The sequence below is a fragment of the Rhodoferax sediminis genome (assembly GCF_006970865.1).
GTDB classification, from domain to species: domain Bacteria; phylum Pseudomonadota; class Gammaproteobacteria; order Burkholderiales; family Burkholderiaceae_C; genus Rhodoferax_A; species Rhodoferax_A sediminis.
Genome location: NZ_CP035503.1, coordinates 1,236,066 through 2,139,033, shown reverse-complemented (window position 1 = coordinate 2,139,033; position 902,968 = coordinate 1,236,066). Strand labels below are relative to the sequence as shown.

At 64.1% G+C, this 902,968-nt stretch carries 847 protein-coding genes, 15 tRNA genes, 2 other RNA genes, 20 pseudogenes and 6 riboswitches (2 of these 890 only partly in view); of the genes and pseudogenes, 395 read left to right on the top strand and 489 right to left on the bottom strand.

The window, feature by feature from the left end; genetic code table 11:
- The 7 genes from EUB48_RS10310 to guaB all read right to left on the bottom strand — a co-directional run.
- On the bottom strand, positions 1-429 hold the beginning of the coding sequence (locus EUB48_RS10310) for an LD-carboxypeptidase (protein ID WP_142818850.1). Its footprint begins 582 nt before the window's first position; only the first 429 of its 1,011 coding nucleotides appear in the window; its start codon is at positions 427-429; its stop codon lies beyond the left edge, outside the window.
- 10 nt (positions 430-439) lie between these two features.
- Positions 440-1,825: a tRNA adenosine(34) deaminase TadA gene (gene tadA, locus EUB48_RS10305; protein ID WP_142818848.1), complete on the bottom strand. Its 1,386-nt coding sequence runs from the start codon at positions 1,823-1,825 to the stop codon at positions 440-442.
- A gap of 63 nt (positions 1,826-1,888) precedes the next feature.
- Complete coding sequence (locus EUB48_RS10300) at positions 1,889-2,140, bottom strand: hypothetical protein (RefSeq protein WP_142818846.1); 252 nt, start codon at positions 2,138-2,140, stop codon at positions 1,889-1,891.
- Positions 2,137-2,781, bottom strand: coding sequence for an FMN-binding negative transcriptional regulator (locus EUB48_RS10295; RefSeq protein WP_142818844.1), 645 nt, complete (start codon positions 2,779-2,781; stop codon positions 2,137-2,139). Before EUB48_RS10295 ends, EUB48_RS10300 begins: the two co-directional genes overlap by 4 nt.
- 40 nt (positions 2,782-2,821) lie before the next feature.
- Positions 2,822-3,427, bottom strand: a complete 606-nt coding sequence (thpR, locus tag EUB48_RS10290) for an RNA 2',3'-cyclic phosphodiesterase (protein WP_168226735.1) — start codon at positions 3,425-3,427, stop codon at positions 2,822-2,824.
- A 21-nt stretch (positions 3,428-3,448) separates the two neighbouring features.
- Entirely contained in the window at positions 3,449-5,068 is a 1,620-nt protein-coding gene (gene guaA / locus EUB48_RS10285; RefSeq protein ID WP_142818842.1) for a glutamine-hydrolyzing GMP synthase, read from the bottom strand.
- Positions 5,069-5,077: 9 nt separating this feature from the next.
- Positions 5,078-6,547, bottom strand: coding sequence for an IMP dehydrogenase (guaB, locus tag EUB48_RS10280; RefSeq protein ID WP_142818840.1), 1,470 nt, complete (start codon positions 6,545-6,547; stop codon positions 5,078-5,080).
- A gap of 151 nt (positions 6,548-6,698) precedes the next feature.
- Here guaB and EUB48_RS10275 point away from each other — a divergent pair, with 151 nt between their 5' ends.
- Positions 6,699-7,217, top strand: coding sequence for a DUF4124 domain-containing protein (locus EUB48_RS10275; RefSeq protein WP_142821196.1), 519 nt, complete (start codon positions 6,699-6,701; stop codon positions 7,215-7,217).
- 28 nt (positions 7,218-7,245) lie between these two features.
- Here EUB48_RS10275 and EUB48_RS10270 read toward each other — a convergent pair whose 3' ends face one another.
- Both EUB48_RS10270 and EUB48_RS10265 read right to left on the bottom strand, forming a co-directional pair.
- Positions 7,246-7,581 (bottom strand): RnfH family protein, encoded by a 336-nt coding sequence (locus tag EUB48_RS10270; RefSeq protein ID WP_142818838.1) that lies wholly within the window; start codon positions 7,579-7,581, stop codon positions 7,246-7,248.
- A 4-nt stretch (positions 7,582-7,585) separates the two neighbouring features.
- Positions 7,586-8,026 (bottom strand): type II toxin-antitoxin system RatA family toxin, encoded by a 441-nt coding sequence (locus tag EUB48_RS10265; protein ID WP_142818836.1) that lies wholly within the window; start codon positions 8,024-8,026, stop codon positions 7,586-7,588.
- A 79-nt stretch (positions 8,027-8,105) separates the two neighbouring features.
- Between EUB48_RS10265 and smpB the strand changes: the two genes are divergently transcribed.
- From smpB to EUB48_RS10245, 4 genes are all read left to right on the top strand, one after another.
- Positions 8,106-8,591 (top strand): SsrA-binding protein SmpB, encoded by a 486-nt coding sequence (smpB, locus tag EUB48_RS10260; protein ID WP_142818834.1) that lies wholly within the window; start codon positions 8,106-8,108, stop codon positions 8,589-8,591.
- 105 nt (positions 8,592-8,696) lie between these two features.
- Positions 8,697-9,071 carry a COG4315 family predicted lipoprotein gene (locus EUB48_RS10255; protein ID WP_142818832.1) on the top strand — a complete coding sequence of 125 codons (375 nt, stop codon included), beginning with the start codon at positions 8,697-8,699 and terminating at the stop codon, positions 9,069-9,071.
- Positions 9,072-9,098: 27 nt separating this feature from the next.
- A complete protein-coding gene (locus EUB48_RS10250) occupies positions 9,099-9,623 on the top strand; it encodes a sigma-70 family RNA polymerase sigma factor (RefSeq protein ID WP_142818830.1) in 525 nt (174 codons plus the stop codon).
- Positions 9,624-9,640: 17 nt separating this feature from the next.
- Entirely contained in the window at positions 9,641-10,507 is an 867-nt protein-coding gene (locus EUB48_RS10245) for an anti-sigma factor family protein (protein WP_142818828.1), read from the top strand.
- A 55-nt stretch (positions 10,508-10,562) separates the two neighbouring features.
- Here the strand turns inward: EUB48_RS10245 and EUB48_RS10240 are convergent, their stop codons facing one another.
- From EUB48_RS10240 to EUB48_RS10190, 11 genes are all read right to left on the bottom strand, one after another.
- Positions 10,563-11,501, bottom strand: coding sequence for a DMT family transporter (locus EUB48_RS10240; RefSeq protein WP_142818826.1), 939 nt, complete (start codon positions 11,499-11,501; stop codon positions 10,563-10,565).
- Positions 11,502-11,550: 49 nt separating this feature from the next.
- Entirely contained in the window at positions 11,551-13,383 is a 1,833-nt protein-coding gene (typA, locus tag EUB48_RS10235) for a translational GTPase TypA (RefSeq protein WP_142818824.1), read from the bottom strand.
- Positions 13,380-14,339, bottom strand: coding sequence for a tRNA pseudouridine(55) synthase TruB (gene truB, locus EUB48_RS10230; RefSeq protein ID WP_142821195.1), 960 nt, complete (start codon positions 14,337-14,339; stop codon positions 13,380-13,382). The genes typA and truB overlap by 4 nt, the downstream gene beginning before the upstream one ends.
- Positions 14,340-14,424: 85 nt before the next feature.
- Entirely contained in the window at positions 14,425-14,793 is a 369-nt protein-coding gene (gene rbfA, locus EUB48_RS10225) for a 30S ribosome-binding factor RbfA (RefSeq protein ID WP_142818822.1), read from the bottom strand.
- A 19-nt stretch (positions 14,794-14,812) separates the two neighbouring features.
- Complete coding sequence (gene infB, locus EUB48_RS10220) at positions 14,813-17,713, bottom strand: translation initiation factor IF-2 (RefSeq protein WP_142818820.1); 2,901 nt, start codon at positions 17,711-17,713, stop codon at positions 14,813-14,815.
- A gap of 24 nt (positions 17,714-17,737) precedes the next feature.
- Positions 17,738-19,225 carry a transcription termination factor NusA gene (gene nusA, locus EUB48_RS10215; RefSeq protein WP_142818818.1) on the bottom strand — a complete coding sequence of 496 codons (1,488 nt, stop codon included), beginning with the start codon at positions 19,223-19,225 and terminating at the stop codon, positions 17,738-17,740.
- 23 nt (positions 19,226-19,248) lie between these two features.
- Positions 19,249-19,836, bottom strand: a complete 588-nt coding sequence (gene rimP, locus EUB48_RS10210) for a ribosome maturation factor RimP (RefSeq protein WP_142818816.1) — start codon at positions 19,834-19,836, stop codon at positions 19,249-19,251.
- 146 nt (positions 19,837-19,982) lie between these two features.
- Complete coding sequence (locus tag EUB48_RS10205; RefSeq protein WP_142818814.1) at positions 19,983-21,665, bottom strand: ABC transporter ATP-binding protein; 1,683 nt, start codon at positions 21,663-21,665, stop codon at positions 19,983-19,985.
- Positions 21,662-22,720 carry an ABC transporter permease gene (locus EUB48_RS10200; protein WP_274595968.1) on the bottom strand — a complete coding sequence of 353 codons (1,059 nt, stop codon included), beginning with the start codon at positions 22,718-22,720 and terminating at the stop codon, positions 21,662-21,664. Before EUB48_RS10200 ends, EUB48_RS10205 begins: the two co-directional genes overlap by 4 nt.
- Entirely contained in the window at positions 22,704-23,735 is a 1,032-nt protein-coding gene (locus EUB48_RS10195) for a microcin C ABC transporter permease YejB (protein WP_142821194.1), read from the bottom strand. Before EUB48_RS10195 ends, EUB48_RS10200 begins: the two co-directional genes overlap by 17 nt.
- Entirely contained in the window at positions 23,735-25,522 is a 1,788-nt protein-coding gene (locus EUB48_RS10190) for an extracellular solute-binding protein (RefSeq protein ID WP_142818810.1), read from the bottom strand. Before EUB48_RS10190 ends, EUB48_RS10195 begins: the two co-directional genes overlap by 1 nt.
- Before the next feature lie 34 nt (positions 25,523-25,556).
- On the opposite strand from EUB48_RS10190, the gene fabI reads away from it, so the two are divergent.
- On the top strand, positions 25,557-26,345 hold the full coding sequence (gene fabI / locus EUB48_RS10185) for an enoyl-ACP reductase FabI (protein WP_142821193.1): 789 nt from the start codon (positions 25,557-25,559) through the stop codon (positions 26,343-26,345).
- An 87-nt stretch (positions 26,346-26,432) separates the two neighbouring features.
- Positions 26,433-27,302 carry a DNA ligase gene (locus EUB48_RS10180; protein ID WP_142818808.1) on the top strand — a complete coding sequence of 290 codons (870 nt, stop codon included), beginning with the start codon at positions 26,433-26,435 and terminating at the stop codon, positions 27,300-27,302.
- Between the two features lie 24 nt (positions 27,303-27,326).
- Here EUB48_RS10180 and EUB48_RS10175 read toward each other — a convergent pair whose 3' ends face one another.
- Positions 27,327-29,603, bottom strand: coding sequence for an arginine/lysine/ornithine decarboxylase (locus tag EUB48_RS10175; protein WP_142818806.1), 2,277 nt, complete (start codon positions 29,601-29,603; stop codon positions 27,327-27,329).
- A 140-nt stretch (positions 29,604-29,743) separates the two neighbouring features.
- Here EUB48_RS10175 and EUB48_RS10170 point away from each other — a divergent pair, with 140 nt between their 5' ends.
- The 3 genes from EUB48_RS10170 (at position 29,744) to EUB48_RS10160 (ending at position 31,333) form a co-directional block, all read left to right on the top strand.
- Positions 29,744-30,169 carry an NfeD family protein gene (locus EUB48_RS10170; protein ID WP_142818804.1) on the top strand — a complete coding sequence of 142 codons (426 nt, stop codon included), beginning with the start codon at positions 29,744-29,746 and terminating at the stop codon, positions 30,167-30,169.
- A 96-nt stretch (positions 30,170-30,265) separates the two neighbouring features.
- Entirely contained in the window at positions 30,266-31,180 is a 915-nt protein-coding gene (locus tag EUB48_RS10165) for an SPFH domain-containing protein (RefSeq protein ID WP_142818802.1), read from the top strand.
- Between the two features lie 63 nt (positions 31,181-31,243).
- Positions 31,244-31,333, top strand: a tRNA-Ser gene (locus tag EUB48_RS10160).
- A 53-nt stretch (positions 31,334-31,386) separates the two neighbouring features.
- Here the strand turns inward: EUB48_RS10160 and EUB48_RS10155 are convergent.
- The 4 genes from EUB48_RS10155 to EUB48_RS10140 all read right to left on the bottom strand — a co-directional run bounded on the left by EUB48_RS10155 (position 31,387) and on the right by EUB48_RS10140 (position 34,991).
- A complete protein-coding gene (locus EUB48_RS10155; RefSeq protein ID WP_142818800.1) occupies positions 31,387-32,520 on the bottom strand; it encodes a branched-chain amino acid ABC transporter substrate-binding protein in 1,134 nt (377 codons plus the stop codon).
- A 107-nt stretch (positions 32,521-32,627) separates the two neighbouring features.
- On the bottom strand, positions 32,628-33,038 hold the full coding sequence (locus EUB48_RS10150) for a hypothetical protein (RefSeq protein WP_244618397.1): 411 nt from the start codon (positions 33,036-33,038) through the stop codon (positions 32,628-32,630).
- Positions 33,038-33,472 (bottom strand): DNA polymerase III subunit chi, encoded by a 435-nt coding sequence (locus EUB48_RS10145; protein ID WP_142818797.1) that lies wholly within the window; start codon positions 33,470-33,472, stop codon positions 33,038-33,040. The genes EUB48_RS10150 and EUB48_RS10145 overlap by 1 nt, the downstream gene beginning before the upstream one ends.
- A gap of 7 nt (positions 33,473-33,479) precedes the next feature.
- Positions 33,480-34,991: a leucyl aminopeptidase gene (locus tag EUB48_RS10140; RefSeq protein WP_142818795.1), complete on the bottom strand. Its 1,512-nt coding sequence runs from the start codon at positions 34,989-34,991 to the stop codon at positions 33,480-33,482.
- A 23-nt stretch (positions 34,992-35,014) separates the two neighbouring features.
- Between EUB48_RS10140 and lptF the strand changes: the two genes are divergently transcribed.
- The 6 genes from lptF (at position 35,015) to EUB48_RS10110 (ending at position 40,179) form a co-directional block, all read left to right on the top strand.
- Positions 35,015-36,136 carry an LPS export ABC transporter permease LptF gene (gene lptF, locus EUB48_RS10135; protein ID WP_142818793.1) on the top strand — a complete coding sequence of 374 codons (1,122 nt, stop codon included), beginning with the start codon at positions 35,015-35,017 and terminating at the stop codon, positions 36,134-36,136.
- Positions 36,133-37,254 carry an LPS export ABC transporter permease LptG gene (lptG, locus tag EUB48_RS10130; RefSeq protein WP_142818790.1) on the top strand — a complete coding sequence of 374 codons (1,122 nt, stop codon included), beginning with the start codon at positions 36,133-36,135 and terminating at the stop codon, positions 37,252-37,254. Before lptF ends, lptG begins: the two co-directional genes overlap by 4 nt.
- Before the next feature lie 2 nt (positions 37,255-37,256).
- A complete protein-coding gene (locus EUB48_RS10125) occupies positions 37,257-37,622 on the top strand; it encodes a sirohydrochlorin chelatase (protein ID WP_142818788.1) in 366 nt (121 codons plus the stop codon).
- A 54-nt stretch (positions 37,623-37,676) separates the two neighbouring features.
- Entirely contained in the window at positions 37,677-38,630 is a 954-nt protein-coding gene (locus tag EUB48_RS10120; protein ID WP_142818786.1) for a CysB family HTH-type transcriptional regulator, read from the top strand.
- Positions 38,631-38,755: 125 nt separating this feature from the next.
- Positions 38,756-39,931 (top strand): pyridoxal phosphate-dependent aminotransferase, encoded by a 1,176-nt coding sequence (locus tag EUB48_RS10115; protein ID WP_142818784.1) that lies wholly within the window; start codon positions 38,756-38,758, stop codon positions 39,929-39,931.
- Between the two features lie 89 nt (positions 39,932-40,020).
- On the top strand, positions 40,021-40,179 hold the full coding sequence (locus EUB48_RS10110; protein WP_142818781.1) for a DUF3309 family protein: 159 nt from the start codon (positions 40,021-40,023) through the stop codon (positions 40,177-40,179).
- Here the strand turns inward: EUB48_RS10110 and hrpA are convergent, their stop codons facing one another.
- A complete protein-coding gene (gene hrpA / locus EUB48_RS10105) occupies positions 40,180-44,322 on the bottom strand; it encodes an ATP-dependent RNA helicase HrpA (RefSeq protein WP_142818779.1) in 4,143 nt (1,380 codons plus the stop codon). It abuts the gene before it with no gap.
- A 94-nt stretch (positions 44,323-44,416) separates the two neighbouring features.
- Between hrpA and argA the strand changes: the two genes are divergently transcribed.
- The 5 genes from argA to EUB48_RS10080 all read left to right on the top strand — a co-directional run bounded on the left by argA (position 44,417) and on the right by EUB48_RS10080 (position 50,242).
- Entirely contained in the window at positions 44,417-45,766 is a 1,350-nt protein-coding gene (argA, locus tag EUB48_RS10100) for an amino-acid N-acetyltransferase (protein ID WP_142818777.1), read from the top strand.
- Between the two features lie 255 nt (positions 45,767-46,021).
- Entirely contained in the window at positions 46,022-47,062 is a 1,041-nt protein-coding gene (locus EUB48_RS10095) for a PEP-CTERM sorting domain-containing protein (protein ID WP_168226734.1), read from the top strand.
- Positions 47,063-47,523: 461 nt separating this feature from the next.
- The gene (locus EUB48_RS10090; protein WP_210411756.1) at positions 47,524-48,189 is read left to right on the top strand and encodes a dienelactone hydrolase family protein; all 666 of its coding nucleotides are present in this window, start codon (positions 47,524-47,526) and stop codon (positions 48,187-48,189) included.
- On the top strand, positions 48,186-48,854 hold the full coding sequence (locus EUB48_RS10085) for a phosphoribosyltransferase (RefSeq protein ID WP_142818771.1): 669 nt from the start codon (positions 48,186-48,188) through the stop codon (positions 48,852-48,854). The genes EUB48_RS10090 and EUB48_RS10085 overlap by 4 nt, the downstream gene beginning before the upstream one ends.
- A gap of 131 nt (positions 48,855-48,985) precedes the next feature.
- Positions 48,986-50,242: an erythromycin esterase family protein gene (locus tag EUB48_RS10080; protein ID WP_338052442.1), complete on the top strand. Its 1,257-nt coding sequence runs from the start codon at positions 48,986-48,988 to the stop codon at positions 50,240-50,242.
- Here the strand turns inward: EUB48_RS10080 and EUB48_RS10075 are convergent.
- The 4 genes from EUB48_RS10075 to EUB48_RS10065 all read right to left on the bottom strand — a co-directional run bounded on the left by EUB48_RS10075 (position 50,224) and on the right by EUB48_RS10065 (position 52,917).
- Positions 50,224-50,748 (bottom strand): disulfide bond formation protein B, encoded by a 525-nt coding sequence (locus tag EUB48_RS10075; RefSeq protein WP_142818767.1) that lies wholly within the window; start codon positions 50,746-50,748, stop codon positions 50,224-50,226. The genes EUB48_RS10080 and EUB48_RS10075 overlap by 19 nt on opposite strands.
- A gap of 216 nt (positions 50,749-50,964) precedes the next feature.
- A complete protein-coding gene (locus EUB48_RS10070) occupies positions 50,965-51,636 on the bottom strand; it encodes a peroxiredoxin (protein ID WP_142818765.1) in 672 nt (223 codons plus the stop codon).
- 98 nt (positions 51,637-51,734) lie between these two features.
- Positions 51,735-51,890: a hypothetical protein gene (locus tag EUB48_RS21355; protein ID WP_168226733.1), complete on the bottom strand. Its 156-nt coding sequence runs from the start codon at positions 51,888-51,890 to the stop codon at positions 51,735-51,737.
- Positions 51,891-52,020: 130 nt separating this feature from the next.
- Positions 52,021-52,917, bottom strand: coding sequence for a LysR substrate-binding domain-containing protein (locus EUB48_RS10065; RefSeq protein WP_142818763.1), 897 nt, complete (start codon positions 52,915-52,917; stop codon positions 52,021-52,023).
- A 171-nt stretch (positions 52,918-53,088) separates the two neighbouring features.
- Here EUB48_RS10065 and EUB48_RS10060 point away from each other — a divergent pair, with 171 nt between their 5' ends.
- Entirely contained in the window at positions 53,089-53,739 is a 651-nt protein-coding gene (locus EUB48_RS10060) for an FMN-dependent NADH-azoreductase (protein ID WP_142818761.1), read from the top strand.
- A 75-nt stretch (positions 53,740-53,814) separates the two neighbouring features.
- Here the strand turns inward: EUB48_RS10060 and EUB48_RS10055 are convergent, their stop codons facing one another.
- From EUB48_RS10055 to EUB48_RS10030, 6 genes are all read right to left on the bottom strand, one after another.
- A complete protein-coding gene (locus EUB48_RS10055; protein ID WP_142818759.1) occupies positions 53,815-54,369 on the bottom strand; it encodes an NADPH-dependent FMN reductase in 555 nt (184 codons plus the stop codon).
- 93 nt (positions 54,370-54,462) lie between these two features.
- Positions 54,463-55,431 carry a branched-chain amino acid ABC transporter permease gene (locus tag EUB48_RS10050; protein WP_142818757.1) on the bottom strand — a complete coding sequence of 323 codons (969 nt, stop codon included), beginning with the start codon at positions 55,429-55,431 and terminating at the stop codon, positions 54,463-54,465.
- Positions 55,428-56,321 (bottom strand): branched-chain amino acid ABC transporter permease, encoded by an 894-nt coding sequence (locus EUB48_RS10045; protein WP_142818755.1) that lies wholly within the window; start codon positions 56,319-56,321, stop codon positions 55,428-55,430. Before EUB48_RS10045 ends, EUB48_RS10050 begins: the two co-directional genes overlap by 4 nt.
- The gene (locus tag EUB48_RS10040; RefSeq protein ID WP_142818753.1) at positions 56,318-57,118 is read right to left on the bottom strand and encodes an ABC transporter ATP-binding protein; all 801 of its coding nucleotides are present in this window, start codon (positions 57,116-57,118) and stop codon (positions 56,318-56,320) included. The genes EUB48_RS10045 and EUB48_RS10040 overlap by 4 nt, the downstream gene beginning before the upstream one ends.
- The gene (locus tag EUB48_RS10035; RefSeq protein ID WP_210411726.1) at positions 57,115-57,879 is read right to left on the bottom strand and encodes an ABC transporter ATP-binding protein; all 765 of its coding nucleotides are present in this window, start codon (positions 57,877-57,879) and stop codon (positions 57,115-57,117) included. Before EUB48_RS10035 ends, EUB48_RS10040 begins: the two co-directional genes overlap by 4 nt.
- Positions 57,880-57,898: 19 nt before the next feature.
- Complete coding sequence (locus EUB48_RS10030; RefSeq protein ID WP_168226732.1) at positions 57,899-59,143, bottom strand: ABC transporter substrate-binding protein; 1,245 nt, start codon at positions 59,141-59,143, stop codon at positions 57,899-57,901.
- A 324-nt stretch (positions 59,144-59,467) separates the two neighbouring features.
- On the opposite strand from EUB48_RS10030, the gene EUB48_RS10025 reads away from it, so the two are divergent.
- Both EUB48_RS10025 and mnmC1 read left to right on the top strand, forming a co-directional pair.
- Entirely contained in the window at positions 59,468-59,740 is a 273-nt protein-coding gene (locus tag EUB48_RS10025) for an oxidative damage protection protein (protein WP_077561956.1), read from the top strand.
- A 25-nt stretch (positions 59,741-59,765) separates the two neighbouring features.
- A complete protein-coding gene (gene mnmC1, locus EUB48_RS10020; protein WP_142818749.1) occupies positions 59,766-61,637 on the top strand; it encodes an FAD-dependent 5-carboxymethylaminomethyl-2-thiouridine(34) oxidoreductase MnmC1 in 1,872 nt (623 codons plus the stop codon).
- A 56-nt stretch (positions 61,638-61,693) separates the two neighbouring features.
- On the opposite strand, the gene EUB48_RS10015 is transcribed toward mnmC1, so the two are convergent.
- Positions 61,694-62,920, bottom strand: coding sequence for an ABC transporter substrate-binding protein (locus EUB48_RS10015; protein WP_142818747.1), 1,227 nt, complete (start codon positions 62,918-62,920; stop codon positions 61,694-61,696).
- Between the two features lie 112 nt (positions 62,921-63,032).
- Between EUB48_RS10015 and dsdA the strand changes: the two genes are divergently transcribed.
- From dsdA to EUB48_RS09955, 12 genes are all read left to right on the top strand, one after another.
- Positions 63,033-64,385, top strand: coding sequence for a D-serine ammonia-lyase (gene dsdA / locus EUB48_RS10010; RefSeq protein ID WP_142818745.1), 1,353 nt, complete (start codon positions 63,033-63,035; stop codon positions 64,383-64,385).
- 96 nt (positions 64,386-64,481) lie between these two features.
- Positions 64,482-65,273, top strand: coding sequence for a sulfite exporter TauE/SafE family protein (locus EUB48_RS10005; protein WP_142818743.1), 792 nt, complete (start codon positions 64,482-64,484; stop codon positions 65,271-65,273).
- Positions 65,274-65,308: 35 nt separating this feature from the next.
- Entirely contained in the window at positions 65,309-67,111 is a 1,803-nt protein-coding gene (locus EUB48_RS10000) for a nitrite/sulfite reductase (protein WP_142818741.1), read from the top strand.
- A gap of 25 nt (positions 67,112-67,136) precedes the next feature.
- A complete protein-coding gene (locus EUB48_RS09995) occupies positions 67,137-67,544 on the top strand; it encodes a DUF934 domain-containing protein (RefSeq protein ID WP_142818739.1) in 408 nt (135 codons plus the stop codon).
- Positions 67,541-68,314: a phosphoadenylyl-sulfate reductase gene (locus EUB48_RS09990; RefSeq protein ID WP_142818737.1), complete on the top strand. Its 774-nt coding sequence runs from the start codon at positions 67,541-67,543 to the stop codon at positions 68,312-68,314. The genes EUB48_RS09995 and EUB48_RS09990 overlap by 4 nt, the downstream gene beginning before the upstream one ends.
- Positions 68,311-69,255, top strand: a complete 945-nt coding sequence (gene cysD, locus EUB48_RS09985; protein ID WP_142818735.1) for a sulfate adenylyltransferase subunit CysD — start codon at positions 68,311-68,313, stop codon at positions 69,253-69,255. Before EUB48_RS09990 ends, cysD begins: the two co-directional genes overlap by 4 nt.
- On the top strand, positions 69,255-70,616 hold the full coding sequence (locus tag EUB48_RS09980; protein ID WP_142818733.1) for a sulfate adenylyltransferase subunit 1: 1,362 nt from the start codon (positions 69,255-69,257) through the stop codon (positions 70,614-70,616). Before cysD ends, EUB48_RS09980 begins: the two co-directional genes overlap by 1 nt.
- A gap of 84 nt (positions 70,617-70,700) precedes the next feature.
- The gene (gene fdxA, locus EUB48_RS09975) at positions 70,701-71,030 is read left to right on the top strand and encodes a ferredoxin FdxA (protein WP_077561966.1); all 330 of its coding nucleotides are present in this window, start codon (positions 70,701-70,703) and stop codon (positions 71,028-71,030) included.
- A 35-nt stretch (positions 71,031-71,065) separates the two neighbouring features.
- Entirely contained in the window at positions 71,066-72,166 is a 1,101-nt protein-coding gene (locus tag EUB48_RS09970; RefSeq protein ID WP_142818731.1) for an NAD(P)/FAD-dependent oxidoreductase, read from the top strand.
- Positions 72,167-72,299: 133 nt separating this feature from the next.
- Positions 72,300-72,941 carry a DUF2239 family protein gene (locus EUB48_RS09965; RefSeq protein ID WP_142818729.1) on the top strand — a complete coding sequence of 214 codons (642 nt, stop codon included), beginning with the start codon at positions 72,300-72,302 and terminating at the stop codon, positions 72,939-72,941.
- Positions 72,938-74,305, top strand: coding sequence for an MATE family efflux transporter (locus tag EUB48_RS09960; protein WP_210411725.1), 1,368 nt, complete (start codon positions 72,938-72,940; stop codon positions 74,303-74,305). The genes EUB48_RS09965 and EUB48_RS09960 overlap by 4 nt, the downstream gene beginning before the upstream one ends.
- Before the next feature lie 60 nt (positions 74,306-74,365).
- Entirely contained in the window at positions 74,366-75,655 is a 1,290-nt protein-coding gene (locus tag EUB48_RS09955) for a purine-cytosine permease family protein (protein ID WP_142818728.1), read from the top strand.
- Between the two features lie 8 nt (positions 75,656-75,663).
- Here EUB48_RS09955 and thiD read toward each other — a convergent pair whose 3' ends face one another.
- Positions 75,664-76,515: a bifunctional hydroxymethylpyrimidine kinase/phosphomethylpyrimidine kinase gene (gene thiD / locus EUB48_RS09950; RefSeq protein ID WP_142818726.1), complete on the bottom strand. Its 852-nt coding sequence runs from the start codon at positions 76,513-76,515 to the stop codon at positions 75,664-75,666.
- 71 nt (positions 76,516-76,586) lie between these two features.
- Positions 76,587-76,685: riboswitch (TPP riboswitch) on the top strand.
- A 38-nt stretch (positions 76,686-76,723) separates the two neighbouring features.
- Here thiD and EUB48_RS09945 point away from each other — a divergent pair.
- From EUB48_RS09945 to EUB48_RS09925, 5 genes are all read left to right on the top strand, one after another.
- A complete protein-coding gene (locus EUB48_RS09945) occupies positions 76,724-77,839 on the top strand; it encodes an FAD-dependent oxidoreductase (RefSeq protein WP_142818724.1) in 1,116 nt (371 codons plus the stop codon).
- A complete protein-coding gene (gene thiS / locus EUB48_RS09940; RefSeq protein WP_142818722.1) occupies positions 77,836-78,033 on the top strand; it encodes a sulfur carrier protein ThiS in 198 nt (65 codons plus the stop codon). Before EUB48_RS09945 ends, thiS begins: the two co-directional genes overlap by 4 nt.
- A gap of 12 nt (positions 78,034-78,045) precedes the next feature.
- Positions 78,046-78,852, top strand: a complete 807-nt coding sequence (locus EUB48_RS09935) for a thiazole synthase (RefSeq protein ID WP_142818719.1) — start codon at positions 78,046-78,048, stop codon at positions 78,850-78,852.
- Positions 78,853-78,854: 2 nt separating this feature from the next.
- Entirely contained in the window at positions 78,855-79,781 is a 927-nt protein-coding gene (gene thiE / locus EUB48_RS09930) for a thiamine phosphate synthase (RefSeq protein ID WP_142818717.1), read from the top strand.
- A 205-nt stretch (positions 79,782-79,986) separates the two neighbouring features.
- Positions 79,987-80,062: transfer RNA gene (locus tag EUB48_RS09925), tRNA-Asn, on the top strand.
- On the opposite strand, the gene EUB48_RS22030 is transcribed toward EUB48_RS09925, so the two are convergent.
- From EUB48_RS22030 to EUB48_RS09900, 5 genes are all read right to left on the bottom strand, one after another.
- On the bottom strand, positions 80,021-81,637 hold the full coding sequence (locus EUB48_RS22030; RefSeq protein WP_420821450.1) for a recombinase family protein: 1,617 nt from the start codon (positions 81,635-81,637) through the stop codon (positions 80,021-80,023). The genes EUB48_RS09925 and EUB48_RS22030 overlap by 42 nt on opposite strands.
- 4 nt (positions 81,638-81,641) lie before the next feature.
- Entirely contained in the window at positions 81,642-81,785 is a 144-nt protein-coding gene (locus EUB48_RS21350) for a hypothetical protein (RefSeq protein ID WP_168226731.1), read from the bottom strand.
- Positions 81,782-82,021: a hypothetical protein gene (locus EUB48_RS09910; RefSeq protein WP_142818715.1), complete on the bottom strand. Its 240-nt coding sequence runs from the start codon at positions 82,019-82,021 to the stop codon at positions 81,782-81,784. Before EUB48_RS09910 ends, EUB48_RS21350 begins: the two co-directional genes overlap by 4 nt.
- Entirely contained in the window at positions 82,018-83,085 is a 1,068-nt protein-coding gene (locus EUB48_RS09905; RefSeq protein WP_142818713.1) for a hypothetical protein, read from the bottom strand. The genes EUB48_RS09910 and EUB48_RS09905 overlap by 4 nt, the downstream gene beginning before the upstream one ends.
- Positions 83,086-83,231: 146 nt before the next feature.
- A complete protein-coding gene (locus EUB48_RS09900) occupies positions 83,232-83,663 on the bottom strand; it encodes a hypothetical protein (protein WP_142818711.1) in 432 nt (143 codons plus the stop codon).
- A 215-nt stretch (positions 83,664-83,878) separates the two neighbouring features.
- On the opposite strand from EUB48_RS09900, the gene EUB48_RS09895 reads away from it, so the two are divergent.
- The 24 genes from EUB48_RS09895 (at position 83,879) to EUB48_RS09780 (ending at position 111,773) form a co-directional block, all read left to right on the top strand.
- The gene (locus EUB48_RS09895) at positions 83,879-85,042 is read left to right on the top strand and encodes a TIR domain-containing protein (RefSeq protein ID WP_168226730.1); all 1,164 of its coding nucleotides are present in this window, start codon (positions 83,879-83,881) and stop codon (positions 85,040-85,042) included.
- A gap of 694 nt (positions 85,043-85,736) precedes the next feature.
- A complete protein-coding gene (locus EUB48_RS09890; protein WP_420821449.1) occupies positions 85,737-86,327 on the top strand; it encodes an XrtA/PEP-CTERM system exopolysaccharide export protein in 591 nt (196 codons plus the stop codon).
- A gap of 78 nt (positions 86,328-86,405) precedes the next feature.
- Positions 86,406-87,980 (top strand): XrtA system polysaccharide chain length determinant, encoded by a 1,575-nt coding sequence (locus EUB48_RS09885; RefSeq protein ID WP_142818708.1) that lies wholly within the window; start codon positions 86,406-86,408, stop codon positions 87,978-87,980.
- Positions 87,981-87,987: 7 nt separating this feature from the next.
- The gene (locus EUB48_RS09880) at positions 87,988-88,911 is read left to right on the top strand and encodes an XrtA-associated tyrosine autokinase (protein ID WP_142818707.1); all 924 of its coding nucleotides are present in this window, start codon (positions 87,988-87,990) and stop codon (positions 88,909-88,911) included.
- A 32-nt stretch (positions 88,912-88,943) separates the two neighbouring features.
- A complete protein-coding gene (locus EUB48_RS09875; RefSeq protein WP_168226729.1) occupies positions 88,944-90,464 on the top strand; it encodes a TIGR03016 family PEP-CTERM system-associated outer membrane protein in 1,521 nt (506 codons plus the stop codon).
- A gap of 3 nt (positions 90,465-90,467) precedes the next feature.
- A complete protein-coding gene (locus EUB48_RS09870; protein WP_142818705.1) occupies positions 90,468-91,574 on the top strand; it encodes an XrtA/PEP-CTERM system-associated ATPase in 1,107 nt (368 codons plus the stop codon).
- A complete protein-coding gene (wecB, locus tag EUB48_RS09865) occupies positions 91,571-92,767 on the top strand; it encodes a non-hydrolyzing UDP-N-acetylglucosamine 2-epimerase (RefSeq protein ID WP_142818704.1) in 1,197 nt (398 codons plus the stop codon). Before EUB48_RS09870 ends, wecB begins: the two co-directional genes overlap by 4 nt.
- A 9-nt stretch (positions 92,768-92,776) precedes the next feature.
- On the top strand, positions 92,777-93,640 hold the full coding sequence (locus tag EUB48_RS09860) for an XrtA system polysaccharide deacetylase (RefSeq protein WP_142818703.1): 864 nt from the start codon (positions 92,777-92,779) through the stop codon (positions 93,638-93,640).
- Positions 93,624-94,685 carry a FemAB family XrtA/PEP-CTERM system-associated protein gene (locus tag EUB48_RS09855; protein ID WP_142818702.1) on the top strand — a complete coding sequence of 354 codons (1,062 nt, stop codon included), beginning with the start codon at positions 93,624-93,626 and terminating at the stop codon, positions 94,683-94,685. Before EUB48_RS09860 ends, EUB48_RS09855 begins: the two co-directional genes overlap by 17 nt.
- Positions 94,686-94,693: 8 nt before the next feature.
- Complete coding sequence (locus EUB48_RS09850) at positions 94,694-95,935, top strand: TIGR03087 family PEP-CTERM/XrtA system glycosyltransferase (RefSeq protein ID WP_210411724.1); 1,242 nt, start codon at positions 94,694-94,696, stop codon at positions 95,933-95,935.
- The gene (xrtA, locus tag EUB48_RS09845; protein ID WP_142818701.1) at positions 95,932-97,518 is read left to right on the top strand and encodes an exosortase A; all 1,587 of its coding nucleotides are present in this window, start codon (positions 95,932-95,934) and stop codon (positions 97,516-97,518) included. The genes EUB48_RS09850 and xrtA overlap by 4 nt, the downstream gene beginning before the upstream one ends.
- A 28-nt stretch (positions 97,519-97,546) precedes the next feature.
- Entirely contained in the window at positions 97,547-98,827 is a 1,281-nt protein-coding gene (locus EUB48_RS09840; protein WP_142818700.1) for a nucleotide sugar dehydrogenase, read from the top strand.
- On the top strand, positions 98,828-100,003 hold the full coding sequence (locus EUB48_RS09835; protein WP_142818699.1) for a TIGR03088 family PEP-CTERM/XrtA system glycosyltransferase: 1,176 nt from the start codon (positions 98,828-98,830) through the stop codon (positions 100,001-100,003). It abuts the gene before it with no gap.
- 5 nt (positions 100,004-100,008) lie between these two features.
- The gene (locus EUB48_RS09830; RefSeq protein WP_142818698.1) at positions 100,009-101,955 is read left to right on the top strand and encodes an XrtA/PEP-CTERM system amidotransferase; all 1,947 of its coding nucleotides are present in this window, start codon (positions 100,009-100,011) and stop codon (positions 101,953-101,955) included.
- A gap of 2 nt (positions 101,956-101,957) precedes the next feature.
- Positions 101,958-103,160, top strand: a complete 1,203-nt coding sequence (locus tag EUB48_RS09825) for a TIGR04063 family PEP-CTERM/XrtA system glycosyltransferase (RefSeq protein WP_142821187.1) — start codon at positions 101,958-101,960, stop codon at positions 103,158-103,160.
- 71 nt (positions 103,161-103,231) lie between these two features.
- Positions 103,232-103,717, top strand: coding sequence for a glycosyltransferase (locus EUB48_RS09820; RefSeq protein ID WP_244618394.1), 486 nt, complete (start codon positions 103,232-103,234; stop codon positions 103,715-103,717).
- Between the two features lie 41 nt (positions 103,718-103,758).
- Positions 103,759-105,030: an IS256 family transposase gene (locus tag EUB48_RS09815; protein ID WP_142818696.1), complete on the top strand. Its 1,272-nt coding sequence runs from the start codon at positions 103,759-103,761 to the stop codon at positions 105,028-105,030.
- Between the two features lie 58 nt (positions 105,031-105,088).
- Complete coding sequence (locus tag EUB48_RS09810; RefSeq protein WP_168226728.1) at positions 105,089-105,718, top strand: glycosyltransferase family 4 protein; 630 nt, start codon at positions 105,089-105,091, stop codon at positions 105,716-105,718.
- A gap of 86 nt (positions 105,719-105,804) precedes the next feature.
- On the top strand, positions 105,805-107,058 hold the full coding sequence (locus EUB48_RS09805) for a phenylacetate--CoA ligase family protein (protein ID WP_244618393.1): 1,254 nt from the start codon (positions 105,805-105,807) through the stop codon (positions 107,056-107,058).
- Positions 107,051-108,361 (top strand): putative O-glycosylation ligase, exosortase A system-associated, encoded by a 1,311-nt coding sequence (locus tag EUB48_RS09800; RefSeq protein WP_142818693.1) that lies wholly within the window; start codon positions 107,051-107,053, stop codon positions 108,359-108,361. Before EUB48_RS09805 ends, EUB48_RS09800 begins: the two co-directional genes overlap by 8 nt.
- Before the next feature lie 3 nt (positions 108,362-108,364).
- Positions 108,365-109,309 (top strand): polysaccharide deacetylase family protein, encoded by a 945-nt coding sequence (locus tag EUB48_RS09795; RefSeq protein WP_142818692.1) that lies wholly within the window; start codon positions 108,365-108,367, stop codon positions 109,307-109,309.
- A gap of 73 nt (positions 109,310-109,382) precedes the next feature.
- Positions 109,383-110,147: a leucyl/phenylalanyl-tRNA--protein transferase gene (gene aat, locus EUB48_RS09790; RefSeq protein WP_142818691.1), complete on the top strand. Its 765-nt coding sequence runs from the start codon at positions 109,383-109,385 to the stop codon at positions 110,145-110,147.
- Complete coding sequence (locus EUB48_RS09785) at positions 110,144-110,896, top strand: arginyltransferase (protein ID WP_142818690.1); 753 nt, start codon at positions 110,144-110,146, stop codon at positions 110,894-110,896. Before aat ends, EUB48_RS09785 begins: the two co-directional genes overlap by 4 nt.
- An 82-nt stretch (positions 110,897-110,978) precedes the next feature.
- Positions 110,979-111,773: an IclR family transcriptional regulator gene (locus EUB48_RS09780; RefSeq protein ID WP_142818689.1), complete on the top strand. Its 795-nt coding sequence runs from the start codon at positions 110,979-110,981 to the stop codon at positions 111,771-111,773.
- Positions 111,774-111,778: 5 nt separating this feature from the next.
- Here EUB48_RS09780 and EUB48_RS09775 read toward each other — a convergent pair whose 3' ends face one another.
- The 7 genes from EUB48_RS09775 to EUB48_RS09745 form a co-directional block, all read right to left on the bottom strand.
- A complete protein-coding gene (locus EUB48_RS09775; RefSeq protein ID WP_142818688.1) occupies positions 111,779-112,870 on the bottom strand; it encodes a serine hydrolase in 1,092 nt (363 codons plus the stop codon).
- Between the two features lie 117 nt (positions 112,871-112,987).
- The gene (locus EUB48_RS09770; RefSeq protein ID WP_142818687.1) at positions 112,988-114,526 is read right to left on the bottom strand and encodes a 2-isopropylmalate synthase; all 1,539 of its coding nucleotides are present in this window, start codon (positions 114,524-114,526) and stop codon (positions 112,988-112,990) included.
- A gap of 42 nt (positions 114,527-114,568) precedes the next feature.
- Positions 114,569-116,302 carry a 2-isopropylmalate synthase gene (gene leuA / locus EUB48_RS09765; protein WP_142818686.1) on the bottom strand — a complete coding sequence of 578 codons (1,734 nt, stop codon included), beginning with the start codon at positions 116,300-116,302 and terminating at the stop codon, positions 114,569-114,571.
- A 206-nt stretch (positions 116,303-116,508) separates the two neighbouring features.
- On the bottom strand, positions 116,509-117,324 hold the full coding sequence (pssA, locus tag EUB48_RS09760) for a CDP-diacylglycerol--serine O-phosphatidyltransferase (RefSeq protein ID WP_142818685.1): 816 nt from the start codon (positions 117,322-117,324) through the stop codon (positions 116,509-116,511).
- A 195-nt stretch (positions 117,325-117,519) separates the two neighbouring features.
- A complete protein-coding gene (gene ilvC, locus EUB48_RS09755; RefSeq protein WP_142818684.1) occupies positions 117,520-118,536 on the bottom strand; it encodes a ketol-acid reductoisomerase in 1,017 nt (338 codons plus the stop codon).
- Positions 118,537-118,583: 47 nt separating this feature from the next.
- Complete coding sequence (gene ilvN, locus EUB48_RS09750; RefSeq protein WP_142818683.1) at positions 118,584-119,075, bottom strand: acetolactate synthase small subunit; 492 nt, start codon at positions 119,073-119,075, stop codon at positions 118,584-118,586.
- Positions 119,076-119,218: 143 nt separating this feature from the next.
- A complete protein-coding gene (locus tag EUB48_RS09745) occupies positions 119,219-121,024 on the bottom strand; it encodes an acetolactate synthase 3 catalytic subunit (RefSeq protein WP_142818682.1) in 1,806 nt (601 codons plus the stop codon).
- A gap of 294 nt (positions 121,025-121,318) precedes the next feature.
- Between EUB48_RS09745 and EUB48_RS09740 the strand changes: the two genes are divergently transcribed.
- The 6 genes from EUB48_RS09740 to EUB48_RS09715 all read left to right on the top strand — a co-directional run bounded on the left by EUB48_RS09740 (position 121,319) and on the right by EUB48_RS09715 (position 124,835).
- Complete coding sequence (locus EUB48_RS09740; RefSeq protein ID WP_142818681.1) at positions 121,319-121,885, top strand: RNA polymerase sigma factor; 567 nt, start codon at positions 121,319-121,321, stop codon at positions 121,883-121,885.
- A complete protein-coding gene (locus EUB48_RS09735) occupies positions 121,882-122,319 on the top strand; it encodes a DUF3619 family protein (protein WP_142818680.1) in 438 nt (145 codons plus the stop codon). Before EUB48_RS09740 ends, EUB48_RS09735 begins: the two co-directional genes overlap by 4 nt.
- 15 nt (positions 122,320-122,334) lie before the next feature.
- The gene (locus tag EUB48_RS09730) at positions 122,335-123,144 is read left to right on the top strand and encodes a DUF3106 domain-containing protein (RefSeq protein WP_142818679.1); all 810 of its coding nucleotides are present in this window, start codon (positions 122,335-122,337) and stop codon (positions 123,142-123,144) included.
- Between the two features lie 80 nt (positions 123,145-123,224).
- Complete coding sequence (locus EUB48_RS09725; RefSeq protein ID WP_244618392.1) at positions 123,225-123,722, top strand: RDD family protein; 498 nt, start codon at positions 123,225-123,227, stop codon at positions 123,720-123,722.
- A gap of 52 nt (positions 123,723-123,774) precedes the next feature.
- Positions 123,775-124,188, top strand: coding sequence for a diacylglycerol kinase (locus tag EUB48_RS09720; protein ID WP_142818677.1), 414 nt, complete (start codon positions 123,775-123,777; stop codon positions 124,186-124,188).
- On the top strand, positions 124,185-124,835 hold the full coding sequence (locus EUB48_RS09715; protein WP_142818676.1) for an LOG family protein: 651 nt from the start codon (positions 124,185-124,187) through the stop codon (positions 124,833-124,835). Before EUB48_RS09720 ends, EUB48_RS09715 begins: the two co-directional genes overlap by 4 nt.
- 76 nt (positions 124,836-124,911) lie before the next feature.
- On the opposite strand, the gene EUB48_RS09710 is transcribed toward EUB48_RS09715, so the two are convergent.
- Together EUB48_RS09710 and EUB48_RS09705 are read right to left on the bottom strand one after the other, a co-directional pair.
- Positions 124,912-125,250 carry a P-II family nitrogen regulator gene (locus EUB48_RS09710; RefSeq protein WP_142818675.1) on the bottom strand — a complete coding sequence of 113 codons (339 nt, stop codon included), beginning with the start codon at positions 125,248-125,250 and terminating at the stop codon, positions 124,912-124,914.
- A 48-nt stretch (positions 125,251-125,298) separates the two neighbouring features.
- Positions 125,299-126,975, bottom strand: a complete 1,677-nt coding sequence (locus EUB48_RS09705) for an NAD+ synthase (RefSeq protein WP_142818674.1) — start codon at positions 126,973-126,975, stop codon at positions 125,299-125,301.
- Positions 126,976-126,982: 7 nt separating this feature from the next.
- On the opposite strand from EUB48_RS09705, the gene EUB48_RS09700 reads away from it, so the two are divergent.
- Both EUB48_RS09700 and EUB48_RS09695 read left to right on the top strand, forming a co-directional pair.
- Positions 126,983-128,308, top strand: coding sequence for a GNAT family N-acetyltransferase (locus EUB48_RS09700; protein ID WP_244618391.1), 1,326 nt, complete (start codon positions 126,983-126,985; stop codon positions 128,306-128,308).
- A 195-nt stretch (positions 128,309-128,503) separates the two neighbouring features.
- Complete coding sequence (locus tag EUB48_RS09695) at positions 128,504-129,304, top strand: lipase family alpha/beta hydrolase (protein WP_142818672.1); 801 nt, start codon at positions 128,504-128,506, stop codon at positions 129,302-129,304.
- 114 nt (positions 129,305-129,418) lie between these two features.
- On the opposite strand, the gene ppa is transcribed toward EUB48_RS09695, so the two are convergent.
- Positions 129,419-129,961, bottom strand: a complete 543-nt coding sequence (ppa, locus tag EUB48_RS09690) for an inorganic diphosphatase (protein ID WP_142818671.1) — start codon at positions 129,959-129,961, stop codon at positions 129,419-129,421.
- Between the two features lie 240 nt (positions 129,962-130,201).
- On the opposite strand from ppa, the gene EUB48_RS09685 reads away from it, so the two are divergent.
- The gene (locus EUB48_RS09685; RefSeq protein ID WP_244618389.1) at positions 130,202-132,403 is read left to right on the top strand and encodes a sodium-translocating pyrophosphatase; all 2,202 of its coding nucleotides are present in this window, start codon (positions 130,202-130,204) and stop codon (positions 132,401-132,403) included.
- An 81-nt stretch (positions 132,404-132,484) separates the two neighbouring features.
- Here EUB48_RS09685 and EUB48_RS09680 read toward each other — a convergent pair whose 3' ends face one another.
- Positions 132,485-134,113, bottom strand: coding sequence for a phospholipase D family protein (locus tag EUB48_RS09680; RefSeq protein ID WP_244618388.1), 1,629 nt, complete (start codon positions 134,111-134,113; stop codon positions 132,485-132,487).
- A 127-nt stretch (positions 134,114-134,240) separates the two neighbouring features.
- Between EUB48_RS09680 and EUB48_RS09675 the strand changes: the two genes are divergently transcribed.
- A complete protein-coding gene (locus EUB48_RS09675) occupies positions 134,241-134,792 on the top strand; it encodes a peroxiredoxin (RefSeq protein WP_142818670.1) in 552 nt (183 codons plus the stop codon).
- 12 nt (positions 134,793-134,804) lie between these two features.
- Here the strand turns inward: EUB48_RS09675 and EUB48_RS09670 are convergent, their stop codons facing one another.
- Positions 134,805-135,416 carry a TetR/AcrR family transcriptional regulator gene (locus tag EUB48_RS09670; protein WP_142818669.1) on the bottom strand — a complete coding sequence of 204 codons (612 nt, stop codon included), beginning with the start codon at positions 135,414-135,416 and terminating at the stop codon, positions 134,805-134,807.
- A gap of 108 nt (positions 135,417-135,524) precedes the next feature.
- Here EUB48_RS09670 and EUB48_RS09665 point away from each other — a divergent pair, with 108 nt between their 5' ends.
- From EUB48_RS09665 to moeA, 6 genes are all read left to right on the top strand, one after another.
- Positions 135,525-136,352: a metal-dependent hydrolase gene (locus tag EUB48_RS09665; RefSeq protein ID WP_142818668.1), complete on the top strand. Its 828-nt coding sequence runs from the start codon at positions 135,525-135,527 to the stop codon at positions 136,350-136,352.
- Between the two features lie 45 nt (positions 136,353-136,397).
- The gene (locus EUB48_RS09660; protein WP_142818667.1) at positions 136,398-137,831 is read left to right on the top strand and encodes an aldehyde dehydrogenase family protein; all 1,434 of its coding nucleotides are present in this window, start codon (positions 136,398-136,400) and stop codon (positions 137,829-137,831) included.
- 86 nt (positions 137,832-137,917) lie between these two features.
- Positions 137,918-138,679 (top strand): SDR family oxidoreductase, encoded by a 762-nt coding sequence (locus tag EUB48_RS09655; protein WP_142818666.1) that lies wholly within the window; start codon positions 137,918-137,920, stop codon positions 138,677-138,679.
- A gap of 152 nt (positions 138,680-138,831) precedes the next feature.
- A complete protein-coding gene (gene moaA, locus EUB48_RS09645) occupies positions 138,832-139,980 on the top strand; it encodes a GTP 3',8-cyclase MoaA (RefSeq protein WP_142818665.1) in 1,149 nt (382 codons plus the stop codon).
- A 24-nt stretch (positions 139,981-140,004) separates the two neighbouring features.
- Positions 140,005-140,622 (top strand): molybdenum cofactor guanylyltransferase MobA, encoded by a 618-nt coding sequence (gene mobA / locus EUB48_RS09640; RefSeq protein WP_142818664.1) that lies wholly within the window; start codon positions 140,005-140,007, stop codon positions 140,620-140,622.
- A complete protein-coding gene (moeA, locus tag EUB48_RS09635; RefSeq protein ID WP_142818663.1) occupies positions 140,619-141,884 on the top strand; it encodes a molybdopterin molybdotransferase MoeA in 1,266 nt (421 codons plus the stop codon). The genes mobA and moeA overlap by 4 nt, the downstream gene beginning before the upstream one ends.
- Before the next feature lie 14 nt (positions 141,885-141,898).
- Here the strand turns inward: moeA and rnhA are convergent, their stop codons facing one another.
- Both rnhA and EUB48_RS09625 read right to left on the bottom strand, forming a co-directional pair.
- Complete coding sequence (gene rnhA / locus EUB48_RS09630) at positions 141,899-142,348, bottom strand: ribonuclease HI (protein WP_142818662.1); 450 nt, start codon at positions 142,346-142,348, stop codon at positions 141,899-141,901.
- Positions 142,349-142,360: 12 nt separating this feature from the next.
- A pseudogene (locus EUB48_RS09625) lies at positions 142,361-143,163 on the bottom strand (class I SAM-dependent methyltransferase).
- Between the two features lie 258 nt (positions 143,164-143,421).
- Here EUB48_RS09625 and EUB48_RS09620 point away from each other — a divergent pair.
- Positions 143,422-145,065 (top strand): transglycosylase SLT domain-containing protein, encoded by a 1,644-nt coding sequence (locus EUB48_RS09620; RefSeq protein WP_142818660.1) that lies wholly within the window; start codon positions 143,422-143,424, stop codon positions 145,063-145,065.
- 59 nt (positions 145,066-145,124) lie between these two features.
- Here the strand turns inward: EUB48_RS09620 and EUB48_RS09615 are convergent, their stop codons facing one another.
- The 6 genes from EUB48_RS09615 to dnaX all read right to left on the bottom strand — a co-directional run bounded on the left by EUB48_RS09615 (position 145,125) and on the right by dnaX (position 150,955).
- Entirely contained in the window at positions 145,125-145,973 is an 849-nt protein-coding gene (locus tag EUB48_RS09615; protein ID WP_420821443.1) for an ABC transporter permease, read from the bottom strand.
- Between the two features lie 3 nt (positions 145,974-145,976).
- Complete coding sequence (locus EUB48_RS09610) at positions 145,977-146,804, bottom strand: ABC transporter ATP-binding protein (RefSeq protein ID WP_142818659.1); 828 nt, start codon at positions 146,802-146,804, stop codon at positions 145,977-145,979.
- A 100-nt stretch (positions 146,805-146,904) separates the two neighbouring features.
- Positions 146,905-147,951: an ABC transporter substrate-binding protein gene (locus EUB48_RS09605; protein WP_142818658.1), complete on the bottom strand. Its 1,047-nt coding sequence runs from the start codon at positions 147,949-147,951 to the stop codon at positions 146,905-146,907.
- A gap of 154 nt (positions 147,952-148,105) precedes the next feature.
- Positions 148,106-148,696, bottom strand: coding sequence for a recombination mediator RecR (gene recR / locus EUB48_RS09600; protein ID WP_142818657.1), 591 nt, complete (start codon positions 148,694-148,696; stop codon positions 148,106-148,108).
- 27 nt (positions 148,697-148,723) lie between these two features.
- On the bottom strand, positions 148,724-149,056 hold the full coding sequence (locus tag EUB48_RS09595; protein WP_077562021.1) for a YbaB/EbfC family nucleoid-associated protein: 333 nt from the start codon (positions 149,054-149,056) through the stop codon (positions 148,724-148,726).
- Positions 149,057-149,092: 36 nt separating this feature from the next.
- The gene (gene dnaX / locus EUB48_RS09590; RefSeq protein WP_142818656.1) at positions 149,093-150,955 is read right to left on the bottom strand and encodes a DNA polymerase III subunit gamma/tau; all 1,863 of its coding nucleotides are present in this window, start codon (positions 150,953-150,955) and stop codon (positions 149,093-149,095) included.
- 98 nt (positions 150,956-151,053) lie between these two features.
- On the opposite strand from dnaX, the pseudogene EUB48_RS22025 reads away from it, so the two are divergent.
- The 3 genes and pseudogenes from EUB48_RS22025 to ffs form a co-directional block, all read left to right on the top strand.
- Positions 151,054-151,287, top strand: a pseudogene (locus EUB48_RS22025) (cytochrome b/b6 domain-containing protein); the annotation flags it as partial.
- Positions 151,226-151,462 (top strand): cytochrome b, encoded by a 237-nt coding sequence (locus tag EUB48_RS21965; RefSeq protein WP_338052440.1) that lies wholly within the window; start codon positions 151,226-151,228, stop codon positions 151,460-151,462. The pseudogene EUB48_RS22025 and the gene EUB48_RS21965, both read left to right, overlap by 62 nt.
- 43 nt (positions 151,463-151,505) lie before the next feature.
- An RNA gene (gene ffs / locus EUB48_RS09580) (signal recognition particle sRNA small type) lies at positions 151,506-151,602 on the top strand.
- A 51-nt stretch (positions 151,603-151,653) separates the two neighbouring features.
- Here ffs and EUB48_RS09575 read toward each other — a convergent pair.
- The 6 genes from EUB48_RS09575 to EUB48_RS09550 form a co-directional block, all read right to left on the bottom strand.
- On the bottom strand, positions 151,654-152,322 hold the full coding sequence (locus tag EUB48_RS09575; RefSeq protein ID WP_142818655.1) for an OmpW/AlkL family protein: 669 nt from the start codon (positions 152,320-152,322) through the stop codon (positions 151,654-151,656).
- A 30-nt stretch (positions 152,323-152,352) separates the two neighbouring features.
- On the bottom strand, positions 152,353-153,579 hold the full coding sequence (locus tag EUB48_RS09570) for an SGNH/GDSL hydrolase family protein (protein WP_142818654.1): 1,227 nt from the start codon (positions 153,577-153,579) through the stop codon (positions 152,353-152,355).
- Between the two features lie 193 nt (positions 153,580-153,772).
- Positions 153,773-154,690 carry an aldo/keto reductase gene (locus tag EUB48_RS09565; RefSeq protein WP_168226727.1) on the bottom strand — a complete coding sequence of 306 codons (918 nt, stop codon included), beginning with the start codon at positions 154,688-154,690 and terminating at the stop codon, positions 153,773-153,775.
- Between the two features lie 2 nt (positions 154,691-154,692).
- A complete protein-coding gene (locus tag EUB48_RS09560; protein ID WP_210411723.1) occupies positions 154,693-155,979 on the bottom strand; it encodes an NTP/NDP exchange transporter in 1,287 nt (428 codons plus the stop codon).
- A complete protein-coding gene (locus EUB48_RS09555; RefSeq protein ID WP_142818652.1) occupies positions 155,976-156,734 on the bottom strand; it encodes an NADPH-dependent F420 reductase in 759 nt (252 codons plus the stop codon). Before EUB48_RS09555 ends, EUB48_RS09560 begins: the two co-directional genes overlap by 4 nt.
- A gap of 109 nt (positions 156,735-156,843) precedes the next feature.
- Entirely contained in the window at positions 156,844-157,248 is a 405-nt protein-coding gene (locus tag EUB48_RS09550; protein WP_244618386.1) for a hypothetical protein, read from the bottom strand.
- A 503-nt stretch (positions 157,249-157,751) separates the two neighbouring features.
- Between EUB48_RS09550 and EUB48_RS21345 the strand changes: the two genes are divergently transcribed.
- The 6 genes from EUB48_RS21345 (at position 157,752) to EUB48_RS09525 (ending at position 160,523) form a co-directional block, all read left to right on the top strand.
- Positions 157,752-157,892: a hypothetical protein gene (locus EUB48_RS21345; protein ID WP_168226726.1), complete on the top strand. Its 141-nt coding sequence runs from the start codon at positions 157,752-157,754 to the stop codon at positions 157,890-157,892.
- A complete protein-coding gene (locus EUB48_RS09545; protein WP_142818651.1) occupies positions 157,889-158,152 on the top strand; it encodes a hypothetical protein in 264 nt (87 codons plus the stop codon). Before EUB48_RS21345 ends, EUB48_RS09545 begins: the two co-directional genes overlap by 4 nt.
- Positions 158,153-159,112: a TAXI family TRAP transporter solute-binding subunit gene (locus EUB48_RS09540; RefSeq protein ID WP_142818650.1), complete on the top strand. Its 960-nt coding sequence runs from the start codon at positions 158,153-158,155 to the stop codon at positions 159,110-159,112.
- Positions 159,113-159,114: 2 nt separating this feature from the next.
- A complete protein-coding gene (locus tag EUB48_RS09535) occupies positions 159,115-159,489 on the top strand; it encodes an MliC family protein (protein ID WP_210411722.1) in 375 nt (124 codons plus the stop codon).
- Between the two features lie 33 nt (positions 159,490-159,522).
- Complete coding sequence (locus EUB48_RS09530) at positions 159,523-159,804, top strand: BrnA antitoxin family protein (RefSeq protein ID WP_142818649.1); 282 nt, start codon at positions 159,523-159,525, stop codon at positions 159,802-159,804.
- A 206-nt stretch (positions 159,805-160,010) separates the two neighbouring features.
- Positions 160,011-160,523, top strand: a complete 513-nt coding sequence (locus EUB48_RS09525) for an SHOCT domain-containing protein (RefSeq protein WP_210411721.1) — start codon at positions 160,011-160,013, stop codon at positions 160,521-160,523.
- Between the two features lie 23 nt (positions 160,524-160,546).
- Here EUB48_RS09525 and EUB48_RS09520 read toward each other — a convergent pair whose 3' ends face one another.
- The 4 genes from EUB48_RS09520 to EUB48_RS09505 all read right to left on the bottom strand — a co-directional run bounded on the left by EUB48_RS09520 (position 160,547) and on the right by EUB48_RS09505 (position 168,150).
- Positions 160,547-160,783, bottom strand: a complete 237-nt coding sequence (locus EUB48_RS09520; protein ID WP_142818648.1) for a hypothetical protein — start codon at positions 160,781-160,783, stop codon at positions 160,547-160,549.
- A gap of 144 nt (positions 160,784-160,927) precedes the next feature.
- Entirely contained in the window at positions 160,928-162,190 is a 1,263-nt protein-coding gene (locus EUB48_RS09515; RefSeq protein WP_142818647.1) for a TIGR03862 family flavoprotein, read from the bottom strand.
- Positions 162,191-165,520, bottom strand: coding sequence for a UvrD-helicase domain-containing protein (locus EUB48_RS09510; RefSeq protein WP_142818646.1), 3,330 nt, complete (start codon positions 165,518-165,520; stop codon positions 162,191-162,193).
- Positions 165,517-168,150 (bottom strand): PD-(D/E)XK nuclease family protein, encoded by a 2,634-nt coding sequence (locus tag EUB48_RS09505; RefSeq protein ID WP_210411720.1) that lies wholly within the window; start codon positions 168,148-168,150, stop codon positions 165,517-165,519. Before EUB48_RS09505 ends, EUB48_RS09510 begins: the two co-directional genes overlap by 4 nt.
- Before the next feature lie 86 nt (positions 168,151-168,236).
- Here EUB48_RS09505 and trxA point away from each other — a divergent pair, with 86 nt between their 5' ends.
- The 5 genes from trxA to EUB48_RS09480 all read left to right on the top strand — a co-directional run bounded on the left by trxA (position 168,237) and on the right by EUB48_RS09480 (position 173,605).
- The gene (gene trxA / locus EUB48_RS09500; protein WP_142818645.1) at positions 168,237-168,569 is read left to right on the top strand and encodes a thioredoxin TrxA; all 333 of its coding nucleotides are present in this window, start codon (positions 168,237-168,239) and stop codon (positions 168,567-168,569) included.
- 183 nt (positions 168,570-168,752) lie between these two features.
- Positions 168,753-170,015 (top strand): transcription termination factor Rho, encoded by a 1,263-nt coding sequence (rho, locus tag EUB48_RS09495; protein WP_077562843.1) that lies wholly within the window; start codon positions 168,753-168,755, stop codon positions 170,013-170,015.
- Positions 170,016-170,156: 141 nt separating this feature from the next.
- A complete protein-coding gene (locus EUB48_RS09490; RefSeq protein ID WP_077562844.1) occupies positions 170,157-170,414 on the top strand; it encodes a type B 50S ribosomal protein L31 in 258 nt (85 codons plus the stop codon).
- Positions 170,415-170,524: 110 nt separating this feature from the next.
- A complete protein-coding gene (locus EUB48_RS09485) occupies positions 170,525-172,225 on the top strand; it encodes a hypothetical protein (RefSeq protein ID WP_142818644.1) in 1,701 nt (566 codons plus the stop codon).
- Entirely contained in the window at positions 172,226-173,605 is a 1,380-nt protein-coding gene (locus tag EUB48_RS09480) for an MATE family efflux transporter (RefSeq protein ID WP_142818643.1), read from the top strand.
- Here the strand turns inward: EUB48_RS09480 and phoR are convergent.
- The 7 genes from phoR to pstS form a co-directional block, all read right to left on the bottom strand.
- Positions 173,517-174,923, bottom strand: coding sequence for a phosphate regulon sensor histidine kinase PhoR (gene phoR / locus EUB48_RS09475; protein ID WP_142818642.1), 1,407 nt, complete (start codon positions 174,921-174,923; stop codon positions 173,517-173,519). The genes EUB48_RS09480 and phoR overlap by 89 nt on opposite strands.
- A 61-nt stretch (positions 174,924-174,984) precedes the next feature.
- On the bottom strand, positions 174,985-175,695 hold the full coding sequence (gene phoB / locus EUB48_RS09470) for a phosphate regulon transcriptional regulator PhoB (protein WP_142818641.1): 711 nt from the start codon (positions 175,693-175,695) through the stop codon (positions 174,985-174,987).
- 85 nt (positions 175,696-175,780) lie between these two features.
- Complete coding sequence (phoU, locus tag EUB48_RS09465; protein WP_142818640.1) at positions 175,781-176,482, bottom strand: phosphate signaling complex protein PhoU; 702 nt, start codon at positions 176,480-176,482, stop codon at positions 175,781-175,783.
- Between the two features lie 17 nt (positions 176,483-176,499).
- The gene (pstB, locus tag EUB48_RS09460) at positions 176,500-177,270 is read right to left on the bottom strand and encodes a phosphate ABC transporter ATP-binding protein PstB (protein WP_142818639.1); all 771 of its coding nucleotides are present in this window, start codon (positions 177,268-177,270) and stop codon (positions 176,500-176,502) included.
- Positions 177,271-177,318: 48 nt separating this feature from the next.
- On the bottom strand, positions 177,319-178,182 hold the full coding sequence (gene pstA, locus EUB48_RS09455; protein ID WP_142818638.1) for a phosphate ABC transporter permease PstA: 864 nt from the start codon (positions 178,180-178,182) through the stop codon (positions 177,319-177,321).
- Positions 178,179-179,210, bottom strand: coding sequence for a phosphate ABC transporter permease PstC (gene pstC, locus EUB48_RS09450; protein WP_420821442.1), 1,032 nt, complete (start codon positions 179,208-179,210; stop codon positions 178,179-178,181). Before pstC ends, pstA begins: the two co-directional genes overlap by 4 nt.
- A gap of 49 nt (positions 179,211-179,259) precedes the next feature.
- Positions 179,260-180,294: a phosphate ABC transporter substrate-binding protein PstS gene (gene pstS / locus EUB48_RS09445; RefSeq protein WP_142821181.1), complete on the bottom strand. Its 1,035-nt coding sequence runs from the start codon at positions 180,292-180,294 to the stop codon at positions 179,260-179,262.
- Positions 180,295-180,432: 138 nt separating this feature from the next.
- Here pstS and ppx point away from each other — a divergent pair, with 138 nt between their 5' ends.
- Both ppx and EUB48_RS09435 read left to right on the top strand, forming a co-directional pair.
- Positions 180,433-181,932, top strand: coding sequence for an exopolyphosphatase (gene ppx / locus EUB48_RS09440; protein WP_142818636.1), 1,500 nt, complete (start codon positions 180,433-180,435; stop codon positions 181,930-181,932).
- 59 nt (positions 181,933-181,991) lie between these two features.
- The gene (locus EUB48_RS09435) at positions 181,992-182,330 is read left to right on the top strand and encodes a hypothetical protein (RefSeq protein WP_244618385.1); all 339 of its coding nucleotides are present in this window, start codon (positions 181,992-181,994) and stop codon (positions 182,328-182,330) included.
- A gap of 96 nt (positions 182,331-182,426) precedes the next feature.
- Here EUB48_RS09435 and EUB48_RS09425 read toward each other — a convergent pair whose 3' ends face one another.
- The 4 genes and pseudogenes from EUB48_RS09425 to EUB48_RS09410 all read right to left on the bottom strand — a co-directional run bounded on the left by EUB48_RS09425 (position 182,427) and on the right by EUB48_RS09410 (position 187,869).
- A complete protein-coding gene (locus tag EUB48_RS09425; RefSeq protein ID WP_142818635.1) occupies positions 182,427-182,888 on the bottom strand; it encodes a SixA phosphatase family protein in 462 nt (153 codons plus the stop codon).
- A gap of 5 nt (positions 182,889-182,893) precedes the next feature.
- A complete protein-coding gene (ppk1, locus tag EUB48_RS09420) occupies positions 182,894-184,999 on the bottom strand; it encodes a polyphosphate kinase 1 (RefSeq protein WP_142818634.1) in 2,106 nt (701 codons plus the stop codon).
- A gap of 160 nt (positions 185,000-185,159) precedes the next feature.
- On the bottom strand, positions 185,160-186,008 hold the full coding sequence (locus EUB48_RS09415) for a GNAT family N-acetyltransferase (RefSeq protein ID WP_142818633.1): 849 nt from the start codon (positions 186,006-186,008) through the stop codon (positions 185,160-185,162).
- A 76-nt stretch (positions 186,009-186,084) separates the two neighbouring features.
- Positions 186,085-187,869: pseudogene (locus EUB48_RS09410) on the bottom strand (PhoX family protein).
- Positions 187,870-188,191: 322 nt separating this feature from the next.
- Between EUB48_RS09410 and EUB48_RS09405 the strand changes: the two are divergent.
- Positions 188,192-189,088: an NAD(P)-dependent oxidoreductase gene (locus EUB48_RS09405; RefSeq protein ID WP_142818632.1), complete on the top strand. Its 897-nt coding sequence runs from the start codon at positions 188,192-188,194 to the stop codon at positions 189,086-189,088.
- A 15-nt stretch (positions 189,089-189,103) separates the two neighbouring features.
- Here the strand turns inward: EUB48_RS09405 and EUB48_RS09400 are convergent, their stop codons facing one another.
- The 8 genes from EUB48_RS09400 to EUB48_RS09365 form a co-directional block, all read right to left on the bottom strand.
- Positions 189,104-189,892 carry a hypothetical protein gene (locus EUB48_RS09400; RefSeq protein WP_244618384.1) on the bottom strand — a complete coding sequence of 263 codons (789 nt, stop codon included), beginning with the start codon at positions 189,890-189,892 and terminating at the stop codon, positions 189,104-189,106.
- Positions 189,889-190,401, bottom strand: coding sequence for a GNAT family N-acetyltransferase (locus EUB48_RS09395; RefSeq protein WP_142818631.1), 513 nt, complete (start codon positions 190,399-190,401; stop codon positions 189,889-189,891). Before EUB48_RS09395 ends, EUB48_RS09400 begins: the two co-directional genes overlap by 4 nt.
- A 130-nt stretch (positions 190,402-190,531) precedes the next feature.
- A complete protein-coding gene (locus EUB48_RS09390; protein WP_142818630.1) occupies positions 190,532-191,215 on the bottom strand; it encodes a hypothetical protein in 684 nt (227 codons plus the stop codon).
- Positions 191,216-191,318: 103 nt separating this feature from the next.
- Complete coding sequence (locus tag EUB48_RS09385) at positions 191,319-191,789, bottom strand: hypothetical protein (RefSeq protein ID WP_142818629.1); 471 nt, start codon at positions 191,787-191,789, stop codon at positions 191,319-191,321.
- A 91-nt stretch (positions 191,790-191,880) separates the two neighbouring features.
- Complete coding sequence (glmM, locus tag EUB48_RS09380) at positions 191,881-193,215, bottom strand: phosphoglucosamine mutase (RefSeq protein WP_142818628.1); 1,335 nt, start codon at positions 193,213-193,215, stop codon at positions 191,881-191,883.
- A gap of 16 nt (positions 193,216-193,231) precedes the next feature.
- Positions 193,232-194,092 (bottom strand): dihydropteroate synthase, encoded by an 861-nt coding sequence (gene folP / locus EUB48_RS09375; RefSeq protein WP_142818627.1) that lies wholly within the window; start codon positions 194,090-194,092, stop codon positions 193,232-193,234.
- A 58-nt stretch (positions 194,093-194,150) separates the two neighbouring features.
- Complete coding sequence (gene ftsH / locus EUB48_RS09370; protein ID WP_142818626.1) at positions 194,151-196,070, bottom strand: ATP-dependent zinc metalloprotease FtsH; 1,920 nt, start codon at positions 196,068-196,070, stop codon at positions 194,151-194,153.
- An 84-nt stretch (positions 196,071-196,154) separates the two neighbouring features.
- Positions 196,155-196,907, bottom strand: coding sequence for an RlmE family RNA methyltransferase (locus EUB48_RS09365; RefSeq protein ID WP_244618383.1), 753 nt, complete (start codon positions 196,905-196,907; stop codon positions 196,155-196,157).
- 37 nt (positions 196,908-196,944) lie between these two features.
- On the opposite strand from EUB48_RS09365, the gene EUB48_RS09360 reads away from it, so the two are divergent.
- On the top strand, positions 196,945-197,421 hold the full coding sequence (locus EUB48_RS09360) for a YhbY family RNA-binding protein (RefSeq protein WP_142818624.1): 477 nt from the start codon (positions 196,945-196,947) through the stop codon (positions 197,419-197,421).
- 4 nt (positions 197,422-197,425) lie between these two features.
- On the top strand, positions 197,426-198,196 hold the full coding sequence (locus tag EUB48_RS09355) for a glycosyltransferase (protein WP_142818623.1): 771 nt from the start codon (positions 197,426-197,428) through the stop codon (positions 198,194-198,196).
- Positions 198,197-198,215: 19 nt separating this feature from the next.
- Here the strand turns inward: EUB48_RS09355 and EUB48_RS09350 are convergent, their stop codons facing one another.
- The 21 genes from EUB48_RS09350 to rpsB all read right to left on the bottom strand — a co-directional run bounded on the left by EUB48_RS09350 (position 198,216) and on the right by rpsB (position 219,809).
- Positions 198,216-199,100: a Kdo hydroxylase KdoO gene (locus EUB48_RS09350; protein WP_142818622.1), complete on the bottom strand. Its 885-nt coding sequence runs from the start codon at positions 199,098-199,100 to the stop codon at positions 198,216-198,218.
- Positions 199,101-199,179: 79 nt separating this feature from the next.
- Positions 199,180-199,602, bottom strand: a complete 423-nt coding sequence (locus tag EUB48_RS09345) for a DUF4149 domain-containing protein (protein WP_142818621.1) — start codon at positions 199,600-199,602, stop codon at positions 199,180-199,182.
- Positions 199,603-199,614: 12 nt separating this feature from the next.
- Entirely contained in the window at positions 199,615-200,091 is a 477-nt protein-coding gene (gene greA / locus EUB48_RS09340; protein WP_142818620.1) for a transcription elongation factor GreA, read from the bottom strand.
- A 99-nt stretch (positions 200,092-200,190) separates the two neighbouring features.
- Positions 200,191-203,424 (bottom strand): carbamoyl-phosphate synthase large subunit, encoded by a 3,234-nt coding sequence (carB, locus tag EUB48_RS09335; protein WP_142818619.1) that lies wholly within the window; start codon positions 203,422-203,424, stop codon positions 200,191-200,193.
- Positions 203,425-204,615, bottom strand: a complete 1,191-nt coding sequence (gene carA, locus EUB48_RS09330; RefSeq protein ID WP_142818618.1) for a glutamine-hydrolyzing carbamoyl-phosphate synthase small subunit — start codon at positions 204,613-204,615, stop codon at positions 203,425-203,427. It abuts the gene before it with no gap.
- A 123-nt stretch (positions 204,616-204,738) separates the two neighbouring features.
- Positions 204,739-205,536, bottom strand: a complete 798-nt coding sequence (locus EUB48_RS09325; protein ID WP_142818617.1) for a TrmH family RNA methyltransferase — start codon at positions 205,534-205,536, stop codon at positions 204,739-204,741.
- Positions 205,533-206,150 carry a ribonuclease HII gene (gene rnhB / locus EUB48_RS09320; RefSeq protein ID WP_142818616.1) on the bottom strand — a complete coding sequence of 206 codons (618 nt, stop codon included), beginning with the start codon at positions 206,148-206,150 and terminating at the stop codon, positions 205,533-205,535. The genes EUB48_RS09325 and rnhB overlap by 4 nt, the downstream gene beginning before the upstream one ends.
- Complete coding sequence (lpxB, locus tag EUB48_RS09315; protein WP_244618382.1) at positions 206,122-207,276, bottom strand: lipid-A-disaccharide synthase; 1,155 nt, start codon at positions 207,274-207,276, stop codon at positions 206,122-206,124. The genes rnhB and lpxB overlap by 29 nt, the downstream gene beginning before the upstream one ends.
- A gap of 8 nt (positions 207,277-207,284) precedes the next feature.
- A complete protein-coding gene (lpxA, locus tag EUB48_RS09310) occupies positions 207,285-208,073 on the bottom strand; it encodes an acyl-ACP--UDP-N-acetylglucosamine O-acyltransferase (protein WP_142818615.1) in 789 nt (262 codons plus the stop codon).
- A 12-nt stretch (positions 208,074-208,085) separates the two neighbouring features.
- On the bottom strand, positions 208,086-208,526 hold the full coding sequence (fabZ, locus tag EUB48_RS09305) for a 3-hydroxyacyl-ACP dehydratase FabZ (protein WP_142818614.1): 441 nt from the start codon (positions 208,524-208,526) through the stop codon (positions 208,086-208,088).
- Positions 208,523-209,497, bottom strand: a complete 975-nt coding sequence (lpxD, locus tag EUB48_RS09300; protein ID WP_142818613.1) for a UDP-3-O-(3-hydroxymyristoyl)glucosamine N-acyltransferase — start codon at positions 209,495-209,497, stop codon at positions 208,523-208,525. The genes fabZ and lpxD overlap by 4 nt, the downstream gene beginning before the upstream one ends.
- 22 nt (positions 209,498-209,519) lie before the next feature.
- Positions 209,520-210,032 carry an OmpH/Skp family outer membrane protein gene (locus EUB48_RS09295; RefSeq protein ID WP_142818612.1) on the bottom strand — a complete coding sequence of 171 codons (513 nt, stop codon included), beginning with the start codon at positions 210,030-210,032 and terminating at the stop codon, positions 209,520-209,522.
- Entirely contained in the window at positions 210,032-212,329 is a 2,298-nt protein-coding gene (gene bamA, locus EUB48_RS09290; RefSeq protein WP_142818611.1) for an outer membrane protein assembly factor BamA, read from the bottom strand. Before bamA ends, EUB48_RS09295 begins: the two co-directional genes overlap by 1 nt.
- Before the next feature lie 44 nt (positions 212,330-212,373).
- Positions 212,374-213,747 (bottom strand): RIP metalloprotease RseP, encoded by a 1,374-nt coding sequence (gene rseP, locus EUB48_RS09285; protein ID WP_142818610.1) that lies wholly within the window; start codon positions 213,745-213,747, stop codon positions 212,374-212,376.
- Positions 213,748-213,765: 18 nt separating this feature from the next.
- Positions 213,766-214,956 carry a 1-deoxy-D-xylulose-5-phosphate reductoisomerase gene (ispC, locus tag EUB48_RS09280; protein WP_142818609.1) on the bottom strand — a complete coding sequence of 397 codons (1,191 nt, stop codon included), beginning with the start codon at positions 214,954-214,956 and terminating at the stop codon, positions 213,766-213,768.
- Between the two features lie 5 nt (positions 214,957-214,961).
- Positions 214,962-215,807 carry a phosphatidate cytidylyltransferase gene (locus tag EUB48_RS09275; protein WP_142818608.1) on the bottom strand — a complete coding sequence of 282 codons (846 nt, stop codon included), beginning with the start codon at positions 215,805-215,807 and terminating at the stop codon, positions 214,962-214,964.
- A gap of 9 nt (positions 215,808-215,816) precedes the next feature.
- The gene (gene uppS / locus EUB48_RS09270; protein ID WP_142818607.1) at positions 215,817-216,539 is read right to left on the bottom strand and encodes a polyprenyl diphosphate synthase; all 723 of its coding nucleotides are present in this window, start codon (positions 216,537-216,539) and stop codon (positions 215,817-215,819) included.
- Between the two features lie 103 nt (positions 216,540-216,642).
- Positions 216,643-217,203 carry a ribosome recycling factor gene (frr, locus tag EUB48_RS09265; protein WP_142818606.1) on the bottom strand — a complete coding sequence of 187 codons (561 nt, stop codon included), beginning with the start codon at positions 217,201-217,203 and terminating at the stop codon, positions 216,643-216,645.
- 10 nt (positions 217,204-217,213) lie between these two features.
- The gene (gene pyrH / locus EUB48_RS09260; protein WP_077562881.1) at positions 217,214-217,936 is read right to left on the bottom strand and encodes a UMP kinase; all 723 of its coding nucleotides are present in this window, start codon (positions 217,934-217,936) and stop codon (positions 217,214-217,216) included.
- Positions 217,937-218,026: 90 nt separating this feature from the next.
- Entirely contained in the window at positions 218,027-218,950 is a 924-nt protein-coding gene (gene tsf / locus EUB48_RS09255) for a translation elongation factor Ts (protein WP_142818605.1), read from the bottom strand.
- A gap of 106 nt (positions 218,951-219,056) precedes the next feature.
- A complete protein-coding gene (gene rpsB, locus EUB48_RS09250) occupies positions 219,057-219,809 on the bottom strand; it encodes a 30S ribosomal protein S2 (RefSeq protein ID WP_142818604.1) in 753 nt (250 codons plus the stop codon).
- A gap of 197 nt (positions 219,810-220,006) precedes the next feature.
- Between rpsB and EUB48_RS09245 the strand changes: the two genes are divergently transcribed.
- From EUB48_RS09245 to EUB48_RS09235, 3 genes are all read left to right on the top strand, one after another.
- Positions 220,007-221,383 carry an amidase gene (locus EUB48_RS09245; RefSeq protein WP_142818603.1) on the top strand — a complete coding sequence of 459 codons (1,377 nt, stop codon included), beginning with the start codon at positions 220,007-220,009 and terminating at the stop codon, positions 221,381-221,383.
- 229 nt (positions 221,384-221,612) lie between these two features.
- The gene (locus EUB48_RS09240; RefSeq protein ID WP_142818602.1) at positions 221,613-222,866 is read left to right on the top strand and encodes a D-amino acid dehydrogenase; all 1,254 of its coding nucleotides are present in this window, start codon (positions 221,613-221,615) and stop codon (positions 222,864-222,866) included.
- Positions 222,867-222,938: 72 nt separating this feature from the next.
- The gene (locus EUB48_RS09235; RefSeq protein WP_142818601.1) at positions 222,939-224,435 is read left to right on the top strand and encodes an NAD(P)H-hydrate dehydratase; all 1,497 of its coding nucleotides are present in this window, start codon (positions 222,939-222,941) and stop codon (positions 224,433-224,435) included.
- A 28-nt stretch (positions 224,436-224,463) separates the two neighbouring features.
- Here the strand turns inward: EUB48_RS09235 and EUB48_RS09230 are convergent, their stop codons facing one another.
- A complete protein-coding gene (locus tag EUB48_RS09230) occupies positions 224,464-225,219 on the bottom strand; it encodes an SDR family oxidoreductase (RefSeq protein WP_142818600.1) in 756 nt (251 codons plus the stop codon).
- A gap of 48 nt (positions 225,220-225,267) precedes the next feature.
- The gene (rnr, locus tag EUB48_RS09225) at positions 225,268-227,481 is read right to left on the bottom strand and encodes a ribonuclease R (RefSeq protein WP_142821177.1); all 2,214 of its coding nucleotides are present in this window, start codon (positions 227,479-227,481) and stop codon (positions 225,268-225,270) included.
- A gap of 50 nt (positions 227,482-227,531) precedes the next feature.
- Between rnr and EUB48_RS09220 the strand changes: the two genes are divergently transcribed.
- Positions 227,532-227,616 (top strand) — tRNA-Leu (locus EUB48_RS09220).
- A gap of 68 nt (positions 227,617-227,684) precedes the next feature.
- Here EUB48_RS09220 and rimO read toward each other — a convergent pair.
- The 5 genes from rimO to EUB48_RS09195 form a co-directional block, all read right to left on the bottom strand.
- Positions 227,685-229,103, bottom strand: a complete 1,419-nt coding sequence (gene rimO, locus EUB48_RS09215; protein ID WP_142818599.1) for a 30S ribosomal protein S12 methylthiotransferase RimO — start codon at positions 229,101-229,103, stop codon at positions 227,685-227,687.
- A gap of 57 nt (positions 229,104-229,160) precedes the next feature.
- The gene (phaR, locus tag EUB48_RS09210; RefSeq protein ID WP_142818598.1) at positions 229,161-229,703 is read right to left on the bottom strand and encodes a polyhydroxyalkanoate synthesis repressor PhaR; all 543 of its coding nucleotides are present in this window, start codon (positions 229,701-229,703) and stop codon (positions 229,161-229,163) included.
- A 124-nt stretch (positions 229,704-229,827) separates the two neighbouring features.
- Positions 229,828-229,904 (bottom strand) — tRNA-Val (locus EUB48_RS09205).
- 75 nt (positions 229,905-229,979) lie between these two features.
- Entirely contained in the window at positions 229,980-232,202 is a 2,223-nt protein-coding gene (locus EUB48_RS09200; protein WP_142818597.1) for a RelA/SpoT family protein, read from the bottom strand.
- A 22-nt stretch (positions 232,203-232,224) separates the two neighbouring features.
- Positions 232,225-233,112, bottom strand: a complete 888-nt coding sequence (locus tag EUB48_RS09195; protein ID WP_142818596.1) for an alpha/beta fold hydrolase — start codon at positions 233,110-233,112, stop codon at positions 232,225-232,227.
- Between the two features lie 155 nt (positions 233,113-233,267).
- Here EUB48_RS09195 and EUB48_RS09190 point away from each other — a divergent pair, with 155 nt between their 5' ends.
- Positions 233,268-234,824: a glycosyltransferase family 39 protein gene (locus EUB48_RS09190; RefSeq protein WP_142818595.1), complete on the top strand. Its 1,557-nt coding sequence runs from the start codon at positions 233,268-233,270 to the stop codon at positions 234,822-234,824.
- Between the two features lie 4 nt (positions 234,825-234,828).
- On the opposite strand, the gene EUB48_RS09185 is transcribed toward EUB48_RS09190, so the two are convergent.
- Together EUB48_RS09185 and EUB48_RS09180 are read right to left on the bottom strand one after the other, a co-directional pair.
- Positions 234,829-235,467: an SIMPL domain-containing protein gene (locus EUB48_RS09185; RefSeq protein WP_142818594.1), complete on the bottom strand. Its 639-nt coding sequence runs from the start codon at positions 235,465-235,467 to the stop codon at positions 234,829-234,831.
- A 128-nt stretch (positions 235,468-235,595) separates the two neighbouring features.
- Positions 235,596-235,919 (bottom strand): hypothetical protein, encoded by a 324-nt coding sequence (locus EUB48_RS09180; protein ID WP_142818593.1) that lies wholly within the window; start codon positions 235,917-235,919, stop codon positions 235,596-235,598.
- A gap of 169 nt (positions 235,920-236,088) precedes the next feature.
- Here EUB48_RS09180 and ompR point away from each other — a divergent pair, with 169 nt between their 5' ends.
- Complete coding sequence (ompR, locus tag EUB48_RS09175; RefSeq protein WP_077562894.1) at positions 236,089-236,823, top strand: osmolarity response regulator transcription factor OmpR; 735 nt, start codon at positions 236,089-236,091, stop codon at positions 236,821-236,823.
- A gap of 39 nt (positions 236,824-236,862) precedes the next feature.
- A complete protein-coding gene (locus tag EUB48_RS09170; protein ID WP_142818592.1) occupies positions 236,863-238,314 on the top strand; it encodes an ATP-binding protein in 1,452 nt (483 codons plus the stop codon).
- A gap of 3 nt (positions 238,315-238,317) precedes the next feature.
- Here the strand turns inward: EUB48_RS09170 and ispF are convergent, their stop codons facing one another.
- Positions 238,318-238,791 (bottom strand): 2-C-methyl-D-erythritol 2,4-cyclodiphosphate synthase, encoded by a 474-nt coding sequence (gene ispF, locus EUB48_RS09165; protein ID WP_142818591.1) that lies wholly within the window; start codon positions 238,789-238,791, stop codon positions 238,318-238,320.
- Complete coding sequence (gene ispD, locus EUB48_RS09160) at positions 238,788-239,480, bottom strand: 2-C-methyl-D-erythritol 4-phosphate cytidylyltransferase (protein ID WP_142818590.1); 693 nt, start codon at positions 239,478-239,480, stop codon at positions 238,788-238,790. The genes ispF and ispD overlap by 4 nt, the downstream gene beginning before the upstream one ends.
- 81 nt (positions 239,481-239,561) lie before the next feature.
- Between ispD and mfd the strand changes: the two genes are divergently transcribed.
- From mfd to EUB48_RS09145, 3 genes are read left to right on the top strand one after another with little or no spacing between them, the layout of a single operon-like run.
- Positions 239,562-243,044 (top strand): transcription-repair coupling factor, encoded by a 3,483-nt coding sequence (gene mfd / locus EUB48_RS09155; RefSeq protein WP_142818589.1) that lies wholly within the window; start codon positions 239,562-239,564, stop codon positions 243,042-243,044.
- Complete coding sequence (gene serB / locus EUB48_RS09150) at positions 243,041-243,775, top strand: phosphoserine phosphatase SerB (RefSeq protein ID WP_142818588.1); 735 nt, start codon at positions 243,041-243,043, stop codon at positions 243,773-243,775. The genes mfd and serB overlap by 4 nt, the downstream gene beginning before the upstream one ends.
- Before the next feature lie 3 nt (positions 243,776-243,778).
- Positions 243,779-244,108 carry a cupin domain-containing protein gene (locus EUB48_RS09145; protein ID WP_142818587.1) on the top strand — a complete coding sequence of 110 codons (330 nt, stop codon included), beginning with the start codon at positions 243,779-243,781 and terminating at the stop codon, positions 244,106-244,108.
- Positions 244,109-244,148: 40 nt separating this feature from the next.
- Here EUB48_RS09145 and EUB48_RS09140 read toward each other — a convergent pair whose 3' ends face one another.
- The 4 genes from EUB48_RS09140 to EUB48_RS09125 all read right to left on the bottom strand — a co-directional run bounded on the left by EUB48_RS09140 (position 244,149) and on the right by EUB48_RS09125 (position 248,057).
- Complete coding sequence (locus tag EUB48_RS09140; RefSeq protein ID WP_142818586.1) at positions 244,149-245,744, bottom strand: alkaline phosphatase D family protein; 1,596 nt, start codon at positions 245,742-245,744, stop codon at positions 244,149-244,151.
- Between the two features lie 13 nt (positions 245,745-245,757).
- Positions 245,758-246,306 (bottom strand): methylated-DNA--[protein]-cysteine S-methyltransferase, encoded by a 549-nt coding sequence (locus tag EUB48_RS09135; protein WP_142818585.1) that lies wholly within the window; start codon positions 246,304-246,306, stop codon positions 245,758-245,760.
- 2 nt (positions 246,307-246,308) lie between these two features.
- Positions 246,309-247,577: an MFS transporter gene (locus EUB48_RS09130; RefSeq protein WP_142818584.1), complete on the bottom strand. Its 1,269-nt coding sequence runs from the start codon at positions 247,575-247,577 to the stop codon at positions 246,309-246,311.
- Between the two features lie 66 nt (positions 247,578-247,643).
- Entirely contained in the window at positions 247,644-248,057 is a 414-nt protein-coding gene (locus tag EUB48_RS09125) for a MarR family winged helix-turn-helix transcriptional regulator (RefSeq protein ID WP_142818583.1), read from the bottom strand.
- 196 nt (positions 248,058-248,253) lie between these two features.
- Between EUB48_RS09125 and EUB48_RS09120 the strand changes: the two genes are divergently transcribed.
- The 6 genes from EUB48_RS09120 (at position 248,254) to EUB48_RS21340 (ending at position 254,610) form a co-directional block, all read left to right on the top strand.
- Positions 248,254-249,738, top strand: coding sequence for a substrate-binding protein (locus tag EUB48_RS09120; RefSeq protein ID WP_210411719.1), 1,485 nt, complete (start codon positions 248,254-248,256; stop codon positions 249,736-249,738).
- Positions 249,739-249,891: 153 nt separating this feature from the next.
- On the top strand, positions 249,892-250,767 hold the full coding sequence (locus EUB48_RS09115; protein WP_142818582.1) for a branched-chain amino acid ABC transporter permease: 876 nt from the start codon (positions 249,892-249,894) through the stop codon (positions 250,765-250,767).
- 14 nt (positions 250,768-250,781) lie between these two features.
- Entirely contained in the window at positions 250,782-252,632 is a 1,851-nt protein-coding gene (locus tag EUB48_RS09110; RefSeq protein WP_142818581.1) for a branched-chain amino acid ABC transporter ATP-binding protein/permease, read from the top strand.
- The gene (locus EUB48_RS09105) at positions 252,629-253,327 is read left to right on the top strand and encodes an ABC transporter ATP-binding protein (RefSeq protein WP_142818580.1); all 699 of its coding nucleotides are present in this window, start codon (positions 252,629-252,631) and stop codon (positions 253,325-253,327) included. The genes EUB48_RS09110 and EUB48_RS09105 overlap by 4 nt, the downstream gene beginning before the upstream one ends.
- Before the next feature lie 150 nt (positions 253,328-253,477).
- Positions 253,478-253,867 carry a hypothetical protein gene (locus EUB48_RS09100; protein ID WP_244618380.1) on the top strand — a complete coding sequence of 130 codons (390 nt, stop codon included), beginning with the start codon at positions 253,478-253,480 and terminating at the stop codon, positions 253,865-253,867.
- A gap of 497 nt (positions 253,868-254,364) precedes the next feature.
- Entirely contained in the window at positions 254,365-254,610 is a 246-nt protein-coding gene (locus EUB48_RS21340; protein WP_168226725.1) for a hypothetical protein, read from the top strand.
- 3 nt (positions 254,611-254,613) lie between these two features.
- On the opposite strand, the gene EUB48_RS09090 is transcribed toward EUB48_RS21340, so the two are convergent.
- Entirely contained in the window at positions 254,614-255,804 is a 1,191-nt protein-coding gene (locus tag EUB48_RS09090; RefSeq protein WP_142818578.1) for a pyridoxal-phosphate-dependent aminotransferase family protein, read from the bottom strand.
- A 130-nt stretch (positions 255,805-255,934) separates the two neighbouring features.
- Between EUB48_RS09090 and EUB48_RS09085 the strand changes: the two genes are divergently transcribed.
- From EUB48_RS09085 to EUB48_RS09075, 3 genes are read left to right on the top strand one after another with little or no spacing between them, the layout of a single operon-like run.
- Positions 255,935-256,327, top strand: coding sequence for an enoyl-CoA hydratase/isomerase family protein (locus EUB48_RS09085; RefSeq protein ID WP_142818577.1), 393 nt, complete (start codon positions 255,935-255,937; stop codon positions 256,325-256,327).
- Positions 256,328-256,342: 15 nt separating this feature from the next.
- A complete protein-coding gene (locus EUB48_RS09080; protein ID WP_142818576.1) occupies positions 256,343-256,570 on the top strand; it encodes a hypothetical protein in 228 nt (75 codons plus the stop codon).
- Positions 256,571-256,613: 43 nt separating this feature from the next.
- Complete coding sequence (locus tag EUB48_RS09075; protein WP_142818575.1) at positions 256,614-257,711, top strand: 3-deoxy-7-phosphoheptulonate synthase; 1,098 nt, start codon at positions 256,614-256,616, stop codon at positions 257,709-257,711.
- 93 nt (positions 257,712-257,804) lie between these two features.
- Here the strand turns inward: EUB48_RS09075 and EUB48_RS09070 are convergent, their stop codons facing one another.
- From EUB48_RS09070 to EUB48_RS09035, 8 genes are all read right to left on the bottom strand, one after another.
- Positions 257,805-258,020, bottom strand: a complete 216-nt coding sequence (locus EUB48_RS09070; RefSeq protein ID WP_142818574.1) for a DUF3820 family protein — start codon at positions 258,018-258,020, stop codon at positions 257,805-257,807.
- A 4-nt stretch (positions 258,021-258,024) separates the two neighbouring features.
- On the bottom strand, positions 258,025-258,387 hold the full coding sequence (locus EUB48_RS09065; protein ID WP_142818573.1) for a translation initiation factor Sui1: 363 nt from the start codon (positions 258,385-258,387) through the stop codon (positions 258,025-258,027).
- Positions 258,388-258,391: 4 nt separating this feature from the next.
- Positions 258,392-258,646: a hypothetical protein gene (locus tag EUB48_RS09060; RefSeq protein WP_142818572.1), complete on the bottom strand. Its 255-nt coding sequence runs from the start codon at positions 258,644-258,646 to the stop codon at positions 258,392-258,394.
- Between the two features lie 9 nt (positions 258,647-258,655).
- Positions 258,656-259,468, bottom strand: a complete 813-nt coding sequence (locus tag EUB48_RS09055) for an amino acid ABC transporter ATP-binding protein (RefSeq protein ID WP_274595967.1) — start codon at positions 259,466-259,468, stop codon at positions 258,656-258,658.
- Positions 259,455-260,261, bottom strand: coding sequence for an amino acid ABC transporter permease (locus EUB48_RS09050; protein WP_142818571.1), 807 nt, complete (start codon positions 260,259-260,261; stop codon positions 259,455-259,457). Before EUB48_RS09050 ends, EUB48_RS09055 begins: the two co-directional genes overlap by 14 nt.
- Before the next feature lie 34 nt (positions 260,262-260,295).
- Entirely contained in the window at positions 260,296-261,132 is an 837-nt protein-coding gene (locus EUB48_RS09045; RefSeq protein ID WP_168226724.1) for an ABC transporter substrate-binding protein, read from the bottom strand.
- A gap of 62 nt (positions 261,133-261,194) precedes the next feature.
- Entirely contained in the window at positions 261,195-263,483 is a 2,289-nt protein-coding gene (locus EUB48_RS09040) for a penicillin-binding protein 1A (RefSeq protein ID WP_142818569.1), read from the bottom strand.
- Positions 263,484-263,578: 95 nt separating this feature from the next.
- Complete coding sequence (locus tag EUB48_RS09035) at positions 263,579-264,013, bottom strand: cupin domain-containing protein (RefSeq protein WP_142818568.1); 435 nt, start codon at positions 264,011-264,013, stop codon at positions 263,579-263,581.
- 178 nt (positions 264,014-264,191) lie between these two features.
- Between EUB48_RS09035 and EUB48_RS09030 the strand changes: the two genes are divergently transcribed.
- On the top strand, positions 264,192-265,439 hold the full coding sequence (locus tag EUB48_RS09030) for a DEAD/DEAH box helicase (protein WP_142818567.1): 1,248 nt from the start codon (positions 264,192-264,194) through the stop codon (positions 265,437-265,439).
- 25 nt (positions 265,440-265,464) lie between these two features.
- Here the strand turns inward: EUB48_RS09030 and EUB48_RS09025 are convergent, their stop codons facing one another.
- Together EUB48_RS09025 and EUB48_RS09020 are read right to left on the bottom strand one after the other, a co-directional pair.
- Complete coding sequence (locus tag EUB48_RS09025) at positions 265,465-265,827, bottom strand: DUF6172 family protein (RefSeq protein ID WP_142818566.1); 363 nt, start codon at positions 265,825-265,827, stop codon at positions 265,465-265,467.
- 30 nt (positions 265,828-265,857) lie between these two features.
- On the bottom strand, positions 265,858-266,646 hold the full coding sequence (locus EUB48_RS09020; RefSeq protein ID WP_142818565.1) for an SDR family NAD(P)-dependent oxidoreductase: 789 nt from the start codon (positions 266,644-266,646) through the stop codon (positions 265,858-265,860).
- Positions 266,647-266,715: 69 nt separating this feature from the next.
- Here EUB48_RS09020 and EUB48_RS09015 point away from each other — a divergent pair, with 69 nt between their 5' ends.
- From EUB48_RS09015 to msrA, 6 genes are all read left to right on the top strand, one after another.
- Positions 266,716-267,312: a 3'-5' exonuclease gene (locus EUB48_RS09015; protein ID WP_142818564.1), complete on the top strand. Its 597-nt coding sequence runs from the start codon at positions 266,716-266,718 to the stop codon at positions 267,310-267,312.
- 271 nt (positions 267,313-267,583) lie between these two features.
- A complete protein-coding gene (locus EUB48_RS09010) occupies positions 267,584-268,243 on the top strand; it encodes a SagB/ThcOx family dehydrogenase (RefSeq protein WP_142818563.1) in 660 nt (219 codons plus the stop codon).
- Positions 268,244-268,278: 35 nt separating this feature from the next.
- On the top strand, positions 268,279-270,711 hold the full coding sequence (gene ppsA, locus EUB48_RS09005) for a phosphoenolpyruvate synthase (protein WP_142818562.1): 2,433 nt from the start codon (positions 268,279-268,281) through the stop codon (positions 270,709-270,711).
- A gap of 17 nt (positions 270,712-270,728) precedes the next feature.
- On the top strand, positions 270,729-271,142 hold the full coding sequence (locus EUB48_RS09000; RefSeq protein ID WP_142818561.1) for a CBS domain-containing protein: 414 nt from the start codon (positions 270,729-270,731) through the stop codon (positions 271,140-271,142).
- A gap of 99 nt (positions 271,143-271,241) precedes the next feature.
- Complete coding sequence (gene msrB / locus EUB48_RS08995; protein ID WP_142818560.1) at positions 271,242-271,733, top strand: peptide-methionine (R)-S-oxide reductase MsrB; 492 nt, start codon at positions 271,242-271,244, stop codon at positions 271,731-271,733.
- Positions 271,734-271,735: 2 nt separating this feature from the next.
- Positions 271,736-272,458 (top strand): peptide-methionine (S)-S-oxide reductase MsrA, encoded by a 723-nt coding sequence (msrA, locus tag EUB48_RS08990; protein WP_420821441.1) that lies wholly within the window; start codon positions 271,736-271,738, stop codon positions 272,456-272,458.
- Between the two features lie 97 nt (positions 272,459-272,555).
- On the opposite strand, the gene EUB48_RS08985 is transcribed toward msrA, so the two are convergent.
- The 5 genes from EUB48_RS08985 to EUB48_RS08965 all read right to left on the bottom strand — a co-directional run bounded on the left by EUB48_RS08985 (position 272,556) and on the right by EUB48_RS08965 (position 276,706).
- Positions 272,556-273,086: an ATP-binding protein gene (locus EUB48_RS08985; RefSeq protein ID WP_168226723.1), complete on the bottom strand. Its 531-nt coding sequence runs from the start codon at positions 273,084-273,086 to the stop codon at positions 272,556-272,558.
- Positions 273,083-273,490, bottom strand: a complete 408-nt coding sequence (locus tag EUB48_RS08980; RefSeq protein WP_168226722.1) for an ASCH domain-containing protein — start codon at positions 273,488-273,490, stop codon at positions 273,083-273,085. Before EUB48_RS08980 ends, EUB48_RS08985 begins: the two co-directional genes overlap by 4 nt.
- A gap of 16 nt (positions 273,491-273,506) precedes the next feature.
- Positions 273,507-274,922: a PIN domain-containing protein gene (locus tag EUB48_RS08975; protein WP_142818556.1), complete on the bottom strand. Its 1,416-nt coding sequence runs from the start codon at positions 274,920-274,922 to the stop codon at positions 273,507-273,509.
- A gap of 93 nt (positions 274,923-275,015) precedes the next feature.
- The gene (locus EUB48_RS08970) at positions 275,016-275,456 is read right to left on the bottom strand and encodes a hypothetical protein (RefSeq protein ID WP_142818555.1); all 441 of its coding nucleotides are present in this window, start codon (positions 275,454-275,456) and stop codon (positions 275,016-275,018) included.
- A gap of 59 nt (positions 275,457-275,515) precedes the next feature.
- A complete protein-coding gene (locus EUB48_RS08965) occupies positions 275,516-276,706 on the bottom strand; it encodes an aminotransferase-like domain-containing protein (RefSeq protein WP_142821173.1) in 1,191 nt (396 codons plus the stop codon).
- A gap of 20 nt (positions 276,707-276,726) precedes the next feature.
- On the opposite strand from EUB48_RS08965, the gene nth reads away from it, so the two are divergent.
- Positions 276,727-277,365 carry an endonuclease III gene (nth, locus tag EUB48_RS08960; protein ID WP_142818554.1) on the top strand — a complete coding sequence of 213 codons (639 nt, stop codon included), beginning with the start codon at positions 276,727-276,729 and terminating at the stop codon, positions 277,363-277,365.
- A 73-nt stretch (positions 277,366-277,438) separates the two neighbouring features.
- Here the strand turns inward: nth and EUB48_RS21335 are convergent, their stop codons facing one another.
- Positions 277,439-277,597 (bottom strand): hypothetical protein, encoded by a 159-nt coding sequence (locus EUB48_RS21335; protein WP_168226721.1) that lies wholly within the window; start codon positions 277,595-277,597, stop codon positions 277,439-277,441.
- Here EUB48_RS21335 and EUB48_RS08955 point away from each other — a divergent pair.
- From EUB48_RS08955 to EUB48_RS08945, 3 genes are read left to right on the top strand one after another with little or no spacing between them, the layout of a single operon-like run.
- Complete coding sequence (locus tag EUB48_RS08955) at positions 277,596-277,916, top strand: hypothetical protein (RefSeq protein ID WP_142818553.1); 321 nt, start codon at positions 277,596-277,598, stop codon at positions 277,914-277,916. The genes EUB48_RS21335 and EUB48_RS08955 overlap by 2 nt on opposite strands.
- The gene (locus EUB48_RS08950; RefSeq protein WP_210411717.1) at positions 277,913-278,374 is read left to right on the top strand and encodes a FecR family protein; all 462 of its coding nucleotides are present in this window, start codon (positions 277,913-277,915) and stop codon (positions 278,372-278,374) included. Before EUB48_RS08955 ends, EUB48_RS08950 begins: the two co-directional genes overlap by 4 nt.
- The gene (locus tag EUB48_RS08945) at positions 278,371-278,976 is read left to right on the top strand and encodes an OmpA family protein (RefSeq protein ID WP_142818552.1); all 606 of its coding nucleotides are present in this window, start codon (positions 278,371-278,373) and stop codon (positions 278,974-278,976) included. The genes EUB48_RS08950 and EUB48_RS08945 overlap by 4 nt, the downstream gene beginning before the upstream one ends.
- Before the next feature lie 17 nt (positions 278,977-278,993).
- Here EUB48_RS08945 and EUB48_RS08940 read toward each other — a convergent pair whose 3' ends face one another.
- The 3 genes and pseudogenes from EUB48_RS08940 to EUB48_RS08930 all read right to left on the bottom strand — a co-directional run.
- Positions 278,994-281,186: a CHASE2 domain-containing protein gene (locus EUB48_RS08940; RefSeq protein ID WP_142818551.1), complete on the bottom strand. Its 2,193-nt coding sequence runs from the start codon at positions 281,184-281,186 to the stop codon at positions 278,994-278,996.
- Between the two features lie 87 nt (positions 281,187-281,273).
- Complete coding sequence (locus EUB48_RS08935; RefSeq protein WP_142818550.1) at positions 281,274-282,260, bottom strand: tripartite tricarboxylate transporter substrate binding protein BugD; 987 nt, start codon at positions 282,258-282,260, stop codon at positions 281,274-281,276.
- A gap of 171 nt (positions 282,261-282,431) precedes the next feature.
- A pseudogene (locus EUB48_RS08930) lies at positions 282,432-282,863 on the bottom strand (HpcH/HpaI aldolase/citrate lyase family protein); the annotation flags it as partial.
- A 185-nt stretch (positions 282,864-283,048) separates the two neighbouring features.
- Between EUB48_RS08930 and EUB48_RS08925 the strand changes: the two are divergent.
- From EUB48_RS08925 to EUB48_RS08900, 6 genes are all read left to right on the top strand, one after another.
- Complete coding sequence (locus EUB48_RS08925) at positions 283,049-284,632, top strand: alkaline phosphatase family protein (protein ID WP_142818548.1); 1,584 nt, start codon at positions 283,049-283,051, stop codon at positions 284,630-284,632.
- A 76-nt stretch (positions 284,633-284,708) separates the two neighbouring features.
- A complete protein-coding gene (locus EUB48_RS08920) occupies positions 284,709-285,371 on the top strand; it encodes an SDR family oxidoreductase (protein ID WP_244618379.1) in 663 nt (220 codons plus the stop codon).
- Positions 285,372-285,538: 167 nt separating this feature from the next.
- A complete protein-coding gene (locus EUB48_RS08915; protein ID WP_142818546.1) occupies positions 285,539-286,501 on the top strand; it encodes an ABC transporter substrate-binding protein in 963 nt (320 codons plus the stop codon).
- A gap of 92 nt (positions 286,502-286,593) precedes the next feature.
- Entirely contained in the window at positions 286,594-287,454 is an 861-nt protein-coding gene (locus EUB48_RS08910; protein WP_210411716.1) for an ABC transporter ATP-binding protein, read from the top strand.
- A gap of 28 nt (positions 287,455-287,482) precedes the next feature.
- Positions 287,483-288,241: an ABC transporter permease gene (locus tag EUB48_RS08905; RefSeq protein ID WP_142818545.1), complete on the top strand. Its 759-nt coding sequence runs from the start codon at positions 287,483-287,485 to the stop codon at positions 288,239-288,241.
- The gene (locus tag EUB48_RS08900) at positions 288,238-289,017 is read left to right on the top strand and encodes an ABC transporter permease (RefSeq protein WP_142818544.1); all 780 of its coding nucleotides are present in this window, start codon (positions 288,238-288,240) and stop codon (positions 289,015-289,017) included. The genes EUB48_RS08905 and EUB48_RS08900 overlap by 4 nt, the downstream gene beginning before the upstream one ends.
- Before the next feature lie 220 nt (positions 289,018-289,237).
- On the opposite strand, the gene EUB48_RS08895 is transcribed toward EUB48_RS08900, so the two are convergent.
- The 14 genes from EUB48_RS08895 to EUB48_RS08835 are packed head-to-tail and all read right to left on the bottom strand — an operon-like array spanning position 289,238 to position 300,792.
- Positions 289,238-290,092, bottom strand: coding sequence for an FAD synthetase family protein (locus tag EUB48_RS08895; protein ID WP_244618378.1), 855 nt, complete (start codon positions 290,090-290,092; stop codon positions 289,238-289,240).
- 7 nt (positions 290,093-290,099) lie between these two features.
- Positions 290,100-290,537, bottom strand: a complete 438-nt coding sequence (locus EUB48_RS08890) for a cupin domain-containing protein (RefSeq protein WP_142818543.1) — start codon at positions 290,535-290,537, stop codon at positions 290,100-290,102.
- An 18-nt stretch (positions 290,538-290,555) separates the two neighbouring features.
- Positions 290,556-291,308 (bottom strand): ribonuclease activity regulator RraA, encoded by a 753-nt coding sequence (locus tag EUB48_RS08885; protein WP_142818542.1) that lies wholly within the window; start codon positions 291,306-291,308, stop codon positions 290,556-290,558.
- On the bottom strand, positions 291,305-292,168 hold the full coding sequence (locus EUB48_RS08880; RefSeq protein WP_142818541.1) for a fumarylacetoacetate hydrolase family protein: 864 nt from the start codon (positions 292,166-292,168) through the stop codon (positions 291,305-291,307). The genes EUB48_RS08885 and EUB48_RS08880 overlap by 4 nt, the downstream gene beginning before the upstream one ends.
- 43 nt (positions 292,169-292,211) lie before the next feature.
- Positions 292,212-293,024, bottom strand: coding sequence for an FAD binding domain-containing protein (locus EUB48_RS08875; RefSeq protein WP_244618377.1), 813 nt, complete (start codon positions 293,022-293,024; stop codon positions 292,212-292,214).
- The gene (locus tag EUB48_RS08870) at positions 293,021-293,524 is read right to left on the bottom strand and encodes a (2Fe-2S)-binding protein (protein WP_142818540.1); all 504 of its coding nucleotides are present in this window, start codon (positions 293,522-293,524) and stop codon (positions 293,021-293,023) included. The genes EUB48_RS08875 and EUB48_RS08870 overlap by 4 nt, the downstream gene beginning before the upstream one ends.
- A gap of 11 nt (positions 293,525-293,535) precedes the next feature.
- Positions 293,536-294,165, bottom strand: a complete 630-nt coding sequence (locus EUB48_RS08865) for an SRPBCC family protein (RefSeq protein ID WP_142818539.1) — start codon at positions 294,163-294,165, stop codon at positions 293,536-293,538.
- A 29-nt stretch (positions 294,166-294,194) separates the two neighbouring features.
- A complete protein-coding gene (locus EUB48_RS08860; RefSeq protein WP_142818538.1) occupies positions 294,195-294,503 on the bottom strand; it encodes a YciI family protein in 309 nt (102 codons plus the stop codon).
- On the bottom strand, positions 294,503-297,007 hold the full coding sequence (locus EUB48_RS08855) for a xanthine dehydrogenase family protein molybdopterin-binding subunit (RefSeq protein ID WP_168226720.1): 2,505 nt from the start codon (positions 297,005-297,007) through the stop codon (positions 294,503-294,505). The genes EUB48_RS08860 and EUB48_RS08855 overlap by 1 nt, the downstream gene beginning before the upstream one ends.
- 7 nt (positions 297,008-297,014) lie before the next feature.
- Entirely contained in the window at positions 297,015-297,608 is a 594-nt protein-coding gene (locus tag EUB48_RS08850) for a flavin reductase family protein (protein ID WP_244618376.1), read from the bottom strand.
- Between the two features lie 34 nt (positions 297,609-297,642).
- Positions 297,643-297,780, bottom strand: a complete 138-nt coding sequence (locus EUB48_RS21330) for a hypothetical protein (protein ID WP_210411715.1) — start codon at positions 297,778-297,780, stop codon at positions 297,643-297,645.
- 57 nt (positions 297,781-297,837) lie between these two features.
- Positions 297,838-298,245, bottom strand: a complete 408-nt coding sequence (locus tag EUB48_RS08845) for a RidA family protein (protein ID WP_142818536.1) — start codon at positions 298,243-298,245, stop codon at positions 297,838-297,840.
- Between the two features lie 29 nt (positions 298,246-298,274).
- The gene (locus tag EUB48_RS08840; protein WP_210411714.1) at positions 298,275-299,237 is read right to left on the bottom strand and encodes a VOC family protein; all 963 of its coding nucleotides are present in this window, start codon (positions 299,235-299,237) and stop codon (positions 298,275-298,277) included.
- A gap of 13 nt (positions 299,238-299,250) precedes the next feature.
- Positions 299,251-300,792: a 4-hydroxyphenylacetate 3-hydroxylase N-terminal domain-containing protein gene (locus EUB48_RS08835; protein ID WP_142818535.1), complete on the bottom strand. Its 1,542-nt coding sequence runs from the start codon at positions 300,790-300,792 to the stop codon at positions 299,251-299,253.
- 468 nt (positions 300,793-301,260) lie between these two features.
- Between EUB48_RS08835 and EUB48_RS08830 the strand changes: the two genes are divergently transcribed.
- Positions 301,261-302,229, top strand: a complete 969-nt coding sequence (locus EUB48_RS08830) for a LysR substrate-binding domain-containing protein (RefSeq protein WP_142818534.1) — start codon at positions 301,261-301,263, stop codon at positions 302,227-302,229.
- Between the two features lie 62 nt (positions 302,230-302,291).
- On the opposite strand, the pseudogene EUB48_RS22020 reads toward EUB48_RS08830, so the two are convergent.
- Positions 302,292-302,621: pseudogene (locus EUB48_RS22020) on the bottom strand (tripartite tricarboxylate transporter substrate-binding protein); the annotation flags it as partial.
- Between the two features lie 85 nt (positions 302,622-302,706).
- Between EUB48_RS22020 and EUB48_RS21680 the strand changes: the two are divergent.
- Positions 302,707-302,797 (top strand): annotated as a pseudogene (locus EUB48_RS21680) (IS66 family transposase); the annotation flags it as partial.
- Between the two features lie 44 nt (positions 302,798-302,841).
- Positions 302,842-303,078, top strand: coding sequence for an endonuclease III domain-containing protein (locus EUB48_RS21960; RefSeq protein WP_338052447.1), 237 nt, complete (start codon positions 302,842-302,844; stop codon positions 303,076-303,078).
- Positions 303,079-303,164: 86 nt separating this feature from the next.
- Here EUB48_RS21960 and EUB48_RS08815 read toward each other — a convergent pair whose 3' ends face one another.
- From EUB48_RS08815 to EUB48_RS08795, 5 genes are all read right to left on the bottom strand, one after another.
- Positions 303,165-304,028: an HpcH/HpaI aldolase/citrate lyase family protein gene (locus EUB48_RS08815; RefSeq protein ID WP_142818532.1), complete on the bottom strand. Its 864-nt coding sequence runs from the start codon at positions 304,026-304,028 to the stop codon at positions 303,165-303,167.
- The gene (locus tag EUB48_RS08810) at positions 304,025-305,386 is read right to left on the bottom strand and encodes an MmgE/PrpD family protein (protein WP_142818531.1); all 1,362 of its coding nucleotides are present in this window, start codon (positions 305,384-305,386) and stop codon (positions 304,025-304,027) included. The genes EUB48_RS08815 and EUB48_RS08810 overlap by 4 nt, the downstream gene beginning before the upstream one ends.
- Positions 305,387-305,471: 85 nt before the next feature.
- Positions 305,472-306,653: a CaiB/BaiF CoA transferase family protein gene (locus EUB48_RS08805; RefSeq protein WP_142818530.1), complete on the bottom strand. Its 1,182-nt coding sequence runs from the start codon at positions 306,651-306,653 to the stop codon at positions 305,472-305,474.
- Between the two features lie 14 nt (positions 306,654-306,667).
- The gene (locus EUB48_RS08800) at positions 306,668-307,831 is read right to left on the bottom strand and encodes an acyl-CoA dehydrogenase family protein (protein ID WP_142818529.1); all 1,164 of its coding nucleotides are present in this window, start codon (positions 307,829-307,831) and stop codon (positions 306,668-306,670) included.
- A gap of 32 nt (positions 307,832-307,863) precedes the next feature.
- Positions 307,864-308,748, bottom strand: coding sequence for an HTD2 family dehydratase (locus tag EUB48_RS08795; protein ID WP_142818528.1), 885 nt, complete (start codon positions 308,746-308,748; stop codon positions 307,864-307,866).
- 104 nt (positions 308,749-308,852) lie between these two features.
- Between EUB48_RS08795 and EUB48_RS08790 the strand changes: the two genes are divergently transcribed.
- Positions 308,853-309,767, top strand: coding sequence for a LysR substrate-binding domain-containing protein (locus EUB48_RS08790; protein ID WP_142818527.1), 915 nt, complete (start codon positions 308,853-308,855; stop codon positions 309,765-309,767).
- Positions 309,768-309,783: 16 nt separating this feature from the next.
- On the opposite strand, the gene EUB48_RS21325 is transcribed toward EUB48_RS08790, so the two are convergent.
- Positions 309,784-309,942 carry a nicotinate-nucleotide--dimethylbenzimidazole phosphoribosyltransferase gene (locus tag EUB48_RS21325; RefSeq protein WP_168226719.1) on the bottom strand — a complete coding sequence of 53 codons (159 nt, stop codon included), beginning with the start codon at positions 309,940-309,942 and terminating at the stop codon, positions 309,784-309,786.
- On the opposite strand from EUB48_RS21325, the gene EUB48_RS08780 reads away from it, so the two are divergent.
- The gene (locus tag EUB48_RS08780; RefSeq protein WP_142818526.1) at positions 309,941-310,708 is read left to right on the top strand and encodes a class I SAM-dependent methyltransferase; all 768 of its coding nucleotides are present in this window, start codon (positions 309,941-309,943) and stop codon (positions 310,706-310,708) included. The genes EUB48_RS21325 and EUB48_RS08780 overlap by 2 nt on opposite strands.
- A 1-nt stretch (position 310,709) precedes the next feature.
- On the opposite strand, the gene EUB48_RS08775 is transcribed toward EUB48_RS08780, so the two are convergent.
- A complete protein-coding gene (locus EUB48_RS08775; RefSeq protein WP_142818525.1) occupies positions 310,710-312,158 on the bottom strand; it encodes a cobyric acid synthase in 1,449 nt (482 codons plus the stop codon).
- A gap of 237 nt (positions 312,159-312,395) precedes the next feature.
- On the opposite strand from EUB48_RS08775, the gene EUB48_RS08770 reads away from it, so the two are divergent.
- Both EUB48_RS08770 and EUB48_RS08765 read left to right on the top strand, forming a co-directional pair.
- Positions 312,396-313,493, top strand: a complete 1,098-nt coding sequence (locus EUB48_RS08770; protein WP_142818524.1) for a carboxymuconolactone decarboxylase family protein — start codon at positions 312,396-312,398, stop codon at positions 313,491-313,493.
- Between the two features lie 28 nt (positions 313,494-313,521).
- Entirely contained in the window at positions 313,522-314,274 is a 753-nt protein-coding gene (locus EUB48_RS08765; RefSeq protein WP_168226718.1) for an adenylate/guanylate cyclase domain-containing protein, read from the top strand.
- A 61-nt stretch (positions 314,275-314,335) separates the two neighbouring features.
- Here the strand turns inward: EUB48_RS08765 and EUB48_RS08760 are convergent, their stop codons facing one another.
- Entirely contained in the window at positions 314,336-315,025 is a 690-nt protein-coding gene (locus EUB48_RS08760) for a Crp/Fnr family transcriptional regulator (protein ID WP_142818522.1), read from the bottom strand.
- Positions 315,026-315,403: 378 nt separating this feature from the next.
- Here EUB48_RS08760 and EUB48_RS08755 point away from each other — a divergent pair, with 378 nt between their 5' ends.
- Positions 315,404-320,779, top strand: a complete 5,376-nt coding sequence (locus EUB48_RS08755; protein WP_142818521.1) for an AAA family ATPase — start codon at positions 315,404-315,406, stop codon at positions 320,777-320,779.
- 45 nt (positions 320,780-320,824) lie between these two features.
- On the opposite strand, the gene EUB48_RS08750 is transcribed toward EUB48_RS08755, so the two are convergent.
- The 10 genes from EUB48_RS08750 to EUB48_RS08705 all read right to left on the bottom strand — a co-directional run bounded on the left by EUB48_RS08750 (position 320,825) and on the right by EUB48_RS08705 (position 331,538).
- On the bottom strand, positions 320,825-323,584 hold the full coding sequence (locus tag EUB48_RS08750; protein WP_142818520.1) for an FAD-dependent oxidoreductase: 2,760 nt from the start codon (positions 323,582-323,584) through the stop codon (positions 320,825-320,827).
- Between the two features lie 129 nt (positions 323,585-323,713).
- A complete protein-coding gene (locus EUB48_RS08745; RefSeq protein ID WP_142818519.1) occupies positions 323,714-323,914 on the bottom strand; it encodes a hypothetical protein in 201 nt (66 codons plus the stop codon).
- A gap of 5 nt (positions 323,915-323,919) precedes the next feature.
- Complete coding sequence (gene cobO / locus EUB48_RS08740) at positions 323,920-324,573, bottom strand: cob(I)yrinic acid a,c-diamide adenosyltransferase (RefSeq protein WP_142818518.1); 654 nt, start codon at positions 324,571-324,573, stop codon at positions 323,920-323,922.
- A 56-nt stretch (positions 324,574-324,629) separates the two neighbouring features.
- Entirely contained in the window at positions 324,630-325,418 is a 789-nt protein-coding gene (locus EUB48_RS08735; protein ID WP_210411713.1) for an ABC transporter ATP-binding protein, read from the bottom strand.
- Entirely contained in the window at positions 325,415-326,452 is a 1,038-nt protein-coding gene (locus tag EUB48_RS08730; RefSeq protein ID WP_142818517.1) for a FecCD family ABC transporter permease, read from the bottom strand. The genes EUB48_RS08735 and EUB48_RS08730 overlap by 4 nt, the downstream gene beginning before the upstream one ends.
- Positions 326,449-327,312, bottom strand: a complete 864-nt coding sequence (locus EUB48_RS08725) for an ABC transporter substrate-binding protein (RefSeq protein ID WP_142818516.1) — start codon at positions 327,310-327,312, stop codon at positions 326,449-326,451. The genes EUB48_RS08730 and EUB48_RS08725 overlap by 4 nt, the downstream gene beginning before the upstream one ends.
- Entirely contained in the window at positions 327,309-327,515 is a 207-nt protein-coding gene (locus EUB48_RS08720; protein ID WP_142818515.1) for a hypothetical protein, read from the bottom strand. Before EUB48_RS08720 ends, EUB48_RS08725 begins: the two co-directional genes overlap by 4 nt.
- Positions 327,508-328,329, bottom strand: coding sequence for an ABC transporter substrate-binding protein (locus EUB48_RS08715; protein ID WP_244618375.1), 822 nt, complete (start codon positions 328,327-328,329; stop codon positions 327,508-327,510). The genes EUB48_RS08720 and EUB48_RS08715 overlap by 8 nt, the downstream gene beginning before the upstream one ends.
- Complete coding sequence (locus EUB48_RS08710) at positions 328,326-329,687, bottom strand: cobyrinic acid a,c-diamide synthase CobB (RefSeq protein WP_142818514.1); 1,362 nt, start codon at positions 329,685-329,687, stop codon at positions 328,326-328,328. Before EUB48_RS08710 ends, EUB48_RS08715 begins: the two co-directional genes overlap by 4 nt.
- An 18-nt stretch (positions 329,688-329,705) precedes the next feature.
- Positions 329,706-331,538 (bottom strand): TonB-dependent receptor domain-containing protein, encoded by a 1,833-nt coding sequence (locus EUB48_RS08705; protein WP_142818513.1) that lies wholly within the window; start codon positions 331,536-331,538, stop codon positions 329,706-329,708.
- Between the two features lie 81 nt (positions 331,539-331,619).
- Positions 331,620-331,861, bottom strand: a riboswitch (cobalamin riboswitch).
- A 50-nt stretch (positions 331,862-331,911) separates the two neighbouring features.
- Between EUB48_RS08705 and EUB48_RS08700 the strand changes: the two genes are divergently transcribed.
- From EUB48_RS08700 to EUB48_RS08685, 4 genes are all read left to right on the top strand, one after another.
- Positions 331,912-332,142 carry a cell division protein ZapB gene (locus tag EUB48_RS08700; protein WP_142818512.1) on the top strand — a complete coding sequence of 77 codons (231 nt, stop codon included), beginning with the start codon at positions 331,912-331,914 and terminating at the stop codon, positions 332,140-332,142.
- The gene (locus EUB48_RS08695; protein ID WP_142818511.1) at positions 332,139-332,480 is read left to right on the top strand and encodes a cell division protein ZapA; all 342 of its coding nucleotides are present in this window, start codon (positions 332,139-332,141) and stop codon (positions 332,478-332,480) included. The genes EUB48_RS08700 and EUB48_RS08695 overlap by 4 nt, the downstream gene beginning before the upstream one ends.
- A gap of 221 nt (positions 332,481-332,701) precedes the next feature.
- Positions 332,702-332,764, top strand: a riboswitch (Fluoride riboswitch).
- Between the two features lie 92 nt (positions 332,765-332,856).
- Positions 332,857-333,243 (top strand): fluoride efflux transporter CrcB, encoded by a 387-nt coding sequence (gene crcB / locus EUB48_RS08690; RefSeq protein WP_142818510.1) that lies wholly within the window; start codon positions 332,857-332,859, stop codon positions 333,241-333,243.
- A gap of 12 nt (positions 333,244-333,255) precedes the next feature.
- Entirely contained in the window at positions 333,256-333,579 is a 324-nt protein-coding gene (locus EUB48_RS08685) for a DUF190 domain-containing protein (protein WP_142818509.1), read from the top strand.
- Here EUB48_RS08685 and EUB48_RS08680 read toward each other — a convergent pair.
- Both EUB48_RS08680 and EUB48_RS21320 read right to left on the bottom strand, forming a co-directional pair.
- Positions 333,536-334,000 carry a cytochrome P450 family protein gene (locus tag EUB48_RS08680; RefSeq protein ID WP_142818508.1) on the bottom strand — a complete coding sequence of 155 codons (465 nt, stop codon included), beginning with the start codon at positions 333,998-334,000 and terminating at the stop codon, positions 333,536-333,538. The genes EUB48_RS08685 and EUB48_RS08680 overlap by 44 nt on opposite strands.
- Positions 333,987-334,136: a hypothetical protein gene (locus EUB48_RS21320; protein ID WP_168226717.1), complete on the bottom strand. Its 150-nt coding sequence runs from the start codon at positions 334,134-334,136 to the stop codon at positions 333,987-333,989. Before EUB48_RS21320 ends, EUB48_RS08680 begins: the two co-directional genes overlap by 14 nt.
- Before the next feature lie 6 nt (positions 334,137-334,142).
- Between EUB48_RS21320 and EUB48_RS08675 the strand changes: the two genes are divergently transcribed.
- The 3 genes from EUB48_RS08675 to EUB48_RS22015 all read left to right on the top strand — a co-directional run bounded on the left by EUB48_RS08675 (position 334,143) and on the right by EUB48_RS22015 (position 336,060).
- Positions 334,143-334,844 (top strand): ArsR/SmtB family transcription factor, encoded by a 702-nt coding sequence (locus EUB48_RS08675; protein ID WP_142818507.1) that lies wholly within the window; start codon positions 334,143-334,145, stop codon positions 334,842-334,844.
- Positions 334,845-334,937: 93 nt separating this feature from the next.
- Positions 334,938-335,381 carry a universal stress protein gene (locus EUB48_RS08670; protein ID WP_077560088.1) on the top strand — a complete coding sequence of 148 codons (444 nt, stop codon included), beginning with the start codon at positions 334,938-334,940 and terminating at the stop codon, positions 335,379-335,381.
- 133 nt (positions 335,382-335,514) lie between these two features.
- Positions 335,515-336,060, top strand: coding sequence for a hypothetical protein (locus EUB48_RS22015; protein WP_420821440.1), 546 nt, complete (start codon positions 335,515-335,517; stop codon positions 336,058-336,060).
- Between the two features lie 9 nt (positions 336,061-336,069).
- Here EUB48_RS22015 and EUB48_RS08660 read toward each other — a convergent pair whose 3' ends face one another.
- From EUB48_RS08660 to EUB48_RS08625, 8 genes are all read right to left on the bottom strand, one after another.
- Positions 336,070-338,754 (bottom strand): cation-translocating P-type ATPase, encoded by a 2,685-nt coding sequence (locus tag EUB48_RS08660; protein ID WP_420821439.1) that lies wholly within the window; start codon positions 338,752-338,754, stop codon positions 336,070-336,072.
- 80 nt (positions 338,755-338,834) lie between these two features.
- Positions 338,835-340,043 carry an ABC transporter permease gene (locus tag EUB48_RS08655; RefSeq protein WP_142818506.1) on the bottom strand — a complete coding sequence of 403 codons (1,209 nt, stop codon included), beginning with the start codon at positions 340,041-340,043 and terminating at the stop codon, positions 338,835-338,837.
- Positions 340,043-340,804: an ABC transporter ATP-binding protein gene (locus EUB48_RS08650; RefSeq protein WP_142818505.1), complete on the bottom strand. Its 762-nt coding sequence runs from the start codon at positions 340,802-340,804 to the stop codon at positions 340,043-340,045. The genes EUB48_RS08655 and EUB48_RS08650 overlap by 1 nt, the downstream gene beginning before the upstream one ends.
- Entirely contained in the window at positions 340,801-342,135 is a 1,335-nt protein-coding gene (locus EUB48_RS08645) for an efflux RND transporter periplasmic adaptor subunit (protein ID WP_142818504.1), read from the bottom strand. Before EUB48_RS08645 ends, EUB48_RS08650 begins: the two co-directional genes overlap by 4 nt.
- 10 nt (positions 342,136-342,145) lie before the next feature.
- Positions 342,146-343,543 carry an efflux transporter outer membrane subunit gene (locus EUB48_RS08640; protein WP_142818503.1) on the bottom strand — a complete coding sequence of 466 codons (1,398 nt, stop codon included), beginning with the start codon at positions 343,541-343,543 and terminating at the stop codon, positions 342,146-342,148.
- Between the two features lie 334 nt (positions 343,544-343,877).
- Positions 343,878-344,300, bottom strand: a complete 423-nt coding sequence (locus EUB48_RS08635) for a universal stress protein (RefSeq protein ID WP_142818502.1) — start codon at positions 344,298-344,300, stop codon at positions 343,878-343,880.
- 148 nt (positions 344,301-344,448) lie between these two features.
- Entirely contained in the window at positions 344,449-344,913 is a 465-nt protein-coding gene (locus EUB48_RS08630) for a universal stress protein (RefSeq protein WP_142818501.1), read from the bottom strand.
- Positions 344,914-344,938: 25 nt separating this feature from the next.
- Entirely contained in the window at positions 344,939-347,614 is a 2,676-nt protein-coding gene (locus tag EUB48_RS08625; RefSeq protein WP_142818500.1) for a bifunctional acetate--CoA ligase family protein/GNAT family N-acetyltransferase, read from the bottom strand.
- Positions 347,615-347,761: 147 nt separating this feature from the next.
- Here EUB48_RS08625 and EUB48_RS08620 point away from each other — a divergent pair, with 147 nt between their 5' ends.
- Both EUB48_RS08620 and EUB48_RS08615 read left to right on the top strand, forming a co-directional pair.
- Positions 347,762-348,148 carry a TraR/DksA family transcriptional regulator gene (locus EUB48_RS08620; protein WP_142818499.1) on the top strand — a complete coding sequence of 129 codons (387 nt, stop codon included), beginning with the start codon at positions 347,762-347,764 and terminating at the stop codon, positions 348,146-348,148.
- Between the two features lie 33 nt (positions 348,149-348,181).
- Positions 348,182-348,652, top strand: a complete 471-nt coding sequence (locus EUB48_RS08615) for a phasin family protein (RefSeq protein WP_142818498.1) — start codon at positions 348,182-348,184, stop codon at positions 348,650-348,652.
- A gap of 10 nt (positions 348,653-348,662) precedes the next feature.
- On the opposite strand, the gene EUB48_RS08610 is transcribed toward EUB48_RS08615, so the two are convergent.
- The gene (locus EUB48_RS08610) at positions 348,663-350,414 is read right to left on the bottom strand and encodes a PHA/PHB synthase family protein (protein ID WP_142818497.1); all 1,752 of its coding nucleotides are present in this window, start codon (positions 350,412-350,414) and stop codon (positions 348,663-348,665) included.
- 153 nt (positions 350,415-350,567) lie between these two features.
- Between EUB48_RS08610 and EUB48_RS08605 the strand changes: the two genes are divergently transcribed.
- A complete protein-coding gene (locus tag EUB48_RS08605) occupies positions 350,568-351,560 on the top strand; it encodes a zinc-dependent alcohol dehydrogenase family protein (RefSeq protein ID WP_142818496.1) in 993 nt (330 codons plus the stop codon).
- A 2-nt stretch (positions 351,561-351,562) separates the two neighbouring features.
- Here the strand turns inward: EUB48_RS08605 and EUB48_RS08600 are convergent, their stop codons facing one another.
- Positions 351,563-352,366, bottom strand: a complete 804-nt coding sequence (locus EUB48_RS08600; protein ID WP_142818495.1) for a L,D-transpeptidase — start codon at positions 352,364-352,366, stop codon at positions 351,563-351,565.
- Positions 352,367-352,573: 207 nt separating this feature from the next.
- On the opposite strand from EUB48_RS08600, the gene EUB48_RS08595 reads away from it, so the two are divergent.
- Both EUB48_RS08595 and EUB48_RS08590 read left to right on the top strand, forming a co-directional pair.
- Complete coding sequence (locus EUB48_RS08595) at positions 352,574-353,227, top strand: BON domain-containing protein (RefSeq protein ID WP_142818494.1); 654 nt, start codon at positions 352,574-352,576, stop codon at positions 353,225-353,227.
- A 161-nt stretch (positions 353,228-353,388) separates the two neighbouring features.
- Positions 353,389-353,709, top strand: a complete 321-nt coding sequence (locus EUB48_RS08590; RefSeq protein ID WP_338052439.1) for an Hsp20/alpha crystallin family protein — start codon at positions 353,389-353,391, stop codon at positions 353,707-353,709.
- Between the two features lie 13 nt (positions 353,710-353,722).
- On the opposite strand, the gene phbB is transcribed toward EUB48_RS08590, so the two are convergent.
- Positions 353,723-354,472, bottom strand: coding sequence for an acetoacetyl-CoA reductase (gene phbB / locus EUB48_RS08585; RefSeq protein ID WP_142818493.1), 750 nt, complete (start codon positions 354,470-354,472; stop codon positions 353,723-353,725).
- A gap of 108 nt (positions 354,473-354,580) precedes the next feature.
- Between phbB and EUB48_RS08580 the strand changes: the two genes are divergently transcribed.
- Complete coding sequence (locus EUB48_RS08580) at positions 354,581-356,017, top strand: bifunctional aminoglycoside phosphotransferase/ATP-binding protein (protein ID WP_142818492.1); 1,437 nt, start codon at positions 354,581-354,583, stop codon at positions 356,015-356,017.
- A 12-nt stretch (positions 356,018-356,029) separates the two neighbouring features.
- Here EUB48_RS08580 and EUB48_RS08575 read toward each other — a convergent pair whose 3' ends face one another.
- Positions 356,030-356,377, bottom strand: a complete 348-nt coding sequence (locus tag EUB48_RS08575; RefSeq protein WP_142818491.1) for an exopolysaccharide biosynthesis protein — start codon at positions 356,375-356,377, stop codon at positions 356,030-356,032.
- 66 nt (positions 356,378-356,443) lie between these two features.
- Between EUB48_RS08575 and mgtA (EUB48_RS08570) the strand changes: the two genes are divergently transcribed.
- Genes mgtA (EUB48_RS08570) through EUB48_RS08555 form a run of 4 tightly spaced genes read left to right on the top strand, consistent with a single transcriptional unit; the run spans position 356,444 to position 361,017 of the window.
- The gene (gene mgtA, locus EUB48_RS08570; protein WP_142818490.1) at positions 356,444-359,011 is read left to right on the top strand and encodes a magnesium-translocating P-type ATPase; all 2,568 of its coding nucleotides are present in this window, start codon (positions 356,444-356,446) and stop codon (positions 359,009-359,011) included.
- 60 nt (positions 359,012-359,071) lie between these two features.
- Positions 359,072-359,344, top strand: a complete 273-nt coding sequence (locus tag EUB48_RS08565) for a hypothetical protein (protein WP_210411712.1) — start codon at positions 359,072-359,074, stop codon at positions 359,342-359,344.
- 19 nt (positions 359,345-359,363) lie between these two features.
- Entirely contained in the window at positions 359,364-360,206 is an 843-nt protein-coding gene (locus EUB48_RS08560) for an ABC transporter ATP-binding protein (RefSeq protein ID WP_244618374.1), read from the top strand.
- 16 nt (positions 360,207-360,222) lie between these two features.
- The gene (locus EUB48_RS08555; RefSeq protein ID WP_142818489.1) at positions 360,223-361,017 is read left to right on the top strand and encodes an ABC transporter permease; all 795 of its coding nucleotides are present in this window, start codon (positions 360,223-360,225) and stop codon (positions 361,015-361,017) included.
- A 57-nt stretch (positions 361,018-361,074) separates the two neighbouring features.
- On the opposite strand, the gene EUB48_RS08550 is transcribed toward EUB48_RS08555, so the two are convergent.
- From EUB48_RS08550 to EUB48_RS08505, 10 genes are all read right to left on the bottom strand, one after another.
- Positions 361,075-362,115 carry an FAD binding domain-containing protein gene (locus tag EUB48_RS08550; RefSeq protein ID WP_142818488.1) on the bottom strand — a complete coding sequence of 347 codons (1,041 nt, stop codon included), beginning with the start codon at positions 362,113-362,115 and terminating at the stop codon, positions 361,075-361,077.
- Complete coding sequence (locus tag EUB48_RS08545; protein ID WP_142818487.1) at positions 362,112-364,463, bottom strand: xanthine dehydrogenase family protein molybdopterin-binding subunit; 2,352 nt, start codon at positions 364,461-364,463, stop codon at positions 362,112-362,114. Before EUB48_RS08545 ends, EUB48_RS08550 begins: the two co-directional genes overlap by 4 nt.
- Before the next feature lie 4 nt (positions 364,464-364,467).
- Positions 364,468-365,010, bottom strand: a complete 543-nt coding sequence (locus tag EUB48_RS08540) for a (2Fe-2S)-binding protein (RefSeq protein ID WP_142818486.1) — start codon at positions 365,008-365,010, stop codon at positions 364,468-364,470.
- Between the two features lie 223 nt (positions 365,011-365,233).
- A complete protein-coding gene (locus EUB48_RS08535; protein WP_142818485.1) occupies positions 365,234-365,857 on the bottom strand; it encodes a hypothetical protein in 624 nt (207 codons plus the stop codon).
- 135 nt (positions 365,858-365,992) lie between these two features.
- On the bottom strand, positions 365,993-366,235 hold the full coding sequence (locus EUB48_RS08530) for a hypothetical protein (protein ID WP_142818484.1): 243 nt from the start codon (positions 366,233-366,235) through the stop codon (positions 365,993-365,995).
- Between the two features lie 61 nt (positions 366,236-366,296).
- Positions 366,297-366,665 (bottom strand): hypothetical protein, encoded by a 369-nt coding sequence (locus tag EUB48_RS08525; RefSeq protein ID WP_142818483.1) that lies wholly within the window; start codon positions 366,663-366,665, stop codon positions 366,297-366,299.
- Between the two features lie 41 nt (positions 366,666-366,706).
- Positions 366,707-366,964: a DUF2249 domain-containing protein gene (locus EUB48_RS08520; protein WP_142821162.1), complete on the bottom strand. Its 258-nt coding sequence runs from the start codon at positions 366,962-366,964 to the stop codon at positions 366,707-366,709.
- Positions 366,965-367,222: 258 nt separating this feature from the next.
- Positions 367,223-367,864, bottom strand: a complete 642-nt coding sequence (locus EUB48_RS08515; protein ID WP_142818482.1) for a response regulator — start codon at positions 367,862-367,864, stop codon at positions 367,223-367,225.
- Between the two features lie 63 nt (positions 367,865-367,927).
- Positions 367,928-368,779: a sensor histidine kinase gene (locus EUB48_RS08510; RefSeq protein ID WP_142818026.1), complete on the bottom strand. Its 852-nt coding sequence runs from the start codon at positions 368,777-368,779 to the stop codon at positions 367,928-367,930.
- A gap of 5 nt (positions 368,780-368,784) precedes the next feature.
- Positions 368,785-370,506 carry a CHASE domain-containing protein gene (locus EUB48_RS08505; RefSeq protein ID WP_168226716.1) on the bottom strand — a complete coding sequence of 574 codons (1,722 nt, stop codon included), beginning with the start codon at positions 370,504-370,506 and terminating at the stop codon, positions 368,785-368,787.
- A 235-nt stretch (positions 370,507-370,741) separates the two neighbouring features.
- Between EUB48_RS08505 and EUB48_RS08500 the strand changes: the two genes are divergently transcribed.
- Positions 370,742-371,080 (top strand): PspC domain-containing protein, encoded by a 339-nt coding sequence (locus EUB48_RS08500; protein ID WP_338052438.1) that lies wholly within the window; start codon positions 370,742-370,744, stop codon positions 371,078-371,080.
- A 19-nt stretch (positions 371,081-371,099) separates the two neighbouring features.
- Positions 371,100-371,693, top strand: coding sequence for an NAD(P)H-dependent oxidoreductase (locus EUB48_RS08495; RefSeq protein ID WP_142818480.1), 594 nt, complete (start codon positions 371,100-371,102; stop codon positions 371,691-371,693).
- Between the two features lie 16 nt (positions 371,694-371,709).
- Here EUB48_RS08495 and fnr read toward each other — a convergent pair whose 3' ends face one another.
- From fnr to EUB48_RS08455, 8 genes are all read right to left on the bottom strand, one after another.
- Positions 371,710-372,507: a fumarate/nitrate reduction transcriptional regulator Fnr gene (gene fnr / locus EUB48_RS08490; RefSeq protein WP_142818479.1), complete on the bottom strand. Its 798-nt coding sequence runs from the start codon at positions 372,505-372,507 to the stop codon at positions 371,710-371,712.
- 28 nt (positions 372,508-372,535) lie between these two features.
- Positions 372,536-372,925 carry a response regulator gene (locus tag EUB48_RS08485; RefSeq protein ID WP_142818478.1) on the bottom strand — a complete coding sequence of 130 codons (390 nt, stop codon included), beginning with the start codon at positions 372,923-372,925 and terminating at the stop codon, positions 372,536-372,538.
- Positions 372,926-373,095: 170 nt separating this feature from the next.
- Positions 373,096-374,457: an FAD-binding oxidoreductase gene (locus EUB48_RS08480; RefSeq protein ID WP_142818477.1), complete on the bottom strand. Its 1,362-nt coding sequence runs from the start codon at positions 374,455-374,457 to the stop codon at positions 373,096-373,098.
- Positions 374,438-375,661, bottom strand: a complete 1,224-nt coding sequence (locus EUB48_RS08475) for an SAM-dependent methyltransferase (protein ID WP_244618373.1) — start codon at positions 375,659-375,661, stop codon at positions 374,438-374,440. Before EUB48_RS08475 ends, EUB48_RS08480 begins: the two co-directional genes overlap by 20 nt.
- Before the next feature lie 18 nt (positions 375,662-375,679).
- Positions 375,680-376,120 (bottom strand): host attachment protein, encoded by a 441-nt coding sequence (locus EUB48_RS08470; RefSeq protein ID WP_142818475.1) that lies wholly within the window; start codon positions 376,118-376,120, stop codon positions 375,680-375,682.
- A 41-nt stretch (positions 376,121-376,161) separates the two neighbouring features.
- Positions 376,162-377,001, bottom strand: a complete 840-nt coding sequence (locus EUB48_RS08465; RefSeq protein WP_244618372.1) for a universal stress protein — start codon at positions 376,999-377,001, stop codon at positions 376,162-376,164.
- 92 nt (positions 377,002-377,093) lie between these two features.
- Complete coding sequence (locus tag EUB48_RS08460) at positions 377,094-377,738, bottom strand: response regulator (RefSeq protein WP_142818474.1); 645 nt, start codon at positions 377,736-377,738, stop codon at positions 377,094-377,096.
- Positions 377,735-378,826 (bottom strand): PAS domain-containing sensor histidine kinase, encoded by a 1,092-nt coding sequence (locus EUB48_RS08455; protein WP_142818473.1) that lies wholly within the window; start codon positions 378,824-378,826, stop codon positions 377,735-377,737. The genes EUB48_RS08460 and EUB48_RS08455 overlap by 4 nt, the downstream gene beginning before the upstream one ends.
- A 172-nt stretch (positions 378,827-378,998) precedes the next feature.
- Here EUB48_RS08455 and EUB48_RS08450 point away from each other — a divergent pair, with 172 nt between their 5' ends.
- On the top strand, positions 378,999-379,475 hold the full coding sequence (locus tag EUB48_RS08450) for a universal stress protein (RefSeq protein ID WP_142818472.1): 477 nt from the start codon (positions 378,999-379,001) through the stop codon (positions 379,473-379,475).
- Positions 379,476-379,493: 18 nt separating this feature from the next.
- Here EUB48_RS08450 and EUB48_RS08445 read toward each other — a convergent pair whose 3' ends face one another.
- The 5 genes from EUB48_RS08445 to EUB48_RS08425 all read right to left on the bottom strand — a co-directional run bounded on the left by EUB48_RS08445 (position 379,494) and on the right by EUB48_RS08425 (position 385,189).
- Entirely contained in the window at positions 379,494-381,044 is a 1,551-nt protein-coding gene (locus tag EUB48_RS08445; protein WP_142818471.1) for a malonate--CoA ligase, read from the bottom strand.
- Positions 381,045-381,060: 16 nt separating this feature from the next.
- Positions 381,061-381,861 (bottom strand): enoyl-CoA hydratase/isomerase family protein, encoded by an 801-nt coding sequence (locus tag EUB48_RS08440; protein WP_142818470.1) that lies wholly within the window; start codon positions 381,859-381,861, stop codon positions 381,061-381,063.
- A complete protein-coding gene (locus EUB48_RS08435; protein WP_142818469.1) occupies positions 381,858-383,336 on the bottom strand; it encodes a malonyl-CoA decarboxylase in 1,479 nt (492 codons plus the stop codon). Before EUB48_RS08435 ends, EUB48_RS08440 begins: the two co-directional genes overlap by 4 nt.
- Positions 383,337-383,381: 45 nt before the next feature.
- A complete protein-coding gene (lgt, locus tag EUB48_RS08430) occupies positions 383,382-384,209 on the bottom strand; it encodes a prolipoprotein diacylglyceryl transferase (protein WP_142818468.1) in 828 nt (275 codons plus the stop codon).
- Positions 384,210-384,280: 71 nt separating this feature from the next.
- Positions 384,281-385,189: a LysR family transcriptional regulator gene (locus tag EUB48_RS08425; protein WP_142818467.1), complete on the bottom strand. Its 909-nt coding sequence runs from the start codon at positions 385,187-385,189 to the stop codon at positions 384,281-384,283.
- 116 nt (positions 385,190-385,305) lie between these two features.
- On the opposite strand from EUB48_RS08425, the gene ilvD reads away from it, so the two are divergent.
- Positions 385,306-387,003: a dihydroxy-acid dehydratase gene (gene ilvD, locus EUB48_RS08420; protein WP_142818466.1), complete on the top strand. Its 1,698-nt coding sequence runs from the start codon at positions 385,306-385,308 to the stop codon at positions 387,001-387,003.
- 31 nt (positions 387,004-387,034) lie between these two features.
- On the opposite strand, the gene EUB48_RS08415 is transcribed toward ilvD, so the two are convergent.
- Complete coding sequence (locus tag EUB48_RS08415; protein ID WP_142818465.1) at positions 387,035-387,289, bottom strand: TIGR04438 family Trp-rich protein; 255 nt, start codon at positions 387,287-387,289, stop codon at positions 387,035-387,037.
- A gap of 103 nt (positions 387,290-387,392) precedes the next feature.
- Between EUB48_RS08415 and EUB48_RS08410 the strand changes: the two genes are divergently transcribed.
- Positions 387,393-387,698, top strand: a complete 306-nt coding sequence (locus EUB48_RS08410; RefSeq protein ID WP_142818464.1) for a c-type cytochrome — start codon at positions 387,393-387,395, stop codon at positions 387,696-387,698.
- Between the two features lie 114 nt (positions 387,699-387,812).
- Here the strand turns inward: EUB48_RS08410 and acs are convergent, their stop codons facing one another.
- Complete coding sequence (gene acs / locus EUB48_RS08405) at positions 387,813-389,831, bottom strand: acetate--CoA ligase (RefSeq protein ID WP_142818463.1); 2,019 nt, start codon at positions 389,829-389,831, stop codon at positions 387,813-387,815.
- A 166-nt stretch (positions 389,832-389,997) separates the two neighbouring features.
- A complete protein-coding gene (gene fumC, locus EUB48_RS08400; RefSeq protein WP_142818462.1) occupies positions 389,998-391,389 on the bottom strand; it encodes a class II fumarate hydratase in 1,392 nt (463 codons plus the stop codon).
- Positions 391,390-391,516: 127 nt separating this feature from the next.
- Here fumC and EUB48_RS08395 point away from each other — a divergent pair, with 127 nt between their 5' ends.
- From EUB48_RS08395 to EUB48_RS08385, 3 genes are all read left to right on the top strand, one after another.
- Positions 391,517-393,070, top strand: a complete 1,554-nt coding sequence (locus EUB48_RS08395) for a fumarate hydratase (protein ID WP_142818461.1) — start codon at positions 391,517-391,519, stop codon at positions 393,068-393,070.
- An 8-nt stretch (positions 393,071-393,078) separates the two neighbouring features.
- A complete protein-coding gene (murI, locus tag EUB48_RS08390; protein WP_142818460.1) occupies positions 393,079-393,906 on the top strand; it encodes a glutamate racemase in 828 nt (275 codons plus the stop codon).
- A 107-nt stretch (positions 393,907-394,013) separates the two neighbouring features.
- On the top strand, positions 394,014-394,595 hold the full coding sequence (locus EUB48_RS08385) for a uracil-DNA glycosylase family protein (RefSeq protein WP_142818459.1): 582 nt from the start codon (positions 394,014-394,016) through the stop codon (positions 394,593-394,595).
- Between the two features lie 56 nt (positions 394,596-394,651).
- Here the strand turns inward: EUB48_RS08385 and EUB48_RS08380 are convergent, their stop codons facing one another.
- Positions 394,652-395,317: a hypothetical protein gene (locus tag EUB48_RS08380; protein WP_142818458.1), complete on the bottom strand. Its 666-nt coding sequence runs from the start codon at positions 395,315-395,317 to the stop codon at positions 394,652-394,654.
- Between the two features lie 251 nt (positions 395,318-395,568).
- Here EUB48_RS08380 and EUB48_RS08375 point away from each other — a divergent pair, with 251 nt between their 5' ends.
- The gene (locus tag EUB48_RS08375) at positions 395,569-398,466 is read left to right on the top strand and encodes an adenosylcobalamin-dependent ribonucleoside-diphosphate reductase (RefSeq protein WP_142818457.1); all 2,898 of its coding nucleotides are present in this window, start codon (positions 395,569-395,571) and stop codon (positions 398,464-398,466) included.
- A gap of 135 nt (positions 398,467-398,601) precedes the next feature.
- Here the strand turns inward: EUB48_RS08375 and EUB48_RS08370 are convergent, their stop codons facing one another.
- From EUB48_RS08370 to EUB48_RS08330, 9 genes are all read right to left on the bottom strand, one after another.
- Complete coding sequence (locus EUB48_RS08370; protein ID WP_142818456.1) at positions 398,602-399,234, bottom strand: DUF6806 family protein; 633 nt, start codon at positions 399,232-399,234, stop codon at positions 398,602-398,604.
- A 13-nt stretch (positions 399,235-399,247) separates the two neighbouring features.
- Positions 399,248-399,341 (bottom strand) — tRNA-Leu (locus tag EUB48_RS08365).
- A gap of 59 nt (positions 399,342-399,400) precedes the next feature.
- Positions 399,401-399,474 (bottom strand) — tRNA-Cys (locus tag EUB48_RS08360).
- Between the two features lie 58 nt (positions 399,475-399,532).
- Positions 399,533-399,608: transfer RNA gene (locus EUB48_RS08355), tRNA-Gly, on the bottom strand.
- A gap of 51 nt (positions 399,609-399,659) precedes the next feature.
- The gene (gene lon / locus EUB48_RS08350; protein ID WP_142818455.1) at positions 399,660-402,095 is read right to left on the bottom strand and encodes an endopeptidase La; all 2,436 of its coding nucleotides are present in this window, start codon (positions 402,093-402,095) and stop codon (positions 399,660-399,662) included.
- Positions 402,096-402,196: 101 nt separating this feature from the next.
- Positions 402,197-403,462, bottom strand: a complete 1,266-nt coding sequence (gene clpX, locus EUB48_RS08345) for an ATP-dependent Clp protease ATP-binding subunit ClpX (RefSeq protein WP_142818454.1) — start codon at positions 403,460-403,462, stop codon at positions 402,197-402,199.
- Positions 403,463-403,569: 107 nt separating this feature from the next.
- Positions 403,570-404,214: an ATP-dependent Clp endopeptidase proteolytic subunit ClpP gene (clpP, locus tag EUB48_RS08340; protein WP_142818453.1), complete on the bottom strand. Its 645-nt coding sequence runs from the start codon at positions 404,212-404,214 to the stop codon at positions 403,570-403,572.
- Positions 404,215-404,319: 105 nt separating this feature from the next.
- Positions 404,320-405,630 carry a trigger factor gene (gene tig / locus EUB48_RS08335; RefSeq protein ID WP_142818452.1) on the bottom strand — a complete coding sequence of 437 codons (1,311 nt, stop codon included), beginning with the start codon at positions 405,628-405,630 and terminating at the stop codon, positions 404,320-404,322.
- 33 nt (positions 405,631-405,663) lie between these two features.
- A tRNA-Leu gene (locus EUB48_RS08330) sits at positions 405,664-405,749 on the bottom strand.
- 148 nt (positions 405,750-405,897) lie between these two features.
- Between EUB48_RS08330 and hpnC the strand changes: the two genes are divergently transcribed.
- From hpnC to hpnE, 3 genes are all read left to right on the top strand, one after another.
- Positions 405,898-406,755 carry a squalene synthase HpnC gene (hpnC, locus tag EUB48_RS08325; protein ID WP_244618370.1) on the top strand — a complete coding sequence of 286 codons (858 nt, stop codon included), beginning with the start codon at positions 405,898-405,900 and terminating at the stop codon, positions 406,753-406,755.
- Between the two features lie 10 nt (positions 406,756-406,765).
- Positions 406,766-407,635, top strand: coding sequence for a presqualene diphosphate synthase HpnD (hpnD, locus tag EUB48_RS08320; protein ID WP_142818451.1), 870 nt, complete (start codon positions 406,766-406,768; stop codon positions 407,633-407,635).
- A gap of 125 nt (positions 407,636-407,760) precedes the next feature.
- Positions 407,761-409,098 carry a hydroxysqualene dehydroxylase HpnE gene (gene hpnE / locus EUB48_RS08310; protein ID WP_142818450.1) on the top strand — a complete coding sequence of 446 codons (1,338 nt, stop codon included), beginning with the start codon at positions 407,761-407,763 and terminating at the stop codon, positions 409,096-409,098.
- An 88-nt stretch (positions 409,099-409,186) separates the two neighbouring features.
- Here hpnE and EUB48_RS08305 read toward each other — a convergent pair whose 3' ends face one another.
- Entirely contained in the window at positions 409,187-409,900 is a 714-nt protein-coding gene (locus EUB48_RS08305) for an HAD family hydrolase (protein ID WP_142818449.1), read from the bottom strand.
- A gap of 18 nt (positions 409,901-409,918) precedes the next feature.
- On the opposite strand from EUB48_RS08305, the gene hemH reads away from it, so the two are divergent.
- The gene (gene hemH / locus EUB48_RS08300) at positions 409,919-411,022 is read left to right on the top strand and encodes a ferrochelatase (RefSeq protein ID WP_142818448.1); all 1,104 of its coding nucleotides are present in this window, start codon (positions 409,919-409,921) and stop codon (positions 411,020-411,022) included.
- A gap of 228 nt (positions 411,023-411,250) precedes the next feature.
- Here the strand turns inward: hemH and EUB48_RS08295 are convergent, their stop codons facing one another.
- The 10 genes and pseudogenes from EUB48_RS08295 to EUB48_RS08250 all read right to left on the bottom strand — a co-directional run bounded on the left by EUB48_RS08295 (position 411,251) and on the right by EUB48_RS08250 (position 420,876).
- Positions 411,251-411,952 (bottom strand): Crp/Fnr family transcriptional regulator, encoded by a 702-nt coding sequence (locus EUB48_RS08295; protein ID WP_142818447.1) that lies wholly within the window; start codon positions 411,950-411,952, stop codon positions 411,251-411,253.
- Between the two features lie 6 nt (positions 411,953-411,958).
- On the bottom strand, positions 411,959-412,564 hold the full coding sequence (locus EUB48_RS08290; RefSeq protein WP_142818446.1) for a hypothetical protein: 606 nt from the start codon (positions 412,562-412,564) through the stop codon (positions 411,959-411,961).
- Between the two features lie 133 nt (positions 412,565-412,697).
- The gene (locus EUB48_RS08285; protein ID WP_142818445.1) at positions 412,698-413,198 is read right to left on the bottom strand and encodes a hypothetical protein; all 501 of its coding nucleotides are present in this window, start codon (positions 413,196-413,198) and stop codon (positions 412,698-412,700) included.
- A 245-nt stretch (positions 413,199-413,443) separates the two neighbouring features.
- Positions 413,444-414,310: an alpha/beta fold hydrolase gene (locus EUB48_RS08280; RefSeq protein WP_142818444.1), complete on the bottom strand. Its 867-nt coding sequence runs from the start codon at positions 414,308-414,310 to the stop codon at positions 413,444-413,446.
- On the bottom strand, positions 414,307-415,395 hold the full coding sequence (locus EUB48_RS08275) for a branched-chain amino acid ABC transporter permease (protein ID WP_142818443.1): 1,089 nt from the start codon (positions 415,393-415,395) through the stop codon (positions 414,307-414,309). The genes EUB48_RS08280 and EUB48_RS08275 overlap by 4 nt, the downstream gene beginning before the upstream one ends.
- A 13-nt stretch (positions 415,396-415,408) precedes the next feature.
- The gene (locus tag EUB48_RS08270) at positions 415,409-416,389 is read right to left on the bottom strand and encodes a branched-chain amino acid ABC transporter permease (RefSeq protein ID WP_142818442.1); all 981 of its coding nucleotides are present in this window, start codon (positions 416,387-416,389) and stop codon (positions 415,409-415,411) included.
- 34 nt (positions 416,390-416,423) lie between these two features.
- Positions 416,424-417,149, bottom strand: a complete 726-nt coding sequence (locus EUB48_RS08265; RefSeq protein ID WP_142818441.1) for an ABC transporter ATP-binding protein — start codon at positions 417,147-417,149, stop codon at positions 416,424-416,426.
- Positions 417,150-417,213: 64 nt separating this feature from the next.
- A pseudogene (locus tag EUB48_RS08260) lies at positions 417,214-417,975 on the bottom strand (ABC transporter ATP-binding protein); the annotation flags it as partial.
- A gap of 11 nt (positions 417,976-417,986) precedes the next feature.
- Entirely contained in the window at positions 417,987-419,177 is a 1,191-nt protein-coding gene (locus EUB48_RS08255; protein WP_142818440.1) for a substrate-binding domain-containing protein, read from the bottom strand.
- Positions 419,178-419,340: 163 nt separating this feature from the next.
- Entirely contained in the window at positions 419,341-420,876 is a 1,536-nt protein-coding gene (locus EUB48_RS08250; protein ID WP_142818439.1) for a sigma-54 interaction domain-containing protein, read from the bottom strand.
- A 71-nt stretch (positions 420,877-420,947) separates the two neighbouring features.
- Here EUB48_RS08250 and EUB48_RS08245 point away from each other — a divergent pair, with 71 nt between their 5' ends.
- The gene (locus EUB48_RS08245) at positions 420,948-421,400 is read left to right on the top strand and encodes an RNA-binding S4 domain-containing protein (RefSeq protein ID WP_142818438.1); all 453 of its coding nucleotides are present in this window, start codon (positions 420,948-420,950) and stop codon (positions 421,398-421,400) included.
- Here EUB48_RS08245 and EUB48_RS08240 read toward each other — a convergent pair.
- Positions 421,369-422,253, bottom strand: coding sequence for a transporter substrate-binding domain-containing protein (locus EUB48_RS08240; RefSeq protein WP_142821158.1), 885 nt, complete (start codon positions 422,251-422,253; stop codon positions 421,369-421,371). The genes EUB48_RS08245 and EUB48_RS08240 overlap by 32 nt on opposite strands.
- A gap of 197 nt (positions 422,254-422,450) precedes the next feature.
- On the opposite strand from EUB48_RS08240, the gene EUB48_RS08235 reads away from it, so the two are divergent.
- Positions 422,451-423,095, top strand: coding sequence for a helix-turn-helix domain-containing protein (locus tag EUB48_RS08235; protein WP_142818437.1), 645 nt, complete (start codon positions 422,451-422,453; stop codon positions 423,093-423,095).
- 101 nt (positions 423,096-423,196) lie between these two features.
- Here the strand turns inward: EUB48_RS08235 and EUB48_RS08230 are convergent, their stop codons facing one another.
- From EUB48_RS08230 to EUB48_RS08225, 3 genes are all read right to left on the bottom strand, one after another.
- Positions 423,197-424,351: an MFS transporter gene (locus EUB48_RS08230; protein WP_244618368.1), complete on the bottom strand. Its 1,155-nt coding sequence runs from the start codon at positions 424,349-424,351 to the stop codon at positions 423,197-423,199.
- Positions 424,348-424,587: a hypothetical protein gene (locus EUB48_RS21675; RefSeq protein WP_244618367.1), complete on the bottom strand. Its 240-nt coding sequence runs from the start codon at positions 424,585-424,587 to the stop codon at positions 424,348-424,350. Before EUB48_RS21675 ends, EUB48_RS08230 begins: the two co-directional genes overlap by 4 nt.
- Positions 424,588-424,744: 157 nt before the next feature.
- Positions 424,745-425,200 (bottom strand): cupin domain-containing protein, encoded by a 456-nt coding sequence (locus EUB48_RS08225; RefSeq protein WP_142818436.1) that lies wholly within the window; start codon positions 425,198-425,200, stop codon positions 424,745-424,747.
- 134 nt (positions 425,201-425,334) lie between these two features.
- On the opposite strand from EUB48_RS08225, the gene EUB48_RS08220 reads away from it, so the two are divergent.
- The gene (locus EUB48_RS08220) at positions 425,335-425,976 is read left to right on the top strand and encodes a DJ-1/PfpI family protein (RefSeq protein WP_142818435.1); all 642 of its coding nucleotides are present in this window, start codon (positions 425,335-425,337) and stop codon (positions 425,974-425,976) included.
- 691 nt (positions 425,977-426,667) lie between these two features.
- On the opposite strand, the gene EUB48_RS08215 is transcribed toward EUB48_RS08220, so the two are convergent.
- From EUB48_RS08215 to EUB48_RS08120, 20 genes are read right to left on the bottom strand one after another with little or no spacing between them, the layout of a single operon-like run.
- Positions 426,668-426,916: an SDR family NAD(P)-dependent oxidoreductase gene (locus EUB48_RS08215; RefSeq protein WP_244618366.1), complete on the bottom strand. Its 249-nt coding sequence runs from the start codon at positions 426,914-426,916 to the stop codon at positions 426,668-426,670.
- The gene (locus tag EUB48_RS08210; protein ID WP_244618365.1) at positions 426,894-428,522 is read right to left on the bottom strand and encodes an ATP-dependent acyl-CoA ligase; all 1,629 of its coding nucleotides are present in this window, start codon (positions 428,520-428,522) and stop codon (positions 426,894-426,896) included. The genes EUB48_RS08215 and EUB48_RS08210 overlap by 23 nt, the downstream gene beginning before the upstream one ends.
- Positions 428,512-429,243, bottom strand: a complete 732-nt coding sequence (locus tag EUB48_RS08205; RefSeq protein ID WP_142818434.1) for an ABC transporter ATP-binding protein — start codon at positions 429,241-429,243, stop codon at positions 428,512-428,514. The genes EUB48_RS08210 and EUB48_RS08205 overlap by 11 nt, the downstream gene beginning before the upstream one ends.
- Complete coding sequence (locus tag EUB48_RS08200) at positions 429,240-431,057, bottom strand: branched-chain amino acid ABC transporter ATP-binding protein/permease (RefSeq protein ID WP_420821448.1); 1,818 nt, start codon at positions 431,055-431,057, stop codon at positions 429,240-429,242. Before EUB48_RS08200 ends, EUB48_RS08205 begins: the two co-directional genes overlap by 4 nt.
- 23 nt (positions 431,058-431,080) lie before the next feature.
- A complete protein-coding gene (locus EUB48_RS08195; RefSeq protein WP_142818432.1) occupies positions 431,081-432,136 on the bottom strand; it encodes a branched-chain amino acid ABC transporter permease in 1,056 nt (351 codons plus the stop codon).
- A 43-nt stretch (positions 432,137-432,179) separates the two neighbouring features.
- Positions 432,180-433,331: an ABC transporter substrate-binding protein gene (locus EUB48_RS08190; protein ID WP_142818431.1), complete on the bottom strand. Its 1,152-nt coding sequence runs from the start codon at positions 433,329-433,331 to the stop codon at positions 432,180-432,182.
- Between the two features lie 42 nt (positions 433,332-433,373).
- Entirely contained in the window at positions 433,374-433,859 is a 486-nt protein-coding gene (locus tag EUB48_RS08185; protein WP_142818430.1) for an aromatic-ring-hydroxylating dioxygenase subunit beta, read from the bottom strand.
- Between the two features lie 4 nt (positions 433,860-433,863).
- On the bottom strand, positions 433,864-435,180 hold the full coding sequence (locus EUB48_RS08180; RefSeq protein WP_142818429.1) for an aromatic ring-hydroxylating dioxygenase subunit alpha: 1,317 nt from the start codon (positions 435,178-435,180) through the stop codon (positions 433,864-433,866).
- Between the two features lie 32 nt (positions 435,181-435,212).
- The gene (locus EUB48_RS08175) at positions 435,213-436,367 is read right to left on the bottom strand and encodes an ABC transporter substrate-binding protein (protein ID WP_142818428.1); all 1,155 of its coding nucleotides are present in this window, start codon (positions 436,365-436,367) and stop codon (positions 435,213-435,215) included.
- 57 nt (positions 436,368-436,424) lie between these two features.
- Positions 436,425-437,576 carry an ABC transporter substrate-binding protein gene (locus EUB48_RS08170; protein WP_142818427.1) on the bottom strand — a complete coding sequence of 384 codons (1,152 nt, stop codon included), beginning with the start codon at positions 437,574-437,576 and terminating at the stop codon, positions 436,425-436,427.
- Between the two features lie 21 nt (positions 437,577-437,597).
- Positions 437,598-438,326 carry an SDR family oxidoreductase gene (locus tag EUB48_RS08165; protein WP_210411709.1) on the bottom strand — a complete coding sequence of 243 codons (729 nt, stop codon included), beginning with the start codon at positions 438,324-438,326 and terminating at the stop codon, positions 437,598-437,600.
- Positions 438,323-439,132: a cyclase family protein gene (locus EUB48_RS08160; RefSeq protein WP_142818426.1), complete on the bottom strand. Its 810-nt coding sequence runs from the start codon at positions 439,130-439,132 to the stop codon at positions 438,323-438,325. The genes EUB48_RS08165 and EUB48_RS08160 overlap by 4 nt, the downstream gene beginning before the upstream one ends.
- Positions 439,133-439,150: 18 nt before the next feature.
- Positions 439,151-440,404, bottom strand: a complete 1,254-nt coding sequence (locus tag EUB48_RS08155; RefSeq protein WP_142818425.1) for an SDR family NAD(P)-dependent oxidoreductase — start codon at positions 440,402-440,404, stop codon at positions 439,151-439,153.
- The gene (locus EUB48_RS08150; protein WP_142818424.1) at positions 440,401-441,573 is read right to left on the bottom strand and encodes a thiolase family protein; all 1,173 of its coding nucleotides are present in this window, start codon (positions 441,571-441,573) and stop codon (positions 440,401-440,403) included. The genes EUB48_RS08155 and EUB48_RS08150 overlap by 4 nt, the downstream gene beginning before the upstream one ends.
- 1 nt (position 441,574) lies before the next feature.
- Complete coding sequence (locus tag EUB48_RS08145) at positions 441,575-443,203, bottom strand: AMP-binding protein (RefSeq protein WP_142818423.1); 1,629 nt, start codon at positions 443,201-443,203, stop codon at positions 441,575-441,577.
- Between the two features lie 7 nt (positions 443,204-443,210).
- A complete protein-coding gene (locus EUB48_RS08140) occupies positions 443,211-443,699 on the bottom strand; it encodes an aromatic-ring-hydroxylating dioxygenase subunit beta (protein ID WP_142818422.1) in 489 nt (162 codons plus the stop codon).
- Complete coding sequence (locus EUB48_RS08135; RefSeq protein WP_142818421.1) at positions 443,696-445,036, bottom strand: aromatic ring-hydroxylating dioxygenase subunit alpha; 1,341 nt, start codon at positions 445,034-445,036, stop codon at positions 443,696-443,698. The genes EUB48_RS08140 and EUB48_RS08135 overlap by 4 nt, the downstream gene beginning before the upstream one ends.
- A 29-nt stretch (positions 445,037-445,065) precedes the next feature.
- On the bottom strand, positions 445,066-446,064 hold the full coding sequence (locus tag EUB48_RS08130) for a PDR/VanB family oxidoreductase (RefSeq protein WP_244618364.1): 999 nt from the start codon (positions 446,062-446,064) through the stop codon (positions 445,066-445,068).
- A 12-nt stretch (positions 446,065-446,076) separates the two neighbouring features.
- Positions 446,077-447,582 carry an indolepyruvate oxidoreductase subunit beta family protein gene (locus EUB48_RS08125; protein ID WP_142818420.1) on the bottom strand — a complete coding sequence of 502 codons (1,506 nt, stop codon included), beginning with the start codon at positions 447,580-447,582 and terminating at the stop codon, positions 446,077-446,079.
- A 26-nt stretch (positions 447,583-447,608) separates the two neighbouring features.
- Positions 447,609-449,774 (bottom strand): thiamine pyrophosphate-dependent enzyme, encoded by a 2,166-nt coding sequence (locus tag EUB48_RS08120; RefSeq protein WP_142818419.1) that lies wholly within the window; start codon positions 449,772-449,774, stop codon positions 447,609-447,611.
- Between the two features lie 130 nt (positions 449,775-449,904).
- On the opposite strand from EUB48_RS08120, the gene EUB48_RS08115 reads away from it, so the two are divergent.
- Positions 449,905-450,369, top strand: a complete 465-nt coding sequence (locus tag EUB48_RS08115; RefSeq protein WP_142818418.1) for a MarR family winged helix-turn-helix transcriptional regulator — start codon at positions 449,905-449,907, stop codon at positions 450,367-450,369.
- Between the two features lie 15 nt (positions 450,370-450,384).
- On the opposite strand, the gene EUB48_RS08110 is transcribed toward EUB48_RS08115, so the two are convergent.
- Genes EUB48_RS08110 through EUB48_RS08095 form a run of 4 tightly spaced genes read right to left on the bottom strand, consistent with a single transcriptional unit; the run spans position 450,385 to position 454,202 of the window.
- Positions 450,385-451,326, bottom strand: coding sequence for a quinone oxidoreductase family protein (locus EUB48_RS08110; protein ID WP_142818417.1), 942 nt, complete (start codon positions 451,324-451,326; stop codon positions 450,385-450,387).
- On the bottom strand, positions 451,323-452,126 hold the full coding sequence (locus tag EUB48_RS08105) for an alpha/beta fold hydrolase (RefSeq protein ID WP_142818416.1): 804 nt from the start codon (positions 452,124-452,126) through the stop codon (positions 451,323-451,325). The genes EUB48_RS08110 and EUB48_RS08105 overlap by 4 nt, the downstream gene beginning before the upstream one ends.
- A 13-nt stretch (positions 452,127-452,139) precedes the next feature.
- Positions 452,140-453,129, bottom strand: a complete 990-nt coding sequence (locus EUB48_RS08100; RefSeq protein ID WP_142818415.1) for a 3-hydroxybutyryl-CoA dehydrogenase — start codon at positions 453,127-453,129, stop codon at positions 452,140-452,142.
- The gene (locus EUB48_RS08095; protein ID WP_142818414.1) at positions 453,129-454,202 is read right to left on the bottom strand and encodes an NAD/NADP-dependent octopine/nopaline dehydrogenase family protein; all 1,074 of its coding nucleotides are present in this window, start codon (positions 454,200-454,202) and stop codon (positions 453,129-453,131) included. Before EUB48_RS08095 ends, EUB48_RS08100 begins: the two co-directional genes overlap by 1 nt.
- Positions 454,203-454,248: 46 nt before the next feature.
- On the opposite strand from EUB48_RS08095, the gene EUB48_RS08090 reads away from it, so the two are divergent.
- Complete coding sequence (locus EUB48_RS08090; RefSeq protein ID WP_142818413.1) at positions 454,249-454,620, top strand: hypothetical protein; 372 nt, start codon at positions 454,249-454,251, stop codon at positions 454,618-454,620.
- A gap of 469 nt (positions 454,621-455,089) precedes the next feature.
- Here the strand turns inward: EUB48_RS08090 and EUB48_RS08085 are convergent, their stop codons facing one another.
- The 12 genes and pseudogenes from EUB48_RS08085 to EUB48_RS08040 form a co-directional block, all read right to left on the bottom strand.
- Entirely contained in the window at positions 455,090-455,299 is a 210-nt protein-coding gene (locus EUB48_RS08085; RefSeq protein ID WP_142818412.1) for a hypothetical protein, read from the bottom strand.
- A gap of 235 nt (positions 455,300-455,534) precedes the next feature.
- Positions 455,535-455,939 (bottom strand): annotated as a pseudogene (locus EUB48_RS08080) (IS66 family transposase); the annotation flags it as partial.
- A 52-nt stretch (positions 455,940-455,991) separates the two neighbouring features.
- Complete coding sequence (locus EUB48_RS08075; RefSeq protein WP_142818411.1) at positions 455,992-456,276, bottom strand: transposase; 285 nt, start codon at positions 456,274-456,276, stop codon at positions 455,992-455,994.
- Positions 456,277-456,627: 351 nt separating this feature from the next.
- The gene (locus EUB48_RS08070) at positions 456,628-457,857 is read right to left on the bottom strand and encodes a lactonase family protein (RefSeq protein ID WP_142818410.1); all 1,230 of its coding nucleotides are present in this window, start codon (positions 457,855-457,857) and stop codon (positions 456,628-456,630) included.
- A 5-nt stretch (positions 457,858-457,862) separates the two neighbouring features.
- Entirely contained in the window at positions 457,863-458,951 is a 1,089-nt protein-coding gene (locus EUB48_RS08065) for an Ldh family oxidoreductase (RefSeq protein ID WP_142818409.1), read from the bottom strand.
- Between the two features lie 13 nt (positions 458,952-458,964).
- Positions 458,965-459,678, bottom strand: coding sequence for an ABC transporter ATP-binding protein (locus EUB48_RS08060; protein ID WP_210411708.1), 714 nt, complete (start codon positions 459,676-459,678; stop codon positions 458,965-458,967).
- Positions 459,675-459,896: an ABC transporter ATP-binding protein C-terminal domain-containing protein gene (locus EUB48_RS21955; protein ID WP_338052446.1), complete on the bottom strand. Its 222-nt coding sequence runs from the start codon at positions 459,894-459,896 to the stop codon at positions 459,675-459,677. The genes EUB48_RS08060 and EUB48_RS21955 overlap by 4 nt, the downstream gene beginning before the upstream one ends.
- Positions 459,897-459,962: 66 nt before the next feature.
- Positions 459,963-460,046, bottom strand: a pseudogene (locus EUB48_RS21950) (hypothetical protein); the annotation flags it as partial.
- A 116-nt stretch (positions 460,047-460,162) separates the two neighbouring features.
- A pseudogene (locus EUB48_RS21945) lies at positions 460,163-460,438 on the bottom strand (ATP-binding cassette domain-containing protein); the annotation flags it as partial.
- Positions 460,435-461,322, bottom strand: coding sequence for a branched-chain amino acid ABC transporter permease (locus EUB48_RS08050; RefSeq protein ID WP_244618424.1), 888 nt, complete (start codon positions 461,320-461,322; stop codon positions 460,435-460,437). The gene EUB48_RS08050 and the pseudogene EUB48_RS21945, both read right to left, overlap by 4 nt.
- Before the next feature lie 2 nt (positions 461,323-461,324).
- Entirely contained in the window at positions 461,325-462,209 is an 885-nt protein-coding gene (locus EUB48_RS08045) for a branched-chain amino acid ABC transporter permease (RefSeq protein WP_142818407.1), read from the bottom strand.
- Positions 462,210-462,236: 27 nt separating this feature from the next.
- Positions 462,237-463,427: an ABC transporter substrate-binding protein gene (locus EUB48_RS08040; protein ID WP_142818406.1), complete on the bottom strand. Its 1,191-nt coding sequence runs from the start codon at positions 463,425-463,427 to the stop codon at positions 462,237-462,239.
- A gap of 331 nt (positions 463,428-463,758) precedes the next feature.
- Here EUB48_RS08040 and EUB48_RS08035 point away from each other — a divergent pair, with 331 nt between their 5' ends.
- Complete coding sequence (locus EUB48_RS08035) at positions 463,759-464,745, top strand: DUF1932 domain-containing protein (protein WP_142818405.1); 987 nt, start codon at positions 463,759-463,761, stop codon at positions 464,743-464,745.
- Positions 464,742-465,703, top strand: a pseudogene (locus EUB48_RS22010) (Bug family tripartite tricarboxylate transporter substrate binding protein). The gene EUB48_RS08035 and the pseudogene EUB48_RS22010 overlap by 4 nt, the downstream one beginning before the upstream one ends.
- Before the next feature lie 22 nt (positions 465,704-465,725).
- Here EUB48_RS22010 and EUB48_RS08025 read toward each other — a convergent pair.
- The 5 genes from EUB48_RS08025 to EUB48_RS08005 form a co-directional block, all read right to left on the bottom strand.
- Positions 465,726-466,532, bottom strand: coding sequence for an IclR family transcriptional regulator (locus EUB48_RS08025; RefSeq protein WP_142818404.1), 807 nt, complete (start codon positions 466,530-466,532; stop codon positions 465,726-465,728).
- Between the two features lie 69 nt (positions 466,533-466,601).
- Positions 466,602-467,780, bottom strand: a complete 1,179-nt coding sequence (locus EUB48_RS08020; RefSeq protein ID WP_142818403.1) for an NAD(P)/FAD-dependent oxidoreductase — start codon at positions 467,778-467,780, stop codon at positions 466,602-466,604.
- Positions 467,773-468,678 (bottom strand): amidohydrolase family protein, encoded by a 906-nt coding sequence (locus tag EUB48_RS08015; protein WP_142818402.1) that lies wholly within the window; start codon positions 468,676-468,678, stop codon positions 467,773-467,775. Before EUB48_RS08015 ends, EUB48_RS08020 begins: the two co-directional genes overlap by 8 nt.
- A gap of 12 nt (positions 468,679-468,690) precedes the next feature.
- A complete protein-coding gene (locus EUB48_RS08010) occupies positions 468,691-470,211 on the bottom strand; it encodes a class I adenylate-forming enzyme family protein (RefSeq protein WP_142818401.1) in 1,521 nt (506 codons plus the stop codon).
- Positions 470,208-471,338: an acyl-CoA dehydrogenase family protein gene (locus EUB48_RS08005; protein ID WP_142821152.1), complete on the bottom strand. Its 1,131-nt coding sequence runs from the start codon at positions 471,336-471,338 to the stop codon at positions 470,208-470,210. The genes EUB48_RS08010 and EUB48_RS08005 overlap by 4 nt, the downstream gene beginning before the upstream one ends.
- Before the next feature lie 169 nt (positions 471,339-471,507).
- On the opposite strand from EUB48_RS08005, the gene EUB48_RS08000 reads away from it, so the two are divergent.
- Entirely contained in the window at positions 471,508-472,296 is a 789-nt protein-coding gene (locus EUB48_RS08000; RefSeq protein WP_142818400.1) for an enoyl-CoA hydratase/isomerase family protein, read from the top strand.
- A 456-nt stretch (positions 472,297-472,752) separates the two neighbouring features.
- Here the strand turns inward: EUB48_RS08000 and EUB48_RS07990 are convergent, their stop codons facing one another.
- The 6 genes from EUB48_RS07990 to EUB48_RS07965 form a co-directional block, all read right to left on the bottom strand.
- Complete coding sequence (locus tag EUB48_RS07990; RefSeq protein ID WP_142821151.1) at positions 472,753-474,843, bottom strand: 3'-5' exonuclease; 2,091 nt, start codon at positions 474,841-474,843, stop codon at positions 472,753-472,755.
- Positions 474,844-474,854: 11 nt separating this feature from the next.
- Positions 474,855-476,279 carry a hypothetical protein gene (locus EUB48_RS07985; protein ID WP_142818399.1) on the bottom strand — a complete coding sequence of 475 codons (1,425 nt, stop codon included), beginning with the start codon at positions 476,277-476,279 and terminating at the stop codon, positions 474,855-474,857.
- 418 nt (positions 476,280-476,697) lie between these two features.
- The gene (locus tag EUB48_RS07980) at positions 476,698-479,814 is read right to left on the bottom strand and encodes an SNF2-related protein (protein ID WP_142818398.1); all 3,117 of its coding nucleotides are present in this window, start codon (positions 479,812-479,814) and stop codon (positions 476,698-476,700) included.
- 9 nt (positions 479,815-479,823) lie between these two features.
- The gene (locus EUB48_RS07975; protein ID WP_142818397.1) at positions 479,824-482,697 is read right to left on the bottom strand and encodes a site-specific DNA-methyltransferase; all 2,874 of its coding nucleotides are present in this window, start codon (positions 482,695-482,697) and stop codon (positions 479,824-479,826) included.
- Between the two features lie 5 nt (positions 482,698-482,702).
- Positions 482,703-485,813, bottom strand: a complete 3,111-nt coding sequence (locus EUB48_RS07970) for a BPTD_3080 family restriction endonuclease (protein ID WP_142821150.1) — start codon at positions 485,811-485,813, stop codon at positions 482,703-482,705.
- Between the two features lie 25 nt (positions 485,814-485,838).
- Positions 485,839-486,039, bottom strand: coding sequence for a hypothetical protein (locus tag EUB48_RS07965; protein WP_142818396.1), 201 nt, complete (start codon positions 486,037-486,039; stop codon positions 485,839-485,841).
- A gap of 190 nt (positions 486,040-486,229) precedes the next feature.
- On the opposite strand from EUB48_RS07965, the gene EUB48_RS07960 reads away from it, so the two are divergent.
- From EUB48_RS07960 to EUB48_RS07930, 6 genes and pseudogenes are all read left to right on the top strand, one after another.
- Positions 486,230-486,844 carry a hypothetical protein gene (locus EUB48_RS07960; protein WP_142818395.1) on the top strand — a complete coding sequence of 205 codons (615 nt, stop codon included), beginning with the start codon at positions 486,230-486,232 and terminating at the stop codon, positions 486,842-486,844.
- A 243-nt stretch (positions 486,845-487,087) separates the two neighbouring features.
- The gene (locus EUB48_RS07955; RefSeq protein ID WP_142818394.1) at positions 487,088-487,336 is read left to right on the top strand and encodes a helix-turn-helix transcriptional regulator; all 249 of its coding nucleotides are present in this window, start codon (positions 487,088-487,090) and stop codon (positions 487,334-487,336) included.
- Positions 487,337-487,349: 13 nt separating this feature from the next.
- Positions 487,350-487,817, top strand: a complete 468-nt coding sequence (locus EUB48_RS07950; RefSeq protein ID WP_142818393.1) for a CHC2 zinc finger domain-containing protein — start codon at positions 487,350-487,352, stop codon at positions 487,815-487,817.
- Complete coding sequence (locus EUB48_RS07945) at positions 487,810-489,321, top strand: YfjI family protein (RefSeq protein WP_168226715.1); 1,512 nt, start codon at positions 487,810-487,812, stop codon at positions 489,319-489,321. The genes EUB48_RS07950 and EUB48_RS07945 overlap by 8 nt, the downstream gene beginning before the upstream one ends.
- A 474-nt stretch (positions 489,322-489,795) precedes the next feature.
- Complete coding sequence (locus EUB48_RS07940; RefSeq protein WP_142818391.1) at positions 489,796-490,518, top strand: hypothetical protein; 723 nt, start codon at positions 489,796-489,798, stop codon at positions 490,516-490,518.
- Positions 490,519-490,797: 279 nt separating this feature from the next.
- Positions 490,798-491,727: pseudogene (locus EUB48_RS07930) on the top strand (IS630 family transposase); the annotation flags it as partial.
- Positions 491,728-492,111: 384 nt separating this feature from the next.
- On the opposite strand, the gene EUB48_RS07920 reads toward EUB48_RS07930, so the two are convergent.
- A complete protein-coding gene (locus EUB48_RS07920; RefSeq protein ID WP_142818388.1) occupies positions 492,112-493,065 on the bottom strand; it encodes an AraC family transcriptional regulator in 954 nt (317 codons plus the stop codon).
- Between the two features lie 301 nt (positions 493,066-493,366).
- Here EUB48_RS07920 and EUB48_RS07915 point away from each other — a divergent pair, with 301 nt between their 5' ends.
- The 4 genes from EUB48_RS07915 (at position 493,367) to EUB48_RS07900 (ending at position 497,108) form a co-directional block, all read left to right on the top strand.
- Positions 493,367-494,284: an NADP-dependent oxidoreductase gene (locus EUB48_RS07915; protein ID WP_142818387.1), complete on the top strand. Its 918-nt coding sequence runs from the start codon at positions 493,367-493,369 to the stop codon at positions 494,282-494,284.
- 145 nt (positions 494,285-494,429) lie between these two features.
- Complete coding sequence (locus EUB48_RS07910) at positions 494,430-495,638, top strand: MFS transporter (protein WP_142818386.1); 1,209 nt, start codon at positions 494,430-494,432, stop codon at positions 495,636-495,638.
- A gap of 30 nt (positions 495,639-495,668) precedes the next feature.
- Positions 495,669-495,911, top strand: coding sequence for a DUF4124 domain-containing protein (locus EUB48_RS07905; protein ID WP_168226714.1), 243 nt, complete (start codon positions 495,669-495,671; stop codon positions 495,909-495,911).
- Between the two features lie 213 nt (positions 495,912-496,124).
- Complete coding sequence (locus EUB48_RS07900; RefSeq protein WP_142818384.1) at positions 496,125-497,108, top strand: DNA-binding transcriptional response regulator; 984 nt, start codon at positions 496,125-496,127, stop codon at positions 497,106-497,108.
- 103 nt (positions 497,109-497,211) lie between these two features.
- Here the strand turns inward: EUB48_RS07900 and EUB48_RS07895 are convergent, their stop codons facing one another.
- From EUB48_RS07895 to EUB48_RS07875, 5 genes are read right to left on the bottom strand one after another with little or no spacing between them, the layout of a single operon-like run.
- The gene (locus EUB48_RS07895; RefSeq protein ID WP_142818383.1) at positions 497,212-498,231 is read right to left on the bottom strand and encodes a 2Fe-2S iron-sulfur cluster-binding protein; all 1,020 of its coding nucleotides are present in this window, start codon (positions 498,229-498,231) and stop codon (positions 497,212-497,214) included.
- Entirely contained in the window at positions 498,228-499,178 is a 951-nt protein-coding gene (locus EUB48_RS07890) for a PdxA family dehydrogenase (protein ID WP_476705531.1), read from the bottom strand. The genes EUB48_RS07895 and EUB48_RS07890 overlap by 4 nt, the downstream gene beginning before the upstream one ends.
- Before the next feature lie 5 nt (positions 499,179-499,183).
- Positions 499,184-499,648: an aromatic-ring-hydroxylating dioxygenase subunit beta gene (locus tag EUB48_RS07885; RefSeq protein ID WP_142818381.1), complete on the bottom strand. Its 465-nt coding sequence runs from the start codon at positions 499,646-499,648 to the stop codon at positions 499,184-499,186.
- A 39-nt stretch (positions 499,649-499,687) separates the two neighbouring features.
- The gene (locus EUB48_RS07880; protein WP_142818380.1) at positions 499,688-500,917 is read right to left on the bottom strand and encodes an aromatic ring-hydroxylating dioxygenase subunit alpha; all 1,230 of its coding nucleotides are present in this window, start codon (positions 500,915-500,917) and stop codon (positions 499,688-499,690) included.
- 5 nt (positions 500,918-500,922) lie between these two features.
- Positions 500,923-501,963 (bottom strand): Bug family tripartite tricarboxylate transporter substrate binding protein, encoded by a 1,041-nt coding sequence (locus EUB48_RS07875; protein WP_244618362.1) that lies wholly within the window; start codon positions 501,961-501,963, stop codon positions 500,923-500,925.
- Here EUB48_RS07875 and EUB48_RS07870 point away from each other — a divergent pair.
- Positions 501,962-502,762, top strand: coding sequence for an IclR family transcriptional regulator domain-containing protein (locus EUB48_RS07870; protein ID WP_142818379.1), 801 nt, complete (start codon positions 501,962-501,964; stop codon positions 502,760-502,762). The two genes, EUB48_RS07875 and EUB48_RS07870, sit on opposite strands and share 2 nt — an antisense overlap.
- A gap of 261 nt (positions 502,763-503,023) precedes the next feature.
- Here the strand turns inward: EUB48_RS07870 and EUB48_RS07865 are convergent.
- Positions 503,024-503,485, bottom strand: a pseudogene (locus EUB48_RS07865) (IS5 family transposase); the annotation flags it as partial.
- Between the two features lie 152 nt (positions 503,486-503,637).
- Between EUB48_RS07865 and EUB48_RS07860 the strand changes: the two are divergent.
- Together EUB48_RS07860 and EUB48_RS07855 are read left to right on the top strand one after the other, a co-directional pair.
- Positions 503,638-503,814, top strand: a complete 177-nt coding sequence (locus tag EUB48_RS07860; RefSeq protein ID WP_142818378.1) for an S-adenosylmethionine synthetase N-terminal domain-containing protein — start codon at positions 503,638-503,640, stop codon at positions 503,812-503,814.
- Positions 503,815-503,857: 43 nt separating this feature from the next.
- Positions 503,858-504,304 (top strand): hypothetical protein, encoded by a 447-nt coding sequence (locus tag EUB48_RS07855; RefSeq protein ID WP_142818377.1) that lies wholly within the window; start codon positions 503,858-503,860, stop codon positions 504,302-504,304.
- Between the two features lie 52 nt (positions 504,305-504,356).
- On the opposite strand, the gene EUB48_RS07850 is transcribed toward EUB48_RS07855, so the two are convergent.
- The 3 genes from EUB48_RS07850 to EUB48_RS07840 all read right to left on the bottom strand — a co-directional run bounded on the left by EUB48_RS07850 (position 504,357) and on the right by EUB48_RS07840 (position 507,454).
- Positions 504,357-505,253, bottom strand: coding sequence for an arginase family protein (locus EUB48_RS07850; protein WP_142818376.1), 897 nt, complete (start codon positions 505,251-505,253; stop codon positions 504,357-504,359).
- Positions 505,254-505,297: 44 nt separating this feature from the next.
- The gene (locus EUB48_RS07845; protein WP_142818375.1) at positions 505,298-505,732 is read right to left on the bottom strand and encodes a hypothetical protein; all 435 of its coding nucleotides are present in this window, start codon (positions 505,730-505,732) and stop codon (positions 505,298-505,300) included.
- An 81-nt stretch (positions 505,733-505,813) separates the two neighbouring features.
- A complete protein-coding gene (locus EUB48_RS07840; RefSeq protein ID WP_168226713.1) occupies positions 505,814-507,454 on the bottom strand; it encodes a PcfJ domain-containing protein in 1,641 nt (546 codons plus the stop codon).
- Positions 507,455-507,913: 459 nt separating this feature from the next.
- Here EUB48_RS07840 and EUB48_RS07835 point away from each other — a divergent pair, with 459 nt between their 5' ends.
- Together EUB48_RS07835 and EUB48_RS07830 are read left to right on the top strand one after the other, a co-directional pair.
- On the top strand, positions 507,914-508,219 hold the full coding sequence (locus tag EUB48_RS07835; RefSeq protein ID WP_142818373.1) for a hypothetical protein: 306 nt from the start codon (positions 507,914-507,916) through the stop codon (positions 508,217-508,219).
- Positions 508,216-508,854 (top strand): hypothetical protein, encoded by a 639-nt coding sequence (locus EUB48_RS07830; protein WP_142818372.1) that lies wholly within the window; start codon positions 508,216-508,218, stop codon positions 508,852-508,854. The genes EUB48_RS07835 and EUB48_RS07830 overlap by 4 nt, the downstream gene beginning before the upstream one ends.
- Before the next feature lie 90 nt (positions 508,855-508,944).
- Here the strand turns inward: EUB48_RS07830 and EUB48_RS07825 are convergent, their stop codons facing one another.
- From EUB48_RS07825 to cysS, 7 genes are all read right to left on the bottom strand, one after another.
- Positions 508,945-510,159, bottom strand: coding sequence for a tyrosine-type recombinase/integrase (locus EUB48_RS07825; protein ID WP_142821148.1), 1,215 nt, complete (start codon positions 510,157-510,159; stop codon positions 508,945-508,947).
- A gap of 185 nt (positions 510,160-510,344) precedes the next feature.
- A tRNA-Ser gene (locus EUB48_RS07820) sits at positions 510,345-510,437 on the bottom strand.
- Positions 510,438-510,452: 15 nt separating this feature from the next.
- A complete protein-coding gene (locus EUB48_RS07815; protein ID WP_142818371.1) occupies positions 510,453-511,739 on the bottom strand; it encodes an aspartate kinase in 1,287 nt (428 codons plus the stop codon).
- A 22-nt stretch (positions 511,740-511,761) separates the two neighbouring features.
- Positions 511,762-512,712, bottom strand: coding sequence for a tRNA lysidine(34) synthetase TilS (tilS, locus tag EUB48_RS07810; protein ID WP_142818370.1), 951 nt, complete (start codon positions 512,710-512,712; stop codon positions 511,762-511,764).
- A 23-nt stretch (positions 512,713-512,735) separates the two neighbouring features.
- Positions 512,736-513,713, bottom strand: coding sequence for an acetyl-CoA carboxylase carboxyltransferase subunit alpha (locus tag EUB48_RS07805; RefSeq protein ID WP_142818369.1), 978 nt, complete (start codon positions 513,711-513,713; stop codon positions 512,736-512,738).
- A 51-nt stretch (positions 513,714-513,764) separates the two neighbouring features.
- Positions 513,765-514,427 (bottom strand): DNA-3-methyladenine glycosylase family protein, encoded by a 663-nt coding sequence (locus EUB48_RS07800; protein ID WP_142818368.1) that lies wholly within the window; start codon positions 514,425-514,427, stop codon positions 513,765-513,767.
- A gap of 45 nt (positions 514,428-514,472) precedes the next feature.
- Positions 514,473-515,861 (bottom strand): cysteine--tRNA ligase, encoded by a 1,389-nt coding sequence (gene cysS, locus EUB48_RS07795; RefSeq protein ID WP_142818367.1) that lies wholly within the window; start codon positions 515,859-515,861, stop codon positions 514,473-514,475.
- Between the two features lie 174 nt (positions 515,862-516,035).
- On the opposite strand from cysS, the gene EUB48_RS07790 reads away from it, so the two are divergent.
- From EUB48_RS07790 to EUB48_RS07760, 7 genes are all read left to right on the top strand, one after another.
- Positions 516,036-516,671: a tetratricopeptide repeat protein gene (locus tag EUB48_RS07790; RefSeq protein WP_142818366.1), complete on the top strand. Its 636-nt coding sequence runs from the start codon at positions 516,036-516,038 to the stop codon at positions 516,669-516,671.
- A 12-nt stretch (positions 516,672-516,683) separates the two neighbouring features.
- Complete coding sequence (locus EUB48_RS07785) at positions 516,684-517,295, top strand: peptidylprolyl isomerase (protein ID WP_142818365.1); 612 nt, start codon at positions 516,684-516,686, stop codon at positions 517,293-517,295.
- 3 nt (positions 517,296-517,298) lie between these two features.
- Positions 517,299-517,805, top strand: coding sequence for a peptidylprolyl isomerase (locus EUB48_RS07780; protein ID WP_142818364.1), 507 nt, complete (start codon positions 517,299-517,301; stop codon positions 517,803-517,805).
- Between the two features lie 4 nt (positions 517,806-517,809).
- Positions 517,810-518,619, top strand: coding sequence for a UDP-2,3-diacylglucosamine diphosphatase (locus EUB48_RS07775; protein WP_142818363.1), 810 nt, complete (start codon positions 517,810-517,812; stop codon positions 518,617-518,619).
- Positions 518,620-518,626: 7 nt separating this feature from the next.
- On the top strand, positions 518,627-519,430 hold the full coding sequence (locus tag EUB48_RS07770) for a M90 family metallopeptidase (protein ID WP_142818362.1): 804 nt from the start codon (positions 518,627-518,629) through the stop codon (positions 519,428-519,430).
- Positions 519,431-519,799: 369 nt separating this feature from the next.
- Positions 519,800-519,976, top strand: a complete 177-nt coding sequence (locus EUB48_RS07765; RefSeq protein WP_210411707.1) for a DUF433 domain-containing protein — start codon at positions 519,800-519,802, stop codon at positions 519,974-519,976.
- Between the two features lie 373 nt (positions 519,977-520,349).
- On the top strand, positions 520,350-520,556 hold the full coding sequence (locus EUB48_RS07760; protein ID WP_142818360.1) for a DUF433 domain-containing protein: 207 nt from the start codon (positions 520,350-520,352) through the stop codon (positions 520,554-520,556).
- A gap of 40 nt (positions 520,557-520,596) precedes the next feature.
- Here EUB48_RS07760 and EUB48_RS07755 read toward each other — a convergent pair whose 3' ends face one another.
- The 5 genes from EUB48_RS07755 to EUB48_RS07735 all read right to left on the bottom strand — a co-directional run bounded on the left by EUB48_RS07755 (position 520,597) and on the right by EUB48_RS07735 (position 529,364).
- Entirely contained in the window at positions 520,597-523,473 is a 2,877-nt protein-coding gene (locus EUB48_RS07755) for a DUF349 domain-containing protein (protein ID WP_142818359.1), read from the bottom strand.
- Between the two features lie 147 nt (positions 523,474-523,620).
- The gene (locus EUB48_RS07750) at positions 523,621-524,187 is read right to left on the bottom strand and encodes a YceI family protein (protein WP_142818358.1); all 567 of its coding nucleotides are present in this window, start codon (positions 524,185-524,187) and stop codon (positions 523,621-523,623) included.
- Between the two features lie 3 nt (positions 524,188-524,190).
- Positions 524,191-524,739 (bottom strand): YceI family protein, encoded by a 549-nt coding sequence (locus EUB48_RS07745; RefSeq protein WP_142818357.1) that lies wholly within the window; start codon positions 524,737-524,739, stop codon positions 524,191-524,193.
- Positions 524,736-525,281 (bottom strand): cytochrome b, encoded by a 546-nt coding sequence (locus EUB48_RS07740; protein ID WP_274595966.1) that lies wholly within the window; start codon positions 525,279-525,281, stop codon positions 524,736-524,738. The genes EUB48_RS07745 and EUB48_RS07740 overlap by 4 nt, the downstream gene beginning before the upstream one ends.
- Before the next feature lie 162 nt (positions 525,282-525,443).
- Positions 525,444-529,364 (bottom strand): DUF748 domain-containing protein, encoded by a 3,921-nt coding sequence (locus EUB48_RS07735; RefSeq protein ID WP_142818356.1) that lies wholly within the window; start codon positions 529,362-529,364, stop codon positions 525,444-525,446.
- A gap of 835 nt (positions 529,365-530,199) precedes the next feature.
- Here EUB48_RS07735 and EUB48_RS07730 point away from each other — a divergent pair.
- The 3 genes from EUB48_RS07730 (at position 530,200) to nrdR (ending at position 533,032) form a co-directional block, all read left to right on the top strand.
- Positions 530,200-531,024 carry a lytic transglycosylase domain-containing protein gene (locus EUB48_RS07730; protein WP_142818355.1) on the top strand — a complete coding sequence of 275 codons (825 nt, stop codon included), beginning with the start codon at positions 530,200-530,202 and terminating at the stop codon, positions 531,022-531,024.
- 30 nt (positions 531,025-531,054) lie between these two features.
- A riboswitch (ZMP/ZTP riboswitch) is annotated at positions 531,055-531,185 on the top strand.
- A gap of 45 nt (positions 531,186-531,230) precedes the next feature.
- On the top strand, positions 531,231-532,475 hold the full coding sequence (glyA, locus tag EUB48_RS07725) for a serine hydroxymethyltransferase (RefSeq protein WP_142818354.1): 1,245 nt from the start codon (positions 531,231-531,233) through the stop codon (positions 532,473-532,475).
- Between the two features lie 107 nt (positions 532,476-532,582).
- On the top strand, positions 532,583-533,032 hold the full coding sequence (gene nrdR / locus EUB48_RS07715; protein ID WP_142818353.1) for a transcriptional regulator NrdR: 450 nt from the start codon (positions 532,583-532,585) through the stop codon (positions 533,030-533,032).
- On the opposite strand, the gene EUB48_RS07710 is transcribed toward nrdR, so the two are convergent.
- Positions 533,001-533,267, bottom strand: coding sequence for a hypothetical protein (locus EUB48_RS07710; protein ID WP_142818352.1), 267 nt, complete (start codon positions 533,265-533,267; stop codon positions 533,001-533,003). The two genes, nrdR and EUB48_RS07710, sit on opposite strands and share 32 nt — an antisense overlap.
- Between EUB48_RS07710 and pilV the strand changes: the two genes are divergently transcribed.
- From pilV to tolA, 16 genes are read left to right on the top strand one after another with little or no spacing between them, the layout of a single operon-like run.
- Positions 533,261-533,884 carry a type IV pilus modification protein PilV gene (gene pilV, locus EUB48_RS07705; protein ID WP_142818351.1) on the top strand — a complete coding sequence of 208 codons (624 nt, stop codon included), beginning with the start codon at positions 533,261-533,263 and terminating at the stop codon, positions 533,882-533,884. The two genes, EUB48_RS07710 and pilV, sit on opposite strands and share 7 nt — an antisense overlap.
- Positions 533,881-534,906, top strand: a complete 1,026-nt coding sequence (locus EUB48_RS07700) for a PilW family protein (protein ID WP_142818350.1) — start codon at positions 533,881-533,883, stop codon at positions 534,904-534,906. Before pilV ends, EUB48_RS07700 begins: the two co-directional genes overlap by 4 nt.
- 16 nt (positions 534,907-534,922) lie before the next feature.
- Positions 534,923-535,531 carry a pilus assembly PilX family protein gene (locus tag EUB48_RS07695; RefSeq protein ID WP_244618361.1) on the top strand — a complete coding sequence of 203 codons (609 nt, stop codon included), beginning with the start codon at positions 534,923-534,925 and terminating at the stop codon, positions 535,529-535,531.
- A gap of 16 nt (positions 535,532-535,547) precedes the next feature.
- On the top strand, positions 535,548-540,014 hold the full coding sequence (locus EUB48_RS07690) for a pilus assembly protein (RefSeq protein WP_142818348.1): 4,467 nt from the start codon (positions 535,548-535,550) through the stop codon (positions 540,012-540,014).
- Positions 540,011-540,469 carry a type IV pilin protein gene (locus EUB48_RS07685; RefSeq protein ID WP_142818347.1) on the top strand — a complete coding sequence of 153 codons (459 nt, stop codon included), beginning with the start codon at positions 540,011-540,013 and terminating at the stop codon, positions 540,467-540,469. The genes EUB48_RS07690 and EUB48_RS07685 overlap by 4 nt, the downstream gene beginning before the upstream one ends.
- Positions 540,466-541,038: a GspH/FimT family pseudopilin gene (locus EUB48_RS07680; protein WP_142818346.1), complete on the top strand. Its 573-nt coding sequence runs from the start codon at positions 540,466-540,468 to the stop codon at positions 541,036-541,038. The genes EUB48_RS07685 and EUB48_RS07680 overlap by 4 nt, the downstream gene beginning before the upstream one ends.
- A gap of 50 nt (positions 541,039-541,088) precedes the next feature.
- Positions 541,089-542,201, top strand: coding sequence for a bifunctional diaminohydroxyphosphoribosylaminopyrimidine deaminase/5-amino-6-(5-phosphoribosylamino)uracil reductase RibD (ribD, locus tag EUB48_RS07675; protein ID WP_142818345.1), 1,113 nt, complete (start codon positions 541,089-541,091; stop codon positions 542,199-542,201).
- 25 nt (positions 542,202-542,226) lie between these two features.
- A complete protein-coding gene (locus EUB48_RS07670; RefSeq protein ID WP_142818344.1) occupies positions 542,227-542,865 on the top strand; it encodes a riboflavin synthase in 639 nt (212 codons plus the stop codon).
- Between the two features lie 12 nt (positions 542,866-542,877).
- Positions 542,878-543,996, top strand: a complete 1,119-nt coding sequence (gene ribBA / locus EUB48_RS07665) for a bifunctional 3,4-dihydroxy-2-butanone-4-phosphate synthase/GTP cyclohydrolase II (RefSeq protein WP_142818343.1) — start codon at positions 542,878-542,880, stop codon at positions 543,994-543,996.
- Between the two features lie 3 nt (positions 543,997-543,999).
- Positions 544,000-544,467: a 6,7-dimethyl-8-ribityllumazine synthase gene (gene ribH / locus EUB48_RS07660; protein WP_142818342.1), complete on the top strand. Its 468-nt coding sequence runs from the start codon at positions 544,000-544,002 to the stop codon at positions 544,465-544,467.
- Entirely contained in the window at positions 544,464-545,012 is a 549-nt protein-coding gene (gene nusB, locus EUB48_RS07655) for a transcription antitermination factor NusB (RefSeq protein ID WP_142818341.1), read from the top strand. Before ribH ends, nusB begins: the two co-directional genes overlap by 4 nt.
- 22 nt (positions 545,013-545,034) lie before the next feature.
- A complete protein-coding gene (locus EUB48_RS07650; RefSeq protein WP_142821146.1) occupies positions 545,035-546,219 on the top strand; it encodes a pyridoxal phosphate-dependent aminotransferase in 1,185 nt (394 codons plus the stop codon).
- Positions 546,220-546,274: 55 nt separating this feature from the next.
- A complete protein-coding gene (gene ybgC, locus EUB48_RS07645) occupies positions 546,275-546,718 on the top strand; it encodes a tol-pal system-associated acyl-CoA thioesterase (protein WP_142818340.1) in 444 nt (147 codons plus the stop codon).
- A complete protein-coding gene (gene tolQ, locus EUB48_RS07640) occupies positions 546,715-547,407 on the top strand; it encodes a protein TolQ (RefSeq protein WP_142818339.1) in 693 nt (230 codons plus the stop codon). Before ybgC ends, tolQ begins: the two co-directional genes overlap by 4 nt.
- A 14-nt stretch (positions 547,408-547,421) precedes the next feature.
- On the top strand, positions 547,422-547,856 hold the full coding sequence (locus EUB48_RS07635; RefSeq protein WP_142818338.1) for an ExbD/TolR family protein: 435 nt from the start codon (positions 547,422-547,424) through the stop codon (positions 547,854-547,856).
- Between the two features lie 19 nt (positions 547,857-547,875).
- Positions 547,876-548,925: a cell envelope integrity protein TolA gene (gene tolA, locus EUB48_RS07630; protein ID WP_142818337.1), complete on the top strand. Its 1,050-nt coding sequence runs from the start codon at positions 547,876-547,878 to the stop codon at positions 548,923-548,925.
- Between the two features lie 65 nt (positions 548,926-548,990).
- Here the strand turns inward: tolA and dnaE are convergent, their stop codons facing one another.
- The 6 genes from dnaE to EUB48_RS07600 form a co-directional block, all read right to left on the bottom strand.
- Positions 548,991-552,473, bottom strand: a complete 3,483-nt coding sequence (gene dnaE / locus EUB48_RS07625; protein WP_142818336.1) for a DNA polymerase III subunit alpha — start codon at positions 552,471-552,473, stop codon at positions 548,991-548,993.
- A 154-nt stretch (positions 552,474-552,627) separates the two neighbouring features.
- On the bottom strand, positions 552,628-553,509 hold the full coding sequence (locus EUB48_RS07620; protein WP_142818335.1) for a pirin family protein: 882 nt from the start codon (positions 553,507-553,509) through the stop codon (positions 552,628-552,630).
- Positions 553,506-553,925: an OsmC family protein gene (locus EUB48_RS07615; RefSeq protein WP_142818334.1), complete on the bottom strand. Its 420-nt coding sequence runs from the start codon at positions 553,923-553,925 to the stop codon at positions 553,506-553,508. Before EUB48_RS07615 ends, EUB48_RS07620 begins: the two co-directional genes overlap by 4 nt.
- A 29-nt stretch (positions 553,926-553,954) precedes the next feature.
- Positions 553,955-554,521, bottom strand: coding sequence for a flavodoxin family protein (locus EUB48_RS07610; protein WP_142818333.1), 567 nt, complete (start codon positions 554,519-554,521; stop codon positions 553,955-553,957).
- A 17-nt stretch (positions 554,522-554,538) separates the two neighbouring features.
- Entirely contained in the window at positions 554,539-554,949 is a 411-nt protein-coding gene (locus EUB48_RS07605; protein WP_142818332.1) for a DoxX family protein, read from the bottom strand.
- A gap of 82 nt (positions 554,950-555,031) precedes the next feature.
- Positions 555,032-555,733, bottom strand: a complete 702-nt coding sequence (locus EUB48_RS07600) for a pirin family protein (RefSeq protein WP_142818331.1) — start codon at positions 555,731-555,733, stop codon at positions 555,032-555,034.
- A gap of 106 nt (positions 555,734-555,839) precedes the next feature.
- On the opposite strand from EUB48_RS07600, the gene EUB48_RS07595 reads away from it, so the two are divergent.
- The 6 genes from EUB48_RS07595 to EUB48_RS07570 all read left to right on the top strand — a co-directional run bounded on the left by EUB48_RS07595 (position 555,840) and on the right by EUB48_RS07570 (position 561,949).
- A complete protein-coding gene (locus EUB48_RS07595) occupies positions 555,840-556,781 on the top strand; it encodes a LysR family transcriptional regulator (RefSeq protein ID WP_142818330.1) in 942 nt (313 codons plus the stop codon).
- 60 nt (positions 556,782-556,841) lie between these two features.
- On the top strand, positions 556,842-557,918 hold the full coding sequence (locus tag EUB48_RS07590) for an NAD(P)/FAD-dependent oxidoreductase (RefSeq protein WP_142818329.1): 1,077 nt from the start codon (positions 556,842-556,844) through the stop codon (positions 557,916-557,918).
- A 14-nt stretch (positions 557,919-557,932) separates the two neighbouring features.
- Entirely contained in the window at positions 557,933-558,889 is a 957-nt protein-coding gene (gene gluQRS, locus EUB48_RS07585) for a tRNA glutamyl-Q(34) synthetase GluQRS (RefSeq protein WP_142818328.1), read from the top strand.
- The gene (gene trmB / locus EUB48_RS07580) at positions 558,886-559,617 is read left to right on the top strand and encodes a tRNA (guanosine(46)-N7)-methyltransferase TrmB (protein WP_142818327.1); all 732 of its coding nucleotides are present in this window, start codon (positions 558,886-558,888) and stop codon (positions 559,615-559,617) included. The genes gluQRS and trmB overlap by 4 nt, the downstream gene beginning before the upstream one ends.
- 62 nt (positions 559,618-559,679) lie before the next feature.
- Positions 559,680-560,603, top strand: coding sequence for a pseudouridine synthase (locus EUB48_RS07575; protein WP_142818326.1), 924 nt, complete (start codon positions 559,680-559,682; stop codon positions 560,601-560,603).
- 77 nt (positions 560,604-560,680) lie between these two features.
- Positions 560,681-561,949, top strand: coding sequence for an Nramp family divalent metal transporter (locus EUB48_RS07570; RefSeq protein WP_142818325.1), 1,269 nt, complete (start codon positions 560,681-560,683; stop codon positions 561,947-561,949).
- A gap of 53 nt (positions 561,950-562,002) precedes the next feature.
- Here EUB48_RS07570 and EUB48_RS07565 read toward each other — a convergent pair whose 3' ends face one another.
- From EUB48_RS07565 to EUB48_RS07540, 6 genes are all read right to left on the bottom strand, one after another.
- Positions 562,003-563,127, bottom strand: coding sequence for a transglutaminase-like domain-containing protein (locus EUB48_RS07565; RefSeq protein WP_142818324.1), 1,125 nt, complete (start codon positions 563,125-563,127; stop codon positions 562,003-562,005).
- A 233-nt stretch (positions 563,128-563,360) separates the two neighbouring features.
- Positions 563,361-563,606, bottom strand: a complete 246-nt coding sequence (locus EUB48_RS07560; protein ID WP_142818323.1) for a hypothetical protein — start codon at positions 563,604-563,606, stop codon at positions 563,361-563,363.
- Between the two features lie 15 nt (positions 563,607-563,621).
- Positions 563,622-564,794 carry an ABC transporter substrate-binding protein gene (locus EUB48_RS07555; RefSeq protein ID WP_142818322.1) on the bottom strand — a complete coding sequence of 391 codons (1,173 nt, stop codon included), beginning with the start codon at positions 564,792-564,794 and terminating at the stop codon, positions 563,622-563,624.
- Positions 564,795-564,854: 60 nt separating this feature from the next.
- On the bottom strand, positions 564,855-566,033 hold the full coding sequence (locus EUB48_RS07550; protein WP_142818321.1) for a 4-hydroxybenzoate 3-monooxygenase: 1,179 nt from the start codon (positions 566,031-566,033) through the stop codon (positions 564,855-564,857).
- On the bottom strand, positions 566,033-566,872 hold the full coding sequence (locus tag EUB48_RS07545) for a class III extradiol dioxygenase family protein (RefSeq protein WP_142818320.1): 840 nt from the start codon (positions 566,870-566,872) through the stop codon (positions 566,033-566,035). Before EUB48_RS07545 ends, EUB48_RS07550 begins: the two co-directional genes overlap by 1 nt.
- Positions 566,872-567,234: a protocatechuate 3,4-dioxygenase gene (locus EUB48_RS07540; RefSeq protein ID WP_142818319.1), complete on the bottom strand. Its 363-nt coding sequence runs from the start codon at positions 567,232-567,234 to the stop codon at positions 566,872-566,874. The genes EUB48_RS07545 and EUB48_RS07540 overlap by 1 nt, the downstream gene beginning before the upstream one ends.
- 126 nt (positions 567,235-567,360) lie before the next feature.
- On the opposite strand from EUB48_RS07540, the gene EUB48_RS07535 reads away from it, so the two are divergent.
- Positions 567,361-567,951, top strand: a complete 591-nt coding sequence (locus EUB48_RS07535; RefSeq protein ID WP_142818318.1) for a MarR family winged helix-turn-helix transcriptional regulator — start codon at positions 567,361-567,363, stop codon at positions 567,949-567,951.
- Between the two features lie 39 nt (positions 567,952-567,990).
- Here EUB48_RS07535 and EUB48_RS07530 read toward each other — a convergent pair whose 3' ends face one another.
- Positions 567,991-569,076, bottom strand: coding sequence for an IS630 family transposase (locus EUB48_RS07530; protein WP_142818317.1), 1,086 nt, complete (start codon positions 569,074-569,076; stop codon positions 567,991-567,993).
- Positions 569,077-569,206: 130 nt separating this feature from the next.
- Between EUB48_RS07530 and EUB48_RS21930 the strand changes: the two genes are divergently transcribed.
- Positions 569,207-569,404: a hypothetical protein gene (locus EUB48_RS21930; RefSeq protein ID WP_210411706.1), complete on the top strand. Its 198-nt coding sequence runs from the start codon at positions 569,207-569,209 to the stop codon at positions 569,402-569,404.
- Positions 569,405-569,660: 256 nt separating this feature from the next.
- Here EUB48_RS21930 and EUB48_RS07520 read toward each other — a convergent pair whose 3' ends face one another.
- Together EUB48_RS07520 and alaS are read right to left on the bottom strand one after the other, a co-directional pair.
- Positions 569,661-570,194, bottom strand: a complete 534-nt coding sequence (locus EUB48_RS07520) for a TlpA family protein disulfide reductase (RefSeq protein WP_168226711.1) — start codon at positions 570,192-570,194, stop codon at positions 569,661-569,663.
- 43 nt (positions 570,195-570,237) lie between these two features.
- Positions 570,238-572,874 carry an alanine--tRNA ligase gene (gene alaS / locus EUB48_RS07515; RefSeq protein WP_142818315.1) on the bottom strand — a complete coding sequence of 879 codons (2,637 nt, stop codon included), beginning with the start codon at positions 572,872-572,874 and terminating at the stop codon, positions 570,238-570,240.
- A gap of 208 nt (positions 572,875-573,082) precedes the next feature.
- Between alaS and EUB48_RS07510 the strand changes: the two genes are divergently transcribed.
- From EUB48_RS07510 to EUB48_RS07485, 6 genes are all read left to right on the top strand, one after another.
- A complete protein-coding gene (locus EUB48_RS07510) occupies positions 573,083-574,561 on the top strand; it encodes an NAD-dependent succinate-semialdehyde dehydrogenase (protein WP_142818314.1) in 1,479 nt (492 codons plus the stop codon).
- A gap of 16 nt (positions 574,562-574,577) precedes the next feature.
- Positions 574,578-575,264: a response regulator gene (locus tag EUB48_RS07505; protein WP_077564546.1), complete on the top strand. Its 687-nt coding sequence runs from the start codon at positions 574,578-574,580 to the stop codon at positions 575,262-575,264.
- Positions 575,245-576,780: a sensor histidine kinase gene (locus EUB48_RS07500; protein WP_338052434.1), complete on the top strand. Its 1,536-nt coding sequence runs from the start codon at positions 575,245-575,247 to the stop codon at positions 576,778-576,780. Before EUB48_RS07505 ends, EUB48_RS07500 begins: the two co-directional genes overlap by 20 nt.
- Before the next feature lie 245 nt (positions 576,781-577,025).
- On the top strand, positions 577,026-577,505 hold the full coding sequence (locus EUB48_RS07495) for a tripartite tricarboxylate transporter TctB family protein (protein WP_244618360.1): 480 nt from the start codon (positions 577,026-577,028) through the stop codon (positions 577,503-577,505).
- A 5-nt stretch (positions 577,506-577,510) separates the two neighbouring features.
- The gene (locus EUB48_RS07490) at positions 577,511-579,079 is read left to right on the top strand and encodes a tripartite tricarboxylate transporter permease (RefSeq protein ID WP_142818312.1); all 1,569 of its coding nucleotides are present in this window, start codon (positions 577,511-577,513) and stop codon (positions 579,077-579,079) included.
- Positions 579,080-579,150: 71 nt separating this feature from the next.
- Positions 579,151-579,591 (top strand): DsrE family protein, encoded by a 441-nt coding sequence (locus EUB48_RS07485; protein ID WP_142818311.1) that lies wholly within the window; start codon positions 579,151-579,153, stop codon positions 579,589-579,591.
- Positions 579,592-579,619: 28 nt separating this feature from the next.
- Here EUB48_RS07485 and EUB48_RS07480 read toward each other — a convergent pair whose 3' ends face one another.
- The 7 genes from EUB48_RS07480 to EUB48_RS07450 form a co-directional block, all read right to left on the bottom strand.
- Positions 579,620-580,342: an ABC transporter ATP-binding protein gene (locus EUB48_RS07480; RefSeq protein ID WP_142818310.1), complete on the bottom strand. Its 723-nt coding sequence runs from the start codon at positions 580,340-580,342 to the stop codon at positions 579,620-579,622.
- On the bottom strand, positions 580,339-581,088 hold the full coding sequence (locus EUB48_RS07475; protein ID WP_142818309.1) for an ABC transporter ATP-binding protein: 750 nt from the start codon (positions 581,086-581,088) through the stop codon (positions 580,339-580,341). Before EUB48_RS07475 ends, EUB48_RS07480 begins: the two co-directional genes overlap by 4 nt.
- Positions 581,085-582,032, bottom strand: coding sequence for a branched-chain amino acid ABC transporter permease (locus EUB48_RS07470; RefSeq protein WP_142818308.1), 948 nt, complete (start codon positions 582,030-582,032; stop codon positions 581,085-581,087). The genes EUB48_RS07475 and EUB48_RS07470 overlap by 4 nt, the downstream gene beginning before the upstream one ends.
- Positions 582,029-582,898, bottom strand: coding sequence for a branched-chain amino acid ABC transporter permease (locus tag EUB48_RS07465; RefSeq protein WP_142818307.1), 870 nt, complete (start codon positions 582,896-582,898; stop codon positions 582,029-582,031). The genes EUB48_RS07470 and EUB48_RS07465 overlap by 4 nt, the downstream gene beginning before the upstream one ends.
- Before the next feature lie 96 nt (positions 582,899-582,994).
- Positions 582,995-584,254: an ABC transporter substrate-binding protein gene (locus EUB48_RS07460; RefSeq protein WP_142821144.1), complete on the bottom strand. Its 1,260-nt coding sequence runs from the start codon at positions 584,252-584,254 to the stop codon at positions 582,995-582,997.
- Between the two features lie 264 nt (positions 584,255-584,518).
- A complete protein-coding gene (locus EUB48_RS07455; protein ID WP_142818306.1) occupies positions 584,519-584,989 on the bottom strand; it encodes a cyanophycin metabolism-associated DUF1854 family protein in 471 nt (156 codons plus the stop codon).
- Positions 584,989-587,355, bottom strand: a complete 2,367-nt coding sequence (locus EUB48_RS07450; protein WP_142818305.1) for a cyanophycin metabolism-associated ABC transporter — start codon at positions 587,353-587,355, stop codon at positions 584,989-584,991. Before EUB48_RS07450 ends, EUB48_RS07455 begins: the two co-directional genes overlap by 1 nt.
- Before the next feature lie 136 nt (positions 587,356-587,491).
- Here EUB48_RS07450 and EUB48_RS07445 point away from each other — a divergent pair, with 136 nt between their 5' ends.
- From EUB48_RS07445 to EUB48_RS07340, 22 genes are all read left to right on the top strand, one after another.
- Positions 587,492-589,720 (top strand): cyanophycin synthetase, encoded by a 2,229-nt coding sequence (locus tag EUB48_RS07445; protein ID WP_142818304.1) that lies wholly within the window; start codon positions 587,492-587,494, stop codon positions 589,718-589,720.
- 34 nt (positions 589,721-589,754) lie between these two features.
- On the top strand, positions 589,755-592,379 hold the full coding sequence (gene cphA / locus EUB48_RS07440) for a cyanophycin synthetase (RefSeq protein WP_142818303.1): 2,625 nt from the start codon (positions 589,755-589,757) through the stop codon (positions 592,377-592,379).
- Between the two features lie 22 nt (positions 592,380-592,401).
- Positions 592,402-592,475 (top strand) — tRNA-Gly (locus EUB48_RS07435).
- Between the two features lie 458 nt (positions 592,476-592,933).
- Positions 592,934-593,128 carry a Flp family type IVb pilin gene (locus tag EUB48_RS07430; RefSeq protein WP_142818302.1) on the top strand — a complete coding sequence of 65 codons (195 nt, stop codon included), beginning with the start codon at positions 592,934-592,936 and terminating at the stop codon, positions 593,126-593,128.
- Positions 593,129-593,195: 67 nt separating this feature from the next.
- Positions 593,196-593,381: a Flp family type IVb pilin gene (locus EUB48_RS07425; RefSeq protein ID WP_142818301.1), complete on the top strand. Its 186-nt coding sequence runs from the start codon at positions 593,196-593,198 to the stop codon at positions 593,379-593,381.
- A 75-nt stretch (positions 593,382-593,456) separates the two neighbouring features.
- Positions 593,457-594,053, top strand: a complete 597-nt coding sequence (locus EUB48_RS07420; RefSeq protein ID WP_142818300.1) for an A24 family peptidase — start codon at positions 593,457-593,459, stop codon at positions 594,051-594,053.
- Between the two features lie 57 nt (positions 594,054-594,110).
- Entirely contained in the window at positions 594,111-594,731 is a 621-nt protein-coding gene (locus EUB48_RS07415) for a methyltransferase family protein (protein WP_142818299.1), read from the top strand.
- A 19-nt stretch (positions 594,732-594,750) separates the two neighbouring features.
- A complete protein-coding gene (locus EUB48_RS07410) occupies positions 594,751-596,094 on the top strand; it encodes an ATP-binding protein (protein ID WP_244618359.1) in 1,344 nt (447 codons plus the stop codon).
- Positions 596,095-596,122: 28 nt separating this feature from the next.
- Complete coding sequence (gene cpaB, locus EUB48_RS07405) at positions 596,123-596,971, top strand: Flp pilus assembly protein CpaB (protein ID WP_142818298.1); 849 nt, start codon at positions 596,123-596,125, stop codon at positions 596,969-596,971.
- A gap of 24 nt (positions 596,972-596,995) precedes the next feature.
- The gene (locus EUB48_RS07400; RefSeq protein ID WP_142818297.1) at positions 596,996-598,600 is read left to right on the top strand and encodes a type II and III secretion system protein family protein; all 1,605 of its coding nucleotides are present in this window, start codon (positions 596,996-596,998) and stop codon (positions 598,598-598,600) included.
- Between the two features lie 10 nt (positions 598,601-598,610).
- Entirely contained in the window at positions 598,611-598,895 is a 285-nt protein-coding gene (locus tag EUB48_RS07395) for a pilus assembly protein (protein ID WP_142818296.1), read from the top strand.
- A gap of 13 nt (positions 598,896-598,908) precedes the next feature.
- Positions 598,909-600,189 carry a pilus assembly protein TadG-related protein gene (locus EUB48_RS07390; RefSeq protein ID WP_142818295.1) on the top strand — a complete coding sequence of 427 codons (1,281 nt, stop codon included), beginning with the start codon at positions 598,909-598,911 and terminating at the stop codon, positions 600,187-600,189.
- Between the two features lie 10 nt (positions 600,190-600,199).
- A complete protein-coding gene (locus EUB48_RS07385) occupies positions 600,200-600,652 on the top strand; it encodes a TadE/TadG family type IV pilus assembly protein (RefSeq protein ID WP_142818294.1) in 453 nt (150 codons plus the stop codon).
- A complete protein-coding gene (locus EUB48_RS07380; RefSeq protein ID WP_142818293.1) occupies positions 600,649-601,107 on the top strand; it encodes a TadE/TadG family type IV pilus assembly protein in 459 nt (152 codons plus the stop codon). The genes EUB48_RS07385 and EUB48_RS07380 overlap by 4 nt, the downstream gene beginning before the upstream one ends.
- 17 nt (positions 601,108-601,124) lie before the next feature.
- Positions 601,125-602,288, top strand: a complete 1,164-nt coding sequence (locus tag EUB48_RS07375) for a CpaE/TadZ family protein (RefSeq protein ID WP_142818292.1) — start codon at positions 601,125-601,127, stop codon at positions 602,286-602,288.
- Positions 602,289-602,305: 17 nt separating this feature from the next.
- Positions 602,306-603,676, top strand: coding sequence for a TadA family conjugal transfer-associated ATPase (locus EUB48_RS07370; RefSeq protein ID WP_142818291.1), 1,371 nt, complete (start codon positions 602,306-602,308; stop codon positions 603,674-603,676).
- Positions 603,677-603,682: 6 nt separating this feature from the next.
- Positions 603,683-604,660 (top strand): type II secretion system F family protein, encoded by a 978-nt coding sequence (locus EUB48_RS07365; protein ID WP_142818290.1) that lies wholly within the window; start codon positions 603,683-603,685, stop codon positions 604,658-604,660.
- 36 nt (positions 604,661-604,696) lie between these two features.
- Positions 604,697-605,653 (top strand): type II secretion system F family protein, encoded by a 957-nt coding sequence (locus EUB48_RS07360; RefSeq protein ID WP_142818289.1) that lies wholly within the window; start codon positions 604,697-604,699, stop codon positions 605,651-605,653.
- A 16-nt stretch (positions 605,654-605,669) separates the two neighbouring features.
- Positions 605,670-606,752, top strand: a complete 1,083-nt coding sequence (locus EUB48_RS07355) for a LytR C-terminal domain-containing protein (RefSeq protein ID WP_142818288.1) — start codon at positions 605,670-605,672, stop codon at positions 606,750-606,752.
- Between the two features lie 157 nt (positions 606,753-606,909).
- Positions 606,910-608,427 (top strand): efflux transporter outer membrane subunit, encoded by a 1,518-nt coding sequence (locus EUB48_RS07350; protein WP_338052433.1) that lies wholly within the window; start codon positions 606,910-606,912, stop codon positions 608,425-608,427.
- A 28-nt stretch (positions 608,428-608,455) separates the two neighbouring features.
- On the top strand, positions 608,456-609,592 hold the full coding sequence (locus EUB48_RS07345; protein WP_244618358.1) for an efflux RND transporter periplasmic adaptor subunit: 1,137 nt from the start codon (positions 608,456-608,458) through the stop codon (positions 609,590-609,592).
- Between the two features lie 10 nt (positions 609,593-609,602).
- Positions 609,603-612,677 carry an efflux RND transporter permease subunit gene (locus EUB48_RS07340; RefSeq protein WP_142818287.1) on the top strand — a complete coding sequence of 1,025 codons (3,075 nt, stop codon included), beginning with the start codon at positions 609,603-609,605 and terminating at the stop codon, positions 612,675-612,677.
- 71 nt (positions 612,678-612,748) lie between these two features.
- On the opposite strand, the gene EUB48_RS07335 is transcribed toward EUB48_RS07340, so the two are convergent.
- The 7 genes from EUB48_RS07335 to EUB48_RS07305 all read right to left on the bottom strand — a co-directional run bounded on the left by EUB48_RS07335 (position 612,749) and on the right by EUB48_RS07305 (position 620,339).
- Positions 612,749-614,377, bottom strand: a complete 1,629-nt coding sequence (locus EUB48_RS07335; RefSeq protein WP_142818286.1) for an NADP-dependent glyceraldehyde-3-phosphate dehydrogenase — start codon at positions 614,375-614,377, stop codon at positions 612,749-612,751.
- A gap of 33 nt (positions 614,378-614,410) precedes the next feature.
- The gene (gene zwf / locus EUB48_RS07330) at positions 614,411-615,877 is read right to left on the bottom strand and encodes a glucose-6-phosphate dehydrogenase (RefSeq protein WP_142818285.1); all 1,467 of its coding nucleotides are present in this window, start codon (positions 615,875-615,877) and stop codon (positions 614,411-614,413) included.
- 159 nt (positions 615,878-616,036) lie between these two features.
- Positions 616,037-617,248 (bottom strand): ROK family transcriptional regulator, encoded by a 1,212-nt coding sequence (locus EUB48_RS07325; protein ID WP_142821140.1) that lies wholly within the window; start codon positions 617,246-617,248, stop codon positions 616,037-616,039.
- Between the two features lie 26 nt (positions 617,249-617,274).
- Complete coding sequence (locus tag EUB48_RS07320; RefSeq protein ID WP_142818284.1) at positions 617,275-617,499, bottom strand: RbsD/FucU domain-containing protein; 225 nt, start codon at positions 617,497-617,499, stop codon at positions 617,275-617,277.
- 10 nt (positions 617,500-617,509) lie between these two features.
- Positions 617,510-618,313, bottom strand: a complete 804-nt coding sequence (locus EUB48_RS07315) for an ATP-binding cassette domain-containing protein (protein ID WP_142818283.1) — start codon at positions 618,311-618,313, stop codon at positions 617,510-617,512.
- The gene (locus EUB48_RS07310) at positions 618,313-619,269 is read right to left on the bottom strand and encodes an ABC transporter permease (protein ID WP_142818282.1); all 957 of its coding nucleotides are present in this window, start codon (positions 619,267-619,269) and stop codon (positions 618,313-618,315) included. The genes EUB48_RS07315 and EUB48_RS07310 overlap by 1 nt, the downstream gene beginning before the upstream one ends.
- Positions 619,270-619,340: 71 nt before the next feature.
- On the bottom strand, positions 619,341-620,339 hold the full coding sequence (locus tag EUB48_RS07305) for a sugar ABC transporter substrate-binding protein (RefSeq protein WP_142818281.1): 999 nt from the start codon (positions 620,337-620,339) through the stop codon (positions 619,341-619,343).
- 171 nt (positions 620,340-620,510) lie between these two features.
- Between EUB48_RS07305 and EUB48_RS07300 the strand changes: the two genes are divergently transcribed.
- Positions 620,511-621,506 carry a carbohydrate kinase family protein gene (locus EUB48_RS07300; RefSeq protein WP_338052431.1) on the top strand — a complete coding sequence of 332 codons (996 nt, stop codon included), beginning with the start codon at positions 620,511-620,513 and terminating at the stop codon, positions 621,504-621,506.
- A gap of 186 nt (positions 621,507-621,692) precedes the next feature.
- Here EUB48_RS07300 and EUB48_RS07295 read toward each other — a convergent pair whose 3' ends face one another.
- From EUB48_RS07295 to imuA, 3 genes are read right to left on the bottom strand one after another with little or no spacing between them, the layout of a single operon-like run.
- Positions 621,693-624,848: an error-prone DNA polymerase gene (locus EUB48_RS07295; RefSeq protein ID WP_142818280.1), complete on the bottom strand. Its 3,156-nt coding sequence runs from the start codon at positions 624,846-624,848 to the stop codon at positions 621,693-621,695.
- 12 nt (positions 624,849-624,860) lie between these two features.
- Positions 624,861-626,195, bottom strand: a complete 1,335-nt coding sequence (locus EUB48_RS07290) for a Y-family DNA polymerase (RefSeq protein WP_142818279.1) — start codon at positions 626,193-626,195, stop codon at positions 624,861-624,863.
- A complete protein-coding gene (gene imuA, locus EUB48_RS07285) occupies positions 626,164-626,916 on the bottom strand; it encodes a translesion DNA synthesis-associated protein ImuA (protein ID WP_142818278.1) in 753 nt (250 codons plus the stop codon). Before imuA ends, EUB48_RS07290 begins: the two co-directional genes overlap by 32 nt.
- Before the next feature lie 167 nt (positions 626,917-627,083).
- Here imuA and EUB48_RS07280 point away from each other — a divergent pair, with 167 nt between their 5' ends.
- Positions 627,084-627,860 (top strand): SDR family oxidoreductase, encoded by a 777-nt coding sequence (locus EUB48_RS07280; RefSeq protein ID WP_142818277.1) that lies wholly within the window; start codon positions 627,084-627,086, stop codon positions 627,858-627,860.
- A gap of 93 nt (positions 627,861-627,953) precedes the next feature.
- Here the strand turns inward: EUB48_RS07280 and EUB48_RS07275 are convergent, their stop codons facing one another.
- Together EUB48_RS07275 and EUB48_RS07270 are read right to left on the bottom strand one after the other, a co-directional pair.
- Positions 627,954-628,592 (bottom strand): CoA transferase subunit B, encoded by a 639-nt coding sequence (locus EUB48_RS07275; RefSeq protein WP_142818276.1) that lies wholly within the window; start codon positions 628,590-628,592, stop codon positions 627,954-627,956.
- Between the two features lie 3 nt (positions 628,593-628,595).
- The gene (locus tag EUB48_RS07270; RefSeq protein WP_142818275.1) at positions 628,596-629,303 is read right to left on the bottom strand and encodes a CoA transferase subunit A; all 708 of its coding nucleotides are present in this window, start codon (positions 629,301-629,303) and stop codon (positions 628,596-628,598) included.
- A gap of 86 nt (positions 629,304-629,389) precedes the next feature.
- Here EUB48_RS07270 and EUB48_RS07265 point away from each other — a divergent pair, with 86 nt between their 5' ends.
- From EUB48_RS07265 to EUB48_RS07255, 3 genes are all read left to right on the top strand, one after another.
- The gene (locus EUB48_RS07265) at positions 629,390-629,944 is read left to right on the top strand and encodes a PAS and helix-turn-helix domain-containing protein (RefSeq protein WP_142818274.1); all 555 of its coding nucleotides are present in this window, start codon (positions 629,390-629,392) and stop codon (positions 629,942-629,944) included.
- 108 nt (positions 629,945-630,052) lie between these two features.
- Positions 630,053-631,486 (top strand): catalase, encoded by a 1,434-nt coding sequence (locus EUB48_RS07260; RefSeq protein ID WP_142818273.1) that lies wholly within the window; start codon positions 630,053-630,055, stop codon positions 631,484-631,486.
- Positions 631,487-631,526: 40 nt separating this feature from the next.
- Positions 631,527-632,117, top strand: a complete 591-nt coding sequence (locus EUB48_RS07255; protein ID WP_142818272.1) for a peroxidase-related enzyme — start codon at positions 631,527-631,529, stop codon at positions 632,115-632,117.
- 96 nt (positions 632,118-632,213) lie between these two features.
- On the opposite strand, the gene mgtA (EUB48_RS07250) is transcribed toward EUB48_RS07255, so the two are convergent.
- Both mgtA (EUB48_RS07250) and EUB48_RS07245 read right to left on the bottom strand, forming a co-directional pair.
- Positions 632,214-634,976, bottom strand: a complete 2,763-nt coding sequence (gene mgtA, locus EUB48_RS07250) for a magnesium-translocating P-type ATPase (RefSeq protein WP_142818271.1) — start codon at positions 634,974-634,976, stop codon at positions 632,214-632,216.
- A gap of 463 nt (positions 634,977-635,439) precedes the next feature.
- Positions 635,440-635,859: an acyl-CoA thioesterase gene (locus tag EUB48_RS07245; protein ID WP_142818270.1), complete on the bottom strand. Its 420-nt coding sequence runs from the start codon at positions 635,857-635,859 to the stop codon at positions 635,440-635,442.
- 162 nt (positions 635,860-636,021) lie between these two features.
- Between EUB48_RS07245 and EUB48_RS07240 the strand changes: the two genes are divergently transcribed.
- Genes EUB48_RS07240 through rbsD form a run of 6 tightly spaced genes read left to right on the top strand, consistent with a single transcriptional unit; the run spans position 636,022 to position 642,102 of the window.
- Positions 636,022-636,978: a sugar ABC transporter substrate-binding protein gene (locus tag EUB48_RS07240; protein WP_142818269.1), complete on the top strand. Its 957-nt coding sequence runs from the start codon at positions 636,022-636,024 to the stop codon at positions 636,976-636,978.
- Between the two features lie 53 nt (positions 636,979-637,031).
- Positions 637,032-638,657, top strand: a complete 1,626-nt coding sequence (locus tag EUB48_RS07235) for a sugar ABC transporter ATP-binding protein (RefSeq protein WP_142818268.1) — start codon at positions 637,032-637,034, stop codon at positions 638,655-638,657.
- Positions 638,654-639,670, top strand: a complete 1,017-nt coding sequence (locus EUB48_RS07230) for an ABC transporter permease (protein ID WP_142818267.1) — start codon at positions 638,654-638,656, stop codon at positions 639,668-639,670. Before EUB48_RS07235 ends, EUB48_RS07230 begins: the two co-directional genes overlap by 4 nt.
- A gap of 13 nt (positions 639,671-639,683) precedes the next feature.
- Complete coding sequence (locus EUB48_RS07225) at positions 639,684-640,721, top strand: LacI family DNA-binding transcriptional regulator (RefSeq protein WP_142818266.1); 1,038 nt, start codon at positions 639,684-639,686, stop codon at positions 640,719-640,721.
- 5 nt (positions 640,722-640,726) lie between these two features.
- Entirely contained in the window at positions 640,727-641,710 is a 984-nt protein-coding gene (gene rbsK / locus EUB48_RS07220; protein ID WP_142818265.1) for a ribokinase, read from the top strand.
- On the top strand, positions 641,707-642,102 hold the full coding sequence (gene rbsD, locus EUB48_RS07215; protein WP_142818264.1) for a D-ribose pyranase: 396 nt from the start codon (positions 641,707-641,709) through the stop codon (positions 642,100-642,102). Before rbsK ends, rbsD begins: the two co-directional genes overlap by 4 nt.
- A gap of 83 nt (positions 642,103-642,185) precedes the next feature.
- Here the strand turns inward: rbsD and EUB48_RS07210 are convergent, their stop codons facing one another.
- Positions 642,186-642,968, bottom strand: a complete 783-nt coding sequence (locus tag EUB48_RS07210) for an SDR family oxidoreductase (protein WP_142818263.1) — start codon at positions 642,966-642,968, stop codon at positions 642,186-642,188.
- A 146-nt stretch (positions 642,969-643,114) separates the two neighbouring features.
- Here EUB48_RS07210 and EUB48_RS07205 point away from each other — a divergent pair, with 146 nt between their 5' ends.
- From EUB48_RS07205 to EUB48_RS07145, 13 genes and pseudogenes are all read left to right on the top strand, one after another.
- Positions 643,115-644,809: an electron transfer flavoprotein-ubiquinone oxidoreductase gene (locus tag EUB48_RS07205; RefSeq protein ID WP_142818262.1), complete on the top strand. Its 1,695-nt coding sequence runs from the start codon at positions 643,115-643,117 to the stop codon at positions 644,807-644,809.
- A gap of 30 nt (positions 644,810-644,839) precedes the next feature.
- Positions 644,840-646,198, top strand: a complete 1,359-nt coding sequence (locus EUB48_RS07200) for a TAXI family TRAP transporter solute-binding subunit (protein ID WP_142818261.1) — start codon at positions 644,840-644,842, stop codon at positions 646,196-646,198.
- Complete coding sequence (gene denD, locus EUB48_RS07195; protein ID WP_142818260.1) at positions 646,195-647,220, top strand: D-erythronate dehydrogenase; 1,026 nt, start codon at positions 646,195-646,197, stop codon at positions 647,218-647,220. The genes EUB48_RS07200 and denD overlap by 4 nt, the downstream gene beginning before the upstream one ends.
- Before the next feature lie 42 nt (positions 647,221-647,262).
- Positions 647,263-647,366: riboswitch (glycine riboswitch) on the top strand.
- A 13-nt stretch (positions 647,367-647,379) separates the two neighbouring features.
- Positions 647,380-647,493, top strand: a riboswitch (glycine riboswitch).
- A 46-nt stretch (positions 647,494-647,539) separates the two neighbouring features.
- Positions 647,540-648,756, top strand: a pseudogene (gene gcvT / locus EUB48_RS07190) (glycine cleavage system aminomethyltransferase GcvT).
- Between the two features lie 24 nt (positions 648,757-648,780).
- On the top strand, positions 648,781-649,170 hold the full coding sequence (gene gcvH / locus EUB48_RS07185; RefSeq protein WP_142818259.1) for a glycine cleavage system protein GcvH: 390 nt from the start codon (positions 648,781-648,783) through the stop codon (positions 649,168-649,170).
- A gap of 132 nt (positions 649,171-649,302) precedes the next feature.
- The gene (gene gcvP / locus EUB48_RS07180) at positions 649,303-652,140 is read left to right on the top strand and encodes an aminomethyl-transferring glycine dehydrogenase (protein WP_244618357.1); all 2,838 of its coding nucleotides are present in this window, start codon (positions 649,303-649,305) and stop codon (positions 652,138-652,140) included.
- A gap of 28 nt (positions 652,141-652,168) precedes the next feature.
- On the top strand, positions 652,169-652,525 hold the full coding sequence (locus EUB48_RS07175; protein WP_142818257.1) for a P-loop nucleotide/nucleoside kinase family protein: 357 nt from the start codon (positions 652,169-652,171) through the stop codon (positions 652,523-652,525).
- A gap of 91 nt (positions 652,526-652,616) precedes the next feature.
- Positions 652,617-653,036: pseudogene (locus EUB48_RS07170) on the top strand (M20/M25/M40 family metallo-hydrolase); the annotation flags it as partial.
- Position 653,037: 1 nt separating this feature from the next.
- Positions 653,038-654,282, top strand: a complete 1,245-nt coding sequence (locus EUB48_RS07165; RefSeq protein WP_142818256.1) for a diaminopropionate ammonia-lyase — start codon at positions 653,038-653,040, stop codon at positions 654,280-654,282.
- Positions 654,283-654,465: 183 nt separating this feature from the next.
- Entirely contained in the window at positions 654,466-655,011 is a 546-nt protein-coding gene (locus EUB48_RS07160; protein WP_142818255.1) for a hypothetical protein, read from the top strand.
- A gap of 605 nt (positions 655,012-655,616) precedes the next feature.
- A complete protein-coding gene (locus EUB48_RS07155) occupies positions 655,617-656,171 on the top strand; it encodes a PEP-CTERM sorting domain-containing protein (RefSeq protein ID WP_142818254.1) in 555 nt (184 codons plus the stop codon).
- A 59-nt stretch (positions 656,172-656,230) separates the two neighbouring features.
- Positions 656,231-656,773, top strand: coding sequence for a flavin reductase family protein (locus tag EUB48_RS07150; protein ID WP_142818253.1), 543 nt, complete (start codon positions 656,231-656,233; stop codon positions 656,771-656,773).
- 449 nt (positions 656,774-657,222) lie between these two features.
- On the top strand, positions 657,223-657,450 hold the full coding sequence (locus EUB48_RS07145; protein WP_142818252.1) for an FAD-dependent oxidoreductase: 228 nt from the start codon (positions 657,223-657,225) through the stop codon (positions 657,448-657,450).
- Between the two features lie 41 nt (positions 657,451-657,491).
- Here the strand turns inward: EUB48_RS07145 and senA (EUB48_RS07140) are convergent, their stop codons facing one another.
- A complete protein-coding gene (senA, locus tag EUB48_RS07140) occupies positions 657,492-658,700 on the bottom strand; it encodes a selenoneine synthase SenA (RefSeq protein ID WP_244618356.1) in 1,209 nt (402 codons plus the stop codon).
- Positions 658,701-658,732: 32 nt separating this feature from the next.
- On the opposite strand from senA (EUB48_RS07140), the gene senB reads away from it, so the two are divergent.
- Both senB and selD read left to right on the top strand, forming a co-directional pair.
- On the top strand, positions 658,733-659,707 hold the full coding sequence (senB, locus tag EUB48_RS07135; protein ID WP_142818250.1) for a selenoneine biosynthesis selenosugar synthase SenB: 975 nt from the start codon (positions 658,733-658,735) through the stop codon (positions 659,705-659,707).
- Positions 659,704-660,789, top strand: coding sequence for a selenide, water dikinase SelD (gene selD / locus EUB48_RS07130; RefSeq protein WP_142818249.1), 1,086 nt, complete (start codon positions 659,704-659,706; stop codon positions 660,787-660,789). The genes senB and selD overlap by 4 nt, the downstream gene beginning before the upstream one ends.
- Before the next feature lie 193 nt (positions 660,790-660,982).
- On the opposite strand, the gene EUB48_RS07125 is transcribed toward selD, so the two are convergent.
- The 4 genes from EUB48_RS07125 to EUB48_RS07110 form a co-directional block, all read right to left on the bottom strand.
- The gene (locus tag EUB48_RS07125; protein ID WP_142818248.1) at positions 660,983-661,696 is read right to left on the bottom strand and encodes an arylmalonate decarboxylase; all 714 of its coding nucleotides are present in this window, start codon (positions 661,694-661,696) and stop codon (positions 660,983-660,985) included.
- A gap of 31 nt (positions 661,697-661,727) precedes the next feature.
- Positions 661,728-662,708, bottom strand: a complete 981-nt coding sequence (locus tag EUB48_RS07120) for a Bug family tripartite tricarboxylate transporter substrate binding protein (protein ID WP_142818247.1) — start codon at positions 662,706-662,708, stop codon at positions 661,728-661,730.
- A 58-nt stretch (positions 662,709-662,766) separates the two neighbouring features.
- The gene (locus tag EUB48_RS07115) at positions 662,767-663,921 is read right to left on the bottom strand and encodes a mandelate racemase/muconate lactonizing enzyme family protein (protein ID WP_142818246.1); all 1,155 of its coding nucleotides are present in this window, start codon (positions 663,919-663,921) and stop codon (positions 662,767-662,769) included.
- 139 nt (positions 663,922-664,060) lie between these two features.
- A complete protein-coding gene (locus tag EUB48_RS07110; RefSeq protein WP_142818245.1) occupies positions 664,061-664,960 on the bottom strand; it encodes a LysR substrate-binding domain-containing protein in 900 nt (299 codons plus the stop codon).
- Positions 664,961-665,135: 175 nt separating this feature from the next.
- Here EUB48_RS07110 and EUB48_RS07105 point away from each other — a divergent pair, with 175 nt between their 5' ends.
- Complete coding sequence (locus tag EUB48_RS07105; protein ID WP_142818244.1) at positions 665,136-665,483, top strand: hypothetical protein; 348 nt, start codon at positions 665,136-665,138, stop codon at positions 665,481-665,483.
- Between the two features lie 32 nt (positions 665,484-665,515).
- Here EUB48_RS07105 and EUB48_RS07100 read toward each other — a convergent pair whose 3' ends face one another.
- The 11 genes from EUB48_RS07100 to EUB48_RS07050 form a co-directional block, all read right to left on the bottom strand.
- Positions 665,516-666,214, bottom strand: a complete 699-nt coding sequence (locus tag EUB48_RS07100) for a hypothetical protein (RefSeq protein WP_142818243.1) — start codon at positions 666,212-666,214, stop codon at positions 665,516-665,518.
- The gene (locus EUB48_RS07095; RefSeq protein WP_142818242.1) at positions 666,211-667,194 is read right to left on the bottom strand and encodes an MlaD family protein; all 984 of its coding nucleotides are present in this window, start codon (positions 667,192-667,194) and stop codon (positions 666,211-666,213) included. The genes EUB48_RS07100 and EUB48_RS07095 overlap by 4 nt, the downstream gene beginning before the upstream one ends.
- Before the next feature lie 24 nt (positions 667,195-667,218).
- Positions 667,219-668,022 carry an MlaE family ABC transporter permease gene (locus tag EUB48_RS07090; protein ID WP_142818241.1) on the bottom strand — a complete coding sequence of 268 codons (804 nt, stop codon included), beginning with the start codon at positions 668,020-668,022 and terminating at the stop codon, positions 667,219-667,221.
- A gap of 83 nt (positions 668,023-668,105) precedes the next feature.
- The gene (locus EUB48_RS07085; protein ID WP_142818240.1) at positions 668,106-668,867 is read right to left on the bottom strand and encodes a metallophosphoesterase family protein; all 762 of its coding nucleotides are present in this window, start codon (positions 668,865-668,867) and stop codon (positions 668,106-668,108) included.
- A gap of 32 nt (positions 668,868-668,899) precedes the next feature.
- Complete coding sequence (locus tag EUB48_RS07080; RefSeq protein ID WP_142818239.1) at positions 668,900-669,793, bottom strand: alpha/beta fold hydrolase; 894 nt, start codon at positions 669,791-669,793, stop codon at positions 668,900-668,902.
- 114 nt (positions 669,794-669,907) lie between these two features.
- Entirely contained in the window at positions 669,908-670,303 is a 396-nt protein-coding gene (gene arfB / locus EUB48_RS07075; RefSeq protein WP_420821438.1) for an alternative ribosome rescue aminoacyl-tRNA hydrolase ArfB, read from the bottom strand.
- 15 nt (positions 670,304-670,318) lie between these two features.
- Positions 670,319-670,771 (bottom strand): type II 3-dehydroquinate dehydratase, encoded by a 453-nt coding sequence (gene aroQ / locus EUB48_RS07070; protein ID WP_142818237.1) that lies wholly within the window; start codon positions 670,769-670,771, stop codon positions 670,319-670,321.
- A 45-nt stretch (positions 670,772-670,816) separates the two neighbouring features.
- Positions 670,817-671,842 (bottom strand): aldo/keto reductase, encoded by a 1,026-nt coding sequence (locus tag EUB48_RS07065; protein WP_142818236.1) that lies wholly within the window; start codon positions 671,840-671,842, stop codon positions 670,817-670,819.
- Positions 671,843-671,884: 42 nt separating this feature from the next.
- The gene (gene aroC, locus EUB48_RS07060; RefSeq protein ID WP_142818235.1) at positions 671,885-672,982 is read right to left on the bottom strand and encodes a chorismate synthase; all 1,098 of its coding nucleotides are present in this window, start codon (positions 672,980-672,982) and stop codon (positions 671,885-671,887) included.
- 101 nt (positions 672,983-673,083) lie between these two features.
- The gene (locus tag EUB48_RS07055) at positions 673,084-674,304 is read right to left on the bottom strand and encodes an extracellular catalytic domain type 1 short-chain-length polyhydroxyalkanoate depolymerase (RefSeq protein ID WP_142818234.1); all 1,221 of its coding nucleotides are present in this window, start codon (positions 674,302-674,304) and stop codon (positions 673,084-673,086) included.
- Between the two features lie 86 nt (positions 674,305-674,390).
- Positions 674,391-674,825, bottom strand: a complete 435-nt coding sequence (locus EUB48_RS07050; RefSeq protein ID WP_142818233.1) for a CopG family transcriptional regulator — start codon at positions 674,823-674,825, stop codon at positions 674,391-674,393.
- A 161-nt stretch (positions 674,826-674,986) separates the two neighbouring features.
- Between EUB48_RS07050 and EUB48_RS21925 the strand changes: the two genes are divergently transcribed.
- Together EUB48_RS21925 and EUB48_RS21920 are read left to right on the top strand one after the other, a co-directional pair.
- The gene (locus EUB48_RS21925) at positions 674,987-675,319 is read left to right on the top strand and encodes an MFS transporter (RefSeq protein ID WP_168226710.1); all 333 of its coding nucleotides are present in this window, start codon (positions 674,987-674,989) and stop codon (positions 675,317-675,319) included.
- Positions 675,286-675,699, top strand: coding sequence for a multidrug efflux MFS transporter (locus EUB48_RS21920; RefSeq protein WP_168226709.1), 414 nt, complete (start codon positions 675,286-675,288; stop codon positions 675,697-675,699). Before EUB48_RS21925 ends, EUB48_RS21920 begins: the two co-directional genes overlap by 34 nt.
- A 1-nt stretch (position 675,700) precedes the next feature.
- Here EUB48_RS21920 and EUB48_RS07040 read toward each other — a convergent pair whose 3' ends face one another.
- The gene (locus tag EUB48_RS07040; RefSeq protein ID WP_142818232.1) at positions 675,701-676,156 is read right to left on the bottom strand and encodes a CBS domain-containing protein; all 456 of its coding nucleotides are present in this window, start codon (positions 676,154-676,156) and stop codon (positions 675,701-675,703) included.
- A gap of 161 nt (positions 676,157-676,317) precedes the next feature.
- Between EUB48_RS07040 and EUB48_RS07035 the strand changes: the two genes are divergently transcribed.
- Genes EUB48_RS07035 through EUB48_RS07025 form a run of 3 tightly spaced genes read left to right on the top strand, consistent with a single transcriptional unit; the run spans position 676,318 to position 679,814 of the window.
- Positions 676,318-677,634 (top strand): O-acetylhomoserine aminocarboxypropyltransferase, encoded by a 1,317-nt coding sequence (locus tag EUB48_RS07035; RefSeq protein ID WP_142818231.1) that lies wholly within the window; start codon positions 676,318-676,320, stop codon positions 677,632-677,634.
- A gap of 2 nt (positions 677,635-677,636) precedes the next feature.
- Complete coding sequence (locus EUB48_RS07030) at positions 677,637-678,464, top strand: alpha/beta fold hydrolase (RefSeq protein ID WP_142818230.1); 828 nt, start codon at positions 677,637-677,639, stop codon at positions 678,462-678,464.
- A gap of 6 nt (positions 678,465-678,470) precedes the next feature.
- A complete protein-coding gene (locus tag EUB48_RS07025) occupies positions 678,471-679,814 on the top strand; it encodes a cytochrome P450 (RefSeq protein WP_142818229.1) in 1,344 nt (447 codons plus the stop codon).
- Here the strand turns inward: EUB48_RS07025 and EUB48_RS07020 are convergent.
- Together EUB48_RS07020 and EUB48_RS07015 are read right to left on the bottom strand one after the other, a co-directional pair.
- Entirely contained in the window at positions 679,777-680,178 is a 402-nt protein-coding gene (locus EUB48_RS07020; protein ID WP_142818228.1) for a thioredoxin family protein, read from the bottom strand. The genes EUB48_RS07025 and EUB48_RS07020 overlap by 38 nt on opposite strands.
- Before the next feature lie 52 nt (positions 680,179-680,230).
- Positions 680,231-681,346 (bottom strand): NCS2 family permease, encoded by a 1,116-nt coding sequence (locus EUB48_RS07015; RefSeq protein WP_142818227.1) that lies wholly within the window; start codon positions 681,344-681,346, stop codon positions 680,231-680,233.
- A 202-nt stretch (positions 681,347-681,548) separates the two neighbouring features.
- Here EUB48_RS07015 and xdhA point away from each other — a divergent pair, with 202 nt between their 5' ends.
- Together xdhA and xdhB are read left to right on the top strand one after the other, a co-directional pair.
- Positions 681,549-683,141 carry a xanthine dehydrogenase small subunit gene (xdhA, locus tag EUB48_RS07010; RefSeq protein WP_142818226.1) on the top strand — a complete coding sequence of 531 codons (1,593 nt, stop codon included), beginning with the start codon at positions 681,549-681,551 and terminating at the stop codon, positions 683,139-683,141.
- A gap of 1 nt (position 683,142) precedes the next feature.
- Complete coding sequence (gene xdhB / locus EUB48_RS07005; protein ID WP_142818225.1) at positions 683,143-685,575, top strand: xanthine dehydrogenase molybdopterin binding subunit; 2,433 nt, start codon at positions 683,143-683,145, stop codon at positions 685,573-685,575.
- A 46-nt stretch (positions 685,576-685,621) separates the two neighbouring features.
- On the opposite strand, the gene EUB48_RS07000 is transcribed toward xdhB, so the two are convergent.
- A complete protein-coding gene (locus EUB48_RS07000; protein WP_142818224.1) occupies positions 685,622-686,836 on the bottom strand; it encodes a YihY family inner membrane protein in 1,215 nt (404 codons plus the stop codon).
- Between the two features lie 21 nt (positions 686,837-686,857).
- Between EUB48_RS07000 and EUB48_RS06995 the strand changes: the two genes are divergently transcribed.
- Together EUB48_RS06995 and EUB48_RS06990 are read left to right on the top strand one after the other, a co-directional pair.
- A complete protein-coding gene (locus tag EUB48_RS06995; protein ID WP_142818223.1) occupies positions 686,858-687,265 on the top strand; it encodes a DUF2069 domain-containing protein in 408 nt (135 codons plus the stop codon).
- Between the two features lie 25 nt (positions 687,266-687,290).
- Entirely contained in the window at positions 687,291-688,703 is a 1,413-nt protein-coding gene (locus tag EUB48_RS06990) for an FAD-binding oxidoreductase (RefSeq protein WP_142818222.1), read from the top strand.
- A 4-nt stretch (positions 688,704-688,707) separates the two neighbouring features.
- Here EUB48_RS06990 and EUB48_RS06985 read toward each other — a convergent pair whose 3' ends face one another.
- The 8 genes from EUB48_RS06985 to EUB48_RS06945 all read right to left on the bottom strand — a co-directional run bounded on the left by EUB48_RS06985 (position 688,708) and on the right by EUB48_RS06945 (position 696,159).
- Entirely contained in the window at positions 688,708-689,973 is a 1,266-nt protein-coding gene (locus tag EUB48_RS06985; RefSeq protein ID WP_142818221.1) for a PGAP1-like alpha/beta domain-containing protein, read from the bottom strand.
- Positions 689,974-690,002: 29 nt separating this feature from the next.
- On the bottom strand, positions 690,003-690,599 hold the full coding sequence (locus EUB48_RS06980; RefSeq protein ID WP_142821138.1) for a TMEM175 family protein: 597 nt from the start codon (positions 690,597-690,599) through the stop codon (positions 690,003-690,005).
- 63 nt (positions 690,600-690,662) lie between these two features.
- On the bottom strand, positions 690,663-691,817 hold the full coding sequence (locus EUB48_RS06975; protein ID WP_142818220.1) for a cytochrome P450: 1,155 nt from the start codon (positions 691,815-691,817) through the stop codon (positions 690,663-690,665).
- A 469-nt stretch (positions 691,818-692,286) separates the two neighbouring features.
- A complete protein-coding gene (locus tag EUB48_RS06965) occupies positions 692,287-692,982 on the bottom strand; it encodes a VIT1/CCC1 transporter family protein (protein WP_142818219.1) in 696 nt (231 codons plus the stop codon).
- Positions 692,983-693,260: 278 nt separating this feature from the next.
- Positions 693,261-693,914: a dihydrofolate reductase family protein gene (locus EUB48_RS06960; RefSeq protein ID WP_142818218.1), complete on the bottom strand. Its 654-nt coding sequence runs from the start codon at positions 693,912-693,914 to the stop codon at positions 693,261-693,263.
- Between the two features lie 23 nt (positions 693,915-693,937).
- The gene (locus tag EUB48_RS06955) at positions 693,938-694,384 is read right to left on the bottom strand and encodes an SRPBCC family protein (RefSeq protein ID WP_142818217.1); all 447 of its coding nucleotides are present in this window, start codon (positions 694,382-694,384) and stop codon (positions 693,938-693,940) included.
- Positions 694,385-694,489: 105 nt separating this feature from the next.
- Complete coding sequence (locus EUB48_RS06950; protein WP_142818216.1) at positions 694,490-694,939, bottom strand: SRPBCC domain-containing protein; 450 nt, start codon at positions 694,937-694,939, stop codon at positions 694,490-694,492.
- Between the two features lie 89 nt (positions 694,940-695,028).
- Positions 695,029-696,159, bottom strand: a complete 1,131-nt coding sequence (locus tag EUB48_RS06945; protein ID WP_244618418.1) for a DUF4238 domain-containing protein — start codon at positions 696,157-696,159, stop codon at positions 695,029-695,031.
- 111 nt (positions 696,160-696,270) lie between these two features.
- On the opposite strand from EUB48_RS06945, the pseudogene EUB48_RS21915 reads away from it, so the two are divergent.
- From EUB48_RS21915 to EUB48_RS06920, 5 genes and pseudogenes are all read left to right on the top strand, one after another.
- Positions 696,271-696,534: pseudogene (locus EUB48_RS21915) on the top strand (site-specific integrase); the annotation flags it as partial.
- Between the two features lie 55 nt (positions 696,535-696,589).
- Complete coding sequence (locus EUB48_RS06935) at positions 696,590-696,880, top strand: type II toxin-antitoxin system CcdA family antitoxin (protein ID WP_142818214.1); 291 nt, start codon at positions 696,590-696,592, stop codon at positions 696,878-696,880.
- Positions 696,881-696,884: 4 nt separating this feature from the next.
- Complete coding sequence (locus tag EUB48_RS06930) at positions 696,885-697,196, top strand: CcdB family protein (RefSeq protein ID WP_142818213.1); 312 nt, start codon at positions 696,885-696,887, stop codon at positions 697,194-697,196.
- Between the two features lies 1 nt (position 697,197).
- On the top strand, positions 697,198-698,010 hold the full coding sequence (locus EUB48_RS06925; RefSeq protein ID WP_142818212.1) for a thymidylate synthase: 813 nt from the start codon (positions 697,198-697,200) through the stop codon (positions 698,008-698,010).
- A gap of 10 nt (positions 698,011-698,020) precedes the next feature.
- Entirely contained in the window at positions 698,021-698,506 is a 486-nt protein-coding gene (locus tag EUB48_RS06920; RefSeq protein WP_142818210.1) for a dihydrofolate reductase, read from the top strand.
- Between the two features lie 15 nt (positions 698,507-698,521).
- On the opposite strand, the gene EUB48_RS06915 is transcribed toward EUB48_RS06920, so the two are convergent.
- Positions 698,522-699,706, bottom strand: coding sequence for an acetyl-CoA C-acyltransferase family protein (locus tag EUB48_RS06915; protein WP_077560570.1), 1,185 nt, complete (start codon positions 699,704-699,706; stop codon positions 698,522-698,524).
- Positions 699,707-699,786: 80 nt separating this feature from the next.
- Entirely contained in the window at positions 699,787-700,206 is a 420-nt protein-coding gene (locus tag EUB48_RS06910; protein WP_142818208.1) for a phasin family protein, read from the bottom strand.
- A gap of 181 nt (positions 700,207-700,387) precedes the next feature.
- On the opposite strand from EUB48_RS06910, the gene EUB48_RS06905 reads away from it, so the two are divergent.
- Complete coding sequence (locus EUB48_RS06905) at positions 700,388-701,158, top strand: exodeoxyribonuclease III (protein ID WP_142818206.1); 771 nt, start codon at positions 700,388-700,390, stop codon at positions 701,156-701,158.
- Between the two features lie 46 nt (positions 701,159-701,204).
- Here the strand turns inward: EUB48_RS06905 and ntrC are convergent, their stop codons facing one another.
- From ntrC to EUB48_RS06875, 6 genes are all read right to left on the bottom strand, one after another.
- Positions 701,205-702,758: a nitrogen regulation protein NR(I) gene (ntrC, locus tag EUB48_RS06900; protein ID WP_142818204.1), complete on the bottom strand. Its 1,554-nt coding sequence runs from the start codon at positions 702,756-702,758 to the stop codon at positions 701,205-701,207.
- A 28-nt stretch (positions 702,759-702,786) separates the two neighbouring features.
- Entirely contained in the window at positions 702,787-703,869 is a 1,083-nt protein-coding gene (gene glnL / locus EUB48_RS06895) for a nitrogen regulation protein NR(II) (RefSeq protein WP_420821447.1), read from the bottom strand.
- Positions 703,866-704,366 (bottom strand): hypothetical protein, encoded by a 501-nt coding sequence (locus EUB48_RS06890; RefSeq protein WP_142818200.1) that lies wholly within the window; start codon positions 704,364-704,366, stop codon positions 703,866-703,868. Before EUB48_RS06890 ends, glnL begins: the two co-directional genes overlap by 4 nt.
- A gap of 161 nt (positions 704,367-704,527) precedes the next feature.
- A complete protein-coding gene (glnA, locus tag EUB48_RS06885; RefSeq protein WP_142818198.1) occupies positions 704,528-705,943 on the bottom strand; it encodes a type I glutamate--ammonia ligase in 1,416 nt (471 codons plus the stop codon).
- 211 nt (positions 705,944-706,154) lie between these two features.
- Positions 706,155-707,027: a competence/damage-inducible protein A gene (locus tag EUB48_RS06880; protein WP_142818196.1), complete on the bottom strand. Its 873-nt coding sequence runs from the start codon at positions 707,025-707,027 to the stop codon at positions 706,155-706,157.
- Positions 706,978-707,868, bottom strand: coding sequence for an EI24 domain-containing protein (locus tag EUB48_RS06875; RefSeq protein ID WP_244618355.1), 891 nt, complete (start codon positions 707,866-707,868; stop codon positions 706,978-706,980). The genes EUB48_RS06880 and EUB48_RS06875 overlap by 50 nt, the downstream gene beginning before the upstream one ends.
- 65 nt (positions 707,869-707,933) lie before the next feature.
- Between EUB48_RS06875 and EUB48_RS06870 the strand changes: the two genes are divergently transcribed.
- Entirely contained in the window at positions 707,934-708,737 is an 804-nt protein-coding gene (locus tag EUB48_RS06870) for an alpha/beta fold hydrolase (protein WP_142818193.1), read from the top strand.
- Positions 708,738-708,744: 7 nt separating this feature from the next.
- Here EUB48_RS06870 and EUB48_RS06865 read toward each other — a convergent pair whose 3' ends face one another.
- A complete protein-coding gene (locus tag EUB48_RS06865; RefSeq protein WP_142821137.1) occupies positions 708,745-709,467 on the bottom strand; it encodes a pseudouridine synthase in 723 nt (240 codons plus the stop codon).
- 151 nt (positions 709,468-709,618) lie between these two features.
- Here EUB48_RS06865 and EUB48_RS06860 point away from each other — a divergent pair, with 151 nt between their 5' ends.
- A complete protein-coding gene (locus tag EUB48_RS06860; RefSeq protein ID WP_142818191.1) occupies positions 709,619-710,350 on the top strand; it encodes a DUF2726 domain-containing protein in 732 nt (243 codons plus the stop codon).
- A gap of 73 nt (positions 710,351-710,423) precedes the next feature.
- Here EUB48_RS06860 and EUB48_RS06855 read toward each other — a convergent pair whose 3' ends face one another.
- The 5 genes from EUB48_RS06855 to ompA form a co-directional block, all read right to left on the bottom strand.
- The gene (locus EUB48_RS06855) at positions 710,424-710,768 is read right to left on the bottom strand and encodes a hypothetical protein (RefSeq protein ID WP_142818190.1); all 345 of its coding nucleotides are present in this window, start codon (positions 710,766-710,768) and stop codon (positions 710,424-710,426) included.
- A 140-nt stretch (positions 710,769-710,908) separates the two neighbouring features.
- Positions 710,909-711,287, bottom strand: a transfer-messenger RNA (tmRNA) gene (ssrA, locus tag EUB48_RS06850).
- A gap of 12 nt (positions 711,288-711,299) precedes the next feature.
- Positions 711,300-711,983, bottom strand: coding sequence for an HAD-IA family hydrolase (locus tag EUB48_RS06845; protein ID WP_142818188.1), 684 nt, complete (start codon positions 711,981-711,983; stop codon positions 711,300-711,302).
- A 3-nt stretch (positions 711,984-711,986) separates the two neighbouring features.
- Complete coding sequence (ubiG, locus tag EUB48_RS06840; RefSeq protein ID WP_142818187.1) at positions 711,987-712,703, bottom strand: bifunctional 2-polyprenyl-6-hydroxyphenol methylase/3-demethylubiquinol 3-O-methyltransferase UbiG; 717 nt, start codon at positions 712,701-712,703, stop codon at positions 711,987-711,989.
- Positions 712,704-712,781: 78 nt separating this feature from the next.
- Positions 712,782-713,414, bottom strand: coding sequence for an outer membrane protein OmpA (ompA, locus tag EUB48_RS06835; RefSeq protein WP_142818185.1), 633 nt, complete (start codon positions 713,412-713,414; stop codon positions 712,782-712,784).
- A 223-nt stretch (positions 713,415-713,637) separates the two neighbouring features.
- On the opposite strand from ompA, the gene gyrA reads away from it, so the two are divergent.
- The 12 genes from gyrA to EUB48_RS06775 all read left to right on the top strand — a co-directional run bounded on the left by gyrA (position 713,638) and on the right by EUB48_RS06775 (position 727,891).
- On the top strand, positions 713,638-716,283 hold the full coding sequence (gene gyrA / locus EUB48_RS06830; protein ID WP_142818183.1) for a DNA gyrase subunit A: 2,646 nt from the start codon (positions 713,638-713,640) through the stop codon (positions 716,281-716,283).
- Positions 716,280-716,849, top strand: a complete 570-nt coding sequence (locus EUB48_RS06825) for a DUF2059 domain-containing protein (RefSeq protein ID WP_142818181.1) — start codon at positions 716,280-716,282, stop codon at positions 716,847-716,849. The genes gyrA and EUB48_RS06825 overlap by 4 nt, the downstream gene beginning before the upstream one ends.
- Positions 716,846-717,952, top strand: a complete 1,107-nt coding sequence (serC, locus tag EUB48_RS06820; RefSeq protein ID WP_142818180.1) for a 3-phosphoserine/phosphohydroxythreonine transaminase — start codon at positions 716,846-716,848, stop codon at positions 717,950-717,952. The genes EUB48_RS06825 and serC overlap by 4 nt, the downstream gene beginning before the upstream one ends.
- Before the next feature lie 3 nt (positions 717,953-717,955).
- Positions 717,956-719,038 (top strand): prephenate dehydratase, encoded by a 1,083-nt coding sequence (gene pheA / locus EUB48_RS06815; RefSeq protein WP_142818178.1) that lies wholly within the window; start codon positions 717,956-717,958, stop codon positions 719,036-719,038.
- Positions 719,039-719,065: 27 nt separating this feature from the next.
- A complete protein-coding gene (locus tag EUB48_RS06810) occupies positions 719,066-719,944 on the top strand; it encodes a prephenate dehydrogenase (RefSeq protein ID WP_142818176.1) in 879 nt (292 codons plus the stop codon).
- Positions 719,945-721,954 carry a bifunctional 3-phosphoshikimate 1-carboxyvinyltransferase/cytidylate kinase gene (locus tag EUB48_RS06805; RefSeq protein ID WP_142818175.1) on the top strand — a complete coding sequence of 670 codons (2,010 nt, stop codon included), beginning with the start codon at positions 719,945-719,947 and terminating at the stop codon, positions 721,952-721,954.
- Between the two features lie 178 nt (positions 721,955-722,132).
- Positions 722,133-723,818: a 30S ribosomal protein S1 gene (rpsA, locus tag EUB48_RS06800; RefSeq protein WP_077560551.1), complete on the top strand. Its 1,686-nt coding sequence runs from the start codon at positions 722,133-722,135 to the stop codon at positions 723,816-723,818.
- A gap of 87 nt (positions 723,819-723,905) precedes the next feature.
- On the top strand, positions 723,906-724,220 hold the full coding sequence (locus EUB48_RS06795; RefSeq protein WP_142818174.1) for an integration host factor subunit beta: 315 nt from the start codon (positions 723,906-723,908) through the stop codon (positions 724,218-724,220).
- A gap of 45 nt (positions 724,221-724,265) precedes the next feature.
- The gene (locus EUB48_RS06790; RefSeq protein WP_142818173.1) at positions 724,266-724,556 is read left to right on the top strand and encodes a LapA family protein; all 291 of its coding nucleotides are present in this window, start codon (positions 724,266-724,268) and stop codon (positions 724,554-724,556) included.
- Positions 724,546-725,709, top strand: coding sequence for a lipopolysaccharide assembly protein LapB (gene lapB / locus EUB48_RS06785; RefSeq protein ID WP_142818172.1), 1,164 nt, complete (start codon positions 724,546-724,548; stop codon positions 725,707-725,709). Before EUB48_RS06790 ends, lapB begins: the two co-directional genes overlap by 11 nt.
- Positions 725,710-725,868: 159 nt before the next feature.
- Complete coding sequence (locus tag EUB48_RS06780) at positions 725,869-726,408, top strand: ComEA family DNA-binding protein (RefSeq protein ID WP_142818171.1); 540 nt, start codon at positions 725,869-725,871, stop codon at positions 726,406-726,408.
- A 115-nt stretch (positions 726,409-726,523) separates the two neighbouring features.
- Positions 726,524-727,891 carry an IS5 family transposase gene (locus tag EUB48_RS06775; RefSeq protein ID WP_244618354.1) on the top strand — a complete coding sequence of 456 codons (1,368 nt, stop codon included), beginning with the start codon at positions 726,524-726,526 and terminating at the stop codon, positions 727,889-727,891.
- Between the two features lie 152 nt (positions 727,892-728,043).
- On the opposite strand, the gene EUB48_RS06770 is transcribed toward EUB48_RS06775, so the two are convergent.
- The 3 genes from EUB48_RS06770 to EUB48_RS06760 all read right to left on the bottom strand — a co-directional run bounded on the left by EUB48_RS06770 (position 728,044) and on the right by EUB48_RS06760 (position 732,008).
- Positions 728,044-729,162, bottom strand: a complete 1,119-nt coding sequence (locus EUB48_RS06770; RefSeq protein ID WP_142818170.1) for a CaiB/BaiF CoA transferase family protein — start codon at positions 729,160-729,162, stop codon at positions 728,044-728,046.
- 39 nt (positions 729,163-729,201) lie between these two features.
- Positions 729,202-730,176, bottom strand: a complete 975-nt coding sequence (locus tag EUB48_RS06765) for a Bug family tripartite tricarboxylate transporter substrate binding protein (RefSeq protein WP_142818169.1) — start codon at positions 730,174-730,176, stop codon at positions 729,202-729,204.
- Positions 730,177-730,262: 86 nt separating this feature from the next.
- The gene (locus tag EUB48_RS06760; protein WP_142818168.1) at positions 730,263-732,008 is read right to left on the bottom strand and encodes an acyl-CoA dehydrogenase family protein; all 1,746 of its coding nucleotides are present in this window, start codon (positions 732,006-732,008) and stop codon (positions 730,263-730,265) included.
- A gap of 94 nt (positions 732,009-732,102) precedes the next feature.
- Between EUB48_RS06760 and EUB48_RS06755 the strand changes: the two genes are divergently transcribed.
- Positions 732,103-733,026, top strand: coding sequence for a LysR family transcriptional regulator (locus EUB48_RS06755; RefSeq protein WP_338052430.1), 924 nt, complete (start codon positions 732,103-732,105; stop codon positions 733,024-733,026).
- Here EUB48_RS06755 and EUB48_RS06750 read toward each other — a convergent pair.
- Positions 732,974-733,510, bottom strand: coding sequence for a DinB family protein (locus tag EUB48_RS06750; protein WP_142818167.1), 537 nt, complete (start codon positions 733,508-733,510; stop codon positions 732,974-732,976). The two genes, EUB48_RS06755 and EUB48_RS06750, sit on opposite strands and share 53 nt — an antisense overlap.
- Positions 733,511-733,594: 84 nt before the next feature.
- Positions 733,595-737,326 (bottom strand): hydantoinase B/oxoprolinase family protein, encoded by a 3,732-nt coding sequence (locus EUB48_RS06745; RefSeq protein WP_142818166.1) that lies wholly within the window; start codon positions 737,324-737,326, stop codon positions 733,595-733,597.
- 160 nt (positions 737,327-737,486) lie between these two features.
- Here EUB48_RS06745 and EUB48_RS21305 point away from each other — a divergent pair, with 160 nt between their 5' ends.
- Entirely contained in the window at positions 737,487-737,639 is a 153-nt protein-coding gene (locus EUB48_RS21305; RefSeq protein WP_168226708.1) for a hypothetical protein, read from the top strand.
- On the opposite strand, the gene EUB48_RS06740 is transcribed toward EUB48_RS21305, so the two are convergent.
- The 14 genes from EUB48_RS06740 to EUB48_RS06675 all read right to left on the bottom strand — a co-directional run bounded on the left by EUB48_RS06740 (position 737,629) and on the right by EUB48_RS06675 (position 754,254).
- Positions 737,629-737,910 (bottom strand): hypothetical protein, encoded by a 282-nt coding sequence (locus EUB48_RS06740; RefSeq protein ID WP_142818165.1) that lies wholly within the window; start codon positions 737,908-737,910, stop codon positions 737,629-737,631. The two genes, EUB48_RS21305 and EUB48_RS06740, sit on opposite strands and share 11 nt — an antisense overlap.
- Before the next feature lie 190 nt (positions 737,911-738,100).
- The gene (locus EUB48_RS06735) at positions 738,101-738,784 is read right to left on the bottom strand and encodes a response regulator (RefSeq protein ID WP_142818164.1); all 684 of its coding nucleotides are present in this window, start codon (positions 738,782-738,784) and stop codon (positions 738,101-738,103) included.
- A gap of 134 nt (positions 738,785-738,918) precedes the next feature.
- The gene (locus tag EUB48_RS06730; RefSeq protein ID WP_142818163.1) at positions 738,919-739,989 is read right to left on the bottom strand and encodes an XdhC family protein; all 1,071 of its coding nucleotides are present in this window, start codon (positions 739,987-739,989) and stop codon (positions 738,919-738,921) included.
- Positions 739,990-740,047: 58 nt separating this feature from the next.
- A complete protein-coding gene (locus EUB48_RS06725; protein ID WP_244618353.1) occupies positions 740,048-742,243 on the bottom strand; it encodes a TonB-dependent receptor family protein in 2,196 nt (731 codons plus the stop codon).
- Between the two features lie 107 nt (positions 742,244-742,350).
- A complete protein-coding gene (locus EUB48_RS06720; RefSeq protein WP_142818162.1) occupies positions 742,351-743,514 on the bottom strand; it encodes a c-type cytochrome in 1,164 nt (387 codons plus the stop codon).
- A 16-nt stretch (positions 743,515-743,530) separates the two neighbouring features.
- On the bottom strand, positions 743,531-745,210 hold the full coding sequence (locus tag EUB48_RS06715) for a PQQ-dependent dehydrogenase, methanol/ethanol family (protein ID WP_142818161.1): 1,680 nt from the start codon (positions 745,208-745,210) through the stop codon (positions 743,531-743,533).
- 334 nt (positions 745,211-745,544) lie between these two features.
- Positions 745,545-747,254, bottom strand: a complete 1,710-nt coding sequence (locus EUB48_RS06710) for a TonB-dependent receptor domain-containing protein (protein WP_142818160.1) — start codon at positions 747,252-747,254, stop codon at positions 745,545-745,547.
- On the bottom strand, positions 747,206-747,730 hold the full coding sequence (locus EUB48_RS06705) for a TonB-dependent receptor plug domain-containing protein (protein WP_142818159.1): 525 nt from the start codon (positions 747,728-747,730) through the stop codon (positions 747,206-747,208). The genes EUB48_RS06710 and EUB48_RS06705 overlap by 49 nt, the downstream gene beginning before the upstream one ends.
- Before the next feature lie 89 nt (positions 747,731-747,819).
- Complete coding sequence (locus tag EUB48_RS06700) at positions 747,820-748,404, bottom strand: SRPBCC family protein (protein WP_142818158.1); 585 nt, start codon at positions 748,402-748,404, stop codon at positions 747,820-747,822.
- Positions 748,405-748,444: 40 nt separating this feature from the next.
- Positions 748,445-749,629, bottom strand: coding sequence for a vWA domain-containing protein (locus tag EUB48_RS06695; protein WP_077560534.1), 1,185 nt, complete (start codon positions 749,627-749,629; stop codon positions 748,445-748,447).
- 26 nt (positions 749,630-749,655) lie between these two features.
- Positions 749,656-750,570 (bottom strand): AAA family ATPase, encoded by a 915-nt coding sequence (locus EUB48_RS06690; RefSeq protein WP_142818157.1) that lies wholly within the window; start codon positions 750,568-750,570, stop codon positions 749,656-749,658.
- 7 nt (positions 750,571-750,577) lie between these two features.
- A complete protein-coding gene (locus EUB48_RS06685; RefSeq protein WP_142818156.1) occupies positions 750,578-751,369 on the bottom strand; it encodes an FAD binding domain-containing protein in 792 nt (263 codons plus the stop codon).
- 11 nt (positions 751,370-751,380) lie between these two features.
- On the bottom strand, positions 751,381-753,753 hold the full coding sequence (locus tag EUB48_RS06680; RefSeq protein WP_142818155.1) for a xanthine dehydrogenase family protein molybdopterin-binding subunit: 2,373 nt from the start codon (positions 753,751-753,753) through the stop codon (positions 751,381-751,383).
- Positions 753,754-753,786: 33 nt separating this feature from the next.
- On the bottom strand, positions 753,787-754,254 hold the full coding sequence (locus EUB48_RS06675; RefSeq protein WP_077560530.1) for a (2Fe-2S)-binding protein: 468 nt from the start codon (positions 754,252-754,254) through the stop codon (positions 753,787-753,789).
- A gap of 146 nt (positions 754,255-754,400) precedes the next feature.
- On the opposite strand from EUB48_RS06675, the gene EUB48_RS06670 reads away from it, so the two are divergent.
- Positions 754,401-755,522: a helix-turn-helix domain-containing protein gene (locus EUB48_RS06670; protein ID WP_142818154.1), complete on the top strand. Its 1,122-nt coding sequence runs from the start codon at positions 754,401-754,403 to the stop codon at positions 755,520-755,522.
- A 46-nt stretch (positions 755,523-755,568) separates the two neighbouring features.
- Here the strand turns inward: EUB48_RS06670 and EUB48_RS06665 are convergent, their stop codons facing one another.
- Positions 755,569-756,357, bottom strand: coding sequence for a TOBE domain-containing protein (locus tag EUB48_RS06665; RefSeq protein ID WP_142818153.1), 789 nt, complete (start codon positions 756,355-756,357; stop codon positions 755,569-755,571).
- Between the two features lie 80 nt (positions 756,358-756,437).
- On the bottom strand, positions 756,438-757,313 hold the full coding sequence (locus EUB48_RS06660; protein ID WP_142818152.1) for a patatin-like phospholipase family protein: 876 nt from the start codon (positions 757,311-757,313) through the stop codon (positions 756,438-756,440).
- A gap of 163 nt (positions 757,314-757,476) precedes the next feature.
- Between EUB48_RS06660 and EUB48_RS06655 the strand changes: the two genes are divergently transcribed.
- The gene (locus EUB48_RS06655) at positions 757,477-758,175 is read left to right on the top strand and encodes a CDGSH iron-sulfur domain-containing protein (protein WP_142818151.1); all 699 of its coding nucleotides are present in this window, start codon (positions 757,477-757,479) and stop codon (positions 758,173-758,175) included.
- 16 nt (positions 758,176-758,191) lie between these two features.
- Here EUB48_RS06655 and EUB48_RS06650 read toward each other — a convergent pair whose 3' ends face one another.
- Entirely contained in the window at positions 758,192-759,280 is a 1,089-nt protein-coding gene (locus tag EUB48_RS06650; RefSeq protein ID WP_244618352.1) for a patatin-like phospholipase family protein, read from the bottom strand.
- Positions 759,281-759,401: 121 nt separating this feature from the next.
- On the opposite strand from EUB48_RS06650, the gene modA reads away from it, so the two are divergent.
- The 7 genes from modA (at position 759,402) to EUB48_RS06615 (ending at position 766,762) form a co-directional block, all read left to right on the top strand.
- Entirely contained in the window at positions 759,402-760,157 is a 756-nt protein-coding gene (modA, locus tag EUB48_RS06645; protein WP_142818150.1) for a molybdate ABC transporter substrate-binding protein, read from the top strand.
- A gap of 38 nt (positions 760,158-760,195) precedes the next feature.
- Positions 760,196-760,897 (top strand): molybdate ABC transporter permease subunit, encoded by a 702-nt coding sequence (modB, locus tag EUB48_RS06640; RefSeq protein ID WP_244618351.1) that lies wholly within the window; start codon positions 760,196-760,198, stop codon positions 760,895-760,897.
- The gene (modC, locus tag EUB48_RS06635) at positions 760,894-761,985 is read left to right on the top strand and encodes a molybdenum ABC transporter ATP-binding protein (protein WP_210411705.1); all 1,092 of its coding nucleotides are present in this window, start codon (positions 760,894-760,896) and stop codon (positions 761,983-761,985) included. Before modB ends, modC begins: the two co-directional genes overlap by 4 nt.
- Before the next feature lie 131 nt (positions 761,986-762,116).
- A complete protein-coding gene (locus EUB48_RS06630) occupies positions 762,117-763,385 on the top strand; it encodes an ABC transporter substrate-binding protein (protein WP_244618350.1) in 1,269 nt (422 codons plus the stop codon).
- Positions 763,386-763,479: 94 nt separating this feature from the next.
- Positions 763,480-764,355 (top strand): branched-chain amino acid ABC transporter permease, encoded by an 876-nt coding sequence (locus EUB48_RS06625; protein ID WP_077560523.1) that lies wholly within the window; start codon positions 763,480-763,482, stop codon positions 764,353-764,355.
- Positions 764,356-764,357: 2 nt separating this feature from the next.
- Complete coding sequence (locus EUB48_RS06620; protein WP_077560522.1) at positions 764,358-765,284, top strand: branched-chain amino acid ABC transporter permease; 927 nt, start codon at positions 764,358-764,360, stop codon at positions 765,282-765,284.
- Positions 765,281-766,762 (top strand): ATP-binding cassette domain-containing protein, encoded by a 1,482-nt coding sequence (locus EUB48_RS06615; RefSeq protein ID WP_142818149.1) that lies wholly within the window; start codon positions 765,281-765,283, stop codon positions 766,760-766,762. Before EUB48_RS06620 ends, EUB48_RS06615 begins: the two co-directional genes overlap by 4 nt.
- Here the strand turns inward: EUB48_RS06615 and EUB48_RS06610 are convergent.
- From EUB48_RS06610 to EUB48_RS06595, 4 genes are all read right to left on the bottom strand, one after another.
- Positions 766,753-767,616, bottom strand: coding sequence for a molybdate ABC transporter substrate-binding protein (locus tag EUB48_RS06610; protein ID WP_142818148.1), 864 nt, complete (start codon positions 767,614-767,616; stop codon positions 766,753-766,755). The two genes, EUB48_RS06615 and EUB48_RS06610, sit on opposite strands and share 10 nt — an antisense overlap.
- 9 nt (positions 767,617-767,625) lie before the next feature.
- Complete coding sequence (locus tag EUB48_RS06605; RefSeq protein ID WP_142818147.1) at positions 767,626-768,501, bottom strand: ABC transporter substrate-binding protein; 876 nt, start codon at positions 768,499-768,501, stop codon at positions 767,626-767,628.
- Positions 768,498-769,211 carry an ABC transporter ATP-binding protein gene (locus tag EUB48_RS06600; RefSeq protein ID WP_142818146.1) on the bottom strand — a complete coding sequence of 238 codons (714 nt, stop codon included), beginning with the start codon at positions 769,209-769,211 and terminating at the stop codon, positions 768,498-768,500. The genes EUB48_RS06605 and EUB48_RS06600 overlap by 4 nt, the downstream gene beginning before the upstream one ends.
- Positions 769,212-769,422: 211 nt before the next feature.
- Positions 769,423-770,157, bottom strand: coding sequence for an ABC transporter permease (locus EUB48_RS06595; protein WP_142818145.1), 735 nt, complete (start codon positions 770,155-770,157; stop codon positions 769,423-769,425).
- Positions 770,158-770,207: 50 nt separating this feature from the next.
- On the opposite strand from EUB48_RS06595, the gene EUB48_RS06590 reads away from it, so the two are divergent.
- On the top strand, positions 770,208-771,356 hold the full coding sequence (locus EUB48_RS06590) for a substrate-binding domain-containing protein (RefSeq protein ID WP_142818144.1): 1,149 nt from the start codon (positions 770,208-770,210) through the stop codon (positions 771,354-771,356).
- Positions 771,357-771,375: 19 nt separating this feature from the next.
- On the opposite strand, the gene senA (EUB48_RS06585) is transcribed toward EUB48_RS06590, so the two are convergent.
- A complete protein-coding gene (senA, locus tag EUB48_RS06585; RefSeq protein ID WP_244618349.1) occupies positions 771,376-772,629 on the bottom strand; it encodes a selenoneine synthase SenA in 1,254 nt (417 codons plus the stop codon).
- Between the two features lie 122 nt (positions 772,630-772,751).
- Here senA (EUB48_RS06585) and EUB48_RS06580 point away from each other — a divergent pair, with 122 nt between their 5' ends.
- The 5 genes from EUB48_RS06580 (at position 772,752) to EUB48_RS06560 (ending at position 777,377) form a co-directional block, all read left to right on the top strand.
- A complete protein-coding gene (locus EUB48_RS06580; RefSeq protein ID WP_142818143.1) occupies positions 772,752-773,909 on the top strand; it encodes an ABC transporter substrate-binding protein in 1,158 nt (385 codons plus the stop codon).
- Positions 773,910-773,996: 87 nt separating this feature from the next.
- A complete protein-coding gene (locus EUB48_RS06575) occupies positions 773,997-774,878 on the top strand; it encodes a branched-chain amino acid ABC transporter permease (RefSeq protein ID WP_142818142.1) in 882 nt (293 codons plus the stop codon).
- Between the two features lie 83 nt (positions 774,879-774,961).
- Positions 774,962-775,825, top strand: coding sequence for a branched-chain amino acid ABC transporter permease (locus EUB48_RS06570; RefSeq protein ID WP_142818141.1), 864 nt, complete (start codon positions 774,962-774,964; stop codon positions 775,823-775,825).
- On the top strand, positions 775,822-776,622 hold the full coding sequence (locus tag EUB48_RS06565; RefSeq protein WP_420821437.1) for an ABC transporter ATP-binding protein: 801 nt from the start codon (positions 775,822-775,824) through the stop codon (positions 776,620-776,622). Before EUB48_RS06570 ends, EUB48_RS06565 begins: the two co-directional genes overlap by 4 nt.
- A complete protein-coding gene (locus tag EUB48_RS06560) occupies positions 776,619-777,377 on the top strand; it encodes an ABC transporter ATP-binding protein (RefSeq protein ID WP_142818140.1) in 759 nt (252 codons plus the stop codon). Before EUB48_RS06565 ends, EUB48_RS06560 begins: the two co-directional genes overlap by 4 nt.
- Before the next feature lie 3 nt (positions 777,378-777,380).
- Here the strand turns inward: EUB48_RS06560 and dxs are convergent, their stop codons facing one another.
- From dxs to EUB48_RS06545, 3 genes are read right to left on the bottom strand one after another with little or no spacing between them, the layout of a single operon-like run.
- Positions 777,381-779,291 (bottom strand): 1-deoxy-D-xylulose-5-phosphate synthase, encoded by a 1,911-nt coding sequence (dxs, locus tag EUB48_RS06555; RefSeq protein WP_142818139.1) that lies wholly within the window; start codon positions 779,289-779,291, stop codon positions 777,381-777,383.
- A 3-nt stretch (positions 779,292-779,294) separates the two neighbouring features.
- Positions 779,295-780,239 (bottom strand): polyprenyl synthetase family protein, encoded by a 945-nt coding sequence (locus EUB48_RS06550; RefSeq protein ID WP_142818138.1) that lies wholly within the window; start codon positions 780,237-780,239, stop codon positions 779,295-779,297.
- The gene (locus EUB48_RS06545; protein ID WP_142818137.1) at positions 780,224-780,466 is read right to left on the bottom strand and encodes an exodeoxyribonuclease VII small subunit; all 243 of its coding nucleotides are present in this window, start codon (positions 780,464-780,466) and stop codon (positions 780,224-780,226) included. The genes EUB48_RS06550 and EUB48_RS06545 overlap by 16 nt, the downstream gene beginning before the upstream one ends.
- 211 nt (positions 780,467-780,677) lie before the next feature.
- On the opposite strand from EUB48_RS06545, the gene EUB48_RS06540 reads away from it, so the two are divergent.
- The 4 genes from EUB48_RS06540 to EUB48_RS06525 are packed head-to-tail and all read left to right on the top strand — an operon-like array spanning position 780,678 to position 784,276.
- A complete protein-coding gene (locus EUB48_RS06540; protein ID WP_142818136.1) occupies positions 780,678-781,838 on the top strand; it encodes an aromatic ring-hydroxylating oxygenase subunit alpha in 1,161 nt (386 codons plus the stop codon).
- Between the two features lie 20 nt (positions 781,839-781,858).
- A complete protein-coding gene (gene leuD, locus EUB48_RS06535) occupies positions 781,859-782,509 on the top strand; it encodes a 3-isopropylmalate dehydratase small subunit (RefSeq protein WP_142818135.1) in 651 nt (216 codons plus the stop codon).
- The gene (locus tag EUB48_RS06530) at positions 782,509-783,387 is read left to right on the top strand and encodes a DMT family transporter (RefSeq protein WP_142818134.1); all 879 of its coding nucleotides are present in this window, start codon (positions 782,509-782,511) and stop codon (positions 783,385-783,387) included. Before leuD ends, EUB48_RS06530 begins: the two co-directional genes overlap by 1 nt.
- Before the next feature lies 1 nt (position 783,388).
- Positions 783,389-784,276 (top strand): sulfurtransferase, encoded by an 888-nt coding sequence (locus tag EUB48_RS06525; protein WP_142818133.1) that lies wholly within the window; start codon positions 783,389-783,391, stop codon positions 784,274-784,276.
- A gap of 86 nt (positions 784,277-784,362) precedes the next feature.
- On the opposite strand, the gene EUB48_RS06520 is transcribed toward EUB48_RS06525, so the two are convergent.
- The 4 genes from EUB48_RS06520 to EUB48_RS06505 form a co-directional block, all read right to left on the bottom strand.
- Positions 784,363-784,980 (bottom strand): ParB-like protein, encoded by a 618-nt coding sequence (locus tag EUB48_RS06520; protein ID WP_142818132.1) that lies wholly within the window; start codon positions 784,978-784,980, stop codon positions 784,363-784,365.
- A gap of 27 nt (positions 784,981-785,007) precedes the next feature.
- Positions 785,008-785,832 (bottom strand): siderophore-interacting protein, encoded by an 825-nt coding sequence (locus tag EUB48_RS06515; protein WP_142818131.1) that lies wholly within the window; start codon positions 785,830-785,832, stop codon positions 785,008-785,010.
- Positions 785,833-786,094: 262 nt separating this feature from the next.
- Complete coding sequence (locus EUB48_RS06510; protein WP_142818130.1) at positions 786,095-786,877, bottom strand: ZIP family metal transporter; 783 nt, start codon at positions 786,875-786,877, stop codon at positions 786,095-786,097.
- A gap of 76 nt (positions 786,878-786,953) precedes the next feature.
- Entirely contained in the window at positions 786,954-787,853 is a 900-nt protein-coding gene (locus EUB48_RS06505; RefSeq protein WP_142818129.1) for a dienelactone hydrolase family protein, read from the bottom strand.
- 121 nt (positions 787,854-787,974) lie between these two features.
- Here EUB48_RS06505 and EUB48_RS06500 point away from each other — a divergent pair, with 121 nt between their 5' ends.
- From EUB48_RS06500 to EUB48_RS06485, 4 genes are read left to right on the top strand one after another with little or no spacing between them, the layout of a single operon-like run.
- Positions 787,975-789,204, top strand: coding sequence for a patatin-like phospholipase family protein (locus tag EUB48_RS06500; RefSeq protein ID WP_244618348.1), 1,230 nt, complete (start codon positions 787,975-787,977; stop codon positions 789,202-789,204).
- Positions 789,201-789,941 (top strand): acetoacetate decarboxylase, encoded by a 741-nt coding sequence (locus EUB48_RS06495; RefSeq protein WP_142818128.1) that lies wholly within the window; start codon positions 789,201-789,203, stop codon positions 789,939-789,941. The genes EUB48_RS06500 and EUB48_RS06495 overlap by 4 nt, the downstream gene beginning before the upstream one ends.
- 21 nt (positions 789,942-789,962) lie before the next feature.
- Positions 789,963-790,745 carry a 3-hydroxybutyrate dehydrogenase gene (locus EUB48_RS06490; RefSeq protein WP_142818127.1) on the top strand — a complete coding sequence of 261 codons (783 nt, stop codon included), beginning with the start codon at positions 789,963-789,965 and terminating at the stop codon, positions 790,743-790,745.
- Complete coding sequence (locus EUB48_RS06485) at positions 790,746-792,035, top strand: chloride channel protein (protein ID WP_142818126.1); 1,290 nt, start codon at positions 790,746-790,748, stop codon at positions 792,033-792,035. It begins immediately after the preceding gene.
- A gap of 22 nt (positions 792,036-792,057) precedes the next feature.
- Here EUB48_RS06485 and polA read toward each other — a convergent pair whose 3' ends face one another.
- Positions 792,058-794,904, bottom strand: coding sequence for a DNA polymerase I (gene polA, locus EUB48_RS06480; RefSeq protein WP_142818125.1), 2,847 nt, complete (start codon positions 794,902-794,904; stop codon positions 792,058-792,060).
- A gap of 63 nt (positions 794,905-794,967) precedes the next feature.
- Between polA and EUB48_RS06475 the strand changes: the two genes are divergently transcribed.
- From EUB48_RS06475 to EUB48_RS06465, 3 genes are all read left to right on the top strand, one after another.
- Positions 794,968-795,294, top strand: a complete 327-nt coding sequence (locus tag EUB48_RS06475) for a hypothetical protein (RefSeq protein ID WP_142818124.1) — start codon at positions 794,968-794,970, stop codon at positions 795,292-795,294.
- A gap of 16 nt (positions 795,295-795,310) precedes the next feature.
- The gene (locus EUB48_RS06470; protein WP_142818123.1) at positions 795,311-796,273 is read left to right on the top strand and encodes a homoserine kinase; all 963 of its coding nucleotides are present in this window, start codon (positions 795,311-795,313) and stop codon (positions 796,271-796,273) included.
- Positions 796,274-796,377: 104 nt separating this feature from the next.
- Positions 796,378-797,157 (top strand): BPSS1780 family membrane protein, encoded by a 780-nt coding sequence (locus EUB48_RS06465; protein WP_142818122.1) that lies wholly within the window; start codon positions 796,378-796,380, stop codon positions 797,155-797,157.
- A gap of 82 nt (positions 797,158-797,239) precedes the next feature.
- Here the strand turns inward: EUB48_RS06465 and EUB48_RS06460 are convergent, their stop codons facing one another.
- Positions 797,240-799,630 (bottom strand): UvrD-helicase domain-containing protein, encoded by a 2,391-nt coding sequence (locus EUB48_RS06460; RefSeq protein ID WP_142818121.1) that lies wholly within the window; start codon positions 799,628-799,630, stop codon positions 797,240-797,242.
- A gap of 23 nt (positions 799,631-799,653) precedes the next feature.
- Between EUB48_RS06460 and EUB48_RS06455 the strand changes: the two genes are divergently transcribed.
- The 4 genes from EUB48_RS06455 to EUB48_RS06440 all read left to right on the top strand — a co-directional run bounded on the left by EUB48_RS06455 (position 799,654) and on the right by EUB48_RS06440 (position 801,753).
- Positions 799,654-800,364 carry a hypothetical protein gene (locus EUB48_RS06455; RefSeq protein ID WP_142818120.1) on the top strand — a complete coding sequence of 237 codons (711 nt, stop codon included), beginning with the start codon at positions 799,654-799,656 and terminating at the stop codon, positions 800,362-800,364.
- A 152-nt stretch (positions 800,365-800,516) separates the two neighbouring features.
- A complete protein-coding gene (locus EUB48_RS06450; protein ID WP_142818119.1) occupies positions 800,517-801,494 on the top strand; it encodes a GMP reductase in 978 nt (325 codons plus the stop codon).
- An 88-nt stretch (positions 801,495-801,582) separates the two neighbouring features.
- Positions 801,583-801,658, top strand: a tRNA-Ala gene (locus EUB48_RS06445).
- A gap of 19 nt (positions 801,659-801,677) precedes the next feature.
- Positions 801,678-801,753 (top strand) — tRNA-Lys (locus EUB48_RS06440).
- Positions 801,754-801,759: 6 nt separating this feature from the next.
- Here EUB48_RS06440 and EUB48_RS06435 read toward each other — a convergent pair.
- The 3 genes from EUB48_RS06435 to EUB48_RS06425 form a co-directional block, all read right to left on the bottom strand.
- Positions 801,760-802,854 (bottom strand): tyrosine-type recombinase/integrase, encoded by a 1,095-nt coding sequence (locus tag EUB48_RS06435; protein ID WP_142818118.1) that lies wholly within the window; start codon positions 802,852-802,854, stop codon positions 801,760-801,762.
- A gap of 223 nt (positions 802,855-803,077) precedes the next feature.
- Positions 803,078-804,199, bottom strand: a complete 1,122-nt coding sequence (locus EUB48_RS06430; RefSeq protein ID WP_142818117.1) for a replication initiation factor — start codon at positions 804,197-804,199, stop codon at positions 803,078-803,080.
- A gap of 368 nt (positions 804,200-804,567) precedes the next feature.
- On the bottom strand, positions 804,568-805,344 hold the full coding sequence (locus EUB48_RS06425; RefSeq protein WP_142818116.1) for a hypothetical protein: 777 nt from the start codon (positions 805,342-805,344) through the stop codon (positions 804,568-804,570).
- 39 nt (positions 805,345-805,383) lie between these two features.
- Here EUB48_RS06425 and EUB48_RS06420 point away from each other — a divergent pair, with 39 nt between their 5' ends.
- Positions 805,384-806,127, top strand: a complete 744-nt coding sequence (locus tag EUB48_RS06420) for an FRG domain-containing protein (protein ID WP_142818115.1) — start codon at positions 805,384-805,386, stop codon at positions 806,125-806,127.
- The gene (locus EUB48_RS06415) at positions 806,124-807,203 is read left to right on the top strand and encodes a DUF262 domain-containing protein (RefSeq protein WP_142818114.1); all 1,080 of its coding nucleotides are present in this window, start codon (positions 806,124-806,126) and stop codon (positions 807,201-807,203) included. The genes EUB48_RS06420 and EUB48_RS06415 overlap by 4 nt, the downstream gene beginning before the upstream one ends.
- Positions 807,204-807,605: 402 nt before the next feature.
- On the opposite strand, the gene EUB48_RS06410 is transcribed toward EUB48_RS06415, so the two are convergent.
- The 6 genes and pseudogenes from EUB48_RS06410 to EUB48_RS22005 all read right to left on the bottom strand — a co-directional run.
- The gene (locus EUB48_RS06410; RefSeq protein ID WP_142818113.1) at positions 807,606-808,733 is read right to left on the bottom strand and encodes an ABC transporter permease; all 1,128 of its coding nucleotides are present in this window, start codon (positions 808,731-808,733) and stop codon (positions 807,606-807,608) included.
- Position 808,734: 1 nt separating this feature from the next.
- Positions 808,735-811,497, bottom strand: a complete 2,763-nt coding sequence (gene rbbA / locus EUB48_RS06405) for a ribosome-associated ATPase/putative transporter RbbA (protein WP_142818112.1) — start codon at positions 811,495-811,497, stop codon at positions 808,735-808,737.
- Positions 811,494-812,567, bottom strand: a complete 1,074-nt coding sequence (locus tag EUB48_RS06400; protein WP_142818111.1) for an HlyD family secretion protein — start codon at positions 812,565-812,567, stop codon at positions 811,494-811,496. Before EUB48_RS06400 ends, rbbA begins: the two co-directional genes overlap by 4 nt.
- On the bottom strand, positions 812,564-814,021 hold the full coding sequence (locus EUB48_RS06395) for an efflux transporter outer membrane subunit (protein ID WP_142818110.1): 1,458 nt from the start codon (positions 814,019-814,021) through the stop codon (positions 812,564-812,566). Before EUB48_RS06395 ends, EUB48_RS06400 begins: the two co-directional genes overlap by 4 nt.
- Positions 814,018-814,159 (bottom strand): annotated as a pseudogene (locus EUB48_RS21660) (phosphate acetyltransferase); the annotation flags it as partial. The pseudogene EUB48_RS21660 and the gene EUB48_RS06395, both read right to left, overlap by 4 nt.
- Before the next feature lie 32 nt (positions 814,160-814,191).
- Positions 814,192-814,341 (bottom strand): annotated as a pseudogene (locus tag EUB48_RS22005) (poly-beta-hydroxybutyrate polymerase N-terminal domain-containing protein); the annotation flags it as partial.
- 195 nt (positions 814,342-814,536) lie between these two features.
- Here EUB48_RS22005 and EUB48_RS21655 point away from each other — a divergent pair.
- From EUB48_RS21655 to EUB48_RS06370, 4 genes and pseudogenes are all read left to right on the top strand, one after another.
- A pseudogene (locus EUB48_RS21655) lies at positions 814,537-814,698 on the top strand (transposase); the annotation flags it as partial.
- A gap of 153 nt (positions 814,699-814,851) precedes the next feature.
- The gene (locus EUB48_RS06380; protein WP_210411702.1) at positions 814,852-816,252 is read left to right on the top strand and encodes an MFS transporter; all 1,401 of its coding nucleotides are present in this window, start codon (positions 814,852-814,854) and stop codon (positions 816,250-816,252) included.
- A gap of 98 nt (positions 816,253-816,350) precedes the next feature.
- The gene (locus EUB48_RS06375; RefSeq protein ID WP_210411701.1) at positions 816,351-817,217 is read left to right on the top strand and encodes a class I SAM-dependent methyltransferase; all 867 of its coding nucleotides are present in this window, start codon (positions 816,351-816,353) and stop codon (positions 817,215-817,217) included.
- A gap of 20 nt (positions 817,218-817,237) precedes the next feature.
- Positions 817,238-818,401 (top strand): SLC13 family permease, encoded by a 1,164-nt coding sequence (locus EUB48_RS06370; protein ID WP_420821436.1) that lies wholly within the window; start codon positions 817,238-817,240, stop codon positions 818,399-818,401.
- A gap of 93 nt (positions 818,402-818,494) precedes the next feature.
- Here EUB48_RS06370 and EUB48_RS06365 read toward each other — a convergent pair whose 3' ends face one another.
- Both EUB48_RS06365 and orn read right to left on the bottom strand, forming a co-directional pair.
- Positions 818,495-820,381, bottom strand: a complete 1,887-nt coding sequence (locus EUB48_RS06365) for a DEAD/DEAH box helicase (protein ID WP_142818109.1) — start codon at positions 820,379-820,381, stop codon at positions 818,495-818,497.
- Between the two features lie 238 nt (positions 820,382-820,619).
- Positions 820,620-821,201, bottom strand: coding sequence for an oligoribonuclease (orn, locus tag EUB48_RS06360; RefSeq protein WP_210411700.1), 582 nt, complete (start codon positions 821,199-821,201; stop codon positions 820,620-820,622).
- Between the two features lie 58 nt (positions 821,202-821,259).
- Here orn and EUB48_RS06355 point away from each other — a divergent pair, with 58 nt between their 5' ends.
- The 3 genes from EUB48_RS06355 to rsgA are packed head-to-tail and all read left to right on the top strand — an operon-like array spanning position 821,260 to position 823,843.
- The gene (locus tag EUB48_RS06355; protein ID WP_142818108.1) at positions 821,260-822,543 is read left to right on the top strand and encodes a M48 family metallopeptidase; all 1,284 of its coding nucleotides are present in this window, start codon (positions 821,260-821,262) and stop codon (positions 822,541-822,543) included.
- The gene (locus EUB48_RS06350) at positions 822,540-822,899 is read left to right on the top strand and encodes a 4a-hydroxytetrahydrobiopterin dehydratase (protein ID WP_142818107.1); all 360 of its coding nucleotides are present in this window, start codon (positions 822,540-822,542) and stop codon (positions 822,897-822,899) included. Before EUB48_RS06355 ends, EUB48_RS06350 begins: the two co-directional genes overlap by 4 nt.
- On the top strand, positions 822,896-823,843 hold the full coding sequence (rsgA, locus tag EUB48_RS06345; RefSeq protein ID WP_244618347.1) for a ribosome small subunit-dependent GTPase A: 948 nt from the start codon (positions 822,896-822,898) through the stop codon (positions 823,841-823,843). Before EUB48_RS06350 ends, rsgA begins: the two co-directional genes overlap by 4 nt.
- A 2-nt stretch (positions 823,844-823,845) precedes the next feature.
- Here the strand turns inward: rsgA and hisC are convergent, their stop codons facing one another.
- The 7 genes from hisC to rpsP form a co-directional block, all read right to left on the bottom strand.
- Positions 823,846-824,967: a histidinol-phosphate transaminase gene (gene hisC, locus EUB48_RS06340; protein ID WP_142818106.1), complete on the bottom strand. Its 1,122-nt coding sequence runs from the start codon at positions 824,965-824,967 to the stop codon at positions 823,846-823,848.
- 38 nt (positions 824,968-825,005) lie between these two features.
- Positions 825,006-825,992: a CobD/CbiB family protein gene (locus EUB48_RS06335; RefSeq protein ID WP_142818105.1), complete on the bottom strand. Its 987-nt coding sequence runs from the start codon at positions 825,990-825,992 to the stop codon at positions 825,006-825,008.
- A 50-nt stretch (positions 825,993-826,042) separates the two neighbouring features.
- On the bottom strand, positions 826,043-826,723 hold the full coding sequence (locus tag EUB48_RS06330) for a CoA pyrophosphatase (protein WP_142821122.1): 681 nt from the start codon (positions 826,721-826,723) through the stop codon (positions 826,043-826,045).
- Between the two features lie 95 nt (positions 826,724-826,818).
- On the bottom strand, positions 826,819-827,205 hold the full coding sequence (rplS, locus tag EUB48_RS06325; RefSeq protein ID WP_142818104.1) for a 50S ribosomal protein L19: 387 nt from the start codon (positions 827,203-827,205) through the stop codon (positions 826,819-826,821).
- A 140-nt stretch (positions 827,206-827,345) separates the two neighbouring features.
- Positions 827,346-828,092, bottom strand: coding sequence for a tRNA (guanosine(37)-N1)-methyltransferase TrmD (gene trmD, locus EUB48_RS06320; RefSeq protein ID WP_142818103.1), 747 nt, complete (start codon positions 828,090-828,092; stop codon positions 827,346-827,348).
- Positions 828,093-828,108: 16 nt separating this feature from the next.
- Complete coding sequence (gene rimM, locus EUB48_RS06315) at positions 828,109-828,672, bottom strand: ribosome maturation factor RimM (RefSeq protein ID WP_142818102.1); 564 nt, start codon at positions 828,670-828,672, stop codon at positions 828,109-828,111.
- A gap of 38 nt (positions 828,673-828,710) precedes the next feature.
- Positions 828,711-828,962 carry a 30S ribosomal protein S16 gene (gene rpsP, locus EUB48_RS06310; protein WP_077560470.1) on the bottom strand — a complete coding sequence of 84 codons (252 nt, stop codon included), beginning with the start codon at positions 828,960-828,962 and terminating at the stop codon, positions 828,711-828,713.
- A gap of 144 nt (positions 828,963-829,106) precedes the next feature.
- Between rpsP and EUB48_RS06305 the strand changes: the two genes are divergently transcribed.
- Together EUB48_RS06305 and EUB48_RS06300 are read left to right on the top strand one after the other, a co-directional pair.
- Positions 829,107-829,676: a GNAT family N-acetyltransferase gene (locus EUB48_RS06305; RefSeq protein ID WP_142818101.1), complete on the top strand. Its 570-nt coding sequence runs from the start codon at positions 829,107-829,109 to the stop codon at positions 829,674-829,676.
- Complete coding sequence (locus EUB48_RS06300) at positions 829,673-830,119, top strand: TM2 domain-containing protein (protein ID WP_142818100.1); 447 nt, start codon at positions 829,673-829,675, stop codon at positions 830,117-830,119. Before EUB48_RS06305 ends, EUB48_RS06300 begins: the two co-directional genes overlap by 4 nt.
- Before the next feature lie 10 nt (positions 830,120-830,129).
- Here EUB48_RS06300 and EUB48_RS06295 read toward each other — a convergent pair whose 3' ends face one another.
- The 7 genes from EUB48_RS06295 to EUB48_RS06265 form a co-directional block, all read right to left on the bottom strand.
- On the bottom strand, positions 830,130-831,140 hold the full coding sequence (locus EUB48_RS06295) for an inorganic phosphate transporter (RefSeq protein WP_142818099.1): 1,011 nt from the start codon (positions 831,138-831,140) through the stop codon (positions 830,130-830,132).
- 13 nt (positions 831,141-831,153) lie between these two features.
- On the bottom strand, positions 831,154-831,801 hold the full coding sequence (locus tag EUB48_RS06290) for a DUF47 domain-containing protein (protein WP_142818098.1): 648 nt from the start codon (positions 831,799-831,801) through the stop codon (positions 831,154-831,156).
- A gap of 171 nt (positions 831,802-831,972) precedes the next feature.
- Positions 831,973-832,440: a 2-amino-4-hydroxy-6-hydroxymethyldihydropteridine diphosphokinase gene (gene folK / locus EUB48_RS06285; protein WP_142818097.1), complete on the bottom strand. Its 468-nt coding sequence runs from the start codon at positions 832,438-832,440 to the stop codon at positions 831,973-831,975.
- A gap of 12 nt (positions 832,441-832,452) precedes the next feature.
- On the bottom strand, positions 832,453-834,063 hold the full coding sequence (pcnB, locus tag EUB48_RS06280) for a polynucleotide adenylyltransferase PcnB (RefSeq protein WP_142818096.1): 1,611 nt from the start codon (positions 834,061-834,063) through the stop codon (positions 832,453-832,455).
- Entirely contained in the window at positions 834,060-834,731 is a 672-nt protein-coding gene (locus tag EUB48_RS06275; protein ID WP_142818095.1) for a histidinol-phosphatase, read from the bottom strand. Before EUB48_RS06275 ends, pcnB begins: the two co-directional genes overlap by 4 nt.
- A 25-nt stretch (positions 834,732-834,756) precedes the next feature.
- Positions 834,757-835,452: a DnaA regulatory inactivator Hda gene (gene hda / locus EUB48_RS06270; RefSeq protein WP_142818094.1), complete on the bottom strand. Its 696-nt coding sequence runs from the start codon at positions 835,450-835,452 to the stop codon at positions 834,757-834,759.
- 19 nt (positions 835,453-835,471) lie between these two features.
- Positions 835,472-836,542, bottom strand: a complete 1,071-nt coding sequence (locus EUB48_RS06265; RefSeq protein WP_142818093.1) for an AI-2E family transporter — start codon at positions 836,540-836,542, stop codon at positions 835,472-835,474.
- Between the two features lie 116 nt (positions 836,543-836,658).
- Here EUB48_RS06265 and purM point away from each other — a divergent pair, with 116 nt between their 5' ends.
- The gene (purM, locus tag EUB48_RS06260; RefSeq protein WP_142818092.1) at positions 836,659-837,714 is read left to right on the top strand and encodes a phosphoribosylformylglycinamidine cyclo-ligase; all 1,056 of its coding nucleotides are present in this window, start codon (positions 836,659-836,661) and stop codon (positions 837,712-837,714) included.
- 21 nt (positions 837,715-837,735) lie between these two features.
- Here purM and EUB48_RS06255 read toward each other — a convergent pair whose 3' ends face one another.
- From EUB48_RS06255 to murJ, 7 genes are all read right to left on the bottom strand, one after another.
- Entirely contained in the window at positions 837,736-838,602 is an 867-nt protein-coding gene (locus tag EUB48_RS06255) for a SirB1 family protein (protein WP_142818091.1), read from the bottom strand.
- Positions 838,603-838,729: 127 nt separating this feature from the next.
- A complete protein-coding gene (locus EUB48_RS06250) occupies positions 838,730-840,589 on the bottom strand; it encodes a TRAP transporter large permease (RefSeq protein WP_142818090.1) in 1,860 nt (619 codons plus the stop codon).
- Positions 840,590-840,658: 69 nt separating this feature from the next.
- Positions 840,659-841,696 carry a TRAP transporter substrate-binding protein gene (locus tag EUB48_RS06245; RefSeq protein WP_420821435.1) on the bottom strand — a complete coding sequence of 346 codons (1,038 nt, stop codon included), beginning with the start codon at positions 841,694-841,696 and terminating at the stop codon, positions 840,659-840,661.
- Between the two features lie 50 nt (positions 841,697-841,746).
- On the bottom strand, positions 841,747-842,493 hold the full coding sequence (locus EUB48_RS06240) for an SDR family NAD(P)-dependent oxidoreductase (RefSeq protein WP_142818088.1): 747 nt from the start codon (positions 842,491-842,493) through the stop codon (positions 841,747-841,749).
- 12 nt (positions 842,494-842,505) lie between these two features.
- A complete protein-coding gene (locus EUB48_RS06235; protein ID WP_420821434.1) occupies positions 842,506-843,474 on the bottom strand; it encodes an alpha-ketoacid dehydrogenase subunit beta in 969 nt (322 codons plus the stop codon).
- The gene (locus tag EUB48_RS06230) at positions 843,471-844,481 is read right to left on the bottom strand and encodes a thiamine pyrophosphate-dependent dehydrogenase E1 component subunit alpha (protein WP_244618346.1); all 1,011 of its coding nucleotides are present in this window, start codon (positions 844,479-844,481) and stop codon (positions 843,471-843,473) included. Before EUB48_RS06230 ends, EUB48_RS06235 begins: the two co-directional genes overlap by 4 nt.
- A gap of 152 nt (positions 844,482-844,633) precedes the next feature.
- Positions 844,634-846,193 (bottom strand): murein biosynthesis integral membrane protein MurJ, encoded by a 1,560-nt coding sequence (gene murJ, locus EUB48_RS06225; RefSeq protein WP_142818086.1) that lies wholly within the window; start codon positions 846,191-846,193, stop codon positions 844,634-844,636.
- A gap of 116 nt (positions 846,194-846,309) precedes the next feature.
- Between murJ and rpsT the strand changes: the two genes are divergently transcribed.
- Entirely contained in the window at positions 846,310-846,609 is a 300-nt protein-coding gene (gene rpsT / locus EUB48_RS06220; protein ID WP_077560454.1) for a 30S ribosomal protein S20, read from the top strand.
- Positions 846,610-846,712: 103 nt separating this feature from the next.
- Here rpsT and EUB48_RS06215 read toward each other — a convergent pair whose 3' ends face one another.
- On the bottom strand, positions 846,713-847,030 hold the full coding sequence (locus EUB48_RS06215) for a DUF3579 domain-containing protein (RefSeq protein ID WP_142821120.1): 318 nt from the start codon (positions 847,028-847,030) through the stop codon (positions 846,713-846,715).
- A 220-nt stretch (positions 847,031-847,250) separates the two neighbouring features.
- Here EUB48_RS06215 and EUB48_RS06210 point away from each other — a divergent pair, with 220 nt between their 5' ends.
- Both EUB48_RS06210 and argF read left to right on the top strand, forming a co-directional pair.
- A complete protein-coding gene (locus EUB48_RS06210; protein WP_142818085.1) occupies positions 847,251-848,477 on the top strand; it encodes an aspartate aminotransferase family protein in 1,227 nt (408 codons plus the stop codon).
- Positions 848,474-849,391 (top strand): ornithine carbamoyltransferase, encoded by a 918-nt coding sequence (argF, locus tag EUB48_RS06205; RefSeq protein WP_142818084.1) that lies wholly within the window; start codon positions 848,474-848,476, stop codon positions 849,389-849,391. Before EUB48_RS06210 ends, argF begins: the two co-directional genes overlap by 4 nt.
- Positions 849,392-849,446: 55 nt before the next feature.
- On the opposite strand, the gene hemW is transcribed toward argF, so the two are convergent.
- The 5 genes from hemW to EUB48_RS06180 are packed head-to-tail and all read right to left on the bottom strand — an operon-like array spanning position 849,447 to position 853,992.
- Positions 849,447-850,634: a radical SAM family heme chaperone HemW gene (gene hemW, locus EUB48_RS06200; protein ID WP_142818083.1), complete on the bottom strand. Its 1,188-nt coding sequence runs from the start codon at positions 850,632-850,634 to the stop codon at positions 849,447-849,449.
- 18 nt (positions 850,635-850,652) lie between these two features.
- Positions 850,653-851,261 carry an RdgB/HAM1 family non-canonical purine NTP pyrophosphatase gene (gene rdgB / locus EUB48_RS06195; protein ID WP_142818082.1) on the bottom strand — a complete coding sequence of 203 codons (609 nt, stop codon included), beginning with the start codon at positions 851,259-851,261 and terminating at the stop codon, positions 850,653-850,655.
- Between the two features lie 39 nt (positions 851,262-851,300).
- Positions 851,301-852,032 carry a ribonuclease PH gene (gene rph, locus EUB48_RS06190; RefSeq protein ID WP_142818081.1) on the bottom strand — a complete coding sequence of 244 codons (732 nt, stop codon included), beginning with the start codon at positions 852,030-852,032 and terminating at the stop codon, positions 851,301-851,303.
- Positions 852,033-852,085: 53 nt separating this feature from the next.
- Positions 852,086-852,988, bottom strand: coding sequence for a PP2C family protein-serine/threonine phosphatase (locus EUB48_RS06185; protein ID WP_142818080.1), 903 nt, complete (start codon positions 852,986-852,988; stop codon positions 852,086-852,088).
- Positions 852,985-853,992 carry a serine/threonine protein kinase gene (locus tag EUB48_RS06180; RefSeq protein ID WP_142818079.1) on the bottom strand — a complete coding sequence of 336 codons (1,008 nt, stop codon included), beginning with the start codon at positions 853,990-853,992 and terminating at the stop codon, positions 852,985-852,987. Before EUB48_RS06180 ends, EUB48_RS06185 begins: the two co-directional genes overlap by 4 nt.
- Positions 853,993-854,080: 88 nt before the next feature.
- On the opposite strand from EUB48_RS06180, the gene EUB48_RS06175 reads away from it, so the two are divergent.
- From EUB48_RS06175 to EUB48_RS06160, 4 genes are all read left to right on the top strand, one after another.
- Positions 854,081-854,998, top strand: a complete 918-nt coding sequence (locus EUB48_RS06175) for a YicC/YloC family endoribonuclease (RefSeq protein ID WP_142818078.1) — start codon at positions 854,081-854,083, stop codon at positions 854,996-854,998.
- Between the two features lie 36 nt (positions 854,999-855,034).
- Positions 855,035-855,655 (top strand): guanylate kinase, encoded by a 621-nt coding sequence (gmk, locus tag EUB48_RS06170; protein ID WP_142818077.1) that lies wholly within the window; start codon positions 855,035-855,037, stop codon positions 855,653-855,655.
- A 16-nt stretch (positions 855,656-855,671) separates the two neighbouring features.
- Positions 855,672-855,875, top strand: coding sequence for a DNA-directed RNA polymerase subunit omega (gene rpoZ, locus EUB48_RS06165; protein WP_077560444.1), 204 nt, complete (start codon positions 855,672-855,674; stop codon positions 855,873-855,875).
- A gap of 94 nt (positions 855,876-855,969) precedes the next feature.
- Positions 855,970-858,243: a RelA/SpoT family protein gene (locus EUB48_RS06160; RefSeq protein WP_142818076.1), complete on the top strand. Its 2,274-nt coding sequence runs from the start codon at positions 855,970-855,972 to the stop codon at positions 858,241-858,243.
- A gap of 17 nt (positions 858,244-858,260) precedes the next feature.
- On the opposite strand, the gene greB is transcribed toward EUB48_RS06160, so the two are convergent.
- From greB to EUB48_RS21300, 6 genes are all read right to left on the bottom strand, one after another.
- A complete protein-coding gene (greB, locus tag EUB48_RS06155) occupies positions 858,261-858,818 on the bottom strand; it encodes a transcription elongation factor GreB (protein ID WP_142818075.1) in 558 nt (185 codons plus the stop codon).
- Positions 858,819-858,874: 56 nt separating this feature from the next.
- A tRNA-Arg gene (locus EUB48_RS06150) sits at positions 858,875-858,951 on the bottom strand.
- A 52-nt stretch (positions 858,952-859,003) separates the two neighbouring features.
- Positions 859,004-859,675: a hypothetical protein gene (locus tag EUB48_RS06145; RefSeq protein ID WP_142818074.1), complete on the bottom strand. Its 672-nt coding sequence runs from the start codon at positions 859,673-859,675 to the stop codon at positions 859,004-859,006.
- On the bottom strand, positions 859,675-860,358 hold the full coding sequence (locus EUB48_RS06140) for a C39 family peptidase (protein ID WP_142818073.1): 684 nt from the start codon (positions 860,356-860,358) through the stop codon (positions 859,675-859,677). The genes EUB48_RS06145 and EUB48_RS06140 overlap by 1 nt, the downstream gene beginning before the upstream one ends.
- Before the next feature lie 12 nt (positions 860,359-860,370).
- On the bottom strand, positions 860,371-860,721 hold the full coding sequence (locus tag EUB48_RS21650; RefSeq protein ID WP_244618345.1) for a hypothetical protein: 351 nt from the start codon (positions 860,719-860,721) through the stop codon (positions 860,371-860,373).
- A gap of 87 nt (positions 860,722-860,808) precedes the next feature.
- Positions 860,809-862,041, bottom strand: a complete 1,233-nt coding sequence (locus tag EUB48_RS21300; RefSeq protein WP_168226707.1) for a hypothetical protein — start codon at positions 862,039-862,041, stop codon at positions 860,809-860,811.
- 910 nt (positions 862,042-862,951) lie between these two features.
- On the opposite strand from EUB48_RS21300, the gene EUB48_RS06115 reads away from it, so the two are divergent.
- The gene (locus EUB48_RS06115; RefSeq protein ID WP_142818070.1) at positions 862,952-864,289 is read left to right on the top strand and encodes a FlxA-like family protein; all 1,338 of its coding nucleotides are present in this window, start codon (positions 862,952-862,954) and stop codon (positions 864,287-864,289) included.
- 10 nt (positions 864,290-864,299) lie between these two features.
- A complete protein-coding gene (locus EUB48_RS06110) occupies positions 864,300-865,640 on the top strand; it encodes a sigma-54 dependent transcriptional regulator (protein WP_142818069.1) in 1,341 nt (446 codons plus the stop codon).
- Positions 865,641-865,665: 25 nt separating this feature from the next.
- On the opposite strand, the gene EUB48_RS06105 is transcribed toward EUB48_RS06110, so the two are convergent.
- Together EUB48_RS06105 and hrcA are read right to left on the bottom strand one after the other, a co-directional pair.
- Positions 865,666-865,742 (bottom strand) — tRNA-Ile (locus tag EUB48_RS06105).
- Between the two features lie 23 nt (positions 865,743-865,765).
- Positions 865,766-866,770, bottom strand: a complete 1,005-nt coding sequence (hrcA, locus tag EUB48_RS06100) for a heat-inducible transcriptional repressor HrcA (protein WP_142818068.1) — start codon at positions 866,768-866,770, stop codon at positions 865,766-865,768.
- Positions 866,771-866,798: 28 nt separating this feature from the next.
- Between hrcA and EUB48_RS06095 the strand changes: the two genes are divergently transcribed.
- From EUB48_RS06095 to rapZ, 3 genes are read left to right on the top strand one after another with little or no spacing between them, the layout of a single operon-like run.
- Entirely contained in the window at positions 866,799-867,695 is an 897-nt protein-coding gene (locus EUB48_RS06095; protein ID WP_142818067.1) for an NAD kinase, read from the top strand.
- A 2-nt stretch (positions 867,696-867,697) separates the two neighbouring features.
- Positions 867,698-869,368: a DNA repair protein RecN gene (recN, locus tag EUB48_RS06090; protein WP_142818066.1), complete on the top strand. Its 1,671-nt coding sequence runs from the start codon at positions 867,698-867,700 to the stop codon at positions 869,366-869,368.
- Between the two features lie 55 nt (positions 869,369-869,423).
- Entirely contained in the window at positions 869,424-870,338 is a 915-nt protein-coding gene (rapZ, locus tag EUB48_RS06085; protein ID WP_142818065.1) for an RNase adapter RapZ, read from the top strand.
- An 18-nt stretch (positions 870,339-870,356) separates the two neighbouring features.
- Here the strand turns inward: rapZ and mutY are convergent, their stop codons facing one another.
- Genes mutY through mutM form a run of 3 tightly spaced genes read right to left on the bottom strand, consistent with a single transcriptional unit; the run spans position 870,357 to position 874,225 of the window.
- Positions 870,357-871,400 carry an A/G-specific adenine glycosylase gene (mutY, locus tag EUB48_RS06080; protein WP_142818064.1) on the bottom strand — a complete coding sequence of 348 codons (1,044 nt, stop codon included), beginning with the start codon at positions 871,398-871,400 and terminating at the stop codon, positions 870,357-870,359.
- A complete protein-coding gene (locus tag EUB48_RS06075) occupies positions 871,397-873,358 on the bottom strand; it encodes a dynamin family protein (protein ID WP_244618344.1) in 1,962 nt (653 codons plus the stop codon). Before EUB48_RS06075 ends, mutY begins: the two co-directional genes overlap by 4 nt.
- A 51-nt stretch (positions 873,359-873,409) precedes the next feature.
- Complete coding sequence (gene mutM, locus EUB48_RS06070; protein ID WP_142818063.1) at positions 873,410-874,225, bottom strand: bifunctional DNA-formamidopyrimidine glycosylase/DNA-(apurinic or apyrimidinic site) lyase; 816 nt, start codon at positions 874,223-874,225, stop codon at positions 873,410-873,412.
- 31 nt (positions 874,226-874,256) lie between these two features.
- On the opposite strand from mutM, the gene EUB48_RS06065 reads away from it, so the two are divergent.
- The 7 genes from EUB48_RS06065 (at position 874,257) to pth (ending at position 879,991) form a co-directional block, all read left to right on the top strand.
- On the top strand, positions 874,257-876,014 hold the full coding sequence (locus EUB48_RS06065; RefSeq protein ID WP_420821433.1) for a tetratricopeptide repeat protein: 1,758 nt from the start codon (positions 874,257-874,259) through the stop codon (positions 876,012-876,014).
- Entirely contained in the window at positions 876,011-876,511 is a 501-nt protein-coding gene (locus EUB48_RS06060; protein WP_142818061.1) for an outer membrane lipoprotein LolB, read from the top strand. The genes EUB48_RS06065 and EUB48_RS06060 overlap by 4 nt, the downstream gene beginning before the upstream one ends.
- Positions 876,512-876,532: 21 nt before the next feature.
- Positions 876,533-877,399, top strand: a complete 867-nt coding sequence (gene ispE, locus EUB48_RS06055) for a 4-(cytidine 5'-diphospho)-2-C-methyl-D-erythritol kinase (protein ID WP_142818060.1) — start codon at positions 876,533-876,535, stop codon at positions 877,397-877,399.
- A 46-nt stretch (positions 877,400-877,445) separates the two neighbouring features.
- A tRNA-Gln gene (locus tag EUB48_RS06050) sits at positions 877,446-877,522 on the top strand.
- Between the two features lie 46 nt (positions 877,523-877,568).
- On the top strand, positions 877,569-878,543 hold the full coding sequence (locus tag EUB48_RS06045; RefSeq protein WP_142818059.1) for a ribose-phosphate pyrophosphokinase: 975 nt from the start codon (positions 877,569-877,571) through the stop codon (positions 878,541-878,543).
- Between the two features lie 85 nt (positions 878,544-878,628).
- Positions 878,629-879,309, top strand: coding sequence for a 50S ribosomal protein L25/general stress protein Ctc (locus tag EUB48_RS06040; RefSeq protein WP_142818058.1), 681 nt, complete (start codon positions 878,629-878,631; stop codon positions 879,307-879,309).
- Between the two features lie 76 nt (positions 879,310-879,385).
- On the top strand, positions 879,386-879,991 hold the full coding sequence (gene pth / locus EUB48_RS06035) for an aminoacyl-tRNA hydrolase (protein WP_142818057.1): 606 nt from the start codon (positions 879,386-879,388) through the stop codon (positions 879,989-879,991).
- Positions 879,992-880,003: 12 nt separating this feature from the next.
- On the opposite strand, the gene EUB48_RS06030 is transcribed toward pth, so the two are convergent.
- Positions 880,004-880,276, bottom strand: a complete 273-nt coding sequence (locus EUB48_RS06030) for a YfhL family 4Fe-4S dicluster ferredoxin (protein ID WP_142818056.1) — start codon at positions 880,274-880,276, stop codon at positions 880,004-880,006.
- A gap of 80 nt (positions 880,277-880,356) precedes the next feature.
- Here EUB48_RS06030 and EUB48_RS06025 point away from each other — a divergent pair, with 80 nt between their 5' ends.
- The 6 genes from EUB48_RS06025 to EUB48_RS06000 all read left to right on the top strand — a co-directional run bounded on the left by EUB48_RS06025 (position 880,357) and on the right by EUB48_RS06000 (position 887,197).
- On the top strand, positions 880,357-881,307 hold the full coding sequence (locus EUB48_RS06025; RefSeq protein ID WP_142818055.1) for an ABC transporter permease: 951 nt from the start codon (positions 880,357-880,359) through the stop codon (positions 881,305-881,307).
- Positions 881,304-882,179: an ABC transporter permease gene (locus tag EUB48_RS06020; protein WP_142818054.1), complete on the top strand. Its 876-nt coding sequence runs from the start codon at positions 881,304-881,306 to the stop codon at positions 882,177-882,179. Before EUB48_RS06025 ends, EUB48_RS06020 begins: the two co-directional genes overlap by 4 nt.
- Before the next feature lie 159 nt (positions 882,180-882,338).
- A complete protein-coding gene (locus EUB48_RS06015; protein ID WP_142818053.1) occupies positions 882,339-883,325 on the top strand; it encodes an ABC transporter ATP-binding protein in 987 nt (328 codons plus the stop codon).
- Positions 883,326-883,369: 44 nt separating this feature from the next.
- Positions 883,370-884,209: an ATP-binding cassette domain-containing protein gene (locus EUB48_RS06010; RefSeq protein ID WP_210411746.1), complete on the top strand. Its 840-nt coding sequence runs from the start codon at positions 883,370-883,372 to the stop codon at positions 884,207-884,209.
- 91 nt (positions 884,210-884,300) lie between these two features.
- Positions 884,301-885,794: an ABC transporter substrate-binding protein gene (locus tag EUB48_RS06005; RefSeq protein WP_142818051.1), complete on the top strand. Its 1,494-nt coding sequence runs from the start codon at positions 884,301-884,303 to the stop codon at positions 885,792-885,794.
- Positions 885,791-887,197, top strand: a complete 1,407-nt coding sequence (locus EUB48_RS06000) for an amidase (RefSeq protein ID WP_420821432.1) — start codon at positions 885,791-885,793, stop codon at positions 887,195-887,197. The genes EUB48_RS06005 and EUB48_RS06000 overlap by 4 nt, the downstream gene beginning before the upstream one ends.
- A 7-nt stretch (positions 887,198-887,204) precedes the next feature.
- Here the strand turns inward: EUB48_RS06000 and EUB48_RS05995 are convergent, their stop codons facing one another.
- The 6 genes from EUB48_RS05995 to EUB48_RS05970 form a co-directional block, all read right to left on the bottom strand.
- Positions 887,205-887,870 (bottom strand): histidine phosphatase family protein, encoded by a 666-nt coding sequence (locus EUB48_RS05995; RefSeq protein ID WP_142818050.1) that lies wholly within the window; start codon positions 887,868-887,870, stop codon positions 887,205-887,207.
- Positions 887,867-888,310, bottom strand: coding sequence for a universal stress protein (locus EUB48_RS05990; RefSeq protein ID WP_142818049.1), 444 nt, complete (start codon positions 888,308-888,310; stop codon positions 887,867-887,869). Before EUB48_RS05990 ends, EUB48_RS05995 begins: the two co-directional genes overlap by 4 nt.
- A 78-nt stretch (positions 888,311-888,388) precedes the next feature.
- Positions 888,389-888,889: a pantetheine-phosphate adenylyltransferase gene (gene coaD / locus EUB48_RS05985; protein WP_142818048.1), complete on the bottom strand. Its 501-nt coding sequence runs from the start codon at positions 888,887-888,889 to the stop codon at positions 888,389-888,391.
- 99 nt (positions 888,890-888,988) lie between these two features.
- The gene (gene rsmD / locus EUB48_RS05980; protein WP_142818047.1) at positions 888,989-889,564 is read right to left on the bottom strand and encodes a 16S rRNA (guanine(966)-N(2))-methyltransferase RsmD; all 576 of its coding nucleotides are present in this window, start codon (positions 889,562-889,564) and stop codon (positions 888,989-888,991) included.
- A 79-nt stretch (positions 889,565-889,643) separates the two neighbouring features.
- Positions 889,644-890,990: a M16 family metallopeptidase gene (locus EUB48_RS05975; RefSeq protein WP_142818046.1), complete on the bottom strand. Its 1,347-nt coding sequence runs from the start codon at positions 890,988-890,990 to the stop codon at positions 889,644-889,646.
- A complete protein-coding gene (locus tag EUB48_RS05970; protein ID WP_142818045.1) occupies positions 890,987-892,420 on the bottom strand; it encodes a M16 family metallopeptidase in 1,434 nt (477 codons plus the stop codon). Before EUB48_RS05970 ends, EUB48_RS05975 begins: the two co-directional genes overlap by 4 nt.
- A 28-nt stretch (positions 892,421-892,448) precedes the next feature.
- On the opposite strand from EUB48_RS05970, the gene ftsY reads away from it, so the two are divergent.
- The 4 genes and pseudogenes from ftsY (at position 892,449) to EUB48_RS05950 (ending at position 895,985) form a co-directional block, all read left to right on the top strand.
- The gene (gene ftsY / locus EUB48_RS05965) at positions 892,449-893,549 is read left to right on the top strand and encodes a signal recognition particle-docking protein FtsY (RefSeq protein WP_142818044.1); all 1,101 of its coding nucleotides are present in this window, start codon (positions 892,449-892,451) and stop codon (positions 893,547-893,549) included.
- A 55-nt stretch (positions 893,550-893,604) separates the two neighbouring features.
- Positions 893,605-894,282: an alpha/beta hydrolase gene (locus EUB48_RS05960; protein WP_142818043.1), complete on the top strand. Its 678-nt coding sequence runs from the start codon at positions 893,605-893,607 to the stop codon at positions 894,280-894,282.
- A complete protein-coding gene (locus tag EUB48_RS05955) occupies positions 894,282-895,556 on the top strand; it encodes an Hsp70 family protein (RefSeq protein ID WP_142818042.1) in 1,275 nt (424 codons plus the stop codon). Before EUB48_RS05960 ends, EUB48_RS05955 begins: the two co-directional genes overlap by 1 nt.
- A gap of 193 nt (positions 895,557-895,749) precedes the next feature.
- A pseudogene (locus tag EUB48_RS05950) lies at positions 895,750-895,985 on the top strand (winged helix-turn-helix domain-containing protein).
- A 56-nt stretch (positions 895,986-896,041) separates the two neighbouring features.
- On the opposite strand, the gene EUB48_RS05945 reads toward EUB48_RS05950, so the two are convergent.
- Together EUB48_RS05945 and EUB48_RS05940 are read right to left on the bottom strand one after the other, a co-directional pair.
- Positions 896,042-896,863, bottom strand: a complete 822-nt coding sequence (locus EUB48_RS05945) for a nitroreductase family protein (protein ID WP_142818041.1) — start codon at positions 896,861-896,863, stop codon at positions 896,042-896,044.
- Between the two features lie 167 nt (positions 896,864-897,030).
- The gene (locus EUB48_RS05940; RefSeq protein WP_142818040.1) at positions 897,031-897,210 is read right to left on the bottom strand and encodes a hypothetical protein; all 180 of its coding nucleotides are present in this window, start codon (positions 897,208-897,210) and stop codon (positions 897,031-897,033) included.
- 117 nt (positions 897,211-897,327) lie between these two features.
- On the opposite strand from EUB48_RS05940, the gene EUB48_RS05935 reads away from it, so the two are divergent.
- The 6 genes in view from EUB48_RS05935 to EUB48_RS05910 are tightly spaced (at most 57 nt apart) and all read left to right on the top strand, a layout consistent with a single transcriptional unit that may run on beyond the window.
- On the top strand, positions 897,328-898,635 hold the full coding sequence (locus EUB48_RS05935) for an ABC transporter substrate-binding protein (RefSeq protein WP_142818039.1): 1,308 nt from the start codon (positions 897,328-897,330) through the stop codon (positions 898,633-898,635).
- Positions 898,636-898,680: 45 nt separating this feature from the next.
- Positions 898,681-899,538, top strand: a complete 858-nt coding sequence (locus EUB48_RS05930) for a carbohydrate ABC transporter permease (protein ID WP_077560403.1) — start codon at positions 898,681-898,683, stop codon at positions 899,536-899,538.
- Between the two features lie 13 nt (positions 899,539-899,551).
- A complete protein-coding gene (locus tag EUB48_RS05925; protein ID WP_142818038.1) occupies positions 899,552-900,376 on the top strand; it encodes a carbohydrate ABC transporter permease in 825 nt (274 codons plus the stop codon).
- 18 nt (positions 900,377-900,394) lie between these two features.
- Positions 900,395-901,426, top strand: coding sequence for an ABC transporter ATP-binding protein (locus tag EUB48_RS05920; RefSeq protein ID WP_142818037.1), 1,032 nt, complete (start codon positions 900,395-900,397; stop codon positions 901,424-901,426).
- 57 nt (positions 901,427-901,483) lie between these two features.
- Entirely contained in the window at positions 901,484-902,869 is a 1,386-nt protein-coding gene (gene dalD, locus EUB48_RS05915; RefSeq protein ID WP_142821116.1) for a D-arabinitol 4-dehydrogenase, read from the top strand.
- A protein-coding gene (locus EUB48_RS05910) for an L-iditol 2-dehydrogenase (protein WP_142818036.1) crosses the window boundary here: on the top strand, positions 902,866-902,968 show its start. The gene runs 683 nt beyond the window's last position; 103 of the gene's 786 nt are visible here — the first part of the coding sequence; the start codon lies at positions 902,866-902,868; its stop codon lies off the right edge, out of view. Before dalD ends, EUB48_RS05910 begins: the two co-directional genes overlap by 4 nt.

Sequence of the window (902,968 nt, the reverse complement as noted above, 5' to 3'; positions counted from 1 at the left end):
ATGGCCGTCCGCCTCATCCGCTTTGTCGGTCACACCAAAACCTTCGCACAGCGCCGGGCCCGCCCAGGTCACCTTGCCGGTCCTGGCCAGCACCGCCAGCTGCAGCGCGGTGAAGTCGCTCATGCCAACGAACTGCGTGCCCTTATCGATAGCCTTGCCGAGCGCCTTGTAGTTGATGCGCGGCAACAGGCGCGTGAGGCCATAACCGCCACGCGTGATGAGCGCGACATCCGCGCCGCTGGCCGCCGCCCGGTGGATGGCTGCCAGCCGGGTGTCGTCGTCACCGGCGAAGCGCTGGTGGCTGGCCAGCGCCGCCGCGTCGATCTCCACCTCATGGCCCAAGGTCTTGAGTCTGGCCACGCCGCGTTTGAAAGCCGCCTTGTCGCGTACGGCACCGGAGGGGGAATAAATGTAGATGTGTTTTTTCATGAAGACGCGATTATCGCGGCGCGAAATAATCGACCGCCGCCGCCGCAACCGGCTCGCCATGCTCCTGCACAAAGTGTCCGGCCTGTGCCAGCAGCAGGGGCTCGCCGCAGCCGCGAATCAGCCTTTGCAGGCCGCGCATCACCGGCAACCCCAGCACCGGATCCTGCTCGCCCACTGCCATGAAGGTCTTGCCGGTCCAGCGGTTCTGCCAGAACTCGCGGGCCTCGCGCGAAATGGCGGCACCATCGGAATCTTCGAACTCAGGCACCATCGGCGGGAAGGCGCGCAACGCGGCACGGTGGCCGCGGTCCGGGAACGGTGCGTTGTAGGCGGCGCATTCCCCGGCGCTCAGTTGCGGATTGCCGCGCGCGATCAAACGGGCCACGTCGAACTCGGGGTTTTTGGCGCACATCTCGCGCCACGCGACAAAACCAGGGCTGAGCGGCACGTCGCCCGTGCCCAGGGCGGTGTTCATCACCAGCAGGCCTTTGTATCGCCCAGGCGCTGCCAGCGGCAAGGTCAGACCCAACAGCCCGCCCCAGTCCTGCACCACCAGCACGATGTTTTGCAGGTCCAGCCGCTCGACAAATTCCAGCAACACCTGGCGGTGCCAGCTGAATGTGTGGGCGCCCTCCTTCTTCGGTTTGTCACTCCTGCCGAAGCCGATCAGGTCCGGCGCCACGACCCGGTACCCCTCTGCTGTAATCGCGGGAATCATCTTGCGGTACAGGTAGCTCCAGGTCGGGTTGCCGTGCAGACACAGCCAGGTCAGCGGCGCGTTGCCGGGACCCTCGTCCAGATAGTGCAGGCGCAGTCCGGCCAGCGCCGGCAGATCGCTCAGGTAGTGTGGTGCCCACGGATAGCCGGGCAGGCGCGCAAAGCGCTCATCGGGCGTGCGCAGCGCATCGTCGCGCAAGGGGTGGCTGGTTGCGGCATCGTCACGCATGGCTTGCCTCCTTCGTTGAAAAAAGTCCTGCAGCAGGGCGCCGCATTCGTCGGCCAGCACACCGCCCTGCACGCTGGTCTGATGATTGAGCTGCGCCTGTGCAAACAGGTTGACGACCGAGCCGGCCGCGCCCGTTTTGGGATCGCTCGCGCCGAACACCACGCGCTGGAGCCGCGCGTGCAGCATCGCGCCGGCGCACATGGCGCAGGGCTCCAGCGTGACGAACAACTCGCAGCCGTCAAGCCGATAGTTGCCCAGCGCCTGCGCCGCGGCGCGCAGCGCGTTGACCTCGGCGTGCGCGGTCGGGTCCTGCGAGTTCACCGGGGAGTTGCGGCCCGTGGCAATCACCTGCCCATCCCTGACCAGCACGGCACCCACCGGCACCTCGCCCGCGCTGGATGCCTCGCGGGCCTGCGCCAGCGCCAGTTGCATGAAAGTGGAGTCCGCCATCGGCACTATTGATTCGATAGCTGTAATCGCAGATCCCTTAAGGGCTACAGCCTTGTTTTGTTGTTAATTGTCGTCCGGTACGGGGCGCGCCTTTTGCATTGCCCCTTCGATCGCCTGCTTGTACTGCTGCTCGATCTGCCGGCTTTGCTGCCGGGCCGTGGCGGCCGGCGCCGCGTCGGGGCCAGCTGCGCCTTGCACCGCCGGCAGTTGCAACGCAGGTATTGCCTGCTGCGTGGCGGCCAGCTGCTTTTTCACCAGCACGCCCACGATGACCAGTGCGATCAGCAATCCGGCCAGGCCGAAAAAACCTCTCATGAACTCTCCCCGGCTTCGCCGGCGTGGGCTTTCATCCCGAGCCGGTCCATCCATTCGCCCAACGCCCGATCGTTCTCGCCACCCGCCGCATAAATTTCGTGCATCCGCGCAAATGCCTCGGGCCGGTGCTGGTTGAGCTTGAGCTTGCATTGCAAGTCGGTCACCTGCAGCTCAAATGCCACGATGCCGGCGAGCATCTTGAGCTGGAATTCGGGCGTCATCGCGCGCCACTGCTCGGCATACGCGGGCTCGTGGTCGCCGATCAGGGTCTTGAGCAGCGCATCTTTGCCCTTGGGATCGTCGATCAGCGTGGCCTGCACCGTGCAATGCACTGCCAGGTAATTCCAGGTTGGCACGCGCGCCAGATCGGGGTACACACTGGGCGACATGTAGGCATGCGGGCCGAGGAACGTGACCACCGCGGTCGGGCGCGCCTGCAGGTAGCGCCAATGGTTGTTGGGCTTGGCCACATGGCCCAGCAGCACGATCTGCCCGCCGCGCTCCACCAGATGCAGCGGCAGGTGCGTCACATACGGCAGACCGCTGTCGTCGTTGCTGATCAGACTGGCGAAGGGGTGGCTGCGCATGAGTGCCAGCGCATGGGCCCGGTCTTTGGCGTTGAATTGGGGAGGCATGTACATGGTGCGCTTACTTTAGCCCATGCCGGGCCGGCTCACCTGATCAGACGCGCAGCGGCCAGCGCGCAAGCGGCACATGGAGTCCCTGCCCGAGCAGGCTGTGCACGAGAACGAACTCGTGGACGCGCCATCCGATCGTCTCGACCGCCTGTTCGGCGACGTGGCGATCGTCGAACAGCAGTGTCACGTGGGGTGTGTACTGCGACTCCACCCAGCGCCCGAGCCCGGTCTTCTTCATCGCCTCGCCCAGCGTCTGCTGAAACGCCCTCAGTGCGGCGGCGCCGTCGCCTGCGCGCAGCACGAACGGCCGGTTGCGCGGCCGTCCGGAGAAACTCCCCGCGTGGTCGAACGCGACCTCGAAAGGCGACATCGCGACGGCTGCCGCAGCGTCGCCCGCAGCAGCGACCACGCTCTGCGGCAGCCCCACGTAGTCACCGAGGTGATGCAGCGTGATGTGAAAGCGCTCCGTCGCGAGCGGTCTGCCCTTCAACCCATGTTCGCCGCGCAGATGCTGTGCAAGCTGCGCGATACGCGCGGCGGCAGTAGCGTCCGGAAAGATAGCGAAGAACAACCTGTCCGTCGGCTGCGACGGAGCATCGAACCCGGGTAACGAAAGCTGCCCGGGCACGCCGGGAATTTGTCTGGACATAGCGAAACCCCGCGCCTCCCCCTACTCCCACTCGATCGTTGCCGGCGGCTTGCTGCTGACGTCGTAAGTCACGCGGTTGATGCCTCGCACCTCGTTGATGATGCGGCTGGACACCTTTTTGAGCAGCGCATAGGGCAGCTCGGCCCAGTCGGCGGTCATGAAGTCGCTGGTCTGCACGGCGCGCAGCGCGACCACGTAGTCGTAGGTGCGTCCGTCGCCCATGACGCCCACACTCTTGACCGGCAGGAACACGGCGAAGGCCTGGCTGGTCAGGTCGTACCAGCTTTTGCCGGTGGTCTCGTCCTTGAAATTGCGCAGTTCCTCGATGAAGATCGCATCGGCGCGGCGCAGCAGTTCGGCGTACTCCTTTTTGACTTCGCCCAGGATGCGCACACCCAGGCCCGGGCCGGGGAAGGGATGGCGGTACACCATGTCATGCGGCAAGCCCAGCGCCACACCCAGCTCGCGCACCTCGTCCTTGAACAGCTCGCGCAGCGGCTCCAGCAGCTTCAGGCCCAGTTGCTCGGGCAGGCCGCCCACGTTGTGGTGGCTCTTGATCGTGACGGCCTTCTTGCTTTTGGCGCCGCCGGACTCGATCACGTCGGGATAAATTGTCCCTTGGGCCAGCCATTTTGCTCCATTGTTTGTAGCGTCTGACGCCCGTAGCTTCTGGGCTTGCGCCTTGAACACCTCGACAAACTCGCGGCCGATGATCTTGCGCTTGGCCTCCGGCTCGCTCACACCCGCCAAGTGCCCGAGAAATTGCTCCGCGGCGTCAACCCGGATGACCTTGGCGTGCAGCTTGCCGACAAACATGTCCATCACCATGTCGCCCTCGTTCAGGCGCAGCAATCCGTGATCGACGAAAACGCAGGTGAGCTGGTCGCCGATGGCGCGGTGGATCAGAGCGGCCGCCACGGAGGAGTCAACGCCGCCGGACAGGCCCAGAATGACTTCCTCGCTACCGACCTGCGCGCGGATTTTCTCGACCGCCTCGTCGATGTAGTCGCCCATGATCCAGTCGGCCCGAGTACCGCAGATGTCCAGCACAAAGCGCTCCAGAATGGCCGCGCCGCGCTTGGTGTGTGTGACTTCAGGATGGAACTGCACACCGTAAAACCGGCGCTCTTCATCGGCCATGCCGGCAATCGGGCAGCTGTCGGTGGACGCCATGAGCTTGAACCCTGGTGGCAACTCGGTGACCTTGTCGCCGTGGCTCATCCACACCTGCAACATGCCGTGGCCCATCGAGGTCGTGTAATCCTGTATGCCCTCGAGGAGCTGGGTGTGGCCATGCGCCCGCACGTCAGCAGGGCCAAACTCGCGCTTGTGCCCGCTTTGCACGACGCCGCCCAACTGGTGCGCCATGGCCTGCATGCCGTAGCAAATGCCCAGCACAGGCACGCCCAGATCGAATACGGCTCGCGGCGCCTTGTCGGTGGTCTCCTCGTAGATGCTGGCGTGGCTGCCAGAGAGGATCACGCCTTTGAGCCGGCCGTCCTTCGCATACTCGTGCACCCACTCGTTGGTCACGTCGCAGGGGTGAACTTCACAAAAAACGTGGGCATCGCGCACACGCCGTGCAATGAGCTGGGTCACCTGCGAGCCGAAATCGAGGATGAGGATTTTTTGGTGCTGCATGAAGAAAAATCAGTCGGCGCGGTAGTTGGGGGCTTCTTTGGTGATCTGCACGTCGTGGACATGGCTCTCACGAATGCCGGCGGTGGTGATTTCCACGAACTCGGCCTTGTTTTTCATGTCCTCGATCGTGGCGCAACCGCAGTAACCCATGCTGGCGCGCACGCCGCCGGCCATCTGGTACACGATGGAGACCATCGAGCCCTTGTAGGGCACGCGGCCTTCAATGCCCTCGGGCACCAGCTTGTCCGCATTCGGGTTGCCGGTGGTAGCCTCCTGGAAGTAGCGGTCGGCGCTGCCCTGCTGCATGGCGCCAATGGAGCCCATGCCGCGATAGCTCTTGTAGCTGCGGCCCTGGAACAGGATCACCTCGCCGGGCGCCTCTTCGGTGCCGGCGAACACACCGCCCATCATCACGGTGCTCGCGCCCGCGGCAATCGCCTTGGCAATGTCCCCCGAATAGCGGATGCCGCCATCGGCGATCAAAGGCACGCCGCTGCCCTGCAAGGCCGTGGCCACGCTGTCGATCGCCATGATTTGCGGCACGCCCACGCCGGCCACGATGCGTGTGGTGCAGATGCTGCCGGGGCCGATACCGACCTTGACCGCATCGGCGCCGGCCTCGACCAGCGCCAGCGCCGCCGCGCCAGTGGCGATGTTGCCGCCGATCACATCCACCTGCGGGTAGTTGCGCTTGACCCAGCGTACGCGTTCGATCACGCCCCGGCTGTGGCCGTGCGCGGTGTCCACCACGATGGCATCGACGCCGGCCCTGACCAACGCTTCGACTCGTTCTTCCGTGCCCTCGCCCACCCCGACCGCTGCACCCACCCGCAGCTTGCCATGCGAGTCACGTGCGGCATTCGGAAAGCTGGTCTGCTTGGTGATGTCCTTGACGGTGATCAAACCCTTGAGTTCGAACGCGTCGTTCACCATCAGCAGCCGCTCCAGCTTGTATTTGTTGAGCAGCGCACGCGCTTCGGCGGCGGTCACGCCTTCCTTGACCGTGATCAGCTTGTCGCGCGGCGTCATGATTTCGCGCACGGGCACGTCGTAGCGCGTCTCGAAGCGCAAATCGCGGCTGGTGACGATACCCACCACCTTGCCGGCATCGCAGACCGGGAAGCCCGAGACACCGAGCTGCTCCGACAGGTCCATGACCTGGCGTACCGTGTGGCTGGGCGTGATCACCACCGGGTCTCGCAACACGCCAGATTCGTAGCGCTTGACCTTGGCCACCTGGGCGGCCTGCTCCTGCGCGGTGAAGTTCTTGTGCACGATGCCCATGCCGCCTTCCTGCGCGATGGCGATTGCCAGGCGGGCTTCCGTGACCGTGTCCATGGCGGCGGACACCAGGGGCAGGTTCAGGGATATGTTGCGGGAGAAACGGGTCGCGAGAGAGGTGTCCTTGGGCAGGACCTGGGAGAACGCTGGCACCAGCAACACATCGTCGAAGGTGAGCGCTTTTCCTAATAGGCGCATGAGAAAGCTCCAAAAAACGGATTGTACCCGTGCCTCTGGTACTTACCCTGAGCGGCCACAACCTGCAAGAATTGGCGAACTGCGGCTCCGCGAGATGCCAGTGGGAGGAATGCAACACAAAATTCGCGATGCCGGCGCTAAACTAGCCTGCATGAATTTGTCTAGAGTTTTCCTGTTCGGCGTGGCCTGCCTGATGTCGATATCGGCCATGGCGCAGTGGCAATGGATCGACAAGGATGGCCGCAAGGTGTTCAGTGACCGTCCTCCACCCACTGACACACCGGAAAAAAATATCCTGAAGCAGCCCGTCGGGCGGAGCCAGGCGGCCAAATTGCCCACCGCTGCGATTGCACCCACCATCGACGCAGGCACTGCGGCGCCCCAGACGGCAGGCATCGCGCCCAAGCTCAGTGGCAAGGACAAGGAACTCGAGGAGAAGAAAAAACAGGCCGAAGACGCGCAAGCGGCCAAGAAAAAGGCCGAGGAACAAAAGATAGCCCAGGCCAAAGCCGACAACTGCGCACGCGCCAGGCAATCCAAAGCCACCCTGGACTCCGGCGTTCGCATTGCCCGCACCAATGACAAGGGCGAACGCGAAATCATGGACGACACCGCGCGAGCCGCTGAAACCCAACGGGTTCAGTCCATCATCAACTCGGATTGCAATTGAGCGGCCGTTGCCCAACAGGGCGCCTGATTCAGTAGCCCGACTTGGCGCCGGCGCGTTTCGTGGCAAACAGCCCGGCCGCCTTGGCACCTTGCTTGCGAAAGCGTTCCCGCCGCGCCACCTTGGGATCCACCGCGAGCGGCCGGTAAATTTCGACCCGATCGTGCTCACGCAGCGGCTGGCTCAGGCTGGCCTTGCGACTCCAGACCCCGACATTGGCATGCGCCAGATCAATTTCGGGAAATGCCTGCAGCACACCGCTTGCCTGCAAGGCCTGCAAGACACTGGCACCGTCGTCGAGCGTGACCCACTCCTCATGGGTGTGGCGTGGTTCACCGGAATACACGATACTGACACGAATCGTCATGGCGCTACCCGTAAACCTGTCCGGCCCGCTTGACGAAGGCATCCACCAGGCTACCCGCAATTTTGTCGAACACGGGCCCCACCAACGCCGCTAGGGCGGCATTGTCGAAGCCGTAGTTGAGTGTGAAGTCGACCCGACAGGCCCGCTCGCTGCCCGCCCCAAGCGGGATGAAATTCCACTGGCCATCAAGCCTGGAAAACGGCCCCTTGATCAGTTTCATGCCGACCTGGCGCCCCGGCACATGGTCATTGCGGGTGATGAAGACCTGACGGATGCCGCCGAACGAAATGCCTACCTCGGCCGTCATGCCCGCCTGATCGAACTCGACCACGGCGGCATGGTCGCACCAGGGCAGGAACTGCGGATACCGCGCCACATCCGTGACCAGAGCGAACATTTCTTCAGGGCTGTACCAGATCAGGACGGACTTGTGGACGGTTTTCATAGAATGCAAGGCTCGCGGAATTGTAGACAAGCCTTGGGCGCCCTCTTACAAGCCTGCTTTTCAACCCCATCTGGACTCCATGGCCAAGAAACCCGATACCGCTGCACAAAAACCGACCCGGATTGCCGACAACAAGAAAGCTGCGTACAACTACTTCTTCGAGGAGCGCTTCGAGGCCGGCATGGTGCTGGAAGGCTGGGAGGTGAAATCGCTGCGCGAGGGCAAGGTGCAGCTGACCGATGGCTACGTGGTGATCCGCGACGGCGAACTGTATGTGATTGGCTGCCAGATCAACCCGCTGGGCAGCGCCTCCACCCACATCAGCCCTGACAAGGTGCGCACCAAGAAACTGCTGATGCACAAGGAAGAGATCAAGCGGCTGATTGGCAAGGTGGAGCAAAAGGGCTACACCCTGGTGCCGCTCAACCTGCACTGGAAGGCTGGCAAGGTCAAATGCGAAATTGCACTGGCCAAGGGCAAGGCCGAGCACGACAAGCGCGACACCATCAAGGACCGTGAGGGCAAACGCGAGGTCGAACGCGCCATGAAGGTGCGGCATCGTTGAAACAACGCTGAAATAAATGCAGCAGCCATGGAATAAAGCCGCATGCCGAAGCGTTGATGTGGTTGCAGACCTTTTTTCTGCTCCCGCAACCCAATGGAGAACCCCATGAAACTGATACCCGCCGCCGCCCTCGCCGCCGCCCTGCTTGCAGGCTGTGCTTCCATGTACGCCCAAACGCCCGCCAAGGTGGCCGATGGCGTGCTGGTCGGCCCCAACGACATGACGCTCTACACTTTCGACAAGGATACGGCAGGCAGCGGCAAGTCCGCCTGCAATGGAGGCTGCGCGACCAACTGGCCGCCATTCACGGCCAGCAGCAGCGACAAGGCATCGGGCGATTACACGATGATCACCCGTGACGACGGCAAGATGCAGTGGGCTGTGAAGGGCAAACCGCTGTATTACTGGTCCAAGGACGCCAAGCCCGGTGACAAGACCGGCGATGGCTTTCTGAAACTGTGGCACGCCGCCACACCGTAAGAGTCGGCGCGACAGCCGCAGTCCTCCATGGATCACCGCTCCGAGCTGGTTGCCCAGATCCCCGGCCTGCGGCGCTATGCACGCGTGCTGACTGGGGATGCCTGGGCTGCGGACGACCTGGTGCAGGACACGCTGGAGCGCGCCTGCAGCAAGTGGCGCCTGTGGACGGCGGGCTCGAATCTGCGGGCCTGGCTGTTCACCCTGATGCACAACCAGTTTGTCAGCCAGCTGCGGCGCAGCGCGCGGCAATCCGCCGCGGGAGTCCGGGTCGACGTGGACAATGCGGGCCACGAACTGCAGGCCAGCGGTGCGGCAACGGACCTCGCGCTCGACATCGAGCGCTGCCTGCTGCGCCTGCCCGAGGAGCAGCGGGTGGTGCTGTTGCTGGTCAGCGTAGAAGACCTGCGCTATGACGAAGTCGCGAGGATCACCGGCGTGCCGTTGGGCACCGTGATGTCGCGCCTGTCGCGCGCGCGCAGCCGCCTGCGCGAATTGATGGAGGGCCGGCCCGACATAGCCAGCAACCCGCCTGTGCTGCGCCGGCTCAAATAATGCCCTCGGACCACCCCATGGATACCCCAAATTACACCCCGGTCACCGAGGACGAGCTGCATGCCCTGCTGGATGGGCAACTCACCGGGGCCAAGCAGGCAGCACTGCAGGCGCGGCTGGCACAGGATCCCGCCGCCCACGCCACGCTGGTGGCCTGGCGCGCCCAGCGCGAGGCTCTGCGCAGCCTGCACGGATCGTTGCGCGACGAGGCCATACCGCCCATCCTGCTGGCGGCCGCGCAACGCGCTGCCGGTGCACGGTACCAACTCGATCACTGGTGGCGTCTGGGTGGCATGGCCGCCGGCGTCGTGCTCGCATTTGGCGTGGGCTGGCTGGCGCATGGCGGCTACGACCATGCCCAGGCGCTACGGCCCGGAGTGGTGCAAGCGCTGGACAAGGCCCGGGCCGGCCAGGAATTTGCACATCAGGCCGCCGTAGCCCATGCCGTCTATGCGCCCGAGGTGCGCCACCCCGTCGAAGTGACGGCGGCGCAGCAGGAGCATCTGGTGCAATGGCTGTCCAAACGCCTGGGCAAGCCCTTGAAGATCCCCGACCTGTCGGCGCAGGGCTATGCGCTGGTGGGTGGACGCCTGCTGCCCGGCGACGACGGCGCGCGCGCCCAGTTCATGTTCCAGAACACGAGCGGCGAGCGCGTGACCTTGTACCTGGGGGCCGTGACGCACGACGCGACCAACGCACACGCCACAGGAGAGCCTGCCAACGGGCGCGGTGAAACCGCATTTCGCTTCTCGACCGATGGCCCGGTACCCCGCTTTTACTGGATTGACCAGGGCTTTGGTTATGCGCTGGCCGGCCAGCTGCCGCGCGAGAGTCTGATGAAACTGGCTGACGCGGTCTACCAGCAGCTTGAGCCGGCCCGCTGAGGGTTCGGGTCAACGGCGGACCGGCTCGGTGCAGGCAACGGGCAGGTGCGGCCGCTCATTCAAGGCTTGACGGCCGGATGGCGACCGGGGTCGGCCCGCACCGCTGGCGGACCCGGCTGCGCCAACCCAGCACTTCGTTGCCGACCAGCGCACCAATCACCAGTGCGCCGCCGATCAAAACTTCCGCGGAAGGGACTTCGTTGGCCCCCAGCCAGGCCCAGAGAATGCCGAAAATCACCTCGAGCAGGGCGAGCAGAGCCACCTCGGGCGCTTTCAGCACACGCGCGCTGATGACCGAAAAAATGCAGGGAATCGCCAGTTGAACCAGCCCGAGAAAGGCCAGCAGACGCAAATCGGGGCCTGTGGCCACGAAGGGATAGGCCAGCGGCAAGGTCAGCAGGGTCGAGAGCACGGCGCCGACCAGCAAGCTGGGGACCAGATCGATTTTTTCACCGTGGGCCTGGCTGCGCTGCACCACGGTCCAGTTGACTGCGGCCGCCATCGGCACGCACAGCGCGACCAGGGATCCCAGCAGCGCGCCATCATTGCCAGCGGCAACGTTCACCTGGGAGCCGAACATGTAGGCGATGCCCAGACCCGCCAGCGCAATGGCACCCCAGGTGCGCGGCGCAATGCGATGGCCGATGAAGACGCGCGCGAGCAAGGCGGTCAGCAAGGGGCCGATCGACATGGTGACCAGCACATTGCCCACCGAGGTGAGCGTGAGCGCCACCATGTAGGCAGTGAACATGACACTCCAGCACACGCCCGATATCCAGAACGCAGGGCTGGTCCACTGCATGGCGCGAAACACGCCGCGCCCCTGCCACGCGGGCAGGATCACCAGCAGCGACACCATGGTGAAGAAGCTGCGCCAGAACGTGACCTCGAAGCTGTGCGCGTTTTGCAAATGCCGCGTCACCACGCCGGCGACCGACCACATCAGGGTCACCGCCACCATCATGAACACGGCTTTGGTATGGGTGAGTTTCATCGCGTCTCGAGCACGGACAGCTTCCTGCCCGGCTCTCCTTCTGCCCGGCTTATGCGCTCTCGCGGCCGGCCCGCTTGCGCTCGTGCTCTTTCAGGAAGCGCTTGCGCAGGCGGATCGATTTGGGCGTGATCTCGACCAGTTCGTCGTCCTCGACGAACTCCACGCCATACTCCAGCGTGAGCGTGATGGGCGGCGTGATCTTGATCGCGTCCTCCTTGCCGCTGACGCGAAAGTTGGTCAGCTGCTTGGTGCGCGTTGCGTTGACCACCAGGTCGTTGTCGCGCGAGTGGATGCCGACGATCATGCCCTCGTACACCGGGTCGTTGGCACGCACGAACATGCGGCCGCGGTCATCGAGCTTGCCCAGGGCGTAGTTGAAGATTTCGCCGTCGTCCATGGAGATCAGCACGCCGTTCTTGCGGCCGGCGATCTCGCCCTTGTACGGCTCGTAGCTGTCGAAGATGTTGGAGATCAGGCCCGAGCCGCGCGTCAGGTTCAGGAATTCATTGGAAAAACCGATCAGCCCGCGCGCCGGGATGCGGTATTCCAGCCGCACGCGGCCGCGCCCGTCCGGCTCCATGTTGATCAGGTCGCCCCTGCGCTCGCCCAGCGCCTGCATCACGCCGCCCTGGTGCTGCTCCTCGATGTCGGCCGTGACCAGCTCGATCGGCTCGTGGCGCTCGCCATTGACATCCCGAAACACCACGCGCGGCTTGGACACGGCCAGCTCATAGCCTTCGCGGCGCATGTTCTCCAGCAGGATGGTGAGGTGCAGTTCGCCGCGGCCCATGACCTCGAACACGCCTTCCTCGTCGGTTTCGCTGACGCGCAGGGCCACGTTATGCTGCAGCTCTTTCTGCAGCCGGTCCCAGATCTGCCGGCTGGTGACGAACTTGCCTTCGCGCCCGGCCAACGGGCTCGTATTCACGCAAAAGTTCATGGTCAGCGTCGGCTCGTCGACTTTCAGCATCGGCAGCGGCGCAGGTTGCAGCGGGTCCGTCACCGTGACGCCGATGCTGATATCGGCGATGCCGTTGATCAGCACGATGTCCCCGGGGCCGGCTTGCGTCACCTGCACGCGCTCCAGGCCCTGGAACGTCAGCACCTGGTTGATGCGTCCCTTGTGCGACGCGCCATCGGGCCCTTCCATCACGAGCACTTCCATGCCGGGCTTGACGGTGCCGGCGTTGACACGCCCGACGCCGATGCGGCCCACGAAGGTCGAGAAGTCGATCGCCGAAATCTGCAACTGCAGCGGCGCGTCCGCCTCGCCCTCATGCGGCGGAACGTGAGCCAGAATGGTGTCGAACAGGGCCGACATGTCGGGGCCCCACTGCTCCCCCTGCCCGCCCTCTTCCATCGAGCTCCAGCCATTGATGCCCGAGGCGTAGACGACGGGAAAGTCCAGTTGCTCGTCGGTGGCGCCGAGCTTGTCGAACAGGTCGAAGGCGGCGTCGACGACGTATTGCGGGCGCGCGCCCGGCTTGTCGACCTTGTTCACCACCAGGATCGGGCGCAGGCCCAGCGCGAGCGCCTTCTTGGTGACGAAGCGCGTTTGCGGCATCGGGCCTTCCTGCGCGTCGATCAGCAGCACCACGCCATCCACCATGGACAGGGCGCGCTCCACTTCACCGCCGAAGTCGGCGTGGCCGGGCGTGTCGACGATGTTGATGTGCGTGCCTTTCCAGCTCACGGCGCAGTTCTTGGCCAGGATGGTGATGCCGCGCTCGCGCTCGATGGCGTTGTTGTCCATCACGGTGTCGACCACCTTTTCGTGCTCGGCAAAGGTGCCGGACTGGCGCAGCAGCTGATCGACCATGGTGGTCTTGCCATGGTCCACGTGGGCGATGATGGCGATGTTGCGGATTTGTTTGTTGCTCATGGTTTGCTTTCTGGATATTCGAGGATCTGTTGTATTTCAGGGGGGCTGAGCAGTCGCCCCGGGATCAGTTCGCCGGCCTTGATGTGCGCGCTGCCCAGCAGGGCGTGCGGCGCTTCGCCATAGACCGCGACCCGTTCAGCGTCGGGCCAGTGGCCGCGCCGGCGCACACCGCTGAGGAATCGCCCCGCGTCGTCGGCATCCAGCGTCACGCGGATGTGGTCTGGCAGCAGCGATTCCACGGGCAGGAGGCAGGCCAGGCGCTCGGGCTCCGTCATGGCCTCGAGCGCCTCCAGCGTCACGCAGCGCGAGAGATCGAAGTTGCCCGTGGCCGTGCGGCGCAGGGCCGTGAGGTGAGCGCCGCAACCGAGTGCTTCGCCAATGTCTTCACCTAGCGTGCGTATGTAGGTGCCTTTGCTGCATTTTGCTCTGATATTAATAGCGGTATGCCCTTGCACCACATCGGCTAGAGCGACATTTAGCTCAAATATCTCGACGTCTCGCGGTGCCCGCTCCACTTCGATACCGGCGCGGGCGTATTCGTACAGAGCCTTGCCGTCCTTCTTGAGGGCACTGTGCATCGGCGGCACCTGCCGCAGGCGGCCGGTGAACCGGCGCGTGACTTCCGCAATCTGCGCTTCCGTGACGTTCACGGGGCGCTGTGCAATCACCTCTCCTTCGGCGTCGCCGGTGCTGGTCTTGATGCCCAGCAGCGCTACCGCCTCATAAGTCTTGTCGGCATCGAGATGCAGCTGGCTGAACTTGGTCGCCGCGCCAAAGCACAGCGGCAACACGCCCGTGGCCAGCGGATCGAGCGTGCCGGTGTGGCCGGCCTTTTCCGCGCGCAACAACCATTTGGCTTTTTGCAGCGCGTCGTTGCTCGACAGGCCCAGGGGCTTGTCGAGCAGCAGCACCCCGTGCACGGGGCGCCTGGCAACCCGTGCACGAGGCGCACGGATGTAGCCCCCACGCTCTTTCACTTCGTGTAAATCGCTGCCCCCCAAGGGGGCCTTCGCACCTTGGGGCGGCCCGGCGGTTCTCACGCTATTCCTCTTTGGAACGCGAGGCGACGGCCTGCGCAATCAGCGCGTTCATGTCGGCCGCATGCTCGGTGGTGCGGTCGAACTGGAAATGCAGCGTCGGCACGGTATGGATGTGCAGGCGCTTGAACAGGCCGGCGCGCAAAAAGCCGGCGGCCTGGTTCAAGCCTTCCTCGCACTCTTTCGGGTCGCCCTGCAGCACGCTGAAAAACACCTTGGCGTGCGCGTAGTCGGGCGTGACCTCCACGGCCTGGATCGTCACCATGCCCACTCGCGGGTCTTTCAGCTCGCGCGCGATCAGCTCCGTCAGATCGCGCTGGATCTGATCGGCCACCTGAAATCCGCGATTGGGCTTGCTGGCTTGCTTTTTCACCGTGACTGCTCCAGCGCCATTACAGCGTTCTCGCGATTTCCTTGATCTCGAAGAACTCCAGCACGTCACCCTCTTGGATGTCGTTGTAGTTCTTGATGTTCAAGCCGCACTCGAAGCCTTCCTTGACTTCCTTGGCATCGTCCTTGAAGCGCTTGAGCGACTCGAGTTCACCCGTGAAGATGACCACGTTGTCGCGCAGCAGGCGCAGACGCGCGGTGCGCCGCACCACGCCCGCGGTGACCATGCAGCCGGCGATCGAGCCGATCTTGCTGACCTTGAACACCTGGCGGATCTCGGCGGTACCGATGACCTCTTCCTTCTTGTCCGGCGTGAGCATGCCCGACATCGCCACCTTGAGCTCATCGACGGCGTCGTAGATGATGCTGTAGTAGCGGATATCGACCCCGTTGTTCTCGGCCAGCTTGCGCGCGCCGGCATCGGCCCGGGTGTTGAAGCCGATGATGACGGCCTTGGACGCAATGGCCAGGTTCACGTCCGACTCGCTGATGCCGCCCACGGCGGAGTAGACCATCTGCACCTTGACCTCGTCGGTGGAGAGCTTGAGCAGCGACTGCGACAGCGCTTCCTGCGAGCCCTGCACGTCGGCCTTGACGATGATGGGCAGCATCTTGACCTCGCCGGCAGCCATGTCAGTGAACATATTCTCCAGCTTGGCGGCCTGCTGCTTGGCCAGTTTGGTGTGGCGGAACTTGCCGGCACGGTAGGTGGCGATTTCACGGGCACGGCGCTCGTCCGACATCACCATGAATTCGTCGCCGGCCTGCGGCACCTCCGTCAAACCCTGGATTTCCACCGGGATGGACGGCCCTGCCGCTTTGGTCGACTTGCCGTTCTCGTCCAGCATGGCGCGCACGCGGCCGTAGGTCGAGCCGGCCAGCACCACGTCGCCGGTCTTGAGCGTGCCCGATTGCACCAGCACCGTCGCGACCGGACCGCGGCCCTTGTCGAGTTGCGCCTCGATCACCAGACCCTTGGCCATGGCGTCCACCGGCGCGCGCAGTTCCAGCACTTCGGCCTGCAGCAGTACTTGCTCCAGCAGTGCGTCAACGCCCTCGCCGGTTCTGGCCGAGACACCCACAAAGGGCGATTCACCGCCAAACTCTTCAGGGATCACCTGCTCGGTCACCAGCTCGCCCTTGACGCGCTCCAGATTGGCGTCGGGCTTGTCGATCTTGTTGATGGCCACCACGATTGGCACACCGGCCGCTTTCGCGTGCTTGATGGCTTCCCGGGTCTGCGGCATGACGCCGTCGTCGGCCGCCACCACCAGGATCACGATGTCGGTGGCCTGCGCCCCGCGGGCCCGCATGGCGGTGAACGCCTCGTGGCCCGGAGTGTCCAGGAACGAGATCACGCCGCGCGGCGTCTCCACATGGTAGGCGCCGATGTGCTGGGTAATGCCGCCGGCCTCTCCGGCTGCCACCTTGGCGCGCCGGATGTAGTCCAGCAGCGAGGTCTTGCCGTGGTCGACGTGGCCCATGACGGTCACGACCGGTGCGCGCGGCAGCGATTCTGCCTCCTGCAGCGACACTTCCTCGTCGGTGAACGCTTCCGGATCGTCCAACGCGGCAATGATGGCCTTGTGCCCCATTTCCTCCACCAAAATCATGGCAGTGTCCTGGTCCAGCGGCTGGTTGATGGTGACCATCTGCCCCAGCTTCATCAACTGCTTGATCACCTCGGAGGCCTTGACCGCCATCTTGTGCGCCAGTTCGGCCACCGTGATGGTTTCGGGCACGTGCACTTCGAGCACGCGCGCCTCCACCGGTGTCATCTGCACGTATTCTTCGCGGCCACCGCGCTCGTTGCCGCGCCGCCCGCGCGGACCGCCGCGCCAGCCGCCCCGGCCCACGCCGCCACTGCTGTCGCCGCGCGTCGGGATGGCCTTTTTCTTGGCCGGATCACCGGCCCAGCTGGAAGACAGCTTGGCCGACTTGATTTCCTTGCCAGCCGCGCCTGCCGGGGTTGCCGCAGCACCGGGCCTGGCCACTGCGCCGGGCACAGCTACGGGCTTGTGCAGTGTCCCCTTGATCACGCCCTTGGCGTCAACCGCACCGGGCTTGGCCACCACTTTGGGCTCGGGTTTCTTGGCCACCAGCACCTTTTGCGGCGTGGACATCATGGAGCGGATCGCTGCGGCCTCGGCCTCGGCCTTGCGCCGGCGATCGCCCAGGTCTGCGGCGCGCGCCGTGTCCTCGTCGGCACGCGCCTTCGATTCACTGGCAGCTTTTTCACGGGCCTGCGTCTGCGCGCGGACTTGCGCCTCGGCGCGGCTTGCCGTTTCCGCCTGGGCCGCAGCGTCATCCGCTGCGCTATTGTCGGCGCCCTCCGCCTGCGCCAAGGCAGGTTCCGGCTGTTTTTGAGCGGCCTGCGCCTCGACGGCGGCTTGGGCGGCTTTGTCCGCCGCTTCGCGTTCGCGTGTTTCCTGCGCTTCGCGCTGGCGACGCTTTTCGGCCAGTTCTTCTTCCTGGCGGCGAATCAATTCGGCCTGGCGACGGGCTTCTTCCTCGCGGCGGCCAAGTTCGGCATCGCTGATCACGGATTGTGCGGGCGCTTCCAGAGCGGGCTCGGCGACCTCCACCGGCGCGTCGAGGTCCTCATCGCGCTTCACGAACGTGCGCTTCTTGCGCACTTCCACCTGAATGGTGCGGGCCTTGCCGGTGGCGTCGGCCTGCTTGATCTCGCTGGTGGATTTTTTCACCAGCGTGATCTTCTTGCGCTCGGTGCTTGCCGTGCCGTGGCTGGCTTGCAGGTGCACCAGCAGCTTGTGCTTGTCGGCCTCGGTCAATGGGTCGGACGCGGCCGTTTTGGCCACCCCCGCCGACTTGAGCTGTTCAAGCAGCGTTGTGGTTGATTTCTTGAGTTCGGTTGCAAACTCGGCGACTGTAGTACTGGACATATTTGGTTCGTGCCTCCATGACCATTACTCTTGGCCCGCGAACCAATGCTCGCGCGCCTTCATGATCAACGTTTTGGCTTCGTCCTCGGACTGGCCGGTGATATCGGTGAGCTCATCGACGGCGAGGTCGGCCAGGTCGTCACGGGTATGGACGCCGGCCTCGGTCAGCCTGGTGATCAGCTCGGGAGTGAGGCCTTCGAGGTCCTGCAGATCCTGCGAGACGGCCCCATCGTTTTCTTCCTTGGCGATTTCCATCGTGAGCAGCGCATCCTTGGCGCGCGTGCGCAGTTCGGTCACGGTGTCTTCGTCGAAGCTTTCGATTTCCAGCATCTCCTGCAGCGGCACATAGGCCACTTCTTCGAGGCTGGTAAATCCTTCGTGGATCAGGATGTCGGCGATTTCTTCGTCGACATCGAGTTTTTCCATGAACAGCTTGCGGCTGGTATCGGTCTCGCTGGCCTGCTTCTGCGCCGATTCGGCCGCATCCATGATGTTGATCTTCCAGCCGGTCAGTTCGGACGCCAGGCGCACGTTCTGGCCGCCGCGGCCGATCGCAATCGCGAGGTTTTCTTCGTCCACCACCACATCCATGGCGTGGCGCTCTTCGTCGACCACAATGGACGAGACATTGGCCGGGGCCAGCGCGCCAATCACGAACTGCGCCGGGTCCTCGCTCCACAGCACGATGTCGACGCGCTCGCCGGCCAGCTCATTGGTCACGCCGTTCACACGGGTGCCGCGCACGCCGACGCAGGTGCCGATCGGATCGACCCGCTTGTCGTGCGACAGCACGGCAATCTTGGCGCGCGAGCCGGGGTCGCGGGCGCAGGACTTGATCTCCAGCAGACCCTGTTCGATCTCGGGCACTTCCTGGCGGAACAGCTCGATCATGAACTCGGGGGCCGAGCGCGACAGGATGATGGGCGCGCCGCGCAAGGTCAGGTCCACTTCCATGATCATGGCGCGCACCCGATCGCCCGAGCGCAGGTTTTCTTTGGGGATCATCTCGCTGCGGCGCAGGCGGCCTTCGACGCGCCCGCTCTCGACGATGATGTCGCCCTTGTCCATGCGCTTGACGGTGCCGACAAAAATCTTGTCGCCACGCGACATGAAGTCGTTGAGCAGCATTTCGCGCTCGGCATCGCGGATTTTTTGCAGAATGACCTGCTTGGCCGCCATGGCGCCAATGCGACCGATGGGCACCGACTCGACCGGCTCCTCGATGTAGTCGTCGACCTCGATGTCGGGGATCTGCTCCTTGGCCTCGAACAGCAGGATTTCCGCATCGGGCAGCTGCAGGCCCGCCTCGTCGGGCACGACGTGCCAGCGGCGAAAGGTCTCGTAGTCGCCGCTGTCGCGGTCCACCGAAACACGGATGTCGACTTCGGCGCCGGCATAAATCTTCTTGGTGGCTTGCGCCAGGGCCGCTTCGACCGCGCCAAACACCACATCGCGCTCGACGTTCTTCTCGCGCGAGATGGCATCCACCAGCATCAACATTTCGCGATTCATGTCACGAATCTCCTGTCTTGAACTTAAATCTCGCCACCGGCAGCGGTGGCCCTGGCCTTGCGGCCCTTGAAATCAACAATCGGTGCCAGACGCGCTTCGCGCAATTCGTCCAGCGTAAAACCCAAGGCCTGCAGCGGCGCAGGCACCCTCTTCCTGCTGACCTTTTGCCCGGGCTTGACCGCCGGCTCGTCGCGCCAGACGATTTGCCAGCCCGCCGGGGCCCGCTCCAGCGTGCCGCGAAACTTTTTCCGGTTCGCATGGACCGCGTTGGCGGCCGCAGCGCCCACGTCCTTGCCGATGGGTGCCTTCAGGGTGATATCAACCACCTCGCCGGCAAACCGCTCAAAATCCTGCTCACGCTTCAAGGGACGGTCGATACCGGGCGAGGACACCTCCAGTCGCCTGTATTCCACCGCATCGACTTCGAATGCAAAGTGCAACTGGCGCGTGACTTTCTCGCAGTCTTCGACGTTGATGAACTGCTGCTCCGCACCCGGCGTCCACGGGAAGTCAATCGTGATGCGCAGCAAACCCCCGGCGGAGCGCTCGATCTCCACCAGCTCGTAACCGAAACCGGTCACGGTTTGTTCAACGATTTCCTGTAACGCCACGTCGCCTCTGTTGCTTCCCTAAAACCATACCAAAAACAGTCGCCCAAAAAAAACGGGCGGTTGGTACCCGCCCGTTTGGTCGTGAGCCTTACATTGTAGCGCAAAACCAGTGCAAGTGCTTTGATTTGTAAGGGCCTCGCCCCGGCTCAGGTGGCTGCAGCGACCAAAATCCGGGTGTAGTCATGCTGCGGCGCAGCAAAAACCTGTTCGACCGTGCCGGATTCGACGATCTCACCGTCCTTCATGACGATCACCCGGTGCGCCATGGCGCGGATCACGTCCACGTCGTGGGTGATCAGCAGGTAGCTCAAGGCGTGCTCGCGCTGCAGGCGCTGCAGCAGCTGCAGCACCTGCTTCTGGATGGTCACGTCCAGTGCGCTGGTGGGCTCGTCGAGCACCAGCAACTGCGGCCCGATGATCAGGGCGCGCGCAATCGCCAGGCGCTGGCGCTGCCCGCCCGAAAACTCATGCGGATAGCGCTGCGGCAGGCCGGGAAACTGGTCTGCACTCATGCCGACTTCGGCCAGGGCCCGGGCCACGCGCAGCCGGCGCCCGTTCGCGTCCAGTTCGGGTGCATGCACGAGCAGGCCTTCGCCCACGATTTCCTCGACGGTCAAGCGCGGCGAGAGCGACGAAAACGGATCCTGAAACACCACCTGCACGGCCCGGCGCATGGCCTTGTTGCGCGCCGCATCGCGGCTCCAGGCGTGGCCCGCCGCCTGCAGCTGGCCCTGGTGCGGCAGCAGGCCCAGCGCTGCCAGCGCCAGCGTGGATTTGCCCGAGCCGGACTCCCCCACCACGCCCAGCGTTTGCCCCGCCGGAACGCTGAAATCAGCGCCCCTGACCGCCACGAATTCGCCCTTTTTGAACCAGCCTCGCAGCCCCGGCAGCGGCACGGGATAGCTGACCTGCAGACCAGACGCCCGCATGACGGGCGGGCGCGCCGGGTCCGGCGGCACCTCGGCCACATCGCGCGTGGGCCGGCTGTCGATCAGCTTGCGGGTGTAGGCATGGCGCGGGTTGGCAAAGACGTCGGCGACAGGGCCGTGCTCCACGATATGGCCGGCCTCCATCACCGCCACGCGGTCGGCAAATCGGCGCACCAGGTTCAGGTCGTGCGTGATCATCAGCACCGCCATGCCATATTCTTTTTGCAGCTCGGAGAGCAAATCCAGAATCTGGCCGCGCACGGTCACGTCGAGCGCGGTGGTGGGCTCGTCGGCCAGCAGCAATTTGGGCTTGCAGGCCAGCGCCATCGCGATCATGGCGCGCTGGCGCTGCCCGCCCGAGAGCTGGTGCGGATAAGCCCCCGCGCGGCGCTGCGGCTCGGCAATTCCGGTGGTAGCTAGCAACTTGATAGCTGCTTGCGAAGACTCCGTGCGGGCTATACCTTGTTTTAGCTCAAGAACCTCGATGATCTGATCGCCCACGGTGAACAGCGGGTTCAGCGCCGTCATGGGCTCCTGGAAGATCATGGCAATGTCCTGGCCGCGAATGCCGCGCAGCTGCCGCTCCGGAATGGACAGCAGATCCGTGGGGCCGGCCGGCCCGTCGAAAATTGCCTGTCCTTCGACGTGTGCGTCGTGCGCCAGCCGCAGCAGGCTCAGTGCGGACACGGTCTTGCCCGACCCCGATTCGCCCACGAGCGCCAGCTTCTCGCCCGGCCCGATGGAGAAATCAATGCCGCAGACCACCTCCTTGCCGCCAAAGGCCACGCGCAGGTTTTTCACCTCCAGCAAGGTCGTGGGCGGCGACGGGCCGCCCCTAGCCGCGAAGGCCCCCTCGGGGGGCAGCGAGGACACGCCAGTGCCGAGCGTGGGGGCGTTCATTTGTCGGCCTTTCGCGGATCCAGGGCATCGCGCAGGGCGTCGCCCATGAAGGTCAGCAGCAACAGGGTGACCACCAGCACGCTGAAGGTGGAGAGCGAAATCCACCAGGCGTCGATATTGTTCTTGCCCTGGGCCAGCAGTTCGCCCAGCGACGGCGTGCCGGCCGGCACGCCGAGCCCGAGAAAATCCAGCGAGGTCAGCGCCAGGATGGCCGCGCTCATGCGAAACGGCAGGAAGGTGACGACCGGCGTCATGCTGTTGGGGAGCACATGGCGCCGGATGATCTGCCAATTGGACAGGCCCAGCGCGCGCGCGGCGCGCACATAGTCGAGCTGGCGATTGCGCAGAAACTCGGCGCGCACGTAATCCGACAGGCCCATCCAGCCAAAGGCGCTCAGCAGAATCAGCAGCAGGGCCAGGCTGGGCTGGAAGATCGACGAGAAAATGATGAGCAGATACAGGTCGGGCATGGAGCTCCAGATCTCGATCAGTCGCTGCAGCGTCAAATCGGTCTTGCCCGCAAAAAACCCCTGGATGGCGCCCGTGAGCACGCCCAGCGCCGTGCCCGTGAACATCAAGGCCAGGCCAAACAGCGCGGAGACCCGAAAGCCGTAAATCAGCTGCGCCAGCAGATCGCGTCCACGCTCGTCCGTGCCCAGCCAGTTATCGGCAGAAGGCGCCGCGGGATTGGGCGCCTTGGCGTAGTAGTTCAGGGTTCTGGCGCCGTAACGGTTGGGCGCGAACAACACGAAGTTGCCCGGCTTGGCGAACTGCTGCCGGATGAACGGGTCCAGATAGTCGGTCGGGGTCGGGAAGTCGCCGCCAAAGGTAGTTTCGGGCAGCTGCTGGACGATCGGCGCATACCAGTGGCCGTTGTAGCGCGCCAGCAGCGGGCGGTCGTTGCTGACCAGTTCGGCGCACAGGCTGATCGCTAGCAGCACGCCAAACACGATGAGGCTCCAGAATCCCATGCGGTTGCGCTTGAAGCGCAGCCAGGCGCGCCGCCCCGGCGAAACTGGCAAAGCCGCTTCGGGGGTGTTAGTCGAACTTGACACGCGGATCCACCAGAACGTAGCAAAGGTCGCTGATCAGCTTTGTGACCAGGCCGATCAGCGTGAACAGGTACAGCGTTCCGAGCACCACCGGATAGTCGCGGCGGATCACGGACTCATACGAGAGCAGGCCCAGCCCGTCGAGCGAGAACAGGGTTTCGATCAGCAGCGAGCCCGTAAAGAACGCGCCAATGAAAGCGGCGGGGAAACCGGTGACCAGGGGAATCAGCGCGTTGCGCAGCACGTGCTTCCAGAGCACGCGGCGCTCGGACAGCCCCTTGGCGCGCGCCGTCAGCACGTACTGCTTGCGAATTTCCTCGAGGAACGTATTCTTGGTCAGCATGGTGATCACCGCAAAAGAACCCACCACGCTGGCCGTGATAGGCAGCGCGATATGCCAGAGGTAGTCCGTCACCTTGGCGCCCCAGCTCAGGGTGTCCCAGTTGCTCGAGGTCAGCCCGCGCAGTGGAAACCACTGCAGCTGGCCGCCAAAAATTACCAGCAGTGCCACGCCGAGCACAAAGCCCGGAATGGCGTAGCCCACCAGCACGACCAGGCTGGTCAGCGTATCAAACCGTGACCCCGCGCGCACCGCCTTGGCAATGCCCAGGGGCACCGAGATCAGATAGCTCAGGAAGAACGTCCACAGGCCGATGCTGATGGACACGGGCAATTTTTCCCTGATCAGTTGCCACACGTCCTTGTGCTGAAAAAAACTCTTCCCCAGGTCAAACCGCGCGAACTGGCCCAGCATGCGCACGAAGCGCTCGGGCACCGGCTTGTCAAAGCCGTAGAGCGCCTTGATCTCTTCGAGCCGCTGCTTTTCCACGCCCTGCGCACCGCGGTAGCCCATCGCATTGCCCGCGTCGCCGCCAAAGGCAGTGCGCCCCTTGGCCTCGACCAGGTACTGCTGCACCGGCCCGCCGGGCACGAACTGGATCACGGTGAAGGTGATCAGCAGCACGCCCAGCAAGGTGGGAATCATCAGCAGCAGGCGTTTGAGGATGTAGCTGAACATCAGGGTTTCGCCCACCAGGTGCTCATGGCCCAGGCTTCGGGCGTGAAGTATTTCGGCAGCCTGGACGGCTGCACGAATTTGCGCGAATCATAGGCGACGCGGTAGCTTGCCGAATACCATTGCGGCACGGAGTACCAGCCGTGGATCAGCACGCGATCGAGCGCCTTGCCGGCGGCGTCGGCGTCGCTGCGCCTCTGGGCCGTGACCATCTTTTCGAGCAGGGCGTCGACCACCGGACTCTGGAGGCCCCACAGGTTGTTGCTTTCCTCGATCTTGGCCGCCCTGGAGCCGAACAGATCGAACATCTCGTTGCCAGGCACGGTGATGCCGGCCATGCGGATGCCGGTCATGTCGAAGTCGAAGGTGCGAAGGCGCTGCTGGTAGATGGAGAAGTCCACCGCGCGGAAATTGAGTTGGATGCCCAGTTTTTCCAGGTTGCGCATCCACGGCGCAATGGTCCGGATGCCGCTCTCGTTGCTGTCCACGTAGTCGATGACAAAGGCCTCGCCCTGGGCGTTGCGCAGGGCGCCGTCGCGATAGTCCCAGCCGGCCTCGTGCAGCAACGCCTTGGCCTCGCGCAGGTTGCCGCGCAGGCTGCGCGGCGGGTCGGTGCTGGGCGGGTAGGCGACGGGGCCGAACACTGCCGGGGGCAGCTGGTTCTTGAAGGGCTCCAGCAGGGCCAGTTCATCCGCACCGGGCGTGCCCAGCGCCTCGTACTCGCTGCCGCCGAAATAGCCTTTGAGCCGGTTGTACAGGCCGTAGAAGAGCTGGCGGTTCATCCACTCGAAATCAAAGGCCAGGTTGATCGCCTTGCGCACCCGGATGTCCTGGAACTTCGGACGGCGCAGGTTGAACACATGCACCTGGAAGCCATGCGGCGAATTATCGGGCAGCAGGCGCTTGACGAGTTCGCCGCTGTCGAAGCGCTTGCCGGTGTAGGCGCGCACCCAGTCGCGCGAAATGAACTCCTGGATCAGGTCGAACTCGCCGGCCTTGAAGGCTTCCAGCTTGGCCGTGTTGTCGCGGTAGATCTTGACCGTGATGCGGTCGAAGTTGTACTGGCCGCGGCGCACATTCAGCTCGCGCGCCCAGTAGGTGGGGTCGCGCACATAGGTGATATCGCGCCCGAACACCACCGGGCCAATCTTGTAGGGGCCGCTGGCAATCGGCGGCTCGGTCGTGATCTGGTCGAACGGCTTGCCGGCGCCCCATTTGTGCGAGAACACGGGCAGACCGCCGACGGTCAGGGGCAGTTCGCGGTTGAAGCGCTTGAACTCGAAGCGGATGGTGCCCGCATCCAGGACTTGCGGCGATTTGACGTCGGCAAACAGCGAGCGGTACTGCGGCGCCGCGTACTTGCCGGTGAGGGAGTCGAAGGAATATTTCACATCGGCAGCCGTCACCGGATCTCCGTTGTTGAAGCGCGCTGACGGGTTGAGCTTGAACACTACCGACATGCGGTCGGGCGCGAGCTCGACGTCCTGCGCCAGCAGGCAGTAACCCACGCCGAACTCGCTGGGCGAGCCCGTCAGCAAGGTGTCGAACATCAAGGTATCGATGTAGGCCGGCGCGGAACCCCTGAGCGAGAACGGGTTGTATTTGTCGAACGTGGAGCTGCGCTGGTCCGAGACCAGCACCATTTCGCCGCCCTTGGGCGCGTCGGGGTTGACATCGTCGAAATAGGGGAAGCCGGCCCGGTACTGCACATCGCCCCAGATGGACAGGGCGTGGCTCGCCCACGAGGCCGTGGCGCTCAGCAGCATCAGACAAAACAGCAGACCTCGCATGCGACAATTCTGCACGAACAAGGAGTTACGCATCATGGGTTTTCTCAACGGCAAAAAACTGCTGATCACGGGCGTTCTGTCGAATCGCTCGATCGCCTACGGCGTCGCCAAGGCCTGCCATGCGCAGGGAGCCGAGCTGGCCTTCAGCTATGTGGGCGAGCGTTTCAAGGACCGCATCGCCGAATTCGCCGGCGACTTCGACTCGAAGCTGGTGTTCGACTGCGACGTCGGCGACGACGCGCAAATTGAAAAACTGTTCGCTGACCTGGCGCAAACCTGGCCCAAATTCGACGGCTTCGTCCATAGCATCGGGTTCGCGCCGCGCGAGGCCATTGCCGGCGACTTCCTCGAGGGACTGAATCGCGAATCCTTCAGGATCGCCCACGACATCAGCGCCTACAGCTTCCCCGCGATGGCCAAGGCAGCTCTGCCCTACCTCAACGACAAATCGGCCCTGCTGACCATGACCTACCTCGGCGCGCTGCGCGCCGTGCCCAACTACAACACCATGGGCCTGGCCAAGGCCTCTCTGGAAGCTTCGGTGCGCTACCTGGCCGAGTCGTTCGGCCCGCGCGGCATGCGCGTCAACGGCATCAGCGCCGGCCCGATCAAGACGCTGGCGGCCAGCGGCATCAAGGACTTCGGCAAGCTCCTTGGCATGGTGGCGTCGGCCTCGCCGCTGCGCCGCAACGTCACCATCGAGGACGTGGGCAATGTCGCGGCCTTCCTGCTCAGCGATCTGGCCAGCGGCGTCACCGCGGAGATCACCTATGTGGACGGTGGCTTCAGCCACACCGCGGGTATCTCGCGCGACAACGTGTGACACCGGGTTGACGATGAAATCGTACTGCAGCCCTTATCCAATATTGGCTGCCAGCTTCCATTTTGATAGCAACCGCCTGACGTAAGCATGCGCCGCAGACACCTGCTCGCGCTACTGGTATTGGGCGCCGCGGGCAGCCCATGGACCTGGGCCACCGCCGGGGCCAACTCGCCGTTGATGCTGGCCAACGTCTACCACCCCGGCGTGCCGCTGGCGGACTATTGGGTGAGCGAGAAGTACGACGGCGTGCGCGGTTACTGGGATGGCAAACAACTGCTGACGCGGGGCGGCGAGCGCGTCAATGCGCCGGCGTGGTTCACCGCCGGCTGGCCGGCCACCCCGCTCGACGGCGAGCTGTGGGCCGGGCGCGGGCAATTCACCAAGGCAGTCTCCACGGTGCGCCAGCAAATACCCATTGATGCCGCCTGGCGTGGCATGCGCTTCATGGTGTTCGACCTGCCCGCGCAGGGCGGCCCGTTCACCGAGCGCATCCCGGTGCTGAACCGGCTGCTCGCTACGATGGCGGTGCCCTGGGTCCAGCCGGTCGCGCAAAGCCGTGTCGCCACCCACCAGGCGTTGCAGGTCATGCTGATGAAAACGGTGAGGCTGGGTGGCGAAGGACTGATGCTGCACCGCGGCGCATCGCTGTACCGGGCGCAACGCAACGACGATCTGCTCAAGGTCAAAACCCATGAGGACGCCGAAGCCCGGGTCATCGCGCACATCCCCGGCAAGGGCAAATACGCAGGCCTGCTGGGCGCGCTGCTGGTGGAGGCGCCGGCAGCGGAAGGCCACCCCGTCCGGCGCTTCAAGCTCGGTACGGGGTTCAGCGACGAACAGCGCAGGAACCCGCCCACGCTGGGCAGCTGGGTGACTTACCGCTTCAGGGGGCTGAACGACAGCGGTCTTCCCCGCTTCGCCAGCTTCTTGCGCGTGCGCGAGGACATGCCGTCCTGAGACAGGTTGACGATTGCCGCCGGGTTATTCCTGCACGCAGTCGGCGAAGTAGTGCTTCTTGCCGTCGGCATCCTCTTCTTCGACCAGGCCGTGAATATCGGTCTCGAAGCCCGGACATTGCGCGTTGAATTCGCGTGAGAACTTCAGGTAGTCCACGATCTTCTTGTTGAAGACTTCGCCCGGGATCAACAGCGGGATGCCCGGCGGGTACGGCGTGACCAGGCCGACGGTGATGCGCCCTTCCAGCTGGTCGATCTCCACGCGTTCGGTCTTGCGCAGCGCGATGTGGGCATAGGCGTCGCTGGGCTTCATCGCGGGGGTCAGGTCGCTCAGATACATGTCGGTGGTGAGCCGCGCAATGTCGTACCTGGCGTACAGCGCGTGCAAATGCTGGCACAGGTTGGCCAGGCCCATTTTTTCGTATTTCGGGTACTTCTGGCAGAACTCCGGCAGGATGCGCCACATCGGCTGGTTCTTGTCGTAGTCGTCCTTGAACTGCTGCAGCGCGGTCAGCATGCTGTTCCAGCGGCCCTTGGTGATGCCGATGGTGAACATGATGAAAAAGCTGTAGAGCCCGGTCTTCTCGACCACCACACCATGCTCGGCGAGGAACTTGGTCACGACGCTGGCCGGAATGCCGGTCTTGGCAAACTTGCCGTTCAGGTCCATCCCCGGCGTGACGATGGTGGACTTGATCGGGTCCAGCATGTTGAAGCCCGTGGCCATCTTGCCAAAGCCGTGCCAGTTGACGCCGGCCTTGGCCTTCTTCGACTCGCCCTTGATGATCCAGTCGTCGGCGCGGCCGATGCCTTCTTCCACCAGCTTGTCGGGCCCCCAGACCTTGAACCACCAGTCGCCGCCGTACTCTTCGGCAATCTTGCGCATGGCGCGGCGAAAGTCCAGTGCCTCGGCAATGCTCTCCTCCACCAGCGCCGTGCCGCCGGGGGGCTCCATCATGGCGGCGGCCACGTCGCAGCTGGCAATGATGCTGTACTGCGGCGAGGTCGAGGTGTGCATCAGATACGCCTCGTTGAACAGATGCCGGTCCAGCTTGACGTTCTGCGAGTCCTGCACCAGCACCTGGCTGGCCTGGCTGATGCCCGCCAGCAGCTTGTGGATCGACTGGGTCGCGTACACCACCGAGTTCTTCGGCCGCGCCCGCTTCTTTCCCATGGCGTGGTAGGTGCCGTAGAACGGGTGAAACGCTGCGTGCGGCAGCCAGGCCTCGTCGAAGTGCAGGTTCTCCACGTAGCCGTCGAGCATTTTCTTGATGGTCTCGGTGTTGTAGAGCACGCCGTCGTAGGTCGACTGCGTCAGGGCCAGCACGCGTGGCTTGACCTTGCTCGCATCGACGCCTTTGAGCAACGGATTGGCGCGGATCTTGGCGCGGATCGAGGCCGGCTCGAACTCGCTTTGCGGAATCGGGCCGATGATGCCGAAGTGGTTGCGCGTGGGCTTCATGAACACGGGGATCGCGCCCGTCATGATGATGGCGTGCAGGATGGACTTGTGGCAGTTGCGGTCCACCACCACCACGTCGCCGGGCGCCACGGTGTGGTGCCACACCATCTTGTTCGAGGTGCTGGTGCCGTTGGTGACGAAGAAGCAGTGGTCGGCGTTGAAGATGCGCGCGGCGTTGCGCTCGCTCTCGCCAATCGCGCCGTCGTGGTCCAGCAACTGGCCCAATTCCTCGACTGCGTTGCAGACGTCGGCGCGCAGCATGTTCTCGCCATAAAACTGGTGGTACATCTGCCCCACCGGACTCTTCAGGAAGGCCACGCCCCCCGAGTGGCCCGGGCAATGCCAGGAGTAGGAGCCGTCCTCGGCGTAGTCGAGCAGCGCCTTGAAGAACGGCGGCTGCACGCCCTCCAGGTAGCTCTTGGCCTCGCGGATGATGTGGCGCGCCACGAACTCGGGCGTGTCCTCGAACATGTGGATGAAGCCGTGCAGTTCGCGCAGGATGTCGTTGGGAATGTGGCGCGAGGTCTTCGTCTCGCCGTACACATAAATCGGCACGTCGAGATTCTTGCGCCGCACTTCCTCGATGAACGAGCGCAGGTTCAGCACCGCCGGGTCCAGGTCCGGACCGGGCGTGAACTCCTCGTCGTCAATCGACAAAATGAACGCACTGGCGCGGCTTTGCTGCTGGGCAAACTGGCTCAGGTCGCCGTAGCCGGTCACGCCCAGCACGTCGAAGCCCTCGCTCTCGATGGCTTGCGCCAGGGCGCGAATGCCCAGACCCGAGGTGTTCTCGGAGCGGAAGTCTTCATCGATGATGACAATGGGAAAGCGAAATTTCATGCAGGCCTCGGTGCCGGTGAATGGGGAACAGAAAAAAACCAGCCAGCGCGAAGTGTAAGGAATTAAAGTGCCCGCGCTCTTGCGAAGCAGCCTTTGGCCTCAAAATGTGGCTCAGGCAACACAATGGAGAAGCAGGAAACATGGCTGAATCAACCATCTGGTGGCTGCTCGCGGGCGTTGCGATCGTCGTCGAGCTGACGACGGGCACCTTTTACCTGCTGATGCTCGCCATCGGGCTGGCCGCGGCCGCTGTGGCGGCGCAACTGGGCGCCAGCACTATCACGCAACTGCTGGTGGCCGCCGTGGTCGGCGGCGGCGCCGTCGTAGCCTGGTATTTCATTCGGGGCCGACACCCCGCCGCCGCATCCGCCAGCACCAACCGCGATGTCAATCTGGACATTGGCGAAACAGTCAACGTCGAATCCTGGAATCCCGACGGCACGGCCACGGTGAAATACCGCGGCGCCAACTGGACCGTCGTGCACCGCCCCGGCAATCCGCCCTCCAGCGGACTACACCGCGTGGCCGAAGTGATTGGCAGCCGCCTGCTGGTCGACAAAATCTGAGTCTCTGTGGAACAGGGCGTGCCGCGTCGCGGCAGGCCCTGCTCTGAGCGGATCCATCATCCATCAACGAACAATCAACTCATCAAGGGGAAAAATATGGAAATCGCCATCGTCATCTTTGTCATCGCCGTCATCTTCATCACGCGCTCGATCAAGGTCGTGCCGCAACAGCATGCCTGGGTGATCGAGCGCCTGGGCAAGTACCACGGCACGCTCACGCCAGGACTGAATTTCCTGGTGCCTTTTGTCGACCGGGTGGCCTACAAGCATGTGCTGAAGGAAATTCCGCTGGATATTGCCAGCCAGGTCTGCATCACGCGCGACAACACGCAGTTGCAGGTGGACGGCATCCTGTACTTTCAGGTGACCGACGCCATGCGCGCCAGCTACGGCTCATCCAACTACATCCTGGCCATCTCGCAGCTGGCGCAAACCTCGCTGCGCTCCGTGATCGGCAAGCTTGAACTGGACAAGACCTTCGAAGAGCGTGACATCATCAACGCCCAGGTGGTGCAGGCGATCGACGAAGCCGCGCTGAACTGGGGCGTGAAGGTGCTGCGCTATGAAATCAAGGATCTGACACCGCCGAAAGAAATTCTGCATGCGATGCAGCAGCAAATCACCGCGGAGCGTGAAAAGCGCGCCCTGATTGCCGCCTCCGAGGGCCGCCGGCAGGAGCAGATCAATATTGCCACCGGCGAACGCGAGGCCTTCATCGCGCGCTCGGAGGGTGAGAAACAGGCCGCCATCAACAACGCGCAAGGCGAAGCCGGTGCCATCACGGCCGTGGCCGAAGCCACGGCCAGGGCCATCGAGGTGGTGGCGAACGCCATCCGCCAGCCCGGTGGCGAGCAGGCCGTGCAGCTGAAGGTGGCGGAACGCGCGGTGGACGCCTACAGCAAGGTAGCGGCAGAGTCCAGCACCACCTTGATCGTTCCCAGCAATATGACCGAGGTTTCGGCACTGATCACCTCGGCCATGAAAATGATCCAGATGCAGAAGGCGCAATAGGCCGCAGGCAACGCGGCCGTTACCCAAAGAAAGCCTCACCGCGCTGATACAATCACGCCCACTGGAGCGGTGGATGAGCGGTTTAAGTCGCACGCCTGGAAAGCGTGTGAGGGGTAAAACCCTCCGCGGGTTCGAATCCCGCCTGCTCCGCCAGCAACAAAAAAGCCACCTCGCGGTGGCTTTTTTTCTTGGGGTCGCTTGAACGGTCAGTTCAAAGCCACTTTCTTGCCATCTTTGTAAACGGACAGCGTGATGGCGGGGTTCTTCAGCTCTCCATTGGGTTCAAACTGGATCGTGGTGGTCACGCCCTTGAAGTTGGTTTTCAGAATCTGCGGCAGGTAGACCTTGGGGTCCGTCGAGTTGGCACGCTTCATGGCGTCGGCCAGCACGAACGTGGCATCGTAGGTGTACGGGCTGTAGATCTGGAATTGGCCGGGGTACTTGGCGTCGTAGCGCTTCTTCCAGGCCTCACCACCAGGCATCTTGGCAATTGATGCACCGCCCTCGGCGCAGACGACGCCGTCCAGACTCTTCGCGCCCGCGGCAATCTTGATGATTTCCGTGGTGCAGATGCCGTCGCCGCCGAAGTACTTGACGTTGGACATGCCCAACTGATCCATTTGGCGCAGCATGGCGCCGGCTTGGGCGTCCATGCCACCGTAGAAGATGGCATCAGGCGCCTTGGACTTGATGGAGGTCAGGATGGCCATGAAGTCGGTGGCTTTATCGGTCGTGTACTGCTCGTCCACCACCTGCATGCCCTTGGCTAGAGCCGTTTTCTTGAACACATCGGCAACACCCTGGCCATAGGCCGTGCGGTCGTCGATGATCGCCACTTTCTTCAGCTTGAGCGTATCGGCGGCGTAGAACGCCAGGCCGGCACCCAGGGCATTGTCATTGGCGATGATGCGGAACGAGGTCTTGTATCCCGGCTTCATCAAGCTGGGGTTGGTTGCCGCACCGGTGATCATCGGAATGCCGCAGTCGCTGTAGATTTTGGACGCGGGAATGGTCGTGCCCGAGTTCAGGTGACCCACCACGCCGGCGACCTTGCTGTCGCACAGCTTTTGTGCCACGGCGGTACCCTGCTTGGGATCGGCAGCGTCGTCTTCGACCTGGGCTTCGAACTTGATCTTCTTGCCGCCGATCACCAGGTTTTCCTTGTTCAGGTCTTCCACCGCCATCAGCACGCCGTTCGCATTGTCCTTGCCGTAGTGGGCTTGGGGGCCGGACATCGGCGCGACAGAGCCGATTTTCACGACTTGCACATCCTGCGCGAAGCTCAGGCCCGCCATCGCTGCAACGGCAGCGGCTACGGTCAATTTCAGTTTCATTTGCATAAAAGACTCCAAGTTGAAAAAAGTTGAGATGAGAATTTATAACTCAACGGCCGCGAACATATCGCAATTTTGGTGCCCGCAACAGAGGGAACACGCTAGGTCCATGGTCATGACGGGTTTACCCTGTGCCTGCCGTTTTGTCGCCGCAACATCGATTGCACACTGTCACAATCCGGCCGGGGGTTGCCAATGGCCAACTCCTCGGCGATCGCCTCGGACACCGATTGCCGCAGCACCTCTTCGATCTCTTCGCGAAGGAGCGGCTCCAGGGACTTGGTGTGCTGCTGCACCACCGCGGCGATGGCCTCGAGCAATCGCTGTTGGACCAACACGTCCACACGCAGCATGACCCGGTGAACCATCTGCTCCTGCATGGAACTGAACAATTCGGGTTCGGCCGCCTCATCTAAAAGCGCCATGGCGTCCCCAGCCCACTGTGGCGCTGGCTGCTCCGCCGGGGTCACGATCTCGGTCAGCGTCGGGACGTAGCGCGGCGGGGTTCGGGCGGCGCCGGACATCAGCTGCTGCTCCTGGCTGCAAGGTCGTGACGGGTGATGGCATAGCCGCGGTCGGCGTAGTGCTTCCAGCGGCTGCGGGCCTGCAGGCGATCATCGTCCTGCAGGCCAACGATTTCGATCAACCGCTCGAAGCGCTCGAACCCGTCCGGCACCTGTTCTCCCAAGTTGACCAGAACCTGCTGATGCGGCGCGGCAGGTACCGCGTCCGTCAGCATCACGGGCGATGCCGCCAGCACCGCTGCGTTGGCTGAAGCCCGGCAATGCGGCACGAATTCAAGGGGCGCAAAAGTCCACAGCGCCACATCCAGCATCTGCAGATCGTTGGCCCCGGCCGTCACCACGACCTTGGCCCCGCTGCTCACCGCCTTGCGCAAAAGCCGGCAGGCATAGGCCACCTTATCGGGTGTGTTGAAGTGGAAGGCAACTTCGGTCATCGGCCGGTCAATCCGATTTCGCTACTTTTTTAGGAGCTGATCGGGCAGATTTGACGGGGGCCACGGCCTCTTTTACTGCTTGATCCAGCAGGTAGGCCAGCAGCAGACCCACGGGCCGGGCCGTCGCGCCCTTGACGGCCCCGCCCTTCCAGGCGGTACCGGCGATATCCAGATGCGCCCAGGCAAACTTGCCGGAGAAACGCTGCAGGAATTTGGCCGCTGTGATGGCGCCACCGGCGCGCCCGGCCACGTTGGCGACGTCGGCAAAGTTGGTTTTCAGGCCCTCCGCGTACTCGTCGTCCAGCGGCAAGCGCCAGCACGGGTCGAGGGCGTTCTCGCCGGCGGCCAGCAGCGCGGCCGCCAGCGCCTCGTCGGACGAAAACAGGCCGCTGCGTACATTGCCCAGCGCCACAATGCAGGCTCCCGTCAGCGTGGCAATATCGATGACGGCCCTGGGTTTGAAGCGTTCGGCGTAGGTTAGCGCATCGCACAGCACCAGGCGCCCTTCGGCGTCGGTGTTCAGCACTTCGATGGTCTGCCCGCTCATGCTGGTGACCACATCGCCCGGTTTCACGGCGCGGCCATCGGGCATGTTCTCGCACGAGGCAATCAGGCCCACCACGTTGAGGGCGGGCTTGAGTTCGGCCAGGGCGCGAAACACGCCCAGCACGCTGGCCGCGCCACACATGTCGAACTTCATCTCGTCCATCTCGGACGCCTGCTTGATCGAGATGCCACCGGTGTCGAAGGAAATGCCCTTGCCCACCAGCACCACCGGCGCCTGCGCTTTGGCCGCACCTTCGTACTTGAGGACGATGAAGCGCAGCGGCTCCTCCGACCCCTTGGCCACGGCGATAAACGCCCCCATGCCGAGCTTGGCGACCTCCTTGGGACCCAGCACCTCGCATTTGACTTTGGGCAGCTTGCCCAGGGCTTTGGCGGCATCCGCCAGCAGGGTCGGCGTGGCATGGTTGGCCGGCCGGTTGCCCCATTCCTTGGTCAGTTCGACCCCCACCACCACAGCTACTGCCTGCTCGAATGCAGTCTTCACGGCCGCAGCATCCGGCACGCCCAGCATCACACGCGTCACTTTCCGCCCTTCGGCACTGGGTTTGGTGCTGGTGTACACGTAGCTGGCGTCGGCCGCCGCCAGCACCGCGGCGCGCACAGCAGCGCCCGATACTTCGGCAGTGGCGCCGACAAAGCAGATACTCACGCGCCGGGCCGGCCCTGACTTGATGGCACCGACGGCGGCCTGGACCGCCAGCCGAACCTGCCGGGCCGAGCCGTCTCCCGCCCCCGCCAGCACCGCCCGTGGCGCGGCGACTGCAGGGCAGCGATAGAGCTGCAGCAATTTGCCGGGCTTTGTTTCCAGATCGCCAGTCTTGAGGGCTTCGCCCACCAGTTTGCCCAGGGCGTCCTTACCGGGCGTGAATGTTTGCGTGACCAGAACAATCAAGGCATCGCATTTTTCCAGGGTCGCCCCTGTCAGATCGAGAGTTTTAAGTTCAAAGTTCATAATTGCGCTTTTCGTTGAAACCGATGTTATTCCATTCCTCGATTCGCAAAGAGCTGGCGCGCAGTTTTGGCGCGACGCTGGTGGTGCTGTCCACCGTTGTCGTGACCATGATGCTGATTCGTACGCTGGGCCAGGCCTCGCGCGGAAGCGTCAACCCTGCAGACGTTCTGATGGTCATGGGCTACACCGTGCTGGGGCATCTGACCACCATCCTGACGCTGAGTCTGTTCATCGCCATCGTGAGCACGCTGTCGCGCATGTACCGCGACAGCGAAATGGCAATCTGGTTCGCCAGCGGGCGCGGGCTGGCGTCGTTTTTGTCGCCATTGCTTCGTTTTGCATTGCCGATCTTGATTGTCATTGCGCTGCTTGCCGTGTTTGTCTGGCCCTGGGCCAACCAGCAAATCCAGGACATGCGCGACCACTATGAAACGCGCGGTGACCTCGACCGCGTGGTGCCGGGGCAATTTCAGGAGTCTGCGGGCGGCCGGCGGGTGTTCTTCGTGGACAAGAACACGGGTGCCGGCAAGGCTGGCAGCAACATCTTCATATCCGACACCGAAAACAACAAGCAGACCGTGACATCGGCGCGCAGCGGGCGGATTGACAACATTGGCAATGACCGTTTCCTGATCCTTGAACACGGCCAGCGTCTGGAGAGCGAGACCACCAAGCCCGACATCACGCTGAGCGAGTTCGAGGAGTACGGCATTCGCATTGGCGAGAAAGTTTTGGGGGTGCAGGAAGCAGCGCCGCCCAAGACCCTGTCCACCGCCACGCTCATGCGCAAGCCCACCCCCGACTATCTGGGGGAGCTCTCCTTTCGCTTCGGGCTGGCCCTGGCCGCCGTCAATTTTGTGCTCATCGGGCTGGGCGTCTCCAGCGTGAATCCGCGCATGGGCCGCAATGGCAACCTGGCTTTTGCCTTTTTCGCCTTTGTCGCGTACTACAACCTGCTCAACCTGGGGCAAAGCTGGATTGGTGACGGCAAAACAACCTTCGGCGGCATGATGCTGGCCGCGCATGGCGGCACCTTTGTGCTCGCCTGGCTGTGGCTGCTCAAGCGCCACAACAACTGGACCCTGCGCGCCGCATTGCGCCGCCGCGAGCGCCGGGGCACGAAGCCGGTGGGGAGCACGACGTGAGAACGGTGCGGCGCATGGTCCACGCCGACGTGCTGGCCTCGGTCACGTTTGTCACGCTGGGGTTTCTGGCCCTGTTTTTCTTTTTTGACTTTGTCGACGAGTTGCGCTCGGTGAATCAGGGTGTGGCCGGTGGCTACCCCTTGAAATACGCGCTGGTCGTGGTGCTGCTGGAGTCTCCCAGCCGCCTGTACGACCTGCTGCCGATCACCGTGCTCATCGGCACGATCTTTGTCATGGCCCGCATGGCCCAAAGCTCCGAGTTCACGATCCTGCGCACCAGCGGCCTGGGTCCGTGGCGCGCGCTGGAAATCCTGGTGGGACTGGGGCTGATGTTCGTGCTGTTCACGTTTGCCGTGGGCGACTATGTGGCCCCGGCAGCCGACCGCGCGGGCCAGCTGCTGCGCTCGCGCTACCTTGGGCAAATCACCGTCGGGCAAACGGGGGCCTGGCTGAAAGAAAAGCAGGGCAACGACTCCTATTCGGTCAACGTGCGCTCGCTGCTGCCCGACGGCAGCATGCGCGGCGTGCGGGTAGTGGAATTCGATGCCCAGGGCCGCCTCCTGTCAGTCGTGCAGGCGGCGCAAGGCGGTTTTGCCAAAGATGGCACCTGGCTGCTGACAGATGTGTCCAGGACAGATTTCAATACCCAGCTGGATGCGGGAACGTCGGCAAAACCGGACAGCGTGACCCGCAGTGTTGCACCCTCCCTGCGCTGGCCCAGCACCATCACGTCCGAGATGGTGTCGGTGGCGTTGCTGCAGCCCGAGCGCATGCGCACCGTGGACCTGTTCCAGTACATGCGCCACCTTGAGGCCAATGGGCAGTCGTCGCAGCGCTACGAGATCGAGTTCTGGAAAAAAGTGTTCTACCCCCTGAGTTGCCTGGTCATGGTCGTGCTGGCCCTGCCCTTCGCCTACCTGCACTTTCGGGCCGGCGGCATCTCGACCTACGTTTTCATCGGCGTCATGACCGGCATCAGCTTTTTCCTGCTGAACAACCTGTTTGGCCACTTCGGCAACCTGCAGAACTGGCGGCCCTGGCTTGCCGCCGCGGCACCGGGACTGATCTACTCGGTATTGTCGCTGGGGGCCTTCGGCTGGCTGGTGCTGCGAAGGTAGTCATGGTCACCGTCAGAGGCATCGTGCTGCTTGCGCATGGGTCGCGCGATCCGCTGTGGCGCCAGCCCATCGAGCGCGTGGCGGCGCACATGCGCGAGCACGATGCGCAGGTGCTGGTGGCGTGCGCCTATCTGGAGCTGACCGAGCCCGACCTGGCCGCCGCCACGGCGCAACTATTGGAGCGAGGTGCCGGCTCGATCCGCGTGGTGCCGATGTTTCTGGGGATCGGCCAGCACGTGCGGGACGACCTGCCGCGCCTGGTCGCGGAACTCAAAGTCCGGTATCCGCAGATTCGGCTGACGTTGCAGCCCGCCATCGGCGAGGACGCCCGGATGATTGAATTGATGGCCCAAATCGCACTTTCCTGATGATTTGATAGATCTTTGCGGCATAATAAATTTCATTGTTAGTTGAAATTCGTTATGAATCTACATCAATTCCGCTTCGTCCAGGAGGCCGCGCGGCGCAACCTGAACCTGACCGAAGCGGCCAAGGCCCTTCATACCTCGCAGCCCGGCGTGTCCAAGGCCATCATCGAGCTGGAGGAAGAACTTGGCATTGAGATCTTTGCGCGCCATGGCAAGCGCCTGAAACGCATCACCGAGCCGGGCCAGCATGTACTCAGGAGCATCGAGGTCATCATGCGCGAGGTGGGCAACCTCAAGCGCATCGGCGAGCAGTTCAGCGCCGAAGACAGCGGCACGCTCAGCATTGCCACCACCCACACGCAGGCCCGCTATGTGCTGCCGGTGCCGGTGGCCAAGCTGCGCGAGGTCTATCCCAAGGTCAACATCAGCCTGCACCAGGGCACACCCGCCGAGGTGGCCAGGATGCTGATCGATGAAGTGGCCGAGATCGGCGTCGCCACCGAGTCGCTGGCGGACTACCCCGACCTGATCACCCTGCCCTGCTACGAATGGCAGCACGTCGTGGTCCTGCCCGCCGGCCATGCACTGGCCAAGAAGGAGCGCCTGACGCTCGAGGACATCGCGCAAGAGCCCCTGATCACCTACCACCCGTCATTCACCGGGCGCACCCGTATCGATCACGCTTTTGCCCAGCGTAAATTGCAGCCACGCATTGCGCTCGAGGCGATCGACTCCGACGTGATCAAGACCTATGTGCGGCTCGGTCTGGGCATCGGCATCGTGGCTGAAATGGCGGTGCGCGACGTCTCCAGCAGCGGCACCGATGCCGACCTGGTGGTGCGCCCCGTCGGGCAGCTGTTTGGGCAGAATGTGGCGCGCGTCGCCTTCAAGCGCAGCGCCTATCTGCGCGATTTCGTTTTCAAGTTTGCCGAGTTGCTGAGCGACCGCCTCGATCGCAACCTCATTGCCAGGGCCATGACCGGCCATGTGAATGATTATGAGCTTTAACTCCCCCCGAAGCGGCCTGCGGCCGCCTCCCCCTCAAGGGGGCGCTGCCAGCAGCCCGGCAAAGCCGGTTCTGCGATAGCCCTGTCAACAACCCCGCCCTCTTTCATTGCCTGCTGCATCTACCCATGATCACGACCGTACGCACTCCGCTCGTTCAGACCAAATTGCCCGCCGTCGGCACCACCATCTTCACCGTCATGTCGGGCCTGGCCGCGGCTAGAGGCGCGGTCAACCTCGGGCAGGGTTTTCCGGATTTCGATTGCGATCCCAGGCTGGTGCATGCCGTCACCGATGCCATGACGCGCGGCCTGAATCAGTACCCGCCGATGCCGGGCGTGCCGGTGTTGCGCGAGGCAGTCGCGGCAAAAATCAGGACCCTGCATGGCCCCCACAACGGCCGTGACTACGATGCGGCCAGCGAGATCACCGTCACGGCCGGCGCCACGCAGGCCATCATCACCGCCATCCTGGCCGTGGTGCATCCCGGCGACGAAGTCATCGTGCTGGAGCCCTGCTACGACAGCTACGTGCCCAACATCGAGCTGGCCGGTGGCACCGTAGTACGCGTGCCCCTGACGCCCGGCACGCTGCGCCCCGACTTTGACAAGATCGCCGCCGCCATCAACACCAAAACCCGCGCCATCCTGATCAATTCGCCGCACAATCCAAGCGCGACCGTCTGGACGCGGGACGACATGCTCAAGTTGCAGGAGATCCTGGCGCCAACCGACGTGCTCCTGATCAGCGACGAGGTGTACGAGCACATGGTGTACGCGCCGGCCGAACATCACAGCGTGGCGCGCTTTCCCGGCCTGGCGGCACGCGCCTTCATCATCTCCAGCTTCGGCAAGACCTACCACGTCACAGGATGGAAGGTGGGCACCGTGGCGGCGCCCGCGCCACTCACCGCCGAGTTCCGCAAGGTGCACCAGTTCACCGTGTTCACCGTCAACACGCCGGTGCAATACGGGCTGGCGGCCTACATGGCCGATCCCAAGCCTTACCTGGAGCTACCCGCCTTCTACCAGCGCAAACGCGACCTGTTCCGCGAAGGCTTGGCACGCACCAGGTTCAAGCTGCTGCCCAGCGAGGGCAGCTACTTCCAGTGCGTCGATATCTCGGCCGTGAGCGACCTGAATGAGGCCGAATTCTGCAAGTGGCTCACCACCGAGATCGGCGTGGCGGCCATTCCGCTGTCCGCCTTCTACGGCAACGGGTTCGATCAGCGCGTGGTGCGCTTTTGCTTTGCCAAGAAGGACGAGACGCTGAATCTGGCTCTGGAGCGGCTGGCGAAACTGTAGGCGCCGCCTGACGGCGGAACGCGCTCCCGTCCTGCTTGATTTCATTGCGGTGCGGGCAAGAATGAATGCACATAACAAAGGGTGCTTTCATGTCTCTGTCTCTCATCGTCCTGATTATTCTCGTTCTTATTCTGGTGGGCGCCCTGCCGACCTGGGGCCACAGCCGGAATTGGGGCTACGGCCCGAGCGGCGGTATTGGCCTCGTCGTGCTCGTGATCGTGGTGCTGCTGCTGATGGGACGCATCTAGTCAGCTGTTGAGCTGAATCCACAGCTTGTCCAGCCGCTTGATACTCACCGGCTGCGGCGTGCGCAGTTCCTGGGCAAAGAAGCTCACGCGCAGCTCTTCCAGCAGCCAGCGAAACTCCTGCATGCGGGCGTCGATCACGCCTTTGCGCTCGGCCACCAGGCGCCAGTAGCGCTGCTCCTGCGGCCGCAGTTCAGCCAGACGGGCCGCATCGCGGGCCGGGTCGGCGCGCCACTTCTCCAGCCGCAGCGTGATGGCCTTGAGGTAGCGCGCAAAGTGCTGCAGCTGCCCGTAGGGCGTGACGGCCAGGAAGCGTTTGGGCATCAGTCGCTGCAACTGCTGCGCGGCGTCCAGCGCGGCCTCGGTGGCGTTTTTTGTGTCCTTGATTTTGCGCTGCGCCACCGCGAATTCGGCCAGGATGCCGCCGGCAAGCCGTGCCACCTCATTGGCAATCAGCGTCAGGCGCCCGCGCCCGTCCTCCACCCGCTTGGTGAACTCGGCCTCATGGGTCGGCAGCGGCTCCAGCAGGAAGGCGCGGTCCAGCGCCACCTCGATGATTTGCTGGCGCAGCTCTTCCAGTGTGCCGCCGCCCGAGTTCTCTAGCGTGCGGCCCACCAGCATGAACTGCGTCGCCATCTTTTGCAGGTCGGGCAGATTCTTTTCGAGGTATTTGAGCGCGTCGCGGATCTGCAGCGAGAACAGCCGCCGCAAGCCGGCGCAGTGTTTGGCGGCGGCCACATCAGGTTCGTCAAACACCTCGATCGTGACCGCATCGCCCAGGTCGATCAGCGCCGGAAAGCCGACCAGCGTTTGCGATCCCTTGCGGATTTCCATCAGCTCGGGTAACTCGCCAAAACTCCACTGGGTGTAGCGCTTCACTGTCTTGGATGCTATATTTTCTGGAGCAGGCCGTCCTTTACTCGTATGGGCTACAGGCCTATTTGATGCTGAATCAGTGGGCGAGTTGCCATTTTTCTCAGCGCCGAATGCCACCGGCGCAATCCGGCTTCTGAGGCCGGCCAGCGCCTGGAACGCGCCGCGCGCCTGCGACCCCAACTCGCCCTTGAGCGCCCCCAGGTTACGCCCGGTGCCCAGCTGCCGGCCATGCTCGTCCAGCACACGAAAGTTCATGAACAAATGGGGCGGCAGCATGTCGAGCTTCATGTCGGCGCGCTTGATGTCCAGTGACGTCGCATCGCGCACCAGCCTCTGCACCGCGTCCACCAGCGAGCCTGCGCCGAACACCTGCGGCTGGTTCAACGCCTCGGCCATGCGCGTCGCGGTCTCGGGCAGCGGGACCAGGCGCGAGCGCGCTCGCTGGTGCAGCGTCTTGATCAGCGCCTGCACCTTGTCCCGCAGCATGCCGGGCACCAGCCACTCGCAGCGCTCCTCGTTCACCTGGTTCAGCGCGAACAGCGGCACGTCCACGGTCACGCCGTCCCGGGCATCGCCGGGCTCGTGCAGGTAGGTCGCCATGCAATCCACGCCGCCGAGGCGCAAGGTCTTGGGAAAAGCCTGCGTGGTGATGCCGGCGGCCTCGTGGCGCATCAGCTCCTCGCGGGTCAGCAGCAACAGTTGGGGCTGCCGCCGGGCTTCGTCCTTGTACCAGCTCTCGCAGCCGGCGCCGCTGCAGATATCGGCCGGCAGTTGCTGGTCGTAAAAGGCGTAGATCAGCTCTTCGTCCACCAGCACGTCCTGGCGGCGCGCCTTGTGTTCGAGGTCCTGCACTTGGCTGATCAGCTTGAGGTTGGCCGCGAGGAACGGCAGCCCGGTGTCCCAGTTGCCCGCCACCAGCGCTTCGCGAATGAAGATCTCGCGCGCCGCTACCGGGTCGACCCGGCCAAAGTTGACGCGCCGCCCGTTGTACACCGCCAGCCCATAGAGCGTGGCGCGCTCCAGCGCCGTGACCTGCGCGGCCTTCTTTTCCCAGTGCGGGTCGAGCATCTGCTTCTTGAGCAGATGGCCTGCCACCTGCTCGATCCACAGCGGCTCGATGTTGGCAATGCCGCGGCCAAACAGGCGCGTGGTTTCCACCAGTTCGGCCACCACGATCCAGCGGCCCGGTTTCTTGCCCATGTGCGCGCCGGGGTGGCGGTAGAACTTGATGCCGCGCGCGCCCAGGTACACCTCTTCGTCCTCGAGCTTGCAGCCGACGTTGCCGAGCAGACCGGCCAGCGTAGACAAATGCAGCTGCTCGTAGCTGGCGGGCTGCGTGTTGAGTTGCCACTTGTGCTCGGCCACGACGGTGTGCAGCTGGCTGTAGATGTCGCGCCACTCGCGCACGCGGCGAATGTTGATGAAGTTTTGCCGCAACAGTTGTTCGTACTGGCGATTTGACAGGCGGTGCGCCGGTGCACTGTCATCCCCGCGCAGGCGGGAATCCGCGGTCGCATGCTTGCCTGCCGGTTGCCCGCGCACCGCGGCTTGCGGGGATGGATCCCCGCCTGCGCGGGGATGACGAGAGGGCGGTGGACCGCCGCGGGCGCTTTCCAGCCATTTCCAGAGCTTGAGGTAGCCGCTGAACTCGCTCTTGCCATCATCAAACTTCGCGTGCGCCTGGTCGGCCGCGGCCTGCGCCTCCATGGGCCGGTCGCGCACATCCTGCACCGACAGCGCCGAGGCAATCACCAGCACCTCGTCGAGCGCGTGGCGTGAACGCGCCTCCAGGATCATGCGGCCCACGCGCGGGTCCAGCGGCAGCCGGGCCAGCTCCTGGCCCATGGCGGTGAGCTCGTTCGCGTCGTCCACCGCGCCCAGTTCGGCCAGCAACTGGTAGCCGTCGGCAATGGCACGGCCTTGCGGCCGTTCGATGAATGGAAAGTCCTCCACCACGCCCAGGTGCAGCGACTTCATGCGCAGGATCACGCCGGCCAGCGAGCTGCGCAGAATCTCGGGGTCGGTGAACCGGGGGCGGCCATCAAAGTCTTGCTGGTCGTACAGGCGAATGCAGATGCCATTGGCCACGCGGCCGCAGCGCCCGGCGCGCTGATTCGCGGCCGCCTGGCTGATCGGCTCGACCAGCAACTGCTCCACCTTGCTACGAAAACTGTAGCGCTTCACGCGCGCCGTTCCTGCGTCTATGACGTAATTGATGCCGGGCACCGTGAGCGAGGTCTCGGCCACGTTGGTCGCAAGCACGATGCGCCGGCTACCGTGGCGGTCAAAAATCCGGTCCTGTTCGGCCTGCGACAGGCGCGCGAACAGCGGCAACACCTCGGCATCGCGAAACACGGGCTGATGGCTCAAGTGCTTGCGTAGATGGTCTGCGGCCTCGCGTATTTCACGCTCGCCGGGCAGGAACACCAGGATGTCGCCGGCGCCGAGACTCGGCCCCCACGCTCCGCGCTGCGCGTCGTCGCTGCCCCCAAGCGCAGCGGCGCCCTGCGCTTTGCTTGGGCCAGGGGTCGTGTCCGGCTTGGGGCGGCCCGGCGCTGGACGGCCGCTCCACAGTTCGTCCACGGCGTCGGCAATCGCCTCGTTCAAGCCGTAGTCGCGCGATTCCTCGAACGGCCGCCAGCGCTGCTCGACCGGGAACATGCGCCCGGACACCATGATGACCGGCGCGGGGCCTTTGCTCGACGCAAAGTGATCCGCAAAGCGTTGGGCGTCAATCGTGGCCGACGTTACGACCACCTTCAAATCGGGTCGGCGCGGCAAAATTTCACGCAGGTAGCCGAGCAAAAAGTCGATGTTCAGGCTGCGCTCGTGCGCCTCGTCGATGATCAGGGTGTCATAGGCCTTGAGCAGCGGATCGGTCTGCGTCTCGGCCAGCAAAATGCCGTCGGTCATCAGCTTGACCGAGGCATCGCGGCCTACGCGGTCCTGGAACCGCACCTTGAAGCCCACCACCTCGCCCAGCGGCGTCTTGAGCTCCTCGGCAATGCGTTTGGCAACGCTGCTGGCGGCGATCCGGCGCGGCTGGGTGTGGCCTATCAGCTTGCCGCCTTGTGGATCGTTAAGCTTGCCGCGCCCCATCGCCAGCGCGATCTTGGGCAGCTGGGTGGTTTTGCCGGAGCCCGTTTCGCCGCAGACGATGATGACCTGGTTCGCCGCCAGGGCGGCCATGATGTCCTCGCGTTTGGCGGACACCGGCAGCGCTTCGGGAAACTCGATTTTGAGCAGGGATTGGGGAGACTGGACTGACAAGGCGGCAACTTCGTAGAGAATTACGGATTATCCCCGCCGCACGTCCCCCCGTTGCCGACCCACCCCCGCCCTTTCCTTTGATTGCCTGCCGCGCATGTCTACCGTCTTCAACTTCACCTTCGTTCCCTGGTTCCGCTCGGTGGCGCCTTACATCCACATGCATCGGGGCAAGACCTTTGTCGTGGGCATCTGCGGCGAAGCCATTGCGGCCGGCAAGCTGCAAAACCTGGCGCAGGACCTGGCGCTGATTCGCAGCCTGGGCGTCAAGCTCGTGCTGGTGCATGGGTTTCGCCCGCAGGTGACCGAACAACTCAAGGCCAAGGGGCACGCTGCAAGGTATTCGCACGGCATCCGCATCACCGACGAGGTCGCGCTCGACTGCGCCCAGGAAGCCGCCGGCCAGTTGCGCTACGAAATCGAGGCCGCCTTCAGCCAGGGCCTGCCCAACACGCCGATGGCGGGCTCCACCGTGCGCATGATCTCGGGCAACTTCATCACGGCGCGTCCCGTGGGCATCGTGGACGGCGTGGACTTCCAGCATTCAGGCGTGGTGCGCAAGGTGGACGTGGCGGGGATCACGCGCACGCTCGATTTCGGCGCCATGGTGCTCATCTCGCCATTCGGTTTTTCGCCCACGGGCGAGGCCTTCAACCTGACCATGGAAGAAGTCACCACCTCGGTGGCGATCGCGCTGCAGGCCGACAAGCTGATCTTCGTGACCGAAGTCCCCGGCATTCGCGTCAAGCCGGGCGAGCCCGAGAGCGAAGACAATCCCATCGACACCGAACTGCCGCTGGCCGCCGCCGAGCAGTTGCTGGCCCAGTCGCCTCCCGGCCAGCACCCGACCGACACCGCGTTCTACCTGCAGCACTGCGTGAAAGCCTGCAAGGGGGGCGTGGAGCGCAGCCATATCCTGCCGTTTGCGGTGGATGGCTCGCTGCTGCTGGAAGTCTATGTGCACGACGGCATTGGCACCATGGTGATCGACGAGAAGCTGGAGAGCCTGCGCGAGGCCAGCGCCGACGACGTGGGCGGCATCGCGCAGCTGATCGAGCCGTTTGAGAACGATGGCACCCTGGTCAAGCGCAGCCGCACCGAAATCGAGCGCGATGCCAGCCTCTACACCGTGCTGGAGCACGACGGCGTGATCTTCGCCTGCGCCGCGCTTTACCCCTATCCCGAGGCCAGGACGGGGGAGATGGCGGCTCTCACCGTGTCGCCGCAAAGCCAGGGCCAGGGCGATGGCGAAAAAGTCTTGAAGCGCATCGAGCAGCGCGCGCGCGCCGCCGGCCTGCAAAGCATTTTTGTGCTGACCACCCGCACCATGCACTGGTTCCTCAAGCGCGGTTTTGAGGTGGTCGATCCCGACTGGCTGCCCGAGGCGCGCAAGCGCAAGTACAACTGGGACCGCAGGAGCCAGGTGCTGGTCAAAAAGCTGGGCTGAAAAGTCACTCCCGGTTTCGAACACCGGCACTGCTACGGCCGATCATCGCGATGCCCTGCGCCGGGCTATTGCGGTGCGCCTCGGCTCAGATTTTGTCGATTTTTTTTACATGATGACAAATCAAATCGGCCAAAAGTCCACAAGCCATTGATTTGTATAACGTTATTACTATAGGCATAGATGTTGCTAATTGTTGCGTAATACCTTTGCAATCCAGATTCCCTGGAACTGGTATCTCAATCAAGTGAGATGTTCATGAAGATTTCAAGCAGAAAATTTCAGTTACTGGCCGTGGGAGCGGCGCTGACAGCAGGGTTTGCAGCGCCCGCGCAAGCCACTCTTGATCTTTCGGGTGCGAGCTACGTCACCTATGGCGATGCCAATTCGTATGCGCTGCAGGTCGACGGCACTATCGCCGGCAGCACCGGACCGGGTAGCCCTTACTATGTCAGTTCCACGCCAGGGGCAATCAAGGATCTGATCGTGGTTGCCACGGGAGCCAGCGGCGGGCCTGTAAATACGAATCTGCCCGGGATGGACAATGCCTTGTCGACTCCGAACGGGTCGGGCGGCAGCAACTTCTTCTCTGGCATCTGGAACAGTACGCTGGCGGCATTCACTGGATTCCTGGGCGCCAACAATCCGCTTTTCTTCTTCAATAACAACCAGGTCAACAGTGGCGCCTCGACCAACCAGAATGTCGCGGTCTGGGCGCAGATCAGTTTGACCGGAGCGGGCCAGACCACAAAGTATTTCGACTTCACCAATCGGGACGGCCCATACGCCCTGTTTACAGAAGGCGGAGGCGGCGTATTTATGGGCGACGTCGGGGCTTACACCTCCACCGGAGCAGGGCCGATCGCGGGCACCAATGGCGCCACGGATTACGTCCTCTCCGGCGGGGCGATCTGCTTGAATGGCGTTATTCCCGTTTCCTGCAGCAGTCCCCACACCGCTGGCCCTATCAACAACAACCTGGGTGCCAACCAGGCTGCCTATGCCATTGATGCACCTGAACTGAACGCTTTTCTGACGTCCTGGAGTAACGGGTTGTTCTCTGGCTACACCGACATTCATGTTGACCTTCGCTTCGGTTGCGATCCGGCCACTGTTGGTACCAACGGTGGGACGGCGGGCGTAGGGGCATGTATCGGCCGCGATGCCAATAACGGCTACGAGCAGTTGTTCATCGGGACATCAACCACCGTCGCGCAAGTACCAGAACCCGGGATTCTCAGCTTGCTGGCACTCGGCTTGCTAGGCTTGGCCGTGACGTCGCGGCGCCGGAAAGTTTGACGCTGGTTCAGTGACAGCATCAAGAGAAGGGCCCCAGTCGGGGCCTTTTTTCATGGCGTGTCTTCTTCAAGCTTTTCCGGGAAAAGCATCAGCTTCATGCTCCCCTCTCCAGAAATCTGAAATTAAACCTATCTGCACCACCTGCACTAAACGAGTCCAGTCGTAAAGGACGCCGATGGTATTGCACGGTTTTTGGGCCACAGCGCGCTTGCGCCCGGCAGTTGATTCAGATCAAGCGCCCTACTCGCGCTCAGGCGGTGTTACTCCTTTTTTCATAGCAACATGCTGCTGTTCCATGAGGGCTGGACGCCTATTTTCTTCAAAAAATGAGCCTCTCGATCGTATTGGACTTTTTGCGCAAAACGGGAAATGATCTGCCATGGTCTGCATTGCGCGGTACCTGATTTTCGAGGCAGGACCCCGCCGGCCCTGAGAAGGTGATGGACAACACGACATCCGCGATTTCGAGCCGTGAGGTGCGAATTCCCTCGGGCAAGGTGTGGCTGCAGGGCGACTTGGCCCAGCCGCCAACGTTCGACGGGCTGGTGCTGTTCGCCCATGGCAGCGGCAGCGGGCGGCACAGCGCCCGCAACCGCTACGTTGCCCGGCAACTGCAACTGCGCGGCATCGCCACCTTGCTGTTCGACCTGCTCACAGCGCAGGAAGAGCAGGTGGATGTCCACACACGCGAACACCGCTTCGACATTCCGCTGCTGACACGGCGGATGCAGGATGCCACGGCCTGGGCGCTCACGCAGCCGGGCCTGCGGTACGCGGGTATCGGCTACTTCGGCGCCAGCACCGGCAGCGCCGCGGCCTTGATTGCCGCCGCGCGGCTGGGCGGGGGGATCCAGGCGGTGGTGTCGCGCGGCGGGCGGCCCGATCTGGCCGGCCCGGCAGCGCTCGCCGCCGTCACCGCGCCCACCTTGCTGATTGTCGGTGGCGTCGATCATGACGTCATCGAGCTCAATGAGCAGGCCTGCGCGCTGCTGCGATGCGAGAAGCAGCTGGCCATCGTGCCCGGCGCCAGCCACCTGTTCGAGGAACCCGGCACGCTGGAGCAGGCCGCGGCGCTGGCCGCCGCGTGGTTCGCGGCGCACCTCACCGTGACGGCGCACGCATCATGACAGCCGACCAACTGCCCTATCACGACCGCCACCAGGCCGGCCGCGTGCTGGCCGAGAAGCTGGAGCACTATCGGGGCCGGCCGGGCCTGCTGGTGCTGGCCCTGCCGCGCGGCGGGGTGGCTGTAGGGTTTGAAGTGGCGTGCGCATTGCAGGCGCCGCTGGATGTCTTCGTGGTGCGCAAGCTCGGCTATCCCGGGCATGAGGAATACGCCATGGGCGCCATCGCCAGCGGCGGCGTGCGCGTCATGAACCCGCTGCCGGGCGCCAATATCTCGCCGCAGGCAATAGCGGCGGTGATCGAGCGCGAACAGGTCGAACTGGTGCGCAGGGAACAGCTCTACCGCAGCCAGCGGCCCGGCGTGCCGCTGCGCGGGCGCACCGTCATCGTGGTCGACGACGGCCTGGCCACCGGCTCCACCATGCGGGCGGCTCTGCTGGCCATCCGCCAACAGCATCCGGCCCACCTGGTGGTGGCGGTGCCGGTCGGCGCACGGGATACCTGCGAGGCCCTGCAGGACCAGGCCGATGAGATCGTGTGCGCCGCCATGCCCGAGCCATTTCGTGCCGTGGGCCTGTGGTACGAAGACTTCCCGCAGGCAAGCGACGACGAGGTGCGCACGCTGCTTGAGCAAGCGCGGCGCGAGCATGCGCACGATGCGCGGTAAGACGACACAGGAGTCGCGGCCATGGCAACAACACATCACCCCCCGCGCATGCGCAGCGCGCCGACCCGCTGCTGGCGGGCCTGCTCCCCCACCTCGGTCTGCTGGACGGCAGCGACGGCGAATACGACGGCTTGCTGGAACTGATCGGCGCGAGCCGCTTCGCCCTGCTGGGTGAGGCCTCGCATGGGACGCAGGAGTTCTATGCCGATCGCGCCGCCATCACGCGGCGCCTGATCGTCGACAAGGGCTTTACCGCAGTGGCCGTCGAGGCGGACTGGCCCGACGCCTGGCGCGTCAACCGCTATGTGCGCGGACTGGGCGAAGACGTGGATGCGGATGCCGCACTGTCGGGCTTCAAGCGTTTTCCCACCTGGATGTGGCGCAACACCGTGGTGCGTGACTTCGTGGAATGGCTGCGCGAGCACAATCGCGGCCTGCCCTCTTCCCGCCGGGTCGGCTTTTACGGCATCGACCTGTACAGCCTTTTTACCTCGATACAGGCAGTGCTGGCCTACCTGGACCGGGTCGACCCGCAAGCTGCGGCCCGGGCTCGTACGCGCTATGCGTGCTTCGACCATGCGCACGAAGACAGCCAGGCTTATGGTTACGCCGCCAGCTTCGGCCTGAAGCCGATCTGCGAGGACGAGGTCGTGCAGCAGCTGCGCGACATGAACCAGCGGGCGGCCAAATTCCCGGCGACGCCGGGCCTGGAGCGTGACGAGGCCTTTTTCGCCCAGCAGAATGCGCGCCTGGTGCGCAATGCCGAGGAGTACTACCGCTCCATGTTCCACGGCCGCGTCTCGTCATGGAACCTGCGTGACAGCCACATGGTGGAGACGCTGCAGGCGCTGGACCGCCATCTCACTGTCCGCGGCGCTGCGCCGCCGCGCCTGGCCGTCTGGGCCCACAACTCGCACCTGGGCGATGCCGGCGCCACCGAGATGGGCGAGATGGGCGAATGGAATGTGGGCCAGTTGGTGCGCGACCGATATGGCGACGAGGCCACGCTGGTCGGCTTCAGCACCTACCACGGCAGCGTGACGGCGGCTTCCGAATGGGACGCGCCGCCGCACAGGAAACGGGTGCGTCACGGCTTGCCAGGCAGCTTCGAGGAGTTGTTCCACCAGTGCGGGCAGACGCGCTTCTGGCTGCCGCTGCGCGGCAACCCGCCGCTGCGCCAGTTGCTGGCCGCGCCCCGGCTGCAGCGGGCGATCGGGGTGATCTACCACCCGCAGACCGAACGCCAGAGCCACTACTTCCACACGCGGCTGCCAGCCCAGTTCGACGCCATCATCCATCTGGACGAAACGCACGCGCTCGAGCCGCTGGAGATGAACGTGGAATGGGATCGGGGCGAGGCGCCGGAAACCTATCCTTCAGGCTTGTAGTGAGGCCGCCGCGCCGTCCGCGCAATCAGCAGCAGGCTGACCAGGACCACGGCGCAAAAGCACAGGAACGACCAGTTGGCGATCGAGCCGCCCAGGAAGGTCCAGTCCACCTTGGTACAGTCGCCGCCGCCCCGGAAAATCATGGGCAGGGCGCGCTTGAGCGGGAAGGTTTCGATCATGCCGTAGAAGTCGCGCCCGCAGGAGACGACTTCGGGCGGGTACCACTGCAACCAGCTCTGGCGCGCTGCCACAAAGGCGCCAAAGCCGGCGCTCAAGAGGAGCAGCACGGCACCCGAGATTTGCACGCCTTTTCGGCCTGATGCCGAGGTTACGCCTGCGATGATAGCTATCAAAACAAGAGCATACCGCTGCACAATGCACATCGGGCACGGGTCCAGCCCGACCACATGCTGCAGGTACAGGCCAAAGGCCAGCAGCGCCACTGAAATCAGGCAGACCGCTGCCAATACGCGGCGTGGTGCCGCATCAAACCAGTTCAATAACATCGATATCCCTCAACAAAAGCGGCGACAAACCGTAGGGGACGATTGTTGCGCAGAAATCGGCGCCATCATCGTGGCATTCTTTTTGCCGTTGTCCGCGTTTTGTTGTTGTTTCAAGGAATTAGTTCCAGCTACTGCTCGTTCGCATGAGGAGCCGGCCCCAAAAAAACCGCCCCAGAGGTACTGAGGCGGTTTTGGTAATCAGCGCAGGGCGAACAATTACCGTGGGTCAGGCGTCGTGCGCAGATACGGCTTCAGTTTCTTGAAGCCCTTCGGGAAGAGCTTCTCGGCATCGGCATCGGATACCGAGGCGGAGATCACGACGTCGGCGCTGGCACCCTCGACCGACCAGTTCGCCGGCGTGCCCACCTTGTGCTTGCGCGTCAATTGCAGTGCATCGAGTGCACGCAAAATCTCGTTGAAGTTGCGCCCTACGCTCATCGGGTAGATCAGGATCAGGCAGATCTTCTTGTCGGGGTCGATCAGGAAGACGTTGCGCACGGTCTGGTTGTCCACCGGCGTACGCTTGGACACGTCACCCGAGGCGCCGGCGGGCAGCATGCCGTAGAGCTTGGCGACCTTGAAATCGGTATCGGCAATGATGGGATAGTTCGGCGCCGTCCCCTGGGTCTCGCCGATGTCCTTGGCCCAACTCTTGTGGTCCGCCACGGAGTCGACTGAAACCGCAAGGATCTTGGCATGGCGTTTGTCGTACTCCGCCTTGCTGCCCGCCATGAAGCCGAGCTCGGTGGTGCAGATCGGCGTGAAATCTTTGGGGTGCGAGAACAACACACCCCAAGAGTCGCCGAGCCACTTGTGAAAGCTGATCTTGCCTTCGGTGGTTTCGGCCTCGAAATCAGGGGCGATGTCGCCAAGCCTTAGAGTCGTCATGGTTAACTCCTTTCAGTTGAGTAATGGACTAGCCATATATTGTGGCGAGCCAGTGGAAAATTTCAAACTACAGTATTTTTATATAACGAATTTCAGGCTTACCGCCCGTAATGGCCTCGTCCGTAGTGGCCGTGACCGTAATAGCCGGGACTTACGACCACGGCAGGGCCATAGGCACCATAGGGGCCGTAAGGGACGATCGCACAACCGGTGAGGGAGGCGGCAAGCGCGATAACCAGGATGGCAATTTTCATGAAGAGACTCCAATTGGTGATGCCCAATTAACACCCAAGCCGACACCCGCGCGTACGACCGGCCCTGTGAAGTCCTGTAAAGCTCCATCAAGAGTGTTGCGGGCAGCTACTTCACCCCCCACACTGCCTGTCACCGGCCTGGCAGGTTGTCGCCGAGAAAATCCAGAAAAGTCCGCACCGCAGGCAGCAGCCCGCGCCGCGACGGGAACACCGCATGCACCACGGCGGGCGGTGGCTCCCAGCCGGGCAGCACGGAGATCAGCCGCCCGTCCCGCAATTCGTCGCGGCACATGTAGTCGGGCAGTATGCAAAAGCCGACCGCGGCCAGCACGGCGAACTTGAGTGTGAGCAAATCGTCCGCCACAAAGCGCGGCTGGTGCTGGAACAGATGCTCGGCGCCGCCGGGACCCAACAGCTTCCAGCTCGTGCGGCCGTCGCTGGCGGACATGGCCACCGTGTCGAGCCGCGCCAGATCGCCGGGCGCCGCGGGCCGCTGCTGGCGCGCCAATAGCGCCGGGCTGGCCACCAGCAGGCTTTGGGTGGTGCCAAGCTGCTTGACGACCAGGCTGCCGCTGTCGGCCGTGGACGGGCGCACGCGCAGGGCCACGTCCACCCCGTCTTCCACCAGATCCACCACCCGGTTGCTGACCTCCATGTCCAGCCTGACCTGCGGATGCCGCGCCAGAAATTGCGGCAGGATCGGCCCGAGCACGGTCTGCGCCAGCGTCACCGGGCAGGTCACATGGATGGTGCCGCGCGGCTCGCTCTGCGCCTGTGCCACGGCGTCGTCGGCCGCCCGGGCTTCGTCACACATGGCAACGCAGTGGCGGTAATAAACCTCGCCTACGGCGGTCAGCGAGAGCTTGCGCGTGGTGCGCTGCAGCAAGCGCACGCCGAGCCGACCTTCCAGGTCGGCCACACGCCGCGACAGCCGTGATTTGGGCAGACCCAGCGTGCGCCCCGCCGCCGCAAAACCACCCGACGCCACCACCTCGGTGAAGTACAGCATGTCATTCAGGTCTTGCATCGAACGCCCTTATTGTTCTACCAATAGGACAATCTATCGCAGTTTTGCCGACTTATCAATAAATGAGTTCATCCACACAATCTATCCATGGCAATTGACGTCGCTTCATCAAGTGGACCGCAGTCATACGGCCATCCGTTCTATTCATCACGCATTCAAGGAACACGCATCATGAAACTGTTACACATCGACTCCAGCGTTCTGGGCGGCAACTCGGTTTCGCGCCAATTGACGAAACAGACCGTCGCCGAATGGCTGGCCAGCCATCCCGGCACCAGCGTCGACTATCTGGACCTGGCCGCCGACGCGCCCAGCCACCTGTCGGTGGATTCGCTGGGTTTCCGCCTCGGCCCGCAGGGCGAAAACCTCACGGACGTGCAAAAACGTGAAAACGCGCTGTCGGAAGCGCTGGTCACGCAATTCCTCGCCGCCGACGTGATCGTGGTGGGCGCGCCCATGTACAACTTCGCGATCCCGACTCAGCTCAAGGCCTGGATCGACCGCATCGCGCAAGCCGGCCGCACCTTCACCTACACCGAAAAAGGCCCGGTCGGCCTGGCCACCGGCAAAACCGTGATCGTGGTCTCCAGCCGCGGCGGCGTGTATTCCACCAGCGAGGGCGGCCGCGCCATGGAACATCAGGAAAGTTACCTGCAGACGGTGTTCGGCTTCTTCGGCATCACCGACGTGCGCTTCGTGCGTGCCGAGGGCATCGCCATGGGCGAGGCCCAGAAGTCCGCGGCACTGGCCACCGCCGGCCGGGACATCAAGGCCCTGATCGCCGATGCGGCGAACCAGCCGCAGGCCGCCATCGCAGCCTGACGCCTGCCTGGTGCGCACAAAAAAGCCCGCATAGCGGGCTTTTTTTCGTAGGAAGCGGCACGCGGTCGCCGCCAATCAGGCGTTGTGAATTTTCACCCAGGCCACAAACTGGTCCACCCAACCCTGCAGGAATTTTTTCGTGTCCTCGATGCCAATGTTGCCGGCGGCATCGAACAGGCCTTGCTTGGCCTGCACGAAGGCTTCGGGCTGACCCAGCGTGGGCACGTTCAGGTAGGCCAGCACATTGCGCAGGTGCTGCTGCGCCATGGCCGTGCCAATCGCGCCGACCGAGATGCCAATCACGCCGGCCGGCTTGCCCGCCCATGCGCTTTGCCCGTAGGGGCGCGATGCGTTGTCGATCGCGTTCTTGAGCACGCCCGGTATCGAGCGGTTGTATTCCGGCGTGACAAACAGCAGGCCCTGGGCGGCCTGGATTTCCGACTTCAGGCGCTTCACGCTGGCCGCCTGGTTCGCGTCATCGTCCTGGTTGTACAGGGGTAAATCGTCGATCCGCACCTGCGTGAACGTGAACTCCTTGGGCGCCATCCCGGTCAGCGCATGCGCCAGTTTCTTGTTGAACGAGTCCTTGCGCAGGCTGCCGACGATCAGGGCAATGTTGTATTGGCTCATGAGGCCTCCAGTTAAAAATTGAACGGTGGGAAAACCGAGGGACCATTATGCGGCGCCGGCCACCCGCCTGCACCGGCAGACCGGCCCGGGCCGTCATCCCGATTTGCCCGGCGCCTCGATCTCGGCGCCGTGCGACACCACCGCCTCCTCGCCGATCAGCCCGCGCGGGCGAAACACCAGCATCAGCATCAGCATCAGCCCGATCAGCATGATTTGCGCAGCACCGCCCTTGACCTGCAGCGTGGCGGGCAACAGTACCTGGGCAGCACTGCCGCTCAGAGTCCACACGGCCCACATCAGCACGGCGCCAAGCACCGCGCCCTTGTTATTGCCACTGCCGCCGACGATCAGCATGCTCCAGATCTGGAAGGTCAGAATAGGCAAAAAATCCTCCGGGCTGATGAAGCCGATGAAACTGGCATAGAGCGCGCCGCCCAGCCCCATGATGGCCGAGCCGATGACAAAGGACTGCAGGCGAAAGCCGAAGGCATTCTTGCCGAGCGAGGCGGCGGCCTGCTCGTCTTCGCGGATCGCCTTGAGCACCCGGCCCCAGGGCGAGCGCACCATGGCTTCCAGCGCGCCATAAAGAATCAGCACGACGACGACCATCAACGCGAGCATCAGCAGGTTGCGGCTGAACACGCCACCCACCAGGCCGGGAAGCGGCCGCGGAATGCTGGTGACGCCCTGGCTGCCACCGGTGAGAAGGTGTGCGTTGAGTGCGATCAACTGCAGGATGCTGCCGATCCCGATGGTGACGATCGCGAGATAGTCCTCGCGCAGGCGCAGCGTCGGAATGCCGACAATGAAGGCCACCAGTCCCGAAGCCACGACGCTGCCGGCCAGCCCCACCAGGAACGGCAGGCCATAACCGCCCAGATGGCTCGCATAGGGTGGCCCGCACAGGATCGCAAAGGCGTACGCGCCCACGAGAAAGAAGCCGGACACGCCGATGTTGAACAGGCCCGTGTAACCCCATTGCAGGTTCAGCCCCAGGCAGACAACGACGAAGACCAGCGCCTGGATCAGGAAGAACACGAGGTAGGACGTGATGCCGGTCATGATTTCTCTCCCAGGATGCCCTTTGGATAGACCAGCAGAATCAGGAACATCAGCCCAAAGGCCACCGCAGGCTTGTATTCGGCGCCAATCAGCGGCACCGACAGCGACTGCGCCAGACCGATGATCAGACCGCCGAGCACCGCGCCGTAGACGCTGCCGATGCCGCCCAGGATGGCGGCGGCAAACATCGGCAGGATCAGGTTGAATCCCATCTCGGGCGAGATTTGCACCGTCAGGCCGAACATCACGCCGGCTACGGCTGCCAGCCCGCCACCAATGATCCAGGTCCAGCGCACGACGCGGCGCACGTCGATGCCGGTGACCTGCGCCAGCGCCGGGTTGTCCGACACGGCGCGCATCTGCTTGCCAAGCAGGGTGCGGCTCAGAAACAGGTGCAGTGCCAGCATGAGCAGCGCGGTCAGCAGCACCACAAAGACCTCGTTGGCACTCAGGCGTACGCCCGGCATGATTTCGCGCGCAATCGCGATGCCGCGTGTGTAGTATTCGGGCTGCGACCCCCAGACGAACACCACGAGGTTACGCAGCATCAGGGACGCGCCGAACGAGGCGATGACCAGCGCCACCGCGACGTCGCTCTTGCGCAGCGGCCGGTACAGCAGCCAGTCCAGGATCAGCGCGAGCAGCGCCGTCAGCAGCACTGCGCAGGCAATCGCCGCCAGGAAGCTCCAGCCAAAGGTCAGCGGCCCCAGGCTCTGGCCGCCGGCCAGGAATGACACGAAGACCAGCGCGAAGTAGGCGCCGAAGGTGAGGAATTCGCCATGCGCGAAATTGGCAAAGCGCAGGATGTTGTAGGTCAGCGTGAGACCGATCGCGCCCAGCGCCAGCGTGACACCCAGCACAATGCCGTCGGCAGCGTACTGCGCGATCATGACAGCCCCCGCCGGATGCCGAGGTAGAGCGCGCCGACCTCGGGGTTCGCGAGCAGCTCGCGCGCGTCGCCACTCACCTGCTCGCGCCCTTGCGCCAGCACATAGCCGCGATCGGAAATGGCCAGCGCCGCTTTCGCGTTCTGCTCCACGATCAGCATCGTCACGCCCAGCTCGCGCACCTGGCGCACCTTGGCGAACACCACACCCACCAGCTTCGGCGACAGGCCCGCCGAAGGTTCGTCGAGCATCAGCACGGTGGGGCGCGCCATCAGCGCGCGCGCCACCGCGACCATTTGCCGCTCGCCGCCCGACAGCGTGCCGGCCGCCTGGCGGCGGCGCTCGCGCAGCCGCGGGAACAGCTCGTACATGCGCGCGATGTCCTCACCGACGCCGGCGTGGTCATGGCGTGCACAGGCGCCCATCTGCAGGTTTTCCTCGATCGACATGCGCGCGAAGATGTTGTCGGTCTGCGGTACATACGCCAGGCCGCGGCCCACCATCCGGTGCGCCGGCACACCAACAAGGTTTTGACCATGCAGCAGCACCTGCCCGCTGCGCACCGGCACCAGGCCGGCGATGGTCTTGATCAGGGTCGACTTGCCGGCGCCGTTCGGGCCGAGCACGGTGACGATCTCGCCACGCCGCACCTCGAGTCCGATACCGCGCAGGATGTCGACCCCTGGTGCGTAGCCGGACACCAGATCTCGCACGCGCAGCGCCGGCTGCACCTGCCCGGCCCCGCCCGTGGAGGCCGCCGTGCCGGTGGGCGCATGCGGGGAGGTCGCGGCCGCGCTCATGCCAGCACCCCGCCCAGATACGCCTCGAGCACCCGCGGATCGTTGCGCACCACCTCGGGCGGACCTTCCATCAGAAGACGGCCTTGTGCCATGACCAGCACCGGATTGCACAGGTTCATGATCAAGTCCATGTTGTGCTCGATGATCAGGAAGGTGATGCCGCGCGCATGGAGCTCGCGCAGCTTGTCCATGATGGTCACGAGCAGCGTCGGATTGACTCCCGCGCCGGGCTCGTCAAGCAGGATCAGCTGGGGTTCGGCCATCAGCACGCGCGCCAGCTCCAGCAGCTTTTGCTGCCCGCCCGAGAGATTCTTCGCATATTCGCCCGACAGGCGCTCAAGGCCAACGAAATCCAGCACCTCGCGCGCACGTTCGCGCCCGGCTCGTTCCTGGGCGCGCACCTGACTGCGCGCAAACCAGTTGTTCCAGAAGCGCTCGCCGGCCTGTCCTGCCGGAACCAGCATGGTGTTCTCCAGCACCGTCATGCCGGCGAAAGGGCGCGGGATCTGGAAGGTGCGCACCAGGCCCGCATGAAAGATGCGGTGCGGCGGCAGGCCGCCGATGCGCCGGCCGAGAAACGAGATCGATCCCGAGCTCGGCCGGTGCACGCCGGCGATGGTATTGAACAGCGTGGTCTTGCCTGCGCCGTTGGGCCCGATCAGCCCGGTGATGGTGTGCGCCGCGAGCGTGAACGACACACCGTCCACGGCGCGCAACCCGCCGAACTCCTTGACCAGATCGCCCACCTCAAGCACAGGCACCTCCTGTCCGTCGGGCCGTCTATTTGGCCTGGGAGCGCAGCTCGGCAATCTGCTCGACCGTCACCATGCCGGTCAGCTGCACCTTGCCCTGGTCGCTCACGCTCCAGACCGCCATCGGCGCGTCGATGTCGCCGTTCTTGTCGAACTGCAGCGGTCCCGAGGCACCGATGTACTGGATGGTTCTGCCCTGGGACAGCAGCTGCGCTGCCTTCTTCAGGTCGGCTGCGCCGGCGTAGATTTTTTCGCCCTTCGGATCGGTGACCTTGCGCATGCTGTCGCGGATCGCGTCCGCCTTGTTGCTCCTGGCCTGCTCCATCGCGAGCCCGACCAGCACCGTCGCATCGTAGGCATTCGGGATGTAGGCCTGGGTCGGCAGCGAGCCGAACTTCGCCTGGTACTCCGTCTGGAAGGTCCCCAGCGAGGGCGTCTTGGACGAGCCCGCCGCGGTGCCGTGCACGTTCTTCATGTACTGGACACCGACATCGTTGACGAAGTCCTGCGACTCCAGCCCGTCGGGGAACAGGAACTTTTGCGGGCCACCGGCGGCGATCCACTCGCGCGTGATCGTGGTGCCGTCCCCAGGGTAGCCGATCAGGAACAATGCGTCGGGCGCCGGACTCAGCGCCTTGCTGACTTCCGAACGGTAGGACGGCTGGCTCGGGTTGTACACGACGTTTTCCGTGACGCTGCCGCCCAGCCTGGCGAAGCCGTTGGCGAACTCCTTGCTCAGTCCCTGCCCGTAGGCATTGTTGAGATACAGAATGGCCACTTTCTTGAACCCGGCATCGCGCGCGACCTTGGCCATGGCCACGCCTTGCAGCGCGTCCGATGGCGTGGTACGGAACCAGTAACCGCCGGTCTTGCCCTGCTCGGCGAGCTCGGTGAAAGTGGGTGAGGTCGAGGCGGGCGATATCTGCACCACCTTGCCCGGCACCGTCACCGCGGTCAAAATCGCCGCGCTCACGCCGCTGGACAGCGCGCCGATGATGGCCGGCACCTGCTGCACGTCGACCAGTTTCTTGGCGGCATCAACGCCGACCGAGGGGCTGGTTTGATCATCCAGCAGCGACAGCTGGAGCGTGCAGCCATTGGCACCGCCCGCGCTGTTCAGGTCGGCGATCCCCAGTTGCGCGCCCTGCGCGATCTTCTGGCCGAGTACGCCGAGCGAGCCGGTCAGCGACATCACGCTCCCGATCGTGGTTGTGCAAGCCGCGAAGGCAGTGCTGCCACTCAGGGCACCGATGGCAATTCCGGCGAGAGTCATTTTCTTCAACATATCGAGCACCTCCAAAGTAAATGCATCAAATTGACCGCAACAGGCCACCACGGCGGCCAATCGGGTCGTCGACGCAGCACTCGGATCTCCCCAGACATTGATGGCCTGGTCGGAACGGTCGCGGGTCTCCGGAAACCTTCGACGGCACAGGTTTACATTTAGTTCCGCCGATGCGCCGCAGTGCACCCGCTCTTGTGGCCCGCGATGGCCGGCGACACCCGGGCAACGGATACGGATTTCACCCTCGGCCCTGGCCGCGTGAGCCAAAACATTGATAGAGTCGCATCAAGTCTGTTTTAAAAAGGTTCTCTCATGGCACGCATGGTTCACTGCATCAAACTCGGCCGCGAGGCTGAAGGGCTCGACTTCCCGCCTTATCCCGGCGAACTCGGCAAGCGCCTGTGGGAAAACGTCAGCAAGGAAGCCTGGGCTGCCTGGCTCAAGCACCAGACCATGCTGGTCAACGAGAACCGGCTGAACCTGGCCGACCAGCGGGCACGGCAATATCTGGCGCGCCAGATGGAGGCGCATTTCTTCGGCGCCGGCGCCGAGGCGGCGCAAGGCTACGTGCCGCCCAGCGCATAACGTCGCGCAACCAAGCCTGCGGTCGATGGAACAGGACCGCCCCCCGTTTTTGCAAAACCTCGGGCTGCCCGGCGCCTGGGCGGGGCAATCGCAATGGCGCATTCTGGATACCGGCCTTGGGAATGGCGAGCGCTTTCTCGCAGCGTGGCATGCCTGGAAGGCTGATCCGCAGCGCCCGCGTTTGCTGCATTACGTTGCGCTGGAAGCGGATGCGCTCAGTGCCGCCGAATGGCAACGCCGCGCCGAGCCCGAGTCTGCGTTGGCGCCGCTCGCACAGCAGCTGCGGGCGCAGTGCTTTGGCCTGCTGCCCGGCTTTCACCGCATGACGTTTGAAGGTGGGTGCGTCCTGTTGACCGTATGCGTGGGTGAGGCCAAGGACTTGCTGCGCGAGCAGCAGTTCGAGGCCGATGCGGTCCATCTGGCGGACATTGCGATGCCAAGCAGCGAGGCCACGCCCCGCGCCGGCGCTTGGGACCTGTGGGCCTGCAAGGCGCTGGCGCACTGCTGCCGGCGCGGCACGACGTTGGCGGCCATGCACGGCGTGCCGGTCGCCGTGCGCCGCGCGCTGGTGCAGGTCGGCTTCGTGCTGGACGCGGACTTCAGTCAGCCACGAGCCGCAGACAGGCCGGATTGCAGCAGTTTTCGCGGCACGTTCAACCCGGCCTGGATTCCCAAGAGGCGCCGCCCGGCCGTCGCCCCGCGCGCCCCAAACGACCTGCACGACCCGGTTCCGCGCCCGGGCCGCTGCGTCGTGATTGGCGCCGGCCTGTCGGGCGCCGCCGTGGCCGCCAGCTTCGCGCGGCGCGGCTGGCAGGTCGAGGTGCTCGATGCCGCACCGGCGCCGGCCAGCGGCGCCTCGGGTCTGCCGGCCGGCCTGCTGGCGCCGCATATTTCGCCGGACGACAGCATGCTGTCGCAATTGTCGCGCTGCGGTGTGCGGCTCACCCTGCAGCAGGCTCGCGCCCTGTTGCGTGAAGGCGTGGACTGGCAGCCCAGCGGCCTGCTGGAGCATCGTGTCGATGGCCACGCCGCGCTGCCAGTGCAATGGCCAGAGGCGGGGCGCGACTGGACGGTTGCCGCCAGCGCCTTGCAACTGGCGCAGGCGGGGCTGGCGCAGGCCACGCTCGCCTACTGGCACGCGCAGGCGGCCTGGGTCAAACCGGCGTGCCTGGTGCAAGCCCTGCTGTCGCAGCCGGGCATCGCGTGGCATGGCGACGCACAGGTGGCTGCATTGGCGCGTGCTGACTGCGGCTGGCAAGTGCTCGATTCGGCTGGACGAGTGCTGACACGGGCCGACATGGTGGTGGTTGCGGCCGGCTTTGACAGCCGCGGCCTGCTCGCCGCCGCAACGGGCACGACGCCCCCGCTGCAAGCCATCCGAGGGCAGATCTCGTACGGCATGAACACGGCGACGGGCTGCCCCGGCCCGTCCAAGCTGCCGCCCTTTCCGGTCAACGGCAACGGCCATCTGACCCCGAACGTGCCCTTCGGGTGCGGCAGCGCCTGGTTCGCCGGTGCCAGCTACGAGCGCGACAACGCCAGCGCCTCCTGCCACGCCCAGGACCACGAGGCCAATCTGCAGCGCCTGCAGACATTGCTGCCCAACGCGGCCCGGCAGCTACAGACCGAATTTTCCGGCGGCCAGGTGCAGGCCTGGGCCGGGGTGCGCTGCGCCGCGCCGGATCGCCTGCCGCTGCTCGGGCCTACGCAGCAACCGGGCCTGTGGGTTTGCACCGCGATGGGGTCCCGCGGCATGAGCCTGGCCGTGCTGTGCGGGGAATTGCTGGCGGCGCTCGTCCATGGTGAGCCGCTGCCCCTCGAGGCCCGGCTGGCCCGCCGGCTCGCCGCGGATCGGTTCGATGCCGCGGCCGGCGCCCGAGGCGGAAATTCTCAATGAAAAGCGCCTGTAGCCCTTACCGTGTCTTCGGGTATAGCTACTGGTCTGATAGCGCCCTACTTCATCGCTTCGGCTGGACGGCGCGCCCTGACGTAGGCATCGGTCGGCATGTAGTTCTTGCCATCGTCATAGCGCCACTGCACCATCGTGCCCTTGCCGCCGCGCACATCCAGCTTGCCCACATAGGCGCCCATGGTGGACTGCTGGTCGATCGCGCGGAACTCGGCCGGCCCGAACGGCGTGCTGAATTTCAGGCCGCGCATGGCGGTCACGAGTTTCTCGTTGTCCGTGCTGCCGGCTTTTTTGATGGCGGCAAAGATGGCCTGCATGGTGGCGTAGCCCACGACGGAGCCGACCTTGGGGTTCTCGTGGAACTTCTTGTAGTAATGCGTGGCAAAGGCGGCGTGTGCCGGCGTGTCGATCTGGTCCCAGGGGTAGCCGGTCACGATCCAGCCCTTGGGCGTTTCGTCCTTCAGCATCTCGAGGTATTCGGGCTCACCCGAGAGCATCGAGACGACAGGGGTCTTCGGGAAAATGCCGCGCTGGTTGCCCTCGCGCACCAGCTTGGCCAGATCGGCGGCGAAGGTTACGTTAAAAATCGCGTCCGGTTTGCTGTTCATGATGGCGGACAGCGTGCTGCCGGCATCGAGCTTGCCCTGCGCCGGCCAGGCCTCGCCGACAAACTCCACGTCGGGGCGTTTGGCTTTGAGCAGTTCCTTGAAACTGGCCACCGCGCTCTGGCCGTATTCGTAGTTGGGCGCAATCGTGGCCCAGCGCTTGGCGGGCAGTTTGGCGGCCTCTTCCACCAGCATGGCGGCCTGCATATAGGTGCTGGGGCGCAGGCGGAAGGTGTAGCGGTTGCCCTTGTCCCAGACGATGGCGTCGGTCAACGGCTCGCTGGCCACGAACAGGCGCTTGTTCTTCTGTGCGTAGTCGGCCAGCGCCAGACCTACATTGGACAAAAAGCCGCCCGCCAGCACGTCGACCTTTTCCCGGGACGTGAGCTCGACTGCATGGCGCAGGGCTTCCTCGGGCTTGCCGGCATCGTCGCGCGCGATCACTTCGACCTTGCGCCCCAGCAGGCCGCCGCTGGCATTGATCTCTTCCACGGCCAATTCCCAGCCCTGCCTGTACGGCTGGGTGAACTGCGGAATGGCGGAATAACTGTTGATCTCGCCAATCTTGATCGGCGGGCCGCTTTGCGCAAACGAGGCGGCAGGCGCCAGCAACAACAGGGTGCCGCTCACGGCAATGGACAGGAAGACGGCGCGAACAGGTTTCATAATTTCTCCAAGGCCACGGACTCTACCAGTTTGCGTATGCTGCAGTTTCGACGCCGGCCCGGGTTATTGACAGCCAGGGCCACCGCCGTCGGAAACATCAAGGAACCGGATCATGATTTTGGGCAAAACACTGGATGAGTGGACCACGAGCCTCCCTTTGATCCGCGAACTGGTGGCGTTGAAAGAAACCAGCTGGTTCAATCCGGCTGTCGTCCCCACGGCACAGGCGCTGGGCGATGTGGGCCTCACCGCCGCAGACGTGGCCGACGCCAGCGCCCGCCTGTCGCGCTTTGCACCCTACATCATGCGGGCGTTCCCCGACACGGCGGCCAGTGGCGGCATCATCGAATCGGGCGTCCGGCCCCTGCCGGCCCTGCAAGCGCTCTTGAGCCAGCGCTACGGCCTGGCGCCGGGCGGCGGCGCCTTGTGGCTCAAGACCGACAGCCACCTGCCGATTTCCGGCTCCATCAAGGCTAGAGGCGGCATTTACGAAGTGCTCAAGCACGCACAAGACCTGGCGTTGGCCGGCGACCTGCTGCACGCCGGCGACGACTACGCCGCGCTGGACAGTGACAAGGCGCGCGCCTTCTTTGGCCAGTACAAGATTGCCGTCGGCTCGACCGGCAACCTGGGACTGTCGATCGGCATCATGGGCGCGCGCCTGGGTTTGCAGGTGACCGTGCACATGTCGGCCGACGCGCGCCAATGGAAGAAGGACAAGCTGCGCTCGCACGGCGTCACCGTGGTGGAGTACGCCTGTGACTACAGCGTGGCGGTGGCCGAGGGCCGCAAGCAGGCCGAATCCGACCCCCGCTGCCACTTTGTCGACGACGAGAACTCGACCCATCTGTTCCTCGGCTACGCGGTGGCGGCAGAGCGGCTCAAAGGCCAGCTGGCTGCGGCGAACACCGTGGTGGACGCCGAGCATCCGCTGTTTGTTTACCTGCCTTGCGGCGTGGGCGGCGGCCCTGGCGGCGTGGCTTTCGGGCTCAAGCTGGCCTTCGGCGACGCCGTGCACTGCATCTTTGCCGAGCCCACCCACTCGCCGTGCATGTTGCTGGGTGTCTATACCGGACTGCATGATGCCGTGTCGGTGCAGGACTTCGGCATCGACAACGTCACCGCCGCCGACGGGCTGGCCGTGGGCCGCGCCTCCGGCTTTGTCGGGCGCGCCATGCAGCGCCTCGTGGACGGCTATTACACGGTCAGCGACGAGGAGCTGTACCGGCTGCTGGCGCTCATGGAGCGCAGCGAAGGCCTGCGCCTGGAGCCGTCGGCACTGGCCGGCGTGCCGGGCATGGCTCGGGTGCTGGGCGAGCAGCAGGGCTACCGCGCCCGTGCCGGCCTGAGCGCGCAGCGCCTGGCCCAGGCTACGCATCTGGTGTGGGCCACCGGCGGCGGCATGGTGCCCCCTAGCGAGATGGAGACCTATCTGGCCAGGGGCCGCCAGTTGCTGCAGGACTGAAGCCTGCGCGCCAATGCTGGCGCATAAGCTTATGCGCATAAGCGCAGAACAAATAAATAGTTTGTTTTTAGAAGCCGCACTTTTACAGTCGCGGCCATGCATGAATTTGCTTTCATCTGCGCCGGCTTCTTTGTCGGCTTCGTCGTCGGGCTGACCGGTGTCGGCGGCGGCTCGCTCATGACGCCTTTGCTGATTTTCTTCTTCCGCATGAAGCCGCACCTGGCCATTGGCACGGACCTGCTGTTTGCGTCTTTCACCAAGATGGGCGGCTCCATGGGCCTGGCGCGCGCCCGCTTGATCGACTGGCCGATTGTGGGGTTGACGGCACTGGGCAGCATGCCGGCCGCCCTCATTACGCTGTACATCCTGCACACCGTGGGCCCGGCCGACCCCGTCGTGCAACAAATCATGACCAGCACGCTGGGCGCGGCGCTGCTGCTCACCGCCGCCGCGACCTTGTACAAGGCTGTCGCCGGCAAGGCCGCACCGCGCCGCATCGCCGCGGCCGCGCTGGCGCAGGCCATCCGGCCCCGCAGCCGAGCGCTGGCCGTGCTGTTTGGCGCCGTCGTCGGCGCGCTGGTCACGCTCACCTCGGTCGGCGCCGGCGCCATCGGCGTGCTGGTGCTGATGCTCCTGTACCCGGCGCTGCCGCTGCCGCGCATCGTGGCGGCGGACATTGCCCACGCCGTACCGCTGACGCTGGTGGCTGGCCTGGGCCACGCCTCGATCGGCTCGGTCGACTGGCCGCTGCTGCTGTGGCTGCTGACGGGCTCGCTGCCCGGCATCTGGCTCGGCTCAGCGCTGATGCGCAAGACGTCCGACCGCGTGATCCGCTCCCTTTTGTCCGTGCTCATGGCCTATGCCGGGGCCAAGCTGATCGCCTTCTGAAATTTCGCGCAACCGACCCTGGAGCTGACTGAACCATGTACCAATACACCGATTTCGACAAACAGTTCGTGAAGCTGCGCGCCACCCAATTCCGCGACCAGCTCGAGCGCTGGCAGCGCGGCGAGCTGAGCGACGAGCAACTGCTGCCCCTGCGCCTGCAAAACGGCTGGTACATCCAGCGCTACGCCCCCATGGCGCGCATCGCCGTGCCCTATGGCGAGATCAGCAGCACGCAGCTGCGCACGCTGGCGCGCATCGCCCGCGAGTATGACAAGCCGAGCCCTGAGCTGCTGGCGCACGCCCAGGCCACGCAGGACGAACTGCAGGCCGCCCAGCCGGGCCTGACGCTGGCCGCGCCGCCGCTGCGCTACGGCTACGGCCACTTCACCACGCGCACCAACGTGCAGTTCAACTGGATCCCCATCACCCGCGCGGCCGACGTGATGGATCTGCTCGCCAGCGTGTCCATGCACGGCATCCAGACCAGCGGCAACGACATCCGCAACATCACCTGCGAGGCCTACGAGGGCATCGCGCAGGACCAGATCGTCGATACGCGCCCGTTCGCCGAGATCACGCGCCAGTGGAGCTCGCTGCACCCCGAGTTCTCCTTCCTGCCGCGCAAGTTCAAGATCGCCTACAACGGCGCCGTCGAAGACCGCGCCGCCACCGGCTGGTACGACATCGGTGTGCAGGCGCGCCGCGCGGACGACGGTGCCGTGGGCTTCACCGTCAAGGTGGGCGGCGGCATGGGCCGCACGCCGGTGATCGGCAGCGTGGTGCGCGAATTCCTGCCGTGGGACCAACTGCTCAATTACATCGAGGCCGTGGTGCGCGTGTACAACAGCTACGGCCGGCGTGACAACAAGTGGAAGGCGCGCATCAAGATTCTCGTCAAGTCCGAGGGCCAGAAATTCATCGATGCGGTGGAGGCCGAGTACAAGGCCATCGTCGAGCAGGATGGCGCCCCGCACACCATCACCCAGGCCGAGCTGGACCGCGTCACCGCCAACTTCGTGGTGCCCGAGCTCAAGCCCGCCAACCTGCCCTCCAAGGTCAATACCGACGGCCAGCTGTACCAGCGCTGGCTGCAGCAGAACGTGCGCGGCCACCGCCTGCCGCAGTTGCGCGCCGTCAGCCTGTCATTCAAGCGCGTGGGCTTCGCGCCCGGCGACGCCGATGCCGACACCATGGACGCGCTGGCCCGGCTGGCCGAGCAGTTCAGTGCCGGCGAGGCACGCCTGACGCACGAGCAGAACCTGCTGCTGCCCTGGGTGCATGCCAGCGACCTGCCCGCGCTCTACGATGCCGCGCGCGCGCTGGGCCTGGCGCAGCCCAACATCGGCCTGCTGACCGACATGATCGCCTGCCCCGGCGGCGACTTCTGCTCGCTGGCCAACGCACGCTCGCTGCCCATCGCTGCGGCGATTACCGAGCGCTACCAGGATCTGGACGAGGTGTTCGACCTCGGCCCGATCGACCTGCACATGAGCGGCTGCATCAACTCCTGCGGCCACCACCACAGCGGCCACATCGGCATCCTGGGCGTGGACAAGGACGGCAAGGAGTGGTACCAGGTCACGCTGGGCGGCGCCGACGGCACCGACCTGTCCGGCCCCGCGATCGGCGGCAAGGTGGTCGGCCCCTCGTTCTCGGCCGCCGAAGTGCCCGGCGTGATCGAGGCCGTGCTCACCACCTACCGCGAACTGCGCAAGAGCGGCGAGTTCTTCATCGACACGCTGCGCCGCGTGGGCCACGACCCGTTCAAGGCCGCCGCCAACGGCGCGCGCCACCAGGGCGGCCGCGCCGCGCACGCGGTCGAGGAAGCCACCACCTGAGCCTCTCACGATCAAGCCAAATACTATGAAAATCATAGCTAAAAACCAGGAATTCGCGCCGGCGGGCAGCCTAAAAACCCTGCAAATCGCCAACGACGCCGACATCGCGCAGCTGGCGCAGGAGGGTGCCTTGGCAGGCGTGGAGCGCATCGAGCTGAACTTCCCCAAGTTCACCGACGGCCGCGCCTTCAGCCAGGCCGTACTGCTGCGCCGCCGCTACAAGTTTTCCGGCGACCTGCGCGGCACGGGCGACGTGCTGATCGATCTGCTGGTGCACATGCACCGTAGCGGCTTCACCAGCGCCGTGCTGGCCGAAGGCGTGGACCCGGCCGCCGCCGAGCGCCAGTTCGCACGCTACAGCGCGTTCTACCAGGGCGACGCGCTGGAGCCGCGCCCGCTCTTTGCACGCGATACGGCACGGGAGGCTGCATGAGCGCTGTTGAGCTGCATGCCAGGCCATCGCTTGACTTCGACGCGAAACTGGCCGCCACCACCGCGCTGCTCAAGCTGGCCGCGCACGACTTCGCCCGTGCGCCCGGCGCCGCCGCGCCGCTGGTCGCGCAGGCGTCCAGCCTCGGCGCCGAAGACATGGTGATCAGCCATTTGATCAACACACTGCAACTGGACATCGGCATCTTTGTGCTGGAGACCGGCATGCTGCACGCCGAGACCCTGCAACTGCTGGCGCAGCTCCAGGCCGCGTCGCGCGCGCCGGTCGAGGTATTCAAGCCCGTCAACGAGTCGGTGGTTCACTTCGTGGCCAAGGAAGGCAAAGACGCCATGTACAAAAGCGTTGACCTGCGCAAGGCCTGCTGCCATATCCGCAAGGTCGAGCCGTTGGCGCGCGCGCTGGCCGGCAAAAGGGCCTGGCTCACCGGCATGCGTCGCGAACAGTCCGGCGCACGCGCCGAGGTGCCGATGATCGACACCAGCGACCTCACCGGTGGCACGGGCCGCGTCAAGTTCAACCCGCTCGCCAACTGGACCTGGGGCGACGTGTGGCATTACATCGCCCTGCACAAGGTGGCGTACAACCCGCTGCACGACCAGTTTTACCCGAGCATCGGCTGCGCGCCGTGCACGCGCGCCATCAGCCTGGGCGAGGATTTCCGCGCCGGCCGCTGGTGGTGGGAAGACGAGTCTGCGAAGGAATGCGGCCTGCATGTGAAACAACACAACAATCCCGAGGAAGCTGCCGCATGAACGCCCGCACCGACTTTTCACTCGAACCCGAGTTGCACCCCACCCTCGGCAACCATCACCTGGACGCGCTGGAAGAAGAAACCATCTTCATTCTGCGCGAGGTCGCCGCTGCGTTCGAGCGCCCCGCCCTGCTGTTCTCGGGCGGCAAGGACTCGCTGGTGCTGCTCAAGTGCGCCGAGAAAGCCTTCGGCATCGGCCGCATCCCCTACCCGCTCCTGATGATCGACACCGGCCACAACTACCCCGAAGTGACCGATTTCCGCGATCTGCGCGCGCAGCAGCTTGGCGCCAAACTGATCGTGCGCAAGGTCGAAGATTCCATGGCGCGCGGCACCGTGCGGCTGGCCCATGCGCTCGAGAGCCGCAACGTGCACCAGTCGGTCACGCTGCTGGAAGCCATCGAGGAATTCCGCTTTGACGCGCTGATCGGCGGCGCGCGCCGCGACGAGGAAAAAGCCCGCGCCAAGGAGCGCATCTTCTCGCACCGCGACGGCTTTGGCCAGTGGCAACCCAAGGCGCAGCGGCCCGAGTTGTGGACGCTGTTCAACACGCGCCTGGCCCCCGGCGAGCACTTTCGCGTGTTCCCGATCTCCAACTGGACCGAACTCGACATCTGGCAGTACATCGAACGCGAGCAAATTGCGCTGCCGCAGCTCTACTACACGCACCGGCGCGAAGTGGTCGAGCGCCGTGGCCTGCTGGTGCCGGTGACGCCGCTCACGCCGCTGCGTGAGGGCGAGGTCGCCGTCACCCGGGATGTGCGCTTTCGCACCGTGGGCGACATCACCTGCACCTGCCCGGTGGCGAGTCTGGCCGGCTCGGCGGCCGAGGTCGTGATCGAGACGCTGGCCGCCGATGTGAGCGAGCGCGGCGCCACGCGCATGGACGACAAGACCTCGGACGCTTCCATGGAAAAACGCAAGAAGGACGGGTATTTCTGATGAGCACTACTACTTTGATAGCAACTCACGAAGGGTACACGGGGGCTACAGGCCAAAATGACCATGATTCCGCACTCAAGTTCATCACCTGCGGATCGGTCGACGACGGCAAGAGCACCTTGATCGGCCGCCTGCTGGTGGACAGCCGCACGGTGCTGCAGGACCACCTGGCCGGCGTGCAGCGCAGCGGCGAAACCGATCTGGCGCTGCTCACCGACGGCCTGTCGGCCGAGCGCGAGCAGGGCATCACCATCGACGTGGCGTATCGCTACTTTGCCACCGAGCGGCGCAAGTTCATCATCGGCGACGCGCCCGGCCACGAGCAATACACCCGCAACATGGTGACGGCGGCCTCGAGCGCCGATGCCGCCGTGGTGCTGGTGGATGCCACCAAGCTCGACTGGAACAATCCCGTCCTGGAATTGCTGCCACAAACCCGGCGCCATTCGCTGCTGGTGAATCTGCTGCGCGTGCCCTCCATCGTGTTTGCCGTGAACAAGCTCGATGCGGTGCAGGACCCCGTTGCGGCGTTTGCCCACATCGGCGCGGCCCTGCGCGCCTTTGCCGCCTCGGCGCAGATTGCGGTGCATGCCATCGTTCCCATTTCGGCCCTCAAGGGCTGGAACGTGGTGGAGCGCGGTGCCGGCGCACCGGAGGCGCAAGACCTCGGCTGGTGCGGCTACCATGGCGCCAGCCTGCTGGAAATCCTGGAGCAGTTGCCCAGCACCGGCGCCGACCCGACGCAGCCCTTTGCCTTTCCGGTGCAGTGGGTCGAAAAGTTTTCATCCTCTGCCGACACCACGCAAGGCCGGCGCGTGTTCTGGGGCCGCGTGGCGGCGGGCGGCGTGCAGCCCGGCCAAAGCATCACGGTCATGCCGGGCGGACAAACCGCCACGGTGGCGCAGGTGCTGGATCATGCGCGCCAGCCCAAGGCCATCCTGGCGGGAAGCAGCGCCGGCATCGTGCTGGACCGCGAGGTCGATGTGTCGCGCGGCGACTGGCTGCTGGCGGACGCATCCAGCGAAGACAGCTTTGTGAGCAGCCCCGAGGGCAGCACCACGTTGAACGCCACCGTCGCCTGGATGGACGACGTGCCGCTGGTGGCCGGCCGCGTGTATTGGGCCCTGCACGGCCACCGCTGGGTCAAGGCCCGGGTCAAGCGCATCGTGCATCGGCTCAACGTGAACACGCTGGCCGAGGAGGACGCCACCGAACTCGCCCCCAACGCCATCGGCCATGTCGAGCTGTCGCTGCAGCAGCCGATTGCGACGCGGCCCTATGCGCAGTCGCGCACGATGGGCTCGATGGTGCTGGTGGACACGGCCTCCAACAAGACTTCAGGAGCCTTGCTCGTGCGATAGCTAAATCCCGAGCCGGGACCCCACACGCAAAACCCAATAAAATCGGCGGTTAACCCCTCCTTTGACCGATCCGATCGAAACAACATGACCCACGTCGTCACCGATTCCTGTATCCGCTGCAAATACACCGACTGTGTGGATGTCTGCCCCGTGGACTGCTTCCGCGAAGGCCCGAACATGCTGGTGATCGATCCCGACGAGTGCATCGACTGCGCGGTCTGCATCCCCGAATGCCCGGTGAATGCGATTTACGCCGAAGAAGATCTTCCCGCTGATCAAATGTCCTTCATCAAGCTCAATGTCGAGTTGAGCCATGCGCCCGGCTGGAAGAGCATCACGAAACGCAAACCGGCGCTCGACGACGCCGAAGAATGGAAAGACAAGACCGACAAAATCGGCGAGCTGGTGCGTTAAAGCACCGGGCCTGCCGCAGACCCGGCGAAAGAATTATGGAACCTCAACTGAACCAAGAAGTGATCAACACCGCCCAGGCCCACGATGGCCCGATTGAAACCGATGCCGTCATCGTCGGCGCAGGCCCGGTCGGCCTGTTCCAGGTGTTCGAGCTCGGCCTGCTCGAGATCAAGGCCCATGTGATCGACTCGCTGGCCCATCCCGGCGGCCAGTGCGTCGAGCTCTATCCCGACAAGCCGATCTACGACATTCCCGCCGTGCCGGTGTGCACCGGCCAGGAACTGACGGATTCGCTGCTCAAGCAGATCGAGCCGTTCGGCGCGACCTTCCATTTTGGACAGGAAGTGACGGTGGTGGACAAGCAGGAGGACGGCCGCTTCTATGTCGAGACCTCCAGGGGCACGCGCTTCCTGACCAAGACCATCTTCATCGCCGCCGGCGTCGGTGCGTTCCAGCCGCGCCTGTTGAAGGTCGATGGCCTGAACAAGTTCGATGGCTCGCAGCTGTTCTATCGTGTCAAGAACCCGGCCGATTTCGCGGGCAGGAACCTGGTGATCGTGGGCGGCGGCGACTCCGCGCTGGACTGGGCGCTGAACTTTGTCAAGGATGGCCCGCACAAGGCCGAGAGCGTGATCCTGATCCATCGCCGCGATGGCTTCAAGGCGGCGCCGGCCAGCGTCGCGAAGATGCATGAGCTGTGCAACGCCTACGAGATGCAGTTCATTGTCGGCCAGGTCACCGGCTACGAGGAAAAGGACGGACGGCTTACCGGTGCCAAGGTCACGGGTTCGGATGGTGTGACGCGCGTGGTGCCGCTGGACGTGCTGCTGGTGTTTTTCGGACTCAGCCCGAAGTTGGGGCCCATTGCCGAATGGGGTCTGGACATCGAGCGCAAGCAGCTCAAGGTGGACACCGAGAAGTTCTCCACCAACGTGCCCGGCATTTTTGCGGTGGGCGACATCAACATCTACCCGGGCAAGAAGAAGCTCATTTTGAGCGGCTTTCACGAGTGCGCGCTGGCCGCCTTTGCGGCCGCGCCGTTCATCTTCCCGGACAAGAAGATCCACCTGCAGTACACCACCACCAGCCCCAAACTGCACAAGGTGCTGGGCGTGGAAACGCCGGTGTTCGACTGAGCCGGCTGCGCTCATCGATCAGGCCCGCGCGTGCGGGCCTTTTTTTGTGCCCGATTCGATTTATTTTACCCGGGTGATATTGGAAACAAATTTAATCCGGGTATTATTCGATCCAATTTTGGGAAAACAAAAAATGGACGAACCAACACCCGCGCATTGCACCGCCTTCGAAGGCAGCCGGCGCATCGCATCCGGCGAGCTGAAGGCCGTCGCCGTTGCCGTCAAAAAGATCATTGACCGGGGCGTCACCGAGCCCGTGCTGGTGTTTGACGACAAGACGAGTGCCATTGTCGAACTCGACTTGCGCGGCACCCCGGCTGACGTGGCGCAGCGACTCGAACAAAAGCCGCATCACGGCGGGCAGAACCCGCCTTGCAGCGCCATGGCAGAGGGACGCCGCGGCCCGGGACGGCCCCGGCTGGGCGTGGTGGCGCGCGAAGTCACCCTGCTGCCCCGGCACTGGGACTGGCTGGCCAGCCAGCCCGGCGGCGCCTCCGTGGCGCTGCGCAAACTGGTGGAAGAAGCGCGGTGCGCCAATGCCGGCAAAGACCGTGTGCGGCAGGCCCAGGAAGCGGCCTACCGCTTCATGTCGGCGATCGCGGGGCACCAGAGCGGCTTCGAAGAAGCCACCCGAGCGTTGTTCGCCGGCAATGCGGCACGCTTTGACGAACTCGTGCAAGCGTGGCCTGTGGATGTTCGTCTTCATGCGACGAAACTGGCAACAGCGGCCTTCGAGCCACAGCCGCAACCACACCTTGAAGGAGGCGCCGAATGAGCGCCGCAGCAGCAAACCCGGCGACGCGCCCGCGGCTGTGGAAGGCGTTCCTGGCCTTTCTCGGGCCGATGATGCTGGCCAATATCCTGCAGGCCCTGTCCGGCACCATCAACAACGTCTACCTCGGCCAGATGCTGGGTGTCGGGGCGATGGCATCGGTGTCTGCATTTTTTCCGATTCTGTTTTTCTTCATCTCGTTCATGATCGGCCTGGGGGCCGGTGCCTCGGTGCTGATCGGCCAAGCCTGGGGCGCCCGGGAAGTCGAACGAGTCAAGGCGATTGCGGGCACCACGCTCAGCGTGGGCATCGGTGCAGGGCTGCTGGTGGCCGTGTTCGGTGGCGCTTTCACAGGCCCGATGCTGACCCTGCTGGGCACGCCCGCCGATATCCTGCCCGGGGCCACGAGCTACGCGCGCATCATGCTGATTGCCGCACCGGGCATCTTCGTGTTTCTGCTCGCGACCTCGATGATGCGCGGCGTCAGCGACACCGTGACGCCGCTGCTCACCCTGCTGATCTCGACCGCCATCGGACTGGTGCTGACGCCGGCACTGATTCGTGGCTGGGGCGGCTTGCCGATGATGGGTGTCGCCAGTGGCGCCTGGGCCAGCGTGGCATCGTATTCGGTGGCGCTGCTCTGGCTCGGCTGGTACATGCTCAAACGCCAGCACCCCCTGGCCCCGGATGCGGTTTTTTTGCACCACATGAAGATCGATCGGGCCATCCTGGCGCGGGTGCTGCGTATCGGCCTGCCGACGGCGGTGCAGATGATCACTATTTCGCTGGCCGAGGTGGCAGTGCTGTTCCTGGTCAACCGGTTCGGCTCGGACGCCACGGCGGCCTATGGCGCGGTGAATCAGGTGGTGGCTTACGTGCAGTTCCCAGCCATCTCCATCGCCATCACGGCGTCGATCCTGGGCGCCCAGGCGATTGGCGCGGGGCGCATCAACACCCTCGGCGCCATCGCCCGCACCGGCATCCTGATGAACCTCGTCATCACGGGCGCCCTGGTGGTGCTGGCGTATCTGTTCTCGCGCACCATCGTCGGATTTTTTATCACCAGTGCGCCGGTGGTCGAGGTGGCGCAAACCCTGCTGCACATCATGCTGTGGAGCTCCATCGTCTTCGGCATGTCTGCCGTGCTGTCGGGCCTGATGCGTGCCAGCGGCAGCGTGCTGGTCCCGACCGCCATCTCGATGTTCGCCATCCTGGCGATCGAGGTGCCCGTTGCCTGGGGCCTGAGCCATCGCATCGGATTGAATGGCATCTGGATGGCCTATCCTGTGGCCTTTCTGGCGATGCTCGCAATGCAGACCAGCTATTACCGGCTTGTCTGGCGCAAACGGCCCATTCGCAGGCTGTGAGCGCGGCCCTCATACAAAAGCCAAGCCCACTCGCCTTTCACCCTGCGCAGAGCCGAACACATGACCGACACCACATCGCTTCCCGCCCCCGGCAACCTGGCTTTGACGCCAGTCCCGGCCGCAGACCGGGTTTTCCACTGGCCGGAGCATGCCTCGCTCTGGTTCAGCCTGGGCGTTGGCCTGCTCGTCATCCAGGTCGGCGCCTACCTGGTGCCCGCCGTGGGCACGCGCGACGCCATGCTGGCCGTGGTGCTGGGATCGTTGTTGGGCGCGGGCCTGCTGGCCTGGACCGCCAAGATTGGCTGCGACAGCGGCCTGTCCAGTGCCGGGTTGATGCATGCCACCTACGGCAGTTTTTTTGCCCGCCTGCCGGTGCTGCTCAATATCGTGCAGCTGATTGGCTGGACCACGTTCGAGCTCGTGATCATGCGCGATGGCACGGCCGCCATCGGCAAACAGACCCTGGGTTTCGCCCTCGACGGACCGGCCGGTGTGCTGGGCACTACGCTGCTCTGGGGCGCCATGCTGACGGCCCTGATGGCCGGCTCCATGATCCGGCTGGTACGCCGGTTTGTGGCGCGTTTCGGGCTGCCGCTGGTGATTGCCTCCCTGTTGTGGCTGACGTGGCAGTTTGCCGGGCAGTTGCAGAGCCGGGGTTTTGCAGCCATCTGGGCCCGGCCCGGCGATGGCAGCATGGGGATGCTGTCGGCGCTCGATCTGGTGATTGCAATGCCGGTGTCATGGCTGCCGCTGGTGGCGGACTACGCGCGGCACGGCCGCAGCGGCAGGAGCGCGCTGGGGGGCACCTGGCTGGGTTACGCCGTTGCCAATATCTGGTGCTATGCGCTGGGCGTGCTGGTGGCCAGCGTCGCGCAGCCGGGGGACAACCTGGTAGGCGCGCTGCTGCTCGCACAGGGTGGGCTGATTGCGCTGAGTCTGATCCTGATCGATGAAATCGACAATGCCTATGGCGATGTCTACTCGGGCTCGGTGTCGGCGCACAGCCTTAAGCCATCCTGGAGCATCCGCCGCTGGGGCCTGTTGCTTGCGGTCCTGTGTACCGCCCTGGCGCTGGTGCTGCCAATGCATAGCCTGGAGCCATTCCTGCTGACTTTGAGTTCGGTGTTCGTGCCGCTGTATGGCGTGATCCTGGGCCGGCTGGGCTTCAGGAAGCGCCCCGAACCCGCGCCCTCGCCTCGCAAGATCGACGTTACCGCCGCCGTGCTGTGGCTGGCTGGTATTGCCATCTATCACGCGACCGCGGCTTGGGCGCCGCAATGGGGCTCCGCACTGCCGACCCTCGCGCTCACCTTTGCGCTGGCCTGGCTGACGCGCCCAAAACAGGTCTGAAAGGCTCGCTACGGCGTTGGCAGTATCCGCAGCGGCACGGGCGCGTGGCCGTGGTTCAAGGGGCCATGCCCGTGTCCCGTATGCACGCCCGCCCCCGCGGCGATCGCCGCCAGAATGTAGGCGCGTGCCTGCTCGACCGCTTGCGGCAAGGGCAGCCCCAGCGCCAGATACGCCGCAATGGCCGAGGACAGGGTGCAGCCCGTGCCATGCACGTTGCGGCTGGCAATGCGCGCCGATTGCAAACGCTGGCGCGCGCTACCGGCCTGCGCCAGCACGTCCACCACCTGATCTCCCGGCAGATGGCCCCCCTTCAGCAGCACCGCCCGCGCGCCTAGCGCCAGCAGGTCGCTGGCGGCCTGGTCGAGTGCTTCGACGCCACGGATGTCGCGCGCCAGCAGCAAGGCCGCTTCGTCCAGATTGGGTGTGACGACCGTCGCACGCGGAAACAGTTCCTGCACCAGAACCTGTACGGTCTCCTGGGCGATCAAACGGTCGCCACTGGTGGCGACCATCACCGGGTCCAGCACCACCTGCGTGAGCTGGTAGTGGTCAATCGCCCACGCAACCACCTTCACGATCTCGGGCGAGTGCAGCATGCCGATCTTCACGGCATCCGCGCCGATGTCTTCCACCACCGCCTGAATCTGGGCCTTCACCATGTCCGGCGGAATCCCATGGATGGCGCGCACGCCCACCGTGTTTTGTGCCGTGATCGCCGTGATGGCGGTCATGCCGTAGCAGCCCAGCGCGCTAAAGGTTTTGAGGTCGGCCTGGATACCGGCGCCGCCGCCGCTGTCCGAGCCGGCAATCGACAAAACCCGCGGATAGCGGCCGCCCGGCGGCGGACAAGAATCATTCATGGTCATTGCGAAAATTATGCGGCAAGTTGCAATGCGGCCAATGCCTGCGTGGTGTGATGTAATCTGGGGTACGGATGAAACAGGGGTGTCTGGCCAGTTTGGCTTGACTGAGATAAACCCTAAGACCCGATCCAGATCATGCTGGCGTGGGAAGTTTCCACCAATGAGGCCACCTCGTTTTGTCCAGCTGTTTTCTGCAGATGGACCCATGAATTTCCACTCTTCGTCAAAGTTGTCCACCTCGGTGGTATTGGGCGCCGGCCTGATGGGCCGGCTGCTGGCCGTGCAGCTCGCGCGCGCGGGCCATGCGGTCAAGCTGTATGACGCCGGCGGCCCGCAGGCTGAAGGTGCGGCTGCCCGTGTTGCGGCAGCCATGCTGGCACCGCTGGCCGAGTCCGCCGTAACCGAAGCCGGCGTGGTGCAAATGGGGCTGCATGCGCTGGGCCGCTGGCCCGCGCTGATCGCGCAGCTCGATCAGCCGGTGTTTTTCCAGCAGCAGGGCTCGTTGATCCTGTGGCACCGGCAAGATGCCGCGGAGGCCGCACGTTTCGCCGGCCAGATGAAAGCCATCCAACAGCGCATCACGGCGCTGCCGGTCGTGCAGCCGCTGGACGCAGCCGGCGTGGCCCGGCTGGAGCCCGCACTGGGTGCGCGTTTTACGCAGGGGCTTTATCTGCCCGGTGAAGGCCAGCTCGACAACCGCCAGTTGCTGGCGGCGCTGCTGCATCAACTGCAAACGCTGCAGGTCGAACTGCATTGGCACAGCCCGCGCGACCCAGGCGACTTCGATCCCGGCCAGCGCGGCCAGCCCGACTGGGTGTTCGACTGCCGCGGCCTGGGCGCGCGCGGCCAGTGGCCGGCCTTGCGCGGCGTGCGCGGCGAAATCATCCGGGTCCATGCGCCCGAAGTGACGCTGATCCGCCCGACCCGCCTGATTCATCCGCGCTACCCGCTCTACATCGTCCCCAAGCAGGACCATCTGTTTGTGATCGGGGCGACCGAAATCGAGTCGGACGATCTCTCTCCCGCCAGTGTGCGCTCCACCCTCGAGCTGTTGAGCGCAGCGTATTCAGTGCACACCGGTTTTGCCGAGGCGCGCATCGTCGAGATTGCTACGCAGTGCCGCCCCGCCCTGCCCCACAACCTGCCGGCCATCCGCCACCTGGGCCCGCGCGTACTGCAGATCAACGGCCTGTTCCGCCACGGCTTCATGATTGCACCCGCGCTGCTCGATGTGGTGATGGAACTGGTCACCACCGGCGAGTCCGCGTTGGCCAACACCTTTGCGCTGGGCCTTGAACAGGCCGAGGGGGTGGCCTCATGAACATCACCCTCAATAAAACGGCCCACGAAATCCACAGTGGCGCGACGCTCGCCGACGCACTGGCCCTGTTGCAACCCAAGCCGCCGTTCGCCGTGGCCGTCAACATGCAGTTCGTTCCCAACACGCAATATATGCAGACTCTGCTGCAGCCCGGCGACGACATCGAGGTGATTTTCCCGGTCACCGGTGGCTGAAAGGATCCATCCATGAACAACGCCTCCACGCCTTCCGATCCCCTGGTCCTGTACGGCCAGACATTCCAGAGCCGCCTGCTGCTGGGCACGGCCCGTTACCCCTCGCCCGCCACCATGGAAGCGGCCGTGCGCCGCGCGCGCCCTGCGATGGTGACCGCCTCTTTGCGGCGCCAGCAGGTGGCGGACAGCAACGCCGGCAACAGCTTCTGGGAGTTGCTGCGCCAGTTCGATGTGCCGGTGCTGCCCAATACCGCCGGCTGCCACAGCGTGCAGGAAGCCATCATCACGGCGCACATGGCCCGCGAGGTGTTTGCCACGCCGTGGATCAAGCTCGAACTGATCGGTGACGACTACACACTGCAGCCCGACACCCTCAATCTGGTCGACGTCGCCGGCCGGCTGATCAAGGACGGTTTCAAGGTGCTGCCCTATTGCACCGAGGATCTGGTGCTGTGCCAGCGCCTGGTGGACGTGGGCTGCCAGGCCGTGATGCCATGGGCGGCGCCCATCGGCACCGGCAAGGGCCCCGTCAATCCCTATGCCCTGCGCATGCTGCGCGAGCGCCTGGCCGTGCCCATGATCGTCGACGCCGGGCTGGGCTTGCCCTCGCACGCCTGCCAGGTGATGGAATGGGGTTATGACGGCGTGCTGCTGAACACGGCCGTGGCGCTGGCGCAGGACCCCGTGGCCATGGCGGGCGCATTCGCCGGCGCGGTGCAGGCGGGGCGCGACGCGCACCTTGCCGGCGCCATGCTGGAGCACGATGCCGCCCAGCCCAGCACCCCCGTACTGGGCACTCCTTTCTGGCATGAGGCTTGACCATGACTTCCCACCACGACATGGCGCAGGCCATTGTGTCGGCCCACCAGGCCACGCTCGGGCTGACGCCGCAGGTTCGCACCGCGCCGGCATTCAGCAGCGAGGCGCCGGTCTACCGCGCCGCCAAACAAGCCTGCCTGGATCTGGGATTCATCGAAATCGACGCCGAGTGCCTGGCCCACGCCTGGCAGGCGATGACGCTGCGCACAGGCCATTTCAGTCCCGCCGACTGGCCCGCCGATCCCCAGGACTTCGGCATGCGGGCCTGGCCGCGGCCGGACGCGTTCGCCAGTTGCCCCAAGCAACTCGGGCTGTACGCCGTGCTGCCCGATGCAGCCTGGGTCGTGCGCATGGCGCGGGCCGGCGTGCCCACGGTTCAATTGCGCTTCAAATCCGGCGATGCCCAGGCCGTGGAGCGTGAAGTGCGCGCGGCGGTCGAGGCCGTCAAGGGCACGGACGCACGGCTGTTCATCAACGATCACTGGCAAGCCGCCATCGCCGCAGGCGCGTACGGCGTGCATCTGGGGCAGGAAGACCTCGGCGCGGCGGACCTGTCGGCGATCCGCGCCGCCGGTTTGCGGCTCGGCCTGAGCAGCCACGGCTACGCCGAAATGCTGCGTGCCGACCGCTTGAGCCCCAGCTACATCGCCATGGGCGCGGTGTTCCCCACCACCCTCAAGCAGATGGCCACCGCGCCGCAAGGCACCGGCCGCCTGGCCGCCTATGCCCGGCTGATGCGCGACTATCCGCTGGTGGCGATCGGCGGCATTGACGGCGGCAAACTGCCCGAGGTGCTTGCCAGCGGCGTAGGCTCGATAGCGGTCGTGCGCGCACTGGTCGCTGCGGCGCAACCGGAGGCGGCTGTAGCAAAGTTGAAAGCAGAGATGCAGGCCTGGATGGCAACGCAGGAGGCGATTCAAATGTCGTGACAGGGAGTCATTAGTCACGGCAAGATTTAAAAGAAATACACCCGTAGCCCTCACAAAGTCTTGACACATAGCTTCTATTTTTATAGCAATTCATGCTTTTGAATGACCACGCATTGCCGCCGCAGGCGATGCCCCGTAGCGCACCGCATTTCAGTTCGAAGCGCGCCAGGATCGCCCAAAAACATTGCTATAATTTAAGGCTTGTTCCTCGATAGCTCAGTTGGTAGAGCGCCGGACTGTTAATCCGTAGGTCCCTGGTTCGAGCCCAGGTCGAGGAGCCAATTAGGTACGGAGCTGGGCACCCCTATGGTGCCCATTTCTTTTTGTGCAGCCGCTGCCAGCAAAGCCGCCTTTTTGCCGCGCATCACCACCCGCTTGCCATCGAAGCGGACTTCGCTCACAAACTCCCGCAAGTAGCGTTTCGAGAAGCCTGCACTGCGATCGAGCACGCGGGCACGCAAGGCCGTGCTGAACGCATCGAGCTGACGCGCCGACAGCATGGCCACCGGCAGCTCCTTCATGCGCTTGGCGCCCGCCACCTCGATGAGCACCGCCTCGCGCCTTGCCTTGAGCTTTTGCGCCCTGACCTTGAGCATGTCATCCATCGGCAGCAAGCCCTTCTCCACCGCCTCATAAAGCCGGTTCGTGCCGGTTTCCAATTCGACCAGCTCCTTCTTGAGCGTACGCAGCGTCTCGTCCTGCCCCGAGTTAGCCTGCTTGAGCTGTTGCTTCATCTCGCGCAGCATGTCGCGCAGGCGCTCAGGTGTCAGCACCTTGTCGGCGAACGCAGCCAGGACGAGGTTGTCCATCTTGGGCATGGACACGGCAGGCGTGCAGCAGGCGCCAGCGCCTCGCCCAATGCGGGTATTGCACTTGTAGTACTGGTAGCGCCCGCCCTTGCCCGTGGCCGTGGTCATGCCAGCGCCGCAGCTATCGCAGCGCAGCAGGCCTGTCAGCAGCGTTGGCGTGTTCACCACCCGCGCCGGCGTGACGGCCGGTGACCTGTCGTGACGCTTGGCGGCGACCGCCGCAAATACCTGTCTATCAATGACGGGATCGATTGGCACCGTTACCCATTCATCCTTCGGCTTGGCTTGATGGCCCTGCCCGTCCTGCTTGTTGAACACGTAGTCGCCCATGTAAGCGGTGTCGGCCAGCAACTGCTGCACCCGGTTGCGTGTCCATTTGGCACCCCGGCGCAGCACGCCGCGCTCGCCCAAATGCACGGCAATTTGCAGGCAGCCCATCTCGGCCCCGTTCAAACCGTTGAGGTACATCTCGAAGATGCGCCGCACCGTGGGCGCTTCGGCCTCGTCGATCACAAGGCGCTTTTTCTTGCCCTTGGCCGCTGGCAGGTCGACTTCTTCGGTCTTGTAGCCAAATGGCGGCTTGGAGCCATTGAAGAAGCCCTGCCGGGCGTTCTCTTTCAAGGCCCGCAGCGTGTGCTTGCCGGTTTCCTTGCTCTGGTATTCGTCGAACAGACTGAAGATGCTCCGCGCCATCTCGCCGGACGGATCATCACTGGTTTGTTGCGTGATAGAAATTAGCTTGACACTTGATTTCTTAAGTTGCCGCTCGTAAAGAGCAGAAGCGATGTGGTCGCGAAAGAACCGCGACAGGCTGTGCACGATGACGGCCTCATAGGGCGAGGGCTTGAGCGTGGCGTCCGAGATCATCCGCTGGAACTCGGGTCGCCGGTCATCGGTGGCGGACGCGCCCGGCTCGACATACTCCTTGACGACGGCATAGCCGTTGCGTTTAGCCCAATCCCGCATTTGGCGCAGCTGATCCGGGATGGATAAATCCTTGTCAGCCTGCCTTGTGGTGGACACGCGAGCGTAAAGCGCAACAGCCATTTTTTTACTCCTTATCGTCTTGCAGCCAGAGCACGTCCTTGACCAACTCGGGCAGCAGTTCCTGCACCAGTTTCAACTCAGCAGGCAGCAAAGGCAAGTCTGCGTCCAGATCGCAATCGACGATCAGTTCGGATTGGGTTTTGTTCAATCATGGGGCACCTCCTTTCCTGCATGTATCGGCCTGCCCGTGTCCTTGCCACTCAGCTTTTCATAGTCGGCCACGATCCGCTCCACTTCCCGTTCCAGTCCATTTTGGCCAAACTCATCCAGAAACAAACCCCGGAACGCCCAGAATTGAGAGTCCGGCAGCGCCGCTTTTGCCACTCTCAGCGCCCTGTTCTTTCGGGCGTTGATCGCCGCGAACAAGACGTCCTGCAGCCTCATGCCCCGATCCTCAATTGATCGATGCGCCGCTGCACATCACTGCGCCAGGTCAAACCGTTGTGCACCTTTTCCAGCAGGGGAATGAGGCGGTCAATGGTTTGGCCTTGCGAGAGCATGGGACGGCCCTCCTTCAGGCACTCGATGGCCGCCACCTTCTTGAGATAGCCCTCCATGCTGATCGCCATGCGGATCAGCGTTTCATCGAGCTGGGCGCGTGCATCGAGTTCGCGATACACGCCTTGGGCCGGTAGCTGGTCGATGTGCTCGGCAAGCATGACCCATAGGGAATGCACGGGCCAGCGGGAACGATTGCCGTCCTCGGACTTGACGCGCAGGCTGGTGTGTTCGCTCACCAGATAGCGCAGCACATCGCCATAGCCGTCGAACAGGGCATCGAAGGTGCGCAGGCCAAAGCGTTTCAGCGTTTCCTTGCGCACTTGCCACTCGACCCGCCAGACGTTCTCGGTCTGCCCTTGCCACAGGGGATGCAGCCAGTATTTGCCGCTGGATTCCTCGACCTCAGCGGACTTGTTGTACACGCGCAACACGACTTCATCACGGCCAAAGGTGAAGGTCTGGACTTCGCCATTCTTGCGGTGCTGGCTGTCCTTCTCGGCGACAGTGACGAAGCTGTCCTCGTCGAAGTCAACGGTCGGCAGGTGGAAGTCGAACGCGAAGTCGCAGCGCGACACGCCTTCGGGGCGCACGGGCACGAAGCCTAGGGAACCGGCCCAACTCAGGAAACCTTCGTGCAGGGCCCGTGCACCTTGGTGCCACAGCGCAAGACTGCGGTAGGTGACGAAGAAGCTGGGATCGTTGAATTCCCCGAACTGGATGGTGCAGTGCTGATTTGAGATGACGAAGGGATAGCCGGATTTGGTGCCGTTGGGCAACAGCATGAATTCGGTGCCGCCCAGCTCGATCACCAGCGGGTCGCGGGACTTGGACTCGCGATGGGCTTCCCGGCGCTCTCTCAGGGCCGCGAAGTCGAGATTGCTGATGCAACCCGAGCGCAGGTAGTAGGCGCATTCGACGGTATCGAGGCCGGAAAGCAGGAGCTTCATGGCTCACACCTCACCGGAAACGCATACACCGGCCCCGACCCGCACAGGGAAAAAATGGCTTGCCGATAGACAGGAACAAGATAGGGGTAATACATACCCTGAATGCTAGGCGGTACTCAATACCCCGTCAAGGGTTTTATGTACCCCTATGACATCGAGCGTCGCTGGGCCTTGAGTTCGTCATCCTTGACTTCGCCGCTCACGGCTTTCCAGAAGTTGCCGATCTTCTTGGCAATCTTGTAGCCGAGCGAACGGTGGGCACTGGGGCCTTCCGCCGGGAAGAACTCCCGGATGTTGATATCGAGGACTTCCTCGTATTTGCGGATCGTGCGCTTGTTGTGAATGAGCACCAGTGGCTTCCAGCCGATATGGTCCCCAATTTGCAGCAGCCCGAGCGCCGCTTCCAGTTCGTCGAACGTCCCGGTGTATCGGGCGATGGCTTTGTACGCAACGTCTTGGAGTTGCTCGGCCCGTTGGCGACTGTAGGGAGCAAGTGCATGGAGGTTCTTGCGAACTTCTGCAGGGGTAAGTGGCATGTGGTGCACCAGTAAAGCTTGCAGGGGGTAACGATAACCCATCAAGGGGTACTTTGCAACCCTACCTATCCCCGGCCCCATCGGCTGGCTGGTGTCGGCTTGCGCCGGCCCCCCACCAGCCGCTGGGGGGCCGGGGATGACAGGACGTAACAAACGCCTTAATATGTGTGCTTTGTATTTATAGCCCCCCGTGTTACTTGAACGGGGGGATGGGGCATTCGCACCCGTCCAGCAGATCGGTAACTAGGGGAGACAAGATGGGACAAAAGAAGGACATGCCGACGAAGACTTTGAAGAAATCCACTACTAAAGTCGCGCCGGCAAAGGTTGAAGAAAAACGTGTCTATTTTAGGCAGGCCGATTTTCCGCAAGCAACTCTTCAACAGGCGCAGAGGATCGCATCTGCTCTCGTCGATGATTTTGCTGGAGATTCGGGGTCCCCTCCAGACGTTGCGCTCTCCTTGGGGATTAGTCCTACAAGCAGCAGCTGGCAAACGCTGAGCGGCGCCTCAATTGCGTACGGACTAACAGACGGCGGCATCAATGCAAGCGTCATGAAGCTCACTCCGCTTGGCAAAAAACTAGTCGCTCCAGAGGCCGAAGGCGAAGATATCGTCGCTCGCCGTGAAGCGATTCTAAAGCCGCGCCTATTGCGGGAATTCTTCGAGAAGTATCGCCGCGCAAAGCTTCCCAGCGACGTCATCGCCGTAAACGTTCTGAAGTCGCTTGGCCTCCCAAGCGATAGGACGAACCTTGCGATCGAAATAATTAAGGCCAACGGTACTTACGCTGGAATCATTCGCGATACTCCAACCGGGCCATTTGTTAACCTCGACTCCCCGGGCGTACCCAGGCCTGCCGCCACGCTAGACCTCAGTGATCGGTCCGCTGGCGCAGATTCAAGCAACACCTTGCCAACGGAGGAAGAGTCCGCCCTCAGTTCGTCGGCCGGGTCGCCCCCGCCCACAGGCCTCCCAGCCCAACAAACCTTCGACGCCAAAGGTAACCGGGTGTTCATCACTCATGGGAAGCAGCGAGCGATAGTCGCTCAAATAAAGGAGCTTCTGACATTTGGTAGTTTTGAGCCAGTTGTTTCGGTCGAACGCGAGGCCACGGCCATACCCGTTCCCGAAAAGGTTTTCGAAGACATGCGTTCTTGCGCTGCCGGCGTCCTTCACGTGGGAGCCGAAGGAAAGTACACCGACAAGGATGGCCTTGAGCACGTGAAACTCAACGACAACGTCCTGATCGAAATCGGTGCCGCCATGGCGTTATACGGGAAACGGATGATCCTCCTGGTGGAAAAAGGCGTTTCCTTGCCATCAAATCTGCAAGGCCTGTACCGGTGTGAGTTTGAGGGTGACAAGCTCGACTATGAATCGACCATGAAGTTGCTCAAAACCTTCAGCCAGTTCAGGTAGAGGGTAAAACCTTCTGGAAGTCAGGAACGTGGCAAGGCCCGACGTGGGCGAATCACCTCCGCATTTCACCTCGCTTGCCCACAAGCCTCCACAGGTTCCCCGGCTCCCACCCCCTGAGTGAGCGAAGCTCCGGGGGGTCGCCGGGCCTTCGGCCTGTGGATTTTGTGGACAAGCTACCACGCCTACGGTGGCGCGGCAGCCAATTGTCAAGTAATGGAAAACCCTAACTCCCAGTTCTCAGCATCGCACGTGACGAGGAGCCACTACAAGCCGCACAAGCACTTGAAAGCCCGCTATTTTTTGAATAGCGGGCTTTTTTTTGTTAGACGCGGTCGAATATCCAGTGGTTTTCGACACCCGATCGAGGAACTGCAGTCACAAATTCCTGCGCCGGATACTGCCGCATGAACTCCATCGCCTGCGCCGCCGGGGCCGTCGGCCATGCGCCGCAAGCATGAACTACGCGCATGGTCAACAGGCGTTGTCATCGAATTCAAACCCAAGATAGATACACTAAAAATGTGAAATAGTGACGCATTTCGCACCTCTGATCGAGCGAAGCACCGTTTTGCGCTGACGGCGCTGGCAACTGTTATATAGTCGCAACTCGTGTTGCCGTCTGGTTGCATCTTTTATTGGGAGATACGCTGTGAAAAGCTTTTCGATCGCTACCACGACTGTGTTTCGCTGGGCGTTGCTGGGCGCGCTTGCCAGCGTGCTGTCTGCGTGTGCTGGTTTTTCAACCGCTTTTCCGCCCGCACCGGTCGACGCGGCCACCCCGGATTACAACTATGTTGTGGGGCCTGGCGACGTGCTCAATATTATTGTCTGGCGCAATCCCGAGCTTTCCCTCTCGGTTCCGGTCCGCCCGGATGGAAAAATCTCGACCCCATTGGTCGATGAGCTTGTTGCACAAGGCAAAACTTCCCAGGAAATTGCCCGGGACATCGAGAAGGCGCTGGGAAAAGTCGTACGTGACCCCGTCGTTACCGTCATTGTTACCAGTTTTGTGGGCCCGTACAGCCAGCAAATACGGGTAATTGGCGAGGCGGCAAAACCCCAGACGCTGCCTTACAAGCAACACATGACCGTGCTGGACGTCATGATCGCGGTGGGTGGCCTGACCGACTTCGCTGCCGGCAATAGTGCTTCCATTACACGTGCGTCCGAGAACAACAAGCGATATTCAGTACGGCTCAAAGATCTCATCAAGCGCGGCGACATATCTGCCAATGTTGAAATGAAGCCAGGCGACATCCTGATCATTCCGCAAGGGTGGTTTTAAGGTTGGCATTCTTCTGTTTGCTGCTTCGCTTGACGAAGGTATTGCAGCGCCGCACCCTGACTGCAAGGACTTGATCCGATGGATGAGTTGATTCGCCAAGTATTTACCGCTGCCAGGGGTATGTGGAAGTATCGCTGGCTGGGCCTGCTGGTTGCGTGGGTGGTCACTGCGATCGGTGCTTTCGTGGTGCTGTCGGTACCTGACAAATATGAGGCATCGGCCCGCATTTTTGTGGACACGCAGTCCATCCTGAAACCCTTGATGTCGGGCCTGGCGGTGCAGCCCAACGTCGAGCAGCAAGTGATGATGCTAAGTCGTACGCTGATCAGCCGTCCCAACGTTGAAAAGCTGGTACGCATGGCCGACCTGGACCTGAAAACCCAGTCCAAGGCCGCACAGGATGCGCTGATTGACAGCCTGATGAAAAACCTTCAAATCAACAATGTCGGCCAGGACAACCTTTATGTGCTGTCGTACCGCGATACCAGCCCCGAGAAGGCAAAGAAGGTGGTCCAGTCACTGGTGTCCATTTTTGTGGAATCACGATTGGGGGACACACGCAAGGACTCCAACACGGCCAAGCAGTTCATCGACGAGCAAATCAAAACCTACCTGGCCAAGCTCGAAGAGGCCGAGTCGCGCCTGAAGGAATTCAAACTCCGCAATATCGAGTTGCAGAGTGCCGACGGTACCGACATGGCCGGCCAGCTCAGTGCCGTGAGCGCTCAATTGAGTCAGGCCCGGCTCGATTTGCGTGAGGCCGAGAACGCGCGTGACGCGGCCAGGCAACAATTGCAGGCAGAACAAGCGCAGAACGCCGATATCACATCGCGCAGCCTGTTACAGGAATCCGCCATGTCAATTGCCACTCCTGAGCTAGACAAGAGAATCGAGGCGCAGAAGCACAGCCTTGATGATCTGTTGCAGCGTTTTACCGAACAGCATCCCGACGTGATCGCAGCCAGGCGACTCATTGCTGAACTGGAAGCTGAAAAGAAAAAGAGGGTAGACGAATTGCGGAAAGCTGCAATGGCGAATCCGGCACCGGTATCCAGCAACAGCCTGGCTTATCAGGAGCTCAACCGTCTGCTGGCCACATCGGAGGTACAGGTTGCTGCCTTGCGAGCCAGAGTGGCGGAATATGAGGCGCGGTTCAGTCGGGCGCGCAACATGATGAAAACAGCGCCGGAAATTGAGGCTGAGTATGCCCAGTTGAACCGTAATTACGACATTAATAAAAAGCACTACAACGATCTTGTGGCCCGAAGGGAGTCGGCCTCCTTATCGGGTGATTTGGACAATGCCGCAGGCGTCGCAGACTTTCGTTTGATTGATCCACCACGCGCCTCTCCCAAACCGGTGGCGCCCAACCGTCTGCTGCTGCTGCCTCTGGCGCTGCTGGCGGCATTGGGTGCCGGGCTTGCAGTCACCTTTATCGCCAGCCAGTTGCGAGCCGTCTTTTACGATGCTCGCTCCTTGAGGGAGGCGGTAGGCTTGCCATTGGTGGGTGTTGTCTCGATGGTCATGGACGACTCGGAGGCACGACAGGAAAAGTCCGATTTAAAGAAGTTCCTGGGCGCTTCAGGCGGGCTGGTTGCAACTTTTGTTGCCGGGATGATCATATTTTCCATGATGTCCGGGCGGGCAGGATGAATCAACTATGAGTAGTTTGATTGAACAGGCCGCAGAACGTCTGGAGCAGCTTCGCCAGGCGGGCGCTGAAATGCCTGCAAGGCCTGAAGTGGCTCAAGCGATTGACGCAGCCCCGAGACCTGTGAGCGAGGTCCAGCCCGCCCTTCTGTCCCGACGTGTTGACATTGATCTGGAGGCACTCGCCGCAGCGGGCATCGTCAGTCCCCACGCGCCACGATCCCAAATTGCGGATCAATTCCGGGTGATCAAACGTCCGCTGATCAATAACGCCATGGGTAAAGGCGCATCTGTCATTGCCCACGGCAACCTGATCATGGTCACCAGTGCATTGGCTGGTGAAGGCAAGACTTTTACGGCCATCAATCTGGCGATGAGCATGGCCACCGAACTGGATTACACGGTCATGCTGGTGGATGCTGACGTGGCGCGGCCCTCCGTGATGAAAGTACTGGGGCTGTCAGAAGGTCCCGGTTTGCTCGACCTGGTGCTGGGTGAGTCCAGCGACATGTCGGGCATGCTGCTGAAAACAAACATCGATAAGCTGACCATCCTGCCTGCTGGAACGCCGCACGCCCGCGCCACTGAACTGCTGGCCAGCGATGCAATGATCCGGCTACTCGATGAAATGGCGAATCGCTACCCTGACCGCATCATCATTTTTGATTCACCACCGCTTCTTCTCACAACTGAGGCGCGAGCGCTGGCTTCTCATATGGGTCAGGTGGTGGTGGTGGTACAGGCTGGAAGAACCTTGCAGTCAGAGGTTCGGCATGCACTGGCCACCATTGAGGCGTGCCCCGTCAAGTTAATGCTGCTAAATCAGGCAAGAGCCGTTTCCCGAGAGGGGTACGAATATGGGTACGGATACGGGTACGGCTCGGGCATGAGCAGCAGCAGACCCGACTATTCTCGACGTCAGCCCAAGCCATGATGCGCAGTTCGCGTTCTCTATGGACTCTACGAATGACGGCCCAATCGGTGCCGCTGGCCGTTGGGTTGGTAATGGCGTCCACTGCAGCATATGCTCAGGAGTCCGGCTCTGACTCGGGCCCGATCCGGACGCTGTCCATTGTGCCTCGTGTCTCGATTACCGAAACCCTGACAAACAACGTGGGCCTGAGCAGCGTCGATCCGCAGTCTGATCTGGTCTCCGAGATCAGCCCTGGAATCCGCATCGACAGTCAGGGCCGTCGACTCAAGGGCTATCTGGACTACTCCCTGGACAAGATTACATATGCCCAGAACTCATCGTCCAACCAGTATCAACGCGCGCTCAATGCGGCTGGCACGCTGGAGGCGATTGATAACTGGGCCTATATTGATTTCAGTGGCTCCATTTCGCGACAGGCCATCTCGGCTTTTGGCACCCCGTCAATCAGCAACACATCCATCAATACCAATCAAACCGAGGTTTCCAGCTATCGAATATCACCCTATGTACGCGGCCGGCTGGGCGATCTGGCCAGCTATGAGGCTCGTTACAGTCGGGCAATCACCAACAGCGATGCCGGTGGATTTGGAAATGTGAGTTCGACCGAAGGCTCTGCCAAAATCAGCGGCGATAGCGCTATCCGCGGTCTGGGCTGGATGGCAGATGCCAGCCAGCAAAAATTTGATTACAGCGCCAGCCTCCCCGTTCAAGCTGATCGTTTTACTGTTGGCCCCTCTTACACGGTCACGCCCCAATTGCGTGTGTCTGCCAACGTCGGGCGGGAACGCAATAACTACACCACTGCCGACATGCAAAGCTACGGCAACAGCGGTTTCGCGGTGAACTGGACACCGTCCGAGTTGACCACATTGTCAGCATCCCTGGAACATCGTTCATTCGGAAGTTCGCACAACCTGAGTTTTGAGCACCGGACGGGACGCACCGCGTGGAAGTTCACCGATTCAAAAGACATTCTACAAACGCCCAACCAGCTTGGAGTTGTAAGCCTTGGATCCATTTACGACCTCCTGTATGGCCAGTTTGCATCCATCGAGCCCAACCCGGCAGCGCGCGCACAGTTGGTCAATGCATTTTTGCAAGCCAATGGGCTAAGTCCGAATGCCACTGCGGTCAGTAGCGTTTTGACGTCAGCGGTTTCCCTGCAACACAGCCAAAACCTGTCATTTGCGCTGCTGGGTGTGCGAGACACCATCACGTTTATGGCCACACGAATCGAAAGCAGCCCAATCGATACGTCATCGACGGTCTCCAACGCCCTCACTAATTCCCTCTTCTTTAACCAGCGCGGCCTCAGCGTCAATTACACGCATCGTTTAACGCCCGATTACTCGCTGGGTATTCTTGCGTCGCAGCAAAACACCTCCGGGCTGTCAAGCGTTCAAGGCACAAAATTGCGACTGCTCAATCTCAATGTCACTGGCAGAGTGGGCAAGCAAACCACAGCCTCCGTCGGAGTTCGCCGCGCCGTTTCTAGCGGCGGCGCGCCTTACACTGAAACCGCGGCCTTCGGCACTTTGATCATGCAGTTTTGACCCATGTATGAAGCCTTTTACGGATTAAGCAGCAAGCCTTTTCAGCTCAACCCTGATCCGAGTTTTTATTTCGGCAGCAAACAACACCGGCGAGCCAAGGCCTACCTCGAGTACGGCGTGCAACGAAATGAAGGTTTCATTGTCATCACCGGTGAGGTTGGAGCCGGCAAGACCACCATTGTGCGTGGCCTGTTCGCCAGCCTGGACCCGCACAAAGTCGTAGCCGCCAACCTTGTTACTACGCAGCTAGATGCCGAAGACACCTTGCGCATGGTGGCTGCTGCGTTTGGTGTGCGGGTTAAAGATGCCTCGAAGGCCGAAGTGTTGATGGCACTGGAGGCTTATCTGCTCCACCAGACAAGCCAGGGCAAACGCTGCTTGCTGATCGTTGACGAGGCGCAAAACCTCACCGCCCGGGCGGTGGAAGAGTTGCGCATGCTGTCGAACTTCCAGTTTGGCCAACAAGCATTGCTGCAGACGTTTCTGGTGGGGCAGCCTGAATTCCGTACCATTTTGCAAAGCCCCACCATGCAACAACTCAGGCAGCGCGTTACCGCGACCTGCCACATCGGGCCGTTGCTTTCGGATGAGACACAGGGCTATATTGAGCATCGGTTGAAATGCGCAGGCGCGACGGGGCGCCCAACCTTCGACTCAGCCGCTTTCGAGGCAATTTTCAAAGCCTCCGGGGGTATTCCCCGGCGTATCAATCTGATTTGTGATCGCTTATTGTTATTTGGCTTTCTGAATAACAAAACCAGCTTCGAGCTCCAGGATGTGAATAACGTCGCGAGCGAAATTCACGACGAATCGGCGACGCACTCCCATAAGGCACCGGGGGAAAGGCCGGCGCGGGAAAATCCAGGTAGTCAAGGCCTGACAGCAGCCGGACCAATTGATGTTGATCTCGCCAAGTTGCAGCTCACTCCCGGCTTGGCAGGTTCCATCTCCAGTCAGATTGACGCCTTGGGTGTTGAACAATATGACGGCCGCTTACGGCGCCTTGAGCTTAGCGTGGTTCGCCTGGAGCGGATCAATCTCGAAATCCTCTCCATGCTGCAAAAGCTTGTCGCAGCGGTCAGAAAACCCAGCCAAGAGGGGCATCCATGAGCAATCAGGCGATCATGGAAGCACCAGTCGCGGGTTTGGGTCCGGTCATTTGCATAGTAGGTGCGCGGCCCAACTTCATGAAAATGGCGCCCATTCTCAGGGCGATGGCGGCACACATTCCGCCTATGCCGGTATTGCTGGTACACACTGGACAGCATTACGACAAAGACATGAACGACCGCCTGTTTGAGGACCTGCGCCTGCCGCGGCCGGATGCCAATCTTGAAGTGGGGTCCGGCACGCATGCCATCCAGACAGCAGAAGTTATGCGCCGGTTCGAGCCAGTTGTCGATGCGCACAAGCCTTCCTGCGTCGCGGTGGTTGGCGATGTCAACTCGACGCTGGCCTGCGCCCTGGTTGCGGTCAAAAAAGGCGTGCCCGTGGTGCACATTGAAGCCGGCCTGCGCAGCTACGACCGGGCCATGCCGGAAGAAATCAACCGCATCCTCACAGACCAGATCTCTGCCCGGCTGTATACCACAGAACGCACTGCTGAAGATAACCTGGTGCGAGAGGGTATACCGCCTGAGCGCGTTTGCTTTGCGGGGAACGTCATGATTGATTCGGTGGTTTTTGGCCGGGCAAACGCCCGCAGCGCGACGGAAACTTTGCGCGCCTGCGACATCAATCCCCTGGTGTTGAGCCATCCAATGGGCTATGGCGTGGTCACCCTGCACCGCCCTTCCAATGTCGACAAACCTGAAACCCTGCGCGCCCTGCTGGGGGTTTTGGCCGAAGTTGCCGCCAGCCTGCCGTTGGTGTTTGCCCTGCATCCCCGCACCCGCAGCAACATTGACCGTTTCGGTCTGGAGGACCTGGTTGATCCTGCGCGCATGGTGTTGCTGCCACCGCAAGGGTACCTTGAGATGCTGGGGTTAATGGCTGGCGCCGCCATGGTACTCACCGACTCGGGTGGCCTGCAGGAAGAAACCACGGCGCTAGGCGTACCTTGCCTGACTCTGCGAGAAAACACCGAGCGCCCTATCACCGTGGAGCAAGGCACCAACCTCCTCGTAGGCCGCAACCGGGCTGCCATTCTTGGCGCGGTACAGGAAATTTTGGCCGGACGGGGCAAGCGTGGCCGCCTGCCTGAATTCTGGGATGGCCACGCCGCCGAACGTATTGCGGCAGATCTGTACCAATGGTTGATGTCCAGTCAATCTGGAATAGCCCTGAAATCGCTTGCCACATAGAAAATCGGTATGCCGGTCACTCCCATCACCAACGCGTTGACCATCGATGTTGAAGACTATTTTCAAGTCTCGGCATTTGCGACACATATTGCACGCTCCGAATGGAGCACGCGTGAATGCCGTGTAGAGCGCAACGTCAACGCCATTCTTGAAATGCTGTCCAGTCGCGATATCAAGGCCACCTTCTTTACACTGGGCTGGATTGCCGAGCGTTATCCCCAATTGGTGCGCCAGATTGTCAAGGAAGGGCATGAATTGGCCAGCCATGGGTATGGCCACGAGCGTGCAACCGACCAAACTGAAGCGGCTTTTTTTGCCGATATTCATCTGGCCAAAATTGTCTTGGAGGATTTGGTGGATAGTGAGGTCAAAGGCTATCGCGCACCCAGTTTTTCAATCAGCACTGGCAACCTCTGGGCTTTTGACAGCCTGGTGCGGGCTGGTTACCGCTACAGCTCCAGCGTCTACCCCATTCGGCATGATCACTATGGCATGCCGGAATCGCCACGGTTTGCCCATGAGGTGCGGCCAAGCCTCATAGAAATTCCAATCACCACCATGCGGGTGTTGAACCGCAACCTGCCGTCCAGCGGAGGGGGCTACTTCAGATTATTGCCTTACGCCCTGTCGCGCTGGATGCTCGGCCGGGTCAATGAACGTGACCGTGAGGCGGGCATTTTCTATTTCCATCCATGGGAGATTGACATCGGGCAGCCCCGCATACCGGGGATCAGCCGCAAGACACGTTTTCGGCATTACGTCAACATCGGCCGCATGCAAGGTCGTTTGAATCGATTGCTGGGCGACTTCAAATGGGGTCGCATGGACCACATCTTTCTGGACAAGTTCATCAAACATGGCCCTGTTATCTGAGCCTTCCCTGCTGACCATCAAGCGCCTGGAGCCCCAAGATCTCGCCACGGCAGCGCGGTGGGATGACTTCGTGATCACGTGTCCCGAGGCCACTTTTTTCCATCGCGCGGGTTGGCAGAAGATTGTTCGTGATGTTTTTGATCATGACACTTATTTTTTGTATGCCGAGGCTGACGGCCAAATCCAGGGTGTTCTGCCTCTCGGCCATGTCAATAGCTGGTTGTTTGGCAACTCATTGACCAGTTTGCCATTCGCGGTGTATGGCGGCGTCGCGGCGCTCAGCCCACAGGCAGCAGAGGCCCTGGAGTTTGAGGCTCAAAAAATCGCCAAACGTCTCGGCGTGGCGCACCTTGAACTGCGCAACGTCAACCCGCGGCACGCCGACTGGCCCACACAAGACCTGTACGTCAGCTTCCGCAAGGAAATCCTGACTTCTGAGGAGGCCAACCTGCTGGCTATCCCGCGCAAGCAGCGGGCTATGGTGCGAAAAGGAATCAAGAACGGTTTGGTCAGCGAAATTGACAGCGGTGCAGATCGATTTTTTTCGCTCTATGCCGATAACGTTCTGCGGCATGGCACACCTGCCATGCCCAAGAGCTACTTCAAGGCTCTGATGGAGGAGTTTCGCGCTGATTGCGAAGTGTTGACCATTGTCGCGCCAGATGGCAGGCCGTTGAGCAGCGTATTGAGCTTCTACTTTCGTGATGAGGTATTGCCCTATTACGCGGGCGACGATGAATCTGCCCGCAACCTGGCGGCCAACGATTTCAAGTACTGGGAATTGATGCGCCGCTCTTGCGAGCGCGGGCTCAGGGTATTCGACTATGGCCGCAGCAAGCGGGACACAGGCTCTTACGCTTTCAAGAAGAACTGGGGCTTTGACCCGCGGCCACTGCACTACGAGTACTGCCTTTACAAGCGTGACGCCATCCCGCAAAACAATCCATCCAACGCCAGGTACAAGTTGCTGATTGCCATGTGGCGGCGTTTGCCGATCGGCCTGGCCAACTGGTTGGGCCCCTTTGTCGTCAGGAATCTCGGCTGATCGCCACCATGAGTAACCTGCTTTACCTGGTGCACCGGCTGCCCTACCCTCCCAACAAGGGCGACAAGGTTCGCTCTTACCATCTGCTCAAACACCTGAGCCAACGACACCGTGTTTTTCTGGGTACGTTTGTGGACGATCCTGCGGACGAAGCCTATCTGGACACCGTGCGTGCAATCTGCCCCGACCTGTATGTGGCGCGGCTCAACCCTCGCACAGCCAGGCTGCGCAGCTTGACCGGTTTGTTAACTCATCAGGCGCTCGGTCTGCGTTACTACAGGGATGCCGACCTGCAAGCGTGGGTCAATCAGACGTTGGTAGCCCATAAAATGGATGCGGCCATCGTTTTTTCTTCCGTGATGGCGCAATACGTGTCTTGCGCATCTGGCAACACCATCCTGCCCCTGCTGGTTGATTTTGTGGACGTGGATTCCGCCAAATGGACGCAATATGCGGCTAGCCACAAATGGCCGCTGTCCTGGCTGTACCGGCGTGAGGGCGCGCGCATGCTGGCCTACGAACGCGCGGTCGCGGCCCGCGCGCAGCGCTCGTTTTTTGTCACCGAGAACGAAACCGCCCTGTTTCGTAATATGGCCCCCGAAAGCGCCCATCGGGTTGGCGTCATCAGCAACGGTGTTGATGCCGACTATTTTTCGCCCGACCCGGCCTGTGCCTCGCCCTTTACTGACACGGATGTGCACCCGGAGCAAATGCCGCTGGTGTTCACTGGCGCCATGGACTACTGGCCCAACATCGACGCCGTGACCTGGTTTGTGCAACAGATCCTTCCCCTCCTGCGTCAGACTTGGCCCCAGTTGTGCTTCTACATCGTCGGACGCAGCCCATCGCCTGCCGTTTTGGCACTGGCATCCAGCGTTGTCGTGGTCACCGGAACCGTGCCAGACATCCGGCCATTCCTGCAACACGCTGCCGTTGTTGTTGCACCGTTACGCGTGGCGCGGGGCATACAAAACAAGATTCTTGAAGCGATGGCCATGGCTCGCCCCGTGGTTGCGTCGCAGTCCTGTGTCGAAGCGATAGATGCCCGACCCGGCGAAGAACTAATCTCTGCCGCAGAGGCCACCGACTTTGTCCGCGAAATTGATGCGTTGCTGAAAGCACCTGTCCGGGCAGCCGCGGTGGGTCAGTCTGGCCGGCGGCGCGTGGTCCAAAGCTACAGTTGGGATGCCCATTTGGGGCGTTTGGACGAACATCTGAGCGACCAGTCTCCTGCACAAGGCAACGCATGAATTTAACCGCCAGTCTGCACCCGCCCAAGGACAATGCCCGTCTGGCGCCGCCCTGGCGCCATGCCTTGTCGGCGCTGCTGTTGCTGCTGGCCTGGGTTTTGTTTCTCTACCGCGATACCGGCATCGCCATGGTGACCATCTGGGCCCGGTCTGAAACCTTCACCCATGCTTTTTTGGTGCCCCCGATAACACTGTGGCTGATCTGGCGTCAACGCCAGCGCATGGCAGGACAAGCACCGCAACCGGCCCCAGGCGTTGTACTGCTGGCAGCCTGTGTTGTATTCGGCTGGCTTCTGGGTGACCTGGTAGCCGTCAACGCCGTCACGCAATTGGCGCTTGTATCACTGCTGGTTCTGGCGGTGCCGGCCGTGCTGGGTTGGCCCGTCACGCGGCTCATCCTTTTCCCGCTGGGCTTTCTGTTTTTCGCGGTACCCATCGGTGAGTTTGTCATGCCCCAGCTCATGGTGTGGACCGCTGATTTCACCGTTTCTGCGTTACGTTTGAGCGGCGTTCCGGTTTACCGTGAAGGCCTGCAATTTGTCATACCTTCGGGCTCCTGGTCCGTGATCGAGGCGTGCAGCGGCGTGCGCTACCTGATCGCATCTCTAACGGTAGGCACCCTTTTTGCGTATCTGAACTACTATTCCACCAAGCGCCGGGTCCTGTTTGTGATGGTTTCCATTCTGGTGCCAGTCATTGCCAACTGGATACGTGCTTACATGATCGTCATGCTGGCAAACCTCTCTGGCAACAAACTTGCCGTCGGCGTGGACCATCTGATCTATGGCTGGCTGTTTTTTGGTTTCGTCATCATGACAATGTTCACCATTGGCATACGCTGGGCCGAACCCGACAAATCCGACAAGACGATCGAAGCAGAAAAGGCAAGGCAATCCACCGCACCCCCTTTCAGTCCTGCAAAGCTCTGGACCATCACTGCCTGCTTTGCTCTACTGGCGGCACTGCCGCATATCGCGCTATGGAGCATAGACCGGGCGGAAGGCAACGCGCAGGTATCACTTACCGCGCCCCGGGCACTGGCCGGCGACTGGCACGAAGTGCCTCAAGTTGGAGCAGGCTTCAAACCTGCGTTCCACAACCCGTCCGCCGAGATCAACAGCAGTTATGCCAGCCAGGACCACACCGTTGGGCTATACGTGGGCTACTATCGGCACCAGGACTACGACCGCAAGCTGGTCAGTTCCAGCAACGTCCTGGTCGTCAGCAAGGATCCGCAATGGGCTCAGGTTGCCAGCGGCAGTCGTTCCATTACTGTGGGCGGGCAGACGGTGGACGTGCGGGCTGCCGAACTGCGTGGAACGGACCTTTATTCGCAAGTAAACCCACCACGTCTGGTGGCATGGCAAATATACTGGGTCAACGGCACGCTGACCGCCAGTGATTACCTTGCCAAAGCCTATAGTGCGTTTTATCGTTTGACGGGGCGAGGCGATGACTCTGCAGTCATCATTGTTTACAGCCCTAAAAATCAGGCCGGAGGCGCTGAAGCTGCACTGGCGTCTTTTTTGGCGACGAACTATACGGTCATCAACGAGCTTCTGCTGAAAACCCGGCAGCAATGATTTTTAATAATTTCCTGGAGGTTTTGTGATGTCTGTGGTCGCCGTAATCGGTTTGGGTTATGTGGGTTTGCCTCTGGTGGTGGAGTTTGGCAAACACTTTCGCACCATCGGGTTTGATATTGCCGAGTTCAAAGTTGAGTCATGCCTGAGAGGTGTTGACCCCTCCCGTGAATTGACGGACGATGAAATGCAGGCTTCTCCCCATGCTGTCTACACCGCAGACCCCACTTTGCTGGCCGAGGCCGACATCATCGTCGTGGCTGTTCCTACGCCGGTGGACAATGCTCACATCCCTGATTTTCGCCCGCTCATTGGCGCCAGCACCAGCGTCGGGCGTCATATGAAAAAAGGGGCCATCGTGGTCTATGAATCCACGGTTTACCCTGGCGCCACCGAAGAAGTTTGCATTCCGGTACTGGAGCGCGAGTCTGGCCTGAAGTGGAAGCAGGATTTTTTTGTGGGCTATTCGCCTGAACGCATCAACCCCGGCGACAAAGAGCACACCCTCACCAAAATCCTAAAAATCGTGGCGGGCGACACCCCTGAGACGCTGAATAAAGTTGCTGCGCTGTATGAAACCATCATCCTGCCTGGCGTCCATCGCGCATCGGACATCAAAACCGCGGAGGCCGCCAAGGTGATCGAGAACACGCAGCGTGATTTGAATATTTCGCTGATGAACGAGCTCTCCATCATCTTCGACAAGCTCGGTATCGACACTACCGGGGTGCTCGCGGCGGCCGGTACCAAATGGAATTTTCTTAATTTCAAACCCGGCCTGGTGGGCGGCCATTGCATTGGCGTTGACCCCTACTACCTGACCCACAAGGCCGAAATGCTGGGCTACACCCCGCAAGTCATTTTGGCGGGTCGACGCATCAACGACGGCATGGGCAAGTTCATTGCCGAGCAGACCATCAAGCACATGATCGCAACCGGCAGCTATGTCAAAGGCGCCAAAGTGAACGTACTCGGACTCACCTTCAAGGAAAACTGTGGCGACCTGCGCAACTCGAAGGTGATTGACATCATCAATGAGCTCAAAACCTATGGTGTAGAAGTGTGTGTGACCGACCCGCGCGCCGAGTCGGATGAAGCTGTGCGCGAATATGGTGTCCCGCTGCTGCCATGGAACGATTTGCCCCGGGCCGACGCGATTGTGGCCGCCGTGGCTCACCGCGAATTTATCGCGCTGACTGTTGATGACTTTGGTCGAAAACTCGTCAGGGGGGGCGCATTTATCGACGTCAAGGCCGCTTTCGACCGCCATGCCATCGAAGGCGCCGGCTACAGACTCTGGCGCCTGTAAATGCCAGACCCACGCCCTTTGGTGCTTCACGTGATGTATCGTTTTGACACAGGCGGTCTTGAGAATGGTATCGTCAATCTTATCAATCACATGCCGGCGCACGCATACCGGCATACGGTACTGGCGTTGACTGAGGTCACCGATTTCCGTCAGCGTATTGAGCGTACCGACGTCGATTTCATCTCGCTGCACAAGCCACCGGGTCACGGCTTCTGGCAGTACCCAAGGCTGTTCAACTTATTCCGCCAATTGCGCCCCACCATCGTGCACAGCCGGAACCTCGCCGCGCTGGAAGCGCAGGTGCCCGCCTGGGCGGCTGGCGTGCCGGTTCGCATACACGGCGAACATGGCCGCGACGTGGGGGACCTGGACGGCAGTAATGTTGCCTACCAGCGCATGCGACGGCTCTACAAGCCCTTTGTTCACCACTACACAGCGTTGTCGCGCGATCTGGCGGACTATCTGGTTGATAAGGTACATGTCTCACCAGACGCTATCACGCAGACGTGCAATGGCGTGGATACTGATCGCTTTCGGCCGGCGCAGGATGGCCCGCAACCCATCGCTGGTTGCCCGTTTGACCCGGCGCAGCACTGGCTGGTGGGTACCGTGGGCCGCATGCAAGCCGTCAAGGATCAACTCATGCTGGCACATGCTTTTGTGCACGCCATGGCGCTTGTCCCTGAACTCAGGCAACGCGTACGCCTGATCATGGTAGGGGATGGCCCGTTACGCGCACAGGTACAGAATGTGCTGGACACAGCGGGACTGGGCGCAATGGCCTGGTTACCGGGCCAGCGCACTGATGTAGCCGACATCATGCGTGGCTTGCATGCCTTTGCGCTGCCTTCGCTGGCAGAGGGTATTTCCAACACCATCCTGGAGGCCATGGCCAGTGGCTTGCCCGTAGTCGCCACGGCCGTGGGCGGCAACGCCGACCTGGTGCTACAGGGGCAGACGGGATCCCTTACTTCTCCTTCTGATCCCCGGGCCATGGCCCTGCACCTCGTGGCGCTGGCCTCCAATCCTCAGCGGGCCCGCAACATGGGCCAGGCAGGTCGTCAGCGGGCGCAAACCATCTTCAGCCTGCAGGTGATGGTGTCGACCTACCAGCGGGTGTATGACCGGCAATTGCGCCGCTTGTGCCCTGTACGATCCGCCCGGCAACATCAATAAACCCAATGTGCGGCATTACCGGCATCTTTGACACCCGCGGCAGCAGTGCTATCAGCAGCGCTGTGCTTCAGCGCATGAACGACTCGCAATTGCACCGCGGCCCGGACGATGGTCGCTTGCACATTGAGCCCGGCGTGGGTCTCGGCCATCGGCGCCTGTCCATCATCGACATTGCCACCGGGCAGCAACCGCTATTCAACGAAGATGGTTCCGTCGTGGTGGTCTTCAACGGTGAAATCTACAACTACCAGCAACTCATTCCCGAGCTACAGGCCCTGGGCCATGTGTTTCACACCAAGAGCGACACCGAAGTCATTGTTCACGCCTGGGAATCCTGGGGGGCCGACTGTGCCAAGCGTTTCCGCGGCATGTTTGCCTTTGCGCTGTGGGACCGCAACCGGCAGACTTTCTTCATGGCGCGTGACCGGCTGGGCGTCAAACCCCTGTATTACGCGCTGCTCGATAACGGCACCCTGCTGTTCGGCTCCGAACTCAAGTCCCTCCTGGCCCATAGCGGCCTGCGCCGCGACATTGATCCGCTGGCCGTGGAAGAATATTTTGCGCTGGGTTACGTGGCCGAGCCACGCACCATTTTCAAGCAGGCCAAAAAACTTTCACCCGCCCACACCTTGACCATTGTGCGCGGCCAGCCGATGGGCGAGCCCGTAGCTTACTGGGACGTCAGGTTCAGCCTGGACAACCCCATCTCCGGGGCCGATGCCCAAGCCGAGCTGGTGCAGCGCCTGCAAGAGTCCGTGCGACTGCGCATGATTGCCGAAGTGCCGCTCGGCGCCTTCCTCTCGGGCGGGGTGGACAGCAGCGCCGTGGTCGCCGTCATGGCTGGCTTGTCGCCAGAACCCGTTAACACCTGCTCCATCGGCTTTGACGACCCGGCCTTTAACGAGTCTGCGTTTGCGCAAACCGTGGCCGACCGTTACCACACCAACCATCGTCTCGAGATCGTCAAGAGCGATGATTTTGACCTCATCGACACGCTGGCGCGCCTGTACGACGAACCCTATGCCGACAGTTCGGCGATTCCCACCTACCGGGTCTGCCAGCTCGCGCGCAAGCACGTCACCGTGGCCCTGTCGGGGGACGGTGGCGACGAATCCTTCGGCGGCTACCGGCGCTATCGCCTGCATCTGATGGAAGAGCGCATGCGCGCCGCCATACCGCAGAGTGTGCGCGGCCCGGTATTTGGCCTGTTGGGCGAGCTCTACCCCAAGGCCGACTGGGCACCGCGCATGTTTCGCGCCAAAACCACTTTTGAGGGGCTGGCGCGCACCTCGGTGGAGGCCTACTTTCACACCGTTTCCATTCTGCGTGGCCCCATGCGAGAGGCGCTATTCAGCCAAAATTTCAAGTCGGCGTTGGCCGGCTATGACGCGCAAGAGGTGTTCAACCGCCACGCGGCCCAGGCCGGCACCGACGACCCACTGGCCCTGATTCAATACCTGGACCTCAAAACCTATCTGGTCGGTGATATCAACACCAAGGTGGACCGCGCCAGCATGGCGCACTCTCTGGAAGTGCGCGAGCCCTTGATGGACCATGAGCTGGTGGAGTGGCTCGCCACGTTGCCGTCGAGTCACAAAATCAGCGGGCAGGAGGGCAAGTATCTTTTCAAAAAGTCAATGGAGCCGTACTTGCCACAAGATGTGCTATACCGGCCCAAGATGGGTTTTGCCGTGCCGCTGGCACGCTGGTTCCGAGGTCCCCTGAAGCAGCGCGTGCGCGACGCGGTGCTGGGCGAACGGCTGGCTGCCACCGGCTGGTTCAACCCGGTTTACCTGGAACATCTGGTGGAGGCGCACCAGTCTGGTGCTCGGGACTACAGCGCGCCACTGTGGACGTTGCTGATGTTCGAAGCCTTTTTGCGCCAAGTGGTTGACGCTCCTTCTCCTCTCGAGGCCACAGGTTGCGGCGATCCAATCCTCGCGTCGTCATGAGCCTGCGCATCCTCCACGTGCTCGATCACTCCATCCCGCTGCATAGTGGCTACACCTTTCGCACGCTCTCCATCCTGCGCGAGCAGCGCAAGCTGGGCTGGGAAACCTTTCACCTCACCAGCCCCAAGCAAACCAGCTGCGATGTGCTTGAAGAAGACGTAGACGGCTGGCACTTCTACCGTTGCCCGGCCGTGCCGGCCGGCCGACTACCCGGTTGGGGTCAAATCGCCCTCATGCGCAAACTGGAGCGCCGCCTGCAACAAGTAGTCGCACAAGTGCGGCCTAACATCATCCACGCCCATTCCCCGGTGCTCAATGCCCTGCCTGCGCTGCGCGTGGGCAAGCGCCTTGGCATACCGGTGATGTATGAAGTGCGTGCCTTTTGGGAAGACGCTGCCGTGGACCACGGCACCACGTCGGATGGCAGCCTGCGCTACCACCTGACCCGCTGGCTGGAGACCCGCGCCCTCAAGCGCGCTCACCATGTTTTCACCATTTGCGAAGGCCTGCGCAGCGATATCGTTGGCCGCGGCATCCCCGCCCCCAAAGTGACTGTCATTCCCAACGCGGTGGACATCGAATCGTTTGAACCCGGTGGCCAGCCCGAGACCGCGCTCAAGGCCCGGCTTGGGTTGAGTGGCGCCAGCGTCATCGGTTTCATTGGTTCGTTCTACGCTTATGAAGGACTCGACCTGCTGCTGAATGCTTTGCCGGGCATTCTGCTGCAGCGCCCCGAGGTGCGTGTGCTGCTGGTGGGCGGTGGCCCGCAAGATACGACACTCAAGGTCCAGGCCCAGCGCCTGGGCGTGGCCGACAAGGTGGTTTTTACCGGTCGCGTGCCGCACGCCGAGGTGCATCGCTACTACGACTTGGTGGACGTACTGGCCTATCCGCGCCATTCCATGCGCCTGACCGAACTGGTTACCCCCCTCAAGCCCCTTGAAGCCATGGCTCAAGGCCGCTTGCTGGTTGCGTCGGACGTGGGTGGCCACAAGGAACTGATTCGCCATGGTGAAACCGGCATGCTGTTCAAGTCGGGCAGCGTTGATGCATTGACGCAAACGATAGTTGATCTGTTGGCCAACCAGATTAGTTGGCCCACCATGCGCGCGGCAGGCAGGTGTTTTGTGGAAGGAGAACGCAACTGGACTCGCAGCGTAGCCAACTACGCCAACGTCTACACCTCGTCGGCAGGCGCGTCATGACGCCTGCCTTGTCTGGACTCTCCGGGCTTCATATAGGTCTCATCGGCCCTCTGCCGCCCCCTTCGGGCGGCATGGCCAATCAGACGCGACAACTAGCCGACTTGTTGGCGGCGGCGGGGGCAACCGTCATCACCATCCAGGTCAACGCGCCTTATCGCCCAAGATGGGCCGGTCGGGTCCCGGTGCTGCGCGCCGGATTCAGACTTGTCCCTTATTTGGTGGGTCTTTGGCGAGCCGCGGGGCAGGTTGATATTTTTCACGTCATGGCCAACTCCGGCTGGTCATGGCATTTGTTTGCTGCCCCGGCCGTTTGGGTGGCACGCATTCGTGGCGTTCCCGTAGTAGTCAATTACCGGGGTGGCGAGGCGGAAGGGTTTCTTCAGCGCGCCGGGTTACTGGTTCGCTTCACGATGCGCCAGACTCGTGCATTGGTTGTGCCATCGGGGTTTTTGCAAGGCGTTTTTGCCCAATTCGGTATGGTGGCCGGTATTGTTCCGAACATTGTTGACCTCAGTCGTTTTCATCCTCGCGCACCGGTTCGCGCGAGCCTGTCCTGAATTTTGTGTTTGAGGCATAAATATGACCTACAGGACCATTTATGCCAAGCAAGACGAAATTGAAGAATGCGGCCATCGCGGCCAAGAGTGCGGCGCTGCCGAAGATCCCCAAGGAACTGATTGACCAGTTTGTCACTGGTCCGATGACCGGGGAGGCCGTGAATGCGGCCTCCATGGCCTTCAAGAAAGCCCTGATCGAGCGCGCCATGGGCGCCGAGCTGGGCCATCACCTGGGCTACGCTGCCGGCGCCGCCAGGCCCGATGCAGGGGCCAACCAGCGCAACGGGCGCAGCGCCAAGACCGTGCTCACCGGCGAAGGGCCGGTGCGCATCGAGGTGCCGCGCGACCGCGACGCCAGCTTCGAGCCGATCCTCATTCCCAAGCACGAGCGGCGCTTCACCGGATTCGACGACCACATCATCGCCATGTACGCGCGCGGCATGACCATGCGCGAGATCCAGGGCTTCCTGCTGGAGTCCTACGGCACCGAGGTTTCCGCCGAATTCATCAGCAGCGTGACCGAGGCTGTGATGCTTGAGGTCACGGCCTGGCAGGCCCGCCCGCTCGAGCCGCTGTACCCGGTGGTGTTCTTTGATGCCCTGCGCGTGAAGATCAAGGAGGATGCCGTGGTGCGCAACAAGGCCATCTACCTGGCCCTGGGCGTGTTGCCCGACGGCACGCGCGACATCCTGGGGTTGTGGATCGAGGGCACCGAGGGCGCCAAGTTCTGGATGAAAGTGTTCAACGACCTCAAGACCCGGGGTGTCAATGACATACTGATCGCCGTCACTGATGGCCTCAAGGGCATGCCCGAGGCCCTGGCTGCCGTGTTCCCGGCCACCACACTGCAGACCTGCATCGTGCATCTGATCCGCAACAGCCTCGACTACGCGACCTGGAAGGACAGAAAGGCGCTGGCCGCAGCGATCCGGCCGATCTACACCGCGCCCAGCGCCGAGGCGGCGCAGGCCGAGCTCGATGCTTTCGAGACGGGAGCGTGGGGCCGCAAATTCCCCACCGTGGTCGCCTCGTGGCGTCGAGCGTGGGCGCACGTCATTCCCTTCTTCGCCTTCCCGCCGGCGGTGCGCAGGGTGATCTACACCACCAACGCGATCGAGAGCGTGAACGCGCGCCTGCGCAAGATCATCAAGACGCGCGGGCACTTCCCGAGCGACGACGCGGCCACGAAGCTGATCTGGCTGGCACTGCGCAACATCACCGTTGGTTGGGGCCACGCGGCTCGCGACTGGAAGGAGGCAATGAACCAATTTGCGATCCTCTATGAAGATCGCTTCACGAAGGTTGCCGCTTAAGATGTGGCACCGACTTGCCCACCGCGGCGTGCGTTCGTCGCAAGCGACGCTCGCCGCCGTGGACAAGTCTACCCAGCGCCTTGAACACAAAAATTCAGACAGCCCCGTTCGCGCGGGTTCACCCCACCTGGTGGTCGCACGAAACCTGGAGCCGCTGTACGACAACCTGACCGCTATTCGGGCTCTCCAAACGATTAGAGCCAGCTTTCCCCAAGTCCGCCTGACCATTGCCGGTAGCGGCCCCGACGAGCACCGCCTGCGCCAGTCGGTTCAAGATATGGGGCTAACCAGTGTAGTGCAGTTCACCGGCCGCCTTGAGCATGACGCCATGGCCGCGCTTTACCGCAGTGCCGACATCATGCTCAACCCAAGCTTGGCCGACAACATGCCCAATTCTGTGCTGGAAGCATGGGCCAGCGGAGTGCCGGTGGTCAGTACAAATGTTGGAGGCATTCCTTATCTCGCACAGGATGGTGTCACCGCCTCGCTGGTGCCGCCTGCGAACCCAGCTGCCATGGCGCAAGCCTGCTTGGCGCTATTGTCAAATAAAACTCTTTGGCAGCAACGTGCGCAGGCTGGCTTGCAAGAGGCGCAACGCTACACTTGGTTGTACGTGCGGCCAGTGCTAAGCGATGTTTATCGGCGAGCCATTGCGCAGCCACCGCACTGGTCAACAGGGAGTACATGAATTTGTATACGTCTTTTGTCTCAACGCTTTTGTTCCCCCTGCATGAGCGCTTGAAGCGCCACGACACGGTAGCGTTAAGACGCCTTATGGAAGAGGCCCAATGGTGGCCGGCGGACCGGCTTGTGGCTTTTCAGTTGCGGCGCTTGCGTGATCTCTTGCGGGATGCGGCGGCCAATGTGCCTTACTACCACGACCTTTTTGCACAGTTAGGCTTTGATCCAGCCAGCATTCAAAGCACGGCCGATTTGCAACGCCTGCCGTTGCTCACCAAAACTATCATTCGCGCCAATACCAATGCGCTCAGGCACGCCCATGCCCAAGGCATGACCCGCTTCAACACGGGCGGCTCATCCGGTGAACCGCTGGTTTTTTTCATTGGCAAAAAACGCATCAGCCATGACGTCGCGGCCAAGTGGCGCGCCACCCGCTGGTGGGATGTTGATGTTGGTGACCCTGAAATCGTGGTCTGGGGCTCGCCCATTGAGCTAAGCAAACAGGACCACCTCAAGCACTGGCGCGACAAACTTCTGCGCACCCAGTTATTGCCCGCGTTTGAGATGTCCGAGCCCAAGCTCGACCAGTTCATTGCCACCATTCGCAGCGTCAAGCCCCGCATGCTGTTTGGCTATCCTTCGGCTTTGACCCACATTGCCATGCATGCCCAAAAGCGCGGCGTACTTATGAGTGACCTTGGCATCAAGGTAGCCTTCGTCACCTCAGAGCTCCTGTATGACGAACAACGCGCGACCATCAGCCAGGTGTTTGGTTGTCGGGTTGCCAACGGTTATGGCGGCCGCGACGCCGGTTTCATCGCCCATGAGTGTCCCGCCGGAGGCATGCATCTGACAGCAGACGACATCGTGGTGGAAATCGTCAACGGGGCCGGGCAGGTTCAACCTCCGGGCGTAGCCGGTGAGATCGTCGTTACCCACCTGTCAACCAATGAATTCCCCTTCATTCGCTATCGCACTGGTGATATTGGCGTATTGGGCACTACACCTTGCAACTGCGGTCGCGGCCTGCCGCTGTTGGAAGACATCCAGGGCCGCAGCACCGACTTCGTGATCGCCGCAGATGGCACGGTAATGCATGGCCTGTCGCTCATTTACATCTTACGTGATCTGGCTGGCGTCAAGTCTTTCAAAGTGATACAGGAATCTCGGGCGCTCACCCGTGTGCTACTGGTGACGGATGACAACTTTGCGTCCGGCGCCTTGGACCAGATTGTCAGTGAGTTCAAGCAACGTCTAGGCCCTGATGTGGCCGTGGTGGTGGATCGTGTTGACAACATCCCCGCCGAAAAATCTGGCAAATTCCGGTACGTGATCAGCCATGCGTGACATTCTCGTCGTCGCTATCGTTATGGTGGCCGCATTGGCAGCACTGCGGCGCCCCTGGATCGGCATCATGCTGTGGACCTGGCTCAGCATCATGAATCCGCATCGTTACACGTGGGGTTTTGCTTATAACGCGCCTTTGGCGGCCATCGCTGCAGCCAGCGTGTTGCTGGGTTTGCTGATAACCAAAGACCGCGAGTCACCGTTCAAGGCCAGCCCCGTGACGTGGCTGGTTGTGTTCATGGTCTGGATGACCATCTCGTGGTTGATGGGACTTGATCCAGCCGGTGATTACGCACAGTGGAAGAAGGTCATGAAGATTGACTTCATGGTCATCATTTCGTTGATGCTGCTGCACCGGAAGCAACACATCTTCGCGCTGATGTGGGTCTGCGCCGGCTCGATGGCACTGTTGGGTATCAAAGGCGGGATTTTTACACTCATGTCGGGTGGCGACTTCCATGTGTGGGGCCCGCCCGGCTCCTTTATTGAAGACAACAACGAGTTTGCTGCCGCCTTGGTGATGACCATTCCCTTGCTCAGATTCCTGCAGCTTCAGCTTCACAAGGCATGGGCACGCCACGGCATGATGGCCGCGATGGTTCTGTGCGCCGCATCGGCTTTAGGGTCGCAATCGCGTGGTGCTCTTTTGGCGATTTCAGCCATGGCGTTCTATTTGTGGTGGAACAGCAAGAGCAAGCTTCGCGTCGGCTTGGCACTTCTCGTTGTGTCAGTACCGCTCATCATGTTTATGCCTGATTCCTGGGTGAATCGCATGGCCACCATTGATAATTACCAACAGGATGCTTCCGCAATGGGGCGGATCAGTGCATGGTGGAGTGCATGGAACAGCGCATTTCACTACCCCTTTGGGGTTGGCTTCAATGGCGCTCGGCCGGAGCTATTTGCCCTTTATTCACCTTATCAGACGGGCGCGGGTGTTCGCGCCGCGCACAGCATTTATTTCGAGGTGCTCGGCAATCACGGCTTCGTGGGACTTTTTCTGTTTTTAGGCTTACTCGCGGCCACCTGGCGTGCGGCGGGCTGGCTCAAGCGGCAAAAATTTTCGGCACCAGAGACTCGCTGGTGCAGCGAGCTCGGCATGCTTTGCCAGGTATCGCTGGCCGGCTATGCCGTTGGCGGCGCTTTTTTGAGCCTGTCCTATTTCGATTTGCCCTACGACGTCATGGTTATGGTGGTGCTCACACGGGTATGGGTTGAAAAGGAATACTGGCTTACCGAGCCGGTCTATGCCCCGGGCTGGAAGACCGTTCCGGGTTTGGCTGCCCCTGCCAGACCCGCTTGATTCATGGTGAAGACACTTTTGCAATGGATGTCGCCCGCTGGTGCCGGTGCGCGTCTGTCAACGCTGATTTTTCATCGCGTCTTGCCCGCACCAGATCCACTCTTCCCTGACGAAATGGACGCTCGCCGGTTTGCCGAGGTTTGCGGCTGGCTCAAGTCGTGGTTTAACGTGCTGCCGCTAGACCAGGCAGTGATAAGACTCAAAGCCGGCACGCTGCCCGTACGTGCCGCCTGCATCACCTTTGACGACGGTTATGCCGATAACTTTGAGGTGGCGATGCCCATACTGCAGCGGCATGGGCTCACGGCTACCTTCTTTATCGCCACCGGCTTTCTCAATGGCGGGCGCATGTGGAACGACACCATCATTGAGACGGTTCGTAACGGCACAAGCCCACTGCTGGATTTTTCTTCGCTGAATTTGGGGCGACACCCCGTCACCACCCTCGCCGACAAGCGGGCGGCGATTGCGGCGCTCATTGATCAAGTCAAGTACCAGCCGCTTGCGCAGCGCATCAGTGTCACTGAACAAATCGCCCGGCTGGCCCAAGTGCAACTGCCGCAAGATCTGATGATGACCTCGCTGCAAGTCAAGGCCATGCACCAGGCAGGTATGCAGATTGGTGCACATACGGTTTCTCATCCCATCCTGGCCAGGCTCAGCGAGGATCAGGCTCGCCAGGAGATAAGCGACAGTCAAATTTTTCTGGAGCGACTGCTGGGCGAGCGCGTGGGGCTATTTGCTTATCCCAACGGCAAGCCGGGTGAAGATTATTCATTGCAAGCGGTGGAGGTGGTGCGCAGCTTGGGCTTTGACGCTGCTTTCAGTACGCAATGGGGCGCATCACGGCAGGGCGATGACCCACTGCAGATCAGGCGCTTCACCCCTTGGGACAGAACCCGCCTGCGGTTTGGTATGCGCATGCTGAGAAATTTGCGCGAAGGCTGAAGGCTGTGGCGGTGCGAGTGGCACCCGCGATGCGTGTGTAATTGCCCCAGCGCCATCCCTTTTCACGCACACCATGCAATCTTCCCAATCCAGGCTCCCCTGGCTGGCTCCCGGCGCTCCGTTCCCGGAACCCGAGCAGGCTTGGGGTGCGTCGGACCCGGCGCCCGGGTTGCTGGCGGGGGGCGGCGCGCTGGACGTCGAGAGCCTGGTTCGGGCCTATTCCCAAGGCATCTTTCCGTGGTTCAGCGATGACCAGCCCATCTTGTGGTGGAGCCCCGATCCGCGCATGGTACTGCGGGTAAACGACTTCAAGCTGCATCGTTCACTGCGCAAGGCGCTTGACCGTTTTCAGCGCGATGCACGCTGTGATATCCGCATTGACAGTGCATTCGCGCAAGTCATTCGTTCTTGCTCAGCCAGCGCGCGCACGGGCCAGTCGGGCACCTGGATCGTGCCTGACATGGTGCTGGCCTACGAGGCGCTGCATGGCGCCGGACTGGCTCACAGCGTGGAAACCTGGGTCGACGGGCAACTAATGGGCGGCCTGTATTGCGTGGCACTCGGCAAGGCCCTCTTTGGTGAATCAATGTTCACCCGGGTACCTGATGCGTCCAAGATTGCACTGGCGGCGCTCGTGTGCTTTTGCAGGCATAACGGCATCGATCTGATCGACTGCCAGCAGAACACCGGCCATCTGGCCTCGCTGGGAGCGCGAGAAATCAGCCGCGCCAGTTTTGTAAATCAGGTAGCGCACAACTCGGTGCTGCCAGCACCACGCTGGCAGTTCGAACACGTATACTGGCACAAACTCCTGCTCGCGAAGACTGTGCCAACGTGACGCACCTCAAGGATCTCCCTCTTCAAACCTTGCAGTTCTATGCAACGGCGCCCTACCCCTGCAGCTATCTGCCGGGCAACCAGGCCCGTTCGCAGGTGGCCACCCCCAGCCACCTGATTCATAACGATACATACTCCGACCTGGTGACCAAGGGTTTTCGGCGCAGCGGCATGTTCACCTATCGGCCTTATTGCGATGGTTGCCGCGCCTGCTTGCCGCTGCGGGTTCTGGTCCGTAGTTTCAGCCCGGACCGCAGCCAGCGCAGGGCCTGGAGCCGGCATCAAAATCTGCAGGCCCGTGTGCTCAAGCTGTGCTTCGTGCCGGAGCACTATCACTTATACCTGCGCTACCAGAACGGCCGCCATGCAGGGGGCGGCATGGACCATGACAGCATCGACCAATACACCCAGTTTTTGCTGCAAAGCCGGGTGAATTCGCGCCTGGTGGAGTTCCGCGAAACGCTGGCCGACAGTACGCCCGGCGCGCTCAAGATGGTCTCCATCCTCGATGTGCTCAACGATGGCCTGTCGGCCGTCTACACCTTCTACGAGCCTGATGCCAGTGCCAGCTACGGCACTTACAGCGTGCTGTGGCAAATAGAGCAGGCGCGTCAACTGGAACTGCCACATGTGTACCTGGGTTACTGGATCAGCCAGAGCCCGAAGATGAATTACAAGGCGCGATTTGGGCCGCATGAAATATTGATGGATGGCCGCTGGGTTACGGGTAATTCCCGCGCTGCCACGTAGCCATACCTGTGCGCCCGGCTACCGGGTGGCGTATCTTTTTTTCACCAGATAAAATCTGGTTTCAACATTTCCCGGACACACCATGAAAAGATCGGACCCGACTGTCCCGGCAAAACCCACCGTGCAGGTCATCGAGCGCATGTTTGCGCTCATCGATATCTTGGCCTCGCGCGATGAAGCCGTCTCCCTGAAAGAAATCAGCGCGCTGACCGGTTTGCATCCATCTACCACCCACCGCATCCTGAACGATCTGGCCACCGGCCGCTTCGTGGACCGTCCCGAGGCGGGCAGTTACCGGCTGGGCATGCGCTTGCTGGAGCTCGGCAACCTGGTCAAGGGGCGTTTAAGCGTGCGTGATGCGGCGCTAGGGCCGATGCGTGAGCTGCATCACCTCATTCAGCAGCCCGTGAACCTGAGCATGCGCCAGGGCGATGAAATCGTGTACATCGAACGCTCTTTTGGCGAGCGCTCGGGCATGCAGGTAGTGCGCGCAATCGGTGGGCGCGCACCGTTGCACCTGACCTCGGTGGGCAAACTGTTTCTGGCGAACGACGACCCTCAACGCGTACGCACCTATGCGACGCGAACGGGTCTGAGCGGGCACACCAAGAACAGTATTACCCAGCTGCCCGCGCTGGAGCGAGAACTCGCCAAGGCCAGGCAGTATGGCACTGCGCGCGACAACGAAGAGCTGGAATTAGGGGTGCGCTGCATGGGCGCCGGCATTTATGACGACCAGAGAAAACTGATTGCCGGTTTATCGATTTCGGCGCCGGCGGACCGCCTCGACGAGGGCTGGTTACCCAAGCTTCAAGCGACCGTCAACCAGATATCAGCGGCTCTAGGCTACAAGCCTCCGCCGGGCCGGCCGACCTGAGCAGCTCAGCCGTTGACGTGCTTGGCTGAAGAGACACTGACGGCCGCAGGCGGATGGGACTCGACCCAGCGGCGCACGCGTTCAGCGTCGGCAAAGCGGCTAAGCGAGCCGGCAGAGTCGAGGAACACCATGATGAGCTTGCGCCCGGCAATCTTGGCCTGCAACAACAGGCAGTGTCCGGCTTCGGTGATATAGCCCGTCTTTTGCAAACCGATATCCCACCCGGGGTTTTTGACCAGACGATTGGTGTTGTTGTATTGCAAAGTCCGGTTGCCCACATCGACGTCAAAATTGTGGGAAGTCGTGAGTTCACGCAGGGTCGGATCCTTGTAGGCCACATTCACCAGCGTCGCCAGGTCGCGTGCGCTGGACTGGTTCTCGCTCGACAAACCAGTAGGCTCTACATAGCGGGTGTCCTTCATGCCGATCATTTTTGCCTTGGCATTCATCAGTGAGACAAACGCTGGCAATCCACCAGGATAGGTACGCCCCAGCGCATGGGCGGCCCGGTTCTCGCTGGACATCAGGGCCAGGTGCAGCAACTCACCGCGGCTGAGCACTGTGCCCACCCTCAGGCGTGAACTGCTGTGCTTTTCAGTGTCGACGTCGTCCTGCGTGATGGTGATCATCTCATTCATCGGCAAGCCCGCCTCGCTGATGAGCAAACCGGTCATCAACTTGCTCAGGGACGCAATGGGCAGCACGGCCTGGTCATTCTTGCTGAAAAGCACCTCATGCGTGTCCTGATCCATCACCAGCGCCACGCCCGACTTGAGGTCAAGCGGATCCTGGGTCGAGTGCAGGCCCGCCAATTCTCCGAAAGACGGTTGGGCGGGGACATAAGCCACATGAACGACGGACTTGCGTCTGGAACTGGCAACCACCTTGGCACCCTTGGTGCGGACACGCGGAGATATCGTGGCAACCACACGCCTGGAAACATGAATGGAGTGGGCCTGCTTTTTGACAACAACCTTCTTGGGCCCGGCCGCTTGTGCTGCGGGCAAAGCCAAGGTGCTCGCAAGAACCAGAGCAGAAACAATTTGTAGTAGGCGATTCAAAACTTGACTCACTTCGAAATTTGCACAGCGGGACATGGTTTTATCTCCGATACGCCTTGAACATGCCCCGAGTGTATCGAAATGAAAAAATCATGCAAGATCAAATACTTGCGAGATTTTCCTAAACAGGTACTCAGGTTCTAGGTATTTACCCTATCCCTGGGCTGCCACCTGATCAGATTTGCTTTGTAACTTGTTGAGGGCATTCAGATAAGCTTTGGCAGAAGCCACGACGATATCGGGGTCTGCCCCCACGCCGTTGACCACGCGGCCGCTGTTTTGCAGGCGCACCGTCACCTCGCCCTGGCTCTCTGTGGAGCCGCTGATGGCGTTCACGGAATAGAGCACCATCTCTGCACCGCTTTTGACGTGCGTCTCGATGGCCTTCAGCGAGGCATCGACCGGGCCATTGCCATCGGACTCGCCTTTGACTTCCTTGCCGCCCGCCGTAAAGACGATCGTGGCCTGCGGGCGTTCACCGGTTTCACTGTGCTGCGCCAGTGACACGAAAACATATTGTTCGCTGCCGCGCGTGATGCTCTCATCGCTGACCAGCGCGAGAATGTCTTCGTCGAAAATCTCGCTCTTGCGATCGGCCAGTTCCTTGAAGCGGGCAAAGGCAGTGTTGATGTCGGCCTCGCTGTCCATGGCAACGCCCAGTTCCTGCAGGCGCTGCTTGAAAGCATTGCGCCCGCTCAGCTTGCCCAGCACGATTTTGTTGGCGGTCCAGCCCACGTCCTCGGCGCGCATGATTTCGTAGGTGTCGCGCGCCTTCAGTACGCCGTCCTGATGAATGCCCGACGCGTGTGCGAAGGCGTTGGCACCAACCACTGCCTTGTTCGGCTGCACCACAAAGCCGGTGGTCTGGCTGACCATGCGGCTGGTTGCCAGAATATGCCGCGTGTCGATGCCGAGTTCAAGGCCAAAATAGTCCTTGCGCGTCTTGACGGCCATCACGATCTCTTCAAGCGAACAGTTGCCGGCGCGCTCGCCAAGACCGTTGATGGTGCACTCCACCTGGCGGGCACCGCCGATCTTGACCCCGGCCAGCGAATTGGCCACCGCCATGCCCAGGTCGTTATGACAATGCACCGACCAGACCGCCTTGTCGCTGTTGGGGATGCGCTCGCGCAAGGTCTTGATGAAGTTGCCGTAGAGCTCAGGCACCGCATAGCCCACCGTGTCCGGCACGTTGATCGTGGTTGCACCCTCGGCAATCACGGCCTCGATCACCCGGCACAAAAAATCCATGTCGCTGCGATAGCCGTCTTCCGGACTGAACTCCACATCGCCCACCAGATTGCGCGCAAAACGCACCGAGAGCCTGGCCTGCTCGAACACTTCGTCAGGCGTCATGCGCAGCTTCTTTTCCATGTGCAGCGCGGAGGTGGCGATGAAGGTGTGAATGCGTGCGCGGCTGGCGTCCTTGAGCGCTTCGGCAGCGCGCGAAATATCACGGTCATTGGCACGCGACAATGAACAAATGGTCGAATCCCTGACGGCCCGCGCAATGGCCTGCACAGCCTCGAAATCACCGTTAGAGCTGGCCGCGAAGCCGGCCTCGATGACATCAACCTTCAGGCGATCGAGCTGGCGGGCAATGCGCAGTTTCTCGTCACGCGTCATCGATGCGCCCGGCGACTGCTCGCCGTCACGCAAGGTGGTGTCAAAAATGATGAGTTTGTCGGCCATGAAGGGCTCCTGGTTGCGTTATTTTAGTCGTGGCGCGGCCGATCACACGGCAGCGCTGATGGCTCTGGCAGGGCCGGAGGGTGCCGCGTTTTCTCGATCTTCCGGCACCGCCAATACGCCCGCGCGCTGCATGCCGCAAACGACGGCCTTGAGCGAGGCGGTCACGATATTCGCGTCCATGCCAACACCGAACAGGGTTCGTTCCTCATTGATGCGCAACTCCATGTACGCCACCGCCCGTGCGTCGGCCCCTGCCCCCACCGAATGCTGGCGGTAATCCAGAACGCGCACACCCTGCCCCGTGGCCCTGCTCAGGCCTTGAATGAAGGCATCGATGGGCCCGGTACCCCGTCCCTGAATTTTCAGCGGACGCCCGGCCAGGTCAAGGTCCGCCACCAACGCAACCCCTTGTGAAGCAGCACCGTGAGCCGGCTCCGTGACTTGATAACGTGGCGCGGCGATGGTCTTGACGCCATACTCGCGCTCGAACATCTGCCAAAGATCGTGCGCCGTCAGCTCCTTGCCCGACGCGTCCATCACCGCCTGCACCGCGTGGCTGAACTCCACCTGCAGGCGCCGCGGCAAGTCAAGACCGAACTCGCTCTCCAACAAATACGCAATGCCGCCCTTGCCCGACTGGCTGTTGACGCGAATCACCGCCTCATAGCTGCGCCCGAGATCCTTGGGGTCGATGGGCAGATAAGGCATGTCCCAGACGTCCCCTTCCCGGCGTGCCGCAAAAGCCTTTTTGATGGCGTCCTGGTGCGAGCCCGAAAACGAGGTATAGACCAGATCGCCCACATACGGGTGGCGTGGGTGCACCGGCAACTGGTTGCAGTGCTCGACGGTGCGGCGGATTTCATCGATTTCAGAAAAATCGAGTCCCGGCGACACGCCCTGTGTGTAAAGGTTCAGCGCCACATTGACCAGATCGAGGTTGCCGGTGCGCTCGCCGTTGCCGAACAGGCAGCCTTCGATGCGGTCCGCACCGGCCATCAGGGCAAATTCGCCGGCGGCGGTGCCGGTGCCGCGGTCATTGTGGGGGTGCACCGACAGCACGATCGAATCGCGCCGCGCCAGATGCCGGTGCATCCACTCCATCATGTCGGCAAAGATATTGGGCGTGGAGTGCTCGACGGTCGAGGGCAGATTGACGATGCATTTGTGCTGCGGCGTGGGCTGCCAGACCTCGGTCACCGCGTCCACCACGCGTCTGGAAAATTCGAGCTCGGTGCCCGAGAACATTTCGGGCGAATACTGGAACGTCCATCGCGTCGCGGGCTGCTGCGCGGCAAGCTCGCGGAACAATCGGGCATTGGCCACCGCCAGCTCGACGATCCCGTCCTCGTCCATGCCCAGCACCACGCGGCGCATCACGGGCGCCGTGGCGTTGTACAGGTGCACGATGGCCCGCTGTGCGCCCTGCAGCGACTCGAAGGTGCGGCGAATCAACGGTTCGCGCGCCTGCATCAGCACCTGAATCGTCACGTCGTCGGGAATCAGGTTGCCGTCGATCAGCTGCCGCACGAAATCGAATTCGATCTGCGACGCAGAGGGGAACCCCACCTCGATTTCCTTGAAGCCGATCTTCACCAGCATCTGGAACATGCGCAGTTTGCGCTCGATGTCCATCGGTTCGATCAGCGCCTGGTTGCCATCGCGCAGATCGGTGCTGAGCCAGATGGGTGCCTGGGTCAGCACGACATCGGGCCACGTGCGGTCGCTCAGGTGAACGGGTTTGAAAGATGCGTATTTGCTGGCGGGTTGTTTCAACATGGTGGAGTCTCTTTGCTCAAAAACCAGCAACCCAAAACAAAACGGCCCGTTGCTGGTGCATACGGGCCGTTGTGAAGGTTTGCGCGTGCGCTACCGTCTCCGCCCGTAGGGAGATAGCAGTAGCACCAGCGAAATTTGTTTCATGCCGCAAACTATAGCACAGGCATCAGCGGCGTTCGAGGGTGCGGCCGATGTCAGGAGGCCCCTCACTTGTGCAAGCCCCGCTCGTCCGGCTCGTCCGTCGAGGTGCTGATCACGCTGGTCTGGATGCCTTTGGCTCTGCGCCAGCCATAAACCACGTAGCCGCTCAAGCCATAGATCACGAACAGACTGAACAGGACGGTCGGCGGATGAATGTTGATGACGGCAATACCCAGCGCGATCAACACGATGACCCCGAACGGCACGCTTTTTTTCATGTGCACGTCCTTGAAGCTGTAGAACGGCACGTTGGTCACCATCGTCAGCCCCGCGTAGAGCGCCAGCGCGAACATGGGCCATGCCACCGAGGGGCCCGGGATGCCAAGGTCGGTCATGATCCAGATGAATCCGGTGACCAGCGCTGCGGCGGCCGGCGAGGGCAGCCCCTGGAAGTAACGCTTGTCGACCACGCTGGTGTTGACGTTGAAGCGCGCCAGCCGCAGGGCCGCGCAGGCGCAATAGACAAACGCGGCGATCCAGCCCCAGCGACCCAGCCCTTTCAAGCCCCACTCGTACGCGATCAGCGCCGGCGCGGCGCCAAACGACACCATGTCCGAGAGCGAATCCATCTGTTCGCCGAACGCGCTTTGCGTATTCGTCATGCGCGCCACGCGGCCGTCCAGGCTGTCCAGCACCATGGCGAAGAACACACCGATGGCCGCCATGTCGAAGCGGCTGTTCATGGCCATCACCACGGCATAAAAGCCACCGAACAGCGCCGCCAGTGTGAACAGGTTGGGCAGGATGTAGATGCCCTTGCGACGCTTGCGCATCATCACTGCCTCGACGGGAGGTGTGTCGGAGTCTGAACCATCATGCATAAATAAAGCCTGTAGCCCTTGTGAATAGTACGATGATAGCTATCAAATTAATAGTGCCCCGGTATGGACCGCGAGCCGCCTCGCCCGGCACGCCGCAAACTCGCACCCGGACGGAAGTGTAAGACAGTCACCGGGCGCCGCGACCACCAGAACGAAGGCCACCCGAAGGTGGCCTTTGCGCGGTGCAACGAAGCATCAGTTGCGGGTCTGATCCACCAGCTTGTTCTTCTTGATCCAGGGCATCATCGCGCGCAGCGATTCACCCACGGTCTCGATCTGGTGCTCGGCCATCAGGCGGCGGCGGCTCAGCAGTGTCGGCGCGCCGGCCTTGTTTTCCAGAATGAAGTTCTTGGCGTACTCGCCGGTCTGGATGTCCTTGAGACACGCGCGCATGGCGTCCTTGGTCGCGGCCGTGACGATTTTCGGGCCGGTCACGTACTCGCCGTACTCGGCGTTGTTGGAGATCGAGTAGTTCATGTTGGCGATACCGCCTTCATAGATCAAATCCACGATCAGCTTGAGCTCGTGCAGGCATTCGAAGTAGGCCATCTCGGGGGCGTAGCCCGCTTCGACCAGCGTCTCGAAACCCGCCTTGACGAGTTCCACCGTGCCGCCGCACAGAACGGCCTGCTCGCCGAACAGGTCGGTTTCGGTTTCTTCGCGGAAGTTGGTCTCGATGATGCCGGCCTTGCCGCCCCCATTGGCCATGGCGTAGGACAGGGCCAGGTCGCGCGCCTTGCCGCTCTTGTCCTGATACACCGCGATCAATTGGGGCACGCCGCCGCCTTGCGTGTAGGTGCTGCGCACGGTGTGGCCCGGCGCCTTGGGCGCGACCATCCAGACATCGAGGTCGGCGCGGGGAATTACGGCACCGTAGTGCACGTTGAAGCCGTGCGCGAACACCAGCGAGGCACCCTGCTTGATGTTGGGCTCGATGTCGTTTTTGTAAACCGTGCCGATCTGCTCGTCGGGCAGCAGAATCATGACGACGTCGGCGGCCTTGACCGCATCCGCCACGGCGGCGACCTTGAGGCCGGCTTTTTCCACCTTGGACCAAGACGCGCCGCCCTTGCGCAGGCCGACCACGACCTTCACGCCGCTGTCGTTCAGGTTCTGGGCATGGGCATGGCCCTGGCTGCCGTAGCCGATGATGGCCACCGTCTTGCCCTTGATCAGGCTCAGGTCGCAGTCCTTGTCGTAAAAAACTTTCATTTTCTCTTCCTTCGGTTAAATCAGTTAATCAATGAATGGGGACACCTTCAAACCCGCAGGATTCTCTCACCCCGGCCAATGCCGCTGGAACCGGTGCGTACCGTCTCCAGAATCGCGCTGCGCTCCAGCGCTTCCAGGAAGGCATCGTTCTTGGACTGGTCCCCGGTGAGTTCGATGGTGTAGCTCTTCTCGGTCACGTCGATGATGCGGCCGCGAAAGATGTCGGCCATGCGCTTCATCTCCTCGCGCTCCTTGCCGACCGCACGCACCTTGACCATCATGAGTTCGCGCTCGGTGTAGGACCCTTCAGTCAGGTCCACCACCTTGACCACCTCGATCAGGCGGTTCAGATGTTTGGTGATCTGCTCGATCACGTCGTCGGACCCCGAGGTCTGGATCGTCATGCGCGACAAGGTGGCGTCCTCGGTGGGAGCAACTGTCAGCGATTCGATGTTGTAGCCCCGGGCCGAGAACAGGCCCACCACGCGGGAAAGGGCGCCAGGCTCGTTTTCGAGCAAAACTGCAATGATGTGTTTCATATCAGAAGATTCCTCTTTTCGCTGCCCTCCCCTGCACACGGTAATGCGCAGGCTTGGCAAGCAATAGATTCGTCGATGGAAAAGCTAAATTAGTTGAGCACAGGGCTTGCCGCCAGGGCGGCTGCGGTCTGTCCCGCAAAGTCTCATAAATCTTCGGACCCGAGCAGCATCTCGGTAATGCCCTTGCCCGACTGCACCATGGGAAATACGTTCTCGGTCGGGTCGGTGCGAAAGTCCATGAACACGGTGCGGTCCTTGAGCTTGCGCGCCTCGCGCAGCGCGGGCTCCACATCCTGGGGGCTTTCGATCAACAGGCCCACGTGCCCGTACGCCTCGGCCAGCTTGACGAAGTTCGGCAGCGCGTCCATGTAGCTGCTGCTGTAGCGGCCCGCGTATTCCACCTCCTGCCACTGGCGCACCATGCCCAGGTAACGATTGTTCAGCGAGACGATCTTGATCGGCGTGTTGTATTGCAGGCAGGTGGAAAGCTCCTGGATGCACATCTGCACCGAGCCCTCACCGGTGATGCAAAACACCTCGCTGTCGGGTCTGGCCATCTTGATGCCCATGGCGTAGGGAATGCCCACGCCCATGGTGCCCAGGCCGCCCGAATTGATCCAGCGGCGCGGCTCGTCGAAACGGTAATACTGCGCGGCCCACATCTGGTGCTGGCCCACGTCGGAGGTGATGTAGGTATCGGCGTCCTTGGTCATGTTCCACAACGTCTCGACCACGTACTGGGGTTTGATCACATCCCCCGTGCCGCGGCTGTACTTGAGGCAGTGACGGTCGCGCCAGCCTTCAATCGTGTTCCACCAGCCGGCCAGGGCCTTGGCGTCGGGCTTGACGGCAGACTCCTTGATCATGCCGATCAACTCGGTCAGCACGTCTTTCACGTCGCCGACGATGGGGATGTCGACCTTCACGCGCTTGGAAATACTCGATGGATCGATGTCGATGTGGATGATCTTGCGTTCGTTCTGCGCAAAGTGCTTGGTGTTGCCGATCACGCGGTCGTCAAAGCGCGCCCCCACGGCCAGCAGCACGTCGCAGTTCTGCATCGCGTTGTTGGCCTCGATCGTGCCGTGCATGCCCAGCATGCCCAGGAACTTGCGGTCGCTGGCCGGATAGGCGCCCAGGCCCATCAGGGTGTTGGTCACCGGATAGCCCAGCATGTCCACCAGGGTGCGCAGCTCCTGCGAAGCATTGCCGATCACGACGCCGCCGCCGGTGTAGATGTAGGGCCGCTTGGCCGCCAGCAGCAACTGCAGCGCCTTGCGGATCTGGCCGCCATGGCCCTTGCGCACCGGGTTGTAGGAACGCATCTCCACGGTCTCGGGGTAGCCTGCGTACGCTGTCTTCTTGAAGGACACGTCCTTCGGAATGTCCACCACCACCGGACCGGGACGGCCGGTGCGCGCGATGTGAAACGCCTGCTTCAGGGTCTTGGCCAGATCGCGCACGTCCTTGACCAGGAAGTTGTGCTTGACGATGGGGCGGGTAATGCCCACGGTGTCGCATTCCTGGAACGCATCGAGACCGATCGCGTGCGTCGGCACCTGCCCGGTGATGATCACCATCGGGATGCTGTCCATATAGGCCGTGGCGATGCCGGTCACCGCATTGGTCACGCCGGGGCCGGAGGTGACCAGCGCCACGCCCACGTCGCCGGTGGCCCGCGCATAGCCGTCGGCCGCATGAACGGCGGCCTGCTCATGTCGCACCAGCACGTGCTGGATCGTGTCCTGCTTGTAGAAAGCGTCGTAGATATACAGAACCGCGCCGCCCGGATAGCCCCAGACGTATTTGACGTTTTCGGCCTGCAGCGCCTTCACGAGGATTTCGGCGCCCATCAGCTCTGATTTACCGCCATGAGCCGTGGCGGACGCGTTGTGGGCAGCAACCGTCGCTGCTGCGGCGGAAGCGATTTCAGCTTTGGAGATTTCCATGATCAACCTTTGTGATTTTCTCTAACGAAAAACCTTGGGTGCCCCTAGCGCGAACTCTTGTGAAGCCGAGTCGGGACTTGAGGCCAAAGCCATGGGCGAGCTGCTTGCGTCGCCGGACCGTGACCCGTTTGCTTTTTGATTTGCAGTGTGCATTATTGCACCGCAGCAATGGAAAATCTGCCGGCCAGAGCAAAAAAACTGCCGGGCGATGCCATAATGCGCCCCGCAAGCGCAGCAAAAAAGCACTCCGTGTGAGGCAACATTCATCGTACAGCCGCACCGGCTTGATCCCTTTTGGCCACTGAACAAGAACTTTCTGACTTCCTGAAAAGCGTCGAAAAGCGGGCCTTCAAACGCTCGGTGTATCACGTTCGCAACGAAGAATCGGCGCTCGACATCGTGCAGGACAGCATGATGAAATTGGCTGAGCACTACGGCGAGAAGCCTGCGGACGAATTGCCGATGCTGTTCCAGCGCATCCTGTCCAATTGCACGCTGGACTGGTTCCGCCGTCAAAAGACGCGCAATGCCCTGTTTTCGAACATGAGCGACTTCGAAATCGCGGGAGACGATGGAAATTTCGACCTGCTGGAAACTTTGCAGCTGGCCGAGGACTCACAACGCACGGAAAGCGCCGAAGACGCCATGGGGCGCGCCCAGGTGTTTGGCGAGATCGAGGTCGAGATACAAGAACTGCCGCCACGTCAACGACAAGCCTTCCTGATGCGTTACTGGGAGGAGATGGACGTTGCCGAAACGGCAGCGGCCATGGGTTGTTCGGAAGGCAGTGTCAAAACACATTGTTCACGGGCAGTCCAGGCTTTGAGCAAAGCGCTCAGGGCAAAGGGGATACAACTATGACCAATTCACTCCAGCATCAAGCCGAGATTCTCCAGGACCGTTTCGGCCAGAGGGTCGCCGCACGCCTGTCGGAAGGCGTGACCGATCTGCCGCACGATATTTCCGAGCGTCTGCGCGCGTCCCGCGTGCGGGCGCTGGCGCATCGCAAAATTGTCCGCACGCACAGTGCCGCCACCGTGGTGGCCTCCGGCGCTGGCGCCGCGCTGACATTTGGCGATGAGGGCCTGAGCTGGTGGGGCCGCATTGCCTCGGCCCTGCCGCTCGTTGCGCTGGTCGCCGGCCTGATTGCCATCAACGTCGTGCAGAACAACAGCCGTGCGGTCGAAGTGGCCGAAGTCGATGCCGCCCTGCTGACCGACGACTTGCCCCCCGCAGCCTATATGGACCCGGGCTTTTTGCAGTTTCTCAACTCCAGCAAGGATACGGCCCAGTAAATCCGGATGAGAACCATGCAGCAAGCGCCCGTACGGAAGCTTAACCCGCTCGCGACGGGCGCGGCTATTTTTGCCGCCGCTTTTCTCCTTTTGCTCGGAATCCTGCGCTTTGTCCCGGGGGATTGGAGAAATACCGCGCCTGCTGCCCCTGTCGCCGTTCCCGCCCACGCCACGGCCAGCGCGCCGATCCCGGCCGCATCCCATCCGATCGCCGCAGCCAAACCTCCTGGACGCGTGAGCAAGGCTGCCGGCAAAAACGGGGCTCGCAGCGCGCCAAGGAGTGCCTGGAACGAACTCACCCCGGCCCAGCAAGAGGCGCTGCAGCCGCTGGCCGCCAACTGGGGCACGATGAGTCCCGGCCAGAGACGGAAATGGCTGGCCCTTTCGAGAAATTTCCCGTCCATGCCCATCGAAGAACAGGCCAAGCTGTACAGCCGCATGACCGAATGGGTCTCCCTGAGCGCGCAGCAGCGCACCCAGGCCCGGCTGAACTTTGCCGAGACCAAACAGCTTTCCGCAGAAGAAAAACGCGCCAAATGGCAGGCGTATCAAGCCCTGAGCCCTGAAGAAAGACAGGCGCTGGAAGCCAAGGCGCCGCCCAAGATCAGGGGTGCGGCAACAGCCGTGAAGCCGGCGCCGCATCAAAAGATGGCCAGCCTGCGACCCGCCAAGCCGAACCCGACGCCAAATCTGAACCCGGCCCCGTCCAATCCGGCAAAAAGCACTCCGGAGCTGCATCAGGTCGATCGCAACACCCTGCTGCCCAGCGCACCACGGGAGGCGCCGTCGCCTGAGCCGGCTCCCGCCATCGCTCCGGCTCGTTGAGCTCGCCCTCTCCGGTCACCATGGAATCTGAGCAAAATGGCGCTGCAGCCCTTGCCCATCATGCACATTCAGCTATCAATATGATAGTTATCGACTTGCGGGCGCCACCGCTGCCCAGGCGCATGGCGTGCTGGCTGTACGAGGGCATGCTGATGTTCGGCGTGGTGTTCATTGCCGGCTACCTGTTCGGCACGCTGAGCCAGACGCGCAACGCCATGGACAACCGCCACGCCCTGCAGGCCTTCCTGTTCGTGGTGTTCGGCATTTACTTCACCTGGTTCTGGGCCAAGGGGCAAACATTGGCCATGAAGACCTGGAACATTCGCGTGGTGGACCGGTTCGGGCAGCCCCTGACGCAGGCGCGCGCTCTTTTGCGTTATGTCCTGAGCTGGCTGTGGTTTCTGCCGGCGCTGGCCGCGCAGGCACCGTTCACGCTGTCGGGCGGCGAATCCGCCGTCATCACCATGGGCTGGGTGGCGATTTGGGCCCTTTTGAGCCGCTTTCAGCCGCAGCGGCAGTTCTGGCATGACGCGTTGGCCGGAACACGGCTGGTGCCGTCCATGCCGCTGAGCCGGTAAGCCGCCCGCGGTGCCAGCGCCCAGCGCCGAGAACCTCGGCGACAATTCCGCCATGCCGCAATCAAAATCGAGGGCTGGAATCCACCCGAACCCCAATCTCCAAAAATCGCGCGCCGGCCTGAGCCGGATCCGGCACGCCGCCGGCTATTCCGTCGAGGGCTTGCGCGCCGGCTGGCAGGAGACGGCCTTCCGCCAAGAGGCCATCGCCGCGGTGGTGCTGGTTCCCGCCGCGTTCTGGCTGGGCCGCAGCTGGGTTGAAACGGCTGTGCTCGCCGCCTCGGTGCTGCTGGTGCTGATCGTGGAGCTGCTCAATACCGGGCTGGAAACGGCCATTGACCGCATCGGCCCGGAGTGGCACGACCTGTCCAAACGGGCCAAGGACATGGGCAGCGCCGCTGTGCTTCTGAGCTTGCTGCTGTGCGCCGGCATCTGGGCCGCAGCGCTATGCCAGAGGTTTTTCGCATGAGCGCCGCGCCAGGCCGCCCCCAAGCAAGCTCGCGCCGCAGTGCGCAGCACGAAGGCGCTCCAGCGAGCCCCGCGTTTTCCATCTGCGTGTACTGCGGCTCGCGCGCAGGCAGCCGGACAGAATTCTCCGCCGCAGCCACGGCCGTGGGCAGCTGGATTGGCAGTCATGGCGGCCAACTGGTGTACGGCGGCGGCCGAAACGGCTTGATGGGCATCGTGGCACATGCCACCCTGCAGGCCGGCGGCCAGGTCATCGGCATCATCCCGAAGGCACTGGTGGAAAAGGAACTGGCCGATCACGACTGCACCGAGCTGTACATCGTGGACACCATGCACGAGCGCAAACGCATGATGGCCGAGCGCGCCGACGCCTTTCTGGCGCTGCCCGGCGGCATTGGCACGTTCGAAGAGTTTTTCGAGGCCTGGACCTGGCGCCAGCTCGGCTACCACGACAAGCCGGTCGGCCTGCTCAATATTGCCGGCTACTACGACAGGCTGCTTGAATTTCTGCGCGCCAGCGTCGAGCAACAGTTCATGGGCGACTGGCAAATGACGCTGATGCGCGAAGGCGCCGAGCCCGCCGCGCTGCTGCGCGAGTTAGTCCAGAGCGCTGGCCTCAGCCCGCAGCCCCGGCTGGACGCCATCTAGACGAACGCAGCGAAGGGTCCTCGCGTCTGGCGGCGACTCGTCCAGCGCAGTACGCGCAGCGACAAGCGTGGGGGTTCTAAACTGCCGCTTCGTCCTGTTCCCCGGTGCGGATCCGGACCACCTGCTCGACATTGGTGACAAAAATCTTGCCGTCGCCAATCTTGCCGGTGCGCGCCGCCTTGACGATGGCCTCCATGCAGCGCTCCACATCATCGCTCTTGACGACCACCTCGATCTTCACCTTGGGCAGAAAATCGACCACATATTCGGCGCCGCGGTACAGCTCGGTATGCCCTTTCTGGCGACCAAAGCCCTTGACCTCGGTCACGGTCAGGCCGGTCACGCCGCACTCGGCCAGCGCTTCCCGGACTTCTTCGAGCTTGAAAGGTTTGACAACGGCGGTGATTTGTTTCATGGTGATCAGGTGAAGTTGGGTGGGCGCGGGAGGCTGGAGTGGAAAATTCTACGCGCGAAATTTGCTGGTAATAGGATACCGCCAATCCTTGCCAAAGCTGCGGTGCGTCACGCGAATGCCGACCGGCGCCTGGCGCCGCTTGTATTCGTTGATCTTGATCAGCCGCGTGACGCGCTCCACATCGGTGCGCGCAAAGCCGGCGGCAACGATCTGCTCGAGGCCCTGGTCGTTCTCCATGTAGCGCTCCAGAATCGCGTCCAGCACCTCGTAGGGCGGCAGCGAATCCTGATCGGTCTGGTCGGGGCGCAGCTCGGCGCTGGGTGGGCGCGTGATGATGCGCTCCGGAATCGGATTGGCGCCGGTGCCGTAGGGGTCGTGCGCGTTGCGCCAGCGCGCCAGCCGGAACACTGTCGTCTTGGCCAGGTCCTTGATGGCGGCAAAACCACCCGCCATGTCGCCGTACAGCGTGCAATAGCCGGTGGCCAACTCACTCTTGTTGCCGGTGGTCAGCACGATGGCGCCGAATTTATTGGACAGCGCCATCAGGAGCGTGCCGCGGATGCGCGCCTGGATGTTCTCCTCGGTCGTGTCTTCCTTGCGCCCATGGAATTCGCCGGCCAGGCTGGCCTTGAAGGCCTCGAACATCGGCAGGATGGAAATCTCGTCGTAGCGCACTTTCACGCGGCTCGCCATCTCGCGCGCGTCGATCCAGCTGATGTCGGCCGTGTAGGGCGAGGGCATCATCACGGTGCGCACCTTGTCGGGCCCAATGGCGTCGACCGCGATCGCCAGCACCAGCGCCGAGTCGATGCCGCCCGACAGCCCGAGGATCGCGCCGGGAAAGCCGTTCTTGCCGATGTAGTCGCGCACGCCCAGCACCAGCGCGTCCCACAGGTCGGCGTCCGGCGTACGCTCCGGCGCCACCTCTGCTACCAGTTTGATAGCTGACTGCGTCCGTTCCACCTGGACTTCGAACAGTTTTTCCTCAAAACTCGGGGCGCGACCGGCCACCGAGCCATCGGCATTCAGCGCAAACGAATGGCCCTCGAAAACCACCTCGTCCTGCCCACCCACCAGGTGCGCATAGACCAGCGGCAGGCCGCAGGCCTGGGCGCGCTGGCGCATCATCTGCTCGCGCTCGTCGCCCTTGCCGATGTGGAATGGCGAGGCGTTGATCACCGCCAGCAGCTCGGCGCCGGCCTCCTGGGCGAGCCGCGCCGGCTCCTCGAACCAGGCGTCCTCGCAGATCAGCAGGCCGACGCTGAGCCGATCCGCCCCCTCGCCCACCTGGAATACACACACGCCCTGGCCCGGCGTGAAGTAGCGGCGCTCGTCGAACACCTGGTAGTTGGGCAGCTCGCGCTTGGCGTAGGTCTCCAGCACACGGCCCTCGCCGAGCACGCTGGCCGCGTTGTGGCGGCGCTGCACCGCCACCGACTTGCTGCGCACGTCACCGCCCGTGGGGTGGCCGACCACCACCACCAGGCCTTTTAACCCGGCGAGTTCGCGGGCCACCGTTTTCACGGCATCATCACAGGCAGCGATGAAGGCGGGGCGCAGGAACAGGTCTTCGGCCGCGTAACCGCAAATCGACAGCTCCGGGGTCAACAGCAGCCGCGCGCCGTCGGCATAGGCTTGGTGCGCGGCCTCGATGATTTTTTGCGCGTTGCCGGACAGGTCGCCAACGACAAAATTGAGCTGGGCCACACAGATTTTGAGAGTCATAGGAACAGTGAAAAGCGATTCAAACGATTATGTCATCCGGGTGTTTTCCTCGCCGCTGGAAGTCCCTGCGGCGGACTGGAACGCCCTGCTGGCCTGCCGGGGTGAAGCCAACCCCTTCATGCGGCACGAATACCTGGCTGCCCTGCACCAGAGCGGCAGTGCCACGCCAGCCACGGGCTGGACGCCGCGCTTCGTCACGCTGTGGCGGGGGCCCGCAATGGTCGCAGCCTGCGCGCTGTACCTCAAGGACCATTCCTACGGTGAATATGTGTTCGACTGGGCCTGGGCCAACGCCTACGAGCAGCATGGCCTGGCTTATTACCCGAAGGCCGTGGTCGCGTCGCCCTTCACGCCGGTGCCCGGCGTGCGGCTATTGGCGCGCGATGCGCCGGCGCGCCAGGCGCTGGTGAAGGCGCTGGTGGACTGGTGCGGCGAGCAGCAACTGTCGTCGCTGCACCTGCTGTTTGCCGGCGAGGACGACGTCGCCGCCTGCGCGCAAGCCGGCCTGATGTTGCGCCATACCGTGCAGTTTCATTGGAGAAATGTGGCCCCCACGCTCGGCACTGGCGTGTCCTCGCTGCCCCCCGAGGGGGCTGAACTTGCTCGGGGCGGCCCTTCGCTGCGTTCGCCGGCCCCCACGCTTGTCGCCGGCCCGTTCGGCAGCTTTGAGGATTTTCTGGCCAGCCTGAGCCACGACAAGCGCAAGAAAATCCGCCAGGAGCGCCGCAAGGTACTTGATGCCGGCGTCAGTTTTCGCTGGTCGCTGGGGCGGGACATCGCGCCGCGCGACTGGGACTTTTTCTACCGCTGCTACGAGCGGACCTACTACGAGCATGGCAACGCGCCGTATCTGAGCCGCAACTTCTTCCGGCGCATGGCGGGCACCATGCCGGAAAACTGGCTGCTGTTTGTGGCAGAGCGTGACGGCAAACCCATCGCTACCAGTTTGATAGCTGTCAGTGACGGCCCCGTATGGGCTACCGGCCAATTTAGCTTAAATAATGCACAGGAAGTCGCCGAGCGCACCGCCTACGGCCGGTACTGGGGGGCGCTGGAGCGTGTGGACTGCCTGCACTTCGAGGCCTGCTATTACCAGCCGCTGCAGTGGTGCATAGAGCATGGCTTTCAGCGCTTCGAGGGTGGCGCCCAGGGCGAGCACAAGATGGCGCGCGCGCTCTTGCCGGTCAAGACCACCAGCGCCCACTGGCTGGCGCATCCGGCCTTTGCCGATGCGGTGGAGCGCTTCCTGGCGCGCGAGGGTGAAGGCATTGAGCACTACATGGACGAACTGGAACGCCGCAACCCGTTCAAACACGCTGACGCGCCATCTTGATAACGGCCACCGTCTTGTCTTGGTAGAAACCACTAAGCCGCGCGTCGCCAAGGAGACGAAAACGAAGGCAGCCTCCTCTAAAACTGCCATCAAACCGCGCACCCCGCGCGTTAAAACTGCTAACGTAACCTCTACCCCAATGGCCAGGGAGACGGCACAGCGTGCCTGAACCCACACCAGATGACCGCAACACTCATGGCAAGAGACTCGCGACAAGCCCCCCAGCAAGACCTTGAAGACCTCGCCCCGCCCAGCGCCTGGCTTTTGGCCATGGAATTTCGCGCGTTCTGGGAGTTTGGCGCCGTGCTGCCGGCCTGGCCCGTGCTGCAGCGCGCCCCGGCCGGCGACGGCCATGCGGTGATCGTGTTTCCGGGCCTGAGCGCCGGCGACGGCACGACCGTGCCGCTGCGCCGCTACCTGGGCAGCTTGGGCTATGCCGCCGACGGCTGGAACCAGGGCTTCAACTTCGGTCCGCGGCCCGGCGTGCTGGACGGCGCGAAACGGCAGGTCGAGGAAACGTTTCATGCGAGCGGCAAAAAAGTCAGCCTGATCGGCTGGAGCCTGGGCGGCGTGTACGCGCGCGAGATCGCCAAGCTGATGCCCGACATGGTGCGCGGCGTGATCACGCTGGGCACGCCGTTCGCCGGTCCGCCCAAAAGCACCAACGCCTGGCGCATCTACGAGCTGGCCAGCGGCCACAACATTGAACGTCAGTCGCGCAACTACGACTTGCCCGTGGCACCTCCGGTGCCCACCACCTCGGTGTATTCGCGCAGCGACGGCATCGTGGCCTGGCAGGGCAGCATCCAGGCACCCAGCGCCGCGAACCCGCACACCGAAAACGTGGAGGTGGTCGCCAGCCACGTCGGCCTGGGGCTGAATCCCAGCGCCTGGTGGGCGGTGGCCGACCGGCTGGCGCAGCTTGAGGGCCAATGGAGGCCGTTTGAGCGCAAGCGCGGCCTGCACGGGCTGATCTTTCCCGATCCGCAGCGCTGAGCGCCGTTGCGCCAGAAACAAGAGCGCCTGCCGGTGGCAACACCGCAGGCGCTCTTGTTTTGATAGCTGGCTGTTCCCGTCCGGTATGGGCTACAGCCGGTTTTCTTTAAAAACTCAGGCCTTGGCCTTCGCCTTCTGGTAGTTGGCGATGCCGTCCATGATTTCCTTCTTGGCGGAATCGCCGCCTTCCCAGCCGACGATCTTGACCCACTTGCCGGGTTCCAGATCCTTGTAGTGCTCGAAGAAGTGGGCGATGGTGTTCAGGCGTGCCGGGTTCAGGTCCTCGGGCTTTTGCCACTGCGTGTAGATCGACAGGATCTTGTCGACCGGCACCGCCAGCACCTTGCCGTCTTCGCCCGCTTCGTCCTGCATTTTCAGGATGCCGATCGGGCGGCACGTCACCACCACGCCAGGGATCAGCGGCACCGGCGTGATCACCAGCACATCCACCGGGTCGCCATCGCCGCTGATGGTGCGCGGCACGTAGCCATAGTTGGTGGGGTAATGCATGGAGGTGCTCATGAAGCGGTCGACAAAGATCGCGTCCGTCTCCTTGTCCACTTCATACTTGACGGGATCGGCGTTCATCGGGATCTCGATGATCACGTTGAAGGCGTCAGGGACGTTCTTGCCGGGGGTTACTCGGTCCAGGGCCATGGCTGTCTTTCAGGTTGAAAATAAATCGGAATCTGCTCGGGATTAACCCTGATTTTACTGACGCACCCCTTGCTGAATCCGCCGTGTCACGGCTCCGACACACTTTTAGGCTTATATTTCCGCTGTTGGCCAATCGTCTCCACCGCGCGTTTGCCGGACTGGGGCACCGAGGAAGCAACGCAGCGGGGGCACCGCTCGCGTGCTGCCCCCTCCCAGCGAAAACAACGAGTAGGAGAAACTATGACAGGCAACTCAGCGCTGATTTTGGCGCTCGTCTGCGGACTCATTGCCGTGGCTTACGGCTTTTGGGCGCGCAGCTGGATTCTTTCCCAGGACGCAGGCAATGCGCGGATGCAGGAAATTGCAGCCGCCATCCAGACCGGTGCCGCCGCCTATCTGGCGCGGCAGTACCGCACCATCGCCATCGTCGGCGTGGTGCTGGCGATCCTGATCGGCTTCTTCCTGGACGGCAAGACGGCCATCGGCTTCGTGGCCGGCGCGCTGCTGTCCGGGGCTTGCGGCTTCATCGGCATGAACGTGTCGGTGCGCGCCAACGTGCGCACCGCGCAGGCGGCCACGCGCGGCATCGGCCCGGCGCTCGACGTTGCCTTTCGCGGCGGCGCAATCACCGGCATGCTGGTGGTGGGCCTGGGTCTGCTGGGCGTCACGGCGTTCTACTGGTTCCTGGCCGGCAACGGCAACCTGACGCCAGACCGCCAACTGGCCACGCTGCTGAACCCGCTGATCGGCTTCGCGTTCGGTGCCTCGCTGATCTCCATCTTTGCGCGACTCGGCGGCGGCATCTTCACCAAGGGCGCCGACGTCGGCGCCGACCTGGTGGGCAAGGTCGAAGCCGGCATTCCCGAAGATGACCCGCGCAACCCGGCGGTGATTGCCGACAACGTGGGCGACAACGTGGGCGACTGCGCCGGCATGGCCGCCGACCTGTTCGAAACCTACGCGGTGACGCTGATCGCCACCATGGTGCTCGGCTCCCTGCTGGTGGCCGGCGCCGGCACCCATGCCGCGGTGTATCCGCTGGCGCTGGGCGCCGTATCCATCATCGCCTCCATCATCGGCTGCTTCTTCGTCAAGGCCTCGCCCGGCATGAAGAACGTGATGCCCGCCCTGTACAAGGGTCTGGCCGTGGCCGGCGTGCTGTCGCTGATCGCCTTCTACTTCGTCACGACGTGGCTGATGCCCGACAACGCCATCAGCGCCACCGGCAGCCAGATGAAGCTGTTCGGCGCCTGTGCCGTCGGCCTGGTGCTAACCGCCGCACTGGTGTGGATCACCGAGTACTACACGGGCACCCAGTACGCGCCGGTGCGCCATATCGCACAAGCCTCCACCACCGGCCATGGCACCAACATCATCGCCGGCCTGGGAGTTTCGATGCGCTCGACCGCCTGGCCGGTGCTGTGTGTCTGCATCGCCATCGGCGTGGCCTACCAGCTGGCCGGCCTGTATGGCATCGCGATCGCCGCGACCTCGATGCTGAGCATGGCCGGCATCGTGGTGGCGCTGGACGCCTACGGCCCGATCACCGACAACGCCGGCGGTATTGCCGAAATGTCGGAAATGCCCAAGAGCGTGCGCGACATCACCGACCCGCTGGACGCGGTGGGCAACACCACCAAAGCCGTGACCAAGGGCTACGCCATCGGCTCGGCCGGCCTCGCGGCGCTGGTGCTGTTTGCCGACTACACGCACAAGCTGGAGAGTTATGGCCACGCCATCAGCTTCGATTTGTCCGATCCGATGGTGATCATCGGCCTGTTCATCGGCGGCCTGATCCCCTATCTGTTCGGTGCCATGGCGATGGAGGCCGTGGGCCGCGCGGCGGGCGCCGTGGTGGTCGAGGTGCGGCGCCAGTTCCGCGACATCAAGGGCATCATGGACGGCTCAGGCAAGCCTGAATACGGCCGCGCGGTGGATATGCTGACTTCGGCCGCCATCAAGGAAATGATGATCCCGAGCCTGCTGCCCGTGGTGGTGCCGATCCTGGTCGGCCTGCTGCTCGGCCCGAAGGCGCTCGGCGGCCTGCTGATGGGCACCATCGTGACCGGCCTGTTCGTGGCCATTTCGATGTGCACCGGCGGCGGCGCCTGGGACAACGCCAAGAAATACATCGAGGACGGCAACTTCGGCGGCAAGGGCTCCGAGGCGCACAAGGCCGCCGTGACCGGCGACACCGTGGGCGACCCCTACAAGGATACGGCCGGCCCGGCGGTGAACCCGCTCATCAAGATCATCAACATCGTGGCGCTCCTGATCGTGCCGCTGATGATGCGGCTGCATGGCGGCGAGGCGCCGCAAGCCGTCCTGCCGGCACCAGTCGCAATCACGGCGCCGGCGGCCACGGGCGCCGTCACGGATGCCGCTGCGGCCAAGCCGGGCGCGGCTACGCCAGCGCCGGCCAATTCGGCCCCGCTCAAGTGACGCGGCAGTAACTGGCGCGGACACCCCGCGTTGAAAAGCCCGCCTCAGGCGGGCTTTTTTCATGGCGCCGCGTTCGGCACCTCAGAGCAGCGAATCGGGCACAAAAGGCCCGACCATGAAGTTGTACAGCCGCAGCCACGCCGAAGACTCGGGTTCGGAATCGAGGATGATCTCCTTCTCGCCATCCGTGGACAGCCACTGGACGCTGTCCGAGCCCGACGGCGCCAGCCGCACCCGGTAGGCGCTCTGCAGCTTGCTGATGTTGATCACGCGCAGCATCTCGCGCGCCAGTTGCGGGCTGTCGACGAGCACACCCAATTCGGTGTTTTTGGTGGCGGAGCGCGGGTCCAGGTTCATGGAGCCGATAAACACCGTCTTGCGGTCGATCACCGCGATCTTGGCGTGCAGCCGCCCGAAGGAGGAGCCGAACATGCCCAGCCGCACATTGTGGGTGGTGCGCTGCGGGCTGAGCTCGTACAGATCCACCCCCGCCTTGAGCATGCCCGGGCGGTAATGCGCATAGCCCGTGTAGACCGCCGGCACGTCGTTGGCCGCCAGCGAATTGGTCAGTATCGTCACCTTCACGCCGCGCCCGGTCACATCCAGCAGCGCCTTCATGCCGCGCGGGCCGGGGATCAGGTAGGGCGAGACCACATAGATTTCGCTGGTGGCCTGGCGCATGGCCTTGAGCACGTCCAGCGTCACGCTGGTGGCGAGGGCGTCGTCATCCGTGCGTTTGAGCAGCTTGTCGGGCGGGTCGGCAAAGGCACGGGCGGTGCCCCACAGCAGGCCCATGCGGCCCGCATCCAGTTCCTCGCCGATCGGGCCATAGCCCAGGACGTCGGTCGGCGGCAGCGCCAGCACGGGGGGCGGCGCGGCCATGTCGACCCATTCATCGAAGTCCTGCTGCATCAGCTTGCGATCACCCGGGGCCTGCACGATGGATTCGATCGGCCGGACCTGCTCGCTATTCCAGTAGGTGTCGAAGATCGACGCCAGTTGCGGCACCACCCGTCCCACCATCAGCGCATCCATGTCCACGAAATTCTGCAGCGGGTCGAGCGTGAAGTAGTTGTCCGCAATGTTGCGCCCCCCGGCAATGGCCATCACACCATCGGCAATGAACAGCTTGTTGTGCATGCGGTGGTCGAGCCGGGAGATGTCGAACAGCGAAGCCGTGAAGCGGCCCAGAAGTTGCTCTCTAGCGCAGCAAAACGGGTTGAACAGGCGCACCTCGATGTTCGGCGTGGCCGACAGTGCGAGCAACAGCTGCTGGCTGCCGGCCGTGTACAGGTCATCGACCAGCAGGCGCACACGCACGCCGCGCAGGGCCGCCTTTTTAAGGTCGCGCAGCAGCAGCCGGCCGGTCGCGTCATTGTCGAACACGTAATACTGCAGGTCGAGCGAGCGCTGGGCGCGCTGCACGAGCTGGATACGCGCGTCGAGCGAATACACCCCCATCGGCAACAGCCGAAAGCCCGAGTCTTCTCCGGGCGGCGTCGATGCGGCGACGGTTTTGGACAAGACACCGGCAGGGTCCGGCGCCAGGGCCGTGGTGGGCGCGCGCGGCGCCACAGGAGGCAGCGTGCCGCAACCTCCCAGCAGGGCCAGCAGCACCAGCAGACACAGGTTGCCAACCCCGCCAAACGGGAAAAAACAGGCCGCGCGGCCGAGGGAAAATGACCTGGGAGGTCGCATGCCGGTGTTCATTTTGTCGCGCCTGCAGTGAATTGCCGGAATGGTAGCGCAGCGGGGCCAAAGACGGCAAAGACAGGAGCGTCAGGGCAGGAATCGGGGATGCAGACTAGAATGAAATGCACATCTGGAAGGAGTGAGCATGCAGCGTCTGAAATACCAATGGGTGGCCGCGGCGCTCATGATGCTTGGCCTGTGCAGCTCCGCCGTCGCCGCGCTCGACATCGGGGACGCAGCGCCCAAGTTCACCACGCAGGCCGCGTTCGACGGCAAGGTCTTCAACTACTCGCTGGCGGATGCCCTGGCCAAGGGCCCTGTGGTGCTGTATTTCTTCCCCGCCGCTTTTTCGGTGGGTTGCTCGATTGAGGCCCATGCCTTTGCCGAGTCCATGGACAAGTTTGCGGCGTTGGGTGCCACGGTGATAGGCGTCTCGGGCGACGACATCGACACGCTGGCCAAGTTCTCGGTGCAGTCCTGCCAGAGCAGGTTCCCGGTCGCATCCGATCCCTCGCAATCCATCATGAAGTCATTCGATGCGGTAATGCAGACCCGGCCGGACTACGCCAACCGGATCTCCTACGTCATCGCGCCCAATGACAGGATCGCGTCGTTCTACCTGAGCCTGAACCCCGACAAGCATGTGGAAAAAATGCTGGCCGCGGTGCGCGAACTGCCGCCCGCCAGCAAGCCTTGACCGGCCCGGCGCTCAGGCTTTGGGGCGGGCGCGCCGCGCACTCTCCCCCTGCACCACCGCGCGAACCAGCCGCCCCGTGAGGTCGGCCAGTTCGGGCAATGCCGCCACGAGGCGCTCCTGCTCGATGGCCTGCAGCACCAGCTCGTGGATGCCGCCCACCACCGCCATGGCCATGTCGTCGTCCAGCACCGGCGTGGCCTGGCCCGCGTTGATAACCGAGCCCATGAAGCGCGCGATCTCCCCGTTCACACGCCGGCGTGCGGCCAGACCCGGCGCGCCCAGGCCCAGGATATCGATGAACAGCGTGCGCAGCAGCACCGGGTTTTGCGCCAGGCAGCCGAGGTAGGCCGTCATGGCCTGCTCGACCTGCGCCTGCCAGTCGCGTTCGGAGTCGATGGCCGCGCGCAGCACCTGCAGCGCGTTGCGGCTCGCCGCCTCGAAGAGCGCGATCAGGGCCTGCGGCTTGCCGGCAAAGTGCTCGTAGAAGGTGCGCCGCGACACGCCGGCCTCGCGCACGATGTCGGCGATGGTCACATCGGCGTAGCCCTTTTCCGCGACCGCCTGCGCCAGCCCCTCCAGCAAGCGGTGTCGATGTTCACTGGCGAGGTTGTCGTTGCTGTCCATGATTGTTGAGCTTGAATTGGTACTTGACAGTACCACAACGCAAAGGCATGATTGAATAATTCGGTACGCATTCGTACCAAAACATCTTCCAATGGATTGGATTTCCGCATGACCGACCTTGTTGTCCGCCGGTTGCTCATCGACCTGCAAACCCCGCTGCCGCGCCACTGGTGCGGCGGCGGCACCTTCCGCACGGCGTTCTTCAATGCGCTGTCGATGAGTTTCCCGGTGGGAGAGCAGTTCTTCATCGACTCGGTGCGCAATGGCCACAAGGCCTTGTCGGCGGAGGAACAGGCCCGGCGCCAGCGCGAAGTGCAGGGCTTCATCGGCCAGGAGGCGACGCACCGACGCATTCACGCGCTGTTCAATGCGCACCTTGAAAAACAGGGGCTGGTCAACGCCTGGGCGCCGCGTGCCGAGTCGCGCGTGAAATTGCTGGAAGGCCTCGACCCGCGCCACCCACTGGCAATCACCGCGGCCAACGAGCATTTCACCGCCATCCTGGCCGAATGGCTGTTGCGCCACCCCGCGTTGTTCGGCGACGCCCAGCCGCGCCTGAAAACCCTGTGGCTGTGGCACAGCGCCGAAGAATCCGAGCACAAAAGCACGGCCTTCGAGTTGTACCAGGCGCTCGGTGGCACCCAGGAATGGCGTGTCAAATGGATGCGCCGCGTCACCTTCTTCTTCCTGACCGACACCCTGCGCCAGACGCTCAACAACCTGCGCCGCGACGGCACGCTGTGGCGCTGGGCAACGTGGAAGGATGCGGCCAGCTTCCTGTTCGGGCCGACCGGGCTGGTGCGGCAAACCTTCAAGCCCTGGCGCGCCTACTTCAAGCCCGACTTCCATCCCGACCAGCAGCAAAGCGACTTGTCGCAGCGCTGGCTACAGGCCAACAGCGCCCAATACACCGTTGCCGGCGCACGCCCCAACTGATCCGCCCTGACGGCAAGCCCGCCTCATTGGGGCAGAATTGCGGTCATGCAACTCAACTACATCGCCAACGCCGGCGTTCCCTCCTCGTCCGGCCGCCTGATTTCCGTGATCGACCCGTCCGACGGGCAGCCCTTCGATGAACTCCAGCGCAGCAACGCGCAGGACATCGACGGCGCCGTGCAGGCGGCGCGCCAGTGCCTGGACGCGGTCTGGAGCAAGCTCAGCGCGGCTGAGCGCGGCCGGCTCTTGATGAAGCTCTCCACCAAGGTGGCCGAACACGCCGACGAGCTGGCGCTGATCGAGCAGCGCGACTGCGGCAAGCCCACCAAACAGGCCCGAGCCGACGCGCTGGCGCTGGTGCGCTACTTCGAGTTTTACGCCGGCGCGTGCGACAAGCTGCACGGCGAGACCCTACCCTACCAGGACGGCTACAGCGTCTTCACCTGGCGTGAGCCGCACGGCGTGACCGGCCACATCATCCCGTGGAACTACCCGATGCAGATTTTTGGCCGCAGCGTGGGCGGCGCGCTGGCGGCGGGCAACGTCTGCGTGGTCAAGCCGTCCGAGGACGCCTGCCTGTCGCTGATCCGCGTGGCGCAGCTCGCGGCCGAGGTCGGCTTTCCGGCGGGCGCCATCAACATCGTCACCGGCTACGGCCACGAAGTGGGCGACGCGCTCGCGCGCCACGACGGTATCGACCACATCAGCTTCACCGGCAGCCCCACGGTCGGTACGCTGATCCAGCAGGTGGCGGCCGAGCGGCACTGCCCGGTCACACTGGAGCTCGGCGGCAAAAGCCCGCAGATCATCTTTGCCGATGCGGACCTGGACGCGGCGCTGCCCGTGGTGATCAACGCCATCGTGCAGAACGCCGGGCAGACCTGCTCGGCCGGCTCGCGCCTGCTGGTGGATCAGGCCATTTACGAGCCGCTGCTGGAGCGCCTGGGCAAGCTGTTTGCCAATCTGCGCGTCGGTCCGGCCACGATGGATCTGGATGTCGGCCCGCTGATCCGCCAGAGCCAGCTGCAGCGCGTGTGGGATTTCCTCAGTGACGCCCAGGTGGCCAGCATCCCGATGGTGGCGCAGGGCCAGATCGTCGAGGAAGCTCCCGAGACCGGCTACTACCAGGCGCCCACGCTGTTGCGCGACGTGCCCGTGATGCACCGTCTGGCGCAAGAGGAAGTGTTCGGCCCGGTGCTCGCTGCCATGAGCTTCAAGGACGAAGACCACGCCGTGGAGCTGGCGAACGCCACCCGCTTCGGGCTGGTCGCGGGCATCTGGACGCGCGACGGCGCACGCCAGTTCCGCATGGCCAAACGCGTCGAGAGCGGCCAGGTGTTCATCAACAACTACGGTGCCGGCGGCGGTGTCGAGCTGCCGTTCGGCGGCGTGAAGTCCTCCGGCTACGGGCGCGAGAAAGGCTTCGAGGCGCTGTATGGATTTACCACGCTGAAGACCGTGGCGATCCGCCACGGTTGACCGTATATTTTAATCAAAACACGCTGTAGCCCTTGCAACACAGGGGTTAGAAGCTATCAAATCAATAGTAACCGGAGATTCACAGCATGCGCGTCAAAGATAAATCCATCATCGTCACAGGCGCCGGCGGCGGCATTGGCGAGGGCATCGCGAAGCGGCTGGCCGAGGAAGGCGCGCACGTCATCGTCAACGACATCAACACCGCGCTCGGCGAGCAGGTGGTGGACGCCATCCTGCGCGCCGGAGGCAAGGCTTCGTTCTTCGCGGCGGACGTCACGAAGTCCGCCGATGTGAAGGCGCTGGTGGATGCGGCCGTGCAGCGCCACGGCCGGCTCGACGTGATGGTGAACAACGCGGGCTGGACGCACCGCAACCGTCCGGCGCTCGAAGTCAGCGAAGACGAGTTCGACAAGTGCTATGCGGTCAACGTCAAGAGCATCTACCTGGCCACCGTGCATGCCGTGCCGGCGTTTCGCGCCAACAAGGGCGGCAGCTTCATCAACATCGCCTCCACCGCCGGCGTGCGCCCGCGCCCGGGCCTGACCTGGTACAACGGCTCCAAGGGCGCGGTCATCACGACCTCCAAGTCACTGGCCGCCGAGTTCGGCCCCGAAAACATCCGCGTGAACTGCATCAACCCGGTGTTCAACCCCGACACCGGGCTGGCCGCCGAATTCGCGGGCGGGCCGCTCACGGAACAGCGCAAGGCCAAGTTCCGCGCCACCATTCCGCTCGGGCGCTTTTCCACTGCGCTGGACGTGGCCAACGCCGCGCTGTACCTGGCCAGCGACGAGGCCGCCTTCATCAGCGGCGTGTGCATCGAAGTTGACGGCGCGCGCTGCGTCTAGCGCAGTGAGGGGCCGCCCCGAGCAAGTTCATCCCGCTTTGGGGGCAGCGCAGCACACGAAGCGGCAAGCGTGGGGGCTCTTTAACAACGCCTGGGGCAGGGCCTCAAGCGGTGGCGTGCGGGCAGCGCTGCGCACTGGGGCAGAATCCGAGCATGTCTGAACGAGTCATTCCCCTGCTGGACCACCGCAGTGCGGCGCTGGCGCCCCCCTCCAGCGCGCCCGATCCGCACACGCCCGCAGCCATCAGCGGCCGGGTGTCGGACCGGTTGGGGCGCCCGTTGCGCGACCTGCGCATCAGCGTGACCGACCGCTGCAATTTCCGCTGCACCTACTGCATGCCCAAGGAGATCTTCGGCAAGGACCACCCCTTCCTGCCGCACGCCTCGCTGTTGACGTTCGAGGAAATCACCCGCATCGCCCGGCTGTTCATCACGCACGGCGTGCAGAAAATCCGACTCACGGGCGGCGAGCCGCTGCTGCGCAAGAACATTGAAGTTCTGATCGGGCAACTCGCGGCGCTGCGCACCCTGGACGGCAAACCGCTGGACCTGACGCTCACCACCAATGGCTCGATCCTGGCGCGCAAGGCCAAGGCCCTGAAGGCCGCCGGCCTGCAGCGTGTCACGGTCAGCCTGGACGGCATGGACGACGCTGTATTTCGCAGCATGAACGATGTGGACTTTCCGGTGGCCGATGTACTCGCCGGCATCGAGGCGGCGCGCGCGGCCGGCCTGGGCCCGATCAAGGTCAACATGGTGGTCAAGCGCGGCACCAACGAGCGGGAGATCCTGCCGATGGCGCGCCACTTCAGGGGCACCGGCATCGTGCTGCGCTTCATCGAATACATGGACGTGGGCGCCACCAACGGCTGGCGCATGGACGAGGTGCTGCCCTCCAGCGCAGTGGTCCAGCTCCTTCGCACGGAACTGCCGCTGGTCCCGCTCGAGCCGACGGCGCCGGGTGAGACCGCGGAGCGCTGGGGCTATGCCGACGCCAGCGGCCGGCACGACCCGCAGCTGGGCGAGATCGGCGTCATCAGCAGCGTCACACACGCCTTTTGCGGCAGTTGCAACCGCGCGCGCCTGTCCACCGAAGGCAAACTGTTCCTGTGCCTGTTCGCTTCCCGGGGTTACGACCTGCGCGGCCTGCTGCGCGGCGACGCGACGGACGAAGAGATCGCCTCCACCATCGGGCGCATCTGGCAGGGCCGCAGCGACCGCTACTCCGAGCTGCGCAGCACCATGGCCCCCGATGCCGCGGGCGGCGCGCGGCACATCGAGATGAGCTATATCGGCGGTTGATTTCAAAGTCAACGCGTAAATCCAATGATTGATTCCGCAGAAATTACCGGTCTTGTTTTGGCAGGCGGGCGCGGCTCGCGCATGGGCGGCGTGGACAAGGGCCTGCAAAACTTCAACGGCATGCCGCTGGCGCTGCACACCCTGATGCGGCTGCAAATGCAGACCGGCCACATGATGATCAACGCCAACCGCAACCTCGCCGCCTACGAGTCGTTCGGCACGCCCGTGTGGCCCGATGTGCTGGCGGACTACCCCGGGCCGCTGGCCGGGTTTTTGACCGGCCTGGAGCGCTGCGAAACGCCCTACATGGTCACGGTGCCCTGCGACACACCCCTGTTTCCACTGGACATGGTGGCGCGGCTGGCGGACGCCCTGGAGCGCGAGGATGCCGAGATTGCGATGGCGGCCGGCCGCGACGGCGCCCCGCCTGCCGCGGTTCGCACCCAGCCGGTCTTTTGCCTGCTGCGCGTGACGCTGCTGGAGAGCCTGGTGCGGTTCACCCATGGCGGCGGACGAAAGATCGACGCCTGGACCGCGCAGCACAAGACCGTGGTCGTGCCGTTCGATGGACCCCATGACGATGCGCGGGCCTTCTTCAACGCCAACACACTGGCCGAGCTGCATTCATTAGAAAAATCATGAAAACGCTGGCGCAGATCGCCGCCGAGCTGCAGGGCTATGACCCGCAGGCCTTGACCTCTGCCGACGTCAATCAGTTTCTCGCGCGCCTGGTCGAGCCCGTCGCGGAGCTTGAGGAAGTCGGCATTTTTGACGCGCTGGGCCGGGTGCTGGCGCGCGACGTGATCTCTCCCGTCAGCGTGCCGCCACACGACAACTCGGCCATGGACGGCTATGCCTTCGACGGTGCCCAGTTGTCGGCCGACGCGCCACTGGTTTTGACCGTCGTGGGCACGGCCCTGGCCGGCAAGGCCTGGCAGGGCCGCGTGAAGGCGGGCGAGTGTCTGAAGATCATGACCGGCGCCATCCTGCCGACCGGACTCGATACGGTGGTGCCGCAGGAATTTGCGCAGATCGAAGGAGACCGCATCTCCATCCCGCCCGGGCTGCTTGGGCCCGGTGACAACCGCCGCTTCAAGGGCGAAGATCTGCTGCAGGGCCAGCCGGCGCTACAAAAAGGTGAGCTTCTTGCGCCCGCTGCGCTTGGACTGGTGGCCAGTTTGGGCATCAAAACCGTGCCGGTCTATCGACGGCTGCGCGTCGCCTATTTTTCCACCGGCGACGAGATTTTGAGCCTGGGCGAGGCGCCGCGCGAAGGCGCTGTGTACGACAGCAACCGCTACACGGTGTTCGGCCTGCTCTCGCGCATGGGCTGCGAGGTGATCGACCTGGGCGTGGTGCGCGACGATCCGGCGCTGCTGGAAGCCGCGTTCACGCAGGCGGCGCGGCAGGCCGACGCCATCATCACCAGCGGGGGCGTGAGCGTGGGCGAGGCCGACTACACCCGCGCCATGATGAAAAAGCTCGGCGATGTGGCGTTCTGGCGCATCGCCATGCGGCCGGGTCGGCCCATGGCGGTGGGCCGCATTGACAAATCAGTCCTCTTCGGCCTGCCCGGCAACCCGGTGGCCGTGATGGTGACTTTTCTCGCTTTCGTGCGCCCCGCCCTGCTGCGCATGATGGGCTGCACGGCCGATGCACCGCCGCTGCTCAAGGCGCGCAGCGCGGAGGCGATCCGCAAGAAACCCGGGCGCACCGAGTACCAGCGCGGTATCGTGAGCACCGCGCCAGACGGTTCGCTGCAGGTCCGCACCACCGGCAACCAGGGCTCGGGCGTGCTGAGCTCCATGGTGCAGGCCAATGGCCTGATCGTGCTGCACCACGCGCAGGGCAACGTGGCCGCGGGCGATGCCGTCGACGTGATGATGTTCGACGGCGTCATCTAGACCACTTTTCTTACCTAACGCCGGCCCAGTGCGCGCTCCACGCCGCGGTTCGCCAGCGCATCGGCGCGCTCGTTGCCGGGATCGCCCGCATGGCCCCTCACCCAGCGCCACTCGATCGCATGGCCCGCGCCCGACACGAGGGCGTCCAGCCGCTGCCATAGATCGACGTTTTTCACGGGCTGCCTGGCGGCGGTGCGCCAGCCGCGCGCCTTCCAGCCCGCAATCCACTCGGTGATGCCCTTGCGCACGTATTCGCTGTCCAGGTACAGCGTGACGCGGCAGGGCCGCTTGAGCGCGGCAAGCGCCTCGATCACGGCCGTGAGTTCCATGCGATTGTTGGTGGTGTCCAGCTCTCCGTCAAACAGCTCTTTCTCGGTGCTGCCCGATTTCAGCCACACGCCCCAGCCGCCAGGCCCGGGGTTGCCTTTGCAGGCGCCATCGGTATAAATTTCAACGTGATTCAATACGACGCTCGATTATTGGTTATTGCGGCTCTGAGCCCTTGTCTTACCTGCGCGGTTAGCTATTGACACAGGAGCAGAGGCAACGCCTCGGGGGGCCTTCCAGGCGGGGCTCAGCAGCCTCATGCCATGTACCCGCTTGACCGCCACCAGAAAATAAACCGCCCCGAATATAGGCCACCAGTGATCGCCGGCCCAATCCATCCACTCGAACCGGCCCAGCCATTTCTCGCTGCGCACGGCCGGCCGATAGCAGCCAAAGTCGCCGGCCTCGACCTCGAAGTTGAGCAGGCGCAGCCAGTCGCGCAAACGCCAGTAGCCGATGAACTCGCCGGCAGTGGGCAAAAACGGCGCCCCCCAACCCAGCCGCTGATACACCTGCGCACGGCGCTGGCGCAGGCCCCACAGGCTGGCCGGGTTCAGGCCACTGATCACGACCCGGCCTTCGGGCACCAGCACGCGCCCGACTTCGCGCAGCGTGGCGTGCGGGTCGGCGCCCAGCTCCAGCGCATGCGGCAGCACCACCAGGTCCAGGCTGTTTTCCGCAAACGGCAGGGCCGCAAAGTCGGTGATCAGGGCCGCCCGATGCGGCGCCGGGGCAGCACCGCCGGCCGCCGCCACAGGTTCGCCGGTGGCCAGCCAGCGGTGCGGCATGCGGTTGGCCTGCAGTGCGTCGAGCTCGGGCAAACCAAGTTGCAGGGCGTGGTAGCCGAAGATGTCGGCCACCGTGCGGTCGAATTGCGCGCGCTCCCACGCCAGCAAATAACGGCCGGGGGGGTTTCAAACCACTCGTGCAAACTTATAATGTGCCCACTCATGAAGTTAACGCCGCTGCCTGCCGCCATCGACACTGCCCTGCCAATGATGCCTGATCAGGATCGGGCAACGGTTGTCGGCCCGCGGCGGCGCACCGACGATGCGGCTTGTGCCCGGCATCCTGCAGCGAGACCACTTGCGGCTGGTTGCGATTCTAGTCACCCATCATCACCCCGGCCGCGACCGGGCGTGCCTCGCGCCATCACGGGCTACCCGGTGCCCGTGTTTGCCGCTCCTCGACCATGGGAAACCCCGCTCCGATGAAACTCATTCAAATTCTGTGCATCACCGGCCTGCTCTGGCTCACCGGTTGTGCCAGCACCACCACCACATCCTCCTCATCCTCCATCGACCCCGCCACCGGCTTATCCACTTCCAGCGCAGCATCTCGCGATGCTGGCGCTTTGCAGCCCATCACGGCGGCACAGGCCGCCTCCCGGGCGGTCGCGCAACTCCAGCCGCCGGCTGACTTGTGGGAGCGCATCCGGCGCGGTTTTGCGATGCCCAACCTCGACAATGACATGGTGCACGAGCGCGAGCAGTACTACGCCGCCCGGCCCGACTACATCCTGCGCATGACCGAGCGCTCGCGCAAGTACATGTTCCACATCGTCGAAGAACTCGAGCGGCGCAACATGCCGTCCGAACTGGCGCTGCTGCCCTTCGTCGAGAGCGCCTTCAACCCGCAGGCGGTCTCCAGCGCCAAGGCTGCCGGCATGTGGCAATTCATGCCCGCCACGGGCAAGCACTTCGAGCTCAAGCAAAACGTGTTCCGCGACGATCGCCGCGACGTGCTGGCCTCGACCCGGGCCGCGCTGGACTACCTGCAAAAGCTGCACGACATGTTCGGCGACTGGCAACTCGCGCTGGCGGCCTATAACTGGGGCGAAGGCAACGTGGCGCGCGCCATCGCCAAAAACCAGAATGCCGGCCTGGGCACCAGCTACTCGGATCTCAGCATGCCGATGGAGACGCGCCTGTACGTGCCCAAACTGCAGGCACTCAAGGACATCGTGGCCGATCCGCAAAAGTTCAATACGTCGCTGCCCGATATCGGCAACCACCCATACTTCCAGAAGGTCGACATCGCGCGCGATATCGACGTGACGCTGGCCGCCAGGCTCGCCGAGGTCCGGGTCGAAGACTTCAAGGCGCTGAATCCTTCTGCCAACCGGCCTGTCATTCTGGCCGCGGGCACGCCGCAGATTTTGCTGCCCTGGGACAATGCCGCCATCTTCAAACGCAACCTGCAGGCCTACAGCTCCGGTCAGCTGGCGAGCTGGACCGCCTGGACCACATCCACCACCATGAAGGCGTCGGAGGCGGCCAGGCGCGCCGGCATGGACGAGAGCGAGTTCCGCAGCATCAACCACATCCCGCCCAAGATGATGATCAAGGTCGGCTCCACGCTGCTGGTGCCGCGCTCGGAGCGCGTCGAGGACGACGTGACGGAACACGTTGCCGACAATGGCCAGCTGGCCCTGGCGCCGGAGCCGCCGCCCATCACACTGCATCGCACCCTGGTCAAGGCACGCCGGGGCGACACCCTGGCGGCGCTCGCGGGGCGCTATGGCCAGAGCGCGGCCAGCGTGGCCGGCTGGAACCGGATGAGCGCCTCCGCGCCGCTCAAGGCGGGGCAACACCTGGTGGTGTATTTGCCGATGAAGGCACGGCCGGCGGGCACCTTGACGGCCCATGCGCGCACGCGCTCCGGCGGCAAGACGTCCGTGGCCGTGGCCAGCACACGCGCGCGCCCCGGAGCCAAGGTGGTGGCAAGTGCACACAGCCGGCCTTCGGGTGTCAAAACTGCGGCACGCGCACCCGCCAAATCGGCCCAGCGGGTTGCCAAGTCGGCCCCTCAGCGGGCGTCACGCGATACCGTGGTTGCCAGCCGGACTCGTTAAAAGAAACGGGGGCCGGCCCTTTAGGGATGGGCATGATCCGCTATTTTTTTATAGCGGCGCTATAACTTCTCGGTCTCGCCCGGGCTGGGCTGCCACTTCATGAGCCGGCGCTCGACCCGGCCCACAATGCCGTCGAGCACCAGCGCAAACACCGTGAGCACCACGATACCGGCAAACACGGTGTTGACGTCGAACGTGCCCTCCGCTTGCAGGATCAGGTAGCCGACCCCGCGCGCCGAGCCCAGGTACTCCCCCACCACGGCACCGACGAAGGCCAGCCCCACGGACGTGTGCAGGCTGGAGAACACCCAGCTGGTGGCGCTGGGCAGGTACACCGTGCGCAGCAGCTGGCGCTGATTGGCGCCCAGCATGCGGGCGTTGGCCAGCACCACCGGGCTGACCTCCTTGACGCCCTGGAACACGTTGAAGAACACGATGAAAAACACCAGCGTCACGGCCAGCGCCACCTTGCTCCAGATCCCCAGGCCAAACCACATCGCAAAGATCGGCGCCAGGATCACGCGCGGCATCGAATTGGCGGCCTTGATGTATGGGTCCAGGATGGCGCTCGCGGTGGGCGCCAGCGCCAGCCACAGCCCGCAGGCCAGGCCCATGCCGGTGCCGATGCCAAAGGCCAGCATGGTCTCGATCAGCGTGGTGTACAGGTGGCGGTAGATGTCGGCATTGCCGGGCACGCCGTCAGGAAACAGCGCGCTGGCGCCAAAGCCGAACGGCATGAACCACGACCACATCTTTCCGGCCACCTGCACCGGGTCGCCCAGGAAAAAGGCCAGCTGCGGGTTACGCGAGGCCAGCTGCCACGCGGCCAGCATGACGATGAGCGCGCCGACCTGCCAGGCACGCAGGTTGTGCTCGCCGGGTTTGAGCATCTGCACCAGACTTTTCATGCTTCAGGCCGCCTTCTTGAGCTGCTGCGCGTAGCCCTTGAGCACCTCATCGCGCAGCACGCTCCAGATCTGGCTGTGCAACTCGATGAAGCGCGGCTGGGTGCGCACCTCGGCCACATCGCGCGGGCGCGGCAGATCGATCTCGAACTCGCCCATCGGATGCGTGGCCGGCCCCGCCGACAGCACCACGACGCGGTCACTCATGGCGATGGCCTCGTCCAGATCGTGCGTGATGAAGAGCACCGCCTTCTTCTTGGCCGCCCAGAGCTCGAGCACTTCGTTTTCCATGAGCTGGCGCGTCTGGATGTCGAGCGCGCTGAACGGCTCGTCCATCAGGATGATGTCGGGGTCGAGCGCCAGCACCTGGGCCAGCGCCGTGCGCTTGCGCATGCCGCCCGAGAGCTGGTGCGGGTAGCGCTCGCCGAACTCGCCCAGCCCCACGCGCTGCAGCCACGCCTGCGCCTGGCGTCTCGCTTCGGCGTCCGGCACGCCGCGGTATTGCAGCCCCACCATGACGTTGTCGATGGCGCTGCGCCAAGGCATCAGCGCCTCGGACTGGAACATGTAGCCCGCGCGAATATTGATGCCCGGCAAAGGCTCGCCAAACACTTGCACCGTGCCCGAGGACGGCGCCAGCAGGCCCGCGCCCACGTTGAGCAGCGTGGATTTGCCGCAGCCGGTGGGCCCCACCACCGAGACGAACTCGCCGGCGCGAATGCGCAGCGTGGTGTTGGCGACGGCCGTGTAGCCGTGTTCCTGCGGCTGTTTGGGATCCTGCGGCGACTTGAAGGTGCAGGTGATGTCGAGGAACTCGAGGGCGAAGTCAGGCATAGCCGCGTATTGTGTCATCGCCCACTCGCGCGGCCATCGCCGATCGGCACGGCCACCTTGCGCGATCGTGCGGAGTTAATAATTCCGGCTGCGGGAAAGCTCAGGCTTTGAAGCGCTCTTTGGCTTTGAGCGCAAAGCTGTTCGTGTAGATTTTTCGCAGGTCGATCCTGTCGGCCTTGATGGACGGGTCAAAACTCGACAGCGCCCGCAGCGCAGTTCTAGGGCCCTCATCGGGAACGATGCCGTCGGGCGAAATCGCCTCGCGCACCTTGTTGAACGAGGCCAGGTACAGCGCGCGGTCACCCAGCAAATAGGCTTCCGGCACGGTCTTGATGATGTCGCCCGGGCCGGCGGTCTGCAGCCATTTCAGGCCATGCACGATGGCATTGGCCAGCGCCTGGCAGGTGTTCGGGTTTTTCTGGATGAATTCGGCGGACGCATACAGGCAGCCCGCCGGCATCGGGCCGCCAAACACGTCCAAAGTACCCTTGAGCGTGCGCGTATCGGAGATGATCCGGACCTCGTTCTTTTGCTCCAGCATGGTCATCACCGGGTCGGTATTGCTCATGGCGTCGATCTGGCCGGTGCGCATCGCGGTCAGCGCGGCGCCGGCCGTGCCGACGCCGATGTAGCTGACGTCCGTGGGCTTGATGCCGGCGCGCGAGAGCACCAGATTGGCCACCATGTTGGTCGAGGAGCCCGGCGCCGACACGCCGATCTTCTTGCCCTTGAGGTCGGCCAGGGTCTTGTAGTTGGGCATGTTCTTCGTGGACACGCCAATTGCGATTTGCGGGGCGCGGCCCTGTAGCACGAATGCCGTGTAGTACTGACCCTTGCTTTGCAGCGCAATGGTGTGCTCGAACGCGCCGGAGCACACGTCGGCCGAGCCGCCGACCACGGCCTGCAAGGCCTTGGCGCCGCCGGCAAAGTCGCTGATCTCCACGTCCAGGCCCTCGGCCTTGAAGTAGCCCAACTGTTCGGCGATGGTCAGCGGCAGGTAGTAAAACGCCGCCTTGCCGCCCACGGCGATCGCCAGCTTGGGCTTTTCCAGATTCGGCTGGGCGCGCAGCGCGGGCACGGCCAGGGTGGCAGCGGCCGCGGTGGCCAGGGTACCGAGTTTGCGACGATTAAGCGTAAAGTTTTCCATTGTGTTTTCTCTCTTCTTGAACTGGGATCAGCATAGGCAGGCGCGAGAAAACCCGCATCGGGAACATCCCCGTGCGGGTTTGTACGTAAGCCCGCGCGCGAGGTGCTGTGGTGCGCCAATCTTTAGCGATAACCGACAAAAAGACTGTCCGCGGTCAGCGCCGGTCGACCAGTGCGTGCGCGATCGTGCCCAGGTCCACGTATTCGAGTTCGCTGCCGGCCGGCACGCCGCGCGCCAGCCGCGTCACCTGCAGGCCACGGCTTTTGAGCGCCTCGCCAATCACGTGCGCCGTGGCCTCGCCCTCCGCCGTGAAGTTGGTCGCCAGGATCACCTCCTGCACCACGCCGTCGGTGGCGCGCGCAAAGAGTTTTTGCAGGCCAATGTCTTTCGGGCCAATCCCGTCGAGCGGACTGAGCTTGCCCATCAGCACAAAGTACAGGCCCTTGTAGGCCGCCGTGCGCTCCAGCGCCGACTGGTCGGCGGGCGTCTCGACCACGCACAGCTTGCTGTGGTCGCGCCGCTCGTCCAGGCAGGTGCTGCAAATCGCGCTCTCGGTAAAGGTGTGGCACAGCTCGCAATGCTTGATGTTGTCCGCCGCCTGTGCCAGCGCGCGCGCCAGCATCCGCGCGCCTTCGCGGTCGTGCTGCAGCAGATGAAACGCCATGCGCTGCGCCGACTTGATGCCCACGCCCGGCAGGCGGCGCAGCGCCTGCACCAGCGCGTCGAGAGAACTGCTACCAGCCATGGGCCAGCTCAGGCGTGCAGCAGCGCATCAGAACGGAAACTTCATGCCCCCGGGAAGGCCGGGCATGCCGGCGGTGAGCTTGCCCAGCTTCTCCTGCGAGGTTTCCTCGGCCTTGCGCACGGCCGCGTTGAAGGCCGCGGCCACCAGGTCTTCGAGCATGTCCTTGTCGTCGGCCAGCAGGCTGGGGTCGATGGTGATGCGCTTGACATCGTGCTTGCAGGTCATGGTGACCTTGACCAGGCCGGCGCCCGACTCGGCGGTGACTTCAATGAACGCCAGTTCGTCCTGGGCCTTTTTCAGGTTGTCCTGCATGGCCTGGGCCTGCTTCATGAGGCCGGCCAGTTGTCCTTTGTTGAACATGTGTTTTCCTTGCGAGTAAATGGCTGTTGGGGTGGGTCAAATGGGCTTGATGCTGCCAGGCACGATTTTCGCGCCAAAGTCGCGCATCATGGATTGCACCAGGGGGTCGGCCAGGATAATTTCTTCGGCGGCGCGCTGCTTCTCGAGTGCGGCGGCCGCGTTGCGCCGGGCCGGGCTGTCGCTGACCGCGCCGACTTCCACACTGATCGTCGCCACGTGCCCTGCGGCGCTCAGGGCGGTGCGCAAGCGCTCGCGGCTGGTGGGCTGGTTCAGCGATTCGCGCTCGACGCGCAGCATCCAGTGGTCGCCGTCACGCGCTACCAGTTGCGACTGCAGGGCCAGCTCGCGCACCATCGCTGCAATGGCCTCCTCCGCGATCAATTGCTGCACGGTGGCGTGCCAGAAGTCACCCTCGGGCGTGGCCGTGAAGCTGGCCGATGCCGCACGGGCGCCTGCATGGGCTTCCTGGCGCTGCTGCATGCGCTCGCCGGGCTCGGCCTGCACGCGCACCGGGACTGCTACGACTTTCGTAGCGGACTGCGCAGGTACAACAAGGGCTTGCACCGGTTTTGATGCAGATACCGGAGGCTCCACCACGGGCAGCACGTAGCCGGGCGGCTGGACGGGCGCGGGCGCAGTGGCAGGCGCCATATCAGACGTTACGTCAGGCGTTGCGACAGGTGCCGCGACAGGCGCGCTCGGCACGATCGCCCTGGTCACGGGCTGCGCCGCCGACGGCACTCCCGTTGGGGCATCAATCAGAGTTTTTTTTTCAGCCGGCGCGCTTGACGCCGGCTTGAACGCCAGCAACCGCAGCAGCACCATGGTCAGCGCGGCGTATTCGTCTGGCGCCAGGCCCAGTTCGGCGCGGCCGTGCAGGCACATGCTGTAGAGCAGCTGCGTCTCGTCGGCCGGCATCAGCGCGGCCAGGCGGGCGGCCTCGTGCGCGTCGGGGTCGCTCGCGTCAAACGACTCATCCGCCAGGCCGGGCACGGCCTGAATCACCGCCATGCGCTGCAGCAGCATGCTCATCTCTTCCAGCGTGGAGGCCGCGCTCAGGCCGTGCAGGCGCAAGGCCTCGCAGGTTTCCACCACGGTCTTGCCGTCGCCCAGCGCCAGCGCCTCGATCAGGCGCAGCACGTAGCTGCGGTCCACGCTGCCCAGCATCAGGCGCACGGTGGCTTCCTCGAGCTTGCCGCTGCCAAAGGCAATCGCCTGGTCGGTCAGCGACAGCGCATCGCGCATGGAGCCGCGCGCGGCCCGCGCCAGCAGGCGCAGCGCCGGCGCGTCGGCCGGCACGCCCTCGGCCGCAAGCACATGGCCCAGGTGCTCCTGCACCGTCTCGGGCGCCATCGGGCGCAGGTTGAACTGCAGGCAGCGCGACAGCACCGTGACCGGCACCTTCTGCGGGTCGGTGGTGGCCAGCACGAACTTGAGGTACTCGGGCGGCTCCTCCAGCGTCTTGAGCATCGCGTTGAACGCGTGCCCGGTGAGCATGTGCACCTCGTCGATCATGAAGACCTTGAAGCGGCCCTGCACCGGCTTGTACACGGCCTGCTCCAGCAGCGTCTGCACCTCGTCCACGCCGCGGTTCGAGGCGGCGTCGAGCTCGGTGTAATCGACAAACCGGCCGCTATCAATATCAGTGCACGCCTGGCAGACGCCACAAGGGCTGGCGGTGATTCCGCCATTGCCGTCCGGGCCCAGGCAGTTGAGCGACTTGGCCAGAATCCGCGACACCGTGGTCTTGCCCACGCCGCGCGTGCCGGTGAACAGGTAGGCATGGTGCAGCCGCTGCGTGGTCAGCGCGTTCGTCAGTGCCTGCACCACATGCGCCTGCCCTACCAGTTCGGTGAAGGTCTTGGGGCGGTACTTGCGGGCGAGCACGAGGTAGGACATGCTTTGATTCTACGGTGCCGCGCAGCCCGGCTTTCCCGCGCCTTCACATTCGTTGACTGTGATCGCAGGGGCCAAAACTCGCGCCCCGGACCCCCAGCATGGCAGCCTTTCGACAACGCTATAGCGCCCCCAGCATCGGCCTGCACTGGGTCATGCTGGTGCTGATCGTCGCGGCGTATCTGTGCATGGACATCACCGATTTCTTCCCGCGCGGCAGCGAAATCCGCAACACCATCCGAAGCGTGCATTTCTCGCTGGACCTGACGGTCCTTGCGCTGCTCTGGCTGCGCCTGCGCGCGCGGCAAACCCATTCCGTACTTTGGCCTGACGGCGCTGCCCGCGCTGCTCGGCGAGAACAAGGCGCTCGCCAAGCAGCTCAAGGACATCCATGGAACCGGGGCCGCCATCGGCTACTTCCTGATCGGCCTGCATGCGGCCGCGGCCCTGTTTCATCATTACGTCAAACGCGACACCACCTTGCGACGCATGTTGCTGCTCAAGAGCTGACCGCTGCCCGTCGCGCCGCCGGCGATCGCCTACAATGGATGCTGACGGGCCTTCCCGCATGGTGAAGCGGCCAACCGGGTCAGGTGGGGAACCAAGCAGCCCTAACTGTGGAGCCAGTGCCGGGGTCAAGGCTCGTCACCTTATTCAAAAAAAAGCAGCCGAGGCTGCTTTTTTTCATGAGTCGGAACGCCTCAGAACTTGTAGCCCACTGCGACCGTGTAGCTGTTCGGGTCCAGCCGCATATCCAGCGTTTGCCCGGTGGACAGCGTGCCTGTCGTCTTCAGGAATGTCTTGGTGTAGGACGCGTCCAGATACCATTTCTCGTTCAGGTTGTACGTCAGCCCCAGCTGGATCGTCGGCGCCCACTTGGACTGGAATGAGATGGTCGTGGCCGCGCCACCGGGGTTGGTCAGTCCGGTCAGCACGGCCGTGCCGTTGGTGTCGTAGAACCTGGCATAGGTCACGCCGACGCCCGCGTATGGCCGGAATGTCGCGTCGGGCGCCAGGAAGCGGTACTGCGCGATCAGCGTGATTGGTATCACCTTGGTGGTGGCCAGCGTGCCGGCGCCGGCGATGGCGCCCGCACCCGACACATCATGCTTGAAACCGAACCCCAGCGGCACGCTCAGCGCCACGTTGTCGGTCAGCATGTAGTTGACGGCGCCGGTGAACTCCGTATCACTGTTCACCGTGGCCCGGCTATTGGGCAGGCTGGGCGCGGTCAGGTTGCCGCTGCTCACGGAGGGCGCCAGGTTGGTGGCGCCGATCTGCGCGCTGAAGGAGCCCGCTTTTTGCGCAAAGGCACCACCGGATGCCGCCAGCGCGACAGTGAGTGCCATAAGCTGAAACTTTGTCTTCATGGATTGTGTCCTGTCTGGTTTTTGTTGTGCTTATTGCCAGCCCGCCGCGAGCAGCTTGAGCGTGACGTACTTCGCCAGGAGCTGGTAGCCGTAAGGCGTCGGATGGACGGTGTCGGCATACTGGTAATGGCTGGTGTCGCCAGGAATGGTGCTGGCGGCTGTGCAGGCAAGGGAGCTGCCCGCCAACGGGTTTGCCGGCGATGTCGTGCTGCAGGCCGGCGTGGTCACGTTGGTGAGGCTGTACTGAGCCGGGTGGGCCGTCTGGTCCTGCCCCTGGGTGTAAGCGTCTACAACGAGGACGCCAGGCACCCCCGCCAGGTCCGTCTGCAAGGTGGAGTTGAAGGCCGTGATCATGGATGTGCCCAGGGATTTGGTCGGCGCGTCAAAAGTGTCCCCGAACGGCGTCTGCGTCACGTCAGGCAGATTCACCACCAACACGTGCGTGGCCCCTTTGGCCAGTACCAGCGTCTTGATGTCGGTGGCCAGCTCGGTCGCCGCCTGCGCCATGCCCGCGACCGCCGCGTTGGCCGCCGCATTCGCGGCCGCAGCGCCACCCGCGAACACCGCGGTTTGCACGGCGGGGGACCAGCCCGCGAATTGGGCCGCGGCCGCAGCCCCGTTACCGCCAGCTGCGGCGGCGGAGACGCCGTTCAGGTTCATGAAAAAGTCGTTGCCACCGGCCATCACGGCGACCAGTTCCTTGCCGCTGTAGCTGCCGCCCACATTGCTCAGATGGGTGTTCATTTGCGTCACGACGGGCACGGCCATCAGGCCCAGGCCGGCTGCACTTGCGGCGGCCTGCGTGGCGGCGGGGTCACCCGCAGCCCCGCCATAAGCCTGGTACACCGCCTGCTGGACCGCGAGGCTGCTCGGGCTGAAATTGCTGGTCACGCGCGCGCTGCCCTGGGCGTAATTGCGGCAGTCCGGAAAGTTTTGAACTGGCGCCCCTACGAAACCCGCAAACAGCACAGACGGCAGGCCGGTCTGAGCCGGGCACGGCGTGGGCAGGTCGTATTGCGCGGCTATCAGCTCGGTCCAGTTCTTGGCGGTAGGCGAATTGACCGTCCATTTGCCGCCGCCCACGGCGGCAATGGTGCCGACCTTGTAGGTGCCGATATCGCTCAGGCTGTCGCCAAAAACGACCATCTGCGTAAAGCCGGTGCTGTTGCTCCCCGCAACACCTCCGCCGCCCCCGCCGCAGCTGGCCAGGATGACTGCCGCACTCACGGCTGCTAAAGCCTGCGTCCATCGTTTCATAGCTTTCCTCCGATGAAAATAGAACGGTCGTTCGCTTTCTCAACAACCATCCTACGTCGCCTGACGATGACAACAGCCGAGGGAAAACACGGAGGAACGTGTGGCGCGGCAGAACTTTACCTGGCGCTTGTGCCAGATGGCGTGGCGGGAAGCCTGCGCGGCGTGCGCTTGCGGCGCACCGGCGCCCTGCCCTCTACAGGCTATTCACGAACGCAATCATCCGCTGGCGCTGCGCCGCGTCGGGCAGGCGCCCGCGCATGGCGCCCAGGTTATCCATCATGTGCGCCGGGTCGGAAGTACCGGGAATGACCGCCGTGACCCGCTCGTCGGCGAGCAAAAACTTGAGGAAGAATTGCGCCCAGCTGCCGGCAAAATCCTGCGCCCAATCGGGAACCGCCTTGCCGCGCACCGCGCGGAACAGGCGGGCTCGGCCGAATGGCAGGGCCGTCAGCACGCCGGCCCGCACTTCGGCCGCGAGCGGCAGGATGCGCTCTTCCGCCAGACGGTTGTCGAGCGAATAGTCGACCTGCACAAAGTCCGGCTTCTCGCGCCCCAGCACCGCCTCGAGCGCCGCAAAGTCGCCGTGGTAGGTGGACGTGATGCCGATGTAGCGGCACAGGCCCCGCGCCTTCCAGGCTTTGAATTGCGCCAGGGATTGCCGCGCATCGCGCACGTTGTGCAGCTGCAGCAGATCGACCTTTGCCATCTTGAGCCGCGCCAGCGAGCGCTGGAGCTCCGCGGCGTCCGGTGCCTCCAGCTTGGTGGCCACGAAGATCTTGCCCTGCAAGGTCGCGCCCGCGATGACCTTGCCGAGCACGCTCTCGGCGTCGCCATAGGTCGACGCGGTGTCGATCAGCCGCCCGCCCGCATCGACCAGCGCCTGCACCACCTGCGCTGCCGCGCGCCGGGTCGGCTCGTCGTCGCTGTTGAACACACTGGCCGTGCCCAGACCCACCACGGGCAGGCGCTCGCCCGTGCCTGGGATGGCGCGGGTGGTGAGGGGTGGCGCCGCGCTGGTTTGCGCCAGCGCGACCTGCGGCAGCAAGGGTGCAGCCGCGAGCGCAGAAAATTCGCGGCGGGTGATGCGGGGCATGCGGTTCACGTGGTTCATGGTCATTCTCCTGGCGCCGGCACGGCCACCCGGGCCGCGCGGCGCTCCTGCGTTCGTCCCAGCGCCGCCGACAGCACCAGCCAGCCAGCCACCACGGGCAGCGCACACAGCGCGATGGCACCGATCTTCAAGCCCAGCGCCTGCACGCTGTCGAACACCCAGCCGTACAGCGCGTCGGAGCCCCGGTAGATCACCACGTCGATCAGGTTCTTCGCCTTGTATTTTTCCTCGCGCCCCAGCACGGTAAAAAACACCTGGCGCGCCGGATTGGCGATGGCGAAGTTCATCCAGCGCTGCACCACCTGCAGCACCAGCACGACGATGAGACCCGGTGTCAAAGCCAGCGCCGCAAAGCCGACGATGTACACCGCCGGCAGTGCACCAGCCGCCACACCGGTGCCAAAACGCTTGAGCAGCTGCCCGGTGGCGAAGACCTGCGTCGCCAGCGTCAGGAGTCCGACCGCCAGGTCGATGCTGGCGAAGATGCGCGTCTGCGCGCCAGCGCCATGGACCGCCGCGGCCACCACATGGGCCTGTATCAGGTACAGGGTGGTGGCACCAAACGACAGCAGGCTTACCCAGGCGCCAACGCCGAGCAGGTAGGGGGAACGCATCAGCTCGGGCAGCGCGGCGAAGGCACTGCCGCCGATACGCGGTTCGCTGCGCTGGCGGCCTTGCGGTACCCCCACGCTGCGCTCGAGCCGGTGCGCGCAGAACACCGCAAGCTCCAGAAACACGATCGCGGCAATCAGCAGGTTGGCCGGCCCGAGCGGCACCGACAGCACGATGGTGATCAAAGGCCCCAGCAGCCCGCCGGCCGTGCCGCCTGCGCCGATGAAGCCGAACAGGCGCTTGCCCTGCTCGCTCGTGAACAGGTCGGCCATGAACGACCAGAACACCGCCACGGCAAACAGGTTGAACACGCTGACCCACACAAAAAACACGCGCGCCACCAGCACCGGCGCGATGCCCAGCGTCAGCAACAGCCAGAACACCGCGAGGTTGACGACAAAGAAGTGATACACGACCGGGATGAAGCGCGCGCGCGGCAGCCGCGCCACCAGTGCGCCGTACAGCGGCTGCGCCGCGAGCAGCGTCACGAAGGTCGCGGTGAACAGCCACGGCAGCGTCCTGACCCCGCCGGCGATGCCCATCTGGTCGCGCAGCGGCCGCAGCACGTAGTAGCCCGCCAGCAGTGCGAAAAAATAGGCAAAGGACCACAGCGCCGCCGCGAGTTCCGCAGGGGTGGCCGGCACCGCCCGCCGCAGCCAGCGCTGGAACCCGATCATGGCGGCAGCGACAGTTTTTGCCTGAGTTCGGCCGCGCTCACCGACTGGCCGTAGCCTGGCCCGCCGCGCTGGAAGCGGCTTGCATCCGCCAGCTTGCCGACCACCACCGGCTCGAAGCCGGCATCGCGCACCAGTCCCGCGGCAACCAGCACCGCCGAGGCATCGTCGCCAGCGATCGGGATCGCCATCTTCGGGTCGGGGCGGTTCGCCTCGCGCGCGAGGATCATGTACGACATGGTGTTGAAGGCGCGCACCAGCCGCGTACCGGGCAGGTATTTCTGCGAGGTGACGCCGATGCCGTTGCGCTCCACCTCGTCGGCGATGGCGCCGTCGCGCGCGCCCACGGCATTGCAGGCATCGAGCACGATCTTGCCCGCGAGCGCGTCGGCGTTGTCCCGGCCGATCTGCGGCAGCGCCTCGTAGGGCACGGCAATGAGGAGCGCGTCACCGAAGGCGATCGCCTGGGCCACCGTGCCGGCGCGCGCCAGAGGACCAAGCCCCGCCACCAGTCCCTTGAGTTCGTCGGGACGGCGCGAAGAGAACAGCACCGGATGGCCGGCCTTGACCCACAAGCCGCCGACGGTGCCCCCGATATGACCCGAGCCGATGACGCCAACGCGCAGCCTGGTGCCGCTGGCAGCACCCGCCGCCTGCGCGAGGGCTTGCCGCCCTTGCAGCGCGCCGCCAACGGCCAGGGCGCCGCCCGTGATGAGCAAGCCGCGGCGGCGGCGGTCGAGGGGCTCTTGCACAGGCATAAAAACCTCCTGGGGATGACTGCAGAACGGGTCGCGCCAGTCGTGGTTATACGGGACACAATCCAGTTGTTCAACACAACCTCAACCTGTCCCGACGCAACGAAACCGGCTACGCCTGCCAGACGCCGTAGCCCGCCTCGCGCAGCGCAATGCCCAGCTCCACCTCCATGTCGCGCGCACCCTCGTAAGGCATCGGGTTGTAGGCGGCGTACAGCGCGGGCAGCAGGCGCAGGCCGTACTTGAAGGCGAACACGTTGGACTGGATGCCCGCCTTGTGCTTGTCAAAGCGCACGTCCGGGTCCAGCCCCGTCATGCCCACGTAGACGAACGGCTTGCCAAGCTGATAGTCGGGGTTGGCCCGGCGGAACCGCCCCACGTTCCACACCTCGTCCGACAGTTCGATCACGTAGACGTGGTAGTGGTGGCTGCGTGGCGTGCGCCTGGCGCGCGGCTTGGCTGCAGCCTTCCTGGCGCCAGCTGGCGGACTTTGGGTCTTGCGCGACGCGGTGGACATGGAGATATTTTGGCTCGAGACTGCGCGACACCGAGTTTGCTACAAAATAAATAGCTAGATGCGTATATCTGTCATTGGATTGGGGCCGATTCATCTCATCTTTTACGGACAACCAAGCGGCGCCATCCGACGGCACGATCTCACGAACGCGACACCCGGAACTCTCACACGTGATATTTTTCAGACACGAAAGTGTCGGAGATTTTTACGGCCACCGGACACAACATTCAAAACTATATTGATATATAAAGATAATTGTTTATGGCACAAATATTGCTCATTCCAGACCAAAAGCGTGATCCCGTTCTAGCGCTTGGGATGGGAGGTTGCCTGTGTTTGTGCCTGTATGTCGGCGGCCCCTGCTGAAGAGGTGGTTTAAGGTAATAACGCAAGCTATGGACCCGATACCGTCTACCAGATCGACGTAACCACCCGGGCCGTTACGGCCAATTACGTTGTGTCTTCCGGGTAACGGGCGAGGTGTCGTAGCAGTTGGAGACACCATGTCCACGACCAACGCCGGCTCCAACAAAGCCTGTCTGTACAGACCAGCCGGCACACTGCCCAAGACGATCAACCTCGCTAATTGCGCCGGAAATTTCGATGATCTCGAATACGTTGCTGCCGGCGGGCATCGCTTTTGATCGCTCAAAAAGCAGATGAAAGCGGTAAAGATATGAAAATCAAACCAATTTCAAAAGTAATTGGCATGTTGATTATCGCAGGTGCCATTGGGTGGACTGTCGGAATGCTCAGCAAAGTTCCAGCGGAACCTGAGACGCGTCCGCAGGTGAAAGCAGCCCCCATTCATTCAATTCCAATTCAGGAACCAACGCCAGTTCAAGCAGAGCCGGAACCTTCGGACCCCGGCCTTAGCGCCGTGTTGCGCGCCGGCAAGAAATAAATGAAAGGCCAGCAAATGAAAAAAACATTCGCTCTTCTCGCCATCATCGCCGCATTTTCTGCAGGTGCTCAAACTATCGGAATTTCTTCTGGACAGCCAACCGGAACATATTATGCGATAACCAATGACATCATAAAGGTCTGCTCCAAGCCGAATGCCAGGATCATCAACGTACCCTCGGATGGCTCGCTCGACAATATCTTCAAGATTTATGGCGACAAGACCACGCAGTACGGCATTGTCCAAACCGACGCGCTTGTCTATGAGCAAGGTATTGATCCGAAGATGATGAGCCGAATCATGATGGTGTTTCCGTTTTACTCGGAGGAATTTCACCTTCTCGTGAAAGACGACTCATCCATAAACAGCATCGATGAACTCGCGGGGAAAAGAGTCGTTGAGGGCGTCGAAGGCTCTGGCAACTGGGTTACCGCGCAGGTGATTAAAAAAGTGACCGGTATCAAGTGGATTCCTGTCGCTGGAATGACGCAACAGCAAGGCTATGACGCGGTAGTAAACGGGACAGCTGATGCTGAGCTGGTCGTTGCAGGAAAACCCGTTAGCATGATCACGAAATCCCATGGCATCAAGCTCGTACCCATCTCAAATCCTGCACTTGATTCATTCGGTCTCTATACGAAGACCATGATTCCATCTGGCACCTATGCGTTCCAGAAATCTTCAATTCGGACCTACAAGGTTGACAGCATTCTGGCGACCTTTGCTTTCAAGAATCAGTACCAAAAAGAAATTGGCGACCTGGTTTCATGCATCGCGGGAAATGTCGGCATGATGCAAACGGCGCCAGGGTTCCACGTGAAGTGGCGTGAGGTCGATCCTCTTGGTCGAATAGATAAAATCAGCTGGCCCGCCCACCCTGCCGCGACAGCCGCCATCAAGCGCGAGATGTCCAGGGGCGTTCGTCGCCGACATGACGATCGGGGCCGGAAGATCCAGTAGCGATGGGATACTCGCCGGGTCTGTCCGCCATCGTGATGGCTGCCACCCTCGCTGGCTGCGCTACCCCTGGTGTCCATCAGGGCACCGGGCAGGCCGCGACCGTGATCGCGTCGTTTGTCTACCGCTGCGAAAGTGGCCGAATCATCGAGGCGGCCTATCGCGCCGATGGCACGGCTGCCGTGCGGTATGCGGAGCAGACGCATCTGATGCATGTGGCCGTGTCCGGCAGCGGTGCGCGCTATGTCGGCGATGGCCTGGAGTGGTGGACCAAGGGCACCGGCGCCGGCGCACCAGGCACGCTGCTGCGCCATAGTGCCGATGACACCACGGGCGCCGTGATCGAGAGCTGCGTCCAGAAGCAAGGGCGCTCACCATGATGCGCAAGGTCAAAATGCGGGAGTACCGCCACTATGAACAAGCGACTTAAGCTCACACCGCCAACGCCAAAGGAAGATGCGGTCATCACGGCCGCAGCCTTTAGCGATCCGGACAACCCGCCACTCAACGACCAGCAACTGGCCGAGTTACGCCCCATGCGCGGACGCCCGCGACTGGCAAGCCCCAAGGTTGCGCTCACCATGCGCGTGGATGGCGAGGTCATGGATGCGCTCAAGAGCAGCGGGCCGGGTTGGCAAACACGCGTGAACAGCCTGCTGCGCGATGCGTTGGCTCTGAAGCGGGGAAGTATTTGACTGCTTCAGCACCGTTCTCAAAGCTTTTGGGGTGTCTGTTCCAGACCTGTTCGGTTCCCCAAAGCGGTCGGTTCTGAGAACTGGGAAGTGGAATTTTGAGGAGCCCACTTTTATCGGCTTTATATCTAAAATCGTACGATGTTTCGCAGTTCCCTTACGATTTTGTCTGGGTACCCTGCAATACTGTCATGAAATTGGAGGGTCTTATGCAACGGTTCACATTGATCGCAATCGTGCTGGCTGCGGTGGCAGGGTGCGCGGCGAATCCTCCCATTACGGAACTTGGCCCGGATACTTACTTGCTCACCCGGATCGACAAGGGAGGGGTGTTCGGGAATGCCGCGGCAATGAAGGCAGACGTCATCCGGGAAGCAAGTCAGTTCGCGGCTCAGCGCGGCAAAGTTGCGGTCCCTGTCCGCGTCTCTGAGACGCCGCTGAGGCCTTGCCCTGCTTGCTTCGCCTCCATTGAGTACCAATTTCGGGTGGTCAACCATGATGATCCAGAGGTCCGTCGAGGCCAACTCACGCCTGACGTTCCGAAGACGGAAATTACGATCAGGAATCAGACCACGCCGGCTCCCGCGGCGGCGGTCGTCAGCGAGCATCCCACCCGCGATACATATACGGAATTGCTAAAGCTGGACGACCTTAGAAAGCGGGGCGTACTTACGGAGGCCGAGTTCACGGCGGAAAAGACTAGGCTGCTTCAGTCAAGGTAGTGAAACAGCCCATTTGAGCGCTGCTACGAGTTGTGCAGGTAGCTCAGAACAGCGACCACAGCGGAAATACCTGCGACCATCGCCGCAAAACATGCTGCAGCCGCGGACCACTTTGCCGCTGAAGCCACGACCCGGTTTCTGCGCAGCTCAAGAAGGTGCAGGGCGGCCCACTTACGCTGCGATCCCGCCGTCTCGGTCGTGAAATCGAACAACTCACGATCAGTTAATTTTTCGAGTCCCCGGTATTCGTCCTCATTCATAGCAGTCCTTGTGATGATTGGATAGCGGGTCGCGAGAAAACTCAAGGCGCATCCGACATTTGACCTTCGGCTGTATCACTGGAGCTTCTCTTCCCCAGCTCAAGTAACACGGGAGCTGTAAATAGAAGGAATCCAAATAGTAGTTCATCCCTCTTCACGCCCCACCCAACGTAAGACCCCCTGCCCCGCCCACCGCCCACTCGCAAAACAGGCCGTCATCAAATAACCGCCGGTAGGCGCCTCCCAATCCAGCATTTCGCCGGCGCAGAACACACCGGGCAATTGCTTCAACATCAAGTGCTCATCCAGCGCCTCGAACGGCACGCCGCCCGCGGTGCTGATGGCTTCAATGATCGGCCGGGCGGCGACCAGACGGATTGGCAGGGCCTTGATGGCCTCTGCCAACCGGGCGGGCTGCGCCAGCTCGTTCTTGTCGAGCAATTCGTGCAGGATGCTGGCCTTGATGCCGTCCAGGCCGAGGCGACTTTTCAGGTGGCTGGAGAGCGTGCGCGAGCCGCGCGGATGCGCGACCTCGGCCAGCACGCGCTCGGGCGTTTTGTCGGGCAGCAGGTCCAGGTGGAAGGTGGCGCTGCCGTGCGCCGCGATCTCGTCGCGCAGCAGGCTGGATGCCGCATACACCAGGCTGCCCTCCACACCCGTGGCGGTGGCGACGAATTCGCCGCGGCGGCTGAAGCTGCGGCCCTGCGAGTCGGTGAAGGCAATGGCCACCGATTTGAAGGGCTGACCCGCGAAGCGGGTTTTGAAATGGTCCGTCCATCCGGTGCGCCCGGCACTGCCCACGTCGAAGCCGCAGTTGGCGGGCTGCAAGGGCGCGATATTGATGCCGCGCGCACCGAGCAAACCCGCCCACGCGCCGTCCGAGCCCAGGCGCGCCCAGCTGGCGCCGCCCAGCGCGAGCACGACGGCGTCGGCCTGCACGCGCACCGGGTTCGGGTCCTGCGGCGTGGCAAAGGTCAAGGCGCCTGGATCGCCCTGCTCGCTCCAGCCGGTCCAGCGATGCCGCATATGGAACTGCACGCCCGCCGCCCGCAGCCGGTGCAGCCAGGCGCGCAGCAGCGGCGCGGCTTTCAGGTCCTTCGGGAAGACGCGACCCGAGGTGCCGACGAAAGTCTCAACGCCGAGCGCCTTGGCCCAGTCGCGCAGTTCGGCGGCGCCGAAGATTTTTAACAACGGCTCGATCTGCGGCTGGCGTGCTCCATAGCGCGTAACAAATATTTCGGGCGGCTCGGAATGCGTCAGGTTCAGCCCGCCCTTGCCGGCCAGCAAAAACTTGCGGCCCACCGAGGGCATCGCGTCAAACACATGCACCTCGACGCCCGCGCCCGCCAATACTTCGGCAGCCATCAAACCGGCCGGGCCGCCGCCCACCACCACTGCTTTTTTCATTCAATCCAACCTTGTAATTTCCCTGAGTGTGCCTTGTGCGGTCATGAAGGCGGCCTTGACCGTGGCATCGGGGTAGATGGCCTGCACGGCGGCGCGGTAGGTTTGCAGCTGCGCCACCTTATCGGTCCGGCGCTGCGGCTCGGCCGCCGACTTGTAGTCGAGCACCCACCACTCGGGCACGTCCTTGCGGCGCACCAGGCGGTCGAGCCGCAGGCTGGCGCCCTCATGGGACAGCGCCACTTCGTTGCTGTGCCAGGCGACCGCCTCGGGGCTCCAGGCCCAGGCGCCCTCGCCGCGCAGGATGCGCTGCGCCATCTCCAGCGCCTGCTGCGCCTGCGCCGCGTCCAGGCCGAACTCACGCGCCACCGATTGCACCTGCGCGCCGGGGCACGCGGTGGCGCCGAGCGGCGCCCATTCGAGCAGGCGGTGCATGGCCTGCCCGATCAGGGATTCGGGCGAGGACGCTTGAGTGCCAGCGCCATCTGCTTCCGTTTTGATAGCTGACTGTGCAGGTGGCACAAGGGCTGGTGGCAGAATTGGCAACAAATACGGCGCCGCGCCGGGCGCCTGGAGCGCGTCGGGTGGGGCCGCGGCGGCGCCGTTGACGGGCGTCGCCAGCGCCTGCAGCCGCTGCCACCAGCTGCCGGCGTTCGCGTTTTTGGGCTCCAGTGACGACAGCACGAGCCGCTGCTTGGCGCGCGTCATGGCCACGTACAGGCCGTTGAGTTCCTCGCGCGCCCGGGCCGTTTTCTCAAGCTGCAGTGCGGCCATGGCGCTCGGCGGCGGGCTGGTTTCGCTCGCGAGGAACATGAAGCTCTGCGGCGCGGCCGCCTCGCCCGGCCAGTCCACCACCACGCCCATGGTCTGCGCGGCGGGCTCGGCGGCGTCGGTGTCGAGCAGCAGCACCAGCGGCGCTTCCAGCCCCTTGGCGCCGTGCACGGTGAGCAGGCGCACGGCGTTGGCGTCGGCCATGGCGGGCGCCTTCACGCCGCCGGCCTTCAGGGCGCGCACCAGCGCGTACGGCGTGGCGTAGCGGGCGCCGCCTCCCAGATCGAGCGCGGCCGACAGCACGGCGCGCAGATTCGCCAGCACGCTGCCCTGCAGCGCGGCCGGCGTGGCGGCGCAAAAGCGCGCGAGCACGTCGCCATCGGCGTAGATGCGGTCCAGCGCATCGTGCGGCGGCAGGCTGTCGAGCCAGCCCTTCCATTGCATCAAAACGGTCGCAAGTCCTTGTCCATTGGGCGCTTTCAGCTCTGTTTTTGATAGCAGATCGAACCACGCGCTGGTCTGCCGCGCATCAGACCCGTCAGGCGCATCGGCCCGGCTTTGCCGCTGCAGCATGGCGATCTGCACCAGCTCGGCATCGCTGACGCCAAACAGCGGCGACTTGAGCGCCTGCGCCAGTGACAGGTCGTGCGAGGGCGACACCAGTGCGTCGAGCAGCGCCACGATGTCGCGCACCTCGGGCGCTTCGCCCAAGTCGGTCTTTTCGGGCTGCTGGCTGGGGATATGAAGCGTGCGCAGTTCCTCCTGCATCACCGCGAGCCGGTCGCGCTTGCGCGCCAGCACCATGATGTGCTGCGGCTGCAGGCCGCCGCGCAGTTGCTGCGCAAGCCAGTGCGCGGCCTGGCGGCACTCGAGCGTGCGCAGGGTCTCCTCGGGCAGTTCGCGCGGCGTGGTGAGGCTGTCGCGCCACGCCAGGCCGTCGTCGTCTTGCGCCGTTGACTCCTCCCGGCCCGGTCGCGGGATCTGCGGCAGCTTGAGCACCGCACCCACCTCGTTCGATGCGGTGCTGTGCGCCCGAAAGCCCAGGTACTCGCCCGCGTCCTGCGCCGCGGTCATCACCTGGTTGACGGTGGCAATGACCTCGGGTGCATTGCGCCGCGTGTGGTCGCAGCTCAGCAGGTCGCCTTTCAATCCATCCACCACAAACGCCTGCGCGGCCAGAAACACCTGCGGCTCGGCGCGCCGGAAGCGGTAGATGCTCTGCTTCGGGTCGCCCACGATGAAGACGCTGGGCGCGTGGCCGCCGGCGCCCGCGTAGCCGCTGAGCCAACTGCTGAGCGCCTGCCATTGCAGCGGATTCGTGTCCTGGAATTCGTCGATCAGCAGATGCTTGATGCGCGCGTCGAGACGCTCCTGCACCCAGCCGCTGAGCAGCGGGCTGGAGAGCATGACCAGCGCGGCGCGCTCCACATCGTTCATGTCGATCCAGCCGCGCTCGCGCTTGAGGGCAGCGAATTCTGCGCTGAGCACGCGCATCAGGCGCGCCATGCGCTGCTGGTGCAGCCAGGCGTCGTGCTGCGTGCGCGCCTGCGCCACGCGCAGCAGCAGCTCCTGCGCGGCGCGCACCTGCTCGATGCCAGCCACTTTTTCGCTGAACTTGCGCGGCTCGCCTTTCTGCGTCAGCAGGGCCGCGGCGGCCGCCTGCATGTCACCTGCCGTGATGGCCTGCTCCAGCTCCGCGCCCTTGGCCGAGAAGGTCGGCGCGCTGGCGCGGCCCAACGCCTGCGCGGCGGCCTGCAACTGCTGCCGGTGCGCGGGCTGGGCCAGCAAATCTTCCGGCTCCTGCAGGCCGGCAAACCCGGCCAGCAGCGCATCGAAGCGCGGGACGGATCGCTCCACCACGCCCTGCGCATCGGCCAGCGCAAACTCCACGCGCTTGGCCAGCGCCGCGCTCAGGGCCTTTTCGGTCTGGAAACGGCCATGCTCGGCCACCGCCGCAAAGTAGTCCTGCCGCACCTCGGGCGACTTCGTCAGGGCCGCGTAAAAGCGGCGCCAGACCTCGCCGACCGCCTGCGCGTCGTCCTCCAGCAATTCGTAGTTGGCGGGCAGGCCGAGCGACTGCAGCACGGCCAGCGGCGCGGTGCCAAGCAAGGCAGCGAACCAGCTGTGGAAGGTGCGGACCTGCACCGGCCGGCCGCTGGCCAGCAGGTTGGCGTACAGATTTTTTAGCGCCAGGGCGCTGCTGCGGGCTTCGGCCGGGCTGACGCCGCGCTGCAGCAGTTCTTTTTCCAGCTGCCCGGGCGTTGCGCGCGCGAATCCGGCCAGCCACTCGTTGAGGCGCTGGCGCATTTCGCCGGCGGCCTTCTTGGTGAAGGTGATGGCGAGGATTTCGTGCGGCCGCACGCGTGTCTGGTCGCCGTCCTGTGCGCCATCGAGCAGCGCCCGCACGATGCGCGACACCAGCATCCAGGTCTTGCCGGCGCCGGCGCAGGCTTCCACCGCCACGCTGCGGCGCGGGTCGCAGGCGATGGCGTAGAACGCCGCGCTGGAGACGCGCCGGCCGTTGTGTTCGTAGGCCAGATCAGCAGGCAATTCCGTACTCATGCGGCGTCCCAGAAGTCTTTGCGGCACAGGCCGCGCGCGGCGCAGAAGTCGCAGGCCGAACCTTCGCCCAGCGCAGGCAGCGCGGCGGCCTCGCGGATGCGCTGCATGTCGTGCAGGATGCCGGCGATCAGCGCGTCGCGCACCTGCACCACGGCGGGCTGCTCGACCGCGGTGGTCGCGCCCTTCTCGCCCACGTTGAGGTAGGCGGCGCGCAGCGTGTCGTGCGGCTGCAGCGCGGCATAGAACGCCAGCTGGGTGTCCTCGGTGGGCTGCCGGACGCGATCGCGCGTCTTGGCCAGGGCCTCGGTCTTGTAGTCGATCAGCAGGACCGCGTCGTCCGCGTCCTGGTCGATGCGGTCGATCTGGCCGATCAGCGTGAGCGGGCCCAGCGGCTGCTCCTGCCAGACTTCAGCCTGCTCGAAACGGGCGCCGCTGGCTTCGTGTTTGACCAGCCAGTCAAGGTAACCGTCCCGCACCTGCGGCCACGCGGCGGCGAACGGCAGGAACTCGTCTTCGCCGAGGTGCATGGCTTGGGTCACTTCTTCGGCTGCTGCATTAATCATAGCTACACGCGCAGGCAGGTCATAGGCTGGAGCCGCTTTTAATGCTTCATGAAAGGTTTTGAGCACCGCATGCAGCCACAGGCCGAAGTCGCGCTTGTCAACTTCGCCCTCGAGCTCGTCGGCCTCCTTCAGGCCAAGCTGGCGCAGCGCAAAAAAGCGGTACGGGCAGCGCCGCAGATCCTCATAGGCGCTGGCCGACAGACGCTGCACCGGCAAGGCCGGCGCCATCGGCTGCGGCTTTGGGGCGGGCTGCGACGACACGGCGCGGTGCTCGCGCGGGTCCATGGCCGTGGGCGCAAGCCCCTCCAGCAGCAGTTCCTGCACCAGCGGGCTGGGCAGCAGCGGCTCGCCCGTGTCGTCGCTGTGGCGCCACAGCACGTCGCAGTGCGGCGTCTGCAGCACATCGCGCCAGGCGGCGCGCACGGCCTGCGCCAGCGCCTCACGCGTGGGCAGGGCGAGCGCTGCGCGCTGCGCGGCGGTCCATGGCCCCGGCGGCTCGGGCGAGACCGCCAGGCGCACCTCGTCGCAGCCCGGCAGCACCACCGCGGCAAAGGGACGCGCCAGCAGTTGGGACATGGGCAGAATCACCACCTGCTCGTCGCCTGCCAGGCTGGTGTGCGACGGCACAAACTTGGCGGCCTCCAGCGCGTCGTTGACCCAGGCCGTGAATTGCGCCAGATCCAGCCGCCGCGTGGCCCAGGCCGTGGGAGCCAGCGACTGTTCGAACGCGCCCTGCTCCGCCGGACTCAGGCGCAGCACGGCCAGCAGCTTGTCGCCGGCCGCGTCGCCGGCCAGCAAGTCCCACTGCCCGCTGGCCTGCAGGAGCGCATGCAGGCCCTGCAGCCACTGCACCAGGGGTCGCGCGCGCTGCAGGGTTTGCAGCAGGCGGTTGACTTCAAGGGTCAGCGCCGTCAACGCCGCGAGCCCGGGTTGCGACGGGTTGGCTAGAGGATCGGGCGCACTCCACGCCCGCCAGGCCTGCACGCCAGCGCGCCGCAGCGATTTTTCGAGGAGCAGGACCGGGTCCTGCGCAAAGGCCGGAGCGTTCTTCAGCCAGTCCAGCACGGCGTCGCTGCTGGCGTCCCAGCGGCAGGCCCGCAGCGCGCCCATCACATGGGCGGCCGCGCGCGTGGTCGAGAGCGTCCAGCCGTTCTCGTCGCGGATCGCGATGCCCTGCGTGTCCAGCATGGCGCGCACGCGGCGCGTCAGTACGCGGTCGGTGGCGGCCAGCGCCACCGGCGTGCGCCCGGCCTCGACGTGGCGCAGCACGCAGGCGGCCGCGCGCTGGGCTTCGTCCTCGAGGTCACGCGCCGCATGCAGCGCGATGCTGCCGCGGGCTGCCTGCGCCGGTAGCGCGGTGGAGCACGCCTTGTCGCCCATCTGCGCCTGCAGCGCCTGCGCCAGCGGCTCGGCCTGAAAGCCCTCCAGCACGACCAGGCAATCCAGCCCGGCGCCGCCAGCGGCATCGGCAGTCACCGCCGCGAACAGCGCATCGGTGGCGTAGCTGGAGGCCGCGGCCCATTCCAGCGCCACGCGGGCCACGGCCGACTCCAGCGCCAGCACCGGGGCGTCCAGCCCCGAGGCCACCACGGCGCGCGCGCGGGCCACCCAGGCCGGCCGTTGCACCGGCGCAACGGCGGCGACCAGTGCGGCCAGCTGCTGCGCGGACTCGACCAGCCGGCCCGCCAGGGCGTCGCGCTGCGCGCCCAGCCCAGCGCGCTCCAGCAGGGTTTGCGCGGTGAGCCCGTCGCGCGCCGCATCGAACGTGATGTCGTCCGGCCCGGGCATGAAGCCTGTCATGCTGCGGGCCCAGTTGCGGGTGGTTTCAAAGCGCGGCGCGAAGCCGCCTTGCATCACTTGCGACCAGAGTGTTTGCGCCAGCGGCATGAGCTGCGCGTAGGGCAGCAGGACCACGGTCTGCACCGGGTGCAGCGCCGGTTGCGCCGTGCAGTGCTCGATCGCCGCGGCGATTCTGGCGATCAGCCCGTCTTGCGGATCGAGCCACAGCGCGCGCACCGGATGCCCTGGCGCCAGCGCGGATTCATGGCTTTTTGCTATCACGTTCATAGAGTCCGCGTCCCCGGTCATTTTGCTTGCTTTCTGTCACAATGCCTCCACTTTAGCGGTACATCCCATCCAACAAGGAACACGCCATGGCCAGCGAACTGATCAAACATATCTCCGATGCCACTTTTGAAGCCGAGGTCCTGCAATCCGACAAGCCGGTGCTGGTGGACTACTGGGCCGAATGGTGCGGCCCCTGCAAGATGCTGGCGCCGATCCTGGACGAAGTGTCCGCGGCCTATGAAGGCAAGCTGCAGATCGCCAAGATGAACGTGGATGAAAACCGCGACATTCCGGCCAAATTCGGCATCCGCGGCATCCCCACGCTGATGGTGTTCAAGGGCGGCCAACTCGCCGCCACCAAGGTCGGCGCCATGAGCAAGGCGCAGATGACGGCCTTTATCGATCAGCAACTCGCCTGAGTCTTTTCCCCGGCAGCCCCGGCACCGCGCTTGGGGCTGCTATCGTTTTTCCTGTCATAATCTCCCCAGTTCACCAATTCGCACACCCACGCGGCTTGGTTCGAGTTCCCGGTTTGTGAGGCACACCCAGCCTCCTTTCAAATCCCCCTATTTTTGTCAAATACTCCTGAACGGAGTCCCCCCATGCACTTAAACGAACTCAAGGCACTGCACGTGTCTGAAGTCCTCAAACAGGCTGAAGAGCTGGAGATTGAGAACACCGGCCGCATGCGCAAGCAGGAACTGATGTTTGCCATCATCAAGAAGCGCGCGCGCGCCGGCGAGCAGGTGATTGCCGACGGCGTGCTCGAGATCCTGCCCGACGGCTTTGGCTTCTTGCGCAGCCCGGACACCAGCTACACCGCCAGCACCGACGACATCTACATCAGCCCGAGCCAGGTGCGCCGCTTCAATCTGCACACCGGCGACATGATCGAAGGCGAAGTGCGTACACCGAAAGACGGCGAGCGCTACTTTGCCCTGAACAAGCTCGACAAGGTGAACGGGGGCGGCCCCGAAGAGAACAAGCACAAGGTCATGTTCGAAGCCCTGACGCCGCTGTTCCCGAAGGAGCAGATGAAGCTCGAGCGCGACATCAAGGGCGAAGAAAACATCACCGGGCGCATCATCGACATCATCGCCCCGATCGGGCGCGGCCAGCGCGCGCTGATCGTGGCGCCGCCCAAGAGCGGCAAGACCGTGATGATGCAGCACATCGCCCACGCGATCGCGGCCAACTACCCGGACGTGCACATGATGGTGCTGCTGGTCGATGAGCGCCCCGAGGAAGTGACCGAGATGCAGCGTTCGGTCAAGGGCGAGGTGATCGCCTCGACCTTCGACGAGCCGGCCGCGCGCCACGTGCACGTGGCCGAAATGGTGATCGAGCGCGCCAAGCGCCTGGTCGAACTCAAAAAAGACGTGGTCATCCTGCTCGACTCGATCACCCGGCTGGCGCGCGCCTACAACAACGTGGTGCCGTCCAGCGGCAAGGTACTGTCAGGCGGCGTCGACTCCAACGCACTGCAGCGGCCCAAGCGCTTTTTTGGCGCGGCCCGCAATGTGGAAGAAGGCGGCTCGCTGACCATCATCGCCACGGCGCTGGTGGATACCGGCAGCCGCATGGACGAGGTGATTTTTGAGGAGTTCAAGGGCACCGGCAACTCCGAACTGCACCTGGACCGGCGCCTGTACGAAAAGCGCGTGTTCCCCGCGATCCAGCTCAATCGCAGCGGCACGCGCCGCGAAGAATTGCTGCTGGCCCCCGAAATCCTGCAAAAAACCCGCATTCTTCGCCAATTCCTGTTCAACATGGACGAGATCGAGTCGATGGAGCTCATGCTCAAGAACATGAAGGCCACCAAATCCAATGTCGATTTCTTCGACATGATGCGCCGCGGCGGCTGAAGCAGCGCGGCCCGCGATGGGCCGGCGGATCCGGATTTCATGCGATAATTTAAGGCTAACGCGAAAAGTACCTGGTTTTTATATTGCGCAAGGGGTTTGCGCGAGGCACCGGGCGGCTGTCGCAACTGAAAAGGAAAGAACATGAAAGAAGGCATTCACCCCAGCTACCGCGAAATCTGCTTCGTGGACCTGTCCAACGGTTTCAAGTTCGTGACGCGCTCGTGCGCCAACACGAAGGAAACCATCAAGATGGACGACGGCCGCGAACTGCCGCTGTACAAGCTCGACACCTCGAGCGAATCGCACCCCTTCTACACGGGCACGCAAAAGTCGGTGGACAACATGGGTGGCCGCGTCGAGCGCTTCCGCAACCGTTTCGGCAAGACCGCCGCCAAGTAATTCGGCCGCAGGTTTTCGCTGTACGTCCGCCAAAGGGCAGCCCGGGTTACCGCGCTGCCCTTTTGTTTTTGCACACCAGCCCCTGATTTTTAGCACCGCATCCTCCTCGCGTGAACCAGCCGACCCCCGCCATCGTTGCCCAGGGCGCCGTGCGTCGCCTGCCGCGCATCGCGCTGCTGCTGTTTTGCGCCGCCTACGTGCTGCCCGGCTTCATCGGCCGCGAGCCCTGGAAAAGCGCCGACATGACGTCATTCGGCTACATGCTGGAGCTGGCGCACGGCGCCAGCGGCTGGCTGCATCCGCAGCTGCTCGGGCTGCCGCCGGAGACTGACGGACCCCTGCCGTACTGGCTCGGCGCCTGGGCCTTGCAGGCGGCTCCAGGCTGGATCACACCGGCCTTCGCGGCCCGCATCCCGTTTGTGTTTTTGCTGGCGCTGACCCTGGTCGCGACCTGGTACGGCGTGTACTACCTGGCGCGCAGCACGCAGGCCCAGCCGGTGGCGTTTGCATTTGGCGGCGAGGCCAAACCGACCGACTACGCCCGGGCCATGGCTGACGGGGGTCTGCTGGCGCTGATGGCCTGCCTTGGGCTGGCGCAGCTGTCACACGAAATCACGCCCGCCCTGACGCAGGTCTGCTTTACCGCGCTGACCTTTTATGCCGTGGCGGCAGCCCCTTATCGCACGGTGGCGCCCGCCATTGGTTTGACTGTGGGCATGGCCGGACTGGTGGCGAGCGGCGCACCCGCGATGGCCACGCTCTTCGCGGCGGGCAGCGCGCTGCTGTGCCTGGTCGAGCCGGATGAAAACCATGACGCGCGCCGGCGCAGCATTTTCTGGGCCTGCGGCATCGTCGTGGTGACCCTGCTGGCTGGCTGGCTGGCAGCGTGGCTGGACCTGTGGCACTGGCGCGCCACCCTCCCCGAGAGTCGCTGGGTGGAATGGCGCAACCTGGCCCGGCTGCTGCTGTGGTTTACCTGGCCGGCCTGGCCGCTGGCCTTGTGGACGCTGTGGCGCTGGCGCCGGCAACTGGCCAGTCGCCAGCTCAGCCGGCACCTGGCCCAGCCGCTGTGGTTTGTGCTCGTCTCGGTGGGCGCCATGACCATCACGCGGCCCGCCGACCGCGCCCTGATGCTGGGGATGCCGGCGCTGGCGACACTGGCCGCGTTCGCGCTGCCCACGCTCAAGCGCAGTGTCACGGCGTTGATCGACTGGTTCACGCTGCTCTTTTTTACGGGCTCGGCCATCATCATCTGGGTAATCTGGATTTCGATGCAAACCGGCTTCCCGAAGCAGCCCGCCGCCAACGTGGCGCGGCTGGCGCCCGGGTTTGAACCCAGCTTCTCGCTGCCGGCATTTCTGGCCGCACTGGCCGCCACCCTGACCTGGGCCTGGCTGGTGAAGTGGCGGGTAGGCAGAAACCGCGCCGCGATCTGGAAAAGCCTGGTATTGCCGGCCGGCGGTACCGCGCTGAGCTGGCTGCTGTTGATGACGCTGTGGCTGCCGGTGCTGGACTTCGCGCGCAGCTACCACGCGCTGGTGGGGCGGGTCGTGAGCGTCATCAACCAGCCGGAATGCGTCGAAGTCTATGGACTGAGCCGCGGCCAGATCACGGCCTTCCAGTACCACGGCCACCTGAACCTCAAAAATGCCACGATGCAGGCGCAGTGTCCCTGGCTGGTGGTCGACGCCGATGCGCGCGACACGCTGCACAAGTCCGTGAACCTCAAGCAATGGACCCCGCAGGGCATCTTCCGCCGCCCCTCGGACGACAACGAGAATGTGCTGCTCTACAAGCGTGCCCGACCGTAAGTGCCCGAACTGAAAGTCATCATCCGGCACGCCGTCACCGTGCTGGTGGGCCAGCTGGCCGTCATGGCGTTCGGCGTGACCGACACCATCGTGGCCGGGCGCTATTCCGAGACTTCGCTGGCCGCGCTGTCGGTGGGCTCTGCCATCTACATCAGTGTCTACGTGGCCTTGATGGGTGTCATGCAGGCACTGCTGCCGGTCTGGGCCGAACAGCATGGCGCGCGCCGCCTGGCCGACGTAGGCCGCTCGCTGCGCCAGGCACTGTACCTGTGCGCCATCACCATCGTGGTGGGGATGGCGGCCCTGCTGTCTCCGGACGCGGTGCTGCGCTGGACCGAGGTGCCCGCCGCACTGCAGGTTGAAGTGCAGCGCTATCTGGGCGTGCTCGCCCTCGCGCTGGCCCCTTCCCTGCTGTTTCGCATCTACAGCACGCTGAACCAGAGCCTGGGCAAGCCCCAGCTCGTGACCTGGCTGCAAATCGGTTCATTGTTCGTCAAGGTGCCGCTCTCCATCTGGTTTGCCTTTGGCGGCCTGGGCCTGGCGCCGCAAGGCGTGGTCGGTTGTGCCTGGGCCACCCTGGTCGTGAACTACGCCATGCTGGCGCTGGCACTGTGGCTGCTGCGCACCCAGGACTTCTACCTGCCCTACCGCATCTGGCAACGGCTGGAGCGGCCCGACTGGCGGCAGATCGGCGAGTTTGCGCGGCTGGGCATTCCGGGCGGGTTGGCCATTTTGGTGGAGATCACCTCGTTCACGCTGATGGCGCTGTTCATCGCCCGCCAGGGCACGGCGGCCGCAGCCAGCCACCAGATCGCGGCCAACCTGGCGGCCGTGCTGTACATGATGCCGCTGTCGATCGCCATTGCCACCAGCGCGCGCACGAGCTACTGGCTCGGGGCCGGCGACCCGCGTCGCGCCCGCGCCGCCATTCGCATGGGTTTTAGGCTTGTAGCCCTGATGGCTATTGCACTGTCCACTATTCTTTTCATAGCGCGCGGGGAGGTAGCGGAAATCTATGCGCGCAACCCGGCCGTGATTGCGCTGGCCAGCGCCCTGCTCGCCTGGGTCGCCGCCTACCACCTGGCCGACGCGGTCCAGACCCTGTGCGTGTTTGTGCTGCGCTGCTATCGCGTGACCGTGGCGCCGCTGCTGGTGTATTGCGTGCTCTTGTGGGGATTGGGACTGACGGGCGGCTACCTGCTGGCATACCACGGTGTCGGTGCGGTCCACGCCATCGCATCGCCTATCACGTTTTGGGCGACCAGCGCGATCGCGCTGGCCCTGACCGCGACTATTTTTGCAGCGATTCTGTGGCGGGCCGTGCGGCGACCGGCGGCGCGGCAGGCGCAGGCGCAGGCGCCTCGCCGCCCGGCCCCTTGATGCGGCTGGCAGGAAAAATAATCGAAAACGTGGAGCCCAGCCCCGGCGTGCTGTCGATGCGCAGCTCGGCGCCGTGCCGCTGCGCGACATGTTTGACGATCGCCAGGCCGAGTCCGGTACCCCCCGTCTCGCGCGAGCGGCTGCGATCGATGCGGTAGAAGCGCTCGGTCAGGCGCGGAATATGCTCGGGTGCGATGCCCGGTCCGGAGTCTTTCACCGAAAACTCGGCCCGCCCGTCAGGCAGCACCCGCCACTGGACCTCGATGACGCCGCCCGCGGGCGTGTAGCGCACGGCATTGTTCAGCAGGTTCGACAGGGCGCTGTGCAGTTCATTCGGCGCGCCCGCAATCTCGCCCATGCTGCGCGGGCTCGGCGCAGGGTCAAAGCGCAATTCGTGCCCCGCGGTCTCGCCGCGAGTCACTAGCGCAGACAGCGTACGCGCCTCTTGCAGGCACCGCTCCAGCAGCGAATGCACCGGTGTCCACTCAGCGGCACCGGGCGGCGGCCTGCCCTCCAGCCGCGACAGGGTCAGCAAATCGTTGACCAGCGTCTGCATCCGCTCCGACTGCTGCGCCATCAGAGCCAGATAGCGGCCACGCTCGGACTCGTTCAGCGGCAGCGTGCGCAGCGTCTCGACAAAGCCGGCGAGCACGGTCAGCGGAGTGCGGATCTCGTGCGACACGTTGGCCACAAAGTCCCGGCGCATGGCTTCGGCCTGCTCCAGCGCCGTCACATCGCGCGATAACAGCAGCTTGCGGCCTTCGCCGTAGGGATGCAGGTGGATAGACACCCGTATCGGCCGCGACGGCGTGCTGCCCGGCCCCGCAATGGTGATTTCGTGTGCGTAGTCACCCCCGGTGTAATAGGCAGCAAAGGCCGGGTCGCGCACCAGATTGCCGATCTGCTGAAGAACATCGCGCTGCGCGTCGAAACCAAACTGCTCGGCCGCGATCTGGTTGCACCATTCAATGCAGCCCGTCTTGTCCAGCAGCACCACTCCGTTGGGCGACGCCTGGATCGCCGCCAAAAACTCCTGCAGGCGTGCCTGGCTGTCCTGGGTTTGCTGCTCGCGCTGGCGCAACAGGCGCCGGGTCCGGTCCGACACTTCCCCCCACAGGCCGCGCAGCGCGGGGGCACCACTGGCCTCGCCCTGCTTGAGCCAGCGCAGAACGCGCGCGCCGCGCAGCAAGTCCAGCGTAAACCAGAGCAGGCCCGCCAGCGCCAGGCCGGCCAGCGCACCCCAGCGGCCACCCAGCCACCACCCCGCCAGTGCGCTGGCAAATTGGAGCATCAGGAAGCTGAAAAAACGAAACAGCATGGCGCGATTGTGAAGGGAGATGACAGCGCGGGCATTGCCGCGGCAACGCCGACCTCGCGGCTCAGGCCTGGCTGGCCGCCACCTGCGGCTGCGCCGTCAGACGGTAGCCGGCGCCGCGCACGGTCTCCACCATGGCACCAGCGGCCCCCAGCGCTTCACGCAAGCGCTTGACGTGCACGTCGACGGTGCGCTCCTCGATGAACACGTGGTCGCCCCAGACCTTGTCCAGCAGCTGCGCGCGGCTGTGCACGCGCTCGCAATGCTTCATGAGGTAATTCAGCAGCTTGAACTCGGTGGGACCGACCTTGATCGCCTGCCCCTGGTACGACACCCGGTGCGTTGCCGAGTCCAGCGCCAGGGCACCGATCGTGATGCTGGCATCGGCCCGCTCGGGAGCGCGGCGGCGCAGCACGGCACGGATGCGGGCCAGCAATTCCTGCGTCGAAAAGGGCTTGGTGATGTAGTCGTCCGCGCCCGCATCGAGCCCCGCCACCTTGTCGGGTTCGTCGCCGCGCGCCGTCAGCATCAGGATCGGAACGCCCTTGGTGCGCGCATTGGCGCGCCACCGGCGTGCCAGCGCCACACCGCTTTGCCCCGGCAGCATCCAGTCCAGCAGGATCACGTCGGGCAGCACGGCATCGAGTTCGCGCTGGGCGGCGACGCCCTCCTCGGCCCAGATCGGCCGGAAGCCGTTGTGCCGCAGGTTGACCGCAATCAGCTCGGCGATCGCGGGCTCGTCTTCGACAATCAGGACGCGGGGCTGATGCTTCATGGAGCATCCTTGCGCCGGGCCGTCCCAAGGAAGGAGGCCGCCCCCTTGGGGGGCAGCGACGACACGCAGTGCACAGCGTGGGGGCTCATTGGACGGCGGATTCGACTTGTTCCATCGTGGTGTGGCGCACGTCCGCGCCCTTCACGATGTAGATGATGAACTCCGCAATATTCTTGGCGTGATCGCCAATGCGCTCGATCGCCTTGGCCAGGAACAGCAAGTCCAGGCTCGCGGAAATCGTGCGCGGATCTTCCATCATGTAGGTGATGAGCTTGCGCACAAAGCCGTCGAACTCCCGGTCGATCAAATCGTCTTCCTTCAGGATGGTCACGGCCACGGCCGTGTCCAGCCGTGCAAATGCATCGAGCGCCTTGCGCAGCAGGCCGGAGGCCAGATCGGCGGCAACGCGCAACTCGGACGACGGCAGGGTGCGCGCCGCGCCGCTCTCGATGATGGACTTGACCATGCGTGCAATTTTTTCAGCCTCATCGCCGACCCGCTCCAGGTTGGCGGTGGTCTTGGAGATGGCAATGAGCAGGCGCAGGTCGCGCGCCGTCGGCTGGCGCCGCGCAATGATGGACGACAGCTCGCGGTCGATCTCGATCTCCATCGCGTTCACACGCGGCTCCATCTCGATCACCTGCTGCGCCGCTTCCGCACTGAACTGGGACAGTGCATAGATCGCCTGGTGGATCTGGGATTCGGCCAGCCCGCCCATTTCCATCACGCGCGAGGAAACGCCGTTGAGCTCGCTGTCGAACTGGGTTGAAAGGTGTTTGTCGGACATAACTGCCTCCTTGATAGTCACCCGAACCGGCCGGTAATGTAATCCTCGGTCTCTTTGCGCCGGGGCTTGAAAAACAACTCTTCGGTGGCGCCGAACTCGACCAGGTTGCCCAGATACATGTAGGCCGTGTAATCGCTGCAGCGCGCGGCCTGCTGCATGTTGTGCGTCACGATGACCACGGTATAGTCGTTTTTGAGTTCGGCAATCAATTCTTCTATTTTGGCAGTGGAAATCGGATCGAGTGCCGAGCAGGGTTCATCGAGCAGCAAAATTTCGGGCTTGATCGCAATCCCGCGCGCGATGCACAGGCGCTGCTGCTGGCCGCCCGACAGGCTGGCCCCGTTCTGGTGCAGCTTGTCCTTCACCTCGCTCCATAGCGCGGCCTTTCGCAAGGCCCATTCGACGCGCTCTTCCATATCGGCGGCATTGAGATTTTCGAACAGTTTGACACCAAACACGATGTTGTTGTAAATCGACATGGGGAACGGCGTCGGCTTCTGAAACACCATGCCCACCTTGGCGCGCAGCAGGGCCACGTCCTGCCGCGAGGTCAGCAAATCCTCGCCGTCGAGCATGATCTGCCCCTCGGCGCGCTGCTCGGGGTAGAGCGCGTACATGCGGTTGAAGACGCGCAGCAGGGTCGATTTGCCGCAGCCCGACGGGCCGATGAACGAGGTCACCTTCTTCTCCGGAACTTCCAGGTTGATGTCCTTGAGAGCGTGGAATTTGCCGTAATAAAAGTTCAGGTTCCTGACCGAAATTTTCGATTTTTCCTGGGGCGTCGTCATGGTCTGTCTTGCTCTATTTTGATGGTGAGATTCGGGAGCTCGCGGGTATCACTGCTTGCTGCGTGTCATGACGCGCGCCAGAATGTTGAGCCCCAGCACCGCCACCGTGATCAGGAACACGCCGGCCCACGCCAGTTTCTGCCAGTTCTCGTAGGGACTCATGGCGAACTTGTAAATGGTGACCGGCAGGCTGGCCATGGGCTGGCTCAAGTCAGAGGTCCAGAACTGGTTGCTCAGCGCCGTAAACAACAGCGGCGCCGTCTCTCCGGCAACGCGTGCCACCGCGAGCAGGACGCCCGTCACCACCCCGGCGCGCGCCGCCCGCAGGGTGATGCCGAGAATTACCTTCCACTTGGGCGCGCCCAGCGCATAGGCGGCTTCACGCAAGCCTGCCGGCACCAGTTGCAGCATGTTCTCTGTCGTGCGAATCACCACCGGAATCACGATCAGCGCCAGCGCCAGCGCACCGGCCCAGCCGGAAAATGACTTGAAGCGGGCCACGACGACGGCGTAGATAAAAAGGCCGATGACGATGGACGGCGCCGACAGCAAAATATCGTTGACAAATCGCGTGACCGACGCGAGCCAGCCCTTGGGGTTGTACTCGGCCAGATAGATGCCAGCCATGATGCCAACGGGTGTGCCGATAAAGGTGGCCGCAGTAACCATGACCAGCGAGCCGTAGATGGCGTTCGCGAGGCCCCCAGCCTCGTTGGGGGGAGGTGTCATTTCGGTGAACGTGGCCAGCACCAGTCCACCGACGCCCAGGCGCACCGTTTCCAGCAATATCCAGAACAGCCAGAACAGGCCAAACGCCATCGCCGCCAGCGACAGGGTCAGCGCAATCCGGTTGACCCGCTTGCGCCGCGCAAATTTGACCAGGCGCACATCCCGCTGCTGGAGGCCGTTCATGCTCGGGTTCCTTCATTCTTTCGCAGCCGCGCCAGCAGTACCTTGGACAGGGCCAGCACGACAAACGTGATGAAGAACAGGACCAGCCCCAGATAAATCAGGGCCGCCTGGTGCAGGCCCGGAGTGGCTTCGGCGAATTCATTGGCCAGCGCCGAGGTGATGCTGTTGGCCGCCTGGAACAAACTCAGCGAATCGAGCTGGTTGAAGTTGCCGATCACGAAGGTCACCGCCATGGTCTCGCCCAGTGCTCGCCCCAGCCCGAGCATGATGCCGCCCATCACGCCAGCCTTGGTGTAGGGAAGCACCACCTTGAACACCACCTCCCAGGTCGTCGCCCCCAGACCGTAGGCCGATTCCTTGAGCAGAACCGGGGTGACCTCGAACACGTCGCGCATCACCGCCGCGATGAAGGGGATGATCATGATCGCCAGGATGATGCCCGCCGACAAAATACCGATACCCACCGGCGGCCCCGAAAACAGGGCCCCCAGGTAGGGCACGCCGGCGAACAGGGTCTGCAGGGGCTGCTGCACATAGGTAGCCAGAATCGGGCTGAACACCAGCAGCCCCCACATACCGTACACAATGGAGGGCACGGCGGCCAGCAACTCGATCGCGGTCCCCAGCGGTCGCTTGAGCCAGGCCGGTGACAGCTCCGTCAGAAACAGGGCAATGCCGAAGCTGACAGGCACGGCAATCACGAGCGCGATCAGCGAGGTGGCCAGCGTGCCATAGATCATGACCAGCCCGCCATACTCGTTCTTCACCGGGTCCCAGACGGTGCTGGTCAAAAAACCAAGACCGTACTTTTCGATGGCAGGCCACGCGCCAATCACCAGCGACACCAGAATGCCAAGCAGCAAGCTCAGGGTCAACCAGGCGGCACCCGCGGCAGTCCAGCCGAACAGCCGGTCCAGCAGGGGGCCCGAGCGGGCCAATGGATGGGGCGGTGGACGGATCATGGCGCGTGGAGTGACCTTGGCGGCAAGGTCGAAGGGAGCTTCGTTTACCGGAAGTGTAGAGGACACGTGGAACACCCCTTGCGCCATGAAGCTTGAGAAGACCCGATTTTCCTGCTTACTTGTAAGCGACGACCTTGCCCGATGCGTCCTTGATCTCGCCCCAGCTCTTCTCGACAATCGCCTTCACGCTCGCAGGCAGCGGAACATAGTCAAGGCTGTCCGCTGCCTGGTCACCGTTTTGGTAGGCCCATTCGAAAAACTTGAGCGTGGTCGCGCCTTGAGCCGGCTTGTCCTGCACCTTGTGCAGCAGGATGAACGTGGCACCCGTGATCGGCCACGAATCCTTGCCCGGCTTGTCGGTCAGGATCTGGTAGAAGCTCTTCGTCCAGTCCGCGCCCGCGGCAGCCGCCTTGAAGGCCGCAGCGTCCGGCGACACAAAGTTGCCGGCGGCATTTTGCATCAGCGCATACGTCATCTTGTTTTGCTTCACATAGGCGTATTCCAGGTAGCCGATCGAGTTGGGCAAGCGGCCCACGAACGCGGCGACCCCTTCATTGCCCTTGCCACCCGCGCCGGCCGGCCAGTTCACCGCCGTGCCCTCGCCCACCTTCGTCTTCCATTCGGTATTGACCTTGCTCAGGTAGTTGGTGAAGATGAACGTCGTACCCGAACCATCAGCGCGGCGAACCGGCGTAATGGTGGCGTCCGGCAAAGCCAGCGTCGGGTTCAGCGCCTTGATGGCCGGGTCATTCCATTTGGTGATCTTGGCCAGGTAAATGTCACCGAGAACCTGGCCGTTGAGTTTCAGCTGCCCCGGCGCGATCCCCTTGACGTTCACCACGGGGATCACGCCACCGATCACCGTCGGGAATTGCATTTCCCCCTTTTTTGCCAGATCCTCGTCCTTGAGCGGCATGTCGGTAGCGCCAAAATCGACGGTCTTGGCGTCGATTTGTTGAATGCCCGCGCCCGAACCCACGGATTGGTAGTTGATTTTGACGCCTGTGATCTTGTTGTAGTCGGATGCCCACTTGGCATAGATGGGGGCGCCAAAAGTGGACCCGGCGCCGGTCACGCTCTGCGCACTGGCAGGCATGGCATACATAAAGGACACAGCCGCCAGGCTGATCATCGTCGTGCTGAACTTCATCGTCATGAAAAGACCTCTCAGGTTGGTTAGGAGATGCGCAGACTTTAAGACGCCGATATGACAATGGTGTGACAGAAAATCCCAGGCAAACAAACGGGCGTGAATGCTATGCTGACCAGCAATCAATCAGGCCAGACAATGCAAAACGGAACTCGACTCGCCGCTGTGGACCTGGGCTCCAACAGCTTTCGCCTTGAAATCGGCCGCTTCGAGGGCGGACAGATTCACCGGGTTCAATACCTGAAGGAAACGGTCCGGTTAGGTAGCGGCCTGGATGCCGAGCGCAACCTGACCTCCGTCGCCATGCAGCGAGGCTGGGATTGTCTCGCACGCTTTGGTGAACGACTGGCAGATTTCAAGCGGGGCCAGGTGTGCGCGGTCGCCACGCAGACCCTGCGTGAAGCACGCAACCGTGACGCATTTTTGGCGCGTGCCCACGAAATACTGGGGTTTCCGATTGACGTCATTTCGGGGCGCGAAGAAGCCCGGCTGATTTACCAGGGCGTGGCGCATCTGTTGCCCCAATCCGACGAAAAACGCCTGGTGGTCGACATCGGCGGGCGCTCCACCGAGTTGATTCTGGGCCGCGCGTTTGACGCCCGCGTGGTGGAGTCATATCGCGTCGGCAGCGTCACCTTGTCAATGAAACACTTCTCCACCGGCCAGTTCACCGCCCATGCGTTCCAGATGGCGGAAATCGCCGCCAAAGCAGTGCTCGATGAAGCGCTCAACGCCTATCGGCGCGATGCCTGGGAGGTGGCTTATGGCTCCTCGGGCACCATTGGCGCCGTAGGCGACGCGCTGACTGCAGCGGGCTGGCCGGCCGGGTCCGTCACGCGCGAAGGTCTGGATTGGCTGCTGGCCCGACTGCTGAAGGCGCAGAGCGCCGACCGCTTGCAGCTGGACGGCATCAGGGAAGATCGCCGCGCCGTCATCGGCGGCGGTGTCAGCGTTTTGCGCGCCGTCTTCGACCTGCTTGGCATCGACAAGATGCAGGCCGCCCAGGGTGCGTTGCGGCATGGCGTCCTGTACGACCTGCTGGACCGTGAGCAGACGCAGACCGACGTCCGCTCGGCCACTGTTCAACGCCTTGTCGACAAGTTCGAAACTGACACCGCGCAGGCCCAGCGCGTCGGCAAGGTCGCCTGCCACTTGTTCAATCAATTGCAGGGCGGGCCTGCCACTGCCGGCCCCGGCAGCAATTTGCGAAAACTGGATTGGGCCGCCCAACTGCATGAAATTGGCTGCCGGATTTCACACAGCGACTATCACAAACATGGCGCCTACATTCTGGACAACATCGATGCATTGGGCTTTGCCCTGCCCGAACTTCACCGCCTCAGCCTGCTCGTGCTGGGGCACCGCGGCAAGCTGCGCAAGCTGGAAGTGGATTTCGAAGACACCTTGTTCGTGCGCCAGTTGTTGTGCCTGCGCCTTGCCGTCATTCTTTGCCATGCGCGGCGCGATCCCGACCTGAAGGGCATGCGGCTCGCGGCAGACCCCGACGCCGACCACCGGCTGGTACTGGCCTGCCGCCCGGGCTGGGCCGAGGCCTTTCCGCAATCGGCTCACCTGTTGCGCGAAGAGGTGGCAGCCTGGCAGAAAACGCCCTGGACCCTGCAACTCGCGGGCTGCTGATTTGCCGAGGCGATTTAAACCGTATAAACTGTATATACGGTTTTAATCAGAATCCTCCTATGCCCACCGCAAAAAAAATCGCCACCAGCAAAAAACCAGCCTCCGCAAGTCCCAAAAAGATCCCGGCCAAACCGGTGGCAAGTCCCGCCAAGGCCGCCGACAAGCCCGCCAAGGCCAGGAAGCCCAAGCTGGTGCGCGACAGTTTTACCATCCCCAAGATCGAATATGGCGTGCTCGACGAATTGAAGCAGCGTGCCGCCAAACTGGCCCATCCCGTGAAGAAGAGCGAAGTGTTGCGTGCCGGCATCAAAGCCCTGGCCGCCCTGCCCGATGCAGTCTTCCTCACCGCACTGGAAGCCGTTCCGGCCATCAAGACCGGCCGGCCCAGCCAATCCTGATCTCCGATCGCCTGTTACCAGCCCCACGCTTGCCACTGCGTGTGCTGCGCTGCCCCCCGAGGGGGCTGAACTTGCTCGGGGCGGCCCTTCGCTGCCTTAAAGGGTTTCCGGCGACTGGACGCTCACCACCACGGTTTGGGACTGCCCCTCGCGGTCGCGATGGCGCAGCCACCAGACCGCGCCCTTTTTCATCACGCACTCGCTGGCCCCGAGTGCCAGCAATTGCGAGATAGTCTGCCCCAGCGTGGGCTGATGTCCGATCACCAGCACGGTTGACTTGTTGGCGGGCCACTGCACCAGTTCCAGCAATTGCGCAGGCGTGCCACCCGGGCCGAGTTCGGGCCGCAACTTGTATTTGCGCCCCAGCGCCAGCGCCGTCTGCTCGGCCCGCCGTGCCGGACTGACCAGAATCCGCGCGCCTTCGGGCAACTGCCGGTCCAGCCAGGTGGCCATGCGCGCAGCCTGCTTCTCGCCGCGCGGCGTCAGCGACCGCTCCAGGTCATTGCAGCCTTCCACCCATTGTTCGGCTTCGGCGTGACGCCACAGGATCAGATCCATGGTGTTTACTCGCCGCTGGCGGCGTCCCCATCCGCGTAACGCGCCATCAGCGCCGCCTGCGCACTGTGTCCCGTGTGCCCTCCTGCCGCACCGACCCGTGTGTAGGTGCCATCCGGCCCCAGATCCCAGGCATCGCGGCCATCGTGCAAATAAGCCACCAAGCATTCATCGATGATGCGCTGGCGAATGACGGGGTCGCTCACCGGCCAGGCCAGCTCAACCCGCCGCAGCATGTTGCGGTTCATCCAGTCGGCACTGGACAGGTAGAGCTCTTCTTCTTCCACACAGCGGAAATAGAAGACGCGGGAATGCTCCAGAAACCGGCCGATGACCGAGCGCACCCGGATGTTTTCGGTAACACCGGGCAATTGCGCCGGCAGCGTGCAGGCACCACGCACGATCAGGTCGATCTTCACGCCGCGCTGCGAGGCCTTGACCAGCGACAGGACCAGCGCCTCGTCGGTCAGTGCGTTCATCTTGGCGACAATGCGCGACGCCTTGCCCTGGGCCGCGCCCTCGCCCAGCGAATCAATCTTCTCGATCAGTTTGCGCTGCAACTGGAATGGTGCCAGCCATAGCCGGTTCAGTTTGGGCAGCTTGCTCTGGCTCGCCAGATGCACAAACACGCTGTCGACGTCAGCCGTCAGCAGCGGATCGGCGCTGAGGTAACTCACATCGGTATACAGCTTCGCGGTGCGCGAGTTGTAGTTGCCGGTTGACAGATGGGCATAGCGCTTGAAGTTCTTGCCTTCCCGGCGCGTGATCAGCAGCATCTTGGCGTGCGTCTTGAGGCCCACCACGCCATACACCACCTGGGCGCCAATGGATTCGAGCATCTCCGCCCAGTTGATGTTGGCCTCCTCGTCGAAGCGCGCCTTGAGTTCCACCACGGCCGTGACTTCCTTGCCGCGGCGCACCGCCTCGCGCAGCAGGTCCATCAGTTCCGACTCCACGCCCGTTCGATAAAACGTCTGCTTGATGGCCAGCACCTGCGGGTCGTGCACGGCCTCGCGCAAAAAGGCAAGAACCGCATCAAAACTCTCGAACGGGTGATGAATCGAAACATCCCCCTGCTTGAGTCGCTCAAAAAAAGACTGGCCAGGCACCAGTTGCGCGGGATAGGACGGCTTGAAGGGTGGAAACAGCAATTCGGGTTCGTCGACCAGATCGATCAGTTGCGCCAGCCGCGCCAGGTTCACCGGGCCATGAACGCGGTAGAGCGCCAGCGCCGGCAAGTTGAATTGCTTGAGCAGGAAACTTGCAAGATACTCGGAACACCCCGTCGAGACCTCCAGCCGCACCGCCTGACCGTAGTGGCGGTGCTCCAGGCCCAGGCGCAACGCGGTGCGCAGGTTTTGCACGTCGTCTTCGTCCACGGCAAGGTCCGAGTGACGCGTTACCCGGAACTGCGAAAACTGCCCCACGTCGCGTCCCGGAAAAAGCGTTCCCAGGTTGGCACGGATCACGCTGGACAACGACAGGAACAGGACCCGCCCCCCCGACACCTTACCCGGCATGCGGATGAGACGCGGCAGCACGCGCGGCACCTTGACGATAGCGATGTCGTTCTCGCGGCCAAAGGCGTCACGCCCGCCAAGCCGCACGATGAAGTTCAGCGACTTGTTGGCCACCTGCGGAAACGGGTGCGCCGGATCGAGCGCCACGGGAATGAGCAGCGGGCGCACCTGGCGCTCAAAGTACTGTTTGACCCACTGCCGCTGGACGACGTTGCGGTCGCCATGCGCGATGATCTTGATGGCGTGCTTCTCAAACGCGGGCGTCAGATCGTCGTTGTAAAGCGCGTATTGGCGCGCGACCAGGTCATGCGCGGCGGCGGCCAGCGCCTCGAACGACGCCACCGTGTAGGGCCCGTTGTGTTCGGCGCTCTGCAATGCCGCCAGGTGCGGCGCGGCACGAATCTCAAAAAATTCATCCAGATTGGACGAAACAATGCACAAATAACGCAGCCGCTCCAGCAGCGGCACCTGGGGTCGGCGCGCCCAGTCCAGCACCCGCTCGTTGAACGCGAGAATGCTGTGGTCCCGATCGAGGAGCGGGACGGCAGGGGGTTCGGCTGCTGCAGGCTGGCGGGCAACGACCTTGGAATTCATCTTGGGCTGGGGCGAATCAAACAAATTGGGTCATCAAAAGCCTGTTTATGACAGTATTTACCGATTTGATGACAAATGCGTGACAACGTCCTGCGCCAAACCTGATCTGGCGCAAAGCCATGGCCCCATGCGCCCAACAAATCGAAGGTGATAGCTCCCATCAGGCCCCCAGAAAGTGTTTTCGGTAGCGCGGCGGCAGGTCGGCAATGCGCATGAGCATGGGCAGATCGGCCGTGTTGAAGTCGGGGTCCCAGGCCGGCGCGCCGAGCACCTTGGCACCCAGGCGCAAATAGCCCTTGATCAGCGCAGGAGGCTCTATATCGAGCGTGCCGTCCAGCTCGTCGACGGGCAGCGGCAAACGTGGCAGCACGTGGTCTGCGACCGGCGCCAGATGGGTCTGCCTGAGCTGGTGCCAGATACTGGCCGCCGCGTCGCCACTGATGGCACCGTTGTGCAGCATGGGAATGCTGGCGCAGCCAATCATGGTGTCGAGCCGGTTGCGCACCATGAACTCGGCCAGCGCCCCCCACAACGCCAGAATCACGCCGCCGTGGCGATGATCGGCATGCACGCAGCTGCGGCCCAACTCCACCATGCGCGAGCGCAGACCGCGCAGCCGTGTCAGGTCGAATTCCAGATCGCTGTAGGTACTGCCGACGCGCTGGGCCTGGGCCGGTGTCAGCACCCGGTAGGTGCCCACGACTTCCCGTGTGGCCTCATCGCGCACCAGCAGGTGCTCGCAGTAGTCGTCGAACAGGTCCATGTCGTGCCCAGCCAGCGGCGTGTCCAGCCGCGCGCCCATTTCGCCCGCGAAGACATTGAACCTCAGCCGCTGCGCTTGCCGGACTTCGTCCTGATGGCGGGCCCACGACACCGAGATGCCGCTGCGTGCCGTCTCAACGATGGCCCGGCTTTGCGCATCATCAACCGGCAGATTGCGTCGATGAAGTGACCCCCTGGGCAGGGAGATCGGAGACAGTGCAAAGGTCGGGGTCGGTAGTTCTTTCATTTTTCACTCCTTCAACAGTTTTCAATGCTTCATTCAGTTGTAAAAAAGCCCCGGAGGGCGGGGCTTGGGAAATGCATCAGGTGCCGACAATGCCGCCATCCTTGCGGCGGATGGCCACGGTGGCAGAGCGCGGGCGTCCCCCCGCAGGTCCATCCGGCCAGCGGCTCACCGTTTGCGGCCGGTCGGGATCGCTGCGTTCGCTGGCCGTCTCACCGGGGTGCTGGATGTTGATGAATACGGCACGGCGATCCGGCGTGAAGGTGATGCCGGTGATCTCGCAGCCCGATGGGCCGGTCAGAAACCGCTTGGTCTCACCCGTGGACGGGTCGGCGCACAGCATCATGTTGTTGCCCAGGCCCCGGTAGGCCCCCTGGTGCAGGGCCGAGGTGGAAACATCGGTCTGGATTCAGAACAGGCCCCCGGCATCGACCTTGAGACCGTCCGGACAGCCATACATGTCGCCCAGGATCGCGCGGCGGTGCCCGGCTTTCTCGGCATTCGGGTCGCCCGCCAGCGCGAAGTGCATCCAGCGAAACTCGCCAGCGCCCGCGTCGCCGTGCTGCGTTGTGCCTTCGCGCCAGCGGATGATGTGACCCATGATGTTGTCGCCGCGCGCATTAGCGTCATCCGCGCCGCGTCCCGGCTGGCCGCGCTGGCCATTGTTGATGAGCGTCACAAACACTTCGCCGGTTTGCGGGTGCACGGCGATCCACTCGGGCCGGTCCATCTTGGTGGCGCCCGCCACGTCGGCGGCCTGGCGGCAGCGGATCAGCACCTCGGCCTGGCTGGCAAACCCCCGCTCGGCACTCAGGCCGTTTTGCCCATGCACCAGCGGCAGCCAGCGGCCATGGCCCTGCGCATCGAAGCGCGCCACGTACAGCGTGCCGTGGTCCAGCACCTGGCGGTTGGCCTGGTAGCCGCCCGGCACCACCCGGTCGCGGCTGACAAACTTGTAGATGTATTCGAACCGTTCATCGTCCCCCATGTAGACCACCGCGCGGCCGTCCTTGCTGAGGGTCGTGGTTGCGCCCTCGTGCTTGAAGCGGCCCAGCGCGGTGCGCTTGATGGGCGTCTGGGTCGGGTCCATCGGGTCGATCTCCACCACCCAGCCGAAACGGTGCGGCTCATGGGGATGCTTGGCGGCGTCGAAGCGCTCGTCATGTTCGTGCCAGCGGTAGCCCCAGCCGTTGGGGCCGAGTCCGTAGCGCAGCTCGTCGGCACCGGGGTTTGGCCGCGAGGAAAAATAGCCGTTCCAGTTCTCCTCGCAGGCCAGGTAGGTGCCCCACGGGGTTTGGCCCGCCGCGCAATTGTTGAGCGTGCCGAGCGAGCGCGTGCCCGACGGGTCGGCAGCCGTTTTGAGCAAGTCGTGGCCCGCTGCCGGGCCGCTGAGCCGCATGGGCGTGCTGGCTGTGATACGCCGCGCGTACATCGAATGCGGCATCACCTGCCAGACGCCGGCGCGCTCCACCACTTCGACTACGCTCACACCGTGCGCCGCCTGAGACTTGCGCACCTTGTCGGCGCTCCAGGTCTTCATGCCGTCAAGGTGCAGCAGGCCGTCGTCGGTGTACTCGTGATTGATGGCCAGCAGGCCGTGCCGCGGGTCCTGGTCCAGCGCGAAAAACTCCATGCCATCGTGGTGCATGCCCGCCTGCAGCGACTGCTCCTGCCAGGTGTTGGAGCCGTCGGACTCGAAGACGGGGGATCCCGCCGCCGACCCGATGGCGTCTCCCCATCGGTACAACACCTGCGCCTCGTATTCAACGGGCACGGTCAATGTGTCTGCCACCGACACCGGCACGCCGGTAAAGCCGAGCGGCTTGCCGGTGCCCGCGCTCGCGCCCCAGGTGTGCGATCCCATCAGCAACGCCACGGCGGCCGTGGTGCACTTGAAAACGTGACGCCGACCGCTATCCACCTCGTGAATGGACGGGTTGGGCGCGTCGTTCACGCCGTCATCCGGCTCAAAGCACTTGCGAAAACCCTTGCTCATTTTCATTCCCGCTGCTGTTCGACCCGGGAAGCTTGAACGCCCGCAGTGACGCGCCTGTGTCAATTTGGCGGCATTTGTGTGACAAGCCGCAAATTCGCTTTCAAAGTACGCCTTGCAGGCACACCGCGCCGCGCCGTGAGCTAAAGGTATGATGATTGGCTTGTCCGACACCAACGAGGGAATTCTTGCCATGAAACACATCGGATTTATCGGCGCCTCCGGCCTCATGGGCCATGGCGTTGCCAAGAACCTCCTGGCCAAGGGCTATGCCATGTCGCTCACGGTGCACCGCAACCAGGACCGCGTGGCCGACTTGCTGGCCGCTGGCGCCAAGCAGGTGTTCGGTGCGGCCGGGCTTGGTGCCTGCGACGTGGTGATCCTGTGCGTGACCGGCTCGCCACAGGTGGAAGCGTCCCTGGCCGGGCCGGGCGGCGTGCTGTCGAATGCCAGGGCTGGCCTGATCGTGATCGACACCTCCACCAGCGAGCCCGAATCCACTGCCCGGCTGGCCGCCCTGTGCCGCGAGCACGGCGCGACGCTGGTGGACGCACCACTCGCACGCTCGCCAGTAGAAGCCGAGCTCGGCAAGCTCAATACCATGGTCGGCGCGGATCCCGAGGTGTTCGCGCGCATCCAGCCGGTGCTGCAGGCCTATTGCGAAAACATCTTCCATGTGGGCGGACCGGGTGCCGGCCACGTCATCAAGCTGCTCAACAACTTTGTCGGCCAGGCCATCTGCACGGCCACCGCCGAAGCCTTTGCCGTGGGCGCCAAGGCTGGCGTGGACCTGCAGCAGCTCGTCAGCGTGATCGGCGCCGGCGCCGTCAACTCCGGCCTGTTCCAGGCCATGGCGAAGACCCTGGGCGGCGACTTCACCGGCCTCCGGTTCGAACTCGATAATGCGCGCAAGGACCTGCGCTACTACACCCATCTGGCCGAGCAGAATGGCGTACCGTCCCTCGTCGGCGAGGCCGTGCACCAGAGCCTGGCCACCGCATCGGCGCTCGGCTACGGCAGCGAGTTCGTGCCCGCGCTGGTGAGCGCACAGGAGCAACTCACGGGCGCGCGGATTGCACCACGCACCTGACGCCGGCGAGCTGAACTAAAACCGCGAGCCCACCGACAGCCGCCACATGTCTTGCGGCGTGAAGTTCACCTGGGGGTCATAGGCCAGCCGCACAAAGTACTGGTGCCAGTCGTAGGTGACCGACAGGCCCAGGCGGTGAATGGGGACGCCGTCGACCAGCCCGGTTTTGGCCAGCAGATCGAGCGTCAGCAGGCGCTGGTCTGCCACGGGCGTGCGGTACAGCAGGTGCACATTTTGCTGGCTCGGGTTCTGCCGGTTGTCGCGCACCACCTGCAGCGACAGCGACCGGCTCTGGCTCCAGCGATAGCCGCCCCACAGCATCCAGGCATCGTTCGGGTCAAAGTTGAGATTGGCGTAGTTGCGCAAATTGGTGCGGCCCAGCCCGGCCCCGGCAAACCAGGTGTCGCCGGTCTCCAGCCCCACGCCGCCGCCCCAGAACCCGCCCGAGGCCACCTGCAGCGATGGCATGAAACGCACCACCCCGAAATCGTAGGTCCGGTCCCAACCCGCACGCGGCTGCGAAACCTCCAGCACCGGCGAGCGAAACCAGCCCAGCCAGAGATCACCGAGTCCCGAGGTGTAGCGCAGGTTCAGGTCCAGCCCCAAGCCAGCAGGTAAGCCACCGCCCGACATCGAATACAGGCCGGCCGTGAGCTTGAAGGGCGTGGCGGCTGCGGGTACGGCATCGTCGGCCCGCGCCGGGCTCGCACCCGCCAGGAAGGCGGCCCCAAGCGCCAGAGCCACAGCGGCCCGGCTGCCCTTGTTGCGAGTTTTGCGTGGATGCTGGCGTGGGCGCAAATTCACGCCAGCCACTTTTGCAAAAACTGCGCCTGCCCCATGGCCGGGTCCAGTTGGTAGCCGGCAAAGCCGACGCGCTCGTACAGTCTGCGCGCGCCGTCGTTGCCGGACAGTACCTCGAGCGTGAGTTTGCAGGCGCCGCGCCCGCGCGCGATGCGCTCCACCTCGGCCAGCATCTGCGCCGCGACGCCCCGTCCCCGGTGGCTGGCAGCCACGACCACGTCGTGCACATTGACCAGCGGCCGGCAGGCAAAGGTGGAGAAGCCCTCGATGCAATTCACCAGCCCGACCGGCGAGGCACTTTCGACATCAGCGCCGTCGAACGCCAGCACACTGAAGGCCTGCGGCCGCGCTGCCAACTCACGCACAAGGTTCGCCTTGGTGAAATCGCTCAGCGGCTCGCCGCCGCCCGCCGGGTCGCGCGCGTAGGCGTCGAGCAGCGTAACCAGCGCTTGGGCGTGGGTGGGATTGGCGTAGTCGACCTTAACGACGGTGAAAGCAGCAGAAAGGGGCATGAAATGAGCTTCTAACCCTTTAGAATGATGCGATATATGCTAGTTAATTGATAGCAATCACTATGACCAGACAGCGCCAGCTCACCGTAATGTTTCCACCTGAACGGAAGTAGGGAGCGACCATCCAATACTAGCTATAGTTCTCTTGATCCGGGAAAGCGGTCCGCAGACGCTCAATCAGGTGTTGAACCTCCGGGCGTGTCGAGAACTGGGCAACCGCTTTGAGTTTCAGCTTCTCCGCCTCCAGCATTCGGCTTAGCGCGTGAAGTTCACGGATTAGCGGGGTGTACCTGAAACCGTCGTTGTGAAGCTCCTGAAGATTGACCAACATTGTGTCTGCCATGCTCCCATGACTGACGGCAATTCGACCAGTTGTACAACGCAATCGCATCGCTTCAGGCATCTCTTTCGTAATCATGGCATTTGCCGAAGAAGCGTAGGCCATTGCGGACTGAAATGTATTCCATACAACCTGAGACTGAAGTAACGAGCTGATCCGAAGATGAGCAATTTGTTGGAACTTTGAGTTGTCAAGGTCCAAGAAACCACGCTCAAGCTCCTTAATGTCAAAGTTTTCAGCAGTATCTCTGAATGACTTGCACACCTGAAGGCAGCGGGCCCAGTTGTGGCTTACCACGCCAAGTACAGACTCAATTTCTGCCGCAACGACGTCTACTCCCCCTTCAAGATATCTTTGCTTTACAAGTTCATACTCTTTTTGACGAAAGTAGACCCGAAGCGCAATGGACGAACCCAAGGCAACCGCCACTAGAGTAAACGCGCCTCTAAGCAATTCAATGCAGACTTGGAGCATTGGACTCAGTGATTCACAATGAAACGTTAACGAGAATTCGCAGACTTGCCGATACACTTCCATCGATAGAACGGCCGGAGGATGAGTTCATGATGTTGCCGCCTCAGTGCGTGACAAACACCATATACGTCGAGCCCCGAGCGGTCTTCATGTAAATAAGCTGTGTACCAACTTCACCGCCATACATGAATTTGAGTGAGCACGCCACTGTTGCGCCCTTGTAGCCGTAATTTGAGACAACAACGTCAATGGCTTTCCTCGTCGATTCGATTAGCTTCGCCTTTGTCCCGCCGCGCACGAAATCGCAGGACTTGAATATTTTTTCGTCCTTGGGAAGTAAAGCAATCTCTCGTTCCAGGGTCGCTATTCTTGCGGGGTCCGTTCGTTCGGTAAACGAATAGAAGGGCATTTTTCCATCGTCCCCTATCTGCACTGATTGGTAACCGTTCTTCTGTATCAATGTTTCCGGGTCAATGATCTCAGCCAACAATGCTAGTGGTAGGCATAGCAGCGCAACAGTGACCATGCTGCGAACAAAGCGCGGCATGCCAGTCAGGCGGGTGTATTGATTCATGACTGGCATAACCTCCTTGCATTTTATTCGTGTTTTCCAACCTACCTAAGCCGCAGGCTATCACTAACAACCCACATATCCCCGGCAACAATCACCCCGCCCTCACCGACTCTACCAGCCGCTGCGCACACGCCTTGGCCTGCCCCGCATCGCGCGCCTCCACCATCACGCGCAGCAGCGGTTCGGTGCCGCTGGCGCGGATCAGCACGCGGCCGGTGTTGTCGAGCTCGGCTTCGACGGCTTTGGTTTCTGCCGCGAGCCGGACGTTGGCTTTCCAGTCCTGGTCGGGCTGCAGCCGCACGTTGATCAGGGTTTGCGGGAACAGGGTCACCTCGGCCAGCATCTGGGCCATGCTGCGGCCACTGCGCACGCAGGCCTGCAGCACCTGCAGGGCGGAGATCAGGCCGTCGCCGGTGGTGTGTTTGTCCAGCGCCAGCAGATGGCCCGAGCCTTCGCCGCCGAGCAGCCAGCGGTTCCGCTCCAGCTCCTCTAGCACGTAGCGGTCGCCGACCCTGGCGCGCACGAACTGCAGGCCTTGCGCCTTGAGCGCCACTTCCACGGCCATATTGGTCATCAGGGTGCCGACCACGCCGGGGATGCGCTCGCCGCGCGCCAGCCGGTCGGCCACCATCAGGTACAGCAGCTCGTCACCGTTGTACAGGCGCCCCGTGGCATCGACAAGCTGCAGGCGGTCCGCATCGCCGTCGAGTGCGATGCCGTAGTCGGCCTGGCTGTCCCGCACGGCGCGCACCAGCGCCTGCGGGTGCGTGGCGCCGACGTCCTGGTTGATGTTCAGGCCGTCGGGCGCGCAGCCGATGGCGATGACCTCGGCGCCCAGCTCATGGAACACCTTGGGCGCGATGTGATAGGCCGCGCCGTGGGCCGCATCGACCACGATCTTCAGGCCCCTGAGCGTGAGCTCGTGCGCGAACGTGCTCTTGCAGAATTCGATATAGCGGCCGGCCGCGTCGTCGAGCCGGCGCGTCTTGCCCAGCGAGGCGGAGTCGGCCCAGGCCGGCGCCTCGCCCAGCGCCACTTCCACGGCCTGCTCCCAGGCATCGGGCAGCTTGCTGCCCTGCGCGCTGAAGAACTTGATGCCGTTGTCGGCGAAGGGGTTGTGGCTGGCGCTGATGACCACGCCCAGGCTCGCGCGCTGCGCCCGCGTGAGATACGCCACGCCGGGCGTCGGCAAGGGGCCGAGCAGCACCACGTCGACACCGGCAGAGTTGAAGCCCGATTCGAGCGCGCTCTCCAGCATGTAGCCGGAAATGCGGGTGTCCTTGCCGATCAGCACCGTGGGGCGCGCCTCGGATTTTTTGAGCACCTGGCCCACGGCGTGCGCCAGGCGCAGCACGAAGTCGGGCGTAATGGGCGGCTGGCCCACGGTGCCGCGGATGCCATCGGTGCCGAAGTATTTGCGTGTCATTGGTGTGTACTCCCCTTTATTGATCAGCATTGTCCGCTACCGGATTCATAGCGCGCAAGATTTTCAGTGCGGCCACGGTCTCGCGCACGTCATGAACCCGCACGATGGCCGCGCCGCGCTCCACCGCCAGCAGCACCGCGGCCACGCTGGGCACCATGCGTTCGCTCGCGGGCGGCGCCAGACCGTCAACAGCAGTCACCGCCGCCAGCGACGACTTGCGTGACCAGCCCGCGAGGATCGGATAGCCCGCCGCCAGCAGTTCCCGCTGGCGCGCCAGCAGCGCAAAGTTTTGCGCCACGGTCTTGCCGAAGCCGATGCCAGGATCCAGCGCAATGCGCGCCTTATCGACGCCCAGCCCTTGCAGGGCCTTGGCAGTTCGCTCCAGAAACGATAGCACCTGCGGCACCACGTCGCCCGCCATGGGCGCGGCCTGCATGGTCTGCGGCTCGCGGTGCATGTGCATGAGGCACACGCCGCAGCTGCGATGCGCGGCCACGACCTGCGCGGCGCCGCTCTGGCGCAAGGCCCAGATGTCGTTGATGATGTCGGCGCCCAGGTCCAGCGCGGCCTGCATGACTTGCGGCTTGTAGGTATCGACGGACAGCGGCACGCCCAGCTTGACCGCCTCCCTGAGCAGCGGCAGCACGCGCGCCAGTTCCTCGTCCAATGGCAGCGGCAGCGCGCCGGGACGGGTGGACTCGCCGCCGATGTCCAGGATGTGCGCCCCGTCCTTGAGCAGTTGTTCGCAGTGCTTGAGCGCGCTGGCGGTCGAGGTATGCTGGCCGCCGTCAGAAAACGAGTCGGGCGTGACGTTGACGATGCCCATCACGCGCGGCTGCGTCAGGTCCACAGAGTAGCGGGTGGTTTGCCAGAACATGTCTCGAGTCACAACAAAAACGGGGCGCAAGGCCCCGTTGATCCCATTCTTTAATCCTTCAGACCACGGTGGGCGCGGGATCCGGCTTGACCGCAGGCGGCGGGCCGTCGTTGCCGCCACCGGTGGCAGGCGGGATGCGCGGCGTCCAGTCCTTGGGCGGGCGCGGCTCCTTGCCGGCCATGATGTCGTCGAGCTGCTCGGTGTCGATGGTTTCCCACTCCAGCAAAGCCTTGGCCATGGCGTGCATTTTGTCGCTGTTGTCTTCGATCAGCTTGCGCGCCAGCGCGTATTGCTGGTCGATGATGCGGCGCACTTCCGCATCGACCTTTTGCATGGTCTCCTCAGACATGGTGGTGGTCTTGGTGACCGAGCGGCCCAGGAACACTTCGCCCTCGTTTTCGGCATAGACCATCGGGCCCAGCGCCTCGGTCATGCCGTAGCGCGTCACCATGTCGCGCGCAATCTGCGTGGCGCGCTCGAAGTCGTTGCTGGCGCCGGTGGTCATCTGGTGCATGAACACTTCCTCGGCGATGCGCCCGCCAAACAGCATGGCGATCTGGCTCAGCATGTATTCGCTGTCGTAGCTGTAACGGTCCTGCGCCGGCAGGCTCATGGTCACACCCAGCGCGCGTCCGCGCGGGATCACGGTGACTTTGTGCACGGGGTCGCACTTGGGCAACAGCTTGCCCAAAAGTGCATGGCCCGACTCGTGGTAGGCCGTGTTGCGGCGCTCTTCCTCGGGCATCACCATGCTCTTGCGCTCGGGGCCCATCAGGATCTTGTCCTTGGCCTTCTCGAAGTCCTGCATCTCGACCACGCGGGCGTTGCGCCGCGCGGCCATCAGGGCCGATTCGTTGCACAGGTTGGCCAGATCCGCACCGCTCATGCCGGGCGTGCCGCGCGCGATGATGCCGGCATTCACGTCCTGGCTGACCGGGATCTTGCGCATGTGAACGTGCAGGATCTGCTCGCGGCCCCGGATGTCGGGCAGCGTCACATACACCTGGCGGTCGAAGCGGCCGGGACGCAGCAGTGCGGCATCCAGGATGTCGGGCCGGTTCGTGGCAGCCACCACGATCACGCCCATATTGGTCTCGAAGCCGTCCATCTCGACCAGCATCTGGTTCAGGGTCTGCTCGCGCTCGTCGTTGCCGCCGCCCAGGCCCGCGCCACGCTGGCGGCCCACAGCGTCGATTTCGTCGATGAAGATGATGCAGGGCGCGTTTTTCTTGGCGTTCTCGAACATGTCGCGCACACGGGCCGCGCCCACGCCGACGAACATCTCGACGAAATCAGAACCCGAAATGCTGAAGAACGGCACCTTGGCTTCACCTGCGATACCCTTGGCCAGCAGGGTCTTGCCGGTGCCTGGAGGGCCCACCAGCAGCAGGCCGCGCGGGATGCGCCCGCCCAGTTTCTGGAATTTCTGCGGGTCTTTCAGGAAATCCACGACTTCCTTGACTTCTTCCTTGGCCTCGTCGCAGCCGGCCACATCGGCAAAGGTGACCGTATTGTTGTTCTCGTCCATCATGCGGGCCTTGCTCTTGCCGAAGCTGAACGCCCCGCCCTTGCCACCGCCCTGCATCTGTCGCATGAAGTAGACCCAGACCCCGATCAGGAGCAGCATCGGCCCCCAGCTGACCAGCAGGGTCATCAGGAGCGAGCCTTCTTCGCGCGGCTTGACGTCGAATTTGACGTTGTTGTTGATGAGATCGCCGATAAGCCCGCGGTCGAGGTAGGTCGCGGTCGTGCGGATCTTGCGGTCATCGTTGGTCAGGGCCACGATGTCCGTGCCGCCCTGGCCTTCCTGGATGGTCGCGCTCTTGATCTGGTTGCTGCGCACTTCGGCCAGGAAGTCGGAGTAACCCACATAGCCTGCACTGGTAGCGGCACGGGTATCAAACTGTTTGAATACCGTGAACAGCACCATGGCGATGACGAGCCAGATGGCGATTTTTGAGAACCACTGATTGTTCAAACGAGGCTCCGATAGCAAAAAGACAGCAGAAGGTGCCGGAACGCTTTTCCGGACCCCATGTACTTGTGATCCATTTTAGGCGTTTCAAGATGCGCTGGTACGGCTTTTGCCGCCAGCAGCCACAGGTGTTACAAGGGTTTGTGCGGCATTTCGCGTGGTTTCTTGCCTTGAATCATGCTCCAGCCTTGTTTCGATGAGGCCGATGCCGACCAGAAAGGTCTCCGACGATTTGTCGCGCGAGGCCTTGGGCTTGATGGGTTTGACGAGCTTGAAGGTGTCTTTGAACAATTTGGTCAGCGCGCTGTAGCCATCGCCATGGAACACCTTGGCCACCAGCGCCCCCTCGGGTTTCAGGTGGTTCTGGCTGAATTCCACCGCCAATTCCACCAGGTGCGCGATGCGCGCCGTGTCGGCCGACGCGATGCCCGAGAGGTTGGGAGCCATGTCGGAAACCACCACATCCGCTTTCCGGCCGTGCATTTCGTGCTCCAGTTTCTGTAGCACTTCGGGTTCGCGGAAATCGCCAGGCAGGAACACGACGCCTTCGATCGGCGCCATCGGCAGGAGGTCCAGCGCGATGATGGTGCCATTGAGCTCACCCATCGCCGCGCCGCCCGGCGACAGTTTGCGCCGCAGATACTGGCTCCAGGCGCCGGGGGTGGACCCCAGATCGACCACCAGATGGCCAGGCTTGATGAGGCCCAGCGTCTCGTCGATTTCCTTGAGTTTGTAGGCCGCGCGCGCCCGGTAGCCCTCGCGGGTGGCCAGCTTGACGTAAGGGTCGTTGACGTGGTCGTTCAGCCACGCCCTGTTGACTTTTTTACTTTTGGACTTCACTTTCTTTTCACTTTCATACTGCCTCGATAATACGGGGATGCCCCAAATTCAACTCACCCCCGCCCAGCGCAAGGTTCATCGCGCCGCCGCCCACCACCTCGACCCCGTGGTCATGGTCGGCGGCGACGGCCTGACGGCTGCCGTCAAAAAGGAAGCCGACGCCGCCCTCAATGCGCATGGGCTGATCAAGATACGCGTGTTCTCGGACGACCGCGCCGCGCGCGAACTGGTGTACCAGACGCTGGTCGATGAACTCGGCGCCGCTCCCATCCAGCATATCGGCAAACTGCTGATCCTGTGGCGGCCGCAACCCGAGAAGGAAAAGGTGATCGACGAGGACCGCATGGCCGGCCCGCGCGACTTCAAGGTGCTCAAGTACAGCAAGCGCGGCGGTCAGCGCCCCGAGGTCAAGACCCTGCGCGTGCTGGGCAACCAGCGCCTGACGGCCGGCGGCAAAGTCAAGCGGGCCAAACCCAAACCGCAGACCTCGGTCAAAAAACGCAGCCAGACCTGAGGCCATGACGACCGCGGCACTGCCTGTTGCGCCGCCCGAGCGCAACGTCATTTGCATGAAATGGGGCACCAAATACGGCCCCGAATACGTCAATCGCCTGTACGCCATGGTGCGCCGGCACCTGAGCGGCGCATTCCGCTTCGTCTGCCTGACCGACGACCGCCAGGGCATCCGGGCCGAGGTGGACTGCTTCCCGATCCCGGCGCTGGAGCTCGACGTGCCGCCCGGCACGCCGGACCGTGCCTGGAAGAAGCTGACCACCTTCTCGGCCGACCTGTACGGGCTCACCGGCACCGCGCTGTTTCTCGACGTCGACGTGGTGATCGTGGGCAGCCTCGACGCCTTTTTCAAGGAGCCGGGCGAGTTCCTGATCATCCGTGACTACCGGCGCCCCTGGCAGACGCGGCGCATCACCGGCAACTCCTCGGTGTACCGCTTTGAGCTGGGCGCGCACCCCGACGTACTGGCCTACTTCAAAGCCCATCCGGACGAGGTGCAGTCGCGCTTTCGCAACGAGCAGGCCTACCTGTCCGATTTCCTGCACCGCCAGGGCAAGCTGCGCTATTGGCCCGCGGCCTGGTGCCCCAGCTTCAAGTACCACAGCATCCCGCGCTGGCCGGCCAACTACTGGGCCGAGCCGGCCGTGCCCGTGGACGCGCGCATCGTGATCTTCCACGGCGAATGCAATCCGCCCGACGCACTGGCGGGCCGGCGCAACCGGCGCTTTAGCGCCATGCGCCCGGCCGGATGGGTCGCGACGCACTGGAAGGAATAGCCCTCAATCCGCGGCACGCTCACGCCGTCCGCTGCGTCACCAGAGGCCGTCCGGTCAGCCGGGAGAGGATCGCCAGTGGGCTGGCCTGCGGGTCGTATTGATGTTCGGGCGCCAGAAACAGCGTCTGCTCCAGCATGTACTGGCCCGACATCACGGCGTGCGAGGTCTGGTCGGAAAAACACACCCAGACCGAGCCCGCCGGGAACGGCACCGTGGCCTGGTCGGCCGTTTGCTGGTAGTCCAGGTCGCTCTTCATGCCGTCGTGCAGCTGCAGCATCAGGTGGTCGTATTCCGAACGCAGCGACTTGGTCACGTGCAGCGCGCGCAGTGCCCGGGCCTGCCACGGTGAATAAGCCCTGGCGCGCGGCAAAAACCGCCGCGCCACGGTCTCGAACGGTTCGCCCACGCGCCAGACCCGGGGTAGCCCGGACGGATTGACATTAGTGAACACGCGCAGGATGCGCTCGCCGTCATTCGGACGCGACGGAAAGGCATCGACATGCAGCCGGCGATCATCTGCACGCCAGGACTGCTGGCGCGACTCCACCTGCATCGGCCGGTAGCTGGTCGGCGCCAGGCGCAGGAACCCGGTGTAGTGCGGCAGCAGCGCGGCAATGAGCTGCTGCGACTGCGCCCGAAAGCGCCCGATCATCGCGGCCAGCGCCTGCACCGTGGCCGGCTCGCCGTTGGCGCCGCGCAGCGCACCCTTGGCGTCCAGGCTGATGTTGCGCGACTTGGGCGACAGCACGCCGGGGTTGAGCAGACCCGCCTCCTGCGGCAGCAACTCGAAACCCAGGCGCGGAAAATACAGCACCTTGCCGGCCTCCAGCGCCGCCGTCCACGCCGCGTTGGCCTGGACGGCCTGCCAGGCCGTTGCCTCGATTTCCACAATTTGTGATTCCACTGCCGTGCCCCTGGACAAAAAGATCAAGCCATTGCAACAGGATAACGCGCTGCCGGGGCGCACCGCAGAAGGACGAGTGTCAGTCAGGTAGCCGCGGAGCCGGCACCAGCGTCCACAGCACCACGCCGGCGCACAGCCACTGCACCAGGTACATCGCACTGCCCACGCCGTGCCAGAGCCTGAGGTTCTCGCGCGCCACGATCCGGGGCGCCACGGCAAACTGGCTGAGCAGGGCCAGCAGCAGGCCGAGAACTATAAAAATAATAGCGAACTGTGCCCACTCAGCAAGGGCTTGGGACTGTTTTGACGTCGAGAGCAGCAACAGCAGCAGGCCGCAGGCGACCGACACCCAGGTTTGCGCCGCGAACAGCTTGGCCGCCATGCCGCCCGCCATCGCCGGCGTAGGCAGGTTGGCAAACAGCAAGGGCACCACCAGAAAACCGATGGTCGTCAAACTGCCCCACCACAGGGCGGCAATCAGGGCCGGAAAACGTCGCTTCAAAACGTGCGCCACTCAGAGATAGGACACCGCCACAATTTCGAAGTGCTTCACGCCGCCGGGCGTCTGCACTTCGGCGGTGTCGCCTTCTTCCTTGCCGATCAGCGCGCGCGCGATCGGGCTGCCGATGTTGACCAGGCCGAGCTTGAGGTCGGCTTCGTCCTCGCCAACGATCTGGTATTTGACGATGTTGCCCGAGACTTCATCTTCGAGTTCCACGGTGGCCCCGAACACCACTTTGCCGCCGGCCTCCAGCGTGGACGGGTCGATCACCAGCGAGCCCGACAGCTTGCTCTCGACCTCCTGGATGCGGCCTTCGATAAAGCCCTGGCGGTCCTTGGCCGCTTCATATTCGGCGTTTTCGCTCAGGTCGCCCTGGGCTCTGGCCTCGGCGATCGCATTGATGACCCAGGGCCGGTCAACCGTCTTGAGCTTGTGCAACTCGGCCTTGAGTTTCTCTGCGCCGCGTTTGGTAATGGGAATGGTAGCCATAGGATTTTCAACAAAAGGTTCATCAAAAAGGAAACCGCCGAGCGTTGCCGTCCGGCGGTGTCTTGATACGCGGATTATGCCGCGATTGTTATTTCCGACTCAAGCAGCGGCGAGTTGGGCATGCAATTCCTGCACGGAATGCACGTCCAGGTCGTCCAGGTACTTCATGCCCTCGACCGCCGCCTCCGCGCCGAAGATGGTGGTGAACGTGGTCACGCGCGCCTGCAGCGACGAGGTGCGGATGGCGCGCGAGTCGGCAATCGCGTTGCGGCGTTCCTCCACGGTGTTGATGACCAGCGCGATCTCGTTATTCTTGATCATGTCCACGATGTGCGGGCGCCCTTCGGTGACCTTGTTCACGCTCACGCAGGCGATGCCGGCCTGCGCAATGGCGGCGGCCGTGCCCTTGGTGGCCACCAGCTCGAACCCCATGGCCGCCAGTCCGCGCGCGATGTCCACCGCGCGCGGCTTGTCGTTGTTCTTCACCGAGATGAAGGCCTTGCCGCCGCGCGGCAGCCGGGTGCCCGCGCCGATCTGCGACTTCACATAGGCTTCGCCGAAGGTCTTGCCGACCCCCATGACCTCGCCCGTGGACTTCATCTCGGGGCCGAGAATCGTGTCCACGCCGGGGAACTTGACGAACGGGAAAACCGCCTCCTTCACGCTGAAATAGGGCGGCGTGACCTCGTCAAAAATGCCCTGGGCATCGAGCGATTGCCCGACCATGCAGCGCGCCGCCACCTTGGCCAGCTGGATGCCGGTGGCCTTGCTGACAAACGGCACGGTGCGCGAGGCGCGCGGGTTGACTTCGAGCACGTAGATCACGTCGCGGCCGTCCACCTGCTGGATCGCAAACTGCACATTCATCAGCCCGACGACGTGTAGCGCCTTGGCCATGGCGGCCGTCTGCACCTTGAGCTCGGCCACGGTGGCGGCGGACAGGTAGTACGGCGGCAGCGAACAGGCCGAGTCGCCGCTGTGCACGCCGGCCTGCTCGATGTGCTCCATCACGCCGCCGATGAACACGCGCTGGCCATCGCAAATGGCATCGACATCACATTCGATCGCGTTGTTCAGGAAGTGGTCCAGCAGCACCGGCGAGTCGTGGCTGACCTTGACCGCCTCGCGCATGTAGCGCTCCAGATCGCGCTGTTCGTGCACGATTTCCATCGCGCGGCCACCGAGCACATAGCTCGGGCGCACCACCAGCGGGTAACCCAGCGCGGCGGCCTTCTCCAGTGCCTCGGGTTCGGTGCGCGCGGTGGCATTGGGCGGCTGGCGCAGCCCCAACTCGTCGAGCAGGTGCTGGAAGCGCTCGCGGTCTTCGGCCGCATCGATCATGTCGGGCGAGGTGCCGATGATGGGCACGCCGTTGGCCTCCAGATCGAGCGCGAGCTTGAGCGGCGTCTGGCCGCCGTACTGCACGATCACGCCGAAGGGCCTTTCCTTGTCGACGATCTCCAGCACGTCTTCCAGCGTCAGCGGCTCGAAGTACAGGCGGTCCGAGGTGTCGTAGTCGGTCGACACGGTCTCGGGGTTGCAGTTGACCATGATGGTCTCGTAGCCATCTTCGCGCAGGGCAAGCGCCGCGTGCACGCAGCAGTAGTCGAACTCGATGCCCTGGCCGATGCGGTTCGGGCCGCCGCCCAGCACCATGATTTTCTTCCTGTCGGTGGGTTCGGCTTCGCACTCGCCGCCCTCGGCCTCGTAGGTCGAATACAGGTAGGCGGTATTGGTCGCAAACTCGGCCGCGCAGGTGTCCACGCGCTTGTAGACGGGTCGCACGCCGAGTGCAATGCGTTTCTCGCGGACCGCGGTGTCGGTGGTCTTGAGCTGGCGCGCGAGACGGCGGTCGGAGAACCCTTTTTGCTTGAGCGCGCGCAGCGTCGCCGCGTCGATGTCGTCCAGCGATTGGGTTTCCAGCTCCAGCTCGATCTTGACGATCTGCTCGATCTGCACCAGGAACCAGGGGTCGATCTTGGTCAGCGCAAACACCTCGTCCACGCTCATGCCCTGGGCGAACGCGTCGCCCACGTACCAGATGCGCTCCGGGCCGGGCTCGCCCAGCTCTTTTTCCAGCACTTCGCGGTCCTGGGTTTTTTCGTTCATGCCGTCAACGCCGACCTCCAGGCCGCGCAGCGCCTTCTGGAACGATTCCTGGAAGGTGCGGCCCATGGCCATGACTTCACCGACCGACTTCATCTGCGTGGTCAGGCGCGAGTCGGCCTGCGGGAATTTCTCGAAGGCGAAGCGCGGAATCTTGGTGACCACGTAGTCGATGCTGGGCTCGAAGCTGGCGGGCGTGGCGCCGCCGGTGATCTCGTTGCGCAGCTCATCGAGCGTGTAGCCGACGGCCAGCTTGGCCGCGACCTTGGCGATCGGAAAGCCCGTGGCCTTGGAGGCCAGCGCCGAGGAGCGCGAGACGCGCGGATTCATCTCGATCACGATCATGCGGCCGTCCACCGGATTCACCGAGAACTGCACGTTCGAGCCCCCGGTATCCACCCCGATCTCGCGCAGCACCGCGAGCGAGGCGTTGCGCATGATCTGGTATTCCTTGTCGCTCAGGGTCTGCGCCGGCGCCACGGTGATCGAGTCGCCCGTGTGCACACCCATCGGATCCAGGTTCTCGATCGAGCAGACGATGATGCAGTTGTCCGCCTTGTCGCGCACCACCTCCATCTCGTACTCTTTCCACCCAAGCAGCGATTCCTCGATCAGCAGTTCGCTGGTCGGCGAGGCTTCCAGGCCGCGTTTGCAGATGGTTTCAAACTCGTCCGGGTTGTAGGCAATGCCGCCGCCCGTGCCGCCCAGCGTGAAGCTGGGACGGATGACGGTCGGAAAGCCCAGCGTCTTTTGCACACCCCAGGCCTCGTCCATGCTGTGCGCTATCCCTGAGCGTGCCGAGCCCAGACCGATCCGGGTCATCGCGTCCTTGAATTTCAGGCGGTCCTCGGCCTTGTCGATGGCCTCCGGCGTGGCGCCGATCAGTTCCACCTTGTACTTGTCGAGCACGCCGTTGCGCCACAGGTCGAGCGCGCAGTTCAGCGCGGTCTGCCCGCCCATGGTCGGCAGGATCGCGTCCGGCTTTTCGCGCGCGATGATCTTCTCGACCGTTTGCCAGGTGATGGGCTCGATGTAGGTCACGTCGGCCGTGGCCGGGTCGGTCATGATCGTGGCGGGGTTGCTGTTGATCAGGATGACCTTGTAGCCCTCCTCGCGCAACGCCTTGCAGGCCTGCACGCCCGAGTAGTCGAACTCGCAGGCCTGGCCGATGATGATCGGGCCGGCGCCGATGATGAGAATGCTCTTGATGTCTGTGCGCTTGGGCATTTAGTTCTTCTCCCGTGCCGTTTCCATGAGCGCGATGAAGCGGTCAAACAAATAGCCGATGTCGTGCGGGCCCGGCGAGGCTTCAGGGTGCCCCTGAAAGCAGAAGGCCGGCTTGTCGGTGCGCGCCATGCCCTGCAACGTGCCGTCGAACAGGCTGACGTGCGTGGCACGCAGGTTCGCCGGCAGCGTTTTCTCGTCCACCGCGAAGCCATGGTTCTGGCTGGTGATGCTGACGCGGCCCGTGTCCAGATCTTTCACCGGATGGTTGGCGCCGTGGTGGCCGAACTTCATCTTGAAGGTGCGCGCGCCGCTGGCCAGCGCCATGATCTGGTGCCCCAGGCAGATGCCGAAGACGGGAACGCCCGACTCGATCAGCTCGCGCGTGGCGTCGATCGCATAGTCGCAGGGCTCCGGATCGCCCGGACCGTTGGACAGGAACACGCCATCGGGCTGGAGTTTGAGCACATCGGCCGCAGGCGTCTGCGCGGCCACCACGGTGACCCTGCAGCCGCGCCGGCTGAGCATGCGCAGGATATTGCTCTTGACGCCCCAATCGTAGGCGACCACGTGAAACCTGGGGGCTGTCTGCTCGCCGTAGCCGGGTTTGCCCTCAACGTTGGCAAGCTGCCATTCGGTCTGCGTCCAGTCGTAGGGCGAGTCGATCGACACCACCCGGGCCAGATCGAGCCCGGTCATGTCGGGCGCGGCTTGTGCCAGCGCCACGGTTTTGTCGATCAGCGCGGGGGTCACCTTCTCCCCCGCCGCCAGACCCATGATGCAGCCGTTTTGTGCGCCTTGTGTGCGCAGGTGCCGCGTGAGCTTGCGGGTGTCGATGTTGGCGATCGCGACCGTCTTTTCCCGGATCAGGTACTCGGACAGGGTCATGGTCTTGCGGAAGTTGGACGCCACCAGCGACAAGTCCTTGATGATCAGGCCGGCGGCATACACGCGCCTGGCCTCCACGTCTTCGGCATTGATGCCGTAGTTGCCGATGTGCGGGTACGTGAGGGTGACGATTTGCTGGCAGTAGCTGGGGTCAGTGAGGATTTCCTGGTAGCCGGTCATGGCGGTGTTGAACACCACTTCGCCGACGGTGGTGCCTGGGGCACCAATGGAATTGCCAACAAAGACCGTGCCGTCTGCGAGCGCCAGGATGGCGGGCGGGAAGTTTCCCTGTAGAGACAAAAGCACTGGGTTCTCCGGGTTGATGACGGTTCGCCCAAGCGTGCACAAGAAACGACTCTTGGTTGCTGCTTTTGTGAGGGGTTTGGCTTGAATGCGGCTTAGGCGAAGCTGATTTGGGAAAGCTGTTGATTATAACTGAGGGGCAGCATGCGGCTGCCCAGAAGCTGCAGCGACCGCGCTGGCGTGCAGGCAAATGGCGGCGGCGGCGGCCACGTTGAGCGATTCCTCGCCGCCCGGCTGCTCGATGCGCACCGACAGGCTGGCGCGCGCCATCAGTGCCGCGCCCACGCCCTGCCCTTCGTGCCCGAGCGCCCAGGCACATGGCATCGGCAATTTTTGCTCTTGCAAGGCGCTCCCGGTGTGCGAACTGGTCACGACGACGGGCACCGTCAACGCATCCAGCGCGTCCGGCTCGACGCCCTCGACCAGCCGCAGCGCGAAGTGCGCGCCCATGCCGGCCCGCAACACCTTGGGCGACCACAGCGCCGCCGTGCCCTTGAGCGCAATGATCTGGCCAAAACCAAACGCTGCCGCGCTGCGCAGGATGGAGCCCACATTGCCGGCGTCCTGCACCCGGTCCAGGATCACCGAGGCCGCGTCGGGCACCAGCGCGGGGGTGGCCGGCAGGTCGATCACAAAAGCCATGCGGGCCGGCGACTCCAGCGCGCTGATGCCGGACAGCAGCACATCGGCAATCACTATTGTTTTGATAGCTACCTGTGTCCATTGCACCGGGGCTAGAGGCCAAAAAGACTCCGAAAATACGGCGATGGCCGGTTGCACGCCACGTGCCAGGGCGGCGCGGCACAGATGGTCGCCTTCGAGCCAGACTTGTCCCCGCTTGCGGTAGGCCGTGCCGTCCTGCGAGAGCCGGCGCAGCTCCTTGAGCAAGGCGTTGTCGCGCGACGTGATGTGGATCGCGCTCATCGCAGCACCCTGGATACCGGTGCAAACGTTTTGCGGTGCTGCGGGCACGCACCATGCACCTGCAGCGCCGCCATGTGCTCGGCCGTGCCGTAGCCCTTGTGCCCGGCAAAGCCGTATTGCGGATACTGCTCGTGATACTGCACGCACCAGCGGTCGCGGTGTACCTTGGCCAGAATCGACGCGGCCGAAATCGCGGGCACCAGCGCGTCGCCCTTGACGATGGCCTCGGCCAGCATGTCAAGCTGCGGCAGCCGGTTGCCGTCGACCAGCACCTTGGCCGGCTTCAGTCGCAGGCCCTGCACGGCGCGCTGCATGGCCAGCATCGTCGCCTGCAGGATGTTGAGGCGGTCGATTTCCTCCACGCTGGCCTCGGCAATCGAGCAGCACAGCGCCTTGGCACGGATTTCATCAAACAGCTGCTCGCGCTTGCGCGCGCTGAGCTTTTTGGAGTCGGCCAGGCCCTGGATCGGATTCAGCTCATCCAGGATCACCGCCGCCGCCACCACCGGTCCGGCCAGCGGACCGCGGCCCGCCTCGTCCACGCCGGCCACCAGGCCCGGCGCGTCCCAGACCAGCAGGGCCTGCTCAGGCTTGAAGAATTTTCTGGATCGCATCGGTCGCCAGGGTGGCCGTGTCGCGCCGCAATTCGGTGTGCAGCGTGGTGAATCGTTGTTGGACGGCCGCTATTTTCTCAGGCGCGGCCTGCAGCCATTGCAGCACGGCATCCGCCAGCGCCCGCGGTGTCGCCGCATCCTGCAGCAATTCCGGCACGACAAAGTCGCGGCACAAAATATTGGGCAGCCCGACCCAGGGCTGCAACTGCTTGCGCCGCATGATGTGCCAGGACATCCAGTTCATGTTGTAGGCAATCACCATCGGTCGCTTGTACAGGGCCGCCTCCAGCGTCGCCGTGCCGCTGGCGATCAGGGTGACGTCGCAAGCGGCCAGCGCGGTGTGCGACTGGCTCGGCAAGATTTGCAGACCGTCGCCCAGACCGCTGGCCAGCGCCATCTGCTCCAGCCTGGCCTTCAGCGCCGGCACCGCGGGAACTATGAATTTGATAGCGGGCTGCGCTTTCCTGATAAGGGCTGCAGCCTCAAAGAATCTTGAAGCGAGATACTGGACTTCGGATTGGCGGCTGCCCGGCAATAGCGCCACGACCTTGTCATCAGGACTCAGACCCAGCTTCAAACGCGCGGCTTGCCGATCCGGCTGCAGGGGAATCACACTGGCCAGCGGGTGCCCCACATAGGTGGCGGCGATGCCGTGGCTCTCCAGCAGCGCCGGTTCGAACGGGAAAATGCACAGCACATGGTCCACACTGCGTTGCAGCTTTTGCACCCGGTCGGCACGCCAGGCCCAGATCGAGGGGCAGATGAAGTGCACGGTCTTGATGCCCTGCGCCTTCAACGCCGCTTCCAGGTCGAGATTGAAGTCGGGCGCATCGATCCCGATGAACATCTGCGGGCGCTCAAGCAGCAGCCGGGCCTTGAGCTGGTTGCGAATGCGCAGGATGCCGCGGTAGTGCCGCAGCACTTCGACGTAGCCGCGCACGGCCAGCGCCTCGCTGGGCCACCAGGCCTCGAAACCGCGCTCTGCCATGTTCGGCCCGCCGATGCCACCGGCCTGGACCTGCGGCCAGCGCTTGCGCAAGCCATCCAGCAGCAATCCGGCCAGCAGGTCGCCCGAGGTTTCGCCAGCCACCATCGCGATGTGCGGCGCAGTGTCATGCGCTGGCATGCGTGGCTCTAGCGGACTATGCCGCGCGTGGCTTGCGCGAGGAACCCGGTCATGGTCGCAATGTCGCCAGCCGCCTGCGGCATCGTGGCGGCCATTGCGGCGATGTCGGCGCGCGCCTGCTCGAAGGTAAGGCCAGAGCGGTACAAGAGCCGGTGCATCTGTTTCACCGCCGCCAGCCGCTCCGGACCGAAGCCGCGCCGGCGCAAGCCCTCGATGTTGAAGCCGCGCACCGCCAGCGGGTTGCCGTCGACCGTCATGAACGGCGGCACGTCCTGCGACACGGCACTGGCAAAACCCGCCATGGCATGCGCGCCGATCTTGACGAACTGGTGCACGCCCGTCAGGCCGCCGATGAACACCCAGTCGCCCAGGTGCACATGGCCGGCCAGCGTGGCGTTGTTGGCCAGAATGGTCTGGTTGCCGACCTGGCAATCGTGGGCGATATGTACATAGGCCATGATCCAGTTGTCGCTGCCAACGCGCGTTACCGCAGTGTCCTGCGCCGTGCCGATATTGAAGGTGCAGAACTCGCGGATGGTGTTGCGATCACCGATGCGCAACTCACACGGCTCGCCGGTGTATTTCTTGTCCTGCGGAATGGCGCCCAGCGAATTGAACTGGAAGATGCGATTGCCCTGGCCAATAGTGGTGTGGCCCTCGATGACACAGTGCGCGCCGATGCTCGTGCCGGCGCCCACCTTCACATGAGGGCCAATCAGGGTGTAGGGCCCCACCGTCACTGAACTGTCGAGTTCGGCGCCGGTATCCACCAACGCCGTCGGGTGAATGGTCGTCACAGCGCGCCGTCCTCAGGTAATGGTGCGCATGGTGCACATCAGCACGGCTTCCGCAGCCAGTTCTTCCCCCACGAGTGCGCGCGCGTTGAATTTGTAAATCCCGCCGCGCGCGCGGTCCATCTCGACTTCCATGATGAGCTGGTCGCCCGGCTCCACCGGGCGCTTGAAGCGCGCGCTGTCAATGCCCGCAAAATAAAACACGGTCTTGTCGTCGGGCAGCACGCCCATCATGTCGAAAGCCATGATGGCCGCCGTCTGCGCCATCGCCTCGAGCATCAACACGCCCGGCATGACGGGACGGTACGGGAAATGGCCGACGAAAAAAGGCTCATTGATGGTGACGTTTTTCAGCGCCTTGATGCGCTTGCCCTTTTCGATCTCCAGAACCCGGTCCACCAGCAGGAACGGATAACGGTGCGGCAGGTGCTTGAGGACTTGATGAATATCCATCATGGTTTTATTTTCTTCTCCAGCGCCTTAAGGCGTTCGCGCAGACTGTAAAGCTGCTTGAGGGTTGCGGCATTTTTCTCCCAGACCGCATTGTCGTCTATGGGAAAGAAGCCGGTGTAGTGGCCGGGCCTGCGGATCGAGCGGCTGACCATCGACGCCGACGAGATGTGGACATGGTCGGCGATGGTCAGGTGGCCCAGCACCATGGCCGCGCCGCCGAAGGTGCAGTGTGCGCCGATCACCGTGCTGCCCGCCACGCCGACGCAGCCGGCCATGGCCGTGTGCTGGCCGATGCGTACGTTGTGCCCGATCTGGATCAGGTTGTCGAGCTTGACGCCATCCTCGATGATCGTGTCCTGCAACGCGCCGCGGTCGATACAGGTGTTGGCGCCAATCTCGACGTCGTTGCCGATGCGCACCGCGCCCAGCTGCTCGATCTTTTCCCAGGTGCCGTCGTGCGGCGCGAAGCCGAACCCGTCGGCGCCCAGCACCACGCCCGAATGCAGGATGCAGCGCTCGCCGACAATGCAGCCCTCGCCAACGGTGACGCGTGATTTGAGCACCGTGCCCGCGCCAATGCGCGCGCCGCGCTCCACCACACACAGGGCGCCAATGGACGCGCTGGGGTCCACGAATGCCGCCGCGTCGACCACGGCACTCGGATGAACCCCGACGCCGCCCGCCGCGGCATGCTGGCGCTTCCAGAGCTGCGTGACTTTCGCGAAATACAGGTAAGGCTGCGCCGCCACAATGCACGCACCGCGCGCCAGAGCGGCCTCCTGCATGGTCTGCCCCACGATGACGCAGGCCGCCTGCGAGGCGGCCAGTTGCTGCTGGTACTTGGGGTTGCTGAGAAAGCTCAGGCTGGCGTTTGACGCCGTCTCCAGCGGAGCGATGTTTTCAATTTGCACATCGGGGTTGCCATGCAACTCCCCGCCCAGTGCATCGACGATGGATCCTAAACGCAGCGCCACACTGGGTCAGCCTCGGCGCCGCCTATTTGGCGGGAGTCGCGTTCAGCGCCTTGATCACCTTGTCGGTGATGTCGAGCTTGGGATTGATATAAACCGCTTCCTGCAGGATCACATCGTACTTTTCGGCCTCCGCCACCTGCTTGACCACCTTGTTGGCGCGCTCCAGAACCTGCTGCAGTTCTTCGTTCTTGCGCGAATTCAGGTCTTCCTGGAACTCGCGGCGCTTGCGCTGGAAATCACGGTCCTGGTCCACCAGCTGTTTCTGGCGTGCCAGGCGCTGGCTGTCCGGCAGCGTCGGCCCTTCACGCTCGAGCTTGTCCGATGCGGCTTTCAGGACGTTGCCCTGATCCACGAGGTCTTTTTCGCGCTTGGAAAACTCCTGCTCCAGCTTGGCCTGCGCCGCCTTGGCCGCGTTCGCTTCCTTGAAGATGCGGTCCGTATTCACATAACCCACGCGAAAGTCCTGCGCATTCGCGGAAAACATGAACAGGCCGAGCGCCAGGCCCAGCCAGCATTGACGCGAAAAGTTTTTCATTAGAAGGAGGTACCAATCTGGAATTGCAATCTCTGGATTCTATCGCCGGCAAACTTGCGTATCGGATTTGCAATGGCAAATTTGAGGGGGCCGATCGGTGAAATCCAGCTCAAACCTACGCCGACAGAGGCTCTGAGCTGATTCGCGGTGATGGGTTCATTCTCGCCGTAGACATTGCCCACGTCCACAAAGCCGAACATCCGCAGCGTACGGTCGTTGCCAGTGCCGGGGAACGGCGCATTCAGTTCGGCCCCGAGCGTGACTTTTTTGGCCCCGCCAACGATAAAGCCCGTCACATCCCGTGGGCCCAGCGTCCCCTGCTCGAAACCGCGAACCGAGCCCAAACCGCCGCCATAGAAATTCTTGAAAACGGGGAACGGGGACCCACCCAGCCCCTTGCCCAGCCCCAGTTCGCCATTGAACGCCAGCGAGAACTGCTTGTTGAGCGGAACGTATTGCTGGTATTGGTAGTCCGCTTTCAGGTAGCGCGCGGCGCCGCCAACACCCCACTCGGAGTTGAAACGCTGCAGCCGGCCATCGGTCGGTACCAGCGCACTGTCGCGACTGTCCCGGGACCATCCGACCGTCAACGGGAACGCCGTGCTGGAGTAGCCAAACTCATTGGCATAGAGCAAATAGGCGGCGGGGATGCTGGTGCCCGGATCAATCCGCGTGCGCTCTGCGCCACCACCGAAATACACCCGGTCGGTTTCGCTGAACGGCACGCCGAAGCGCACGGCGGCGCCCTCGGTCGTCAGCTTGTAGTTACCCCCCTGATCCTGATATGGCTGGGTGGCTCTGTGATACAGGTCGATGGTGCGCGATACCCCGTCCGTCGTGAAATAGGGATTGGTGGTGCTGACCACGATCACCTTGTTGTACTTGCTGGTGTTGAGCTGCAGGCCCAGCGAATTCCCCGAGCCGAACGCATTTTCCTGATTGATGCCGAAGGACAGCGAGAGCTTGTCAGCGCTGCCGTAACCGGCGCCCACCGTCAGGCTGCCGGTGGGCTTTTCCTTGACGCTGATGTTCAGATCCACCTGGTCGGGAGAACCCGGCACGTCCTGGGTTTCAACATTCACTTCGGTGAAAAATCCCAACCGGTCGACACGGTCGCGCGACAGTTTGATTTTGTCGCCGTCGTACCAGGACGACTCGAACTGGCGAAATTCCCGGCGAACCACTTCGTCGCGCGTGCGGTTGTTGCCGCTGATATTGATGCGGCGCACATAGGCGCGGCGAGACGGGTCGGCGGCAATCACGAAGGCTACACGGCCATTGGCGCGGTCAATTTCCGGCCGCGCTTCCACATGGGCAAATGCAAACCCGAATTTTGCAAAAAAATCGGTAAAGGCCTTGGTCGTCGCAGCCACCTGGTCGGCGTTGTAGGCCTCTCCCGGCTTGATGGTGACCAGCGACTTGAACTCATCTTCCTTGCCCAGATAATTGCCTTCCAGCTTGACGCCGGTCACCACATAACGCTGGCCCTCCGTCACATTCAGGGTAATGGAAATCGCCTGCTTGTCCGGGGAGATGGCCACTTGCGTGGAGTCGACCTTGAACTCGAGGTAACCCCGCGCAAGGTAATACGAGCGCAGGGTTTCGATATCGGCATTGAGCTTGGCGCGCGAATACCGGTCCGCCTTGGTGTACCAGCTCAGCCAGCCGCCGGTATTGAGGTCGAACAGATCGAGCAGCGTCGATTCGCTGAACGCCTTGTTGCCAACGATGTGGATTTCCTTGATCTTGGCGGGCTCGCCCTCGGTGATGGAGAACGTCAAATTGACGCGGTTGCGCTCGATGGGCGTCACCGTGGTCACCACCTGGGCGCCATACAGGCTCTTGTTGATGTATTGCCGCTTGAGTTCCTGCTCGGCGCGGTCGGCCAGCGCCTTGTCGAAAGGACGCCCTTCCGTCAGGCCGATGTCGGCCATGGACTTCTTCAAGGCTTTGCTGTCAAACTCCTTGGAGCCGACGAATTCGACGTCGGCGATCGTGGGTCGCTCCTCGACGACCACCACCAGCACATCCCCGCTGGTCTCGAGCCGCACGTCCTTGAACAAGCCCAGCGCAAACAGTGCCCGGATGGCGGCCGAACCTTTTTCGTCGGTGTAGGTATCGCCCACGCGCAGCGGCAAGGACGCGAAAATGGTGCCCGGCTCCACCCGCTGCAAACCTTCGACCCGGATGTCGCGCACCGTGAAGGGCTCCACGGCCCAGGCGGCAGTGGCGGCGAAGGCCATGATCGCCACCGCTGAAACGGTGCGCATGCGAAAGCAATTGAAATAATTATTCATGAATGAAGGTGATGCCGACGCTGCTCAGGGGAGCCGGCGTGTAGTTAACCAAAGATGCGGGTAACGTCATTGAACAGCGCAATCGACATCATGAGCAGCAGCACGGCAACACCACCGCGCTGCAACCGTCCCATCCATGCCTGCGACACGCTCTTACCCGTCACGCCTTCCCAAAGATAATACATCAGGTGCCCGCCATCGAGAACGGGCAGCGGCAGCAGGTTGAGCACACCCAGGCTGACGCTGATCAGGGCCAGGAACACCAGGTATTGCGAAAGCCCCAGGCTGGCGGACTTGCCGGCGTAGTCGGCAATGGTCAGCGGCCCGCTCAGATTCTTGAGCGAGGCCTCGCCAATCACCATCTTGCCCATCATGCGCAGCGTCAACGCAGACACCTCCCAGGTGCGCGTGACCCCACGCCACAAGCCGTCGAGCGGTCCATACCGGACCGTGACGAATTCAGGAGGTGCCCCCACGTAGGCCCCGATTTTCCCGACCGCAACTGCGCCGTCCTGCACCACTTGCGGCAGCACGCTGAGCACCACGGTCTTGTTGTCGCGCTCCACCCGCCACGCCTGCGCCAGCGGCTGCGAGTCCCGCACCGACGCCCGAATCACGTCGCGCAACTGGCGTCCGTCAACGATGCGTGTCGCGCCAACCGCGACAACCACATCGCCCTTGCGCAAACCTGATTTTTCGGCCGCACCACCGGCCATCACGTCGCCCAGCACGGGGCGGGTCCACGGCGCTACCAGACCGACCTTGTGCAGCAACTGGGCATCGGCCTCTTTCGTATCCAGCCGGCTGAGTGGCAGTACAACGTCGTGCGCCGGGGCGCCGTCCGGGCCTGCCAGTTCAAGGCGCACGTCGCGTCCGTCCAGGGCGCCCCGGGTCAGCAGCCAGTTCAGGGATTCGAACGAACGCACCGGCTCCAGCGTGCCATCCTCAAAGCCGGCGCGCTGCACCAGCTCGCCGCCCTGCAAGCCTGCCTGCGCAGCGACGGAGCCCGCCACAGGACTGCCCAGCACGGCCTTGGGCTCCTCCTGCCCGTACCAGCTGACCGCCGAGTACAGCAACACCGCCAGCAACAGGTTGGCGATCGGGCCGGCCGCGACGATGGCGGCGCGCGCGCGCAGAGGCTGGGTGTTGAACGCCAGGTGCCGCTCCCCGGGCGCGACCGGGGCCTCGCGCTCGTCGAGCATCTTGACGTAGCCGCCCACCGGAAAGGCGCCGATCACGAACTCCGTCGATTGCCCATGCTTTTGATGCTTCGGCTGCCAGCGAAACAGCGTCGTGCCAAAACCAATCGAAAAGCGCAGCACCTTGACGCCACACGCCACGGCCACCCGGTAATGCCCGTATTCATGCACTGCAATCAGCAGGCCCAGGGCCACCAAAAAAGCAACAAGGGTCAGCATGCGCCACCTTTCAACATGTCATGTTTCCATGCGCGCCACGACGCGCTGCGCGGCTGCGCGCGCGCGCGCATCAAGCGCCAGCAGATCATCCAGCGTCTGGGGTACGGAGGTCGTAACAGCTTGCAAAGTTTCAAGATTGATATGGTGAATCTGATCGAACCGGATGCGTTTGTCCAGAAAGGCCGCCACGGCAACCTCATTGGCCGCATTCAGCGTGGCGCAAGCGCCTGCCGGCGCGCGCAGCGCCTCCCACGCAAGCTGCAGGCCAGGAAAACGGTCCCGGTGCCCCTGTGTCTCAAATGACTCGAAGGTCATGCCCGACAGCGTCCTGAAGTCGAGCGCCTGGGCGCCCGAGGCGATGCGCTCGGGCCAGGCCAGGCCATAGGCGATCGGCACCCGCATATCGGGCGTGCCAAGCTGGGCCACGATCGAGGCATCGCGGTACTGCACCATGGAGTGAATCACGCTTTGCGGGTGAATCACCACCTCAATCTGCTGCGCCGGCATGTCGAACAGGTAGCGCGCCTCGATGACTTCGAGTGCCTTGTTCATCATGGTGGCCGAATCCACCGAGATCTTGCGCCCCATGACCCAGTTCGGATGCGCGCAGGCCTCGTCGGGCGTGACGCCCGCCAGCGTCGCCGGCTCGCGCGTGCGAAACGGTCCGCCAGACGAGGTGAGGATAATTTTCTCGACCCGTTGCGGCCAGCTGGCGGGGTCTTCGGGCAACGACTGAAAGATGGCGGAATGCTCGCTGTCGATCGGCAACAGCGTCGCCCCACCCTCCCTGACCGCCCGCATGAAAACATCGCCACCCACCACCAGCGCCTCCTTGTTCGCCAGCAGCAGGCGCTTGCCCGCCCTGGCCGCAGCGAGGCAGGAGGCCAATCCGGCGGCCCCGACGATGGCGGCCATGACGGTATCGGTCAATTCATGGGACGCTATCAATTTAATTGCATCAGGCCCAGACAACACCTCGATTGCAAGCCCATTTGCCTTGATTTTTTGAGCCAGCTCCCGGCCATGCGGGGCGCTGGCCATCACGGCAAACCGGGGCTTGAACTGTACGCACTGCTGCAGCATCAGGTCGACCCGGGTCGCCGCAGTGAGCGCAAACACCTCGAACCGGTCCGGGTGCCGGGCCATCACATCGAGCGTGTTGGTGCCGATGGAGCCGGTCGACCCTAGAACGGTAACGCGCTGCTTCATGGCCGTCACCAGGAGATCAGCATCATGGCCAGCGGCAGGGTCGGCAGCAAGGCATCCACCCGGTCCAGCACGCCGCCGTGGCCAGGCAGCAGGCGGCTGCTGTCCTTGACGCCCGCGCTGCGCTTGATGAGCGACTCCACGAGGTCGCCGACCACGCTCATGGCCGCCATGAACAAAACCGCGGGCAGCAGCACCCACCAGCCCATGCTGATCAGGCGGCTGTACAAGCTGGCCACCGGCGCCTGCCACGCCGCATCGGCCCAGACCCAAAGGGCGGCCAGCAAGACCACTCCGGCCATGCCGCCCCAGACCCCCTCCCAGCTCTTGCCCGGACTAATGGCAGGAGCCAGCTTGCCCCGGGTGAAGCGGGTGCCGAAGGCCCGTCCGGCAAAATACGCAAAGATGTCAGCGACCCAGACCAGCAGCAGGATGGACAACAGGAAGTTGATGCCGATCACGCGCGCCTGGGCCATCGCCAGCCAGGCCAGCCATACGGCAGCGAGCCCGCCGACGAGCCGGATGGGCCTCGCAATACGCGGCCAGCCTGCCACGCCGGTACGCAACAGCCACGCACCCGCCAGCACCCACGCCGCGCCGACAAAGCGCCACAACCAGGGCGTCGGCATGGACAACAGGCCGAAAGCCCAGCTGCCAATGCACAAAAGCACACAGGCTGCGCCCAGCAGCCAGGCCAGTGGGTTACTGCAGTCATTGAGGCGCCCCCATTCCCACGCGCCGGCCGCGATCAACACCAGCGTGATGGCGCAAAACGGGTCGGGCGAGGGGTAAAACAGGGCCGGCAGCAGAATGGCCAGCAAGACCAGGGCGGTGATGACGCGCTGTTTGAGCATGAGGCTTCTTCAGGCCACCTTCTGCGCGTTCGCCACACCGGCGAGCTGCGCGGAAGTCTTGCCAAAGCGGCGCTCGCGCCGGTTGAACGCGGCAATCGCGGCATCGAGCTCGGCTTCGTCAAACTCGGGCCACAGGCTGTCACTGAAATAAAGTTCGGAGTACGCCGCCTGCCACAGCAGAAAGTTGCTGATGCGCTGCTCGCCGCCGGTGCGGATCAGCAAGTCCGGATCCGGCACGTGCGCCAGCGCCATCGCGCTGTCAAGACTGGCCTCCGTCAAGGGCTGCCCCTGCGCCGCGAGCCGGGCTGCGGCCTGGGCGATGTCCCAGCGGCCGCCATAGTTGAAACAGACGTTGAGCACCAGCCGCGTGTTGTGCTTTGTTGCGGCCTCGGCCTGGGCCAGACCCGCGCTGACCTTGTCGGACAGGCCGGCACGCTCGCCCACGAAATGCAGCTGTACCCCCTCGGCCTTGAGCTTGGGCACTTCCCGGCTCAGGGCCATGGCCAGCAACTCCATCAAGCCCGACACTTCCTCGACCGGTCGATTCCAGTTCTCGGAAGAAAACGCAAAGACGGTGAGCACCGCTACGCCCCTGGCCGCACAGGCCCTGACGCAGCGATTCAATGCATCGACACCCTGCTTGTGACCGGCCACGCGTGGCAGATACCGGCGCGTCGCCCAGCGGCCGTTCCCGTCCATCACGATGGCGATGTGGTGAGGTACCTGGCTCATGGTGTGGTGCGGGTCGGGCAGGAGCGCCGCCGGGCCGCCCCAAGGCGCGAGAGCCCCTGCGGGGGGCAGCGCAGCACACGGAGTGGCAAGCGTGGGGGCACCGTTATACCGCCATGATGTCCTGTTCCTTGGCCGCCACCAGCTGGTCGATCTCGGCGATGTGCCGGTCGGTCACCTTCTGGATCTCGGCCTCGGCCCGCTTCTGGTCGTCCTCGGACGCCAGTTTGTCTTTTACCAGCTTCTTGACCGCTTCGTTGCCATCGCGGCGCAGGTTGCGCACCGCGATCTTGGCACCCTCGCCCTCGCTCTTGACCACTTTGGTGAGTTCCTTGCGGCGCTCTTCGCTCATGGGCGGCATCGGCACGCGAATCAGGTCGCCCATGGACGCGGGGTTCAGGCCCAGGTCGCTCTCGCGGATCGCTTTCTCGATCTTGGCACCCATGCCCTTTTCCCAGGGCTGGATGCTGATGGTGCGCGAATCCAGCAGCGACACATTGGCCACCTGGTTGATCGGCATCAGGGTGCCGTAGTAGTCGATCTGCAGGGTATCCAGCAGGGCGGGGTTGGCCCGTCCCGTGCGTATCTTGGTGAGATTGCTTTTGAATGCGCCAATGGACTGATCCATCTTCGCTTCCGTCGTCTTCCTGATGTCGGCAATTGTCATGTTTCTCTCCTCAGACATACACCAGCGTTCCTTCATCTTCTCCCATCACCACCCGCTTGAGCGCACCGTGTTTGAAAATGGAGAACACCTTGATGGGCAGCTTCTGATCGCGGCACAGCGCAAACGCCGTGGCGTCCAGAATGCCCAGATTTTTTGCGATCGCCTCGTCGAACGATATTTTCGTATAGCGGGTGGCGCCTGGATCCTTTTTCGGGTCCGCCGTGTACACCCCGTCCACCTTGGTGGCCTTGAGCACCAGTTCCGCGCCGATCTCCGCGCCGCGCAGTGCCGCAGCGGTATCGGTGGTGAAAAAGGGATTGCCCGTGCCGGCGGCAAAAATCACCACCTTGCCCTCTTCCAGGTACTGCAACGCCTTGGGCCGCACGTAGGGCTCCACCACCTGCTCGATGGCGATGGCGGACATCACGCGCGCCGTCAACCCGGCCTTGTTCATGGTATCGGCCAGCGCCAGCGCATTCATCACGGTGGCCAGCATGCCCATGTAGTCGGCCGTGGCGCGGTCCATGCCGACCGAACCCCCAGCCACACCGCGAAAAATGTTGCCACCACCAATCACCACCGCCACCTCCACACCCAGACGAGTCACTTCGGCGATTTCTTCCACCATGCGAACGATGGTGGCGCGGTTGATGCCGAACGCGTCGTCCCCCATCAGGGCCTCGCCGGACAGCTTCAACAAGATGCGCTTGTGGGCTGGTTTGGCGTCGGGCATGTGGGGGGCTCCTTGGGTTGGTGTGAGTTTAGCGGGGTAAAAGCGCAGGCACGGATCCGACGAGTATCGGGTCCGAAGCTTAAAGGACGCTCAGGCGCCCTGTTTGGCAGCGGCGACCTGGGCCGCCACCTCGGCGGCAAAGTCGTCCACCTTTTTCTCGATGCCTTCGCCGACCACGTACAGCGTGAACGACTTGACCGTGGTGCCACGCTCTTTCAGCATCTGCTCGACCGACTGCTTGTCATTCTTGACGAACGCCTGGTTGTACAGCGACACCTCCTTGAGGAACTTCTGCACGCCGCCTTCGACCCGTTTGGCAACGATTTCGGCCGACTGCACGGGCTTGCCGGCGGCTTCTGCCGTCTTCCTGTCTTCTTCGGCCTTGGCGGCCGCTACCGAGCGCTCCCTGGCCACCAGCTCGGCGGGCACATCGGCGCTGGACAGGGCCACCGGCTTCATGGCCGCCACATGCATGGCAACGTCCTTGGCGGCGGCCTCATCGCCCTCGAACTCCACCACCACGCCGATGCGCGTGCCGTGCACGTAGGAGGCCAGCCTGGCGCCCGAGGCAAAGCGCTTGAAACGGCGAAAGCTCATGTTCTCGCCGATCTTGCCGATCAGCCCCTTGCGCACGTCTTCCAGCGTCGGGCCAAAGCCGTCCTGGCTGTAGGCCAGCGCGCCCAGGGCCGTCACGTCGGCCGGATTGTTTTTGGCGATCAGTTCGACCGCAGCCCGGGTCAGCGCCAGAAAGCTGTCGTTCTTGGTCACGAAGTCGGTTTCGCAATTGACTTCGAGCAAGGCCCCCGTGGTGCCCTCGATAAAGCTGGCGACCACGCCTTCGGCCGTGATGCGGGCGGCGGCCTTGCCGGCCTTGTTGCCGAGCTTGACGCGCAGCAGCTCTTCGGCCTTTTCCATGTTGCCTTCGGCCTCCGTCAGCGCCTTCTTGCACTCCATCATCGGTGCGTCGGTCTTGCCGCGAAGTTCAGCCACCATGCTTGCGGTAATTGCAGCCATTTTTTTCTCCGTCGCTTCAGTTCAATTCAATTCAAAAGGGAGTTAAAAAAAAGGGGGCCATGAAGCCCCACTTTTTCCGCGTCGGTTCGCGTCAGGGGGGCGCGCTTCAAGCCGCCGTTTCGTTCACTTCCACAAACTCGTCGCCGCTCTCGGCCGACACCGCCTTCACCAGGTCGGTCATGACATTGGCACGGCCTTCCAGGATCGCGTCCGCGATGCCGCGGGCATACAACTGCACCGCCTTGGAGGAGTCGTCGTTACCGGGGATCACGTAGTCGATGCCCACCGGGGAGTGGTTGGAATCCACCACGCCAATCAGCGGGATGCCGAGCTTCTTGGCTTCGGCAATGGCAATCTTGTGATAGCCGACGTCGATCACGAAGATCGCGTCCGGCAGGGCCGTCATGTCCTGAATGCCGCCGATGTCTTTTTCGAGCTTTTCCATCTCGCGGGCAAACATGAGCTGCTCTTTCTTGCTCATGGCATCCAGACCGCCTTCCTGCTGGGCCTTCATGTCCTTCAGGCGCTTGATCGAGGTCTTGACCGTCTTGAAGTTGGTCAGCATGCCGCCGAGCCAGCGCTGGTCGACATAGGGCACGCCGGCGCGCTTGGCTTCCGTCGCGACGATGTCGCGGGCCTGGCGCTTGGTGCCGACCATCAGGATCGTGCCGCGGTTGGCGGACAGCTGGCGCACGAACTTGGCCGCTTCCTCGAACATCGGCAGCGATTTTTCGAGGTTGATGATGTGGATTTTGTTGCGATGGCCGAAGATATACGGGGCCATCTTCGGGTTCCAGAAGCGCGTTTGGTGGCCGAAGTGGACACCGGCTTCCAGCATTTCACGCATGGTGACGGACATAATGAACTCCAAAGGTTGAGTCTAAAATCCAGTCCGCTATTGCAACCCCCGAGATTTACCCCGAAGGCCGCAATACCTTTTGCAGCGAATCCGCTGCAAACACCTTATCCGGACTGGTTTGCGATTTGCCTCACTGAGCAGCCACAGGAGCCATCCAGCAAAACCCAAGGATTCTAGCACACCACCCCTCTGAAATCATGCTCGCCGACCTCCACACCACCCTGCAACACATCCGCTCCGGCCAGACCAGCGCGAGCGCGGAAATTGAAAAGTCCATTGCCGCCGCCCGGTCCCCCGCCTGTGACCACGCGTTCCTCAAAACCATGTTCGACGAGGCCCGGGGCGTGGCCGCCGATGTCGATGGCCGGCACCAGCCGCTGGCCGGCCTCGCCGTCTCGGTCAAGGACCTCTTCGACATCGCAGGACAGACCACGGCCGCCGGATCGGCCGTGCTGGCCGACGCGCCCGCCGCGACCGCAGATTGCCCCGCCGTCGCGCGCCTGCGGGCGGGCGGCGGCGCCCTGATAGGCCGCACCAACATGGTGGAATTCGCGTTTTCGGGTGTGGGCACCAATCCGCATTTCGGCACTCCGGCGGCGTGGGACGGCCGGTTCGACCAGCCTGCGGGCGGCGCAGCCTCGCCAGCCCGCATTCCCGGTGGTTCCTCCTCGGGCGCCGCCGTGTCGGTCGCGACCGGGGCTGCGTTCATCGGTCTGGGGTCCGACACCGGCGGCTCGATCCGCATCCCGGCTGCGCTGAACGGCATCGTGGGCTTCAAGAACACCGCGCGGCTGGTCCCCACGGACGGCGCCCTGCCCCTGTCGAGCACGCTGGACACCGCCTGCGCGATGACGCGCTCGGTGCGCGACGCCATGCTCGTGCACCAGATTCTGGCGGCCCGGCGCATCATCCGCAGCAACGCTCCGCTCTCAAGCTACCGCCTGGCAGTGGTCACGACGGGCATGCTGGATGCACTCGACGCCACCGTGGCGCGCGCCTTTGCGCGCACGCTGCAGGTGCTGCGCGCGGCCGGCGCCCGCATTGATGAGATTCCGCTGGCCGCGATTCGCGATCTCGGCGCGCTCCAGTCCACGGGCGGTTTCTCCGCGGCGGAAAGCTACAGCTGGCACCGGCCCCTGCTGGAACGCCACGCGGCCGGTTACGACCCGCGCGTGGCGACCCGCATCCAGCGCGGCGCCGCCATGAAGGCGTACGAATACATCGACCTGATGCAGGCCAGGGGCCGCTGGATTGCCGGTGTGGAAACCGCCCTGCAGGGTTTTGATGCCGTGCTGTCGCCGACCGTCCCCATCGTGGCGCCTATGATCGCCGACGTGGCCCCCGCCCTTGGGCGGGACGCGGCGCAGGATGCGGCGCACGACGCCGAGTTCTTTCGCGTCAACGCGCTGCTGCTGCGCAATACCAGCGTGGTCAACATGCTCGACGGCTGCGCCATTTCGATTCCATGCCACGCCGCCGACGAGTTGCCCGTGGGCCTGATGCTGTGGCACGGCGCGCTGCGCGACGACACGGTGCTGAACATTGCCCTGCAGGCCGAGCAGGCGCTTCAATAACCATAGCGACTGGCCCATGGCCTTCATGGGCTGGAGGCACTTTTCATGCTGAATCTTGCGGGCCGGCGAGCGGCCGGCTCAAGCCCGGTGCGGCGCACGGCCTGGCGCTGGCCGCGGCCGCCTTGGTGCTTCTGCAGCGCCGGCTCAAGTAAAGCCCGAGCCTGGCCACTCGTATATCCTCGGCACCTGTCTGGCGGGCCGCAGCCCGCTTTTTTAACGCCCCCCATCCATGAAAATCGCGATCATCGGCGCCGGCATCATCGGCGTCACCACGGCCTATGAGCTGGCCGCCGACGGCCATGAAGTGACCGTCTTCGAGCGGCACGCCGCCGCCGCCGAGGAAGCCAGCTTTGCCACCGCCGGCATGGTCGCTCCCGGCTCCGTGACGCCGTGGGCCGCGCCGGGCATGCCGGCCAAGGTCATGCGCTCCCTGTTGAGCCGCCACGCCGCGGTCCGGATCGGCCGGCCGCTCTCGGCTGGCGACCTGGCCTGGATCTGGAAGTGGCGGCGTGCCTGCAAGCTGGAGACTTACCTGGCGAATCGCGCGCGCCTGCAGCGGCTGGCTTTTTACAGCTCCGAGCGGCTGCGCCAGCTGAGCGCCGACCTGCCCCTGGAATACGAACGCAGCCAGGGCTACCTGATGCTGCTGCGCTCCGGCAAAGACCAGCAGCTGGCGCAACCCGCACTGCAGGTGATCCGCGACGCGGGTGTGGCCTTCAGGGAAGTCGACGCGGCTGAAGCACGCCGGATCGAGCCCGCGCTCAACGCCGACACCGCGCTGGCAGGCGCCATCCACCTGCCGCGTGACGAAGTGGGCAACTGCCGCCAGTTCGCGATGGGGCTCAAGATCGGGGCCCAGTTGCTGGGCGCCAGCTTTCTACCCAATACCACGATCACCCGCATCGGAAGATCCGTACCCGCTACGCTTTATGTAGCGGGCGAGGCCAAGCGCAGGCGCTTTGATACGCTCGTGCTGTGCGCCGGCGTGGCCTCGGCGTCGTTGCTCAAGCCGCTGGGCCTGTCGGTCCCCATCGCGCCGGTGTATGGCTATTCGATCAGCGCGCACATCCGCGAGCCGCTCAATGCACCGCTCAGCGCCGTCATGGACGAGCGCTACCAGGTTGCCATCACGCGTCTGGGCCAGCGCGTGCGCGTGGCCGGCGGCGCCGAGATCGGCGGCGCGCCCGGCCACAAGCGCGCCGCCTCGCTGCAGACGCTGTACAAGGTGCTGCACGACTGGTTTCCCGGCGCGGCCCAGTTGTCCGGCGGCGTGCAGGAATGGAAGGGCGCCCGCCCCATGCTGCCCGACGGACCGCCGGTGCTCGGCGCCAGCGGCGTGCCGGGCCTGTGGCTGAACATCGGCCACGGCGCCAGCGGCTGGGCGCTGAGTTGCGGCAGTGCACGCGTCGTGGCCGATCTGATCGCCGGCCGCGCGCCTGCAATCGATCTCGAAGGGCTGGACATCGAGCGCCTGTTGCGCTAACGCGCCGGCCGGTGCACGCACGGCCTGAACTTGCTTGGGGCGGCGCTTCGCAGCCTTGGGCACAATCGGTCCATGCTCCGCATCACCCCCGACCACCCGCACCCGCTGTTCGACATCGCCGCGACCCGTCGCCTCGAACAGGCGGCCACGGCTGCGTTGCCGCCGCACACGCTGATGCAGCGCGCCGGGCTCGCCACGGCCCGGCTGGCGCTGGCGCTGGCGCCGCATGCGCGCACCGTCTGGATCGCCTGCGGGCCGGGCAACAACGGCGGCGACGGGCTGGAGGCTGCCGCGCACCTGCAGCGCTGGGGCAAGCAGCCCGTCGTAACCTGGCTGGGCGATGAGGCCAAGGCCCCGGCGGACAGCCTGGCCGCGCTGGCGCGGGCGCGGCAGGCGGGTGTGGTGCTGGCCGCCGCGCCGCCCACCGCCCTCACGCGCCAGGACCTGTGCATCGACGCCTTGCTCGGCATCGGCAGCGCCCGGGCACCCGAGGGCCGCATGGCCGAGTGGATCGCCCGGTTCAGCCGCGGCGTCGCGCCCGTGCTGGCCGTCGACTTGCCGTCCGGGATGAATGCCGACACGGGCACGTTTGCTACAAACCCAATAGCTGAGTCTGCAATCTCCATAAGGGCTGCAGGTGGTTTTCATGCTCAATATACGCTGAGTCTGCTGACATTGAAACCGGGCCTGTTCACCGCCCACGGGCGCGACGCCGCAGGCCAGGTCTGGTTTCACGACTTGGGCGTGGACAGCGCCGCCCAGACCCCCGCCGCCATATTGCAGGGGCCGCCTCTGGACGGCCCGCGCGCACACGCCACGCACAAGGGCAGCTACGGCGACGTGGCCGTCATCGGCGGCGCGCCCGGCATGGCGGGCGCGGCGCTGCTGGCGGCCTGCGCCGCCTTGCACGGCGGCGCGGGCCGCGTCTTCGTCGCGCTGCTGGACCCGCAAGCCATGCCGGTCGATACGAGTCAGCCGGAACTCATGCTGCGCTGCGCCTCGTCGCTCGACCTGGCACCCATGACGGCGGTCTGCGGCTGTGGTGGCGGAGACGCAGTGCGCCACCTTCTTCCCAAGGTATTCTCGACCGCAGCCCATGCCGTGATTGATGCAGACGCTCTCAATTCAATAGCAACCGACACGCAGCTGCAAACGCTGTTGCGCGCGCGGACCGGGCGTGATGGCAGCGCCCGCGCGACGGTGCTGACGCCGCACCCGCTGGAGGCCGCGCGGCTGCTGGGCGCCAGCGCGGTCCAGATTCAGGCCGACCGGCTGGGCGCCGCGCAGCAATTGGTGGAACGCTTCGGCTGCGTGGTTGTGCTCAAGGGCTCGGGCACCGTGATCGCGGCGCCGGGACAGGTTGCAGCCATCAACCCCACCGGCAACGCGCGGCTGGCCACCGCCGGCACCGGCGATGTGCTGGCCGGCATGATCGGCGCGCGACTGGCGGCCGGCCGGCCGGCGTTCCAGGCCGCGTGCGAAGCCGTGTACCAGCATGGGCTGGCCGCCGACCGCTGGCCCGAGGACCGCGCTCTGACGGCCGGGGAACTCGCCGCGGCCAACCGTTAACTTGTCTGCCGCGCCCGGGGAACGGCGATCAGCCGCGCCCGGCAAACGGCATCTTGGTCGCCATGACGGTGTGGAACATCACGTTCGCGGTCAAAGGCAGGCTGGCCATGTAGACCACCGACTGCCCCACGATGCCCACGTCCATCAGCGGCTCGACGGCGATCTCGCCATTGGCCTGCAAAATACCGGTCGCCATGCGCTCGGCCATCTCGGTGGCGGCGTTGCCGATGTCGATCTGGCCCACCGCGATATCGTACTTGCGCCCGTCCAGCGACGCGGTCTTGGTCAGGCCCGACACGCCATGCTTGGTGGCCGTATAGGCAATCGAATTCGGACGCGGCGTGGTGGCCGAAATCGAGCCGTTGTTGATGATGCGCCCGCCCCGGGGCAACTGCGCCTTCATGGTCCGAAAAGCCGCCTGGATGCACAGGAACATGCCCGTGAGATTGATGTCCACCACGTTTTGCCACTGCGCCAGCGTCAGGTCTTCGAGTGGCACGGGTGGCGCGCCCACGCCGGCATTGTTGAACAGCACATCGACCCGGCCAAAGGCTTTCACGGTCGCATCAAACAGCGCCTGCACCGAGGCGGGGTTCGTCACGTCGGTGGAAACCGCGATGGCCTGGCCGGGCGCGCCGGACTCGGCAATCACCTGCTCCAGCGGCGCCATGCGGCGCCCCGCCAGCGCGACGCGGTAACCGTCCCCCAGCAGCGCCAACGCGGCGGCCTTGCCGATGCCGGTGCCGGCGCCGGTGACGATCGCGACTTTATTGTGAGTGGTCATTTTCAACGTTCTCCTGCCTGTCGAGTGGAGTGATGTGGCGCCGGCCGGCTAGCGCCTGGGCTTGCGCCGATTGGCCTCGGCCTTCTTGGCCACGGGTTGGGGTATTTTGGGGGAGCGTTTGCCCGACGGCGGGCCGGCTCGCTCCAGCGCTGCCACCTGGCTTGCACCCTCGCGCGCCACACCCTTGTCTTTCATGGCGCGCGGCAGCAGCTCTTCGTTTTCCTGCACCAGCCGGAAGTCGATCCGCCGGCCATCGAGGTCCACGCGGCTGACCTGCACCCGCACGCGTGTACCGATGGCATAGCGGGTGCCAGTGCGCTCGCCGCGCAGTTCCTGCCTGGCCTCGTCGAAGCGGAAGTATTCGCCGCCGAGCTCGGTAATGTGCACCAGGCCTTCGACATACATGGCATCCAGCGTGACGAAGATACCAAAGCTCGTGGCCGCGGTGACCACGCCTCCATACTCCTCGCCAAGGTGCTCGCGCATGTACTTGCACTTGAGCCAGGCCTCCACATCGCGGCTGGCCTCGTCGGCGCGCCGCTCGTTGGCGCTGCAGTGCAGGCCCGCCGCCTCCCAGGCCAGCATCTCGAGGCTGAGTTTTTCCGGCTTGTGATCGGGCTCGCCGGCATGCTTGGGCAGGCGCGAAGCCTGCCCCTTTTGCAGGCGCTTGGCCAGCTTGGCATGCGCTTCACCGGGTGTCGGCAGCACGGGCAACTGGTACTTGGTCTGGCCCAGAATCGCCTTGATGACCCGGTGCACCAGCAGATCGGGGTAGCGGCGGATCGGGCTGGTGAAGTGGGTATAGGCATCGTAGGCGAGCCCGAAGTGGCCGCTGTTGACGGGCGTGTAGATGGCCTGCTGCATCGAGCGCAGCAGCATCGAATGGATTTGCTGCGCGTCGGGGCGGTCCTTCGTGGCGCTTGCGATGGCCTGGAAATCGCCGGGCTTGGGGTTGTCGCCGATGTTCATCCCGATGCCGAGGGCCTTGAGGTAATTGCGCAGAATCTCCTGCTTCTCGGGCGTCGGGCCTTCGTGCACGCGGAACAGGCCCGGGTGCTTGCTTTGCATGATGTAGTCGGCACTGCACACATTGGCCGCCAGCATCGCTTCTTCGATCAGGCGGTGCGCGTCGTTGCGGGTGCGCGGCACGATTTTTTCAATGCGGCCGTTGTCGTCGCAGATGATCTGCGTCTCGGTGGTCTCGAAGTCCACCGCACCGCGCACATTGCGCGCGGCCAGCAGGGCGCGGTACACATCGTGCAGGTTCAGCAGGTCGGCCACGCGCTCCTTGCGGCGCAGCGCCTCCGGGCCGCGCGTGTTGCCCAGAATGGCCGCCACCTCGGTGTAGGTAAAGCGCGCGTGGCTGAACATCACGGCCGGGTAGAACTGGTACGCATGCACGTCGCCCTTGGCCGTCACCAGCATGTCGCAGACCATGCACAGCCGCTCGACGTCGGGATTCAGCGAGCACAGCCCGTTGGACAGTTTCTCGGGCAGCATCGGAATCACGCGACGCGGAAAGTACACGCTGGTGGCACGGTCATAGGCGTCGATGTCGATGGCGCTGCCGGTCTGGACATAGTGGCTCACATCGGCAATTGCCACCAGCAGACGCCAGCCCTTGCCACGGCCGACCCTGGCAGGCTCGCAGTACACGGCATCGTCAAAATCGCGTGCGTCTTCACCGTCGATCGTCACCAGCGGCACATCCGTCAAATCAACCCGGTGCAGTTTGTCCTGAGGACGAACCTTGTCGGGCAACGCGCGTGCCTGTGCGATACAGGCTTCGGAAAACTCATGCGGGACGCTGTATTTGCGCACGGCAATTTCAATTTCCATGCCGGGATCATCGACCTCGCCCAGCACCTCGCACACGCGACCCACCGGCTGGCCGAACAGGGCCGGCGGCTCGGTCAATTCCACCACCACCACCTGGCCGGGCTTGGCGGTGCCGGTCGCTCCTTTGGGAATCAGAACATCCTGCCCGTAGCGTTTGTCTTCGGGCGCGACCAGCCAGACACCACTTTCTTGTAGCAGCCGGCCAATGATGGGCTGTTTGGGCCGCTCGACAATTTCAACCACCCGGCCTTCGGGCCGGCCTTTGCGGTCGCTGCGCACGACGCGCGCCTTGACGCGGTCCTTGTGCAGCACCGCGCGCATTTCGTTTGGGGGCAGGTAGATGTCGGCTTCACCGTCATCGCGGATCACAAACCCGTGGCCATCGCGATGGCCCTGGATGGTTCCTTCAACTTCGTCCAGCAGGCCGCTGGTTTGGCTAATATTTTTGATACAATCTCTCTCTTTCCTGAGATGCCCAGGTGGCGGAATTGGTAGACGCACTAGTTTCAGGTACTAGCGAGTAACTTCGTGGGGGTTCGAGTCCCTTCCTGGGCACCAATATAAATTAATTTTTATGCATGCAAGCCACTGAGTATTCAGTGGCTTTTTTGTTGTCTGGACGCTGCTCAAAAAGGCACGGCAACGAGGTCATGCCCTTGTGTTCCAACAATCCGCGCTTTGGTGAATTCCCCGACCTTCAACGTCTTGCTGATCTTCTCGGGTGGCAGCAGCTTCACCGTGCCATCGATCTCGGGCGCGTCGGCGTAGGTTCGACCGATACCGCCCTTTTTCCCCATGCCCGGCGCTGAATCGACGAGCACCTGCATCGTGGCGCCCACGCGCCTTTGCAGTTTGGCCGCCGACACGGCCTCGGCCACCGCCATGAAGCGCGCGCGCCGTTCCTCGCGCAGCGCCAGAGGCAGCATGCCGGGAATGTCGTTGGCCGCCGCGCCATCCACCGGGCTATAGGCAAAGCAGCCCGCGCGGTCAATCTGCGCCTCGCGCATGAAGTCCAGCAGGTGCGTAAACTCCTCCTCGGTCTCGCCCGGAAACCCGGCGATGAAGGTGCTGCGCACCACGATCTCGGGACACATCTCGCGCCAGCGCGCGAGCCGCTCCAGATTTTTTTCACCGCTGGCTGGACGCTTCATGCGCCTGAGCACATCGGGGTGGCTGTGCTGGAACGGCACGTCCAGATAGGGCAACACGCTGCCGGTGGCCATCAGCGAGATCACCTCATCCACGCTCGGGTACGGATACACATAGTGCAGCCGGACCCAGGCGCCGTAGGGCTCCGCAATCTCGCCCAGCGCCTGGACCAGCTCCAGCATGCGGGTCTTGACCGGCTTGCCATCCCAGAACCCGGTGCGGTACTTCACGTCGACGCCATAGGCCGAGGTGTCCTGGCTGATCACCAGCAGTTCCTTCACGCCGCCCGCGAACAGGGCACGCGCCTCGCCCAACACATCCCCGATGGGGCGCGAGACCAGATCGCCGCGCATCGACGGAATGATGCAAAACGTGCAGCGGTGGTTGCAGCCTTCGCTGATCTTCAGGTACGCGTAGTGCCGCGGCGTGAGCTTGATGCCCGCAATGCCGAACGAGTTGGGTACCAGGTCCAGAAAGGGATCATGCGGCTTGGGCAGGTTCAAATGCACCGCATCCATCACTTCCTGCGTGGCGTGCGGACCCGTCACAGCCAGCACGCTGGGGTGCATCTTTCGCACCAGGTTCACATCGCCCTCGCCCGCGGCGCCCGACACCTTTTTGGCGCCGAGGCAGCCCGTCACGATGACCCGGCCGTTCTCGGCCAGCGCTTCGCCAATGGTGTCCAGGCTTTCCTTGACGGCGTCGTCAATGAAGCCGCAGGTATTCACGATCACCAGATCGGCGCCTTCGAAGGTCTTGGAGGTCTGGTAGCCCTCGGCACTGAGCTGGGTGAGGATCAATTCGGAATCGGTCAGTGCCTTGGGACAGCCCAGGCTGACAAAGCCCACTTTGGGAATGGCCGACGATTTGCGCACAGGAGATATAGCTTCACTCATCCCGCTATTGTCCCAGTTCTTGTGCCGCTCGGACTGCCTCGAGTCGCAGAACCGGAATCAACGCTTCAATCCGAAAGCCCCGAGCATCTGCTCCGTCTGTTCGCGCATTTGCTCCTGCATTTGCACAAACATGCTTTTGGACTGCTCAACATAGCTGCCCATCAAGCCCTGCATCATCGGCGACTGCATGTTCATGAGTTGCGCCAGCATTTCAGGCGTCAAGCCCTTGGCCTGCTCGCTCATCTTGGCTTGCAGGTCCATGAAGGCCTGCACGTTTTTCTCAAGGTAAGTGCCCATGAAGCCCTGCATCGCATTGCCGTAGAAGCGGATGATGTTGGCCAGCACCGCTTCGGTGAACATCGGCGCGCCGCCGGCCTCCGCTTCCAGGATGATTTGCAGCAGGATGCTGCGCGTCAGGTCCTCGTTGGTCTTGGCGTCGCGCACCACGAAGGGCTCGGAATCCATCACCAGGTGCCTGACTTCGGCCAATGTGATGTAGGTGGAGGTGTCGGTGTCGTAGAGCCGCCGGTTGGGGTATTTCTTGATGATGCGGGGTACCGGTGTGCCTTGCCTGGCACCGCTGGGCTTCTTGTTTTGCACTGCGTGAATTCCTCCGTTTTGGCTCGCCGTGCAAGGTGTATTGCACCGCAACACATTTTAGGGAGCCGCTCCAGCCATAACCCCAAGGTTTACCCTGAGGATGGCTTGTGAAGCAGAGGAAAATTGGTAGGCGCGATTGGACTCGAACCAACGACCCCCACCATGTCAAGGTGGTGCTCTAACCAGCTGAGCTACGCGCCTAAGGGTGTTCGAGAGGGCTGATTGTAGCAGCAAGAATGGCTGTTTTCGGCGCCAGTGCCGCAACGCACCCGATTTTCAGCGCCGCCGGGCTGACCTGACGCCGGCCACCTCGGCCACCACGCCCAGCACCTTGTTCAAGCGGCCCGAGTCGGATGTCTCCACCGTGAACGTCATCCAGGCGGTGCCCTTGACCGACTGCGTCTGCACGCCAATGACGTTCATTTTTTCCTTCGCAAATACTTCCGAGATGTCACGCAGCAGGCCCTGCCGGTCGGCCGCCTCGACGGCCACGTCCACGGGGTAAACCGCAGCGTCGACCGACTTCGGCAAGCCCCACTCGACCTCGATGACGCGCTCCCCATTGCGCGCCGCCATCTCGCGGAAATTGCTGCAATCGGCGCGGTGCACACTGACGCCCTTGCCGCGTGTCACAAAGCCGCGGATGTCGTCGGGCGGCGCCGGCTTGCAGCACTTGGCCAGCTGCGTCATGAGCGACTCAACGCCCACCACCAGCACCCCGCCCTTGGGGGTCTTCTCAGTGTTGCGCGCCTTTTTCAGCAGCAGAAAATCGTCCGGCTGCATGGGCGGCTCGGTCGGACGCAGCAGGGTTTCGATGTTGCGCAGCGAAAACTCGTCCTTGCCCACCACCTCGAACAGATCATCGGCGCTCTTGAAGCCCAGCTGGGACGCCAGATCGTCCAGCTTGATGGCCGTCCTGCCTTCGCGCTGCAGCAGCTTTTCCACGGCCTCGCGGCCGCGCGCCACCGTCTCGTGCGTGGCCATGGCGTTGAACCAGGCGCGCGCCTTGGCCCGGGCACGCGGGCTCACGAGGTAGCCCAGTTCGGCGTTGAGCCAGTCGCGTGACGGGCCGCCCTCCTTGGCCACGGTGACCTCGACCGTCTGGCCGTTTTGCAGCGGCGTGTTCAGCGGCACCATCACGCCGTCGACCCGTGCGCCGCGGCAGCGGTGGCCCAGGCTGGTGTGCACGCTATAGGCGAAATCGACCGGCGTGGCACCCTGCGGCAGCTCCACCACCGCGGCCTCCGGCGTCAGCACGTAAATGCGGTCCTCGAACAGCCCCTGGTGCTGTGCGGTGCCCGAGAGTTCGCGCTCCCAGGCCAGCAACTGGCGCAGCACGGCGATCTTGGCGTCGTACTCGCCCGCGGCGGACACGCCGGCATAACCCTTGGCGCCCGCCTCCTTGTAGGCCCAATGCGCGGCCACGCCGTGCTCGGCGTGGTTGTGCATGGCCTCGGTACGGATCTGGATTTCGATCGGCAGGCCCGCGGCGTCGGTCACGACGGTGTGCAGCGACTGGTAGCCATTGGGCTTGGGTTTGGCGATGTAGTCGTCGAACTCGTCCGTCATGGGGGTGAACCGGGAGTGCACCCAGCTCAGCGCCGCGTAGCAGTCGCGCACCTGCGGCACCACGACGCGCAGCGCGCGAATGTCGAACACCTGGTCGAAATCCAGCGACTTGCCACGCATCTTCTTGACGATGCTGTAGATGTGCTTGGGCCGCCCCTGCACCGTGGCACGAATGCCCTGCGACTTGAGTTCGGCTTCGAGTTGCGTGCGCAATTGCTGCACATAGCTTTCGCGCTCGGCCCGCTTTTGATCCAGCAGCAGCGCCACCTCCCGGTATGTCTCGGGCTCCAGAAAACGGAACGACAGGTCTTCCATTTCCCACTTGATTTGCCAGATGCCCAGGCGATTGGCCAAGGGCGCAAACACCTGGAGCGACTCGCGCGCCAGGCTCGGCGACACCGGCTTTTTGCTGGCCGCGTAGTAGCGCAGTGTTTGCAGGCGCGACGCCAGCCGCAGCATCACCACGCGCAGGTCGCGCGAGAAAGCCAGCAGCATCTTGCGCACGTTCTCGGTCTGCACCGCGGGGTCGACCACCAACTGCGCCGACGCATCCGCCCCGCGCGAGCGCTTTTGCACGTGCATCAGTTTGGTGGTCTCGACCGCCAGCGCGGCGAAGCTGTCGCCAAAGGCCTTGGCAATGACCTCCTGCGGCCTGTTCAGGTGGTCGCAGGCATGCACCAGATAACTGGCGGCCTGCATGGCTTGCGAGCCACCGATGGCGCTGAGGATCGCCGCCACCGCGTCGGCATGCGCCAGGGTGTTTTCGCCCGTATCCAGCGTTTCACCGGCAATCAAAGGCTCCGCAAAAGCCCGGGCACGCGCTAGTGCATCAGCGTGGCCGGGCAGGCTCTTGCCGGTGACCGCAATCAACTCGGGGATCGGCTCGGCGCTTTTGGACGCGCCGGAGGGCGGAGCCTTGACACTTTTCATGGCGTGCCTTGCAAGTTTCCTCTCACCCTAACAGGAAAGAAGCCACCGCCTCGACCTGATCCGCCGCGACCAGAGTCGGCGCGTGCCCCACCCCTGCGAACTCCACCAGCCGTGCCTTCGGACCACGCTGCGTCATGGCCAGCGCCGTCTCGCGAGTCAGCAGGTCCGACTGCGCGCCGCGCAGCAGCAGCGTATCGGCCGTGATGCCGTCATACAGCTGCCACATCGCGGCCTCGCCCTGCGTGGCGGCCTCTTGCGTCAAACTGCGAAACGGCACCGCGATGGCCGGGTCGTAATGCAGGGTCAGGGCGCCCCGCACATCGTCGCCTACGGGCTTGACCATGTGCGTCGACAGCGCCAGCCACTGTGCCGGCGTATGCGGCCCAAAACTGCTGGAGACGGCCCACATGGCGTCCGCCGCCTGCTGCAGCGACTCGAAACGGCCGGTGTTGCCCAGATACTGGCCAATGCGCTCCAGCGCCGGCCACTGGATGGCAGGGCCGACATCGTTGAGCACCAGCCGGCGCACCGGCGCGGGCAATGGCAGATCGGGTTGCCCGGCCAGCACCATGCCGATCAGCCCGCCCATGCTGGTGCCCACCCAGTCGAGCGTGGCGGGCTTGAGCTGCGCCAGCAGGGCCAGCATGTCGGCGGCGTAGGCCGGTATCTGGTAGCCCGTCGGATCCTTCAGCCAGTCGCTCTGGCCGCGGCCGGCCACATCGGGACACACCACACGCACCCTGGCACATAAGGCGCCGGCCAGCACGTCGAAGTCCCGGCCCTGGCGCGACAGGCCATGGCCACACACCACCACATGCGGGTTGGCGCGGTCACCCCACTCCCAATAGGCCATGCGATGGCCACCGTTGGCATCCGGACAGGCGACGTAGTTCAGCGTGGGTTCACTCATGGCATCGATGATCGCGGTTTGAGGCTGGATAATGGGGTCAATGCATCGTAATTCATCTGGAGAAAGAACATGCCGCCCCCAGGCAAAATAGCCCTCCCCAACTTTCCGGACGAGGCCCACAGCGCAGCCCGGCTGCCATCTCGCGCCCTCGCCTGATGAGCACGGTTGAGGCGCTAGTGCCAACCCATTCCATGCCCCTGTCGGCGTCCAGGGCGGGGCGGCAGCTCTTTCTGTTCGGACTGGCCTATCTTGTCTTGTGGACCCTCTGTGCGGCGCTGATCCCGCGCGCCATGCACATCGACAGCATCGAGCAGGTCGTGTGGTCGCAAAGCTGGCAGTGGGGCTACTACAAGCACCCGCCCCTGCCAAGCGCCCTCATGCGTGGCGTGAACCTGGTGTTCGGCGGACCATCGCAGGCGCTGACGGCTTTTGCCGCGCAAGGCTGCAGCGTAGCGGCCATGGTCTACGTGTGGCTGCTGGCGCGCCAGATGGTGCAGCCCCGGGTCGCCATCGTGGCGGTCGTGCTGACCTCGCTGCTCTCGTACCACACCATCAACGCGTTGACACTGAATCACAACACGGTCTCGCTGCCGTTCACGGCGGCAGCGCTCTACCATTTTTACCGCGGCGTGGTCAGCGGCAAACGCACGCACTGGCTGGCGCTCGGCCTGGCCGCCGGCCTGGCCATGCTGACCAAGTACAGTGCCGCGCTGGCGCTGTCCGCCCTTTTCGTCTTTGTCATCACACAGCGGCTGTGGGCCGACGCGCGCGTGCTGCGCGGCATCGCGCTCAGCCTGGCGGTCTTCGCGGTCGTCCTGTCGCCGCATGTGCACTGGCTGGTGGTCAACAATTTCCCACCAATCCATTACGCCGAGCACCAACTGGAGTCGTCAACCAACCGCTTTGTGGTGCTGCTGGGCTTTCTGATCAACCAGGCCAGCCGTGTCAGCGTGATGGCGCTGGTGGCCTGGCTGCTGTTGCGCCTGGGTCCGGCGCACAACGCCAGCGGCGGCTCGAAGGGTATGGCCACGGATCGCGAACGCTTCGACCGGCACTACCTGCTGGTCACGCTGTGCACACCCCTGGCTCTGGCAATCGCGCCGGCATTGCTAAGGGGCGATGCGCTCGACAGCAACTGGGTCAGTGCGTATTTCCTGCCGGCAGGCATTTTGCTGGCGCACCGTTTTTTTCGCGGCAACCGGGACCCCCTGCTGCTGAACCGGACCTGGAAGCTGGCCGCGCTCGCGCATATCGGGATTCTGATGGTCTTTTTCGCGGGGGCCGCCGTCGTTCCGGAAATCGTGGGGCGCAATGCACGCTTCAACTTTCCCAGCCAGCTCTTGGCCGACCAGGCGGCGGCCGTCTGGCGCGTGCACGAAAGCGCTCCGATGCGCCTGGTCGTCTCCGATACCTGGACCGGTGGCAACCTGGCGCTGCACCTGCGCCCCGAACCCCTGGTGTTCATGGACCATGACACGGGCAAGTCACGCTGGCTCGACGAGAGCGACCTGAGCCAGTGCGGCGCCCTTGTCATCACTGCCGTCGCAAACCGTGCGGCACCCGCGTATGCGCCCCTGTTCAGCCAGGCCAGCGCCAGCGGAGAATTTTCGCTGGACTGGGGTTTTGGGAAGCGCGGTGTGGTGATGCACTACGCATGGGCCACCTTGAGCCCGGTTCAGGACGGCCAGCTGTGCCGATTCAAGCCGGGATAACGCGTCATTTCAATTGCACGGTCCCCGACACCGTCACCAGCACCGTGCTCTTGCCCGCCTCCACCGGCACCGGGGCCTCCGCCATCGCGGCTTTGGCTTCCATGGCCATCATGCGCGGGCGCGGCACCACGCCCTGATCGTTGGCATTGACCGACACTTCGCGCAGCGAGTAGCCGGCAAAGCCGAAGCCTTTGGCAATGTCCGACGCGCGCGCCTTGAAGCGGTCGATCGCCATCGTCTGGGCTTCGCCCTCCACCTGGGCGCGCTGCTCGCGGCTCAGGCCGAACGTCACGTTGCCCATGGTCAGGGTCTGGATCTTTCCGGCCGCCGTGCTGATACGGGCAAAGTCCCTGCCCTCCAGTACCAGCTCCGCAGAGCCCTGCCAGCCGCTGATCTTGCCGTCGCGGCCATAGCGCGGGGACAGGCTGAAGTTGCCGGTGCGCACCTCCATCTGGCCCGGCTGGGCGGCCCGTTTGGCCTCGGCCAGTGCCACATCCAGCGCCGCCTTGAGCTGGTTCTGCACCGTGCCCGCGTCCGGCCCCTCCCGGGTCGTGTTCATCGTAATCGAGAGTAAATCCTGCTGGACTTCAACCGACCCCTGGGCCGCCAGATGCACCACGTTTTGCGGCGGCGCATACGGCATATTTTGGGAAAAACTGCTGCCAGCCCACACGGCCACTACACAAGTCACTATTATTTTTGTAGCTGTCTTCAATGTTGACCTTCGGCTTTTCAAAAAATTACACACTCGAGCCTTGAGGCGCATGCGCCTCAAGGCTTGCCGGTATTGTGCGGGCGTCCCTGGTACTGCTGGCGCACCTGCTCACGCAGCTCGGCGCGCTCTTCGGGCGACAACCGACGCTCGGTGGCGGGTTGCTCCAGCGCATTCTGCTGGGATTGCAGGATGGCACGCAACTCAATGCGGCGCTGCGCCGGCGAATCCTGTATCGGCAGCACGCCGCCCTGCTGCGCTGCGGATCCCGCGGGGCCTCTCTCCACTGGGGGATGGGCAACGCCCGCGGGAACACGCGGCGGCTGTGCAAAGGCGCCCGCCAGACAGAGGATTTGTGCCCACAGGAAAACAATTTTCTTCATGATCGATCCGTAACGCGAAGGTGTGCGCGCATGTTCACATCAGTTGCACGAAGGCCATGCAGAGTCGGGCAACAAATGTAACCGTGTGTCAAACTGTGGCAAAAACCCCAGTTTCGGCGTGCCATGTGGCTCAGAATCGGCTCTGTTACAAATTCAACCGCAATCAACCATGACCTCAACGACAACAAGCCGAGTCGACAAAATCGTGGTCGTCGATGACGACGCGCGCATCCGCGACCTGCTGCGCCGCTACCTCACGCAGGAAGGGTTCGAAGTCATCGTCGCCGAAGACGGCAAGGCGCTGAACCGCATTTTGCTGCGCGACACCGTCGACCTGATCGTGCTCGACCTGATGATGCCCGGCGAGGACGGCCTGTCGATCTGCCGCCGGCTGCGCGCGGCGAACGACCGCACGCCCATCATCATGCTCACCGCCAAGGGCGAGGACGTGGACCGCATCGTCGGCCTGGAGGTGGGCGCCGACGACTACCTGGGCAAGCCCTTCAACCCGCGCGAACTGCTGGCGCGCATCTCGGCGGTGTTGCGCCGGCGCCCGCCCATCGAGGCCCCCGGTGCGCCGTCGACCGAGAACGAAACGGTGGTGTTCGGCCCGTTCACGTTCGACCTGGGCGCGCGCACGCTGCGCCGCAACGACGAGGACCTGCCGCTGACCACCGGAGAGTTCGCCATGCTCAAGGCGCTGGTGCGGCATCCGCGCCAGCCGCTGTCGCGCGAGAAGCTGGCGCAGCTGGCGCGCGGGCGCGAGTTCGAACCGTTCGACCGCAGCCTGGACGTGCAGGTATCGCGCCTGCGCAAGCTGGTCGAGCTCGACGCCTCCGCACCGCGCTACATCCAGACGGTATGGGGGGTGGGCTACGTGTTCGTTCCGGACGGCGCGGGTTAAGCGCCAGCCGAGCACCAGCCTCCGACCCGGCCGCCTCGCATGTCCGACGTCCCGAGCGACTTCAGCCGCCCCACGCAGCTGGATACCGTGCCCGCGCCGCTGAGTTCGGCCGAGCGCAAGCACGGCCTGAGCCTGTTCTGGCGCACCTTCTTCCTGCTGGCGCTGCTGCTGATCGGCAGCACCGTGGCCTGGTTTCAGACCTTCCGCTCGCTCGAATACGAGCCGCGCGCGGTCCAGACGGCACAGCAGATTGCCTCGCTGGTCAACCTGAGCCGGGCCGCGCTGGTGTATTCGGACTCGATCACCCGCGTGTCCCTGATCAAGACGATGGCCGAACAGGAAGGCGTGCGCATCCTGCCGCGCGAACCCAAAGACCGGTTCGAGCTGTTCGCCAGGAGCGCGCTGGATGAGCGCATCACCGAGGAGCTGGCCCAGCGCCTGGGCCCGACCACCATGGTGGCGAGCAGCGTGAACGGCCAAAAGGGCCTGTGGGTGGGTTTTTCGATCGATGGCGACGCCTACTGGCTGCTGATGGACCGCTCGCGCGTCACCCCCGTGGACAGCAAGACCTGGCTGATCTGGCTGTTTACCGCGGGAGTGCTGTCGCTGGCCGGGGCCGCGGTGATTGCCCGCCTCATCAACCACCCACTCAAGCAGCTGTCGTTTGCGGCGGGGCGCGTTCGCGACGGCGACTTCGACGCCGGCAAGCTCGACGAGCGGGTCGCGACCAGCGAAATCCGCGAGGTCAACATCGGCTTCAACCGCATGGCCGAGCAACTGGCCAAGATCGAGCAGGACCGCGCCGTCATGCTGGCCGGCATCTCGCACGACCTGCGCACGCCGCTGGCGCGGCTGCGGCTGGAGACCGAGCTCAGCGTGGCCGACGCGGACGCGCGCGACCACATGGCGGCCGACATCAGCCAGCTCGACGCCATCATCGACAAGTTTCTCGACTACGCGCGCCCCGACCACGTCGACCTCAAACCGGTGCGGCTGATGGACGTGGTGGAGGCCTGCACCTATCCCGTGGAGGGCCAGGACGACATGCGCATCACGGTGGACGTGGCGCCCGAGCTGCGCGTGATGGCCGACGAGGTGGAACTCACGCGGGTCCTGTCGAACCTGCTGGAGAATGCGCGCCGCTACGGCAAGTCGGCCGAGACAGGCGTCGCCGTGATCGACATCGCGGCCAGGGTGCGCGATCCGTGGCTGATGATCAAGGTGCGCGACCATGGCCCGGGCGTCCCCCCGGATGTGCTGCCCAGCCTGACCAAGCCCTTCTTCCGGGGAGACACCGCGCGCACCGCAGCGACCGGCGCCGGGCTGGGCCTGTCCATTGTGGACAAAACCATCCAGCGCATGGGCGGTACATTCACGCTCTCCAACACCAGCACCGGCGGCCTGGCCGCCCACATCAGGCTGCACAACGCCCCCGCCAACCAGGTTTCAAGCACAAAGCAAGCGGAGCCCTTGCTGGATATACGCGTATAGCTATCAAAGCAGTAGCACGATCGCCCGGGCCTCGATGCTCAATCCCTGCCCGACCGGGCCCATTTTTTCCGCCGTCTTGGCCTTGACGTTGACCTGACCCAGTGCCAACCCGAGCGCTGCCGCAATGCGCTCGCGCATCGCCGCAATATGGGGCATGAGCCGCGGCGCCTGCGCGATGACGGTGCTGTCGACGTTGCCGATCTGCCAGCCCTGGTCGCGCACGCGGCGTGCCGCCTCGGCCAGCAGCGCGATCGAGTCCGCGCCCTTGAAGCGCTCGTCGGTGTCCGGAAAATGCGTGCCAATGTCGCCCAGCGCGGCAGCACCCAGCAGCGCATCGGTGATGGCGTGCAGCAGCACGTCGGCGTCCGAGTGCCCGAGCAGGCCCATGGGATGCGCAATTTCCACACCGCCGATGATGAGCTTGCGTCCCGCCGCCAGCGCGTGCGTGTCCCAGCCTTCGCCAATGCGAAATGTCATGTTCGGCTCCTCAATATGATTTCTGCCAGGGCAAAGTCTTGCGGATACGTGACCTTGAAGTTCTGCGCATCGCCGGGCACCAGTTTGGGCCGGTGGCCCATGGCCTCCATCGCGCCGGCCTCGTCCGTGACCTGGTCGCCGGCCTGCTGGAGCGCCTCGATCAGCGCGCCGATGCGAAACATCTGCGGCGTCTGGGCCAGCCATTTGTCACTGCGGTCCAGCGTGGCGGCCACCCGCCCGTCCGACTCGCATTTGAGCGTGTCCGCCAGCTTGAGCGCCAGCAGGCCACCGACCTCATCGTGCTCGCAGGCGTCGATCAGGGCATTGATCTGCGCGGGCGTGACCAGGCAGCGCGCGGCGTCGTGCACGAGTACCCAATCGGCGGGGGTGGCGCCTTGCTCAAACAACTCAAGGAGACCATTAAAAACGCTTGCAGCCCTTGTGGAGCCTCCACAGTTCGCTATTAAACATGGAGCGCTCTGCTGTTCAAAAAAATGGTCTTCGGGCGCCACCACCACCACCAGGTCGGCAATGCGCGGCACCGCGGCGAACGCCGCCAGGGTGTGCAGCACCATCGGAAAACCGGCGACGGGCTGGTATTGCTTGGGCACCGCCGTGTTCGCGCGCGATCCCGTGCCGGCGCACGGGATCAAGGCAAAAAAACGGGGATTTTGGGCGGGATCGGTCATAACGGTGTCCCGCATTCTAAAATCCAATCCATCGCACCCCCCGCCTATCGTGGCGGGGGGTGCTTCGTATTGGCGCTATTCATGGATTTACCCAAACTCAACCCCGGCAAGCGGCACGCCCTGCCCCGCCCTGTCGGTTCGGCCGATGCCCTGCTACTGGCCCGGTTGGCACAGCGCGACAAAACCGGCAACAGGCTCACGGCCATTGTGACCGCCGACGCGAACGACGCGCAGCGGCTGATGGAGGAGATCGCCTTCTTCGCGCCCGATCTGCGCTGCGCCCTGTTTCCCGACTGGGAAACGCTGCCCTACGACACGTTCTCGCCGCACCAGGACCTGATCAGCGAGCGGCTGGCCACCCTGTGGCGCATCAGCCAGCGCGACCACGACACCGGGGCCGATGTCGTCATCATCCCCGCCACCACGGCGCTGTACCGGCTGGCGCCGCCCGCGTTCCTCGCGGGCTACACCTTTCACTTCAAGGTCAAGCAGAAACTCAACGAGGCCAGGCTCCGCGCCCAGCTCCTGCTTGCCGGCTACAGCCACGTCACGCAGGTCGTCAGTCCGGGCGAATACGCGGTGCGCGGCGGCCTGATCGACCTCTTTCCCATGGGCTCGCCGGTCCCCTACCGCGTGGATCTGTTCGACGACGAGATCGACTCGATCCGCACCTTCGACCCCGACAGCCAGCGCAGCCTGTACCCCGTGCCCGAAGTGCGGCTGCTGCCCGGGCGCGAGTTCCCGATGGACGAGGACGCCCGTGCCAAATTCCGCAGCCGCTGGCGCGAGCTGCTGGAGGGCGACCCGACCAAGAGCCGCATCTACAAGGACATCGGCAACGGCGTGGCCACGGCAGGCATCGAGTACTACCTGCCGCTGTTTTTCGACGAGACCGCCACCGTGTTCGACTACCTCGGCGCGGACGCCACCGTGGTGCTGCACGGCGACCTGGAACCCGCCTTTGCGCGCTTCTGGCAGGACACGAAGGACCGCTACCGGCTGGTGCAGGGCGACCCGGAGCACCCTGCGCTGGCGCCGCAGGCGCTGTTCCTCGGCACCGAGCAGTTTTATGCGCGCGTCAACGAACACCCGCAGCTGGCGATCCGCCCCGCCATTGAAGATGTGGCAGACAGCGCCCTGTTTCAAAAACTGGGCGAGCTGTCCGTGGTGCGCGGCGCCGAAGATCCGCTGGCCCGGCTCAAGGCTCACCTGCGCCACACCACTCAGCGCGTGCTGCTGCTGGCCGAGAGCGATGGCCGGCGCGAGAGCCTGCTCGATTTCCTGCGCGCCAGCCAGGTCAACCCGCCGGTGTTCGACTCGCTGCAGGAATTCCAAAGCAGCACCGAGCCGCTCGGTATTGCCACGGGCGCCCTCGCCACGGGCTTCAGCTGGCTCGAACAAGGCCTGGACTTCGTCACCGAGACCGAGCTGTTCGCGGCCGGCCCGACCACGCGCCGGCGCAAAAAGCAGGAGCAGGTCAGCGACGTCGAAGCGCTCATCAAGGATCTGAGCGAGCTCAACGTCGGCGACCCGGTGGTGCACAGCGCGCACGGCATTGGCCGCTACCGGGGTCTGATCAATCTCGATCTGGGGCAGCTGCAACCCGACGGCACGCACGCCGTGCAGGAGTTTTTGCACCTCGAGTACGCCGACAAGGCGGTGCTGTACGTGCCCGTCAGCCAGTTGCACCAGATCAGCCGCTACACCGGCGTGAGTGCCGACGAGGCGCCGCTGCACAAGCTCGGCTCCGGCCAGTGGGAAAAAGCCAGGCGCCGCGCCGCCGAGCAGGTGCGCGACTCGGCCGCCGAGCTGCTCAACATCTATGCGCGCCGCGCGGCGCGCGAAGGCCACGCGTTTAGATACAGCGCGCAGGATTACGAAACGTTTGCCAACGACTTCGGCTTCGAGGAAACCGCCGACCAGAGCGCCGCCATCCACGCCGTGATCCAGGACATGATCAGTCCACGCCCGATGGACCGCCTGGTCTGCGGTGATGTCGGCTTCGGCAAGACCGAGGTGGCCTTGCGCGCCGCGTTCATTGCCATCACCGGCGGCAAGCAGGTGGCGTTCCTGGCCCCCACCACGCTGCTGGCCGAGCAGCACTACCAGACGCTGGTGGACCGTTTCGCCAAATGGCCAGTGAAGGTGGCGCAAATCTCGCGCTTTCGCTCCGGCAAGGAAGTCACGGCGTCGACCAAAGGCATCGCCGACGGCACGATCGACATCGTGGTCGGCACCCACAAGCTGCTCAGCGAATCGACGAAATTCAAGAATCTCGGCCTGCTGATCATCGACGAGGAGCACCGCTTCGGCGTGCGCCACAAGGAGGCCATGAAGGCGCTGCGCGCCGAGGTCGACGTGCTCACGCTGACCGCCACGCCGATCCCGCGCACGCTGGGCATGGCGCTGGAAGGCCTGCGCGACCTCTCGGTGATCGCCACTGCGCCGCAGCGTCGCCTGGCGATCAAGACTTTTGTGCGCACGGAAGGCAACGGCGTGATCCGCGAGGCCGTGCTGCGCGAACTCAAGCGCGGCGGGCAGGTGTACTTCCTGCACAACGAGGTGGAAACCATCGAGAACCGCCGGCAAAAGCTGGAGGAATTGCTGCCCGAGGCGCGCATTGCGGTGGCGCACGGCCAGATGCCCGAGCGCGAGCTGGAGCGCGTGATGCGCGACTTCGTGGCGCAGCGCTACAACCTGCTGCTGTGCTCGACCATTATCGAGACCGGCATCGACGTGCCTACCGCCAACACCATCGTGATGAGCCGTGCCGACAAGTTCGGCCTGGCGCAACTGCACCAGTTGCGCGGCCGGGTCGGACGCTCGCACCACCAGGCCTACGCCTACCTGATGGTGCCCGACCTGGAGGGCCTGACCAAGCATGCGTCGCAGCGGTTGGAGGCCATCCAGCAGATGGAAGAACTGGGCAGCGGCTTTTACCTCGCGATGCACGACCTGGAGATCCGCGGCGCCGGCGAGGTGCTGGGCGAAAACCAGAGCGGCAACATGATGGAGATCGGCTTCCAGCTCTACAACGAGATGCTGGGCGAGGCCGTGCGCTGCCTCAAGGCCGGCATCGAACCCGATCTGCTGGCGCCGCTCAACGCGACCACCGAGATCAACCTGCACGCGCCGGCGCTCTTGCCCGACGACTACTGCGGCGACGTGCACCTGCGCCTGAGTTTCTACAAGAAGCTGGCTACCGCCAAAAACACCGACCAGATCGACGCCCTGCTGGAAGAAATTGTGGATCGCTTTGGCAAGCTCCCCACGCAGGCGCAAACCCTCATCGACGTGCACCGCCTGCGCGTGATCGCCAGGCCCTACGGCGTGGTGAAAGTCGACGCGGCGCCGGGGGTGATCCACATCACCTTCAAGAAGGACCCGCCGATCGACTCGATGCGCATCATCGAGCTGATCCAGAAGAACCGCCACATCAAACTCGCCAGCAACGAAAAGCTGCGCATCGAGCGCGACCTGCCCGATCCCAAGGCCCGCGCCCAGATGGTGCGCGATGTGCTGCGCTCGCTGGGCCAACCCACTACCGAAACTGTGACCGCATGACCGCACAAGAAATCTCCCCCGGCCTCGTGATCCGGGGCATCACCCCGCCCTTGAACCTGCATGACTTCAGGCTCATCACCTTCGACATGGACTCGACGCTCATCAATATCGAGTGCGTCGACGAGATTGCCGACGCTGCCGGGCGCAAGGCCGAGGTCGCCGCCATCACCGAGGCCGCCATGCGCGGCGAGATTGCCGACTACAAGGAAAGCCTGCGCCAGCGCGTGGCCCTGCTCCGGGGCGTGAGCGTGGCGAGCATGGAAGCGGTGTACGCGACGCGCCTGCAGCTCAACCCCGGCGCCGCCGAATTGGTGGCCGCCTGCAAGCAGGCTGGCCTGAAGGTGCTGCTGGTCAGCGGCGGCTTCACCTTTTTCACCGACCGCATCCGCGACCGGCTGGGCATCGACTTCACGCGCTCGAACATGCTGGAAGTGCAGGACGGCCTGCTGACCGGAAGAATGGTGGACCAGCCCTGGGGCGATATCTGCGACGGCGACGAAAAACGCAAGATGCTGCTGGAGACCTGCGCGAAGCTGGGCATCCAGCCTAGGCAGGCGATTGCCGTGGGCGACGGCGCCAACGACTTGCCGATGATGGGCAGCGCCGGCCTGTCGGTGGCCTACCACGCCAAGCCCACCGTGCGCGAGCAGGCCATGGTGGCGATCAACAGCGGCGGGCTGGACCGCCTGCTCGAACTGATGGACAAAATGTCGACGCGCGCGGTACCATAAATCATGGCTCTGCCCCACGCTCAACCACTGGATGTCATTGACGTGCGCCCGCTCGGTGCCGCCCTGCGCATGGCCAAAACCCACAGCCTGATCAAGACCGAAAAGCTCCAGTTGATGCAGGTGGTGTTGGCGGCCGGCCAGGGTTTGCCGGAGCACCGCGCGCCGGGCGAGGTTAGCGTGCAGTGCCTGGAAGGCGAGGTCGAGTTGAGCACATCCACCCGCCCGTGTCGCTTGCAGGCAGGCGAGGTCGTTGTCCTGCCGGCAGCCGAGCCGCACGCCGTTCTGGCGATCTGCGACGCGACGCTGCTGGTGACCGTGTTGCTGAGCCCCTGACCCGGCTCGACCCATTGGCACGGCGGCCGCCGAAGCGCGTTCAGTCCGTTTCCACCACGGGGCGGCCGGCGTGCACCGCAAAAGTTGCGAGCGTCGCTATCGCCGTGTCCCGGCGCGTCACGTCGTCCACCACACGCAAGGTGGTGGTCAACTGTCTGGGCGTGAACTCCGCCACACCGTAGCCCCGGCGCTGGGCATCGGCAAACACGAAGTGCGGGTTCTCGGCGAGCCGCCCGGCTGTCCTGGCGTTGCCGTCCGAGCGCGAGGTGATGCTGGTGCCGCAAAATTCCACACCCACGGCGGGACTGGCCGCGTCCGCGTAATCGGCCTTGACATGGCCGACCCAGTTTTCGTGCACATCGCCGCCAAGCAGCACGGCGTTGGCCACCGCGTGCCGGCGCAGCGAATCGGTCAGCCGCATGCGCGCGGCCGGATAGCCGTCCCAGCCGTCGTTCCACAGGGTCTGGCCCGGGCCAGGTCGGAAGTCGCGCTGGCCGAACAGGGTCTGCTGGCCCAGCACATTCCAGGCCCGGCCCGCCCGGGCAAACTCCTGATCCAGCCAGCGCTCCTGTGCCATCCCGAGCAAGCTGCGCGGATCGTTCCAGGAGGGGCAACTGGCCGGATCCACCATGCTCGACCCGAGCAGGCCATCGCGCGTGCAGGCTTGCGGGTCTTTGTACTGCCGCGCATCGAGCAGATACAGCGAGGCCAGCCGGCCGTATTGCACCCGGTTGTAGATGCGCATCTCGGCGCCTGGCGCCCGGTGCAGCAGGCCGGCCATGCCGCGGGTCAGCACGGAGGCGCGCATCGGCATGTGTTCGTAATATGCTTGGTAAGCCGCCGCGCGCCGCGCCGCAAAGTGGTCAGCTGTCGACGGATCGCGCCGACTGCTGTAGCCGGCCTGCTCGCCCGCGTAGTCGTTCTGCACCTCGTGATCGTCCCAGGTCACCAGCCAGGGGCAGGCGGCGTGCATGGCCTGCAAATCAGCCTCGCCCTTGTACAGGGCATAGCGCCGGCGGTAGTCGTCCAGCGTCAGCAACCAGCCGCCCGGTGGCACCCGCACAGCATGGGCGGCGCCCGGGTATTCGTAGATGTAGTCGCCCACGAACAGCACCGCGTCCAGATTCTCCTCGCGCATGTGGCGATAGGCGCTGAAATAGCCGTGCTCCCAGCGCTGGCAGGAGGCGTAGGCCAGTCGCAGCCGCGCCACGATGGCGTCGGGCGCCGGGAACGTTCGCGTGCGCCCCGCCGGGCTGCAGGCGTCGCCCAGCATGAAACGGTAGAAGTACCAGCGGTCCGGTGCCAGTCCCGCCACCTCCACGTGCACCGAATGCGCCAGTTCGGCCAGCGCCTGGGCCTGTCCGCTTTGCACGAGGCGGGTAAAACCCTCGTCGTGCGCCACTTCCCAGTGCACGGTCACGGCGCCATGCCCCACACTCGCGTCCCCTGGGCCGGCCGGTGCCAGCCGGGTCCACAGCACCACCGAGTCGTGTGTGGGCGAACCGCTGGCCACCCCGAGCGTGAACGGATCGCCACTGAGCCTGGGCTGGCTCCAGGCGCTGCGCGGCAACCACAGGGTCGTGGCAGCGGCGCCAGCCAGTTGCAGCAGACGGCGACGGTCGTTGGCCGCAGGCATTTTTCTATGAAGATCAGGAATCAAAAAGCCCCGGCGCACCGAACGCCGCGCCTTCGATCAGCAGCATGCGCAGCTTGGTCGTGACGCCGCCGCGGGCCGAGAAGCCACCTGCCCCGCTGCCAGCCGCCAACACCCGGTGGCACGGCACGACGGGCGCGAACGGGTTGTGTCCCAGCGCCTGCCCGACCGCACGCGCCGCGCCGGGCTCTCCGATACGCGCGGCGACTTCGCCGTAGGTCAGCGTCGCGCCGGGCGCAATCGCGCGCGTGACCTCGTAGACACGGCGGTTGAAGGGCGGCACGCCTTGCATGTCGAGCGGCGCGGCGCGAAGCACGTCAGGCTCGCAACGCTCGCCGCGCAGCAAGGCCACTACGGCGTCGATGGCGCGCTGCACCTCGGGCGGCGGCAGCGCTTCCTGCGCGCCCGCAGGCCGGCGCAGGCGCAGGCGCGTCGCGTGATCATTCGCCTCGGGCAACTGCACGCCGTAGATGCCGTGTTCACCCCATGCGATACCGCAGCGGCCGATGGCCGTATCGAACAATGAAAAACCGGATGCCGTCATGGTCATAGGGCGCTGTGGCGCAGCAAATGACTCCCGCGCCGGGCCCGGTAAAGCAGGAATCCGACAATGCTGACGTTGAGCAGGTTCCACGCCATTCCATTGAGGAAGGCGGCACGGTAGGAGCCCGTGAAATCGAAAATCACACCCGACATCCAGCCCCCCAGCGCCATGCCGAACAGCGTCGCCATGAGCACGGTACCGACACGTGCGCCGGCCTCCCTGGGCGCGAAATACTCGCGCACGATCAGCGCATAGGCGGGCACGATGCCGCCCTGGAACAGGCCGAACATTCCGGACACCACGTACAGGGGCACCAGTCCCTTGAACGGCAGAAACATCAGCAGCGCAATGCCTTGCAGCACGGAGCCGAGCAGCAGCGTACGCAGGCCGCCGATCCGGTCGGAGATCCAGCCCGAGGCGAGCCGGCTGATGATGCCCATGCCCAGCATCAGCGACAGCATTTCGGCGCCGCGCGCCGCGCCAAAACCCAGGTCCCCGCAATACGCCACGATATGCACCTGCGGCATCGCCATGGCCACGCAGCAGGCCACGCCTGCGATGCACAGCAAGCCCTGCAGCGCGGCGGGCGACAGGCCCAGCGGACGAGCGGGGTCGACGCCGGTCAGCCAGCGGGCTCGCCCCGGCGGCGCCGCTGCGGTCGCCAACTCCGCCGGCGGCGCCTGCCGGCGCAGCACCAGCGCGAGCGCCGGCATGACCAGCAGGCTGAACACCCCGATACCGATATAGGCCTGGCGCCAGCCAATGCTGTCGATATAGTGCTGCAGAATCGGCGGCCAGACAGCGCCGGCCAGGTAATTGCCGCTCATGCAGATGGCCACCGCCATGCCGCGCCGGCGCGTAAACCACTGCGAGGTGTCGGCCACCAGCGGCGCAAATGTGGCCGAGGTGCCGAACAGCCCGATCAACACTCCCTGCGCCAGACTGAACTGCCACAGACTGCCCGCCAATCCCGCGACGATGAAGCCGGCGCCGAGGCCGGCGGACCCGATCAGCACGGTGGCCATCACACCAAAGCGGTCGGACAAGCGCCCCATCAGAATGCCACCCAGGCCGAAGCCGACCATCGTCAGTGTGTACGGCAGCGACGCATCGGCGCGCGCTACGCCGAAATCGGCCTGGATACGCGGCAGCACCACGGTGACCGAATACATGCCGGCGCCACCGATAGTCATCAGCAGCAGCGAGACGAGCAGCCGCATCCACGCGTAAGGGGATTCAATGTCCTGAGGGGATCCAGTGCGCGATTTCATGGCCGCTATTGGAACGCAAAATGCCGGCGTTGTCCCCATGGGCCCGGGGGCTGCGCCGCCCATCCATCAGGCCCAGTCCACCGGCTTGGAAAAATACCTGAAATAGCGCCGAAACTCCGGACTGACGCGTTTCAGCTCCACCCGGTGCGCCACCGACAGGCGCTTGAAGACCTTCTCGCCGTGCGCCGTCAACTTGACGCCCACTCGGCGCCGGTCCTGCTTGGACGGCTTGCGGCTGACGAACCCTTCCCTTTCCAGGCGATCCACGAGACCGACGGCACTGTTGTGCTTGATCAGCATCCATTGCGCCAGCTCGGTGATGGTGATCACCTCAGCCTCCGGGTGCCCCTTGATCGCCAGCAGCGCCTGGTACTGCTGCGGCGTCAAGCCCAAAGCGGCACACTCCTGTTCGCTGAAGAAATTGAACTGGCGCAGCTGGGCGCGAAACTCCGCCAGCATCTTGAATTCGTCGCTTTTCATTGTTCTGCTCGGCCGATGCGCCTCGCCTCTTCTGCCTTTTCCATTACGTGTACCTGACAGCATGCGCGCTCCAGCGCAGATCTTTCTTAGGGTTTTCGAGAGTTGGCTAATGTATCGTACCAAGATATATTTGCCACTATACCGTGCAAGGAATGCACAAAGCTGTTTTTTCTGGTAACGCGTTATTGCCACTTTGGTGAACGTCGGCTTGGAGGGGCGACGCGCCGACTTGCTGCCAAGCGCTGAAAGAAAAATTTGCGACCCAATGGCTGTGACCCGGGCCAAGATCAGGATCAATTTCCAAGAAAGGAAGCACATGTCAAAGTTCAAGCTCACCAACGAGGCGACATCCGCCATCTCGCGCCGTGACGCGCTGCATCGCAGCGCAGGCGTGGCTGGCGCCACATTGCTGGCCAGTTTCGGCGGCATCCAATGGGCCTATGCCGAAGATAAGCCGGCCATGGGGACCTGGCCAGCCGGGTCGCAGGGTGACACGGTTTTCATCGGCGCGGCCGTGCCTCTCACCGGCACCTATGCGGTGCAGGGCGCGGACGAGCTCAAGGGCATGGAGCTCGCCGTTGAGCACATGAACACCAATCACGAATTGATGAAAAAATTCGCGCCAAAGGTGAACAACGGCCTGCTCGGCAAGAAGGTGAAATTGCTCTCGGCCGACTCGGTCGCCAAGCCGAACCAGGCGCTGCAGGTGGAACAGACTTTCATCGGTCAGAACAAGATCATCATGATGACCGGCTCGACCTCGTCGGCCGTGGCGGTCGCGCTTAACAAGTTCGCGGAGCGCGAGAAGATTCTTTATCTGGCCGGGATCTCCGGTTCCAACGACACGACCGGCAAGGACTGCGTGCGCTACGGCTTCCGGCAAAACTTCTACGGCGAGACGGCGGCAAATGCGATCGGCCCCGTTTTGGTGAAGAAGTTCGGCAAGAATCGCAAGGCGGCGTTCATGACGCCGGACTACACCTATGGCCACACCACGACGAAATCTGTCAACGACTACCTGGTCAAGAACGCGGGCTGGACCATGGTGACCAACCAGGTGTCGCCGCTCGGCACCCAGGACTTCAGCCAGTATCTGACCAATATCGCAAATTCCGGCGCCGAATTCCTGATCAACGTCAACTGGGGCCGTGACGCCGTGTTGTCGACCCAGCAGGCCAAGCAGTTCGGCCTGCTCCCGAAGATGACGCTGGTCATCCCCTACCAGATTCCGTTCCTCGCCAAGGAGGTGGGGCCGGACATCACCGCCGGCGTTCTTGCGGCGACCGATTTCTGGTGGACGCTCGAGGACAAGTATCCTCTTGCCAAGCTGTTCGTCGAGTCATTCCACAAGAAGTACGGCTATCGACCGGAATGGGGTGCCCAGAACTCCTACGTCAGCTTCGCCCAGTGGGCACGGATGGTGACCGAAGCGGGCAGTTTCTATCCGCCCGACGTCATCAAGCAGTACGAGAAGGGTGAAACCATTCCGTCACTCCTTGGCGATGTCCACTATCGACCGCAGGATCACCAATGCATTCGCCCGGTTGTGATTGTTCGCGGCAAAGCCAAGAAGGACATGAAAAACGACGAGGACTTCTGGGAGGTGATTGAAATCGTGCCCGGCGAAAAGGTCACGCAGCCGGCCGACGCGTTTGGCTGCAAGCTCGGCGATTACACCTGACAGACAAGGACGCTCTACGGCCGGTGCAGGATTGGAATGCTTGCTGTCGCACATGATGGCAAGCATTCATTGTCCTCGCGGGCCGTTGGAGTATCAGTAATTCCGATATCAACATGAAATATTCAAATTGATCGCCGATCAGGACGGGACAGCGTGATCAACTGGGCAAACTTCATATCGCAATGCTTCAACGGCTTGGTGCTGGGCGCGCTGCTGGCGCTGATCTCCTCCGGCCTGACGATCATCTACGGCACCCTCGGCGTGCTCAACCTCGCGCACGGCGCGATGTTCATGCTGGGTGGCTATGCCGGCTGGGTGGCCTATACTTATTCCGGTTCTTTCATCGTCGCGGTCGTTGCCGGCTCGCTGTTCGTGATGGTGGTGGGCGTGGTGACCGAGCGCTTGATCATTCGCCATTTCTATGCACGGCCGCCTGAAGATCAGCTCCTCGTCACCTTCGGCCTGGGCATCGTCTTCGTCGAAACCGTTCGCTTCTTCTTCGGCAGCCTGTCGGAGACGGTGCCTCCGCCGACACCGCTGGCCGGTATCACGTCGCTCGGCTTCATGCTTTACCCGACCTATCGACTGGCGCTGCTCGGCATCGTCGCGGTCGCACTGCTTGTGCTGTATTTCGTGCTCTATCGCACCCGCATCGGCATGATCGTGCGTGCCGGAATCGAAGATTCGATGATGGTCAGTTCGCTCGGCATCAACGTCTACAAGATTTTCATGCTGGTGTTCGGCATTGGCGCGATGGCGGCGGGCTTCGCCGGCATCATCAACGCCCCGGTAGTCTCGATTGCGCCCGACGTCGGCGAAGCAATCCTGGTGCAAACCTTCGTCGTCGTCGTCATCGGCGGCGTCGGCTCCTTCCCGGGCGCGGTGCTCGGCGGCCTTATCGCCGGCGAGCTCATCAGCCTGACCTCGATGGTCGATCCCGCCTATTCCTATGTCGTGCTGTTCGTAGCCATGACGCTCGTGCTGGTGTTCCGTCCTCGCGGACTGCTCGGCACAGCGGGCCGTGAATAAAAAATAATTTACCGATGTCCAGACCACGTCGCTTCCTTGTCGAAATCCTGACGGCCGTCGCCCTGATTGCGGCGCCATTCGTACTGCCCCATCTCGGCTTCTCTCCGACCACGATCAATCGGATCCTCATTTGGGGCCTGGTCGGGATCGGTTTCGACCTCCTGTTCGGCTACACCGGCCTGCTTTCGTTCGGCCAGTCCGCATTCTTCGGCTCGGGCGGCATGTTCGCGGCCTACCTGCTGACGCAGACCTCGTTCACCAATACCATCGTGGCTCTCATTCTCGGCACGATCGTGGCCGGTGTCATCGGCTATCTGGTGGGCCTGGTCGCGCTGCGGCGCACCGGCATCTATTTCGCCATGATTACCGTGGCGATCGCCGAAGTCTTCTTCTTCGTCGAATTCAACCCGCTGTCAGCCTACACCGGCGGCGAGAACGGCCTGCCCGGCGTGCCGCCGCCGAACCTGAGCCTGGGCTTCACGAGCATCGAGTTCACCAGCAACCTGTCGATGTATGCCTTCTTCGCGTTCTGGTATTTCGTCGGGCTGGTGATCGCGCTGCGCATCGTGCGCTCGCCCGTCGGCCTGATGCTGCGCGCCATTCGCGACAATCCACTGCGCGCGCAGGCGCTGGGTCACAACATCCACAGCTACAAGCTGCTGGTTTTCGTGATCGCATCCATGTATGCGGGTTTCGGCGGTGGCCTGCTCGGCCTCATGCAGGGCTTCATGCCGCCCGACGCCTTTATGTTCGACACCTCGGGGCAAATCGTCATCATGACCGCCATCGGCGGCGCGGGCACTCTGTTTGGGCCGCTGCTCGGTGCGGCGGTCTGGCTCTACCTGAGCGATTTCTTCCAGACGATCTTGAACCTTGGCGCCACCTGGAAGCTAATCCTTGGGATCGTGTTCGTGCTTCTGGTGGTTTTCCTGCGCCGCGGCCTGGCTGGTGCGATCGTCGATCTGTACGACCGGGCAAGAGGTGGCAAGAAGACGGTGGCGCCGCCGATTGCCGCAGCGCCTGCGGCAACCGCATCGATGCCCATCACCAAGAGCGCGATGTCGGTCAAACACAAGGCGACCGCCAGCAAGACCGGTCCGATCCTGCAGGCGAGCGGCCTGACCAAGCGTTATGGCGGCCTGGTCGCCAACAGTGAAATCGACTTCATGGTTAAACACGGCGAGATACGAGGCATCATCGGGCCGAACGGCGCTGGCAAGACAACCTTCTTCAAGATGTTGACCTGCGAGATCGTACCGACCTCCGGAAAAATCGTGTTCGATGGCCGTGACATCACTGACTTGGGCGTGGCCGATGCCTGCCAGCTCGGGCTCACCAAGAGTTACCAGATCAATCAGCTCTTCGAACGCCTCACCGTCAGGCAGAACCTGCAAATCGCTGCACTCGGTGAGACCCGGGGCAAGTTCAGGCCCGACCTGTTCAAGAGCCTTTCAAAGGTTTCCGGTCTGGACGCGCAAGTCGAAGGCACTGCCGCTCTGGTTCATCTGACGGAGCGGCTCGATACGCCTGTGTCCGAATTGGCCTATGGCGAGAAGCGGCGGCTTGAGATCGGGTTGGCGCTTGCGACTTCGCCGAGCCTGTTGCTGCTCGACGAACCGCTTGCCGGCATGAGCACGCAGGAGCGGGTTGACACGGTGGCCCTGCTGAAATCGATTGCCCAGGGCCGCACGATGATCGTCATCGACCACGACATGGACTCGCTGTTCGAACTGGTCGAGAAAGTCACCGTGCTGCAGGAAGGACGTATCCTCGTTGAGGCGGCTACGCCCGATGAAATCAAGACCAACGCCGCAGTGCAGGAAGCCTATCTCGGCGGCGTGCATGAAGAGGTAGTGTTGGTATGAGCCTGCTTGAAGTCAGCGGCCTGAACAGTTACTACGGTGACAGTCACATCCTGTTCGATGTTTCGCTTCGCGTCGAGAAAAACGAGGTGGTGGCACTTCTGGGCCGCAACGGGGCCGGGAAATCCACAACGCTCAAGAGCCTGATGGGCGTGGTCAAGCCCAGAGCCGGAAGCGTCAAGCTCGAAGGTATGGAGATTGCCGGCAAGAAGGCGCATGACATCGCCCGGGTCGGCATGCAACTCGTCCATGAAGACCGCCGCATCTTCGGCAGCCTCAACGTGGAGGAAAACATCATCCTCGCCGGACTGACCGCCGACAACAAATGGCCGCTGGAGCGCATCTACGACATGTTCCCGCGGCTAAAGGAGCGGCGCGCCAGCCGCGGCACGGACCTCTCCGGCGGTGAGCAGCAGATGCTGGCGATCGCGCGAGCGCTGGTGCGGGATCCGAAGATCGTGCTGCTCGACGAGCCATTCGAAGGACTCGCCCCGGTCATTGTTCAGGATCTCGTGCGCATCTGCCGCAGCCTGGCGCAGGCCGGCCAGACCATTGTTCTGGTCGAGCAGAACCTCGCCGCCACGCTGGCACTGGCAAGCCGCGTCTACATCATCAACAATGGTCACATCGCGCATGAGGGCCCGGCAGCTGAACTCAAGACCCAGCCGGATCTGCTGCAGCGCTATCTCGGCGTTTAGGTGAAGCGGCCTTCACGGGGCCGGCTTCGACACAGAAAGCTCCCGCGTGTCGGAGTTGTCCGACAGCAAAGCAGGCGCTCTGTCTGACATTCGGGGAGGGGCATCGAGACTAGACTGAGGTATCCATTGGCGGAACCACAGGAGTCATCCATGCTCATACTCAATACATCCATCTCTTGTCGCGGCCTCACGTTATGTGCCTTGGGGGCCTTGTTGGGGGCGTCCGCGCTGGCTGCAGGCAGCCACGACTCATCCAGTGCCCAAGCGCAGTACCTGCAGGACCGTGCAGCCTGCAACGCCGGCCAGTCCAACGAAGATCGCGCTACGTGCCTGAAGGAGGCTGGCGCTGCGCTGCAGGCCGCCCGGCGCGGCGGCCTCACCAGCGCCAGCCCGACTGAGTATCAACGCAACGCCCTGCTTCGGTGCAACGAACAGCCGCCCGAAAACCGTGATGATTGCGTGGCGCGCATGCAAAACCCCGCCCAGGGCGATGTGGGCGCAGGCGGCCTGCTCAGGGAAGCAGAAACGCCCGTCAAATAACGGCATAGGCCAGGGCCGCCCCCGGCAGGGGAAATTCTGGCCCCGGCCCACCCGCTTCAAAGCCGGCGCGCAGCACAATCCGCTCGCCCGTGTAAATACCGGTAACAGTGTGAGCCGACACACCGGTCCTGTCGTCGCAAGTACAGGTTTCGACGTTGCAAGATGAGTTCACTTCTGGAGAAACTCGATGAAAAAACTGATTGCGCTCGCCCTGACTGCTTGCGTCATAGCCCCCGTCTACGCGCAGGTGGGGGTGTCCATTGGCATCAACCAGCCCGGTGTTTATGGCCAGATCAATATTGGCGGCTATCCCCCTCCTCCAGTGGTCTACTCGGAACCGGTAATCATCGCGCCAAGGCCCGTTGCCGGCCCGCCGATGTACCTTTACGTCCCCCCGCTTTATCAGCAAAACTGGCGCCGTTATTGCGGTCGCTACAACGCCTGTGGCCGACCCGTGTATTTTGTGCAGGAGCAATGGGTTCGGGACCGCTACGAGCGTGAACACCCCGGATGGCACGGCAATGGCCGCGGGTATGGCCATCGTGGTGACCACTGGGGTGACCGAGGCGGCGACCGCGGTGGTGACCACTGGGGTGACCGAGGCGGCGACCGCGGTGGTGACCACTGGGGTGACCGAGGCGGCGACCGCGGTGATGACCACCGGGGTGACCGAGGCGGCGACCGAGGTGGTGACCACCAGGGCGACAACCGGCGTTAAAGCGGTGTCAATTGACGCGTTGTAAGCGTCAGCCCGTGGCCAGGCAGGCAATCGCCTGTTGCATTCCCTGCTGGCCAAACGAAATGCCCTGAACCGTCATTGCCGCCTCGATGCCAGCCAGGCAGCCCAGAATCATCGCGGGGTTCATATCTCCCAGATGTCCGATGCGAAAAACACGGCCTGCGAGCGGTCCCAGACCGCCCGCAATAGCGACCTGGAACCGCTCCCGCGCCACCTCGCGCATCGCTTCGGGGTCGATCCCCGGCTGCACCAGCACAGTGGTGACCGATACCGAACGGGCCGCGGGTACCCGACCGAAGAACTGCAACGCCCCGCCCTCGCTCCAGCAGGCCACGGCAGCATGCACCGCACGCGCGATCAGCCGATGCCGTGCAATGACTTCATCGACGCCTTCACGAAAAATCAACGACAGCGCGGCGTCCAGCCCCATGAGCAGGCTTTGCGGCGGTGTGCCGCAAAATTTTCGATAGACCAGATCGCTGCTGCGACGGCCCCAGTCCCAGTAAAAGCGAGGTGCCGGATTGCGGCTGGCCACGGCCATCGCCACACTGTCGACCGCCACAAAGCCCAGCCCGGGCGGCACCATGAGCCCCTTCTGGGACGCGCCGATGACGACGTTGGCACCGAGGGCATCCATGGCAAACGGCGCCGCGCCGAGCGAGGCCACCACATCGACCACGAACAAGGCCGGATGACCGGTGGCGTCGATCGCCGCGCGCAGTGCGCGCAGGTCGCTGGTCAAGCCGCTCGCCGTATCGGTGTGCACGGCGAACACGGCCACGATTTCATGCCGGGTGTCGGCACGCAGCGCCTGCTCCACGGCATCAACGTCGATGGGAAAGCCCTCGACGCAAGGCGTACGCACCACACGGCCGCCGAGCGCCTCGGTCTGCACAGCCCAGGATTCCGAGAAGTGCCCGGTTCCCGGCACCAGAACCGTCTGCCCCGGCGCGATCAGATTGACAATCGCCGCCTCCCAGGCGCCGTGACCATTCGCGGAGTACATGAACACCTGTGCGCGCTCGGTCTGCAACAGGCGCTTGAGTCCGCTCTCGCAGGCCTCGATGACCGCCCCGAGCCGCGGATCGGCCAGGTCCATGGGCTGACGGCTCATCGCATGCACCACCTCGTCGGGCACCCGGGTCGGGCCGGGAGAATGCAGGGATCGGTGGCCGGGAATGCGTTTCGGTGCGTTCATGGTGTCATTGTCAGCAAGGTGAATTTGATCTTAATCGACACGGAGGTTTTGCACCGACACATCGGCTTCCCGCCTATAGTTGTCAGCACACACTGAGAAATACACTGACCTCACCGAAGGCGGCCACACCATGTCAATCCTCGTCGATCACTTCGACGGTGTGCTGGAAATCCGGCTCAACCGACCCGACAAGCTCAACGCGCTGACGTTGGCCATGGCCCGCGAACTGCTTGCCTGCGTTAACGACGGCCTGCAAAAAGCCAAGGGCATGCTCATGCTGGGCCGCGAAGTCAGTGCGACGGATGCAGAGCGGTGGGGATTGATCTGGACCGTGACCAACGACGAGCGCCTGGTCACGCAAGCGCGCGACCTGGCCCGGCAACTGGCGGCAACCGACCCGTCCATTCTGGGCGCAATGAAGACTCTGCTGCATCAGGAAACCATCGGCGATATTGCCGAGGCATTGCACCGCGAAGCACAGGCCCACGACAAGCTCGGGGGCCGACCCCCATTGCAGTGCTAACGAAAGAACCATCCCATGTCTCATCCAAATGTGTGGGCGCCCAAGGTGCTGGCGCTGTTGCGCGGCGGCAATGCCATGGCGGCGTTAGCCCAGATCAAAGTGGCCCCCAGCGTCAAGGACCTGCAGCAACTGCGTGCGGCGTTCGGTGCCGCAAATCTCGCGCCGCGTCTGCCCCATGTCGATGAGGCGATCGCCGACCAGATCGACGCCATGTCGGCCCCGCGCCTGCACCGCTCGCCCTAGAAACATAAACGCCCTCGCCCTTCAGCCCGCCCTCGGAGACGCCGTGCCCACCCCCATCTCAGACATCCACATCGCGCGCGCCGATCCGCTGCCGGAACCGCGGCTGTTGCGCGACGAACTCCCTGCGAGCGAAGTGCAGGCTGCCGGCATCGCGGCCTCGCGCGCCGCGACCCGCAACATCCTGCGTGGCCTTGACGACCGGTTGCTGGTGGTGGTTGGGCCGTGCTCGATCCATGAGCCCGAGTCGGCGCTGGAGTACGCCGCGCGCCTGCGCGAGATGGCGCAGCGGCTGGGCGAATCGCTGCTGCTGGTGATGCGCGTGTATTTTGAGAAGCCGCGCACGCGCATGGGCTGGAAGGGCCTGATCTACGACCCGGACCTTGACGGGCAGGGTGACATCGGCGAAGGCCTGCGCCACGCGAGGCGCATCCTGCTGGCGTGCGCGCACCTGGAGGTACCGGCGGCCTCTGAAATCCTGGACCTGGTCACGCCGCAGTACTACGCCGAGTTGCTGACCTGGGGCGCCATCGGGGCACGCACGGTGGAGAGCCCGTTGCACCGTCAGATGGCGTCGGCCCTGTCGGCGCCGGTGGGCTTCAAGAACGCCACCAACGGCAGCGTGGCCGCCGCCATCGATGCGATCCACGTCGCCGCCCAGCCGCATCGCTTTCCCACCATCTCACTCGAAGGCCGCGCCATGGTCATCACGACCACGGGCAACCCCGACGGCCACCTGGTGCTGCGCGGCGCCAGCGATGGGCCGAATTTTGATGCGGCCAGCGTGCGCCGCGCCACCGAGGCTTTGAGCCAGGCCGGCCTGCCCGCGCGGCTCGTGATCGATTGCAGCCACGGCAACAGCGGCAAGGACTACGCGCGGCAGCCCGCGGTGGCGGCCGATATCGCGCAGCAAATCGGCAGCGGCTCGGCCGGCATCTGCGGCGTCATGATCGAGAGCCATCTGGTGGAAGGCCGGCAAGACATCACCGACGGCCGCAAGGGCCTGCGCTATGGCCAGAGCGTGACCGATGCCTGCATCGGCTGGGACGCGACCGTGGAGGTGCTGGAAAACCTCGCGGCAGCGGTTCGCCAGCGCCGGGCGGCTTCCGGGTTTGCATCAATTCAGAATGAAATAGGCTTGTAGCCCAATCAGTATATGCACGTGCAGCTATTATTTTGATAGTTAACACGATCTCTGCCGCCGGCGCCAGACCGCGTCCCTTCATCGGCATCCCGGTCAGCTTTTTCCCCGCAGCGGGTCCAGCAGCGCGGACAACCCGTTGTGATCGATCTCGTGCATCAGCGCCAGCAGGCGGCCGATGTCGCCCGCCGGAAAACCCTCGCGCGCAAACCAGTTGAGGTAGTTGCCAGGCAGATCGGCAATCAGCCGGCCCTTGTACTTGCCGTACGGCATCTCAGTGGTCAGCAGGCGCTGCAACTGCTCGGAATCCATGCGCCTAACCCCCCGCCCGCTTGACCGTGCGGCCCTGCGCCTTGAGCATCTCGATCACCCGGTCGCAGTGATCGCCCTGCACTTCAATCACCCCGTCCTTCACCGCGCCGCCCGAGCCGCATGCGGCCTTGAGCTGCTTGCCCAATGCCGCGAGCGCGGGCGCCTCCAAGGCCAGTCCCTTGACCAGCGTCACGACCTTGCCGCCGCGGCCCTTGGTCTCGCGCGAGACGCGCACGATGCCATCCGTGGCCGGAATGGGCTGCTTCGCGCCGCAGACGCACAGCGCTACGGGTTGCCGGCAGGCGGGGCACATTCTGCCGGCCTCGGTGGAATAGACGAGGCCACCGCTGGCTTGACGGCTTTTCATGAGTTCAGTCCGGCACAAACCGGGCCGTGAACTTCACCATGTCGGCCTCGATCTCAAACGTCACCAACTGCCCCATCTTCATGTCGGCCAGCCGGCACGCGGCGAACAGGCTGTGCTTGCCCTTGAGGTGAAAGCTCGGCAGGTCGATCAGCGCATAAGGGTGCGGCACAAAAACCTCATGCAGGAAGACCTCGCGGTGCACGTTGCGCGGCGAGGGAAAGAGCTTGTAGGCGTCGGTGGTGATCGTGCGTGAGGCCATGATGTTTTCTCAGTGTTGCCCGCCGATCACGCGGGCCAGAAAGGCTTGCGTCCGCTCGTGCCGGGGGCGCGACAGCACCTCGCCGGGCGGCCCCGATTCGACGATGACACCACCGTCCATGAAGGCGATCTTGTGACCGGCGTCGCGCGCGAAGGCCATCTCGTGGGTCACAACAATCATCGTCATGCCGTCCTCGGCCAGGCCGCGCATCACGGCCAGCACCTCATCGACAAGCTCGGGGTCCAGCGCGGAGGTCGGCTCGTCGAACAGCATGAGCTTGGGCTGCATGGCCAGCGCCCGCGCGATCGCGACCCGCTGCTGCTGCCCGCCGGACAGGCGGCTCGGGTAGACGTCGGCCTTTTCGCGCAGACCCACGCGTTGCAGCAGTGCACGTGCGCGCTCGACCGCCTCGGCCTTCGATTCGCGCTTCACGTGAAGCGGCGCCTCAATAATATTTTCGAGCACCGTCAGGTGCGGAAACAGGTTGAAGCGCTGGAACACCATGCCGATGCTCGCCCGCTGGCGGCAGACCTCGCGCTCGTGCATTTCGTAAAGAAGGTCGCCGCGCTCGCGGTAGCCGATCAATTCGCCGTCGACCGACAGCCGCCCGGCGTCGATCTTCTCCAGGTGATTGATGCAGCGCAAAAAAGTGCTTTTGCCCGAGCCCGAGGGCCCGATCAGGCACAGCACCTCGCCAGGGGCGACGTCGAGGTCGATCCCCTTGAGCACCTCGTCGCGCCCGTAGCGCTTGTGCACGTCCTGCGCGCAGACCATGGCGCCCGTTCCTGCCGCCGCCCCGGGCTTGGTGTCAGCGCGCGCCATGCAGCCCCGTCCCAGAGCGGCCAAGCCGGCGCTCCACAAAATACTGGCCGATGCTGGTGATGGTCGTGAGCACCAGGTACCAGAAGGTTGCCACCAGCATCAGCTCGATGGTGTGCAGGTTGGCCGACGAGATGTTCTGCGCCGCTGTCAGCAGATCGCCGCCGGCGATCACCGAGACCAGCGAGGTCGCCTTCAGCAGCGAGATGAACTGGTTGCCCGCCGGCGGGATGATCACGCGCAGCGCCTGCGGCAGGATGATGCGGCGCATGGCCAGCGTGCGCGGCATGCCCAGCGCGAGCGAGGCTTCGTACTGGCCGCGATCGACCGCCAGGATGCCGGCGCGCACGATCTCCGCCATGTAGGCGGCCTCGTTCAGGCCGAGCGCGACGACGGACGCGACAAACGGCGTCATGAGCGCGTTGGTGTCGAACGGGCCGATGTGCTGGAACAGCAGCGCCAGGTTGCCCCAGATCAGGATCTGCACCAGCAGCGGCGTGCCGCGCAGCAGCCAGGTGTAAAAGCCGCTGCCCAGGCGCAACACCGGGCTCGCCGACAGCCGCAGGATGGCCAGCAAAACACCCAGCACCAGGCCGATCACCGCCGCCAGGAGGGCGAGCACGATGGTCGTGCGAAGCCCCGCCAGGATGGCCGGCGCGAACTGGTACTGCACGATCACCGAATGAACGATGTTCGGGTTGCGCCAGACCGAGACGGCCAGCAGCACCAGCAGCGTGCCCACCACGGCGCTGGTCAGCCAAAGCCCGGGCCGGCGCAGCGGCACCACACGCGTCATTGCGGCCCCCCGCAGCCGGAGCGTTCGCGGCTTGTCACAGCTTGAGGTTGGCGCCGCCGTTGATCGTCGCCGACGTCACGGCGCCGCCCTCGACGCCATGCTTCTCGAGGATCTTGCGGTAGCTGCCGTCGGCGATCAGCGCATTGAGCGCTTTTTGCAAGGCGTCGCGCAGCGGCTGGTTCGTCTTGGACACGGCAACGCCCAGCGGCACCGGCTGGTATTCATGGCCGGGCACCACATCGAAGACCTTGCCATCGCCCGCGGTCCTGGCCAGATAGACCATCACCGGCGAATTGCCGAGAAATGCCGCGACGCGGCCGGTCTGCACCTGCAACCGCGCATCCGAGGGTTGCGCGTATTGCAGGTTGGCAATCTCGGGCTTGCCGGCGGTGCCGCACTTGGCGCTCATCTCGTTGACCAGCAAGATTTGCGTCGACCCCTGGACCGTGGAGACGGTCTTGCCGCACATCGTCTCCAGGCTCTCGATGTGTTCGGGGTTGCCTTTCTTGACCAGCAGCATGGTGCCGAGGTTGAAGAAGTCGACAAAGTCAACCACCTTCTCGCGCTCGGGTGTGTCGTTCATCATCGTGAAGGTGATGTCGATGTGCTTGGCCTGCATCGCCGGCAGCAAGCCACTAAAGGGAATCGCCTTGAAGCTGATCGTCTTGCCCAGCTGTTTGCTCATGGCCGCGGCCAGATCGACGATCGCGCCCTGCAGCGTGGTGCCGTCGGAGGCATAGGAGATCATCGGCGGACTGTTCGTGATCGAGCCTGCGGCAATTTCGTCAGCCGCCAAGGCCGGTGAAAAAGCGGTGGCCAGCCAGACTGCCGGCAAGGCGGCAAAGAGGGTGAGTTTGCGAACGGATTGCATGCTTGCTCCTGTTGTTTCAGACGCCATGGCTTCGCGCCATGGACCGAAACATTGTAGTGGCGTCACTGCCTGTCGGAGCTGGCCGGGTCGCCCGGCGCAGGCGCAGGCGCAGCATCCGGGGACACGGAATAGGGCACCAGCGGAATCAGCGGAGCCAGTTCGGCGCTGGCGCCGGTATCGGCCGGCGGTGCGGCGCCGGCCGGGCTCTGCTCCTCGGTAGCGAGTGCACCGGTGGGTTCATCCGGCGCTGGTGGGGCGGGCAACGGGAACGCCCTGGGCGCCGCAAAGCGCGCGCGCGGATCGATCACGCGGCCATTCAGGGCGCGCTGGAAGAAGTTGCCCACGATGGGCAGCGCACTGTGCGCACCCTGCCCCCAGTAGTCGTTCAGGGTCACGCGGTTGTCGTTGAAGCCGACCCAGGCACCCGCCACCAGTTGCGGCTGCATCAGGATGAACCAGCCATCGGTGTTGTCCTGCGTGGTGCCGGTCTTGCCCGCCACGTCGGCCGAAATACCGTAGGTGCTGCGGATACCGGCACCCGTGCCGCGGTCGATGACGCCGCGCATCACGTCGAGCAGCGTTTGCGCAGCGGCGACCGGCAGAGCCTGCTGCGGCGCCGCGTGATGAAACTCCTCGAGCACCTTGCCGTTCCTGTCCTCGATGCGCGTGACCATCATCGGCTCGATGTAGGCGCCATCGTTGGCGATGGTGCTGTAGCTCGATACCATTTCCTTCAAGGTCACGGGGCTGGTGCCCAGCGCCAGCGACGGCACCAGCTCGAGCTTGCTCTGGCGCACGCCCATGGCCCGGGCCAGACTGGCCACCTTGGCCGGGCCCACAGTCTGCATGACCTGCGCCGTGATGGTGTTGATGGAATGCACCAGCCCGTCGCGCAGGGTCACCGTGCGTCCGCTGGGCCCGCCCGCGTCGCTCGGCTGCCAGACGGCGCCGCCGCCCAGCGGAATCTCCACCGCCTTGTCCACAAACGTGTCGGTGGGGAGCGCACCCTGCTCGAACGCGGCGCCATAAACAAAGGGCTTGAAGGTCGATCCCGGCTGCCGGCGGGCCTGCTGCACATGGTCGAACGGGTCCTGCGTGAAGTCTCGGCTGCCGACCCAGGCCATGACATGCCCATTCCTCGGGTCCATCGCCACGAACCCGGCCTGCACACGGGTCGTCTTTTGCCGCAGCTCGCGCATGAAGTCCGCGTCGGACTGCAACTCCTTCAGCGCCTGCTCGTCCGTCAGGCCCGAATCGACCGCCACCTTGTATTCGGAAGTGGCACGCACAAAGGCGCGCACCAGACCCTTTTTCGCGCTCCAGGCACGCGGCCCCCACTCGGCATTGGCCACACCCTGCAACCGGTCGGCCTGGCGCTTCACCGCCTGGTTGGCCATGGCCTGCAGCCGCGAGTCGATGGTGGTGCGCACCACCAGCCCGTCGGCGTAGATGTTGTAGTCGTTGCGGTCGGCCCAGTCGATCAGCCAGCGGCGCAAATACGCCGCGAAGTGTGGCGCCGGGCCCTGCTGCTCGATCTGCCGTTCGAAATCCACCTTGAGCGGCTTCTTCTGGAGCGACCCCAACTTCGCCGGGCTCAGCTTGTTGTACTTGGCCATCTGGGCCAGCACCGTGTTGCGGCGCTCCACCGCACGCTCGGGGTTCAGCACCGGGTTGTAGTAGCTCGTGCCCTTGAGCATGCCGATCAGCGTGGCGCTCTCCAGCACATCGAGCTTGTCCGCCGGCTTGTCGAAGTAGGTACGCGCCGCCATTTCAATACCGTAGGCGTTGTACAGGAACGGTACCGTGTTGAGATAGGTCTCCAGAATCTCGCGCTTGGAATAGACGGACTCGATCTTCAGCGCCGTGATGGCTTCCTTGATCTTGCGCGTCAGGGTCTGGGCGCGGCCCACCTGGTCGGGATACAGGTTGCGCGCGAGCTGCTGCGTGATGGTGGAGCCGCCCTGCGTGTCGCCGCCAAAGGTGTGCAGCGCGGCCGAGGCCGTGCGCTTGAAGTCGATGCCGTGGTGCTGGTAAAACCGGTGGTCTTCCGTAGCGATCAGCGCATCCACCACGTGCGGCGAGATGTCGGCCAGTTTGGTCCAGTGCCGGTTGGCGCGTTTGAATACGGCCAGCTCCATGTTGTCACTCGACAGCACGATGGCAGGCTGCTGCACCCTGGCCTTCTCGATGTTCTTGATGCTCGGGGTAAACGGAATCAGGATCAGCACGTACAGCAGCACCAGCACCGGCAACGCGGCCAGCGACTGGGCGATGCCGCGCCGGGAGGGGTGCCGCAGGCGGCGAAGAATCTCAGCCAGCAAGGGCTGGACTCGGGTCATGTCGATTTTCATGAAGTCCCAAGTCTAGAGCAGTCGCCGCCCTGCCCCGGCATACGGCGGACAAGCCCGGATCCCGTCTTCCTCAGGGCACCCGTGTCACATTCCCCTCAAGCCCTCGGCGCCGCAGGAACCAGCCCGTATTGCGTCATGACGGAGAGCAGCATCGCACGATCTGGCGGGCCGCCTGCTGTATTGATGACGGCAGCGACATCCCGAAAGTACTGCGCGCCGATATCGGGCGTCTGGATGATCAGGGCGCGCGCGACTTCTGTGTGCGGATTGTCGAACTGGTGAACCGAGCCTTTTGGTGAAAACATCCAGTCTCCGGGCCCCAGATCGCGCGTGACCTCGTCTACGCGATAGCGCAACGACCCCTCGACGACGTACAGGCATTCGTCATTCTTTGAATGACTGTGCGGCGGCGGAACGTTTGCGCCTGGCGGCACGGTCAATTCGAACATGCCCATGCCGCCGCTGGCAGAGCCATCGACGAAGTATTTGATTTTCAGTTGACCAACCTGGATTATTTCGGATTGCGCCATCGCTTGCCTCCCGTGGTGGGGTTAATGGCCCAGTGGAAACGCTTACAAGGTCGCACAGGCCGCCGGTATCATGCGCCTGCTGGACCAGCGGTGCAAGCGCATTTCCCATTTGCGCGCAGCCCTTGACGGCAAGAAGTGCGCCTCGCAGTCCCCGTTACACTGGCCTGCCCCCCCCACCATGCCTTTCACCTCACTCGGCCTATCCCCCGCACTCATTGCCGCCGCCGGCGAGCAGGGCTTTGCCACGCCGACGCCCATCCAGGCGCAAGCCATTCCCGCCGTGCTGCGCGGCGCCGACGTGCTGGGTTCGGCGCAGACCGGCTCCGGCAAGACCGCTGCCTTCGCCCTGCCCCTGCTGCAATTGCTGCAAGAAGGCCCGCAACACACGCCCCGCCGGGTTCGCGCACTCATCCTGGCACCCACGCGCGAACTGGCCGCGCAGGTCGGCGAGGTGCTGCGCAGCCTGGCGCAGCATTTGCCGCAGCCGCTCAAGGTTGCCGTGCTGTTTGGCGGCGTCTCGATCAACCCACAGATGATGGGCCTACGCGGTGGCGCCGACGTTGTGGTGGCCACGCCCGGGCGCCTGCTGGACCTGGTGGAGCACAACGCGCTCAAGCTCTCTGCTGTGAGCCTGCTGGTGCTGGACGAGGCCGACCGCCTCTTGGACCTGGGTTTTGCCGAAGAACTGAACCGCGTGCTGGCCTTGCTGCCGGCCCGGCGCCAAAACCTGTTTTTCTCGGCCACGTTTCCACCCGCGGTGCAGGCGCTGGCCGAGGGCCTGCTGCGCGAGCCAGTGCGCGTTCACGTCGATTCCCCCCCGGCGAATGAGCCCGCCATCGTGCAACGCGCGATTCAGGTGGACGCCAGCCGTCGCACCGAACTGCTGCGCCACCTGATCAAGACCAACGGCTGGGAGCGCGTGCTGGTGTTCGTGGCCACCAAATATGCCGCGGGGCACGTGGCCGCCAAGCTGTACGACCGGGGCGTCTTCGCCACGCCCTTTCACGGCGACTTGAGCCAGGGCGCGCGCAAGCAGGTGCTGGCCGAATTCAAGGACGAGCGCTGGGAAGTGGTGGTCACCACCGACCTGGCCGCACGCGGCCTCGACATTGCGCAGCTGCCGGTGGTGCTGAACTACGACCTACCGCGCTCGGCCGTGGACTATGTGCACCGCATCGGCCGCACCGGCCGCGCCGGGGAGAGCGGCCTGGCCGTCAGCTTCGTGAGCGCGGACACCGAGGCGCACTTTCGCCTGATCGAAAAGCGCCAGCACCTGAGCCTGCCGCGTGAGCAGATTCCGGGTTTCGAGCCCACCGAGTTGGCGGCAGACGCGCCGACCGTCGCCGCGCCCGGCACCGGCGGCATCAAGGGCAAGCGCCCGAGCAAGAAAGACAAGCTGCGCGCTGCAGCGGCGCGGGGCCGCTGAAGGCCAACCGAGAGCGGCTGGCGACTTACGACCCGTCTTCGTCCAGAAAATTGGCGGCAGATTCGGCGGAAGCCGCCGACGCCGCAGCGCCGCGAGCGCCGGCCGGCCGGGCACTGCGATGGCCCGGCTTGGCCAAAATCTCCACATAGAACTGCGCGCCCCCGTCTTTGGCCACGCCATCGATCAGGCCGGTCAGCGTGGCGAAGTGCACCACCTCGGCCTTGTCTTGCGCCAGACCAAACCTGCAGTCGAAGTCCCAAAAATCCGCGCCCGCCGGCAGTTCGCGCCGGCGCTCGCGCTTGACGTATTTGCGGATCTCATGCTTGACCGCATCCAGAACCCGGTCGCGGTTCTTGCCTTCGATATTGAGCTGGAATGTTTTCTTCATGGGCCATGGTACCGCGGGTACGGCGCCCCCTCAGGCCTTGCCCGGCACCTGCATGCGGGTCGAGCCCAGATGCAGGCCGGCATCGAGCAGCAGCAGCTCGCCCGTCACGGTGCGTGCACCGTCAATCAGCCAGACGATGGCGTCGGCCACGTCTTCGGGCGTGCTGGCCCGGCCCAGTGCGGTGTTCTGCTCGGTCAGGGCCTTGACCTTGTCGAATCCTTCCTGCCCCAGCCCGTCCACGAACCAGCGCGAGGTGATCATGCCCGGGCAGACCGCGTTGACACGGATCTCGGGCGCCAGGGCGCGCGCCAGGTACAGCGTCATGGAATTGACCGCGCCCTTGGACGCGATATAGGGCACCGACGAACCGATGCCCAGCGACCCCGCCACCGACGACACGTTGACGATGGCCCCCTGCGCGGCCTTCAGGTGCGGCGCGCAGGCGCGCACCATCTGGAACGGGCCGACCGCGTTCACCCCGAAGATGCGCTGGAAGGTCTGCGCGTCCAGCGCGTCCCAGTTGGCCGCGCCGCTGAAGGTGGAAATACCCGCGTTGTTGACCAGTGCATCGATGCGCCCCCAGCGCGCCACCGCGCCCTGCGCCAGCGCCTTGCAATCGGCATCGTCCGCCACGTCGCCGCGCAGCAGCAGCGTATCGGCCCCCGCCTCGCGGCAGGCGGCCTCGCTCTGACGGGCCTCGACCTCGCTTTTTGAGTAGTTGATCAGCACGTCGTAGCCGCGGCGCGCCAGCAGCAGCGCCGTGGCGGCGCCCACGCCGGTTGCCGAGCCGGTGACGATGGCAACTTTGCGTTCAGTCATGGTGAGTCTCCAGGGTTGTTTCAGCGATTGTGCCCGCAGCAGGCGCGCCGGCCCGGCTATGCTGCCCCCATGCACAGCCATCAAACCACGCCCTCGAAGGAAGAAATCGCCCTGCTCGAACCGTTCGACCGCCTGGGCCTGGACCGCATCGAACTTGTCGTCACCGGGGCGCAGGCCGAGCAGGCGCGGGCCGAACTGGCCGGCGCACCGGCCTGGGGCTTCGACACGGAATCGAAACCGACCTTTTTCAAGGACCAGGCCTCCGAGGGGCCGCACATCGTGCAGCTCGCCACGCTGGACAAGGCCTACATCTTCCAGTTGCAAGACCCGGGCTGCCGCGCCGTGACGGCCGCTCTGCTGGCACTGCCCGGCGTCATCAAGGCCGGCTTCGGCCTGGGCGACGACCGCAAGCGCATCATCCACAAGCTGGGCGTGGAGCCCCAGGGCGTGCTGGAGCTCAACACCGTCTTTCGTGAGCGCGGCTACCGCAAGGACATGGGCGTCAAAGGCGCCGTGGCCGTGCTGTTTCAGCGGCGCTACATCAAGTCGCGCAAGGCCACCACCTCGAACTGGGCCCACCCGCGGCTCACCGAAGCGCAGCTGATTTACGCCGCCAACGACGCCTATGCCGCGCTGCGCGTGTTCTATGCGCTGGGCTTGCGCTGAGCGGTCCCCACTGAATGGCCCGATTCCCCCTGCTGGCGTCGCAACTGTAAGAAATGCCCCGCCGCGCGGGCGGGAGATCATTTGCTCGAGGAGCGCTGGGGCGAGCGGCGGCTCCTGCTCGAGGCCAGGTTGAAAAGCATATTTCCTTTCCTTGACGCAGCGCAATCCCGCGTGCCTGCAGCGGCCGTAGCATGGTTTGAAATTGCTGCGGTGCTATCTCTGTCTATCGGGTGCGGGGTGCGGTCCTGCGAGCTTTGAAATGGGTGAACTCATGAACACTTTGACCAAGATGGCGCTGGGCCTGATCGGGCAGTTCAAACCCGTGCCCGCCGAGGGTTACGCGGTCAGCACGCTGCCGCTTCCGCCGGCGCAGACCACGGGCGGCCAGCCGCTGATGCACGCACTGCAGCAGCGCCAGTCGCAGCGCGAGTTTGACCCTGCGCCGCTGCCCTTGCAGACGTTATCGAACCTGCTCTGGGCCGCTGGCGGCGTGAACCGGCCGGCGCTGGGCGGGCGCACCGCGCCCAGTGCGCTGAATGCGCAGGAGATTGACACCTATGCGGCCTTGCCGGGTGGCCTGTACCGCTACGACGCACCCCCACACCGGCTGCGCATGGTCGGCGCCATCGACGTGCGGCGCGTAACCGGGTACCAGGACTTCGTCGATACCGCGCCGCTGGACCTGGTGTATGTGGCGCAGCACCGACGCATGGCCTTGGTGCCCGCGAGCCAGCGCGACTCCTATGCATGGTTCGCTGCCGGGGCCATGGCGCAAAACGCCCACCTTTATTGCGCCAGCGAGGGGCTGTCCTGCGTGATCCGGGCCTGGATTGACCGCGGCGCGCTCGGCCAGGCGATGGGACTGTCACCCGATGAGCAGGTATTGGTCGCGCAGACCATCGGCTCGCCGCGGACGGCTGCCGCGTGCTGACACCCCTCCCATCCCAAACCCGCAAGGCCGCCATCATGAATTCCGCTCCCCACTACATCCGCTGGTTCAATCAGATCGGCGACGCCGATGTACCCCTGGTTGGCGGCAAGAACGCCTCGCTTGGCGAGATGTACAGCCGGCTCACGGCGCAAGGCGTGAAAGTTCCGAACGGATTCGCCATCACGGCGCAGGCCTACCGCGCTGTGCTCGATCAGGCCAACGCCTGGCCGGCGCTGCACCAGGCGCTCGACGGGCTGGACGTGGGCGACGTCAACGACCTGGCGCGTCGTGCCCGGGCCGCCCGTGACGTGGTCCTGGCCGCGCCGCTGCCCCCCGACCTGGCGGCCGAGATTCTGGCCGCGTACCGGAAGCTGCGCGACGAGTACGGCGACGCGCTCACCCTGGCGGTGCGCAGTTCCGCCACCGCGGAGGACCTGCCGACGGCGAGTTTCGCGGGCCAGCATGAAAGTTACCTCAACGTGGCCGGCGAGGCGCGCCTGCTCGACTCGGTCCGCCAGTGTTTCGCCAGCCTGTTCAAGGACCGGGCGATCAGCTACCGCGTGGACCACGGTTTCGACCATTTCAAGGTGTTCCTGTCGGTAGGCGTCATGAAGATGGTGCGCTCCGACCGCGCCGCCAGCGGCGTCATGTTTTCGCTCGATACCGAGACCGGGTTCCGCGACGCGGTGTTCATCACCGGCGCCTACGGACTGGGCGAAAACGTGGTCCAGGGGACGGTCGATCCGGACGAGTTCTACGTCTTCAAGCCGACGCTGCGCAGCGGCCACCGCGCGGTGCTGCGGCGTCGGCTCGGTGGCAAGGAAATCCGCATGGTGTACGCATCGGCGGCCGGGCGCGACACGACGCGCAACGTGCCCACGCCGCTCGAAGAGCAGCAGCGTTTCTGCATCAACGACGCGGAAGTGCTGACGCTCGCCGACGCGGCGGTGACGATCGAGGACCACTACAGTCGTGAGGCCGGGCGACCCACGCCGATGGACGTCGAGTGGGCCAAGGACGGCCTGGATGGCGAGATCTACATCGTCCAGGCGCGCCCGGAGACGGTGGCATCGCAAAAGCCGTTGAGCCTGGTGCACGAGTACCAACTGGCCGCGCGCGGCGTGGTGCGCGTCAGCGGGCGCGCGGTCGGCACGTCGGTGGTGACCGGCAAGGCGCGCGTCATCACCCACGTGGCGCAGCTTGACGAGTTCCAGCCAGGCGAGGTTCTGATCGCCGACGCCACCACGCCGGACTGGGGTACGGTGCTGAAGATCGCCGCTGCGGTGGTCACGAACCGGGGCGGGCGCACCTGCCATGCGGCAATCGTGGCGCGCGAGCTTGGCATCCCGGCCGTGGTCGGCTGCGGCAATGCCACCAGCAGCATCGCCACCGGCGAGGAAATCACGGTGTCGTGCGCCGAAGGCAACACCGGCCATGTCTATGCCGGCGCCATCGCCTTCACCCGCACCAGCACCGACGTCTCATCCCTGGCGCGCCCGCACACGCACCTCATGGTCAACCTGGGTAATCCGGACCTGGCTTTCCAGACGGCGCTGCTGCCGACTGACGGCGTCGGGCTGGCGCGTATGGAATTCATCATTGCCGAGGACATCAAGGTGCATCCGATGGCCCTGGTGCACCCGGAAAAGGTTGCAGACGAGGCCGTGCGCGCGCAGATCGCGCGCCTGACGCAGGGTTATGCCCGCCCGCAGGACTATTTCGTGCGCCAGTTGTCCGAGGGCGTGGGAACCATCGCTGCGGCTTTTTATCCGAAGCCGGTGATTGTGCGCATGTCCGACTTCAAGACGAATGAATATGCCAGCCTGCTCGGCGGGCGCTGGTTCGAGCCGGCCGAAGCCAACCCGATGATCGGTTTTCGCGGCGCATCGCGTTATTCGCATCCGGCCTACGCGCGCGGGTTCGAGCTTGAATGCGCGGCCATGAAACGCGTGCGCGAGGAGATGGGCCTGGACAACGTGCGGCTCATGATTCCGTTCTGCCGCCGCGTGGAGGAAGGCCAGCGGGTACTGGACGCCATGGCGGCGCAAGGGCTGCGCAGCGGGGTCAACGGGCTGGAAATCTACGTGATGTGCGAGATTCCCAACAACGTGATCCAGATCGACGCCTTCGCGCGGCTGTTCGACGGTTTTTCGATAGGCTCCAACGATCTGACCCAGCTCATGCTGGGTGTGGACCGGGATTCGGAGATTGTGGCGTTCGACTTCGACGAACGCGACGAGGGCGTCAAGGAGATGATCCGCCAGACCATCGCCGGCGCCAAGCGCAACCGGCGCCACGTCGGGATCTGTGGCCAGGCGCCGTCAGACTATCCAGAGATCGCGCGTTACCTGGTGGAACTCGGCATCGACTCCATGAGCGTGACCCCGGACACCTTCCTGCGGACCACCCGCGACGTGTTGGCGGTGGAACGGGAACTCGGGCGGCCGGCGCGCGGTGTGAACGAATGATTCGCGAAGGAAACACCATGAAAACACCGATCTCGTCCATGATGCAGCGCAGCGTATGGACCGCCAGCATGGACGACAGCATCGAAGTGGTCGAGCGTCTGGTGGCGGACAAAGGTCTGTCCTGGGTGCCGGTACAGGACCCGGGTGGCGCCATCGTGGGCGTCATCAGCGCCTCCGACCTGCTGCAGTTCCACGCCACACGGCGCGACGCGCAACAGGTCCGTGCCTGGGAGCTCTGCACCTACAAGCCGGTAACGGTGACGCCTGACGCCGACGCCAGCAGCGTGGCCTGGATGATGGCAACGCACGGGATTCACCATGTGGTGGTGATGGAGGGGGACTTGCTGCAAGGGGTTGTCTCGTCGCTCGACTTCGTGCGCCGCTTCGCGGCCGAAGGCGCCGCCGCGCCCGATCAGGAAAGCGGCAACTGAGCGGACCCGATTGCCCCTGCTGGCGTCGCAACTGTAAGAAACGCCCGGCCGCGCCGACCAATCCCTGAAGCCACAATGGCTCAAGCGAAAGGAAGCCCCATGAAGAGCCGAAGAAATATTCTGTTAGGCCTTGGCGCTTTGACTGGCGTTCTGGCAGGTGCGCGCGGCCTGTTTGCGGGCACCCCCGCGTCTGCGGCGCAAGCCTACGAGGTGACGCACACCGACGCCGAATGGCAAAAACTGCTCACGCCCGACCAGTACCACATCCTGCGCCAGGCCGGCACGGAGCGGCCTTTCAGCAGCCCGCTGGACAAGGAAAAGCGCGCCGGCGTTTTCAGCTGCGCGGGCTGCGCCCTGCCGCTTTTCTCATCCGCCACCAAGTTCGACAGCGGCACCGGCTGGCCCAGCTTCTGGCAGCCCCTGGACCATGCCGTGGTGGAGCAAAGCGACACCAGCCTGTTCATGAAGCGGACCGAAGTGCTGTGCCGCCGCTGCGGCGGGCACCTGGGCCACGTGTTTGACGACGGCCCCAAACCCACCGGACTGCGCTACTGCATGAACGGTCTGGCCCTGATTTTCAAGGCGGCATGACCATGCGTAATTCACTCCTTCTCATCGTCGGCGGCGTGCTCGCCGTATCTGCCTGGGTTTACATGGGCGGCGGCATGCGCAGCGCGGCTGCAGAAAGCGCCGTCAGGCTGCCCGCGCCGGCGTTCGACATGCCGGCCAACGCCCAAGCGACCCGCGAGACGGCCGTGTTTGCCGGCGGCTGCTTCTGGGGCGTGCAGGGAGTCTTTCAGCACACCAAGGGTGTACTGGATGCCGTATCGGGCTACGCCGGAGGCAGCAAGCCGACCGCCAGCTATGAAATTGTGAGCACCGGCACCACGGGTCATGCCGAATCGGTGCAGGTCACGTACGACCCCAAACAGATCTCCTACGGCAAGCTGCTGCAGATTTATTTCTCGGTCGCGCACGACCCGACCACCCTGAACCGCCAGGGCCCCGACGCGGGCACGCAGTACCGCTCCGACATCTTTTACGAGAACGCCGGCCAGAAGCAGGTGGCCGAGCGCTACATCGCGCAACTGGACGCCGCCCGGGTCTTCCCGCACAAGATCGTGACCCAGCTCACGGCGCTCACGCCGCCGCTCGCCTTTTACCCCGCCGAGGCCTACCACCAGGACTACGCCACGCTGCACCCGAATTCGCCCTATATCGCGACGTTCGACCTGCCGAAGATTGCCAACCTCAAAACCATGATGCCGGAGCTGTACCGGGACAAGCCGGTGCTGGTGTCGCAGGGCAGCAAATAGAGCGGAATGGGGCGGGCCTATTGGGAGCAATTTGAGGCTGATCCCAATTACGCCAATCGCATTGGTGCAATGCAGGCTGTAGCGCACAGAGTCTTTGCTACGTCTTCAGCAACCGAGTAACTGCTTCTGTCAGCGTCCGCTCGTTAGGCCAACGGAGAACGGTTAGCGGAACTTGCAGCGCACTGCACACATCGTGAGCATGTGCCGACTCCTCAGCGGCGAGTTCCACGATGGACTCAGTACTCGCCACCATTTCGTCTCTTCCGATAAGCCTGTCAGCTATGGTCTGAGGGTCTTCGGTCAGAAGAATAACGCCTGCCAAATGAAGATCGGCGAACACCTCAGTCATCAGCCGCACCAACTCACCAGACGAGCTACGAAGCACAAAGTGACCGTCCAGCAAGATGTCTCGCCCCGCCTCCCGCCGTTGCCTGACTGCACGAATCAAGGCAGACTGGTTATCGTCAAGCTCTGCAACGCGCTTATCAACTCCCCAAGTCGCACGGCCTTTTTCTTCACGGATGAGTTGACTCGCCGTAAAGTGGTTTAACCCCAACGACTCGGCAACTGGAGCGCCAAGGAAACCTTTGCCGACTCCATGAACTCCTGCCAAAAAAATCACACTCACTTGGCGTCCCTTGGCTCCAGCAATGCCACAAGTTTTTGTAGCTCTTTTGCTGCCAGATATTTGAACGACTGAGGTGGAGTGAATAACTTGAATATCTTCTTTGGATTGACAGGCATATCAAATACTCGAACGTTTTCCAGCATTAAGGCAAATCCAGTTTTCTTTGCATCGAAGTAGACAAGTAATTCTGCCTTTGTCAAACCGCCGCCATTTTCCCTTGCCAGAGTCCAAAGCCTGGATGGCCTGGCCTCGATGGTTTCCTGCACATCTGCCAATGCCACGATGGATTGAACGGGCGAAGATGAGTAAATGGCGATAGTACCGACAGGCAGTGCCGGAATGGAGCGACGTAGTTCGACCTGCTTGCTACCTGCAACAATGAGGTCGGCAAACTTGGGCTTCACAGATAGCAAAATCGCGCTACCCCTGGGAGAGTCTGAGTAATCTGGAAAAAGAGTCATCGGAAATTTTTGTAATCGACTGGATCGCGCCTGACACGACGTTTTCTTGTCTTAGGCTTGAATATGAAATGGGTGATTGAAAGTGTCCGGCAACGCGAAACAGCATCACCTTGATGGGTGTACTGGTCATAGCCTCAATATCCTTTTGGCTGTATACCGTGCGGCGGCTGACTATTTGTATGATGTTCGTGGCGTTTTCATGCACCTCATAGCGTTCCACAATGCCAATTGTTGTTACGGCCCTTTCATCGCCCGTCCTGTAGAAAAGAACAATGTCACCCGGCTGAACTTGATTGGTTGGGGCCTTGCAGAGATATGCCTGCTTGATGGCATTGCCGGCGACTGAACTGCTGCCAAATAGCTGCGCTTGGCGAGCCAAGTCGGGGAAAAGAATCTGGTGATATTGCGGTTGAATCGGGACTAGAAACTTACGCACAGTGAAATCTTTCCGATAGTGGGGAAAGTACAGCCTGGCATAGTCGATTGCCGGAATGTCGACATTAGGCGGAGAAGAAGGGTGCGCCTTCACCAGCATGATGTCGGTGCCGTACATTCCCCGTTTCTCAAAACCAAAGTCCCTGAGTAAATCCAAGAGATAAAACTGATCGTCACTGGTGTGCACGAAGATGTTTTCGCATCGGCTGTCAGTGGCGAAACGAAAGGCAGCCTTCAGAAAAAGCTCACCAATTTTTCGACCTCGAATCTGTTCACCGACCTTGAATGTGCAGAGCTTCAGTGAAAGCCCCTGAAGGCGATCTTTGGCGTCATTGATGACCTCATCCGTTTGCAATGCGTAAATGCAAATCGCTTCAACCGCGCCTTGGTCAACTCGGGCTATCCATGCGTTTCGACCGGTTCGGGCCTTTTCACGAAACCAGGCGTCGAAACTTCGTTGCGGCGTGTCATAACTGGCACGTAGGCTATCAAACAAGGTCGAATTGAGCTGGTTGGTGAGGCTGTACATGGGTACGTCCTCAATGTTTGGTAGGTGAACTTCCGCAGGCTCATGCAAACGGCGAAGCCAGTCTTCAGCCGTCTGAATGTTGTAGACCTGATGACCAAAGCCCGCTTGGCGCGCTTTCGTGTGGATTTCTTTGTCTTCAGTTACTAGGGCATGAACGGCTGAGCATTCGAGGGCATGGAGGATGTCGTTATCACATGCATCATTTGCCGACGTTTGCGCCGTGTTGCGCGGGCTTGCCGGTGCCCCTTCAAGCTTCGTGTACTGTTGAAGCCGCGCCAGTGTTCGCGCTCGCCTTTGAGTGTTTTTGTCTCTATCAATATCCGTCTTGGACGCCGGGTGGTACAGCAGTTGATGCCCACCAACCCCAGCCAATCGAACGAAATTGGCAAGGCTTGGTTCAAGCACAAGCATCGAATCCTGAAGGGGTATCAGGATGTTCGTGTCAAGAAGAAATCGAAGCCGTTGACTCAAAATGCACCGTTGGAGTAATACGCGATCGACGCGCTATATCCATTGATTCTCATAAATGGTTCTGCGTAGCAGCCGTGCAGCGAACAATGCCATTTTTTCAAGCTCACGTTCTGTCCCCTCCGGTCGTTCGAGAAGAGTTTTATCATTCCATGGCTCGTCAATATGTACCCACTTGTTGCGGTATTTACGCAGCAAGTGAAGATCCTTTTTTAGGGCTTCGTGGATAGGAGCGCGATTGATCAATTCGACAAGCCGCTTTCTGCCTGTCTCCGAATATTCCGACCGAAGGTATGTCTCGATGCCCGACACAGCCGTCAAAATGGAGGCCAAGTGCGCCCCATGCACAAACGCAAGATCGGCCTCTCGAACGATAAAGCTACACCACTCGGAAAGAATGACTCCGCCCTTGAGAAGTTCGTTATCCAATGCAACGAGGTGCGCCCAGCGTTCGTCTTGTTGGTGGCTCTCAGTCACACTTTCGAGTGCAGGTAGGTCGGACGCAGATGTCGAGGCTAATGAATCCGCCGAATCACTCAAATCGCCTGCCCCAACCGCCCAATCCCCTCCTCAATCTTCGCCACATCCGCCGTCGCAAAGCTGAGCCGCAGGGTCGATAGATCCGGGTTGTTCGCATAAAACGGCGCGCCCGGCACAAAGGCCACGCCCTTCTCGATCGCGCGCCTGGCCAGCTCATTGCCATCCTTCACCTTGCCGCCCGCGCCCGTGAGGCGCGCCCAGACGAACAGGCCGCCCTGCGGCTGCACAAACTCGATGGCGTCGCCCAGGTCCTTGCGCAGCGCGTTGCCCATGGCCTGGGCGCGCTCGGCGTAAACCTTGCGCACATGCGCCAGCGTGGCGGGCATGCGGCCGGCCTTGAGGTATTGCGCGGCGGTGGCCTGGGCGAAGGTGCTGGTGTGCGCGTCGCTGAACTGCTTGCACATGGTGGCCTTGGCCAGCAACTCGGGCGGTGCCACCATCCAGCCCACGCGCAGGCCGGGGCTCAGCACCTTGCTCATGGTGCCGCAGTGCGCCAGCCAGTCGCGGCTGCCGGGCACCTGGCTGCTGAGCGCCAGGATGGACGGGGGCGGCGCCTCGTTGAAGTACAGGTCGCCATACGGATCGTCCTCCACGATCAGCGTCTGGTATTTGATGGCAAGCTCCAGCACCTTTTTACGCCGCTCCAGGCCCAGCAGGGTCCCGCTGGGGTTGCCGAAGGTGGGAATCAGATAAACAAATTTCGGTTTGTGTTCGGCGATGAGTTTTTCCAGCACGTCGGTCTGCACGCCGTTCGCGTCGATCGGTGCGCTGATGACGTCCGCGCCATACAGGCGAAAGCACTGGATGGTGGCAAGAAAAGTCGGCGCCTCCACGATCACCTTGTCGCCGGGACCGATCAGGGTCTTGCCGATCAGGTCCAGCGCCTGCTGGCTGCCGGTGGTGACGATCAGGCCCTCGGGCGCCAGGTCCTTCACGCCCTTGCCGGCCATGAAGGCGGCGAGCTGTTCGCGCAGCGGGTTGTAGCCTTCTGTGGCGCCGTATTGCAGCGCGGCGCCAGGGTCTTGGGCCAGCGCCGCATTGACGGCTTCCTTGATGCCTTCCACGTCGAACATGGCGCTGTCCGGAAAGCCGCCGGCGAACGAAATGATGCCGGGCTTGCCCAGCAGCTTGAAAAGTTCGCGGATGGCGGAGGTTTCGACGTTATTGAGTCGATCGGCAAATGGCAGGGGCATGGGAAAATCCGTCCATGAAGAAAGAAAACATCGAGCCGTTTTTTGCCGCGTTGAAGGCGGCCAATCCCCAGCCCAATACCGAATTGGAGTATACGAGCGTGTTCGAACTGCTCACTGCCGTGCTGCTGTCGGCGCAGGCCACCGACGTGGGGGTGAACAAGGCGACGCGCCGCCTGTTTGCGGTGGCCAACACGCCGCAGAAAATCCTGGACCTCGGGCAAGAGGGCCTGGAGAGCTACATCAAGACCATCGGCCTGTTCCGCAGCAAGGCCAAACATTTGATGGAGACCTGCCGCATCCTCGTGGCGCAGCACGGCGGCGTGGTGCCGCGCACGCGCGAGGCGCTGGAGGCCCTGCCCGGCGTGGGCCGCAAGACGGCCAACGTGGTGCTGAACGTGGCGTTTGGCGAGCCCACGATGGCGGTGGACACGCACATCTTTCGCGTCGCAAACCGCACCGGCCTGGCGCCGGGCAAGACGCCCTACGAGGTGGAGATGCAACTCATGAAGCGCGTGCCGCCCGAATATCTGGTGGACGCGCACCACTGGCTGATCTTGCTTGGCCGCTATGTGTGCGTGGCGCGCAAGCCGCAATGCTGGCGCTGCGGCGTGGCGCAGTTTTGCGACTATGCACCCAAGACACCGGCGCCTTGAGCTTACTATTAAATCAATAGCTGACTGCCCATAACGGGCGCCGGCTGGCGCCCGTTTTCATCCTTAAATAGGCTCACCCCGACTGCGGCACGACCTTCAGGTCCAGCTCGGCATCCGGTCGGTGCCCAGCAGTGCGAAAGGCACCTAATTGTTCCGCAGTCATGCCATCGAGCACCTCACAGGCGTATGCGTGGCCCTGCCGGGCGATGCTGTCGAAGCGGTTCCACTGCATGCAGAACGGCTTGCTGAGCCGTTGTGACTTTGTCGGTATAAGGCTGCAACCAGGGCGGAATACCGGGACATGGGTCGCCCGGCTGTTGCACCGCACCATCGAGCAGAAAGTCTGTCGACTTTCTTTACGCACAAAAATGGCCCTGATTGCAATAGCTTGTCAGCAAACACAATTTTCTCTGGCGCAAAAAATGCGTGTGCCCTCTTTTATCGACTTTTGCCGCCAGAAGGAGGCAACTCGCGGCGCCATGGCAGAGCCGGCACACCCGATTTTCATCGAGTTTCAGCGCTGCGCGAGGACGAAACAGGGCGAGATATGAAGCTGTACGCATGCTTTTTCAAAATGTTTTCTGCCTGTGCCCTCACCCTGCTGTCGGGCCTGGCACAGGCGCAACAAGAGCCAGTAGGCTATGTGAAAACCGTGACCGGTGATGCCTGGATCACGACCATGGGCCAGCGCGTGAAAGCAGAGCTGGGGACTGCCGTGATGATTGGAAGCCAGATCAAGACCCAACCGGGCGCATCCCTCGGTGTGACTTTCAAGGACAACACGGTCATGTCATTTGGGCCCGATACCGAAATGAACGTGGATGAATACATTTACGCACCGGCACAGGGGCGGTTGGGGCTGGTGACAGAAATGGTCAAAGGCTCGCTGAATTATGTTTCCGGCCTCATTGCCAAACTCAAGCCCGAGGCGGTGGCCATCAAGACACCTTCGGGCATCATTGGCGTCAGGGGAACCCAGTTTCTCTTGCAAGTGGAACCAGCCAGGTGAAGGGGTTCTGCACCATTGGCAGGATTGCAGCCGTTCTGGCCATGGCGGCATCGCTGGCCGCTTGTGTCAGCCCGCCAAGCTCCTATATCGTTTTGCTGCCGAATCCCGATGGGACTGTTGGCAGTGTGATCGTTCGGAGTCAACGCGGAGAGCAAGTCGTTTCGCAAGCCGATCAAGGCGTCTTGCTGGATGGCAGCAAAGCGGCCTTTGACGTCCCGCAGGCGCAAATCGCACGGGATTTTGGCGCCGCTGTTGCAGCCCGACCGCTCCTGCCAGAGCATTACATGCTGTTCTTTGACCTGGGGACCAGCAATTTAACAGCCGAGTCAAAAAAGGAGCTGCCTCGCATCCTGGACCGCGCACGCGCACGCAAGACCGCTGACATTTCCGTGATCGGGCATACCGACACATTGGAAAGCGCCTCTTTCAACTATCTGCTTGGACTCAAACGAGCCAAAGCCATCGCAGAGCAATTAAGGCATTTGGGGCTCGAAAACATGGAGCTCTCCGTTGAATCGCAAGGTCTGCGAAACTTGCTGGTTCCAACCCCCATGGGAGTTGCCGAACCCCGCAACCGCCGCGTCGAAATAACGATACGGTGACCTGCCGGGTCCGCACTTTATTTCTCTTGCATCACGATGAGATCATCCTGCGCGCCTGAACGCAGGCGCGCCAGGTGCAGGCTCACCAGCGGGTCATCCGGGTATTTTTGAATGAGCAATTCGAAATGCACCAGTGCCAGGCGGGCACTGTCCGGGTCCGGAGGGTCCAGCGGGCGCAGCAAACGCATGCCGGCCGCATAGTCCGCGGTCGGCGCGGTCAATTCAGTGTTGGTGGCCGCCAGGGGCTCATACACCTCCAGTGGCTGGACTTTGCCCTTGAGGACCAGGAACCCGACGAGGCGTGCAGGAACCCCGGTGCACCCGTCCAGAATGGCCCTGGAAACACATACCCGCGTGCCCAGATGTTTGTTCACGCTCTCCAGGCGTGACGCGGTATTGATCGGATCGCCCAGGGCCCGGTAGTCGAACAGTGTCTTGCCGCCGAAGTTTCCGACGATGACTTCTCCGGTGTGTACCCCGATGCGGGTGTATCCCCAGGCGACTCCAGACGCCCTCAGCCGCTTGGCATGCGCCGTGGCAAAGCGGTCCATCTCGAGTGCGCAGTCCATGGCGCGCTGACGGTGATCCTGTTGCGGGACGGGTGCAGAAAAAAGGACTGCCACGGCATCGCCCACGATGCGATCGAGCGTGCCATCGTGTTTGAAAACAATGGCGACCATCCCGTCAAGGTATTCATTGAGCTGCGCAACCGCCTGCGCCGGATCTTCCGCTTCCATCATGCTGGTAAAGCCGGCCAGATCGGTAAAGACAAAACTGCAGGTCTGGCGCCGCCCTCCCAGTTGAAGTCGCTCGTGGTGCGCGACCAGATGCGCAACCCGATTCGGAGAAACATACCGGGAAAAGGCCTCACGCACCCAGCGTCGCTCCCTCTCGGTGAGCCAATGATGAATGCTGCCACCCAGCGCAAATCCGAAGCCAGCGACCAGGGCGGGATATATCGCATCCAGCAAGAGATGGTGCGCGGCGAATGCATAACACACCCCCGCCACCATCGCGGTCAAAACAACCAGCATCGCGAGGAGTGCCGACCAGGCGGGCGCAGCCAGCGCGAAAAGACCGGCCGTCAAAGCGCATAGAACGATCACCAGCGCCTCCAGTCCGCCCACCCAGGCAGGTCGCTCCAGGTATTGCCCGAGCAATATTTGCTCCAAAGCCAGTGCGTGGGTTTCCACGCCCGGTACAACCTCGCCCATGGGACTGAAGCGCAGATCCATCAGTCCGGCGGCCGAACTGCCCACCAGGACGATATCCCCCTCCAGCTTTTCCTTGCCGACCTGGCCATCGAGCACCCGCGCAGCGGAAACGTACCGGTCACGCTGGGGCTGGGTGTAATACAGCCAGATTTCCCCCTTGGAGTCGGTTGGCACCGTCAGATCACCGATGCGGACTTCCTTCATGCCGGCGTCGCTGCTGCGCAGCACGTAATTGCGGGTGCCATGGGCCACACGCAACGCCTCCGCGCTCAGGCTGGGAACGATGTCGTTCCCCAACCGAAAGAGCATGGGGACCCGGCGCACCACGCCATCCGCATCGGACGCGAAATTGAGTGCGCCCACCCCCTTGGCCGAAACCATGAGATCGGGCAACGGCAGCACGATCGAGTCGAACGCATTCAACCACTGCGCCGGGTTCCCGGCGTCACCGTGAATGATCCGATACGGAAGATCTGGTTTGCCTGGACCATTCAAGGGATCGGCACGCTGGCCGCTGCGGGCCAAACTGGACCCGAGCACGACGTTTTGCGCCTCGAAGCTTTTCTGAAGCACCAGGTCGTTGTCGGGCAGGGTTTCAAGGAGTGCACTGACTTTTGGATCATTCCAGAGCTGCGCCATGCGTGCGGGGGAAGTTCTATCGGGCTCGGCCAGCAGGACGTCAAACACCACCACGGCGGCACCGGCCGCGTGCAGACGGTCGACCAGCTCTGCCAAACGCGTGCGAGGCCAGGGCCACTGTCCATATTCCTTCAGGCTGGCCTCGTCGATGTCCACCACGCGAACGCCCACAGGGGAATAGGCCCGCGGATACCAACGCTGCAACTGGTCGAACTGCGCCAAACGCAGGTTTTGCAATGGAATCGGGTCGACCAGCCGCAATACCAATGCCGCGACAGCCAGCGCGATCACGAGCCCTACCGCGGCGAGGTTGGACAGTACCCCCGGAAGATTGTGAAGTCGCAGTCTTGAAAACATGTTGCAATGGCATTCTCTGTGAAGGCTCGCGCGCAGGCGACTCACAGACGGGCGCCGGCTGGCGCCCGTTTCCATCCTTAAACAGGCTCAGTCGGCGTAGATCCCGGCCTTCTTGATCACCGGTCCCCATTTGCCGATTTCTGCCTCCAGATGGGTTCTCAGGCCTGCCGGGGTCATTTTGTCCGCGGGCACGATGTCGGAGCTCAGATCGTTCATGCGCTGCTTGACCATCGGGTCCAGCATCGCCACGCGCAGCGCGGCATTGAGCTTGTCCATCACCGGCGCCGGCGTGCCCTTGGGCGCGTACATGCCGTGCCAGGCCTTGACCTCGAATCCCTTCAAACCCTGCTCGTCCAGCGTCGCCACGTTGGGCAGCGAGCCCAGCCGCTTGAGAGTGGTCACGCCATACACCTTGAGGCGGCCTTCCTTGATCATGGGCATGGTTTGTGTGGTCTGGTCGCACAGCAGGTCGACCTGGCCGCCCAGCAGGTCGTTCATGGCCGGCCCCGTGCCCTTGTAGGGAATGGTGTTGAGCTCGACGCCGATCTGGCTCATGAACATCAGGCCGCACAGGTGCGACACGGCACCCAGCCCGGCATTGGCGAGGGAGACTTTGTCCTTGTTGGTCCTCACATAACTCAGCAGTTCATCGAAGTTGTTGGCCGGAAAATCCTTGCGTGCCAGCAGCGTCATCGGCACGTCGACCACCTGACCGACGTATTCGAAGTCTTTCAAAGGGTCGAAGCTCAGCTTGCGGTACAGCGCGGGCGCCGTGGCCATGCCGATGTGGTGCAGAAAAATGGTGTAGCCGTTGGGTGCGGCGCGCGCCACCCGGGTGGCGGCAATCGTGCCGCCGGCGCCCACCGTGTTTTCAATCAGCACGCTTTGCCCCAGGGCCTTGCCCATGGGAATGGCAATCATCCGGGCCACCACATCGGTCGGACCGCCGGCCGCAAACGGCACCACCAGGATCACGGGTTTTTCGGGATAAGCAATCTCGCTGATCGCTGCCGCATGGGCGCCCAGCACCAGCGCCGCCACGGCCGCGATCCTCAAGGTTTTGAACTTGATCATGTTGTCTTCCTCGTTATGAATTGGTTTATGAATGAATCGAGCCGCGATACGGGGTCTCAAACCCGTACCGTGGCGCCGGCCTGCCTCACACAGGTCGCGCGATGGTGACGAAGGATTGCGCCGGGGGCAATGGGCAAAATCCCTTGCCCCGCCCGCCCGGGTTGAAGCGCTCTAGCGCTCGCCGTCCACGATGCGCTGCGCCAGCCGCACCACCGGCGCGTCGACCATGCGGTCATCCAGGCTGAACACCCCGCCGCCGGCCTGTGCATACGCCGCCAGCACGCGCCGCGCCCACTCGAGTTCGGCAGGCGTGGGGGCCAGCGCGGCGTTGACGACTGCGACCTGGGCCGGGTGAATGCACAGCTTGGCGCCAAAGCCGGCGCGCCGGCTGCGCTGTGCGTCCGTCTGGATTCGAACCGGGTCCGTCGTGCTGGCCGTGATGCCGTCGATCGGTGCGGCCAGCGTGGCGCGGCGCGAGGCCAGCACCAGCGCGAGGCGCACGGGCACCAGTTCGGCCTCGTCGGGATCGCAGGCGAGGCCCAGGTCCGCCTGAAAATCGAGATTACCGAAAGCCAGGCGCACCACCTGCGGGCTTGCCGCCAGCAGTTGGAGGTGACGGGGCTTGGGATTTGCGCGAATGTGCAAGTCAAGTTTTTCCATGGTGTTGCGCCACGGCGCAACAGGGTATTACGGCTAGGTTATGGCTGCGATGCCAAATTTCATTGGCCCGCCACGAGATTAGCTGAGATATTCCGCACCATGACTCTTGGCGAAGTAAGGCACGACCGATGATCTCTTCCGACCGGAAAACTGTCCGCAACGTGTTGTTCATCATGTGCGACCAATTGCGCTGGGATTACCTTTCCTGCTACGGGCACCCGACGCTCGCAACGCCCCATATCGACAACCTGGCCAAACGCGGCGTCCGCTTCGACGCGGCGTACGTGCAGTCCGCCGTTTGCGTACCGTCGCGAATGTCTTACTACACCGGCCGCTATGTGAGCAGCCATGGATCGACATGGAACTACGTGCCACTCTCGGTGGTGCAGCGCACCCTTGGCGACTTTCTCGAAGCCGCCGGGCTGGACGCGGTTTTGGCCGGCAAGACACACGTCATTCCAGATCGATTGGGCTTGCAGCGCTTCAACATGGACCCCGAGTCGCCCCGCGGCCGCCGGTATCTGGAAGGCGGGTTCGTCGAGATGGATCGCTACGATGGTCACGCGCCACCAGGTGCGGAAAGTGGGTATGCCGACTACCTTCGCAGCAAGGGATATAAAAGCGACGATCCTTGGTCTGAGTTTGCCATTGGCGCGCTGGACGAAGAGGGCAAGTTCGCCAGTGGCTGGTTGCTGCGCAACGCCCACCTTGCGGCGCGAGTCGATCGCAGTCATTCCGAAACCGCGTATATGACCGATCGTGCACTGGACTTCGTTCGTGCCAAGGGCGATCAATCGTGGGTGCTGCACCTGTCCTACGTCAAGCCGCACTGGCCATTGCTCGCTCCAGCGCCGTACAACGATTTGTACCGCGACGCGGACGCAGGCCCGATCATCGCGGTCAGCGCCGAGACGCGTCCACCGCACCCGGTGCTGGCGGCCTACCGTACGGCGCACGAGGATTGCCTGAGTTATGCACAGGAAAGCGTTGTCCGGCACGTGCGGCCTACTTACATGGGATTGATCAAAGAAGTGGATGACCATCTCGGCCGGCTGATGGCTGAACTGGAACAACTCGGCCGCCTCGACGATACCCTGATCATCTTCTGCTCCGATCACGGTGATCAGCTTGGCGACCACGGATTGGGCGAGAAAGAACTCTTCTATGAACAGGCGGTGCGTACCCCATTCATTGTGGTCGACCCTCGCGCCGCAGCAGACCGCACCCGCGGCACGGCTGAGAGCCGTTTTGTCGAAGCTATCGATGTGCTGCCCACCATCCTTGATGCCCTGGGTCTCCCGCAGCCGGATCATCTACTGGAAGGGCGCTCACTGGTACCGCTCCTGCATGGGGCTCACGTCGAAAATTGGCGCGACTGTGTATTCAGTGAACTGGACTATGCGTTCCGCGACGCGCGACGCGCGCTAAATCGAGGGCCCGATGAGTGTTACGCCTGGATGGTCCGCAACACGCGCTGGAAATACGTGCACTACCAGGGCTTGCGTCCCCAGCTGTTTGACATGCAGGAAGACCCGCAGGAGCTCCATGATCTGGGTGCTGACCCCATTTTTGCAACCGTGCGCGGTGAGCTAAAGGACCGGCTCGCCGATTGGCTGATGACTCGCAAACGCCGCATTACGCTGGACAACGCGACGGTGGAGCGCACCACCGAGGGGTGGAAAGCGCTCGATATGCAGATCGGCGTCTGGTGAAGCAGATAAATCCATCAACCGGTCATCACTCCAAAGGGTCTGTTGTGGCTACGCGGAAAGAACTCAAAGTATGGCGATGAATGTCCTCCTCATTGGAGCGTCGCGTGGTATCGGTCTTGAATTCGTGCGCCAGTACCGGGCGGATCATTGTGCAGTCACCGCAACCGCACGCGACGACGCGGGCCTCAACCGTCTGCGGCAGCTTGGTGCGAGCGTGTTGCGCCTGGATGTCGTCGACGAAGCCTGCGTTTCAGGACTGGCGTCGGAGCTCAAACCTTCCTGGTTCGACGTTGTGATCATCTGCGCTGGGGCCGCCTCGCACTTGGAGGCGCTCGAAGCACCGACTGAAGCGGCATTCGACAGCATCATGCACGCCAACGTGCTGGGTCCGATGCGCGTCATACCGTCCGTCGTCACCGCCTTGGCGCCTGGCGCAAAAGTCGCCGTGCTGTCTTCCCGGCTGGGCTCAATTGGTGGCCGAACACAAACAGGTATGTGGGTCTACCGAGCATCGAAGGCAGCCTTGAATTCAGTACTAAAAGACGTCTCGCTTGCACTCGGACATCGCGCCACATGCGTCAGCCTTCATCCCGGCTGGGTGCGGACCGACATGGGCGGCGTCGCTGCCGATATTGATGTGGCCGACAGCGTTGCCGGGATGCGCAAGGTGATTGCTAGTTTAAATTCGAGCGACACCGGTAGCTTCCGCAACTACGACGGCGAGTCGATTCCATGGTGAGTGCGGCTGAAGAAACTGCGCTAGCAAATGAGCGCCAGCGGGCTGAGCAGATTTGGGCTCATGCACTCTAAAGACTAACGGATCCGATTAATGCGCCACTACGGCAACTGATAGCAAGTTACGGACAGCTATATTCCATCAATGTCCCCATTCTCAGGAGAATCCAGATGAATACCAGAAGACACTTCACCACATGGCTTACCGCCTCGTTGATTGGCGCCGCCCTAATCTCTCCTGCCCAAGCGCAAGAGGTGAAAAAGCTGCGAGTCGCGCTGGTGCCAGGTATTGGCTGCCTGTCCATTTACGTAGCTGCTGTCAAGGGCTTCTTCAAAGCAGAAAATCTCGATTTAGAAGAAATACCAATCAATACCGGTCCTGGCGCAGCGACGGCAGTCACCAGCAACAGCGCCGACGTGGGCTATGGTGGCACATTGCCCATCATCTTGGCACGCTCCCACAATATTCCCTTTCGCTTTGTGATGGGCGGTTACTATGAGCAGGCTCCCCTTTCCAGCGACGATGCGATCATTGCCAGCAACAAGTCGGGTATCAACTCCGTAGCTGACCTGAAAGGCAAGGTGATTGCGGTGAATAACGCCGGTGGCGTGAACGACCAGCAAGTTCGGTTGAAGCTCGCGGAGGCTGGCATTCCGATTGAGTCGGTCAAGATTCTGTCAGTGCCGTTCCCGCAAATGCAGGCCGCACTTCAGATCGGAAATGCCGACGCAGTAGCTACGGTCGAGCCATTCCGGACGGCCATCCTGCTCGCAAAACTCGGAAAAGTCATTGCCCGCGGGTATGTCAAAGACAAGGATTTGACCAAGGCCGTTCCTGTTGGCGTGTTCTACGCCACAGAACAGTGGATTAACGGCAACGCTGACACGTTGGCGCGTCTGAAGCGATCAATTGAGAAGGCCAACGACTTCATCAAGGCCAATCCTGCGGAAGCGAAGGAGATTCTCGTGCAACGCTTGAGGTTGCCTGCCGATGTGGTAGGAGCGCTGACTTTGCCCCCATATACCACGACAATCGACCCCGCCGGCCTTCAAGCGGTGATGGATGCTGCGCTTAGTGTCGGTTTTCTAAAAAAACCAATGAAGGCACAAGAAATGTTCGCAGACTCGAAGTAGCCAAACCGATCCTGCAAAAGAATATCTGCACGGAATCAAGGTGAATCGTCAAGCGGCGAGCCGCTTGCGCCTGGAAAACATGAGGAGATCAAGTGAGCGCGCAACTACTTTCAGTCCAAAGAATTTCCCAAAGACTCGGCAACGAAACGCAATCCAAGCAGATCATTGGCTCGGTCTCGTTGCTCTCAGTGCAAGGAATTTCCAAGGCACTCGGCAATGCAAAACAATCTACCCAGATCATTGGCTCGGTCTCGTTCGAAGCGCGACGCGGGGAGTTTGTCTCCGTCGTAGGCCCGTCCGGCTGCGGCAAGACGACACTCCTGATGTGTCTTGCTGGGCTCTATGCCGTCGACGGTGGTCGGCTTGCGTTCGATGGAAAGCCGGTTTCTGCGCCGCCGCAAGGCGTTTCCGTTGTTTTTCAGGACTACAGCCGGTCTCTGCTGCCGTGGAAGACCGTCTTTGACAACGTACTTTTCGGAATGAAGCGCATCACTGACATGGATTCCATCGGCAAACGTGCTTGGGCGGCCGAGCTGATAGCGAGCGTAGGACTGAAAGGATTCGAAGCGAGCTATCCATGGCAGGTGTCAGGCGGTATGCAGCAGCGGGTGGCTATCGCACGCGGACTTGCGGCGCGCTCGCGCCTGCTATTGCTCGACGAGCCTCTTGCAGCAGTTGACGCGCAGACGCGCGCTGAAATGCAGGATTTGCTGCTGGACCTAGCAAGAAAATACGACCAAACCTGCGTATTGGTGACCCACGATGTTGATGAAGCGGTTTATATGGCCGATCGCATTGTTGTCCTGTCGAAGCGCCCCACGACGGTCGTCGAGGACATCCCCGTCGCGTTGTCTAAACCGCGCGACCAATTGAAGACTCGGGAAGACCGGACATATCTAGGTCTAAGACATGAAGTGATCACGCTGATTCGGTCGATGCGAGTAGATCATTGATGCGAAGGAGCTGAACGTGAAGTCTTGGATGAAAAAGGTAGTAGGGGTCGGTCTGTTTCTGCTGGTCTGGGAAGGTGTTGCTCATAGCGGCTTGGTGCCCCAGCAGTATTTTCCATCCGTAACGCAGGTTGCCCTTGCGGCGCGCGAGATGTTGCTCAGCGGCGAGTTGCTGCAAGCTGAAGGAAAAACTCTGATGCGTGCCCTAATTGGGCTTCTGTTGGCCATCGGCCTGGGCGTCAGCCTGGCAATGCTCGCGGCGCGCTATCTGCTGCTCGCGCGCATGTGGGCGCCGTTGGTCGAGATTATGCGATCCGTGCCGCCTGCTGCGTTGGTACCGCTGGGCATTTTTGCGCTCGGCCTGACGCCCAAGCTGTTCATCGGCATCGTGGTGTTCGCTGGAATTACCATGGTCTATCTGCCCGCGCTGAACGCATTGATCAACACCGAACCAGTGCAGATCAACGCGGCACGAACCTTGGGCTACAGCCGGCTGGAAACGCTGTTCCTGGTGCGTCTGCCGGCGGCGTGGCCGGAGATTTTTACGGGCATACGGGTCGCGGCCGGGGCGGCACTGATCGCCTCGATCGCCTCGGAGATGCTCGCCGGCAAAGACGGCTTGGGGTTCTTGCTTTTTGATACTGCGTTTTCGCTTCGCACCAACGCGATGTTCGCCGTGATGCTGGTGGCAGCGTTGAACGGTATTCTGTTCAATGAACTCGTGCTGTGGGCGCGCCGGCCCTTGGCGGGCTGGCAAGACGCACTCAATCATTTGGGAGACGCGCGATGAATAGACTGTCGCGACTGCGTGACTCCGCTTGGCCGGGGACGCTTTTTTTGCTTGGCCTGCTCCTGACCTGGGAGGTGGCAGCCCGCCAAATCGCTTCTCCCAATTTTCCTGGCGCTCTGACCGTACTATCGAAACTTGGTGAGGTAGGTCCCGCATTGCTCAGAGAAATGGGAGTCACCCTCTGGAGAGCCGCAGCGGGGTTGCTACTCGCCTTGGTAACGATGTTGCCTTTGGGCGTTTTCATCGGCCGGTTTCGCGCCTTGGGCGATTTTATCGAGCCCGTTATCGACATGCTCCGACCCCTGCCGCCGCTGGCCATTGTTCCGGTTGCCATGTTGTTCGCCGGCGTGGGCAGTGGCGCAAAGGTCATGGTGATTTTTTACAGCGTTTCATTTCCGATTATTCTGAGCGCGATCGACGCGGTGCGTGGCGCACATCCGATGTTGTCGAACGTCGCGCGCAGCCTGCGCATGTCGCGCAGGGAGATCATGCTGGAGATCGACCTGCCGGCAGCGCTGCCACAGGTCATGGTGGGTATCCGAATAGCCGTGGCGCTGGCGATCCTGATCAGCGTCAGTACTGAAATGCTGCTCTCGACCGACGGGATCGGTAATTTCATCATGCGTTCACAGGAGGAGTTTCAAATCGCAGCAGGAATGGCTGCGCTGATTGTTATAGCGGTGACAGCGCTCATCATCAATGGCGTTGTCGAATGGATCGACCGGCGCGCATTGCGTTGGCACTACGCCAAGCAGGCCTCGACAACGTCGAACTGATCTCCATTGAATGGTGGAGGCCACGCAGGAACCTCAGAGTATTCGCCTCGTCATTTCTATGAACAGGACGCCATGGATGTCGAAAACATCTTGCCGCCGCTACCCAAGGTGTCAATGACGGTGCCCGGATTCGATTGGCAAGGGCGTTCAAGTCAACGGACGCAACGGCTACCCTGCATATTACAGCTCGCCGTGACAAGGTGCACTGAAAATATGCAGGCTAAGCGAACCGCTCTGAAGGAGCGGCCTTGTCGAAGAAGCGCAGCGAGATCAGATCGCCACATTCGGCCGCGAGCGCATTTTCGATGCGCACCAAACGCCGGTGCGTACGAGCATCCTCGCGCATGTGCAGTACCGCTGGCGTCCAGCCAGCGCCACTACGCCGATTGCATACGGCACCTGCGTAATGATCGGCCGGTGGCGCGCACATGTCGTCCGGTACGCGTGCGTCCAGTGCCATGATCGGCATCGCCGAGACAGCCTCCACGGCGCAGGTCAGTTCATGCGGCCGGTCGAGCAGCAGCGACGCGGCGCGAACATCTCCGCTGTGGATCAGCCTGCGCGTCGCGGTCGACGAACAAGGACCGAACAAATCGATCACGGGGGCGCTGTGCAGCGCAATCGCGTGCACATCGAACCCGTGCCGCTCGCCCAGCGCGCGCATGCGTCGAACGTCGCCACTGCGGCCGCGTCCGCAGGCGAAGTTCTCGCCCACCACCAGCGCACGCATCCGCAGTCGACCGAGCAGCGTGTCCTGCACGAAGGACTCGGCCGACTCCTCGCTGCGCCGGAGGTCGAATGGCAGCACCAGACAGTGATCGACGTCACCGGTAGCGGCAAGCAGCTTGAGCCGATCGGCTAGCGGCGACAACATCTGCGGCGCGGCGGACGGGTTCAGGACCGCGCGAGGATGCGGGTCGAAGGTCAGCACCACCGTCGGCAGGCCGAAGCGCCTGCCCTGCTCACGCAGCCGTGCTAGCACGCAGCGATGGCCGCGGTGCACACCGTCGAACATGCCGATCGACACGACGGAGCCGTGCGGCAGCGCGGGACCGGAAGCATCCAGGCGTTGCATGCGCGACTCAGGTCTTCTTCGCCAGGAAGTCGCCGATCGTCTCGTCTGTATGGAACACCGGCTTCTCGTAGTAGTGCGGGCCGTCGTAGATCTCGATCAGCACGCTCTTCTCGTGAGCGATGGTCGGGCCGTGCGGGTGATCCTTAGGATTCATGTAGTACGAGCCCGGCTTCAGCCGCAGGCCGACGTCGGTGTACTCGTAGTCGCCGGAGATGCAGTACATGAACTGGTTCGACGCGTGCGTGTGCTTGACCGGGATTCGGCCGCCCTTGTCGAACTCCAGCAACGCGATCGAGGCGCCGGTGTCGGGGTTTTTCCAGAGGAAATACTGACGCAGGCCGTACTCGGGGAAATTGACCCACTTGCTGTCGTCGAACTGCTCGCGGTGCAGCAAGACCTCGAGTGTGTGCGCCAGTAAAACGTGGGGGTGTTGTTCTTTCGTCATTGTTTGTCTCCTTGCATTTCAGTTGAGGGCCGGCCGGCCGGCCGCGACCCAACGTTGGTACTCCTGGGTGCTCTCCGGCGTGGCCGGGAACAGTCCGAAGATCGAACGCCCGCGCCGGATATGCATCGAGACGAACGCCTCGTAGTCGGAAATGTTTCCGCACTCAGCGGCGATCTCGTCGACCAGGAGGCGCGGAATCGCGACCACGCCTTCGCCGTCGCCGACGATCACGTCGTTCGGGTAGATCGCGACGCCGGCGCAGCCGATTGGCACGTTGAACTCCACGGGGTGCAGAGCGATCGGCGTTGCCGGGCCCGAAGGCGCGCGCTGGAAGCAGGGAAGCCCGGTGGCGATGATGCCCGGAGTGTCGCGGTAGCCGCCGTCGGTGACGACGCCGGCGGCGCCGCGCACCTTCAGCCGCAGCGCCATCATGTCGCCCATGCACGAGGCCGAGAGGTCGCCGCCGGTGCTCATCACCAGCACCGCTCCGGGCGGGCATTCCTCGATCGCGCGCCGATGCAAGCTGTCATTGCGTTCGTACAGCGCCATGCTGTCCTTATCCTCGCGCGCAGGAATGAAGCGCAGCGTCCACGCCGGGCCGATCAGCGTCGGCTGGCCGGGTGCCACCGCGTGTAGGCCGAGCAAGAAGGCGTTGCGCAAGCCCCGCTTCAACAGCGCGTTGGCGAGCGTCGCGGCGCCGCAGCGCGCCAGGCGCGCGCGGGTCTCGTCGCCGAGCGGGACAAACGCTTGCTGGCTGGTCTGCTGGCTCATACCGCCGGTCCTTCCTTGACGATCGGATTGCGCAGCACGCCCACACCCTCTAGCTCGATCTCAACCACGTCGCCGTGCTTCATCCAGACCTGCGGGTTGCGCCGCAGGCCGACGCCGCCCGGCGTGCCGGTGACGATCACGTCGCCGACCTCCAGCGTAGTCCAGGTCGATATGAAGCTGATGAGCTTGGGGATCGGGAACATCATCAGATCGGTCGTCGTGTCCTGCATGGTCTCGCCGTTGAGGCGGCAGGAAAGGCGCAGGGAGCGCACCGGGTCGACCTCGTCGGGCGTCACCAACCATGGACCGAAAGCGCCGGTGGCGGGGAAGTTCTTGCCCGGTGACCACTGCGGGGTCTGCAGCTGCCAGTCGCGCACCGAGCCGTCGTTGTAGCAGCTGATGCCGGCGATGTACGACATCGCGTCGGCCTCGGCAATGCGTCGGCCGGCCTTGCCGATGACTACAGCGAGCTCGGCCTCGAAGTCGAACTGGTGCGATTCGCGCGGGCATAGCATGGGCTGGCCGTGGCCGACCTGCGACTCGGGCACGCGCAGGAAGATCACCGGCGCCGGCGACTCGGTCTTGTGGCCGCCTTCGGCGCGGTGCGCGACGTAGTTCAGGCCGACGCAGACGATCTTGCCGGGGTTGGGCATTAGCGGCAGGAAGCGGATTTCGTCGAGACGGTAGTCTGCCGGCGCGCCGGCGGCCAGGCGCTCGATGCGCTCGAGGGCCCCGCCCTGCAGCGCGCCCTTTAGGTCGGGGCAGGTGGCGCCCAGGCGCACGCCCATGTCGATCACGCGGTCGCCGTCGACGACACCGAAGCTCGCGCGCGTAGGGGAGACGAAGGAAAGGAGTTTCATAGTATCGGACTCGATGTGGGGAAGAGAATAAAACGCGTCCGGCTCAGTGCGACAGGACCATCGACAGCGCACGCCGCGCGGCCACCGCCACCAGCTGGGCGCGGTACTCAGCGCTGGTATGCATGTCGGCGTTCAGGCCCTGCGCCGGCTGTTGGAAGTCGTCCAGGCTCGCGGGGTCGAAGTGCGCCGCCAGCCGCTGCTCGAGCTCGCCATGGCGGAACACACACGGCGACGCGCCGTTGACGGCAACACGCACGCCGTCGCCCAGCCGAGTGATCCACACGCCGGTGTTGACCAAGCCCGACGCCGGGTGCGGTATCTTGCAGTAGCCGCTGCGGCGGTGGCGCGGGAACTCGATCTGCAGCAGCAATTCGCCCGCCGCCAACGCCGTGTCGAACAGACCGGTGAAGAACTCGTCGGCGGCAATGCGGCGGCGGTCGGTAACGATTGTCGCCCCCAGCCCGAGCACGGCTGCGGGATAGTCGGCGCCCGGGTCGTTGTGCGCGAGCGAGCCGCCGATCGTGCCCATGTGACGCACCTGCGGGTGCGCGATGCCACGCGCCATGTGCGCGAGCGCCGGCAGCGCCTCGGCGATGCGCGCGTTCGCCGCGACCTCGGCATGGCGGGTGAAGGCGCCCAGGCGCACACGGCTGTCGTCGATCTCGATACCGCGCATCGCGTCCAGCGCCTGCACGTCGACCAGCAGGCTCGGCCGCGCCAGCCGCTGCTTGAGGATCGGGATCAGCGACTGGCCGCCGGCCAGCACCTTGGCTTCCGGCTCGTCGGCCAGCAGCTTCGCCGCCTCGGCCACCGAGCGCGGCCGGACGTAGCCGAAGTCAATCATCGCATTGCTCATCGCCGCCCCTCCACCGCTACCGCAGCGTCGCCAGCAGCGCCGCCGGCGTAGTCCATGATCGCGTCGACGATGTTCTGGTAGCCGGTGCAGCGGCACAGGTTGCCTTCCAGATCGTGGCGCACCGCGGCCTCGTCGCCGCCCCGGCCTCGTCGCACGATGTCGATGCCCTGCATCACCATGCCCGGCGTGCAAAAGCCGCACTGCAGCGCGTGGTGGCGACGGAAAGCGTCTTGCAGCGGATGCAGCCGCTCGACGCTGCCGATGCCTTCGATTGTCGTAATCTCAGCGCCCTGCGCCTGCGCTGCCAGCACCGTGCACGACTTGATGGCGCGTCCGTCGAGATGGACGGTGCAGCAGCCGCATTGCGTGGTGTCGCAGCCGACGTGGCTACCGGTCAGACCGCAGTGGTCGCGCAGGTAGTGCACGAGCAGCGTTCGTGCCTCGACCTCGTGCGACTGCACCTGGCCGTTGACGGCGAGGGTGATGTTCAGCGTAGGCATGGCGTCGCGCCTCAGTTGACGGCCAGCCAGCCGATCAGCGCGACCAGCGCGGCCAGCGTGAAGGCCCAGGCCCAGGCGGGCATCTGGATCGTGACCGTGCCTGGCGCGGCCTGCACCGCGACCGGCACGCCGACGGCGGCCGGGCGCGCGACGACTTGCGCCTCGGCCAAAGCGGCCTCGGGCGCTCCGGCAGGCGCTGTAATCACCTGCGTCAGGCGATCGAAGAACTGCGCCGACATCTTGGCCGCGGTGGCGTCGACCAGCCGCGACCCGATCTGCGCCAGCCGGCCGCCGATCTGCGCCTGCGCGCGGTAGTTCAGGCGGGTGTTATCGCGCCCCTCGCCCTCTTCCAGCAACTCGACTTCGGCACTGCCCTTGGCGAAGCCGGCAATGCCGCCATCGCCCTCGAAGCTGAGCGTGTAGCGGTTGGGCGGTTGCACGTCCTGCTGCTGCATACGGCCCTTGAAACGCGCCTTCACCGGCCCCACCGCGGCCAGCACGCCGACGGTATATAGGCCGTTGCCTTCGTCGGTGACGAACTCGCAGCCGGGGATCGCGGCACGCAGGGTCTCGGGGTCTAGCAGCGCAGACCACACGCGGTCGCGCGGGATCGGTAGCAGTTGGTGTCCGGTGAGTTCCATTGTCGAATCTCTCTTTTCGGCGCCACGCTTTACAGCGGCGGCAAGTCGTCGGGCCGCTTGGTTTGCCAGCGGAAGGGGTAGATATCGATGCGCGATGACAAGCCGGCGACCTCGAACGGATCCTCGGCGACCATCCGGCGCACCGCATCCTCGCTTTCAGCCTCGATCACCATCAGGCCGCCACAGGCCTGGTCTGTGGCGTCCAGCACCGGGCCGCCGAGGCGGACACGCGCGGCGAAGTGGTCCATGTAGGCGCGGTGCGCCGGGCGCGTCAAGGCGCGGATTGTTTCGGCCTGGCCGTCGCTGCGGTCCAGCCGGTAGACCATATAGAGGTTCATCAAGCGTCTTCGTTGTCGGTTGGTTTCGGAAGCGCATCGCCGTCGCTTTGTTGTCCGTCCGGGTGCGGATGCGTATGGAACCGTGTGCCCGGCGGCTTGCCGGCGTGGCGCTCGCGCGCGTCGCGGATCGCGTTCCACACCGTTTGCGCCGTGGCGGGCAAGCTCATGTCGACGACGCCGAGCGGACGCAGCGCATCGACGATCGCGCCGATGATGGCGGGCGGCAGACCGATGGTGCCGGCTTCGGCGCCGCCTTTCACGCCCAGCGGGTTCGTCTTCGTCGGCACCGGATGGAAACCGAGCTTGAAGCGCGGGAAGTCCTGCGCCTGCGGCATTGCATAGTCGGTAAACGAGCCCGTCAGCAACTGGCCGTCGTCGCCGTACACGATGCGCTCCTTCAGCGCCTGCCCTGCGGCCTGCGCGATGCCGCCGTGCATCTGGCCTTCGAGAATTAGCGGATTGATCACCGTGCCGACGTCGTCGATGCCGGTCACGGCGGCGAGCGTGACCTGGCCGGTTTCGGGCTCGACCTCCACCTCGGCGATGTAGCAGCCGTTCGGGTAGTTCTGCGGCTCGGCACTGAAGTAGCCGCGACCTTCGAGGCCGGACCACAACTCGGGCGGCAGCGGCTTCGGCGCCCCCCAGGCGAAGGTGGCCTTGGCGACGCGGTCGAGCGTGACCTCGCGCGCCGATGAATCCTTCGTGCGGTAGACGCCATGGTCGAAGTCCAGCGCGTCGGGCACCGTGTCGAGCAGGATCGCCGCGACGCGCCGTCCGCGCTCGATGACCTGGTCGCAGGCCATCTTCAGTGCGGAGCCGCCGACCGTCATGCTACGCGACCCGAAGGTTCCGCGGCCGGTGGCGATGATGTCGGTGTCGCCCTGCACGAAGCGGACCTTCGCGAGCGGCACACCCAGCCACTGGTGCACCATTTGCGCGTAGGCGGTGTGGTGGCCCTGGCCGTAGCTGAAGGTGCCGGCCAGGATGGCGAGGCCGCCAGTGGCATCGAAGCGCAACTCCATGCGCTCGCTGATGGTGGCGCAGACCTCGATGTAGCACGACAGGCCGCGCCCGCGCAGCAGGCCGCGGGCGGCGCTGACGGCCTTGCGTGATTCGAAGCCGTCCCAGTCGGCGAGCTTCAGCGCGTCGTCCATGACCGCTTCGAATTCGCCGCAGTCGTAACGCTCGCCGATCGCGGTGCGATAGGGCATCTGCTGCGGCGCAATGAAGTTGCGGCGGCGCATCTCGACCGGGTCGATGCTCAGTTCGGCCGCAGCCAGTTCCATCATACGTTCGACGACGAGCGCGGCCTCAGGCCGGCCGGCGCCGCGATAGGTTGTGAAGGTGCGCGAATGCGTGAAGATGCCGTTGATCGTGACGTGCATCGCCGGAAAGGCGTAGACACCCGAAAGCATGCGCGCGCCGACCAGCGGCGGGTGCGCCGTCGACGGCCCGAGCTGGCAGCCCAGGTTGTGATTCAGTTCGACGCGCATGCCGAGCACGGTACCGTCCTTTGTCAGCGCGAGCTCGGCATCGGCCACCTGGTCGCGGCCGTTGAAGTCGGAGAGGAAGGCCTCGCTGCGGTCGCATACCCATTTCACCGGGCGCCCGACGCGTTGCGCGGCCCACAGCACCAGTATCTCCTCGGGGTACAAGCCACCCTTGGTGCCGAAACCACCGCCGACGTCGCCAGCGACGACATGCAGCCGATGCGCCGGCACGCGGAAGATGTGCTCGGCCAGCAGCAGGCGGATGCGGTGCGGGTTGGAGGTGGATGTGACAAGTGTCCAGCGCTGCTCACCTTCGTGGTAGTCGCCGATGTAGGTGCGCGGCTCGAGCGGGTTGCCGGCCACGCGCTGGCTGCGCACGCGGGCACGCACAACATGATCGGCCTGCGCAAAGGCGCGCTCGGTCGCCGCGGCGTCGCCGAGTTCGTGCACGAAGCAGCGGTTGCCTTCGGCACCGGGCCAGACCAGTGGCGCGTTGTGGGCGATCGCGGCTTCGACGGTCGGCGCCGCCGGTAGCGACTCGTATTCGACGACAATGCGCTCGGCGGCATCGATCGCCGCGGCCAGCGTATCGGCAACGATGAAGGCGACGCCGGTGCCGACCGCGAGTACGCGCTCGGCTTCCAGCGGCGGAAACGGCGTCGCGTGGTAGGTCTTGCCGGTGATCGTGGGCGGGATGCTGACGCACGGGATGTTGCCCAGGCCGTCGGCACGGTAGTCGTCGCCGGTCAGCACTGCATACAGGCCGGGCACCTCCAACGCCGCGCTCACGTCGATGCGCTTGATGTTCGCGTGCGCCACCGGCGAGCGCAGCACGTAGCCCCAGGCTTGGCCAGGACGGTTGACGTCGTCGGCAAAGCGGCCGCGGCCGGTGAGCAGCCGCGGGTCCTCCAGCCGCGCCAGCGGCGCGCCGATGCCGTGCGCCAGCGTGGCGACATGTGTGCCGGTGCGCTGGCTTGGCGGTGCCTCGACGGCGGCGTTGACGACGGGCTTCATTGCGGTCTCACCAGCCCTCATGACCATCGTGCCAGAAGCCGGTCGGGACGTTTTCGGCGCTCCAGTCGGCTGCAGCCAACTGGTTGTACTTGCCGCCGTGGAACAGCAGCGGCCTGGGCTTGTCGGGGTGGGCACGCAGCGCCTGAACGTGGCCAACAAACAGCGTATGGTCGCCGCAGTCGTAGTCGTGCACCAGCGCGGTGGCGAGCTGCAGCGACGCGCCCGCTACCACCGGCAGGTCGTGCAGCCGCTCGAATAGCGGTGGGTTGTCGGTCTGCGGTTTGCCGGCGAAGTGATTGCTGCAGTTGAGCTGGGTGTTGCACAGGATGCTGATCGCAAAACACTGCGCCTGACGGATGCGCGCGTGCATGCGCGCCGTGTGCGCCACTGACACCAGAACCAGCGGCGGTTCGAGCGAGCCGGACATGAACGCGTTGGCCGTCATCGCGTGCGCTTGACCCTCGAACTCGGTGGAGATCACCACCACGCCGGTGGTGAACTCGCCCATAGCGTCACGAAACTCGCGTGCAGTGAACGTCGGCAACGGGTCGACGCCGGCCGGCTGAACACCGGCGAAATCTGCATGATCGATTGGGGGCACAGTCCGGCTCCTAGTGTGGCGACAGGCGCGTGCCTCAGGCGGCCTTGCGGAAGGCCGGGTGCTCGGTGAGCTTGCCAACACGCTCGCCGTAGATCAAGACCTCGCGCCCGTCGTCCAGGCTGTTGAGGTACTCCCTGTCTATGAAGGGGATGAAGCGGTTCTTCTGGCTCATGGCAATGTCCTTGTCGTTGGGGTCGATCCAAGTCCCGGTCCGGGTGCTCTCAGTCGATCAGGCGCCGCTGCCGGCCACGGCCTGGCACTGGATCTCGAGCTTGATCTCGGGGTTGGCAAGACTGGCCACTTGGACCAGGGTGGAGCAGGGAAAGGCGCCGCTGAAGAACTCCTGGCGCGCGCGCCAGATCTCCTTGTTATCGGCCATGTCGATGACGTAGATAGTCATGTTCACGATGTCCGACATGCGTGCGTCGGCCGCCTCCAGGCAGTCCTTGACTTTCTGGAAGATCACCTTGGTCTGTTCATAGGCGCTACCGACGCCTCGGATGGTTTTCAGGTCGTTGGCGCGGGCGGTGAAGCCCGACAGCCAGATCAGGTCACCGACGCGGGTGACGTTGGACCAGTGACCCGGCGGGTACTCGGCGACGTTGGGGGAAACGGGGTGTTGCTGCTTCAGTGCCATGACGGCCTCCTAGTGGTGGTTAAGGGTAATCAGTCGAAAAATTCGCGCGGCGGGTCCATGCCCCACTGCGTGGTGTCGTCGGCGGCGACGGCATAGCGCACCGGCTGGTACTGGTTGTTGGCAACGTCGCCGTCGGTGTAGTGCTCTATGCGGTTGTCGAAGGGGTCGCGCCAATAGTCGAAAATCTGGCTGCCGACCAAGTGGCGGCCGACGCCGCACTCAAGCTTGTGGCCCTGCGCCAGCAGGTGATCGTGGGCGCCGAACAACTCGTCGATGTCCTGCATTTCGAAGCTGCAGTGGTGCACGCCTGTATCGTTCGGGTTGACCGACTGCGTGATCAGCATTGAGTGATGGTCGACCGCGGTGGCGCCGCAGTCGAAGCGCAGGAAGGTGCCGATCACGCGCTCCTCGTCGCCGGGTACGCACAGGTAGTCGGAGTCGACAAGGCCGAAGCGGTCGTGGAACCACGCTCGCGTCAGGTCATGGTCGGTCACCCGCAGTCCGAAGTGTCCCAGCCGCATCACCAGCCCGGGCGCGCGCTTTGGCCGCAGCGAGTAGTTCAGGCGGTTTTTCACTGTGCCCCAGTTGTATGGGTTCGGTTCACGCATCGCAATCGGCTGGGCTGGCTGGCGACCCCAGACCGCGTCGATCGGCACGCCGTTGGGCGTGCTCATGCGCACGCGCCAGCCGCCACCAGGGCCGGGATTCGGTTCGACCGCCGACGAACCCGGCAGTCTGGCGACGGCATCGAGCTCGGCGCGGCTCGCCATGTCGAGCGCCGCGCCGACGAAGCCATTGCGGCTGGAGCGACGGGTGGCGTGGAGGTAAGGCACGGTGCCGGCACCGCGCATGTACAACGTGTCGGCGGTCTTTTCCGCGGTGACGAGCCCGAAGTCGCGCAGGAATGCTTCCATGCGGTCGAGGTCGGTCGCCTCGTAGACGACGTAGGAGATTTCAACGGCGTTGGGCATTGTGGTCAGCTCTTCGGGCACGGAATGTTGGGCTTCAGCGCGTGCGCAGCACCGAGACGTCGTCGTTGTTGACCAGGTCGGGCACTGTCCAGCCGTTGATGTCGTAGTCGCTCATGCAACGATCAGCGAAGGCTTTCATGTTGGCCAGGTCGCCACTGTTCTGCGCGTCGTACAAGTTGGCCAGACGAGTGACGTCGTTGGAGCCAAGGTAGTTGATCTCGTAAAGCTCGTGGCGTGCGCCGAACTCGGTGCCGATGGCGTCCCACAGCAGCTTCATCGTTTTGACGCGCGCCTCGGCGTCCACGCCGCCGCTGCCACGGACATACTTGTCCAGATAGGCACGCAACTCGGGCACCTTGAAGTCATCCGCATGCGAGTTGAGGTAGATCAGGCCGCTGGCGACGATCGTTTCAATGATGTTCTTGATCGACGGATAGGCGATCTGCGAAACCACGCGATAGGCGCTCGCGAAACGCGCGTCAGGTTGGACCATGTTGTGCCAGGGCACGCTGCTCTTAGCCATCGCGTCCGACAGACCCCACATCGTGTTGCGCCATGCGATGACTTCACCCAGCTTCGACTGCACGCCATGGAATGCGCTGGTGCCCGTCAGGTCCAGCGCCTTGGACAGGACACCGCAGATGAAATCGAGCTTGACGGCCAGGCGCGTGCAACCGTGCATTGCCGCACGGTTGTTGAAGCCGGAGTCGGGCGCAAAGCGGTTCGCCAGATCCACGTTGTTGTGGACGAACACGTCTTCCCAGGGGATGAACACGTTGTCCAGCACCAGGATGGCGTCGTTTTCGTCAAGGCGCGACGACAGCGGATAGTCGAAGGGGCTGCCGAGCACGGCGGCGCGATACTCGTTCGAGATGCGGGAGATCATCTTCACGCCCGGTGCGCCCGTGGGCACCATGAAGATCGGCGAGTACGCGGGATCCTTGATCGGTAGTTGGCCGGCGTGCGCCACGAAGGTGTAGTGCGTGAGTGCCGAGCCCGTGGCCACGACCTTGGCCCCGCTGACGTAAATGCCTGCGTCTGTTTCCTTGACGACACGCACGTAGACGTCGGACGTGTCTGCGGTCGGCTTGTTGCGGTCGACCGGGGCGTTCATGATCGCGTGGTTGATGTACCAGGTACGCTCCTGCGCTTTGCGGTACCAGCGAAGAGCGTTTTCTTCATAGCCCTTGTAGTAGCCCGAATTGGCGCCGAGGGTGCCGAGGAAAGACCCCTTGTAATCGGGCGATCGGCCCATCCACCCAAAGCCGACGCGCTGGAGTTCAGCGATAGCATCACGCGATGCGACCTGTTGCTCCACCGTGTGCGGCGCCTGGAAGAAGCGGTGTGTGAAGCCGCCCCATTCCGTCGGAGCCGTGAGGATCTCGCGCCGGGCGGGATCGTGCATCGCGTCATACATGCGCGCGATCATGCGGGCCGAGTTCCGGAACGCGGGATGTTCGGTGATGTTCTTGACCTTCTTCCCGTAGATCCAGACCTCACGGCCGTCGTTCAAACTTTCAAGGTACTCCTTCCCTGTGAACGGAATCAAGGCCGTTTGCGTCGTTGGTGTATTCATCACTTATCTCCTAACAAGTTGGACAACTATTAAAATTTCACTACTCGGTATTGCTGCTGCCAACCGAGAACCATTGCGCCGGATATCAATGACGCGCAACCGCCATCGCGAAAATCAAGATGGAACCAATGGCGATCGATTGCGCATACGCACCAACCTGCATCAGGCTCAGCCCGTTTGAACTTGCAACGGAAACCATTCCGCCGCTTGTGCAGCCATTGCGCCCGCAACGGCCAGCAAGAAACATATTCCACCGTTACGAGCCGCAGAAACCGTCTTCATATGATGCGTTCTTTCGTTGCCAGAGAGTTGATGTGAGGCTGGAGTTTCGCTGCACACGAACATAAAATCTATTGACATTTAACCCCAACCCCCATTACCTTTGGGTTATGTCACAACTGAAAGATAAAGCAGCATGCAGGCATCGGAAAGACTTGGTCATATCCTCGCTTCGCATTAGGTCAAGCCATGGCGCATCTTGATTGGTATATTCGCGCAAACCTGAAGCTTCGCCATCTTCAATTAGTAGTAACCCTTGATGAGTTGCGCAACGTTGGCCGGGTCGCCGCATATCTCAACGTCAGCCAACCGGCGGTTTCCAAGACGCTGAGCGCGTTGGAGCGTGAGCTGAACATGTCACTGTTTCAACGCACGGCGCGCGGCATGGAGCCTACCGAACATGGGGAATGCCTCATTCGGCATGCGCGTCAAATCCTTGGCAATTTGTCCAGCGCGCGCGACGAGTTACGCGACATCAGTGAGGGCCGCGTGACGCGCGTCGCGATGGGGGCACTGCCGTCCGCTACGGTACTCTTGATCCCCCGATTCATCGTTCGCTTGGAAGCGGAGTCGACCGACGTCGCCGTGACCGTACGCGAAGGTGCCATGGGCTCGCTGCTGCCGAGCTTACGGGCAGGCGATTTGGATCTGACGGTTGGTATTTTGTCGGAGTCGCTTGGCGTGGAGTTCGAATCCGAGGTTCTGTATGAAGACCGTATCGTCGCCGTTGCACGCCACGCGCACCCGCTGACGTACGAGCGAAAATTGAACTGGAATATGCTGGCCGGCTATCCGATGGTTCTTCCATCAGAACACAGCTTGACACGTGGGCCAATCGATTCTTATCTTGCGCAGCATGGGGTAAGCACGGCGCGCCGGCATGTGGAGTCCGTGTCCACCGCGACAAACATCGGTGTGCTGCAGTTTAGCGATTCCGTCGGCTTTACAGCTGGCGAGATTGCACGCCATTTTGTGTCGCTCGGCGTACTGTCTGTGCTGCCGCTGAACGTCTCGAATCTCACGATGCGCGTTGGCCTCACTTGGATGGCAAACCGTCGCATGACGGTCGCTTACCAGCTCGTCAGCCGCTTGTTTCGCGAAACGCGTGACGAGATGCTGCCGGAGATGGAGGCCTTTGCGCGGTCGCTCGCGCGGTAACATTCCGGACAGTGAATGCGGCATTGACTCTCACTGCACATACTGCCGAACTGCGTATTCCTTCACTCAATCTTCGCGCCCGACAGCTCGATGGCTCTCGAATATCTGGCCAAATCTGCTTGTATAAAGGGTCCGAAGTCAGCGGCTGTAGTGCCGTGTAGATCAAGGCGTAGAGCCTTGAGTTTCCCACGCATCGCGGGCACCTTCATGGCCGTGACAAAGACAACATTCAGGGTGTCTACGTTGCTGCTCAGAGTGCCTGCTCGCACCAACAGATCGTACCAAGACTGCGACCGGAAATCGCCCAAACCACCGTCAATGAACGTCGGTACCTGGGGTAACGAAGCGACGCACTTGTTGCTGGCAACGGCAATCGCCTTCAATTTTCTGACTGTTACGCAGGGGGATGGCTTGCGGCGGGTCCGTCATCTGCACGGCTCACGGACGGCTCGGCCGTGACGAAATGCTGGATTACGGCTGGCGCTCACGCGCTCCATCTATGACGGGCGTCTGCCGGTGGACAACAACTGGATCGAGAACCAGATTCGGCCGATTGCGATTGGCCGCAAGACGGCCAACGTGGTGCTGAACGTGGCGTTTGGCGAGCCCACGATGGCGGTGGACACGCACATCTTTCGCGTGGGCAACCGCACCGGCCTGGCGCCGGGCAAGACGCCGTACGAAGTGGAGATGCAGCTCATGAAGCGCGTGCCACCCGCCTACCTGGTGGATGCGCACCACTGGCTGATTTTGCTGGGCCGCTATGTGTGCCTGGCGCGCAAGCCGCTGTGCTGGCGCTGCGGCGTGGCGCAGTTTTGCGACTTCAAGGACAAAACGCCGGCGCCTTGAATTTGCTACAGAATCAATAGCTCAATACCAAGAGATGGCAATGGCTACGGCCCATTTTTACTCCCAAGAAACCATTCAGCGAAGATTCAAGGGCTGTCCGGCGCGCCGTCCACGACGCGCTGCGCCAGCCGCACCACGGGCGCGTCAACCATGCGGTCATCCAGGCTGAACACCCCGCCGCCGGCTTGCGCATACGCCGCCAGCACGCGCCGCGCCCAGTCGAGTTCGGCGGTCGTGGGCGCCAGCGCGGCGTTGACGACTGCCACCTGGGCCGGGTGAATGCACAGCTTGGCGCCGAAGCCGGCGCGCCGGCTGCGCTGCGCGTCCATCTGGATTTGAGCCTCGTCCGTCGTGCTGGCCGTGACGCCGTCGATCGGTGCGGCCAGCGCGGCGCGGCGCGAAGCCAGCACCAGCGCGAGACGTACGGGCACCAGTTCGGCCTCGTCGGGTCCGCAGGCAAGGCCCAGGTCGGCCTGAAAATCAAGATTACCAAAGGCCAGCCGCACCACTTGCGGGCTCGCCGCCAACGCATCCAACGTCGCCAGCCCAGCGGCCGACTCCATCAGCGGCACCAGCGCGCACGAGGCGCCGATGGCGGCGGCCACGTGTGCCAGGGCTGTCGCCGACTCGGCCTTGGGCACCATCACGGCGGCCAGCCCCTGTGCGGCCAGCTCGCGGACTCGCGCCAGATCGTCCTCATGCCAGGGCATGCCGGCGGCGTTGATGCGCACCAGCAGGCGGTCGCGTTCGGGCGCCGTCAGGCTGCTGAAGACCTGCGCCAACTGATCGCGCGCGGGGCCTTTGGCGTCCAGTGGCACGGCGTCTTCCAGGTCCACAATGACCGCGTCGGCGCCACTGGCCAGCGCCTTGGCGACGCGTTCGGGCCGATTCGCGGGCACGAACAGAAACGAATGCGCGCGTACGATCGCCGGCGCGAGGGAATAGCTCATGTCGCGTTCTTCAGCAACAGGCCCACCCTCACACTGCGGGCGACGGCCCACAGATCGTCCAGCGCGGCCTGCATCGCGGCCGGCGTGGCCGCGCCGCTGTACGCGGCCAGGCGCAGCGCCTTGGCCGTGATTTCGTCACGGCTCAGGGTGTTGCCTGGGTCGCCCTTGGGCTCGTCGACGCGACCTTGCAGCACGCGGCCATCCGTGGTGGTGACCGTGACCTTGCCGATCCAGCGCTGAGGATAGGCACCGTCCACCTCGGCATCGAATGCCATGCTCACGCGCTCGCGCAGATCGCGGGTGGCGGCATCGTCGAAGTGCTGATCGAACTCGGCCAGGCCGGCATGGCCGAAGCACGCGATCAGCGCCAGCACCGTGCCCATGGAAAACTTGCTCTGGTGCACCGTGGCCGGGTTCGTCACCGACCCGAGCACATCGATCGCACCCTGGTGCACGTGCGTGACCACGCGCGCCAGATCGCCGGGCTGGAGGTCGTGCGCCTGCATCACCTGCAGCAGCGCATCGGCGGCCGGGTGCGTATGGCGGCACGAGGCGTGGTACTTGAACGAGGTCTCGGTCGTGGCCCAGCGCGTGCCCAGCCCTTGCGTGAGGCGCGCCGGGTCCGCATCGCTCGACATGCCGGCCGCCATGCCCTGCGGTCCTTCCAGAATCTGCGCCGCGCCGGTGAAGCCGTCCTTGGCTAGGTACGCGGCCATCAGACCGGCCGACGCCGCGTGCGCGGTGTGCAACTGCTTGGAATCCGCCGCCGTGCGCAGGAACTCCCACAGCCCGGCGGACTGCGTGCCGGCCGAGCCCAACGCATGCTGCATCTGCGGCGCGTCGAGCCCCAGCAGGTTGCCGACCGCCGCGGCCGCCGCCAGCGTGCCGGCGGTGCCGGTGGTGTGGAACACCTTGTAGTGCGAGCGCCCGAGGAATTCGCCGACGCGGATGCCGACCTCGTAGCCCGCGACGGCGGCCGTCAGCAACTGCTGCCCGCTGGCGCCCAGCGCCTGCGCCACCGCAAGCGCCGGCGAGAACACCACGGTGGCCGGGTGAAACACCGAGCCGTTGTGCACGTCGTCCTGCTCGGCCACGTGCGAGGCGGCGGCGTTGACCATGGCGGCGAAGTACGCACTGGTGCGGCTGCGGCTGATCAGCACCTCGGACGGGCCGTCGGCCGGCCCCACGCTGGCGGCAAACCGGGCGATGGTCTCGACCGCGCGCGAACCTTTGCCGGCCAGCGCCGAGCCGAACCAGTCCACCAGCAGGTCCTCGGTCTTGCGGATCACGGGGCCCGGAATGGCGTCAAAGCGCAGGCCGGCGGCGAATGCGGCGAGTTGGGCGGTGGGAGAGTTCATGGCAGGTATTTTTAAGAGAAATCGGCTTCAAGCCCTTATCCGGTATGGGCAGGCAGCTATGGTTTCAATAGTAAATCGATCACCATCAAATGGCCTGGGCGGCGCGCATCGCGGCGATGGCCGCGTCGCTCTGCCCGAGCTCGCGCAGGATGGCCTCGGTGTGCTGGCCCACGCCAGGTACCGCATCCATGCGGTAGTCGAAACTGCTGTTGCGCCCGGGCGGCAGCAGCGCGGGGATCTCGCCCGCCGGCGAGCCCACGCTCTGCCAGCGGCTGCGCGCTTTCAGTTGCGGATGCGCCCAGAGGCCGGCCATGTCGTTCATGCGCGCGTTGGCGATCTGCGCCTTGTCGAGCCGCGCCAGCACCTGGGCTGTGCTGAGCGCGCCAAAGGTGGCCAGGATGATGGCCTTGAGTGCCTCGCGGTGTTCGTTGCGGCGCGCGTTGGCGTCGAAGCGCGGGTCGGTCGCCAGCGCGGCGTCCTGCAGCACCACGTCGCAGAACGCTTTCCACTCGCGCTCGTTTTGCAGGCCCAGCATCACGGTGCCGCCATCGCCGGCCGCAAACGGTCCGTAGGGATAAATGGTGGCGTGTGCCGCGGCGCTGCGCGGTGGCGGCGGCGCGCCATCGAACGCGTAGTACATCGGGTAGCCCATCCATTCGCCCAGCGCCTCTAACATAGACACGTCGATGTGCGAGCCCCGGCCCGTCTTGCCACGCTGCAGCAGCGCGGCCAGCACGCCGGTGTAGGCGTACATGCCGGCGGCGATGTCGGCGATCGAGTTGCCGGACTTGCAGGGATCGTCGGGCGTGCCGGTGACGGAGAGAAAGCCCGCCTCGCTCTGGATCAACAGATCGTAGGCCTTCTTGTCGCGATACGGGCCGTCCTCGCCGTAGCCCGAGATGTCGCAGACGATGAGCCGGGGGTGCTCTTTGCTCAGCGCATCAAAGCCCAGGCCCATGCGCGCAGCCGCGCCGGGTGCCAGGTTCTGCACCAGCACGTCGGCTGTAGCGAGGAGCTCCTTCAGCGCAGCCAGCGCGGCCGGCTGCTTGAGGTCGAGCGTGAGGCTCTCTTTCGAGCGATTCGTCCAGACGAAGTGCGAGGCCTGGCCTTTGACGCGGGTGTCGTAGGCGCGCGCAAAATCGCCCGCACCCGGGCGCTCGACCTTGATCACGCGTGCGCCCAGGTCGGCCAGCTGGCGCGTGCAGAACGGCGCGGCAATCGCGTGCTCGAGCGAGACGACGGTGATGCCGTCGAGGGGTCTTGTCATGATCGACTCCGGAATTAGAAGGATCTCGGCAGCCCAAGCAAATGCTCGGCCACGTAAGACAGGATCAGGTTGGTCGAGATCGGCGCCACCTGGTACAGGCGCGTCTCGCGGAACTTGCGCTCCACGTCGTATTCGTTGGCGAAACCGAAGCCGCCGTGGAACTGGATACAGGCGTTGGCCGCCTCCCAGCTGGCCTTGGCCGCCAGGTACTTGGCCATGTTGGCTTCGGCGCCGCACGGCTGGCCGGCATCGAACAGCGCGCAGGCCTTATAGCGCATCAGGTTGGCGGCTTCTACCTCGATATAGGATTCGGCAATCGGGAACTGCACGCCCTGGTTCTGCCCGATCGGGCGGCCGAACACGATGCGCTCGTTCGCATATTTCGTGACGCGGTCGATGAACCAGTAGCCGTCGCCGATGCACTCGGCCGCGATCAGCGTGCGCTCGGCGTTCAGGCCGTCGAGGATGTACTTGAAGCCCTGGCCTTCCTGGCCGATCAGGTTCTCCTCGGGGATTTCCAGGTTCTCGAAGAACAGCTCGTTGGTTTCGTGATTCACCATGTTGGGAATGGGCCGCACGCTCAAGCCCGACTTCTCGGCCTGGCGCAGATCGACCATGAAAATCGACATGCCCTCCGACTTTTTCTTGACCTCGGCCAGCGGCGTGGTGCGCGCCAGCAAAATCATCCAGTCGGAATGCTGCACGCGCGAGATCCAGACCTTCTGCCCGTTGATCACGTACTTGTCACCCTTCTTCACGGCGGTGGTCTTGATCCTGGTGGTGTCGGTGCCGGTGCTGGGCTCGGTCACGCCCATGGATTGCAGGCGCCATTCGCCGCTGGCGATTTTCGGCAGGTACAGCTCCTTTTGCGCCCTGGAGCCGTGGCGCAACAGCGTGCCCATGTTGTACATCTGGCCATGGCAGGCGCCCGAGTTGCCGCCGGAGCGGTTGATTTCCTCCATGACGACCGTGGCCTCGGTCAGGCCCAGGCCCGAACCGCCGTACTCGGCCGGAATCATCGCGGCCAGCCAGCCCGCCTTGGTGAGTGCATCGACAAAGGCCTCGGGGTAGGCACGCTGCTCGTCGATTCTCCGGTGGTACTCGTCGGGGAATTCGGCGCATAGCGCGCGCACGGCGTCGCGGATGTCCTGCCAGGCGTCGGGGGCGGTCTTGATCATGGTTTTTGTCTGTGGCTTTTATTGAGCACGGGTCAGGCGAGTTCGGCCGTGCCCTGCATGGTGAGCCAGCCCTCATGGTCCTGGGCCCAGAGCTTGACGCTCTTGCCGTTCGCCGAGGGCTGGCCGTTGAGGCGAAACGGGTGCAGGTCGAACGTCGGGCGCACGGCCTTGAAGTTGAACGACTGGATGAAGGCGCCAGGCGCATGATGGCGCACCAGATCGACCAGCAGCGTGGCGATCAACGGCCCGTGCACGATCAGGCCGGGATAGCCTTCCACCTCGGTCACGTACTTGCGGTCGTAGTGGATGCGGTGGCCGTTGAAGGTCAGTGCCGAATAGCGGAACAGCAGCACGTCGTCGGGTACGATTTCGCGCTGCCAGGCGGCGCCCTTTTCGGCCGCCACGGGCGGCGGCACCGGGTCGTGGGGCTGGGCCGCGGCCCTGTACACGATGTCTTGTTCTTCGCTCAAAGCCAAACCCTTGGCGTTGTGCACCTCGTGCTTGACCTGCACGAACACAAGGTCGCCCGTACGGCCGGTCTTGTGCGTCACGGACTCGATGCGCGAGATGCGTTTGACCGCATCACCCACCACCAGCGGGTTGTCTCGGTGCCACTGCAAGCGGCCTCCAGCCCACATGCGGCGCGGCAACGGTACCGGCGGCAGGAAGCCACCGCGCCTGGCGTGGCCGTCGGGGCCAATTTCGCTCTGGCGCTGCCGCGGCAAAAAGTACAACCAGTGCCACAGCGGCGGTAGCGCCGTGCCGGGCGCGGGGGCCGGGTCGTCACGGTCCAGCGTGGCAGAGAGCCCGCGCACCGGCGCGGCGGTAATGTCGTCTCTCAGGGTTTCGGTCCTGCCGGCCCAGGTTTGCAGGTGGGCCAGCGTGGCGGCGTCGATGGAACGAGTATCAAGGTTCATGAGGCACCATCGTCGTCATTTCCCGCCGGCGGCGCAATCCGCAATTTCAAGACCAAGGCTTCCATAAAACTGAAGGCTGTAACTCCATCCGCTACCATCCAGCCATGAATTTCGACCTCACCGACTTGCGCCTGTTCGTCCTGACCGCCGACGAGAGCAACCTGACACGCGCCGCGGCGCGGCAGCACCTGTCGCTGGCAGCGGCCAGTGCACGCATCAAGTCGCTGGAAGCGCAGGCCGGCCTGCCCCTGCTCTACCGAGAAGCCCGCGGTGTGCGACTGACGCCACCGGGCGAAGCCTTTCTGCACCATGCGCGCGGCGTGCTACGGCAGGCCGACCAGTTGCGCGCCGATCTGCAAGAGTATGGTGGCGGCCTGCGCGGGCATTTGCGGGTCTTTGCCAACACCACGGCGGTCAGCGACTTCCTGCCCGAAATCCTGCCGGGCTTTCTGTCGGCCAACCCCAAGGTCAATGTCGACCTTCAGGAAAAACCGAATGCTGAGATCGCCCGCGGCGTGCTGGACGGCCGCGCCGACATCGGCATCGTGGCGGGCCAGGTCGACACGCTGGGGCTGCAGGCCATCCACTTCAGCACCGACCGGCTGATGCTGGTGACCTCGCGCCAGCACCGCCTGGCGCGGCGCAAGCGCATTGCGTTCGTTGAGATCCTGAATGAAGACGCCGTGGGCATGCACCAGAGCAGCACACTGCAGACCTTTCTGGCCAGGATCACTGAATCGCTGGGCAAGCCTCTCAAGCTGCGCATCCAGCTCAGCAGTTTTGACGCCATGTGCCGCATGATCGGCAGCGGTGTCGGGGTCGGCATCGTCCCCGAAAGCGCGGCACGCCGCAATCGGGACCCTATGAACCTGTCACTGATCGAATTGACAGACGCCTGGAGCGTGCGCGAACGCTACATCCTGGTGCGCAACCAGGCGGCGCTGCCAACCTATGCACAGGCGCTGATCGATACGCTGCGCACCCACTACGAGAACACCCCGGCAGCGGCGAAGGCGTAACGCTCAAGGCGTCCTTTCAGACACTCCCGCCGACTCGAAGCTCGCCGTCTCGCGCAGGATGGCGCCGGTCGAGAGCAGCAGCGGCCAGGCCGTGGTCGCCTGCACACACCAGCATTCGCGGCTGCTGCAGTTGCGGCATCATGGAGGCCTTCAATGTCGGGAGCTCAAGATTCATGGCTGAAGTGCACGTCGCCGCGCAACAGGGTTTTACAAAAGAAGCTCAGGCCTATGCGCGCGGCAGGCCCGGGTATCCGCCCGCGCTCTCTGGCTGGCTCACTGGTCCGTTGGGCCTGGCCGCGGGCCGCACGGTGGCCGACGTGGGCGCGGGCACCGGCAAGTTCACCAAGCTGTTGTTGCCCACGGGCGCCAATGTGGTGGCGGTGGAACCCGTCGACGCGATGCGCGCACAGATCGAGGCTGGCCTGCCCGCGGTACGGGCGCTGGCCGGCACCGCGCAGTCCATTCCGCTGCCCGACGCCGCGCTGGACGCGGTGGTCTGCGCGCAGGCGTTTCACTGGTTCGCCAGCCGCGAGACGCTGGACGAATTCCACCGTGTGCTGGGGCCCGGCGGCAAGCTCGGCCTGGTGTGGAACGTGCGCGACGAGTCGGTGGACTGGGTCGCCGCGCTGACTGCGATCGTCACGCCTTACGAGGGCGACGCGCCGCGCTACTACAAGGGCGAGTGGCGCCGGCCGTTCCCGCATCCGGGTTTCAGTGAATTGGTGGAGAGCCGCTTCGAGTACCAACACGTGGGGCCGCCGCAACAGGTGATCCTGGACCGGTTCATGTCGGTGAGCTTCATCGCCGCGCTGGCGCCGCCAGACAGCGCAGCCGTGCGCGAACGCATCGAGGCGCTGATCGCCACGCACCCGGCGCTGCGCGGGCGCGAGACGGTGAGCTTTCCGTACCACACGCTGGCGTTTCACTGCACGCGCTCCTGAGTCAAGCCACCAGCGAGCGCAACACGCCGGGCTCGAAGTGCCGCTCGATGTAGTCGGCCAGGCCGTCGAACACGCTGTCCAGCGTCGGCGCCGCGGCGCCGAACAGGGCATGCAGCGCGGCCGGGTCTTCAAACAGGCCGTGCAGGTACAGCCCGAGCACATTGCCCGCCGCGTTCTGCCAGGCCAGAGCATCCGGCATGACCGCTTGCGCCACGTCGCCGCCAGCCGCCATGGCAGGATGCTGGGCCGTTTGTCCGTGATGAATTTCGTAGCCCTGCATGGCCACGCCCGAGAGCGCCGACCAGGGGCCGCACAAGCTGCCGAAGGAGGCGCTTTTTCGCTGCACCGTCTTGACGGCGTCGAACACCGTGACCAGCGGCAGCAACCCCAGGCCGGGGCCATTGCCGTCGATGCCGTGCGGATCGATCAGCGCCTCGCCCAGCATCTGCAGGCCGCCACAGATACCGAGCACCGCCCTGCCCTGCGCCGCGTGCGCGGCGATTGCGCGGTCCAGGCCCTGCGCGCGCAGCCAGGCCAGGTCGCCGCTGGTGTGTTTTGAGCCGGGCAGGATGATCCAGTCGGCGCCCGCCACGTCGGTCGGGCCGCGCGCCCAGACCAGGCGCACGCCAGGCACATTCTTTAAGGGCTGGAATTCGTCGAGGTTGCTGATACGCGGATAGGCCACCACCGCGATGGTTTGGCTCACCACACCGGCGGCCACACTGCGGTCGGCAAAAACGCCGTCCTCTTCGGGCAGACCGTGCTGCCACCACATTGGCAGCGTGGCCACGGTGGGAATGCGGGTGAGTTCCTGCAGCTGTTGCGGCGCGGGCGCGAGCAACGCCGCGTCACCCCGAAACTTGTTGAGAACGAAGCCCTTGATGAGGACGCGCTCGGCCTCGGGCAACAACGCCCAGGTACCGTAAAGGTGCGCGAACGCGCCGCCGCGGTCGATGTCGGTCACCAGCAGGCAGCGCGCCTGCGCATGCAGCGCCACACGCATGTTGACGATGTCGCTGTCGTGCAGGTTGATCTCGGCCGGCGAGCCGGCGCCCTCGATCACCAGCACATCGTTTTCTGCGCGCAGCCCGTCCAGCGCACGCGCCACCACCGGCCACACGCTGGCGCTGCGGCCGCGCCAGGGCATGCGGGACAGCGCCTCGTCGACCTGCCCCATCAGCACCACCTGGCTGTGGGTGTCGCGCTCGGGCTTGAGCAGCAGCGGGTTCATGCGCACCTCGGGCTGGGCGCGCGCGGCCAGCGCCTGGAAGTACTGGGCGCTGCCGATTTCGCCCTGAGCGACCACCCTTGCGTTATTGCTCATGTTCTGCGCCTTGAACGGCGCGACCTTGAGTCCCTGGCGCGCATACCAGCGGCACAGCGCCGTCGTGAGCCAGCTCTTGCCGGCGCCACTGGTGGTGCCCAGCACCATGACACATTTTGCGGTCATCGACTTGCCTTGATCAATTGTTGCCACGAATTGTGCAGTACGGCCTGCTTGTCAGCGAACGAGACCTTGTCGCCGCGACGAAGGTCTTGCAGTCCGGGCTTGTGCGCGGGCGTTTGGTTGGCCGCAGGTATTGGGCTGTCGGAACGCGCGGCCTCGCCTCGCGGGTGCTAATATGACCGACCACGCTTGGCGGCCTGCCGGTGTCGCGGCAGACAGCGCAACTGCGAGGAGCGCGAAATGGCACTGCTGTTGGACGAAATTGCCTGGTCCGAGCCCCTGCTGGCGGCCGACCCCGATCCTGCCTGGACAGCCGAGCTCAAGCGACGCGGCGCTCACGTCTTCGAAGTCGATCGCCGGGTCGCGGCCAGTCCTTGGCTGCGGGAGGCGGCATACAGCGTGACCAGCTATGTCCCCAGCGAAATATCCGAGCGGCAACTCCACATGGGCGCGATGATCATTGCGCAGGAAAACGCTTGTCGCTATTGCTACGGCGCCAACCGCGCTTACATGAAGGTGCTGGGTTATTCGGAGTCGTTCATCCAGAACATCGAACGGGATGTGCACGTGGCCGAGATGGACGCGAAGGAGCGCGCCGCTATCGCCTTTTGCCGAAACCTGTCGCGTTCCAGGCCGCGGCCGGCACGCGACACCATCGACCAATTGGTCGGCCTGGGCTTCACGCGGCTTCAGGTGAACGAGATGGCATTCCTGATCGCATTCGGCTGTTTCTACAACCGGCTGGCTACGTTGATGGCTTGTCCACCGGAACGCAGCTTCGAAGCCATGGCCAACGGTCCGGTGGGGCGCCTTTTGGGCTTGGTGGTTCCGCTGTGGGGAAGGTTGACCCATGCTGGCGCCAGGCGCGCGTCTACCGATGTGCCACTGGAAGCGACTGCACTCAAGGCGGGCCCCTTTGGTTCGGTCGTGGCATTGCTGGCGGGCCTGCCTGCGGCGCGGATCATGAAGGCAGCGCTCGACGGGGCCTTCGATTTGCCCCTGATCTCCCGTCCCGCGAAGGCGCTGATGTTCGCGGTCGTCGCGCGCACCCTGGATTGCGGGTACTGCGAGGGCGAAGCGGCCCAGCTACTGGCCGACGAGGGCGTCGATGCAGCCGAGTTCGATATCGCCATGGACACGCTGGGTTCGACACGGCTGCGACCAGACGAAAACGCCATGGTGGCATGGACCCGCGAGACCGTGTCCTACGAGACCGCCGCGATTCAGCGCCAGACCCGCAGCCTGGGCGCGGGGTTGAATCGCGCCGTCTTGCTCGAGGCTATCGGCGTGGCCGCGCTGGCGAATGCCACTGTGCGCCTGGCGATGTTGCGGGAGTGAAGCGCTGAGCTGGGCACTGGCAATCGCCTTGCTGCTCGGTTCGGCTGTGGCGGGATACGCCTGGACGCTGCGCGCGCAGCGCCGCCAGCTCGAGCGCCTGCTGGACGCTGCCGACGCCAAGCTGGAGCGGCTGCAGCGTCAGTTCGAACGCTTTGTGCCATCAGACCTGGTCGAGCGGCTCACCGATGTCGGCGATGAACTCAAACCCGCCCGTCGATACGTGACCATCCTGTTCGCCGACCTGCGCGGTTTCACGGCCCTGTGTGACCGGCTCGATCCCGCCGTCACGGTAGACATCCTCAACGGCTACTTCGGCCACATGATCGAGGCCATCACGCAGCACCACGGGCATGTGACCGAACTGGTCGGCGACGGCTTGTTGGCGCTGTTTGGCGCGCTGCAGCCAAACCCCTGGCAGGCACGTGACGCCGTGCTGTCCGCGCTGGCGATGCGCAGCGCCCTGGCCCGCTACAACCAGACGCTGCTCGCCCGACAACTACCCGAACTGCGCTTCGGTATCGGCATCCACGCCGGCGAGGTGATCGCCGGGATCATCGGCACTGGCGCGTTGTCGAAGTTCAGCGTCACCGGCGATCCGATCAACGTCGCTTCGCGGGTCGAAGGTCTGACCAGCGCGATGCAGGTGGATCTGCTGATCACCGAGGTCATACGCGACAGGCTCGGCGACGATTTCGACCTCGCGCCGATGCCGGCCACCCTGGTCAAGGGCAAGGCCGCGCCGATTCGCACCTGGACGGTGCGAGCCGATGCGGTTCGCTGATGAATGCCGACATAGATTGAAGACGCAGCCGCAGCTCGCAGGCGTGCTGGCAATGGTCTGGTCAGGGGCCTCGTTCGCCACTCTCGTGCCGCAGCCGCTCGACGTCCGCCGAGAGGCGACGGGCGACCAACGCGATGAGTTTGAAACCAAACGCCGGATTCTGGTAGTAGAGCTGCTTGACCGTACTCTCGTCGATCGACAGCACGGTACACGCCCCGATACAGCGGGCCGTCAGCGCGCGCCGATGGCCTGGAGAGAAGAGTCCGACCTCGCCGAAGATTGTGCCGGGGCCGAGGACGCTCCCGACCTCAACGAACTCGACCTGTCCCTCGGCCAGCATGTACAGCCGCTTGGCAGAATCACCCTTGCGGAACAAGACGGTCCCCGCCTTGACCTTGGCGCTGTGCATATACGGTTTGAGCCAGACACCCGACAGATTGTCCTCGGGCGACACCTCGGCGACGCGCCGGGTGAGACGGATCATTTCGGCCACCCGGTACAAGTTGATCGGCAGCAGTGCCGCATTCAGCAGCAGCACGGCGATTGAAGGACGCAACGCCCCGTAGATCACGAAGCCTACGCAACTGGCCACCGCCAGCCAGCGCAGTGGGATCATCGTCTTGACGAATGAGCTCACCAGAACGAGCACGACCCCGACTGTCAGCGACAGCAGTGCGATCACCTCGCCCGGCTTGGAGAGCGCCTCACGCGTGCTTGCGATGGTGCTGGAAAGCAGTTCGACGGGTGCCACATGAACTCCTCGCGTTTGGCCGGCCGCCCCGGCTGGCGGGTGAAGGTCCCCGCTTTTCGTCTAGCCGGATTATCCGGGGCAAAACAGTTCAATGTCACGCGACGACAATTGCCCATCGCCCATTGCCGATCGCGGCCACCCAGCGACGACCGGGTTGCCGTGCCTGAGCTTTGCGGCCAAAAAAAGCCTGCTCCGGGTCAATCCGGAGCCCACAACGCGGCTGGCAGGTGGTTTAATTCTGCTGCGCAGGCGCTGGAGCAACTGCCTTGCGAGTTGACACCGGCCTTGTGCCCGGCGCGTGCTGAAACGCCGGGGTGATCCGATGCGGCCCGCCCTCCCCGCCGGCCGCCAAAAGGAAAAGATCCGGGAAGTGAAAAGGTGAACGACAAGATCATCCAGGCGGCCGCGGCGCCCGACGCGCCGATCCACATCTCCGGCTATCGCGTACTCGCGTGGCTCGGTCGCAGCCCGACACACGCAACCTGGCGGGCCATTCGCGAACGCGACGGCCAACCGGTTGTTCTGAAGATCCCGACTGCGCCGCAGCCCACACCGCTGGTCATCGCCCGGCTGCACCACGAAGTGGAAGTCACCCACTTGCTGCCGCCCGATGTCGCGATCCGTGCCATTGGCGTCGAGCGCTGGGACTCGGGCCACGCCCTTGTGCTCGAAGACGTCGGGGGCGTCGCGATGTCATCCAGGGTGTCACCGCGGCTGCCGCTGCGCACCGTGCTTGAGCTGGGCCACGCGCTCGCCGAGGCAGTCGCCGCAGTGCATGCCCGCGGGATCATTCACAAGGACATCAAGCCCGCCAACGTGGTTGTGGTCGGCGACCACCACATCCGGCTCACCGACTTCGGCTACGCGGTGCGCATCGCCCGGGAGATGGCGCACGAAATCGCGCCGAAAGAGCTCGAAGGCACACTGGCCTACATGGCGCCGGAACAGACCGGCCGGATGAACCGGTCGATTGACCGCCGCGCCGATCTGTACGCCCTCGGGATCACGCTCTACGAGCTCGCGACGGGCGTACTGCCGTTCCGTAGCCAGGATCCTCTCGATCTGGTGCACCAGCACATCGCCAAGGTGCCGTTGTCGCCTCGCGAACTGCGGCCCCAGCTGCCGCAGGTGGTGGCGGACCTTATCCTGCGGCTGATCGCCAAAGACGCCGAGGAGCGTTATCAGAGCGCGTCCGGTGTGCAGGCCGACCTGTCGCGCTGCCTTGAAACGCTCGAAGGCGACACCGTGAAGCCCTTTTCGATCGGCCAGCATGACGCAGCCGACGAGTTCAGGATCCCGCAGAACCTCATTGGTCGCGCGGCCGAGGTGGCGGCGCTGGACGGGGGGCTCTCACGCAGCCGCGCCGGCGCAGTCCAGCTGGTGGTCGTCGAGGGACCGTCCGGCGTCGGCAAGAGCACGCTCATCGGCGAGATCACCCGGCTCGCGTCGGCCGCACGCGTGTTGCACGTGCAGGGCAAGTTCGACCAGTTGCGCCGGGACCTGCCCTACACCGCGGTGATTCAGGCGTTCAGACAGGTCGCGCGGCGCCTGCTGACCGAGCCCGACACCCGGCTCGCGACCTGGCGGGCCGAACTGGGTGAAGCCCTGACGCCGAACGGACAGGTGCTGCTCGACCTGGTTCCCGAGCTCGAGCCGGTGCTCGGACACCAGCCTGCGGTGCCGGCGCTCGGCCTGTCCGAAGCGCAGATCCGGTTCAACCTCGTGATTCGTCGCTTCGTGCGCGCACTGGCCAGCGCCGAGCATCCGCTGGTCCTGTTTCTCGACGACATCCAGTGGGCCGACGCTGCGTCGCTCGCATTGCTCCAGACCTTGTTGACCGACGCGGATACGACGCACCTGCTGGTCGTGGTGGCGATGCGCGACACCGAAGTTGGGCCTTCACATCCGTTTCGTCTGCTCATGCGTGAGCTCGACGAGCGCTCTGGCGTGCGCCCGATGCACCTCAGGCTCGGGCCGCTCGATCGCTACGCCGTCGCCACCCTGCTGGCAGCGGCGACCCGCGCGCCCATCGATTCGGTCGAACTCCTCGCCGAGCTCGTCACCGCGAAAACCGGGGGCAATCCCTTCTTCGTCGGCGAGTTCCTGCGCGACCTGAGCCGTGACGGGTTGCTGCGCTTCGACCCGCGGCACGGCGCCTGGGCGTGGGACCTTCAGGCCGTCCGGCAGCGACACATGACCGACAACGTCGTTGACCTGGTCATCGCCCGGATCGAACGCCTGCCGGCGCCCACTCGCGAGACACTCGAGTTCGCTGCGGTGGTCGGGCATACGTTCGACCTCGCGACACTGGCGCATGTCGCCGGACGCACCGCGCAGCAGGCGCGTGGCGATCTGGCCCCCGCGCTGGACGACGACATCCTCGTTCCCGTCGGGGGCGACTACAAGTACACGGCGTTGACCCTTGACGCGCAGGGCGCTGGCCAGGTCGTCTACGCCTTCCTGCACGATCGGGTGCAGCAGGCCGCGTACCGGATGATTCCGGTCGAGCGGCGCGCAAGCGCCCACCATCGCGTCGGGTCGCAGTTGCTCACATCGGGCGCGGCTCGGGCCGACGAACGCCTGTTCGATATCGCTACCCACTTCGAAGCCGCCCGTGCAGAGATTGACAGCGCGCGCGAGCGAGCAGAGGTCGCGTTGCTGTTTCTTCGCGCGTCGAAGAAGGCCAACGATTCCATGGCGTGGGAGGCGGCCCACCGCTACGCCGAGGCCGGGCGCGAACTGCTCGGTAGCGATGCCTGGGCAACGACCGGCGACACGATGCGCGAGCTTTCGTTCGAATCGTTGAAGGCAGCATTTCTTCTCTCGGACCGGCCCGCACTGGAGGCGCTGCACAACGAAATCATGCGCCACACGCCCTCCAAGGTGCAGCGGGCCCACGCGACCGCAGTGAAGATACAGATGCTGGTCAGCGCGATGGCGTATGGCGAGGCACTCGACGTTGCCATTCCCGTGCTCGCCGACCTCGGTGTCGTGCTGCCGCGGCGCGGCCGGCAGCAGCAGGTGGTGTTCGGGCTGCTGCACACCAAGTGGGCGCTGCGGGGCCGCCCCGTCGCCGGCCTCGCTGAACTGCCGCCGATGAGCGATGCCGCGATACAGGTCGCGATGCGTGTGCTGGTCGCAGTCAGCTCCGCCGCGTACGCGAACGAGCCGAAGCTGTTCCCGCAACTGGTGTTCGAGCTCGTGCAACGGTCAATCCGCCATGGGACGGCGCCGCAGTCGGCATTCGGCTACGTGTGCTACGGCCTCGCAATGTGTGCAGTGCTCGGCGACTACGACGGCGGCCTCGCGTTCGGGCGGCTGGCGCTCGCCGTGATGGATCGCACCGGCGCGCGCGAGTTCGAGGCGAAGCTGCGCTTCCTGAACGGGTTGTTCATTCTGCCGTGGAGTCAGCCGCTCGCCGACACGATGGAGCCGTTCCGTCTCGGTGCCGCGGCCGGCCTGGAGACGGGCGATCTCGAGTACTACAGCTACTGCTTCTACGGCCTGGATTCGCATGCGCTGCTCGCCGGGCAGGATCTGCAGGCCCTGGCGGTGTCCAGCAGTGTCCACCACGAAGCGATCCTGAAGCACAACCAGCGCAAGGTCGGCCTTGTGATGCTGCTGATTCGCGATACCGTCGCCTGGCTTCGCGACGATCCGCCGGTCGTTGTCGGCGACATCGACGAGGGCCGCGTTCTGGAGCTCGCGACCGAAAGTGGAGACGCCACGTCGGTGGCCTATGTCCACGCCTGGCGCTCGGCCAAGGCCTGCCTCGGCGGGTCGTACGACGACGTCCTGGCGGCGGCGGCCGGATGCCGGGCGCACCACGCCGGGATCGATGGGCAACTGTTCGTCCCGTTGTTCCAGTTTTACGAGTCACTGGCGCTGCTGGCCGTGGCGCGCGACGGGCGGCCCCGGCCCCGGTGGAAGTGGACAGTCGCCGCCAACCAGCGGCGGCTCGCCGCATGGGCGAAGCGGGTGCCAACGACATTCCTGGCGCACTGGGAGATCGTCGAGGGCGAGCGCAAGCGCGGCGCCGGCGACACGGGCGGCGCGCTGCAATGCCACGAACGCGCCATCATCGCGGCGCTCGCTGCCGGCAATCCGCACGATGAAGCCCTTGCGCACCAACTCGCCGCCGATTGCGCGGCCGATGGAGGCTTGCCGACTGCCGCCCATGCCCATCGCATGGAGGCGCGGCGGGCATGGAGCCATTGGGGCGCGCAGCGACTGGTCCGCCGTCTCGACGAAAGCTATCCGGAGCTGCGCAGCCTGTTGCCCGGCCCGATGACCAAAGAAGAGATGGCAATGAGCACGAGTCCCGGTTCGAGTGCGGGCTCGGGCGCGGCCCTGGACGCGCGCGCAATTACCCGGGCGGCACAGGCTGTCGCCGAGCAGTTGCGGCTGCCCGACGTCTTGCGCGAGCTGTGCCGCCTGCTGCTTGCGAACGCGGGTGCGAGGCAGGTTGTGCTGGTCGTGCGCAGCGGTGGTGGCTGGCAGGTGCTCGCGACCGCGCACGTCGATCGGGCCGACGCCGACGTTCTGGGAGGCGGTCCGCTCGACGAGGCCGACGTCTTCGTGGCCGCCATCCAGCTGGTGCTGCGTACCCGCCGACTGCTGATGATCGACGACGCTTTGCAGGATCCGACGTTCCGCCTCGACCGCTACGTCACGGCGGCGCACCCGCGCTCGGTACTGTGTTCACCGATGTCGCGCAACGGCGAGCTGACCGGTGCCATCCTGCTCGAGAACGATCTCGTCGCAGGTGCGTTCACGCCCGACCGGGTCGAATTCCTGCAGGTGATCGCATCGCAGGCGGCCATCTCGATCGAGAACGGCGGCCTGGTGCGTGATCTGGAGCGCTCGCTCGACGCCCAGGTCGCGTTGACCAACGCCCATGCCCGCTTCGTGCCCTATCAGTTCCTGGCCTCTCTGGGGCGCGAGAACATCCAGGAGGTGCGGCTCGGCGACCACGCATCGAAGTCGCTGTCGGTGCTGTTCTCGGACATTCGCGGCTTCACGCCGCTGATCGGGAGCCTGGATCCGCGTGCGAGCATCGATTTCATCAACGCCTATATTGGGCACATGGAACCGGAGATCCTTGCCAAAGGCGGATTCATCGACAGCTACATCGGCGACGCGATCATGGCGCTGTTCGATGGTCCCGCCGACGACGCCGTGGCCGCCGGCATCGGCATGTTGCGCGCACTCCAGGCATTCAACGCCGAACGCACCCGATCGAGCCTGGCACCTGTGTCGATCGGCATCGGCATCAACACCGGATCCCTGATGCTGGGCACGATCGGCGGGCCCAACCGCATCAAGTGCGGCGTGATCGGCGATCCGGTCAATCTCGCGGCGCGAATCGAGGGGCTGACGAAGCAGCTGTCGGTGCCGCTGCTCGTTGGCGACGAGACGGTCCGCGCCATGGCGCACCCCGGCGCCTTTCTGATGCGCCCTGTCGGACGGGTGGTGCTGGTAGGCCGCTCGGTGCCTGTGGTCGTCTATGAGGTGTTCGACGCCGATCCACCGGCGATTCGCGACGCCAAGGCCGCGACGCTCGATCGCTACCGGGACGCCTGGACCGCGTACCACGCTCGGGCCTGGAGCGAGGCCCGCGCCGGTTTCGACGCCGCCGTGCAGGCGTGTTCCGAGGATCATGTCGCGCTGGAGTACCGCAAGCGGTGCGACGCGCTGCTGGCCGAAGACCCCGGGCCGCAGTGGACCGGCGTGCTGCAGATGTCGCGCAAGTAGGCGCCGGTCGCCCTTCGGCGCGCGCGGTGCCCGGCTCAGGTCGGCTCAGGTCGGGCCGCCGCCGATCCACTTGCTCGTGTATTCGCAAAAGCCGAGCACGTCGAAGTCGACAACACCGGCCCACCCATTCCCCGCTTTCTTCAGCAGACGCCCCCGGAACTGCGCCGACTGCTCGAACACGATCAGCGGGTAGCGCCACAGGTTGGCCGTCTGCGCGACCTTCCAGGTCATCTCGGTCTTGTACTGGCCAGTGGAATCCAGCGCCGCGAAGGTGACGGTCCTGGGGTACTTCCACAGCATCTTCCACCCCTCCCAGTCCGAGAACGCCGAGCTGAAAGAATCCTGAGGGAACATGAGTCGCAGGCCGGCGTAGCGGAAGTACGCCACCGATTTCTGGAACGCGGCATGCAGGCCGACGTCGAACGCAATCTGCCTGGAAGGATCGGAAAACGCGGCCCAAGCCCAGACGTTGCCCGGCAAGAACCACTTGCCCCAGTCGTGGTCGTGGTAGCCGGTCGCGTCAACCAGATCGATTCGCTGGCCGTTCACGGTGACCCAGCCGTTGACCCGCGCCGACGGCATGTACACGAGCCACGAACTGATCTCCCACGGACTGGTGCCATGGACGTTGCTCGCGAGAACTTGCGGCATATCGGCCTGCGTGTAGACCAGCGCCATCGACACCGTGCCGTCCTCGCTGGTCGCCTTGAGCTCATAGGTATTGGCGTCGATCACGCGCAGCGTGTTTTCGGCCAGCGTCACGTCGGCCTTCTGCGAAGACGCCCAGAAATCCGAGATGCTGTGGTAGTCCATCTTCAGCGTGGTGCCGCTGCCTTTCGGGTCGAACACCAGCGCGTTCAGGCTCACCACGCCGGCCAGGTCGATGTCCGTCCCGTTGACCGCGGCGAAAGTCACCATGCCCGACTTGCCGGTCTTCGGGTCGACCCAGTTGAAGTACCACCATTCGGTGTACCAGAACATGTGCGACGCACCGCGGTACTCCTGCAGGTGGTATGCGTCGTCGGCCAGGGTCACGGTAGCGGTCGGGATATCCTTCAAGCCGACCGGCGGGACGAGCGGATCGCCCAGCTCATGGGTATGCCGCGCCATCGCCGCCGAGTACTCGGCCCAGCCGCCCCCGCCCCGCGCGTTCCGGTCCATGCCGCCGGTCCAGGACTTGCCTTCGTCCCACAGCATCTGGTCGTACAGGCGGTAGGGAAAGCACAGCGCCGGCATGCCCATGTCCCAGATCTGGCAGCGGGCCGCGTTCGAGCCGGTGCGGTCGAGAATCGCGTTGACGGCGCGCCGCCCCGCCTCGTTGGCCGAGTCCATGCATGCCAGGTCGGCATTGGTCTGCACGTAGTCCGAGGCCAGCAGCAGATTCTCGATCGCGGTGCCGGCCTGTGGTCGCTTGTCCCAGCTGTTCGGCTCGTTGATGAACAGGGGCTCGAGGTTGATGTCGCGTTGCGGCCGCGCGAGATCGGGGCAGACGATGTCGGTGTCCAGGAAATAGCCGACCTTGTCCTTATTACGCAACAGTATCGCGCCGCCCTGATTGAGTGCCAGCTTGAGTTCCTGCCAGACTTCGTCGGCGATCTGGTCCGGCTTCAGGTTGCATGCATAGTCCTTGACGAACAGGCCCTTCTTGGTCGTCCAGTCCGAGATGTCGACCGACAGGATGCCGCGTACCGTGCCATCGCCGTATTTCGAAAGGTCCAGGCCGTTCCAGAACTGCGCTTCCGATATCGAGGTGATGGCCCACGGGGAATCCACGTACAGCACGTGGCCGTGGATCACCGGCACGTCCACGCGCAGGAAGAACTGGATGCCGTTCATCCATCGGACCTGCGACGTGATGGCGCGCAGCGTCGCTAGGGCCGGATCGGCCTTCACGAGATCGTCACTCACCAGCGGGCCCATGACCTCGACCGGCATCGCGCAGACGTAGTAGTCGGCAACGACATCGGTGAACTTCCCCGAGACGAGGTCTTCGACCTGCACGCCGCTGACCCGTCCGCCCGCGCAGTGGATCGCATGAACGCAGCGCTGGGTCAGGTAGGCGCCCCCGAGCCTCTCGATCTGGGCAATCCATGGCAGCAGCAGCTGCGGACTGGTCGGGCCATTCAACACGCGATCGGTGCTGCCGGCGGCCAGGTCGAAGTCACCCAACAGCAGATGGACCTGCACCTTGCCGATCGTGCGGGCGCTGCCTTCCCTGGCGTTGGCCGCGACCAGCGAGCGGGACAGGCCCTCAGCAAGGAAGGTCTTGTAGGCCTGCGAACGCTCCTCGGCGCCCACGAACTCCCACCAGGACAAGGCCTCGAGTTCGTGCAAACAGCGCTCTGTGCACGAGGTCATCACTTGCCAGAGCCGGTCGGCGAAGTATTCGAGTTCGCCGGGCAGCAGGCCATAGCGGGTGCCGAAGGTGTCCTTGAGGATCAGGAGCACGTCGGAAAGCGACTGCGGAAAGCGCGAGGGCACCACCAACGGCTCGGCGTCGAACGGCGCGATCTCGATCCGGCTTGTCGGCGTGAGGTTGTCGTGGCAGGTACCGGTGCCGAACGGGATTCGCTTCATCGAATCGGGGAGGTGGCGGTAGAACGCCGGAATAAACCGGAAGCCGTGTTCGCCGGGCAGATCGGGTCGTCCGTCCTTGCCGGTGCCGGTCGCAGGCAGGGTACGCGACTTGCCACCGGGAATCGCCTTCAGCTCGTAGACGGTAACGTCGAAGCCCCGTTCGGCCAGCTCGTGCGCCGCTGTCAGGCCGCCGATTCCGCCACCCAGCACCGCTACGGACTTGCCCATCGCACTTCCCTCCTCGAGTTCGTTTTGCCATGAGAGGAGCGAGCCGGCTTTCGGGTCCGGGAACCCCCATGCCCCACCGGTTGAATTTTCTTCCAAATTTTCAGGTTCTTCAAGAAACCGGAAATGCGGTCACTCGTGGCGGGTCGAGCCCGCGATGGGGCTGCTGCGCCAGGTATCGGAGCCGTGGGCCGTGCCCTGGCGCAGGGACTGACTGTGCACGCGAATGAAACGCCGGGGCCGCATGAAACCCGCGCCGGGCGCGTGGTGCGCGGCGTCGGGTGGGACGGCGGGCGCAAAAGGGTCCGTTGCACTCTTTTCTTCTTCGCCCACGGAGCTCAATCCTCGATGCCGCGCTGCGCCGGCACGCCGGCATTGAAGGCATGCTTCACCTTGGTCATCTCGGTCACGGTGTCGGCCAGCTCGATGATCTCGGGTGGACAACGCCGCCCCGTGAGGACCACGTGCACGTCTTTCGGTCGCTCACGCAAGGTCTGCAAGACGTCGTCCAGCGCCAGCCAGCCATAGATCAGCGGATAGGTGATCTCGTCGAGCACCACCATGAAAAACTCGCCGCCCAGGATGGCTGCCCGGGCTTTCTGCCAGCCGTCGCGCGCGAGTTGGGCCGAGTGTTCCAGGTCCTGGCTTTTCCAGCTGAAGCCGTCGCCCAGGCCCTCGATCATGGGCCCCCACGCTCTGCGCTGTGCGTCGTCGCTTCCCCCCGAGGGGGCCTCGTCCGGCTTGGGGCGGCCTGGCGCCGGCCGGAATGCCTCAAGCTGCTCGAACGCGCGGTGCTCGCCAAAGCGCGCGGTCGGCACCTTCATGAACTGGAAAATCTTGACAGCCTTGCCCCGGCCGTGCGCGCGCAGCGCCAGCCCGAAGGCCGCCGTGCTCTTGCCCTTGCCGTCGCCGGTGTTGACGATGACCAGGCCGCGGCGCTCGCCCTCGGGTTTTTCGTAAGGTTTGGCGGCGGGAGGAGTTTCGATTTGCATCGTTTGTTCCTGACTGGTCGAGGACGGAGCTGGCCTGCGGTCTGTCCCGCAAGGTTTCATGATTTCGGCAGCGCCACCCACTGGTCCAGCAAGGGCGCAATGATGATGCGATGGTCAAACACCTGCTCCAGCGCGCGGTGCGTGGCCGCCTCGCGGCAGCCGCCCTGATGCGTGATGACGCCCCGGGCCATGATCACCATCTCGTCGGCCTGCAGCGCCAGCGAGATTTCATGCAGCACGCTGACCACGGTTTTGCCTCCGGCCACCAGCTGGCGCGTCAAAGTCAGCCAGTCGGCCTGGTGCGGCGGGTCCAGGTTGGCCAGCGGCTCGTCCATCAGCAGCACCTGCGCCTGCACGGCCAGCGCCCGCGCCAGCAGCACGCGCTGGCGTTCGCCGCCCGACAGATGGCTCAGGGGCCGGCCGCGCCAGTCCCAGGCCTGGGTGGCGCGCAGCGCCTGCTCCACCGCAACGCGGTCCAGCGCGCTGGGCGGCGCCAGCCACGCCTGGTGCGGCAGGCGCCCGAGCATGGCCACGTCGTAGACCGTCAAGTCGTCGGCGCTGGCCTCGTTCTGGCCCAGCCAGGACAGCTGCTGCGCCCGCACGCGGCCCGGCAAGCCCGCCAGCGGCTGGCCCAGCAGCACGACCTGGCCCGCGTGCGGCAGCAGCTCCGCCAGCACCTTGAGCAGCGTCGATTTGCCGGCGCCGTTGGGGCCGACGATGCTGGTCCAACGGCCTTGTGGAATGGACAGGTCGATGCCGTGCAGCACCTCGGTGTTTCCGAGCCTGGCCCTGATGGCGTGGGCACCCAACGCCATGGGGTTGATAGCAACCGGTGTCTGTGTCATAGCACCTGCCCGCGGCTGGTGCGCCGGTGCATGAGCCACAGCAGGTAGCTGCCGCCCAGCACGGCGGTGAGCACGCCAACCGGCAGCTCCTGCGGTGCGATCAGCGCGCGCGCCAGGATATCGGCGGCCAGCAGCAGCACCGCGCCCATCAGGCTGGCCAGCAGAATCAGGCGTCCGTGCGTGGTCTTGACGACCGAGCGCACCAGGTGTGGCGCCGCCAGGCCGACGAAGGCGATCAGTCCGGTTTGCGCCACGGCGGCGCCCGTGGCCAGCGCCAGCACCACCACCAGCGCCGCGCGCATGGCCGGCAGCGGCAGGCCCAGGCTGAGCGCCGTGGCTTCGCCCAGCGCCAGGCCGTCCAGCGCATGGCTCAGCATCCAGGCCACTACCATGCAGGCCAGCCACGCGCCGGCCATCAGCGCGCACGCGGTCCAGCCGACAAAGGCCGTACTGCCCAGCATGAAGGCCTGCATGGTTTGCTGCACCTCGGGCAGCAGCAGCATGATCAAGGCGGTCAGGGCGCCGAGCACCACGCCCACGATCACGCCGGCCAGCAGCAGGCGCAGCGTGTGCTGCACGCCCTTCGCCAGCGCCAGCGTGAGCAGCACGGCCGCCACCGCGCCGACAAAGGCGGCGCCGGTCAGGCCCAGGCGCACCAGCCATGGCGTGGCCAGCGACGACACGCCCAGCAGCGCCATGGCCGTGGCCACGCCGAGCGACGCGCCCGAGGCACTGCCCAGCAAATACGGATCGGCCAGCGGGTTGCGGAACAGCCCTTGCGCCACCGCCCCCGCGAGCCCGAGCAAGGCGCCCGCCAGCCACGCGCCCATCGTGCGCGGCAACCGGATATCCCAGACGATTTGCCGCGCCACGCTGTCGTGGCCAGCCCCCAGCATCTGGCGCATGCTCTCGAAGCCGGTACTACCCGCCGCGCTGCCCAGCAGCAGCAAGGCCGCGCTGACCAGCAGCAGCCCCGCGCCCAGCACGAAGGCGGTGCGCACCTGGCCCGTCACATCGCGCGCCGGCGCCGTCATGGTGCCTTGTCCTGCAGGCACTGCGCCATGAGCCGCGCGGCCTGCGCCATGCGCGGACCGGGACGGATCAGCACGTCCATCTGCTGCGGCGTGAACACGCAGATGCGCTGCTCGCGAATTGCACGCATGCCGGCCCATCCGGGGCGCTGCGCCAGGCCCTGCGCACTGCGCTCGCCCACCATGATCACGTCCGGCTCGGCGCGCACCACGAATTCGGGGTTGAGCTTGGGAAACGGCCCGAGCGCCGCCGGCACGATGTTCACCGCGCCAAGGCGCGTCAGGGTCTCACCCATGAAGGACGATGCACCGGCCGCATAGGGTCCGCCGTTGACCTCGAAATAAACCCGCGTGCTGCGGACCCGCTGCGGCAGCGACTGCGCGGCCGCCGACACGCCGGCGTCGATCACGCGCCAGACGCGCTGCGCATCGGGCACGGCCAGCACCTGGCCGATCTTGTCCAGCACGCGGCGCACATCGGCGTAGCTGTGGGGCTCCAGCGCCACCACCTTGACGCCCAGCGATTCGAGCCGCTGGCTGGCGCGCGACGAGGTGGCCAGCAGCACCACGTCGGGCTTGAGCGCGACGACGGCTTCGATGTTGGGGTCAAGCCCGCCGCCCACTTCAGGCAGGGCCCGCACGGAGGCCGGATAGTTCGAATAGCGGTCCACGCCGACCAGGCGCGCGCAGGCGCCGAGCGCGCACACGCTCTCGGTCAACGACGGCAACAGGCTCACGATGCGCTGCGGCGGCTCGGCCAGCGTGACCGTCACGCCGCGGTCGTCGGTGACTTGCAGCGCCGATGCAGCCTGTGAGCCCAGCAGCGCGCAGCACGTCAACAACAGCGCGAGCAGTTTCTTCATGAAGCGTCATCCGAGATGCCCCTGATCGGGGCGGGTGCATTGCCGATTGCTCCTGAAAACATAGCTAACTGTGCATGTGTATCAAGGACTTCAGGCACTTTTTGCTTAAATTTTTGATTATTCTCATCACCTTGATCCGCAGGCCCGGCAGCGTCGATGGCCGGCATCAGCTCGCTGCGGGCCAGTGCCAACGGCTCAGTCATGCTGTGCACTCCACGCCATGATGATGCGGTGCAGGTGGGCCACGCCGTCGGTCAAGGCGGCCGGGCCGGGCTGCAGGATGTCGGCGGACTTGACCTCGAACAGCTGGCCGCTCCGCACCGCGTTAACGTCCTGCCAGCCCGCGCGCGCCGCGACTTTCTCGGGCCGGAATTTCTTGCCACACCACGAACCGATGATGATGTCGGGGTTGCGCCGCACGACATCAAGGCCATCGGCAATGATGCGGTTCTTGCCCATGGATTGCGCCGCCAGTTCGGGGAAGCAGTCGTCACCGCCCGCGATGCCGATCAGCTCCGACACCCAGCGGATCGCGCTGATGTGCGGCTCATCCCACTCTTCAAAGAACACGCGTGGGCGGCGCGGCAAGGCGGCGGCCGCCTGTTCGATGGCACGCAAGCCCTCCAGCATGGTCTGCATCAGCGCCTGTCCGCGCTCCACCTGCCCCACCATGGCGGCGACCTGACTCATCATGGAGAAAATCTCGGCCACGCTGCGCTGGTTGAAGATCGTGACCTGCACGCCGTGGCGAATCAGCTCGGCCGCAATGTCCGCCTGCATGTCGGAAAAACCGAACACGCAGTCGGGCTTCAAAGCCAGAATCTTGTCGATCTTGGCATTGATGAAGGCGCTGACCTTGGGTTTCTCTTCACGCGCGCGGCGCGGCCGCACGGTGTAGCCGGAGATGCCAACGATGCGGGCCTCTTCGCCCAGCAGGTAAAGCCATTCGGTGGTCTCTTCGGTCATGCAGACAATGCGCTGCGGGCCGTTCTGCAACTCAAAATTCAAGGCACTCATGAGACAGTTCCCCCAGTACCGGTCCGGCGCGCGAACAGGGCCGCCACCGCCTGTGGATTGGACGCAAACCACGCATGGAAGTAGCTGGCGCGGAGGCTGCCAGCTTCGTACAAGGCCTCGCCCGCGACGGGCGCCGCCTCGCAGCCCGGCCGCGCAGTGCGGGTGCGGACCGCCAGCGGCGTGGCGCAGGTCGAGTAATGGAAGGTGTGGCCGCGCAGCAGCTGCCCGTCAATCACAAGCTGCTGCGGCCCGAGGGCGGCCAGACGTTGTTGCATGGTGATGCGGCCGGGTAGCAGGCCCCACTGGGCATGGGTCTCGCCGTCCTTTGTCACGAGTTGATCGAACAGCACCATCATGCCACCACACTCGGCCCAGACGGGCTTGTGCTGCGCCACGTGCGCGGCCAGTCCATCGCGTAGACCCTGGTTGCGCGCCAATTGCTCGGCATGCAGCTCCGGGTAGCCGCCGGGCAGCCACACCGCGTCGCAATCGGGCAGTGCGGCGTCCGCCAGCGGCGAGAAAAACACCACCTTGGCGCCGAGCGCCTGCAGACACTCCAGGTTGGCGGCGTAGATAAAGCAGAAGGCCGCATCGCGCGCCACCGCCACCGTGGTGCCCAGCAACGGCTGCGCGCCCGTGGCTGGCGCGGCAGCACTCGCGGCCGGCTCAAACGACACGGCCCAGCGCTGCAAATCAGCGCCGGACATCTGCGTGAGCGTCGTGCCCGCCAGCGCGTCGGCGGCTGCATCGAGCCGCGCCATGGCGTCATCGACCTCGCTGGCCACTGTCAGTCCCAGGTGCCGCTCCGGCAATGCGAGCGCCGGGTTGCGCATCAAGGCCCCGAGCCAGTGCGCTGGCTCGCGCAAGCTGGCCCGCAGCATGTCGGCGTGGCGCTCGCCGGCGACCCTATTGGCCAACACACCGGCCCAGCGCAAGCCAGCCCGGTAATGCTGCAAACCGAGCGCCAACGCGCCAAAGGTCCCCGCCATAGCGGAGGCGTCAACCACCGCCAGCACCGGCAGATCAAACCGCTGCGCCAGATCGGCCGCGCTCGGCGCGCCGTCGAACAGGCCCATCACGCCTTCGACGATGAGGAGGTCGGCCTGCTGCGCTGCCTGGTGCAGGCGTTGGCGGCAATCGGCCTCGCCGGTCATCCACAGGTCGAGTTGATGCACCGGCGCGCCGCTGGCCAGTGCCAGCCAGTGCGGGTCCAGAAAATCCGGCCCGCACTTGAACACCCGCACGCGCCGGCCCTGGCGCGTGTGCCAGCGCGCCAGCGCGCAGGCCACCGTGGTCTTGCCCTGGCCGGACGCCGGTGCCGCGACCAGGATGGCGGCACAGCGCGCCGGCTCAGACATATGGACTCGCTGGCGTCATCACTGAGGCGCCCACCGCAGACTCGCGTAGAAGGTGCGCCCCGCAGTGGTGAACGTGTTGGCGAGCTGGTAGTTCTTGTCCGCCAGGTTGTCGACGCGGGCAAGCAGCGTCCAGTCTTTGCTCAGGTGGGTGCTGGCGTACAGGCCGACCAGGGCGTAGCCGCCCAGGGGCTGCATGTTGGCGGCATCTTCATAGCGCCGGCCGGAGAACTGGGCTTCGGCGCCCACGGTCCACGCGGCGAAATGGGTATCGGCGCCCAGGGTGCCGTGCTGGCGCGCGCGCCGCGCCAACAGATTGCCCGTGCTCAGATCGCGCGGATCCTGCAGATCCAGCGACGCATGAACATTCACCAAACCGAATTGCTGGCCACCCGAGAACGTCACGCCCGAGTACTCGGCTTGTGCGGTGTTGGTGTAACAGCCGAACGGGGACGCACAGGGTCCGGGCGCCGCGAAGCTGATCAGATTGGCAACCCGGTTGCGGTACGCCACGACGCTGAAACTGGCGGCGCCTTGCGCGTAGCGCACGCCGAGCTCCATGTTGCGGCTGGTTTCGGGCTGCAGGGTCGGCACGCCATACTGGCTGAACAGCTGGTACAGCGTCGGCGCGCGGAACGCCGTGCCGGCCGAGGCGGTGGCACGCCATTGCGGTGTGAGGGCAAAACCGTAGGCGGCGCTGCCGGTCGTGCGTCCGCCAAATGCGCTGTCCTGGTCGCGGCGCACATTGAGCTGCAGCGTGTGCCGCCGGTGCGTCCAGCCGTAGCCCAACGCCAGCGCGTTCTGCGAGCGATCGGCGTCGATCGGGGCATTGTCCAGGTGGTCCTCCTTGCGCTCCAGCGCCGCGGTCAGCAGGTGCTCGCCCAGCCGCAACTCGTTCTGGAACAGATAGCCGCGCAAATGGGTTTCGGCCAGGTAGGGCGACGGCGTAGTTTCGTAATGATCACGCGAATCGGTCACGCTCAGTTTGGTGCTGTACACATCGCTCCACTGCGACAGCCAGTTCAGGCCGATGGCGTCCAGCTTGTGCCGGCTGTGGTCGTCCACCGGGCTCGATGGGTTGAAGCCAAAAGCATCGAATTGCGAATTCACGTCGCTCGCCAGCGCCGTAACGTCCACACGCTGCGTCTTGTTGATCTGCAGGCCGAGCCTGGCGTTCCCCGACTCGCTGCGATAGCCGTCGTTGTCCGGGTTGTGGGGCGTGCCCGTTTGCGAGTCAAAACCCGTGCTGGTTTCCCTGGCGAGTCCGAGCGAGTAATCGAACGCCCCGCTGGCGCCGCTGAGCGAAGCATCGACCTTCCTGGTGTTGTAAGTGCCGAATCCGATGCCGATCGACGGTGAGAACGCGCCTTCTCCCTTGCGGGTGAACAGCTGAATTACGCCGCCGATCGCGTCGGAGCCATACACCGCAGCCGCCGGGCCGCGCAGCACCTCGATGCGGTCGATCTGGGCCAGCGGAATGGCCTCCCAGCCGGCGCCGCCGGTGGACTGAGAATCGACGCGCACGCCATCGATAAACACCGCCGTAAAGCGCGATTCCGCGCCGCGCAGAAACACACTCGTAGGAGAGCCGACATTGCCCGAGCGGCTGATCTCGATGCCCGGCACGCGGGCCAGCACATCGGCCACGCCGGTGGCGCCGCTGCGCTCAATGATGTCGTGGTCGATGATCGTGACATCGGCCACCAGGTCGGCCAGCGGTTGCGCCACGCGCGTCGCCGTCACCACGGTTTCCTGTAGCGAAGAGGAAGACTGGTTTTGCGCCAGCACGGGAATCGCGGCACTCAACGCCAGCGGCAGCACGGCAAGGCGCGCACGGGAAAGACAGGTTTTCATGAAGGGAACGATCCGCAAAAAAGCCCTCACCGGCGTCCCCGCCAGTGCTTGGGCGTAACAAGCAGCCAGGCTTGATGAGCCATGGCCGCCACCTTGATGGCCGGTATCCGGGCTGGCGGAGCAAGTTGCGGGTCGCCTTCCCAGGCGCGTGTTCAAGACGCCCAGTGGCTGTGTGACCGGCAAACCGAATCTGGAGGGATTCGTCCGCTTACCGTTGCGGGGGCAGCGCAGGTTAGGTTTGCTGTTGGCAGCGCACCCTCCTGCTTCCCGTTGAACTGCGGCATGTGAACCACACCGCGAGCACCAACGCAGTAATTGTAAAGTCTAAAACTGTCACAAACCCTACAATTGGTATTGAATCACCAGAGAGTCCATGGCAAATCCGACCCCCATCGATCAGATTGCAGAGCGCGTCGAGCGCCTGCTCATGCGTTACGGCGAACTGCAGCGCACGAATGCCTTGCTCACCGAACAAGTGGACACCCTCACGCGCGAGCGCGACTCCCTGAAGTCGCGCCTGAGCGCGGCGCGCGCGCGCGTCGATGCGCTGCTCGAGCGCCTGCCGGAATCGGGCGCGGGCACGACCCAAAAGGATGCCGGATGAAGCAACTCGAAGTGCAGATCATGGGGCAAAGCTACCTGCTGGGCTGCCCCGAAGGCGGCGAGTCGAGCCTGCTCGATGCCGTGGAACGCGTCGACTCCGCCATGTGCAAGATTCGCGATGCAGGCAAGGTCAGGGCGCGCGACCGCATTGCCGTGCTGGCGGCGCTGAACCTGGCCTCCGAATTCTCGCAGCAAAGCGCCGCGGCACTACAGGCATCGGCCAGCGCCACGCCAGGCACGACCTCGCCTGGAGTTGAAAGCGCCGGCGCGGACCCCCGGCTGGACGCCCTGATCGAGCGGCTGGACAGCGCCCTGTCGGTCGACGGTCAACTGCTCTGACAACTCACCGCGATGGCGCGTCTGCGCCTACAATGAAACTGTCTGCGGTGCGTATCGGGCTTTAATTTCCTTGAACCAATGCTCTTAGAGCTCGGGCTTGGTATATCGCTTGGCGAGCGTGATCATCTCGCGTCAGATGAACCCAACACCAGGCTGCCCTCGCCCACCTGAACCCCGGTTCAGGATGCGGGTCCGGTAGCATTCGCAGACACCTATAATTTCGTCGCAACGGAGATGGCATTCCTCCAGAACCGCCCACCCGGGCTGATGATGCCTACAGAGGGCCTGAATGGGACCGGTGTAGGCTATTTGTTCCGCGCAGAACGCGCCGCAGTGCCACACCAACCGCTCAGCCTTATTCAATAAAAAGGACAATATGAGCGGCTTTTCCTTTCTCGCGATTTTCGGCGGCGCCGGCTGTGGCGCCTTGCTGCGCTGGCAACTCGGCGCCTGGCTGAACCCGGTCTTTCCCACGATTCCCCTGGGCACGCTGGCCGCAAATCTCATTGGCGGGCTGCTGGTCGGAGTGGCCAATTCGTTTCTCACCCACTACAGCGAACTGGCCCCCGAATGGCGGCTGCTAATCATCACGGGCTTCATGGGCGGCCTGACGACGTTCTCCACTTTCTCGCTGGAGGCCGTCACGCTGATCGGCCGGCAGGAATATGCGTGGGCGCTGGGTGCCATGGGCATGCACCTGTTCGGCTCTCTCGCACTCACGGCGATCGGCATCCTGATCGTCAATGCCGTCGTCAGAATCTAGCGGGAGCTCATCATGCAAGGCGTCTACCTCAAGTTTTACGTGCAGGAAAACCAGCGCCATCGAGGCATCCTTGCCTACGAATGGTTGCTCGAGGAAGCAAAAAAAACGGGCATCCGCGGCGGTTCGGCGTTTCGCGCCATCGCCGGCTTCGGTCGCCACGGCCGGATGCACGAGCAGCACTTCTTCGAGCTGGCCGGAGACCTTTTCGTGGAGGTCGGTTTCGCACTCAAGGAAGAAGATGCGCAAAACTTTCTCGCGCATCTTGCCAGTGAGGAGCTCAAGCTGTTCTACATCAAAATCCCCGTCGATATGGGCATTGTCGGGAACGGATCGTGAGCGCCGGACGATCGGTACTCAGATTCAGCGCCGCGTCGCGATTCGCGCTGGCCTGCACCGCATCCAGGCCCTGCGCCGCGCCCTGTGCCAGCGTCCAGCGCCGCGCGCACTGCGCCAGGGGCGGCTTGTGCATGGCATGGAACGCGCCGTCGTTCATGCGCACGAGGCTCGCGAACACCTCGCCCGCAGGGCCACCGAACAGCGCATGCGGCACGGGCCCGGACGTTGGACGCACGCGCAAAGCCGGCGACTCGAAGGCCTCGGCAATGACGGCGTGACTGCTCGCCACCCAGAGATTCAATCCGTTATCAAAATACAGCGGCGCGAGCTTGCGCAAGCGTTGGTAGTAGCCATAGGGATCCGGGTGGCTGGCGGCTGCGACCGGATCGGCCGGCGGCGCGGAGTTGTCAGTCGCGTGCATGGTCGAACCCGTCGAGCCGGGATGGAAATTCAGTGCTGTATTCAGTCATGCCTGGTACGCCAGCGATCACTGTGGCAATGTCGCCAGTGTCGCGGTACGGCACGGTCTTGTCGAGCAGCAACAGTATGGCTACCATCAAACCATGAATACAGAACCCGACCTCGCCCGGATCGCCGCCGCCGTGGGCGACCCGCGCCGCATCCAGATGCTGGTGTTGCTGATGGAAGGCCGCGCGCTCACGGCCAAGGAGCTCGCGCTGGGCGCGGGCATCGAGCCGGCCACGGCCACCTCTCACCTCAAGCGCCTGCTGGACGACGGCCTGGTGGCCTGCACTTCGCAGGGGCGGCACAAGTATTTCCGGCTTGCCGGCGAACAGGTCGCCGAACTGATCGAGACGCTGATGCGTGTGGCGCCGCAGCGCAAAGCCCAGGCACGGGCCGGCGCCACGGAACCGATCCGCCAGGCGCGCTACTGCTACGACCACCTTGCGGGCAGCCTGGGCACCGGTTTGCTGGCGATGATGCTGAAGAAGCACTGGCTGGTGCCGCAAGCCGGCGCCGATGCGAAGATGCTCGAGGTCTCGGCCAGGGGCGTCAAGTCGCTCTCGGCGCTGGGAATCGATATTGAAGAGGCGCAAAGCCGCCGCCGGCAATTCGCCTGCCGCTGCCTGGACTGGTCGCAGCGGCAGGACCACCTCGGTGGTGCGCTGGGTGCAGTGCTGGCCGAGCGGTTCAGGGCGCTGCACTGGATCGAGCGCAAGAAGCACAGCCGCGTGGTGCAGATCACGCCGGCCGGTGCCGGCGAACTGCAACGGATCGGCCTGCAACTCGAACGCCCGCAGTGACCGGCCTTCGCGCTCGACGGGCTTGACCTGAATCAAGACAAAAGCCGGGGCCTGCGTTAACCTCAAGCTATCTTTAACTAGGGAGGCCAATCCATGTACCAACGCATTCTTGTCGCGACCGACGGTTCTACGCTGTCGAAAAAGGCGGTCTCCAGCGCCATCGAACTGGCCGGGCTCGTGGGCGCCGAACTGGTGGCCCTGAAGGTGGTGCCGCGCTACCCGCACAGCTATTTCGACGGCTCGGTGCCACTCAGTCCGCAGGAAATGGCGCGCGTTGAAAAGCAGTGGTCCGAGCACGGCCAGGCCGTGGTGGATGCGGTCAAGACCACGGCACTGGCCAAAGGGGTGGCCGTGCGGGCCGTGACGTCCAAGTCCGACCTGGTGGCCGAGGCCGTGATTGCTGCCGCGAAAAAATACAAGTGCGATTTGATCGTGATGGCCTCGCATGGCCGGCGCGGCATCAAGCGCCTGCTGCTGGGCAGCGAGACGCAACACGTGTTGACGCACTCGCATATTCCGGTGCTCGTGCTGCGCTGAGACTCTGAATACAGAAATGGCCTGTAGCCCTTATGGCAAGGGCGCAGGTGGCTATTGTTTCGATAGCATCCTCTGATTCGACCGGGCACAGGCCATTGCCTGGACTGGCCGGGTCACCCTGCCGGAGACCGCCATGGGATTTGCGAAGCTGCTGGGACGTGCCGCGATGGTGCCGTTTTCAAAGGCGTTGCCCCCGATGGGCGAAACCGAACGTGCGGCGCTGGAGGCCGGAACGGTCGGTTTTGAAGGCCGCTTCTTCGCCGGGCAGCCAGACTTCGACGCGCTGCTCAAGACCGGGCCCACTGTGCTCAGCTTTGATGAACAGGCTTTTCTGGACAACGAAAAGCAGCACTACCTGCCGCGCCTGGCCGACGGGCGAGATCTGCCCTGCTTCGGACTGACGGCGCCCTACGCGGGCTCGGGCATGGCCGGCTGCGCGACATCGTGGCGCGGCTCTGCCCCGATGTCGGCACACCCGGGCAAGGCGGCCTGCTCGATCTCATGCAGGCGCTGGAAGTATCAAAGCAGTTGGGTGACGACGTCACCGCGCTCAACAAAGCTGGTGCGCCGCACCCGCTCGTTCGACGAAGCGGCGCAGGGCGCGCCGAACCCCGAACTCGCGCTGGCCTACCTGCGCGCGGCCGACCGCGGGATCCAGGTCGACGACTTTGCGCCGTGAGGCACGCGGTCACGCGCCAGCAAATGTGCGCTGCTTGTTCCCGCCGACCAGCCGCACCAGTTCGAGCCACACGACGCATGCCGCCAGCAGGCCGGCTCCCGCGGCCAGCCCGCCGGCACCGGGCAGTGCCAGGCCCATGACTTGGCGCAGCCAGGGCAGGCCCAATATCGCTGCCAGCAGCAGGACCATGGCGGCAGCCATGCGCCAGAGCCATGGGTTGCGGTCGGTGACCCCATGCCAGATGGGGCGCGAGAGGTCGCGGTTGGCCCATATCAACAGCATCACGCCCAGGATCAGCGTGCTGAACACTACGCAGCGGCCCTGCGCAGCACTCCAGCCTTGTGCCACCAGCCAGGCCTGGCCGGCCAGCAGCACCGCGGCCATGCCCAGCCCCTGCAGCACCGATTGCAGCAGCGGGGCGGCGGCAAAGGGAGAGTCGGCCACTGGTCGAGGCGGGCGCTCCATCAGCCCGTCGGCCTCGGGTTCGGCCTCGAAGACGATAGAGCAGGCCGGGTCGATCAGCAGCTCCAGCAGCACGATGTGCACCGGCAGCAGCAGCACCGGCCAGTGCAGCAAGGTGGGCACCAGCGCCAGCGCGATGATGGGAACGTGCACGGCAAAGACAAAGCGCGTGGCCTTGCGGATGTTGTCGTCGATGCGCCGGCCCTGGCGGATGGCCGCCACGATGCGCGCAAAGCTGTCGTCCAGCAGCACCAGCGCAGCGGCCTCGCGCGCCACATCGGTGCCGCGCTCGCCCATGGCGATGCCCACATCGGCGGCCTTGAGCGCCGGTGCGTCGTTGACGCCGTCGCCGGTCATGGCCACCACCTCGCCCGATGCGCGCAGTAGCTGCACCAGACGCAGCTTGTGATGGGGCTTGAGGCGCGCGCACAGGTCCACATGCTGCAGGCGCTGGCGCAGGGCGGCATCGTCCAGCGCCTCCAGCTCGGCGCCGGTGACGATGTCGGGTCGCTCCGACAGGCCCACCTGCTGCGCGATGGCGCGCGCCGTGGCCGGGTGGTCGCCGGTCATCATGACCACGCGCACGCCGGCGCGCCGGCATTCGGCCAGGGCGGCGGGCACTTCGGGGCGCGGCGGGTCGGCCAGCGCGATCAGGCCGAGGAACTCGAAGTCGAAGTCATGCTGGCTTTGCGGCCAGGGCGGATCAAAGCCCGGCGCCGCGGGCGCGCCGCTCCAGCGCCCGCGCGCCACGCCGAGCACGCGCAGTCCGCGTTCGGCCATGGCCTCGACCTGCTGGCGGATGGCGCCCTGTCGCGCGGCATCGAGGTGGCACAGGTCGGCCACGGCCTCGGGCGCGCCCTTGGTGGCGAGCAGGTGCTGCGCCGGTTCGCTGCTCGCAAACACGCGCGTCATGGCCAGGATCTCGCCCGAGAGCGCGTACTCGAATTCCGGCTCACGCCCGTCGTGCACATGTTCGGTGCCTGCCAGCCACTGGTGGCCAAAGCGCTGGATGGCTTTTTCCATGGGATCGAACGGGTCGCCTGGCGTTGCCAGCATGGCGAACTCGGCCAGCAGGTGAAAGTCCTCCGGCAGTTCGGTGGCCTGGTCCGGGATGAAGTGCGCGTCGCTGGCGATCAGCTCGGCCAGCTCCATGCGGTTGACGGTTAGGGTGCCAGTCTTGTCCACGGCCAGCACGGTGATGGCACCCAGCGCCTCGACCGCCGAGGCGCGCCGGGTCAGCACTTTCTGTTTCGAGATGCGCCAGGCGCCCAGCGCCAGGAAGATGGTGAGGATGACCGGAATTTCTTGCGGCAGGATGGCCATGGCCAGCGCGATGCCCGCCAGCAGGCTCTCCAGCAGTGGCCGGCCGTCCCACCACCAGCCCAGAACCACCTGCACGCCGGCCAGCAGGAGCGCGCCCACGCCGAGCCGGCGCACCAGCTTGCGCGAGGCCTGCTGCAGTGCCGAGGGTGTTTCTTCGGTGGCAGCCAGGTCGGCGCCGATGCGGCCCACGGCGGTGTGGGCCGCGGTGGCACTCACTTCGGCCAGGCCAATGCCCCGGATGACGAGGGTGCTCGCGAACAGTGCCCCCACGCTTGCCACTTCGTGTACGGTGCCGGCGCCCGCAGTGGCAGCTTCGCCCTGGGCCGGTCTGGTGGCGGAGCGGGCCGCCACCATGGCCGCTTCGTGTGCCGCGTTGTCGGGCGATTTGGCGACCGGCGCTGACTCGCCGGTCAACAACGATTCGTCCACTTCCAGCCGGCCCTCCAACAGCCAGGCATCGGCGGCGATGCGGTCGCCCTCGTGCAGTACCAGCACATCGCCGCGCACCACGTCGCGCCCGGCGATGCGTTGCTCCTGTCCATCGCGAATCACCAGTGCGCGCGGCGCTGACAGGTCGCGCAGTGATTCGAGCGCCCGCTGCGTCTTGCGCTCCTGGGTCGCGGTCATGCCGATGACGACGAACACGAAGCCCAGCAGAAACAATGCCTCCGCCGGGTCTCCCAGAGCCAGGTAGATGCCGCCAGCGGCCAGCAGCATCAGGAACATCGGTTCGGTGACCACCTCGCGCACGATGGCAGTGATCGATTTGGGCGCGCTGCCGGGCAGCATGTTGGGGCCCTCACAAGCCAGGCGGTGCGCGGCTTCTGCGGCGCTCAGGCCCTGCGGGGGCGGCGCCGTGCGACCGCGCTGCAGGCGGGAGCCGGGCGATGGTTGAGTTGCCTTGTGCAAAGAAGTGCCTTGTAGTCCAATGAAAACGCGTGAAGTCAGCTATTTAATTGATAGTGATCTGCTGTGAACGGCCTGGCGGCTCACTCGTGCCGCAAGGCCTCTATCGGGTCCAGGCGCGCCGCGCGCCGTGCCGGGAAGTAGCCGAACAGCACGCCAATGCCGGCAGAAAACAGGAATGACAGCAGGTTCACGCCCGGGTTAAACAGGTAGGGAACCTGCATCACGCTGGACAGCAACAGCGAGGCGCCGGTGGCCAGCACGATGCCGATGAGCCCACCCAGGCCGGCCAGCACGACCGCTTCTATCAAAAACTGCAGCAGCACCTCGCGCTCCATCGCGCCGATCGCCAGGCGCAGGCCGATCTCGCGGGTGCGCTCGGTCACGCTGACCAGCATGATGTTCATGATGCCTATGCCGCCCACCAGCAGGCTCACCGCCGCCACCGCGCCCAGCAGCATGGTCATCACCTTGGTGGTGCCCGAGAGCGTGTCGGCCAGCTGCTTGGTGTCGAGCACATTGAAGTTGTTCTCGTCGGTGTCGGCCAGCTTGCGGCGCTCGCGCATCAGCTGGGTCAGGCTGGCCTTCAGGCGCTCGGCGTCGCTGCCGTCCTGCATGGACACCAGCAGCGAATTGACCAGGGTGTTGCCGGTGATGCGGCGCTGCAGCGTGCGGATCGGCATCAGCACCAGGTCGTCCTGGTCGTTGCCGAAGGCGCCCTGGCCCTTGGAGGCCAGCTGGCCCACCACCTCGCAGGAAATCTGCTTCACGCGGATCCGCTCGCCGACGGCGGGGCGCGCGCCAAAGAGCTGGCGCCGCACGGTTTCGCCGATCAGGCAGACGGCCGCGCCGGCGCGCAGTTCGTCGTCGGAAAACACCCGGCCGTCGGCCAGCTTCCAGTTGCCGGTGGCCAGCCAGTCGTTGGTGCTGCCGATGATGCTGCTGTTCCAGTTCAGGCCATTGGCCACCACGGTGGTGCCGGTGCGGGCCTCGGGGGCGGCCTTGGCCACGCCGCCTATCTGGGTGGCGATGGCGTCTGCATCCTCCTGCTTGAAGGCCGGCGCGGAAGCGCCGCCAGTGCCCGGGCCCAGGCGCTGGCCGGGACGCAGCTGCAGCAGGTTGGTGCCCAGGCCCGATATCTGGTTCTGCACCGCCAGCGTGGCGCCGTTGCCAAGCGTCACCATGGTGATCACGGCGCTGACGCCGATCACGATGCCCAGGATGGTCAGGAAGGAGCGCAGCAGGTTGCGCCGTATCGAGCGCAGCGCCAGCAGCAGGGTGTTGAGCAGCATCAGCGGGCCTCCATCACGGGCGTGGCATGGACCTGCGCCTGGTCTTCATGCAGGCCGGCCGGGTGCTCGTTGCCGGTGTCGCTGGCGACCATGCCGTCGACAAAGCGCACGATGCGCCTGGCATAGGCGGCCATGTCGCTCTCGTGCGTCACCATCAGCACCGTGATGCCCTTGTCGACGTTGAGCCGCCACAGCAGCTCCATGATTTCGCGGCTGCGCTGGGTGTCCAGGTTGCCGGTGGGCTCGTCGGCCAGCAGCACGGCGGGTTCGGTGACGATGGCGCGCGCAATCGCCACGCGCTGCTGCTGGCCGCCCGACAGCTCGGACGGCATGTGGTGTTCCCAGCCCTTCAGGCCCACGGCGTCCAGCGCGCGGGCGGCGGCAGTGTGGCGCGCGGCCGCCGACTCGCCGCGGTAGAGCAGCGGCAGCTCCACGTTCTCCTGGGCCGAGGTGCGCGGCAGCAGGTTGAAGCCCTGAAAAACGAAGCCGAAAAAACGCCGCCGCAGCCGCGCGCGCTGGTCGCGTGTGAGCGTTTCCACATGCACGCCCTGGAACAGGTACTCGCCCGCCGTCGGCGTATCCAGGCCACCCAGCGTGTTCATGGCAGTGGACTTGCCCGAGCCGCTGGGCCCCATGATGGCGACGAAATCGCCGGCCTCGATCTCCAGGTTCACACCCTTGAGGGCCCGCAGTTCCGTGGCACCCTCGCCATAGACCTTGGTGATGCCGCGCAGGCGGATCAGGGGTGCGGTAGCGCTCATGGAGCGGCTCCCGGCGCGCGCTGGTCGGTGATCACGGCCATGCCTTCCTGCAGCCCGCTGCCGCTGACCTCGGTCATGCGGCCATCGCTGATTCCGGTCCTGACCGCCGTCGCCACGGCCTGGCCGTCCTTCAGGATCCAGACCTGCCGCGCCCCGGCCGCGGCACCCTCGGTGTCGGTGGCCTTGCGCGTGGCGGTGCGGGGCATGCGCGGCATCAGCCTGGATACCAGGCTGCCGCTGGAGGCCGCCGCCGTCGTGTTGCCACCCGGCGGCGAGGGTGAAAAGCGCAGCGCGGTGTTGGGCACCAGCAGCACGTTGGTGCGCTCGGTCGCGACGATGGTGGCCGTGGCCGTCATGCCCGGGCGCAGGCTCAGGTCGGTGTTGTCCACATCCAGGTAGCTGGTGTAGGTCACCACGTTGTCGGTCTTGGTGGAGCCGAAGGCCACGCGGGTGATGGTGGCCGGGTAGCGGCGCGACGGGTAGGCGCTGACGGTGAAGCTGGCCTTCTGGCCGACCTTGACCGCGCCGACGTCGGCCTCGTCCACGCTGACTTCCAGACGCAGCTTGGTCAGGTCTTCGGCGACGGTGAACAGCGTCACCGCCTGCAGGGATGCGGCCACCGCATTGCCCGGATCGACCGTGCGCGTCAGCACCACGCCGTTCAGCGGCGAGCGGATCGAGGCCTTGGCCAGATTGGTCTCGTCGGTGGAGGCGGCCGCCCGGGCGTCGGCCACGTTGGCGCGGGCGCTGGCCTCGTTGGCCAGGGCGCGGTCGACGTTGGCGCGCGCCGTGTCGAGTTCGGTGGCTGACGGCACCTTGCCGCCGGACAGGCGCGCCACGTCTTCAAAGCGCGCCAGCGTGGCGCGTGATTCCGTGACGGTGGCCGTGCTTTGGGCCAGCTGGGCCTGCGCCGCGGCCAGAGCGGCGCGCGAGCGCAGCACCTGGTCGGACAGCTTGGCAGTGTCCAGCTCCACCAGCACCTGGCCTTTCTTCACCAGGTCATTCACGTCCACCAGCACGCGCTTGACGGTGCCCGACAGCTCGCTGCCAATGTTGACCGCCAGCGTGGGCTGCAGCGTGCCGTTGGCCGTGACGCTGAGCGTGAGATTGCCGCGGCGCACCGTCTCGGTCACATAGGCGGGGGCGGCGCTGGCTTGCTTCTGCATCTGCCAGTAGTACAGGCCGCCGGCGAGCAGGACGAGGGTTGCCGCCGCTATCCACGGCAAGGGCCGCTGCCACCAGCGGCGGGGCCGGTCATGGTCCAACAGGGTCTGCAAGTCGGCGGAGGCTGGCGGGGCGGGCGGCTTGTCGGATGTGGCGGGCGTGTTCATGGGATGCCAGTCATGGGTGTGAAGTTGTCTCGGCCGCTGGCGTCCAGCCGCCGCCCAGGGCCTTGTACAGACGCACATGGTCGGCGCTCAGACTGGCGCGCGTGCTCTCCACGCTGTCCTGCGTGGCAAGCAGGGTGCGCTGCGTTTCCAGCACCGAGATAAAGTCGATCAGCCCGCTGGTGTAGCGCTGGCGGGCCAGCAGGTCGGCATTGAAGGCGGCGTCGGCCGCCGTCTGCAGGCTGGCCAGCCGTTCGCGGTTGCCCTGCAGGGACACCAGGGCGTCTTCGACGTCCTTCAGGGCCGTGAGTACCGCCGCCTGGTAGGCCACCCGCGCCTGCTCCAGCGCGGCTTCCTGGGCCCGCACCTGGGCGCGCAGCGCGCCGCCATCGAACAGCGGCACCGAGACGCTGGCCAGCAGCGCGCGGGCGACCGAGGCGCTGCTGCCCAGCGAGCCCAGCGTCAGCGCGTTCAGGCCGAGCGAGCCGCTGATCTGAAAGCCCGGGTAGCGCGCGGCATCGGCCTGCGAGACGCGGGCCAGGGCCGCGCTGACGCGGTGTTCGGCGGCGCGCACGTCGGGGCGCTGGCGCAGCGTGTCGGCGGGAAAGGCCAGCGCGAGGTCGCCGGCCGCCTGCGGCACGGCAGCGGGGAGGCCCAGCGTGTCTTGCAGCGCGCCGGGCGCCAGGCCCGCCAGCACGGCCAGGCTGCTCAGATCCTGGGCGGCGCTGGTCTGCAGCGTCGGAATCAGGGCGCGGGTCTGTTCGCTGGCGGCGATGGCCTGCTCCTCGTCCAGCGAGGACGCCAGGCCCGCCTGGACACGCCAGCGCGTGATCTGCAGCGTTTCGGTCTGAGTTGCCAGGCTGGTGCGGGCAATCGCCAGTCGCGCCTGCAGCCCGCGCAGGTCCATGTAGGTTACCGCCACCTCGGCGGCGAGCGAGACCTGTACGCTGGCCAGGCTGGCCGCGGCGGCGCGGGCATCGGCTTCGGCGGCGTTCAGGGCGCTGCGGTTACCGCCAAACACATCGGGTTCCCAGCTGGCATCAAAGCCGGCCTGGAAATTGTTGACGGCGGTATTGCCGCCGGTCTGGCTGTGCTGCGCCGAGGCCGCCGCGCTCAGGCTGGGGCCCAGGCTGGCCGACTTGACGTCGCGCAGCGCGCGAGCCTGCTGCAGCGCCGCCTGCGCGCTGCGAACGTCGGTATTGGCCAGGAGGGACCGGGTGATGAGCGCTGTCAACTGTTCGTCACCGAAGCGCTGCCACCACAGTGCCAGCGAGCTGGCCGGCTGGGGCACGGGCGGTGGCGTGGCGAGCGAGAACCAGGCGGACGGTATGGGTGTTTGCGGCAAGGCGGCATCGCGCACGGGCAGCGTGCCACAGGCCAGCAGCATCGCCGGCAAAGCGGTCACCAACATGGCTCGGCCTGCGCGCCTGCCGGCGGCGGGCGCCGAAAACAGCTTGGACGGGCGAAAGGACATGGGACGGCCTCATAGCAAGCGCTACAAAGTTTTATTTTGTGGCCATCTCCGGACAGTGTGTTTGCGCTAGATTAACTTGCCTCCAGTCGCCATCCCGCTTCTCCTGGAGGATTTCTTACTGGAAGGCCACTTCCGAAGAGCTGCGCAGCTTGCGGCTGTGCAGCTGGTCGATGCGTTGCTCGCGCAGCAACTCGACCGCGTGGGTACCTCGCGGGGAGACGACGCCGATTCGTTCTCAGCCGAGCAAGTGTCCACAGCAGATCAGCACCTCTTACCGGATCAACAGCACCGGGGTCGAGCACTGGGCCAGGACCTTCGTCGCGACCGAGCCGAGCACGAGGCCTGCAAGGGCACCGTGGCCGTGCGAGCCCATCACCAGCAGGTCGAACTTGCCTTTCTCGGCCAGCTTGGCAATGTTCTCTGCCGGATGGCCGACTTTATGGACGAAAGTCGCTTCGATGCCTCGGCGCTTCAGGATGATCCGGATCGGTCCGAAGACCGCTTCAGCGTCATCATGGTAGTAGCCGCGAACGAGTTCCGGCCCGGCAAATGCCACCGCCCGGTGCGGCAGCGCCAGGACGCCGTGGAAGGCCGTGTATTCATGGTCCGAAGTGAACCACTCGTCATGCACCGCCAGATACGCCAGCATGCGCTTGGTGTACTGGCTGCCGTCTACAGCGAGCAATATTTTCATCGTTTGAACTTTCATGCGAATGTTGCCGCTGGGCCGCTGAAACCCCGAACACCGACAGTTGACGAGAGGAACAGCATCCATGCGACGTCTCAGCGCAGACGCAGTGCCATGGTGTCTTGCGAAAAAGAGCGGTGCCGGGCACCTTGACTCAGGTCGGCGCGCCGATAGCGCGCACGACCAGCACCGGCACCGGGGCGTATCGCACGATCTGCTCGGCGTCACTGCCGAGCAAAGCCCGGCCGATGCCGCGCCGCCCATGGGAGCCCACCACGATCAGGTCTGCCTTGGCCTGCCTGGCCTGCTCGGCTATTTGGTCGCAAAGCCGCCCCGGTGCCTCCATGATCAGCACGCTGTCGGCCTGCACACCCTGGTCCAGCGCCATTTGCCGCCCGTGCGCCAGTATTTTTTCGCCGGCGGCGCGCATGCGCGGGAGGATGTCGTTGGCGTAGCTGGCTGGCGGCTCAAAGCCGTTGACATACTGGAGCACATCCACCACATGGACCAGCCGCAACCTGGCACCCGTCAAATGAGCGAATCGGATAGCCTCGAGCAGCGCCGCGTCCGACACGGGGCTGCCGTCAACCGGCACGAGAATCTGATGGTAGGTGGACATCGGCTACTCCGGAGTTTGGTTGAATTCAGCGCAGCTGCAGATGCAGCGCCATGGTGTCCCGTGACGGCTCGATCGAAACCTGGAAGCCGCATTGGCGCGCCAGCGCAGCCATGCCCAGGTTCTCCACCAGACATTGCCCCACCACTTCGGCGGTACCGCGTTCGCGCAGGTAACGGATCAGTTTGTCCAGCAACTGCCGGCCCAGGCCTTTGCCCTGCCAGTGGGAGGCCACCTGGATTGCAAATTCCGCCCGCACATTGTCGGGATCGCATGCAGCGCGCACTTCGCCCGCCATGATCTGGTCGCCGGAGTCCATGGTCGCGAGCGCAACGAAGGTCATCTCGCGGTCATAGTCGATCTGGCTGTAGCGCGCCAACTCTGAATGAGGCACTTCGCGCCGCGCCATGAAAAAGCGCAGGCGCATGTCAGCGGGCGATGCCTTGGCGTAAAAGTCCATCAGGCGCCAGCCATCTTCGGGACGAATCGGGCGTACCAGCAAATCGTGGCCTGCCACTTCGATGCGCTCTTCAAGGGCCGAAGGATACGGGCGAATGGCGAGCCGGCTGCCCTCGCCCGGCGCCACCGGCCGCAGCCTGACACGCGCGTCCACGGCCAGCACGCCCCGCTCATCGACGAGCAGCGGGTTGATGTCGAGCTCGGCGAGCCAGGGCAGGTCGCAGGCCATTTGCGACACCTTCAGCAACGTGTCCACGAGCGACTTCTGATCCGCTGGCGGGCGGCCCCGGTAACCCGCCAGCAGGGGCGCAAGCCCGCTTCTGGTGATCATGTCACTCGCCAGATTGGCATTCAGCGGCGGCAAGGCCACCGCATGGCTCTTATGCAGTTCGACGGCGATGCCGCCCTCGCCCAGCAGGATGACCGGACCGAACACCGCATCCGTGGCAATTCCGACAATCAGCTCATGCGCGCCGGGGCGCTCGGCCATGGCTTGCACCGTGAAGCCCAGCACCACGGCCTGCGGCAGCAGGCGCGCCACCTGTTCGCGCATTTTCACGGCAGCCGCCCTGACCTCTTCAGCAGATGCCAGGGCCAGTGCAACGCCGCCAACGTCAGACTTGTGAATGATCTGTGGCGACACAATTTTCAGTGCCACCGGATAGCTGATCTGCGCTGCGGCAGCCACCGCCTGCTCCACATCGCCGACCTGCACGGTTTCCACGACGGGAATGCCGTAGGCGCGCAGCAGCGCGTGGGCGCAGGCTCCGTCGAGCCACTCGCGGCCGCCTTGCAACGCCCGTTCATGCAGTGAACTGGCCGCCAGCGTGTCAGGCAGAAAGCCCTCCAGCGCGGCGGCCGGAAGTTGCTGCAGGGCTTCCTGGTTGCGCGCGTAATCGACCAGTTGCAGCCACGCTGCGACGGCGCGTTCGGGCGTGTTGTAGCAGGCGATGCCCCCAGCGGTGCAGGCTGCGCGCGCTGCCGCAACCGCGCTACCACCCAGCCAGCAGGTGAGCACCGGCCGGGCGGATTCCCCGATGAGCGTCAGGCACGCAGATGCGATCTCTGCCGCGGGCACGATGGCCGTTGGCGCGTGCATGAACAGCACAGCATCGACCTCGGGTGCCGCTAGCAGCACGCGCAATGCGTCTCGGTAGCGATCGACCGGCGCATCGCCAATGATGTCGATCGGGTTGCCGTGCGACCAGGTGGCCGGCAGGCATTGATCGAGGGCGCCCATCGTCTGCTCACTCAGACGGGCGAGCCGGCCGCCGCCCAGTTGCAGGGCGTCCGCCGCCAGCACTCCGGCACCACCGCCATTGGTGAGGATGGCCAGTCGATCGCCGCGCCAGGGCCGCGCATGGGACAGGGTTTCGGCGGCATCGAACAACGACTCCAGCGTATCCACCCGCAGCATGCCAGAGCGCCGGATGGCGGCATCGACCACCGCGTCGGAGCCCGCCAGGGCCCCGGTGTGCGAGGCAGCAGCCTTGGCTCCATCGGGCGCGCGCCCCGCCTTGACCACAATCACCGGCTTGTTGCGCGCAGCCGCACGCGCCGCCGACATGAATTTTCGCGCGGACTTGAATGATTCGGCGTACATCAAAATAGCCCGGGTTTGCGCATCGCTCGCGAGGTAATCGAGAACATCGCCGAAGTCCACATCGGCACTGTCACCCAACGAGATGAAATGCGAAAACCCAATATTGCAGCTGTTCGCCCAATCCAGCATCGCGGTGGCCAGCGCACCGGACTGGGTTACGAACGCCACTCGGCCTGGCTGGGCGTTGCCGGGCGCAAAGCTGGCATTGAGCGAGACGCCCGGAACCAGTGCGCCAATGCAGTTGGGCCCCAGGATGCGCAGCAGGTACGGCCGCGCCGCCTCCAGCATGGCTTGCTCCAGCGATGGGCCCCCCTGCAGGGACGGCTGCTTCAGCCCTGCCGTCAGCACGATAGCGGCGCGCGTTCCCTTGCGGCCCAAGGCGGCAATCAGTTCCGGCACGGTGCCCGGCGGCGTGCAGATCACGGCCAGGTCGGGCGCCTGCGGCAACGACGCAACGTCTGTCCAGGCCGGCCCGCCGTCTATGGTTGCATGCTGCCTGTTGACTGGCCAGAGGGGACCCTTGAACCCGCCAAGCTTGAGGTTGCGCAACACCAGCGATCCGACGCTCCCCTTGCGGTCGGAGGCGCCGATCACCGCCACCGAGGTGGGCTGGAAGAGGGCTTCTAGATTTCGAACGCTCATGAAAATCCTTTTACTTTTTCAGGTAAATGGGCCGCTTGGCCGGATGAGTGCAGATTAACGCCAGGCCGGCACCCAACCTTGCTCTAGATCAAGGACGTCAACGCGGGGACCTTTCAGAATCAAACCATTAGTAGCAAGGATCCTTTTATGGAAACATACAACGCTCGGTTGGCACCTCGCTTCAGTCAACTGCTCGCGCAGCGAGAGGCGGAACTGCGCACGATTCTTCATGCGTCCGACAATTTGAGCGATGAGACAGGGGGGGCTGAACAGCACGAAGTAGTGGATTTCAAGGATGTGGCCACGGGGCAGACCTTGGCCAGGGTCGACGACATCAAGGTGGAGCATGCCGCCCAAGAGTTGCAGAACGTGCTGGATGCGCGTCGCCGTCTGCAGGACCAGAGTTATGGATTTTGCATGCGTTGCGGCGAAGCGATCGACCTGCGGCGCCTTGTGGCCCTGCCCGCCGCGCCTTTTTGTGCCTCGTGCCAGGCTGAATACGAGCATGGCCAGAGGCTGGCCATGCGGCGCTGACCCATTCTTTCCTCAACCTTGAAAGGGATTTCCATGAGTTCAAAAGCTTCTCCCTCGGCGTCGAATCATGAGGCCGTAGCCGGCAATTTGGCGCCCATGAATTTGATGGCCGACCTGGGCCGCCAACAGCTTGCGCTGGCAACCGAAAGTGCGTGTGCCTTGTTTCGCGGCTCTGAAGCTATGCGAAAAATCCAGCAACAGGCAGCACATCAGGCGTGCGCGCACCATGAGGCGGCGGCGCAAAGGCTGCGTGGGACGTGCGAGCCAGCCGACTTGCTGGCCATCCAGTCGGACCTCTTGCGTTCAAATTTCCAAGAGGCAGCCGAGTACTGGCAGGCGTTGATGGCAAATGCGCTAAAGACCCAATCCGAGATGATGGGTTGCGCAAACCGCATATTCAACACGAAAGCTGAAAACGGGTTCAAGCCAGCACTCGAAGCCTGGCAAGCGGCCATGGCGGGTTCGCTGAATGGCGCGGCAAACTGGCCTGCCATGCAGCAGTGATCGGCAGACTTCAGTCCAGGTATATGTAACTTCCGGGCGCTGCCAAGGTCGTACCGTCGAGCACCAGTCCATCGAGTGTTGGCGGCTTGACCGTCTGCGATGAGTGCTTGTGCAGCCACTCATGCCAGCAGGGCCACCAGGAGCCGGTGCGCTGCTCTGCCGCGTCGAGCCAGTCTTGGGGGTTGGCAGGCGCCTTGCCCGGCTTGCATGAAGCAAAGCGGTAGCCTGCCTGCGAGTACGCCGCTGGACCGGCCGGCGGATTGACGATGCCGACGTTATGACCGCCTGAGGTCAGCGCAAAGCTGACCGGACCACCCGCCAGCCGATGAATCTTGTATACCGACTTCCAGGGCGAGACATGGTCGCCCTCGGTCGCCACTACGAAAAGAGGCAGTTTGATGTCGGCCAGCCTCACCGGCTGACCAGCAACACGGTAGCGGCCTTCGGCCAGATCGTTGTGAAGGTAAAGCCCGCGCAGATATTCGCTGTGCATGCGTGCCGGCATGCGTGTTGCATCGGCATTCCAGGCTCGCAGCGCCGTCATCGGCGTGCGCGCGCCCATGAGGTATTCATGCACGAGTTTCGACCACACCAGATCCTTCGAGTTGATCAACTGGAAGGCACCCGCCATCTGCCGACCGTCCAGGTATCCCCGCTCGGACATCAAGTCTTCGACAAACGAAATTTGACTTTCGTCGATGAACAACCCCAGCTCGCCGGGCTCCTTGAAATCAGTCTCCGCAGCCAGCAGCGTTACCGTCATCAGTGGATTGGGGTGCTCGTCCGCCAGCACCGCCGCCGCGATGGCGAGCAGCGTTCCCCCAAGGCAGTAGCCCACGGCGTGCACGCGCGTGCGCGGCCGGATCGACCGAACGACATCGAGTGCCGCCATCACACCGAACTCTACGTAGTCGTTCAGACCCAGGTTGCGGTCGCTGGTGTCGGGATTTTTCCAGGACACCATGAAAACGGTATGCCCGTGCGTGACCAGATATTTGACCAGCGAATCGTCGGGCGTCAGGTCCAGGATGTAGTACTTCATGATCCATGACGGTACGATGAGCATCGGCTCAGCATCAACCTCTGCCGTGGCGGGTTCATACTGGATCAACTCAATCAGCCGGTTCCTGAACACCACCTTGCCCGGCGTTACTGCCATGTCATGCCCGGGCCTGAACTGCTCGACGCCGCGTGGCTTGCCATCTGAAAGCACAGACAGCGCATCACGCCACCAGTTGGCCACGCCATTCGCGAGGTTGATCGAGCCAGTGGCCAGCGTTTCTCTCAAAACCTGGGGATTGGTCGCGACGAAATTCGAAGGTGACCACATGTCCAGCCATTGGCGCATGGTGAAGGCGGCTACATCCTCATGGTGTTTCGATACACCGCGAATACCGGTCATGGCCTCGGCCCACCACTGCTGCTGCAATAAGAAGGCCTGAGCCAGTGCACTGAACGGCGGTACATGCCATTCCTGTGGTGAGAAACGTTTGTCCTGCGGCAGGGGCTCCACGCACAAGGGGCACCCGCCACGCCATGAATGCGGCGCATACTGCAGCCATAGCATCGCCTTGCGCAGTGCACTGGCAGCCAGATCGGCCTGCTTGGACGGCGCAACCAGCAGGTGGCTGAGCCAGTCAGCGTATGCAAGGCTGACCGACGCCGGCGAAATTCCGTGAGCCAGCCGGGCCAGCCAGAGCTTGAGTGGCAGATCCATCGGAGCGGGTGCATATCCATCGGGCCGGGAGTTGGAAGGCGCCATTGAAGAAACATCCTTTCAGTAAGACTAAAAACCACATATTGCATGATTCCATTCATGCCGGTTTCCGATTTGCGCAAAGTCAATAAGGGTGCGAAAGCTTTCCCCGCCATCGACAAGATTGCATACCATGCAACCATCATGCTGCCAGCTTCCATGTTCGCAATGACCATCGACCCGACCGGGCGAAAACTCGTGGCGCAGCGCAAACCCGTTCCGGCAGCGGGCGACCACGACGTGGTGGTTCGTGTGCTTGCCTGCGGGGTATGCCGCACCGATCTGCACCTCATTGACGGCGAGCTGCCGCCGCATCGGGATTGTGTTGTGCCGGGACATGAGGTCGTCGGGCAGGTCGCAGCCCTCGGCTCGAAGGCAACACGGTTCACCGTGGGCCAGCGTGTGGGCATTCCCTGGCTGGGTGGAACCTGCGGCGGCTGCCCGTTTTGCGCCATGGAGCGCGAAAACCTCTGCGACTTTCCCGTCTTCACGGGCTATGACCGCGACGGCGGCTTCGCCGAATACGCCGCTGCCGACGAGCGCTTCTGCTTCGCCCTGCCACCACACTACGACGATGCCCATGCCGCACCCCTGCTGTGCGCCGGACTGATTGGTTTTCGCGCCTGGAGCCTGGCCGGCGCGGCCGCGCCGCGCCGATTGGGGCTCTATGGCTTCGGGGCTGCGGCCCACATCATCTGCCAGATCGCCGTGGCACGCGGGCAAGAGGTATTCGCCTTCACCCGTGCCGGTGACCGCGCCGGGCAGGATTTTGCGCGCAGTCTGGGCGCCGTATGGGCCGGGGCAAGCTCCGGCGATGCCGTCCCTGCCCTGCTGGACGCTGCGTTGATCTTCGCGCCTGCAGGCGAACTGGTGCCGGCAGCACTGGCTGCCACGCGCAAGGGCGGCACCGTGGTGTGTGCCGGCATCCACATGAGTGCTATCCCGTCCTTCGACTATCGGCTGCTCTGGGGTGAGCGGGTGCTCAAGTCGGTCGCCAACCTCACGCGCGCGGATGGCGATGCCTTCTTCAACCTGGTGGGCGAGTTGGCGCTGCAAACCCATGTGCAGACCTTCGCGCTGCGCGACGCCAACGCCGCCATCCAGGCGGTGCGTGCCGGTACGGTCAATGGGGCCGCGGTGCTCATCCCCTGAGGCTAGCGTCGGCCTGGCGCCGGGGCCCAGTCAGGTCGGTCCGCTCGCCCTGATTCCACCACGATCAAGTAGCGTCCAGGATATGGGACAGGCTCGCGTTGTGCATCCAGGACCCATAGGGGCCGACCGTTGCGCAAGGCCTGTTCGTAGTCCGCATCAAGGACTCCATAGTGGTCGAGCAGGCGATTGAGCGAAGCGGGAATGCGGATGCAGCCTTTCGATTGGGCACTGCCCAAGCGGCGCTCCAGCAAGTCCGGGTCGGTGGCGTGCATCTGCAGCCGCATGTCCACCACTGCGCCGTCTCCCCAACCCTTGGGAACATGCTGCCAGCCAAAGTCGTAGACGCGCATGCCCTTGGCGCCATACCCGCGTATGCCGTTACTGTTTCGGGTCCCCTCGGCCCGAAAGTCGGGGTTTTCCGTAGTGTGGTCGAACACACCCAGCGGGGTTTGAAAGTGGTCGAAACTGCCGGGCCGGCCGGTAGACGCGGGTGACGCCCCCACCCACTGAAATTCGCCTTGCGCGGAGCGCCAGAACAAAAAGAAAGCCTGAATTTCGGGATCGCGGTCGACCACCGCGAGGTACTGCGGCTGCACAAGCGACACGCCGGCCATGACCAGGGCCTCTGTAGCCAGTTCTGCATAACGCTGCACTTCAACCGCGGGCACGTCCAGTCGCCTGTCAACGTGAGTGCGGTACAGCACCGACATGTCTGCGACCGGATCGAACGGGTATACCGGCGAAGACAGGCCGGCAAGCACCAAGGTGATGAAGACCCAGAGAAAACCGTGGCGCGTCAATAGCATGCGTAATCCCTGATGTTATTTCGTGTAACCATTTTGCAAACTGGCCGCTCCATTTTTGTTGCGTCAGATCAAGTCACCCGACAAGCTGCGCGAGAACACCTGCATGGCTTGCGAAATATCAAACCTGTCGTGCAGAAGGCCGAATAAAGTTCATTTTCCATCGCATCTTGCGGTGGCGTATTGCTGCAACTCAAGGAGAGTCAAAGTATGAAAACCGATACCCAACTCAAGGCCGACGTCATGGCGGAACTGGCCTGGGATGCGGCCATCAATGCCACCGGCATTGGCGTCATGGTCAAGAACGGCGTGGTGACCCTGAGCGGCCACCTGGACACCTTCGCCGAAAAATATGCGGCGGAGCGCGCGGCGCGCCGCGTAGCGGGTGTACGCGGCATTGCTCTCGAACTGGACGTCAAACTCGCTGCCGAGCACCGGCGCAGCGATTCGGAAATCGCCCAGGCCGCGGCCTCTGCCCTGCGCTGGAGTTCGCTCGTTCCCGACGAGCACGTGAAGGTCGAGGTTGAAGACGGTTGGGTCACGCTCACCGGCGAGGTCGACTGGGGCTATCAGTTCACCAATGCCGAGCAATGCATTCGCCCGCTTGTCGGCGTGCGGGGCCTGACCAACCGTATCACCATCAAGCCCCGAGCAAGCTCGAAGGACATCGGCACTGAAATCACCGCGGCGCTGACACGGCAGGCGGCGCGCGAAGCCGACCACATCAACATCGAGGTCGAGGGTGGCGTCGTCACCCTGCGCGGCAAGGTCCACTCACTGCCAGAGCGTGACGCCGCCATCGGTGCGGCGTTCTCGGCGCGCGGTGTCTCGCGTGTCGTGGACAAACTCGAGATTACCGGCTAGCAATGGCCGGCCCTCTTTCTTCCATTTTTCAACCAACCCAAGAGGATCATCATGGCAAACCATCTGCGTGTATTCGAACCCGGCTTCACCGACCCCTTCGAATCGGCCCTGCGCCGCTTCTTTGCGCCGGCCCAGTTCGAGATGCCCCCCCAGTCCTTGACATGCGCCTGGACCTTTCGGAAAAGGACAATACCTACGTGGTCAAGGCTGACCTGCCAGGTGTCAAGAAGGAAGACATCAACGTGCGCATTGACGGCAACGTCGTACAGATCGACGCCGAGGTCAAACAGGAAAAGGAAACCAAGGGCAACGGCAACAAAGTACTGCGCAGCGAGCGCTATTACGGCAACGTTTCGCGCACTTTCAGCTTGGCGCAAGATGTGGACGATACCAAGGCACAGGCCAAGTACGCCGATGGCGTACTGACGCTGGAGTTGCCGAAAAAGGCTACCGCCGCGTCCAAGAAGCTGGCGGTGCAATAAGGTCGGGCGGCGGTCAGTACATATGCTGGCCGCCGTTGATTGCCACATTGGCGCCAGTGACGAAGGCCGCACGCTCTGAAGCCAGGTAGGCTACCAGTTCGGCGACCTCGGCCGGCTCGCCGAGGCGGCCCACGGGGATCTGCGGGAGGATTCGCTCGCGCAGCACGTCGGGTGGCATTTTCTCGACCATGCGCGTGCGCAGATAGCCAGGCGAAATGGTGTTGACGGTGATGTTCTTGCTGGCGAATTCCAGTGCCAGCGTCTTCGTGAAACCGTGGATGCCGGCCTTCGACGCCGCATAGTTGGCCTGACCAAAGGCGCCGCGCTGGCCGTTGACCGACGAGATGTTGACGATGCGGCCCCAGCCGAGGGAAAGCATGTCTTCGATGATTTGCCGCGTCATGTTGAACATCGAGTCGAGATTGGTGCGCAGCACCGCGTCCCACGCTTGCGGGGTCATCTTGCGAAAACTCGCATCGCGCGTGATGCCGGCGTTGTTGACCAGCACGGACACAGGGCCATGTTGCTGGTGGATGGCCTGCGCCGCAGCCGCGCAGGAATCGAAACTTGCGACGTCAACCCCCACCGTTCCAAAGTGGTAACCCACCGCCTCCTGCGCCGTCTGCCAAGCCTGTACTTGTTGGTTCCCGGGCGAATGCAGTGCCACAACCGTGAAGTCGTCATCGGCCAGGCGTCTGCAAACCGCCTCACCGAGTCCTCCCGTGCCACCGGTTATCACAGCGATGCGTCTCGTTGTTGCCATGTGCCGCTCCTGAAGAATTACAAAGGTTCAGCCTAACGAGGTGGAAGCACCACGCATTTGACAGACATCAAGTCCAACGCCACTTTCGTGGCTTACCCTCGCCCCAGGATGCAAACTGTTGACTCCACTGCTCTCGTCAAAGCACTGGCTCGTGCGCTGGATGCCCGACTCATCGAAACCCTTATCTCGTGGGTGCTGCTGACGAGCGACACCGCTTACAAGATCAAAAAGCCGGTACGGCTGCCTTTCGTCGACTACGGCACACTGCAGGCGCGCCAGCATTTCTGCGAAGAAGAGGTGCGGCTGAACCACAGGCTGGCGCCCTCGTTGTATCTTGGCGTCACGCGTATCACCGGCACGCTGGAGTCGCCGGTACTCGATGGCCCGGGTCCAACCCTGGAATATGCGGTGCGCATGCGCCGCTTTGCTTCGGGCGCGCTGTTTAGCGAGCAGCTTGACGCAGGCCGCCTTGCCGCCGGCGATGTCGATCGGCTGGCCGCGCTGCTCGCCGATTTTCACGAGCGTACGCCGGGCGCCGCGGCCACGAGCCGTTTCGCCAGCGCCGAACTCCGGCGCAGCGCCGCGCTGGCGGCGCTCGAGCGCGTGCAAACGTTGGCAAGCGACACGGAGCACGCCGCTCTGCGGGCCTGGCTCGAAGCCCAAGCCGTCACATTGGCGCCCTTGTGGACATCGCGCAAGGCAAACGGCCGTGTGCGCGAATGCCACGGTGACCTGCACCTGGCCAACGTGGTGAGCCTCGATGGCACCATTGCCGCCTTCGATTGCATCGAGTTCGACCCGGCGCTGCGCTGGATCGACGTGCTCGACGACGCGGCGTTCGTCATGATGGACTTCGCCGCCCAGCATCGGCGCGACTTCGCCTTTCGCTTCATCAACGGGTGGCTCGACCGGACAGGTGACCATGACGGCCTGCCCGGCTTGCGCTTTTCGGTGGTTTACCGGGCACTGGTGCGAGCCCAGGTGGAACACCTCCGCGGCGCGGGCGGCACCGCCGCGCGCAAGTACCTGGACATTGCGCTGGATTGGACACAGCGGGGCAACGCCCGGCTGTTCATCACCCACGGCCTGCCGGGGTCAGGCAAGACATTCGTCTCGCAGCGCCTGCTGGAGAGCGAGGGCGCCATCAGACTGCGCTCGGATGTGGAGCGCAAGCGCCTGTTCGGGCTTGGCATGCTCGAGGATTCACGCGCCAGGGGACTGAACCTGTACGACGCCACGGCCTCGGCGCGCACCTACGGCCACCTGTTCAAAATAACGCGCATCGCATTGCAGGCGGGCTTCCCGGTGATCCTCGACGCCGCGTTCCTGCGCCGCGCGGAAAGAACCGAGGCGCTTGCGCTGGCACGCGCGCTCGGCGTGCCGTTTTCGATTGTGGCCTGCGAGGCGCCGCTACCGGTGCTGCGCGCGCGCCTGCTGGCCCGCCAGGGCGATGCATCCGAAGCCGACATCGCCGTTTTGAATGAACTATCTGCAATGGCCGAGCCGCTCAGCGGCGAAGAGCGCGCAGCGACATTGCGTCAATGATCTTCAGGATACTCAGAAATGCCAGAGCAACAGAATCTGCTTGCCGACGCGCAAAGAAAAAATCACAACAGCTGCGGTCAGCCCAAGCGATGCGAATCCGGCAACGAAGCCCAATATCAAAAAAAGGCCGTCCTCATATAACCCCCCGAGTGAAAGCAGCACCAGTGCGATGCCGCAAGGGACATTCACCAACGGCAGAGGTAAAACGAGCACCACGGAAAGCAACACGCCAAGAACACCAGCCATCCGCATGGTGCGGCAGTCCACATACCTAGTCTTGTGCCCGCAACCAGCTACCGCATCAGTATGAAACTCCGACAGCTTCTTTGCGCGAAAGGAATTCACCATGGCGTACGACATGAAGCATGCCTGCGGCGCTGATGGCGAAATGCGACTTGCAGCGGCGCACGCAGCGCCTTCACAAAAATGCGTACTGCGCGCCTGATCAGTACGCCCCCCGCTCCTGCCGGCCCCGCCCAGCCCTGGTGGCTGGAGGCAGCGCCAACCGGGAGCGGGGGCCTGTCGCAAGCCGAGGCGCAGCAGGCGCTCGCGCGCTTCGGTCCGAACAGCTTCGAGTCGCGCAAGCGCCAGGCGCTGCTGCTGCAGTTCCTGGCGCGCTTTCGCAATCCACTGGTGCTTATTCTGCTGGCCGCCAGCGCGGTCTCAGCCCTGACCGGCGACCTGACCAACTTCACGATCATCCTGTTGATAGTGCTTTTGAGCGTGGCGCTGGATTTCGTGCAAGAGCATCGCGCCAACCTCGCCGCGCAGAAGCTGCGCGAATCGGTGGCGCTGCGCGCCAGCGTGTTACGCGATACCCATACGCAAGAGGTCCCGGTGGACGAGCTCGTGCCGGGCGATCTGGTGCTGCTGTCCGCCGGCGACCGTGTGCCGGCCGACGGCCGGCTGCTCGAGGCGCGCGACTTCTTCGTGAACCAGGGTCTGCTCACTGGCGAGTCCTACCCGGTCGAGAAGCGGCCAGGGCTGCTCGAACCCGGCGCCACGGAGCTGCAGCAGGCCCTCAACGCGGCCTTCATGGGCAGCACGGTGGTCAGCGGCAGCGCCCGGATGCAAGTCATGGCCACCGGGGGGGCAACCGCGCTGGGCGAAGTGGCGCACAGCATCCAGGCCGAGCCGCCGCCCACCGCCTTCGAAATCGGCATGCACCGCTTCGGCATGCTGCTGATGCGCATCACGCTGCTGCTGGTCCTGTTTGTCATGCTGGTCAACCTGGTGCTGCACAGGCCGCTGCTGGACTCCTTCCTGTTCGCCATCGCGCTCGCGGTCGGCCTGACGCCGGAGCTGCTGCCGATGGTGGTCTCGGTCACGCTGTCGCGCGGCGCGATGCGCATGGCCAAGCGCCGCGTGATCGTCAAGCGCCTGGCCTCGATCCAGAACCTCGGCGCAATGGACGTGCTGTGCACCGACAAGACCGGTACGCTGACCGAAGCAAAGATCAGCCTCGCGCGCTGCGTGGACGTGGACGGACGCGACACACCCCACGTGCTGATGCTGGCCTATCTCAACAGCGTCTTCGAAAGCGGCCTGCGCAGCCCGCTCGACGAGGCCATTCTGGCGCGCCCAGTGGACATTTCGGCCTGGCAGAAGATGGACGAGGTGCCCTTCGACTTCGAGCGCCGGCGCGTCTCGGTGCTGGTCGATCGCGGCGATGCGCGCTGGCTGGTGGTCAAGGGCGCGCCCGAGGACGTGCTCGCGCTGTGCGACCGCTGCGAGCAGGATGAAGGGCGCTCGATGGTGCCGCTGGATACGGCCGCGCGCGAAGGCCTGCGTGAACGCTGCCACGGCCTGGAGCGGGAGGGTCTGCGCGTGCTCGGCGTCGCCTGGCGGGAGGTGTCCGCGGATCACCTGCATGCCGACGTGCGCGACGAGAGCGACCTGGTGTTCGCGGGCTTTGCCGCCTTCATCGATCCGCCCAAGGCCGGCGCCGGTGCCGCGCTGGCCGCACTGGCGAAAAGCGGCGTGGCCGTGAAGATCGTCAGCGGCGACAGTGAACTCGTGACCCAGCACCTGTGCACGCTGCTGAAACTGCCAGTCAAGGGCGTGCTGACCGGCCAGGAGATCGCGCATATGGACGAGGCGGCGCTACGTGCGCGGGTCGGCCACACCACCCTCTTCTGTCGTGTCAACCCGGCCCAGAAGAACCGCATCGTGCTCGCGCTCAAGGCGCGTGGCTATGTGGTCGGCTACCTGGGCGACGGCATCAACGACGCGCCGCCGCTGCGCTCGGCCGACGTCGGCCTCACGGTGGACTCTGCGGTCGATGTGGCGCGCGAGGTGGCCGACATGGTGATGCTCGACCACGACCTTGCGGTGCTGCACGAAGGCGTGCTCGAAGGCCGGCGCACCTTCGGCAACGTGATGAAGTACATCATGATGGGAACCAGTTCCAACTTCGGAAACATGCTGAGCATGGCGGGCGCCTCGGTGTTCTTGCCCTTCCTGCCGATGTTGCCCACGCAGATCCTGCTCAACAATGTGCTGTACGACCTGTCGGAGGCGGCCATTCCCCTGGACCGGGTCGATGCCAGCGACCTGCGCCGCCCGCGCACGCTGGATATGGGCTTCATCCAGCGCTATATGTGGCTGTTCGGCCTGATCAGCTCGGCCTTCGACGCATTGACCTTCTGGATCCTGCTGCGGGTGCTGCACGCGGATGAGGCTCTGTTCCATACCGGCTGGTTCATCGAGTCGCTGGTGACCCAAGTGCTGGTGATCTTCGTCATCCGCACCCGCGGCAGGCCCTGGGCCAGCCGGCCCAGCGCGGTGCTGACGGCGGCCTCGGTGGCCGTCGTAGCCCTGGCCCTGCTGCTGCCCTTCACGCCGCTGGGCCCGCTGTTCCATTTCGAGTCGCCACCCGCCATTTTCTTCGCGTGGCTGACCGGCATGGTGCTAGCCTACCTGGTGCTGGTCGAAGGGGCCAAGCGATTTTTCTATGCCCGCATGACGACGCACAAAAGCTCCAGGCGTGCCTGACGGCACCGACCTTGCGCTGTGTCAAGTCCATGCGCGTCGTCGTACCCTAGAGTGATTAACGTGACAACACGATCATCCCTACAAATCAACGCGGCCGGGCATGAATTCTATGGCGAGGTCTGCGATGCGCTCGCCGGCATCGCGTCGATCCTGGTGACCGGGTCGCACACGGCGCAGGCGGACTTCCGCCACTATGTCGGCAAGCACCGTCCTGCGCTGGCGCCCCACATCACGGGCTGGGAAACCGTGGATCATCCGACCCAGGCCCAGTTGGTGGCACTGGCCCGGCAGCGACAGCAGCAAGCGGCAGCCGGCCTCGTGACTGGGCGCTGACACCGCCCCCGGAAATCCTGTGGCCAACCTGATCCTGCCCGGCAGCGACAGTGTGGCTCCCGCGCCGTTGGCGCTGCAGACGCAGGCATTGACACGCCGCTTCGGTGACCACGTGGTGGTGGACCACCTCGACCTGACGGTGGCCGAAGGCGAAGTCTTCGGCCTGCTCGGAAGAAACGGCGCCGGCAAGAGCACGCTGATCAAGATGCTGACAACGCTGCTGCCGCCAAGCTCGGGCAGCGCACGCGTCGAAGGACTGGATGTCGTCAGCGAGGCAACCTCGGTGCGCGCCGCGATCGGCTACGTGCCGCAGGCGCTGTCGGCCGACGGCGAGCTCACCGGCTACGAGAACCTGTTCGTGTTCGCGAGCCTGTATGACATCCCGCGCGCCGAACGGGCGCAACGCATCGCCGAAGCGCTGGCCTTCATGGACCTGCAGGATGCCGCCGGGCGGCTGGTCGCCACCTACTCGGGCGGCATGATCCGCCGCCTGGAGATCGCGCAGTCCATGTTGCACCGGCCGCGGCTGCTGTTTCTCGACGAGCCGACAGTGGGGCTCGATCCAGTGGCTCGCGACACGGTGTGGGCGCATATTCGCGAGCTTCGGGCGAAGTACGAGACCACGATCTTCATGACCACCCATTACATGGAAGAGGCGCAGGCGCTGTGCTCGCGCTTTGGCATCCTGCGGGCAGGCAAACTGGTGGTCTGCGGCTCTCTGGTCGAGCTGCGTGCAGCCAGTGGCCAGCCCGGTGCGACGCTCGACGAACTATTTGCGCACTACACCGGCGAGTCGGCCGAGGCCGCCGGCGCCTATGGCGAGACCTCCCATACGCGGCAGTCCAGCCAGCGGCTGGCCTGAACAGGCGGGAAACACGATGGCGCCGAACTTTTCCGTACGCAGCCTGCGCTATGTCGCCAAGGTGGCCGCCATCACGGGCATGGACATGCACAAGCTGCGCCACGACCCGACCGAGCTGCTGACGCGGGCGATCCAGCCGATGCTGTGGCTGCTGGTGTTCGGCCAGGTCTTCGCGCGGGCGCATGCCATCCCCACCGGCGGTGTCGACTACATGGCCTTCCTGGTGCCCGGCATCCTGGCGCAGAGCGTGCTGTTCGTCGCCATCTTCAATGGCATCTCGGTGATTTGGGAGCGCGACCTGGGCATCGTGCACAAATTCCTTGCCAGCCCCACGCCGCGCACGGCGCTGGTGCTGGGCAAGGCGCTGGCCTCTGGCGTGAGAGCCTTGACCCAGGCGGTCATCGTGTATGGTTTGGCGGTAGCGCTCGGCGTCTCGCTGGTCTGGAGCCCGCAGGCGCTGCTCGGCGTAGTGGCGCTGGTGCTGCTGGGCGCGGCGCTATTCTCGACTTTCTCGCTGATCATCGCCTGCATCGTCAAGACGCGCGAGCGCTTCATGGGCATCGGGCAAGTTCTGACGATGCCGCTGTTCTTCGCCAGCAACGCGATCTACCCGACCGACATCATGCCGACGTGGCTGAAGGTCGTGGCGCATGCCAACCCGCTGAGCTACGTCGTCGACGGCCTGCGTTCGCTGATGCTGGTGGGGGGCGCCACGACGCTCGGCCTCGGCATGGACTTCAGCGTGCTGGCTGCTGGGCTCGCCATGTTGGTGTGGATCGGCGGCTGGATGTACCCGCGGCTGATTACCTGATCACGGCGGCGAGCGCGGCGCCCGGGGGGACTCCCGTATTGATTTGGCGTCGTGTCATCATTTTTTCTCCAGGTCCACGGCCTGCAGGATCGTGCGGCGCACGAGCGTCTCGAACAGGGCCAACTTGTAGGTGTTCTGCGTCAACGGCGTGGCCCCTTCCAGGGCCGCGTGGGCTGCGTCTTTTGCCGCCGCGTCGGTGATGCGCTGGCCCGCAAGCGCGGCTTCGGCCGCCTTGGCGCGGTGCGGTACGGGCGCCGCGGCACCCAGCACAATCGAGGCCCAGCGGCAAGTGCCATCGGCGCCGACGTCGAGCACGACAGCGACGTCTGCCAGCGGCCAGTCGAACGACGCCTTCTGGCTGATTTTCTGGTGCGCCATGCGCACGCCGGGGGGCCGCGCCGGCAGCACGACGGCCGTCAGTATCTCGTGGGGCTGGAGGTCGTTCTCGCGCTGAAGGTCGCGGCCGGGCGGGACAAGGAAGTCTTCCAGAAGGATCCGGCGCACGGCCGCCCCGGCATTGGCGAGTTCGACCACCGCACCCAGCGCCACCAGCACCGTGGCGGCCGTCGACGGATGGACGATCGCGCAGCTGCGGTTGTCGAAGATCGCGTGGTAGGCGTTCTCGCCGTCGAGGGCGAAGCAGTGGCCGCCGCCCTTGCGCAGGCAGTGAAACTCGGCGGCACGGAAGTACCAGCAACGGGGCCGCTGCAGCAGGTTGCCGCCCAGAGTCGCGACATGCCTAATCTGCGGGCTGGCCGACCCGCCGGCGGCGTCGGCCAGCGCAGGCCAGCGGCGCCGCACAAGGGCGTGTGCAGCCAGGTCGGCCAGCGTGGTCATCGCGCCCACGCGCAGGCCGCCATCGGCTTGTTCCTCGATGCGCGCCAGCCCGGGAATCGCCGTCAGGCTGACCAGCGTCGCCGGAGACAGCATTTGCTCCTTCATGAGATCGAGCAGGTCGATGCCGCCGGCCTTGACCACGCCGCTTGCGGCGTTGCCGGGATCGGTGGGCGCCACGCACATCGCGTCGGCCACCGTGTCTGATGCCAGGGCGGCAGCCTCACCGATCGTGCGCACAGGTATCCAGGCAAAGGTGTTCATGCGGACCCCGTTTCGCTGCGCATACCACCGAGCGCGGCGAGAACCACCGCGGGCGTCATCGGCAGCGAGCGCAGCCGGACGCCGATCGCATCGCAGACCGCGTTGGCGATGGCCGGTGCGGTGCCGATGTTGGCGGGCTCGGCGATGCCGTAAGCATCGGTCGCGCTCTGCCCCTGGTAGTTCTCAAGCAGGATGACCTCGATGGCAGGAATTTCGCGCGCGCCCGCCAGCTTGTATTGCTCGAGGTTGGCGTTCACCATGCGGCTGGTATGCCGGTCGAGGATGCGGTCCTCGAACAACGCATACGACAGCCCCATCAGCACGCCGCCCTGTACCTGGCTTTCGATCAGCTTCGGGTTCATCGGACGGCCGCAGTCGTGCACCGCCACCACGCGCTCGACGCAAATGATGCCGGTCTCGGTATCCACCGCCACTGCGGCGAACTGCACGCCACCCAAGTCCTGCTGTGCCAGCGCCGCGTCGCTGCCGACGCGCCGCCGGAAACCGCCATAGTCGTCGCCGCGCGAAGCGATCTCGCTGATGCGGTCGGTGCGCAGCAAGGCAGCCCCTTCGCGAAACGACAGGCCGCGCGCCGGCTGGCTGCGCACGACGATGCGGCCATCGCGCGCGATCAGGTCCTCAGGACGCGCCTGCAGCGCTGGTGCCACCACCGCCAGCAGCGCCTGCAGCACGCGCCAGGCGGCCGTGCGCGCAGGAGGGGTGATCGATGCCGTGGTCCGGCTGCCGTACGAGGGCGGACCGGCCGGAAACTCGGTGTCGCCGATGCGCACATGGATATCCTGCGCGCGCAGGCCGAACACCTCGGCCACCACCTGCGCGAGCACGGTGCCGATACCGGTGCCGATGTCCTGCACGCTCGACAGCAGCTCCACCGTGCCATCGCGGTGCAGACGCACTTCGCAGGACGAATTGGTCTGCACGTTGGCACCCCAGATCGACTGCGCCATGCCCATGCCCCGCCTGACGGGGCCGCTTCCCGAACGCGACGCGCCAGCGGCCCGATGCCGCGCCCAGCCGATGCGTTCGGCGCCGAGCCGGCGCTCCTCGCGCCGCACCGGACTGGCATCAACGTGGTCGCGCAGTGCCACTGGGTCCATGCCCAGCTTGCCGGCCAGTTCGTCGATCGCCTGCTCCAGGCCCCACGCGCCCGGCGTGTTGCCCGGTCCGCGCATTGCACAGCCAGGCCCGGCGTTGGTGAAAACGTCATACTGCGCCCCATCGAAGTTCGGGCACTCGTACATCGACTGTGCGTTATTGCCGACGCCGGCACCGACGGTCACGCCGGCCGTGCCTCGACTGCGCAGCGAAATGGCCGTCAGCGTGCCGTCGCGCCGGGCGCCGATGCGCAGCTGTTGCCAGGTCCCGGGGCGGTTGCCCGCATCGGTCTGCTCTTCGCGACGATCCAGCGCTATGCGCACGGGTGCCCCGGCCTGGCGCGACAGCATCACCGCGATGCGGCCGTAGTTGCCCAACTGCGACTTGCTGCCGAAGCCGCCGCCCATGCCATCGACGACGACGCGCACCCTGGCCAGCGGCAGGCCGAACGTGGCTGCGAGTTCCTGCCGCACGCCCGCCGTGAACTGGGTGGACTGGTGGACCGTCAAGCCCTCGGCGCGCCAGTCGGCGATGGTGGCGTGCGGCTCCATGCAGCAATGCGTCTGCACCTGCGTGCGGTACTCGGCCTCCACGGTCATCTCGGCCTGCGCGAAACCCTCGGTGATGTTGCCGCGCGACGCGACCGCCGGCCCGCGCAGGTTGCCCGCCAGCGGCAGGCCGGACGCCGCCGGAAAGCCCGAGCCATTTCCCTGCGGCGCCGAGGCGCTGTCGAAGACGGGCTGCGCGCTGGCGAGCAGCGCCTGATCGATGTCTGTAACGAAGGGCAGCGGCTGCGCGTCGACGCGGATCAGGCTCAGCGCCTCCTCGGCCACGGCCATCGACACGGCAGCGACCGCCGCCAACGGTGCGCCGACATAGCGCACGGTGGCCGAGGCGGCGTCCTCAGGGTGGGCCAGCACCACGACGCCGCGCACGCCGGGCAGCTTCTGGGCGGCCGAGACGTCAACGCTTCGGATGCGTGCATGCGGCCAGATCGAGCGCAGGATGCGACCGTACAACATGCCGGGCAGCTTCAGATCCACCGTATAGCGCGTGGCACCGGTGACCTTCGCGCGCCCGTTCTGGCGTGGCACGGGCTTGCCGATCACCTGCAGTTGCGCGTTCGGTGCCAGCGCGGGGGGCTCGTTTGCAGGCAGCTGGCGCACCACTTCGGAGAGCCCGATGCCGGCGATGCCGAAAGGAAAGGTTTCGCTGCGGGTGTCGGTGGCCATCGGCTCAACCCTTGCCTTTCGACGCGGCTGCGGCGAGCGTCGCCTCGACCACGTGCGGATAAGTGCCGCAGCGGCACAGGTGGCCGCCGATCGCGGCCTTCACATCGTCCACGCCCGGATGCGGGGTGTTTTCCAGCAGCGCTGCGCAGCTCATCACCATGCCAGGCGTGCAGAAGCCGCATTGCATCGCGTCATGCTCGATGAACGCGGCCTGCACCGGGTGCAGCGTGTCCCCATGCGCGAGGCCTTCGATGGTCGTGACCTTGCGCGCGCCGACCTCGACGGCCAGCATCATGCAGGCGCACACCGTCATGCCGTCGAGCCAGACCGTGCAGGCCGAACAGGCGCCGCGGTTGCAGGCAATCTTGCTGCCCGTGAGATCCAGCGGCCCGCGCAGCGCCTCGGCCAGTGTGGTGCGCGGCTCGACATGAAGCGACCGCGCCACACCGTTCACGGTCAGCGTGAGCGGCACCGCGGCCGGTCCGAGCACGGGCACGCCAGTGCCCCACGGCCCCAGTGAATCGACGGGGAAAGCGACCGGCGTCATGCCCATGCCCGCGCCGGACGCCGCGGCGAAGTAGCACCAGACCGAAATGAACCAGTGCGTATAGACCGCGGGTTGAAGAAGAGCCCGCCAGGCTGCGGGTTCGGCTTACGCATCGAAGCCCCGAAGGAGTCGCGCCATGATGCGAACCGCCGAGGCCAGGGCGGCTCCCGACTCCCCCGCCTGGAGTCCGTCTAGCCGCTTCAGCAAATAGGTGTCCATGACATCAAGACACCCGTGCTAGAAGGCTCGGGTGGGAGTCTGCATGCAGTCTTTTCTTGCCGGCCTGCACAAGCTTTTCGGCTGCATCCTTCGATGCACGGACTGCCCGCCGCGCATCCTTCTCAGCTTTGCGCAGGGCATCGCGCGTGGCATGCGCCGCCTTCAGCGCATCCTCCCTGGCAGATTGGGCGGCATGCCGCGCGGCGCTATCCGCCTTCTCGGCGGCGTCCCGAGTGGCGGCCGCCGCTTGTTTGACCGCGTCTTCGGCCTTCCGGGAACGCTCCTTCCCATTCTGCGTCGCACGCGCTGTGGCTTGTTCTGCACTGCTTACCGCGCGCTTTGTCGCTTCATCCGCCCTGTGAACAGCCCGGCGAACGGCCTGCGCCGAGCGCTCGGAACCATCGTCGGCTGCCGCCTCTGCCCTCTTCAACGCAGCCGACACACGCGCAGCGGCTTCGCGCGTCGCGATTGCAGCGTCCTGCGCGGCCTTGGTCGCGAGTGCGTGGGCCCTCCCCGGGCTTTGCGTCGCAGGAGACGCAGGCGGGGCCGCCGGTTCGTCCGCGGCCTGGCTGATTGCACTGGCGGCCAATGCAGCCGCAATCAGGAAATGTTTGAATATCGGCGCCATGAGACCTTCCCCAATATCAGTGAGGTATCACAGCATCGCCTGAATAGACATCCAAGCTCTTGATATGGCGCAAGTCCGGGAGTGCAGTTTCACGGACTGGCACCAGACCCGATGACTCGCGTTGCGCACGCTGCCTTACAACATCAGGGAAGCAGCACCGATCAGCAGCGCGATCACCAGCAGCGTCGTCACGAAGCGAGATGCCACGAAGCAGCTCGTGGCTTCCATGACGCAATGCAGCGCGAACAGATGTCCACGCGATCCCTTGCACAGGTCCAGGTGCTCCCCCAAGGCTGACAATTCCATGGGCGATGTGCCTGTCGTGCTGCCATCAGATGCAGTACTCCAGTGCGTCGCGGAAACGACTTTGGTGCTCATGACCAGTTCCTGGCAAACCTGGTGGTTGCGCAGCGGGCCTGAAGGCGCGTCAACGCATGCATCACGGCATCTCCTTGCGCAACGACAGGTGCAGCAGCCCTTCGGCGCATTCCCCGCACGACGCCAAAGCGTCGATAGCATGGGGGAACGTCAGCGCGACCTGGCTTTGCGGGGGATCGTCGCGCACCAACTGTGTCATCGTGATCAGGATCTGGTTGCCTTCGAGCTCCACTTCGAAGGCGTCGGTGGACGGGGCGCCGAACTGGGCCATCACGCCATAGCTGAACTGGTCCTCGGTGATGCGCAGGCGCATATCGCACACACCGTCTTCCAACTCGACGAGGACCGGCCGCAGCGCGGCCTGGCGCAAAAGATGTCCGCGATGCGTGGCAAGGGGGGCTCGGCGAGCACGGACTTGACTGGCGTGCATAACGTTTTCTCCATCTCACGCCGCCGCAGCGGCTATGGTGTTCAGTGTCGGACGAAATCGATCACCACGCCGCCCGGTCCTCGTTCACAGTAGATGATCGCGATCTTGTCGGGGTAGCAGACCCGCAATCGCTGCAGCAGGGGCAAGGGATCGTGGTCGTTCACGATGCGCATCGTTTCACCTTGATGCAGCGTTGCAACCGCGCCAAAAATGGCCGCCTGCTGAAAGCGCGGGGCGATTCCGCGCGCATCAAAGGGATAGAGCGGATCGCTTGAAACGTAGGCATGCGGCAGGTTAATTTCCATGTTGTATGGCTCCTCTTGCTCAGTCGAATAGGAAAAGTAGTGTTGCAACAACAGCAAGCAACCCGGGGAAAGGAGGTCCGTGCCTCCGCGTCCCCCCTGCTCCTCCCCATGCTCCCGTTGCAACAGCTGCAAGTGTCACCAAAGAAAGGAGCAGTGCCTATCGGCGATAGCCGCCGCTTTTGTAGGCGAAGGCCTAATGCGAAATGCCTACTGCTTATTGCATTGGCCCACCGGCTTGCGCGGCGCAGACCCTCAAGTCAGCAAACCATTTTCCAGCATGTAGCGAACCAGTTCGGCGTTGCTGCTCATGCCCATCTTTTCCAGAATGTGGGTGCGGTGCGTGCTGACAGTCTTGGGACTCAGGTGCAATACATCGCCAATCTTCACCAGGCTCTGGCCCGATACCAGCAGATTCAACACCTCCAACTCGCGGTCGGAGAGCGCCTCGTGCGGCGCCATCTGGCCACCACCCAGGTTATCGGCCAGTTTGTCGGCCACGGCCGTGCTGATGTACTTGCCCCCCGCGGCAACCTTGCGTACTGCTGCAATCATGGCATCGCCCGAATGACTCTTGGTCAGATAGCCGGCCGCGCCCAGCTTGAGCGCCCTGACCGCATAGGCCTCCTCCGCATACATCGAAAGCATCAGCACCGCCAGCGCCGGCTGCGCCGCGCGCAGGCGCCTGAGCAGGTCCAGGCCGCTGACTCCGGGCAGCGCGATATCCAGCAGCGCGACGTCGAACGCTTGCTGGCGCACGAGGCGCATCGCGACTTCGGCGCTTTCCGCCTCGCCCGTAACCTCGATATCCTGTGCCGCGCTCAGTATCAGCCGCACCCCGTTACGCACAACAGCATGGTCATCCACCAGCAAGACCTTGATCGGTTTATTTTGCATCTGCGTGCTCCAACAGGTTCTGTCGTTTCGAGGTGCGTTTGCGCGCCTGGCCGATCGCGGGCATCAATTCACCCTCAAGGCGGTGGCCGCCACGGGAATACTCACCTCCAGCGTCGTGCCGCTGCCGGGCTGGCTGTCGATGTGCAGCACCCCGCCGAGCGCGCGCACACGCTCGTGCATGCCCAGCAGGCCGAATGAGCCCGGCTTGCGGCGATCACTCGCGCTGATGCCGCTGCCGCTGCCGTTGTCCCGGATACTCAGCACCAGCCGGCCGGGCGCCGCACTGCTCGTGAGCCGCACCTGCACGGTGCTCGCCTGCGCGTGTTTGGCCACATTGGTGAGCGCCTCCTGCGCCACGCGGTACAGGCAGCTCGCCACGGCGGGCGATTCCAGCTCGGGCTGGCCGGCCTCGCCCTGGACCTCTACACCCTGGACCTCCAGATAGCAGGCGATGCCGGTGCGCTGGCTGAACTGGCCTGTCAGCACCTCCAGGGCCGGCACGAGACCGAGGTCATCGAGGACCTGCGGGCGCAGATCGCTGACGATGCGACGCGTCGAGTCGATGGCCGCCGAAGTGAGGCGGATGGCCTCGGCCAGCAGCGGTGCCGCGCGGGCCGGCGCCTGCGCCAGATGCTCGCCGATCGCCACCAGGTACATCTTGAGCCCCGCCAGCGTCTGCTGCAGATCGTCGTGCAGCTCACGCGCGATGCGCTTGCGCTCGTTGTCCTGAACACTGTCCTGCGCCGCCACCAGGCGCTGCAGGTCGGCGTGCGAGCGTTTGAGCGCGTGCTGTGCTTGCTGGAGTTCGGTGACGTCGTGCAGGATGACGACGATCGAGGTCTGGCCTGCGATCGTGACCGGCGCCGCCGTTGCCTGCACCAGACGGACCGCGCCGTTGGCGCGCCGGATCTTCATGGCCGTCAAAGGGGGGGGGTGGTGCCGCCCTGCATTGCCAGCAGGCGCTGCTTGACTTGGTCGAGCGAGTCGGGGTGAATGAAGTCCAGCGGCGAGCGCCCGAGCAGGTTCGCCTCGCCGGTGCCGACCAGGCGCTGCGCGGCTTCGTTGGCAAAGCTGATCCGGGTGCTGCTGCCGCGGCCGCTGTAGACGAACACCCCGACGGGCAGCAGCATCAGCAGACGCCGCAGGCGTTCTTCGCTCTCGCGCAGCGCGGCCTCGGCGCTGCGGCGCTCGGTGATGTCGCGCAGGATCGCGGTGTACAGCCGCCGTCCACCGACACTCAAGTGCGAAATCGCAGCATCGATCGGAAACTCCTGGCCGTCAGTGCGCAAGCCCATCACATCCCGCGCCTCCCCCATGTGGCGCGCTTGGGCCTGCGTGTCGCCAAAGGCCTGCACCTCGCGCCGGTGCATCTGCCGCTGGCGCTCGGGGATCAAGCGCTCGAGCGGCGCGCCGATCAACGCGCCCGGCGTGCAGCGGAACATGTGCGCGGCAGCGGCATTGGCCATCACGATGGTCTGGGACTCGTCTGCGGTGATGATCGCGTCGGTGGCCGAGTCGAATATCCCGCGCAGCCGGGCTTCGCTCAGGCTCAGGGCCTCGGAAGCTTGCGTGAGTTCGCGGGTGCGCTGTTCCACCAGTTGTTGAATTCGCTGCGTGCGCGTTGTGATGGCCTGCAAGCAGGCGGTCAGCACGAGCGTGGTCAGCAAACTCGCCAGCAAGGCCGCCAGCGCGCCCGTATGCGCCGCGACAAACGGCGTGGGTCGCGCTGTGATCGTCATGTGCCATGGGGTACCGGCAACGTCGAAGTTGTGGGTGAACGATTCTGCCGGGTTCCCAAACAACCAGGCAGGCCGCAACCCCTGAGATTTTCCAGTGGCCGCGCCGGGCAGACCATAGACAAGCTGCTTGTCGTCCGCCGAGGCTGGTGCGTAGATGCGAACGTCCAGCCCCGCATTGCCGATGGAATCGGCCGGCCCCAGTATTTTTTCAATAAGGTCGTCTGCGCGCAGCACCGCGACGGTGTAACCGGCGACTTCCCGCTGGCGCAAGAGGGCGGTGTCCGGCGTCGCAACATCCTTGTAGACCGTCATCAGTATGCGAAAACCGCCGGGTATGCCCGGCTCCTGAATGAGCGGAAACAAGCCCGTTGCCGCCGGCAGGCCGGTGCTGTTCGCGCGCTGGGTGGCCGCCTCACGGGAAAGCGTGGACGAGACGTCAAGGCCAAAGGCAGCTTCGCTACCGGTCATCGGCTCCACATAGTCAATCACGCGGTAGCGATCTTTCAGGCGACTCACCACGCGCTTGCCGTCCATCATTTCAGCGATGCTGAAGCCTGGATAGCGGGTGCGCATATGGGCCTCGAATGCGGGGCGCTCATTCCCGGCGACCAGCCGGTCATAGGCAAATGCCGCGATATAGGGATAGCGCGCTCGCAATGCCTGCGCAAAGGTATGAAACTGCTCGCGGCTGACGTTGCCGCCATTCGCCACAAAGAACAAGTTGACCGCCTGTAGCGCGTTAGTAGCATCGCTCATGCCTTGCTGGACCGCCGTGACCCGGACCTGCGTGCGGCGCTCGAAGTTGGCGCGCTCGCCGCTATATTCCTGGCGATACACCCATGAAAACAAGGCAACGGAGACGATCAGGCCAAGCGCCAGTGCGCTCCAGGCCGGCAAACTCAATGGAAGAGAGAAATTGGCACGCCCCGCCTGGCACCATCCACAACGGTGCCTTATCGGGGCCGCAATATTGGATTCATCTCGACGGGGTGGGGGCGACGGGCCTTGCATAGCGTTTGAGTATCAACTTCATTGGACAAACATAAACGCATGAATCTGTGCCCGCCTTGATGGAACGCAAATACCATCGCCGGGACAGGTCGACTCTCTTTTTGCGCTGCGTCAAGCACCAACCCCGATGACTGCGCTAGTATTAAAAATAAAGGAGTTCGTCATGGTACTGAGCGAAGAGTTGGACCGTCTGGACGAACTGCGCCGCCGCGGTGTGTTGTCGGACGAGGAGTTCGCACGCGCAAAGGCTCTGCTGCTGGGGCGTAGCGAAGCGCCGCTGGCAGCGCTCGGCGCTTTGCGCCGGAGCCGAAGCGAGCGCTGGATTGCAGGTGTGTGCGGCGGCATCGCTCAGGCGACAGGTACCGACGCATGGGTCTGGCGCCTGCTTTTTGCGTTGCTGTTTTTCTGCGGCGGCGCCGGGCTGGGGATTTATCTTCTCATGTGGATCTTTGTTCCTGCCGAATAACCTGAGGTCGATGCAAAACATGACATCCAAACGCATCGTGTTAATCCAGGGCCATCCCGATATGGCCCTGCCTCATCTATGCCATGCCCTGGCCGGCGCCTACGCCGCCGGCGCCCAGGATGCCGGCCACGCCGTGCGCTGGGTCAACGTGGCCGAACTCGACTTCCCGCTGTTGCGCAGCGAGATAGCCTGGGAGGAAGGCACGCTACCCGCTGGCTTGCAGCAGGCGCAGGACGACATCCGCTGGGCCGAGCACATCGTGCTGTTCTTTCCGCTCTGGCTCGGCGACATGCCGGCCCTGCTCAAGGCCTTTCTCGAGCAGGTGGCGCGGCCAGGCTTTGCTTTCGAGCGCGCGGCCGGCGGCACCGCCTTCACGAAGAAGGGTTTGCAAGGCCGCTCGGCCCGCGTCGTCGTGAGCATGGGAATGCCGGCTCTGGTTTACCGCTGGTATTTCCGCGCCCACAGCGTCAAATCGCTGGAGCGCAATATCCTGGGCTTCGTCGGCATTGCACCGGTGCATGAGACGCTGATCGGCATGGCCGGCAATTTCAAAACGGACGACGGTGAACGCTGGCTCGCGAAGCTGCGGCGCTTGGGTCAACGGGCACAGTAATGAACCGTCGCGGCCGTCAGTGCACGCGTATCTCGAAAGCCCCCGCCAAAGCATCCGGGTCGAGGATGCGTATGTGGCGCTTGTCCACTTCAAGCAGCCGTTGTTGCTGGAAGGCCGAGAACGTGCGGCTGACGGTTTCCAGCGTCATGCCCAAGTAGCTGCCGATTTCGGCGCGCGTCATCCTCAGATGGAATTCGCTGGCCGAGTAGCCGCGTGCCTTCAGGCGTTTCGACAGGTTCAGCAAGAAGGCCGCGAGCCGTTCCTCGGCGTTCATGCTGCCGAGCAGCATCATCAGGCTCTGCTCGCGCACAATTTCGCGGCTCATGAGGCGGCTGATCAGGTGCTGCGTGCCGGAACTACCGGCCGCCAGCTCAGTGAGATGCGCGTAAGGAATGGCGCAAACCTCGGCGTCTTCCAAGGCAGTGGCACTGCTGGCATGGTTGCCCTGGGCCACCCCGTCCAGCCCCATCAGCTCCCCGGCTATATGGAAACTGCTGACCTGCTCGCGCCCATCGGCCAGTGTCAGGCTGGACTTGAACGTGCCGCTGCGCACGGCATAAACGAACTGGAAGCGTTCACCCTCGTGGTAGAGAGTCTGCGCAGACCTCATCCTGCGCCGGGCGAACATCAGGCTATCCAGGCCATCCAGGCGCATGACGTCGCTGCTGCTCATGCCACTGGGCAGGCACAACTCGCGCAGGTGGCAGTTGGAACACCGGGGCTTCGACGAGGCCGCGGGGGCCATCGCCTCCGGTGTCTGCCGGGGCGCGAACCGGATGGGGGCGGCGGGAGCTTCGAGGACGGCGAGGGACATGGCTTTCTCCTTGGTGAACGGGACGCTGTTAATGCGTTGCATGCTGTGAGGCGTCCGCCACAGACTGCGCGAGTTGCTCAAATTCGATACTCTTGTCGAGAAAGCGGACGGCACCGCCTCCCAGGTAGCGCTTGCGGAACGCCAGACCCGCGTTGTTGCTGAAAACGACGAAGGCGATTTCGGGTACGGCCCGGCGCACGGCGAGCAACACTTCCAGGCCGGAGCCACCCGCGAGTTGAACATCCAGCACCACCACATCGGGGCGAGTGGACAGGATGCCGTCAATGGCACCCTGCGGCGTTTCGGCGTGGCCGACAATGGTCATGGCGCGGGCCTGGAGCATCGCCGCAACGCGTGTCCGGATGGGCGCCCAATCGTCGGCAAGAAAAACTTTGACAGAGATGTGGCGCTCAAGCATGCCTTGACTATGGCCGCCCGCGCGCCGCTGCGACATCGGCGAAGGCTGAATCCAGCCCTCGGATAAATCCGGATCGGGGCTTCCGCTGCGCCGAGGGCGCCTAGGAATTGTCCGAGCGAGCGCTCGACCCCTCGCCCGCGAGAGCAGCCTGCGCGTCGTGCATCATCTGCTCAGGCGCGCAGTACGCATTTGTCATACAGATGCGGTGCGCGGCCCCGCGGATCGTACCGGGCCTTGAGCCGCTCGTACTCGACCAGGTCATAGGCTTGCGCGAATTCCCCGGGTGTAAAGAAACTCTCCGAATAAAGCGACTTGATGCCACCCAGTCGCATCACTTCCCCTTCGACCAGGCGGTTGAAATGTCCCGGCTCGAAGGACAGGGGCGACTCGATCACATCCCAGAAGCCGAAGTTGATGTAAAGGGGCGCCGCAGCCAGCCGATACAGCGGAAACTGCCGCCCCGTCACCTCGCCGCGCACCGGGCAGACCCAGATGGGCAGAATGCCGATCTCGCGCTGCAGAAAGGCAAGGAATTCCGCGGCGCGCTCCAGGGGAATGTCCACGTCCTGGATCACGCTCTCGCGGTAGCGGCCGCGCCAGCGTGCCAGGCGCTGGGTCAACTGCCAGCGTGCGTTCAGGCGCATCCAGCGCGTATAAGTGCGTGAATTCAGGCGCTCGCGCCCGAGCAGGCGGCGCACCAGCGGATGCTGCGCCCCGAAATTCTTCGAACACCAAAACCAGTCCGTGTCCCAGCGCCAGAGGTAGTCCTGCGTGCTCAGGTAATCCTGCTGCCGCGAGCGCAACGACTGGTAGTAGATGTGCTCGAAACTGTAGTCGCTGCGCCATGGCGCCTCGCGCGTGAAGCGGCCCACGCTCAGCACGTGCTCGTGCTCGCCAAACACCACCGCATCCACAAAATCGGCATCGCCACGGCACTGGGCGGCCAGTGCCTCGAAAAATGCCTCGCCGTCGGCGCACGCCCGGTGTTCGACACGCACCAAGGGCTGAACGTCGAGCGTGCCTATCCGCAAACGCAGTGCATAGCCGAGCGTGCCGTAGGAATTGGGAAAGCCAAAGAACAGGTCGCTGTGCTCGTTGCCGGGCGTGCAGACCACGATATCGCCCTGCGGCAGAAGCACCTCGATCTCCTGCAGCGTGTCATGTACCAGGCCATGCCGGAATGATGTGGCCTCAATACCCACGCCCGCGCAAGCGCCGCCGACCGTGATGGTCTTGAGCTGGGGCACCACGGCCGGCATGCAGCCGCGCGGCAGCGTCCATGCCACCAGGTCTTCGTAAGTGATCATGCCTTCGACGTCGACCCAGCCGGCCTGCGCGTCGGCGCCGATCACGTGGCGCATGTCGCCGAGGTCGAGCCTGTGCCGGCCGTTCTCGCGGCGATCGCGGAACAGGTTAGAGGTACTCTTGCGCAGCGCGATCGGTTCGGGCTCCGAGGCACGCGCCCTCATTTGCGCCGCCGCCTGCGCGGCGCGCTCGGCGTGAGCCAGAATTTCAGGGCGCGCGGTGTCCATAAAGATGCTCCCGCGTCATCGGATAGCTGGTGCGGCTGATGTTGCCCTTGCTGAACAGCACCTGGAACAGGTGGGTCTGGCCCACTTCGCTGCGGAACATTTCAGCGCACCCCACGAGATAGCACATCCAGATGCGCCGGAAGCGCTCATTGAAGCGTTCAGGGTCCAGCGCCTGGATGGCGGGCCAGTTGGCGCCAAAGCGCCGCGCCCATTCGTCCAGCGTCAGGGCATAGTGGCGGCGCAGGTTCTCGACGTCGATCACTTCCAGTCCGGCATTTTCCATTTCCACGAGGGTGTCCGCCAGGCTGGGAATCCAGCCACCGGGGAATACGTGCTTGCGGATGAACAGCTCCGTGTCACGCCGGCCCACGTGACCAATGAAATGCAGCATCCCGAGTCCCCCGGGCTTGAGGAAATCGGCGTGCGCCTTGACCACTTCAGCCAGCTGGTCGCGCCCCGCATGTTCGAGCACGCCAATAGACACGACCTTGTCGAACTGTGCGTTCACGTCGCGGAAATCGGCTTCGCGCACCTGCAGCTGTTCCTGCAGCCCGCGCCGGCGGATCTCGGCATCGAGCCATTGCACCTGCTCGGTCGTCGTGTTGACGCCCGTGCCCAGCGCACCGGTGGTCTCCAGGGCCCTGAACATGAAGCCGCCAAAGCCACAACCAATGTCGACAAAGCGCTCGCCACGGCGCAGATCGATCTTGCGGCACACGTGGTCGATCTTGTCGCGCTGCGCCTGCTCCAGGCTCTGCGTGCCCTCGCGCCAGTAGGCACAGGTGTACATCTTGAGCGGATCGTCAAGCCAGAGGCGGTAGAACGACTCTCCCAGGCCATAGTGCGCGCGCGCGTTGGTCTTGGCCTGCTGCGCGTCGCGATTGGCGCCGCGCCATTCGAGCAAGTTGTTCTCCACGCTGTTGACCGCATCGAAGCGCACATCGAAGCCCGAGCGCATGCCCGCCGCCATCGCCGCGCCCAGATCGCCCTGCAGATCAACCTCCTGGTCAAAATAGGCTTCCAGCAAGCCCAGGTGGCCGCGCGCGAGCATGGACACCAGCGCCCCATCGGTGCGAAACACCACCGTGAAGACCGGCTCGCCCACGCCCGTCTGGTAGGCCGCGCCGCGGGGCAGCACAACTGCAAAGGCCACACCTGCCCGCTCGCCCAGCGAATCAACGGCAGCCTGGAGCGAGAGGTTCACGATGTTTTGCGCTGCAGATCAGCGCGCCAACGCGCGTTTGATCCGCTGCTCCAGTTCGCCAAGGCCAAAACTGGTCAGGTCCAGATCATGAGTGGCGGATAGCAAGCGCGAGGTGGCCGCGCCGAGTTGCGCCTTGAGCTCTCCCAGAAACGGGCTGGATGCAAAAATCGCCAGCGAATGGAAACTGCCCGACTGGGCCTGCTGCTCCAGATAATCGGCCAGTTCGCGTGCAAAGCGCGTGTGCTCCTTCTGCTTGGCATTCACATGGGGCTGGAAGGCTGCACCGCTGAAGTCGTGGTCGGTCTTTTCCTGCCCTGCCCTGTCGTCGGCCAGGTCGCCGACCTTGGCGCGACCCTGCGGGTGCGCAAAACTCTGGAGGACCACCATCGGGCCACCCCGTTCGCGCCCCAACAGCCGCGCCTGCGTGGCGTTGGCGACCATGATCCAGTCGGATTTCATATTCGCTTCCTCCAACAATTGTCCGTCCATCCTGACGGCCGTCAATGGACCATCAGTACCGGCAGGGTCATGGACTCCAGCACCGTCCGCGAAGTCCCTCCCAACACCCATTCACGCGCGCGGCTGTGGCCGTAGCAGCCCATGACCAGCAAGTCGGCCTGGAAATCGAACGCACGAGACAGCAGCTGTTCGCCCAGTCTCTCGCGCTCCTTGCCCTGATGGTGCCAGATCGCCTCCACCCCCTTCAGCTTGAGGTAACCGCTCAGGCCCAGCCCCTCGCCGCCGATGTCCGCATCTTCGTCCTCCCAACTGACCACATGGACACGCTGGGCACTTTGCAGGAAAGGCAGGGCCGCGGCGACGGCGCGGGCCGCCTCGCGCGTCGGCTTCCAGGCGATCACCACGGTCTCGCCTATGGCCGGTGGCACGATGGCATAGGGCAGGATCAGGGCGGGCTTGCCGCTGATCGCCAGCACGGTTTCGGCAAAATCAGCTGGCACATGCGTCGATCCGGCGTCCGTTGGGTCATGCTGGCCCAGCACCAGCAGGTCTGCATATAGCGCCTGCTGCGCGAACGCGGCCATGATGGGCTCGTCGCGCACCTCGGCCCATGAAATGTGCGCGTCGGATGCCGCCTGTGCTTGCTCGAACAGGGCTCGCGCCCGGGCGCGTTGCTCGTCATCGATCTCGCGCAAGGCGACTCCCATACCGGGGCCGACCCCGGGCGAAAACGGCAACTCCATAAAACTGGGCGTGACCGCATAGAGGGCGGTAATCGCAGCCTCGAGCCGTGGCCCGAGCCGCTGCGCGACCTCCAGGCGCTGCGCTGCGCGCGGTGAAGGATCAAGGTGGACCAGCAGTTGCATAGCGGAAGCTTTCACGGAATCTCTCCTTGGACGGGCGATTCTGTAATGCTAGTGTGCCGCCGCCGCCGCAACCTTGACAAACATCAAGCGTGCGCCATAACGGCCCCTCAGGGCTCCATCTGGTCAGCCAGGCCGTGCCTGAGGGCGTAGCGAATCAACTCGCTCTGGTTTTGCAGGCCCATCTTGTTCATCAGGTTGGCCTTGTGGGTGCTAACGGTCTTGACCGACAGGTTGAGCCGGCCCGCGATGTCGGTGACCGAGACGCCGGCCACCAGCAGCCGCAGCACCTCGAATTCGCGATTGGACAGGCTCTCGTGCAACGGTGCTTCGCTGCCCGGCATGGCACCCAGGGCCAGTTGCTCGGCCACCTCGGCCGTGACGAAGGCACCGCCGGCGGCGATCTTGCGGATGGCCTGCTCCAGTTGCGCCGGGGCGCTTTCCTTGGTCAGGTACCCGCTGGCGCCGGATTTGATGGCGCGCACGGCATATTGCAGTTCCTGATGCATGCTCAGCACGAGGATGCGCAATTTCGGCTTCTCGGCGCGGACCAGCCGGATCACCTCCATGCCGCTGCGCCCCGGCATGGACAGATCCAGCACCAGCACATCAAAAGTGAGGTCGCGCACCCACTGCATGACCTCGCCGCCGTTGGCCGCCTCGCCACTCACTTCCATGTCGCCCGCTGCAAGGATGATGCGTTTGAGGCCTTCACGCACGATGGCATGGTCGTCCGCAATCACGATCCTGATCACGTTGCTGCTCCCGCGTCGGCCATGGGGATCCGCACCACGACGCGTGTGCCCTTGCCCAACTGGCTGTCGACATCGATGCTGCCCTTGAGCAGGTGCGCCCGCTCGCGCAAGCCCATCAGACCGAGAGAACGGTGCTTGCGCGGCGCCGCCGGGGAAAAGCCACGGCCGTTGTCGGCAACCCGCATCGTCACCGCAGCGGGCGTGCATTCGATCTGTACCTCGACCTGCGAGGCCTGGGCGTGCTTGGCCACGTTGGCCAGCGACTCCTGCACGATGCGGAATACCGCCGTCGCGTAGGGCTCGTGCAACTCCAACCCCTCGTCGGCCAGCAGCGCGCAGGCCACGCCGGTGCGCTGGGTAAAGTTGTGCACCAGCCACTCGACCGCCGGGATCAGGCCCAGGTCGTCGAGCAGCAGCGGGCGCAGGTCGGCGGCAATGCGCCGCGTGGCGGCCACCGCGGTGTCGAGCATGGCGAGCATGTCGCCCAGCTTGGCTGCAACGGCCTGGCCACCCTCAGGCAGGCTGTCACGCACCCAGATGGCGTCCATTTTGAGCGCGGTGAGCAACTGCGCCAGTTCGTCATGCAGTTCGCGCGCGATACGGCGTTTCTCGGCTTCGCGGATGGTGTTGGCCTCGGCGGCGAAGGCGCTCAGCTCTTCCTGTGCACGCACCCGTTCGGTGACATCGCGCAGGATCACCGTGAACAGCTTGCCGCCGCCGGTGTCGAGTTGGGAGATCGAGGCGTCCATCTGAAACTCTTCGCCATTGGCACGCAGGCCATAGACCACCGAGGAGCCTCCCATGCGCCGCGAGGTCACGCCCGTGGCACCGAAGCGCTTGACGTGGGCCCCGTGAGCCGCGTGGAAGCGTCCGGGCATGAGCCGGGCCAGGGGTTGGCCCAGCATTTGCGCGGTCGGCCAGCCAAAGACCCTTTCAGCCGCCTGGTTGTACTGGATGATGCGCTGCCCTTCGTCTACCGTGATGATTGCGTCCATGGCGGAGTCGAGCAGGCTGGCGAGCAAGGCGCCATCCTGCGAGCCAGGGGGTGCGGCGGCCCCGCTTGCAGGCCCGGGGGGCGAAAACAGCATAGGTCTTTCTGCGGAAGTGACTTCAGGTTTGCAGTATAGGTCCGCATGTCAGACCCGAAGTTGCTCCCCGCCCGGCCGGCAGCCCCCTCCATCCCCTTGATCAAAATCAATATCGCCAAAACGTGCATGCTTCATACTGGATTTGTTCAGTATTTAATTTCGGAGCCGCATCATGTACCAGCGAATTCTCGTGCCCGTGGATGGCAGCCAGCCCGCCAACAAGGCCTTGGCTGCGGCCCTGCAAATGGCGAAGGACTTCAACGGCCGGGTGCGGTTGATTCATGTGGTGGACGAGTTGGCCGGCCTCAGCGGCTATGACCTGTATGGCGGCTACCCCGGAGACCTCCTGGAACTCATACGGGAAAACGGGCACAAGATTCTCGACGACGCGATGGCCACTGCGCAAGCCGCCGGCGTCGAGGCCGACAAGGTGCTGTCGGACAACTTCGGCGAGCGCCTGGGCGAGGCAGTGGTCGATGCGGCCAAGCGCTGGAATGCCGACCTGATCGTCATCGGCACCCACGGCCGGCGCGGCATCGGCCGCGTGCTGCTGGGCAGCGGCGCCGAACAAATCATCCGCCTGGCGCCGGTGCCGGTGCTGGTGGTGCGCTCGCCGGAAAGCGGAAAAGCCGCCAAGGCCGGCACCTGAGCCCCCGCGCCAGCATTCTTAGATGAACAGGCTCTTGTGCTGCTCGCGCAGCACTGCCTTTTGCACCTTGCCCATGGTGTTGCGTGGCAGATCACTCGCCACGAAGCAGCGCTTGGGAATCTTGAAGTTCGCCAGGCTCGCCTTGAGCTGCGCCATGATCCGGTCCGCCTGCAGCGTCTGCCCCGGCTTCGGGACCACGATGGCCACGCCCACCTCGCCGAAGTCGGGGTGCGGCACGCCGACCACGGCGCTCTCGGCCACGCCGGGCATGTCGTTGATGTAGCTCTCGATCTCGGCCGGGTAGACGTTGTAGCCGCCGCTGATGATCAGGTCCTTGGCCCGGCCCACGATGGTCACATAACCCTGCGCATCAATTCTGCCGACGTCCCCGGTCTTGAAGAAGCCGTCGGCCGTGAATTCTTCGCGCGTCTTCTCCGGCATGCGCCAGTAGCCCTTGAACACGTTCGGCCCTTTCACCACGATGGCGCCGGTTTCGCCGGCGGCCAGCGGCTGGCCTGCCTCGTCCTGCACACGCAGTTCGACGCCCGGCAGCGGAAAGCCCACGGTGCCCCCACGACGCTCACCCTGCTTCGCATCGTACGGGTTGGACGTCAGCATCACGGTCTCGCTCATGCCGTAGCGCTCCAGGATCGTGTGGCCGGTCCTGGCGCGCCATTCGTTGAAGGTCTCGATCAGCAGCGGCGCGGAACCCGAGATGAAAAGCCGCATTTTGCGCACGGCCGCCCGGTCAAGCGCGGGCTCGGCGAGCATGCGCACGTACAGCGTCGGCACGCCCATGAACACGGTGGCCTGCGGCAGCCGCGCGACCACCTGCCGTGGGTCGAACTTGCCGAACCAGATCATCTTGCTGCCGCTCAGCAGCGCGCCGTGGATCGCCACGAACAGGCCGTGCACGTGGAAGATCGGCAGCGCGTGAATCAGCACGTCATCGGGCCTCCAGCCCCAGTACTCCTTCAACACCAGCGCGTTGCTGAGCATGTTGCCGTGCGTGAGCATGGCGCCCTTGCTGCGGCCCGTGGTGCCGCTGGTGTAGACGATGACCGCCAGATCGTCGGCTGACCTGTGCGCCACTATGTGCTGGTCGCTGTAGTGAGCGGCGCGTTCGAGCAGGGTACCGCTGCGGTCCTCGTTCAGCGTGAAGACATGCCCGGTACCGGCCTTGAACGCAATCTTGCTGACCCAGCCGAAGTTCCTGCCGCTGCACACCACCACGGCCGGCTCGGCGTTGCCGATGAAATATTCGATCTCGGCGCTCTGGTAGGCCGTGTTGAGCGGCAAATACACATAGCCCGCGCGCAGCGTGGCAAGGTACAGCACCATCGCCTCCACCGATTTTTCCACCTGCACGGCGATGCGCGAACCTGGTGGCAGATCGAGTGACGCCAGCAGATTGGCGACCATGGCCGTGGCGCGCTCCAGGTCGCCCCAGGAGTAGTGCAGGCCGTCGTCGGTTTCCACCGCAATCGCGTCGAGATTGGCGGGGAAGGCGGCGCGCAGGGCCGCAAACAGATTCTGGTTGTCCGCGCTGGTGGGAATGGGCTGGCTCATGATGTTCCGGGAGTGGTTAAAACACGGGTTTGCGTTTTTGCAGGAAGGCGGCGATGCCTTCGCGGTGTTCGGCGCTGTCGGCGTAGCGATAGGCGCCGCGCATCTCGTTTACTACTGGATCAGTAGCGGAAGGTGAAGACTCCATAAGGGCTTGACCACGATTCAATGCACGAATGGTTTGCTTGTTCAGGCGCGCTGCCTGCGGTGCCAGCGCGGCCACGTGGTAGGCGCTGACCAGCGCCGCGCTGGCGGCCGCGGCGCTCGCAACCACCTGGCTCAGGAAGCCGCGCGCCTTCATCTCGGCGGCGCCCAACACCGCCGCCTGCAGCAGCATTTCCCGGGCGCTCAAAGCCCCGGCCTCGCGCAGTACCAGCGCGGCCTCGCGCGGCGCCATGGGGAAACCCAGCTTGGCAATCGGTGCGCCAAAGCGGGCGGACTCGGCCGCGATGCGAATGTCGCAGCAGCAGGCGATTTCAATGCCGGCGCCCATGCAGTTGCCCTCAATCTGCGCGACGATCGGCACGTCGCAATCGAGCATCGCCTGCAGGCCGCCCCATACGTCGTTCTCATGAAAATCGCGCAGGCTCGCCTCGTTGAAACGAAAGGCCGGGTATTCGGCAATGTCGCCGCCCGCGCAAAAATAGCCCCCTTCACCCCGAATCAGCACGCAGCGCACGTCGGGGCTGAGCTGAATGCTCTCGAAAACAGAGCGCAGCGCACGCCACATGGCGCGCGACATGGCGTTCAGCTTGCCTGGATGGCGCAGCGTGACGAAGGCCACGCCAGCCTGCTGCTCGACTTCGACGGTTCCACTCATGAGAAACCCAGGCTCTCGATTTCCTTGGACACCGGGATTTTCCCTTGCGCCAGCATGGCCCGGTGCTTGTCCAGCCGCTTGAGGTCATAAAGGTAGTTGACCATCACGCCCCAGGACTGCTTGAGGCCTTTGGCCGAGGGGTCGGCGCCCCAGTTGAGCCGCTCCACGCGCGCGCCATTGCCCAGGTGAAAACGCGCCACCGGATCGAGCGGCTTGCCGTCGACCCCTGTATGTGCCAGGTAGTGGGCGGCGCAGCGCAGCAGCATCTGGCGCAGCGGCGAAGAGGCCGGCAGCGCCAGCGGGCTTTCCAGTGCGGCCAACAGAGAAGCGGCTGATGGCGGCGTCAATCCCAGCGCGTGGCCCAACTCGACACGCGCCTTGTCATCGAGCTTGTCCAGCATGGCAGCGGCGTTCTTGCCGAGCCAGCCGCGAAACCCCGGAATCGGCGACAGCGTGGCAAAGTGCCGCAGCCTGGGCAATTCATCGTGCAGCGTCTCCACCACGCGCTTGATCAGCGAGTTGCCAAAGCTCACGCCCCGCAGACCAATCTGGGTGTTGCTGATGGAGTAAAAAATCGCCGTGCTGCTGTTTTTGAGATCGACCGGCGCGGCGCCCTCGTCCAGCAACGGCGTGATGCTATCGGCCATGCCCTGCATGAAGGCCACTTCGACAAAAATCAAAGGCTCGTCAGGCAGGTTCGGATGAAAAAAACCGTAGCAGCGGCGGTCCGAATCGAGCCGGTTCTTCACATCGGCCCAGCTGCGGATGTCGTGCACCGCCTCGTACTTGATGAGCTTCTCGATAAGCGAGGCTGGCGAGTCCCAGCTGATACGGCGCAGCTCGAGAAACGCCAGATCGAACCAGGTGGAAAACAGGCTCTCCAGCTCCGCGTCCAGCGCTACCAGGCGCTTGTCGGTCTTGAGCTGAGGCAGCAACTCGGAGCGCAGATCCAGCAGGAAACGCATGCCCTGCGGCGCCACCGCAAAGCGCTTGAGCAATCGCGTGCGCGGCGACACAAAGGCGCGGCGCAGCCGGATTTCCGCCGGGCCTTCTTCGGCCGTGCCCTGTGCGGCATCGTACTGTTCGCGCGCGGCGCCGACCTTCTTGGCGTCGGGTCCGAACTGCTCGCTCATCAGCAGCCAGGCGTCGCGGCGCTGCTCCGGCGTGGCTTTGGCATACCACTGGGCCACGCCGTTGGCGCGCCGCCCGCCTTCGACCTCGCTGACCTGCGGATCGATGATGGCCTGCAACTCCGTCAGGGTGCGACGCAGCACGCGGGGCGACAGGGCTTCCTGCTTCCGCCGCAGGGTCGCCTGCAAACGCTCGCCAGTGGAGCGCGACGACGGCGGCGTGGCTGCTTCCTTTTTGATAACTACGGGCGCCACACTGGCCTTGGGTAACGGCACATGGGTGCCGCTTTTGGCATTGGGCAACAATTTCGAGACACCACGGTTGATCCAGTCAGATGTGCTCATCACTCAGCCTCCTTGTTGCCTTCAATCAGATTCGTACGGGTACCTCTATCTTGCGGACGCTGCCCGCACCGGCTGCCAGCTCGCCCACCACCACAAGCCCACGCCGCCCACAATCATCGGCACGCACAGCCACTGCCCCATGCTCATGCCCAGCGACAGCAGGCCGAGAAAATCGTCCGGCTCGCGGAAAAACTCCGCGATGAAGCGGAACACGCCATAGCCCACCAGAAAGGCCGCCGCCACCTGGCCCCGCCGGCGCTCCTTGCGGGCGTACAGCCACAGGAGCACGAACAGCAGCAGGCCTTCCATCAGGAACTGGTAGATCTGCGAGGGGTGGCGCGGCAGCATCGAGCCGCTTTCCGGAAACACCATGCCCCAAGGCAGATCGGGGCTGCAAAAGCGGCCCCAGAGTTCGCCGTTGATGAAGTTGCCGATCCGCCCCGCCGCCAGCCCGGTCGGCACACACGGCGCGACAAAGTCGGCCACCTGCAGCCAGGGCTTGCCGCGCGAGTGGGCAAACCAGAGCATCGAGCCGATCACGCCCAGCATGCCGCCATGAAAACTCATGCCACCCTGCCAGACGGCGAAGACTTCCAGCGGGTGCGAAAAATAGTAGCCCGGCTTGTAAAACAGGCAGTAGCCGAGCCGCCCGCCGATCACCACGCCCATCACGCCCAAAAACAAAATGTCCTCGACGTCCTTGCGCGTCCAGGCCCCCGGCCCCCGGATGGAGGCAAACGGCTCGTGCTTAAGGCGGCAAATGCCCAGAAACATGAATAATCCGAACCCGGCCAGATAGGTCAGGCCGTACCAGTGAATCGCCAGCGGCCCGATTTGCAGGGCGATGGGATTGATATGGGGGTACATCAGCATAGGTTGCAATTGTGCATGGAAGTGAAACAGCTCAAAGGCGGTGGCCCACCGACACAGGTGCCGCGCGCCCGCTAGCGGGTCGCCGCAAAGGCGATGAACCGGTCCAGCGCGGGATTTATCTTGCCTGGTGCCCATACCAGGCTCGTCTCGCAACCCGGCACAGCCCGCCCCCTGGCACCCACGACTTCCCGGTACACGACGCCAGGGCGCTGAAACTGGCGCACGCTCTCGGGAACCCAGGCCAGTCCCAGCCCGGCAGAAACCAGGTTCACGATGGTCTGCATCTGGATAGCCTCCTGGGCCACTTGCGGCGAACAGCCAGCCGCGTGGTACATCGCGAAGACGGCGTCGTACAGCGACGGCACGATACGGCGCGGAAAGATGATCAGCGGTTCGGCCAGTACGGTGGCCAGTGGCGGCCGCGGCCGATCTGCCAGCGGATGCGACTCGGGCAGTGCCAGCACCAGCGACTCCCTGTCGATGAGCTGGCGCGCCAGCCCGGGTGGTGCGAAGCCGGGCGAATGCAGCATGAAGCCGGCGTCGATCTCGCCGCGCGCGAACGCAGCCAACTGCACGTCGCCAGTGGCCTCGATGAGTTCAAGCTGCACGCGCGGGGCCTGCTCGCGAAATGCGCGCACCCATTGAGGCAAGAAGGCAAAAGCCACGGTAGAGACAAACGCCAGCCGCAACCGGCCGACCTCGCCCGCAGCGGCCGCGCGCGCATGCGCCGGCAACTCCCGGGCGCGAGCGAGCAGCTCGCGCGCCTCTGGCAGCAGTGCCGCGCCCGCCGAGGTGAGCTGCACGCTGCGCTTGGTGCGGTCGAACAGGCGCACGGCCAGCAGCCCTTCCAGCTGGGCAATCGCCTGTGTCAATGGAGGCTGCGTCATGTTCAGGCGCTGGGCCGCACGGCCAAAATGCAATTCGTCGGCGACAGCAATGAACTGGCGCCATAAACGCAACTCAATCACGGAATCACTCATATGCACAATATATTAATACAGGCTTTCAAATATATTTGAAACGACGAAACATCGGGCGCATACTTTGGCTCGCAAACCTGCATCCCGCACTCCCATCCCCGCGAAAAGAGACTTCCATGGCAGACACTAAAGTTATCCGGCTGAATCCCCGCAGCAAGAACATCACCGAGGGTAAGTCGCGCGCCCCCAACCGCTCCATGTACTACGCCATGGGCTATGAAGAGGGCGATTTCAAGAAGCCGATGGTCGGCGTGGCCAACGGCCACAGCACCATCACCCCGTGCAACTCGGGCCTGCAAAAGCTGGCCGACGCGGCGATCGCCGGCATCGAGGAAGCCGGCGGCAACGCGCAGGTGTTCGGCACACCCACCATCTCCGACGGCATGGCCATGGGCACCGAGGGCATGAAGTATTCGCTGGTGAGCCGCGAAGTCATCGCCGACTGCGTGGAGACTTGCGTACAGGGCCAGTGGATGGACGGCGTGGTCGTGATCGGCGGCTGCGACAAGAACATGCCGGGCGGCCTGATGGGCATGCTGCGTGCCAACGTGCCGGCCATCTACGTGTATGGTGGCACGATTTTGCCCGGCCACTACAAGGGCAAAGACCTCAACATCGTGAGCGTGTTCGAGGCCGTGGGGGAAAATGCCGCAGGCCGCATGACGGACGAGGACCTGCTGCAAATCGAGCGCCGCGCCATCCCTGGTACCGGTTCGTGCGGCGGCATGTACACCGCCAACACCATGTCGTCAGCCTTCGAGGCGCTGGGCATCTCGCTGCCCTACTCGTCCACCATGGCGAACCCGCACGACGAGAAAGTAAATTCGGCCAGGGAGTCAGCCAGGGTGCTGGTCGAGGCCATCAAGCGGGATATCAAGCCGCGCGACATCGTGACGCACCGGTCGATCGAGAACGCCGTGGCGGTGATCATGGCCATCGGCGGCTCGACCAACGCGGTGCTGCACTTCCTGGCCATCGCGCACGCGGCCGGCGTCGAATGGACCATCGACGATTTCGAGCGCGTTCGCCAGAAAACCCCGGTGCTGTGCGACCTCAAGCCCAGCGGCCAATACCTGGCCGTAGACCTGCACCGCGCCGGCGGCATTCCCCAGGTCATGAAGATGCTGCTGGTGGCCGGCCTGCTGCATGGCGATTGCATCACCATCACGGGCCAGACCATTGCCGAAGTGCTGAAAGACGTGCCCGACGCCCCGCGCGCGGACCAGGACGTGATCCGCCCGATCGGCAACCCGATGTACCGGCAGGGGCACCTGGCCATCCTCAAGGGCAACCTGAGCCCCGAAGGCTGCGTGGCCAAGATCACCGGCCTGAAGAACCCGGTGATGACCGGCCCGGCGCGCGTGTTCGATGACGAGCAGTCGGCGCTGGCCGCCATTCTGGCCGGCAAGATCGTGGCCGGCGATGTGATGGTGCTGCGCTACCTCGGCCCCAAGGGCGGCCCCGGCATGCCCGAAATGCTGGCACCCACCGGCGCGCTGATCGGCGCCGGCCTGGGCGAGAGCGTGGGCCTGATCACCGACGGCCGCTTCTCGGGCGGTACCTGGGGCATGGTGGTCGGTCACGTCGCGCCGGAAGCGGCCGTGGGCGGCACCATTGCGTTCATCCACGAGGGCGACTCGATCACCATTGATTCGCGCCAGCTCAAGCTGGAACTCAACGTGAGCGAGGCTGAAATTGCCAAACGCCGCGCGGCCTGGACGGCGCCAAAGCCGCGCTACACCCGCGGCGTGCAGGCCAAATTTGCCTTCAACGCATCGACCGCGAGCAAGGGCGCGGTGCTCGACAACTTCTGACAGCCGCGCGGGTTGATCACGGAAAAGCCGCTCAGCGGCGCTTGCCGGCGTTTTTCTTGATGCCGATGCCGAGCGCCACGCGGTTTTTCTCGATGCGGTCGGCCTTGCGCTTGTCCATTTTCTCGACCGCTTTTTTCTTGCTGTAGCCGGACAGGTCGGCCCATGTCCACCACACGACGGCCAGGGCGAATGGCGCAAGAACCAGCCACCAGCTCCAGCCGGTCACGGGCCCGATCTCGAGGTACTTCATGAGCAGCAAAATAATCCCGATTCCCAGCAAATACATCACGACCTCCAGGGGGTTCCACCATGCCAACGGCGTATCGGCGCGTCAACGGCCATCGCTACAATGGCGTTGAAGGAATGTACCGCAACCCACAAGGCAACTCATGAAACAAATTTTGCTCGCCCTATTGACCACGCTCGCCGTCGCCACTCCCGCGCTGGCGAATCTGGCGCTGGCCACGTCCAAGAACTGTATGGCCTGCCACGCGGTCGATAAAAAACTGGTCGGCCCCTCGTACAAGGACGTCGCCGCCAAATATGCCGGCCAGAAGGATGCCGTGGACAAGCTGGCCGTGAAGATCATGAAGGGCGGCTCGGGCGTGTGGGGGCCCGTTCCCATGCCCGCGAATACCCAGGTCAACGAGGCCGAAGCCAAGCAACTGGCCGCGTGGGTGCTGTCACTCAAATAAGCTGCGACGGCCACTCAACAAAAAACCCGCTGATCGCTCAGCGGGTTTTTTAATGGTCATTTCGATCACAAGCCCATATTGGGTATTGGCTTTCTGCTATCTAAAATATAGTAATCAGAGTTTTTCCGCGAGCTGCTTGAGAATCTGCGGGTTCTCCAGCGTCGAGACGTCCTGCGTAATCGGCTCGCCCTTGGCAATCGAGCGCAGCAGGCGGCGCATGATCTTGCCCGAGCGCGTCTTGGGCAGGTTGTCGCCAAAGCGAATGTCCTTGGGCTTGGCGATCGGGCCGATTTCCTTGGCGATCCAGTTGCGCAATTCATTGGCAATTCTGACGGCTTCGTCGCCCGTTGGGCGCCCGCCCTTGAGCACCACGAAGGCGCAAATCGCCTCGCCTGTCAGATCATCGGGGCGCCCCACCACGGCCGCTTCGGCCACCAGGTCGGACTTGGCCGCCAGCGCCGACTCGATTTCCATCGTGCCCATGCGGTGGCCCGACACGTTCAGCACGTCGTCGATGCGTCCCGTGATGCGGAAGTAGCCGCGGTCGGCGCCGTTGGTCGCCTCGCCGGTGCTGCGCACGGCGCCGTCGCCGGCGAGGTAGGTCTTGCCGCCGAGCTCTTCCGGGAAATAGCTCTTCTTGAAGCGCTCGGGATCGTTCCAGATGGTGCGGACCATCGAGGGCCACGGGCGCTTGATCACCAGCATGCCGCCCGAGCCGTTGGGCATCTCATGGCCCATCTCGTCCACGATGCTGATCATGAGGCCGGGCAGCGGCAGCGTGCAGCTGCCCGGCACCAGCGCGGTAACCCCTGGCAGCGGATTGATCATGTGGCCGCCGGTTTCCGTCTGCCACCAGGTGTCCACGATCGGGCAGCGCTCGCCGCCAACGTTCTTGTAGTACCAGACCCAGGCCTCCGGATTGATAGGCTCCCCAACCGAGCCGAGAATGCGCAGGCTGGACAGGTCAAAGCGTTTCGGGTGCACCTTGGGGTCGGCTTCTGAGGCCTTGATCAGGGAGCGCACTGCCGTGGGCGCTGTGTAGAACACGCTGCATTTGTGACGCTCGATCATCTGCCAGAAACGGCCCGCATCGGGGTAGGTGGGCACGCCTTCAAACATGATTTGCGTGCCGCCGGCCGCCAGCGGGCCATAGGCCACGTAGGTATGGCCGGTGATCCAGCCGATATCGGCCGTGCACCAGAACACATCCTCGGGCTTCAGGTCGAACGTCCAGTCCATCGTGAGCTTGGCCCACAGCAGATAGCCGCCGGTGCAGTGCACCACGCCCTTGGGCTGACCGGTCGAGCCCGAGGTGTACAGGACGAACAACGGATGCTCCGCGCTGACCGGCACCGGCGCACAGGTCGTGCTCTGGCCCGCCAGTGCCTGCTCGAAGGTCAGGTCGCGCCCGGCCACCATGTTGCACGCGTCCTTCGTGCGCTGGTACACCAGCACGGTCTTGACGGCCTCGCAGCCACCCAGCGCCAGCGCCTCGTCGACCACCGCCTTGAGCGGCATGGCGCGCCCGCCGCGCATCTGCACGTTGGCGGTAATCACGGCGACCGCGCCGATGTTGACGATGCGCTCTTGCAGCGCCTTGGCCGAGAAGCCGCCGAACACCACGCTATGGATCGCGCCCAGGCGCGCGCAGGCTTGCATCGCAATCACGCCTTCCACCGTCATCGGCATGTAGAGGATCACGCGGTCGCCCTTCTTCACGCCGCGCGCCTTCAGTGCGTTGGCAAACTGGCCCACGCGCGCCAGCAGTTCCTTGTAGGTGACTTTGGCGACGGCGCCGTCGTCGGCTTCGAAGATGATGGCGGTCTTGTTCTCGACCGGCGTGCCCATGTGCCTGTCCAGGCAGTTGGCCGAGGCGTTGAGCTCACCGTCCTCGAACCACTTGTAAAACGGCGCGTTCGACTCGTCCAGCGTTTTGGTGAAGGGCTTGCTCCACGCCAGGTTCTCGCGCGCCAGCGTGGCCCAGAAGCCCTCGTAGTCGCCGCCGGCCTGCGCACACAGCGCGTTGTACGCGGCCATGCCCGAAATGCGGGCACACTTGACCATGGCATCGCTGGGCGGGAACACCCGGTTTTCAATCAGCACGGACTCGATGGCAGATGACGGAACGCTCATGGACTTGTCTCCTTGGGTTAATGGGTATTGCGCGGTAATGTCGGCGCTGGCTCTTACAGGCCACTGACTGGCATCAAGCTTACACCGCGATGGGGCCGCCAGAATTGGACCGTGTCCGCCTCATTTTGCCCATTCGGGAAAAACCCGTCTCCCGACAGCGACGTTGTCACGCCGTGCGGCCCACCATGTTTTCCGGCCGCACCCATTGGTCGAATTGCTCTGCCGTCAGGAAACCGCTGGCCAGCGCGGCCTCGCGCAGGCTCAAGCCCTCCTTGTGCGCCTTCTTGGCAATTTGCGCCGACTTGTCGTAGCCGATGTGCGGGTTCAGCGCGGTCACCAGCATCAGCGAGCGCGCCACCAGCTCCGCAATGCGCTCGCGATTCGGTTCGATCCCGACCGCGCAGTGGTCGTTGAAGCTGGAGAGGCCGTCGGCCAGCAGGCGCACGCTGTGCAGGAAGTTGTGCGCAATCATGGGGCGGAACACGTTGAGCTCGAAGTTGCCCGAGGCCCCGCCCATGTTGATGGCCACGTCGTTGCCGAACACCTGGCAGCACAGCATGGTCACGGCCTCGCTCTGCGTCGGATTCACCTTGCCGGGCATGATGGACGAGCCGGGTTCGTTCTCGGGAATCGACAGCTCGCCGATGCCGCTGCGCGGCCCGCTGGCCAGCCAGCGCACATCGTTGGCGATTTTCATCATGCTCGCGGCCAGCGTCTTGAGCGCGCCGTGCGCATGCACCAGCGCGTCGCAGGACGCCAGCGCCTCGAACTTGTTGGGCGCGGTCACCAGCGGCAGGCCGGTCAGCCGCGCCAGCTCGGCTGCCGCCTGCTCGGCGTAGCCCTTGGGCGCATTCAGCCCGGTGCCCACGGCCGTGCCGCCCAGCGCCAGCTCGCACAGGTGCGGCAGCGCGGCGCGCAGATGCGCCTCGCCATGCTCCAGTTGCGCCACATAGCCCGAGAACTCCTGGCCCAGCGTGAGCGGCGTGGCGTCCTGCAAGTGGGTGCGCCCGATCTTCACGATGCCGTCGAAATCGCGCGCCTTGGCCGCCAGCGTGCCGCGCAGCTTCGCGATGGCGGGCAGCAGCTTGTGCGTGATGGCGTCCACCGCCGCCACATGCATGGCAGTGGGGAACACGTCGTTCGAGGACTGGCTGCGATTCACCTCGTCGTTCGGGTGCACCAGCCGCGCATCGCCCCGCTCGCCGCCCAGCAATTCACTGGCGCGGTTCGCCAGCACTTCGTTGACGTTCATGTTGGTCTGGGTGCCCGAGCCGGTCTGCCAGACCACCAGCGGAAACTCCGCCGGGTGCTGGCCGGCAATCACCTCGTCCGCCGCTTTAATGATGGCCTGGGTCTTCTTCTCGTCCAGCAGCCCCAGCGCATGGTTCACCACGGCCGAGGAGCGCTTGATCTGCGCCAGGGCCCGGATGATCTCGCGCGGCTGCTGCTCGCCGGAAATGTCGAAGTTCTGCAGGGAGCGCTGCGTCTGCGCGCCCCACAGATGGTCGAAGGGGACTTCGATGGGGCCGAAAGTATCGCGTTCAGTGCGGGTCTTCATGAGGTGCCTTTCTGGGGATGGCTGTGAGCTGTCAAAATAGCGGGTGCACAGTCCTGTGGCAAGTCGCCGTAGCAGACTTGGTCGGGCGGGCTGCGCAAACACCCGTATTTTCACCCCCACACGCACCATGACTACCAGCATCAAGCAAAGCGACCTGATCGAATCCATTGCCGGCGCCCTCCAGTACATCAGCTATTACCACCCCAGCGACTACATTGCCCACCTGGCGCGCGCCTATGAGCGCGAGCAAAGCGCCGCGTCGAAAGATGCAATCGCGCAGATCCTGACCAACTCGCGCATGAGTGCCGAGGGCCATCGCCCGATCTGCCAGGACACCGGCATCGTCAACGTGTTCCTGAAGATTGGCATGGACGTGCGCCTGGACGGCTTCACCGGCAGCCTTCATGACGCCATCAACGAGGGCGTGCGCCGCGGCTACAAGCATCCCGACAACACCCTGCGCGCCAGCGTGGTGGCAGACCCGCAGTTCGAGCGCAAGAACACCAGGGACAACACGCCTGCCGTGATCTTTACCGAGATCGTGCCCGGCAACACGCTCGACATCACCGTGGCGGCCAAGGGCGGCGGCAGCGAGAACAAGAGCAAGTTCGTCATGCTCAATCCAGGCGACTCGGTGGTGGACTGGGTGCTCAAGACCGTGCCCACCATGGGCGCCGGCTGGTGCCCGCCAGGCATGCTGGGCATCGGCATCGGCGGCACGGCCGAGAAAGCCATGCTGATGGCCAAGGAAAGCCTGATGGACGACATCGACATGTACGAGCTGCAGGCCAAATCGTCATCGGGCCAGGCGCTGACGAAAACCGAGGAACTGCGACTGGAGCTGTACGACAAGGTCAACGCGCTGGGCATCGGCGCGCAAGGCCTGGGCGGCCTGACCACGGTGCTCGACGTCAAGATCAAGCTGTACCCCACGCACGCGGCGAGCAAGCCGGTCGCGATGATTCCCAACTGCGCCGCCACGCGCCACGCGCACTTTGTGATGGACGGCAGCGGCCCGGTGTACCTGACGCCGCCCAGCCTGGACCTGTGGCCCGACGTGCACTGGGCGCCCGATTACAACAAGAGCACGAAGGTGAACCTCGACACGCTGAGCAAAGCCGAGGTGGCGAGCTGGAAACCCGGCGAGCGGCTGCTGCTCAGCGGCAAGATGCTGACCGGGCGCGACGCCGCGCACAAGCGCATCCAGGGCATGCTGGCCAGGGGCGAGCCGCTGCCGGTGGACTTCACCAATCGCGTCATCTACTACGTGGGCCCGGTCGATCCGGTGCAGGGTGAGGCCGTGGGCCCCGCGGGCCCGACCACGGCCAACCGCATGGACGGCTTCACCGAGATGATGCTGGCGCAAACCAGCCTGATTTCCATGATCGGCAAGGCCGAGCGCGGCCCGGTCGCGATCGAGGCCATCAAGCGCCACAAGAGCGCCTACCTGATGGCCGTCGGCGGCGCCGCCTACCTGGTGAGCAAGGCCATCAAGAGTGCGAAGGTCGTGGGCTTCGCCGATTTGGGGATGGAAGCGATCTACGAGTTCGACGTGACCGACATGCCCGTGACCGTCGCGGTGGACGCCGGCGGCACCAGCGCCCACATCACCGGCCCGGCCGAGTGGCAGAAGAAGATTGCCAGCGGCGAGTTCAAGAGCATTGCCGTCACCGCCGTTTGAATCGAGCCATGATCGGCGTTTTCGACAGCGGCATCGGCGGTTTGAGCATTCTGCAGGCCCTGCGCGCCGAACTGCCGCAGCAAGACTTCGTCTACATCGCGGACAGCGGCCACGCGCCATATGGCGAGCGTGATGACGCACATGTGATCGCACGTTCACGCGCCCTCACGCAGCACCTGCGCGCCGCGCACCGCATCGAGGCGCTCGTGATCGCCTGCAACACCGCGACCGCGGCGGCCATCCACCTGCTGCGCGCCGAGCACCCCGACCTGCCCATCGTCGGCGTGGAGCCTGCGCTCAAGCCCGCCCTCGCCCTGAGCCGGACCCGGCGCATCGGCGTGATGGCCACGCGTGGCACGCTTTCGAGCGCGAAGTTCGGCGCGCTGCTGGGCACGTTGGCCGGCCAAGCCGAGTTCGTTTGCCAACCCTGCGACGGCCTGGCGGACGCCATCGAGCACAGCGCTGGAGCCGGCGATGAAATCACGGACGCTACGGACTTGATAGCGCACTGCGCCCGCCACACAAGGGCTATGGGTGCATTTGGCGTAAATTCCGGAGAAATCGACACACTGGTCCTGGGTTGCACCCATTACCCGTTTGTGCAGGCGCCCCTGCGCGAGCTGCTCGGCCCGCGGGTCCGCTTCGTCGCCACGGGCGAGCCCGTCGCGCGCCAGACGCGGCGCCTGCTGCAGGCCGCGCGCAAGCTCGCGCCAGGCCAGAGCGCGGCGGACACCGGCCGCATCCTGCTGCGCACCACCGGCAAACCCGCCGCCCTGCAAGCGGCCGCCCGGCGCTGGCTGCAACTGCAAGCCACCGCGGAGTTGCTATTTATTTGATAGCGCACTGCGCATACACAGTATGGGCTACAACCAAATTTCCCTTAAAACCGCGGCCGCGCCGGCCGCTATTCGCGTGGCTGCGCCCCCGCGCGTGCGTCGTTCCCATGACCACGTATAAGGCCCTGCTCACGCAGGTTCATGCCTGCACCCTGTGCGCCGCGTACCTGCCGCATGGCGTGCGGCCCGTGCTGCAGCTGCACCCGCAGGCGCGCATCCTGATTGCCAGCCAGGCGCCGGGCCGCAAGGTGCACGAATCGGGCATCCCATTCGACGATGCCAGCGGAAACCGTCTGCGCGAGTGGATGGGCATCACGCGCGAAGTGTTCTACGACCCGAAGCAGGTCGCCATCGTGCCCATGGGCCTGTGCTTTCCCGGCAAGGGAAAATCCGGCGACCTGCCGCCCCGGCCCGAGTGCGCGCCGGCCTGGCGCCGCCCGCTGCTCGGCCACCTGCGCCACCTGGAACTGACGCTGGTGATCGGGCAGTACGCGCACGCGTATCACCTGGGCGCGCAGCATGCGTCGCTCACCGATGCCGTGAAGTCGTGGCGCGACCATTGGCCGCAGGTCCTGCCACTGCCGCATCCGAGCCCCAGAAACAACCTCTGGCTGCGCCGCAACCCGTGGTTCGAGACCGAGGTGCTGCCGGCGCTGCGCAGCCGCGTGGCGGAACTGCTGGCGGACTGACTGGGCCGGCCCGCCACCCGCCAGATCGACGCATCTATCAGCCAGGCGTCGTGATGCTAATTGGTCGCAAAGCAATACAGCAGCCCGGCGCCGCCGGTGCTTGCCAGCGCTGGCAAGCTGCAGCCACGCGTCGCATGCGCCGAATTCCACGAATACGTAGCCGGTGCCGCGCCGGTGCCGTTGCGGTTGTGATGCCCCACGATCGCTGAACCGTCGCCGCTCTTGGTCCAGTTGCCGCAGGTCTTGTCTTCGCTGCCTGTGAAGGCGGTACCGTCGGGCTGAGAGCCGGTGAGGATATCGTGCATGTTGGGTTTGTCTTCGTTCGAGTTGACGACTTCACCCTTCTCCGTCAGCGCCGTCTGCTTGTTCAAATTGTTGTCGCCGTGCAGTTCTGCGACATTCCTTGCAATGACAACGCCCTTGGCGTTTTGCCACGGCCCGGTGCCAATGCGGTCACGGGCGTTGACGGCCGGCGCGCTGGCTATGGCGCTGGTGCTCAGGTATGCACGCCAGGTGTGATTGCCGGCACCCGCCGCACTGGCCAACGCCTGGCAATGCTGGTCCGCACCGGCCAGGCCGCCAAGATCGGCACCCTTGCCCGGGTTGGTGCTGGTGACAAAGAACGTCATCAGGCTCTGCGGCGAACTCCGCGGTTGCGCGCACGCTGCCAGCAGGCACGTGGCAGCGCAGGCCAGAAGGAGAAGTTTCGAGCGTTGGTTCATGGCTGGCCCCATTGTAAAAATCGATCCGGAACGCATTCAATGTTATTGAAACATGCGCGTCCGGGGCAGGTCAAATGCCATTCAACGCGCGATGCGCCTGGCGGGCGGTGATGCACGCGCCCAGAGTAGTGTTTTGCGTTGAATCAAACCGCCTGGAATGATCCAATCAATGGCCGTCGTCTGTCCCAGATCAAATCGCCGGGAAATTCCGCGCACTACGATGCACTACACAAGGACCAAGGGAAATATCCATGAACAAAACTCTGCGCAAAAACCGCGCGCCCCAACATGGGATTGCCGCCCAGCCCATCAGCGAGGAAGTCCTGCTGGAGAAATACAGCAAGGGGGATGAGCGAACCATAGATGACGTCAACCTGCGCGTTGCCCGTGCACTGGCGCAAAAGGAAGCGCCCGAGCAGCGCGCCTCCTGGGAGTCGAAATTCAGGGAAGCCATGCAGCAGGGCTTTCTGCCGGCCGGGCGCATCCAGTCGGCAGCGGGTACCGATCTTGCCGCTACGCTGATCAACTGCTTTGTCCAACCCGTGGGGGACTCCATTGCGCAGATGGAAGACGGCTATCCGGGCATCTACACGGCCTTGACGGAGGCCGCGGAAACCATGCGGCGCGGCGGCGGCGTGGGCTACGATTTTTCCCGCATCCGCCCGCGTGGCGCCTGGGTCGGCAGCACGCAAAGCAGCGCCTCCGGGCCGATCAGCTACATGCGGGTGTTCGACCGCTCCTGCGAAACCGTGGAGTCGGCCGGCGCCCGGCGCGGGGCGCAAATGGGGGTACTGCGCTGCGACCACCCCGACATCGAGGAATTCATCCATGCCAAGGACGCCGGCAACCTGACGAACTTCAATATTTCCGTGGGCGTGACCGACGCCTTCATGGAGGCGGTACAGGACGACACCGAGGTGGAGCTGGTGCACCGCGCCGAGCCGGGCGCCGCGCAAAAGGCCGCTGGCGCCTACAGCCAGGTCCAGGCGGACGGCAGCGCGCAGTGGGTCTACCGCAAGCTGCGCGCGCGCGACCTGTGGGACCAGATCATGCGTTCCACCTATGACCACGCCGAGCCGGGCGTGCTGTTCCTCGACCAGATCAACCGCGACAACAACCTGTCGTACTGCGAAACCATCGCCAGCACCAATCCGTGCGCCGAGCAACCCCTGCCGCCCTACGGCTGCTGCTGTCTGGGCTCGATTGACCTCACGCGTTTTGTCGCCGATCCGTTCGAGGACAGCGCGCACTTCGATGCGCCGGCGTTTGCCCGGGTGGCGCGCGTGGCGGTGCGCATGCTCGACAACGTGCTGGACGTGACGGTCTGGCCCTTGCCGCAGCAGCAGCAGGAGGCGCGCAACAAGCGCCGTGTCGGCCTGGGCTTCACCGGTCTGGGCGATGCGCTGATCATGCTGGGCCTGCGTTATGACACGGAGGAGGCGCGGGCCATGGCACAGCACATCTCGGAGGTCATGCGCGACGCCGCGTACGACGCCTCCATCGAGCTGGCACGCGAGCGAGGCGCCTTCCCGCTGTTCAATGCGGACCTGTACCTCAACGCCAGCACCTTTGCCTCGCGCCTGCCGCAGGCCCTGAAGGACCGCATCCGCGCACACGGATTGCGCAACTCGCACCTGCTGTCGATCGCCCCCACCGGCACCATCAGCCTGGCATTTGCCGACAACGCCAGCAACGGCATCGAGCCCGCCTTCAGCTGGAGCTACACGCGCAAAAAGCGCATGGCGGATGGCAGCATCAAGGAATATTCAGTGGAAGACCACGCGTGGCGCCTGTACCGGCACCTGAAGGGAGAGGACGCGCCTTTGACGCCGGCCTTCGTGACCGCGCTGGAGCTGAGCGCGCAGGCGCACGAGGCCATGGTGGCAGTAGTCGCCCCCTTCATCGACACGTCCATTTCCAAGACCGTGAATGTGCCGGCGGACTACCCGTATGCGGACTTCCAGAACCTGTATATGCAGGCCTGGCAGTCGGGGCTCAAGGGCCTCGCAACCTACCGCCCCAACAGCGTGCTGGGCGCCGTGCTCAGCACCAGCTCGTCCCCACCGGCCGCGCCGCTGCAAATCGATGGCGCGAACCGGCGCCTGGCACTGGAGCGCTTGCCGGCCCCGGTACTATCCTCGCTGCGCTGGCCGGGCCGCCCCGAAGTGCCCCCCGGCAACATGGCTTGGACCTTCATGGTGCATCACCCGTTCGGGGATTTCGCGCTGTTCGTGGGAGAACTCGCGCCCGAGGACGGGGGCACCCCGCAACCCTTCGAGGTCTGGGTCAACGGCGCCGAACAGCCGCGCGGTCTGGGCGCGCTGGCCAAAACCCTGTCCATGGACTTGCGCGCCAACGACCCGGCCTGGCTGCAACTCAAGCTCGATGCGCTGGCCACCGTGGCGGAAGAACGCTCTTTCGAGATGCCGTTCCCGCCGCATGGCGAAAAGCGCCTGTTCCCGGGCGTGGTCGCCGCCACGGCGGCGGTCATCCGCTGGCGCTGCGAGCAGCTCAAGGCGCTGCCCCTGCTGGGTCGCGGCGGTCCCACACCGGTGCTCGATGCCATGTTCAGCCGCGACGAGCCGCACACGGGTCCTTCGGGAACACTGGCCTGGGCCGTGGATGTGGACAACCCCGCCACTGGCGAAGCCTTCACGCTCACACTCAAGGAAGTCACGCTGCCAGGCCCCGACGGCAGCACGGTCACCCGGCCCTGCGCGGTCGGGTTCTCGGGCAACTACCCGCGCGCGCTGGACGGCCTGGCGCGCCTGCTGTCGCTGGACATGCGGGTGATCGATCCGGCCTGGATCGGCATGAAGCTGCGCAAGCTGCTCAACTACGCCGAGCCGCTCGGCAACTTCATGGCCTTTGTGCCCGGCCTGCCACACGGCGAGCGGCGTCAGCAGACCTGGCCGTCCACCGTGGCCTATCTGGCGCGGCTCATCATTCACCGCTATGCCATGCTGGGTGTGTTGAACGAAGAAGGATTTCCGCTGCGTGACATGGGCGTGCTCGATTCGCCGCAGGATCGCGACGCGCCCGTCGTGCTGGCCGGCAGGTTGTGCCCGGAGTGCAGCAACCACACCATGATTCAGAAAGATGGCTGCGACTTTTGCACGGCCTGCGGCTTCGTGGGCCAGTGCGGCTAAATTCTGTGTACCACTCGCATCGCATGAAACCGGCGCAGCCAGATACCAGGGATACCGCGGAACCGGCTTAGCCGGGCCGCTGGTATCGCCCCCTTGAGGGGGGAGGCGCCGCAGGCGCTTCGGGGGTGTTTCAAATCAGTGCAGGTGCCGCGGCTTGCGGCCACCACCGTGACCGAAGCCGCTGTGCCCGCCGCCGCGTGGTAATTTGCCAATGTCAAGCGAGTTGACGAGCGCATCGAAGCGCTGGGCAAAGAGCTTGTCGATCTCGGCCACCACGCCCACAAGTTCGGCGCCATCGAAATGGCGCTCCATCGTGCTCACCACGTCCTGCACCAACAGGTCGCGCTGGACCTGCAAAATGGCCGCAGGATTGGGCCCGACAAAGAACATGATGAAGTCGTCGCGCGACTCTTCGGGGGCTTCTTCGTCCTCATCTTCCTCGTCAAAATCGGTGTCATAAAAAGTCACCTCGATAGCGGCGCCCTGTGCCGCCAGCTCGTTCAGGCTCATGCCCATCTCGTCGAGCGCCTCGCGGAAGTCCTCGTCGCCACGCACCGTCCAGCACAACTGCAACAGATGCTCCTGTGTATCGAACTTGATGCCCGGCTCCTCCTCGTAGGCACTGGCAGCGCCATCGGCCAGCGAGCGCGCGCCGGCGTATTTCCACATGGGCGCGAGCGCATCCTGAAGCTGCGCGAACGTCACATCAGGACGCAGCGACACCTCGCCATGAACATGGATTTCAAAAGGAGTGTTGTAGCGTGACATAGTCAGATGTTAATGGTGCCCGGGGCCGGGATCGAACCGGCACGCCCCTTATTCAGGAAAGCGGCGGATTTTAAGTCCGCTGTGTCTACCAATTTCACCACCCGGGCCGACACTGTATTGTGAAACAAAACAGCCCCGGCAACAGTGCAGTTGACAGGGCTGAATCTGGAGGCGCGGCCCGGAGTCGAACCGGGCTAGACGGATTTGCAATCCGGTACATAACCGCTTTGTTACCGCGCCAGAAATTTGCATGTCCCGCGACAAAAAAGGGAAGCTTTTGGCTTCCCTTTTTTTAATCTGGAGCGGGAGAAGAGTCTCGAACTCTCGACCTCAACCTTGGCAAGGTTGCGCTCTACCAACTGAGCTACTCCCGCATTTCAAGCCTCAAATTATAGCTTAATTCTGCAGCCTTCCGCCATCCCGCGTCAATGTTTGATCGCGGTCGCGGTCGTGGGTGCGACGCCGTCCGCCGCCGCCGGTGCCGGCACCACGGCGGCGGCCGGTTCGTCGTCAGCCAGCGGCGTGGGCATGCGCTCGAGTGCGATCTTCAACACCTGATCGATCCACTTGACCGGGACAATCTCAAGGCCGTTCTTGACGTTCTCGGGGATATCCTGCAAGTCCTTGGCGTTTTCTTCGGGAATCATCACGGTCCGGATGCCGCCGCGCAGTGCCGCGAGGAGTTTTTCCTTGAGCCCGCCAATGGCGGTCACTTCGCCGCGCAGGGTGATCTCGCCCGTCATGGCCACATCGCCACGCACGGGAATACCCGTGAGTGCCGACACGAAAGCCGTCGTCATGGCCGCGCCCGCGCTCGGACCATCCTTGGGGGTAGCGCCGTCGGGCACGTGAATATGGATATCCTTCTTCTCGAACGCTTCATCCTTGATACCGAGGCGGCGTGCGCGGCTGCGCACCACGGTGCGGGCCGCTTCCACCGATTCCTTCATCACATCGCCCAGCGAACCGGTGCGGGTGATGACGCCCTTGCCCGGCATGCTGGTGGCTTCGATGGTGAGCAGATCGCCGCCCACCTCCGTCCACGCCAGCCCCACGACCTGGCCGACCTGGTTCTGGTTTTCCGCGTGGCCGTAGTTGAACTTGCGAACCCCGAGAAACTCGTTGAGGTTTTCGCTGGTCACTTTGACCTGCGGCGTCATTTTCTTGAGCAGCAACGCCTTGACCACCTTGCGGCAGATCTTGGACAGATCGCGCTCCAGCGAGCGCACTCCCGCCTCGCGCGTGTAGTAGCGCACGATGTCCCGCACCGCATCCTCGGACACCAGCAACTCCTCTTCCTTGACGCCGTTGTTCTTGAGTTGCTTGGGCAGCAGGTACCTGGTCGCAATGTTGATCTTTTCATCCTCGGTGTAGCCCGCGAGGCGAATGACTTCCATGCGGTCCAGCAACGCCGGCGGAATATTCATCGAATTCGAGGTGGCGACAAACATCACGTCGCTCAAATCAAAATCCACCTCGACGTAGTGATCGCCAAAGGTGTGGTTCTGCTCTGGATCCAGCACCTCCAGCAGCGCGCTCGATGGATCGCCGCGGAAGTCGGTGCCCAGCTTGTCGATCTCGTCGAGCAGAAACAGCGGATTGCGCGTTCCCACCTTGGACAGGCTCTGCAGCACCTTGCCCGGCATCGCGCCAATGTAAGTGCGGCGATGGCCGCGGATTTCTGCTTCGTCGCGCATGCCGCCCAACGCCACGCGCACGTACTTGCGCCCCGTTGCCTTGGCGATGGACTGGCCCAGCGAGGTTTTTCCCACGCCCGGCGGCCCGACCAGGCACAGAATCGGCGCCTTGACCTTGTCCACGCGCTGCTGCACCGCGAGGTATTCGAGGATGCGGTCTTTCACCTTGTCGAGACCGTAATGGTCTTCGTTCAGCACCTTCTCGGCATTGCCCAGGTCATGCTTGATCTTGGTCTTCTTGCTCCACGGCAGGCCGATCAGCACATCAATGTAGTTGCGCACCACCGTCGCCTCGGCCGACATCGGCGACATCAGCTTAAGCTTCTTGAGTTCGCCCTCCGCCTTCTTCAAGGCTTCCTTGGGCATCTTGGCGAGCTTGATCTTCTTTTCAACCTCTTCGAGGTCGGCGCCATCCTCGCCTTCCCCCAGCTCTTTCTGGATCGCCTTGACCTGCTCGTTCAGGTAGAAGTCGCGCTGGTTCTTCTCCATCTGGCGCTTCACGCGGCCGCGGATTTTTTTGTCCACATTGAGGATGTCGACCTCGCGCTCGAGCTGCTCATACAAATTCTCCAGGCGCAGCTTGACGTCAGCCAAATCCAGAACGACCTGCTTGTTGTCGAGCTTGAGCGGCAGGTGCGCGGCGATGGTATCGGCCAGACGGCCGGCATCATCAATGCTGGAGATCGAGGTCAGGATCTCGGGTGGGATCTTCTTGTTGAGTTTGACGTACTGGTCGAACTGCTGCATCACGGCGCGGCGCAGCGCCTCGATTTCGGTGGACTTTTGATCCCCCGGAGTCGATTCGACCGGCGAGACGTTGGCCGTGAAGTGCGACTCGCCGTCGTCGATCTTGTTGACCCTGGCGCGCTGCTGACCTTCCACCAGCACCTTCACGGTACCGTCCGGCAACTTGAGCATTTGCAGGATGGTGGAGACACAGCCCACCTCGAACATGTCCGACACGGACGGCTCGTCCTTGGCGGCGGTCTTTTGCGCCACCAGCATGATGCGGCGCTCCGACTCCATGGCCAGCTCGAGCGCCTTGATGCTCTTGGGGCGTCCCACAAAAAGCGGGATCACCATGTGGGGGAAAACCACCACGTCGCGCAATGGCAGCAGCGGCAGATCGATGGGGGATGAAGACAGGAGCGTTTGGCCAGACATAAGGAACCTTTGATTTACCCGTTGAATATGGCTCGCATGCGCTAAATTTCAACCCATCGGTATTTCAACTCGGAATGGGGAAGCAAAACACGAGCCTCGCGCTAGGCTTTCTTCGCCGACTCGCGGTACACAAGCAGCGGGGGCTTGTTTTCATCGATCGTTGACTCATCGACCACCACCTTGTCCACATTTGACGTGTTCGGCAAATCGAACATGGTGTCGATCAGCGATTGTTCAAGAATGGAGCGCAGGCCGCGCGCGCCGGTTTTACGCGCCAGCGCCTTCTTGGCGATGGCCTTCAGCGCCGAGGGGCGAATCTCCAGGTCGACGCCTTCCATGGCCAGCAGTTTGCTGTATTGCTTGACCAGGGCGTTCTTCGGCTCGGTCAGGATTTGCACCAAGGCATCTTCGCTGAGTTCGGCCAGCGTGGCCACCACCGGCATGCGGCCTACCAGCTCGGGAATCAGCCCGAACTTGATCAGGTCCTCGGGCTCGACTTCCTTGAACACTTCCGTGAGGGCGCGCTGCTGCTTGCTCTTGACCGAGGCGCCAAAACCGATGCCGGAAGACTCGGTACGGTTTTCAATGACTTTTTCCAGACCCGAGAAAGCACCACCACAAATGAACAGGATGTTGGTCGTGTCGACCTGCAGGAAATCCTGGTTCGGATGCTTGCGCCCGCCCTGCGGCGGCACGCTGGCCATGGTGCCTTCAATCAGCTTGAGCAGGGCTTGCTGCACGCCTTCGCCCGACACGTCGCGCGTGATCGACGGGTTGTCGGACTTGCGGGAAATCTTGTCGATTTCGTCGATGTAGACAATGCCGCGCTGCGCCCGCTCCACGTCGTAATTGCAGCTTTGCAGCAGCTTCTGCACGATGTTTTCGACGTCCTCACCCACATAACCGGCCTCGGTCAGGGTGGTGGCGTCGGCCATGACGAACGGCACATCGAGCATGCGCGCCAGCGTTTGCGCGAGCAGTGTCTTGCCGGAGCCCGTAGGGCCAATCAGCAAGATGTTGCTCTTGGCCAGCTCGACATCGTCTTTCTTGGCCTTTTCCTTGTGGCGCAGCCGCTTGTAGTGGTTGTAGACCGCCACGGCCAGCGTGCGCTTGGCCGGCTCCTGGCCGATCACGTAGTTGTCGAGATTGGTCTTGATTTCCAGCGGCGTGGGCAGATCGCCACGCGTCTCGCGCCCATCAGTGCCCAGGGGAAGCTCGTCGCGAATGATCTCGTTGCACAGGTCAATGCATTCGTCGCAGACGAAAACCGAGGGACCAGCAATCAGCTTCTTGACCTCGTGCTGGCTTTTGCCGCAAAAGGAACAATAAAGGGTTTTTTCGCTGGAGGAGCCTTTTTTCTCGGCCATGTGTGGAATGCCTTGTTACCGGGGTTTCTCAATGATAACCATTTAAAAACGGCGTTTTCCGTCGCAGAAAACGCCGTTGCAGCTGCGCAACTTGAAGATTAGTCAGCCTAGGGGCGTTTGGCAATGACTTGGTCCACCACGCCATATTCTTTGGCTTCGTCGGCGAACATGAAGTAGTCGCGCTCGGTATCGCGTTCGATTTTCTCGATCGTTTGCCCGGTGCGCTCGGCCAGGATGCGGTTGAGCTGGTCGCGCGTCTTCAAAATATCACGGGCATGAATCTCGATGTCGGTCGCCTGGCCCTGCGCACCGCCCGAGGGCTGGTGGATCATGACGCGCGAGTTCGGCAGCGTGTAGCGCTTGCCTTTGGCGCCGGCCGCGAGCAGGAACGCGCCCATGCTGGCGGCCATGCCGGTGCACAGCGTGGACACATCGGGCTTGATGAACTGCATGGTGTCGTAGATGGCCATGCCGGCCGTGACCGAACCGCCCGGGGAATTGATGTAGAACGAAATGTCCTTGTCGGGATTTTCGCTTTCCAGGAACAGCAGCTGCGCCACCACCAGGTTGGCGGTCTGGTCATTCACGGGCCCGACCAGAAAAATCACGCGCTCCTTGAGCAGGCGCGAATAGATGTCATACGATCGCTCGCCGCGGCCGGACTGCTCGATCACCATCGGGACCATGCCAAGGCCCTGGATTTCTGAGGCGCTGCTTGGGGCGCCATAGGAGGTATTGCTTCGAACGATCATGGTTTCTCCAGAGATATTGGGACTGTACCGAAAAGAAATGGGGCTTGCGCGCGAAACTACAAGTCCGCCGCAAGCCCCAAATTCACCGCCAACCCGAAGGGTTGATCAGTTTTGCCCCATCAGCTCGTCAAACGAAACCGTCTTTTCGTTGACTTTGGCTTTGGCCAGCACAAACTCGGTCACGTTGTTTTCAATCACGATGGCCTCGACTTCGGCCAGCCGGCGGTTGTCGCTGTAGTACCAGCGCACCACATCGGCCGGCTTTTCGTAGCTGGCGGCCAGCTCCTCGATATGCGCCTTGATCTGCTCGGGCTTGGCATGCAGCTCGTTGCCGCGCACCAGTTCGGCCACCACCAGCCCCAGGCGCACGCGGCGCTCGGCTTGCGGGCGAAACACGTCGTCGGGGATCGGCGCCTTGTCGGCATCCTTGATGCCGCGCTGCTTGAGGTCGGCGCGCGCGCCTTCCACCATGCGGTCCACCTCGGCCTGCACGCTGGAATTGGGCAGATCGAGTTCGGCCTTGGCGATCAGCGCGTCCATCACGGCCTGCTTGTTGCGCGCCTGCAGGCGGAACTTGACTTCGCGCTCCAGGTTTTTCCGGATGTCGGCGCGCAGGCCCTCGACCGTGGCGTCGGCAATGCCGAGCGACTTGGCCAGCGCATCGTTCACTTCGGGCAGATGGGCCGCTTCGATTTTCTTGACCGTGACCATGAAGTCCGCTGCCTTGCCGGCCACTTCCTTGCCCTGGTAATCCGCCGGGAACGCCAGCGGGAAGGTCTTGCTCTCCCCGGCCTTCATGCCGCGCACGGCATCCTCGAATTCCTTGAGCATCTGGCCGTCACCGACCAGGAACTGGAAGTCCTCGGCCTTGCCGCCCTGGAAGGTTTCACCGTCGATCTTGCCTTCGAAATCGACCGTGACGCGGTCGCCGTCCTGCGCCGCCGCATCCTGTGCGCGCTGCGCAAAGGTACGGCGCTGCTTGCGCAGGATGTCCAGCGTCTTGTCGATGGCAGCGTCATTGACCTCGGCGGTGAGCTTGTCGATCTCGGCCGTGGTCAGGTCGGCGATCTTGACATCGGGAAAGACTTCGAAGATGGCGTCAAACGTCAGCTCGCCTTCGGGTGCGCCTTCTTTTTCGCTGATGCGGGGCTGACCGGCCACGCGCAGCTTGGCTTCGTTGGCGGCATTGGCAAAGGCCTCGCCGACCTTGTCGTTCATCACCTCGTAATGCACCGAGTAACCATAGCGCTGTGCCACCACGGTCATCGGCACCTTGCCGGGACGAAAGCCGTCCATCTTCACGGTACGGGCCATGCGCTTGAGGCGCGCATCGACTTCGGACTGGATCACGCCAACGGGCAGCGTGAGCGTGATTTTGCGTTCCAGCTTTTCAAGGGTTTCAACGGTAACGGACATAGGGTTCTCCAAATATCAAAATCTCGGACTGTCTGGTGCGCGGGGGGGACTCGAACCCCCACACCATTGCTGGCGTCAGGACCTAAACCTGGTGCGTCTACCAATTTCGCCACCCGCGCAGTCCCAAAAATAAAACGGACGGGCCGCGCGCCGACAGATGCCTCGCCAGTCGCGCGACCGCCCGCGTGAAATCGGTCAACCTTGTATTTTAGACTGGAACCGGTGTCTGCCTGACCCGCAAACAGGCAGTCAGCGACAATCCCTGGCGTGAATCACCCCGCCGCTGCCTCCTCCCCGCCCCTGACGCACTACGAAAACTTCCCCGTCGCCTCGTGGCTGTGCCCGCCCCGTCTGCGCCCCGCCATCGCGGCGATCTACTGGTTCGCCCGCACGGCCGACGACATGGCCGACGAAGGCGATGCGCCGGCGCAGCAGCGGCTGGACGACCTGGCGCAGTACCGGGCAGACCTGGCCGCCGTCGCCGGTGGCGAGGCGCCCTCCCCGCGCTGGCCCCGGGTCTTCGGGCCGCTGGGCGCGGCCATCCAGAACTTCAAGCTGCCCGTGCCCCTGCTCGCCGACCTGCTGAGCGCCTTCGAGCAGGACGTGGCCAAGACCCGCGACCGGGCCGGCTACGTCGACCGCGACGAGCTGTTCGACTACTGCCGCCGCTCGGCCAATCCCGTGGGGCGGCTGCTGCTGCATCTATACGGCGTGCACGACGCAAACGCGCTGGCGCGCAGTGACTGCATTTGCACGGCGCTGCAGCTCATCAACTTCTGGCAGGACCTGGGGCTGGACATCGCGCGCGACCGCTTCTACCTGCCGGCGCGCGACTGCGACGCGCACGGCGTCACGCACGAGGATCTGCTGGCCCTGCGTCACACCCAGAATGCTACAGACCTGATAGCTACTCATGTAGAAATGGCAAGGGCTACCATGCTAAAAGGCTCTGCATTGGTGCACCAGGTGCCGGGCCGCGCGGGGTGGGAGCTGCGCCTGGTGGTGCAAGGCGGCCTGCGCATCCTGGACAAGATCGAGGCGATGGGCTTCGCCACCCTGAGCGTGCGCCCCAAGCTCACCGCGTGGGACGTGCCCGTGATGCTGTGGCGCAGTCTGTGGATGTAACAATCACGCCATGACTCCTGAGCAGTACGTCCAGCAAAAAGCCGCCGCGTCCGGCAGCAGCTTCTATTACGCCTTTCTTTTCCTGCCCAAGCCGCGCCGCGGCGCCATCACGGCGTTTTATGCGTTCTGCCGCGAGGTCGACGATGTGGTCGACGACATGGTGGACCCCGGCGTGGCTCGCACCAAGCTGGCCTGGTGGCAATCCGAGGTCGCCCAGTCGTTCGCGGGGCAGCCGACGCACCCGGTCATGCAGGCCCTGATGCCGGTCGTGGCCGACTACCAGATTGAACAGCGCCATCTGCAAGCCATCATCGAGGGCTGCCAGATGGACCTGGAGCAAACGCGCTACCTCGACTTCGCTGGCCTGCAAAGCTATTGCCATCTGGTCGCGGGCATCGTGGGCGAGGTGTCGGCACGCATCTTTGGCCAGACACAGGCGCAAACCACCGCCTACGCGCACAAGCTGGGGCTGGCGTTCCAGCTCACGAACATCATTCGCGACGTCGGTGAGGACGCGATGCGCGGACGCATCTACCTGCCGGTGAGCGAATTGCAGCAGTTCGATGTGAAGGCGCACGAAATCCTCAAGCGCCCCAAACCGCTGGCGGGCAACGGCACGGACGAGTTCACGGCGCGCTTCGCAGCACTCATGCGGTTCCAGACGCAACGCGCGCACGCGCTGTACGACGAAGCCTTTGCCCTGCTGCCGGCCGCCGACCGCCGCGCCCAGAAGCCGGGCCTGATGATGGCCAGCATCTACCAGACGCTGCTGCGCGAAATCGAGCGCGACAATTTTCCGGTGCTGCACCAGCGCATCAGCCTCACGCCGGTGCGCAAGCTCTGGCTGGCGTGGAAGGTGCAGGCGCTGGGACACGTCTAAGAAATGGCCCCCACGCTCGGCACTTCGTGTCCTCGCTGCCCCCCGAGGGGGCCGTCGGCCGCCTTGGGGCGGCCCGGCGCCGGCCGGATGGTCCCCACGCTTGCCACTGCGTGTGCAGCGCTGCCATGAAAGTCGCCATCATCGGCGGCGGCTGGGCCGGCATGGCAGCGGCGGTGACGGCCACGCGCGGCGGCCACCACGCTATCGTTTTCGAAGCATCACGTGTACTGGGGGGGCGAGCCAGAGGCCTGAACGGCACGTTGCCGGATGGAACTCCCGTGACGCTCGACAACGGCCAGCACATCCTGATCGGCGCCTACAGCGAGACCCTGCGCCTGATGCAACTGGTCGGCGTGGACCCCGACGTGGCGCTCGCGCGGCTGCCACTGGCTTTGCGCTTTCCCGACGGCAGTGGCCTGGCGCTGCGCCACGGGCCGGCGCCGTGGGATGCGCTGGCCGGCATAGTGTCGACGCGCGGCTGGGGCTGGCGCGACAAGCTGGCGCTGCTGCGCAGCGCCATCGGCTGGCGGCTTGGCGGCTTCCGGTGCGCGCCGGGCGCCAGCGTGGCCCAGTTGTGCGCGGCGCTGACCCCGCGGCTGCAGCGCGAATTCATCGAGCCGCTGTGCGTGGCGGCCCTCAATACACCGGCAGAGCAAGCCAGCGGCCAGGTATTTTTGCGCGTGATCCGGGACAGCCTGTTCGCGGGCCGCGGCGGCTCCAACCTGCTGCTGCCCCGGGTGGATCTGGCAGCGCTGTTTCCCGATGCGGCGGCGCGCTGGCTACAGGCGCGAGGCGGCGAGGTCCGCATGGGCCAGCGCGTGCAGACGCTGCGCTGCAACCTGGCCCCAGCCGAGCCGTCGGCCCTCGCCCGGTGGCACGTCAATGAAGAAGCGTTCGACCGCGTGATTCTCGCGACTTCGGCATCCGATGCGGCTGCAGTCCTTGCTGCGTCTTCGGTAGTAGCTCCTGAAACCATAGCAGCTCAGTTCCGGCGCTGGGCTGGCGTCGCGCGCGCCCTGCGCTTTGAAGCGATCACCACCGTGTATGCGCTGGCGACCACCAGCGCAAGTTCATCGGCCGGCTTGCTGCACTGCCCCATGCTGGCGCTGCGCAGCAGCCTGGATCCGGCGCGCGCCGCCCCTGCGCAGTTCGTGTTCGACCGCGGCCAGCTCGGCGGCCCCGCGAACCTGCTGGCCTTTGTGGTCAGCACCAGCAACGGCAACCGCGACGACCTGCAGGCCCAGGTGGTGGCGCAGGCCCGCAGCCAGCTCGGCCTGCGGGTAGCGCCGATCCGGACCATCGTTGAAAAGCGCGCGACCTTCGCCTGCACGCCGGGCCTGCGGCGCCCGCCCCCGCAGATCGCGCCGGGCTTGCTGGCCTGCGGCGACTACATCGAAGGCCCCTACCCCGCGACGCTGGAGGGCGCCACGCGCAGCGGCGTAGCAGCGGCGCAATTTCTGTAAGGGCAGCGGCATAGCGGCGGCGCAGCTTCCATCACGTCAGCGGCATAGCCACAGCGCAACGTCTGTGCCGCAGCGACGCCATGCCGGGCTAAGGTCCTGGCTTGACCTGCGCGCAGACCAGCGCACACAGCGGGCTCAAGCTGGCCAGTGTCAACGGCGGCTCTCCGTCGTGCGGCCATGCGTGGCCTGCCCGGTTGATCCAGACTGCCTGCAGGCCCGCGTTGATCGCGCCCAGCGCATCGAGCGTCGCGTCGTCGCCTATGTGCAGCACGTCTTCAGGCCGCACCTGAACAGCGCGGGCGGCCGCGTGGAAGATGCGGGGGTCGGGCTTGCCCACGCCAAACTCGCGTGCGCTGAGGGTCGCGCGAAAGTGGTGGCCAATGCCTACCCGCTGCACGTCGGCGTTGCCATTGGACAGCGCTACCAGCGGAAAGCGGCCGCCAAGAAACGTCAGCGCCGCGAGCGCGTCATCGTAGAAATCGACCCGCTGGCGTTCGGCGAAAAACACCTCGAACGCAGCGTCGGCCAGCGCCGGAGCATCGCCCGCATTGTTCAGGGCGAGCCGGATGGATTCGCGCCGCAAGGCGCTCAGGTCATGCTTCAGATCGGGGCGCTGCGCCGTCATGCTTTCGCGGATCTCGCGCAGCGCCAGCGGACTCGCAAACAGCTCGGCCGTCTTCGGCGCGTGCTCACCCAGCCAGTCGTGCAGCGCTTTTTCGGCCCGCTCGATGGTGGGCCAGACCGGCCACAGGGTGTCGTCCAGGTCGAGCGAGATGGCCTTGATTTTCCGGATGTCCAGCATAGTGCGGGAGAATACCGCATGACCTTCGCCTCCCCGTTCGCGCCCGAGCCGGCGCACACCCATGGACAAGCCCCCAGAACCGCCGTGCTGCTGTGCAACCTGGGCACTCCCGAGGCTCCCACGCCGGCGGCGCTGCGGGTTTATCTGGCCGAGTTTTTGAGCGACCACCGCGTGGTGGAAATTCCGAAACCGATCTGGTGGCTGATCCTGCACGGCATCATCCTGCGCACCCGGCCCAAAAAATCGGCGGCGAAATACGCCAGCATCTGGCGCACCGAGGGCTCGCCCCTGAAGGTCTGGACGGCCAAGCAGGCCACGCTGCTGCGCGGCTGGCTGGGCGAGCGCGGGCACCATGTCACGGTGCGCTACGCCATGCGTTATGGCCAGCCGTCGATTGCGTCCGAACTGGACGCCCTGAAGGCTGAGGGCGTGACGCGCGTGCTGATCCTGCCGGCCTACCCGCAGTACTCGGGCACCACCACGGCCAGCGTGTTCGATGCGGTGTACGCGTGGGCGCAAAAGACGCGCACCATTCCCGAGCTGCGCTTTGTGAACCATTACCACGACGACGCGGGCTACATCAACGCGCTGGCGCGGCGCATCAAGGCCCACTGGCAGGACCACGGGCGGCCCGACCAGCTGGTCATGAGTTTTCATGGCGTGCCCGAGCGCACGCTGCAGCTGGGCGACCCGTACCACTGCGAATGCCGCAAGACGGGCCGGCTGCTGGCGGAAAGACTGGGCCTGCGCGCGGACCAGTACACGCTCACCTTCCAGTCACGCTTCGGCAAGGCCAAATGGTTGCAGCCCTACACCGAACCGACGCTGGTGGCGCTGGCCCGAGCCGGCACGAAGCGCGTGGACGTGGTCTGCCCCGGCTTCACCAGCGACTGCCTGGAAACGCTGGAAGAAATCAATCAGGAGGCGCGCAAGGCCTTCCTGCTGGCCGGCGGCCAGACGTTCCACTACATCCCGTGTCTGAACGACCAGCCCGAGTGGATCGGCGCGTTGAGCAACGTGGCTCAGCAGCACATGGCAGGCTGGCCGACAGAGATAGTGCCTGACGTGCAGGGACTGGCGGATTCGCGCGCGGCGGCACAGGCGCTGGGGGCCCGGCAGTAGACCAGAACCGACCTGGCTTACTACACATTTAATAGTCAATAACGGCCGCAGCATAAAGGCCAAAGACCAATTCAAGATAAACCTGGCGCCGGCAGCTTATCGCTACCAGCGGCCAAAACCAGCCGGTAATTTCGCCGAAACCGGATGTCTGGCTTGTCACGAGAGGCCGCTCGCTGACAACGATTGACCCGCCTGTGACGCCAGGGCACCCCGCGCTTAGCCTCCTCGTCATATCCTAACGGTACGCCGTCGTGCCGCGAGTTCAAGCCGATCCAAATCCAGCACCGTGATCATGCGGCCTTTCACGTGCACCAGCCCGGCGTCGGCCAGCTCGCGCAAGATGCGCGAGAAGTGCTCGGGCGTCAAATTCAACTGCGACGCAATTGCTCCCTTGGCGGCCGGTAGCGTGATCACGCTCGGACCCGGCCCGCTCCCGTCGTGACGCAGCAGATAGGCGATGAAGCGCTCGGTGCCGCTGCCCATGGCCTGGCAGTCGAGCTCACGCACCAGGCTTTCGATACGCTTGCTCAGGCCGGCGATCATGCGGCGTGCGAACTTCGGGTTGCGTTCAAGCTCGGCGAACACCGCATTTTTGGACAAGTGCAACAGCAGTGCGTCGGTAGCTGCCTGGGCTGCGACGAGCGTCGGTCGTTCGAGAAACATCACGGGTTCGCCGAAACTTTGCCCTGGCCCGACAATGCCCGAAAGGCGCTCGCCACGCGCCGGAGTGCTCGCGATCAACCGGACCTCACCGTACACGACGACATACATCCCGGTGACAGGATCGCCCTTGTGAAACAGCGTCTCCCCGCGCTTCAATGACCGGCGTGTGATACCCGCTGTCAAGCGAACGAGCGTCGCGGCGTCCAACTCCTTGAAGAGCGACAAGCGCGCCAGAAGAACTTCGGGTGCGATCTCCTTGCGGGCCATCCGATATCAACCCATGACCGTGATCAGCGCCGGGTCATTTGTGTGGTCGAGCAGGATCGTGCGGACCCAGCCTTGCCATGTTGCAGCGAAAGCCTGGCGCGTGGCGGCGTCGGCCCCCGGGTCCGAAGCTGCCTGCAGCTGGCTGGTCAACGCAGGCGGCCGGGGCACCGCGACAGGGTGGTGGGCCAACTCGACAGCCTGCCCGGTGTCCAGGCGCGTGAAGCGAAGCTCACCTTGCATCGGAATACCAAAGCGCAGCAGGTCGCGCCGGCTGAAACGGCCGCCCAGGCCCTTGAAGCCGCCTTCGTTCGCGGCGCCGGTGACCAGGCCGGCCACGCTGGCGATTACGCCGGCAACACCTTCGTCAATGCGCTGGCGCAGCTCGACCCGCAACTCGCCGCGGCGCGGTAACTCGTCGGGATACAGATGGGCCAGGGCGTTGAGGGTCATCAGGTAGGCCCCGGCCACCGTGGGACAAGAGTGCCCTGTCAACTTGACCGCATCGAGGTAGCTGTACTCGATGACCCCATCAGACGCGGCGCCCAGGGTCTCAGCGAGCAGGTCCTGCATCACGATGCGCGGCACGGTGTCGAAGAACGCGGGTGTTTGCATGGCCTTCATTTTCACCACCCCGCCGCCAATGGCAGGCCAACCCGCTGCGCGCCAGCGCGCTGCCGCCGCAGTGCTCTGTGTTTGTGCTTCAGCAGCAAAGGAATGTCGTAGTTCATGGCTTGTTTTCTGTGATTCAGTGGACGTTGCGGATCGGCTTGAACCCGGGGTGGTCGAAGTGGCGGCCGTATTCATTCACGGCCAGGGCCACCTTGGCCATGCCCTGCGCGGGGCTCAGCTTGGGGTTCTTGCCGGCCATTGCGTCGGTGCCTTCGCCGAGGTCGGCGATCACCAGGTGCAGCATTGCATCGGCCTTTGGTTCGAGCTTGCAGTTGGCCACGATGGTCCCAACCTCGACCTCGACCTGGGTCGCCAGTTCGCGGTACTGCGCGGCGCTGAGCTTGCCGGCGTGAGTGTCGCCCAAGCGCGGTTCGACCAGGCCTCGAATCCGATCCATGCCGTTGCGCAAGGCCTCGTCGGTGGCCCATCGATGACCCCGGTCCAGGCTCAGCTTGTGAAGACTTACGGCGTCATGGGTATGCGCGGGCGTCTGTGCCAGCACGGGGCCGGCGAGCAAAGCCGCGAATGCAGTCGTGAGGAAAGCAGCGCTGAACCTGTGAAACAGCAACCTATCCATATCGATCTCCCGTGTGTTCATGGAGGCGCCCATCGCCTTCATGCCAATATAGACGGGGGAGGCGAACACCGGTTCAATGGAAAGTGGGCTTCCTTAGCAATTGTCAAGAAAACTCCTGATCAGACGCAAGTGCCGCGGGGTCGAACCCCACCTTCGTTCCGAAGACAAGCGATTCAGGCACGAAAGACGCCTTCAGCCGTCGCAGACAAAGCCCATCTCGCTACCAGATCAATAGCAACCCAGGCTCAGCGTGCCGCGTCGATGAATGCTGCCACCCGGTTCAGTTGGTCGGGCACATTCAGCGCGGGCGCGTGGCCGCAACCAGGCACTTCCACGATTTGAGTCAAGCCGCGCAGCCCGGGGCCACGCTGCAGCATCTCCACTGTCGTTTCCGGCAGCACCAGGTCGGAATGCGCACCACGCAGGCACAGCACCGGGATGTCGATGGCGTCGTAGTGGTCCCAGATCAGGTAGTCGTTCGGATGCTGGGTGAACTGCTGCACCATGGCGGGGTCGTAGTGCGGCGTGACGCGGCCGTCGGACAGGCGGCGCGTCGAGGTTTCGGTCAGCCGGCGCCACTGCGCATCGCTGAGCCAGCCGTAGGGCTTGTACACCTGCCGGAAAAAGGCTTCGAGTTCGAGCACGGTGGCGAAGGCCGGCGGACTGCCCGCGTAAGACTTGATGCGTTCGATGGCCGCGTCGGCAATCTGCGGCGCCGTGTCGTTGAGCACCAGGCTCTTGATGCAGCCCTTGAGCGCGGGCTCGAACAGGCCCGACGCGCACACCATGCCAATGGCGCCGCCCATCGACGTGCCGACCCAGTGCGCCTGGTGGATCTGAAGCTGCGCCAGCAGATCCGCCGCGATGCGGGCGTAGAACGCGAGGCAATATTCGTGTTGAGGATCGGGGCTCCACTGGCTCAGGCCGCGCCCAATCGTGTCCGGGCAGATCACGCGGTAGCGGGCGCTCAGATGCGCGGCCAGCTCGTCCATGTCGCGTCCGGTACGTGCCAGTCCGTGCCAGGCGATCACGACCGGCGCCTGCGGGGCGCCCCATTCGGTGTAATGGATTTCGCGCCCGGCGCAGGTTAGGTAATTGGAGCTAAACGTCATGTCCTGATCCCCACCTTTGCGACTCCATGGCCCATGGCGCGCAAACGGCCCACCACGCCGGCCGGGAAGTAGTAAATCGACAGCACGAACAGGATGCCCAGCCACAAAAGCCAGCGGTCCGGCGACAGCAGCGTCGACAGCCAGGGCAGGCTTGAGGCGGCCTCGCTGCCCAGCCTGAGCAGATCCTGCAAGTAGCTCTGCGCCACCAGAAACAGCGCGGCGCCCACCAGCGCGCCATAAATCGTGCCCATGCCGCCGATCACCACGATCAAGAGCACGTCGATCATGATTTCGAAGGACAGCGAGGTATCGGGCCCGTTGTAGCGCAGCCAGAGCGCCAGCATGGCACCGGCCAGCGTGGCAAACAGCGCGGACAGGACGCTGGACGTGGTGCGGTACACCACCACGCGGTAGCCGATCGCCTCGGCGCGGAATTCGTTCTCGCGAATCGCCTGCAGCACGCGCCCGAACGGCGAGTTGACGATGCGCAGCAGCGCCAGCACCAGCACCACGGCCACCGCGAACAACAGGTAATAACTCAGCAAACGGCCGTCGACCGACACTCCGAGGAACGGCTCGTCCATGAACTCGAAGCTCGGCGACAGCAGCTCGGGCAGCTTGAAGGTCAGGCCGTCCTCACCGCCGGTGAAGGCGGAGAGCTGCGACGCCAATGTCAGGAACGCCGAAGCCACGGCCAGCGTGATCATGGCGAAAAATATCGCCTTGACGCGCAGCGAAAACAGCCCCACAAGCAGCGCCAGCACAAACGACAGCGCCATCGCGCCCACCAGCCCGACCGCCAGCGCCTGCCAGGTCGGGCCCAGCCGGCTGGCGGAAATTGCAATGCCGTAGGCACCGATACCGAAGAACATGGTATGGGCAAAACTCACAATCCCGGTGTAGCCCAGCAACAGGTCGAAGCTGGCGACCAGCACCGTGAAAATCAGGACCTTGGCGGCCACGTTGAGGGCCTTGACGCCCGGAAAAATAAAGGGTGCGAACGCCAGCGCCACGAGCAGCACCACGAGCAGCACCGCGAGCACGCGGCTGCGCGGGAAGTCATTGGAGAGAAGTCGGTTCAGCATGGCGGCCTCGGGATCAACGATTGGTGACCGGATAGACGCCCTGCGGGCGCCACAGCAAAATGGCCACCATCAGCGCGATGTTGGAGAACAGCGCCACCTTCGGCACCAGAAAGCCGGTGTAGTTGGCCATCAACCCGACCAGCAAGGCGCCGATCAGCGCGCCGCCGGTGGAGCCCAGGCCGCCGATGATGATGACAATGAAAATCAGGATGTTCACCTGCGAGCCCATTTGCGGCACCACACTTTGCTGGTACATGCCCCACATCACGCCACCCAGGCCGGCCAGCGCGCTGCCCGCCACAAACACCCCGACAAACAGGCGCTTGATGCGGTAACCGAGCGACTCGACCATCTCGCGATCCTGCACACCCGCACGCACCAGCAGGCCGACCTTGGTGCGCCCGAGCACCCAGGCCAGCAGCGCAAACACCGCGACGCCCACCACCACCGCCAGCAGGCGGAATTTCTCGATGGCGGCATCGCCCGCCAGCAGCGAACCGCGCATGGCCTCGGGCAGCGGCAGTGGAATTTGCGCCGGCCCCCAGATGACCTTGATGAGTTCCTCGCCAATGATCATCCCGCCCATGGTGATCAGGATCTGCTTGAGGTGCTGGCCATACACCGGCTGCACAATGAAACGCTCGAACGCCAGTCCCACGGCACCCGCAACCGCCATCGCGATCAGCATGGCGGGCACCACCGCCACCAGATTGCGCCAGAGCTCATGGGAGCCGGTCCAGTCGCTCATGGCACCGAGCACGCTGGTCGCCACAAAGGCGCCGAGCGCGATGAACACGCCGTGCCCGAAGTTGAGCACGTCCATCAGGCCGAACACCAGCGTCAGCCCCGAGGCGATGATGAAAATGATCATGCCCATGGCCAGCCCCGCGACCGTGAGCGTGAGCCAGGTCGAGCCAGAACCGATCAGCGGCAGCATCAGCACGGCCAGCAGCGGCACCAGCGCGAGGGGTTTCCAGTCGAAATCCAGGTTCATAGTGCTCCCACGCTTGCCACGTTGTGTGCCGCGCTCATAGCGCCAAGCCCAGCAAGGAGCGTTGCATGACCTTGTCGTCGGCCAGCGCCTGCATGGTGCCGCTGTGGACCACGCGCCCGTTGTCCATCACGGCGACGCTGTCACCCAGCTGTATGGCGAAGTTGATGTTCTGCTCCACCAGCAAAATGGTCACGCCACTGGCCTTGAGCTGCGCGAAGGCATCGATCATGTTGTTGATGATGGCCGGCGCCAGGCCTTTGCTGGGCTCGTCCACGATCAGCAGCTCGCGCGGCTCGACGATGGCACGCGCCACCGCGAGCATCTGCTTTTGCCCGCCCGAGAGCTTGCCCGCCGGGTGATTCCAGAATTTTTCCACGGCGGGAAACAGCGAAAAAATCCATTGGAGGCGCGCTTCGTCCATCTGGCTGGCGCGCCTGGCGCTGCGCGCTGCCAGCAGCATGTTTTCTTTCACCGTGAGATCGGAAAAAATGCCCATGGTCTCGGGCACATAGGCAATGTTGAGCGCGGCAATCTGCGGCGTCGCCAGCGCGGTGATATCGCGCCCGGCAAAGGTGATGCGCCCCTGCGATGCCTGCCACAAACCCATGATGGTGCGCAGCGTGGTGCTCTTGCCGGCGCCGTTGCGCCCCAGCAGCATGGTCAGCTGGCCGCGCGGCACCACCAGGTCCACGCCGTGCAGGATGTGGTACGCGCCGATATGGGTGTGTACGCCCGAGAGGGTCAAAAGATTCGCGCTCATGGTGCAGATCCCCTTCCCCCTTGAGGGGGAAGGCCGGGTTGGGGGGAGCCACATCTTGCGCGGAAGCGTCTTGGGGGTTAACCCCCAAGTAAGCCTCCTGAACGATCGGTGAAGCTATCACTTCAGCCGGTTCGCCATCGGCCACCAGCGTGCCGTTATGCAGCACGATGATGCGGTCGGCCAGCTCGCGCACTACGTCCATCTTGTGCTCCACCAGCAGGATCGTCTTGCTCTTGTCGAGCCGCAGCTGGCGAATCAGGTTCAGGATCACCGGCGCCTCATCGGCGCTCATGCCGGCCGTGGGCTCGTCGAACATGAACACGCTGGACTCCAGCGCCATCAGCAAGGCCACTTCCAGCTTGCGCTGGTCGCCATGCGGCAGACCGGCCACCGGCATATGCTCCTTGTCGCTCATGGCGACCGCCTCCAGCACTTCCTCGGCGCGTCGGGTCAGCGCCTTGTGGTCGCTCCAGATGCTCCACAGGTTCAGTCCGTGATGATGCGGGCCCGCACGGGTGGCCTGCACGGCGAGCCGCACATTCTCCAGCACGGTCAGGTTCGGAAACAGGTTGGTCAGCTGGAACGCCCGGCCCAGCCCGGCCCGCGTGCGCGCCGAGGCGTTCATGCCTGACAGATCCTGCCCATCGAGCAGCACCGCGCCACTGGTCGCCTTGAGCTGGCCCGAGATCAGATTGAAATAAGTGGTCTTGCCCGCCCCGTTAGGGCCGACGATGGCAGTCAACGTGCCCGGTGCAAAGCTGCACGTGACATCGTTGACCGCGACGTGGCCACCAAAACGAATGGTGAGCCCGCGCGTTTCCAGCATCTGCTCGGGGCTTAGCGCTTGTTCAGGATCGGAATATCCATTTCGACGGGCGTGATCTCGTGGACCAGCTCGGGCACACCCCAGGCAAACGCCGGATCGACCTTGATTTTGAAGTGGTACATCGACTGCATGGCCTGGTGGTCTTCCTTGCGGAAGGTCATCTTCCCCTTGGGCGTGTCAAAGCTCATGCCTTCCATGGTCTTGATCAGCGTATTGGTGTTGGTGTCGCCGTTCGTCTTCTTGAGCGCCGTGACGATCGCCATGGCCGCCGAGAAGCCGCCGGCCGTGAAAAAGTCCGGCGGGCTCTTGAACTCCTTGTAGTGCATCGACACCAGCGCATCGTTGACCGGGTTCTTCGGTATACCGAAGTAGTAGTAGGTCGCGCCTTCCATGCCGGGGAAGTTCTTGTAGGCGGCCATGGCCGGCAGGATGTTGCCGCCGGTGGCGATCTCGATGCCGTAACGCTTGAGATCCATGTCGGCGATCTTGAACGGGTTACCGGCGCCGGCCCACACGATCCAGATCACCTTGCGGCCCGGCTTGTCCTTGAGCGCGTCGATCAGGCGCTGGGCCCCGGCAGTGAAGTCCGTGGTGTTCGCCGGCAGGTATTCCTCATGCACGATCTTCGCCTTGTGGATGGCGGCCTTGAACGCCTTCACACCGTCGCGGCCAAAGGCATAGTCCTGCGCCAGCGTGGCGATGCTTACACCCGGCTTGTCCAGCGCCACGGCGTTGGAGATCGCATCCTGCGAGCTGTTGCGGCCGGTGCGGAAAATGTATTTGTTCCACTTGTCGCCCGTGATCGAGTCGGCCACGGCCGGCTCGACCAGCAGGATCTTCTTGTACTCCTCCGCTACCGGCAGCATGGCCAGCGCCACGCCCGACGAGGTGGGACCGACGGCCAGATCGGCCTTGTCGTCCGAGTAGGCGGCAGCGAGCAGCGACTTGCCCAGATCCGGCTTGCCCTGGTCGTCCTTCTCGATCACGACGATCTTCTTGCCGGCCACCATCATGGTGCCGCCGGTCGCGTAATCCAGGCCCATCATGAAGCCGGTTTGCGTCTGCTTGCCATAGGCCTCGAGCGGGCCCGTCATGCTATGGACATGGGCAATGCGGATTTCCTTGGACTGGCTGAAGGCCGGTACGGATGCGAAAGTGGTAGCGGCCAGCGCGGTGAGCGCCACCATGGTGCGACGATGCATGAAGAAGTCTCCTTGTTTTATGCCAATAGATTCCACAACATCATTGCACAGGTTGTGCCAAAACGTAATGCATTGATCCTTATAGACTTTTTATGGGTCATGCTCTTCACTGTTCAATCGTTAGTCAATTATTTTGACTGTTATGTATACATATGTATTATTTTCAGACAATCAGATTCAAACGGTCATAAAGCGTTGCGCGGGAGATGCCCAGCAGCCGCGCCGCTGCCAGCTTGTTGCCACCGCTGGCAGCCAGTGCGGCGCTGATCGCCTGCCGCTCCAGTTCCTCGATCTGCTGCGCCAGCGGGCGCAAAGGCGAGGCACCGTCTCCCGCCGCAGCCGCAGCCTCGTGTCCCGGCACTGGCTGCATTGCCGCCACGGGGGCGATCTTCTCGATGCCGGCCTCGCGCAACACCACCTCCAGCTGGGGCGCGTCGATACGCGGCGAATCGCTGCGCATGGCGGCCTGTTCCAGCACATTGCGCAATTCGCGGATGTTGCCGCGCCAGGTTTGCGCGGACAGCAGTGCCAGCGCCTCGGGCGTCACTTCGGGCAGCGGCGCGCCATTGCGCAGCCCGATGTCTTCGCCCAACGCCTCGACCAGCGCGGGGATATCGGCGCGCCGCTCGCGCAGCGGCGGCACGCGAATAGGCAACACATTGAGCCGGTAGTACAGGTCTTCACGGAACCTGCCCTCGCGCACCAGCGTCGCCAGATCGCACGAGGTGGCCGCAATCACGCGCGCGTCGAACGGCACCAGCTTGTTGGAGCCCAGCGGCTCGATCTCGCCCTCCTGCAAAGCGCGCAACAGCTTGGCCTGCAGGCTTTGCGGCATGTCGCCAATCTCGTCCAGGAACAGCGTGCCGCCGTCGGCCAGCTTGAACTTGCCGTCGCGCCCCTTGCGCTCGGCGCCGGTATAGGCGCCCGGTACCACGCCAAAAAACTCGGCCTCGAGCAGGGTGTCCGGCACGGCGGCGATGTTGACACTGACCAGCGGGCCACGCGCGCGCGCCGAAGCGGCATGCACCGCATGCGCCAGCAGTTCCTTGCCGGTGCCGGTCTCGCCCAGCAGCAGCACCGGGCTGGACGACTGGGCGGCACGCCGGGCCTGGCGCTTGACCTCCACGGCCGCCGGACTTGCGCCCACGAAATTGGCAAAGGTGTACTTGGACGGACGCTGACCCGCGCCCTGGATCACACGCTGGGTCGCCAGTTCGCGGCGCGCATCGTCCAGATCACGCTGCATCCTGGCAAACTTGCTGATCAGCGGCTTGAGCGTGTTCTCGGGATGGTCGAACAGCACGATGCCGATGGCACCAATGATCTCGTCGTCGCCGCCGCGCAGCGGGATGCGGCTCACCACAAAGGTGCCGGCACGGTTGGTCAACAGGTCGATCAGGTACGCCTCGCCGGTTTCCAGCACCTGGCGCATTTGCGTGTTGGGAATCACTTCCTCGACCATGTGGCCGACAAACTGCTCCACCGACGAGAACCCGAGTGCCGGCAGAAAGCGCTTGTAGCCCTCGTTGACCCAGACAATCCGCCCGGTGCGATCCACCAGGAACATGCCCTGGCTGATGCTGGAAAACAGGTGAAACATCGAGCGCGCAGCGAGCGCCAAGATGCTGTCGGCGTCCTGCGGCAGTCCCGCCGTGGCGGCGCCCTCGGTGGCCTGCGGCCGGGTGTCGGTGTCTTCCATGCGCGGATGTTAGCGCCTCGATGGCGGGCACTGCGCGCCATGACGGTTGGCCTGCCTTAATATGGCGGCCCATGAGTGAAAAACTTCGACTCGACAAGTGGCTCTGGGCCGCGCGCTTCTACAAGACGCGCTCGCTCGCCGCCGATGAGGTCGGCAAGGGCCGCGTACAGGTCAATGGGCAGGACGCCAAACCGGCGCGCGAGGTCAGGCTGGACGACACTGTCGTTATGCGCCAGGGCCTGGTCACGCGCACCGTCGTGGTCCGGGGTTTGAGTGGAATGCGCGGGCCCGCGCTGGTGGCACAGCAGTTGTATGAAGAAACGGTCGAGAGCCTGCGCCTGCGCGCACTGGCCGCCGAGCAGCGCCGCTTTGCCGGCGAACCGGCCCACAGCATCGAGCATGGGCGCCCCACCAAGCGCGACCGGCGCGATATTCAAAAAGCCTGGAACAACCGCTGGAGCGCGTCCAGCGATTCACAAGGCGGCGCTGCGTCTACAGCGCAGGCTTGTCGCTTTGCGCCGTGAGGTTGTCGCGCAACTGCTGGCTCATCGGCAGGTTCAGGTTGATGTTCTTCGGCGGAATCGGCGACATGAACCACTTGTTGTAGAGCTTCTCGAACTCACCCGACTTCATCATCCCCGAAATCACGCCGTCGACCAGCGTCTTGAAGGCGGGATCGTCCTTGCGCAGCATGCAGGCATAGGGCTCGACCTGCAGCGAATCGCCCACCACTTCCAGCGAGGCCGGATCCTTCGAATTTGCTCTCAGGCCAAACAGCAGCACGTCGTCCATGGCGAACGCCAGCGCACGGTCGTTTTCGACCAGCAAGAGCGAGTCGTCATGGTCCTTGCCCAGAAGGATGTTCATCCCCAGGTTGTGGTCCGCGCTGTATTTGCGAAGCACCTGTACGTTGGTGGTGCCGGTCGTACTGGCCACCGTCTTGCCGGCCAGGTCGGCGTAGTTTTTAACGCCCGAGGATTTCTTCACCAGCAGCCGTGTGCCGGTGTAGAAGTGGTTGATGGCGAACGCCACGTCCTTGCCGCGCGCCGTGTTGTTGGTGGTGGAGCCGCACTCCAGGTCGATGGTGCCGTTGGCCAGCAGGGGGATGCGGTTTTGCGATGTCACCGGCATGTAGTCCACCTGCAGGTTCGGCTTGTTGAGCTTGGTCTTGACCGCTTTGACAATCGCCTCGGTCATGTCGACCGCGAACCCTACCGCCTTGGTCGATCCCGTCAGGTAGCTGAACGGCACCGACGATTCGCGGTAGGCCACCGTCATCTTGTTGCTTTCGGCAATCTTGCCCAGGGTATCGGCCGCGGCGGCTTGGCCAAGGCCAGCCACCAGCAGCAACGCGGTCATCAGCGCAGATGTTTTCATATTCATGGGGTTCCTTGCAGGATATGAAGGGGGGTTAGAGGATTCATTTTCAGTGAAACCCCGACACGTGGCCTCGTGGTTTACCCAACCCCAACGCTGATTCGTCCACTGCCATGCCTGCGCATGGCTTGCGACTACGGCATACCGCCGCCCAACTCGATAAAGGTCAGCACCTGCCATGCCGATAAAATGAAATCATGGCAATTGGCAACAGCTCCGACAAATCCCCTCCCGCAGACACAGCGTCTAGTGACTCCCCCGTTTCAAATGAGCTCGGCCGGCGCCTGCGCAGACGAAGACGCGCCGCCGGTCTCACACTCGAACAAATGGCGGCACAAGCCGGATTTGACAAAGGCTACCTGTCTCGAATCGAGAACGGCAAGAAGGTGCCTCCGATCGCGACGCTCTCCCGGCTCGCCGAGGTACTCGGCATCGAGGCTGCAAGTCTGCTATCGGCACCGGGAGTCAGCGTCGCGTGGCGTGGCGTGAGCGTGGTCCGGCACGATGAAAAGCGCCCAACCGTATTGGGCGGCAGTGCGTTTGGATACGACTATTTCGCCCTGAGCAACGCCACTGCGGCGCATGCGCTGCAACCCTTTCTGTTCTCGTTTCCTGCCGAAGTGGACAAATTCGTCTTCTTTCAGCATGACGGGGAAGAGTTGCTTTACGTGCTGACCGGCAGAATTGAATGGCAAGTGGGAATGGAGAAGTACCTGCTCGAAGCGGGCGACGCCATCCACTTCGATTCCCGCATGCCCCATCGGGGGCATAGCCTGTCCGGTGCCGCTACGGCACTGGTGATCATGTACTCCCCCGCTGGGTCACGCGAGAATCTCGCCTGACCCGGCGGATGGCCGACCGTGGTGGATCGGCGTCGCGCCGCGCCGCATGGCCTTCGAATGGCGGGGCGTCAACTGCTTTCCGCCGAGGAATCGGGCAGATTTTATGAGCCGCGCGGAACTGCCGGCTGTGCTAACTCCGAACTCAGTACCTCGTCGTCTGGTCGAGGTGACCGGTCTGTAAGTCCACGGCCCCTGGCAACCCGCGGAGCCGTTTCTTTTGCGTACAGTACGGCCACGATTGTGACCAGGGCTATTGCAATCATCAGCAGCGAAACGGGCCATGTCGCGCCGTGAGTTCCACCCACAATTGCGGCCGCAGCGACCGGAACCAGGCCACCCCCGATGGGCGCAGCCAGCTGGTAGCCGAGCGACGAGCCGCTATAGCGCAAGCTGGACGGAAACATTTCACTGAGAAAACTGGCCTGGACGCCATACATGATGCCGTGTCCCACTGACATCCCAATAACGAACGCCAAGGTCACCATAAGGGGGTCCCGGGTTTCGATCGCCCAAAAAATCGGGAACGACAAGCCGATGGCGGCAAGACAGCCAAGCAGATAGATAGGACGGCGCCCCACGCGATCGGAAAGCGCACCGAACAGAGGGATCGTAATCAGCTCCCCCACGGCACCAAGGGCGATGGCACCGAGCACCAAGCTGCGAGGCAGGCCCAGATTCGTCACGGCGTAGCTCAAGCCAAAAATCGTAATGACGTAGATCCACGATATTTCGGTAATCCGCGCACCGAGCCCGATGAGCAGATCTTTGGGGTGGCGCCGTATGGTTTCGAGGACCGGAAACCGCTCAATTTTTCCCTCGCGCAAGTCGCGTTGGAAATCCGGTGTTTCCTCGATGTGCAGCCTGATGAAGGTCCCGATCACGACCAGCACTGCGCTTGCCAGGAAAGGTATCCTCCAGCCCCAGGACATGAACTGTTCATCGCTGAGGTAGGCTAACGCAAAGAACGATGCGGTACCCAGCGCCATGCCCAATGGGAAGCCTATCTGGACGATGCTTCCATAGAAGCCGCGCTTGTTGGGCGGCGCATGTTCGATAGCCATCAATACCGCCCCACCCCACTCGCCACCGACGGCAATTCCCTGAATAAGCCGACACACCACCAGAAGGATCGGCGCCGCGATGCCTATGCTTTTGTATGTCGGCAGCAGGCCAATCAGCATGGTCGCTACCCCCATACTTACAAGCGTCAGGATCAGCATGGACTTGCGCCCCAGCCGCTCCCCAAAATGGCTCAAAATAATGGCGCCGAGTGGGCGCGCGAAGAACCCACACCAATGGTGCCAATGGAGAGAAGCTTTCCTACCAGGGGGTCGTGCGTAGGAAAGAAAAGAGTATTGAGAACCAGGGATGCAGCAGTTGCGTAGATGAGGAAGTCATACCACTCGATGGTGGTTCCGATGGCACTTGCTGCCGCTACGGTACGCATCGAAACGGCTTTGTCAGCAGCTTGTATTGCAGAATGTGAACGCATGCTTTGTCTCCATATATGGCTAGGGAACAAAATCGCGCCGAGTAATAACTACCGGCGCTCATCGAAGCGAAATACCGTCTTCAAAAAAACCCCGGTCGACACCATTTTCAAACACGTTGTGCGCCGTCAAATTGAACCATTCCAATGAGATGTGCTGCTACGCGTCCGATGCAGAGAACGTAGAAGGACTGTGGCTGGTTTTGACCTGCTTCTTGCTTCCCACGTCGTAGCCCGCACTATTGCGAAAAATGTTTGGCTTGCGGTAGATGGCAAGCAGGATGCAACCCTCGGCGCTATACGTCTCGTGCATCGAGCCGGGTGTCCGATAGACATACTCTCCGGCTCGGCAAATCCCGTCGTGGTCCGAGAAAGAGCCTTCGAGCACCCAGCTCTGTTCAATTTCAGGGTGCTTGTGAAACGGCAGCGTCGTTCCAGGCGCCCAGCGAAGCAGGCAAGTCAGCTCACCTGCAGGTTTGTTTTCGTACAAAACCTTTATGTCGATACCCTCAAACTGGGACGGACGCCACTCCATGTCTTGTGGCTTGACATAAACGGAACCACCTTGGGTCGGCTCCAGATGGCCCTGCAGGCGCTCAGAAAAAGCTGTGGACATGACTGTCTCCTTAAGATTTGACCAACATCAAGCTTTGATCACTTGACGTACAAATATTAGAATATAGTTGCCCATTGGACAAGTCAGGGATTACGCTTAGCTTGGGTTGGGGCATTCACCATCAAGGAAACAAAATGCAATTGACTTACCTTCTGTATAACGGCATCGAGCCAATAGACTTGGGCGCGATCGGTGTCATGTCGATGGGGCGTCGCATTGTTCCGCAACTCTCCTATCGCACAGTCGCGGCAACCAGGGCGCCAGTAGAGTTGTCTAACGGCCTGCGTGTTTTGCCTGATGCGGCCTTTGAAGAAGTCGCGGATATCGACGTGTTGATGGTTCCCGGCGGCCCTGGGTGGAGAGACGCCGCGAAAGACCCGTTGACCCTCAATTTCATCCGCCGGTGGGCGCCAACCGCGATGCTTTCCTCCCTCTGTACCGGCGCCATGATTCTTGCTGCCGCCAACGCGCTTGACGGCCTCGTAGCGACAACGAAGTGTGTCGTTGTTCCACCCGAGACTTCACCAATGGATGAGTTGAAGAAGACTTATCCGGGTATCTCGACAACGCATGCCCTGCTTGTTGACAACGGGCGGGTCGTCACGGGCGGTGGGGTTGCCCTTTGCATCGACACCACCCTTTACCTGATCGGCCTGCGGTACGGTAGCGATGCGGCGGACGAGGTGGCCCGCATCATGGAATATGGCCCGGCCCGCGCCGCGAACTCGTCTCGCCTGCCGTTGATTGCGGGCGAGGCCCTTGCCGACTTCCATTGAGTTGCTCAACTACGAAAAAGCCACCCGAAGGTGGCTTTTTGTACTGGCGGTGGACGCAGTCTCGGGCGAACCCGTCTCCGGCGGATATTCCCCTGTAACAGGGAAATTAACAGGGAATTCATGCACTCTTGGGCCGAACGGCCTCGCCCCTTCCGCCCCACAACCCAGGCCTGATGCGGATAAGACCACGTTGCCCGTGAAACATCGGAAAGATTAACAGGGAATTTTTCTGACGGTATCAGGGAATTAATTTCCAACTTGCAGGGAGATCCTGGGGAATATCAAAGTCACTGTTAGTGGCAGTTGAAAGGCGTGCAAATCTACGACTACCGGCCGGACGGACCCGGAGCCGCTATTCATCGGCTGAAGAGACATCCCGAAGGAGCCACCAATTATTCAGATCAACAAAGTGGTAAACGGCAAAATTGGGAAAAGGAGCGCCCTGGTCACTCGTCCCTGCCGGAGGTGGCAGACTGAAACTCTCTCAACTGCGACCATTTAACAGCATGAGAGGTGCTCAGATGGAATGGTTGATCCCGTACAACTTGGAACCGAACGAACCTGACGCGGACGAGGGCCACGCGGGCTTTCACTGCGCCGCAGCGCTCATGCTAGTTTGCATTCAATGCTATAGAAGTTATCCATTTGAATCCGGTAAGACTCTGCATTCGTGAGGGGGCCAATTCGAGGACTAGGCCTCGTCGCGCACGTCGAGCGGCAGTGCAATCGCCTCATGGCCGGCGCGGCGCAGGGTCTCGGCGGCACTTTGCACCTCACCGGTGTCGATATCGGCCAGCGCCACCGGTGCGCCCGCCTCGGCGAGGCCGCGGGCGATGGCCTGGCCCAGGCCTTGTGCCGCACCAGTGACGAACGCTGTGCGGTCCGTCAGGGACAGCGCAGCCGCGCCGGGCCCGCGCTCATCGCGGCGCGCCGCCTGCACGCGGGTTCGCCGCCTGGCTGGCTGGACGCTCCCAGGTTGAGGCTGTCACGCCGCGCTCGCGCAGCTTGTACTTCTGCACCTTGCCGTTCTCCGTGCGCGGCAGGTCGGCAAGGAGGTCGATGTAGCGCGGGATCGCGAAGTAGGGTAGCCGCGATTCACAAAAGCGCACCAGTGCGGCCGGCTCGACGCGCTGTCCGTCGGCCAGCACCAGCGCTGCCATCACCTCGTCCTCAGCCAGTTCGGAGCGCACCGGATAGACTGCCACGCTGGCCACCGCCGGGTGGCTCTGCAGCACCTGCTCGACCTCGTAGGAGGAGATGTTCTCACCGCGCCGGCGGATCGCATCCTTGATGCGGTCGATGAAGCGGAAAGCGCCGTCTGCGTCGCGCACCACACGGTCGCCGGTATGGAACCAGAGGTTGCGCCAGGCTTCGACGGTCTTGTCGGGCATGCCGAAATAGCCGCTCGCAAAGGCAAAGGGCTCGTCGGCGCGCAGCAGCAGCTCGCCCGCCTCGCCCGCCGGCAGCTCGACGTCGTTTTCATCGGCGACGCGGGCATGAAAGCCCGGCACCAGCCAGCCCATGACCCCGGCACACGGCGAATCGGGCGCAGTGGCAATGGTGAAATTCGTCTCGGTGGAGCCGTAGCCTTCGAGCAGCGCCACCCCGGTACGCGCCTGGAACGCCGCGCTCGCGGCCGCTGGCACGCCGGGGCCCAGGCCCACACGCACACGGTGCGTGCGCTCGCCCTCGCCCGCCGGCTGCGCCAGCAGGATGGGCACCATCGCGCCGAGCAGGTAGACAACCGTCGCCTCGGCCGCCTGCATCGCCGCCCAGAAGCCGGAGGCAGAGAAGCGCGGTACAAAAACGACGCGACAACCGGCAACGATGGCCTGTGCGAAGGTGTTGAGCGCGTTGATATGGAACAGCGGCAGGGTGGTACACAGCACGTCGCGTTCGTGCACGCCGAGCACACGCGCGCTGTTGACGCCCCACCAGTAGTACTGCGCATGCGGGCAGATGACACCCTTGGCCGGGCCGGTGGTGCCCGAGGTGTAGAGGATGGCGAGCGGATCGCCCGGGTTCACGTCGGCGGCCTCGACTCGCTGCGCCGCCAACGGCCAGGCGATGCAGTGAACGGCGCCAACGACGGATCCGGCGCCTGCCGCATCGCCCACGACCCAGATCGCCTGCAGGGCGGTGCGCGTCAGGTCCGCGGTAGCCAGGCGTGCGACGAACCCGGCCTCGATCACGAGCAGGCGCGCGCCGCTGTTGGCCAGGTAGTACTCGATCTGCGGCCCCATCGACGCCGTGTTGATCGGCACCGACACAGCACCAAGCCAGCCGCAGCCCAGAAAGGTCTCGAGGAACTCGATCCGGTTGGAACACAGCAACGCCACGCGGTCGCCGCGGGCCACACCCGCAGCGTGCAGCGCTCCCGCGCGCCGCGCTGCCGCATCGGCGGTGTCACGGTGCGACCAGGACAGGTCATGGATCGTGAGCAGCGGCTGCGCGCCCCCGCGCTGTGCCTGCCGCTGCAGCATCGCCGGCAGGGTGCGCTCGTGCGGGGGCAGGGGTATGGCGCCGACACCGGCCTCAATCATCATCGGTGCCTCCGCCAAGGTAAGTCGCCTGCACGCGCGGGTCGCTGGCGAGCGAAGCCGATTCGCCGCTGAGTGCGATCTCACCCGTCTCCAGCACGTAGCCGTGGTCCGAGCTCTCCAGCGCTGCGCGGGCGTTCTGCTCCACCAGCAGAATCGACACCCCCTCCTTGCGCAGGCCGCGCACGATGGAAAGAATCTCCTGCACGATCAGTGGCGCGAGGCCGAGACTGGGCTCATCGAGCATCAGCAGGCGCGGCGTCGACATCAGCGCGCGGCCCAGCGCGAGCATCTGGCGTTCGCCACCCGACAGGGTGTCGGCGCGCTGCGTGCGCCGCTCGGCCAGGCGGGGGAATCGACCATAGACTGCATCGAGACGGCTGCGCAGCGTGACGCGGGAAAGCCGCTTGGTGTAGGCGCCGAGCATCAGGTTGTCGAGCACCGTCAACTCGCCGAACAGCTCGCGCGTCTCGGGCACCAGGCACAGGCCACGCTCGACACGCGACTCCACGTCGAGCCCGTGCAGATCCTCGCCCGCGAAGCGCAAACGGCCCTTGGACGGCAGCAGGCCCATCGCCGCGGCGAGCAGCGTCGTCTTGCCCGCGCCGTTCGGGCCGATTATCGACACGATCTGCCCCGCTTGCAGCGATAGAGAAACGCCGCGTACCGCATCGACCTGGCCATACGAGACATGCAGATCCCCGATCTCCAGCATCGCCGTGCTCATGCCATTCTCCCGTCGGTCGCTGCCCCGGCGGGTGCTGCATTCGGCGCTGGCGCCGCCGCAACGCCGCCCAGATAGGCCGCCTGCACGCGCTCATCGGCACGCACGGCAGCGGGTGAGCCCTCCACGAGCTTGGAGCCAAAGTTCATCACCACCAGCCGATCCACGAGTTTCATCACGAAGTCCATATCGTGTTCAACGATGAGGATGGTCACGCCCTCCTCCCTGAGCTTGCGCAGCAGGTCGCCCAGAGCCCGCTTTTCCGGTCGCCGCAAGCCGGCCGCCGGTTCATCGAGCACCAGCAGCACCGGGTCCGCCGCCAGGGCACGCGCGATCTCCAGAATGCGCTGCGTGCCCAGCGGCAAGCTACCAGCCAGTTCGTGCGCTCGACCAGCCAGCCCGATACGCGCGAGCTGGTGCCGCGCCTCGGCCAGAAGTTGTGCTTCCTCGCGCCGGTCGAGGCGCAGGCCCGCAGCCATCAGGCCGGCCCCGGCGCGCGCGTGGGCGCCGAGCGCCACGTTGTCGAGCAGGCTCATGTGCGGGCGCAGCTTTACATGCTGGAAGGTGCGAGCCATGCCAAGTCGGGCGATGCGCTGCTGCGTCAGCCCCGAGATATCCGTGCCGAGAAACTCGACTCGCCCCTGCGTCATCGCCAACGTGCCCGTCAGCAGATTGAACATGGTTGACTTGCCGGCGCCGTTGGGGCCAATCAAGCCAACGATCTCGCCAGCGACCACATCGAAGCTCACATCGTTCACCGCGACGAGTCCGCCGAAGCGCTTGACCGCGCCCTTCACGGACAGCACCGGTTGACCGCGCGCAGGTAAGCTGCGGCGCGGCAACGGCTCGGCCGGAGCGAGGTCGACCACGTTGCTCACCGGAGGGGCGAAACGCCTACGGGCCCAGCGCGTGATGAAACCCATCAGGCCGCCACGCGCCTGCTGCAGCAGCACAATGAACAACGCAGCAAAGACGATCGCCTCCAGCTGCCCACCACTCTGCGACAGCAAAGGTAGTAGATCCTGCAGCCCATTTTTCATGATGAGCACCAGTGCCGAACCGACCAGCGCACCGCTGAGCTGCCCGAGACCGCCGGCCACCACCATCAACAGGTACTCGATGCTCGCGCGCAGGTCGAAGGGGGATGGGCTGACAAAACGGTTCATGTGCGCGTACAGCCAGCCCGCCAGGCCGGCCAGCAGCGCCGCCATGACGAACAGCATGAGGCGCACGCGAAACGCGTCGGCGCCCACGCTCGCCAGCAGCGTAGAGCCGCCCCGCAGGCTGCGGATGGCGCGGCCGGCACGCGACTGCAGCACGTTGTAGCTGAACAGGCAAGCCAATCCGACCAGTGTCCAGATCAGGTAGTAGATTGAACGCGGATCGACCAGTGACCACGCTCCAAGCGTGAGCGGCGGGATGTTGGACATACCGGTATGCCGGCCGAACGCTTCGACGTTGCCAAACAGCAAGGGGATGGACAGGCCCCAGGCGATAGTCGACAGCGGCAGAAAATGGCCGCCCAGCCGCAGGGTCAGCAGGCCGATGGCGAGCGCCGAGACGCCGGTGAGCACGAGCGCGAATAGGAGGCCCAGCCACGGCGAGGCGCCATGCGCGGTGGTGATCCAGGCAGTAGCGTAGGCGGCGATGCCGACGAAGGCCGCCTGACCAAAGGAGGTGGCGCCGCCTATTCCAGTCAGCAGCACCAGGCCCAGGCCGACGAGCGCGCCGATACCGATGTCGTTGAGCAATGAGACCGAGAAGTTGCTGAGCAGTGTGGGCGCAATCGCGAACGCCACGATCACGACGCCCAACATCGCGAGATAACGGGAACGCGGGTTCATTGGTCGATCTCCTCTTCGTCTTCATCGACACGCGTCACCAGAAAGGAGCGCAGCAACAGCACCGGAATCAACAGGCCGAACACCATCACATCCTTGAGCGCGCCGCTCCAGAACGACGCGAAGCTCTCGACGAGGCCGACCGCGAGTGCGCCGACCGCCGTCAGTGGGTAGCTGGTCAGCCCACCGATGATCGCTGCGACGAAGGCCTTCAAACCGATGATGAAGCCCGAGTCGTAGTACATCGTCGTCACTGGCGCTATCAGCACGCCGATCAGGCCGGCCAGCAGCGACGCGCCACCATAGGCGAGCGAAGCGGTGCGTGCCGGGCGAATGCCGACGAGTCGCGCGCCGACGCGGTTGACCGCCGTCGCGCGCAGTGCCTTGCCGGTCAGCGTACGCTCGAACATCAGATAAAAAAGGCCACTCAGCACGATCGCCGATGCGATCATGAGCAGCGTCTGCGCACTGATCGAAAATCCGTTGCCCAATGTCAGCGCGCCGCTGGCGAGCGGGTTGGTGCGCGAGCCCTCGGGGCCAAAGAACAGCAGCCCGAGTCCCGACAGCAGGAAGTGCAGCGCCAGCGACGCGATCAACAGCACCAGCACCGATGCATCGGCGATTGGCTGCAGCGCGATGCGGGCGATCAGCGGCGTGATCGGCACCACCAGTGCGATCGACACGACGATATTCACTACCGCCGGCATCGCGCGGCCGGCGACGGCCCACGCGGCCAGGCACGGAAGCGCCGGCAACAACCCCCAGAGTACGACGGCACGCGGCATGCGCGCGTAGTCACGGCGGCGCGCCAGGCCCCACAACTCAGCCAGCACCGCAAGGATGGCCAGCGTCAGTACAAGGCCGATGGTCGGCGGCGTGCGGCCGGTCTCGAAGGCGGCCAGGCTCAGCGCGGCGAATGCCGCGACATCGCCGAACGGCACGAACACGACGCGGGTGACCGAAAAGATCAGCACCAGACCAAGCCCGGCCAGCAGGTACACCGCGCCGTTGGCCAGTCCATCGACTGACAGGATAAGCGCCACGTCCCATGTCATTGAGAACCCCCTTGTTTGCCGAGTCGCAAAGGAACCAAGTTGATCAAGGGGCGAGCTTCCATTTGCCGTTGTCTACCTTGACGATCACGCGCGCCCGCTGGTCGACGCCGTAGAGATCGCCGGGCTTGAAGTTGTAGACGCCGTGGGTGCCGACAACCTCGCGGGTGCTCGCGATGGCATCGCGCAACGCGACGCGGAACTCCGGCGTGCCGGGTTCAGCCTTGGCCAGCGCGCGCGACGCGGCATCGGCGAAGACCAGCCAGCCATCGAACGAATAGGCCGAAAACGCATCGGTCGACGGCGCGCCGTTGACGCGCTGGAACACGGCACGGAAGTCCAGCGCGATCTTCTTCGTCGGGTAGCTGTCGGGCAACTGCTCGGCGACAATCACCGGCCCGGTCGGCATCAGGGCGCCTTGCGCGGACGCGCCCGCAACGCGCAGGAAGTCGGGGTTGATAAGCCCGTGCTGGCCGTAGATGCCACCCTTATAGCCGCGCTCGGCCAGCGCAAGGAACGGCAGCGCACCGGGCGTGCCGGCACCGCCGGTCATCACCGCGTCCGGGTGCAGCGCAACGATCTTCAGCACCTGGCCTGTCACCGACTGGTCAGAGCGCGCATAGCGCTCGTTGCTGACGACCTTGATGCCGGCGGCCGGCGCGGCTTTCATCATCGCGTCATAGACCAAATCGCCCCAGGCGTCGGCGAAGCCGATGTACCCAACCGTCTTGACGCCGTTGCGCTTCATACGCTCGACCACGGCATCGACCATCAGCTGCGTCGGCTGCGCCACCGTGAACACCCACGGGTTTTCCTTCGCGTCAAGCGCAATCGGCGTCAGGCCGATCATCGGTGTCTTGGCCTCGCGTCCCACCTGGGCCATGGCGATCGCCGCCGGCACACCCGAGGTGCCCATCAGCACATCGACCTTGTCCTCCTCCACCAGCTTGCGGGCATTGCGCCCCGCGGTCGTTGGATCGGATGCGTCGTCGAGCACGATCAACTGGATCTTGTGCCCGTTGATCTCCGGCTTGTAGGCGAGCGCCGCCTGCATGCCCTTCGCGTACGGAATGCCCAGCGATGAATTCGGCCCCGACAGCGACACGCTCAGACCCACCTTCAGGTCTGCGGCCAGCGCGCCGGTTGTGAGTGCCGCGGCGCAGGCTGCTACGGCGGCGTATCGGATCAGTTTTTTCATCTCGGTTGTCTCCTTTTGGTTGTCTTGCGGTTGGATGGATCGTCACGGAAAGAGCTGGATCGCCGGCAGTGTGGCGCCGGGATTCAGCAAATCGACGCGTTTGAGTTCAATGCGCAGGCCGCCGGGTCGATCGATGAGCCGGTGACGATAGCAGCCGGCCAGCATCAGCTGCCGTTCTCCACGCACTTCGATATAGACAAACGGCGTGCGCAGCTCGTAGTGGGGAGTGCGCGCATCGCCATGCACGAGCGCGGGCTGCTGCAGGATGTGCTGGCAGCTGCTGGGCGGGTGCTGCGAATGTGCGCGCGGGCTCTTCAACCGCTCGATGCGCAGCGCGAGCAGCAGCCGATCTTCGTCGGCGAGCGCGTTGTGCGAGCCGTCGTCGGCTTGCGCACCGCCCCGCAGCGGCACCCAGTAGCGGCCGTTGTCGGCAAACAGTGCCAACCATTCGTCGAAACGTTGCGCGTCCAGCAGGCGCGCCTCATGGGCAATGAAGTCGAACAGGCGGCGTTCGGTCTGGGCATCCATGGCATCAGTCCTGCATCGACAGTGTCATGAATTTCACCCAGGCGCGGAACTGGTTGCGCATCAGAATCTCATTGGTACCGTTGACCTCAAGCGTCGTCTGCCCGAACTCGGCTGGATCGAAACCACGGTGCAGGCTGACCCAGTCGTTGCCTTCGCCGCGCAGGCCTTCCTGCATGTTCTCGAACAGGTGAACGTCGTCATGCGCAACCACCGACATCGGCGAAAACACCAGCCGGTTGTAGGTCATCGAACGCTCGAACAACAGCGCCGGCGCGCCCTCGACACGCAGGCTCCAGGCTTCAATCAGCGTGCGATCAGCCGCGAGCGGGCGGATCACGCGGAACGCCTGCGGCGAGCCCTTAAGTGCAAGGCTCGGGAAGCACACCGAATTCTGCGGCGAGCGCTGCAAAATCTCGGCCGCGCGCTCGACCCCGTGCGCATCGCTCAGCGCCTGCTCGTAGTCGCGCATTTGCGCGTAGCCCGAGTGAATGCTGAAATTGATACCGAGCACGCTGTGTCCGTTTGGATAGATGCGGCCACCCATGCGGTCGAAAAAGTCGTAGCCTGCGCCAAACGGCAGGATCTGCTCCATTGCCATCGGTTTGGGTGCGTCGGCCGGCTGGCCCTGCCACAGGGCGTTGGCCGCCTGCGTGGCCGACTCGTGGGTAGACATCGGGTGTACCGTGTCGTTGATATTCTCCAGATACATCTTCCAGTTGCAATGGATGACGTTGCGCAGCACCCCGCCCTCGATGCGCAGCCGGCCCACCGGGGAACGGTCAACGAGGTTGTCGATCGCGCCAAGTGCGTCGCCGAAATAGCTCTCGAAATCCGGTCCGGCATCGCCAATTTTCACGAACACGAAGTCGCGATAGGCCACAACATGCTTCAGCGCGACCATCCCCCGTCCTGACTCGCAGTCCTTCAGTCGCGTGCCTTCGTAGCCACTCTTGAGCGGGATCGCCAGCGGTGCGCCGTCGAGCCTGTAGGTCCAGGCGTGGTAGGGGCAACGAAAGAATTTGCCGGTGCTGCCACAGTCGTCGCTGACCAGTTTCGAGCCCTTGTGCGCGCAGCGGTTGTAGAGCACGCGGATGCCGCCATCGCCCTGGCGCACCATCAGCAGCGGGCGGCCGGCGATCTCGACCGCGAGATAGTCGCCTGCGGCCGGCACCTGGCTCGCGTGGCCGAGATAGCTCCAAGTGTTGGCGAAGAAGTGCTGCTGTTCGAGCGCAAACAGCTCCTCGTTCAGGTACACGTCGCGGTGTACGCGGTCGTCCTGCACGAGTGCAGCAATGTCGGCGCGACGGCGGAAGCGAGTCATGGTAGGCAGAGTTGGCGGCAGGTGCATCGCGCTCAGGGCACAAGCTTCCACTGGCCTTTGTCGAGCTTGATGACGACCGCCGAGCGCTGGTCGAGGCCGTAGGCATCGTTTGGCTTGAAATTGTAGATGCCGTGCGTTCCGACCAGTTCGTGCGTCGTGGCGATGGCGGCCTTCAGCGCGCCGCGGAACTGCGGCGTACCGGGCTCGGCGCCGCCTTTGAGCGCACGTGTTGCGGCGTCGGCGAACACGAGATAGGCATCGTAGGTGTAGGCAGAGAATGCATCCACCGGTAGCCCGCCTTCGGCCTTCTTGTACGCCTCGCGAAACTCGAGCGCGACCTTGCGCACCGGGTTGTCGGCCGGCAACTGGTCGGCAACCATTACCGGGCCGCTCGGCACCATCAACCCGTTGGCCGAGCTGCCAGCCACACGCACGAAGTCGGCATTGATCAGGCCATGCGAGCCGTAGATCTGGCCCTTGTAGCCGCGCTCGGCGAGCGCCAGATATGGCAGTGCACCGGGCGAGCCCGAGTTGCCGGCAAACACCGCGTCGGGCCGCGCGGCCATGATCTTCAGCACCTGGCCGGCAACCGACGAGTCGCTGCGCGCATAGCGTTCGTTGGCGACGACCTTGATGCCGGCCGGACCGGTGGCCTGGATCAGCGAGTCGTAGGCGAGATCGCCGAGCGCATCGGAAAAGCCGATGTAGGCGACGCTCTTCACGCCCGATGCCTTCATGCGCTCAACCACCGCCGCCACCATCAGCGGAAACGGCTGCGACACGGTGATGGTCCAGCCGCCGTCGTCGGCCGGCACGGTAACCGGCGTCGGCGAGATCAGTGGCGTCTTCAATTCACGGGCAACCGAGGCGATCGCCATCGCGCCCGGCACGCCCGAGGTGCCGATCAGCACGTCGACATGGTCCTCGGTGACCAGCTTGCGTGCGTTTCGTGCCGCGATCGTTGGGTCCGACGCATCATCGAGCGCGATCAGCTGAACCTTGCGGCCGGCAATTTGCGGGTACCGCGCCAGTGCAGTCTGTATGCCTTTTGCGTACGGGATGCCGAGGCCCGACACCGGGCCCGACATGGAGCTGATGAAGCCGATCTTCAGGTCGGCGGCACAGGCCGGGCCGGCGAGTACGAGCGCGGCAGTCGCGGTCGCGATGAGGCGAGGGAGGATATTCATGGGGTTGCCTTCGGGTTCGTGTGTCGGATGAGACGATGGGGGGAGGCCCGGCCGCGCTCAGGGGATCAATTTCCATTGCCCCTTCTCGAGCTTCACCATCACGACCGAACGCGCGTCGGAGCCGTAGCGGCTGTCGGGCCTGAAGTTGTAGACGCCGTGCGTGCCGACCAACTCGTGGGTCGTGTTGATGGCGTCATGCAGCGCGACGCGGAACTGGGACGTGCCGGGTTCGGCCTTGGGCAGCGCACGTGCTGCGGCATCGGCGAAGATCAGCCATGCGTCGAACGAATAGGCCGAGAACGCGTCGGCGGGTACGGCGCCGTTGGCCTTCTGGTAGGCACCGCGAAATTCCATAGCAACCTTGCGGATCGGATTCGTGGCAGGCAACTGCTCGGCGACGATGACCGGCCCGGTCGGCGCGATCAGGCCTTCCACCGCGGCGCCGCCGACGCGCACGAAGTCGGGGTTGATCAAGGCGTGGGTGCCGAAGATCGGGCCCTTGTAGCCGCGCTCGGCGAGCGCCAGATAGGGCAGCGCACCCGGCGTACCCGAGCCGCCGGTGATCACGGCGTCGGGGTGCGCCGCGACGATCTTCAGCACCTGACCGGTGACCGACTGGTCGGAGCGTGCATAGCGCTCATTGGTCAACACCTTGATGCCCGCCGCCGCGGCTGCCTTCATCAACGAGTCGTAAACCAGATCACCCCAGGCGTCGGAGAAGCCAATGTAGCCGACCGTTTTGATGCCCGCCTTCTTCATATGCTCGACCACGGCGCCGATCATCAGCGGCGCCGGCTGCGGAACGGTGATCATCCACGCACCGTCTTCACCGGGCAGGCTGGCATTGGCGATCGAGATCAGCGGCGTCTTGGTTTCGCGCGCTACGGCGGCGATCGCCAGCGCCCCCGGTGAGCCGGCCGTGCCGATGATGACGTCGACCTTGTCCTCGCTGACCAGCTTGCGTGCATTGCGCGCCGCCGTCGACGGATCGGATGCGTCGTCGAGCTGGATCAGCTGGACCTTATGTCCGGCGACTTCGGGCTGGTAGGCTGCTGCGGCCTGAATGCCCTTGGCATAGGGGATGCCGAGCGACGACACCGGCCCCGACATGGAGGTGATAAAGCCGACCTTCAAATCGGTGGCCCAGGCAGTGACGGTCAGCCCGCCGGCCATCACGGCAGCCGCAGCAATACGGAGAAGAGCATTCATTTGAGGGTTTCCTTCGAGGGGTTAAAGGGAAAGACTGCCGACACTGGTGCCGCCGCAGACGTAGAGCACCTGCCCGGTCACGAAACCGTTGCCCGGGTCGGCGAAAAAAGAAACGGCACGTGCCACGTCGGCCGGCTCGCCGAGTCGCTTCACCGGCACCGAGGCGGCCAGCGCGCGCTCCCTGTCGCTGCCCTGTTCCACCACGTCATAGAACATGTCAGTGCGAATCGGCCCCGGCGCGACGACGTTGACCGTGATGCCGTCGGGCGCGAGTTCGAGCGCCCAGGTGCGCGCCATACCCAGCATGCCGGCTTTGGTGGCGGAGTAGCTGGTGCGCGTGGCCAGGCCCAGAGCGGCGCGCGACGACAGCAGAACCACGCGGCCGAAGCGCTGCGCGCGCATCGCCGGCAGGGCAGCCTGCACCAGTTGAATGGCACAACCGAGGTGCAGGTCGACCAGCGCATCGAGATCGTCGAGCTTCACATCCGCCAGCAGCGCCGAGCGGATGACGCCGGCGTTATGCACGACAGTCGTCACCTCGAAGCGGCGTACCAGCTCGCGCGCCGCCTCAGCGGTGGCCGCGCGGTCCATCAGGTCGACCTCGATGCTGTGCATCTTTGGGTGCTCGATGCCGCTCGATCGCCGTGCCAGTGATACCACCTCGTAGCCCCGCTCGAGCAGATCCTGGCAGATAGCCTTGCCGATGCCGGCGCTGCCACCGGTGACCGTGGCGACTTTTGTCATGCTCATGCGCGACTCTCTACCAGTGCCAGCACGCGCAGCGGACTGCCGCTGCCCTTCTGGATCTTGAGCGGCGGGCAGATCAGGATGGCGCCGGTCGGCGGCAGCAGGTCGAGGTTGCTCAGGCACTGCAGCCCGTAGCGCCCTGCGCCGTGCATGAAATAGTGGCACGGATACGGCGGGCGCAGGTGGTAGCCCTGTCCCGCGTCGGTGCCGATGGCTTCGGAGCCGAAACCCAGCACGTCGCGCTGCTCGACCAGGAACTGCACCGCTTCGGAACTCGGTCCCGGCGTGTGCTGGCCGGTCTCGTCGAAGTTCTGGTAGGCCTCGGGATCGTGGCGCTGTGACCAGTCGGTGCGCATCAGCACCCAGGCGCCGTTGGGAATACGGCCGTGCGCTGCCTCGAAGCGCTCGATGTCGGCCACCGTCATCAGGTAGTCGTGGTCGGCCTTGACCTGGTCGGAGCAGTCGATGACACACGCCGGTGCCACGAAATGCTGGACTGGAATGGTATCAACCGAGTTGTTGGGCAGGTCGCGCCCGGAAATCCAGTGGATCGGCGCATCGAAGTGGGTGCCGGTGTGCTCGCCACAGGAGAAATTGTTCCAGTACCAGCCGGGCCCGCGCTCGTCGTACTTGGACACCTCCTCAATGCGAAAGGGCCAGCACTGACCCATCTCGGGCGGCAGCGCGATCTGCGGAAACTCCGGTGTCAATGTCTGCGTCAGGTCGATCACGCGGATGCGGCCTGTCAGGAGTGCGGTCGCCAGGCCGCCAAGCAACTCAGCCGTGGGGGTCGTCGTGGTTGTCGTCATCGTTCGGTTCCTCAGGAATCAGCTGCCGCCGGCCGCCAGTTCGCGCTCGAGCACCTTGGGGTTGTCGCGCCAGCGCTCCAGCCATTCCTGCGCCACATCGCCCGGGTAGACGTCTTCGATGCCATCGCGCAGCGCCTTCACGATCGCGTTCGCTAGTACGCCCGGCGCCAGCTTGGGCGGCGGCGTGTGCTGGTTCCATTCGTCGTCGATCGGGCCGGGGAACAGGTTGATCACGCGGATGCCGGCCGGCCGCATTTCGGCGCGCAGGCATTGCGCGAGCGAGTGCGCCGCGGCTTTCGAGGCGCTGAAGGTGCCGTGCGGCGGAAAGTTACTCAGCGCGTAGATCGACAGCACGTTGACCCAGGCGGTCGCGCCCGTCGCGCCATCCGCGGAGCGGCCCTTCAGGGCCGGGCCGAACTCCTGCGCCAGGCGCAGCAGGCCGAAGTAGTTGATGTCCATTTCGGCCCTGGCGACATCGGTGCCGCGCCGCGCGCCAATGCCAAAGCTGCGGTGCACCTCGGCGTTGTTGATCACAATGTCGACCTTGCCGCCGATCTCGCCGGCCAGTTCGGTCACCGACCGGCCGTTGGTCAGGTCGAGCGGCACCAGCGTAACCTGGGGCAGCGCGCTGATGTCGTCCAGACCGCCCATCTTCTTCCAGGGCTCAGCATGGCCGACCCAGACGATGTCAGCGCCAGCCTTGACCAGCGCACGCACGACCGCCTGACCGACCTCGGTCTTGCCGTCGGTGACCAGTGCCTTGCGGAACTTGGGGTCGCTGGTCATTTCTCGGAGCATCTTGTCATCGGCCATATGGGCACTCCCCTCTTTCGGAAATCCAATCAATACCGCCTGCCCGGCCCGGTCGAGCCGCGCACCGACACGCACGCGCGAAGGTGCATCGCCGACCTCACCGTGCAGGTGAACCATCAGCGTCGGGCCGACATCCAGGCGCACGAGGCCGAGCCGCCATGGCAGGCGCTCGCGGAAAAACAGGTCGTTGCTATGGTGCAAGGTCGTGGTGCCGAGCAGTTCGCCTTCACCCGATTGCTCGCGCCAGGACAGGCGCGGCGACAGACACTTGTGGCAGGCTTCGCGCGGCGGGTACTGCACCGTGCCGCAGTCCTCGCAGGCTTGCAGCTCGAAGCGGCCCTCGGCAGCGGCCGCGGTGATGCCGAGCGCGACGCGCCCGCGCGCCCACGGCGGCAGGTTCATCTGCCGCGTGCGCAGGACCGGGTTCTTGCGCTTGGGGCGCATCAAAGGCATCGTCATGCGGGCCTCCCGAGGATCACCGCGCCGGTGCACAGGCAGCGGTCATAGGTCACCATGCCGAAACCCGCCACCAGACCCAGTTGCGCATCGGGCACGGTGCGCGGCCCTGCCTCATCGGTCAGCTGACGAATCGCCTCGGTCATGCCAAGAAAACCGCCTGCGGCGCCAGCCTGCCCGGCCGACAGCTGGCCGCCGCTGGTGTTGTTGGGAAAGCTGCCCGCGTGGGTCATCGTGTGGGAACGGACAAAGGCCGTACCTTCCCCCTTCTCGCAGAAACCCAAGTCTTCAAACTGCATCATCACGATCACCGGGTAGTCGTCGTAGGTCTGGACGAAATCGATAGCGGCGGGCTGCACTCCCGCCTGCGCATAGAGATCGTCGCGATCCACCCGCCACCCGCCGCGCACCATCACCGGATCGTCGGCAAACGCATTGTGGCGCTCGATCGCACCACGAATCACCGCGTGCGGCAGCCCCAAGTCGCGTGCCCGCTCCTCGCTCATGACCAGGAAGGCCTCAGCACCGGCGCAGGGCATCACGCAATCGAACAGGTGGATCGGATCCGAGATCGGTCGCGCGGCCATGTACTCGTCGAGCGTCAGCGGCTTCTTGAACATGGCATGCGGGTTCTTCAGCGCGTTACTGCGCTGGGCCACCGCAATGCGGCCGAAGTCCTCGCGCGTGGCGCCGTAAGTGCGCATGTAGTTGGCGGTGATGAAGGCGAAGATCGAGTTCGGTCCGCCTGAGCCGTAAGGATAGGTCGCATCGCGCGCGAAGTTGCTGAAGGCGCCCAGCGTCTGGCGGAATGAGTCGACATGGTTGGTATCGGCGGCGACGCAGGCGACGACATCGGCATCGCCCGCTTGCACCGCGCGCGCCGCGCGGCGCAGGCACATCACGCCCGAGGCGCCGCCCGTCGGCACGTGGTCGAGCCAGCGCGGCGACAGGCCCATGTGTTGGGTCACGCCAACCGCGGTGTCCGGCGCGAGCGAGAAGCTGCTCAAGCACAGGCCGTCGATCTGCGCCTTCGGCACGCCGCCGGTCCGGACCAGCGCCTCGAGGGCCTGCCCGATGAACCAGTGAGCACCGAGCGTCGAGTAGCGCACATAGGGCACGGTGACCGGCACGGCCAACGCGACGCCTTCATAGGAAAGTCGCTGGCGACCCATGTCAGCCCTGCCTCTTCTTCATGGCGCGCGTGTCGACGCAGTGGTTTTGCCCTGGCAGGGTCTGCGCGAGTTCGCGCAACTGCCCGCGCTGGATCTTCTGCGAGGCGGTGAGTGGGAGCTCCTGCACGAAGGCCACGTAGCCGGGTGCCTTGTAGTAGGCCAACTGATCGAGTGCATGCCTGACGATGCTCTCGGCAATCTGCACGTGCTCGTGTCCGGAAACGGCGTCGCGCGTCACGATGCACGCCAGCACTTCATCGCCCCGCACCGCGTCCGGCGTGGCGGCGACGGCCGAGGCCTTCACCGCGGGATGCTGGTTGAGCACGCTCTCCACCTCCACCGCCGAGATGTTCTCGCCGCTGCGACGGATCACGTTCTTTTTGCGATCGACGAAGAAGAAGTTGCCCTCGGCATCGCGCCGCACCAGGTCGCCCGTGTGGAACCAACCGCCTGCCCAAACCTCGCGCGTAGCTTCCTCGTCTTTCAGATAGCCGGAAAAGAAATAGCGCCGCGGATCGTCACCGGCGGAGCGCACCAGCAGTTCACCCGCCGCATCGATGGGCACGTCACGGCCCGCGTCGTCGACCAGCCGGATATCGACATAGTCCTGCCGTCGCCCGAAGCAGCTCGTGCCGACGAGGCGTGGCTCGCGATGGGCCATCACACAGGCGGCGGCGCCGGTCTCTGTCATGGCCCAGGCCTCGACCAGCGGAAAGCCGAAGCGGGCCTCGAAGGGCGCGTGGTTCATGCGGTCGACACCGGCACCGAAGCCCCAGCGGATGAAGTGCTCGCGATCCGCCGCCGAAGCTGGCGCGGACAGCAGCATCGCAGGCATCACGCCCAGGTAGTGCGCGATCGTGGCACGGCTTTCGCGCGCGCTGCGCAGCCAGGTCGTTGGATGGAAGCGGTCGAGCTGCACCAGACAACCACCCTCAACCAGCACCACCATGGCGGAGAACGCCATCGCGTTCATGTGGTTGAGCGGCAGAGGCGTGATGACACGCTCGGCATCGGGCCGGACGCCGCACACGCCGTCAAGCGCTGCATACCACTCGCCAGCGTGGAGGAAGTAGGCGTTGTCCAGTATGCAGCCCTTGGGCCGGCCCGTGGTGCCCGAGGTGTAGAGCAGGCCGCATTCGGTGCTCAGTCCAATCGCCTCGCCCACGCGCGGCGGCGCCGTCTTCGCGGGCGGCACCGCGCCGGTCGCCTCGGCATCCATCGTCTCGAAGACAACGCCGGCCTCGGTGGCCGCCGCGCGCAGGTCGGCCGCGCGCACCGGCAGCGTGACGGCCAGGCCGATCTCGCTGTGCCCGATGAGGTAGGCCAGCTCCGCCGCGCGCATCTCGGCATTAATCGGTACCACGCTGACCCCCAATGCGTTGAGCGCGAACCAGTGGAACAAAAATACGGGGCGATTCTCCAGCAACAGGCCGACACGATGGCCGTGGCCATAGCCGGCGCGCGCGTAGGCGGCCCGCAGGCGTTCGACTTCGACCGCGGCTTCTCCCCAGCGAATCGGGCCGGCCTTGATGCCGTAGGCGGCGGCCGTCACCGATTCGGTAAACAGGAATTCCGCGCCGGGTGTGCGCGCCGCTGTCGCGCGGAAAACATCGTGGACGGTGGCGTGCATGGCGTGCCTAGATAAACAACTGCACGGCCGGTAGCGCGGCATCGCAGTTCAGCAAATTCACGCGCTTGAGGGTCATGCGCAGCGCGCCGTCCCGCAGCGTCAGGTGGTGGAAGAAGGTGCCGACGTAGAACTGTAGTTCGTCGCCTTGCGCCTCGGTATAGTGAAACTCGGTACGCGTGACGAACCGATTCTCACCTGGCTCGAACACCTCGATATGCGGTATCTGCAGCAGATGGTGGCAACGGCTGGGCGGCTGCTGCGAAAATGCGCGCGCGCTCTTCAGTCGCTCAATGCGCACGTCGCGCAGCAGCTTGTCCTCGTACAGATGCGAGGTCCAGTTGTCCGGATCCGGCTGGTCGGGCGTGGCCGGCAACCAGTAGAAAGCATCGTCGGTGAAGAGCGTGTTCCATTCATCGAAACGCTTGGCGTCGAGCATGCGCGCCTCGGCATGGACGAAGTCGACAAGCTGCTCGCGAGTCACATCTGCGGCGTTCATGCGTCGTCTCCCGGCTTCCCGGCAGACATCGTCAGCGTCATGTACCTGGCCCAGGCGCGGTACTGGTTGCGCATTGAAATCTCGCTGGTGCCGTTCGTCGTCAAATCTGGCTGGTCAATCTCGCCTTCGTCGAAGTTGCGGTGCAGGCTGATCCACTCATTGCCGCTGGCATGCAATCCCTCCTGGATGCCACGGTAGGCGCGCAGGTCGTCGTGCCCGACGACCGAGAACGGCGAATTGATGAGGCGGTTATAGGTGGTGGTGCGCCTGAGCAGTTCCGGCGGCGCGCCCTTGAGACGGAAGCTCCAGCTCTCGATCAGCGTCTTGTCGACAGCGATCGGCCGCACAACGCGTATCGTCTGGATCGCGCCCTTGATGGTCAGGCTCGGGAAATACACGGTGTTGTGCCGCGTCAGGCTCAGGATATCGTGCGCACGCTGCTCGCCGTAAGCCGTAGCCATTGCCGCCTCGTACTCCGGCACGCCGGAGTACTTGGAGTGGATACTGAACTTGACGCCCGAGAAGCTGTGCCCATTGTCGAACACGCGCACGCCCATGTCGTCGAAGAACTTGTAGTCGGAGACGAAGGGCACGAACTGCTCCACTGCCATCGGCTTGGGCGCGTCTGCTGGCTGGCTAGCCCAAAGGTTCTTCGCAGTGCCTGCCGACGACTCGTGCACCACCATCGGGTGCATGGTGTCGTTCAGGTTTTCGATGAACTGCTTCCAGTTGCAATTGTGCATGAAGCGGAGAACGCCGCCGGCGATCTCGAGTTCGCCTTCGGGAGAACGATCGGCCATGTTGTCAATCGAGGACAGCGAGTCACCGAAATACGCCTTGAAGTCCGGACCGACATCGTTGATCTTCGCGAAGATGAAGCCACGGAAGGTTTCGACGTTCTTCACCGCGGCCAGGCCACGCGCCGCCTCGCAGTCCTTCAGGCTCGTGCCCTCGTAACCGTTCTTCAGCGGAATCGCCAGCAGTGAGCCATCGGTCTTGAAAGTCCAGGCGTGATAGGGGCAGCGAAAGAACTTGCCGGCGTTGCCGCAGGGCTCGCTCACCACCTTGGAGCCCTTGTGCGCGCAGCGGTTCATCATCACGCGCACGGTATTGTCGGTGTGGCGTACGGCGATCAGTGGCTGCCCTGCAATATCCACCGTCAAGTAGTCGCCCGGTTTAGGAATCTGACTGGTGTGCCCGAGGTAGTTCCAGGTGTTGGCGAAGAAGTGCTCCTGCTCCAGCGCGAAAAGCTCCGGGTCGATGTAGAGATCGCGGTGCACGCGGTCTGGCCTAACCAGCGCGCGTACAGCGTCGGGGTTGCTACGGTAGGAAGTCATTGGAAACGCCTCTCTTTCTTGAACGGCCGTCAGATGTCCAGCACCAACCGAGAGCCGCGCACGCGCGACACACAGACCTGCATCACCTTGCCGGAGGCCTTCTCGGCATCACTGAGAAAGTAATCGCGATGGTCGATATCGCCTTCGAGCACCGGCGCAGAGCATACGCCGCATTCGCCTCGCTTACAGTCGAACATCGGGTCGCAGCCGTGCTCGATCAGGCAATCCAGGACAGTCTGGTTGGCCGGCACGGTGAAGCGCCGACCGGACTGGGCCAGTTCGACCTCAAAGCAGTGATCACCTGCCTCGATCACCGGCGTGGTGAAGAGCTCGAAGTGCACGTGGTCGTGGGTCCAGCCGCGTGCCTGGGTGGCGACCAGCACGGCGTCGAGCATCACCTTGGGGCCACAGACGTAGAGCTGATCTTGCGCGCCGCAGCCATCCAGCAACGCCTCAACATTCAATGGCGCACCTGTTTCAGCGTCGGCGTGCACCACGAGATCATCTGCCAACAAGTCCTGCAGTTCGGGCAGGAAGGCCATCAGGTCGCGGCTGCGGCCGGCATAGTGCATGCGCACCGGCGCGCCCTCGGTCTTGCAGCGCGCGGCCATGCTGACCAGCGGCGTGACACCGATGCCGCCCGCCACCAGTACCGTGCGCGCGGCGCCTATGTGTAGCGGAAAATCGTTCTTGGGCACCTCGACCGTCAGCGTGTCGCCTTCGTTCAGACGGTCATGCATGAAGCGCGAACCGCCACGGCCATCGTCCTCGCGGCGAACGGCAATCACATAGTCGGCTGGTGCGTCGGTCGCGCCTTGCCGGGCCTCGGGATTGATTAGCGAGTAGTGGCGCCAGTCGTAGCTGCCGTCGGGCAGTTTGACGCGCACGCGTAGGTGCGCGCCGGCTGTGTAGCCCGGCAAGGCAGATCCATCCCCGGTACGCAGTCGAAACATGCGGATCAAGGGATTCAAGGCGCGTGCTTCGACGACGCGCAAAGCGAGGGTGGCAGGTTCTTCGTGGGCCATCATGTCGGCTCCTCTTCAGACGAGCGCGTGCTGCGCCAGTGCGGCACGCAGCTTGTTGCCGTGCTCGTCGGCGAGGGCTGCGTCGCGTAGTTCGCGCAGCGTGGCGGGCGCCAGTTGTGCACCGGCGCGCTCGACTGCTGCCATCAGCATCTCGTAGTTGCGCTGGCCGCGTTCGTGCGTGTCGCTGTAGCCTTTGACCAAGCGCTGGCACTCGGCGATTTCCACGGCCAGCGCCGGGTTGAAGGAAGCCGTCTGCGCGATGCGCTCGAGCCATTGCTCGATGAGCTGGTTCTCCTGCATGAAGCGCAGCGTCGAACGTCGCCAGCGCTTCATACCGGCGACGCAACGCAGCATCAGGAAACCGTGCAGCGAACTGGTCTGGATGACGCGGCCCTTCTTCGTGAAGCGCTCCACCAGCCGGCGTGGGCCGCTCGAGCCCATCAGCCAGCGGCCGATGCTGGCGGGCAGCGTCTCACAGATTTCCTGCAGGCGCGGATGCATGTATTCGTTGATCGCGAGAACCTGGCCCGCCTGCATGCGCACCTCGTCGCGTACGCGCTCGAAGCGCGACGCGCGCGTCTTCAGCGCTGCGACGCGGGCCGTGTCTTCATAGGACATCCACAGCGCGAGATGGCGCGCAGTGGCGTCGACCAGCCGGCCGCCATCATGGGCCGGCAGCGCACATACCTTGCCCATGCGCTCGAGGTAGGTGCCCGCATACGCCGGATCCTGGTAGTCGATCAGGCGGCGCACGCCCTCCAACAGCAGGAGGTGGGCGGAGGCCGGAAACTGCTGCTGCACGCGCTCGACCAGCGCGCGCACCGCGGGATGCTGAGGCCGAGGCGGCGCGGCGGCTGGCGTTGCAGTTTGCGCGTCGGGTATCTCGGCCCCACTCTGCGCACGATCGAATGCCGCACCGAAGGCTTTCAAGCTGGGTTTCACGCCGACGCCGCCTCGCTCCACCGTCGCCTCGAACTGGGCCCGGTTGAACGGCAGCACACCGGTGCCCGCAAGCGCGCCAAACAGCACGGCGCTGATCACACTGCCGGCCTCCTCGGCGGCTTGGGCCATATCAAAGCGCACAAAACGCCTGGCGGCGCCGTTCGCATGCGCGAGGAGTTGCGTGCTGTCGACACGGCCGTCGCCCATCGCGCTTTTTTCGGCGATTGAATAGACGCGATGCGTCGACGTAATCAGCGTGGTCCTGTCGCGTGTGACCAGGCCGCGCTGCACCGCGCGGCCGGCTTCCATGAGCTCGGAGGCCAGTACCACGTCGACATCGCCGGGCAGTGGCATCAGCGCCAGCACCGGTGTGCCGCCGTCGCTCTCGGCCTGCTGCTTCGGGAACAGCTCGACGTAATAGATGGTCGCGCCAGTGCGCTGCGCAACGCCGGGCACCGAGGTAGTCTGCGCCAGGTAGCCGCTGTGCTCGCCAAGATCGACGATCCAGTCGGCCAACACACCGCCGCCCTCGCCGCCCATGGCGAGGATTGCGATTTTGATGGGTTGTGTCGAGTTCATCGGTGCGTCTGTTTTGGGTGCGTGGCTCAGAACGCGTAGCGCGCGCGCTGGCGCGCCTCGCGCTCTTGCAGCCAGCCGATCAGGACCGCGCGCACGCGCTGGCGCAGCCGGTCCCAGCGGCTCGGATTGCTGACGATCTGCGCCTTGTAGAACGATGGGCACAGTACCGCCGCATGGGCCACTTCGCCGCAGACGCCGCAGCCCACGCAGCTGTCGAGTACGGTGGCCACCGGGTCGGTGCGCAGCGGATCGGGGTTCGGCTTGATCGACAGCGAGGGGCAGCCGTTCAAGCGGATGCAGGAATGGTCTCCGGTGCAGGTGTCGGCATCGACGCCGAAGCGGTCGCGCACTACGCGTTTGCCCGCGGCCACCGCCTTGCGCACCAGCGGTTTTTCGCGGCGCTGCTTGTTAAGCATGCATTCCGACTGTGCGATCAGCACCTTGGGGCCTTTTTCACCAGTTGTCAGCGCCTCTTTCAACGCATCGCGCATGCCGGCCACGTCGTAGGTGCGGCGGATGGTCTTCACCCATTTGACACCGACGCCGCGCACCGCCTTCTCGATCGCATGGCCGGTGCTGCGTGTCGGGTTCAGTGCCGTCGACGACATGATGTCTTGCCCACCAGTGGCCGCGCTGTAGCTGTTGTCGACAATGACAGTCAGGTTGTCGCTGCGGTTGAACACCGCGTTGGCGACGCCGCTGGTCAGCCCGTTGTGCCAAAAGCCGCCGTCGCCCATCACGCTGATCGCGCGTTTGCCATCCGGCGCGTTGAGCGCCGACGCGCCGGCGCCACCCAAGCCGTAGCCCATCGTGGTGTTGCCAAGGTTGAACGGCGGCAGGATGGAGAACAAATGGCAGCCGATATCAGCGCTGATATGATGCGGGCCCAGTTCGCTCTCGACCAGCTTCATCGCGCTGAAGATGGGCCGCTCCGGACAACCGGTGCAAAAGCCCGGCGGGCGCGCATTAACGCTGTCGGCCAGCGGTGCCAGCGCCAGCATCTCCGGCTCGGGCGCGGGACGGGCCGGCGCAGCTACCGGTGTCGGTTCCATCACTGGCTCGACGCGCCCGTAGCGTTCAAGAAAGGCACGGGCGCCCTTGAGCAGTTCGCTCGCGGTGTATTCACCGGCCATCGGCAGGATGTCCTTGCCGTGTAGCGTCGTTGTGGCGCCGCCCTGGCGCAGAATCGTCGCGACATTTTGCTCGATGAAATTCGGTTGCCCTTCCTCGACCATCAGGACGGCGCGCTTGCCTTCACAGAAGCGCAACACCTCACTGTCGATGACGGGATAAGCGACGTTCATCACATACAGTGGAATCTTGGAATTGCCGTAGACGTCGGCCACGCCCAGCCGCTCGAGTGCGCGCAGCAGCGTGTTGTAGCTGCCGCCTTGCACCACGATGCCGATATCGTCTGCGCCTTCGGCAAAAAACTCATTCAGTCCGCGCTCTTCAATGAAGCGCACCGCGGCCGGCCAGCGCTCGGTCACCTTCTCGTGCTCGTGCACGAAGCTCGCCGGTGGCAGCACGATGCGGCTCACGTCGCGCTGCGGTGTCTCCAGTGCATCGCGCACGGTGAATGCGGAGCGGCGGTTGTCGGCGGCGACGAACTCGCCGTGCACATGACAGGCGCGAATGCGCAGCTGCAACATCACGGGCGTGTGGCTCGCCTCCGACAGCTCGAAGCCCTGCTTCACCGCATCGACGATACACGGCAGGTTGGGCCGCGGGTCGAGCAGCCAGATCTGGGACTTCATCGCGAACGCATGGCTGCGCTCTTGCATGATGGACGAACCTTCGCCGTAATCCTCGCCGACGACAATCAGTGCGCCACCGGTAACGCCGCCGGAAGCCAGGTTGGCGAGTGCGTCGGAGGCCACGTTGGTGCCGACGGTCGACTTGAAGGTCACCGCGCCGCGCAGCGGGTAGTTCACGGAGGCGGCGAGCGTTGCCGCCGCGGTCGCCTCGCTTGCGCTGTTCTCGAAGCGGATGCCGTGTTCGGCAAGAATGTCCTGCGCGTCGGCCAGTACGTCCATCAGGTGCGAGATCGGCGCACCCTGGTAGCCCGCCACATAGGCCACGCCGGATTCGAGCAACGCCTTGGTGACGGCCAGGATGCCCTCGCCGCGGAACACCTCGCCGGCACCCAGCCTCAGCTTCTTGACTTCTTCGACAAACGAACGCTCAGCCATAGTGATCCCCATGAGGCGCAACAGGCGCAATCAACAGCTAGTCGCATAAAAAACTAGTTTATGATTAAATATATGATAAATCATGTTTTCATGATCTAGGTGGAAACCCTCATCAATGCACAATAAGGACATGCAGACCTCACGCACTGACTCGGCTCGTTTTGTCGACGACTATCTGCCGGCGCTGCTGGCGCAGGCAAGCCGGTTGATCTCGGGTGAGTTCCACCTTGTCGTCAACGCCAACGGTTTCACCGTGTCCGAATGGCGGGTGCTCGCCGCGCTGGCCGGAAGCGAGCCGATCAGCATCGGCCACATCGCGCAAATCACGACCATCAAGCAGTCGACGGTTAGCCGCCTGCTCGACCGCATGGAGGCTGCGGGTTATGTGGAGCGGCTGAACAAGGACGGTGACCGGCGCATCACCCTGGTGACCATCACCCCGGCTGGCAACCGCATGGTGTTACGCCTGATTCCGCTGGCGCGCGAGCACGAACAGCGTGTGCTCGAACCCTTTGGCCTGCAGCGTGCCGAGGAACTCAAGTCGACCCTGCGCAGCATCATCGAGCTGCACGGAACGCCGGTCCTGGACACCTGAACGTCGAATGCGCGTTCAGGCCGACGGGGCGAGCACCGCCCGCCCGCGATGGCCGCGTTGAGTGATCCATGCCAGTGCGGCGGCAGCCTCGTGCAGCGGAAAGCGCGTGACCTCCAAGCACAGCCGGCCATCGCTCAGACGCTCTAACAGCTGGGGGACCGCCGCTCGGCCGGCCGCTTCGCGCCGCAGCATGTTCAGCGGCAGCAGGACGACATCGCGCTGCAGCAGTTCGGGCAGATCGAGCGAGACGGCCTGGCCCGCGGTGTAGCCAACCAGCACAGCGCGCCCGCCCGGCGCGACGGATCGGAGCATGGCCGGCAACAGCGCGCCACCAACGGTGTCGATCAGCGCATCGACCGCAAGGTCTGTGTCCGACGTTGCCATGTGCTCGGCCAGCACCGCATCGGCCCCGACGGGCAGCCGCGCCGCCTGCGCCGCATCACGTACGACCGCATGCACCCGCAGGCCCATGGCGAGCGCAAGCTGCACCGTGACCGAACCGACCGCTCCGGTGGCGCCAGTCACCAGCACCCGTTCACCGACCTGCACACGCGCTACCTCGTGCAGCGCCACCCAGGCCGAGGTACAGGGTGAAAAGAAGGCCGAACCGAGCGCCATGGATACCGCGTCGGGCAGCCGTCCAATAGCCTCGTCGGGTGCACCGATCAGCTCGCTCCAGGTGCCGTCGCTGCGAATGCCCAGCCCGCAGCCGCGCAGCCACACCCGCTCGCCAATGGCAAAGCGGCCGCTGGACCGAACCACGCCCGCGGCCTCCACGCCCGGGATGTAGGGCATCGGCGGGTGATGCAGGAAGCGCCCTTCCCAGACCGTGCGATCGATATGGCCGACGGTGGCGGCATGCATTTCGACGATGGTGCGACCAGGTGCGGGTCGCGGCGCTTCGACCTCGTCGAGACATGGCGCATCACCGAACGCGTGGATGCGCATCGCCTTCATGGCTGAGCTTCAAGAAAGGCCAGCACGGCTCGGGCGAAGGCCTGTGGCAGTTGGTCCGGCAGCGGCACCATGCCGCCATCGATGTCGGCCACGCGTGCCTGGGGCAGGTGCGCCTGCAGTTCAGGCACATGCGGCGACGCGAAGGGATCGCCACTGGCGCGTACCAGCAGCGTCGGCTGGGTCACGCGGCCGATGCGGTCCTCCATGCGGTACGAGGCGACGGCGCGGTGCCCACCCTCGACGTCGCCCGACACCTTGAGCGCATCGCGCACGAAAGCTTCCAGCAGTTCCGGCCGGCCCGTCGGATAAAAGGATTGGCGACGCTGCCACAACGCCGCCAGGTGGCTGCCATCGGCGCGCAGCTCGACCGCGTCGATGGGCGGCCGTTCGCGCCGCGCGCGGCGGAAGGCCTCGCCAGTGAAGGGCGTCGAGGACAGCACCAGCGAGGCAACACGTGACGGAAACGAGGCCGCGATCTCAAGGGCAATCACGCCACCGGTGTGGTGGCCAAGCACATGAGCCCTTGCGATGGACAGCGCATCGAGCAGTTCGACCGCCACCGCCGCCCAGCGTTCGATACTCGCCGACCCGGGCAACGGCGCGGAGTCGCCGAAGCCGGGCGTGTCCATGGCGATGGCGCAAAAGCGTTGCCCGAGCAGCGGCAGCACCTCGCGGTACTCCATCCAGCTGCGCGGCGTCTGGTGTAACAACAGGATGGGCGGCGCAGCCGTGTCGCCGCAGATGGCATAGTGGATCTGCCCGTGGGACAGATCGGCGAAGGCGCGGCGGATGGCAGGCATGAAGATGAGTATCTCAGGGCTGCGTTGAGTCTGCCGGCGCTTGCCACAGGCCGGCGTGGCGCAGCATGCCCAGCGTGCGCGCCAGCACGTCGCGCCGGTAGGCCGCCAGGTCGCGGCCGGCGTAATCGTAGAAGCCGCTGCCGGTCTTGACGCCGAGGTGCCCCTGCTCGACCATGTGGCCGACAATGGCCGGCGCGGCGTAGCGATGTGCATCGATGGAGGCCGCCATCTCACGGCTGGCATGGTGCAGGATGTCGCTGCCACCGAAGTCGATGAACTCCACCACGCCGAGGGCAGCGAAGCGCAGGCCGAGGCCGAAGCGCGTGGCCTTGTCAATCTCCTCGGCCGTGGCAGCGCCCTCCTCGATCATGCGCGCGGCCTCGTTCATGATCAGTGCCTGAAGTCGCGGCACGATGTAACCCGGCGTGGCGCCGCATAGCACCGGCAGCTTGCCGATCGCCTCCATCAGCTGCCGCGTGCGTGCTACCACCGCGGCATCGGTGCCGGCATGCGTACTCAGCTCGACCACCGGAATCAGGTAGGCCGGGTTGAGCCAGTGCATGTTGAGGAAGCGCTCAGGGCGGTGCACCAGCTCAGCCAGTTGCGTCACGAGGATGCTGCTGGTCGTCGAGGTCAGGATGGCGTCGTCGCTGCAATGGCGGTTGATCTGCTCGAAGGCGTCGCGCTTGGCCGCCATCGTCTCGGGTACGCCCTCGAACACCAGCTCGGCCCGGGCAAGTGCGGCCGGTGCGCCATCGGCATCGACCAATTCCACCCGCGCGGCAATGGCTTCGACTTGCGCCGGCTGCAGCGCACCGAGCTGCGCCAGGCCGTCAAGGCTGGCGCGGATCTCGTCGCGCGCTTCTTCGCACAGCCGCTGCCACGCCTCGGGCGAGCGCTGGCGCAGGTCGACGAGTGCGATGCGGTGGCCGGCATAGGCAAACGCGATGGCTATGCCGCGCCCCATGCGGCCCGCTCCCACGGCAGCGAAGCGGGCTATCATCAGGCTCCGTCGTGCAGGCGTTGCTGCAGCGCCTCGCGACTCATGCCGGCGAGACCCAGCGCCTCAAGGGTACGCGGGCCGTGACGCAGGTCGCGCCCGAGGAAGCCGCCGACGATCGCGAGCAGGCCGTGGGCGATCGGCGCGTCGGTGCCGCTCCAGCGCGCAACCGACGCGAGGAAGGCAAGGCCGAGTTCGGTATCCTCGGTAATGTACCGGTGCGTGTGCAGATCGATGTTCTCGCGCCAATCGCCCGATTTGACGAGTTGCCTGTGCGCATCGCCGTACATCCACTGGTCGTTGTCGTAGTGGTCGGCCAGGGGGTAATGCGGGCCGCCGTAGCCGAGCGATTCGCGCACCGCGATACGCTCGTGGTCGAGTCGGTCGGTGACGGCGCGCACCGCGGGCTGCGTACCCTCGTTGTGGATATCCCAGCGCTCGAAGTGCTGCAGCGGCGCCGCATTCATCACCATCAGCGGCGGATGGATCACCGGTCCGGCGTTCATCAATGCACCCGACAGCGCATCGCCGCAGCCGTGCACGCTCGCATAGGCCTGGCGGATCACGGCGATGGCCTGCTTCTCATCGCGCGCCGGATAGACACCTGTGGGCAGGCGCACCGCGCGGATGGTCACATTGACTTCGCGCTCGCCGTGCTTTCGCGCCAGATAGGGCAGCGTGCCGGTCTCGGCCCAAGCCACCTGCGCCATGTTGCCGGCGTCGCGCACCAACCGGGCCATTACGTAGCTACCGAAGGTGCCAGGGGCAAGGAAGACGACCTGCCCGCTCACCAGGTGCGGCGCCATCGCGCGCGCGATGTCGGCCTGCGCGACGGCGGGGCTCGGAATCAGGACCAGCTGCGCGTTCAGCAGCGCCTCGCCGATGTCCGCCGTAGCATGTGCGATCCGCACCTCGCGCGATCCGTCGGCGTCCTTGAGGACGATCGCCCCGGTGTCGATCACCGGTTGCAGCGCCGCGGCGTCGCGGCGCCACAGCCGCACTTCATGACCAGCTTCCGACAGATCGGCAGCGGCGGCGTAGCAGCCGTGGCCCCCACCGAGAACAGCAATTTTCATAGTCAACGAGCACCGGGTTGGATTTGGAATCTGAACATGGACTGTCGTGCTTAGTTTGTCTGCACAAGAGCACAAGAAATATATTACTTTTCATATTTTCATACGTCAACTGTTTTCCTGTAGTGTTTTACCCGCTCAACGGGATGCCAGCATTCGCATGAGTTCCGGCAGCATCGCTGGTGTCGCGGCCGGCCCCATCCTTCCAATATGGAACCCAAAAGCGCGCGTGTCGCCACAAGCGACGGGGCGCTCGACTTTGGAACTCGTCGCCCCCGATCTGCACATCGGGGCGCTGCACACCCAACTGGCGCCGGGCCTCGCGCAGCACGGCCTGGCCAAAGCTGTAGTCCTGACCGATCAGGTAGCCCCACAGCAGACCAGGTCACAGTTCGTCTTCGTGGAAAGATTGCCCAAGTGATGATGGGCTTTTACCTAAACGTTTCTGAACTTGCTAGGCAAGAGCCACGGTTCGCCAAATTGATCAAAAAGGTAATTCAGAAGACTCAGGCATTTCAATCAAACTGACCTGGCATAGGTTTGGGGGTCACAAATTGAATCGCAGTAATCCCCGCGGCTCACACAAAATTTGCTCCGTACCCATAAAAGTCAGAAGGTTCTGAGACAAAACGGCTTTGAGACCACTTTTTGGCCTGTCCCGGGAATGCCCCAGTCAGGAGCCCAAAGCAAAAAACCCCGCACGGGGCGGGGCTTCAGGCAACTTCCATTTACGTATAGCCAGTTGGAAGTCAATGTACTGAACGGAGTCGTTCACATAAAGCCTCAAAACCCTTATGAATAATAGGTTTCAAGATTTGAATAATCTCCAATACCCCCAAAAATACCCCCAACGAATTTGGAGGCCCCCTTTTCATAAACCCACGAGCAGATTAGCATCCACCAAGCGGTAAGAAAATAATTCGTGTTGTCGCGGCAATCCAACGAAACTGCTTGGCTCTTGGGTCTTTTGCTTCGCTCTGCCCCGCAGCCTTGAACTCGTTGCATGCCTTAGCGGTGGGCCAGACCAAGGCAGACTCCTCCACGACACTGGATCCGAACTGGAGATCCTCGGAGTCCAGCAAGTCGTTGAGTGCAGACATGCCGAGCTTCGCCAACCCGTGAGAGCTTCGGTGTCAAACGCGCCATCCGAGGACTCCGATTTGAGGTTACAGGGGTTCAAAAAACGAAGCACCTCCCAGTCGCGAAACAGCCTGAAGCTACCGACGGTAGTCGACTGATTCTCCAGTCATCTTGCGACGTAGGCTAGTCTTTCTGCCAACAACGCAGTAAACGAGCCCAAACTGATCCGCTGGCGTCTTTTCAACACAGACCCAGTCGCAGGTACGCGTAGGGATCATGCCCGTTCAGTCGTGCCGAGTGCACCTGGCTCATCACCGCGGCCGCACGCTGTCCCGCCCGCAGTGATCCGGCGAACAGCCCGTTCGAGCACCCATTGGCGATCGGCCGGATCTGGTTCTCCACCCGGTTGTTGTCGGCAGGCAAGTTCCCGTCGTCGAGGTAGCGCGTCAGCGCTGCCCAGCGGTTGAGGCTGTAGTCGATGGCTTTGATCGTGGCTGAGCCCTCGGGCAGCTTGCGGCGCTGTTGCGTGAGCCACAGGTGCAGCGCATCGGCCACTGGGCGGCTGCGCTCTTGCCGTATCTGCCGTCGCTCGGGGGCCTCCAGTTCATGCACTTCGCGCTCGACTGCATACAGCTGGACGAAGAATTTGAGCGTCTGCTCACCGCAGCAACTCGCGCATCCACACCGCACAGTCGCCGGTACTGGCGACCGGCTAGGTGATCGTCATCGTCATGGCGCCTCGGCGCAGTTCCACCCCGATGTCATGCGCCGCCGTGGCCACCGGCGCGGGGAGTGCAACCGCAATGAAGGCGGCATCTGCACAGGGCGCGGCGCCCGCGTTTGTCAGGCGGCGCCACTTGTGCACAACGTTGGCATTGATCCCGTGCGACATCGTCACGCTCGCCACTGACGCTCCGGGCTGTTCGCACTCGCTCAGAATCTGCGCCTTGAGATCGGGGTCATGACGCCGTCGGGTGATCTTCTTGGAGTCTTTCATGGTGTCCACTTAGATTTCTTGGTGGGCGCCATCCTTGCCGCTTAGCCGGGCAAATTCAAGAAAGGGATGGCCGGACGCTTACTTACCAAGGCCTGAAATTGCTTGACAAATGGGGAAGCCCTTGTAGCTCCCTAAGGGAACAGGAAGTTACCAACATGCCCGTCATCGCGAAGCGCGGCAATCCATGACTGCGCTTTTTCGACGATGGATTGCCGCACTTCGTTCGCGATGACGAATCGGGGGCATGGATCGCCACGGCCTGGGGCCTCGCCATGACGAAAGTATTTTGATTATTTCTGCGTTCCTAAGCCTGCTTAACCATCAGCAGCGCCGCCCGCGTGGGCGCGGCAGCTAGGCGCCACGCACGCTGCCGTTGAGGTGCGACCAGAAAAGGTTCAGGCGGTCGTTGTCCATGTCCTGCACCCGCGCCAGGCTCAGACGCCCATCGGGTGCGCAGCGAAAGAAGGTCAGCCGCGCGGGCACGCGCTCCACCGCGTCGCCGCGCCGCGCCAGCGCGGGCAGAATGCTGGCGGCCACCAGCAGTTCGCCGCTGGCGTCGAACGAGAAGGTGCGCACGTGTACGCTCTCGGTCGGCACGTGCTGCAGAAGTTCGGGCTGACCGGTGTCGGCGTCGAAGGCAAAAACAGCGATGTTGTTGCCCGCTAGCGGGGACGGCACGCTGCCGTCGCCATATACCGCCGTGTCATGGCGGTTCACGACGTACAGGAAGCGCCCGGATGGGTGAAAGTGCACGGTGCCGCAGAGCTGGTCATGGCTGTCGGCGCGCGGCACGTCCAGCGTGGAGACACGAAACGCCGGCGCCTCGGCGAAACGGTCGCGCACCACCGCGTAGATGTGCAACTCGTTATGTCGCTCCACCGAGACCGCGGCCCAGCGACCATCGGGATGGAACTCCAGATGGCGCGGCCCGAAGCCCCGGCCGCCTCCCGGAGCCGCCGAGGCGGTGTGGGCCAGCCGCTCCCCATCAAGCGCAAGAAACTCGAACGAGCCGGGCTCTTCGTCCCGGCCGGGCACGGCGTGGTTGCCGCGCGCCACCACCACCATCGCCGCCGCCTCACCCGAGGGCAGCATGAGCACCTGATGGGGGAACACGCCGACGCGCGGTTCGGGCGATTGCGGGAGCACCTCGCCCGCGCGGCCCTCGGCATCGATCGCGTGCGCAGTGATGCGTGCCGGTGCGTTGTAGACCACCAGCGCGTGGCGCGCTGTGGGGTCGAGCGTCAGGTGGATCGGACGTGTGGGCAGCGGCACCTGGGCGAGCAGGCGCATGGTGCCGTCGCGCTCATCCACCACCACGGTGGCGAGCAGGTGCAGGTCGTCGGCCTTGGAGATCGGCCGGTTGCTGCAGGCGACGTAGAGCAGGTTGCTGTGGGGATGCGGCCAGACGTACTGCACCGGCGCGGCGAGCGTGAGCCGGCTGATCTCGTGCAACGAGAGGTCGTTGCGATCCACGCGCAAGCAGACCAAGTCTGGCCCGATGGCCAAGTGCAGCACCAGCCCGTCCGTGTGCCACGGATAGGCAATGCCGCCGCAGTGCCAGACGCGCGCACCAGATGTCATACGCCTCAAGCCCCCACAAGTGTGTAAGGCACACTGGCATTGTCGGCGATGGCACGCAATTGCGCCAGCAGGGTTTCGGGCATGGGAATCCCGCTGAGCTCGCGCTCGCGGCGCGCGGCGCGCTCCGGGTCGCCCGCCACCTGAACCGGCCAATCGGCATGCACGGGCCGCGATCCCTTAAGCACGTCGATCACCTGCGCGACGTCGTGCTCGAGCTCGCCCTCGTCGCGGAACGCGCCGGGGTTGATGGCGAGGAAGAAGTGGCCGATGTTGTGCGGCACCGGACCGTTGGCCTGTCGGTTGCGCACCGGCGAAAACGAGCCGCCGGTGAGCGCACTGGCGAGGATCTGCACCATCACGCTCAGGCCGTAACCCTTGTGCCCGCCCGTCACGCTGTCGCCCCCCAGCGGGGTGAGGCCGCCGTCGTGCTGCGCATGGCACAGCGCCAGCGCCAGCGCGGAATCCTGCACGGACCGCCCCTGGCCGTCCACGACCCAGCCGGCCGGCAGCTCACGGTCGTTGAGCGCGTACACCTTGACCTTGTTGACGGCGACGGTGGAGGTGGACATGTCGAGCACGAAAGGCCCGTGGCCCGCGGCGGGGGCCGCAAAGGCGATAGGATTGGTGCCCAGCAGCGGATCGGCCCCGCGCGTGGGGATCACGCCCGCCACGCTGGTGGACGAGGTGACAAAACCCAGCATACCGTGCTGCGCCGCCATCTCGGCGTACAGGCCGGTGGCGCCAAAGTGGTGCGAGTTGCGCACCCCCACCGCGCCGATGCCGCTGTGGCGTGCCTTCTCGCACGCCAGCAGCATGGCCTCGCGCGCGACCGGATGGCCTAGGCCCCGGTCGGCGTCGATCAGGGCCAGCACCGGCGTGTCGCGCACGAAGGTACGCGAGGGTGCCATGTTCAAGGTGCCCTGCTTGCGCATCTTCTCGTACATGGGCAGCATCGACACGCCGTGCGAGTCGATAGCGCGCAGGTCGGTCTCGACCATGAGCTCGGCGGTGGTCCGGGCGTCATCGGCGCGCATGCCCCACGCCAACAGGATGTTCTGCGTGAGGGTGAGCAGTTGGTCCGCGTGCACGTTCATCGCTAATTCTCCCTCACGCCGCGCCCAAGTAGGCATCCTGTACGAGATCGCTCTGCAGGAGCTCGCTGGCCGAGCCCGACATGGTCATCTCGCCGTTCTGCAGCACGTAAGCACGGCTGGAGATCTCCAGGGCCAGCTGGGCGTTCTGTTCCACGAGCAGGATGGTCACGCCCGTGGCCGCGATCTGGCGGATGTTGTCGAACACCCTCTCGACCATGATGGGCGACAGGCCCATCGAGGGCTCGTCCAGCAGCAGCAGCTTGGGCTGCGACAGCAGCGCGCGCTCCAGCGCCAGCATCTGCTGCTCCCCGCCACTGAGCACACCGGCCTTCTGCGCTCGGCGTTCGGCCAGCACGGGAAAGCGCGCGTAGGCTGCGTCGATGTCCGACTGCACTCCAGCGGTGTCTCGACGCAGATGCGCCCCCATGAGCAGGTTCTCGTGCACCGTCATCTGGGTGAAAATGCCGCGTCCCTCGGGCACCTGCACGATGCCGCGGTCGGTGATACGCGACGCTTTGAGGCCGACCACGTTCTCACCCTGGAACACCACGCAACCCGAGCGGGGCCGCAGGATGCCGGAGATGGTGTTGATAAGCGTGCTCTTGCCCGCCCCGTTGGCGCCCAGCAGGCAGACCACATCGCCGTCATGGACCTCCAGCGACACGCCATTGAGCGCGACGATCTGCCCATAGGCGGTAACCACGTCTTCGACCACTAGCATGCTCATGCGGATTTTCCCAGGTAGGCCTCGACAACGGAGGGGTTCTTGCGCACCTCGGCCGGCAGGCCCTCGGCCAACTTCTGTCCGAAGTTCATCACGGCGATGCGGTCGCACAGACCCATCATCAGCCGCACGTTGTGTTCGATAATGACCACCGTGAGGTCGCCCGCGGCCATCAGCCGGCGCAGCAGGTCCGACAGCTCGATCGCCTCGCGCGTGTTCATGCCCGCAGCCGGCTCGTCCAGCATAAGCAGGCTGGGCCGGGCGGCCAGCGCACGCGCCAGTTCCAGGCGGCGCTGCTCGCCATAAGATAATGCCGCGGCCGGGTCTTCGGCACGGTGCGACAACCCCACGGTGTCGAGCAGAACCTCCACTTGCCGGCGCAGCGCCCGCTCGCCGTGGCGGAAGCGTCGGCGCGCGGTAAACACATCCAGCAGGTGGTAGGACAGGCCGATGTGCCCCCCACCATCACGTTCTCGCGCACGCTCATGGTGTCAAACAGGCGGATCGTCTGGTAGGTGCGGGCGATGCCCAGCTGCGCGATCTGCTCGGGCGACTTGCGCGTGGTTTCCACGCCATTGAGAACGACACGGCCGCCGTCGGGCCGGATCAGGCCGGTGACGAGATTGAACAGCGTGGTCTTGCCAGCGCCATTGGGGCCGATCACGCCATAGAGCTGACCGGCTTCCACCGTGAAACTCACGCCGTTTACGGCCTTGACCCCGCCGAAGCTGCGCGAGACGCCATCGAGTTGCAGCAGGCTCATGCCTTGGGCCCTTCCATGGCCGGATCAGCGTGGGCCACGCGGTCCTTGCGGCGTCGAAAAAGCTTGCGCACCTCCAGCAAGCCATCAGGCACAAAGACCACCACGACCAGCACCGACACCCCATAGATGATCATTCGCCAGTCCTGCAGGAAGCGGAACACCTCCGGCAGCAGGGTCAGCACAATGGCCCCGAGCACCGGCCCCCAATAGCTGCCCAGCCCGCCGAAGACCGCGTAGATCAGCACCAACACGGCTGCGAAGAAGCTGAACTCCGATGGCGAAAGGTAGTTGGTGTGGTGCGCCGAGAAACTGCCAGCGACTGAGGCCATCACTGCGCCCGCCACAAAGGCCGCGATCTTGTAGCGCGTGGTCGGAATGCCCATAGTGCGCGCGGCCATCTCGTCGCGGCCGATAGCCACCAGCGCGCGCCCGTAGCGTGAATGCCGCAGCTGGTGGAAACCGTAGAGCAGCAGCACTAAAAAGGCAAACACATGCCAGGTTTCGGTGGCCGCGGGAATGGCGCTCAGGCCCATGGCGCCGCCGGCGTAGTCCCAGTTCAGCACGGTGAAGCGCACCAGCTCGCCAAACCCCACGGTGGTGATGGCCAGGTAGACGCCCTTCAGGCGCAGGATGGGCCCGCCGATGAGAAAGGCGATGCCTGCGGAGATCATCGCGGCTAACACCAGCGAGAAGGGGTACGGCACCCCGGCGTTCATCGACAGCAGGGCCGACGAGTACGCCCCGATGGCCATGAAGCCGATGCAGGCGAGCGAGAGCTGGCCCGCCAGCAACATGATGTAGACGCTCAGCGCCAGCACGGCGTTTTGCGCCACCAAGTAGATCAGGAAGCCGTAGGAACCGAAGAAGTCGACGATTGCTTGCACGTTCAAGCCCTCACTTCACGCGACGAGCCCAACAGACCCGACGGCTTGAGCAGCAACATGCCCATGAGCACTACGAAGACCGCCGCGTCACGGTAGTCGGACGACAGGTAGACTACGGTGCCGATTTCTGCAAAACCGATCAGCATCCCGCCCAGCAGCGCGCCAGGAATGGAGCCCATGCCACCGAGGATGATGACCGCGAAGCCCTTGAGGTCGACCCAGTTCCCCATGTACGGAGAGGCCGAGTTGTAGGCCACGCCCAGGAACGCGCCCGCGATGCCGGCCAGCACGGAGGCGATGACAAACATCCAGGCGATGGTGCGGTCGACGTCCACGCCCATGAGCCGCGCCACCTTGGGGTTCTCCTGCAGGGCGCGGATGGAGCGGCCCAAACGCGTGCGCGCCACCATGTACCAGAGGGCGCCCATGAGCACCAGGGCCACGACCAGGAGCACCACGTGCAGCAGGGACACCTGGACGCCACCGACCTCGACGGACTGGGCGAAGGGCACGGCGTCGTCGGGGTAGCGCACCACGCGGGTACCGAAGATCTTTTCGGCCACGTGCACCAGCACGATGGACAGCGCCAGGCTCGAGACCAGGGGCGGCAGGTGCCCCGAGCTTCGGCCCCGCAAGGGCCTGAAGGCCGCGTGCTCCAGCAGTAGGCCCATGAGGCCGCAGAAGACGATGGTGATGAGCAGGGCAAAACCGAAGTTCACCCCCAGGGCGCTCATGAGGTACCAGGAGAGCATCGCACCCCACATGAACACGGCTCCATGCGCCATATTCAGGATGTCCAGCACACCGAAGATCAGTGTCAGGCCAGCTGCGAATAGTGCGTAGAAAGCCCCCTGCGAGAGTGCGTTGATGATCTGCTGGCTGAGCATGACGGGCTTCCTGGACTGCGCGCGGCTTTAGCGGGCGATGACGTGCTTGCCGCCTTGCACCTTGATGACGGCACCAGCTACATGGGGGTCGCGCTTCTCGTCGAACTCGATATGGCCGAGCACGCCGTCGTAGGTCTTGATCGCGGCCAGGCTGTCGCGCAACTTGCTACGCGCCACGGCTACGCTGTCACCTTTGCCGATCTTAGCGGCCAGCAGAGCCTGCTTGACGATGTACATGGCGTCGTAGGTCTGCGCGGCCAACCAGTCCGGGTCGGACTTGTACTTCTCGCGGTATTTCTTGACGAATTCGACGTTCTTCGGATGGTCCATTGATAGGAACCAGGGCGTGGCCGACAGCGCGCCTTCCATCGCGGCGCCGGCGTCCTTCACCACGCCAACGGCGTTGAACGCGTTGCCGCCGATGAAGCGAACCTTGTCCAGACCCAGCTTGCGCGCCTGTGTCATGATGCCCACGGCCTCCTGCCCCTGCGAGGAGATCACCAGCGTGTCGGGGTTGACCGCTTTGATCTTGGTGAGCTGCGCGGAGAAATCCACGTCGCCAGTACGCAGGGTCTCCACGTCCACGATCTGGATGCCCGCAGCCTTGAGCGCGGCCTGGTAGGCCTTGAACTCGCCCACGCTGAACTGGTCGTCGTTGGTGTAGATCTGGGCCGCGCGGACGCTCTTGAGCTGCTCCTTGGCGACCTTCACCGTCGCGGGAATTATGGTGGCGGACTCCACCGAGGTGCGGAATATGTAGTCACCAATGCCGGTGACCCCCGGCGTGGCCACTGAGGTGAGCATCACCGGCACCTTGGCCCGCTGCGCCAGCGGACCAGCGGCAAATACCTGGCCACCAATCAAGGGGCCGAAGATCAACAGGACGTTGTCGCGCTGGATGAACTTCTGGTACACGTTGATCGCGTCGTCCTTCGTCGAGCGGTCGTCCTCCAGCATCAGGTCGATCTTGAGGTCGCCCTGGGCGTTGAGTTCAGACAGCGCCATGTCGAGTGCGTTCTTGATGGTCGCCGAGTAGATTGCCACCGGCCCACTGAGCGCGTACACCGCACCCAGTTTGGCTGTGGTGATGGTGTCACTGCCTTGGGCGGCGGCCGGCAGGGCGGCCGCGCCGGCCAGCAGCAGGGAAAGCACGGCGCGGCCGATGCGGCGAAGGTGCCGGTGCTTGGACCCGGGCATCGAGGTGTTGCAGCTGTACATGGTGTCCCCTTCTTTGTGAGTTGATCGGCGTGTGGCCGGGAGGGTGGGCGTGCAACGGTCGCTGGACGCACACAACGGTTGTTCGCTGTCCAGCGAATGTCCGGGCAGTGGGGGTCAAAGATAGCCTCTGCATCGTGGTTCAACCATGGAGAAAACCCTATATTTATAGATTAAATATACATCAACATGTTTTATTTTTGACACCATCACCCCGCTTTTCCCTCAGTTCGACACCCTACTGCCCCCTCTGCTGGCGCCCGGCGCTTGAGGGTTAACCCCTATACACATCCAAATACATTCATATAAATTAAATAGATATGGATAGATTTTTTTGACTCAAACCCCCACCGACGCTGTGCGCGTCTCTCCTCCTTCTTCCCTCACCATCGTGGGCTTTGGCGACGTCGGCCAGGCCTACGCCCGAGCCTTCGTTAACCAGGGCGTGGTCGTGCGCATCTACCACCCCGCGCCTGGCCCCCGCGCCCTGGCAGCAGCGCAGGCCCTGGGCCTGGCCATTGACACCGATGCGGCACGCGCCTTCGGTGGTTGCGCCCTGGCCATGAACGTCGCCCCCGGACCGCAGGCCTTGGCGGTGGCCCGCGCGGCTGCGCCTCACATGCCCGCAGGTAGCGTGTTCGTCGATCTGTCCAGTGCCTCGCCCCAAGACCTGCGCGCCGCGGCCGCCTTGTTCAAGCACAGCGACTACGTGGACGTGGCCATCATGGGGGCGGTCTCCATCCATGGGCACCACACGCCCTTACTGGCCAGCGGCGCGGGCGCTGCCAGCTTGGCTGACAGCTTGGCGCCACTGGGTTTCGTGGTGCAGGTGATGCCCGACAGCGCGCCCGGCGATGCCATGGCCCTCAAGCTGGTGCGCAGCGTTCTCACCAAGGGCATGGACGCCGTCATCACCGAATGCCTGCTGGTGGCGCAGGCACTGGGACTGCGCGAGGCCTTGCTCGCCAACATTGGTGACCTCGACAGCTCGCGCCTGAGCGAGCTCATGGCCATGTTTATCGGCACCCACGCACCGCACGCGCAGCGCCGTCTGCACGAGATGGACGCCGTGGCGTCGGCGCTCCAGGGCTTGGGCGTGCCGCTGATCATGATACCCGCCGTGCAGGCGCGCTACGCCCGTACCGTGGCCACGCTGGGCGCCAGCGCCACCTTGCCCGAGGGCGCACACGGCGCCGCGCTGTATGACCGGGTGCTGCCCTGGATGCTGGAGGCCGAGCGCCGCCTGCCCACCACGGCGCCCACCGAGACCCCACCCGGCTCATCGGCCGGCCCGCCCTCCCCTTCACCCGCCCCCCTATGAAACACAAGATCTTTCTCGGCCTCCTGGCCACCAGCGCGCTGGCCCCGGCGCTCGCGCAGCTCAGCAAACTCATCCGGGTCATCATGCCCTTCGTCGCTGGCGGGCCCGTCGACGTGACCGTGCGCGTACTGACCGAGCGCACGGAAAGCTCGCTGGGCTCCACCATCATCGACAACGGCCCGGGCGGCGGCGGCAACATCGGTACGCACGCGGTGGCGTGCGCCGCCCCCGATGGTCTCAGCATCGGCATTGCCTCCACGCCCACGCATGGCATCAACCCATCGCTCTCCGACCACATGCCGTACGATGCGGCGAAGGATTTCACGCCCATCACGCAGATCCTACGCGTGCCCAACGTGGTGGTAATGAGCGCGGAGACCGCTGCACGCTTGAAAATCCACAGCCTGCCCGATCTCATTGCCTACGGTCGCGCCAACCTCGGAAAGCTCAACTACGGGAGCGGCGACACGACAGCGCCGGCCACCTTGCGGGCGAGCTGTTCAAGGGCATGACGCAGATCGACGCCGTGCACATTCCGTTCAACGGCGGCAACCCTGCGCAGATCGCGCTGTTGGGTAGGCAGGTGGACTTCAACATCGACAATCTGGCGGTGGCCGCGGCCAACATCAGGGCAGGCAAGCTCAAGGCGATCGCAGTCGCCACCGCCCAGCGCAGCAGCTTCCCGCCCGATGTGCCCGCCGTAGCCGACACGCTGTCCGGCTTCGAGGGCGACACTTGGTGGGGCCTGGTCGGCCCCGCCGGCATGGCGCCCGAGGTGGTCGCGCGCCTGAACCATGCGATCACCGACGCCCTGCGCGTCCCGAAGGTCGCCGAGCGCTTCGGCAATCCCTACGCGCAGCCGGTGCCGACCGCGCCAGAACAGTTAGCGGCCTTCATGGCCGCCGAACGCACGAAATACAAAAAGACAGTCAAGGCTTCGGGCGCGCGGGTCGACTGAGCCCGCCGCGCGCGAACTAGCCTCAGTCGCCCAGGACGGCCGTCCTGGGGGCCGCCTTGCGCTTGGCGGGCCGGCCCGCGGTGATGTACTTCTCGATTAACCCGGTCATAATGCGAGCGAGCTTCTTCTCGCTTTTGTCGAGCCGCTCGATCAAACCACCCACGCCGATCACCAGGCGCGCGCCATTGGGCGAGGCCGGCAGCGGCATGGCGATCACACCCACGCCAGGCGTGTTGGTGCCGCGCGAGTACACATATCCCTGCGTGCGCACCTTGCGCACCTGCACCATCACGTCCTCCAGCTCCATGTGCTCCGGCAGGCCGCCCGTGCCCAGACGCGAGAGCGTGCGCTGGTGGATGCGCGCGATGGTGGCATCCGATTGCGGGGCCAGCAGCGCCCAGCCGGTGCCCGAGGCGCACAGCGGGCGGCGCGTGCCGGGGGAGACATAGAACTGGATCGGCAACTGGCTCTGGATGACCTGCACGTACTGCGCCTGGATGTCGTTCTGCACCGCGAGGATCACGGTCTCGTTTGTCGCGTCAGAGAGCGCGCGCATCAGGCCGAGGATCTCGGTGCTGCTGAAGGAAGACTCGTAGATCCAGTCGCCCAGCATGGCCACCAGGATGGTCGGCGCGTAGGCCCGGATGCGGCTGTCGTAGCTGAGGTAGCCCAGCGTGGCCATGCTCTTGACCAGCACTGAGGTGCTGGATAGCGGGTAATCAAACTGCTCGGAGATGTCGCGCACGCTCAGCGGTTTGCGCACTTCGCGGAAGTACTTAAGGATCTCGAACACCCGCGCTGCGGTTTTAATCACTGAGTTGTTTTCCATGACCTGTCTATGGTGTTTGTGGTGGTCGTTGCGGGGCCGGTGTCTTCCCTGGCCCCACTGCGCGTATTCTCACACCCATGCGTCAGTCGGCCCCTGGGACAGTCCCAATTGGCATGCCACCTGATCAGCCAGCAACAGCGCGGCGGTGATGCCGGGACTCTCGATGCCGAACAGTTGTACCAAGCCCGGCAGGCCGTGGCGCGATGGGCCGCTGATCTCGAAATCATTGGCATCCAGCCCCGGGCCGCCCCGGGCGAGCTTAGGCCGGATGCCGCTGTAGGCGGGTTGCAAGGCACCGTCGGGCAGGTCCGGCCAGTAGGTGCGGATGGCGGCGTAGAAGACCTCCGCGCGCCGCGGGTCGACCGTGTAGTCGGGCGCATCCTGCGCCAGGGCTGCCGGGTCCACAACTTCGGTGTCAGGACCGAAGCGCGCTTGGCCGCCCAGGTCGAGCGTGAGGTGCACGCCCAGGCCGCCGCTGGAGGGCACGGGATATACCAGATGCCGGAAGGGCGGACGCACACCGCTCACCGAGAAGTAGTTGCCCTTGAGCCAGAGCGCGGATGGTACATGGCACTTGTCTAGGCCTTCGATCCGTGCGGCCACGCGCTGAGCCTGCAGGCCCGCAGCATTGACCAGGTGCGTGCACAACAGCTCGTATTCGCCCTCTTCGCCGCGCGTGCGCACTCGCCAGTGCGTGCCGTCGCGGCGCGCGCCCACGAAGCCCGTGCACAGCGCGAGCAGCCCCCCGGTACGCTCCATATCACCCTGGCAGGCCAGCATGAAGCCGTGGGTGTCGACGATACCGGTGGCGGGCGACCACAGCGCAGCGACGCAGCGCAGAGCGGGCTCCAGGGCCTGCGCTTGCGCGGCGTCGAGCCACTGCAGCGTGTCATCCGGCGTCGTGAGGCCGTTGGCCTGTGCGCGCTCGGCAATCTGCCGCAGCGCGTCCCGCTGCGCGGGCTCTGTGGCGACGATCAGCTTGCCAAGGCGCTGGTGGGCGATACCGCGTTCAGCGCAATAGGCATAAAGCATGCGGCGCCCTTCCACGCAGCTTCGCGCCTTGAGCGTGCCCGCCGGGTAGTACATGCCGGCGTGGATGACTTCGCTGTTGCGCGACGACGTGCCGGTGCCGATCGCGTCCTCGCGCTCGAGCACAACCAGCGAACCGGCCTGCGGCGCGAGCCGGCGAGCGATCGCCAGCCCCACGGCGCCCGCGCCGACGACGATCGTGTGGACGTACTCAACCATGGACCGGCGTGCCCGGCTGACCGAACAGCCGCAGCGGGTTGTCCACCAGCACGGCCTGCAGCTGCGCGGGGTCGTCCATGTGGCTCTGCAGGGCGTCGAGCAGCATGCCGGGTTCGGGCATGCGCGTAGGGTCGGTGATGGCAACGTGAGGCCAGTCCGAGCCCCAGACCGTGCGCTCGGGGGCCGCGCGCACCAGCGCCTGCACGAACGGCGCCACGTCGTCGAAGGGCGCCGCCTGGCTGGAAACGCGGTAGGCGCCCGAGAGCTTGGTCCAGCAATTGTCCATGCGCGCGAGGTCGAGCACGGCCTGGAAGTCGGGATGGGTCACGCCCTGCGCCGTCCGGCACCACCCCATGTGGTCGACGACCAGTCGCACGTTCAGTCCGCGCAGCACGGGCGCGAGCTCGCGCAGCCGGTGGCCGTGCAGGGCCAGGTCGACGTGCCAGCCGAGCGGGCGACAACGGTCGGCGATGCGCTGCAGCTGGTCGGCGCTCGAGCCGCCGGCGAACAGCTCGTTCACCCGCACGCCGCAGACACCGGCCTCGCGCAGGCGCCACAGAGCCTCGTCACTTTCCGAACCGTCTATGGCGCCCACGCCGCGCAGGCGCAGGGGATGGCGCTGCAAGGCCTGGACGATGGGGCCGTTGTCCACGCCATGCACACTGATCTGGATCAGCACGCCATGTTCGAGACCCACGGCGTCGAGCATGGCGACGTAGTCGTCGGCGCTCACCGGCGGGGGCGTGTAGGTGCGCTGAGACACGAAAGGATGGCGCGCATCACCGGCGATGACATGGGCGTGCGTGTCCCATGCGCCATGCGGCAGGTGCAGCGCCTGCGGAGGATGGGCTGTGCGAGCCGGCAGGCAGGGGGCGGATTCGGTCGATGGGAGGGTCATGAACGCCAGGGATCAGGTGGCGACGCGCTGGCCGGACTTCAGGTCGTGCACGCGCGCATCGAGGTACTGCAACTTGTTGCGCTGGATCTTTTCGGTTTCGGTCTTGGGGATGGCCGCCACGAACTCAATGTAGCGAGGCAGCATGAAGCGCGCCAGCCGCTCGGCCAGAAAGGCCTGCACTGACGCCGGGTCCATCGTGTGCTGGGCCACGATGACGGCCTTGATCTCGTCGCCCGTCACCGGGTCTGGCACGGCCACCACCGCACAGTCGCAGACCGAGCACATGCGGCGCAGGGTGGTCTCGATCTCCACCGGCGAGATCATTTCGCCGCTCTTGCGGATTAGCTCTTTCTGGCGCCCGAGGTAGTAGAGGAAACCACTCTCGTCCAGGCAGCCGAGGTCGCCGCTGTGGAACCACAGGTTGCGGCTGGCCTCCAGCATCTGCTCGGGCTTCTTGTAGTAACCGAGCAGGATGGTGTCGGGGTCGCGCGGTCGCACCACGATCTCGCCCGGCTGGCCGGCGGGCACCGGCCGGTCGTCGGCATCGACGATGCGCAGCTCGAGGTCGGGGCGCGGCTTGCCGCAGCTGCCGAAGCGGTGGTCATCGACGGTGTTAGCGGTGGCCCAGCCGCCGACCTCAGTCATGCCGTAGGCCTCGTGCACACGGATGCCGAAACGCGCTTCCACGGCCTGCCACACCGGGCGGGGCGCGCCACCGCCGAAGAAGAAGCGTATGCCGTGGTCGCGTCGCTCGCCCTCCTGCCGCGCCACCAGGATGGACAGCACTGTGCCGACAAAGGTGCAGCCAGTGGCGCGCAGGCGGATGGCGTCGTCGAAGAAGCTCGAGGCCGAAAAGCGCGGCAGCAACAGGAGCGCAGCACCGGCGGTGAGCACCGACATCACGCCGTACATTTGCGGATTGACATGGAATAGTGGCAGGAAGACCAAGACCCGGTCATTGCGCGTGAGACGCAGCGCTTGCACCGTGGCGCGGCCCGTGGCCATGTACGCGGTGTGGCAGTTGACCACACCCTTGGGCAGCCCCGTGGTGCCCGAGGTGTACATGATAGTGCAGGGCGCGCTGGCCGGCACCACCACCGGCTCGGCCTCGGCCAGCCCGTCCAGGCTGTTCAGGAAGGCCTCGTCGCTGTCGATTAGCAGCCGCGGCAACGCTGCCTGCCGCGCGTCCAGTTGGACCGCGCGGCTGTCCTCCCATTCTCGGTCGACCACCAGCACGCGCGCGTCGCACTGATCGACCGAGTAACGCAGGCCGTCGGCGATGAGCTGGTTGTTCAGCGTGACGGCCACTGCACCACGCAGGCCGATGCCCAGCCAGGCGATGACGAACGCCGCACCGTTGCCGGCCAGCATCGCGACGTGATCGCCTTGGCCGATGCCCTGCCCGGCCAGTCGCGTGGCAAAGCGCCGCGCGGCGGTCTGGATCGCGGCATAGCTGTACTCGCGTTCGAGCGTGACGATGAAGGGGGCCTCAGGCCGTTCGGCGGCCTGACGGGCCAGCAGGTCGGTGATCATGGTGTGGCCGCGGCCTTGGCACCGCGCATGAGGTACTTGCCGATCGTGTTCTTGAGGATCTCGGTCGAGCCGCCGGCGATCTCATAGGTCTTGGCGTCGCGCAGGTAGCGGCCAAAGGGCGAGTTCACCATGGTGCCGTGTGCACCGCAAACCTGCACCGCCATCGACGCGGTGCGCGTGGCGACCTGCGCGGCGCGTAGCTTGGCCTCGCTGCCGTAGCGGTCGATGTCGTCGTGCGTGTCCAGCGCTCGCGCCGCATGGAACACCTGCAGCCGCGAGGCGTCGATGTCGGCCAGCGCCTCGGCGAAGTACCACTGGATGCCCTGGAAGCCCAGCACGGTCTGGTCGAACGCGACACGGCGCGCGACGTGGGCATAGGCGGCGTCGAACGCCGCGCGCGCAATGCCGATGCTGATGGCCGCAGCCAGCGTGCGCGAATAGTCAAGCGTAGTCACGGCCTGTCGAACGCCCTTGCCCTCGGTGCCGATGAGGTGATCCAGCGGCACCCGCACGTCCTCCAGCCGCAGGTTCATGTGCGGTCCGTTACGCAGGCCGAACGTGGCCGAATTGCGGCCCTCATACACGGTGAGGTGGGGCACGTCGCGCGGCACGGCGAAGGCCGAAACGCCCACCGGAGTCTCGGCCAAGATGACGAAGAACTCGGCCGCCGAGCTGGATGTGATGAAGTGTTTCTCGCCGCGCAGCACCCATTCGTCGCCGTCGCGCGTGGCCTTGGTGTCCAGCGAGCGGATGTCGCTCCCATGCGCCGACTCAGTCAGTGCGTACGACGACAACATGCCTTGGGCGAACCGCGGCAGGTAGCGCTGCTGGAGGCTCTCGCTGCCAAACAGGCGGATGATGGTCTGCGCCTGGAAGATGGTGAGCAGGGACACGCCCAGCGCGGCCGAACCCACCGACACCTCCTCGAACAGCGCCACCGCATACGAGAACTCATGCCCGCCCCCCCCATACTCTGTGGGTAGCGTGATCGAGCTGAAGCCCTGCACCGCCAGTTCGCGCGCCAACTCCACCGGATACACGTCGCGGGCATCGATGTCATCGCCCTGCGGCATCACGCGTTGCTCCACGAATTCGCGCAGCGAATGGGTGTAGGCCTTGTCGGCCATGGCGGGCCAAAGGTTAATAGAGGGCTTGAAAGGCGGGGTTTCGCTGGCGTTATTCATGCTCGCAATAATACATACATGCATTATTGAAGTACATATGGGGTTTACCAGCTGATCGAACGGGCCCGTGCGGCCTACCATCTTCCTCGCTCCCAACCACCTGACTCCATCCATGAGCAAACGCACTGCCGACCCGGAACTGGACATCGAACGGCGCCAGCATGTGGCCATCGTCGAGATGCGCCGCCCGCCGCACAACTACTTCGACCTGCCCTTCCTTACCCGCCTGGCCCAGACCCTGGAGGCGCTGGATCGCGACCCGACCGTGCGCGCCACTGTGCTGTGCGCCCAGGGCGCGGCGTTCAGCGCGGGCGCCAACCTGGTGGACCCGCGCTCGGTGCCCCGGCCCGAGAGCGAAAAGACGGTCAACCCCCTCTACGCGCAGTCCGTGCGGCTGTTCGCGCTGAACAAGCCCATGGTGGCCGCTGTGCACGGGGCTGCGGTGGGTGGCGGCCTGGGGCTGGCGCTGGTCGCTGACTTCCGGGTGAGCTGCGCCGAAGCGCGCTTCTCGGCGAACTTCGCTCGCCTGGGCATCACGCCGGGCTTCGGCCTGACGGCCACGCTGCCCCGGCTGGTCGGCGCACAACGGGCGGCCTCGCTCTTCTACAACGGCCGGCGCATCGGCGGCCAGGAGGCGCTGGACATCGGGCTGGTCGATGCCCTCGCGCCGCAAGCCTCCGTGCGCGAGCAAGCGATTGAGCAGGCGACCGAGATCGCGACCTCCTCGCCTGCTGTGGTGGGCGCGCTGCGCGCGGTGGTTCGCGCCGGTCTGGTCGATGCGGTGCGGCTGGCGGTGGCACGCGAATCGGCACAGCAATACCACCAGTTCATCACCGAGGATTTCCGCGAAGGCGTGGCGGCCATGGCCGAGCGGCGCCCCCCGCGTTTCCAGGGGCACTAGCTGACTCCAACCGACCTCGCGCCGGCACACATAGTCCGGCAGCAGGGCCAAGGCTTGCTGCTCAAAGAGAGCAGCGCCGTGGACGCGACGCTCATTGCCGCGCCGAGTTCGACAAAGAACGATGACGGCAAGCGCGACTCCGAGATGCATGCGAGCAAAAAGGGCAATTAGTGGTACCTTGGCATGAGGCGCTGCAAGGGCTTCGCATTTTTTTCAACAATTAATCCGCCGCCTTGGGCCGTGCAACAATCAAAGGCGGAATCACAATTCGTTTTTATGAACTACACCAGCATTTGCACAACGTCGAGCCGGGGATCAGCGAGACGCAGATGCCCGACGTTATGTCAAAGGGCACGCGAGTGTTGCCAGTCCAATAGATCGAGGCCCATGCCTGCAAAGTAGTCCGCCAATAGCCACCAAAACCGATTACATCCGACATAGTCAATGCCTCCTCGACTAAGACCTGAAATCATCCAAGAACTCCGAAGCCGGCTCCATCCCGGTCACCAGCAAATGATCCCGCGCCCGGGTGCAAGCCACGTAAAGCAAGTGCCGCTCGGTGTCGTAAACCTCTTGCAGGTCCGCATCATCCCCGACAGTTTCAATGGGCTCCTGGAGCGGGATAACTTCATCGTCACAGGCCATCACCACCACGGCGCGAAACTCCAGCCCTTTGGCCAGGTGCATGGTGATGATCGACGCATGCCCGCTGGCGGTTTCAACGTGTTCATCGAGCATCTTGAATGGCAGGCCGGACGCAGTGACCGCGGCCTGAGCCCGTTTCAATTGCGCGGCCGAGCGCACGAAGACACCAAACTCCTGTGGCAAGGCGCCGGCCTTGGACTGTTCGGCCAGCCAGTCACTCACGACCTTGATCTCTTCCTCCTCGGTCTTGAGCACACGGATCAGAGGCGGCGGGCCGTTAAAGACCGACACCTTATCGCTGCGGGTTTCACTGTTGCCGTCCACATCCACCGCCTGGTCGCCGAGTAAACGGTCGGCCTGCTGGCGGATTTGATGGGAGGTACGGTAGTTGATGCGCAGCGTGCGCGACCGGCCGCGAATGTCCACACCCAGCGACTTCCATGAAAACGGCTGCTGGAAGATGCGCTGGCCCAGGTCACCGGCAAAAAACAGTGCATCTGGCCGTTTGGCGCCCAACGCCGCCAGAAAACGCAAGTGCGCCACGCTGAGGTCTTGCGCCTCGTCCACCACGGCGAAGTCAAACGGTGGGTGTTTGCTGCCCGCCAGCGTCGTGGCCAGGCTGGTGAACATACCGGCGTGCGTGATTTGCTTTTGTGCTGCCAATGCACTGCGCACTTCCTCAAAAATGGCCCACAGCACCGCCCGCTGCGGCTCGGGCAGGCGAGTCTTGCGGCCCAGGCGCGTGACATCGCGGTAGTCTTCCCAGCTAGCCAGTTGCCAGGCATCGACGATCTGCTCCCACTCGGTCACCAGAAAATGCAGGCTGAATTTGTGGCCGCCCACGACCTCAGAGGCAACGCTGAGCATCTGCCGCACGGTATCGCGGCTGGTCAGAGTGACGGGGCCCTGCTGGGCCTTGTACAGCCGCTGTCCGATGGTGTTGAGTGACACCACGTCGATGCGCTCTGCCAGGCGCGGCTCGCTGCCGACCAGGCGTTTGAGCTTGGTATGCAGCGCGGTGGCCAGGGTGTCGGAAAACGTGGTGAGTAACACCCGTGCGTCTGGCTGGCTGCGCGCCAGGTGCACCGCACGGTGCAGCGCCACAATGGTCTTTCCGGTGCCTGCTGAGCCTGACACACGGGCTGGACCTGTGTAATCGCGCGCCACCCACTGGCGCTGCTCAGGATGCAGGAAAACGGTCCACTTTTCCCAAGGAAAGTTCAGAGCAGCCTCCAGCTCGGCCACGTTGGTCATGACACGGAAACGGCGCTGCGCATCCGGATGGTCGAACGGGTTGGCCGGGGCCACAGTGGGAGCGGGCACACGGGGCTTGCCACCGGTGGCCAGCTCCAGCAAAGCCTCTGCCGCCTCGGCAGGCAGGTGGTCGGCCAGCGCCAGCAAGGTGTCCTCGGTGGCGGCCTTCACATCGGCCAGCCACTCCACCGGCACCCCATAGCCCAACAGTTCGTCGTCTGGCGAATCGGCAAACAACAACCTGGCGGACGACGTGTCTCGCTTCGGTGCCAAGGGCAGTTGCGCCTGCACATAAACCGGCACGACCACCTGCTGCACGGTCTCGCGCACTTCTACCAGTTGCGCCGCACCTGTAGTGGGGTGCGTCTCCAGCTTGCGCCGGGCAGCCCAGTCGTACGCTTTGTCATGGTGATCCACATAGCAAAGCAGCAGACTAGCCTGCGTCTTGTGCAGGACGATGCGGATGTCGCTACCCGCCCGCACAGACCAAAAATGTTTGTCTTTGGATTGCTCGATGCGGTGCAGGCTCATGCTGGGATGGGCCGGATTCAGCTGCAGGTCAAAGGCAGTGGTCTTTACGGCCTTCTGCTCGTCGCCCGACAGGCGTGTCAGGCTGTCGGTGAAGGTGTCGGCGATGCGAAATTCCATGGCTTGTGTGTTCAACACAGATCCTTGCTGATGTAGTGATCGGTCCAACTGGTCGCGGGCGGTGAGATCAGCCTGGGCATGGGCAAGGCCTTTAACACGCGGCCCAATTCCAGGCGACTCAGGCCATACGCCACGGACAGCCGGTCGTAGTCAACTCGGGCGATGTCATCGACCACCAGATCGTCGGGGGGCGTCATGACGCGTGGCGTCGCGTACAGCCATGAGTAGCTTGAGAAAGCCTTGCTCATGGAGGTGGTCAGCGCCTCGTAGAACTTCATGCGCGCGCCACCGCCGCTGAGAAAAAAAGGAACGCCTGAGAGCGTTTGCTGTGACACGAGGTTGTTTTTCCATGCGCGCCACAGCGTGCTCCCCTGCACCTGCGCCAGTGTCTTGTCGTAAAAGTCATGGTCGGGGCCTGGCACGCCCTTGCGCGCATTCACTTCGATGCCCGCAAAATAATCTACAAATGAGTTGGGGATATTGCCCTGCTGGTCGGTCTGAAACTTGAACTGCAGCAGCTGTTGCGCAAGCCCCGCTGGCGCTGAGGATTCCTGTAGAGAGTAGGTCCACCAGTCCACGCGGTGGCGGTGCAGGTTGCTTACACCGTGGGGCTGGACGACAGAGGTAAAGAACTCAAAATCCCACTTGCCGCCGCGTGCCGGGAATACATGAAAAAGCGACGCATCTACTGTGCCGGCGCCAATGTCCGCCATGAGAAAGATGTTTTGGGCTTTCCTGTCGAAGCTGGTGGAGACCACGAAGCCATAGATCTGTGCGGCGATCTCCGGAATAACCATCACTTCCGCGTCCTGATCCGAACCGGTGTGGGCGAGCGGCTGCCGCAGCAGTCCGACGATGGTGGGTTCATCCACCGGCCCCGTGCGGCCGGCTACTGCCCAGGCCACCGCGCAAAGGTGGGCGAAGGGCTCAAACAGGGTTGAGTCCTGATAGTGCGCAGCTGGAAGCCCAACAGAGAGCTTCCAGAATAGCTGGGTGCGGCGGTAGGTTTGCGCGTGCTGCGTCAGCAGCCAGGCCCTCGCGCGCTGGATTACCAGAGCCAGGAATGCGACGATGCGCACTTGGTTTTCCTGGTCCTGCGGTGCCGCCAGAAACGCGAGCTTCAAGTCGCGGTGGCATTCAGAGCCACCGGCAAGGGCGAACTCGAAGCCTGTCTGGAACAGGCGCGAAGGTAGAAGGTATTTCTCGATGCCCTCCTGATTACCGAAAGGAACCACGAAGGACTTGCCTAGCGCGCTGTCGCCGATGACTGCTTTGACCGAGGATGTGCCGAAGTCCACCCCGAGCGCAATTTCGTTCTGTGCCTGTGCTTCGCCGACCAAGGCCTGCGTCGTGCGGCCTGCCAGCTCCATCTGCAGTGCAAGGGCAATGGCTTTGTCTTCGCCCGCAGTGAGTAGCAGACGGGCTGAAGGCGACACGGTCAGCGGCTTGACCGCCGCAGGAGTTGCAGGGGCCGCTGCAGGTGCTGGCGACGCCGGCTTTCGGGGATGCGGCCGGGCGGGGGGCGGGTAAAGAGTCTTGCTAGAGATCACCAACTCTTGCGTTGGTAGACGACCGCGCACTTGTGTGAGCAGCTTGTCTTGGTCGGGCGGGCGCGATGCTCGCCGTGGCTGAGGGCCGGACCGCTCGTTTGCTGACCGGACTACGGAAACCGGCCCTGCGGCGCTGCGCGGCGGCCGATCAGCTGCAGCCGGTGGACGCGGTGGTTCGGCCTTGGCGAAAGACTGGGTGACATCCGGTCTGCCGGACGCCACTGCTGTCCCGGCCGCCGCACGGGCCAGCTCGAATGCTTCCTTTATTGATTTCGCCATGCTTTCCCTCTCTTGCCGACAAGCATCAACTGATGCGAATCACTCCTGCAGAAACCACACTGGGGTGGGGTGCCAAATCGGTCTTGAGCCGCAGTTGTGCGATCTTTTCGTTCACCCGGTTCGTCTCTTTCTGGAGACGACCCCGCACCGCAGGGATCAGGCCCCGCCGCCGGGGATTGCTCGATGCTTCGTGCCTGTGAATCTGCTCCTTTGCCTGCTGGCTTTTCTTCGCAAGATGCCGCTCCAGCAAGCCCACCATCAGGCGGACACGGTCTGCGTCCTCACGCTGCTGGGCCTCAACAAAATGGCGAAAGCGCTCATCCAACTCTGTGCGGCACTCGTCTTGCAAGGCAGCGGCACGGTCCGGGTCAATCTGGTCTGCGGCGCCCAGCCAATCGCTGCCCTTGAGGGCGGCAGTGTTGACCAGTTGTTCAGCCTGGTTGCCATCTAGAAGCCCGTCCTGGTCCAGCGACCTGACGATGTACTCAAGGCGCTCGATCTCACGCGAACCCGAAACCGACCAGCGCATCACCACATACACATAAGCTCCGCGCGGGAACTTGGGCAGGTGGGTCTGGTGCAACTCCAGCGCAGCCACAGGGTGGTAGCTCAACTCGCTGCCCGCTAGGCGAAGCTGCTCCCCGACGAAGCGCACCAGGGGGTGGTCCTGGCCCACGATCTCCACGCCGGGCGGGGCTTTGCCCTTGCGGTTGTCAAAGCGCAGCAGCAGCGGGGCGCTCGCCTGCAGCGTCGTGCGGCCCTGCAGGCGCTGGGCCTGGATGAAATCTGCAAACCTGACGCGCGCATCGGTGGCCAGCTCCATGCGGTACAGCAGGCTGTCGTCGTGCTGTGCGACCAATCTTGTGCCAGGGTAAGCGCGCAGGAAAAAATCGCGCACGTAGGCCAGCAAGTCCTCTCCGCGGATGTAGCGCCCGACTTCGTCGGCTGCGCGCACCTTGTTCTGAATGTATTCACCGTGGGCAATAAGGTTGGCGGCCTCGGATTCGAGCTGCACCTCCCGACGCTGCTTGTTCTCGATGGCCACCGCAGACGAGTCGATGCGCCTGTTCATCTGCTCGGGCGTCAACCTGTGCGAGAGCAGCTCATATGCCAGCTTGCGCATTTCTTCACCCAGCACGGCCTCCATGCTGCCCAGCGCCTGCCGGAAGGCGCCGAGTCGCTCCAGCAACCGTTCGTATACCCGGTCGTCGATGGAGTCTTCGTACACCAGGTTCCAGATGAGGATCTGCTCTTCCTGCTGGCCGATGCGGTCGATCCGTCCGATGCGCTGCTCGATCTTGGCCGGATTCCACGGCAGGTCGTAATTGATGAGAAGGCTGGAGAACTGCAGGTCCACCCCTTCAGAAGCCACCTCGGAGGACAGCAAGATGTGAGGCCCGTCGGGTCGCTCAAAGTGCTCCAAGGCCTGCTGCTTGTCCATGCCACCGTGCAGCACCACCGCCTGGACCCCGCCGCGCGCCAGCCTGCGCTGCAGGTAATACAGCGTGGCGCGGTAGAAGGAGAACAGCACCACCTTTTTGCCCGGGTGCTGCCGCCAGTACTCGGCCAGATGGCGTTGCAACAGCTCAAACTTGCTGTCGTTAGTGGCCAGAGCTTGCGCATCACCCACCTCGTAGGCAATGGCCCTGAGTTTGTTGAGCAGGGTTCCGCCGGGACGGCGAGCATGATCTTCGATGTCTGCATCGAGCTCTGCTGCAGCCTCGCCAAACGCCTGCTGCTCCTCGGCCGTGTCGAGCCGTGCCTTCCAGCCTTCGCAGGCGGCGGCCATGGAGCTGGCCATCTGGCGCTGCGGAATAGTGAGCAAAAAGCCCTCGGAGATGTCAAGCTCTTCGCACAGGTCCTGCACCGCCGCAGTGACCTGGTGGTAGAAGCTTTCCTCGATGGCAGACATGCGCGCCTTGAGCACCACGGGCAGGCGTTCCACGCGGTTGATTTGCACGTCGCGCTTGAGGGTGCGCGTGACGACCTTGCTCAGCGGGTTGACGCGGTCTAACTGGTCGGCAATTTCTGCCCGGCCGCGCGGGCTGGAAAGCTCTGCGTCGCTGGGCGGGTTCTGGCGCAGGTACGTTAACTGTTCGCTGTCCTCGAACCAGCTTAGCGCCTGCGCAGTTGCCACAGCGGAGACAAAGTCCTGTTGGGTGATGGTGGAGCTCAGCACCCGGTCGCGCAAGTCCACGATGGGGGCGTTGGCGCGCAAGGTCCATTCGAACGACTGCTCGTAGGGAAAAGCATCTTCGTCCAGCAAATGCACCAGGTTGAACAGGTCGCGGTTGCGCATCTGGATGGGGGTGGCCGACAGCATGACCATGTGCTGCGCCGCCGGGCGCAGCAGCGCGCCCAAACGGTAGGTCTGGGTGTCCTGGTTGCGCAGGTAGTGGGCCTCGTCGATGATCACCATGTCGAGCAAGGGCTCCTCCCGCTCGGACTCGTCGAGCAGACGCGCCAGGCGTGCTGCTGCCGTGTTGGAGGGCTCGTCCTCGTCGTTCCAGCCGCGCGGCGGGCGAATGCCCTGCAGACTGGCTATGAGGGCGAACTCCTGCTGGGGCTGGCGCTTGACCTCTTCGAGTTGCTGCAGCAACTCGTGTGCGTCCACGATGCTGGCCTTGACGCCGAAGCGGTGGGCCAGCTCGCGCTTCCACTTGTCGCACAGCATGGCGGGGCACACCACCAGCAGGCGGCGCGCATCCTCGCGCGCCTGCAGCTCGGTCCAGATCAGGCCGGCCTCGATGGTCTTGCCCAGGCCGACCTCGTCGGCAATCAGGATGCCGTTGGTGGGCGAGTCCAGAAACTGCAGCACCGGCTTGAACTGGTAGGCCAGGAACTCCGTGTTGGTGGAATTCATGCTGTAGATCAGGTTGGCCAGCTTGCCGCTGAGCCGGTAGTAGGTAATGGCACCACGCAGGTCGTTGGTGCGGCCATAGCGGCCCTGCTTGATCAGCTCGTAAGGCCCAGGCGCCTTTTTCTCCACCTTCTCAAGTGTGCCGGGCAAAAAGAACTCTTCGGTTCCGTCCAGAAAGTTCACCAGCACCCGTTGGCGAGCGGGCGGGCCGTCGGTCTCGCGGCCCAGGATGCCAATGCGGCCTGGGTTGGCCTTGAGCCTGACCTTGTCACCTGCCTGCATGCTGCCCCCTTACACCTTGAACACCTTCATCACCTCATCCCCCAGGTGATTGATAATCTTCACCGCGATCCGCCCCGACTTCGGCTTGTCAAACGGGCGTGAGGTGTCGCTGTTCAAGGTGGCCCAGGCTTCCGGGTCAATCTCGGCCTTGAGCGTGGTCTTGAGCGCGCTGTAGGGGTCGTTGGCGCCCAGGAAGTAGGCATGCCGCACGAAGAAGCTCTCTTCGTTGTAGTCGGTGTCGATGAACCAGCAGGCGATGCCGTCGGCACCGTCGCTGATGACTTCGCCGGTCTGGGGCTTGAACACATCCACGCCATTGACCTTGACTTTCAGCATGGCACCGTCCGCTACCGGGTAGGTCTCCTTGCCACCGGCCACCACTTTGAGACTCTTGCCATCCGGGCTCAGGATGTCGATGTCCGGCTCGCCGAAGATGACAAACAGGTTGCCCTTGCCGGTGTTCTTCAGGTCTGCGGCCATGTGCAAGTCGGCGTTCATGCGGGCCTTGAGCACGGGGATGCGGCCCAGCTTGCTGAATTCAGTCGCGTGGGCTTCGTAGTTGAAGGCGCAGGCAATCAGCACGTCAAAGCCCGCATCGCCACACTCGCGGGCGGCTTCGACCAGGTCGCTGCGCTGCACGGTGCCAAATTCGGGGCCAATGAAGATGCCGGCGCGTTTCTCTACATCACCCTCCAGGTAGCGGCCTTCGGCGCACACCGCGCCTTCGCCCGGCCAGGGCGTGAGGGACGTGAAGCTGATGCGATCCGCCTTGTGCGCCTGCTGCACGCCCGCGGTTTTGAGGTTGTCCAGAATCATCTGCGGGAACGACTGGTGGGCTTTGTACTCGGCCACGTTGTCGCTCAGGCTGTCGATGAGCTCGTCGTCTTCGTCCACGCCCAGCATGCGATGCGGGCTGAGCGATTCGACCGTGAACGGGCCGGCCACGCGCACGGCCTTTTTGTTGTCGTACGGTTTGTCGTATAGGTACTCAAACTCGGCCTTGGCGGCAATCGACGCGTCAATCTCCTTTTGCCGGGCAATGCGGGCCTGCCACCAGGCGGTTAAGAGTGTTTTAGGCTCGTAGCCCGCGTCAACCATTCGTGAGGCGCTATCATTTTTGATATTTCCTGCGGTGCTTGCAGTGCCGGGCAACTCGCGGGGAATCTCCCATTCCTGCCAATTGGTTTTGAGCGCGGCGTTCAGCTTCTCGCGCAGCGGCTCCAGCATGGCTTGCCACTTGTCCCAGATCACGTCGATTTCGGCGTTGTTGGCGATGGACTTCAGGGTGATGTGCGGCACGCGCTCATAGACAAAACCGTGGCGGATATTGCCGTGAACTGGCTGGGTGCTGGGAGCCGTGCGTGTGACTTCGGCTTCCTTGATCTGGCCTTCACGCGAATCGGCCAGCAGGTAAAACGGATAACGTGCACCCATGATGCGGGCGCGAGCCAGCGCCAGGGCGACGCGCGAGGTATCGATGGTGATCCAGCGGCGGCCCCATTGCTCGGCGACGGTGGCGGTGGTGCCGCTGCCGCAGGTGGGGTCGAGTACGAGGTCGCCGGGGTCGGTGGCCATGAGGATGCAGCGCTCGATGACCTTTGGTGTTGTCTGAACCACATAAATTTTGTCAGCCGCAAAGCCAGCGATGCCAGTGTCGGTCCAAGTACTATTTACTGGAAAAACTGTGTAATCTTCGAAAAACCGAACGTATCTGAGGCTGTTCCCAACCCGTTCGATTCGACCACCTTTGATCAGCCGCGGAAACGAAGCCTCTTCTGTTTTCCAATACCCTTTCGGGAAATATGCCCCGCCTTCAAACTTGACCTCGTATTTGGTTCCAGGGCTTTGACTCGTGAGGTCGCTAGTTGTGTAGAAACGGCAACCTACTGGCGACGAATTGGAGTCCAGTTTTTCGTTGGGTATTCGTTGGCCCGATTCGTCGATAGCCTTGTTGTACGCAAGCGCTCCCTCCGCCCCCAAAGTCTTGACTTTGAACGGCTGCCGGTACTTGATTTTTGTCCGATCCTTGGCGTACCACAGAACGTAATCCGCGATTGATGCCAACAGGTTGTCTGTTTGACCTGTCGTTTTCGTGAACGTAATCAAGGAGACGAAGTTCTCATCCCCAAACAGCTCATCCATCACCGCACGCACCCGATGCACATTTTCATCGCTTATCTGCACAAAGATCGACCCCGAGTCCGTCAATAAATCCCTCGCCACGGTCAGCCGATCCCGCATATACGTCAAGTACGAATGGATGCCATCGCGCCAGGTGTCCCGAAATGCCTTGACCTGCTCGGGCTCGCGGGTGATGTGGTCCGCCTTACCGTCCGTCACTTTGTTGCTGGTGGTGCTCCACTGAAAATTGCTGTTGAATTTGATGCCATAGGGCGGGTCAAAGTAGATGCACTGCACCTTGCCGCGCAGGCCCTCGCGCTCGGCCAGGCTGGCCATGACCTGCAGGCTGTCGCCCAGAATCATGCGGTTGGTCCAGTTCTGGTCGTGCTGGTAGAACTCGGTTTTGTCCGCGCCCTTGGGGATGCCGTTGAAGTCCGAGAACAAGTCGGCCGTGCTTTGCCCGGCCTCATGCTCGCGCTCGCGGGTGGTGCGCAGCAGGTCATCAATCAGCACCTTGGGGTGGACTTTTTCCTGGATGTAGAGGGGAGGCGCGTTGACCACCAGGTCGCTCCAGTCCTGCTCGTCTTTGCCGCGCCAGACCAGTTGCGGGTCCAGGTCGGTATTGCGCGGGTAGCGAATTTGCCGGGGGGCGAGGTGCTCTTGGGTGGCAATGGATTGCTGTTCGACGGACGGAATGTTCTTGCGCTTGGCCTCGTCGTGGGTGAGGGTCTCGACGTGTTTGGTGGTGATTCTTGTAGCCATGCTTACTAGTTCCCCGTCGCTGCCTTGTTTGCAGCGGTCTCTATCAATTGGTTAAATTCGGCGTCGATCTTGGCCTTGAAGTCGGCCTGAATCTGAAACACCTCGGTGAACTCGGCAAACGCCCAGCGGCCATAGCTGCCAAGGTGGTTGACGCCGGGCACCCAGTAGGTGTCCATGGTGGACTTCTTCTCTATGGCGTCCTCACCCCGGTAGCCCTTGATCTCGACCACCAGGTGCAGCGGATCTGCCGCACCATGGCCGTCATCGACCAGCACCACAAAGTCGGGCAGGTATTTGCGCATGGTGGAGCCAAAGCGGTAAGGCACTTCCAGCCCCAGGTTGTGGTTTTTGACGTAGGCCAACACCTTGGGGTGGGATTCGGCCACGCGGCAGAATTCGCCCTCCCAGTCGCTGTCGAGAATGACCCAATTCAGGTGACTCTTGGGCGGCGGTCCGCTCGTGTCCCAGCGGTCGGTCTTGGACGTGTTAAACCGGACGTTCATCGTGGAGCCGGTGGGGTTGTAGGCATCGAGCAGCGCCTTGATGGGGCGCTCGCCCAAAAACTGGCGCGTGATGGCGGCGGTGATCTTGTTGCAGGCCATGTCGGCCAGTTCCTGGTACATCAGCAGCGCGGGGTAGGTGTCACCCTTGCAGACCAGGTATTTGGGGTTGCCGCCGTCATCGACCACGTCCAGCCATTCCTTGACGATGCGCTTGAGCTGACCGAACAGGTGCAGCTTGGGGGCTTCGCCGGGGTCGCGCCACTTGGTGTACAGCAGGCGCTGGGTGAGCTGAAACAGCAGCGTGCTGGGGCGCATGTCACCCAGGTGCTTGAGGCTCATGTCGGCACCTTCGCCGATGATGCCGAAGTTGCTGGTGATGGACGGGCCGACCAGCGCGGGGCTGAGGGTCAGGATGGACTCGTCGTTGAAGCTGGCACTGAGGCGTTCTTCGGGCAGCTCGACGCGGTAGCCTTCGACACGGGGGAACTGGATTTCAAGCGCATCCCGCTCGGGGCGCATGGCTTTGACCTGCACCGTCTCGCGGGGCGGCTGGGGTGGGCCAATGACCGGCTTGGCGGTGAAGTTGAAGGGGATGCCAAACACGTCGGCGTATTCGACGTTGAACAAGCCCTCTTCGTTCAGCTCGTAGGACTGGCGACGCAGCGCGCGGCCAATGACCTGCTCACACAGCAACTGGGTGCCAAAGGCGCGAATGCCCAGGACGTGGGTGACGGTATTGGCATCCCAGCCCTCGGTCAGCATGGACACCGACACCACGCAGCGGATGCCGCCACCCAGTTGGCCCGCCTTGCCCACGGTATTCATCACTTCGCGCAGCAGTTCCTGGTCGGTGATGTTGTCGCCGGAGCGGGCATCGCCACTGCGCTCGACAATTTCGCGCCGGAAGCGTTCGATCTCATCTGCTGCCATGCCGCGGAAGCTGTCGTCCAGTGCGTCACCGGCCTCAAGCTGTTCGCTGTCGATCAGCAGGGTGTTGGGTCGCGGCAGCGGGTTGCCGGTGGTGTCGTCAAAATTGCGGAACAGGGCCAGGCGGCCGTTTTGAAAGTCCTCGGTGCCGTCATCGTTCTTGCGGTGGAAACCGGAAACGAAGTCGTACACCAGCTTGGAGATGGCGGTGTTCTGGCAGACGATGATGAAGCAGGGCGGCACCTTGATGCCGTAGTCGTCCCACAGCATGTAGGTCTTCTCGTAGTGGCCATAGAGGGCCAGCAGCGCGGTTTGCAGGCGTAGAGGCAGCTTGAGCGGGTCCAGCTCGCCACCCGAGCCGCGGCCCTTTTTGGGCATGTCTTTGCGGATGTGCTCCCACAGGTTGCGAAAGACCGGCATTTCTTCACCGGGAATGTTCTCGGCCACGGGGACGCGCGGCAGTTTGACAATGCCGCACTCGATGGCGTCCATCAGCGAGAAGTCGCTCATGGTCCAGGGGAACAAGGTGCCCTCGGCGTAGCCCGAGCCGCTCAAGAAGAACGGGGTCGCTGACAGGTCCATAACACGGGTCACGCCCAGTTTGCGGTTCACCGCTTCCAGGCCGGAGATCCACAGGCGCGCGGCCTCGTTGTTCTTCTCCGCCTCCTTTTTCTCGTCGCCTTTCAGGTCCTCCTCATCGGCCCCAGTTGGTTTTTCGCGGTAGCAGTGGTGCGCTTCGTCGTTGATGACCATGATGTTTTTCATGCCCATCAGGTCGGGCATGACGCGCTGGAGCATCTGGCCCTCGGTTTCCAGCGTCAAAGGCGCATCACCGGTACGGCCTTGGAGCAATTGGCGGCCGCCCTTGGACAACTCGATGCGCTCGCGCATCTTGAAGGCGTGGTAGTTGGTGATGACGATCTTGGCCCGGCTCATGTCGTCCAGCATGTCGCCGGGCAGCAGTTCGCGGTCTTTGTAGTAGCTGTTGGGGTCGTTGGGCTGCAAGACGCGCAGGCGGTCCTTGATGGTCAGGCCGGGGGCGCAAATCAGAAAGCCGCGCGTGAAGTGCTTGCTGGTCGGGCGGCGCACCGCGTTAATGGTCTGCCAGGCGATCAGCATGGCCATGACGGTGGTCTTGCCCGCGCCGGTCGCCAGCTTCAAGGCCAGGCGCATCAGCTCAGGGTTGGCGTCCTTGTTGGCGCTGGCCAGGTGGTCCAGCAGCAGCTTGCCGTTTTTGGTTTGGGGTGCAACCTCGGTCAACCAGATGGCGGTTTCGGCCGCTTCCACCTGACAGAAGAACGGACGCACGCCGCTGAACGTGTGATGCCGCCAGTGCTGCAGCAGGCGCGCCGTCTCGGGCGTGACCTGCCACTGGCCGGAGTTGGGCAAGGCCCGCCACGCATCGACGCTTTGGCGCACCTGGTTGATGATGGAGGTGGGGTCGTACTGCTGGGCTGCGGTGGAGAGGCTTTGGCCCTCGTCAAACACCATCTCGTCTTGCTGGGCGGCCTTCTTGCGCTTCTTCGGCTTGGGGATGGGGGTGATGAACTCGGCGCGCCTTCGGCTCTCCAGAATTTGCTGGGTGGGTTGACCGTCAGCGTCCAGCTCCCAATGCCGCTGCGGGCAGTCGTAGGGGGAGTTGAGGATGGGGTGGTCAAAGAAGGGGTTGGACGAAGGCAATTCCATGGGGCTGGCTTTGGGCTGACTCATGTCATTTACGTGATTTTGGTTTGGCTGCCACCGGTGCCTGCTTGTCTTCAATGGGTATGCCCACGCGTGCGCAATGCTCCCGGATCATCACCGCAACCATGTTGGCGATGGATCGGTGGTCGCGGTCGGCGGCAATGCATAGCGCTTCTTTGATGTTGGGCTCGATACGAAAGGTCAATGTGGTGGTCTTGGTGGTAGCCATATTCTTCCTCCAACGACGTTTTGACTGTAGATATACTGCAATGTACAGCAAAGTTCAGAGTCGTCCGATGGCGTGGGCACCACGCCTTTTCAGAGCCCAGCAGGGAGAAAACCGTGGTACGTCATTACTCAACCAGAGACTTTTTTCGGCAGATGCCCAACGGACTGATTGCTGGGAAGCGATTCAAGGCATGAGCACATTCGACGCGCTCACCCTGGCACTTAAAGACTGGTTCGACACCCCACTTTGCGACCTACCCGAGACACTGCGCCACCGGGTCGAACAGGAGTTTTTCCCGATGCCATGGGAAAAACTGTCTGCTGACCAGCGCCGCAGTGTTGCGCTTCAAATGGATTACCAGCGGGACCCCGCCACCGAGCAGGATCAAAAGTTTTGGTGGGATTTCCTCGAGCAGGTTGATGGCATCAAAAAGCGGATCGCAGAGTGGGAGGTGGTTGCCACCCCGACCGCCGCTGAGCTGGCGACAAAGGCGGTCCGACTGGCGGAGCTCAAACAAGAGCTGACCCGCATGGAGGCACACCCAACGAAGCGGCCGTCGGATAGCACGTACACGCAAGCCATTGAAGACACGAGCGAAGTAAAGGAAAACCGAGGGTCTACCGTGCAACGGGATGCACGCAAACTTCGCACACAGGCGTTGTACAAGCAATGGCAAAAAGCGCATCGGGCATTAATTAAGACACATCCGAATATGTCGGATCTTTGGTATTCGCAACGGATCGCCAAGACGGAAATCGCGAAAAAACGCAGTGCCGAGACCATAAGAAAGCACATGAAGCCGTGAAATAGTTGGGCGAAAACTTTTCGCCCAATTCGCCCAGCTTTTGCACCCAGTCCCGGCTGGTTTTCTCGGGTGCAATCGGATTCAGTTTGATCTCGTCACTGAATTCAAAGACTCGCCCAACGCGACCTATCCCCCATCAGGTTTCCCTCTGAGGTCCATCGGATTTGGAGGATTTGTTTCGCCCAAATCGCCCAAATACAGTTGCGTCTGAGTTCGTTCCTTAACCGTCAAAGAGGCAAAAAAATGACGCACACCATCCTACGCCTGCCCGCTACCAAGTCGCAGTCGGGTTACTCCCGCTCCACGATTTATCTTCGCATCGTACAGGGCTTGTGGACCAAGCAAATCAGCCTCGGGCCAAGGGCAATTGGCTGGCCTGCCAATGAGGTTGCTGCGCTGAACGCAGCACGTATTGCGGGTATGTCGGACGAGCAGATCCGCGAACTCGTCAAGACCTTGCACGCAAAGCGTGGCGAATTGGCAACGATTTGAACGGTCTCCAGCCATGACCTTCGACCGCACCCTACTCCCCGACCCGACGACCTACTTTGAAAATCAAGGCCTGACGCTCAAAGGCCCACGCTCTGCCAAGTGGAAAACCACCTCCTGCACCTTCCACGGTGGCAGCGATTCCATGCGCATCAACACCGCCAACGGCGCCTGGGTCTGCATGGCCTGTGGCGTCAAGGGCGGCGACGTGCTGGCCTACCACATGCAGGCGAACCATCTTGACTTCGTCGAGGCTGCTAAGGCGCTGGGTGCATGGGCGGACAACGGCCAGCCGACCACGGCCTACAAACCCACGCCGTTGCCCGCCCGGGCCGCGCTCGAGGTCTTGCAGCAAGAGGTCATGCTGGCAGCGGTCGCCGCCGCCAACGTTGCCCGCGGTGTCAGCCTCTCCGATGCCGACCGCACGCGCCTGCTTCAGGCCGCAGGTCGCATCAACCGGATCGTCGAGGTGTTCCATGGCTGACGATCTGAAACGGCAACTGGCGGCGCTGGACGCCGACATCGAACAGCGCCCGGCACCGCGGCCGTTGCCCCCCGAACTCGAGCCTGTGCCGCTGTTCCCGCTGGCAGCTCTACCGAATTCCATTCGCCCCTGGATTCAGGATGTCTCGGATCGCATGGCCTGCCCCCCTGATTTCGTGGCCGTACCCATGCTGGTGGGGCTGTCTTCACTGGCAGCACGCAAGTTGACCATCCGGCCGCAGGAAAAAACCGACTGGGAGGAGCGTGCCAACATCTGGGGCCTGATCATCGGACGCCCCGGCTTGATGAAAAGCCCGGCCCAGTCGGCGGCGCTGTCGCCCCTGCGCGCCATGGAGCTGATGGCCGGCGAGGTCTACCGGGATGCCAGCAAGGACCACGAACACGCGCTCAAGGTCGCAAAAATCCGGCAAAAGGCGCGCGAGACCAACGCCACGGCGGCCCTGCGCAAGAACCCGGACGCCGAGTTTGAACTGGAAAGTGCCGGTGAGCTCGAGCCACCCCGGCACGAACGCTTTATCGTCAACAACCTGACCTACGAGTCGGCCGGCGCCATTTTGGCGGACAACCCGGGTGGCATCTTGCTCGAGCGTGACGAGATCGCCAGCCTGCTGCGCAACCTGGCCCAGGATGATCAGGCCGAGGCCCGGGGCTTCTATCTGCAGAGTTGGGCGGGCGGGCCCTACCTGTTCGACCGGATTGGTCGCGGGCATATTCGCATCGATGACCTGCGCGTCAGCATGATCGGCGGCATCCAGCCCGGGCCGCTGTCTCGGCTGATCCGAGACGCCCACCGTCACGGCTCGGACGGCTTGTTGGAACGCTTCCTGATCGCCTGGCCGGATGACCCGGGCACCTGGCGCGAGGTCGATCGCTGGCCGGATAGCAAAGCCAAGCTGGCCGCCAAAGAGGCCTTTGAACGGATTCAGCACCTGGACACGATCCAGGTAGGTGGTGATCACTCTCCGCTGGATGGCAACGGCCTGCCATTTCTGCGCTTGGCGCCCGATGCCCGGAGCTTGTTTGTGGAGTGGCGCACCGACCTGGAGAGCCGGTTGCGTGGCGCCAGTGGCGGCGCCTTGCTGGAGTCGGCCCTGTCCAAATTCCGCAAGCATGTGCCGGCGCTCGCCTTGACGATCCATCTGGCGGCCGGCAAGAGCGGTGCCGTGAATCTGACGTCGCTGGCCCAGGCGCTGGAGCTGGCCGACTATTTCATGGCCCATGCCACACGGGCCTACGCCAGCGGCATACGCCCCACGGTGAAGGCCGCCAAGGGGATTCTTGCCAGGGTCAAGTCTGGTGCGCTGGAAGTGCCGTTCACGGCCCGCAAGGTATATCGGTCCGGCTGGGAGGGCCTGGGCGATCGGGAGACGGTGGAGGCCGGGCTCGACATCCTGCTGGAGTACGGTTGGCTGATCGACGCCGTTTACGCCGATGGCGGGCGCCCGACCACGCTGTATAGCTTGAGACCGGGAGCCCAGCCATGACCCGGTGGATGGATCGGGCCGCCGAGATTTGCGGCAATGCGCCGGACCTGGCGACCGACAGAACCGACAGAAGTGGCGTACATCTCGACAACCAGAGCGACAACCAGAGGCTTTCGTCGGTTCTGTCAGTGCTCCGGCCCAGCCCATCCACGCAAATGACGGAGCTTGTGTCGGGTCTGTCAGTCCCCGAGCGGGGCCCGCTTGAAGAATCAAGGGCGCCGATATCGACAGACTGGTACTGCCGAGGCTGTGGGTGGACCGAAGCCGAGACTCAGACATTCTTGGTGCGTCAGGCGCATCTCAAACGGTTGCACTTGCCCGACGATCAAACCGAGGCGCTGGCCGACTCACTGGTGGCGCGCGACCGCGACGGAGACGACCGCCGCCTGTGCATCGAGTGCGCCCACTGCCGACCCGGCCCTCGCTGCAGCCGTGGGCTGGCCATGCTGGACGTCCTGCAGCGCTGTGACAACTTTGCCATCGATCGCAGCCTGGCAGATCTTAGCCAATGCCCTGCTGCAATGGCTGAACCCATTGAATTTCAGCCTGACGAGGACCCCCATGACTAATCGGAAAATCCCCTCCACCGCGCTCGCCCCGGCGGCGCCAGCCGCGAAGAACGAGCCGGTGAACCCCAATACCGACGCAGCCGGGTTGATCACTGGCAGTGCGCTTGCCGGGCTGATGATCATCAGCGCGTACGCCAAATCGTCAGTCAGCGAGGTTGAAGTCTTGACCAAGCTGCGGCAACAGGCCCAGGCCATCCAGCAGGGCGACATGAGTCAGGTCGAGGCCATGCTAATCAATCAGGCCGTGGCACTGCAGACGATGTTCGTTGACCTGGCGCTCCGCGGGCGAGATCAAAAGCAGATTCAAGCCGCGCAGGGCCTGACCCAGCTGGCCCTGCGTGCCCAGGCTGGCAGCAGAGCCACCCTGCAGGCCCTGGCTGAAGTCAGGAACCCGCGGCAAGTCGCCTTCGTGCGCCAGACCAATGTGGCTCAGACGCAGCAGGTCAACAACGGGGCGTCGCCTACCTCGCGCGGGAGAAAGCTCAAAAACATGCCAAACGAACTAATAGTGGAGGTGCCGCATGGCCGCAAGAAAATGGACATCCGAGCAAAGGCAGCGCCAGGCCGAGCGGATCCGGCAATGGGCGCCGTGGACGCGATCGACCGGTCCGCAAAGCGTGGTCGGTAAGCGCAAGGCATCTCGCAATGCCAGCAAAGGCGGGTTCCGCCCCAGGCTGCGGGCCCTTGCCAAGGGGCTGAGCGAGCTGCTTCGCAGCCAAAGGGAATTGCTTCGGTAATTGCTCCGCGCGGCAGTCCGCGCCGGGAGGGTGGTTGGCGTCCCAACCGGATACGGACTCCGGCGCAGTGGACGATCAGTCCATTTTGAGAGGATGAAGGTCCCGGGCAGCGACTTGATCAGGAGTGCGTGATAAAAATTCCGAAGCTCACTAGTGAACTATAGGGCGAGATTCGCACCAAGCTGGACTGCAGCGACAGCTACATCGATCGATGTAGCAAGCGCTTTGAAAGTGACCGCCTGGCCGGCCTGTTCGCTCGCCACGCCGGGCGCGAGCGCTACAAGGTGACCAATCGCCTTGTGGCGCGGGTGCTGGCTCACACCACCAAGCACAAGCCGGCTGACGGCTCCACGCACTGGTCCTCGCGCAAGCTGGCAGGCGAGCTGGGCGGCGACATCTCGCACATGACCGTGGCGCGTATCTGGGCCAAGCACGGCATCAAGCCGCACCTGCTCGAAGGCTATCTGACCTCCAACGATCCGGACTTCGAGACCAAGGCGGCCGATGTGATCGGGCTGTACCTGAACCCACCGCAGAACGCGGTGGTGTTCAGCGTCGATGAGAAGACGGCGATTCAGGCGCTGGATCGTCTAGACCCGGTGCTGCCACTGTCGCCGGGCCGCGCGCAGCGTCACGGCTTTGAATATTTCCGCCACGGCACGCTGTCGCTTTACGCTGCCTTCAACACCAAGACCGGCGAGGTGCTGGGCAAGACGGCAACCCGGCATACCTCGGCCGAATTCGTGGCGTTCCTTACCGACATCGTGGCTAACCAACCTGGGGACAAAGAGATTCACGTCATCGCCGACAACCTCTCTGCTCACAAGACAAAGCATGTTGACGAGTTCCTGGCTACTCACTGCAACGTTCATATGCACTTCACCCCGACGTACTCGTCGTGGCTCAACTAAGTGGAGTTGTGGTTTGCCAAGATCGAGCGCGATGTCATCGTCCGCGGTGTGTTCACGTCCTTGCCTGATCTCAAGAGAAAACTCATACGGTACATCCGTCAATACAACGAACAGGCCAAACCCGTCAAATGGAAGTACTGTGATCCGTCACGGCGCATTACTCCCGATTCAATTGTTACGGTCCACTAGCCCTACTTGGGTGGAAGCTTCTTCCCTGCGGGAGGGATGAGCACCCCAATGGCGCGGTCCGTTGGCGTGCTCGCCGAACATTCGGGTTTGCTCGCACATTGGATGTTAATGACTCAGCTGTATGTAGGAGAACCAGCGCAGCCTGGAGGGCGCAACGCCCGATATCATCAACAGGCTAGGGGCCAATCCGATTCCGGTTTGTCCGGCTCGCGCGGGAAGCGCCTTGACTCACCTGAGCGAACGGAAAAGCTCCACCTCGATAGGGCGCTGTTCGGTTCCTCGGAAGACCTCATGGACGAGGCCGCTTCTTTGTGCGAGCACATGCGAGACATGGAGCAAGCCTGCGAACAGGTGGATGCGCAGACCGCCGAGTTCTGACTCGAGCTAATCCCGACTCGCGACGCTGCGACGCACCTCGGACGGGCCCATCCCGTAACTCTTTCGGAATGCCTTGATGAAGCTGCTGCGGCTGGCGTAACCGACATTGCGGGCGACGAGTTCAACTGCCATGTCGCCGGCCTTGAGCTGGTGCATCGCTTGCCGCAGCCGGAGCTCGCGAAGGACCTGCATCGGTGACTTGCCGATGGCCCCGGTGAATCGAGCGGCGAAGGCAGATCGGCTGAGGCAAGCCAACTGCGCAAGAGTATGCAGAGAGTGGTTGTCGCCAGGACGCATGGCCATTGCGGCAAACGCTCGCGCGACCAGTGGGTCACTGAGCACCGAGAAGCGCTCCACCCATGCGTTCATGGAGACGAGCGAGCGGCGCAAAAGCAAGACGATGACTTGCTTTAGCAGGGCAGCGCTCATTGCACCGCTGCCAATTTCCTGTGCCACGAGTTCGCCGAGTGCCCCCTGAAGCTTGGTGTCGACTTGATCGTCGACGTTGAACTGTTCGACGATGGGTTCAGTCAAACCGCCGAAGAGGTCTGTGGAGGCGCCGTAAGTCGCGTGGAAGTACCCGCACACCAGTATGAGCGAGGGATCTCCATCCCCTGCCACCCGGCGCATGCTGACCGCCGATGCCGTTCGCGGTTCTCCCTTGACCGAACGCAGGCCTGTGAAGCCGTTGCTGCCTTCCACCTCGATTCGGAACGGTGAATTCGGCGGAACAACGATCAGTGTGTGGGGCATCAAAGGCACGGGTTCGCGCTTCCCAATGACGGCGCGACCCGTACCAACGATGTTGTAGTGAATTCCCGGCGCATTCACGCCGCCCAACTCCAGGCTGTAGCCCATACTCACCAGGCATTCCGAAAGTCCGACGAAGGTGACATCGAGAGTCGCCAGCAAGCTCTCGAGATCCCCCGGCGAAATGCGTAATACCGGTCCTTCGTTCAAGCTGCTGACTCCCACGTGAATCCTTGCCGAAGCGGCACGTTTCGAACTGCGATTGTACGAAAACCGTCGGCGTCATCGACAAGCTGTTCCGTGGTCAATTGGTCCACCCCCCAATGAGCGAGCCACTTCAGGTTTCTTTGCTCCATTTGCCGGACGGCCGAACACCGTGGCATATTGACCCTGCGGGGTCATCCGAAAACAATGGTAGGGCGACACGGTAGCTGTCGCCCGTATGACCCGCGCAGGGACATCAGGTGGATTGACTGCCGTTCAGGCAAGGACTCAACATAGGAGGTGGACGATGAAGGCGATCATAGTAACGGACCAGGCGGCGGAAGCGGCCGGGATGAAGCTGGTGGAGCGGCCCGAGCCCCGGGCAGCGATAAACGATGTCGTCGTTCAGGTTTATGCGTCGGGATTCGTCGGGACTGAGTTGGCGTGGCCCTCGACCTGGACCGATCGCATCGGCCGCGATCGGACACCGACGATCCCCGGCCACGAGCTGTCCGGAGTGGTCACCGCGCTCGGCTACGGCACGACCGGGCTGTCGATCGGACAGCGGGTATTCGGCCTCGCCGACTGGTATCGCGACGGCACCTTGGCCGAGTCTGTGGCGATCGAGGCGCGCAACCTCGCGCCACTGCCGGGCGACGTCGACTTCACGGTGGGCGCGAGCCTGCCAATCTCGGGCCTCACTGCGTTGCAGGGCCTCTTCGAGCACGGCCACCTTCGGGCGGGCCAGAGCGTAATCGCGCACGGCGCGGCCGGCGCCGTCGGGTCGATGGTGACGCAACTCGCACGAGAGGCCGGCGCCCACGTCATCGGCACTGGACGCGCCGCCGACCGTCAGAAGGCGCTCGACTTCGGCGCGCAGGAGTTTGTCGACCTCGACAACGACACGCTGGAAGACGTTGGCAACGTCGATCTAGTGTTCGATGTCATCGGCGGCGACATCGGGAAGCGGTCCGCGCGCCTGATTCGCGCCGGAGGAACGCTGGTGTCCATCGTCGGGCCGAGCGAGGCACGGCCCGTCGACGGTCTGGCGGTCGACTTCGTTGTCGAGTCCGATCGTGCTCAACTGAGTGAGATCGTCCAGCGGGTGCGGGACGGACGACTGCGGACGAACATCGGCAATGTCTCTACCCTCGACGATGCCGTCGCCGCCTTCAACTCGACCGCGCGACGCGCGGGGAAGACGGTCATCCGCGTTCGTCCGTGAGGACTCCGGGGGGCGAGCGGTTCTGCCCTCCTCGTGGATCATCGTTGCCTATTGAATGCGTAGCGATCGTCTCGGCATGCATCCAGGCAGAGGAAGCTGGGCCAGATATTACTCAGTTGGGTGGAACAAAAGAAGGGATGGCGCGATGCCAAACGTGGCTCCAGTGATCAACCGGGCTCAGTCGGGCAGAACGCTCCGGCTGGCATTCTTATCCGCGGTGGTCTCCCTGGTGGCCTCGTTTGCCGCGTCGGCTGCGCCGATCCCCCTGTACAACATCTACCGGGCGGAGGACGGGTTCACCAACTTCGGCATCTCGATGGCCATCGTCACCTACTCCATTGGGACCATGGCCGGACTGTTGGTGCTGGGACGACTGTCCAATCATCTGGGCCGCCGGATCACCGCGATCGCCAGCCTGGGCCTTCTCCTGCTGGGCTGTCTGCTACTGCTGAACGTGCACGACATCGGCACCCTGCTGGCCAGCCGCGCCTTAATAGGCGTCGGCACCGGGTTGGCCAGCAGCACTCTGACCTCCTACGTTGTCGACGCTGCACCCACCAGACCGGAATGGTTGGCCTCGGTCGCCTCCAGCCAGGGGCCAATGCTCGGCCTCACCGTCGGCGCCATCGCCTCCGGCGCCCTGGTCCAGTTCGGCCCCTGGCCACGCGACCTCATCTTCCTGGTTTGCGTCGGCTTCTTAATACTGTCTGCCGCGCTCATTGCCATCAGCCCGGAAACCGCAACTCCGACGCCGGGCGCTTGGCGATCACTGCGACCCAAAGTCAGCGTACCGGCCCGGGTCAGGCATCTGCTCCCAGTCGCGGCAGCGGTGTTCCTGGCCACCTGGGCGACCGGAGCCTTCTACCAAGCGTTCGTCCCTGCGCTTGTCGAAGATCAACTCCACACCCGCAGCCCGCTTATCCTCGGACTGGTGTTCGCCGCCTATATGGCCCCCAGCGTTCTCGGCGCTTCCATCGGCGGCCGCTTCACACCCGCCGTAGCCCAACGCGTCGGCATGATCACCTTCCTGACCGGAATGATCGGCATCATCACAGCGATCAACGCCGGAACACTGGTACTGTTCATCATCGCGACCATCGTCGCCGGCGCCGGCCAAGGCATCGCTATCAGCGCTGCCACCCGCGGACTGCTGCACGGCAGCACCCTAGCCGACCGGGCGCCGATCTTCAGCGCGATCTACCTCCTCTGTTACAGCGGCGCCACCTTCCTCGGCCTCATTTCCGGTGAACTTTCAAACACCTTCTCGCTACCGCAGATCGCCCTCGGATACGGCGGACTTGCCCTCGTCGCTACCCTGTTCACCGTCTTGTGTGCACGCAACCCGCACATCTAGATGAACGGCTGCCTCCGCGCGTCTTGGGCGATGGTCCTGATTCTTGCGCTGCCCGCCTCGGCGCAAACCGTGTACCGCTGCATTGACGAGAAGGGCTCCATCGTGCTGAGCGATACGGTCTGTGCCGGCGATCCCCAGGTAGTCAGCCGTCAGGGCCGAACAGTCTACGCGCCGCGCCCGGCACCGCCGGTCGTGCCGAGCGCTGGCGTCCAGCCCGGGCGGACCAAGGTGCCCGCTGCCGCCGCCCATGTGCGGGCCAAGGCCAAGTCGTGAGCGCCGATCTCACCGCGCTTGCCCGAAACGCGGGGGTCGGAGCTGCTGGGCGTGGGGCTGCACGGTCGGTTGTGCTCGTAGAGAGGCGCACTTTTGCTGCAGTAGCTGCAGCGCCCAAGCTTCGTCAACAGCCCATCTTTCTCTCGAGCCGGCGTCGCCGGACCGAGTCCATCGTACGCAAAGGTCACAATTTTTACGGATCATAACGGTCAGATGAGCTTTCCCCTCTACCAATCCCCCGGAACCATCGTCTTTCTCGACGACGATCTCGGGTACCTCCACATGCTGGCGCTGGCCATGCCGGAGAACTGGCATGTTCGGCTGTTCCAGCGCCCGCAGACCTGCATCAACTATCTACAGCAGGAGCCCCCTTTATGGGAAGCCGATGCGTGGACACAGCAAGAGATGATTGAACAGTGGCGTGCAGGCGGCACACCACTGATATCGCAAATCCTGCGCTATTGGTCGCAGCACAGCCAACGCTATGCCCTGACCCAAGTGTGCATGGTTGACTATTCCATGCCGGCCATGGATGGCATGCAAATGCTGGGCGAGCTGGTGGACTGGCCGGGACTGCGGGTCCTGTTGACGGGCCAGGCGGACGAGCGGATTCCGGTGAAGGCTTTCAACCGCGGCCTGATCGAGCAATTCATTGCTAAAGAAACCCCGGATCTCTCACGCCGCCTGATCGAAATGGTGCAGCGCCTGCAGGCCACCGCCAGCGGGCGACACTCCCAGATCTGGCGGGCCACGTTGACGCAAAGCCAGAATGCCTTGCTGCGGGTGCCGTCGATCGCCCGGGATTTATCCGAGTTCGTGGCCACGCACTGGGTCGAATATGTGGTGATCGGCAAGCCTTTCGGCATTCTGGGCCGCGATGCCAACGGCCGGGTGGGATGGCTCCAGCTCGAACCCTGGAGTGGCCTGGGCGAACTGGCCGAACTCGCCGGGTCCGCCGGGGTCGGCAGCTTGGCCGTGGTGGATATCCGGCAAGGCAAAAAGCTGGCCGATCTCGAGTTGGGGCAAGCACTGGGGCAGACCCCACCGCCCGACCTGAGTCCGGCATTCCCGATCGGGCGCGAAGAGTCGCTGGTGGGTGCGCTCTTTACCGTGGGGATCGAGCACAGCCCGCAACCCAGCAGTTGCTACAACCGCTGGCTGGCCAGCCAGCCCAAGCGATTCGTGCAGACTCGCTAAAGTGCGCCCGCCAGCGGTGGCAGGTCGAACTATTCTTCAAGCGGACGATGATGACTTCCGCGGCAGTTTATGCATCTGGCTCATGATTGGCGATCCGAATGTGTCATGGGAGCGCCTCGGCAGGTCCGGGTACAAAAACATCCGCATGAAAATGCGTCGAAGCCAGTCCGCGGTCACGTACTGCCGCATCGCGCACCGCCGTCACCATGACCGGTGAGCCGCAGCAGTAGATCTCATGTCCGGTCAGATCCGCAAAACTAGCTCGAAGTGCATCGTCCACCCGACCTGCAAAGGCATCACTCGAAGCACCTGTGGAGCCGCCGCTCAGCGCTGGAATAAAACGGAAATCTGGCCACTGCTTTTGCCACCCTTGGACGGCCGCCCGCCAGTACAAGCCCTGCCACTCCCGCGCACCCCAGATCAGCGTGATGGAGCGCTGGATGCGACGCCTGAGCATGTCATCGAGAATGGACTTCACCGGCGCAAAGCCAGTACCCCCTGCCACAAAGATAAGCGGCCCTGTCGATTCCTCGTGTAGGGTGGAGCCCCCGAAGGGTAGCTCGATGCAGACAACAGTGCCCGGTTGCAGTTGCTGCACCTGACCACTGAACCGGCCGCCGGCCACATGGCGAATGTGTAGCGTCACACTGTCGCTTTCGTAGGGCGCGTTGGCCATGGAATAGCAGCGCTTACTGCCGTCATCCAACTCGAGCTGAAGGTACTGTCCGGCGTGGAATTTGGCACGCTGACCCACGGGCAGGCGTAGCTGTAATATCGACACGTCGGGAGCCGCCAGATGGTTTCGGTAGACCTTGGTGATGAAGCGCTTGCGGGCCGATGGATCCTGCCGCTTCCAGGCGGCAGGATGAAGCACCAGATCAGAGGTGGGCGCGGACATGCAATAGAGCACGTCATCGTTCAAGCACACCTCGTTCTGGATGGCTGCACTGCCAACGCCCGTGACCTGCCCCTCGACGACGCCACCAGCACAACTCCCGCACACCCCCTTGCGGCAGGAGTAGGGGAGCTCGATATTGGCTCTCAGCGCGGCATCCAGCACATTCTGACCGGCTTCACAGGTAAACACCACGTCGCTGTCGGCGATGCGGACGGTGTAACTCATATCTGGATCCCTTTTTCCCCTGACAGCAGTGCAATGGTGCGAAGCACCGCTGTCGGGTCGGCGATGCCCCGCCCTGCAATGTCCATGGCGCTACCATGACCCACGCTGGAGAGCAGCGCATCGGCGCCGATACTCAATGCACTTGACGTGTTCGGTGCCAGCAGCTTGACAGGGATATGGCCCTGGTCGTGCAGCATTGCCACATACAGGTCGTGTGCGCGCTTGGACAGCAGCACGTCCGCACCGTGTGGCCCGTCCACAAGCAGGCCCTCAGCGCGCAGCTGCGCAAGTGCTGGTACAACTAATACCCCATCTTCATCGCCAAACAATCCGCCTTCGGACGCATGAGGATTGATGCCGAAGACCCCAACGGAAGGCTGAGTGACGCCCAACAGCGCACAGGCGCGGGCACCTGCGCGCACAGCACGCACCACGCGTTCGGTCGTGATGTGGCTCAGCGCTGAGCGCACGCTCTCGTGCAAGGTGACATGGACGATGCGCAGATCACCCCCCACCAGCAGCAGGAAAACGTCTTCCCTTGGCAGGTCGCAGACACGAGCCACCAGAGAGGGATAGCCGCTGAAATCGATGCCGGCCCTATGAATAGCGGTCTCGTTGTGGGGACAAGCGATCACAGCATTGAAATGACCAGCACGACAGGCAGTCAGCGCTGCCGTGGCCGAAGCGATAGCCGAGGCACCCGCCGCGGCCGTGACGACGCCCGGCTGCGCGTCAGCCTCGGGCACGGCGCCAGCGTCCTCGCAGGCCAATCGTGGCAGCAACGCAGAAAGGCCCAGGGCGACAGCGGTCCTTTCCAGCACCGCTAGCGGCCCGTACACAGTGATTCGAGCGCGCGCGTCTTCGCTGAGTGCTGCGAGTGCCTTCAGGGCAATCTCAGGACCGATACCGTTCGGATCACCTAGGCTCAGCGCCAAGCGGAAAGCCACAGCGCTCACAGGGGCAGCGCGAGCAACGTGTCTGTCACAGTGCTGTCGCACACGACCACGCGTTTGGCTAACAGCAGCCGGCCGCCCAACGTCACGAAGCGATCGTGGTACACACCCGTGGCGAAAAGCAACGTCTCCCCCGTCGCCATGATGCGAGCCACCATAAACGCAGTGCGAGCCACAGCGCTTGTATCATCTGCCGATTCCACATCCGGAACGCCCAGCAGGTGCCGATAACGTTGGCGCTCGTAAATGTTGGCCAGGCGCAGCGATGTGATGCGGTCCTCCAGCATCGCGCGCGAATCAGCGTAGATCAACCCGGTAGGCAGGCCCTCGCGCTCGTTTTCGATATGGGTGACTCGGTAGTGGCAGTTTGGGGTGAAGAAGTTCGGCCAATCCTCCAGCGCGTCACTGTCGATGGCGTTGCCATAGGCCGCATTGAAGGCGCAAATCGCCAATAGATCGATCATGATGGTCTCTCGTGTAGGGAGTGGAGGTTCTGGTGCGGATCACATGCCCATATGTCGGCGATAAGCCTTCCAGAAGCCACGTACCGCAGCTTCGGTCGCGCGACCCTCGCTTGAACTGGTTCCTTCGCCACCCATTTCAACGATCGCTTCCAGATCGTGCGCGCCTGCAATGCCGCGCTGGACGAAACTCCCGACGGCACCATCTTCCATTGAGATGAAACCGGCAGGCCCAACCAGATTGGACTGCTTGATGCGAACGTTACGCTGTTCCGCGGTGTCGTCTGAATAGCCCAGGTAAGTCCAGTTCAAGGTCGTGCGATCTAGGCCGGCCGGCAGCACTTGGCGCACGGCGATGCAGTTTTGGATTTGTTGCAGCACAAAGCCTGGAAATACCGACAGGATCTGCAGCGTAATGCCATCGTTGAATTCGGTAAAGCCGGCCAGCAGACTCGGGTCCTTCAAGCGAATTCGATCATTGTCCGTGCGAAGGCCTTGCTCTTTGTAGGAGGCATCAACCGTTGCAGAATCGGTGATCGAATAGCTCACGTGATTGCCCCCCGATTCATCCACGATCAGACCACCCTTCTGCGATAGCCGGTTTAATTCGAAGGTGGTGAAAAACATGTGCAAAAGGCTGGCATGGTAGCTGTCCTTGACATTTTCAAAGTAGAGTTTCCAGTTGTTGGGCAAAGCCTGCGTAAACCGACCAATCACTTCCACCGGCTTGTGCAGCACACGCTGGATCCGATCGCAGATTTCCTCACCCAAGTATTCCTCGATGTCAGGTACCTCCTCGCCAAAGCTGCCAAACACCAGGCCGCAAAAGGTAGTCACGCGCAACTTGCGCGGGCCATGGTCGGCCTTACAAAAGCCCGGCCCCATTCCTCCTTGTCCCTTCACACCCATCTCGAACGCAACGCCTGTTAAGTCACCTTGGCGGCTGTACGTCCAGGCGTGATAGACACACTGGAAGCTGTCAACTTTGCCGGACTTCTCTAACGCGATCAGCGCGCCGCGGTGGGCGCACCGGTTCTCAAAGGCATAAATCTCGTCGTCGCTATCACGCACGACAACGACCGGGATATTGCCCACAAACGTGGTGCGATAGCTACCGCGCTGCGGTAGCTCGGCATCCAGGCAGAGGTAATTCCAGACGTTGCCGCGGTAGATCTGTACCTGCTCCTGCGCCATCACCTCGGGACTGGTGTAAACGTCGTAAGGCACCCGTGTGAGAGCTGAACTACCCCAATGGATTTGCTGTTCCTGCATGGTGTTTACCCCAACGTGACATGAGCGCTGTTGATGACTTTTTCCCATTTACTGGACTCAGCGCGCATGAACTGGCCGGTCTGTTTTGGCGACCAACCCCGTGGCTCGGCTCCTTGTGCAGTGAACTTCTGTTTCACATCCGGCAACGCGAGCGTTGCGGCTATGGCTTTTTGCATGGAGGATGCGATTGCCATCGGCGTTCCGGGTGGTGCGACGACAGCAAAGAAGGTCACCGCGTTCATGCCAGCAACGTGGGATTCGGCGAACGTGGGTACCTGCGGTAAATCCAGCGAGCGGTGCTCATCGGCCACCGCAAGGATGCGCAACTGGCCGCTTCGGTCGTAGGGTGCGGACGAACTAATGTTGTCGAAAAAGACGTCAACCTGTCCGCTCACCAATGCCGCCAATGCGGGAGCGGTACCCCGGTACGGAATATGGGTCATCCGAGTCCCGGTCAACTTCATGAACAAGTTCGCCGTTAGGTGCGAGGTTGAGCCGTTGCCTTGGGAGGCATAGGTGACCTTACCTGGATGAGCCTTGAGGTAGGCGATGAACTCGGCCACATTCTTTACGGGCAGCTTGCTTCTCACGTCCAGCACGTTGGGAGCCGTCGCCAGCACCGTTACAGGTACCCACTTGGTGGGGTCGAAGGACATTGATTTGTAGAGGTATTGATTGATGGCGATCGGCCCCGGGGGCGACACCAAGAACGTGGTGCCATCCGGGTCGGAGCGGGCCACAAAGTCTGCACCGATATTGCCGCCTGCGCCCGACTTGTTCTCGACCACCACACCGGCAGGGTAAGTCGAGCGCAGCTTCTCCGCGACGATGCGCGGCAGAATGTCGGCCGTACCGCCGGGAGGGAACGGTATGACGAACGTTATGGGTTTGGCCGCATAGGCCAGAGAGGCGCTGGTTAGCAGAATGGCAAACGCGAGCGCGATGCGCCGGTTAAGGAATTGAACCATTGACTTGTCTCCAACAAAATACTCGAAGCTGCGAGTGTGGCGGGCGTAAGATTCAGCGACAAGGAACAATTTCGCCATGCGCAAAAATCCACTCGATTTGCCGAAGAAGACACTGGTTGGAAGCAAGGATTTCGTCACCGCGCTGCAAAAAGGTATGGACGTGCTTACCTGCTTTGGCCGGGGCGTCAGCCGCCCGACCCTGTCTGAGGTCGCGCTTTTGACGGGCACATCACCGGCGTCGGCACGTCGATCTCTGCTGACGCTGCATGCGCTAGGCTACCTTGAAAGCGACGGCAAACACTTCTGGGTAACGCCCAAGGCGTTGCTTGTGGCGCGCTCGTATTTGGCTTCCCGGCCGACACCCTCACTGGCGCAGCCGTTGCTCGATGCTCTTTCAGAGCGCACGCGCGAATCGGCGTCCCTTGGCAAGCTGCTGGGAGATGACGTGATCATCATCGCGCGGTCCACTGCGCGGCGCAGTCTCAGCACCGGTCTGGGCATTGGTTCGCGCCTCCCGGCATACTGTTCAGCGCTGGGGCGCGTGTTGCTGTCCAGCCTGCCGCCGCCAGATGCCGCGCGGCGCATCAACGCGATGCCGAGGCCTCGGCTAACAGTCCACACCGTATGTAGTGCTCGAGCTGTCTGGGCGCTGGTCGAGCGCTGTCGCAGCGAAGGCTACGCCAGCAACGACGGCGAGCTCGAACTTGGTGTACGGTCCATAGCCGTGCCGGTATACGACCGGGAAGGCACGACGGTTGCAGCCATGAGCATCGCGGTTCGGAGCGAGCGCATGGAACAGGCTGAATTTAGCCGCAACTTCCTGCCGGTCTTGCGCAAAGCCAGGGATACGCTGGCGCATCGCCTTTACAAAGAGTAGATGGGCCGGCCCTGACCACATTGCCAGCACCGCAGATACCGAGTCTGCCAACGCCACCATCCTTGCGGCGCTGTGCGTGCGGCATGCGAAGACTTCCACCAGATTACCGCCATGGTCTGCCTCAATGCGGACGCGGGCTCGCGCAGCCGCGAAGAACGAGCCGGTGAATCCCAATACCGACGCAGCCGGGCTGATCGCCGAACGACCCTTCCTGTTGCCCGTTGGACCTGTTTCTCGGGCCTCTTGGCCCGTTTGCCGCCCTCATGGACGCACCTGTGCCATCAGCCTTGATCGGCTGAGGTAGATGTTGGCTAGCGCCAGGGCTGTCAATGCCCGTGTCGCATTCTTGGCCAGGCCGCGGTAGCGCACCTTGCCAAAGCCCCACAGGCGCTTGACCACGCCGAACACGTGCTCCACCCGCGAGCGGATGCGCGACTTGTGGCGGTTCTTCGCTTTGAGTGCCTCGTCCACGATGCCCTTGCGTCGTGTGCGCTGGGTCGTAAAGTCTTTGGCCTTGGGCGCCTTGGCACCAATCAGGGTCTTCTGACTGGCATAGGCCGAGTCACCGTACACGCGCCTCTCCTGCCCATGCAGCAAGTCAGGTAGCGGGTGCTTGTCATGCACGTTGGCGGCTGTGACCACCGCGCTGTGCGCCAGCCCGCTTTGGCTGTCCACGCCAATAGGCAGATTCATGCCAAAGTACCATTGCTGGCCCTTGCGGGTTGCCGCAGTTGATTTTGCTGCGTTGAAGCCGTAACGAGTTAAGGTCGGCCTGCCACCCGCAGCGAGAAAGGGCTGCGGGGATTTAGTCCAGATTGCCGCCCCAGACACTATGTCAAACGCTGCTAACCAGGAGATTGCTATGCCTGTCCGCAATGGTCTTTTTTCCTCAGACGGTCGCAGAGGGTCACCTTGACAAGCTCGCTCATCAAATATCCGATCGAGTCCTTGATGCTTTCGTTGCCAGGGATCCCAACGCGCGCGCGGCGTATGGCCGCTTTGGACGTGGCGATTTGAAGCCGCCATGGGAAGCAATGCAGCCTCGACCGTGACGAGCGCCGTCGTTTTCATCCAGATTTAAGGAAGGCAAGAGTAATGAAGAAGCTGCTGTACCGGGTGGTGCCTCACAACAATGGTGTCGTCTTTGCCACGCCGACGCGGGCCCACTTCATCGGCCGAATCCATCGAGCGATCGAGAACTCAAACACGTGGGGGGAGTTTCGCAAGGCAATGCCCCGCGATGAGTATTCAAAGGTCATCCGGGATACCTTTGATGAAGCTGGCGAACGACGCCCAAAGAGCACCGACGAATTCGACCGTGATGTGGCCGGATATTCTGAGGGCGACTATCCGCTATGGTTGCAATTGGAGCTTGATCACGTCCTGCCCATCGAGATACTCAAGCGCTACGGCCGGCGTACGGATACGTTTGTGAGCGGAACCTATTGGGACCTCCCTCCAGAGTCCTTGCCGGCAATGCTCGCAGAACTGGAGGCCCTGGGGTGGGTGCTCGAATCTGCGCAAGACTTGCCGTTTTTCTAGGCACGACCTGTGGCGCAATCGACGTTCTGCCCCACCACTCTTTTCAACCAATTCAAGATGCCCGCTGGCGTCCCTGCTTTCCAAACATCCTGCGCCGCGCGCCATCGCTGGCATTGGCTTCGCCCATCGTGGCCAGGTGCGTCTGCAGCACCGGGTCGTTGAAGATGGTCTCGCCGCCGCGATAGCCGCCGGCCAGATTCCAGACCAGGCCGCCGCGCAGCTTGCGGAACACCGTGCGGTCGCGCTGGCGCATCTGCGCATCATCGAGAAACCCGCCCAGCGGATCGTCGATGTGCATGTCGGCCCCGGCCTGGTAGATCGTGACATCCACCTGCTGGGCATTGAGATCGCCAATGACCTCGTCCAGCCACAGGAAAAACTCATCCGGGTCGGCGTCACCCTGGAAATACTTGCCGCTCGTGTGATGCACCACACGCTCACGCAGCCAGGGTATACGCGCCAGAATGTCGTCTGTGCCGTTCCCATTGTGAACGTCACAATCCAGGATGCCGACCTTGGCACTAGGGTGCAACTGCAGGTACCTGGCGGCGGCCACCATGAGCCCATTGAACGTACAAAAGCCCCCGCCAAAGTCGTGCCCGGCATGGTGAAAGCCCGAGGTCGGCGAGCACACGGCCAGCGCATCGGTGGGGGCGTACAAGGTGGCGCTCACCAGGCTGCCCGCGGTCCACAGACAAGCCTCGGGCACGCGCGGGTAGCGGTTCCCGAAGCCATTCTCGAGGTCGAGATCGAACACGCCATCGACGTAGTCCCGGTCATGCACCAGGCACAGGTCCTCGCGCGTCACGGGCTGCACCGGCAATCGTGTGATGGAGTAGTAGTGGTGATTCACCAGCGCATTGAAACGCGCCGGCTTGCCCGCGGACGGCGACATCGAGTCAACGTCGGGGATGGACTGTCGTTGATCGTAGAAGATGGGTCCAAGCATAAAACCTCCTGGTTTGATTTGAAATTGAGACTGCGGCGCAGTGGCTACGCATTGGATAGGTTGCGCAGGTCTGGCACCATGCCCACGAGGTGCGGCACCGGCCGATCCATGACGCGGCCTTGCCGCCACGCAACCCCATCCCACAGATAGGCGTACTCGGCCCCGCAGCGACTGCAGGCCGCGGCAAAGGCCGTCAGATTGGCACTCGTGATGGCGGCGACGCCCGTGTCTCCCCGGTCCCGGGCATAAGCCGTGCACCAGTGGCGATGCGCCCGATCCTCGAAGTCATGCGGCTCGCCGATCTGCGGCGCCAGCACCGACAGATCGCCCAACGAGAGCAGGGCGTCGAGCCATGCCGGCGCGGCGTAGTGCCCGGTCAGGATGGGCAAGTGGTGCTGGGGGTAGCCGTCCCAATGCGTATAGATGCTGGTGATGCTGCCATCCGCGTTGCAGCGGCCAAGGCGCGCGCGTGTTCCCATGGAGGTCTCCCTTCGTTGCTTAGAGTTGCTGGATCGAAGACGCGAATGCACCCGAGCGGGCTGGCATCGGCCGGCGCGGGCTCAGTCGCATAGTGCGATCCATTCCCTGTTGGTACGGGTTGTGCTCTCGCTCCCATCCTGGCCTGTGCCCAGAGCCCGCCTTTGCGCCTCTAACTGCCCCGCGCATAGTTGGGCCAGTGCCAGCACTGGCGGCTCCACCAGGCCATTGGCAAAGCCGGAGATTTGCGCAATGTGCACTGGCCGCGAGTGCAGGTTGAACGCCACCGTGGCCAGGCCCCGCTTGGTGCTGCCAGAGCCCAGCGAGCCTCGCAGCGAGACCATCAACCACTCGCCCGAAGCACAGCGCTCGATGTACCGGTCGACGCAGTGGTGCATCTCCTGTCCCTCCTGCCACACCGCCAGGGCGCTGTCCAGGATCACCGGCTGCACCGCGCCGGCGGGCAGCGCCAACTGGTAGGGAATCCTCCACGGAGGGCTGCACGCGAACTCCATCATTTCCTCCTGTTGCGCGCGGTGTACGCAGTGCAGCAGCCCCGCCAGGCCGACGTGCCGCACGAAATCGCCGGGCATGGCGGCCACATGCTTCGACGCCCACCCAAAAATGACGTCGACGTTGTCTTGCAGTTGGACCAGCGTGACTGCATCGGCGCGGTGGGCAAGAACGCCGAGCCGCGCACACAGACCAAACAGGTCGACCAGCCGGGGCAGCATGGTCCGGGCAGGCCCATTGGGATTGCCGCCCAACTGGAGCAGGCCGTGCAGCAGCCAGGACGGCGCCAGGCGTGCCGTACCAAAGGCCCGGGCCAGCGCCAGCAGCTCCACTGCCACTGCGGCCCGCGTGTCCTCATGGAAGTCAAAGTAACTGCAACTGGTCTGAAGCCACTGCGTGCCTTCGCGGCACAACAAGCGCCACAAGGCCGGTTTGAGGTCGTGGCGGCACAGATACGCCTTCATGCGCGCCGTGACCTCGCCAGCGCCGCCCAGCTCGCGCGCGAGCAAGGCATACAGGGGGATGAGCTGGGGGGCCTCACGATCGAGGGTCACATAGTCTTGCCGGTAGGCCACGACGTGGTTGTAGGCATTGAGCCGCAGCGGTAGCACGGGCGCTGGCGCCAGCTGGATGCGCTGGGCGATGTCCAGCAGCGCCGGCTCCAGCGCCAGAACAGTGGCAATGCGCCTGCGCACCCGCGCCTGGACCGAAGGGGTCCACAACAGATCCTGCAGAGCTTGCTGTGCCCACGTCACATAGGTCTGGCACAAGTCGTCCTGCCCGTGATGCCACTGGCGCAGCGTGCGCAGCGCCCCTTGTCGCAGGCCGTCCATCCACAGGGCCTGGTGGGGCACGCCCTGCACGACGACGGATTGATCCTCCAGGCGGACCAAGGCGAGGCGCTCGCACTCATTGAATTGCCACACGTAGACCTGGATCGTGCCGTCGCTGGCAAAGTCAAAGATCGCGGCGCCCAGCACATGAACTCGCCGCTGGCCGGCGCGTAGCTCGAGCTGGGTGGGCTGTGCTAGGCAGCGCAGCAGCACCTTGTGCCAGGCGTTGATCAGAACCGGCGCGTGCACACCGGCCAGCGCCGGCGGGGGCGGACCCACGACGCAGGGCTGGCTCGGAGTGCCCCGCGGGAGCAGCGCCGAAAAGTCGATGGTGGGTTGCAGGGCGGTGAGGGCATTGCCCATTTGATACTGATACATGCTTGTTCTTCCTTTCTTGTCTCTGTGCTGCCAGGCTGGTGACATGGCCGCCAGGTGGTCAATACGCCGCGACGTCACTGGCTTGGGGTTGCCTCGGGCACGAGTCGACCCATCACGCAGCGCGCAGCGGGACTGGCAAATTCCAGACGCACTCCTGCCGTCGCGGCAAGTTGCTTCAGATCACGGTGGAAGGGTCAGCGCTTGAGGCGCATCAGATGGGTCAGATCGAACATGTTTGGCTCCAGTGGTAACACCAGCGTGGCCGCTGAAAACCAGCAGAGCCGCCGCTTTAGCGCTGTACTTGATGAGTCGCCCGGCAAGTGAGGTGGTAAATCCGGCGACGGTCTTGTGACCCGAAAAAACAAAAACCGCTGTGAACAAAGTCCATAGCGGCCGCCCGCTTTAGCAGAATTTATACAACGCCCTGCAAGTTGATCGGTTAAATCGGCGTGGGGGAGAATGTACAAAAAGTTTACTGATTTGTCAATGGTTTTGGACCATGGTGCAGCGTCACTGTTTGAAGTCGCCTGGGTCTATGGACATCACGCCCAGGGCCAGCTAGATGGCGTTGGTGTGAGCCAGCGCGGTGACTCAAGCTCGCGTCACGCAGACCTCAAAAGCAGCCGCGCAACACAGAAACATGCGTGCATTCCAGCAACACGCCAAGCACCAAGTATTCTTGAGGATTGCAGCCAAAATCATGGAATTGCTGGTCACAACATCCGTGAGACTTGCCAATTGATTCCGATAAAAGCCCGAGAATGAAATTCGGTAGAAGTGGCAGTCGGCGGCGCAGCAGCTACAGCGGCAAACCGGAGACCAGTGATTCCATGCCGCGGGACATCCGTCAGATCACCCGCACGGGCTTGCTGGTGCCGGCCAGCAGCTTTAGGCTGGTGAAAGACCGTCAGGTGGCGGGCATCGGCATCCGGGTGGATTTTGAAAGCATGGTGCCTTCCTACTGCATGAAAAGCACCGGCGAAGTGGTCGAGCAGCGGGTGCAGACGCAAACCTCACCCTGCCACCTGGGCGGCCAGCGCCACTGGTTCACCTGCCCACGGTGCAGCAAGCGGGTGGCAGTGCTCTATACGCCAGGCCGGTATTTCGCCTGCCGCCAGTGTGGCGGGCTGGGTTACGCCACGCAGAAAGAAGGCGCTGGCGACCGCGGCCAACAAGCTGCGCAAGCGCATGGGCTGGGAGGCTGGCATCTTGAATGGCGGCGGCGGCAAACCCAAAGGCATGCACTGGACGACCTATCAACAGATCAAAAACCGCCACGACGCGTTGGTGCAAGTCAGCTTGCACGACGTCGGCCGCAAGCTAGGGATCCTGCACAAGTTACTGGAGGGGTAAATCTGTTTCGCAAAATGGGCACTGAGTGCAGTCATCTCGATTGCTGATGATGCCCTTGCGCAACACATCTACATGCAAAATCAGCCCCTAGCCCTCATGGAGATTTCGCAAGCAGTTATCAACTTAATAGCAATTCCTCAGGCTGCCGCACGTTGAAACGCCAACACTTTGCCCATCGTGCAGTTATCCAGATAGTCCGCCCAGTGCTGCATCATCTTGGTCCGCTGCTGGAGGTAGGTCGCATGGTTGTAGGCCGCGCTTACCTCGTTGCGTTCCTGGTGCGCCAATTGCAATTCAATGTGGGCATGGTCAAAGCCCATTTCGTGCAGCAAGGTGGAGGCCACCCCACGGAATCCGTGGCCGGTCATACGCCCCTTGTAGCCCATGCGGTCCAGCGCACCCAAGATGGTGTTGTTGCTCATGGATTTCTCGTGGTCGCGCTCACCGGGAAACAGCAGTGTGCCGCGCCCCGAAACCAGTTGCAGCGTTTGCAGGACGTTCACCGCCTGCGTGGACAGCGGCACGATGTGCGGCGTTTTCATCTTCATGCGCGAAGCGGGAATGTCCCAGCGCCGCGCTTCCAAGTCAAACTCAGCCCAGCGCGCGCCGATCAACTCCGAGGTGCGAACAAAGGTCAGCGCCATCAACTTCATGGCCAGGCGCGTCACCGCAGCACCCGCATAGCCCTCGATATGCCGCAGCAGCTCGGGCAGCTCTTTGGCGCTGATCCGGGCGTAGTTGCCCGCCTTGCGCGATGCCAGCACGTCACTGGGCTTGATGTCGCTGGCTGGGTTGCGTTGGGCCAGGCCATGGGCCACGGCGTACCGGAAAACCTGTCCAGAGGTCTGCAAAGCCCGTTTGGCAATGTCCAAGGCCCCGCGCTTTGAAATTGTCTGCACCATCGCCACCAGCTCATGCGCCTGTATCTCCGACACCGGGCGCGCGCCAATGGCGGGGAACACATCCGCTTTAAGGCGGCGCATCACGTCATCCGCATGCCGCGCACTCTTGGCACCATGCCAGTGATCCCACCAAAGCAACGCCACGGACTGGAAAGAATTTTCAGCGGATGCCTGTTTGGTGATCCTGTCGGTGGCGCGCTGCGCCATGGGGTCGGTGCCGCTGGCCAACAACTTGCGCGCCGCGCCCATGCCATCACGCGCCTGGGCAAGGGAAACGTCTGGGTAAGCCCCCAGCGACATAACCTTCTCTTTGCCCAGGAACCGATACTTCCAGCGCCAGAGCTTGGAGCCAACGGGATTGACGAGCAGGTACAGACCCTTGCCGTCGCTCAGTTTCGCGGGCTTGTCGCCCGGCTTAGCCTTCTTGATAGCGGTATCGGTCAGCGACATAGGGCACTCCAAGGGTTGTTCTTTTGGCGATACCCCCACTTGAATACCCCCATGCCCCCAAAGATACCCCCAACGGGTGCAAGCTGGCAATACCGCCTCTTGGACGCCAAAAAACCAAAAGCCCCGTAAACACTAGGTTTTCGGGGCTTCTGAAGGGCTATGTAGGACACCATAAAACCCATTTCTGGCGGAAACGGAGGGATTCGAACCCTCGATGAGGCTCTACACCCCATACTCCCTTAGCAGGGGAGCACCTTCGGCCACTCGGTCACGTTTCCAGTTCGCAAATTATCTCATGATTGGGCGGATTTTCCGTCGCCGGGCTGATCCAGATCGAAGGTCTTGTGCAGCGCGCGCACGGCCAGCTCCATGTACTTCTCGTCGATCACCACCGAGGTCTTGATCTCGGAGGTGGAAATCATCTGGATGTTGATGCCTTCCTCGGACAGGCAGCGAAACATCTGGCTGGCGATGCCGACGTGGCTGCGCATGCCGATACCGACGATGGAGACCTTGCAGATCTTGGGGTCGCCCTTGATTTCCTGCGCGCCCAAGCCGGGCAGCACCTTGTCCTTGAGCAGGTCGACGGCCCTGGCGAATTCGCTGCGATTCACCGTGAAGCTGAAGTCGGTCTTGCCGTCCTTGCTGATGTTCTGGATGATGACGTCAACCTCGATGTTGGCGTCGGCCACGGCGCCCAGGATCTGGTAGGCGATGCCGGGTTTGTCGGGAACGCCGAGCACGGATATTTTGGCCTCTTCGCGGCTGAACGCGATGCCGGACACGATGGCTTGTTCCATTTGTTCGTCTTCCTCAAAGGTGATCAGGGTGCCGGACTTGGCCTCCTCGTTGATATCGATGTCCCACGGAGTGAAACTGGAGAGCACGCGCAGCGGCACCCTGTACTTGCCGGCAAACTCCACCGAGCGGATCTGCAGCACCTTGGAGCCCAGGCTGGCCATTTCCAGCATTTCCTCGAAGCTCACGGTCTGCAGGCGGCGCGCCTCGGGCACCACGCGCGGGTCGGTGGTGTAGACGCCATCCACGTCGGTAAAGATCAGGCATTCGTCGGCCTTCATGGCGGCGGCCACGGCCACGGCCGAAGTGTCGCTGCCACCCCGGCCCAGTGTGGTGATGTGGCCCTGATCGTCGATGCCCTGGAAGCCGGTCACGATGACCACCCTGCCCGCATCCAGGTCGGCGCGCACGCGCGCGTCGTCGATGGATTCGATGCGCGCCTTGGTATAGGCGCTGTCGGTGCGGATCGGCACCTGCCAGCCGGCGTAGCTGACCGACTCCATGCCCTCGGTCTGCAGGGCAATGGCCAGCAGCGCGCTGGAGGCCTGCTCGCCGGTGGCGGCCAGCATGTCGAGTTCGCGGCTGTAGGCGCCGGTGGGCTTGGCCGGCGCCAATTCTTTTGCCAGCCCGAGCAGGCGATTCGTCTCGCCGCTCATGGCGCTGGGTACCACCACCATCTGGTGGCCTGCGCGCGCCCATTTGGCCACGCGTTTGGCTACATTGCGGATGCGCTCAGTCGAGCCCATCGACGTGCCGCCGTATTTGTGAACGATCAATGCCATTGGAATTTTTTCAGAGCAAAACCTAGGGATTGTACCAATCGAGGCCCGCTCCTTTGCGCTGCACAAATCCGGTCCCCACCTTGATGCGGATCTGATGCCCGCGCGTAGTGCAGGCCGCGATCTGGTCCAGCAATTCGTGCAGCTGCGCGCTGCTGGCCGTGGCGTTGTAGGTAGTTTTGAGCCAGTGCCGCAGCACGTTGGCCTGGCGCGCGCGCGACAGCGTTTGAAGCGCGCGAATGGCCGGCGGATTACCCACCTCGATCAAGTCCTGTGCCGCCACCTCCTGCAGCAGCGCCTGCGCCTGCGCCGCATGCGCCGCGCTGCGCGCAAAGGTCTCGCGGAACTGCGGGAAGGCCGCGTCGAGCGCGGGCAGCAACCGCGCGCGGATGCGGTTGCGCGTGAATTGCTCGTTGGCGTTGCTCGGGTCATCAATGAAGGCGACGCCACGCTCGCGCAGCCAGGCGCGAATCTCCGGGGCAGGCACGCCCAGCAGCGGGCGGTGGTAGGTGATGCCGTCGCGGTCCCAGCGCGCGGGCATCGCACTCAGGCCCGGCAGGCCCGCGCCGCGCGTGAGCGCCAGCAGCAGCGTCTCGACCTGGTCGTCGGCGTGCTGCGCAATTGCTATGTTAGTAATAGCATACTGCGCCCACTCCTCAAGGGCTACAGCCCTGAAAGCCTCATAACGTGCAGTGCGCGCGGCGTCTTCCGGACTTTGCCCTGGCGCATGACGCGCGTGCACGCGCCGCACCACCAGCGGCACCCCGAGTCGTGCGCAAAACGCGATGCAGTGCTGCTCGAATTCATCCGCCGCCGCCTGCAGACCATGGTGAATATGCAGCGCCCTCACCTGCCCCGGCCACTTCTCGGCGCAGGCCAGCAGCAACGCGGTGGAGTCGGCCCCGCCGCTGTAGGCCACACCCAGCGGCAGGCCGGGCGAGAAGGCCCGCATGGCGTCCAGCAGCCGGGTGTTCATGACTTGCTCATGAACGGCAGTGGCTATTTGCTGTCGGCTTTGGTGTCGGTGTAGCGGCCATAGCTTTGCAGCCGGTCGTAGCGCCGGTCCAGCAATTCCTTGACCTTGAGGTCGCTCACCTGGCGGAAGGCATCGCCCAGGGCGCGCCTCAGAAACGCGGCCATCTGCTTGGGGTCGCGGTGCGCCCCGCCCACGGGCTCGTTGACGATTTTGTCGATCAGCCCCAGCGCCTTGAGCCGGTGTGCCGTGATGCCCAGCGCATCGGCCGCCACCTGCGCCTGGCTGGAGTTTTTCCAGAGGATGGAGGCGCAGCCCTCGGGGCTGATCACCGAATAAATCGAGTACTGCAGCATCACCACCTGGTCGCCCACCGAGATCGCCAGCGCGCCGCCGGAGCCGCCCTCGCCGATGATAGTGGTGATGATCGGCACCTCGAGTTGGGCCATCTCGAAGATGTTGCGGCCGATGGCCTCCGACTGGCCGCGCTCTTCGGCGTCGATGCCGGGAAAGGCGCCGGGCGTGTCGACAAAGGTGAACACCGGCAGCTTGAACTTCTCGGCCGTCTTCATCAGGCGCAGCGCCTTGCGGTACCCCTCGGGCTTGCTCATGCCGAAGTTGCGCAGCCCGCGCTCCTTCGTGTCGCGCCCCTTTTGCTGGCCCAGCACCATGCAGGCCGTGCCGTTGAAACGCGCCAGGCCGCCGACGATGGACAGGTCATCCGAGAAGTGCCGGTCGCCATGCAGCTCGATGAAATCCGTGAAGATCTCGCGCACATAGTCCAGCGTGTAGGGCCGCTCGGGGTGACGCGCGATTTTCGTAATCTGCCAGGGCGTCAGGTCCGAGTAGATGTCTTTCGTGAGTTGCTGGCTCTTTTTGCTCAGCTGGTCGATCTCTTCCGAGATATCGACGGCCGACTCGGTCTGCACGTAGCGCAGCTCTTCAATTTTGGTCTCCAACTCGGCAATCGGGTGCTCGAAGTCGAGGAATGTTTTTTTGCCCAACGATGGTTCTCCTTGTTTTCCGCTCAACGTGGAGTTTTACTATTCGGCCGCCTAATATTCAATGGGCAGCGGGTCGAGCGAGCGCCAAATATACCAAGTCGCCACGCTGCAGTATGGCGCCCAGGCGGCGGCCACCTCGCGCACGTCGCTGCGGCTGACCGATTCACCCGAGAAATAATTCTTGCTGATGCCATTGATCAGGCCTATATCGTCCAGCGGCAGGATGTTCGGGCGCATCAAGTGGAAGATCAGGAACATCTCGGCGGTCCAGCGGCCAATGCCGCGGATGGCGACCAGCTCGGCAATGACGGCTTCGTCCTCCCAGTCTTCCCAGGCGCCGGCATGCACGGTGCCCGAATCGAAGTGCAGCGCCAGGTCCACCAGGTACTCCACCTTGCGCGCGCTCAGGCCCGCCGCGCGCATGTCGTCCACCTTGAGCTTGAGCACGTTGCCCGGCGTCATCTTGCGCGGCAGTTTGGCGAAGCGCTCCCACACGGTTTGCGCGGCTTTCACCGAAATCTGCTGGCCCACGATGGAGCGCGCCAGCGTGATGAAGGCCTCACCGCGCGACTGCAGGCGGGCGTCGCCAAATTGCGGGATCAGCCGCTTCATGACCCGGTCTTTTTTGGTGAGGTGCTTGCAGGCGTCTTCCCAGTATTCGGGCATGAGTAGTTCCGCGGACGCCACGGTTGCTATCTTTTTAGAAGCAGGCATCGCAGCACCTTCCTGGGCTACAGGGCCAAAACATGTTCAATCGCATCACTGAGCGGCCTCCCACGTGGTGCCGGTGGGGGAATCCTTGAGCACGATGCCCTGCGCCAGCAAATCGCTGCGGATGCGGTCGGCCTCGGCAAAGTTTCTTGCGACCTTGGCGGCAGCGCGCGCCTCGATCAACGCCTGGATGGCGGTGCCGTCCAGCCCTGCCCCGGCCCCAGCGCCAGCCTGCAAAAACAGGCTCGGCTCGCCCTGCAGCAAACCGATGCAGCCGCCCAGCGCCTTGAGCAAGCTGGCCAATTCGGCCGATTTGGTTTTGTTGACCTCGGTGGCCAGCTCGAACAGCACGGCCACGGCCTCGGGCGTGCCGAAGTCCTCGTCCATCGCGGCCTTGAAGCGCGCCGCGAACGGACTCGCCCAGTTCACGGCCCCCGCCGCCGGGCGCACCAGATCGAGCGCCGTGTACAGGCGCTTGAGCGCGCCGCGTGCATCGTCCAGGTGCGCATCGCTGTAATTGAGCGCACTGCGGTAATGCGCGCGCAGGATGAAAAAGCGCACCGTCTCGGCGTCGTACTTCGCGAGGATTTCGCGGATCGTGAAAAAGTTGCCCAGGCTCTTGGACATCTTCTCGTTGTCGCGGGTCACGAAGCCGTTGTGCATCCACACGCTGGCCAGCGGCTGGCCGGTCGCGCCTTCGCTCTGGGCGATTTCGTTTTCGTGGTGCGGAAACTGCAGGTCGGCGCCGCCGCCATGGATGTCGAAACTCGCCCCCAGCAGCGCACAGCCCATGGCCGAGCATTCGATGTGCCAGCCCGGGCGGCCCACGCCGTAGGCGCTGGGCCATTTGGCGTCGTCCGGTTCGGATGCCTTGGCGCTTTTCCACAGCACAAAATCCAGCGGATCTTCCTTGCCATCGAGCACGGTCACGCGCTCGCCGGCGCGCAGCTCGTCGAGCGACTTGCCCGAGAGCTTGCCGTAGCCGGCGAACTTGCGCACCGCGTAATTGACATCGCCATTGGGCGAGCGATAGGCCAGGGCTTTTTGCTCCAGCGTGGCGATCATCGCAAGCATCTGCGGCACATAGTTGGTCGCGCGCGGCTCGTGCGTCGGGCGCTCGATGCCGAGTGCATCGGCGTCCTGGTGCAGTGCGTCCACCATGCGGTCGGTCAGCGAGCGGATGGTCTCGCCGTTCTCCAGCGCGCGCCGGATGATCTTGTCGTCGATGTCGGTCACGTTGCGCACGTAGGTGACGGCCAGGCCGCTGGCCTTCAGCCAGCGCTGCACCACGTCGAACGCCACCATGGAGCGCGCGTGGCCCAGGTGGCACAGGTCGTACACGGTCATGCCGCACACATACATGCGCACATGGCCGGGCTCCAGCGGTACAAATTCCTCCAAGGCACGCGATAGCGTGTTGTAAATGCGCAGACTCATGAGATCTCGGACGGGTCAGGAAACAGCAACAGAATTTCGCTCTGGTGTTTCGGGCCGGGTGGTGGTTTTGTTCGGCAAGGTCCTGAGGGCGTGAGAGCGAACCCCTCAGATACAATCCTGCGCAGTATATAGCCCCGGTTTGGGCTCGTCACTGCACACTGCCACAGAGGCTTCATGAAGCATATCCCCCGCGCGTTGTCACAGGTTTTGCGCCTTGTCGTCCTGGCGACAATCCTGGGCGCACCAAGCGCCCACGCCGACGACTATGCCGACGTGAACCAGTTGGCGCGCTCGGGCAAACAGACCGAAGCGCTGGCCAAGGCCGATGCGTACCTGGCCACCAACCCGCGCGATCCGCAGATGCGTTTCATCAAGGGCGTGATCCTGACCGATGCGGGCAAGACGGACGACGCCGTCGCCACCTTCACCAAGCTCACGCAGGACTACCCTGAGCTGCCCGAGCCCTACAACAACCTCGCGGTGCTGTATGCCGCCCAGAGCCAGTTCGACAAGGCGCGGGCCGCGCTGGAGATGGCCGTGCGCACCAACCCCAGCTATGCCGTCGCGTATGAAAATCTGGGCGACGTGTACGCGCGGCTGGCGGCCCAGTCCTACGCCAAGGCAGTGCAGCTCGATGCCAGCACCAGCGCCAGCGTCACCCCCAAGCTGACGCTGATCCGCAGCATGTTTTCAAGCGCCGCCAAGGGGCAGAAATCGGCAGCGGCAACCCCGGCGGCAGCGGCCTCGGCACCAGTCGCCGCGGCCTCCGCACCAGCGGCGGCAAAAACCAGCCCCAGCAAAAAACCCTGAAGGAGTGATTGAATGAAATTTTCCGGATTTCCGGTGGCGCGGCGCGCCCTGATGGCGGCAGCGGTTGTCGGTCTGCTGGCAAGCCAGGCCTTGGTCCCGGCACGGGCCGGGGACGCGCCCAGGGTCAAATTCGCCACCAGCGCGGGCGACTTCGTGGTCGAGGTCTATCCCGACAAGGCGCCCAAGACGGTCGCCAACTTTTTGCAGTACGTCAAAGACAAGCACTACGACGGCACGATCTTTCACCGCGTGATCAACAACTTCATGATCCAGGGCGGTGGCTACGACGCCAAGTACGCGGAAAAGCCGACGCGCGCGCCGGTCGTACACGAAGGGCGTGAAGCACTGGCCAGGGGCGGCCCGCGCAACGTGATCGGCACGCTGGCCATGGCGCGCACCAACGACCCCAATTCCGCAACCGCGCAGTTCTTCATCAACGTGCGGGACAATGCGTTTCTGGACCCCTCCGCACAGTCGTATGGCTATACCGTGTTCGGCAAGGTCGTGAGCGGCATGGACGTGATCGACAAGATCAAGGCCACGCCGACCGGCCCCGGCGGCCCGTTCCCCAGTGACGTGCCCAGGACCCCCGTTCTTATCAACTCTGCAACCCTGGTGAAATAAATCATGAGCAACCCCCAAGTCGAACTGCACATCGCCAACTACGGCGTCATCACCCTTGAACTCGATCAGGACAAAGCGCCCAACACGGTCGCGAATTTCCTCGACTATGTGAACAAGGGCCACTACAACAACACGGTGTTTCACCGCGTGATTCCCGGCTTCATGGTGCAAGGCGGCGGTTTCGAGCCCGGCATGAAGGAAAAGAAGAGTGGCACGCCGATCGACAACGAGGCCAACAACGGTCTGAAGAACGACAAGTACACCGTGGCCATGGCACGCACCAATGCGCCGCACTCGGCCACGGCCCAGTTCTTCATCAACGTGGCCGACAACGCCTTCCTGAACCACACCGCGCCCAGCGCGCAGGGTTGGGGCTATGCCGTGTTCGGCAAGGTCGTGGCGGGCACCGAGGTGGTGGACAGAATCAAGGCCGTGCAGACCGGCCGCAAGGGTTTCCACGACGACGTGCCCAACGACGACGTGGTGATCGAGAAGGCCGTCGCGCTGTAATCGAATGGCCCCGACCGTGCCCGCGTTTGTGGAGCTTGCCTCTCCCTTTGATTGGCGCACGGTCGATTTCATCTCCGACCTGCATTTGCAGGCGGCGGACTCCGCGACCTCCGCGGCGTGGCAGCAGTACATGCAAAGCACCGCCGCCAGCGCGGTGTTCATCCTGGGCGATCTGTTCGAAGTGTGGGTCGGCGACGATGCGGCTCTGAATGCTCCGGCCAATCCCGGCGAGGCACCCGGTTTTGAAGCGCTCTGCGCCGATGTGCTGCGCGAGGCCACGCAGCGCCTGCGCGTGTTCTTCATGCACGGCAACCGGGACTTTCTGGTCGGCACGCAGTTCCTCGACGCCTGCCATGTCACCCTGCTCGCCGACCCCACCGTGCTGGCGTTTGCAGGGCAGCGCTGGCTGCTCACACACGGCGACGCGCTGTGCCTGGACGACCTCGACTACATGGCGTTTCGCCGGCAAGTGCGCGGTACCGATTGGCAGCGCGACTTTTTGGCGAAACCGCTGCTTGAGCGCCGCGCCATCGCACGCGCGATACGCGACCAAAGTGAGGCGCGCAAACGCTCCGGCGTGAGTTATGGCGACGTCGATACGCCCGCCGCGCGCCAGTGGCTGCAGGCCGCGCAGGCCGCCGCCCTGATCCACGGCCACACCCACAAGCCGGCTGACCACGACCTGGGCGCGGGCCTGGCGCGCGTGGTGCTGAGCGACTGGGACCTGGTAGCGACACCACCGCGCGCCGAAGTGCTGCGTCTGACGGCAACAGGCCCCTTTGCCGGCCGGCTGCAGCGCGTGGCGCTGGCCTGAGCGCCACATGTGGGCCTGGCTGCGCAGACGCGCGCGCACCATTCCCGAGGCGCTGTGGCAGCGCACCCTGGACCGCTATCCATTTCTGGCCAGCCTCACCGAGCCCGAGCGCGCCCACCTGCGCCGCCTGAGCAGCCGCTTCCTGGCCCAGAAGGAATTTCACGGCACCGAGCGCCTGCACATCAGCGACGAGATCGCGCTCGCCATCGCGGCGCAGGCCTGCCTGCCGGTGCTGCACCTGGACCAGCGCGGCCGGGCCCTGGCCTGGTACAGCGACTTTGTCGGCATCGTGGTTCACCGGCGCGAGGTGCTCGCGCAGCGCGAGACCATGGACCACGACGGCGTGGTGCACCGCTACAGCGAGGTGCTGGCCGGCGAGGCCATGCACAAGGGCCCGGTGATGCTGAACTGGCGCGACGTGGCCCACGCCGGTGCCTCGGCCGCGCACGGCTACAACGTGGTGATCCATGAGTTTATCCACAAGATGGACATGCAAAGCGGCCGGGCGGACGGCTGCCCGCCGCTGCCCGCGGGTTTCATGGGCACGCGCAGCGCCGGCACCGCGCAGCGCCTGTGGCTGGCCACATTGCAGCCGGCGTACCAGGCCTTTCGCGAGCAGGTCATCATGGCCGAACGCTTTGGCGGCGAGCCGCCTTGGCTCAACGCCTATGGCGCCACCTCTCTCGTCGAATTCTTCGCGGTCACCTGCGAAGCCTACTTTGTCAACCGCGCCCGGTTCGAGCTGGAGTTGCCCGCGCTGGTGCCACTGTACGACGCTTTTTTCAACCGTAACGGGCCGCTGCCCTCCTGAATCCAGATCAATAAAAGAGTAACAATTCGTTTTTCTCCGGGGACTTTTCAGTGGCCAGCCGCCGCCATTCGGCACTGGCAGACGGTCCCAGATATTCCAGTCCAAATCAAGCCTTGGCCCAATCAGGCCGGGCGCGAGTGGCTATCAAATCCATAGTCACCCTGCCAGTTGGACCGCCACGCCCGCCGACAGGAATGCGCCCGAAAGTGTTCAACCGATCAAGAAAGTCACCCGAAATGGTGCGCTGCAAGCTGTACCGACCGTCGCGCGCCGGAGTTGCGTGAAAACCGGTGCCCCCCTAGGATCACGTTCCGTTCATCAGTCCGGGAGGGTTGCTTCATGATCAGTTCAGCCGTTCACCTTCACTCCGTGCTATTCACGGCGGTACCGTGCTTTGTGGGCACTCAAATTCCCATCAAGACGCTGTTTGATTACATCGTCAAGGGCGAGACGCTGGAAGAGTATCTGGAACAGTATCCGTCTGTTCCCCCCACGCTCGCCGCCAAGGTGCTCGAAGACAGCCGCAAGTGGCTGCTGACCCAATAGGGAACCGACTGGAGCGGCTCGCCCGGATGCAGCCCGTTAAAGGGGTAATAGTTTGTTTGCATGACTTCTGGTCATGTGCATATTCCATTGCCGCCATAACTCGATTTTCATGGGCAGATGCTGCGCTGCTGTTTCAGACAAAACCAGGCGCAAGCCCATGAAAAATCAGTGTATCATGCTATCAAACAAATAGCATCCGCGCGATCGCGCAGGCCGGGCAGGTTCGTCTGGCGACACGGTTGGCGCGGCGCCAATTCTGGATGCCGAAGAGATAAAAACTACTCGCGACAATCTCATTGCCGAACGAGTTGAATTGCACCGGGTGCCGACCTAGTATGCAAGCCCTTTCACCAGAATCCTGGAGGATTCCTTCATGATGAGTTCAGCCATTCGCGTGCAACCCGTTCCGTTCGGTGTCGTGCCCTGCTTCGCCGGCACGCAAGTCCCCGTCAAGTCGATGTTTGATTACCTGGAGGCCGGCGAGACCCTGGACGAGTATCTGGAACAGTACCCTTCCGTCACACACACTCTCGCCATCAAGGTCCTCGAAGACAGCCGCAAGTCGCTGTTGACCAACTAACGTATTTGTCGGCTTGGCCGCCTGTGGCGAACAGGTCGGCTTAGCGCTTGAGCAGCACCTTGAGGACGTTTTGCACGCGGCGCGCATGGCCGGCGTCGAATGCACTGGCCAGTACGCGTGCCGTGTCCTGACCCCAGGTTTGCGCGGGGGGCGGGTCGTTGCGCCGGGTCAGCAATTGCAGCTGCAACATGCGCCGCGCGCTGATGTGTTCGGCGGGCGTCGGCACTTCGGCAGCTATCTCCAACCGCAGCAAGGCCTCGGACGCATCGCCGTCGGGCGCACCGGCTATCGCCTGTGCCCAGTGGCCACGCCCTGCGGCCGTGACGCGTGAGCCCAGTTCCTGCACGCTGGGCACCTGACTTGCATCGCGCTTTTCCCAGGCGGTGAGCAGTTGGGTCAGCGCCTCACCGTGGGCCTGCGCGGCGAGCTTCTTGAGGGTGAACTCGGCGCGCTCCAGCGCTTCGCGCTGGGCCCGGAAGGCCGCGTCGCCCAACCTCGGGCCACGCTCTTCATAGGCCGGGCGATCGCCAAAGCGGCCACCGCGTGGGTCGCCGCGCCCATCACCGCGTGCGTCGGGGCGCGGGCCGCGATCGTCGCGGCGCGGCTCGAACTTGTTGTCCCCCGGGCGCGCAGCGCCGCGCGGCGCATCGCGGCGATCACCAAACTTGCCACCCCGGCCCGCCTGCGCAGGTTCGGACTTTTTCATGCCCGGGCGGTCGTCGCCACGCATCGCAACAACGGGCTTGGGCGCGGGTTTGGCAGGTACTGCTGGCGCGGCGGGTACGGCATCCAAGGGCTCCGCGGGCGCGGCCGTGTCACCGGCAGTATCTGCGGCCCTGGATTCGTCGGCCGCTGCGCCGGGCGCATCGGGTGCGTCTGGTGTTGCAGGTGCAACGGCCTCAACAGCGGCAGGGTTTACCGGCTCCGCTACTGTTTCCGTAGCGTCTGGTGCAGGCTCTGTCTTGGCCACAGGCCTATTTTGTTCCCGATCGGTGGCAGCGGCCACCACGGCGGCGGCCTGCGCCTGGCCGCGCAGCGCGGCGTCCAGCGCGCTCATGGCGGCACGGATTTTGCCGGCGTCGCCAGTGGCGTTGGCGGCCTCCAGCGCCTTGGCCGCATCCAGCACGATGCGATCGCGCTCGCTCAACGATGCCGCCGCCTTTTCGCGCTCCTCGGTCTTGCGGTTGAAGGCGTCATCGATCGGTTTGCGGAAGGCATCCCACAGCTTTTGCTCGAACTTGCGCTCCAGTGGCACGCTTTGGGCCTCCAACTGCCAGCGCTGCTGCAGAGCCTTGACGGCGTCGATGCGCAGCACCGGCGCGGCTCCCAGCACCACGGCCTCTTCGATCAGGGCGTGGCGGCGTTCCACGCTGCTCTTTTGCGCGGCCTCGAACGGTGCGGCAGCGCCGTGAATGGCTTCTTTCCACTGCGGCTGCAGCTCGGCGAAGGTCTTTTCGCCCAGATGCCCGGCCTCGCGCCAGCGGTCGCCAAACTGGTGCAGCGAGCGGCTGAAGGCCTTCCAGTCGGTGAGGCCCGCGTTGGCCACGCCCCAGGCCTTGACCTCTTCGATCAGTGCCAGGCGCTGCAACCGGTGCTCGGCGGCCTCGGCCTTGACCTTGTCGAGCCAGGCTTCCACTACCTTGTGGGCTTCGTTGCAGGCCTCGTCGAAGCGCTTCCACAGCGCGTGGTTGGGCGCACCGCCCTGGTCGGTCTGCTTCCATTGCTCGCGCATCTGGCGAAGCAGGTCCTGCATCTTGCGCCCGCCCAGCGCATGCTCGGCGGGGCGCTTGAGCAGGCCCTCGGCCTTGATCACCAGTTCCTCGCGCAGCTGGTCGGCGCGCCAGCGCTGCCAGCCCTCCATTTCGCCGGCCGCGGCCAGTGCGGCGTGGGCCTGGTTCTCGAGCGCGGCGTCGATCAGCTTGCCGTGTTCCTTGAGCGCATTGCGCAGCGCGCTGGCCGCGCCAGCACTGGCCTTGCCGTGGCCTTCGCCCACCTCTTGCTCCAATTTCGATAGCGCCTCACGCACGGCCTGCGCTGCCCTGGCACGCATTTCGTTGTGAACTGCCGGATCCAGCGCGGGTTTCTGCGCTTGCACGGGCGCTTCCACCGGCACGCCGCGTTCGGCGCGCAGTTCGTTGGCCCACACCAGCACGGGCGGCAGCGCTGCGCCGGCATCGTCGGCCGCGGCCACGGCCTGCGCCAGCGCGGCCGCAAAGGCATCCCAGACCACCAGCAGCTGGGCCTTGGAGGCGTCGAGTTGCGGCGGGAACCTGGCGTCCACGCTGGACCAGTTGGCATCGGCGGCAAGCTCCTGCGCCTGCGCCTGCCAGTGCTGCACGTCAGCATGCAGCACCTCCAGCACAGCCTGCGCGTCGCGCCACGGCTTGGTCGACAGCACCTCGATGCGCTGCGCCAGCAGCACGGCGGCTTCGCGCTGCACCTGCACGCGGTGCTGCAGGTCCTCGATCACCTTGACGCGCTCGGCCAGTTGTACCTTGACCGACGCCAGCGGCTCTTTGGACAGCGGCGCGCCGGCCTTGGCGGCGTCGCGCTGCCAGGCCATGGCGTCGGCAATATTCAGCTTGGACAGCGCCAGCAGGGCCTGGCCCTTGCCGGCCCACTCGGCCGCCAGGATTTCCTGGCCCTTGGCACGCTTGAGCTCGTCGAGCTTTTCCTTGAGCGGCTTGGCGGCGCCCTTGTCGCGCGTGCCCAGTTCCTTGAACACTTCCTGCATCTGCTCGGGGCTCGGGTTGCGCGTCAGCCATTCACGGATGCGCGCCGCGCGCTCGCCCGAAGTGGCGGCGGAGAACGCACCGCCGGTGAGGGCATCCAGCGGGTGCGGGTCGTGGGATTTGGTGGAAGTAGGGGTCACGGCGGGCGCTTCGGAGGATGGGTTGCGATTGGAAAAGCTGAACATAAATGATCTGTCGGTGATTGTGCAAGTGGCGGCGGACAACCGCTCCGACTCCCCGTTCGGCGCGGTTGCGCCGGCGGCGGTCAACCCCCTATTTTCACCGGGATTTGCATTGCGGCGAGCCGGCTGGCCCAACGGGCGCAAATCCTGTCAATGCTGGATCGCCTCGATCGACACATAAAGGGTGATGTTGTTGGTGATCAGCGGCACATATTTGCCCAGGTTGAAGTCGCTGCGCCTGATGTTGGCGCTGGCATTGAGGCCGCAGGCCATCCGGTGGTATTCGGGATGCATCATGCATTTGTAATGGGTCACGCTCAGGGTCACGGGGCGCGTGATGCCCTTGATGGTCAGATCGCCCTCGACGGCCGTCACATTGTCGAGCTTGCCGAACGTGAAATGTGTCGACTGGAAAGTGATGAGCGGATATTTGCCGGCGTCGAAAAACGCATCGCTGAGCAGTATCCGGTTGAAAAAGTGCGAGCCCGTGCTGATCGAATTGACATCGATGCGCGCCTGCACGCTGCCGGTCTGGTCCTGCAGGTTCAGGCTGACCGTGGCATCGACCTTGTCGAAGCGGTCGCGCTGGATGCTGTAGCCCAGGTGGTCGAACTCGAACCACGCAAAGGTGTGATTCGGGTCGGACTCGTAGACATCGGCGGCCAGCGCGGTGGCGACGCACAGACTGCACAGCAAAGCAAAGAGCAGCTTTTTCATGGCTTACGGCTCCAGCACCAGGTGAAATTGCACCGTCACCTCGTTGGCGACCACGCCCACGTCGCCCCAGACGCCCCCGCCCACGCCGAAGTCCAACCGCTTGAGCACGAAGGCGCCGTCCAGCACGGCTTGCCCGGCCCCGCTGGGCTTGAGCGTGGCGTCGACCGCCAGCGGCCGGCTGACGCCCTTGAGACTCAAGATGCCGCTGACCTGGAACCGGCCGGCGCCCAGCGGCTGGATCTGGCGCATTTCGAACTGCGCTTCGGGGTGGCGCTTGACATCGAACCACTGCGCGCCCGGGACCTCCTCGTTGGCTTCGCGGTTGCCCGTGTCGATGCTGGACAGGGCGATACGCAACTGGCCGCGGGCCGTGGCCGGCGCCTGCGGGTCGAAGGCCATGTCCGCATCGAAGGTGTGGAACACACCGTCAACCGGCACGCCCATCTGCTTCGAGGTAAAGCGGATCTGACTGTGCGCGACGTCCACGCGCCGGTACTCGGCGGCCTGTGCACCGACGCCCACCAGTAGCAACGCGAGGAGGAAGACTTTCATTCGGCAGCCCCCGTGAGCCGGAACATGCGGACCAGCACGCCATCCCGGTCGATGAAATGGTGCTTGAGCGCGGCCGCCACATGCAGGATGACGGCTCCGAGCAGCGCGTAGTTAAGGATGCGGTGCAGCGCCAGCAGCAGCCGGCCCAGCGCTTCATTTTTGGCCAGCAGATCGGGCAGCGGCCACAGGCCCAGGTAGACCGTTGTCACCCCTTGGGCCGAACTCATGAGCCAGCCCGAAATGGGAATGACGGCCATCAGCACATACAGCAGCAGATGGCCGGCGTGCGCCGCGGTCTGCTCCCACGCGGCCATGCCCGCGGGCAACGGCGGCGGTGCATGCTTGATGCGCCACAGGATGCGCAGCAGAAGCAGCCCCCAGACGCTGACACCGATCCACTTGTGATACGAGAAGAGCCGCAACTTGAGCGGGCTCAGCGGCAAGTCGGCCATCGACAGTCCCAGACAAAAACCGGTCACGATGAGCAGCGCCATGACGCCATGCAGGACGATGGCAGTGCGGGTGTAGCGAGGTCGCGGCAAGCTTGCTCTCCAACGACGCCAGGTGATGCCCTGCGCGCTTTTTTGATTGTGAGCCTGCCGCGCGAGAGGTGCAAGCCGGGCCTGCTCCATCCGCGCTGATACACGCCGATACATGCCGACCGCCCCCTGCACGGCGTTGAATGCGGTGCGGCCCCGCGGCGCCTATCGGGTCGCCAGGTTCAGATCGGCGTGCGGGCTCCACTTGGCGCCCGGCTTACTCTCGGTCGCGGGCTGGTCGGCCGCCGCCTTGGGCGCGCCCAGGAACAGCTGCTGCGCCGGCACCTGCCTCAAAGCCAGATACTCCTTCACCGCCTCGCCCCGCGCCAGCGCCAGTTGGCGCATCGCGTCTTCGGTCACGGGGATATTGGCCATCAGCAGCGACTCCATCTCGGCCTGCGGAAGATCCTTGGCCATGCCGATCAGGTTGCGCGGCTTGGGCAGGTCGGCGTGCTTGTAGACCTGCTTCAGCAGGGCCGGGTATTCCGCATCACCGACCGTGGTGGCCGGGGCAGCGGCCCCCGCAGCAGCGGATGCAGCGGCAGCCGGCGCCGGGACTGCGCTAGCTCCAATCGTCGTCTCGCGGCGCTTTTCGGCGCGCACCATGGCGTTCAGGCGTTCGCGCCGGTAGCCCTCCATCTCGGCATCCAGGCTGGCGGTGCCGACCACGGTCATCTTGAGTGCGGGGCGCTCGGCCAGCGCCTTGGCCACCTTGTCCAGGCTTTGCCGGGCGTCCGGCGTCAGCACCGCGCTGCCGGGCGCGAAGGCCACCGTGCTGAGTTCGTCACCGCCGCCGCCAAACGCATTCGCGAGCAGGCTGAACGGCGCGGTCACGGCCTTGACGATGATGTTGATGATGGCCTTGAAGATGATGGGCCCGAGGCTGAACTGCGGGTCGTTGAGCGAGCCGCTGATCGGCAGGTCCAGATTGATCACGCCATTGCGGTCGGCCAGCAGCGCCACCGCGAGCTTGACCGGCAGGCTGGTGGGTGCGCCCTTGACCTCGTCGCCAAAGCTCAGCTGGTTCAGCACCAGGTTGTTCTTGGCGGTGAGCTGGCCGTTGGGCAGCACCACGTAGTTCACGTCCAGGCTCATCTTGCCGCGCTCGATGCCGTGGCCCGCGTACTTGATGGCGTACGGCGACAGCGGCGGCAGTTCGAGGTCGCGCACCTTGCCGGTGATGTCCAGCGCCAGCGGCTTGGCCAGCGGATTGAGTTTGCCGGTGATCTCCAGCGAGGCCGTGCCCTCGGCCTTGCCGCGCAGTTCCAGATCCGCCATGGTGGGCGCGCTGGCCGGCGCGACGCTGGAGAACGCGCTGAGCTTGCCGGTGAGCTCGGTCAGGTCGGCCGAGTAGTTGGGTTTGATGAAGTGGTCGGAGAACAGCACCTTGCCATTGACCAGGCTGATCGGGCCGATATTGACAATGGGCGCCAGCGCACCACCCGCAGCGGGCGCAGGCGACACAGCGGGCGCGGGCTTGATCGGGGCTGCACCAGAAGCCGGTGCGGCGGCCGCGACCGGCTGCGCCGACGACTTCACCAGGTCCTGCAGGTTGATGCGCCCGTTCGGGTTGATGATCACGCGCGCATAGAAGTCGCTGAGCGCGGTCTGGCGCACATTGACCCGGGTGGCAGTACCCGGCTTCATGGTCAGGTCGAGGCCGCGCACACTCAGGGCCTTCCACTGCAGCAGCGGCTCGCTGACGGGTTGCAGGCTGCCGGCCGCCGCCATAGTGGTGGCTTTGGGCACAGCCCCTGCGGTGGCGGGCGACGTCGCGGCGACAGCCGCCACGCCCGGCGGCAACACGCTGTTGGCGCGAAAGTCCTCCAGCGCAGAGTCGCCCGTGACTTTGACCACCGGGCCGGCCTTGCTCTCGAGGTAGTGCACCTGCCCCTTGAAGCTGGTGTCGGCGCGCAACAGTCGGATGTTCAGCGCATCGCCAAAGTAAGGCTCGAGCGCGTGCAGCGGCAGGCGCACCGCCTGCACCTGGCCTTGCGCCGACAAGGGGTTCAAGCCCAGATCGCCGTGGTAATCCAGCCGGCCGGGCTCCGTGCGTCCCGCCCCGATGCGCGCCGAGGCTGTGAGGGGTGAGGGTTTTTGGCTGTCCAGCGCAAAGTCCTTCAGCTGGATCGTGAGCTTTGATACTTCGAAGGCCACCGGCCGCGGCATGGCGGCGTCCCGGTACGATACGGCGCCACCCTCGATCGCTACATCATTGATAGCAATCTGCCAAGTCCTGGCGGGGGCTACAGGTCGTTTTGATGCAGATCCCCGGGGAGCCCCCGAGGCGGCCGGCTTTTTCAGCCAGCGCTCGAACATCCAGCGTTTGTCGGCGCCGCGCTCCACGCTGGCGTGGGGATCGGTGAGCGCCAGCTTGCCCACGCTCACCGTCTGTTTGTCCAGATCGATCCGTGCGTCGGCCACCTCGATCTGCTTGATGCTGGGCAGCGCCGCGTTGCGCGGATTCGGGGCCCTGGGCTGGCTCACGGCCTTGCCATCGGTGAGCGCCAGATTCTCCAGCGTGAGCTGTTTCACGCCGAGCAGCAAACCGGTCGCCTGTGCGCCCGCCGCGGGCGCCTTCCAGTCCGCGTTCAGCTGGGCCGTCAACTGGCCGTTCAGCCCGGGTTCGATGAAGGACGCGAGGTACGGCGCGGCCAGGCTCAGCGGCAGGGCCTTCAGGTTGGCCGCCACGCTGACCATGCGGTCCGTGGCCGCGCCGCCAAAGCTCAGGCTGGCAGCCTGCGGCGACGGGCTCGCCGGCGCCGCCGCAGCCGATGCAGTGGGGGAGCCAGTCACCGAAGCCAGCACCGCCGAACCACTGAACTGCAGCGGCTTCGCAAACGGCAGCGCGATGGCAGCCGCGTCGAACACCAGCTCGCGCAGGGCCAGCTGCGCATGGGGAGCGGTGGTCTCGTCGGTCCATGCCACCGTCCCGCCGCGCACGGCAACCTTGTCAACTTGGATTTTCCACGCATTGGTTTGGGCTTCTTTTGTGGCTGCAGCCCCTGTGGTATCTTCGCCTTTAGCTCCTCTTTCCGTAGCAACCGGTGCGGTGGAGGCGGCCGCCGGCGTGGCTGCGAGGTCCACATTGAACCGCCCTGCCGCATCGCGCCGCACCGCCACATTCGGGCCGGTCAGTTCAATCGACGAGATGTTGGCGCGCTGTGCCAGCGGCTGCACGTCCGCGAGCGTGAGCTTGAGCGCGTCGAACGACAGCAGGTCACGCGTTTTGGCGTCGGTCAGCTTCACATGGCTGGCTTGGACCGTGCCTCTAAGCTTGACCGACGTGGTGGACGTCTGCTCGAATGCCACGCGCAGGTCGGTGTCGATCACGCCCGTCTGCAGCCGCACCGGCAGACTGGCCGGGATATAGCCCAGATAGGGCGCGAGGTCGAACCCGGCAAGCTTGATGGTGGCATCAAGCTTGTGGGTCTGGGCGAACGGCGTACCCTCGGCGGCCGAATCGAAACGGCTGCCGTTGAGCGTGAAGGCCAGCCTTGGCTGGACCACCACACCGCGCTTGGAATCCAGGTTGCTCAAGAACGGCACGCTCAGCGTCAAATCGCGCAACTGATGGGTTTTGCCGACCGACTTGTCGGTGAAGTCCACGGAGCCGCCATCGAGCGCCAGGTTGTACAGCGCGAAGTGCAGCGGTTTGCCGGGCGGCTTACCGGACGGCTGGCTCAGCCGGGCCAGGATGTCGTCAATGTCGTAGTGCCCCTCCGAGAGGCGGGTCAGTTTGAGGCTCGGCGCATCGACTGTGACGGCATCGACCACCGGCGCCAGCCGCAGGATCGACTGCAACTCACCATCTATATAGAGACGCTGGACGTGCAGCTGCTGCCCGGCCCCATCGGCGGTGGCCACAGCCAGGTCGGTGACCGTAAGTTCCAGCGTCCAGGGCTTGAAATCGACCGCGCCGATGGTGACCTTGCGCCCCAACTGCTCGCTGGCTATTTTCTGGGCCTGGCTCTTGAGGATGGGCGGCACCGCCAGCCAGCAGATGCCCCACAGCAGCACCACGCCTGCGGCCGTCCAAGCCACACGCCGCGCCCACTTGTTGCTGTTGATGGATTGCAGGTTCATGCCCCGAGTTTATTCAACGCATTAGGCCGAGGCAAAAATGAGAAAGCCCGGAGGATCTGCCTGCAGCAGATCCAACCGGGCCTGACGGCAGCCAAAAGGCCAGTGCCGTCTCGGTTCGCAGGTGGGAGATTGAAGTCCCGCACTGCGTAGGAAGCAATGGATTGCTTCCATAATAAGCCGGGGCTGCTTCGTCAGCCCACCTTTCAGCGGGGACTGGCTCCTACCGGCGATTGCCCAATTGCTCAGGCCTTGTTACCTTAGTCATCGCCTGGCGAAATTGCAAATCGGATTTTCAATGAGCGGGGAGCGCGCGATTGGAAGATTTTCAAAAAATTGTGGCCCGCCATGATGGGCCGCAACCAAAGGCCGCCCCGCCGCGGCCCGTACCTCCCCCGCCTGACCCGGCCGCGTCAAGAAGCATTCAGCCAGCGCGCCCGCCAGCGGGCCTGAAAAGCGGATGGACAGCTATCGTTTGAGGAGCATGCGCCAACCGGGCGGGCGAGCGCGAGGCGGATCTGCCGGGCCACCCAGGCCCCCGATTCAGCCTTGTTTTGCATCAAAACTGTACGTATATACATGCTCTATAGATCTAAATTTGAGCAATCACCCTAGCTTTTATGCTTGACCAAGTATTTAAGGTGAACCTAGAATTCGGAATTCTTGGGAATATCTAGGGATAACCCGTAATCGCTGCCGACCCCGGCTAAGTCGATCCACCGCCATAGTCTCGATGACTCCGCGTGAATCCGATGGCGTACCAATCCAAACGAGGAGCCCTGCTTGTCGTGCTGCACTCCAGCATGGCGCCGCAGCCCCCGCGTAGAAAGGAAGAGCTATGACAGCGCTAACACAGTCAGCCAAAGGCCTGCGAGTCTTCGCATCCGATGTGGCTGACGGTTTTTTTGAAATCACCCACAACGGCCTGGCCCTCCTGGGCGTGGCCCTGGTGTTCTTCGTGATCACCCTGGCGGCACGACCCGACCTGCGCCAGGTCGGCGAAGAGAAACTCACCGGCTGGCTGCAATCACGTCAGATCGTCTCGGCCGACATCGAGGTCGAACCCGACGCGGTGGATCGGGCTACCGCCACCGACCCGAAAGACCTGCCCAAGCAGCAGGCTGCGGTGGCCTATTGGCTGAGCAAAAAATACCATGTCGCGCCCGAACCCGTGAGCGCGCTGGTGGCGGAGGCGTATCAAATCGGCGCCCGTACCAAGCTCGACCCGACGCTGATTCTGGCCGTGATGGCGATTGAGTCGGGCTTCAACCCGTTTGCCCAGAGTGCGGTGGGCGCGCAGGGGCTGATGCAGGTCATGACCAAGGTGCACTCCGACAAATACGAGGGCTTTGGCGGCATGCTGGCCGCCTTCGACCCGGTGACCAACCTGCGCGTCGGCGTGAAGGTCCTGCAGGATTGCATCGCGCGCGCGGGCTCGGTGCAGGCCGGGCTGAAATACTATGTGGGCGCCGCCAACATCCAGGACGATGGCGGCTACGCCGGCAAAGTGATGGCCGAACGGGCCAGGTTGTACAAGGTGGCGACGGGCCACTCCATTCCCGTTGAGCGCGCCCCGGCGGCAACGCCCAAGCTGGTAGCGGGCGGGGACGAAAAAGTCGCGATGCTGTCGCCATCCCATTCAACCGGCGCCCCGGGCAACTGACGCGCGGACACCATGCCAGTCAGCTACACTCACGCTGTACGCGACTGGCGATAGGCGCGGCGCCCAAACAGGGCCGCTGGCGCTGACGTGGGACACCACCGGGAAGCGTACCGCCCGCGTCTTTTGACAACGGCGTTCAGCCGTTCGCCTGGGCAGCCCTTGTTTCATTCACGCAATGACAGGGAACCTCGTCTTTAAGGACTGCCATGTACCACCGCAATATCCTCGTTGAACAAACCGACCCCGAGTTGTGGGCCGCCATCCTGGCCGAGAACGCGCGCCAGGAACAGCACATCGAGCTGATCGCCTCCGAGAACTACGCCTCGCCCGCCGTCATGGCCGCACAGGGCACGCAGCTCACCAACAAATACGCCGAAGGCTATCCGGGCAAGCGCTATTACGGCGGCTGCGAATACGTGGATGTGGCCGAGCGGCTGGCCATCGACCGCATCAAGCAGATCTTCGGCGCCGAGGCGGCCAACGTGCAGGCGCATTCTGGCGCGCAGGCCAACGAAGCGGTGTTTCTGGCCTTCTTGAAGCCTGGCGACACCATCATGGGCATGAGCCTGGCCGAAGGAGGCCACCTGACGCACGGCATGGCGCTCAACATGAGCGGCAAGTGGTTCAACGTGGTGAGCTACGGCCTCAACGAGCGCGAAGAAATCGACTACGACGCGATGGAACGCAAGGCCCACGAATCCAAACCAAAGCTGATCATAGCCGGTGCCAGTGCTTATTCTCTTGCTATTGATTTTGCACGCTTTGCCAAGGTGGCGAAAGACGTGGGAGCAATCTTCATGGTCGACATGGCGCACTACGCCGGCCTGATTGCCGCCGGCATCTATCCGAATCCGGTGCCGCACGCCGACGTGGTGACCTCCACCACCCACAAGAGCCTGCGCGGCCCGCGCGGCGGCGTCATTTTGATGCGCGCCCAGCACGAAAAGGCCATCAACAGCGCCATCTTCCCGGGCCTGCAGGGCGGCCCGCTGATGCACGTGATCGCGGCCAAGGCAGTGGCCTTCAAGGAGGCCTTGATGCCGGAATTCAAGACTTATCAGCAGCAAGTACTGACAAATGCCAGCATCGTCGCCGAAACGCTGGTATCGCGCGGCCTGCGCATCGTCAGCGGCCGCACCGAGAGCCACCTGATGCTGGTCGACCTGCGCGCCAAGGGTATCACCGGCAAGGAAGCCGAGGCCGTGCTGGGCAGCGCCCACATGACCATCAACAAGAACGCCATCCCGAACGACCCCGAAAAACCCATGGTGACCAGCGGCGTGCGCATCGGCACCCCGGCCATGACCACGCGCGGCTTCAAGGATGAAGAAGCTCGCGCCACCGCGCACCTGATTGCCGACGTGCTGGACAACCCGCGCGACGCCGCCAACATCGAGGCCGTGCGCGCCAAGGTCAATGTGCTGACCCGCCGCTTTCCTGTCTACGGCTAAAGAATGTCGGCCCCCACGCTTTTCACTTCGTGTAATGCGCTGCCCCCCGGGGGGGCCAATTTTCCTTGGGGCGGCCCGGCGGAAAATTACCGCCACCTGTTCTCGGTATGAAATGCCCCTTCTGCGGTCACACCGACACCCAGGTTGTTGAAACCCGGATCTCGGAGGACGCGGACTTCATCCGCCGACGGCGCCAGTGCGCCGCCTGCGAAAAGCGCTTCACCACCTATGAGCGGCCCGACGTGAGCTTTCCAGCCGTCGTCAAGAAAGACGGGCGCCGCATCGAGTTCGAGCGCGCCAAGCTGCGCGCCTCCATGAACCTGGCGCTGCGTAAGCGCCCGGTCAGCACCGAGCAGATCGACGGCGCCATCGAACGCATCGAGGAAAAGCTGCTCGGTCTGGGCCTGCGCGAGATCCCGTCCCACCGCATCGGCGAGCTGGTGATGCGCGAACTCAAAAAGCTCGACAAGGTGGCGTACGTACGGTTCGCCAGCGTGTACCGCAGCTTTGAAGATATCGACGAGTTCAAGACACTCGTTGACGAGGTGCGGCGGTAGGTTTACCGCTGCCATCGCCTCGCCAAATTCCCTTCGCTTCCCATAAAAATCCCTGCGGGCTACCGCTTGTCGGTCTATTAATGCCGCTTATCTGACCAATAGATAGATCCAAGAAAAATGCGTAAATATATGTAACCATACGCAAACAAAAGCCCATCAGCGTGGCTTTGAAAAATTTAACCATGGGCAAAAACCACTGGTTGCCCTGCAAGAAATGGGAGAAAAGAGATGCCATGCAGCCGTACCCAAAACCCTCGGCGCTGGAGAAATCAACTTGGTTTTTCGCTCATCGAGGTGTTGATTTCCATCATCGTTCTGTCATTTGGTCTGCTGGGAATGGTCGGCATGCAGTCTGCGGCATTGCAGGCGAACCGGGAGGCCCGCCTTCAGTCATCTGCGGCGATTCTGGCGCGCGAACTGGCCGAGATGATCCGGGGCAACAAGGAAGTTGGGATCGGTGCGACGAACCCCTATTTGGGATCCTTTGCCACCAGCCCGTTAGTGGCGACCACCCCATCGTATTGCCTCAATGTCGCAACCAGTACGACACCTTGCGCGGACCAGACCGCCATTGCCAACGCACAAATGACGGAATGGCTCGCCCGCGTTGACGCGCAACTCCCCGGCGCGCGTGTCAGCGTCTGTTTCGACTCGGCCCCCTTTGATGGCGGCGGCGTGCCGCAATGGGGATGCAACAACGCGGGCGCTGGCGCGGGCGGCATTGTTATGGTCAAGATAGGCTGGACCCGCGGCTCCACAGACCGATCACAGTCAGGCAATGCCGCTCTGGAGCGGGCGAAGGCCCCGTCGATCGTGTTTCCTGTCACGGCTGGAAGTGGGAGTGACACATGACTCCAATCCCTGTCAGACGTTTGACCTCCTCCATGTTCCGGCAGCGCGGCTTGACGATGATCGAATTGCTGGTGGCATTGACCATCAGCATCCTGATCGCGCTGGCGGCGGTCGCTGCCCTGATCGTCACCCGGCAGGGGTTCAACACAGTCGACGCCGCCTCGCAATTGCGGGACAACGGGCGTTTCGCCGCTGACCTGATTCAACGCGTTGCGGTGCAAACCGGTTACCTGGACCTGCCCTATCTGCCGTACACGGCCACGCCGGCTCCAGCAACGGCAGGCATGCCAACCAACCCGGATCCGAACATCAACGGATTCAACAACGCATTGCTCGCCACGGGTACGGACCCATTGAATTCCCCGCCCACCTCACGCGTAGCCGGGGCAGATGGTTACGGGAGTGACATCCTGATCCTGCGCTATCGGACTGGCGAGACTTTCCCGGGTTCCGGAAAATCTGACAAATCCATGATCGACTGTTCCGGATATTCACGGGATCCCGTCACTTATGGCAAGTACGACCGCATGGTCAGTATCATCCACGTCGCGCTGAGTCAGGGCGAGCCTTCGTTGATGTGCAGTTCCTTGAACCCAGCCAAAGGAGAGTTCTCAACTCAACCCATTGTTCAAGGCGTGGAGAACTTCCAGGTGCTCTACGGCGTGGATGGCGTGACCGCTGGCGTCCCGCCTGCCGCCGCAGCCGATGGCGTACCCGACCGCTACCTTCGCGCCGACCAGTTGACGGTGGCCGGCGACCCGGTTGGAACCAACGCCAACTGGCGCCGCGTTCGCAGTCTGCGTATTGGCATGGTCCTGCGCGGCCCGCCAAACTCGGCGCAGGAAAAGACCGCGCAAACCTTCTACCCCTTCGGTGCGGCAAAGTCTTCAACGACCGGGCTTGCCGGCTCCGCCATGTCGTCTGCCAGCGACCCGGGCACCGTCTTCACACCGGCCGTGGATGGTCGCCTGCGTCAGGTGATTACTTTCACGGTGCATCTGCGCAATGACCAGGGTCTCTGACATGTCAGGAAACTTGATGATGCCTACCCCCTCTTTGCCCACGCTGCGCCACCGCGCACAACGCGGTGCTTCGCTGATCATCGTCATGCTGATCCTGATTGTGGTATCCGTGCTGGGCATCGGCAGTGCCCAAATTGCCCTGATGAGCGAACGTGGCGCCCGCAATGACCGTGATCTGCAGGTGGCCTGGCAGGCCGCTGAAGCGGCATTGATGGATGCGGAATTCGATATCCACCCGTCGCCGCGGCCCGCCACCCCCACCGTACGCCAAAGCCTGTTCGACGGGAAAAATTCAACCCCGTTTATCGACGGATGCGGCACATCGGGCAATTCAGTCGGTCTGTGCAATTCGGGAACGGCAGGCAAGCCGGCGTGGCTCACAGCAGACTTCACGGCCACCGGCTCCGGTGCCGCAACGACGCAGTTCGGCACATTCACCGGCCGCGCCTTCGCCGCAGGCGCACCGGGCATTCAGCCTGCCATGGCGCCCCGCTACATCATCGAGCTGGTGCCCGATCTTGTCGGTGACAGATCCAATCCCACTTTTTTATACCGGGTAACCGCCATGGGATTTGGACCGCGCGCCGACATTCAGGCCGTGCTGCAAACGCTTTATCGAAACTAGTGACGGGAACGACGCCATGCACACGAGTACACACGCTATTTCGCGATTCATCAGTCGCCCCCCACCACGCTGGCTGCGTCGGCGCTGGGTACCGTGGCTGATGGTTCCGGTGATTGCAGCGGTGTCATTCGTGGCGATCAGTCAGGGCTCCCCGCCCAACATACCCCCCGTCATCCTGTCCGCCGACCCGCTGTATGCCACCACCACCGGCGACAAGCCTGCGCTGGCGCTGGCGCTGTCGGTGGAGTACCCGACGGTGGGGGCACAGTATGTCGACCCCGACAACAATAACGCAAGTACATCGATAGACCCTACCTACTCCAACACCAAGGAGTATCTTGGCTACTACGACGCTGAAAGCTGCTACACATACAACAATGCGCCGACCGAAACACCGGTAGCACCGCAGACCACGGCAGATTTCAAACGTTTCGACCGCAGCGGGCCGGCCAATCCGCTGAGCGTGCCCGATGCGACGCAGCCCACCAGGACCAGCCGGATGTGCAACAACGCCTTTAGCGGCAACTTTTTGAACTGGGCCTCCAACTCAGCCATCGACATGTTGCGGCTGGCGCTGACCGGTGGTGATCGCTACATTGATACTCCCTCATTGACCGTTTTGCAGCGCGCGGTACTTCCGAATGGCGATCCCATCTGCATGTGGAACAGCAGCAACTTTCCTGCCAAACAGCTGCAAAAAAACGGTGGCGGTGCCGGGAAATACTGGGGCGCGGTACCCACGGCAATGATGACGGCCGCGGCAGGTAACGACATCTGGGTGGCCAATACGCTCAACCGGATTTACTTCCGTTCAGGCACGTCGTACGTGGGCAATTGTGGCGATCAAAGCGGCTACACATTGGGAGGCGCGGCCACAAACCCTCAAATTGGAACCATCACTGACAGCACCGCTGCTCTTCCAAGTGACGCCGCTGCTTGCACCACAGGAGAGGGGGTTCAATGTAGTTTTTCAGGTGTGAAAGAGGTTTGGTATGGTGTAAATAATTCGGGTACAAATCGATGGAGAGTCTTTCCTGCTTCCAACGGTGTGCTTTGCGATAACTCCATTCTTGGCGATCCCTATAGCGGAATAGTAAAGGCTTGCTATATACGCCCCTACTCGGGCGCATGGTCGCCGACCGTGACTTCAGGCACATTGAACACTGACGGCTTTTTCTACTCGCGCGTCCAGGTATGCAACGTGGACAGTTCCGGGGTATTGCAAGACTCGCGCGACTATGGTTTGTGCAAGAAATACCCAAATGGCAACTACAAGCCCTCGGGCGCCATTCAAAAATACAGCGACCAATTAAGGCTCGCGGCGTTCGGTTACTTGATGGACCAGACCGCAAGCTACAACGCTGGGGGGCGCTACGGTGGCGTATTGCGTGCGCCAATGAAATATGTGGGCGCCAAGACGTTCGACGTCAATGGCATCGACAACACGCCAACCGCGGGCAATCCTGTGAAGGAATGGAATGAGACGACTGGCGTTTTCATCGTCAACCCCGCAGGCGATGCAACGCACGGCAAGAGCGGCGTGATTACCTATCTCAACCAGTTCGGCCGCACCGGCCCGATCGCCGGGCGGTACAAGATATACGACCCGGTCGGCGAACTGCACTACGAAGCGCTGCGCTACCTGCAGGGCTTGCAGCCAAGCCCCGACGCCGTCAGCAATATCCAGCCAGCGATGTATGACGGCTTCCCCGTGACGACGACCTGGACCGACCCCTACGGAGACGGCCGCTCCAATACCAGTGACTACTCTTGCCTGAAAAGCAACATCGTGGTGATTGGCGACATCAACACCCATGACGGCAACCGATTGCCTGCCGCAAATACCGCCAACAACATCCCCGATATCAATTACTGGCGGGGGATCGTACAGAGTTTCGAGAAGAATTCGTCCACCACCTACACCGACGGTCAAGGCACGTCGCGCACAACGGGAAATCCAAACGGTGGGAATGGCAGCGTTCCGGGCAATAGCCAAACCAGCCAGATCATGGGGTCCGCCTATTGGGCGCACACGCACGATATTCGCGGCACCAATTGGACAGACACGGGCGGCCTCGCCAGGCAGCGGCCCGGCTTGCGCGTCAAGACCTTCACCTTCGACGTCAACGAATATGGCGGTTCATCCAAGGCGGCCAACCGTCAGATCAGCAACCAGCTCTTCATGGCAGCCAAGTACGGCGGCTTTGAAACGGATCCCTCCAACCTGGGCAAAGCCCCCTACAACACGTTTGGCAACCCCTTCAAGAAGCAGGATGGCACCAACGATAACAACGTCTGGCAAGACCCGGCCCGGCCTGGCGAGGCCAGCACCTACTATTTGCAAAGCAACGCGCGCGGTGTACTGAATGCGTTTGACAGCATTTTCAGCCGGGCCTCGACCGCAGCACGAAGCATTGCCGGCGGTGCGATTCAATCCAAGAACCTGACGCAGGCGGGCGACACGATTTACCAGGGAACGTTCGATACGTCCGATTGGAGCGGTGACCTTCTGGCCATTCCGGTGAGCGTGAGCACAAGCAACGTGGTGACCATCTCGAACTCCACGACCTGGACCGCATCGGCCCAACTCGCAGCACTGACTTCGCCAGCCACCTCACGCAATATCGTGGTGGGCAATGAGGGGGCAACCGCGTATCCGGTCGCCACGTCGTTCAGTTGGGGCACTATCGAAAGCAGCCTGCAGGCCGCGCTGAACAAACCGGCCCCCGCGTCCGCCAGCGATGGTCTGGGACAGGACCGGCTGAACTACCTGCGCGGCGACCGTTCCAAAGAAAGCACGGTTTTCCGCAAGCGCAACAAGTTGTTGGGCGACGTCATCAATTCAGGCGTGGTGTACTCCGGCGTGCCGGCAACCAACATCGTCTCCAGCACTTATGCAAGCTTTTACGCCGCCAATGCGGGCCGCACGCCAGCCGTGTTCGTGGGCGCCAATGACGGCATGTTCCACGCATTCCATGCCAAGACCGGCGACGAGCTGTTCGCCTATATTCCCAGCTGGCTGGGCCCGAAGCTGTCGGCATTGACCAATCCCGCCTACGTCAATAATCACCAGAGTTACGTGGATGGGCCGCCTGTCGTGGCCGAAGCCCAGGTGGGATCTGCCGGCACCGCTGCCGACTGGAAAACCGTGCTGGTCTCAGGCACCGGAGGCGGCGGCCAGGGCGTCTTCGCGCTCGACGTGACCAACCCGGCCGCATTCACCGCATCGAACGTGATGTGGGAATTCACCCATGCCGACGATCCCGATATGGGCAATGTGACGGGGCGGCCGCAAATATTGAAGCTGCGCACCAGCGCCGCCAACGTGACGCCGGCCACCTACAAGTGGTTTGCCGTCGTGGGCAGCGGCGTGAACAACTATGTAGCCGACAGCGCGGGCGTGTTCAGCGCCACCGGAAACCCTGCGCTATTTTTACTGGACCTGGGCAAGCCGGCCGGCACGGCCTGGACGCTTGGCACGAATTACTACAAGATATCCTTGCCCGTTCACAGCACGCTGAGCCTGGCCGCCGGGACTTATCCGGGTAGAGCAACAGGACTGATCAACTTCAGGGCTGCATTGGGCTCAGCCAGGGAGGTCACGCAAATTTTCATGGGTGATCTGCACGGCAACCTCTGGAAACTTGATTTCTCGATGGCCGGAGTTGCCGACTGGAGCATCAACAAGCTGTCGCCCTTTAGCCGAGGATCGGTGCCGGTTGCTTCTCCTCTGTTTGTTGCGAGGGATGCGTCCGGAAATATTCAGCCCATCACCATGGCACCAAGCATTGTTTATGGCCCGGTTCAAGATAGCGGTGCCATCACCAGCTACGTCACGTTCGGAACCGGCAAGTACCTCGAGGTATCCGACAGGACTTCGCCGGCACTGCAAACGGTCTACATGGTGTATGACAATGGCAGCGCCAAGAACGACACAAGCCCCGCAGGGCTCAGCGCCATCAATGGTCGCGGGCGGCTGCAGGCTGGCACGGCCAATGTCGCAACCGGCGTGGTCACAGTTCCGGCGTTTACCTTGGGCCGCGCAGCCAGCAACACCGATACCACCCAGCGCTCTGGATGGTATTTTGACTTTCCGACTTCGGGTGAACGTCAGATCAGCAGTTCCACCGTGGTGGGAAATTCCATCGTTTTTGGCAGCTTGATCCCGATCGCCTCTGTCGGCAGCTGTTCGGCTGCGGGCGGCGGAAATCAGTACACCGTAAATATCGCGAGCGGCAGCGGCACGGCCGTCAGTTCGAGCGTGGGCATCATGGGGGAACCGCTTGTGGCCGAGGTCAGCGGTGCCACAGCCTACAGCACCAGTGACAGCACCGGACGACGGATCAAGACCGTCACCAACCAGGTCATCCAGCAGGGATCCATCGGTCTGTCGCTAGGGGGAACTGCCACCACCCAGGTGGTCGCTGGCCGACTCAGCTGGCGGCAAATCAACAATTACCAAGACTTGAAGAATGCGCCATGAAAAAGAGTCTTAATCACGGCTTTACCCTGATCGAACTGATGATCGTGGTTGCGATCGTCGCCGTCCTGGCCGGCATTGCTTACCCTTCCTACAAGGACTCTGTACTGAAAGGCAGGAGGGCCGAGGCGCGGACAGCACTGTCGGAGCTGATGCAGCAACAGGAGCGGTACATGACCCAAAACAACAGCTATTTTGCGTTTACCAACGTCGGTGGCATTGCTACACCGGTCGTCACGCCGCCAACGACCGTGCCCTTCAAGACTTTTTCGGGGGACACGCTGGCGAAAACTGCCTACTATCTGAGCGCATCGGCCTGCCCATCGTCCACCATCGCCGAATGCGTGATGGTGGCCGCTGAGCCCGTCATGGCCGACCCCGATGCGGGCACCTTGCAAATACTCAGCACCGGCACAAAAACTTGCACAGGAGCCAAGAGTTCAGTGTGCTGGAAATGAACAGACGCCTTACTGCGGACAAAGGCTTTACCCTCATCGAGTTGATGGTGACTGTGACCTTGGTCGCCATTGCGCTTGCTCTGGGAGTCCCCAGTTTCACGACATTCCAGCGCAATGCTGAATTGACGTCGGCCACCAACTCTTTGATCGCCGCCCTGAATGCGGCGCGAGGCGAAGCCATGAAGCGCGGCCGATATGCCATGGTGGTGCCGACGGATGGAGCAAACTGGAATAGCGGCTGGGTTGTGTTTGTGGATGTGGACCGGACAGGCAGCTATACGGCCAACGACTTGACTATATTGACCCAAGAGCCACCACCAAGCTATCTGACTGTCACGCCCACACCGGCGTCTAGTCTTTACATCATGTATGACGCCTCGGGATATTCCAAAACTACGACCGGGAGTTTTGGCGCATGGACATTTGAAATCGCACGCAACGACGTGGCAGGCACCGGATCACTGGCCCAGACGCGCCGCATTAAGATCGCCTCTACCGGACGCGTGCGCGTCTGTACGCCCAAGACCCCGACGGACACACGGTGCAGCGCATCGGCCTCACAGCTTTGAGCTCATAATTGTCCGACTAAGTAACCCAATTGATTCCTTGGGCACAAACCATGACCTTGGCACTTTGGGGCGATGCGTTGGCATTGGCCCGGCAATCTGTCGGACTGTCCAGCCCCAACCCCCGGGTTGGCTGCCTCATCACGACTGCTCAAGGCGAAGTGATCGGCCGCGGTTTCACGCAGCAGCCGGGCGGGCCGCATGCGGAAGTGGTAGCAATGGAGGATGCGCGGGCGCACGGCCACGATCTGCACGGCGCCACCGCCTACGTCACCCTGGAGCCCTGCTCCCACCACGGCCGCACCGGTCCCTGCTGCGATGCGCTGATCGCGGCCGGCATCAAAAAGGTGGTCTCCTCAATTGCCGACCCCAACCCGCTGGTGTCAGGCCAGGGCTTTGCGCGCCTGCGCTCGGCCGGCGTTGAGGTGCAGGTCGGACCCGGTGCCGCCGAGTCGCGCGAACTGAACATCGGGTTTTTCAGCCGCATGATCCGCCGGACGCCCTGGGTGCGCCTGAAGGTGGCGGCCTCGCTGGACGGCAAGACGGCGCTCGACAACGGGGCCAGCCAGTGGATCACGTCCGAGGCAGCGCGGGCCGACGGTCACGCCTGGCGCGCGCGCGCCTGCGCCGTGCTCACCGGCATCGGCACGGTGCTGGAAGACAACCCGCGGCTCGACGTGCGGCTGGTCGAGACCCCGCGCCAGCCGCATCTGGTGGTGGTGGACAGCCGGCTCGATACCCCGCTCGACGCTCATCTTTTCATAGCTGGGCGCGACCTGTACATCTACGCTGCGGTGCCAAATGATGCCAAAAAAGCAGCATTGGAGGCGCGCGGCGCCACCGTCATTTACCTGCCAGGCCGGACGCCGGAATCGTCGGGCAAGGTGGATCTGGCGGCCATGCTGCACGACCTGGCCCGGCGCGAAATCAACGAACTGCATGTCGAGGCGGGCTTCAAGCTCAACGGCTCGCTGATCCGCGAGAGCCTGGTCGACGAGTTTGTGGTGTACCTGGCGCCCAAATTGATCGGCCAGGGGCGCGGCATGGCGAGCTTCGGGCCGCTCACGGAACTGGCGCAGGCGGTGCCGCTAACGTTTAAATCAACCGGGATGCTGGGGCCGGATCTGCGCATTCTGGCCAGAATTCCGGGGCGCGACCAGTTTTAGCCTCAATCCCTGCGAAAATAGCAGGATGTTCACCGGAATCATCACCGGCGTGGGGCGCATCGCCGCAGTCCACGACCTGGGGAGCTCTTTACAGTTTGGCAAACGTCTCACCATCGAGACGCCCGCCGGCTACCTTGACGACGTCGCCCTGGGCGACAGCATCGCGCTCAACGGCGCCTGCATGACGGTCACCACGCTGGTCCCCGCCAAGCAGCAGTTCAGCATCGACATCTCGGCCGAATCACTAGACAAGACCACCGGCCTCACCGAACCCGGCCCGATCAATCTTGAAAAGGCCCTGCGTGCGAATGACCGCCTGGGCGGGCACATCGTGGCCGGCCATGTCGACGGCATTGGCACGGTCACCCACTTTGCCCAGGTCGGCGAGAGCTGGGAGCTGCGCATCAACGCGCCGCGCGAGCTGGCCAAATACCTGGCCTACAAGGGCTCCATCACGGTCAATGGCGTGAGCCTGACCGTGAACCGTGTGATCGACATGGATGCGGCCTGCGAGGTCAGCATCAACCTGATTCCCCATACCGTCGAGAACACCGCCCTGGGCCACCTGCGCACAGGCTCGCGGGTGAACCTCGAAATCGACCTGATCGCGCGCTATGTGGAGCGCATGCTCCGCGCCGATCCGCAGCAACCTGACAAAAACTGACAGAAACCCTTCATGACAACGCCCTCCCCCGTCCCCATCTCCCCGGTCGAAGACATCGTGGCCGACATGCGCGCCGGACGCATGGTGATCCTGGTCGATGAAGAAGACCGCGAAAACGAAGGCGACCTGATCCTGGCGGCCGACCATGTGACGCCCGAGGCGATCAACTTCATGGCACGCCACGCGCGCGGCCTGATCTGCCTGACGCTGTCGCGCGACATGTGCGAGCGCCTGCATCTGCCGCCCATGGTGGCGCGCAACAACGCCAAGCACTCGACCGCGTTCACCGTGTCGATCGAGGCCGCCGAGGGCGTGACCACCGGCATCTCGGCCGCCGACCGCTCCCATACCGTGCAGGTGGCGGTGGCCAGGGGCGCCAGGGCGGAAGACCTGGTGCAGCCCGGCCACATCTTCCCGCTGCAGGCCGTCGATGGCGGCGTGCTGATGCGCGCCGGCCACACCGAGGCGGGTTGCGACCTGGCAGCCATGGCGGGTTGCTCGCCCGCGTCAGTTATCTGCGAAGTCATGAAGGACGACGGCACGATGGCCCGCTTGCCCGACCTGCAGCTGTTCGCCGCCGAGCACGGCCTGAAGATCGGCACGATTGCCGACTTGATCGAACACCGCAGCCGCGTCGAATCCCTGATCGAGAAAGTCGGCACGCGCAGCATCAACACGGCCTGCGGCGAATTCACCGCGCACGCATACCTGGACAAACCCAGCCGCGGCCTGCACCTGGCGCTCGTCAAGGGGCAGTGGCGGCCCGACGACACCGTGGCCGTGCGCGTGCACGAGCCCCTGTCGGTGCTCGACGCACTGGAGGTCAATCGCTCCATGCACACCTGGGGGCTGGACACCAGCCTCAAGCACATCGCGCAGCTGGGCCAGGGCGTGGTCGTGCTGCTGAACTGCGGCGAGAGCGCGGCCCAGCTGCTGGCCCAGTTCGAGGGCACGGCGCGCGCCAGCCACGGCCCGGAGCGCGGCCGCATGGACCTGCGCACCTATGGCATCGGCGCGCAAATCCTGCGCGAGTGCGGTGTCCACAAGATGAACCTCATGGGCACTCCGCGCCGCCTGCCCAGCATGGTGGGCTACGGGCTGGAGATTGCCGGCTACACACCAAAGGAATAAAACATGTTTGGCGCAGAAAAAGGAACGGCCGCGCGGCCACTGGACGGCAGCCGGCTGCATATCGGCATCGTGCAGGCGCGCTTCAACGAGAGCATCACCAACAGCCTCGCAAGCGCCTGCAAGGCGGAACTCGCGGCGCTGGGCGTGCCGGACAACGGCATCGTGCACGTGCTGGTGCCCGGCGCGCTGGAAGTGCCGCTGGCCCTGCAGGCGCTGGCCGAGCAAGACAAGTTCGATGCCCTGATCGCGCTGGGCTGCATCATCCGCGGCGAGACCTACCACTTCGAACTGGTGGCCAACGAGTCGGGCGCCGGCGTGAGCCGGGTCGCACTGGACTACCAGTTGCCGGTGGCCAACGCCATCATCACCACCGAAAACCTGGACCAGGCCATCGCCCGGCAAACCGACAAGGGCCGGGACGCGGCCCGCGTCGCGGTGGAAATGGCGAACCTGCTGGACGAACTCGCATGAGCCTGGACAAACCCGATACCCCGACGGAGCGCCCGGCCGAGCGTCCGGCGCGCCAGTCCCGCACCGGACTGACCAGCACCGGTGTGCGCAAGGCGGCGGCCAAGTCCAACCGCAGTCGTGCGCGCGAATTTGCGCTGCAGGCGCTGTACCAGCACCAGGTCGGGCGCAACGACGCCGCGTCCATCGACAGCTTCACGCGCGACCTGGCCGGCTTCCACAAGGCCGACGCCGCGCACTACGACGCGCTCCTTCACGGCTGCATCGAAGAGTCCGCCGCGCTCGACGCCGTGATCCTGCCGCTGCTGGACCGCAAGATGATCGAGATCTCGCCGATCGAGCACGGCGTGATGTGGATTGGCGCCTACGAGTTCAAGCACTGCCTGGACGTGCCGTGGCGCGTAGTGCTCAACGAGTGCATCGAGCTGGCCAAGGAGTTTGGCGGCACCGACGGCCACAAGTACGTGAACGCGGTGCTCAACGGCCTGGCGCCCACCCTGCGCGCGGCCGAGGTGGCCGCCGACAAAGTCACGGGCAAGGCCCGTTGAACGCACGATGACACAACCCGCCCTGAAGATCTCCACACGCGCCCAGCGCATCGAACCGTTCTACGTGATGGAAGTGGCCAAGGCCGCCTCCACCATGGCCCGCGAAGTGGCCCACACCGAGCGGCCCATGATCTTTCTGAACATTGGCGAGCCGGACTTCACCGCGCCACCGCTGGTGCAGGAAGCTGCCGCCCGGGCCATTCGCAACGGCACCACGCAGTACACCCAGGCGACCGGGCTGGAGCCGCTGCGCGAGCGCATCAGCGACTGGTACACGCAGCGCTTTGGCGTCGCGGTGCCGGCGCGCCGCATCGTCGTCACCGCCGGTGCCTCGGCGGCGCTGCAACTGGCCTGCCTGGCGCTGATCGAGGCGGGCGACGAGATCCTGATGCCCGACCCGAGCTACCCCTGCAACCGGCATTTTGTCAGCGCCGCCGAAGGCACGGCGGTGCTGATTCCCACCTCCGCCAACGAGCGCTTCCAGCTCAGTGCCGACAAGGTACAGGCCGCCTGGAACGACAAGACGCGGGGCGTTTTGCTGGCCTCGCCATCCAACCCCACCGGCACCTCGATTCACCCCGACGAGCTGCGCCGCATCCACGAGGTCGTGAGCGCACGCGGCGGCATCACGCTGATCGACGAGATCTACCTGGGCCTGAGTTTTGACGACACCTTCGGGCACACGGCGCTGGCGCTGAATGACGACATCATCAGCATCAACAGCTTCTCCAAGTACTTCAACATGACGGGCTGGCGCCTTGGCTGGCTGGTCGTGCCCGAGGCGCTGGTGCCGGTGATCGAGCGGCTCGCGCAAAACCTGTTCATCTGTGCCAGCACCGTGTCGCAGCATGCGGCGCTGGCCTGCTTCGACGCGCTCAGCATTGCCGAGTACGAACGCCGTCGTGCCGAGTTCAAGGCGCGCCGCGACTTTTTCATCCCGGCCCTCAATGCCATGGGATTGAATGTGCCCGTCATGCCCGATGGCGCTTTCTACGCCTGGGCTGACTGCTCTCAAATCTGCAGCAAACTGGGTATCCGTGACAGCTGGGACTTCGCCTTCGAAGTCATGAAGCAGGCCCATGTGGCGGTGACGCCGGGACGCGACTTCGGCAACGCCGACACGCACCACTTCGTGCGCTTTTCTACGGCCAGTTCCATGCAGCACTTGCAGGACGCAGTGGCACGGCTGCGGGCCATGCTGGCATGAGCCGCCGGGCCGCTCCCAAGGCGCATACCGCAGCGCGTCGCGCGGAGGTTGCCTGATGAGCCGGTCCGCTCAGATTGAACGGGTGTTCCGCTGGCCCGTGCGCGTGTACTGGGAAGATACCGACGCGGGCGGCATCGTCTTCTACGCCAACTACCTCAAGTTTTTCGAGCGCGCGCGCACCGAGTGGCTGCGCTCGCTGGGCATTGGGCAGCACCGGCTGCGCGAAGAGTGCGGCGGCATCTTCGTGGTGGTGGAAACGCATGTCAAATACCACCGGCCGGCACGCCTCGACGACGAACTGCTGGTGACTGCAAATTTAAGCGAATTGGGCCAGGCGTCCATGACCATCCTGCAGCAGGTGCTATCAAAAAACGAGCAGACACCCGCCAGTCCCGTGGAACTTCTATGTACGGGCAGCATCCGAATCGGGTGGGTTAATGCGGCCACCCTCAAGCCCGCCAAAATTCCGAACAACATCCTGGAAACCCTTAAACAATGAATCAAGATCTGTCGATTCTGACCATGGTGATCAACGCGAGCTGGGTGGTCCAGCTCGTCATGCTGCTGCTGGTGTGCGTCTCGGTGGCGAGCTGGGCCGCCATCTTTCGCAAGATCTTTGCACTCAAGCGCGTGAACGCGCTCAACGACGAGTTCGAGCGTGACTTCTGGTCAGGCACCAGCCTGAACGACCTGTTTGCCTCGGCGGCCCAGAATGCCAAGCACTCGGGCCCGCTGGAGCGTATTTTTGCCAGCGGCATGCGCGAGTACCAGAAGCTGCGCGAGCGCCGCATCACCGACGCCGGCGCGCTGATGGACGGCGCGCGCCGCGCCATGCGCGCGAGCTTCCAGCGCGAGCTCGATGCGGTGGAAGTCAACCTCTCCTTCCTCGCCTCGGTCGGCTCCGTCTCGCCGTATCTGGGCCTGTTCGGCACGGTCTGGGGCATCATGCACGCCTTCATCGGGCTGGCGGGCCTGCAGCAGGTCACGCTGGCCACCGTGGCCCCGGGCATTGCCGAGGCGCTGGTGGCCACCGCGATCGGCCTGTTCGCCGCGATTCCGGCGGTGATCGCGTACAACCGGTTTGCGCACGACATCGACCGCGTGGCCATCAAGCTGGAGACCTTCATCGAAGAGTTCACCAACATCCTGCAGCGCAACCTGGGCGCCCAATCGGCCTCGGGCCACTAGGAGGGACGCAAGCGATGCCTGCTCTCATTCCCAGAGGCCGCGGCCGGCGCACCATCAGCGAGATCAACATGGTGCCGTTCATCGACGTGATGCTGGTCCTGCTGATCATCTTCATGGTGACGGCGCCGCTGATCACGCCGAGCATGATCAACCTGCCCAGCGTGGGCAAGGCGGCCAAGCAGCCCGACCAGGTGATCCAGATCGTGATCACCAAGGATGAAACGCTGGAACTCAAGTCCCAGAATAAATCGGTGCCGGTCTCCATGAAGGAGATCGCCAATGCGGTGCGGCAGGCGCAGGGCGGACAGGCAGACGCCGACACCGACTCGGCCGTGGTCATCAGCGCCGACCGCACGGTGAAATACGAAACCGTGGTCAGGGTCATGGACACGCTGCAGCGCGCGGGCGTCAAGCGCGTGGGCCTGTCCGTGCAACTGGCGCCGCGCTGAGGGTCGCCCCGACAACACCATGAACGCCGCCGCCACCGATCGCCGCATTGAGTTTGCGCCGCCGCCGCAACCCGGCATGCTGCGCGCGTACGCGCTGGCGGTGCTGGCGCACCTGCTGCTGATCGCGGCCCTGACCTGGGGCGTGCACTGGAAGCGCGACGCGGAGAATGTGGCGGTCGAGGCCGAGCTGTGGTCATCGGTGCCGCAGCAGGCCGCGCCCAGGGCGGTCGAGCCGCCGCCGCAACCGGTGCCACCGCCTCCTGCGCCGGCGCCAATACCCCAGCCAGCGCCCGCCCCCGCACCACCACCCCCGCCGCCTGTGCAGGTAGCGCCATCGGTGCGCGACGCCGACATCGCAATCGCGCGCCAGAAGAAGGAGCTGGAGAAAGAGAAGCTCGAGCAGCAGCAACAACTGGAGCAGGACAAGCGCGAGCGACAAAAAAAGCTGGACGCCGAGAAACGCGCGCAGGAAAAGCAGGCGGCGCTGGACAAGAAGAAACAAGAGCAGCAGCAGGAAGTCCAAAGGAAAGCGGCCGAGAAGGCACAGGCTAAAGCCGAGGCCCAAGCCGAGGCGAAGGCACAGGCAGAGGCAAAAGCGCAGGCACAGGCGAAAGCGCAGGCTGAGGCAAAAGCACAGGCACAGGCGCAAGCGAAGGCCGAAGCGAAGGCCCAGGCGCAAGCCAAGGCGCAGGCCGACAAGCTGCATAAGGAAACCGTCAAGAACATGCTGGCGATGGCCAACGCCGCGGGCGGCGCCAACGCCACCGGCAATGCGCTGCGCTCATCCGGCCCGTCGGGCAGCTATGGCGCCCGCGTCGCCGCCGCGGTGCGGCCGAATGTGGTATTCCCCGATGCCGACCTCGTGAGCGGCAACCCGGCGGCCGAGTTCAACGTGCAACTGGCGCCGGACGGCACCATCGTCGGCACCCCCAAACTGGTCAGATCGAGCGGCCTGCCGGCCTGGGACGACGCCGCGCTGCGCGCCCTGCAGAAAACCGAGAAGCTGCCACGCGACACCGACGGACGGGTGCCCCCGGCCCTGATTGTCGATCTCAGGCCGAAGCGCTGACGCTATTGTTCTGATAGCTGCCTGTTCAGACCCTTCAAGGGCTACAGGCACTTTTCTCTTGAAACTCAGTCATACACGATAGCCGCCTGCCGCTGGTCGGCCTGCGCCATCCAGCTCGCCAGCGCGGCATCGGTCGGGAAGAATCTGGCCTCGTCGCCGAGTTGCAACTCGGCCGCCGCGCCGGTGCTGCCCGCCTGCCGCTGCACACTGAGCCGCACACCCAGGCCGCGCAACAATTCACCCTGCTCCGTCGTCTCGCGCCGGGGCGGAAAATCCTTCACCAGGCGCGCGATGTCCGGCGCCTTGCCGTTCACCGCCACGCGCAGGAACTTCCCAAAGCGGCAGCGTGCCGTGGCCAGGTCCCAGACCTGGCTGATGCTGAAGCGCGGCTCGAAACCGCCGCGCCCCGGCTGCAGCCGTCCGCTCACAATCAGCACCTCGTCGTCCTTGAGCAGATTGCGGTGGGTGTTGAGCACGGCCTCGTCCGCCGTGGCCTCGATCGCCCCCGACTTGTCGTCCAGCTTGAACAGCGCGAGCTTGCCACGCTGGCTGTTGATCACACGGAAATCACTCACCACGCCGGCGATCAGCTGCTGCTCGCGGCTGTCGATCAACTCGTCGACCGTGCGCTTGATGAACTGCCGCACCTCGTGCGACACCTCGTCGAACAGATGGCCCGACAGGTAAAAGCCGATGGCCGTCTTCTCGTAGGTCAATCGCTCCTTCACGCCCCATGGCGTGGCGTCCACCAGATCGGGCTCCTGCGTGCTGGAGCCGTGATCGTCATCGCCCATGTCGAACAGGCCGCCCTGGTTCACGTTGGCCTGTGCGGCGGTGGCGAAGTCGAACGCGCGGTCCACCGAGGCGATCAGGGCCGCGCGGTTGAGCTGCAGCGAATCGAAGGCACCGGCCTTGATCAGCGCCTCGAGCGCGCGCTTGTTGAACTTGCTGCGGTCCACGCGTACGCAAAAATCGAACAGGCTCCTGAACGGGCCGCCTTCCTGGCGCGCCGCCACGATGGCGTCGATGGCCTGCTGGCCGGTACCCTTGACGGCGCCCAGGCCGTAACGAATCACGGTGTCGGAGATCGGCTCGAAGCGGTGAAAGCCGCGGTTCACATCGGGCGCCTCGAACGTCATGCCCATCTTCAGGGCATCTTCGTGCAGCACCCGCAGCTTGTCGGTGTCGTCCATTTCCACCGTCATGTTGGCGCAGAAGAACTCGGCCGTGTAGTGCACCTTGAGCCAGGCCGTGTGATACGCCAGCAGCGCGTAGGCGGCCGAGTGCGACTTGTTGAAGCCGTAGCCCGCGAATTTTTCCATGTCGTCGAACACGGCGTCGGCCTTGTCCGTGGCGATGCCCTTTTGCGCCGCGCCATCGCGAAAGATCTGGCGATGCTTGGCCATCTCCTCGGCCTTCTTCTTGCCCATGGCACGGCGCAGCAGGTCGGCGCCGCCGAGCGAGTAGCCGCCCAGGATCTGCGCCATCTGCATCACCTGCTCCTGGTAGATCATGACGCCGTAGGTCTCGGACAGGATGGCCTCCACGCGCGGATCCGGGTACACCACCGGTTCGCGCCCCTGCTTGCGTGCGATGTAGGTCGGGATCAGGTCCATCGGGCCCGGCCGGTACAGCGCGTTCATGGCGATCAGGTCTTCCAGCCGCGTCGGCCTGGCGTCACGCAGCATGCCCTGCATGCCCCGGCTTTCAAACTGGAACACGGCCTCGGTCTTGCCCTCGGCAAACAGCCGGTACACCTTGGGGTCGCCCAAAGGCAGGTTCTCGTACGCGAAGTTTTCCTGGCCTTTGTGCCGCTGCGTGATGAAGTCCTTCGCGATTTCCAGGATGGTCAGCGTGGCCAGGCCCAGAAAGTCGAACTTCACCAGGCCGATGGCTTCCACATCGTCCTTGTCGAACTGGCTCACCGCCGAGTCGCTGCCGGGCTGCTGATACAGCGGACAAAAGTCGGTCAGCCGGCTCGGCGCAATCAGCACGCCGCCCGCGTGCATGCCCACGTTGCGCGTCATGCCCTCGAGCTTTTGCGCGAGCGCCAGCAGCGTCTTGACCTCGTCCTCCTTGTCCAGCCGCTCGGCCAGAATCGGCTCGGCCTTGATCGCGCCGTCGATCGTGATGTGGGTGCCCGGCTTGTTCGGAATCAGCTTGCTGATGCCGTCGCAAAATGTGTAGCTCATGTCCAGCACGCGGCCCACGTCGCGGATCGCCGCGCGCGCCGCCATCGTGCCGAAGGTGGCGATCTGGCTCACGGCTTCCTTGCCGTATTTGAGCTTGACGTAGTCGATCACGCGGTCGCGGTTGCTCTGGCAAAAGTCGATGTCGAAGTCGGGCATCGACACGCGCTCGGGGTTCAGGAAACGCTCGAACAGCAGGTTGTATTGCAGCGGATCGAGGTCGGTGATCTTCAGCGCGTAGGCCACCAGCGAGCCGGCGCCCGAGCCGCGGCCCGGGCCGACCGGGCAGCCGTTGTTCTTGGCCCAGTTGATGAAGTCGCCCACGATCAGGAAGTAGCCGGGAAAGCCCATCTTCAGGATCGTGTCGATCTCGAACTCGAGCCGCTCCACGTAGCGTGGTCGCTCCCGGTCGCGCTGCGCCGCATCCGGGTACAGATGCGCCAGGCGCTGCTCGAGACCCTCGAAGGAGGCATGACGGAAGTAGTCGTCGGGCGAGAGCTTGCGCCCCTGCACCTCGGGCGTGGGAAAGTCCGGCAGCTGCGGCTTGCCGAGCACCAGCGTGAGGCTGCAGCGGCGCGCGATCTCCAGCGTGTTGGCGATGCTGGAGGGCACGTCGGCAAACAGCGCCTGCATCTGCGCGGCCGTCTTGAAATACTGCTCGCGCGTGAACTTGCGCGCACGGCGCTGGTTGCCCAGGATTTCGCCCTCGGCAATGCACACGCGCGCCTCATGCGCCTCGTAGTCGTCCTCGCCGGTGAACTGCACCGGATGCGTTGCCACCACGGGCAGCTTCAGGCTGGCGGCCAGTTGCACGGCGGCGACCACATGGGCTTCGTCATCAGGACGGCCGGCGCGCTGCAGCTCGATATAGAAGCGATGCGGGAACAGCGCGGCGAGCTGCAGCGCCGCCGCGCTGGCACGGCTTGAGTCGCCCTGCACCAGCGCCTGCCCGACCGGGCCGGCCTGCGCGCCGGAGAGCACGATCAGGCCTTCGCCGAGCTCCGTCAGCCACGCCAGCTTGACGACCGCCTGGGCCTTGACCACGTTTTGCGTCCAGGCGCGCGCCAGCAACTCGGACAGGTTCAGGTAACCCTGGCGGTTTTGCACCAGCAGCACCAGGCGCGACAGGGCACCCGCGTCCGCACCCAACCCTTCGAGAAATATTTCTGTGCCGATCAGCGGCTTGACGCCGGCGCCGCGCGCGGCCTTGTAGAACTTGATGGCGCCGAACAGGTTGCTGAGGTCGGTGATGGCCAGCGCGGGCTGGCCATCGTGGGCAGCAGCCTGGACAATTTCATCGATGCGGTTGGTACCGTCGACGACGGAAAATTCGGTGTGCAGGCGTAGGTGAACAAACATAGACTGCATTGTAGGAAGCCGCCATTTCGCAGCGTGGGCTGGACGCATCCATTTTGGGATCAGCCGCTGATTTACTACAAAACAAGGAGCGCCATGCGCAGATGTGGTATGGGCTATAGCCCGAATTCATCGTGAATCGGGCTGGCTGACGGGATCACACGATAAAGCGCTTTTCCGGCAGCGGAATGAACTCGGTCTCGCCCGGCACCTGGCCGATGGACTGCGCCTCCCAGTCCTGCGCGGCCTGCGCGATGCGCTCCTTGCGGCTGGAGACAAAGTTCCACCAGATGAAGCGCCGTTCAGGCAGCGCATCGCCGCCCAGCACCATCAATCGCGCGGCCTTTGGTGCGTGAAGCTCCACGCTCGCCCCCGGTGGCAGCACGGCCAGCGTGTGCGCGGCGACCGGCGTGCCGTCGATCCGCACGTCGGCATCGACCGCATAGACCGCCAGCTCGGGCGCCAGCGGCGGCAGCGTGAGGCGGCCGCTTGCCGGCAGCGAGACGTCGAGGTAAATGGTTTTGGAGCAGGTCACCACGGGCGAGGTCGCGCCAAAGGCTTCGCCGACCAGCACGCGCACATCGGCATTCCCCGCCTTGAGCGTCGGCATGGCGGCGGCCGGCGTGTGCGCGAAGCTGGGCGCAACCTCTTCGTGCTCGCGCGGCAGCGCGGCCCACAGCTGGATGCCGTGGTTCACATAGGCCTGATCGCGCAGTTCCTGCGGGCGCCGCTCGGAGTGCACGATGCCGCGGCCCGACGTCATCCAGTTGATGGCGCCGGGTTCAATTTTTTGCTCGTAGCCCAGGCTGTCGCGGTGCACCATGGCGCCCTCGAACAGGTAGGTCACGGTGGACAGCCCGATGTGCGGGTGCGGGCGTACATCATGGTTCACACCGGGCTGCTCCAGCACCGGGCCGAAGTGATCGAAAAACAGGAACGGGCCGATGGACTGGCGCTGCGCGGCCGGCAGCAGGCGGCGCACCAGGAAACCGCCGCCGAGGTCATGGTCATGCCCCGTGAGTTGCAGCAGCGCGCTCATGGCAAGCGCTCCACGTGCGTGCTGATCTCGGTCGTGACCTGCGTCATGAGCTTGTGCACCGGACACTTGCCGGCCACGGTGCCGAGTTCCTGCAACTGCGCGTCGGTCAGGTCGCCGCTGATCTGCAGCGTGGCCGCGAGCCGGTACGTGCCGGCGCGCTCGAGCGAATCATCGCGCTCGATCACCGTGTGGATGTCGGCCACCGCAATGCCCTTCTTGCGCGCGTACCAGAGCACCGTCAGGGCCTTGCAGGCGCCAAGTGCCGCATCGTACAAATCGTGCGGGCTGGGGCCGGCATCGGTGCCGCCCTCGGCCACGCTGCCATCGGCCAGCAGCTCGTGGCTGCGGATGCGCAGCGTTTGCGCCATCGGCGCGGGTCCGGCTGGCGTGCTTTGGCGCCTGAGTTCAATGGCCATGAAAGACTCCTCGTAAAAGGAGCAATCTATCAGCCGTGCACCTTTGCTGCAATGCCAGCCACGCGTTGCCCGAACAGCCGAGCAGTCTCCAGGTCGCCGGGCGCCATCTCCATCGGGCTCGCATCGGCCGGCGACGACGCGATCGCACCGCCGTACGACACCAGGTAGTTGACGTCGTTGCGCGTGGCGGCCTTGGTGTTGCTGGGCATCAGGCCCTGGCTGACCCAGATCATGGCGTGCTGCATGCCCAAATTAAAAAGAGTGGTCAGCGTCGCGCCCTTGTCGCCGTTCATGCCGGCGCTGTTGGTAAAGCCGCCCGCGATCTTGTCACGCCAGCCCTGCGCATACCAGACCCGGCTGGAGGCGTCGGCAAACTTCTTGAACTGCCAGCTCACATTGCCCATGTAGGTGGGAGAGCCGAAGATGATGGCGTCGGCCGCGGCCAGGGTGTCCCAGCCATCGGCCGGTACGTTGCCGTCGGCATCGATAGCCACCAGGCTCACCGCGCCCGAGGCGCCCGCGCCTTCGGCAACGGCCTGCGCCATGCGCTGGGTATGGCCGTACCCGGAGTGATAGACCACGGCGACGGTTGCCATTGCCTGCGCTGCGCGAGTCAGGACTTCAGCCTGGCGTCCACGCTCCAGCCACCCGCACCCCACACGGCAAAGGACAGCAGGCCGCCGGCAATGGCAAGGTTCTTGTAGAAGTTGATCTGCTGCATCATGAGCTGCGCGGCCGGCGCATCCCAGTAGCTGTGGAAGAAGATGCCGGCCGCCACGGTGTAGATGGCCATGATCAGCGCGGTCCAGCGTGTCTTGAAGCCGGTCAGCAGCATCAGCCCCAGGCCGAGTTCGACGACGATGGCGACCACGGCGCCGAGCTGCGGCAGCGGCAGGCCGTGCGACGTGATGTAGCCCACGGTGCCGGCAAAGCCGGCAATCTTGCCGAAGCCGGATGGTACGAACAGGATGGCGATCAGCAGGCGGCCGAGAAGGGTCAATGGGTTTTGAAGTGCGTTTGGCATGTTGATTTCTGTAAGGTGAAAAGGTGAAAAGGTGAAATGGATAAACGGCAAGTATGAGGGTATGAGGAGTCAGCAGGCACGCTCACGCACTCAGGTCGAACACCAGCACCTCGGCGTCCTTGCCGTGGGACAGGCTCAGGGCGCTTTCGCCCTCGATCAGCGCGGCGTCTCCTGCCACGAGCTTGTTGCCGTTGACCTGCAACTCGCCGCGCACCAGGTGCACATAGCCCTTGCGTGCAGGATTCAGAGTCAGCGTGGCGCCCTCAAGTCCGTCAAACAGCCCCGCGTAAACCGAGGCATCCGCGTGGACCGTGACCGAGCCCTGCGCACCGTCGGGCGAAGCCACCAGGCGCAGCGTGCCGCGCTTCTCAAGCTCGGGAAAGGTCTTTTGCTCGTAGCTGGGCGCAATGCCGAGCGCGTTGGGCTCGATCCAGATCTGCAGGAAATGCGTGGTCTGATCCTTCGCGTGGTTGAACTCGCTGTGCTGCACACCGGTGCCGGCACTCATGCGCTGCACGTCGCCCGGCGGAATGCCCTTCACGTTGCCCATGGTGTCCTTGTGCGCGAGGTTGCCCGACAGCACATAGCTGATGATTTCCATGTCGCGGTGCCCGTGCGTGCCGAAACCCATGCCCGGGGCGACGCGGTCCTCGTTGATCACGCGCAGGTTGCCCCAGCCCATGTGCTGGGCGTCGTAATAGCCGGCAAACGAGAAGCTGTGAAACGACTTGAGCCAGCCGTGGTCGGCATAGCCCCGGTCCTGTGATTTGCGAAGTGTCAGCATGATGCGTTCTCCTGGAATGCATTGAACTGTAGTCGCTGCGACCGCGAATACCATGCATGGCGTTTGATGGCATCATTCAAATTATTTGAATCTAAAGCCGCATTCCATGCAAACTCCCCGTGACGCGCTGACACCCGATGCGCTCGCCATGCTGCAGGCGATTGCCGCTGCCGGCAGCTTTGCCGCGGCGGCGCGTGCGCTCGGCCTGGTGCCGAGCGCGCTGACCTACCGCGTGCGCCAGATCGAGGATGCGCTCGACGTGCTGCTGTTCGACCGCAGCTCGCGCCAGGCCAGGCTGACCGCAGCCGGCCGCGAGCTGCTGGTGGAGGGCGCGCGCCTCTTGGGCGAGATCGACGCGGTGGCGAACCGCGTCAAGCGCGTGGCCACCGGCTGGGAGCCGCAGCTCACGCTGGCGGTGGACAGCGTGATCTCGCACACCACCATGATGGAGTTGTGCGAGGCCTTTTTTGCACTGGGCCCGCCGACCGCGGTCAAGCTGCGCGAGGAGGCGCTGTCGGGCACGCTGCAGGCGCTGACCTCGGGTCAGGCCGACCTGGCCATCGGCGTGGCCATGGAGCCCGCCACCAGCATGGGCGTGCACAGCAAACCGCTGGGCCAGCTTCACTTTGTCTTTGCCGTGGCGCCGCACCATGCGCTGGCCAGCGCTCCCGAGCCCTTGAGCGACGAGTTGATCCGCCGGCACCGCGCCGTGGCCGTAGCCGACTCGGTGCAGCGCGGCGGCGGCCTGACCTTCGGGCTGCTCGGCGGACAGGAAGTCTTGACCGTGCCCGGCATGCCGGCCAAGCTGGAGGCCCAGGTGCGCGGCCTCGGCTGCGGCTTTCTGCCCGCGCCGCTGGCGCGCCCCTACCTCGAGACTGGCCGCCTGGTGGCGCGGCAGGTCGAGCGACCGGCCCGGCTGGTGCGCTTCAGCTATGCCTGGCGCACGGCCACCCGCACCCCCCAGGGGCGGGCGCTGCAATGGTGGCTGGCGCAACTCGAGAGCCCGGCCACCCGCACCGCCCTGCTGGAGCGACAACATGGGTTTTAGAAACTCCACGCTTGCCACTGCGTGTAGAGTGCGCTCATGCCAACCCCACAAAGTGCAAAGATGACAAAACCTCCCCGTGCCCCGTCTGCTCAACCGGCGCTTCCCCGCCACATCGCCGTGATCGGCGCCGGCATGGCCGGCATCGCCTGTGCCCGCACGCTGGTGCAAGCCGGGCATCGCGTGACGGTGTTCGACAAGAACCAGGACGTGGGCGGGCGCATGGCCACGCACAACACGCCGTTCGGCACCTTCGATCACGGCACGCAGTACTTCACCGTGCGCGATGCGCGCTTTGCCCAGGCGCTGGCCACCACGCCCGGCGCCTGCAAGCCATGGAGCGCAAACACCGTGCGCGTGCTCGACACCTACGGCCGCGTGACCGCCGCCGGCTTGCCCGCGCGCGAGCCGCACTGGGTGCCGGCACCCGCCATGAACACGCTGCCGACCCAGTGGGCGCAGCCGCTGCACGAGGCTGGCGGCGTGGAGCTGCAGACTCGGGTCACGCGCATCGAGCCCGACCCGATCAGCGCGCAGCACTGGCAGTTGCGCACCAGCGGCGCCGAGGATTCGCAGCACGTGTTTTCGGGTTTTGACGCCGTGGTATTGGCCACCCCCTCGGCGCAGGCGCAGGAGCTGCTGCAAAATTCAAGGCAGGGCGCGCAATTGGCGAAGCAGATCAGCGCGGTGCGGGTCGCTCCCTGCTGGACGCTGATGCTGGCGTTTCCGCAGGCGGTGCAGCCCACGCTGACGCATCTGGGCCCGCAGTGGAACGCGGCGCGCAGCACGCACCACCGCATCGCCTGGCTGGCGCGCGAGTCGTCCAAGCCGGGACGCGGCGCCATCGAGCGCTGGACCGTGCAGGCCAGCGACGCCTGGTCGCACGAACACCTGGAAGACGACGCCCCGCGCGTGCAGGCCAAGCTGCTCAAGGCGTTTGCCGAGGTCACCGGCATCCGCACCGAACCGGCCCATGCCGAGGTGCACCGCTGGCGCGATGCCCAGACCCTCAAGCCGCTGGGCAAGACCCACGTGTGGGACGCCAAGGCGCGCCTGGGGCTGTGCGGCGACTACCTGATCGGCCACCGCGTGGAAGACGCGTTTGTCTCGGGGCTGGAGCTGGCGCTCGCCATGGCGTGAAGCGGGGCGCTGGCATGACGGCCTACATCGGCAGGTTCGCGCCGTCGCCAACCGGGCCGCTGCACGCGGGCTCTCTGGTCGCCGCACTGGCCAGCTGGCTCGATGCGCGCGCGCACGGCGGCCAGTGGCTGGTGCGCATCGAGGACGTGGACACGCCGCGCTGCGTCGCCGGCGCGGAGCACATCATCCTGGCGCAACTCGCGGCTTGCGGTTTGCTGCCCGATGCGCCGCCGCTGGTCCAGTCGCGGCGCGGAGCCTTGTACCAGCGCGCGCTGGATACGCTGGTCGCCGAGGGCCGCGCCTACCCCTGTGCCTGCTCGCGCAAGGACATCGAGGACGCGCTGGCCGCCCTGGGGGTCGAACGCCCGCGCCACGCCGAGCTGGTCTACCCCGGCACCTGCCGCCACGGCTTGCAGGGCCGGCGCGCACGCGCGTGGCGCTTCCTCACGGAGAAGTTTGAAGAAAAAGTGCCTGTAGCCCTTACTGGACCTACGCAATCAGCTACACCTTCGATAGCAGGCCCCATCGTTACCTGGATTGATCGCCGGCTCGGCGCGCAGCAGCAAAACGTGGCCGCCGAGGTCGGCGACTTCGTGCTCAAACGCGCCGACGGACTCTGGGCCTACCAACTGGCCGTGGTGGTGGACGATGCCGCGCAGGGCATCACCCACGTAGTGCGCGGCGTGGACCTGGCGGACAACACGCCGCGCCAGATCCTGCTGCAGCGCGCCCTGCAACTGCCCCCACCGGCCTACCTGCACACGCCGCTGGTCTGCGCGGCGAATGGTGAAAAGCTCTCCAAGCAAAACGGTGCGCAGGCATTCGATACCGCCAGCGCAGCAGGCGCCTTCAACGCGCTGGCGGCGGCCGCGGCCGTGCTGGGCTTGCCGCAGTACACAGGCACGGTGGCCGAGGCACTGGCCGTGTGGGCAGGCGCCTGGCGGCATCTCTACAATCCAGACTCCTCATGACCGCCGCCCCTGCCCCCTCCTCCGCTCCCGCCGCACCGCCTGGCGTGGCCCACCCCAAAAGCATTCGCAGCTTTGTGCGCCGCGCCGGCCGCACCACCACCGGCCAGGCCAAGGCTCTCGAAGATCTGGGGCCGAAGTTTGTGCTGCCGTATTCCGGGCATGCGATCGATTTGGCAGCAACCTTTGGCCGCAGCGCACCGACCATCCTCGAGATCGGCTTCGGCATGGGCGAGGCCACCGCGCACATCGCGGCGCTGATGCCTGAGAACAACTTCCTGTGCTGCGAAGTGCACCCGCCCGGCGTCGGCGCCCTGCTCAAGCGCATCGATGAGCAGAACCTCGCCAACATCCGCATCCTCGCGCATGACGCGGTCGAAGTCATCGACCACATGCTGCCGCTGCACGGCCTGGCTGGCATCCACATCTTCTTTCCTGACCCGTGGCACAAGAAGAAGCACAACAAGCGGCGCCTGATCCAGGCGCCGCTGGTGGCCAGGCTCGCCGCGCGCCTGAAACCCGGCGGCTACCTGCATTGCGCCACCGACTGGCAGCCCTATGCCGAGCAAATCCTGCAGGTGCTGAGCACTGAGCCACTGCTGCGCAACACCGCCGATGCAGCGGGCGACGGCTTTGCGCCCAAGCCCGACTACCGCCCGCTGACCAAGTTCGAGAACCGCGGCCTCAAGCTGGGCCACGGCGTGTGGGACGTGGTGTTCGAGCGGGTGTGAGCGCCGCGCCGGGCCGCTCCCAAGCAAGCTCGCACCGCAGTGCGCAGCACGAAGGTACTCCAGTGAGCACGCCCAGGCACGCCCTGCCGCCGACCCGCAACGGCGTCGGCCCGAGCTGCGTCGGCCTGCCCGCGGGCGACTGGCCCACCATCACGGATTTTCTGGTGCAGCGCTTCCCGGCGATCGACCGAGCCGTGTGGCTGCAGCGCATGCACGAAGGCCATGTGGTGGACGAGCATGGCGTGCCGGTCACGCCCGCTCGCGCCTATCAGGGCCACCTGCGGGTGTATTACTACCGCGACCTGGTCCAGGAGCCGCGCATCCCGTTCGATGAGGTCGTGCTGTACCAGGACGAGCACCTGGTCGTGGTCGACAAGCCGCACTTTTTGCCGGTGACGCCGTCCGGCCGCTACCTGCAGGAGACCCTGCTGGTGCGCCTGAAACGCAAACTCGGCATCGACACGCTGCAGCCGATCCACCGGATCGACCTGGACACGGCCGGCGTGGTGGTGTTCTCGATCCAGAGCGCCACGCGCGACGCCTACCACGCCCTGTTCCGGCGGCACGAGGTCGCCAAGCAATACGAAGCGATCGCGCCCTGGCGTGCCGGTTTGACGTTTCCGTGTGTGCGCCACAGCCGGATCGTCGCGGGCGCGCCTTTTTTCCGGCTGTGCGAAGCGGCGGGCGCCCCCAACGCCGAAACCCGGATCGACGTGCTCGAAATCAATGGCGCGCTGTCGCGTTACCGGCTGGAGCCCACGACCGGGCGCAAGCACCAGTTGCGCGTGCACATGGCGGCGCTGGGAATTCCCATTGTCAACGACCGCTTCTACCCCAGCCTCGTCGATGTGGCCGACGACGACTTCAGCCGGCCGCTGCAACTGCTGGCCCGCTCCATCGCCTTCCTTGACCCCGTCACGGGGCAGGCCAGGCGCTTCAAGAGTGCGTACCGCTTGAGCCTGGGCCATCCCGGTACGACGGAATAGGCTGCATCGAAGCCGCATTGAAGCCCCCATCGAAGGGAGCGTTACAATGAGATTGATTCTCATTTGCGAAGTCACCCATGTCCACGCCGCTCCCCATCCCGTCTCCCACCCAGCGAGCCCGGCCCGCGATCTCCCGCGGCAAGTTCCTGGCGGTACTCGGCCCTGGCCTGGTGGTCATGCTGGCCGACACGGACGCCGGCAGCATCATCACCGCAGCCCAGAGCGGCGCGCAATGGGGCTACAAGCTGTTGATCCTGCAGCTGGTGCTGATCCCGATCCTGTTTGTGGTGCAGGAACTGACCGTTCGCCTGGGTCTGGCGACCCAGCGAGGGCACGGTGAGCTGATCCGCGAAACATTCGGCCGCGGCTGGGCCTGGCTGTCGGTCGGAACCCTGTGCGTGGCCTGCGTGGGCGCGCTGCTGACCCAGCTCAGCGGCATCGCCGGGCTGGCGCAACTCTTCGGCGTTCCGGTGGTCCCGGCCATTGTCGTCACGATCGCCGGGATCATTTTCATGGTGTGGACGGGCTCCTACCACTCGGTGGAGCGGGTGGCGATCGCGTTCGGGCTGTTCGAGCTCGCGTTCGTATTCGTGGCATGGCGCTCTGCGCCGGACATTCATGAAGTGGCGGCGCAGTTTTTCGCGGTCCCGCTCGCCGACCCCCAGTACCTCTATCTCGCCGCCGCCAACATCGGCGCGGTGATCATGCCGTGGATGGTTTTTTATCAACAATCGGCCGTCGTCGACAAGGGTCTGGGCCTGGGCGACCTGAAGGCCGCACGCATCGACACGGCGATCGGTGCGCTGATCACCCAGCTCATCATGGCGGCCGTGCTGATCACCACCGGCGCCGTGCTCAGTGGCGGCAGCGGGACTACCGTGAAACTGGATAACGTTTCGCAAATCGCCGATGCCCTGACGCCGACGCTCGGCTACTCGGTCGGCCGGATCGTCTTCGCCATGGGCCTTGCCGGTGCGGCGCTGGTCGCCACCGTGGTGGTGTGCCTGACGGCCGCCTGGGGCCTGGGAGAGGTCGCCGGCTACAAACGCTCCCTTGAGCACAACCCCCGCGAGGCGCCCTGGTTCTACGGCGTCTTCAGCCTGGTCCTCGTCGCCGGCGGCGTGCTGGTGACATCCGGCGCGGATCTCGTCAAGCTCTCGGTGGCCGTTCAGGTCATGAATGCGCTGTTGCTGCCCGTCGTCCTCGGCTTCCTGTTCCTGCTGGCGCGCAGGGCGTTGACAGGCCCACATCGACTGAACGGCTGGTACGCATGGGTTGCCGGTGCATTGATCGTAGTCACCAGCGTCTTTGGCGTCTTTGCGGCGGTGTCGGGGCTGATCGGCTAGGCGTGCCGGTGGCGCCGCGCCCCGGATGCGTCAGACGATGCGTTGCCGCAACCTCAGGCCTGGACCTCTTTGGCCGTGATCTGGTACCTGAAATCGTCGGGTGAATACGGGTCCAGTCGTCCGCCGGCGTTTTCGGCTGCGGGGTACATGAAGAAGCCGAGCTTGTCGCCGCTCGAGTGGGGCAGCACCACGTCCGCCGCGCTGTTGTAGGCCATCCAGTTGCCTTCCCAACCGCCGAACAGTGCCCGGTTGACGGGCGCCACCACGCCGCCCCGGGTGCTCTTGATCCACTGCGGCGTCTCCTCGCGCATGACCTTGGCGACATCGGCCGGGTCCATCGCGACCCAGCCATGGCCCTTCAGGAACACCTCGGAGCGGCAGTGCTGCGCGCGCTGCAGGCCGGCCGGGTTGGCCCCAAGCGCCTTGTAGCCGAAGCTGGAGGGCGCCAGCCGCACGCCGTACAGGTCACGCGCCGGCACGCCCACCGCGCGGCTCAGGCCGACGAACAGCGCGTTCAGGTCGGCGCACTTGCCGCCCAGGTTGCCGGTCTCGAGCATGGTCTTGATGTCGCCCTCGCCGCAGCCGCGCACCTTGGGCTCGCGGTAGGTGTTGGCCACGATCCAGTCATAGATCTTGCGGACTTTCTCCACGTCGGTGTGGGCGCCCCGGGTCGCCTCAAGCGCGGTCTTGTTCACAATCCCGTCGGTGGGTATCAGGGCCGTGGGCTGCGTCCAGTGCTGGAGCGTATCGGCATCCTCGCGCGCGCTTTGGCGAGCCGACCAGTCCACGGCGCGGCTTTGCGTCTGCACGCGGCTGGTCAGCTCCACGAAGGGGTTGACCTCGCTCGCAGCGAACTCGGCGTAGAGCATTTGCGCGCCGGAGCGGCCATCGGCCATGCGTTGCGTTTTGCCGTTGCTGAAAAAGCTGCTCTCCAGCGAGCGCTGGTAGTCGCTGTCGATGCACGGGATGGGCAGCCAGACGCGGGTGGCGCCTTGCGGCAGCAGAATATCGACCCGCGTGGTCACATCGAAGGTGTGCCAGTCGCCAGGCCGGGGCGCGAAGCGGCGCGCCGCGGCATCGGCGGCCGGGCCGCCCTGTGCAAAATTAATAGCGGGTAGTGCAGCAGCCACAAAGGCTGCAGCGGTATTTTTCAGAAAAGTACGGCGCACGGTGGTCATGAAAAGATCTCCGGATGAGAAAAAACGACGCCACCGGGGCATGTCAAGGTGCCTCGGGATGCCAGTTGGCTGCCGTGCAGGAAGACCTTCAGGGCAGCGAGCGCATTATCGCCGCTGGGTAAAGGACGCCATGCCGGCGCGGGAATGACGAAATGCCGTCTTCCTCGATAGAAAGCTCATTGGTCCACCAGTACCAATGCGGGGTCGACGACGCGCCCACGGGGGTCAACGTATTAGCCACCGAATTGCGTGTAGCGCAGCACCAGCCGGGCGCACGCGGTGCAGCGAAATACAGCGATCGAACGAGAAGTATTTGACGGCAATGGGCGAATCGTAGCGCGTGCCGCCGGGATGGACTCCTCGAAGGTCAGCTCGTAGCTGTCACGATCGGCGAAATAAGGCACTCCTGTCAGCTGGCTACTTCTCATCGTGGTGCCGCAGGCCTTCGGTACAGTACGCAGCCTTCCCTTCAGGCGCATTTCTGCAGCAGGTGCTTACTTGCCTGTGCCGGTGTTCTTGACGTCCTTGATGGTTTCCATCTCCACGTTGTAGAGCTGGCCATTGACTTTCTCCACTTTGCGTATGTAGACGTTTTGGACTATGTCTCGGGTTTGAGCGTCGATGAGGAGCGGGCCCCGCGGGCTTTCAAAAGTCTGGCCCTTCATGGCCGCCAGCAATGCATCACCACCGCCCTTGCCGCCGGTTTTCCTCATGGCCTCGACAATCACGCGCATGCCGTCATAGCCACCAACAGCCATGAAGTTGGGACGCATGCCCTTGTTGGCCTTGGCAAAGGCCGCCACGAACTTCTGGTTAGCCGCCGACTTGTGCGCCGCCGAGTAGTGGTGCGAAGTCACGATACCCAGCGCGCCGTCACCCATGTCGTTCAGGGTGTCATCGTCCACCACGTCGCCTGTCCCGATCAACTTGATACCAGCCTTGTCCATACCTCGCTCGGTGAACTGCTTGACCAATGACGGGCCCTCGGGCGCGGGTACGAAAATGAAAATGGCGTCAGGCTTCAGGTCACGCGCTTTCTGCAGGAACGGTGAAAAGTCCGGATTGCGCAGCGGCACTCGCAGGCTCCCCGTGACTTCGCCGTCATTCAATGCAAAGCGATCTTTGAAATAGCGCTCGGCATCGATGCCCGGAGCGTAGTCGCTCACCAGGGTCACCACTTTCTTGATACCGTTTTTCGGCGCCCAGTCAGCAATGCCTACGGTCACTTGCGGCAGCGTGAAGCTGGTGCGGACGATGAAGGGCGATGCCTCGGTAATGCTCGAGGCTGCAGCTGACATCACAACCATCGGAGTCCTCGACTCGGTAGCGAGCGGAGCCGCGGCCAGGGCCGATGGCGTCAGGGCGAAGCCGGCCAGTACATCGACTTTGTCATTGACGATCAACTCCTGTGCGATGCGCTTGCTGCTGGCGGGCGTGCCTGTATCGTCCTTCAAGATGACTTCGATCTTTCTGCCCGAGACCGCACCGCCGGTCTCGGCCAGATAGAGCGCGACTGCTGCCTGGATCTGCTTGCCGACCTGGGCGAACGGACCGGTCATTGGAAGGATCAGGCCGATCTTGAAAGTATTTTGTTGTGCCAGGGAATGGGTGGTGCCAAAGGCAGTGACGGCAAAGGCCACAGCGGTGAAAAAAGCTCTCTTGTGCATGTTATGGTGTCTCCAGTCAGGGTTAAAGAAACCAAAAACCGCCTCATGGCATCTTTTGGTTTAGATCTCGATGGGAAGGCCGGTAAAGTTTTCGGAGAACGCCAGCCGCCCTGCCACAGTGCCGGTCATGTAGTCAAGGTCGGCGCGTTGCAGCCTGCGCACGAAGGCGTTGTCGCCAGGGATCTGGTGGACCATCGTGCACAGCCCGGCCGAGAAGCGCTGCACCAGCCACATGCGCTTGAGACAAATCTGGGAATAGCGGTCGAGAATGTCGGCCACCCCGCGTTTGTACTGCTCCACCAATCCCCGCCCCAGCACCTTCACATCGGCCATTGACGAGTTAAGGCCCTTGGCACCTGTGGGCGGCACGATATGGGCGGCGTCGCCGGCGAGGAAGAGGCGCCCGTATTGCATGGGCTCTGCCAGGAAGCTGCGCATGGCGGTCACGCCCTTTTGCGTGATCTTGCCTTCATTCACTGGCGGCATGCCGGGCACGTCAAGACGCTTGTGCAGCTCGGCCCAGATGCGGCCGTCTGACCAGCGGTCCGCGTCTTCGTTGGGCTCGCATTGCAGATAAAGACGAGTCACGCTGGGCGAACGGATGCTCAGCATCGCAAAGCCGTCTTCATGGCAGCCCCAGGTGATTTCGTTGGTCGGAGCGGGCGCTTCGGCCAGGATGCCTAGCCAGCCGAACGGATACACACGGTCGTAAATTTTCAGCACGCTGTCCGGTATGGCATCGCGGCAGACGCCGCGAAAGCCATCGCAACCGACAATGAAGTCGCACTGCAGCTCGCGCGGCTCGCCACCTTGTTCGAAGTGAATCGTCGGTTTCCTGGTCTGAAGACCCTCTATGCGCGTCACGGATGTTTCAAAAAGAATCTGGGCGCCGGCCTGCATCCGCGCCTTCATCAGGTCGGTCACCACCTCGTGCTGCGGGTAGACCCAGGTGCGGCGGCCGTTCGTGGCCTGATGGAAGTCGAGGCGGTGCGATTCGCCGCCGAAGCGAAAGTCGATCGCATGCTGCTCCAGTCCGAGCGTGCTGATGCGCTCGCCCAAGCCCAGCTCCTTGAGCATATCCACGGTTCCATGCTCCAGCACACCCGCCCGCAGCCGGCTTTGCACGTGCTCGCGGCTGGCGCGCTCGATGATGACCGACTCGATGCCTTCGAGGTGCAGCATGTGTGAGAGCATCAACCCTGCCGGACCGGCGCCCACGATACCTACTTGGGTGCGCATCAGATCTGCTCCTCGAGCGTGACGAGGCCCATTCCGGTGGTCATGGGTGCGTAATAATTGCGGTGTATGCGCCGCGCGCCGCTGGAGAGCGCGCCGCGCATCACCAGCCACATGATGAGCTCGATCCCTTCGACGCCAAACCTCTCCATCAGGGTCTGGTGGGTGAGCTGTGTCAGGCTCTCCGGGTCGCGCTCGATGCGGTCGAGAAAATCCATGTCGTTGTCGCGGTGCATCTGGCCGAAATTTTTCCCCGTCAGTTGGTGCGACATACCGCCCGTGCCGATGATGGCCACCCGCACGTCTCGCTCGTAGGACTCCACCGCGCGGCGGATCGCCTGGCCCAGCTTGTAGCAGCGGCGCGCCGTCGGCAAGGGATGCTGAAGCACGTTCACGGCGATGGGAACTGAGGCCACGGGCCAGCTTTCCTCGTGCTCGAAGCACAGATGCATCGGCACCAGAAAACCATGCTCCACGCGCATCTCCTGGCACACCGTGAGGTCGAACTCGTCGTACACGAGCGAGCGGCATAGATGCTGCGAGAACGCCAGATCGCCCGGGATGGCCGGCAGCGCACGGGTGCCGAAGCCCTCGTCGGCAATGGCATAGCTGTCGGCGCAGCCAACGGCAAAGGTCGGGTACTTATCGAAGAAAAAGTCCGCGCCGTGGTCGTTGTAGACCATGATGACGATATCGGGCTTCAGTTCCCTGAGCCATTCGCGCACAGGCACGTAAGCGTCGAACAGCGGCTTCCAGCCGGGGGTTTCGGTTTTGCCGCGGTCGTAAGCGCCGCCGATGGAGGGAACGTGCGAGGTGCCGATGCCGGCGACGATCTTGCCCATCAGGTGGCACTCCTTTCGTTGCGGGTGGCGAGGAACTGCTCGTAGGTTTCCCCGCGCATCTTCGCGCCCATGTAGTACAGGCCGTTGTCGGTGACCACGCCCAGCTTGAGCAGGAAGTAGATGTTCCCGCCGGCCGCGAGCAGGCCCGGGAAGTCGCGTGCACGCACTAGGCGCTTTTCTTCCTCGGTCAGCGCGTACTTGGCCATGAAGGCCTCTTCGTCCTTCTTGTACTCATCACGGTTATGAGGCTGCGACAATGCATTGCACATCTTGTTGATGCGGTAGCCGCGCCAGGACATAGCCAAGTCGAAAACGTCCGAGTCCGCGATCTTCGCGCCTGGGCTGAGTTGTTGAGTGGTCATTAAAAGATTCTTTAGTTACGGAGGCACAGGCAAGCAAGATTCGCCCGCCGAGGTGCGGAGCTTAAGAGTCGGAGATATAGTTCATCTATACAACTACCTTTAGGCCCCGCAGGATCTGCTTCTCATATGTCTTTCGACCAGCCCGCCACCGTCGATGATTTGCTCAACTACAGGCTCAACTGCCTGCTGGCGAGCAGCGGTGTGATGGTGGTTCGCCTCTGTGAGGGCCTCTATGGCATCACCCGTCGGGAGTGGCGGCTGATCGCCATACTGGCCGCTCACGGGGTGATGTCGCCATCGGAACTTGCGGCGAGGGGGCACCTCGAGCGCGCCAGGGTGTCACGCCACATCACCGAGCTGGTGGCCAAGAAGCTGATGACGCGGGTCGGCATGCCCGAGGACAAGCGCCGTGCCCAAGTAGAGCTCACCGACCAGGGGCGAAAGCTCTATGACGAGCTATTTCCGCAATCAGTGAAATTCAACAACATGGTGCTGCATGCGCTGACAGCCTCGGAGCTTGCGGCGTTCGACAGGGCGTTGACACGGTTGACGGAAGTAGCGGAGCGACTAAGCAACTCACACCCCGTCGTGGCAAAGGCCGACCGGCGCCATGGCGGCAGTCGTCGCTTTGTCAAACCCGAAAGCGTCGGCGGGTTATGGCCAACGAGCATTAACGATGCACCGGGCATGTCCAGAAGCAGGTCGCGGACTAAGTGACGCGAGTGCCGATCAAAACGTAAACATTTCGCCATCTTTCTAGTGCAGTGTTCCATTCTGTTTGGCACTTAAGCGGTGATTCGCACGAATGACCTTCTGCAGGATGTCCCGAGCGCTCTTGGTCCAGATGAACGGTTTGGGGTTGGTGTTGTGATGCGTGACGTACTCATCGATGGCAGTGACGAGTTCGGGCACGCTGGTGAACACGCCCCGGCGCAGCCGCTCGGTGGTGATGTCGCGAAAGAAGCGCTCGACCATGTTCAGCCACGACGCCGAGGTGGGTGTGAAGTGCATGTTGAAGCGCGGATGCTTGGCCAGCCAGTCCTGCACGGCCGGGTGCTTGTGCGTGGCGTAGTTGTCGGCAATCAGATGCAGCGTCTTGTCCTTGGGCGTTTCCCGATCGATTTGGCGCAGGAACTTCAGCCACTCGATGTGGGTGTGGTGCTGCTGGCACTGGCCGATGACCTGGCCGTCCAGCACGTTGAGTGCGGCGAACAAGGTGGTGGTGCCGTTGCGCTTGTAGTCGTGCGTCATGGTGGCCGCGCGACCCTTCTTCATCGGCAGTCCGGGCTGCGTGCGGTCCAGCGCCTGCACCTGGCTCTTCTCGTCGCAGCACAGCACCAGCGCATGCTCGGGTGGCGACATGTACAGGCCCACGATGTCTTCGAGCTTCTCGACGAACTTCGGGTCGCGCGAGACCTTGAAGCCGCGCACGACGTGCGGCTTCAAGCCGTGGGCGTGCCAATGGCGCATGACGGTGCTGGCGCTCACGCCCAACTCGGTGCCCATCTTGCGCGTGCTCCAGTGCGTGGCCGCCGCGGGCGTGCTCTGGGTTGTCAACGCCACCAGGCGAGCAATGTCCACCTTCACCGGCGGCGCGCCGCGCGGCAGATCGCGCTCGATGCCCGCACGCCGCGACTCGAGATAGCGCTCACGCCAGCGCGACACCTGCACCCGGCCCACGCCCACCTGCCCGGCAATCTCCTTGTTCTGCAGCCCCTGCGCAGCCAGCAACACGATGCGTGCGCGCAGCGCCAGCCTCACGCTGGTGAGCTTGGAGCAGGCCAGCCGCGTCAACTCGGCTCGCTCCTCATCGGTCAGCACAATCTCGGGGGCAACTCGCACTTGCGTTCTCCACTCTGCTTCGTAGTAGAGCATCGGAGACCCGTCCTTGATTTAAGTTCCCACAAGATCGCAACACTACACTAGCTCCGCGGTGACTGCGTCCGCTTTGAGCCGCCATGGAGAGATGTGCATGGCGCCCCATGGCCGGTTCCTGGCCGGCGTGCAGCGCCTGGACGTCATGCTGACCATGCTGTTCGTGGGCTACGGCTTCCTCGGCCTGGTGGTGCCGACCACCACCGTACTCGCGCTGGAAAAGCACGGCGCAATCGCCGGAACGGCCTCGACATTGATGGGCACACGCTGCGGTTCGTCACCGGCGCGCTGGTAACGGCGATCGCCGGCCTGTTCGTGGGCGGCAGCGCGCGGCCAATAGCCGCGAACATAGCCGATTTCGTGCTGGTGGCGTACGCGCTGACGCGCTGTACCTTGAGAGGCCCCCACTCCCCACCGATGCCGGCGCCTTGCCCTGCAGCCGGGGTAAACCGCCGCAGTAACGCGTTGCCCGGCCCCCATGCTTTGTCGCTTCGCGTACTGCACTGCCCCCTCGAGGGGGCTGAACTTGCCCCAGGCGACCCTTCGCTGCGTTAACGCATCAGCAGCGGTGCGATCAATTGCTCCGCGGCCTGACCGGTCCACTCCACCTCGCCCTGCACGCGCTGGCGCGGCTGGCCGGTGGCATCGATCAGCACCGTGGTGGGAAAAATGCGCGCACCCCACTGCCGCGCCATGTCGCCCGCGGGGTCCAGCAGCACAGGCAAACTCAAGGCCGACGCCTGCGCAAAGCGCGCGGCCGTGGCCCTGGATTCCTTGAAGTTGATGGCCAGCACCACGATTTTGTCGGGCCCGTAGATCGCGGCCATGTCCTGCAGCGACGGCATCTCGGCGCGGCATGGCGGGCACCAGCTGGCCCAGAAATTGAGCAGCACCGCGCGGCCGCGCAAGTCGGCCAACCGCCAGGTTTTGCCGTCGAGATCGGCGGCTTGCAACGACGGTGCGCGCTGCCCGGCAGGCCAGCGCGAAACTTCAAAATCCTTCGCCCAGGCCGCGCCAGCACCCGCCGCAGTAAGCACGGCCAGATGTTTGAGAAACTGCCGCCGCTCCGACGTGATATCAGTCATATCGTGCTGTAGCCCTTGTTCCATATGCGCAGATAGCTATTCATTAAATAGCACCTCCAACCTTGCCGGCCACCCAGGCCGGCACGCTCGCCAGCGCCCCCGCCAAGCCCGCCGGGTGGGTGCCGCCAGCCATGGCCATGTCCGGCTTGCCGCCGCCCTTGCCGCCGACCTGTTGCGCCACGAAGTTGACCAGCTCGCCGGCCTTGACGCGGCCCAGGCTGTCGGCCGTCACGCCGGCCGCGATCTGCACCTTGTCGCCGTCCACCGTGGCGAGCACGATGGCCGCCGTCTTGAGCTTGTCCTTGAGTTTGTCCAGCGTATCGCGCAGCGTTTTCGCGTCGGCACCATCGAGCCGGGCTGCGAGCACCTTGATGCCCTTGACATCCACCGCCTGCGCCATCAACTCGTCGCCCTGGCTGGACGCCAGCTTGCCCTTGAGCGTTGCGACTTCCTTTTCCAGCGTCCTGACCTGATCCTGCACCTGCGCAATCCGTGTCACCAGTTCCGCAGGCTGCGTCTTGAGCGCCGCGGAGGCCTTGGCCATGGCGGCTTCGAGCTCTTGCACATAGGCCATCGCCACGCTGCCCGTCACCGCTTCCACGCGGCGCACGCCGGCAGCGACGCCGCTCTCGGCCACGATCTTGAAGAAGCCAATATCGCCCGTGCGCTGCACGTGGGTGCCCCCGCACAGTTCTTTGGAGGTGCCGATCTCCAGCACGCGAACTTCATCGCCGTACTTTTCGCCAAACAGCATCATCGCGCCCGAATTTTTGGCCGACTCAATGTCCATCACCGTCGCGCTGGTGGCCGAGTTGGCCAGGATTTCGGCGTTGACACGGCGCTCGATTTCCGCGATGTCCGCATTCGACACCGGCGCATTGTGCGCAAAGTCAAAGCGCGTGCGCGACGCATTCACCAGTGAGCCCTTTTGCTGCACGTGCGGGCCCAGCACCTCGCGCAGCGCCTTGTGCATCAGGTGCGTCACGCTGTGGTTGCGCATGGTTTGTGCGCGCACGGCCGTGGCGACCTGCGCCGTCACCGCATCGCCCACCTTGAGCGAGCCCTGCGCCAGCGTGCCGTGATGGCCGAACACATCGGCCTTGATTTTTTGCGTGTCGGCCACATCGAACCGGGCCGTGTCGCTGGCAATGGTGCCCTCGTCGCCGACCTGGCCGCCGCTCTCCGCATAAAACGGCGTGGACGCCAATACCACCACCCCGGCTTGACCTGCTTTTAGCTCGTCAGTCGGCTTCCCGTCTTGATACAGCGCTACGATTTTGGTAGTCTGCGCAAGCTGGTCGTAGCCGATGAAGGTGTTGCCCAGGCCCGCGTATTCGAGCGCGCGGTCCATCTTGAACTTGCCGGCGGCGCGGGCCTGGGCCTTTTGTCGATCCATCGCCGCATGAAAACCGGCCTCGTCCACCGCCACGCCGCGCTCGCGGCACACGTCGGCCGACAAATCGAGCGGAAAACCGAAGGTGTCGTGCAGCTTGAAGGCCACTTCACCGGGCAGCACTTGGGTGCCGCCGGCCAGCGCGGCATCGAGGATGGCCATGCCGTGCTCCAGCGTTTCGAAGAAGCGCTCCTCTTCGGTCATGAGTACGTCCATGATGCGCTGCTGCTGGGCCGCGAGGTTCGGGTAGGCCTCGCCCATCAGCGCCACCAGGTCGGGCACCAGCTTATAGAAGAACGGCGTCTTCTTACCGAGCTGGTAGCCGTGGCGAATGGCGCGGCGAATGATGCGCCGCTGCACATAGCCGCGCCCTTCGTTGCTCGGATTCACGCCGTCGCTCACGAGGAAGGCGGTGGCGCGGATGTGGTCGGCAATCACGCGCAGGCTCTTGTTGCCCAGGTCGTCGCAACCGGTCTCGCGCGCGGCCGCCTTGATGAGCGCCTCGAAAATATCGATCTCGTAGTTGCTGTGCACGTGCTGCAGGATGGCGGCCAGCCGCTCCAGGCCCATGCCGGTGTCCACGCACGGCGCGGGCAACGGTTTCACCGAGCCATCGGGCTGCATGTCGAACTGCATGAACACGTGGTTCCAGATCTCGATATAGCGGTCGCCGTCGGCGTCCGGGCTGCCCGGCGGGCCGCCGGGGATGCCTTCGCCGTGGTCATAGAAGATCTCGGAGCACGGGCCGCACGGGCCGGTGTCGGCCATCATCCAGAAGTTGTCGGACGCGTACTTCGCGCCCTTGTTGTCGCCGATGCGCACCACGCGTTCGGGCGGCAGGCCGATGTCCTGGGTCCAGATGTCATAGGCCTCGTCGTCGTCGATGTAGACCGTGGCCCAGAGCTTGTCGGCGGGCAGCTTGTAGACCTGGGTCAGCAGCTCCCAGCCCCACTGGATCGACTCGCGCTTGAAGTAGTCGCCGAAGCTCCAGTTGCCCAGCATCTCGAAGAAAGTGTGGTGCCGCGCGGTGTAGCCCACGTTCTCCAGGTCGTTGTGCTTGCCGCCCGCGCGCAGGCAGGCCTGCACCGAGGCCGCGCGCACGTAGCTGCGCTTGTCGGTGCCGAGGAACACGTCCTTGAACTGCACCATGCCCGAGTTGGTGAACATCAGCGTCGGGTCGTTCGCTGGCACCAGGGAGCTCGAAGGCACCACGGTGTGGCCTTTGGACGCGAAGAAGTCGAGGAAGGTCTTGCGGATGTCGGCAACGGTGAAAGTGGGTGTGCTCATTTTTTGAGTGTTGTCATGCCGACGGCCGTCAGGGGCTGCCGATCGCGCGTCAATGCGTGGTTGGGAACAACCTTTAATTATAAGTTTCAGGCTATAGGCATCGCGCGGCGCTGCACCGGTATCCGCGCTATGCTTGAAGGTTGTCAGAACAACGATACCCCCCCTTCAGCGGTACTACCTTGCTGCCGCCCCCTTCCGGAGACCCCTTATGGACATGAAAACATCCCCCCTTTCGCTGCTCAAAGACCCCAGCCTTTTCAAAACCGACGCCCTGGTGAATGGCCAATGGCTCAAGGGCGCCTCGCGCTTTGACGTGCTGGACCCGGCCACCGGCCGCAAACTGGCCGACGTGGCGAATCTCGGCGCGCAGGACGCCGAAGCCGCCATCGCCGCCGCCAACGCCGCCTGGCCGGCCTGGCGCAGCCAGACCGCCAAGCAGCGCCACGCCATTTTGATGAACTGGTTCCAGCTGTTGATGGCGAATCAGGACGACCTGGGACGCCTCATGACGGCCGAGCAGGGCAAACCGCTGGCCGAAGCCAGGGGCGAAGTCGCCTATGGCGCCAGCTTTGTCGAATGGTTTGCCGAAGAGGCCAAGCGCGTCAACGGCGAAACCCTGGCGCAATACGACAACAACCGCCGCGTGATTGTGCTGAAGCAGCCGATCGGCGTGTGCGCCGCGATCACGCCCTGGAATTTCCCCCTGGCGATGATCACGCGCAAGGTGGCGCCCGCGCTCGCGGCCGGCTGCCCGGTGGTGATCAAGCCGGCCGAGCTGACCCCTTTGACCGCGCTGGCGGCCGCCGAACTGGCGGTGCGCGCCGGCATCCCGGCCGGCGTGCTCAACATGCTCTCGGCCGATAGCACCAACAGCATCGCGATTGGCAAGGTGTTGTGCGCCAGCGATGTGGTGCGGCATCTGAGCTTCACCGGCTCCACCGAAGTGGGCCGCATCCTGATGGCACAGAGTGCGCCCACGGTCAAGAAACTGTCGCTGGAGCTGGGCGGCAACGCACCCTTCATCGTGTTCGACGATGCCGATATCGACAGCGCGGTCGAAGGGGCCATGGCCAGCAAATACCGCAATGCGGGCCAGACCTGCGTCTGCTCCAACCGCCTGTATGTGCAGGACGCGGTGTACGACGAATTTGTCCAGAAGTTCTCCGCCAAGGTCAAGCAACTCAAGGTGGGCAACGGCTTCGAGGACGGCGTGGTGCAGGGTCCTTTGATCGAAGACGCGGCGGTGGACAAGGTGGCGCGCCACGTGGCCGATGCGGTGGCCAAGGGCGGCAAGCTCCAGGTCGGCGGCCGCAAGCTGCAGGGACAGTTCTTCGAGCCCACCGTGATCTCGGACGCCACGGCCGACATGCTGTGCGCGCGCGAGGAAACCTTTGGTCCATTGGCCCCGGTGTTTCGCTTCAAGACCGAGCAGGAAGCCATAGCCGCGGCCAACAACACCGAGTTTGGCCTGGCCAGCTATTTCTACAGCCGCGATGTGGGCCGCATCTTCCGCGTGGCCGAGGCGCTGGAGTACGGCATGGTGGGCATCAACGCGGGCGTGATTTCCACCGAGCACGTGCCGTTCGGCGGCGTCAAGCAGTCCGGCCTGGGCCGCGAAGGCTCCAGCCACGGCATGGAAGAGTACGTTGAAATGAAATACCTCTGCCTGGGCGACATCCTCAAGTAGGCCTGCCGCCCCGATCATGCGCATTTTGCTGGTGGAAGACGAGCTCGAGATGGCGTCGTGGCTGGTGCGCGCGCTCAAGCAAAGCGGCTTCGTGCCCGACCACGCGCCCGATGCGGGCACGGCCGAAGCGCTCATGGCCGGCACGCAGTACGACGCCGTGGTGCTGGACCTGCGCCTGCCCGACCGGCACGGCCTGTCCCTGCTGGCCGATCTGCGCGATGCGGGCTACCGCACGCCCGTGCTGGTGCTGACCGCGCAGGGTTCGCTGCAGGACCGGGTACGCGGCCTGAACCTGGGCGCCGACGATTTCCTGACCAAGCCCTTCGCCCTGGAGGAGCTGGAGGCGCGCCTGGCCGCCCTGGTGCGGCGCAGCCGCGGCCGCCCGCATGTGCCGCTGCACTGCGGCTCGCTGTCATGCGACCACGAGAGCCGGGCCTTCATGCTCGCCGGGGTGCTGCTGCCGCTCACGCCGCGCGAACATGCAGCGCTGGAGGCGTTGCTGGCGCGTAGCGGCACACCGGTGAGCAAATCGCAGCTTGCGGGCAAGGTGTTCCCGCACGACAGCAGCGCCGGCCCCGACGCGATCGAACTGGTGCTGCACCGGCTGCGGCGCAAGCTCGCGGGCAGCGACGTGCGCATCGTCACGATCCGCGGCCTGGGCTACATGCTGGAAGGCGATGCCGATGCCGCGTCCGGGACCTGAGCGGCGGCGCTTCGGCATCCGCGCGCGCCTGCTGGCCCTGCTGCTGCCTTGCCTGCTGGCGCTGCTCGCCCTCGATAGCTGGAACGACTACCGCGCCCAGCACGACCTCGTGCAGGACGCCTACGACCAGGCCATGCTGGAGCCGGTGAACGCCCTGGGTCAGGGCATTGCGCTGGCCGCCGACGGCTCCATCCGCGTGCAGGCGCCCTTCGACGTGCAGGCCATGTTCGACGTGACGCGGCCTCAGCACAAGCTCCTGCACGTCGGGCTGAACGCGCTGCCCGATGGATCAGGCGGCGCACCGCCCGCCGCCGAGGTCACGCTGATCGGCGTGCCCGACCTGCCAGCGCCGCCGGCCAGTGCGGGCAACGATAGTCCGTTCGTCTGGTACGACGCGCACTACCGGGGTTATCCGGTGCGGGTGGTGGCGCTGCGCCGCACCGTGCTGGACGGCCACGCACGGCCTTATCAGGTTTTGATCCAGGCGGCCGAGGGCACCAGTGCGCGCGTGCAGGCGCAGGCCGACCTGCTGCGCCAGGAACTGCTGCAGGGCGCCCGCTTGGTGGGCGTCGTGCTGCTGCTGGTGTGGCTGGGCGTGAGCTGGTCGCTGCGGCCGTTGGAGCGCCTGCGCCAATCGGTGCAGGCCAGTCCGCCAGACGGCTTGAGGCCGCTTGACGCGCGTGGCGTGCCGCACGAAGTGGTGCCGCTGGTCGATGCTGTCAATCACCACATGGCCCGGCACCAGCAGATGCTGGCCGGGCAGTCCCGCTTTCTGGCCGACGCGTCGCACCAGTTGCGCACGCCGCTGGCCATCATGCTGACGCAGGCCGGCTACGCCCTGCGCGAGCCCGACGCCACGCGCACGCACGAGACCCTGCACGCCATCGTCGCGCAGCTTGCGCGCAGCCGGCGCCTGTGCGAGCAGTTGCTGGCAATGGCGCAGGCCAGCCAGGCGGCGGACGACCCTTCGCCCCGGCCTGTCGTGGACCTGAACCGCGTGGCGCGCGAGGTCGTGCTGCAGTACCTGCCGCTGGCGCGCGAGAAGAACCAGGACCTCGGCTGGATCGACGCGCGCGGCGAGGCAACGGCAAACGAAGATGCGGCTGCGCCCCAGCCACCGGCCGCACCCGTTGCCGCCCGTGACCTTGAATTGCACGAGGCACTGTCCAACCTGGTGCACAACGCGATTTGCTACACCCCGGCGGGCGGGTGCATCACGGTCTCGGTCCGGATCGAAGGCGACCGGGTCTGCGCCGAAGTGTGCGACAGCGGCCCCGGCATTGCGCCCGCCCGCCGTAACAGCGTGTTCGAGCGCTTTGCGCAAGTTGCCGGCGCCGATGCGAAGACACTTCAAACCCCGGGTGCAGGGCTGGGCCTGTCGATCGCCCGCGCCTACGCCAGGCACAACGGCGGCGACATCGAACTGGCCGACAGCGATGGCGCCAGCGGCGCACCCGGGCTGCGAGCCCTGCTCCGTTTCCCGCTGGCACACGGCGCCCCGGCAGACCCGGCATAGCACCTTGCCGGCCGGCACACCGCGGTCGCTTCCGTATTCGTAATTACACGTATTTTGGGGCGCGGAAACACGAACGAAAGGCGATTGGAAGCTTCGATTCCTAGACTTTAGGTCTCGAACCGAGCAGTTTGGCGCCCTACTTTCGCGTGGGCCCCGGGCTCTACCGGGAACACCACGAAGGAGACACGATTGAAATACCCCTGTAACACCGGGCCATGCCCGCGGCGCGGGTCGGGAGAGGCTCGATGAGCGCTCCCGCCCAATTCAAAAAAGACTACTACGCCGGCGCGCTGATGGTCATCGTCGGTTTAGCGGCTGCGTACGCCGCCGCCGGTTATCACCTGGGCACACTGGCCCGCATGGGGCCCGGCTTCTTCCCGTGCGCCGTCGGCGTGCTGCTGGCCCTGATCGGCGTGGCAATCGCGGTGTCGGCCCGCACCGACGACGGCCCGCCGGCCACCACCGGGCACGGCTACGGCCAGGGCATGCCGGACCTGCGCGGCTGCGCCTGCATCATCGCCGGCATCCTGGCGTTTTTGCTGCTGGGCGAGTATGGCGGCCTGTTACCTGCCACCTTCGCCATCGTGTTCATCTCGGCGCTGGGTGACCGCGGCAATACCCTCAAACAGGCGACGTTCCTGGCCCTGGGCATGTGCGCGATCGCAGGTGTTGTGTTCTGGTGGGCACTGCAATTGCAGATGCCGCTGTTTCGCTGGGGGGGCTGATTCTCATGATTTCCCAAGCTCTGCAAGACCTCTGGTTCGGCTTCGGTGTCGCATTCCAGGGCCACAACCTGATGTGGTCGTTCTTCGGCGTGCTGGTGGGCAACCTCATCGGCGTGATGCCCGGCATGGGCGCGCTGTCGGCGATGTCCATGCTGCTGCCGCTGACCTATGTGCTGCACCCCGTGCCTGCCATCATGATGCTGGCCGGCATTTTTTACGGCTCCATGTATGGCGGCGCCATCGGCGCCATCCTGCTGAATCTGCCCTCGCATGCGGCGCATGCCGTGACCTGCCTGGATGGCTACCCGATGACCCGCGCCGGCAAGGGCGGCACCGCGCTGGGTATTGCCATGATCTCGTCGTTTTTCGCGGCAACCGTCGGCATCCTCATCATGATTTTTGCCTCGCCGCTGCTGGTCGCCATCTCGTTCAAGTTCGGCCCCACCGAGCTGTTCTCGATCATGCTGCTGGGCCTGCTGGCCGGCGCCACCATGTCGCGCGGCTCGCCGCTCAAGGGCGTGGCCATGACGCTGTTCGGCCTGTTGTGCGGCGCGGTCGGCACCGACGTGAATAGCGGCTCGTTCCGCTTCAGCTTCGGCATTCCCCAACTGAGCGACGGACTGGAGCTGGTGGCCATCGCGCTGGGCGTGTTCGGCGTGGCCGACTTCCTGCTCAGCGTGAACCGCATGCCGGTGATCAAAAACACCGCCAAGCTGCGCATGCGCGACATGCGCCCCAGCATGGCGGAATTGAAAGAGGCGTTCTGGCCCATGGTGCGCGGCACCAGCGTCGGTGCGCTGTTCGGCGCCATGCCCGGCACCGGCCCCACCATCACCTCCTTCATTGCCTATGCGCTGGAGCACAAGATCTCCAAGACGCCCGAGAAGTTCGGCACCGGCATGATCGCGGGGGTGGCCGCACCCGAGGCATCGACCCACTCCAAGACCCAGGTCGACTTCATCCCGACGCTGAGCCTGGGCATCCCCGGCGACGTGGTGATGGCGCTGATTCTGGGTGCGCTCTTGATCCAGGGCATTCAGCCCGGGCCACAGCTCATCGGCGAGCATCCGGACATCTTCTGGGGCCTGATCGCCAGCTTCTGGATCGGCAACGTGCTGCTGATGGTGCTCAACGTGCCGCTGATCGGCGTGTGGGTCAAGCTGCTGCAGGTGCCCTACCGCTACCTTTTCCCCTCGGCCATGTTCTTCATCGTCATTGGGGTCTTCACCACGCAAAACGACCTGTTCCAGACCTGGGAGGTGCTGGCCTTCGGCGTCATCGGCGCGGTGTTCATGGCGCTCGATTTCCCGATGGCGCCGATCCTGCTGGGGGTCGTGCTCGGCCCCATGATGGAAGAGAACTTCCGCCGCGCGCTGCTGCTCTCGCGCGGCGACATGTCGGTGTTTGTCACCCGGCCCATCAGCGCGGGCTTCATGGCGGTGTGCGCCCTGGTGGTGCTCGGCGTCAGCTGGTCCGCGTGGCGCGCGCAGCGGCGCAAACGGGGTGCGAAAGCTGCCGCGGCGCTGGACGTCGCACTGGGCCTGCCCGCGCTGGAGTTGCGCAGCGACGACTGAGGGCGGCAGCTAATGTGCAAGGGGGATCGGCGTATATTCATCGCCATCCCCTTGTCTTGGAGACCCCAAAAATGAACCGCCGAAATCTGGTCCAATCCGCCGCCCTGTCCGCGGGCGCTACTTTTTTGGTAGCTGCCAATGCACAGGGGACGGGGGCTACAAGCCAAAAACACCACAAGATCGTGATCCAGGTGAGCGACAACGACCCGGCCAGATGGAACCTGGTGCTGAATAACGCAAAGAACTTGCAGGACGACGTGGGCGCCGCCAACGTGGACGTGGAAATCGTCGCCTACGGCCCCGGCATCGGCATGCTCAAGCTCGATGCCCCGGTGAGTAACCGTGTGGGTGACGCCGTCAAAGGCGGCGTGAAGGTGTCGGCCTGCGAGAACACCATGCGCGGCCAGAAACTGACCAAAGAAGACATGAATCCTGCTGTCGGTTACGTACCCTCCGGTGCCGCCGAAATCATGATCAAGCAGGGTGAAGGCTGGGCCTACTTGCGCCCTTGATACACGCAGCGACAGGCGCGGGGGCCAATCAGTCCATCGTGTCCCATTTCTCTGCACTCGCGCCGGCGAGCGCGCGAACCCTCTCCTCGTCCTTGGCAAACTCGGCCGCCGAGCCGGCATAGGCGATGCGGCCATCGTCGAGCACATAGGCCCGATCGGCGATCTCCACCGCGGCACGCACGTTTTGCTCGACCAGCAGAACTGACATGCCTTCCTTGCAGGTGGACACGATCACCCTGAAGACGTCCTGCACGATCAACGGCGCCAGGCCCTGAGAGGGTTCGTCCAGGAGCAATAGCCTGGGGTTCAGCAGCAGCGCGCGGGAAATCGCCAGCATCTCCTGCTCGCCACCCGACAACTGGCTTCCCTTGTTGTTCTTGCGCTCGGCCAGGCGCGGAAACAGCTCGTAGACGCGCGCCAGGGTCCAGGGTCCGGGACGATCCATCGGAACCTTCAGGTTCTCGTCCACCGTGAGGTTGGCAAAAATGCGCCGCCCCTCCGGAACAAACCCGACACCCAGTGCCGCAATGCGATGCGATGGCCATTGAGTCGTGACCTGGCCAAAGGTACGGATGGACCCCTGTCGCGCCGGCGTCAGACCCATCAGGCTGCGCAGCGTGGTTGATTTGCCGGCACCATTGCGCCCCAGCAGGGTCACCAACTCGCCCTCCTGCACATGGAGATCGATGCCCTCGAGAATATGGCTCTTGCCGTAATAAGTGTGCAGCCCTTCAACTTCAAGCACGTTCATGCGGCTTTCCCCAAGTAGGCGGCCTGGACCTTCTCGCTGGCGGCAATCTCATCGGGAGTTCCCTCCGCCAGCACCGCGCCTTCGGCCAGTACCATGATGCGGTCGGCCAGGTGAAAAATCACGCGCATATCGTGCTCGATCAGGACAATAGTCAGCTTTTGCGAGCGGTGCAACTTGCGGATCAACCGGGTGATGTTGTAGGTTTCCTGGTCCCCCATGCCGGCCGTCGGCTCATCGAGCAGCAGCAACCTCGGCTTGAGCGCCAGGGACATCATGATTTCCGTGGAACGCTGGTCGCCATGGGACAACTCGCCCACGAGTCGATCCACCTTTTCACTCAAACCTCCCAGCTCAGCCAACTCGGCGACCCGCTCCTTGATCCGCACGTTGGCGCTTTTCCCCAACCAGGGCCGCAGCCGCAGCCCAAGTGCAATCTCGACGGGAATACGCAGGTTTTCACGCACCGTGAGCTCGGGGAAAATCTCGGTGATCTGGAACGTGCGCGCCATGCCCATCGCCACGCGCTTGTGCGGGGCCAGCGTCGTGATGTCCCGGCCATCGAACATGATGCGGCCCGACGTCGGCGCGAAGAAGCCGCTGATCAGGTTGAAGAAGGTGGTCTTGCCGGCGCCGTTAGGGCCGATGACAGCGCGCAACTCACCAGGTTCGACCGCCAATGACACGCTATCAACCGCCACCAGGCTGCCGAAATGCTGCGAGACGCTTTCTATGGTGAGCAGGCTCATGCGCGCTTTCCCCGGATCAGCCCCAATACGCCGCGCGGGAAAAACAGCACCACCAGCATGAAAAACACGCCGATGAAAAACATCCAGTTCTGCGTCTGGCTGGAGACGTAATCCTGTAGCACCACAAAAATGGCGGCACCGACCAGCGGCCCCCAGAACGAGCGCATGCCACCGAGCACGGCCATGATCACGAAGTTGCCGGACAGCGTCCAGTGCAGCGCGCGCGGGTCGGTAAAGTTGGAAAGCAGTGCGTACAAGGTGCCGGCCAGGCTGGCAAAAAAGCATGAAACCACGAATGCGATCCAGATATGACGCTCAATCGGAATCCCGAGAAAGCGCGCGCGCCGCTCGTTTTCCCGTATCGCCAGCAACGTACGGCCGAACGGTGAGCGCAGCAGCAGCGCCATGACGCCGGTAGCCACCGCGAAAATCAGCAGCACCAGGTAGTAATACGCCTTGTCATGGCCAAGGATGTCAATTTGGGTGAAGCCGATATTGAGCGGGAGCCGGTGCCAGCCGGTCAGTCCGTCATCGCCGCCGGTCACAGAACTCCAGCGAAACGCGATGAAGTAGAACACCTGGCCGAACGCGATCGTCACCATCGCAAAATAAATGCCGCGCAACTTGACGATCAGCGCGCCAATCACCATGGCGGCCAGCGTGCCGACAGCGACCCCCACCAGGATGGCAAGCGGCGTGCTGGGAGCCAGATACTTCAGCGTCAGGCCCGCACCGTACGCACCCAAACCAAAATACGCGGCGTGGCCAAACGACAGGACACCCGTGAAGCCAAGGAGAAAATTGAGCGACATCGCCGCCAGTCCCAGCACCAGCACGCGCGTGGCCAGCTCGGTGTAGCCGCCGACCGCTGCCATCCAGTAAGGCATGGTCAGCAGGAGCAGCCATAGTACGGCCAGCGTCAGTCCCTTGCCAACCCGATTCATAGCTTCATCCCTTCCTGGCCAAGCAGTCCACGCGGCCGAACCAGCAGCACCAGCGCCATCATCACGTAGATGATTGCCTCCGATGCCGACGGCACGAACACCGTGGTCAGTCCGGAGACAACGCCGATCAACAACCCGCCAAGCAGCGTGCCGGTCAGGCTGCCAATGCCGCCGATGATGATGGCGACAAAGCTGGGCATGATCAGCGAGTCACCGATGGTCGGCTGAAGTCCAAGCAGGCCGGCGGCCAGCACGCCCGCCAGACCGGCCAGATAGATACCGAGGCCGAAATTGAGGTTGCGAAGTATGCGCACGTTGACGCCCAGCACCGACACCATCTCCAGGTCCAGCGTGCCGGCCCGGATGCGCATGCCGAGCCGCGTGCGGTTCAGCACCAGGAACAGGCCAATCACGGCGACCGCCACCAGCAGCACCATGAACAACCGGTAGCCGGTGAGGAAGAAAAAGTCGGTCGAGAGCGGCGTCATCAGCCATTTCGGCACCTGGAATGGCAGGCTTTGCGCGCCCCAGATGTACCGCGTGCTGTCCTCGAACACGTACGCCAGGCCGAACGTCAACAGCAGGCTGTACAGGGGATCGCGACCATAGCAATGGCGGATCAATACGCGCTCCACCACCAACCCGAGCAAGGCGGTCAGGACCGGCGCGACCAGCAATGCACCCCAGAAGCCGATGTGCGGAATCAGCATGTAGGCGATGTAGGCGCCCAACGCCAGAAAGCCGCCATGGGCGAAATTGATCACGCTGGTGAGATTGATGATCAGCGACAGACCGAGTGCCATCAGCGCATAGAAAGCGCCGACGATGAGGCCGTTGAAGGCGTTGAATAAAACCACCTCGGTCATGCTTGTTCCTTGCAGTGCAGAAGAAGCGCACTTCTCTCCCTGTCGTTCCCGCAGGGGATTAGCAGCAACGACGCCGATATCACCAACACAAATCGCCTACGCCGGCCAGGTCATCTTGCAACCGGATTCTTCCACTGTGCCCGCCACATCCTTGCCATTGACCACCTTGGCGACATGGAACAGATCATCCGGCGCGGACCCTTTTGCCTGTGCGTTGCCGACATACAGCGAGCCGATCAGCTGGTGCTGGTTGGCGCGGTAGAACGGTGTGTTGGGCATCAGTCCGACTTCCGGCGGCAACTCCATGCCGTCCAGCGCGCGCGCCATCTTCAGCGCATCGAGCGACTTCGCCTTGTTCGCGGCCAGCGCGCAACTCCAGGCGCCGACAAAGCCGAACCAGGTACGCGCAGTGGGCACGCGGCCGGTTTTTTTCTTGATGGCGGCGACGAATTCGTCGACATGCGGCACACCGGGCTGGATGTGGTACCACTCGGCGACCCAGTCGCCAATACGCGCTTCCGGCGGCAGGCCTTCCAGCACCTCCAGTTCGGTATTGGCGCCGGCCAGATGAATACGTTTGTCCAGGCCGAATTGCACCGCCTGCTTGAGCGCGTTCAGCAGGTCGTCGCCGTTCGCCAGGAACACCAGCACGTCCGGCTTGGTGGCCTGCGCCTTGATCAGATACGAGGAAAAGTCGGTAGTGCCGAGCGGCACCAGATCTTCACCCAGTTTGGTGCCGCCATATTGCTTGAGGTTGGCGTCGTAGCCTTCCTGCAAGGTATGGCCAAAGGCGTAGTCGGAGGTGATGAAGTACATCTTCTTGCCGTAGCGGTCCATCAGCGATTTGGCGATCGCATTGGTCAGCATGCGCGTGGTGTTGCAGACGCGGAACACGTTCCAGTGGCAGGTGCTGCCGGTGATGGCATCGGTATGGCCGCCTGGCACGATATGCAGAATTCTCTTTTCGTTGCTGACCTGGGCCATCGCCAGCGACAGCCCGGAGTTGACGTTGCCCAGCAGGAAGTTGACCTTGTCGCGATCGATCAGTTTGCGCGCCTTTTGCACCGCGGTGCCGGCATCACCGCTGCTGGAGTCCTCGATCAGTAGCTCCGCCTGGCGCCCGAGGATGCCGCCCTTGGCATTGATCTGTTCGACCGCCAGCTGGCAACCGGTCAGTTCGTTCTTGCCGGTCGCCGCGTAGACCCCGGTCAGTGGATTGTCCAGGCCAAGCTTGACCGTTTCCTCGCCGCGCGCACTGATGATGAAGGGAGGAGCGAGCTGTGCGGCACCTGCCGCAGCGGCAACCTGCAGAACCGTACGACGACCAAACTTTCCCGGGCCACTTTGATTTCCCATCTGAATGCTCCTACTGTGTAAGGTGTAAGCGTTGGTGCGATATGGTTCCTCAAGCACATGGGGGGAACAGCCTGCGTCGCACTGGCGTACGCCAATTCCGGATCCCTTTTTTATGCTGCCATAGAAGACGCCTCGTTGTCCATACATACAATCCATATGTACAAATATGGATCCTCGTGGATCGGCGTCTACGCTGAATGCCAATGTCTCCTCGGCAAATCGAGCTGAAGCCCCCTATCGAGTCCCGCCACCCCGACCTCCGGCTCAAAGAAACCGCCCCAGCAGCCGGCGCGAGACGGGGTCGAGCGCCAGCATGTCGCGCACCTTGAAGTGAACACCCTGGCCGCCCGTGATCAACAACGCGGCGCCATCCAGCCGGCGAATGTCCTCTTCCCCTTTGAGCACGAAGCGCGTGTCGCCCCGGTCGGTCTCCACCTCCCAGGTGCTGGGGGTGGAAAACGTCGATACGCTTTTGAGACGCAGGATTTCAGGTGCGAACTCGCGCGCGGCGAGTTCTTCTTCAATCAGGCTGCGCACCGCTGGCGGCAGCGCGTCCAGCCGTTCGATCCAGGCCAGTTCGTGGCCGTCGGCATGGAGCAGTGAGAGTCCTTCGGCAGGCATTGAGACGGGAAAGGCGCGCACCGGCGTCACGCCATCGAAGCGCTCGCCAGTTGGAGCGATCCAGACCAGGCGGCCAAAGGGGTTGCGCTCGAGTTGAAAATCACAGGCGTCCATCAGATGCTTTCGTGTTCACGGGCCTGGGGCAAATGCACCGTCGGGGCCACTATCGCCATGCCGGGGGCGTCACCCTCTTCGTCTTCTCCCTCATCTCCAATGTCGGTGCGGCGCAATTGCGCTTCATACAGACGCCAGTAGGCGCCCTGCCGGGCCATCAGTTCGTCGTGCGGGCCAACTTCCACCACTTGCCCACGGTCCATCACCACCAGCCGGTCCGCCTTGCGCAAGGTGGACAGGCGGTGCGCAATGGCAATCGTGGTGCGGCCCTGCACCAGGTTGTCCAGTGCTTTCTGGATCTCCTTTTCGGTTTCGGTGTCCACCGACGAAGTGGCTTCGTCGAGAATCAGGATGCGCGGATCGATCAGGAGCGCGCGCGCAATCGAGATGCGCTGGCGCTCGCCGCCCGACAGGCCCTGCCCGCGCTCGCCGACCAGCGAGTCATAGCCCTGCGCCAGCCGCAGGATAAATTCATGCGCATGCGCGGCGCGCGCCGCCGCCACGATCTCGGCGTGCGTCGCGTCGGGCCGGCCGTACGCGATGTTCTCGGCGACCGTGCCGAAGAACAAGAAAGGCTCCTGCAGCACCAGGCCGATGTGACGCCGGTAGTCGGCCACGCCAAAGCGCCGGATGTCGGTGCCATCGACGCGGATCGAGCCGTCGGTCACGTCATAGAAGCGACAGATCAGGTTGACCAGCGTGCTTTTGCCCGAGCCACTATGGCCCACCAGGCCAATCATCTCGCCTGGCTCGATTGCCAGATCCAGGCCACGAATGACCGAGCGGTTGCCGTAGCGAAAACCGATGCCGCTGATCTCGATGCGTCCCTGCATGCCTTGCAAACCGGGCCCGGTGCCAATTTTCACCGGCTGCGCCGGCTCGGGCACATTGGAGACATGGTCGAGGATGTCGAAGATACGCTTGGCGCCGGCCGCCGCTTTTTGCGTGACCGAGACAATGCGGCTCATCGAATCCAGCCGCGTGTAGAAACGGCCTATATAGGCAATGAACGCGGTCAGCACGCCGACCGTGATCTGGTGCCGGGACACCAGCCAGATGCCAAACGCCCACACCACCAGCAGGCCGATTTCGGTCAGCAGCGAAACCGTGGGGGTGAACAGCGACCAGGTCTTGTTGAGCCGATCGTTCACCATCAGGTTGTGCTGGTTGGCGACGCGAAAGCGCTGCGCCTCGCGTTTTTCCTGTGCAAACGCCTTGACGACACGAATGCCCGGAATGGTGTCGGCCAGCACATTTGTCACTTCGGACCAGACGCGGTCGATCTTCTCGAACCCGGTGCGCAGGCGATCGCGCACGGTGTGGATCATCCAGGCAATGAAGGGCAGCGGCAGCAACGTAACCAGCGCCAGCCACGGACTGATCGAAAACAGGATGATCGACGTCATCAGGATCATCAGCACGTCGGTGGCGAAATCCAGCGCATGCAGGGACAGAAAAACACAAATCCGGTCGGTTTCCGAGCCAATGCGCGCCATCAGGTCACCCGTGCGCTTGCCCCCAAAATAGTCCAGCGACAGCGACAGCAAATGATCGAAGGTGGCTGTGCGCAGGTCGGCTCCGATGCGCTCGGACACCAGCGACAGCATGTAGGTACGCGCCCAGTTCAGCCCCCAGCCCAGCAGGGCCGAGCCCAGCAGGCCGCCCAGATAGGCTGCAACCAGCCAGGACTCGATCCTCTGGCCGTTCTGGAACGGAATCAGGATGTCATCCATCAGCGGAATGGTCAGGTACGGCGGTATCAGCGTCGCCGCGGTGGACACCAGCGTAAGAGCAAAACCCGCGACGAGTTGCTTGCGGTACGGCCTGGCAAAGCGCCCCAGGCGCAGCAGGACCCAGGTCGATGGCGGCGTGTGCAACTCGCGCGCGCACATCGGGCATTCGTCGCTGTCGGGTGGCAGCGGTGATTTGCACTGCGGGCACAGCGAGGGATCGTCCCTCATTTGCGCGGCGCCCTGCGCGAGGTTGGCCAGTTGCAGCTCGAACTGCTTGATCAGGCGCAGCGCCTGGACGTTGGCACCCAGGGTAAAGCGCCAGCTCGCGCGCCGGGTGTGGGCGTCGTGCAACTCAATGGTACCGACGCCAGCATGGTCAAAGTGGTGCAGCGCCAGCCCCTGGGCCAAGGGCCAGCTGCGCCATTGACTATCGCCGGGCGCTGGGCTGGCGTCAAAAGCCCACAGGGACCGGTTGGTCAGAGCCAACAGCCCCCTGGAAAAACAAAGCCGGTGGTCCAAGTCAACCGCCAGCGTACTTAAAACGTTCTCATCGGGTGCGAGCCGTCCGCGCAGGTCGTTCTGTACGGACTCTGAATCTGTCCTGTTGGCGTCAATTGAATGGTGATATTGCATTTTGTTTCCATGCCCCATAGCGGTCAGCGTAGCCTCGCTGGCGCCTGGGCATCGGGAATTCTCGCCGAAGTGGCGAATGCGGGACGTGTGGTGCCGGCTTGCATGGGCCAGCGATCTGGTCTTGTTCAATGAATATATGAGCCCCAAAAACGACATCAAACTGCTTCGCATCACCTATCTGCGCGGCCCCAACATCTGGACTTACCGCCCGGCGCTCGAGGTCTGGCTTGATCTGGGTGAGCTGGAAGATTTCCCCTCCCATTTGCTGCCCGGCTTCAACGACCGGCTTATCGCCCTGCTCCCGGCACTGGCGGAGCATCACTGCGGGGTTGGCGAGCGCGGTGGCTTCCTGCAGCGGCTGGTCGAAGGCACCTGGGCCGGGCATGTGCTGGAACACGTGGTGATCGAGCTGCTGAACCTGGCCGGCATGCCCACCGGTTTTGGCCAGACCCGCAGTACCTCGCAGCATGGCATTTACCGGATGGTGTTTCGTGCCCGCGATGAGCATGTCGCCCGCACCGCGCTGGCACAGGGGCATCGGCTGTTGATGGCGGCGATCAACGATCACCCCGTCGATGTCCAGGCGGTCGTCGCGCTGGTGCGCACCCAGGTCGATGACTGCTACCTGGGCCCGAGCACCGCCTGCATCGTGGCCGCGGCAAGCGATCGCCGCATTCCCCACATCCGGCTCAACGAAGGCAACCTGGTGCAACTGGGTTACGGCGCCTGCCAGCGCCGCATATGGACGGCAGAGACCGAACTCACCAGCGCCATCGCGGCCGGCATCGCGAGCGACAAAGACCTGACCAAGCGTTTGCTCAAGTCCTGCGGGGTGCCGGTTCCCGAAGGTGAAATTGTGGACAGCGCCGAAGCCGCCTGGGCCGCCGCGCAGGACATCGGACTGCCGGTGGCGGTCAAACCCACCGATGGCAACCACGGACGGGGCGTGGCGCTCGACCTGACGCGCGAGGCGGATGTGCGTGCCGCCTTCGAGGTGGCGCAGTTGCACGGTAGTGAAGTGATGGTCGAGCGTTTCGCCCGCGGCCACGAACACCGCATGCTGGTGGTCGGCGGCCGCTTGGTTGCTGCCGCGCGCGGCGACGCGGCCTGGGTCAGCGGCGACGGCCGCTCGTCGGTGGAGGAACTGGTGGACAGCCAGATCAACACCGACCCGCGGCGCGGCCTGGCCGAGGATTGCCCGCTCAACCTGGTCGAGACCCGCACCGACGAAACCATCTTGCTCGAACTGCAGCGCCAGGGGTTGACGCCGGACGGTGTGCCGGACGCAGGCCGCCAGGTGCTGATCCAGCGCAATGGCAATGTGGCGATCGACTGCACCGACCAGGTCCACCCTGCCGTCGCCTACGCCGTCTCGCTCGCGGCACGCGTGGTCGGACTCGATATTGCCGGTATCGATGTGGTCGCCGAGGACATCTCGCGCCCTCTGGAGGCACAGGGCGGCGCGGTAGTCGAGGTCAACGCCGGGCCCGGTTTGCTGATGCATCTCAAGCCCGCGGTGGGCGCGCCGCGACCTGTGGGGCGCGCCATTGTCGACCATCTTTTCCCGGAAGATCCCGCCAATACGGCGGGCCGCATCCCGGTGATCGGCGTGGCCGGATCGCAAGGCACCCAGACGATTGCCCGCCTGGTGGCGTGGCTGGTTCACCTGAGCGGGCGCTACGCGGGTCTGGCTTGCCGCGACGGCCTGTTCCTCGACCGGCGCCGGGTTGCGCACGGAAACTGTGCCGGCTTTGAGCCCGCTCGCCGCCTGCTCATGAACGTGGCGGTCGAGGCCGCCGTGATCGAGAACGGGGCCGAAACCATCCTGCGCGACGGCCTGGCTTATGACCGCTGCCAGGTCGGCGTCGTGACGGACCTGGATGGCGCCCAGGCGCTGGCCGAGTTCGACATTTTTACTGCCGATCAGCTCGCCAAGGTATTGCGCACCCAGGTCGATGTGGTGCTGCCGGACGGCGTCGCCGTGCTCAACGCGGCGGATGCGCTGGTGGCCGGCCTTGCCCCACTGTGTGACGGGGAAGTTATTTTTTATGCGGACGATCCCGAGGCGGCCGCCATCGTGGCGCACCGCGCGGGCGGCGGCCGGGCAGTGTCTGTCCGGTCGGACCATGTGATCCTGGCCACCGGCGCCGCTGAAATCGTGCTGGCTAACCTGGAAAAGCTGGTCCGCCAGAACGGACGTGCTGCACCGTCAGCCGCCCAGGCACTGCGCCCCTGCATCCTGGCGGCCATTGCCACGGCCTGGGCGCTGAACATCTCCCCCGATTTGATCTCCGTCGGCATCGAAACCTTCGACACCGAACTGAAGCCGTACTTTGCCGCGCCCGAATTGTTTGCGGCCAGCTGATCCCGACAACACGCCAAAACAGAAAGAACCCACGATGGAAATCTCACGCGTCCGGGCCCTGCGCGGCCCCAATCTCTGGTGCCGGCACACTGCGCTGGAGGCCATCGTGTCCTGCGCACCGACAGAGCGCTCCATTGCCGAACTGCCCGACTTCGAATCCAGGGTGCGCGAACTGTTCCCGGCCATCGGAACCTTGCAGTCGAGCGGCTACCAGGGGCCGATCTCGCTGGCCCATGTGCTGGAAGCCGCGGCCCTGGCGCTGCAAACGCAGGCCGGCTGCCCCGTCACCTTCAGCCGTACCGCGGCCACCGTCGACATTGGCGTATACCAGGTGGTCGTGGCTTACAGCGAAGAGGCGGTGGGCCGATTGGCATTCGAGTTGGCGCAAATGCTGATACAGGCGACGCTGCAGAACACCGGCTTCGACGTGGATGCAGCGATCGCGCGTTTGCGCGACACCGACGAAGACGAGCGGCTCGGCCCCAGCACCGGCGCCATCGTCAGCGCTGCGGCCGCCCGCGGTATCCCCTGGCGCCGGCTGACCCAGGGCAGCCTGGTGCAGTTCGGCTGGGGCTCGCGCCAGCGGCGCATCCAGGCGGCCGAGGTGGACGCCACGAGTGCCGTATCCGAAGCCATCGCGCAAGACAAGGATCTGACCAAGAAATTGCTCCATGCGGCCGGCGCGCCGGTGCCAATCGGCCGCCCTGTCAAAGATACAGACGAGGCGTGGGCAGTGGCCTGCGAGATCGGCCTGCCGGTCGTCGTCAAGCCGCAGGACGGCAATCAGGGCAAGGGGGTCACGGTCAATGTCACGAACCGCGAGCACCTCGAAGTCGCCTTTCGCGCCGCCGCCGAAGTGGGCGGGGTGATGGTTGAAAAATTCCTTTCGGGCAATGACTTTCGCCTGCTGGTCGTGGGGCACCAGCTGGTAGCGGCCGCGCGACGCGATCCGCCGCATGTGATCGGCGACGGCATCCACAGCGTGCGCGAACTGGTGGATCGGGTCAACGCCGACCCCAGGCGCGGCGAAGGGCACGCCACCTCGCTGACCAAAATCCGCTTCGACGAAATCGCCATCGCACGCCTGAACGCGCAGGGATTGGCCCCGCAGTCGGTGCCGGCCAAAGGCCGCCGGATCATCCTGCGCAACAACGCCAACCTCAGCACGGGCGGTACCGCCACTGACGTGACGGACGACGTTCACCCCGAAGTGGCGGCCAACGCCATCGCGGCGGCACAAATGGTGGGCCTGCATGTGTGCGGCGTCGATGTGGTGTGCGAAAGCGTGCTGCGCCCTATGCGCGAGCAGCACGGCGGCATTGTCGAGGTCAACGCCGCGCCGGGGCTGCGCATGCACCTGTCGCCGTCCTACGGCAAGGGCCGCCCCGTCGGGGAAGCCATCATCTCGCACCTGTTCGGCCACGGCGACGACGGCCGCATTCCCGTGGTGGCGGTCACGGGCACCAATGGCAAGACCACCACGGCACGCCTGATTGCCCACTTGATGGCCAGCAGCGCGCTACGCGTGGGCATGACCAACACCGATGGCGTGTATGTCAACGGCCACCAGATCGACAGCGGCGACTGCAGTGGGCCCAAGAGCGCCCGCAACGTGCTGATGCACCCCGACGTGGATGCGGCCGTGTTTGAAACGGCACGCGGCGGCATACTGCGCGAAGGCCTCGGGTTCGACCGCTGCCAGGTGGCCGTGGTGACCAACATCGGCGCTGGCGATCATCTGGGGCTCAACTACATCACCACGGTGGAAGACCTGGCCGTGCTCAAACGCGTGATCGTGCAAAACGTCGCGCCTACGGGCTATGCGGTGCTGAACGCGGCCGACCCGATGGTGCACGCCATGGCGCCAAGCTGCCCGGGCAGCATCATCTTTTTCGCTGCCGACCACCACCACCCCGCGATGGCCACGCAGCGCGCACAGGGCAAGCGTACGGTCTACGTCGATGACGGCGCCATCGTGGCCGCTGAGGGGTCGTGGCGCGAGCGCATCGCGCTGAGCGACATCCCCTTCACGCGCAACGGCAGCATCGGCTTTCAGGTTGAAAACGTCATGGCCGCGGTCGCCGCGGCCTGGGGCGTCGGCCTGAATTGGGATACCGTGCGCCGCGGTCTGGCCAGCTTTTCCACCGACGCCGGCAGTGTCCCGGGCCGCTTCAACATGATGGATTACCGGGGCGCCACCGTGATCGCGGATTACGGCCACAACCCCGATGCCATGCGGGCGCTGGTCGCTGCCGTGGACGCCCTGCCCGCCAAACGCCGCTCGGTCGTGATCAGCGGCGCCGGCGATCGGCGCGATGACGACATCCGCGAACAGACCGCCATCCTCGGCGATGCTTTCGACGACGTCATCCTGTATCAGGATGCCTGCCAGCGCGGCCGCGCCGACGGCGAAGTGCTGGCCTTGCTGCGCACCGGCCTGGCACAGGCCAAACGCACGCGCTGTACCACGGAAATTCGCGGCGAATTCAACGCCATCGACACCGCGCTGGCGCGCCTGGAGCCGGGCGATCTGTGCCTGATCCTGATCGATCAGGTCGAGCAGGCGTTGACCCACCTGACCCGGCGCGTCGCCGAGGCCGGGCAGGTTGCGCCGGCCGACAGCAACGCAAACGCCAGGGTTTCCGCGCTGGCGCATTGAACCCGCGTAAAATCCCGGGCACGCGGGTGTAGTTCAATGGCAGAACTTTTGCTTCCCAAGCAAATAGCGTGGGTTCGATTCCCATCACCCGCTCCATCTCGGCGCAAGTACCTGATTCCGTAGCGGGATCGGCACTTTTTACCTACCTCCCACACCCCTTATCCGCAGCGACACGGTGGGCGCCCTCGCCTCTCGGCGGATGCGCGACCCGAAAAGCAAACTGTGAAAAAGTCACAATTTGCTTTTTGTTTCTTTTTATTGCAAAAAAGTACATTTAGAAACTACCCGTTTTCTGCGCGCTGAAGCTCCTTATTTGATAGCAATAAGTTATTACACAGTATGGGTTATAGCAACTATTTACCTAAAATCAGGTAAAGAGACTTTCAAAATCACGGCCCCGCATTCACGGTATTGACGTTTCACTTTGTAACGCGCACCTTCTGTTACAGACAGCGCCGAATGTAAAACCCGCCTGGATCAGGCCCGTTTCTCCCGAACGCGGTGTCGCCCGGTCTCCGTGTACTTGCTTCTTAACTTTGAAAGGGGAAATTGCCATGGACTTCATCAAAAACTTCATGCGCGAAGAAGACGGCGTGACGGCCATTGAGTACGGCCTGATCGCCTCGCTCGTTGCTGTAGCGATAGTCGGCGGCGCCAGTCTTCTCGGAACAGACCTGAATCTTCTTTTTAACAATCTTGCAGCTTGCATGGCAGCACCCAGTGCAGCCAACTGCGCCCTAGGCGGCTAGGGGAAGCCAAAAAAAGGGGGAAATAAATTATTTCCCCCTTTTTTACGCTCTGCAAAGGGGAATTTTTATGAACTTCATCAAAAACTTTGTCCGTGAAGAAGATGGTGTGACAGCCGTTGAGTATGGCCTTATTGCCTCGATGATTGCCGTGGCGATCATTGCCGGTGCCAGTCTGGTAGGCATAAGCCTGAATACGCTTTTCACAAATATCGGAAATTGCCTATCAACGGCAAACTGCGCTGCGGCCGCATAGCAAGAAGGCGAACAAAAAATTTGAACCCTGGTCTTTTTGACACAGACAAACCCCTGCAACCAGCCGAGAAAAGACATGAACCACATCCTCTTATTCCAGGACGGACTGGTGCTTTTTTTCGGCACCTGGTTTATCGAAACCCAACTCGCTGTCGTTCTTTTGCTGGTCACTGCGGCGACGGTATTCGACGTCCGGCGCCACCGCATTCCGAACGGGCTGGTTTTCTCCGGGGCGCTCGCCGGTATTGCGTACCATGCGTTTTCGCCTTATGGCATGGGTGTGACCTCCTCGCTGGAGGGGTTGGCGGTTGGCCTTGCCGCGTTCATGCCCTTTTACCTGCTGCGCGCCATGGGTGCTGGCGACGTAAAGCTGATGGCCATGGTCGGCGCCTTCCTTGGTCCGGCTTCCACCTTGGGCGCGGTGCTAACGACTTTCATCGCGGGCGGCGTGCTGGCGATTGCGGCAGCCATCCGCAACGGGGCCATGGCAACACTGCTGCAAAACCTCCGGTTCATGACGATCGATCTGACGACGAAAGCCATGACAGGGAGTGCCGTTCAGGTCCAGGCACCGCCTGCTTCGGCAGGCCAGGTGCCCTACGCACTGGCCATTGCGGCAGGGACGGCGACCCACATTTTCCTGATGCGCAACGGCCATGCGCTGCTTTCCTAAGTCGCCCAGACAGGCCCGAAAAATAGATGCACCGCGACCCACAAGGAGGCTCATGAAATGAACACCATGGCACAGTCATCCAGCCTGAACGCCGCACATGTCGTTGCGAACCTCCTGATGGCTCCGCTATGGGGCTGGTTTGCCTATCGCCACGTGACGGCGTTCTTGATGACGAATGAGTGGTCCTATCTGTTTCTTTGTATTTCCGAAACGCTGGGCGCAGCATTTTTTCTCGTTCGAAAATATCCAGATTCCGTTTCAGCGGCGCCATTTGATTGGGTCATCGCCGTGCTAGGCACCTTTGCTCCTTTGCTTTTAGGCCCCGCACAATGGGGTGTAGTCCCGATCGCCAAACACGCAGTTGTAATCGGAGCGGGCTTGACGATTCTCGGCATGATCTCCCTCAATCGCAGCTTTGCGCTGGTTGCAGCGAAGCGGGAAATCAAGACGTCAGGCATGTATGGCTTCGTGCGCCACCCGTTATACGCGAGTTACCTGCTGACATTCACTGGCTATGTGCTGGCAAATACGACGTCTGAAAATGGAGTCGCCTACGTCTTTGCCATGGGATGCATGTTCGTTCGCATGTTCCGCGAAGAAAAGCACCTCGCGCACGACCCGCAGTATGCCGCGTACATGCAACAGGTTCGCTATCGCGTGATTCCGTTCGTCTTTTGATGACAGCAGGGAGGCCTCCATGCTTGCCGAAGCCGCCATTGAACGCAGAGTCCAGAGCCATGCAGCGGGTTCGGGCCCATTGCCTGGCACGCCCGCCTTGCCGGGCGCGCCGCGCACGCCGCAGGACACCGGCCTGCCCTTTTTATTCCTGGTCGAACTGGTCACCAAGGTGCTGTTCCTGCGCGGCCAGGTCGGCTTGATCGAGCTCTCGGCCCACCTCAAACTGACCGTCAGCGTGCTCGACCCCTTGATCGGCTTCATGCGCGCCGAGAGGCTGTGCGAAGTGACGCGCCGCGGCGCCAGCGGCACCGACGCCGACATCACCTACAAACTGACCGACCTGGGCCGCGCCCGGGCGACGGAATTCATGAGCCGCAACGCCTATGCCGGCGCCGCGCCGATCACCCTGGCCGATTACTGCGCCCAGGTGCAAGCCCAGAGCGTGGCGCACATGCACATCCTGCGCGGGGACGTGGCCCGCGAATTCGCCGACGTCGTGGTCAACCCGGTGGTGCTCGAGCAACTGGGCGCCGCCATGAATTCACGCCGGGCGATTTTTGTGCACGGCCCGGCCGGCAGCGGCAAGACCTATCTGGCCGAGCGCCTGAAGGGGCTGCTCAAAGGCACGATCGTCGTACCCCATGCCATCCTGGTCGATGGCGAGGTGGTGCAGATTTACGACCCCGTCGTGCATCGCCCGGCGGACGACGAACCCGAGCAGCCCCGTGCGTTCGACCGGCGCGTGCCGGCGGATGCCCGCTGGATGCGCGCCGTGCGGCCCGCGGTGCTGACCGGCGGCGAGCTGACGCTCGACATGCTGGATCTGCAGTTCGACCCGGGCACGCGCTTTTACCAGGCGCCGCCGCACCTCAAGGCGAACAACGGCATTTTCATCATCGATGACCTGGGCCGCCAGCGCTGTTCCGCGGTCGAGCTGATGAACCGCTGGATCGTTCCGCTGGACCGCCAGATCGACTATCTCGCGCTGCACACCGGCTACAAGTTCCAGGTGCCGTTCGACGTGATCGTGGTGTTTTCCTCCAACGTCCCTCCGCAAGAGCTGGCCGACGGCTCGTTCCTGCGCCGGCTGGGCTACAAGATCCACGTCGGCGCGCTCACGGAGCCGCAATACGAGCGCATCTTCCGCCAGGTGTGCACGCAATGCGGGGTGCCCTACGCAGCGGACGCCCTGCGCTACCTGCTGGACGAACATCATTACAAGGAAGAGCGCCCCCTGCTGGCGTGTTATCCGCGAGACCTGCTGGCGCAGGTGCGCGACCGCGCGCGCTATGAAGGGAGGACTCCGATTCTCGACAAAGAGGTGCTGGACTGGGCATGGAACAACTATTTCATCGGCGCCTGAGGCCGATGCCACCAGAGGGGAGTGAGTCATGAGAAATACACGTGCTTTGATGATGATGGCGGTAGCCGTCGTCGTGGCGCTCGGTGCCGTCTTCGTGGCGGGGCGCTGGATCAGCAACCAGGCCTCCGGCGCCACCGGCAAGGTCGCAGTGGCCCTGGTGGACATCAGCCTGGGCTCCAGGCTGACGCCGGAAATGGTTCGCATGGTGGATTGGCCGTCGGGCGCCATGCCGCCGGGCGCCTTCACGGACGCCAAGCTCCTGGACACCCGCGTCGCGCGCACCAGCATCCAGCGCGGCGAACCGATCATGGAAGGCAAGCTGGCGCCTCCCGGCACCCAGGGTGGACTCTCCGCCGTGGTCGCGGATGGCAAACGCGCCATGACCGTGCGCGTGAATGACGTCGTGGGTGTTGCCGGATTTGCCCTGCCTGGCAACTTCGTGGACATCATGGTCAACACCCAAGGCGAGGGCGCGAAAAACGATGGCAACAAGGATCAGAGCATCTCGAAGATCGTGCTCGAGCGCATTCTGGTGCTGGCCGTGGCCCAGGAATCGAGCCGCGACGAGACCAAGCCCAAGGTGGTGAATGCCGTGACCCTTGAGCTAACGCCCGAGCAGGCCGAAAAACTGGACCTCGCGCGCAGCGTCGGCACCCTCTCGCTGGTGCTGCGCAACCAGATCGACCCGCACGCCGTGAACACCGATGGCGCGACCAAGGCGAGCCTGCTCGATGTCAAGCTGCAGGCGGCGCCACCCGCCAAGCCCGCAGCCGCGCCCAAGCGTGCAGTCAAACGGGTGGCGGTGGCGCGCCCGCGTGCCCCGGGCGAACAAGTCGAGATCATCAAGGGCCTGAGCCGCAGCACCGAGCAATTTTAAGAAAAACCCCGAAGGAGGAAGGTTATGAAAAAATTCTGCACTGCGGCAACACCGGCGGCGTGGCGCATGGCGCTGGGCGCGACGGGCGTGATGGCGGCGTTCACACTGGCGCATGGCCAGGCGGCGCTGGAAGCCGGCGCGCTCGCTGCCCAAAACCCACCAAGGGCCGCGGCGAAGCCAGGCAAACAGGCCGGTGCCGACAAACTCAAGGTGGCGGCGTTGCCGGCCCGGGCGCCGATCACCGGCAACGTCGAGTTGGCGCCGCAGATCAACATCTCGGAAGGGAAATCCACGCTGATGCGCCTGCCCTACCCGGCGGCGCGGCTGGCCGTGGGTGATGCGCGCATCGCCGACGTGATCCTGCTCAACCCGAGCGAGGTGTACATGCTCGGCAAATCGGTCGGCGCCACCAATCTGGTCCTGTGGAACAAGGCCAACCAGGCCACCATCGTCGACATTGCCGTCGGCATCGACACCGTGGCGCTGCGCTCGCGGCTGGAGCAGTTGCTGGCCGGAGAAAAGGACATCAAGATCACCACGGCAGCCGACACCATCGTGGTGTCCGGCACGGTGTCGGACGTGGTCAAGGCCGACCAGGTGCTGGCGCTGGCAACCGCCTACGTGCAGCGCAGTGCGAGCCAGGGGCAGGCCGGCGGCGCGGCGGGTGGTGCGGCGCCGGCTGCGGGGGCTGCGGGGGCTGCGCCGGGCGCAGCGGCACCAGCGGGCGGCCAGCAGGCGAATGCGCCCAAGGTCGTCAACATGCTCTCGATCGCGGCACCGCAGCAGGTGATGCTGGAGGTGAAGGTGGCCGAAGTCTCCAAGACGCTGGTGGACCAGTTGGGCGCCAACTTTGGCGCGAACTCGGCGCGCGGCAGCTTGACCTACACGCTGCTGTCCAACCTTCTCAGCAACAATCCCAGCAATGTTGGCGGCTCCAACACGAATGGAAAATTCTTTTTCAATCTCGATGCACAGAAAAACAATGGCCTGATCAAGGTCCTGGCGGAACCCAACATCATGGCGATCAGTGGCCAGGAAGCGAGCTTTCTAGCGGGCGGGAAAATCTTCATCCCGGTCAGTCAAACCAACAATGGTGGCACGCCGACCATCACGCTGGAAGAAAAGGAATTCGGGGTAGCGGTGAAGTTCACACCTACTGTGCTCGAGGGCGGCCGCATCAACCTCAAGGTGGCGCCCGAGGTCTCGGACCTGAACAAGGAGGGCATCGGCATCACGGCCACGGGCATCTCGACCACGGCGATCCTGCCCTCCTTCACGACCCGCCGCGCCACCACCACCGTGCAGCTCTACGATGGCCAGAGCTTCGCCATCGGCGGACTTATCAAGAACAATGTCACGACCAATATCAAGGCGCTTCCCGTGCTCGGCGAAGTGCCGGTGCTGGGCGCGCTGTTCCGCAGCAGCGACTTCCAGACCGACCGGTCGGAATTAGTCTTCATCATCACGCCGCATCTGGTCAAGCCACTGCCGGAAGATTACAAACTGCCGACCGATTCCTACATCGAGCCGGGCCGCGGCGAGTTCTTCCTCGGCGGAAAGATGGAAGGTTCAGCGCCGCCGCAAGAACAGAAGCCGGCAACGCCAGCCACGGGCTTTGAAGTCAAATAGGAGAGCCATTATGAAGCGCACTCACTTTTTTTCCACCGGCGCGTTGTGCGCGGTGGCGCTCGCCATCGCAGGTTGCGTCTCGTTGACGCCGAACCTGGACAGCCACTTTGGCGAGGCCGTGAACCAGCTCAAGGCGCAGCAGACGCTATCGCCCGAGGCATCGCGCAATACCGATCCCGTCAGCGGGATCGACGGCAAGGCGGCCAAGAGCGCCTATGACCTGTACCAGAAGTCGTACCAGGCGCCAGTGCCACCGGCGAGCGCTTTCACCATTGGCGTGGGTACCGGACAGTAGCGCTGGTTTCACCATGAACACCCTGTCATGCCAAACCAGTCTGCAACGCGGCGCGGTGGCGATCATCGTCGCCCTGTCGCTGCCGGTCCTGATCGGGTTTGCCGGGCTGGCGCTGGATCTGGGCCACCTTTACGTCGAAAAGACCGAACTGCAAAACGCCACCGACGCCTGCGCGCTGGCGGCGTCCCGGGAGCTGACGTGCGACCCGACCGCCGGGCCCTGTGCGACCTCCTATGTGACGAATGCCGTAAATGCCGGCCTGACGGTTGCGGCGCGCAACAAGGTGGACTTCCAAAGCAGCCTCATCAGCAGCACGCAGATTGCAGCGAGCGACATCAAGTTCAGCACGGTGTTTGCGCCGGACTCCACCTATGTGCCCAGCGGCAGCACAACCGCAGGCACCAATTACAAATACGTGATGTGCACGGCACAGCAAACCGGCATCATTCCGTGGTTCATGCAGGTGCTGGGCGTGGGCAATCAGACCGTGAGCGCGCAGGCGGTGGCGACCCTGGCGCCGGCGCAGACGAATTGCGCGATACCGATGGGTCTGTGCAAATTACCCGCCGGGACACCGGCCAATCCGTTTGCGGGGATGGTCATTGGCCAATGGATGGAGAGCAAGCTCAGTGCATCGGCGACCGGCAGCTTCGACTGGATCAACTTCACACCGCCCGGTGGTGGCGCCAACCTGCTCGCCAACCAGCTGGCGGGCACGGGGGTGTGCAGCGTACCGCCTCCGCCGACCCAAGTGGGCGAGCAAGGGAACATCAACAGCCTTAGCAATGCCTGGAACACACGCTTTGGCTTTTACAAAGGCAGCTATGCCAACCCGCCATCGGCCCCTGACTACACGGGGGAGTCCTATACGCCAACATCGTGGCCATCCAAGTTCAATGCCTACAGCGGAACAGGCTCCATACCGAATTTCCTGACGGCGCGCAGCAGCAATCTCGCCTATCAAGGAGGCGATGGCCTCAACCTCAATATGGGCGGCGTCACCGTGTACAACCCGACGCAACTCGCCGCATCCGGCGCGGATCGTCGTCTCGCGACCGTGCCGGTGGTCGATTGCAGCAGTTGGGCAGCCAGTAATCCGCAAACCGTGCCTATCCTCGGTTATGCATGCGTATTGATGCTCCATCCCATGCCGCAGACTGGCGGCTCGACCAAACCGGATGTGTGGCTCGAATACCGCGGGCAATCCACCGATCCGGCCAGCCCCTGCGCGACCTCCGGCTCCGTCGGCGGCCCTGGCAGCATCGGTCCCATGATTCCCTCGCTGGTGCAATAGGGGCGTCACGATGAACACCCACCGGAAACAGCGTGGCGTGGCGGCAGTGGAACTGGGCATCTTGCTGATTCCCCTTGTGCTGCTGGTCTTCGGCATTACCGAGTTCGGCCGCGCCATCTACCAATACAACACGCTGGTCAAGGCCACGCGCAATGCTGCCCGGTTTTTGTCCGCCCAAGGCCCTGGGGATCCCGCCGATGTCACCACGGCGCAGTGCCTGGCGGTGTATGGCAACCAGGCCTGCACGGGCAGCGCGTTGGTGCCAGCCCTCACGGCGGCCATGGTCAGCGTCTGCGACAGCGTCAGCTGCCCCACCACGAATCAAAACCAGCCGACCGGCAGCGGCGTCATCAACCTCGTGACGGTGACCATCACCGGTTATCCATTCACGTCGCTGGTGCCGTTTGTGATGCCCAGCATCACGTTCGGGGACATCAGTACCACGATGCGGCAAGTCTTATGAAAACCTTGATCCGAACGATTCATCGAGGTCACTCGCGCCAAGGCGGGGTCGCGGCGGTCGAATTCGCGCTCATTGCCAGCGTGTTCTTCATGCTGTTGATCGGTATCATGGAAATGGGCCGGGTCCTGTTCTACTGGAATTCAGCGGCCGAGGCCACGCGGCTGGGGGCGCGCATGGCCGTGGTGTGCGATCTGAACGCCGCTGAGATCAAGGTCCGGATGCAGACGATGCTGTCGATCCTGCCGACCAACAAGATCGATATCGGCTATACACCGGCTGGCTGCGATGTAACCAGTTGCCAGTCGGTGACGGTCAGCATTGGTGCCGGTGTGCCGGTTACCACATTCATCCCCTTTGTGCCGCTGACGCTCACGCTGCCACCGTTTTCGACCACGCTGCCGCGTGAGAGCATGCTGAGTACCGTTGGCGGGATTGCCAATCCGGTGTGCAACTAGAACACTCAGGAGCTCCCTTGAAAATCGCTGTTGTATCCAGGGACGAGAAGCAGCTCTCCGAGATAGGCCGTCTGCTGCGCGAGCGCAATCCATCCGATGAGGTGAGCACCGTTTCTGGCACGCTGGACAAGCTGGCCGGAATCACCGACCTTGCGTCGCCCGACGTACTGGTGCTCGATCAGCCGTCCGCAGAGGGCGGCGATCTGGCGCGGCTGGAGCGCCTGAGCCACCAGTACCCACGCATGGCGTTCATCCTGCTGTGCCAGCAGCATTCGCCCGAGTTTCTGATTCAGGCCATGCGCGCCGGCGTGCGCGAGGTATTGGCCTCTCCGGTGAGTGCCGGCACCCTGTTTCCGGCCCTTTTGCGTATCGAGGAAAAGCTCGACAGCCATTCGCAGGCCAATGGCAAGGTGCTGGCGTTTATTTCGTGCAAGGGCGGCAGTGGCGCGACCTTTCTCGCCACCAACCTGGGTTACGCCCTGGCGGCGCAGGGGAAAAAGCGCGTTGCACTGATTGACCTGAACCTGCAGTTCGGCGACGCATCGCTGTTCCTGTCCGACCAGAAGCCGGTGGCGACGCTGTCCGACGTGTGCCGGCAAATACACCGGCTGGACCCTTCATTCCTGGCATCGAGCATGCTCAATGTCGCGCCGAACTATGCCGTGCTGGCGGCTCCCGAAGACCCGGCGCATGCGCGCGACGTGAAGCCCGAGCATATTGATGCGATCCTCAAGCTGGCGCGGCGGCAATACGACTTCATCGTGCTGGACGTGGGCCGCAGCCTGGACGCCATCAGCATTCGCGCGCTGGACCAGGCCGACATGATTTTCCCGGTCCTGCAGACGATGCTGCCCTACATTCGCGACGGCAAACGGCTGATGGGTATGTTCCGTTCGCTGGATTACCCGAAGGACAAGATCCACCTGATCGTGAACCGTCACGAAAAGAGCAGCGACATCAAGCTGGGCGATCTGGAAGCGGCGTTCGGCACCGGTGCCTTCAGGATCATTCCGAACCATTACGAAGCCGCGGCGGCTTCGGTGGCCCAAGGCGTACCGATCGTGAAACTTGCCAAAAGCAGCCCAATCTCCAGAGCCCTGCAGGAGTTTGCCCGGTCGCTGGCGGGCGACGAGGCCCCCGCGTCGCAGGGCTGGTTGTCGCGGGTTTTGCAACGCACCTGATGACGGGAGATATCACCATGAACACCGAGAACCTATCCCTGCGGGACCGGCTGGGCAGCACCAGTCCCAATGGCGACACGCAATTTATCGCGCAGCGCACCGGCGGCATTGACAACCGCGCCTACCAGGACCTGAAGCACCAGATCCATCAGACCCTGCTGGACCGGGTTGACCTGGAGAGCATGCAGCGCCTATCCCCGGAGCGGATTCGCGACGAGCTCAGGATGCTGGTGGAGCGCCTGCTCGAAGAGGAAATCGTCGTCATCAACGACAGCGAGCGCAAGAACCTGACGCGCGATATCCAGAACGAGATGCTCGGTTTCGGCCCGCTGGAAACACTGCTGGCCGACCCCACCGTGTCCGACATCCTCGTCAACACCTACAAGCAGGTTTACGTGGAACGGCACGGCAGGCTGGAGTTGACCGACGTCACGTTCACGAATGATGCGCACCTGATGAAGATTATCGACAAGATCGTCTCGCGCGTGGGCCGGCGCATCGATGAGTCGAGCCCGATGGTGGATGCGCGCCTGCCCGACGGCTCGCGCGTCAACGCCATCATTCCGCCGCTCGCCATTGATGGCCCGATCCTGTCGATTCGCCGCTTTGCGGCCGAGCCGCTGCGCCTGGCCGATCTGGTCGAGTACAAGAGCCTGACCGCGGACATGGCGGAAATCCTGCAGGGCCTGGGCAAGGCCAAGGTCAACATCCTGATCTCGGGCGGCACCGGCAGCGGCAAGACCACCATGCTGAATGTCATTTCGGGCTTTATCAGCGGTGCCGAGCGCATCGTCACGGTCGAGGATGCCGCCGAACTGCAAATGCAGCAGCCCCATGTGGTGCGCCTGGAGACGCGCCCGCCGAACATCGAGGGCAAGGGCGAGGTGACGCAGCGGGCCCTGGTGCGCAACGCGCTGCGCATGCGACCGGACCGCATCATCCTGGGCGAGGTGCGCGGCGGCGAGGCGCTGGACATGCTGCAGGCCATGAATACCGGTCATGAGGGCTCGATGGCCACCATCCATGCCAACACCCCGCGCGATGCACTGACCCGGCTGGAGAACATGATCAGCATGGCGTCCGCGAGCCTGCCGACCAAGGCCATGCGCCAGCAGATCAGCTCGGCGATCAGCGTCGTGGTGCAGGTAGCACGACTGACCGATGGCAAACGCAAGGTCATCTCCATTCAGGAGATCACGGGCATGGAGGGTGACGTGATCACGATGCAGGAGATTTTCAGCTTCAAGCAGACGGGGCTGGGCGCGGACGGCGCCGTGGCCGGGCATTTTTGCGCCACCGGGGTTCGCCCGCGCTTCATCGAGCGGCTGCGCACCTTCGGCATCACGGTGTCCGAAACCCTGTTCGACCCGACACGCCAGTACCACTAGACCGCCATGAGCTACCTCTACTACCTCTTTGCGACGCTGACCTTCATCGCAGTCGTGCTGCTGATCGAGGGTGCGTACCTGGCATGGAATTCTTCCAGGGGGCCCGAGGCCGAGCGCGTGGCGCGTCGCTTGCGCGTGATGTCGGCGGGCGGACACGGTGACGAGCAAGCCATTTCCATCGTCAAGGAACGGCTGTTGAGCAAGACCCCCGGGGTGCAGCGCATCCTGCTGCAGATGCCGCGCGTGGCGACGCTGGACCGCCTGCTGCAGCAATCGGGGCTGTCGTGGAGCGTGGCGGAGTTCCTGGGGATATCGCTGCTGGCGTTTGCGCTTCCTTTCTTTGCGACCGGCTTCTTCGCTATACCCTGGCTGCTGCGGCTGGCCCTGGCCTGCGCCGCGGCCACGCTGCCGTATTTTTATGTCACAAGGGTGAAGAGCAAACGCCTGACGCGCATCGAACAGCAACTGCCCGATGCGCTGGACCTGATGGGACGCGCCTTGCGTGCCGGGCACGCCTTTCCGACCGCGCTGAAGATGGTGGGCGATGAAATGAGCGACCCGCTGGCGGGCGAGTTCCGCGCCACCTTCGATGAGGTGAACTTCGGCATCGCCATGCCGGACGCCCTCATGAACCTGGCGACCCGCGTGCCCAGCACCGACCTGCGCTACTTCATCATTGCCGTGCTGATCCAGCGCGAGACGGGGGGCAATCTGTCGGAACTGCTGAGCAGCATCAGCACCATCATCCGCGACCGCCTCAAGCTGATGGGACAGGTGCGCGTGCTGTCGGCCGAGGGCAAGCTCTCGGCCTGGATCCTGTCGCTGCTGCCGTTCGGGGCGGCACTCATGATCCACCTGGTGAATCCGAAGTTTCTCGAGGTGCTTTATACCGATCCTGCCGGCCGCAAGGTGGCCGCCGCTGCCGGCATATTGATGCTGCTCGGCATTCTGGCCATGCGCAAGATCATCCGCATCCGGGTGTGATGGGTACAAGACTCATTTTTCAGGAGCAACAGTGTCATGACTACCTTGCAACTGGCGTTTTTGGGACTGGTTTTCCTGGCCGTGTTCGGCGCGGTCATGCTGGCAATGCGGCTGTTCGCCGCGAACCCCGTGAAGGACCGCATCGATGCGGCGGTGGGCCGCGCAGCGCCGGCGGCCGGCGGCGGTGGAGGTAGTGAGCCCAGCCCCTGGGTGGCGCGCATCATCAAGCTGGCCGGCCCTCTGGCCAAGCTGTCGGTGCCTGCGGAAGGGTGGGAAACCTCCATGCTGCGAACCCGTTTCATGAACGCGGGCTTTCGCCAGCCCTCGGCCCCGGCCCTGTTCTTCACGGCCAAAACGGCGCTAGCCCTGGGCCTGCCGCTGCTGGTGTTTTTTGTCCTGAGCACCTCCAGCGCAAAATACGGCGCGAACACACTGCTGCTTTGGCTGTTGGGTGCGGCGGCCGTTGGCTACTACCTGCCCAACCTTGTGTTGAAGAACTTGATCGCACGGCGTCAGCGTGAAATCTTCGAGAGCTTTCCGGATGCGCTGGACCTGATGACGGTGTGTGTCGAGGCCGGGCTGGCGATGGATGCCGCACTGGCGCGCGTGGCCGCCGAGATTGGCCTCAAGAGCGCGGCCCTGAGCGATGAGCTGCACCTCGTCACACTGGAGTTGCGCGCCGGCAATTCCAAGGAAAAGGCCTTGCGCAACCTGGCGCTGCGCACCGGCGTGGAAGACGTTGACGCGCTGGTGGCGATGCTGATTCAGTCGGAGCGTTTCGGCACCAGCGTGGCCGACTCGCTGCGCGTGCAATCGGATCTGTTGCGCACCAAGCGGCGCCAGCGCGCCGAGGAGCAGGCAGCAAAAATCGCGCTGAAGCTGCTGTTCCCGCTGATCTTTTTCATCTTCCCGTCCTTGCTGGTTGTGCTGCTCGGGCCGGCCTTCATCCAGATCTACCGGGTTCTGCTGCCGACGATGGCCGGCACCAATTGAGAAGGAAGCAAACACCATGTTCACACTGCGTCCGATCGTGCTTGCGCTGGGGGTTTGCCTGTTGCAGGCTTGCGCCGCGCCGCCTGCCAAAATGGAAATCACCCTGCAACCCGTGCTGCGGGTGCGCCATTCGTCCGATCAGGCGGCGGCAACCTACTACCAACTCGGCAAATATCACCAGGATCGCGGCAACCTCGATCTGGCCCGCGCTGCCTACAGCCATTCGATCGCGCTCGACAGCCGTCCGATGGAGGCACGCAACGCGCTCGCCGTCATCGACGCGCAGCAGGGCAGGCTTGACGATGCCACGGCCCTGTTGCAGCAGCTCGTGGCCGACTATCCGGCGGTGGCGTACCTGCACAACAACCTCGGCTATGTCTACTCCATGCAGGGCGATGACGACGCGGCGGTGGCGGCCCTGCAACGCGCACTGGCGCTGGATGCGGGCGACGAGCGCGCACGCAATAATCTGAAAGCGGTACAGGCGGCATCGGCAGGGCACGGTGCGCCTGCTGCCGCGGCGCCGGCTGCGGCAACAGCGCCGACGCCCGTGCCCGCCGCTCCCGCGCAGGGACTCGCGATCGTGAACCCACCCGAGACGCCGCAAGCGCGCATGGAGGTGGTGCAGATCGAACCTGACGTCTATCAACTCAGGCTGAAGGCGGCTATCGCCTCAGTGCTGGCGGACCTGCAGACCGGGAAACCCGTTGCGGCCGCTGCGACGCTGGCTTCTGCGCCTGCTGCTTCTGCCCCTCCTGCCAAAGCGGCCCGAGTGGAAGTTGCCAACGGCAACGGCGTTGCCGGCATGGCCAGGCGGATACAGGGTGTGCTCGGCCGGCACGGCATCGCGGTGAACCGGCTGACCAATGCGCTCCCTTATACCCAGCAGGAAACGAAGATCCAGTATCGGGCCGGCTACGAGCAGGCCGCCGAGGCGTTGAAACACGCGCTGCGGGGGCACGCAGTGGTGGTGGCGACCAACAGCTCTTCGGCCCCATCGGATGTGCGACTGGTGCTGGGCAGAGACGCCATCTCGTCCATGGCGCTGATCGAGGGATCGGACGGCGAGTCGCTTTTGGCATTGAACGGGGAACAATAGTCACGTTGGCGACTCACTGATCGCCCTATGCAGCGCGGGCGTCGTCTCGACGCCTCGACGCTCTATGCATAATGCGGTGTTCATATTTGGCTAGGGCAGCACCGCCAAATTCTTCGGCGCGGTGCTGCATCCGTACAACAAACGCGAGAGTGCATCGGTGACCGATATCCATAATCGAACCCGCCTTTGGCAGCGCACCCGTCAGGCGGCCTTGAGCACGGCGATCGGCATGGCGCTGGCAGGGTGTGCGATGGGGCCCGACTTCAAGGCTCCCGATGCCCCCGCGATCGCCAACGCGCAAAGCCCGTACACCCCCGTACCGCTGCCGGCCGAGACCGCCAGCGCGCCCGGCGTCGGCGGGGCCGCGCAACGCTTCGAGATGGGCCAGGACATCCCCGCGATCTGGTGGGGCGTGTTCCATTCCGAGCCGCTGGACCGTCTGATCCGCTCCGCGCTGGCGCACAGCCCGACCCTCGCCTCTGCGCAGGCGGCCCTGCGTCAGGCACAGGAAACCTATAACGCCGACACCGGCGCCAAGCAGCTGCCGAGCGTGAATGGCCAACTCGGCGTCACGCGCCAACGTGAGTCGCAGGTGGCCAGCCAGATCCCCGGCGGCATTGACTTCACGCTCTTCAACGCCTCGGTCAACGTTTCCTACACCATCGATGCGTTCGGCGGGACCCGTCGCGAACTGGAAGGTTTGCGCGCCGCCGTCGATTACCAGCGCTACCAGGTCGAGGCCACCTATCTCACGCTCACCGCCAATGTCGTCACGACGGCGATCCAGGAGGCATCGCTGCGCGCGCAACTCCGTGCCACGCAGGAGGTGATCGAGGCGGAAAGCCGCTCGCTCGACCTGGTGCAACGGCAGGCAACGCTGGGGGCCATTGCGCTGGGCACGGTGCTGACGCAGCAAGCACAGCTCGCGCAAACGCGCGCAACGCTACCCGCACTCGAAAAGGCGTTGGCGCAAACACGCCAGCAGTTGGCGGTCTACGCCGGCCGATTGCCCAGCGAAGCCGGGCTGCCCGAGTTCACCCTCGAATCATTGCAATTGCCTGGCGACCTGCCGGTCAGCCTGCCCTCCTCGCTGCTGCGCCAGCGCCCGGACATTCGTGCCAGCGAAGCGCTGCTGCACCAGGCGAGCGCCCAGATCGGTGTCGCCACCGCGAACCTCTACCCCCAAATCACACTGAGTGGTAGCGTGGGTGCGCAAAGCTTCGAGCTCAGCCAGTTGTTCAGCGGCCCGAGCGCGGCCTGGAGCCTGGGGGCCGGCCTGCTGCAGCCGATTTTCAACGGCGGCTCGCTGCAGGCGAAGAAACGCGCGGCGATCGCGGCCTACGAGCAGGCCCAGGCGCAGTACCAGCAGACTGTCCTCAATGCATTTCTGAACGTGGCAAACACGCTGCGCGCACTCGACAGCGATGCGCAATCGCTGAGCGCGCAGGCGCAGGCCGCATCGCTGGCGCGCGAGTCGCTCGACCTGGTGAACCGCCAGTACCAGCTTGGCGCGGTGAGCAACCTGGCACTGCTCGACGCGCAACGCACCTATCAGCAGACCCGCATCGCACTGGCGCAGGCGCAGGCCGCGCGCTATGCGGATACGGCAGCACTCTTTCAGGCACTGGGCGGCGGCTGGTGGAACCGCGCCGACCTGGCCGACGCCAAACTCTAAAAATACTCGAATCCCTGGAGGTCTTCCGATGAAGCGCACGACCAAACGCATGTTCATCATGCTGCTGTGTGTTGTTCTGTTAATTGCCGTACTTGCCCTGGGCAAGTTTCTGCAAATCAGGAAACTGATCGCCAGCATGCCCAAGCCTGGCGCGCAAGTCGTGACGGCCATGAAGGCCGAAATGCTGGAATGGCAGCCCCAGTTCAATGCCGTGGGCACGCTCAATCCGGTGCGCGGTGTCGACGTCACGACCGAGGTGGCGGGCCTGGTGCGCAGCCTCCACTTCCATTCTGGCCAGGATGTGAAGGCGGGCGAGCTGCTGGTCGAACTCAATGCCGATTCTGACGTGGCGCAGCTGCAGGCGCTGCAGGCCGCGGCCGACCTCTCGGCGTCGGTGCTGGCGCGCGACCGCCAGCAGTTTGAAGTGAAGGCGATCAGTCAGGCGCAGCTCGATGCCGACCAGGCCGACCTGCGTGTCAAGCGCGCCAGCGTCGCGCAGCAGGCCGCGCTGGTGGCGAAAAAGACCATCCGCGCACCGTTCAGCGGACGCCTCGGAATTACCACCGTCAACCCCGGCCAGTACCTGAATCCGGGCGACAAGATCGTCACCCTGCAGACGCTGAACCCGATCTACATCGACTTCAACCTGCCGCAAAAGCAGCTCGCCGGAGTGTCGCTCGGACAGCGCCTGACCCTGTCGAGCGATGCATTCCCGGGACAGGCCTTTGCCGGCAAGATTACGGCGATCAACCCCAAGGTCGACCCGGCTACGCGCAACCTCCAGCTTGAAGCCACGATCGCCAACGAGAAGCTCCAGCTGCTGCCGGGCATGTTCGCCAACGTCGACGTCGACGCGGGCGACAAGAAGAGCTACCTCACATTGCCGCAGACGGCGATCACCTACAACCCCTACGGCTCGACGGTTTTCGTGCTCAAGCCTGGCGACAAGAAGGACGACAAGGGCAACGCCCAGCTCGAGGCGCAGCAGGTCTTCGTGACCACCGGGCCGACCCGTGGCGACCAGGTTGCGGTCCTGACCGGCCTCACGGCAGGCCAGCAGATCGTCACCAGCGGCCAGCTGAAGCTCAAGAACGGTTCACCCGTGACCGTCGACAACTCGGTCCAGCCCGCGAACAGTCCGAACCCGACTCCGCAGGAAAAGTGAGGCTTCGTTCATGAACTTCACCGACATTTTCATCCGGCGCCCGGTGCTGGCCACGGTGGTCAGCCTGCTGATCCTGGTACTGGGCTTGCGCTCGCTGTTCAGCCTGCCGATCAACCAGTATCCGCACACCGAGAATGCGGTGGTCACGGTGTCAACCGCCTACTATGGCGCCGATGCGCAGACCATAGCGGGCTTCATCACGCAGCCGCTCGAGACAGCCATCGCGCAGGCGCAGGGCATCGACTACCTTTCCTCCAGCAGCACGTCGGGCGTCTCGACGATCACCGCCACGCTGCGCCTGAACTACGACGCTAACCGTGCGCTGACCGAGATCAACACCCAGGTCAGCTCGGTCAAGAACCAGTTGCCGCCACAAGCACAGCAGCCCGTGCTCACGGTGCAGACGGGCTCCACCATCGACGCGATGTACATGGGCTTTTACAGCGACACGCTGCCCACCAACAACGTGACCGACTTCCTGGTGCGCGTGGTCCAGCCCAAGCTCAATGCGATCGACGGCGTGCAGACCGCCGAAATCCTCGGTGCCCGTCAATTCTCGCTGCGGGCCTGGCTCGACAGCAACAAAATGGCCGCCCACGGCGTGACCGCGGCCGACGTCAGTGCCGCGCTCGCCGCCAACAACTATCTCACGGCACTCGGCGCCACCAAGGGCCAGATGGTGAGCGTGCCGCTGACGGCGGGCACCGACCTGCACACGGTGGAGCAGTTCAAGCGCCTCGCGGTCAAGCGCAGCGGCGATGCCATCGTGCGGCTGGAAGACGTGGCCACCGTCACGCTCGGCTCGGAAAATTACGACTTCAACGTCGCCTTCGGTGGCACGCAGTCGGTCTTTATCGGCATCAAGGTCGCGCCGCAGGCGAACATCCTGGACGTGGCCAAGCGCGTGCGCGAGGCCTTTCCGGCCATTCAACAGCAATTACCCACGGGCCTGAAGGGCGAGATCGTCTACGACGGCACCGAATTCATCAACACCTCGATCTACGAGGTGATCAAGACGCTGGTGGAGGCGCTGATCATCGTCACCCTGGTGATCTACCTCTTTCTTGGCAGCTTCCGCGCCGTCACCGTGCCGGTCATCGCGATGCCTCTGTCGCTGGTCGGCACCTTCTTCATGATGCTGGCGCTGGGCTACTCGATCAACCTGCTGACCCTGCTTGCGCTGGTGCTCGCGATCGGCCTGGTGGTCGATGACGCCATCATCGTAGTGGAGAACGTCGATCGCCACATGAAGGAGGGAGCCACACCGATGCAGGCGGCATTCGCTGCCGCGCGCGAGCTGGGCAGTCCGATTCTGGCCATGACGGTGGTGCTGATCGCGGTCTACGTACCGATCGGCTTTCAGGGTGGCCTGACCGGCGCGCTCTTCACCGAGTTCGCGTTCACGCTCGCCGGCGCGGTGGCGGTGTCCGGGGTCATTGCGCTCACGCTGTCGCCGATGATGGCATCGCGTTTCTTCAAGCCGGAGCAGGACCAGGGCCGCTTTGTGCAGGCGATCGACCGTGTGTTCGGGCGGGTACACCGCGGCTATCTGCGCGTGCTGCATAGCGTGCTCGATACCTGGCCCGTGCTGATCGTGATGGGCGTGATCCTGATGCTGTGCGCCGGCCTGATGTTCAAGATGTCGAAGTCCGAGCTCTCTCCGGAAGAAGACCAGGGCATCGTCGTGTCGCAGGTCGTCGGCCCGCCGACGGCCACCTCGCAGCAAATGCAGACGTATGCAAAACAGGCGTTCGACGTGGCCAAGGCGACGCCCGAATACCAGCAAATGTTCCAGATCACCGGCGTGCCAACGATCAACCAGGGCATCGGCGGCGTGCTGCTCAAGCCCTGGGGCGATCGCTCGCGCAGCGCGCACGAAATCCAGCAGGATCTGCAGGCGCGCTGGAACAAGATTGCCGGCGCGCGCATCGCGGCCTTCCAGTTTCCGCCGCTTCCGGGGGCTTCGGGCCTGCCGGTGCAATTCGTGATTACCACGACCGAGCCCTTCGAAAACCTAAACACCGTGGCGCAGCAGGTGGTCGACAAGGCGCGCGCCGCCAACATGTTCTATTTCGTCGACACCGATCTCAAGATCGACAAGCCGCAGGCGACGGTGGTGGTGGACCGCGACAAGATCACCACCCTGGGCCTGACGCAGCAGGATGTCGGCACTGCACTCGGCGCAGCACTGGGCGGCGGCTACGTCAACTACTTCTCGATCGCGGGGCGCTCGTACAAGGTGATTCCGCAGGTGCTGCAGACCGACCGGCTGAATCCGTCCGAACTGCTCAACTTTTACATCAAGACGCCCAGTGGCGCCATGATTCCGGCCAGTACCGTGGCGCACCTGAAATACGACATCGTGCCCGAATCCATCAGCCGCTTCCAGCAGCTCAATTCGGTCACGATCTCCGGCGTTTCGGGTTCAGCGCAAGGCGACGTGCTGCAATTCATGCGCAACACGCTCGCCGAGGTGGCCCCCACGGGCTACAGCGCCGACTACGCCGGCCAATCGCGCCAGTTCATCCAGGAGTCGGGTGGCTTCCTGGTGACGATGATGTTCGCGGTGATCATTGTGTTCCTGGCGCTCGCGGCCCAGTTCGAGAGCTTCCGCGACCCCATCGTGATCCTGGTGTCGGTGCCGCTCGCCCTCTTCGGCGCGCTGATCTTCATCTTTCTCGGCTTCGCGTCGATGAACATCTACACCGAGGTCGGGCTGGTCACGCTGATGGGGCTGATCAGCAAGCACGGCATCCTGATCGTCGAGGTGGCCAACCAGCTGCAGCGCGCCGGCAAGAGCAAGCGCGAGGCGATCGAAGAGGCCGCCGGCATACGGCTGCGGCCGATCCTGATGACAACGGCGGCCATGGTCTTCGGCGTGGTGCCGCTGGTCATTGCCTCGGGCGCGGGCGCGGCAGGCCGGCAGGCGATGGGGCTGGTGATTTTCACCGGCCTCTCGATCGGCACGCTGTTCACGCTGTTCGTGGTGCCGGCGATGTACCTGTTCATTGGTGCCGACCACAGCAATCAGCGCGTCGCCAGTATCGGCGCGCCCGGCGCTGGCGAGCCGCACGCTGCCACCTGACAGGCTACCCCACCTCAAAAAGCCGCCCAAGGGGCGGCTTTTTCATGGCTCTGGCACGAATCCGGCACCGTTCACAGAATGAAGCCGGTGTTGATGAAATTCGAGCAGTGGTCGCGCACGATGTCGTCAAGCAGGCGCTTGCTGGCCGGCGTCTGCCTGGCCGCGACCATCGAGCGGATTGAGAAGGCACGCAGGGCATCGTTGACAGACAGCGTGCCCTCGGCAGAATCCTTGCGGCCCGCGAACGGGAATACGTCGGGCCCGCGCTGGCACTGACAGTTCAGATTGACGCGACACACCTGGTTGACCAGCGGATCGACCAGGGCACCGATCTGCACCGGGTCGTTGCCGAACACGCTGACCTGCTGGCCATGGTCGGAGCTGATCACGTACTCCAGCGCCTCTTCAACATCGTCGTAGGCCATCACCGGGACCAACGGGCCGAACTGTTCCTCGCGGTACAACTTCATGCCCTCCTTCACCGGATAGACCACAGCCGGGTAGTAGAGCGTCGCGCAGTATGCGCCGCCACCCTGGTTGACGACCTGGGCGCCCTTGGCCTTGGCATCCTCGATCGCCTCTGTCATGTAGGCGGTACGATGCAACCCCGGCAACGGCGTAATGCTGACACCCTGCTCCCACGGCATGCCTATCTTGAGTTGTCCGACGGCTTTGGTGATGCGGCGCAGAAATTCATCGACAAGGGAGCGGTGCACGATCAACATCTTGAGTGCCGTACAGCGCTGGCCGTTGAAGGAAAGCGCGCCCAGCAGGCATTCCCTGACCGTGAGGTCGAGGTCAGCGTCGGGCAGCACGATTGCCGCGTTCTTCGCATCCAGTCCCAGCACGGCGCGCAGCCGGTGCGACTTGGGATGCTGCTTTTTCAGGTAGTCGGCCACCTTGCTGGAACCGATCAGCGCCAGCACGCCGATCTTGCCGCTAGCCAGCATGTGCGGCACCACCACGGCGCCCGGAGCGTAAATGGTATTGATCACACCACGAGGAAAAGCGCTGCAGAACGCCTGCATCAGGGGCCAGAACAAAAGTGTGCCGTACTGCGGGGGCTTGAACACCACCGTGTTGCCCATCAGCAGCGCTGGGATCAGCGTGGCGAAGGTTTCGTTGAGCGGATAGTTGTAGGGCCCCATGCACAGCACCACGCCCAGCGGCGTGCGCCGGATCTGGCCGATCGTGCCCTCGGCGATCTCGAAGCGTGAGGCATTGTTGTCCAGCGTCCTGAGCGCCTCGATGGTGGCGACGATGTATTCGACCGTGCGGTCGAACTCCTTTTGCGAATCTGCCAGGCTCTTGCCGATCTCCCACATGATCAGGTGGACGATCTCCTGGCGCTGCGCGACCATCTGACGGACGAAGTCCTGCATGCAGGCAATGCGCTTGGCTACCGGCATCGTGGGCCATTCGCCGCGCCCGCTGTCGTACGCGGAGACCGCGGCTGCCAGTGCAGCGTCGCTTTCTGCCTCGCCCATCACCGGGTAGCTCCCGATTTCCATTTGCCGCACACTGCCATCGGCTTGCCGCTCGCAGATCGGCGACAGCACCGTCTTGCACTCGCCGCCCCAGGCCCTGAACTCGCCGCCGACCAGGTAGGTGCGCTGGTGAACCGGTGACGCCAGACGGTGTTCCAGCGGAATCTCGTTTGCGCCGGGAAACAGTTGCTTCAGGTTTTCAGTGTCTCTCATGATCCATTCCTTTCGATACGGGGTGTGTTGTCATCACTGTTCTTCGGGCCATGCGAAACCGTCCCGCGCCACCAGCGCACTGGCCGCGGCAGGTCCCCAGGTGCCAGCGACATAGGGACGAGGGCCACCAGAGACATCGTCGTCACGCTCCCAGGCCCGCAAGACCGGTTCGATCCAGTGCCATGCCTGTTCCTGCTCGTCGCTGCGCACGAACAGGTTCAAGCGACCGGCAATCGCCTCGAGCAGTAGCCGCTCATAGCCGCCCACCCGGTTCTCGGCGAAGGCTTTGTCGAAGTCGAGATCAAGGCACACCGGTGACAACGCCTCCGATGGGCCTGACCCCTTGGCTGCCAGCAAGTGCAGTTCCAGGCCGTCCTCCGGCTGCAGCTTGATGACCAGTTTGTTCGGCACATTCACCCCCGGGAAGATACGGTGCGGCGCAGGACGGAAATTCACCACAATCTGCGCCTCGGGCGCGGCCAGGCGCTTGCCGGTGCGCAAATAGAACGGCACACCCGACCAGCGCCAGTTCTGGACTTCGGTTCGCAGTGCGACAAAAGTCTCGGTGTGACTGTGCGGCGGCACTTTGGTCTCGTCCCGATAGCCTGGTACGGGCCGGCCGTCGACTGTGCCGCCGCGGTACTGACCGCGTATCACGTCATGCAGCACGCTGTCTTCGGTGAACGGCTTGAGCGCGTGCAGAACCTTGAGCTTCTCGTCGCGAATCGCATCGGCATCGTTGCGCGAAGGCGGCTCCATCGCGATCATCGTCAACAACTGCAAAGCATGGTTCTGGATCATGTCGCGCAGCGCACCGGTACGATCATAGAAGTCGCCGCGCGTGCCCACACCAAGCTGCTCGGCCAGCGTGATCTGGATGTTGGCGATGCTCTCGCGCCGCCACAGGGGCTCGAACAGCGCATTGCCGAAGCGCAGCGCCATCAGGTTCTGCACCGCGGACTTGCCAAGGTAGTGGTCGATGCGAAAGGCCTGCGTTTCGCTGAAAACCGAACGCACCGCGCGGTTGATTTCCTGCGCGCTCTCCAGATCGTGACCCAGCGGCTTCTCGAGCACCACGCGCACGTTTGGTCCGTTCAGTGCGACCTTGCCGAGTTGTTCGCAGATTTGCGGGAACAGGTGCGGACTGGTGGCGAGGTAGAGCACCACGGTGTCCGCCGGGCCGTCGTCACGCGGCGCGTCCAGCCATTGCCGGATCTGCACATAGTCCCCGGGCTGCGACAGGTCGACTCTCAGATAATGCACCAACCCGGCAAAGCGGGCAAACTCTTCGTCGCCGGGTTGCTTGGCGCCCTCGACGTCGAGAAAGCGCTCGTGCAGCCAGCTGCGATAGGTGGCGGCGGAAAAGTCCTCGCGTGCGGCGGCGAGGATACGCCCGCCCTGCGGCAGCTTGCCGTGACGAAAGGCCTGGAACAGGGCTGGCATCAGCTTGCGCCACGCCAGATCGCCGGTGCCGCCAAAAAGGACAAGATCAAATGACATGGCGCTTTCCGTGGTGCCGTGCAGCGGAGGATGCCGCTCCAGGCCGCACGCAATCGTTGAATGAGTCCGGCCGTCGATGCATCGGTCCGGTCACAGCGACGAAAAGTCATCTCTCGTTGCATCGAATGGCTTTGCGGCGAGTTCATCATGAAGTCTCTTTCACGGGTCGACCTTCAGGAACAAGTCCCGATCCGGCGCGAAATTCGCATACAGAGGCAGCAGCGCGCCACCCATGGCGCGCGCGTCACTGCCAATGGTGCCGGCCAGCACCCTGGGCCGTGCCGCACCCTCCCAGTTGTAAAGATCGAGCGCACGCTCGACCCCGGACACCAGCGCCGCCAGCAATTCGCGGCCGAAGGAGCCGTCGATGATCACGCCACCCAGATCGAGCAGACAGGCGGCGCTGTTGATGGCCAGTGCAATGGCGGGGCAGCCCCGCTCCAGCCAGGCGTGTGTGCTTGCCAGCCAGGGCGCGTCCAGCGCGCGCGCATCGACCCAGGCATCCGCGTCGACGCCAGCCTTGGTGTACAAGGCCTCCAGACTCCACAGCGAGCCGACGTTGAGCAGTTGTTCGGGCGGCACGCCGGTGCTGGTGCTCAGCCCCATCGGCAGCGAACCCACCGCACCGGCGTTGCCGTTCAGGCCCCCGAACAGATGGCTGTCAAGCACCAGGCCACCGCCAATGAAGGTGTCGACGAACAAGTACAGGAAGCTGCGCATGCTGCGGCCGCGGCCCGCCACCAGTTCAGCCACGCAGGCGGCGGCCGTGTCCTTGACGAACTCGACCGGCAGACCCTGCGCAGCGCCCAGGGATGCGATGCGCTCGCGCATGTCGATGTCGTTCCACTCTTGCGCGAGTTCGGGTGTGATGCCAAGAAGGACCTTCCAGCCGCCGAGCGACAGCGGGGCAGCAACGCCGATGCCATGCAGGCGTTTGCGTAGCGCGGGTTTAAGCGACTTGCGCAGTTGCCGCAGCCCGGCGTCGATGTCGCCGAAAAGCTTGAGGGGATCGGGGAACAGATAGCTCAGGGCCAGGCGCTCGCGAACCTGGCCCGTGAAGTCCACCAGCAACATGTCCGCGCTGCGCCGACCGATCTTCACACCGATGGAGAACGCCCCATCGGGGTTGAGCGCCATGGGTACCGAAGGCTGGCCGACCTTGCCGCGCACGGGCGCCAACCTGTGCACCAGGTCATCGGCCTCCAGGCGGCCAATGATGAGCTGCACGGTTTGTGCCGTCAAACCCGTTAGGCGCGCAATTTCGGCCTTCGGACAAGTCCCGTGCAGCCTGATGGCCTGCAGCACCACCCGCTCGTTGAACTGCCGCATGCCACCCTGGTTGGAACCCCGCGGGCGCAACCGGGCCTCCATCGGTGCTGCAGCAACGCGTGCCCCGTTCACGGGCGAAGCTCCCCGGCGATCACGCCCTTCTTGAACATGAAATTCGACCACGCCTTCCGTTCACCCGTCTGCACAATGGCGCAGGCGCAGGCGCAGGCGCCGGCAACGCAATCGTGGAAGTCAAAGCGTGCCAGCGCCTTGCACTGTTCGTCGCCGTACCCCATCTCGCACAACACCCTGAGCATCTCAGGCGAAGGCAGCGGATCGATTCCCTTGAGCATCTTTGCTTCCTCAATGTGCCAGGCATTCGGGCGGGATGTCCTGCGGACTCATGGCCCCGGTCATGACCGCCACGGTATCGCTCATACTGATCTTTTTCGGGTCCAGCAGGGCGGCGCGCTTGCCCAGTCGGGCCACATGGATGCGGTCGGCAATCTCGAAGACATGCGGCATGTTGTGGCTGATCAGGATCACCGGCAAGCCCTTGTCGCGCACGCGCCGGATCAGCTCGAGCACCATGTTGCCTTCCTTCACGCCGAGCGCGGCGGTCGGCTCGTCGAGAATTACGACATGCCGCGCGAACGCGGCACTGCGCGCCACCGCAACGCACTGGCGCTGCCCGCCCGAAAGTGTTTCCACCGCCTGGGTCATGGAGCGGATGCCCACCTTCAGCTCGTTCATACGCGCCACGCTCTGCTCCAGCATCTGCCGCTTGTCGATCACGCGCAGCAGTTGCGCGAGCCAGCCGGTCTTGATGATCTCGCGACCCATGAACAGGTTCTCGGAAATCGTCATCGCGGGCGCCACCGCGAGGTCCTGGTAGACCGTCTCGATGCCCTCGCGGCGCGCGTCGATGGGCGACTTGAAGTGGATGATCTTGCCGTCCAGCCAGATCTCGCCCTCATCGGGAACCGTGGCACCCGACAGCGCCTTGATCAGCGAGGACTTGCCGGCGCCGTTGTCGCCGATCACGGCCATGATCTCGCCGGCACGCAGCTCGAAGTCACTGCCATCGAGCGCGGTGACCTGGCCGTAGCGTTTGACCAGTCCGCGCGCCTCCATGACGAGCGCCGGCTTTTCATTGGGTGTGTTCATCAGCGTGCTCCTTTGCGCGAGAGTTGATCGGTGGTGACCGCCAAAATGACGAGGATGCCGGTGATCAGGACCTGGTACACCGAGGCCACACCCATCAGGGTCAGGCCATTGCGAAACACACCCACGATCACTGCCCCGAGCAGGCTGCCCACGATCATGCCGCGACCGCCAAACAGGCTGGTGCCGCCCAGCACGACCGCGGTGATGGCATCCAGATTCTCGGATTGCCCGGCGTTCGGGTCGCCCACGCCGGTACGCGCCACCGACACGAGCGAGGCAATGCCGTAGAACAGGCCGGCAGTGACATACACGCCGAGCAGCACGCGATCGGTCGCGATGCCAGTCAGGCGGGTGGCTTCAGGATTGTTGCCCACCGCGTACACATGGCGTCCAGGCTGGGTTTCGCGCAGACCCCACCACATGAAGAGGTACAGCACGAGCATCAGCACGGCGCCGTAGTTCACCTCCGCGTGGCCGAGCCGGAACGTATTGCCGAAGAAGGTCATTGCTGGCGGCAGACCGGTGATGGTTTGCGCGCCCGAATAAAGCTGGGTAATGGCGTAAGCGATGTTCAAGGTGCCCAGTGTGACGATGAACGGTGGCAGCTTGATGCGTGTGACCAGCAGGCCGTTCACCAACCCGAAGGCCATGGTGACGAGCAGCCCGCAAACAATGGCCAGGTAGGCGTTCATGCCGCTGTTCACCGCCAGCTTGGTCATCACGATGCCGCCCAGCGCCATCACGGCGCCGCACGCCAGATCAATGCCCGCGGTCAGGATGATCAGCGTCTGGCCGATGGCAATCAGTCCCACCACCATGACCTGCTGCAGGATCAGCGAGAAGTTCTGCACCGACAGGAATCGGCCGCTCTGCGTGGCAAAGAAGATCACCGCGAGCAGCAACGCGATCAGCGGGCCGAGCGTGGCAACGGGCGGTAGCCTGGAAGTCTTGGTCATGGTGGTCTCCGGGGGTGACGGGATCTGGCAGCAACAGGTCCGCTGCCGCCTTCCTTTTTTATTCCGGGCGCTTACTTGTTACCCCAGCACATGTCCGAACCGTACTTGGTGTCCCTGCTGGATACGCCCGCGAGCGGCTTGTCGGTGATCAGAGTGACGCCGGTGTCGGTGTAGCCCTGGACCTTTTTGCCGGTCTTGGCATACGTCACGCCCGCTTCGACGCCCATGGCCGCCATCTTCAGGGGGTACTGCTGCGAGGTGGCGGCAATCACGCCCGCCTTGACGTTTTCGACACCCTTGCAGCCACCGTCGATCGAGACGATCAGCACACCTTTTTCCTTGCCGGCTGCCTTCAGTGCCTGGTAGGCACCCGCTGCTGCCGGTTCGTTGATGGTGTAGACGAGGTTGATGCCGGGATCCTTTTGCAGGCAGTTTTCCATCCCCGTCTGGCCCTTGGCCTGGTCGCCGTAGCTGTCAGCCGAGCAGACGATCGCGGGATTGGTCGACAGCTCGTTGCTCTTGGCGTCGGCCGCCGCCATCCCGAAACCCTTCATGAAGCCGTTGTGCCGCTGCGCACCGACCGGGTTGCCGGGGAACAGGTCGAGCATGGCGATCTTCACGGGCTTGCCTGCCATTGCCGCCTTGGCGTATTGGCCGATGAGTTCGCCGGCCGTGTAGTTGTTGGTCGCGAACAGTGCATTGGCCGCGCTCACCGGGTCGGTCGGGCTGTCCAGCGCAATGAACATGACGCCTTGCGCCTGCGCTTTCTGGATCGACGGCACGATGGCCTTCGCGTCGCTCGGCGTGATCAGGATGGTCTTGGCGCCGGCGGCGACCATGTTCTCGATTGCGGTGACCTGGCCCGCGTTGTCGCCGTCGATCCGCCCGGCCGCCGTGAGCAGTTTGGCGCCCAGCTTGGCGGCTTGTGCCTCTGCGCCCTTTTTCATCGTCACGAAGTAGGGATTGGTATCGGTCTTCGTGATCAGGCCGATGACGGGCGCGTCAGCGGCGAAGGCAAGGCCGGCGCCTGCAAGCAGGGCGGCAAAGACAGTGGTGTGCTTGAGTTTCATGGATTGTCTCCTGGTAAGGATCGGATTGGGGCCTTGAACCGGCAGGTGTTCGGCATCTGGTTTTGCCAGATCCCGCTTCCGGATCTGGGATAAGTATCGGCGCCAATAATTAATAAATCAAGGCGCTTTATTAATGGAAAACCCTGATGCCCAAGAAAAACGAATACAGGCATGCTTGGCCTGTTGCCACTGCCGCCGCGCGCTGTGATGGCTCCCCTCAACCCGAATGAAAGCTGTGTCATGTTCCTTGTCTGCGGTGAAGCATTGATGGACGTGTTCGCGGTCGATGGCACCGCCGCAGGCATGACCCTGGACGCCCATGTGGGGGGATCGCCATTCAATACGGCGGTCGGGTTGGCGCGGCTCGCGCAGCCCGTGGCGTTTTTTTCGGCTGTATCCCGTGACTTCCTCGGTGAGCGATTGGTGCACGCGCTCGCGGCCGAGGGGGTCGATACCTCGACCGTACAGCGCATTGATGCGCCGACCACGCTCGGGCTCGTTGGCGTGGATGCCAGGGGCGTGCCTTCCTATTCCTTCTACGGCCAGGGCTGTGCCGACCGCCTGCTCGCGATCGACGCGCTGGCTTCGTTGCCCCAAGGCCTGCGCGCGATCCATCTCGGCTCTTTTGCCACGGTCGTGGATCCGACTGCTTCGACCCTGCGCGCCCTGGTCGAGCGGGAACATGGGCGCACGCTGATCGCCTATGACCCCAATATCCGCCTCAACGTGGAGCCCGACCTGGCACGCTGGAAAGACATGCTGCAATGGATGCTCACGCGCACCGACCTGCTCAAGATCAGCGAGGAAGACCTGCAGTTGCTTCTGCCCGGTGTTGCCCCTGAGGAATTCACCCGTCAGGCCTTGGACCGCGGCGTGAAGCTGGCCGTCGTGACGCGCGGCGGCGAAGGGGTCGTGGCCTGCACGCCGAACGCATCCGCCACTGTGCCGACGATTCCGGTCGAGGTGATCGATACGGTGGGTGCCGGCGATACCTTTCAGGCGGCGCTGTTGACCTGGATGGCCGAGCACGATGCGTTGTCGGTGCCAGCGCTCGCGGCGCTGTCCAGTGCCGACCTGGAATTGGCACTCGGCTTCGCCGCGCGCGCCGCGGCGATCACCTGTTCACGCCGCGGGGCCGACATGCCGCGACGCAGCGAGCTGGACTGAACCCCAAAAGCGGGCGCGCCGCATGACAGGCCAGCGTCACGCGCGACCTCCAATGGCTCGTCGGCTTCTCATGCCCACCCCCAAGCCGGCAATGGGCCTGGGGCGCGGCCTGTACGCGGGAATCAGGCATGAGGCCAATGAAGAGCCGTCGGGCGGCTTCGTCGGGGGCAGGCATGGCGGTGTCCTTCAATGAAAATCCCGGCTGCGGCTGGCCTGCTGGCCGAGCCTGCCCAGCAACGGCGTGAGGTCCGTCAGGCGCTCGGCCACCAGATGGCGCACCGCGCCGCCGCTGTCCACGTCGCGCTGCCAGGTGCCCTGCACCGCGAGCAGGCGTGAGTGCAGCAGTTCGTCGCGCTGGCGCTCGCGCACATGCTTCCACACGATCACGTTGACCGGGCCAGTTTCATCCTCGAGCGTGACGAAGATCGTGCCCTTGGCGGTTTGCGGCTGCTGGCGCACGGTGACCAGGCCACAGGCCGCCACCTGTTGGCCGCTGGGCAGATCCTGCAGCTCGTGCGCCGTCAGCAACTGCATGCGCGCCAGCCGCGGCCGCAACAGCGCCAGCGGATGGCGGCGCAAGGTCAGGCCCATGGCGGCGTAGTCGAACACGATCTCCTCACCTTCAGGCGCGGCGGGCAGCGCCAGCGCCTCTTCATGGACCGGCGCACCCTGTAGCAGCGCGGGTGCGCGCTGCTGCGCGGCAGCGTCCCAGACCTGCTGGCGCCGATGGCCCGAGAGAGAGATCAGCGCATCGGCCGCGGCCAGCGCGTCGAGATCCGGCCGGTCGAGCCGGGCGCGCAGGGCCAGGTCTTCGGTGCTCGCGAATGGCGCCTGCGAGCGCGCCTGCACCAACCGCCCTGCCCCGGCCTCGCTCAGGCTGCCGACCAGTCGCAGGCCCAGGCGCACCGTAGGCTTTTCACGAGTACCTTCAAGCGTGCAATCCCAATCGCTGCGCGTCACATCTGGCGTAAGCACGACGACACCGTGGCGCTGCGCATCCTGGATCAGCTGCGAAGGCGGATAAAAACCCATAGGCTGCGAATTCAGCAGCGCGGCGAGGAAGCAGGCCGGTTCATGGCGTTTGAGCCAGCTGCTGTCATAGGCCAGCAGCGCAAAGCTGAAGGCGTGGCTTTCGGGAAAGCCATACTCGCCGAAGCCGAGGATCTGCTTGAAAATGGCTTCGGCAAACTCCCGCCGATAGCCCTTGGCCAGCATGCCGTTGATCAGCCGGTCCTCGAACTTGTGCACGCCGCCATGGCGCTTCCAGGCCGCCATGGAGCGGCGCAGGCGGTCCGCCTCGCCGGGCGTGAAGTCGGCCGCGATCATCGCGATCTGCATGACCTGCTCCTGAAAGATCGGCACACCCAGCGTGCGCGCCAGGGCCTCCTTGAGGTCGGACTTCTCGTAATGGATGTCCAGGCCCTGGCGGATGCGCTCTCGGGCCTTGAGGTAAGGGTGCACCATGCCGCCCTGGATCGGCCCGGGGCGCACGATGGCCACCTCGACCACCAGGTCGTAGAACACGCGGGGCCGCAGGCGCGGCAGCATCGACATTTGCGCGCGGCTCTCGATCTGGAACACGCCCACGGTGTCGGCGGCGCAGATCATGTCGTAGGTGGCGGCATCTTCCGGCTCGATGTCCTGCATCGAGAACGGCTGGCCGCGCCGCTGGCTCACGAAGTCCAGGCAGCGCCGCAGCGCGGTCAGCATGCCGAGCGCCAGCACGTCGACCTTCATGAGCCCCATGTCTTCGAGGTCGTCCTTGTCCCACTGGATGATCGAGCGATCAGGCATGGCGGCGTTTTCCACCGGCACCAGCCTTGTCAGCTTGTCCTGCGTGAGCACGAAGCCGCCCACGTGCTGGCTCAGGTGGCGCGGGAAGCCCTTGAGCTGTTCGGTCAGCTCCAGCCACAGCTGCGCAGGCCGCGCGCCGATTTCCTGTCCGGCCTGCTGCGCCAGTTCGCGCAGGCGCTGCACGGCCAGCTCGTCGTCGAACCAGTAGTGCTCCTTGGCGAAGGCGTCGACCAGCGCAGGCGGCAGGCCCAGCGCCTTGCCCACATCGCGAATCGCGCTGCGCGTGCGGTAGGTAGTGACGACCGCCGCAATGGCGGCACGATCGCGGCCGTATTTTGCATAGATGTACTGGATGACCTCCTCGCGCCGCTCGTGCTCGAAGTCCACGTCGATGTCGGGCGGCTCCTTGCGCTCTTTGGAGATGAAGCGCTCGAACAGCAAGTGCGAGCGCGTCGGGTCCACCGCCGTGATGCCCAGGGAATAGCAGACCGCCGAATTCGCGGCCGAGCCGCGGCCCTGGCACAGGATGCCCACGCTGCGCGCGAAACGCACGATGTCGTGCACCGTCAGAAAAAACATCTCGTACTGGCAATCGGCGATCAGGGCCAGTTCGCGCGCGAGCTGCTGGCGCACGCTGCTTGGCACGCCTTGCGGGTAACGCTGCGCCGCGCCCTCGAAGGTCAGTTGCGCCAGCGCCTGCGCCGGCGTCAGGCTGGAGGGCACGGTCTCCAGCGGGTAGTTGTATTTGATTTCATCAAGACTGAAGCTGCAGCGCCCGGCCACCACCAGCGTGTTGGCCAGCAACTGCGGCGGATAAAGGCCGCCGAGGCGCACGCGCTGGCGCAGATGCCGCTCGGCGTTGGGCTGCAAGGCAAAGCCGCACTCGGCCACCGGCTTTCCCAAGCGCACCGCCGTGATCACATCCTGCAGCGGCTTGCGCGAGCGCACGTGCATGTGCACGTCGCCGGCGGCCACCAGGGGCACGCCGGTGGCGGCGCTCACGCGTTGCAGTGTGTCCAGCCACAGATCGTCGTCCAACCTCAGCAGCAATTCGGCCGCCAGCCAGGTTGCTGCGCCAAATAGCCCCCGAGCCCAGAACACACGCTGGCAGAGCGCTTCAAAATCGATAGCGTCGAACGACTCACGCAGCGGCGCCAGGATGATTTCGCAGTCCTGTAAGAGTGCGAAATCGCTGCTGGCGCGGCTCACGCGGTACTCGCCTTTGGCCACTTCCTGCAGGGGATGGCGCCGCGCCGCGGTAATGAACTCGCACAGATTGCCCCAGCCCCGGAGGTTGCGCGCGAGTGCCACCAGCCGAAAGCCGTCGAGCAGGAACTCGCTGCCCAGCAGCAGTTTGAGCCCGCGCTTTTTCGCCTCGACATGGGCCCGCACCGCGCCCGCCACCGAGCATTCATCGGTGAGGGCCAATGCCGCATAGCCGAGTTCATGGGCGCGCGCCACCAATTCCTGGGCATGCGAGGCGCCGCGCTGGAAGCTGAAATTCGACAGGCAATGCAGCTCGGCGTAATCGGGTAAGGAAGCATCCATGACGCGCAGCCTTCAGGCGTAAACGCCGTGCAGGAACCAGCGTACTTCGGCCCGGGCGGGCACACGCGCCAGCCGCTCGCGGTAAATCCACAGCAGGCCGGCCTGCTCGCTCTGCGCGATGAAGTAGTCGCGCAAGGCCGCAGTGCTCCCGGCGTCAAACCCCCACCAGCCGGCCTCCAGCCGCTGCGGGCCGGCCAGCAAACGCAGCGGGCCCCCATGATGCGGGCGCTCGCCCTGCACCGCCAGGCGCAGGGGCTCGCGCAGCAGCCAGGTCGGGTACAGCGCCCCCTCTTCCAGATCATTTGTGCCTGCAGACCTTGTCGGGTCTACACGGTTAGCTACTTTTCTAATAGCATCCTGCGCTGCGACCCGGCTTTGCATCTGCTCGGGCCGGTGATCAGCCTGGGCTCTCAAGCAGACCACCTGCTGCGCACCCAGCCGCGCACTCAGGCGCTCCACCAGTTGATTCAGGCTGTCGCCCGGCGTCCGCTCGGCGGGCAGCAGGCTGGCGCTGGCCGTGGCCACGCTGGCGGTCTCCAGCGAGCGCAACCGCAGGCTGTGCACCGGCGCCGGCAAGGTGACGCGCGCCAGGTGCTCGGCCATGAGACGGCCCAGGTGCGTCATGTCCTGCGTGGGCTCGGCCGTGCGGATCACCAGTTGCTCCTCGGCGGGCACGGCCACGCCGTTAATGCGCCGCGCATCGAGCGACCAGACCAGCTCCAGCGCGAGCGCGCCGCGGTTGCGCGCCTGCAGCCAGGCGCGCAACCGCCCCAGCAGGCGCTGCGCGCCGAATATCAGCGCCGGCGACGCGTCCACCAGCGCGGGCAGCTCGCACTGGAGATCAAAGACCTCGGGCAAGGCCAGCCAGTCATGGCTCTCGGGCTGGCTGCCATAGGCGGCATCGAGCGCCTCGAGCAAGGGAGCGCCGAAGCGCCGCGCCACCCCGCCGCGCGGCAGCGCCCGCAACTGGCCCCAGCGCTGGCAACCGAGCCGCGTCAAGGTGTGCAGGTGGGGCCGCGCCGCGCTCAGCGTGGCCAGGGGCAGATCATCGGGCATGTGATGCGGCACACCCTGACCCTGTGCCCCCAGCCGCAGCAGCGAGAGCGCTACCAAAGATGTAGCACCTTGCCCATGAATGGCATGGGCTGGGGCCTCATTTCCCTTGCAAAGCCGGGCCAGCAAGCGGTCCCGGCCGCCCCACAGGCGCTCGCTGCCCGAGACCTCCAGCAACACGGCCTCGTCCACCAGCGCCACGCGCGGCGTGAACTGCAGCGCCCACCAGCCCAGCGCCGTGGCGTCCGGCGGCTGGCTCGCCTCAGCCTGCGGCAGCAACGCGATCCAGTGCATGGCTTGTCCGGAAGGAAAGCACCGCGGCGGTTGGTATGGGTAAACGTCGTGAATGGCTGGCCGCCAGCAAGGCCGCCAGCCGCGGTGAGCGCGCAGGCAGCACCAGCGGCGCCGGCAGCGGCGGGCCACGGCGCTTGAAGATGTCCACCGTCATCACGTCAATGCCGCCGAGCAGCAGACGCAGCGAGGCGGCAGAAGACTCGTGCTGCGCCGCTGCGGGGCGAAAGACAAAAAACAGCTTGCCGCCGTCCTGCGCGGCCATGTGCAGGCGCCGCAAGGCGCTGGCGCGGGCCTGCGGCAGCCAGGCCAGAACGGCGGCCGCATCAAAGCAGCGCAAAGCCTGCTCGCAGGCCCACAGCCGTGCGGCCGGCGCTGCCGCATCGACGCACAACAGGCGCTCGCCCGGCAGGCCGCGCGCCGCCAGCGCGGGGCTGAACGGCACATAGGGCGAGCCCACCAGCACCATCGGGCCGCTGTGCGCGCCGGCGAGCCGCACCAGCGCCGGCAGCAGCAAATCCCATTCGTGCGCGCCGGCCTGTTCCTGCAGCACCTCGACCATGGCGCCCACCGGCCAGCCACCGCCCGGCAATTGCGCGTCCAGCAAGGCCTGGCCCGTGGGTACCACCGCCCCATCGACACGCCCCAGCTCGGCCGCGCGCCAGACCTGCGACAGATCGCCAGGCCCGGTCGCCGGAGAAAGAAGGGAAAGCGAAGCAGCCATGGCGGGAAAGGATCCAGAAGATAACTGTTTATTTATACAGTAAATTCAGACCAATGCAAGCGCCCTCGATCCAGACCCTTTTCCGGCATGCCGCGCGGCCGCCTGTCGCTTACGTGGCATTGCCGCGCAGGCCCAGGCCCGATACTTTGGGCTCACAGGAGCATGCAATGGACATACGTGACAAAGTCGCCATCGTGACGGGGGCCGCCAGCGGCATCGGCGCTGGCCTGGCCCGGCGCTTCGCCGCCGAGGGCGCGCGCGGCGTGGTGGTGGCCGACATCAACCTCGAGCGCGCCGAGGGCGTGGCCCAGGGCATCGGCCCCGTCGCCCTGGCCGTGCGCTGCGACGTCAGCCGCGAGGCCGACATCCAGGCCCTGGTCGCAGCGGCGCGCCAGCGCTTCGGGCAGGTGGACATCTACATGTCGAACGCCGGCATTCTGGGGCGCGTGGGCGGCTTCGAGCTCGAAGACGCCCTGTGGGACAAGATGTGGCAAATCCACGGCATGGCCCACGTCTGGGCCGCGCGCGCGGTGGTGCCCGAGATGGTGGCACGCGCCGAAGGCTACTTCGTCGTCACCGCGTCGGCCGCCGGCCTCTTGAACATCGTGGAATCGGCGCCGTACGGCGTGACCAAGCACGCGGCCTTGGCGTTTGCCGAATGGCTGCGCATCGCCTACGGCCGCCGCGGCGTGCGCGTGTCCTGCCTGTGCCCGCAGTCGGTGCAGACCGACATGGTCACGGGCGACGGCGGCTCCGCCGGGCACGACGGCATCCTCACGCCCGAGCAGGTGGCGTCCGAGGTGGTGGCGACCATGCGCGACGAAAAATTCCTGGTGCTGCCGCACCCGCAGGTGCTGCAGTACTTCCGCAACAAGGGACAAGACTACGACCGCTGGATCGGCGGCATGCAAAAGCTGCACGCGGCGCATGCGAAGGCCATCTGATCAGCCCTCAGCCCATGTCTCATTTGAATAGCTCGCTACTAACTTAATAGCAAAAACTCACCGAAACCCGAGGCCGATCTTTCCGGCCCGGGTTCAATGCAGCTTGGCGCCGGTCTTGGCCTGCAGCGATTCCATCGTCACGCCGGGCGCCATCTCGACGACCTTGAGGCCTTGCGGCGTGACGTCGATCACGGCCAGGTCGGTGATGATGCGATCGACCACGCCCACGCCGGTCAGCGGCAGCGTGCACTTGGGCAGGATCTTCAGATCTTCGGTGCCGTCTTTCTTCTTCGCCACGTGCTCCATCAGGATGATCACGCGCTTGACGCCGGCCACCAGGTCCATCGCGCCGCCCATGCCCTTGATCATCTTGCCGGGGATCATCCAGTTGGCCAGGTCGCCATGTTCGCTGACCTGCATCGCACCCAGGATGGACAGGTTGATCTTGCCACCGCGGATCATCGCGAAGCTGTCGTGGCTGCCGAAGATCGACGAGCCCTTGATAGTGGTCACGGTCTGCTTGCCGGCGTTGATCAGGTCGGCATCGACCTGGTCCTCGGTCGGAAACGGGCCGATGCCGAGCATGCCGTTCTCCGATTGCAGCCAGACTTCCTTGTCGGCAGGTACGAAATTGGCCACCAGCGTCGGGATGCCGATGCCCAGGTTCACATAGAAACCGTCTTCCAGTTCCTGCGCGGCACGCGCCGCCATTTGGTCTTGAGTCCAGCCCATGATTTACGCTCCTGCCTTCTCGGAAATGGTTCTTTTTTCAATGCGCTTTTCGGGATGCGCGTTGAGCACGATGCGGTGCACGTAGATGCCCGGCAGATGGATCTGATCGGGATCCAGCTCGCCGGTTTCCACGATCTTCTCGACCTCGACGATGCAGATCTTGCCGGCCATGGCGACAGCCGGGTTGAAGTTGCGTGCCGTCAGGCGGAACTGCAGGTTGCCCGACTTGTCAGCCACATGCGCCTTGACCAGCGAGATGTCGGGCACCAGCGAGCGCTCCATCACATAGGTCTCGCCGTCGAACTCGCGCAGCTCCTTGCCCTCGGCCACGATGGTGCCGACGCCGGTCTTGGTGAAAAACGCCGGGATGCCGGCGCCGCCCGCGCGCAGCTTCTCGGCCAGCGTGCCCTGCGGTGTGAATTCGAGCTCGAGCTCCTTGGCCAGGTACTGGCGCTCGAACTCCTTGTTCTCGCCCACGTAGCTGGAAATCATCTTCTTGATCTGGCGCGTCTCGAGCAGCTTGCCCAGGCCAAAGCCGTCGACGCCCGCGTTGTTCGAGATGCAGGTCAGGTTCTTCACGCCGCTGTCGTGCAGCGCCTGGATCAGGGCCTCGGGAATGCCGCATATGCCAAAGCCGCCAACCGCCATGAGCTGGCCGTCCTTGACGATGCCTTTGAGGGCCTCCTCGGCAGAGGGATAGAGTTTTTTCACACGGGTCTCCTTGTAGGGTTCAGCAACGGGAAAGCCAATACGATACTACCTATTCAGATACGTAGTTTTTCGTAAAGGTTAGCCCCATGGAAGTGAACTACCAGCTCGCTTTCGATCTGGCGCCAGTGGGACTGGTGCTGTCCCGAAACCGTTCCATTGTGGACTGCAACCAGCACTTGTGCGAGATGTTTGGCGCCGCGCGCGAGCAACTGGTCGGCCAGTCTTTTCTGGTGCTGTACCCCAGCGTGGACGAGTACGAGCGCACCGGCTCCCGCATGACCCCGATCCTGAATGCGAAGGGCGTGTACGGCGACGATCGCATCATGAAACGCGTGGACGGGCCGCACAAGGGCGAGACCTTCTGGTGCCACGTGACCGGGCGCGCCCTGAACCGCAGCGCACCGCACGAGTCGGGCATCTGGACCTTTGAAGACCTGAGCGCGCGCCGCCCCGTGACCGCGCAGCTGACGGCGCGCGAGCGTGAGGTGGCGGCCCACCTGATGGAGGGCCTCACCGCCAAGGAAATCGGCCGCGCCCTCGCCATCAGCCACCGCACCGTGGAAATCTACCGGGCCCGCCTCATGCGCAAATACAAGGCCTCCAGCGTGGCCGATCTGGTGTACCGGCTCATGGCAGGTTGAGCCCATGCCTATGACCGCTTTGAATAATTACTATGGACGCGCTATTGTGCTTTCGCTCCCGGCCAACGAAGATTCAGCCCACTGCCATCGATCGAAAGGAACACCGCCATGACCAAGTTAACCACCGCCGCCGGCGCACCCGTTGTCGACAACCAGAACATCATGACGGCCGGCCCGCGTGGCCCGGCACTCTTACAGGATGTCTGGCTGCTGGAGAAGCTGGCGCACTTCGACCGCGAAGTGATTCCCGAGCGCCGCATGCATGCCAAGGGTTCGGGCGCGTATGGCACCTTCACGGTGACGCACGACATCACGCGCTACACCCGCGCCAAAATTTTCTCGCAGGTCGGCAAGAAGACCGAACTGTTCGCGCGCTTCACCACCGTGGCAGGAGAGCGCGGCGCAGCCGATGCCGAGCGCGACATCCGCGGCTTTGCGCTCAAGTTCTACACCGAGGAAGGCAACTGGGACCTGGTGGGCAACAACACGCCGGTGTTCTTCCTGCGCGACCCGCTGAAGTTCCCGGACCTGAATCACGCCGTCAAGCGCGACCCCAAAACCAATCTGCGCAGCGCCGAGAACAACTGGGACTTCTGGACCCTGCTGCCCGAGGCGCTGCACCAGGTCACCATCGTGATGAGCGACCGGGGCCTGCCCGCCAGCTACCGCCACATGCACGGTTTCGGCTCGCACACCTTCAGCTTCATCAATGCCCAAGGCGAGCGGCACTGGGTCAAGTTCCACCACGTCTGCCAGCAGGGCATCAAGAACCTGAGCGATGCCGAGGCCGAAGCGATCGTCGGCAAGGACCGCGAGAGCCACCAGCGCGACCTGTGGGGCAGCATCGAGAAGGGCGACTTCCCGAAGTGGAAACTGTGCGTGCAAATCATGCCCGAGAAGGATGCCTCGAAGGTGCCGTACCACCCGTTCGACCTGACCAAGGTCTGGCCGCACAAGGACTATCCGTTGATCGAGGTCGGCGAGTGGGAGCTGAACCGCAACCCCGAGAACTTCTTTGCGGAAGTCGAGCAGTCGGCCTTCAATCCCGCCAACGTCGTGCCTGGCATCGGCTTCTCGCCCGACAAGATGCTGCAGGCCCGGCTGTTCTCGTATGGCGATGCGCAGCGCTACCGGCTCGGGGTGAACCTGCAGCAGATCCCGGTGAACGCGCCGCGCTGCCCGGTGCACAGCTACCACCGCGACGGCAGCATGCGCGTCGACGGTAACCATGGCGCCACCATCGGCTACGAGCCCAACAGCAAGGGCCAGTGGCAGGAGCAACCCGACTTCTCGGAGCCACCGCTGAGCGTGGAAGGCGCCGCCGGCCACTGGAACCACCGCGTGGACGAGGACTACTACTCGCAACCGGGCAATCTGTTTCGCCTGATGACGCCGGACAAGCAGCAGTTGCTGTTTGAAAACACCGCACGCTCGGTCGGAGGCGCGTCGCTGGAGATTCAAAAGCGCCACATCGCGAACTGCAGCAAGGCCGACCCGGCCTACGGCGCCGGCGTGGCGAAGGCACTGGGGCTGAAGGTGTAATCTGCAGCCACGTCAACCCATCTTGAAAGGCGCCATTCCCATGACAACACGCTACCCCGCCCCGACCCTCGCCGACCTGCCCGAAGACATCCGCGCCAAGGTGCTGGAGGTGCAGGAAAAGGCCGGCTTCGTGCCCAACGTGTTTCTGGCGCTGGCGCGCCGCCCGGCCGAGTGGCGCGCCTTTTTTGCCTACCACGATGCGCTGATGCTCAAGGAAGAAAGCGGCAACCCCAACGGCTCATTGACCAAGGGCGACCGCGAGATGATCGTCACCGCCACCAGCGCCGCCAACGGCTGCCTGTACTGCGTGGTGGCGCACGGCGCACTGTTGCGCATCTACGAGAAAAAGCCGCTGGTGGCCGACCAGGTGGCGGTGAACTACCGCAAGGCCGACATCACGCCGCGCCAGCGCGCCATGCTCGACTTTGCGATGAAGGTGTGTGAAAAATCGGACGAGGTCGAGGAAGCCGACTTTGCCGCGCTGCACGCACACGGCTTCAGCGACGAGGACATCTGGGACATTGCCGCCATCACGGCATTTTTCGGGCTGTCGAACCGCATCGCGAGCTTCTCGAGCATGATGCCCAACCCCGAGTTCTACCTGATGGGGCGCGTTCCCAGGCAGAAGTAGTCGCTATTTATTTAATAGCTACATGCCCATATCACGCAAGGGCTACGGCCTGATTTTCCTTGAAAATCAGGCCGTGAAGCGCCTTTTGCGGCGGGCCTACTGCCAGCCAAAGCGGCGCACGTAGAACGCCTTCATCCACTGCGTGAGCACCATGTAGCCGAGCACGATGGCCACCATGAACGGGAAGTACAGCAGCGGCAGCGGCACCAGCTTGAAGTACTCGCCCAGCGGCCCCATCGGCAGGAAAATACCCAGAGCCATGATGAACAGCGTCATGAGCGTCAGCGGCAATGCGGCCCGGCTCTGGATGAAGGGCAGCCTGGGCGTGCGGATCATGTGCACGATGAGCGTCTGCGTGAGCAGGCCCACCACGAACCAGCCCGACTGGAACAGCGACTGATCCTGTACCGTGTTGGCCTTGAACACGTACCACATCAGGCAGAACGTGGTGATGTCGAAGATGGAGCTGATCGGGCCAAAGAACACCATGAAGCGGCCGATGTCGCCGGGGTTCCACTTCAAAGGTTTTTTCACCAGATCCTCGTCCACGTTGTCGAACGGAATCGCGATCTGCGAGATGTCGTACAGCAGGTTTTGCACCAGCAGCTGCAGCGGCAGCATCGGCAGGAACGGCAGGAAGGCGCTGGCCACCAGCACCGAGAACACGTTGCCGAAGTTGGAGCTGGCGGTCATGCGGATGTACTTGAGCATGTTGCTGAAGGTCTTGCGCCCCTCGATCACGCCTTCTTCGAGCACCATCAGGCTTTTTTCCAGCAGGATGATGTCGGCCGCCTCCTTGGCGATGTCCACCGCGCTGTCGACCGAAATGCCGATGTCGGCCGCGCGCAGGGCCGGCGCGTCGTTGATGCCGTCGCCCATGAAGCCGACCACGTGGCCGTTGCCGCGCAGCGCACGCACGATGCGCTCCTTGTGCAGCGGCGTGAGCTTGGCAAACACGTTGTAGCGCTCCACCAGCGTGGACAGCGCGGCCTCGTCCAGAGCATCGAGCTGCTGACCCAGGATCACGCGCTCGAGCGGCAGCCCCACTTCGCGGCAGATCTTGGCCGTGACCAGTTCGTTGTCGCCGGTCAGCACCTTGACGCTCACGCCGTGCTCGGCCAGGGCCTTGAGCGCGGGGGCAGTCGATTCCTTGGGCGGATCCAGAAACGCGATGTAGCCGATCAGCGTCAGCTCCGCCTCGTCGCCGATGGCATAGATGGACTTGTTCGGCGGCACCTCTTTCATGGCGACCGCCACCACGCGCAGGCCCTGCTCGTTCAGGTCCGAGGTCACGCTGCGCACACGCTCCAGCATGGCGGCGTCGAACAGCAGGCTCTCGCCACCGCTGACCTGTACCCGCGTGCACGCCGCCAGGATTTCCTCGACCGCGCCCTTGCAGATGAGTTCGTGGTGATGGTTCTGCTCGGACACCACGACCGACATGCGCCGGCGCTCGAAATCGAACGGAATTTCGTCCACCTTCTGGTAGTCCTGCGCCAGCTTCAATTCGGCCTGCAGGCCCGCATGATCGAGCACGGCGCGATCGAGCAGGTTCTTCAGGCCGGTCTGGTAATAGCTGTTCAGATAGGCGTACTTGAGCACATCATCCGAGTCCTGGCCGAACACATCGGTGTGGCGTTCCAGGAAAATCTTGTCCTGCGTCAGCGTCCCGGTCTTGTCGGTGCACAGCACATCCATCGCGCCGAAGTTCTGGATCGCGTCGAGCCGCTTGACGATGACCTTCTTGCGCGACAGGATCACCGCGCCCTTGGCCAGGGTCGAGGTCACGATCATCGGCAGCATCTCGGGCGTGAGCCCCACCGCCACGGACAGCGCGAACAAAAAGGCCTCGGTCCAGTTGCCCTTGGTGAAGCCGTTGACCAGCAGCACGATGGGCACCATCACCAGCGCGAAACGGATCAGGAGCCAGCTCACGCTGTTGACGCCGGCCTGGAACGACGTCGGCGTCCGATCGGCCGCGGTCACGCGCGTGGCCAGCACGCCGAAGTAGGTGCGGTTGCCGGTGGTCACGACCACCGCCGTGGCGGATCCCGACACCACATTGGTGCCCATGAACAGCAGGTTGTTCATCTCCAGCGGATTGCGCGATGCGCTGCCACGGTGCTCGGGAAACTTCTCGACCGGCAGGGATTCTCCGGTCATGGCGGACTGGCTGACGAACAGATCCTTGGCCAGCAGCACGCGGCAGTCGGCCGGGATCATGTCACCCGCGGACAGCACCACCAGTTCGCCGGGCACCAGCGCCTTGATCGGCACCTCCATCCTGACCGGCGGACGGGTGTGCAACTGCACGTCGAAGTAGCGTTTTGCGACCTCCACCACGTCGGTGGCCAGACCGCGCCGGATCACCGTGGCGGTGTTGCTCACCATCTCCTTGAGGCGTTCCGCCGCACGGCTGGAGCGCCCCTCCTGCACAAAGCGGATCAGGGTGGACAGCACCACCATGAGGCCAATCACGATGGCCGCCTTGAAGTCTTCGGTAAAGAAAGACACCGCGGCCAGCACCGTGAGCAGCAGGTTGAAGGGGTTTTTATAGCAGTGCCACAGGTGCTGCCACCAGCGCAGCGGCTTTTCGTGCTCCACCTCGTTCGGTCCCACGCGCTCGGCAATGAGGCCGACCTCGGCACTGGTCAGACCGTCCTCGTGCGAGTGCAGCCGCGCCAGCACGCCAGGCGTGCTGTCAGTGGCCGCCTGCATCAACTCGGTCGCCAGATCATCGGGCACCGCACGCGTGACGCCGGGGCCGGACAGCGAATCCAGGATCATCAGGCGCCGGAAATGACGCATGGTGTGCCGCGTGCGCAAAAACGAAACAAAAAGACTCTTCAGGAAATTCATGCTGTGGCTCCCGCCGCTCGAGACCTGTGCACCGCGATGAGGCGCAGATCCGGCATTTGATTACAGTTTCATGACAGTTTCATGGCAGCCCAGCCGAGTCCGCCGTGCTATCGGCACGCTGCTTCAGCGCACCGATGGCATGGCGGACTTCAAACCCAGCCGGCCGCGTTGCGCGCAGCATGGCTGGCGCGCATTGAGGGCGTCTGGAGACAGAATCAAACCGATTCGGGAATGCCGGCAGGAGCCGGACTGGACACCGTAGCCGCAGGGGCGGCACGGCGGAAGATGAGTTCCGGGGCGCCGCTCAGGCAGTGGTGTCGATCCAAGATCGAGGACTGTCACTGGAACACGTACCCAAGCGAAACTCCGTTTATTGATAACCGCGCGAGGATAACTTGTGCAGTGCAGCAATGTCAATCATCTTTGCCGGGACTTTGCACGGGCCCGTGAAGGGGTGTGGCGATCAGCTGACGATCTGGCGCATCCAGTCGGGCAGCTGGGTCGCCTTCTGGTTCGGAAAGTCCACCCAGATCGTGGTGGCGCCGCCCGCGGCGCAAATCACCCCCGGTGCGTCGACCCTCTCCATCGTGCCCCAGCTCTCGAACGTGGTGCGGCCCGGCTCGCTCACATACATCCGCAGCAGCACATCGCCCGGATACTCGAGCTGCTTGTAGAAGTTGCAAAACGCATTCACGATCACCGGCCCCTCGCCCTGCGGGTCGGGGATGCAGCCAATGGAGCGGAACCACTCGATGCGGATGGTCTCCAGATAGCGAAAGTAGCTGGTGTTGTTGAGATGCCCCATCGCGTCCATGTCGCCCCAACGAATCGGGATGTGCATCTCGAACACGAGTTTTTTGGCCTCAGGAATTTCAATTTTCATGCTTCCCCCAAAAATGAAAGACAGCATACCCAGAATGGAGTTAAGGGTTAAACCCGATTAGCAAACGATTGCGCAAACGTTTGCTATTGCTATCATCCAACCCGGACGGCCCGCCGTTCCGGTCCCTGTTGCTATTTCAGAAATTTATTTGGAGACAAGCCCATGAATATCACCCGTCGTTCCCTGCAAAACGCCGCTGCCCTGACCGTGCTGGGGGCCCTGGTGGCAACGCCCGCCCTGGCCCAGGAAAAGCCCAAAGTGGCGCTGGTCATGAAGTCGCTGGCCAACGAGTTCTTCCGCACCATGGAAGACGGCGCCAAGGCCCACCAGAAGGCCCATTCCGGCCAATACACCCTGATCGCCAGCGGCATCAAGGACGAAACCGACACCGCCGCGCAGATCAAGCTCGTCGAGCAGATGATGGCGCAGAAGGTCGATGCGCTGGTGATTGCGCCGGCCGATTCCAAGGCGCTGGTGCCGGTGCTTAAAACCGCCATTGACAAGGGCATCCTGGTGGTGAACATCGACAACCAGCTCGACGCCGGCGCCCTGAAGGAAAAAGGCATCCAGGTGCCCTTCGTCGGTCCCGACAACCGCGCCGGCGCCAAGCTGGTGGGCGACTACCTGGCCAAGAGCCTGAAGGCGGGCGACAAGGTTGGCATCATCGAAGGCGTGTCCACCACCTTCAATGCGCAGCAGCGCACGCTGGGCTTCCAGGACGCCATGAAGACCGTGGGCGCCACCGTGGTCGGCGTGCAATCCGGCCAGTGGGAAATCGACAAGGGCAACACGGTAGCCTCCGGCATGCTGCGTGAACACCCCGACCTCAAGGCCCTGCTGTGCGGCAACGACAGCATGGCGCTCGGCGCCGTGGCGGCCGTCAAGGCCGCGGGCAAGACCGGCAAGGTCATGGTGGTGGGTTACGACAACATCGGCGCCATCAAGCCCATGCTGCTGGACGGCCGCGTGCTGGCCACGGCGGACCAGTTCGGCGCCAAGCAGGCGGTGTTCGGCATCGAGACGGCACTCAAGGCGCTGGCCGCCAAGCAGCACCAGGCGGACATGCCCGCCATGGTCAAGACCGACGTGGTGCTGGTGACCAAGGACACGGTCAAGTAAGCTTGGCGGCTGCGCGGCACCGGTCTGGGCCGGGAGCGCTTGCCAAAATCTCCATGACCACTCCCGCTGTGCCGGCTCCCGCCGCCAACGGCCGCGCGCCGCTACTGTCCCTGTTCAGCCTGGGCAAGGACTACGCGACGCCTGTGCTCGATGACGTCTCGCTGGCGCTGCAGCCGGGCGAGGTGCTGGCGCTGACCGGCGAAAACGGCGCCGGCAAGAGCACGCTGTCGAAGATCATCTGCGGCCTGGTACAGCCCACGCGCGGCCACATGCTCCTGGGCGAGGTCCCCTTTCATCCAGGCTCGCGCCGCAATGCCGAGCATGTGGGTGTGCGCATGGTGATGCAGGAGCTCGGCCTGGTCTCGACACTCTCGGTCGCCGAGAACCTGCTGCTCGAGCGGCTGCCGCAGCGCGCGGGCTGGCTCAAACGCGCCGAGCTGCATGCCCTGGCCGTGCAACAGCTGGCCAAAATCGGCATGCAGGGCATTGACCCGGCGATGCCCGTGGCCCAACTGGGCATCGGCCAGCAGCAGATGGTCGAGATCGCCCGCAACCTGCAGGACGACACGCGCGTGCTGGTGCTCGACGAGCCGACCGCCATGCTCACGTCGCGCGAAACCTCGCACCTGTTCGAGCAGATCGCGCTGCTCAAGGCGCGCGGCGTGGGCGTCATCTACGTGTCACACCGGCTGGAAGAACTGCAACGCATCGCCGACCGCGTGGCCGTGCTGCGCGACGGCCGGCTGGTGGACGTGCGTCCGATGGCCGGTGTGCGCGAAGCCGAGCTGGTGCAGCGCATGGTCGGACGCGCCGTGCAGGAGCATGGAAACCGCGCGCGCCGCGCCGCCGGGCCGGCCCTGCTGCGCGCGCGTGGCCTGGGGCGCGCGCAGGTCGTGCGCGATGTCGATCTCGACCTGCACGCCGGCGAAATCATGGGGCTGGCCGGCCTGGTCGGCTCGGGACGGACCGAACTGGTGCGATTGCTGTTCGGCGCCGATCGCGCAGACCGCGGCGAGATCACCCTGTATGCGGGCGCCGCCGCGCCGCCGGGCCAGGTGGAGCCGCCCACGCGCCGCGTGGCGGGCAACTGGCGCTCGCCGATGCAGGCCATCCGCGCCGGCATCGGCCTGGTCACCGAAGACCGCAAATCGCAGGGCCTGCTGCTGCCGCAATCGATTCGCGTGAATGCCACCGTGAGTGACCTGGGCGCGGTGTCGCGCGCCGGCTGGCTGCAGATGGCGAAGGAGCGCCGCATCACGCGCCGGCTCGTGGACACCTTGCGCATCCGCTCGCAAAGCGGGGAGCAGGTGGTCTCCACCCTCAGTGGCGGCAATCAGCAAAAAGTGGTTTTCGCGCGCTGGCTGCACCGCGAATGCAAGGTGCTGCTGCTCGACGAGCCCACCCGCGGCGTCGACGTGGGGGCCCGTGCCGATCTCTACGCCGAGCTGGACCGCATGACTGACGCGGGCAAGGCCCTGCTCATGGTGTCCAGCGATCTGCGCGAGCTGATGATCATGTGCGACCGCATCGGCGTGATGCGCGCCGGGCGCCTCGTTGCAGTGTTCGAGCGCGGCCACTGGAGCGACCAATCGCTGCTCGCGGCAGCGTTCGGCGACGCAGGCGTTCGCCCGCTGCCCTCACCCTCTTCTTCTGCACCCACACCCGCCGTTCAATCATGAGCCTGCCACCGACTCCTTCGCCCGCCCCATCGCCCGCCGCAGCGCCCCGCCCCGCCGTGGGTCTTCGCGCCGCGCTGCATGGCCAGATGGGCACCTACCTCGGGCTGGCGGCCGTGCTGGCGGGCATGGTCGTGCTGTTCAGCAGCCTGAGCCAGTATTTCCTGACCTTCGACACCTTCGTCAGCATTGCCAACGAAATTCCTGCGCTGACGGTGATGGCCATCGGCATGACCTTCGTGCTCATCATTGCCGGCATCGACCTGTCGGTCGGCTCGGTACTGGCCTTGAGCGCGGCCGCCACGGCAGCCGCCATCCTGCAGTGGCACTGGAGCATGCCGGCGGCCGCGGCGCTCGGCCTGGTCACGGGGCTGCTGTGCGGCGCCATCACGGGCGCCGTGTCGGTCGCCTGGCGGCTGCCGTCCTTCATCGTCTCGCTCGGGATGCTGGAGGCGGTGCGCGGCGCGGCTTATCTGGTGACCGATTCGCGCACCCAGTATGTCGGCGACGCCATTTCCGGGCTGGCCAACCCATGGATCGGCGGCATCTCCGCCGCCTTTGTGCTGGCCGTGGTGCTGGTGGTGATCGGGCACCTGGTGCTGACGCGCACCGTGTTCGGCCGCTACGTGGTGGGCATCGGCACCAACGAGGAAGCCATGCGGCTGGCGGGTATCGACCCGCGTCCCATCAGCATCATCGTGTTTGCGGCGACGGGGCTGCTCGCGGGACTGGCCGGCCTGATGCAATCGGCGCGGCTCGAAGCCGCCGACCCGAACGCCGGCGTCGGCGTGGAACTGCAGGTGATTGCGGCCGTGGTCATCGGCGGCACCAGCCTGATGGGCGGGCGCGGCTCGGTCATCAACACCTTCTTTGGCGTGCTGATCATCGCGGTGTTGGGCGCCGGACTGGTTCAGATCGGCGCCAGCGAGCCGAGCAAACGCATCGTCACCGGCTGCGTGATCGTGGTGGCGGTGATCATCGACACGCTGCGCCAGCGCCGCGCAGGCACACCCTGAATCGCGCCACATCATGAGCACCATCAAAGACGTTGCCCTGCGCGCCGGCGTATCGGTCACCACCGTGTCGCATGTGGTCAATGGCACGCGCCACGTCAGTGCCGCGGGCCGCGAGCGTGTCGAGCAGGCCATCCGCGAACTGGCCTATGTGCCCAGTGCGGTGGCGCGCAGCCTCAAGAGCAATACCACCCGCACGCTGGGCATGCTGATCCCCAACAGTTCCAACCCGTACTTCGCCGAAATCGTGCGGGTGGTGGAAGACCGCTGCTTCGCCGCGGGCTACACCCTGATTCTTTGCAATACGGATGACGAGCCCCGGCGCCAGGGAATTTATCTGAAGGTGCTGGCCGAGCGCCGCATCGACGGGCTGGTGGTCGTCTCAACCGGCGACGATGACTCCCTGCCCACCCTGCTGGCCAGCCTGAGGATTCCAATCGTGCTGCTGGACCGGGAAATCACCGAACAAGACTGCGACCTGGTGGAAACCGCCCATATGCAGGGCGGCCTGCTGGCCACGCGCCACCTCGTGTCGCTCGGCCACCGCCGCATCGCCTGCATCGGCGGCCCGGCGGGCCTGGTCCCCAGCGAGCAGCGCATCGCCGGCTGGCGCCTGGGCCTGGCGGAGGCGGGCCTGGACATCGATGCCAACCAGCTCTTCTGGCACGGCGGCTTCACCAGCCAGGGCGGCTACGAAGCCATGCATGCGATGCTGCGCACCGAACCCCTGCCCACGGCGGTGTTCGTCTGCAACGACCTGATGGCCATCGGCGCATTGCGCGCCGCGCATGAAAGCGGTGTGCAGGTTCCCGGCGCACTGTCCATTGTCGGCTTCGACGACATCGAACTGTCGAGCTTCACCAGCCCGCCCCTGACCACCGTGGCGCAGCCCAAACAGCGCATGGGCGCACTCGCCGTGGCCATGCTGCTCGAGCGCATCGAAGGGCGCCGCCGCGATACGCGCAAAGTGGTGCTCCAGCCCGAACTACGCGTGCGCGCTTCGACCGGGCGCCACGCCGGCTTCGTTGAACCAGTGCGCCTGTTGCACGTGTGATTCCGATGGCGCTCCCTGCCTTGCCCAAGGTATCCCATGACACTGCCAGTGCGCCCCCGCGCATCGTGGTGCTCGGCAGCCTCAACATGGACCTGGTCCTGCGCGTGCCGCACGCACCCGAGGCCGGCGAAACCCTGCAAGGGCATTCGATCCACACCGTGCCGGGAGGGAAAGGCGGCAACCAGGCCGTGAGCTGCGCGCGCCAGGGCGCGGCGGTCAGCCTGCTGGGGCGCGTCGGGGCCGATGACTACGGGCAGGCCCTGCGCGCTGCGCTGACGCGCGACGGCATCGACCACGGCGGGGTCCAGACCGATGCACAAGAACCCACGGGCGTGGCGCTGGTGATGGTCGATGACGCCGCGCAAAACCGCATTGTCGTCATCGCCGGCGCCAACGCCAGGGTCGAGGTCGACGCGCACGACCCCGAACTGGCGCAACGGCTGCAGCATGCCGCCTTCCTGGTGGCGCAATTCGAAACCCCGCTGGCCCAGGTCGTCACAGCAGCGGCGCTGGCCCATCGCATTGGCTGCAAGGTCATGCTCAATCCCTCCCCGGCGCAAGCGCTGCCCGCGCAGCTCTGGCCCCTGCTCGATACCCTGGTCGTCAACGAAGTCGAGGCCCGGCTGCTCAGCGGCCGGGTGGCCGATACGCCCGCCGAAGCGGCGAAGGCGGCGTGCGCACTGCGGGCGCGTGGTGTGGCGCGTGTGGTCGTCACGCTGGGGGCCGGCGGCGCGGTCGCCGCCGATACACAAGGCTGCCGCCACCATCCGGCATTGGCGGTGACGGCGGTGGACACCACCGCGGCCGGCGACACCTTTCTCGGCGCACTGGCCGTGACGCTGGCCGACGGCCAGAGCTTTGACGCCGCGGTGCGCCACGGCATCCGCGCGGCGGCGCTGTGCGTGACACAGGTTGGCGCCCAGCCCTCGATTCCCGATCGCGACGCCGTGCTGCGCAGCGCCCTGCCCCCCGACTGGATACCGCTATGAAACGTACCGCCCTGCTGCACGCCGAGCTGTCACAGGTGATTGCCGCACTCGGCCATGGCGACATGCTCGTGATCGGCGATGCCGGCCTGCCGATCCCCGCCGGACCCCGGCGTATCGATCTCGCCGTCACGGCGGGCGTGCCACGGCTGGCCGACGTGCTGACCGCGGTGCTGTCTGAGATGCAAGTGGAGCGCGCTTACATTGCCGAGGAAGCGACGGGTGCGGGTGGCCAGCCGCTCCCCGACTGGTGCCGTGATCGCCTGCCGGTCGCCGCGCAAACCGTGTCGCATGAGGAGCTCAAGCGCCTGAGTGCGCAGGCCAAGGCCATCGTGCGCACCGGCGAATGCACGCCCTACGCCAACATCATCCTGTGCGCCGGCGTCACGTTTTGAGCGCGGGCGAATACCGTTTGCTACACAAAAAATAGCTTAACACCTAGAGCACACACTGGCTGCAAGCACATTTTTCTTGAAATTCACGCCGCAAACCCGTCGTCCGCCGCAATCACGGCGCCGTTCACAAAGTGGCTTTGCGCGCTGGCCAGCATCACGATCAGGGCATCGAGGTCTTCGGGCTTGCCCACGCGCTTGCGCGGCAGCATCTGCACCAGCTTTTGCCCCTGCTCGGTGTGCCAGTGGTGGTGGTTGATTTCGGTGTCGATATAGCCCGGGCAGATGGCATTGACGTTGATGCCGAACTTGCCCCACTCCAGCGCCATCGCGCGCGTCATCTGCACCACGGCGGCCTTGCTCATGCAATACACGCCAATTTGCGGCAGCACGCGCAGGCCCGCCATGCTGGCGATGTTGATGATGCGCCCGCCCGTGTAGGTGCCCGGCGCGGCACCGCGGGCACGCGCCAGCATGCGTTTGCCGACTTCCTGCGCCACGAAAAAAGCCCCCTTGACGTTGGCGTCGAAGATGAAGTCGAAGTCGGTCTCGGTCACATCCTGGATGCGCTGGGTGGTGCTGACGCCGGAGTTGTTCACCAGAATGTCGATGGAGCCGACCTCGGTTTCGGCGCGCGCCACGGCGGCCTTGATCGAGTCCTGGTCCGTCACGTCGAGTTCCACGACGTGGGCGTCGCCGCCCTCGCTCTCGATGCGCGCGCGCAGTTCCTTGAGCTTGTCCACGCGCCGGCTGGCCAGCACCACGGCGGCCCCCGCACGCGACAGGGTCCGCGCGAATTGCGCGCCCAAGCCACCGGAAGCCCCGGTCACAAAGGCCACGCGGCCCGAAAGATCAATGCTGTAAGCCATTTTGAAAGTCTCCACTTGAGCAGAACCGATCGCGCCATTGTGCCGATTCCCCGCATAAAATTGGTCGGACACCTGACAGTAGCGCCGTGCAGCCCAGGCTGGCGGCCATCGTCCCATTATCAAACCAGAATCAAGCGAGACGCTTCATGACAAACGAAGAAATCCTGTCCCGGTTCGGCCCGCGCGAAGCCATGGAATACGACGTGGTGGTAGTCGGCGGCGGCCCGGGCGGCCTGGCCACCGCCATTCGCCTCAAGCAGCTCGCGGCCGAGAAAGGCACCGATGTGTCGGTGGTCGTGCTGGAGAAAGGCTCGGAGCCCGGGGCCCACATCCTGTCGGGCGCCATCATGGACCCGATCGCCATGAACGAACTCTTTCCCAACTGGAAGGAACTGGGCTGCCCCCTGAACCAGCCGGTGACGGACGATGCGATGATTTTCCTCGGTGAAAAGTCATCCTTTCGCACGCCGGCTTTCTTCCTGCCGCAGTGCTTCCAGAACCACGGCAACTATGTGGTCAGCGTGGGCAACATCACGCGCTGGATGGCGCAGCAGGCCGAGAGCCTGGGCGTGGAAATCTTCCCGGGGTTCGCCGGTGCCGAGCTGCTGTACAACGAGGACGGCAGCGTCAAGGGCGTGGCCACGGGCAATCTGGGCATCGGCAAGGACGGCCAGCCGACCGAGAATTTCCAGCTCGGCATGGAACTGCACGGCAAGTACACGATTTTTGCCGAAGGCTCGCGCGGCCACCTGGGCAAGCAGCTCATCGCCCGGTTCAAGCTGGACGCAGGCAAGGATCCGCAGGGCTACGCCATCGGCATCAAGGAGCTGTGGGAGATCGACCCGGCACGGCACAAGCCGGGCTTTGTCATGCACACGGCCGGCTGGCCGATGGACAGCAGCACCTACGGCGGCGCGTTCCTGTACCACATGGAAGACAACAAGATCGCGCTGGGCTTCATCACGGGGCTGGACTATGCCAACCCCTATCTCAGCCCGTTCGAGGAATTCCAGCGCTGGAAGACCCACCCCAATATCCGCTGGTATCTGGAGGGCGAGGACAAGGGCCTCAAGCCCGCCAAGCGGCTCGCCTACGGCGCGCGCGCCATCACGGCCGGTGGCCTGCTCTCGCTACCCAGGACCGTGTTCCCGGGCGGCGCACTGGTGGGCTGCGACGCCGGGTATCTGAACGTGAGCCGCATCAAGGGCAGCCACGCCGCGATCAAGACCGGCATGCTCGCGGCCGAGGCGGCTTACGATGCCGTCACCGGCGGGCGCCAGCACGACGAACTCAGCGCCTACCCGCAGGCGTTCGAGAACAGCTGGCTCTACACCGAACTGAACAAGTCGCGCAACTTCAAGGCCTGGTTCAAGAAGGGGCTGACCGTGGCCACCCTCATGAACGGCGTCGAGCAATTTGCACTCAAGGGCAACATTCCCTGGACGATTCACCGCAAAAAGCCGGACCACCTGGCGCTCAAGCCGGCAAGCGCGTGCAAGCCCATCGACTATCCCAAACCGGACGGCAAGCTCACATTCGACCGCCTGTCCAGCGTGTTCATCAGCAACACCAACCACGAGGAAAACCAGCCCTCGCACCTGACATTGAAGGACGCGTCGGTGCCGGTCAACATCAATCTCGCCAAATATGCCGGCCCCGAGGCGCGCTACTGCCCGGCCGGCGTCTACGAGTTCGTGAAGAACGAAGACAACAGCGAGCGGCTGCAGATCAACGCGCAGAATTGCGTGCACTGCAAGACCTGCGACATCAAGGACCCGACGCAAAACATTGTGTGGCTCCCGCCGGAAGGCGGCGGCGGTCCGAACTACAGCGGCATGTAGGCGCCGCGGCGCCAGCGCATTCTTGTTGCCATGCATGTGCCCGCGTCGATGAACCGCAAGTGGCTGACACTGTGGGCCGTCCTGGCCGCGCTGATTGCCGTCCTGACTTGGGGTGTGTTGCATGTTGTCAGTCCCTGGCCACCGCGCCTGCTTACCATGAGCACGGGTGCGGCCGACGGGGCCTACTACCAGTTCGGGCTGAAGTACCAGCGCATCCTCAAGGCCAACGGCATTAATCTGGTGCTGCAGCCCTCGAGCGGCGCGGTGGAAAACCTGCAGCGCCTGAACGACGGCACCACCTCGGTGGCGTTTGTGCAGGGCGGGCTCGGCCCGCTCACGCGGGGTCTGCAAAAGCAGGCCGACGACACGCCGCTGCGTTCGCTGGCCACCATCGGATTCGAGCCGGTCTGGATCTTTTCGCACACGCTGGATTTGTCGGGCGGCTTGAGCGCGCTCACCGGCAAGCGTGTGGCGGTGGGCGTGGCGGGCAGCGGCAATTACAAGGTCGCCGTGGACCTTTTGAGAGCCTATGGGGTGATCGATCCCCAGGGGCAGCCGCGGGGCGGCACCGCGCTGGTCAACGAGGGCGGCCTGGCCGCTGCAGCTGAGCTGGAGCACCACCAGATCGACGCCACCATCATGGTCGCCGCGCCGCAGGCGCCAGCCGTGCAGCGGTTGCTGGCCAACCCCGCCCTGCACCTGGCCTCGCTGGTGCAGACCGAGGGGCTGGCGCGCCGCTTCCCCTATTTCCAGAGCATCAGCCTCAAGCGCGGGTCGGTGGACCCGCAGCACAACTTGCCACCGCAGGACGTCGCCCTGCTCGCCACCACCGCGAATCTGGTGATCGCCCCGAGCCTGCACCCCGCGCTGGCCTACCTGCTGCTGGAGGCCGCCACGCGAATCCATCACGGCGCGAGCCTGCTGAACCGGCCCGGCGATTTTCCGAGCCCCATGGCAACCGACTTTCCGCTGGCCGAAGAGGCCGATCATTACTTTCGCAGCGGACGCCCGTTCCTGCAGCAATACCTGCCGTTCTGGGCCGCCATCTTTGTGCAGCGCCTGATCCTGCTGCTGGTGCCGCTGCTGGCGATCCTGGTGCCGCTGCTGCGAATCCTGCCGCCGCTGTTCCACTGGAAGCAGCAAAGCCGGCTGTTCCGCCGCTACGGCGAGCTGAAGTATCTGGAACGGGAACTGGCATCGCGGGTACTCGACGACGCCGGGCGCGAGCGCGCGCACGCCCAGCTCGACCGGATTGAAAGCGATGTTGCCCACGCCAAATTCCCGCTGGATTTTTCCGATCGGGTCTACACTTTGCGCCAGCATGTCGACTACGTACGCGCCCAGATCGACAGGCAAATCAACCACCCCACGGAGCACTCCTCACCATGAACATCGTGATCACCGGCGGCGCCGGATTTTTGGGCGCACGGCTGGCCCGCACCCTGCTCCAGCAAGGGCAGTTGTCGCTGGCCGGCGCTGCGCCGCAGCCCATCACCCGGCTCACGCTGGTGGACCGGGTCGCACCGGCGACCGACCTGATGGCCGATGCGCGCGTTACCGCCGCGGTCGGCGACCTCAATGAACTTCTCAAGCCTGATCGGGCCCAAACCGGCGCCATTCCTTCAGATGCCGCTATCATTTTTCATCTGGCGGCCGCGGTCAGCGGAGAATGCGAGGCCGATTTCGACCTCGGCATGCGCAGCAACCTGGACGCCACACGCGCGCTCCTGGAGGCGTGCCGCGCATTGGGGAGCGCCCCTACCGTAGTGTTCGCCAGTTCGCTGGCGGTGTTTGGCGACTCACCCGGGCAGCCGGCGCCCCCCGTGCTGACAGATATGACGCTGCCGACGCCGCAAACCAGCTATGGCATCCAGAAATTCATCGGCGAGCAGTTGATGGCGGACTATGGCCGCAAGGGTTTCATCCGCGCCCGCAACGTGCGCCTGATGACCGTGAGCGTGCGCCCGGGCAAACCCAATGGCGCGGCATCGAGTTTTTTCAGCGGCATGATCCGCGAACCGCTGGCCGGCGTGAAGGCGCCGTGCCCGGTGCCGCCGGACACGGCAGTCGCGCTGTCATCCCCGGGGCGCACCGTCAAGGGCCTGATTCGCGCCGCCGAGGCCAGTGACGCGGATTGGGGCCCGCGCACCGCCATCAACCTGCCCGCGCTCACAACCACGGTTGGCGAGATGGCGGCTGCACTGGAGCGGGTGGCCGGCAAAGCGGCCAGCGCGCTGATCGACTGGACGCCCGACCCGGTAATTCGCAAGATCGTGGCGACCTGGCCCGCCAACGTCAACGCGGCGCGCGCCCGCGAACTGGGCCTGCTGCCCGACGACAGCTTCGAGGCCATTATTCGCGAGTACGCGCGCGAGAACCCGCAGGCCGTCACGCTCGCGCTGCGGCCGTAAGCGGCGCGCCCGCCGCCGTGCGTGCCGGCCAGTTGGGTAGAATCGCGCCTGTCAGAAGAGAGTTTTCTCGCAGAAAACCGCCGAAGGCGCAGGAAGCATCCACAATGATGGTCTGAACGCTCAGGCAAAAGGACTGACAAACGCCGACGGGCAACCGTCGGCGCCCCCACTGGAGAGAGGTCGCTGCCCAGCACAGGCAGGCAGCGATCCACCGAAGGAGCAACCCTGCATCGCCAGGCGAATCTCTCAGGTAAAGCGGACAGCGGGGCAGCTCGCCAGGCCTTGGGCCCGGTGTTTGATTTGCCCCCTGGAGAACGCCATGCCCGCCACTGACGCCCCGCTCTTGAAAACGCCGCTGAACGACCTGCACGTCGAACTTGGGGCCCGCATGGTGCCGTTTGCCGGCTATTCCATGCCGGTGCAATACCCGAGCGGCCTGATGGCTGAGCACCTGCACACGCGCCAGGCCGCCGGCCTGTTCGACGTCTCGCACATGGGCCAGTTGCGCCTGGTCGGACCCGACGCCGCAGCCGCGTTTGAAACCCTGATGCCGGTGGACGTGATCGACCTGCCCGCGGGCAAGCAGCGCTATGGCCTGCTGCTCAATGACGAGGGCGGCATCATGGACGACCTGATGTTCATCAAGCGCGGGGACGATATGAGCGCCGCCGGGCCGTCCCAAGGCGCGAAGGCCCCCCCGGGGGCAGCGAGCCACACGCAGTGGGCGAGCGTGGGGGCGACATTCTCGTGATTGTCAACGGCGCCTGCAAGGTGGCCGACATCGCGCACATCCAGCAGAAGATCGGCGCGCGCTGCCAGGTGATTCCGATGCCGGGGATGGCGCTGCTGGCGCTGCAGGGCCCGCAGGCCGCGACGGTCCTCTCAAAGCTCGCGCCCGGCGTGGAAAAGCTGGTGTTCATGACCGGCGGGCGCTTCAGCGTCGCGGGCTGCGACTGCTTCCTGACCCGCAGCGGCTACACCGGCGAAGACGGTTTTGAAATCTCGGTACCGGCCACGCAGGCCGAGACCCTGGCGCGCGCCCTGCTCGCGCAGCCCGGGGTCTTGCCCGTCGGCCTGGGCGCGCGCAATTCGCTGCGGCTGGAGGCCGGCCTGTGCCTGTACGGCAACGATATCGACGCCACCACCACGCCGGTGCAAGCCGGCCTGAACTGGGCCATGCAGAAGGTGCGCCGCGCCGGTGGCGCGCGTGCCGGCGGTTTTCCGGGCGCTACGAAAATACTAGCGCAACTGCAAGTTGGCGCGGCGGCTCCAGCCACGAAACGTGTAGGGCTGGTGGCGCTGGAGCGGATTCCGGTGCGCGACCACAGCGAGCTGCAGGATGCGGCCGGCCGGCGCATCGGCGAAGTCACCAGCGGCCTGCTCGGGCCCAGCATCGACAAACCGGTGGCGATGGGCTATGTGAGCACGGAGTGCGCCACCCTGGGCACCCGCATCAACGCCATCGTGCGCGGCAAGCCGGTGCCGATGGAAGTGACCGCCATGCCCTTTGTTCCGACCCGATACTTCCGCGGTTAACCTCAGTTTTTTTGGAGAAAACAAATGATCAAGTACACCGAAGACCATGAGTGGCTCAGCGTTGAAGGCGGCGGCGCCGCTACCGCAGGGGCCATCGTTACCGTCGGCATCACCACCCATGCGCAGGACGCGCTGGGCGACGTGGTATTCGTCGACCTGCCCGAAGTCGGCAAGTCGTTTGCGCAAAAGGAAGTGGCCGGCGTGGTCGAATCCGTCAAGGCCGCGGCCGACGTCTACATGCCGGTGTCGGGCGTGATCACCGAAGTCAACGAAGCCCTGCGCGCCGACCCGAGCCTGGCCAACAGCGACCCGCTCGGCGCCGGCTGGTTTTTCAAGGCCCGGCTGGTCGATGCGACGCAGTTCGATGCGTTGATGGACGAGACCAGCTACACCAGTTTTTCCGACAACGCCTGAAGCCATATGACCCCCACACTTGTCACTTCGTGTACTGCGTTGCCCCCCGAGGGGGCTAACTTTTCCAGGGGCGGCCCGTCGAAAAATTGCTCCCCCCTTGCGCTTGCGGAGCTTGAAAACGCCCATGAATTCGTGGCCCGCCATATCGGCATCGACGCGGCCGACGAGGCGCTGATGCTTGGCGTGGTCGGCGCCGCCTCGCGCCGCGAGTTGATCGACGGCATCGTGCCGCGCTCGATCGCGCGCCGCAGCAAGATGGACATTCCCGCCGCCGTGACCGAGGCCGCCGCGCTGGCAGAGCTGCGGGCCATGGCTGCCAAGAACCAGGTGTTCAAGAGCTTCATCGGCCAGGGCTATTACGGCACCCATACGCCGGGGGTGATCCTGCGCAACGTCCTTGAAAATCCCGCCTGGTACACCGCCTACACACCCTACCAGGCCGAGATTTCGCAGGGCCGCATGGAGGCGCTGGTCAACTTCCAGACCATGGTGTGCGACCTGACCGCGATGCCGATCGCCAACGCCTCCATGCTCGACGAGGCGACCTCCGCGGCCGAGGCCATGACGCTGGCCAAGCGCAGCGTCAAGAGCAAAAGCAACCGCTTCATCGTGGCCGGCGACTGCCATCCGCAGACCATCGAGGTCATCCAGACCCGCGCCAGGCCACTGGGCATCGAGGTCGTGCTCGCCAATTCGCGCGAGGAATGGAACGAGCTGCTTGCCGGCGACTATTTTGCCGTGCTGGCGCAGTACCCGGCCACCAGCGGCCGCATCGACGACTTGCATGCCGAGGCGGCAAAGGTGCACGGCAAGCAGGCAGCTTTCATCGTCGCGGCGGACCTGCTGGCGTTGACGCTGATCGTGCCGCCCGGCGAATTTGGCGCCGACATCGTGGTCGGCACCACGCAGCGCTTCGGCATGCCGATGGGCGCCGGTGGCCCGCACGCCGCCTACCTGGCCTGCCGCGACGAGTTCAAGCGCTCCATGCCGGGGCGTCTGGTGGGCGTGAGCATCGACGTGCACGGCAACCCGACCTACCGGCTGGCGCTGCAAACGCGCGAGCAGCACATCCGCCGCGAGAAAGCCACCTCCAACATCTGCACGGCGCAGGTGCTGCCGGCAGTGGTGGCCAGCATGTACGCGGTCTACCACGGCCCCGAAGGCCTCAAGCGCATCGCCCGGCGCGTGGCCAGCTATACGGCCATCCTGGCCAAGGGACTGGAGCAGCTCGGACAGGCACCGCGCCCCGGCGGCGCCTTCGACACGCTCAGCCTGAGAACCGGCGACGCTACGAAAGCGATAGCTTCCCGCGCCCACTCCATGCGGGCCAACCTGCGAATTCACTTCAAAGAATACCTGTGCATCTCGCTCGACGAGACCACCACGCGCGCCGACATCGAACTGCTCTGGTCGGTCTTTGCCAAGCCCGGCCAGACGCTGCCCCGGGTCAGCGATTTTGAAAAAGGCATCGAGCCGCTGATCCCCACCGAGCTGCGCCGCACCAGCGCCTACCTGGCGCACCCGGTGTTCAACACGCACCACTCCGAGACCGGCATGCTGCGCTACATCCGCGCGCTGTCCGACAAGGACCTGGCGCTGGACCGCAGCATGATCCCGCTGGGCAGCTGCACCATGAAGCTCAACGCCACCAGCGAGATGATCCCCATCACCTGGCCCGAGTTCGCCAACATCCACCCGTTCGCGCCGCGCGACCAGCAGCAGGGCTACGCCGAACTCGACGAGCAGCTGCGCGCCTGGCTATGCCAGGCCACGGGCTATGCGGGCATCAGCCTGCAGCCCAATGCGGGCTCGCAGGGCGAGTACGCGGGCCTGCTCGCGATCAAGGCCTTCCATGAATCCAAGGGCCAGGGCCACCGCAACATCTGCCTGATCCCCTCCTCCGCCCACGGCACGAATCCGGCCAGCGCGCACCTGGCCGGCCTGCAGGTGGTGGTGACGGCCTGCGACGTCAACGGCAACGTGGACATGGCCGACCTGCAGGCCAAGTGCGAACAGCACAGCGAAAAACTGGCCTGCGTGATGATTACCTACCCGAGCACGCACGGCGTGTTCGAGATGCAGGTCAAGGAGTTGTGTGCGCTGGTGCACCAGCACGGCGGGCGCGTCTACGTGGACGGCGCCAACATGAACGCGCTGGTCGGGATCGCCGCGCCCGGCGAGTTTGGCGGCGACGTGAGCCACCTGAACCTGCACAAGACCTTCTGCATCCCGCACGGCGGCGGCGGCCCCGGCGTCGGCCCGGTGTGCGTGGTGGAAGACCTCGTGCCGTTCCTGCCCGGCCACGCGTCGGGTGGACTGCCGGTGCATGCGGTCGGCGCGGTCTCCGCCGCGCCATTGGGCAATGCGGCCGTGCTGCCGATCAGCTGGATGTACTGCCGCATGATGGGCCCCGAAGGTTTGCAGCAGGCGACCGAGATCGCGATCCTGTCCGCCAACTACATCAGCGCGCGCCTGAAGGACCACTACCCCACGCTGTACGCCAGCGAAAACGGTCACGTGGCGCACGAATGCATCCTGGACCTGCGACCACTGAAAGACACCAGCGGCGTGAGCGCCGAGGACGTGGCCAAACGCCTGATCGACTACGGCTTTCACGCGCCCACGCTGAGCTTCCCGGTGGCCGGCACCTTGATGGTGGAGCCGACCGAGAGCGAGACGCTGGACGAGCTCGACCGCTTCATTGCCGCGATGATCGCGATCCGCGAGGAAATCCGCCGCATTGAAAAGGGCCAGTGGCCGCAGGACGACAACCCGCTCAAGGCAGCGCCGCATACCGCTGCGAGTCTTCTCAAGGGCGAGTGGAATCACGCCTATTCGCGCGATGTCGGCGCCGCCGTGCTGAGCAAGACCCAGCACGCCAAGTACTGGCCGCCGGTCGGCCGCGTGGACAACGTATACGGCGACCGCAACCTGTTCTGCAGCTGCGTGCCGATCAGCGACTACGCGTAAAACGACGCAGAACTCCAGGGCCTTTTCCATGCCAGTGGTGCTTCACATGGTTTGCGGAAAGATGGGGGCCGGCGGCAGGTTGCGTGCAGCGATGGCCGGCCACATCCAGGCGCTGCTCACCGCCGGCATGTCGGTCGTGCTCGATTTCCCCGCAAACACCCCCAGCACAAGAGCTTGGACCCGCGGCATCTTCGAGAAAGCAGGTGCGTCCCATGTCCTGCACTTCCTGGACGTCTCCGACGAAGTTTGCAAGGGCCGCCTGCGCGCTCGCAACGCCTCAGGAGAACACCCCTTTGAAACGATGGAGGCGGAGTTCGACCAAATCACCCGTCATTTCGTTGCGCCAACGCCGGACGAAGGCTTTGACGTCATACGCTGCGGTTGAACGAACGGCAGCCGGCCCCGTCGGAGCACTGTAAATAGCTCACTGGTCGCTCATGAGGTCAGCGTTTAGCATGGGGCCTACCCCACAAGCCCGGAGCTATTCGCCCGACGTGCAGGCCCTCCTTGAGCGACGGATGCGCGAGCTGTGCGACGGAATCTGCCGCGCACACGGTGCAACCGGCAGCGTGGAGTACACCCATGAGTTCGCTCCTACGGTGAACTGGCCGCAGTGCGTGCCTGTGGCCGTTGCAGCCGCAAGCGCCGTGGTCGGTGCCGGGAACGTCGATGCCAACGTGCCGGCCATGATGATTTCGGAAGACTTCGGTGCCTTCCTGAAGGTATTGCCGGGTGCTTTTGTCTTCATCGACAACGGAGATGGGGACAGTCCAGGTGCAACGCCATTGCACAATGCCAAATACGACTTCAACGACCTCGTCGTCCCGCTGGGAGCCCGCTATTTCGTCGAACTTGCGCGAGTCCGTCTGCCAAAAACCCACCCACTCAAGGTCTGAAATGCACCTGCTAAACCCCCAGGCAATTCGCCGCCCTTATGACGCTGACCTGCTGAAGGTGATGAGCATTGCCGCAGGGCACGAGAGTCGCTCCTGGTTGTCCACATGGAACCGTTTGGCCCCAACGCCAACCCCTGCATGGCGCCTGCCGAAGCTGGCAGCGGCTCTTAAAGTTGGCTCACTCCATGTGAAGGATGAGTCAAAGCGGTCCGAGCTGGGTAGCTTCAAAGCCCTGGGCGCCCCTATCGCACTGTTGCGACTCGTGCTTCGCCGTTGGCCAGACCAAGCCTGGAACGCGGCGGACCTGCTGGCAGGTTTGCACGCCAGGCAACTGCAGGACTTTTTCGTCATCAGTGCAACCGATGGCAATCATGGTCGCGCCCTGGCAGCCGCGGCCCAGAGCATTGGTTGCCGCTGCGTCATCGTGCTGCACGCCCATGTCAGTCAGGAGCGGGAGGACGCCATTGCCGCTTTCGACGCCGAAATCACCCGCATCGCCGGCAACTACGACGAGTCGGTAGCGGAGGCAGCACGCCTTGCCGCCACGAATGGCTGGGAGGTGGTTTCCGACACGTCCTACGAGGGCTATGAGGAGATCCCCCGTGATGTGATGCAAGGCTACGGCGTCCTCGTCGACGAGTTGCTGGAGGACTCCCCGGGGGGTTCACATTGCCCATTTACCCACGTCATTTTGCAGGGCGGCGTGGGTGGTCTGGCCGCTGGCGTGGTCAGCCATTTCTGGGAGCGGTATGGCGCCAACCGCCCGACATTCATCGTCGTCGAGCCGGAGCAGGCCGACTGCCTTTATCAAAGCGCATTGCGGGGATGCGCCTCGCGTGCAACCGGTACGGTCGATTCGGTGATGGCGGGTCTCGCCTGTGGGGAAACGTCACCGCTGGCCTGGCGCTTTCTGCAGCCCACGGTGGACATGTTCATGACCGTCACTGACGCACAAGCCGAGGCCGCCATGAGGGATCTGGCGGATGGCGCAGCGGGTGACATCCCCATGGTTAGCGGCGAGTCCGGTGCCGCAGGCCTGGCAGCCCTGCAAGCATTGATTGGCAACACCGAAATGCGCCGGAACTTGGGGCTGGATGCCGACTCGCGCGTTGTGCTGTTCAACACCGAAGGTGCCACCGCACCCGGTGTCTTTAAGAGAATCGTTGGCCGACGCGCCGTTGCGGTGATGGCTGCACAACGTAGCTGGCTGGAACGGCATGGTACTTCCGAAGGCAGACTCACCTAAGGAGCCCTTGCGCTTCAACCTATCAAGCGCGCGTCCTGCATGTCCCCTCCGAATTCAAGTCCAGACTGATTCTGCGAGGTGCTGCGAAAAAGGATTGAGTCATGCAACGCCACATGGCGTTTCATAACGACATCGCCGTGCACGACACCCTTTGGGTGCCCTCCAACCAACAGGAGAACACTTGTGAAACACAGAGTCATTGGAATTGAAATAAGCCCAGAAAGTGCGGAAGAACGCAGCGTTAAGCCAACCGGGCCGGGCAAGCGGATGAGCGGGCAACCCATCCCAGTGAAGGTGACTGCCGAGGCCGAGGGAGTGTTGGTCATCGAAACGCGCGAAGGTGCCGAAGAGACTTATCGTCTGTGCCCGAACCGCACCATGTATCTGCACGTCAGCCAGCTCCACCTGTCCAATGACGTGAATCCATTCCACTTCGGTGACGACGACCCCGGTTTGGCACTGGAGACATCACTGTTCGTGCGCGGCACGGCCACACTGGAGGACAGCTCGATTTCAGTGATGGGTGACCCCGGCAACAAGGCGCGCACGCTGGCCATCGACTTCTATGCGCTGGACGACGATGTGTGGCGCAAGCATAAAGAGTTCGCGCGGATTCTGGGCAAGGCGCCGCACTACACGGTGGAGATTCCGGAGACGGCCTACGGCAATATCACCCTGCTCAACTTCGAGCAGACGCAGACAGATTCGTCACCCGAGGCGGCGCCTTAGCGCTATGCATCCCACGCACCGATTCCTGGGCCTGCTACGGAATAGCGGGGCCGGTGCACTGCGGGTTCCATCAATACGCTTCGAGATGTGGATTGAAGCCGATGTTGACCACAAAGCGGCATGCCTCGACCAGCTCCGTGAAAGCGATGCGATATTTCGTCTTGGCTGGGGTCTGGGAAAGGATCACCTTTTAGACGGTGTGTGCCTCGCCCAATGTCACGGCTGCAATCCGTCAGCGCACGCGCATTCCTGCGGGCCTCAGACGAATATGTCGATATCCGACAGAACTGCCTTGATTTTTTGGCTCATATTGCCAACTTTTTGGCATTCAACACTCGGGCGCCCCCGGAGTAACTGAACAATGAGCCGAGGGGCGTGACAGAATGTATCTTGTCCGATGCGCTTTGTTGAGCTTCTCCTTCAATAGTTAGAAAAGAGAGAAGCAAGACATGATGATTCGTGCACTGTTGGCCATCGTGACGGCCTTCGTTGGCCAACATGGCTGTCGTCGATCAACGTCAGATGTGTCGATATTTTTTTAGATATGGATTGGTAACGGTGGCGCAGAAATTACTGCCCCTATTTCTAATAAACATGGAGCGTATATGCGCGGATTTCTCTCGGCACTGGTACTTGGCATTTCAATGTTCACGGGTGGAGCGCAAGCCGCACTTGTGGTCGGAAACACGTACCAGGATTCGAACCACCTCAGTTGGACCTATGTCGGCGATTACAACGTCGGGGCAGGACCCGCTTGGGAAACGGACCCTGCAGACTACAGCGCCTTGCAAGCCGCGGCAATCGTCTTCGGAACTGCCGCAGCCGGATACGAGTATGCGATTTCAACGCTTGACACCATCGTCAATCACCTCGCCTGGTACGACGGGTATGGAAATGGCTCCCATTTGCCCTTGACCAACTCCTATGGCGGCGGTGTCGCATTGGCCGAAGGTTTTTTTAGCGATGTGGGGGCTCGCGGCTACAACACGTGGGGCGATTTTTCCGCTTATGTTGGCTCAGACCGGGCCGAGGTGGGGGGTGGTGCCTTTAACCATGTCTTCATCACAGCCGCAGCAAACCATGTGCCCGAGCCGGGCTCGCTTGCATTGCTTGGATTGGGTCTCGTCGCAATTGCTGTCATGCGCAGGCGAAAGGTGTAATTGAGCTTCGCGGGTAACATCAAACGGGCATGCTTGGCATGACTATCGGAGGTGTTCTGATGCAGCAGTTAAACCTGAGCAAGGCTTTTACTCTGATAGAGCCAGGGCCGGTGGTCCTCGTGACGACCCGCGATGGAAAAAAAGACAACATCATGACCATCTCCTGGACCATGGTGATGGATTTCACTCCGGTATTTGCCATCACCACGGGTGAATGGAATCACTCCTTCGCGGCGTTGCGGAAAAATCGGGAATGTGTCATTGCAATTCCCACCGTCGACCTGCTGGATAAGGTGGTCGGCATAGGGACGTGCTCTGGGGCAGATACAGACAAGTTTTCCAAGTTCAAACTCACACCCGTGCAGGCCAAACTCGTCAGGCCGCCTTTGATTCAGGAGTGCCTCGCCAACATGGAGTGCAAGGTCATCGACATCGTTAAAAAGCACAATATTGTTGTGTTGGAGGCGGTTGCCGCATACATCGACACCACACGCAAGGAGAAGCGCACGGTTCACGCTGTTGGTGACGGAACGTTTATTGTCGACGGGCGCAGGATTGACCGGAAGAAGATGATGGCCTCCAAACTCCCTTGGGGCATTTAGAGCGCTCATTGTCCAGCCCATCGGCTCAAGTCGACCAGCAAAGCCCGCTTTGGGCGCAAACCCAACCCCCACTCCTGGCCTATCTATCCCCCGGATCTCTTGCTCGCCGGGAACTGCGGCGGCACGCGGGGCGTCAGGCCGAACAGGCTCTGCGCGTTGCTGCCAACGCCGTGCAGCAGCACGGCGGCCACGGCTCAATCGTTCTGGCACTTGCCGGATGCTCTCAAAAGGAGAGCAACAAGTATAGACCCATCATTGGCTCCACGGTGTTTTGTTCAAGATTTAATTCCGTGAACGGCGAATGGTGCGAATGAATCCATCGCCAGCACGCAGCGGCTTGCCTTGTCGCCGCCGCCGGATCAAACTCGCACCGGGATCCGCAGCAGCATCATCCCACCCCATCCTGCGCCAACGGGATTTGGAGAAGCTCATGCAAGCCGAATCTTTCGATGCTATCGTCATCGGTGCCGGGCAGGCGGGAGTCGCTGGCGCCTTGCGTCTTCATCAACGTGGGCGGGCGGGCCGCCGGGCCAGATCTGGCCGGCGTCAATGATGTCCCGCATCTGGACAATGCGTCCTTCATGGAGTTGACCGAGGTGCCAGATCATATGGTCATCGTCGGCGGCAGCTCCATCGGTATTGAATTTGCGCAAATGATGCGGCGCTTTGACGCCTAAGCCGCTGGGCGCGGCCTGTGCCGAGCCCAGCGGCTTAGGCGTCAAAGCGCGCAGCTTCGGAAGCCCGCAAAGATGTCATTGCGATCCGGCGTGAAGAAATTGCGGTAGCGCGGGTGTTTCATGCGCGCATGGGTGGCGAACGATGCGCCGCGCAACACCTTGTGGGTGCCAAACCAGGGCGCCGAATAGTCGCGGTACGGATGGGGCTGAAAACCCGGGTAGGGTTTGAACGGCGAGGACGTCCACTCCCACACCTGGCCCCAGTCCAGCAAACCCGTGGACAGGACGGCATGCTCCCACTCCCACTCGGTGGGCAGGCGCCGGCCCGCCCACCGGCACCACGCTTGCGCCTCATGCCAGCTGAGATTCGAGGCCGGCAGGTCGGACTTAAGCGAGCGCATCTCGCCAAACGCGCTGCGCATCCAGCGCCCGTTCTGCGTTTGAACATACCGCGGGCAGCTCTGCTGGTGCTGTATGCGCCAGGCCCATCCCGCGTCGGACCAGTACCGTTGCTGGTCATAGCCTGTGTCTTCGACAAAAGCCATGAACTGCGCGTTGGTGACGGGGGAGCGGTCAATTTCAAACGCACCCAGCGAGACCTCATGGGCTGCCAGCTCATTGTCGAAGGCAAAACCTGCGCCTGTCCATCCAGTCTCATGGATGCCGGCGGGCACGGCGATCACGCCTGTAGCGCCCGGCATCGCTTCGGCAACGCCATCCATCGCAAAACCGAGGCTCTGCGCCATGTACACCGCAGCCTCGTTGTGCATGTCTTCATGAAACAGCGCCAGGCGAAAGAAGTACAACGCCTCGTCGGTATCGGCCGTGTGGGCCAGCAACGCGAGCGTGGCGGCGAGTGTCTTGTCGAGGTAGTCCAGGGACACCTGCACCGCCGGCAAAGGCAGCGACCAGCGGGACGCATGGGGCACGTTGCTGGAGTCGTAGAGCCGGTCGGCATCGTGGAGCACGGACGACGCGCGTTCCGCTGCGGGGTCGCATGCCGTACCGCGCCCGCGTTGCGGGTTGCGCGCCAGCCACCACTCCTGAAACCAGCCGATGTGGCCCAACTCCCACAGCGGCGGATTGAGCTCGCAGCGGTAAGGTACGCGTGGATTGGCCTCTCCCAGCGCGCGCCGAGACGTCTGAAAGTGCTGCAAGGTGTGGGCGCGGGCGTCCGCGAGTGCGCCAGCCAGCGCCGTGCGATCGGCACGCCGGGCCTGCGTCGCGATGGTGAAACCGTGGTCGTTCAAGGATAGGGGTCCGTTGAGGCTATAAACGAGCCATGCGCAAGCCATCGATTTGCATCATCAGCCCGGCTCTGGCATCGGCCAACAACGGCAACTGGCAAACGGCGCGGCGCTGGTCACGCATGCTGGCCGGTCATTATCGTACGGAAATCCTGCAGGCATGGCAGGGCGAGCCCTTTGACGTGATGCTGGCCCTGCACGCCCGCCGCTCGGCGGACTCGGTGGCGCGCTGGCACGCAAGGCACCCGCACAAGCCGCTGGCCGTGGTGCTGACCGGGACCGATTTGTACCGCGATATCCAGGCCGATGCCCAGGCCCAGCGCTCCATCGCGCTGGCCCATCGGCTGGTGGTGTTGCAGGAGCTGGGCGCGCGCAGCCTGCCGCCGCCGCTGCGCGACAAGTGCAGCGTCATCTTCCAGTCGGCGACGCACCGGCAGCCGCTGGACAAACCGATCGGCCACTTGCGCGCCCTGATGGTCGGGCACCTGCGTGAGGAAAAGGCGCCGGCCACGTACTTTGCTGCCGTGCGGCGCCTGGCCGGCAGGCCAGACATTCTGCTCGACCACATTGGTGCACCGCTGGACCCCGTCCTTGGAACATTGGCGAGCCAGCTGCAACGCGAGTGTCCCAACTACCGCTGGCTCGGCGCCATGGGCCATGAGGCGACGCGCCGGCGCATCCAGCGCGCCCATGTGCTGGTGCATCCAAGCCGCATCGAAGGCGGGGCGCATGTGATCATGGAGGCGGTGATGAGCGGCACCCCGGTGCTGGCCTCGCGCATTGACGGCAATGTGGGCATGCTCGGGGCCGATTACGCGGGCTATTTCGACTGCGGGGACGCCTCGCAGCTCGCGCAGCGGCTGCTCGCCTGCCGCGAAGGGCAATTGGCACCCGATGCCCTGTTGGGCCGCTTGCAGGCACAATCTTCCCTGCGCTCGCACCTGTTCGAGCCCGCGGCCGAAAAAGCGGCCCTGATGCGCCTGATAAACGATTTCCCGGAGATCCGATGAACACCACCACACCACTTTCATTTCCAGTGCCAACGCAACCTCGCCTGACCTCGCTGTCGCACGGCGGCGGCTGCGGCTGCAAGATTGCACCCGGTGTGCTGTCCGACATCCTCAAGGGCACCAGCGCCATGCCGCTGCCGCCGGAGCTGATGGTGGGCATCGAGACCGCCGACGACGCCGCCGTCTACCGGCTCAACGACGAGCAGGCGCTGATCGCCACCACCGACTTTTTCATGCCCATCGTGGACGACCCCTTCGACTTTGGCCGCATTGCCGCGACCAACGCCATCTCCGACGTCTATGCCATGGGCGGCCGGCCCATCATGGCGCTGGCGCTGGTGGGCATGCCCATCAATGTGCTGTCCACCGAAACCATCGGCCGCATTCTGGAGGGTGGCCAGTCGGTCTGCCGTGCGGCCGGCATTCCGATTGCCGGCGGCCACACCATCGACTCGGTGGAGCCGATCTACGGCCTGGTCGCGCTGGGCCTGGTGCATCCGAAGCGCGTCAAGCGCAATGCCGATGCTAGAGAGGGCGATCGCCTGATCCTGGGCAAGCCGCTGGGCGTGGGCGTGCTGTCGGCCGCGCTCAAGAAGGACCGGCTCGATGCGGCCGGCTATGCCCGGATGATCGCCTGCACCACCCAGCTCAACACACCGGGGCCGGAACTGGCCGCGCTGGACGGCGTGCACGCGCTGACCGACGTGACCGGCTTCGGCCTGGCCGGCCACGTGCTGGAGATGGCGCGCGGCGCCGGTTGCCGGATAGGCATCGACTGGGCCCGCGTGCCCTTGCTCGGGGGCGTGCGCGAACTGGCGGAAGATGGCGTTGTCACCGGCGCGTCGGCCCGCAACTGGGCGGCCTACGGCGCGGAGGTCCGGTTGCCTGCTGGCTTTACGGCGACCGATCAGGCCCTGCTGAGTGATCCACAGACCAGTGGCGGACTGCTGGTGTCCTGTGCGCCACAGGCCGTGTCCCAGGTGCTGGCGGTGTTCAGGCGGCATGGGTTCGAGGCCGCCGCCGAGATCGGGGAAGTCCTGCCCGCAGCGGACGCGGCGCAGGCGCGGCTGCTGCTGCGCTGAATCAACAGGGCTTGTAGCGCGGCACCGACAGCCATGGCTGCATCGTTTCGGCAATTGCAGGTTGCTCCAAAAATGAGAGCGAAATGCATAGACTCATCAATGACTTCAGAGTGTTTTTCTTAACATCTCCTCAATGGGCAGCGGGCAATGCAAATCCTATCTATTGGCTGATTGTCACAGTGATTCGTTGATCTCACTCGAACAGGCGCCCGTAGCCAGGCGAGGCCGGGTTCTGCCCCGCCAGCTTCATAACGTCCCAAAACCCCGCCGGTGAGCTCGATGTGGCCGGCAGCCCCAGCCTGGCCTCCAGCGGTCCGATGACGTCCAGCGTCAACAGTCCCCCGCAGGAGATGAAGACGCCGTCGGCCGAGGGGTCCTGCCGGTAGACCGATTCCGACAGGTCGAGCAGGGTTTGCGGCGTCACCGCGTGCACCTCTTTCACGCCGGTCAGCGACAGGCCCTGGATCGCCGTGACCTCGAAGCCGGCATGGGTCAGGTAGTCCACCAGACGATCGTTCAACTCGTCGATGTAGGAAGTCGCCACTGCCACCCGGTGAATCGAGAGCGCGTGCAGCGCCGCAACGATAGCGTGGCTCATCGTGGTGCAGGGCAGGCCCGTGGTCTCCTGCATCGCGGCGCGCAAATCCTCGGTGAACGCGGCTCCGCGGTAAAAGCTGATGGACGTGCCCATCAACGAGATCGCTTGAGCACCGGCATCGCGCAGTTCGCGCGCCCGGTCGAGCACGGTGTCGATGACAGGGTTGAAGCCGGCTGGCGAGACGGCGCCGATGCCGAGGCCACGCGCCAGAAAACGCACACGCGAGCCATACAGCAGCGCCGCATCGGGCGGTACCTCACCGGCGGGGGGAACGATCAGACCGATCACCGGGAGTGGAGATGTATTCATGGACATGACTCCTTTTTGCACTTGGCCAGTCTTATTGCGCCGCGATTTTCTGATCCCTGATGATGCCGCCCCACGTCGCCGATTCACGGCGCAGGTCGGCAGCCAGCGGGCCGGCCGCCATGTACGCTGGCACGGCACCTTGCACGGCAGCAGCTTTGACCAGTTCGGGGCTGGCCAGCACGGTGCGCACGGCTTCGCTCAGCCGCTCGATCACCGGCGCGGGCGTACCGGCCGGCGCCAGCAGGAATACGCGCGGCGCCACATTGAAGCCGGGCAGAACCTCCGACAGCGACGGGATGTCCTCGGCTCCGGCGAGTTTCACCGGACTCATCAGCGCCAGTGCGTGCAGCGTTCCGGCCTTGGCGTGGGCGAGGCCAGCCGTGACGCTAACCACTCCTATGGGGACTTGGCCACTCATGACGTCGGGCACGATCTGGGCCGCGCCGCGGTAGGGAACGTGCACGACAAAGGCACCGATTTCGCCCTTGAACATTTCGAAGCCAAGATGCTGGACGGTTCCGACGCCCGAAGTGGCGAACGAATATTTTCCGGGGTTGGCCTTGAGCAGCGCCACAAACTGCCTGGGTGTTTTGGCGGGGAAATCGTTGCCGGTCACGATCATGAGCGGCATGTTGAACAGGGACGCCACCGGTGCGAAGCTCTTGAGTGGATCGAACGTCATGTGCGAATGCAGGTACGGGTCGATCAGCAGCCCGCTCTCACCCAGCAGCAAGGTGTAGCCGTCGGGCGCGGCCTTGGCCACGACATCACCGGCAATCATGCCGGATGCACCCGCGCGATTTTCAACCACCACCTGCTGGCCCAGCAGGGCCGACAGGCGCGGCGCCAGCAAGCGCGCTGTTGTGTCCACGCCGCCGCCGGCTGAATAACCCACGAGCAGCCGGATCGGTTTGGTTGGGTAGGACTGGGCCTGCGCGCCGGCGCAGGCCAGGCCCAGCAAAGCGGCCAGCAGCAGGCTGCGGCGGCGAATCGCGTTGTACGTCAATTTCACTCCATGTCTCCGGTTGGTTTAATTCTTGGAACTCGATGCCGGCAGGCGCTCTCGCGCGTCAGGCCTTGCCCACACCACGCGAGAGCGGCCGCCTGGCGAGTTCCGCAATACGCTCACGGTTCGGCGTGAAGCCCAGGCCCGGCAGCTCGGGCAGGCTCAGAACACCGTTCTGCGGCTCGGGCAGCCCGTCATACACCAGCTTGCAGCATTCGACCGCAACCGAGTGGTATTCCACCAGCGAGCCGTTGGCCAACCCCGCGTGCAGATGCATGTTGTGGTGCGGCCAGGCTCCGCCGTTGGCGAACTGGGTGTTGAAGGCGGCCGCCATGCCGGCGATGCGTGCGCACTGCGTGAAGCCGCCGCTGATGCAGGCATTCGGTTGCACCACATCCACCGCCTGCGCTACCAGCAGGTCCCGGAAGCGGCTGGCGAGGCCCTCGTTCTGGCCTGCCGCCAGCGGGATCGAGGTCTTGGCGCGCAGCCGGGCCAGATTCGGGATATCGTTTTGCGCGACGGGCTCTTCAAAGAAGGTGATGCCGCAGGGTTCGATACGCTGCGCCAGCGAGAGCGCGTGGAAATAGTCGAGGCTGCAGTTGGCGTCGATGAAGATCTGCACCTCCGGACCGACGGCTTCGCGCACAGCCCGGATGCGCTGCACGTCCTCGGCGATCACGTCGGCCAGCGGCCGGGGCTCGTCGCGCCGCTGCAGGCCGTGGTGGCCCACCGTCATCTTCAGGCGCTTGAAGCCGCGCTCCACCCAGCTTTGGGCGGCGGCGGCGAGTTCGTCGCGTTCAAAAAATGCAAAGCCGAACGTCGCATAGACCGGCACCTGCGAACGCGCGCCTCCCAGCAGGCGCCAGCAGGGCTCGCCCAGGGCCTTGCCCTTGAGGTCCCACAGCGCGAGATCGATCGCCGCCATCGCGTGGCTGGCGTAGCCGGACTGCCCGCGCGGCGTCAGCAGCCAGTAAAGCCTGTCCCAGATCTGCTCGTGCCGCAGCGGGTCCGCGCCGAGCAGCGCGTGCGCCGCAATGTCGTTGACAATGGTGCCGATCGCCTCCTCTTCGGTGATCGCGGTCATGCCAGTGCCGGTCAGGCCGGTATCGGTTTCGATATCCACCAGGCACAGCGACAGCGAGGTGGTCTTGGTCCGGCCCGAGATGCTGACCGAGACCGGCAGATTCAGGGGCGTTGCGTGGACGCGGGTAATTTTCATGGTGCTTGTCAGGGCCCGTGCCGGGCGTTGTCACTGGAGTTGCGAGTGTAGGAAGCAGGCCCGCTCCCGGCAACAACGCAGACTGAAAGCTGCTTTCGTTCCACGCGAAGGCTCGCTGTGGAAAAAGGCACCGATGGAATCAGCGCGGGGGCGTCTGCAACAACGCCTGGATCAGCGAATGCGCCGCCGCCGACGGCTTGACGCCTTCGCGAGTGACGAGGCGATGCGTGCGCACGGCCCATGGATCACTCAATGCCACCGCCGCAATGGGCAGATGGGCCAACTGGGGCGCCACCGCCTGCAGCGGCAGCACACCCAGGCCCAGCCCGCCCGACACCATACGGCAGACCGCGTCGAAACTGCGCATTTGCATCCGAATCTTGATGGTCTGGCCGATCTGGGCTGCGGCCGACATCAGCCGGCTCGAGATCGCGTTACCGTCCATCAGGCAAATGAAGTCTTCGTCCAGCAACTCATGCAGCGCGGCCTGCTGCATTTGGGCCAGTCGATGCGCACGCGGAACGATCAGCACCAACTGATCGGAGAACATGTCTCGAAACTGCAGGCCCTGCAGCGGGTGGGCGATGTCTACGATCCCCAGATCGGCACGCCCGTCCAGCAAGGCCAGCGGAATCTCGGGGCTGCTGCGCTCTTCCAGATCGATCCGGATCAGCGGATGGCGGCGCATGAAGCACGCCAGCCGCTCGGGCAGGATTTCGAGGATCGAAGAAGCATTGGCGAGCACTCGGATATGGCCCTGCAGCCCCAGGCTGTAGTCGCGCAGGTCCACGGTCAAGCGGTCGGCACCGGCCAGCAGTTCGCGGCCGCGCTGGACCAGCATGTGCCCGGTGGGCGTGACCGTCACACCGCGCGACGAACGCTCGAAGATGCGTGTGCCCAGCGTGGCTTCCAGCGCAGAAATCCGCGCACTGGCCGCGCCCAGCGCCAGATTCACCCGGTGGCTGCCAGCGCTGATGGAGCCGCCATCGGCAACGGCGACGATGACGCGCAATGTGAGCAGATCGATGGGTTCGTTCATGACAAGTGGGAGCGGGCCGCCAGCCCACAAGGCCGCGAAGGCGTTGATTCCGGTGATCCGATTCTACGAACAGGCGTACCCGTCGCAGCTTGAGGCCGTTGCGTGGCCGCACACGTTGCCGGCACTGCGAGCAGGATTAGGATATGGGAGCCGGCTTCGCGAAAGGAACCATCGTATGAGCAAACCATGGAGATACGGCTTCATGTGTGCCGCGGCGCTGCTGCTCACGTCGGCCGCAAATATCGCCCAGGCAGCCATGGACTCGTCCTCGACCGCATGCAAGGACGCGTGGGCGACCTACAACGATTTCAAGTCGCGCACAGCGATGGAGCCGTCCCAGTACCCGCTCACGATCCAGGGCGCAGCGGTGCGGGCGGCGTGCGGCAGGAATGCACTGCCGGCGCCCCCCAACGCCGACCGGCCGCCGCGTCACCACATTCGCCGGCATCATGTGCCGCTGCGATCGTCCGCCGCATCGGTTGCGCCAGCGCTCCATTCCGGGTCCGGGGCCCGCGAAAACTGACCTGCACCGCAAGGCCGGCAGGTCGCAGGCGATCAGGGTCTGACGACCGTCCCTGTGGCCGCCCCCGCAACACCCTGCACGAGTTCGATGCGCCGGCGCAACCGCTCGGCCTCGGGCCGGTCACCGCCCTGCTCCGCACGCTCGGCCTGCACCAGCAGCCAGGCCAGCAAGGGCCGCCGCCAGCCTTGGGCGGAGGCCGTATCCACCGCGAGCACCATCAGCGCCGGACTGGCCCGCCCGCTCTCGAACAGCACACCGGCGGCCACTAGCTTCGACAGCGGATCAGTGATGCTGCTGACCGCGGCCGCATCGGGGTGGGCCGCAGCCGCGGCGCGCTGCTGCGCGGGCAGCAAGGCCACGTCTTGCGGCTGCACGCGCGCGGCCAGGTAGTCGGCGTAGGCGCGCTCGGCCGCAGGTGCATCCTGGCGCAGTTTTTCGAAGCCGGCACAGGGCTCGAACACCAGGCTGGCGACCCGGCTGGCGCAGCGCAGCAGCTCGGCTCGGGCCATCAGGTCGGGGCGGCCCGTGCGCGCAATCTCGCTGCGCGCGTTCGCAAATTCCAGGGCCTCGACGCGCGTGTCGCCCGACAGGTAGGCCGCGATGGAGCGCTGCATCGAATCCTGCGCGTTCATTTGCCAATCGGGCGCCTTGGGGCCGCTGGCGCACGCGCCCAGCAGCAGCGCGACGACCGCCATCAGCGCCCGGCCACCTGCCAGTGCGGACCTCTTCATGGCAGCTTCAACTCCGTGTCGCGCGCAAACGGCCACTTGCGGTTGATCTCGTTGACCAGACCCTCCACCTTGCGCAGGTTGGTTTCGACCTCGGCACGCAGGGCGCCGAGGTCGGTCGTGGCATCGCGTGCATTGGCGCCGACGGCCTGCGCCTCCACCAGCACGGCGTCCACTTTCTTCAGGCTGGTGCGCGCCTCGCCCAGCAGGGCATTGAGCTGCACGATGGTGGCACGCGTTTCGGGCATCACGCCCTTGTCGCCAAACACCTGGGTGTCGGTCTTCGCCGCCAGGCCGTCCAGCCGGGCCAGCAGCGCGTTGGTGCGATCCAGCGTGGACAGCAGTTTCTGGGTATTCGCGTCGTTGCCCAGCAGCACGCCCAGCGCTCCGTTGGGGCCGTTGAGTTTCCCGGTCAGGGTCTGCACGCTGGCCAGGCTGGCGCCGAGCGGCGCGTCCTTCGCGGTCAGGGCGCCCAGGTTGTCGAGCAATTCTTTCGCCGACGCCACCAGGCGTGGAATTTCCGCGTTGGTGTCGCCGCGCAGCACCGTGCGCTCTGCGCCATCGGGCAGCGGCGGGTCGGTCAACATGCCGCTGTAGGCGCGAATGTTGGTGCCGCCCACCAGGTTACGCACCAGCGTGAACACACTGGATTGGCGCAGCCAGTGGGCATCCGTGCGCGGCACGTCGATGAGGATGCGGGCATTGCCGTCGGCGGCCAGCTCGATGCGGCGCACGCGCCCGATCGGAAAGCCCGAGAACGTGAGGTCCATGCCCACCGCCACGCCCTCGGAATCATCGGCGATCAGCACCAGCCGCTGCGTCGGCTCGAACGCGCCGCGCGCATACAGCACATACGCCGCCGAGCCGCACACCAGCAGCAGCATGAGCAGCAGCAGCAGCGCCGCCTTGAGTTCGAGGTGCGCGACCTGGGGCGGCGGCGGGACAGCGGGCTGCGGTGGTTGGGGCTCTGACGGGTCGCTCATGGGTCGGTTGGGAATCAGTGGAGGTCAATAGTAGTTGCCCACGAGCGACGCCACTTCGACCAGCAGGATCACCGCGAACATGCGCACCAGCCCCCGCAGCTCGGCGCTCGCGCGTGAGCTGCTGTCAGCCTTGTCATACAGGCCCGAGGCCATGGGAATCAGGGAAACGGCCAGGCTGAAAAACAGCGTTTTCAGCACAAAAATCAGCGCCACGGCGGGGCTGAACACCTGGCCGAACAGGCGCGTGTAGCCCGGCAGCCCCGACGCGACAAAACCATACACCGCCAGATACGCCAGCGCCAGCGCCACCACGCAGCTCAGCGCCGCCAGCGTCACGGTCGAGAACATCCCCGCCAACACACGCGGCAGCACCTCGCGGCACAGCGGGTCAACGCCGCCCTGGCGCAGCGCCTCCAGCTCGCCACGGCGGCGCATCTGCGAGAGTTCGGCGCCGCTCGGCAGGGTGCAGCGCAGCGCCACGAAGAGCGCCGCCGTGAGCGGAATCAGTTCCAGCACCAGCACGCGGATCACCAACTGCAACGCATACTGCGATAAACCATAGCTCAGGGCCGTGACCACCACGATGCGCGTCAGCACCAGGCTGACCAGCGCGCACAGCACCGTGAAGCCGCCGAGAATGGGCGCCGTATCGATGTAGATGCGGCGGGCCAGCACGAGACGATTCTCGCCGCTGTAGCTCGACGGCGACAGCGCCAACACCAGCAGCAGCGCGCCAAAGTGCACGATGTGCCACCAGCCGGCCAGCCAGCGCAGCACGGCACGGCCCATGTCTTGCACTGCCCTTTGCCATGAAACGACGGAAACCATGCGGACATGATAGTGTGTCCGCCCCGGCCAGAACCCAAACCCCTGACACCGCCGCGCCGGCCCGCCATCAATGGGTGGATGTATCAAATGGCGATGACCAGCCCCGGATCGAACGAGGCGTTTTCCGTCACCCCGTCACGCGCATAGCCGCGCGGATTGCAGAGCACGCGGGTGTTGCCCACCGCGTAGTCGTAGCTGTCGTGCAGGTGGCCGTGGATCCACAGCGGCGGATTCCAGCGGCGCAGCTGCGGCTCAATGTCGGAGACGAAGCAGGCGTTCAGGGGCGAGCCTTCGTATTTGGGATTGATGCTGCCGATGGATGGCGCATGGTGCGAGACCACCACCGTGGTTCCATCGAACGGCTCGGCAAACTTCTTGTCCAGCCACGCCACCGATTCATCAAAGACCTGGCGTGACAGCTCGGGCGTGAACAGTGCGGCGCCATCGTCGTCGAGCCGGACCCGGCTGAAATCGCGGATCATCTGGCTCGCCATCGCCATGGACGCGGCACGCTCGGCCTCGGTGGCCTGCAAGCGAAAATCCGTCCACAGGGTGCAGCCCAGAAAGCGCACGCCGCCCAGGCGCAGTTCGTCGCGCTCGAGCACGTGCACCTGGCTGCCACGCGCAAGCTCACGCAGGGTTGAGAGCGTGCCAGACAGACTGCCGCCGTAGTACTCGTGGTTGCCGGGAACATAGATCACCGGGACGGTGAACTGTTTGGCCCACGCCATGGCCTGCTGCGGCCGGGCCACGTCGCCCGCCAGAATCACCACATCGCATGCAACCTGGGGCACGGGCATGCCGGCCACGGTCAGGTGCAGATCAGAAAGAATTGCAAGTCGCATGATTGCCTCGGGTCAACATTCGGTAACCCATGTTACCGGTGTGCGCCGGCATTCGGGCTCGGACCGTCATTTAGCACCGCCAGCAGTGTTGCATTGAAGGCTTTCGGCCGCTCAAACTGCACCCAATGCCCCGCATCCTCGATCAGTTGCAGACCCTGGACGCTGCGCACGGGGCGCAGGGCTTCGGCCAATGCGTCGAGTCGGCCTTTGTAGAGCGCGTCTTCGCGGCCATAGATGGCATACACCGGGCACTGCACCTGGGGCAAGGTGCGCGCCAGCACGTCGGTGTAGGCCAGGCCGCGCCCCTTCATGCGGTCGCGCATCACGTTCGCGACATGCAACCGCAGCGCCAGTTCGGTGAGGGACTCGGGGTGATGCAACATCAGGGCCGCCAGGTTCTGGCGATGAACCGCGTCGCGCTGATCCGCATCGGCCAGATGGCGCCACGGCATCAACGGAACGGTCCTGCGGGACGCCACACCGAGGCCCGGCGCGCCGACGACAACCAGACGTGCCACACGTGCAGGACAGCGGACCGCCAGAAAGCCGGCGACCATGCCGCCGAAGGAAAACCCGACCAGGTCGCAGCGCTGCTCGCCCAGCAGGATTTTCAAACCAGCCTCGAGGGGCTCCGGCAGCACGTCGGCGTCCGTACCCTTGGCGGGCGGGGCCGAATCGCCAAAGCCCGGCAGGTCCGGCACCAGCACGCGGCGCCCGCTGGCGGCCAGCGCAAGGATGTTGCGCAGCCAGTGCGTCCAGCTGCCGCTGCCGCCGTGCAACAGCACGACGGGGTTGTGCCCCGGCTCGCTCTGGCCCCACACATGCCAGACCAGCGTGCCCGCGCCGCACGGCGTTTCCAGGCGGGTCGCCGTGTCCAGCAGCGGGCGGACTTCATCGGGAAGAGCATCGGAATGTGGCGTCGTCATGACCCGTTTATATCAAGCGGGCGGAACGGAATCGAGCGACGATTTTCGCTTACTACGTATTTGATAGCGGATGGTGCAGGCCACTAAAGGGCTACGGGCACAAAACACATAAATTCACTCGTCCACCTTGCCGCGCAGCGCCTTGATGTTGGCGCGCTGGCTCTTGCCCTCCAGGCGCCTCTGCTTCGAGCCGTAAGTGGGCTTGGTCGCGCGCCGCACCCGCGGCGGCAGCGCCACGCTGTTGACCAGTTCGGTCAGGCGCGCCAGCGCGTCGGCGCGGTTCATATCCTGGCTGCGGTGCTGCTGCGCCTTGAGCACCAGCACGCCCTCCTGCGTGATGCGGGTGTCGCGCAGCGCGAGCAGCCGGGCCTTGACATCCTCGGGCAGCGATGACGCGGTGATGTCGAAGCGCAGGTGCACGGCGCTCGACACCTTGTTGACGTTCTGCCCGCCCGCGCCCTGGGCGCGGATGGCCGTGATTTCGATCTCCGCCGGGTTGATCTCAATCACGATGAGCCACTTAATTCAAAGTCCCGCCAAACCCGCCAGACCAGAAATGGCCAGCGCATACCCTTGCACCCCGAACCCGGCCATCACGGCCTTGGCCGCCGGCGAGATGTAGGAGTGATGGCGAAACGCCTCGCGCGCATGCACGTTGGAGATGTGCAGCTCGATCAGCGTGACGCCCGCTCCCTTGATGGCGTCGTGCAGTGCAACGCTGGTGTGGGTGTAGGCGCCGGCGTTCAGCACCACGCCGGCCAGCGTGCCCGCGGCCTGTGCGCGGCCGGCCTCGTGAATCCAGTCGATCAGCTCGCCTTCATGATTGCTCTGGCGAAAGTCGAGCGCCAGGTTGTGGCTGGCGCAGGCCTGCACACACAGCGCCTTCACGTCGGCCAGCGTTTGCGAGCCGTATACGGCTGGCTCACGCGTGCCGAGCAGGTTGAGATTGGGGCCGTTGAGGACGAGAGCAGTTTTCATGGAGCTCCAGAATCAGGAAAAAGATTGGATGGACGCGGTTTGACCTTACAGATGCCCCAGCACCGGATGCGGCTCGTACGCCGCTTCCAGCCGCTGGATCTCGGCCTCGGTCAACGCCACGTCGGTCGCCGCCAGCGCCTGGTCGATTTGCCAGGGTTTGCTGGCGCCCACGATCGGCGCGGTCACGCCCTTGTGCATCAGCCAGGCATAGGCCAGCGTGGCGTTGCTGATGCCTTTCTTGGCAGCCAGCTTGCCCAAGGCTTCGACCACCTTGAAGTCGCTCTTGCGGTAGTAGTACTTCTGCGCAATGTCGTCGGTCCTGGCGCGGCTGGTCTCGCCCTGCGCCTTGTCGTCGGCCTTGCGGTTGCCCGCGAGAAAACCGCGCGCCAGCGGACTCCACGGGATCAGCGCCACGCCCTGGTCGCGGCATAGCGGAATCATCTCGCGCTCTTCCTCGCGGTAGGCCAGGTTGTAGTGGTTTTGCATGCTCACAAAACGCGTCCAGCCATGCTCCCTGGCGACCTGCTGCGCCTTGGCGAACTGCCAGGCCCACATGCTGCTGGCGCCGAGGTAACGCACCTTGCCGGCCTTCACCACGTCGTGCAGGGCCTCCATGGTTTCCTCGATCGGCGTGTTCGGGTCCAGCCGGTGGATCTGGTACAGGTCGATGTAGTCGCAGCCCAGGCGCTGCAGACTCGCGTCCACCGCGTGGAAGATGCGCTTGCGCCCCAGACCATCCATGTTGGGGCGCCGCGCGGGTTGGGCCGCCGTGCTGTTGCCGCCCTTGAAGGCCATCTCCACCGGGTAGTACAGCTTGGTCGCCAGCACCACCTCTTCGCGCTTGCACAGCATCTTGAGAAAGCGGCCGGTCAGCGCCTCGCTCTCGCCGGCCGAATACATGTCGGCGGTGTCGAAGAAGTTGATCCCGGCATCCACCGCGTGCTTGACCACGGGCAGCGCTGCCGCCTCGTCCAGCACCCAGGGCCGCCACTGCGGCGTGCCATAGGTCATCATGCCCAGGCAGATGCGCGATACCTTGAGGCCGGTGTTGCCGAAGCGGATGTATTGCATGTTGTCTTCCTGGTGTTGCTGAGGCACCGGCCCGTCACTGCGTCACCGGGAAGCAGCCGCGATTGGCGGCACCGGCACCCTGACATCGGCGCACTGGGCGCGATGCCGCAGCGCGTGCTCCATCACCACGAGTGCCAGCATGGCCTCGGCAATCGGCGTGGCGCGGATGCCCACGCAGGGGTCGTGGCGGCCCTTGGTCACAACCTCGGTGGCATTGCCCGCCAGGTCGATCGATTCGCGCGGCGAGATGATCGAGCTGGTCGGCTTGACGGCGATGCTCACTTCGAGGTCCTGGCCCGTGCTGATGCCACCCAGCGTGCCGCCCGAGTTGTTGGACTTGAAGCCCTGCGGCGACAGCGAATCGCCGTGCGTGGTGCCGCGCTGCGTGACGCTGTCCCAGCCGGCACCGATCTCGACCGCCTTGACGGCGTTGATGCCCATCATGGCCCAGGCGATGTCGGCGTCCATTTTGTCGAACAGCGGTTCGCCCAGGCCCACCGGCACGCCAGAGGCCGTCACGCGGATGCGTGCGCCGCACGAGTCGCCGGCCTTGCGCAGCGTCTCCAGATAGGTCTCGAGCTTTGAGACATCGGCCACGGGCGCGAAGAACGGGTTGTTCGGCACGTGCTCCCACGACTCGAACGGGATCACGACCTCGCCGATCTGCGTCATGCAGCCGCGAAACACACAGCCGTACTGCGCCGCCAGCCATTTTTTGGCGACCGCGCCGGCCGCCACCATCGGCGCCGTCAGGCGCGCCGAGGAACGGCCGCCGCCGCGCGGGTCACGGATGCCGTATTTGTGCCAGTAGGTGTAGTCGGCGTGACCGGGACGAAAGGTCTGCAGGATGTTGCCGTAGTCCTTGCTGCGCTGGTCGGTGTTCTTGATCATGAGGCAGATCGGCGTGCCGGTGGTCTTGCCCTCGTACACGCCCGAGAGGATTTCCACCGCATCGGGCTCGTTGCGCTGGGTCACGAACCTGGAGGTGCCGGGACGGCGCCGGTCCAGGTCGGGCTGGATGTCGGCCTCGCACAAAGCCATGCCCGGTGGGCAGCCGTCGATCACGCAGCCGATGGCCGGCCCGTGGGATTCACCAAAGTTGGTGACGGCGAAGAGTGTTCCGAAGGTGTTGCCGCTCATGCACCTGATTATCCCCGAGGCGGGGCGCGGAGGTCGAAACTGGCGAAGCATCTAACCCCACGGTCCCGTGACCATGGAGCCACGGGGTACCGCCGGGTCGTTCAGCCTTGCGTCTTTTTCGGGTGCGCCAGGAAAAACCGCAGCATCTCGGCGCTGGCGTCGCAGCCTCTCGGATCGGTGAAGCTGCCCTGCGTGCTGCCGCCCGACCAAGCGTGGCCGGCGCCGTGCAGCCGCCAGTGCTCGGCCGCCACGCTGCTGTCGCCTGCCAGGTACTCGCTGCGCGTGAAGCCCTGGCCCTGCGCCGAGCGGCCTTCGCTGACGCGCGGCGCGGCGCTGCCGGTGTTGTCCTGCGCCGCGCTCACCAGCGCCGCGCCGTTGCGCGGGTGCACCGTCGCATCGGCGTCGCCGTGGAACACGATGACCGGCGGCGCCGCGCCGGTACCTTGCGCTGCCGCCCTCCCGGTCGCCGGGCCGCCCTGCATGGCGGCCAGCGCCGACGGCAGATTGGAGGCGGCGCCCGCCGGCAGCCCGGAGTGCACGCCCACGGCGGCGAACAGTTCGGGGTAGCAGCGCCCGAGAATGTCGGCCATGGCGCCGCCGGCCGACAGCCCGGCGACGTAGACCCGCGCCGGGTCGATGTTCTCGCGCGCCATGATGGACTGCGTCAGCGCCGCCAGCAGCGCCGGCTCGCCCCGGCCGCGCTGCTGGTGCTGGGTCTTGAACCAGTTCCAGCAGCGCTGTGCGTTGCCGCGCTGGGTCTGCGCCGGGTACAGCACGACAAAACCCTGCTCGCGCGCCAGCGCGTTCATCCGCGTGCCGGCCGCGAAATCGGCGGGATTCTGCGTGCAGCCATGCAGCATCAGCACCAGCGGCCGCGGCGCCGCCGTGCGGCCGGCGGTGAGCGGCGGTACATAGAGCTTGTAGGCGACGCTGCGCCCGCCGTGGGTGAAGCTGCCATCGCTCCAGCGTTCGAGCGCGGGGTCGTGGACAGGCGTGGGCGCGGAGTCTGCGGCGGGCTCGACCGGGGACGTGCCGGCACCGGTGCGTTCGGCGTCGGCCCAGTTCCCGACGTTGGCCTTGCTCCAGGGGGATGCTTTCGCGGTCGCCTCGTCGATCACGCGCACCAGCCCGTCGAGCACGATCGAGTGGTTGTCGCGCGCCGTCGGGCGCAACTCATGCAGGCGCTCGTCGCCCGCCGGCGCAGCCGCCTCGTCGGCATTGCCGCGCAGGGCGCGCTGGATGGCCTGCGTTGCGGCCAGCAGCTGGCCGGATCGGGTCATCTGGGCGGCTTCGCTCATCAGGCGCTGGAAGTTCGGGTTCATGGTGTCCTTTCGTTGGGCAAACAGGGGAAGGGCCTCGGGAATACAGAGATCAGGGGCCGGAAAAACCGGCGGTGTCGGCGCCGCACTCAATGGATGCGATCGGCCAGCGCCGCCTTCACGTCGCTGCTGGCATGCAGCGCCCCCAGCACGGTGATGGAGCCGATCGTCTCGAGCGCCAACTCGGGCGTCACGTCGCCGGCAATGCTGGCCAGCCCGAGCACGCGCACGTCGAGCCGCTCGCCGGCGCGGCGCACCGCTTCGAGGTCGGCGGCGCTGAAGTGCTGCAGGCCGAGCACCAGCGTCTTGCGCGCCACTACCTGTTTGAGCGCCTCGCCGTGCACCGCCAGCTGGTTGCGGATGGCCGTGCGGATGAAGTCCGTGCGGTTGGAATAGAAGGACTCGCCCACCAGCAGGTCGATCTGCCCGAGGTCGACATAACCGAGGTTGATGGTGATCTTCTCGGAGTCCGCGACCTTGGCGCGCGGCAGCGGCGGCGGCAGTAAAGTGGATGTCTTTTGCATTTCGCCATCTTAACACCATCCATATGGATGGCATATGGATGTATTTTTCATCACCCTTCATTTGTTGGCGCGAAACGATCGTCCGCGCTCAAAGAAATTCGTCATGCGCCCGACCCTCCCCGGGGCGGGGCACCAATGGTGCCGGACCCTGGAATCGCCGCATGGCCGCTCGCGACAGAATCGTTCCCATGGTCGTGGCCTGCCCACTGTTCCTGCAGAACCTCGACACCTCGGTCATGGCGACGGCGCTGCCCAGCATCGCGCGCTCGCTGGATGTGCAGGTGCTCCACCTCAACCTCGCGATCACCTCGTACCTGCTGAGCCTGGCGGTGTTCCTGCCGCTGAGCGGCTGGTTCGCCGAGCGCTTTGGCGCGCGGCGCGTCTTCTGCGGCACCATGATGGTGCCGGTGGGGCGGCTGATCCTGCTGCGCAGCGTGCCGTCCGCGCGCCCTTCGACGCCGTGGGCTTCGTGCCGCTGGCCTCCGGCATGCTGACGGTCGCCACGGCGATCGGCTCGCTTGCCACCCGCACCGTCATGGCCCAGGCCATCCGCCGCATCGGCTTTCGCTCGCTGCTGATCGGCGCCACCACCCTGCTGGTGGCGCTGCAAACGCTCGGTTTTTCGGAAATCCCCAAGCCCCGCATGAGCCACGCGACCACGCTGTCGAGCATGGCACAGCAGGTCTCGGTCAGTATCGGCGTGGTATTCGGCGCCTCGCTGGTGAGTGCGGCCGCTTGGTGGCATGGGGGCAGCGCGACGCACCTGATGGCGCGCGATTTTTCGCCGGCCTTCGTGGTGGTGGGTAAGATGACGCTGCTGTCGCTGTGCTTCTTCGTGCGCCTCGGCCGTGACGAGGGCGCCGAACTGCGCTGAATCAGCCCTCGCCGGATTCGTCCCCGCCCGGCCAGTCGCGGATGTAAGCCTTGAGCATCTTGTTTTCGAAGTTCTGGCTTTCCACCACCGTTTTGGCCACGTCGTAGAAGCTGATCACGCCCATGAGCATTTTCCGATCCATCACCGGCAGATAGCGCGCATGGCGGTCCAGCATCATGCGGCGCACTTCATCGAGTTCGGTCTCGGAGGTGCAGGTCAGCGGGTGGTCGTCCATGGAGGTGCGCACCAGCGTGCTCCCAAGGGCGCCGCCGTTTTTCACCACGGTCAGGATCACTTCGCGGAACGTGAGCATGCCGGCCATCTCACCATGCTCCATGACGACGAGCGAGCCAATGTCTTTCTCCGCCATGATCTGCACCGCCACGGCTACCGGGTCATCCGGTGTCACGGTGTACAGGGTGTTGCCCTTGACGCGCAGGATATCGCTGACTTTCATGATGGTTTCCTCGTGGCTGCCGATGTTTTGCCGCATCTCCCCGATGCCATTCAAATATAGCTCACAATATTCATTCAACACTGATCCGGATTCCGGGTCAAGCCTGCACGAGCGTCGCGGGTGCCCCGTGGTCATCCGGCTCAATCTACTTCGGAGACATCATGTCCGGTTATTCAGACCCTGGTTTCGACACCCTGGCCGTTCATGCCGGGGCCGCGCCCGACCCCGCCACCGGCGCGCGCGCCACGCCGATCTACCTGACGACTTCTTTCGTTTTCGAAAGCTCCGACCACGCGGCCGCGCTGTTCAACCTGGAGCGCTCGGGCCACGTCTACTCGCGCCTGTCGAACCCGACCAATGCGGTGCTGGAGCAACGGGTCGCGGCGCTGGAGGGCGGCATCGGCGCCATCACCACGGCCAGCGGCATGGCCGCGCTGCATCTGGCCATCGTCACGCTGATGGGCGCAGGCTCGCACATCGTGGCATCCACGGCGCTGTACGGCGGCTCGCAAAACCTGCTGCACTTCACGCTGCGCCGCTTCGGCATCGAGACCACCTTTGTCAGGCCCGGCGACATCGACGGCTGGCGCGCGGCCGTGCGGCCCAACACCAAGCTGCTGTTTGGCGAAACCGTCGGCAACCCGGGACTCGAAGTGCTCGACATCGAGGCCGTGAGCGCCATTGCCCATGAAGCGGGCGTGCCCTTGCTGGTGGATTCGACGATGACCTCGCCCTGGCTGATCCGGCCGCTGGAGCATGGCGCCGACCTGATCTACCACGCGGCCACGAAATTCCTGAGCGGTCACGGCACCGTGATCGGCGGCATCGTCGTCGATGGCGGCAGCTTCGACTGGGACGCGGCATCCAGCGGCGCCGCGGGCAAGTTCACCGAGCTGACCGCGCCCTACGCCGGCTACCACGACATGGTGTTTTCCGAGGAAAGCACCGTGGGCGCCTTCCTGCTGCGCGCACGCCGCGAGGGGCTGCGCGACTTCGGCGCCTGCATGAGCCCGCACACCGCCTGGCTGATTTTGCAGGGCATTGAAACCCTGCCGCTGCGCATGGCGCGGCACATGTCCAACACGCAAAAAGTGGTCGAGTTCCTGGCCAGCCATCCGTTCGTGGCGCGCGTGGGCCACCCGATGCTCGAATCGCATCCGAGCCACGCGCTGGCGCAAAAACTGCTGCCGCGCGGCGCCGGCTCGGTGTTCAGCTTCGACATGAAAGGCAACCGCGAGCAGGGCAGGAAGTTCATCGACTCGCTCCAGCTGTTCAGTCATCTGGCCAATGTGGGCGACTGCCGCAGCCTGGTGATTCACCCGGCCAGCACCACGCACTTTCGCATGAGCGACGAGGCACTGGCCGCCGGCGGCATCACGCAGGGCACGATCCGCCTGTCGATCGGGCTGGAAGACCCTCATGATCTGATCGACGACCTCAAGCGCGCGCTGAAGGCCGCCGAGAAAGCGGGAACCTGAACATGAACCTCAGCGTCAACGGCCACAGCACCTACTGCTACACCGGCGGTAAGCCCTTCGATGCCACCAAACCCACCGTCGTCTTTCTGCATGGCGTGCTGAACGATCACAGCGTCTGGATTCTGCAAAGCCGCTACCTCGCGCATCACGGCTTCAACGTGCTGGCCGTGGACCTGCCGGGCCACTGCCGCAGCGCGGGCGAGGCCCCGAGCAGTGTGGAAGAAGCCGCGGACTTCGTGGCCGCCCTGCTCGACGCCGCGGGCGTGCGGCGCGCGGCGCTGGTCGGCCACAGCTGGGGCTCGCTGATCGCGCTGGAAGCGGCCGCGCGCTTGCAGGAGCGCGCCACCCACCTGGTGCTGGTGGGCACGGCCGCCCCCATGAAGGTATCGCCCGCATTGCTGCAAGCCTCGCTGAGCGAACCTTTGGCCGCCTTGCGCATGATCAACGTGTTCTCGCGCAGCACCCTGGCCGCGCCGCCATCGGCGCTCGGGCCGGGCACCTGGGTCTATGGCGCGAGCATGGCGCTGGGCCGCCGCGTGCTGGCCAGCAACCCCAAGGTGAACGTGTTTTATCGCGGCTTCAAGGCCTGCGACAGCTACGCGAACGCGCAGGCCGCCATCGCCGCCATCACCTGCCCCGTGCTGTTCGTGCTGGGCGCGCAAGACCAGATGACCAACCCGAAGGCCGCGCAGCCGCTGATTATGAGAGCGCGCGCCGCGGGCAAGGCCGTGACGGTGGAGTCGCTGCCCGTCGGGCATCACCAGATGACCGAGGCGCCGGATCAGACGCTGGCGGCGATCAGGACGTTTCTCGCAGCAGCGCCTGGCTGATCCCCAATGAGCTCCGGCATACCGAGCATGATCATCACGCCTGCCATGACGCCCGAGCGCGCACGCAAGATCGCCGACACCTTCGACCTGCGCGCCCTGCCCCCTGACTTCTACGCCAACCCCTATCCGGTGTACGCCGCGCTGCGCGAGCACGAGCCCGCGCGCCGCATGCCCGATGGTTCGTACTTTTTGACGCGCTACGCCGATCTGGTGGCCGTGTACCGCGACGCGCAGACCTTCAGTTCGGACAAGAAAGCGGAGTTCGGGCCGAAGTATGGCCAGGCGTCGCCGCTGTTCGAGCACCACACGACCAGCCTCGTGTTCAACGATCCGCCGCTGCACACGCGCGTGCGCCAGCTGATCATGGGAGCGCTCACGCGCCGTGCGATTGACTCGATGGAGGCCGGGCTCGTCACGCTGGTGGATGGGCTGCTCGATCGCATCGAAGCCCAGGGCGGCGGCGACCTGGTGGGAGACTTCGCCGCGGCGATTCCGGTGGAGATCATCGGCAACCTGTTGGGCGTGCCGCATGCCGACCGCGGTCCGCTGCGCGGCTGGTCGCTGGCGATCCTGGGCGCGCTGGAGCCGGCGCTCACGCCCGAACAGGAGGCGCTCGGCAATCGGAGCGTGAGCGAGTTCGGCGCCTACCTGAAAAACCTGGTGGCCGAGCGCCGCCGCCACCCGGGCGACCCCGAACACGACGTGCTGACACGGCTGATCCACGGCGACGGATCGGACACGCACGAAGCGCGCGCTGGCAGCGAACCACTGTCCGAGACCGAGCTGCTGCAGAACTGCATCTTCATCCTGAACGCCGGCCACGAAACCACCACCAACCTGATCGGCAACGCGCTGGTGGCGCTGCAGGAATGGCCTGATGCCAAACACCGTTTGCTATCGAAAATGAAGCTATCAGCGCAGAACCCACAAGGGCTGGAGGCCGATTTGACGCTTGCCGTTGATGAATTCCTGCGCTTCGAGTCGTCCAATCAGCTCGGCAACCGGCGCGCGCTCAAAGCCTGCAGCGTGGGCGGCATCCAGCTCGAAGCCGGCACGCTGATCACGCTGGGCATCGGCGCGGCGAATCGCGACCCGGCGCAGTTTGCCGATCCGGATGTGCTGAACCTGGCCCGCGGCAATGGCCGCCATGGAGCGCCGGGCAGCAAGCACCTGGCTTTCGGCGTCGGCATCCACCAGTGCGCCGGCCTGAGCCTGGCGCGGCTCGAAGGGCGCATTGCGATCAGCCGCTTCCTGCAGCGCTTTCCCGACTATCGGCTGACGCAGATGCCCACGCGCGGCGGGCGCGCCCGCTTCAGGGGCTTTTTGCATGCTCCGTTTGCGTCGGCATAGCGGCCAGCACGCCGTCCAGCAGTGCCTGCACCTCCGGCGCCGCGCTGATGCCCGGCCCCTGCAGCGCCAAGCCCTCGAGCAGGCGCGCCAGCGTTTGCGGCTGCGGCGTGAGTGGGCCGAAAAAGCGCAGCGCGGCGTCGTCGGCAATCAGGAGCGTAGGGAAGGTTTCCACCTCCACATCGCCCACCAGATCGGCCTGGTCCTCGATGTCGATCCAGACGAATTGCAGTTGCGGGTGGGCCGCACCCACTTCGTCGAACACGGCGCGGTACTCGCGGCAGGTGTCGCACCACTGCGCGCACAGGCAAAGCACGCGGCGCAGTGGCGCGCCGGCATCGGAATGGAAATCGGATTCGTCAGGCATGGCGCCATTTTGGCGCAGCATGGCGATCATGGGTATTCGGCGCCCCGCAGAGTCACCCGCCGACGTAGATAAACTTGAACAGGAACACCCCGGCGATGAGCCAGGTCATCCAATGCACCTCCTTCGCCTTTCCGGTGCACAGCTTGATCAATGCATAGCTGATGAAGCCAAAGGCCAGGCCGTTGGCGATCGAGTAGGTGAAAGGCATCATCAGTGCCGTCACGGCGGCCGGAACCACCTCGGTGGACTCATCCCAATCGAGCTCAACCAGTTCGCGCAGCATCAGGCAGGCGACGAAGAACAGCGCCGGTGCGGTCGCATACGCGGGCACCGAACCTGCCAGCGGCGCAATGAAAAGACAGGCGAGAAACAGCACGGACACGGTCATCGCGGTCAGGCCGGTGCGACCCCCCGCCTGCACCCCTGCCGCGCTTTCGACGTAAGCCGTGGTGCTCGAGGTGCCCAGCAGCGATCCGGCGAAGATCGCCACGCTGTCGGCCAGCAGGGCCCGGTTCAGCCGCTCCATCTTGCCGGGCACAAGCAACCCGGCGCGCTTGGCCACCCCCATCAGGGTGCCGGTCGCGTCGAACAGTTCGACCAGAAAGAACACCAGCACCACGTTCAGAAAACCGCCGGCCAGCGCCGCCTTGATGTCCAGATGCAGGAAGGTCGGGGCAATCGAGGGCGGCGCATCGAACACGCCGGCAAACTTGTTGCCGCCGAAGAAGAAAGAGGCCACCGTCACCGCGACAATGCCCAGCAGGATGGCACCCGGCACCTTGAGCCGATCCAGCGCGACGATCAGCAGGAATCCGAGCGAGGCCAGCACCACCGGCGCCGTGTGCAGGTCGCCCAGGGTCACGAAGGTCGCGTCCGACTTGACCACGATGCCCGCACTCTTGAGCGCGATGATCGCGAGGAACAAGCCGATACCCACCGTGATCGCGCTGCGCAGTGACTGCGGTATGCCGCTGATGATCAGCGCACGCAGGCCGAACAGGGTCACCGCCAGGAACAGGCAGCCCGAGATGAACACCGCGCCCAGGATCGATGGATTCACGAAGATGATGTAGGCCATCGTCAGGAAGGTGGTGACCCCCGCGATGACCTCGGTGCGTATGGTGGTCTCGTGCTCGGTGAGCTTGAAGACCCTTTCAAGTAGCTGCATGTTGTCTCCTGGAGGCCGATCAGGGGGAGGAGGATTCGGATCGGCGGCGGCGCCATCTTCCCGAATTGCGCCCGTTGCGTCATACCAGGTTGCGCATAGAAGGTATCACCGCCGACACTTTCACTCGGGCGCTGGATGAGGTAACTTTCGGTCCATGGCCCCGATTTGCGCGGCCGCATCAGACAAGTCAGCGAGGCAGCCCATGACGACACAACAGATTCGCTTTTTCCACCGCGGCGCGGTGGTCACGGTCGACAACGCGCCTCCGACGCGCACCGTGCTCGACTGGCTGCGCGAAGACGCGCACTGCACCGGCACGAAGGAAGGCTGCAACGAGGGCGACTGCGGCGCCTGCACCGTCGTGATCGGCGAGCTGGCAGCAAGCGGCGACACCAGCGCGGTGGATGGCCTGACGCTGCAAACCGTCAACGCCTGCATCCAGTTCCTGCCCACCCTGCATGGCAAGGCGCTGTTCACGGTAGAGGATCTGAAGGCGCAGTGCGTCGCCAGGCGCTCCACGGACGGCCCTAAGAACAATTTGCACGAAAAGCACGCGGCGCAAGCCTTGCATCCGGTACAGCAGGCGATGGTCGAATGCCACGGCTCGCAGTGCGGCTTTTGCACGCCGGGCTTCGTGATGTCGCTGTGGTCCGCTTACGAGCACCACCAGGCCCGCGGCACCGTGCCGACACGCCAGCAGCTGGCCGACGAGCTGTCGGGCAACCTGTGCCGCTGCACCGGCTACCGGCCGATTCTGGATGCGGGCCAGCGCATGTTCGACATGGACAAGGTGCGGCTCGATACCCAACCGGTGATTGCTGCATTGCAGCAGCTCTCGCGCAACACCACCTTCAGTTATGCCGCGGCCGCACCAATGCCCGGCGAGAGCGCGGCGGTGCTGCATTCGCCCAAGAGTCTGCAGGCGCTTGCGGCATTGCGGCTGGAGCAGCCGCAAGCCACGCTGCTGGCCGGATCGACCGACATCGGCTTGTGGGTCAACAAGCAGTTGCGCGACCTCGGCGACATCATCTATGTCGGTGACGTGGATGAACTCAAGATCATTCGCGAGGCCAATGGCGAGCTGTATATCGGCGCCGGCGCCTCGCTCGAGGCGGCCTGGTCGGCGCTGGCGCGGCGCGTGCCGGCCTTGACCGACGTGTGGCTGCGCTTCGCTTCCCCGCCCATCCGCAACGCCGGCACGATGGGCGGCAACGTGGCCAACGGCTCGCCCATCGGCGATTCACCGCCGATCCTGATGGCGCTGGATGCCGCGATCGAACTGCGCCACGGCTCCCGTGTGCGCCGCATGCCCTTGAGCGACTTTTATGTCGACTACATGAAGAACCGCCTGGAGCCCGGCGAGTTCGTGCAGGGCCTGGCGGTGCCATTGGCGGCGATGCAGCGCCAGGTGCGCGCCTACAAGATCAGCAAGCGCTTTGACTGCGACATCTCGGCCCTGTGCGCGGGCCTGGCCATCGAGCTCGATGGCGACAGGGTCAAGGCGGTGCGTCTGGCCTTTGGCGGCATGGCGGCAACCGTGAGGCGCGCGGCAAAGGCGGAGGCGGCGCTCGTCGGCCAGCCCTGGGACGAGGCCGCGGTAGCCGGGGCGCAGACCGCACTGGCGCAGGATTTCAAGCCGCTGTCCGACATGCGCGCGAGTGCCGGGTACAGGCTCCAGGTCGCGCAAAACCTGCTGCGGCGCTTCTGGCTGGAGACCCGCGCCAACGACCCGCTGCCGGCGTCGGCGACCAGCGTTTTCAGTGTATTGCCGCACGCCACCCTTGACGGAGATTGACATGAACAAGCCGATCGAGCCCCGACTCCTGCAACCGGTTGAAGCCTTTGCCAGCTACCAGAAAAATGCCGCGGCGCGCTTTGACGAGCGCGAAGAAGAACACGCCCGGCGCCAGGGCGCGCGCGTCGGAATCAGCCGCCCGCATGAGTCGGCGCATCTGCATGTGGCCGGCGAGGCCACCTACATCGACGACATCCCGGAGATCACCGGCACGCTGCATTGCGCGCTGGGCCTGTCGCCGGTCGCGGCCGGCCGCCTCACGGCCCTGTCGCTCGATGCGATTCGCGCGATGCCGGGCGTGGTCGACGTGATGGCGGCGGCCGATATTCCGGGCCCCAACGACTGCGGCTCCATCATCCACGACGATCCGATCCTGTGCGACGGCGAGATCCGCTACCTCGGGCAGCCGGTGTTCGCGGTGATCGCCGAAACGCGCCTTCAGGCGCGCCGCGCCGCCGCCAAAGCCAGGGATGCCTTGACGATCGAGGCGCAAACGCCGGTGCTGACGCAGCAGGAGGCCCACGCAAAGGGCCAGTACGTGCTGGCGCCCATGCACTTGCTGCGCAGTGCGACGGGCGGGGAAGCGGACGAGGTCGCCAGAGCGATCGCGCAGGCGCCGCGGCGCCTGAAGGGCACCTTGACCGTCGGCGGACAGGAGCAGTTCTACCTGGAAGGCCAGATCAGCTATGCGATCCCCAAGGAGGGAGGCGGCATGCACGTGTACTGCTCGACCCAGCACCCCAGCGAAATGCAGCATCTGGTCGCCCATGCGCTCAGATTGCACTCGCATGACGTGCAGGTCGAATGCCGGCGCATGGGGGGCGGATTCGGCGGCAAGGAGTCGCAGTCGGCACTGTTCGCCTGCGTGGCCGCCGTGGCCGCGGCCAGGCTCAAACGGCCGGTCAAATTGCGGCTGGACCGCGACGACGACTTCCTGATTACCGGGCGCCGCCATGGCTTCTGGTACGAGTACGAAGTCGGCTACGACGACGACGGCCGGGTGCTCGGCGCCGAAATCACGATGGTGTCGAATGCCGGACATTCGGCCGACCTGTCCGCCCCGGTGATGACGCGCGCCCTGTGCCACTTCGACAATGCGTACTGGCTGCCCAACGTCAGCATGCACGGCTACTCGGCCCGAACGAACACGCAGAGCAACACGGCATTCCGCGGTTTCGGCGGCCCGCAAGGTGCGATCGCGATGGAAAACATCCTCGATACGATTGCCCGCACCCTGGCCAGGGACCCGCTCGACGTGCGGCGCCTGAACTTCTACGACCAGGACGAGCGCAACGTCACGCCCTACCGCCAGACGGTCAGCGACAACATCATCCATGAACTCGTGGCCGAACTGGAGGCCAGCAGCGACTACCGTGCACGGCGCCAGGCGGCGGCGCAATTCAATGCAGCCAGCCCGGTGCTCAAGCGCGGCATCGCGCTCACGCCGGTGAAGTTCGGCATCTCGTTCAACGTCAAGCACTTCAACCAGGCCGGTGCGCTGGTCCACGTCTACAACGACGGCTCGATCCTGGTGAACCACGGCGGCACCGAGATGGGCCAGGGGCTGAACACCAAGGTCGCGCAGGTCGTGGCGCACGAACTCGGCGTGAGCGTGGACCTCGTGCGCTGCACCGCGACCGACACCCAGAAGGTCGCGAACACCTCGGCGACCGCGGCATCGACCGGCGCGGATCTGAACGGCAAGGCCGCGCAGGATGCGGCGCGGCAAATCCGCGAGCGGCTGGCGGCGTGCATCGCATCGCATCACGGCGGCGAGGCATCGGCCGTGCGTTTCGCCAACGACAAGGTGGAGGTCGGCGGCAAGACGCTGGCGTTCAGCGCGGTCGTCGCGCAGGGCTATCTGGACCGGGTTCAGCTCTGGTCGGACGGGTTTTATGCGACGCCCGGCCTGTCGTGGGACAAGGACAAGATGCAGGGCCGCCCGTTCTACTACTTCGCCTACGGCGCCGCCGTGAGCGAGGTCATGGTCGACACCCTGACCGGCGAATGGAAGCTCGTACGCGCCGACATCCTGCACGACGCGGGCAAGTCGCTGAATCCGGCCGTGGATATCGGTCAGGTTGAGGGCGCGTTCATCCAGGGCATGGGCTGGCTCACGACGGAAGAGCTGGTCTGGCACCCCAAGACGGGTCTTTTGACCACCCATGCGCCGAGCACCTACAAGATTCCGACCGCCAATGACTGCCCGCCCGTGTTCAACGTGCGGCTGTTCAATGGGCAGAATGCAGAAGACAGCATTCACCGCAGCAAGGCGGTGGGCGAGCCGCCGCTGCTGCTGCCGTTTTCGGTGTTTTTCGCGCTGCGCGATGCGGTATCCAGCGCTGGCGATCACAAGGTCGACCCGCCGCTTTCCGCGCCCGCCACGAGTGAATCCATTTTGCGTGCCATCCAGGCAGTGCGGGCTGGCGTTTGATGCCATCGCCCGCGCACCATCGCCGGGCATCAGGGTGCTATTAACTTCATAGCACACTGCGCAATAACAGTGTGGACGTTTGGCTGTTTCTCCATAAATTGACGACAGAGTCGGCGCGCTCCAGCAGCAGCCGCAGGATCAGCGGCTCCAGCAGCGTGGTGTCCGGGTCGGCCAGCAGCACGTAGCGGGCCTCGGCCTCGTCCTGCACCTCGCTGAGCTGTCCGACCCAGTCCAGCCCGGTCAGGGTTTCCAGCACCGGCTCGAGCTGCAGCACATCCACCCGCAGGGCCCGCGCAAGCTGCAAGCCGCTCAGCCCCTTCAGGCCCACGGTGCGTGCCCGGTTCAACTGCTGCAGCACCTCCACCGCAAGCTGGAACTGCCAGCCATGGCCGCCGCCGCGCCGCGCCACGCCGGCGAGCAGGCTGGGCAGGTAGGCGGCAATCACCGCGCCCAGCAACACGATGATCCACGACAGATAGATCCAGACCAGCAGGATCGGCAAGGTAGCGAAGGCGCCGTACACCATCGAATACGTCGGCATCGCGGCCAGGTACAACGCCAGCAGCTTCTTCGCCAGCTCGATGCCGGCCGACACGAACAGTCCGCCGCTCCAGGCGTGGCCCCACCTGACCTGTGTGTTGGGCACGTAGTGGTACATCGCCGCCATGCCGCCGGCGAGCAGGAAAAACTCGAGGGTATCGAGCAGCAGGCGCACGCCGCCCGGCATGGCGCCGACCACGCCGCGCGAGGCCGAAATCGCGTAGGACGTCAGGCTCAGGCTGGCGCCGAGCAGCAGGGGCCCCAGCGTGATGGCGGCCCAGTAGATCAGCACGCGCTGCGCCAGCGGTCGCGGCCGGCGCACGCGCCAGATGCTGTTGAGCGTGCGGTCGATCGTCAGGATCATGGCGATCGCCGTCACCAGCAAAACGGCCAGGCCGGCCACGCCCAGCTTGCTGGCCTGCCCGGCGAACTGCGTGAGGTAGCCCACCACCTGGCGTGCGATATCGTCGGGGATCAGGCTGTCGATCAGCCACTTTTGCAGCACCCGCTGCACCTGGGAAAACATCGGAAATGCGGTGAACACGGCCAGCGCCACGGTAAAGAACGGCACCAGTGCGATCGAGGTGGTGAAGGTCAGGCTGCTGGCCGTGAGCCCCAGATGGTCTTCGCGAAAGCGCTCGCGCAGCGTGTGGGCCGTGATTTTCCAGGGGAAGTGCGCCAGTTCTTTCAACAACTGCTCGAAGCGAAGGGACAAGGTCATGGCCGCTATGATGCCACTGCCATGAATGCAAACAGCCCACCCAACGCCGCCCCGCCCCTTGTCGCCACCACCCGCTGGCTCGCGGTCGGCAGCCTGGCGGGCCTGATCGTGCTGGGGCTGGCGTGGGAGCTGTTCCTGGCCCCGATCCGCCCGGGTGGCTCGTGGCTGGCCCTCAAGGTGCTGCCGCTGTGCATTCCGCTGGGCGGCCTTTTGAAAAACCGCATGTACACCTACCGCTGGGTCAGCCTGCTGGTATGGGTGTACTTCACCGAGGGCGTGGTGCGCGCCACCAGCGACCGGGGCCTCAGCGCCGGGCTCGCGATGGCCGAGATGGCGCTGTGCCTGGTGCTGTTCATCGCCTGCGCCCTGCATGTGCGCATACGCCTGAAGAACGCGAAACTGGCCGCGGGCACCCAGACCGCGGCCTGAACGCCCTCCCCGTCAACACCTTGCCATGAATCATTTGATCGAATCGCTGCGCCGCATCGTGGGCCCCGCCAACGTCCTGACCGAGGGCGACCTGAGCGCCTGGGAAAACGATTGGCGCAAGCGGGAACGCGGTAAATCCCTTGCTGTGATTAGACCTGGCGCTACCAAAGAAGTAGCAGACGTGGTGCGGGCCTGCGCGGCAGCTGGCGTCAGCATCGTGCCGCAGGGCGGCAACACCGGGCTGGTCGCAGGCTCCACGCCCGACGCCAGCGGCACCCAGGTCGTGCTGAGCCTGCAGCGCATGAACGCGGTGCGCGCCATCGACGCCGCCAACCTGACCATCACCGTCGAGGCCGGTTGCGTGCTGCAAACCCTGCAGGAAGCGGCCGAGCGCGCCGGCTTTTTGTTTCCGCTGAGTCTGGCGGCCGAGGGCAGCTGCACGATCGGCGGCAACCTGGGCACCAACGCCGGCGGCACCCAGGTGGTGCGCTACGGCAATACACGTGAGCTGTGCCTGGGGCTCGAAGTCGTCACGGCCCAGGGCGAGGTGTGGGAGGGCCTGTCGGGCCTGCGCAAGGACAATACCGGCTACGACCTGCGCGACCTGTTCATTGGGTCGGAGGGCACGCTGGGCGTCATCACGGCCGCGACGATGAAGCTGTACCCGCTGCCAAGCGCGCGGCTCACCGCCTGGGCGGCGGTGCCGTCACTGGACGCCGCGGTCACGCTGCTCGGCCTGGCGCACCGGCACCTGGGCGCGGGCCTGACGGGCTTCGAGGTGATGGGCCAGTTTGCATTGAGTCTGGTGGCCTGCCACTTCCCGCAGCAGCGCGTGCCGCTGTTCCAGGACGTGCCGTACTGCGTGCTGCTGGAAAACTCCGACCACGAGTCGCAGGCCCACGCGCGCGCGCAGTTCGAGCGCCTGCTGGAGACCGCGCTGGAGAGCGGCTGCGTGAGCGACGCCGTGGTCGCCGAGAACCTCACGCAGGCGCACCAGCTCTGGCACATCCGCGAGAGCATTCCGCTGGCGCAGGCCGAGGAAGGCCTGAACATCAAGCATGACATTTCCATCCCGGTCTCGCGCATCCCCGAGTTCGTGCGCGTGACCGATGCGCTGCTGGCGCGCGAAATCGCCGGCGTGCGCCTGGTCAACTTCGGGCACCTGGGCGACGGCAATCTGCACTACAACGTGCAGGCGCCCGAAGGCGGCGACGCCAGCGTTTTCCTGCGCGAGCAGGAGGCCCGCATCAACACCCTGGTGTTCGATTCGGTGCAGGCCTTCGGCGGATCCATCTCGGCCGAGCACGGCGTCGGCAGCCTCAAGGTGGACAAGCTGGAACACCACAAATCACCCGTGGCGCTGGCCATGATGCGCGCCGTCAAGCGCGCGCTGGACCCGCAGAACCTGATGAATCCGGGGCGGGTGCTGCGGATGTAGCCGTTCAGGCTCGCGGCAGCGGCGTCAGCCACTGCACCAGTTGCTGCGTCACCGCCGGACTGCTCAGCAGCGCCACGTGGTTGGTGCGGTAGGCAATCCACTGCGAGGCTTTGGCAAACACCAGGCTGCGTCGGGGGTCGTCGTGCTGACCCAGTGCGCTGTTCAGGGGCACCAGGCCGTCACCCACCAGGCGGTCGGCCAGGGCGCTGCGTTTGGCGGCGGTGGTCCCTGCCACGGCGTAGCAGGTCACGCCCTCGGGCAAGGGCACCGCTTTGCGGCTATCGAGCCTGGGGCGATACAGGTCCTGGCCCTGCCAGTCGACGTCCAGCACATAGCCGTAGCGCAGGTCGGTGATGCCGGCGCTGCGCAAACGGGTCAGCCGGACAAATGGTGCGCTGAAGGGCGTGCGCCCCAGGATGACGTCGATCCAGTTGCCGGCCCGCTCCAGCGGCGCGCCATGGTGCGGTGTACCCAGAAACACAATCTTGTTCAGCCGGGCCGGCCAGCGTAAGGCGTCTTGCCTGCCGTAGTACACGGCGCTGCGAATGACCAGACCGCCCATGCTGTGCGCCAGCACGGTGAATTCGTCAATGGGGACGGGCCAGTGCGCGACCAGTTGCTCCAGCTGGCTGGAGAGTTCGTGCCCATTTTGCGAGATATGCCGGCCCGTGTTGTAGCGCAGGTAAATGGGGGTGTAGCCCAGTTGCGCCGCCAGTGCCGCGCCATGGCCCATCTCTTGCGCCGGCTCTCCTGCGTGCCATATGTGCCATTGCAGGTCGTTCATGCACAGGCCATGAATCAGCAGCAGCACCTTGCCCGTGACCGCATGGCCCGGCGGCAGGGCCCGCCAGTCCAGCGCTTCGCCCCGGTAGCGCAGCGTCATCGGCGTGGCCAGCGGGTTGTTGCTGGCCGCCAGGCGGTCGCCCATCACGCCATTGAGCGCGGCGAGCACCGCTTCGCGCTGGGGCGTCCCGGGTTGGGCTGCTTCGGCCGACTCCAGCAGCGGTTGCAAGCGGGCGAACAGCGCATCAACACCTTGGCCCAGCAGTTGCGTGACGCCCCGAACACTCTTGTAAACCAGGCCGGTGATGCCGCCGGTTTGCCCCGGCACCTTGCCACCGGGTGCGCCCAAGGCGCTCCGCACCGCCTGGTGCACACCTTCGGTGATATGGGCGGCGCCCGCAGTGGCCTGCGTTGCCAGTTGGGCCATACCGCGCAAGTCCGAGGCGCGCAGGTGCTTGATGGGGTTTTTCGAAGCGGGTGGGGTCATCGTCGTGAATTGGAGTGAGACGAGCCACTTCAGTTCCCCTCTTCGGCGTCCTTGCTGGCCAGCAGGTGCTCGATGCGCCGATCGGGCACCAGCCACATCAGCGCCACGAACACGTAAAGCCCCTGCGCCATCCAGTGCGACCACAGCGCCGCCGCGATGCCGGCAAGGTACAGCATCGGCGACACCCTGCCCTTCCAGTCGCTGCCGACCGCCTTCTTCAAAAGGGAGTCGTGCCCCTGCGACGCGACGATGATTTGCTGCAGGATCCAGTAGGCAATCGCCGCCATCAGCAGCACAACACCGTAAACCATCGACGGAGCCGCTGCAAAATGGTTCTCGCCCGTCCAGGCGGTGGCGAACGGAAACAGCGAAAGCCAGAACAGCAGGTGCAGGTTGGCCCACAGCATGGACCCGGTCACCGTGTGGACGGCCTGCAGCATGTGATGGTGGTTGTTCCAGTAGATGCCGACATAGACGAAGCTCAGCACATAGCTGAAAAACACCGGGATCAACGGCACCAGCGCGTCCATGCCCTCGTCCTGCGGCACCTTGAGTTCCAGCACCATGATGGTGATGATGATCGCGATCACGCCATCGCTGAAGGCTTCAATCCTGCCCTTGCTCATTCCAGCCCCGCCGATGCTCATGAAACTTCCACTATCCGGAAATTGCTGCCACAGCAATGGCGCTCATCGAACCTGCAGCGGCAAGGTGGCAAAACCGCTCGCCGGGTACACGGCCAGGCTCGGCGCCTTGCCCGGGGCGTCTTGAATCCGGGTGGTGCGTTCCAGCAGTTGTTCCAGGCACACACGCATCTCCATGCGGGCCAGTGGAGCGCCTGGGCAGACGTGGATACCCGCGCCATACAGCAGATTCGCCGCCGGATCGCGGTCCAGCCGAAACGCTTGCGGATCCTCGAAGACGCGACCGTCCCGGTTCGCGGAAACCCAGTTCAGCGAGATTCTCTCGCCGGCATCGATTTTTCGGCCGCCGATCTCCACCTTGCGGGTCGCGACGCGTCGGCTGGCAACCAGCGGCCCGTGGATCCGGAGAATTTCGTCGATGGCGGCAGGTAACAGGAGCGGCTGGGTGCGCAATCGCTGCTGCAACTCGACGTGTTGTGAAAGATAGTGAATCAGGATGCCGACCGACGCGGAAATGGTGCCGATCTCCCCAACGGTCCAGTTCCGCAAAATACTGGCAATCTCCTCGTTGGTCAGCGGCCGTCCCCAAACCTTTTCGTGCGTGAGCGCACCGATGACATCGTCTTCGGGCCTTACACCGGCCTGCATTCGGGTTTCCAGCATGCCGTCAATGAAACCCTCGAACTCACGCGCGATTTCCGACATGGCCTGCAAATCCTGGGCGAGCGTGGCCTCGTAGTTCTTTCTTGTCCAGCGGACCAGTCGTTCGCGCAACATCGGCGGCCAGCCCAGAAAGGCGCATTGGACCCGCACTGCGAAGGGCAGCGCAAAATCGGCCATCAACTCCACCTCGCCGCGTGCCAGCACGTCCCGCACCAACTCCGCGACCAGTTGCCGACACACGGGTTCGAAGGCGTCCATCCGTTGCACCGTGAAATAGGACTCGACGATGCGGCGATATTTCGTGTGCTCGGGGGGATCCATCCCGTTGGGCACGGAGAGATGCCGGGATACGGCGTTACTGAATGTTTTGTGATCGTGCAGCACGCGACTCACGTCCTCATGGCGGAACAGCGACCACTGCATGAACTCACTGTAGGCAACGGGGCAGCGCTCGCGCATTTCGTCATACGCCGCACGCTGGTCGCGCATGACAGCTTCGGATCTTGGATCCCAATCGCACTTGCGTTCGTCGTTCATGCTATTTCCTCAGGTCCCAAAGTGAACTGCAGACAAAAGATGACGTAGACATCTTACTGCGGGCAATGCACAGCAACACGCCCCTGAGGGCGCCCTCAGGGCGCCAGCCCTTTGAGCGCGAGGTCCCTGCGGCAAACGCTGAGCGCACGGGCGCGGGCGGAACGGATGCGGGCCACCTCATGCGTGCGAGGGCTCTTTGGCGTACGCGGTCCCCGATGCAGATGACGGCCAGCAAGGTTTTGCGAATGTTCATGAACATCAAAATTCGTCGGTCACACAAAGCGCCGTCAGGGATTTTGGGTTGTTTCGATATTTCTGGGTGAGCCGGACCCGATCGGAGTCCAGGCGATTGCACTTCCATCTTGAGCGCCTCAATATCATCGGGCTCTTGCGGACGCGCCAGTCCGGCAACGACAAGAAGGAACAGCAGGGTAAACCGGATTTTCACGCGGCCCGCTCAATGAACAGGCTAGCCAACCGCTCCAAACAGAGCGCCAACGCCAGCCGTCAACCCCATCGCCAGCGCCCCCCAAAACGTGACACGCATTGCACCCGCCGCCAAAGGGGCACCACCAGCGCGTGCAGCCACTGCCCCCAGGAGCGCCAGAAAGACGAGTGATGTCAACGCGACGAGGATGATCAGGCTTGCCTGCGGGGCCAGCCAGGCGACCACCAGGGGCATGGCAGCTCCAGCAGAGAAACTGGCCGCAGAAGCAAAGGCAGCCTGAATCGGCCGCGCGCTAAGGGCCGGGGAAATCCCGAGTTCGTCGCGCACATGCGCACCGAGCCCGTCATGCGCCATGAGTTGCTCGGCGACCTGTTCCGCCAGCGCCGGAGCAAGACCCCGAGCCACATAGATCGCCGCCAGTTCCCTTTGCTCTCCCGCGTCATCTGCCTTGAGCTCCCTGCGTTCCTGCGCAATGTCTGCCTTTTCGGTATCGGCCTGCGTGTGGACAGACACATACTCACCCGCGGCCATCGACATGGCGCCGGCGACCAGGCCGGCCACCCCCGCGACCAATATGCTGTTGTGCGTTGCATGCGCCGCAGCAACACCCAATACCAGGCTTGCGGTGGAGACGATGCCATCGTTCGCACCCAGTACGACAGCGCGAAGCCAGCCGATGCGCTCAGTGCGGTGTCGTTCCTGGTGATGTGGACGCATGACAAAGTTCCTCGTTGTTATGGATGCTAATCCGTGCACCTCTGCCGTGCACTTAATTTCTTCTCTGTCAAGACGGATAATCGGGCGTGGGCGTGTCCCCCCAGAAACGCAAAAAAGCGAGCGAGAAACCGAGCAGCACCGTGATCGCAGTGATGATGCCCTGCCGGTACCCCTGCGGGATGCCACGACCCGGCGCCCCAGCGGCGGATTGACCCGGACGCTTGCTGCTTTCGTGGTCGTCGGCCAGGATGGCTCCATCGTACTCGTGGGCAAGTCAGTCACGCGCGCTTGCGCAGAAAGACATGGGTTGCCCGTTCGCCCGCGACGCACTTCGCGCATTCGTAGCCCAGGGCACGCAGATCGATGCCGTTCAAGAGGTGTTCGCCGGAGCCGAGCAAGACCGGCCGCACGGCGAGGTGCAACTCATCAATCAGGCCCGCGCGCAGATACTGCCGCACCGCGGCGACGCCGCCACCGAGACGGATGTCGCCACCGCCCGCTGCCGCCCTCGCCTGCTCCAGCGCGGCGTGAATGCCTTCAGTGACGAAGCGAAACTCCGTGCCGCCCGCCATGCTGAGCGGCGCGCGCGGATACTGCGTCAGTACAAAGACGGGCGTGTGGTACGGCGGCTCATCGCCCCACCAGCCCTTCCAGCTGTCGTCCGGCCACGGGCCCCGGACCGGGCCGAACATGTTGCGCCCCAGAATCCAGGCGCCGATGCCGGCGAAGCCCTGCTCCGCCATGGCGTTGTCGACCCCCGTCTCGCTATCGCCATCGCTCTGGCCGTGCATCGTGCGCCACAGACGTGTATGAAAGAGCCACTCCATCAACTCGGGGCCCCCAACGCCGAGCGGATTCTGCAAATCCTGGTTCGGGCCGGCACCGTAGCCGTCGATGGAAATTGAAAAGCTTTGAACGCGGAGTTTTGACATGACATGCCTCGCTGCGGAATCAGTTAGTCTGGAATCACGGGCTCAACCAACTTCAGAAGTTGCGCGAGCGACTCCTGCCATCCGAGGTAGCACATCTCGACGGGAATGGCCTGCGGAATTCCTTCCTGCACGACGTTCAACTCGGTTCCGCACGTGACCTGCCGCAGGGATACGGTGGTCACCATCTCTCCAGGCAGGTTCGGATCGTCGAACTTGTCGGAATAGCAAATGCGCTCATGCGGCATCAGCTCGCGATACTCTCCGCCGAAGGAGTGGCCGTGGCCCGTCGAGAAGTTCGTGAAGGACATCCTGAACGTGCCTTTGACTTTGGCGTCCATGTGATGGACCTTGCAGGTGAAGCCATACGGCGGAAGCCACTTGGCCATCGCGTCAGCATCAAGGAAGGCACGGTAGATCCGCTCCGGAGTGGCCCGGACTACACGGTGAAGTCGAACGGTATTTGTAGACATGATCAGCCTTGAAAGTAGAGGACGACCCTCTGAATGTACGACGATCTAGGTGGATCAGAATCGACATTTCGGAGATGATGAAGCGTCAATCTTTGACATGATGGGTCAAGCGGCATCACGTGCGAGCAGGACTTCCGTTGCCAGACGCTGCAAATTCTGCTCGTTGGCTCCCGTCACGAACCCGGCAATTCGCTCATATTCCTCGACCGTATCGAAGGTTTGGCGCCAGTGAACGTGAGTGCCTTGGCCAGACGGCCGCAACTCAATGGTCGGAATGAAGTGGTGACCGGACAAGTGCTCGATCTCGAAGATCGAGCCAGCTGCAACCCGCGTGAACCGGCTTTCGTTGGGGTAGTCCTTCCCGTCAGGTCCGTGCATGGTGAGCAGCCAAGAGCCGCCAGGCCGGAAGTCGAACTGATGAATGGTGTTTTTAAATCCATCAGGTCCCCACCAGCGGGCGACTCGCGCCGGATCGCTCATGGCGGCGAAGACCTGGGCCGGGGTTGCGGCAATGAACAAACTTCGCGAATCGGAACGCTTCCCGGCTGATTCCATATGGCTACTTTCGAGTTGCAGATGGGATCGTTGTCCCGCCTAACGTTTGAGTTCTGCGGCTGCCGTACGCAGTCCGCTAAAACGACCGGCTAAGCGTCATACTTTTCGCGAACGAACCGAACGAATTCAGTTGGCTGATACCGCTTCGCGTCCACGGCTTCGTGAAAGAGTTCATGATCTCTCACCATGCCAGGATTTCGGACCACAGTTACCGGTTTCAGCCCCGGCTTCTTTCGTTCCGCTTGCCACCGTTTGGCGGGTTTCAGTAGCTTGACAAATGTGAGAGAGAGGTTTGTCCGAACGTCTTCCCGTGAACCGCCAATAAGTTGCGACGACCCTGTTTCAGTTTGCTTCTCCGGAAGCACAATGATCTTGGCTTTACGGTTTCGCCTTCGCGGCTTGGCCCGCGTCACAATTCGATATATGTCAGCAGCAGCGCTGGAAAAGTACACGTTCTCGAGTGCAGAAGCGACCTGCAAAGCGTTGAGCTGATTCATGTCCTCTCGCGTCGGTACAGGCGCAACGATCGATTGACGAGGGACGAAGGCATACACATATCGGTCGAAGAAAGTCAACATCACTTTCGGCGACAGGGGAAAGAAAATTTGAAGCCCCTTGCTCGCAAGGCCAGTGTTGCTTCCCATGGACTCAAATTCCAAGAGTTGGTTGTATAGCACTACAGGGTTGTCGCTCGTAATGAACTCAGAACCTTCGTGCGCGAGGAGCAACCTGTAGTCCAAGTCCATGATCAAGTGATACAGACGCAGCATCGTCACTATTGCAAAGTTCGCTGGGTCAGTGTTTACCACCCGAACTTTCTCCATCATCGCTGGTGGAAAGCGTGAATCTTTCTTAAGAACCTGCTTCCACATCTTGTCCGAAAACTCGTCCATTGCGTCCGAAGCGTATGCGGTGCGGGCGTTTTGCAGGAGCGTCAATACACACAGCGACTCATGATCCGGGCTCCACGGTGGCGGTAAGACACGATACGTCAATATTCGTCTAAGCAACTCGGCGAGCGCACCTTCCATGAGAGAGAGACTACCCTCCTGCTTTCCATCCTTTCCGTACATGTAGTCGCGGTAGCACTGATTCTTCAGGTTGGCGTTACCGATGACGATGTCGCGTCCAAGGTTGTAAAGGGACAAACTGCGGCCGTCGGCTGTAAAGTGCCGAAGGTAGAAGCGCGGAACGTAGTGGTGTTTCTTGTTTTCTGCCACGAGGAACAAGCGGTATTTTTATGAGATGCCTACCTATAAATAGACGACGATGTTACCCATGGTCGTCGTCTGACGCAACGTGACCCCGCGTGCGCGCATACACCATGGGCCTTGCTCCGTCATGCAGGCAAGCCTGAAATTTGGCGGCTGAGCCAGCCGCTGGATACTTTGCTTACTCCCGTTACTCGGCCACCCAGGTTGCTGAACCCACTGCGCAACCACATTCGCATGCAGCATGACAGCATTCGCACTGAGCAGGCTTATGTGGATGGGGTGCGCCGCTTCATCCTGTTTCATGGAAAGCGCCATCCGCGTGAAATGGGGGCGGCGCAGGTGGAGGCTTTTTTGACCCATCTGGCGGCGGTGATGACATCGGATGCGCAATCACGATGCGCATATAATTCACACATCCTTATCCAAAGAGTGCTCCATGCTCCAGTTTGCCAAAGCTCCGAAGAAAGCGACCAACCTGTCCCTCAACGCCGATGTGCTGAAAATGGCGAAGGAGCTGGGCATGAACATCTCGCAGACGGTGGATGCGCTGCTGGCCGAAGAGGTCAAGCGCCGCTACTGGGAAAAGTGGCGCGACGACAACCAGGAGGCGTTCGCGGCCTACAACGAGCGCGTTCGCCGCGAGGGGCTGCCGCTGGCCAAATACCGCACTTTCGGCCGCAGCCTTGGCGACGGCAAGGTAGCCGACGCCAGGCAGAAGCCGGTCTGAGCCGATGGCGCGCTTTGACGTGTACCCCAACCCGGACAGCAACGAGCGGGCCACGGTCCCCTACTTCCTCGACGTGCAAAACACATTCATCGAAGTCGAAACGCGCGTGGTGATACCGTTGCACACGGCCAGCCGGTTTCGCGGACCCGTGCGCGATCTCAATCCGGAATTGGTGGTGCAGGGCAAACACGTCGTCCTGAACACCGTGGCACTCGGCGCCGTTCCCTCCAACGAACTGCAGCGCCCGGTAGCTAACCTGGCGCAGCAGCAACCACTCATCCAGGAAGCCCTCGACACACTATTCGGGGGCTATTGACATGACGACACACCCCATCCGCTCCCAATACGAAGACTTCATGCGCCACGTAGACGCGCACGGCACGCCCAAGACCGACCGCACCGGCACCGGCACGAAGAGCGTGTTCGGCTACCAGATGCGCTTTGACCTGAACGAGGGCTTTCCGCTGGTGACGACGAAGAAGGTGCACCTGCGCTCCATCATCCAGGAGCTGCTGTGGTTTTTGACCGGATCAAGCAACAACAACTGGCTGAAAGAGCGCGGCGTCACGATCTGGGACGAGTGGGCCAGGCCGGACGGCGACCTGGGCCCCGTGTACGGCGTGCAGTGGCGCAGCTGGCCCACACCCGACGGCGGCCACATCGACCAGATTGCCGAGGTCATCAAGACGCTCAAGACCAACCCCGATTCGCGCCGCATCATCGTGAGCGCGTGGAACGTGGCCGAGCTGGACAAGATGGCGCTGATGCCATGCCACGCGTTCTTCCAGTTCTATGTGGCCGACGGCCGCTTGAGCTGCCAGCTCTACCAGCGCAGCGCTGACATTTTTCTGGGCGTGCCGTTCAATATCGCGAGCTACGCGCTGCTCACCCACATGGTGGCGCAGCAATGCGACCTGGCCGTGGGCGACTTCATCTGGACCGGCGGCGACTGCCACATCTACAGCAACCACCACGAACAGGTGGCGCTGCAGCTGAGCCGCGCGCCCTACCCTTACCCGACGCTGCACATCAAGCGCCGGCCAGCCTCGATTTTCGACTACGAGTTTGAGGACTTCGAGGTGCTGGACTACCAGTGCCATCCGGCGATCAAGGCGCCGGTGGCCGTTTGACGAAGCGAACATGAAGTTGCACTTGATCTTTGCGCGCGCGGCCAATGGCGTGATCGGCGCCCATGGCACCCTGCCCTGGCACCTGCCGGAGGACCTGGTGCACTTCAAGCGCACCACGCTGGGCTGCCCGGTGATCATGGGACGCAAGACCTGGGACTCGCTGCCGCCGAAGTTCCGCCCGCTCCCCGGGCGCGTCAACATCGTCATCACGCGCCAGCCGGATTGGCATGAAAACGGCGCTAAGCCCTTTGCCAGCCTGGACGGTGCGCTCCGCTTTTGTGAGCACTTCGAAGAGGTGTGGGTCATCGGCGGCGCGCAACTTTATGCGCAAGCCCTGCCGCTGGCGCGGCGCGCGGTGATCACCGAAATCGCGCAGGACTTCGAGGGCGACGCTTTCGCGCCGGCCTTCGGCCCCGAGTGGCACGAGACGGCGCGTGAGTCGCATGTGGCCAGTTCGGGCCTGGCCTACAGCTTCATCACCCTCGATCGCGCCTGAGCCGGGACGCGCGCTTCAAAGCCGCTCGAACACTGCCGCGATGCCCTGCCCGCCGCCGATGCACATCGTGACCAGCGCGTAACGGCCGCCGGTGCGGTGCAGCTCGTACACCGCCTTGGTCGCGAGGAAGGCGCCCGAGCAGCCGATGGGATGGCCCAGCGCGATCGCGCCGCCGTTCGGGTTGGTCTTCTTCATGTCGAGTTCGAGCGCGCGCGACACCGCAATGGCCTGCGCCGCGAAGGCTTCGTTGGACTCGATCACATCCATCTGGTCGAGCGTGAGGCCGCCCTTCTTGAGCGCCAGCCTGGTGGCCGGGATCGGACCCTCGCCCATGATCTCGTTGGGCACGCCGGCCACCGCGTAGGACACGAGTCGCGCCATCGGTTTGTGGCCGGCGGCGGCGGCCACCGCCGCATCGGCCAGCACGAAGAAGGCCGCGCCGTCATTGATGCCCGAGGCGTTGCCGGCCGTGACCGAGCCGTCCTTCTTGAAGGCCGGTTTCATCTTGGCGAGCGTTTCCATCGTGGTGTTGGGCTTGACGTGCTCATCGGTATCGAAAGTGACCTCGCCCTTGCGCGTCTGCTTCACGATGGGCACGATCTGCGACTTGAAGCGGCCCTCTTTGATCGCCGCCGCGGCACGGCGGTGCGACTCGACCGCGAGCGCGTCCTGCTCCTCGCGCGTGATGCCCCACTTGGTCACCAGGTTCTCGGCCGTGATGCCCATGTGGCCGACGCCGAAGGGGTCGGTCAATGTCGCGACCATGGTGTCGATCATCTTGCTGTCGCCCATGCGCGCGCCGCTGCGCATCGCGGTGGACAGGTAGCCGCCGCGGCTCATCACCTCGACGCCGCCGCCGACGCCGTAGTCGCAGTCACCGAGCAGGATGTTCTGCGCCGTCGTCACGATGCCCTGCAGGCCCGACGAACACAGCCGGTTCACCGCCATCGCTACCGACTCCATCGGCAGCCCGGCCTGAATGGACGCGACGCGCGCCACGTAGGCGAAACGGCTGTCGGTGGGGATGGTGTTGCCCACCGTCACGTAGTTGATCGCCTTCGGGTCGACGCCGGAGCGCTTGACCGCTTCCTTCATCACGATGCCGGCCAGCTCGGCGGGCTCGGTGTCGGCCAGCGAGCCGCCGAAGGTACCGATGGCCGAGCGGGCCGCGCCCAGCACCACCACATCACGCTTGCTCATGCTCTATCTCCTTGAGAACCAAATTCAGAAAAATTGGACTCGCCGCGGGGCCGGCGAATCACTCCATACTCAGTCGCCGCCTACTTGGGCTGCATCATCTTCTTGATTTCCTGCACGCTTTGCGTCGCGCGCGCCGTGAGGCCGACCATCGCATCGGCCTGCGCCTTGCGAGCCATCTCGGCCAGATCCTTCATGTCGGCAAGCGTCTTCTTCCAGGCATCGCGCGCCATCTCGGTCTGTTTTTTCGGGTCCGGCAATCCGCCCTTGCCCGAGGCCGCCTCTTTGACCGCCTCCTGAATCCCCTGCATCGCCTGCGTCAGCATCTCGGTCTGCTTGTGCGCCAGCGCCTGCATCGACTCATAGGCCGCCTTGTTGGCCGCGACCAGCGCCTCGATGTCCTTGCGCCGCGCCTCGATGATGGCCGGCAGGTCGACGCCGGGCAGCTTGAACTGCTCGATCATCTTCGTCACGTCGCCAAACGGGTTGGAATCCTTGGTCATGGCATATCTCCTCATCGGGTGGTTGGTAAGGGTACGAATTTCAATTATCACCCCTGCAGCCGCAGTTGCGGACGCGGCGCGCTGAGGGACAATCAGGCGTTGCCGACGGGTATCTTCACTCCCCGTATCCTGTGCCATTCCAGTCAAAATTCTCTATCTGAATCAATAGGTTAACAAGCTCATGAAACTCGCGACCTGGAACATCAACTCGCTCACCGTGCGACTGCCGCAGGTGCTGGACTGGCTGACCGCGAATCCGGTGGATGTGCTGGCGCTGCAGGAACTGAAGATAACGGACGACAAATTCCCCGCCGCGGCATTCCTGGAGGCGGGCTACCAGGCCCAATGGTTCGGCCAGAAAACCTACAACGGTGTGGCGCTGCTGTCGCGCACCCCCGCTGCGGACGTGATCAAGAACATCCCCGGCTTCAGCGACGAGCAATCGCGCGTGCTGTGCGGCACGGTGGACGGCGTGCGCGTGATCGGGGCCTATTTCCCGAACGGGCAGGCGCCTGGCACCGAGAAGTTCGAGTACAAGATGCACTGGCTGCGCGCGCTACGCGACTGGGTGCGCGAGGAGCTGGCGACGCATCCGAAGCTGGTGCTGATGGGCGACTACAACATCACCTTCGACGACGCCGATGTGTGGGACCCAGTGGGCCTGAAGGACCAGATTCACTGCACGGAAGAAGAGCGCTACCACCTGCGCGCGCTGGTTGCGCTGGGCCTGATGGATGCCCACCGGCTGTTTGCGCAGCCCGAAAAAAGCTACAGCTGGTGGGACTATCGCGATTTCGCGTTCCGGCGCAACCACGGCCTGCGCATCGACCACATCCTGGTCAGCGCCGCGCTCAAGCCCGCGGTGCAGAGCTGCGTGATCGACAAGGCGCCGCGCAAAAACGAGCGCCCCAGCGACCATGCACCAGTCGTCATCGATCTACAGTTACTATAATTTTAATAGCAAACTGCGCATATCAGATAAGGACTAGCGGCCGATTTCATTCAAGACCCAGCTCCTGGATCTTGCGTGTGATGGTGTTGCGGCCGATGCCCAGCTTGTGTGCCGCCTCGATGCGCCGGCCGCGCGTAGCGGCCAGCGCCGTGAGGATCAGCCGGGACTCGAAGCGGCGCGTCAACTCGTCCCACACATCGAGGCGTCCTGCAGCCAGCAGCATCTGCGCCTCGACTTCGAGCCCACGCTCCCAGGCGCCTGCCGGCGCAGAAAGCAGAGCCGTGCCCACGGGGGTTGGCGCACCGGCCAATGGTTCCGCAGGCAGTCCCGTGGCTGCGGTGTCACCGCCGGTAGCCGCAGTGCCCCCCTGCGGCTCGGCCGGTGCCGCAGCGGCGGCAGGCGCCGGCGCCACGGCATCGCCCGGCGTTGCCAGCAGGACCTCGGGCGGCAGATCCTTGGGCTCGATGACCTGCGCGGGCGCCATCACGGTCAGCCAGTGGCAGATGTTCTCCAGCTGGCGCACATTGCCGGGAAAGCTGAACGCGCTCAAGCGGGCCAGCGCCGCGTCGGAGATGCGTTTGGGCTCGATGCCGAGCTGCTTGGCGCTTTGCTGCAGGAAGTGGCGCGTCAGCGTGGGAATGTCTTCACGGCGCTCGCGCAGCGCGGGCAGGCGCAGCCGGATCACGTTCAGGCGGTGGAACAAATCCTCGCGGAAAGCGCCGTCCTTGACGCGCTGCTCCAGATCCTGGTGCGTGGCGGCAATCACGCGCACGTTGGCCTTGACCGCCGTGTGGCCGCCGACCCGGTAGAAGTGCCCGTCGGAGAGCACGCGCAGCAGGCGCGTCTGCAAGTCAAACGGCATGTCGCCGATTTCGTCGAGGAACAGCGTGCCGCCCTCGGCCTGCTCGAAGCGCCCGCGGCGCATGGTTTGCGCGCCGGTGAAGGCGCCGCGCTCATGGCCGAACAGCTCGGACTCCAGCAGGTCTTTCGGGATGGCGGCGGTGTTGATGGCCACGAACGGGCCGTTGTTGCCGGCGTCGCCGCGCGGCGAATGCTTGTGCAGCGCGCGCGCGACCAGTTCCTTGCCGGAGCCCGATTCACCCGTGATCATGACCGTGACGTTGCTCTGGGACAGGCGCCCGATGGCGCGAAACACGTCCTGCATGGCGGGCGCCTGGCCCAGCATTTCGGGCGCATCGGCCATGCGTTCTTCCGCCACCTCTTCACGCTGGCTCTCCTCGACCGCGCGGCGGATCAGCTCCACCGCCTTGGGCAGGTCGAACGGCTTGGGCAGGTATTCGAAGGCGCCGCCCTGGAACGCCGAGACGGCACTGTCCAGGTCCGAGAACGCCGTCATGATGATGACCGGCAGGCCGGGGTGCCTGGCCTTGACCTTCTCCAGCAGATCCAGGCCCGAGCCGCCCGGCATGCGGATGTCGCTCACCAGCACCTGGGGGCCTTCGCCCCCATTCTCGTCCAGGGCCGCCAGCACGTCGCGCGGGTTCGTGAAGCTGCGCGTGGGCAGGTCTTCGCGCAGCAGTGCCTTTTCCAGCACGAAGCGGATCGACTGGTCATCATCAACTATCCAGATCGGCTTCATGTTTTGGTTGTCACCTCAGGTCAAACAGTCAGGGCAGCGGAATCAGTATCTTGAAATCCGTCCGGCCGGGCACGCTGTCGCACTCGATCAAGCCGTGGTGTTGCTGCACAAAGGTTTGCGCCAGCGTCAGCCCCAGTCCGGAGCCGCCATCCCGGCCCGACACCAGCGGGAAGAAAATGCGGTCCTTGATCGAGTCCGGCACGCCGGGCCCATTGTCGATGACATGCAATTCCAGTGCCAACCGATAGCGCTGTTTGCCAAACGTGACCTGCCGCGCAATGCGGGTGCGGAAAATGATTTGCGCATCGCCCGCCTTGATGCGCTCGGCCAACGCCTGCGCGGCGTTGTGGACGACGTTGAGCAGCGCCTGGATCAGCTGCTCGCGGTCGCCGCGGAACTCGGGGATCGAGATGTCGTAGTCCTGAACCACCTGCAGTCCCTTGGGGAATTCCGCCTGCACCAGCGCGCGCACGCGTTCGCACACCTCGTGGATATTCACGTCGCCCACCACATGCGGCTTGCGGTGCGGCGCCAGCAGCCGGTCCACCAGGGTTTGCAGGCGATCGGCCTCGTGGATGATGACCTGGGTGTATTCGGTCAGCTCGCGCGAGTCGATCTCCATCTCCAGCAGCTGCGCCGCGCCGCGGATGCCACCGAGTGGATTCTTGATCTCGTGCGCCAGGTTGCGGATCAGCTCCTTGTTGGCCTGCGCCTGGTCGATCAGCCGCTCCTCGCGATCCTGCCGGGCCTGCTGCTCCAGCGGCAGCAATTCCACAATGATCTCGTTCGGCCTCTCGGTCTGCGCCACGATCACATGCACGGGAATGGGATCGTGATTCAGGCGGTTCAGCCATGCGTCATAGCGCAGCGCGGCAAACTCGTTGCTGCCGGCGCCGCTCAGGGCGTTAGACAGGATGTGGGGTTCAGTGAAAAAGCCCGGAAACTGCGAGCCTTCGATGGTGCGGCGCGAGGCACCGATGGCGTCTTCAAGCGCCGCATTGGCAAACAGCACCGTGCCGTCGGTGTGCACCACGGCGACCAGCGTCGCCAGCAGGTCAAACGCCTGGAAACGCGAGGCGGCAGTAGGGGCGGGCTTGCTCAAGCCGTCTATTGTGCTGCAGCTGGCGCAGGAAGGCGGCTCAACTCGCGCTGGATACCATCAATATCGCTCTGGTTGCGATCGATACTGGCCTTGAGTTCCGCCACGCGATCGAGGTATTTCTGGTGGTTGCGGTGCTCGGGGCCCAGCATTTCGGGCTGGCCATTGTTGTACTGCGCGAGCAGGTCGGTCTGCCGGGCCTGGGCCTTGCTCAGCTCCGACTCCAGGATGGCGCGTGCGTCCGCATCGCGGGCCCGCTGGTCGGCAGCGCCCACCCGCGGCTGCGGGGCAGCGCCGGCACGCGCGGGTGCCGCGGCCGTGCTGGGCCGGGTGCCCGGCACGATGGTGATGTTGCCTCCCGCAAAGGGCTTGCAGCCACGGGCCTTGGCGTCCGAGGCATTGTTGGTGTATTCGTTGCCGCAGCGGTAGATTTGGCTCTGGGCAAAGCTGCTGGCGGCGAGAAGGACGCTGGCGAACGGAAGAAGTGAGATCAATAGTGCTTTTTTCATACAGTTTCCGAGCATGACACGCCAGGGAAGTTCATTGAAGTATCGCCCAATCAACTTCGAACGCAAAATTTGCCCAGCACCAGGCGCCGACGGCTCGCCAGTACGGATCGGCCGCCCATAAAAAAGGCGGCACAGGCCGCCTTTTTTCAGCTTCCTCGCGATTACAGCGAGTAATACATGTCGAACTCAATGGGGTGCGTGGCCATGCGCAAGCGCGTGACTTCACCCATCTTCAGCTCGATGTAGGCGTCCAGCATGCTGTCGGAAAACACGCCGCCCTTGGTCAGGAAGCCGCGCTCGGCATCCAGGTGGTCCAGCGCCTGGTCCAGGCTGTGGCAGACGGTTGGCACTTTCGCATCTTCCTCGGGCGGCAGGTGGTACAGGTCCTTGGTCGCGGCTTCGCCAGGATGGATCTTGTTTTCGACGCCATCCAGCCCCGCCATCAGCAGTGCTGCAAAACCGAGGTACGGGTTCATCAGCGGATCGGGGAAGCGCGCTTCGACGCGGCGGCCCTTGGGGTTGGCCACATACGGAATGCGGATCGAGGCAGAACGGTTTTTGGCCGAGTAGGCCAGCTTCACCGGGGCTTCGTAGCCGGGCACCAGGCGCTTGTAGCTGTTGGTGCCGGGATTCGTGATGGCATTGAGCGCGCGCGCGTGCTTGATGATGCCGCCGATGTAGTACAGCGCAAAATCCGACAGGCCGGCGTAGCCGTCGCCCGCAAACAGGTTCTTGCCGTCTTTCCAGACCGACTGGTGCACGTGCATGCCCGAGCCGTTGTCGCCGACGATGGGCTTGGGCATGAAGGTGGCGGTTTTGCCATAGGCGTTGGCCACGTTCCAGACCACGTATTTGAGGATCTGGGTCCAGTCGGCACGCTCGACCAGCGTGCTGAACCTGGTGCCGATTTCGTTCTGGCCGGCGCCGCCCACTTCGTGGTGGAACACTTCCACGGGCACGCCCAGCGACTCGAGAACCAGGGATATTTCAGCGCGCATGTCCTGCGTGCTGTCGACCGGTGGCACGGGAAAGTAGCCACCCTTGACGGTGGGACGGTGGCCGCGGTTTCCGCCTTCGAGCTTTTTGCCGCTGTTCCAGGGCGCTTCGTATTCTTCGATCTTGAAGAAAGTACCCGACATGTCGGTGTTCCAGCGCACGTCGTCGAAGATGAAGAATTCGGGCTCCGGGCCGAAAAAGGCGGTGTCGCCAATGCCGGAGGCCTTGAGGTAGGCCTCGGCGCGCTTGGCGATCGAGCGCGGGTCGCGGTCATAGGCCTTGCCGTCACCGGGCTCGAGCACGTCGCAACTCATGAACAGCGTGGTTTCTTCGTAAAACGGGTCGATGTTGGCGGTATTGGCGTCCGGCATCAGCAGCATGTCGGAGGCTTCGATGCCCTTCCAGCCGCCAATGGATGAACCATCGAACGCGTGCCCGGCGCTGAATTTATCTTCATCGAAATGTGAAGCGGGAACGGTGACGTGCTGCTCTTTGCCGCGGGTATCGGTGAAACGGAAGTCGACAAACTTGACTTCGTTTTCCTTCACCATTTTCATCACGTCTGCGACGGTCTTTGCCATCAGTTTCTCCTGGTTGGAAGTTGGTTAAAAAATTCTGGGAACGGCAAGCTAATGCAGTTTCTGTGCCAAAGCCGACGCGTCTGTTTTGGGCCGAGCCTCGTATTCTGCCTTGAGGCGGTACGTTGTCGCCGACTCGCGCCCGCTTTTTTGGCCCAGCGGGTTTTGGAATGCACCATATTGGTACGCTGTATCGCCGAACCTTATTGGTGCATCAAGTTTTACGCACCAATTCGGGGCCTAATTGCGCGTTAAAACCGTGCAGCCCTGCCAGCAAGACCGGGTAGGCGGCAGCCACCGCGGCCGGATCACCCTTCACGCCAAGCTCTATATGGCGGCCATATTCGGGGTGATCCACGCTGGGCAGGCTGAATACCTTGACGCCCGCATGCACTCGCTCGATTTCTTCCATCAAGGGCGTGAGCGCCGCTTCCATGGAGCCAAACACGATGACCGATTTTTCCTCGTAAGCGGCTTGCCGGAACAGGTGCGCGTAATGGTGCTCGAGCACCCACTCGATCATGGGCCAGGCCATGACGGGAAAGCCCGGCACGAAATGCACCGCGCCACCGCCCGGGCCGGCACAGCTGAAGCCCGGAATCTTGTTGTAGGGATTGGGAATCAGCTGTGCGCCTTGGGGAAAGACGCCCATGTTGAGGCGGTGGATGTTATCCGGCCGATCCGGTTCGTAGGTCGTGCCCTGCTCCCTGGCGATATCCTGCATGCGCTCGCGAATCAGGCGCTCGGCTTGCGGGTGCAATTCAAGAGGCACGCCAAGCGCCCTGGCTGCGCATTGGCGCGTATGGTCGTCGGGTGTGGCGCCGATGCCGCCACAGCAAAACGCCGCATCGCCCGAGGCGAAGGCGCGGCGCAGCGTGGCTGTGATGCGTTCGGGCACATCGCCAAGGCACTCGGCGTAGTCGAGCTGCAGGCCGCGCTCGCCCAGCAATTCGATGACCCGGGGCATGTGCTTGTCGGCACGCTTGCCCGAGAGGATCTCGTCACCGACGATGATGAGCCCGAAATGGGGCCGCTCTTCAGGATGCGGGTGTTTGAGGGGTTGTGGCGGGGTCTGGATGGAGGTCATGGGGCAAGGCAGCAGGGGCAATCGGGGCGGGCGGCACCAAAGCAGTATTCTGTGCGCGCAGGTTTTCCAGGGCCGTGAGGCAATAGTGCGAGAACCACAGCGACGAGAATGCAAAGATCAGGGTGTAGATCCAGATCGCCACCGGCACCAGGATCACAAACGCGGCCGCAAACAGCGCGCCCGAGGCCCATACGATGCTGGGCGCGGCGCCCAGGTAGCCCGAGAGAACGCCAATGCCCAACAGCCAGCCCCGATGGCGGCGGAAGATCTCGCGCCGCTCATCGCGGCTGGCATGGCTGGACAGGGCATCGAAAGCCATGACGCGATACGTCAGCCAGCCCCAGATCAGCGGCGGCAGGATCAGAATCAGGGGCGGCACCAGCCACAGCGGAATCGAGATCACCAGTGCGATCGCGGCAAGCAAGGTGGAGCCGAGCGACCAGAGGATGCTGACCAGCACAGAGCCGCCCTTCTTGCGCTCCAGAGTGGGGAAACGGCGCTCGGCGACCAGCCCCACCAGCGCGGGCGTCATCAGGGCGGCCACGATCAGCAGCGACACGATCACCAGCAGCGGCGTGACGGTGAAGATCACGATCAGCGGGGCCGCCACGGTCTTGAGGTTGCCCGCGCCAACCCCTTCCAGCCACGACCACAGGTGGGTGAGCCAGACGGAGGCGTCCAGCATGCCGCGCACCCAATCGAGCGCGGGCGTCCAGAAAAAATAGCCCAACCCCAGGGAGAGCCCGACCATGATGACCAATGGCAGGAATGACAGCGCAATCACGCGCGGGCGAAGGCAATACGCCACCGCGCGCCAGAACGAATCGAGAAATAGGGCCATGGCCTGAAGCATACCGCGGCGGCGCCGGCCGGGCAGCCGTGGCGCACATCCCTTACCATTCCCTGATGAGCTTGATTCGCATCCATGGCGTGCAACTGGAAGTGCGCCAGATTGAGGCGGCGGCCGGCGAGCAGCGCCGCGCTCCCATCGTTTTTCTGCATGAGGGTTTGGGTTCGGTCGCGATGTGGCGCGACTGGCCCGACCAAGTGTGTCTGGCCACCGGGCGCGCCGGCATGGTGTATTCGCGCCGCGGCTACGGCCAGTCCGATCCGGTGCCCGACGTACGCGGCGCATCTTCCGGGCGCGATGGCTTGCGTGTGGGACGCTTGCAGCCGGACTACATGCACCTGGAGGCGTGGGAGGTGCTGCCCGAACTGCTTCGTGTGCTGCAGATCGACAAGCCCGTGCTGCTCGGTCATTCCGATGGCGCCAGCATTGCGCTGCTGTACGCGAGCCGCTATCCGGTGCAGGCCTGCATCGTGCTGGCCCCGCATGTGATGGTCGAAGACATCTCGGTGCGCTCGATTGCGCAGGCCCGCACGGCCTATGAAAGCGGCGATCTGCGCAAACGGCTGGCGCGCTACCACGCCGACGTGGACTGCGCCTTCTGGCAGTGGAACGACATCTGGCTGGACGAGGCGTTCCGGCGCTTCGATATCCGCGGCGACTGCCAGCGCATCCGCGCACCGGTGCTGGCCATTCAGGGGGTTGATGATGCCTACGGCACCATGCAGCAAATCGACCAGATCCGCACGACCGGCAAGCACTGTGTGCTACAAAAACTGCAGCAATGCGGACATTCGCCGCACCGCGATCAAACGGCCCTGACCACGCAACTGATTGCCGATTTCCTCGCCCCCATGGAATAGGCGGCGGTCAGCCGGCGATCCGTGCGAGATCGTCGGCCCCGAGCCAGCGCCACTGGCCTGGCGCCAAGTCACCGGGCAGGGCCAGGCCGCCGATCTGCGAGCGGTGCAGGGCCTCGACCCGGTTGCCCACGGCGGCCACCATGCGCTTGACCTGATGGTACTTGCCCTCGGTCAGCGTCAGGCGCAAGTGGTGCGGCGCCACCGCTTCGCAGGCACTGGCACGAACCGGCTTCGGGTCATCTTCCAGCACCACGCCCTCCAGCAGCTTTTGCACCTGTTTGTCGTCGAGCGGGTGTTTGGTAGTGACCTCGTACACCTTGGGCACATGATGCCGGGGCGAACTCATGCGGTGGATGAATTTGCCGTCGTCGGTCAGCAGCAGCAGTCCCGTCGTGTCCTGGTCGAGCCGGCCGACCGCCTGCACGCCCTGCACCGCTCCTTTCTGCGGCCGCTGGCGCAGCGGCGACGGCAGCAGCGTGTAGATGCTCGGCCAGGTCGAGGGCTTTTGCGAGCACTCGGTGCCGGCCGGCTTGTGCAACATCAGGTATGCCAGCGCGTGGTACTCCCACGCCGCTCCCTGGACCGTGAAACGCAACCCTTCTGCTACAAATTCCATAGCTGTATCGGTAGACAGCTGCTGGGCTACCGACACAAATCCCTGTTGAATCAGACCGGCGCAGACACGACGTGTCCCGAATCCCTGTGTAAAAAGAATGTCCTGCAATGACATGGTGTGCATGGCCTCATTGTGATGCAGCAGACCCATCAGGCACGAATGAGCGCACGCCGAAGGCGTTTCCGTGATTTTTTACCGCCCCACGCTATGGACTTCATTTGTTAACTTTAGTTACACTCAAAATGACTCACGGAAACACCAAAAAATGGACAAATTCACAGGAGGGCTTTCAATCGGATTGGCATTGCTGGCCAGCCTGGTGTTTGGCGCGGCTGTTCACGCCTGGTGGCTGCACCGGCAAGCCCACAAGCGCCGTCGCGTCCCGAAGCGGTGGCCACTGAGCCCGCGGCCGCTAGCCAACAGCCGGGAGCGTCAGGTATGGCGCTGGCTGACCCGGGCTTTTGTTGGTCACCACGTGATGATCAAAATTCCGGTCACGCGGTTCACCATGCCGCGCAACAAGGAACAGGGCCTGCACTGGTACAAATTGCTAACGGGGGTGTATTGCACGTTCACCATATGTCGTGCGGACGGCAACGTCATCGGCTGCGTGGATGTCCCAGGGCGTTTGGGACTGGCCGAAAAAAACCAGCGTCTGAAGCGCAGACTGCTGAGCCAATGCGGCATCGCCTATGCCTTGGTCGAACCCGACAAGCTGCCGACCTTGAGTGAAATCCGCACCGAATTTCTCGGCGAGATGGCATCCATGAGCATGGATCGCGAGCGCAGTGAAAGCGCAATGTCTGCCGCCAGGGCGAGTTTGCGCGAAGCACTGGTTCGCCAGCGCGAGACCCGCAACAGCGACCTCAGCCCGCTGAGTCCCACACCAGACTCCGCAAGCGGTGGCCTGCGCAGCAGTTTCACCACGCTCTCAGGAGAATTGCAGCCCAATTCTTTTCTGACCCCGCTGGATAGCCGGGAAGCAGGCTTGAGCTGAGTTTTCTCAGGCGCCTCGTCCGGCTCCACGCAAAAATCCCGCCAAAGCGGCCTCTGCATTCATGTCAGGACCCTCAAGGCGCCTTGTTGCCGGGCCTTCCCTGCTCATCAACCGGCGGCCTAGCGCTGCCTTTGGGTAATTTCTTACCAATTTTTTCACCCGTATGCCGCACCGCACCGGCAGCGCGGCTGGCCGTCTTGCTGGTGGCCCGACCGACCTTTTTGGCAGTTCGCTCGGTTGCGTTTACGGCCTTTTTGGTGGCCTTTTCAACCTTCTGGACGACGCCGTTACTGGAAGACGAGCTGGCCCCCTCGTTCGTGCCGGACTGGGTTTGCGCATGCGCCGTCAATCCATACGCCGCTGCACTCATAACCAGCACGGCTGGAATGGTTCGAAGAAACAGTGCAGTTTTGATCATTAACGGGCTCCTGTTGGAAATAATGCTGCAAGTATGCCGCGAGATGCGCACTTTTACCGCCCGTCATTCGATGAACGCCATTGATAATGGTTTATGGAAACCTGCGCCAATGATTTTGCATTGGCGCAGGTTTACTTTTATGGTGGAGCTGGGGGGATTCGAACCCCCGTCCGCAAGCCTTCTTCGCGCAGATCTACATGTTTAGCGGTCTGATTTGAGTCTCGCCACCTGTGTCGCGCAGTCGCACGCTACACAGGACGCCAGCACCCTATTGTCTCGCTCTGAACCAAGGTACCCGGTCCGAAGCCAGCCGATGTGAATAACCTTACAGCCTGGACGCCTTGCGGCACCCTTGCCCAGCCCATCGGCCTGCTGTTGTAAGGCTCACTGGTTATTAAGCAGCGAGTGCGAAACGTTCGTCGTTTGCAGTTAGTTTGTTGAGTCGATTTTTACGAGCGTTACTCAAGCTCGACATGCACCACAGCGATTCCGTACCCACGTCGAAACCAGTGCAGCCCCTCGATCGGTATTTTAGGTCATTGCCGGCGATTGCAAGCCCTGCAGTAATTGCAATAGCTGCAGCGGGGACGCTATTGCAGCGTGTGCGCCCCACTGCGCGGTATCCGTCCGATTGCCCAAATAGCCATATGTTGCCGCCACGGTGCCCATGCCGGCGGCTAATCCCGCAACCACGTCGCGCTCGTCATCACCCACATACACGCATTTTTCCGGCGCCAGCCGCAAGCGCCGTGCCGCCTCCAGCAAGGGCTCGGGGTGCGGCTTGGAATGGGGTGTGGTATCGCCGCTGATGACCGCGCTCGCCGTGGCAAACAGCGGCATGGAGCGGGTCAGGGGGTCGGTGAAGCGGGAGGCTTTGTTGGTGACCACGCCCCAGGCCAGCCGACGCGCCAAAAGCGCTTGAATCAGCTCGGCCACTTCATCAAAGGCAAAGGTGCGCCGCGTCATGCAAGCTTCGTAATTGGTAAAGAACTCTTCCCGCAGTACCGGGAAATCGGGGTGCTCCGGGGTCACGCCGAAGGCAACGCCGAGCATGCCCCGGGCGCCGGAGCCGGTCATGGGCCGATACAGCGCCAGCGGCAACGAGGCCAGGCCCCGGTCGGTCCTCATTTTGTCTGCGGCAGCGCCAAGGTCCGGCGCACTGTCAATCAGGGTGCCGTCCAGATCGAACAGCACGGCTCCTATATCCGTAAACATGCGTCAGACACCTCCACCCTTTTGCGTTGCGAACAGGTAATTCACGCTGGTGTCGCTACTGAGCCAGTAGCGCTGCGTCAGGGGGTTGTATTCCATACCGCGTGTATGGCTCAATTCCAGCCCGGCAGCGCGGCAATAACTCGCCAATTCAGCGGGACGAATCAACTTCGCGTATTCGTGGGTGCCGCGCGGCAGCATGTTCAGAACGTACTCGGCGCCGACAATCGCCAGTAAAAATGACTTCGGATTGCGGTTGATGGTTGAGAAAAACACCCATCCCCCCGGTTTGACCAGCGCCGCGCACGCCGCCACAACGGAGGCGGGATCAGGAACGTGTTCGAGCATCTCCATGCACGTGACCACGTCAAAGCTCCCCGGCTGCTCCATTGCGAGTGCTTCCGCGCTGATTTCACGGTACAGCACGTTGGGTGTTTGCGCCTCGAGCGCATGCAGTTGCGCAACCTTGAGCGCCTTGGCGGCCAAGTCGATACCAAGCACCTGGGCGCCCTTGCGGGCCATGGCGTCAGCCAGGATGCCGCCGCCGCAGCCGACATCGAGCACCTGCAAGCCCGAGACGCCGGACACGCTGTTGATCCAGTCCAGACGCAGGGGATTGATCTGGTGCAAGGGGCGGAATTCACTGTCCTTATCCCACCAGCGGTGCGCCAGGTCAGAAAATTTGGCCAGCTCGGCCGGGTCGGCATTCACGGGGTCACTCATACGCCAATTGTCCTCGAACTCATGAAAAAAGCCCCGCAAGCCTGAGCTTGCGGGGCTTTTTGAAGCAAACTTTGCGGATTACTTGCCGGCGCGGGTGCCGACGACTTCGATTTCCACGCGACGGTTCTTCGCGCGGCCTTCGGCAGTCTTGTTGTCAGCCACAGGCTGGGACTTGCCCTTGCCTTCGGTGTACACACGGTTTTTCTCGATGCCCTTGGACACCAGATAGGCCTTGACGGCTTCAGCGCGGCGAACCGACAGCTTCTGGTTGTAGGCAACGCTACCGATGGAGTCGGTGTGACCCACGGCGATGATAACTTCCAGGTTGATGTCCTTGATCTTGCCGATCAGGTCGTCCAGCTTGGCTTTGCCTTCGGGCTTCAGGACGGATTTGTCGAAGTTGAAGAAAGCATCGGCAGCGTACGTCACCTTGGTGGCAGCGGGAGCGGCGGCAGGAGCAGGAGCGGGTGCGGGAGCAGCCGGAGCAACTACAGCAGGGGCCGGTGCGGCCACGGGGACGATGGCGCCATCGCAAGTGGCCGCGGCAGTCGCCGGGGTCCAGTTGGCATCGCGCCAGCACAGCTCATTGGTGCCGTTCTTCCAAACGAGTTCGGAAGTGCCATTACGCCAGTTATCCACAGTTTGGGCACCAGCGGCAGTGACAAGCGCTGCGGAGGCAATCAACATCGCCACTTTATTCAATTTCTTCATGGTTCTCCTCTTGGGGAAAAAGCCGCAGCCGCGCTGCGAAACAGGACGATCTGAGTGACCATCACTCAAAACGTTCTGGCAATTGTGCCACACGTCCCCATACGTTCAGGGGTAAATCGGGCCGCGTACCGTAGGACAAAACCGCAATTAGGCCGATGTGTTGCGACTTAGCGACAGCCCCTTGCCCGTAAAATCAGACTTCACTTGCCGAGAATCCCTCCCCATGACCCAGTTCGCCAAAGAAACCCTGCCCATCAGTCTTGAAGAGGAAATGCGGCGCAGTTACCTCGATTACGCCATGAGCGTCATCGTGGGGCGCGCCCTGCCTGATGCGCGGGACGGACTGAAACCCGTGCACCGGCGTGTGTTGTACGCGATGCACGAACTCAACAACGACTGGAATCGCCCTTACAAGAAATCGGCGCGTATCGTTGGTGACGTCATCGGCAAGTACCACCCGCACGGCGATCAGTCGGTATATGACGCCATCGTGCGCATGGCACAGGACTTTTCACTGCGTCACATGCTGGTGGACGGGCAAGGCAACTTCGGTTCGGTGGATGGCGACAACCCCGCCGCCATGCGCTACACCGAAATCCGTCTGGCAAAGATTGCCCAGGAGATGCTGGCCGATATCGACAAGGAAACGGTTGATTTCGGTCCCAACTACGACGGCAGCGAAAAGGAGCCGCTGGTGTTGCCGTCCCGGGTTCCCAACCTGCTGATCAACGGCTCCGGCGGCATTGCGGTGGGCATGGCGACCAACATCCCGCCGCACAACCTTAACGAGGTGGTCGATGCGTGCCTGCATCTGCTGAAAAACCCGCACGCCGGTATTGACGAGCTGATGGAGATCATTCCAGCGCCCGATTTCCCTACGGCAGGTATTATTTACGGCATCAATGGCGTCAAGGACGGTTACCGCACCGGCCGCGGCAAGGTGGTGATGCGCGCCAAGTGCCACTTCGAAGACATCGACAAGGGGCAGCGCCAGTCGATCATCGTGGACGAGTTGCCATACCAGGTGAACAAAAAGACGCTGCAGGAGCGCATGGCCGAACTGGTCCACGAGAAGAAGATCGAGGGCATCAGCCATATCCAGGACGAGTCCGACAAATCGGGCATGCGCCTGGTCATCGAACTCAAGCGCGGCGAAGTGCCCGAAGTGGTGCTCAACAACCTCTATAAACAGACGCAGCTGCAGGACACCTTTGGCATCAACATGGTGGCGCTGGTCAACGGCCAGCCCAAACTTTGCAATCTCAAGGACCTGATCGAAGTCTTTCTGGAACATCGCCGTGAAGTGGTCACCCGTCGCACCGTGTTCACGCTGCGCAAGGCGCGCGAACGCGGCCATGTGCTCGAAGGCCTGGCCGTGGCGCTGGCCAACATCGACGACTTCATCGCCATCATCCGCAACGCGCCGACACCACCCGTGGCCAAGGTTGAGCTGATGGCCCGGCCCTGGGACAGCCAGCTGGTGCGCGAAATGCTGACCCGCACGCGGGCCGACGGTGGCGTGATCAACGCCGACGACTACCGTCCCGACGGCCTGGAAAAAACCTACGGCATGGGCAGCGATGGCCTGTACCGGCTCAGCGAAACGCAGGCGCAGGAAATTCTGCAAATGCGCCTGCAGCGCCTGACCGGCCTCGAGCAGGACAAGATCGTGGCCGAGTACAAGGAAGTCATGGCCGAAATCGAGGATTTGCTCGACATCCTGGCCAAACCGGCGCGCGTCTCGACCATCATTGGCGACGAGCTGGGCGCCATCAAGCAGGAATTCGGCCAGACCAAAATCGGCGCGCGCCGCAGCCTGGTCGAACACAGCTCGTTCGACCTGAGCACCGAGGACCTGATCACCCCTACCGATATGGTGGTCACGCTGTCGCATAGCGGCTATATCAAGAGCCAGCCGCTCTCCGAGTACCGGTCCCAGAAGCGCGGTGGGCGTGGCAAGCAGGCCACGGCGACCAAGGAAGACGACTGGGTCGATCAGCTTTTCATTGCCAACACGCACGATTACATCCTGTGCTTCTCCAACCGGGGACGCCTGTACTGGCTCAAGGTCTGGGAAGTGCCTCAGGGTTCGCGCGGCTCGCGCGGACGCCCCATCGTCAACATGTTCCCGCTGCAGGAAGGCGAAAAAATCACCGTCGTATTGCCGCTGACGGGTGAGAAACGAAGCTTTCCGGCCAATCAATATGTGTTTATGGCGACCTCCATGGGGACGGTCAAGAAAACCACGCTCGATGAATTCGGCAACCCGCGCAAGGCCGGCATCATTGCGGTCTCGCTCGACGACGGAGACTTCCTGATCGGCGCAGCGCTGACCGACGGCCAGCACGATGTGATGCTGTTTTCCGATGGCGGCAAGGCCGTGCGCTTCGACGAGGACGATGTCCGTTCGCTGGGCCGTAACGCCCGCGGTGTGCGCGGCATGTCGCTCGAAGTGGGCCAAAGCGTGATCGCCATGCTCGTGGCCGAGGACGAAAGTCAGAGCGTGCTGACAGCCACCGAAAACGGCTACGGCAAACGCACCAGCATCACTGAGTACACGCGCCACGGGCGCGGCACCAAGGGCATGATCGCGATCCAGCAAACGGAGCGCAACGGCAAGGTCGTGGCGGCCACGCTGGTGCGGGCCGACGACGAAATCATGCTGATTACCGACAAGGGCGTACTGGTACGCACCCGGGTCGGCGAAATTCGCGAAATGGGACGCGCCACCCAGGGGGTGACGCTGATCGGGCTCGATGAGGGCTCCAGACTCAGCGGCTTGCAGCGCATCGTGGAAAACGATGTGAACGGCGACAGCGACTCAGACAACGACAGCACTTCCTCATCCACAACGGAGAATCCTCAGTGAAAAGTTTCAAACTCGCCCTTCTGGCGGCCGCATTGGCAACCAGTTCCATCGCCATGGCCCAGGACGGCAAGGCTGCTCTCATCAAGCAATTCATCGACTTGCAGCGCCCCGGCATCGAATCCCTGGCACGCGGGCTGGTTCAGCAGTCCAGCGCGTCCATCGCGCAGGCAGGCTCTCAATACCTGCAAACCCAGGTGCCGCCCGAAAAGCGTGAGGCAGCCGCCAAGGCCGCCGATGCCGAGCTCAAAAAATACTTCGACGGGGCCTATCCCATCGTCCGAGACAAAGCCGTGCAGGTCGCACCTGCCGCGCTGGGCCCAATTCTTGAGCAAAACCTCAGCGAGGATGAGTTGCGCCAGCTGGTGGCATGGATCAGTTCGCCGCTGGCCAAAAAATACCAGGACTTGAATCCAAAATTGCAGACCGCCCTGGGTGAGAAGGTGGTGGCCGAGACGCGTGCGAGTATCGAGCCGAAGCTGAGTCTGCTCGGCCCCGCGGTGGCCAAGGCGCTGGGCGCACCGCCTCCCGCGGCACCGGCCAAGGCCCCCGCCCCCGCCAAGAAGTGACAACGCCGGCGAGTACGCGCCCGTACAACTTTTCCGCAGGCCCCGCGGCCATTCCCGAGGAGGTCTTGCGCCTGGCCGCTGCCGACATGCTGGACTGGCATGGCAGCGGCATGAGCGTGATGGAGATGAGTCATCGGGGCAAGGAATTCATCTCGATCTATGAACGGGCCGAGGCCGATTTGCGTGAGTTGCTGGCCGTCCCGCCGCATTTCAGGATCCTGTTCATGCAGGGCGGCGGACTGGCTGAAAACGCGATTGTTCCGCTGAACCTGTCAGGCGGCACGAGCGCCGATTTCGTGGTCACTGGCAGCTGGAGCCAGAAGTCGCTCAAGGAAGCGCGCAAGTACTGCACGGTGCACGTCGCAGCCAGCACCGAGGCCGACGGCTACACCACGCTGCCCGACCCGGCCGGCTGGCAGCTTGCCGACAACGCCGCCTACGTGCATATCTGCACCAACGAGACCATCCATGGCGTGGAGTTCCAGATATTGCCCGACCTGAAGGCGCTGGGCAGCAAGGCGCCGCTGGTGATCGACTTCTCATCCCATGTGGCGTCCCGCGCCGTCGACTGGAGCCGCGTCGGGTTGGCGTTTGGCGGTGCGCAGAAAAACCTGGGGCCGGCCGGCGTCACGCTGGTGGTGGTTCGCGAGGATTTGCTGGGCCACGCCCTGCCCGCCTGTCCCAGCGCGTTCGACTACAAAACCGTGGCGGACAGCCACTCGATGTACAACACGCCGCCGACCTGGGCCATCTACGTTGCCGGACTGACCTTCCAGTGGCTTAAAAAGCAGGGTGGCATTGCGGCCATGGAACAGCGCAACATCGCCAAAGCCCAACTGCTCTACGACTTCATCGATCGGTCGCAGTTCTATGCCAACAGGGTGGCGCCCAGTTGCCGCTCGCGCATGAACGTGCCATTCTTTCTGCGCGACGAGTCGCGCAACGAGGCCTTTCTGGCCGGCGCCAAAGACCGTGGCCTGCTCCAGCTCAAGGGCCACAAATCGGTCGGGGGCATGCGTGCCAGTATTTACAACGCAATGCCGATCGCGGGCGTGCAGGCGCTGGTGAACTATATGCAAGAATTTGAGAGAACCCAGAGCTGACCCATGGCCAAGACCCTCGCACAACTGCGCACTCAGATCGACGCCGCCGACCGTGAACTGCTGGCGCTGCTCAACCGCCGCGCCGAGCTCGCCAATGAGGTGGGCGAGATCAAGCGCGCCGAAGGCTCCCCGGTGTTCCGGCCGGAACGCGAAGCCGAGGTGATTCACGGACTGCAGTCTTCCAATCCGGGGCCGCTCAAGCCGGGTAACGTGGCCAGCATCTGGCGCGAAATCATGTCGGCCTGCCGTGCGCTCGAAGCGCCGCAGCGGGTCGCCTACCTGGGCCCCGCGGGCACCTTCAGCGAAGAGGCCGCACTGCGGTTCTTCGGTACCAGCATCGAGCATGTGCCCTGCGTCAACTTCGACGAGGTGTTCCGCGCCACGGCGGCAGGCACGGCCGAATTTGGCGTGGTTCCGGTGGAGAACTCCACCGAAGGTGTGGTGGCGCGTTCGCTCGATCTGTTCCTGAACTCGCCGTTGCATATCGTGGGCGAAACCAGCCTGCTGGTGCGCCACAACCTGCTGCGCCAGAGCAATTCGCTCGAAGATATAGAGGTCGTGCTGGCGCATCCACAGGCCCTGGCCCAGTGCCAGGGCTGGCTCAACACCCATCTGCCGGATGTGGAGCGCCGCGCCGTCTCCAGCAACGCCGAAGGCGCCCGGCTGGCAGCGACACATCCGGCTTGGGCCGCTATCGCGAGTGAGCGCGCCGGCAGCGAATTCGGCCTGCACGTCGCCGCGCACGCGATCCAGGACGATGCCTTCAATCGCACCCGGTTTGCCGTGATCTGCCTGCCGCAGACGCTGCAGGCGCCGCAAGCCTCCGGCCGGGACTGTGTGAGCCTGATCGTCTCGGTGCCCAACAAGCCAGGCGCGGTGCACGACCTGCTGGTGCCGCTCAAGACCCACGGCGTATCGATGACGCGCTTCGAGTCACGCCCTGCGCGCTCGGGCCAGTGGGAATATTTTTTCTACGTTGACATCCAGGGCCACCCCTCGCAGCCAAATGTCGCCGCCGCCTTGAAGGATCTTCAAGGGCTGTGTGCGTTCTACAAGGTGCTGGGCACCTATCCGGTGGGCGACTGACCATGGCGGGCTACATGGTGCACACCGATGTTTGAGCAACTCGGACTGATTGGCTGCGGCCTCATGGGTGGCTCGTTCGCGCTCGCGCTCAAGCGCGCGGGGCTGGTCAAGCGCGTGGTCGGTTACAGCAAATCGCCTTCCACCACCGAGCGCGCGCGCCAGATGGGCGTGATCGACCTGGAAGCGCCGTCGGCGCTGCTGGCCGTATCGGGCGCCGACATCGTGCTGCTGGCGATTCCAGTGGCCGCCACCGAGGCCACTTTCAAGGCCATCAAACACCTGCTCACGCCGCAGACGCTGGTCATGGATGTGGGCTCCACCAAGCGCGACGTGGTCGATGCCGCGCGGCGGGTGCTGCGCGAACAGGTCGGCTCATTCGTGCCGGCGCATCCGATCACCGGCCGGGAAGTCTCGGGCGTGGAGCATGCGGATGCCGATCTCTATATGGGCAAGCAGGTGATCCTGACCCCGATCGAGCGCACCCTGACGGCGCACCTGCAAAAGGCGATCGAGGTCTGGACCGCACTGGGTTGCCATGTGCAGAAGATGGCGCCCGAGGCGCACGACGCGGCATTCGCGGCGGTCAGCCATCTGCCGCACCTGATTGCATTTGCGCTGATGAACGGAATCACCGGCCAGGCTGGCGGGCAGGAGTATTTATCGCTCGCAGGCCCGGGGTTTCGCGACTTCACGCGCATCGCCGCGAGCGACCCGCACATGTGGCGCGACATCATGGTCGCCAACCGCGAAGAGCTGCTCGCGCAATCCCAGATTTTTCAGCGATCGCTGCAGGCCATGGAGGCGCTGATTGCCAGCGGTAACGCCGACGCACTGGAACAGCAGATCGGGCAAGCCAGCCAGACGCGAGCCCACTGGCGCATGACCTCCGGTAAATCGGGCAAGTAAATGTTCGCGACCGAATTTCTGGATATTCCGCCGTTGCAGGCGGCGGGCGGCACGGTGGTGCTGCCCGGCTCCAAGAGCATTTCCAACCGGGTGCTGCTGCTGGCCGCGCTCAGTGCCGGCACCACCACCGTGCACGACCTGCTCGACTCCGACGACACACGGGTCATGTTGGGTGCGCTGCAACAGCTTGGCTGCGACATCGTGCGCAGCGAAGGCTGCGTTGCCATCGAAGGCTTGGGCGGCCGGCTCAAAAATGCCCGAGCCCAACTGTTCCTGGGTAACGCCGGAACCGCCATGCGCCCGCTGACTGCGGCGCTGGCGCTGCTGGGCGGCGACTTTGAGCTCAGCGGCGTGGCCCGCATGCACGAGCGCCCGATCGGCGATCTGGTCGACGCGCTGCGCCAATTGGGGTGCCGCATCGACTACCTGGGCCAGGAAGGTTATCCGCCGCTGCGCGTGGGCGCGCCCGCCTTGCAGCCGGGCGCGCCGATCCGGGTGCGCGGCGACGTATCCAGCCAGTTCCTGACGGCGCTGCTGATGGCGCTGCCACTGACAGCAGCAGCCCAGGATGTGGTGATCGAGGTCGTGGGCGAGCTGATCTCCAAGCCCTATATCGAGATCACGCTCAATCTGCTCGCGCACTTCGGCATTGCCGTGCGGCGCGACAGCTGGCAACGCTTCACCATTCCGGCGGGCAGCCGCTACCAGTCGCCGGGCGCGATCCACATCGAGGCCGACGCCTCGTCTGCTAGCTATTTCATAGCGCTCGGCGCAATCACGGCGGGAACTTCAGGCCAAAAAGACGTAAGAATTGAAGGCGTCGGCGCAGATTCCATTCAGGGCGACATCCGTTTCATTGAAGCAGCGCGCTTAATGGGCGCGCAGATCGTCAGCGGCCCGAACTGGCTTGAAGTCTCGCGCGGCGCCTGGCCGCTGCACGCCATCGATCTCGACTGCAACCACATCCCCGATGCCGCAATGACGCTGGCGATTATGGCTCTGTTTGCCGACGGCCCGAGCCTGCTGCGCAACATCGCGAGCTGGCGCGTCAAGGAGACCGACCGCCTCACCGCCATGGCCGCCGAGCTGCGCAAACTCGGCGCGATGGTGGAAGAAGGTGCCGACTTCCTGCGTGTCACGCCACCAGCCTCGCCGGCCCATTGGCGCGCGGCCAGCATTCACACCTACGACGACCACCGGGTCGCCATGTGTTTCTCGCTGGCGGCCTTCAATCCGGCGGGTCTGCCGGTTCGCATCGAAGACCCGAAGTGCGTCGCCAAAACCTTCCCGGACTACTTCGAGGCCCTGTTTGCGCTGGCCCACACGTTCGCCGCCCGCATTCCCGTGATTTGCGTGGACGGCCCCACCGCCTCGGGCAAGGGCACGCTGGCCGCCACGCTGGCGCACCGGCTCGGTTACCACTACCTGGACTCCGGGGCGCTGTACCGGATCACGGCACTGGCCGCCGGGCGCGCCGGCCTGGCGCTGGACGCAGCCCATGAAGTCGCCATTGCCGCGCTGGCGCAACGCCTGCCCGTGCGCTTTGTCGGCGACCAGGTCTGGCTCGATGGCGCCGACGTCACCGACGCCATCCGCACCGAGGAGGCCGGCATGAACGCCTCCAAAGTGTCGGCCCTGCCCGCCGTGCGCACCGCCCTGATCACACTGCAGCACAGCTTTCGCCAGCTGCCCGGGCTGGTGGCCGACGGACGCGACATGGGCACCGTCATTTTTCCCGACGCGCTGCTCAAGATCTACCTCACGGCGAGCGCCGGGCACCGGGCGGAGCGGCGCTATAAGCAATTGATTTCAAAGGGTTTTCCAGCTATACTTGACAATCTTCGGACGGACTTGGAAGCGCGCGACGCGAGGGATTCATCCCGCAGCGTTGCGCCTCTCAAACCTGCCGGAGATGCCTTGCTGCTGGACAACTCGGATTTGACGATTGAAGAATCTGTCAATCAGGTGTTGGGCTGGTGGCGGGGCAAGCAGCCGTTCGGGACCTCCTGAGCAGCCATCAGGCCCATACGGCCCGCATCGCGCCCACCGGGCGGATCGGCCGTGTGGTTTGTCAACTTAACCCGCGGCCTTATCGCTTGTCTGGCCGCAAGAAACTGCCACAGTCAGCTATAGAAACGATAGCAATCCCGCGCTCGTCAACCCTGTCTGTGTAGCCCAAGGAAACTCAATGTCTGAATCTTTCGCCGCCCTGTTTGAAGAATCACTGCAACGCTCTGAAATGCGCATGGGTGAAGTGGTCACCGCTGAAGTCGTGCGTATCGAGCACAGCTTCGTGGTGGTCAACGCTGGCCTCAAATCCGAAGCCTATGTGCCCATCGAAGAATTCAAGAACGACAAGGGCGAACTCGAAGTCCAGGTCGGCGACTTCGTCTCGGTGGCCATCGACGCCATCGAAAACGGCTATGGCGACACCATCCTGTCGCGCGACAAGGCCAAGCGCCTGGCGTCCTGGATGGCGCTCGAAAAAGCCCTGGAATCCGGCGAATTCGTCACCGGCACCACCAGCGGCAAGGTCAAGGGCGGCCTGACCGTCTTGGTCAACGGCATCCGCGCCTTCCTGCCAGGTTCGCTGATCGACACCCGACCCATCAAGGACTTGTCCCCGTACGAAAACAAGACCATGGAATTCAAGGTCATCAAGCTCGACCGCAAGCGCAACAACGTCGTGTTGTCGCGCCGCGCCGTGGTCGAGGCCAGCATGGGCGAAGAACGCGCCAAGCTGATGGAAACCCTGAAGGAAGGCGCCGTGGTGCATGGCGTGGTCAAGAACATCACCGAGTACGGTGCGTTTGTGGACCTGGGCGGCATCGACGGTTTGCTGCACATCACCGACATGGCCTGGCGCCGTGTGCGTCACCCGAGCGAAGTGGTGACAGCCGGCCAGGAAATCACCGCCAAGATCCTCAAGTTCGACACCGAGAAGAACCGCGTGTCGCTGGGCCTGAAGCAAATGGGCGACGACCCCTGGATGGGCGTGAGCCGCCGCTACCCGCAAGGCACGCGCATGTTCGGCAAGATCACCAACATCGCCGACTACGGCGCGTTTGTGGAACTCGAACCCGGCATCGAAGGCCTGGTCCACGTGTCCGAGATGGACTGGACCAACAAGAACGTGGCGCCGAGCAAGATCGTGTCGCTGGGCGACGAAGTCGAAGTCATGGTCCTCGAAATCGACGAAGACAAGCGCCGCATCAGCCTCGGGATGAAGCAGTGCAAGGCCAATCCCTGGCAGGAGTTTGCGCAGGACACCAAGCGCGGCGACCGCGTCAAGGGTCCGATCAAGTCGATCACCGACTTCGGCGTGTTCGTGGGCCTGGCTGCCGGCATCGACGGCCTGGTGCACTTGTCCGACCTGTCCTGGAACGAGCCTGGTGAAGCCGCCGTGCGCAACTACAAGAAGGGCCAGGAAGTCGAAGCCATCGTGCTGGCCGTGGATGTGGACCGCGAACGCATCTCGCTGGGCATCAAGCAGCTCGACAGCGATCCGTTCACCACCTTCACCACCATCAACGACAAGGGCCAGATCGTGACCGGCAAGGTCAAGACCGTGGACGCCCGTGGCGCTGAAATCGACCTGGGTGAAGACATCATCGGTTACCTGCGTGCTTCCGAGATCAGCCGCGACCGCGTGGAAGATGCGCGCAACGTGCTGAAAGAAGGCGACGAAGTCACCGCCGTGGTGGTCAACGTGGACCGCAAGACGCGCAACATCCAGCTGTCCATCAAGGCCAAGGACATGGCCGACCAGCAGGAAGCCATGTCAAGCCTGAGCCAGCAATCCGCGCGTGAAAACGCCGGTACGACCAGCCTGGGTGCGCTCTTGCGCGCCAAGCTGGACAACAACAATAACTAAGCCGCCGGACGGGGGCGAAGCCGCGCGTCACACCACCCTTTGCGGGGTGGCTGGACGCCCGCTTGGGCCCCCTGCCTTCGTTTCCAGATGACCCGCTCCGACCTCGTTGAAGAACTGGCTGCCCGCTTTAGTCAGCTTACGCACCGCGACGCCGAATATGCCGTCAAGACGATTCTCGACGCCATGAGCGACGCCCTGGTGCGCGGGCACCGCATCGAAATCCGTGGCTTCGGCAGTTTCTCGATCAACCGGCGCTCGCCCCGCATGGGTCGCAACCCGCGTTCGGGCGAAAGCGTGGCCATTCCGGAGAAACGCGTCCCGCATTTCAAGCCCGGCAAGGCGCTGCGTGAGGCGGTGGACAAACGCACGCAGGAGCTCGAGGCAGCAGCCAGCAAGGCTTGACGGTTGAATCCGTCGGTAGAATCTCCTCGTCACTGAGGACGATTCATGAAATACCTCATGTGGCTGCTCAAGGCAGCCATTTTTTTTACCCTGTTCGCTTTCGCGCTGAACAATCAGCAGGACACCATCGTGCATTTTTTCTTTGGCACGCAATGGCGCGCGCCGCTGGTGCTGGTGGTGCTGGCAGCTTTTGCGGCCGGCGTCGTGCTGGGCGTGCTGGGCATGGTGCCGCGCTGGTGGAAGCACCGCGTTGCCGCCAAAAAGGCCCGGCAGGGCGCCGCATCGGCGTCCCATCCCACCGACTCGGTCAGCGCCGGCATCCACGATGGACTTTGACCTGAGCTGGATTCTGCTGGGTCTGCCCATTGCATTCATCCTGGGATGGGCCGCGTCGCGGTTCGACCTGCGCCAGTTGCGCATGGAAAACCGGCAGGCGCCCAAGGCGTACTTCAAGGGCTTGAACTTTCTGCTGAACGAGCAGCAGGACCAGGCCATCGACGCCTTCATCGAGGCCGTGCAAAACGACCCGGACACGTCTGAATTGCACTTCGCGCTGGGCAACCTGTTCCGGCGCCGCGGCGAGTACGAACGGGCCGTGCGCGTGCACGAGCATCTGCTCTCGCGGGGCGACCTGAGCCGCGCCGACCGCGAACGCGCCCAGCATGCGCTGGCGCTGGATTTCCTGAAGGCGGGCCTGCTCGACCGCGCCGAAGAGGCCCTGCGCAAGCTCGAAGGCACACCGTTCGAAACGCAGGCCAGCCTGGCTTTGCTGGCCATCTTCGAGCGCTCACGCGACTGGCCGCAGGCGGCGCGGATTGCGCAAAAACTCGAAGACGCCGGCCAGGGCAGCTTCAGCGCGCGGCAGGCGCATTACCTGTGCGAGCAGGCGGCAGCCCAAACCGCCGAAGGCAACAACGCTGCCACCCACCGGCTGCTCGACCAGGCTCTGACGACGGCGCCCCATGCGCCCCGTCCGCGCATCGATCTGGCCGCCTTGCATCTGCGGCTCGGTGAAGCCGACGCCGCGTTCGAGAGCCTGCAGGCGTTGCTCGACGTGGCGCCTCTTTCGCTGCCGCTGGTGGCGCACACGCTGTGCGAAGCCGCAATGGCCTGTGGGCACTCGGCGCAGGCCTTGAGTCTTCTGAAAACCAGTTACGCGCAGGACCCCAGCCTCGACGTGCTGGACGCTATCGTGACCCTGACGGCAGCTGGCGAACCCGCACAGGAGGTGCAAGGTGGCCGCGACTGGTATCTCAAGCACCTTGAACGCGAGCCGTCACTGATCGCGGCAGCCAAATGGATTGCGGGCGAAAAGCTGGAGCACGAGCAGTTCCACCCCCAGGTGCAGCGTGCGCTGGACCACGCTGCGCGCCCGCTCATGCGCTACCGCTGCGCTGCCTGCGGCTTTGAAGCCACACAGCACTTCTGGCAATGTCCCGGCTGCCAGGCATGGGACAGCTACCCGGCACGCCGGGTCGAAGAACTCTAGTAGCGACGCCCTTCAAGTTGCCCTGCCGCGCCGGGCATCAGGGTATTCACCAACTCTTGTGACACCTGGAGGTCAACGAACGGGAGTCTGACGCCGTTATAACCAGGCAGTCCCGGCGGCTTTTCTGCCGGGTTTCTTTTACTACCAGGAGTTCCGTCAATGTTGAAGAAAATCCTCGCCATTGTGGCCATGCTGTACGCAGTTGCGTCTTTCGCTGCTGTCGATGTGAACAAGGCCACCGCGGCCGAACTCGATGGCCTCAAAGGCATCGGCCCCGGCATCTCCAGCAGGATCGTCGATGAGCGCAAGAAAGGCGACTTCAAGGACTGGAATGACTTCATCGGGCGCGTCAAGGGCGTCGGTGAAAAAAACGCTGCCACATTTTCCTCTGAAGGCATGACGGTCAACGGCGCGCCCTTCAATGGTGCAGCGGCCGCGCCCGCCGCAAAAACAAGCCAGAAGAAAGCCGACGCCAAGCCGGCTTCCGCTGCACCGACCGCTGCTGCGCCCACGGCTGCAACGGCCGCCCCCGCAGCGGCTGGCGATGCGAAGGCTGACGCCAAAGCCAAGAAAGCCGTAGACAAGGCCGCCAAAGCCGATGCCAAGAAAAAGAAGGCTGATGACGCCAAAGCGGCCAAAGCAGCCAAGGCCGCCAAAGCCGATGCCGCCAAACCGGCGGCCAGCGCTGCCAAGAATTAATTCGTCGCCCCTGAGAAACTCCAAGAATCGAGCATTGATGCGGGTTAGTGAGGTGTTGAAGTGGCCCGCAGGTTGCCAGAATTGAGGCTATCAAAGCCCCAAACCTTGCAAACTCATGGCACTGCGCGAGACCCAACATTCGGCTGAAACAGATCTGTTTCGCCAGGAACTGGCCAATCTCATCAACCTGCGCCACCCGCTGGTGCAACTGGCCCAGAAGATCGATTGGCAATCTTGCGAGCAGCGCTTTGGCGGCCTGTACAAAGCCGGCATTGGCCGCCCCGGCCATCCCATCCGTCTGATGGTCGCTCTGCAACTGCTCAAGCACACCAGCAACCTGTCGGATGAAGAAGTCGTGGCGGTGTGGGTAGAGAACCCGTACTGGCAGCACTTCTGCGGCGAGCAGTACTTTCGCCATGACCTGCCCATTGACCCCAGTCTCATGACCGGGTTTCGCAAGCGCATTGGCGAGCCCGGCTGTGAGTTCATCCTGGGCCTGACAGTGCAAGCAGGTCTGGCCACCAAGACAGTTGTCAAGACCTCGCTGGCTGTGGTCAATGTGGACACCACGGTGCAAGACAAGGCCGTGGCCTTTCCCACCGATGCCCGACTGCTGCACAAGGCGCGCGTGGCGCTGGTGCGCCAGGCCAGGAAACTCGGCATCAACCTGCGCCAAAGCTACGAACGGGTCGGCCAGGCAGCCTTCGTGCGCTCGCAGCGCTACGCCCATGCCCGCCAGATGAACCGGGCCAAGGCCCAGAACAGAAAGCTGCGCACCTACCTTGGCCGCGTCATTCGGGACATTGAGCGCAAGACGCAAAGCGATGACACGCGCACCGGGCGGATGGACAAGTTGCTGGAGATCGCAGCGCGCATCCACAGCCAGCCTAGACGGCGCAGCGAGGGCGATCCACCCAAGCTGTACAGCGTGCATGCCCCGGAAGTCGAATGCATTGCCAAAGGCAAGATCCACAAACAGTACGAATTCGGCGTGAAGGTAGGCATCGTCTCGACCAGCAAGGAGTCGTTCGTCGTCGGCGCCAAGTCGTTGTCGGGCAATCCGTATGACGGGCACACGCTGCAGGCGTGTATTGAGCAGGCTGAGCGCGTCTCAGGTTTCAAGGCCAAAGAGGCTTACACGGATCGAGGGTATCGGGGCCACGGCTGCAACAGCGGCACGCTCAAAGTCTGGATTGCCGGGGCCAAGCGCGGGGTGACGGCCGCAATCCATAGAAAGCTCAAGCGCAGGAATGCGGTGGAGCCGGTAATCGGTCACATGAAGTCGGATGGCAGACTGGCGAGAAACTTCCTCAAGGGCATCGAAGGTGATGCGATGAATGCACTGCTGTGCGGTGCTGGGCACAACATGCGCAAGATCCTCAAGAAGCTGCGGCTTCTTTGTGCCCAGTGGGGTATCACGCTGCGACAACTATTGAGCGCGGCCAGCGCTTATGCCATTCGCGCGAGACCTGCGGTTCCTTGAAAAAACGAGTTTCTCAGGGACGACTAATTCCAGGCGATCCCGTGAAAAAACCCGCTTCGGCGGGTTTTTTTATTTGTCCCACTCTCTCCGGCGATGGGCCGCCCTCTATTGCTCAGGAAACGCGGACAGCACGAGCGAAGATTTCCAGACCTTCAACTGCCCGATAGCTCCACGGGCGGGGCGTGCCGGTAGGTGGCCGGCGTGCGGCTCAGCTTGATGGGCGACGCCACACCAGTGTAGTTGTCGCCGATGCGCACGACCATTTCCCGATGGGCGGTGTGGGGGTGTTGCAGAGCCGCGTCCACCGTCAGGATGGGGGCGCACGGCACGCCGATTTGCATCAGCGCCTCGGCCAGCGCCGCGCCGTCATGCCGGGACAGCTCGGTCTCTAACAGCTGGCGCAGCACGGCGCGATGCTGCGATCGCGAATACGTCTTGACAAAACGCTCGTCCTGCGCCAGCTCCGGTGTCCCGAGGTGCCGGCACAGCAGTTCGAATTGCCGGTCATTGCCGACGGCCAGAAAAATAGGCACGGTGTGCGTCGCAAACGCGTCGTAGGGGTAGATGTTGGGGTGTGCGTTGCCCGTGAGTTTCGGCTTTTGGCCGTCCGCAAACCAGTTCGCCGCGTGCGGGTGCAGCAAGGACAGGCCGCAATCGAACAGGCTGGCCTCGACAAACTGCCCGCGGCCACTGCGCTCTCGTTCTTGTAGCGCCAGCAGCACGCCCAGAGCCGCGTTCAATCCGGTGACCAGATCCACCACTGGCAGTCCGACCCGCAGCGGCTCGCCGCCCACTTCGCCGTTGACGCTCATGATGCCGGTGAGCGCCTGCACCGCGGCGTCATAACCCGCCAGACCACCGAGCGGGCCGTCGGCGCCGAACCCGCTTACGCGGCAATGGATCAGACGCGGAAACCGCTGCGCCAGGGCCTCGTAGCCCAGGCCCCATTTCTCCAGGGTTCCCGTCTTGAAGTTCTCGATCAACACATCCGCGCCTTCGAGCAGCCCCAACAGCATGCTTTGCCCACGCTCGCTGGCCAGGTCGAGCTGCGTGCCGAGCTTGTTGCGGTTCAGACCCATGTAATAAGACGCCACGCCGTTCTGGAACGGAGGCCCCCAGGCGCGCGTGTCGTCGCCCTGAGGCGGCTCGACCTTGAGCACGTCGGCGCCATGGTCACCCAGGATCTGGCCGCAGTACGGGCCGCCCAGAATGCGCGACACGTCAATCACCCGGATGCCGGCCAGCGCGCCGGGCTTGGAACTATCTGCCATCACGGACTCCATTGGGTGTGGGTGGGTCGTTGCCGATGCTCAGTCGAGCTTCGCACCTGAGGTCTTGACCACATCGCGCCACTTGACCACTTCGCTGCGCATGAAGGTCGCCAGCTGGGCCGGGGTGGTGGCAGGCGCCGGCTCCAGGCCTTGTGCCGTCAGGGTCTTGCGCACATCCGGCTGGGCCAACGCTTTGACGAAGGCGGCATTCAGGCGCGTGATGGTTTCCTGCTGCGTCCCCGCAGGGGCCACGATGCCGAAGAACACGCTCACATCGAATCCCTTCAAGCCCTGCTCCGCGAGCGTCGGCACATCGGGGAGGACTTGCGAGCGTGTGGCCGTGGTCACGCCCAGGACGCGCAGCTTGCCGGCCTTGATGTGCGGCAACGCCGTCAGCACGTCGGTGAATGCCATGGCGACCTGCCCGCCGAGCAGATCGTTCAGTGCAGGCCCCGTTCCTTTGTAGGGAATGTGCTGAACATCGGTGCCCGCCATCGAATTGAACATCACGCCCGCCAGATGGGATGACGCACCGTTGCCGGAAGAGGCAAAGGAGAGTTTGCCCGGATTGGCCTTGGCGTAGGCAATCAGTTCCTTGACGTTGTGGGCCGGCACACTGGGGTTGACCACCAGCACATTGGGCAGATGCCCGATCTGGATGACGGGCGCGAAGCTCTTGATCGGGTCGTAGGTGATTTTGCCGTACAGGCTCACGTTGATGGCAAGCGGGCCGGAGGTTCCAAACAGCAACGTGTAGCCATCGGGCTGGGCGCGCGCCACATAGTCCGCGCCGATGTTGCCACCGGCGCCGGGCCGGTTGTCCACGATCATGGGCTGCCCGAGTACTGGGCCGAGCGCGTGGGCCAAGGTACGGGCCATGGCATCGGTGGGCCCACCGGCGGCGAATGGCACCACCAGCGTCAGCGGCTTGCTCGGAAAATCCTTCTGCGCCAGCGCTGCAGCGCTCACCATCAGGCCGAGACCGAGCCCCAAAATAATTCTGCGGATATTCATGTTTGTCCTTTGATTGAGTAAGCCGGCACAGCGCGCGGCGATGAAAAATGGATGAATGAAAAGATGGCCAAGACCTGCCCGGCTATTTAGGCCACAGCAGTCCCTGCGCCGGATTTCGCCTGCGCCGCCGTACCAAACAGCGCCGCCAGATCGTCGGCGTGATCCAGATCCGCGGTGAGCGGATCGTTCGGCAACAGCCGGTGTTGAAGCACCAGCCCAGCCAGCCGCATTCTGGCGAGCGAACCCGTTTGGCTGGCCTCCCAGGCCATCGCCACCGACGTGGTCAGGTGGTACAGCGCCGAGGCCGCGCGCCGCGCCAGCGCCTCCCCGCCATCGCCAACCGCCACATTCGCCAGCGCCGTGACGCGAACCAGCGTGGCAGCAAACCGCTCGCGCAACCCCTGGTCCAGCTTGGCCTCGCTCAAAAGACCTTCCAGATAAGCCACCAGCGCCGTGAGCGAGTCTTCACGCCGGATGGCGCGGATGACGTCCAGCGCCACGATGTTGCTGGTGCCCTCCCAGATGGAACCCAGATGCGCATCGCGCACCAGGCGCGGATCGCTCCACTCCTCGATGTAGCCGCAGCCGCCACGCACTTCCATGGCATCGCCCGTGACCTTGCGCGCATCCCGGCAAGCGCGGAACTTGATCAGCGGCGTCAGAATGCGCACCAGCTGGTAGGCCGTGGCATCGCCCGCGTCGGCGCGGCGCAGGGCCTCGGCGGTCTGGAACATCATGGTGCGCGCCTGCTCGCTGGGCAGCAGCAGCTTCACCAGTTGGCGGCGCATCAACGGCAGATCGATCAATTTGCGGCCGAAGGCTTCGCGATGGCGCGCGATGAAGAACGCCTCGCCCACCGCGCGGCGCATGAGGCCAGCGGCGCGCACGCCGTTCGACAGGCGCGAGTTGTTCACCATGTCGGCCATTTGCACAAAGCCGCGCCCTTCCTGGCCGACCAGATATGCCAGCGCCCCGTCGAGCCGGATTTCGCCGCTGGCCATGGAGCGCGTGCCCATCTTGTCTTTGAGGCGGACGATGCGATAGGCATTCAACGAGCCGTCCGGCCGATGGCGGGGCAGCAAAAACAGCGAGACTCCACGAATGCCCGCTGCGGCCTCCCCGGTGCGCGCCAGCACCATGGCCAGTTCGGCATCCGGGTTGGAGCAGAACCATTTGTCGCCGCTCAAGCGCCAGGCATCGCCCTCGCCATCACCACTACGTTCGGCCAGCGTAGCGGTGGCGGCCACGTCGGAGCCCGCGCCCTGCTCGGTCATGAACATGGCGCCCTGCGCCAGCGTCTCGACATCCTGCGAGATCAGCGCGGGCAGGTAGCGGGCCACCAGGGCCGGCTCGCCAAACTTGCGCAGCGTGCGGGCCAGCGAATCGGTCATGGACAGCGGGCAGCACAGGCCGAACTCGGCCTGCACGAAGAGAAACGTCAGCGCATATTTGGCAGCGGCAGGCAGCGTCTGCGGCCAGTCAAAAACACCGGCGCGGTGCGACATGGCGGCCAGTCCGAACTCCGAGAACGCCAGGCGCTCCATCTCGACATAGGCCGGATGCTTGACGATGCGCTGGGCGTCCACGCCCGTGCGCGAGCGGTGCTCCAGGGTCGGCGCGTTGTGGTCCGCGGTGTTGGCGAGTTCATCCAGCGGGCCGCCGGCCAGCGCGCCAAGCCGCTTGAAATGGGGCAGCAAGTGGGCATGCAGCGGCTCCGGCAGGTAGAGCCCCAGCAGCGACTGCAGCTCGGCGTCGTCATCGAACAGGTTCGTGCCGCTGCGATCGGGAATCGCAAGTGTGGCATTGGCGGCGTTCGCAAATCGCTGGCCCATAGTCTGTCTCCATTGGTGGTATGGATTGATTATTCGGCGCCTGTGATCTAATTTCCAATACCGAATATCACTTGTTCAATACAAATCTTGAATCATGATGGAACTTCGACACCTGCGTTACTTTGTCGTGCTGGCCGATGAGTTGCACTTTGGCCGGGCCGCCCAGCGCCTGGCCATGACGCAGCCACCGCTGAGCTTCAACATCAAGCAGCTGGAGGCGTCGCTGGGCGTCACGCTGTTCGAGCGCAGCAGCAAGGGCGTCAAGCTGACGCCGGCCGGCGACAGCTTTTGCGAATCGGCGCTGCGGCTGCTGGCCGAGGCCGAGCAGGCGCAAACCCTGGCGCGGCAGGTGGCGGCGGGCACCACCAGCAAGCTGCGGGTGGGCTTTGTAGGGTCGATGATCTTCCGCGGCCTGCCCGAGCGACTGCGCAGCTTTCAGGAAGCCCATCCGCTGGTCCAGGTCCAGTTGACCGAGTTGAACTCGGCCGAGCAGGTGGAGGCGATAGGGCGCCGGCAACTCGATGTCGGCTTTGTCCACACCAGCCGCATACCGGCCGACATGAAGCGCTTCATGTACATGTCCGAGCCCTTTGTCTGCTGCCTGCCCCAGTCCCATCCGGCCGCGCGCCAGGCCAGCGTTGAACTGCGTGAGCTGTCCAGCGACGCCTTCATCCTGTTCTCGCGCGGCGCCTCCCCTGACTACTTTGAGCGCATCCTCGCCCTGTGCGCCGAGCAGGGTTTGCAGCCGCTGGTCAAGCACGAAGTACGGCATTGGTTGAGCGTGGTCTCGCTGGTGGCCAAAGGCGTGGGCGTCGCCGTGGTTCCGAATGCGCTGCGCGAGGCCGGCATCGCCGGCGCGCGGTTCGTGCCCTTGAGCGACTCCAAGTACCGCTCCGAGGTCCATTGCGTCTGGCAGGAGCGGCGCCTGCCGACGGCATTGCCTGCACTCCTGGACGTGTTCCGGGCTACACCAGCGCAATCAAGTCCGTCACCCCCACGTCCACGCCGGCCTGCATGAGCAACGTGGTCACCTGCCCGCGGTGGTGCGTCTGGTGATTGAAAAAATGCGTCATGGCCTGCCACATCGGGTGCGCGCGCTGCACACCCTTGGTGTTGCTGTAGCGCATGGTGCGCGTCAAAAAGTCATCGGGCATTTCGGCGACCCAGGCTTCGATGGCGGCGTCCAGCGCCTCGCGCGTGCGTTTGAGATCGTGCCAATCCGGATGCAAATCGCTGGTGTAGTCCGAGCCTTCGGGCAGGGTCAGCAGCTCGGGCGGGAACGCCTCGAATGCCACGGCCTGGCGCGCAAAGCGTTGCAGCCACATCTTGTCGGCCAGCACCAGATGAGTGAGCGTATGGTGGATGGAGCCAAAGAAAGCGCCGCGATCACGCTTGCGCTCCACATCGTCAAGTTTTTCGCAGGCGTCGTACAGCCGCCCGTTGAACCAGCGGTTGTAGCGAGCGAGAAAACGGTAGTTATCTGAAAAGGCGTTTGTTGTCATCAAAACTCCTTAATTGATAGCATGCAGCGCATACCGGACAAGGGCTACAGCCACATTTGATGCACAATCCGAAGATGCGCCGTTTCATGCGCTGCCGAACCCGCCACCGCCCGGCGTGTGAATCTCGAACACATCGCCGGGCTGCATTCCGGCCTGACCGATGTGCGCGAGTTCCTCCACCGTGCCGCCGGCACGCAGCACGCGGTTGAGGCCGACCTGCCCCGGCTGCCCGCCCGCCATGCCAAAGGCCGGATGCACCCGTCCGTTCGACAGGATGCTGGCCGTCATGGCCTCCAGGAACTGCACGCGCCGCACGCCGCCGTGGCCACCGCGCCAGTGCCCGGCGCCGCCGGAACCCTGGCGAATTTCATAGCTCAGCAGCCGCACCGGAAAGCGGAACTCCAGCACCTCGGGATCGGTCAGGCGCGAGTTGGTCATATGGGTCTGCACGACGCTGGTGCCGTCGAAACCGCCCACCAGCGCGCCGCTGGCGTCGAACTCGCCGCCCGCGCCGCTGCCGCCCGAGATGGTTTCGTAGTACTGGTGCCGCGCGTTGCCAAAGGTGAAGTTGTTCATGGTCGGCTGGCTGGACGCCATCACCCCCAAGGCACCGAACAGCGCGTTGGTAATGCAGGTCGAGGTCTCCACATTGCCCGCCACCACCGAGGCCGGCGGGTTCGGGTTCAGCATGGAGCCGGGCGGGATGATGACCGCTAGAGGCTTGAGGCAGCCGGCGTTGAGCGGAATGTCGTCGTCCACCAGCGTGCGGAACACGTAGAGCACCGCCGCCATGCACACCGCCGTGGGTGCGTTGAAGTTGTTGCGCTGCTGCTTTGAGGTGCCGGTGAAGTCGATGACGGCGCTGCGCTCGGCCGCATTGACGCGGATCGCGACCTGGATCTGCGCGCCGTTGTCCAGCAGCAGCGTGAAGCTGCCGTCGCGCAGTCGCGTGATCACGCGGCGCACCGACTCCTCGGCGTTGTCCTGCACATGGCGCATGTACGCCTGCACGACCTCCAGCCCGAAGTGCTCGACCATCCGGCGCAGTTCCTGCACGCCCTTCTCATTGGCCGCGATCTGCGCCTTGAGGTCGGCCAGGTTCTGCTGCGGATTTCTCGACGGATACTTTCCGCTCTGCAGCAACGCCAGCATCTCGGCCTCGCGCAGCACGCCGCGCTCGACCAGCAGGAAATTGTTGATCTGCACGCCCTCTTCCTCGATCGTGGTGGAGAACGGCGGCATCGATCCCGGCGTGATGCCGCCGATATCGGCGTGGTGCCCACGCGAGCCGACGTAGAACAGCGGGCGCGGCGTGTCGGCGCTGGCCGCACCTGGTAAATACACCGGCGTGATCACCGTGATGTCGGGCAGATGCGTGCCACCATGGTACGGGTCGTTGAGCACATACACATTACCCGGCTGCATGGCCCCCGCGTTCTCGCGGATCACGGTCTTGATGCTCTCGCCCATCGAGCCCAGATGCACCGGCATGTGCGGCGCGTTGGCGATCAGGTTGCCGTCGGCGTCGAACAGTGCGCAGCTGAAGTCCAGCCGCTCCTTGATGTTCACCGAGTAGGCCGTGTTCTGCAGCTGCAGGCCCATCTGCTCGGCGATGTTCATGAACAGGTTGTTGAAGACCTCCAACAGCACCGGGTCCGCGTGCGTGCCGGCCGCGAACGTGATGGCGCGCGCCGCGCGCCGCTCCAGCAGCAAATGGTTCAACTCGGTCAAGGCTGCGGCCCAGCCGGGCTCCACCACGGTGGTCGCGTTCTGCTCGGCGATGATGGCCGGTCCCGGGATCATGTCGCCGGGACGCAGGTCTTCGCGCACCACCAGGGCCGCGTCATGCCACCGGCCCGCCGAGTACAGGCGCACTGTCTCCCTGCACGGCACCTCGCGCGCCTCATGCATGGGCAGGCGCGGCTCGGACGGTGCGTCGCCCGCCGCCACCGCCTCCACCGAGACCGCCTCGACCACCAGGCCCTTGCCCTGCATCAGGAACGAAAAACGCTGGCGATAGGCCGCTTCGAAACGTTCCGAAATCGTCGCCACGGCCTCGCGCAGCGCGGGGCCTTCCCAAGCAAGCGACGCCCGCTCGGGGGGCAGCGCAGTATGCGAAGCGACAAGTGTGGAGGCCTCATCCCATGGCACGACCAGCGCGGCGTCGCTGCCCTCGTAGCGCACATGCACGCGCCGGTGCGTGGTGATGCCGCCGCGGCCGACGTCCTGGCGCGCCAGCTCGGCCTCGGTCGTCGCCGCCAGCGCGTCCAGTCGGGCGGCGATTTCCGGCAATGCAGCGTCGGTCAGTTTGAGCTCCACCGCCTGCTCGCGAATCACGTTCTGGTCGGCCAGGCCCATGCCGTAGGCCGACAGCACACCGGCCAGCGGATGCACGAACACGCGCGTCATGCCCAGTGCATCGGCCACCTGGCAGGCGTGCTGACCACCGGCGGCGCCGAAGCATTGCAGGGTGTAGCGCGTCACGTCGTAGCCGCGCGCCACCGAGATTTTCTTGATGGCATTGGCCATCTGCTGCACGGCAATGTGGATGAAGCCCTCGGCCACGTCCTCCGCCGTGCGGCCGGTCTGCTGCGCCAGCGCCGCAAACTTCGCGGTCACCACGTCCGCATCCAGCGCCTCGTCGCCCTGGTGGCCGAACACCCGGGGAAAGTAGCGCGGCTGGAGTTTGCCGACCATCACATTCGCGTCGGTCACCGCCAGCGGCCCGCCGCGCCGGTAGCTGGCCGGGCCCGGGTTGGCGCCGGCGCTCTCGGGGCCGACACGAAAGCGCGCGCCGTCGAAGGCCAGAATCGAGCCGCCCCCGGCCGCCACCGTGTGGATGCTCATCATCGGCGCGCGCATGCGCACGCCCGCCACCTGGGTTTCGAACTCGCGCTCGAACTCGCCCGCGAAGTGACTCACATCGGTGGAGGTGCCACCCATGTCGAAGCCGATCACGCGGCCGATGCCCGCCAGCTGCGCGGTGCGCGCCATGCCGACGATGCCGCCCGCGGGGCCGCTCAAAATTGCATCCTTGCCCTGAAAGGCGTGTGCATCGGCAAGGCCGCCCGACGACTGCATGAAGAACAGCCGCACGCCCGGCATCTCGGCCTGCACCTGCTCCACGTAGCGGCGCAGGATGGGTGACAGATAAGCATCCACCACGGTCGTGTCGCCGCGGCTGACCAGCTTCATCATCGGGCTGGTTTCATGCGAGGTGCTGACCTGCGTGAAACCCACCTCGGCGGCGATCCGGCTCGCGGCCTTTTCGTGGCCGGTATAGCGGTAGCCGTGCATAAACACGATCGAAACGCTGCGTAGCCCTTTCTGGTATTGGGCAAGCAGCTCCTGTTTCAATAGCGCTTCGTCGAGTGGCGCAATCACCTCGCCGTGCGCGCCGACACGCTCCGACGCTTCCACCACGGCGCTGTACAGCAGCTCGGGCAGCAGGATGTGGCGATCGAACAGACGCGGGCGGTTCTGGTAGGCGATGCGCAGCGCATCGCGAAAGCCGCGCGTGATCACCAGCAGCGTAGGCTCGCCCTTGCGCTCGAGCAGCGCGTTGGTCGCGACTGTGGTGCCCATCTTCACGCATGCCACCTGCGCCGGTGTGACTGGCTCGCCGGGCCGCAGGCCCAGCAGATGGCGGATGCCTGCCACCGCCGCATCGCGGTACTGCTCGGGGTTGTCGGACAGCAGCTTGTGCGTCACCAGGGAGAAGCTGCCGTCTGCGTGGGGCCGGCGGCCCACCACATCGGTGAACGTGCCGCCGCGGTCGATCCAGAACTGCCAGCGAAGGGAAGCATCAGGGTTCATGGTGTGGAGGTTATAGGGTCAGGAGGTCAATTCGCGGAAAAACCTGGGACCATGGCCATGGAATTTGCCCTTCTCCCCATACGTTGCCGCATTTCAACACCGTTTCGGAAAAGATAATCGCGCACAGGCCTGCCATCGCCGCCTGGCTGGCACGCTGGAGATGCTGCAGCAGGAGCGCTACACACTGACCTTGGGAATTGCGGGCTCGTGCCTGTCCGGCACGCAACCGATCATCGCGGGCATGCGAGCGGCCGCATTTTTGATGGCCCGCGTGCGCCGCGGCACACGGCAGGACCGGCTGCTCAGAAAGTAGCAACGGGCGCGGTATCGCTGTCTTGTGCGGTGAAATGCACGGTTTCCGCCGCCGGGACCGACGGGTCGCGGCTGCCGGCATAGCCGGCCGGCGAAGGCGCCCCAGCCGGCGTGGTGATGTCGTCGAGCATCCGTCCGCTGCCGCCAGCCCTGCCGCCCACCAGCAGCAATCCGACGATAGCCAGCGCCAGCCCCAGCACGAGGCTCGCCCAGCGCCCAAAGCCTCCGCCTTTTCGGTGCGATGGCAGGGAACGACCGGAATGGTGATTCATACTGACTCCTCCTTGCAGGCGCCGTTTAGCGCCACGGCCATGGCATAGATCAGTCAATATAGAAAGCAGCGCCGCCCGCGCCAATACCACAAACAGGCGTTTCGGCAAAGGGAGAATCACCCGAACACGGTATGCGACCACCGACCAGCGGCAGGCACGACGCTGCCCGGGGCGCACGCGGACGCCCTTCTTACAGCAGCCCCATCTGGCTGGCCTCGAAAACGGCCTCCCCGCGCGAATGAACCGCCAGCTTGCGGTAGATTTTCTTGACGTGCGTCACCACCGTATGCGGCGAGATGGAGAGCAGCGCACCAACCTCGGCGAAGGCCATGCCCTTGGCCACGAGTCGCAGGATGTCCGACTCGCGCTGCGACAGCAACACGGGACTTCCGTTGCGTACGGCCCCATTCACCGGGGCCACAGGTGCCGCCGCAGCCGGGGTCTGCCGGAAGCACTCGAGAACATGGCGGGCCATGCCGGGGCCGATCGATGCGCCGCCGTCGTGCAGCTCATGAATACTGACGCAGATGCGCGGCGCCGGTACATCCTTGAGCAGGTAGCCCGTCGCGCCCGCATCGACACAGGCCGGCACATGACCGGCATCCGCCGACGCGGCCACCACCAGAATATGCGTGTGCGAACAGTGCCTGACTGCGTGGCGGATCACTTCGATGCCGAGCATGTCGGGCAGGCCCGGATCGATCAGCATCACATCGGGCGGGCAATGATCCAGCAGCGCGATGGCAGCGGCGCCGCTGGTCACCGCCCCGGTCAGGCGCAGGCTCGGGTCGGCCAGCACGGCAGCGGTGCAGCGCTGCAAATATTGCGCCTCGTCGTCGACGATCAGTACGCGGACATGATCATTCGGATTCAATTGACACCCCCTCAATCCACGGTCGGCCAGGCATCCACGTGACGGGAACGGGGCCGATGGACAGGAGGCAGTCTATTCCGTTAAGGTGCGGCCGGTACGTTCGTATGCACTTTGTTACGCGGTCGCGCGCACGCTCAAGCGTAGCTGCGCGGCATGGCGCACACCAGCTCGCCGGGATCATTGGCGACGATGGCAAGCTCGTCCTTGGCCCGGGCCACGTCCATGTCGCGCGGCAAGGTGACGCCGTTTTTGACGGCGAGGATCTCGGCCATCACGCTGACCGCAATTTCCGGCGGCGTCTTGCTGCCGATGTAGATGCCAATCGGCCCGCGCAGGCGCGCCAGGCTGGCCTCGGTCTGCTCGAAGTGCTCGATCATGCGCTGCTTGCGCGCACCGTTGTTGCGGCGCGAACCAATGGCACCCACGTAGAAGGCGTCGGTCTTGAGCGCCTCCAGCAGCGCCAGGTCGTCCAGCTTGGGATCGTGCGTGAGGGCCACGACACAGCTGCGCCGATCCGCCCTGAAGGCCGCCACCACGTCGTCGGGCATCTCGCTGACCACCTTGGCGCCGGCCACCGACCAGCCACTGCGGTACTCTTCGCGCGGATCGCACACCGTCACGGCAAAGCCACTGAACAGGGCCATGGTCGCGAGATATTCACTCAACTGGCCCGCGCCGATTACCAGCATGCGGTACTCAGGGCCAAAGGTATTCACCAGTTCGGTCTGTGACAAGTCCAGTTCTGCCGGCGCCGTAGCCGGCGTGAGCGACACGCTGCCGTCAGCGAGGCGCACGGTACGCTGCATCGACTGGCCCGCGTCCAGGGCGTTGACCAGCGTGGACAGGCTGGCGGCGTCCGGGTCGTATTCCAGCAGCAACTCGAGCGTGCCGCCGCAGGGCAGGCCGAAGCGGTGCGCCTCGTCGGCCGTGACACCGTATTTGACGAAACCGGGCGCACCCATGGGAATCTGGTTGCCCGAATCCTTGCCTGAATAAGCCTGCGTGTGGCGATAGATCAGGTCGTCTTCGATGCAGCCACCCGACACAGAGCCCACGACCAGGCCGTCTTCGCACAGCGCCATGATCGAGCCCACGGGCCGCGGCGAGGAGCCCCAGGTGCGCACCACGGTGGCCAGCAAGGCGCGCTTGCCGGACGTGCGCCAGTCGCGCAGGGTGCGCAGCACCATCACATCGAGGTTTTCCATACCATTCCCCTTTCATCAAATTCAAGCCGCCCGCACCAAGGCGTATTCGAAGCACTGTCTAGAACGTATATGCTGCGCCCAAACCAGCCAGCCAGTTGCGGCCCGGTGCAGGCTCGAAGAAGCGGCTGGTACTTTCATTGACAATGACCGAGCCCGAATAGTTGCGATTGGTCAGATTGTCGACGCGAACAAATTCCCTGACTGCCCAGTGGCCCAATTTCTGTGTCAGCGAAGCCCTCAAGTTAATCAGACTCACCTGCGACGCAGCGTCGCTATTGCGATCATCCACATAGATTTTCCCCACGTGACGCCATTCCAGAGCGGTTTCCAGACCCCAGGCCTGGTGCTGCCAGGCTAGTTCACCAAAAAGGCTGGCGCGGGGAATGCCGGGGATCCGGTTTCCCGCGGCAATCAGTGTGTTCGGTGTGGTGCACGGTGCGGCAACACAAGTCAGGAAACTACTGCCGTACGTAGCATTCAGATACGTCGCGGCCAGGTACGTCGACCAGCCCTTACCCCAGTGTCCGGACAGCGCGGCCTCAACGCCGTCGCGCTGGGTCATCCCGGCATTTTGGTAGGTGCTGCGACCACCAAAGTTACTCAGCACCACCGTCTCATTGGCCGTATTCGCCCGAAAATAGGCCGCATTCAAGCGCCAGTTCGACATGAACTCGGTTTTCATCCCGACTTCCCATTGCCGGCTGGTTGCACTGTGCAAGTCAAAATTCAAGCCCGTCCCCCCATCGGCACGATAGGCCAATTCATTGAGGGTCGGCGTCTCAAAACCGCGCCCCGCTGAAGCGTAGAGGTTCAAGGCGTCGGTGACATGGAACACCACACCGAGTGCTGGCGTTGTGGCCTGATAGCTGACGGAGCCGCTGTCGTCGCCGTTACCGGCAACAATGTAGTGGTCTTGCGAGCCGAACGACACGCGCGAATGACGCAAACCTGCAGAAACACTCCATCGCTCAGCCACTTCCCATTGCCCCTGCACGTATTGATCGAACGCGTTAACCGTATCGAGCTCGTCACGTCGCAGGGCTCCCTGCACCCCGAGCGTGGTGCCTACAAAGTTCTGGAAACCAAGTCTCGCCTGGCTCAGCTGATCCGTCGACACGCCAGCGGTCAGTGTCAACGGCTTGCCCAGCAACCGGGATTTATCAATCCAGCGTGCGTCCAGTCCCCGGTAGCGGCTGCTCAAATCGATCACGCCGCCCGGCTGTGTTAACGGTCTCTGGGTGGCCACGGGAATCGACTGGAACTGCTCGGTACTGCGCGTGCCGTAGTAGGTGGTAATCTGGAACGACTGCCCAGCACCCAGGCGTTGATCAAACACGATACCGCCCTGAAGCTGGCTCACCGATTTGCGCGTATTGAATGTGTAGGCACTGGGCGTCGCCTGGCGCGGATTGGCGAGCATTTCCGCTCGCGTCAGCCCGAGAGGATCCTGAACGCCGGGCATGTTCACGTTGTTGAGTACGAATGTCCAGTGAGTGTCATCGCTGACGGTGTACTTCAACTTGCCGTTGAAATTTTCCCGGGTCGCAGCACTGTGCTCGCGATAACCATCCGTGCTGAACTTGGCGGCGCTGATGTTGTACTGCGCTGCACCTTCCGTGCCACTCAATTTCACGCCAGTGCGCTGCACGCCGTTGCTACCCCAAGTGGTGGATATGTCAGCAATAGTTTGCGGGCCGCCGTCGGCGGTAAACAGGCTGATCACGCCGCCAGAGGAGTTGCCGTACAGCACCGAAAATGGCCCGCGCAAAACTTCGATCCTGGAAGCAGACGCCAGATCGAAATTCGACACCTGCCCCTGCCCGTCCGGGAAGCTCGCAGGGATGCCGTCGGCGTAGAGCCTCAGGCCCCGAACACCGAAGGTGGAACGCGCGCCAAATCCCCGCGAAGAAATCTGAATGTCCTGCGCATAGTTCTGGCGATTTTGCGCAACCACGCCGGGAACCCGGACCAGCACCTCGGACAGATTGACCTCTGGCCCCGCATTTTGAATGGTTGATGCGTCAATGACATCGACCGAAGCCGGCGCATCGAATGCAGATTGCTCCACGCCGTGCGTCACCGTCACCACAACCGGACTGAGGGAACGTTCACCAGCCGGCTCTGATGCGGTTTGTCCCAGCGCTTGTAGAGTGCAGCCCGATGCGATCAGGAAAGCCAGTGCATGGCCGGCTGCGATCCGCCGCGGACGCCCAGCCGGCAGGCCGCAATCAACGAATATAAATTGGCACTTCAATGGATCTCCAGAAAACGCTCATGGAACCCGGACGCGGACGGGAATCGAAACGCACGCGACCACTTGTGCGTGAGGGGCGACGAACTCACCTGCCGCCGCCCCATGCGCTATTTTTGGATCGTCGTCAGGAAACTGACGATGTCATCGATGTCCTTTTGGCTCAGAATGCCTGCCCAAGTTGGCATGCCGGCATCCGGCCTGCCATTTTTGATGGTGGTTTCAGCCGTCTCAGGCCACTGGTCCTTGTAGCGTGATTTAAGGCGCCGCAAGTCGCGCGCACTGATAGGGCTGGCCCCATCAGTGCTGTGGCAATGCGCGCAGGTACTGTTGAAGAATTCGCGCCCGGCTTTCGCGTCGCCACCGGTGGCAGCGGCCGGCTGCGTCGTGTCGGCAGTTTTGATGAAGCCAGCGCGCACCACCCTCGCCTGCACGAGAGAATCGGCAGGCCCGTTAGCACCGGACCCATGCATGCTGCGCGAACCATCCGATGCGCTCGCCAGTCGTACGGGCTTGCCGCGCGGGAAACCGTATTTGTCGGCCAGTGCCACGATGTCGGGCCGCAGGTCGATCAGCGCCTGGTTGATGTCGGCCGCCAGAGCATCGTTGCCCCAGCGTACCGCGACCGCCATCCGCCCGGACATCCCCTCGCCGCTGACGGGAGTCACACGCCAGCGGCTGTGAAACCGCGTCAGGTTTTCATAGCCGGCGCTCGGGCCCCACAAAATGGCGGCGTCAACTTCGCCTTTGTCCAGCGCATTCATCGCGTCCTCGTTGAGGACGAAACTGCTGGTGGTGTAGCCCTTCTGGCTGGCCAGCAAAATATGCGGCGCCGAGCCGCTCAATACGGCGACCCGCTTGCCCCTGAGGTCGGCCAGGCCGTTGATTTTGTCTTCGGCCGGCGCGACGATGGCGTAGCTCATGTCGAGAAAGGCCTGCGTCCGCTGGACGCCAGGAGCCTTGTACTCGGGGTCCGCCGGCAGGGCAAAGTAGGCGTCGCACTTGTCATTGAGAAGAGTGTTGCGCAGCGCCTTCTTCTCGCTGAATGACAGCCACCAGACATACTGCGCCGTATCGCCCATGCGCCGGGCCACCATATTGGCCAGTTCCACGTACAGGCCGTGCTCGGGTCCGTCCGCCTTGCTGAAAGGCAGGTTGTCCGGATCGGCGCACACCCGCAGCACCCCTGCCGCGTGTGCCTCAGGCGCCATCAGCGCACCGGCGGCACACGCGGCACCGATCAGATATTGCCTGATCTTTCCGCGTGTTGTCATGGGTCTGTCCTTCCTGTCAGTTCAGCGTGAACACATACAGCGCTCCGCCTTCGGGACTGGCAGCGACCATTTTCTCGCCGATGGCAGCCGCGAACGCCGGGATGGACTCAGTGCGGCCGGCCACGACGGCGACGTACTGCTTGCCGTCCAGGGTGTAGGTCATCGGCGCGGCGCTAATGCCGGAGCCGGCGTTGAACTTCCACAGCGTCTTACCGGTTTTAGCATCCAGCGCCTTGAACCATCCCTCGATGTCGCCATGGAAGACCAGGCCGCCTGCCGTGCTCAGCATGCCGCCGGCCCAAGGCAGTTTGTCCTTGTTGAACCAGACCGTCTTCTGCGCGACCGGATCCCAGGCCTTGACGCCTCCCAGGTAACCACTGTCCCCGGCTTCGTGCATGTTGAAGTTGACGCCGAGGTAGAAGGCGCCGCGCGTGTAGTTGGCAACCTCGCCTACCTCGTCCATGCACATGTTCAAGGTAGGAATGTAGACCAGACCGGTGACATGGTCGTAGCTCATCGGCATCCAGTTCTTGCCGCCGAGCAGGGCCGGGCAAATGTTTGTCGCCTTACGCTTCGCGCCTGGCCGCTTGGCGTTGTCCGCCGCCTCGATCGGCATGCCGGTTTTCATGTCGATGCCGGTGGCCCAATTGACTCCGTCAATGAACTGCTTGGCGGAGATCAGCTTGCCGTTGGCACGGTCGAGCACATAGAAAAAGCCGTTGCGGTTGGCCGTCATGATGACGGGCGTCTTCTTGCCTTGCACCGGAAGGTCAGCAAAGACCAGCTCGTTGACGCCATCGTAGTCCCAGGCATCGTGCGGCGTGAACTGGTAGTGCCATACGATATTGCCGGTTTCGGGATTGAGTGCAATGACCGACGAGGTGTAGAGATTGGTGTACGGGCCAATGTCCGAGCTGTCACTGCCGCGAACAATTGCAGCCCATGGCGAGGGGTTGCTGGTGCCGTAATAGACCAGGTTCAACTTCGGATCGTAGGAGCCGACAAACCAGGCAGCGCCCCCACCGAGCTTGCCGCTGTCGCCCTTCCAGGTGTCGCTGTTCTTTTCACCCGGCAGCGGCGTGGTGTACGTGCGCCACACCTCCTTGCCGGTGGCCTGGTCGAGTGCCACCAGAGCGCCGCGCGCGCCATATTCACCACCACCGTAGCCGGTGATCACGAGGTTCTTGACCAGCGTCGGGGGCGAGGTGATGACCGAGCCCTGGGTGTAGTCGACGATCTTCGTGACCCACAGTTCCTTGCCGGTCTTGGCATCGAGCGCAGCCACATTGGCATCGAGTCGGCCGACAAAAATCTTTCCGTCGTTGTAGGCCACGCCACGGTTATCCACGTCGCAGCAGGCGTACTGATCAATCCCCTTTGGAACGTCCGGCGAATATTGCCACCTGATTTGACCGGTCCTGGCGTCCAGTGCAAACGTGTTCTTGGGACCAAACGATGAGCTCACGTAGAGCGTGTCGCCGACCAGAATGGGCGTCGACTCCTGCGAGCGCAAGCTGCCCAGTTGCAAGGCCCATTTGACCTTTAGCTTGTTGACGTTCGAGGTATTGATCTCGGTGGACTGGCTGAACCGGGTATTGCCGGCATCGCCACCGTACACCGGCCAGTTCTGGGCGCTGGCGGTGGAGGCAATGCCCAGCATCACGGCGAATGCCACGGATGGGAAAAGACGTTTCATGAAGGGTCTCCTGGTGTTGAGTTTGCCTGTCAGGCGACGCCATTGTTGGACCGTTCTTTTCAGAGATTCCTAGGCTAAACCCTAGCTTTCATTGGGCCGCTCATCAAATTCTCAAAATGAAACAGCGTCGCATCCTGTCCGCACCGCGAGTGCCATTGTGCGCATGACGACGCGACTTCATAGCCGAACCAATACACGTAAGTACAGCATTTCATTCGCAACACTTTGTAGTTGATCTCTAACGACAATGATGCGACTCATGGTGCAGTCATGGCGCACAAAACATTGCTTCTCTGAAGAGCCCGTGATGGCGCGGCACTTGCCCTCAACGGGGTTAGAAGTTGTAGCGCGCTCCGACCCACGCGCCGATGGGTTGACCGACGCCGACAAACTGTGATGGCATGCCAGCGGCGTTGTAGCTGTTGCCCGGTCCCGAGAAATAGTTGGCACCCAGAACGCCGAAGTTGGCGTACTGCCGGTTCAGCAGGTTATTGATGCGTGCAAACACTTCCAGTTGCTTGTTCACATGCATGGAGGCGTCCAGATTGAAAACCGTGTAGCCACCCACCCTTCCATTCGGATCGAGATTGTTTTCGTTGCCTCGTGAGTAGATCCGGCCCGAGTAGTTCATGTTAGCGCCGAACTTCCAGGTCGCGTCGGGCGAGTACTCCAGGCGGATCTTCAGGAGCTGGCTGGGCACGTTGGCCAAGCGGTTTCCCGGCGACACCTGAATGACGCCATTGGCATCCGCGCTGCTGTTGTCCGGACTGTTCAGGGCAAAGGCGCTCTGGTAGGTGGCTTGGGTATAGCTGTAGGCTGTCTGCAGACCCCAGTGATCAAAGGTGCTCTGCGATGAAATTTCGATGCCGCGCCGACGCGTCGTTCCCACATTCGCGAAATACCCCTGGGTGGGCGAGTTGGCATCGGCGGCGAAGTTGATGTCGTTGTCCGAGAGGGTCTGATAGGCCGCCACCTGGAGCCGGGTTTGCGCACTCACCCTGATGCGGGCACCGATCTCCCAGGTGTGCGTCACCACCATCTGCAGGGCCGGGTCGGACGAAAATGCGTTGGGCAGCGAACAGGGCGCCTGCGGGTCGGCGCAGCTCAGTTCTATCGGCGAGGGAACGCGCATGCCTTCGGTGTAGCCGATGTAACTCACCACAGTCGGGTTGGGTTTGAAATTCAGACCCAGCGCCGGACTCAGGTGGGCGAAGCTATGGTCGCCATTGAGCGCGGTGCCCAACTGGTCCGCCATCGTCACGCGATCCATGTTGTAACGCGCGGAACCGGTCAACGTCCACTTGGGACCCAGTTGCAGGCTGTCCGATATAAACACACCGTAGTAGCGGTTGGCCGTTTTCAACAGCACGTTCTGCGATGCATCGTCAACACCGACGGTGTTGCGGTTGCTGGTGAAGTAACCGTCCTGCGCCGACTGGCTGAACGTGCCCCTGCCCAGATCGGCCGTGAAACCGAGAATCATCTGATTGTCGAAACCCATCAGTTTTTGGGTGGATGTCAGCTGCAGGCCAAGTCCGTAGGTGTCTTGATTCAAACGCTGAAACACATTGCTACCCGAGCAGTTGCTGCCGTCGGGAGCGGTAGGGTTGCCGTTGGCGTCTGCAGGCCCCCGATCCGTCGCGCAGGTCGGTGTGTTGTAGGGACCACCCTGGGTATTGCTGTTGGCGCCGGAATTGTCCGAGCTGCGGAAGTAGGCGGTGCCGCCAATCAGCCAGTCGTCACTGAGGAAGTGGCTGCCCTTGACGGTCAAGAACGACAGTTGATTCCTGTTGGTGTCCGGGTAGGTGTAGGACTGTCGAAGATCATCCAGCATGCTCAATGGCAAGGTCTGATTGCCAGTGAAATGGTTGTCCGCCAGGGTCAGCGACACATCAAAATCGGTCATGCTGTCCTGCCAGCCCAACTTGCCGAAGAACTGCCGCACCTGGCTCGCATTCTGCGCTGCGTAGCCCTGGCTGTTGGCGGCGTTGTAGGTCAGGAAGTAGTCCCAGTTGTCCTTGAAGCCACCGTATTCGACGTCCATCTGCTTTCTGCCGAACGAGCCCACACTCGTACCAACGCTGAATCCAGGGTATTGCTTGCCACTCTTGGTATAGACGGCCAGCGCCCCCCCAGCGTGTTCAACCCATACAGCGGATTGGAGCCGGGAACCAACTGCATGCTGGAGATCGCGGTGGGCGCAATCAAATCCCAATTGACGACATCGCCAAAGGTTTCGTTGATGCGAACCCCGTCCTGAAAAACGGACAGGCCCTGCGGCACCCCCAGAATGGGCGAAGCATAAAAGCCCCGGAACGTCACGCTTTGCTGGTCCGCATTACCCTGCTCGGAATTGATGTTGACGCTGGTGACGTTGCGCTCCAGAAAATCCGTCACCCTTGTGTCGTGCTGGTCGCCGAGCGAGCTGCCCTTGATCATCTGGACATTGGCCGGCACATCGTCCAGAGGGACACCCAGTCCCGGCAAGGGGCTGGTGCCGACCACGGTGACCGTGGGCAACTCGAGGGACTCTGCCTTGTTTCCCTGGGCCTGGCAAACTGCACAGCAGAGCGCCAGGCTGAGGGTCGTGGCTGCCCTTTGGCCGCGCCCTAGCGCAGCCACCAGATGAGGGCCAGCACCACCACAACCCCCGCAATCCAAACCCAGACCGGAATCTTCGAGCCTTTTGTGCCCTTCGCCAGCGCCACTTCTTGGCCTCCAGCTATCACTTTTGAAGCATAGGCCTCGGGGAAGCGGCGCTGCATCTCATCGTCGAAGCGTTTGAAGAAGTCTTCGGCCATGGATTTGGCGGCGCCATCGATCAGGCGCTGTCCCAGTTGCGCCACCTTGCCACCGACCGACGCATGAACAACGTAGGCCAGGTCACAGCCCGCATCGTTGGGCGTCAGTGTGACCTGGGCGTTGCCTTTGCCAAACCCCGCCACGCCGCCCTGCCCCTCAAAAGCAATGTTGTAGCTATTGGGCGGCTTGATGTCGCTAAGGTTGATTTTTCCGGCAAATTTGGCTGCAACCGGGCCGATCTTGAGCGCCAGGCCGATGGCATATTGGTTCTCGCCCGTCGCTTCGACCTTGTCGCAACCCGGAATACAGGCTTTGAGGACCACGGGGTCGTTCAGCGCCTCCCAGGCCTGTTGCTGTGTCACGGCCAGTTGGCGGTTGGCTTGCATGTCCATTGTTTTTTCCTCTATTTCTGGTGGTTATTGGGGGGGCTGTTCAACGCTTCATCAAGGCCGCCAGGCTGGCCGCCAGATCTTCCAGACGGCTCAGGTCGTGCACCGCCAGCATGCCGTGCGCATAAGCGTGCAGCACTGCGGCACCGCGCGCGCTGGGCGCATAGCCGTCAAAACGCAAGAGCGGGTTGAGCCAGAGCAGCCGGCGGCTGGCGCGGCGCAGCCATGCCAGCTCCGGTGCCAGATCCTGCGGCTCGCCGGTATCCAGTCCGTCGGTGATGATGAGCACCAGTGTGCGCCGCCCGACCAGCCGGCGCGCATGATGCAGGCGCAGGCTGGCCAGCGACGCGCCCAGCTGGGTGCCGCCGGCAAAGTCTTCGATCGCGGCGCTGGCCACTGCCAGCATTTCGTCGGTATCGGCAATGCGAAAGGCCGGTGTCAGGTCGGTCAGCTGGGTGCCAAACGCAAACACGTCGCGCCGCGGGTGGCGCCGGGTGGCCGCATGCAAAAAAGCCAGCAGCAAGCGCGCATAGCGCTCCATCGAGCCCGATACATCCACCAGCACCAGCAGCGGCAGCGGCTGCTCGCGCCGCTTGAGCCGCGGCAGGTGCATCAGCTCGCCGCCGGTGCGCGAGGCCTGGAGCATGACGCCGGGCCAGTGCAATCGCGCGCCCGAGCCGGCCGGACAGGTGCGGCGTGAGGCAAAGTTCGGCAGCGGCAGGCGCACGTCGCGCGCGAGTCGCTCGACCAGCCGGTACTCCGTGCCCGAGAGCGCATTGAAGTCGGCGTGCTTGAGACGCTGCAGGTCGCTGGCCGTCATGGCCGCGTCGAACTCCACCTTCTGGTCTTCCTGTTTGGGTTTGGCCTGGTGGCCATAGGTCTGTTGCGGCGACAGCGCCTCGCGCACACGCGGACGGCGTTTGCTGGGCTCGGCCGAGCCCTCGGCACTGGGCAGCAATTGCGCCAGCAGCTTCCTGGCTATTTCGGGGTTGCGAAAGTAGGCATCGAACAGTTCGCGAAACACCAGCCGGTCCTGCTCGCGGCTGATCATCACGGCCTCCAGTGCGGCGCTCAGGTCCGCCTTGGCGCCGACGCCGACAGCCAGCGCCGCGTCCTGCGCCAGCGCAATGCGCGAACTGTCAACGCGCACGCCGGCGCGGCGCAAGGCGCGGCCAAAACCGGTGATGTTGTCGGCGAGTTTCCCGGTGCGTGCGTCGCCAAGCTGCATGAAGGCTCCTTCAAACCGCGATGCGTCTAGGCAGCTTGCGGCGCGTCTTCCGGAGCCAGCAGTTCCGCGGCCAGGTCGCGCGTCAGGGCCGCCACGTCTTCGCGCTGCTTGAACAGGATGCCGGCGGTGCCGGTCACGACTTCGGGGTCCATCACCAGCGTATCGAGTGCGACCAGCGCCCGGGCCCACTCCACACTCTCGGCAATGCCCGGCGCCCGCTGGAACGCGTTGGCAAACGGCGCACTGCGTAAACGCCCGACGAACTCGGCCACCTGCGCCGACAGCGCCGGGCTGGCCTGCGGCACCTGGGCCCGCACAATCGCCAGTTCGCGCTCACGTTCGGGATAGTCGAGCCAGTGGTACAGGCAACGCCGCTTGACCGCATCGTGCAGTTCGCGCGTGCGGTTGCTGGTGAGGATGGTCACAGGGCTGCTGACAGCGCTTACCGTGCCGATCTCGGGAATACTGACCTGGTACTCGCCCAGGTATTCGAGCAGGAAGGCCTCGAACGGCTCGTCTGCGCGGTCCACCTCGTCGATCAGCAGCACGGCGCCCGGCGCGGGGGTCTGCAGCGCCTGCAGCAGGGGGCGGCGAATCAGGTAGCGGTCCTGGTAGACCTCGCGCTCGACCTGCGCGGTGTCACTCTGGCCCTCATGGCGCAATTCGGCGGCGCGCATGTGCAACAGCTGGGCCGCGTAGTTCCACTCGTACAGGGCTTCGCGTAACTCCAGCCCGTCGTAGCACTGCAGGCGGATCAGCGCGCGCTGCAAGGCCACGGCCAACGCCTTGGCCAGCTCGGTCTTGCCAACGCCCGGCTCGCCCTCCAGCAACAGTGGGCGCTGCAGCTTGAGCGCCAGAAACACGGCGGTGGCCAGCCTGCGATCGGCGTAGTAGCCGGCCTCCTCCAGCGCCTTGATCAGTGCATCAATCGTTGCAAACACGTCGTCTCTAGCCCAGCGCCCTGGCGACCGCCCGCTGGGTTTGCACGCTGATCAGGTTGGCGCGGTAGGCCGCCGTGGCGTGAATGTCGGCGTTCAGGTCGGTCGCATCGATCTTGACCGCCGCCGCGGCCTGCGCCGTAAAGCTCTTGTTCAAGGCATCTTCCAGTCCCTTGTGGCGGAACACGCCGTTCCCCGCACCCGTCACGGCCACGCGCACACCAGAGTCACCCTGGGCCACAAACACACCGGTCAGCGCAAAACGCGAGGCCGGTTGCACGAACTTCATATAGGCGGCGCGCTTGGGGATGGGAAAGCTGATGGCCGTGATCAATTCACCGTCATTCAGCGCTGTGGAAAACATGCCGGTAAAAAAGTCGTCGGCCGCAATCTTGCGCTGCGTGGTCACGACGGTGGCACCCAGGCCCAGCACGGCCGCGGGGTAGTCCGCGGCAGGGTCGTTGTTGGCCACCGAGCCGCCCAGCGTGCCCATGGCGCGCACCTGGCGGTCGCCAATGTGCGCGGCCAGATCGGCCAGCACAGGAAGGGCCGCCTTGAGTTCGGCGCTGGCGGCCACATCGGCGTGGCGCGTCATGGCGCCAATCACGAAGGCGTTGCCCTCGCGCTTGATCCCGGCCAGTTCCTTGATATTGGCCAGATCGACCAGTTGCCCGGGGTCGGACAGGCGCAGCTTCATCGAGGCCAGCAGGGTTTGCCCGCCGGCCAGCACCTTGGCGCCAGCGGCGGCGAGTTTGGCGGCGTCTGCAATGGTGGAGGGGCGCTCCAGCGTGAATGCGTACATCGTGATTCTCCTTAAGCTTTTGCAGACTGGATGGCTTCCCACACGCGGCCGGGCGAGGCCGGCATGTCGAAGTCCTTCACGCCCACACCATGCAGCGCATCGAGCACGGCGTTGATCACCGCGGGCGGCGAAGCAATTGCTCCCGCCTCGCCGCAGCCCTTGGAGCCCAGCGGGTTGTGGGTGCATGGCGTGCACACGTGACCCAGCTTGAACTCGGGGAAATCGTCGGCGCGCGGCATGGTGTAGTCCATGAAACTGCCCGTGAGCAGTTGGCCGGTTTCGCGGTCGTACACGCAGCGCTCCAGCAGCGCCTGGCCAATGCCCTGCGCAATGCCGCCGTGCACCTGCCCTTCAACGATCATCGGGTTGACGATATTGCCAAAGTCATCCACCGCGCTGAAGCGGTCGATGCGGGTGACGCCGGTTTCGGGGTCGATTTCGACTTCGCAGATGTGGGTGCCGCCCGGATAGGTGAAGTTGGTCGGGTCGTAGAACGCGGTCTCGTCGAGCCCCGGCTCCAGCTTGTCGAGCGGGTAGTTGTGTGGCACGTATGCCGTCAGCGCGACCTGGCCGAACGTGACCTTCTTGTCGGTGCCTTTGACGGTGAACTCACCGTTGGCGAACTCGACGTCGGCATCGCTTGCCTCCATCAGGTGCGCGGCGATCTTCTTGGCCTTGACCTCGATCTTGTCGAGCGCTTTCATGATGGCCGAGCCACCGACCGAGAGCGAGCGCGAACCGTAGGTCCCCATGCCGAACGGCACACGGCCGGTGTCGCCATGCACGATGTCCACGGCGTCGACTGCAATGCCCAGGCGCGCCGCCACCACCTGCGCAAAGGTGGTCTCATGCCCCTGGCCATGGCTGTGCGAACCGGTGAACACCGTCACGCTGCCGGTCGGGTGCACGCGCACCTCGCCGCATTCGAACAGGCCGGCGCGCGCTCCGAGCGCACCGGCGATGTTGCTCGGCGCCAGGCCGCAGGCCTCGATGTAGCTCGAATAGCCAATGCCGCGCTTGAAGCCCTTGGCCTCGCTAGCCTTGCGCCGTGCGTCAAACCCGTCCACGTCGGCCAGCACCTGGGCCTTGTCCATGCAGGCGTGGAAGTCGCCCGTGTCGTATTGCAGCGCCACGGGTGTCTGGTACGGGAACTGGGTAATAAAGTTGCGCTTGCGGATGTCCGCCTGCGAGAGCCCCATGTCCCAGCCACAGCGGCTGACCAGGCGCTCGAGCAGGTAGGTGGCCTCGGGCCGGCCAGCGCCGCGGTATGCATCAACCGGCGCCGTATTCGTGAACCAGGCGTCCACCTCCACGTAGATTTGCGGGCAGGTGTACTGGCCGGCCAGCAGCGTGCCATACAGGATGGTCGGGATTGCCGTGGAGAAGGTGGACAGGTAGGCTCCGAGGTTGGCGTCGGTATGCACGCGCATCGCGAGGAATTTGCCGTCCTTGTCCATCGCCATTTCGGCGTGGCTAACGTGGTCGCGGCCGTGGGCGTCGCTGACAAAGCTCTCGTTGCGCTCGGCCGTCCACTTGATCGCGCAGTTGAGCTGTTTGGCGCCCCAGGTCAGGCACACGTCTTCGGCATAGAGGTAGATCTTGGAGCCGAAGCCGCCGCCCACATCGGGCGCGATCACGCGCACCTTGTGCTCGGGCAGGCCCAAAACGAAAGCGGTCATGAGCAGCCGCTCGACGTGCGGATTCTGATTGGACACGTACAGCGTGTACTCATCGCTGGCGCGGTTGTACGAACCGATCGCGGCGCGTGGCTCCATGGCGTTGGGAATCAGCCGGTTGTTCACCAGGTCCAGTTTGGTGACATGCGCGGCGTTGGCAAAAGCGGCGTCGACCTGCGCCTTGTCGCCGAGCGCCCACTTGTAGCAATGGTTGTCGGGTGCCGCCTCGTGCAGCGCCGTCCCCTTGGCGGCATCGCGCACATCGACCACGGCGGACAGCACGTCGTAGTCCACCTCCACGGCTTCAGCGGCGTTCTTGGCCTGCTCGAGGGTGTCGGCCACCACCATGGCGACATGGTCCCCCACGTAGCGCACCTTGCCCTGGGCCAGGATCGGATGCGGCGGCTCTTTCATCGGCGTGCCATCGGTGCTGGTGATCAGCCAGCCACAAGGCAGGCCGCCCATCTTGCCTTCCACGTCCTTGCCGGTGAAGACCTTCGCCACGCCGGGCATGGCCTCGGCTTTGCTGACATCGATGCTCTTGATGGCCGCGTGCGCATGCGGCGAGCGCACAAACACGGCATAGCGCTGGTTCGCCAGGTTCACATCGTCAGTGTACTGGCCTCCCCCGGTGAGAAAGCGGTAATCTTCCTTGCGGCGAACCGCCTCGCCAATATGCGGCAGGCTGGCAAAATCGGGTGCACCCATGTTCTGTACTCCTTAGATAGTTCAGGCAGTGAATCAGGCCGCCATGGCCGCAGCGCCCTGCTGCACGGCCTTGACGATGTTCTGGTAACCCGTACAGCGGCAGATGTTGCCCTCGAGCAGTTCACGGATTTCGGACTCGGTGGCCTTGGGATGCTGCTGGCACAAGTCGATCGCGCTCATCACCATGCCGGGCGTGCAGAACCCGCATTGCAGGCCATGGCATTCCTTGAACGCCGCCTGCATCGGGTGCATGGTGCCGTCCGGCTGCGCCAGCCCCTCGATGGTGGTGATGTCGGCCCCGCTGGCCTGCGCCGCCAGCATGTTGCATGACTTGACGGCGTGCCCGTTCATGATCACCGTACAGGCGCCGCACTGGGCAGTGTCGCAGCCGACGTGGGTGCCCGTGAGCTTGAGATGCTCGCGCAGCACCTGTACCAGCAGCGTGTTGGGGGCCAGGTCAAGGGTGGAGCTCTTTCCGTTGACTTTGAGTTGAACTTGCATAAGACTTATCTCCTGTTAGCAAGGAAGTAGTTTGTTCGATGCCAGTACATTGTTCAAGCGAAACCCAGGAGTCACCCTAGGCTAAACCCTAGCTTCATGTCAAGATCAACATGAAATTCTCAAAATGAAACAACATGGAGCACCCCATGCAGCAAGCCCTGACACGGTCTCCTGAACAACGCCTCCAGCAGATTGATCGGGCCCGCCACGCCGTGCTGGACGAGAGTCGACCGCCGCACGAGGCATTGTCGGCGTCGTGGATCGAGCGCTCATGGCGGCGCTGCCTGTCGAGCGGCCTGCGGCCCGAGCAGGGGGTGGGATTTGATGTGGTCCCCCCGCAGCTCCAGCGGCACACCGAAGAGGCCAACCACAGCCTCGTGCAAGCCGCCCGCCCGGTGCTGGAAAAGCTGGGGCGGGCTATCGTGGATACGCGCTATTTCGTCATCCTGACCAACGCGCAGGGCGTGGTGGTGGATGTCAGCGGCGCGATCGACCGCAGTGATCGCCGCGCCGATGCGATCGCCCGCATCGGCGTGGATCTGTCCGAGCGCAGTATCGGCACTTCGGCCATTGGTGCCGCTCTGGGCGAACTGCGCCCGGTCTGGCTGCACCGGGGCGAGCACTTTTTCTCGGCCACTTCGTTTTACAGCTGCGCGGGCGCGCCCTTGTTCGGACCCGACGGGCGCTGCGTGGGCATGCTCGACCTGACCGGAATTGAGGCGATGGAACGCCCCGAACTCAAGCATCTGGCGGCCCAGTCGGCCTGCCGCATCGAAAACGCCCTGCTGCTCAGCCAGCCCCACCGGTTGCTGGTGCGGCTGAACTGGCCGGGCCACCCCCTGGGCTTCGATGCCGATGGCATGGTTTGCCTGGATGACGATGGCTGGGTGGTCGGCGCCAACCAGATTGCACGCCAGATGGCGTCGCAACTTGCCACGCCGGCGCCCGTGCATATCGGAGATGTTTTGGGCTTGCCCTACCAGATCCTGTTTGATGCAGTGCTGCGGCAGGACCCGACGATGGAAGTCCCCCTGTGGAGTGGCCTGCGCCTGAACGCGCTGCCGATGGCGCCCGCCGATGCGGTGAACCACATGGAGGCTGGCGTGGATATTCTCGGCAACGGCAACAGGCCATTGAAAGACGTGGAAACCGCACTGATCCGCAAAGCCGTGGATGACGCCCGCGGCAACGTGGCCCGGGCCGCGCGCCTGCTGGGCATCAGCCGCGCCACGGTGTACCGCAAACTTGGCAACGGAAAACGCCACTAGCCCATGCCACGCCTTCGCAAGATGCTATTATTTTGGTAGCGAAGCCTCAGTCGATGAGGGCAATCACGAGTGCCGACTCCTCGACCGTCATCGCCACGCGGCTGCCCGGGCGCAAACCACTGGCCGGCGCTGCAAACCCGACCATTTGCAAGCCTCCATCGAGCTGGGCGGCGACTTCATCACCGGTGGGGCCGCGCGCCACACGGCTGGCACGCCCCGGCAGCACATTTGCCGTGTGCAGAATTGGGGCGTCGGCCGTGCGGCCGACCGAGACCGCCGTGGCCTTGCACAGTGCCAGCACCGGCAGTGCTTCGCGCAGGCCGAGCAGCTCGGCGCTCTCCACCGTGATGCGTGACACCAGCGCCGCGCCACCGGCCAGTTGCAGCCATACCCGCACAATCTGGCCCTGCAAATCCAGCGCCTGGACCTTGCAGGGCAGCTGGTTGCGCATGCTGGTGCGCACCGGGAGTTGCGTCAGCGCGGGCGGCATGCCGGCAGCTTGCGAATCGCCCTGCTGCTGAATGCGAGCCAGCACCTGGACGCGCGCCTGCTCCAGTGCGTCGGCCACCGTCAGCAAATGCCGGCCCGCCGCCGTGACACTGGCACCGCCACCGCCCGCCCCGCCCACCAGCCGCTCGACCAGGGCCACCCCGGCCAGGTTGGTCAGCGTGTCAATGGCCTGCCAGGCGGCCTTGTAGCTGACGCCCGCCTCGCGCCCCGCCTGCGAGATGGAACCGCTGCGCCCGATCAGGCGCAGGATTTCGATGCGCTTGTCGGCAGACGCGTGGCCGAGGGCGGTGCCGTACGAGACGGCGGGAGCACGGGGTTTGGGCATGGGGTATTTTCAACCAGCGGCAGGCATGCGCACCGTGGGCTGCACCCGCGCATGCCAGGTCAACGCCGCGGTTGCCTCTCTCAATGGCTGTGCGAATGGCCGTGCGCCAGCAACGCCAGGGGAACCTGCTCGCGCGTGAGGCCGTCGTTCTCAAGCCAGCGCTGCGTCTGCTCGGCCGCGCGCTGGATCAACTCCCCGGCGTGGGAAAAGTCGTAGGGCGATGCCGTCAATGGACACAGCGGCGGCACCATGATGATCTCGGCCGCTGCGTGGTATTGCTCAAACTCGCTGGCCAGCTGATGCGCGATGAGCAGGGTGACCGCATGCAGGGCGTTGCCGATGGCGCCGCGCGGCGGCGCGTCGAGGGCGCAGGCAAAGCCCGTGGGCAGCACGATCACGCGCCTGGCGCCCAGTTCGACGGCGACGCTGATCGGCGTATTGCTGGCAATCGCCCCGTCGATCAGGAAGCGCTCCCCAAGGTGCACCGGCGGAAAGACCGCGGGAACGGCGCAACTCGCCAGCACGGCATCCACAGCCGGGCCACTGGAAACCGCCACCGTGCCGCCGCTGAGCTGATCGGTGGCGACGACATGCACGGGCACGCTGGCCTGCTCCAGCGTCTGATATGGCAGGCACTGCTCGAGCAGGCCGCGCAGCCCGGATGGGTCGACCGCAAACCCGCCGCTGGCGCCGAGTCCCAGCATACTGCGCCATGCAATGGGGAAAACCGTGCTGCGATGCAGGCCGCACCAGATGGCTTCGAGTTGCGCGATGCCGGCCGCATTCGGCGCGCCGGCAAAGTAAGCACCATTGATTGCCCCCACCGATGATCCGACCACCAGATCGGGCAACAGGCCGTGCGCGACAAGCGCGCGCAGCATGCCGACCTGTATGGCGCCAAAACTGCCTCCGCCGGCAAGAACCCATGCGGTCGGCTTGGGCGTTGTATCAACCATGGATGGTCTCGTGCAGTCGGATCGGCATTGAAAACTCCAGATCGGCATCGCCTGCCGCCATGCCTGCAAATGGTTTGCAGGGCCTTGCGCCGACGCCGTGATTCGCTACAGTAACGCATTGTGCGAAATGCGTCATCGCACGCTCGCCAACTGGAGGCCTCCGATGGATCCGCAAAAACCCGCAGGCGCGAAAATCAAGATCACGAAGAACGGCCCGTATCTCATCTCGGGCGGCGTTTCGCTCGGCAAGGAGGTCATTGGCACCAACGACGATGGCGAGTCGATCAAATGGGAACCGGGGCCGACTTACCCAGCCCAGGCGCAATACGCGCTGTGCCGCTGCGGCCACAGCTCCCACAAACCGTTTTGCGACGGCACCCACGCGAAGGTCGGATTTGACGGCACCGAGACCGCGAGCCGCCAGCCCTATCTGGAGCAAGCCCGGGTGATTCGGGGCCCGACGATGTCGCTGACGGATGCCGAGAGCCTGTGCGCATTTGCGCGCTTTTGCGACCCGCATGGGAAAGTCTGGAGTCTCGTGAACGAAACGGATAAGCCGGCCGCGCGCGAGCATTTCGTGCACCAGACCTGTGACTGCCCGTCAGGGCGGCTGGTGGCGTGGGACAACGCGACGGGCCAGCCCATCGAGCCGAAATACGAGCCCTCGGTACGCCTGATCGAAGACCCCGCCAAAAATTGCTCCGGGCCCCTCGCGGTGCGCGGCGGTGTGCAACTGGTCGGCGCTGACGGCTTCGAATACGAAGTGCGCAACCGCATGACGTTGTGCCGCTGCGGCGCCTCGAAGAACAAGCCGTTTTGCGACGGCACGCATGTGTCGATCGGGTTCAGCGACGAGCGCTGAGCGGGCCACGCCGCTCTCAGGCGAACCACTTCTTCACATCGACCGTCGATCGCCGTCCAACGGCGTCGCCGTGATCCGCGAGCCAGTTGCAAGCACGCTCGCGCCCCTGCCCCCGCAGCAGGTCGAGGAACGGGCCGTAGGTCAGCAGCTTGGTCTCGGTGCGCTGCAGACTCGCCAGATGGGCGGAATCGATCATGTGAAACCGCGTCTTGTGCAGCCGCCGCTCGAGCCGTCCGAGCGTCAGGAATGTCGGGCCCGAGAATTCGATGGCCCGGGCGACCATCCGCATTTCGCGCATGAAGTGGGCACTGAACGCCAGCTCGACGATGCGCGCCTCGATCTCCGGGGCCGTACGCGGCGTGCCTTCATGCTCGAGCGGACTCAGCAGCACCAGCAGCACATCGCGCGAATCGCAGTCGTAGAACAGTGGAAACACCGCGGGATTGGCCGAATAGCCGCCGTCCCAATACGGCTCGCCATCGATCTCCACCGGATGATGGATCTTGGGCAGGCAGGCGGAGGCGAGCAGCACGTCGACGCTGAGTTCGCTCTCCCGAAACACCCGCAGTTTTCCGGTGTTCGCCTGCGTGGTGCCGACGAACAGCTTGAACGGACTGTGGGTGCGCAAGCGCTCGAAGTCGACCTGGGCGTTGAGCAGATCGCGCAACGGGTCCAGGCCCAATGGGTTGAGTTGCGATGGAGAGAAGTAGCCGGCCCAGCTTGTCAGCAGCCTGGCGGCCGGCGACAGGCTGATCGCGTCGCCCTCGCCCTGGGTCATCATCCCCCAAGGTATCTGCTTGCCGGTCTGCGTCCAGAAATCGAGCAGGCCCTGGCGCGCACCCTCGCGCCCGCCCTTCATCCAGCCATCGGCAAAAACCACGGCGTTCATGGCGCCGGCGCTGCTGCCGCTCAGTCCCTCGAACTGGATGCGCGGATCGTCGAGCAGCGCATCCAGGACGCCCCAGGTGAAGGCCCCGTGCGCGCCGCCGCCTTGCAGTGCAAGATTGAGCCGGGCCGGCGACGTGCCCATCAGGCGCCTGAACAGGCTCAGGCCTGATGGCCTCGTGGCGGCGGAGCGGTGGGGCGTTTGTCTGTTTTGGGTCAAACGAATTCCTTTGTGACCGGCGCGATACCGAATGAGTGCCGAGACAGTATAGGGTTTTCCCTAACTATCCGGTTGCTAGACTTTCGCTATTCACAAAAGTAATAGCGAAGGCACTTCACACATGACTCCACGCATTCCCCATTTCCTGGGTACCGTGCTGGCGCTGGTCCTGTCTGCCGCGGTGCGCGCCGAAACCGTGCAGGTCGCGGTGGCCGCCAACTTCACCGAGCCGATGAAAGTCATCGCGGCGGATTTTGAAAAGGACACGGGCCACACGGCCCAGCTGTCGTTCGGCTCCACCGGCAAGTTCTATTCGCAGATCAAGAACGGCGCGCCCTTCGATGTGTTCCTCTCGGCGGATGAGGCCACCCCCGCCCGGCTGGAAAAGGAAGGCGACGCCGTGTCCGGCAGCCGTTTTACCTACGCGACAGGCAAGCTGGTGCTGTGGTCGGCCAAAGCTGGTGTGGTGGATGCCCAGGGCGATGTGTTGAAGAAGAACGATTTCAAGAACATCGCCATCGCGTCGCCCAAGCTCGCGCCCTATGGCGCGGCGGCGGTGCAGACGCTGACGCAGCTGGGCCTGCTGGCCGGCCTGCAACCGAAGTTCGTGACCGGCGAGAGCATTGGCCAGACCTTCAGCTTTGTGTCCACCGGCAACGCGGAACTGGGTTTTATTGCACTGTCACAGGTCTTCGAAAACGGCAAGATCAAGAGCGGCTCCGGCTGGATCGTTCCGGAAAATCTGCACGCCCCGCTGCGCCAGGACGCGGTGCAACTCAATCGCGCCAAAGACAACCAGGCCGCCACCGCCCTGCTCACCTACCTCAAGGGTGACAAGGCCCGGGCGGTGATCCTCTCTTATGGCTACGGCATCTAGGCGCTCTGCCCCGCAAGCCCAACGGCGGGGAGGCGCACTTGCCCGCTGATGCGCTGGGTCACGCCGCCTGGAGCGCCGTCAGGCTGACGCTGGAACTGGCGGGGCTGACCACGCTCATCCTGCTGGTACTGGGCACGCCGCTGGCCTGGTGGCTGGCACGCACGCGTTCCTGGTGGAAGGGTCCGGCGGGTGCGCTGGTGGCGCTGCCCCTGGTGCTGCCACCCAGTGTGCTCGGTTTTTATCTGCTGGTGACGCTGGGGCCGAACGGGCCGCTCGGCCAGCTGACCCAGTCGCTCGGGCTGGGCGTGCTGCCGTTCACCTTTGCCGGCCTGGTGGTGGGCTCGGTGCTCTATTCCATGCCATTCGTGGTGCAGCCGATCCAGAACGCGTTCGAGGCGATCGGCGAGCGGCCGCTGGAGGTCGCGGCCACGCTGCGCGCCTCAAAACTCGACACGTTTTTCAGCGTCGTGCTGCCGCTGGCCAGACCGGGCTACCTGACGGCCACCGTGATGGGCTTCGCACACACCGTGGGCGAGTTTGGCGTGGTGCTGATGATCGGCGGCAACATCCCCGACAAGACGCGCGTGGTGTCGGTGCAAATCTACGACCATGTCGAAGCACTGGAATTCACGCAGGCGCACTGGCTGTCGGCCGGCATGGTGGCATTTTCGTTTGCCGTGCTGCTGGCCCTGTACACGCTGAACCCCACAGGACAGCGTAAAACCGGATTGAGCCGGTGAGCACCGACGGCCATCCCGCGGTGCTGGCGCGCCTGCAACTGAACTACGCCGGCTTTGCGCTCGACGTCGATCTTGCCCTGCCGGGACGCAAGGTCAGCGCCCTGTTCGGCCCCTCCGGTTCGGGCAAAACCACCTGCCTGCGCGCCATCGCGGGGCTGGAGCGCGCCCGGGGCGGCTATGTGGAAGTCAATGGCGAGGTCTGGCAGGACGATGCGCGCGGCCTGTTCGTGCCCACGCACCAGCGCGCGCTGGGTTATGTGTTCCAGGAGCCCAGCCTGTTTGCACACCTCACGGTGGCCCAGAACATGGCGTACGGCATGAAACGGGTGCCCCCGGCACAGCGGCGCGTGTCGCTGGCACAAGCGGTGGAACTGCTGGGCATGGGGCCCCTGATGCAGCGCTCGCCGGCCACACTGTCGGGCGGCGAGCGCCAGCGCGTGGCCATTGCCAGGGCACTGGCCACCAGTCCGCGCATCTTGCTGATGGACGAGCCGCTGGCTGCACTGGATGCCAAACGCAAGGCCGAAATCCTGCCCTATCTGGAACGGCTGCACGGCGAACTCGATATTCCCGTGCTGTACGTCAGCCATGCGCCGGACGAAGTTGCCCGGTTGGCCGATCACATGGTGCTGCTGGACGCAGGCAAAATGGTCGCCAGCGGTGCCACCTTTGATCTGATGACGCGGCTGGACCTGCCGCTGGCCCACGGCGACAGCGCCGGCGCCGTGATCAGCGCCACCGTTGCCCGCCACGAGGCCGGCTATCACCTGACGCTGGCCGAATTCTCTGGTGGACAGCTCAGCCTGCCCCAGCAAACGATCCATGTGGGACACGCCATCCGGGTTCGCATTCAGGCGCGCGACGTCAGCCTCACGCTGCAGCGGCAATCGGGCACCAGCGTTCTCAATATCCTGCCAGCCACCATCATGGCGCTTGCCAGCGACAGTCCCGGCCAGGTCATGGTGCGGCTCGATGCGGGTGGCAGCCCGCTGCTGGCCCGCATCACCCTCAAGTCGGCCGACGCGCTGGCGCTGGCGGTGGGTCAGACGGTATTTGCGCAGATCAAGGGCGTGGCCATTCTGGGATAGGCCGCAGAGGCGGCCCCCGACCACATCGTGAAACGCCGGGGCAAAGCAGTCGCGCACCCTACTGGGTTACCCGGATGCGCTTCAAGTTTGAAGTGTCCAAAATAAAAAACTCAAAAATTTGGAGACACACCATGATGGTGAAATTTGTTCCACTTCACTCTTCCCGCCCACTGGGCAAGCTTCTGGGTGCGGCCACCCTGGCGTTTTGCGCGAGTGTCCCGACACTGGCTTTTGCCGCCGATCCTCCCATCAAGATCGGCGTGATCGCGGAGGCGCAGGCGATTGCAGGAGCTTCGATTCCGCAGGCAGCGCAGATGGCCGCCGATGAAATCAATGCCAAGGGCGGCGTCGATGGGCGCAAGATTGAAATCGTTACTTACGACAATCACAGCTCCTCCGCCGATTCGGTTCGCGCATTTCAGCGCGCGGTCAACGAAGATAAGGTGGTTGCGGTGATCGGCAGCTACATCAGCGAAGTGGTGCTGGCGCTGGAGCCCTGGGCGGCGCGCCTGAAGACGCCGTTCATCACGCCGGGCGCTGCCTCCAACGAAATCAGCCTGAGCGTGCACAAGGACTACGAGAAAAACAAATACACCTTTCATGGCTACCTGACCTCCGCCGCCCTCGCGCACTCGGTCTGCGACGCCGCCAAGGAACTGCTGGTCGACGGCAAGCACATGAAATCCGCAGTCATCATGAGCGAAGACGCGGCATGGACCAAACCACTCGACGTGGCATATGAAGAGTGCCTGCCCAAGATTGGACTGAAGGTTCTTGATCACATCCGTTTCTCGCCCGACACGACGGATTTCACCCCCATCTTCAGCAAGATCGAAGCCGCCAAGCCCGACGTCATCATCACCGGCATTTCGCATGTCGGTGTCCAGCCCACGGTGCAGTGGAAGACGCAGCAGGTACCCATTCCGATGCTGGGGATCAGCTCGCAAGCTTCCAACAGCACCTTCTGGAATGACACCAACGGCGCGGCCGCGGGGATCATCTTCCAGGCAGTGTCCGCGCCCGACGCCGCCGTCACGCCAAAAACCTTGCCGTTCAGCGATGGCTTCAAGAAGCGCTTTGGCAACTTTCCCTCCTATGCGGGTTACACCGCGTATGACGAGGTGTACTTCATTGCCGACGCCATTCGCCGCGCCAAATCAACCGATGCGGACAAGCTGGTGGCAGCGCTTGAAAAGACCGACTGGGAAGGCACGATTGGCCGCGTCCAGTTCTACGGCAAAGATGACCAGTTCACACACTCGATCAAATACGGCAAGGGCCTGATCACCGGCCTCATGTCGCAATGGCAGGACGGCAAACAAGTCACCGTCTGGCCCAAGGAAATCGCCAAGGGAACGCTCAAATTCCCGAGCTTCGTGAAACTCGGCGCCGGCCTGTAGTTCCGACCATCGCCATGCGCCGGGGCTCGCTCCGGCGCATGGCCGTGCCCCTTTTCCCAACCCGTTGAGGCGGCCTGCTTGCCGGCCATTCCTGATGCTTGCCTTACAAATCCTGATCGACGGTTTTGCCATCAGCGCGCTGTACGCGCTTGGAGCCACCGGCTTCACCCTGATCTTCGGGGTGTCCGGCGTCCTCAATTTGTCGCACGGTGCCGTGATGGTCACGGCCGCGGTGGCCGCATGGGCTGCGGGGAATGTGCTTCACCTCGACACCTATGCGGGTGCGCTGGTGGGCCTGCTGACGGCACTGATCGCCGCGCTCGCCACCTACTTCGCGGTCGTCCAACCGATCCAGCGCTCCAGGCGTATCCCCAACGAAGAAAAAGAAATCTTCATCCTGACCGCGACGCTGCTGTGGGGGATCATGCTGCAGGAGCTGATTGCCTATTTCTTCACCAACAATGCCAAAACCGTTCTGCCCATCGTCGAGGGAGTGGTCTCCATCCTGGGCGTGCGTACGCCGAAGAATGAAATCTTCACTGCCATCATCTGCTGGATGGTGATCGGTCTGCTGTGGCTGCTGGTGAACCGGACCAAGATGGGGAAAACCGTGCTGGCGGCGTCGATGAATCCGCGTGGCGTCACCCTGCTCGGGCACGAGCTGACCCATATCTACATTGTGGTCTGGGCGATCTACGGCATTCTGGCCGGCATCGCCGGCGTGCTGCTGGGCATGTTCCTGGGCGTCAGCTCCTACAGTGTCGGGCCGCTCACCGCGAGCGCCTTTTCCATCGTCGTGCTCGGAGGTCTTGGCAGCGTCTCGGGGTCACTGATTGCCGCCTATGTGGTCGGCTATCTCGAAACGATGACGGCCTATCTGATATCGCCCGCCTATCGAACAATCCCCGCGCTGCTGCTGCTCATCGTCGTCATGTATATCAGGCCGCAAGGCCTGCTGGGGAGAAGATAACCATGCGAAGCCGGATCAGGTCACCCTTCCTGTGGGTCACGCTGGCGGTGCTCGCCATTGCCGCGACGCTGCCCTGGTATGTGTCAGCCTATATCCTGGGGCTGCTGACGGTTGCCTATTATTTTGGCGTGTTCGCCATGAGCTGGGATCTTTTGTTCGGCTTTGCGGGCGAGGTCAATTTTGGCCCGACCTTTCTGATTGGCGTGGGAGCCTACACGGCCGGAATCCTCAACAGCCACTATGGTCTTGAGCTCTATCTGTGCGTTGCGGCCGGCGCCCTGGCCGCAGTCGTCGCGGGCTTCGTGCTGGCGCTGCCGGCGCTGCGCCTGCGCGGGCCGTATTTCGGACTGACGACCCTGGTGGCGGTCCTGATCCTGCAAAGTTTCGTGGTCGTGTTTGCGGACCTCACGGGCGGCGAAATCGGACTCACGATCCCGGATGTGCTCTCCATCGATGCCGGCGTCAATTACTGGATCGCACTGGGCTTCATGGCACTGAGCGGCGCCATCCTGTTCGGGCTGGCGCAGTCGCCGGTCGGCCTGATTTTGCAGGCCAGCGGGCAGGATCCCGTGCAGGCCGGCGCACTGGGCTTCAACATCATCAAGCACAAGCTCGCCGCCTTCATCGTCAGTGCATTTTTCTCCGGGCTGGCGGGCGCCCTGCTGGTGTTCTACATGGGAACCGCGTCGGTCGGCACGGTGGTCGATATTGCCGTAGGCGTCCAGGTGATCGTTGCCGCAGTGCTGGGGGGGCGGCGCACGGTGCTGGGCGCCGCGCTGGGGGCGATCTTCCTGATCGTCGCCGGCGAATTCCTCAGGCCAACCGGTGAGCTCGCGACCTTCATCGTGTCCAGCGTCGCCCTGCTCGTCATCCTTTTCTTCCCGAACGGTTTTCTGGGCGTTGTTCTGTCGCGAGGAACCCGGTCGTGACGCCCGCCGCACCAGCCGCCCCCATTCTCGAGGTCCGCGGACTTACCAAGACCTTTGGCGGCCTGACGGCCGTCAAGAACCTGAGCTTCAGCCTCACGGCCGGGGAAATCTTCGGGCTGATCGGGCCCAACGGCTCGGGCAAATCGACCGCCATGAAAAGCATCATGGGGATCGAACGCCCCACGGCAGGCCAGGTCCTCTTCCAGGGGGAAAACCTGGCCGGGCTTGCGGCCCACAAGATCGCCCGGCGCGGATTCGGCATGGTATTCCAGCATTCGCGGCCCCTGAACCGGCAGACGGTGCTTGAAAACATCATGGTGGCGCTGCTGCCCGACAGCTTGCTAAAGGTATTTGCGGACCCCTCGTTGACGCAACACGCCAGGCAGATCGCGCAGCGCGTGGGTCTCGGCCCGGTACTGGATCGCCGGCCGCCCACGCTGGCGTTTGCCGATCTGCGCCGTCTCGAGTTGGCCAAGGCCATTGCGCGCGACCCCAAGGTCGTTCTCGTCGACGAGCCCTTCGCGGGGCTGACCCTCGCGGAGGTCAGCGTCTTTTCCGAGTTGATACGCAGCTTTCGCGACGAGGGCCGCGCGGTGCTGCTGGTTGATCACAATGTGAAGAGCGTCTCGGCGCTCGTCGATCGCGTGCTTGCGATGTACCTGGGCGAAGAGATCGTGACGGGGCGCGCCGATGAAGTCATGCGCAACGAGACCGTGCGGCGCGTCTACCTCGGCGGCGCCATCGAAACCTCGGCGCGCCCCGAAACCAGCTTCAAGGACAAGATACCGTTGCTGCAGGTCGAAAACATCAGCGTCCACTATGGCAAAGCCCAGGCGCTGGAAAACGTATCGATCCACATCCATCAACGCGAATTCGTCTCGATCGTCGGACTCAACGGCGCCGGCAAGACAACCCTGTTCAACACCATCTCCGGCTTTCTGCCCTATACGGGAGACATCGTGCGGGGCGGACAGCGGCTGCGCGGGCGCACACCAGCCCAGATCGCGAAGAGCGGCATCGTGCAGTGTCCGGAGACGCGGGAGTTGTTCGGCGAAATGAGTGTGCGCGAGAACCTGGACCTGGGCGGCCAGCATCTCGACGACGCGGAGCGGGAAACGCAGCTCGCGTGGCTGTTCGATCTGTTTCCCATCCTGCAGGAGCGCCAGGCGCAGATGGCGCAAACGCTCAGCGGCGGCGAGCAGCAAATGCTGGCCATCGGGCGTGCCCTGATGATGAAGCCGGAGATCCTGATACTCGACGAGCCCACACTCGGACTGGCGCCCGTGATTCTCGAGCAGCTCTCCAAGGCGCTCGAAAAGCTGCGGCAAACCACGCCCATCACCGTTCTGCTGGGAGAGCAAAACGTGACGTTCGCCCTGCCCCACGCCGACCGCGTCTATGTGCTGGAACACGCGCGCATCGTCTGGGAAGGCGACCCGGGCCGCTTTGCCAAGGAGGCGGGCGGCGATTACCTTTGAGGCGGCTCAAGACCTGAAGGCGGGGGACCGAAGCCAAAGCGCCTGAACACCGCCTGCGCAGGCGGCGCCATCAGGGCCTGCGCGAGCTGGGCGGCGGATGGCTGCGCAGTGGTGCGTACCGTCAAGCCATAGGCCGCACCGACCTGCAGCACGGGCGGGAGCTGCACCACCTTGAGCCACGGAACTTCTTTTTGCGCGGCCATCGCATTGGTGCAATAGGTCAGGAACACGTCGGCCCGGCGCTGCTCCATGATCCAGGCATAGGTACCGCGACCAGGCGGCGGCTTGGGCGAATCGGCCCCACCCGTGAGTTTGAGCGCCTTGGCGTCCAGCACCGCATAGGCGCCGGGCTGTATCTCGTCCGCCTTGCGAAACAGCGCCCAGGCATAGTCGCCCGACGGGTCGGCCTTGGGTGTGGAGGTCCCCACCCGAATCGCAGGGCGCAGCAGGGTCCCCAGCAGCGTCGCGGGTGCGGCGTTGACCTGGTCGCTGGTCAGCGCACACAGGGCGTTGCGCACCAGCACCGTGGGCGCCTGCCAGCCGCCGCCAGCCGCCAGACGCCGGGGATGATCCATATCGGCGGAGGCAAAGACTTGCGCCGCTTCTCCCTTTTCAATGCGCTCGCGCAGCAAGCCCGAGGCGCCGAAGGTCAGCACCACCGCCTGGCCGGTGCGCGCTTCGTAGTCGCTCGCGATCAGCGTGAGCGCCTCGCGCAGGCTGCCCGCCGCATACACCTGCACGGCCGCCGGCGCGTGGGGTGGCGCTTCAGCAGTCACAGGCGCCTTGCTGCTGGCGCAACCCACCAGCATCGCTGTGACGGCCGCCATGGCGGCACCCCGAAATAGAAGTCTCATGATGTGCGGTCACTGGGTGGCGTTGGGGAAAAAAAGCTGCTGCCCTTCAATTTTGTAGCCGGCAATCGTGGTCTGCCCAGCGGGCGAGATGACCCAGTCCACAAACTTTTGCGCCTGCGGCACCTTGACTTGCGGGTGTTTGGCGGGGTTCACCACCATCACGCCGTACTGGTTGAAGAGTTTGGTGTCACCTTCGACCAGCACCGTCAGGTCGCCGCGGTTCTTGAAGCTCAGCCAGGTGCCGCGATCCGACAACACATAGGCGCCGGTGGACGAAGCAATGTTCAGCGCCGGCCCCATGCCGCAGCCGCACTCCTTGTAGCCCGTGCCCTTGTGGTCCGCCAGGCCGGCCTGTTTCCAGTAACGCCGCTCGGCCGCATCGGTGCCGCTCTTGTCGCCGCGCGAGATAAAGCTGGCATTGGCGGCAGACAGCCTTTTGAGGGCCCCAACGATATCGCGGCCCTTGACCTTGGCGGGGTCGGCGGCCGGCCCGATCAGCACAAAGTCGTTGTACATGACGGGAAAGCGCTTGATGCCGTAGCCCTCGGCCATGAACTTTTCCTCGGCCGCCTGGTCGTGCACAAACACCACGTCGGCATCGCCGCGCCGCGCCATGTCGAGCGCCTGACCGGTGCCCACGGCCACCACCTTGATATCGATGCCGCTGGCCTTCTTGAACGCCGGCAGGAGATAGCCAAACAGGCCCGACTGCTCGGTTGACGTGGTCGATGCCATCACGATGGTCTGCGCCTGCGCTGCCGCCGGCTGCGCGCCGGCGCTCCACGATGCTACCGAAAGCGTAGCTACAAGCCCCCACCGGACAAGGGTTGCAGCACGAAAAGGCTTGAAAATATGGTGGCATGTGACAGATGTGCGAGATTTCATTCGAGCTCTCCTTTGACAAACAATTGCGCCGCCGAGGACACTTGCTGCAGGCGCCCGGCGTTGAAAAATTCATGCACCGGCAAGTCGGCCAGCAGCTGCCCGCGCTCCAGGTAAAGCACGCGGCTGGCCAGGCGCTTGACCTGACCCAGGTTGTGGCTGGCAAAGATGATGGTCATGGCCCGGCCGTCCTGCCCCGACGAGAACTCGGCCATCAAAGCCTCCACCTCGCGCTTGGCATGCGGGTCCAGGCTGGCGGTGGGCTCGTCCAGCAGCAGCACATCGGGCTGCAACGCCCAGGCCCGCGCCAGCGCCAGCCGCTGCTGCTGGCCGCCCGAGAGGGTGCGGGCGTTCTGGTCGGCGACGCGGGCCAGGCCCACCCGGCCCAGCGCCCGCAGCGCCTGCGCCTTGGCATCGCCCCAGCGCACGCCGCGCAGCCACAGACCCAGCGCCACATTGTTGCGGGCGGACGTACGCAGCATGTGGGGCCGCTGGAACAGCATGGCCTGGCGCACCGCGGCGTCGCGCTGGATGTGCCCGGTGCTGGGTGTGGCCAGTCCATGCAACAGGCGCAGCAAGGTGCTCTTGCCACTGCCGTTGGCCCCAATCAGCGCAACCCCTTGCCCACCCTTGATATTCAGCTCTACTTTTGAGAGCGCTGCCAGATTTCCAAAACGGACATCGACACCCTGGAGCCGGAACAACGGGCTCATCGGGTCCCCTGCGCGCAACGCGTTGCGGTATTCGACTTGGCTCGCGCCTTCGGACGGCCACGCAGCGCTCATTGGATAACCTGCGCACGACGCGCTGCGGTATTCGCCTTGGGAGCGGCCCGGCGGCTCATGCCGCCCCCACGCTCGCCCACTGCGCGTGGCTCGCTGCCCCCCAAGGGGGCCTTCACGCCTTCGGGCGGCCGGGCGGCGCTCATGCCGGCAGCACCCGCGCCACGTCGTAGCCGCCGTCGAGGCGCTCGCGCCAGCGCAGCAGCAGCGCAATCACGACGTTCAGGCCCAGCACCACGCCCAGCAGCACCAGGCCCAGGCCGAGCGCCAGCGGCAAATCGCCCTTGCTGGTTTCCAGTGCAATGGCGGTGGTCATGACGCGGGTGTAGCCATCGATGTTGCCGCCGACAATCATCACCGCACCGACTTCCGAGACGGCGCGGCCAAAGGAGGCAATCAGCACGGTAAGCAGCGCATAGCGTTCGTCCCATGCCAGCAACAGGCTGCGCATGAGCGGCCCGGCGCCCATGGAGCGCAGTTGCTCGCCGTGCGCCCGCTCCGCATCCTCCACGGTCTGGCGCGTCAGCGCGGCGACCACCGGCAGCACCAGCACCGACTGCGCCAGCACCATGGCCTTGAAGGAAAACAGCCAGCCGAGAAAACCCAGCGGGCCGCTGCGCGACAGCAGCAAATAAACCGCCAGCCCGACCACGACGGAGGGCAGCGCGAGCAGGGTGTTGAGCACGGTCAGGATGGCGCCGCGGCCCGCGAAGCGCGCGACCCCGAGCCAGGCCCCCAGCAGCAGACCCAGGCCGCTGGCCAGCACGCAGGCACTGCCGCTCACGGCCAGCGAGCGGCTCACAATGGTCAACAGACCGTGGTCGAAGTTGGAGATAAGTAGCAGCGCAGTGACCACGCTGTCGGTAAACGATGGCATAACTTGCGGTATCGTAAGCGTCCCCACCCTCTCCGACCATATGAAGTTCCGTGCATAGGCTCCAGTTCCACTACACCCTTGGCCGCGAGCATGGAGCCGGCCGCGACGCCATCAGCGGCCCCGCCCTGATCCGTAACCCCTTGATCGATTTGCTGCAGGCCGTGGCGGCGCACGGTTCCATCTCCGCCGCGGCGCGTGGGCTGGGCCTGTCCTACCGGCACGTCTGGGGTGAACTCAAGCGCTGGGAAAGCGAGCTCGGCAACGAGCTCATCATCTGGGAAAAAGGCCAGCCGGCACAACTGAGCGAATTCGGGACCAAGCTGATGTGGTCCGAGCGCCAGGCGCAGGCGCGCCTGGCGCCGCAGATCGAGGCGCTGCGCAGCGATCTGGAGCGCGCCTTCGCGGTGGCGTTCGACGACAGCGCCCACGTGCTGACGTTTTACGCCAGCCACGACACCGCCCTGGCCACCCTGCGCGACTATGCGCGCTCGCAGGAGGCGGCGCGCGGCCCGCTGCACCTGGACATGCGCTTCACCGGCAGCGTGGATGCGATCCGCGCGCTCAACGAGGGCCGCTGCATGATGGCCGGTTTTCACACGCAGCTGCAGCCCGGTGCGCACTCGCTGGCCGAGCGCACCTACAAGCCGCTGCTGCAACCGGGCCTGCACAAGATCATCGGCTTTGCGCAGCGCACCCAGGGCTTGATGGTGGCCCCGGGCAACCCGCAAGGACTGACTTCACTGCAGGATTTGCAACGCACCGGCGCGCGCTTCGTAAATCGCGCCCTGGGGACGGGCACCCGCGTGGTCCTCGACGAACTGCTGGCACAGGCCCGGCTCACGCCGGCCGACATCGCGGGCTACGAGCACACCGAACCTTCGCATGCGGCGGTGGCCCATGCCGTGGCGGCCGGCCAGGCCGATGCCGGCTTGGGCATCGAAGTGGCCGCGCGCGCGCGCGGTCTGGGCTTCGTGCCCCTGGTGCAGGAGCGTTACCACCTGGTGTGCCTCAAGTCCGCCCTGGCGCAGCCCGGGCCGCAAGCGTTGCTGCAGCTGCTGCGCAGCGCATCGTGGCAAACGCAACTCAATGCCATTGCGGGGTACCGCGCCGCGCAGAGCGGCGAGGTGCTGTCCATGCGCGAAGTGCTGCCGTGGTGGGACTACCGCAGGCCCAAAGCCCGGCCACGCGCCGGCGGCTGACGCCCGGGCCGCGCCACGCTCAAGCGGCGCAGGATCGAAACCCGACAAAAAGATCGTCGCGCGCGGGCGGCGCAAAGCCACGGAACTTGGGATGCTTCATGCGCGCGCGGGTGGCAAACGAGGCACCGCGCAGCACCCGGGCCAGCCCGAACCACGGCAACGAGTACTGTTCCCAGGGATCGGCGCTGAAGCCGGGCCAGGGTTTGAACGTGCCGGCCGTCCACTCATGCACGTCGCCCCAGCGAAAGCCGCGCCCCACCGCCGTGTGGGCGGCAATCTCCCATTCCACCTCGGTTGGCAGCCGGCGCCCGGCCCAGCGGCACCAGGCATCGGCTTCCCACCAGCTCATGTGCATGGCCAGCTGGTTGCCGGCCATGCGTGCCGGTTTGCCAAAGCGGGTTTGCATGACGGCCCCGCTGGCCACGCCGATCTGGTCAACATAACGCGGGCCGCGCCGGCCCTCCGCTTGCGCCAGCGCCTGCAGCCAGTCCCAGCCCTGCGGCTGCCACAGCTCGGGCCGGTCATAGCCGCCGTCATCGACAAACTCCACAAGTTGCGCCCAGGTCACGGGCTGTGCATCGATTTCGAACTCGGGCACGGGCACTTCATGGGCCGGCTTTTCGTTGTCGAAGGCAAACCCGCCGGGCGCCGAGCCCAGCATCCAGCGGGTGGCGGGAACCAGCAGCGGTTCGCGCACGGGCAGCCCGCCCAGTGCGTCGATCGGCAGGGCGATGCCCAGCGTCTGCGCCATCGTGATCAGTTGCTCACCGCGCAGGTCTTCATGAAACAGCGCCAGGCGATAGAAGTACAGCGCCCGGTCTTCATCCGGCGCCTTCTCCAGCAACTCCAGCGTACCCTCCAGCGTGTCGAGCAGGTAGGCCCGGGTAGCGGCCAGGTCGGGCAGGTCCAGTGTCCAGCGCTCCGCAGGCACCGCCTGCTGCGGGTTCCACCAGCGGTCGGCCTGCGGCTCGATCGAGGCCAGGTGCGTGGGCTCGTGCGGGCAGTTACTGCCCAGTGCGCGCTGGGTATTGCGCCCGATCCAGAACTCGGCAAACCAGCCGATATGGCCCGCCAGCCACGCCAAAGGTTCGACCTCCGCAGACTGGGTCACTACAATTTTCGTAGCACCCAGTGCCTTCTCATAAAGGGCGAGCAGGTATAAAGTGTGATTGCGCGCATCCATCAGCGCAAGCGACAGCAGGTCGCGCCCGGCCCGGCGCATGTCGGGTGAGTCGATCGAGGCGGGGCTGGCCCGAGGATAGGCAAACGGCATCGCTCATTATTGACCCATGTGTGAACCCACCCAAGTCCCTCGCCCCCTGCCAAGGCAGGCGGTGTTGCGAGATGTAAAATCGCCGGCTAACCTTTCAACCTGTATTCATAAAGGATTTTGAAATGAGACAAAAAGCTTTCGCAAATTCGCTCCTCGCGCTGGCGCTCGCCGCCGGCTTTGGCGCCAGCGCCTACGCGGCCGACATCAAAATCGGTATGGCCGAGGCCCTGTCGGGCGGCGCCGCGCAATACGGCATTTCCATCCGCAACGGCTTCCAGCTCGCTGCCGATGAGATCAATGCCGCGGGTGGCGTGAATGGCGACAAGCTGCAATTGGTGATCGAAGACGAACAGGGCAAGAAAGAAGAAGCCATCAACGTCTTCAAGAAACTGATTTTCCAGGACAAGGTCCTGATGGTGTTCGGCCCCACGCTGTCGAACTCGGCCCAGGCGGCCGACCCGATCGCCCAGGCCGCCAAGACCGTGGCCTTTGGCACCTCGAACACGGCCGACGGCATCACCTCGATTGGTGACTACATCTTTCGCAATTCGGTGACCGAAGCCGACGTGCTGCCCGAGACCCTGCGGGTAGCCATCAAGCACGCCAACATCAAGAAGGTGGCGGTGATGTACGGCAACGATGACGTGTTCACCAAGAGCGGCTACGACAACTTCAAGAAGGCGCTCGAAGACCTGAAGATTCCGGTCACCACGACCGAGACCTTCGCCAAGGGCGACGTCGATTTCAAGGCCCAGTTGACCAAGATCAAGGCCGGTAACCCGGACGCCATCGTGCTGTCGGCACTCCTGGCCGAAGGCGCGCCCATCATGGTGCAGGCGCGTCAGATCGGCCTGAATGTGCCGTTCATCGGTGGCAACGGCATGAACTCGGTCAAGGTGTTCACTCTGGCCAAGGGCAGCTCGGACGGCCTGTACGTGGGCAGCCCCTGGTCGGCCAGCAACGACAGTGCGGAAAACACCAGCTTCATCAAGGCCTTCCAGGACAAGTTCAAGGCAGCGCCCGATCAGTTTGCGGCCCAGTCCTACGACGCCATGCACATCCTGGTGCAGGCGCTCAAGCAGGTCAAGCTCAGCGGCGACCTGGCCGCCGACCGCAGCGCGCTGCGCAATGCGCTGCCCAACGTCAAGTGGACCGGTGCCACCGGCGCCTTCCAGTTCCACCGTGCTGTTGACAAGGCTGGAAAGCCCGCCGGTTATGACGCGCAACAAAAGGCGATCGTCAGCGTGACGAAGGGCGACAAGTTTGTGATCGAGAAATAATTGCGATGATCCGTCAGACGGCGCGACCCTTCGCGCCGTCTTTTTTCTTGCCGGCGCACCAGTGCGCCTTGTCCGGGGCACCCCATCGTGCTGGAACAGCAACTTGTCAATGCCTTGTCACTCGGGAGCGTTTACGCCCTGTTTGCGCTGGGCTTCACGCTCATCTTCGGCGTGCTGGGCGTCATCAACCTGTCGCATGGTGCGGTCTATATGGTCGGCGCGTATGCGGCTGAACAGGCCGTGGCGCACCTCGCCTTGCCGCTGTGGGGGGCGCTGCTGTTCGCCTTCGGATTCAGTGGCTTTATGGGCCTGCTCATCGACGTCCTGGTGCTGCGCCCGCTGCGCGCACGCAATGCACCGCACCTGATTCCGATGATTGCCACCATTGGCGTGGGCATCATCCTGACCAACGGCATCCAGGGCATTTTTGGCGCAGAGAACCTGCGTTTCCCGCTGGGCCTGGTGCCGGACACCACCTTGAGCCTGGGCGGCTTGAGCCTGACGGCGCTCGAGCTCGGCATCATCCTGCTGTCCTTCGTGCTGATGGCCCTGCTGCTGCTGGCCCTCAAGAAGACCCAGCTCGGGCGCGCACTGCGTGCCATTGCCGAATCGCCCAAGGCGGCCTACCTGCTGGGCATCAACGTCGAGGGCTTGTTTTACCTCACCTCCTTTGTCGCGGCCGGGCTGGGCGGCGTAGCGGGCGTGTTGATCGGCCTGTCTTCCAATGCCCTGTACCCGCTGATGGGCAAGTCCATGCTGGAAAAAGGCATCGCCGTGATCATCCTGGGCGGCATGGGCGACATCCGCGGCGCGCTGATCGGCGGCCTGTTCCTGGGCTTTGCCGAGGTGCTGTCGGTAGCCTATATCGGCTCGAGCATGCGTGACGCCGTGGCCTTCGGCCTGCTCTTCCTGATTTTGCTGGTGCGGCCCAAGGGGCTGTTCGGCACCCTGCTCGAGCGCAAAGTCTAGTATGAAGCTCCCCCACGCTCTCTTCTTTCGCTGCCCCCTGAGGGGGCGCTCAATGCCCTTCGGGCGGCCGGGCGGGCATTGAAATGGACTGGTTCAACAACTTCTGGTCGATCTACAGCAACCTGGTGCTCTCGCTGGGCACGAATGCGCTGCTGGCCCTGTCCATCTACCTGACGCTCGCCTGCGGCATGCTGTCCATCGCCAATGCGGCCTTCATGGGCATCGGGGCCTATACCTCGGCGCTGCTGACGATGAACTACGGCGCGCCGTTCCCGGCCGTGCTGGCCGCCGGCATGGCAGCGCCCGCGCTGATGGCCTTCATCATTGGCAAACCCACGCTGCGGCTGTCGGGCGTGTACCTGGCCATGGCGACCTTGGCCTTTGGCGAGGTGGTGCGCATCGCGCTGCTCAACGCAGAATCCATTACGGGCGGCGCGCTCGGACTCAACGGCATCCCGCAACTGACCCAGTGGTGGCACGTGGCGCTGGCCCTGGTGCTCACGCTGGCCCTGCTCTGGCGGCTGCGCCGCTCGCGCGTGGGGCGCGCCTTCGAGTCGATCAAGGAAGACGAAACCGCGGCGGGGCTGATGGGCATCGACGTGGGCGCCTACAAGATGCTGGCGTTCGTATTGGGCGCAGCCATTGCGGGCCTGGCCGGCGCGCTCAACGCGCACCTGACCTTTTTTATCGGCCCGGGCGAATACGGCTTCGACCGCGCGGTGGACATCCTCACCATGGCCATCCTTGGCGGCATCAGCAACCTGACCGGCCCCGTGATCGGCGCCGTGATCCTCACGCTGCTGCCGGAGCTGCTGCGCGCGTTCAAGGACTTCCGGGGCGTCGTGAACGGCTTCATCCTGGTGCTGATCGTGCTGTTCCTGCCCAAGGGCATCTGGGACCCGGCGCGCTTCCGCCAGTGGTTCGGCAAACGCGGGGGGCGCATATGAGCACCTTGCTAAGGCTGGACACACTGTCGCGCCACTTCGGTGGCCTCAAGGTGCTGCAGGACGTGAACCTGGAGATCCCGCAGGGCGGCATCTTCGGCCTGATCGGCCCCAACGGCGCGGGCAAAACCACCGTCTTCAACCTGATCACCGGCCTGCTACCACCCACCAGCGGGCGCATCGAGTTCAACGGCCAGAATCTGGCGGGGCGCACCCCGCACGACATCACGCGCCTGGGCATTGCCCGCACCTTCCAGAACATTCGCCTGTTCAAGGACATGTCGCTGCTGGAGAACGTGATGGTCGGCTTCCATGCGCAACTCAAGTACGGCTCGCTCGGCCTGCTGGCCAGCTCCGGGCTATTCCGCAGCGAGGAGCGCCGGGCCCGGGCGCGCGCGCAGGAGCTGCTGTCGTGGGTCAAGCTGGACCACAAGGCGAGCGACAAGGCCGACAACCTCTCCTACGGCGAGCAGCGCAAGCTGGAGCTGGCGCGCGCGCTGGCCACGAATCCCAAACTGCTGCTGCTGGACGAGCCGGTGGCCGGCATGAACAGCAGCGAAAAAGTCGAGCTGATGGTGGAGATCCGCAACATCAGCGCGCGCGGCTACACAATTTTCATGATTGAACACGACATGCGCTTTGTGATGGGCCTGTGCCAGGACATCGCCGTGCTGAATTTTGGCCGCATCATCGCGCGCGGCACCCCCGACGCGATCCGCAACGACCCGCAGGTGATCGAGGCCTACCTGGGCCGCGAAGAGGACGAAGCCAGCCTGGACGCCACGGGAGCAACCGCATGAGCGCCGTGCAGGAAGTGGCCAGCGCGGCGGGGGCGACAACACGCGCACCTCTCTTGCAGGTCAGCGGCCTCAAGGTCGCCTACGGCAAGATCGAAGCGGTCAAGGGCATCGACCTGGAACTGCACGAGGGCCAGATCACCACGCTGGTGGGCGCGAACGGCGCCGGCAAATCAACCACCCTGCTGGCGCTCTCGGGTCTGGTCAAGAAGGCTGCTGGCCGCGTCACATTCGATGGCCGCGACCTCAGCAAAATGGCGCCGCACAAGATTGTTGCCAGCGGCGTGGTGCAGGTGGCCGAAGGGCGCGCCACTTTGAGCACCCTGACGGTGCGCGAAAACCTGGAACTCGGCGCCTACACGCGGCGCGACAAGGGCGGGCGGGCGCACGACCTCGACTACGTCTTCAACCTGTTCCCCGTGCTCAAGGAGCGCGCCGGCGGCCTGGCGGGCAACCTGTCGGGCGGCGAGCAGCAGATGCTGGCGATTGGCCGGGCCCTGATGGCCAAGCCGCGCGTGCTGCTGCTGGACGAGCCGTCCATGGGGCTGGCACCGATCATCGTGCAGGATATTTTCCGCACCCTGCGCGAGATCAACCAGGCTGGCCTGACCATCTTCCTGGTCGAGCAAAACGTACGCCAGGCGCTCAAAATCGCGAACCGCGCCTACGTGATCGAAACCGGCAGCATCGTGCTCGCCGGCACCGGCCGCGAGCTGCTGGTCAACCCCAGGGTGCAGGAAGCCTACCTGGGCAGCTGACGGTCACGCTACAGATTTAAGAGCGGGTCGCCCAGTCATCACAAGGGCTGAAAAGCGATTCGTTATGGATTTTTCGATACCGGCAGCGTCCAGTCCCTGCAGCGCCATGAGGCGGACCGGGTCGCCATGCTCGATGAATTTGTCGGGCAGGCCCAGTTGCAGCACGGGCTTGGTCACGCCGGCGGCATTCAGGGCCTCGGTCACGGCACTGCCCGCGCCGCCCATGATGGCGCCGTCTTCCAGCGTGACCAGCGCCTCGTGCCCGGCCGCGACCTGCAGCAGCAACCTGGTGTCGAGCGGCTTGGCCCAGCGCATATTGACCACCGTGGCATTGAGCTTCTCGGCCGCCTGCAGCGCCGGGTACAGCAGCGTGCCGAAGACCACGATGGCGATGCCCTTGCACGCATCCGCCGGATGGCCGGTGGCGACGCGGCGGATTTCACCTTTGCCGAACGGCAGCGCCCGCAGCCCCGCCTCGATCGCGACGCCGGCGCCGGCACCGCGCGGATAGCGCACCGCCACCGGGTGGTCCTGCTCGAACGCGCTGGTCAGCAACTGGCGGCATTCGTTCTCGTCGGCCGGGCAGGCCACACTCATGTTCGGAATGCAGCGCAGGAAAGCGATGTCGTAGGCGCCCGCGTGGGTTGCGCCGTCGGCGCCCACGATGCCGGCGCGGTCCAGCGCAAACACCACCGGCAGGTTCTGGATCGCCACGTCGTGGATCAGCTGGTCGTAGCCGCGCTGCAAAAAGGTCGAGTAAATCGCCAGCACGGGCTTGAGGCCCTCGGAGGCGAGGCCAGCGGCGAACGTCACCGAATGCTGCTCGGCAATGCCCACGTCGTAGTAGCGGCCGGGATAGCGCTTTTCGAACTCGACCAGGCCGGAGCCTTCGCGCATGGCGGGCGTGATGCCGACCAGCCGTGGGTCCTTCTCGGCCATGTCGCACAGCCACTGGCCGAACACCTGGGTGAAGGTTTGCCGCGCCGGCGTGCTGGGCTTTTGCAGCCCGATCGCCGGGTCGAACTTGCCGGGCCCGTGGTAGGCCACCGGGTCGGCTTCGGCCAGCTTGTAGCCCTGGCCTTTTTTAGTCACCACATGCAGGAACTGCGGCCCCTTCAGGTGCTTGATGTTTTCCAGCGTGGGAATCAGCGCGTCGAGGTCGTGCCCGTCGATCGGGCCGATGTAGTTGAAGCCGAACTGCTCGAACAGCGTGGCCGGCAGCACCATGCCCTTGGCGTGCTGTTCCAGCCGCTTGGCCAGCTCGAACAGCGGCGGCGCGGCGCGCAGCACCTGCTTGCCCACGTTTTTGGCGGCATCGTAGAAGTGCCCGCTCATCAGCTGCGCCAGATAGCGGTTCAGCGCGCCGACCGGCGGGCTGATGCTCATGTCGTTGTCGTTCAGGATCACCAGCAGGTTGCCTTCCGCCACGCCCGCGTTGTTGAGCGCCTCGAACGCCATACCGGCGCTCATGGCGCCGTCGCCGATGATCGCCACCGCATGGCGGTCCTCGCCCTTTTGTTTGGCGGCCAGCGCCATGCCCAGGGCCGCCGAGATCGAGGTGCTCGAATGCGCCGTGCCAAAGGTGTCGTACTCGCTCTCGGCGCGCTGCGGAAAGCCCGACAGGCCGCCGAGCTGGCGCAGCGAGCCCATGCGTTCGCGCCGCCCGGTCAGGATCTTGTGCGGATAGGTCTGATGGCCCACGTCCCACACCAGCCGGTCATAGGGCGTGTTGAACACGTAATGCAGCGCCACCGTGAGCTCGACCGTGCCGAGATTGGAGCTGAGGTGCCCGCCCGTTTTGGACACGCTGTCGAGCACATAGGCGCGCAGCTCGTCGGCCAGTGCCCGCAGTTGCGTGCGCGGCAGCCGGCGCAGGTCGGCCGGGTCGTTGATGGTTTCCAGCAGCGAAGTCATTGTTTATTTATCCCTGTTCACGACCATGTCGGCCAGCGCGCGCAGCGCGTGGGTCCGTGCCTGGCCATTGGTGTCGAGTCCGCTGGCATCCAACGCGGCGAGGGCCTGCGCCAAGAGCGCCTGGGCATAGGCGCGCGAGCGTTCCAGCCCGAGCAGCGACACATAGGTCGGCTTGTCCTGCGCCGCGTCCTTGCCGGCGGTCTTGCCCAGCGTGGCCGAGTCGGCCGTGACGTCCAGGATGTCATCCACCACCTGAAACGCCAGCCCGATCGCAGCACCATACTCGCCCAGCGCCGCTGTGGCAGCCACCGGGACGACACCGCAGGCGGCACCCATCAACACACTGCCCTGCAGCAGGGCGCCGGTTTTCAGGCGGTGCATCTCGCGCAGCTGCGCCTCGCTCAAAGCCAGGCCCACGCTGGCCAGGTCGATCGCCTGGCCGCCGGCCATGCCCTGGTACCCTGCCGAGCGGGCCAGCAGGCGGCACAGGGCAGCCTGCACCGCAGCGCTGACCGTGCCATCGTCCGGCGTGAGCAATTCAAACGCCAGCGCCTGCAGCGCATCGCCGGCCAGCAAGGCCTGGGCCTCGCCAAACCGGACGTGCACCGTCGGCTTGCCGCGGCGCAGCACGTCGTTGTCCATGCACGGCAGGTCATCGTGCACCAGCGAGTAGGCATGGATCAGCTCGGCGGCGCACGCGGCCCGCAGTGCCGCGCCGGTATGGCCGTTCACGGCTTCGCAGGCCGCCAGCACCAGCAGCGGGCGAAGCCGCTTGCCGCCGTCCAGCACCGCGTAGCGCATCGCGTCGCCCAGTCCGGCAGGTGCGTCCATCACAACCCAGCTGGAGAGCGCCTGCTCGACCCTCTCCAGATGCGTGCCGCTCCACGCGCGCAGATCGAAGCCTGGCGCGCTGCGGGCGACGACCTGCGGCCTCACTCTTGTGTCCATGGCTTGAGCACGCCGTCGTCGAGCACCTTGATCTGGCTTTCGACCGCCTCCAGCTTGTCGCGGCAAAACTTCAGCAGCTCGGCCCCGCGCTGGTAGCCGCTGAGCAACTGCTCCAGCGGCATCTTGCCCGACTCGAGCTGGCTCACCAGCTGTTCGAGCTCTTCCAGCGCCGCCTCGTAGCTGGCGGGTGGAGCGGATGTCTTGGTCTGGGCAGCGGCCTTGGGCATGGGGTTATTACGGGTCGAAAACCCCGATTTTAGGCGTTGGGGACAGGAACGCCCCGCCAGCGCCCCCTGCGGGGTACAATTAAAGACTCTTTTCTGGGGTCTTCGATTCCCTTCTCCGGCGCTGCCGGCCCACCCTTTCCGCGTTTCTCTCTTCGGATTGAGCGTCTACCCTTCTGCCCCTTCATAGGGGGAGTCTCTAGGTCAGGTCACCATGACTGATTTAAGTCTTCAACTGCAGCAGGCCGCAAGCCAACTACCAGTTTCAAGCTACTTTGACGAAGCGCTGTACCAGCGCGAGCAAAGCACTATTTTTCAGCCCGGGCCCCGCTATGTGGGGCATCAGTGCGCCGTGCCCCAGGTGGGGGATTACCACACGCTGCCCGCCGAGGGCGAGGGCCGCGCCCTGGTGCGCACGCCGCAGGGGGTGTCGCTGATCTCCAACGTCTGCCGGCATCGCCAGGCCCTGATCCTCAAGGGCCGCGGCTCGCTGCAGACCAGCCAGCCGGGCAGCTCGGGCGGCAACATCGTATGCCCGCTGCACCGCTGGACCTACAGTGGCGGCGGCCCCGACCAGGCCAGCCCGGCCGGCACCCTGCTGGGGGCGCCGCACTTTGCCCAGGACCCCTGCCTGAACCTGAACGACTACCCGCTGCAGGCGTGGAATGGCCTGCTGTTCGAGGCCAACGGCCGGGACGTGGCCGCGGATCTGGCCCACATGGGCCCGCTCGCCGCGCTCGATTTCTCGGGCCATGTGCTGGACCGCGTCGAACTGCACGAATGCAACTACAACTGGAAAACCTTCATCGAGGTCTACCTGGAGGACTACCACGTCGGCCCGTTCCACCCCGGTCTGGGCCAGTTTGTCAGCTGCGAAGACCTGCGCTGGGAATTCAAGGACGCCTACTCGGTGCAGACCGTGGGCGTGGCGAACCGGCTCGGCAAGGCGGGCAGCCCCGTGTACGAGCGCTGGCAGCAGGCATTGCTGAACTACCGCAATGGCCAGCCGCCGCGCTACGGCGCGATCTGGCTCTCGTACTACCCGCACATCATGGTGGAGTGGTACCCGCACGTGCTCACGGTATCCACCCTGTACCCGATGGGCCCGCAGAAAACCATGAACATGGTGGAGTTCTTCTACCCCGAGGAAATCGCCGCGTTCGAGCGCGAATTTGTCGAGGCGCAGCAGGCCGCCTATATGGAAACCTGCGTGGAAGACGACGAAATCGCGCTGCGCATGGACGCCGGCCGCAAGGCGTTGATGCAGCGCGGCGACAACGAGGCCGGCCCCTACCAGAGTCCGATGGAAGACGGCATGCAGCACTTCCACGAGTGGTACCGGCGCGTGATGCACCGCGCGCCCGGGCAAGCCTGACCTCACACGCGGCGAGTCCGATGCCATCGTTCCTGCAAGGCCGGCACAGCGGCATCGTGGCGCCGCTGGACCGCGCCAACGTCGATACCGACGCCATCTTCCCCAAGCAGTATGGCCGCTCCACTGCCAGAAGCGGCTACGGCGACGTGCTGTTCGACAGCTGGCGCTATCTCGACCCCGGCGATCTGGGCCAGGACCATTCCAAACGCCGGCGCAACCCGGATTTCGTTCTCAACCAGCCCGCGCTGCGCGGCGCCACGGTGCTGCTGGCGCGCGGCAACTTCGGCTGCGGCTCCAGTCGCGAACATGCGGTATGGGCCCTGCGGGACTATGGCTTCAAGGCCGTCATGGCACCCAGCTTCGGCGACATCTTCCGGCAAAACTGCCCGCTGGGCGGCGTTGCCGCCCTCACCCTGAATGCGGGCGACGTGGACGCCCTGTTTGCCATGGCGCAGCACCAGGTGCTGAACGTCAGCATCGACCTGATGGCCGGCCGCGTGCAGGCTGGCCCGCGGTCCTTCGGCTTCAACGTGAGCCAGCGCGAGCGCCATTTGCTGACGCAGGATGGCGACTGGATCGCCGCCACGCTGACGCAGCGCCCGGCCATCGCCGCCTTCGAAGCGGCACGCCTGACACGCCAGCCCTGGCTGGCCAAAACGCTGGAGAATTGATGCAGGCCCTGTGGATGATTCTTGCGTCGCTGTTTTTTGCCAGCATGGGGGTATGCGTCAAGTTCGCCTCCAGCACCTTCAACAGCGCCGAGCTGATTCTTTACCGCGGCCTGATCGGCATTGCCTTCATGTGGGCGCTGGCCCGCACGCGTGGCATCAGCCTGGCCACGCGCTTCCCCGGCATGCACGCCTGGCGCAGCCTGATCGGCGTGATGTCGCTGGGCGCGTGGTTTTACGCCCTGGCTCACCTGCCGCTGGCCACCGCCATGACACTCAACTACATGAGCAGCGTCTGGATCGCCGCCTTCCTGGTCGGCGGCTCACTGCTGCTGGGCCGGGTGCAGAAGCAGGGTCCGCTGGTGCTGACCGTGATGCTAGGCTTTGTCGGCGTGGTGCTGATGCTGCGCCCCACCTTCGACCACCACCAGGCCTTCGCCGGGCTGCTGGGGCTGCTCTCGGGCATGAGCGCGGCCTTCGCCTACATGCAGGTGATGGCGCTGTCGCGTCTGGGCGAGCCCGAGACGCGCGTGGTGTTCTACTTTTCCGTGGGCTCGGTCGTGGCGGGCGCGGCCGGCATGATGGCGGTCGGCATCTCGCCCTGGGTCTGGCCTTCCGCGCTGTGGCTGATCCCGGTCGGCGTGCTGGCCTCGCTGGGCCAGTTGTGCATGACCCGCGCGTATAGCCATGGCGCCACGCTGGTGGTGGCGAATTTGCAATACTCGGGCATTGTGTTTGCCGCGATCTACAGCGTGACCCTGTTTGGCGATGCCATCCCGCTCATGGGCTGGGTGGGCATGGGCCTGATCGTGGTCAGCGGCATTGCCGCCACCGTGCTGCGCGAGCACGCCGTCCCCCACGCCCCCGCCGAGGAACATTGACATGTACACCACCCTGATCTCTGTCGAACAACTGCAAGCCTTGAGCCAAAGCGGCCAGCCGCTGATGGTCTTTGACTGCAGTTTTGAGCTGATGCAACCCGCGGCCGGCGAGCAGCAATACCGCGAGGCGCACATTCCCGGCGCGGTCTACGCTCACCTGGACACGGCGCTGAGCGCCCATGGCCTGCCCGATGCGAGCGGCAAATTCCAGGTGCCACCCGATGCGGCCTCGGGCGGGCGCCACCCGCTGCCCTCGCGCGAAAAATTTGCCATCTGGCTGAGCAGCGTGGGCTTTGCCAACGACATGCAGGCCGTGGTGTACGACCGCCAGGGCGCGAACTATTGTGGGCGCCTGTGGTGGATGCTCAAGTGGGCCGGCCATGAGAGCGTGGCCGTGCTCGACGGCGGCCTGCAGGCCTGGATCGCGGCGGGCGGCGCCACGGCCAGCGGCGAGGAGCCCTCGCACTTTCAGTCAAACTTCATGCTGGCCCCCGCCAAAGCTTCGCTGGTAGCTACAAAAACCGTAGCAGACCAGCTGGGCCGACCGACCCAGACCCTCATCGATGCGCGCGGCGCGCCGCGCTTTCGCGGCGAGGTCGAACCGCTCGACCCGGTGGCCGGCCACATCCCCGGCGCGCTGAACCGGCCGTTCAACCAGAACATCGGGGCCGACGGCAAGTTCAAACCGGCGCCGCAGCTCAAGGCCGAATTCGAAGCCCTGCTGGCCGGCCGCAACCCGGCCAGCGTGGTGCACCACTGCGGCAGCGGCGTCAGCGCCGTACCGAACATCATTGCGATGGAAATCGCCGGCCTGGGCCGCGCGGCACTGTATGCGGGCAGCTGGAGCGAGTGGAGCAACACGCCGGGCCTGCCCTGCGCGCAGGGCTAGCGTCCGGCGGCTGCTCCCTGCCTTCCCGGTCGGGACACCGGCCTGCACACACCGGGAAGGGGTTCGCGCACCTTTCGCGCCGGCAATCACCCGCCATGCTCGCCGCTCCAGCCGGGCAGATGCGATGCAACCGGGCTGTGGGCCAGCTCCAGGGCCTTTTGCAAGGCCAGCTCAGGCTGGTTTCGCAGCAGTTTGAGGGCAATGCGGTGGCGAAAAAAATCAGCCCACAAAAACTCTGAGAACGGGGTTCTGTCTTTCGTGCTGGCGCCCATCCGGCGCGCCTGGCCCTCCAGGCTTCGATAGGGATCGTCCTTGAGCTGCATGATCTTTTTGGGAATGGCATCGAGATCGCAACGCTTGCCGCGTCCGTCATACGGATGCGCCCACTGGTTGTGCGCCATCACAACCCAGAATTCGTTGAGCGCCAGGGCGGAAAAATCGTTGAGCAGCATCAACCGGCCGGTCTGAATGCCCTCTTCGATCAACGCCATGCCGAGATGGTGGTGGTCAACGATGTAGAAGTTCCCCTTGGGCCCGCGCACGCCGGGAAACCAGTGTTCGGCCAGAAACGACTCGCGCTCGTTGTGCTCCATGTGCTGCCAGGCCGCTTTCTTGGTCTGCACCTCTTCATAACCTACAGTCATCTGGGTGGGGCGCAACGCCCGCAGTTCGACCCTGAGCAGTTGGGATTTGGCTGCATGCATGGTGGGCTCCTTGCAGGGTGTGAAGGCTTACGCCGGTTCGTCGGCAAAATCGCGGTCCGGGTTATTGGGGTTGCCCAGCTTCCAGTACCCGCGCGCCACCACGCTGCGGGCCTCCACGCCGCACTCCTTGACCCAGAAATCGCGAATGCGGCGCATGGCCGTCGATTCGCAGCCCACATAGATCCGGCCCGGGCCGGGCGGCAAGGCCGGCAGCGCGCGCAGCGCGGCCTCCAGCGCCCGGCCCGCCGCGGCCGGGTCGGCATGGCGCACCAGCCAATGCACGTCCACACCGGCGGGGCTGTGCAACTCGCGCGCCTCGGCGCTACCCGCCACTTCCACAAACACCAGCGCCCTGGCCCGCGCGGGCAGCTCCGCCAGGATCGTCTCGATCGCCGGCAGCGCAGTGTCGTCGCCGGCCAGCACAAACCAGTCGGCCTCCAAGTCGATCTTGTAGCCCGGCGCCGGGCCCATCAGCACCAGGCGGTCGCCCACCTGCGCGCGCGAGGCCCAGCGGCCGGCCGGCCCGTAGGCATGCAACACAAAGTCCACGTCCAGCAGCATCGCGGTCGCATCGAAACTGCGCGGCGTATAGGTGCGCATCAGGCCCGAGCGCGGGCCGTCGTCCTGCGGCATCGGCGCCTCGTGCTGGCCTTCGTCGGGAACCGTCAGCTTGAGGTGCCCCGCCGGACCGCGCCATTCAAAGCCCGCCAGATCGGGACCGCCAAACGTGATGCGCGCCATGTGGGGACTGAGCGGCTGGATGCGCTGGACCTCGATGCGGCGCGGCGTGGGACGCGGGCGCGGCGGCCGGGCGTCGGTCGAACGAGCAGGAGCAGGTTGTGGTGTATTCATGGCTTGATTATGGGCACATGCCGAAATTCATCGGCCAGCGCCAGCAGGTGCCGCACCTTCACCGCAGATTTACATTCCGGCCACCACAACCGCGTCATCTGATCGGGTCGGTGATGCGGGAGGGTGGTGCACCGGCCTGAAACCTGGCGGGCATGTCGAGTACCTCCTGTACTCCAGTTTCGATAGCTGACTGCTCATGTCCTGTATGGGATAGCAGCAGGTTTGATCCTGAATTCTGGCCGATGGCAGGTACTTGTCCCCGCTACCCATGCGCCATGTGGCTCGCCGCCGTGACCAGCGCAATGCCCAGCAGCAGCCAGGCAATCTGGGCGGCAGTGCGCCCGGCGCTCTGGCGTATTTGCAGCTGGGGAATCAGGTCGGCCAGCGCCACGTAAATGAAACTGCTGGCAGCCACCACCAGGAAGTACGGCAGGAAGTCATGCAGCTGCACGACCAGCCAGAAGCCGAGCAGCCCGCCGATGGCGGTGGCCGCGCCGGCGAGCGAGACCTTGATGAACGCCAGGCGACGGGTGCTGGTGCTCTGGCGCAGCACCATGAGGTCGCCCATGTGGTGCGGCACTTCATGCACCAGCACGGCCAGCGCGGTGAGCGCACCCAGGCGCAGGTCGGCCGAGAAAGCCGAGGCGATCAGCACGCCGTCGCCAAAGCAGTGCACGCTGTCGCCCGTGAGCACGGCCCAGCTGCCGGTGCGCGGTGGAAGGTGGTGGGGTGCGTGGTCATGGCCCGCGTGACCGCCGTCGTCGTGGTGATGTTCGTGCCCGTGGTGCCAGAGTTCGGCCTTGTCCAGCAAAAAGAAGAACACCAGGCCGGTGAGCAATGCCATGAACAGATGCTGGGGGCTGACCTGGCTCTCGAACGCCTCGGGCAGCAGATGCATATAGGCGGTGGCCAGGAGCGCGCCGGCGGCCAGGCTGAGCATGTGCTGGGTGTAGCGCGCCAGCGCGCGAAAGCTCAGCATGGCCGCGAGCCAGACGCTGCCGACACCGGCCATCAGCGTGCCGGCCAAGATTGCTATCAAAGTCATAGCTATATGCGCCCGACCATCAAGGGCCAGGCACCTGAAAGGTTAATGGAAAAGCCGCCGCACCGGGCGGCCGGCATCACGCCACGCCGTTCGCCTTGAACCAGGCCAGGCAGCGCGCCCAGCCATCTTCGGCCGCCTCTTTGCGGTAGCTGGCGCGGTAGTCGGCATGGAAGGCGTGCGATGCTTCGGGATAGACCACGAACTGCGAGGCCCTGGATGCGGCATTGCCCGCGGCCAAGGCTGTCTTCATCTTATCAAGCGTGTCAAGGGGGATGCCGGCGTCCTGCGCGCCATACAGGCCGAGCACCGGAGCGTGCAGGCTGGTGGCGATGTCGATTGGGTTGGTGGGCATGAGCCTGCTCGGCGTACCGACCAGGCGGCCGTACCAGGCCACGACGGCGCGCGCGTTGCCATGCGCGGCGTACAGCCAGGCCTCGCGTCCGCCCCAGAAAAAGCCGGTGACGCCGACGCGCGACGTGTCGCCGCCGTGGGCGCCGGCCCACTTGACGGCACCATCGAGGTCGGCCATGACCTGTGCATCGGGCACTTTGGCGACAACTTCCGACATCAGCCTGGCCATTTCGCCGTAGGACTCCGGGTCGTCGCTCTGGCGCGCAAACAGTTCGGGCGCGATGGCCAGGTAACCGGCCCTGGCAAGGCGGCGCGCCACGTCGGCGATGTACTCGTGCACGCCAAAAATCTCATGGATCACCAGCACCACAGGCAAATTCGTCTGGTTCGCGGGCGCAGCCCGGTAGGCCGGCACCTTGAAGCCGTTGACCTTGTACGTGATCTCGCCCACGCTCAAGCCCTCGGAGGAGGTTTTGATGGCCATCTGTGCATTCAAAGGCAGCGCCAGGGCCGAATAACCCACGCCCAGCGCGGCCTTCAGGGTAGTGCGGCGGCTGGCGCCGGCCTCGGTGGAGCGGCCGGGTCGCAGCGAGTCAAAGTCGGTTTCCAGGTCTCTGTGCAACATGATGATTCCGCGTGGCCGTGATCAAGACAGACGCCAGTTTAAGCAATATTCCCTTAAGAATCCCTTCAGGTACCGGCCCTATACTATTTCGATCCCATCCCGTTCAGATTGAAGTACGCACGTGGCAGCACCAGCAAAATCAGCAAGAAAATCGCCCTCGAAGAAGTCACCCTCCCCCAAGAATCCGGGCGTCAAGGAGGAGCTCTGCACCCTGGTGCTGCAAGGCGGTGGTGCACTGGGCGCCTACCAGGCCGGGGTTTACGAGGCGATGGACGCGCATGGCCTGCGCCCCGACTGGGTAGCGGGGGTGTCGATCGGGGCCATCAACGCCGCCATCATCGCCGGCAATCCGCCCGAGCGGCGTGTGGCACGGCTGCGCGAGTTCTGGGAGGGCGTGTCGTCGCAGCTCAAGTTTGTCGACTTGCCCAAAAGCTTTGGCACCGAGGCACGGGAAATGTTGAACGAGTCGCGCGCCGCCATGGTGGCCGCCCTGGGCGTACCGGGATTTTTTACGCCGCGGGTGCCGCCCGCGCCGTTTCAAACGCCGGGCACACACGCAGCCCTGAGCTACTACGATACAACGCCGCTGCAACACACGCTGGAGCAGCTGATCGACTTCGACCTGATCAACACCACGGACCTGCGCCACAAGGTGCGCCTGTCGGTGGGTGCCGTCAACGTGACCACCGGCAACTTCCGCTACTTCGACTCGACCAACCCGGATCGGCACGGCCCGATCGGGCCGCGCCACATCATGGCCAGCGGCGCGCTGCCGCCTGGTTTCCCGCCGATCGAGGTGGACGGCGAGTTTTACTGGGACGGCGGCCTGGTGTCGAACACGCCGCTGCAATACGTGATCGACCAGCCGCGCGCGCACGACATGCTGGTGCTGCAGGTGGACCTGTTCAGCACGCGCGGGCGGTTGCCGCGCAATTTGAGCGAGGTGGCCGAGCGCGAAAAGGACATCCGCTTTGCCAGCCGTACGCGGCTCAACACCGACCTGGTGGCGGAGCAGCAGAAGATCGGTGCCGCTGCGCGCCGCCTGGCCGCCAAATTGCCGCCCAAAATGGCCGGTGACCCGGACCTGGCCGAACTGCTGGCCACGGGTTCACCCGACGCCGTCACCATCCTGCACCTGATCCACCGCAGCAAGCACTACGAGACGCAGTCCAAGGACTATGAATTTTCACGCCAGACCATGTTGGAGCATTGGGCCGCAGGCCAGGCCGACGTCGAGTGCAGCCTGGCCAGCCAGCGCTGGGCCGCCCGCCGCAGGGCGCCCGCAGGTATCACGGTGCTGGACCTGACGCCGCCGACGAAAATCCACAACCATCACAAGGAAGCCCGATGAAAATCGACGATGTGCGCAAGAACGCCTTTTCGATGCCGCTGACCAGCCCGAGCTACCCGCCGGGCCCGTACCGCTTCATCAACCGCGAGTACCTGATCATCACCTACCGCACCGACCCCGAGGCGCTGCGTGCCGTGGTGCCAGAGCCGCTCACCATCGACGAGCCGCTGGTCAAGTTCGAATTCATCCGCATGCCGGACTCCACCGGCTTTGGCGACTACACCGAGTCGGGCCAGGTGATCCCGGTGAAGCTGAACGGCGCGGCGGGCGGCTACTCGCACTCGATGTACCTGAACGACGACGCGCCGATTGCCGGCGGCCGCGAGATCTGGGGGTTTCCGAAAAAGCTCGCCTCGCCCTCGCTGGCGGCGGACAAGGACGTGCTGGTCGGCACGCTGGACTACGGCGCGATCCGCGTGGCCACGGCCACCATGGGCTACAAGCACCACACGCTCGCCACCGCGCCGGTGCTTGCGGGCATGCTCGCCCCGAACTACCTGCTCAAGATCATTCCGCATGTGGATGGCACGGCGCGCATTTGCGAGCTGGTGCAGTACGAACTGCAGGACGTGACGGTCAAGGGCGCCTGGTCGGGGCCGGCCGCGCTCGAGCTGTTCCAGCACGCGCTGGCGCCCGTCGCCGCCCTGCCGGTGCTCGAGGTGGTGTCGGGCGTGCACATCCTGGCCGACCTGACCCTGGGCCTGGGCCGCGTGGTGCACGATTATCTGGCCGACTGATTTTTATAGAGGAAGAAAACCATGAAGATGCAAGACAAGATCGCGATCGTGACCGGCTCCGCCGCCGGCATCGGCAAGGAAATCGCCACCACCTACGCGCGCGAGGGCGCCAAAGTGGTGATCGCCGACATGAACAAGGACGCAGCCGAAGCCACGGCGCAAGAGCTGCGCGGCACCGGCGCCCAGGCGATGAGCGTGGCCATGGATGTGACCAGCGAGGATCAGGTCAATGCCGGCGTGGCCGAGGTCGTCAAGGCCTGGGGCGGCGTCGATGTGCTGGTCAGCAATGCCGGCATCCAGATCGTGCATCCGCTGGAAGAATTCACGCTGGCGGAGTGGAAAAAAATGCTCGCCATCCACCTGGACGGCGCGTTCCTGACCACCAAGGCCTGCCTGCCGCACATGTACGCGAGCGGGCGCGGCGGCAGCGTGATCTTCATGGGCTCGGTGCACTCCAAGGAAGCCTCCATGCTGAAGGCGCCCTATGTGACCGCCAAGCACGGCCTGATCGGGCTGGCCAAGGTGATCGCCAAGGAAGGCGCCAAGCATGGCGTGCGCGCCAACGTGATCTGCCCGGGCTTTGTGCGCACCGCACTGGTGGAAAAACAGATTCCCGAGCAGGCCAAAACGCTGGGCATCAGCGAGGCTGAAGTGATCAAGAACGTGATGCTGAAAGAAACGGTGGACGGCGAGTTCACCACGGTGCAGGACGTGGCCGAGGTGGCGCTGCTGTTTGCCTCCTTCCCGAGCAACGCGCTCACCGGCCAGTCGCTGGTGGTGAGCCACGGCTGGTTCATGCAGTAAATGGGGTCACAGGCGCCGAGCGCCGCACGCACGCCGGTCCTGTGGTTTTTTGCCGTTCTGGCCGGCGCACTCGCGGCCGGCGCCGTGATCGGCTTTCGCGGATTGATTGCGGGCATGGAGTGGCTAACCACAGGTCATGTCGGCAGCTTGGTGGAGGCAGCCCGGTCGCTGGCGCCGTGGCACCGCGCACTGGTCGGCGCCGTGGGCGGCTTGCTGGCCGGACTGACGCTGCATTGGGGTCGGCGCTGGGCCGCGCGCGGCCCGGACGGTGCGGTGAACCTGGACTACATCGAGGCCGCGCGCGCCGGCCGGGTGGACCTGAACAACCGGACCACACTGGTGCGCAGCGCGTCTGCCCTGCTCTCGGTGAGCACCGGGGCGTCAATTGGCCGCGAAGGGCCGATGGTGCAATTGGGCGCCTGGCTGGCCGCCAAGCTGGCCCACGTCGCGCCGCTCTCGGCCGATCAACGCAGTGTGTTGCTGGCCTGCGGCATTGCCGCCGGCATCGGCTCGGCCTACCACGCACCGGTGGCGGGCGTGGTGTTCGTGCTGGAGCTCGCGCTGGGTTTTCTGGCCGCGCAGACGGTGGCGCCGGTCCTGATTTCCTCGGCCACGGCGGCGGTGCTGATGTTTGGCCTGGTCGATCCGGCACCGCTGTATGCGATGCCCACCGCGCGCCTGGTGCCGAGCAGCCTGGGCATGGCACTGCTCGCCGGCCTGGTGTGCGGCGGCATCGGCTGGGCCATGCTGGCGCTGGTGGAACGTGGCCGCGCCGCTTTTGGCCGCATCCCGTCGCTGCCGCTACGCCTGGGGGCTGGCGGCGTGCTGGTGGGCCTGCTGTCGGCGTTCGTGCCGGAAGTCTGGGGCAACGGCTACAGCACCATTTCGCATTTGCTGCAGGGGCAGTCGCCCTGGACCTGGGTGCTCCTGATCCTGGTTACCAAGTTCGTGGCGACGCTGCTCAGCACGGGCTCGGGGGCGGTGGGCGGCATGTTCACCCCCACCCTGTTTGTCGGCGCCACCAGCGGCTACCTGATCGCGCTGGTGATGTCATTCTGGCTACCCCTGGCCTGGGTCGGCGACCCGCGCACGCTGGCCGTGATCGGCATGGCGGCGATGCTCACCGCCGTCACCCACGCCCCGCTGATGGCGATCGTGATGGTGCTGGAGATGACCAACCAGTTCCAGCTCACCGTGCCGGTCATGCTGGCCTGCGGCGTGGCCCACGCCGTCAGCACGCAATTCGGCGCCAAGCCGATGTACGGCAACCCGATCGAGGCGCACAACTGAGCGCCGGCGTGTCAATGCGCCGTCAGTGAGCCTGATCCCAGTTGGGACCCACGCCGATCTCGGCCAGCAGCGGCACCTTGAGATCGGCGACGCCGGCCATCAGGCGCGGGATCTCGACCTTCACCCAGTCCACCTCCGATGCGGGCACCTCGAACACCAGTTCGTCGTGCACCTGCATGATCATTTTTGTACTGCGCCGTTCTTGATCGAGCACCTGCTGCACCTTCACCATGCTGAGCTTGATCAGGTCCGCCGCCGTGCCCTGCATGGGGGCGTTGATGGCGGCGCGCTCGGCGCCGCTGCGACGCGGGCCGTTCGGCGAATTGATCTCGGGCAGGTACAGGCGCCGGCCGAACACGGTCTCCACATAGCCCTTGGCCTTGGCGCTCAGCTTGGTTTCGTCCATGTAGCGCTTGACGCCGGCAAAGCGCTGGAAATAGCGCTCGATGTAGTTCTTGGCCGCGGTGTTGTCGATGCCCAGGTTGCGCGCCAGGCCGTAGGCGCTCATGCCGTAGATCAAGCCAAAGTTGATAACTTTGGCATAGCGGCGCTGCTCGCTGCTGACCTGCTCAAGCGCCACGCCAAACACCTCGGCGGCGGTCGCGCGGTGCACGTCCAGGCCCTCATGGAAGGCGCGCAACAGCGCCTCGTCGCCGCTGATGTGGGCCATGATGCGCAGCTCGATCTGGCTGTAGTCCGCACTCGCGATGACACTGCCAGGTGGCGCGATGAAGGCCTCGCGGATGCGCCGGCCCTCGGGCGCGCGGATCGGGATGTTCTGCAGGTTTGGGTCGTTGCTGGACAGGCGCCCCGTCACCGCCACGGCCTGCGCGTAATGCGTGTGCACCCGGCCCGTGCGCGGCAGCGCCATCTGCGCGAGCTTGTCGGTGTAGGTGCCCTTGAGTTTGGAAAGTCCCCGGTGCTCCAGGATCTTGGCCGGCAGCGGGTAATCTTCGGCAAGTTTTTCCAGCACCTCCTCGTCGGTGCTGGGGGCGCCGGTGGCGGTTTTCTTGACCACGGGCAGGCCGAGCTTGGTGAAGAAGATCTCGCCGATCTGCTTCGGTGACCCGAGGTTGAAGGGTTGGCCCGCCAGCGCGTGCGCCTCGGTCTCCAGCTGCACAATGCGCGCGCCCAGCTCGGCGCTTTGCCGCGCCAGTGTCGGCGCATCGATCAGCACACCGTTGCGCTCGACGCGGAACAAAGCCTCGCTGCTGGCAATCTCCAGCTCGTAGATGAAGTGCAGCCCCTTGCCCGGATGACTGTCGGCCTGCAGCCGCGGCCACAGCACCCGGTGCACATCCAGCGTCTGGTCCGAGTCCTCGCACGAGTACTCGGCCGCTTTGGCCACATCGACCTGCGCAAACGCAATCTGGTGCGCGCCCTTGCCGCACAGGTCTTCGTAGTGGATGCCGCTGCGCCCCAGGTGGCGCTCGGCCAGACTCGCCAGGCCATGCGGCTTGTGCACCTCCAGGACATAGCTTTGCAGCATGGTGTCGTGTGCGTAGCCGGCCACCTCGATGCCGTGGTTCGCGAACACATGGCGGTCGTACTTGATGTGCTGGCCAAGCTTGAGTTTGGCCGGGTTTTCCAGCCAGGGTTTGAGTCTGGCGAGCACCTCGTCGAAGGGCAACTGCACTGGCGCATCCGGCCCGGCGTGGCGCAGCGGGATGTAGGCGGCCTCGCCCGGCGTCACGCTGAAAGAAATGCCCACGATCTCGGCGCGCATTTCGTCGAGCGAGGTGGTCTCGGTGTCCACGGCGACCAGCTCGGCAGCTTCGATTTTTGCGAGCCACGCGTCCAGAGCATCCCACGTCAGGAGGGTGTCATAGGCGACGGTGCTGACACGGGTGGCGGGAGAGACGGGTTCATCGAACAGACCAGGGGCGCGATCGGAATGGGGGTCAGAGCCAGCTCCGCTTCGCTGCGTGGATCCGACCCCCATTCCTGAGCCTGCGCCCGCTTCATCGGCCAGGCCTCTGGCCAAGCCCTTGAACCCATATTTTTCGTAAAAAGCCTTCAACGCCTTCGTATCCATTGGATTGATAGCTATCGAATCCATAGCAGGCAAGCTCTCTACATAATCCGTCAAATCGCAGTCCGTCTTGACGGTCAGCAGTTGGCGGGCGGTCGGCAGCCAGTCGAAGGCCTTGCGCAAATTTTCGCCGGCCACCCCCTTGATGTTGCCGGCGTTGGCCACCACGCCTTCAAGCGATCCATACTCTTGCAGCCATTTCGCCGCGGTCTTGGGGCCGACCTTTTCCACGCCCGGCACGTTGTCGACCTGATCGCCCACCAGCGTCTGGTAATCGACCATCAGGTGCGCGGGCACGCCGAACTCGGCCTGCACGCCGGCCAGGTCGCGCCGCTTGCCATTCATGGTGTCGATGATGGTGATGTGCTCGTTGACGAGCTGGGCCAGATCCTTGTCGCCACTGGAAACAACCACTTCGATGCCCTGCCTCGCCGCCGTCATGGCCAGCGTGCCGATCACGTCGTCGGCCTCGACACCGGGCACGGCCAGCACCTTCCAGCCGAGCAGGCGCACGACTTCGTGGATCGGCTCGATCTGGCTGCGCAGGTCGTCCGGCATGGGGCTGCGGTGCTGCTTGTACTCGGGATAGATGGCGTCGCGAAAGGTCGGCCCTTTGGCGTCAAAAATGCAGGCGGCATAGTCGGCGCGCACGTCCTTGCGCAGCCGCTCCATCATGTTGACCATGCCGCGAATGGCGCCGGTGGCCGCACTGGCAGGATCGTCCGGCACGGCGCGCAGGTCGGGCATGGCATGAAATGCGCGGTACAGGTAGCTGGAGCCATCCACCAGCAGCAGGGTCTTTTTCGGGCTATTTTGATCAGTGTTTGGGTCGCTCATGCCCGGATTGTGCACGGCCGCCCCGCGCAGGCGCACATCGCGTGCGCCGCCTACAATGACGGTATGCGTCTCACCCATTTTTCCCTGTTGCTGGCCGTGTGCGGCGGCGCCGCCCTGGCCCAGACGCCGGCGCCGCCGCAAGCCCCTGCGCCCGGCACCAAATTGGCCCCGGAGCAACGCATCGAGCGCATCCACCACGAGGACGCGGGCAGCAGCATCGACGAGTTGCGCTACGGTGGGGAGACACAAAGCATCACCGTGCAGCCCAAGGCCAACGTGCCGGCCTACGAAATCCAGCCGAACAACGGTACTCACGGCGAATCGGCGGCGCGTGACGGTGCCAGCCCTGCGCCTGCCGGCCAGCGCGTCTGGAAAATCCTGAAATATTGAAATGTTGTTTTGATCGATGGCTGTCTATACCGAAGTCTCTTTCGACGAGGCGCGCGAACTGCTGCGCCAGCTGAACCTGGGGGAGTTGACGGCGCTGCGCGGCATCGAAGGCGGCATCGAAAACACCAATTACTTCGTCACCACCGAGCAGGACGGCAGGCCGGCCGACTATGTGCTCACGCTGTTCGAGCGCCTGACATCGGAGCAACTGCCCTTTTACCTGCACCTGATGAAGCATCTGGCGCAGCATGGCCTGCCGGTGCCCGACCCGGCGGCGAACCGGGACGGCGACATCCTGCACACGGTGCAAGGCAAGCCCGCCGCCGTCGTGAACCGCCTGCGCGGCCACAGCGAGCTCGCGCCGACGCCGGCTCACTGCGCCGCGGTGGGCGCCACGCTGGCGCGCATGCACCTGGCCGCACGTGACTTTGCACAGCACCAGCCCAACCTGCGCGGCCTGCCCTGGTGGAACCAGACCGTGCCGGTGGTGCTGCCGCACTTGAGCACATCGCAGGCGGCACTGATTCAGAGCGAATTGGCCTACCAGAACCACGTGGCTGCCTCCTCCGCCTACGCCGCGCTGCCGCGCGGGCCGGTACATGCCGACCTATTCCGCGACAACGTGCTGTTCGAGACCGGTGTGCTCACCGGGGTGTTCGATTTTTATTTTGCCGGCGTCGACAGCTGGCTGTTCGACCTGGCGGTGTGCCTGAACGACTGGTGCATCGACGTGCAAGCCGGCACGCACGACGCGGCGCGCGCGGCCAGCCTGCTCGCCGCCTATGCCGCGGTGCGCCCTTTGACTGCCGCCGAGCGCCAACTGCTGCCCGCCATGCTGCGCGCCGGCGCCTTGCGCTTCTGGATTTCGCGCTTGTGGGACCAGCACCTGCCGCGCGAGGCCGCCATCCTGAAGGCGCACGATCCATCACATTTCGAGCGGGTATTGCGCGAGCGGACCCGCCACCCTGTCACACTCTGAATAGCACCGGCCGGTCCGGCCGCACTTGAAATTCACCCTTTTCGGCGTGCAAAACCGGTTTTTGCATGCCAACCCCGGAACTGCTGCCCTGCTGACTACCTATCATGAAATTGAACATCGTCCCCGCGCGTACCGGCATTGAATGGGTCAAGCTGGGGATTCAAACCTTCTTCAAGCAGCCGCTCGCGCTGGCCGGCCTGTTCTTCATGTTCATGGCCATCATGTCGATCGCCACGCTGATCCCCTTCATTGGCGGCGCGCTCGCGCTCGCGCTCCTGCCGGCGGCCACGCTGGGCCTGATGGCCGCCACGCAGGAGGCGACCAAAGGCAAGTTCCCGATGCCCTCCATCCTGATCACCGCGTTTCGCGCCGGCCGCCAGCAATTGCGCTCCATGCTGGTGCTGGGCGCACTCTACGCCGCGGGCTTCCTGCTGGTGATGGGCATCTCGGCCCTGTTCGACGGCGGCCAGTTCGCCCGGATGTATCTGCTGGGCGACAGGGTCTCGGGCGACATGATCCTGTCCTCCGACTTCCAGGTCGCCATGTGGGTCGCCATGGGCCTGTACCTGCCGCTGTCGCTGCTGTTCTGGCACGCGCCAGCGCTGGTGCACTGGCATGGCGTGCCGCCGTTGAAGAGCCTTTTTTTCAGCATCGTGGCGTGCTTTCGCAATTTCGGCGCCTTCACCGTTTACGGGCTGGTCTGGGCCGCGGTGTTTATCGCCACCGGCCTGGTCTTCACGCTGCTGGCGGCGCTGGCGGGCAGCCCCGAGCTGGTGTCGGTCGCCATGATGCCAGTCGCGCTGCTGATGGCGACCATGTTCTTCACCTCGATCTACTTCACGTTTCGGGACAGCTTTTCCACCACCGAGCCCGAGACGGCCTAGCGCAGCGAAGGGCCGCCCCGAGCAAGCTCGGCCCCGTCGGGGGGCAGCGACGACGCGCAGTGCGGAGCGTGGGGGTTCTTTTTTACACCGGCACCAGCTTGGCCACGCTCAGCGCCAGCCACTTGACGCCGTGGCGCGGGAAGTTGACCTGCGCGCGCGCATCGTCACCCACGCCCTCCAGCGTGATCACGGTGCCTTCGCCGAACTTGGTGTGAAACACCTGCAGCCCCAAGCGCAGGCCGTGCGAGGGAGCGGCTTTTTGCGCCGGCACGGGCGGGCTCGCATACTGCCCCGTCAAGCGCGAATAATCTTGACCAAAACCGCCTCCAGCCCTTGAGTAGCGTTCTCTTCCAGCTCCCGAATTCATAGCAAACCCGGAACCGAAGCCCTGATTCTTCGGGGTGAGCCACTTCAGTGCCGACTCCGGCAGTTCGTCAAAAAACCGGCTCTTGGGGTTGTAGCGGGTCTGGCCGTGCAGCATGCGTGTTTGCGAGTAGCTCAGGTACAGCCGCTTGCGCGCCCGCGTGATGGCCACATACATCAGGCGGCGCTCTTCTTCCAGGCCGTCCTGGTCACTCATCGAGTTCTCGTGCGGGAACAGCCCCTCTTCCAGCCCGGTGATGAACACGCAGTCGAATTCCAGCCCCTTGGCGGAATGCACGGTCATCAGTTGCACCGCGTCCTGCCCGGCCTGCGCCTGGTTGTCGCCGGACTCCAGGGCAGCGTGGGCCAGGAAAGCCGCCAGCGGTGACAGCGTCTCGCCCGTGTCGGTATCCAGGGGCTGGTCCGCCAAGGGCCGATAGGGGTCCAATCCCTGGCTCGCCGGGCTCTGTGTCAGCGCATGGCCCAGCTCGTCCACCGGCAGCGCCACCGCGTCCCGGCCAAAGCCTTCCTGCGAGACAAAACTTTCGGCCGCGTTGACGAGTTCTTCCAGGTTCTCGACGCGGTCCGCGCCTTCGCGCTCGGCCTTGTAGTGCTCGATCAGGCCGCTCGCACCCAGCACCATCTCGATGATCTCGCGCAGCGACATGCCGAGAGTCTGTTCGCGCAGCACGTCGATCCTGGCCACGAACGCGCCCAGGTTGGCGCCCGCCTTGCCCGTCACCGTGCTCACGGCGTCAACGAGCGAGCAGCCGGCGGCGCGCGCAGCATCCTGCAACTGCTCGATGCTGCGTGCGCCAATGCCGCGCGGCGGAAAGTTGACGATGCGCATGAAGCTGGTGTCGTCGCGCGGGTTCTCCAGCAGGCGCAAATAGGCTAGTGCGTGCTTGATCTCGGCGCGCTCGAAAAACCGCAGGCCGCCGTACACGCGGTACGGCACGCCGGCGTTGAACAGCGCCGTCTCGATCACCCGGCTCTGCGCGTTGCTGCGGTACAGCACGGCAATCTCGTGGCGCGCGATGCCGGCATCAAGGCCTTCGCCGCGCACCAGCTGGCGCATTTCATCGACCATCCACTGCGCCTCGGCGAAGTCGCTGGTGGATTCATACACGCGCACCGGCTCGCCGGGCCCCTGATCGGTGCGCAGGTTCTTGCCCAGGCGCTTGCTGTTGTGGCTGATCAGCTCGTTGGCCGAGTCCAGGATGTTGCTGTAGCTGCGGTAGTTCTGCTCCAGCTTGATCTGGTGCTTGACGCCGAACTCCCGCACAAAATCGGCCATGTTGCCGACTCGCGCACCGCGAAAGGCGTAGATGCTCTGGTCGTCGTCGCCGACCGCCAGCACGCTGCTTTCAGGGCCGGCCAGCTGCTTGATCCACGCGTACTGCAGCTTGTTGGTGTCCTGGAATTCGTCGATCAGGATATGGCGAAAACGTCGCTGGTAATGCTCGCGAATCGGGTCGTTGTCGCGCAACAGCTCGTAGGAGCGCAGCATCAGCTCGCCGAAATCGACCACGCCTTCGCGCTGGCACTGCTCCTCGTAGAGCTGGTAAATCTCGATCTTCTTGCGCGTCTCTTCGTCACGCGCCTCCACCATGTTGGGGCGCAGGCCGTCTTCCTTGCAGCCCGCGATGAACCATTGCGTCTGCTTGGGCGGAAAGCGCTCGTCGTCCACGTTGAACTGCTTCATCAGGCGCTTGATCGCGCTGAGCTGGTCCTGCGTGTCGAGGATCTGGAAGCTTTGCGGCAGGTTGGCGAGCTTGTGGTGCGCGCGCAAAAACCGGTTGCACAGCCCGTGGAAGGTGCCGATCCACATGCCGCGCACGTTCACCGGCAGCATGCTGGACAGGCGCGTCATCATCTCCCTGGCGGCCTTGTTGGTAAAGGTCACGGCCAGCACGCCGCCGGGCGAGATCTGGCCGGTTTGCAGCAGCCAGGCGATGCGCGTGGTGAGCACGCGCGTCTTGCCCGAACCAGCCCCGGCCAAAATCAGCGCATGCTCGTTCGGTAGCGTCACAGCGGCGCGCTGCTCCGGGTTAAGGTTGTCCAGCAATGGGGAGTTGGTCGCGCCGGGTCGTGTGATTTCTGAGAACATACGGTCATTGTAGAAAGCCCCCGATGAAACCCCTGCTTTATCTGTTTTGCCTTGCCACCTGCACGCTGACGCAGGCGCAGTCGTTTTGCGCCAGCGACGGCGAGCGCACGCCCGTGGCGCTGGTGGAGCGCTTCATCAGTGCCGATTGCGAGGCTTGCTGGAGCGACCCCGGCACCCCGAAGACGACGGGCCGGCAACTCGCCATCGACTGGATCGTGCCCTCCGCCCGCGGCGATGACGCCCCACTGTCCGCCGCCGCCAGCCGCGATGCCCTCTCACGTCTGCAGGCTCTGGGCCGCAGTGCGCCCACGCAGACCCTGACCATCACCAGCCCGGTCGGCGGCGCCAAGGCGGGCGCAAAGGCGCTGCCGCTGCGCGTGGCGCACGGCCTGCCGTTCAACGACTACATCGCCGCATCGATCGAAATGAAACCTGCACCCGTTGCGGCAGCCAGCAGCAGCCCGTGGACCGCCTGGCTGGTGCTGGTGGAAACCATTCCGGCCGGACAGGATGGCACGCCTGTCGCACGCAATCTGACAAGAAACGCCTTGGAGTCCGTATGGGACAAGCACAAGCAGCTATCAAAATCGGAGCAAATCCGCTTCTTTGAGTCGCGCCCCATGTACATTCCGCCAGGCGCCCACCCGGAGCGTTTGCGCGTGCTGGGCTGGGTGCAGGACGCCCACGGGCACGTGCTGGCGGCCGCCCAGTCGCGCTGCAAGCCTGGCGGATGACATCAACGCAAGCAAGTACAATCAATCACCGGGCCCAAGCCATTGCGACCCGGTTTTTTGTTTCCGCATCGCCAGGGTGTACCCGGAAACAGAACCGGCTCCAGTCCAAGCGCTCAATCGTCTTTTTTTGACTATTCTGGAGCCTGGATGCCATGGAAATCTTCGACTACGACAACGTTCTTTTGCTGCCGCGCAAGTGCCGCGTGGAAAGCCGCGCCGAGTGCGATGCCGCGGTGGAACTGGGCGGGCGCAGCTTTCGCATCCCGGTGGTGCCGGCCAACATGAAAACGGTGGTGGACGAATCGATTTGCACCTGGCTGGCGCAAAACGGCTACTTCTATGTGATGCACCGGTTCGATCTGGACAATGTGCAGTTCGTCAAGAACATGAAGGCCAAGGGAATTTTTGCCTCGATCTCGCTGGGCGTGAAAAAGCCCGATTACGAAACCGTGGATCTGCTGGTGGCCGCGGGCCTGGCGCCCGACTACATCACCATCGATGTTGCCCACGGCCATGCCGACACCGTGAAAAACATGATCGGCTACCTCAAGGAAAAACTGCCCGCGGCCTTCGTGATCGCGGGCAATGTAGGTACCCCCGAGGCCATCATCGACCTGGAGAATTGGGGCGCAGACGCGACCAAGGTCGGCATCGGGCCGGGCAAGGTCTGCATCACCAAGCTCAAGACCGGCTTTGGCACCGGCGGCTGGCAACTGTCGGCGCTCAAGTGGTGCGCGCGCGTGGCGACCAAGCCCATCATTGCCGACGGCGGTATCCGCGAGCATGGCGACATCGCCAAGTCGATCCGCTTCGGCGCCACCATGATCATGATCGGCTCGATGCTGGCCGGCCACGAGGAAAGCCCCGGCCAGACGGTGGAAGTCGATGGCAAGCTGTACAAGGAGTATTACGGCTCGGCCAGCGACTTCAACAAGGGCGAGTACAGGCACGTCGAAGGCAAGCGCATCCTGGAGCCCATCAAGGGCCGGCTCCTTGATACGCTGCGCGAGATGGAGGAAGACGTGCAAAGCTCCATCAGCTACGCGGGCGGCAAACGCCTGATGGACATCCGCAAGGTGAACTACGTCATCTTGGGCGGCGACAACGCGGGCGAGCATCTGCTGATGTAACGGGCCGGCCCGCCGGCGCCAAAATTTGCGGCATAATTGCGCCCTGGCTTTCACCTGCGCCGCATTGCTTTGAGGGCCGGTGTTATTGGGGGGGGTAGCTCAGCTGGGAGAGCGCTGCGTTCGCAATGCAGAGGTCGGGAGTTCGATCCTCCTCCTCTCCACCACAGTATCAGTTTTAAAAGTGGGTTCTTAGCTCAGCTGGTAGAGCAGCGGACTCTTAATCCGTAGGTCGAGAGTTCGAATCTCTCAGAACCCACCACTTGAATCAAGGACTTAGCCGCGAGGCTAGGTCCTTTGTCTTTGCGGAACGTGACGAAAACGTGACGATATTGCCCACGTTTTCAGCACGCACACGCTCGATTCTCGTGGCAGCTACGGCGAGATGCTCGGTTCCATACTTGGCATAGCGGTCCACCATCTCCCTGGACTTCCAGCCGCCCAATTCCTTGAGCTCATCGCACGACGTTCCCGCCTGGCGATGCCATGAGGCCCACGTATGGCGCAGGTCATGAAATCGAAAGTCCCGGATACCGGCAGCCTCCAGCGCAGTATGCCAACCAGAATTGGTAATCTGCCAGCGCCATGGTTCACCCCGGAAGGTGAAACAAAACCGCAGATGATTGCCAATCTGCTCTCTCAACACCTCAATCGCATCTTCATTCAACGGCACTCCCCGCGGCGTTCCGTTCTTGGTCTGGTTCAGCCAGGCGGTCCTGCGATCCAGGTCCACGCGGTTCCATTCCAGACCCGTGATTTCCGCCGCACGGCAGCCTGTCGCCAGGGCATACCGCACCAGGGCCGCCAGATGGGGCGCACAGTGGCGAATCAAGCGATCCGCTTCCTCATGCGTCAACCAGCGGTCCCGCTCGACCTCACCGGCCAGGAGCTTGATCTTCGGAAAGCTGTCGATCCACTGCCATTCGTCGCGCGCCATTCTGAGCAGGGCACGCACCGTCGACATGTACCGATTCACCGTGGCGGGCTTGTTCCCCTTCTTGAGCTCGCCCTGGACGATCGACCAGATGACATCCCCATTGATCTGGTTCAGCATCATCGACCCCAGGTAGGGATCAAGCAGGCGGCAAATCCGCTGCACATCCGAAAAACTTCTCAAGTTCCGTTTCAGTTCGAGATACCGAATCACGGCCTCTTGCCAGCTGCGTTGCGGCTTGATCCCAAAGTGGGTTTCCCGGTACGCATCCAGCTTGAGTTTTGCTAGATACGCCTGGGCGTCCTCTTTGCTGTCAGTCCCAGCGCTTTGGCGTACTCTTTTGCCGTTGGGGAGCGTGGCATTGATCCACCAGAAACCCGAATCGGGCCTCCGATAGATACCTTCCCTGCTTCCTTCATTACGGGCCATAAATTCTCCTTTCCGGCCCGCCTTCGCTCCCCTTTAGTTTCATCGAGCCAGGCATCCAGGTCAAGGCGGTCGTACACGCAGCGACGACCCAAGCGAACATGCGGCACCTCGAGCTGGGCCAGCAGCGTGACCCCGATGCCGAGATACAGCGCCGCTTGTTCCCTGGACAGGCAACGAACCGGGGGCAAAGGCAGGTCGTTTTCTTCCACCTTGTTCCCCTGATCTATTCGCCTTTGGAGGCACGCCGATACGCATCCGCGCCTTCGTCCTCGAAGTCCTGCTTGAGGTTGTCGACCAGGCCGGGGGCGTTGATGGCGGTATTGAACTCGCGCCCCTTGAGCGCGATGCGCCGGGCCAGGTACTCATCGAAGGACAGGCCTTGTTTGATCGCGACCGTGGAGTAATGCTCGTACAGCCGGGTCAATAACTGATCAATGGCCTCGTTGCGGTCCACGATTCTGTGCATGGCCATGAAGGACACCAGGGAGCCCAAGACCACCGTGATCAAGCGCAGTTCGGTCGGATTGCGGGTCGTACTGCATTTGTCGAGCAGGACGGCATCGGTGCTCTCCCAATCGACCGAGGCCAGGGCGATCCACAGGGCATGGGTCGGCCAGCGGGACCGGGTGCCATCCAACTCATTGGGAACCGTGAGGCGCAGCCATTCGGTAGTGGCATAGCTCCACAGGCCATTCAGGTTCGCCAGGACGCTCTCCAGGGACGTCAGCTTGCGATCCTTGAGGAAGTCCCGCTTGAACTCGAATTCGAGCCGCCAGACCGATTCTCCGGGCTTCCAGCCCATGGGAATCCATTGGTTCATGACCCAGGCCTTGCCGGTGTTGACGATCTCTTGCACCTTGTCGTACAGGCGGCAACCCATAACCCCACCCATGCCGATGGTCCAGCCGGTGAACTTTTGGTCTTTGGCGTAGCTGTGAATTTCCGTGGCGCGCGTGACCCAGGCGCAGCGATGCCAGGAATCCATGACGACCGGGGTGCTGAAATCCGCCGCCAGGTCGATGCGGCTGACCCGATTGGGACCGGAGAGCACGCCCAGCTCTGAGAGCAGCGCCTGCAGCTCACTCTCGACCGCTACCGGGCCACGATGGGCCAGGTATTCGGCGGAGACCTGGACGTAGGCCATGGGCAGCTTCTTGCCGGGCTTGGAGAGTTGGATGCGGTAGGTGTTGTCGACCAGGACGAACGGGAAGCGGCCAGCGCCGCGATCCTTGACCTCGAAGATGTGGGTGCCCAGGGGATATTGGGCTTGGGCCTGTTCCTCGGGGTGTTCGGATTGGGCGCAGGCTTTGAGCTTGACCAGGGCCGCCAGGACGGAAGGATGCAAGTCTCCGGGGTAGGACAGGTACAGGCTATCGACAGCCAATCGACGCAGCCGGAAGCCATCAGGCAATGTGCTTTTGCTGTTATGGGGTGCTGTGTTACTAGGCGGCGCACCCGGGCCACCAGTTGCCGCGATACCTTCCGACCCGGATTCGCCGGCCGGCGCTGGCGCGCTCGTCCGCGAATTCGGGTCGGCTGGTTTGCAGTCCGGGTTGATGTCAGTGTGATGGCCGGCAGGCTTGCCAGCATGAAAACGCTTGGAGGACATGGAAACTTCCTTTGATCCACACCAGCATGTCGAGTTGACTACCTGGAATGGATACCGAAGTTATGCATGTCGGCCCGTTTGGGCGACCATCTCAAATGGCGATTTCAGATGGTTTTAATCTTGCGGGAATGCTGATAGTGAGCACGGAGATTCTTACGGGCGCCGGAAACATTCTTGTAGACGCCCAGGTCGTTGACCATCAGCTTTTCCAGGTCCGCCTCAGAGAGGTTATTGATCCCAAGCTCGCGCAGGATGAGGAAGGCATATCTCATATCGTCCATGCCAGTCCATACCTTCTTGGAGGGACCGGCGAGCGCAGCGCGCAGGTGCTTGAAAAAGGCCTTGTTACCCCGAAGCTCGGCACGGGCGATTCGATCCAACGCCGTGGGACAACCAACAATGGCCCGATCAATGCGGATCGCCTTGAACAGGGAATCGACATTGTTGTTTTCGCGCACATCCTGAATCAAGCTCGACAGGCTACGGCCATAAGTCATCATGCTTTGCATCGTGCGATTCAACGAAAACGACAGTGCCACAACGTCCTGCTTTTCGAAGGCTTCGTGGTGCGGGCGATCATCGTCAGACTCAAAGTCCATGCTGTCCAATGCCGCCTGCTGGGGATCATTCGCCGCAGCCATGGCTTGAACATCCTGGGCGCGGTTCAAGGCCACGATGATCAGGCTCAGGTGCTCGATGAAGGGTTTCTCATAGACCGAGACCCAGGCACCGTAGCCGCCCTTCATGATGCTGTCGAACTTCTCTATCGGTACGGTGGCGACATGAGCGCGCACGTCAGCGAAAAGCGAGCGCAGTTTGGGAAGCCTGCCGATGAGCTCCTTCAATTGATCGCCGGTGAGTTTTTTGTATTCCTTCGGCATAATGGGCCTAAATTTTTCGCCATCGTTTTGGGGGGCTAAGTGAAAGAAAAGACTATCGATAACGTCGAGGGGCTTATACAGGCGCTCCAGGCGGACCAGACAGAATACAGCGGTTCCGTTTGGTATAGGGGGCAGGCACGGAAAGACTGGCACCTATTGCCGGGTTACCTTCGCTTGAATGGTGGTGTTTCCGAATCAACTCTTATGAAGCGATTTAAGCAGAGCGCCGCGATGCTATTGGATCGAGATCCGAAAGACTCATTTGATTGGCTTTTCTTAATGCAACATTACGGCTTACCTACCCGACTGTTGGACTGGAGCGAGAGCCCGCTTGTCGCTCTTTATTTCGCTATCGAAGCATCGGAGAATCACAATGGACATGATGCAGCGGTATGGTGTTTGAGGCCTAGCGAACTCAACAAGAACGCTAACATTATTGCGGATGAAGAATTTTTTATTCCCTCTTTTGACGATGATGAACTTCAGAATTATTCCATTGAACGCCTAAGTCAAGAGCGTCGAGTAAAACTGCTACCCCTGGCTACAATAGCAACTCGCAATAACGCACGAATTCAAGCGCAACTCGGCGTATTTACAATACATCACTTAGATAATAAGCCAATTGAGGAAATCGGTGATCAGTCACACGTCGTGAAATACATCATCCCAGCTGCTAGCCGAGCCAATATGCTCGAGCAACTACGCCTCCTTGGTGTCTCGAAGTTTTCTATGTTTCCAGAACTAGCAAGTATTGGGGCAAACATCTATAAAGGTTTGGCATGAGCTATATCGAGACTTTCCCCGTGCAGCACAGCACAATCATGCGTCTGTATTCTGAGAAAGACGAAATTCTCCTTGATCCAGACTATCAACGCATGGGTGGCATCTGGACACTTGAGAAGAAACAGCTCTTGATCGACTCCATACTCAACGACTACGACATACCCAAGATTTATCTGCACTCTTTCTCGCGAGAAGAAAAAAAGAGTTCCGGCTATGCGTACGCTGTCATTGATGGGCGTCAACGTCTAGAGACGATATGGACCTTCATTGAAGGCAAGTTTACTCTTGCCGACGATTTCGTGTATCAGGATGATGAAGGTCTGGTTCTCAGAAGCTTCGGTTACGCCGACATCGCAACGAATTACCCAAAACTCAAAATCAAGTTTGATTCGTTTGTACTACCCGTCATCGGCGTGCAAACAGACGATCAGGAACTCATCGAGGACATGTTCTCCCGGTTGAATGAAGCAGTCCCCCTGAATGCTGCCGAAAAGAGAAACTCGATTGGTGGAGCAATGGTGGCAGCTATCAGAGATGTGGCATCTCACGAGTTTTTTAATCGCTGCGTTGCATTCGGGAATAGGCGTTTCCAGCATCGTGAGTCCGCTGCACGAATGCTGCTAGTTGAGGAAAATCTAGCAACGATGGGCAAGATTATTGACACAAAAAAGGAGTATCTTGACGCAATGGCACGGAATTATCACGATGCCCCTACAGGAGAAGTCTCTGCGCTTGCTAACCGCGTGATATCAGTACTCGATCAAATGAATTCGGTATTTGTTGAGCGGGACGAGCTACTACGAGCTCAGGGTAACATGACGGTTTATTACATCGTAGCAAAGAGCGCTAAGGCATCTAGAGAGAGTTTCAAAATGAGTCGAAAAAAGCTCCTTGAATTCCGCGACTTAGTAAGAGATAACCGAGTTACGGCGGAGGAGAACTACGGCAATGCAAGCTTTGAACTGCTCGAATATGATCGCCTAACTCAGCAAGGCACGAACGATGCTTCCAACATAAGAGAGCGGGTAAAGATACTCTCAACCTTCCTAGAGATCCCCGCGATCCCAATATTGTGATCCTGATACGCGTGACAGTTTTGGCGAACTCTGACGAAACGTGACGAGCAAAGACGGGCCTAAGTTATTGATAAATAAGGATTTTAACCCGCTCTTAATTCGTAGGTCGAGAGTTCGAATCTCTCAGAACCCACCACTTGCTATAGAGGGGAATTGGCTGTCATGGTCAGTTCCCCTTTTCTTCAAGCGTACCAGCGCATGCACCGCGATGTACTCCAAGCATTGCGTGGACTTCTTGGCCAGCTCCAGATTGAATTAGACCCACCGTGCCGTGGGGTTGCAGTTGGCCCTGGACGAGCCCGAGTTGATGACCAGCAGCGCTTCGCTCATGCCAGTTCCTTGCGCTGGGCAGGGGCGATGTTCACGGAAAGCTCCTTGATGTGTGTGACGGTGCCAGTCCATTCAGGCCATCTGCCCGATGGTTTTGCGAAAACGTGCCAGCGACAGTGCAAAGAGCACCGAGCCGATCACCAGTAGAGCGGCGAAAGACTGCCACACCACGCCTATCCCTGCGCCACGGAAGAGGATGGCCTGGCTCAGCTCGGTGAAATGGGTAGTGGGCGCGATCGACATGACCTGCTGTACCCAGGCCGGCATGCTCTCGCGCGGGGTCATGCCGCCAGAGAGCATTTCCAGCGGCATCATGGTCAGCATCATCAGCAGGCCGAACTGCGGCATGCTGCGTGCCAGCGTAGCCATGAAGATGCCCATGGACGTGGTGGCGAAAAGGTGCAGGCTGGCCCCGGTCAAAAATAGCCCGATGGAGCCTTCAATGGGCACACGCAGCACGCCCTCTATAACCAGGGTGAGGGACACCATGGCGGCCAGCAACACCACAAGTGCCATGGACCAGACCTTGGCCAGCATGATTTCGGTTGGCGTAACCGGCATCACCAGCAAGTGCTCGATGGTGCCGTGCTCGCGCTCGCGTATCAGCGCTGCCCCCGTCAGGATAACGGACAGCATGGTGATGTTGTTGACCACCTCCATCAGGGATCCGAACCACGAGGGCTGCAACGCCGGATTGAAGCGCATGCGCGTGGCCAGTTCCACCGGCATGGTGGCGGTGCCCCGATAATGCTGGACAAACTCGTTGACCTCGCCCATCGCGATCTGCTGGATGGCGCCGTTGCCCGCAAAGGCCTGGCTCATGCGCGTAGCGTCGATGTTGAGCTGCAGCTGTGGCGATTTGCCGGACAGCACGTCGCTCTGGAAGTTGGGCGGAATGACCAGGACAAAGGTAAATTGACCCGAGTCCAGTCCGGGATCGACCTGGGCATTACTGATACGCACGGGCCAGGTGAACTGGGGCGGGTAAAACGCTGAGATGATGCGGCTCGACAAGGCCGAATCGTCCTCGTCCACTATGGCAATCGGGGCCCGGTGCAGCGTTTCGGGCATGGCCGTGCCGGCGACATAAATCCCCAGCGTGAAGGCGTACACAATGAGCACCAGCATCATCGGGTCGCGCCACAGGCTCCACAACTCCTTGATGCCCAGGCGGTAGATGTTGGCCAGGTGACGTCGCATCTCAAGCCCCCTGCTTTTTTAGCAGCGCGACGGCGGCGCCCAGAATCACCGGCACGGCGATAAGCAAAGGCCAGAAAGCGGTATGCAGGTCGGCAAAACTGAGCGCCTTGCTGAACACTCCCCGGCTGATGTTAAACATATAAGTGGCGGGGTAGATCTGGCCGATCAGGCGGCCGCTGCCTTCGAGCGAGGACACCGGGTTGATCAGGCCTGCAAACTGCACCGCCGGCAGCATCGTGCCTAGCATGGCAAAGAACATGGCGGCGATCTGGCTGCGCGTGACGGTGGATGCCAGCAGCCCCATGCCGGTGGAGCAAAGGCTGAACAGCAATGCTGCCAGCGCCAGCGTCCAGAAGCTGCCGGTGATGGGAACGCCAAGTACCGTCACGGCGGCCAGGCACATGAGTACGAAGTTGAGCATGGCCAGCGCCACATAGGGCAGTTGTTTGCCCAGCAGGAACTCGGTCCGCGTCGTGGGCGTGACGTACAGGTTGATGATGGAGCCCAGTTCTTTTTCACGGACCACCGCCAGGGCGGTCAGCATGGCCGGCAGCATGAGCAGCAGCATGGGAATCACCGCCGGCACCATGGCGGGCAGGCTTTTTACATCGGGGTTGTAGCGAAAGCGCGTTTCCACGCTGCTCGTGCTGGCCAGCTGCACGCCGGTGCTCTCATGCAGCCGCGCCGCAAACCACTGCTGGTGCATGCCCTGCACATAGCCGTTCACGGTCTCGGCGCGCTGGGGCATGGCGCCATCGATCCAGGCGCCGATCTGCACCGGTTGGCCGCGCGCCACATCGCGCGCGAAGCCTGCTGGAATCTCCAGGGCCAGCGACAACTCGCCATTGCGCATGCGCCGGTCGAGTTCTGCGTAATCGGCGATGGGCGGGCGCTCTTTGAAGTAGCGCGAGCCCGCCAGGTTGAGGGTGTAGTTCTGGCTCAACGCGGTCTGGTCACGGTCCAGCACGGCGTAGCGCAGGTTCTCCACGTCCATATTGATGCCGTAGCCGATCACAAACATCAGCAGCAAGGAGCCGAGCAGGGCCAGCGCGCCGCGCACAGGGTCGCGCTGGAGTTCAAGCGTCTCGCGCCACAGGTAGCTATAGACGCGGGACAGGCTGCGCTGCAAACGCCGGGCCAGGCCCAGGGGCCGGGGCGCTTCCAAAGCCGGTGCCGGCCCGGTCGCTGCAGTGGGCGTTGCCGGGGCCTGCGATTCTCCCCCGCTGGCCTCCAGCAGGTAGCCGATGAAGGCCTCTTCCAGCGTGGCTGCCTTGCGCTTGGTCACCAGGGCGGCGGGGGTGTCGCTGTCCAGCACCCGGCCAGCGTGCATGAGCGAGATGCGGTCGCAACGCTCGGCCTCATTCATGAAGTGGGTGGAGATGAAGATGGTGACCTTGTCGCGCCGCGCCAGTTCGATCATCAGGCGCCAGAAGCTGTCCCGGGCAATCGGGTCCACGCCGGAAGTCGGCTCGTCCAGGATGAGCAGTTCGGGCTTGTGCACCATGGCCACGGCCAGCGACAGGCGCTGGCGCAGGCCCAGCGGCAGCTTCTCGGGCAGCATGCCCCGCTCTTCCTTCAGGCCAAAGCGCTCCACCATTTGGGCCGCGCGCGCCTGGACCTCGGCCTCGGGCACATGAAACAGCCGGGCATGCAGCACCAGGTTTTGCTGCACCGTGAGCTCACCGTAGAGCGAGAAGGACTGGGACATGTAGCCCACGCGGCGGCGCGTGCTCATGTCCTTCGGGTCCACCACCATGCCGAACAGCCGGGCCTCGCCTTCTGAGGCTGGCAGCAGCCCGGTCAGCATCTTCATGGTGGTGGACTTGCCGCAGCCATTCGAGCCGAGGAAACCAAAAATCTCGCCGCGTCGGATCCGGAAGCTCACCTGGTCGACCGCCACAAAGTCGCCAAAACGCATGGTCAGCCCCTGGGCTTCAATGGCGATGTCGTCTTGACTGTTCGTGTCCAAAGGTGGAATTTCCACGGCGCGGTGGCCACTGCGTTTTTCTTCAGGAAGGAGTGCAATGAAAGCAGCCTCCAGGGAGGCGCAACCGGTGTGCGCCAGCAGTTCGCCCGGCGTGCCGGTGGCCAGCACACGTCCGCCGTCCATCGCCACCAACCAGTCGAAGTGCTGCGCCTCTTCCATGTAGGCAGTGGCCACGATCACGCTCATGCCGGGCCGGCGGCGACGAATGCCGGCAATCATGCCCCAGAACTGGTCGCGCGCCAGCGGGTCCACGCCGGTGGTCGGCTCGTCCAGGATCAGCAGATCCGGGTCGTGGATCAGCGCGCAGCACAGGCCGAGCTTTTGCTTCATGCCGCCCGAGAGCTTGCTCACCGGACGACTCAGGAAGGGGAACAGTCCGGTGCTGCGCGTCAGTTCGTCGATGCGGCGGCGGCGCTCTGCGCTGTCGTGCCCGAACAGACGGGCGAAAAACTGCAGGTTCTCTTCGACCGACAGCGTGGGGTACAGGTTTTTCCCCAGACCCTGCGGCATGTAGGCAATGCGCGGGCAGACCGCCTGCCGGTGGCGCACCAGGGCCATGTCGCCGCCCAGCACCTCAACCCGACCCTGCTGCAGTGCACGCACGCCGGAGGCCAGCGCCAGCAGACTGGACTTGCCGACGCCGTCCGGCCCGATCAGGCCGACCATGCGGCCGGCAGGCAGCTCCAGCGTGACGTTATCGAGCGCCGTGGTTGGCCCATAGCGCAGCCCCACGTCGCGCAAACGCACGACCGCAGGCGCGGCGCTGGCCTCGGTCACGGCGCGACCTTCAGCGCCAGTGCGGCAGGCCAGTCGGCCTTCGCGTCAACCTTCACCCATGCCACGCCGGGCAAACCTGTCTTGACCTGGTTCAGGTGCTTTTGCAGCAACTCAGGGTCGATTTTTGCCTTGACGCGGAACATCAGCTTTTGCCGCTCGCTGGCGGTTTCCACCGTCTTGGGCGTGAACTGCGCGGTGCTGGCGACAAACGAGACCCTGGCCGGAATGACATACTGCGGTGCCGCGTCAAGCACGATGCGCACCTCGCTGCCCAGCGCCACCTTGCCCGCCACGGTCTCGGGCAGGAAGAAGGTCATGTACACATCGGACAGGTCCACCAGGTTCAGCAACTTGCCGCCGCCGGCTACCACTTCGCCGGGTTGGGCAATGCGGTATTGCACGCGGCCGCTGCGGGGCGCGGTGAGCGCGCTGTCGTTGATGTCGGCCTGGATGCGGGCTACCGTGGCCTCTGCAGCGGTCACCGCTGCACGCGCCCCCGTCACCTGGGTGCGCGCGGCGGTGATGGCGGCCTGCGCCGCGTTGACCTGGGCCTTGGCCGCCACCAGCGCAGCCTGCACGCTGCGCTCGCGGGCACGGTCATCGTCCAGCTCCTGTTCCGACGAGGCGCCTTCGCGGGCCAGCGTCTGTGAGCGCGCCAGGCGCCGCTGGGCGGCGTCGAGCTCGCTCTGGCGCTGCGCCACCAGGGCCAAGGCCGCCTGCGTGTCGCTCTCGCGCACGGCCACTTGGGCTTCAGCGCTGGCAATCGCCGCCACGGCCTGCTGCTGGCGGGCCTTGGCTTCGTCGCGCGATGCTTCGAGCGTGTCAATCTGCATGCGGGCCAGCAACTGGCCGGCGGTGACGAAGTCGCCTTCCTTGACCAGGATATCCTGGACGCGTCCGCCGAGCCTGGCTGCCACGTCGATCTCGGTGGCTTCGATGCGGCCATTGCCGCTGGCCAGGGCATCGTTGGCCTCGTGGTCGCGCAGTCGCGTCCAGAGGTAAGCGCCGCCGGCCAGTACAGCGGCAACGAAGACGAGGGGAATCAAACGTCTTTTGAAAGAGGTGTTCATGGGACGTCGGTCGAGTTCAGGGGGGCGGGTGCGGCAGATGGGGCGTCGGCGAGCCCTGTGAGCGAGCCACCGCCCAGGGCCGCATACAGGCCGACCTGGCTGGACAGCAAGGCGCGGCGCAGCTGCACCACCTGCTGCTCTGCGACCAGCAGGTCGCGCTGGGCGTCCAGCACCTCCAGGAAGGCAGCCGCGCCGTTGTCATAGCGCAGTTGGGAGAGCCGCGCCCGTTCAGCCTGTGTTGCAAGGGCGTCTCGCCCCAGGGAAAGCTGGCGGTCCAGCCACTGGCGCGCTGCGAGTGCGTCCGCCACATCGCGGAAGGCACCCTGCACGGTTTTTTCGTAGTTCGCCACTGCGATATTGCTGCGCGCCTCGGCCAAGCTGAGGTTGTTGTCGCGCCGGCCGCCGTCGAAAAGTGGCAGCGAAATGATGGGTGAGAGTACCCATATCTGGCTGCCGCCGTCGAACAGGCCACCCAGCTCGGTACTGGCGGTTCCCAGCAAGCCGGTTAGCGCGATGCGCGGGAAAAACGCTGCGCGCGCGGCGCCAATCTGGGCGTGGGCGGCCTTCAGTTGATGCTCGGCGGCCACAATGTCGGGGCGCTGGGTCAACAGGTCAGACGGCAGACCGGCCCTCAGCTCCGGCATCTGCAGTGCATCCAGCCGGCTGGCAGCGGGCGTCAGATCCACCGGGGCACCGACCAGCAGCGCCAGTGCATGGGCCTGCTGCGCACGCGCCTGCTCCAGCTGTGCGCTCAGGGCCTGGGCCTGGGTCAGCAGCGTCTGCATCTCGGTCAGGCTCAGGCGCGAGGCAGAGCCGACCGCTACGCGGCGGGTGAAGATGCGCAGGCTTTCCTGGCGGCTGGCGATGGTCTGGTGCGCCAGCGCCAGGCGCTCGTCGAGTTCGCGCAGCGCCAAGTCGCTGTTGGCCACCTGGGCGATCAGGCCCACGGTCACCGCGCGTCGCGCCGCATCGGTGGCCAGGTAGCTCTCCAGCGCTGCATCGCGCAGGCTGCGCACGCGGCCCCAAAAGTCGATCTCCCAGCTGGCCAGCCCCAAGGCAACCTGGTATTGGCTGCCCAGCTGGGGCTGGCCGGTGATGCTCAGGTCGGCGGGGGTGCGCGACCGGTCCATGCCCGCCTGCGCACCTATGGCAGGAAACTGCTCGGCGCGCTGAATACCGTACGCGGCGCGGGCTTCGTCCACACGCAGCGCCGTGGCGCGCAGATCTCGGTTGTTCTCCAGCGCCTGCGCAATCAGCGCCTGCAGGCGCTGGTCAGTGAAGTAGTCGCGCCAGCCCGTGGCAGCAGCGTTCGGCCCCGTTTGCGAAGCATCGGCCGCATAACTCGGTGCCAGCGCAAGTGCGGGGGCTTCGTAGGGCGGAGCCATCGAAGCGCAGCCGCCCATCAGCAGGGAGGCTGCGGCCAGAGTGGGCCAGCGTGCGTGGGCCGCGTTCATGTCAACTCCCTGAAATGATGCTTGATAAGCAGCAGCGCGATGGCGCAGGAGGCAATGCGCGAATGGGCCGAATCGGGGCGGCTGGTCAGCACAACCGGCACGCGCGCCCATGACGATGCCGGCCGCCTGCGCGCCGCCTTGGCCACCAGCTCCTGTGGCTCGCCGGGTGATATCGCCAGATGAACGAGCCAGTCCGTGTAGGCGCTTCCCAGCGATGCGGGCGAAAGCCCCCGGCATGAGGCGTGCCAGCTGACTGTGCAACGCTGATGGTCGGTAAGTAGGGCAGAAGCATCTTTGGAGTATGAATACGAAGGATTCAAAATTGGCCAAACAGAACCTCTCGGAACCGGAAATCATGGAAGGTCATCGCATTCTTTTTTACGCACACCCTAATCGCCCTGCTGCATATTCTGTGTCATCAAATGGGCAACGCCTTGAGCGAAATCAAGAAGTGACCTTACCCTCGACAAACGTATCCCTTGCTGAGTGTTTCAATGCAGGCAAGGAGAGTCGAGATGACGAAGATGATGAGACCGCGCTACACGCTCGAATTCAAGCAGGAGGCGATGCGGCTGGTCGAGGGCGGCCAGAGCATCGCGGCGGCGGCGCGCACATTGGGCATGGTTGCGCAGACGCCGTTCAACTGGGTCAAGGCGCAGCGCCAAGGCAAGCCCACTCATAAACTCCGCTATGGGGTACGGATTCCAGATGGAAGATCAAATCTCTCAGAACCCGCCACTTGTGACAGGACTGTTGGCGATAATGCTCGCTGACAGCCTTTTCTACTCTCAAGGCGCGGCGCACGCAGCGTCCTCCCGCACAAAACATTCATGCTCGTTCAAGACGGTTTGCCCACGCCGGCGCGTTACCACGCCATGGCGGTCATCATTCTCGGCATTGCGCTGTCCGTGCTCGACGGCACCATCGTCAACCTGGCGTTGCCCGGTATCGCGCGCGACCTGCACGCCAGCGCCTCGCAGGCCGTCTGGGTTGTCAACGCCTACCAGGTGGCCACGCTCGGCCTGCTACTGCCTTGTGCAACGCTGGGCGACCTGATTGGCTACCGGCGCGTGTACCTGGGCGGGCTGGTGCTGTTCACGGCGGCCTCGCTCGTCTGCGCGCTGTCCAATTCGCTGCCGATGCTGGCCGGGGCGCGCGCCATCCAGGGGCTGGGTGCGGCCGGCATCATGTCGGTCAACTCAGCGCTATTGCGCCTGATTTACCCACGGCGCATGCTCGGGCGCGGCGTGGCAATCAATTCGCTGGTGGTGGCCACAGCCGCGGTGGCCGGGCCTTCAATCGCCGCCGGCATCCTGTCGGTGGCGTCCTGGCCCTGGCTGTTTGTCTTCAACCTGCCGCTGGGCGTGGCCGTGCTGTGGCTGGGCCTGCGCGCCCTGCCGCAGAACGCCGTGGCGGCACCGGCCGGCGTGCGGCTGTCATGGCTCGACGTGCTGCTCAATGCGCTGATGTTCAGCCTGGTGGTGCTTGGGGTCGATGCGCTGGGCGCGCACAGCGGATCGTCTGCGACACCCGCCAGCATGGGCACAGGCGTGGCCCTGCTGGCGGGCGGCCTGCTGGTCGGTCTGGTCTATATACGCCGCCAGTGGACGCAGCCGCTGCCGCTGTTTCCGCTGGACCTGCTGCGCATTCCCGTGTTCGCGCTGTCGATGTGTTCCTCGGTGGGCGCCTTTGCGGCGCAGATGCTGGCCTACATCGCGCTGCCGTTCCTGCTGCTCGACAGCTACGGCCGCACGCCGCTGCAAGCGGGCCTGTTGATCACCGCCTGGCCGCTGGCCATCGTGGTCGTAGCGCCCATTGTGGGCCGCCTGATCGGCCGCTACCCGGACGGCCTGCTCGGCGGCATCGGCATGGCCATCATGGCGATCGGGCTGGGCTTGATGGCGGCGCTGCCGGCCCAGCCGGACAACGCCGCCATTGCCTGGCGCATGGTGCTGTGCGGCATCGGCTTTGGCATGTTCCAGTCGCCCAACAACCACACCATCGTGACGACGGCGCCCACGCACCGTTCAGGTGGCGCCAGCGGCATGCTGGGCACGGCGCGGCTCACCGGCCAGACGCTGGGCGCGGTGCTGCTGTCCATTATTTTCAGTATCGAGAATGCCCACAATGGGCGCGGCCCGGTGATTGCACTGGCGCTGGCGGCCTGCTTCGCGGCGGTGGCGGGTGCCTTCAGTTCGCTGCGCGTGGGGCGGGCTGCGGCGACCGCCTGACGTAACGGATGGCGAAGCACCTGCGACGCATCACGCGGCACCTCGCGGCCGATGCAAGCTCGTATAGTCATTCCCACACAACCAACCCGGGCCACAGCATGCGTTCACTCCTCGAGACTTTAGTCACCATCAAACCGCGGCGGACCACGGTGCTGCCGGGTTTGCTGGCAAGCATGGCACTGCTGCTCGGCGCCTGCACGACCGCACCGCCTTTGCCACCTGCCGGCGCCACGCTGTCCAGCGCGCAGATTGCCGCGATCGTGGCCAGTCCGGATCGCAGCGCGGCGGACCGCACCAACGACCTGCGCCGCAAACCGGCGCAGATGCTGGCCTTCATCGGCGTGCGCCCGGGCATGGTGGCGCTGGACCTGAGCGCGGCACGCGGCTACACCACCGAACTGATTGCGCGCGCCGTCGGACCCACCGGGCGCGTGTACGGGCAAAACGCGCCGCGCGATCCCGCCCGCGCCCAACCCATGGCCCGCGAAGGCGTGTCAGGCCCCGTGATGCCAATGACGTCAACAGCGCCTTTGACCCTGGCCGAGCGCGCCCAAAATCCGGCGACCCGCAACATCATCCCCATCGCGCGGCCCTTTGAAGACCCGGTGCCCCCCGAAGTGGCATCGAACGGGCTCGACCTCGTGACCCTGATGTTCAACTACCACGACTTCGGCCACATGGGGGTGGACCGCGCGCGCGTGAACCGCGCCGTGTTCGCCGCGCTCAAGCCCGGGGGCCTGTATGTCATTGCCGACCACGCGGGCCGGCCCGGCACCGGCATCTCGGAGTCGGGCACGCTGCACCGCATCGAGGAAGCCTTCCTGCGTCGGGAGGTCGAAGCCGCTGGGTTCAGGCTCCTCGCAGAAGGTGATTTCCTGCGCAACCCGGCCGACCCGCGCGACAGGAATACGCCCGAGCCACCGCAGCCCAAGGACGAGTTCGTCCTGAAGTTCGTCAAACCCTGACCGGTGCGCCAGGCAGCACCGTGGACGGCAAGCCGCGCAAGGCGCACGTGACCGGGCCGCTGGTCACGGCGGCGCAGTTCCTGCCGCAGCTGGCGCGCACCCTGGGCAAGGATGCCTTCTTCCTCACGCTGCTGGCGGTGCTGGCTGTGCCGACGGCGATGGCGCCCGGGCAGATCGCGACCTACCCTTCGCTGGTCGACTGGCCCACCATGGCGGCGCTGACGGGTCTGTTGCTGCTCACCAAGGGTGTGGAAAACAGTGGCGCGCTGCACCGCCTGGGCCGCTGGGCCATCGCGCGCGTGAACACGCAGCGCTCCGCGGCGCTGTGCCTGGTGCTGGCGGCGGCGGCGCTGTCCACGCTCTTGACCAACGACGTCGCGCTGTTCGTGGTGGTGCCGCTGACGCTGGGCGTGTGCCGCATCGCCCGGCTGCCGGCCACGCGGCTGGTCGTGTTCGAGGCGCTGGCGGTCAACGCGGGCTCGGCGCTCACGCCCATCGGCAATCCGCAGAACCTGTTCTTATGGCAGCTGTCGGGCAGCTCGTTCGGACATTTCGTGGCCCACATGCTGCCGCTGGTCGCCGTGCTGATGGTCCTGCTGCTGGCGCTGACCGTCGCGTCATTTCCGGCCCGGCCCATGCATGTAGATCTTCAGGAAAATGAACAGCCGCTGGACCGCACCCTGCTCGGCGTCTCGCTGGCGCTGTACGTGCCTTTTCTGCTGCTCACCGATCTGCACCAGGCGCCGTGGGCGCTCGCCGCGCTGACGCTGATCTTTCTCATGGTGCGCCGGCGCGTGCTGCTGCAAATCGACTGGGGCCTGCTGCTCGTGTTCATTCTGATGTTTGTCGATCTGCGCCTGCTGGCGGGGCAAAGTCTGGTGCATGGCTGGATGGGCCGGCTGGATCTGGTGCAGCCGCAGCACCTGTTCTGGGCCGGCGTCGGCGTCTCGCAGATCATCAGCAACGTGCCGGCGGCCATTGCCCTGGCCGAATACTCGCACGACTGGCGGGTCATCGCCTACGGCGTGAACATCGGAGGCTTTGGCGTCATGGTCGGCTCGCTGGCGAACCTGATTGCCCTGCGCATGGTGGGCGATCGCCGGGCCTGGCTGAGCTTTCACGCCTATTCCCTGCCCTTTCTGGGAATCGCGAGCATCGTGGGGTACGCCCTGCTGCATGGGTAAGCCGCCTGACCATCAACGCAGTAAAACCCCGCCTCATGAAAAAAGCCTGCAAGTCGCAAGACTTGCAGGCTTTTGATTCAGAGCGGTACTGGATCAGTCGCGGACCGGCTTGGCGGGACGCTTGTGGGCATCGCGCGGCACAAAAACCTTGCCGCCATTGCCGGGCCTGACCGACATGGGTTTACCGAACGCGGGCTTGCGGGCGGCAAAGTCGCCGCGCGGGGCCGCGCCTTCGCTGCGGCCGGCGCCGGCAAAGCGGTCGTTGAAGCCGCCCTTGCGCTCGTAGCTGAAACCCTCGCGCGGCGGCCCATCGCGGCGCTCGTTGCCCTGGCCAAAACCGCCGTTACTATTGTTTTGATAGCTGCCTGCGCCCGCATTGAAAGGGCCACGGGCGCTTTTGTCACCAAAACCACCGCGGTCAGCACCGCGCGCGGGGCCGAACTTGCGGTCCCGCGAATGGTTGTCGCGCCCACCGCGGTCGCTGTCACGGCCGCCAAAATTGCTGCGCGGACGCGCATCGGGAAAGCGCTGCTGAGGCTCCAGGCCCGGAATCGTCTCGGCCTTGAACTGCTGGCGGGTGTAGCTCTCGATATCGAAAATCTTGCGGCGGTCGCGGAACTCGGCAAACGTCACGGCAATACCATCGCGGCCGGCGCGGCCGGTGCGGCCGATGCGGTGGGTGTAGTCCTCGGCCTTCATCGGCAGGCCGAAGTTGAACACGTGGCTGATGGTCGGCACGTCAATGCCGCGTGCGGCCACATCGGTGGCCACCAGGATTTGCACATGGCCTTCGCGCAGCGCCATCAGGCGCCGGTTGCGCAGGCCCTGATTCAGGGCGCCATGCAGCGCTACGGCGGAAAAACCGTCCTGCTGCAGGTCGTTCGCCAGGCCGTCGCACTCGATCTGGGTGCTGGCAAACACAATCGCCTGGTTGATCGTGGTGTCGCGCAGCCAGTGGTCGAGCAGCTTGCGCTTGTGCTGGGCGTTGTCGGCCCAGAACAGCATCTGCTTGATGTTCTGGTGCTTTTCCTGCGGGCTGTCGATCTGCAGGCGCTGCGGCTCGCGCATCACGCGCTGGGCCAGTTGCTGGATGCGCGGCGCCAGCGTGGCGCTGAACATCATGGTCTGCTTGCGCTCGATGGTGAGTTGGTTGACTTCCGCCAGATCGTCGGCAAAGCCGAGGTCGAGCATGCGGTCGGCCTCGTCGACCACCAGAAACTGCACCTGGTCCAGCTTGATCTGCATCGAGCGTTGCAGGTCCAGCAGACGGCCGGGCGTGGCCACCACGAGGTTGGCGTTTTGCAGCTTGGCAATTTGCAACTGATAGGGCATGCCGCCCACCACGTTGGCAATGCGCAGGCCGCGGCAGTGCTTGACCAATTCAATGGCGTCGTGCGCCACCTGCTGGGCCAGTTCGCGGGTCGGGCACAGCACCAGCGCGCCGGGCGCGGTCGCCTTGAAGTTGCGCGGGTTGGTCGGGTCCTTGCGCTTGCCGCGCTTCGGGGGCGCTTCGCCCTTGGCGGCGGCATCGGCCACGGCGCGCTCAAACGCGGCACGCTCGTCGGCTTCGGCCTGCGCCTGCTGTTTCAGCAAGGTGTGCAGCACGGGCAACAGGAAGGCGGCGGTCTTGCCGCTGCCGGTCTGGCTGGAGACCATCAGGTCGATGAAACGCGCGGCCTCATTGCCCTGCGCCTCGCCCTGCATGGCCAGCGGAATGGTTTGCAGCTGTACCGTCGTCGGCTGGGTAAAGCCCAGACCTTCCACGGCGCGCAGCAGCTCGGGCGCCAGGCCCAGCTTCACAAAACCGTTGGGAACTGCGGGGACCGGTTCGGCGACGTCTTGCGTCAGCACCTCGGCCGGTTCGGCAAACTCGGCGGCGGACGGCGCAAAGGGCTCCGCCTGAAAAGTGTCGGTGGAAGAATCGGTAGAAAAAGTTTCGGCAAGCGAAAAATCGCCTGTCGCGTCAAAAGCGTCAGTCATGGTGTACTCACACGAAAGTCCCGCAAGGTCTGCGGGGACTCCGTCAATGGTTAAAAAACATCAACCATCAAACGAAGCTCAGTGCCAGTCATGCTGGCCACAGCAAAGGCGCTGCTGGACTTGAGTTGGCCCGTATTGCCGGGCCGTGTGAGTGAAGGGAGATGTGCAAAAGGGCTGCTGTTTGCAGCTCAGCTTTGAATTATCGCATGAATTCGGGTTTTTACCTAATCCCACCCCGTCAAGACATCTTCAGGAAATGTTCGCGGTAGTGCGCCAGTTCGTCGATCGATTCGTGCACATCGGCGAGTGCCGTGTGTTTTTGCTGCTTCTTGAACGCGCTGTAGACCTCGGGCCGCCAGCGTTTGGCCAGTTCTTTCAGGGTACTGACGTCGATGCTGCGGTAGTGGAAGAACGCCTCCAGTTTGGGCATGTACTTCACCAGAAAGCGCCGGTCCTGGCTGATGGTGTTGCCGCACATGGGCGCGTTGCCCTTGGGCACGTATTTGGCGAGGAATTCGAGGATTTTTTTCTCGGCCTCGGCCTCCCCCAGCGTGGAGGCTTTCACCTTGTCGATCAGGCCGCTGCGGCCGTGGGTGTTCTGGTTCCACTTGTCCATCTTGGCCAGCTGCTCGTCGCTCTGGTGAATGACCAGCACCGGGCCTTCAATGCGTGGCGTGAGATTCGGGCCGGTCACGACCACCGCAATTTCGATCAGACGCTCGACTTCCGGATCCAGGCCGGTCATCTCGCAGTCGAGCCAAACCAGGTTTTGATCGGATTTGGGCAAGGAGGGCGTTGTTTCAGGGATAGCTTCAGACATGCCGGGGATTGTCGCCCAAGCGGCGAGAGCGGCCGGAAATACGCCTAAACTCCGATTCATGTCTTCCTCACTTCTTTTGACGCTGGTCTTTGCCGTCGCGCTGGTCGCCGGCCTGCTGGTGAAATTCTGGCTGGCTTCACGCCAGATCCGCCATGTGGCACAGCACCGCGATAGCGTGCCTGCCGCCTTTTCCAGGACAGTCACACTGGCCGCCCATCAAAAGGCCGCCGACTACACCGTGACCAAGGCGCGCTTCGGCCTGCTGGAGCTGGCCTTTGGGATCGCGGTGTTGCTGGGCTGGACACTGCTGGGCGGGCTGCAGGCGCTGAACCAGGCGTTGCTGTCGTGGCTGGGCGGCGGCATGCTGCAGCAGTTGGCGCTGCTGGCGGCCTTCGCGCTGATCGGCGGCCTGATCGAGTTGCCGAGCGCGTTGTACCAGACCTTTGTGATCGAGCAGCGTTATGGTTTCAACAAGATGACGCTGGGCCTATGGCTGGCCGATCTGGCGAAATCGACGCTGCTCGGCGCCGTCATCGGCCTGCCGATCGTCGCGCTGATCCTGTGGCTGATGGGTGCGCTCCCAAGCAGCCCCTGGTGGACGTCGTGGTGGCTGGTGGCCTGGGCCGTCTGGATGGGCTTCAACCTGTTGCTGCTCGTGATTTACCCGACCTTCATTGCGCCGCTGTTCAACAAATTCAAGCCGCTCGAAGACGAGACCCTGAAGAACCGCGTCACCACGCTGATGCAGCGTTGCGGCTTTGCCGCCAAGGGCCTGTTCGTGATGGACGGCAGCAAACGCAGCGCGCACGCCAATGCCTACTTCACCGGCTTCGGCGCCTCCAAGCGCGTGGTGTTTTACGACACGCTGCTGGCCAAGCTCTCGCCCGGCGAGGTGGACGCGGTGCTGGCGCACGAGCTGGGCCACTTCAAGCACAAGCACATCATCAAGCGGATCGTCGGCATGTTTGCCCTCAGCCTGGCCGGCTTTGCGCTGCTGGGCTGGCTCTCCACGCGCGTCTGGTTCTACACCGGCCTGGGCGTGAGCCCCAACATGGCTGCGCCCAACGACGCCTTGGCGCTGCTGCTGTTCGCGTTGGCGGCGCCGGTGTTCTCCATCTTTGTCTCCCCGTTGTTTGCACAACTCTCGCGCAAGCACGAGTTCGAGGCCGACGCCTATGCCGTGGCCCAGACCAGCGGCCAGGACCTGTCGGCGGCCCTGCTCAAGCTCTATGAAGACAACGCCTCCACGCTGACCCCCGATCCCCTGTTCGTGAAGTTCTACTATTCCCACCCGCCCGCGTCCGAACGCCTGGCGCGGATGACCCCTGGAGTCACTGCATGAGCACAATGTTGACAAAGAAAGACTGGAGCGCCCAGACCCGGCGCGCACTGAGCGCTACGGAAATAATAGCCCGCCTGGCCGCATTGGAAGGCTGGAAGCTCAGCGGCGACGGCGCGGCCGTGGCGATCGAGAAGACCTACACCTTTGCCAATTACTACGAGACCATCTCGTTCGTGAACGCCGTGGCCTTCATCGCCAACGCGCAGGACCATCACCCCGATCTGTCGGTGCATTACAACCGCTGCGTGGTGCGCTTCAACACGCACGACGTGGGCGGCATCTCGGTGACCGACTTCGACTGCGCGGCGCAGATCGACGCGCTCTTGGGCGCGCCGGCCGCCAAGGCCTCGCCTTGAGCGACGCCGCGGCGCCCCACAGCGGACTGGTGGTCGCCGGCCATGGCCGGCATTTTTTGGTGGAAACGCCCGACGGCCGGCGCCTGATCTGCCATCCGCGCGGCAAGAAAAGCCAGGCCGTGGTGGGCGATCGGGTGCTTTGGCAGGCCTCGCAGGACGAAGGCACGATCGAAAAGATCGAGGAGCGGCGCAACCTGTTTTATCGCCAGGACGAAATCCGCACCAAGTCCTTCGCCGCCAACCTGGACCAGGTCCTGATCCTGATCGCGGCCGAGCCGGAGTTCTCCGAGAGCCAGTTGTCGCGTGCGCTGATCGCCGCCGAGGCCGAGCGCATCACGCCCCTGATCGCGCTGAACAAGAGCGATTTGAAGGAGCCCTTCGAGCGCACCTGGAGCCGCCTCGCGCCCTACCGGCGCATGGGCTACAACGTGCTGCCGCTGGCGCTCAAGCCCAGGGCTTTGGCGGGCTCAAGCCAACCCCCGGCACAGGCGGCGACGTCAACACTGCTCGACCACCTCAAGGGCAAGACCACGCTGGTGCTCGGCCCCTCGGGCGCGGGCAAGAGCACGCTCATCAACCTGCTGGTGCCCGGCGCGGCGGCGCTCACCGGCGAGATTTCCCAGGCGCTCAGTTCGGGCAAGCACACCACCACCAGCACGACCTGGTACTGGGTTGACGAGGCCAGAACCACTGCCTTGATCGACTCCCCCGGCTTCCAGGAATTCGGCTTGCACCACATCGACGCCATGCACCTGGCCGCGTTCATGCCGGACCTCAAACCGCTGGTGGCGAACTGCAAGTTTTACAACTGCACGCATCTGCACGAACCGGGTTGCGGCGTGATCGCCGCGGTAAAATCAACCGCTAGCCCTGATGGAGTCAGCGAGAGGCGCTATAAAATATATAGTGACCTGTTTGCCGAACTGAGCCAGTCGAAGTACTGAGCTCAGGCCGCCAAGATCTCGCCCAGCGCCTGCACCAGCGCCTCGCATTGCTGCGGCGTGCCAACACTGATGCGCAGGTACTGCGCCACGCGCGGCAGCTTGAAGTGCCGCACCAGGATACCGCGCTCACGCAGCGCGGCGGCCAGCAGCGCGGCGTCACGACGTGGATGCCGCACCAACATAAAATTGGCCCTGGAGGGCAGCACCTCGAAACCCAGGTCTTCGAGCGCCAGCGTCAAACCTTCACGGCTGTGCATCACGGCAGTTCGGGTCTGCTCGAAATGCGCGTGGTCCTCATAGGCCGCCACGGCGCCGGCCAGCGCCAGGCGGCCCAAAGGGTAGGAGTTGAAGCTGTCCTTTACGCGCTCCAGCGCCTCGATCAGGTGCCGCTGCCCCACCGCGAAACCCACGCGCAGGCCCGCCAGCGAACGCGACTTGGACAGCGTGTGCATCACCAGCAGGTTTGGATACCGCCCGATCAGCTGGATGGCGCTGTCGCCGCCAAAGTCCACATAGGCCTCGTCCACCAGCACCACGCGCCGCGGCTGGCTTTGCAGCAGCTGCTCGATCGCCGCGAGCGGCAAGGCGCAGCCGGTGGGCGCGTTGGGATTGGCGATCACTACGCCGCCCACCGCGAGCGGATCGGCGCGCGCGTAATCCGCCACCTGGATCTGCATCTGCGCGTTCAGCGGCACGGCCTCGAAGGCGATGCCATACAGGCCGCAAAACACCTGGTAGAAGCTGTAGGTGACGTCGGGCATCAAGAGCGGACGGTCGTGGCGGAAGAAGGCGAAGAACGCGTGCGCCAGCACCTCGTCCGAGCCGTTGCCCGCAAACACCTGATCTGCGTGGATGCCGTGATGCGCCGCCACCGCCTCGCGCAGCGCCGTGGCGCGCGGGTCCGGGTACAGCTGCAGGTCCTGGCGCGCGGCCGCGGCGATGGCCTGCACCACGCGCGGCGACGGCGGGTACGGGTTCTCGTTGGTGTTGAGCTTGACCAGGTTGGGAATTTTCGGCTGCTCGCCCGGCACATAGGGCACGAGGCCGCGGATGGCGGGACTCCAGAAGGTTTCTTCCGGGTTCACATTTGCTCCAGAATTTATAGCAGGTACCGAATACCCCATAAGGGCTACGGAGTGTTTTGACTCAAAAACGTCGAATATCAGCCGAGCAGCCGTGCCATCGTTAGCAGCGCAAGCAGCACCATCCACATCACGACCGAGCGCCAGACCAGTCCCACGATGCTGCGCAGGTGCGCCACTTCCGGCTCGCGCCCGGGGGTCGAGATGCTGTCCTGCTGGTCGGCCGTGGCCTCGAAGCCCGGGTTTGGCGCTTGCGCAAACGAGGCCCTCAAGGCCTCGCCGCCGAGCCGCACATTGACCGCGCCGGCGGTGGCCGCAAGGATCACGCCATCGTTGTCGCTGGGGAAGCGCTGGGCATAGTTGCGCCAGCCGTCGATGGCTTCTTCAAAGCTGCCAACCACGGCAAAACTCAGTGCCGTGAGGCGCGCCGGCAGCCAGTCCACCACCATCCAGGCGCTGGCCGCCGCGCCTTGCAAGGCGGGGCTGGCGAGCTGGTTCTGGGCATTGCTCTTGTATTTCCAGTAGCGCGACACGAATTCGCTCATGCGGTAGAACACGGCACCGGTCGGACCCAGGCCAAAGGCCGCCAGCACCGAATACCAGGCCAGCACACCAAACACATGGCGGTGCGCCGCCAGCACCGAATATTCGATCACGTGGCGCACGATCTCGCTGCGCGGCAGGTCGGCTGCATCGACCTGCTGCCATCGCGCCAGCACGGCGCGGGCCTGCGTTTCATCGCCCTCGTCCAGCGCGTCCCGGATATCGGTGAAATGGTGGCTGAACTGGCGAAAACCGAGCGTGACGTAGAGCACCGCCACATGCCACAACACGGCAAAGGGCCAGCCCAGGCCCCACACCAGCAGCCAGTGGACGCCCAGCGTCAGCAGCGAGGGCAGCACGGTGGCCAGGCTCCAGGCGACCCAGCCATGGTGCGGCTTGCCCGCGTCGAAATTGCGGCTGACCCAGCGCGCCCATCGGCGCAAACCGGTGTGAAACGGATTGCCAGGCGCCAATGGACGAACCTGCTCGATCAGCAAGGCGAACAAAATGGCGAAGAAACTCATGGACGCATCATAACGAGCGGCGATGGCGATTCGCGATCCAGCCCTGCCGTTCAAGCCGACAGGAAGCGGTAAAAGTTGCGCAGCATGCCGGCTGTGGCGCCCCAGATAAAGCGCTCCTTGCCGTGGTCCTGGTAAGGCATCGAGAACCACTCGCGGCGCGTCCCTTCCCACTCGAAAGCCTGCAGGTGGTGATTCGCCGGGTTCATCAGAAACTCCAGCGGCACCTCGAACGCATCGGCCACTTCGTCCGGATTGGGATGCAGCACAAAGCCCGGGCGCACCAGCGCCACCACGGGCGTAATGATGAAGGCGCTGCCGGTGACGTAGATCGGCAGGGTGCCGATGACCTCGATGTTGCGCTCGTCCAGGCCTACCTCCTCGTGCGCCTCGCGCAGCGCCGTGGCGGCGGCATCGGCATCGGTGTCATCGACCTTGCCGCCCGGAAACGCGATCTGCCCCGAATGGGTGGACAGGTGTGCCGTGCGCTCGGTCAACAGCACCGTGGGCTGGTCACGCATGACCACGGCCAGCAGCACCGAGGCATGCGCCGGCAGGCGGTCGGTGAATTTCTTTTCCACCGCCACTTCCGGCTGCCAGCGCGGCGGATGGGCAAAGCGCTGCTGCAGGGCATCGGGCTGCAGCCGCTCGCGGCCCACGGCGGGCAGGCCGGTGTCGATGCGGTCCACGGGAATCCGGCGCGGATCGAAATTCGGCAGCCCCGAGAGCGGCATGAAGGGCGTGGAGGACAAGTGGTGCAGGCCTTGAGAAATAAAAAAGGCCGCTACCAGCAAATGCTGCAGCGGCCTCTTGTGCGGGGAAGCTGGCTTTAGACGGCAGCAGCAGCGGCGGCCTTGGCCCGGGACGGAAGCTTTTCCTTGATGCGCGCCGACTTGCCGCTGCGTTCGCGCAGGTAGTACAGCTTGGCGCGGCGCACGTCGCCGCGGCGCTTGACTTCGATACCGGCAATCAGGGGGCTGTAGGTCTGGAAGGTGCGCTCGACGCCTTCGCCGCTGGAGATCTTGCGCACCGTGAAGCCGCTGTTCAGGCCGCGATTGCGCTTGGCGATCACCACGCCTTCATAGGCCTGCACACGCTTGCGGGTGCCTTCGACCACTTTGACGCTCACGATGACCGTGTCGCCGGGGGAAAATGCGGGGATCTTCTTGCCCAGACGGGCAATCTCTTCCTGCTCTAGAGTTTCAATCAGGTTCATGGTTTCCTCACTCGATCGTGGCCGCGCTGCACTGGAAGGCTTGTCGGCATTTGCTGGGCAATATGCGTCAAAGCGGCCGGCCAGAGGATCGAAAAGCCTTTAATTATAGCAATATAAAGCCGCCGGCCTTAAGCTTGCGACTAAGGCGTCCCCGCCAGAAAGGCTTCATCCCGCAGGTCCAGCCGCCCCGCGGCGCGGGCCGCCTCGATCAGGTCCGGGCGCTGCCGGGCGGTGATTTCAAGGCGCCGGTCGCGCCGCCAGCGCTCGATCTGTCCATGGTGGCCCGACATCAGCGCCTGTGGCACCTTGCGGCCCGCCCACTCTTCGGGCCGCGTGTAGTGGGGGCAATCGAGCAGGCCGTCGAGTTCGGGGTTGAAGCTGTCGAACTGGTGGCTGCCCTCGTCGTGGAGCACGCCGGGCTGCAGCCGCGCCACGGCGTCCAGCAGCGCGATGGCCGCGATCTCGCCGCCCGACAGCACAAAGTCGCCCAGGCTGATCTGCACATCCACATGCGCGTCGATGAAGCGCTGGTCGATGCCCTCGTAGCGTCCGCACACCAGCACCGCGCCGGTGCTGGTGGACCAGCGCGCCACGCCCGCGTGATCGAGTGGCGGCCCCACGGGCGAGAACAGCACCACCGGGGCGGCAGCGCCGCGCTCGGCCCGGATCGCCTGCAGGCACTGCGCCAGCGGCTGCGCCAGCATCACCATGCCGGGGCCGCCGCCAAACGGGCGGTCGTCCACGCGGCGGTAGTTGCCCTCGGCGAAATCGCGCGGACTCCACAACCGCAGTTCGATCTGTCCGGATTCGTAGGCGCGGCGCGTCACACCGCTGGCCACGAAAGGCGCAAACAGCTCGGGAAACAGCGTGATGACATCGAAGCGCATGGCGCGATGTTGAATTTTAGTAATCCGGCTGCCAGTCGACGGTGATGCGCCGCGCCGGCAGATCCACGTTATCGACGTAGGCCGACACGAACGGCACCATCCGTTCTTGTGCCTTGCCGTCCTGCGTGTAGCCGATCACCAGCACGGTCTGCGCGCCGGTGGAGAGCAGCTCCGTCACCTGCCCCAGCGCCACGCCTTCGCGGTTGAGCACGTCCAGGCCAATCAGGTCGACCCAATAGTACTCGTCTTTGTTGGCGGTGGGAAAACTCGAGCGCGGCACGAAGATGCGCGCCCCCTTGAGCGCCTCGGCGCCCTCGCGGTCGTCGACTTCCCTGGCGCTGGCCACGATGGTGCCAGAGTGCTCCTTGGCCTCGCGCACGCGCAGCAAGGCGGTACCGGTAAAGGTTTTCGCAACTTTCTCGGAGGGCAGCAGGTACCAGCGTTTGGAAGAAAAAAGCGCCTCGGGCGAAGCGCTGTGGGGCAGGACCTTGAACCAGCCCTTGATGCCCCAGGCGTCCAGGATGCGCCCGACTTCGATGGCGTCCGCTGGTAATTCAGCGGGTTCCAGGCCGGGCAGCATGCAATGAACCGCAGCGGCTGTCGCGCAAGCCGGCCGGCTTACGCGGCCTTCTTGGCGGCCTGGTTGACCAGGCGATCCACCGTGGGAGAAGCCTGCGCGCCCACGCCCGTCCAGTAGGTCAGGCGATCCTGCGCAATGCGGATGCTTTCCTCGTGGTCTTTGGCGATCGGGTTATAAAAACCGATACGCTCGATGAAGCTGCCATCGCGGCGCGTGCGCTTGTCGGCCACGACGATGTTGAAAAACGGGCGGGCTTTGGAGCCGCCGCGTGAAAGACGAATGACAACCATGATTTATCCTTGGGAACGATTGAAATGGCTCTCAAGCCCTGAGCAACCGTTTAGCAGCCAAATATTCCGGCGTTGAGACACGCAACATGGCCACCCGGCCAGTCACACGCTGAAAAGCCCTCCATTATATCGTTTTTGACTCTTATGCCTCCCACCTCCTGCCTGATCCGCCCCAGCCGCAGCGACGATGTCGCCGCCACCACGGCCATTTACACCCATCACGTGCTGCACGGCACCGGCACCTTCGAGATCGACCCGCCCACCGAGGCCGACATGACCGCCCGACGCGCCGATGTGCTGGCCAGGGGCCTGCCCTACCTGGTGGCGGAGCAAGCGGGCCAGGTCATTGGCTTCGCCTATTGCAACTGGTTCAAGCCGCGCCCCGCCTACCGCTTCTCGGCCGAGGACTCGATCTACCTGGCCCCCGGCAGTCACGGCCAGGGGCTCGGCCGCGCCCTGCTGGCGGAACTGGCAGCGCAGGCAGAAAGCGCGGGCGTGCGCAAGCTGATTGCCGTGATTGGCGACTCGGCCAATGCGGGCTCCATCGGCGTGCATCGCTCTGCGGGCTTCGCGCACGTCGGTGTGATCAAGTCGTGCGGCTGGAAGTTCGACCACTGGCTCGATGTCGTCCTGATGGAAAAGGCGCTGGGTGTGGGGGATTCCCGGCCACCCGACGAGCAGGAAAATCAGACCCGCCATAATCCCGCCCTATGAAAAACAAAACCATCGCCGCGTGGCTGGCATTCCTGGGCGGCCCTTTGGGCCTGCACCGCTTTTATCTGCACGGCCTGCGCGACCTGATGGGCTGGCTGCTGCCGCTTCCGACCGTGCTCGGCCTGTACGGCATCGAACGTGCGCGGCAGTTCGGGCTGGACGACCAGTGGAGCTGGGTGTTGATTCCGTTTGTCGGCTTCACCATCGCCGGCTGCGCGCTGACCGCAATTGTCTTCGGCCTCATGACGCCCGAGAAATGGAACGCCAAATTCAACGCGGCGGCCGCCGAAGATGCAGCGCCCGGACACACCAACTGGTTCACCATCGGGGCCATTGTGCTGTCGCTGCTGATCGGCACCAGTGTGCTGATGGCGAGTATTGTGTTCAGCTTCCAGCACTATTTCGAATACCAGATCGCGGAAGCGCACAAAATCAGCCAGTAGCGGGGACCGGTCAGAACAGGCGCCAGCTGACCCACCAGGCGACGGCCGCGACAAAGGCGCTGGCCGGAATGGTGAAGATCCAGGCCCAGACGATATTGCCCGCCACGCCCCAGCGCACGGCGCTGGCACGCCGGGTGGCGCCGACACCCACGATCGCGCCCGTGATGGTGTGCGTGGTGGAGACCGGAATTCCCAGCAAAGTGGCCAGGAACAGCGTCAGGGCACCGCCCGTTTCGGCACAAAAGCCGCCCACGGGCTTGAGCTTGGTGATTTTTTGCCCCATGGTCTTGACGATGCGCCAGCCACCGAACATGGTGCCGGCCGCGATGGCCGTGTAGCAGCTCGCAATGGTCCAGAACGGTGGCGAGCTGTCCGACGCCGCCGCGTGGCCTGTGGCAATCAGCAGCATCCAGATGATGCCAATGGTTTTTTGCGCATCGTTGCCGCCGTGGCCCAGGCTGTAAGCCCCGGCAGAGAACAGCTGCGCGCGCCGGAACCACCGGTCCACTCTGGACGGTGTGGCGCGCCGGAACGTCCAGGCGACCGCCACCATCATCAGGGAGCCCAGCAAAAATCCGAGCAGCGGCGAGACAAAAATGAACAGCACGGTTTTCCCGATACCCGAGCTGACCAGCGAGCCGGTCCCGGCCTTGGCGATAACCGCACCCACGATGCCACCAATCAAGGCATGCGAGGAACTGCTGGGAATGCCGTAGTACCAGGTAATCAGGTTCCAGCAGATGGCGCCGATCAAGGCTCCGAACACCACGTGCACATCCACCACGCCCGGATCGGCAATGCCTTTGCCCACCGTAGCCGCCACGCTCAGGTGAAAAACAAAGAGAGCCACAAAGTTGAAAAAAGCCGCGAACACCACGGCCTGACTCGGCTTGAGCACCCCGGTCGAGACCACGGTGGCAATGGCATTGGCCGCATCGTGAAATCCGTTCAGGAAGTCAAAGACGAGCGCCATCACCACCAGCAGCACAACCACCCACACCGCCACCTGAACCGTCGCCATGTGCGGTCCCGGCTCAGGAATTCTCGAGGACGATGCCCTCGATCATGTTGGCGACGTCCTCGCACTTGTCGGTGATGGTTTCCAGCAGCTCGTAGATGGCCTTGAGCTTGAGCACCTCGCGCACATCGGGCTCCTCGCGAAACAGCTTGCTCATGGCCGAGCGCATCACGCGGTCGGCGTCAGACTCGAGCCGGTCGATTTCCTCGCAGGTTTTCAAAGCCGCCTCGGCGTTGCCGGATTCGGAAATCTTGTCGAGCAGCTTGACGGCATCGCGCACACGCTCGCAGCACTTGACACTCAGATCGGTCAGGCGCGTGATCTCCTCGGTCATGTGGTGCACGTCGTACAGCGCCATGGTCTCCGCCGAGTCCTGGATCAAGTCGGCCACATCGTCCATGGTGTTGATCAGCGAGTGGATCTGCTCGCGGTCGATCGGCGTGATGAAGGTCTTGTGCAGGGCCTTGTTGACCTCGTGTGTCACACGGTCGGCGGCGCGCTCGGCGTTGTCCACGTCCTGGTTGTACTTCTCGCGCAGATGCAGGTCGCTGTAGTTGGCCACCAGTTTCGCAAAGGCGTGAGCGGCCTCCACGATCCGGTCGGCATGCTGGTTGAACATCTCGAAAAAATTACCTTCGCGCGGCAGCAACTTTGCAAACAGCATGGTTCTATCCTGGAATATCGGCCGGAAATGTGGCGCTCTGTGACCCGCGAGAGTTTAACCGCCGCTCTATCGCTGCCTTGCGCGAGGCGCTCGATCCGGTGCAAAACGCCCCGGCACAAAACGCCCGCCCTGGCACTGCGGCACATGGGGCTGTGGGGAGAATCAGGGATTTCACAAGCGCCGAATGGTTTGCGTGCTGACACGGCGCAACTGCGCGGCGCTCACGCGCTGCGGCGCAATTTCTGCCAGCGGCACCAGGACAAAGGCGCGAGCCGCCATGCGCGGGTGCGGAATCGTCAGCGCCGGGCCTTGCAGCTGCGCCTCGCCGTACAGCAGCAGATCGAGGTCCAGCGTACGCGGGGCATTGCGGTAAGAACGTTCACGCCCGGCGCCCTGCTCCAGGCGCTGGAGCTGCAGCAGCAGCAGGGGTGCGGGCAAGGCAGTGGAAACCTCTACCACGGCATTGATGTAATCCGGGCCGCCGGCATCGATCGGCGCCGTGCGGTAGAGCGACGAGCGGCGGGTGAGCTGGGTGTCCGGCAAGGTCGCCAGCGCGTTCATGGCCCCGCTGATCGTGGCCACGGCATCACCCAGATTCGCGCCCAGGGCAATGTAGGCGGTGACACGCTCCGTCTTCAAGAGAAAGAGGCCTCAAGCCCTTGTGTCGTCTGCGGGAGTAGCTACGTTTTTTGTAGCTCCCGAGTGACGCCGGCGGCGCCGTTTTTTCGGGGCGTCCGGCGTGCCGGCATCGCCGGCATCATCACCACCAATATTGTCGCCCGCCTCGGCGCGGGCAGGCGGGCGGGCCTCATCGGCCACGCTGGACGACGCGGGGGAAGCAGGCTTGGCCACCCGTACGCGCTGGCGTACGGGCTGCCGCTCCTGCCGGGCCTGCTCGAGCAGGCCTTCGCGCTCGTCGTCGTTGGCCATGCTGAACTCCTGCCACCACGCGGCCAGCGCCTCGTCGATTTCGCCGACATCGGCGCGCAGGCGCATGAAGTCGAACGCGGCGCGAAAGCGCGGCTGGTCCACCAGGCTGTAGGGCGTGCTGCCGGTGCGCTTTTCGAAGCGCGGCTGCATCATCCATATCTCGCGCATGTCGCCGGCCAGCTTGCCGCGGCCCGACACATCGCCGATGCGCGCGTTGAACACGTCGTCGATCGCGTCCTGCAGCGCCGGGAAGGAAGGTTGCCGCTGGCGCCCTTCCGTGCGCTGGCGCCAGCCATCGCGCACATCGGCCCACAACACGCACGAGAGCAGGAAGCTGGGCGCCACCGGTTTGCCCTCGCCGACGCGCCGGTCAGTGTCCTGCAGCGCAGCCTTCACAAAGGGCTGGTCCGCACGTTCGACCACCACGTCGAGCAGCGGGTAGATGCCATGCGCCAGGCCCAGCAGCTTGAGCTGTTCGATCGTGGCCAGCGCATGGCCGGTCTGCAGCAGCTTGAGCATTTCGTCGAACAGGCGGCTCTGCGGCACGTCGGCCAGCAGGGCCTCGGATTTGACCAGCGGCTGCGCCGTTTTGGGATCGAGCTTGAAGCCCAGCGGCGCGAGCTTGGCTGCAAAGCGCACCGCGCGGATGATGCGCACCGGATCCTCGCGGTAGCGCGTGGCCGGGTCGCCAATCATGCGCAGCACCAGCTTCTTGGCGTCCTTGATGCCGCCGTGGTAGTCGACCACGACCTGGTTTCTCGGGTCGTAGTACATGGCGTTGATGGTGAAGTCACGCCGCACCGCGTCTTCTTCCTGCGGGCCCCATACGTTGTCGCGCAGCACGCGGCCGGTCGAATCCACGGCATGCTTCATGCCGGCGAGCTCGCTCCTGCTGGTCTTTTCGTTGCCGGCCACCTGCTCGGCGGCGGCGTTGTCGAGGTAGGCGCGGAACGTGGAAACCTCGATCACCTCATGCTCGCGCCCGCGCCCGTACACCACGTGGACGATGCGAAAACGCCGCCCGATGATGAAGGCGCGGCGAAACAGGCCCTTGACCTGTTCGGGCGTGGCGTTGGTGGCCACATCGAAGTCCTTGGGGCGCAGGCCCAGCAGCAGATCGCGCACGGCGCCACCCACGATATAGGCCTCGAAACCCGCCTGCTGCAAGGTGCTCACGACATTGAGCGCGCGTTCATCCACCAGCTTGGGGTCGATGCCATGCACCGCCTGGCTGACTTCCACGCGTTTGCCGAAATCGGGCTTTTTGGCCTTGGCGGCGGTGGATTTGGCCGGGTCTTTGCCCAGCAGTCTGTCGATAAATTTTTTAATCATGATTTGGAAAACAGGTCCAGTATGCGCCATCCGCGCTCGCTGGCGAGGGGACGCAGGCGGTCATCCGGATTGGTCGCTATGGGGTGGCGCACCTTCTCCAGCAGTGGCAGATCGTTGATGGAATCGGAGTAAAAAGTGCTGTCCACGTCGGCCCAGCCGAGTTGGCGTGCGGCCAGCCATTGTTCCATGCGCGTCACCTTGCCGCCTCGAAACGAGGGCACGCCGCGGATCTCGCCGTTGAACCAGCCGTCCGGCCCGCGCTCGAGTTGCACCGCAATCAACTCCTTGACGCCGAAGACGTCGGCAATGGGGCGCGTCACGAACTCGTTGGTAGCGGTGACGACCAGCACTTCGTCGCCCGCGCGCTGATGCTGCGCGACCAGCGCAAGCGCCTCTGGCTTGAGGTTCTTCTGCACCACATCCCGCATGAAGCGGGCGTGAGCAGCTATTGAATTCGTAGCACCCTGGCGCCGCACGGCATCGATGGCAAAGCGCACATAGTCGTGCACGTCAAGCGTGCCGGCCTGGTACTGGGCGTAGAACGCGTCGTTCTTGCGCGCAAATTCGACCGGGTCGGTCCAGCCGATCTCGATGGTGAACTGCCCCCACGCATAGTCGGAGTCAATCGGCAGCAGCGTGTGGTCGAGATCGAAAAGGGTGAGGTTCACAGGCTGCAATTGTATTGATCCAGGCTCACACGTTGTCCAGCATCGACTTGATCAGCGGAATGGTGACGGCCCGCTGGGTCTGCAGCGAATAGCCGTCGATCAGGTCGAGCAACTGCACCAGGCTGCCCAGGTCACGGCTGAAACGCGTGAGCATGAAGTCCATCACCTCGTCGCCCAGAAACACGCCGCGCGCATCGGCCTGCTGGCGCAGCACGGCGCGCCGCTCGGGCTCGCTGAGCACCTGCAACTGGAACACATGGCCCCACCCCAGGCGCGAGCGCAGGTCCTCGCGCAGCTTCAAGTCCGCGGGCGGCATCTCGCCCGCCGCCAGTACCCAGCGCGGATGGCCATCGCGCGAACTCATGGCGTTGACGAACCAGTTGAACGCCGCATGCTGCTGCACCGCGGTGTACAGATGCACGTCGTCGAGCAGCACGGCGACCCAGTTCTCATTGAACTCGGGTGGTTCCGCCACGGACGCATCGAGCCAGCCCACGCTGGTGCCGCCGGCGCCCTGTTCGCGCAGCGCCTCGCGCACGCTTTTGAGTAAATGCGTCTTGCCGCTGCCGCTGGGGCCCCACAGGTAGGTGGGAACTGGCGAGCGCGTCGGATTGCCGGCCCACAGTTGCAGGTGCCTGAGCGCCGCCTCGTTGGGGCCGACAAAAAAGCTGGCGAACGTGGGGCCGCTGGCCAGTCCGATATCAAGAGCGATCTGCTTCATCGGTGATGTCCACCCGGCCTCAGCCCTGGTACAGCTTGCTCGCGAGGTAGCTCGCACGCACACGCCGGACGCCGACCAGCAGCACCGCGCTGGCGGGCAAGGCCACCAGCACGCCGACAAAACCGAACAGCTGGCCAAACGCGAGCAGGGCAAAAATGACTGCCAGCGGATGCAGGCCGATCCGCTCGCCGACCAGCCGCGGCGTCAGGAAGAAGCTCTCCACCAGTTGACCCAGGCCATACACCGCGGCCACCATCACCAGGGCCTTGATCGAGGCGAATTGCAGCAGTCCGGCCAGCGTGGCGAGTACCAGCCCCAAGCCGAAGCCGAGGTAGGGCACGAACACCGCCAGCCCGGTGAAGATACCGATGGGCATGGCCAGATCCAGCCCGAACAGGGACAGGCCCACGCTGTAATACACGGCCAGCATCAGCATCACCAGCAACTGGCCGCGCAGGTACTGGCCCAGCACGGTATCCGACTCGGTCGTGAAGCTGTCGAAAGCCTCGCGCAGATGCGGCGGCACCAGCTCCACGATGCGGCCAACAAACCGGTCCCAGTCCATCAGCAGGTAAAACAGCGCCACCGGAATCAGCACTGCATTGCCCACCACCGCCAGCGCCACGCTGCCGCCCAGCTTGAGCGACGAGAGCAGCGAGCCGAGCGTTTCCTCCACATTGCCATTGAGGTACTGAAGCATCAGGCCCTTGATGCTGGCCACATCCAGCGAGACCTTGACACCGAACTGGGCCAGCAGCGGCTCGATCCATCCGCTCAGCCGGTCCAGCAGCACCGGCACCTGGTCGCGCATCAGCGGCAACTCCTTGGCCAGAATCGGCACCACCAGCAGCAACAGGCCGAGCAGCGCCACGATAAATACCAGCTCCACCAGCAGGACCGCCAGGACGCGCGGCATACGCCCGTGCCCGAGCCGGTCCAGCCTGTTCACCAGGGGCGTCAGCGCATAGGCCAGTACCGCCGCGACCACAAAGGGGGTGAGCACGGGACCCAGTTGCCACAGCGCCAGCAAAACCAGGATGGCGATGGCGATCCAGGCAGCGGCGCGTTTTTGAACAGACGTGAATTGCATGCGGGCGGTTATTGAAAGACGTGGGCCCGCGCAGAAATATCGGCGCGCGGGGTGAGCCCTTAAAATCAGGACAAATTCTATAGGGCTATGCACGCAAACCCGTCTGGCCACCTTCAATGAGCTCATCTGCCCCCTCCTCTTCGGGTTTAGCCCCCCTTTCATACAAAGACGCCGGCGTCGACATTGACGCGGGCGACGCGCTGGTGGAGCGCATCAAACCGCTGGCCAAAAAGACCCTGCGTGAAGGCGTTCTGGCCGGTATCGGCGGCTTTGGGGCGCTGTTCGAGGTGCCCAAGCGCTATAGGGAGCCGGTGCTGGTGTCCGGCACCGACGGCGTCGGCACCAAGCTCAAGCTGGCGTTCGAGTGGGCCATGCACGACACCGTGGGCATCGACCTGGTGGCCATGAGCGTCAACGACGTGCTGGTACAGGGCGCCGAGCCACTGTTTTTTCTGGACTACTTTGCCTGCGGCAAGCTGGATGTGGACACGGCGGCCAGCGTGGTCGGCGGTATCGCGCGTGGCTGCGAGCTCTCTGGCTGCGCGCTGATTGGCGGCGAAACTGCCGAGATGCCCGGCATGTACCCCGCGGGCGAGTACGACCTGGCCGGCTTTGCCGTCGGCGCGGTGGAAAAGTCAAAAATCCTGACCGGCCAGGACATCCAGCCAGGCGACGTGGTGCTGGGTCTGGGCTCCAGCGGCGTGCATTCCAACGGTTTCAGCCTGGTGCGCAAATGCATTGAGCGTGCTAGCGGCCAGCTCCCCGCCACACTGGACGGCCAACCCTTCAAGCAGGCCGTAATGGCGCCGACGCGGCTCTATGTCAAGAGCGTGCTGGCGGCGCTGGCGGCGCATCCGATCAAGGCCCTGGCGCATATCACGGGTGGCGGCCTGCTGGAGAACATCCCGCGCGTCCTGCCCGAAGGCATGGCGGCGCATCTGCGCCAGGGCAGCTGGCCGCAAACCGAGCTGTTTGCGTGGCTGCAAAAAACCGCGGGCATTGATGATCACGAGATGAACCGCACGTTCAACAACGGCATCGGCATGGTGGTGGTGATTGACGCCGCCCACGCTGCAGCCACGGCGCAGACGCTGCGCGACGCCGGGGAGACGGTGTTCGAGATTGGCGCCATCGCGCCGCGCGGCGCAGCAGACGCGGTCGTCGTCAGCTAACTCCTTGCCGGCGGCTGGCCGCTAGCCAGGCGCAGATCCGTTTTTGGCGCGCCGAAGCTCGGCCACGCGGTCGGCCATGGCATCGATATCAAACGCTTCCTCGGCGTGCACGAGGTAATTTTCAAGATCGAGCACCGCCTGCGCCGCGTTGCCCAGTGACGCATGGGCCAGGCCCCGGTCGCGGTACTCGCCCCACGCCTGCGGCAGCAGGATGATCAGCCGGTCCTGTACCGCGATCAAGCGCTGCCAGTCCTGCTGGGTCTTGTGGATCTCCTTGAGGTTGCGCAGCATGCGGGCAATGATGTCGCGCGGCGGTGTGGCCTGCAGGTACAGGCCGATCGGCGCCTCGAAATCTTCCACCAGCCCGCTGCGCCGCTGGTAGGGCTCGAGCCGCTCCGACAGTTCTTCGCGACTGAGCGACTGGCCACTGAACGGGTCGATCACCACCTGGCCCTTGGGCAGATTCACCTTGACCATAAAGTGCCCCGGAAAGCCCACGCCGCGCGCGCTCAGGCCCAGCCCGTGGGCCAGTTCCATCCACAGCACGGCGAGCGAGATCGGGATGCCGCGGCGAGTGCGCAACACGGCATTCAGGTAGCTGTTGTCGGGGTCGTAATAGTCATTGACGTTGCCGCCAAAACCGAGGTCGCGAAAGAAAAACTGGTTCAACACCCGCAGGCATTGCAGCGGAGCGGCATCGGGCGGAATACGGCGCTTGAGCCGGGCCAGCAACTGGTCCACCTCGCCCAGCACCTGCTGCACATCAAGCTCGGGGTATTCGTCCTGCGCCAGGCTGGCAGCAGCCTCCAGCAGGGGAAAGTGCTCGTCAGACTGCACCAGGGCGGTGAAGAATTCCAGCGGCGTGGGCGCCCTCAGACTGATTTTCATGATGCCGTATTCGTGAAATTGTTCGACGCATCATCGTTGTAACGGTGGCGCCGATTCGCGTCAAGATGGTGCCATGCATTGCACCTGCAGAAAGCCAAAACGTTGCATTTCGTTGCAACCCATCGGCTTATAAAAAGCCGATCGATAGCCACGGGATGGCAACAATGATCAACAGCGCGATGAACAACACACCCAGATACGGCCAGACGCGCGAAAACGCCTTGTCGGGCTCGACCTTGCCGATCGCGCAGGCGGCATAGAAACCCACGCCAAAAGGTGGCGCAAAGAGGCCCAGCCCCATGGCAAAGACCGCCACCATGGCGTAGTGGACCTCGTGCACGCCCACGGCGCGTGCGACCGGAAACAGCAGGGGGCCGAACAGCACGATGGCCGGAATGCCTTCGAGCACGCTGCCCAGAATCGTGAACATCAATGCCGAAATCAGCAGAAAGCCTGTCTTGCCGCCCGGCACGTTGGTCATCAACTCGACCAGCGAGCGCGAAAAGCCCGACTGCGTGAGCGCCCAGGCCATGGCGGTGGCGCAACCGATGATGAGCAAAATGGCTCCGGACAGGGACGCCGTCCCCACCAGGATCGGGTACAGGCGTCCCCAGTCGAACTGGCGGTAAATGAAGATGCCGGCCAGCAGGGTGTAGACCACGCCAACGGTGGAGACCTCGGTGGCAGTGGCCACCCCCTCGACCACCACGGTGCGGATCACGAACGGCAGCGCCAGCGCGGGCAGCGAGATCAGAAACAGCTTGCCGATCTGGCCCCACGTGGCGCGCGGGACGCCGCTCATGTCTTCATGCCGCATCTGGAAGTAGATCAGGATGCCCAGCGCCAGCATGCCGACCAGGGCCGGCAGCAAGCCGCCGGTGAAGAGCGCGGAGATGGATACGCCCGTCACCGCGCCGATGGTGATCAGGACCAGGCTGGGCGGGATGGTCTCGCTCATGGCGCCGGAGGCCGACAGCAGCGCCACCAGTTCCCCTTCTTGCGCCCCGCGCCTTTTCATCTCGGGAAACAGCGCCGGCGCGATGGCCGCCATATCGGCCGCCTTGGAGCCCGATATCCCCGAGACCAGGTACATCGCGCCGAGCAGGACATACTGCAAGCCGCCGCGCACATGACCGAGCAGCGAGGCCAGAAAATCCACCATGGCCCGGGCCAGGCCCGTCATCTCGATCAGTGCCCCCAGGAACACAAACAGCGGCACCGCCAGCAAAATGATGTGCGACATGCCCTCGTCCATGCGGTTCACCACGATGGTGAGGGGCGCCGTGGTCGTGAGCACCAGGTAGCCTATCGTGGCGATACCGAATGAAAAGGCGATGGGCACGCCCAACGCGACGCACAGGCCCACCAGGCCCACGAAAAAAATCAGTAAATTGATGTTGCCCAGGGTCATGAGCACAGGCTTCAGAAACCACAGCGCCCCCGCCAGGGCGGCGATCAGAACGACGCAGCTCACCACCTCCGCCGCGCTGGAGCGCTCCAGCAGGCGCGCCAGCGCAATGGCCAGCATGAGCACGGCGCCGACACCAATGGCGGCCACACGAGCGCCGTCGTGCCACTCCAGCGCGGGCGTCGTGACGATCCATTGGTCGACAATATGATCGTAGGACGGCAACAACAGCATCGCCACGAACAAAACGACCGTACAGGTGCCCAGCGTTTCGACCCAGGCCCGGCGCGCGGGCGACATCCAGTTCAGGAACGTGGCCAGGCGCATGTGTTCGCCGCGCCGCAGCGCAATCACGGCGCCGAGCATCGCCAGCCACAGGAACAGGATGGAGGCCAGCTCGTCCGTCCACGTCAAAGGGGCATCGAAGATGTAGCGCGAAACCACACCGGCGAACAGGATCACGGTTTCCAGGACGACGAGGATCGCCGCGGGGACTTCCGTCACGAAAACCATGGCCCTGTCGAAAAACGCCAGGGGTCGCGGGGTGCTGCGGGTCAGGATGTCGTCGGAGGTATTCATGGAGAGCCCAAAAAATCAGGCCCGCGTGGCGTGGAAGCCAGGGCGGGCCTGCGAACCATCGCGGGCGGTTCAGGCCAGCTTGCCGGAGTATTTTTCCAGTTTGGACATCGCCTCATCACCGAATTTCTTGCGCCAATCCTGATAGAAGCCGGCCTTGGACAAGGTCTCGCGGAATGACTTGGGATCGGGGTCGTTGAAAATCATGCCCTTGGCCTTGAGCTGGGCCTCCACGCTGTTGTCGAGCCGGCGGATGTCGTCGCGCTGCTTCTCCACGGCCAGGGCGACATTTTTGTTGATCACGGCCTGGATGTCCCTGGGCAGCGAGTTCCAGCGTTTCCCGTTGGCCAGAATCCACTGGCCGTCCCACATGTGGCGCGTCATCGAGCAGTATTTTTGCACTTCATAGAGCTTGGCAATCTCAATGATGGCCAGCGGGTTCTCCTGGCCTTCCACGACCTTGGTCTGCAGCGCCGAGTACACCTCGCTGAAGTTGATGCCCGTGGGCGCGGCGCCGAAGGCCTTGAACATCGACGTCCACAGGGGGCTCACGGGCACCCGGATCTTGAATCCCTTGAGGTCGGCCGCCGTGTTGATCGGCTTGGTCGATGTGGTGATGTTGCGGTAGCCATTGTCCAGGCACTTGTCGAAGGTGTGTAGATTGACCTTGTCGATGGCCCCACGGATGTACGTACCCAGATCGCCGTCCATGGCGGCCCAGACCGTTGGATAGTCCTTGAAGGCGAAGGCCAGGCCATTGATGCCAGCCACCGGCACCAGCGTCTGCAGAATCAGGCCGGACAGAGGAAAGATATCGATGGCTCCCGAGCGCACCTGCGACAGCATGTCGGTGTCGCCCCCCAGCTGGTTGTTGGGGAACACCTGAATATCGACCCGGCCATTGGTCTCTTTTTTGATCGCGTCGGCCGCCTCGCGAATGCGAATGGTCGATGGATGCGTTGCCGGGATATTGTTGGCCCACTTCAGCGTAAATTCGGCGGTCTGCGCGAAGACCGGTTGCCCGATGCAGGCCAGCGCCCCGATGCCGGCGGCGCCCTGGATAAAGGTACGGCGCGGGATGGTGATGGTTGGGTTGGATGATCCAGTCACGGTCATGTCTCCTGTGTATTTTTGATGAAAGTACTATGTGAACAAACAGTCTAGTACATGACCAGACCGCCATCGGCCACCAGTGTCGCGCCGGTCACGATCGAGGCGTCGGGCGACAGCAGGAAGACAATGCTCTTGGCGATTTCCTCGGGCGCCGCGGTCCGGTTTTGGACCGCCATGCCCTCGACACGCTTGCGGTGCGCCTCGTTCTTCCAGGCCTCTTCGATCATCGGCGTGAGTGTCGCACCAGGCGCGACGGTGTTCACGCTGATTCCCTTGTCGGCAAGCGCCCGCGCGGCGTTCTTGGTCAGGGCCAGCACACCGCCCTTGCTGGCGGCGTAAGCCGCGGTGCCCGAGAGGCCGCCGCCGCGCAGCCCGGCCACACTGGCCACGGTGCAGATGCGCCCGCCGGGCTGCATGTAGCGGGCCGCTTCGCGCAGACACACAAAGGTGCCAATGACGTTGACGGCGTACACCTCGCGAAACGTGTCCACCGTGATGTCCATGAATGGCGTCGTGTCCGCCACGCCGGCGCAGGTCGTGAGGGCATCGAGGCCGCCCAGCCATTCGCAGGCCCGGGCAAACGCGGCCACCAGGGCAGCCTCGTCGGCGACATCGACCCCCAGCCCCAGACTGCGCACGCCGAGGACGCCGGCGCGCTGCGCCACCTGCAGCACGCCGGCTACGTTGATGTCCAAGCCCACGACGTCGTAACCCGTGCGTGCCAGCTCCAGCAGCGTCGCAGCGCCGATGCCACTGGCCGCCCCCGTGACGATCGCCTTGCGCCTGTCAGCCATGAGGGTGCTCCTTCAGTGAAGTTGGGCCAGCAGCGCATGCACGGCGCCGGCGATTTTTTCAGGGGTCAGGCGCGCCTCGTTTTCGAGCACCTGGGCATAACCCACAGGAATGCGCGGCGCGCCCAGGCGGCGGACCCGGCAGCCGGTCTCCTGCGCCGCGCTCGCCGCAATTTCGGCCCCAAAACCCGATGCCTGGACCGCCTCGTGCACCACCAGCAAACGCCCGGTCTTGGCGACCGATTGGTACACCGCATCCTTGTCCCAGGGCCACAAGGTGCGCAGGTCGATGACGTCCGCACGGATGCCTGCCAGCGCCGGCAACGCCAGCGCCTGCAGGGTGACGCCGACGCCGCGCGACCAGGTCACAATGGTCAGGTCGTGGCCCTGGGCCAGACGCCTGGCCTGCCCCAGCGGAACCTCCTTGCCAGCAGTCACCTCGCCCTCCAGTCCCCACAACTCCTTGTGCTCCATATAGATCACGGGGTCGCCCGAGGCCAGCGAGGCCTTGAGCAAACCGTAGTTGTCCTGCGGCGTCGCGGGCGTCACCACGACCAGGCCGGGCATGTGCGTGAACCACGCCTCCAGCGACTGCGAATGCTGCGCAGCCGAGGCCGACCAGATGCCGATCGGCATGCGCGCGACCAGCGGCACACGTCCCTGCCCGCCAAACATGTAGCGGTTCTTGGCGGCCTGGTTGACGATCTCGTCCATCGCACAGAGCGCGAAATCGATCACGCGCATCTCCACCACCGGGCGCAAACCGGCCAGTGCCATGCCCACCGCCGCACCCATGATGTTGGCTTCCGAAATCGGCGTGTCGATGATGCGCTCGGGGCCGAACTCCTGCGGCAGGCCGCGGTACTGGCCGAACACGCCGCCGCGCCCCAGGTCTTCGCCCAGCGCCACGACACGGGGGTCGGCGCGCATCGCCTCCTGCAGCGCAAGGCACGCGGCCTGGGCATAGGTCATTTTTTCGCTCATTGCCATATCCCCGCGCCGGTATTGAGGATGTCCTCGTAGGCCGCGCTGGCCTCGGGCCAGGGCGCCGCCTCGGCGACCTGCAGCGCGTGTTCGATTTCGGCCTGGGCCTCACTGTCGATCCGCTCGATCACCGCCTGGCTCACGCCGCGCGCGATCAGCTTGCCGGCAGCGAGCCGCAGCGGGCCGGCGAGCTTGGCCGCCGCGACTTCTTCGGGGTTCCGGTAGGTGCCGGGATCGACCGAGACATGCCCTTTGAAACGATAGGTCACCGCGTGCAAAAAGCGCGGGCCGCCACCGCCGCGGACTTCCGCGATCAACCGCGCGGCGGCCTGGTCCACGGCTTCCACGTCATTGCCATCCACCTTGAGCGATGGAATCGCCAGCGCCCTGGCACGCGCCGACACGCCCTCGCCTGCCGTCATGGTGTCCGTGGGCGTGGTGGCGGAAATGCGGTTGTCTTCACAGACGAACAACACGGGCAACCGGTAGACCTGCGCCCAGTTCAGCCCCTCCAGAAACGGCCCGCGGTTGGCGGCGCCGTCGCCAAAAAAGCAGGCCACGATGTGGGGCTGCCTGCGAATCTTGAGCGCATGCGCCGCGCCCGTGGCGATCGGGATGCCGGCCGCCACCACGCCGTTCGCGCCCAGCATGCCCACCGAAAAATCGGCGATGTGCATGGAGCCGCCCTTGCCCTTGTTGTAGCCCGTGGCGCGGCCGAACAACTCGCACATCATGCGGCTGCTATTCGCGCCCTTGGCCAGCGTGTGGCCATGGCCACGGTGCGTGGAGGTCAGCAGGTCTTCTTTTTGCAGGCTGATGCAAACCCCTGCCGCTACCGCTTCCTGGCCCGTGGACAAATGCAGGGGGCCGCGCACCAGCGCGGGCTTGGAGGAGGCGGCCAGACCCCAAGCGGCGACCCCGCCCTGGCTGGCAATTTCGGCGGCATCTTCAAAGGCGCGGATACGCCGCATCAGCCGGTACAAGTCCAGCAACCGTTCATCAGTCATGGTTATTCTTCGCCTGTGAATGCCAACGAGGCAAGGCTGGCAGACCGATTGCACAAGGGGTCAGCGCAGCCGTTGTTACATTGATTTTATTTTCCCCGAAAATCCATTCACGTCTTGTTCGTGATAACCCGCGGCCCTGCGGCATTCGCCCCTCAATGCCGCAGGAGTTTGCGGACTCTCAAGCCGGCGCCCCACAGAGCTACAAAATAAATAGCACTAGAGGAAGACAACATAAGGGCTAGCAGCCAAATTCTCTTGAATTTTTCGGCACGCAACCCGGTCCAGTCGAAAGCGCTGGCGCCCCACATCAAGAACACGGCGAGCAAGGCGCTGGCCGCAATCACCTGCATCAAATACATGCCCCAGCCCGGCAACGGCCGGTAGCTGCCGCGCCGCACCAGGACCGCCAGCAGCCACAGCGCATTGACCAGCGCGCCGATGCTGATCGACAGCGTCAGCGCCGCATGCTGCAGCGACGGCACCAGGAAATAATTGAGCACCTGGACGAACACCAGCACGCACGCCGCAATGCGCATGGGCGTGGCGGTGTCCTGGCGCGCATAGAAGCCGGGCGCGAGTATCTTGATGGCCACAATGCCGAGCAGTCCCACGCCGTAATTCATCAGGGCGGCAGCGGTGCGCCCGACGTCCAGTGCGGTGAAGGCCCGGTAGTCAAACAGCGTCGCCACCAGCGGCTTGGCAAACAGCAGCAAGCCGACGGCGCAGGGAACCGACAGCAGAACCACCAGGCGCAGGCCCCAGTCCAGCATGGCCGAATACTCAAGGTCGTTGCGGCTGGCCCGGGCCGCCGCCAGTTGCGGCATCAGCACCACGCCCAGCGCGACGCCCAGCATGGCCGTGGGAAACTCCATGAGCCGGTCGGCATTGGTGATCCAGGTCACGCTGCCAGGTGCCAGGTGCGAGGCGATCTGGGTGTTGATCAGCAGCGATATCTGCGCCACGCTCACGCCCAGCAGCGCCGGACCCATCAGGCGCAGGACCTTGCGGGTGCCGGGGTCGGCCCAGGCGGCCTTCATGGCCGCCACGCTGCGCCCTAGGCGGGGCAGCATGCCCAGGCGCTTGAGTGCGACCCATTGCACCCCCAGCTGCAGGACACCGCCCAGTATCACGCCCACGCATTGGGAATAGATCGGCTCTATGCCATGGCGCTTGAACAGCGGGCTGGCCACTACGATGGCCAGGATCAGGGCCACGTTCAGCAACACCGGCGACACCGCCGGCACTGCAAACTTGCGCCAGGTGTTCAGGATGCCACCCGCCAGCGCCACGAGGGACATGAAGCCGATGTAAGGGAACATCCAGCGCGTCATGACCACCGTTGCGTCGAACCCTTGCTGCTCAAAGCCACTGGCCAGGGCCCAGACCAGCACGGGCGCACCCGCCACGCCGGCCGCACACACCAGCAGCAGCACCCATGTCAGGAGCGTGGCGACATGATCGATCAGCGCATGCGCGCCGGCATCGCCATGCTCGGCCTTGCAGGCCGACAGCACCGGCACAAAGGCCTGGCTGAACGCCCCCTCGCCAAAAACCCGGCGAAACAGGTTGGGAATGCGAAAGGCCACATAGAACGCGTCCGTCATCGGACTGACCCCGTACACCGATGCAAACAGCACATCGCGCACCAGGCCGGTCACGCGCGAAGCCAGGGTCAGCAGGGAGACAGTGGAAGCAGACTTGAGCAAAGACACCGGGCGAGTGTAGCTGGGGCGCCGCGGCCAACCGGCGCCCGGGAGCCAAAATCGTCGGCACTGCTACAATTGAGGGCTTTGCTGGCAACATCCTCTAACACACAAGGAACTGACTCATGGCCTCAGCCAAACCCAAAAAGAAGAACCCGCGCCTCGCGTCGGGCCGCAAACGCGTCCGCCAGGACGTCAAGATCAACGCCGCGAACACCTCGCTGCGTTCCAAATACCGCACCGCGGTGAAAAACGTCGAAAAAGCCGTTCTTGCCGGGGACAAAGCCAAGGCCACCGAGCTGTTTGGCAAGATGCAGGCCGTGGTGGACACCGTGGCCGACAAGGGCATCTTCCACAAGAACAAGGCCGCTCGCGACAAGAGCCGCCTGAGCACCAAGGTGAAAGCCCTGGCCACCGCCGCCTGAACAAGGCAAACCGCCCGGACTGATTTCAGTCCGCCGTTTTGTGGGGTGCGCTGCCAGCAAAGAGCAGGAAAGCCGTCGAGAGACGGCTTTCCTGTTTTTGGGCTCAGGCTTTGGACGGATCGGGCAGCAGACAAGCCTCGATCGTCTGCAAATCATTGTCCCTGGCGAAGTTCAGGCAGAAGTCCCAGGCCATCACATCGTAGTCGCGCAAGGCGCGGTTCACGACCACGCACTTCACACCGCCCAGCGTCGTCGGAAAGCACCAGGGCGAGTAGCTGAGGTGACTGCCCGCCTTGGCCCCGCCAGGGCGAAACGGACTCATGACGCCGGCCAGCCGCTCGGCCCAGTCGCTGGGACGAAAGGTCTTGCCATCGCGAGTGATACCCTGGATAAAGACTTCTTTGGTGGGACTGGTGGCCATCGGACAAAGGCTGTTGAACAGCGGCATTTCCGGAGGATCACTCCTTGCTGCACTGCACAATTATTGTATCTTATATAAGACTTGAACCGAGGCCGCCCGCCGCATCACAGTGATGCGCAATGGTCAAAAAACAAAATAGTCTCTGCGCCTAAAATCGTGCTTCAACGGCTCAACTCCTCGTTGGGCCGTTCTGTTTTGGAATCCCTCTGGAGTGAATCACATGAACGCTGCCGTGCCCCCGTTTCTCGAAGCCGCCTCCCCGCACACCATGAACACCTACGCCCGGGTGCCGATTGCGCTGTCGCATGGGCACGGTTGCCGCGTCTGGGACATCAACGGCAAGCCCTACCTCGATGCGCTGGGCGGCATTGCGGTCAACACGCTGGGCCACAACCACCCCCGGCTGGTGCCCGCGCTGCAGGACCAGATCAGCAAGATCATCCACAGCTCCAACTACTACCATGTGCCCAACCAGGAAAAGCTGGCGGCGAAGCTGGTGGAGCTGTCGGGCCTGACCAATGTGTTTTTCTGCTCCACCGGTCTCGAGGCGAACGAGGCGGCGCTCAAGCTGGCGCGCAAGTTTGGCCACGACAAGGGCATCGAGCGGCCCGAGATCGTGGTCTACGAGCACGCCTTCCATGGCCGCAGCATCGCGACGCTGTCGGCCACCGGCAACGAGAAAGTGCAAAAGGGCTTCGGCCCGCTGGTGGAAGGCTTCATTCGCGTGCCGCTGAACGACATCGAGGCGCTCAAGGCCGCCACCGCCGGCAACCCGAACGTGGTGGCGGTGTTCTTTGAGACCATCCAGGGCGAAGGCGGCATCAACCCGATGCGCATCGAGTACCTGCAGCAGGTGCGCCAGCTGTGCGACGAACGCGACTGGCTGCTGATGATCGACGAGGTGCAGTGCGGCATGGGCCGCACCGGCAAGTGGTTCGCGCACCAGTGGGCCGGCATCAAGCCCGACGTGATGCCGCTGGCCAAGGGCCTGGGCTCGGGCGTGCCGATCGGCGCGGTGGTGGCCGGCCCGAAAGCCGCCAACATTTTCCAGCCGGGCAACCATGGCACCACCTTCGGCGGCAACCCGCTGGCGATGCGCGCCGGGGTGGAGACCATCCGCATCATGGAAGAAGACGGCCTGCTGCAAAACGCTGTCAAGGTCGGCGCCCACCTGCGAGCCGCGCTGACCCGCGAGCTGGCCGCCGAGCTGAAAGATCCGGCGGGCGTCAAGGAAATCCGCGGCATGGGACTGATGCTCGGCATCGAGCTGGCCAGGCCCTGTGGCGAGCTGGTCAAGCGCTGCGCCGACAAGGGGCTGTTGATCAGCGTCACGGCCGACAGCGTGATCCGCCTGGTGCCGCCCTTGATCATGACCCCGGCGGAGGCGGACGAAGTGGTGGCCATCCTGTGCCCGCTCATCAAGCAACTGCTGGCGGAGACGCCATGAAGCACTACCTGCAATTTTCCGACCTCGGCGCGGGCGACTACGCCTACCTGTTTGAACGCGCAGCCCTGATCAAGAAAAAATTCAAGGCCTACGAAAAGCACCAGCCGCTGATTGACCGCACGCTGGTCATGATTTTCGAGAAGGCCTCGACCCGCACCCGCGTGAGCTTCGAGGCCGGCATGTACCAACTGGGCGGCACAGTGGTCAACCTCACCACCGAAGGCAGCCAGCTGGGCCGCGCCGAGCCGATCGAAGACAGCGCCAAGGTGATCAGCCGCATGGTGGACCTGGTGATGATCCGCACCTATGAGCAGACCAAGATCGAGCGCTTTGCCGCGCACTCGCGCGTGCCCGTCATCAACGGCCTGACCAACGAGTTCCACCCCTGCCAGATCCTGGCCGACATCTTCACGTACATCGAGCACCGGGGCTCCATCAAAGGCAAGACGGTGGCCTGGGTCGGCGACGGTAACAACATGGCCAACACCTGGCTGCAGGCGGCCGAGATCCTGGGCTTCACCGTGCATGTGAGCACACCCAGCGGCTACGAGGTGGATCAGTCGGTGGCCGGCCTGCGCTCCACCGACAGCTACAAGGTCTTCCAGAACCCGATGGACGCCTGCGCCGGGGCCGACCTGGTCACCACCGACGTCTGGACCAGCATGGGCTTCGAGGCCGAGAACGAGGCACGCAAAAGGGCCTTCAACGACTGGTGCGTGGACCTTGACATGATGCGTGCCGCCAAGCCCGATGCGCTGTTCATGCACTGCCTGCCCGCGCACCGCGGCGAAGAGGTCGAGGCCGACGTGATCGACGGCCCGCAGTCGGTCGTGTGGGACGAGGCCGAGAACCGCATGCACGCGCAAAAGGCGCTGATGGAGTATTTGCTGCTGGGACGCGTCGATCCAGTTTGAGCGCCGCCTCCCGCGCCCCCCCATAAAAGCCTGGACAGAGACTGCCCGGGCTTTTCTATGCAGCCAGGAACATCGCCTGCAGGTCGCTCAAGAAATCGAAGCCGCGCACGGTCGGCTTGACGCTGACAAAGTCGCGCTCGATCAGCCCCTTCTGTTCTGCCTCGACGAGTCCTTGCTTGATGGCGGTAAGCGCCAGGCCGGTGCGCTCGGAAAACCGGGAGAGCTCGAACCCGTCCTTCAGACGCAGCGCATTCAGCATGAACTCGAACGGCAGCTCGGCGCGGCCGACCTCCTCGTCCTGCGCCACGGCCTGCCCGACCAGCGCGTTATCCATGTACAACCTGGGCTCGCGAAAGCGTACCTGGCGCACGATGCGGTGCGCAAAACTCAGCTTGCTGTGGGCGCCCGCGCCAATGCCCAGATAGTCGCCAAACTGCCAATAGTTCAGGTTGTGCGCGCAGCGGTGGCCAGGACGAGCGTAGGCCGAGACCTCGTAGCGCTCAAGCCCGGCCGCGGTGGTCAGCTCCGTGATGCGGTCCAGCATGGCGTAGGCCAGATCATCCTCTGGCACGACCGGCGGGAATTTGGCGAAATAGGTGTTGGGTTCGATCGTCAGGTGGTAGATCGAGATGTGAGGAGGTTCCAGCCCAAGCGCAGTCTGGATATCCTGCTCTACATCTTGTAGCGTCTGGCCGGGCAGCGCATACATGATGTCGAGGTTGAAGGTGTCGAACGAGGCCGCTGCCTCTTCGACGGCGGCGAGCGCCTGGGCCCGATCGTGCACCCGGCCCAGCGCCTTCAGATGCGCATCGTTGAAGCTCTGCACGCCCACCGACAGACGCGTGACGCCCGCGCCGCGAAACGCCTTGAAGCGGTCCTTCTCGAAGGTGCCCGGATTGGCCTCCAGCGTGATCTCGCAGTTGGCCTCCAGCCGCAGTCGCGCCCGGATGTCGCCCAGCAGCCGGTCGATCGCCCGCGGCGAGAACAGGCTCGGCGTGCCGCCGCCGATGAACACACTGTGAATCGTGCGGCCCCAGATCAGCGGCAGCGCGGCCTCCAGATCGGCCACCAGCGCATCGAGGTAGCGCTGCTCGGGCATCTCGCCCGGCTTCATTTCGTGCGAATTGAAATCGCAATACGGGCACTTGCGGATGCACCAGGGCAGGTGCACGTACAGTGCCAGCGGCGGCAATGTGAACAGTTGCAAGGTACCGGGCCGCATGTAATGCTGAATGTCCTTCATCCGATCAATCCTGACGGCTCATGATGTCGGCAACCAGCGTTCGCGCATCAGGCGCAGCATGTCGCGCGCCGCCTGCCCGCGATGGCTGTGGGCATTCTTGACCTCGACGGGCAGTTGCGCAAACGTCTTGCCGAATGCCGGAATGAACATCACGGGGTCGAACCCGAAGCCGTTGCTGCCCACCGGTTCGCGCGCGATCTCGCCGACCACGCGCCCGACCGCGATCAGCGGCTCCGGGTCCTGCGGCGAGCGCACGGCCACCAGCGTGCTGACCAGCGCCGCGCGGCGGTTGTCCAGATCCTTCATTTGCTCCAGCAAGGCGCGCACATTGTTGCCGTCGCCCTTGGCATAGCCAAACTGCGTCGCGTAAAACGCGGTGTCCACGCCGGGCAGGCCGCCAAAGGCATCGACGCACAGGCCCGCGTCGTCGGCCAGCGCGGGCAGTCCGCTGTGCTGCGCGGCGTGGCGGGCCTTGGCAAGCGCGTTCTCCACGAAGGTGCGAAACGGCTCCTCGGCCTCGGCAATGCCCAGCTCGGCCTGGCGGATCAACGCCATCCCGAGGGGCGCCAGCATGGCCTGCAATTCGGCCAGCTTGCCCGGGTTGTTGGATGCGAGAACAATTTTCATGAAATCAGGCCGTAGCCCTTATGGAACAAGGGCCGTCAGCTACTCTTCTGATAGTGCCTGCTTTTGCATCAGCACCAGATCGTGGATGCCCTTGTCGGCCAGCGCGAGCAGCGCATCCATTTCCTGGCGCGAGAAGGCGGCGCCCTCGGCCGTGCCCTGCACTTCCACATAATGCCCGGCGCCGGTCATCACCACATTCATGTCGGTGTCGCAGGCGGAATCCTCGGTGTACTCCAGATCCAGCAGCGGCGTGCCCTGCACGATGCCGACCGAGATGGCGGCCACATGGTCCAGGATCGGCGAGGCGCTGAGTTTGCCTTGCGCCATCAGTTGATTGACGGCATCCTGTGCGGCCACGAAGGCGCCGGTGATTGCCGCCGTGCGCGTGCCGCCGTCGGCCTGCAGCACGTCGCAATCCAGGTAGATCGTGCGCTCGCCGAGTTTTTTCAAGTCGAACACCGCGCGCATCGAGCGCCCGATCAGGCGCTGGATTTCCTGCGTGCGCCCGCTCTGCTTGCCGCGCGCCGCCTCGCGGTCGCTGCGCGTGTGGGTGGCGCGCGGCAGCATGCCGTACTCGGCCGTGACCCAGCCTTCGCCGCTGCCCTTTTTGTGGCCCGGCACTTTTTCCTCGACCGAAGCGGTGCACAAGACTTTGGTATTGCCGAACTCGATCAGCACCGAGCCCTCGGCATGAATCGTGTAGTTGCGCGTGATGCGCACGGGACGCAGCTGGTCTGCGGCGCGCGCGCCGCTTCGTTGAAATTGACTCATGGTTCAGTGTGGAGAAGTTAAGGCGAAAGTCTGGAAAACACCACCCGCAGGATTCAGGTCTTGCGGGCCGCGGAGCGCCGGATGGCTTCGTTGATCTCGGCAATGGAGCGCTCGATCGCGGCATCGTCGAGATCTACCGCCGCGAGGTCGAGCAGACCCGCCTGGATGGTGGAGGCAAACACGCCGTCGTGGATGCTGTCGGTGGAAATGCCGCGCGTGGACTCGAACACATCCGGCGTTTCCCACTCCAGCGCGATCGCGGTCACATTGTCGCTGCGGGCGCCGCCGCTGCGCAGGGCGCGCTCCACCAGTTCGGGCACCGCCTCGGACACGGGCTGCTGGCTCAGCTGGCGCACGATTTCAGCGTCGCTGAGCGTGCCCCACAGGCCGTCCGAGCAGAGCATGATCTTGTCGCCCTGCTGCAGCGTGATGGGCCCGGTGACGTCGAACCTCGGTTTGGTCGGGGAGCCGAGGCAGGTGAACAGGATGTTCCGGTTCATCGCGGTGAGTTTGCTCGCACTCGCGTTTTTATGTTCGATATAGGAGTGATCCCGCGTGCGGGTCAGCAACTCGCCGTCGCGCGCCACGTACAGGCGCGAGTCGCCGCAGTGAATCCAGGTAGCACTGGTGCCCTGCACGATGGCCGCCACCAACGTCGTGCGCGGTGTGTCGAGCATGCCTTTTTCACTGGCGTAGCGCAGGATTTGATGATGTGCCGCCATCAACGCCGAGGCCAGAAACGCGGGCACATCCTTGACGATGGGGCGTGCCTCCTTCTGGTACAGCGCCGACACGATCTGCAGCGCAAGCTGGGAAGCGACCTCGCCCTCGGGATGGCCGCCCATGCCGTCGGCCAGCACAAAAAGACCGGACTCGCGGGTGTAGCAATACCCCATGCGGTCTTCGTTTTTTTCGCGCCCGCCCCTGCGACTGACCTGAAAGACCGAAAACTTCATTTCGTCTTGGCGCCAAAGATCGTCACATTGCGCAGGTTCTTCTTGGTGTCCGTGATCACGTTGTCAAACTGCAGCCGCACTTTTTCCCCGACCGTCAGCTTGGTATAGCGCCGCTCGCCCTCCCGGCTCAGCTCTTTTTGCAGGGCAAAAACCGACTGTGGGCGCGACAGCGGATCGAGCGACATGCACCACTCCACCACCTCGATGAGGTTGTCCGAATACACGCCGCGCAGGCGCGACAGCGCCAGCCCGAGCCGGTCCTTTTCCAGCCGCTGCGGCGCATCATTGGGCGGGTAGCCCTGCATGCAGGCGTAAATGCAGGCGCCGATGGCGTAGATGTCGGTCCAGGGCCCCATGGAGGAATCGCGGCGGTACATTTCGGGCGCGGCAAAACCCGGGGTGTACATCGGGCGGATGAAGTTGCCTTCCTTGGACAGCACTTCGCGCGCGGCGCCGAAGTCGATCATCACGGCCCGGTTGTCATCGGTAATGAACACATTGGCCGGCTTGATGTCCAGGTGCAGCATCTTGTGCTGGTGCACGATGCGCAGGCCGCGCAGGATTTCGTCGAACAGCGAGCGGATGGTGGATTCGCGGAACACCTTTTGCTTCTTGAGCTCGCGCGCGGCAATGATGAAGTCCTGCAGGGTCGCCCCCTCCAGGTAGTTCATCACCATGTAGACCGTCTCGTTTTCCCGGAAGAAATTGAGCACGCTCACCACGGAGGCGTGGGAGATCTGCGCCAGGGCGCGCCCCTCTTCGAAAAAACTCTTGAGGCCGAGCCGGTACAGCGACAGTTTTTCGGGCTGCACCTGCGGCAGCAATTCGCCGGGGCCGCGGGTGGCGAGCGAAGACGGCAGGTATTCCTTGACGGCGACCTGCTGGCCTTCGTTGTCAACGGCCAGGTAAACCAGGCCAAAGCCACCGGCCGAGACCTTGCGCACCACGCGGTAGCCGCCAATCATGGTATCGGGCGGCAACGGAGCTGGTTTGACCTTTGACATAATTCGGGGCGGGTTGGCCTGTGACAGGCTGCATGGGAATCCGGTTATTCTCAGCGATCACGCAACGACCACCAACTACCGTCTATCAATGCCAGTTTACAGCATGACCGGCTATGCCAGTGCCCAGCACAGCGCGGCCGCAACCAGCCCCGAGCCGGACTCGAAAGGCCCGGCGCCCATGCGCATCGGGCTCGAAATCCGCTCCGTCAACAGCCGTTTTCTGGACCTGACTTTTCGCCTGCCCGAGGAGCTTCGCCCACACGAGCCGGCCCTGCGCGAGCTGTTGAGCGCCCAGCTCAAGCGAGGCAAGGTCGAGGTTCGCGCGGCGCTGGAGAGCGCCGCCGCCAGCCCCCTGCCCGACCCGTCCCCACGGCTGCTGCAGCGCCTGAATGCCCTGCAGGACAGCATCCAGGCCTGGCTGCCCGATGCGCCGCCGCTCAGCGTGGCCGATGTCATCCGCCTGTCAGCACCCGAAGGCCGGGCCGATTGCGACTGGAGCCAGGGCTTGATGGCGCTGGCGGGCACCACCCTGCAAGCCTTGCTGGCCGCCCGCGAGCGCGAAGGTGCGCGCCTTGCGACCATGCTGCTCGGGCATCTGGCCCAACTGCGCGAGTTGACCCGGCAAGCCGGGCCGCTGGTGCCGCTGGTGGTCGAGCAGCAGCGCAACCGGTTCCTGCAACGCTGGCGGGACGCCATGGCACTCACCGACGGCACCGCCCTGCCCGAAGCGGCGCAGGACCGCGCCCTGACCGAGGCCACCGCCTTTGCCATTCGCATCGACGTCGCCGAGGAATTGACCCGCCTGGCCTCGCATCTGGATGAGATCGAGCGCCTTCTGACAAAGGGCGGCGAGGTCGGCAAGCGGCTGGATTTCCTGATTCAGGAACTGCACCGTGAGGCCAACACGCTGGGCTCGAAATCGGCGGCGCTGGAGCTGACCCACATTTCGGTGGACATGAAGGTGTTGATCGAGCAAATGCGCGAGCAGGTTCAAAATATCGAGTGACGCTACCATATTCATAGCACACTACCTACACCATCTATGGACTATCCAGGTAATTTATTCGTTGTCGCGGCCCCCAGTGGCGCCGGAAAATCCAGTCTCGTCAAGGCCCTGATGGAACTCGACGCGCGGGTCCAACCCTCGGTGTCGCACACCACGCGGGCGCCACGCGGCCAGGAAAAGCACGGCCGCGAATACTTCTTCGTGTCCCAGCAGGAATTCGACGCCATGATTTTGGGCAGCGCTTTCGTGGAGTGGGCGAACGTGCACGGCTTTCGCTATGGCACTTCCAAGAAAGCCATCGAAGAGCGCATCGCACAGGGCGCCGATGTGATTCTTGAAATTGATTTCCAGGGGGCGCTGCAGATCAAGAAGACCTTTGCCAACGCCGTGCTGATTTTCATCCTTCCTCCCAGCTGGGACGAGCTGCGGTCCCGGCTGGAGCGCCGCGGCGAAGATTCGCCCGAGGCGATCGAATTGCGCCTGAAGAACGCCGAGCTCGAAGTGGCGCAGGCCCACGAGTTCGACTTCGTTATAATCAACGAGTTGTTCGAGCGGGCGCTTTTCGATCTGAAAGCGATTGTCCACGCGCAACGGCTCAAATTCTCGGCCCAGCGCCGCGCCCGGGCCGACACGTTCCAGACACTGCACATTGCCTAGATTACCGGAGAACTTCATGGCCCGTATCACCGTTGAAGATTGCCTGCTGCAAATCCCGAACCGTTTCCAGCTGGTGCTGGCGGCCACCTACCGCGCCCGCATGCTGAGCCAGGGACACGCCGCGAAAATCGAGAGCAAGAACAAGCCGGGCGTGACCGCCCTGCGCGAGATCGCCGCGGGCAAGATCGGGCTTGAAATGCTCAAGAAAGTACCCAACTGATTGGGCTCCCGCCTCATCCCGAAAAAGCACCGCAATCCGGTGCTTTTTTTATGGCCCCATCACGCAAATATTGGCTCCGCGCTACATTTAGAGGATGGGCGCCGTGCTTAACCTCACTCCTGCCGGAAGCGGCAGGGCCTCGACTGGCCTGAACCCCAGCGAGGCCAGCGTGGCTGCGGCCAACGCGGCCGCGGCCAGCTTTGCCGCGCTCACGGCCAAACTCGACTACCTGGAGCCGTCCGAGGCGGAGCAGGTACGGCTGGCGTACCGCTACGCCGACCAGGCCCATCTGGGGCAGCTTCGCAACAATGGCGAGCCCTATATCACCCACCCGATCGCCGTCGCCGCCCAATGCGCCGAATGGAAGCTTGACGCCCAAGCCCTGATGGCGGCACTGCTGCACGATGCGATGGAAGATTGCGGCATCACCAAACCGGACCTGATCGAGCGTTTTGGCGCGCCGGTCGCCGAACTGGTCGATGGCTTGACCAAGCTTGAAAAGCTGCAGTTCACGACCCGCGAGGAAAACCAGGCCGAGTCGTTCCGCAAGATGCTGCTGGCCATGGCCCGCGATGTGCGCGTCATTCTGATCAAGCTGGCCGACCGCACCCACAACATGCGCACCCTGTCGGATGTGCCGCGGGAAAAATGGGGCCGCATCTCGTCGGAAACGCTCGATATTTATGCCCCCATCGCGCACCGGCTGGGCCTGAACCAGACCTACCGCGAACTGCAGGACCTGTCGTTCAGCCATTTGCGGCCCTGGCGCTACAGCGTACTGTCCAAGGCCGTGGCCAAGGCGCGCAGCCGCCGGCGCGACCTGATCCAGAAGGTGCAGCGGGACGTCGAGGCCGTATTTAGCGCCGCCGGCATGCAGGTGCGCATCTCGGGGCGGGAAAAGAGCCTGTATTCGATCTACAGCAAGATGAACGACAAGCATCTGAGCTTTGCGCAGGTCACCGATATCTACGGCTTTCGGGTGATCCTGTCCGACATTCCGGATTGCTACAAAGCCCTGGGCGTTCTGCACCAGCTGTACAAGCCGGTCCCTGGCAAATTCAAGGACCACATCGCCATTGCCAAAGTCAACGGCTACCAGTCGCTGCACACCACGCTGGTCGGCCCCTCGGGCGTCAACGTCGAGTTCCAGTTGCGCACGGAGGGGATGAATGTGGTGGCGGAGTCGGGCATCGCGGCGCATTGGCTGTACAAGGCAAGCGAGCCGGGCGACGGCACGGGCGACCGCATGGGTTCCAAATGGCTGCAGTCGCTGCTCGAGATCCAGTACGAGACCCACGATGCGGCCGAGTTCTGGGATCACGTCAAGGTCGACCTGTTTCCGGATGCGGTTTACGTTTTCACGCCCCGAAGCCAGATCATGGCACTGCCCCGCGGTGCCACAGTGGTCGATTTTGCCTACTCCATCCACAGCAATGTGGGCGACCGCACGGTAGCGGCCAAGATCAATGGCGAGCAGGTGCCGCTGCGCACCGAGCTGAAAAATGGCGATGTGATCGAAATCATCACGGCCCCCGTATCGGCACCCAATCCGGCATGGCTGGGCTTCGTGCGCACCGGCCGGGCGCGCTCCAAGATCCGGCACCACCTCAAGACACTCGCTTATGCCGAATCACAGGGGCTGGGAGAAAAACTGCTCACCCAGGCGCTGCGGGCGGAAGGCATGGAAAAACTGCCCGACAACGATGCGGCGCATCAAGCCATCTGGGACAAACTGCTGCGCTTTACGGGCAGCCGCAACCGCGAAGAACTCCTGACCGATCTGGGCCTGGGCAAAAGGATCGCCAGCATCGTTGCCAAGCGCCTGATGACCCTGCTCAGCGAGAGCGGCGAAAAACCCAATGCCGTGCTGATGACGCGCGAGCGCTACACGGCCCATGATCATGTGTCGCAGGGCGCCGTCACGCTCGACGGCAGCGAGAACGCGTCGGTACAGTTCGCCCTGTGTTGCAGACCCGTACCCGGCGACGAGATCGTCGGCTATCTTGGACGTGGCGAGGGCCTCGTGGTGCATACCAGCGACTGCGCGGTCGCCAGGCGGCTGCAGCACAAGGACAGTGAGCGTTTCATCACCGTGGGGTGGTCCGACGAGCCCGTGCGCACGTTTGAAACCTGCATCGTCACCACGGTACACAATGGCAAGGGCGTCCTGGCCCGGGTTGCGGCGGCTCTGGCGGCGGCGGAAGCAGACATCACCCATATCGACATGAGCGACGAGATTGCACAGGACGCCACCGATTTGCGGTTTGTCATTGCCGTGCGCGACCGGGCACACCTGGACTCCGTGCTGCGCAACTTGAAGCGCACACCGTCGGTTTTGAAGGTCGTGCGGGCGGCACCGGCCGCTTGACAGGTGCCCTTCCTTCCTCACGCCGCTGGCGGATAGGCCACCGCGAGCACCTCGATTTCCTGCGCCCCCGCCGGCGTCATCAGCTTCACGGCGTCCCCCTCGTGCGCTCTCAAGAGCGCCCTGGCGATCGGCGCAATCCAGCTCACCTGGCTCTTCGCGCTATCTGCTTCGTCAACGCCCAAAATGGTCACGGTGCGCTCCTGGCCGGAGGCATCGGCATAAGTGACGGTGGCGCCGAAAAAAATCTGGTCACTGCCGTGATGGACGCTCGGGTCGGTGACCTCGGCAATCTCCAGCCGTTTCGTCAGGAAACGGATGCGGCGGTCGATTTCGCGCAGGCGCTTCTTGCCGTACAGGTAGTCGCCATTTTCCGAGCGGTCCCCGTTGCGGGCCGCCCAATGCACAGCCTCGACCACTTTAGGGCGCTCACTGTCCATCAGGTCCAGCAATTCGGCGCGCAACCGGGCAAATCCCGCGGGCGTGATGTAGTTTTTCCCGCCCGCAGGCAATGGCGCCGGCGACAGGTCGGCGTCATCGTCATCCGCATCGGTCTCTTTGGTAAAGGCCTTGTTCATGGTGACTTCACAACCAATGAAAAAGCCCGCAATCCAGGGATTGCGGGCTTGTCGTTTGGTGCGGCTGGCAGGAATTGAACCCACGACCCCTTGGTTCGTAGCCAAGTACTCTATCCAACTGAGCTACAGCCGCGTAGCCGCAAATTGTAGCATGGCCCAAGCCCGAATTCGAACAGTCCCCTTCCTTACCGACTTCCAAACGCGCTCGACAGTGCGCTATTCAAGGTGTTGAGCCAATTCATCCCCTTCAACATACTCAAGCTATTGGTGCTTGCATTGATCACGGTCTGGTTCTGTATGTTCTGGTTGTTCAAGGTATTTTGGATAAACGTGCCGAACGCCGCGCCATTGAAAGGAGCGGTACTCAAGGTAGCGGTGCCCAGGGTGACAGAAGTCGGAGATGCAGAGTTCGCAGAACCCGGGGCTGGAGAACCTGGAGACACTGGGCCCGTAGCTGTAGCGACGGTGGCAGGCGTGGCGGCAGGTTGAACAGTATTGCCCGGCCCGTTTTGTATCAGGTTCAGGGTGCCCACCTGCTGATTGATGAATGCCGCCTGCGCCGGCGTAATTTTGCTCAGGTCGGCAATATTGAACGATGTGGTGACGAGCAGATTGCCGTTGATGGCAATGGAGCGCACAACGCCAAACGACACCGTCAGGCCGGCGCCGATGTCAAAGCCGCCACGCATCCCGTCCAGCGTCTTGTTGCTGGCAGCGAGCCATACCTCTCCACCCCGCGCCGGCTTCGACGTGGCTTGCGCCGCAATGGCGTGACCGCCACCAAACACGCAGCACGCGCCAGCCAGTGCACACAGCCATGTGCCGGCGCGGCACGAAAGAGAATGCAAGTATTTCATCAGAAGTCTCCCGGGCCGAGCTTGGGCAAAGTAATGCCGCCCAACCCGGCTCTATCAATGCCGGAGGCCAGCGGCGAGCGAGGTGCCACATGCCAGTCCACCGCGAGATTGAACCTGGCAGTGTCCATCCGGTTGTGGATAACAAACAGCAGATGGCTTTCCCAACTGGCCTCGAACGCTGCACGCGGCACGACTCGCGTGCCATTCGCAGGATCGCCGATCAGCACCCGGTCCGCCTGCAGCCCCTTGACGACCACGAAATGGTGGTAACCGTGCTGGTTGATCAGCACAATCGCCGGAACACGCGCTTCATTGAGCTTGTCCAGCGGCTGATTGAAGCCGTCCGCCTCGAAGCCATGGGCCGCCAGGAAGTTCTTCATGTCCAGCAACGAGAAACCCTCCCGCCGGATCTTGGCCTGATCGCCGTGCGCATACATTTCATCGAATACCGCGCGCTCGGTAATCGGGTAGCCGTATTGGTAGGTCAGCAGCGTCGCAACCGCGGCCGAACCACAGCTGAAATCGTATTGCTGCAGCAGCGTGCTTGCCTGACGCGCCTGTTTGATGCTGGTGACCGGCATCGCATAATCGCCGCCACCCATGCTCGGCAACTCAATCCGCGGTGCCGGGGCCTGCGCATGACACACACCCGCCATCAGGGCGGTCAACAAGAAGAGACGCATGGCGTTCTCCTGTTATTTCATCTGCAGATTCAGGGTGACCGCATTCTGGATCAGGACGTTGGCACCCGTGTTCTGGATCACCACCGGAATGCCACTCAGATTGGAAAACGAGCCACCGCCGATCGCATTCGTACCCGTCACCACCTGGTTGGCCGAGTTGTCTGCCGTCACGCCCGACAGTTTCGTGTCGGTGATCGTGAGGTCGCCGCCGCGATGGCTTGCCAAAGCATTGGCACTGACCGGATAGCCAAAACTGACAGCGCTTGACGCGCCAACACTCGCCGAAGTCTGCGCTGCCGCAGGCGTCGACGTCAGGGATGGCAATGCCGCAAGGAAGAGCAAGGAATAGCTCATTGGACGCATGATGACTCCCCTTTTATTGAACTCGCCACCCAGCCGTGGAGCCCCTCTTGCGAGGTGCGCCACGGCTGATGGGTGACTCGCCCGTGCTTAATGGACCTGCAGGTTGGCCATCACATTCACGCTTTGCTGCACCAGGGACGACATGCCGCTGTTCTGATTGGCCATCATGATGCCGGCCGCGGATTGCCCGACGCTGGTCATGCTGTTGGACATGTTGAAAGTCCCCGCATCGGCATAGGCCATGCCACCATTGCCGCCGGTACCGCCATTGCCGGTACCGCCATTGCCGACACCGCCTGTATTGACGCCGCCATTGCCGGCGCCGCCCGTGCCACCACCGCCACCGGCACCATTGCCACCATTGCCGGCGGTGGCGCTGCCATTCGTCGCGCTGCCGTTGGAAGCGCTGCCATTGGTCGCGGTGCCAGAATTGGCCAAGCCGCCGGCGCCGCCGGTACCGGCTCCACCGGTACGGGTGCCGCCGCCGCCATTGCTGGATGCGCTGCCGCCGTTGCCGCCGCCGCCGCCATTGCCGCCGGCCCCCGCAGTGGAGCTACCGCCGCCGCCGCCATTGCCGGAGCCGGTGGTGGCCGAGCCATTCCCGCCATTGGCGCCGCTGCCGCCGCCGCCACCGCCGCCGCCGCCGCCACCACCATTGGCCTTCGCCGACCCGCCATAGTTGTTGCCGCGGGCGCTGCCGCCACGAGCATCGCCGCCGTCACCCCCATAGGCATCGCCGGTGCTCGCGCCGCCGTTATGTGCACTGCCGTTGGTGGCGCTGCCGTTCGAGGCGCTGCCGCCCAAACCGCCGGGGGCCGCTGCGCCGCCCGCACCCGCACCGCCCGCACCCGTACCAGAGGGGTCCCCGCCGTAGCCGTTGCCGCCGTGGCCACCATAGCCTTTACCGCCATTGGCATTGCCCCAGTTCTGCGCGTTGTTGCCGATGTCATGTATGGCATTGCCGGTCACCGTGCCATTCAGTTCACTCTTGGCGACGAAAGTGGACTTGGTGAACGTGCTGGAGAACGAGGCCGTGGAATTGTTGTTGGCGGCAGCCGCACGGTCGCTTGCGGTCGCATCACCGGTTTTCCATTTCGTGATGGTCTTAGTGTTGCCGCTGTGCTGGTTCGAATTATTGTTCTGCTGCGCAGTGGAATTCTCGTTGGCGTTCGGGCCCGCGCCCGTCTGCGTCGAGGTGGCGGTCGCGGTTTGATTTCCTGTGGTCGCGGTCGTAGTACCGACTGTGCCGTTGTTCGTCGGGTTGGCCCATGCGGACCCGAACGCAAGAACAATGGCCGTCGCCAATAGTGTCTTTTTCATACGGTCTCTCCTTGAAGTTAAATGTTGAAGTTACGGTTTGAGTCGCGCTAGGTGCCACCCAACGGGGCTTCCGCATAATTCGTGCCAGATGCGGCACGAATGCCCACCACCCTCTATCCATCAAGAGAAAACGACTACTTGCTATGGCATTGCGCAACACGACAGCGCCTGCAGCATGAAAGAGCGAGCTTTTTTCGGCGGAGTGTCACGCCTTCTTGACAGTCTTTTTTGCTCTCATGGCTGCTGGTGTTGCGATCACCGATGGAATGAATCGGGATCAAGCGATCCAGCCAGAAAGATGGAGCACGCAAACTGTATCGGCTCTGTGACGCCTCAAATCGCGTTTTACATGGAGGGTTGCGGCGGCGCATGTGCGCATGCCTTTGCCAGGTGCCATACGACCCACTTTGGACCCGATTTTCGGGCACAGACAAACATTGCATCAATCTTGTGACAAGGGGGGATCGAGTACAGCTGATTCCAATGACCGGGAACAGAGCCAGCCATGAAATCCGCGCTCAGATGCGATGGTGGCACACCGTATTTACGTTTGGATGCAAGTTTCAAAACCGCTTACGCATCAGGAAATTTGGCAAAACTCCAACTACCGCGGAACCATTGGCCCCAATCACACTGAATCGCCGGGCCGACCCTGCCTGCGCAAACCAGCGCATTGATGACCTGAGATGAATAAACGGGTGAAAACGAGGCGCAAAGTTCTCGCAAATTGCTCTTGAAGTGATAGCACCCCCTATTCAAGATGAAAGCGCGGTACATGTCCGGTCACGCCGCGTACCCCGCAACGGTTCACGCGCAGGTGGCACGGATTCGGGGCGCCTTCCGCACCATCCCCTGTTCAGGGGATGGCGCAATGCACCGGGCCATGTAGTCTGCGCACAGGAGGTTCGCCATGAACAATAAAAGTCTGCGGCACAGGCCTGCTGCCTTGCTCGCTTATTCAACCTTGGCGTTATCAAGCGCAGCCGTACAGGCGCAAAGCCCGTCAGCGTCACCGGAGAGTTCGGGCGCGCAGATCGAATCGCTGCAACAGCAGTTGACCGAGCAGGGTCGGCAAATCGAGACGTTGAAGCGAATAACGACCGAGCAAGAGAAGAAATACCAGGCCTTGCGGCGCGCATTGAGGCAGCAGGCCAGGGACACCCAGCCCGGCGAAACGGCGCAGGGGGAGAACGCAGAGCAGGCAGCCCCCAATGCACAAGCTGAGCAAAATCCGACGGACACGGAGCAGCATCCGGTGCAGGTCGGCGCGGCACCGAGCCAGGAGTCGCAGGCGCCAGTCGAGGTTCCGCGGCTGTTCGAGCAGCCCGGCATTCTGACGCCCAAGGGCAAATTCGTGTTTGAGCCGTCACTGGAGTACAGCTATTCATCGAATAACCGGGTTGCGCTGATCGGTTACACCATCATCCCGGCGCTGGTGATCGGGCTGATTGACGTGCAGCAGGTCAAGGACAGCATCCTCACGGGTGCGTTGACCGGCCGCTATGGCCTGACCAACCGCATGGAGGTGGAAGCCAAGATCCCCTATGTATATCGTTCCGATTCATCGGTGGGCCGGGAACTCAACACAGGGTCGGCTACCGACAGCGTGTTCAACAGCAGTGGCAAGGCGATCGGCGACGTCGAGGTGACCGCGCGCTATCAATTGAACGAAGGCAGCGCCACCAAGCCCTACCTGATCGGCTCGCTTCGCTTTAAATCCCGGACCGGCAAGGATCCGTTCGAGGTCGTGACCGACTGCCTGACCAGTTGCGTCGGCAATCCCGGCGGCACCGGCTTGCCGACCACGCAACCGACGGGCTCGGGCTTCTATCTGCTGCAGCCGGCGCTGACCTGGCTGTTCCAGTCGGACCCTGCCGTGTTTTTCGGAACCTTCAGCTATGCACACAACTTCGCGCGCAACAACGTGAGTTTGACGGTGCTCGGTGGGCAACAAGAATTCCTCGGAACCGTGAAGGCCGGAGACATCATTGGCGCCAACTTTGGCATGGGTCTGGCGCTCAACGATAGAACGGCCTTCAGCGTCGGCGTTGACCTGAACTCCGTCGGACGCACGCTGCAAAACGGCGCCCCGGTCACGGGGTCGGTCCGGGTTGTGCTGGCAAAACTGCTGTTCGGCTTCTCTTATCGCTACAGCGACAAGACCACCCTGAATTTCACGGTCGGCGCGGGCTTGACGCGCGATACACCGGACCTGACGCTGAACCTCAGGATACCTTTGTCGTTCTAGAAATAGCACCATGCAATCACGAAAGATATTGTGTTTGACACTGGGTAACGGGCCGTCCGCAGTAGAAGAGCACCTGCGCGGCCAGGATTGGGAAGTCGTTTCGGCCACCGATTTGGGGACGGCCCGCCAGATTCTCGGGAGCAACCACTTCCTGGTGTGCGTCCTGGTGCTCAATCAGCCAGCCCCTGATCTCATCGCCAGGATTGAGGCGTGCCTGAAGGCATCAAAGTCATCCGAGTGGGTTGGCGTTTTCCCACCGCAATCGCTTGAGTCGCCAGCCTTTCGCGGCCTGATTCTCGACTGCTTTTTCGACTACCACACGCATCCCGTGGACCTGGGCTATCTGGCCCGGACATTGGGACATGCCTACGGCCGCGCTACCTTGCGAGAGGGTCATGACCTGCAACAGCGCTGCATCGAGCACATGGGCATGGTCGGGCAAAGCGCTGCCATCGATTTGTTGCGCTCGCAGATCAAGAAAGTGGCCGTCACCAATGCGCCAGTATTGATCGGTGGAGAAAGCGGTAGCGGCAAGGAACTCGCGGCACAGGCCATTCATCAATGTTCACCGCGCGCAAGCGGGCCGTTCATCGCAGTCAATTGCGGGGCCATTTCGCCGAGCCTGATTCACTCCGAACTGTTCGGGCACGAGCGCGGCTCGTTTACCGGTGCGTCCACAGAAAAGCGCGGGTTGATTGAAATGGCGAACGGCGGAACCATTTTTCTTGACGAAATCGGCGATCTGCCGCGCGAATTGCAGACCAACCTCTTGCGCTTTCTGCAGGAAAAAACCATCAATCGCGTCGGTGCCACGCGCACCTTGCAGGTGGACGCGCGAGTTGTAGCGGCCTCGCACGTGGACCTGGCCGAAGCGGTGTCGTCGGGCCACTTCCGCGAAGATCTGTTTTACCGGTTGAACGTGCTGACCCTTGCGGTGCCCGCGCTACGCGAACGCAAGGGCGACGTGCCCATGCTGGCCCAGCACTTCTATCGGCGCTGTACGGCAGACAAGAAAACCCGTGTTGAAGGCTTCAGCAAGCAGGCCATCGCCGCCATGATGGCCTACGACTGGCCAGGCAACGTGCGGGAATTGTTCAACCGCGTGCAGCGCGCTGTGGTGATGACCGATCGGCGCATGATCACGCCGCTAGACCTCGGGTTAACCGTTGAAGAGGGTCAGAGCAGCATCGGCCTGGATACCGCCCGGACCATCGCCGAGCGCGACGCAATCTCCATTACCTTCAACCGGGTCGGACGCAACGTCACGCACGCCGCGCGCGAACTGGGCATTTCGCGCATGACGCTGTACCGCCTCATGGAAAAGCACGGTATCGCCTCCGGAGCGGGATAGACCACGAATTGAGACAGTGGGGATTTGGTAGGGCGTGTTGGGCTCGAACCAACGACCAAAGGATTATGAGTCCTCTGCTCTGACCAACTGAGCTAACGCCCCAAACCAGTTCCGATTGTAAGAGGCTACTTGTGGTGACTCAGCGCGTTGCTCACCAGCTTGGACGTGATATCCACAATCTGGATCATGCGGTCGTAGGGCATGCGGGTCGGACCGATCACGCCCAGCGTACCGACAATTTGCCCGTCTACCTCGTAGGGGGCACTGACAATCGACAGCTCCTCGAACGGTACGACCTGGCTCTCGCCGCCAATGTAGATCCGCACGCCCTCGGCCCGGCTGGAGATGTCGAGCAGGCGCATCAACTGGGTTTTTTGCTCGAACAGCTCGAAGGCACGACGCAGCTGCCCCATGTCACTCGAGAAATCGCTGACGGCCAGCAGGTTGCGCTCACCCGAAATCACCACTTCGTCCTGCGACTCGGTCAAAGCCTCCGAACTGATGGTGACGGCCGCCTGCATCAGCGTGGCGATTTCGCCGCGAAGCTTTTCCACCTCCTGCTGCAGCCGCTCGCGCACCTGCTCGATGGCCAGGCCCGCGCAATGGGTGTTTAAATAATTGGCAGCTTCGAGCAATTGGGACTGGGTGTAGTCCACTTCGGTGAAGATCACCCGGTTTTGCACATCGCCGTCAGGCGACACGATGATGACGAGGAAGCGCCGGTCGGACAGTCTTAAAAATTCGATGTGACGGAACACCGAGGTGCGGCGCGGCGCCATCACCACGCCCACAAAATGCGACAGGTTGGACAACAACTGGGCCGCGTTGGTAATCACCTTCTGGGGCTGATCCTGCGCCAGGCTCGGCGCAGACAGGGGCCCGTGCTGGGCCGTCAGCATGGTGTCCACGAACAGGCGATAGCCGCGCGCGGTCGGAATGCGGCCGGCCGAGGTATGCGGACTGGCAATCAGCCCCAGCTCTTCCAAGTCCGACATCACGTTGCGGATGGTCGCGGGCGACAAATCCAGGCCCGATGCCCTGGACAACGTGCGTGAGCCGACAGGCTGCCCGTCGGCTATATAGCGCTCGACCAGAGCTTTCAACAACAACTTGGCGCGATCGTCGAGCATTTGGTCATTTTAATGTTGTAATTTACAAATGAAATCAAAATTCCGCCATGTGGCGCTGATCGGCAAATACCAGGGTTCTGGCTCTGGCATTCTGACCGCATCTTCGCGCCAAGTGCTGGATGATATTGCCCATTACCTGGGCAAACAGGGTTGCGACGTCGCCCTGGAGCGCGACACGGCTGCCAGTACTGGCCTGAGCCAGTATCCGGTACTTGACGCCGCGGCGATCGGCTCCGAGTGCGATCTGGGTCTGGTGGTTGGCGGCGACGGCACCATGCTGGGCATCGGCCGGCGCCTGGCTTGTTACGGCGTCCCATTGATCGGCATCAACCAGGGGCGACTGGGTTTTATCACCGACATCCCGCTGGAAAATTACCAGACCGCGCTCACCCCCATGCTGCGCGGCGAGTACGAGGAAGACCACCGCAGCCTGATCCATGCCCGGGTCATGCGAGACGGGCGCTGCGTCTTCGATGCCCTGGCCATGAACGACGTCGTGGTCAATCGCGGAGGCACCTCGGGCATGATGGAACTCCGGGTCGAGGTGGACGGCCATTTCGTGGCGAACCAGCGCGCAGACGGGCTGATCATCGCCACACCCACCGGCTCCACGGCCTACGCCCTGTCGGCGGGTGGCCCCTTGCTGCATCCCTCTATCCCCGGCTGGCTGCTGGTTCCCATCGCTCCGCATAATCTATCGAATCGACCCATAGTCCTTGCTGATCAAACGGAGGTTGCTATTGAAATAGTAGCGAGCCGAGAGGCCAGCGCCAACTTCGACATGCAGTCGCTGGCCTCTTTGCTGCGCGGCGACCGCATCATCGTGCAGCGCTCGCAGCACCGTGTGCGTTTTTTGCATCCCAAAGGATGGAGCTACTTTGACACGCTGCGCAAAAAGCTCCACTGGAACGAAGGAGTTTCCTGAACGTGGCCCTCAAACGCCTGACCCTGCGCGACTTCGTCATCGTGCATGAACTGGAGCTGGATCTGGCCGATGGTTTCACGGTGCTCACCGGCGAGACCGGGGCCGGCAAATCCATCCTGATCGGTGCGCTGCAACTGGCGCTGGGCACGCGGGCCGATGCCGGCGTGGTGCGCGAGGGCGCCAGCCGTACCGATGTCTGCGCCGAGTTCGATGCCGCACCAAACCTGAACGACTGGCTGATTGAGTCGGGCTTTGACCTGTCGGACACCCTGCTGTTGCGCCGCACGGTCGACGCCCAGGGCAAGAGCCGCGCCTGGATCAATGGCAGCCCGGCAACCGCCACACAGTTGCGCGACATTGGCGAGCGGCTGCTCGACATCCATGGTCAGCACGCCTGGCAAAGCCTGACGCGGCCCGATTCGGTACGCGGCCTGCTCGACGCCTATGCGGGCATCAGCAGCGAGCCGGTGAGCAAACTCTGGGGCGCCTGGCGCGATGCGCAAAAATCGCTGGCAGACGCGCGCGCCGCCCAGAACAGCCTGCAGCGCGAGAGTGAGCGCCTGGCCTGGCAAATCGGCGAAGTGGACAAGCTCGCCCCGGGCTTTGATGAGTGGGACGAACTCAACACCAGCCACACCCGTCTATCGCACGCGCAAGCCTTGCTGGATGCCGCGCAAACGGCGCTGAGTGCACTGGAGGACGACGACGTCGGCGCGCTCGCAAGGCTCGCGCGGTCGCACACATCGCTACAGAATCAGGAGCATGTCGAGAAGGATTTTCAAGGGCTTGCAGAGGTTTTGGCGTCCAGTTTGGCGCAGGCACAGGATGCCGCGCACTCGCTGCATGCGTATTTGCGCAAGACCGATCTGGATCCGCAACGCCTGGCCGAACTCGACGAGCGCATATCCTCGTGGCTGTCGCTGTCGCGGCGCTACAAGCGCCTGCCGGAAGAACTCCCCGGTGTGCTGGCATCGTGGAAGGAAGAGCTGGCCACACTAAATGCCGCCTCGGATCTGGCGGCGCTGGAGGCGGCCGAACAAAAAGCGGGAGCCGCCTACAGGGCCGAGGCCCACAGCCTGTCCAAAGCCCGCGGCAGGGCGGCCCCCCGGCTGGCCAAGGCCATTACCCAGGTCATGCAGGGCCTGGGCATGCAAGGAGGCGTGTTCGAGGTGGCGCTGCAAAAGGTCGAACGCCCGATGCAAAGCGGCCTGGAAGAAGTGGTGTTCCTGGTCGCGGGTCACGCCGGCAGCACGCCGCGCCCGGTGGGCAAGGTGGCCTCGGGTGGCGAGCTGTCACGGATCGCGCTGGCGATTGCCGTGACCACCAGCCAGCTCGGGACCGCCCAGACCCTGATCTTCGACGAAGTGGATGCCGGGGTCGGGGGAGCCGTGGCCGAGACGGTAGGACGCCTCATGAAGCAGCTCGGGCGCGACCGGCAAGTGCTGGCCGTCACGCATCTGCCGCAAGTGGCAGCGTGCGCCGACCATCATCTGGTGGTCGCCAAGCAGCAGGATGCAACCGGCACGCTCAGTACCGTGGCACCGGTCAACGGCGAGCGGCGCGTGGCCGAGGTGGCACGCATGCTGGGCGGCGAACGCCTGTCCAGCACCACGCTGGCTCACGCCAAGGAAATGCTCGAGACCAGCGTGACCAAAACCGGGCTCAGGCCATGAGCCGCCTGGCCGCTCCCAAGGCGAATACCGCAGCGCGTCGCGCGCAGGTTGCCTTATGAGCCGCAAGGCTGCTCCCGAGGCGGATACCGCGGCGCGCAGCGCGGAGGTCGTTCTCATCACCGGCATGTCGGGCTCGGGCAAGTCTGTCGCGCTGCATGCGCTGGAAGACGCCGGCTACTACTGCGTGGACAACCTTCCCCCTGAACTGTTGCAGGCCTTTGTCGCCCTGGAGCAGCAGCACCGCGCCGGCCGGGTCGCCATCGCCATGGACGTGCGCAGTGCGGCCTCGCTGCCGCTGGTGCCCAAACAACTGGCCGAACTGCGCCGGCACGGCGTACAAATCAAGCCCCTGTTTCTGGACGCCACCACGGATACGCTGGTGCGCCGCTTTTCGGAGACCCGGCGCATGCACCCGCTGACGCGCCAGACCGCGGGCAGCAATACGGAAGACCGCAAGCGCGCGCTGGTCGAGGCCATCGAGCTCGAGCGTGAACTGCTGTCGGATTTGCGCGAACAGGCGCATGTGATCGATACCAGCATAATCCGCTCGGCCCAGTTGCAGGGCTACGTCAAATCGCTGATTTCGGCGCCTGCCAGCCAGCTCACGCTGGTGTTCGAGTCGTTTGCCTTCAAGCGCGGCATTCCGGTGGATGCCGACTATGTGTTCGACGTGCGCATGCTGCCCAACCCCCACTACGAGTCGGCGCTGCGCGCGCTGACCGGGCGCGACGAGCCGGTCGCCGCCTACCTGCGCCAGCAAGCCGAGGTGACCCAGATGCTCGGCGACATCCAGCACTTTCTGGACGCCTGGCTGGGTGCCCTAGCGCGCGACCATCGCAGCTACGTCACCGTGGCCATTGGCTGCACCGGCGGCCAGCATCGCTCGGTCTACCTGGTCGAGCAACTGGCCGACATCTTTGCCAGCCAATGGACCACCCTGAGGCGCCACCGCGAGCTGGATGTGGGTTGAGCCCGCCCCAGGCCCGACTCAACCCTGACTCAACAGCTTGCGAATCGGCGCGGGCAGCCCCAAGCCGGGCCACTGATCTGCGGCAAACCAGGCTCCCTCAAGGCCCGTCTTTGCACTGACTGGCAATTGCACCGTTACCGGATGCAGGTGCAAGTCCTTGTGCGTCAAAACATGGGTGAACGCCGGCGCGTCCTGCAGCCGCGCCCGAAATCGCACTGGCAATTGCATCTGCAGCGCCTCGCGGCTGTCGAACACGGGCAGGCAGTACAAGCCGGCCCAGACGCCCGGTGTCGGCCGCTTCGCCAGCCAGACGGCGCCATCGGCCGCGTGCGCCCGCAGCAGCCAGAGCGATTGCGCGCTGCGCTTGAGCTTGCGGGTCTTGACGGGATAATTTTCCGGCTCGCCCTGTTGCTGCGCGGCGCAAAGCTCGCGCAGCGGGCAGATCAGGCAGCCCGGATTGCGCGCCAGGCAAATGGTGGCCCCGAGATCCATCAGGCCCTGGGTATAGCGCGGCATGGCCTGCGCCAGTGAGTGACGCGGCAACAAGGCGGTAGCCTGATCCCATAGGGCGCGCTCGTTGGTGGCCACGGCCAGATCGGCACCAAACCCCAAGACACGGGTCAGGACACGCTTCACATTGCCGTCCAGAATGGCGACCCGCTCGCCAAAACAAAACGCCGCGATCGCACCCGCTGTCGAGCGCCCGATGCCCGGCAGGGTTTGCAGCTGCTGCGCACTGGGCGGAAACTCGCCGCCATGCTGCGTCACTACGGCTACGGCACAGCGGTGCAGGTTGCGCGCGCGGCTGTAATAGCCGAGGCCGCTCCACAGCGCCAGCACGTCGTCCAGGCTGGCCCCGGCAAGCGCCTTCACGTCAGGGAAGCGTCGCAGGAAACGGGGGAAATAATCGAGGACGGTAGCCACCTGCGTCTGCTGCAGCATGATTTCCGAGAGCCAGACCCGATAAGGGTCCCGTGTGTCCTGCCACGGCAGGCCGCGGCGGCCATGCGTCTTTTGCCAGCCCACCACGCGGGCGGCAAACTCCTGCGGGCCGGCGGTCATGCCGTTTTGAGAGCGGCGAAAACCACCGGTTCGCTGGATTGCGGCACATCAAGCAGGCGCTCCGTCAACACCAGCAGCCTGGCATCGAGCTGGTTGAGCGCCGCCTCCTGCTGGACAATGTCTGCAATGCGCTCGTCCAGCCCCGTGGCCGCCTGCTGGATGCGCTCGATGGCTTCCAGGCGATGGCCGAAATTGCGGCGACGTTCACGCAGCTGCACATCGAGCTGGGCCGCGGCCGACTTGTTCCACAGCTCCACCTCGCTCAGCGCGGATTCATAGACCGCCCGCAAGCGCGTTGCCAGTGCCCGCACCAGGCGATCCGAAAAATCGGGCGTCGCCAGCTTGAGCGCGTTGGAAACGCCCAGGTATTGCAGGTGGCTGCGCTCAACCAGTTCAAGATCGCGCTCGAAGCGCAGCAGGTCCGGCTCCTTGGGCGGCTGCAGCGAAAACCCGTGCTCCGCATTCAACTGGCGGAAGATCGCAACGAACATGGTCTGGATTTCAATGCCCGTCGCCTGGGCCCGGCCCAGCCCCTCACGAAGCCGCTGAAAAGTCTGGTTGTAGGCTTTTTTGGCGCCCAGCTTGATGCCCCGCTGGCGCAGCGCCCGGTTCAGATCACCCAATTCCGCCTTCAGCGTGGACGCCCCGAGAATTGTGAACAACTCCCGCAGCAGCTTGAGGTGAACCGACCGAATCGCATGGATCTTGGCCCCACTCACATCGAACTCGATCTGTTCCTGGTGGACTCGCGCCCGCATGTGATTGATCACCGCTGCGTTCTTGCCGCGCAGGCCCTTGAGCTCCAGGGCCTGCTCGGCAAGGTCGCGGCGGCGAATCTGCATCACCCGGCCGGCTTGCGCGCGCAAGTCGGCAATACCGGCAGACATCTCGGAGCGCAGGAGACCCTGGCGCCGGCCCAGAAGCCCCACGCCCAGCGCCGCCTCCAGTGCCGGCAGCCGGCTCTCTCGCAGCAGCGCCGCATCGTCGGTCACCTTGGCCAAAAGACCCTTTTGCGCGGAGACGGGAAAAACCTGCTCTGCGGAAATACCCAGTAGCTCGGCCGTTGCGGCGCACTGGCGCCCGATCTGCTCGCGCACCCGGGCAGGGGTGCTGAGCTCGTCCCACAAGGTGTCGATTTTGTTGAGGACGACCAGCCGCGCATCGGCATTTTCACTGTCGGTGACCAGGTGCTCGCGCCAGATGGCCATGTCGGATTTGGTCACACCGGTATCGGCCGCCAGGATGAAAACAACCGCCTGCGCCTGCGGGATCAGGCTCACGGTCAATTCGGGCTCGGCGCCGATGGCGTTGAGACCCGGTGTGTCGAGAATCACAAGTCCCTGCTTGAGCAAAGGATGCGCCATATTTACCAGGGCATGGCGCCAGCGGGGTACTTCCACCAGGCCGCAGGTGTCCACCGGCGGATTGTCTTCGGGCGTCATGTCGTGCCAAAAGCCCAATGCCCGCGCCTCTTCGCGGCTGACGATGCGCACCTCCGCCACTTTTTCGAGGGCCTGAGCAAGCTCGGCCGGGTTGTTCACATCGAGGTCGATACGCGTCCATTTCTCGGGCACGGCGCGCCACTCCGTCAACGCTTTCGGCTGCAGCCGTGTCTCGATCGGCAGCAAGCGCAAACAGGGCGGAACGTCGGCGTCGTAACCCAGCTCGGTCGGGCACATCGTGGTGCGCCCTGCGCTGGCCGGCATGATGCGCCGTTTGTAGCCGGCAAAGAAAATCGCGTTGATCAACTCCGACTTGCCGCGCGAAAACTCGCCCACGAAGGCGACCATGACCTTGTCGGTGCGCATCCGGCCTTCGATCTGGTGCAAGCGCTCTTCGATGGCCGCGTCCATCAATTCATGATCCTTCATCCATTCGGCCAGAAGTTTCAGGCGCAGGGCAAAATCACGCCGCCACGTACCATGTTGATCGAACTGGTCACCGAAGGAATTGCGCACTGTGTCTCCCTGCCTAGCTTTGAGTTATAGCATTGACGCGGGCCGGCGGCCTCAGTACCTCTGGCAGGCCGGGCAAAAATAGGTGGAGCGCTGGCCCTGGCGCAGCAATTTGATACCGGCACCGCACACCCGGCACGGCTGACCGGCGCGGTCATACACCATGGCCTCCAGCTGGAAGTAGCCGCTCTCACCCTGCGCATTGGAAAAATCACGCAGCGTGCTGCCTCCCTTTTGGACGGCTCGCGCCAGTACATCGCGTATCGCGACATGCAAACGGGCCGCCTGGGGCCTGCTGATGCGCGCGCCCCGCACGGTGGGACGGATTCCGGCCAGGAACAGCGCCTCGCAGGCGTAGATGTTGCCCACGCCCACCACCACCTCGCCGGCCAGCAGGATCTGCTTGACCGCCGCTTGGTGCCGCTTCAGCCCCGCATGGAACGCCTGCAGGCCGAAATCGGGGCCCAGCGGCTCCATGCCGAGTTTGCCCAGCAACCGGGCCGCCACCGGCGCGGCTTGATCCTCGGCATACACCACGGCGCCAAACCGGCGCGGATCGTGCAGGCGCAGCACGCCCCGGCTCGTCAGCAGATCAAAGTGGTCGTGAACGCCCGCCGGCGGCTGGCTGGCAGCGAAGCTCAGGCTGCCCGACATGCCCAGATGCAGCAGCAACAAGCCATGATCCAGGTCGAGCAGCAAATATTTCCCCCTGCGGCGCACGCCGCGCACGGTTCGCCCGGCGAGCTGGGACGGGTCACAACCCAGCGCCCAGCGCAGTGGCTTGCCCAGGCGCGCGCCATCGATGCGCGCGCCCGCAATTCGATCGGCAAAGCTCAGCCGGGTGACCTCGACCTCGGGTAGTTCAGGCATGGATACGAAGAATTAACAAGCTTGGATTATTATGGTTCGGATGAAGCGATTTAACTGCCTTGCACGCCATCTCGTACTAGCCGCACTGGCGGCAATCGCCCTGGCGGCGCGGGCCGAAAGCCCCGCGGACAACACCCCTGCGCCGCCGCCCGTCAACTCGGCGATGGACGCAAATCTGTTTTACCAGCTTCTGCTGGGAGATATCAAGGTCGAAGAGGGCGAGCCTGGGGCGGGCTACTCCCTGATCCTCGACGCTGCACGCAAAACCAACGATGCGGCGCTGTACCAGCGCGCCGTGAACATTGCCCTGCAGGCCCGCTCCGGCGAATCGGCGCTACAGGCGGCCCGCGCCTGGAAACAGGCCCAGCCCCGGTCGCGCCAGGCCAACCGGCTGGTGCTGCAGATCCTGGTTGCGCTGAACCGCATCGACGACAGCACGGCGCCGCTCAAGGCCGAGATTGCAATGGCCACCCCGGACAAGCGCAACGCTGCCATATCGGCCATTCCACGCATCTATGCGCGCGCGTCCGACAAAAAATTGGCCGCCAGCGTGGTGGAAAAGGCGTTGGCCGACGAGCTGGCCCAGCCGGCAACGGGGGCCGCGGCCTGGACGACGGTTGGCAGCATGCGGCTCGCGGCCGACGACACGGCAGGCGCACTGGATGCGGCACGCCGCGGGCAGGCCCTGGACCCGAAGTCTGAAGGCCCCGCCCTGCTGGCCCTTGAGATGATGGGCTCCAAAGTGCCGCCGGCCGAGCCCATCGTGCGCAAATATCTCGACGAGGGCACCCCCGCGCCCGAGGTGCGCATGGCCTACGTGCGCGTGCTGCTCGATGCCCAGCGCTACCCTGAGGCCGGCCAGCAATTGCAGATCCTGACCACCTCGCAGCCCGATTTTGCGCAAGCCTGGCTGGTCCAGGGCGCGCTGCAGGAACAGGACAAGCAGAGCAGCGCCGCCGAAGCCTCCCTGAAGCATTACGTGGATTTGATCAAGGCACAAAAGCAGGGCGAAGACCGCGAGCGCGGCCTGGTGCCGGCCTACCTGTCGCTATCGCAGATCGCCGAGAAGCGCAGCGACTATCCGGCGGCTCAGGCCTGGCTCGACCGGATTGACAATTCACAGGATCTGGTCAGCGTGCAAAGCCAGCGCGCGTCGATTCTGGCCAGGCAGGGCAAACTCGACGATGGGCTCGCGCTGATCCGCAGCACACCCGAGCGCACGCCCGACGACGCCAGAGCGAAACTCATGGCCGAGGTGCAATTGCTGCGCGACAACAAGAAATACAAGGCCGCCTACGATTTGCTCGGGACCGCCTCGGCACAGGCCCCCCAGGACACCGGCCTGATCTATGACCAGGCCATGCTGGCGGAAAAGCTGAACCATGCGGCCGATATGGAACGGCTGCTGCGCCAGCTCATCGCCCTCAAACCGGACGACCCTCAGGCCTACAACGCCCTGGGTTATTCGCTGGCCGATCGCGGCGAGCGCCTGCCCGAGGCCAAGCAGCTGATTCAAAAGGCGCTGGAATACGCGCCCAGCGACCCCTTCATCATCGACAGCCTGGGCTGGGTCGAATTTCGCATGGGCAACAAGGAAGAGGCCGCGCGCCTTCTGGAGGGTGCCTACAAGACCAGACCCGATACCGAAATCGCGGCCCATCTGGGTGAAGTCCTGTGGAGCCTGGGGCAGCGCGAGCGCGCCCTCTCCGTCTGGAAGCAGGGGCAGCTTGCCGATGCCAACAACGAAACACTGCAGGCCACGCTCAAGCGCCTGCGCGTGAAACTGTGAGGTGGCGCTTCCAGCCAGGGCGCTGGCTGCTCGTGGTTGCTCTATTTCTTATAGCTGGATGCGCAAGCCCGATAAGGGCTACAGACCAAAACAGTCAAAATAACTCATTCTGGAGTGGCCGCCTGGCACTCAATGTTGACGCCGATCAGGCGCAGTCCTTTTCGGCGGGTTTCGAGCTCAAGGGCAACGCCGAGACCGGCGAACTGGCCCTGTACAACCCGCTGGGCAGCACGCTGGCCGTGCTGGCCTGGGCGCCGGGCTCCGCCACCTTGCGCTCGAACGACCAGACCCGCAATTTCGGTTCGCTGGATGAACTGGTCCGCCATGCGATCGGCGCGGCAATTCCCGTGGCAGCGCTGTTCGACTGGCTGCAAGGCGTGAACACGCCCGTGCCGGGCTGGCAGGCCGACCTGTCGCAACTCGCCGGCGGGCGGCTGGTAGCGCGGCGCTCGGCGCCCACACCCGCGGCCGAACTGCGGCTGGCTCTGGAAAAATAAGCGCCCCGGGATAATCACGCCATGAAGGCGCTGTACGACGTTCCGGCCCCGGCCAAACTCAATCTTTTTCTGCACATCACGGGGCGGCGGGCGGACGGCTACCACCTGCTGCAATCGGTTTTCATGCTGGTTGACTGGTGCGACGCGCTGAACTTCGAATTGCGATCCGACGGACACATCAGCCGCGAAGACCTGGGCCCCGCCCTGCCCGCTGATGATCTGACAGTGCGCGCAGCGCGGGCGCTGCAAGCCCTGGCGGCCCCGCATCTCGGCGTGCACATGGGCGTAGACAAACGGATACCCGCCCAGGCCGGCATGGGTGGCGGCTCCTCCGACGCAGCTTCCTGTCTTCTAGCCCTGAATCGCTTGTGGAATCTTCACCTTCCGCTATCAAAACTGGAGCATATTGGCCTGCAACTGGGTGCCGATGTGCCGTTTTTTTTGCGCGGGCACAACGCCTGGGTGCAGGGGATCGGCGAGAAAATAACGCCGCTTGAGGGTGAATTCCAGCTGCCGGCTGCCCGGTTTGCGGTGGTCAAACCGCAGACCGGACTGGAAACGCGTCTGATTTTCGCAGCGCACGACCTCAAACGCGACACCGGAACTGCTATAATTTCAGGCTTTGCTGCGGACCCCTTTGGCTTTGGCCAAAACGACTTGCAGCCGGTTGCCCAGAGGCTCTGCCTTGATGTGACGCAAGCGCTCGAATGGCTTGCGGCGCAAGGATTGCAGGGGCGGATGACAGGCTCAGGCAGTGCGGTGTTTGCGCAAATGCGGCATGAAACGGACCAGGCGCGATTGGCATCAGTGCCAGCGGACTGGAACGTGCGGGCATGCAGCAATTTGGCTGTTCATCCTCTGGTGGGATGGGCAACCAGCGACGATTGATCGGTGGGTGGCTGGAGTTCTCAAGACTGCAGCCATCGACCCGTGTAGGGGAGTCGCCAAGTTGGTTAAGGCACTGGATTTTGATTCCAGCATGCGAAGGTTCGAATCCTTCCTCCCCTGCCAAATACGTTAGACGTACAGGCACAAAACTTAGATCGCTGGGACGCTCATGCAGGTTTATCACCCTGATTTCATGATTTTCACGGGCAACGCCAATCCTGGCCTGGCCGCCGAGATCGCGCATCACCTTGGCATCAAGGTCGGTGCAGCCAGCGTGGGACGATTTTCCGACGGCGAAGTCACCGTGGAAATCAATCAGAACGTGCGCGCCCGCGACGTTTTTGTGGTGCAGTCCACCTGTGCGCCGACGAACGAAAACCTGATGGAGCTGCTGATCATGGTGGATGCGCTCAAGCGTGCATCGGCCGAACGCATCAGCGCGGTGATTCCGTATTTTGGCTACGCCCGGCAGGATCGGCGCCCGCGTTCGGCACGCGTGCCGATCAGCGCCAAGGTGGTGGCCAACATGCTGCAGGCTGTGGGCGTGGCCCGCGTGCTGACCATGGATTTGCACGCCGACCAGATTCAGGGGTTCTTCGACATCCCGGTCGACAACATTTATGCCTCGCCCGTGCTGCTGGGTGATTTGCGCCGGCAAAACTACGAGGACCTGATCGTGGTCTCGCCCGATGTGGGCGGCGTGGTTCGCGCCCGGGCGCTGGCCAAGCAGCTGGGTTGCGACATGGCGATCATCGACAAGCGCCGGCCCAAGGCCAACGTGAGCGAAGTCATGCACGTGATCGGCGAGATCGACGGCCGCAATTGCGTGGTCATGGACGACATGATCGACACGGCCGGCACCCTGGTCAAGGCGGCCGAAGTATTGAAGGAGCGCGGTGCCAAAAAGGTCTATGCCTATTGCACCCATCCGATTTTTTCCGGCCCGGCCATCGAGCGCATTGGCAACAGCCCGGCGCTGGACGAAGTGGTGGTCACCGACACGATTCCCCTGAGCATAGCGGCCGGCGGGTGCAAAAAAATTCGCCAATTGTCCGTGGCACAGCTGATCGCCGAGACGATCCAGCGCATTGCCAAGGGCGATTCGGTCTCGAGTTTGTTCTCGGATCAGGAAAGCCTTTTCTGATCGGGGCAAAAAGCAGGTCTGCAATCTGCAGACCCTTTTCAACCGGAGTCACACTGGTCGCGGTGGACTCTTACAGGAGTGAGTTATGAAATTCGTCGCCTTTGAGCGCGCCAAGCAGGGTACGGGTGCGAGCCGCCGTCTCCGCATTACCGGCAAGACGCCCGGCATTGTTTACGGTGGCAGCGGTGAGCCGCAAATGATCGAACTCGATCACAATGCGCTGTGGCATGCCATCAAGAAAGAGGCCTTCCATTCCACCGTGCTGGACATGGAACTGAATGGCCAGACCAGCAAGGTGCTGCTGCGCAACGTGCAAATGCACCCGTTCAAGCAACTCGTGCTGCATATCGATTTCCAGCGTGTGGATGCCAACACCAAGCTGCACATGAAGGTACCGCTGCACTTCACCGGCGCCGAGGAATCGCAGGCCGTCAAGCTCGAGAGTTGCGTGCTCAACCACGTGATCTCCGAACTCGAAGTCTCCTGCCTGCCGGGCGACCTGCCCGAGTTCATTGGCGTGGACCTGAGCGGCCTGAAGAAGGGCCTGTCGCTGCACGTCAATGACATCAAGCTGCCCAAGGGCGTGACGGTTGTGACCCACGGCAAGGAAAACCCTGTCGTGGTGTCCGTGGTCATGGTTGCGGGTGCCGAAGAGGCTGCCCCGGAAGAAGCCGCTGCCCCCGCAGCGACCGCGGATGCTGCTGCGGCCCCTGCTGCCGCGAAGGCTCCGGCTGCGGCCGCGAAAGCGCCGGCCGCCAAGAAATAAGGCCTGCGGCTTCGCCCCAAACGGCCCACTTCGGTGGGCCGTTTGTTTTGCGACTCTACCTTCATAATGGCGCTTCATGATCAAACTGTTTGTCGGCCTTGGCAACCCGGGGCCCGAATACGAGGCCACGCGGCACAACGCCGGATTCTGGTGGATCGATGCACTGGCGCGCGAACTCAAGGTCTCGCTTGCCCCTGAGAAGAGCTGCCACGCGCTGCTCGCGCGAACCACGCTGCATGGCCAGTCCCTGTGGCTCATGAAGCCGCAAACCTTCATGAATCTGTCCGGCAAGTCTGTCGCAGCGCTGGCGCGCTTCTTCAAGATCCAGCCCGGCGAAATCCTGGTGGTGCACGACGAACTGGATCTGGTGCCCGGTCAGGTCAAGCTGAAACTGGGCGGCAGCCACGCGGGGCACAACGGCCTGCGCGATATCCATGCGCAACTGGGCTCGGCCGACTACTGGCGCCTGCGCCTGGGTATCGGGCACCCCGGCGTCAAAGCCGAGGTCATCAACTGGGTTCTGAAAAAACCCTCGCCGGAGGAGCGCGTCGCCATCGAGGACTGCATCACCCGCACCCTGAAGGCGGTACCGCACCTGGTCGCCGGCGAAATGGAAAAGGCGACCCTGATCGTGCACACCAGCAAGCCACCGCGCCCCAAACCACCGCGGCCCGAGAATTGACTGGAATAGTGGTCAGCGGGTCGGTGAATCGGCCGGCACCGGCCCCTGCAGGCGCTGGTATTTTTGCCACAAGGTCTCGCGGCTCTCGACATGCCGGGGGTCGAGCGGGATGCACGCCACAGGGCACACCTGGACACACTGGGGTTCGTCAAAATGGCCCACGCATTCGGTGCAGCGGGTCGGGTCGATCTCGTAGATCTCCAGCCCCAGATGAATGGCTTCATTGGGGCATTCCGGCTCGCATACGTCGCAGTTGATGCATTCGTCGGTGATGATTAGCGCCATGACGCTATTATCGGTTCCCGACAACAGCCCCGTGAATCCCCCCACTGCCTTCATGCAGACCTGATGCCCACCCTCCCTTCATGAGTCTCTTTCTCATCAAGCGCTTCATCACGCTGATCGCCACATTGCTGGGGGCGTCCATCGTGGTTTTCGGAGTGCTGGAAATCCTGCCGGGCAACGCCGCTCAAATGCTGATGGGCCCCGACGCGGCGCCCGAGGCTGTGCAGGCGCTGGCCATCAAGCTGGGCCTGAATCACCCGGCGCTGGAACGCTACTGGCATTGGATCACTGGGCTGCTGGTGGGCGACCTCGGCCAAAGCTATGCCTACAGCACACCCGTGCTGGACCTGATCCGCGAGCGCCTCTCGCTCACCGTGCCGCTGGCGCTGCTGGCGATGGCGTTCACCACTGTGCTCGCGCTGCTGGTCGGCGTGACCGCCGCGGCGCGCCACAACAAACTCGGCGACGTCGGCCTGATGAGTTTGACCCAGGTCGGCATTGCGATCCCGAATTTCTGGTTCGCGATCCTGTTGATCCTGCTGTTCTCGGTCAAGCTCCAATGGTTCTCCGCCGGCGGCTTCGACGGTTGGGGCGACGGCGTCTTCCAGGGCCTCAAGTCGCTGCTGCTGCCGGCGCTGTCGCTCGCCGTGGTGCAGGCCGCAATCCTGGCGCGCTTCACGCGCTCAGCGGTGCTCGAGGTGATGCGCGAGGACTTCGTACGCACGGCGCGCGCCAAGGGCGTGTCGCAGCGTGCGGCGCTGTGGACCCACGTGCTGCGCAACGCGCTGATCCCGGTGGTCACGGTCATGGGCATGCAGTTCTCCGAACTGCTGGCCGGCACCATCGTGGTGGAGAACGTGTTCTACCTGCCCGGCCTGGGACGCCTGATCTTCCAGGCCATCGGCAACCGCGACCTGATCGTGGTGCGCAACTGCGTGATGTTCCTGGCGGCGATGGTGGTCATCGTGAATTTTGTGGTCGATATCCTGTACGCCGTGATCGACCCGCGCATCAAGGCGTCCGACATATGAGCGCCCAGACCGTCCCAAACGCCGCTGCCCTGAAGGTGCCCGGCTTCTGGCGCCGCGCGCTGGGGCATCGCAGCTTCGCGATCGGCGCCATATTGACGCTGCTGTTGCTGCTGGCCGCCGCGCTGTCGCTGGTATGGACGCCGTGGTCGCCCTACGACGTGAATATGGCCGCCAAGCTCCAGCCGCCCTCAAACGCCCATTGGCTCGGCACCGACGCCTATGGGCGCGACGTGACCTCGCTGCTGCTGGTGGGCGCACGCGCTTCCATCCTGGTGGGCGTGATCGCGGTCGGCATCGGCCTCACGGTCGGCACGGCGCTCGGCCTGCTCGCTGCTGCGCGGCGCGGCTGGGTCGAGGAAGCCATCATGCGGTTTACCGACTTCTCGATGGCCTTTCCCGCGATCCTCTCGGCCATCATGCTGACGGCGGTGTTCGGCGCCGGCATTGTCAACGCGATCGTCGCGATCGGCATCTACAACATCCCGACCTTCGCGCGCATCACGCGCGCCTCGGCCAACACGATCTGGTCGCGCGAGTACGTGGCGGCCGCACGCGCCTGCGGCAAGGGTCCGTTCGCAATCACGATGCAGCACGTGCTGCCGAATATCTCGGCGGTGCTGATCGTGCAGATCACGATCCGCTTCGCGATTGCGATTTTGGCCGAGGCCGCCCTGTCCTACCTGGGTCTTGGCACGCAGCCGCCGCAGCCTTCGTGGGGCCGCATGCTCAGCGAGGCGCAGACCATGATGTTCCAGGCTCCGCTGCTGGCGGTTTGGCCCGGCATGGCGATCGCGCTGGCGGTGCTGGGCCTTAACCTCCTCGGTGATGGCCTGCGCGACCTGCTGGATCCGCGCCTCGCACGAATAAGATGAGCACACCCCCAGGCTTCGCGCACTTCGTGTCGCTCTCGCCACCCCCCTTGCAGGGGGCGACGCCAGCGGCCCGGCAAAGCCGGTTCCGCGGCGTCCCTGGCCTCGGCTGCGCCGGCTTCATGCGCCGCGGGTCACGCAATCGCGTAACGGATCACTGACATGGCTCTTCTCGAAGTCAACGACCTCCACGTCCAGCTGCAGACGCAGCGCGGCCCCGCCGAGGCCGTGCGCGGCATCGGCTTCACGCTGGAGCGCGGCGAGACCATGGGCATCGTGGGCGAGTCCGGCTGTGGCAAGTCGATCACGGTGCAGTCGCTCATGGGCCTGCTGCCGCCCTCCGCGAAGGTCACGGGCAGCATCCGCTTCGACGGCACCGAGCTCGTGGGCCTGCCCGAGCCCGCCATGTGCGAGATCCGCGGCAACCGCATCGGCATGATCTTCCAGGAGCCGATGACGGCGCTGAACCCGGTGCACACCATCGCGCGCCAGGTCGGGGAGCCGCTGCGGCTGCATCGCGGCCTCACGGGCGCTGCAGCACGCCGGCACGTGCTGGCGCTACTGGAGCGCGTCGGCCTGCCCGATGCGGCGTCGCGCCTGGACGCCTACCCGCACCAGTTTTCGGGCGGCCAGCGCCAGCGCATCGGCATCGCGATGGCGCTGGCCTGCGGGCCCGACCTGTTGATCGCCGACGAGCCCACGACCGCGCTCGACGTCACGATCCAAAAAGCCATCCTCGACCTGATTCGCGATCTGGTCGCGGAGCGTGGCATGGCGTTGATCCTGATCTCGCACGACCTCGGCGTGATCGCGCAGAACGTCTCAAAAATGCTGGTGATGTACGGCGGCAGCGTGGTCGAGAGCGGGTCGACGGCGGCCGTGTTCGCGCAGCGCGCCCACCCCTACACCCGGGGCCTGTTCGCCGCGCGGCCCGCGCTCGATGCGCCGCGCGGTGTGCGGCTCGCCACGATCCCGGGCAGCGTGCCCGAGCTGGTCGACCTGCCACCTGGCTGCCCGTTCGCGGGCCGGTGCAGCTTCACCGCAGACGCCTGCTATAGCACGCGCCCACCGGCCACCGTGCTGGCGCAGGGGCACGAAGTGCGCTGCATCCGCCTTGAAGAGATCGCTGCCGGGGAAGTGCCCGCATGAGCGCCGATACTATCAATTCCATAGCTGCTGGCGTAGATACAGTAATGGCTACAGGCCGATTTGATTCGAATTCTCAGGACATGCCGCTGCTCGAGGTCCGGGACCTCGTGCGCCACTATGCGCTGCCGCGCGAGAAGCTGTTCTCGCCGCCGGCGCGGGTACGCGCGCTCAACGGCGTGAACTTCAGCGTGCAGCAGGGCCGCAGCCTGGGCATCGTGGGCGAGTCGGGCTCGGGCAAGTCGACCATCGCACGGCTCGTGATGGCGCTCGATGTGCCGACGTCCGGCAGCGTGCGGCTGCTCGGGCGCGACCTGCAGGCGCTCACCAAGGCCGAACTGCGCGCAGCGCGGCGCGACGTGCAGATGGTGTTCCAGGACCCTTACGGTTCCCTCGACCCGCGCCAGAGCGTGGCGCGCATCGTGGCCGAGCCGCTCGAGGCGCTGGACGAAACCACCCGCACCGAGCAGCGCGAGCGCGCCGGCGAATCGCTCGCGGCCGTGGGCCTGCGCGCCAGTGATATGGACAAGTACCCGCACGAATTCTCGGGCGGCCAGCGCCAGCGCATCGCGATCGCGCGCGCGCTGATCACGCGGCCCAGGCTGATCGTGGCCGACGAGCCGGTGAGCGCGCTCGACGTCTCGGTGCAGGCCCAGGTGCTCAACCTGATGCAGGACCTGCAGCAGCAGTTCGGCATCAGCTACCTGCTGATCAGCCACGACCTCGCGGTGGTGAACCACCTGTGCGACGAGGTCTGCGTGCTGCATCGCGGCGTGATCGTCGAGCGCGGCACGCCGCAGCGGCTGTTTGCCCATGCCGAGCACCCCTACACACAGGCCCTGCTGGCGGCCGTGCCGCGCGCCGAACCGGCCGCCGCTCTCACATGACAGGGGCTTGCCCTCATGCGCGCCCCTTGCGCGTGATGTATGGTTATGTCTCTCGTCCCACTTTTCCAAGCATTTTCCTGGAGCCTTGAGCATGTTGAAACGCCGTACCCTTTTGACCACCGCCGCACTTGCCACCGTGCCGCTCGCGCTGCCGCACGCAGCGCTGGCGCAGGGCCGCAAGGATTCCATCGTGATAGGCATGTCGCTCGAACCACCGGGGCTGGACCCGACGGCCGGCGCGGCGTCGGCGATTGCCGAGATCGTGCAATACAACATCCTGGAGACGCTGACCAAAATCAACGCCGACGGCAGCGTCACACCGCTCTTGGCGGAGAGCTGGGAAGTCTCGCCCGACCTCAAAACCTACACCTTCAAGCTGCGCCGCGGCGTGAAATTCCAGAACGGCGAGCCGTTCAACGCCCAGAGCGTCAAGTTCTCCTTCGACCGCGCCGGCGGCGACAAGAGCACCAACAAGGACAAGCGCACCTTTGCGAACCTGAGCACTCGCCCGGTTGACGACTACACCGTGGTCCTGCTCAACAAGGAGATCGATCCCGACCTGCCGTTCCTGCTCGGCCAGGCGACTGCCGTGATCGTCGAGCCCAAGAGCGCCGACACCAACGCCACCCAGCCGGTCGGCACCGGCCCCTACAAGCTGGACAGCTGGGCCAAGGGCTCGTCGCTCACCCTCGTCAAGTGGGACGGGTTCCGCAATCCCGGCCAGGCCAAACTCAAGAAGGTCACGTTCCGCTTCATCTCCGACGTGGCCGCGCAGGCCGCGGCGCTGCTGGCGGGCGACGTCGACGCGTTTCCGCGCATCGGCACGCGCGTGGTGCCGCAATTCAAAAACAACCCGCAGTTCCAGGTGATCATCGGCGGCTCGCGCGCCAAGACCATCCTGACCATCAACAACCGGCACAAGCCGCTGGACGATGTGCGCGTGCGCCGCGCGATCCTCGCTGCGATCGACCGCAAGGCCGTGATCGAGGGCGCGGCCGACGGCTTCGGCGTGCCGATCGGAAGCCACTACGTGCCTGGCGCGGCCGGCTACGTGGACACGACCGGCATCAACCCCTTCGACCCCGGCAAGGCCAAAAAGCTGCTGGCCGAGGCGGGCGTCAAGCTGCCGCTCGAACTCACGATGACATTGCCGCCGCCGCCCTACGCGCGCCAGGGCGGCGAGGTGATCGTGGCCGAGCTCGCCAAGGTGGGCATCACGGTCAAGGTGCAGAACGTCGAATGGGCGCAGTGGCTGAGCTCCACCTATGGCGGCCCCCACAACTACGACCTGACCATCGTCTCGCACGTCGAGCCCTTTGACCTGGGCAACTTCGCCAAGCCCGACTACTACTGGGGCTACCAGTCGAAGGCCTTCGACACGCTCTACGACAAGATCAAGACCACCGCGAACACCGCCGAGCGCAACAAGCTGCTGGGCGATGCGCAGAAGATGCTGGCCGTGGACGCGGCCTGCGGCTTCCTCTACCAGCCGCAGTTCCCGACCATCGCGAAAAAGGGTGTGAAGGGCCTGTGGAAAGACATGCCGATTTTCGTGAACGACCTCTCGACGCTGAGCTGGTCGTGAACGCGCGGCTCTACGACCTGTCGGCACAGGAGCTTGGCCGCGCGTACCGCGAACGCAGCCTGTCGCCGGTCGAAGTCGTGCAGGCGGTGCTGGCGCACATCGCCCGCTGGGAGCCGCACCTGCATGCCACGTACCTGCTGCGGCCCGATGCGGCGTTAGAGCAGGCGCGGGCCTCGCAGGCACGCTGGCAGCGGGGCGAGGCACGCGGGCCGCTCGACGGTGTGCCCGTCACGATCAAGGAAAACATCGCCACGCGCGGCGACCCGATGCCGTCCGGCACCGCGGCGGTCGAACTCCGGGCCGCGGCGGCCGATGCGCCGCCGGCGGCGCGCCTGCGCGAAGCCGGCGCGGTGATCGTGAGCAAGACCACCATGCCCGACTACGGCATGCTCTCGTCGGGCCTGTCGAGCTTTCATACGCTGGCGCGCAACCCCTGGGACCTGCGCAAGACGCCGGGCGGCTCCAGCGCGGGTGCCGGCGCTGCGGCCGCGGCCGGCTACGGGCCGCTGCACATCGGTACCGACATCGGCGGCTCGCTGCGCCTGCCTGCCGCCTGGTGCGGCATCTTCACGCTCAAGCCCAGCCTGGGCCGCATCCCGATCGACCCGCCCTACATGGGCCGGGCAGCAGGGCCGATGACGCGCACCGTGCTGGATGCCGCGCTGATGATGCAGGTGCTGGCACAACCCGACGCGCGCGACAGCATGAGCCTGCCGGCGCAGGACATCGCGTGGGGGTCTGCCGAGGTGGCAGTGGACCGGTTGCGCGGCGTGCGCATCGGCCTGCTGCTGGACGCCGGCTGCGGTCTCGCGGTCGAGCCCGAAATCCGGGCGGCGGTGGCGCAGGCGGCGCGCCTGTTCGAGCAGGCCGGCACCATCGTGGAGCCGATGCAGCCCTTCATGTCGCAGGCCATGCTGGACGGCATGGACCACCTGTGGCGCATGCGCTCGCTGACCGACCTGAACGCGCTGCCCCCCGCGCAGCGCGCCAGGGTTCTGCCCTACATCCTGCAGTGGGCCGAGAGCGCCGCGGCTTTTAGCGGCGAACACGTGTTCCGCGCGTTCAGCCAGTTTCACGCAACGCGGGCCGCAACCGTGGCCGCCTGCGCAAAGTACGACTACGTGATCTCGCCCGTGTCGCCCAACATGCCGGCACCCGCCGAAGACCCTTCGCCCACCAACGACCCGCTGCGCCCACTCGAGCACATCGGCTTCACGGTGCCATACAACATGTCGGAGCAGCCGGCCGCGTCGATCAACTGCGGCTACAGCGAGGGTGGCCTGCCGATTGGCCTGCAGATCGCCGGGCAGCGTTTTGATGACCTCGGGGTGCTGCAGATCGCGCGCGCCTTCGAGCTGATCCGGGGGCCACAGCGGGCCTGGCCCGAACCACCCACGGTCTGAGAGAAGGTCAGGTTGATCCGGCCTGGGCCAGTTTGGCCTGATCGTAAACGGGCTGCGCCGGCATATCGGCCAGGTGCTGCGTGTCGGCCCAGCTGATGATGTCGATCGCGTCGCCCTCCATGCGCACGCGGTTCAACCCGCCGTTGGGGATCTCGCTCTGGCGCGGCCCGGCGAGCGGCAAGGCGCGCGCCGTGCGGTAGATCATGTCCAGCACGCCGCCATGCGTCACCACCACCAGGGTCTGCTGGCTGTGCGCGGCCACCAGCTGGCGTATGGCGTTCATCACCCGGGCATGAAACTGGCGCGTGCTCTCGCCGCCCGGAATCGCGTAGTCCGCCTGAAATTGCACCCACTGAGCCCAGACATCGGGGTGCTGCGCGCGGATGTCGTCCACCCGCATCCCCTCCAGCATGCCGAAACTCTGCTCGCGCAGGCCGCTGTTCGCCAGGCTGTGCAAGTCCAGCTGCAGCCCGGTCGGCAGCGCGGTCTGGCGTGCGCGCAGCAGGTCGCTGCACACCAGGTGATGCACCGGTTCACTCGCCAGGCGCAGCGCCAGCCGGCGTGCCTGCTCGTGCCCCACGGCGTTCAGCGGCGCATCCAGCTGTCCCTGAAACCGCAGCTCGCGGTTCCAGTCGGTCTCGCCGTGACGGATCAGAATCAGTTCGGTCGTCAAGCGCTGGCTTCCTCGTCGCGTTTGACGATCATCACCGGCACCTTGGCGGCATGCAGCACGGCCTGCGACACTGAGCCCAGCAGCGCGCTGCGCAAGCTGCCCTTGCCATGGGAGCCCATCAGCACCATGTCGCAGCCGAACCGCTCCACGATATCGATGATGGTGTGCCCCGGATCCCCCGAGGCGACCTCGCATTCATAGACCACGCCCGCCTGCTTGAGCAGCGCCTGGGCGCCTTCCAGCAAGTACGCGCCGGCGCCGTCACTGACGCTCTCGAGCACTCGCGGATCGGGTGCCATGACCATCTCGTACAGCGACACGGGGTCCTGCACGTTGGCCAGTACCACGTCGGCCTGCAGGCCTTTTTGAATCAGCTCGATCGCAAAACGAACCGCCTTGAGCGAGACTTCGGATCCATCCACGGGTAGCAAAATTTTCATTCATCGTTCTCCAGTTTCAAGTGTAGGACCAGGCGCATACGACCATCTGCGCGCAACGCCGCGAGTCGATGTGCTCAATCACTCGCCGGGAGCGCTGCGCACCTTGTTCATCAGGTGCTCCAGCACCATGGGTGAGACAAATTTGTTCACCTCGCCACCGAGCGAGGCAATCTCGCGCACGAAGGTGCTGGAAATAAACTGATACTTGTCGCTGGGCGTGAGAAACACCGTTTCCACATCGGGCATCAGGCTGCGGTTCATGCCGGCGAGCTGGAATTCGTAGTCGAAATCGGTCACGGCGCGCAGGCCGCGCACCATGGCCTTGGCGCCCCGCGCCACCACAAAATCGCGCAGCAGGCCGGAAAAGCTTTCCACGCTCACCTGCGGGTAAATCTTGACGGCCTCGCGCACCATGGCGATGCGCTCGTCCAGGCTGAACAGGGCCTTCTTGTGATGCCCCGCCGCCACGGCCACGATCACGCGATCGAACAGCTGGGTGGCCCGGCGCACCACGTCTTCGTGGCCCAGCGTCATGGGGTCAAAGGTGCCGGGGTAAACGGCAGTCACGTTCAGGGCCATGGTGTGCTTCTCCTCGCGTTATTCGCACGGCGGTCCGGGCCGGGCCTGTCTTCGCCCGATTATGCAGTGCCGGCGACGGCGCGAGCCGCACGACGCGCCTTAAACCGCGCCCGCCAGGGGCTTGAGCAGGTGTGCATGAACCGCGCCGGCCTTCAGGTGGCGATGCACGGCCAGGCCGAAACCCGCCAGCAACTCGTCGCTCCAGGCCGAGGGGGCTTCGAGGTATACATAGCCGCCGCGCGCCACGGCGCGGCCCGCGGCTTGCAGGGCGGCCTCGAAAAGGCCCGCGTCAAAGGGCGGATCGAGAAACACCACATCCATGCTGGCGGGGGCCAGTTGCCTGAGCGCGGCGACGCCATCGCCGCGCTCGATCTGCGTCGCGCTGGCCTGCAGTTTGATCTGGATGGCCTTGAGCTGCGCCACCAGCGCGCCGTCCTGCTCCAGCAGGCGCACCTGCGCTGCGCCGCGCGATGCGGCCTCGAAACCCAGGGCCCCGGTGCCGGCAAAGACATCGATGCAGCGCCAGCCGCTCAGGTCCTGCCCGAGCCAGTTGAACAGCGTCTCGCGCACGCGATCGGGCGTGGGGCGCAGGCCGGGTTTGTCGGCCACCGGCAAGCGGGTGCGTTTCCACTGGCCGCCGATCAGGCGCACTTCACCGCCATGGGCCTTTTTCATCGCCGGGCCGCCCCAAGATGAAAAGCGGCCCCCTCCGGGGGCAGTGACCCGCGCAGCGGTGGAGCGTGGGGGCCATTTTTCACTTCGCGCCCCCGACCACCACGGTCACCATCCGCTCGGGCTGCAGCTTGCGCGCGAAGGCCGCCTTGATGTCGGCCACCGTCACCTTTTGCACCTGCTGGGTCCAGGTTTCGAGGTAGTCCAGCGGCAGCTTGTTCCAGGCGATGTTCGCGATGTTGCCCAGCAGCTTGCGGTTGCTGTCGATACGCAGCGCAAAGCCGCCGATCAGGTTGTCTTTGGCGGCCTTGAGCTCGGCCTCGGTCGGGCCCTCGGCGACAAAGCGCGCCACCACGCTGCGCGCCACCTGCACCGCCTCGTTGGCCTGATCCGGCCGGGTTTGCAGCCCCACCGTGAATGCCCCCGCGTGCAGGCCCGGTGAAAAGTAGCTGTACACCGAGTAGCTCAGGCCCCGCTTTTGCCGCACCTCGCCGGACAGGCGCGACACGAAACCGCCGCCGCCCAGGATGTAGTTGCCTACCGTGAGCGCGAAATAATCCGGGTCGTCGCGCTTGAAGCCCGGCTGGCCGATCAGCACCTGGGCCTGGGCCGCATCAAACGGGATGCGGATGTCCTCGGCCTTGGCCAGCGGCGGCACCTCGGGAATCGTGGGCAGCGGTGCGCACGAGGTCGTGGCCGGCAGGCGCGAGAGCAGGGTCGTCACCAGCGCGTCGGCCTGCGCCCGCGTGACGGCGCCGACCAGGCTCACCTTGGCGCGGCAAGGCACGATCAGGCTGGCGTACAGCGTCTTCATGTCGGCCACGCTGATACGCGCCAGCGACGCCTGCGTCATCTCGTAGCCGTAGGGGTGACTGCCGTACACGGCCGCGGTAAAGGCGCGGCTAGAGACGATGCCGGGCCGGGTCAGCGCCTCCTTGAGCGAGGCGTCGAGGCGCTGGCGGTTGCGCTCCCACACGGCCTCGGGAAAGGCCGGCTCGCCGAGCTGGCGCGCCGCAAGCTGCACCGCGCGACCCAGCAGATCGGGATAGGTCAGCGAGCGCAGCGAAAAACTCATGCGGTCATTGCCGGCGCTGCCATCAAACCCCGCCCCCAGATCGGCCCAGGCGTCGCTCAGCGCGTTCTCGTCCAATGCGGGATCAGAGCCGCGGGCCAGCAGGCCGGCGGAGGTCATATCGGCCGTCACGCTGGCCAGCCCGGCCTTGTCGGGGGGGTCGCGGCGGCGGCCGGCGTCGAAGTCGATCTGCACATCGAGCATCGGGATGCCCGGGCTTTGCGCCAGGTAGACCTGCGCCCCGCTGGGCTGCGTCCAATGCTCGATGGGAATGCCGGCCAGCGCAGGATTTGAGAAAAACAGGGCTGCAGCCCCCGTCAACAGTGCGCAGGTAGCTATGTTTTTAAGAGCAATCATGACGGTGCTCCGTCATTCCGCATGCCCGGCAGGGGCGTGCGCGGCTTGCGGTTCTTGTCCAGCGGCTGGGGCCGCAGCACCGCCACCGTGAGCTGGTCATCGCCAAAGTATTTGCCGGCCACCGCCTTCACCTGCCCGGCCGTGACCGCGCGCAGCCGCGCGATGATGCGCTCGTCGGCATCCAGCGGCAGGCCCTGCACCCAGTTGCTGCCCAGCTCCCGGGCCTGGCTCATCACCGAATCGCGCTTGTACACCTGGCTGGCCACCCATTGGGTCTTGACGCGGTTCAGTTCCGCCTCGCTGACGCCGTCGTGCGCCACTTTGGCGACCTGTTCGCGCAGGGCGGCCTCGACCTGCTCCGCGCTCTTGCCCTGCGCCGGCACGCCGTCGAGCACGAAGAGCTGCGGGCCGCGTCCCGCAAAGCCGTTGGAGGCGCCCGCGCTGTCGGCCACCCGATCCGGCCCCTGCGTCAGCGCCCGCTCGAGCCGGGCGCCGCTGTAGCCGTCCAGTACCGCGGCCAGCACGCTCAAGGCATACCCATCGTCGCTGCCGTCCAGCGCTTGCAGGGCCGGCACCTTGAACGCCAGCGCCACATAGGCCTGCTCCGCCGGCGCCTTGAAGTCGATGTGGCGCAGCCCGACCTGCTCGGGCTCCAGGCGCGGCTTGCGCACCGGCACGGGCCGGGCCGGGATGCCGCCGTAGTATTTTTCGGCCAGCCGCCTGACCTGCGCGACATCCACGTCGCCCGCCACCACGACGGCCGCATTGGCCGGGACATACCAGCGGTGGTAGAAATTGCGCACGTCGTCCGGCGTCATGGCATTGAGGTCGCTCATCCAGCCGACCACCGGGCGGTGGTAGGGCGCTGCCTCGAAAACCGCGGCATTCAGCGCCTCATACAGGCGGGCGCGCGGCGAATCTTCGGTGCGCATGCGGCGTTCTTCCTTCACCACCTCGATCTCTTTTTTGAACTCCTCGTCGGGCCACTGGTTGTGCGCGAAACGGTCGGCTGCCAGCTTCATCACCTCTTCCAGCCGGCTGGCGGGGATCTGCTGGTAAAAGCCGGTGTAGTCCGTGGTGGTGAAGGCGTTTTCCTGCCCGCCCAGCGCGGCCACACGGCGCGAGAACTCGCCGGGCTTCACGCTGGGCGTGCCCTTGAACATCATGTGCTCCAGTGCATGGGCCACGCCCGAGGTGCCATCGACCTCGTCCATGGAGCCCACGCGCACGTACAGCATCTGCACCGCCGTGGGCGCGCGCCGGTCGGGCTTGACGATCAGCGTGAAGCCGTTGGCCAGCGTGAACTGTTGCACCGTGGCGGGCAAGGCCGGTTGCTGCAGAAGTGCGGAGGGCGGCGCCGTCGAAGGCCCCGTTTGGGCGCCGGCGGCAAAGCCAGCCAGCAGGCAAAGTAGGGGCAGGAGGCGTTTCATAGAATGCTGTGATTCTAAGAACCCCGCAATGTTCAGCTTTTTCAAGAAAAAACCCCCTGCTCCTGCCGTCGCTGCGCCGATGCCTATGCCCGCGCCCGCGAGCCCCGCTGCAGCGCCCAGTCATGTGGTGCCCAGCCCTGCGGTGCCCGGCCCCGCTGCGCCGGGCTCGCTGATCGGCAGCGCACTGGTCACGCCGATCGGCATTCCGCTGCCCGAAGCAGTGCCGCCCGAGCGCGCCAAATGGCTCGACAAACTCAAGGCGGGCTTGCGCAAGACGGGCTCCAGCATCTCCACGGTGTTCACCGGCGCGCAGATCGACGAGGCGCTCTATGAAGACCTGGAGGCCGCGCTGCTGATGGCTGACACCGGCGTGCAGGCCACGCAGTACCTGCTCGGCGAGGTCAAGCGCCGCGTCAAGGAGGGTGGCGTGACGCATCCGGTGGCCGTCAAGAACATCCTGACCGAGGTGCTGACCCAGTTGCTCAGACCATTGGAGAAGCCACTGGTGATCGGCGAGCACAAGCCCACCGTGATCATGGTCGCCGGCGTGAACGGCGCGGGCAAGACCACCTCGATCGGCAAGCTGACCAAGCATCTCTCGAGCGCCGGCGCCTCCGTTCTGCTGGCCGCGGCCGACACCTTCCGCGCCGCCGCGCGCGAGCAACTGGGCGTGTGGGCCGACCGCAATACGGTGGAGATCATCAGCCAGGACGGCGGCGACCCGGCCGCCGTGAGCTTCGACGCGGTGAGCGCGGGCAAGGCGCGCGGGCGCGACGTGGTGCTGGTCGACACGGCGGGGCGCCTGCCGACCCAGCTGCATCTGATGCAGGAGCTGAGCAAGATCAAGCGCGTGGTGCAAAAGGCCGACGCGACCGCGCCGCACGAAGTGCTGCTGGTAATCGACGGCAACACCGGCCAGAACGCGCTGACCCAGGTGAAAGCCTTCGACGACGCGCTGCAGCTGACCGGCCTGATCGTCACCAAGCTGGACGGCACCGCCAAGGGCGGCGTGCTGGCCGCGATCGCGCAGGAGCGGCCCGTGCCCGTGTATTTCATCGGCGTGGGCGAACAGCTCGGCGATCTGGAGACCTTCAACGCGCGCGAGTTCGCGCAGGCGCTGCTGGCATGACGGGCAATGAACTACCACGCTTATATCCACCAACCCCCTTGATCACGACACACCCATGACCACCCTGCTGCCCCGCATTGAACTTGAGAGCGCTCCGCACCCCATCGCCGCCGTGATCTGGCTGCACGGCCTGGGCGCCGACGGCAACGACTTTGCCGCCATCGTGCCCGAGCTGGACCTGCAAGGCTGCCCGCCGATCCGCTTTGTCTTTCCGCACGCACCGAGCATGCCGGTCACGCTCAACGGCGGCTATGTGATGCCCGCCTGGTACGACATCCTGGGCACCGACCTGGCCAAGCGCGAAGACGCGGCGGGCATCCACCACTCGGCGCGCGCCATCGAGGCGCTGATCGCGCACGAGGTAGAACGCGGCATCGCACCCGGCGCCATCGTGCTGGCGGGCTTTTCGCAGGGCTGTGCGATGGCGCTGCAGGTCGGACTGCGCCATGGCGCGCGACTCGCCGGCCTCATGGCGCTGTCGGGCTACCTGCCGCTGGCCGGCACGCTGGCCGCCGAGCGCAGCGCGGCGAATGCCGCGACGCCGATCTTCATGGCGCATGGCCTGGCCGACCCGGTCGTGCCGATCGCGCGGGCCGAGGCCTCGCGCCAGGCCTTGCTGGACCTGGGCTATGCGGTGCAGTGGCACAGCTACCCGATGCCGCACAGCGTGCACCCGCAGGAGATTGCCGACATCAGCCGGTTCTTGCGCTCCGTGCTGGGAGCCGCCGCCTGATGGTGCTGGGGATCGACTTCGGCACCTCCAACTCGGCGGCGGCCATCGTCCAGCTTGACGGCCGCGTGTGCCCGATTCCGCTGGACGGTGCCAGCGCCTCGATGCCGACCGCGCTGTTCTTCTCCAGCGAAGACGGTCACGGCGACCCGGTGGCATACGGCAACGCCGCGCTGCAAGCCTACCTGCAGGGCACGCAGGGGCGACTCATGCGCTCCATCAAAAGCCTGCTCGGCAGCAGCCTGATGGACGAACAGACGCTGGTCAACGGCCAAGCCACCAGCCTGTTCGACATCGTGGTGCTGTTCTTCAAGGAACTCAAAGCCCGCTCCGAAACATTCCTGGGCCACCCGCTGCGCGCCGCCATGCTCGGGCGTCCGGTGCATTTTGTCGACGGCGACGATACGCGCGACGCACTGGCCCAGGCCACGCTGGAGCGCGCCGCACGCGCCGCGGGATTCGAGGCGATTCGGTTTCAGCTCGAGCCGATTGCCGCCGCCTTCGATTTCGAGCGGCGCGTGGCCACGGACACGACCGTGCTGGTGGTGGACATTGGCGGGGGCACCTCCGACTTCACTGTTCTGCGCGTGGGGCCGCAGCGGCTGTCCCACGCGGACCGCGCGCAGGATATCCTGGCCACCACGGGCACGCACATCGGCGGCACCGATTTCGACTACCTGCTGAACCTGCGCCATGTGATGCCGCTGCTCGGCCTGGGCCACGTGGGGCCGAACGGCCGCGAGGTGCCCTCCTCCGTCTTCTTCAACCTGTCGACCTGGCACCTGATCCACCCGCTGTACAGCCGCAAAAGCCTGCACGCGGCGCGCGAACTGAAGAGTGCGTTTGCCGACCCCGCGCTGCACAGCCGGCTCATGCGCGTGCTGAACCACCACGAGGGCCACCGGATTCTGTCGCATGTGGAAGCGGCCAAAATCGCCTGCTCCAGCCTGAACGCGCCGGCTGAAATCGACCTGGCCTGCATCGAGCGCGGCCTGGCTGCGCTGCTGTCGCCGGCAGGCCTGAGTCAGGTGTTGCAGCAGCAGGTAGCGCAGATCGTCCACTGCGCGCAGGAATGCGTGACGATGTCGGGCGTGCGCGAGGTGAACGCGGTGTACCTGACCGGCGGCTCGTCGGCGCTGGCCCCGCTGGGCGCGGCGCTGCAGGCGGCATTCTCCAGCGCGTCCATCGTGCGCGGCGACCGGTTTGGCAGCGTGGCCGCGGGCCTGGCGACCAGCGGCTGGGTGTCGCGCGAGGAATTTTCTCTGCTACAAGCTTGATAGCTGGACTTGCCCGTCTGGCAAGGGCTTGAGGCACATTTCATACAAAATCCCGGCGACGCAAGCGGCCCTCTCCACATGATCGAATTGCCCGCCTCGGCACGCTGACATACCGATGAATGCGGCGAGCCCCCATGACGGGCCCCGGCGCCCGCCATGGGCGCCAGCGCGCAGGCCTGCAACAACCGCCGGCATGAAATCCAAAGTGCAGTTCCGCTTTCGGATCTATCGCGACGACTGCATTGCCATCGGCCCCGGCAAGGTGGCGCTGCTGGAGGCCGTCGCCGAGACCGGCTCGATTTCCGCGGCGGCGCGGCGCTGACACCCGTGGGCAAGAAACTGGTCAAGCACTACCGCGCGGTCGAAAGCTCGGCGCGCATAGCCGCTGCCGTCAACATCACGGCGCTGATCCGGCTGCTCGCACCATGACGGCGGTGGACAACGCGCCGACAGCCTGCAGGCCTTTGCGATCTTCGCATCCGCTGTCATGTCCGGTGCAACTCATGCCCCATCCAGCATGACCATACGTCTTGCGAGAGCCGCTGTTTGGCGGGCGGTGGCGGCTCGCTGACCGTTCCCAGACTGATGAAGCCGGCCAGAAATTCCGCCTCGGTCAGGCCGAGCTGGCGCGCCAGGATGGCGTCGAAACAGCGCTCGCCGCTGAGCACGATGGCACCAAAGCCCAGTTGGTGCGCCGCATTCAGGATGTTGCCCAGCGCGGCGCCGGCGCCCAGCCATTGCTCGCGCAGCGGCACCTTGCTGAGCTGGCGCGGCGAGACGACAAAGCCCAGCAGCACGGGCGCGCGGGTCGCATGCTCGCGGGCGCGCTTGAGATCCAGCGCGGTGGCGAGCGGGTCGCGCCGCAGCTTCTCCTGCTCGAAGCACTGCGCCAGCGCCGCCCGGCTGCGCGCGCGAAATTCAATGATGCGCCACGGATGCAAGCCGCCGTGATCGGGCGCGCGCAGGCCCGCCTGGATCAGGCGGTCCAGTTCATCGGCGTCGGGCCCGGGCGAATGCAAGCGCCTGGGTGAGACCGAACGTCGTGCCAATAGGGTTTTGAGACCCGGCGCGCCGCCATCCAACGTGCCCGGCCCGGCCTTGCATCTGAGCACCTCGCCAATGTCTTGCGCGTCCATCAGCGAGATCCGCAGCGACTGCCTCGCGCTGCCGGACGTGATCACCGACATCACCACGGAGTCCGAACCGACTTCCTGTTCGATGCGCCATTCCGCCACCTCGGCCACGCGGCGCAGTGCCGCCTCGCCGGAGATGGAATGGACGACCGTGTTGTGCTCGAGATCACGCATGCTGCTTTTATCGAAGAATTCGGCAATGCACCTGGAAGGCCACATCGCTATATCCATTGATACACAAGGATGGAGGGAGCCAGTGTATCGCCGGGACGCCACTTCATCAACGGATCGGACTCTGCCGCCAGCGGCAGGCAATGACCGGCATCGAGCTGCGCAACGCGTCAGTCCGCGCTGATCATCACGCGGGAGGCCTCGATGATGGCGCAGGCCCGCGCCCCAGACACAACGCCATTGCGGGACTTGGGCCGGGGGTCGAGCCATGCGTCAGCCAGGCTCTGAAACAGATACGCTCTGGCACCATATTGGTGAAACTCCCGATCGACCATCGAAATAAAGTACATCTTTTCTCAATTTGAGTATTTATCCCACAACAGAGAGCACCTATTCTTCGCACTGTCGGCGCGGTGTTGTCGACGCCATGCAGATCGTTCCCATCACAAACTTCAGGAGACTGGCTCATGAAATTTTCAACGACCCTCGCCCTGGCCGCCGCAATGGCTGTGGCAGGCACGGCGCACGCCGCCACCGAACTCGTCATCGCGACCGTGAACAACGGCCACATGATCGAGATGCAAAAGCTCACGCCCTTCTTCGAGAAGGCGTATCCCGACATCAAGCTCAAGTGGGTCACGCTGGAAGAAGGCACCTTGCGCCAGCGCGTGACGACCGACATCGCCACCAAGGGCGGCCAGTTCGATGTGATGACCATTGGCCTGTACGAAGTGCCGATCTGGTCGAAGAAGGGCTGGCTCAAGCCCATTGCGACCGACGCGGCCTACGACGTGGACGATCTGTTGCCCGCCATCCGCACCGGCCTGTCCTACGAGGGCAAGCTCTATGGCGCGCCGTTTTACGGTGAAAGCTCGATGCTCATGTACCGCAAGGACCTGATGGACAAGGCCGGCGTGACGTTCTCCGGGCGCCCGACCTGGAACCAGGTGCGCGATGCCGCGGCCAAGATCAGCGACCCCAAGGCCGGGGTCTATGGCATCTGCCTGCGCGGCAAGCCGGGCTGGGGCGACAACATGGCGCTGCTCAGCACCATGGTCAACACCTGGGGCGGCCAGTGGTTCAACATGAAGTGGCAGCCGCAGCTGGAGAGCAAACCCTGGCATGACGCGATCAGCTTCTACGTCGACATCATGAAGAAATACGGCCCGCCCGGCGCATCGGCCAACAGCTTCAACGAGAACCTGGCGCTTTTCAACGAGGGCAAGTGCGGCATGTGGGTGGATGCGACGATCGCGGCCTCGTTCATCAGCGATCCGAAGCAGTCGAAGGTGGCCGACAAGGTGGCCTTCGCGCAGTCGCCGGTGGCTGTCACCCCGAAGGGTGCCAACTGGCTGTGGTCCTGGAATCTGGCCATCCCGGCCGGCACCCAAAAGGCCGATGCCGCGCAGAAGTTCGTGACCTGGGCCACCTCCAAGGCCTACGTCGACCTGGTGGCGCAACAGGACGGCTGGGCGCGGGTGCCAACCGGCACGCGCAAATCAACCTACGCCAACCCTGAATTCCAGAAGGTCGCCACATTCGCCCCGGCGGAGCTGGAGGCGATCAACAGCGCCGACCCAAGCAGCCCCACGCTGCCGAAGTCACCCTATGTCGGTGTCCAGTATGTCGCCATCCCCGAGTTCCAGGCCATTGGCGTTGCGGTCGGCCAGCAAATGAGCGCGGCGCTGGCCGGTACGGTCACGGTGGACCAGGCTTTGAGGACCTCGCAGACGATTGTCGAGCGCGACATGACCAAGGCCGGCTACTACAAGTGAACCCACACCCCTCCCCCCGCTGGGGGAAGGGGTGACAAGCCAATCATGAACCGACTGATGCCCCGATCGCTGATGGCGCCTGCGGTGCTCACGCTCTTCCTCTGGATGATCGTGCCGCTGGCGATGACGTTGTATTTCTCCTTCGTCAACTACAACCTGCTGCAGCCGGGCGCGCACACGTTTGCCGGCATCGAGAATTTCCAGTACTTCATCACCGACCCGGACTTCTGGCCGGCGGTCTGGAATACGCTGCTGCTGATCGGCAGCGTGATCGTGATCACGGTGGTGTTCGGAATCCTGCTGGCATTGCTGGTCAACGACCCGTTTCCAGGGCGCGGCATCGTGCGCGTGCTGTTGATCTCCCCGTTCTTCGTCATGCCTACGGTGAATGCGTTGCTGTGGAAGCACATGATGATGAACCCGATCTACGGCGTGCTGGCCGATGTGTGGCGCGCCTTTGGCGCCACCCCGGTGGACTGGATGACCGACTGGCCGCTGTTATCGGTCATCGTCATCGTCGCGTGGCAGTGGCTGCCGTTCGCCTGCCTGATCTTCATCACCTCGCTGCAGTCGCTCGACCGTGAGCAGATGGAAGCGGCGCGCATGGACGGCGCCAGCGCGCCGCAGCGCTTCTTCTACCTCACGCTGCCGCATCTGGGCCGGCCGATAGCGGTGGTGATCATGATCGAGATGATTTTTCTGCTCAGCATCTTTGCGGAGATCGCCATCACAACCAGCGGCGGTCCAGGCAATGCGAGCACCAACATCACCTACATGATCTTCAAGCAGGCGCTGCTGAATTTCGACGTCGGCGTCGCCTCTGCCGGCGCGCTGTTCGCGGTGGTGCTGGCCAATATCGCCGCGGTCTTCCTGATCCGCATCATCGGCAAGAACCTGGATTGAAGGGGACAAGACCATGCCACCCAACAACATCCTGCCCCTGGCGCTGCGCACCGTCACCGCGTGGCTCGTGACACTGCTGCTGTTCTTCCCGCTCGGCTGGCTGTTCCTGACGTCATTCAAGACCGAACTGCAGGCGATCCACGTGCCCCCGCTGTTCGTGTTCCATCCGACGATGGAGAACTTCGGCGAGGTGCAGCGCCGCAGCGACTACCTGCTGTATGCACGCAACTCGCTCGTCACGAGCCTGGGCTCGACCGTCCTGGGCCTGTTGATTGCGGTGCCGGCAGCTTATTCGATGGCGTTCTTCAAGACCCGGTTCACGCGCGACATCCTGATGTGGATGCTCTCGACCAAGATGATGCCGGCGGTCGGCGCCCTGGTGCCGATCTACGTGCTGGCGCAGACCGCCGGCATGCTGGACTCGGTGCCCGCGCTAGTCATCGTGTTCACACTCTCGAATCTGCCCATCATGGTGTGGATGCTTTTCACCAGCTACAAGGAAATCCCGGGCGAAATTCTGGAAGCGGCGCGCATGGACGGCGCCACCCTGTGGAAGGAGTTTCTCCATGTGGTGCTGCCGCTGTCCGTGGGCGGACTCGCGTCCACCGGGCTCTTGTGCCTGGTGCTGAGCTGGAACGAGGCCTTCTGGGCCCTCAACCTGACCTCGGCCAAGGCCGGCACGCTGGCCGTGATGATCGCGTCCTACTCGAGCCCCGAGGGCCTGTTCTGGGCCAAGCTCTCCGCCGCCTCGACGATGGCCATTGCACCGATCATCGTGTTCGGCTGGCTGTGCCAGAAACAACTGGTCCAGGGTCTGACCTTCGGCGCCGTGAAATAACAGACAAGGAGAAACGCCATGGCTTACCTTCAGCTTCGGGACATGCGCAAAAGCTTCGGCGAGACGCACGTCATCCAGGGCGTGAACCTGGAGATCGCCAAGGGCGAGTTCATCGTCTTCGTCGGCCCGTCGGGCTGCGGCAAATCGACCTTGCTGCGCCTGATCGCGGGGCTCGAGCCGGTCACCAGCGGCAAGCTGCTGCTCGACGGGCGAGACATCACGCACATGCCCTCGGGCAAGCGCGACCTCGCGATGGTGTTCCAGAGCTACGCGCTGTATCCGCACATGAGCGTGTACGACAACATGTCGTTCGCGCTCAGGCTCGCGGGCGTGCCGAAGGACGAGATCAGGACGAAGGTCGAGTACGCGGCCAGACAGCTCAACCTGGCCCAATACCTGGAGCGCACACCCAAGGAGCTGTCGGGCGGCCAGCGCCAGCGCGTGGCCATCGGCCGCGCCATCGTGCGCGCCCCCAAGGTGTTTTTGTTCGACGAGCCCCTGTCCAACCTCGACGCGGCGCTGCGCGGCAACACGCGCGTGGAAATCCACAAGCTGCATGTGGCCCTCGGTGCGACCACCATCTACGTGACGCACGACCAGGTCGAGGCGATGACGCTGGCCGACCGCGTGGTGGTGCTGCGCGACGGCCGGATCGAGCAGGTCGGCTCGCCGCTGGATCTGTACGACCATCCGGCCAGCCAGTTCGTGGCGCAGTTCATCGGCATGCCATCGATGAACATGGTCGCCGCGGGAGCGATCCCCAGCTTCTCGAACCAGACCGGCGGACGCCTGCCCAGCGATGGCTTTCTGGGCGTTCGCCCCGAGGGCCTGCGCGTGCACCAGGGCCATGGCGCCGGCGTGCCGGGCCGCGTCGACCTGATCGAGGCGCTGGGCAACGACACGCTGATCCACGTGGACGTCGGCGGTGTGCAACTCATCGCGCGCCAGAACGAGCGCACGCCTTTGAGGATCGGTGACGACGTAGGAGTGGAGCTCAACCCCGCGGTGCTGCACCTGTTCAATCGAGAAGGCCGCGCACTCGCCGCCTGAGAATTTTCCGGAGAATTCGACGTGACACTCGCAGCAGCGCCAGCCACTTCCCGGGTCGTGCTCCATCTGGGGCTCGGCTCGTTTCACCGCGCACACCAGGCGGCTTACCTGCAGCAGCTCATCGAGGCCGGCGACACGCGCTGGTCGCTCTCGGGCGGCAACCTGCGCGCCGACATGGCCGAGTTGCTGGGGGCACTGCGGGCGCAGGGCGGGCGCTATACGCTGGAGACCGTGTCACCGGCCGGCGAGTACCGCTACCAGCGCATCGAGTCGATCCGCGAGGTGCTGCCCTACGAGCCCACGCTCGCGGCGCTGATCGCGCGCGGCGCGGACGCGGCCACGCGCGTGATCTCGTTCACCGTGACCGAGGCCGGCTACTACCTCGACGCCCATGACAGGCTCGACCTGGGTTTCAGCGATCTCGCAGCCGACATCGAACGCGCGAAACGTGGTGAGCCGGGCGACACGATCTACGGCGCGGTGTGCGCCATCCTGCGCGCGCGCCGTGCGGCCGGCGCCGGACCGGTGACATTGCTGTGCTGCGACAACCTGCGCCACAACGGCCAGCGCTTTCGCGCCGGCCTGCTCGAGTTCATCGAGCGCGGCGGCGACGCCGCGCTGCGAGGCTGGGTTGACGCCAGCACCACCTGCCCGAACGCGATGGTGGACCGCATCACGCCACGCCCGCCGCCCGAGCTGCGCGAGCGCGTGCGCCGTGCTACCGGCTGGATCGATGCCGCACCGGTCACGGCGGAGAGCTTCATCCAGTGGGTGATCGAGGACAACTTCATCGCCGGCCGGCCCGAATGGGAGCGCGTGGGCGTGCAGATGGTCGATTCGGTTGCACCGTTTGAGGAGGCGAAGATCCGGGTCCTGAACGCGACGCACAGCTGCATCGCCTGGGCCGGCACCCTGATCGGCCTGCAGTTCATTCACGAAGGCACACGCACGCCGGCCATTCGCCAGATGGCCTGGGACTACGTGACCGACGACGTCATCCCGTGCCTGAGCCAACCCGGCAACCCCAGTCCGGTCGATTTGCCGGCCTACCGCGACGAGGTGCTGGAGCGCTTCGGCAACGCCGCGATCCGCGACACGAATCAGCGGGTCGCCATGGATGGCTTCTCCAAGATTCCGGGCTTTATCGCGCCCACGGTGCGCGAGCGGCTGGCGCAGGGACAGACGATCGACAGCGTGGCCATGCTGCCGGCACTGTTTCTCGCCTTCCTGCAGCGCTGGCACCGCGGTGAGCTGGCCTACACCTATGAGGACCAGGGGATGGACCCGGCCGCCGCACACGCGATCTGCGCAGCAGCGGATCCGGTGGCCGCGATGGGTGCCGACGCGGGGCTGTGGGCGGAGCTGGCCGGCGACGCGCGGCTGCTCGGCGCATTGCGACGCGCCGCACAACGAGTTATTACTTTTCAAAAGGATCATTCATGAGCGCACGTTTGCAGGATCGGCACGCCTTGTTGACAGGCGCGGGAGGGGGCATCGGCCTGGCCGTCGCCGAGGCCTACCTGGCACAGGGCGCGCGCTGCA

What these genes read in the sequence shown, in the direction of transcription:
- tadA (WP_142818848.1), bottom strand. Translation starts at nt 1,825, where the DNA reads ATGGCGGACTCCACTTTCATGCAACTGGCGCTGGCGCAGGCCCGCGAG.
- EUB48_RS10300 (WP_142818846.1), bottom strand. Translation starts at nt 2,140, where the DNA reads ATGAGAGGTTTTTTCGGCCTGGCCGGATTGCTGATCGCACTGGTCATC.
- EUB48_RS10295 (WP_142818844.1), bottom strand. Translation starts at nt 2,781, where the DNA reads ATGTACATGCCTCCCCAATTCAACGCCAAAGACCGGGCCCATGCGCTG.
- thpR (WP_168226735.1), bottom strand. Translation starts at nt 3,427, where the DNA reads ATGTCCAGACAAATTCCCGGCGTGCCCGGGCAGCTTTCGTTACCCGGG.
- guaA (WP_142818842.1), bottom strand. Translation starts at nt 5,068, where the DNA reads ATGCAGCACCAAAAAATCCTCATCCTCGATTTCGGCTCGCAGGTGACC.
- guaB (WP_142818840.1), bottom strand. Translation starts at nt 6,547, where the DNA reads ATGCGCCTATTAGGAAAAGCGCTCACCTTCGACGATGTGTTGCTGGTG.
- EUB48_RS10275 (WP_142821196.1), top strand. Translation starts at nt 6,699, where the DNA reads ATGAATTTGTCTAGAGTTTTCCTGTTCGGCGTGGCCTGCCTGATGTCG.
- EUB48_RS10270 (WP_142818838.1), bottom strand. Translation starts at nt 7,581, where the DNA reads ATGACGATTCGTGTCAGTATCGTGTATTCCGGTGAACCACGCCACACC.
- EUB48_RS10265 (WP_142818836.1), bottom strand. Translation starts at nt 8,026, where the DNA reads ATGAAAACCGTCCACAAGTCCGTCCTGATCTGGTACAGCCCTGAAGAA.
- smpB (WP_142818834.1), top strand. Translation starts at nt 8,106, where the DNA reads ATGGCCAAGAAACCCGATACCGCTGCACAAAAACCGACCCGGATTGCC.
- EUB48_RS10255 (WP_142818832.1), top strand. Translation starts at nt 8,697, where the DNA reads ATGAAACTGATACCCGCCGCCGCCCTCGCCGCCGCCCTGCTTGCAGGC.
- EUB48_RS10250 (WP_142818830.1), top strand. Translation starts at nt 9,099, where the DNA reads ATGGATCACCGCTCCGAGCTGGTTGCCCAGATCCCCGGCCTGCGGCGC.
- EUB48_RS10245 (WP_142818828.1), top strand. Translation starts at nt 9,641, where the DNA reads ATGGATACCCCAAATTACACCCCGGTCACCGAGGACGAGCTGCATGCC.
- EUB48_RS10240 (WP_142818826.1), bottom strand. Translation starts at nt 11,501, where the DNA reads ATGAAACTCACCCATACCAAAGCCGTGTTCATGATGGTGGCGGTGACC.
- typA (WP_142818824.1), bottom strand. Translation starts at nt 13,383, where the DNA reads ATGAGCAACAAACAAATCCGCAACATCGCCATCATCGCCCACGTGGAC.
- infB (WP_142818820.1), bottom strand. Translation starts at nt 17,713, where the DNA reads ATGTCCAGTACTACAGTCGCCGAGTTTGCAACCGAACTCAAGAAATCA.
- nusA (WP_142818818.1), bottom strand. Translation starts at nt 19,225, where the DNA reads ATGAATCGCGAAATGTTGATGCTGGTGGATGCCATCTCGCGCGAGAAG.
- EUB48_RS10205 (WP_142818814.1), bottom strand. Translation starts at nt 21,665, where the DNA reads ATGAACGCCCCCACGCTCGGCACTGGCGTGTCCTCGCTGCCCCCCGAG.
- EUB48_RS10195 (WP_142821194.1), bottom strand. Translation starts at nt 23,735, where the DNA reads ATGTTCAGCTACATCCTCAAACGCCTGCTGCTGATGATTCCCACCTTG.
- EUB48_RS10190 (WP_142818810.1), bottom strand. Translation starts at nt 25,522, where the DNA reads ATGCGAGGTCTGCTGTTTTGTCTGATGCTGCTGAGCGCCACGGCCTCG.
- fabI (WP_142821193.1), top strand. Translation starts at nt 25,557, where the DNA reads ATGGGTTTTCTCAACGGCAAAAAACTGCTGATCACGGGCGTTCTGTCG.
- EUB48_RS10180 (WP_142818808.1), top strand. Translation starts at nt 26,433, where the DNA reads ATGCGCCGCAGACACCTGCTCGCGCTACTGGTATTGGGCGCCGCGGGC.
- EUB48_RS10175 (WP_142818806.1), bottom strand. Translation starts at nt 29,603, where the DNA reads ATGAAATTTCGCTTTCCCATTGTCATCATCGATGAAGACTTCCGCTCC.
- EUB48_RS10170 (WP_142818804.1), top strand. Translation starts at nt 29,744, where the DNA reads ATGGCTGAATCAACCATCTGGTGGCTGCTCGCGGGCGTTGCGATCGTC.
- EUB48_RS10165 (WP_142818802.1), top strand. Translation starts at nt 30,266, where the DNA reads ATGGAAATCGCCATCGTCATCTTTGTCATCGCCGTCATCTTCATCACG.
- EUB48_RS10155 (WP_142818800.1), bottom strand. Translation starts at nt 32,520, where the DNA reads ATGCAAATGAAACTGAAATTGACCGTAGCCGCTGCCGTTGCAGCGATG.
- EUB48_RS10150 (WP_244618397.1), bottom strand. Translation starts at nt 33,038, where the DNA reads ATGTCCGGCGCCGCCCGAACCCCGCCGCGCTACGTCCCGACGCTGACC.
- EUB48_RS10145 (WP_142818797.1), bottom strand. Translation starts at nt 33,472, where the DNA reads ATGACCGAAGTTGCCTTCCACTTCAACACACCCGATAAGGTGGCCTAT.
- EUB48_RS10140 (WP_142818795.1), bottom strand. Translation starts at nt 34,991, where the DNA reads ATGAACTTTGAACTTAAAACTCTCGATCTGACAGGGGCGACCCTGGAA.
- lptF (WP_142818793.1), top strand. Translation starts at nt 35,015, where the DNA reads ATGTTATTCCATTCCTCGATTCGCAAAGAGCTGGCGCGCAGTTTTGGC.
- EUB48_RS10125 (WP_142818788.1), top strand. Translation starts at nt 37,257, where the DNA reads ATGGTCACCGTCAGAGGCATCGTGCTGCTTGCGCATGGGTCGCGCGAT.
- EUB48_RS10120 (WP_142818786.1), top strand. Translation starts at nt 37,677, where the DNA reads ATGAATCTACATCAATTCCGCTTCGTCCAGGAGGCCGCGCGGCGCAAC.
- EUB48_RS10115 (WP_142818784.1), top strand. Translation starts at nt 38,756, where the DNA reads ATGATCACGACCGTACGCACTCCGCTCGTTCAGACCAAATTGCCCGCC.
- EUB48_RS10110 (WP_142818781.1), top strand. Translation starts at nt 40,021, where the DNA reads ATGTCTCTGTCTCTCATCGTCCTGATTATTCTCGTTCTTATTCTGGTG.
- argA (WP_142818777.1), top strand. Translation starts at nt 44,417, where the DNA reads ATGTCTACCGTCTTCAACTTCACCTTCGTTCCCTGGTTCCGCTCGGTG.
- EUB48_RS10095 (WP_168226734.1), top strand. Translation starts at nt 46,022, where the DNA reads ATGAAGATTTCAAGCAGAAAATTTCAGTTACTGGCCGTGGGAGCGGCG.
- EUB48_RS10085 (WP_142818771.1), top strand. Translation starts at nt 48,186, where the DNA reads ATGACAGCCGACCAACTGCCCTATCACGACCGCCACCAGGCCGGCCGC.
- EUB48_RS10075 (WP_142818767.1), bottom strand. Translation starts at nt 50,748, where the DNA reads ATGTTATTGAACTGGTTTGATGCGGCACCACGCCGCGTATTGGCAGCG.
- EUB48_RS10070 (WP_142818765.1), bottom strand. Translation starts at nt 51,636, where the DNA reads ATGACGACTCTAAGGCTTGGCGACATCGCCCCTGATTTCGAGGCCGAA.
- EUB48_RS21355 (WP_168226733.1), bottom strand. Translation starts at nt 51,890, where the DNA reads ATGAAAATTGCCATCCTGGTTATCGCGCTTGCCGCCTCCCTCACCGGT.
- EUB48_RS10065 (WP_142818763.1), bottom strand. Translation starts at nt 52,917, where the DNA reads ATGCAAGACCTGAATGACATGCTGTACTTCACCGAGGTGGTGGCGTCG.
- EUB48_RS10060 (WP_142818761.1), top strand. Translation starts at nt 53,089, where the DNA reads ATGAAACTGTTACACATCGACTCCAGCGTTCTGGGCGGCAACTCGGTT.
- EUB48_RS10055 (WP_142818759.1), bottom strand. Translation starts at nt 54,369, where the DNA reads ATGAGCCAATACAACATTGCCCTGATCGTCGGCAGCCTGCGCAAGGAC.
- EUB48_RS10050 (WP_142818757.1), bottom strand. Translation starts at nt 55,431, where the DNA reads ATGACCGGCATCACGTCCTACCTCGTGTTCTTCCTGATCCAGGCGCTG.
- EUB48_RS10045 (WP_142818755.1), bottom strand. Translation starts at nt 56,321, where the DNA reads ATGATCGCGCAGTACGCTGCCGACGGCATTGTGCTGGGTGTCACGCTG.
- EUB48_RS10040 (WP_142818753.1), bottom strand. Translation starts at nt 57,118, where the DNA reads ATGAGCGCGGCCGCGACCTCCCCGCATGCGCCCACCGGCACGGCGGCC.
- EUB48_RS10030 (WP_168226732.1), bottom strand. Translation starts at nt 59,143, where the DNA reads ATGACTCTCGCCGGAATTGCCATCGGTGCCCTGAGTGGCAGCACTGCC.
- EUB48_RS10025 (WP_077561956.1), top strand. Translation starts at nt 59,468, where the DNA reads ATGGCACGCATGGTTCACTGCATCAAACTCGGCCGCGAGGCTGAAGGG.
- mnmC1 (WP_142818749.1), top strand. Translation starts at nt 59,766, where the DNA reads ATGGAACAGGACCGCCCCCCGTTTTTGCAAAACCTCGGGCTGCCCGGC.
- EUB48_RS10015 (WP_142818747.1), bottom strand. Translation starts at nt 62,920, where the DNA reads ATGAAACCTGTTCGCGCCGTCTTCCTGTCCATTGCCGTGAGCGGCACC.
- dsdA (WP_142818745.1), top strand. Translation starts at nt 63,033, where the DNA reads ATGATTTTGGGCAAAACACTGGATGAGTGGACCACGAGCCTCCCTTTG.
- EUB48_RS10005 (WP_142818743.1), top strand. Translation starts at nt 64,482, where the DNA reads ATGCATGAATTTGCTTTCATCTGCGCCGGCTTCTTTGTCGGCTTCGTC.
- EUB48_RS10000 (WP_142818741.1), top strand. Translation starts at nt 65,309, where the DNA reads ATGTACCAATACACCGATTTCGACAAACAGTTCGTGAAGCTGCGCGCC.
- EUB48_RS09995 (WP_142818739.1), top strand. Translation starts at nt 67,137, where the DNA reads ATGAAAATCATAGCTAAAAACCAGGAATTCGCGCCGGCGGGCAGCCTA.
- EUB48_RS09990 (WP_142818737.1), top strand. Translation starts at nt 67,541, where the DNA reads ATGAGCGCTGTTGAGCTGCATGCCAGGCCATCGCTTGACTTCGACGCG.
- cysD (WP_142818735.1), top strand. Translation starts at nt 68,311, where the DNA reads ATGAACGCCCGCACCGACTTTTCACTCGAACCCGAGTTGCACCCCACC.
- EUB48_RS09980 (WP_142818733.1), top strand. Translation starts at nt 69,255, where the DNA reads ATGAGCACTACTACTTTGATAGCAACTCACGAAGGGTACACGGGGGCT.
- fdxA (WP_077561966.1), top strand. Translation starts at nt 70,701, where the DNA reads ATGACCCACGTCGTCACCGATTCCTGTATCCGCTGCAAATACACCGAC.
- EUB48_RS09970 (WP_142818731.1), top strand. Translation starts at nt 71,066, where the DNA reads ATGGAACCTCAACTGAACCAAGAAGTGATCAACACCGCCCAGGCCCAC.
- EUB48_RS09965 (WP_142818729.1), top strand. Translation starts at nt 72,300, where the DNA reads ATGGACGAACCAACACCCGCGCATTGCACCGCCTTCGAAGGCAGCCGG.
- EUB48_RS09960 (WP_210411725.1), top strand. Translation starts at nt 72,938, where the DNA reads ATGAGCGCCGCAGCAGCAAACCCGGCGACGCGCCCGCGGCTGTGGAAG.
- EUB48_RS09955 (WP_142818728.1), top strand. Translation starts at nt 74,366, where the DNA reads ATGACCGACACCACATCGCTTCCCGCCCCCGGCAACCTGGCTTTGACG.
- thiD (WP_142818726.1), bottom strand. Translation starts at nt 76,515, where the DNA reads ATGAATGATTCTTGTCCGCCGCCGGGCGGCCGCTATCCGCGGGTTTTG.
- EUB48_RS09945 (WP_142818724.1), top strand. Translation starts at nt 76,724, where the DNA reads ATGAATTTCCACTCTTCGTCAAAGTTGTCCACCTCGGTGGTATTGGGC.
- thiS (WP_142818722.1), top strand. Translation starts at nt 77,836, where the DNA reads ATGAACATCACCCTCAATAAAACGGCCCACGAAATCCACAGTGGCGCG.
- EUB48_RS09935 (WP_142818719.1), top strand. Translation starts at nt 78,046, where the DNA reads ATGAACAACGCCTCCACGCCTTCCGATCCCCTGGTCCTGTACGGCCAG.
- thiE (WP_142818717.1), top strand. Translation starts at nt 78,855, where the DNA reads ATGACTTCCCACCACGACATGGCGCAGGCCATTGTGTCGGCCCACCAG.
- EUB48_RS22030 (WP_420821450.1), bottom strand. Translation starts at nt 81,637, where the DNA reads ATGGCTGTTGCGCTTTACGCTCGCGTGTCCACCACAAGGCAGGCTGAC.
- EUB48_RS09910 (WP_142818715.1), bottom strand. Translation starts at nt 82,021, where the DNA reads ATGAGGCTGCAGGACGTCTTGTTCGCGGCGATCAACGCCCGAAAGAAC.
- EUB48_RS09905 (WP_142818713.1), bottom strand. Translation starts at nt 83,085, where the DNA reads ATGAAGCTCCTGCTTTCCGGCCTCGATACCGTCGAATGCGCCTACTAC.
- EUB48_RS09900 (WP_142818711.1), bottom strand. Translation starts at nt 83,663, where the DNA reads ATGGGTTATCGTTACCCCCTGCAAGCTTTACTGGTGCACCACATGCCA.
- EUB48_RS09895 (WP_168226730.1), top strand. Translation starts at nt 83,879, where the DNA reads ATGGGACAAAAGAAGGACATGCCGACGAAGACTTTGAAGAAATCCACT.
- EUB48_RS09885 (WP_142818708.1), top strand. Translation starts at nt 86,406, where the DNA reads ATGGATGAGTTGATTCGCCAAGTATTTACCGCTGCCAGGGGTATGTGG.
- EUB48_RS09880 (WP_142818707.1), top strand. Translation starts at nt 87,988, where the DNA reads ATGAGTAGTTTGATTGAACAGGCCGCAGAACGTCTGGAGCAGCTTCGC.
- EUB48_RS09875 (WP_168226729.1), top strand. Translation starts at nt 88,944, where the DNA reads ATGACGGCCCAATCGGTGCCGCTGGCCGTTGGGTTGGTAATGGCGTCC.
- EUB48_RS09870 (WP_142818705.1), top strand. Translation starts at nt 90,468, where the DNA reads ATGTATGAAGCCTTTTACGGATTAAGCAGCAAGCCTTTTCAGCTCAAC.
- wecB (WP_142818704.1), top strand. Translation starts at nt 91,571, where the DNA reads ATGAGCAATCAGGCGATCATGGAAGCACCAGTCGCGGGTTTGGGTCCG.
- EUB48_RS09860 (WP_142818703.1), top strand. Translation starts at nt 92,777, where the DNA reads ATGCCGGTCACTCCCATCACCAACGCGTTGACCATCGATGTTGAAGAC.
- EUB48_RS09855 (WP_142818702.1), top strand. Translation starts at nt 93,624, where the DNA reads ATGGCCCTGTTATCTGAGCCTTCCCTGCTGACCATCAAGCGCCTGGAG.
- EUB48_RS09850 (WP_210411724.1), top strand. Translation starts at nt 94,694, where the DNA reads ATGAGTAACCTGCTTTACCTGGTGCACCGGCTGCCCTACCCTCCCAAC.
- xrtA (WP_142818701.1), top strand. Translation starts at nt 95,932, where the DNA reads ATGAATTTAACCGCCAGTCTGCACCCGCCCAAGGACAATGCCCGTCTG.
- EUB48_RS09840 (WP_142818700.1), top strand. Translation starts at nt 97,547, where the DNA reads ATGTCTGTGGTCGCCGTAATCGGTTTGGGTTATGTGGGTTTGCCTCTG.
- EUB48_RS09835 (WP_142818699.1), top strand. Translation starts at nt 98,828, where the DNA reads ATGCCAGACCCACGCCCTTTGGTGCTTCACGTGATGTATCGTTTTGAC.
- EUB48_RS09830 (WP_142818698.1), top strand. Translation starts at nt 100,009, where the DNA reads ATGTGCGGCATTACCGGCATCTTTGACACCCGCGGCAGCAGTGCTATC.
- EUB48_RS09820 (WP_244618394.1), top strand. Translation starts at nt 103,232, where the DNA reads ATGGCCAATCAGACGCGACAACTAGCCGACTTGTTGGCGGCGGCGGGG.
- EUB48_RS09815 (WP_142818696.1), top strand. Translation starts at nt 103,759, where the DNA reads ATGCCAAGCAAGACGAAATTGAAGAATGCGGCCATCGCGGCCAAGAGT.
- EUB48_RS09805 (WP_244618393.1), top strand. Translation starts at nt 105,805, where the DNA reads ATGGAAGAGGCCCAATGGTGGCCGGCGGACCGGCTTGTGGCTTTTCAG.
- EUB48_RS09800 (WP_142818693.1), top strand. Translation starts at nt 107,051, where the DNA reads ATGCGTGACATTCTCGTCGTCGCTATCGTTATGGTGGCCGCATTGGCA.
- EUB48_RS09795 (WP_142818692.1), top strand. Translation starts at nt 108,365, where the DNA reads ATGGTGAAGACACTTTTGCAATGGATGTCGCCCGCTGGTGCCGGTGCG.
- aat (WP_142818691.1), top strand. Translation starts at nt 109,383, where the DNA reads ATGCAATCTTCCCAATCCAGGCTCCCCTGGCTGGCTCCCGGCGCTCCG.
- EUB48_RS09780 (WP_142818689.1), top strand. Translation starts at nt 110,979, where the DNA reads ATGAAAAGATCGGACCCGACTGTCCCGGCAAAACCCACCGTGCAGGTC.
- EUB48_RS09775 (WP_142818688.1), bottom strand. Translation starts at nt 112,870, where the DNA reads ATGTCCCGCTGTGCAAATTTCGAAGTGAGTCAAGTTTTGAATCGCCTA.
- EUB48_RS09770 (WP_142818687.1), bottom strand. Translation starts at nt 114,526, where the DNA reads ATGGCCGACAAACTCATCATTTTTGACACCACCTTGCGTGACGGCGAG.
- leuA (WP_142818686.1), bottom strand. Translation starts at nt 116,302, where the DNA reads ATGTTGAAACAACCCGCCAGCAAATACGCATCTTTCAAACCCGTTCAC.
- pssA (WP_142818685.1), bottom strand. Translation starts at nt 117,324, where the DNA reads ATGCATGATGGTTCAGACTCCGACACACCTCCCGTCGAGGCAGTGATG.
- ilvC (WP_142818684.1), bottom strand. Translation starts at nt 118,536, where the DNA reads ATGAAAGTTTTTTACGACAAGGACTGCGACCTGAGCCTGATCAAGGGC.
- ilvN (WP_142818683.1), bottom strand. Translation starts at nt 119,075, where the DNA reads ATGAAACACATCATTGCAGTTTTGCTCGAAAACGAGCCTGGCGCCCTT.
- EUB48_RS09745 (WP_142818682.1), bottom strand. Translation starts at nt 121,024, where the DNA reads ATGGAAATCTCCAAAGCTGAAATCGCTTCCGCCGCAGCAGCGACGGTT.
- EUB48_RS09735 (WP_142818680.1), top strand. Translation starts at nt 121,882, where the DNA reads ATGACCAATTCACTCCAGCATCAAGCCGAGATTCTCCAGGACCGTTTC.
- EUB48_RS09730 (WP_142818679.1), top strand. Translation starts at nt 122,335, where the DNA reads ATGCAGCAAGCGCCCGTACGGAAGCTTAACCCGCTCGCGACGGGCGCG.
- EUB48_RS09725 (WP_244618392.1), top strand. Translation starts at nt 123,225, where the DNA reads ATGATAGTTATCGACTTGCGGGCGCCACCGCTGCCCAGGCGCATGGCG.
- EUB48_RS09720 (WP_142818677.1), top strand. Translation starts at nt 123,775, where the DNA reads ATGCCGCAATCAAAATCGAGGGCTGGAATCCACCCGAACCCCAATCTC.
- EUB48_RS09715 (WP_142818676.1), top strand. Translation starts at nt 124,185, where the DNA reads ATGAGCGCCGCGCCAGGCCGCCCCCAAGCAAGCTCGCGCCGCAGTGCG.
- EUB48_RS09710 (WP_142818675.1), bottom strand. Translation starts at nt 125,250, where the DNA reads ATGAAACAAATCACCGCCGTTGTCAAACCTTTCAAGCTCGAAGAAGTC.
- EUB48_RS09705 (WP_142818674.1), bottom strand. Translation starts at nt 126,975, where the DNA reads ATGACTCTCAAAATCTGTGTGGCCCAGCTCAATTTTGTCGTTGGCGAC.
- EUB48_RS09695 (WP_142818672.1), top strand. Translation starts at nt 128,504, where the DNA reads ATGGCAAGAGACTCGCGACAAGCCCCCCAGCAAGACCTTGAAGACCTC.
- ppa (WP_142818671.1), bottom strand. Translation starts at nt 129,961, where the DNA reads ATGGCCCTGGACCGAGTAACCCCCGGCAAGAACGTCCCTGACGCCTTC.
- EUB48_RS09685 (WP_244618389.1), top strand. Translation starts at nt 130,202, where the DNA reads ATGACAGGCAACTCAGCGCTGATTTTGGCGCTCGTCTGCGGACTCATT.
- EUB48_RS09680 (WP_244618388.1), bottom strand. Translation starts at nt 134,113, where the DNA reads ATGAACACCGGCATGCGACCTCCCAGGTCATTTTCCCTCGGCCGCGCG.
- EUB48_RS09675 (WP_142818670.1), top strand. Translation starts at nt 134,241, where the DNA reads ATGCAGCGTCTGAAATACCAATGGGTGGCCGCGGCGCTCATGATGCTT.
- EUB48_RS09670 (WP_142818669.1), bottom strand. Translation starts at nt 135,416, where the DNA reads ATGGACAGCAACGACAACCTCGCCAGTGAACATCGACACCGCTTGCTG.
- EUB48_RS09665 (WP_142818668.1), top strand. Translation starts at nt 135,525, where the DNA reads ATGACCGACCTTGTTGTCCGCCGGTTGCTCATCGACCTGCAAACCCCG.
- EUB48_RS09660 (WP_142818667.1), top strand. Translation starts at nt 136,398, where the DNA reads ATGCAACTCAACTACATCGCCAACGCCGGCGTTCCCTCCTCGTCCGGC.
- EUB48_RS09655 (WP_142818666.1), top strand. Translation starts at nt 137,918, where the DNA reads ATGCGCGTCAAAGATAAATCCATCATCGTCACAGGCGCCGGCGGCGGC.
- moaA (WP_142818665.1), top strand. Translation starts at nt 138,832, where the DNA reads ATGTCTGAACGAGTCATTCCCCTGCTGGACCACCGCAGTGCGGCGCTG.
- mobA (WP_142818664.1), top strand. Translation starts at nt 140,005, where the DNA reads ATGATTGATTCCGCAGAAATTACCGGTCTTGTTTTGGCAGGCGGGCGC.
- moeA (WP_142818663.1), top strand. Translation starts at nt 140,619, where the DNA reads ATGAAAACGCTGGCGCAGATCGCCGCCGAGCTGCAGGGCTATGACCCG.
- EUB48_RS09620 (WP_142818660.1), top strand. Translation starts at nt 143,422, where the DNA reads ATGAAACTCATTCAAATTCTGTGCATCACCGGCCTGCTCTGGCTCACC.
- EUB48_RS09615 (WP_420821443.1), bottom strand. Translation starts at nt 145,973, where the DNA reads ATGAAAAGTCTGGTGCAGATGCTCAAACCCGGCGAGCACAACCTGCGT.
- EUB48_RS09610 (WP_142818659.1), bottom strand. Translation starts at nt 146,804, where the DNA reads ATGCCTGACTTCGCCCTCGAGTTCCTCGACATCACCTGCACCTTCAAG.
- EUB48_RS09605 (WP_142818658.1), bottom strand. Translation starts at nt 147,951, where the DNA reads ATGGAAAACTTTACGCTTAATCGTCGCAAACTCGGTACCCTGGCCACC.
- recR (WP_142818657.1), bottom strand. Translation starts at nt 148,696, where the DNA reads ATGGCTGGTAGCAGTTCTCTCGACGCGCTGGTGCAGGCGCTGCGCCGC.
- EUB48_RS09595 (WP_077562021.1), bottom strand. Translation starts at nt 149,056, where the DNA reads ATGTTCAACAAAGGACAACTGGCCGGCCTCATGAAGCAGGCCCAGGCC.
- dnaX (WP_142818656.1), bottom strand. Translation starts at nt 150,955, where the DNA reads ATGTCCTACCTCGTGCTCGCCCGCAAGTACCGCCCCAAGACCTTCACC.
- EUB48_RS09575 (WP_142818655.1), bottom strand. Translation starts at nt 152,322, where the DNA reads ATGAAGACAAAGTTTCAGCTTATGGCACTCACTGTCGCGCTGGCGGCA.
- EUB48_RS09570 (WP_142818654.1), bottom strand. Translation starts at nt 153,579, where the DNA reads ATGAAACGATGGACGCAGGCTTTAGCAGCCGTGAGTGCGGCAGTCATC.
- EUB48_RS09565 (WP_168226727.1), bottom strand. Translation starts at nt 154,690, where the DNA reads ATGAACCACGTGAACCGCATGCCCCGCATCACCCGCCGCGAATTTTCT.
- EUB48_RS09560 (WP_210411723.1), bottom strand. Translation starts at nt 155,979, where the DNA reads ATGATCGGGTTCCAGCGCTGGCTGCGGCGGGCGGTGCCGGCCACCCCT.
- EUB48_RS09555 (WP_142818652.1), bottom strand. Translation starts at nt 156,734, where the DNA reads ATGCCTGTGCAAGAGCCCCTCGACCGCCGCCGCCGCGGCTTGCTCATC.
- EUB48_RS09550 (WP_244618386.1), bottom strand. Translation starts at nt 157,248, where the DNA reads ATGTCCACCGCGTCGCGCAAGACCCAAAGTCCGCCAGCTGGCGCCAGG.
- EUB48_RS21345 (WP_168226726.1), top strand. Translation starts at nt 157,752, where the DNA reads ATGTCCACGACCAACGCCGGCTCCAACAAAGCCTGTCTGTACAGACCA.
- EUB48_RS09540 (WP_142818650.1), top strand. Translation starts at nt 158,153, where the DNA reads ATGAAAGGCCAGCAAATGAAAAAAACATTCGCTCTTCTCGCCATCATC.
- EUB48_RS09535 (WP_210411722.1), top strand. Translation starts at nt 159,115, where the DNA reads ATGGGATACTCGCCGGGTCTGTCCGCCATCGTGATGGCTGCCACCCTC.
- EUB48_RS09530 (WP_142818649.1), top strand. Translation starts at nt 159,523, where the DNA reads ATGAACAAGCGACTTAAGCTCACACCGCCAACGCCAAAGGAAGATGCG.
- EUB48_RS09525 (WP_210411721.1), top strand. Translation starts at nt 160,011, where the DNA reads ATGCAACGGTTCACATTGATCGCAATCGTGCTGGCTGCGGTGGCAGGG.
- EUB48_RS09520 (WP_142818648.1), bottom strand. Translation starts at nt 160,783, where the DNA reads ATGAATGAGGACGAATACCGGGGACTCGAAAAATTAACTGATCGTGAG.
- EUB48_RS09515 (WP_142818647.1), bottom strand. Translation starts at nt 162,190, where the DNA reads ATGAAAAAAGCAGTGGTGGTGGGCGGCGGCCCGGCCGGTTTGATGGCT.
- EUB48_RS09510 (WP_142818646.1), bottom strand. Translation starts at nt 165,520, where the DNA reads ATGAGTACGGAATTGCCTGCTGATCTGGCCTACGAACACAACGGCCGG.
- EUB48_RS09505 (WP_210411720.1), bottom strand. Translation starts at nt 168,150, where the DNA reads ATGAACGTGATAGCAAAAAGCCATGAATCCGCGCTGGCGCCAGGGCAT.
- trxA (WP_142818645.1), top strand. Translation starts at nt 168,237, where the DNA reads ATGGCCAGCGAACTGATCAAACATATCTCCGATGCCACTTTTGAAGCC.
- rho (WP_077562843.1), top strand. Translation starts at nt 168,753, where the DNA reads ATGCACTTAAACGAACTCAAGGCACTGCACGTGTCTGAAGTCCTCAAA.
- EUB48_RS09490 (WP_077562844.1), top strand. Translation starts at nt 170,157, where the DNA reads ATGAAAGAAGGCATTCACCCCAGCTACCGCGAAATCTGCTTCGTGGAC.
- phoR (WP_142818642.1), bottom strand. Translation starts at nt 174,923, where the DNA reads ATGCTGTTTCGTTTTTTCAGCTTCCTGATGCTCCAATTTGCCAGCGCA.
- phoB (WP_142818641.1), bottom strand. Translation starts at nt 175,695, where the DNA reads ATGAAGCATCAGCCCCGCGTCCTGATTGTCGAAGACGAGCCCGCGATC.
- phoU (WP_142818640.1), bottom strand. Translation starts at nt 176,482, where the DNA reads ATGTCCGACAAACACCTTTCAACCCAGTTCGACAGCGAGCTCAACGGC.
- pstB (WP_142818639.1), bottom strand. Translation starts at nt 177,270, where the DNA reads ATGACGACGCCCCAGGAAAAATCGAAAATTTCGGTCAGGAACCTGAAC.
- pstA (WP_142818638.1), bottom strand. Translation starts at nt 178,182, where the DNA reads ATGAACGGCCTCCAGCAGCGGGATGTGCGCCTGGTCAAATTTGCGCGG.
- pstS (WP_142821181.1), bottom strand. Translation starts at nt 180,294, where the DNA reads ATGAAGTTCAGCACGACGATGATCAGCCTGGCGGCTGTGTCCTTTATG.
- ppx (WP_142818636.1), top strand. Translation starts at nt 180,433, where the DNA reads ATGCAAAACGGAACTCGACTCGCCGCTGTGGACCTGGGCTCCAACAGC.
- EUB48_RS09435 (WP_244618385.1), top strand. Translation starts at nt 181,992, where the DNA reads ATGCCCACCGCAAAAAAAATCGCCACCAGCAAAAAACCAGCCTCCGCA.
- EUB48_RS09425 (WP_142818635.1), bottom strand. Translation starts at nt 182,888, where the DNA reads ATGGATCTGATCCTGTGGCGTCACGCCGAAGCCGAACAATGGGTGGAA.
- ppk1 (WP_142818634.1), bottom strand. Translation starts at nt 184,999, where the DNA reads ATGAATTCCAAGGTCGTTGCCCGCCAGCCTGCAGCAGCCGAACCCCCT.
- EUB48_RS09415 (WP_142818633.1), bottom strand. Translation starts at nt 186,008, where the DNA reads ATGAAAGAACTACCGACCCCGACCTTTGCACTGTCTCCGATCTCCCTG.
- EUB48_RS09405 (WP_142818632.1), top strand. Translation starts at nt 188,192, where the DNA reads ATGAAACACATCGGATTTATCGGCGCCTCCGGCCTCATGGGCCATGGC.
- EUB48_RS09395 (WP_142818631.1), bottom strand. Translation starts at nt 190,401, where the DNA reads ATGCCCCTTTCTGCTGCTTTCACCGTCGTTAAGGTCGACTACGCCAAT.
- EUB48_RS09390 (WP_142818630.1), bottom strand. Translation starts at nt 191,215, where the DNA reads ATGCTCCAAGTCTGCATTGAATTGCTTAGAGGCGCGTTTACTCTAGTG.
- EUB48_RS09385 (WP_142818629.1), bottom strand. Translation starts at nt 191,789, where the DNA reads ATGAATCAATACACCCGCCTGACTGGCATGCCGCGCTTTGTTCGCAGC.
- glmM (WP_142818628.1), bottom strand. Translation starts at nt 193,215, where the DNA reads ATGACACGCAAATACTTCGGCACCGATGGCATCCGCGGCACCGTGGGC.
- folP (WP_142818627.1), bottom strand. Translation starts at nt 194,092, where the DNA reads ATGTTCTGGCAAACCACCCGCTACTCTGTGGACCTGACGCAGCCGCGC.
- EUB48_RS09360 (WP_142818624.1), top strand. Translation starts at nt 196,945, where the DNA reads ATGCCCCAAATTCAACTCACCCCCGCCCAGCGCAAGGTTCATCGCGCC.
- EUB48_RS09355 (WP_142818623.1), top strand. Translation starts at nt 197,426, where the DNA reads ATGACGACCGCGGCACTGCCTGTTGCGCCGCCCGAGCGCAACGTCATT.
- greA (WP_142818620.1), bottom strand. Translation starts at nt 200,091, where the DNA reads ATGGCTACCATTCCCATTACCAAACGCGGCGCAGAGAAACTCAAGGCC.
- carB (WP_142818619.1), bottom strand. Translation starts at nt 203,424, where the DNA reads ATGCCCAAGCGCACAGACATCAAGAGCATTCTCATCATCGGCGCCGGC.
- EUB48_RS09325 (WP_142818617.1), bottom strand. Translation starts at nt 205,536, where the DNA reads ATGAGCGCGATCCACATCACGTCGCGCGACAACGCCTTGCTCAAGGAG.
- rnhB (WP_142818616.1), bottom strand. Translation starts at nt 206,150, where the DNA reads ATGCGATCCAGAAAATTCTTCAAGCCTGAGCAGGCCCTGCTGGTCTGG.
- lpxB (WP_244618382.1), bottom strand. Translation starts at nt 207,276, where the DNA reads ATGCCAGCGCATGACACTGCGCCGCACATCGCGATGGTGGCTGGCGAA.
- fabZ (WP_142818614.1), bottom strand. Translation starts at nt 208,526, where the DNA reads ATGATGGATATTCATCAAGTCCTCAAGCACCTGCCGCACCGTTATCCG.
- EUB48_RS09295 (WP_142818612.1), bottom strand. Translation starts at nt 210,032, where the DNA reads ATGAAAAACTTTTCGCGTCAATGCTGGCTGGGCCTGGCGCTCGGCCTG.
- bamA (WP_142818611.1), bottom strand. Translation starts at nt 212,329, where the DNA reads ATGAATAATTATTTCAATTGCTTTCGCATGCGCACCGTTTCAGCGGTG.
- rseP (WP_142818610.1), bottom strand. Translation starts at nt 213,747, where the DNA reads ATGCTGACCCTTGTTGCTTTTTTGGTGGCCCTGGGCCTGCTGATTGCA.
- ispC (WP_142818609.1), bottom strand. Translation starts at nt 214,956, where the DNA reads ATGAAGCAGCGCGTTACCGTTCTAGGGTCGACCGGCTCCATCGGCACC.
- EUB48_RS09275 (WP_142818608.1), bottom strand. Translation starts at nt 215,807, where the DNA reads ATGCTCAAACAGCGCGTCATCACCGCCCTGGTCTTGCTGGCCATTCTG.
- uppS (WP_142818607.1), bottom strand. Translation starts at nt 216,539, where the DNA reads ATGAGCCAGGTACCTCACCACATCGCCATCGTGATGGACGGGAACGGC.
- frr (WP_142818606.1), bottom strand. Translation starts at nt 217,203, where the DNA reads ATGACAATTGCCGACATCAGGAAGACGACGGAAGCGAAGATGGATCAG.
- pyrH (WP_077562881.1), bottom strand. Translation starts at nt 217,936, where the DNA reads ATGCCCGACGCCAAACCAGCCCACAAGCGCATCTTGTTGAAGCTGTCC.
- tsf (WP_142818605.1), bottom strand. Translation starts at nt 218,950, where the DNA reads ATGGCTGCAATTACCGCAAGCATGGTGGCTGAACTTCGCGGCAAGACC.
- rpsB (WP_142818604.1), bottom strand. Translation starts at nt 219,809, where the DNA reads ATGTCCGTCACCATGCGTGAAATGCTGGAAGCCGGTGTCCACTTCGGC.
- EUB48_RS09245 (WP_142818603.1), top strand. Translation starts at nt 220,007, where the DNA reads ATGCTCGCCGACCTCCACACCACCCTGCAACACATCCGCTCCGGCCAG.
- EUB48_RS09240 (WP_142818602.1), top strand. Translation starts at nt 221,613, where the DNA reads ATGAAAATCGCGATCATCGGCGCCGGCATCATCGGCGTCACCACGGCC.
- EUB48_RS09235 (WP_142818601.1), top strand. Translation starts at nt 222,939, where the DNA reads ATGCTCCGCATCACCCCCGACCACCCGCACCCGCTGTTCGACATCGCC.
- EUB48_RS09230 (WP_142818600.1), bottom strand. Translation starts at nt 225,219, where the DNA reads ATGACCACTCACAATAAAGTCGCGATCGTCACCGGCGCCGGCACCGGC.
- rimO (WP_142818599.1), bottom strand. Translation starts at nt 229,103, where the DNA reads ATGAGTGAAGCTATATCTCCTGTGCGCAAATCGTCGGCCATTCCCAAA.
- EUB48_RS09200 (WP_142818597.1), bottom strand. Translation starts at nt 232,202, where the DNA reads ATGAAAAGTGTCAAGGCTCCGCCCTCCGGCGCGTCCAAAAGCGCCGAG.
- EUB48_RS09195 (WP_142818596.1), bottom strand. Translation starts at nt 233,112, where the DNA reads ATGAGTGAACCCACGCTGAACTACGTCGCCTGTCCGGATGCCAACGGT.
- EUB48_RS09190 (WP_142818595.1), top strand. Translation starts at nt 233,268, where the DNA reads ATGAGCACGGTTGAGGCGCTAGTGCCAACCCATTCCATGCCCCTGTCG.
- EUB48_RS09185 (WP_142818594.1), bottom strand. Translation starts at nt 235,467, where the DNA reads ATGCCGTATGCGCCGCCGCAAAACGTGGTGCATCTGGCGGCCCAGGGG.
- EUB48_RS09180 (WP_142818593.1), bottom strand. Translation starts at nt 235,919, where the DNA reads ATGAAGAAAATTGTTTTCCTGTGGGCACAAATCCTCTGTCTGGCGGGC.
- ompR (WP_077562894.1), top strand. Translation starts at nt 236,089, where the DNA reads ATGACCTCAACGACAACAAGCCGAGTCGACAAAATCGTGGTCGTCGAT.
- EUB48_RS09170 (WP_142818592.1), top strand. Translation starts at nt 236,863, where the DNA reads ATGTCCGACGTCCCGAGCGACTTCAGCCGCCCCACGCAGCTGGATACC.
- ispF (WP_142818591.1), bottom strand. Translation starts at nt 238,791, where the DNA reads ATGACATTTCGCATTGGCGAAGGCTGGGACACGCACGCGCTGGCGGCG.
- ispD (WP_142818590.1), bottom strand. Translation starts at nt 239,480, where the DNA reads ATGACCGATCCCGCCCAAAATCCCCGTTTTTTTGCCTTGATCCCGTGC.
- mfd (WP_142818589.1), top strand. Translation starts at nt 239,562, where the DNA reads ATGGATTTACCCAAACTCAACCCCGGCAAGCGGCACGCCCTGCCCCGC.
- serB (WP_142818588.1), top strand. Translation starts at nt 243,041, where the DNA reads ATGACCGCACAAGAAATCTCCCCCGGCCTCGTGATCCGGGGCATCACC.
- EUB48_RS09145 (WP_142818587.1), top strand. Translation starts at nt 243,779, where the DNA reads ATGGCTCTGCCCCACGCTCAACCACTGGATGTCATTGACGTGCGCCCG.
- EUB48_RS09140 (WP_142818586.1), bottom strand. Translation starts at nt 245,744, where the DNA reads ATGCCTGCGGCCAACGACCGTCGCCGTCTGCTGCAACTGGCTGGCGCC.
- EUB48_RS09135 (WP_142818585.1), bottom strand. Translation starts at nt 246,306, where the DNA reads ATGACGGCATCCGGTTTTTCATTGTTCGATACGGCCATCGGCCGCTGC.
- EUB48_RS09130 (WP_142818584.1), bottom strand. Translation starts at nt 247,577, where the DNA reads ATGAAATCGCGCACTGGATCCCCTCAGGACATTGAATCCCCTTACGCG.
- EUB48_RS09125 (WP_142818583.1), bottom strand. Translation starts at nt 248,057, where the DNA reads ATGAAAAGCGACGAATTCAAGATGCTGGCGGAGTTTCGCGCCCAGCTG.
- EUB48_RS09110 (WP_142818581.1), top strand. Translation starts at nt 250,782, where the DNA reads ATGTCCAGACCACGTCGCTTCCTTGTCGAAATCCTGACGGCCGTCGCC.
- EUB48_RS09105 (WP_142818580.1), top strand. Translation starts at nt 252,629, where the DNA reads ATGAGCCTGCTTGAAGTCAGCGGCCTGAACAGTTACTACGGTGACAGT.
- EUB48_RS09100 (WP_244618380.1), top strand. Translation starts at nt 253,478, where the DNA reads ATGCTCATACTCAATACATCCATCTCTTGTCGCGGCCTCACGTTATGT.
- EUB48_RS09090 (WP_142818578.1), bottom strand. Translation starts at nt 255,804, where the DNA reads ATGAACGCACCGAAACGCATTCCCGGCCACCGATCCCTGCATTCTCCC.
- EUB48_RS09085 (WP_142818577.1), top strand. Translation starts at nt 255,935, where the DNA reads ATGTCAATCCTCGTCGATCACTTCGACGGTGTGCTGGAAATCCGGCTC.
- EUB48_RS09080 (WP_142818576.1), top strand. Translation starts at nt 256,343, where the DNA reads ATGTCTCATCCAAATGTGTGGGCGCCCAAGGTGCTGGCGCTGTTGCGC.
- EUB48_RS09070 (WP_142818574.1), bottom strand. Translation starts at nt 258,020, where the DNA reads ATGGATTCCGAGCAGTTGCAGCGCCTGCTGACCACTGAGATGCCGTAC.
- EUB48_RS09065 (WP_142818573.1), bottom strand. Translation starts at nt 258,387, where the DNA reads ATGAAAAGCCGTCAAGCCAGCGGTGGCCTCGTCTATTCCACCGAGGCC.
- EUB48_RS09060 (WP_142818572.1), bottom strand. Translation starts at nt 258,646, where the DNA reads ATGGCCTCACGCACGATCACCACCGACGCCTACAAGCTCTTTCCCTCG.
- EUB48_RS09055 (WP_274595967.1), bottom strand. Translation starts at nt 259,468, where the DNA reads ATGGCGCGCGCTGACACCAAGCCCGGGGCGGCGGCAGGAACGGGCGCC.
- EUB48_RS09050 (WP_142818571.1), bottom strand. Translation starts at nt 260,261, where the DNA reads ATGACGCGTGTGGTGCCGCTGCGCCGGCCCGGGCTTTGGCTGACCAGC.
- EUB48_RS09045 (WP_168226724.1), bottom strand. Translation starts at nt 261,132, where the DNA reads ATGCAATCCGTTCGCAAACTCACCCTCTTTGCCGCCTTGCCGGCAGTC.
- EUB48_RS09040 (WP_142818569.1), bottom strand. Translation starts at nt 263,483, where the DNA reads ATGAAAATCGACATGACCCGAGTCCAGCCCTTGCTGGCTGAGATTCTT.
- EUB48_RS09035 (WP_142818568.1), bottom strand. Translation starts at nt 264,013, where the DNA reads ATGGCGCAATCCGAAATAATCCAGGTTGGTCAACTGAAAATCAAATAC.
- EUB48_RS09030 (WP_142818567.1), top strand. Translation starts at nt 264,192, where the DNA reads ATGCCTTTCACCTCACTCGGCCTATCCCCCGCACTCATTGCCGCCGCC.
- EUB48_RS09025 (WP_142818566.1), bottom strand. Translation starts at nt 265,827, where the DNA reads ATGAAGAAAACATTCCAGCTCAATATCGAAGGCAAGAACCGCGACCGG.
- EUB48_RS09020 (WP_142818565.1), bottom strand. Translation starts at nt 266,646, where the DNA reads ATGACTGAACGCAAAGTTGCCATCGTCACCGGCTCGGCAACCGGCGTG.
- EUB48_RS09015 (WP_142818564.1), top strand. Translation starts at nt 266,716, where the DNA reads ATGCACAGCCATCAAACCACGCCCTCGAAGGAAGAAATCGCCCTGCTC.
- EUB48_RS09010 (WP_142818563.1), top strand. Translation starts at nt 267,584, where the DNA reads ATGAACACTTTGACCAAGATGGCGCTGGGCCTGATCGGGCAGTTCAAA.
- ppsA (WP_142818562.1), top strand. Translation starts at nt 268,279, where the DNA reads ATGAATTCCGCTCCCCACTACATCCGCTGGTTCAATCAGATCGGCGAC.
- EUB48_RS09000 (WP_142818561.1), top strand. Translation starts at nt 270,729, where the DNA reads ATGAAAACACCGATCTCGTCCATGATGCAGCGCAGCGTATGGACCGCC.
- msrB (WP_142818560.1), top strand. Translation starts at nt 271,242, where the DNA reads ATGAAGAGCCGAAGAAATATTCTGTTAGGCCTTGGCGCTTTGACTGGC.
- msrA (WP_420821441.1), top strand. Translation starts at nt 271,736, where the DNA reads ATGCGTAATTCACTCCTTCTCATCGTCGGCGGCGTGCTCGCCGTATCT.
- EUB48_RS08975 (WP_142818556.1), bottom strand. Translation starts at nt 274,922, where the DNA reads ATGCTTGTGCTTGAACCAAGCCTTGCCAATTTCGTTCGATTGGCTGGG.
- nth (WP_142818554.1), top strand. Translation starts at nt 276,727, where the DNA reads ATGAAGAAAGAAAACATCGAGCCGTTTTTTGCCGCGTTGAAGGCGGCC.
- EUB48_RS08955 (WP_142818553.1), top strand. Translation starts at nt 277,596, where the DNA reads ATGCAGAACGGCTTGCTGAGCCGTTGTGACTTTGTCGGTATAAGGCTG.
- EUB48_RS21335 (WP_168226721.1), bottom strand. Translation starts at nt 277,597, where the DNA reads ATGCAGTGGAACCGCTTCGACAGCATCGCCCGGCAGGGCCACGCATAC.
- EUB48_RS08950 (WP_210411717.1), top strand. Translation starts at nt 277,913, where the DNA reads ATGAAGCTGTACGCATGCTTTTTCAAAATGTTTTCTGCCTGTGCCCTC.
- EUB48_RS08940 (WP_142818551.1), bottom strand. Translation starts at nt 281,186, where the DNA reads ATGTTTTCAAGACTGCGACTTCACAATCTTCCGGGGGTACTGTCCAAC.
- EUB48_RS08935 (WP_142818550.1), bottom strand. Translation starts at nt 282,260, where the DNA reads ATGATCAAGTTCAAAACCTTGAGGATCGCGGCCGTGGCGGCGCTGGTG.
- EUB48_RS08925 (WP_142818548.1), top strand. Translation starts at nt 283,049, where the DNA reads ATGATCTCTTCCGACCGGAAAACTGTCCGCAACGTGTTGTTCATCATG.
- EUB48_RS08920 (WP_244618379.1), top strand. Translation starts at nt 284,709, where the DNA reads ATGAATGTCCTCCTCATTGGAGCGTCGCGTGGTATCGGTCTTGAATTC.
- EUB48_RS08915 (WP_142818546.1), top strand. Translation starts at nt 285,539, where the DNA reads ATGAATACCAGAAGACACTTCACCACATGGCTTACCGCCTCGTTGATT.
- EUB48_RS08905 (WP_142818545.1), top strand. Translation starts at nt 287,483, where the DNA reads ATGAAAAAGGTAGTAGGGGTCGGTCTGTTTCTGCTGGTCTGGGAAGGT.
- EUB48_RS08900 (WP_142818544.1), top strand. Translation starts at nt 288,238, where the DNA reads ATGAATAGACTGTCGCGACTGCGTGACTCCGCTTGGCCGGGGACGCTT.
- EUB48_RS08895 (WP_244618378.1), bottom strand. Translation starts at nt 290,092, where the DNA reads ATGCAACGCCTGGATGCTTCCGGTCCCGCGCTGCCGCACGGCTCCGTC.
- EUB48_RS08890 (WP_142818543.1), bottom strand. Translation starts at nt 290,537, where the DNA reads ATGACGAAAGAACAACACCCCCACGTTTTACTGGCGCACACACTCGAG.
- EUB48_RS08885 (WP_142818542.1), bottom strand. Translation starts at nt 291,308, where the DNA reads ATGAGCCAGCAGACCAGCCAGCAAGCGTTTGTCCCGCTCGGCGACGAG.
- EUB48_RS08880 (WP_142818541.1), bottom strand. Translation starts at nt 292,168, where the DNA reads ATGAAACTCCTTTCCTTCGTCTCCCCTACGCGCGCGAGCTTCGGTGTC.
- EUB48_RS08875 (WP_244618377.1), bottom strand. Translation starts at nt 293,024, where the DNA reads ATGAGCAATGCGATGATTGACTTCGGCTACGTCCGGCCGCGCTCGGTG.
- EUB48_RS08870 (WP_142818540.1), bottom strand. Translation starts at nt 293,524, where the DNA reads ATGCCTACGCTGAACATCACCCTCGCCGTCAACGGCCAGGTGCAGTCG.
- EUB48_RS08865 (WP_142818539.1), bottom strand. Translation starts at nt 294,165, where the DNA reads ATGGAACTCACCGGACACCAACTGCTACCGATCCCGCGCGACCGCGTG.
- EUB48_RS08860 (WP_142818538.1), bottom strand. Translation starts at nt 294,503, where the DNA reads ATGAACCTCTATATGGTCTACCGGCTGGACCGCAGCGACGGCCAGGCC.
- EUB48_RS08855 (WP_168226720.1), bottom strand. Translation starts at nt 297,007, where the DNA reads ATGAAGCCCGTCGTCAACGCCGCCGTCGAGGCACCGCCAAGCCAGCGC.
- EUB48_RS21330 (WP_210411715.1), bottom strand. Translation starts at nt 297,780, where the DNA reads ATGAGCCAGAAGAACCGCTTCATCCCCTTCATAGACAGGGAGTACCTC.
- EUB48_RS08845 (WP_142818536.1), bottom strand. Translation starts at nt 298,245, where the DNA reads ATGGCACTGAAGCAGCAACACCCCGTTTCCCCCAACGTCGCCGAGTAC.
- EUB48_RS08835 (WP_142818535.1), bottom strand. Translation starts at nt 300,792, where the DNA reads ATGAATACACCAACGACGCAAACGGCCTTGATTCCGTTCACAGGGAAG.
- EUB48_RS08830 (WP_142818534.1), top strand. Translation starts at nt 301,261, where the DNA reads ATGGCGCATCTTGATTGGTATATTCGCGCAAACCTGAAGCTTCGCCAT.
- EUB48_RS21960 (WP_338052447.1), top strand. Translation starts at nt 302,842, where the DNA reads ATGGCGGTGGACACGCACATCTTTCGCGTGGGCAACCGCACCGGCCTG.
- EUB48_RS08815 (WP_142818532.1), bottom strand. Translation starts at nt 304,028, where the DNA reads ATGAGCTATTCCCTCGCGCCGGCGATCGTACGCGCGCATTCGTTTCTG.
- EUB48_RS08810 (WP_142818531.1), bottom strand. Translation starts at nt 305,386, where the DNA reads ATGAACTCTCCCACCGCCCAACTCGCCGCATTCGCCGCCGGCCTGCGC.
- EUB48_RS08805 (WP_142818530.1), bottom strand. Translation starts at nt 306,653, where the DNA reads ATGACAAGACCCCTCGACGGCATCACCGTCGTCTCGCTCGAGCACGCG.
- EUB48_RS08800 (WP_142818529.1), bottom strand. Translation starts at nt 307,831, where the DNA reads ATGATCAAGACCGCCCCCGACGCCTGGCAGGACATCCGCGACGCCGTG.
- EUB48_RS08795 (WP_142818528.1), bottom strand. Translation starts at nt 308,748, where the DNA reads ATGAACCTTGATACTCGTTCCATCGACGCCGCCACGCTGGCCCACCTG.
- EUB48_RS08790 (WP_142818527.1), top strand. Translation starts at nt 308,853, where the DNA reads ATGAATTTCGACCTCACCGACTTGCGCCTGTTCGTCCTGACCGCCGAC.
- EUB48_RS08780 (WP_142818526.1), top strand. Translation starts at nt 309,941, where the DNA reads ATGGCTGAAGTGCACGTCGCCGCGCAACAGGGTTTTACAAAAGAAGCT.
- EUB48_RS21325 (WP_168226719.1), bottom strand. Translation starts at nt 309,942, where the DNA reads ATGAATCTTGAGCTCCCGACATTGAAGGCCTCCATGATGCCGCAACTG.
- EUB48_RS08775 (WP_142818525.1), bottom strand. Translation starts at nt 312,158, where the DNA reads ATGACCGCAAAATGTGTCATGGTGCTGGGCACCACCAGTGGCGCCGGC.
- EUB48_RS08770 (WP_142818524.1), top strand. Translation starts at nt 312,396, where the DNA reads ATGGCACTGCTGTTGGACGAAATTGCCTGGTCCGAGCCCCTGCTGGCG.
- EUB48_RS08750 (WP_142818520.1), bottom strand. Translation starts at nt 323,584, where the DNA reads ATGGGCAAGTCCGTAGCGGTGCTGGGTGGCGGAATCGGCGGCCTGACA.
- cobO (WP_142818518.1), bottom strand. Translation starts at nt 324,573, where the DNA reads ATGCAAATCGAAACTCCTCCCGCCGCCAAACCTTACGAAAAACCCGAG.
- EUB48_RS08735 (WP_210411713.1), bottom strand. Translation starts at nt 325,418, where the DNA reads ATGACACAGACACCGGTTGCTATCAACCCCATGGCGTTGGGTGCCCAC.
- EUB48_RS08730 (WP_142818517.1), bottom strand. Translation starts at nt 326,452, where the DNA reads ATGACGGCGCCGGCGCGCGATGTGACGGGCCAGGTGCGCACCGCCTTC.
- EUB48_RS08725 (WP_142818516.1), bottom strand. Translation starts at nt 327,312, where the DNA reads ATGAAGAAACTGCTCGCGCTGTTGTTGACGTGCTGCGCGCTGCTGGGC.
- EUB48_RS08720 (WP_142818515.1), bottom strand. Translation starts at nt 327,515, where the DNA reads ATGACTGAGCCGTTGGCACTGGCCCGCAGCGAGCTGATGCCGGCCATC.
- EUB48_RS08715 (WP_244618375.1), bottom strand. Translation starts at nt 328,329, where the DNA reads ATGAGTGCCTTGAATTTTGAGTTGCAGAACGGCCCGCAGCGCATTGTC.
- EUB48_RS08710 (WP_142818514.1), bottom strand. Translation starts at nt 329,687, where the DNA reads ATGTCTGAGCCGGCGCGCTGTGCCGCCATCCTGGTCGCGGCACCGGCG.
- EUB48_RS08705 (WP_142818513.1), bottom strand. Translation starts at nt 331,538, where the DNA reads ATGAAAACCTGTCTTTCCCGTGCGCGCCTTGCCGTGCTGCCGCTGGCG.
- EUB48_RS08700 (WP_142818512.1), top strand. Translation starts at nt 331,912, where the DNA reads ATGGCAAATCCGACCCCCATCGATCAGATTGCAGAGCGCGTCGAGCGC.
- EUB48_RS08695 (WP_142818511.1), top strand. Translation starts at nt 332,139, where the DNA reads ATGAAGCAACTCGAAGTGCAGATCATGGGGCAAAGCTACCTGCTGGGC.
- crcB (WP_142818510.1), top strand. Translation starts at nt 332,857, where the DNA reads ATGAGCGGCTTTTCCTTTCTCGCGATTTTCGGCGGCGCCGGCTGTGGC.
- EUB48_RS08685 (WP_142818509.1), top strand. Translation starts at nt 333,256, where the DNA reads ATGCAAGGCGTCTACCTCAAGTTTTACGTGCAGGAAAACCAGCGCCAT.
- EUB48_RS08680 (WP_142818508.1), bottom strand. Translation starts at nt 334,000, where the DNA reads ATGCACGCGACTGACAACTCCGCGCCGCCGGCCGATCCGGTCGCAGCC.
- EUB48_RS21320 (WP_168226717.1), bottom strand. Translation starts at nt 334,136, where the DNA reads ATGGTAGCCATACTGTTGCTGCTCGACAAGACCGTGCCGTACCGCGAC.
- EUB48_RS08675 (WP_142818507.1), top strand. Translation starts at nt 334,143, where the DNA reads ATGAATACAGAACCCGACCTCGCCCGGATCGCCGCCGCCGTGGGCGAC.
- EUB48_RS08670 (WP_077560088.1), top strand. Translation starts at nt 334,938, where the DNA reads ATGTACCAACGCATTCTTGTCGCGACCGACGGTTCTACGCTGTCGAAA.
- EUB48_RS22015 (WP_420821440.1), top strand. Translation starts at nt 335,515, where the DNA reads ATGGGATTTGCGAAGCTGCTGGGACGTGCCGCGATGGTGCCGTTTTCA.
- EUB48_RS08655 (WP_142818506.1), bottom strand. Translation starts at nt 340,043, where the DNA reads ATGCTGCTCAACACCCTGCTGCTGGCGCTGCGCTCGATACGGCGCAAC.
- EUB48_RS08650 (WP_142818505.1), bottom strand. Translation starts at nt 340,804, where the DNA reads ATGAGCGCTACCGCACCCCTGATCCGCCTGCGCGGCATCACCAAGGTC.
- EUB48_RS08645 (WP_142818504.1), bottom strand. Translation starts at nt 342,135, where the DNA reads ATGAACACGCCCGCCACATCCGACAAGCCGCCCGCCCCGCCAGCCTCC.
- EUB48_RS08640 (WP_142818503.1), bottom strand. Translation starts at nt 343,543, where the DNA reads ATGTTGGTGACCGCTTTGCCGGCGATGCTGCTGGCCTGTGGCACGCTG.
- EUB48_RS08635 (WP_142818502.1), bottom strand. Translation starts at nt 344,300, where the DNA reads ATGAAAATATTGCTCGCTGTAGACGGCAGCCAGTACACCAAGCGCATG.
- EUB48_RS08630 (WP_142818501.1), bottom strand. Translation starts at nt 344,913, where the DNA reads ATGTCCACCTACCATCAGATTCTCGTGCCGGTTGACGGCAGCCCCGTG.
- EUB48_RS08625 (WP_142818500.1), bottom strand. Translation starts at nt 347,614, where the DNA reads ATGAGCGTTCGAAATCTAGAAGCCCTCTTCCAGCCCACCTCGGTGGCG.
- EUB48_RS08620 (WP_142818499.1), top strand. Translation starts at nt 347,762, where the DNA reads ATGGAAACATACAACGCTCGGTTGGCACCTCGCTTCAGTCAACTGCTC.
- EUB48_RS08615 (WP_142818498.1), top strand. Translation starts at nt 348,182, where the DNA reads ATGAGTTCAAAAGCTTCTCCCTCGGCGTCGAATCATGAGGCCGTAGCC.
- EUB48_RS08610 (WP_142818497.1), bottom strand. Translation starts at nt 350,414, where the DNA reads ATGGCGCCTTCCAACTCCCGGCCCGATGGATATGCACCCGCTCCGATG.
- EUB48_RS08605 (WP_142818496.1), top strand. Translation starts at nt 350,568, where the DNA reads ATGTTCGCAATGACCATCGACCCGACCGGGCGAAAACTCGTGGCGCAG.
- EUB48_RS08600 (WP_142818495.1), bottom strand. Translation starts at nt 352,366, where the DNA reads ATGCTATTGACGCGCCACGGTTTTCTCTGGGTCTTCATCACCTTGGTG.
- EUB48_RS08595 (WP_142818494.1), top strand. Translation starts at nt 352,574, where the DNA reads ATGAAAACCGATACCCAACTCAAGGCCGACGTCATGGCGGAACTGGCC.
- EUB48_RS08590 (WP_338052439.1), top strand. Translation starts at nt 353,389, where the DNA reads ATGCGCCTGGACCTTTCGGAAAAGGACAATACCTACGTGGTCAAGGCT.
- phbB (WP_142818493.1), bottom strand. Translation starts at nt 354,472, where the DNA reads ATGGCAACAACGAGACGCATCGCTGTGATAACCGGTGGCACGGGAGGA.
- EUB48_RS08580 (WP_142818492.1), top strand. Translation starts at nt 354,581, where the DNA reads ATGCAAACTGTTGACTCCACTGCTCTCGTCAAAGCACTGGCTCGTGCG.
- EUB48_RS08575 (WP_142818491.1), bottom strand. Translation starts at nt 356,377, where the DNA reads ATGTCGTACGCCATGGTGAATTCCTTTCGCGCAAAGAAGCTGTCGGAG.
- mgtA (WP_142818490.1), top strand. Translation starts at nt 356,444, where the DNA reads ATGCGTACTGCGCGCCTGATCAGTACGCCCCCCGCTCCTGCCGGCCCC.
- EUB48_RS08555 (WP_142818489.1), top strand. Translation starts at nt 360,223, where the DNA reads ATGGCGCCGAACTTTTCCGTACGCAGCCTGCGCTATGTCGCCAAGGTG.
- EUB48_RS08550 (WP_142818488.1), bottom strand. Translation starts at nt 362,115, where the DNA reads ATGAACACCTTTGCCTGGATACCTGTGCGCACGATCGGTGAGGCTGCC.
- EUB48_RS08545 (WP_142818487.1), bottom strand. Translation starts at nt 364,463, where the DNA reads ATGGCCACCGACACCCGCAGCGAAACCTTTCCTTTCGGCATCGCCGGC.
- EUB48_RS08540 (WP_142818486.1), bottom strand. Translation starts at nt 365,010, where the DNA reads ATGACGCCGGTCGCTTTCCCCGTCGATTCACTGGGGCCGTGGGGCACT.
- EUB48_RS08535 (WP_142818485.1), bottom strand. Translation starts at nt 365,857, where the DNA reads ATGGCGCCGATATTCAAACATTTCCTGATTGCGGCTGCATTGGCCGCC.
- EUB48_RS08530 (WP_142818484.1), bottom strand. Translation starts at nt 366,235, where the DNA reads ATGAGCACCAAAGTCGTTTCCGCGACGCACTGGAGTACTGCATCTGAT.
- EUB48_RS08525 (WP_142818483.1), bottom strand. Translation starts at nt 366,665, where the DNA reads ATGCACGCCAGTCAAGTCCGTGCTCGCCGAGCCCCCCTTGCCACGCAT.
- EUB48_RS08515 (WP_142818482.1), bottom strand. Translation starts at nt 367,864, where the DNA reads ATGCAAAATAAACCGATCAAGGTCTTGCTGGTGGATGACCATGCTGTT.
- EUB48_RS08510 (WP_142818026.1), bottom strand. Translation starts at nt 368,779, where the DNA reads ATGAAGATCCGGCGCGCCAACGGCGCGGTCCGTCTGGTGCAGGCAACG.
- EUB48_RS08500 (WP_338052438.1), top strand. Translation starts at nt 370,742, where the DNA reads ATGACTGCGCTAGTATTAAAAATAAAGGAGTTCGTCATGGTACTGAGC.
- EUB48_RS08495 (WP_142818480.1), top strand. Translation starts at nt 371,100, where the DNA reads ATGACATCCAAACGCATCGTGTTAATCCAGGGCCATCCCGATATGGCC.
- fnr (WP_142818479.1), bottom strand. Translation starts at nt 372,507, where the DNA reads ATGTCCCTCGCCGTCCTCGAAGCTCCCGCCGCCCCCATCCGGTTCGCG.
- EUB48_RS08485 (WP_142818478.1), bottom strand. Translation starts at nt 372,925, where the DNA reads ATGCTTGAGCGCCACATCTCTGTCAAAGTTTTTCTTGCCGACGATTGG.
- EUB48_RS08480 (WP_142818477.1), bottom strand. Translation starts at nt 374,457, where the DNA reads ATGGACACCGCGCGCCCTGAAATTCTGGCTCACGCCGAGCGCGCCGCG.
- EUB48_RS08470 (WP_142818475.1), bottom strand. Translation starts at nt 376,120, where the DNA reads ATGAAATCCGACTGGATCATGGTCGCCAACGCCACGCAGGCGCGGCTG.
- EUB48_RS08455 (WP_142818473.1), bottom strand. Translation starts at nt 378,826, where the DNA reads ATGCTGTTTTCGCCCCCCGGGCCTGCAAGCGGGGCCGCCGCACCCCCT.
- EUB48_RS08450 (WP_142818472.1), top strand. Translation starts at nt 378,999, where the DNA reads ATGTACCAGCGAATTCTCGTGCCCGTGGATGGCAGCCAGCCCGCCAAC.
- EUB48_RS08445 (WP_142818471.1), bottom strand. Translation starts at nt 381,044, where the DNA reads ATGAGCCAGCCCATTCCCACCAGCGCGGACAACCAGAATCTGTTTGCG.
- EUB48_RS08440 (WP_142818470.1), bottom strand. Translation starts at nt 381,861, where the DNA reads ATGAGTGGAACCGTCGAAGTCGAGCAGCAGGCTGGCGTGGCCTTCGTC.
- EUB48_RS08435 (WP_142818469.1), bottom strand. Translation starts at nt 383,336, where the DNA reads ATGAGCACATCTGACTGGATCAACCGTGGTGTCTCGAAATTGTTGCCC.
- lgt (WP_142818468.1), bottom strand. Translation starts at nt 384,209, where the DNA reads ATGCTGATGTACCCCCATATCAATCCCATCGCCCTGCAAATCGGGCCG.
- EUB48_RS08425 (WP_142818467.1), bottom strand. Translation starts at nt 385,189, where the DNA reads ATGAGTGATTCCGTGATTGAGTTGCGTTTATGGCGCCAGTTCATTGCT.
- ilvD (WP_142818466.1), top strand. Translation starts at nt 385,306, where the DNA reads ATGGCAGACACTAAAGTTATCCGGCTGAATCCCCGCAGCAAGAACATC.
- EUB48_RS08415 (WP_142818465.1), bottom strand. Translation starts at nt 387,289, where the DNA reads ATGTATTTGCTGGGAATCGGGATTATTTTGCTGCTCATGAAGTACCTC.
- EUB48_RS08410 (WP_142818464.1), top strand. Translation starts at nt 387,393, where the DNA reads ATGAAACAAATTTTGCTCGCCCTATTGACCACGCTCGCCGTCGCCACT.
- acs (WP_142818463.1), bottom strand. Translation starts at nt 389,831, where the DNA reads ATGAGCGTTCCGTCATCTGCCATCGAGTCCGTGCTGATTGAAAACCGG.
- fumC (WP_142818462.1), bottom strand. Translation starts at nt 391,389, where the DNA reads ATGAAGACCCGCACTGAACGCGATACTTTCGGCCCCATCGAAGTCCCC.
- EUB48_RS08395 (WP_142818461.1), top strand. Translation starts at nt 391,517, where the DNA reads ATGACTACCAGCATCAAGCAAAGCGACCTGATCGAATCCATTGCCGGC.
- murI (WP_142818460.1), top strand. Translation starts at nt 393,079, where the DNA reads ATGATCGGCGTTTTCGACAGCGGCATCGGCGGTTTGAGCATTCTGCAG.
- EUB48_RS08385 (WP_142818459.1), top strand. Translation starts at nt 394,014, where the DNA reads ATGACCACGTATAAGGCCCTGCTCACGCAGGTTCATGCCTGCACCCTG.
- EUB48_RS08380 (WP_142818458.1), bottom strand. Translation starts at nt 395,317, where the DNA reads ATGAACCAACGCTCGAAACTTCTCCTTCTGGCCTGCGCTGCCACGTGC.
- EUB48_RS08375 (WP_142818457.1), top strand. Translation starts at nt 395,569, where the DNA reads ATGAACAAAACTCTGCGCAAAAACCGCGCGCCCCAACATGGGATTGCC.
- EUB48_RS08370 (WP_142818456.1), bottom strand. Translation starts at nt 399,234, where the DNA reads ATGTCACGCTACAACACTCCTTTTGAAATCCATGTTCATGGCGAGGTG.
- lon (WP_142818455.1), bottom strand. Translation starts at nt 402,095, where the DNA reads ATGTCTGGCCAAACGCTCCTGTCTTCATCCCCCATCGATCTGCCGCTG.
- clpX (WP_142818454.1), bottom strand. Translation starts at nt 403,462, where the DNA reads ATGGCCGAGAAAAAAGGCTCCTCCAGCGAAAAAACCCTTTATTGTTCC.
- clpP (WP_142818453.1), bottom strand. Translation starts at nt 404,214, where the DNA reads ATGATCGTTCGAAGCAATACCTCCTATGGCGCCCCAAGCAGCGCCTCA.
- tig (WP_142818452.1), bottom strand. Translation starts at nt 405,630, where the DNA reads ATGTCCGTTACCGTTGAAACCCTTGAAAAGCTGGAACGCAAAATCACG.
- hpnD (WP_142818451.1), top strand. Translation starts at nt 406,766, where the DNA reads ATGACTCCTGAGCAGTACGTCCAGCAAAAAGCCGCCGCGTCCGGCAGC.
- hpnE (WP_142818450.1), top strand. Translation starts at nt 407,761, where the DNA reads ATGAAAGTCGCCATCATCGGCGGCGGCTGGGCCGGCATGGCAGCGGCG.
- EUB48_RS08305 (WP_142818449.1), bottom strand. Translation starts at nt 409,900, where the DNA reads ATGCTGGACATCCGGAAAATCAAGGCCATCTCGCTCGACCTGGACGAC.
- hemH (WP_142818448.1), top strand. Translation starts at nt 409,919, where the DNA reads ATGACCTTCGCCTCCCCGTTCGCGCCCGAGCCGGCGCACACCCATGGA.
- EUB48_RS08295 (WP_142818447.1), bottom strand. Translation starts at nt 411,952, where the DNA reads ATGGCCCGCAAGGAGATCGCACCCGAAGTTCTTCTGGCGCGCTTGTCG.
- EUB48_RS08290 (WP_142818446.1), bottom strand. Translation starts at nt 412,564, where the DNA reads ATGCAAACACCCGCGTTCTTCGACACCGTGCCGCGCATCGTGATGCAG.
- EUB48_RS08285 (WP_142818445.1), bottom strand. Translation starts at nt 413,198, where the DNA reads ATGGATAGGTTGCTGTTTCACAGGTTCAGCGCTGCTTTCCTCACGACT.
- EUB48_RS08280 (WP_142818444.1), bottom strand. Translation starts at nt 414,310, where the DNA reads ATGACGTTTAGCTCCAATTACCTAACCTGCGCCGGGCGCGAAATCCAT.
- EUB48_RS08275 (WP_142818443.1), bottom strand. Translation starts at nt 415,395, where the DNA reads ATGCTGAACCGACTTCTCTCCAATGACTTCCCGCGCAGCCGCGTGCTC.
- EUB48_RS08270 (WP_142818442.1), bottom strand. Translation starts at nt 416,389, where the DNA reads ATGAACCTGGATTTCGACTGGAAACCCCTCGCGCTGGTGCCGCTGCTG.
- EUB48_RS08265 (WP_142818441.1), bottom strand. Translation starts at nt 417,149, where the DNA reads ATGAGCGCGAATCTTTTGACCCTCTCGGGCGTACACACCCATATCGGC.
- EUB48_RS08255 (WP_142818440.1), bottom strand. Translation starts at nt 419,177, where the DNA reads ATGCATCGTCGCACCATGGTGGCGCTCACCGCGCTGGCCGCTACCACT.
- EUB48_RS08250 (WP_142818439.1), bottom strand. Translation starts at nt 420,876, where the DNA reads ATGGAAGACACCGACACCCGGCCGCAGGCCACCGAGGGCGCCGCCACG.
- EUB48_RS08245 (WP_142818438.1), top strand. Translation starts at nt 420,948, where the DNA reads ATGAGTGAAAAACTTCGACTCGACAAGTGGCTCTGGGCCGCGCGCTTC.
- EUB48_RS08240 (WP_142821158.1), bottom strand. Translation starts at nt 422,253, where the DNA reads ATGAAAACATCTGCGCTGATGACCGCGTTGCTGCTGGTGGCTGGCCTT.
- EUB48_RS08235 (WP_142818437.1), top strand. Translation starts at nt 422,451, where the DNA reads ATGGCAATTGGCAACAGCTCCGACAAATCCCCTCCCGCAGACACAGCG.
- EUB48_RS21675 (WP_244618367.1), bottom strand. Translation starts at nt 424,587, where the DNA reads ATGCGTTCACATTCTGCAATACAAGCTGCTGACAAAGCCGTTTCGATG.
- EUB48_RS08225 (WP_142818436.1), bottom strand. Translation starts at nt 425,200, where the DNA reads ATGTCCACAGCTTTTTCTGAGCGCCTGCAGGGCCATCTGGAGCCGACC.
- EUB48_RS08220 (WP_142818435.1), top strand. Translation starts at nt 425,335, where the DNA reads ATGCAATTGACTTACCTTCTGTATAACGGCATCGAGCCAATAGACTTG.
- EUB48_RS08210 (WP_244618365.1), bottom strand. Translation starts at nt 428,522, where the DNA reads ATGATGATTGAGGCCGGTGTCGGCGCCATACCCCTGCCCCCGCACGAG.
- EUB48_RS08205 (WP_142818434.1), bottom strand. Translation starts at nt 429,243, where the DNA reads ATGAGCACGGCGATGCTGGAGATCGGGGATCTGCATGTCTCGTATGGC.
- EUB48_RS08200 (WP_420821448.1), bottom strand. Translation starts at nt 431,057, where the DNA reads ATGTTGGGCGTCGTGATCGTGGCGTTCGCGATTGCGCCCACACTGCTC.
- EUB48_RS08195 (WP_142818432.1), bottom strand. Translation starts at nt 432,136, where the DNA reads ATGACATGGGACGTGGCGCTTATCCTGTCAGTCGATGGACTGGCCAAC.
- EUB48_RS08190 (WP_142818431.1), bottom strand. Translation starts at nt 433,331, where the DNA reads ATGAAAAAACTGATCCGATACGCCGCCGTAGCAGCCTGCGCCGCGGCA.
- EUB48_RS08185 (WP_142818430.1), bottom strand. Translation starts at nt 433,859, where the DNA reads ATGGATGCCCAGACCGAACGCCGCCTGTTCGACTTCATTGCCCATGAG.
- EUB48_RS08180 (WP_142818429.1), bottom strand. Translation starts at nt 435,180, where the DNA reads ATGACTCGCTTCCGCCGTCGCGCCGACATTGCTGCACTCGTGCAGGAC.
- EUB48_RS08175 (WP_142818428.1), bottom strand. Translation starts at nt 436,367, where the DNA reads ATGAATATCCTCCCTCGCCTCATCGCGACCGCGACTGCCGCGCTCGTA.
- EUB48_RS08170 (WP_142818427.1), bottom strand. Translation starts at nt 437,576, where the DNA reads ATGAATGCTCTTCTCCGTATTGCTGCGGCTGCCGTGATGGCCGGCGGG.
- EUB48_RS08165 (WP_210411709.1), bottom strand. Translation starts at nt 438,326, where the DNA reads ATGAGCATGACAAAAGTCGCCACGGTCACCGGTGGCAGCGCCGGCATC.
- EUB48_RS08160 (WP_142818426.1), bottom strand. Translation starts at nt 439,132, where the DNA reads ATGACGACAACCACGACGACCCCCACGGCTGAGTTGCTTGGCGGCCTG.
- EUB48_RS08155 (WP_142818425.1), bottom strand. Translation starts at nt 440,404, where the DNA reads ATGACGATGCCTTTGATGCGCCCCAAGCGCAAGAACCCGGTCCTGCGC.
- EUB48_RS08150 (WP_142818424.1), bottom strand. Translation starts at nt 441,573, where the DNA reads ATGGGTCGCCAGCGACTTTCCTATGAAGGCGTCGCGTTGGCCGTGCCG.
- EUB48_RS08145 (WP_142818423.1), bottom strand. Translation starts at nt 443,203, where the DNA reads ATGCACGCCACCGTCCACGATGTTTTCCGCGCGACAGCGGCGCGCACA.
- EUB48_RS08140 (WP_142818422.1), bottom strand. Translation starts at nt 443,699, where the DNA reads ATGAACGCCGCAGATGTGACTCGCGAGCAGCTTGTCGACTTCGTCCAT.
- EUB48_RS08135 (WP_142818421.1), bottom strand. Translation starts at nt 445,036, where the DNA reads ATGACTTCCTACCGTAGCAACCCCGACGCTGTACGCGCGCTGGTTAGG.
- EUB48_RS08130 (WP_244618364.1), bottom strand. Translation starts at nt 446,064, where the DNA reads ATGATGGCCCACGAAGAACCTGCCACCCTCGCTTTGCGCGTCGTCGAA.
- EUB48_RS08125 (WP_142818420.1), bottom strand. Translation starts at nt 447,582, where the DNA reads ATGAACTCGACACAACCCATCAAAATCGCAATCCTCGCCATGGGCGGC.
- EUB48_RS08120 (WP_142818419.1), bottom strand. Translation starts at nt 449,774, where the DNA reads ATGGCTGAGCGTTCGTTTGTCGAAGAAGTCAAGAAGCTGAGGCTGGGT.
- EUB48_RS08115 (WP_142818418.1), top strand. Translation starts at nt 449,905, where the DNA reads ATGCAGACCTCACGCACTGACTCGGCTCGTTTTGTCGACGACTATCTG.
- EUB48_RS08110 (WP_142818417.1), bottom strand. Translation starts at nt 451,326, where the DNA reads ATGAAGGCGATGCGCATCCACGCGTTCGGTGATGCGCCATGTCTCGAC.
- EUB48_RS08105 (WP_142818416.1), bottom strand. Translation starts at nt 452,126, where the DNA reads ATGCCTGCCATCCGCCGCGCCTTCGCCGATCTGTCCCACGGGCAGATC.
- EUB48_RS08100 (WP_142818415.1), bottom strand. Translation starts at nt 453,129, where the DNA reads ATGATAGCCCGCTTCGCTGCCGTGGGAGCGGGCCGCATGGGGCGCGGC.
- EUB48_RS08095 (WP_142818414.1), bottom strand. Translation starts at nt 454,202, where the DNA reads ATGAAAATTGCTGTTCTCGGTGGGGGCCACGGCTGCTACGCCGCCGCT.
- EUB48_RS08085 (WP_142818412.1), bottom strand. Translation starts at nt 455,299, where the DNA reads ATGTCTGCACTCAACGACTTGCTGGACTCCGAGGATCTCCAGTTCGGA.
- EUB48_RS08075 (WP_142818411.1), bottom strand. Translation starts at nt 456,276, where the DNA reads ATGAAAGACTCCAAGAAGATCACCCGACGGCGTCATGACCCCGATCTC.
- EUB48_RS08070 (WP_142818410.1), bottom strand. Translation starts at nt 457,857, where the DNA reads ATGACATCTGGTGCGCGCGTCTGGCACTGCGGCGGCATTGCCTATCCG.
- EUB48_RS08065 (WP_142818409.1), bottom strand. Translation starts at nt 458,951, where the DNA reads ATGAACGTGCACGCGGACCAACTGCTCACCCTCACGCAGAACATCCTG.
- EUB48_RS08060 (WP_210411708.1), bottom strand. Translation starts at nt 459,678, where the DNA reads ATGAGCATGCTAGTGGTCGAAGACGTGGTTACCGCCTATGGGCAGATC.
- EUB48_RS21955 (WP_338052446.1), bottom strand. Translation starts at nt 459,896, where the DNA reads ATGAACACGCGCGAGGCGATCGAGCTGTCGGACCTGCTGCGCCGGCTG.
- EUB48_RS08045 (WP_142818407.1), bottom strand. Translation starts at nt 462,209, where the DNA reads ATGCTCAGCCAGCAGATCATCAACGCACTCTCGCAGGGGGCTTTCTAC.
- EUB48_RS08040 (WP_142818406.1), bottom strand. Translation starts at nt 463,427, where the DNA reads ATGTACAGCTGCAACACCTCGATGCCCGGGTCCAAGCACCGGCACCTT.
- EUB48_RS08025 (WP_142818404.1), bottom strand. Translation starts at nt 466,532, where the DNA reads ATGGAAAACAACTCAGTGATTAAAACCGCAGCGCGGGTGTTCGAGATC.
- EUB48_RS08020 (WP_142818403.1), bottom strand. Translation starts at nt 467,780, where the DNA reads ATGGTTGAGTACGTCCACACGATCGTCGTCGGCGCGGGCGCCGTGGGG.
- EUB48_RS08015 (WP_142818402.1), bottom strand. Translation starts at nt 468,678, where the DNA reads ATGACCCTCCCATCGACCGAATCCGCCCCCTGCCTGCCGGCTCGCACA.
- EUB48_RS08010 (WP_142818401.1), bottom strand. Translation starts at nt 470,211, where the DNA reads ATGATCACCGACCTGCTGGCCCGTCAGGCCGCCGAACGGCCTGAGGCC.
- EUB48_RS08005 (WP_142821152.1), bottom strand. Translation starts at nt 471,338, where the DNA reads ATGGCCGACAAGGCCTACACCCATTCGCTGCGCGAATTCGTGGAGCAA.
- EUB48_RS08000 (WP_142818400.1), top strand. Translation starts at nt 471,508, where the DNA reads ATGAGCAAACGCACTGCCGACCCGGAACTGGACATCGAACGGCGCCAG.
- EUB48_RS07990 (WP_142821151.1), bottom strand. Translation starts at nt 474,843, where the DNA reads ATGGAATTTCGCATCGCCGACACCTTCACCGACAGCCTGACACGCCTG.
- EUB48_RS07980 (WP_142818398.1), bottom strand. Translation starts at nt 479,814, where the DNA reads ATGCAGGCAGGTGACAAGGTCAGGCTCAAGGCCAACCCAGGCCGCATT.
- EUB48_RS07975 (WP_142818397.1), bottom strand. Translation starts at nt 482,697, where the DNA reads ATGGCTACAAGAATCACCACCAAACACGTCGAGACCCTCACCCACGAC.
- EUB48_RS07970 (WP_142821150.1), bottom strand. Translation starts at nt 485,813, where the DNA reads ATGGAATTGCCTTCGTCCAACCCCTTCTTTGACCACCCCATCCTCAAC.
- EUB48_RS07965 (WP_142818396.1), bottom strand. Translation starts at nt 486,039, where the DNA reads ATGGCTACCACCAAGACCACCACATTGACCTTTCGTATCGAGCCCAAC.
- EUB48_RS07960 (WP_142818395.1), top strand. Translation starts at nt 486,230, where the DNA reads ATGAGCACATTCGACGCGCTCACCCTGGCACTTAAAGACTGGTTCGAC.
- EUB48_RS07955 (WP_142818394.1), top strand. Translation starts at nt 487,088, where the DNA reads ATGACGCACACCATCCTACGCCTGCCCGCTACCAAGTCGCAGTCGGGT.
- EUB48_RS07950 (WP_142818393.1), top strand. Translation starts at nt 487,350, where the DNA reads ATGACCTTCGACCGCACCCTACTCCCCGACCCGACGACCTACTTTGAA.
- EUB48_RS07945 (WP_168226715.1), top strand. Translation starts at nt 487,810, where the DNA reads ATGGCTGACGATCTGAAACGGCAACTGGCGGCGCTGGACGCCGACATC.
- EUB48_RS07915 (WP_142818387.1), top strand. Translation starts at nt 493,367, where the DNA reads ATGAAGGCGATCATAGTAACGGACCAGGCGGCGGAAGCGGCCGGGATG.
- EUB48_RS07910 (WP_142818386.1), top strand. Translation starts at nt 494,430, where the DNA reads ATGCCAAACGTGGCTCCAGTGATCAACCGGGCTCAGTCGGGCAGAACG.
- EUB48_RS07905 (WP_168226714.1), top strand. Translation starts at nt 495,669, where the DNA reads ATGGTCCTGATTCTTGCGCTGCCCGCCTCGGCGCAAACCGTGTACCGC.
- EUB48_RS07900 (WP_142818384.1), top strand. Translation starts at nt 496,125, where the DNA reads ATGAGCTTTCCCCTCTACCAATCCCCCGGAACCATCGTCTTTCTCGAC.
- EUB48_RS07895 (WP_142818383.1), bottom strand. Translation starts at nt 498,231, where the DNA reads ATGAGTTACACCGTCCGCATCGCCGACAGCGACGTGGTGTTTACCTGT.
- EUB48_RS07885 (WP_142818381.1), bottom strand. Translation starts at nt 499,648, where the DNA reads ATGATCGATCTATTGGCGATTTGCGCCTTCAATGCGGCCTATGGCAAC.
- EUB48_RS07880 (WP_142818380.1), bottom strand. Translation starts at nt 500,917, where the DNA reads ATGCAGGAACAGCAAATCCATTGGGGTAGTTCAGCTCTCACACGGGTG.
- EUB48_RS07870 (WP_142818379.1), top strand. Translation starts at nt 501,962, where the DNA reads ATGCGCAAAAATCCACTCGATTTGCCGAAGAAGACACTGGTTGGAAGC.
- EUB48_RS07875 (WP_244618362.1), bottom strand. Translation starts at nt 501,963, where the DNA reads ATGGCGAAATTGTTCCTTGTCGCTGAATCTTACGCCCGCCACACTCGC.
- EUB48_RS07860 (WP_142818378.1), top strand. Translation starts at nt 503,638, where the DNA reads ATGGTCTTTTTTCCTCAGACGGTCGCAGAGGGTCACCTTGACAAGCTC.
- EUB48_RS07855 (WP_142818377.1), top strand. Translation starts at nt 503,858, where the DNA reads ATGAAGAAGCTGCTGTACCGGGTGGTGCCTCACAACAATGGTGTCGTC.
- EUB48_RS07850 (WP_142818376.1), bottom strand. Translation starts at nt 505,253, where the DNA reads ATGCTTGGACCCATCTTCTACGATCAACGACAGTCCATCCCCGACGTT.
- EUB48_RS07845 (WP_142818375.1), bottom strand. Translation starts at nt 505,732, where the DNA reads ATGGGAACACGCGCGCGCCTTGGCCGCTGCAACGCGGATGGCAGCATC.
- EUB48_RS07840 (WP_168226713.1), bottom strand. Translation starts at nt 507,454, where the DNA reads ATGTATCAGTATCAAATGGGCAATGCCCTCACCGCCCTGCAACCCACC.
- EUB48_RS07835 (WP_142818373.1), top strand. Translation starts at nt 507,914, where the DNA reads ATGTACAAAAAGTTTACTGATTTGTCAATGGTTTTGGACCATGGTGCA.
- EUB48_RS07830 (WP_142818372.1), top strand. Translation starts at nt 508,216, where the DNA reads ATGAAATTCGGTAGAAGTGGCAGTCGGCGGCGCAGCAGCTACAGCGGC.
- EUB48_RS07825 (WP_142821148.1), bottom strand. Translation starts at nt 510,159, where the DNA reads ATGTCGCTGACCGATACCGCTATCAAGAAGGCTAAGCCGGGCGACAAG.
- EUB48_RS07815 (WP_142818371.1), bottom strand. Translation starts at nt 511,739, where the DNA reads ATGGCATTGATCGTTCACAAATACGGCGGCACGTCGATGGGCTCGACT.
- tilS (WP_142818370.1), bottom strand. Translation starts at nt 512,712, where the DNA reads ATGAACACCCGGCTGCTGGACGCCATGCGGGCCTTCTCGCCCGGCCTG.
- EUB48_RS07800 (WP_142818368.1), bottom strand. Translation starts at nt 514,427, where the DNA reads ATGCCTGCTTCTAAAAAGATAGCAACCGTGGCGTCCGCGGAACTACTC.
- cysS (WP_142818367.1), bottom strand. Translation starts at nt 515,861, where the DNA reads ATGAGTCTGCGCATTTACAACACGCTATCGCGTGCCTTGGAGGAATTT.
- EUB48_RS07790 (WP_142818366.1), top strand. Translation starts at nt 516,036, where the DNA reads ATGAAGCATATCCCCCGCGCGTTGTCACAGGTTTTGCGCCTTGTCGTC.
- EUB48_RS07785 (WP_142818365.1), top strand. Translation starts at nt 516,684, where the DNA reads ATGAAATTTTCCGGATTTCCGGTGGCGCGGCGCGCCCTGATGGCGGCA.
- EUB48_RS07780 (WP_142818364.1), top strand. Translation starts at nt 517,299, where the DNA reads ATGAGCAACCCCCAAGTCGAACTGCACATCGCCAACTACGGCGTCATC.
- EUB48_RS07775 (WP_142818363.1), top strand. Translation starts at nt 517,810, where the DNA reads ATGGCCCCGACCGTGCCCGCGTTTGTGGAGCTTGCCTCTCCCTTTGAT.
- EUB48_RS07770 (WP_142818362.1), top strand. Translation starts at nt 518,627, where the DNA reads ATGTGGGCCTGGCTGCGCAGACGCGCGCGCACCATTCCCGAGGCGCTG.
- EUB48_RS07760 (WP_142818360.1), top strand. Translation starts at nt 520,350, where the DNA reads ATGATGAGTTCAGCCATTCGCGTGCAACCCGTTCCGTTCGGTGTCGTG.
- EUB48_RS07755 (WP_142818359.1), bottom strand. Translation starts at nt 523,473, where the DNA reads ATGTTCAGCTTTTCCAATCGCAACCCATCCTCCGAAGCGCCCGCCGTG.
- EUB48_RS07750 (WP_142818358.1), bottom strand. Translation starts at nt 524,187, where the DNA reads ATGAAAAAGCTGCTCTTTGCTTTGCTGTGCAGTCTGTGCGTCGCCACC.
- EUB48_RS07745 (WP_142818357.1), bottom strand. Translation starts at nt 524,739, where the DNA reads ATGAAAGTCTTCCTCCTCGCGTTGCTACTGGTGGGCGTCGGTGCACAG.
- EUB48_RS07735 (WP_142818356.1), bottom strand. Translation starts at nt 529,364, where the DNA reads ATGAACCTGCAATCCATCAACAGCAACAAGTGGGCGCGGCGTGTGGCT.
- EUB48_RS07730 (WP_142818355.1), top strand. Translation starts at nt 530,200, where the DNA reads ATGACAGCGCTAACACAGTCAGCCAAAGGCCTGCGAGTCTTCGCATCC.
- glyA (WP_142818354.1), top strand. Translation starts at nt 531,231, where the DNA reads ATGTACCACCGCAATATCCTCGTTGAACAAACCGACCCCGAGTTGTGG.
- nrdR (WP_142818353.1), top strand. Translation starts at nt 532,583, where the DNA reads ATGAAATGCCCCTTCTGCGGTCACACCGACACCCAGGTTGTTGAAACC.
- pilV (WP_142818351.1), top strand. Translation starts at nt 533,261, where the DNA reads ATGCCATGCAGCCGTACCCAAAACCCTCGGCGCTGGAGAAATCAACTT.
- EUB48_RS07710 (WP_142818352.1), bottom strand. Translation starts at nt 533,267, where the DNA reads ATGGCATCTCTTTTCTCCCATTTCTTGCAGGGCAACCAGTGGTTTTTG.
- EUB48_RS07700 (WP_142818350.1), top strand. Translation starts at nt 533,881, where the DNA reads ATGACTCCAATCCCTGTCAGACGTTTGACCTCCTCCATGTTCCGGCAG.
- EUB48_RS07695 (WP_244618361.1), top strand. Translation starts at nt 534,923, where the DNA reads ATGATGCCTACCCCCTCTTTGCCCACGCTGCGCCACCGCGCACAACGC.
- EUB48_RS07690 (WP_142818348.1), top strand. Translation starts at nt 535,548, where the DNA reads ATGCACACGAGTACACACGCTATTTCGCGATTCATCAGTCGCCCCCCA.
- EUB48_RS07685 (WP_142818347.1), top strand. Translation starts at nt 540,011, where the DNA reads ATGAAAAAGAGTCTTAATCACGGCTTTACCCTGATCGAACTGATGATC.
- EUB48_RS07680 (WP_142818346.1), top strand. Translation starts at nt 540,466, where the DNA reads ATGAACAGACGCCTTACTGCGGACAAAGGCTTTACCCTCATCGAGTTG.
- ribD (WP_142818345.1), top strand. Translation starts at nt 541,089, where the DNA reads ATGACCTTGGCACTTTGGGGCGATGCGTTGGCATTGGCCCGGCAATCT.
- EUB48_RS07670 (WP_142818344.1), top strand. Translation starts at nt 542,227, where the DNA reads ATGTTCACCGGAATCATCACCGGCGTGGGGCGCATCGCCGCAGTCCAC.
- ribBA (WP_142818343.1), top strand. Translation starts at nt 542,878, where the DNA reads ATGACAACGCCCTCCCCCGTCCCCATCTCCCCGGTCGAAGACATCGTG.
- ribH (WP_142818342.1), top strand. Translation starts at nt 544,000, where the DNA reads ATGTTTGGCGCAGAAAAAGGAACGGCCGCGCGGCCACTGGACGGCAGC.
- nusB (WP_142818341.1), top strand. Translation starts at nt 544,464, where the DNA reads ATGAGCCTGGACAAACCCGATACCCCGACGGAGCGCCCGGCCGAGCGT.
- ybgC (WP_142818340.1), top strand. Translation starts at nt 546,275, where the DNA reads ATGAGCCGGTCCGCTCAGATTGAACGGGTGTTCCGCTGGCCCGTGCGC.
- tolQ (WP_142818339.1), top strand. Translation starts at nt 546,715, where the DNA reads ATGAATCAAGATCTGTCGATTCTGACCATGGTGATCAACGCGAGCTGG.
- EUB48_RS07635 (WP_142818338.1), top strand. Translation starts at nt 547,422, where the DNA reads ATGCCTGCTCTCATTCCCAGAGGCCGCGGCCGGCGCACCATCAGCGAG.
- tolA (WP_142818337.1), top strand. Translation starts at nt 547,876, where the DNA reads ATGAACGCCGCCGCCACCGATCGCCGCATTGAGTTTGCGCCGCCGCCG.
- dnaE (WP_142818336.1), bottom strand. Translation starts at nt 552,473, where the DNA reads ATGTTTGTTCACCTACGCCTGCACACCGAATTTTCCGTCGTCGACGGT.
- EUB48_RS07620 (WP_142818335.1), bottom strand. Translation starts at nt 553,509, where the DNA reads ATGAGCGCGCTGCTGCAACTCACGGGGCATGACCATGACCTCGGCGGC.
- EUB48_RS07615 (WP_142818334.1), bottom strand. Translation starts at nt 553,925, where the DNA reads ATGGCCATTGAACTCAGGCGCCAAAGCACGCCAGCCGGACCCGCGCCG.
- EUB48_RS07610 (WP_142818333.1), bottom strand. Translation starts at nt 554,521, where the DNA reads ATGGCAACCGTCGCCGTGGTCTATCACTCCGGGTACGGCCATACCCAG.
- EUB48_RS07605 (WP_142818332.1), bottom strand. Translation starts at nt 554,949, where the DNA reads ATGCCAAACGCACTTCAAAACCCATTGACCCTTCTCGGCCGCCTGCTG.
- EUB48_RS07600 (WP_142818331.1), bottom strand. Translation starts at nt 555,733, where the DNA reads ATGCTGACACTTCGCAAATCACAGGACCGGGGCTATGCCGACCACGGC.
- EUB48_RS07595 (WP_142818330.1), top strand. Translation starts at nt 555,840, where the DNA reads ATGCAAACTCCCCGTGACGCGCTGACACCCGATGCGCTCGCCATGCTG.
- EUB48_RS07590 (WP_142818329.1), top strand. Translation starts at nt 556,842, where the DNA reads ATGACAAAACCTCCCCGTGCCCCGTCTGCTCAACCGGCGCTTCCCCGC.
- gluQRS (WP_142818328.1), top strand. Translation starts at nt 557,933, where the DNA reads ATGACGGCCTACATCGGCAGGTTCGCGCCGTCGCCAACCGGGCCGCTG.
- trmB (WP_142818327.1), top strand. Translation starts at nt 558,886, where the DNA reads ATGACCGCCGCCCCTGCCCCCTCCTCCGCTCCCGCCGCACCGCCTGGC.
- EUB48_RS07570 (WP_142818325.1), top strand. Translation starts at nt 560,681, where the DNA reads ATGTCCACGCCGCTCCCCATCCCGTCTCCCACCCAGCGAGCCCGGCCC.
- EUB48_RS07565 (WP_142818324.1), bottom strand. Translation starts at nt 563,127, where the DNA reads ATGACCACCGTGCGCCGTACTTTTCTGAAAAATACCGCTGCAGCCTTT.
- EUB48_RS07560 (WP_142818323.1), bottom strand. Translation starts at nt 563,606, where the DNA reads ATGCGCCTGAAGGGAAGGCTGCGTACTGTACCGAAGGCCTGCGGCACC.
- EUB48_RS07555 (WP_142818322.1), bottom strand. Translation starts at nt 564,794, where the DNA reads ATGCACAAGAGAGCTTTTTTCACCGCTGTGGCCTTTGCCGTCACTGCC.
- EUB48_RS07550 (WP_142818321.1), bottom strand. Translation starts at nt 566,033, where the DNA reads ATGCGCACCCAAGTAGGTATCGTGGGCGCCGGTCCGGCAGGGTTGATG.
- EUB48_RS07545 (WP_142818320.1), bottom strand. Translation starts at nt 566,872, where the DNA reads ATGGGCAAGATCGTCGCCGGCATCGGCACCTCGCACGTTCCCTCCATC.
- EUB48_RS07540 (WP_142818319.1), bottom strand. Translation starts at nt 567,234, where the DNA reads ATGACCACTCAACAACTCAGCCCAGGCGCGAAGATCGCGGACTCGGAC.
- EUB48_RS07535 (WP_142818318.1), top strand. Translation starts at nt 567,361, where the DNA reads ATGTCTTTCGACCAGCCCGCCACCGTCGATGATTTGCTCAACTACAGG.
- EUB48_RS21930 (WP_210411706.1), top strand. Translation starts at nt 569,207, where the DNA reads ATGGCGCCCCATGGCCGGTTCCTGGCCGGCGTGCAGCGCCTGGACGTC.
- EUB48_RS07520 (WP_168226711.1), bottom strand. Translation starts at nt 570,194, where the DNA reads ATGACTGATATCACGTCGGAGCGGCGGCAGTTTCTCAAACATCTGGCC.
- alaS (WP_142818315.1), bottom strand. Translation starts at nt 572,874, where the DNA reads ATGAGCACACCCACTTTCACCGTTGCCGACATCCGCAAGACCTTCCTC.
- EUB48_RS07510 (WP_142818314.1), top strand. Translation starts at nt 573,083, where the DNA reads ATGGACATGAAAACATCCCCCCTTTCGCTGCTCAAAGACCCCAGCCTT.
- EUB48_RS07505 (WP_077564546.1), top strand. Translation starts at nt 574,578, where the DNA reads ATGCGCATTTTGCTGGTGGAAGACGAGCTCGAGATGGCGTCGTGGCTG.
- EUB48_RS07500 (WP_338052434.1), top strand. Translation starts at nt 575,245, where the DNA reads ATGCCGCGTCCGGGACCTGAGCGGCGGCGCTTCGGCATCCGCGCGCGC.
- EUB48_RS07495 (WP_244618360.1), top strand. Translation starts at nt 577,026, where the DNA reads ATGAGCGCTCCCGCCCAATTCAAAAAAGACTACTACGCCGGCGCGCTG.
- EUB48_RS07490 (WP_142818312.1), top strand. Translation starts at nt 577,511, where the DNA reads ATGATTTCCCAAGCTCTGCAAGACCTCTGGTTCGGCTTCGGTGTCGCA.
- EUB48_RS07485 (WP_142818311.1), top strand. Translation starts at nt 579,151, where the DNA reads ATGAACCGCCGAAATCTGGTCCAATCCGCCGCCCTGTCCGCGGGCGCT.
- EUB48_RS07480 (WP_142818310.1), bottom strand. Translation starts at nt 580,342, where the DNA reads ATGAACGTGCTTGAAGTTGAAGGGCTGCACACTTATTACGGCAAGAGC.
- EUB48_RS07475 (WP_142818309.1), bottom strand. Translation starts at nt 581,088, where the DNA reads ATGAGCCTGCTCACCATAGAAAGCGTCTCGCAGCATTTCGGCAGCCTG.
- EUB48_RS07470 (WP_142818308.1), bottom strand. Translation starts at nt 582,032, where the DNA reads ATGAATCGGGTTGGCAAGGGACTGACGCTGGCCGTACTATGGCTGCTC.
- EUB48_RS07465 (WP_142818307.1), bottom strand. Translation starts at nt 582,898, where the DNA reads ATGACCGAGGTGGTTTTATTCAACGCCTTCAACGGCCTCATCGTCGGC.
- EUB48_RS07460 (WP_142821144.1), bottom strand. Translation starts at nt 584,254, where the DNA reads ATGGGAAATCAAAGTGGCCCGGGAAAGTTTGGTCGTCGTACGGTTCTG.
- EUB48_RS07455 (WP_142818306.1), bottom strand. Translation starts at nt 584,989, where the DNA reads ATGGACGCCTGTGATTTTCAACTCGAGCGCAACCCCTTTGGCCGCCTG.
- EUB48_RS07450 (WP_142818305.1), bottom strand. Translation starts at nt 587,355, where the DNA reads ATGCAATATCACCATTCAATTGACGCCAACAGGACAGATTCAGAGTCC.
- EUB48_RS07445 (WP_142818304.1), top strand. Translation starts at nt 587,492, where the DNA reads ATGAGCCCCAAAAACGACATCAAACTGCTTCGCATCACCTATCTGCGC.
- cphA (WP_142818303.1), top strand. Translation starts at nt 589,755, where the DNA reads ATGGAAATCTCACGCGTCCGGGCCCTGCGCGGCCCCAATCTCTGGTGC.
- EUB48_RS07430 (WP_142818302.1), top strand. Translation starts at nt 592,934, where the DNA reads ATGGACTTCATCAAAAACTTCATGCGCGAAGAAGACGGCGTGACGGCC.
- EUB48_RS07425 (WP_142818301.1), top strand. Translation starts at nt 593,196, where the DNA reads ATGAACTTCATCAAAAACTTTGTCCGTGAAGAAGATGGTGTGACAGCC.
- EUB48_RS07420 (WP_142818300.1), top strand. Translation starts at nt 593,457, where the DNA reads ATGAACCACATCCTCTTATTCCAGGACGGACTGGTGCTTTTTTTCGGC.
- EUB48_RS07415 (WP_142818299.1), top strand. Translation starts at nt 594,111, where the DNA reads ATGAACACCATGGCACAGTCATCCAGCCTGAACGCCGCACATGTCGTT.
- EUB48_RS07410 (WP_244618359.1), top strand. Translation starts at nt 594,751, where the DNA reads ATGCTTGCCGAAGCCGCCATTGAACGCAGAGTCCAGAGCCATGCAGCG.
- cpaB (WP_142818298.1), top strand. Translation starts at nt 596,123, where the DNA reads ATGAGAAATACACGTGCTTTGATGATGATGGCGGTAGCCGTCGTCGTG.
- EUB48_RS07400 (WP_142818297.1), top strand. Translation starts at nt 596,996, where the DNA reads ATGAAAAAATTCTGCACTGCGGCAACACCGGCGGCGTGGCGCATGGCG.
- EUB48_RS07395 (WP_142818296.1), top strand. Translation starts at nt 598,611, where the DNA reads ATGAAGCGCACTCACTTTTTTTCCACCGGCGCGTTGTGCGCGGTGGCG.
- EUB48_RS07390 (WP_142818295.1), top strand. Translation starts at nt 598,909, where the DNA reads ATGAACACCCTGTCATGCCAAACCAGTCTGCAACGCGGCGCGGTGGCG.
- EUB48_RS07385 (WP_142818294.1), top strand. Translation starts at nt 600,200, where the DNA reads ATGAACACCCACCGGAAACAGCGTGGCGTGGCGGCAGTGGAACTGGGC.
- EUB48_RS07380 (WP_142818293.1), top strand. Translation starts at nt 600,649, where the DNA reads ATGAAAACCTTGATCCGAACGATTCATCGAGGTCACTCGCGCCAAGGC.
- EUB48_RS07370 (WP_142818291.1), top strand. Translation starts at nt 602,306, where the DNA reads ATGAACACCGAGAACCTATCCCTGCGGGACCGGCTGGGCAGCACCAGT.
- EUB48_RS07365 (WP_142818290.1), top strand. Translation starts at nt 603,683, where the DNA reads ATGAGCTACCTCTACTACCTCTTTGCGACGCTGACCTTCATCGCAGTC.
- EUB48_RS07360 (WP_142818289.1), top strand. Translation starts at nt 604,697, where the DNA reads ATGACTACCTTGCAACTGGCGTTTTTGGGACTGGTTTTCCTGGCCGTG.
- EUB48_RS07355 (WP_142818288.1), top strand. Translation starts at nt 605,670, where the DNA reads ATGTTCACACTGCGTCCGATCGTGCTTGCGCTGGGGGTTTGCCTGTTG.
- EUB48_RS07345 (WP_244618358.1), top strand. Translation starts at nt 608,456, where the DNA reads ATGAAGCGCACGACCAAACGCATGTTCATCATGCTGCTGTGTGTTGTT.
- EUB48_RS07340 (WP_142818287.1), top strand. Translation starts at nt 609,603, where the DNA reads ATGAACTTCACCGACATTTTCATCCGGCGCCCGGTGCTGGCCACGGTG.
- EUB48_RS07335 (WP_142818286.1), bottom strand. Translation starts at nt 614,377, where the DNA reads ATGAGAGACACTGAAAACCTGAAGCAACTGTTTCCCGGCGCAAACGAG.
- zwf (WP_142818285.1), bottom strand. Translation starts at nt 615,877, where the DNA reads ATGTCATTTGATCTTGTCCTTTTTGGCGGCACCGGCGATCTGGCGTGG.
- EUB48_RS07325 (WP_142821140.1), bottom strand. Translation starts at nt 617,248, where the DNA reads ATGGAGGCCCGGTTGCGCCCGCGGGGTTCCAACCAGGGTGGCATGCGG.
- EUB48_RS07320 (WP_142818284.1), bottom strand. Translation starts at nt 617,499, where the DNA reads ATGCTCAAGGGAATCGATCCGCTGCCTTCGCCTGAGATGCTCAGGGTG.
- EUB48_RS07315 (WP_142818283.1), bottom strand. Translation starts at nt 618,313, where the DNA reads ATGAACACACCCAATGAAAAGCCGGCGCTCGTCATGGAGGCGCGCGGA.
- EUB48_RS07310 (WP_142818282.1), bottom strand. Translation starts at nt 619,269, where the DNA reads ATGACCAAGACTTCCAGGCTACCGCCCGTTGCCACGCTCGGCCCGCTG.
- EUB48_RS07305 (WP_142818281.1), bottom strand. Translation starts at nt 620,339, where the DNA reads ATGAAACTCAAGCACACCACTGTCTTTGCCGCCCTGCTTGCAGGCGCC.
- EUB48_RS07300 (WP_338052431.1), top strand. Translation starts at nt 620,511, where the DNA reads ATGCTTGGCCTGTTGCCACTGCCGCCGCGCGCTGTGATGGCTCCCCTC.
- EUB48_RS07295 (WP_142818280.1), bottom strand. Translation starts at nt 624,848, where the DNA reads ATGGATGCTTCCTTACCCGATTACGCCGAGCTGCATTGCCTGTCGAAT.
- EUB48_RS07290 (WP_142818279.1), bottom strand. Translation starts at nt 626,195, where the DNA reads ATGCACTGGATCGCGTTGCTGCCGCAGGCTGAGGCGAGCCAGCCGCCG.
- imuA (WP_142818278.1), bottom strand. Translation starts at nt 626,916, where the DNA reads ATGGCTGCTTCGCTTTCCCTTCTTTCTCCGGCGACCGGGCCTGGCGAT.
- EUB48_RS07280 (WP_142818277.1), top strand. Translation starts at nt 627,084, where the DNA reads ATGGACATACGTGACAAAGTCGCCATCGTGACGGGGGCCGCCAGCGGC.
- EUB48_RS07275 (WP_142818276.1), bottom strand. Translation starts at nt 628,592, where the DNA reads ATGGGCTGGACTCAAGACCAAATGGCGGCGCGTGCCGCGCAGGAACTG.
- EUB48_RS07265 (WP_142818274.1), top strand. Translation starts at nt 629,390, where the DNA reads ATGGAAGTGAACTACCAGCTCGCTTTCGATCTGGCGCCAGTGGGACTG.
- EUB48_RS07260 (WP_142818273.1), top strand. Translation starts at nt 630,053, where the DNA reads ATGACCAAGTTAACCACCGCCGCCGGCGCACCCGTTGTCGACAACCAG.
- EUB48_RS07255 (WP_142818272.1), top strand. Translation starts at nt 631,527, where the DNA reads ATGACAACACGCTACCCCGCCCCGACCCTCGCCGACCTGCCCGAAGAC.
- mgtA (WP_142818271.1), bottom strand. Translation starts at nt 634,976, where the DNA reads ATGAATTTCCTGAAGAGTCTTTTTGTTTCGTTTTTGCGCACGCGGCAC.
- EUB48_RS07245 (WP_142818270.1), bottom strand. Translation starts at nt 635,859, where the DNA reads ATGAAAATTGAAATTCCTGAGGCCAAAAAACTCGTGTTCGAGATGCAC.
- EUB48_RS07240 (WP_142818269.1), top strand. Translation starts at nt 636,022, where the DNA reads ATGAATATCACCCGTCGTTCCCTGCAAAACGCCGCTGCCCTGACCGTG.
- EUB48_RS07235 (WP_142818268.1), top strand. Translation starts at nt 637,032, where the DNA reads ATGACCACTCCCGCTGTGCCGGCTCCCGCCGCCAACGGCCGCGCGCCG.
- EUB48_RS07230 (WP_142818267.1), top strand. Translation starts at nt 638,654, where the DNA reads ATGAGCCTGCCACCGACTCCTTCGCCCGCCCCATCGCCCGCCGCAGCG.
- EUB48_RS07225 (WP_142818266.1), top strand. Translation starts at nt 639,684, where the DNA reads ATGAGCACCATCAAAGACGTTGCCCTGCGCGCCGGCGTATCGGTCACC.
- rbsK (WP_142818265.1), top strand. Translation starts at nt 640,727, where the DNA reads ATGGCGCTCCCTGCCTTGCCCAAGGTATCCCATGACACTGCCAGTGCG.
- rbsD (WP_142818264.1), top strand. Translation starts at nt 641,707, where the DNA reads ATGAAACGTACCGCCCTGCTGCACGCCGAGCTGTCACAGGTGATTGCC.
- EUB48_RS07210 (WP_142818263.1), bottom strand. Translation starts at nt 642,968, where the DNA reads ATGGCTTACAGCATTGATCTTTCGGGCCGCGTGGCCTTTGTGACCGGG.
- EUB48_RS07205 (WP_142818262.1), top strand. Translation starts at nt 643,115, where the DNA reads ATGACAAACGAAGAAATCCTGTCCCGGTTCGGCCCGCGCGAAGCCATG.
- EUB48_RS07200 (WP_142818261.1), top strand. Translation starts at nt 644,840, where the DNA reads ATGCATGTGCCCGCGTCGATGAACCGCAAGTGGCTGACACTGTGGGCC.
- denD (WP_142818260.1), top strand. Translation starts at nt 646,195, where the DNA reads ATGAACATCGTGATCACCGGCGGCGCCGGATTTTTGGGCGCACGGCTG.
- gcvH (WP_142818259.1), top strand. Translation starts at nt 648,781, where the DNA reads ATGATCAAGTACACCGAAGACCATGAGTGGCTCAGCGTTGAAGGCGGC.
- EUB48_RS07175 (WP_142818257.1), top strand. Translation starts at nt 652,169, where the DNA reads ATGCCAGTGGTGCTTCACATGGTTTGCGGAAAGATGGGGGCCGGCGGC.
- EUB48_RS07165 (WP_142818256.1), top strand. Translation starts at nt 653,038, where the DNA reads ATGCACCTGCTAAACCCCCAGGCAATTCGCCGCCCTTATGACGCTGAC.
- EUB48_RS07155 (WP_142818254.1), top strand. Translation starts at nt 655,617, where the DNA reads ATGCGCGGATTTCTCTCGGCACTGGTACTTGGCATTTCAATGTTCACG.
- EUB48_RS07150 (WP_142818253.1), top strand. Translation starts at nt 656,231, where the DNA reads ATGCAGCAGTTAAACCTGAGCAAGGCTTTTACTCTGATAGAGCCAGGG.
- EUB48_RS07145 (WP_142818252.1), top strand. Translation starts at nt 657,223, where the DNA reads ATGCTATCGTCATCGGTGCCGGGCAGGCGGGAGTCGCTGGCGCCTTGC.
- senB (WP_142818250.1), top strand. Translation starts at nt 658,733, where the DNA reads ATGCGCAAGCCATCGATTTGCATCATCAGCCCGGCTCTGGCATCGGCC.
- selD (WP_142818249.1), top strand. Translation starts at nt 659,704, where the DNA reads ATGAACACCACCACACCACTTTCATTTCCAGTGCCAACGCAACCTCGC.
- EUB48_RS07125 (WP_142818248.1), bottom strand. Translation starts at nt 661,696, where the DNA reads ATGAATACATCTCCACTCCCGGTGATCGGTCTGATCGTTCCCCCCGCC.
- EUB48_RS07115 (WP_142818246.1), bottom strand. Translation starts at nt 663,921, where the DNA reads ATGAAAATTACCCGCGTCCACGCAACGCCCCTGAATCTGCCGGTCTCG.
- EUB48_RS07110 (WP_142818245.1), bottom strand. Translation starts at nt 664,960, where the DNA reads ATGAACGAACCCATCGATCTGCTCACATTGCGCGTCATCGTCGCCGTT.
- EUB48_RS07105 (WP_142818244.1), top strand. Translation starts at nt 665,136, where the DNA reads ATGAGCAAACCATGGAGATACGGCTTCATGTGTGCCGCGGCGCTGCTG.
- EUB48_RS07100 (WP_142818243.1), bottom strand. Translation starts at nt 666,214, where the DNA reads ATGAAGAGGTCCGCACTGGCAGGTGGCCGGGCGCTGATGGCGGTCGTC.
- EUB48_RS07095 (WP_142818242.1), bottom strand. Translation starts at nt 667,194, where the DNA reads ATGAGCGACCCGTCAGAGCCCCAACCACCGCAGCCCGCTGTCCCGCCG.
- EUB48_RS07090 (WP_142818241.1), bottom strand. Translation starts at nt 668,022, where the DNA reads ATGGTTTCCGTCGTTTCATGGCAAAGGGCAGTGCAAGACATGGGCCGT.
- EUB48_RS07085 (WP_142818240.1), bottom strand. Translation starts at nt 668,867, where the DNA reads ATGCGACTTGCAATTCTTTCTGATCTGCACCTGACCGTGGCCGGCATG.
- EUB48_RS07080 (WP_142818239.1), bottom strand. Translation starts at nt 669,793, where the DNA reads ATGACGACGCCACATTCCGATGCTCTTCCCGATGAAGTCCGCCCGCTG.
- aroQ (WP_142818237.1), bottom strand. Translation starts at nt 670,771, where the DNA reads ATGAAAACTGCTCTCGTCCTCAACGGCCCCAATCTCAACCTGCTCGGC.
- EUB48_RS07065 (WP_142818236.1), bottom strand. Translation starts at nt 671,842, where the DNA reads ATGCAATACATCCGCTTCGGCAACACCGGCCTCAAGGTATCGCGCATC.
- aroC (WP_142818235.1), bottom strand. Translation starts at nt 672,982, where the DNA reads ATGAGCGGCAACACCTTCGGAACACTCTTCGCCGTCACCAACTTTGGT.
- EUB48_RS07055 (WP_142818234.1), bottom strand. Translation starts at nt 674,304, where the DNA reads ATGAACCCGAACTTCCAGCGCCTGATGAGCGAAGCCGCCCAGATGACC.
- EUB48_RS07050 (WP_142818233.1), bottom strand. Translation starts at nt 674,825, where the DNA reads ATGCAAAAGACATCCACTTTACTGCCGCCGCCGCTGCCGCGCGCCAAG.
- EUB48_RS21925 (WP_168226710.1), top strand. Translation starts at nt 674,987, where the DNA reads ATGGCCGCTCGCGACAGAATCGTTCCCATGGTCGTGGCCTGCCCACTG.
- EUB48_RS07040 (WP_142818232.1), bottom strand. Translation starts at nt 676,156, where the DNA reads ATGAAAGTCAGCGATATCCTGCGCGTCAAGGGCAACACCCTGTACACC.
- EUB48_RS07035 (WP_142818231.1), top strand. Translation starts at nt 676,318, where the DNA reads ATGTCCGGTTATTCAGACCCTGGTTTCGACACCCTGGCCGTTCATGCC.
- EUB48_RS07030 (WP_142818230.1), top strand. Translation starts at nt 677,637, where the DNA reads ATGAACCTCAGCGTCAACGGCCACAGCACCTACTGCTACACCGGCGGT.
- EUB48_RS07025 (WP_142818229.1), top strand. Translation starts at nt 678,471, where the DNA reads ATGAGCTCCGGCATACCGAGCATGATCATCACGCCTGCCATGACGCCC.
- EUB48_RS07020 (WP_142818228.1), bottom strand. Translation starts at nt 680,178, where the DNA reads ATGCCTGACGAATCCGATTTCCATTCCGATGCCGGCGCGCCACTGCGC.
- EUB48_RS07015 (WP_142818227.1), bottom strand. Translation starts at nt 681,346, where the DNA reads ATGCAGCTACTTGAAAGGGTCTTCAAGCTCACCGAGCACGAGACCACC.
- xdhA (WP_142818226.1), top strand. Translation starts at nt 681,549, where the DNA reads ATGACGACACAACAGATTCGCTTTTTCCACCGCGGCGCGGTGGTCACG.
- xdhB (WP_142818225.1), top strand. Translation starts at nt 683,143, where the DNA reads ATGAACAAGCCGATCGAGCCCCGACTCCTGCAACCGGTTGAAGCCTTT.
- EUB48_RS07000 (WP_142818224.1), bottom strand. Translation starts at nt 686,836, where the DNA reads ATGACCTTGTCCCTTCGCTTCGAGCAGTTGTTGAAAGAACTGGCGCAC.
- EUB48_RS06995 (WP_142818223.1), top strand. Translation starts at nt 686,858, where the DNA reads ATGAATGCAAACAGCCCACCCAACGCCGCCCCGCCCCTTGTCGCCACC.
- EUB48_RS06990 (WP_142818222.1), top strand. Translation starts at nt 687,291, where the DNA reads ATGAATCATTTGATCGAATCGCTGCGCCGCATCGTGGGCCCCGCCAAC.
- EUB48_RS06985 (WP_142818221.1), bottom strand. Translation starts at nt 689,973, where the DNA reads ATGACCCCACCCGCTTCGAAAAACCCCATCAAGCACCTGCGCGCCTCG.
- EUB48_RS06980 (WP_142821138.1), bottom strand. Translation starts at nt 690,599, where the DNA reads ATGAGCAAGGGCAGGATTGAAGCCTTCAGCGATGGCGTGATCGCGATC.
- EUB48_RS06975 (WP_142818220.1), bottom strand. Translation starts at nt 691,817, where the DNA reads ATGAACGACGAACGCAAGTGCGATTGGGATCCAAGATCCGAAGCTGTC.
- EUB48_RS06965 (WP_142818219.1), bottom strand. Translation starts at nt 692,982, where the DNA reads ATGCGTCCACATCACCAGGAACGACACCGCACTGAGCGCATCGGCTGG.
- EUB48_RS06960 (WP_142818218.1), bottom strand. Translation starts at nt 693,914, where the DNA reads ATGTCAAAACTCCGCGTTCAAAGCTTTTCAATTTCCATCGACGGCTAC.
- EUB48_RS06955 (WP_142818217.1), bottom strand. Translation starts at nt 694,384, where the DNA reads ATGTCTACAAATACCGTTCGACTTCACCGTGTAGTCCGGGCCACTCCG.
- EUB48_RS06950 (WP_142818216.1), bottom strand. Translation starts at nt 694,939, where the DNA reads ATGGAATCAGCCGGGAAGCGTTCCGATTCGCGAAGTTTGTTCATTGCC.
- EUB48_RS06935 (WP_142818214.1), top strand. Translation starts at nt 696,590, where the DNA reads ATGCTCCAGTTTGCCAAAGCTCCGAAGAAAGCGACCAACCTGTCCCTC.
- EUB48_RS06930 (WP_142818213.1), top strand. Translation starts at nt 696,885, where the DNA reads ATGGCGCGCTTTGACGTGTACCCCAACCCGGACAGCAACGAGCGGGCC.
- EUB48_RS06925 (WP_142818212.1), top strand. Translation starts at nt 697,198, where the DNA reads ATGACGACACACCCCATCCGCTCCCAATACGAAGACTTCATGCGCCAC.
- EUB48_RS06920 (WP_142818210.1), top strand. Translation starts at nt 698,021, where the DNA reads ATGAAGTTGCACTTGATCTTTGCGCGCGCGGCCAATGGCGTGATCGGC.
- EUB48_RS06915 (WP_077560570.1), bottom strand. Translation starts at nt 699,706, where the DNA reads ATGAGCAAGCGTGATGTGGTGGTGCTGGGCGCGGCCCGCTCGGCCATC.
- EUB48_RS06910 (WP_142818208.1), bottom strand. Translation starts at nt 700,206, where the DNA reads ATGACCAAGGATTCCAACCCGTTTGGCGACGTGACGAAGATGATCGAG.
- EUB48_RS06905 (WP_142818206.1), top strand. Translation starts at nt 700,388, where the DNA reads ATGAAACTCGCGACCTGGAACATCAACTCGCTCACCGTGCGACTGCCG.
- ntrC (WP_142818204.1), bottom strand. Translation starts at nt 702,758, where the DNA reads ATGAAGCCGATCTGGATAGTTGATGATGACCAGTCGATCCGCTTCGTG.
- EUB48_RS06890 (WP_142818200.1), bottom strand. Translation starts at nt 704,366, where the DNA reads ATGAAAAAAGCACTATTGATCTCACTTCTTCCGTTCGCCAGCGTCCTT.
- glnA (WP_142818198.1), bottom strand. Translation starts at nt 705,943, where the DNA reads ATGGCAAAGACCGTCGCAGACGTGATGAAAATGGTGAAGGAAAACGAA.
- EUB48_RS06880 (WP_142818196.1), bottom strand. Translation starts at nt 707,027, where the DNA reads ATGACCTCCATCCAGACCCCGCCACAACCCCTCAAACACCCGCATCCT.
- EUB48_RS06875 (WP_244618355.1), bottom strand. Translation starts at nt 707,868, where the DNA reads ATGGCCCTATTTCTCGATTCGTTCTGGCGCGCGGTGGCGTATTGCCTT.
- EUB48_RS06870 (WP_142818193.1), top strand. Translation starts at nt 707,934, where the DNA reads ATGAGCTTGATTCGCATCCATGGCGTGCAACTGGAAGTGCGCCAGATT.
- EUB48_RS06865 (WP_142821137.1), bottom strand. Translation starts at nt 709,467, where the DNA reads ATGTCATTGCAGGACATTCTTTTTACACAGGGATTCGGGACACGTCGT.
- EUB48_RS06860 (WP_142818191.1), top strand. Translation starts at nt 709,619, where the DNA reads ATGGACAAATTCACAGGAGGGCTTTCAATCGGATTGGCATTGCTGGCC.
- EUB48_RS06855 (WP_142818190.1), bottom strand. Translation starts at nt 710,768, where the DNA reads ATGATCAAAACTGCACTGTTTCTTCGAACCATTCCAGCCGTGCTGGTT.
- EUB48_RS06845 (WP_142818188.1), bottom strand. Translation starts at nt 711,983, where the DNA reads ATGTTTACGGATATAGGAGCCGTGCTGTTCGATCTGGACGGCACCCTG.
- ubiG (WP_142818187.1), bottom strand. Translation starts at nt 712,703, where the DNA reads ATGAGTGACCCCGTGAATGCCGACCCGGCCGAGCTGGCCAAATTTTCT.
- ompA (WP_142818185.1), bottom strand. Translation starts at nt 713,414, where the DNA reads ATGAAGAAATTGAATAAAGTGGCGATGTTGATTGCCTCCGCAGCGCTT.
- gyrA (WP_142818183.1), top strand. Translation starts at nt 713,638, where the DNA reads ATGACCCAGTTCGCCAAAGAAACCCTGCCCATCAGTCTTGAAGAGGAA.
- pheA (WP_142818178.1), top strand. Translation starts at nt 717,956, where the DNA reads ATGGCCAAGACCCTCGCACAACTGCGCACTCAGATCGACGCCGCCGAC.
- EUB48_RS06810 (WP_142818176.1), top strand. Translation starts at nt 719,066, where the DNA reads ATGTTTGAGCAACTCGGACTGATTGGCTGCGGCCTCATGGGTGGCTCG.
- EUB48_RS06805 (WP_142818175.1), top strand. Translation starts at nt 719,945, where the DNA reads ATGTTCGCGACCGAATTTCTGGATATTCCGCCGTTGCAGGCGGCGGGC.
- rpsA (WP_077560551.1), top strand. Translation starts at nt 722,133, where the DNA reads ATGTCTGAATCTTTCGCCGCCCTGTTTGAAGAATCACTGCAACGCTCT.
- EUB48_RS06795 (WP_142818174.1), top strand. Translation starts at nt 723,906, where the DNA reads ATGACCCGCTCCGACCTCGTTGAAGAACTGGCTGCCCGCTTTAGTCAG.
- EUB48_RS06790 (WP_142818173.1), top strand. Translation starts at nt 724,266, where the DNA reads ATGAAATACCTCATGTGGCTGCTCAAGGCAGCCATTTTTTTTACCCTG.
- lapB (WP_142818172.1), top strand. Translation starts at nt 724,546, where the DNA reads ATGGACTTTGACCTGAGCTGGATTCTGCTGGGTCTGCCCATTGCATTC.
- EUB48_RS06780 (WP_142818171.1), top strand. Translation starts at nt 725,869, where the DNA reads ATGTTGAAGAAAATCCTCGCCATTGTGGCCATGCTGTACGCAGTTGCG.
- EUB48_RS06775 (WP_244618354.1), top strand. Translation starts at nt 726,524, where the DNA reads ATGGCACTGCGCGAGACCCAACATTCGGCTGAAACAGATCTGTTTCGC.
- EUB48_RS06770 (WP_142818170.1), bottom strand. Translation starts at nt 729,162, where the DNA reads ATGGCAGATAGTTCCAAGCCCGGCGCGCTGGCCGGCATCCGGGTGATT.
- EUB48_RS06765 (WP_142818169.1), bottom strand. Translation starts at nt 730,176, where the DNA reads ATGAATATCCGCAGAATTATTTTGGGGCTCGGTCTCGGCCTGATGGTG.
- EUB48_RS06760 (WP_142818168.1), bottom strand. Translation starts at nt 732,008, where the DNA reads ATGGGCCAGCGATTTGCGAACGCCGCCAATGCCACACTTGCGATTCCC.
- EUB48_RS06755 (WP_338052430.1), top strand. Translation starts at nt 732,103, where the DNA reads ATGATGGAACTTCGACACCTGCGTTACTTTGTCGTGCTGGCCGATGAG.
- EUB48_RS06750 (WP_142818167.1), bottom strand. Translation starts at nt 733,510, where the DNA reads ATGACAACAAACGCCTTTTCAGATAACTACCGTTTTCTCGCTCGCTAC.
- EUB48_RS06745 (WP_142818166.1), bottom strand. Translation starts at nt 737,326, where the DNA reads ATGAACCCTGATGCTTCCCTTCGCTGGCAGTTCTGGATCGACCGCGGC.
- EUB48_RS21305 (WP_168226708.1), top strand. Translation starts at nt 737,487, where the DNA reads ATGCTGCAGCAGGAGCGCTACACACTGACCTTGGGAATTGCGGGCTCG.
- EUB48_RS06740 (WP_142818165.1), bottom strand. Translation starts at nt 737,910, where the DNA reads ATGAATCACCATTCCGGTCGTTCCCTGCCATCGCACCGAAAAGGCGGA.
- EUB48_RS06730 (WP_142818163.1), bottom strand. Translation starts at nt 739,989, where the DNA reads ATGGAAAACCTCGATGTGATGGTGCTGCGCACCCTGCGCGACTGGCGC.
- EUB48_RS06720 (WP_142818162.1), bottom strand. Translation starts at nt 743,514, where the DNA reads ATGACAACACGCGGAAAGATCAGGCAATATCTGATCGGTGCCGCGTGT.
- EUB48_RS06715 (WP_142818161.1), bottom strand. Translation starts at nt 745,210, where the DNA reads ATGAAACGTCTTTTCCCATCCGTGGCATTCGCCGTGATGCTGGGCATT.
- EUB48_RS06710 (WP_142818160.1), bottom strand. Translation starts at nt 747,254, where the DNA reads ATGGACGTCGAATACGGTGGCTTCAAGGACAACTGGGACTACTTCCTG.
- EUB48_RS06700 (WP_142818158.1), bottom strand. Translation starts at nt 748,404, where the DNA reads ATGGACATGCAAGCCAACCGCCAACTGGCCGTGACACAGCAACAGGCC.
- EUB48_RS06695 (WP_077560534.1), bottom strand. Translation starts at nt 749,629, where the DNA reads ATGCAGCTTGGCGACGCACGCACCGGGAAACTCGCCGACAACATCACC.
- EUB48_RS06685 (WP_142818156.1), bottom strand. Translation starts at nt 751,369, where the DNA reads ATGTACGCATTCACGCTGGAGCGCCCCTCCACCATTGCAGACGCCGCC.
- EUB48_RS06680 (WP_142818155.1), bottom strand. Translation starts at nt 753,753, where the DNA reads ATGGGTGCACCCGATTTTGCCAGCCTGCCGCATATTGGCGAGGCGGTT.
- EUB48_RS06675 (WP_077560530.1), bottom strand. Translation starts at nt 754,254, where the DNA reads ATGCAAGTTCAACTCAAAGTCAACGGAAAGAGCTCCACCCTTGACCTG.
- EUB48_RS06670 (WP_142818154.1), top strand. Translation starts at nt 754,401, where the DNA reads ATGCAGCAAGCCCTGACACGGTCTCCTGAACAACGCCTCCAGCAGATT.
- EUB48_RS06665 (WP_142818153.1), bottom strand. Translation starts at nt 756,357, where the DNA reads ATGCCCAAACCCCGTGCTCCCGCCGTCTCGTACGGCACCGCCCTCGGC.
- EUB48_RS06660 (WP_142818152.1), bottom strand. Translation starts at nt 757,313, where the DNA reads ATGGTTGATACAACGCCCAAGCCGACCGCATGGGTTCTTGCCGGCGGA.
- EUB48_RS06655 (WP_142818151.1), top strand. Translation starts at nt 757,477, where the DNA reads ATGGATCCGCAAAAACCCGCAGGCGCGAAAATCAAGATCACGAAGAAC.
- modA (WP_142818150.1), top strand. Translation starts at nt 759,402, where the DNA reads ATGACTCCACGCATTCCCCATTTCCTGGGTACCGTGCTGGCGCTGGTC.
- EUB48_RS06630 (WP_244618350.1), top strand. Translation starts at nt 762,117, where the DNA reads ATGATGGTGAAATTTGTTCCACTTCACTCTTCCCGCCCACTGGGCAAG.
- EUB48_RS06625 (WP_077560523.1), top strand. Translation starts at nt 763,480, where the DNA reads ATGCTTGCCTTACAAATCCTGATCGACGGTTTTGCCATCAGCGCGCTG.
- EUB48_RS06620 (WP_077560522.1), top strand. Translation starts at nt 764,358, where the DNA reads ATGCGAAGCCGGATCAGGTCACCCTTCCTGTGGGTCACGCTGGCGGTG.
- EUB48_RS06610 (WP_142818148.1), bottom strand. Translation starts at nt 767,616, where the DNA reads ATGAGACTTCTATTTCGGGGTGCCGCCATGGCGGCCGTCACAGCGATG.
- EUB48_RS06605 (WP_142818147.1), bottom strand. Translation starts at nt 768,501, where the DNA reads ATGAAATCTCGCACATCTGTCACATGCCACCATATTTTCAAGCCTTTT.
- EUB48_RS06600 (WP_142818146.1), bottom strand. Translation starts at nt 769,211, where the DNA reads ATGAGCCCGTTGTTCCGGCTCCAGGGTGTCGATGTCCGTTTTGGAAAT.
- EUB48_RS06595 (WP_142818145.1), bottom strand. Translation starts at nt 770,157, where the DNA reads ATGCCATCGTTTACCGACAGCGTGGTCACTGCGCTGCTACTTATCTCC.
- senA (WP_244618349.1), bottom strand. Translation starts at nt 772,629, where the DNA reads ATGCCGTTTGCCTATCCTCGGGCCAGCCCCGCCTCGATCGACTCACCC.
- EUB48_RS06580 (WP_142818143.1), top strand. Translation starts at nt 772,752, where the DNA reads ATGAGACAAAAAGCTTTCGCAAATTCGCTCCTCGCGCTGGCGCTCGCC.
- EUB48_RS06570 (WP_142818141.1), top strand. Translation starts at nt 774,962, where the DNA reads ATGGACTGGTTCAACAACTTCTGGTCGATCTACAGCAACCTGGTGCTC.
- EUB48_RS06565 (WP_420821437.1), top strand. Translation starts at nt 775,822, where the DNA reads ATGAGCACCTTGCTAAGGCTGGACACACTGTCGCGCCACTTCGGTGGC.
- EUB48_RS06560 (WP_142818140.1), top strand. Translation starts at nt 776,619, where the DNA reads ATGAGCGCCGTGCAGGAAGTGGCCAGCGCGGCGGGGGCGACAACACGC.
- dxs (WP_142818139.1), bottom strand. Translation starts at nt 779,291, where the DNA reads ATGACTTCGCTGCTGGAAACCATCAACGACCCGGCCGACCTGCGCCGG.
- EUB48_RS06550 (WP_142818138.1), bottom strand. Translation starts at nt 780,239, where the DNA reads ATGGACACAAGAGTGAGGCCGCAGGTCGTCGCCCGCAGCGCGCCAGGC.
- EUB48_RS06545 (WP_142818137.1), bottom strand. Translation starts at nt 780,466, where the DNA reads ATGCCCAAGGCCGCTGCCCAGACCAAGACATCCGCTCCACCCGCCAGC.
- EUB48_RS06540 (WP_142818136.1), top strand. Translation starts at nt 780,678, where the DNA reads ATGACTGATTTAAGTCTTCAACTGCAGCAGGCCGCAAGCCAACTACCA.
- leuD (WP_142818135.1), top strand. Translation starts at nt 781,859, where the DNA reads ATGCCATCGTTCCTGCAAGGCCGGCACAGCGGCATCGTGGCGCCGCTG.
- EUB48_RS06530 (WP_142818134.1), top strand. Translation starts at nt 782,509, where the DNA reads ATGCAGGCCCTGTGGATGATTCTTGCGTCGCTGTTTTTTGCCAGCATG.
- EUB48_RS06525 (WP_142818133.1), top strand. Translation starts at nt 783,389, where the DNA reads ATGTACACCACCCTGATCTCTGTCGAACAACTGCAAGCCTTGAGCCAA.
- EUB48_RS06520 (WP_142818132.1), bottom strand. Translation starts at nt 784,980, where the DNA reads ATGCATGCAGCCAAATCCCAACTGCTCAGGGTCGAACTGCGGGCGTTG.
- EUB48_RS06515 (WP_142818131.1), bottom strand. Translation starts at nt 785,832, where the DNA reads ATGAATACACCACAACCTGCTCCTGCTCGTTCGACCGACGCCCGGCCG.
- EUB48_RS06510 (WP_142818130.1), bottom strand. Translation starts at nt 786,877, where the DNA reads ATGACTTTGATAGCAATCTTGGCCGGCACGCTGATGGCCGGTGTCGGC.
- EUB48_RS06505 (WP_142818129.1), bottom strand. Translation starts at nt 787,853, where the DNA reads ATGTTGCACAGAGACCTGGAAACCGACTTTGACTCGCTGCGACCCGGC.
- EUB48_RS06495 (WP_142818128.1), top strand. Translation starts at nt 789,201, where the DNA reads ATGAAAATCGACGATGTGCGCAAGAACGCCTTTTCGATGCCGCTGACC.
- EUB48_RS06490 (WP_142818127.1), top strand. Translation starts at nt 789,963, where the DNA reads ATGAAGATGCAAGACAAGATCGCGATCGTGACCGGCTCCGCCGCCGGC.
- EUB48_RS06485 (WP_142818126.1), top strand. Translation starts at nt 790,746, where the DNA reads ATGGGGTCACAGGCGCCGAGCGCCGCACGCACGCCGGTCCTGTGGTTT.
- polA (WP_142818125.1), bottom strand. Translation starts at nt 794,904, where the DNA reads ATGAGCGACCCAAACACTGATCAAAATAGCCCGAAAAAGACCCTGCTG.
- EUB48_RS06475 (WP_142818124.1), top strand. Translation starts at nt 794,968, where the DNA reads ATGCGTCTCACCCATTTTTCCCTGTTGCTGGCCGTGTGCGGCGGCGCC.
- EUB48_RS06470 (WP_142818123.1), top strand. Translation starts at nt 795,311, where the DNA reads ATGGCTGTCTATACCGAAGTCTCTTTCGACGAGGCGCGCGAACTGCTG.
- EUB48_RS06465 (WP_142818122.1), top strand. Translation starts at nt 796,378, where the DNA reads ATGAAATTGAACATCGTCCCCGCGCGTACCGGCATTGAATGGGTCAAG.
- EUB48_RS06460 (WP_142818121.1), bottom strand. Translation starts at nt 799,630, where the DNA reads ATGTTCTCAGAAATCACACGACCCGGCGCGACCAACTCCCCATTGCTG.
- EUB48_RS06455 (WP_142818120.1), top strand. Translation starts at nt 799,654, where the DNA reads ATGAAACCCCTGCTTTATCTGTTTTGCCTTGCCACCTGCACGCTGACG.
- EUB48_RS06450 (WP_142818119.1), top strand. Translation starts at nt 800,517, where the DNA reads ATGGAAATCTTCGACTACGACAACGTTCTTTTGCTGCCGCGCAAGTGC.
- EUB48_RS06435 (WP_142818118.1), bottom strand. Translation starts at nt 802,854, where the DNA reads ATGGCCCGTAATGAAGGAAGCAGGGAAGGTATCTATCGGAGGCCCGAT.
- EUB48_RS06425 (WP_142818116.1), bottom strand. Translation starts at nt 805,344, where the DNA reads ATGCCGAAGGAATACAAAAAACTCACCGGCGATCAATTGAAGGAGCTC.
- EUB48_RS06415 (WP_142818114.1), top strand. Translation starts at nt 806,124, where the DNA reads ATGAGCTATATCGAGACTTTCCCCGTGCAGCACAGCACAATCATGCGT.
- EUB48_RS06410 (WP_142818113.1), bottom strand. Translation starts at nt 808,733, where the DNA reads ATGCGACGTCACCTGGCCAACATCTACCGCCTGGGCATCAAGGAGTTG.
- EUB48_RS06400 (WP_142818111.1), bottom strand. Translation starts at nt 812,567, where the DNA reads ATGAACACCTCTTTCAAAAGACGTTTGATTCCCCTCGTCTTCGTTGCC.
- EUB48_RS06395 (WP_142818110.1), bottom strand. Translation starts at nt 814,021, where the DNA reads ATGAACGCGGCCCACGCACGCTGGCCCACTCTGGCCGCAGCCTCCCTG.
- EUB48_RS06380 (WP_210411702.1), top strand. Translation starts at nt 814,852, where the DNA reads ATGCTCGTTCAAGACGGTTTGCCCACGCCGGCGCGTTACCACGCCATG.
- EUB48_RS06375 (WP_210411701.1), top strand. Translation starts at nt 816,351, where the DNA reads ATGCGTTCACTCCTCGAGACTTTAGTCACCATCAAACCGCGGCGGACC.
- EUB48_RS06365 (WP_142818109.1), bottom strand. Translation starts at nt 820,381, where the DNA reads ATGACTGACGCTTTTGACGCGACAGGCGATTTTTCGCTTGCCGAAACT.
- orn (WP_210411700.1), bottom strand. Translation starts at nt 821,201, where the DNA reads ATGTCTGAAGCTATCCCTGAAACAACGCCCTCCTTGCCCAAATCCGAT.
- EUB48_RS06355 (WP_142818108.1), top strand. Translation starts at nt 821,260, where the DNA reads ATGTCTTCCTCACTTCTTTTGACGCTGGTCTTTGCCGTCGCGCTGGTC.
- EUB48_RS06350 (WP_142818107.1), top strand. Translation starts at nt 822,540, where the DNA reads ATGAGCACAATGTTGACAAAGAAAGACTGGAGCGCCCAGACCCGGCGC.
- hisC (WP_142818106.1), bottom strand. Translation starts at nt 824,967, where the DNA reads ATGGGGTATTCGGTACCTGCTATAAATTCTGGAGCAAATGTGAACCCG.
- EUB48_RS06335 (WP_142818105.1), bottom strand. Translation starts at nt 825,992, where the DNA reads ATGAGTTTCTTCGCCATTTTGTTCGCCTTGCTGATCGAGCAGGTTCGT.
- EUB48_RS06330 (WP_142821122.1), bottom strand. Translation starts at nt 826,723, where the DNA reads ATGCCGCTCTCGGGGCTGCCGAATTTCGATCCGCGCCGGATTCCCGTG.
- rplS (WP_142818104.1), bottom strand. Translation starts at nt 827,205, where the DNA reads ATGAACCTGATTGAAACTCTAGAGCAGGAAGAGATTGCCCGTCTGGGC.
- trmD (WP_142818103.1), bottom strand. Translation starts at nt 828,092, where the DNA reads ATGCGCTTCGATGTCATCACGCTGTTTCCCGAGCTGTTTGCGCCTTTC.
- rimM (WP_142818102.1), bottom strand. Translation starts at nt 828,672, where the DNA reads ATGCTGCCCGGCCTGGAACCCGCTGAATTACCAGCGGACGCCATCGAA.
- rpsP (WP_077560470.1), bottom strand. Translation starts at nt 828,962, where the DNA reads ATGGTTGTCATTCGTCTTTCACGCGGCGGCTCCAAAGCCCGCCCGTTT.
- EUB48_RS06305 (WP_142818101.1), top strand. Translation starts at nt 829,107, where the DNA reads ATGCCTCCCACCTCCTGCCTGATCCGCCCCAGCCGCAGCGACGATGTC.
- EUB48_RS06300 (WP_142818100.1), top strand. Translation starts at nt 829,673, where the DNA reads ATGAAAAACAAAACCATCGCCGCGTGGCTGGCATTCCTGGGCGGCCCT.
- EUB48_RS06295 (WP_142818099.1), bottom strand. Translation starts at nt 831,140, where the DNA reads ATGGCGACGGTTCAGGTGGCGGTGTGGGTGGTTGTGCTGCTGGTGGTG.
- EUB48_RS06290 (WP_142818098.1), bottom strand. Translation starts at nt 831,801, where the DNA reads ATGCTGTTTGCAAAGTTGCTGCCGCGCGAAGGTAATTTTTTCGAGATG.
- pcnB (WP_142818096.1), bottom strand. Translation starts at nt 834,063, where the DNA reads ATGATTAAAAAATTTATCGACAGACTGCTGGGCAAAGACCCGGCCAAA.
- hda (WP_142818094.1), bottom strand. Translation starts at nt 835,452, where the DNA reads ATGAAGCAGATCGCTCTTGATATCGGACTGGCCAGCGGCCCCACGTTC.
- EUB48_RS06265 (WP_142818093.1), bottom strand. Translation starts at nt 836,542, where the DNA reads ATGCAATTCACGTCTGTTCAAAAACGCGCCGCTGCCTGGATCGCCATC.
- purM (WP_142818092.1), top strand. Translation starts at nt 836,659, where the DNA reads ATGAGCTCATCTGCCCCCTCCTCTTCGGGTTTAGCCCCCCTTTCATAC.
- EUB48_RS06255 (WP_142818091.1), bottom strand. Translation starts at nt 838,602, where the DNA reads ATGAAAATCAGTCTGAGGGCGCCCACGCCGCTGGAATTCTTCACCGCC.
- EUB48_RS06250 (WP_142818090.1), bottom strand. Translation starts at nt 840,589, where the DNA reads ATGAATACCTCCGACGACATCCTGACCCGCAGCACCCCGCGACCCCTG.
- EUB48_RS06240 (WP_142818088.1), bottom strand. Translation starts at nt 842,493, where the DNA reads ATGGCTGACAGGCGCAAGGCGATCGTCACGGGGGCGGCCAGTGGCATC.
- EUB48_RS06235 (WP_420821434.1), bottom strand. Translation starts at nt 843,474, where the DNA reads ATGAGCGAAAAAATGACCTATGCCCAGGCCGCGTGCCTTGCGCTGCAG.
- EUB48_RS06230 (WP_244618346.1), bottom strand. Translation starts at nt 844,481, where the DNA reads ATGACTGATGAACGGTTGCTGGACTTGTACCGGCTGATGCGGCGTATC.
- rpsT (WP_077560454.1), top strand. Translation starts at nt 846,310, where the DNA reads ATGGCCTCAGCCAAACCCAAAAAGAAGAACCCGCGCCTCGCGTCGGGC.
- EUB48_RS06215 (WP_142821120.1), bottom strand. Translation starts at nt 847,030, where the DNA reads ATGGCCACCAGTCCCACCAAAGAAGTCTTTATCCAGGGTATCACTCGC.
- EUB48_RS06210 (WP_142818085.1), top strand. Translation starts at nt 847,251, where the DNA reads ATGAACGCTGCCGTGCCCCCGTTTCTCGAAGCCGCCTCCCCGCACACC.
- argF (WP_142818084.1), top strand. Translation starts at nt 848,474, where the DNA reads ATGAAGCACTACCTGCAATTTTCCGACCTCGGCGCGGGCGACTACGCC.
- hemW (WP_142818083.1), bottom strand. Translation starts at nt 850,634, where the DNA reads ATGAAGGACATTCAGCATTACATGCGGCCCGGTACCTTGCAACTGTTC.
- rdgB (WP_142818082.1), bottom strand. Translation starts at nt 851,261, where the DNA reads ATGAAAATTGTTCTCGCATCCAACAACCCGGGCAAGCTGGCCGAATTG.
- rph (WP_142818081.1), bottom strand. Translation starts at nt 852,032, where the DNA reads ATGAGTCAATTTCAACGAAGCGGCGCGCGCGCCGCAGACCAGCTGCGT.
- EUB48_RS06185 (WP_142818080.1), bottom strand. Translation starts at nt 852,988, where the DNA reads ATGAAGTTTTCGGTCTTTCAGGTCAGTCGCAGGGGCGGGCGCGAAAAA.
- EUB48_RS06180 (WP_142818079.1), bottom strand. Translation starts at nt 853,992, where the DNA reads ATGTCAAAGGTCAAACCAGCTCCGTTGCCGCCCGATACCATGATTGGC.
- EUB48_RS06175 (WP_142818078.1), top strand. Translation starts at nt 854,081, where the DNA reads ATGCCAGTTTACAGCATGACCGGCTATGCCAGTGCCCAGCACAGCGCG.
- gmk (WP_142818077.1), top strand. Translation starts at nt 855,035, where the DNA reads ATGGACTATCCAGGTAATTTATTCGTTGTCGCGGCCCCCAGTGGCGCC.
- rpoZ (WP_077560444.1), top strand. Translation starts at nt 855,672, where the DNA reads ATGGCCCGTATCACCGTTGAAGATTGCCTGCTGCAAATCCCGAACCGT.
- EUB48_RS06160 (WP_142818076.1), top strand. Translation starts at nt 855,970, where the DNA reads ATGGGCGCCGTGCTTAACCTCACTCCTGCCGGAAGCGGCAGGGCCTCG.
- greB (WP_142818075.1), bottom strand. Translation starts at nt 858,818, where the DNA reads ATGAACAAGGCCTTTACCAAAGAGACCGATGCGGATGACGATGACGCC.
- EUB48_RS06145 (WP_142818074.1), bottom strand. Translation starts at nt 859,675, where the DNA reads ATGAAATACTTGCATTCTCTTTCGTGCCGCGCCGGCACATGGCTGTGT.
- EUB48_RS06140 (WP_142818073.1), bottom strand. Translation starts at nt 860,358, where the DNA reads ATGCGTCTCTTCTTGTTGACCGCCCTGATGGCGGGTGTGTGTCATGCG.
- EUB48_RS21650 (WP_244618345.1), bottom strand. Translation starts at nt 860,721, where the DNA reads ATGCGTCCAATGAGCTATTCCTTGCTCTTCCTTGCGGCATTGCCATCC.
- EUB48_RS21300 (WP_168226707.1), bottom strand. Translation starts at nt 862,041, where the DNA reads ATGAAAAAGACACTATTGGCGACGGCCATTGTTCTTGCGTTCGGGTCC.
- EUB48_RS06115 (WP_142818070.1), top strand. Translation starts at nt 862,952, where the DNA reads ATGAACAATAAAAGTCTGCGGCACAGGCCTGCTGCCTTGCTCGCTTAT.
- EUB48_RS06110 (WP_142818069.1), top strand. Translation starts at nt 864,300, where the DNA reads ATGCAATCACGAAAGATATTGTGTTTGACACTGGGTAACGGGCCGTCC.
- hrcA (WP_142818068.1), bottom strand. Translation starts at nt 866,770, where the DNA reads ATGCTCGACGATCGCGCCAAGTTGTTGTTGAAAGCTCTGGTCGAGCGC.
- EUB48_RS06095 (WP_142818067.1), top strand. Translation starts at nt 866,799, where the DNA reads ATGAAATCAAAATTCCGCCATGTGGCGCTGATCGGCAAATACCAGGGT.
- rapZ (WP_142818065.1), top strand. Translation starts at nt 869,424, where the DNA reads ATGAGCCGCAAGGCTGCTCCCGAGGCGGATACCGCGGCGCGCAGCGCG.
- mutY (WP_142818064.1), bottom strand. Translation starts at nt 871,400, where the DNA reads ATGACCGCCGGCCCGCAGGAGTTTGCCGCCCGCGTGGTGGGCTGGCAA.
- mutM (WP_142818063.1), bottom strand. Translation starts at nt 874,225, where the DNA reads ATGCCTGAACTACCCGAGGTCGAGGTCACCCGGCTGAGCTTTGCCGAT.
- EUB48_RS06065 (WP_420821433.1), top strand. Translation starts at nt 874,257, where the DNA reads ATGGTTCGGATGAAGCGATTTAACTGCCTTGCACGCCATCTCGTACTA.
- ispE (WP_142818060.1), top strand. Translation starts at nt 876,533, where the DNA reads ATGAAGGCGCTGTACGACGTTCCGGCCCCGGCCAAACTCAATCTTTTT.
- EUB48_RS06045 (WP_142818059.1), top strand. Translation starts at nt 877,569, where the DNA reads ATGCAGGTTTATCACCCTGATTTCATGATTTTCACGGGCAACGCCAAT.
- EUB48_RS06040 (WP_142818058.1), top strand. Translation starts at nt 878,629, where the DNA reads ATGAAATTCGTCGCCTTTGAGCGCGCCAAGCAGGGTACGGGTGCGAGC.
- pth (WP_142818057.1), top strand. Translation starts at nt 879,386, where the DNA reads ATGATCAAACTGTTTGTCGGCCTTGGCAACCCGGGGCCCGAATACGAG.
- EUB48_RS06030 (WP_142818056.1), bottom strand. Translation starts at nt 880,276, where the DNA reads ATGGCGCTAATCATCACCGACGAATGCATCAACTGCGACGTATGCGAG.
- EUB48_RS06025 (WP_142818055.1), top strand. Translation starts at nt 880,357, where the DNA reads ATGAGTCTCTTTCTCATCAAGCGCTTCATCACGCTGATCGCCACATTG.
- EUB48_RS06020 (WP_142818054.1), top strand. Translation starts at nt 881,304, where the DNA reads ATGAGCGCCCAGACCGTCCCAAACGCCGCTGCCCTGAAGGTGCCCGGC.
- EUB48_RS06015 (WP_142818053.1), top strand. Translation starts at nt 882,339, where the DNA reads ATGGCTCTTCTCGAAGTCAACGACCTCCACGTCCAGCTGCAGACGCAG.
- EUB48_RS06010 (WP_210411746.1), top strand. Translation starts at nt 883,370, where the DNA reads ATGGCTACAGGCCGATTTGATTCGAATTCTCAGGACATGCCGCTGCTC.
- EUB48_RS06005 (WP_142818051.1), top strand. Translation starts at nt 884,301, where the DNA reads ATGTTGAAACGCCGTACCCTTTTGACCACCGCCGCACTTGCCACCGTG.
- EUB48_RS05990 (WP_142818049.1), bottom strand. Translation starts at nt 888,310, where the DNA reads ATGAAAATTTTGCTACCCGTGGATGGATCCGAAGTCTCGCTCAAGGCG.
- coaD (WP_142818048.1), bottom strand. Translation starts at nt 888,889, where the DNA reads ATGGCCCTGAACGTGACTGCCGTTTACCCCGGCACCTTTGACCCCATG.
- rsmD (WP_142818047.1), bottom strand. Translation starts at nt 889,564, where the DNA reads ATGAAAAAGGCCCATGGCGGTGAAGTGCGCCTGATCGGCGGCCAGTGG.
- EUB48_RS05975 (WP_142818046.1), bottom strand. Translation starts at nt 890,990, where the DNA reads ATGATTGCTCTTAAAAACATAGCTACCTGCGCACTGTTGACGGGGGCT.
- EUB48_RS05970 (WP_142818045.1), bottom strand. Translation starts at nt 892,420, where the DNA reads ATGAAACGCCTCCTGCCCCTACTTTGCCTGCTGGCTGGCTTTGCCGCC.
- ftsY (WP_142818044.1), top strand. Translation starts at nt 892,449, where the DNA reads ATGTTCAGCTTTTTCAAGAAAAAACCCCCTGCTCCTGCCGTCGCTGCG.
- EUB48_RS05960 (WP_142818043.1), top strand. Translation starts at nt 893,605, where the DNA reads ATGACCACCCTGCTGCCCCGCATTGAACTTGAGAGCGCTCCGCACCCC.
- EUB48_RS05955 (WP_142818042.1), top strand. Translation starts at nt 894,282, where the DNA reads ATGGTGCTGGGGATCGACTTCGGCACCTCCAACTCGGCGGCGGCCATC.
- EUB48_RS05945 (WP_142818041.1), bottom strand. Translation starts at nt 896,863, where the DNA reads ATGCGTGATCTCGAGCACAACACGGTCGTCCATTCCATCTCCGGCGAG.
- EUB48_RS05940 (WP_142818040.1), bottom strand. Translation starts at nt 897,210, where the DNA reads ATGTACTTTATTTCGATGGTCGATCGGGAGTTTCACCAATATGGTGCC.
- EUB48_RS05935 (WP_142818039.1), top strand. Translation starts at nt 897,328, where the DNA reads ATGAAATTTTCAACGACCCTCGCCCTGGCCGCCGCAATGGCTGTGGCA.
- EUB48_RS05930 (WP_077560403.1), top strand. Translation starts at nt 898,681, where the DNA reads ATGAACCGACTGATGCCCCGATCGCTGATGGCGCCTGCGGTGCTCACG.
- EUB48_RS05925 (WP_142818038.1), top strand. Translation starts at nt 899,552, where the DNA reads ATGCCACCCAACAACATCCTGCCCCTGGCGCTGCGCACCGTCACCGCG.
- EUB48_RS05920 (WP_142818037.1), top strand. Translation starts at nt 900,395, where the DNA reads ATGGCTTACCTTCAGCTTCGGGACATGCGCAAAAGCTTCGGCGAGACG.